The organism is Streptomyces sp. Alt3, assembly GCF_030719215.1.
GTDB classification, from domain to species: domain Bacteria; phylum Actinomycetota; class Actinomycetes; order Streptomycetales; family Streptomycetaceae; genus Streptomyces; species Streptomyces glycanivorans.
In genome coordinates this window covers 6056738-6979483 of record NZ_CP120983.1, presented here as the reverse complement: position 1 = coordinate 6979483, position 922746 = coordinate 6056738, and the positions used below count along the sequence as shown (strand labels likewise).

The window sequence follows — 922746 nt, the reverse complement described above, 5'->3', positions numbered from 1 at the left end:
CGGCGCTCTCCGTGCGTCGCGCGGCCGACGCGCTCGCGGTGACCTCCGTGGTGTGCGCGCTGGTCGGGGCCCTGGGCGTAGGACTGCTGGGGCTGGCCGCCGAGCCGGCGACGCACGCCGTGTCCATGATGCTGGCCCTGCTGTTCGCCGCGGCGGCGGCCACCGCCCGGGTGCCCGTGGTGCGTTCGGTGCTCGCCTGCGCCGCGGTGCTGTGCGCGGTCGCCGTCACCTGCGCGGTGGGGGCGTCGCTGGGGTGGAGCGCCCCGCACACGGCCCCACTGGTACTGCTGGTGACGGCGGCGACGGTGCTCTTCGGGGCGCGGCTGCGGGAGCCCGCGGTAGCGCTCCCGGTGGAACTCGTGGGGGCTTTCGCCGCGGTGTTCGCGGTGGGCCTCTCGGTGACGGACGCGCCGTTCCTGGCGCTGGTGCTGGGATTGTGCGGGGTGCTGGCGTCGGCCACGGCTCTGCGGCCGGAGCGCAGGAGCGTGGCAGGGGGCCTCGCGGCCGGGCTGTTCGTGGCCGCGGCGTGGGTACGGCTCGCGGCCTCGGGGGTGACGGACCCCGAGGCGTACACGCTGCCGGTGTCGGTGGCCGCGTTCGCGGTGGGGCATGTGCGGCAGCGCCGGAATCCCGCCACGTCCTCATGGGTGGCCTACGGCCCGGCCCTGGCCATGACGATGGCGCCGAGCCTCCTCGTGGCCTGGGGTGACCCGCACTGGCTGCGCCCCCTGCTGCTGGGGGTCGCGGCGCTGGCCGTCACCCTGGCCGGTGCCCGGCTGCGGCTCCAGGCACCCCTGGTCCTGGGCGGTTCGGTCCTGGCGCTGGACGGCCTGCACGAGCTGGCCCCCCATGTGGTGCAGGTCTTCGACGCGCTCCCGCGCTGGGCGCCCCCGGCGCTCGCCGGGCTGCTGCTGCTCGCGGTCGGTGCGACCTACGAGCAGCGGCTGCGCGACGCGCGCCGGGTGCGGGAGAGCTTCGGCCGGATGCGTTAGAACCAGGCGCTACGGCATCTTGTCGCCGACGAGCGCGAGGTTCTGGATGGCCGCCAGGCCGTACAGGGCGGTGGTGTTGGTGCTGACCCAGGCCGCCTCACTGCCCGGTACGGGCCCGGTGGGCCCGTCGACCTTCCTGGTGCTCCAGTCGGTGCTCTCCTTGTAGTCCCAGGTGTCGGCGCTGCTGTAGAACTGCTTCCACGCCCGGGTGGCCAGGGTGACGTCACCGGTCCGTACGGCGGCGTAGGCGTCCTGGCGCGAGTGGCCCTGGAACAGCAGGAGGGTGCCGAAGTTGCTGCCGTAGCGGGCGGCCTGCTCGGCCTTGGTGGCGTTGAAGTAGCGGCAGTAGTCGATCCAGGCGGCCTCGAACGCCGGCATGTCGATCATGTCGATGAGTTCGGCGTTCAGCTCGACCAGGCCGAACATGGCCGACAGGTGCGAGACGCCCACCTCCGGTTTCTCGGCGATCGCGAACCTCCCGGTGTCGAGGTCGTAGAGACCGACGCCCTGCACGAAGCCGTTGGGCTGCGCGGCGATGGTCTCCATGGTCGACAGGACGCGGCTCCTGGCCTTCTCCCACTTGGGTCCGCGCCGTTCCCACTCGGTGAGCCAGGCGGAGACGAGGCCGCTCCAGTCCGTACCGAAGCCGATGGACAGCGCGTGGCGGTCCGGGGTGTAGGGCTCGGTACGGATCTTGCGGATCGGGTCGAGGGCCAGGAAGGTCTCGTCGGAGTCGACGTTGGCGTGCATGAGGTCACCGACGCGTTCGTCGGCGGTGAGGAAGTAGAACATGCGCCGGTAGGTGGTGTTGGCGATGCGCTGCTGCTTGGCGCTGTCGGCGTAGTGCTGGACACCGTGACGGGTGCCGAGTCCGGCCCATTTGCCCAGGTGGTAGACGTCGACCTCACCGGTGTGCCGGGTCATGGCCTCGGCGAAGCGGTAGATGTCGGCGCGTCCGGAGCGCATGTAGGCGTACCAGAGCCAGAGGTCGGGCGAGAGTTCGGAGTTGTCCCAGGCGTAGCCGCCGACGTCGTAGCACCACTGGTGACGGGTCGGATCGTAGGTGTGCATGATGTCGCCGTAGTCCCAGAAGCCGTACCAACGGCGCATCTCCACCTGGTCCTTGCAGTACGTGAAGAGGAAGTCCAGGTGGTCCTCGATCTTCGACTTCGCGGCGGTGGAACGGTCGGGCTCGGCGAACAGGCCGCCGAAGACCTTCGCCTTGACGAGCTGCTTCGGCGGGGCGGCGAGCTGGGGAGGAGTGCGTACGGCGTCGACCTGCTGGGCGAGTGTCTCGGGCGCGGGGGTCGATTCGTTGGCCCAGAAGAGCAGTTCGCTGGTCCTCGCGATGCCGTACGGGGTACCGAAGCCCGGTTCGTAGTCCTCGTACGTGATGTTGAGACCTTCGAGCTGTTCGGGGTAGGTCTCCTGTCCCATGCCGTCGTGGTAGAAGCGCAGGTCCATGGGCTGGGCCTCGGGCGACCAGAGCCAGAGGGTGACCTCGGCCTCGTCGGTGTGCGCGTCACGGATGTCGAGCTGGGCGGGGTGCTTCTCCCAGAAGTCGCGGAGCCCGAAGGAGAATCCCCCGCTCGGCCCTCCGACGTACCCGAACCCGGATGCCCTCCTGCCACCGCCCGCGCCGATCCAGCCGTGCCCCTTCTTCGTGCGCTTGCGCAGCCCGAAGCCGTCGGCGGACAGCTGGGAGAGCGTGTAGTCGCCCCATTCGGGGATGTACTGGAGCCGGGTGGTGACCCGCTGGTCCCAGGTGGCGGGGTCGGGGAGCTTCCGGCCGGCGAACTGCGCCTCGCGCACGGCCGCCCCGGGGTCGCGGCGCAGCCCGGTGACGCCCTTCACGGCCTCGCGCAGCAGACCTGTGCCGTCGCCGCCGATGCGGATGTGGCGGTCGTAGGCCTCGTCGCGCATGGGCACGGTGAAGCGGACCCCGAGGCCCCGCACGAAGTCGCCGCTCGCCTTGCCGGGCTCGAGGGTGCCGTCGTAGGTGATGGTGTGCACCATCCGGAAGGAGTCGGCGCCGGCGTAGAAGTAGAGGCGTACGGAGAACGGCATCCAGGACCGTGAGCCTCTGCGGTGCCTGCCGTCGATACGGACGACGGCCCGGACGGGCCCGTCCTGTTCGACAACTGCCTTCTCCACGACGCTCTCGAAGCGTTCGTACTTCTCACTGCCCTGGTCGCCGTCCTCGATCTCGCCCTGGCGCACGAGGACGAGCCGGCCGTCGCGGGCGATCACGGTGGAGCCGCGGGTGACGGTCCTGACGAGGGCGGACCCGTTCGTGCCGAGCTCGGCGGTGATCACCCCGGTCGAGACGGTGATGGTGCCGCCCCTGCGGACCGCTGTGACCCTCTTCGACGGCGCGGCGGGGTCGCCGGCGGTGAGCGAGAACTTCTTGGCGGTGGCTTCCGGGCCCACCGCGTGAGCGGTCCACTTGAGCGAGCCGTCGGGCCAGTAGCCGATCGGCCAGGTCTGGACGGGGACGTCCTTCCCGTCCTCCGTGGTCAGGGCGAACGTCTGGTCCTCGGTGTACCGGCCCCTGGGCCAGGGCACGCCGAGGGTGGAGCCGGGAGCGGCGCCGAGGCCGCCGGACTCCAGCCAGGTCAGGGCGACGGGCTCGTCGGTCCGCTCCGCGCTCCGGGCCGCCGCCGACGCGGGAGCGGCGCCGAGGGTCCAGCCGATCTGCGCGGCCGCGCCGGCCGCTGCCGCGGCCTTCAGGAGCGTTCTGCGGGGCATCCTGGACATGGTTGTGCCTCTCTCCGTGCGGGATTCGGGACAGGAATCGAACAGGGACGGGACGACGTACCGGAGACGGGTGGGACCGAGGGATCGGCGCGGTCAGCGGGAGAGCCCGCGTGCCCGCACCGCCGTGGCCGCGGCGGCGACTGCCCCGACGACGGGAACGGCAAGCGGCAGCACCAGCGAGCCGGAGAGCACGACGACGGCCATCCCGCAGACGAGCAGGAGGGAGCCGGCCGGGTCGCGGACCGTGTTCCGCCCGGCCTCGGCGAGGAGGGGGCGCCAGAGGGCTCCAGGCTCCCAGCACGAGGCCGCGCGGATCACGGCCACGAGGTACCCGATCATGGCCAGGATGCCGACGGCACCCACGAACGGCCCGCCGGGCAGCCCGGCCCGGACGGCCGCCAGATCGAGCGCGAGCAGAGCCGCGGCGGCCCATACGGACGCGCCGACGATCCATCCGCCGCGGGCGGCGGCCCGGGCGTCCCCGGCGAACTCGCGCAGGCCTCCGTGCTCACCGGCGAGGTGGCGGCGCAGGTGCCGGGTCCCCGCGGCGAAGGCCGCGGGGAAGGTGACCAGGGGCAGGGCGGCGAAGGCGATCCAGACGCCGGTGAGCAGGCATTCGGAGAACAGGGCGAAGCGGTCCATGAAGCGCGAACGCCGTTCCGCGGTGCGGGTCTTCGTCGCCACAGCGCGTCAGCCCTTCAGGCCCGAGGTGGCCATGCCGTCGATCAGGTACCGCTGGAAGGCGACGAAGAAGGCCAGCACCGGAAGAAGGGCCACCAACGACATGGCGATCATGCCGCCGTAGTCCGCCACCGCGTCCTGGTCGATGAACATCTTCAGCCCCATGGAGACGGTGTACTTGTCCGGCTCGTTCAGGTACAGCAGGGGGCCCATGAAGTCGTTCCAGGCGTTGATGAACGTGAAGATCGCGCTGGTGACGAGCGCCGGGCGGCAGAGCGGCATGACGATGGACCAGTAGGTCCTCAGGTGCCCGCAGCCGTCCAGCCGGGCGGCCTCGTCGAGCTCCTTGGGCAGTCCGCGCATGAACTGCACCATCAGGAAGACGAAGAAGGCGTCGGTGGCCAGGTACTTGCCGATCAGCAGCGGGGTGAAGGTGTTGATCAGCTCCAGCTTCTGGAACAGCACGTACTGCGGGATGATCAGTACGTGGTACGGCAGCAGGAGGGTGCCGATCATGACGGCGAACATGATGTTGCGGCCGGCGAAGCGCACCTTCGCGAAGGCGTAGGCGGTCAGCGAGCAGGACAGCACGACGCCCACGACGGAACCGACGGCTATGTAGGCCGAGTTCAGGAAGAACGTCGAGATCGGGATGTCGGCGATGCCCTCGGTGAGCCGGGTGTAGTTGTCACCGATCGGGTCGGCCGGGAACAGGTCCAGGGCGCCGATGATGTCCGCGCTGGGCTTGAACGAGGCACCGATCGTCCACACCACCGGGTAGAGGACCACGGCGAGGACGACGAGCGCACCGAGGTGCCAGGCGAGAGCGCCGGGTCCCCGGCGCCTTACGGCTGCGTAGCGGAGACTCATCGGCCGCCCTCCTCGTAGTGCACCCAGCGCTTCTGGGACCAGAACAGCACGGCGGTGACCAGGCCCACGGCGACCAGCAGCAGCCATCCCATGGCCGAGGCGAATCCCATGCGGCTGTTCACGAAGCCTTGTTCGTACAGGTAACAGGTGTAGACGAGCGTCGCGTCGGCCGGTCCGCAGCTGCCGTTGCTGACGATGTAGGCCGAGCCGAAGATCTGGAACGAGTGGATGGTCTCCAGCAGGACGTTGAAGAAGAGGACCGGGGAGATCATCGGGAGGGTGATGTGGAAGAACTTCCGCCAGCGGCCGGCGCCGTCCATCTCGGCCGCCTCGTACAGCTCCTGCGGGACCTGTTTGAGGCCGGCCAGGAAGATGACCATCGGCGCGCCGAACTGCCAGACGGTGAGGGCGATCAGAGCGTAGATGATCATCTCGGGATCGCCGATCCAGCCGCCGACCTCGAAGCCGAGCACCTTCTGGGTGCGGTCGACGATCGCGTCGTCCGAGAACAGCGCGCGCCAGACGATGGCCGCCGAGACGCTCGCACCGATCAGTGACGGGGCGTAGAAGGCCGCCCGGTAGAAGGACTGGCCCCACCGCTTCTGCGCCAGCAGCATGGCGACGGCGAGCGCGGCGGCCAGCTTGACCGGGGTGCCGATCAGCACGTACCAGGAGGTGACCTCCACCGACTGGCGCCAGCGTGGATCGGCGAACATGTCGGAGAAGTTCTGCAGGCCGATCCAGCGTGGCGCCTCGAACAGGTTGTACTCGGTGAACGACAGGTACAGCGAGAACACCATGGGTCCGGCGATCAGGAACAGGAAGCCCGCGATCCAGGGCGACATGAACAGATAGCCGGCCAGGTTCTCGCCGCGGCCGGGCCGCTTCGCTGCGTTAGCAGGGGGGCCGTCCTGCGAACCGCTCCGCCCGGGGACGGAGCGGTCGTCCCCGGGGGCGACGGCGCCCGGGGAGATCTGGATGTGAGTCACCGCAGTCCCTCTCAGTTCGCGGCGAGGGCGGTCTTCGCCTCGGAGAAGAACTGCTTCACGGAGTCCTTGGGCGAGGTCTTGCCCAGCGCCAGGTCGGCGCCGATGCGGAGGAAGGCCGCCTCGATGACGTCCGCGCCCGCCGGGTGCGGGGTGATGGGCTCGAGAACGCCCGCGTCGGCGATCGATGTCTCGTACGCGGCGATGGCCTTGCTGGGGGCGTCGGCGGGCTGGAACGCCTCGAACTGCGCGGTGGTGGCGGGCACGCCGCGGTCGTATCCCATGATCCGCGCGACCTCTGGGTCGTGGGTCATGAAGCTGATGAAGGTGGCCACCTCGGCGGGGTGCTTGGTGCGCGCCGTGCCGCTCAGCATCAGTGACCCGAGGTACTGGCCGGTCTTCTTGCCGTCGGTGCTCGGGATGGGCGCGAGGCCGTAACTGCTCTTGCCCTCCGCGCTGTAGCGGACGGAGAAGTTGTCCCAGGTGAACTCGCCGGCGGAGAGACCCTTGGCGGTCGCCGAGGCGGGCTTGATCTGCTCGACCTTGTTGGGGTCGGCGTAGAGCCCCGCCTCGACCCGCTCGAGGGCCTCGGTCCAGTACGGCAGCAGTTCGGCCTCGCCGAAGCCCATGCCGTCCTCGGTGAAGAAGGCCTTGCCGTTCTGGCGCAGGATCAGGTCGTACAGGTACATCACGCCGTGCGGTCCGGCGTCGCCGGCGATCTTCTGGCCGTTCTTGATCTTCTGGAGCCCGGCGTACCAGTCGTCCCAGGTCCAGCCGATCTCAGGCGTGATCCCGGCCTTCTCGTACACCTTCTCGTCGATGACCAGGGCCATCGAGTTGCTGCCGACCGGAACACCGAGGAGCTTGCCGTCGATCTCGGCGAACTTCTCCAGCCCGGAGCGGAAGCCGCCGAGGTCGAGGTTGCCCTTCTCCACCTGGGGGCTGAGATCGAGGAGGACGTTCTTCGCCTCGTACTTGCGCAGGAAGGTGACGGCGTTCTGGATGACGTCCGGGGGGTTGCCGCCGGCCGCCTGCGTGTTGAACTTCTTCCAGAAGTCCGGGTACTGCTGGAAGTCCGTCTTGACCTTGATCTTCGGGTGCTTCTTCTCGAAGAGGCCGACGCACTGCTGGATCTTCTTGGCGCGGTCGTCCGCTCCCCACCACGAGTGCCTGATGGTGACCGGACCGCCGGAACCGCCGCTGCCGGAGCCGCAACCGGCTGCGGTCAGCCCGAGACCGGCCGCCGAGAGGCCGGCCAGCTTCAGCAGCTGTCGCCTGTCCATGCCGTTGTTACGAGACATAGCTCGCCCCCACCGTTCGCATTGAATCGTTTTAGAAAGCGCTTGCTGGGCAAAAGTAAGGAGCAGCAGGGGGCGCGTCAACGGTTAGGACGAAATTTCGATGGCGTGACGACGGGCCGAACGGACGGCGGAAATCGCGGCACGGGGCGCATCACGGAAACGCCGAGGGCCCGGAAGCTTCTCGGAAGCTTCCGGGCCCTCGGGCCGGGGTGGGCGATACTGGGTTCGAACCAGTGACCTCTTCGGTGTGAACGAAGCGCTCTCCCACTGAGCTAATCGCCCCGGCGCATCGCAAACATTACCCCATGTCAGGGGTGCCGCCGGACCACCTCCGGGTCACTGGTCGATCTTCCACGGCATCACGATGCCGAACTTCCAGACGTAGATCCCGACCAGCACCGCGATGATCACGAGACCCACCGCGGTGAGGATGATGTTGCGGCGCCTGACCTTGGGATCGAGGGCACGCTGTGCCGCCTCGGTGACCTTGCGCCGGGTCCAGCGCAGCACGAGCTGCGCCCAGACGAACTCCGTCGCCCAGATCGCCATGCCGCCGAAGATCACCAGCCATCCCGGGCCGGGCAGCGGCAGCATCACGATGCCCGCCCCGACCACGGCGAGGCCGACGACGAAGATCCCGACCTGCCAGCTCAGGTGGAGAACCCTCGATCCCTTGATGAACCCGGGCGCCCGCGAGCCCAGCTCACGCTCCGCCGTGTTCTCGTCCCCCGCAGCGGACCCAGGGGCCGCCGTCGCGGCGACCTCTTCCCGCTCGTCACTCTCCGCGTTCATGAAGCCCAACCTACCGGAACGGCGATCGTCACCGGAATGGACGCATGACTCAAAGTTACACACCGCTGGACGAGGGACCTGAAGCATCACAAATAGGTCAGAGGGGTTTACAACGCCACCGTAGGTGGCATGTCGATTTCGCCGACGTGCGAATCCCCGAGCGCACACTGAGCGAAAGGCCCTGGCGCTTATGAACACCACGGTCAGCTGCGAGCTGCACCTGCGCCTCGTTGTGTCGAGCGAGTCCTCACTGCCTGTACCCGCGGGCCTGCGGTATGACACGGCCGATCCCTATGCCGTGCACGCCACCTTCCACACCGGAGCGGAGGAGACGGTCGAATGGGTTTTCGCCCGTGACCTCCTTGCCGAGGGGCTGCACCGGCCCACCGGCACCGGAGACGTCCGCGTCTGGCCATCTCGAAGTCACGGCCAAGGCGTCGTCTGCATCGCACTGAGCTCCCCGGAGGGCGAAGCCCTGCTGGAAGCCCCGGCAAGGGCCCTGGAGTCGTTCCTGAAGAGGACCGACGCCGCGGTACCGCCCGGCACCGAGCATCGTCACTTCGACCTCGATACGGAGCTCTCACACATCCTGGCCGAGAGCTGAGCCAGGCCGAGAGCTGCGCGACGCCGTCCGACTCGGGGAGACGGCGTCACGCGGACAACCTCATAGGGCACACACCGGCGCCGTCGCCGCGGAACCCACCGCGGCGGCGGCGCGGGTGTGTGCGCACGGCGGGCGGTGGGGCCTGGACGCGCAGACGGGACGCGGGGCCCGGACAGCGCGGGACGCTGCGGGGTCCGGGCAGCGGCTGACGACGCCGGGCGGCGAGCGCCGTCGCCACATCCGCATCATCCACCTCCCGCACCCCGCGTCTCCCTCCCGAAGGCCCTCCAGAGCCACCAGGAGCCTCCCCAGGCTCCGGCGGTGCGGGCCCGCCGGGAAATGGACTCCCCTCCCCCACGGGGCCCGCACCGGGCCCTGCGCGCCTCCGCCGAGCCAGTAGAGTCAGCCGGCATCGGCGGACGCCCGTCCGCCGGAGGCCAGGGAGCGAAACGTGCTGATCCCTCACGACACCCGCATCGCCCTCGACGTGGTGGTCGATCTGGTGAACACCGCACCCGAGGAGGGTTCGGGCGACGGGCTCGCGGAACTGACCGCGCTGTATGCCTTCGCGGAACGCCACCACATCAGCGGTGTGGGGGCCCTCGGCGACAAGGACCTGCAAGCCGTGCTGGACGTCCGGAGCCGGTTCGCCGAGATATTCGCGGCGTCCGACGCCCGCACCGCCGCCGACCTGGTCAACGCCCTGGTGGCCGAGGCCGGCACCACGCCGCAGCTCACGGACCACGATGGCTATGACTGGCACATCCACTACTTCGCGCCGGACGCCTCCGTCGCGGACCATCTCGCGGCCGACTGCGGGATGGCCCTGGCCTTCATCGTCGTGGCGGGAGAGCAGGACCGGCTGCGGCGATGCGAGGCCCCGGACTGCCGGGACGCCTTCGTCGACCTGTCGCGCAACCGCTCCCGCCGCTACTGCTCCAGCCGCACCTGCGGCAACCGGCTCCACGTCGCCGCCTACCGTGCCAGGCGCCGGGAAGCGGCAGGCTGACCGGCCTCGGACCCCGTGACCGCTGTCCACCGTCGGGAGGGGGCCGGCCCTGCGGGGCGGCGGGCGTCCGGGCCCGGCGGCCGCCCGCGGGAGGCCGGCCGCTCACAGGAGGAAGAGATCGTGCAGGGCGGCCATCAGCAGCAGGCCGCCGACCACCGTCAGGAAGATCATCAGCGGCGGCTGGGAAAGCGCGAAGAGGCAGCCACGCGGCTCTTCGGCAGGGGATGCGGGGGCGTCGCCCCGGGAGGTGTCCACCATCTCGTAGCGATCATGACGCAGAGTTGCCCCTGTTGGCGATCAACGAAGCCCTTGGCAGGGGTAGTTCACCCGCTCCGGGTCGCAAGGATTCGCTCCCCCGTCCGAAGCCCCCGCACGCGTTCGCTCCGCACGCCTCCCGTCGGCCGGAGCGAGCCGGTCGGACCTGCGATGTACAGGCCGGCGATGTCGGACCGGAGAGCTCAGGCGGCCGACGTCGGACCGGAGATTCCAGGCCCGTGACGCCGGGCCCGCGAAGTCATCGCGGGGCGGCGCTGGAGGCGCGTACGACGAGCTCCGGCTGGAGGACCACGCTCCGGTGCCGGTGGCTGCCGTTCTCGTCGTCCGCCTCCTCCAGGAGGAGCTCGGCCGCCATCCTGCCCATCACCACGGCGGGCTGCCGGACCGAGGTGAGGGGTACGGCGGCGGCCGCGGCGAACTCGATGTCGTCGTAGCCGACGATGGCGACGTCCTGCGGCACCCGCACACCCGCCGCGTACAGCGACTGCAGGACGCCGAGGGCCAGCAGGTCGTTGGCGCAGAACACCGCGGTCGGCCGGGGGACGAGGCCGAGCAGCCTGGCCCCGGCATCGCGGCCCGCAGCCACGTCCAGACGGTCGGAGGGGATCTCGACGAGCGCCTCGGGGCCGAGCCCCGCCTCGGCGAGGGCCGCCAGGGCACCCTCGCGGCGGTCCCTGATCTGATGCAGGTCGCCGGGCCCGCTCACGTAGGCGACCGAGCGGTGGCCCGCCTGGACGAGATGCCCGACGGCGAGCGTGCCGCCCCGCACGTCGTCCACGGAGACGGCGCAGCTGTCGGTGGACGCCGCCACCCGGTCGACCAGCACGTACGGGATCCGGTGGCGGGCGAATGCCTCGAGGTTGCCGCCGTCGGCGTCGGCCGGGGTGACCAGCACCCCGCAGACCCGTTGCTCGGCGAAGAGCCCGAGGTACTCGGCCTCCTCCTCCGGGCTCTGGCCGCTGTTGCAGACCATCACGCCGAGACCGGCGTCCCGGGCCGCGCGCTCGGCGCCGCGGGCGATGTCGACGAAGAACGGGTTGCCCATGTCCAGCACGAGCAGTGCCATGATGCGGCTGCGCCCCGCCCTGAGCTGGCGGGCGGATTCGCTGCGTACGTACCCCAGGTCCTCGATCGCCGCCAGTACACGGGCCCGGGTGTCGGGAAGCACCGCCTCGGGGCGGTTGATCACATTGGAGACCGTGCCCACCGAGACTCCGGCCTGCCGGGCCACGTCCTTGATCCCTGCCACACGACCCACTTGCCCTGCCCCACTGATGTCTGTCGCAGTCGCGCGCCTGGCCGCTGGTCCGCCCACGGACGCCCGACGTGGTCCGTACACGTTTCCGCCCGGACCGCGCCCCGTCGGATTGAATTGTTTCAATCCGTTCGCACGCTAACCGGATCTTCGGGATACCGTCAAGATCGGCGCGATGCAACCCGAATATACCGAGCCGTGGGACCTCGACGAAGACCCGAGTGGCTCATACGTGGATGAATCGATTCACCACCCAATGGCCACCCCGGTCCTCCTCACCCGACGACGCGGCAGCGTGACCCCGAGCCCTCCGTCAGATCCCGTGCTTCTTCAGGATGGCCTCGATGTCGCTGAAGTCGTCGCCGGGCGCGGCTCCCTGCTTCTTCTTCGGCTGCCCCTGCGGGGCAGCCGCTCCGGCTCCGGAGGTCAGCGGGGGCGACGCGGAGGCCGGCGCCACCGCGCCCCGGCTCCCGGCGGCCTTCGCGGCCCTGCGCTCCTTGCGGGTCGAACCGCTGCGCCGCTCCACGGCTCGCGTCGTCATGAAGAGCAGCCAGGCCGCGGCCAGCAGGCCGAAGCCGATCCAGACGCTCGGCTTGAACGCGATGTCCGACGCCCACTGGACGACACCCGTCATCACCAGACCGACAGGCACCAGCGAATAGGCGAGGACACGTGTCGCCGTCAGGAACCGCTTCCGGTACGCGGTGATCGCGGCGATGCCGAGACCGGCCGCCGACACCGCGGAACAGATGGTCTCGGCAAGCATCGGAACCTCCGTGGATCGGGATACGTCCCTTCCATCCTGCACCGGTCACCGCCTCGGGAGCCACGGTGCCGGGCCACATCAGGGACTTTTCAGGGCCGCGCTCCTCCCCAGGTCCCGATTGGGAGGCGCAGGTCCGGCCTGGAAGACTGGCCGCATGAGCGATTCCTCCTCCGCAGCGCCGGTCGTCCTCGACGTCTGGTGCGAGCTCGAGTGTCCCGACTGCCACCTGGCCCTCTCCGACGTCCACGCGCTGCGCGCCCGCTACGGCGACCGGCTGGAGGTCCGGCTGCGCCACTTCCCGCTGGAGAAGCACAAGCACGCCTACGCGGCGGCGCAGGCCGCCGAGGAGGCGATCGTCCAGGGCAAGGGATGGCCGTACATCGAGGCCGTACTGGCCCGGACCGCCGATCTGGCCCGCTCGGGCGAGCCCCTGCTGATCGAGGTGGCGGGCGAACTGGGTCTGGACACCGAGGAGTTCGACACCGCGCTCATCGACGGCCGGCACCTGCTGATCGTGGACGCGGACCAGGCCGAGGGCAAGGCGATCGGCGTCACCGGTACCCCCACCTATGTGATCGGGGACGAGCGGCTGGACGGCGGGAAGAGCCAGGAAGGGCTGCGGGGGCGCATCGAGGAGATCGCCGACCGGCTGCTCGCCGGCCAGGGCTGACCCGCGCCCCTGCTCCGCTACAGCGCCTTGGCCAGGTTGTACTGCGTCACCTCGTAGCCGAGCGACTCGTACAGGCGCAGCGCCGGGGTGTTGGAGGCGAAGACGTGCAGGCCGAGCAGTCCGAGGCCCGCGTCGAGCGTGACATCCTCGGCGAGGTGCATCAGGGCCCGCCCGTATCCGCGTCCCCGGTGTCCCTCCCGCACCTCGACGTCGAACACGTAGCCGAGGTCATGGCCTTCCGGCTCCTCACGTCGCGCAACCCAGACGTGGCCGACGACGGCGCCGTCGTGGACGAGGACGTGGAAGTACATACCGGGGGTGGCCGGCCCGTCCGGCAGGTTCGCGGCGTGGTCGGTCTCGGACTTGCGCCGGGCCTGCTCCTCCGGCACACCGCGCTCCATCCAGCTCTGCGCGTACGTCCCGACGCTGACCGCCGCCCACTCGTCGAACTCCCGCTCCGTCATCCGGCGCCCGGTGACCCCGGGGGGCAGCGCGGGGGCGGTGCGCCGCAGGGTCTTCAGCATGTTCCGGCTGCGCTCGGTGTAGCCCAGCACGGCCGCCAGGGCCTGGGCCGCGGAGTTGTCCGCAGGAGCCACCAGACGGACCTGGGTGCACCCCCAGCCGCGGAGCACCTCCTCGGCAGCGAGGGCGGCGATGGTCCCGCGCCCGCGGCGGCGGTGCGCCTCCTCGATGCCGAGCGACCGGAGTATGCCCGCCGACGGGCCGAACGCCGGGTCGGTGGAGATACCGACGGCTCCCACGCGCCGCCCGTTGTCGCACACGTCGTACGTGCGTGCCCGCGCGCCGTCGGCGCCTTGCTGGACCGGCTCGGCCGGCCGGATGGTCGTCGTCATCAGGGTGTTCTATCCGCTGGACGGCGGGCCGTCACCCTCTTTACGGATTCCGGCGCTCCGGACCGGGCCTCGCTCACGGGTCGAGATCGCCCGCCGCGCGCTCCTCGAAGACCCGCATGGCCTTCGCCGTCACGGGCCCGGGAGCGCCGGGCAGCTCCCGGGCGTCGATCCGGTGGACGGCCTGGATGTCGCGGAGCGTGGAGGTCAGGAAGATCTCGTCGGCCCGTTCGAGCACGTCGAGCGGAAGCTCGGTCTCCTGGGCGCCCGTCCATTCCACCGTCAGCGCGCGGGTGATTCCGGCGAGGCACCCGGAGGCGATCGGAGGGGTGTGGATGCGGCCGTCGAGGACGACGAAGACGTTGGAGCCGGTTCCCTCGCAGAGCTGTCCGACCGTGTTGGGGAAGATCGCCTCGGAGGCGTCCTGCTCGTGGGCGCGCGCGAGGGCGACGACGTTCTCCGCGTACGAGGTGGTCTTGAGGCCCGTCACCGCGCCACGCTCGTTGCGGGTCCAGGGGACCGTGACGACGGCGGTGCTGTCGGGCCGGCGGGCCGTCCCGCCCAGGGCGACGACCAGGCTGGGCCCGGCGTCGCCACGGTCGGAGCCGAGGGGTGAGAGACCGCCGGTGTAAGTGATCCGCAGCCGTCCGAGCTCCACGGGGTTCGCCTCGACGACGGCCGCCACCGCACGGCGGACGGCGTCGTGGTCGGGGTCGGCCAGGCCCAACCCCCTCGCCGAGCGTGTCAGCCGCTCCAGGTGACGGGTGAGGGCGAAGGCCCGGCCCTCGGCGACCCGGACCGTCTCGAAGACGCCGTCGCCCACGGTCAGCCCGTGGTCGAGCACCGACAGCCGGGCGTCATCGGCGTCCCGCAGCCCGCCGTTGACCCAGATCCTCATGACGCGGTCCTTCCTGTTTCCTGGTGGTCGCCCGACGCTACAGCGAGCAGCCTCGATGCCTTGAGCTCGGTCTCCGCCCACTCACGCTCCGGATCCGAGCCCCAGGTGATGCCCGCCCCCGTGCCGAAGCGGAGGAGGGGGGCGGACCCCGTGCGGTCGATCCAGAAGGTCCGTATGCCGACGGCCAGCTCCGCGGCGCCCCGGTCGGCGTCCACCCAGCCGACCGCTCCGCAGTAGGGCCCGCGCGGGGCCGTCTCCAGCGCGTCGATGATCCCGAGCGCGCTGGACTTGGGTGCGCCGGTCACGGAGCCGGGCGGGAACGCGGCGGTGAGCAGCTCGGGCCACCCGACGCCGTCGGCGAGCCGCCCGCGCACGGTGGAGACGAGGTGGACGAGTCCGGGGTGCTTCTCCACGGCGCACAGGTCGGGGACACTCACGCTGCCGGGCACGCAGACCTTGCCGATGTCGTTGCGGACCAGATCCACGATCATCACGTTCTCCGCGTGGTCCTTCTCCAGCAGATCGTCCTCGGTGCGCCCGGTCCCCTTGATCGGTCCGGATTCGACGGTCCGGCCGTCGCGCGCGAGGAAGAGCTCGGGGGAAGCGGTCGCGATCTCCACGCCGTGCTCCGGGAGCCGGATCGTGCCCGCGTAGGGGGCCGGGTTGCCGCGGGCCAGCAGGGCGGTGAGGGCGTCCACGTCTGCCCGCGGGCCCGGCAGCGGCGCGGACAGGACGCGGCAGAGGTTGGCCTGGTAGACATCGCCGGCCGCGATGTGTTCACGGATCCGTCGCACGCCCGCCGTGTAGGCGGCCTTGTCGAGCGAGGACGTCCAGTCCTCGGGCTGGGGCCCGCGCCAGGCGCCGGGTACAGGGAGGGGCACCTCCTCGGGGCGCACGGTGTCGAAGCGGGCACAGACGAGACGCCCCTCGAAGTCGGCGGACACCGCCCAGAAGCCGGATGATTCGAGGGCGGCCGGATCGCTGGTGACGTCCCGCAGACCGGTGGCGACGAGGCCGCCGAAGCGGGCGAGAGGGGTGAGGTCGTGCACGTGACCGAGTCTAGGACGGCACCCGGTGACCTGCGGCGGGCGGCGCTGCCGCAGCACGCTGCGCAAACGCGTTTTTGTACTGGCCCGGGAATCCGCTAGAGTTCAACACGTCGCCGGGACGCGCAAGCGGACCGGGAAAGACAAGCGGACGTAGCTCAGTTGGTAGAGCGCAACCTTGCCAAGGTTGAGGTCGCCAGTTCGAACCTGGTCGTCCGCTCGCAGAAGGTGGGGGATCTTCCCGAACCCCCATCCCTGGTGGAGTGGCCGAGAGGCGAGGCAACGGCCTGCAAAGCCGTCTACACGGGTTCAAATCCCGTCTCCACCTCCAAGGACGATTAGCTCAGCGGGAGAGCACTTCCCTGACACGGAAGGGGTCACTGGTTCAATCCCAGTATCGTCCACCGGTCCGCAAGGATCCCCGCGCGATTAGCTCAGCGGGAGAGCGCTTCCCTGACACGGAAGAGGTCACTGGTTCAATCCCAGTATCGCGCACGTAGTACACGCAGGGTCACCCTGCGCGATTAGCTCAGCGGGAGAGCGCTTCCCTGACACGGAAGAGGTCACTGGTTCAATCCCAGTATCGCGCACCGTCAAGAACCCCCGGTCGTTTCGACGACCGGGGGTTCTTTCGTGCTGGGCGGATCTCAGCCGGTGAAGAGCTGGGTGGCCTTACGGGCGAGCTCGTACAGTCCGTAGGCGAACGGGACGGCGACCCAGAGCCAGACGAACACCATGAGTGGCTTACGACTGCTGGTGGACACGGGGGCTCCCTTCCGGTGCCTCGTGGAAGCGTGCGTGGACCGGGCGGATGCATTCGTTGGCGACGAAGCCGACGACCAGCAGCCCGATCATGATCGTGAGGGAGGTCGTGTAGAGGCTGGGGCCACTGTGTCCCGCCCGCTCCCCCGCGTCCGCGACCCGGTTGACGATGAGCGGTCCGAGCACCCCGGCCGTGGACCACGCGGTCAGCAGCCGTCCGTGGATGGCTCCCACCTGGTACGTCCCGAAGAGGTCCCGCAGGTAGGCGGGAGCGGTCGCGAAGCCTCCGCCGTAGAAGGAGAGGATCACGAGCGCGCAGCAGATGAAGAGCGGCTTGGAGTCGTTGCCCAGCTGGGCGATGACCACGTACATGAGCGCGCCGACGCCGAGGTAGACCCGGTACATGTTCTTGCGGCCGATCAGGTCCGAGGTGGAGGACCACAGGAGGCGGCCGCCCATGTTGGCCAGGGAGAGCAGGGCGACGAAGCCCGCCGCCGCGGAGACCGAGACCGGGGTGGAGGTGTCCGTGAAGAAGTCCTGGATCATCGGCACGGCCTTCTCCAGGATGCCGATGCCCGCGGTGACGTTCATGCAGAGCACCACCCACAGGCACCAGAACTGCGGGGTGCGCAGGGCGTTGCGGGCCGAGACCTGGGCGTTCGTGACGAGCCTGCGGGTCTCCTGCTTCGGTTCCCAGCCGTCGGGGAGCCAGCCGTCCGGCGGCACCCTCACGAGGAGGACGCCGAGCGCCATGAAGGCCGCGTAGACGACCCCGTGGACGAGGAAGGCCGTGGCGATCCCGGAGCGGTCGGTGCCGAAGCTCTCCAGCATCCCGGTGGACCAGGGCGAGGCGATGAGGGCGCCGCCGCCGAATCCCATGATGGCGATGCCGGTCGCCATGCCGGGACGGTCGGGGAACCACTTGATGAGCGTGGAGACGGGCGAGATGTAGCCGATGCCGAGTCCTATGCCGCCGATGAAGCCGTAGCCGAGGACGACCAGCCAGTACTGGCCGGTCGCGGCGCCGAGCGAGGCGACGAGGAAACCGGAGGAGAAGCAGACGAGCGAGACGAACATCGCCCAGCGTGGGCCGTTGCGTTCGACGAGGGTTCCGCCGAACGCGGCGGAGAGGCCGAGCATGACGATGCCCAGCTGGAACGGAAGAGCACTGGCGGTACCCGAGAGGTCGAGAGCGGATTCGAGCGGGGGCTTGAACACGCTCCAGGCGTAGGCCTGTCCGATGGAGAGGTGCACGGCGAGCGCGGCGGGCGGCACGAGCCAACGGCTCCACCCCGGGGGCGCGACAGTTCGGGACCTGTCGAGGAAGTTCATGCACCCGCACTCTAGGCACCGGCGTCGGCGATGACTAGATCATGAACGGAAGTCCGTCGACCGTATGCAATGCGGGTCCGGGCGCGGAGCCCGGACCCGCCCTGCGGGCACCACCGTTCAGGACACGGGATCAGGAGCTGAACAGCATCCGGCCGAAGCTCTTCTGGCGGTGGTGACCGCCGTAGTGACCGCCCTGGTGCGGCGCTCCCCAGGCGGGGGCCGGCGCGGCGGGGTAGGCCTGCTGGGCGGGGTAGGGCTGCTGCGGGGCGGGCGGCGCGGGCGGGGCCTGCTGCGCCCACTGCGACTCCAGGCGGGTCAGGGACTCCAGCTCGCCGTAGTCGAGGAATATCCCGCGGCAGCCGCTGCACTGCTCGATCTGGACGCCGTTGCGGTTGTACGTGTTCATCTGGGCATGGCACTTGGGACACTGGATCATCGGACGGTCTCCTCATGTCGTGTCGGCGTCGCCGGATGCATGCCCGGCGGCGGTCGCTTCACCCTACGACGCGTATTCGGACGCCAACTCGGGCGGGAGGGAGGCAATGCGGACACATGCATCGATCATCAACTGTTCCACCTCATCCGGACTGCGCTCCTCCGCCGCGGACTTGGCCAGGGCGAGCGCGGCCGTCTGCACCGTGAGCGCCCGCGCCACGACGTCGAGCTCGGGCCACGGGTCCCCGTCGGCGCGCACGGCCGGGCCGCCGGCCGCCCGGTAGGCGTCGAGGAAGCGCAGCCAGATGCCGGGCGGCAGCAGCCCTGCCGCGTACCAGGCGGCGGGCCGTGCCAGGTCCCAGGCGGGATCGCCGAGGCCCGCGTCGTCCATGTCGATCAGCAGCCAGGGGCCCTCGGGTGCGGGATGCCGGACGAGCTGGCCGAGGTGCAGATCGCCGTGGCAGAGGTGGCCGTCGCGGTCAGCGGGTACCGGGTTCTCGGCGCGGGCCCAGCCCGGCAGCCCCCGCCAGGCGGCCAGCACCGCTGCCGAGGCCGGCCCCCCGGGGGCGGCCCGGCACATCCGCGAAACGGCCCGGGCGGCCTTGACCGGCCCGCGCATCGGCGGGAGCGCACGGGGCGGCGGGGTGCGGTGCAGGCGGGCCAGAAGGACGGCGGCCTCCTCCCAGGGGGCGGCGTCGGGGTCCGAGGGGTCGACGGGCCGTCCGTACGGCCAGAGGCTCACGGTGCGGCCCCCGGTGCCGGCGGGCGGCACGTCCGGGGTGGGGAGCGGCGGCAGCAGGATTCCCGCGAGCGGGGGCGAGGCGGCCAGGGACAGCCGGGCCATGAGGGCGGGGGTGTCGGAGTCGGCGGCGTGCGCCTTGGCGACGACCGGACCGCTGCGGACCACTGTGCCGTCGGGCCGGTCGGCGAGCACCTGGGGCGGGGCGCAGCCGCACGCGGTGGTTCCGGGGTGCGCGGTGCCGTGCGCGAGGTCGCCCAGGGCGCGTACGACAGGAGTGGTGGTCATCGGCTCTGCTCCCGCGGGTGATCGGCCGGCCGCGCGGCAGGCCCGGCGGCGATCGTACGCGGCCGCGGTGAAAAGGGGCCGGACAGCGCGATGTCCGGCCAGCTCCCCAGCTGGCCGGACAAACGCTGCCGTCCGCCGCACCCCCGTCCCCACGGGGCTGTTGGCCGGATGCCCCGGTCCGGACCGCTCTTCCGGACCCGGGGCGCCGCTCAGCGCCCCAGCATCACGCCCACGGACGACGCCTGTGTGACCACTGCGTCCCAGCCGCCGAACACGACGACCAGCAGGGCCGCCAGAGGAAGCACCATGGCTGTCGCCACCAGCGGGTGGCGCGTGCCGGACGGGCGTGCGCCGAACGAGGCGTACGCCTTGCGCCCTTGCGCGCGGATGATGGTCCGCGCGGCAGTGTCCGCCATGGTTCCTCTCCTGACCTGTTCCGGAGCGGCGGGCGTCTGGCCTCGGGGGACGAGTTCCACGCCCGCCGCTTGAGTCCAAGATTATGGAGACGGGGGCCACTCGGCGTCATGCCCGCGTACCGAATCGCTGGCCTCCCGGAGGATGAGCCGACCGCCTCCGGTGTACTCCCCAGGGTGGAGAAGTGGTGGCGGTTACGGCACCCAGCACCTAGGGGTGGACGTAGATCTCCCTGGTAACCGGGGTAATCGGTGACCGGTACGGGAGACGGCGGAGGACCCGCCGCCGGCCTTGGCCGGCGAGGCGCCGAAGCATCGGCAGGGGCTGCGGGCGGTCCACGGACGTGGGAGTGGCCCGAGGCTGGAGACGCGCGTCGGCCGGTAGTCGCGCAGCTGGTCGGTCAGGCGCTCCCGGTGGCCGTGCCGCCGGCGCGGTGGGCTCCGGCCGCGTTCGGTCACGGCCGGAGCGGAGTCGGTGCCTGATCAGGACTGGGGGCAGAGTGTCTTGCGCAGACCGATGTTGATGTGACGTCCGTCGTCATCGGTCAGTGTGACGCCGTCGTAGGAGAACCGCTGCGCGGCACTGTGGTCGGGGTCGCTCCCGCCGCCGTCGAGGGACGAGCACTGGTTTCGGGCCGCGTCGACGGCCTTGTCCTCGTCGTGGGTGAGATTGCCGTTGACGTCACGGATGGCAGCGAGGACGGCGTCACGCTCGGCACCGGTGGGCTCGGGCGGGATGCCCGCGCTTTCGGCGGAGCCGCTGTCGTCCGAGGCGCTGTCGTCCGAGGCGCTGTCGTCCGAGGCGCTGTCGTCCGAGGCGCTCGACGGCTCGGCCACCGTGCTTCTGGTGGCGTCGGCCTCGGTCTCGCCGCCCTCGTCGCTGCTGCATCCGACGAGGGTGACGGCGAGTACGGCGACGATGGCCGCGGTGGTGGTGCGTAGGCGCATGGTTCCCCCCTGGTACGACACGATTGGGAACATGGTGCGGCACGTGGGGTGAGGGGCCTGCGGCGATGATGAAGTTGTGACGTGATGCGGACATGCTCCAAGCGTCCGCCTCACGTGGCCGTCGCCGGCGGGAAGCCGGCTGCGATGGATAAGGCCCGCGCCGTCCACCGCGATCGGGTCCGGAATGTCCGGGCGATCGCCTCGGTCACCTCGACGGCGATCCCGCCGCCGACCCGCCCGCCCGCCCGCCCGCCGAACGGGATCGGCCTCCGCGTCGAGGCCACCCGTCGAAGGACGCTCGGAGGCGTCCTCCCAGGGGCCGGCTGTTCGACCGGGGCGAGCATCCTGGTCACCATGAAGCGGGCGGTACGGACAACTGATCCAATGGGGTACCACCCATGCCTTCGAGGCCATGCGGGAGGGTGACTTCACTCACTTCCACCACACCCCGGCGGACCGCTTTCCCCGCTCGGCGGCCTGCCCTGGAGCCCACCACTCCGTACGTCCTGGTCGTGTCACCCGCGTCCACGACCATTTCCGCACGATCGCCCTACATTGATCCAATCCCCTTTCTGCGACGGTTCTTTGAGATCTCGCACGGGCCGCGAAACGTGGATCACCGGTTTCCTGACCACTCCTCATTCCTCCCCCCGGGCACTGACAATCGATGCGGCGACGAGGGCGCGGCCTCTGAGCGCGCCGCGCCACGGGTACGTAAGCTGTGCCTCGTCAGGCGGACCGGCAGCGGGGATGGGCAGACGATGGCGATGATGCGGCTCCGGCGCGAGGATCCGCGTGTCGTCGGATCGTTCAGGCTGCACCGGCGGCTCGGCGCGGGTGGCATGGGCGTCGTCTACCTGGGTTCCGACCGCAGGGGCCAGCGGGTGGCGCTCAAGGTGATCCGGCCGGATCTGGCGGAGGATCAGGAGTTCCGCTCCCGCTTCGCACGCGAGGTGTCGGCAGCCCGGAGGATCCGCGGCGGCTGTACGGCCCGCCTGGTGGCCGCCGATCTGGAGGCGGACCGCCCGTGGTTCGCGACGCAGTACGTGCCCGGCCCCTCGCTCCACGACAAGGTCGCCGAGGAGGGCCCGCTCCCGGCCGCCGAGGTGGCCTCGATCGGGGCCGCCCTGTCGGAGGGGCTGGTGGCGGTGCACGAGGCCGGTGTCGTCCACCGTGATCTGAAGCCGTCGAACATCCTCCTCTCCCCCAAGGGCCCCCGGATCATCGACTTCGGTATCGCCTGGGCGACCGGGGCCAGCACCCTCACCCATGTCGGGACAGCCGTCGGCTCACCCGGCTTCCTGGCGCCCGAGCAGGTGCGGGGCGCGGCCGTGACACCCGCGACGGACGTCTTCTCGCTGGGTGCCACGCTGGCCTACGCGGCCATGGCCGACTCGCCCTTCGGACACGGCAGTTCCGAGGTGATGCTCTACCGCGTGGTCCACGAGGAACCGCACCTGTTCGATGTGCACGACGCGCTCGCCCCACTCGTACGGGCATGTCTGGCGAAGGATCCGGAGGAGCGGCCGAGCACGCTGCAGCTCTCCATGCGGCTGAAGGAGATCGCCGCGCGTGAGGCGCAGGGGCTGCAGGAGCGCCTGCCGCCCGCGCAGCGGAGCGAGCAGGAGCTGGACCGGCCGACCGGCCGGCTGGAAGGCCCGTACACCGAACAGTCGACGCGGCGTACGGCCGGGGGCTCCTCCCGGCCGTCGAGGGCACCGGGGCGGCGCTCACCGTCGTCCCGCCCGGCTGCTCCTCGCACCGGCGGCTCGCAGTCGCGGGCGCCGCGCGGCGGGTCGCGTTCCGGTCAGCTGCCTCAGGGGCAGAAGGGAACGAACGGCAGGCAGGCCTCCCGGCCCGGCGTCCGGACGACATCGGCGGGGAAGGCCGGTAAGCGGCGGCCGGCCAATCCCCGGCTGTTGCGCCAGCGGCTCGTCGTCTTCGTCGTGGTGACGCTGCTGGTCGCGCTGGGAATCGCGGCCGCGCAGGGCTGCCAGGGGCCCGCCCGTGGGCTGGGCGGCACACCGTCGGACACGTACCACGGGGCTGCCGTCCACCCGGTGGAGGCGTACGCCCCCTAGCCGGGGCCGTTCACGCGCCACCTCGCAGGCACGCCCCCTTCCCCGGCCTCGTCGTGCTGGTGGACCGTCATCCTTGCGATGTAGGCGCCCGATGCAGGACAGGCCCCGCGGGACGCCCCCTGAGGAGGACTCCAGGGGCACGGGCGGCGGCGACAATGAACCGGTGACGAACGTGCGTACGGCGCTGGAGCGGCTCCGGGCTCCCGCTCGCGAGGCGGTCCGCGACGCCGGGTCCCCGACCGGCCCGCCGCTGCGACTCAGCCGCCGCGCCCGGCAGTTCGACGTGCTGGTGGCTCTGGTGATCGGCGTCAGCACCGTCTACTACGGCATCGACAATGTGGACAATGTCGTGCTGCGTGAGATCGCGCCCGGTGTGGAGGTCGCCGTCCCGCGCCCGTCCGGCACCGGCGGTCTGGCCCTGATGGTGACCCTGGCTGCGGTCGCCTCGGGCGCCCTGGCACTGCGGCGCCGCCACCCGCTCGCCGTGCTCTGTGTCGTGACCGCCGCGACGCTGGCGACGCCCGAGAGCGTCCTCCGGCTCACGTTCTACGCGTTCGTCATAGCCGTCTACAGTGCCGCCGTGTACAGCCCGTACCGGGTGGCGACCCTGGCCGCGCTTCCGGTGTCGGTCGTTCTGGTCGGCACCTCGGGGAACTCGGTGACACCGGTCGTCCCGAACGAGTACATCGCCCTGCTGATCCTGGTCCCGATGGCCGTGGCCGCGGTCGGGCTGCGCACCTGGAAGCTCCGGACCGACGAGGGCCGCACCCGGCTCATCGCCCTGGAACGCGAGCAGGCCGAGGCACTGCGAGGGGCCGTCGAGCACGAACGGGCAAGGATCGCCCGCGAGTTGCACGACGTCGTCACGCACCACGTCAGCGTGATGATCATCCAGGCGGGTGCCGCCCGCAAGATCATGGAGAGCTCACCCGGGCAGGCGGGCGAGGCGCTGCTCGCCGTCGAGGCGGGCGGGCGCGCCGCCATGACCGAACTGCGGCACGTCATGGGCCTGCTCACCATGAACGGTGAGGGTGAGCGGGCGGACGGGACCGAGGCCGGGACGGAGGCGGAGTTGTCCCCACAGCCCGGCCTCGACCAGCTGGGCACGCTCGTCGGACGGGTACGGGACGCCGGACAGCCCGTAACCCTGACGGCGACCGGCCGGCCCCGCGCCGTCCCGTCCGGCGTCGGGCTCGCCGCCTACCGCGTGGTCCAGGAAGCCCTGACGAACACCGTGACGCACGCGTCCGGCGCCACCGCCCGCGTGACGGTCGGGTACGCACCGGAGCAGCTCCGGGTGGAGGTCACCGACACGGGTGGAGGCGCGGGCACGGGCGCCGGGAACGGCCGTGGCCTGATCGGCCTGCGTGAGCGTCTCACCGTCTACGGGGGGACCCTGAGCGCCGGCCGGTGTCCGGCCGGCGGCTACCGTGTGGAAGCGCTGATCCCTCTGGAGGCACCGTGACCGAGCAGCCGCTGCGCGTGCTCCTGGCCGATGACCAGACCTTGGTCCGTACCGGGTTCCGGATGATCCTGGGTGCCGACGGCATCGATGTCGTCGGCGAGGCGGGCAACGGGGCCGAAGCGGTCGAGGCGGCACGGCGCGTACGTCCCGACGTGGTCCTGATGGACATCCGGATGCCGGAGATGGACGGTCTGGAGGCCACCCGCCGTATTCTCTCCGGTCCACGGCCTCCGGACTGCGCCGGAGCGGGCGGGACGCAGCTACCCGGCGAGCCCCGGGTCATCATCCTGACCACCTTCGACCTCGACCGGTACGTCTACGCGGCCCTGTCCGCCGGAGCCAGCGGCTTCCTCCTGAAGGACGTCACCCCCGAGCACCTGGCCTCGGCCGTCCGCACGGTCCGTACGGGCGACGCCCTCCTCGCGCCCGCGATCACCCGCCGCCTGGTGCAACGGTTCGCCCGGCACGGCAGCGACACCGCTGCCCTCCACCGCGACCTGGCCTCGCTCACGCCACGCGAGCTGGAGGTGCTCGGCCTGCTGGCCCGTGGACTGAGCAACGCCGAACTCGCCGCCCGTCTCCATCTGGCCGAGACCACCGTCAAGACCCACGTCGCCCGCATCCTCGCCAAACTCGGACTCCGCGACCGTGTCCAGGCCGTCATCGTGGCCTACGAGACGGGGTTGGTCGGCGTCGGCGGACACCAGGACGCCCCGGAGTCCGTCTGACACACATGGACCGCCGGCGTGGCTCACCGGCGGCGTGACCTCGGGCGGCGGGGCCCGTACGTCAGGCGGAGTCGGCCCGGGTCGCGTAGAAGGCGACTGCGGAGGCGGCGGCGACGTTGAGCGAGTCGACTCCGGCGTCCATCGGGATCCGCACGTGGGCGTCGGCCGCGGCCAGTGCCTGCGGGGTGAGGCCGTCGCCCTCGGTACCGAAGACGAGCGCCAGCTTCTCGTGCCGCCGTGCGACGAGTTCGTCCAGCGTGATCGACCGGTCGCTCAGACACAGCGCGGCGGTGGTGAAGCCGGCCTCCCGCAGCAGGGCGAGGTCCTCCGGCCAGGACGTCAGGCGCGTCCACGGGACGTGGAAGACGGAGCCCATGGAGACCTTCACCGCCCGCCGGTAGAGCGGGTCGGCGCAGCGCGGGGTGAGCAGGACGGCGTCGACCCCGAGTGCGGCCGCGTTGCGGAAGGCCGCTCCGAGGTTGGCGTGGTCGACGATGTCCTCGAACACCGCCACCCGCCGTACGTTCCCCGTCTCCGGGGACAGCAGCGCTCCGACGTCGGGGAGCGGCTTGCGCTGCATGGAGGCGAGTGCCCCACGGTGCACGTGATAGCCGGTGACGCGCTCGGCGAGGGCCGGTGTGACCGCGTAGACCGGTGCGGTGGCCTCCTCGATCACATCGCGCATGACGTCGGTCCACTTGGCGGAGAGCAGCATGGACCGCATCTCGTACCCGGCGTTCGCGGCACGCCGGATCACCTTCTCGCCCTCGGCGATGAAGAGGCCTTCGGCGGGCTCCCGGCGCCGCCGGAGCTCGACGTCGGTCAGGCCGGTGTAGTCGCCCAGGCGGGGATCGTCCGGGTCGTCGACGGTGATGAGTTCAGCCACGGGGTGCTACTGCCTTGTCGGGTGGGGACGGCGTACGACGTCGGGGGTGCGGGGTACGGCGGCGGGGTGGCGGGTCAGCCTTCGAGCGGCCCGGCTTCGAGCGGCCCGGCCGGTTCCGGGCCGACGCCCACGCCGACGACGTCGCCGATGACGATGACGGCAGGGGGCCGCACCTCTTCCGCGACGACCCGCTCACCGACGTCGGCGAGCGTCGCGTCGACCCTGCGCTGGGCGGCGGTGGTGCCCTCCTGGACCAGGGCCACCGGCGTCTCGGGAGACTTGCCGTGGGCGATGAGTGCCCGGGAGATGGCGCCGATCTTGTCGACGGCCATCAGCAGGACCAGGGTGCCGCGCAGTTGCGCGAGGGCCTTCCAGTCGACCAGTGAGCGCGGGTCCTCGGGTGCCACGTGGCCGCTGACCACGGTGAACTCGTGCGCGACGCCCCGGTGGGTGACCGGGATCCCGGCCGCTCCCGGGACGGAGATCGAGCTGGAGATCCCGGGGACGACGGTGCAGGCGATGCCCTCGGCGGCCAGGGCCTGCGCCTCCTCCATGCCCCGGCCGAAGACGAACGGGTCTCCGCCCTTGAGACGGACCACGGATCTGCCGGCCTTGGCGTGGTCGATCAGCGCCTGGTTGATCGCCTCCTGCGCCATGTAGCGCCCGTACGGGATCTTCGCCGCGTCGATCACCTCGACGTGCGGCGGGAGTTCGTCGAGCAGGTCGCGGGGGCCGAGCCGGTCGGCGATGACGACGTCGGCCTCGGCCAGGAGACGGCGACCGCGGACCGTGATCAGGTCGGGGTCGCCGGGGCCGCCGCCCACCAGGGCGACGCCGGGGGCACGGGTGCGGTGGTGCGGGGCGGCGAGGGTGCCGTCGCGCAGCCCTTCCACGATCGCGTCGCGGACCGCTGCGGAGTGCCGGGGGTCGCGGCCCTGGGAGGTGGTGGTGAGGACGGCGACCGTGATGCCCTCGCTGCGGCCGGTGGCGGGGGTCCAGGCGGTCGCGGCCTCGGCGTCGTCGCTGCGGACGCACCAGGTGCGGGTGCGCTCAGCCTCGGCGGACGCTGCGTCGTTGGCAGCCGCGTCGGACGACGCGACGAGGGCGTACCAGGTGTCCGTGAGGTCACCGTCCTGGTACCTGCGGCGCTCCCACCGGATCTCACCGGTGTCGGCCATAGCCTCGACGGACGCGGTCGCGGACGGGGACACCAGGGTGATGTCGGCCCCGGCCGCGATGAGGGCGGGCAGTCGGCGCTGCGCGACCTGGCCGCCGCCGACGACGACGACGCGGCGCCCGTTCAGGCGCAGTCCGACGGGGTAAGCAGGGTGATCGTCGTACTCGGCCATGGTCGTGCGGGCTCCTCGTGCAGGGTGCGGTGTGCTGCGGGCCGCTGCGGCGGTGGAGCGGCGGGTGACGCGGGCTGGGTGAGGCGGTGACGCGTGGGACCACGATACGGGGTGGTGGGCACGGTGGCCGGGGGCGGTGCGGCGGGCTCGTGGCCCGCCTCGGCGCCCCCTCGCACGGGTCTCTCCCGGCCTCCGGACGTGGAGCGGGCCGGTGGCCGTCCGTCCGACACCGGTGGGCACGGTGCCCGCCGGGGCCGGCGGAGATTCCCCGGGCCGGACCGTCCTTGTCCGGCCCGGACGCGTGCGAGGGCCGGAACGGTGCCCGGACGGGCCGGTCGGGCACGTCCGGGCACGGTGTCGGCTACTTCTCCGTGACACCCGCGGAGTCGAAGGTGGCCACGTCGTGCATCGCGCGAGCCGCGCTCTGCACGATGGGCAGCGCGAGGAGCGCGCCCGTGCCCTCGCCGAGGCGGAGGTCCAGGTCGACGAGCGGGCGCAGACCCAGCTTGTTCAGGGCGGCGACATGACCGGGCTCCGCGCTGCGGTGGCCCGCGATGCACGCGGCGAGCGCCTCGGGGGCGATCGCCCGGGCGACCAGCGCGGCCGCACCGGCGCTCACGCCGTCCAGGATCACCGGCGTACGGAGTGAGGCGCCGCCCAGCAGGAAGCCCGCCATGGCGGCGTGCTCCAGGCCGCCGACCGCGGCCAGCACCCCGATCGGGTCGGTCGGGTCGGGCTGGTGCAGCTCCAGGGCGCGACGGACGACATCGACCTTGCGGGCGTGCATCTCGTCGTTGATCCCGGTACCGCGGCCGGTGACCTCTGCCGGGTCCATACCGGTGTACACACAGATCAGCGCTGCGGACGCGGTGGTGTTGGCGATGCCCATCTCACCCGTGAGCAGGCCCTTGTTGCCCGCCGCCACCAGGTCGCGTGCGGTCTCGATGCCCACCTCGATCGCCGCGAGCACCTCCTCGCGGGTGAGCGCGGGGCCGGTGGTGAAGTCGGCCGTTCCGGGGCGGACCTTCCTGGGCAGCAGGCCGGGCGTCGCGGGGAGTTCGGCGGCGACACCGACGTCGACGACGCAGACCTCGGCGCCGACCTGGGCGGCGAAGGCGTTGCAGACGGCGCCGCCTCCGAGGAAGTTGGCGACCATCTGGCCGGTGACCTCCTGCGGCCACGCCGTGACGCCCTGGGCGTGGACCCCGTGGTCACCGGCGAAGATCGCCACGGCGGCGGGCTCCGGCACGGGCGGCGGGCAGAGCCGCGAGAGCCCGGACAGCTGGGCGGAGATGATCTCCAGCATGCCCAGCGCCCCGGCGGGCTTCGTCATCCGCTTCTGACGTTCCCACGCCTCGCCGAGCGCCTTCGCGTCCAGGGGGCGGATGCCGGCGATGGTCTCCTGGAGGAGGTTGTGCGGCTCCTCGCCGGGCAGGGCACGCCGGCCGTACGTCTCCTCGTGGACGACCCAGGACAGCGGGCGGCGCTTGGACCAGCCCGCCTGCGCCAGTTCGGGTTCCTCGGGGAATTCGTCGACGTATCCGACGCAGAGGTAGGCGACGACTTCGAGGTGCTCGGGCAGTCCGAGCGCGCGGACCATCTCCCGCTCGTCGAAGAAGCTGACCCAGCCGACGCCGAGGCCCTCCGCGCGGGCGGCGAGCCACAGGTTCTCGACGGCGAGCGCCGAGGAGTACGGGGCCATCTGCGGCTGGGTGTGCCAGGCCGAGGGTGTGCCGGCCGCCGCGGGTGGGGTCGGCGGTGACGACGATGTTCACCGGTGTGTCGAGGATGGCCTCGATCTTCAGTTCCTTGAACTGCTTGGCCCGGGCCTTGGGCAGCGACTTGGCGTACGCCTCGCGCTGGCGCTGCGCCAGTTCGTGCATGGAGCGTCGCGTCTCGGCGGAGCGGATGACGACGAAGTCCCAGGGCTGCGAGTGTCCGACGCTCGGTGCGGTGTGGGCCGCCTCCAGGACGCGGAGGAGCACCTCGTGCGGGATGGGGTCGCTGCGGAAGCCGTTGCGGATGTCGCGCCGTTCCCGCATCACCCGCAGGACGGCTTCACGCTCGGCGTCGTCGTAACCGGGGGCGGGAGGGGACGCGGGAACTGCTTCGGCTTCGAACTCGGGCTCGAACTCGGGCTCCGGCTCCGGCTCCGGCTCGGCTTCGGACGGTGCGCCGGCAGCCTGGGACTCCTCCGTGGCCGCCGCGAGCGGTGCCTCCTCGGGCGCTTCCTCCGCGGGGCCCTGGGCCTCGGCCGGAAGGGGCTCCGGAACCGTCGAGTCCGCGGCCGGGCCCTCGGGGGACGGAGCCTCCGCGGCCTGGGCCTCGGGAGCCGGGATCCCGGTGGGCGGTGCCTCGACCGCGGAGGTCTCGGCCTCCGGGGCGGGGGTTTCCGGAATCACGGCCTCCGGAGCCTCTGCCTCGAAGCTCTCGGCCTCCGGGGTCTCGATGATCTCGGGTCCGCTGTCGGGCTCCGGCTCGCCGAGGGTCTGAGGTCCGGCCGGCGGCACGGCGACGGGCTCGTGCACCGGCGCGGTCTCCGCCACGAGCTCGTGGACCGGCGCGGTCTCCGCGACGGGCTCGGGCGCGGCCTCGGGCTGGATCTCGGGCTGCTGGACGCCGGCCGGTTCCGCGGCCTCGGTGACCTCGGGTGCGGCCGGTACGGGCTCCGCCACGGCGGGCACGGGCTGCTGGGCGAGGTCGGCTGCCTGCTCGGGCTCGACCGCGGGGGCGACCGCCTCAGCCACGGGAGCAGGCTCGACGTGAGCGGCCTCGGCCACGGGGGCCTCTTCGGGCACAGCATGTCCTTCGGCCCCGGGCGCCTCGACCGGGACCTGGGCAGGCACGTCCACCGGCGCCACGACCGGGACCTCGGCGGGCACGTCCACCGGCGCGGCCACGACCGGGACCTCAAGGACAGCCTCCGCCGCGGGCTCGGCAAGGGGCTCCGGAGTCACGACGGCAACCGGCTGTGGAGCGACCGTTTCTGCGGACGCGACGGGCTCGGCCGGTGCGACAGGCTCGGCGGGTGCGACAGGCTCGGCGGGTGCGACAGGTTCGGCGGGTGCGACAGGTTCGGCAGGCTCGGCGGGCGCGGCCTGCTCGGCGGGCGCCACCTGTTCCTCAGGCACGACGGGCGCCTCGGCGGCCTCCGCCACGGAGGGCTCCGCCACGGGCTCGGCGGTCGTCGCAGCCTCCGTCACCACGGGCGTCTCGGCAACCACGGCCGCCTCGGGCACGGCGGCCGGTTCGGGGGCTGCCGCCACAGGGGCCGCCGCCTCGGGCACGGGGGCCGGCTCCGGGGCCGCGACCGGCTCGGGCGGGCCCCAGGCCGGTGCGCCCTGCGGCGGGATCTCGCCCAGCTGCGGACCCGGCAGCGCGGCACCGTCGTCGGCCTGGGCGTCGAAGTACTCGGGACCGGCCGTCGGCGGTCCGGCGTGCCGTACGGGCATCGGGTTCTGCGGGCCGGCCGGTCCGCGGTCCGCGAGCGAGCGGACCACCCCACCGGTCTGCGGCCCCGCGTAGGAGGGCGCCCCGGTGGACGCGGGCCCCCGGTGCAGCGGGCGCCGGGCGGGCGCCGCGGCGACCGGGACCTGTACGGGCTGGTGCGCCGGGATCCGTACGCCGTTGACGTCACTCACGCCGGAACCGTGCGTGCCGTTCACGCCACGGCCCTGCACGGGGATCTGCTCCTGCGGGCCCGCCGGGGCGTCGCTCCACGCGCCCTGGGAGGCGGGCATCAGCAGGAGGTCGTCATCCTCGGCTGTGTGCTCGGAGGGTTCGAGGTAGGTGTAGGCGTCCGGGGCGGGGACGCCCGGCTGCTCCACCATGCCTGCGTTCTCCGGCAGTCCCTCGCCCGGGATCTGGCCGGTGTCAGTCATGCGTACCCCTCGCCCATCGTCAGTGCTCCTTCGCCCTTCGCCCGGGATGCCCGAACCACGGCACGCCGGTGCTCGTCAACAAGAACGAGCGGGCTCCCCGCGCGGCACGAAACGCGCGCGGAGGTGTACATTCTCGCGGCCGTTCACCGCCGCGACAGACAGTTCCGCCTCGGCGCGCTGTGGACTGCGCCACGTTGCGCGTCCCCCGGTTTCGCTGTACCACATCGCGGATCAAAACAGTCCACTTTTCCGGACATTGACGAACGAACCGTCGAACAGCCGGGCGCGGTACAACAATCGGTCAGCTTACCCCGCACTCCCCCGCGAACGCTTCAGGGGGCGAGGTCGGAACGCACTGCGGAGAGCAGGAAGACGACGGAGCGTTCGCGCTCCGCCCAGGCCGAGGTGTCCAGTTCCACGGACTGCAGCAGCGCACACTCGACCGTATATCCGTTCGAGGCGAGGGCCGCGTTCAGCGCTTCGGCCTCGTCACGGTTCGAGGCATGGGTGACGATACGTTCCGGCCGCCGGTCGGCGACCGCCGTGACCACGCGGACCCCGCCCCCGCCGATCCGTACGACATCGGGCTCCGGCAGGCGTTCCAGGACGTGCGGCGCCGTGCCCCTGACGACCTGGACGCCCACCTGGAAGGCACGGGCGGCGGCCGCCGTGCGCGCGCAGGCGTCGGGGTCGCTGTCCACGGCGAGCACGGCCGCACCGAAGCGGGCCGCCTCCACGGCCAGGGCGCCGCCGCCGCATCCGATGTCCCAGACCAGGTCGCCGGTGCGGGGCCCGAGGCGGGCCAGCTGGGCCGCGCGCAGGCCGGGGGACTCGCCTTCGCCGCACTCCGCCGTGCCGCCGTAGGCCGAGGCGGGCAGGGCCCAGCCCCGGACGCCCTCGGGGTTGACGGGGCGGCGGCCGGCGATCCAGGCACCGGTGGCAGCCGTCTCGGGGCCACCGCCGATCACGATGACGACGTTGGGGTCGCGCCAGGTGTGGTCCGCCGTCTTGTCGGACGTAAGGACGGTGACCCGCTCGCGTACGGTGCCGAGCTCCTCGCAGATCACGAAGGTGCGGTGGACGCCGTCGAGCAGCAGGGCGAGTTCGACGGGACCCGCACCGGGTGACGTCAGGACGGCCACCTTGTGGTGGGCGCGGATGACGTTGACCGCGCGGCGCAGGGTGCGCGGGTGCGCGACGACGATCTGCGCGTCGTCCCAGGGCATTCCGGCACGGGCGAAAGCGGTGGCGACGGACGAGACTGCGGGGACCACCTCGACCTCGAGCCCGTGTTCAGGCTTGCGCAGGGTACGTACGACGCCGAAGAATCCGGGGTCGCCGTCGGCCAGGACCACGGCGCTGCCGCGGTGGCCGGCGATCCTGCGGGCGGCCAGGTCGACACTGCCGAGGCGGATGCGTTCCGCGCGTTCCGGGACTTCGGCGAGCGCCAGGTGGTGGCCCGCGCCGGCGACGAGCGTGGCGGCCGAGAGCGCTGCGGTAGCGGCTCTGGTCAGTGGCGAGCCGTCCCAGCCGATCACCGTGACCCGGTCGGCCATCGTCGTCAGTCTCCAGGGGTGTGAGCAGGCGGGGGCTCCACGCGGGACGGGCGGAGCAAGGGTGAGCGTAGCCGGTCCGTACCAACGGCCGGCCAGGGGCTCCCGAAGCTGGGGAGTGAGGTCAGTTCCAGTCGTTGTACTGGCTGTAACCGCCCGCTTCGGCCAGCTGCTCGGCGACGCCCTCCAGGTCCTCGGGAAGCAGCCCCCACACGATGAGGTCGGTCCTGATGTCCGTCCATCCGCCGTCCTCGGTGGCGGTCCGGGCTATCCGTGCGTTGCGCAGGACACCCTCACTGATGCAGCCCAGTTTCTGGGCGACCTGCTGGGAGGCGGTGTTCCCCGCGGGGGTGCGCAGCTCGATCCGCTCGAATCCCTGGTCACGGAAGAGCCACTCGGCGAGGGCCAGCACGGACTCGGTGGCGTAGCCCTCGCCGCGGGCCCAGGGTGCGGTGATGTAGCGGACCTCGGTGGCCAGGGTGCGCCGGTCGGTGTTGAGGAGCCGCACCGAGCCGACGAGGCGCTGGGTGAGGAACTCGGTGACGGCGAAGACGATGCCGTTGCCCTGGCTCCGTTCCGCGGGCGCGATCCTGCGGACCCAGCGTTCGGCGTCGACCTGGGTGTAGGGGTGCGGTGCGTCGGTCCAGGCGGTGACCAGCTCGTCGTTCATCATCTCGATGTACGCGGGGACGTCCGCCATGTCGAAGGGGCGCAGCACCAACCTGTCCGTGCTGATGGAGATGGACGGGAAGGTGGTAGTCATGCGCAGCTCCATGCCGAAGACCGTGTAAAGCCACCAGCATGCAGCATCGGACGGTGGACGCGCATGGCCGGGTCCGCGCGGCGGAGCCCCGCACACCCTGGTGCGGGTGGGCGGGGCTCCTGGGGCAAGTGGCGCCTCGGCGTCAGGACTTGGCGGGCTCACCGAAGGCGGGGATGATCGAGCCCTTGTAGGTGTCCTCGATGAACTTCTTGACCTCGTCGGAGTTCAGGAGCTTCGCGAGCTTCTGGACGCGCGGGTCGTCCTCGTTGCCCTCCTTGACGGCCAGGAAGTTGGCGTAGGGGTTGCCGTCGGCCTTCTCCAGCGCGAGGGAGTCCTGGCCGGGCTTCAGGTCGGCCTCGATGGCGTAGTTGCCGTTGATGACGGCGGCGTCGACGTCGTCCAGGGCGCGGGGCACGGTCGCGGCCTCGATCTCCTTGAACTCCAGGCCCTTCTTGTCCGTGATGTCGCTGAGCTTGGCGTTGGTGCCGACGCCGTCCTTGACGGTGATCAGCCCGTTCTCGGCGAGCAGCTGGAGCGCACGGCCCTCGTTGGTGGTGTCGTTCGGGACGGCGATCGTCTGGCCGGCCTTGATGTCCTTGACGTCCTTGATCTTCTTGGAGTAGAGACCGAGGGGCTCGAGGTGGACGTCGACCACCGGGACGATGTGGGTCTTGTTCTTCTTGTTGAAGTCGTCCAGGTAGGGCTTGTGCTGGAAGAAGTTGGCGTCGACCTGGCCGTTCTCGGTGGCGGTGTTCGGCAGGACGTAGTCCGTGAACTCCTTGACCTCCAGCTTGAGGCCGGCCTTGTCCGCCAGGTTCTTCTTGACGAAGTTCAGGATGTCGGCGTGCGGCGTCGGGGACGCGGCGACGACGAGCGCCTTGGAGGTGTCCGCCTTGGCACCGGTCTCGCCCTTGGAGGCCGGGTCGGAGTCCGTACCGCAGGCGCTGAGCCCGAAGGCGAGGGCGGCGGTGGCGGCGGCAGCAGCGGTGATCTTGATGTTCTTGCGCACGAAGAGTGCCTCTTTCCGGTGGTGAGGGTGGTGCGCCCGGACAAGGAGTTCGGGCTTCATGGGGAGGGGAAGGTCAGGTGGTGCGGCCCCGGCGGGCCAGCAGGCGCACGGCCAGGTCACCGATCAGCTGGACCACGGTCACGATGACCACGAGCAGCACGACGGTGATGAGCATGAACTGGTTGTCGAAGCGCTGGAATCCGTAGGTGACGGCCTTGGAACCGAGCCCTTCGCCGCCGACCGCGCCGGCCATCGCGGAGTAGCCGATGAGCACGATGACAGTGGTGGTGATACCGGAGACGAGCGAGGGCAGGGCCTGCGGCAGCAGGACCTTGCGGACGATCGTGGGGACGGAACCGCCCATCGACTGGACGGCCTCGACGAGTCCGTGGTCGACCTCGCGCACCGCGGTCTCCACGAGCCGCGCGAAGAACGGGATGGCGCCGATGGCGAGCGGCACGATCATCGCGGACGGGCCGATGAAGGTGCCGACGACCCAGGTCGTGAAGGGGATCAGCGCGATCAGCAGGATGATGAAGGGCAGCGAGCGGCCGATGTTCACGACGACGCCGACGACCTTGTTCACCACGGTGTTCTGCAGCAGTCCGCCCTTGTCGGTGAGGACGAGCAGGATGCCGAGCGGGAGACCGCCGATGACGGTGACGAGTGTGGACCACAGCACCATGTAGAGGGTGTCGACGGTCCCCTGCGAGAGCAGTGGCTGCATTTCGGACCAGGTCACTTCGCCACCTCCTTGGTGATCGCGGCGGGGGTCTGGGAGGGGATCTCGGTGGCGGCGGGGGCGCCGTCCACGATCTCGGCCTGAAGGCCCTGCTCGCGCAGGAAGCCGATCGGCACGACGTTCTCCTCGAAGCTGCCGGGCAGCTCGATGCGCATGCGGCCGATCTGCTTGCCTCCCACGGTGTCCATCGCGGCACCGAGGATCGAGATGTCGATGTTGTACGTGCGGGAGAGCTGCGAGATCACCGGCCGGGCGGCGGTCTCGCCGTGGAAGGTGACGTCGACGACGGTGGATCCGGGTCCGGAGGCGGTGCCGCCGACCGGGAACAGCTCGTGCGCCAGCTCGGATCCGGGGGTGGCCAGCAGTGCGCCGACGGTGCCCGACTCGACGACCCGGCCGTTCTTCATCAGCGCGGCGGAGTCGCAGACGGTCTTGACGACGTCCATCTCGTGCGTGATGAGCAGGACGGTGAGGCCGAGCTCCTGGTTGAGGTCGCGCAGCAGATGCAGGATCGAGCGGGTGGTCTCGGGGTCCAGCGCGGAGGTCGCCTCGTCGGAGAGGAGCACCTTCGGATCGCCCGCGAGGGCGCGGGCGATGCCGACGCGCTGCTTCTGGCCTCCGGACAGCTGGCCGGGGTAGGACTTCGCCTTGTCGGCGAGGCCGACGAGGTCGAGGAGTTCGAGCGCCTTGCGGGTGCGTGCCTGTCCGGAGATGCCGAGGATCTCCAGCGGGAGCTCGACGTTGTCGCGGACGGTGCGCGAGTCCAGCAGGTTGAAGTGCTGGAAGACCATGCCGATGCGGCTGCGCGCCCGGCGGAGCTCCTTGCCTGCCCGGCGGCCGCGTCCCGCGAGGGCCGTGAGGTCCTGGCCGTCGACCGTCACGGTTCCCGAGGTGGGGCGTTCGAGGAGGTTGACGCAGCGGATGAGGGAGGACTTGCCGGCGCCGCTCTGTCCGATGACGCCGTAGACCTCGCCCTCGCGGACGTGCAGGTCGACGCCGTCGAGGGCGGTGACCTCTCGGCCGCGTGACTGGTAGACCTTCGTGAGGCCCGAAGTGGTGATCACAGGGTTTCCGTCACTGTCGAGTGCGCGGCGCGGTGTCCGCCGGGCACGGGGCATTCGTCTGGTGAGACTGTTCTCAGTGGTCGACCGGTGGGAGTCTCGGCACGGCCCGGCTCCGGCGGGTACGCAGGGCGCGGGGCATGCACGGGCCGGCTCGATCCGCTGGGTGCGGACGGCACGGGCTCGGTCTCGCTTCGGGGCGCGAGGCTCGGGCGGGGACCCTCAGAAGGCGCGCATTCGACACATACAACGAGCACCGGGCGTCAGGATCGCCTCGGTCGCAGGGCTGCGGTAGCTCGTCGTGGTCATGGCGCAAGTAAAACAGACGTAACGTTCCGGCGACCCGCGTCGTCCGCATAGCGGACAGCGCGGCCTCGCGTTCGCCCCGTGACGCGATCACCTCTCTCACCGCCCTGACCTGCACAGACGTGACCGTGCCCGCCGGTCGCACCGACTGCCGCACGATCATGCTGTGCCCGCCCTGTGGCAAAGACCACGCTTCATGGGACGCCGCCCGCGCCCGTCCCCGCGTCCCGGGCCCGCACGCGGCCGCTCCGCCCGTCCGTAATACCCTCGGTCCATGCTCGACGCCCTGACGGTCGCGGTCGCCGTGACCGCGCTCGCCCTCGCCGCCTGGTGCGGATTCGCCGCCTACCGGGACCAGCCCACGAAGGACTGGCACTTCATCGGCATGGCCGTGGTGTCCGTACTGGCTCTGGCGCAGCTGGTCGTGGGGGTCGTTCAGCTGGCCCGGGGCGAGCGGCCCGAACAGGGCATGACGATCTTCATCGCCTATCTCATCGGCGCCTTCGCGGCCGTGCCCGCGGCGGGATTCCTGTCGCTGACGGAACGGACCCGCTGGGGTTCGGTGACGGTGGCGGCCGGTGCGGTCGTCCTCGCCGTCCTCGAAGTGCGGCTCTACGACATCTGGGGAAACTGACCATGAGCGACACCGACCGCACAGGGACTCCCGCCCCGCGGCACGACACCCCGCAACGGCAGCAGCGGTTCGAGCTCGGGTCCGGCCCCGGCCGGGTACTGGTCTGGTTCTACGGTGTGTTCACCGTCGCCGCCGCGTCCCGCTCGATCGTCGAGATGATCCTGGACTTCGGCAAGGCGCCGCTCGCGTACATCCTCTCCGCCGTCGCCGCCGTCGTGTACGGCTTCATCACGTACTCGCTGGTGCGGGGCGGGGAGAAGGCGCGGAAGGCGGCGCTGATGTGCTGCGCCGCCGAGCTCGCGGGTGTGCTGATCGTCGGCACCTGGACGCGGCTGGAGCCGTCCGCCTTCCCCGACAGCACGGTCTGGTCGGAATTCGGCATGGGCTACCTGTTCATCCCGGTGATCCTGCCGGTCACCGGGATGATCTGGCTGCGTCGCGCGCGCGACGACCGGGATGATCCGGCCGCGCCGCGCGCGTGACGCCTGACTCCGGGCGTCGCCGGCGTGGTTCAGGCGCTGGTCGCGTACGCAGGCGCGTCGGCGTCCTTCTCCAGCAGGACCATGCGGACCCCGTCACCTCCGGTGGCGTTGCCCACCCGGGCGTAGCCGGCCTTCCGGTAGAGCCGCAGATTTCCCTCGCTGCGCTCACCCGTGTGCAGGCGGAAGCGGGTGGCCGAACGCCCGTCCGTCAGACCGGCCTCCGCGGCACGCAGCAGACGGGTGCCCAGGCCGTGGTTGCGGAGCCGGGGGTGGACGCAGAGCTTGCCGATCCGGCCGGTGCCGTCCGCGTCGGTGAAGCCGCGTACGGAGCCGACGACTTCGTCGCCGAGCCGGGCCACGAACACCAGGTCCGTGCCGACTTCCTCCCGCACGGAGTCGAGGGACTGGACGAGCGGGTCGATCCGGTAGTTGCCGTAGAGCTCCGCCTCGCTCTGGAAGCAGAGGTACTGGAGTCTGAATATCTGCTCGACGTCCTGTGCTGTCGCCGCCGAGATGGTCACGCTCATGCCCATGTGTGCATGCCTCCCGCTCACCTGGTCCGCCGGTTGTCTACCGCTCCATTCCCCGCAGTTCAGGAGCTACAACCTCCGCCGCGAGCATTCTGCGCAGACATCCAAGGCATCGGGAACGCATCGGTCCCAAACTGCCCTGTGACATACCCAACTCCCCTGCGATTTCGCGGTACGTGGGATCGTGGGCGGCCAGCATCGCGCCGAGCAGCCGCGGGCATCTTCCGGGGAGCCGTCCCACCGCGGTGCGTAAGGCACGGCGTTCGTCGGCTCCCACCGCGATCCTTTCGGGGCAGCCGGCCCAGTCGCCCGGGGCCTCACCCGCGGTGTAGGCCCGCTCGCGGCGCACCCTTCGGCGGGCCACACGCGCCTCCGCGCGGACGGCGGTGCGGACCCAGCGGACGGGGTCCGCGGGCACCTCGGGGCCGGACCGGCGCTCCAGCAGCCTGAGCCAGACCGCCTGTTCGAGGTCCGCGGCCTCGGCCCCGGCAGCCTGGGCCTCGGCCGCCGCCTCCGCCCGCACCAGGGCGTGCAGGGCGAGGACAGCCTCTCCCGCCCCCACGAACGGGGCGGCAACGGTATCGGGAGCGGGAGGAGCATCGGTATCGGGAGCAGGAGGAGCATGATCAAGAAGAGTCATGCCCCGTCAACGCCTGCCGGGCGTGGCCGGTTGCCGCGCGCGCGGAGCTCCACCCGACCGGGGCATGCGGGCCGGACGGCTGACGCCTCCGGCCCGGCCCCGGGGCGGCCCCGGGGCGGCCCCGGGCCTCCCTCAGTCCTTGGCGAAGTCGGCGGCCGCGAGCAGCGCGGTGTCCGGGTTGTCGGAGAAGATCCCGTCGATACCCGCCTCGAAGTACGCCCGCAGAGCCCCGAACACGTCGCCGTAGGCGTTCGGGTCCGTGCCGCGCCGGAAGTCCGCCGGCAGGAAGGTGTTCTCGTTGCGCATCGTGTACGGGTGCAGGACCAGGCCCCGTGCGTGCGCGTCCGCGACCAGGGCGGTGGGGGTGGTGAGCCGTCCGGCGCCGTCCCGGGGGATGACCAGGTCCAGCGTGGGGCCGATGCCCTGCGCGAAGGTGGCGATCCACTTCAGTCCGGCGGGCCGGACCAGATCGGCGACGGTGCGGGGGTCGCCGGACTCGACGAAGTCCCAGGGGCGTTCCTTGGGGCCCGACAGCAGGACGACACGGGGCGTCGCCACCAGCTTCGCCAGCCGCTGCATGGAGCTCGGCTCGAAGGACTGGAGGATCAGCGCGGAGTTCGCCCGGTGGCGGCCGTAGCGGCGCAGCAGCTTGGCGAGCGGCTCCTCCAGGCCGAGCCCCAGGCCCCTGAAGTAGGAGGGGTGCTTGGTCTCGACGTAGAGCCAGACGGTCCTGCCGCGCCTGCGGCCCTCCTCGTCCGCCCAGCGCAGGACCTCCTCGAACGTCGGGATCTCCCAGCGCCCGTCGTAGACCGTGTTCTCCTGGCGGTTGCCGGGAATCCGCTCCTTGGCGCGGAGCGTCTTCAGCTCGGCGAGGGTGAAGTCCTCGGTGAACCAGCCGGTGATCGACACCCCGTCGACCCGCTTCGTGGCCTTGCGGCTCGCGAACTCGGGGTGCTCGGCGACGTCCGTGGTGCCGGTGATGTCGTTCTCGTGCCGGCAGACGAGGTGGCCGTCCTTGGTCGGCACGAGGTCCTGCTCGACGATGTGCGCGCCCATGTCCAGGGCCAGCTGGTAGGAGCCGAGCGTGTGTTCGGGCCGGTAGCCGCTGGCGCCTCGGTGGCCGATGACGGTGGGCACGGGGAGGTCCCGGTAGGAACCGTGTCCGCCGCTCCGCCCGGCGGGCGCGCCACGCCCGGCCGCGTGCGCCGTGCCGGACACTCCGAGAGCCGTCGTACCGAGGACGGCGGCCCCCAGGAGGGTCCGCCGACCGGGTGCAGTCTGCGCGCGCTCTGTCATGAATGCTCCTCGCATGTGATGTCCGGCACCTTCCGGGGAGGCTTGATCGTAGGCAGCTACGCCATCGGTGGGGCGGCCCGTGGACGAACATGGCGGAAACACACGTCAACACTGCGTATCGGCTCGGTGAACCCGATGTGCGGAGAGGCGGTACCCGCGAGTATCGTCCTCACCTGCACAGACCCTCACGAATTCACGCCCCGGCCGCCCGGCCACGACACCGGAGGAAGCGTTGTCCCGACTCACGGTCATCAAGGCAGTGCTCGGACCGATCCTGCGCCTGCTCTTCCGGCCTCAGGTGGAAGGCGCGGAGAACATCCCGGGGACCGGTCCGGTGATCCTCGCGGGCAACCACCTGACGTTCATCGACTCCATGATCATGCCGATCTGCTGCGACCGGCCGGTGTTCTACATCGGCAAGGACGAGTACGTCACCGGCAAGGGTCTCAAGGGCCGGCTCATGGCGTGGTTCTTCACGGGCTGCGGAATGATCCCGGTCGACCGTGACGGTGGCCGTGGCGGCGTCGCGGCGCTGATGACGGGCCGTCGGGTGCTGGAGGAGGGCCAGGCCTTCGCCATCTACCCCGAGGGCACCCGCTCCCCCGACGGCCGTCTCTACCGGGGCCGTACGGGCATCGCCCGGCTGACCCTGATGACCGGTGCGCCGGTCGTGCCGTTCGCGATGATCGGCACGGACAAGCTTCAGCCCGGCGGCGCCGGCCTCCCCCGCCCGGGGAAGGTCACGGTCCGCTTCGGTGAGCCGCTGGAGTTCTCGCGTTACGAGGGCATGGACCGCGACCGCTACGTCCTGCGGGCCGTCACGGACTCCGTGATGGCCGAGGTGATGCGGCTGTCCGGCCAGGAGTACGTCGACATGTACGCAACGAAGGCCAAGGCCGCCTGAACCGACAGGTGCATACGGGTGAGGGACCCGGCGCGATCGCGCCGGGTCCCTCATTCGTCGGGGATGATCCCCTCCTCCAGCTTCTGGTCGCGCAGCAGGTACCAGGCCGAGACCGCGGTCGCGAGCAGGACGACGGCACCGACCGCCGCCGACACCCGCAGCCCGTTCACGAAGGCCTCCTGGGCCGCGACGACGAGTTCGCTCCCCTGGTGCGCGGGAAGGTGCTCCGCCGTCTCCACGGCTCCGCCAAGGGACTCGTGGGCTGCGGCCGCCGCGGCGTCCGAGATGCCCTCGGGAGTTCCGAAGCCCTTGTAGACGCCCGTCACGATGGACCCGAGCAGCGCGATACCGAGGGCCGCGCCGAGCTCGTACGCCGTCTCGGACACAGCCGACGCGGATCCCGCCTGCTCCTTCGGGACGCTGGAGAGGATGACGTCGGAGGTGACGGTGAAGGCGAATCCCGCACCGACGCCCACCACCAGGAGCAGCACCCCGATCAGGGGGTAGCCGGTCTCCTTGTGGATCACCGTGACCACGGCGAGCGACAGGCCGATCGCTCCGAGCCCGAGTGCGACGACGGAGCGCACGGAGTAGCGGCGTGCCACCCTTCCCGCCAGGAGACCGGCGGTCACCGCGCCGACGGCCGCGGGCAGTTCGGCGAGCCCGGCCTCGAGCGGACCCCGCCCTTGGACCAGTTGCAGGAACTGGGAGAGGAAGAAGACGATCCCGGACAGGCCGAGGATGGTCAGCAGGTCGGCGAGGACCGCGCCGGAGAAGCCCCGGTGGTGGAAGAGCCGCATGTCCAGCAGGGGCGCGGGAAGCTTGAGCTGGCGGCGCACGAACCAGGTGAGGGCCAGTAGCCCACCGACGGCCGCCACACCGTTCTCCCAGCTCACACCGTGTGCAGCGGCCTCCTTGATGGCGTACACGACGCCGATCATGCCGACCAGGGAGAGCCCCACGCTGGGCAGGTCCCAGGGGCCGGGCGCCGGGTTCTTCGACTCGGGGATCATCTTGCTGCCGACGGCGACGAGGACCGCCATGACGGGCAGGTTGATCAGGAAGACCGACCCCCACCAGAAGTGCTCCAGCAGGAGCCCGCCCACGACCGGCCCTACGGCCGCGCCCGCCGAGGCCATGGCGCCCCAGATGCCGACGGCGAGGCTGCGTTCGCGCGGGTCGTGGAAGAGGTTGCGGATCAGGGCGAGGGTCGACGGCATGAGCGTGGCGCCCGCGACGCCGAGCAGGGCCCTGGCCACGATCATCATCTCGGGGCTCGACGCGTAGGCGTTGAGCACGGAGACCGCCCCGAAGGCGGTGGCACCGGTCAGCAGCAGCTTCTTGCGGCCGATGCGGTCTCCGAGGCTGCCCATCGAGACCAGGAGCCCGGCGATGACGAAGGAGTAGACGTCGCCGATCCAGAGCAGCTGGGTTCCGGTCGGTTCGAGATCCTCGCTGAGGAACGGGGTGGCCAGGCCGAGGACGGTGGCGTCGACGGCGACCAGCAGCACCGCGAGGACGAGGACCGTGAGGGCGATCCACCGTCCCGGATGGTGCTCGTCGCCCGTGACGCCCGCCTTTGAGAAGGTGCTGCTCATTTCTCCACGCTCCGGCGTGCTCCGCCGAGGAGCAACTCGACGATCATGTAGGGGAAGTCCCGCGCGGCGACCCGGCCGGCCTGTACGGCCCACGCACAGCTCCCGATCAGGCCGTACAGCGCCTCGGTCAGCCAGGCCGGCGTGAGGTCGATCCGGAATTCGCCACGCTCCTGGCCACGCAGGAAGAAGGCCGAGACCCGGGCGTCGAGGCGGCTCCACCCCTCGTTGACGTCGTCGCCCTCGAAGAGCTGGTTCTCGGTGATGAGGAACGACAGCAGCCCGGCGGCGGGCTGGACCGCCGCGACGAAGCGCCGGAGCCCCTCCTCGGCGCTCCCCTCGTCGAGTCCGGCGGCGTCCAGCGCGGCTTCGAATTCCTTGATGCCGAGGTCCTCCAGCGCTCCGACCAGCGCGTCCCGTCCGGCGAAGTGCCGGTGCAGGGTGGCACGGCCGATGCCCGCGGCCCTGGCCACCTCGTCCATGGTCGCCGTGGATTTACGGGTCAGCAGTGCGGCGGCGCTCCGCAGCACCTGCTCACGGTCAAGAGTCATGAGACAAAGTTAGCCCAGATGAGACATTGACGTCTCACCACCCCTGCCTCGGGCCGGGCACCACGGCTCCCGGCATCCCCGGGGTGCACCATGGCGGCATGAAGCCGCTGCTGCTGATCGACATCGACGGTCCGCTCAATCCGTACGCGGCACTCGCCCGCAGCACGCCTCCCGAGGGATACCGGATCCACCCGATGCGGCCGACGGGGTGGAAGGACGGAGTCGCGCTGCCCGTCCTGCTCAGCCCCGGCCACGGCGAGGAGCTGCTGGCCCTCGCCGACCGGTACGAGCTGGTCTGGGCGACCACCTGGAAGGACGAGGCCAACGAGTGGGTCGGCCCCCGGCTCGGTCTGCCCCCGCTGCCGTTCATCGACTGGCCCGCCATGCACGGGGCGACGGCCGACGGGACGTACTGGAAGACGCGGTACGTCGTCGACTACGCGGACGGCAGGCCGTTCGCCTGGGTGGACGACGAGATCTCCGGGCTCGACACGGACTACGTCGCCGCGCATCATCCGGGCCGGGCCCTGCTCCGTCGGATCGACCCCTGGGTGGGGCTGCTGCGGGAGGACTTCGACGCCCTCGCCGGCTGGGCGGCATGAAGCGGCGCCTGCGCGGACCGGCGCGAAGGCGGGCGTGCTCCGAGCAGGTGCGGGCCGTCAGCTCCAGGGCAGCGAGGCCCGGTGCCGCCAGTACGCCTCCGGCTCCTCCACCAGGGCCGCCAGCCGGTCCAGCCGGTCCGGGTCCAGGTCGAGCAGCGGCGCGTGGAGGTTCGCCGCCAGCTGGGTGACGGTGGCCGCGCCGGACAGGACGACTCCGGCCCACGGCCGGCGGAGGACGTGCGCCAGGGCGACGGCGTCCGCGTCCAGTCCGGCCTCGGCCCCGATCTCGCGGACCACGGCGGGCGCCTCGGTCCCGGCGAGCCGGCCGTTGGCCATGGCCTCCTTGACGATCACGGTGACCCCGGCGTCGTGCGCCTCGGCGAGCGCGGCTCCCGCGGAGGTCTCCAGGGCGTTGTAGGTGGCCTGGACGGTACGGAAGAGGGGTTCGCCGTCCACGGTCACGGCGAGGGCGGCCCGGATGGCGTCGGCCTGGCCGGGGCCGCTCGCGGAGAAGCCGACCGTGGTCCCGGAGGCGGCCAGCTCGGCGAGACGCGCGTGGAGGTCCTTGTCGCCGAGCGCCGGACTGTCCGCGGTCACCGAGTGGACCTGGTAGAGATCGAGCCGGTCGCCGAGCAGTCCGGCCGTCTCGGCGTACTGCCGTTCGAAGGTGGCGAGCGAGTGGTCCTTGACCTCGTGCTCCTCGGCGTCCACCCGCCAGTCACCGGTGTAGGTGTAGCCCCACTTGCTGCCGACGACCACGTCCGTCACCTCGGGGCGGGCGGTCAGCCATCCGGCGAGGAACTCCTCGGCGCGGCCGTAGGAACGGGCGGCGTCGAAGTAGCGCACACCCTGGGCGTAGGCCGCGTCCAGGAGTTCGTGGGTGCGGGCGCGCATCGCGTCCACGCCGCGGTCGGCGGGCAGATCACGGTCCCGGTGCGGGGTGATGTAGCCGGGCCTGCCGACGGCGGCCAGGCCGAGCCCGATGTGGGAGGTCGGGGTAGTCGCTCGGTTCAGGCGGGCGAAGGGCATCGCGGGCTCCTCTGGGTCGGTTCCGAACGCCTTCCCGTCAACGTAGCCCGCGATGCCTGCGAATCACCCGCGCGCTGTCGCCCAGGCGTGCTGCGTCACCAGGTCGGCCTTCACCTCGGCCAGCTGGACCGCGACGGCCGAGGGGGCCGTCCCGCCGCGACCGTTGCGGGAGGCCAGCGCGCCGGGCACGTTCAGGACGGTGCGGACCTCCGGGGTGAGGTGCGCCGAGATCTTCGCGAACTGCTCGTCCGTCAGCTCGTCGAGCTCGATGCCCTCCTGCTCGCACACCTTCACGCACTCACCCGCGACCTCGTGCGCCACCCGGAAGGGGACGCCCTGCTTGACGAGCCACTCGGCGATGTCCGTGGCGAGCGAGAAGCCTGCCGGGGCGAGCTCCTCCATGCGCTCCCGGTTGACCGTGAGCGTGGCCATCATCCCGGTGAAGGCCGGCAGCAGGATCTCCAGCTGGTCACAGGAGTCGAAGACCGGCTCCTTGTCCTCCTGGAGATCGCGGTTGTACGCGAGCGGGAGGGCCTTCAGGGTCGCCATCAGGCCGGTCAGGTTGCCGATGAGGCGGCCGGACTTGCCCCGGGCCAGCTCGGCGATGTCCGGGTTCTTCTTCTGCGGCATGATCGAGGAGCCGGTGGAGAAGGCGTCGTGCAGGGTGACGAAGGAGAACTCCTTCGTGTTCCAGATGATGATCTCCTCGGCGATCCGGGAGAGGTTGACGCCGATCATCGCGGTGATGAAGGCGAACTCGGCGACGAAGTCACGGGACGCGGTGCCGTCGATCGAGTTGGCGACGGAGCCGCGCTCGAAGCCGAGGTCCGCGGCGACCGCCTCCGGGTCGAGCCCGAGGGAGGAGCCGGCCAGTGCTCCGGATCCGTACGGGGACACGGCGGTCCGCTCGTCCCACTGCCGCAGCCGCTCGGCGTCCCGGGAGAGGGACTGCACGTGCGCCAGGACGTGATGGGCGAAGAGGACGGGCTGGGCGTGCTGGAGGTGCGTACGGCCGGGCATGGCGACGTCGGGGTGCGCCTCGGCCAGCCCCACCAGGGCGTCCTGGAGCTCGGCCACCAGCCCGCCGATGATCCGGGCGTGGTCGCGCAGGTACATGCGGAAGAGCGTGGCCACCTGGTCGTTGCGGGACCGGCCGGCCCGCAGCTTTCCGCCGAGGTCCGGGCCCAGGCGTTCCAGGAGCCCGCGCTCCAGGGCGGTGTGGACGTCCTCGTCGGCGACGGTGCCGGTGAAGGAGCCGTCGGCGACGGCGGCTTCGAGCGAGTCCAGACCCTGGGTCATCCGGGTCAGCTCGTCGTCGGTGAGCAGTCCCGCCTTGGTGAGCACACGCGCGTGGGCACGGGATCCGGCGATGTCGTACGGGGCGAGCCGCCAGTCGAAGTGGACGGACGCGGACAGCTTGGCCAGCGCCTCGGCCGGACCGTCGGCGAAACGGCCACCCCAGAGGCGTACGTCGCTGTTTCCGGTGCCGTTGCTCACTGCGTGCTCCTCGGGAGTGCAAGGGATGTACGTCCGCCTCACGGCGTGATGGCATAACTATGCAAGGGTCTGCATGCTTTGTCAAAGCTGCTGGTCGGGGCGTCGGAGAACAGTGACCCCCGGGAGGCGGCCCCACTGCTGGACGCCCGGCCCCTTCGCCCGGGAGCGAGGCATGTCCGGACTGTGAAAACCCGCGCCGCGCCCCGCCGCCCGACCCAGACTGACCCCATGGGAAAAACACATGAACGCATCGAGGGACGGCTCAGGACGTTCATCGAGGAACAGCCGCTCTTCTTCACCGCGACCGCGCCCCTGGACGGCGAGGGCACCGTCAACCTCTCGCCCAAGGGGGTGAGCGGGTCGTTCGCCGTCGTCGACGAACGGACCGTGGCCTACCTCGACTTCGCCGGGAGCACTGCCGAGACCGTGGCCCACCTCCGGGAGAACGGGCGCATCACGCTGATGTGGTGCGCGTTCCAGGGCCCGCCGAACATCGTCCGCGTGCACGGCCGGGGTGAGCCCGTCTTCCGTGACGACCCGCGCTTCCCCGGTCTGCTCGGTCATTTCCCCGGGGTGGACCCGACACCTCACGGGCTGCGCGCGATCATCGTGGTGACGGCCGAACTGATCCGGGACAGCTGCGGTTACGGGGTGCCGTTCATGTCGTACGACGAGGACCGCTCGCTGCACGCCGACCGTTTCCGGCGCGAGGACGACGAGAGTCTGAGCCGGTACTTCGAGAAGAAGTCCGACATCGCGACCAGCATCGACGGGCTGCCCGGGCTCCCGCTGCCGCTGCCCGCGATGCCCTCGCCCCCGGCGGGGTGACCCTCTGGGCCGTACGGAGCAGGTGCGGTGGGGGCCTGCCGCCGTGCCCCGTACGGTCCGGAGCATGCGCAGATTCCTGGTGACCGCCTCGGCCCTGCTGGCACTGGCCGGTTCACTCGCGGCGCGGCCCGCGGAGCCGCAGCCCCTCCCGGAGCGGCTGGCCGACACCGGCGGCGGTACGCAGTTGATCACCGCCGAGGCCCCCGGCACGGACTCCACCACCGGCACGGTCACCTGGTGGGACCGGCGCGGGGGCGGCTGGGTGGCGGCGGGTTCGGCACCCGCCCGCTTCGGGGCGAACGGCCTGGCAGACGGGACGACCCGTGTCCAGGGCACGAACACCACACCCACAGGCCTGTACGACCTGCCGTACGCCTTCGGCATCGAGGCCGCCGCGCGGGGGGTCCGTTATCCCTACCGCCGCGTCGGCGAAGGCTCGTGGTGGTGCCAGGACAACGCGTCCCGCGCCTACAACCGCTGGGTGGACCCGCGGCCCGCCGACTGCCGCCCCGAGGAGGCCGAACACCTCGCCGGCTACTCCACCCAGTACGCCCGTGCCCTCGTCATCGGCTTCAACTACCACCGGCCGGTGCGGGGCAGGGGCGCCGGGATCTTCCTGCACGTCGACGGCAAGGGAGCGACCGCCGGCTGCGTGTCCGTGCCGGCGGCCGCCATGGGCCGGATCCTTGCCTGGGCCGACCCTGCCCGCCGTCCGCACATCGCGGTCGGGACGGCGTCCGGCCCGACCGCGATCACCCGCTACTGAGATCCGCGGTCGTTCTGGGCCAGCCGCAGCAGGTGGTCGGCGAGCGCCTGGCCGCCGTTCGGGTCACGGCTGATCAGCATCAGCGTGTCGTCCCCCGCGATCGTGCCCAGGATCGCCCGGAGTTCGGCCTGGTCGATGGCCGAGGCGAGGAACTGCGCGGCGCCCGGCGGCGTACGCAGCACCACGAGGTTGGCCGAGGCCTCCGCGGAGATGAGCAGCTCGGCGGAGAGCCTGCGCATCCGCTCCTCCTTCGCCGAGCCCCCGAGCGGCGCCTGCGGGGTGCGGAAACCGCCTTCGCTCGGCACCGCGTAGATCAGCTCTCCGCCGGTGTTGCGGATCTTCACCGCGCCGAGCTCGTCCAGGTCGCGGCTGAGCGTCGCCTGGGTGACGCTCAGCCCGTCGTCGGACAGCAGCCTGGCCAGCTGGCTCTGTGAGCGCACCGGCTGACGGTTCAGGATGTCCACGATCCTGCGGTGGCGTGCCGTGCGTGTCTGTGGCACCGACGGCCCGCCGTGCTCGGTTTCCTGCGCCTCGGTCATCGTCGTCGCCTCATTCTCCGGAATGTCACTCCCCGGATCGTCCGTCCCCGTAAGCCGTGTCGAGAGCTCCCGGCAGAAGCCGCAGGAACGCGTCCACCTCGGCGTCACCGATGATCAGCGGCGGCATGAGCCGTACGACGTCGGGGGCGGGTGCGTTCACCAGGAGTCCGGCTCCCTGGGCCGCCTGCTGCACCTTCGGTGCGAGGGGCCCGGTGAGCACGATACCCAGCAGCAGTCCCGAGCCGCGGACGTGGGAGACCAGCGGGTGCCCGAGGCCCTCGACGCCGTCCCGGATCCGCTCGCCCAGCCGCTTCACGGTGTCCAGGGTGCCTTCGGCCGACAGGGTGTCCAGCACGGCCAGGCCGGCGGCGCAGGCGACGGGGTTGCCGCCGAACGTCGTGCCGTGCTGACCGGGCTTCAGCAGGTCGGCCGCGGCGCCGAACGCGACGGTCGCGCCGATCGGCAGTCCGCCGCCGAGCCCCTTGGCCAGGGTGACCACGTCGGGCTCGACGCCCTGGTGGGCCTGGTGCTCGAACCAGTGGCCGCAGCGCCCGATCCCGGTCTGCACCTCGTCCAGGACGAGCAGGGTGCCGGTGGCCCGGGTGATCTCCCTGGCCGCCTCCAGATAGCCCTTGGGCGGTACGACGACGCCGTTCTCGCCCTGCACCGGCTCGATGACCAGCAGCGCGGTGTCGGTCGTCACGGCGGCCCGGAGCGCCTCGACGTCTCCGTACGGCACATGCGTGACGTCGCCGGGCAACGGCAGGAACGGGGTGCGCTTGGCGGGCTGGCCGGTCAGCGCGAGGCTGCCCATGGTCCGGCCGTGGAAGCCGCCGTCGGTGGCGACCACGTGCGTCCGGCCGGTCAGCCGGCCGATCTTGAAGGCCGCCTCGTTGGCCTCGGCGCCGGAGTTGGAGAAGAAGACCCTGCCGGTGCGCCCGAACAGCTGCAGCAGCCGCTCGGCGAGCGCGATGGGCGGCTCGGCGGTGTAGAGGTTGGAGACGTGGCCGAGGGTGGCGATCTGGGTGGAGACGGCCTCGACCACAGCGGGGTGGGCGTGGCCGAGCGCGTTGACCGCGATCCCGCCGACGAAGTCGAGGTACTCGGTGCCCTCGGCGTCCCAGACCCGGGCGCCCTCGCCGCGCACCAGCGGCAGTTGCGGGGTGCCGTAGTTGTCCATCAGCGCACCCTGCCAGCGCTGCGCGAACTCCTGGTTGCTCATGACTCCCCCTCAGCGCCGGACCGGGCGGCGGCTGTTGCGTCGGGCACGACCATCGTGCCGATTCCTTCGTCGGTGAAGATCTCCAGCAGGATCGAGTGCTGGACCCTGCCGTCGATGACACGGGCGGTCTCGACACCGTTGCGTACGGCGTGGAGGCAGCCCTGCATCTTGGGCACCATGCCGCTGGAGAGGTCGGGCAGCAGCTTCTCCAGCTGGGTGGCGGTGAGACGGCTGATGACGTCGTCGCTGTTCGGCCAGTCCTCGTACAGGCCCTCCACGTCGGTGAGGACCATCAGCGTCTCCGCGTTCAGCGCGGCGGCGAGTGCGGCTGCCGCCGTGTCGGCGTTGACGTTGTAGACGTGGTTGTCCTCCGCCGAGCGTGCGATGGAGGAGATGACCGGGATGCGGCCGTCGTCCAGCAGTGCCTGGATCGCTCCGGTGTCGATGTCGGTGATCTCACCGACCCGGCCGATGTCCACGGCCTCGCCGTCGATCACGGGCCGGTGCTGGACGGCGGTGATCGTGTGCGCGTCCTCGCCGGTCATACCGACGGCGAGCGGGCCGTGCTGGTTGAGCAGGCCGACGAGCTCACGCTGGACCTGCCCTGCCAGGACCATACGGACGACGTCCATGGCCTCGGGCGTGGTGACCCGCAGTCCCGCCTTGAACTCGCTGACCAGGCCCTGCTTGTCGAGCTGGGCACTGATCTGGGGGCCGCCGCCGTGCACCACGACGGGCTTCAGCCCGGCGTGCCGCAGGAAGACGACGTCCTGGGCGAAGGCGGCCTTCAACTCCTCGTCGATCATGGCGTTGCCGCCGAACTTGATGACGACGGTCCTGCCGTTGTGCCGGGTGAGCCAGGGCAGCGCCTCGATGAGGATCTGCGCCTTCGGCAGCGCGTTGTGCTTCCTCGCGGCGCTCATGAGCTGTACGCGCTGTTCTCGTGGACGTACTCGGCGGTCAGGTCGTTGGCCCAGATGACGGCGGACTCCGAGCCCGCCGCGAGGTCCGCGGTGATCCTGACCTCCCGGTAGCGCATGTCGACCAGTCCGCGGTCCTCGCCGACGCTGCCGTTCCTGCACACCTGGACGTCGTTGATGGCGACGTTCAGCCGGTCGGGCTCGAAGGCGGCCTTCGTGGTGCCGATGGCGGAGAGGACCCGGCCCCAGTTGGGGTCCTCCCCGTGGATGGCGCACTTGAGGAGGTTGTTGCGGGCGATGCTCCGGCCGACCTCGACGGCGTCGTCCTCGTTCGCGGCGTTGATCACCTCGATCCGGATGTCCTTGGACGCGCCCTCGGCGTCGCCGATCAGCTGGCGGGCGAGGTCGGCGCAGACGCTCTGCACGGCCCGGTCGAACTCGGCCTGCTCAGGGGTGATGCCGCTCGCCCCGGAGGCCAGCAGCAGCACGGTGTCGTTGGTCGACATGCAGCCGTCGGAGTCGACCCGGTCGAAGGTGGTGCGGACCGCGGCACGCAGGGAGGTGTCGAGCGCGGGCGCTTCGACATCGGCGTCGGTGGTGAGGACCACCAGCATGGTGGCGAGGCCGGGGGCGAGCATGCCCGCGCCCTTGGCCATGCCGCCGACGGTCCAGCCTTCGCCGCCCGCGACGGCGGTCTTGTGGACCGTGTCCGTGGTCTTGATCGCGATGGCGGCCTTCTCGCCGCCGTGCTCGCTCAGGGCGGCCGCGGCGGCCGTGATTCCGGGCAGGACCTTGTCCATGGGCAGGAGCAGGCCGATCAGCCCGGTCGACGCGACCGCGATCTCCCCGGCGCTGTGACCGTCGAGGACCTCGGCCGCCTTCTCCGCGGTGGCGTGGGTGTCCTGGAAGCCCTGGGGTCCCGTACAGGCGTTGGCGCCACCGGAGTTGAGGACGACGGCGGTCACCTCGCCGCCCTTGAGGACCTGCTCCGACCAGAGGACGGGAGCGGCCTTGACGCGGTTGGAGGTGAAGACGCCCGCGGCGGCGCGGCGGGGCCCGTCGTTGACCACGAGGGCCAGGTCGGGACCACCGCTCTCCTTGATCCCGGCGGCGATTCCCGCCGCCGTGAATCCCTTGGCTGCCGTGACGCTCACTGCATCTCCTCGTTCGTTTCTCCGCCCGCGTGGTGCGTCGGCGCGGCATTCGTCGTCACCCGCGGCCCGGTGGCCGCGCGTGTGTCGCTCACGGTGCGACCCCGATCGTGGAAAGACCCGTGTCCTCGGCGAGGCCGAGCGCGATGTTCATGCTCTGCAGGGCGCCCCCGGCGGTGCCCTTGGCGAGGTTGTCGATGGCGCTGATCACGATGATCCGGCCGGCCGCCTCGTCGTGGGCCACCTGGATCTGCACGGCGTTGGATCCGTACACCGCCGCGGTGGAGGGCCACTGCCCCTCGGGCAGCAGGTCGACGAACGGCTCGTCGGCGAAGGCCTTCTCGTACGCCGCGCGGAGCGACCCGGCGCTCACCCCGGGCTTCGCCTTGGCACTGCACGTGGCGAGGATGCCGCGGGGCATGGGTGCGAGGGTCGGGGTGAAGGACACGGACACGGGCTCACCTGCCGCGGCGCCGAGGTTCTGGATCATCTCGGGGGTGTGCCGGTGGACGCCGCCGACGCCGTAGGGCGTCATGTTGCCCATGACCTCGGAGCCGAGCAGGTGCGGCTTGGCCGCCTTGCCCGCGCCGGAGGTACCGGACGCCGCGACGACGACGGCCTCGGCCTCGGCGAGGCCGGCCACGTAGGCAGGGAAGAGCGCCAGGGAGACGGCCGTCGGGTAGCAGCCGGGCACGGCGATGCGCTTGGTCCCCTCCAGTGCGGCGCGGGCGCCGGGCAGCTCGGGCAGGCCGTAGGGCCAGGTGCCGGCGTGCGGCGAGCCGTAGAACTTCTCCCAGTCCGCCGGGTCCGCGAGCCGGAAGTCGGCGCCCATGTCGACGACGAGCACCTCGTCACCGAGCTGTTCCGCCACGGCCGCGGACTGCCCGTGCGGCAGGGCCAGGAAGACGACGTCGTGACCGCTGAGCACCTCCGCCGTGGTCGGCTGGAGCACGCGGTCCGCGAGCGGCCGCAGGTGCGGCTGCAGGGCGCCGAGCCGCTCCCCTGCGTTGGAGTGGGCGGTGAGGGCCCCGATCTCGACCTGTGGGTGAGTGAGGAGCAGGCGGAGCAGCTCCCCGCCGGCGTAACCGCTCGCTCCTGCCACTGCCGCACGTACCACCATCGGAATTCCTCCTCATCGATGGCATGACTATACGCAGGTGTGCAGTTTTATGCAAAGATCGGCGGCCGGGATCGGCTGGAACACACACGGGAGTGCGCGGCCGAGCCGTCCTCTCGGCAGGGCAGACTCCCCCCATGCAGCTCCCCGCCGAAGCCGTCGTCGCCACCGCGCTGATAGAGGTCGTCAGGATCTCCGCACTCCCGGCCGGGAGGAACGCCGCGTATCCGGGCACGTCGGTCGCCCACTGGTGCGGGAGCGAGGCGGCCGACGCCCTGGCACTGATCGGAAACCTGCCGGCCGGCGAACAGCACCGCTGCGGGTTCTCGCCGGGCTGGAGCGTCCGGGCGTACGGGGACTGCCTCGACGCGGCGCTGTTCGAGGCCGCGTTCTGCTTCAGCTGTCACGAGGTCCGCATGCACGGACCGGCCGTGCCCCCCGCGTCGGCCACGCAGTTCTTCGACGCGGACGCCACACCGGCCCGGACCCTTCTGCACCTGTTCCGGACGGCGGGACCGTAGACTGCCGGACCGGCCACGCAGCGGCGGCTTCCGCTTCCCCGCGGACCGTCAGGAGACGAGGTCGCCGGTCAGGACGCACCCGTCCGGGCGGGCGGGCGCGGTGCTCACGTCTCCGGTCGCGCGGCCGGATTGCCGCCGTCGCCGCTCCCGCTGTCGCCCTCACAGCCCGCCAGGCCACCACCGTCGCACCCGCGGCCATCGCGGACGCCAAGGCCGGCTCACTCCGCCACCGTCGCACCCGCGACCGTCACCGCCGTCGAGGACCGAAGCCCATGTCCGCCCGGGCGAGGACGACGGAACTTCGGTTATATGGCCTGGGGACCGCCGGGTCCGGCGCGGACGCACAGAAGGCGGACACACGGAGAAGGGCTGGACGGCCATGGACGAGATCGTCGAAGAGATCAGCCGTGTGCACCGGGAGGTCGGCACGCGCCGCGTGGCGTCCGAGCTGGCCGGCACGGTGCTGCTGCGGCGGACCTTCGGTGCCGATGTCGCCGAGGTCTGGAGCGCGGTGACCTCCCCGGAGCGGATCGCGCGGTGGTTCCTACCGGTGACCGGCGAGTTCCGGGCCGGCGGGAGCTACCAGCTCGAGGGGAACGCGGGCGGCGAGATCCTGGAGTGCCTGCCCCGGGAGCGCGTCCGCGTGTCCTGGCTGTTCGGGCCCGACCCCGGCTTCAGCGAGGTCGAGGTGCGCCTCGCGGCGGAGGGCGGCGGCGGGACGGTGTTCGAGCTGGAGCACGTGTCCGTCGTTCCGGAGGAGTTCCGGAGCCAGTACGGTCCGGGCGCGGTCGGGATCGGCTGGGACCTGGCCCTTCTGGGGCTCGGATGGCATCTCACGGGCGGCGGGCTCAGCCATGAGGACGCCGTGGAGTGGCAGGCGTCACCCGAGGCGAAGGCCTTCGTCGCGCGCTCGGGCGAGGAATGGGGCCGCGCGTTCGCCGCCTCCGGGGCGGACCCGGAGACCGTGACCGCGACGACCGTGGCGACGGTCGCGTTCTACACGGGCGAATAGGGGCGCCGACGGTCCCTCCCGGTTCCTCCTGCCGCAGGACCGCGTCCGGCTCCCGGGCCGCCCGCCCCCCGCGCCTTGTCCCGCGCGCGGGCAGCGGTCGGGAACGGACAGCGGTCAGCGGTCAGCGGTCAGCGGTCAGCGGCGGGCGCCCCCGGCGGAGGCGTCAGTCGCGGTCGGCCTGCTCGGCACGGGCGGCGTTGCGCTCCTTGATGCGGACCGCTTCCTTGCGGACGTCGGCCTGGGTGGCACGCTCCTTCTGGAGCCACTCGGGGCTGTCCTGCTTCAGCGCGTCGATCTGCTCGGTCGTGAGCGGCTCCGTGACACCGCCACGTGCGAGTCCCGCGATGGAGACGCCCAGCTTCGAGGCGACCACCGGGCGGGGGTGCGGGCCGTTGCGGCGCAGCTCCTGCAGCCACTCGGGCGGGTCGGCCTGCAGCGCGTTCAGCTCGGCGCGCGAGACGACGCCCTCCTGGAACTCGGCGGGGGTGGCTTCGAGGTACACACCCAGCTTCTTCGCCGCGGTGGCGGGCTTCATTGTCTGGGTGGTCTGGTGCGACGTCATGGTGTCCAGGGTATCGAGCATGTGCGGCGCCTCCGACCACGGCCGGTAACCTGGCGGGGTGACAGGCTCGGAAGTACCCCCTGCGTTCCGGCTCGCCTACGTCCCGGGCGTGACCCCGACCAAGTGGGTGCGGATCTGGAACGAGCGGCTGCCCGGAACCCCGCTGACCCTCGTCGGCGTGCCCGCGGCCGATGCGGCCGCTCTGCTGCGCGACGGCGGCGCGGACGCCGGTTTCGTGCGGCTGCCCGTCGACCGTACGGATCTCAGCGCGATCCCCCTCTACACCGAGACGACGGTCGTCGTGATCCCCAAGGACCACGCCGCCTTCTCCGTCGAGGAGATGTCGGTGGAGGACCTCGCCGACGAGATCGTGCTCCATCCCCTCGACGACACCCTCGACTGGGAGCGCCCGCCGGGGCGGCCCGCGTTCGAGCGTCCCGCGACGACCACGGACGCCGTCGAGCTGGTGGCGGCGGGCGTGGGACTGCTCGTCGTCCCGCAGTCGCTGGCCCGTCTGCACCACCGCAAGGACCTCACCTACCGGCCGCTGACCGGCGTACCCGAGTCGCGGATCGCGCTGTCGTGGCCGGAGGAGAAGACCACCGACCTGGTGGAGGAGTTCATCGGGATCGTCCGGGGGCGGACCGTCAACAGCACCCGGGGCCGTCCCCCGACACCGCCGCAGCCCAAGGCCAAGCGCGCCGAGAGGACGAGCGGTGGCGGTGCCGCGCGCAAACCCGCCGCGGGCAGGACCTCCCGGGGCGGGTCCGGCGGCTCCGGCAAGGCCGCCGGTTCCAAGAACCCCAAGGGCGGCGCCAAGCGCGGGAAGCCCCGCCGTCGGCCGTAGCGGGCGGGGCCCCCTACCCGTAGTACTTCGGGACTACGCGGAGGATGCACTCCTGAGCGGGACGCCGACCACACGGACCGCTCCATAACTTCGGTACCGGATTCAACGAGAACGATCCGGTACGGAAGGACTCCCCATGGCGCCCCGCCCATGGAGCAGCCGCGCACGCCGCGCGCTGCTCGCCGCACTCGTCACCACGTCCGTGGCACTGCCGGTGTCGGGGGCTGCCCGTCCCGCCGCGGTTCCGGCACCCGCCCCGGCCGTCCTCGCCCCGCTGGGCACGGTGACGGCCTCGGAGCTGGACGCCAGGTACGCGGCCGGGCGGCTGGAGATCCGGGCGGCACGGGACATGGCCACCCGCCACGGGGACTCCCGGCGGGCCGCCGCGCTCGGGGACATGGCGGGTCCGGGGCGGCAGTTCCTGACGTTCGACGGGCGGGACGGCGGCCGCAGCGCCGAGGTGCTCGGTGATCTGTCCCGGGCCCGGCGCATCGCCGTACTCGTGCCGGGCGCCGGTGTCGACCTCGATCACTACGGGCGTTTACGGCGTGGTGCGCAGACGCTGCTGGACGAACTGGGCGGCGGGTCGGCCGTAGTCGCCTGGCTCGGCTACCGGACGCCCACCACGCTGGGCCCGTCGTCCCTGACGGCGGCGCGGGCCGACGAGGCCGCGCCCGGTCTGCGCGCGTTCGTGGCGGAGCTGACCACGGCGACACCCGATGCCCGGGTCACCGTCCTGTGCCACTCCTACGGTTCCGTGGTCTGCGCCCGGGCCGCGTCCGGGCTCGATGTGGCGGACATCGTGCTGTACGGGAGTCCCGGCACCGGTGCCGGGAGCGCCGCCGGTCTGCACACCCGGGCCACGGTGCGGGCGGGTCTGGGCGGGCACGACTGGATCGCGGGGGTTCCGCACACGACTCTCGCGCTGCCGTTCGTCACGGTCGGATTCGGGACGGACCCGGTGTCGCCGGAGTTCGGCGCCGAGGTCTTCGACGCGGGCGACGCCGGGCACAGCGACTACCTGGGACCCGGGTCCGCCTCGCTGCGCAGCATCGCCGGCATCGTGGCGGGGACGGCCGGAGGCGGCCGTGGATGACCTCGTGCGGCGTACCGGCGTACCTGGCCCCGCGCCACGTACCGGTCTGCGTGGCCTCGCGCGGCGTCCCGGCGTGCGTGACCTCGTGCGGCGGATCGAAGCGGCGACGCCACGGGACCGCGACCGCGCGGTCGACGCCCTGCGCGCCTTCGCCATCCTGGGTGTGGTGTGCGGCCACTGGCTGGTGACGGCACTGGTCGCCGACAGCGGCACGGTGCACGGCGCGAGTCCTCTCCAGCACATGCCCGGGCTCGCACCGGTCTCCTGGATGTTCCAGACACTGGCCGTCTTCTTCCTGGTCGGCGGCCGGGTGGGCGCGAGGGGGTACGCCTCCGCCCGGGCCAGGGGCGAGTCGTACGGGAGCTGGCTGGGGGCCCGGATGGTGCGCCTGTTCCGGCCGGTCGCCGTCGTGACCGCCGTGTGGGGCGTGGCGGCCTGCGTGATGCTGGCCTCGGGAGTGGACGAGGGGACGGTACGCGCGCTGGGCAAGCTGGTGTGGTCGCCCCTGTGGTTCCTGCTGGTGTTCGCCGCGCTGACGGCCGCGACTCCGCTGGTGGCCGGGCTGCACCCGTTGTGGCCGCTCGCCGTCGTCCTGTACGTCGACCTGTTCCGGCTGGGGTTCGACGGCCCCGCCGCCCTCGGCTGGATCAACGTGGCGGCCGGCTGGCTGGTCCCCTACTGCCTGGGGGCGGCCTGGGCGCGGGGCGGGCTGAGCGACCGCCGGACCGGTTGGGTGCTGCTGCTCGGAGGCGCGACGGCCGCGGCGGGGCTCGTCCTGTTCGCCGGCTACCCCGCGTCCATGGTCGGCGTGCCGGGCGGCACCCTCTCCAACCTCGACCCGCCGACGCTCGCCGCCGTCGCCTTCGGCCTCGCCCAGTGCGGAGCGGCCCTGCTCCTGCTCGGACCGCTGCGGCGGGTCCTCGCGCGGCCGGCGGTGTGGGCCGCGGTGGCCCTGCTGAACCTGTCCGCCATGACCGTGTTCCTCTGGCACCAGACCGCCATGATCGTGGTCACGTCGACCGCCCTCTTCCTGGGCGGCCCGCTGCCCGGTCTGCACACGGTCCCCGACGGCCCCGGCTGGGTGCTCGCCCGGACGGCCTGGCTGCCGGTGTTCGCGCTGGCGCTACTGGTCCTGCGGTCGGTGTTCGGAGCGTACGAGCAGGGGCGCGGCGGGCGTTCGACGGTCGTGCGCTCGGGTTCCCCCGCACCGGTCCCGGAGCCGCGACGTGTCTAAGCTGAGGGCCATGACGGGGGCGGGGGCCTGGGGCCGGGTCGTGGGGGCGCTGCGCGGGCTGCCGCACATGCTGCGCGAGGACCTGTGGACCTCTCCCGTCGATCCGGTGCCGCCTGCGGGCACGCCCGGCTCACCGGTCTGGCGGCCCGCGTTCGGGTTGCTGCTGACGCTCGGGGCGGCGATCGCCTCCGTGTGGCACGTGCCCGACCTGGTCCCCCTCGGTGCGGCCGTGCCGGAGTACGTGGTGCTCCTCGTCGTGTGCCAGGCCCTGGCACTGCTGGCCGGTCTGTGGCAGCCCCTGCGCGCCTGGTGGGTCTCGCTGGTCCTGATGATCGTCAGCGTGCGGATCGCCGAGCCCACGACGGCGCCGGGCGACATGTTCCCCTGGTCGGGCCCCGAGATGGCGTTGCAGAGCGGGGCGCTCCTCCTGCTCACGCTGCGGGTCCAGCCGCGCAGGGCCGTCCTCGCGCTCGCGCTGAGCCTGCTGGCGGGACTGGTGTCCAGCGGCTTCACCACCAGGGCCCACAACTACTCGCTGGACGTCGGCGCGGCGGTCGTCATCACCGCCGTGGTGATCGGGGCGGCGCTGCGCGCCCTCAAGGTGGCCCGCGGTCAGCTCGTCGTCCAGTCGGTGCTGACGGAGGAGGAACGGGCCCGGCGCACCCTGCTGGAGGAGCGCAACCGGATCGCGCGGGAGCTGCACGACGTGGTCGCGCACCACATGTCGGTGATCTCCATCCAGGCCCAGGTCGCCCCTCATCTGGTCGAGAACCCGTCGGACGAGCTCAGGGAGAACCTCGCCGGCATACGGGAGAACGCCGTGGAGGCACTGGCCGAGCTGCGCAGGGTCCTCGGTGTGCTGCGCTCGGAGGACGCGGCGGCGGACGGGGTGCGGCACGCACCGCAGCCCACCCTGGACCGGCTGGACGAGTTGGTCGGTACGGTGCGGGGCGCCGGTGTCGCCGTCGCGCGGGAGACGACGGGCACGCCCCGGCCGCTGGCGCCGGGGGTCGGGCTCTCGGCGTTCCGCATCGTGCAGGAGGCGCTCAGCAACGTGATGCGGCACGCCCCCGGAGCAAGCGCACGGGTGGAGGTCGGTTACCACTCCGCCGCCGTCACGGTCCGGGTCACGAACTCCGCACCGGGGACGGCCCCCGTACCGGCGGGCGGAGGCGGACACGGGCTGCTGGGCATGCGGGAACGCGTCACCATGCTGGGCGGCGACCTCACCCACGGCGGCACCCCCGGCGGTGGTTACGAAGTACTGGCGACGCTCCCCCTGGAGGACCCCGCATGACCATCCGAGTGCTGATCGCCGACGACCAGATGATGGTGCGTCAGGGCTTCACCGTGCTGCTGAACGCCGAACCCGGCATCGAGGTCGTCGGCCAGGCGGTGGACGGTCTGGACGCACTCACCATGGCGGCCGAACTCACCCCCGACGTCGTCCTGATGGACATACGGATGCCCCGGCTCGGCGGCATCGACGCCACCCGGCGTCTCACCGAGGCACCCGGCACCACCGTCCGGGTCCTCGTGCTGACCACCTTCGACCTGGACGAGTACGTGTACGAGGCGCTGCGCGCGGGCGCCTCCGGGTTCCTGCTGAAGGACGCCTCCGCCGCCGAACTCGCGCAGGCCGTGCGGGTGGTGGCGGCGGGGGACGCCCTGCTCGCCCCGAACATCACCAAGCGTCTGATCGCCGAGTTCTCGCGGGTCAGTTCCGGCCCCCGCGCCCCCGTCAGGGAGCGCGTCGGGGATCTCACGGAACGCGAGACCGAGGTGCTGTCGCTGATCGCGCAGGGCCTGTCGAACGCGGAGATCGCGGTACGGCTGGTGGTGGCGGAGCAGACCGTGAAGACCCATGTGAGCCGGATCCTGGTGAAACTGGGTCTGCGCGACCGGACGCAGGCCGCGGTGTATGCCTACGAGTCGGGGCTGGTGCGCCCGGCCGGCTACTGACCGCGGCTCACAGGGAGCCGTACACCGCGTCGACCAGGGCCATCTTGCGGGGGTCGTCGGCGATGTTCGGGCCCATGCGGTTCATGACGTAGCCGAGGGCGATCCCGGCTTCCGGGTCGGCGAGGCCGCAGGAACCGCCTGCCCCGTCGTGGCCCACGGCACGCGGGTTGGGGCCGTACGAGCCGTTCGGCCCGCTCAGCCAGAGGCCGAGTCCCAGCTCGGTCTCGTGGGTGAAGCCCGCGCCCAGCACGAGGTCCCGGCAGCTGCCCTGTCCCTCGCGCACCCGCTCGGCAGCCTCCTCGGAGAGGATCCGCCTGCCGTCGAGGCTGCCGCGCCCGGCGAGGATGCCGTACAGGGACGCGACGGCGCGGGCGGTGCCGTGGCCGTTGGCCGCGGGGATCTCGGCGGCCCGCCACTCCGGGGTGTTGGCGGCGGCCGTGCCGGTGCCCGGGTTGAGCAGGGAGGCGATGGCCACCGGCTCCATCCGGGCGAAGAGGGCGGCCTGTTCGCGGGAGACGTCCTTCGGCTGGACGAGTTCGGCGACCCGGTCCGCGTCCTTCTCCGGCAGGCCCACCGTGAAGTCGATCCCGAGAGGTCCGGTGACCTCCTGGCGCAGGAACTCCCCGGGCAGCAGACCGGTGATCCGGCGGACGACCTCGCCGACCAGGAAGCCGTAAGTGATCGCGTGGTATCCGGAGCGGGTGCCCGGCTCCCACCAGGGCTCGGTGGCCGCGAGGCGGGCCGTGGTGAGCTCCCAGTCGTAGAGCTCGGCCAGGGTGTGCGGGTCACGCAGACCGGCGACGCCCGAGCGGTGCGAGAGCAGGTGGCGGACGCGCACGGACTCCTTGCCCTCGGCGGCGAATTCGGGCCAGTAGGCGGCGACCGGGGCGTCCAGGTCCAGGAGTCCGCGGTCGGCGAGGATGTGGGCGCAGAGCGCGGTCGGGCCCTTCGTCGTTGACCAGACGTTGACCACGGTGTCCCGTTCCCAGGGCCTGGTCCTCGCCCCGTCGGCCCAGCCGCCCCAGAGGTCCACCACCGGATGTCCGTCGAGCAGGACGGTGACCGCCGCGCCCAGCTCGTCGCGCTCGGCGAAGTTCGCCGCGAACGCGTCGCGTACCGCGGCGAACCGGTCGTCGCAGTGGCCTTGGATGTGCGGCACGGGCTCTCTCCTCGTCTCGGTGCCATGCACCATACCGACTGGTCGGACTGGCGGGAAGCCGCCGTACACCCCGTTCCTTCGGCCGGGTGACCGGGTCAGCGCGGTACGGCTTCGAGGCTGAGGCTCCACCGCCCGGGCAGTCCGGTGATCGTCACGGAGGAGAGGGGGCGGACGTCGACGTTCCAGTACGTCGACGGCGGGGCCTGGAGGGCGTAGACCAGGGCCGCGCGCACGACGGCGGGTTCGGCGACGGCGACGACGGCGCCGTCCTGGACCGGCCTGGTGTCGAGCCAGCCGCCGACCCTGGTGATGAAGGCGAGCAGGGATTCGCCGCCGTGCGGGGCGGAGCGCGGATCGGCGAGCCAGGCGCCCACACCCGCCGGCTCGCGCGCGGCGACCTCGGCAAGGGTGAGCCCCCGCCAGCGGCCCATGTCGCAGTCGCGCAGGGCGGGCTGGACGAGCGGGGCGAAGCCGAGGGCGTCACCGGTGGCGCGGCTGCGTGGTGTCGGTGAGCAGTAGCGCAACTCGGCGCCGCCGAGGCGGACCAGGGTGTGGGCGGCGAGCTGGACCTCGCGCCAGCCCTCGTGGTCGAGCGGCCGGTCGTCGTCGAAACGCTCGGCGAGAAGGGCGGAGCTGCGCGCTGCGGCGACCAGGGACACCCGAACACTCATGGGCGCGATCGTGGGGCCGGCCGCCCCGCCGGTCAAGAGGGCGGGACGGAAAGCGCGTTCACCCGGCCTCAGCCCGTCTGGAGGGACATCCACATGCCGGGCTCGGGCAGTGGCGTGAAACCGAGCTTCGCGTACACCCCGTGGGCGTCCTTGGTCGCGAGCAGGAATCTGCGTACGCCCAGCGGGGCCAGTTCGTCCCGGACGGTGGTGACGAGCCGGGTGCCGAGGCCGTGACCGCGCGCCCCGGGGTCGACGTACACATCGCATATCCATGCGAAGGAGGCGTGGTCGGTGACCACCCGGGCATAGGCGGCCTGCTCACCCGAATCCGCCTCGTACGCACCGAAGTTGAGCGATCCCGCGATCATGCGTTCCTGGTGCTCCCGGGTGCGACCCAGGGCCCAGTAGGCGTCCGTGGACAGCCAGCGGTGGATGCGGGCCACGTCCAGCCGTGCGGGGTCGTCGGAGATCTCGTGGCGCCTCTCGGCGGTCTCGTCGTCGTTCACCCGGGGAGGCTATCGCCCGGCCCCGGCAGTTCGTCGACCGCCGTGCGTAGCCTGCGCACCCCCTCGGCGATCTCCGCGGCGCCCGACACGGCCGCGAAGCTCAGTCTGATGTGCGCGGCGGGCGGCTCGGCGCAGTGGTACGGGCGGCCGGGCGCGACGGCGACCCCGGCCCGCAGGGCGGCGGCGACGAGGGCGGGTTCGCCCGCCACCGGACCGGGGAGCCTGAGCCAGATGCTGCCGCCGCCCGACGGCACGTGCGGCAGGGCGAGTTCGGGGAGCCCGGTGCGCACCGCCGCCGTCATCGCGGTGCGGCGACTGCCGAGCTCGGCGGCCACGGTGCGGAGATGGCGCTCCCAGGACGGGGAGCCGACGAGTTCGAGCGCCGCCTCCTGGACCGGGCGCGGGACGAAGAAGCTGTCGACGACCTGGATGGCGCGCAGCCGTTCGAGAACGGGGCCACGGGCAGCGAGGGCACCGACGCGCAGGCTCGGCGACGTGGCCTTGGTGAGGGAGCGCACATGGACGACGACACCGTCCGGGTCGTGGGCCGCCAGGGGCTCGGGCAGCGGGCCGGCGTCCGCGTGGACGAGACGGCGGGCGAAGTCGTCCTCGACGACGAACGCGCCCGCCGCACGGGCGGCCCGCACGATCCGCGCGCGCCGGTCCGGGGCGAGGACCACGCCCGTCGGGTTCTGGAAGAGCGGCTGGCAGACGAAGACCCTGGCTCCGGTGGCCCGGAACGCGGCCTCCAGCAGCTCGGGCCGGACCCCGTCGGCGTCCACCGGCACGGGGACCGGCCGCAGACCTGTGGCGCGGGCGGCGGCCAGCATGCCCGGGTAGGTGGGCGATTCGACGAGGACGGGGGCTCCGGGCGGGGCGAGCGCGCGCAGCGCGGTGGCCAGGGCGCTCTGGCCACCGGCGGTGATCAGGACGTCGGCCCCGGTGAGCGTGGAGCCGATCTCGCGGGCGAACCAGGCGCGCAGCTCGGGCAGCCCGTCGGTGGGCGGCCTCCCCCACGCCCCCGGCCGGCGGCTGGCCCGGGCGAGGGCGGCGGCCAGGGCCCGCTCGGGCTGGAGACCGGGATGGAGGTAACCGCCGTTGAACTCGATCACCCCGGGTGGCGGTGCGGCGAGGGTGACCAGGACGCCCGACGCGTCGACGGTGCGCGGTACGACCTCGGGGCCGCCGTCCCCGCTGAGCGAGACCTCCTGCCAGGAGGTGTCGCCCGGGGCGGGGGCGGCGGCGTCCGTCTCGGCCCGGAAGGCTCCGGAACCGGGCCGGGTGACGACCAGGCCTTCGGAGACGAGCTGCGAGACGGCCCGGGAGACCGTCACCGGGCTCACCCTGAAACGTTCGACTAGCGCACGACTCGACGGCAGCTTCTCACCCGGCGAGTAGCGGTTCACCTCGCTCCGCAGGGATCTCGCCAGTTCGGACACGCTGCTACGCTCGTGCATGACAGCACAGAATAGCGCTATCAACCGGACTGCGGTAGCGGTCGACACAGGTCGGCCCTCGGTGAGGCGTCGCGGTCCCGGAAGCGGGGTCGTGCTCGCCGGACTCGGTGTCCTCGCCTTCTCCCTGACCTTCCCCTCGACGGTGTGGGGCCTGGAGAGCTTCGGCCCCTGGTCCCTGGTCGCGCTGCGCAGCGTGCTCGCCGCGCTGATCGCGGGATGCGCCCTGCTCGCCGGACGGGTGCCGGTGCCGGAGCGCCGCCACTGGGCCGGTCTGGCGGTCGTCGCCGGTGGCGTGGTGGTGGGCTTCCCCCTGCTGACCTCGCTGGCCCTCCGGACCTCCACGAGCTCGCACGCGGCCGTCGTGGTCGGGCTGCTGCCGCTGACGACCGCGCTCCTCGCGGCCCTTCGCACCGGCTCGCGTGCGCCGCGCGCCTTCTGGGCCGCCGCCCTTGCGGGGGCGGCCGTCGTGATCGTCTTCACGGTCCAGCAGAGCGGCGGGGCACTCTCCGGCGGCGATCTGTATCTCTTCGGTGCCCTGCTGGTCTGCGCGGCGGGTTACACCGAGGGCGGCAGGCTCGCCGGGGTGATGCCCGGCTGGCAGGTGATCGGCTGGGCCCTCGTCCTCGCCCTGCCGCTCGCGGTGGCCGGCGCGGTGGTGGCACTGCCCCTCGAACCGGTGCACCTCACGGCACACGGGATCATCGGGCTCGTCTGGGTGGCCGCCGGATCGACCTTCCTGGGGCTGTACGTCTGGTACCGGGGCATGGCGGAGATCGGGGTCCCGCGGGCCAGCCAGCTTCAGCTGGCACAGCCGCTGCTCACCCTGGTCTGGTCCTTCCTCGTCCTCGGCGAGAAGGTGTCCGGGGCGGCGCCCATTGCGGCGGTGGCCGTGCTGGTGTGCATCGCCGTCACCCAGCGCGCGGGGAGCAGCGGCACCCGCCGCGCGAGAGCCGACACGCCCGTCCGGTCATAGACTTGTCGACATGGACCGCCACCCGTGAGGAGGTCACTCCCGATGGAGGCACACGCGGGCGACCGGCTGCTGACGCACGGCAGGACCGTGGGACGGCACGACGAGGTCGCAGAGATCGTCGAGGTGCTCGGTGACGGGGGCGAACCCCCGTACCGCCTGCGCTTCGAGGACGGGCACGAATCGATCAGGTCCCCGGGCCCCGACAGCGTCGTTCAGCACACGGCCCCCGAGGACCTGGACAGGTAGAACGCGCGCGTGCCGGGGGCACGAGTGGCCCCCGGCGCACGCGTCCGGCTCCGGGCGGGCTCGGCCGTGCACCTAACGGACCCGGTACCGGTGCGCAACAGCCTGCGCACCGGAGACCGACGCGGTGCCGACGCGGCCCATGCACCGTGGATCCTCTCGGTGCGGGTGTGGACGGCCCGCTCAGTGGGGAGCGCGGGCGCGGACCTGGTAGTGGTCGGCGACGACCCGTGCCATGGCCCCGACGGGGTCCGCCTTCACCTGCTTCGCCGAGAAGTAGACGTGGCCGCCCACCTCCGGGTGGCCGGCGGCGAGGTCGAGGTGGCGGGAGAGTTCGGCCGGATCCTGCCAGGCCGCGGGCTGTGCCGGATCACCCGCCTTGTACAGCGCCTCCCCGACGTACAGGCCGACGCCGGTCCCCCGTACCGCCGCGGCCCACCAGGACACCAGCTTCGCGTAGTCGGCCGCCGCGAAGCCGATGTGCCAGTAGATCTGCGGGCAGATGTAGTCGATCCACCCCTCCTTCACCCATTTCCGCGTGTCGGCGTGCAGGTCGTCGTACGTCTGCACTCCCGCGGCGGTGTCGGAGCCCAGCGGGTCGGTCGACGCGTTGCGCCACACCGCGAAGGGGCTGATCCCGAAGCGGACGCCGCTCCTGACCTCCTTGATCCGCTCGGCCGTCTCGCGCACCAGCCGGTCGGTGTTGTCGCGGCGCCAAGCAGCCTTGCTCGCGAAGTCCTGGCCGTACTTCTCGTACGCGTCACCGTCGTCGAAGACCTGGCCCGCCACCGGGTAGGGGTAGAAGTAGTCGTCCCAGTGCACCGCGTCGACGGGGTAGCGGCTCACCGCGTCGAGCATCGCGTCCTGGACGAACTTCCTGACCTCCGGCAGGCCCGGGTTGTAGTAGAGCTTCCCGCCGTACGGCAGGACCCAGTCCGGGTGCAGCCGCGCGGGGTGGGAGGCCACCAGACGGGACGGGTCGGTGTGGTTCGCGACCCGGTACGGGTTGAACCACGCGTGCAGCTCCAGACCGCGCGCGTGCGCCTCGGCGACCGCCGTGCCCAGCGGGTCCCAGCCCGGGTCCTTCCCCTGTACGCCGGTGAGGCACTGGGCCCACGGCTCGTACGACGAGGGCCACAGGGCGTCGGCGCTGGGCCGGACCTGGAGCACCACGGCGTTCAGCCGGAGTGCGACCGCACGGTCGAGGTGTGCGATCAGCTCCGCCTTCTGCGCCGCGGCGCTCAGCCCCGGCGCCGACGGCCAGTCCAGGTTGGCGACCGTGGCGATCCACACGCCCCGCATCTCTCCCCCGTCCGCCATGCCGCCCCGGTGCGGCCGCGGGAGGGGCCCGCGTGCCGCGACGGCATCACCCGCCGTCATCATCGCGGCCACCGTGCCCGCCGCGCCCAACACCAATGACCTCCGGCCCATACGACGCATCTGTGTACCTTTCGCTTTCGGGTTCCCGTGTGTCACGTCGGCAGTGCGTGACGCAGATCATGCCCGTCCACCGACCGCACGACCCGCGGCTCCGGTGAACCCGGTCGCGGAGTAACGTCGTGGGGTCGAGGCGGGCACCGGAATCAAACGGGAACTGCCGCACGAAGATCAGCGAAAGGCACGAGGTGACGGACTCTATGGCCGACATTGCACGCGTCGGAGTGGTCGGCTGTGGCCAAATGGGCGCAGGCATCGCGGAGGTGTGCGCCCGCAGCGGCCTCGAGGTCAAGGTGGCCGAGACCACCGGCGAGGCTCTGGAGATAGGGCGTACGCGGCTGCACAACTCCCTCTCCAAGGCCGCCGAACGCGGCAAGATCACCGTGGAGGAGCGCGACGAGACCCTCGCCCGCCTCACCTTCACCACCGACCTCGGTGAGTTCGCCGACCGCGATCTGGTGATCGAGGCCGTCGTGGAGAACGAGCAGGTCAAGACCGAGATCTTCCAGGTGCTCGACCAGGTGGTGACCCGGCCGGACGCGATCCTCGCCTCGAACACCTCCTCCATCCCGCTGGTGAAGCTGGCCGTCGCGACCTCCCGGCCCGACCAGGTCATCGGCATCCACTTCTTCAACCCGGCCCCGGTGCAGCGGCTCGTCGAGCTGATCCCTGCGCTGACGACGTCCGACGAGACCATAAAGCGCGCTGAAGCAGTCGTGCAGAACGTCCTGGACAAGCACGCGATCCGTGCCCAGGACCGTTCGGGCTTCGTCGTGAACGCCCTGCTGATCCCGTACCTGCTCTCGGCCATCCGGATGTTCGAGTCGGGCATCGCCAGCCGCGAGGACATCGACAACGGCATGGAGATGGGCTGCGCCCACCCGATGGGCCCGCTCAAGCTCGCCGACCTGATCGGCCTGGACACGGTGGCCTCGGTCGCCGACTCCATGTACGCGGAGTACAAGGAGCCGCTGTACGCCGCTCCCCCGCTGCTCCAGCGGATGGTCGACGCGGGGCGGCTCGGGCGGAAGACGGGGTCGGGGTTCTACCCGTACGGCTGACCGTCCGCCCGCGGGCCCGGCGCTGACGCCGCCGGGCCTGTCGGGCACGTTCCCCAAGGTCAGGACCGTGTGCGGCCCCGAAAAGCCTCGTCTGCTACTGCTGACCCGATGCCGTGCCGGAACGCTATGGAGCTACGGCGCGGATGGGCGGGCCCGAAGCCCTGGGCCTTTCAGCGCTGTCGCAGACTTCCGTGCTTGTACCGCGAAAACTCCCTCAGATGTCCCTCCGACAGAGCTGAAAGTCCCTGAAAAGTCCCTGGCGACTCGGACCCGGGATCTACGCATTACGAGACCGTGAGCGTTCGTGCTGCGTGGTGCCTGGCCGTGCTGCTGAGTGACGTTCTGCCTGATCAGAGCACTTGCGGCTGCTTGACGTGTGCTACCTCGTATTACGTCGTCCAAAGGCGTCCGGCCACCGGCTGGCCACCGAGACAGGCGCCGCGGGCGGCAAGGAACCGGATCACCCGGGTTGTCGGCCTCCTACAGACCCTCCTGTCGGCGTCGCCGAGACAGCATCGTCCTCGTGCAGGGCTACCGACAGTCGCAAGGAAAACATCACGCTTCAAGCGGGGCGCCGGTGTCATCCTGTGCTGGTGGACGTATCCCTTCCCGACCAACTGGGCGCAACTGAACGAGAGTCCTGCGCTGCTGCGCGTGCAGTGGTCCGAAAGCTGAATCTCTCCGCGCCGCCTGCGCCGATCACGGGACAGCAGGAAGTCGCCTTTGTGCCAGTGACCCGCGCGCAATGGAAATCAGTGTTGAGGGACGCCGGCCTGACCGGGCTTCAGCGGGAGACCGACGAGAAGGTTGCGGAGATCCTGTGCCTGCGGACCGCTTCTGGCCGAACCGTGGGGAAGCAGCTTCCAAAGCTGTTACGGAGTCTCCACTCGTCGGTCGTCGCCTTGGGTACTGTCGCAGAAGAGGTGTCCCGGTTCAGTCCGTCCCGCACCAGCGCGGCAGAGCAACGGTTGACGACTGACCTGGCGCGAGCGAATCGAAGCGAGGCTCAAGCGCTGTTCGCCTGTCTGGAACAGGGATGGGCGGAGTCCGCTTGGTCTGCCGTACGGAGGTATGCTCTCGCGGCCCAGGCGGCCGGGCGAACTCTGGAAACTGCCGCCAGGACTGATCACTCCGGCCTGCCTTACGAGGACCTCTACCATCGAACCCTCGGGGTATCGGCCGAGCAACTGGGTCCCGGGTCGGGTGTGGCGTTCCGGGCCCGCCTACTGGCCGCTTGGGCGGAAGCCCCGCAGATACTCGATCGTCGGGTGCGCCGGAGCATGAGACACCTGATCAACGACTCGCCACCACTAACGGTGATACTTCTCCACCACCTTGCTGTCCTCGCGTTGTCCGATCGCCCCTTGGTGACGCACCGCGCTGCCCTCCTGGGACGTGATCTGGTGACGTCCGATCTGAAGTCCAATCCGGAACTGACATGTTCAGTGATTGCACGACACATCGTCCGAGAACCGGAGATGCTGTCCGCCCATCGCGGACAGATCGCCTACCTTGACGCTTACTACCAGGAGGAATACCTGGAAGAAAAGGCGCGGGCGGTCATGGACCTGTACCGGGCCGTGCTGGAAGCAGACGTCAGGCGAACGGCTGTTGTGGTACTGGATCTGCTGGGAAGGACGGTTCCGCAGGGGGCCCCGCTCGCCACCGTCCGGGATCTACTGGCAGCTGAAGACAGGCAGCCGCTGTGCAAGTTCCTTGCTTCGACGATCCGCTCTGAGTGGCGCAACGCGAACGCACACGAGGACTTCCGCTGGGACCCCGTCAACAGCACACTCCTCTTGGGCGGACGGCCAGCCGATCTTGAAGAGGTACTGGACGCAGCGCTCCGCGCTCGCGCCATTTGCCGCGGGTTCGAGCACGGGGTCGCCGTGGCCTACGCACAGAACGCATCGCTGGTCATCCGGGGTGCGGAGGACTCGAACTACGTCGGCCGAGACCTCTCCATACTCCAGGCAGCTGGAGAAGCCAGATTCCCGGTGCTGGACATCCGGCGCCATGGCAGTCTCGTGCGGTTGGACGTGCCCGACATCTCCGTTGAGAGCCTGAGAGAGGCGTTTCGTGCGATCCTCAGGGCCGCCATCGCGGACCCCAGCGTCGAACGCTGGGAACTACGTCAGACCTCTCCTGACCGGCCTCTGCTGCACGTGGACCGTACGGGCACACATGCTGGGCTCCAAGTCGCGGACACCCTCTGGGACATTGCCGACCCCCTGCCTTTCGCCGCTCTCCCCCTGCTGGCAAATGCCATGGCCAATGCGGGAGAACCCGCCGAGACAACAGCTTCAACGGTTCTCTGCTTGGCAGCTGCCCACGTACTCGGAGAACGAGACCGCTTGTCGCCTGCCCTTGCACACGGTGATCCAGCCGCCAAGAACGAGTTGATCAGCACCACGAAGCTGATCAGCGACGGCGCCAAGGCGGCAGCGCACCTGCTGGAGGGCCCCGCCCACCGCAAGTTGCTGGCCTTCGCTGAAGTTCTTGCCGGAGAATGCCATCGGTTGAAAAGCGCTCCCCCTTTCGCACTCGTTCACGAGTTCGTGCCGGCGTATCGGACCCTGCGGAGGCATGCGCCAGCTCGCCTGCCATGGATCACAGGACTCCACGACTCTGCCGCCTGAGATCAAACCGCCACGGGTTCGGTAGAGATGGAGGACAGCCCTGAGTTGGGGCGGTTCACTCCGCCGCGCTGCCGAATTGCGCGCCGCCGCCGCGCTGGCGGAGGGGGTGCGCCAAGGAGTCCATCCGATGACGTTGCACTCTGTCTCGAGGTCGACCGGTTCCCCTTTGCCATGGCAGCGGCCGGTCCTCCGTCCGTGCGCCATGTCTTCGCGGACCGGCGAAGCCCCGATCTGATCGCTGGTGAGGTCCAACTCGCACCATGCGAGAGCCAGCACCCAGTCGGGTATGCAGCATCAGCTGCATGTCCCGATGACGGTGGTTCGGGGTGGCTGGCGGTAAGCCAGACTCTTGCCCGTGAACGACCGAGAGTATGAGGAAGCCTTCAAGGGATGGCGCACGTCCCTGCGCACGCTTGTGTCCGATGCGCCCGGACTTGCCGAGTGGCAGGAGCGCCGGTTCCGCTTCGCTCACAAGATCGGGGAGCTGCTGACCAAACCGCACGGATCCAGCCCCGAGACGACCGGCCCAGTGCTCTACGGTGTTTCGATCCCCGGCGCAGGACTCTGTTACGTGGGCCAGACACTGGAAGCCGAACGACGGCTGAGGGACCTCCCTGTTGGAGAAAGTCACCACCTGGCCAACACGCTACCGCCCGAACTCTGGGAACGGGTGGTCGTAGTGCGTTGGCCGGTTCTCTTGGCTCAGGCTTCGGACGCGGAACAGGCAGCGGCAGGGGCTCTGGGAGCTGCCGTATGCGGGCTTGCCTTGGAGCATCGCCTCCAACTCGTGACATCGCCGCCTTTGAACGGCCGGCGCCGCCACCGCAATGGACAGTGGCGCCCGAGGGATCACGCACAGAGCCGGTCGCGCGGCGCTGTCCACGCGGCTTCGCTGCCTGGCCTATGGGACATGACATGGGATGCGTGGCGACACCTCGCAGGTGAGTCCGCCTCCGCGGACAATCCGTTCGTCACCACAAGCCAGGCAGGCCGTGCAGTGTTCCCTTCGGCCGTCCTCGACGATGGTGGGGCCGCATAACACGCAGCTCAGGACGGAGCTCCAACCGCGTACAGCGATGCTCGCCGTCGGAGGTTCGGGCCGTCCGAGGGCGAGCAATGACGACGGTTGACGACTCCCTCACTTCTTGATGATGGCAGCAGGCTTCCTGATCGCTGACCGAGCGTGCCTCGTCTCTTGGCCGCCTTGATACCTCGGGAGGCAACAGCGCCCGCCAGCATGTCTGATCGAGCTAACGTGTGATTCAGGTAACAGACAGTTCAGATCAAGACAGTATCGCTCAACTTGGCATACCAGCTTGTGACTTCAGAGGTCTGCACCCGATGCTGCTGAGGTCCGGAGAAGCAGAAGGTGTCCGGCCATGGCGTCGTGCCATGGCGGCTTCTGACTCGCGGACCCTGGAGTTCCCGTGGACACCCTTGTCCTGCGGGCCGACTTGGCGTTTTCGCCTTTGTCGGCACGCCCTTCGGAGCCACCGCGGCTCCCCCCTCGTCCCATGTGCGCGAGCGACCGGAGCACCTGCCGGAGCAGGCCCTCCCGTGATCTTCCTTCTTCGTCGGTAGGACGCACCCAATCCGACGGGAAGTCGCAGTGACCACAACTCCGTTCGAGCCAAGCGTCACCCAGCAGACGGCCCTCGTCGAGCACCTTGTCAACGCGGTGGTGAGCGACGCGACCGGAGAGGCCCAGGGCGACATCTGCCTGGGCGAGCCTCCGAGCGCCCGCTACTTCATGGAGAGTCTCGGCCCACACACCGTCGAACCAGGTGGTGTCGCCCCGAGGTACGGCCGCACCACTCCGGACAGCCTCGGATTCGAGTTCGAAGCCGAGAACTCCAGCTCCATCACCGTCAAGGCCCGAGCGTCGTTCTACTACGCGGCCTTTCCAACCCGCGCTCAACAGCGAGAGTGGGCCGGGGAGCGCGAGGAGCCCTACCGGCTTGCGCCGCTGTTCCGGCGCCTGGGCGTGACGGTCGGACCGGTCGAGATTGTCGTCGGGCACGAGACCGGGCTCCGCCAGACCCTGGAACGCGAGTTCCGGCACGCCTTCGACGAGGCGGTCCAGTTCGCTCTCCGGGACCCGCGGATCGACCGCCGTGCCGGGAACGACCGCAGGGAACGGTTGGTGCCTCCTGCAGCGATGTCGGACGACACGGCATTCGAGCAGTGGCTGGCCCAGGAGGTTGGTGGGAACGCGGTCGTCCCGTCCCCCGCCGCACATGTCGTGGTCACGTCGAGGCTCGTGGCATCCGGAAGGCTCCGGGTGACCGTGACGCTGCAGAACCTTGCAACCGACCCCGTCGTGACTGTCCAGGGTCGCGGCAGTAATGCCGGCCGTACCCGTCGGGACGAGGCGAGGGACAACGCACTCTTCCGCGCGGGACTGGAGGTCGAGGGCGACCGCCTGCTGCCCATCGTGATGGACCTCGGCGCCGATGCCTACCGGTACTCCGGTGAGCTGGGAGCGTACGCCAACAACTGTGGCGTCGAACCCCGGTGGCGCGATGGCCGGCTTGTGGCGGTGCGCAGCGTACCGGTGCCACAGCACGACACACACCGCGCCGTGCCACGGACCGACGAGCGTTGGGGGTACATGACGCTCGCCTCCGACCCCCTCCCGGTTCTGGACGATCTCGCGGACGAGATGGAGGCCTACCTGGAAACCCCCGCCTGGAGCACCACGGATCTCCAGGACAGGCCCGAGCTGGCCCACCGGAAGGACGCCGACCGGAGGGCCGCAGCCTTGGAGGTAGCACGCTTCCGCGACGGCGTCGGCTGGCTGCGACGGGACAGGCGTCTGCTGACAGCGTTCCAACTCGCGAACGAGTCCATGGTTGAACTCAACCGGCGCCAGAAGCGGCCGAGTCGGGGGTGGCGCCTGTTCCAACTCGTGGCCATCGTCAGCCAACTCGGCGCGCTGGCCTGGCGAGAACATCCGGAGCACCTCTTCGCCCCTGGGCTCTGGGGCGACGACGAAGGCGTGGACCCTACCGAGGCGGCAACCGTCGTCTGGTACCCCACCGGGGGCGGCAAGACCGAGGCATACCTCGGCCTGGTCCTGGTGTGCATGTTCTACGACCGGGCCAGGGGCAAGAAGGTCGGCGTCTCCGCCTGGTGTCGCTTCCCACTCAGGCTGCTGACGCTGCAGCAAACCCAGCGGCAGCTCGACGCGGTCGCCGCGGCAGACATCGTCCGGAACCGGAACGCCGAACGGCTGGTGGAGGTCGGCGGCGACCCGGGGTGGCCCTTCTTCATCGGCTTCTACGCCGGTGCCGGCAACACGCCCAACTCTCTGCTCTCCGACGGCATGCTCGACCGACTCCGGTCCAGCGAGGAGGCACGGCACACGTACCGGCTCGTCCACGACTGTCCGTACTGTGGGGAACGGTCCATCCGCATCCCGGAACCCGACCCGTCGCGACTCCGTCTCGAACACGTGTGCAGCAACGAGGAGTGCGGGAAGACCCTTCCGATCGTCGTCGTGGACACCGAGATCTATCGCTACCTGCCCACGGTGGTGGTCGGAACGCTGGACAAGCTCGCCAACATCGGCCTGTCGGACCGATTCGGCGCGCTCTTGGGCGACGTCGACTGCTGGTGTGCCCCGCACGGATTCGGCCGGGGCGGGAAGTGCCACGAACGTCACGCGCCAGGCCACGCGAAAACCACCCCCCGCCGTCTGGACACCCCTCTCTACGACCCCTCTCCGTCGTTGGAAATCATCGACGAGCTGCACATGGTCAACGAGGAACTCGGAGCGTTCTCGGGGCACTACGAGGGCCTGCTGGCCGAGGTCCAGCGCACCCTGTCCTCCCAGCAGCGCTCCGACGGGAGGAGGGTCAGGATGAAGGTGGTCGCGACCACCGCGACCATCCGCGGCGAGGACCGCCAGAGCGAGCACCTCTTCGGTCTGAGGTCTGTGGTGGTTCCGCTTCCCGGGCCGAACCTGGACGAGAGTTTCTACTGGCGGCTCGACCGGAGCCTCCCCCTGCGCCGTTTCGTCGGAGTCATGCCGACGCGAGGAACGGCGGAGATGACGCTGGTCAGGATACTGACGTCTGCTCACCGGGCGCTGTGGAAGCTCGACCGGCGCCAAGATTTGCCCGCGGCTGTCTCCGGCTGGCCCGACGACGAACTGCGTGCGGTCGTGGACCTCTACCGTACGAGCCTCACCTACGCCACCACGCTCGTCGACTTCGGCCGTATCCGACGTTCACTGGACACCCAGGTCAACGAGGTCCTGCGTAGGGAGGGGTTCCCGGATCTCCGTGTGGCCGAGCTCAAGGGCGAGACGCGCTTGGACGAGGTGCGCGGAGTCTTGGACGACCTGGGCAGTACCAACGGCAACACGGGCATGGTCGTGGCGACGAGCATGGTCAGCCACGGCGTTGACGTGGACCGGCTGAACCTCATGTTGTTCAACGGGATGCCCAGGTCCATGGCCGAGTACATCCAGGCCTCGTCCCGCGTGGGCCGCGCCTACCACGGCCTCGTGTTCATGCTCTTCAACCCGGTACGGGAACGGGACCGCTCGCACTACCGCTACCACGGCAAGTTCCACGAGTACCTGGACCGGATGGTCGAGCCGGTGGCCATCAACCGCTGGAGCCGTTTCGCGGTACGCAGAACCCTCCCGGGCATCCTCATGGGCCACCTGCTCCAGATCGCCAACCACGACTGGTGGCAGGAGGGCAACGCACCCGGCCACCTCCACGATCTCTCGAAGATGCAGGCGGCCCTCCGTGACCCCGTCGGCGGGGGATTGGAAACGGTGCAGCTCACCCAGCTGTTGGAGGCGCTGCACACGGTCTTCCAGTCCGAGCGTCCCGAGGGGGAGGAACTCCGACGCGACCTCGTGGACATGGTGGAGCATGCGCTGGCCAGCCTTCGGTCGGCCGGTGCGTCCGCCGGTCTCGCCGGCGGGAACAGCCGTGGGTACCGCGCTACGGGCGACTACCTCGGCCTCGAGCACCGGCCCATGACCAGTCTCCGGGACGTCTCCGAAGGCATCCCGTTCCACATCGTGTCCGATGGCAGGAGGTCGTGATGGCGTTCAACCCCAGGAACGACGACATGGCCCGTGGTCGCGGCCAGGTTCTCTACCGATACCGTCCCGGGCAGACGTTCGACCACCGGGGCGGATACACGGCTCAGGTGGTCCAGTTCGGGCGTGACGAGGAGTTCGACGGCCCCTCACTCGACCGCGAGCACTTGGTCCAGGAGGCCACGAGGTTCGTACGCAGGTGGCGGGCCGCCGGACGCGCGCTCGCCGGCGGAGCAGACCGGGCACCGGAGTTCCCCGGAGACGAGGACCGACTCGCGGCGCGCCACTACGAGGTCGTCGTCCCCGGCAAGGTCTTCTGCCGGGTCTGGCCCCGAGTCGTACGGTGCTCCAGTGGTGAGTGCGGCCACGTCTGGACGGCCACCGACCCCCGGCCCGGAACCGACGACTGGCCTCCGGCATGTCCCCTCTGCGGCAACGGTGTCGGAAACCGGCAGCTCCAGTTCGTCTTCGCCCATCGGTGCGGGGAGACGTCACCCATGCACCCCCCACACAAGTGTCCGCGGGGCCACGCTCGGTTCAAACTCGACGACCGCGCCAGTCGGTTCCGTGACTTCCGATGGGAGTGCATGAGCTGCGGCTTCCACCTCCCCGTGCAGCGGAGCTGCGTCAACTCCTCGTGCAGTTACCCGGACAAGTACATGAGCCCGCTGCTCCACACCGCGGGGACCGCTCACGTGGGCCAGGGCCTGACGCTTGTGAACGTGACCACGACCGAGGAGGCCACGCGCCAGAGCAATCCTCTCTACACCACCGCGGTACTCGGCTGGTGGCTCGGGGAGATCACCGAAGACGAGTTCCGCCGACTTACCGACGGACATACGGTCGACGTCCCCGACGAGGTCGTCGAGAGCATCCGTGTGATGGAGGAGGCAGGACTGCATGACCAGGCACGGGCACTCAGATCACGGTTCATGCCGGTCGAGGTGGACCACCTGCAGGACCGGGTGGGCAAAGCGCTCAATCTCGACACCGAGGGCGATGACGCGCGCGGGCTCGCGGCTGAGCTGCACACCTACCGGCGGGTCCTCAACCTGGAACGCCTGAGCGTTCCCCGTCTCCAGCGGGAAGCCAGGAACTCCATCCGTCGCGCACTCTACGAGCGGTACCCCGGGGTCCTCACCGCTGCCGGCCTGAGCCAGGACACATGCCTGGTGAGCGATCTTCCGATCACTTACCTTGCGATCGGCTACAGCCGAACCGGGTTCAGCCCCGAGGAGGCGGACCTCGTGCCCTACCGGGGGCGTGCCTCTCGGGGCGCACCCGAGAAGACCCTGTTGTACGCCCACCCCACCCAGGCGGAGGCGTTGCTCTTCCCGGTGGACAGGCAGCGGGTGAGTCGGTGGCTCGTCCGCAACGAACTCGTCAGCCGCAGCGCTCTCGAGGACGCCGGCGGTGTCGCCCAGTGGCTGGTGCACCAGCTCGGTCCGAGCAACGGTGAGGCGCTCTCCCACGAGACCCGCCCGGCACCGGGGCATCCCGATCTTCCTGTCCACGAGCTGTTCGGCCTGCTCCACTCCCTGTCCCACCAACTGCTCCGAGCCCTCGCGGTGGACAGCGGCTACAGCGAGACGAGCCTGTCCGAGTACCTCTTCCCGTACGACCTGGCCTTCGCCATCTACCCCAACGGCGGAAGCGAGTTCAGCCTCGGCGCCATGCGGACCGTGCTCGAGCAGAACCTGGACGCGGTTGTGAGCCGGGCCGTCGACAACGACTCCTGCCTGTACGACCCCAACTGCATGATCACAAACGAGGGCGCGGACCACGGTTGCCTCCAGCTTCCCGAGACCGCGTGCCAGTCCTGGAACCGGAACCTCTCCCGCTGGCACCTGTTCGGTTCTCCGGACGGTTCGAGAGTCGGGTACTGGGATCCGACCCTGTGAAACACCGGTGGGGAGGGCCCTGCTCATGGACTCTCCCCACCACCAGCCCTGTCGCGGGTCAACGGTCGATCGTGGACAAGTAGGAATCGCGTGTGAAACCCGAGTTGGACTATCTCCAGTGCTCGTGACCAAGTCCACGCGCACCGAGCCTGGCGTTCCGGACCTGAGCGGATCTACGACCTGCTCCGGACTGCAACCAGGCTGCGGGCGATGGAGATCACCGCAGGGGTGACATCCGACCTGTCCTGGGAAAGCATTCTCGCCCAACTCGTCGTCTGGCACTGCGGGTTCCCCGTCAGCACGGGCCCGTGTCCGGAAGCCGACGCAACCGAGATCACTCTCTCGCCGCTGCCTCCGCCCAACACCTCGATCTGCTCGAGACCGTTGTGCGGCACGGCAGTTGGACCGCCTGAGGGGAGAGCTTCGGGAGGGCGAAGCGACGGCCCGTCTGCCGCATCGGCTGGCCGGCGTTCGGCGGTCGACTGGACCTGGTGCGTCGGCACCCCGCAACAGCTCTCCCTGCGTCCCCTCTTGGTGCCGATGATGCACGCCACTTCCCTCCGGTACATGTAGGCCTTGGGAACGCCACCCGACCTCGTCGCGCCCGTGGGAGTACTGGTGAGGCCCGACCTACCGACCGAGGGGTGCACTTCGACGTGGCGAAGAGGTCCTTCCCCCGTGGGGCGTCGCCGGGTACACCTGGATAAGCTCGGACTGTCCGTGGACCGTTGGCACCCGCGGTTCCGGTAGGACCGCGGTCTGGTTTCCGATAAGTACATCGGATTCGCTAGGATTACTCGGGGGCGGCATGCGAATGCTGTGTGTGATGTGAGCGAGCCACGAGCTGACTGATCGCGATCCCGTCACATCCCAACTCACGGGACCGGCAGCCACGAAGTGACTGCCTGCCGAAGGACCCGGTTCGGAGCGTGCTGGTGAAGTTCGACGTCGCAGCTCCCGACCCCGCAGGCATGGTCGCGTCCCTGAGCTCCCTCGGTTACTCGCTTCCGGCGGCCATCGCAGACCTGATCGACAACAGCATCTCCGCCGACGCGCAGAACATCGACGTCGACTTCACCTGGGCCGGCCGGGACTCGTGGGTCTCGGTGGTCGACGACGGTACCGGCATGACCGAGAAGAACCTGATCATCGCGATGACCGTCGCGGCCCGTGGTCCCGCAACGCCGCGTACCTCGACGGACCTCGGACGCTTCGGTGTGGGTCTGAAGTCTGCGTCGTTCTCTCAGGCCCGTCAGCTGACCGTCGCCACCGCCACCGACGGCACGTGGCACACACGTACCTGGGACCTCGACGTCGTGGAGGAGTTCGGGGAGTGGAGGCTTCTGCGGGGTGCATGCCCGGAGACCACCGCGCTGGTGGAGACGCTCGTTGGCGACAGGACCCATGGAACGGTGGTCCTGTGGAGACAACTCACCGGCTACCGCTCCGACGAAGTCGCCGAGGACGACGAGAAGACGCAGCAGCAGTTCTACGCGGAAGCCGAGCGCACAGGTACCCACCTCGGCATGGTGTTCGCCCGCTTCCTCACCGGCACCACACGTCGGCAACTGCGCCTCTCGAACAGTCCGGTGGAACCCTGGGATCCCTTCCTCGCCTCCCACCCCTCCGTGCAACGGCTTCCGGCAGAGGACCTTCCACTCGCAGACGGTTCGGTACGGGTTGAGCCGTACGTCCTGCCGAACGCACAGCGCCTGTCAGTCTCCGCGTACGAGGCGGCAGCGGGTCCTCAGGGGTGGCTCGGACAACAGGGGTTCTACGTCTACCGGCGGGACCGCCTGATTCTGGCCGGGGACTGGCTGGGGATCCGCGGGCTGCGACGTGAGGAGAAGTTCAGCCTCGCGCGCATCGCGGTGGACATCCCCGCCGAGAGTGACGCGGACTGGGCCGTGGACGTCCGGAAGGCCAGCGTCGTACCACCGGTGGCCCTCCGGGGGCACCTTCGGCGGATCGCCATGCACGCCCGAGGCCAGGCAGCGGACGCACTGCGGCACCGGGGACGCATCGCCGCACGCCGGTACGGGGATCCTCTCCGGTACGTCTGGACCGTCCGCAGGGATGGCGGCAGGATCAGTTGCAGGATCAACAGGAGTCATCCGCTCGTCCAAGAGGCTCTCAAAGGCGGCCAGGGGGACGGTACCCGCCTGCGCGCACTCCTGCGCCTTCTGGAGGAGACCGTTCCAGTGACTGCTCTGCGGGTTCTGCACGAGACGGACTCCCTCGACGACCCCGAGCCCTTCGGCGGGCCGGGGCCTTCGGACGAGCAGACACTGGAAGTGGCACAGCAGGTCTTCGAAGTGATGCTGGTCCAGGGCCGGACGGCGGAGGAGGCGCGAGCCCAGCTCAGACTGATGCCACCCTTCGACCAGAAGCAGGGGTTCTGGAACGAGTGACCGCACTGTCCGTACCCACCTCTAATCTACGCAGCGTCAGATTCGTCGGCCCGGAGGTCCCCGTGAGTCCTACCCCTGATGACGCCCTTGCCAAGGCCACGCAGGCAGCACTTCTTTTCCTGCCCGCCGACCACCAGGCCACTCCGGACGAGGTGGAACTCGCCGTCAACACGGCCCTCAGTGTGATGACCGCCCAAGGCTTGAGTATTGATCGACAGCAGCTGACCAAGGCGCTGGAAGCAATGACCTCCGTCTTTCAGGAGTCCTCCTCTGCCCTGCACAACGACGAGGGCCACCTGGCGTGGCTGGCCGACGCGAAGAACGACCGCCCATGGGACTTCTGGGACCGCTACAAGCGCTACCTGCAGAGCGTCCGGAAACTTCCACCCCGTGTCGTGTCACGGCTCGACCAGAGCACTGACGAGGTCCTGGGGGAACTCGAGGACCCCCGCCGCCCCGGGGAGTGGCACCGTACCGGCCTGGTGATCGGGCAAGTGCAGTCCGGCAAGACCGGCGACTACATCGGACTCGCCTCGAAAGCAGCAGACGCCGGCTACCGCCTCATCGTCGTCTTCGCCGGCATCCACAATGACCTACGGAGCCAGACCCAACTGCGCATCGACGAGGGGCTCCTGGGGTTTGACTCCCAGTACCAGCTCAGGTCCGATCAGGAGGGCGCCAACTACAAGATCGGCGTCGGGGCGATGTCCCATGTGAAGAAGCTCCCTGCGGCGTCCCTGACGAACAGCGCCGAGAAGGGGGATTTCGACCGCAAGACGGCGTCAAAGGCAAACCTCCCGATCGGCAGCTTCCCCATCGTTCTGGTGGTCAAGAAGCACCGGCGGATCATCGACTACCTCCGCACCTGGGTCACCGAGGTCCACGGTGAGGAGGACCCCGCGACCGGCCGGAAGATCGTCCGCGACATTCCTCTTTTCGTGATCGACGACGAGGCGGACAACGCCTCCATCAACACCTCGAAGGATCCTGACACCGACCCTTCGAAGATCAACGCCGCGATCCGGCAGCTGGTCAACAGCTTCGATAAAACGTCGTACGTCGGCTACACCGCGACCCCGTTCGCCAACATCTACATCGACCCCGACGCCGACCACGACGAGCTGGGGAGCGACCTGTTCCCTTCAAGTTTCATCCGCGCCCTCCGCGCCCCGTCCAACTACCTCGGCCCGGAGCGGCTCTTCGGTCTTCGCACCGATGACGAGGACGAGGACGACGTGGAACCCCTGCCACTCGTGGAGCGGATCAGAGACACAGACGCCTGGATGCCCAACAAGCACAAGTCCAGCCACGTGCCGACGGACACCCTGCCCGCTTCTCTCAGGACGGCAGTCCGCTCGTTCGTCCTCACGTGCGCTGCGCGCCGTGCGCGCGGCCAGGTCACAGTGCACAACTCGATGCTCGTACATGTCACCCGCTTCACCGCAGTGCAGGGGCACGTGCGCGAGCAGGTGGACACCTACGTGCGCCTTCTGGTCGACAGCCTCCGAGACCGGTACGGAAGCGCCGCAGCCAACTGTACGGAGGAGTTGCGCCAGCAGTGGGAGCGCGACTTCGTCCCCTCCACCAGGCACTTCCCCGCTGACGAGGCCGAACGTCTCGAGTGGAGCGAGGTTAGCGAACAACTCCTCCCCGCACTCCGCAAGATCTCGGTGAAAGCCGTGAATGGAACCGCCCGCGACGTGCTCGAGTACTACGAGAACCGCAAGAACGGCCTCTCCGTGATCGCCATCGGCGGCGAGAAACTGTCCCGCGGGCTGACGCTCGAAGGCCTGTCCGTCAGCTACTACCTTCGGTTCTCGAAGACGTACGACACCCTTCTGCAGATGGGCCGCTGGTTCGGCTACCGGCCCGGCTACGAGGACCTCTGCCGTCTGTACACGACGCCCCAGCTCGTCGGAGCCTACGCAGAGATCACAGCGGCCACCGACGAACTTCGACGGGACATCGAGGAGATGGCCGCGCTGGGTCTCACTCCTCGGGAATTCGGTCTGAAGGTCAGGACCTCGTCCCTGGGCCTCGGCATCACCGCGGCCAACAAGATGCGGAAGAAGATCCGGGTCCGGCTCAGCTACTCCGGAGAGATCGCCGAGACCACGATCTTCAACCTGCACAAGGACGTCGTCCGGCACAACTTCGACACACTGAACACCTTCGCCAGAAGCCTGACGAACCTCGGCATCCCTACCGTCGACGAAGACAGCGGCAGCGTCATCTGGGAGAACGTGCCACCCGAGGAGGTCGCTGCGGGCTTCTTCGACGCCTACGTGACGGACCGAAAGGCACATCGGGTGCGGCCGGCGTTCATCGCCGCGTACATCCGCCAGAGCGCACGGTACGGAGAACTGGGCAACTGGACCGTCCGTCTCGTCAGCAAGTCCCCCGCCGAGCACCCGGTCGACATCGCAGGCCACAACATCGGTCTGGTGACGCGGAAGAACCCCAATCCCACGGCGGACGTCCGCTACACGATCAAGCGCGTCCTCAGCCCCCTGGACGAGAGCACCGACCTGGACGAGGGACAGAAGACAAGGGCTCTCGCTGCGGTCAGGAAGGCAGCCGAGGGCAAGACGAACCGCAACGGCGAGCCACGCGACCCGAAGGTCCCGACGGGACGCCCCCTGCGGGATCAGCGGCGCACCGACCAGCCCCTGCTGCTGGTCTATCCGATCACCCCGCCGGCCTCCAGCACTCTCGGCGCCTCGACGCCGCTGGTGGGGTTCGCGGTGAGCTTCCCGTTCTCCCAGTACCAGAGCAAGACGGAGTACGTCGTCAACGACATCTGGTGGAAGCAGGACATGGAGATGGACGAGGCGGAGGACGAGGACGAGTGAACATCGACGAGGAACTCTGGCTCGAGTTGGAGGAGCCCCAGGCCGGTCAGGGCAGGTCGACCCGTCGCGTGTACCCCGAGTCGCCGCACGACATCCACGTGTCCGTCACCCACCCGGGACGCCGGCGGATGTTGCTCCTCAAGGCTGACGCCCGGGCTGCCGACGGCATCGTCCGGTCGGTCGGGGAGCTTCCGCGGACGGCGGGTCTCGACCTGTGCATCACGGCCCAGTCACGTCACGAGTACGAGCTGCAGGTGTCCCTCACTGCTGACGAGCTGCGGGAGGTGTTCACCCCGCTCGTCTCGGACATCGCGTCCGCGGTGAAGGACGCGCCCACCACGGAGACCGCCCTCGAGGCAGCCGTGCGGCGGTTCAGCTCCTGGCAGCAACTCCTGCGGGCGGTCGGCAAGAACGGTCTCACCGCCGACACCCGACGAGGACTGTTCGGCGAGTTGTACTTCCTGAACGAGTACGTGCTGCCGTCCGCGGCCCAGACCTCGGGAGTCCAGGCATGGACCGGGCCCGGTGGAAGCAACCAGGACTTCCAGCTCCCCGACGTGGCCGTCGAGGTGAAGACGACCACCGCGAAGAACCCGCGCACCGTTCGGGTGGCGAGTGAGCGGCAGCTCGACAGTACGGGCACGCCGGCCCTGCTCCTCAGCCTGATATCCGTCGACGAGCGGCGCGGAGGCACGGGAGAGAGCCTGAACGCTCTGGTGGACCGTATCCGTCACCGGCTCACCAACCCCGAAGCCAGGTCACACCTCGACAGCCTGCTGATACAGGTCGGCTACCTGCCGGGACACAGGGATCTCTACGACGAACCCCGCTACACCCTCCGCCAGACCCGGACCTGGGAGGTCCGTGAGGGCTTCCCCCGGCTGATCGAGTCGACGCTTCCTGCCGGAGTGGGCGACTGCACCTACAACATCAGCACGTCCGCGCTCGACGACTACCGTGTCACGACTGACCAGGTCACTGCCTTTATCAGAGGAACCGATGGCTGAGCTCGAGCTGAACGACTTCGCCCGCACGCTCATCGCCGACACACAGGCCACCGCGGAGGCGGAGCAGACCTCCATTCCGGGGACGTTCACCCGCCGGGTGCTGGAGGACCTCGAGCAGGCCGGCGTGGTGTCGAACACCTTCACCGCCTACCACAAGGCCCACGGTGTCGAGGTGTACGGATACGGCCTGGGCGAGGCCCACGGAAGTCTCGACCTGTTCATCACCGACTTCAGGCTGACCCAGTGGGAGGACAGGCTCACCAAGGCGGAGTCGGAGAAGCTGTTCAGGCGCCTGCTGACGTTCGCCCGCCGGTGCGGAAGCATACGGCCGAACCTCGACGAGCACTCCGACGTCCGTGACATGTGCGAGGCCGTGGAGAAGGCGCTCGCCGACGTTCCGAGGATCCGGCTCTTCCTGCTGAGCAACCGGGTGAGCACGTCGGCTGCTCCGGCGCCGACGGAACTGGGCGGCATCCCGGTCACCCACGAGATATGGGATCTGAGCCGTCTACACCGTCAGGCGACGTCCGGGATGATCGGAGAGCCCATCGTGGTCAGCTTCGATCCCCCTCTGCCCTGCCTCTCGGCTCCGAGCTCGGAGCCGAACCACTCGGTGGTTCTCGCGGTCGTTCCGGGCCAGAGGCTCGCCGAGCTGTACGACGAACACAGGACCAGACTGCTGGAGCTCAACGTCCGCGCCTTCCTGCAGACGCGCGGCGCGGTCAACCGCGGCATCAAGGACACCCTGCTCAAGGCACCGGCCCGTTTCCTGGCCTACAACAACGGCATCACCGCCACGGCGTCCCACGTCGACTTCGTCGAGAACGAGGACGGGGAGTACGTGGCCATCAGGGAGATGCGCGGCCTGCAGATCGTCAACGGCGGTCAGACCACGGCCTCCCTCCACCACGTGCTCGTCGGTGCGAAGGGCGACCTCTCACAGGTGCGCGTCCAGATGAAGCTCACCATGGTCAGGCCCGAGCACCTCGCGGAGATCGTTCCGAAGATCTCCCGGTTCTCGAACACACAGAACAGGGTCTCCCTAGTCGACTTCAGCTCCAACCACGAGTTCCACGTCGCCTTCGAACGGATCACCCGGACGCTCTGGGCTCCCGCGGCGGACGGAAGCAGCCAGGAGACCCGCTGGTTCTACGAACGCGCACGGGGCCAGTACGCCGACGAGCTGTCGAAGGCCACCAGCCCTGTGGCGCAACGCAGGTTCAAGGTGCTGTGCCCCACCCGGCAGAAGTTCAGCAAGTCCGACCTCGCGAAGTACGTCCACTCCTGGGAACAGTTGCCCTACTACGTCAGCCGGGGCGCACAGAAGAACTTCGCCGAGTTCATGATCCGTGTCGAGGAGTCCACCCCGACCGTCGACCTCAGGTACTGCCAGCGCGTGATCGCCATGGCCCTGTTGTTCAAGGCCGTCGACAGGGCTGCGGCCGAGCACGGGGCGGGTAGCCATAAGAGTCTGGTCACCACCTACACGATGGCCCGTCTCTCCCTCGAGACAGACCGGCGGATCGACCTGGACCGCATCTGGCGGGAGCAGGACGTCACGCCGGCCCTCAGGGCGGCACTGGACGAACTGTGCCCCCGGGTCAAGCGCGTCGTGGTCGCCGCGAACAGGCACGTCGGTGAGTGGGCGAAGCAGTCCGCGTGCTGGGATGCCGTCTCGCGGGTGCACTGGACGGTGCCGGAGACACTGGCTGACGAACTGCTGGAGCAGCCGGTCGAGATGGCAGCCCAGCCCGTCGACGGGGACGAGGCCGTGGACGAGGTCGAAAGCATCGCAGTAGAGGAGTGGGACGCTATCGGACAGTGGGCCAAGGAGACCGGGAACCTCGAACTTCCCGAACGCCAGCTGGCGTTCACGGTCGCCAAGCGACTCGACACCGGCGAGCTGATCCCCGTCTCCCAGGCGGTCCAGGCCCTGCACGTACGGCGTGAGGCTCTGCGCCTAGGGTTTCGTCCGGCGTCAGCGTAGCGGGGCGCCTGACGGCTCCTGCGCGGCGCACTGGGAAACGCTAGAGCCGACCATCTTCGAGGAGGTCGCGGACCGCGTCCTCGGCTCGCCGGAGCACGATACGTCCGTCGCCGTCGCTGAACGCGAGCAACTCGGTGCCGGGGCTGATGCCGGCTTCAGCCAGGAGGCCCAGCGGGATCTCGACCCGTCCGCTGTCGTCGACTCGCAGTTCTGCCGGTTCTCGGATCATGGCCCCCAGTCTGCCATCGTGGAAGCGTAGGACGAGGAACCGCCGGAGAGAAGGTGACGAACACGGGTGACGAATGGGTGAGTACCCACGAGGGCGAGCACCTTCACGGACGCAGGATCCGAGACACGGCTCCGGAACGATCCCTGCGGAGCGCCGTGCACCGGCTCGGGTTGAGGTTCCGCCTGCACCGGAAGGTCGCGACCCGGTGCACGGCGGACTTCGTACTGCCGAAGCACCGGGTCGCGGTCTTCGTCGACGGTTGCTTCTGGCACGGGTGCCCGGAACACGGACCCCGCCGGTTCCAGGGCCCGAACGCACGTCTGTGGTCGGAGAAGATCGCGGCGAACGCCGCGCGGGACCTGCGGAACACCGAGGCCGTACAGGCTGCGGGGTGGGTCGTGGTCAGGGTCTGGGAGTGCGAGATCCGCCGTGACGCCGACGCCGCAGCGCAACGTGTGGCGTCGGCGACGCACCGGGTACCGGAGCCCCCCGTTCCTAGTCCTCCGTGCCCACGAGGGTGAAGAGGTCATCGGACAGGACGTCCTTGCGCGGGCAGTACGCGGCAAGGGGGCACTCGGAGCAGACTGGCTGCTTCTCCCTGCACAGCTCCGCGCCGATGAGCCGCAGGGCCGCCATGCGGAGAGGCGCGTCGTCGCCCGCTCCGACGAGTTTCACCAGGTGAACCCGTCCGTCACTCAGCCGGTTGCGGTCCACCTCCGTGTTGTTCAGCCTCGCGGCCACCCGCAGGGTTCCGTGGCCGACCAGCATGAGGTCATCACCACTCAGCAGCCGGTAGAGCGCTTCCTCACTGGGCTTCAACGCCAGTTTGTCGAGTACGGACTCGGGCTTGTTCCAGATCAGGGGCTGGTCCACGAGGGGCGCCAACCGATCGATCCGGGCTCTGACAGCATCGGTGGGTGCCGCCTCGACCAGCCTCCCGAAGACCGGCGACGTGAGCCGCTTCGCCTTCCGGACGGTTGCCATCAGCCCTGCCAACACCGTGGGCTTCATCTTCGACATCGACACCACTGCCATCACCGCGGCGTGGAGTACGACGGGCTTCGCTCCGGGTAGTTGGTACCAGTCGACTCCGCCACGCCTCCGGTCCGCCCAGTCAGTGAGCGTCTGCCGCACCTCCCGCCAGTGCGGTCGCAGTCCGTCAGAGGGCGACTGCACTCCTTCGAGCGGCTTGAGGACCTCGGCCGCAGCCTCGCCCAGCAGGGGGGGTACCGCGTTGCCGATCTGGCGGAACGCGTCACTGCGCGTGCCTGCGAACCGGAACCGGTCGGGGAACGTCTGGAGGCGGGCCGCCTCACGCACGGTGAGCGTGCGCGACTGGTCAGGGTGGATGTACCAGTAACCGTCCTTGGCGATGTGAGCTGTGATGGTCCGGCTGAGGTCGGCCCAGTCGAGCTTCTTGTACTTGTCCGTGAAGTGGTTGGCCTTGTACCGACGCAGCCCCTCGTCGATCTCCGAGTACAGGGTCTTGGAGTCCATCTCGGTGAAGATCTCGAAGTCGTCCTCCCGGACCCTCCGCGTCATGTGGTCCCAGACCAAGCCCTTCTCGGCGCCCTCCCTCATGGTCTTCGCGAAGGCAGACGGCTGCCTCGGTGAGCGGTAGTCGAGTTTGCGACTTCCGACGCGTTCCAACGGCACGACGTCAAGCTTCGGGAGATCGCCGATGGCGTCCCGCAGACTGGTCCGCTTCGCGTCAGGATCACGCCAGGCAAAACTGTCCACGTCGTTCCGCGCCAGCAGTATCAGGCGCTTGCGGTGCTGCGGCACGCCGTAGTTCCAGGCGTCCACGAGCCGGACCTGGGTCGCGTACCCCAGCTCCTCCAGCTCGTCCTCGATCAAGCGGATGACGAAGAAGTCGTCACCGAGGCCCATGTCAGGCACGTTCTCCATGAGCACTACGCGCGGGCGGAGTCTCTTGACCACGTCCAGGTAGGCAACCCAGAGTTCCTTGCGTCGATCCAGCGGATCACGATTGTGCTTCTTGACGAGATGGCGGATCTTGCTGCGACCCGCCCTGCTGAACGGCTGGCACGGGGGGCCGCCGGCTACCAGGTCGATCTTCGCCGGTCCCACCAGTTCCACGAGCCGGTCACGCTCCGAGGGATCCCCGAGGTCCATGTGGAGACTCATGCCGGGGAAGTTCGCCGCGTGTGTCTCCAGTGCGCGTTCGTCGAAGTCGACGGCGGCTGCAACGGTCCATCCGGCCTTCTCCAGACCGAAGGTCAGACCGCCGGCACCCGAGAAGAGGTCGACCGCCAGCCGCTTCCCTTCGCCGAAGGTCGCCAGCCACTCGGGGAATCCCTCGGGGGTACAACTGTTCTTGTGCGGGTCGAGTTTAAGGTAGTCGCTCCGCTCAAGAGGCACACCGTAGTACCCCCCCGGTTGCGCTGCCACAGTCCGACCTCCGCCACGACGAGATGAATGAGCACCAGGAGATCACGGAAGTGGTGTCCAGATCAAGGTACGAGGCCTGTTCTGAGCTGCTGAGTCGGGCAGCCCAACCAGCTGCGACCGGCGCCCGCAGACCCCGGGGAGGCGTCCAGAGGTTGCGGTGCTCCAGCCAGTGCTCTGATGCATTCGAGACCCCCATCCTAAGGGAGACAACTAAGTGCAAGTTGCCGCGCCCAACCGAAATGCTACACAGAGTGATTATCCGTGCCTGCACGAGTGCATGGCGCCGTGACGTTCAGCACTTTAGCGAGGACCGGAACGGCGCGCTGCCGCATCAGCATTTCACTCGGGCTGGACGGTAAAGGCAACCCGGTGATCTTGGTGCGAGAGGTCGACAGGCAAGGCGGTGATCACGCAGGCTCCGTCGTGACTGCAGGACCATCGGCACAAGTTAGACAACCTGGTGAAGGACGGGGCTGGCGGACAGGCCGCCGACGTCGTCGAAGAAGTCACCCACGGCTGGTACGTGTCACCAAGGACTTCGCCCCACACAATGCGCCTGCCCTGAAGGAGATCGGACGGCGGATCGATCTGGTGAGCTACCCAGGCATCGGCGGTGGATTGCCAGCCCTGCAGCTCGTTGCCTCCGTAGCCGACTCCGTGGCAACGCCTCACGCTCCAGCGACGACCGCGAGCGGAGGCGCGAAGGTCAGGTCGGTCCGGCATATCCACGATGAGACGGCGGAGTCGTTGCAATCTGTACGCCGATCTCGATGCCCCTGCCCTACCTCCCTGGAGAGGTGTGGAAGCAGTTCCAGCTGCGCCGCATCGCCTACCGCCGGATCAGGAACGTGACCGACGCCCAGTTCCAACCTCGCAACCACACTCATGCGCTCACGCTCAAGGTTGATACGGACATGGTCGAGTTGAGCTACGGATTCGTCCGTGGCATCCGGAAGATCGGCTGCCTGGGGACGGGCCCTCTGGAGGTACGGATCCGCTCCCAAGAGGACCTGGCGAGAGCCACCAGCCTCGCCCAGCGAAGCATCGAAGGCCTCTGAACGACGTTCGGGGGTGAGGTGTCAGAATCCTCGCGCTGCAAGGACCGCATGTGACGAACCGATCACCCGTTGCAACAACTCAACATATGATCAGTAACCGTCCGCCGGGAAGAAAGACCGCTCTGGCGGTGAGAGACTTTCACACCCCCACTGCGCTGTTTGACCATCCGTGAACGACTAAGCACAGTCGACTCTTAGCCAGCCCAGGAGACGTTGTTCGGTGGAAGCCTTCGGCCAGTTGAGCGAGCAGGACCGCTCCCAGGCAATCCAGGTCCTGCGTCGGCGACTCGCTCCGCGGGATCTGCGTGCGGTGATCGAGGATCTCGAGAGCGGAGGAAGATCTCGCTCCAGGAAGTCGGTGGAGTGGATCATCGCGGCGGTCGAGAACGAATCCGGAAGGGCGCGGGCAAAGCTTCCCGAGGGGGAGCTTGCCGAGTTCCTGGTCGACAGGTCGGGCTTCGGTCTTCTTGAGTCCAGGGCGCTACGGGAACGGCTTGCGCTTTCCGCATCGGAGGACGAGCTGGAGACGCTGCACGACTACCGAGGTGGCGAACGCAGCCGTGGTGGGAGCAGAGCCAAAGCCAAGAAGATCGCAGAGCGCACATGGAGGCCCGGTAAGAGCTGGCCTCGCCACTTCACACGAGTCCTCGACATCCCGCCTGCCTTTGCCGGCCTGCCGGGGAGTACACGGGAGCCGGACACGCTGGAAGTTGCCCCTTTCGTGCCTCTCCGAGACCTGGAGGACTTCCAACAGGACCTCAAGGAGCAGGTGATCGAGGTGCTCTCCGGGGCACCGGGCGCCAACCGTGGTGTTCTGACCCTCCCCACAGGAGCCGGCAAGACCAGGACCGCGGTGGAGAGCCTCATCGAGTGGCGCATCTCCCAGCCACGCCGTGAGGCCGTTCTCTGGATCGCCCAGAGTGAGGAGCTGTGCGAGCAGGCAGTCCAGGCGTTCCGTGAGGTGTGGACCGACTTGGGGCACCGCAATGATCAGGTACGGCACACCATGGAGATTGCCCGACTGTGGGGGAGCGCCTCGGTCCCGAGCGACCCCGACATCGTGGTGGCCAGCATCCAGAAGCTCGACGCGGCGCTTCGAGGCACCAATGACGACACGCGACAGGAACTCGAGCTGCTGCGCGAGAACCTCGGTGCGGTGGTCGTGGACGAGGCGCACCGAATGCTGGCGCCCAGCTACAGCAGGGTCTTGCGCTTCCTGGCGATCGAACTCGGACAGAAAGCCCCGGTTCCCGTCATCGGGCTGACAGCCACGCCCTTTCGGAGGGTCGACGCCGAGACTCGCCAGCTCGCGGCGAAGTTCCACAGCAGGCTTCTCGGCTCCCGCGCCTTGGGGGACGACATCGTGTCCGAGCTCCGCCGGAGAGACGTCCTGTCTCGGCCTGAGCACAAGGTGCTCTCCTATGCCGGTTCTGGGTTCCAGATGGACGACGTCGAAAGCTACCGTGAGCACTTCGACCAGTTCGAGGACTTCCACCCTGGCTTCCTCCGTGAGATCGGTGAATCAGACGCGAGGAACCGTGCTCTGCTCAAGCAGCTGCTCGAACTACCGCCGGACTGGGCGACGCTGTTCTTCGGCTGCACCGTGGAACACTCCATAGCAATGGCTGTTCTGCTGCGACGCGCCGGCCGAGCCGCGGAGGTCGTCACCTCCAATACGCGCAGTGCGACGCGGCGCGCACTTATCGAACAGTTCCGCGGCGGACGCCTGTCCGTTCTCTGCAACTACGGCGTCCTCACAACTGGTTTCGACGCTCCGGCAGTACGAGCCTTGGTGGTCGGTCGTCCCACCACCAGCCCGGTCCTGTACGAGCAGATGATCGGTCGCGGCATGCGGGGACCACGATTCGGTGGGACAGAGAGCTGCCTGGTTGTGGACATCGAGGACAACATCCATTTCAGCGGACAACTCGCCTACAAGCGGTACTCCAGCTACTGGTCAAGCAACCAGAGCCGCCCGTAGTCCGACAGGACACCGCCTCCGCGTCGGCTGCCGACAGCCCCTCAGCCCACGCAGATCGATCGGTGACACCGACCCCACCCGATCAGCAGGTCACGGTAGGTTCTCAGCGAGAAGAAGGCGGTCCAACCCCTGATTACGGTGCTCACACGAGGTCTCCGAAGCCAGGAGACACGAGTAGCAGGCGACTCCCTCTGCTCCCACCGACGGCGCTTCCTGGCACAAAGGGTCGTTCGAACAGCTCTCGACGTCTCGTAGAGCGTGCGAAAGAACGTGCTCGAACCGGTTAACGAGGGCGACCAGCCCTCCGAGGGTGCCATCTCCTCCGGGTTGGACCGTGTAGAGGAGGAGTCCACTGCCCATGACCCTGCCGTCCTGCACGCTGAGATAGACCCGCTCACGGATCGCTGCGGACGAGTACCCGGAGTCCACTGAGAGCGACCGGAGGAGACGGTGGGAGAGCGTATGCCACCAGACGTGTGCGGGGTGGAGTGACGGGTCACCGTCCGGATTGCTCCCGAACCGATCGTTCCACTGGTTGGCCCGGCTGCCTGCAAGCGTGAGCGAGTCGCCAGCAAGATCGATGAACACGCCCTCGCCGAAAAGCTCGATGCCCGGGTACCAGGTGGTGCCGTTCCAGTCGAAAGCGGTGGACATCTTCTGGGCCTTCTGCGGGTCCAGCCGCTGGTAGCCGGTCTGGACCATAACCATGCGGAGACGGCTGACAGGTGCGACGCGCAGCCTGTGCCGGCGGACGGGTCCCTGTACGAGGCGCACATCATCCTGGCGAACCTCGAACAGCGGAGGAGAGCCGGGATGCGGGTGGGGAACTGCCGGAACGCCACAGGTCGCCGCTTGGCGAAGGCGGTCGAGTTCGTCGTCACGTAGTGACGACGAACCTGCGTTACCAGCCCCCAGTAGTTCGTCGAACGCCTTGCTGATCTCGGACCAGCTCGTCTGTTTCAGGTACTCGATCGCACCCCGGGCAAGCCCGACCTGCTCGGCCTCTTCCATAAGAGCAACCTGGTCCAGGAGACCGCGGCGATGGAGTGCACCGACTGCTCCCATAAGGGACGGGTCGTTCAGGATGTCGTGAAGCCGGGTCGGCATATCCATGATCGTCAGTGCGCTCTGAAGCAGGTTGAGCCGCAGGTTGGCAGCTCCTCGCTGGACGATGCGCGCCTTCTGAACGCACCGCGCCGTTGTCGGCGCCGGACGCCCCCCGTGCTCTACGATCCGGCCGCTACAGCGCCAGGATTTCGCGTACGCCTGGCCGAAGTTCGCGGTCGCGTGGCAACGGGGGCACTCAATGCGGACAAGTCGGAGGGCGCGGCCACCTCCGTGCCACAGGTAGTGCTTCGTGCCACAGCCTCCACCCTCGTGTACGAGTCCGTGCCAATGGACCTCGTCCAAGTGACCGTTCTCGCATGCCTGCACGAAGCGGATCGCATCACGCCCCGCCTTCTCCCGACGCTGCGGAGCCGACACCGATGGGCACTCCGGGCATCCGTTTCCCGTCTCGTACAGAACCTGATGCGGTCGGTGCTGTGTACACAGAGACCAGAACGGAAACGCGTGAGTGGGGTAGATCGTTCTGTCCGAGGGAAGTCCCAGTTCGGCGTTGGTTGGCACACGAGCGATGCGTGCACCGTCCAGCTCGAGTTGAGAGAGCCGTTTGTCGACGATCTCGAAGTCCTGGGGGTTGCGGCCGATCTCGTTGAAGAGCGTGTCCACCGACTTGAGTACGACCGGCCCGGATCCTGTCTCGAGAATGCTTCCAGGGCCGAGGGTGATGACGAACTGGGAGGGGCGGACCTCCTGGTAGGGGCGGCTCACGGTTCATCCCCGTCCCTTGATCGTGGTGGTGGCCTCCACCTCTCGTAGAGAGTTTGGCGCGTTTTCATAAGCCTCATCCATGTTCGCAACAAGATGCGCGAGGTCACCCAGGACGACCGGGCGAGAGGCCGGACGTGTGACCGTCGACTCGTGGTACAGCAAGGCATTACCGACACGGTCAGCGACCTCCCGCCAATGCTCCAACTCCGAGCGAGCATGGTTCTCCGTCTCCGATGGCGGTGGACGACGGAGGGGCGGCTGCTGGGCGGCACGTTCCTCGAGGATGCCGGGGAGCAGGTCCACCTCGGGGTCCGTGTGGGCGTCGCTCATCTCGTGGGCACGGCAGAACCAGCCCCCGTTACTGAGCCGCTGTTGGATCCGCCACCGCTCGTCGACCTCCACGGAACCCGCCGCGGTCGGAATCCTCGCCGCCTGGCGGAGGACACTGACCATCACCGGGCCAAGGGCCCTGTCCCTCGCCCGGGGCGCGAAGGGGTTGACGGTGACGGGCTCGACGTGGCGGTAGAGCGTGGTGTGGTAGCCGGTGAAGTACTCGTAGTGGCTGAGGTCCCGCGGGCGCGAGGCCCGGTAGAAGGTGACGACGAGCCCGCCGACGCCGCGCCCCACACGGCCGGTGGCCTGGATGTAGGAGGACGTGGTCTTCGGCTGCCCGTGTACGACCATGAGTCCGAGTCTGTCCACGTCGACACCGGTACCGAACATGGAGGTGGCGACGACCGCGTTCGCTGGTTCCCGGCCGGGCCCCAGCCGGACTCCCAGCTCCTCGAGCATGCCCGGGAGCCTCAGGGAGCTGGTGCGGCTGGACAGCTCCATCGGTTCCTGCTCGTCCAGAGTGCGGGGTGCCGCGGCGACGCTCCCGAGACGTTGGGGGATGTCCTGACGGGCCAGCGCCACGGCGCCGGCGAGTTCGCGGATAGCGTTGAAGTAGCCCACCAGCGTCCAGAACGGGTCCAACTCCGCTTGTGCGACGCCAGCCTCGAGTCGGTTGCGGGGTGTCTGGAGTAGACGCGACCACATCCGAACGATGGGTGTCTGTGCTCCTCGTCCGGGGGCGACCACCCCGACGTACAGACGACCCGCCTCCTGCGCGTCGAGCGGGTGCGAGGAACCGGTCGAGGAGAAGAACGTCTCCTCGGCACGGAGGCCCTGAGGAGGGAAGACCTGCAGGCTTCGGTCGAACAGCGAACGGACCTGCTCCTCCGCCCTCCGAACGGTCGCGGTGGAGGCGACGTACTTCGGCCTGACAGTGTTCTCGCCGTCATGCACCGTGGAGAGGAGGTCGATGCCAGCCTCGTAGAGCCCGACCATACTGCCCAGAGGGCCTTCGATGAGATGCAGTTCGTCCTGCAACACGAGGTCGGGTGGGCGGAATCCCCGGACGGGAACGTCGTTCCCAGACGTCACCTCCTCACGGGCGTTTCGTGGGAGTGTCGCCGGCCCTGCCGGAGGTGCCCAGCCTCGGTAGTAGCCCAGGTGTTCGTTGAGCCTGTCGACGTTGCCGAACAACGCACCGGCTCTCGGTTCGAACGCTAGGCGGGCGAACTTGTCCACCGTCGCCACGACCATCGACGGGCACCTGGCATAGACCTGGTCGTCCACTGTCCACGCCGGGACAGGGCAGTGCGTCGAAGAGCCGTCACCCCGGTCGAAGGCTGCCAGCACAGGCCAGGCACCGACCTCGGTCGCCTCGGACCAGGCCAGGTCGGAGTTGAGCGGGCACTTCGGGTTCGGGCAGAAGATCTCGAACTCGACGGGCTTCTCGCTTCGTTGCCTGCCCCACTCAGCTGTCCGCACGAAGTACCCCGGTCGGCTCGCGCGGGCGGAGACGAGCCAGGATCTGGAACCGAGCAGACGACGTGCACGCCCGTTGAACCATTTGTCGACGCTCTGGTCGGACACGTCCGCAGTGACACGGAACCGAACGGAGACGGTCGCGAACGACGGGTCCGGATGACGGGTGACCGTGATCGCGGTAACGTAGAACGGCTCTTCCGACAGCTGCGGCGCCACGTCCGGGCCCAGAGCTGGATCCGGGTCGCCCACCACGAAGTGCAGCACACCCGTGTCACCCTCGCGCAGGCCCTCCGGGGGAATCGCCAGTGTCGACCTACAGGCCGGACAGTTCAAAATCTGCGCCGGGTCACCTTCGCCTTCTTCCCCCTCCAGGATCGAGATGGCTCCGTGGGCCGTGATGATCCTGTTGTTCGCGTCACGGTATTCGAGGTCCTGCAGGTTGTTCGGGGTCACATTGCCGCCCACCCACAGTCCGACCGAGAACCTGGTGGAGCCCCACGGCACGTCACCGAGATCCTCCCACCCGGACGGCCGCCAGCCACGCTGACCGGGTGACCCGCTGACCCTGAGGAGCTCGCACGCCGTCACCATCGCGAGCGCCCTCCTGTACTGCTGAATCGTGAGGAGCCGCAGTGTGTACCGGGAAAGGACGGTCACTCCTGCTCCTCCCCCGGGCTCCTGCCCTCGCTCGGCTCGAAGCCGCCGAAGCGCGAGGGTGAACGCAGCGAGTCCGAGGTAAGCCTCGGTCTTGCCTCCACCGGTCGGGAACCAGAGCAGGTCACACACGTCCCGGTCCTCGTGGGCGTCGTCGACGATTCCCCGTAGGTTGACCAGCTGGAACGCGAGTTGGAACGGCCACCAGCGGTTGACCCTCCCCTTGGTCCACTGCGACTGGACGGCAATCGCCCGGTTGGCGAAGCAGAACGCGAGGAGGGCGTCGCGGTCCCCTGCCAACAGCTCGATCCCGTCGCGGATCCGATCCAGCGCGCGTCGGCACCCGGAGAGGTGTCGTTGGGCCGGCGTACCTGGCGCATGGCCTTCTACGCCGCAGGCCTGGCCCTCGATCCAGCGTTCGTAGGCGTCCGCGAGCGGCTCCAGCCTCAGGCGGAGTACGGCACCATCCGTGATCTGGGCCAGCTCCACAGGGTCCAGCTCAGGCGGATCTCCCGCGTCGGCCGACCAGCCCTTGTCCGGAGCGTTGACGGGAACCACAGGAACAAATTCGGACCGGACGTCGGCCGGTTCGAACTCGGCCACTGTCCCGTCGTCGAACAGGTGACGCCCGTCGGACCACCTGAACGGGGGCCTGGTTCCTTCCAACCCTCCCGGATGCGGGCGCTCCGGGTCGACCTGGCGCCAGACGGCAGAGCAGAGGTGACCCCGGGCGAGGACGGGACGGTCCTCGTAGAGCAGCGCCAGGCTCTCGTCCTCCTCGTCCTGCGCCAGGTGCTGGTGTTCCAGTGGAACCAGCTCGACTCCGTCCTGACAACGCAGACGTACCTGCGGCTGGAACACGTGGTCCGACGGGGAGAGGTGGTCTGATTCCACAGCGCTCTGGTTGACCATGAACACCGAGATCTTCCAGATGCCGCCGGAGTCCCTTCGGCTACGGACCCTCACCACGACCCCCGGATCCGCGAGGTCGCTCAGCGGGACGTCGACGGAACAGTCCACGTCGCGCCAGACAGCACCGTGTGGCTCCCGGCTCCATTCCCCGTTGGCCTCCTTGCGGTACCTGGCCCACGTACAGCAGATGTCGAGGCGTGGCCTGTCAGGGGCACTGACCGCCAGGGACACGCCCAGCGACGACGGCCTGGCGCGGGGGTCGAGTACCAGCGACGGAAGGCCCGCGTCGGCGGGCTGATGACCTGACACGGGCTCGCCTGGATCGAGGTCGTCATCACCGCCCGACACCTCGTCGCCGACAAGCTCTTGGTCCGAGTCGGCCTCGACCGAAGGGGATGAGAACGGAGCCAGGACACCGACGATGTACTCGTCAAGCGGGTCCTCGTCGCCCTCCAGCCTCTCGATCGGCCCTCCCCGGGGGCCAAGGATCTCAGCTACGAGATCCTCGACGAGGTGGTCTCGCTCACTCATCGGGGTACTCCTTCTCGCTTCGTTCCTCGTGGGGGAACCCAAGCACGAACGCGGCGCCACCGAGTGCATCCGGCTGCTCGGGCTGGTCCGCAAGATGCAACGTGCATCCGAGGAGAGAAGCCGTCACGGCCTGCCACTGCGCCTGCCGGTTGGTGAACGCCTCGTTCGCGGAGAAGCTCAGGTCGTTCGAGCTGAACAGCATCCGAAGATGGCGCCCTGCCAAGACACCGCCCCTCCCTGACGATCAACTGGGGCCAATGTATGTCCCCTTGGCGGCTGAGGGGCAGGCCCAGATTCGGGCAACACAACGAATGTTCGCAACTCCACTTGGTTCAAGCCCCGTTCCCCCGTCTACGCCGACGAGGCTCCGAAGGCCGACAGGCTCCCTCACAGAGGCGGCCCGACAGCGGGGAATAACCGTGCCCTCCGGTCGATTGTCCGACTGTTGACAACGAGGAGGACGGGGAGGCGAGTGAGCGACCTGAAGCTGTTCCGGCTGGATATCGATGACTGGGACGTCGAGCTGCGCGGTTCGACGGTGGCTGTGGAGGTGGAGCTTCAGCGCCGGATCGAGGCCAGCATGGAGGCCATGCTCGGCATCCGTTTCCTCGCGTCCGAGTACCCGACCAGGGCTTCGGCGTAGTCAGCCCTGGTCCGGTTTGTGACGGTTCGTTGACCGGTGGGCGTCCCGGAGGCAGGACAGGCACGGATTTCCAAGATCATGGAGTTCTCTACGCCCCGTGACCTGCCTGGAAGACCGTGCCTGCCAACGCATCATTGCCGATTCCGCCTGCCCTTGACCAGCTCCGCGAGCAGCCCGGCGTCGGGCCCGGGGAGGTGGCGGGCCTGCTGGAACGGCTGGCCGAGGTGCCGGACCCACGGGACCCTCGCGGTGTGCGGCACGCGTTGGCCGTTGTCCTCGCCCTGGCCGCGTGCGCGGTGCTGGCGGGGGCGACTTCGCTGCTGGCGGTCGGCGAGTGGATCGCGGACGCGCCGCCCCAGGTGCTGGAACGGCTCGGTGTGCGCCCCGATCCGGTGCCGCCTAGGCGGTTGGTGCCGGCCGAGACGACGGTGCGCCGCCTGCTCGCGCGCGTCGACGGCGACGCCCTGGACCGGGCGGTGGGCGGCTGGCTCGCCGACCGCTGCCCCGCCGGCTCCGGGTTGCGCGGACTGTCCATGGACGGCAAGTCCCTGCGCGGCGCGGCCAGGGCGAGGGGGCGGAAGATCCACCTTCTTGCGGCGGTGGAGCACAACACCGGCCTGGTCCTGGCCCAGCTCGACGTCGGCGAGACCACCTGCTTCCAGCCGCCGCTGGACACCGTCGCCGACCTGGCCGGGACACGCGGAGCTGGACGAGGCGCTCACGGCGTGGGGCGAGGTCGAGGTCGCGTCCCTGCGGCACTACATCGCCTACCGCGACTGGTGAACGTGGCCTCGGTGATCTTCCGTCCGAAACACGAGGCGATCCTGGTCTACCTCAGACTCGACCCGGACTCGGTCGAGCTGGAGGAGGGCTTCACCCGGGGCATGCGTGGCATCGGGCACCTCGGGACCGGGGACCTGGAGGTGCGCCTCGTCTCGGCGGCCGACCTGGAGAAGGCGGTGCCGCTCATCCGACGGGCGTTCGAAGCGGCCTGACGCAACGAGAAGGGCGGCTGGTGCATCGGTTCTCGATCCGCCAGCCGCCCTTCGGCGTCTGCGTGCCGCCGGCTCCGGGCTCTCCGCTTTCATGCTCATACCTCCGGTCCGGCCAGCTCGAAGTCGTCCTTCGTCAGCTCGGCGCGCAGCCGCTGTTCGGCAACGTCGGCGTAGTGCGAGGACAGCTCGACGCCCACGAAGCGGCGTCCCTCGCGAAGGGCCGCGACGCCCGTGGAGCCACTGCCGGTGAACGGGTCGAGGACGGTGCCGCCTTCGGGGCAGACCTGAACGAGCTGCTGCATGATCTCGACTGGCTTCTGGGTGATGTGCACCCGGTCCTTGCGGGGCTGAGAAGCGATGTAGTGGCCGGGCAGGTAGAGGTCGCGGGTGCTATCGAGGGCCCCCTTGACGCCCCAGATGATGAACTCGGAGTCCTGCTTCGGTCCGCCCTTTCGGGGCCGGCTGGCGGGCTTGATCCACGGGATGGTGCCGCTCCAGGTCCACCCGGCCATCTGCAGGGCGTCGGTCGTAGTCGGCTCTTGGCGCCAGTCAGTGAAGACCATGGCTACCGCGCGCTCGGTGGAGGCCCGGTACGACTCAGTGAGCAGTTCGGTCAGCCAGGAGCGGTAGGAGCGCTGGTCGCGGTTCTCGCCCGGGAAGTTGGCGAGGTCGTGGGCCGAGTTGCTGGTGACGTACTTGGCCCGCGCGGTGCGGCCGGTGCGGTCCGCGCTGGTCCGTCCGCCGCTGTTGTACGGGGGGTCGGTGATCACGGCGTTGACGCTCTCGTCCGGGAGGGTCTTCAACACGGTGAGGGCGTCGCCTCGGTGCAGCGTGTAGCTCATGGGGAGGGCCTCTCTCAGGGCACATCGGGTCTGGACCCGCTACGGACAGCACTCAACAGAGTCCATCTCGGGCGGGGTTGTGCCGGAGGTTAGCGGCGGTCTCCGGCCGGACCTAACGAGGTGGACCGTCCTGCGGGTCCGAGTGCGGGAGTCGTTTGGTGCGGCCGGAATCCCGGTTTACTGTCTCGCCGTGTCACCGGGCCGGAGTCTCGCTCCGTCCCGCTGACCTGTGCCTATCCGTGTTGTCTCGTGCAAGCGAGCGGTACGGAAGGCAGGTTGCCCACACGTCTCAAAACGCCGTCAGGAGCCTCGGTGTACTGCCTGAGATTACGAGCGCGGCTGGCTGCCGCGCGTGACCTGTGACCGGCGTCCAGAAGCCACCAACTCCTGTGCCCCGGGGCCGCCCGAGTGGCGGATGCACATCGGCGCGGTGCCGACGGCTTTGCACGAGAAGTCGGCACCGCGTCTCCTACGAACACCGAGGAGCCGCTGCGATGCAGCATGCCCTGATACGTCCGCGCCCCGACCCGCCGCCGTCACCCGGCCAGCACCGCCGCCTCGGCGAACGGCGGCGGCAACGATGAAGAAGACCACCGGAGCCGTCCTCGGCCTGTGCGCGTCCGGTCCGTTGCTGCTGGCCGTTCCGGTCCTCGCCTTCGGGGCCGGAACCGCCTCGGCCTCCTGCTCGACCGACGGCGCACAGGCTGTGGATACCGCCGCCGTCGCCACCCAGGTGAAGGCCATCCTGGACGGCGACGACAAGGGTTTGGTCTCTGTGCCGGGCCTCGACGACCCGGCCGATCAGGTGCCCCATGCCAAGACCATCCAGGCCACGGGTGTCGCGATGAACGTCCCGGCCCAAGGGCAGGTTGTGGCTCTGGCGACCGCCCTGCAGGAGGGCGGTCTGCGGAACTTGACCTATGGCGACCGCGACTCGCTGGGGTTGTTCCAGCAGCGGCCCTCGATGGGCTGGGGCACGGCAAACCAGATCCTCGACCCGGTGCACGCCTCGACCAAGTTCTACGAGGGGCTGCAGAAGGTCTCGGGCTGGCAGTCCCTGTCGGTCACCCAGGCCGCGCAGGCAGTGCAGCGGTCGGGCTTCCCGGAGGCGTACGCCAAGTGGGAGCCCCTGGCCACCGCCCTGCAGAAGGCCATCGAGCCCCTGCTGCCGAAGACCGGTGGCACCTCTCCGATTCCTTCGCCGTCCGGCTCAGCCACCACCGGCGGCGCTTCACCCAGTACCGCGGGCGGCTGTTCAACGGATGGGGGCGGGACCGACTTCGGCACCATCCCGCCCGGCGCGGTGCCGGCCGAGTACAAGATCCCGGCCGACGCTCCACGAGAAGTCCAGACGGCGATCCGGTGGGCGCTCGGCCAGCGGGGCACGCCTTACCAGTGGGGCGGGAGCTGCACCGACTCGCACGGGCCCGACCCCATGAGCCGGTGTGACTGCTCCTCACTGATGCAGCAGGCGTACAAGGCCGCCGGGGTCACCCTGACGCGCACCACGTACACGCAGGTCAAGGACGGTAAAGCCGTCTCGGTCGAAGCCCTTCAGCCGGGCGACCTCCTCTTCACGGAGGGGACGGCCGCCGTGCCCGAGCACGTCGGCATGGCCATCGGGCAGGGCCTGATCGTCCACGCCCCGCGCACCGGCGACGTGGTCCGCATCACGACCCTCGCGTCCTGGAAGCCGCAGATTCTCGCGGCTCGCCGAGTCGTCTGACCGGCGCCTCTGTAGGTTCCGGTTCAACTTGTCGCTGTCCGGCCATTCTGTCGTCGGCCTGTCACCTGCCGGGGCAAACCCGCAGGTCGACTGTCCGAGGGATCTGTCAGCAGAGCCCGAACGGGCGCTCTCGGCTGAAGAATCCGACAAGTTCGCTGGACGATTCCACCGACAAGTCTCCTGGACTGTCACTCAAAGACGCAGGTCAGCCAAGCGTCAGACGACAAGTCAAATCGGAACCTACACCTTTCCTCCGCCCTTTCCCTTCTCGCGCCGCCGCTCCGCCCGCTCGGGCTTTGGCGCGCATTTAATCGAACTGGAGTTCTTATATGTATCTCGCTGACAAGGTCGTCCAGCTCGCCTACGACCCCGGGATCAAGCCGAACGAGGGAGGGCTTCCGGGTCTGGCCGTCCTCAAGCAGGTGATGGGCTCCATCAACCTCTTCGGCATCATCGCCGTGGTCGGCGCGCTCGCCGTCAGTGCGGGCGTGTGGGCGTGGGGCCACCACTCCGGGGGCCACCAGGCCGAGGCCAGCGGCAAGAAGGGTGTGCTGGTCAGCGCCGGCGCGGCCCTGCTGCTGGGTGCCGCGAACGGTGTGGTGGCGTTCTTCAGCACGCTGGGGACGCAGGTCCGCTGATGTCTTCCCGCTCCTCGAACCCCGGCGGCGCATCGAGCGTGCGCCGCCGGGCGTTGCTCGGCACCGCTGTCCTGGCGGTGCTCGTCGCCTTGGCCGGCCTGGCCGCCTACCTCACCCGCGACGGCAGGGGACCCACCAAGCCCTCGGCGACGCAGGCGACTTCGGCTTCCCCTTCTGCCTCGGCCGTCTCGCCGTCCGGGTCGCCGTCGCCGAGCGCACGCCCGGCCGCCCTCCCAGTCCCGCCGGACACGCACGATCCGATCGTGTTCGGGAAAGCAGCCGCCACAGCTCTGTGGTCCTACGACACCCGTGCGTACTCCCAGGCGGAGTTGCTGGCCTCTCTGCACGGGTGGCTGACCAACGAGAGCGAGTACGCCGACCCTGACTCGGTCGACGCGGTCGTTCCCTCGCCCGTGCTGTGGAAGAACATGGCCGCCAACGGCCAGTTCGCCACCGCGACCGTGAACGAGGGGCACTTCCCGGACGCGTTCACCCAGGCTCTTCAGGCCGATCCCGGAACGATCACGCAGGCGTACGTCTACGCCGTGACCGTCTCCGGCAAGCAGTCGATCGCCTGGAGGGGCTCGCCCGCCGGCGGCGCGGAGAACCGCGTTACCACTCTCGCGGTCCAGTGCCGGCCCGACCATTCCTGCGCCTTGGCCGGCGTCATGCCGTCCGTCGCGCCCTGATCCCCAGCCCGGAAAGGAGGTACCACCATGGGAGTCTGCGACTTTCCGCTGATGGACAAGGTCTGCGGCGCTGTCGACTTCGCCACCAACCCCGCCGGAGCCGTCACCGACGGCATCGGGGCATGGATCGCGAAGTCCATGGGTGAACTGGCCGCCAGCGCGGCTGATCTCGCCGCCAGGACCGTCAACGCGACCACCGCAATCGACCTCAACGCGTCGTGGTTCAGGGAGAACTACGAACTGCTGCTGCCCATCGGGCTCGCGCTGACCGTCGGCACGTTCTGCATCCAGTTGATGCTCGCGGCCTGGCGACGCGACGAGCGAGCCTTGGCCCAGGCAGCGATCGGCACCATGACCGGTGTCCTGTTCAGCTTCTGTGCCATCGCCTTCACCTCCGTCGCCATCACCGTGGTGGACGCCTTGTCCGACGGCCTGTTCCAAGCGGCCAACAGCTCGGTCGACGACGCGATCCGCCGAGTGGTGAAGGTCACCGAGCTGGGGGCGATGTACGGCCTCGGCTGGGGAGTCCCAGCCATGGTCGCCCTCGGATGCGCGATCGGCGCGTTCCTGTACTGGGGCGTCATGGTCGCGCGCAAGGTCGGCGTCCTCGTCATGGTCTCCCTCGCCGTCTTCGCCGGGGCCGGCGGAGGCTGGGAGGTCGCCAAGCGGTGGCGGCGCGGCTGGATCGAGGCCACCGCCACCCTGGTCGTCTCGAAGCTGTTGATGACCGTGGTCTTCCTCATCGGTGTCTCGGCGATGGGCAAGTCGGATGCCCACGACGGCATGGCTGCCCTGTCCGACGCGATGGCCGGCATCGTCGTGATGGTGCTGGTCCTGCTGTGCCCGTACGCGACGTACAAGTTCGTCCACTGGGCGAGCGACGGCGGCGGCCAAGGCGACCTGCACCGCACCGGCGTCGCCGGCATGGCGGTCGCCGCCGGGGCCGCGAAGACCGCGGGCAGCATGGCGATGCGGGTCGGCGCCGGCGCAGGCGCCCCTTCGCCGCAGGGTCCGAGCCAGGTGCCTGGTGCGGGCACCGACGGTGTCGCCTCCGGCATCAACCCCGCCGGTGGCAACCTCAGTAAGGAGGGCATCGACTCCGGCCCGCCCAAGCCGCGGACCAGCTTCCGCTACGGCGAGGACCCGAACGCCTCCGGCGACAAGGGCCGCGCCCTGATCCAGCGCTCCGGCATCCCGCCGCTCATCACCCGGCCCAGCGAGGGCGAACCGGAGGATGCCGAAGGAGGAGCCGCCCCGGGTGCTCAGTTCTCCGGCGTGTCTGCCCCGGTCAGCAGCGTCTCCCGCGCTGGTGTCGCGCTGCCCGCTCCCCCTGCGCCCGGGGGAACGAGCAGCCCTTCCGCACCGTCACTGCTGCCCTCGGGACCGTCGGCAGCTGGCTCCCCGACGCCGACGAGCTGGGGACAGCAGCCCACCCAGCCGCCTGCGGGTTCCTGACCAACCACCACCGGGGGCGAGCCGCACCCACAGCTCGCCCCCACTCCCCTCGCACCACCGACCAGCGGAAACGGAGCCTCGCCATGCCCTGCAGAAGAACGCCGCACGCCTCGCCCTCCGCCCGCTCCCACCCTCTGGAACCACCATGTCCGTCAAACCTCAGGCCGAAGCCACCACGGCCACCGTGAAGTTCCCGCACCGCAGCAGGCGCGGCATCCTGCTCGGCCTGACCGCCCCGCAGCTGATCATCGCCGGCCTCGCCGGTCTGCTCCTGCTCTCCGTGATCCTCGCCCGCGGTGTGATCGGCGCTCTCGAACTCATACCGGTATGGGCCGCCATCGCCCTTCTCGTCTTCGTCCGCCACCGAGGCCGCGCCCTGGCCGACTGGACTCCGATCGTCACCCGATACATGGTCCGCCGACTGCGCAAGCAGTTGGTCTGGCTCACCCGCCCCTCGCACCGTCCGGTCCGCGAAGGGCTCCTCCACCTGCCCGGCACAGCGGCCAGCCTGCGCGTGGTCACCGCCCCCTACCACCGCTACGGTGCGGTCCACGACCCGCACACGGGCACGCTGACCGCCGTCGTCAAGGTCTCCTCCCGCGCCTACGCACTGCTCGACCCCGGTACGCAGAACGCCAACGTCAACGGCTGGGGGCGCGCCCTGGCCTCGCTGGCCCGTACCGGTCAGGTGGCCAGGATCCAGGTGATCGAGCGCACCGTCCCTGACTCCGGCGATGCTCTGCGCCGCTACTGGGAGGAGCACGGCCGGCCCGACACCCCTATGGCCGGGGCGATCTACAGCGAACTGATCCAGAGCGCGGGCCCTGCCGCCGCGCCGCATGAGGCGTACGTCGCGGTGTCGCTGGACGCCAAGGCCGCACGCCGTCTGATCAATCAGGCCGGAGGCGGTCTCACCGGGTCCTTCAACGTCCTGGGCCAGCTGACCTCGACGTTCGACCAGGCCGCCCGGACCGCCGGGCTCAACCCCACGGGTTGGCTCACCGCTCGCGAGATCGCGGCTGTCGTGCGTACGGCGTACGACCCCAAGGCGCTCTCCGTGCTGGACCGTTGGTCGGTCAGTGGTCGCCCCGAGGCGGAGCCCGCTGCCGCCGGCCCGGTCGTGGTCGTCGAGAAGGCGGACCACATCGCCACCGGCTCGGCCGTCCACGCCACGTACTGGGTGGAGAACTGGCCCCGCACCGAAACCTCGGCCGGCTTCCTGCACCAGCTCCTGTTCACCGCCGGGGTGCGGCGCACGCTGTCGCTGTCGTACGAGCCGAAGGGCCTGGACGCCGCCCTGCGCGATGTCCAGCGTAGGAAGGCCAGCGTGATCGCGGATGCTGCGGAACGGACGCGGCGTGGGCAGGTCGACTCCGAGGCGGACTCGATCGAGTACCAGGACATCAAGTCCCGTGAACGCCAGCTCATCGCGGGGCACGCGGACGTCGCGTTGACCGGGCTGCTGACCGTCTCGGCCGACTCCGAGGAGGAACTGCGTTCCGCCTGCGCGGTCGTGGAAACCGCAGCCGTCGGCGCCCAGCTCGATCTGCGGCCGCTCACCTGGCAGCAGGCCGAGGCGTTCACCGCCGCCGCCATGCCGCTCGCCCGCACCGTCTGAAACCGGCCTTCGTCCCCTTCTCTCCTGTGAAAGAGCGCCCGCATGTCCCGCACCGCCAGTACGACCGCGCAGGACTTCGTGCCCTTCGCCACCGCCGCGCTCGACTTCCACCGCGCGCTCAACATCCCGGGCGGTCCGCTCGTCACCACCCGCCCCGAGCTGGACGCCCTGCACGCCCATCTCGTCTCGCTGTACGAACTGCTCGACGCCCACGCCTCCCGCACGGGACAGCTCGTCCCTGTCGAGGGCGACGCCCTCCGTGCTGCCCGCACCAGGGCCTGGCAGGCCGCCGACCACATCCACACCGCCTACCACGCGGCGCCCCGGCCGGACTCCGGCGAAGTGCCCGAACCCGAGGCGTGCCGGGCCGCCCTGCCCGAAGGGGCGCCCGAGCTGACCGTCTGCCAGCGCCACCAGCGCACCGCGCGCCTCGTGCGCCGCCGCACCACCCCTGCCGACCTGCACGCACCGTTCACCGGCCTCGTACGCCACTGACCCCGCCTCCCACCTGGAGAACGTCCATGCCCCGCACCCGCGCCAGCGCCTCCCACCTGTTCGTCCCCCGCAAGGCGACCCGTGCCGAGCAGCGGGCCGCTCGTACCGGTTTCGCCGAGGCCCGTCGTCAGGCGCGCCTGGCCGGCGCCGCGCCCAAGCACCGTGCCGCGGAATTGCTCGATCCGGAGCTGCGCCCGGTCTACCCGTCCTCCGGGCGCCCCGGCCCCTCCTCGGCTCGGGGCGGCAAACTGCGCCTGCCCGCCCACCGGATGACCACCGCCACCGTGTCCGGGGCCTACCCCTTCCTCGCGGAGGGCGGCCTGGGCGCGGAGGGCATCTTCATCGGCCGCGATGTACACGCCGAAGCGGCTTTCTGTTACGACCCGTTCTCGCTGTACAGCAGCGGCAGGATCGAGGGCTTCACGAACCCGAACGCCGTCCTGGCCGGGATCATCGGCATGGGCAAGAGTGCGCTGGCCAAGTCGATAGCCACCCGGGCGATCGCCCACGGCTACCGGGTCTACGTGCCCTGCGATCCCAAGGGAGAGTGGACGGCTGTCTCACAGGCTCTCGGCGGCTACAGCATTGCGCTGGGGCCGGGGCTCCCCGGCAGGCTGAACCCTCTGGATGCTCCGGCCCGGCCCGCGTCGGTGAGCGAGGGCGACTGGTCGACCGAGGTCCGAAAGCGCCGCCTTCTGCTCCTGGCCGGCCTCGCTCGTACCGTGCTGAAGCGCGATCTCCTGCCGATGGAGCACACGGCCCTGGACCTCGCGCTCGACCTGGTCGTCGCCGAGGCCGACGCCGGCGGCACGGTGCCGCTGCTCGGCGAGATCGCCCACGCCCTCAGCTCCCCCGAGCGCCTCGACCGGGCCCTCGGCGACCAGGCCGGACTCATGGGGCTTGCCGCGCAGGACCTCGCACACGCCCTGCGCCGCCTGGTACACGGCGACCTGAGCGGCATGTTCGACGCCCCGAGCACCGTGACCTTCGACCCTGCCACCCCGATGCTGTCCATCGACCTCTCCCACCTCGGCGGCTCCGGCGACGACACCGCCCTCGTCCTGGCCATGACCTGCGCCTCGGCCTGGATGGAATCCGCACTCGCCGACCCAGACGGCGGCCGACGCTGGGTGATCTACGACGAAGCGTGGCGCGTGATGCGGCACGTCGGCCTGCTGGAACGCATGCAGTCCCAGTGGAAACTCTCCCGCGGACTCGGCATCGCCAACCTCATGGTCATCCACCGCCTCAGCGACCTGCTCAGCGCGGGCGATGCCGGCTCACGCGGCCGGGTGCTGGCCGAGGGCCTCCTCGCCGACTGCTCCACCCGCATCATCTACCGCCAGGAACCCGACCAACTCGCCGCCGCCGCTTCACTGCTCGGCCTGACCGGCGTCGAGACCCAGGCCGTGTCCGCCTTGACCAAGGGACGGGGCCTGTGGAAGGTCGCAGGCCGCTCCTTCATCACGCAGCACATCCTGCACCCGGCCGAGCGCGAACTGTTCGACACCGACGCCCGCATGTCGGCATAGGCCCGTGGGTTCGTCAATTCTGAAGCATCGAGCGGGCGGAACTCATCGGGCGTGTGTGCCGGAGAGCCCACGCCCGGTCACCGGTCGGGGAACCGGGGCTTTCCTGTTGCACGGGCCGGGGAGCTCCGGCCCGTGATCGGAATTGCGGCGTGCACAACTGACCGCCAGGCCGACCCCGATCAGGTCAGAGCCACTGGGCCCAGCCGAAGGTCGCGATGTATGCACGCTCGGTCGCCTTCCAGCCCCGTCCGCCGCGTCGGCGGACAACCCCCAAGGCCAGCGCAAACCAGACCGCGATCGCACCCCCGATGATCAACGGCCACTTGGGACCCGCCAAAGCCCCGACCACACCGAGCGCCACGGCCGTCACCACCAGACCGCCGTGTGCCCCACCACGGCTGGAGCGCAGTGCCTCCCGGACTACCCGCCGATCCTCTGCGAGGACCCGCTCGTACGCGTTCGGTGCTGCCTCTGCGCTGCGCTCCCGCTCCGTGTCCTTCTCCACAAAAGCTCCCCTCAACAAACGCGCCCCTACGGGGTGGCACCCACCCACACGGGCGCATCACCTACACCACGACAAGGGACATGACTGAAACGAATCTGACGAGAACGCACTCACGGCAGTAGGGACGTATCCCCAGCCCCGTCCGCTCGCTTCCGCCTCCCAGCGGGCATCGACACAGCAACGAGGACCAACCATGCCCTCTTCTCCCGCTTCCCGTGAAGGCCAGCCCCTGACGGCCACCGATCAACTGGCATGGAGGCAGCACATCCCGGCGCTCGCCTCCGCCGCCGCCGGCATCATTCGGGCATCCGACGCCTGGGACGCGGTCTCGGACTCCTTCTGTGACAAGGACGGCTGGCCCATCGACGAGAAGGGCTACGCGGACGGCAAAGTGACCCGTGACGCAGAGGCGTGGAAGCACGTCGAGGTCTTCCTCGCCTACGGCCCCGAGGTCCTGGCCGGAGTCCGCGCCGCCGCCCACGGTGCCGACTACGTCGAGGGACCAGTCAGCGCGGACCTCCGGCGGCTGCGCGGGATCGACACCACTCTGGAACGAGCAGGCCGGATCCGGCACGAGTGGGACCAGATCATGGCGCTCATGGACGACTCGCTCCCTGGCTCACGGGAGATCTACGCGAGCCAGGCACAGGAGATCCGCAACTCCGAAGGCTGGCACTACGCCGACGAGTTGTCCTCCCAAGGACTGGCGCTCACCCGGGCAGCCGGCTACTTGGCCGAGCGAGCGGATCACGATCGGGCCTCGCAGGCCGGCCGCGCCCAGGCGGCCCTCGCTCGCTCCGCTCTCGGCATCCGCGAGGCCGCCTCGCCCCCTTCGCCTCCCGCACCACCCGCGTCGAACCCGAAGCCCCCACGTCATTCCCGCTGACGTCGATAGCACCGAGTTCCGGCGGGACCAAACCGGCCGAGCGCCGCATCCTCGTGGAACACCGCGCCCTCACCCCTACCAGCGGCTTGTGCCGTCGGTCGCCGGCCACCCGGCCAAGAAGAAGGAGAAAGCTCGTGCATCCCGATGAACCCCGGGTTCCGCTCCATCAGGAGGACCTACCGATATCCGCCCGCCCGAGCAAACCGCTCCTCCGGCAAGCCGTCGCCGGCCCGCAGGGGCCGGAGCACGGATACGGCCACCTCACCGTACCCCTTCGGCAGCGTGGCCTGGAGTGCACTGTCGAGTACGGCCTCAGCGACTACATCGTCCACGCCAGCCTCCCGGACGGCAGCTCGCTGATCATCTCGCCGCCCCAGGAACCGCCGACCGACCACCCACCCGGGCACCCCGCAAGCTGGCTGGTGACCCGAGGGCATCCCGGCGACTCCACAGTCCACGAAGTGATCTACGACTCGGAGCCAGGCGGCCCCCACGCCCATCACGGCGGCAGCGCCCCCAGCCTGCTCGCCGCCATCGACGGGCGCCTCGATCAGCTGGGCGTCCCTCCGCGACCGGACGCCGCCTCATCGCGAGTAAGGGCCGCTCGCACACGCTCACCGACCGCCCAGTGCACGCCCGCGGCGCCAGCGGCTCCGGCCGTACGTCCCGCGCTTCCGCCCGCCCGTCCCCCGTCCGCACTCGGTCGCTGACCACTTCCCGCCGGAGTACGCGATGCCCCGCACCAGCTGAACCACCTCGGCCCTCGACCACAGCGTTTCCCGAGCCCGCACCGGAGGGATCAGCCATGCGCACCCACTACGACTCGCTTCCCGACGTCGCGATCGGGCACCTCCCCGACTACGGCATCGTCGCCGCGAACCCGAAACAACTCGCCGCCAATACATGGATGTTGAAGGAATTCGACTTCCGCCCCGTCCCGGACCAGCCAACGCTGTACGCCCTGGCCGACCAACAACGTGACGGCCAGGGCCGCGCCACCCGGGCCGTCACACTGCTGCGCGACGCCGGCTACCAGGTCGACGTCGATGCCGCGTTCGACCCCTCCCTGGCTTCAGAAACGACCGCCGACCTTGACCGGCCGCCGCGCAGGCTTCCCGACGTCGCGTTCGCCGAACATCCGCAGCTCGGCATCGTCGCTGCCACCGACGACCACTCCTCCGCGCTCGGCGGCCGCCTCGTCCTGGAGGAGCACGGCTGGCGCCATAACCCGACCCTGGACATCTACACGCTGCCCATCACCACCGACCGCAGCGAAGCCCTGGGGAAAGTCGCCGCCGCCAGTCTGTCGATGCATCGATCCGATCTCCAGGCCGCGGTACAGCCCTCCCTCGCCCAGGACGTAGCTGATCGCCGCCCTCCTGCGCCTGCAGCAATCGCGCGCCCCGACCACGACCGGGGCTTCACCCGTGCCTCCCCCGTCAGCGCCGCCGCTCTCACTGCCAGTCCAGCCCGCGACGGCCTCCCGGCCAGGACGCCGGCTTCCGCCGAAGACACTCCGGCGGCCCGGCCGGTTGACCCGCGCATCCCCTTCGCCCTCAACCGCTGACCCCACCTCCCGTAAGGAACCGTTCCATGACAGTGAAGACCATCTGGCAGATCACCCATTCCTGTGGTCACCATGCCGACCGCGACCTGTCCAACCGGGCCGCCGACCGGCGTGCGGGCTTTGCCGAGTGGCTCGCCAAGCAGGAGTGCACCGACTGCTGGCGAACCTCCATGGAAGGCGCCGAACCGGACAAGGCTGCCTGGCTGAAGGCCAAGCGCGCCGAAGAACGGGCCGAATCCGAAGCCTGGTCGCAGCAGTACCGGATGCCGCCCCTGGACGGGACCGAGCGAGCCGTGCCCTGGGGCGTGCGCTGCCGCCACCAGGTACTGGCCGCCGCCTACACCGCCCTCGTCCTCGAAGGCCAGACCAGCGAAACGGAGTGGGCGGAGATCGAGAAGGCCGCCCGCACCGTCACCCGCGCCGGGTGGTGGATCGACCAGCGCTCCTCCGAACCCGACGACCTCACCGAGCTGCTCCAGGCCGCCACCGAGGCCGACCGGACCACCGAGAACCCTCACTTCTGACCGCCCGATGCCCCGCCAAGGTGGTGCATCAGTTGCCTTCCTGTCAGCGATGTAAATCCCCTCGCCGGAGCGCTCCCCGCGCTGCATTGCCGCCCCGAATCGGAGTGCCCCGATGACCAGCAGAAGAACGCACGTCGCACCCCACCACCCACCACTCGTCTGCGCTCACTCCCAGGACCCACCATGCCCGCACCACGTACCAGCGCGCCCTCGACCACCACCGGATCAGACGCGCTCCTCTATCTCCTCTTCGGCCTACTCGGCGTCGGGCTCGCCTTCGGTTCGCTGGCCTGGCTGACCGGCAACCTCAGCAACTCCCTCTTCGGAACCGGGCCCTGGGCCCCGTACACGGCCACCGACACGCTGCTGCACCCCGAGGTGCTGTGGCCGAGCCTGAGCCCCACCTCCCTGCTCGTCGGCGCACGGATCATTCCCGGCCTTCTGTCCGTCTGCCTCGCTGTTCTCGGCTTGGTGGTGTGGATGCGGCTGCGCGGCGGTGCGAAGAACGGTCTCGCGCGGAAGGGCGACCTCGCCCCGCTGCTGGACAAGGAGATCACCGCCAAGGCCCGGAGCCTGCGGCCGTCCCTGAGCGGCCGGGAGTGTAAAAGAGGTCGCTCCTGCTGACCGCGGCATCCTGCTCGGCACCCTCTCCCCTGGGCGTTCCGATGTCCGTGCGTCGTGGGAGGACGTGATCGTCGCGATCATGGCCCCGCGCTCCGGCAAGACCTCCGGGCTGGCGATCCCCGCGATTCTCGCGGCTCCCGGTCCGGTGTTGCTGACGTCGAACAAAGCGGCGAACGACGCTTTCACCGCGACGGTCGACGCCCGGGCCAAGGTCGGCACGATCTGGACCCTGGACCCGCAGCAGATCGCCCACCACCCTCGCGAGATGTGGTGGGACATCCTGGCCGACGCCCGCGACCTGGCGGGAGCGAAACGCCTTGCCGGGCACTTCGTCGCCGCCAGCGTCGACGAGTCGAACGGCGCCGACTTCTGGTCCACCGCTGCGTCCAACACACTCGGCGCACTGTTCCTCGCCGCCGCCGGCCACCGGCGGCCGATCACCGATGTCCTGGCCTGGCTCGCCTCCCCCGCCGACCGGACCCCGGTCGACCTCCTCACCGACGCCGGCCACCACGCGGTCGCCGCCCAGCTCCAGGGCACCGTCTCCGGCGCCACCGAGACCCGCGACGGCATCTACGAGACTGCACGGCAGTACGCGAGCTGCCTCCTCGACCCGGACGTCGCCGCCTGGGTCACCCCCGCCAAGAACCTCCCCGAATTCAAGCCCTTCGCGTTCGCCACCTCCCGCGACACCCTGTACCTCCTCAGCAAGGACGGCGGCGGCAGCGCGTCCGCGATCATCGCCGCGGCGGCCGACGCCGTGATGCGGGCGGCCGTCATCGTTGCCGAGCGCTCCGGCGGACGGCTCGACCCGCCGGCCCTGTGCGTCCTGGACGAGGCTGCGAACGTCTGCAAAATCTCCGACCTCCCGGACCTCTACAGCCACTTGGGCAGTCGTGGTGTCATCCCGATGACGATCCTGCAGTCCTACCGGCAGGGCCAGCGGTGCTGGGGCGAGGCCGGCATGGACGCACTCTGGTCCGCCGCCACCATCAAGATCATCGGATCGGGCATCGACGACGCCGACTTCGCCGACCGCCTCAGTCGGCAGGTCGGCGACCACGACGTGCAGACCACGTCGGTATCCACCAGCGACGGCAGCAAGTCCACCTCGGTCAGTATGCGCAGCGAGCGGATCCTGCCGCCCGATGCGATCCGCGCCCTCCCCAAGGGCAAGGCGCTGCTCCTGGCCACCGGCATCCGGGTGGCGATGCTCGACCTCCGGCCTTGGTACAAGGAGCCGTCTGCCAAGGTCGTCGGCCCGGCCTCGGCCCATGCGACGAAGGCCATCACCGAGCGGGCCCTCGCGAAAGCCGTTGGCCGCGACGACTTCGGGCTGTCGGCTTGAGTGCGCCCACGCCGCGTCCCGGGCGGCTCGAACGTTCGCCGGTCGTTCTGCGCGACGGGCAGTGGTGGCTGGTCAGCGGGGCCGGCTCGGTTCTCGCCACCGATCCCGTGTTCACCGGAGTGCTGGACGGCTTCGCCGAGGCGATGGCCGCTGCCGACCATGCGGTCGCCGACCTCCGTATCCGGCAGAGCGAACCTCCCGCTCCAGACGCCGGGGGGCGACGATGAACCCGCTGCTGCGCGCGGAGCAGGCGGTACTGGGCTCCGTGCTGCTCGACCCGGGCCAGCTCTCGCATCTTGACTGGCTCGCGCCGGATCACTTCGACAGGCCGGTCCACCAGGCGCTGTTCGCCGCGCTGCGTAAGCTCCGGGCCGATAGCCACCCCGGACTGGCCGCCGATACATCGGTGCCGCTGTCGTGGGTGACCGATGCGGTCGAGGAGGCCGGCCACCACGTACGGGGGCTGAGCACGGTTTACGCCCACACCCTGGTCTCTGCCTGCCCGCGTCCCGAACACGCTCCAGCGTACGGCCGCATGGTGCTGGAGGGGGCGATCCATCGCAGCGTCACTGCGCATGCAATCCGCCTTCACCAGGCGGCTCGCGCCGACGCCCTGCGGGCCGAGGTCGAGGGAACCCTGCACCACGCGGACGTTCTGTCCGGGGTTCTCGACGATCTCGCACGGCGATGGGGTACCGACCCGCGCCCGGTCCCGCCCGCTACGCCGCCGGCCACCGTTCCGGCCGCAGCGCCGCCGGTTCGGGCCGGTCAGGTCGCCGAGGACGAACGGTTCCTGCTGGCCGTCCTTGTTGAGCGGCCGAGGGCCATGGACGAGGTGGTGGGCTGGCTGCGGCCGGGCGACTTCGCCGACCCGGCCCACGGGCAGCTCTACCGCTGCCTCGGCGCGCTGCACCACCGGGGCGAGCCCATCGACCGGATCACCCTGCTCTGGGAGGCGCAGCGGCGCGGTCTGCTGGCCGACGGCACGCTGTCCGGCGGGCAGGTCGCCGCCATCTGTGACGGTGTGGGTCCTGGCAGCGCCGAGTGGCTCGGTGAGCAGGTGATCCGTTCCTCGGTCACCCGCACCGCTGTCACCTCTGCTCGCACCATTGGGGGCTTGGCGGAGAACGAGTCGCTGTCCCCTGGGCAGCTCATCAATCACGCCCTGCACGCGCTGGGTCCACTCGATGACGTACGTACCCGCTGGCGGACGGCGAACGGCCACTCTCCTCCGCCACCAACGGCCCCGGCTTCTTCGTCGAACAGGCCTTCTCCTGCGCGGGTGCACGCCGCCCTCGCCCGCAGCACGCCACACCCAATCTCGCCGTCCTCGGCCCGAGCCCGCTCTGCGCCCGGCCCTGCTGCCGTGCGATCTCCCTCGCGCGGCCACAGCTGAAAGCCCCCGTCCTCTGTTCGTCCTCTCCTTTGGGATTCGCCGTGAACAACACCCCCAGCTCTGACATCTCAGCCCTGCGTGGCATGGCCTCGGCCTTTGACGCCCAGCGCGGCAAGCTCCCGGTCCCTGGGAACTACCGTCGCTTGCCCGGCATCGTCGCCGTGGCCAGGCAGATGTCCGAACTCGGCGAGCTGATCACCGACCTGGGCCATGAGGTCTTCCTCCGTGCCGCGGCCCAGGACCACGAAGTCCACTCGGCCCGGGTCATCGCGGGCTTCGCCGCCGCTGCGCGACCTGCTGGCGAGGCGGCATCCGCCCTCGGGGAGACGGCTCACCAGCTCGCCTTCCTGAACCAGACCGAGCATCTCCGTAACCGGCCCGACGCCCAGGAGGCCCGGGAGGCAGCAGCGCGGGTGATGGAAGACGCTCTCGGTGCGGCGGACTCGGCCCTGCGCGAAGCCGCCGACTCCCTCCACGCCGTGTCGGCGACGGTTTCACCTCCGTCCGTACGGCTCCGAGCCGCCCGTAGCCGGTCCACGACCACAGCTCCTGCTCCCCGACCCACGCCTCCCGCTGCCACGCCGACAGCGGCCGCACCCGGCCGGATCGTGCGGGGGCGGTGACATGGGGACCAACAGCGTGCACCCGCCGTTGATCGGCTCGCTCTGCTCCGGGTACGGCGGGCTGGACCTCGGGGTGCAGTCCGTGCTCGGCGGCAGCCTGGCCTGGCATGCGGAGGTCGATCCGGGCGCCTCGCGGATCCTGGCCCGGCACTGGCCCGGGGTGCCCAACCTGGGCGACATCACGGCCGTCGACTGGTCCACCGTCCCCCCGGTGTGCGTCCTGACCGCAGGCTTCCCCTGTCAAAGACGTCTCGGTCGCCGGCCGACGGGCCGGACTCAACTCCCAGACCCGCTCCGGGCTGTGGCTGCACGTCGCCCGTGCGGTCGAGGCCCTCCGACTCTGCCTGGTTGTGATCGAGAATGTGCGCGGCCTCCTCACCTCCCCCGCCGGTTCCCCTGGCAACGTGGAATTCTGCCCGTGGTGTCTGGGAGACACCGCAGGTCAGCCTCCTCTGCGAGCACTCGGTGCCGTACTCGGATCCCTGGCCGACCTCCGGTACGACGCGAGGTGGCTCGTGCTTCGCGCCTCCGACGTCGGGGCCCCGCACCGCCGCGAGCGGACCTTCCTCGCTTATCTGGACACTTTGAGGTCCGATGGCGGTAGGTTCCTTCGTTCGTGTGTCACTCAATCAGGCGAGGTCAGGGCCCTTGTCGACGTAGGAGCTGAGCTCGTCGATGCGCTTCTTCCGGCCTTCGGGATCGAATCGGCCCTGGGCCCACTGCTGCCAGAGACCGTCGGACTGCAGAAACCGTGCGGCGTGGTTGGTGCCCCGGCGTTCATCGATGTGCAGGAGGGCGCCGAGCGCCCAGGGCTGGTCGTACTGGCAGTCGTCCCGCGGCAGATAGTGGTCCAGATAGGCGATGAGGATCTCGGCGTCCCGTTCGGTGCCCAGTCGAGCGAGCGCGAAGCAGTAGCCCTGACCGGCATAGACAAGCTCGCTCGCCAGCAACATCGTTCTGAGGCGCTCGCGAAACTGGTGGCGACGGCTGATCCCGATCAGCCAGGCCGCGGTGATGCGCGATCGCCACTCGCAGTCGAGCAGGACACCCAGCTCGTGGTCGGTGATCTGGTGCGCGTCATCGACGAGCGCGCGCAGGAAGGTGGCCTTGTCTGGCTCGTCGCGCCGAGCGAATTGACCGCCCAGAAGTCTCAGGTAGCGCCGGACGGCCCCCTTTCCGGGGGTGACGTAGCGGCGGATGGCCTCCATCAACTCGGGGTCGTCTTCCGTGGGGTATCTCATCAGCGCATTCTCGTGGGGCCGCTGCTGGTGGTCCATGTGATTTGCGGTCTCAGTGCTCTTCGCCGGCGTCCTCGTGGGGCTCGCCCAGGTCATCCAGCAGTCCGGCGATGCGGTCGGCGGTCCGTTGGTGGCGCTCGACTTCGCGGTCCCAGCCCCGGGTCTCGGCATCAGCAATCAACTCCCGCTCGGTGCACAGGCGTTCACGCATTCTCGGCGCGTATCGCGGGGTGGTGACGAACTTCGCGCAGGTCAGGTAGAGCTCGCACTCGCATGGGCCTTCTTGGGGAAGGCGCAGGCAGCGGCCGAGTTCGAGTTCGGTCTTGTAGAAGTTGGTCTTGAGCCAGTCCAGGGCATCCTGGTCGAGCTGCCCGGATCGCAGGGCGTTGGCCAGCGGGCCGGCGATGACCGCGCCGGGCTGAAGGACGGCCTGGTAGTCGGCCAGGACGGTGGGGTCCGAGATGTGCGTGTAGGTCATCGACATGGCTGGGCTCTTATGTCCCAGAACCTTCATGATGGTCTGGACCCGGGCGCCCTTCTCGGCGAGTTGGGTGCCCAGGGTGTGCCGGAAGCGGTGCGGGTGGATCGCGGGCTTGCCGACGCCGTTGAGGATGTCCAGTTCCTCGCAGATCTCGCGAAGAGGGCGGGCGAAGAGGTAGTCGGGCCCAGCAATCACGCCGTTGCGCAGGAAGAGGTGGCGCACTGGGCGTCCGAGGTCGGGGTCGGGGATGCCGCGGTCGGATTGTGACTGACGCAGGGCCACGAGAGTGCGGATGGCCTCTGCGGCCTCGTCGTGGATGGGGACGGTGCGTTCTTTGAGGGCTTTACCGGCCGCGAGTCGCAGCCGGGCGGTGCCGTCGGGGTAGGCGTCGAGGCAGTCCAGGTGGAGTCTGCGGATCTCGGTGCGGCGTGCGCCGCTCCACCAGGCGACCAGCAGGGCGCATCGCTGCAACGGGCAGGTAAGTTGCCGGACTTGGTCCATGACCGGGCCGAGCTGGTCTTCAGGGATGAACCGGGGCACCTTCTCGATGACGCGGGGCATGTCGGCGTGCGTGAGCAGAGGGCGGGCGGGGACGTCGTCCCACTCGGCGACGGCCGCGTAGCGGAAGAGCACAGCGACGGTGGAAATGATGCCGGCGCGATAGGCGCGGCTGATGGGCTGATCTGGGTCCTTCAGCTTGTGCAGCCGGTGCACCGATTCCATGAAGTCGACCAGGTCGGCCCGGTTGAGCTGGTCGAGGCTGTCGACGCGGGGGCGTTCGGTGTCCAGCCATAGTCCGAAGCGGCGCAGTCCGCCGCGGGTACTGGACATGCTCTCGGGTCGCAGGACCAGGGCGCGTTCGGCAAGGAAGCGTTCGAAGACGGCGTCGATGCGCGGTTTGCTGCAGAGACGTGGTGGCGCGATGGTCTCTTCCCGGGCGGGCGGATGGCCGGTGATCCCGGCGTGGAACAGCGCGAGTCCGGTGCGGTAGGTGTTGGTGCCCCACGAGAGTTTCAGGGCGGGAATGCGGTCCTCGCCGATGATTTGGAGCAGGCCGGGGATGCGCTCGCAGTGGCGGACGGTGTGCCGCATCGCCTCGATGTCGTCGCTGGTGAGCGCGTGCAGGTCGGGATCGCCGCGGTGCATGACCAGCCGGATCAGGCCCCAGGGGACCTTGAAGGATTCGTTGTCGCGGGTGTGCCCGAGCGCCAGGAGACGCTCCCGCAGGTCCTCGCTCTGATCGCGCAGTGGCAGCCCGAGCAGGTCGGCGATGAGGAACGGTTTGAGGACGCCGATGCCCAGCAGCCAGCCCCAGTCCATGCGCACGCGACCGGTGAGGGCGAGGTAGGTGAGGTAGTGGCGGGCGTTGAAGTTGATCCATGCCGTGGCCGGGTCGAATCCCGGCTCAGGAGCACAACGCCGTTTCTGGCCCTCGCCGTTGCGCCAGCCTAGGCGGACGCGGGGCGGCTGAGCGAACCAGGTATCCAGGTCGGGGTAGGTGCGTACGAAACGCCGGTGGAAGTTGGCGTGCTTACGGCGCGCTGGCTCGGTGAGTGGCAGGTTGGCGGTGAAGGCCACGTACTCCGTCTCCGAGCAGTGCCGGGGCACCTTCTCGTCGGCGGTAAGGAGCGGTGACACCGCTCGCAGGGGTGCGTTGTGGCTCACGTGTCCCGCTCTCCGATCGCCTGACGGTAGTCCTTGACGACCTCGGGATCGCTCACCCTGGTGTAGATCTTCATCGAGTCCGGTGTGGCGTGACCGAGCCTGGTCATCAGCGTCAGCTCCCGCATGCCTCCCTCGAACATCCGGGTGGCGTGGGTGTGCCGCAGGCTGTGCGGGGTCAGCCAGGCGTCGCGTACTCCAGCTCGCTCCGCGGCTCGGGCGAACATGCGCACCAGCGCGTCATAGCCCAGCGGTTCGGTCCGCCGCTGGCCCCGGCCGCCGACGAGGAAGAGCCAGAGACTGTCCGTATCGGTCGGCCGCTCGTGCATCACGTAGGTATTCAGGGCCGTCAGTGCACGTCCCTCGTGGAGGTCAACCACTCGATCCCGGCGGGACTTCTGCTGGACCCCACGCGGATGATCGTCGCGTTTGCGGACCGTCACCCGGCGTCGGCCGTAGGAGACGTCCTCCATCCGCAGACCCAGGACCTCCCCCGGACGCAGACCGCCCTCCCACATCACCTCCAGCAGCGCGAGGTCACGCCGGGTCCGCAGCTCATCAACCAGGGCCCGGTAGACAGCATCCGGCATCGGCCGCGGCACCGACTCCACCGTCTTGACCCGCAACACCCGGCGAACCGGCTGCTGACGGCCAGCGTTCATCAACGGCGGCCGGTGACGGTCCGGCACACGCGCCGCAGCCTGATCCACCTTCTTGACAATCGGATTGTCCCGGCCCGCGTACTGCTCGCTGGCGATCAGGAACTCGTAGAACGAGGACACCGCGGCCAGCACCCGGTTGCACGTCTTCGCCGACAGCAGCCGCCCCTCACCCGCCACCACTCCAAGCTCCAGGCGCTGAGCCCGCCGCCGGGACGAGGCCAGCCGCAGCCACTCCAAGAACTCCACCGCCCTCGCGGGCGTGAACTCGCCTGCCCCGATCACGCGTTCCTCACAGAAAAGGTAGAGCTTTTGCAGATCATGCGCGTAGGCCCGGACCGTGTTCGGCAAGTACGCCCGTACCGCCAACAGCCGCAAGACATCATCGACTTCAACCACCGGCCGGTCTGATGCGTCGACCAGTCGAACCTGAGGTCGGCCCGTTACCGCATCGGGCACCTTCACCACTCGCATGACCAAAACCCTACGCACGCACCACAACACACCCAGTCACCCGAGAGGGCCAACTGTCCAGATAACTTCGTCGCCTGGCCCGCCGAGCCCCCTGCTTAAGACGCCGACCAGCAATATCGGCAGGAACGGCGGCTCGCAACACCCCGCCAAGAGGAAGAGCGGGGGCCACGGCCCGAACCTGGCCGACGAGGTCGAGTGGCTCCTGCCCACCCCGAAGGCGTCGGACGGAACCAAGGGCTCGCCCAACCAGCGGTACGGCAACGGCGACATGACCCTGCCGAGCGCGGCAGCGTCCCTGCTGCCCACACCGCCGGCCCGCGACCCGGGCGCCCCGGAACGCCGACCGGGCAAGGGCCGACCGACTCCCTCGCCAACGGTGGCTCCGGCGCTCTGGAGGCAATCGGAGCAGAGCGGCGATGGGGTGCGTACGCAGCCGCCATCACCCGGTGGGAGACGCTCACCCGCCCCGCCCCGGCGCCCACCGACTCGGCCGGACGGCTGCGTGCCGACTTCGTGGAGTGGATGCAGGGCCTCGACGCCGGCTGGGTCACCGCCACCCTGGGGCTCGGCCGTCCCGCCCAGCTCACCGCGCTCGGCAACGGTGTCGTACCTCAAAAGGCCGCCCGGGCGGTGCGGTTGCTGGCCCCGCCCTTCCCTCGCTGCCCTCGCTGCGCGGCGGCGTAGCGCCCGGCTACCGGGTTTTCCCGGCCGGGCCAAATCGGGGCTTCTCCGGATCCTCTTCCCCATGTCGCCGTCCCACAGAGGGAGCACGCCCCGATGCCCGACACCACCACGACCGCCCCCGGCCCCGACCCGTTCCGCGTCCCCGACGAGAACCTCGACGACCTCGCCAGCAGCCTCGCCAAGACCATGGCCGAGGTCAAACAGCACGGCGTCCTCCTCGACCGCCTCGGCTCCGAGCCCACACCCGCCCCCCAGCCGACGGACGACGCTCCAGCAACAGCAGCGGGCTCCGAGTCGGCAGCGGGCCCCACCTCAGTGTTCATCGTTGCCCTGGGCGGTGAGGCATACGCCGTCGAACTCACCGCCCTCACTGCCTGGGTGAACCACCTCCTCCTCCCGATCTACGGGCGAGAGATCAGCACGACCCGCCCGTGGTGCACGCGGTGGCAAGAACACCCCGAAGCCGTGGCACGGCTGCACGCCCTCTGGCTCGCGTGGCAGCAGTTCACCGACGCCGAGGCCGGCCTGCCCGGTCCCTCGACGTGGCACCGCGACCACCTCGACCAGACACTGGTCCACCTCCGTGCGCCCGACGGACCGTTCGCCGCGTGCACGACGAGCCCGGCCCGGCCCAACCACCGCGTGCTGGCCACCCCCGCGCCCGACCAGCTGGGACTGACCGCATGAGTAGCGACGAACTCGACTTCCACCTCGACGACCTCGAACCCGCCGACGCGGCCTCCCAGCACACGGAGGAGGAGTTCTGGGCTGGTGACTTCACCGTCCTTGCCGAGCACCACACCGCCCGCGACGTCTCCCGCAGTTTCGTCGTCGCCCACGACGCCTCGGTCACCTGGGGTGTACCCGGCGAACCCCAGATCTGCGCGATCAAGGTCGCACGGGACCTGAACCGGAACACCTTCACGTTCGAGTCGTCCTACCACTCCACCGTGTCCTTCGCTCAGAACTGGCTGGTCGAGCACGGTTGCCCACCGGAGCACCTTTCCCAGGTCGGCGACGACTTCATACAGCCCGCCGACGCTCTCACCACACAGGTCGAGCAGGAGCTCCGCACGTCGGGCACCCGGTACACGGTCCTGGACAGCTACACCTCGGACTACGACCCCTGCGAGACATGGACGTTGACCTGCGACTCCAGCGCTGCTCAGGCACCGATTCGCATCTTCCTCGAAGAGGGAGACTTCGAAACACACACGTACACGACGCGTGAGGGGGCCTTCGCCGACGAGGGCGCAGCCCGGCACTGGCTGGACGACCGCAACAGCCCGCTGCCGAACCCATCGGGGGACGGCAGGGACACCGGCGCTGCCCTGCGGACCCGCGCCGCCCTCACCCGCTCAGCCGGTGCCTCGGCGACTCCGAAGGCCGGCCTCGATACCCACAGCCTGCCGCCGCCAGGACCGACCCCGCGGCCGAGCCCTGGGCGGTCGATGTGAGCCGCGCCCGCTTCGCCTTCGCCGCGCACCCGGACGCCATCGCTGACCTGCGCGAACTCCCCGACGAGATAAGTGATCTGGCGCTACTGGAGCTACAGAACCTGGTTCACGGAAGTGACGACTGCCTGCCGTTGAAGGGCCGTCTCGCGGGCTTTCACAAGGTGTACGTCGACCCGTCCGTCTCCTATCGGATGGTCATCCAGTTCCGCCCCGCCCCGCCCACCTCGCACCACAAGCGCGAGGTCTATCTCGTCGCCGCAGGCAGCCGGAAGGAGTACGCGGTCTACCGCACGGCCCACCTGCGCACCGGCCCCCACCAGAACGCGGACGTCGAGACAACCTCCTCGGCCGTCGAAGCACGCGTGCAGGCTGCACGCTCCCGCTCTCCCCACACGGCAAACCAGCCGACGCCGCTCCCAGTGGCGGCGGCCCAGCCCCCTGCCACCGCTTCCCGAAAGGCTCCCCACCGATGATCGTCGACCGCGCCCCGCTGACTCGTACCGAACTGGCGGGCCTGCTCACCGACGCCGCGCAGAGTGTCTCCGGGATCCTCACCGCCGAGTACCCGACGGCTGCCAGCCGCTCCTACCTGCACCCCGTACTGGGTGCGCTGTCGGCCGGACCCAGGGTGATCTGCGAGCTGAACGACCGGCTCGAAGAATTCCTGGCCGCCGAGCCGCGCCCCGCGATGCCCGCGGGTCTGTTCACCCTGGCCTCCTACGCCTCCGCGCTGGGATGGCTCACCGAGTCCCTCGCCGAGCTCACCACCTCGGTCGACCAGATCTGCACCCGCGTCGGCATCCCCACACAGCTACCGGACGACCCGACCTTCACCACGCCCGACGGCACCGAGCAGGACAGCGAGCTCGACTTCGCCTTCAGCGACCTGGAGTTGACGGAAATCCGCACCGCCGCCGAGGCCGCCCACCTCCCGCCGGGTGACTACGTCGCCGTGCTCTCCGAGTCCCTTCTCGCCATCACCCGGATCACCGACGCCTGCATAGAGATCTCCAGCGGCCTCCTCGACGACGCCACGTACGTCCTCGGCGAAGCGACCGACCACGTCTGGATCAACGATGGCCCAGGCCACTTGCCCACCCTGGTCCGTTCACTGCTCGCCCGGATGGAAACCGCCGAATGAGCCCCCACAACCCGTTCCATAGCCGGTGATCCGGCTCATTTCCACGGCGCCCGTGTACGGGCCGAACGGCCCGTTCTACGGCGTACGCAGGCGCGTCCCCTTCCCCTTCTCTTCTTCAGGAACTTCCCATGACCTTCAGCTCGGATGATGAGCAGTGGCGCGAGTACCACGTCAGCCCCCGCTACCTCGCCGGATCAACGTTCACCGGTGACCCCGCTCTCCGTCCGCTCCTCGACAGCGGCTGGGTGCTGAACGACGACGACCTGGGCAATGTGTACGTCAACACCCCGAACCAGCGAGTCCGCCTGGCCTACCTGCCCGAGGGCGACGACGACGCCCTGTGGAAGATCACCGCGTACAGCTCGGACTACGCGACTCCACGCTGGCTGGTCACCTTCCAGAGCGGCACCCCCACCGAGATCGTCGCCGGCTTCACCACGGCGCTCGCCGCCGCCTACGCCGAGGGCCCCGATTCCTACCTCCGCCACGGCAACAGCGCCCTGACCGCGCTGGATGCCGGCACACCTCTGGCAGCGGCGGGCTGGAGCCACAGCTACAGCCCCGAGAACGTCGTGTTCCAGTCGCCCGACCACCTGGCCGAGGTCTACCTGCGCCGCAACCACCGTGACCAAACCGCCGAGATGCGGGGCCATCAAGAACGCTGGCTCACCCTCGCCGGGCCGCCAGGAAATCAGTGGTACGCCACCGCTTCCTCCCTCACCCCGCAGAGGCTGGTGACCGCGATGAACACCGCCCTCACCGACCCGTCGCCAGTCATCCGTTACGGCTATGACCTGCGACGCCTTCCCTCACAGGCCACCGCGACACCGGTCAAACCGCCTATGCCCACACCTCTGGATATTCGCCGCATCCAGGCAGCCAACTCCCGCTCCACGGCGCTGCCAACGACTGCTGCGGCTCGTCCCGTAACCCCGTCGCCGCGTTCGCCGCCGGCTCCGCAGGCCCCGCGCTCCGGGTACGCCCGCTGACGAACACGCCCTCTCCCCGGACCATGTGGAGCCGCTCATGTCCAACATCACCGCATACGACCAGGCCACAGCCATGATCGAGAAAGCCTGGAACCGCCCCATAGACGCTCTGGAGTCCCTCGCAGTCCGCCGCCCCAGCGACGACCCGCTCCTGCGCTCGGCCATGCGCATCCGCTCGGCCTTGGTCATCACCGACAGCGCCGCGACCGTGCACCAGGACCGTCTGCACGCCCTGACCCGCCCCGGCCACGTGCCGGCCTTCTACGACCTGGAACGGATCACCAGCTCAGCGGCAGACCTTCGCGTCGCCAAGGCAGAGAGCAGTACGTCCCTGTAGGCCATCAGCCACGTGATCGAAGCCCGCGAAGCCGCCACAACCACGGGCCGGGCCCCGACGGCCCGGCTGACCCAGGCCGCCGTCGCCCGCTCCGGGCACACGCCACGCCCCCTGGCCCAGGCACCCGACCAGCCCGCCCCTTCGGCCACTGTCGGCCCGCCGGTGGCCAGCCCGGGGCCGCGCCGCTGACTGGACAGGCGAGGTCCTCGTCGCGGTGGGCATCCCCGATGCGGGAGCCGCCCGCGCGGGCCAGCTCCTCCACCGTCAACTCGACACGACGCCCCTCCGCGATCCGCTCCTCCACCACCGCGCCCTCGTCCCACCGCCCGCACCGCGCCCCGACGGCCCACTGGCCATTGGCGACCATCGCGATGTCGCCGACCGTCCACGGCCGCCCTGCCGCCCGGATCTTGCGCTCCAGCCCGGTTCCGTCCCGGTGTCTGCCCGGCTCCGCCATCCCTGCTCCCCTTCGGTTCCGTGTGGCCCGTTGCCAACCCGGATACGACAGCCGGGTCCGCCGGTCCATTCCCGGGCCGCTGGCCATCTGCTGGCGGCGGCCAGTTCGCCCACGGCAGACCCCACTTCCCCGGAAAGGACTACGGACTTCGGCTCACCGCATGCCAACGTAGAGGTGTCGGGCAAAACCGCAGGTCAACGAAGGGGTCGTCCAACCGTGAACGCCTCCGCGTGACCTCCCGCACAACGTGCGTGGCCCATTCCGGCTGCCCAACGTGCAGACGCACCAGCTTTCCCCGCACCCGCCCTTCCCTACCGATCTTGGAGGCCTTCCGTGCCCCGCCACCTGACCGTCGGCCATGTGCTCCGTCAGCTCCAGGAACTTGACCCCAACCTGCCGATCCGCCTCGCCGTCAACCCCGACTTCCCCTTCGCCCACCACGTGGGAGCCGAGGTCATCGTCCGGGACGGCAAAGCGTTCATCGCCGACGACGGCCAAGAGGGCTACCTCCCGGCCGCATTGGCCGAGGCCCTCAACTGGACATGACCAACCCCATCAACACCCTGGAGGTTCCTATCTCGTCGCACGTCCGTCCGCTCCACAGCATCGCCGCGCATCCCATGCCGAGCGGTGTACGCGGCGCACTGGTCCAGCGCGTCTCCGTCCTGCCCAACGGGCCGCTCGACGTCACCTGGCTCGCCGCCGAGTCCCCGAGACTCCCTCTCGGACGCATTCGCCTCCGCTGGGAGCCGGCTTCCTCCACCGGCTGGGACGTCACCGCCCACCTGGGCCTGGCCACCGCCGAGGTACACCTCGCCTCCTGGCCCTCAGCACCGCACGACTGGCCGCTTCTGGTCCGCCCGACCATCCACGAGGTGCTCGGCCTGTGCGCCGCTCTCACGGTCGCGACCGCCGCCCTCGACCTCTCGAATCGCCTGGCCCAGGTCTGACCGGGACCGCAGCGCCTTCCTCCAACTCCGCATCCAACTCGTCGAGGGGCCGAGCCTCGGCCACCGCTATCGGGGCACCTACGAGTTGCGGGGACATCCTGTGGCGTGCGCGGGTCACGGCGCGTCGACGGGCAGCCGCAAAGTCTTGTGCAGGGCGACCCCGCCCAAGGAAGCGCCATGACCGCCCCTCCACCAGCCCAGCGGGGTGCGTTTCTTGTTGAGTGAGGTCGGTGAAAGCGCCGTGTCCGGCGTGGTGACTGTCTCGTTGCGGTAGCTGGGTTGATCAGCTGGCGTGAGGGGTAGGCCGGATGAGCTGCGACGAGGTGCTGCGGCTGCTGCGGGAACGGGAGGCGGCCTGCCGCGGTGAGGCCGAGCGGCTTCGGGCGGAGGCGGAGCGGATCACAGTTCTGCTGGCGACGTGCGAGCTGGCCCGTATCACGCCGACGTGCCAGGGATCGACAACGGAGACTTCGACGCGTACTGGGAATATCACGGTCGACTCGAACGCGAACGGCAGCACACCGCCCGCTACCAGCAGGACTTCATCGTCGCCGCGTAACCACCACGCGGCAGCTCACTCAACGGGAAACCAGGCTGCGGCGCAGCCCCGCCGCCTCCTGTGTGCGGCCTAGGCCGTCCAAGACGTCGGCAGCCACCAGGTATGCGTTGCGGAGCTTCGGTGCGAACGCTTCGGGCTCGGCCACGCAGAGCTGCTCGTAGATAGTGATCGATGCGCTGACCATCTCCAGCGCTTCGGGAAGCTGCCTCTTCACATCCCCTCGTATGATCGCGGACCACCACAGTGATCGGGCGAGTTCCGGTGTGTAGGTCTGAGAACCGTCCTCCGTCAGCCGCAGGTAGAGCGAGACAGCCATATTCGTACCGGACAGGGCTGCCTCGACCCGTCCCACCTTCCACAGCGCGGCGGCGAAGTTGGTCAGGGAACTGGCCAGTCCGGCGCGGGCGGTGGGATCGTCGGGGGTGTTCTCGACCAGGTGTCCGTGAGCCTCCACCGCCTTCTCCATGACCGCTACGGATTCCTCCCAGCGTTCCATGTCGCTCAGTTGCTCACCCAGCGCTTGCAGCGAGCGGGCGAAGCCGAACGCGAACGAGGCGGGGTCGGCCTCGGCCAGCCGCTGGTAGACCGTGGTGCTCGCGGTGATCACCGCCAACGCTTCCTCGGCTCGGTCGGCGTCCACCTGGTACCGACCCAGGTCGGAGAGCAGGTCCGCCAGGTCACCGCCCTCGGTCAGCGCGGCAGCGGTGGGCAGGCGCTCAAGGAGCGCGGCGGCTTCCCGGGCAGGGAGCACGGCATCGTCGGGCCGTCCCATGTTCCACAGGGCGGCGGCGACGTTGAAGAGTGAGGTGAGGAGGCGGGAGGTGAAGACGGCGGGACTGGCTGCGGCGACGCGCTGGTAGATCGACAGGGCTTCCTGGTCCGCGACCAGGGACTCCTGTGGTCGCGACAATTCGGCGAAGTGGTCGGCGAGGTCAGCCAACGACTGGGCGAGGTGGGGTTCGAAGGCGGCAGGGTGGGACCGGGCCAGGGTCCGATGGATGGCGACGGCCTCTTCGGCTGCGGCGAGGGCATCGTCTCTGCGCCCCAAGTCGACCAAGTTATTAGCCTGGTTGGACAATGCCCGGGCGAGAGTGTCGGCATGAGCGGCGGGATTAACTTCGGCCAGCCGGCGGTTCAGCATCACCGCCTCTTCCAGCACTCCCTGTGCCTGCTCCCGTTGCCCCGACCGACGCATCGCGGGCCCGAGATTGGTCAGCGCATGGGCGAGATCGCTTGCGAAGAGCGCTGGGGTGGCCGCTGCCAATCGCCGCCAGATCTCCACCGTCTCCTGCATGACGGCAGTTGCCTCCGGGTATCGTTCGAGCTTTGCGAAGGTGGTACCCATGGAGAGCAGAGCGGTGGCAAGGCCGGGCTCGTACGCGGCTGGGTTCCGTTCAACGAGCCGTCGATGAACGACCACCGTTTCTTCCGCCGCGGCCAGGGATTCATCATGGCGCCCGAATTCGGACAGGTACGCCGCGAGTCCGATCAGACTATTGGCGAGGTCTGCTTCGAATGCGGCCGGGTTGATCGACGTCAAGCGCCGCCGAATGGTGACGGCTTCCCTGCCGGTGGCCAGGGCATCCTCCTCCCGTTGGCCCGAATCACGCAGGCATGCGGCAAGGTTGGACAGGGCGGTGGCGAGTTCGGGCAGGTGGGTTTCCGGAGCAATCGCCGCCAACTGCCTTCGGATGATGACCACTTCCCTGGCCAAGTCCAGCACCCTGTCTCGCAGTCCCAGTTTTCGGGCGCTACCCGCGAACACTGACAGCGAGGAGGCAAGGTCGGCCAGTTGGCCCGGGTCATCTCTTGCCAACCGTCGGTGCTCGGTCACGGCCTTCTCGGCTATCGGCCATGCCTCCTCGTAGCGCCCCAGATCGATCAGGAGAGCCGCCATGTTGGTCAGCGTGTTGGCGAGATAGCCGTCGTACGCGGCGGGGTCGGCCGCGGCCAGACGCTGCCAGAGGGCCGTTGCCTCCTCGGCGTCGGCCAGTGCCTCCTCCGGTCGGCCCATATCCCTCAGGCTGACGGCGCGATCCCCCGCTGCGTCGGCAAGACCGAGCTGGTGGTCAGCGGTGCCGTCCGCGGCCAGCCGCCGATAGACGGCGAGGGCTTGTTCGGTCGCCGTCAGGGCTTCTTCATGGAGGCCGGCGAGGGAAAGGCACCTGGCGAGATCGCGGTGGACCGCAGCGATTCCGTCCAGGTCGTCCGCAAGGGCGGCCAAGAGGTAAGGGGCCAGACGTTTGACCAGGGCGGCTATGCCCACGTCGAGTTCGACATGACGACTGCGCGGGCGGTGGTCGGCGATGCCTGCCAGCAGGTCGGGTTCGATCTCATCGAGATTGGCCACGGCAGCGAGTGCGGCGCTGCCGGCGGCGATGGCCAGGTGGGGGTCCTCGCGCAACAGCGGGAAGAGGTAGCCGGAGCCGATATGCGGCCAGCGCGCGGCTGCGGCAGCCAGAAAGGTGACCGCGCGGGGCGTCCAGCCGCTGACCGGGGGCAGGTCGTCGTTGTCGCTTCCGCTGTTGCCGCGGCGTGACAGCAGGGCCATGATGGTTGACCCGGCCCACTCCGCCGCGGGGTAGTCGGCGTGGTGGCCAGGGAGGGTGAGCGCGAGAAAGTCTTCGGCAAGGCGGTCGGGGTAGAGCGGCTCGAGCACAGAATCCTGCCAGCGGCCGGCCGGTGGGTAGCAGACGGCGTGATCGGTGATGACGCGCTCGGCGGGTGCCCCGACCTGGACGGTTTCGAGCACGCCGATGCCTGCGGGACGGGACAGCGGACCGGTGAGAGCGGCGACGAACACCGTCTGCCTCATCACAGCGGGCAGAGTGGCGTACGCCTGCTCGGAGGGGGTGAGCCCGTGGGTGGCGTCGCCGTACAGCCGTTCCCAGTGGAGGTGCTCGCGGTCCAGCAGGTAGACGGTCAGGCCGGCCGTGTCGGCCGGTGGCCGCCGATCCGCGGCGTGGGCGTCGACCGCGACCAGGGCAGCCATGTGTACCGCGAGCGTCAGCCCGAAGTCCGGGTGTGCCAACGGCCCGGGCGGACCAATATCGGCGGCGGGTACGCCGTAACGCGCGGCAAAGCTGTCACGGGCCGCCGTGAACATCTCCAGGCGGCTTCCATGGCCGTTCTCGCCGTGGCCGTGGCCGTCGGGCAGCGGGGGCAGGGATCGGGTGGAGGTGTCGGCCTGCTCGTTGGCCAGGCTGGCACGCAGGGCCGGCCAGCCGTCGGTGCTTCTGGCCACCAGCAGCACCCGGGTACGGACGGCCGACTGGTGGAAGAGGGCGTTGCTGAACAGCCAGGTCAGATGGGTCAGCGGCCAACGGTCGGCGTAGTCGATGATCAGCAGCAGGCCGGTGGTGCCGTCCAGCCGTAGATCCTGGCTGCCGGGGGGTGGCAGGACGCTGCCGGGGCCGTGAGTGGCGGTGACCACCTTCCAGCCTTCGGCGACTGAATCCTGCGCGAATTGCCCGGCCAGCCGGGTCTTGCCCGCGCCGCCGGGAGCGTGCAACCAACGGACCGCCAGCCGTGGTGCGTCTTCGCGCCACCGGTACAGATCGGCGAGCTCCTCGCCGCGACCGGTGAAGTCCACGACGGCGAAACGGGCGTTCAGCATGCGGCTGGGCAGCTCTTGTAGGAACTCCGGATCTGTGGCGCGCGCTTGGCGCCAGTTCTCCAGCAGGTACAGCGGCATGCCGTCGCCGAAAACATGGATGTCCGCACCGATCACGCCGTAGGCGAAGCCGCCCTCCGCTCGGACCGTCTGCTGTGCGCGGTCGGGGAGTCGCGGCTGGCCGGGCTGTGAGGAAGGGGGAATCACCAGGTCTCACCGGGGGTCGTGCGGGGCGCGGGGCGCAGGTGCGGCTCCCCGTCCTGGTGCCGGTGTTGCGGGTGACGGTGGCGACGCGGAGGGCTGGTGTTCGGCGGCGGAGTGGTAGTGGATGGTGACGCTGCTGTGGTCACCCAACGTGCCGGCGGCCAGGCCCTGGTGGGCGGTGATGTGCTGGATCCAGTTCTGCTGGGCCGGGGCCAGTTCCCTGCGAGCCTCGTCCACCAGAGCGCGCAGTTCGGCCTCGACCTCGGGATGCTCGCGCAGGAGTGCCGTCAACCGGCGCCGCCACGGCCCGACCAGATCCTGGCGGGCACCGTCGGTGTCGTCGTCCTCCGCCACGATGTCGGCGTCACCGTCCAACTGCGCCTGGAGGGCCGGTAGATCGCGACCGCCGCGGTTGAACAGCCGTGCCGTGCCGTCTCGGGTGGTCTGCCAGGCGCTGGTGGCCATGGCGGCGACGATGGTTGTCGCACCGGTCATCGCCAGAGCCGTCATCGGATCCGCGGACATCAGAACTCCTCACCAGGCGTAGACGATCTGCGGGCACGGGGTGCCCGTTTACCGTTGGGTGGCGGCATCGAGGCTCCCCGTCCTCTCGTCCTGTCATCCCTTCTCATCATGCCGCTCGGCCTTGGCGTAGGCAGCCCAACCGCCGGGACCGTTGACGACTCGTGACAGGCCGGCCAGGACAACCGGTGCAGTGGGGGAGCAGGTCCGGCAAACCCGCCGCCCCAGGCCGCCGCAGGTCCACCTGCCGCGAGGCCCGCGACCGTACCGGGACCCTGCCGCTCCCTCCGTCCGCCTACGTCGCTGAACCGCCTGAGTTACCGATGCCTGGCTACAAGCCGGCTGGGTGCACGCGCTGCTACCAGCTATGCCACCACTACGGATTCGACGGCAACCCTGGGCAGCACCTGCCGGGAGACCGTGAGACGGCCCGGTCGAAAAAGTCGAGCTATCCGGCCGAGGACTCGTCGTGCTTCTGCTCCTAGTGCTCGCCGCGATTGGTCAGCACGGCCGAGGGTAACCGCTGCAGTGCGTCAGCGGAGGCGGGGCGGCGAGATTGGCCAGCCACATACCGAACACCAGCGCGCATCCCCACACCGACAGGGCAATACAAACGCGCGTCGACAGCGGAAGTGCGTCCCACCGCTGTCGAGGCCCGCTCTTCTTCCACCGGGGCTCGACTCGGCAAGGGGGCGTCTGATCTCTTTTGCTGTCCCCACGGTCGGCCTGCTCCAGGAGCCGCCACCGCTCCCGTTCCCACGCGCGGTCTGCTGGCTTCTCAGCCCGTTCTCGTTCGCGTTCTCGCTCTTCGGGGGTGCGCCACCTCTGGACGGTGCCGTTGGGCAATTGTCTGCTCACACTCGCCGAAGGATGCCCGGCCGAACGTGCGTGCCTGCGCACAGCCGCGCCTGTCGTTTCACCCTCGTTCTGGGGTGCCGGTAAGCCGCACTTCTCACACGTCCACGCGTCCACCCGTGATCCCCCTCGCCGTGGCCCTGGTACTCATCCTGCACGACGGTCATGCCCGCGCGGCGTCGAACGCACAGGGTAGCGCCCCGCTTCGTGCTGAAGCGGGGCGCATGTTCACTGGTGTCCAGTGTCGGTGTCGAGCTGCCTGGGCGCCCGCCGGTGGCGTCACGACCACCGCTGTCTTCGACACCGGCGGCTGGAACGGGACCGCCGAACGCAATGTCGTCCGCGCCTTCGTCTCCCTACTGCGCCGCCGCCGTTTCTTCGAGTACAAAAAGTCAGAGACCCTGTTCGGCCTGCTGAAGGCCAGCCTGACGGCTGGCGAGGACGTCACCGAGGCGCTCGGGATCCAGGTCCGCCAGGCCGTGGAACTCCTCGTCGACGTCATAGGGCGAGCGGACGTGCGGGCGATGGACGTGGGCGCCCTGGGCCTCCACGCGATGGGCGTCGCGGCCGACGAGGTCTACCGGGGCGCCGTAGCCGTCATGATGCGCGTCGTGTTCCTGGTGTACGCGGAGGAACGCGGCCTGCTCCCAGCAAACACTGCGGTCTACGCCACGGCGTACTCCACCCGTTTCCTGCGCGCCGAACTCAAGGCCCGCGCCGACGCGCGGTCGTTCCTGCCCGTTCGCCCCGGGCGACTTCGCCGTGATCCGCCCGACTATCGGTCGATGCAGGGGGACGAGCCGTTGTGTTCGGATGGCTGGAAGTCTCTGCCCGACGTTGCGTCAGATGTGATCTAGGTTACCTTCGGGAGGACTGAATGGAGAACCGTGATGATTCGGGGCTGGGAAGCCGATCCTTCTTCGCCGCTGGTGCGCCGCCTGGGTAAATCCCCCACCGAGCTCGGGACCACGGGCGGCGAGCAAGGGTGCCCGGACATCTGGGAACTGGAGAACGGGGACATCGCCGTCGTTGGCCGCGACCTCACCGATTCCTACCTGCCGATCCTGCCCCCAGGGCTTGTTGTCGCCCCGGATGAACGAATCGTCGTCATCCCCCGCAGGACAGCCGCTGCGGCGAAGGTAGACCTCCCCGATGCTTAGTTCACAGGCCCACAGCCCGGGTCAGCGCCTCGGGCTTGACGACTACTCCGAGGACTTCGGTCGCCATTTCTGGGGTTCCGGCTCCGAGGGGTTCTGGAAGCTTGAACGTCAGCAGAGCTTCCAGGAGCCCGGGGTGGAGAGCTGGGAGGCCTTCCGCAAGGGGCGCTGGGATGAGGCCCTGGCGCTGATCGAGGAACAGCGGGGGCACTACGAGGAGTACCTCCGGCGAATCGCCGAAAGCGGATTCGCCCTCCACCGTGTCCGCTGTGTGGAGGAGCCCATCGCTCCGTACCTCCAGTGGGAGCTCCACCTGCTGAACCTGAAGGCCCAGTGCGGGGAGGACACGAGAGTCCTCAGCGGGGACGGCATCCTCCGGTACGAAGCGCAGCATCCGCTTCCGGAGGTCGTGGTCCTCGGCTCCTCGGTGATGTACGAGGTGCTTTATGACGACGACGGGAAACTCGCCGGCGGTATCCGCTTCGACGATCCACGCGACATCTCCCGATGGCGGAAGACGATCCAGGAGATGCACCGGGCTGCTGAGCCGTTGGATGACTTCTTCACTCGCCGGATCGCCCGACTGCCTCCGCCGACCGTGACCGAGGAGTAGAGCCGAGCAATCCCGCCCCGAGCTCGGTGGAGAGTCCGGGATGGGCATAAGAGTTTCGGCCGGAAGCCTGCCGCAGCATAAGGGCTATAAATGCGCATTATCCTGATTTCATACTCTGCACAGGGCTTCGCCCTCCTGCACCGCGTGTGCGAGCGGGCCGGACACACGCCCGTCGCTTACCTGCATGCGAGATCACTGCGGCCGGGCGAGCCGACGCGAAGCGGTGCGGGCGATGTCGTGGGCGAGATCGTCGACGCCCTGCCGAACGGGATGGATCTGCTGATTCCGGGCCGGAAGAGCATGCTGCCGCACATCCTCGCGGGATATCAGGCCGATCTCATCGTCTGCTACGGCCTTCCCTGGAAGCTGCCGCCGGCGGCACTCCGGTCGACGAACTTGGGTGCCGTCAACGTGCATACGTCGATGCTGCCGAAGTACCGAGGCCCCATTCCGGTCAACTGGGCGATCAGGAACGGCGACAAGGAAATCGGCGTCAGCATCCACTGGATGGAGAGCGAATTCGACTCCGGCGGGATCCTGGCGCAGGAGGCGGGTATCGCGTTGGGTGACGATGTCGCCCCCCGGTTGTTGTGGGAAGAGGTCGACCGGTACATCGAGCGGCTTCTACCCCGCGCGCTCTCGCTGGCCGAAGCCGGTTCGCCCGGTACACCGCAGGAGGAGAGATCGGCCACCTACGCGGGGTGGATGGAACCCGCGTTCTCGCAGATCGACTGGAACACCACCAGGGAAGAGATCCACAACCAGGTGCGCGCCATCAGATTCGGCAGCTCGGGAAGATCCGGCCCGGTTGCCACGGTGGCTGACCGTCGTCTGCGGGTTCTGCGGACATCGTTGCAGCCGGCGGACGGAGTCAAGGTGACGTGTGGAGATGGATCCGTGTGGATCACGGAGTCCGTACCGGTGGCGGACTCCGAATCCTGAACGGACACCGAACCACCGCGAGTCAGCTCGGGTCCGGTGACGTTGCCTCCGCCAGGGAACGCCGGTACCGCCCGAGCTTGTCCCGGATTCCTCTCGTCCACGGGTGCTCTGGACCGAGTACCCGCTCGCGCCATTTCCTGACGATTTCCGCCTGTTCGATGGCTTCCCGGTCCTCGCCGACCGCGTGCAGGACGTTGCTGAGCAGGCTTCGTGCCGCCAGCGTGATGGGGTAGCGAGCTCCGAACCAGCGTTCGTGCGCCGCCAGCGCACGGCGGGCCGACAGCAGTGCTTCGGCGTGCTTTCCGGTGTTGAGCAGCGCACCTGCGCAGTTGAGGTCGGCCGACAGTGTGATCGGGTGGTCTGGGCCCAGCTCACGGCGACAGTCGGCGACCAAATCCGTTCCTGCCAGCGCCTCCCGGTCCAGGTCCGGACCGGGAGGCAGTTCGAGCAGACATGCCCTCGCCTCCAGCGTCAGCGGGTGCCATGGGCCCAGCAGTGCGGCTCGCCCGGCAACCGCCCGGTGCATCAACTGCACGGCTTCCGTCACTCGATCGAGCCAGACCAACGGGCGGGACAGATGGAGGCAGGTGGTCAGGGTGTCCAGCGCCTCGGGACCGCAGACCCGTTCGAAGTCGTCGAGCAGCCCGCGGTGGAGATCCGCAGCCGCGTCGAGGCGCCCCAGACGATCGGTCGCCTTCCCGATCCGCTGCCGCAGGCGCAGCGCCAGGACGTGATCGTTTCCCAGTCGTCGTTGCACGAGGACTGTCGCCTGTTCGGCCGTGGCCAGCGCAGATGCGTAATCGCCGGAACGATGCTGGGCCGTCGCCAGACGCAGGGCGCAGGTGGCAGCTGACTCGGCGGTGTCGATCGTGATCTCGGGCCAGGTCATGACGCGGCGAAGCAATGCCAGGACATGGGGGGTGAGGGGGGTGAGCAGGCTGTCGCGCAGGCCGCGTTCCGGGGATGCGGGTAGGGAGTGCAGGAGAAGTCCGGCCGCTGCGGCGGCGAGTTGGTCGCGTTCATCGGCCGGGGTGACGCGTGCGACGCTGTCGAGCAGCACTCCGTGCGTACGTAGGCAGCGGATGTCGCCAGGAACGAGTTCGGTGAGCGAGTGGTCAAGCAGCCCCCGAAGCGCCAGTTCCACCCGGTCTGCGGGCAGGGTCAGGTCGAGCCGGATGTTGGCCAGCAGCGACAGGGGCAGCGGGTTGTTCGACCAGCAGGCCAGAAGGCGCAGCAGGGTAACGGCCTCGGGCAGGTTCTGCCCGGCCAGGGAGTTCAGCGAGAGCTGCCACGTTCCGCTGACCAGGTGTCGCGAGTCGTTGCCCGCGTCGAGGGCTCCCTGGTCGATCAGTTCGATGGGATCCGGACGCTCCTGCAGACGGCGCCCGTACTCCTCCATCGTCCAGGGGTCGATCACCTGGTGGGCCAGAAACCCGCCGGCCAGAGTCAGGGCGAGCGGCAGGCGGCCGAGGCTGTCGGCGATGGCGGCCGCGTCCTCGGCGGAACCCGTTCCGGGGGCGAGGTCGCGCAGGACCTGGGCCGCCTCCTCACGCGGCAGGACATCCACGTACAGCAGTTCGGCTGCGGGCCACCAGTGGCTGGCGGCCTGCCGTGTGGTCACGAGGACGGTTCCGCGCGGGCTGGTACGCAGCCATCCGCCGTCCCGTAGCACCGCTGGGTCATCGGCGTTGTCCAGCACCAGCAGCCAGGGTGTGTCGGACCGGTCGAGGTGGTCCCAGACCAAGTCTGCGGCTGCGCGTAAGCCGTTGCGCGCGGCCATCAGCTCGCCGTCGCCGGCGCCGCGGTCGGCGGCCACCGCGAGCATCCCGGCCCGCAGCGATGCCTGATCGGAGGCGTTGACCCACAGGCCCAGGCGTCCGCGTTCCCGGGTGGCGTGTTCGAAGAGTGCGCACGCCACGGCCGTCTTCCCGCATCCTCCCAGGCCGTGCAGGACGAACACGGTGCTTCCGGCGTTCTCGGTCACTGCCTCCCTCAGGCGTCCGACGAGTTCGCCGCGGTCCCTCAGGATCGCCGGTGCCCGGCCGATGGGCGGATGCCGCACCGAGTCCGGGCCGGCCCAGGCGGCGCCGTGATGGTGGTGCTCGGTGATGTGCTGGTCACCGGAAGCCTGGTAGACGCGCCCCTGATCAGTGGCACGGCCGTCGTTGCGGCCGGTCACCGCTGGTCGACGTTCAGGTCGCGGCCGGCCTGGTAGACGCGTGAGCTGCCGGAGGCGGTCGCGTGTTGGGTGACGGTCGGGGTGGCGAGTGCGCCGGGGTCGAGTTCGATCAGCAAGGAACGCAGTTCCGCCACCAGTTCGGGGTGCGCGACGAGGAGACGGCGAATGCGGCCCTGCCACTCCGCCGCGATCTCCCGCTCGGTCTCCTCGTCACCACTGCTCTGCGCGCCCAGGAGGTCCCGGCGCGACGTGTCGAGCTGGGCGCCGACTTGCTCCTCATGGTCCGGCCGGACACGTCGCCACAGACCGACCACGCCGTTCCGAACGCCGTTCCACGTATCGGTCGCCAGCAGCGTCGCAATCGTCGTCCCTGCGGTACCCGCTAAAAGCGCGATCTCCGCGTCCATCCTTGCCCTCCCTCGATCCGGCTCGGGTTACAACTCTATGGAGCCGACGCGGTGTCAGTACACCGAGCTTTCAGCGACATTTCGCGCCGCCGTCGGCTCACTGCCACGACCTACCGCTCCCAGTCGTCACCCGGCTCGCCACCGAATCCCCCAGACTCCCTGTCGGACGCATCCGCCTCCACCGGCAGCCGACTTCCCCCGCCGGCTGGAACGTCACCGCCCACCTGAGCCTGGCCACCACCGAGGTACGCCTCACCTCCTGGCCCGCCGCACCGGACGACTGGCCGCGTCTGGTCCATCCGACCATCCACGAAGTACTCGGCCTGTGCACCGCCCTCACCATCGCGACCACCGCCCTCGACCTCTCAAATCAACTCGCCCATTACTAACCGGAAGGACGCCCGCGCCGAACAGGCAAGGGCGGCCTTGCCGTACTCGGTAAGGCGAAGCGCGCCACGGAGCGCCGAACGTCGTCCATCACCTCGCGTGGTCCGGCCGTCATCGGCCTCGTCCTGGCCGCCTCGGTCGGGCTGCTTCTAGGATTGGCCGGCCCACACTGGATTACCGGCTTCTTGCACGTGCAGGGTCGGTGAATGCTCCCGGTATGCCCACTGTGTCGCCCCGTACGGTGTTACCCAGGCTTTGGCCTGGAATGCCTGAATGGGTGTCAGCGCAGCGGTGCAGGTGTCAAGCGGGCTGATTCGAGTGGCCCTGGCTGGGATGGTGATGGTCGCCGAGGTTCCCCAGGGAGCGGGGCAAGTCTGCTCCACGGAGGCTTGGACGTAGGCGAGTTTCGCTTTCATTGTCATCGGCTTGCCCGAGGTGTTGGTGAACTGAACGAGGAAAGCCATCGTCGCCTCGTCGGTGACGATCAGGCATGGCTTCCACACCACCGTCCCCGCGCTCCGCTTTCTTCCGCATCGGTGATTCCCGTTCAGGCTGCCTGACACGGCGGAGGTAACAGCGTTGGGATCGGCGGCATCCATGGCATGCGCGCTCGGTGACGCTGACCTGTCCGGGCCCCTGCCAGCCGTGGTCGGCGCTTCTTCGCCCGGCCACGCCCACAGGCCGATCGACACAGCCGCCGCGGCGGTGAGTGCTCCTGCCCCGATCCACCTCTTCCTCGCCGGGCACGATGTCCGGTCGGTGATGCCCGCCGCCACGATCACGCCGGTTTCCGCCTCAGCCGCAACTGCTGGGCTGGGTGCCCCGGGTGAGACTGCAATGGTGACGGGTTCGACCGGCAACAACTCGTGGAGTTCCGGCTCGGTAACTGCCGTCGATTCCACGTTCGCCTGGAGTGCGACAGGTTCTGCGGGGCTTGGTTCAACGGCTTCGCTCGATGCGACGGCTACGGAAAGCCCGATGGATTCTCCAGGGCTGATCTGCCCGGGGGAATGCAGGCATCTACTCTCCCCAATCCGGCGGCGCCACCCGCGTCCAGCTGTCTCCTGAAGCCTGTGTGCCAGATCGGCGATCTCCCGGCCAATCATTGGTAACCGCTCCGCATTACCGGGTGCATGCAGCTTGAGCGCTCGTGCGATAGCCGCACTGTCCTCCACGCTGGGAAACCGGTTGTGCTTGGTGCCGGGAAGAAGTTGTCTGCGGCCGCGGAGCCAATACGACAGTATTGGCCCGTCGATCGGCGCACGCGATGTCCACTCTGGTGTAGCCCGCTCCTGCTCCAGCGCCCTGACTAATACTTTCCGTGCCGGCCTGTCCTTGGAGATCGGCTCCCCCACACACGCTGCCCATGCATCCAGTGCCTGCACTAGGCCGCGCGCGAGGTCCGCGAACTCATCCCCTGGTTCCTCGGTCATCGGCTCCCTTCCGACGGACTCTTCGTTGCAGTGCAACGAAGAAACAGCAGGTTACGGAGGTGCAAGTTGCGCTGCAAATCCCTGATTCTCTTGCACTGGTGTTCTCCCGATCCGGCTACGGCACAGTCGGTTCCGGCGGCACGGAGCATCCGACCGCTGTCCCCAACGAGGGTCGAAAGTATTAGGGAGAGTCGACACCATGAACAATCTCAAGAGCGTTATCGCGGCAGCGGCGGCCACGGCCGTACTCGCCACTGGAGTGGTCACCGCGATGGCCGCGCCGGCCACTGGCACCCCGTCGGCTCGGCACTCCGCTGCTGCGGCATCCCGCGTGGCCCTCGTGTTCGTGAAGAACGCAAAGGACCCGTCCAACTCAACTTTGCAGCTCTGGAACGGAAGGGACCGCATCGCCACGTACCGGGCCGGTTCCGGGCTGGGAACGGCCGCCAACTACAATACGAATAAGGGCAAGAGCTACCGGAATGACTGCACGAGCAAAGCCGGGTGGCTTCCCAACGGCACGTACAAGCCGACCTCCTTCGAGACCGGCCGGAACAGCGCGATCAAGGGCTACGCCATCGGCCTGCCGGACACGAAGTGCCGCACCGGCAAGGTCAAGCGCACCGGACTGTTCATCCACAGTGAGATGACGAAGGACAGGAAGCAGGGTCCGCGCAACGGTGCCGACAGCCCGCAGCGCTGGGAAGGCGTGCAGGACTACAAGTCCTACGGCTGCATCAAGCTCCACCCCAGCCACATCGCCCAGCTCTTCAGCTACATGAACAAGCATGGGCGTGCTGTCTTGCTCACCGTGCGCTGACCCGCCGGCAGCCCCGGCCCCCGAACGGCCCGCTCCGGTGTTTGCGTGGTGCTGCGACGCCGGAGCGAGGCGTGGTCACGGATGGGCTGTTCGAGTCGGACAAGGTTCAGGGTGGAGCGCTGACCCCAGCGGGCCGCGCAGACGTGAGCCTAGTCCAGGTAGGTGCCGGCGAAGGTCCCGTCGAAGCCGAGCGCGGCGAGACCGTGCTCGACGCTGGGGTAGGTGGTCCCGTCTGGGATGTCTATCAGGGCGTCGAAGTCGGCGCGGCTGATCTCGGGTTCGAGCCACTGGTTACTGCAGCGGCAGACGATCCAGACATTGCGGCCGTGGTTGATGAGCAGCCAGTCTCGTCGGGCGTTGCAGGCTGTGCACATCGCCGGGATTCCGCGAAGTGCCAGTTCGCGTGGGTGGTTGAGACAACGTGTCACGCCGGGGCCCGTGGGTGTCTGTGTCTCGTGCTCGTGTTGCAGCAGCGGATCGGTTCCGGTGGGAGGGGTGGGCTGCACGGGTGTTGTCAGCTCTGTGGGGCGGTGGGTGGTTCTGAGCACGAGTTTCATCTTCCGGTCGGGGTCCTTCTGTTTCATCCATAGCGCTGGTGGGATCGGTTGTCCACGGGGTTCGTGGTCTCCGGCGGGGCCGGAGACCGGACTCTGATCAGCGGCGCGGTGGGCGGTTGCGGGGGTCGGAGGCTGCGGGGCGGGACGCTGCCGTGGGTGCCGTCCGGTTGATGGTGTGGTTGGCCGCGGTCTTGGGTCGGCTTGTGCTGGCCTGCGGGCGGCGGGTCGCTTCGCCCGGGTGTGCGGGGAGATGGGCGAGGCGGCGTAGGCGCCAGACCAGGACGTCGTTCGTGTTCTCGGCGGTGTCGAGTTCGCGCATGTCGATGGCCTGCTGGAGAAGAGCCTTGGGGTCGTGACCTGCCTGCTCGGCCTGGGCGAGGGTGGCGGCCAGGGCATCGGTCTTCGTCGACGAACTGGTCGCTCGCCGCTCCTCGTTCGGCAGGGCTGCGCGGATGGTGGCTTCGTAGGTTCGGCGTTCGGCTTCGGGCAGGGCGCGGCCTTGGTCGCGCAGTGCCCGTATGGGTGCGGCGGCGGCCTGGTGGTAGGCGGCTCGTAGGTGCTCGGCGGCTTGGCGGGAGGCGTGGGCCTGCTGGGCGTGGCCGCGGGCGGAGTGCCAGTGGGCGGCGGCGAGGGCGATGAGGACGAGGGTGGAGAGGAGCATGGCGGTGGTGCCGCCGTCCTCGCCACGGCCGAGTGCGCTGCCGGCCTGGATGATGCCCCGGGCCGCCGTGCGGAGCGCCCGGCTGTCGGCGCGCTCCGCTCGGACGTGACTGCGGGTGGCCCGCTCGAAGACCTTGGCGGCTGCTCCCAGTTCGGCATGGGTGGCGGCCGGGGAGGTCTGGGCGACCGCGTCCAGGAGTTCGCCGACGCCGACGAGCTGGGCGGCGGCTTCGTCGTCGTCGCTGTCGAGGAGGACGGCGGCACGCTCGGCGATCCCTGTGGCGTGGCGTCGTTCTCGGGCGGGTGGGGACCAGGCGGGTCGGCCGTCGGCGGTCGAAGGTGTTGTCCGCTCGGCGGTTCCGTCGGCCAGCCGGAGGCGGATCTTCGGAAGCGACAGGTCGGGGGCCAGTTTGGAGCCGGGGTACCAGACCGGTTCACCATGGCGGTTGCGGTCGCCGGGCAGGGCCACGTTGTAGCCGAGCGCGTCACCGGACGGGGCATGGCGCATATTCACGCGCAGGCCCGCCTCGTGGAGTCGGGTGAAGAACTCCTTCTCGTCGTCCGCTCCGGCAAGGGCCTGGCGGACGGCTTCGCGGAGGGTCTCGCGGGAGGTCTCGGGTCGGCCGGTACGTTCGGCCTTGAACTTCTCGGCGCTGGTGGGGTTTTTCGCTGCGGTGCCGTCGCCGGCGTTCAGGCGGCGCAGGCCCATCTCCTTCTCGATGCGACGGCAGGTGGCCTGGGCCTTGTTGAAGTCATAGTTGAGGCGGGGGTTGCGCAGGTCGCCTCGGACCAGGGTGGCGACGATGTGGATGTGGTCCTCCGCGTGGCGGACGGCGATCCACCGGCAGCCGTCGGGATCACCGTCGGGGGCGATGCCGGTGGCGTGGACGATGCGTTGGGCGACCGCGTTCCACTCCTCGTCGGAGAGTCGCCGGTCGCCGGGGGCGGTCCGGACCGAGCAGTGCCACACGTGCTTGGCGGGTGCGCGATCGCCGGCCTGCTTGACCCGGAGGTCGAGGGCGGCGGTGAGGCGGGCGAGGGTGGCCTTCGGATCGGGGTCGGGGCTGGTGTCGCGGCCGGGGTCGGGGGCGAAGCCGTCCCAGGAGCCGACGAGGTGCGCGTCGGTGTGCTCCTCGCGCCGGCCGGGGCCGTACAGGTAGACGAGGAGGCCGTGGGTGCGGGAGCCGCGTCCGATGTCGGGAACCATCACAGCCGCCTGTTCACCAGGTCGTTCGCCGCGTCGTCGACGCAGGCGAGAAGCTGGGTCAGCGCGCCCAGGGCGTGTTCGAGTTCGCCGGCGCGCGGGTGGCCGCCGCTGTTGAGGACGAAGGCGATCTGGTTGATGTTGTTGCCGATGCGGGCCAGCGCGGTACGCAGCGCGGCGAGTTCGTCGATGGCCGCGTCGAGCCGGTCGTTCCTGTGTACGGCTGCGGGCCCGCGGGCGGCGGTCAGGCCGGCGGTGGCGAGGAAGCGGGCGACGGTGACGCCGCGCTGGGTGGCGGCGTCGGCGATCTCGGCTTTCTCGTCGTCGGAGAGGCGGGTGGTCGTCTTGCGGGTGCGCTCGCTAGGGTTGCGGGTGCGGCGGCGCGGTTTGCGGTCGGGGAAGGCGGGCGTGCTCGGGCTCGGCTGCTCGCGGTGGTCGTCGCGTGCGGCTTCTCCCCCGGTGACCGGCGCCCCCTGGTGCCGGTCACCCGGCTGGTCCCCGAGCGCCCTCGCTCGGGGACCAGCCGGGCTTCCCCCGCCCTCCTGGGCGGGGGCAAGTGCGTACGACGGGCCGTAGGACCGTCGTACGCGATAGCTTGCTCCGCCAGGAGCCGTCGTGGGGTCACGCTGCTGTCCGGACGTGGGGACTGCCGGGTCGTGGGCGCTCACCGGGTCGTCTCCGGGTTCTGCTGCCGGATTTCGAGGACGAGTTCCTCGATCCAGTCCATCGCGAGAACCGGGTGGTGCAGGGTCCAGGGGCGGGTGTGCGGGGTTCGTTGCACGGTCCAGGTGTTGTCGGGGGTGGACTTGGCGCGGTGGAGGTGTCCGTGCTGGTGCAGGACGGACAGCCAGGAGTCGACCTCGGCGGGGGTGGCCGGTCGGGTGCGCATGAGGTGCTCTCCGCTTCGCTTGGGGAGGGTGTGGGGGTACGTGTCCGGGGGCGGGTGACCGGCCGGGGTGTCCGGCTCGGTCACCCGCTTCGGGCTGTCCGGTCAGTTCCGGGTGGAGGTGACCGGCTGTCCGTGCTGCGCGCGGAGCTGGGCCATCAGGACGGTCAGCGTGTCGCTGGAGAGCGGAATCTGCTGACCGCGGATCGCCTGGGCGACCACCTTGCGGGTCAGCTTGTCCTCGGCCCTGACCGCTGACCGGGCGATCTTCAACAGCTCCTCGGTGTCCGGGTCAGGCCGCCGGTCACTGGTTGTCCGGGAGCCCCGGTCAGTGACCGGCGGCGGAGTGCCCGGCTGGCCGGTGACCGGCTGGGGGCTGCCCCGGTGGCCGGTGCCCGGCTCGGTGCCGGCCGGTCGGTCAGTGACCGCCGGGGCGGTGGTCGGCTGTCCGGGCAGGTCAGCGGCCTCGTCCGGCTGACCGTGCTGACCGGTGACCGGGGCACCGCTGTCCGCCGGGGCACTGTCCCCGGTCAGTGACCGAGGGATCGGGGTCGGCTTGTCCGGGGACGGGTGCGGCCGGTCGGTCAGGGCAGTGACCGACTGTCCGGCGCTGACCTGACCGGCCTTCGACTGCGGCTGACCGACCCGGTCAGTCCAGTCGACCCGGGTGACCTCGACGCCCTCGGGCCGGTCAGCCGGACCGCGGTGACCGGAGAGACCGACCAGACCGGGGTCCTCGCGGTCACCGTCCTTGACCGGCCCCCGGGCGATGAGGATGTAGAGGTGGACAGCTCCGGCCAAGGCGAGCGGGGCGATGGTGGACAGCACCGCGACCACCGTGTCCCCGAGCCGCAGCCCGGTCACCCGACCCGCCTCCTCGTTGAGCCTGACCGCGTGCAGCGCGTTGGCCCAGATACTGGCCGCCGTCGCCGTACCGAAGAGCGTCCAGACATAAAGCCGGGCGCGCAGAGGCGCGTCGCGCAGGACGAGCAGGGCCCGTACGCCGTAGGCGATGAACCCGTCGATCACCAGAGGGAAGACGTAGGTGAGGAATCCGCGGATGTGGATGGCGACGGCCATCTGCTGGAGGGCGTCGTACGACAGGGCGCAACCCGCGCCGCCCAGGGCGATGACGACCGTGCGGTCCCAGCCGGTGATGTGCGCCGTCCTCGGCGCGTGCGTGTTGGTCATGCCGCGGTCCCGAAGTCGACGCGACCTAGGCGCTCGCCGTCGGTCACGGGCGGCGGGATGGTGTTCGTCGCCGGCTCCAGGTCACGGTGTACGAGTGCCCGGCGGGTCTCGCGGTACAGCTTCTGGGCGTGTTCCTCGGTGATCTTCAGGAGCCAGGCCAGGCGCTGTTCGGTGAGGCCGTGGCGGTAGGCGGCCTGGACGACCGCGCGGCGTTCGGCCTTGGTGAGGTGGACGTCGCGTCCGGCGATGGTGGCGTTGACGCGGCTGTAGTCGAGGCGGTGGGCGAGCTTCTCGTGCAGCGGTCGGCGCTCCTCCTCGGTCAGTCCGCCCCGGATGCCGTCGGTGTCGTTGTTCTCGAGGGCGGCGTCCAGGCAGGCGCGCCGCACCGGGCACTGGCCGCACAGCGACTTCGCGGCGGTGATCTTGGCCGTCTCGTCGGGCTCGGGGAAGAAGATTTCGGGGTCCACCGGGTTGTACTCGGTGGACTGGCAGACGGCCTCGTCCTGCCAGGTGTGATCGCCCAAGGACCGGTGGTGGGCAGAGCTGATCGTCGTGGTGGTCATGCGGGTTGCTCCGATCGCTCTCCGCGCGCATGGGGCGTCGGCGGAGAGGTGCGCTGGGTCGTGATGTGCATGGGGCGGCGCGCTGAGGGCGCGTGGGGCGGCCAGTGGTGGGTCAGGCTGCGGTGCGGTGGCGTCTGCGGTCGACCGGTTCGAACTCGACCCGGGTGGTCATCTGGGCGAGGCGGGAGGTGACGCGGTCGCCGAGGTAGGCCTTGAGGTCCTTGATCGCCAGGTTGGTGGTGATCAAGGTCGGGACCATGTGGTTGTAGCGGCGGTTGATCAGCCGGTACGTCACTTCCTCGACCCACTCCGATGCCTTGGCCGCGCCGAGGTCATCGATGATCAGCAGCGGCACCCGGCTGTAGGCCGCCAGTTCCCGCTCACTGTCGACGCCGGGGCGGGGGCGTAGGTCGGCGTAAAGGTCGGCGGCGGTGGTGGCACGCCAGCGCACGCCGATCCCGTTCTGCACCAGGAGGCGGATCGCGCCATACGCCTGGTGGGTCTTGCCGGCTCCGACGACGCCGGCCATCAGCAGGCTGGGTCCGGTGGCGACCTGCCGCCGGGCTCCCGGGCTGGGGACGACGGCCGCTTCGGCGACGTCGCGGGCCCAGGTCAGGACCTGGGGATGGTCGGCGATGGCGGCCTGGTAGCGCGGAGGCATCCCGGCCGACAAGGCGTCCAGCGGCGAGAAGGGTTCGGAGTCGTCGGCGATTGCGGCGACGGTGGCCGGGTCGATGTGGCGGGCGGCCAGAATCCGGGCCATCCGGTCCAGGGTGCCCTCGCCGGCGAGGGTCTGCGGTTCGTGGTTCCGGGTGCGCATCACAGCTCCTCGGCGTAGGCGGCGGCAGCGTCGGCCGGGTTGGTCCACGCCTGGTGAGCGGGCACGTTAGGCCAGCTTCCCGCCCGTACCGAACCGCCGGACCTCGCGTTCATGGCCTCGTTGACCATGCTGGTCAGCACGCTCGGGTGCTTGGGGTTGGCCGCGAAGTTCCGCAGCCCGGCCCGGATGTGCTCCGGGGCGATGCCCTCGGCCAGGAGCTTCTTGGTGATCCGCCCGAGGTGCTTGATCACGTCACTGGGCGGACGCTCCTCGCAGGCAGTGATGTACTCGCCGACCAGCTGATTGGCCGAGACGGTGTCTGCGGGCGCCGTGCGCCCCGTAGGGAAAGAAGATCCAGGATCCAAGATCCTAGATCCAGGCGCCGAGCCCTCGGGGAGGCTTCGGGGAAGGTTCGGGGAAGCCTCGGCGAATGCGTCCTGACCTGCATTTTTCGCGCCCGTGTGGTGATGGGCGCCGACCGTGACGTCGAGGGGGTCCTGCTGGGCGGTGGGAGGCCCGCCTGCGGGGCCGGGAGATGTCGCGGCGGCCTGGGCCGGCAGATCGAGGCCTCGGGGTGTGTTCGGCGAAGCCTCGGCGAACACACCGGGGGAAGTAGGGGACGGCGCCTGCGTCCGCTCGGTGCAGGTGCCCTTGCAGGGTGCGCACCGGTGGGCGGCTTGGTGCTGCGGGCAGGACGGCAGGCGGGACTGGCTCGGCTTGTCGATCTTCTGGTGCTCGGACCAGGTGACGATGTGGAGGTAGCGGCGACCGTCGCAGCCGGTGTACCGGCAGACAAGGCCGGCGTTCGCGAGCTGCTGGAGGTCGTCCTCGACATGGACCGAAGTGTGCTCGGCGCGCAAGGGCCAAAGCAGCCCGGCGATGATCGCGGCGTTGTCGCGGTGACGGCCGTGATCGTCGGCCTGGGTGAGCAGCCCGAAGAAGGTCCGCTCGGCCTCGACGCTCACTTCGGCGAGCGACTCGGAGGTGAACGCCTCCGGCTTGATGGTGCGTATCCGTGCCATGTCAGCGACCCCGGCCGGCCGCGAGGTCGCTAGGGATGAGGGTCGCGTCGGCGAGGTCGAGGATGTGCGGCCGGGTCCAGTCCGCCTCCGGCCAGACCCGCAGGATCCAGCGGGCCGCGACCCTGGCGGTCGTCCGGCTGAGCGCCACCGTCTTGTCGGCCTCGCCCTTGGCGCTGGCATGCGGGTGCGGCCAGGCCTGGCTCGGGTCGGTAAGGCTGACGCGGATGCTGACCGCGCCCGGGATCATATCGGTGAGCTGGGCGGCGAGACGGTGCTGGCGGCCGGTTTCCGGGCAGGCCGGGATTCCGCTCGGCGTGGCGAGCATGCGATACTCCGTTGTTCGTAGGAGCGCGGTGCGGTGGTTCTCCTGAAAAAGCCCGCCGCCCGCGAGATGTGAGTCGGCCCCTCTGGGGCGCCGGCCTGGCGCTCCGGGAGTTGGTAGCTCCCGGGCACTGGGCCCCTCTTCCTCCCCTGCCTCTTCCCTCTCGTTCGTTGCCGCAGCGCCGGGTAGGCGATCTGCTGGGATCAGGACCATAGGGTGAGCCTCGTTACAAGTCCACCTCTTACACCTGCCCTGACCAGGCAATCACCACTCCAGTGGATGAATGCGCGATCAACATACACCGCAATCGCGAACCTTCGTCAACCACAGTGTTGCCATTCGGTACGATCGAACACGTAGCACCACCGAAGTGGATGGGCTCACCCGCGCAGCGAAGGGATCCGGAATGACCACAGAGCGGCAGTTCGCGGAACTGCTCGACCGGCTCTTCAGAGACATGCACCCCAAGGGGCGAGGGCCGTACACCTACGCCGAGGTGTCCGCCGGCATCCGGGAGAGCACGGGGACATCCATCTCGGCCAGCGCCATTCAGCAGCTCCGGACCGGCTCCAACCGCAACCCGAAGCTGGAAACGATCAGAGCGTTGGCCGCCTTCTTCGGCGTACCTCCGGCGTACTTCTTCGACGCCAAGGAGTCGGAGCAGATCGAAGCCGAGCTGGCCCTCCTGACGACCATGCGGGACGCCGACGTCCGCGCCGTAGCCCTACGCGCCGCCGGCCTGTCGACTGAAACGCTCTCGACGATCAGCGGATTCATCGAAAGGGCGCGCGCACTGGAGGGGCTTCACGACGACCCTGCGAAGCCGAACGCGTGACGGTTGTCACCACGCCGATTCCACACTGCGAAGATCGACGCCGAAAAAATGCACTATGCACCATTTTCGAGCTTGATCAACTGACACCCAATCAACAAAAGCCATTCCTTGCATTCCCCCAGCCCATTCGCGCGTGATCACTGTCGTATCGTGATTCGGCCGAAGAACGCTTCGGTATGACATCGAACCGGAGCAGCACGTTGAACCTGCGCAGTCACTTCGGTCGGGTGGGCAGTAGCGCGGCGAAATCCCCGAAGCACAAGGGCTTGCTCGCCACCACAGAGATCCCCGACCCGTTTGACGTACAGACCTTCTGCGAGATGCTGTCTGCACAACGCGGACGCCCCGTATACCTTCACAGCACTCCGGGAATCACGTCCAGCGGAGTTCCCTGCGGGGCCTGGATCGCCACGGAACGGGCCGATCACATTTTCCACGAGGAATCGACTTCCCCGCTTCATCGCACACACATCGTCCTCCACGAAATAAGTCACATGCTGCTGGAACACACTTCGTTGCAGGTTGAACGAATGGCGCATCTCTTCAAGCAGGTTGACTCATCAGCCGTGAAAAGCGTGCTCGGGCGGGCCAGTTACAACACGGAGGATGAGCGAGCCGCCGAGCAGCTCGCCGACCTCCTTGCCAGGAAAGCCAACTTGTTCTCCCCGAACGAGACCCGAAGCAACCCCGTCCTGCAGCGCCTCGACGACGCGCTGAGCGACTCCTGATCCGATGGCTTCCTTCATCCCCGCAGCCCTGCTGTGGATCGTCACGGTGTGGCGCACGCCGGCCGCCTGGCGTGTTCCGGCGAAGCGCGCTCTTTGGGTAGCGTTCTTCGCACTGTCCATAGCCATGACCATCCGTCCAGACGGCGTCTCATCGGCTCTGGATTCCTGGTTGGGGATCCACAACGTGGCGACCCTGTGCAAGCACCTGGCAGGCATCACAGCCGCCTACGCCGTACTGACCTTCGTGTATGACGTGGCACATGAGCAGGCCACCTCGCTCCGCGGATCACGTCCGCGCATCACCATTCCTCTTGCCGCAGGAGTCGGTCTGACCCTGCTGTTCTTCGCCGCTCCGCAGCCTGGGGAAGCCACCGACCTTCTCACCGACTTCGCCGACGACTGGCGTATCGCCGTCTACGGCGTCATCTGGTCCGGCTACCTCGGTACGGCTCTCGTCAGTGCCACTCGACTGTGCTGGCGATGGGGTCGCCTCCCGGAAGCCGGCCTCCTGGGGCGCGGGCTTCGGATCACCGGCATGGGGACGGCTCTGGGGATCGTCTACGCGGGGCACCGCGTACTGGCCTTGGCGCTTCGTTACTTCGGCTTGACGCCGGTATCCCCGCGGACTGATGAAAACATCAGCAGCGCCTTCTTGTTCGGGGCGTTGGTCTTCATCCTCGCCGGAAGCACCTTGCCGGTCGTCCGTCGACTCCACCAATGGGGCCGTGCCCATCTCGCTCTCACGCAGCTCTACCCTCTCTGGCTCGAGCTCACTTCCGCCGTCCCTTCAGTGCGTCTCGATCCACCGCGCAGCAGGCGAGCGGATGCTCTTCTTTTCCGCCACACACGCGGTCGCCTGTATCGACGGGGGATAGAAATCCGAGACGCGATTCTGGATCTCGGGGACCATGCTTCCCCGGCCCTACGTTCCGAGGCCGCACGTTACGTCGCGGAGAAGGGCCTCATAGGCGCCCAGGCCGAGATATACGCCGAGGCGTGCTGGATCGCCAGCGCCAAGGAGGCGCGGGAAAACGGCGACGCCCGCGCGGGTGAGCACACAGCCCCTGCCAGTGGCGGTAAGGACCTTCACAGCGAAGTCGAAGCTTTGAGGCACCTGGCAACAGCCTACGAATCAGCACTTGTTCGAGAATTCTCCTCAGCCCGGAGTTCAGGATGAAGCTCACTTCAACTCGTCTCGCCCGCATAGTCACCGATGCCCTCGCGCCGGCTTACCTCGTCATAGCCATTCTGCTGATCATCGGCTGGCACAGCACGGGAAGCGCCGATGGGCTGGCTTGGGGACTCCTCGCCGCGTTGTTCTGCGGTGGCATTCCCATCGCCATCATCTTGTTCGGTGTGAAACGCGGATCCTGGACGGACAAGCACGTCAAGGTCCGGTCCCAGCGCGCCATCCCACTCACGGCGACCATGATCTCGGTGCTCGCCGGCATCCTGATCCAGGTCGTCTTCGACGCTCCCCGTGAGCTCTTCGCCCTGGTGATCGCCATGCTCGTCGGCCTGGCCGCCACCATGGTGGTCACCGTCTGGTGGAAGGTGTCGGTGCACACCGCCGTCGCCGGCGGCGTGGCCACGATCCTGACGCTCGCCTTCGGGCAGGCTCTGGCCGCCCTCGCCCTTGTCGTCGCCGCCGTCGGATGGTCCCGTGTCCAGCTCCGGGACCACACCGTCGCGCAGACCATCGTCGGCGCCCTGCTGGGCGGAGTTGCCGCCGCCGTGACGTTCGGGCTTCTCAGGTAGCGCGGTTTCGGTGAGCGGGCCAGCTTGCACAACTCGCCGAGTGCAAGGTGCGGCATCCCGCCGCTGACGCGGGGCCGATTCGCCGCCGAGCTGACCCTGGCAGCGCGTCGGCGAACATCCTGATCAGAGGATTCCCGTCCACGTCCACGGCCTCGGACCGGATCGACCGCGCAGGCAGTCGATCCGGTACTGCGCTTGGCTGATCCATTCTTCGTTGCCGGCCGCGTGCTGAGCTGCGTACGTCGTCATCCGCAGCTCCCGAGCGCGCGCGAGGATGGGATAGCCCTCCCACGCCGTGACGTCGTGGCCGTAGGTCGCGCAGAACTGGTCGTACTCGCGCATGGTGACCGCGCCCGTGGTCTTCGCGCGCACTGCGGTGGATACGAGATCCCACTCCGGAGGCCCCACGGAGAAGCGCTCCAGGTCCATCATCAGGACCCCGTCGGCCGTGCGGACGAAGTTGCCGGGCCAGGCGTCGCCGTGCACAGCCCGGTCGGGTAGGCCGGCCGGCCGCTCGGCCCAGGCCGCTGCGAGGTCGCGGTGGAGTCCGTGCAGCCACTCTTTGTCGTCTTCGCGGATCGTCGTGGCTGCTTGGAGTCGTTCGCCGACCCGGACGAAGGGATCGAGGTACCCCAGCTCTATGCCCGGCATGGGCAGGGAGTGGAGCTGCGCGAGGAGTTGAGCGACGTCTTGAACGGAGCCGTGCTCCTGCGGTGGGAGTTCCACCCAGAAGGTCACTGGCCTACCGCCCACCTCGACCGGCTGCTCCACGTCGACCAGGCGAACAGCCGCGATGGTCTCCCGGGCGAGCCAACGCGCGACGCGCACCTCACGGGCCGCCGCAGCGCTCTGGCCCGCCCGTGATATCCGTACGATCACCTGCCTGCCCGGTAGCCGCCATACCTGGTTCTCGGCCAGCCGTAGCGGTTCCGCCCCGGCGGATTCCAGTCCGACCACGGAACATGCCTGCTCCAGGACGTGACGCGCAGGGGCGGCTGCCGCAGAAGTCATGCGGAAACCGTAGCGGCGATCCGATCGCGCAGCCCGAGAGCCTCTTGGACCGTCTGATGCTTCGCGGCGAAGCGACCGAGCTGTCGTAGGTCGTCGGCAGCGCGGCGGGAGGTGAGCCGGCCTACCTCGTCCAGGGCCTCGTGGCCGAGTGCCGCCGCCTGGCGGGGGTCACCCTTGGCCATGATCAGGGAGGCCAGTTTGGTGCGCGAGATCGCACGGGACCGCTTGTAGGCGTCGGTGTGCCCCTTCACTGCGGTGCCGAATCGGCGGGCTGCCCGGCCCGGGTCCTGTCCAGCGAGGATGGCAAGATCGAACAGGGCGTGGGCTGTGTCCCCGTTGTGCTGCGCCTCGTCGTAATAGGCCATCCACGGCGCCTCTTCGGCAGGCCGGGCCCGGGCGAACGCTTCATCCGCGGCGCCGACGGCCGCCATGGTGTCGCGCACGTTACCCATTTTCCCGAAAGCCCTGGCCCGTGCCGTGTGAAGCATCGCCTGCTCTGTCGCGGACAACCGGTCGGCGCGTACGAGTCCCTTCTCGGCGTAGGTCAGGCCGTCGTCGGGGGCTCCGATCCATACGGCCTGCCGGGCGAGGAACGAGTACGTCTTGGCCCGTAGATGCCAGTCGCCGGCCTCCTCGGCGCAGTCCGCTGCGAACCGGAACGTCTGGGTGGCGTCATCGTGGTGGTAGGCGTCGAACGCGGAGGCACCCACCACGATCCCGAGTCGCGACACAGAGGCGAACAGTTCGGTTCGCAGGTGCTCGGGGCACTGGGCCTGTAGGAGGCCGGCCGACCACTGCATCGCTCGGCCGGCTGACGTCACGCACCATGCCCCCGCCACCCAGCTCGTTGTCCATGCCGCTGATGGCGGTGGCTGCGGCCAGGACCTGGTCGACGTGGCCGAGGTTGACGTTCGCCGGGAGAGTCAGCTCGGTGGGGGCGAAGATCTCGGTGAGGTCGAGGGGCGCGATGGCGGCGAGGCCACCGAGCTGGAGGAACGAGCGTCGAATCACGGGCTCATGGCTCCCAGGGCGAAGAGTCGGTTCGTCTCTGCCCAGGATGCGGCCTGCCGGCACCTGAGCGGACCTCTCCCCACTTCCCGTGGATATCTTATCGGCATCAGCGCGCTTTCTGTCGGCATCGCGGTTACCGAAGGCCATCGGCCACGCCCGGTCGAACAGCCCTCCCGTACGGAGGACATCATCGAGCCGTTGAGCCACGTCGCGTCGGCAGCTTGGATATTTCCCCTTCTCGATCGACAAGATCATGTCGTCGCTGACCTGCACCAACCGCCCCAGTGCCTTGGCCGACAGCCCTTGCTCCAGGCGCAGGTTGCGCAGCTCGTTGCCGAACCACTCCTGGGGGGAGGCGCCCGGATCGAGCTGCTTCATTGGCTGCGGCATGTTCTGTCCCCGAAGTCGTTGATGCCGAACTTCTCATCTGTCGGCATCAGGCTCTGCACGCTCTCGGTGCGCTCTGCCTAAATGGTTGCTGACCGGTTCCAGTCCAGTACACACCGCAACCCACCCCTGCTGAAGGGGTTCTGGCAGAACGGAGGAAGCAGCAATGGACCTGCTCATCGGCACCCGCGATCGGGACGCTTCTGTTCGAGCCACGTCCAGAAGCGTGGGCGGTCAACTCGACATGAATTTCGAAGTCCGGGCCGAAGATCTGGGAACCGTCAGGGGCATCGTCGCAGCGCACCTTTGCTGGTGGCGCGTCGACGACAGCACTGCGCACCGCATGCTGACCGTGGTCAACGAACTGATCACCAACGTCTTGCAGCACACGGTGGCGGACACCGATGGATACCGGATGGCCAGCCTGCTCCTCCAGAAGGTGCCGGACGGAGTCACCGCCGTCGTCCGCGACCAGGACCCTTGCCCGCCCGTATACGCGTCTCCGGACCCCCTGGCCGAGGAGGGGCGCGGGCTGTTGTTGCTACGGGCTCTGGCCGACGACACGTCCGTATCCGTGACCCCAAGGGGCAAGGACGTGTGGGTCTTCATCGGAACCCCGGAAACCCCCGAACACTTCTAACCCTCACGGCCGGCACTTGGCCCTCTACAGGAGTTCCGATGTCCCTCACCGCTCTGGTTCCGGAGAACGACGTGGTTCCTCCGCCGGCCGACGAGCCAAGCATCCCGCAGTGGACACCTCCACTCGATACAGAGGGCTTGAGGTCCGTCCTGGAGCGGATCAAGGACTGGAGTCCGCTCGATGTCGAGGAAGTCTTCGACGACCTCGACATGGCAATCGGCAATCAGCTGCCGTCGGTCACGACGACCGATGCCTTGATCGACCGCCTCCGCAGCCACTTGAAGCAGCTCAGCGACATCGCCCTCGCGGACGAGCAGTTTCCGCCCACCCGGGTGATGGTCCAGCTCGTTGAAAGAGGGCTCCCCCTGAGGGGCGAGCGAACGCCGGCCGCACACCAGCAGGCTGTCGGCCTTGCTCGTCGCCTGGCCTTCGTGACCTCCGACCTGGTCGAAGAGCTGATCGAAGCCCGCTACATCACGGAAGCGGAGTGATGCACAACCCAAGCGCCGGCAGACACCCGCCCGTGACCGCCACGGCGGCAGCCCATCCGCGGGACGCGTACGACTTCGACTACTACGAGCAGCGCATCTCCGACACCTGGCTCTTGGAGAGAGCGTCGCTGTGCGCACCCTGCGTACGCCCTTCCTCGCGGTCCCCGCCGGGGGCACGCGGCGAGGCGGGTACTACCCGGTGTCGTGCTTCTGCTTCGGGCTCAAGGTCCGTGACCTTCTCCTTGAGCAGCCCGGCTTCCCCAACCCTCGCTTGCGGTTGTCGTCCTGTCCGGACACTGGTCCCGTTGTCGAGTGGGGCGAGAGGCCACCGATGCTCTGGGGCGACCGCAGCGTCACCGCCCTCGGTCGCTTCTACGGCTACAGCGAGGCAGCCATCGCCGACTTCGTGCAGCGGCACCACACGACTCCCTCTTCGGCAATCTCCGTTCCGTGTTCCCCCACGGCCCTGTAGTTCGCCGAAGAGGGCCCGACTTCCCACCCGAGAGGACGAGCACCATGTGTGCGCACAACCCGCCGTGCCCCGTGGCCGAGGCTCCCGACAGGGAGGCCGCGCAACCTCTCAGGCACCGCCCTGAGCAGGGCTGGAGCCTGCTGTGCAACGGGGTGCTTCTCTTCGAGGACACCGGGGAACTTCTCCCCGACGGCCGTGTCATCGCCCCGCACCGGCCCCTCGGCGCTCCTCTCGACACGGCGGGGGCAGCCTCGTGAAGCGGGCCGGCGCAGCGTCGGGACTCGTCCCCTACATCACCTCACGGGAGGGCGAGTACGGCGCACCGGAATCGGACCTAACGCTCAGCATGAACGCCTTCGGCTCCGTGCGTCTCGCCTATCGCAACGAGACACCGGCAGACCGTGGCCCGCACGGTGAGCTGTGGGCGCGGTGCTCCCAGTCGGTCGATGCTTCCGGGAGCCCGGCGGGCAAACCGCAGTGGCGCTTGGTCAATCCAGCCCGGCAGTTGGCGTGCATGCGGCAGCTTCGTTGCCAGATCGGCTTCTGTACGGCCGAGACCGACCGGGGGTACGTCTTCCTGGCCGGGTCTGCGGAGGGCGCGGCGCATCGGGGCGGTGAGCCGGTGCGGACGGCGCAGCCGCCGGTGTGTCTTAAGCATGTGCGGCCTGCCATCGAATTGTGTCCGCATCTGCGGAAGGGGCACGTCGCCTTCCGTGCGCGGGCGACGTCGCTCTGGGGTGTTGTCGGTTCCCGGTATCGCCTCTCCGCCCTCGGCTTGGAACCGCTTCCTGCCGAGCACGACGATGCGCCCGTGCCGTACGGGCATCCCCAGGTGGGCTGGTTCCTGGCGAGCCAACTCGTACGCGAGCTGCGGGACTACGAGGTCGTCAACCTGGACGATCTTGTGCCCGCCACGTAGACGGTCGCCCGGCGGCCCTGAGTGGTACAGACAGGACCGCCGGGCGGCTCACCACCGGCACCAAATCCCCCGGGCGCCCTCCACAACCTTGGGCGCGCGCTCCGACAAGAAGGAGGCCGTTCACCGGCAGCCCCCGTCCCACCGGCACGCGGTGCCGGCCTGTCTCCCCAAACACGTACGACCGGAGGAAGTTCATGACGAACACGACCGTCGAGCCCGACGAGGCGACCCGCCTGCGAAACAAGGTGGTGGACGAGCTGTGCGCGGACGGCAACATCTCTTCGCCGGAGACCGAAGCGGCCATGCGCAAGGTGCCCCGGCACGAGTTCACCCCCAACACCCCGCTGGACAAGGCGTACGACACGTACGCCGCCGTGATCACCAAGACGGACGAGCACGGTGTGCAGCTCAGCTCCGTCTCCGCCCCGCAGATCCAGGCCATGATGCTGGAGCAGGCCCAGGTGAAGCCTGGCATGCGGGTGTTGGAGATCGGCTCGGGCGGGCTGAACGCGGCCTACCTCGCCGAGCTCGTCGGCGAGGACGGCGAAGTCGTCACCGTGGACATCGACCCCGTCGTCGCCGACCGCGCGCGCCGGCTCCTGGACGAGCACGGTTACGGCCGCGTCCACGTCGTCACCGCTGATGCCGCCGAGCCCGTTCCTGGCCTCGGTGAGGTCGATGTCGTGATGGTGACCGCCGGAGCCTGGGACATCTCCCCGGCGTGGACCGCACAGCTCAAGCAGGGTGGCCGGCTCTTGGTGCCGTTGCGGATGCGGGGCTTGACCCGGTCGGTCGCCTTCATCCAGGTCACGGGCGAGCACGGCCCCTACTTGGAGAGCGAGTCAGCGCGGATCTGCGGCTTCGTCCCGATGCAGGGCTCGACCGCCCACCGGGAAGAGCTTCTCCTGGTCAACGGCACCCCGGAGATCGGGCTCAAGTTCGACGACGGCCTGCCGGCCGACCCGCACCGGCTGGACAACGCCGTCACGACACCGCGCCACGAGCTGTGGACCGGTGTCACCGTTCGTCTCCAGGAACTCATCGACACCCTGCAGATGGCGATGGCGATCAGCCTGCCGGGCTTCTGCACAATGGCCGTCGACGAAGACCTGGACACGGGCCTGGTCGCCCCCGTGAACAAGCGGTTCGTCCTCGCCGCCGTCGAGGACGACACCTTCGCCTACCTCGTCACCCGCCGCACCGAGGGCAACAAGCACATCGAGTACGGCGTGCACGCCCTCGGCCCGAACGCGCAGCAGCTCGCCGACAAGATCGCCGACGTTCTCCGCGACTGGGAGGCCAACCGGCGCGGCGGCCCCAGCCCGGCCATCCGGGTCTATCCGGCAGGTACCCCCGATAACCAGATTCCTGGCGGCCGGGTCATCGACAAGGTGCACAGCCGGATCTCGCTCTCCTGGCCCTCGGCGTAACACCGGGAGCCAGGTAGTCCCGCACCATCCGAACCATCCGCACAAGAGGAAGGCACATCATGACGAGCACCACTCTGGCCCCGCCCACCCCGCTGGCCGGCCTGGACGACGACTTCGCGCCCCTGGACGTGAAGGTCATCATCGCCGAGCACGCGTACGGCAAGCTCATGTGCTCCACGGGCGACGGCTGTGGCAGCACCTGCGCGACCGGCGCCTCCGCCTGCGCCTCCTTCACCGAGGACCCGGCCTGATCCAGGCCGTCCCTCGCCGGTGGGCCGGGCGAAGCGCTTCGCCCGGCCCACCGGCCCCTCTCCCCTCCCCCGCGCCGCCTGACGGAAGGGCCTCATGGCTTCCCGAGCAGTCGCTGGCTACCAGTGGCAGGGCGTGGCGATGCTGCGCGCCACCACCGGCCCCGGACCGGCAGACATCCCCCGTACCCTCGACCTGGACGACGTGGCCGTCACCCGCGGATGGCTGAACGGCATCTGGCAGCGCGAGGACTTCCGCAGCGCGCTGGAACTGGCCACCCCCGCCCTGTCCGACGCCATCGAGGCAGTCGTACGCGGCCGGCAGGCCGAGCCCCGTCACGTGCGCCGCACCGCGCTGTCGACGGCCGCCTACCTCCTACGGTGGCAGCACCGCCCGACCCCGCTCGGTCTGTTCGCCGGCACCGCCCCGGTGTCCGTCGGGCCCCGGGCCGGCGTGCGGTGGCGCGACAAGCACCGCGCGGTGATCCGGCCGGACGCCGAATGGGTCACCGACATGATCCTGCGTCTCCAGCGCACCCCCGCGTTACTGAAGCGGTTACCGCTCGTCGCCAACAACGCCGCTCACACCCGCGGCGACCGGCTCGTGGCGCCGGGCCCGCCGTCCGACGGCCACTCCGTCCTCCTGGCCCCCGTCGAGGTGTCCGTCCGCAACGCCCGACCGGTGGCCGCCGCGATGGATGCGGCCCGCGCCCCCATCCCGTACGCCGAACTCCACAACCACCTGCGCGCCGGCTTCCCGCAGGCCACCGCCGACAAGATCGACGCTCTCCTCCTGGGCCTGGTCGAGCAGCAGTTCCTCATCACCAGCCTGTGGGCGCCCATGACCACCGTGGACGCCTTCCAGCACCTGTGCCGCGAACTGGACCGGCACCAGGCGGACACCATCCCGGAGGTGCGGGGCCTGGTCCACGCGCTGTACGCGCTGCGCGACGACGTGTCCTCCCACCAGCCGACACTCTCCGACACCAACGTGAACGCCCTCGTTACGCGGATGCGCGCCCTCACCCCCGTCACCCCGACGCCGCTGCTCATCGACACCGTCCTCGACTGCAAGACCCAGCTCCCGCAGGCCGTGATCGCGGAAGTGCAAGCAGCCGTGTCGGCCCTGTACCGGACCACCCCGCAGCCCTACGGCTACCAGCACTGGCGCGACTACCACCGCCGGTTCCGGGCCCGGTACGGCGTCGGCGCCTTGGTGCCGGTGATGGACCTGGTCGCCGACAGCGGCCTGGGCCTGCCCGCCGGATACCTCGGCTCCGAACGCGGCGCCGCCCCGAAACTCCGCACCGACCGGGACGAGCTGCTGCTCGCCCTGATGCAGCAGGTCCTCCTGGACGGCCGCGACGAACTCCGACTCACAGACGACATAGTCGACGCCCTGGAGAAGGCCACCGGAAGCGACGAGCGGCTGTTCGTGCCCCGGGTGGAGACCGCCTTCGAAATCCACTCCCCCAGCACCACAGCTCTGTCCCGCGGCTCCTTCGACGTCCTCCTCACCGCGGCGCCTCGCCCCGGCAGCAGCATGGCTGGCCGGTTCGCCCACATCCTGCCGCCCGACCAGCAGGACGCACTCGCCGCCACGTACCACGGGGCGCCGGACGTCCTTACCGCGCAGCTCGTGTTCCCGCCGCGCCGGCACCGCAACGAGAACGTCACCCGTACTCCGCGATTGCTGCCGCACGTCATCGAGCTGTCCGGCCACCGGGAAGCGGACGAGACGACGATCCATCTCACCGACATCGCCGTCACCGCGGACCCTCGCAGCTTCTACCTCGTGCAGCTCTCCACCGGCCGGCGCATCGACGTACGGGTGCTGCACGCCCTGGAAGGCGGCACCCAGACACCGCCTCTGGCCCGGTTCCTCGCCGAGGTGGCCAACGGACGGTTCGCCGCCTACAAGCCGTTCAACTTCGGCGCCGGCTCTCGGCTCCCGTACCTGCCGCGGGTGCGCTACCGCCGCACCATCCTCGCCCAGGCCCGTTGGTTACTCATGGCCGACGACCTGCCCGGCCGCAAAGCCACGACCCAGGAGTGGGAGCACGCCTTCGACACCTGGCGAAACCGCCTACGGGGGCCCATGAAGGCGGCCATGATCGAGTACGACCAGCGCCTGCCCCTCGACCTGTCCCATCCGGTCCACCGCCGGGTCCTGCGCGCGCACCTCGACAGCACCCGACGTCTGGAGCTGCGCGAGGTCCCGGACGGCGACTCCCACGGCTGGATCGGGCGTGCGCACGAAATCTGGCTCTCCCTGGGCCAGACCTCCGACACGACCGATATACCCCGCCCCCAGCTCACCACCTCGTCTCACCCCGAGCGACACCTCCCGGGCGCCAGCAACGTACTCCACGCTCAGCTCCACGCCCACCCACGCCGCTACGACGAGATCCTGAGCCGCCACCTGCCCAGCCTTCTCTCCACGTTCGGCGAGCAGCCGCCGACCTGGTGGTTCACCCGGCACCGGGAGATGGCCCGGCCGGACGCGGACCAACACCTGGACCTCACGCTGCACCTGCCGCCGGACGCGTACGGCACCGCCGCCCAGCACATCCGTACCTGGGCGGACAACCTGCACGGGCTCGGTCTGGCGTCCGGCCTCACCCTGGCTCCCTACCAGCCGCAGACCGGGCGCTTCGGCGGCGAGGCGGCCATGGACGCCGCGCACCAGGTGTTCGCGACGGACTCCGCCGCCGCCCTTGCGCAGATCCAGCTCACCGAGCACAGCGACACGTTCGGCCCGCAGGCCCTCGCCGCGGCCAGTGCTCTGCGCCTCGTCATCCCCCTGGCGCAGAACACCGCCGCAGTTGAGGAGTGGTTGGTGCGCAACCTCCCCCAGAGCAAAGGGCCACTGAACCGAGCCCTGCGGAGCCAGGTGCTCGAGCTCGCCGCACCGTCCGGCACTTCCGCGCTCACCGCACTTCCCGGCGGCTCCCAGGTCGCCGAAGCGTGGCGGGACCGCGCCGCCGCCGTGGACACCTACCGGCGCACCTTGACCGGCCAGCGTGATCCGCTCGACGTCACCCGCTCGCTACTGCACCAGCACCACGTCCGGGCACTGGGCGTCGACCCGCGCACCGAGGAGGTCACGATCCGGCTCGTACGAACCGTGGCCCTTCAGCACCGGATGGCAGCCCGATGACCGCGCCGACCGCCAGCCCCTCGGCATTCCTGGAGCAGTACACCGTCCAACTCGCAGAACCGGCTCCTGCGCCCCCGGACGAGCCCTGGGCGGTGCAGTCCCTCGCCGACGGCGCCGCCGGAGTCAGCCTGCTGCACATCGAGATGGCCGGCCGTCACGGCGGTTCCTGGCGCTCCGCCCACCGGTGGATCACCGCCGCAGCCACGGGACACATCAGCGCGGCCGACACCACCGGCCTGTTCCTCGGCGCCCCCGCCATCGGCTTCGTCCTCACCACCGTTCCGCCGCCCTTTCAACACCTGTACAACCCTGCGCGCAGAACGCTCCACCAGCACATCACTGCTCTCACCCACCGCCGCGTCGATGCCGCGCTCACCCGCATCCGCAACGGCGACCTGCCCACCTTCGCCGAGTACGACCTCTTCTACGGCCTGACCGGCATCGGTGCCTACCTACTGCGCGCAGACCCCGGGGGGATCGCCCTGGAACGCGTCCTGCGATACCTCGTCGCCCTGACCCGCCCGCTCGCCCCTGCCGGTCGTGGGCTGCCCGGCTGGTGGGTCCGCCACGACCCGGCACGCGGCGACTCCCCCCACTTCCCGGGCGGCCACGCCAACTTCGGTGCCGCCCACGGAATCACCGGCCCACTCCTTCTCCTGGCCCAGGCAATGCGTCGCGGCATCACCGTCGACGGCCACCGGGAGGCCATGTGGGCCATCTGCGAGCACCTTGACGTCTGGTGCCAGCTCAGTCCCTCCGGTCCCTGGTGGCCCGAGCACATCTCGCGCCGTGACTTCGACCGCGGACGCCCTCACCATGACGCCCCCGCCCGGCCGAGCTGGTGCTACGGAACCACGGGCATCGCACGGGCCGGGCAACTCGCCGGACTCGCCCTGCGCGCCCCCGACCTCCGGGCGTTCTACGAGGACGCCCTGTACCGCACCCTGACCGACCCCGAACAGCTCGCCCACGTCACCGACTCGGGTCTGTGCCACGGCTGGGCAGGCATCTACCAGACCGCCACCCGCGCCGCCGCCGACGCCCTCGACCACCGACTTCAGACCCTCACGAAGCGCCTCGGCGACACCCTCGTCGCACGAGCCCAACCGGGCAGCCACCCCACGACCGGGCTGATCAACGGCGACGCCGGCACCGCGCTCGCCCTCACCACCTATGCCGCACAGCAGGCCCCGATCACCGGATGGGACTCATGTCTCCTGATCAACTGACCCAGACGGAGCCGAGCCCGATTCAGAACGCGGTCCTCGCCGTCCTCACCGGACTACCGATCGCCGACGCCGCGCACCGGTACGGGATGGACACCGTGGCCCTGTCCAGCGCCGTCAAGGTTTACGACCAGGCCGGCCGGGAGGCCCTTGACCGTCGCTCCGCCACCACCGACTGGTGGCACGCATACCTCCACTTCACCGACTGGGCGAACGCCGGCACCACCTTCACCACACACGTGCTACCTGTCCTACGAGTCGCTGAAGCCGCCGGCGCCATCAACGGCTGGTGGTACACACGCAAGCACCCCTGCTGGCGCCTGCGTCTGCGCGTACGGCCCACAATCGGGGCCAAGTTGACCGTCGGCAACGACTTTGACCGCCTCGTCACCGACGGGCAGCTCCAACGATGGTGGCCCGGCATCTACGAACCGGAGACCGCGGCATTCGGAGGGGCAGCCGGCATGACAGCCGCGCACGCCCTCTTCATCACCGACAGCCGCGAGGCACAGCGGCTTCGGCAGCGCGGCGATCTGGCCGTGGGATCACGCGAGTTGTCCGTCCTCCTCTGCACACTCATGATGCGCGCGGCCAAACTGGAGTGGTACGAGCAAGGGGATGTCTGGCACCGCGTCATCACGGAAGAACACCGCTCGGCCATCAACGACGTCCCGACCACCAGCCTCGACGCCCGCGCCCGGGAGATCCGGCCCCTGCTCTTCGCCGACACCAACGCCCTGCTGCGCCCCGGCGGACTGCTGGAGCCCGTCGACGAGTGGGCCACCGCCTTCCGCGACGCGGGGAAGGCGCTCGGCCACGCCGTCCAGGACGGAACCCTCGACCGCGGGCTACGGCAGGTGCTCAGCTACCACGTGATCTTCCACTGGAACCGCCTCGGACTGTCCATGCGGGGACAGAGCATCCTGGCCTGGGCGGCCAGGGCAGCGATCCTCCACGGAGAGAACGGGGCGTGACCCGCTACGAACAGAGCCTTTTACCTCGCAAAGTCCCTGCGCTCCGACTAGCCTTCCTAAGGCGTAGGGGACGCGGATCAGGCAGCGACAGGTGGGGTTCGTGGGGTTCTGGCACACCGGCTACATGGAGTTCCATGAGCCAACCGGATTCGAGTCGGTCGGACTGCCAGCCCCGCCAAAGCCCCCTGATTTTCCCTGCACTGAGTGTGGACTCGTCTTCTCGTCCGAGCGCGCCCGCCGAGCGCACCACTTCGACGGTCATGCGACTAAGCGGCCTACCCTCCTCTTCAGGGGACGAGAGTGCGGGCGCACGCGCTTGATGGTCACGAGCTCCAGTGGCTTCGCCGATTGGGTGACTTCGGATGTCGAATCCATCACCGTCAACGGCCGCGAGACCTCGACATCTGAGGCCGCCGGCTACCTTGCCTCGGTGAAGGTTGGCGTCCAGACAGTGGCAGTTTTCAATGGCCCGCTGGAGCGAACGTTCGAGTTCGATTTCTGCCTTGCAGAGGAAGAGGACCTCTGCCTCGTCGACCAGGCCTTGGAGAAGCTCATCTCCAGTCGCGAGTTGAGTCGCAACGCAATCGACACCTTCATCATGCGTGCCGGCCGCGGGGTGACGGCCCGCCGTTACCGCGAAGGTCTGGCGGCATACCTGTACGGCGTGCTTGCGCGGGAGGCGGTCGAGGACCCCGGCCGGGTAGATGCGTCGGGTGCGCCGCTGTACGAGCAGCGGTACAACGGTGCTGTCTCTCTGCTGTCGACCTTTGACCGGTCCGCGGCGGAGGCGATCTGCGGTTTGGTCGCGTTGCACTACAACCAGTTCGAACTCGCCGTGCGCAAGACCAACAGCCACCGCGTCTCCGATGTTGCGGCGCGGTTCCGATCCCTCCTCGCAGGCGGCGACTTCGTCACGACAAGTCTGGCCGACCGGTCGCACGGAAGCCTCGATCAGGCGTTGAGTGACTCCGTTACCGAGGACCTCCTGGACGTCGGTGCAACGGCTTTGGACGGGACCCAGTCACCCGTGGTTACCCAACTGTTGCCCTTGCTGGGCGAGCTCCGGCCCCAGGACCAGTTCAAGGTCCGGCTCATCGCCGCTGAGGCGCTGCTCGCTGCGGGAGACACCGAGGGCGCATCACGACAGGGCGAGGCGCTCAGGCACTCTAATGAGACCGGCGCCTGGTACGCAGGATTTCGGACCCGACTGCAAGAGGTAGGACGTTGAGCAACGAGACCATTCCAGAGCCCGGCGCGGAGTCGGGGCCGAGCGCCCCCGCGCCGGCAACCGCTACCGGCGACGGCACGGCCTCGGCCGCACCTACTGACAATGCGCCGACGGCATCCGTTGTGGAAGAGGGCTCGCATCGGGCCACATCCAAGACGAAGACAAAGCCGGTCATTACCTCGATCGGCGACCTGCTGACGTTCGCCTACAAGTCGAACGCTCGACTGCTTGACCTCCCAAAGGAGACCCTCAAGAAGCTGGCGATCACCGACGAGGGCATCGCATCAGAGAGTGCGCTGGTCGCGGATCTCGCGCCGACGGACCCAACGTTGTCGGCCCCGTTCAAGCTGCTTCAGTATGTGGCGCGCCAGGGGATCCCGCTCAAACGCGCCGAGAATGGTGACCTCGCACCGGCGTTGAACCGGCTCTTTGACCTCGCGGTAGTCGCACTGGGCCACAGCCCGGTGTTCCGGGTCTGGGTGAACCAGCTGGTCGATCCCCGTAGGGGTCCGCAGCTCTCGACCGAACACCTTCGCAGCATGGCCCGGCAGGTCTGCGCCGACGATCTTGGGCTGTCCCCGGAGCAGTTCAAGACCGCTGACAGTGAGCGCCTCGTCAAGAATGCGATCGCGTGCTACGGCCTCCTCCGCGTGCTCCAGCGTGAGTGGACCCTGGATCAGTTCCTCGATGCGTCGTACGGCTCTGTCTGGAGGTACGAGGCCCCGGAGGTAACAGGGCTAGAGCGAGCCGCCAGCGAGGTTGTGGCAAGCCGCGATCTCGACGTGCTCGGGATCGTCGGCGAGAACTACCTGGCCCGGCTCGCCCGCTTGGAGTATCAGGTCACACAACTCGAGCATGAGGCTGGCGCTGCTCGGAATCGCGAGACTCGGCTCCGCAGTGAGCTTTCGGCCGTCGAGGAGCGCGAGCAATCTGCGATGGCTCGCGCCGACGCGTTCTCTGCCGACGTGGTGCGACTACAAAAGGAGCTCGCGGCTGAGCGCGATAACAGAGTGGTCGACAAGAGCCACATGACGGACGACTACGAAACGCTGCGAACGCGCATCATCCGGCGTCTCGGGGGTGAGATCGATCTGCTTACCGATGGCCTGCACGCACTCCGGAACGGTGCGCCCAACGTCGCGGAGGAGTTCCTCGACCGTTCCCTGCTTGCCCTCACCCGTGAGGTCGAGCAGCTGAAGAACGCGTCCGGAGGCTTCGCATGATCGTCGGGTTCGACTTCGGAACGACCAACAGTCTGGTTTCGGTAGTAGTTGGTGACCGCGTGATCGACGTGATGGACGTCGAGACTGGCCGACCACATCCCTCGATCGTCCGGTACGAAGGCGAGCAGGTAGTCGTCGGCCGCGAAGCCAAGGACGCGTTGGGTGCGGCGGGCATCGGGGTGCACGGCAACACGGTGAAATCGCCAAAATTTCTCCTCGGCGAGGAAGTAATCGCCGTCGGAGGCGTCGACCGGAGCCCGGTGGACATCGTTGCGGACGTCGTGCGGCACGTCCGATCGGAGTCCCTGCGCAGTCCGCAGCGGAAGGTGCTTGGCAGCCTCGACAGCGCTGTGGTCACGATCCCCGTGACCATGAATGGGCACCGACGCGCGGCCCTGCGAGAGGCGTTCGCCGGGGCCGGGATGCGTGTAGCCCAGTTCGTCCACGAGCCGCTAGCCGCCTTGTATGGGTTCATCCGGGGAGCAAACGACCCAGAGGAGATGGCGCGGCGGCTTGCACGACGAAACGTTCTGGTTGTCGACTGGGGCGGCGGAACGCTGGACCTGACTCTCTGCCGGGTCGACGAAGAACAGGTGAGACAACTTCGCAACGGTGGCTCGGCCCAGGTCGGCGGCGACGAGTTCGACAGGGTGATTCGCGACGAGGTCGTAAAGCGCGTTCGGGCTCGCGGCAGTGCCACTGACCGTGACCTTGCGATCCCTGAGGCTGAACTCCGGCTCCTCCAGGACGCGGAACGGAACAAGATCGAGCTATCGGCGGACCGCGTTGATGTGACATTCTACCGGCCAAGTTATTTCCAATCAGGGGCCACGTTGCAGTACCAGCTCACACGTCAGGAGCTGGAAGAGATCACACGGCCACTCGTGACGGCAGGTATTGATGAGATCGAGTCGCTGCTCGGCAGCTTGTCGATGGCACCCGGCCAGGTCTCGCTAGTCGTCGTGGTCGGCGGGATGGCGGCCATGCCCGCGATTCGAAGCCGGCTGTACGAGTTGTTTGGTCCGGACCGAGTTGAGGTGCCGACGAACAGTGCCACATTGATCTCACAAGGGGCTGCGTGGATTGCACATGACCAGCAGAGGCTCCGACTGGCAAAGCCCGTCGAGCTCGAGCTCGCCCGTGGGTCTTTGATGCCGCTCCTCGCCGCGGGCACAGAAATGCCTCTCGGTGGAGAGGCCAAGCACGAAACTCTCCACCTGTACTGCGCGGATCCGACGGACGGGAAGGCTAAATTCCCGATCGCCACTCCGACCGCCTTGTCATCGCATCCGCAGGCGAGCGAGCGTCGAACGTCGCTGGGAATGATCACAATCGGCGTCGATGAGGCCGCGCCGCCACTTCATGAGCGCCTCGAACTGAAGGTTCTTCTCGACGACGACTTGGTGTTGTCGGTCGAGGCGTCATCGAGCCAGAAGCACGATCGAGTCAAGGCGTCGTACTACGACCTGGAGTTCGGCCTTGGCCTCCCGGCTTCTGCTATGCCCGGAGGTGGTGCCGCAGACCCAAAAGCACCTGAGGAGTCCATAGTCGTGCCACAGGCAGGACTGGTCGTCCGTGCGAATGTGGCGAGGTACACGGACAAGGCGGCTATTCCCGGCGACGTGCTATATCGGCACAACTCAGGGGCATTCGCCCGGCACGTGCGCGACGGAGCGACAGAAGCCCAGGTGCGGGAACACCTGTACTACCAGCCGTGCTCCGTCTGCAAGCGCCAGTGGGGGCACCCGAAGTGCCGATGCGGATCGGCGTGACATGGCGAGCGCCAAGGCACTCGTGCGAGTCCTTGACCACGGAACGGAAGTCGAGTCGGGAGTCCGCCGTCCGATTCGTCTGACCCCCGATGGATATGCGGGCGTCGCGTACGCGGGCGCCGTCTACCCACTCCGGCAGGGCGATCTCATCGACTTGGGCGGATCGAGCTGGGAACTTGCGGACTGCAATCGTTTCCTGTTCGCCGGAGCAGAGGTTCCGTACGCTCCCCTTGTCGATGAACCGCTGGAGAAGGCCGGCGGTTTCGACGTCGAGTGGCACCTCGAGACCAATCAGTACGGGCATTACGTCGTCTTCAACGCGCCAGAGCGCGTCGCCAGCAGTTTGGTGTCAGCACTTGAGGGCGCAGATCTCAGCGTCCAGCGCTGGGACGTAAGCCATCGTCCAGCAGCCGACGGCAATTTCTACGACTGGTTCGCGCGTCTTCGGTTCAAGGGCAGCCAGGCCGAAGCACTTGCGCTCGTCGGGGCTGTCATCGCGCCGCCGTCGTCTCTTGCGCCGACGGTGCCAGTCACGGATCCGACTACCGCTCGACTCGCTGATGCAGAGGCGCGAATCGAGGAACTGCTCAACCAGCTTTACGTCGCGACACGGAAGGGCGAGGCAGCTGAACGTGAGCTCGCGCAGCTCCGTCACGATCTCGCGAACGTTGAAGCGAGCGAGCATCGATATCGAGAATCCGTTGCCCTTGCAGAACGCCATCATGCAGATCTACACGAGCAACTCTCCGTGCTCCGACAAGGCCTGGGAGGCCTGACTGACGCGGCGGAGCTGGTAAGGAGCCTCGCTGACGCCGAGGAGCTTCGAGAACTAGCTCTTGCCGAGAACTCCTTGCTGCTGGAGCGTGTGCGAGCGGCCGAATCGGAAGTCACAGAAAGCGGAGCACGCGCTGGCGGCTTGGCGGCGCAGGTAGACGCACTCCTTGGAAGGGTGTCGGAACTTGAGGCGCTGGAGACTGAGCGACTTCGCGCCGCGACCGCGCAACGGCCTCGGCGAGGCGGTGTCATTGAATTCCTGCCTCAGGCGTTCAGCCGCCTCGAGTTCGTTCTCGATGCAGTCGACGTGATCGCCAACCTCGACTCGCCGGCGTCCACGATGAGAGCACTAGCTGAGATCGACTCTGGGCGCCTTTTTGGAAAGGACCTTGATGGAATGAGTGGCTGGTTCGAGGTGACGAAATTGGCAACGGGCATCGCGGGAAGCGAGCGACTTGGCCGCATCTACTACAAGCCTGACGGCCGTAGAGTGCTTGTCAGTGTGCACATAAAACAGGACGACAAACAGCAGCGACACCACATCGAGAGGCTACGAGCCTTCTAACCCCTGGTCGGCCTCAAACAGTTCATGCTTTCGTCCAATCGGTGAACCGGCGGTGAGCCGTAGCCCCCGACGGACCGAGCGATGCGGAGGGAACCTGCTGCCACGTGCATCCCGATGTCGCCACGAACACGATCGCGGCCAGCACCTCACGGTGGCCGTGACGGCGCCGACCGCCACCCTGAGGCCGCGACGGCGCCTCCGGCACCACTCGCGGAAACAGCTCCCACAACTCCTCCGGCACCAGACGCTCAACAATCCCCACCATGGACAACAGGCTACCGAGTCAATTGAGATGACTTCTAACCACGTGTCAGAATGAAGCGACGTCGGCACCGCGATCGGAATAGGCCTCATCATCGCTCTCTGGGTAGCCGTGGACATCATTCTGGGCATCACCTACGGCGTCTACCGCCTCGCCCGCAGGCAGCGAGCGTGACGCGACTCACCGCCCGGCGGCAGCGGCAATTGTGTCGCTAAAGTCCCTCGCCGGGCGGGGGCGGCTCGGGCATTTCCCAGATGCGGCTGAATACGTCGGCAACCTGGGGCCAGACCAGCTGACGAGCACACTCGACCGAGTCCACCTCATTGGCCAAGGGCCCGAGGACAACGAACTCGTGGGGGATGATTCTGCCGGCCCTGTCCTTGCGTCCCAAGGGATCCGGGAAACGCAGCGCCCCCTTCTCGGCGACGCGCCACCAGACTTCCGGCTCGTCCCCGACATCCGAGAAGGCGTCGTCGTAGACCTGGAGTGGATCCCCGAATCCCCCGTCACGGAGAAACCGGAAACCCCAGGTCCGCCCACGCGTGGCCCAGATGAGGCTCACTTGACGCTCCTCAGAAAGACCTGCTCCTCTTCTCCCCTGTCCAGGTCCATCCGGAAGCGGGTCAACGTGGCGGTAAGATAGTTCTGTTTGGCCATCGCTTCGGAGTTGATGTTTTTGAGTTTATCCCCTGCCACCTTGGCCGCCTCGTTCAAGACTTCCTTCGAGAGCACGAGGCCGACGACGTTCCGCAAAAGACCTACCGCACCAGGCAGCTTGACCTTGCTACCGACCAGCGCAGCGGCCAAAGCTCCCGCCCCGCCCAGTAGACTCTCCGCTACCTTCACAGGGATTTGTTTCAACTGGGCCCATCGGACGTGGCGCTCGAATGGAAGCATGGCGGCCAGCGGGAGGATCAACTCCAGGCCGACGCGCTTGGTCACCTCAATCTTTTCTGCACCGAACTTCGCTGACGAAAGCAGCACGAAGTCCTCACCCACGGACAACGCGTCACTGGCCTCCACCAGCCCAGCGATCACCCCACGCAATTCGACTATGTCATCGCCGGCCTTCTCCACGAGGAGATCCCTGAAATTGAACACGTCCAGGTTCGGCAGCAGATCGGACTTTGACAGTGCCATGATCCAGATACGCGGAAATTCAACGAGAGGCTTGCCGTCCTTCAGTAGATCACTCTTGATCGACAGCAGTCCGTTACGGAAATTGGTCAGCAGCGACTTCAGGTACCGCTCTTCCTGTCCGGCGTTGTCCAGCAACCGCTGACCGTCCACCAGCAGGAGAGCGACATCAGAGCCCAGCAAGGACATGAACGTGTCGACTCTGCGTTGGGCCTCCTCCGGCCCACTCACGTCCTCCTCGAACCACTCACCCGGGTAATCGTGCCAGACAAGGCGCAGGGCGTCGAAAGGCCTGGCCTTATTGGCCTTGGCGTCGGACCCGTCCTTCAGCCTGACCGAGAAAGAATAGGACGTGGCGGAGAAACGGTTGGTTGCGGGCAGTCGCGCCGACTCCCTCATGCCAAGGTAGTTTCGATGCAGCCGAGTGCCCTGTCCCATTTCGTCCGCCACGACATGGAACAGACTCTTCTGCAGGTACTGAGGCTCCTGCGTCGCTCCATAGAAGGAGGAGAGCATGACGGTCTTCCCGCTGCCGCTCTCGCCGAACACTGCAATGTGCTGCTCCAGCGCTGCTTTCTTTACTTGCATATGCGGAGCATACTGAGGTTCCCCTCGCAGCGTGAAGACCGTGACTGCAGGGGAATTCAGAGCGTGCGTGTGCCGCTGACCGTTGCCAAAGGTCGCCAGCACCCCTGCCCACTCTCCTGAAGAAGAGCGTTGAGACGTGCCACTTGCTGCGGCGTGAGATAGGCCGTGTCGGGCTCGAGGTCGAGGGAGTAGTGGGCCTCGAACCACACGAGAACTTCCGGCCAGCTCCAGATCTTGGTGGCAGTCCGCCCCTGACCCACCTGGGCACGGGGAGCCGGGAACGGTTCACCCTGGGTACGCCTCTTCCCTGCTGCCCACAGGCTCACAGCTTCATGGCTCAGGCCGGCCCGCGCGGCGATGTCGGCAAGCGAGACGAACTGCTCGTCGACGCGCTCTACAGAGGCCTGTGGCAGCACGCGTCCGATGCGGACTGCTGCGGCCGCAACCGCAGCCACTGGATCGGACGACGTGGTGAAGAACGTGGCGACTACCTGTTCCCCGGTCGCGTGCCACGCGAAATCGGCCAGGCGAACAGCGAGCTGCTCGGCCATCCCGTCATCGTCGAGGTCAACCCCGCGGACGATCAGCGGAATGTGCCCATACTGCTTCTGACCTTGCCGTTTGCGTCGTAGCGCTTCATACGGAGCCAGATGATCTCCCTCTGGCGACGTAGGAGCGGGTTCGAGTCCAGGGCCCCGCATGAATGGTCGACGCACAGAGATAGAGCTCCGCATCTCAGCTCGAATACGCGACACCTCAACATGCGAGCCCACCAGTCCCGGGGCCGGATTCAGAGCTCAGGACATGTCCCTGCCGATCCAGCGGTCCCGGAACCAGGTCAGGGTCTCGGCCAGCGCGTCGCGGTTGCCGTCCTTCTCCAGCAAGGCCAACCGGAAGTTGGGACGCAAGTCCAGCTTCCCCTCCGGAATGTCGACGCCGTCCAAGCCGTTGACGCGGCCGAGGAGCTCCGCACGCAGCGGGCGGTCGGTGAAGGGCTCGCGGGTGGCGAGGTACTGGAAGACCACCTCCGCCGAACCACCGCGTCCGCCGCCGGGGTAGAGCACCAGCGGCCAGATCCCGGCGCCGGGGAGACCTGCCGCACCCAGCATCAGGAAGGCGCTGGTGGTGACCTGGCCGGCCCCATAGCCGACCCAGCCGCCCAGCTCCTCCCACCGGGCGAGGAGAGTACGCACCGCGCCCACGGTCTCGGGGGTGTCGTCCGCGGCGAGCTGGCGGAAGAACCGCTCGGCCCGGGTTTCTTCCTCTGGCTCCGCTCCGTCGCGCCCCGCCGCCACCGCGCCCTCCGAAGACTGCTCCTGGTCGGGGTCGGCCAGCAGCAGTGCCAGGTCACTGCTGGTCAGTCGTTGGGCGGGGTCCGCAGCCCCGGTCTGGGTGAAGTGGATGCCGTCGGCGTTCAGTCGCGCCCGTACGTCCTCGCCCTCCGGCTGCGGGCCGGCCCAGCGGAAGCCGTCGGCGATCCGCCCCTCCGCATTGAGGACGCGGTAGGCCTGCACGACGCCTGCGGTCTGGGCGAGGTGGTTGCCCACCGCCTGGGCGCCGGAGCCGATGTACGCGGCGAGGTCGCCGTACGAGGTCCAGGTGCCGTGCGGCAGGGCGGCGAGGACCTGGTGGACGAGCTGCCAGTCGCGGCTCCGCTCGGCTCGGCCCACCCCGCGCAGCGGGGACGGCCAGAGCGCGAGCGCCCGTTCGGCCAACTCGTCGGCACGGGCGCCGATCTCGCGGGCACCCCAGCGGTCGGTGGCGGCGATGCGGCGGTTCATCTCCAGGTGGCTGCTGTGCAGCAGGTCCTGCTTGCGGTCGAAGGGGTGGTTGGAGAGCTCGGAGTTCTGAGCGGTGAGGGTCAGGTTGCCCAGGGTGTGCTGGAGTCGGGCGTGCACGTCCTGTGGGGTCTCGCCGTCGATGGCGTCCTCGGCGAGAACTTGGAGCCAGTCGTCGCCCGCCGACTGCGGCAGGACGTGCTCGATGGAGAGTTTCGCGGCGGCGAAGTCCACAGGCTCGGGGTGGTCGTAGCTCTCCTCCAGCCGCTGGAGGACCAGTTTGCGCTGCTCCGGCCGGCCGTACAGGTAGAAGGGCGCGGTCCTGAACTTCTCGCGCAGTTCGTCGTCGTCGGGCCAGTAGCGGTTGCTGGCGGAGAGGAGCTGGCGCAGGCCGTCGGCGACGGGGACGTCCAGCGGGAGCTGGGCGGGCACCGACTGGAAGATCCGGTTGAGGTTGTTCGGTGGTACGCGACACACGGTGCGGCGTACCAGGAAGCTCTCGATGTACGACAGGGCGCGGGCCGTCTCCGCCGAGTCGGTCTCTCCGCGTTCGCGCCGGTCGAGCAGCAGCATGAGCGCCGGGTACGTGGCGGCGGCCTCCCAGGCGTCGAGTCGGCGAAGGTGGGCACGGACGGCCGGATCGCCTTCCTCGTCGGGGCGGACCACCCTGCGGAAGTGCATGGACCGCCGGTGCAGTTCCTTCACGTACGCCTCGATGTCCGCCTCTCTGACCTCGGTCTGCTCGAAGCGGTGTTGCTGAGCCGCGTACAGGTCCTGGCGGCGGACCCGGTCGTCGCCGTCAAGCACAAGCTGCAGCCACATGAGCTGTTCGAGCTCTTTGTTGCTCAGGCTGGCCTGGAGCGGCAGCCAGTACGTCTCGTATACCAGTTCGCCACGGGTCGGCAGCCGCATGAAGAGGTAGTTGCGCAACAGGTCGGCCTGGCTGAGCTTGAGGCCGGTGTTGTTGAGGGACTCGAAGATGCGGTGAACGTTGTCACCGGCCTCGGCGGTCACCGCAACCAGGGTGAGCCGGGAGGTGATCGCCTGCTCGATCCGGAGGACGTCCTGCGGGTCGACGGGGTCCTCCGCCTCGACGAGCTTGCGGCGGAAGAAGCGGTAGGCGACCGACACGTTGTCCCCCGCCGCCTGCCACTCGTGGGTGCCGCGGATGTGCGCGGCGTAGTGCGGCCGGTCGGCCTGGGTGGGCAGGAGGCGGAACCGGTCGTTCTCGTTCTTCCGCTTGTTGATCAGGTATTCCTCGTCGATCCGCTCGGCCTCGTCCGGCCGGCTCTGGGCGAGGTGGTCCCGGATGGCGGCGAGTGCGAGGGAGATCGTGGTCAACCGCTGCTGGCCGTCGACCACCAGCCAGCGAGGGAACGTCGCCTCGTTCTGCGGGGACGGGGCCAGCACCACGGAGCCGAGGAAGTGCGCGCTCGCTTTCTCCCTGGTCTCCAGCAGGTCCACCTGATCGAGGATGTCGCTCCACAGCTGAGCCAGTTGTTTCTCTGTCCAGGAGTACGTCCGCTGGTAGAGCGGCACCTGGAACTGTTGAGCCCGCCCCTGCACGAGGTCGGCGAACAGCGTCTCTTTGGCCTGCACAGTGGTTCCCGCTCCCCTTGGATTCCCTCGACCCCGCACCCATACGCCCCGCACAATGGTGCCTGGAGGACCGACAATAGGGCGTGCCACCAACGCTCTTCCGCAAAACGATCGAGATCGGGCAACGAGACGTGGGAGCGGCGACGAGCAGGGCTCGGGCGTCGTGGTCGCGCGATAGGTCGGTCCCCGGCTCTGCGCTGGAAGGGACGGGGGATGGTCCGTCAGCGCCCTCCCTGCTGGGCGCGGCGCCGGGCCGAAGGCGCGGGCGCCGGTTGCGGGAGCTCGGGGTTGTCCTTCATCAAGTCCAGCAGCCGGAATGCGCGTTCGCTGGTCTCGCGGGATGCGCACAGCGCGGCCAGGAGCAAGACTCCGACAGTGGCCAGTCGGGCGGTGAACAGCACCGCGTCCATGTCGGTGTCCACTGCGTGCTGGTCTGTGGTCTTCATCGGCGTTCTTCCTCTCATTGAGCCGACGCCCGGCACGCCGGGCTTACGGGCTCAGGGTCTACGGTCGTCGAGCGTGAAGGGCCTCGCCGAGGCCGCGATCACTCCGTCCGGCTACGGTTCCGCTGGGGATCCCGGGGCCTATGCAGGGAGCTGTAAGAGGCCGGTCTGTGGTTCTTGCAACGGCGGGCTGTCACCTTCCGCCAGGGCGCGGTCTGCCGTCGGGTAGATCCCCGGGGCACTGCCTACCTACGCGGCGTCGGCAAGACCGCCGTCAGCGGCCGACCCGGCCGCGCTGATGCCCACGACCTCAAGCGAGACGCCGCGCGCGGCCAGCGCCTTCGCGGTCTGAGCGAGGGTGATCTGGGAGAAACCGAAGAGGGAATCAGGGGTGAGTTTCGCTCCGGTCTTCAGGTGGATGGCGAGGACGAGGCGCTTGGGGAGGAAGTCGTCGGGCAGCGTGCGCCGGCCGTCGCTCGCGGTGCGAACGCGCTGGGCGAAGTGCGCGCGGGCGACCGCGGAGTCGTACAGAACCTCGACGGCTACCCGGGCCTGGTTGTAGAGGTGGCTGAGGGCACCGGAGCCACGGGCCTGCTTGACGAGGACGAGCGTGTCGTCCTGCGTGAGGAAGTCGCAGATCTCGATCTGGTCGCTGGACTTCGCCGGGTTGGGAATGGTCTTGCAGTCGAGCACGACCCAGTCTTCCCAACCGACGGTCCGGGCCGTCTTCTTGTTGTAGGGCGTCTCCGACATTCCGCGAGGCCAGGCCGGCAGGACGACAGAAGGAACGGGAGCGAACAGCCGCTGCACCTCGGTGTGGAGGGAGGCGAGGTACGAGGCCCCGAACTCGTACCACTCGCCGTCCAGCAGGCAGAACACGTGGGAGCCGAGGGAGACGGTGGCCTCGATCCAGCGCAGGGTTCCGACGGTGGCGATCACGTCGTCCGGCGCGCTCCGCCTGCGGCGCTCCCGAAGGAGCTTGACGGTGCCGGACTTGAGGGCTTCGAGGCGGCTCCCGGAGGGGAGATACCGGACGCGGCCGAGCACGTAGCCGAGGTCGAACGCGTCCGACTCGAAGCTCCCGTCGCTGTTGATCCGCGTGCGGTAGGTGGCGGCCTCCGCGTCGTTGCGCAGGTGGTCGAAGGGCACGGTCTCGGCGATACGGCCGTCGGCGGGCAGGCCAAGCTGGTCGTCCAGCGCCGCTCGAGCTCGGTGAGGACGGTCACGTCCTTGACCGGGATGATGTGCTCGACGAACTCGAGGTCCTGATGCGGCAGGCGTTCGGTGCAGGTGCAGGCGCGGGCGAGCTGGCGGATGTCGGAGACCAGGTCCGCCGGCTCGACTCCAAGGGGCAGGCGCAGTCCGCAGCCGCCCAGCACAGTGAATCCTCCGGCCCTGCCCTTGAGGGTCCGCGTGAGCGGGGCGTCGTTGAGGTAGCCGCCGAGACTGCGCACGATCCGGGTGTGGTCGCCGAGGCCGAGCGTGGGCACGGGAGCACCGTTGGGAACAAGGGAGATGTCCGTACGAGCCTGACCGAGAATTCCGGAGACGGCACCGCGGACGAGGGTCGGGTCGATCTCCCGGATCGCGAAGGACAGGCCGAACCGCTTGTCCTTGAGCCGCTCGGGGATGAGCCGGTACCCCTGGTCACAGCCGATGGCGTACACCTGGCCGTCGACGGCGAGCAGCAGCAAGGCGGCGGTGCGACGTACAGCCTCGGGCCCGTGTGACCTCTCCGCGTGAGGGATGTCCGGCACCCCCGCAAGCACGTCACGTCCCGCAAGAGCTTCTCCGCGGAGCGTTGTCAGTGGCGGCGTCTACGCTGGCTGACAGCTGCCCGATGCCTCCCGAACACGGACGAAGCCTGCCCCACCAGGCGGCCGAACTCGGTGTGGAACCAGGGCCGGACACGCAAGATCGAGGAGGCACCATGCGGATCGACGAAGCGTTTGACGAGTTCCAGAGAAGTGTCAACGAGGACGTGGGCCAGACCCGGCTCGCCCGGGAGCGGCGCGATCTGTTCAAGAGGGCGCTGATCAGCGAGCCCGATGTCACCGAGGCGTTCGGCTCGGGTTCGCTCCGCCGCAGCACTCAGCTCAAGCCGATCAACGACGTCGACATCATCGCCGTCTACGACACCACCCAGCACCCCGACTGGGGTACTGCCGGTCTCAGCGCCGAGGACGCCCTGGACCACGCCCGTGGCCAGGTCAACCGGCTGCTGGGCAAGACCAACGGCAGCCACGGCAACGAAGTCCGGCTGGCGCTGCCGAGGAACCACGCGGTCAAGTGCTTCCTCGACGACCCCGACGACGAGAACGGCTTCACCGTCGACGTGATGCCGGCTCTCCGCCAGGCCGACGGCACCCTCCTCATCCCCGAGAAGCTCACCCAGAACTGGGTGCCCGCCGACCCGGAACACCTGATCGACCTCGTGGCCGATCGCCAGCGAGACTGGGAGCACTTCCGCCCACTGGTCCGCGTCCTGAAGCAGTGGCGCCACGACGTCGCCGTCACAGGACGGATCAAGTCGCTCGTCATCGAAGTCCTCGCTCTCGACTGCATGCCAACATCCGGTAACCGGCCCAGCGCACTGCGCGCCTTCTTCACCGCCTCGGCAGCACGCGTCAACGAGCGCGTGAAGGACCCGGCCGAGCTGTGCGGTGAGATCCAACCCGACCTCGACTACGACGGTCTGCAGGCCGCCCTTGCCGACGCCGCCGAGCTCGCCGACCGGGCGTGCGCGGCCGCCGCAGCTGGTGAGACCGATCAGGCCCTGCGACTGTGGCAGGAGATCCTGGGCGATTCCTTCCCCGCTCCCGCCGCGCCGACCAAGCCCGCGAACCCAGTGACCGGGGCCCCGGCCCTGATCACTGGCACGCCCGCGCTCATCACTCCTCGGCCGATCAAAGACGCCCCCCAGGGATGACGACCGCCCCCGGCCCTCAGCGGTCCTCTCAGCCGGCCCCCGTCACGTGGTGGGCTTGTGAGCCACACCGTTTCGAGCGGGACCAGCGCGAGATCACCACCGCCTTCCCCGACCTTGCCTACGACGGCGATGGTGCCGGGAGCTGGCACGGCACGCTGCCTCTGTGGCCGTTCAACCGGCCCCAGCCCGCACACCTCACCGATTGGACAGGAAGCACAGGGCTCCATGTAGTGATGGCCTACCGGCAGGCCTATCCCATGGTGCCGCCGTACATCTGGCCTCTCGACCCGGTTCCCGAGCCGGCCGAGTGGACGCAGTCACGCTGGCATGTCAACGGCGACCGCACCCTGTGTCTCCTGCGCGCCGACGCACTGTGGACGGGCCGCGAATCTGTCGTCGACCTGCTCTTGAAGGCCGCAGGGTGGAAAGTGGAGTACGCGCTGATGAAGCACGAGGCCATCACGCAGATGTCCGACTGCGGCATCGTCGAGGACGACCGCTTCGACCACCTCCTCACCCGGCCGCCCGCCGCTGGGCCTGCCCACGCCAGCCTGACGGCCCCGCCCGACACAGCACCGGACCACTCGGACGCCGGGGGTGGACCCTTGTGCTGATCCTCGTCCCTCACCACGCCGCAGCCACCATCCGCCAGGCCGGCCCCTGGGGCGGGATGACGCTGCGCGGCAACCACGAGGACCTGGCCGTCATCCGGGGAGTCTCCACCCGCGACGGCGCGACCTTCCCCGTCAACACCTCGCCAGGCCAGAACCTGATCGCGGCCACCGGCGACGTACGCGCTTCCGGATACTGGTACCGCGTGGCCCCTGTACTGCACGTCTACTGGCGCCAGGTGAGCGGCCGACTGGGTACACGGGTGCCTCTGTCCGTATTCCAGGAGCACCTCACCAGCGGCTACAAGAAGCCCGGCACCACCCCGTACCTGGCTCTGACCTACGCGCCCAACCTCACAGATGCCTTCCCCGACCACAACGCGCCCGACATCGTCGCCTGGCGTGTCGGGCGCGACGGCGCGTACCCCCTCAACTGTCTCGTCGAGCCGTCGACCACCGGCATCAGCCAAATCCAGGACCACTGGCCCGTCAGGGACCTCCAAACAGCACATGTCATGCTCGTCGGCGCCGGCAGCATCGGATCCGCCACCGCGCACGCTCTCGCCGGCTACGGCATCGGACACCTCACCCTCGTCGACCCCGACCGGCTCTCCTGGCACAACCTCGTACGCCACACCACCAGTCGCCGCCACGTCGGCCGCTCCAAAGTCACAGCTCTCGCCGAGGAACTCACCGACCTCCGCCCGGACACCACAGTCACCCCTTTGGTCCTCGACGTCATCGACGACGCCGACCGGATCAGAACGCTGCTTCCTCAAAGCGACCTTGTCCTCTGCACGGCCGACGGCGTTGCCGCCCGCCGCGTCACCGGACACCTCGCCCGCCGCGCAGGAATCCCCGCTGTCATGGCCTGCGTCCTGCAGGACGGCGCCCTGGGCGAAATCCTGCGGCTGAGACCCTGGCCCCAGCACGGATGCCTCACCTGCAGGCGCCAGGCACTCGCCGAGCACGGCGGCATCGACCCCGAACCCGCTCTCGACGCCGGATACGGCACCGGCACACGACACCGGCCGATGACCGCGGTCGGTCCCGACCTCCACCTCGTCGCCCATCTCGCAGCCAAGACCGCCATCGCCACGCTCCTGGAACGCCTCGGGCACCCCGACCAGCGGCTGCCCGGCGAACACGGCCTCATCAGCCTGCGCCGGCAGCCCGACTGCGCACCACCCTTCGACCTCAACCGAACCGGCGAAACCCGATGGCTCCCCGCCACACCACCACGCCCCGGATGCCCCACCTGCGAAACCCCATGACCCCGCGCCCCGTCACCGCTGTACACCTCACCCAGGAGGCCCTGCGCGTCATCACTGACGAACTTCGAACCGCCGACAGAACCAGGGAAACCGGAGGCATCCTGCTGGGACACCACGTCCACGACACGGTGACCGTCCAGCACGCCGGAACCCCCGGACCCGAAGCGATTCAAACCCCCACCTACTTCCTTCGCGACCTGGCCCACGCCCAGACCCTGGCCGACCAGGCACACGCCCAGGACCACAGCGTCTGGATCGGCGAATGGCACACCCACCCCACCAGCCGCCCCGTCCCCAGCCCTCGCGACGCAACTACCTACCACCAACTCCTCAACGACCCCGAACTTGCCTTCCACAGCTTCATCGCCGTCATCCTCGGCCCCCGAGGACCGCACCGGGACATGGCCGCCTGGACCTGCCACAACAACACGATCACCCAGGTCGCCGTGCACGACCTGCCGCGTCAGCCGCGGCATCGGTAACGGCGGAACGACGGCCCGATTCTCACAGCAGCCTCCACACCCCTCGCCCCCGGAGAGTGACCATGGAACCCCTGCCCGCGCCGAGCCCCACCAGCGTCAGAATCACCGGCGACCACTACCAGTGGCTCATCGCCTGGACCGGCTGCCTCACTCTCCTGCGCGAAAACGCCATTCACACCGCCAACCCCGTCGTCTCCGTCGGCGTCGAAGCCGACGACGCAGGCAACCTCGACGACGTCGTCCTGCTACGCCGTACCCCGCCCCACACATACGCCCAGGTCAAATACACCGTCAGCAACACCACACCCGTCAACGAGGACTACCTCACCAAACCGAGCCCCACCGGCGGCCCATCGATCCTGAAGAAGATCGCCACGACATGGCGCACTCTCACCGCCGACGGCACCGATGCCGACCTTGCGATCATCACCAACCGGGCCCCAGACCCCAACGACCCCCTCATCGCCGTGCGGGACGCCCGCACTCAGCTCCTCCTGCCCAAGGCGGCTCATGGAACCGCACGCGCGGAAACTGGCAAGGCACGAACTCGCTGGGCTCAGAACGCCGGCCTGAGCGAGAGCGAACTCCACGATCTCCTCTCCCGCCTGCGCTTCGACCTGTCCCGAGAACTACAGCACGTACAGGAGCAGTTGCAGCTCCTGATGGCCGTCTGCGGTCTCCGCAACGACAGGCACGCCGTCGACGAGGGCGCCAACTGGGTCGCCCAGCAGGTCCGCGACGGCCACCGCACCCTCACCCTCGACATGGTCAAGACAGCCGTCGAAAGTCTCGACCTCAAGACGGGGCCCGCTTATGCGATCCTCTCGATCGCCACCCTCAAACCCGACCCGATCGCCTCCGAAGCCGACCACACCATCAACTGGATCGACCGGTTCGAAACCGACTCCGCATACACCAAACGCCGCCCGCTCGCACCAGCCACCTGGGCACAACTCCAGGACGACATCGAGGCAGCCCCCGCCCGCCTGCCCGGCCGCACCAACATCTCCGTGTCAGGAAGCCTCCGCCTCGCCCCCGCCTTCCTGACCGGCACGGCCTTCCGCATGGTCACCGGAGCAGACCTCGCCGTTCTCCAGCGCGGAGACCTATGGTCCACCCGTGACACCTACGACACCGAATGCGACCCCGCCGTCAAGGAATACGACATCGGTCAAGGCGAAGACCTCGCCGTCGGCGTCAACGTCACGGTCAAGGAACAACACTTCACCCAGGACGTCCTCGAATACCTCGAAGGACAGAACATCCCCGCATCCAGACTTCTCATCCTCACACCACCAGCCGGACCCAAGGACCGCTCGGTCCTCGATAGCCCCGCCGCCAACGCCCTCGCTGTCGGAGTCCGCGATGCCCTGCGCCGTCCCAGCCACGCAACTTCCCGGATCCACCTCTTCCTCGCCTGCCCCATGGGACTCGCCCTCCTCCTCGGCCACCGCTGGAACCGGCTGCGCCCCACCGTGGTGTACGAAGACGTCAGCACGGCACAGGTATATGAGCCAGCCTTCTTCGTTCAAGCCTGACTGCACGACGGGGCAGCAAAGCGGCACCAGCTCCACTGCCGGACGCCTGGGTGTTGATCATCAGTAGTTACAGCAGTTCATGACGTCGTCGGGGCTCGGTGTCCTCGCCGCTTCTGACACGGAGACGTGCACGCTGTCCTGGCAACTGTTCCTGCCTGATAGCTGGGACGGGCCGAAGCCTCCGAGAGGCGGGCCCGGTGCCGAGGCTCCGATCAATAGCATCACCGGTCGAAGTAGCAGCTCACGCTGGACATGCTCGACGAACTCGGGGCGGGCAGCCTGCGGCACACGGTACTGGTCGCGGACACCGGTTACGGGGCGAACGCTGACGGCGCTCGCCGGGGTCCAGACGCAGCGGTGCTGGGCGGGACTTTGCTCGGCGCCTGGGCACGGCATGTGAACGTTGCCGAACCAGAAATACGAGACCCTCGCCTATCACGCCAGCGCGGTTCTCCCAAATCGCGACTCGTCAGGGACTCTTGTAAACGTCGATTCGACAGGCAGGAGCACACCATGGACGAGAGTAAGGCCCGAATGCCCGAAATAGCATTCCTCACGTTGGACAAGGCCGCGGCGTATCTCGGTATCTCTCCCAACACCCTTTACGTGTGGCGCCATCGCCGGCAAGGGCCGCCCAGCTTCCAGATGGGCCGACGCGTGATGTACAGGATCTCCACGCTTGACGAATGGGTGGACCGACAGGAAAGGGCGGACTCGCGATCGAATCCTGCCTTGAATCCACTGAACCGCAAGCCCTCGCGTCGCACATCGTGACGTCCACAGCAGCACAGAGCATCGACACCAACCCGACATCAATTCCACCTGCCACAGCGGGATATGACCTGTCGCGAAGAAGCGTTCCCAACACCGTCAAGCACCCGGAACGCATCATTCGCACAGGCAGGAGGCCCCCATGGCGGGCTACATCGAGGATCGTTGGCTCAAGAAGAGGCCGGACAAGACGACCGGCAAGCGAGAGCGCACTTCCATCTGGGGGAAGGGAAAGCGGTACCGTGTCAAGGGCATTCCTGGTATCCAGGACAGGTCCTTCGACACAAGCGAAGATGCCAAGCGCTGGCTCGCTGAGGCGCAGACAGACTCCAGCAGGGGCGACTTCGTCGACCCACGGAGTGGTGCCATCTTGCTCGCCGATTACATCGCCGACCACTGGTGGCCTAGCCGAACGGATGAGCCGTCAACTGCGGGTCCCATGCGGAGCCGGATCTGGAACCACCTGATTCCCCTGCTCGGCTCGTATCCTCTGCGTGAGATCGACGCCTCGGCCCTTCGCCGGTTCAGGGCCGACTTGCTCTCTCGAGTCGAGGAGTCTTCCGCCGAGATCATATGGATACACCTCACCACCATCCTGAATGCCGCGGTTGATGACAAGCGCCTGCTGAAGAGCCCCGTCGCTGCCCACCGATCGATCAAGCGGCCCAAGCCGGTCGGTAGGAAGGCGAAGGCGTGGTCTCGAACCACGGTCGACGCGGTGCGGGACGGACTACAGGAGCGGTACCGGATCGCCGTGGACCTCGGGCTCGCACTCGGAGTTCGCCAAGGCGAGGCGCTCGGCCTCGCGGAAGAGGACTTCGACTTCAGGGCGGAGGTGGTCCACGTACGGCGCCAACTCCGCTGGGACGGGAAAGGGCGGCCGTACTTCTGCCTCCCCAAGGGCCGAAAGACCCGTGATGTTCCCCTTCCGCCGAACCTCGCCCGCCGCGTCCAGCTCCACTTCCAGCTCTTCCCGCCGGTCGAGTGCACCCTGCCGTGGCGTAATCCTGAGACGCCGGCGACCGAGTTGGAAGAGCGTCAGCGCAAGCCGATCACCCTGCGACTCGTGCTGAGCACCTCCCACGGGCTTCGGATCAATCCCGGGACTTGGAACGAGCGCAGCTGGAAACCCGCTCTCGTAGCCGCAGGGGTTCTGCGCCAGGTCGGCGAGAAGGCGGAGAGTTACGGTAACCGCGTCCGCCTCCACCCCGTCTACGAGCGCTCACGGCCGGACATGTTCCATGTCCTGCGCCACACGTTCGCGAGTGTGCAGTTGGAGGCCGGCGAGTCCATCGTGAGCGTGGCTACCTGGTTGGGGCACTCCTCCCCGAAGGTCACGCTGGACTACTACGCTCACTTCATGCCGGGTGCGGGCAAGCGCGGACTAGCCGCGATGGATACGTGGCTCGTGTGATGCAGGATCGAAAGTCCCCGAGAAGTCCCTGGCGCCGCCAAAGCCGCCACACAACCGACGAAACCGCAGGTCACAGGGCTACGCGCAACGCCGACCAGTTGTACGCCGAGTACAAGGAGCCCCTGTACGCCGCTCCCCCGCTGCTCCAGCGGATGGTGGACGCGGGCCGGCTGGGCCGGAAGACGGGGTCGGGCTTCTACCCGTACGACTGACCGTCCTGCCGTCGGGCGGGCAGGGCGACTCGCCCGGCCCGCCCGACGGAGCTACGAGCCGTCACCCCAGTTGCGTGTGGTGGAGCATGAGCAGAGCGGCGGCCATGTTGGCGGCCGGTACCTCACCGCGCGCGATCATGTCCGGCACGAGTTTCAGCGGGACCCACTCGCGGCGCGAGGACTCGAAGTCGTCCGCGGGATGGCCGGTGTACGTCGCCTCCCTGGACCAGAAGAGGTGGTGCCGGGCGTCCACCAGTCCGTTGGCCGGTTCCACGGTCATCAGGGGCCGCAGTTCGCCGGGGCGCCAGCCCGTCTCCTCCTCCATCTCCCGCGCCGCCGCGGCGGCGATGTCCTCGCCGTCCTCGACCACCCCCGCGGCGAGTTCCCAGCCCCAGCTGTCGGTGATGAACCGGTGCCGCCACAGGAGCAGTACCTCGTTGGCCTCGTTGACCACGGTGGCCGCGGCGACGGGCCGGAGCCGGATGAGGAAGTGGTCCAGATGCCGGCCGTCGGGGAGAACGACGTCCGCCAGGTTGACCCGGAACCAGGGATTCTCGTACACGGTCTGTTCGTTCAGGTTCGTCCACTGCACAGTTCTGCCACCTTCCGACTGGTCGATGGCAACATCGGAGCAGGGTCGGCTTCGCAGCGGAACGCGTGAAGGCCCCCGGGCCGAGGCTCACAGAGGCACGCGCAGCGCCCCTTCGATGAGTACGGCCGCTGCCGCGGCGTCGGCGCTTCCGCTTGCGACCAGATGCTCCCGCACGGTGCGCAGCCGGCCCGGAGCCGCTGGGACTCCACGCCGCGGGCACGTTCGGCCATCTCCGAGGCCGTGCGGGCCGCTCTGTCCGCCTCTCCCTGGAGCAGTTCGAGGCGGGTCAGCGTGGCGAGCCGGTGCACGGTTCCGCGATCGTGCGCGGGGGAGCGTACGGCCGCCGCCGCGTGCTCCCTGGCGGCGGCGAGGTCGCCGAGACACAGCAGCGCCTCGGCGACCTGGATGTTGACCAGGCCGGGCTGGACGTACCCCGTCTCGTCCGGTTCGTCGCCGCTGCCGATACGGCCGGCCTCGGCCTCGGCGCGGCTGATGCACTCCAGGGCGCCGCGGTGATCACCCAGCTCCGCGTAGGCCTTCGCCTGCATCGCGTGGAGATCGGTGGCCAGCGCCGGGGTGATGTGCGGGCCGGCCGCCCTCAGCGCCGCCTCGGCGAAGGCCACGGAGCGGCGGAACTCGGCCAGGTGCAGCGACTGGTTGACCAGCAGGGCGATCACATAGGCGCCGAGGCCCCGGTCCCCGCTGGCCTTGGCCAGGCGCAGGGCCTGGTGGAAGTAGCGCTGGGCGAGCCCGTGGGCGTCGGAGTCGTAGGCGCAGATACCCGCGACGGCAACCAGACCGGCGGCCGCGCGGTGCAGCTGGCGGCCCGTGGCGTCGCTGTACCCGCCGCGCAGGAGCGGGGCGGTCTCGGCGTTGAGGAAGCCGACGATGCGGGACTTGGTCGCGATGCCGCCGGCCTTCCGGTACATCTGCTCGTAGTGCGCGCGGGCCGCGCGGAGCATCGCTATGTCGGCCAGGCTCACGCGGGGCGGCCCGGGACGGGAGACATCGGCGTCCTCGGGAGGGTTCTCCCACTCCCAGACCGGCATCACGGCCGTGGTGCCCGAGACGGCGGGCGCGGTGGCGAGGTGCGGTCGCTGTTGTTCGTCGGAGCGCCACAGGGCGGTCGCGTGCTCGACGAACCCGGGGAGGCCGGCGCCCCGGGCGGCCGTGTGCAGCCCCGCGACCCCCATGCCGATGTCGTCCAGCGTGACGGACCGGTCGAGTCGGCGGGCGAGTACCTCGCAGATCAGGTCGGGGACCTGGCCGCGCGGGCGCTGCCCCTTGAGCCAGCGGGACACCGCCGTGTGTTCGTAGCGCAGGCACAGCCCGCGGGTGCGGCCGGCCTGGTTGACATGACCGGCGAGCCCCGCGCGGGACACACCCGCCTCGTCGATCAGGGATTCGAGCAGGACATTGGGCTCCATCGCCCCCCCATGGTGCGTGTCGCAATGAGCCTAGTGGAGCACGATTCACACGGGGTGTGAACGGAATGCCCGAACCGTCCGGCTGTGCGCTCTGCCGCGCCGGTACGCCGCTCGCTTGAATAAGTGCCTCGCAAGAGGCGGCCGGGTCGTCGGCTCCCCCTCGTACAGTTCGACGACCCGCCCCGCGCCGTTCGTCCTGCCGGCCTGCCCGACACTCCGTGGCAGGGCGTGCGGCGCCGGACCGCACGGCCCGCTGTCCCGATGGCAGCGGTGACCGTCCGCGGTCCCACGGCCGTCCCGCGAGAACAGGAGGGGCGTATCCGGTGGCCGGATACGCCCCTCCTCACCGCTCTCGGTGCTACGCGCCGCGCAACACCGCGCCGGTGCGCTCGGCCGCCAGGGCGACCGCGGTGTCACGGGCCGCGGAGGCCTCCTCCACGGTCAGCGTGCGGTCCGGGGCACGGAACCGCAGCGCGTACGCCAGGGACTTCCTGCCCTCGCCGATCTGCTCGCCGGTGAAGACGTCGAACAGCCGCAGCGATTCCAGCAGGTCACCGGCCCCCTCGCGGAGTGCGCTCTCGACCGCGTCGGAAGGAACACCCGAGTCGACGACGAGTGCGACGTCCTGGGTGGCCACCGGGAAGGTGGAGATGCGGGGCGCCTGGAGCGCGCCGTCGACGGCCTGCTCCATGACGTCGAGCTCGACCTCCATGGCGCAGGTCCGCTCGGGCAGGTGGAGCTCCTTGACGACCCGCGGGTGCAGTTCGCCCGCGTGTCCGAAGAGTGTCTCCACGCCGTCGACGGTGACGTACAGCGCGGCGCAGCGGCCGGGGTGCCACGGTGCGTGCCTGTCGGCGCGGACCGTGACCTCGACGCCCGCCTCACGGGCGATGACGCGTGCGGCCTCGACGGAGTCCGCCCAGTCTGCGGGGCGGCCCTTGCCCCACCAGCCGGCCTGCTCGCGGGCGCCCGCGAGGACGACGGCGGCGCGGCGCGGCTGACGCGGGAGCGCCGCGTCCAGCCCGGCGATCTCCTCGTCGGTGGGGCGGCGGTCGACAGGCAGCCGTACGGCTTCGGTCTCCTCACCGGTGGGCCTGAAGACCAGCCCTGTCTCGAAGAGTGCCAGGTCGTGGCTGCCCCGGCCGTCGTTGCGCCGCAGTGCGCCGAGCAGGCCCGGCAGCAGCGTGGTGCGCAGCGCGGGCTCCTCGTCGGAGATCGGGTTGACGAGGGTGACCGTGCGGCGTCGCGCGTCGTCCTTCTCCAGACCGAGCTGGTCCAGGACGGCGTCGCCGATGAACGGGTAGCTGAGCGCCTCCACGTAACCGGAACCGGCGAGGGCCCTGCCTACGCGGCGGTGCAGCCGCTGGCGGTCGGTGAGTCCGCGTCCGGACGGCGGCGTCGGCAGGGTGGACGGGAGGTTCTCGTACCCCTCCAGCCGGATGACCTCTTCGGCCAGGTCGTTCGGCTCGGCGAGGTCGGGGCGCCAGGACGGCACCGTGACGATCAGCTCGTCCTGCCCGTAGACGTCGCAGCCGACCTGCTGGAGGCGGCGTACGACGGTCTCGCGGCCGTACGCGACACCCGCCACCCGGTCGGGGTGGTTCGCCGGCATCGCGATGGTGCGGGGTGCGGACGGGGCGGTGATCTCCGTGACGCCGGCCTTGGCCGTGCCGCCCGCGAGGAGGACCAGCAGGTCGACCGTGCGCTGCGCGGCAGCGGCGGCGGCCTGCGGGTCGACGCCGCGCTCGAAGCGCTTGGACGCCTCGGAGCTCAGCTTGTGCCGGCGCGCGGTCCGGGCGATGGCGATCGCGTCGAAGTGCGCGGCCTCGATGACGACCTCGGTGGTCCCGGTGTCCTCGGCGTGGTCGGCGATCTCGGTGTCGGCGCCGCCCATGACGCCCGCGAGGCCGATCGGCCCGCGGTCGTCGGTGATGACCAGGTCCTGGGAGTCCAGGACGCGCTTGGCACCGTCGAGCGTGGTGAGCTTCTCGCCCTGCTGGGCGCGGCGCACCCCGATCGTCCCCGTGACACGGGAGCGGTCGTAGGCGTGCAGCGGCTGGCCGAGTTCCAGCATCACGTAGTTGGTGATGTCGACGGCGAGCGAGACGGTGCGCATCCCGGCCTTCTGCAGCCTGCGCTGCATCCAGATCGGGGAGCGCGCCTCGGGCTGCAGGCCGGTGACCGTACGCGCGGTGAAGTTGCCGCACCCGATCGGGTCGGACACCTTCACCGGGTAGCCGTGCGCGTTGGGCGGGGGCACGTCCAGGAGCGCCGGGTCGCGCAGCGGGAGCCCGTACGCGATGGCGGTCTCGCGGGCGACCCCGCGCATCGAGAGGCAGTAGCCCCGGTCCGGGGTGACGGCGATGTCGAGGACCTCGTCGACGAGCTCCAGGAGCTCGATCGCGTCGGTGCCGGGCTCGTACTCCGGCGGCAGCACGATGATGCCGTGCGTGCCGTCGTCGCCCATGCCCAGCTCGTCGGTCGAGCAGATCATGCCGTGCGACGTCCTGCCGTACGTCTTGCGCGCGGCGATCGCGAAGTCACCGGGCAGCACGGCGCCCGGGAGGACCACGACGACCTTGTCGCCGACGGCGAAGTTACGGGCGCCGCAGACGATCTCCTGCGGCTCGCCGGTGCCGTTGGCGGTGCCGACGTCGACGGTGCAGAAGCGGATGGGCTTCTTGAAGCCCTCCAGCTCCTCGATGGTCAGGACCTCTCCGACGACCAGGGGGCCCTTGAGCCCGGCGCCGGTCTGCTCGACGGTCTCGACCTCGAGGCCGACGGAGACGAGCCGGGCCTGTACGTCGCGGCCGGTCTCCGTCGCCGGCAGGTCGACGTATTCCCGCAGCCAGGAAAGCGGGACGCGCATCAGATCTCCATCCCGAACGGCCGGGTGAACCGGACGTCACCCTCGACCATGTCTCGCATGTCCTCTACGTTGTGGCGGAACATCAGCATCCGCTCGATGCCGAACCCGAAGGCGAATCCGCTGTACTTCTCGGGGTCCACACCGCAGGCGACGAGCACCTTCGGGTTGACCATGCCGCAGCCGCCGAGCTCGATCCAGCCCTCGCTGCCGCAGGTGCGGCAGGGGCGGTCCGGGTTGCCGACGGACTCGCCGCGGCAGACGTAGCAGACCATGTCCATCTCGGCGGACGGCTCGGTGAACGGGAAGAAGTTCGGCCGCAGCCGGGTCTTCATGTCCGGGCCGAAGAGCGCCTGGACCATGTGGTCGAGGGTGCCCTTGAGGTCGGCCATGGTGAGGCCCTCGTCGACCGCGAGCAGCTCGATCTGGTGGAAGACCGGGGTGTGCGTGGCGTCGAGCTCGTCGGTGCGGTAGACCCTGCCGGGGCAGACCACGTAGACGGGGGGCTTGCGGCTGAGCAGCGAACGGGCCTGGACGGGCGAGGTGTGCGTACGCAGCACGACACCGGACTCGTCGCCCTCGGTCGGCTTCCCGTCGGGCGTGGTGCCCTGCACGAAGAAGGTGTCCTGCATCTGCCGCGCCGGGTGGTCCGGCACGAAGTTCAGGGCGTCGAAGTTGAACCACTCCGCCTCGACCTCGGGCCCCTCGGCGATCTCGTAGCCCATGGCGACGAAGACGTCGGCGACGCGCTCCATGATGGTCGTCAGGGGGTGCCGCGCTCCGGCCGGGGTGCGGTCGTAGGGCAGGGTGACGTCCACCGCCTCCTCGACCAGCACCCGGGCGTCACGCTCGGCCTCCAGCTCGGCCTGGCGGGCGGCCAGCGCCTTGGAGACGGCGCCGCGGGCCTGGCCCACGCGCTTGCCCGCCTCGGCCTTGGCCTGCGGCGGCAGGGCGCCGATCTCGCGGTTGGCGAGCGACAGGGGCGAGGTACCACCGGTGTGCGCGGTCTTCGCCTGGGCGAGCGCGTCGAGGTCGCCGGCGGCGGCGAAGGCGGCGAACGCCTCGTCCCGCATGCGCTCGATCTCTTCCGGTTTCAGTGCCTCGACCTCGACTGGGTCGTACGACTTGTTCGGTGCCGACATCTCTTCCCGTGCTTCCGATTGGCTGGTGGCGACCCTGGTTGGACGACTGAGGACGCAAAGGTGCCAAAAGTCGAGTCTACGGGCCGCCGGGGGGCGGGGAAGCCCGTGGGCCGCTCACGCCAGGTAGGCGGGCGCGCTCACGGGCAGGATAAATCGGAATTCGGCGCCGCCGCCGGGTGCGCGGTCGACCGTGATGGTCCCGCCGTGGGCCTCGACGATGCCCTTGACGATGTAGAGGCCCAGGCCGGTGCCGCCGCGCTTGCTGCCCCGCCAGAAGCGGGTGAAGACGCGGCCCATCGACTCCTCGGGGATGCCGGGGCCTTCGTCGCTCACGGTGACCGCCGTTCCGCTCTCGTCGCTCTTCGCCGGTGCGGGCGCAGGGGCGATCTCAATGGTGACGGTTCCCTCGCCGTGGCGCACCGCGTTTTCGAGGAGGTTGCCGAGCACCTGGTCGACCTTGTCCGGATCGGCCCAGAGCGCGGGCAGCGGCTGCCGGGTGCGGACGAGGAAGCGGTCGGGGGACTGGCCGTTCGCGGTGTGCGCCTGGACGTGGCGCTCGACGGCGGCGGAGATGTCCACGGGCTGGCGGCGCAGTTCGAGCCGGCCGGAGTCGATCCTGGAGATGTCGAGCAGCTCGGCGATCAGCCGGGTGACCCGGTTGGCGTCCGCGTCGACGGTCTCCAGCATCAGCCGCTTCTGGTCGTCGGTGAAGCGTTCCCACTTGGCCAGGAGCGTGGCGGTGAAGCCCTTGACCGAGGTCAGCGGGGAGCGCAGCTCGTGGGCGACGGTGGCGATCAGCTCGGCGTGGCTGAGCTCGGTGCGACGGCGGGCCTCGGTGCCGCGCAGGGACACGACGAGCCGCCTGACCGGGCCGGTGGGGCTCTCGCGGACGTACCGGGCGGAGACCAGGACCTCACGGCCGCCGGGGAGCAGCAGGTTGCGCTCCGGCTGGCCGACCCGGGTGGCGAGGCCGCCGTAGGGGTCGGTCAGATCCCACCAGCGGCGTCCTTTGAGGTCCTCCAGGGGCAGTGCCTGCCCGATGGAGGCGCCGAGCGCGGACTCCCTGGGCGTGGCGGTGATCCGGGCGGCTGCCGTGTTGAAGCAGATGACCTCGCCGTTCTCGTCGGCGACGACGAGACCGTCGGGCAGATCGTCCGGGTCGATGCCCGTCGCGGGGTCCCCGACGGCTCGGCTCACGCCGGCGTCGTCGGAGAGGGCGCGCACGGCGGCCGTGTGTGTCGCTCGCGGCCTGCTCATGCCGACAGCCATCTTCCCGTACCCCACCTCTCGAACCGGTGCAGTGGGCCCCCGAGTTCGTCACCCTACTAGGCGTCAGCAGCCGGGCGACACCCTCCGGCCGGGCACCGGCGGGGTGTGGCCCGTATCGATCGGTGGGGCGCCGGCGGGGATCAGTCCGCGCGGCGCGGGCGCTGGGCCCGTGCGGAGGCGTAGAGACACACCGCGGCGGCGGTGGCGAGGTTGAGGCTCTCGGCCCTGCCGTGGATCGGGACGCGGACCACGGCGTCGGCCAGGGCGCGTGTCTCCTCCGGGAGGCCCCAGGCCTCGTTGCCGAACACCCAGGCGGTGGGCCCGCCCATGGTGCCCGCGTCGAGCTCGTCGTCGAGGTCGTCCTCGCCCGCGCCGTCGGCGGCCAGGATGCGCACCCCGGCGCCCCGGAGTCCCCGCACGGCCTCCTCCACGGGTACGCCGACGGCCACCGGCAGGTGGAAGAGCGAGCCGACGGAGGCCCGGACCGACTTCGGGTTGTAGAGGTCGACGGAGGCGTCGGTGAGCACGACGGCGTCAGCCCCGGCGGCGTCCGCGCAGCGCAGCACCGTGCCGGCGTTGCCGGGGTCACGTACGTGGGCGAGGACGGCGACCAGGGTGGGCTTCGCCGCGAGGATCTCCTCGAACGGCGAGTCCAGGAAGCGGCAGACGCCGATCAGGCCCTGGGGCGTGACGGTCTGGGAGACGTCGGCGAGCACGTCGCCGTCCGCGAGGTGCACACGGGCGCCGGCGGCACGGGCGGCTTCGACGATGTCGGTGTACCGGTCGGCCGCCTCGACGGTGGCGAAGAGCTCGGTGAGGGTGGGCTCGCCGTCGCCGCCCCGGTGCGCGGCGGCCTCCCGCACGGCCTGCGGCCCCTCGGCGATGAACCTGCGCTCCTTGCCGCGGAAGTTACGCCTGGCCAGCCGGCGTGCGGCGGCGATTCGCGGCGATCGCGCGGAGATCAGTTCGGGGGTGCCCATGGTCGGCGGCGAGCCTCTCTGCGTAAGTCAGCTTTTCTGCGTACGTTTCTCCGCGTACGGCTGACTACGTACGCGACACGTGGTGCAACGCACCGGACCCGCAGACGGCATGCGCCTGCGGGTCCGGCTCAGAGCGCTGGGACGCTCGGAAGTGCGGCCTGGATCAGGCGGCCTTCGGGGCGTTGACGTCGCTCGGGAGGGCCTTCTGGGCGACCTCGACGAGGGCGGCGAACGCGTTGGCGTCGTTGACCGCGAGCTCGGCCAGGATCTTGCGGTCCACCTCGATGTTGGCGGCCTTCAGACCCTGGATGAGGCGGTTGTACGTCATGCCGTTCTGGCGGGCGGCCGCGTTGATGCGCTGGATCCAGAGCTGACGGAAGTCGCCCTTGCGCTTCTTGCGGTCGTTGTAGTTGTAGACCAGGGAGTGGGTGACCTGCTCCTTGGCCTTGCGGTACAGGCGCGAACGCTGACCGCGGTAACCGCTGGCGGCCTCGAGGATCGCCCGGCGCTTCTTGTGGGCGTTTACTGCCCGCTTGACGCGTGCCACTTTTAACTCCTTGCAGCGGGGCCGGGTGGTCGGAAGTCAGACTCACCAGACCCGGAAACGAATAGGTCCCGGTCGGATCGAGGGCGCCTCCGGGTTCACCGGAGGCAGCGCCTCACTTGCCGAGAAGCTTCTTGATCTTCTTGGCGTCGGCCGGAGCCACGACGACCGTGCCGGTCAGCGAGCGGGTCTTCTTGGACGACTTGTGCTCGAGCAGGTGGCGCTTGCCGGCCCTCTCGCGGAGCACCTTGCCGGAGCCGGTGATCTTGAAGCGCTTGCTGGCACCGCTGTGCGTCTTGTTCTTCGGCATCGCGCCGTTATCTCCTCGTCAGTGGCGCCCCTCACGGTGCGGGCACCGGACTGCAGGGGCGTCAGATCTTTGGGTGGTTTCCGAGGGGCCCGGGGGCGCCTGGATGGCTGCCCCCGGAGGTCACGCCTCGGAAGGTGTCTCGGCCGGAGCCTCGGCCGCTGCGGCCGGGGCCTCAGCGGTGTCACCCTCGGGCTCGGCGTCGGGGGTCGGTCCCTGACGCTCCGCCTTGCGGGCGGCCTGGGCCTCACGGGCTTCGGCCATTGCTTCGGTCTTCTTCTTGTGCGGGCCCAGAACCATGATCATGTTCCGGCCGTCCTGCTTCGGGTTCGACTCGATGAAGCCGAGGTCCTCGACATCCGAAGCCAGACGCTGGAGCAGTCGGAAGCCCAGCTCGGGGCGGGACTGCTCACGACCACGGAACATGATCGTGATCTTGACCTTGTCCCCCTGCTTGAGGAACCGGACGACGTGACCCTTCTTGGTGTCGTAGTCGTGCGGGTCGATCTTCGGCCGGAGCTTCATTTCCTTGATGACCGTGTGCGCCTGGTTCTTGCGCGCCTCACGGGCCTTCATGGCCGACTCGTACTTGAACTTCCCGTAGTCCATGAGCTTGCACACGGGGGGACGGGCTGTCGCCGCCACCTCGACCAGGTCGAGGTCGTACTCCTGTGCGAGCTCCAGGGCCTTGGCAAGCGGGACAATCCCGACCTGCTCGCCGCTGGGACCGACAAGTCGCACCTCGGGAACGCGAATCCGGTCGTTGATGCGGGGCTCGGCGCTGATGGATCCTCCTCGGTAGCACCACGCGACCGCCTGGCGGACAGCCGCGTAACGTCTTTTGTGTAAAGACCAACCGAACCGGGAAACCAAAAATGCCCCGGACGGGACACAGGCGGGGCTCCTGGAACTACCGGAGCACCGCCGCGTGCAACCGCGGGGCGCAATCGGGCGGCCCCATCGTCCGTACGGAACGATGGCTGCCACCTGACCGGTGACCCGCCGTCCCGGGGGACGGTCAGGTGGGAGATCGGAGCCTCCACTTGTGGGCCGGTCACATAGGTGTCCGGCCGGTCGTTACACAAGGTTAGCAGCCCGCCCGCGCGTGCGCTAATCCCGTGTCCCGGCGTGCTCCCGCGGGAAGGACGCGCGTGGCCTGGCCTTATCGTGTGGGGCATGAGCGACGCGACCACTCCCAGCACCGAGAACCCCGGCTTCGACGACATGGCCCGCGACATCGCGGAGGTTCCCGCGGTCGAGGTGATCGTGACCGTCGCCGTCAATCTGATGAGCGCGGCCGCCGTGAAGCTCGGCCTGACCGAGGAGGGCGAGCAGCACAAGGACCTGGACGAGGCGCGCAAGCTGGTCCAGGCGCTGGCCGGACTCCTCGACGCGAGCGCGACCGAGATCAGCACGTTCCACGCCTCCCCGCTGCGCGACGGCCTGAAGTCGCTGCAGCTGGCGTTCCGCGAGGCCTCGCTCGTGCCGGACGAGCCCGGCCACGGCCCGGGCGAGAAGTACACCGGCCCGGTCTACGGCTGACACTCCCGCCGGAACACGGCCCCTAGGAGCCCGCCGCCTTCGACAGGTGGCGGGCTCGCGTGCGTCAGCGGGTGAACAGGGCGGCGCCGGGCGCCTCGGCGCCGGCCGGCAGCAGTGCCAGGTCGATCCCGCGCACCAGCCGGGCGCGCAGCACCTCGCTGGCGGAGAGCGCGTCGGCGACCCGGCGGGCGGCCTCCGCGACCACGGCGTCCGGCGCGAGGACCAGCGCGAGGGTGCCGTCGGCCGCGCCGGGGCCGAGGTGGGCACGCAGCACCGCGGGCTCGGCGGCCACGGCCTCCCGTACCGCCTCGACGACGGCGGGGTCGTCGAGCGGGTCCGCACTGGCCCGGTTCTCGGCCAGGGCCAGCAGGGCAGGTCCGGTCAGCTCGAAGGCGACGGGCCCGGCGAGGTCGAGCACCACCGTGTCCGCCTTCTCGTGCGCGGCGGCCTGCAGCGCCTGGTGCAGGGGTACGGCGACGGGGCGGGCCTGCGGGTCCCAGCGGGCCAGCGAGGCGGTGGAGGTGAAGGCGGGCAGGGCGCGCCGGTCACCGGCCTGAAGGGTCGGCACGGCCATGTCGCTGGTCTTCTCGCGGCGCAGCCCGCCACCACCCCTCCCAGGAGTATCGTCCCCCTCCTCGACCTCCCCCAGCACGGCGACGACCGGCACGAGCAGCCGGGCGTCGCGCAGGGCCGCGAGGACGGGTCCGACGGCCGTCCGGTCCTCGGCCCAGGCGGCGAGGGCCGCCGTCAGTTCGGGCGAGGCGGTGCCGTCGTCGTCGGAGAAACCGGGGTCCGGGATGTTCTTGAGCGCCACACCACGAGCGTAGTGGGTCGGTTCTCTCACCTCGGCGACAGGTCGGGCACAGGCTGCTGCCAGCCACGCTGCCTAGCGTCCGGGCCATGTCCCGTCACAGAACGCGCAGGCCGGCGCTGTCCGGCCTCGTGACCGCCGCCGTCGTCCTGCTGGCCGGTTCCGCCGCGGGAGGTGCGTATCTGGTGGGTCGTCCACCGGATGACGCGGCCGCCTCGGTGGCCGCCGTATCGTCCGCGTCGAGCCCGCCGGCCGAGGCGGGCCGGAGCGAGGAGCCCGAGGTGGATCTCGACGCGGAGCTGGCCGACGCGCTGGCACCCCTGGCGGACGGTGCCGACGTGTCGGTGGCCGTGCTGGACACGGAGAGCGGCACGGGTGCCGCTTACGGGGACGAGGCGTACGACACCGCCAGCATCGTCAAGGTCGACATCCTGGCGGCCCTGCTGCTCCTGGCGCAGGACGAGGGCCGGGAGCTGAACGGCGCGGAGCAGGCGTACGCGGAGGCCATGATCCGCCGCAGCGACAACACCTCGGCCACCGAGCTGCTCAAGGTGATCGGTGGGGAGGAGGGGCTCGACGCGGCCAACGAGCGGCTGGGGCTGACCACGACGCGGGCGGCCCACGCGTGGGGGCTCACCCAGACCACGGCCGCCGACCAGGTGCGGCTGCTGGAGGCGGTCTCCGGGACGGATTCCGAGCTGTCGGCGGCCTCACGCGCGTATCTGACGGAGCTGATGGGGCAGGTCGAGGCGGACCAGCGGTGGGGGGTGTCCGCGGCGGGCAGCGACGCCGTGCTGAAGAACGGATGGATGCCCCGGACGACGACGGGGCTGTGGGACGTCAACAGCATCGGGCGGGTGGAGAGCGGCGGGCACACCGTGCTGGTGGCGGTGCTGTCGCGCGGTCATGCGACGAAGGAGGCGGGCATCGCTCTCGTCGAGTCCGTCGCCAAGGCTGCGGTGGGCGTGACCGGTGCGGTGACCCCGGCGGGCTGAGACGGTCCCCGGGCGCCGGACGCGTCCCTCTCAGCGGTAGGGGCCCGCGGGGAACGGGGCGCCGCCGGACCGCCCGCCGTTGTTCCTCCCGCGCCACAGGACGACGGCCAGGGCGAGGAGTACGGCTCCGAGGCCGCCCGCAGAGGGGGCCAGCCATCCGGCGGGCTTCCCGTCCCCCTTCTCCGGGGCGGGGCCGGAGCCGAAGTACTGCTTGCCGTAGCCCGCTTCGGCGGCACGCGCGCCCCGGTCGTCGGGGCGCGGTTTCGCCCCTGCCGCGATGGCGGCGGCGGGGTCGACCAGTCCGTAGCCCCTGGCGTCGTCACGGCCGCCCTCGGGGGCGTTGCCGGCGGTGTCCGTGAGCAGGGTCTTGATCTGCGCGGGCGAGAGACCCGGGTGCGCGGCGCGTACGAGGGCGACGGCCCCGGAGACGTAGGCCGACGCCGCGGAGGTTCCCCACTCCATGTAGTAGTGCCCGTCGGGATTGGCGACGACGATGTCGACCCCGGGCGCGCTGACCGTGGCGTACCAGCGCCGGGTGGAGAAGGCCGCGTGGGTGCCGTACCTGTCGACGGCCGCGGCTGCGATCACACCGGGGTAGGCCGCGGGGTAGGAGGCCCGGTCCCCCTTGTCCCCGCTGTTGCCGGCCGAGGCGACGACGGCGACGCCCTTGCCGAGTGCGTACTGCACGGCGGCGTCCTCGCCCGGCTCCGGGTGGGCGGACTCGCTGTCGTCGCCCAGGGAGAGGTTGATGACGTCGGCGCCGTGGTCGGTCGCCCAGCGGATGCCGTCGGCCAGCGCCGTCCCGCGTGACTCACGGGCCTTGGAGCGCGACGGGTCACCGGATTCGAGGATGACCCGGACGGGCAGGATCTTCGCTTCCGGGGCGACGCCGAGCACGCCGTCGCCCTGTCCGGGGCCGTTGCCGCGGCCGGCGATGATGCCGGCCATCGCGGTGCCGTGCAGGGCCCAGGAACGGTCGCCGCGTTCGGCGCCGAAGCCGATGAGGTCCTTGCCCGGGAGCACCTGGCCGGCGAGGTCGGGGTGTTCGTCGTCCACACCGGTGTCCAGGACCGCGACGGTGATGCCCTTGCCCTTCGTGGTCTGCCAGGCACCGCCGGTGTGGAGGGCCTCCAGTCCCCACTGCTGGTCACGGATGGCGTCCGCGTGTGCGGGAACGGCGGTCAGCAGCGTGAAGGCCGTGGCCGTGGTCACGGCGGCGAGCGCCCTGAACCGGCGGGGACGGGTCATTCCGGCTTCTCCGTGAGGTCGGTGACGGTCCTGCGCAGCGTGCGCTCCACCCGGTCGGCGATGCCCTTCGCCTCGTGGCCGAGGCCCGCCTGGGCGACGGCAGTCGTGGCGCCGGCGGCCATGGCCTCGGCCGCGGGCTGCGGTTCGGCGACCGTACGGCCGTCGGCGAAGCCGGAGACGGCGAACACGACGACGGGCACCTCGGTCAGGACGTTCACCGTCCAACTGGCGCGCTGCTGCTCGCCGAAGCCCGCGGCGACGGTGCCCTCGGCCGGGTAGGTACGCGGCATCAGATCGGTCCGGGCGGCGAGGTTCTGGGTGGTGAACCGGGTGTCGAGCGCGCCCATCGCCTGGGTGTCACCCTCGGTGAAGACCAAGCCGACGGTGGTGACGCTGCTGCGTGTGGCGTCGGTGTAGGTGGCGCGCACCAGGCGCTCGCAGCCGACCGGCCGGAGTGTCCTGAGCAGCAGCGGGTCCAGCCCCGCCGCACAGCCGCCGTCGCCGGCGACGGCGACCCTGGTCCATACGCGGTCGGTGGCTCCCGGGCCCGCGCCGTCGCCCTTGAGGGTGCGCGGGAAGAGGGAGTCGACGGGCACGGTGTGCCAGGCGGAGCGGCCCACGGTGTACGCGCTGCCGGCACCCGGATCGGCCGCGGAGTCCCCGGTGAGCCATCTGCCGGTGACCGCGCCTCCGACGAGGCCGAGGCCGAGCACGCCGCAGACGGCCGCCGCCACGGTCCTGCCGGGGTTCCCGGCCTTGACGGGGCGCAGCCGGGTGGTGGTCTCCACGGGAGTCTCGGCGTACGGGTGGTACGCGTACGGCGGGGGCGGGGCGGCGCCCCGGCGCGGGGTGAGGTCCACGGCGCCGACGGGCCTGCGCCTGGTGGCGGCGGGCGGTGGCGGGGGTCCCGGGTGCCCGGCGGGTGGTGACGGCGGCGCGGGCGGTACGGGCCTGAGCCGGGTGGTCGTCTCCACGGGCGGCGCGGGCTCGGGGCGCGGGGGCGGGGGCGCGGGCTCCGGGGGCGGTCCCGGCGGTACGGATCCGGAGGGCGGGGCCGCAGGAGCGGGGGTGCCGCCGGGTATGAGGGGCGGGCCGGCCGGTCGGGGCGGGACTGGAGCGCGTCGCGCTTCGGTACTCATCCGTCCCCCTGGTCCACGTCCCCGCACCGCCCACGGACCGCCGTCCGCGCGGGCCCGCCGGTCGATCGTGTGACGGTCACTCTACGGGGTGGACAGGGCCCCGTGGGGACGGGACGCGGGGTGCGGCACGATCTGCACCGAACGTCCCCTACCCAGTGGTACGGACGTCTGGCAAGCTGCGGCCATGACTGCCCGCGCCGCTGACCAGAGCCGCTACAACAGGGCCACCGCCCATCTCGACGCCCCGGTGGCCGTCGTCGACCTGGAGGCGTTCGACGCCAACGCCGATGATCTGGTGCGCCGGGCGGGGGGCAAGCCGATCCGGGTGGCGAGCAAATCGGTGCGCTGCCGGGCCCTGCTGGAGCGGGTGCTCGCGCGTCCGGGCTTCGCCGGGATCATGTCGTTCACCCTCGCGGAGTCGCTGTGGCTGGCCCGCGCCGGATTCGACGACGTGCTGCTGGCCTACCCGTCGGCCGACCGGTCCGCGTACGCCGAGCTGGCGGCCGATCCGAAGCTTGCCGCCGCGGTGACCGTGATGGTGGACGACCACGCGCAGCTGGAGCTGATCGACGCGGCACGGGCCGGCGGCACCGAGGAGATCCGGGTCTGTCTGGAGCTGGACACCTCGCTGCGGATGCTCGGCGGCCGGGTCAGGATCGGCGCGCTGCGCTCCCCGCTCCGCTCCCCCGCGCAACTGGCCGAGCTGGCCCGCTCGGTGGAGCGCCGGCCCGGCTTCCGGCTGGTGGGGCTGATGGCGTACGAGGGGCATGTCGCCGGTGTGGGCGACTCGGTGGCCGGGCGGCCCTTCCGGTCCCGCGCGGTGCGGCTGATGCAGGCGGCGGCCCGCAGGGAGCTGGCGGTCCGGCGCGCGGAGGTCGTGCGGGCGGTCCGCGCGGTGGCGCCCGGTCTGGAGTTCGTCAACGGGGGCGGCACCGGCAGCGTGCAGCACACCGCCGCGGAGGCCGCGGTGACCGAGATCGCGGCGGGTTCCGGTCTCTACGTACCGAGGCTGTTCGACAACTACACGTCGTTCACCGGGCGTCCGGCGGCGCTGTTCGCCCAGCCCGTGGTGCGGCGTCCGGGCGTGGGCGTGGTGACCGTGCTCGGCGGGGGGTATCCGGCGTCCGGGGCGGCGGGTCCTGACCGGCTGCCGGTGCCGTATCTGCCCGAGGGGCTGCGCTACGACCCGCAGGAGGGCCCTGGCGAGGTGCAGACACCGCTGCTCGGCGCTCCGGCGGACGATCTGCTGATCGGTGACAAGGTGTGGTTCCGGCATGCCAAGGCCGGTGAGCTGTGCGAACGCTTCGACGAACTGCGGCTGATCGAGGGCGACCGGATCACCGCCACCGTCCCGACGTACCGGGGCGAGGGCCGCACCTTCCTGTAGGCGCGTTCCCCGGGGGCCGGGCGGTGGCGTCGCCGCCCGCGCGGACGCCGGCGCGGCCGGCACCGCCCGGGCGGCGTCGCGTAGCCCGTGCCACCACACCATGAGCCGGGTGCCTCAGTCGAGCGGGGTCACGTAGGCGCCCGAGATCCCGCCGTCGACGAGGAAGTCGGTGGCGTTGACGAACGAGGAGTCGTCGCTCGCCAGGAAGGCGACCGCGGCCGCGATCTCCGTCGCCTCGGCGAACCGGCCGAGAGGGATGTGCACGAGCCTGCGGGCGGCGCGCTCCGGGTCCTTGGCGAACAGCTCCTGGAGCAGGGGGGTGTTGACCGGCCCGGGGCACAGGGCGTTGACCCGGATCCCCTCGCGGGCGAACTGCACCCCGAGTTCGCGGGAGAGGGCGAGGACGCCGCCCTTGGAGGCGGTGTACGAGATCTGGGAGGTCGCGGCGCCCATCCGGGCGACGAAGGAGGCGGTGTTGATGATCGAGCCGCGGCCCTGGCGGCGCATGTAGGGGAGGGCAGCCTTGCAGCAGAGGTAGACGGAGGTGAGGTTGACGTCCTGGACGCGCTTCCATGCCTCCAGCCCGGTCGTGAGGATGGAGTCGTCCTCGGGCGGGGAGATCCCGGCGTTGTTGAAGGCGATGTCGACGGAACCGTAGGTGTCGTGCGCCGCCGCGAAGAGGGCCTCGACCTGGCCGGGGTCGGTGACGTCGACGCGTACGAAGGTGCCGCCCGCCTCCTCGGCGGCGGCCCTGCCGGCGCCCTCGTCGATGTCACCGCAGACGACGTGGGCTCCTTCGGACGCCAGCCGGCGGGCGGTGGCGAGTCCGATGCCGCTGCCCGCCCCGGTGATGACGGCGGTGCGGCCGGTCAGACGGCGGCAGATGTTCCCGGAGTCGGTGGTCATGTGTTCTCAGGCCTCCGTGCTGATGAAGACGTTCTTGGTTTCGGTGAAGGCCGCGAGGGCGTCGGGCCCCAGTTCGCGGCCGAGCCCGGACTGTTTGTAACCGCCGAACGGGGTCCAGTAGCGGACGGCGGAGTGGGAGTTGACCGAGAGGTTCCCGGCGCGGACCGCCCGGGAGACCCGCAGGGCGCGGCCCACGTCGCGGGTCCAGACCGAGCCGGCCAGGCCGTGTTCGGTGGCGTCGGCCAGCCGGACGGCGTCCTCCTCGTCCTCGAAGGGCAGGACGACGGCGACGGGGCCGAAGACCTCCTCCGTGGCGACGGGGGCGTCGGGGGCGACACCGGTCAGGACGGTCGGGGGGAACCAGAAGCCGGGGCCGGTGGGCGCGCTGCCCCGGATGCCGTCGGCGCCGTCCGGGACGAATCCGCGGACGCGCTCCAGCTGGGCCAGCGAGATCAGCGGCCCCATCTGGGTCTTCTCGTCCGACGGGTCCCCCACGACGACCGAGGCGACGGCGGGGACGAGGAGCTCCAGGAAGCGGTCGTACACGGACCGCTGGACCAGGATGCGGGTGCGGGCGCAGCAGTCCTGGCCGGCGTTGTCCAGGAAGGACATCGGCGCGGTGGCCGCGGCGGTCTCGATGTCGGCGTCGGCGAAGACGATGTTGGGGCTCTTGCCGCCGAGTTCGAGGGTCAGCCGCTTCACCCGGTCCGCGCACCCGGCCATGATCTCCTTGCCGACGCGGGTGGAGCCGGTGAAGACGATCTTGGCCACGCCCGGGTGCTCGACCAGGGCCCTGCCCGTCACGTCGCCCGCGCCGGGCAGCACCTGGAAGAGGTGCTCGGGCAGGCCGGCCTCCAGGGCGAGCCGGGCAAGGTACTGGGCGGTGAGCGGGGTGGTCTCGGCCGGTTTCAGGAGGACGGCGTTGCCCGCGGCGAGGGCGGGGGCGACGCCCCAGGCGGCGATCGGCATGGGGAAGTTCCACGGGGCGATCACTCCGACGACGCCCAGCGGTTCGAGGAAGGTGATGTCGATCCCGCCCGGTACCGGGATCTGGCGCCCGGTCAGGCGTTCCACTCCCCCGGCCGCGTAGTCGAGGAGGTCCCGGACGTTGGCCGCCTCCCAGCGGGCGTTGCCCAGGGTGTGTCCCGCTTCGGTGACCTCCAGCCGGGCCAGCCGTTCCCCGTGGTCGTCGACGAGGACGGCGAAACGGCGCAGCAGCCGGGCGCGGTCGGCGGGGGCGAGTGCGGCCCAGGTGCGCTGGGCCTCCGCGGCCCGGGCGACGGCGGTGGACACCTCCGCGGCGGAGGTGGCGGGGACGGTGGCGACGAGTTCCTCGGTCGCCGGGTTCAGTACACGGTGCTCGTGGATCACGGGGTTCCTCACAGGCGTTCGAAGGAGCGGCGGAGCTCCCAGTCGGTCACCGCTGCGTCGAAGGCCTCCAGTTCGACGCGTGCCATGTTGCGGTAGTGCGCGACGACGTCGTCGCCGAAGGCCTCCCGGGCCACCTCGCTGTCCTCCCAGAGGGCGGCGGCCTCACGCAGTGAGGTGGGGACCTGGTCGTACCGGGCGGTGTAGGCGTTGCCCTCGCAGGCGTCGGGGAGCTCCAGTCCGTTCTCGATGCCGTGCAGGCCGGCGGCGACGAGTCCGGCGACCGCGAGGTAGGGGTTGACGTCGCCGCCGGGGAGCCGGTTCTCGAAGCGCATCGAGCGGCCGTGCCCGACGACGCGCAGGGCGCAGGTGCGGTTGTCGTGGCCCCAGGCGACGGCGGTGGGGGCGAAGGAGCCGGGCTGGAAGCGCTTGTAGGAGTTGATGTTGGGCGCGTACAGCAGGGAGAAGTCGCGCAGCGCGGCGAGCTGGCCGGCGAGGAAGTGCTTCATCACCGGGGACATGGCCCCGTCCTCGCCCGCCATGACGCTGCGCCCGTCGGCGTCCTGGAGCGAGAGGTGGATGTGGCAGGAGTTGCCCTCGCGCTCGTTGAACTTGGCCATGAAGGTCAGCGCGACGCCCTCCTGCGCGGCGATCTCCTTGGAGCCGGTCTTGTAGACGGCGTGCTGGTCGCAGGTGACGAGTGCCTCGTCGTAGCGGAAGACGATCTCGTGCTGGCCGGGGTTGCACTCCCCCTTGGCGGACTCGACAGTGAGCCCGGCGGCCGCCATCTCGTTGCGGATGCGGCGCAGCAGCGGTTCGACGCGGCCGGTGCCGAGGACCGAGTAGTCGATGTTGTACCGGTTGGCCGGGGTGAGGCCGCGGTAGTCGCGGTCCCATGCCTCTTCGTAGGTGTCCTTGAAGACGATGAACTCGAGTTCCGTGCCGACGTGGGCGGTCAGCCCGTGTGCGGCGAGCCGCTCCAGCTGCCGCCGGAGGATCTGGCGGGGCGCGGCGACGACCGGGGAGCCGTCGTCCCAGGAGAGGTCGGCCATGACCAGGGCGGTCCCCTCGTGCCAGGGGATCAGGCGCAGGGTCGTGAGGTCGGGGCGCATCGCGAAGTCCCCGTAGCCGTTGGACCAGGAGGACATCGCGAATCCGTCGACGGTGTTCATGTCCGTGTCGACGGCCAGCAGGTAGTTGCAGCCCTCCGTGCCGTGCTCCAGCACCTCGTCGAGGAAGAAGGAGGCCGCGAACCGCTTGCCCTGGAGCCTGCCCTGCATGTCGGGGAAGGCGAGGACCACGGTGTCGATCTCACCGCGCTCCACGAGCACGCGCAGCTCGTCGGTCCCCAGCGGGGGTGTTCGGTCTGCCACGGGATACTCCTCGTTCGGTCAGCCGGTCGGTCTAAGGTATGGGAGAGAACCATTGGAGGGAAGGGAATCAGGACGTGGCGGATGAAACCGGAGAATCCGGGGAACCGGGCCTGCTGCTGCCCGCGCTGCGGCCGGTCCGTGCGGGCAACGGCTTCGAGGAGGCGCTGGAGCAGATCCTCCAGGTGGTCCGGCTCGGCCTGGTGCCCGGCGGCGGGCGGCTGCCGGCGGAGCGGGAGCTGGCCGGGCTCCTCGGCATCAGCCGCGTCACCCTGCGCGAGGTGCTGAAGGTGCTCCAGGACCAGGGCCTGATCGAGGCGAGACGCGGGCGGTACGGCGGGACGTTCGTGCTCCCCCGCACCGGTCCGGCCGACGGCGACGAGCTGCGCCGACGGGTGGCGGACGTCGACATCGAGGACGTCCTGCTGTTCCGCGAGGTCCTGGAGTCGGGGGCGGCCGGGCTCTGCGCGTCGCGCGGCCTCGACGACGAGGGGGCGGAGCGGCTGCGCGGTGCTCTGGCGGCGACACACGAGGCACCTCTGCCCGACTACCGCAGGATCGACACCCTTTTCCATCTGACGCTCGCCGAGCTCTCCGGCTCCCCCTCCCTCTCCGACCGGTACGCGACCGTGCGGGCGAGCGTCAACGACCTCCTGGACTGCATCCCCCTGCTCGTCCGGAACCTCGAACACTCGCAGCATCAGCACACGGTTCTCGTCGAAGCGGTGCTCGACGGCGACGAGGAGGCGGCGCGGGCGGTGATGCGCGAGCACTGCGCGGGGACGGCCGCGCTGCTCCGCGGCTTCCTGGCTTGATCCGGTCTTTCCGGATCACTCCTCTTGCGCAGCGGCCCGGTACGAACAAAGGTATATCGCAACACCATTGCACCGGGCCGGCCCGCAGACCGGCCGCCGGAGGGACCGCACCATGCACGAACCGCTCATCGGCGTCACGACCTATCTGGAGCCGGCGGCTCGCTGGGGCGTCTGGGAACTCCCGGCGGCGGTGCTCCCCTCCGCCTACCCCCGGCTCGTCCAGCGCTCCGGCGGAACGGCCGCGCTCCTGCCGCCGGACGATCCGGCGAAGGCGGCGGCGGTCGTGGCTCGGATGGACGGCCTCGTGATCGCGGGCGGGGCGGACGTCGACCCCGGGCTGTACGGCGCGGAGCGCGACTTCAGGACGGGCCCGCCGGCGTACGAACGCGACACCTGGGAAGTGGCCCTGCTCCGCGCGGCCAGGGCCGACGGCACCCCGGTGCTCGGGATCTGCCGCGGCATGCAGCTGCTGAACGTGGCGATGGGCGGCACCCTGACCCAGCACCTGGACGGGCACGCGGGCCCGTTCGGGAAGACCGGTGTCCTCGGCGAGCACGCGGTGACACCCGTGCCGGGGACGCTGTACGCCTCACTCGTGGCCGAGGAGACGTCCGTACCCACCTACCACCACCAGGCCGTGGACCTGCTCGCGCCGGGGCTGGTGGCCTCCGCGCACGCGGTCGACGGCACCGTGGAGGCGGTCGAACTGCCGGGGACCCAGTGGGTGCTCGGGGTGCAGTGGCACCCCGAGATGGGTGACGACCTCCGCATCATGCGGGCCCTGGTGGCCGCGGCCCGGCGCGGGGCGGCCGTCACATCGGTCTGAGGAGGCCGGCGGCCGGGGCACGCCGTGCGCCTCGGTCGTCAGGTCCCCGTCTCACGGGCGGTCAGGGAGAGCAGGTCGCGGGCGGGCCCGGTGGGCCGGTGGCCGGCGGGCCAGACCGCGCGCAGCTGACGGCGCAGCCGGACGCCCACGACCGGGACCTTGACCAGACGCCGCGCGGAGAGTTCCTCACCCAGGGCGAGTTCACTCAGCACGCAGGGGCCGGCGCCGCTCTCGGCAGCCCCCTTCACCGCGGTGGTGGAGGAGAGTTCGAGCAGCGGACGGGCCAGTCCGCCGTGCACGGCGAGGGCGGCGTCCAGGACCTGACGGGTGCCCGAGCCGTGCTCACGGAGGATCAGCGGGGTCCCGGCGAGTTCCCCGGGGGTCAGCCGGTCCCGGCGCGCCCACGGGTGGGAGGGTGCGACCACGACGACGAGCCGGTCGTGCGCGATGACGGTGCCGTCGAGCCCCTCCGGTATCGAGAGGCCCTCGACGAAGCCCAGGTCCGCCTCACCGGCCAGCAGCCGCAGGGCGACCGCCGCCGAGTTGCCCGCGAGCAGGGAGACCGCGGTCCCCGGGCGGTCGGCCCGCAGCGCGATCAGCCAGCCCGGCAGCAGGTACTCCGCGATGGTCATGCTGGCCGCCACCCGCAGCCGGGAGTCCCGCCGGTCCCGGAGCGCCTGCGCCCCCGCGTCGAACGCCTCGGCGGCCTCGACGACCCGGCGCGCCCAGTCGGTGACGAGGGCGCCCGCGTCCGTCAGCCGTGATCCGCGCGGTGAACGGTCCAGGAGCGCGACGCCGAGCTGCCGCTCCATCGACCGGATGCGGCCGGAGGCGGCGGGCTGGCTGATGCCGACCTCCCGTGCCGCCCTGCCCAGGCTCCCGTGCCGCGCGACGGCGAGCAGCAGCACCATGGCCCCCAGATCGGGAACGCGGTGGGTCAGGGAGGGGGGCGGGGGCAGGGGGCTGGACATAACCCCAGCCTATGACCTCATAGCCCCGCACTCCCTGGTGGGCGGCTCCCCGCCCGCCGAGAATCGTGGCATGGCCACCTTTCTGTGGAGCCGGACCCCCGTGTCCCGCCCCCTCGCCCCGCGGCTCCCGTCCCTGCGGCACCTCGGACCCAACTGGTACGCGACGGTCATGGGCACAGCGATCGTGGCCACGGCCGGTGCGGCGCTGCCCGTCGACGTGCCTGGGCTGCGGGCCGGGTGCGTGGCGGTGTGGGCCCTGTCGGCGGTGCTGCTGGCCGTCGTGACGACGGCGCGTGCCGGGCACTGGGTCCTCCACCGTGACCAGGCCCGCGCCCATCTCCTGGATCCGGCCGTCGCCCCGTTCCACGGCTGCGTGTCCATGGCGCTGCTCGCCGTCGGCGCGGGCACGCTGGTGGTCGGCCGGGACGTCATCGGGCATCAGGCGGCCGTCGCCGTGGACGTGCTGCTGTTCACGGCGGGCACGGTCGCGGGCCTCGCGGCCGCCGTGGCGATCCCCTACCTCATGGTCGTGCGCCACCGCCTCGCGCCGGGCACCGCGTCGCCGGTGTGGCTGCTGCCCCTGGTGGCCCCGATGGTCTCGGCCGCGGTCGGCCCGCTGCTGGTCCCCGAGCTCGCGCCCGGGCAGGGGCGCGAGGCGCTCCTGCTCGCCTGTTACGCGATGTTCGGACTGTCCCTGCTGGCGACCCTGGTGGTCGTCCCGCTGGTCTTCGCGCGGCTGGTCCACGAGGGTCCCCTGCCGCTCGCGCTGACCCCGACGCTGTTCCTGGTGCTCGGGCCGCTGGGCCAGTCCACGACGGCCGTCAACCAGCTGGCCGATGTCGCGCCGGGCGCTGTCCCCGCGCCGTACGCCTCGGCCTTCGGCGCCTTCGCGGTGCTGTACGGCGTGCCTGTCATGGGGTTCGCCCTGCTGTGGCTGGCCCTCTCCACCGCGATGGTGGTCCGCGCGATGCGCAGGGGCATGCGCTTCACGATGACCTGGTGGGGATTCACCTTCCCGGTCGGTACGTGTGTCACCGGCGCCGCGGGGCTGGCCCGGCACACCGGGCTGGAGGCGTTCACCTGGCTGGCCCTGGCGCTCTACGCCCTGCTGGTGACCGCCTGGGCCGTCGCCGGCGTGCGGACGCTGGGCGGCCTGTTCAGCGGAACGCTGCTCGCAGCACCCCGGCCGCCTCGGCCCGCGACGGTCCGCACCACGTGAGGTGACGCCCGTCGACGAGTACGGCGGACAGCCCCGGGAAGGCCTCGGGCCCGTCGGCGGGTGTGAAGCGGTACGGCTCGTCGGGCAGCACGACCAACCCGGCAGAGTGGGTGCACCGGTCGGTGACACCGACGAGCGGACCGGGGGCCGTGAGGGCGACGGCCTCGGCGAGCGACGGGACCAGGGAGACGACACGCACCGGCACTCCCCCGTCAGCGGCGCGAGTCGTACGTCGCGTCGATGTGCTCGGCGACCGAGACGACCAGCAGCCGGGTGCCCGGTACGGTCGCCCGCCACCGGTGCCTGACCCCGCCGGAGAGGAAGAGGGTGTCGCCCTTGCCCAGCCGGTGGGCCTGCCCTTCGGCCTCGATCTCGACCGCGCCCTCCACGACGTACATCACCTCGTCGTTGCGGTGCTGGAACTCGCGCCCCAGGTCCGGCTCGCCGATGAACTCCAGGGCGCTGAGCTGATGCCGTCCGCGCACCAGCCGGCGCACGCCGTCCCCGTCGCCCGCCCGCACGACGTCCACGGCGCGCGCCGAGTCCGCCGCGGCCCGCAGCCGCTCGGTCGTGGTCTCCAGCGCCTGCGCCACCCGGTCCAGGGACCGGGGGCTGGGTCTGGCCCGTTCGTTCTCGATCTGGCTGAGGAACGGTACGGACAGTCCGCTGCGCCCGGCCACCGCGGCCAGGGTGAGTCCGAGGGTCCTGCGGCGTCGGCGGACCGCGGCACCCACTCGAAGGGCTTCCTTGTCGTCCATGTCCGGCTCCCTCCCCGGTTCGCCATCCTGCCGGTTGCCAGCACCCTACGCATGTCGTTCGCGTGATGGAGGGGAAGCCGGCGGACGAGGACGGACGGGAAACCTTCGGGGACTCCCTCCGACAAGCCTGAAGGGGACGGTCCCGGTTCGCTACCGGGGCCGTCCCCTTCGTCATGTCCGGTCCGTGGACCGGGAGGGTCAGCTGACGGGCGCCAGCTTCGCGACCACGTCCGGGTTGGCGTCCATCCAGCGGCGGGCGGACTCCTTCTCCTTGCCGGCGCCGCCCTTCTGGAGCTCCACCTCCAGCGAGGCCAGCTGCGCCTCGCTGAGCTTGAAGTCCTTCAGCCAGCCGGTCAGCTCCGGGAAGTCCTTGGCGAAGTCCTTCTTGGCGACCGTGTGGATCTGCTCGCCCTCGCCCCAGGCACCCTTCGGGTCCTCGAGCTTCTTCAGGTCGTGCTTGCCGTAGGCCCAGTGCGGCGACCACAGGGTCACCACGACGGGCTCCTTCTTCTTGATCGACCGGTTCAGCTCGGCCAGCATCGACGAGGTGCTGGAGGAGACCACCTCGTACTCACCTTCGAGGCCGTACTCCTTGAGCACCTTCTTGTTGAGGGTGCCCATCATCCCGGCGCTCGACTCGATGCCGATGATCTTGCCCTTGAACTTCTTGCCCTGGCCCTTGAGGTCCTCGAGCGAGTCGATGCCCTTCACGTACGAGGGCACGCTCAGTTCCAGCGAGGTCGGCCCGTACCAGGAACCGAGATCGGTGAGGTTGTCCTTGTACCGGTCCCAGTAGTCCTTGTGCGTGGTGGGCAGCCAGGAGTCGAACTGGACGTCGAGCTGGCCCTGCGCGAGACCCGTGTACAGCGGACCCGGGTCGAGCTGCTTGACCGTCGTCCTGTACCCCCGGTCCTCCAGCATGTTCTGCCAGAGGTAGGTGGAGGCGATGGCCTCGTCCCACGGGAAGTAACCCATGTTGACGGTCTTGCCCGCGTCCTTGCCCTGCTGCGAGCCGCCCGCGCCGCCCGGCACCGGGGCCAGCTTGTCGACGAGGCCGGGGTTCTTCTTCAGCCAGGCGCGGACACCGTCCTGCTCCTTGCCCTGGCCGGCGCTCTGGATCTCGTTCTCGAGGCTGGTGAGCTGTCCCTCGGTCAGCTTGAAGTCCTTGAGCCACTTGGCGACGGCGGGCGCCTTCTTCGCGAAGCCCTTGTGCGCGACGGTGTGGACCTCTTCGCCCTTGCCCCAGGCACCCTTCGGGTCCTCGAGCTTCTTCAGGTCGTGCTTGCCGTAGGCCCAGTGCGGCGACCACAGGGTCACCACGACGGGCTCCTTCTTCTTGATGGAGGCGTTCAGCTCGGCCAGCATCGAGGAGGTGCTGGAGGAGACGACCTTGTACTCGCCCTCCAGGCCGTACTCCTTGAGCACCTTCTTATTGAGGGTGCCCATCATCCCGGCGCTGGCCTCGATGCCGATGATCTTGCCGTCGAACTTCTTGCCCTGGCCCTTGAGGTCCTCGAGCGAGTCGATGCCCTTGACGTACGAGGGGACCGTCAGCTCCAGGGACGTCGGGCCGTACCAGGCACCCATGTCGTCCAGCTGGTCGCTGTACTTGTCCCAGTAGTCCTTGTGCGTGGTGGGCAGCCAGGAGTCCGTCTGGAAGTCGATGTCACCGCGGGCGACACCGGAGTAGAGCGGACCGGCGTCGAGCTGGGTGATCCCGGTCTCGTAGCCGCGCTGCTCGAGGATCTCCTTCCACAGGTACGTGGAGGCGATGCCCTCGTCCCAGGGGATGTACCCCATGTTGATCTTCTGGCCCTGGCCGACGTCCGAGGCGTCGGCCTGCGAGGCCTTCGAGTCCGAGGAGCCGGCGATGTTGAGGCCGCCCGCGACGAGCGCGAGGACGACGACACCGGTCATCGCGACGGCGGTTCCCGGCTTGTAGTGCGTGAACTTCAGCCGCCGCGCACCGGCGGCGACCTTGGCGGCCGCACGGCGGCCGAGCGGGGAGACCCGCTCGTTGAGTGCGCCGGTCATCCGGTCCAGGTACATGGCCAGGATGACGACGGCGATCCCGCTCTCGGCGGCGAGGCCGACCTGGAGCTGGGTGATCGCGGCGTACACCTTCTCGCCGAGGCCGCCGGCGCTGGCCATACCGCCGATGACGACCATCGACAGGGCCAGCATGATGACCTGGTTGATACCGGCCATGATCGTCGGCAGGGCGAGCGGGAGCTGCACCCGGGTGAGGGTGTGCTTGGGCGAGGTACCGAAGGCCTCGGCGGCCTCGACCAGCTCGCTGTCGACCTGGCGGATGCCCAGCTCGGTCATGCGGACGCCGGGCGGCATCGCGAAGACGATGGTGGCGATCACGCCGGGGGTGACACCGACGCCGAAGAACATGACGCCGGGGATCAGGTAGACGAAGGCCGGCATCGTCTGCATGACGTCGAGCACCGGCCGCAGCGCGGAGCTGACCCGGCTGTTGCGCGCCGCCCAGATACCCGTGGGCACCGCGATCACGATGGTGATGACCGCTGCCACGACCACCAGCGAGAGGGTGGCCATCGCCTCGTCCCAGAGGGCGAGGGAGTCGATGAGCGCGAAGCCGACGAAGGTGGCCACGGCGGGGATCACACCGCGCAGCCAGAAGGCGATGACGGCGAAGATGCCGGCCATCAGCAGCGGCTCGCCGCCGCCGAGCACGGCGTTGACGCCGTCGTACATGCCGCCGAGGACGGTCTTGATGAGGTCGAAGATCCAGGTGAGGTTCGACTGGAGCCAGTCGACCGCGTCCTCGACCCAGCTGCCGAAGGAGAGCCTAGGCACCGGCGATCACCTTCTTGACCTCGTCCCGGGGGGCCGGCACCTGGGTGTCGGCCTGGGGCTCCACCTGGGGTTCCTCGCCGAGCGCCGCGAGCAGCCTCTCGCGCGGGACGACGCCGATGACGTCGCCCTCCTCACCGGTGACGGCGACGGCCGCCCCGCTGGTGGAGAAGGGGGTGAAGAGCTCGGCTATGGGGGTCTCCGAAGTCACGGTCGCCGGGGCCTCGGCCAGCAGGTCCTCGTCGGAGCGGCCCGCCTCGGGCGCCTCCATGATGGAACCCGCGGTGAGCACCCGGGAGCGGTCGACATCCTGGATGAAGGACGCGACGTAGTCGTTGGACGGCCGGACGAGGATGTCCTCGGCGGTGCCCTGCTGGACGATCTCGCCGTCCCGCATCACGGCGATGCGGTCGCCGAGGCGCATGGCCTCGTTGAGGTCGTGGGTGATGAAGACGATCGTCTTCTTCAGGCGCTTCTGCAGTTCGAGGAGCTGGTCCTGCATGTCGCGGCGGATCAGCGGGTCGAGCGCGCTGAAGGACTCGTCCATCAGCAGCAGGTCGGCGTCGGTGGCGAGCGCGCGGGCCAGGCCCACACGCTGCTGCATGCCGCCGGACAGCTCGTCGGGCCAGGACTTCTCCCAGCCGGCGAGACCGGTCAGCTCCAGCGCCTCGGCCGCACGTGCCTCACGTGCCGCACGCGGGACGCCCTGGACCTCCAGGCCGTACGCGGCGTTCTCGAGCACGCTGCGGTGAGGAAAGAGCGCGAAGTGCTGGAAGACCATGCTGATCTTGTTGGAACGGACGCTGCGCAGGTCACGGGGGCTCAGGGCGGTCAGGTCCTGCCCGTCGAAGAGCACGCGTCCGGCCGTGGGCTCCAGCAGCCCGTTGAGCATCCGCAGCAAGGTGGACTTACCGGATCCGGAGAGTCCCATGACGACGAAGATCTGGCCCGGTTCCACGGTGAACGACGCGTCGATCACCGCAGCGGTCGTTCCGTCGGCGCGCAGCTCGTCGCGGTGCGTACCGCCTTCGAGCTTCTGCACGGCTTGATCGGGTCGTCTGCCGAACACTTTGTACAAGTGTTCGGCTTGCAGCCTGGACACATACACCTCACGCGTTGAACCGAAAACGGTCTGCCACCCCCTTCGGCAGACCGTGGAGCGGTGCGGATTCGGTCCGCAGAGCACGTACCACCAGTCGAAAATGGACGTGGTCCGCTCCGGTGCCGCGCCTGCCCCCACTTACGCGACCCAAACACATGTGTGACCCAGGTCACTTGAAAGGGGACTGAATCCGGGAACCGCGCACTCTCCGGCAGCCGCCGTGTCAGTGGGGTGCGGCATCATCGGGGTGTGACGCGACGCCTGATGCTCCTCGACACCGCCTCCCTGTACTTCCGCGCCTATTTCGGCGTCCCGGACTCGGTGCGCGCACCGGACGGCACGCCGGTCAACGCCGTGCGGGGGCTGCTCGACTTCATCGCCCGCCTGGTGCAGGACCACCGCCCGGACGACCTCGTGGCCTGCATGGACGCCGACTGGCGCCCTCAGTGGCGGGTCGACCTGATCCCGACCTACAAGGCCCACCGGGTGGCCACCGAGACCGCCGAGGGCCTCCCCGACGAGGAGGAGGTCCCCGACACCCTCTCCCCGCAGGTCCCGGTGATCGAGGCCGTACTGGACGCCCTCGGCATCGCCCGGGTGGGCGTCGCCCCGTACGAGGCGGACGACGTCATCGGCACACTGACCGGGCGGGCAGGCGGCCCGGTGGACATCGTGACCGGGGACCGCGACCTCTACCAGCTGGTCGACGACGCCCGGGGCGTGCGGGTGCTCTACCCCCTGAAGGGCGTGGGGACGCTCCAGGTGACGGACGAGGAGTGGCTGCGCGGGAAGTACGGCGTGGACGGTGCCGGGTACGTCGATCTGGCACTGCTGCGCGGAGACCCCAGCGACGGCCTGCCAGGAGTCCCCGGCATCGGGGAGAAGACCGCGGCCAAGCTGCTGGACGCCTTCGGCGACCTGGCAGGGATCATGGCGGCGGTGGACGACCCCGCCGCCCGGCTGACCCCGTCCCAGCGCAGACGCCTGGACGAGGCCCGGGACTACGTCGCGGTGGCGCCGAAGGTCGTCCGGGTCGCCGACGACGTCCCGCTCCCCTGGTTCGACCCGGCACTCCCCCGCGAACCCCGCGACCCGGCGGCCCTGGAGGCCCTCGCGGCACGGTGGGGCCTGGGGAACGCTCTGCAACGCCTGCTTCTGACGCTCCAGGCGTGAAGATGCTAGCTTAGGTAAGCCTAAGTACGCAGGACATCGCATGTGCCCAGAGCAGGGAGAACCTCGTGGCAGAGCAGCCGCAACGCCGGACACCGAAGGCGCAGGGGGCGCAGGTCCTGCGCACCGAGCAGATCACCCCGCACATGGTGCGCGTGGTCCTCGGTGGCGACGGCCTGGCCGGCTTCGCCTTCGAGGGCTACACCGACCACTACGTCAAGCTGTGCTTCGCCCCGGAGGGCGCCGACTACAGCCACCCCTTCGACATGGCGGCGATCCGCGAGAAGTATCCGCGGGAACTGTGGCCCACCACCCGGACGTACACCGTTCGCTCCTGGGACCCCGCCGCGCGTGAGCTGGCCATCGATTTCGTGGTGCACGGCGACGAGGGCCTGGCGGGCCCCTGGGCCGCCCGGGCGAAGCCCGGCGACGAGGTGACCTTCCTGGGGCCCGGCGGCGGTTACGTCCCGGAGTCCTCGGCCGGCTGGCACCTGCTGGTGGGCGACGAGAGCGCCCTGCCCGCGATCGCCGCGTCGCTGGAGCAGATGCCCCAGGGTGCACTGGTGCACGCGTTCCTGGAGGTGCCGGACGCCTCCGAGGAGCAGAAGCTCGTGACGCCGGACGGCGTCTCGGTGACCTGGCTGCACCGCGGTGACCGGCCGGTCGGCGAGGCCCTCGTCGCGGCGGTGACCGGCCTGGAGTTCCCCGAGGGCGAGGTGCAGGCCTTCGTCCACGGCGAGGCGGGCTTCGTGAAGGAGATCCGGCGCCATCTCCGCCTGGAGCGCGGGATCCCGCTCCGGCAGCTGTCGATCTCGGGTTACTGGCGCCTCGGCAAGAACGACGACGCGTGGCGTGCGGTCAAGCGCGAGTGGAACGAGCAGGTGGAGCGCGAGCAGGAGGGCGCCGCCCAGTAGGCCCCTCGCCCCACCCGGAACCCGGTCGCCGTCCTCGACGCCGGCCGGGTTCCGCGTTCTCCCGTCACTCCCCCGCGGCCCCTCGCACCTGCTGTCCGTCCTCGTGGACGCGGGCGGAGGCCTCCACATGGGTGTCACGGTCCGTGGCGGCAGGTACTCGCGCGAGGATGCGGCCCGGCCCACGAATCCGTACCCTGTTCGACCAATCCGGAGAAGCGCCGGCTCCGAATCAACCAGGAAACCGATGCGTGCTCCGGGAGGACCGTCCGCGTGAAAGAAGCCGTACACATCAGTGGGGCCCCCTCACCGGGCCCCGGCCTGCAGGAGTTGCTCGTCCAGGTGGCCCGTGGCGACCAGGACGCCTTCACCCAGGTGTACGACCAGGTCAGCGGGCCTGTCCTCGGCCTCGTACGGAGCGTGCTCCGGGACCCGGCCCAGTCGGAGGAGGTGGCCCAGGAGGTCCTGGTCGAGGTGTGGCGCACCGCCCCCCGCTACCAGCCGTCCCGCGGCAGCGCCATGAACTGGGTGCTGACGCTCGCCCACCACCGCGCGGTCGACCGGGTGCGGTCGGCGGAGGCGACCGCGGCGCGGGAGCACAAGGCGGCGCTGCTGGACCGCACCCCGGACTTCGACGAGGTGTCCGAGCAGGTCGAGACCCGGCTGGAGAGGGAGCAGGTCCGGCGCTGTCTGCGGACCCTGTCCGAGCTCCAGCGGGAGTCGGTGACGCTGGCGTACTACCGCGGGCTGACGTATCGCGAGGTCGGCGAACTGCTGTCCGTACCGCTGGGAACCATCAAGACACGGCTGCGCGACGGGCTGATCCGGCTGCGCGACTGCCTGGGGGTGAGCGCATGAGCACGGCCGAACTGCACACACTGACCGGGGCCTACGCCCTGCACGCGCTGCCGGAGGACGAGCGCGTCGCGTTCGAACGGCATCTGGGTGCCTGCGAGGCCTGCGCCCAGGAGGTGCGCGAGCTGTCCGCCACGGCCGCCCGGCTCGGGCTCGCCGTGTCGGTCACCGCGCCGCCCGGGCTCAGGGACCGGGTCCTGCGGGACATCACGACCGTGCGCCAGGAGCCGCCGCCCCACGGCCGGAGTTCCCGCGCCGGGGCTCCCGCCGGGCGGGCCGGCCGCTGGTCGACGTACGCGCTCGCAGCCTGTGTCGCCGCCGCTGCCGCGTTCGGCGGGGTCGCCGTGTGGCAGAACCAGGTCGCGCAGGACGCACGGCAGGAGACCGACCGCGCCCAGCAGCACAACGAGCAGGTGGCGCGGGTGCTCACCGCGTCGGACGCGACGACCACCGCCGCGGATCTCGGGGACGGCGCACGGGGCACCGTGGTGGTCTCGCAGAGCGTGAACCGGGCGGTGTTCCTGGCCTCGGACATGGCGCAGCCACCGGGCGGCAAGGTCTACCAGCTGTGGTTCGACGACGCCGGCACCATGCGGTCGGCCGGGCTGATGAACCCGTCGGCGACGGACGACGCGGTCCTGCTGGACGGGCCCGTGGACCGTGCGTCCGGCATGGGCATCACCGTCGAGCCGGCGGGCGGATCGGATCAGCCGACCTCGGCGCCGGTGGCGCTGATGGAGTTCGGGGCCGCCTGAGTCCCTCTCCCGCCACGCCGCTCCCGCACTCCCCGGGCACGACCTCGCACCGAGGCCGTGCCCGGGGAGTCGGCGTTCTCCTGAGTAGCGGCGCCCGGGGAGCTGTTGCAGGGTGGCAGGGAACACGTCCTTCTCCGGTCGCCGGTCACGGTGCGGGTCGCGCGGCGGCACCGGCCATCCCGGCGCCCGAGGACAGGTGGGCCATGAGCAGCGTTGAAGAGACGATCGAAGTGGCCGTGCCGGTGAGCACCGCCTACAACCAGTGGACGCAGTTCAAGAGCTTCCCCCGGTTCATGACCGTCGTGAAGCGGGTCGAGCAGATCCGCCCCAATCTCACCCGCTGGGTGGTCGGGTTCGGTCCGTTGCGACACGAGTTCGACGCGGAGATCGTGGACCAGAGGCCCGACTCCCTCGTGACGTGGCGGAGTCTGGGGGCGCGTGCCGGGCATCGGGGAGAGGTGTCGTTCCGCGCGACGGGGCCGGGCCGTACCGAGGTCGCCGTGCGCATCGACTTCCGGTCCTCCGGCACCCCGGGCCTTCGCACCCACGCAGCCGGATTCGCGCGTCGTACGGTCCGGGCCGAACTCGGTCACTTCAAGGAGTTCATCGAGGGCCTCGGGCAGGAGGGCGGGGCCTGGCGTGGAGCCATCCGTGACGGCCACGTCCGGCCCGTGGAGCCGGAGCCCGTCAGGTGCCGGGTCCCCCACTGGCCCGTCGGCTGACCGTTTTGTCCGAGAGCGAGAGACCGAGAGGGCATGCCGATGAAGAAGGCCCCGCGCGAAGAGCCGGACGAACGACTCACCGTGACCCCGCCCAAGGAGTGGGCGGCGGGGGTGCCCGCCGTGGCCCACGCCCTGGAGTACTCCCTCGCGCAGACGTCGGTCCGGCGGACGGGACTGACGCTGCTGACGATGAACCAGGTGGGCGGGATCGACTGCCCCGGGTGTGCCTGGGCGGACCCGTCCCCCGGACACCGGCACCTCAACGAGTACTGCGAGAACGGCGCCAAGCACATCAACGACGAGGCGACATCGCGGCGCGTCACGGCCGGCTTCTTCCGCAGGCACGCGGTCTCCGAACTGGGCCGGCGGTCCGACCTGTGGCTCAACCAGCAGGGCCGGCTCACCGAGCCGATGGTCAAGCGGCCCGGCTCGGACCACTACGAGCCGATCAGCTGGCACGATGCCCTGGGGCTGCTGGCCGACGAGCTGAAGGCGCTGGACTCACCCGACGAGGCGGTCTTCTACACGTCGGGCCGGGTCAGCAACGAGGCGGCCTTCCTCCTGCAGCTCCTCGCCAGGGCCTTCGGCACCAACAACCTTCCCGACTGCAGCAACATGTGCCACGAGTCCAGCGGATTCGCCCTGCACCAGACCCTGGGCACCGGCAAGGGAACGGTGAGCCTGGAGGACATCCACCACGCCGATCTGATCCTCGTCGTGGGACAGAACCCCGGGACCAACCACCCGCGCCAGCTCTCGGCGCTGGAGGAGGCCAAGGGCAACGGCGCCCGCGTCATCGCGGTGAACGCCCTGCCGGAGGCCGGTCTCCTGAGGTTCAAGAACCCCCAGCAGCCGAACGGCGTCGTCGGACGCGGTGTCCGGATCGCCGACCGGTTCCTCCAGATCCGCAGCGGTGGCGACCTCGCGCTGTTCCAGGGCCTGAACCGGCTGCTGCTGGAGGCGGAGGACGTCCGGCCGGGCAGCGTCCTCGACCAGGATTTCATCCACTCCGACACCAGCGGTTTCGAGGAGTTCTCCCGCCACGCCCGGACGGTCGCGTGGGAGGACGTCCTCGCCGCGACCGGGCTGACCCGCGCGGAGATCGAGAGCGTCAGGGACGAGGTCCTGCGCAGCGAGCGCGTCGTCGTCTGCTGGGCCATGGGGGTGACGCAGCACAAGCACGGGGTGCCGACGATCAGGGAGATCGTCAACTTCCTGCTGCTGCGCGGCAACCTCGGCAGGGCGGGAGCGGGAGCGTGCCCGGTGCGCGGGCACAGCAACGTCCAGGGCGACCGGACGATGGGGATCTGGGAGCAGATGCCCGACTCCTTCCTCGACGCCCTGCGCGACGAGTTCGGCTTCGAGCCGCCGCGCGCCCACGGTCTGGACTCGGTGAACACGATCCGGGCGATGCGCGAGGGCCGGGTCAAGGTGTTCGTCGGCGTCGCGGGCAATTTCGTGCGGGCCGCTCCGGACAGCGACGTCACCGAGGACGCCATGCGGCGGTGCGGGATGACCGTGCACGTCTCCACCAAGCTCAACAGGTCCCATACCGTGTGCGGCCGGACCGCGCTGATCCTGCCGACCCTGGGCCGCACCGAACGGGACATCCAGGCGACGGGCGAGCAGTTCGTGACCGTGGAGAACTCGATGAGTGAGGTGCACAGCTCACACGGTCGACTGGAACCGGCGTCCAAGGTCCTGCTCAGCGAGGTCGCCATCCTGTGCCGGCTCGCCGCCCGTACCCTCGACGGCACGGCGGGAATCCCCTGGGCGGAGTTCGAAGCGGACTACGGCACCATCCGGAACCGGATCGCACGCGTCGTGCCCGGGCTGCACGACTTCAACCGGCGGGTGGCCCGTCCGGGTGGCATCAGACTTCCCAACCCCGTCAACGAGGGCGTCTACGGCACCGCGACGGGCAAGGCCATGTTCACCTGCAACGCCTGGGAGATGCTGCACGCCCCCGACGGACACCTGGTGTTGCAGAGTCTGCGTTCCCACGATCAGTGGAACACCGTCCCCTACACGGACAACGACCGCTACCGGGGTATCCACGGGAGCCGCCGCGTGGTCCTCGTGAACCCTCGGGACGTTACCCGGCTCGGGCTGGCACCGGGGCAGAACGTCGACCTGGTGAGTGTCTGGGACGGCAGCGCGGATCGCCGCGCGGAGAACTTCACGGTGGTGCCCTACCCGACGGCCCCCGGCTGCGCCGCCGCGTACTACCCCGAGGCCAACGTCCTGCTGCCGCTGGACAGTGTGGCCGAGTCCAGCAACCAGCCGACCGCCAAGGGCATGGTCGTGCGGTTGGAACCCGCGGGGGAGAGCGGGGGCGTCATCCGTTGACCGGGCTCGCGGCGGGGTTGACGGCGGTGGCGGACACGTAGGACAGCGGGGTGCGGCGCGGCACGATCGGGCTCCGCACCGGGCGGAAGGGTGTGTGCCCCCGGCGGGGGCACACACCCTTCCGCTGTTGTTCAGCCCCGGCGCAGCGTTCCCGGCGGCAGGGGGAGGAAGCCGCTGGTACGGGCGACGTACTCGGCGTATCCCGGGCGTCCCTCCATGTGCCGCTCCAGCAGTGCCTTGCCGCTGCCCTTGGTCAGCAGGAGGCTCATCACCACGGGCGAGACGAGCGTGGTGGCCGCCACCGCGGGGTCACCGCAGACGACGAGGAAGAGCCCCCACCAGACGCAGAAGTCGCCGAAGTAGTTCGGGTGCCGGGTCCAGGACCACAGCCCCCGGTCCATGATCCGGCCCTTGTTCGCCGGATCGCGCTTGAACCGGGCCAGCTGCGCGTCCCCCACCGCCTCGAAGGCGAGCCCCACGGCCCAGAGCGCCGCACCGGCCCAGGCCCACACGTCCAGTGGCCCCGGCAGGTAGTACCCGGCCTGTACCGGCAGGGAGATGAGCCATACCAGCGCGCCCTGGAGCAGATAGACCTTCCGCAGGGCGTACAGGCCGGGATGGCCCGGTGCCTTGGCCAGCATGGCCTCGTAGCGTGGGTCCTCCCCGTGGCCGCGGCCCCGCCGGCCGATGTGCACGGCCAGGCGAACGCCCCAGACCACGGTCAGCACGGTCACCAGGAGCCGGCGTGCGTCGTTCCCGTCGCCGGCCGACATGGCGTACGAGGTGAGGGCGACGGCGGCGAACCCGAGGCCCCACGCGACGTCGACGATCCTGTGCATCCCCTTGCGCAGGGCGATCAGGAACGTCACGAGCATGACGGCCAGGGCGGCGCCCCCGGCCGCCGCCAGGTTCACGGCGAACGCCTGCCAGGCGAAGCCGTTCACCGGCCGGACCCCGTGCGCGGCCCGGCGACGACGGGTTCGCAGGGGGCGTGCCCGCCCGCAGCGGCCGACGCGCCCAGGCCCTCGTACCAGCCGTGGCGGGTGGGGGGCATGCCCGCAGATCCCTCCGCGTCGGGCCGGACCGAGAGGATCTGGTCCACGCCCATGCGCCGCTCCTCGAAGGCGAGGGCACCGCCCACCAGGTACAGGCGCCACACCCGGGCGGTCTCCTCACCGACGAGAGCCGTGAACTCGGGCCAGCGCTCCTCCAGCGTCCGGTGCCATGCCTCGACGGTCAGCACGTAGTGCTCACGCATCGATTCCACGTCACGGACCTCCAGCCCCGCCCCTTCGAGGAGTCCGACCGTCTCACCGAGAGGACGCATGTGCATGTCCGGAGCGATGTACGACTCGATGAAGGCACCGCCACCGGGGGCGGTGGTACCCCGGGACATCTGCTGCACCAGGGCGCGGCCCCGCGGCCGGAGCACCGAGTGCAGCAGCGCGGTGAAGGCCGGGTACTCGGCGTCCCCGACGTGCTCCCCCATCTCGACGGTGGACACCGCGTCGTACCCGCCGCGGAAGTCCGGCAGGCCGGCGACGTCACGGTAGTCGCAGCAGTGCACCTCGACGAGTTCCTCCAGGCCGCGCTCCGCCACCTGTGCGCGCACGTACGCCGCCTGTTCGCCGGCCAGGGTGACCGCCGTGACGCGGACCCCGTGTCTGCCCGCCGCGTGGAGCGTCAGGGACCCCCAGCCGCAGCCGATGTCGAGGAGGCGGGCACCCGGGCCCAGCCCGAGCTTGCGGCAGATCAGCTCAAGCTTGTCGCGCTGGGCGTCGGCCGGGCCGTAGTCCGGTCCTGTGCCGGTCCAGTAGCCGCACGAGTAGGCCATGGTCTCGTCGAGCAGCAGGGAGTAGAAGGCGTTCGACAGGTCGTAGTGGTGGCTGATGGCCGCCCGGTCGCGTGCCTTGCTGTGCAGTGCCCCGCTGAGTCCGGCCCGGGCCGCGGGGACCGGCGGGCGTGGGCCGACCGCGCCGAGGCGCAGCGCGGTCCCGGCAGCCCGGAGGCGGTCGGCGAGGCCGGGACGGGGCAGGTCGAGGCCCTGCTCCCGTGACGCGCGGCGCATGGCGCGCAGCCCCTCCGCGAGGTCGTCGGCGATGTCGATGTCACCGGTGATGTAGGCCTCTGCGAGGCCGAGTTCGCCCGGCTGCCACAGCAGTCGGCGCAGAGCGCGGCGGGAACGCACGTGCACCGTGGGGGCGTCCTCGGGGCCGGTCTCGCTGCCGTCCCACATCCTGATCCTGACCGGCGGCGGGCCGCCGAGGAACTGCTCGACGACCGGCGCGATCCGCTGCGCCGCTCCGGTTCCCGGGGTGTCGGTAAAGGTGTTCACGCGGTGTCCTCACGGGTCAGGAGAAGCTGCTGCACATCGAGGTAACCGGACCGGAATCCGGCCTCGGAGTAGGCGAGGTAGAAGGTCCACATACGGCGGAAGGTCGCGTCGAAGCCGAGCGCGTCGACCTGGGCGGCCCGCTCCTCGAACCGTTCCCGCCACAGCCTCAGGGTCTCGGCGTAGTGCATGCCGAAGGTGCTGCGCTGCCTCGTCCGCAGTCCGGTGTGGGCGGTGGTGACGCGTTCGACCGCCTCGGTGGAGGGGAGGAGTCCGCCCGGGAAGATGTACTTCTGGATCCAGGTGTAGGTGCTGCGGCTGGCGAGCATCCGGTCGTCCGGCATGGTGATGGCCTGGAGTGCGACGCGGCCGCCGGGGGCGAGGCAGCGCTCCAGGGTCCGGAAGTACACCGGCCAGAACTCCGCGCCGACGGCCTCGATCATCTCGACGCTGACGATCGCGTCGTACTCCCCGGTGACGTCCCGGTAGTCGCAGAGCCGCACGTCGACCCGGTCCTCGTGGCCGGCCTCGCGGATCCGGCCCCTGGCAAGCTCCTGCTGTTCGCGGGAGAGCGTGAGGGTGGTGACGCGGGCTCCCCGCGCGGCGGCGCGGAGCGCGAGTTCGCCCCAGCCGGTGCCGATCTCCAGCAGCTCGGTGCCGGGACCCACGCCGGCCAGGTCCAGCAGCAGGTCGATCTTGCGGTGCTGGGCGGCGGGCAGCAGGTCGTGCTCCGCGGGGAAGCCGCGGAAGACGGCCGAGGAGTAGGTCAGCGTGTCGTCGAGGAACAGGGCGAAGAGGTCGTTCGACAGGTCGTAGTGATGGCTGATGTTGTCGCGTGAGCCCTCGGGGGTGTTGGCCTGCGAGGCGGGCTGCCGCAGGGCCCACAGGCTCCGCAGCTTCTGCAGCGGTGCGGGGACGAGGTCCGCCGCGTTCCCGGCGAGGACGCTCAGCACCCCGACGAGGTCGGGCGAGTCCCACTCCCCGGCCATGTACGACTCGCCGAAGCCGACGAGCCCGCCCGCGCCGATCCGCCGGAAGAACGCGTCGGGCCGGCGGATCTCCATGAGCGGGCCGCCCAGCCCGATGCTGTCGCGGCCGGCGAGGCGGGCACGCAGCGGCAGCCGGGACAGCGCGTGCCGTACGAGCCGTTCGGCCACGGCCGTCCTGATCCCGGAGGCCCGTGGCTGGGCGGCGACATCGGGCCATCGGGCCGGGTCCACCCCGGCAAGGGGGGTCGTGGCGGCCCGCGTCTGGGCCGGGATCGTGCCGCTGCGTGCGGGCGCGACGGGCGAGGTGGGAGAAGTGGGCGAGGTGGGAGAGGTGGGCACCTTCACTGCATGCCTTCCTGGGTGTGGTGTGAGGGACGGGGCTGTACGGGCAGCCGGCGCAGGAACAGCCGGATGCCGTGCAGCCGGATGGCGGCGGACACGACCGCGGTGGAGAAGGGGTGACGGAGGAACAGCCTCAGCAGCTGGGCGGGCGTGCCGGGGCGCCGGGTGCCGTTGACGGTCGCCGTGAACGGGCGTGCGCCCTCGCGCTCCAGGTGGACCGTCAGACTCAGCCGCCGGTCCGGTTCGGGCAGCCGCATGCGGTAGTCGCCGTCCACCGGGAAGAACGGCGAGACGTAGAAGTCCTTGCGGGTCCAGGCCCGGTCCGCGGCGTCCGGCCGCAGCAGGTAACAGTGGCGTTCCCCGTAGGTGTTGTGCACCTCGGCGACCACGCACAGCGGGCTGCCGTCGGGACGGTGGCACCAGTAGACGGTCAGGGGGTTGAACACGTGGCCCAGGACCCGGGCCTGGGTGAGCATGGTGACGGTGCCGTCGGCGAGGTCGACCCCCCGGCTGCGCAGGAACCGTTCGAGACCGGCGCGGACGGTGGGCGCCGTGCCGCCGAAGTGGTCACGGGCGTCGAAGCCGGCCAGCGGGCGCAGGAGCGCCGGCAGCTCGGGCGGGCGGTCCGGGTCGATGAGCCAGAGATAGGTGCGGTGCCGCAGGGCGTACCTGCGGGGCGCGGTCCGCACATGGGTGATGGTGCACGGGTAGAGGGCGCTGTTCACCAGGCCACCCCCAGCGCCGCTGCCGCCTCGACCCCCGAACGGCAGCCGTCCTCGTGGAACCCCCAGCCGTGGTAGGCCCCGGCGTAGGCGGTGACCGGCCCCGAGAGCGCGGGCAGCCGGGCCTGGGCGGCGACCGACTCCGGGGTGAAGACGGGGTGTTCGTACACCATCCGGGCGCGTACGCGGTCCGGGTCGACCCGGTCGGCGCCGTTCAGCGTGACGACGAACCGCTCGGGGGCGTCCAGCCTCTGGAGGCGGTTCATGTCGTAGCTGACGGTGACCCGGTCGGCGTCGGCGGCACACGACGGCATCAGGTAGTTCCAGGAGGCCGCGGCCCCCCGGCTGCGGGGCAGCAGCGTGGTGTCGGTGTGCAGGAGCGTCGGGTTGCGGGAGTAGCGGAACGCCCCGAGCGTCCGGCGCTCCTCCTCGGTCGGGTCGGCGAGCAGCCGGAGCGCCTGGTCGGGGTGGGTGGCGAGGACCACGGCGTCGTACTCCTCGGTGGTCCCGTCCTCGGTGACGATCTCCACGCCGTCGCTGTGCCTGCGGACCGTCCTGACCGGGGTGGCCGTCCGCACGGAGTGCACCTGCTTGACGATCCGGTCGACGTACTCGCGCGACCCTCCGGTGACGGTCCGCCAGACCGGCGAGTCACCGATGGTGAGCATCCCGTGGTGCTGCAGGAAGCGGAAGAGGTAGCGGGCGGGGTAGCGCATGGCGGTCACCGGGTCGCAGGACCACACGGCGGAGACCATCGGGGTGAGGAAGTGCGCGCAGAAGTAGGGCGAGAACCGCCCGCGGGCCGCGAACTCCCCCAGAGTCATGCCCGCGGTCCCCTCCGGCATGGCGAGCAGCGCCCGGGCCGCCCGGTGGAACCGCGGCACCTCGGTCAGCATCCGGAGGTACGGGCCGCGGACGACGGACCCCGGCCGGGCGAACAGCCCGGCGGCGCCCCGGGCGCCCGCGTACTCGAGTCCGCACCCTTCGCAGCGCACGGACATGCTCATCTCGGACTCCTGCGTGGCCACTCCGAGTTCGCCGAAGAGCCGGAGGAGGTTCGGGTACGTCCGCCGGTTGTGCACGATGAACCCCGAGTCGACGCGGTGCGTCCGGCCGTCCGACGAGGTCAGGTCGTGGGTGTGCGCGTGACCTCCGGCGCGTCCGTCCGCCTCGACGAGCGTCACGTCGTGCGCCTTGCCCAGGACGTGCGCCGCGGTGAGTCCCGCCACCCCGCTGCCCACCACGGCTGTGCGCCGCCGCTCCCCTGTCATTCGGGTTCCTTCCGGTCGTACGTTCCTGGCCGGGGCCGATCCCCAGTGCCCCTCAGAGGTCATTCGAGACAGCGGGCCCCGCGGATTGGCCGATGATCGGACTTCCTTCGATCGAGTGAATGACCAATCCGCCGGGCGATCCGCGCCGAATTCCCGGCGTGACAGCAGACCAAGACGTTTCGCAGAAGCAAGGGGCCGACCGTTCCGGGCGATCCCGCCGGGTGCGCGCCGCGTTCGCCGCACTCGGCGGTCTGATCGCCGGGTTCACCGCCCTGTGCGTCGCCGAACTGGTCGCGGCCGCCGTGCGTCCCGAAGCGGGTCCGGTCACGGCCGTGGGCGGGGCGGTCATCGACCGCACTCCCCCGGCCGTGAAGGACTTCGCGGTACGGAACTTCGGCACCGACGACAAGCTGGTCCTGCAGCTCGGGATCCTCGTCCTCCTGGCGGTCTTCGCCATGGCGGTGGGGCTCCTCGCGCTGCGGCACCGGTGGACCGGCGCTGCGGCCGTCCTGGTCTTCGGTGTGGTCGGGGCAGTGTCCGCGGCCGGGCGGCCCGAGGGCCGCCCGCTCGACGCACTGCCCTCGGCCGTGGGCGCGCTGGTGGCCGCAGGAGTGCTGTATCTCCTGACCGGACGGCTGGCCCCCGTCACCGTCCCGCCTCCCGCGGCTGGGGAGACGGGCGAGGACGGGGAACGGGGCGCCTTCGACCGCCGCGGGTTCGTCGTCGCGGCGACCGCAGCGGCGGCGGCCTCGGCCGGTGCGGGACTTCTGGGGCGACGGCTCCAGGCGTCCGAGCTGGCCGGGGTCTCCGCCTCGCGGAGTGACATCGTGCTCCCCGCTCCGGCTTCACCCGCCCCCGCGATACCGGGCGGAGCGGCTCCGGACATCCGTGGTCTGAGCTCGTTCACCACCCCGAACAAGGACTTCTACCGGGTGGACACCGCCCTGGTGGTCCCACGTGTCGACGCTGACCGGTGGCGGCTGCGGATCCATGGGAAGGGGGTGGCGCGACCCGTCACCCTCACCTTCCAGGACCTCCTCGGGCGCGAGCTCGTCGAGCGCGACATCACGCTGACCTGCGTGTCCAACCAGGTGGGCGGGCCTTACGTCGGCACCGCACGGTGGATCGGCGTACGTCTGGCCGATCTGCTGCGCGAGGCCGGTGTGAAGCCCCCGTCGAAGGGCGGGCCGGCGGACCAGATCGTGTCGCGTTCCGTGGACGGGATGACGATCGGCACCCCGGTCGAGGACGTCATGGACGGCCGCGACGCCCTGCTCGCGGTCGGTATGAACGGGGAACCCCTGCCGTTCGACCACGGCTTCCCCGTACGGATGGTCGTGCCCGGCCTCTACGGCTACGTCTCGGCGTGCAAGTGGATCCAGGACATCGAGCTCACGACGTTCGACGCGTACGACGCCTACTGGGTCAAGCGCGACTGGTCCCGCAAGGCCCCGATCAAGACCCAGTCACGGATCGACACGCCTCGCCCCTTCGCCGCACCGCGAGCGGGGACCGTACCGGTCGCCGGTGTCGCCTGGGCCCAGCACCGGGGCATCGCCCGGGTCGAGGTCCGGGTCGACGGCGGCGAGTGGCACACCGCGCGGCTGGCGGCCGAGGCCGGCCGTGACACCTGGCGCCAGTGGGTGTGGGAGTGGCCCGCCACGACCGGCCACCACACCCTCGAGGTCCGCGCCACGGACCGCACCGGCACCACACAGACCGACAAGCGGGTCGGCACCGTCCCCGACGGTGCGACCGGGTGGCACTCGGTGGTGGTCGACGTGACCTGACCACCACCGCTCCCACCGGACCTCTCTTTCCTTTCCCTCTGTTGAACACCGATCCACTCAGGAGAACATCATGAACAACCGCCACCTTCGCCGCATCGCCGTCACCGTCTCCGCCGCGGCCCTGCTGCCGCTCGCGCTGACCGCCTGCTCCGGCGACTCCGACACCACGTCCGACGCCGGTGCGGACAAGGCCGCGTCGAGCGCGCCGGCCAAGGAGACCGAGTCGGCCGCGACCATGGACGAGCCCTTCGGCCCGGGCTGTGCGTCGGTCCCGAAGGAGGGCGCGGGCTCGTTCAAGGGCATGGCGCAGGACCCGGTCGCCACCGCCGCGTCGAACAACCCGGCGCTGTCCACCCTGGTGACGGCCGTCAAGCAGGCCGGTCTCGTCGACACCCTGAACAGCGCCGAGAACATCACGGTGTTCGCCCCCACCAACGACGCCTTCGCCAAGATCCCGAAGGCCGACCTGGACAAGCTGCTCGCGGACAAGGCCGAGCTCACCAAGGTGCTCACCGCGCACGTCGTCGGCGAGAAGCTGACGCCGAAGCAGCTGGAGAAGGGCTCCTTCGACACCCTGGCCAAGACCCAGCTGACGACCGCGGGTTCGGGCGAGGAGTACACCGTGAACGACTCCTCCAAGGTCGTCTGCGGCAACGTCCCGACCGCCAACGCCACGGTCTACATCGTCGACACCGTCCTGATGCCGGCGGCCTGACCCCTCGTGCCGTCACTACGCTGACGGGATGAGACCGACGAGCCCCGAGGAACGCGCCCTCCGACCTGACCGGAGCGGCCCGGACCGCGGGGCTCGTGCCGTCGGCGCGGTGGTCGGCTCCGCGGTGGGCGACGCGCTGGGCGCACCCTTCGAGTTCGGGGCTCCCGGGGTGTTCAGCGCCAGGTTCCCGGACGGGACCGGTGCCATGTGCGGGGGCGGCGGCTGGGACCCGGGCGAGGCGACGGACGACACGCAGATGGCCGTCCTGGTCGGTGAGTCGCTGCTGGAGCGGGGCGGCCTGGACCTGCCGGACATCTTCGGGCGGTTCAGGCGGTGGGCGGTCTCCGAGCCGAAGGACATCGGCCTGCAGACCGAGGACGTCCTCACGAGCGGCGATCCGTGGGACATCGCCGCCGCGCTGCACTTCCAGGTCAACACGCGTGCCGCGGGCAACGGTTCGCTGATGCGCGCCACCACGTCGGCGGTGCACTTTGCCCGGGCGGGACGGACGGCGACGATGGACGCGGCGCGCCGGATCGCGGCCCTGACGCACGGCGACCGGGCGGCCTGGGAAGGCACGGCCGTCTTCCACGAACTGGTGCGTGTGGCGCTGGAGGGCGGCGATCCGCTCGCCGCCGTCGACGACGCGCTGGCCGCGGTCCACGCGGATCACCGGGCGCGCTGGGCCGTAGTCCTGGCCCCGGACTGGCATCCGGACGACGCCACCGAGTTCAACGGCGCGGTGTGGCCGTGCCTCGGTACGGCGCTGTGGGCGCTGCGCACCACCGCCGGCTTCGAGGAGGCCCTGGGGGCGGCCGTCGACGTGGGCGGGGACACCGACACGGTCGCGGCGGTCACGGGCGGGCTGGCCGGTGCGGTGTACGGGATCGGCGCCGTGCCGGAGCGCTGGACGCGTCTGCTCCACGTGCCGATGCCCGGGCACGGGGACCGGGTGCTGCGGGCCGGTGACCTGGTGTCCATGGCGCGCCGGCTCGACGGATTCGCAGGATTCGACCATCGGGAAAACTACACATAAGGGGCATGTAAGAGCACACTGGCCGGGAGAGCTGATGACCGCGCCTTCCTCGTAGCGGTCGCTCCAGCAAGTGCGAAGGAGAACATCCTCATGAGTAACATCTCGCACACCGGAAGGGACGTTTCCGGTCACACCGGAAGGGACATCTCCGGACACCCCGACGCCGAAGAGATGCGAGCGCGCCACGACCGCGTGATGAGCGGGCGCCGCACCACGGCGATGGCGGACGCACCCGTCTTCCTGGTCGGTCTGTACTGCGCCGTCTCCCCGTGGGTGCTCCACTTCACCGCGAACCAGCCCGACCTGGTGACGCACAACCTCGTCATCGGCATCGCGATCGCCGTGCTGGCCCTCTGCTTCACGGCAATGCCGGAACGGATGACCGGGATGAGCATGGCCATCGTCGCCCTGGGCGCCTGGCTGATCGTGTCCACCTGGGTCGTCGGCCAGAGCCCCGACATGGGCGTGATCCTCAACAACGTCATCGTCGGCGGACTGGCGGTCGTGCTGGGGGCAGCCTGCGCGGGACTTTCGATGAAGAACAAGAAGACCTGACGGGAGAACACAGCGGAGTGGCCACAGACCGGTACGGCCGGCCCGTGGCCACTCGTCGGTTCACGTCGTCCTGATCACGTTCAGCCCACCGAGCTGTACGCCACCACGCCCCGCAGCACGGCGTCGACCGCCTTGTGCGCGTTCTTCGCCACCGAGCTCCCGTCCCTGGGAGCCGCCGCCGCGATCTGGCCGAGTACGTCGATGACCTGCTTGCACCACCGCACGAAGTCTCCCGCCGGCATCTCCGCCTCGCGGAGCACCTCGTCCAGCGACCGGCCGGAGGCCCACATGTAGACCGCCCAGGCGAAGCCGAGGTCGGGTTCGCGCTGGCCGACCCCTTCCGTCTGGCTGATCTTGAAGTCCTCCTCCAGGGCGTCGAGCCGGCCCCAGATGCGGACCATCTCGCCCATCGCGGCCTTCGCCGGTCCGGAGGGCAGCTTGGGAGCGATCGCGTCGTCCGCCTGGCGCGCCTCGTAGACCAGTGCCGAGACGCAGGCGGCGAGTTCGGCGGGGTTGAGCCCTTCCCAGACGCCGTCCCGGAGACACTCGCTGGCCAGCAGGTCCAGCTCTCCGTAGAGCCGCGCGAGCCGGCGGCCGTTCTCGGTGACCTCGTTGCCCCGCAGGTAGTCGAGCTCCGTCAGCAGCGCGACGATGCGGTCGAAGGTCCGGGCGATGGTGTTCGTCCGTCCCTCGATGCGGTGCTCCAGCTGCCGCGTGTCACGCTGCAGCCTGTGGTACCGCTCCGCCCAGCGGGCATGGTCCTCGCGCTCGTCGCACCCGTGGCAGGGGTGGGCGCGCAGCTCGGTTCGCAGCCTGGCGATCTCCCGGTCGTCGGCCGCGGCAGCCCGGGGCTTGCGGTGCCTGCCCGGGTCGATGTGCCCCGCCTTGCTCCGCAGCGCGGAGGCCAGGTCACGCCGGGACTGCGGCGAGCGCGGGTTGAACGACTTGGGCACCCGCATCCGCTCCAGCGCCTCGACCGGCACCGGGAAGTCGATGTGGGCCAGCCGCTTGACCTGCCGTTCCGCGGTCAGCACCAGCGGACGCGGCCCGTCGTGGAACTCCAGCCCCCGGTGCCCGTTCGTCCGCCCCGCGGGCAGCCCCGGATCGAGGACCAGCGCGAGCCCGGCGAACTTGCCGGTGGGCACGTGGATGACGTCACCGGGCTTCAGCTTCTCCAGGGACGACGCCGCCGCCGCACGACGCTGGGCCGCCCCCTGCTTCGCCAGGTCCGTCTCGCGGTCCTTGAGGTCGCGGCGCAGCCGCGCGTACTCCTCGAAGTCCCCGAGGTGGCAGGTCATGCCCTCCTTGTAGCCCGCGAGGCCCTCCTCGTTGCGCTGGACCTGCCGGGAGATCCCGACGACGGACCGGTCCGCCTGGAACTGCGCGAAGGAGGTCTCCAGCAGTTCGCGCGACCGGTGCCGCCCGAACTGCTGCACGAGGTTGACGGCCATGTTGTACGAGGGCCGGAAGCTGGAACGCAGCGGGTACGTACGCGTGCCCGCGAGTCCGGCGAGCGCGCCGGGGTCCATACCCCGCTGCCACAGGACGACCGCGTGCCCCTCGACGTCGATGCCCCGGCGCCCGGCCCTGCCGGTCAGCTGGGTGTACTCGCCGGGCGTGATGTCCGCGTGCTGCTCGCCGTTCCACTTGACGAGCTTCTCGAGCACCACGGAGCGTGCGGGCATGTTGATGCCGAGCGCCAGGGTCTCGGTGGCGAAGACCGCCTTGACCAGACCGCGGACGAACAGCTCCTCCACGACCTCCTTGAACGTCGGCAGCATCCCGGCGTGGTGCGCGGCGATGCCCCGTTCCAGGCCCTCGAGCCATTCGTAGTACCCGAGGACGTGGAGGTCCTCCGGCGGGATGGACGCCGTACGCTCCTCGACGATCTCCCGCACCAGATGGCGTTTGTCCTCGTCGTTCAGCCGCAGCCCGGCCTGGAGACACTGCTGGACGGCCACCTGGCAGCCGGCCCGGCTGAAGATGAAGGTGATCGCGGGCAGCAGCCCCTCGGCGTCGAGCCGGTCGATGACCTCGGGCCTGGAAGGGGTCCAGATGCGGCTGCGCTGACGGCGCTCGCGTTCGCGGTCGGCCTCGCGCACCATCTTCCCGCGCCGCCGCTCGCGCGGGTTGTAGCCGCGCTGGTTCTCCATCCGGGCGAGCCGGACCAGATCCGGGCTGACCTCACGCCGGCCGGTACCCCTGCCTCCGTGGTCGGTCTCCTCCTCGAAGAGGTCGTACATCCGGCGTCCGGCCATGACGTGCTGCCACAGCGGCACGGGCCGGTGCTCGGAGACGATCACCTGGGTGTCGCCCCGGACGGTGTCCAGCCAGTCGCCGAACTCCTCGGCGTTGGACACGGTCGCGGACAGCGAGACCAGGGTCACGGACTCCGGCAGGTGGATGATCACTTCCTCCCACACGGCTCCCCGGAAGCGGTCGGAGAGGTAGTGCACCTCGTCCATGACCACGTAGCCGAGGCCGGTGAGGGCCTGGGAGCCCGCGTACAGCATGTTGCGCAGGACCTCGGTCGTCATCACGACCACGGGTGCGTCCGCGTTGACGCTGTTGTCACCGGTCAGCAGGCCGACCTTGTCCGCGCCGTAGCGCCGGACGAGATCGCCGAACTTCTGGTTGGACAGGGCCTTGATCGGCGTGGTGTAGAAGCACTTGCGGCCCTGCTGCAGAGCCAGGTGAACGGCGAATTCACCGACGATCGTCTTGCCCGACCCGGTGGGGGCCGCGACCAGCACCCCCTTGCCGGCCTCCAACGCCTGGCAGGCCTCGATCTGGAACGGATCCAGTCCGAATTCGTACATCTCGCGGAAGGGCCCGAGGGCGGTGGCCTGCTCGGCCGCACGGACCCGGGACGCCTGGTATCGCTCAGCTGGTGAGAGGTCCTCTGTCATCTTGATACGAGCCTACCCGCCTCGTATGACAGTCAGCCCGATCTTTATTTCACGGTGCGAGGACCCGCGCCGCGCCGGGTACGCAGGTGGCGGTGAGCGGCAGCGCGCCCAGCGGTTCGCCGTCCGCGTAGGCCGTGACACCGGCCGCGGCCAGCGATATCGACGACACCCGGTGAACGGTGACCGCGGGGTGGCCGAGGTGCGTCCCCCTGTACACCCTGGGGAAGACCTTGAGCAGGGTGGCCCGGCTGCAGTCACCGACCACGGTGACGTCGAAGAGCCCGTCGTCCATGACCGCGTCGGCGCAGATCCGCATGCCGCCGCCGTAGGTGGTCCCGTTGCCCACCGCGATCAGTGTCGCCTCGATCTCGGTCACCGGGCCGCCGTCCAGCTCCAGGCGGTAGGGGATCGGCCGGAAGGCCGCCAGCTCGGCGAGGATCGCCAGGTCGTACTTGAAGCGGCCCCCGATCCAGCGCATCCGGTTCCCCCGGTCGTTGACCCGTGAGTCGAAGCCGGAGGCAAGTACGGAACCGAACCAGCGCTCCCCGACCCGGCCCAGGTCGATCGGGCGGGCCGTCCCGGCCTTGAGCGCCTCGGCGGCCAGCCGTCCGGCGGCGGCCGGATCACGGATCGGCAGTCCGAGGGCGCGGGCGAAGTCGTTCCCGGTGCCCACGGCCACGGCGCCGAGCGGCGTCGACGTGCCCGCGACCGCCTGCAGCGCGAGGGACATCATGCCGTCCCCGCCCACGGCCACGAGTGCTCCGGTCCCGCCCGCCACGGCCTCCCGGGCCCTGCGCAGGGCGTCGTCCGCGTCCTCACCGAGGACGGTCCGTACGGAGAAGCCGGCGTCCCGCAGAGCGGAAGCGGCCGGCTGCGCGGCACGCGCGCCCCGGCCGCTTCCCGCGGTGGGATTGACGAAGAGGGTGATCTCGCTGGTCACCCGCGGGACCCTACAAGGTCAGGTGATGTCGTCGTAACCGTTGAGCCGGTGCGAACGCCCGCCGTCGGCTTCACCGCCTGCCTGCTCGGGCAGGGCCGGCCGGGACACCGGTTCGATCGCGCCGACCCCCTCGGGGGTGAGGTCAAGCTCCGACGCCTCGTCGTCGTCGAGCTCGGCGTCGGGGTTCGCCCGCCGCCTGCGCTTGTCGTTGAGCAGCGAGATGCCGACCGCGATGAAGTAGAGCACCGCGAGCGGGCCCGCGAGGAGCAGCATCGAGATGGGCTCGCCACCCGGGGTGGCGATGGCCGCGAAGGCGGTCAGCCCGACGATCATGCCGCGCCACCAGCGCAGCATCCGGGCGCCGGAGAGTACTCCGGTCATGTTGAGGAGGATGAGCAGCAGCGGCAGTTCGAAGGCCAGCCCGAAGACGATCACCATGCGGGTGATCAGGTCCAGGAAGTCGTCCAGCGGCAGCAGGTTCTTCACGTTGTCGGGCGTGAAGCCGAGCATGATCTCCGCGGTCTGCGGCAGGATCGCGTACGCCAGGTAGGCACCGGCGACGAACAGCGGCACCCCGGCGGCGACGAAGGCGACCGAGTAACGCTTCTCCTGCTTGTGGAGACCGGGGGCGACGAATCCCCACAGCTGGTACAGCCACACCGGAGTGGCCACCAGCACACCCGCCATCAGGGACACCTTCAGCGCGATGGTGAACGGTGACAGCAGACCGTTGGTGGTCATCTCCGCGCAGGGCCGGCCGTTGACCATGGTCACGGCGCCGTTCTTGCAGCCGACCGAGTCCAGGATCGGCTTCATCAGGAACTCGAAGATTTCCTTCTGGAAGAACGCCGCCACGATCACGGCGATGACGATCGCCAGGACCGACTTCAGCAGCCGGTTGCGCAGCTCACGCAGGTGATCGAGGAGGGGCATCCGTCCCTCGTCGTCCTTCTCCTGCTTGCGGGCAGACTTGAGCAACCCACTTCCCTCGTCTCGTGCGACAGCTTCCGGGGTCCGGTATCAGCTGTCAGCTCTGGGTGGTGGGCTTGGCCTCGCTGACCGGGCGGGAGCTGGTGACGTCTCCCGGAGCGGCCTGGATCGTACGCGCGGTGGCCGCGGGCGGGGTGGTGTCCGCGACGGTCTCCGTGGTGGGCGCCGCGGGCTCCGCGTCGTCCTTCTTCATGGCCTTGGCCTCGCTCTTGAGGATGCGGGCCGACTTACCGAGCGAACGCGCCATGTCGGGAAGCTTCTTGGCACCGAAGAGCAGCAGGATGACAGCGATGATCAGAACGATCTCGAGGGGCTTCAGATTGCCGATCATGTGCGACTTCCTTCTCACTGAGGCGTCTGGAGGGTGGGCTCGCTACCCGTTCGACCGGACAGATGTCCGACCTTCGCGCTGGCAGCGATCGTAACCCGCAGGGGTAAACGCCAGGCAATGCCTGTGCGTACTCCCGCTTGCGGCCCACACCTCCCTGCCTGGGCCGCTCCAGCAGCGTACCTCCCGAAACCGTGAATCAGGAGGCCGCGTTCTGCTGTCGCAGGGCTTCTCCGGTGTCGGCGACGGCGGTGGCCGCTCGTTCGAGATCCTCCGCCGCTCGGTTGATCCGCTGTGTGGTCGCGGCGACCTGCCCGGCGAGCCGCTGTGCCTCGACGAAGACCTTGACGGCCAGGACGCCGAGCACGGCCAGGCCGGCGAATCCCAGGGCGATGGCGAGCATGGGCCAGAACATGGACGGTTCCTCGACGTTTCTCGTTACCGCAGGGCGGTGTGCAGGCGCAGTGTCCGCACCCCGCCGCCGCTGAGGAGCTCGACGATGCGCTCCCCGGCCGGCTTGCGGACCGCGGTACCGCATTCGGGGCAGGTGAAGGAGTAGAAGGTGGTGCGCCGGCTGGCCCCTATCGCCAGCCGCAGTGCTCCCGCCGCGAGCTCGAACCGCTCACGGCAGTCCGGGCACGCGGCCCGGAAGCGTACGGTGTCGGGCACCGGGACCGTGACCGGTCCGGTCTGTGTGCTCGATATCGCGGTCATGCGGCCCTTGTCTCCTCGGTGCACCGGTCCGGGCCTCTCAGAGCGCGGAGTCGTAGGCGGCCAGTGCCTCACGTGCCGCCAGCCTGGCGCTCTCGGCCAGGTCGGGGGGCGATGTGATGTGTCCCTCGCCGCCCAGCCGCAGGGCGAGCCTGCGCAGGGAGGCCGGGTCGGGGGTGCGGAGAGTGATCCGCAGACCGCCGTCGGGCAGTTCCTCCGCGCTGTCGTGCGGGTAGTACTCGGCGACCCACCGGCCGCCGGGGCCGACCTCGATCACGACCTCCGGATCCTCGGCGGCGGGCTGCACCAGCCCCTCGGAGAGGTCGCGCAGCTCCAGCTCGGGCGGAGCGGACGGGGCGTCGAGGAGCCTGATCTCGGCGACCCGGTCGAGACGGAACGTACGCCGGGCCTCGGTGAGCCGGCACCAGCCCTCCATGTAGGTGTGGCCGACCGCGAACAGCCTGATCGGGTCCACCTCGCGCTCGGTGAGCTCGTCGCGGGCGGGCGAGTAGTAGCGCAGCCAGAGGCGGCGCCTCTCGGAGATCGCCCGGTCCACGTCGGCGAATACGCCGCCCTCGGACTCGAAGGTGACCGAGAGGCGCGAGCTGGCCGCCCCCACCTCACCGGCCGCCGTCTCCAGCTTCGCGGTCGCTCGCACCAGCGCCTGCCGGTCGCTCTCCCGCAGTCCGGGGAGGGTCGCGACGGCACGGGCGGCGACGAGCAGGGCGGTCGCCTCGTCGGCGGCCAGCCGCAGCGGCTCGGCGACGTCGTCGGGGTTGTGCCACCAGATCCGGTCCCCGTCGGTGTCGATGTCCAGCAGGTCGCCGCCGCGGAAGCTGGTACCGCACATGGGCAGGACGTCAAGGTCGGAGATCAGCTCGTCCTCGGTGATCCCGAAGGCCCGGGCCACGTCCTGGACGTGTGCGCCGGGGCGCTCGCGCAGGTAGGTGACGAGGGAGAGCATCCGGCGGGTCTGGTCGATCGCGTTCGTGGCCACGAGTACGGGTCCCCTCAGTCCTTGGCCACGGCGCGCAGCCGGTCCATCACGTCGGCCCGCAGATCGGCGGGCTCGCTCACGATCACGTCGGGCCCGAACTCCACGAGCCAGGCGTCCAGCCCGTGCCCGTACGGAATCTCCAACTCGTCCCAGCCGTCGCCGAGTTCCCGTACGGATGTCGCGCGGGAGCGCAGCGGGTAGCCGGAGCCGGTGCGCAGGCGGATGCGGGCGGTCCTGGTGGCGGTCTCGCCGGCCCAGCTCTCCACGGTCTCGCGGACGGTGACCGCGTCGGGGACACGGGCGGTGAAGGCCCCGGCGCGGGACCGGACCCGGCCCGCGATGCGGGACAGCCGGAACACCCGCTCGGCGCCCCTGTCCCGGTCCCAGCCGGCCAGGTACCAGTGACCGCGCCAGCATTCGAGGGTCCAGGGCTCGACCTGGCGCTGTTCGGGGCGCGCGGCGTTGCCCTTGCGGTAGTCGAAGGTGACCGGGCGGCGGTCCCGGCAGGCGAGCATCAGCGGCTCGAAAGCGGCTTCGTGGACCGGGATGCGGGGTTCGAGGGCACTGTGGGGCTCGTAGGCGTCCTCGGCCTCCGGCATGCCTGCCGCCCGCAGCTTCTGCAGGGCGCCGCTCGCGGCACCGGCGAGGCGGGCCTGCTGCCAGACCTTGGCTGCCAGGCCGAGGGCCGCGGCCTCCTCGGCGTCCAGGGTGATGGGGGGCAGCCGGTTGCTGTCACGGCGCGCGAGGTACCCCGTGTCGCCGTCCAGGTTCTCGACGGTCTCGATGATCAGACCGAGTTCGCGCAGATCGTCCTTGTCGCGCTCGAACATCCGGTTGAAGGAGTCGTCGTTGCCCGCCTCCAGGTAGGCCTCGATGGACCCGCGGAGTTCACGCTTGCTGAGCGGACGCCGGGTACCCAGCAGACACAGTGCCAGGTTCATCAGCCGTTCGGCCTTGGCAATCGCCATCGACGCCCTTTCTCGACGTGCTCTCCGACCGTCGACCGTACCGCCCCGGGGTGTCCGGGCCAAAGCGAGGGCCGAAGCCGGAGGCCCGTGCCTTGCGGCACGGGCCTCCGACTGCTGTGGACGGACGGATCAGACGCCGACGAGGTCGCAGACGAAGATCAGCGTCTCGCCGGGGGCGATCGAGCCGCCGCCCGCGCCGCGGTCGCCGTAGGCGAGGTGCGCGGGGATGGTCAGCTGGCGACGGCCGCCGACCTTCATGCCCTGGACGCCCTTGTCCCAGCCGGCGATGACCTGGCCGGCACCGAGCTGGAACTTCAGCGGGGTGCCGCGGTTCCAGGAGGCGTCGAACTCCTCGCCGGTGGAGAAGGCGACACCGACGTAGTGCACGGAGACGGTCTGACCCGCCTGGGCCACCGGTCCGTCGCCCTCCCAGATTTCCTTGATCTCCAGGTCGGCCGGCGGCTCGCCACCCGGGAAGTCGATCTCGGGCTTGTCGATGCTCACTGAGCTGCTCCTCTTACTGATGAACTGCGTAACCGGGACAGTCTTACATCTTCGCCAGGAGGTCCACGGCGAACACGAGGGTGGACTTGGCGGGGATGGACTGCTGCGCCTCGTTGCCGAAGGCCTGGTCCGGCGGGATGACGAGCAGCACGCGGCTGCCGATCTTCTTGCCGACCAGTCCGCTCTTGAGACCCTTCAGCGTGACCTGGGCCAGCGGGAAGGTCTGCGTCTTGCCTGTCTGGTAGGTGCTGTCGAAGGCCTTGCTGTCCTTCCAGAGCAGACCCACGTAGTTCACGACGACGCTGTCGGTGTCCTTGATGACCTCGCCCTTGGACTCCAGGATGTAGTTGGAGACCAGCTTCTTCGGCGGATCGCTCTTGGGGATCGTGACCGTCGGGGCCTTGCCGTCGGTCTTCGTGCCGACCTTGGGCAGGTCGATGTTGTCCTGCGCCACCTCGGATCCCTCGGCGGACGCCGGGACCTGGGTCGCCTTCACGATGTCGACGACGAAGACGAGGGTGGCGTTGGGCTTGATGTCGCCCTGCCCCTGCTCGCCGTAGGCGAGGTCCGGCGGGATGACCAGCTCGACACGGCTGCCGACCTTCTGGCCGACGAGCCCCTTGTCCCAGCCCTGGATGACCATGCCCGCGCCGAGCGTCAGGTCGAACGGCTGCTTGCGGTCGAAGCTGTTGTCGAACGGCTTGGTGGAGTCCCACGCCTGCCCGAGGTAGTTGACCTGGATCGCGTCGCCGGTCTTGAGCTTTACGCCGTCACCCTCACTGATGACATCGGTCTTCAGCTCCTTGGGGGGATCGCCCTCACCCTTCTCCAGGGTGGGCTTCTCGCCGAACTTCGCGCCCGCGGTGATCGCGGGGAAGCCCTTCTCGGTCGAGGCGGAGTCGGAGGCCTTGTCATCGCCGCATGCAGCCGTTGACAGCAGCAGAAGGGGGACGACGAGAAGGCCGGCAAGTCGGCGCACTGGTTCCTCAGATCTCAGACGGCACGTGAATGGTCCCCGACACTCTAGGCCGAACGAAGGGCCCCGTACGAGGAACGTACGGGGCCCGGTCGCATTCGGGAGGGACATTCCTGTCCCGGATCACATGCCCGCGATGAGCTTCTCCACCCGGTCGTCGACGGAACGGAAAGGGTCCTTGCACAGGACGGTGCGCTGCGCCTGGTCGTTGAGCTTGAGGTGGACCCAGTCGACGGTGAAGTCCCGCCGCTGCTCCTGGGCACGGCGGATGAAGTCACCGCGCAGCCGCGCCCTCGTGGTCTGCGGGGGCACAGACTTGCCCTCGAAGATCTTCAGGTCGTTGCAGATGCGCGTGGCCTGTCCCTTGCGCTCCAGGAGGTAGTAGAGCCCCCGCCTGCGGTGGATGTCGTGGTAGGCGAGGTCTATCTGAGCGACCCTCGGGTTCGACATCGTCATGTTGTGCTTGGCCCGGTACCGCTCGATGAGCTTGTATTTCATGACCCAGTCGATCTCGGTGCCGATCCGGTCGAGGTCCTCGGCCTCGATGGCGTCCAGCGTGCGGCCCCACAGTTCGAGGACCTGGTCGACGGTGCCCGTGCGGATGCCCCGGCGCTCGACGAAGTCGACGGCCTTCTCGTAGTACTCGCGCTGGACCTCGATGGCCGACGCCTCCCGGCCGCTGGCCAGGCGCACCTTGCGCTGTCCCGTGATGTCGTGGCTGACCTCCCGGATGGCCCGGATCGGGTTCTCCAGGGTCAGGTCGCGCATCACGGTGCCCGCCTCGATCATGCGCAGCACGAGGTCGGTGGCACCGACCTTGAGCAGCATGGTCGTCTCGGACATGTTGGAGTCCCCGACGATGACGTGGAGGCGGCGGTACCGCTCGGCGTCGGCGTGCGGTTCGTCCCGGGTGTTGATGATCGGGCGGGAACGCGTCGTCGCGGAACTGACGCCCTCCCAGATGTGCTCGGCCCGCTGGCTCACGCAGTAGACGGCTCCGCGCGGCGTCTGCAGCACCTTGCCGGCACCGCAGATGAGCTGACGGGTGACGAGGAACGGAATGAGGATGTCCGCGAGCCGGGAGAATTCCCCGTGCCGTGCCACGAGGTAGTTCTCGTGACACCCGTAGGAGTTTCCGGCCGAGTCGGTGTTGTTCTTGAACAGATAGACGTCGCCCGCGATTCCTTCCTCGTGCAGGCGGCGTTCTGCGTCGACGAGCAGGCCTTCGAGAATGCGCTCGCCTGCTTTGTCGTGCGTGACCAGTTCGGTCACGTTGTCGCATTCCGGTGTTGCGTATTCCGGATGCGATCCCACGTCGAGGTAGAGGCGGGCGCCGTTCCGCAGGAAGACATTGCTGCTGCGGCCCCATGACACGACACGGCGGAAGAGGTAGCGCGCCACTTCGTCAGGTGACAGTCGGCGCTGTCCCCTGAACGTGCACGTGACGCCGTACTCGTTCTCCAGCCCGAAAATGCGGCGGTCCATGACTGAACATTACGCCTTATGGCCTGAGCTGAAACCGGGTTCGGCAGCACCGTTTCGATCATTTTCCGAACCGGCCACGACCGCGGGCGGGCGCCCGGGAGCTGCGAGGACCCTTCCGGTGGCCAGCAGCACCAGCAGCGCGGCCACTCCACCGGCCCCCGCGACGGCGAAACTCCAGCCCGTGCCGCCCACCTCGACGGCCGGGCCCGCCACCGCCGTTCCGGCCGCCGCGCCGACACCGAAGGTCGTCACGAGCCAGGAGAACGCCTCGGTCACGGTGCCCTGCGGCGCGTGCCGGTCGACGACGATGAACGAGCAGGCGATCGCCGGGGCCAGGAACACCCCGGCGAGCGCGGCCAGCGCGGTCATGGCGGGCACACCCGGGGTGAGCATCAGCGGCAGATAGCCCAGGGCCAGCAGCGCGACGATGACCCGCAGTCTGCGCTCGGGAGCCCCGGCCCACTGCCGCGCCCCGTACACCGCTCCGCCGATCAGCGCTCCGAGACCAAGAGCGGCCATCAGCCAGCCGTACACGGACTCCCGGCCGTGGTCGTCCGCGTAGGCGACACCGGCCACCGTGATGGAGCCGAGGGCGAGCCCGACGAAGAAGAAGGCGCCCAGCAGCGCGAGCAGTCCGGGTGAGCGCAGGGCGCCCAGCCAGTGCGCCTCGCGGGGCGCCGAGCGCCAGGCCCTGGAGGGCTCGGACAGCACGACGGACAGCGCGCCCAGGACGCCCAGGGCGTTGATGACCAGGAGAGCGGCGGCGGGTGATCGGAGCGACACCAGGACCGTCACGAGGAGGGGGCCGACGGTGAACATGACCTCCTGGGCCACCGCGTCCATGGCGTAGGCCCGGTGCACCCGGTCCTCCCGGCCGAGGACGGTCGGCCACAGGGCCCGCAGCCCGCCCTCCAGCGGGGGTGTGAACACACCGGCCACCACGACAGCGGCGTACGCGGCCGGCAGCGAGCCGAGTCCCATGAGGGCGAGCGCCGCCATGCCGAGCGCGGAGACCACGGCCGCCGGGAGCTGGACGCGCGGCTGGCCGTACAGGTCCACGGCGCGGCCCAGCAGGGGCTGCCCCACCGCAGTGGCGAGACCGTAGGCCGCCGCCAGGGCGCCGGCCAGCGTGTAGCTGCCGCCCTCCGCGCGGGTGAACAGGACGATCGCGATGTGGGCGGTGCCGTTGGGCAGCCGCCCCACCAGCGTCCCCGCCAGCAGCCGGGCGGCATGCCGCGTCCGGAGGATGTCCAGATACCCCGCGGCCATGTCCGCCCCTCTCCCCCGACGGTGTCTCAGCCTCGGGGTTTTACGTATAACGTCGAGGCTCATACGTACCATGTGGGCAGCCCGGGAGTCCATCCCGCCGCATCCGACCGGAGCAGCACGGAGGCACGAGTGAGCAGCGCGCGGCAGCCCGCCCCAGCCCGGCCCACCAGCCGTGACGTGGCTCGGGCCGCGGGCGTCTCGCAGGCCACGGTCTCGCTCGTGCTCGGCGGGAAATGGCGGGGACGGGTGTCCGCGTCGACCGCCGAGCGGGTGCGCGGCAGCGCCCGGGACCTCGGCTACCGGCCGAACTTCGCGGCCCGCAGCCTGCGGATGGGCCGCACCCGTACGGCGCTGCTCGTCGTCCCCGCACTGACCAACGAGTTCTTCGCCCGTGTGTACACGGGAGCCGCGGCCGTCGCCGCCGAGCACGACTTCGGCGTGGTCCTCTACCCGTCCCCCGACGGCACCGGCCCCGCCAGGGACCCCTTCGCCTCGGCACGCGCGGCGCTCGACGGGGTGATCGCCTCGTCCATGGCGGCGGACGCCCTGGGAGCGCTGCGGGGCGCGGAACTGCCGCTGGTGATGCTGGACAGCGACCCCGAGGACCACGGGGCGGCGGCGCGCGTGAACCTCGACATCGCGGACGGCATGCGCCAGGTGACGGAACATCTGCTCGGCCTCGGGCACCGCCGGTTCGTGCACCTCGCGTCCGCCGTGGACACCTGGACCTTCGCGGTGCGCGCCCGGGCGCTGCGGGAGGCCGTGGAAGCCGTCCCGGGCGCGGTCCTGCAGACCGTGACGGCCGCCCTGGACGTACGCGCCGGACGCGAGGCCGCCGAGACGGTCCTGAGCTCCCCCGGCCCACTGCCCACCGCGCTCGTCTGCGACGACGACATCCTGGCCGCCGGCGCCTGCAAGGCGGTTCGCAGAAGGGGGCTGCGGGTCCCCGACGACATCTCCGTGACCGGCTTCGACGACCTGGCGCTCGCCACGGCGGTGGAACCGGAGCTCACCACCGTGCGCCTCCCGGCCGAACAGGTGGGCGAGCGGGGCATGACGGCTCTGCTGGACGTCCTGGAGGGCCGTCCGGCGGAGCATCACGATCTCCCCGTCCACCTGGTGGCACGCGGCTCCACCGCGCCCCCGCCCGGGGCGTGAAGAAGCCCTCCGGACGCCGCGCACGGCGTCCGGAGGGCTTCTCCCGGAGTTCGCCTACTCCTTCGTTCCCTCGTCGGAGGCGTCGGTGCCCTTCGCGGGGGCGTCGGTGCTCTTCGCCGGGGTGTCGGTGCCGGCGGCCGGCGTGCTGCCGCCCTCCGCGTCCTCCGAGTCGGACGGGGCGTCCGTCGGGGTCGCCCCCGCACCGTCCGCGTCCAGCAGCCTGGTCAGCTGCCGGCCGACGATCCGCTTGAACTTGCGCTGCTGCGGCCTCGTCCGGTCCAGGACCGCGACCTCCAGGCGCTCGGCGGGGATCTCCCGCTCGTTGCCGTTGGCCTCGCGGGACAACGCCTGCACAGCCAGCTTGAGCGCCTCGGCGAGGGACATCCCGTCGCGGTGACGCTGGTCGAGGAAGCTGCTGATCTGTTCGGCGTTCCCGCCGACCGCGACCGAGCCGTGCTCGTCCACGATCGAGCCGTCGTGCGGCAGCCGGTAGATCTGGTCGCCCTCCGGCCCGGCCCCGACCTCGGCGACCACCAGCTCCACCTCGTACGGCTTCTCGGCCGCGCTGGAGAAGATGGTGCCGAGCGTCTGCGCGTAGACGTTGGCCAGGCCACGGGCCGTCACGTCGTCGCGGTCGTAGGTGTATCCGCGCAGATCCGCGTAGCGGACCCCGCCGATCCGGAGGTTCTCGTACTCGTTGTACTTGCCGGCGGCGGCGAAGCCGATCCGGTCGTAGATCTCGCTGAACTTGTGCAGCGCGCGGGACGGGTTCTCGCCGACGAACACAATGCCGTCGGCGAACTGCAGCACAACCAGGCTGCGACCACGGGCGATGCCCTTCCGGGCGTATTCCGCCCGGTCGGCCATGGCCTGCTGGGGTGAGACATAGAACGGCGTCGACACCGGCTATCCGTCCCTTTCTGTCAGTGACGAGTGCATCGGAGGAGCATCGGGCCGGTCAGAGCAGCGCGGCACGGGGGCCGTCGGGCTGCTCGAGCCGGCGCTCCAGGATCGCGCGGGCGATCTCCGAGGATTCCGTGTCGTCGAGCCTGCGGAAGCCCTCGTCGGTGATGACGGTGACGATCGGATAGATCCGGCGGGCCACGTCCGGGCCGCCGGTCGCCGAGTCGTCGTCGGCGGCGTCGTACAGCGCCTGGACGACCAGGGTGAGCGTCTGCTCCTCGGTCAGGTCGTTTCGGTACAGCTTCTTCATCGACCCGCGCGCGAAGACGGAGCCGGAGCCGGTGGCCGCGTAGCCGTGTTCCTCGGACCGCCCGCCGGTGACGTCGTACGAGAAGATCCGGCCCTTCTCGCGGTCGACGTCGTACCCCGCGAACAGCGGGACGACCGCCAAGCCCTGCATGGCCATCGCAAGATTGCTGCGGATCATCGTGGAGAGCCGGTTGGCCTTGCCCTCGAGGGAGAGCGTGGCCCCCTCGACCTTCTCGAAGTGCTCCAGCTCCAGCTGGAACAGCTTGACCATCTCCACGGCGAGCCCCGCCGTGCCCGCGATGCCCACCGCCGAGTACTCGTCGGCAGGGAACACCTTCTCGATGTCGCGCTGCGCGATCATGTTCCCCATGGTCGCCCGCCGGTCACCCGCGAGCACCACTCCACCGGGGAACGAGGCCGCGACGATGGTCGTCCCGTGCGGCGCCTCGACGGCACCCTGCAACGGCGGCAGGCTCCGGTTGCCGGGAAGGATCTCGGGTGAGTGGTCGGACAGGAAGTCCATGAACGACGACGAACCCGGCGTCAGGAAGGCAGCTGGTAGACGCCCGGTGCTACGAGTGTTGGCTTCCACGCGTTTCCCTCCAGGTATGCGATGGCCCTGCGCAAGGAGTCAGGATCATCCCCAACTTGCCGATGGCCGAATTGCAGTTGAAGCACTACGCCACGGACCCTACCCGCACTGTGACGGTGATCAACATGATCCCGGCTGCGGAAGCGCCCGCCGGCGGACGCCCGCGTGCGGACGAGGGCATCCCTCGGAGGGCGCCGGCCGACGGCACCGGGCCGTCGGCCGGCGGTCCCTGTCGCCGACTGCTACTCGCCACCCTTTTGGACGAACGAACGCACGAAGTCCTCGGCATTGGACTCGAGTACGTCGTCGATCTCGTCGAGGACGTCGTCGACGTCGTCGCTGAGCTTCTCCTGCCGCTCCGCGAGGTCCTCGGACGCCTGCGCCTCCTGCGCCTGCTCCTCGGTCTCCTCGGTGGAACGTGTCGCCTTCTGCTGTCCGCCGCCGGTGTCCTTGGTCGCCATATAGCTCACCCCGCTCGGTTCGAAGCACTTGATCAGACCCTACCTACGGGGTCCGACATCGGCCCGGTACTTTCCTCAACGTCCGGAGGTCATCTGATTGATTCCCAGCCGGAGCGCCTTTCAGCCCCCCGTGAGCGTCCGGACCAGCTCTTCCGCGGTGCGGCAGCGGTCCAGGAGCCCCTCGACGTGAGCACGTGTACCGCGCAACGGTTCCATCGTGGGCACCCGCTGCAGCGAGTCACGGTCCGGCAGGTCGAAGATGACCGAGTCCCAGGAGGCCGCGGCGACGTCGTCCGCGTACTGCTCCAGGCAGCGGCCCCGGAAATAGGCCCTGGTGTCCTCCGGGGGCTTCGTGCGCGCCCTCTCGACGTCGCTCTCGTCGAGTAGCCGCTTGATCTTCCCCCGGGCGGCCAGACGGTTGTACAGACCCTTGTCGGCCCGTACGTCGGCGTACTGGAGGTCCACCAGGTGCAGGCGCGGGGCGTCCCAGTCCAGGCCGTCACGGCGCCGGTAGCCCTCCATGAGCTCCCGCTTGGCGATCCAGTCCAGCTCGCCCGACAGGCTCATCGGGTCGTTCTCCAGACGGTTCAGGGTGTCCTCCCAGCGGGCCAGGACGTCCCTGGTCTGCTCGTCCGCGTCCGCGCCGTACCGCTCCTCGACGTACTTTCGGGCCAGTTCGAAGTACTCCATCTGGAGCTGGACGGCGGTCAGTGTCCGGCCGCTGCGGAGCGTGACCAGCTGCTTGAGCGTCGGATCGTGCGAGACCTGGTGGAGCGTGCGGACCGGCTGGTCCACCGCCAGGTCGACGTTGATGAATCCGTCCTCGATCATGGCCAGGACCAGCGAGGTCGTGCCGAGCTTCAGGTAGGTCGAGATCTCGGAGAGGTTCGCGTCGCCGATGATCACGTGGAGCCTGCGGTACTTCTCGGCGTCCGAGTGCGGCTCGTCGCGCGTGTTGATGATGGGGCGCTTGAGCGTGGTCTCCAGGCCGACCTCGACCTCGAAGTAGTCCGCGCGCTGGCTGATCTGGAACCCGTGCTCGTGGCCGTCCTGGCCGATGCCGACCCGGCCCGCACCGGTGACGACCTGGCGGGAGACGAAGAACGGCGTCAGGTGGCGCACGATGTCCGAGAAGGGGGTCTCCCGCTTCATCAGGTAGTTCTCGTGCGTGCCGTAGGAGGCGCCCTTGTTGTCGGTGTTGTTCTTGTAGAGATGGATCGGCTGGGCCCCGGGGATCGCGGCGGCCCGCTCGGCCGCTTCCGCCATCACCCGCTCGCCGGCCTTGTCCCAGAGCACCGCGTCCAGCGGATTGGTGATCTCGGGTGAGCTGTATTCGGGGTGCGCGTGGTCGACGTAGAGCCGCGCACCGTTGGTGAGGATGACATTGGCCAGGCCGATGTCCTCGTCGGTGAGCTGACTGGAGTCGGCGGTCTCACGGGCGAGGTCGAAGCCTCGCGCGTCCCGCAGCGGATTCTCCTCCTCGAAGTCCCAGCGGGCGCGGCGCGCCCGGTGCATCGCCGCCGCGTAGGCGTTGACGATCTGGGACGAGGTGAGCATGGCATTGGCGTTGGGTTGACCGGGGACGGAGATCCCGTACTCCGTCTCGATGCCCATCACTCGCCGTACGGTCATGCGGCCCTCCTTGCCCGGCGGCGCCCCCCTCCGGGAGCGGCGCTCAAGTACCGCTGCTGGTCCGCGGTGCCCGTCCCCGCACTGCGCGACTCGGCGGTACGGCAGAGCCTAGAGCGCCTCTGCGCCGGTGGGGAGATCAATTGCGTCATTGTTCGGGTGTGGCCGGCGCTGCCGGGAAAACGGCCGGCTGCGGATACCCTGCCGGGCATCCGCAGCCGGTCTGCGTTTTACAGGTACTGTCCGGTATTTGCCACCGTGTCGATGGAACGACCGGTGTCCGCGCCCTGCTTTCCGGTGACGAGTGTGCGGATGAAGACGATCCGCTCGCCCTTCTTTCCGGAAATCCTGGCCCAGTCGTCCGGGTTGGTGGTGTTCGGCAGGTCCTCGTTCTCCTTGAACTCGTCCACGCACGCCTGGAGGAGATGGGAGACGCGCAGGCCCTTCTGGCCCTGCTCGAGGAATGCCTTGATGGCCATTTTCTTCGCCCGGTCCACGATGTTCTGAATCATCGCTCCGGAGTTGAAGTCCTTGAAGTACAGGACTTCCTTGTCGCCGTTCGCATAGGTGACCTCGAGGAAGCGGTTCTCCTCGGATTCCGTGTACATCCGCTCCACGACGGACTGGATCATCGCGTGGGCGGCGGCTTCCTTCGAGCCGGTGTGCTCGGCCAGGTCGTCCGAGTGCAGCGGCAGCGAGGGGGTGAGGTACTTGGCGAAGATGTCCTTGGCGGCCTCCGCGTCCGGGCGCTCGATCTTGATCTTCACATCGAGGCGGCCGGGGCGCAGGATCGCGGGGTCGATCATGTCCTCGCGGTTGGAGGCGCCGATGACGATGACGTTCTCCAGTCCCTCCACACCGTCGATCTCGGCGAGCAGCTGGGGGACGATGGTGTTCTCCACGTCCGAGCTGACACCGGAGCCACGGGTGCGGAAGAGGGATTCCATCTCGTCGAAGAAGACGATGACGGGGGTCCCCTCGCTCGCCTTCTCCCGGGCACGCTGGAAGACGAGGCGGATGTGCCGCTCGGTCTCACCGACGTACTTGTTGAGGAGTTCGGGGCCCTTGATGTTGAGGAAGTAGCTCTTCCCCGCGGGCTGTCCGGTCACCTCGGCGACCTTCTTGGCCAGCGAGTTGGCGACGGCCTTGGCGATGAGCGTCTTGCCGCAGCCCGGAGGGCCGTAGAGCAGGATGCCCTTCGGCGGGCGGAGCTCGTGCTCCTTGAAGAGGTCCGGGTGGAGGTACGGGAGCTCGACCGCGTCGCGGATCAGTTCGATCTGGTCGCCCAGACCGCCGATCTTGTTGTAGTCGATGTCCGGGACCTCTTCGAGAACGAGCTCCTCGACCTCGCTCTTGGGGACCACTTCGTAGACGTACCCGGACCTGGGCTCGAGCAGGAGGGCGTCGCCGGGGCGGATGGTGATGTCCAGCAGGGGCTCGGCGAGCCTCACCACCCGTTCCTCGTCGGTGTGCCCGACGACCAGGGCGCGCTCGCCGTCCTCGAGGATCTCCTTGAGGGTGACGATGTCCCCGGCCCGCTCGAACTCCATGGCCTCGACCACGTTGAGCGCTTCGTTGAGCATGACTTCCTGGCCTCGCCTGAGGCCTTCGAGCTCGACGCTGGGGCTGACGTTCACCCGGAGCTTGCGGCCCCCGGTGAAGATGTCACAGGTGTCGTCCTCGTTGGCCTGCAGGAAGACACCGAAGCCGGCCGGTGGCTGGGCCAGCCGGTCGACCTCCTCCTTGAGCGCGACGATCTGGTCGCGGGCCTCGCGGAGTGTGTTGGCGAGCCGCTCGTTCTGCGCGGACACGCCTGCCAGGTTGGTCTGCAACTCGACGATCCGCTCTTCGAGAATCCTCGTATGACGCGGAGAGTCGGCGAGCTTACGTCGCAGGACGGCGATTTCCTGCTCGAGATAGGCGACCTGGCCGGCCGGGTCTTCTGACCCGCGCGCGGGCCGGGTGCCGCGGTTGATGTCGTCGTCGTGGGCTGCCACGGTCCTCACCTCCTCCAAGGGGAGCTGGACGCTTCCTGACCCTACCTGGGTGGGTGATGATTGAAACCCCTAGATCACAAAGACCCGGGAGTCTGTCCGATCTTCACCCTTGCGCTCTCCCTCACGCCAAGGGAATACCCACCCTTCGGCACCGGAAAGCAGCCGGTTGTATCGTCGAAGCGTTCAACACCCGTCAGGGCTGGCTTCAATTGGTGCAGATACGCAGGGAACGGCAGGACACATGACCGTGCAGCAGGACGCCCCGGGCGGCGGCGACACCCAGGATCTCGAGGTCTGGATCGACCAGGACCTGTGTACGGGGGACGGCATCTGTGTGCAGTACGCACCCGAGGTGTTCGAGCTGGACATCGACGGTCTGGCGTACGTGAAGAGCGACGAGGACGAACTGCTCCAGGACAAGGGCGCCACCACACCGGTGCCGCTGCCCCTGCTCCAGGACGTCGTCGATTCGGCCAAGGAATGCCCGGGCGACTGCATTCATGTACGTCGCGTTTCGGACAACGTGGAAGTTTACGGGCCGGACGCGGAGTGACGGCTCAGGCGCCGCGGGCGGTGCTTCCCGCGGGGGTGACTGTCTTGACGAACGCGTTGCCCTTCCACTGCCAGGTGACGCTCTCCAGTTCGTCCGGGCAGCAGCGGGGGACGGTCTCGGAGGAGTAGCCGAGCAGGGTCGCCGACACCTTGCCGTCACGGACGGTGAAGTCGGTGACGGAGAGTTTTCGAGCGGGGTCCACCAGGGTCGCCACGACCCGGGGTGCGGCCCCGCTCGGCTGTGTCACGACGTAGATGCCGCTGGGCGGCGTGCCGGATCCCGCGGCGCAGCGGACGACTGCCACGGTCTCGGGGCCGCCGTCCCCGTCGAGGTCTCCGGTGGCGCTCTCTGCCACGGTCTGCCCGACGGCTCCGCAGTCGAGCGGGAAGGTGACACCGGCCGGGTCGGGGGCCTCGGCGGCGGGCGCGCCGCCGTGCTGCGTGGTCACCCGGTGCTCGGACGCCGAGGCCGTGGCGGTGGCCGCCTCGGGCTGGAGCAGGCCCGCGGCCGCGACCACGGCGGCCATCGCCGTCGCCGTGGCGAGCCAGTGCACCGGCTTGGCGGCGGTGTGCGCGAGGTCCGGGAGCGCGGAGGTCTGCACGCGGTATGTCTCCTGTGGTTCCTGGAGGCCTGAAAGAGGCGGTACCGGACGAGGGCCGGCGGGCGGGGTGGCCAGCATCGTGCCACACCTCACACCCGGGGGGAACGGCGGGGTCCTGACGGCCGCAGAAAAGCGCCGCCGCCGGGTTCCCGGGTCGGTCCGGGAACTCGGCGGCGGCGCCGGCTCGTGGTGCGGGTCAGTCGCGGTTCGCGCTGCCGCTCCGGCCGCCGGGGCCGGTGTAGTCCTCGCCGTAGGCGCCCTTGGAGGGGCGCCGGCGCCGCAGCGGCGGCTCCACGCCGTCCGCGAGGCGGCGTGCGGTGACGAGGAAGCCGGTGTGGCCGATCATCCGGTGGTCCGGCCGGACCGCCAGACCCTCGACGTGCCAGTTGCGGATCATCGACTCCCACGGCTGCGGCTCCGCGAAGCAGCCGATCTCGCGGATGGACTCGACGGTCCGCGAGAGCTGCGTCGTGGTCGCGACGTAGGCGCAGAGGATGCCGCCGGGCACCAGCGCCTTGGAGACGGCCTCGAGGCACTCCCAGGGGGCGAGCATGTCCAGGACGACGCGGTCGACGTCGGTGTCCGAGAGGTTGTCCTGGAGGTCGCCGACGGTGAGCTCCCAGGCGGGGTGCGGCGAGCCGAAGTAGCGCTCGACGTTCTGCTGGGCGATCTCGGCGAAGTCCTCGCGGCGCTCGTAGGAGTGCAGCATGCCCTGCTCACCGATGGCGCGCAGCAGGAAGGTGCTGAGCGCTCCGGAGCCCACTCCCGCCTCCACGACGCGGGCGCCGGGGAAGATGTCGGCGAAGGCCAGGATCTGCCCCGCGTCCTTGGGGTAGACCACGGCGGCACCGCGGGGCATGGACAGGACGTAGTCGGGGAGCAGGGGGCGCAGCGCGAGGTAGGCGACGTTTCCCGTGGTACGGACAACACTGCCCTCGGGAGCACCGATCAGCTCGTCGTGCTGGAAAGAACCCTTGTGGGTGTGGAAGTTCTTCCCGGCCTCGAGCGTGAAGGTGTAGTGACGTCCCTTGGGGTCGGTGAGCTGGACCTGGTCCCCGACTTTGAATGGGCCGCGACGGCGGGCGGCACCGGTCGGTTCGGACATGTGAACAGCGTACCGGTATTTCGGGGGCCCCTTTCCGGGGCCTCAGGCCGAGGGGCGGGCCATGGCCTTGATGAAGGCGCGCTCGACGTCGGTGGTGGAGAGGACGCCGTAGATCTCCCCGGTGTCCTCGACCACCAGGTACTCGGTCGCGGGGGTGGCCTTGAGCCGGTCCAGGAGAGCCTCGCCCGCGAGCTCGGCGGAGACCTTCATGCCGTCGGTGAGGTCCTGGGCGAGACCGCTCACCGGCACCCAGGGGCGGCGGTGCTCGGGGACCCCGGCGATGGCCGCCTCCCGTACGACGCCCTTGGGGGCGCCCTGTCCGTCGACGACGACCAGGGCGCGTGCGCCTGCCTCGTTGGCACGGCGGAGTGCCTCCGAGAGCGGGGTGGCGGACTCGACGGGCACGGCGCGCCGGGTCAGGGTGCGGGCCCGGAGCTCGGGGAGGTGTTCGCGGAGCCGCGCCGTCCTCAGACTGTTGCCCGCCCCGGTCCAGATGATCGCCGCGAGGATGGCCGCGAGGAGGGCGTCGGTGACTGTCTCGAAGCCGCTGATGTCGTCGGTGGCGTTGCCGAGGGCGCCGGTGTGGGTGAGGAGCGGGAGGCCGACGAAGACGGCGATGGCCAGTCCCCTGCCGACCCACGCGGCGGCGACGGTGCCGCTCATCGGCTTGCCCGTGATCTTCCAGACGACGGCGCGGAGCATCCGTCCGCCGTCCAGGGGCAGACCGGGCAGCAGGTTGAAGGCGGCGACGATGAGGTTGGAGATCATCAGACCCGCGAGGAGTACGCCCGGGACGGTGCCCGCCTCGACGAACTGGAGCGGGATGTAGAAGACACCGCCGAGGACGAGGGAGAGCAGGGGCCCCACGAAGGCGAGGACGAACTCACGGCCGGGGGTCTCGGTCTCCTTCTCGATCTCGGAGACTCCGCCGAAGAACTGGAGCTGGATACGGCGCACCGGCAGCTTGTAGCGCAGGGCTGCGACGGTGTGGGCCAGCTCATGGACGAGCACCGACGCGTAGAAGGCGATGGCGAAGAAGAGCGCCACCAGGTAGCGGGCCCCGCCGAGTTCCGGCAGGACACGGTCGAGCTGTCCGCCGAAGACCCAGGTGATCAGGGCCGCGACGACGAACCAGCTGGGGGCGACGTACACGGGCACGCCGAAGGGACGGCCCATGAGCAGGCCGCCGCCCGGATCCGCCGGGCGCCGGGGCTTGCCCTTGTCCGGTCCGGTGCCGGGGTCCTTGTCCCCTGCGCCGGGCTGCGGGCGCCCGCTGTCGCCGCTCTCGTCCACGGGATCCCTCCGGTAGGTGGCTCATGCCACGATCGTGCTGTGTGCGAGCTCTGTGGTCGATGGTATGCCGCCGGGTGTCGGTGGCGGGCCGTAGGGTCTTCGACATGACGTCCGTACCGCGCCCGCCCCAGCCACCCTCGTCCCTGTCGCCGTCGCGCGCGAACGATTTCATGCAGTGCCCCCTGCTGTACCGCTTCCGGGTGATCGACAAGCTGCCCGAGAAGCCCAGTGAGGCTGCTACCCGGGGCACGCTGGTGCATGCGGTGCTGGAGCGCCTGTTCGACGCCCCCGCGGCCGACCGTACGGTGCCGGGGGCCAAGGCCCTGATCCCCGGCCAGTGGGACCGGCTGCTGGAGTCGAAGCCCGAGCTGACGGAGCTGTTCGAGGGCGATCCCGGAGGGGAGCGGCTCGCGGGGTGGCTGGGCGAGGCGGAGCGGCTGGTGGAGCGCTGGTTCTCGCTGGAGGACCCGACGCGCCTGGAGCCGGCCGAGCGGGAGCTGTTCGTCGAGACGGAGCTGGACTCGGGCCTCCGGCTGCGCGGGGTGATCGACCGGGTCGACGTGGCTCCGACGGGCGAGGTCCGGATCGTCGACTACAAGACGGGCAAGGCGCCGCGGGCGGAGTACGCGGAGGGCGCCCTGTTCCAGATGAAGTTCTACGCCCTGGTGGTGTGGCGTCTGAAGAACGTGGTGCCGCGCCGACTGCAGCTCGTCTATCTCGGCAGCGGTGACGTGCTGACGTACGACCCCGTGCCGGCCGACCTCGAGCGGGTGGAGCGCAAGCTGCTCGCGCTGTGGGAGGCGATCCGGCTGGCCACCGAGACGGGCGAGTGGCGGCCGCGGCCGACGAAGCTGTGCGGCTGGTGCGACCACCGGGCGGTCTGTCCCGAGTTCGGCGGGACTCCCCCGGTCTATCCGCTGTCCGTCCGCCCGGCCGAATCCGTGGAGGCTGTACAGGGCAGAATGGAGCCGGCCGAGGCCGGTCGGCCGGTGGCCCTCGAAGGCCCTTAAGGAGATTACGTGGCTATCCGCGTCCTGCTCGTCGATGATCAACCACTGCTGCGCACCGGCTTCCGGATGATCCTGGAGGCCGAGGGCGACATCGCGGTGGTCGGTGAGGCAGGCGACGGCCTGCAGGCCATCGACCAGGTACGGGCGCTGCAGCCGGACGTCGTACTCATGGACATCCGGATGCCCCGGATGGACGGGGTCGAGGCGACCCGCCAGATCACCGGCCCCGGGCGGGACGGCCCGGCGAAGGTCCTGGTGCTGACGACGTTCGACCTCGACGAGTACGTGGTGGAGGCGCTGCGCGCCGGTGCCAGCGGCTTCCTGCTGAAGGACGCGCCGGCCGTCGAACTGGTGCAGGCCATCAGGGTGGTGGCGGCGGGCGAGGCGATGCTGGCACCCAGCATCACGCGCCGTCTTCTCGACAAGTACGCCGACCATCTGCCGTCGGGCGAGGCGCCCGTCCCGGATGCCCTGCACACCCTCACCGAGCGTGAGGTGGAGGTGCTGAAGCTGGTGGCGCGCGGTCTGTCCAACGCGGAGATCGCGGCCGACCTGTTCGTGAGCGAGACGACGGTCAAGACGCATGTGGGGCACGTGCTGACGAAGCTGAGCCTGCGCGACCGCGTGCAGGCCGCCGTGTACGCGTACGAGAGCGGGCTGGTGCGTCCGGGCGCCCAGTGAGACGGGGCTGAACGCGGGACCGGCGCGGTCCGGGGCTTGTGGCCCCGGACCGCGCCGGTCCTGTTTCCGGACGCCGGGTCAGGACATGCCGCGTGCGAGCTCCCAGAGCTGGAGGTCCGCCGAGGAGTTGACGGCCCATTCCACACCGGTCAGCTCGTCGAGCGAGGCGACGTACTGCTTGCCCTGCCAGACGGGGAGCACGGGGACGTCGTCGGCGACGATGTTCTGGAGCTTCTCGAAGGCCGGCGTGGCGGCGCTGCGGTCCGCCTCGCGGCGGGACTGCGGGATGAGCGTCTTCTGCGCCTCGGTCGACTTGTACGGCAAGCCGAGGAAGTTGCCCTCGTCGAGGAACGGAGCGATGTAGGTGTCCGGGTCCGGGAAGTCGGGGAACCAGCCCATGCCGAAGACCGCGTACTCGCCCTTCTTCTGGGCGGGGCGGTACTTGTCCCAGGGTGTGCCCTCGACGTCGACCTCGAACAGCTTCGACGCGTTCAGCTGCTTCGCCAGGGTCTCGTACTCGGCCTTGGTGGCGGGGCCGTAGTGGTCGGTCGTGTAGTGCAGGGTGAACTTCACCGGGGTGCTGATGCCGGCCTTCTCCAGGGTCTGCGCGGCCCCGGCGACGCTGGGCTCGCCGTACTTGTTGAAGAAGGAGTTGGTGTGGCTGGTGATGCCGGACGGGATCAGCGAGTAGAGCGGCTCGGCCGTGCTGCCGTACACCTTGTTCGCGATGGCGCCGCGGTCGATGACCTGCGCGACGGCCTGGCGTACGGCCTTGTCCTCCACCACGGGGTCCTCGGTGTTGAACGCGAGGTAGCTGATGGCCAGGCCGGGCATCTCGGTGAGCTTGATGCCCTCCTTGGGTGCCGTCAGCATGTCCTGGGCCTGCTCGGGCGACATGTTGCGCGTCATCATGTCGATCTTCTTGTCGTCGAGCGCCTTCCCCATCGCCTTCGCGTCGGGGAAGAGGTTCAGTTCGACCTTCTCGTTGCGGATCTTCAGGTCACCCTTGTACTTCGGGTTCTTGGTGAAGACCACCTTGACGATCTGGTCGTCCTTGACCTCCGGCTTCATGGTGTACGGGCCCGACCCGTCGATCTGGAAGCCCTCGCGGGGGGTCTTCGCCCCGTACTTGTCCTTCTGGACGATGCCGGCGGGCGGCGTGGCGAGCTTGTACGGGAAGGTCGCGTCCGGGGTGCTCAGGTGGAAGACGATCTCCTTCTCACCCTTGGTCTCGATCGTGTCGATGTTGGCGAACAGGGCGGAGGGGCCGCTCTCGTCCTTGATGTCGAGGATCCGCTGGATGGAGTACTTCACGTCCTCCGGGGTGACGGGTGTGCCGTCGGCGAAGGTGAGACCGTCGCGCAGCGTGCAGCGGTAGCTCTCGTTCTCCATGTCCGTGAAGGTGCAGCTCTCGGCCGCCTCGGGCACCGGCTCGCCGCCGCCGCGCGGTATGTGCGTCAGGGTCTGCACGGTCTGGCGGAGCAGGTTCCACACGCCCGCTTCGTAGCCGATGGCCGGGTCGAGCGGGGCCGGGTTGTCCTTCGAGGCGATGAACTGGTCCGTCGTCCCGACAACGATGGCATCGCCCCCGTCGTCCGACCCGCCGCAGCCGGCGAGAACGGGTGCGAGCAGGCCCACTACGGCCGGCAGCACCAGCGTCTTGCGGTTCATCTGGACGTTCTCCCTCATTCCGTCATGTGAGAAAACCGAGATTAGTAGGCGCCGCAGGGCGACTTGACCGGTGCGGATCCGCTCCGTATCCACTCGGTGATCACCGATGACGGGTTGTCCATGTCGCCGCCGGGAATGTTTCGTACACGTCTCAATGAATACGGACGTATGGGCTCTCGAAGCCGACATACCGAACGGCCTCGAGAACCCTCGAAGGTCACGACGAGTGACGAATGTCACTCCGGGACATCATCGACCGCATTGACATGGACCTGATTTACGCGATGTGCGAAAGCGGGGAACGGACAGAATTGGCACCGGAGTTCTTGTCACCTGCCGACGAAACACCCTCGGTGCCACGGTCGTCACTCGTCCGCGACCAGACCCCGCAGGAAGGCGAGGTCCACCTGCTCCAGGGAGGACACGACGGCACGCCCCGGCGCGGGGGCGATCGCCGCGACGGAGGGCACCGCGACGACACGGCAGCCCGCCGCTTCGGCCGCGGCGACACCTGTCGCGGTGTCCTCGACGACCGCGCAGCGCCAGGGATCCGCCCCGAATCCCGCCGCCGCGGCGAGGTAGGGCTCGGGGTGGGGCTTGGTGCGGGCCACCTCGTCGCCCGCGACCGTGAGCGCGAAGTGGTGACGGCCCACGGAGTCCAGGACCCGGTCGATGATGCGCCGGTGCGAGGCGGAGACCAGAGCTGTGGGCACCTCGTGCGCGGCGAGCTCGGCGAGCAGCCGGGCCGCGCCCGGCATCAGCGGCACACCGCGTCCGATGCGCTTCTCGAAGCGGTCGTTGAGCAGCACGGTGAGCTCCTCGATGGCGATGTCGGCGCCGGTGACCTCGATGAGGTACCCGGCGCTGCGGGTCATCGGCCCGCCGACGACCACGTCACGCCACGCCTCGTCCAGCCGGTGGCCGAGGTCGGCGAAGACCTCGACCTCCACGTCCCACCAGAACCCCTCGGTGTCGACCAGTGTGCCGTCCATGTCGAGGAGGACGGCTTGGAGCGCCGACCCTTCTGCCGAGCGGGTCAGGGACGCGGGGACCGTACTGGTCATCCGGCACACCTCCATGAGGGACGAGAAGGCCGGCCGCCTTCCCGTGGGAACGGCGACCGGCCTGCACTGGACCGACCATTCTACGACTCGTGGCCGCGTCGCGCGCGGAGTGCCGCATGACCGCGCGTCGAACACCTGGCTACCGCGCGTTGAAGTACTTCGCCTCCGGGTGGTGGATGACGATCGCGTCGGTGGACTGCTCGGGGTGCAGCTGGAACTCCTCGGAGAGCTTCACCCCGATCCGCTCGGGCTCCAGGAGGTCGGCGATCTTCGCCCGGTCCTCCAGGTCCGGGCAGGCCCCGTAGCCCAGCGAGAAGCGCGCTCCGCGGTACTTGAGCGCGAACATGTCCTCGACGTCGGACGGGTCCTCACCGGCGAACCCGAGCTCGCTGCGGACCCGGGCGTGCCAGTACTCGGCGAGCGCCTCCGCCAGCTGCACGGAGAGCCCGTGCAGCTCCAGGTAGTCGCGGTAGGAGTTCGCCTCGAAGAGCTCGGCGGTGGCCCCGCCGATCTTCGAACCGACGGTGACGACCTGGAGACCGATCACGTCGGTCTCCCCGGACTCCTCGGGCCGGAAGAAGTCCGCGAGGCAGAGGCGGCGGCCGCGGCGCTGGCGCGGGAAGGTGAAGCGGGTGCGCTCGGAGCCGTCCTCGTGCAGCAGGATCAGGTCGTCGCCCTTGGAGACGCAGGGGAAGTAGCCGTAGACGACGGCCGCCTCCAGCAGGTTCTCGGTGTGGAGCTTGTCGAGCCAGCCGCGCAGGTGCGGACGTCCCTCGCGCTCCACGAGCTCCTCGTACGTCGGTCCGTCGCCGGCCCGGGCCTGCTTGAGGCCCCACTGGCCCTTGAAGAGGGCGCCCTCGTCCAGCCAGGAGGCGTACTCCTTGAGCTGGATGCCCTTGACGACCCGGGTGCCCCAGAACGGCGGCTCCGGGACCGGGTTGGTGACGGAGACGTCGGAGCGCACGCCTTCCTCGGGCTCCACGACCTCCGCGACGGGGGTGTCCCGCTTGGGCACCCTGCGCTGCTTCAGTTCGGGGAGGGTGGCGCCGGGGACACCGCGCTTGACCGCGACGAGGGCGTCCATCAGCCGGAGCCCCTCGAAGGCGTCGCGGGCGTATCGGACCTCGCCCTCGTAGATCTCGTGGAGGTCCTGTTCGACGTAGGCCCGGGTCAGGGCCGCCCCGCCGAGGATCACCGGATAGTCGGCCGCCAGCCGGCGCTGGTTCAGCTCCTCCAGGTTCTCCTTCATGATCACGGTGGACTTCACGAGGAGGCCCGACATGCCGATGACGTCGGCACGGTGCTCCTGGGCGGCGTCCAGGATCGCGGAGACGGGCTGCTTGATGCCCAGGTTGACCACGTTGAAGCCGTTGTTGGACAGGATGATGTCGACGAGGTTCTTGCCGATGTCGTGCACGTCGCCGCGGACCGTGGCCAGCACGATGGTGCCCTTGCCCTCGGCGTCGGTCTTCTCCATGTGCGGTTCCAGGTGCGCCACCGCGGACTTCATGACCTCGGCGGACTGGAGAACGAAGGGCAGCTGCATCTGGCCGGAGCCGAACAGTTCGCCCACGATCTTCATGCCGGCCAGCAGGGTGTCGTTGACGATCTCCAGCGCGGGCCTGGTCAGCAGCGCCTCGTCGAGGTCCGCCTCCAGACCGTTCTTCTCACCGTCGATGATGCGGCGCTGGAGTCGCTCGTCCAGTGGCAGGGCGAGGAGTTCCTCGGCCTTGCCCTGCTTCATCGACTTCATGTTGACGCCCTCGAAGAGCTCCATGAGCCGCTGGAGGGGGTCGTATCCCTCCTCGCGGCGGTCGTGGATGAGGTCGAGGGCGACCTTGACCTGCTCCTCCTCCAGCCGGGCGATCGGGAGGATCTTGGAGGCGTGGACGATCGCGGAGTCCAGGCCGGCCTTCACGCACTCGTCCAGGAAGACGGAGTTCAGGACGACGCGGGCGGCCGGGTTCAGGCCGAAGGAGATGTTGGACAGGCCCAGCGTGGTCTGGACCTCGGGGTGGCGCCGCTTCAGCTCACGGATGGCGCCGATGGTGGCGATCCCGTCCTTGCGGGACTCCTCCTGGCCGGTGCAGATGGTGAAGGTCAGACAGTCGATGAGGATGTCGGACTCGTGGATGCCCCAGTTGGTGGTGAGGTCCTCGATGAGGCGCTCGGCGATGGCAACCTTGTGCTCGACGGTGCGGGCCTGGCCCTCCTCGTCGATCGTCAGCGCGATGAGCGCGGCACCGTGCTCGGCGGCCAGCCCGGAGACCTTCGCGAAGCGGGACTCGGGACCGTCGCCGTCCTCGTAGTTGACGGAGTTCAGTACGGCGCGGCCGCCCAGCTTCTCCAGGCCGGCGCGCAGAACGGGCACCTCGGTGGAGTCGAGGACGATCGGCAGGGTGGAGGCGGTGGCGAAACGGCCGGCCAGCTCCTCCATGTCGGCGACGCCGTCGCGCCCCACGTAGTCGACGCAGAGGTCGAGCATGTGCGCGCCCTCGCGGATCTGGTCACGGGCCATCTCCACGCAGTCGTCCCAGCGGGCGTCGAGCATGGCCTCGCGGAACTTCTTGGATCCGTTGGCGTTCGTGCGCTCGCCGATCGCGAGGTACGAGGTGTCCTGCCGGAAGGGGATGGTCTGGTAGAGCGAGGCGGCACCCGGCTCGGGGCGCGGGTGGCGGGGGGTGAGCTCGGAGCCGCGGACCCGCTCGACGAGCTGCCTCAGGTGTTCGGGCGTAGTACCGCAGCAGCCGCCCACGAGGGAGAGGCCGTACTCCTGGACGAAGGTCTCCTGGGCGTCGGCCAGGCCCTCGGCGTCCAGCGGGAAGTGTGCCCCGTCCTTGGTGAGCACGGGCAGCCCGGCGTTCGGCATGCAGAGCAGCGGGATGCGGGAGTGGCGCGTGAGGTAGCGCAGGTGCTCGCTCATCTCGGCGGGGCCGGTCGAGCAGTTCAGGCCGATCATGTCGACGCCGAGGGGTTCGAGCGCGGTCAGCGCGGCACCGATCTCGGAGCCCAGCAGCATGGTGCCGGTGGTCTCGAAGGCCAGCGAGCAGAGCACCAGCAGGTCGCTGCCCATGGCCTCCAGGGCGCGCCGTGCGCCGAGCACGGCGGCCTTGGTCTGCAGGAGGTCCTGCGTGGTCTCGATGATGAGCGCGTCGGCGCCTCCGGCGATCAGGCCTTCGGCGTTCTGCTGGAAGCCGTCACGCAGGACCGTGTACGGGGCGTGCCCCAGCGTCGGGAGCTTGGTGCCGGGGCCGATGGAGCCGAGCACCCAGCGCTGCTGTCCGGTGGACTCGGTGAACCGGTCGGCGACCTCGCGGGCGATACGGGCGCCGGCTTCGGACAGCTCGTGGATCCGGCCGGGGATGTCGTACTCACCGAGGGCGGAGGCGTTGGCGCCGAACGTGTTGGTCTCGACGCAGTCGACGCCGACCGCGAAGTACTCCTCGTGGACCGACCGGACGATGTCGGGGCGCGTGACGTTCAGGATCTCGTTGCAGCCTTCGAGGTTCTCGAAGTCCTCAAGGGTGGGGTCCTGGGCCTGGAGCATGGTGCCCATGGCACCGTCGGCCACCACCACGCGGGTGGCGAGCGCCTCACGGAGCGCTGCGGCTCGGATCCGGCTGTCAGCTGAGGGGGTCGGCAACGAGGCCATGGATGTTCTCCCTGGGATGCGACGGCTGTCGGCTTTGCGCCCTTCTGCGGAGGAGGGCACGCGGCCAGCGTAGCCGGGACGTGCCCGGGCCGGTCGTCGTGTCCCACGGGGCGGACTGCATGCTGTGCGGTGAAACGGGCCCTCGGCGGGTGGCGCATAATTTTCGCGCCAACGGACAGAGGTCGGCATCGACCGATAGTGTTCAGCATTGTCGAACCGAGGTGGAGGAGTACGGCGCGATGGCGAAGAACATCCAGTCGCTCGAGCGGGCAGCGGCGATGCTGCGTCTGCTGGCCGGCGGCGAGCGCCGGCTCGGGCTGTCCGACATCGCGTCCTCACTGGGGCTGGCCAAAGGCACCGCGCACGGCATTCTGCGCACCCTCCAGCTCGAGGGCTTCGTCGAGCAGGACCCCGCGTCCGGCCGCTACCAGCTGGGCGCCGAGCTGCTGCGCCTGGGCAACAGCTATCTCGACGTGCACGAGCTGCGGGCCCGCGCGCTGGTGTGGACCGACGACCTGGCCCGCTCCAGCGGCGAGAGCGTCCATCTGGGCGTGCTGCACCAGCGCGGCGTCCTGATCGTCCACCACGTCTTCAGGCCCGACGACAGCCGCCAGGTGCTGGAGGTCGGCGCCATGCAGCCGTTGCACTCCACCGCCCTGGGCAAGGTCATCGCGGCCTACGACCCGGTCGCGCACAGCGAGGCCACCGAGGTGGAGCTGCGCCCCTTCACGCCGCGCACGGTCACGGGCGAGGAGGAGTTCGAGTCACTGCTCGACCTGATCCGGGCACAGGGCTGGGCGGCCGACGTGGAGGAGACGTGGGAGGGCGTGGCGGCGGTGGCCGCCCCCATCCACGACCGGCGCAGGATGCCGGTCGGCGCCGTGGCCGTGACGGGCGCCGTGGAACGCGTCTGCGCGGGCGGCGAGCTGCGGCCCGAACTCGTCGCCGCCGTGCGCGACTGCGCCCGCGCCGTCTCACGGGACCTGGGCGCCGGACGCTTCTGAGCACCCCGCGACGTCGGTAACGATCGAGTCGCGCGTCACACACCCCTTGACTCACTCTTCATCGGGGAGAAACATTGCCGTTCACCGGTCGGCATTGCCGAACACTTAACGGCAATACGCGTTAGGGTGTGACAGTGCCGAGGGCCGGTCAAGCCCAGAGGTGAAGTACCCGTACCGCACGAGTACCCACCTCGGGTGCGATCCACCGGAGGGACCCGGTGTTTCGCCTTCCCCTGGACGAAGGACAAAGGAGTCACGGGTGTCCAGCTCCGACATCTTCATCGGCGAGACCATCGGTACCGCCGTACTCGTACTGCTCGGCGGCGGTGTCTGTGCCGCCGTCACGCTCAGGCGCTCCAAGGCGCACAACGCCGGCTGGCTGGCCATCACCTTCGGGTGGGGCTTCGCCGTACTGACCGGCGCCTACATAGCCTCCGGCGTGTCCGGTGCCCACCTCAATCCGGCGGTCACGATCGGCCTGGCGATCCAGGGCGGCACCGCGTGGAGCGACGTGCCCCTGTACCTCGCGTCCGAACTGCTCGGCGCGATCATCGGGGCCGTGCTCGTCTGGGCCGTCTACTACGGACAGTTCCACGCGCACCTCACCGACCCCGAGGTCGTGAAGGACCAGCCGGCCGAGGAGGGCATGGTCGACCAGTCGGCGGCGCCGAAGGCGGGCCCCGTCCTCGGCATCTTCACCACCGGCCCGGAGATCCGGCACGGGGTGCAGAACGTCGTCACGGAGATCATCGCCACGTTCGTGCTCGTCCTGGCGATCCTCACGCAGGGCCTCAACGACGAGGGCAACGGCCTCGGTGCCCTCGGTGCCCTGATCACCGCGCTGGTGGTCGTCGGGATCGGTCTGTCACTCGGCGGCCCGACCGGTTACGCGATCAACCCGGTGCGCGACCTCGGACCGCGCATCGTGCACGCGTTGCTGCCGCTTCCGAACAAGGGCGGGTCGGACTGGGGCTACGCCTGGGTACCGGTGGTAGGACCGCTCATCGGGGCCGCACTCGCCGGCGGGCTCTACAACCTCGCCTTCGCCTGAGCCAGACCCGCACACCACACAGACCTCCGGGAGCCAACCGTGACCGACGCACACACCACCGGCCCGTTCATCGCGGCCATCGACCAGGGCACCACGTCCAGCCGCTGCATCGTCTTCGACAAGGACGGCCGGATCGTCTCGGTCGACCAGAAGGAGCACGAGCAGATCTTCCCCAAGCCCGGCTGGGTCGAGCACGACGCGACCGAGATCTGGGAGAACGTCCAGGAGGTCGTGGCCGGGGCGATCGTCAAGGCCGGCATCACCTCCGCCGACGTCAAGGCGATCGGGATCACCAACCAGCGCGAGACCACGCTGCTCTGGGACAAGAACACCGGTGAGCCCGTCCACAACGCCCTCGTCTGGCAGGACACCCGCACCGACGCGCTCTGCAAGGAGCTCGGCCGCAACGTCGGCCAGGACCGCTTCCGCCGCGAGACGGGCCTGCCGCTCGCGTCGTACTTCGCCGGCCCGAAGGTCCGCTGGCTGCTCGACAACGTCGAGGGGCTGCGCGAGCGCGCCGAGCGGGGCGACATCCTCTTCGGCACCATGGACTCCTGGGTCATCTGGAACCTGACCGGCGGCACCGACGGCGGCGTCCACGTCACCGACGTCACCAACGCCTCGCGCACCCTCCTGATGAACCTGCACACGATGCAGTGGGACGACAAGATCGTCCAGTCGCTGGAGATCCCGTCCTCCGTCCTGCCCGAGATCCGGTCCTCCGCCGAGGTGTACGGCAACGCCAAGGGCGGCGTCCTCGACGGCGTCCCGGTGGCCTCCGCGCTCGGCGACCAGCAGGCCGCGCTGTTCGGCCAGACCTGTTTCGCGCAGGGCGAGGCCAAGTCCACGTACGGCACCGGCACCTTCATGCTGATGAACACCGGCCACACCCCGGTGAACTCCTACAACGGGCTGCTGACGACCGTCGGCTACCAGATCGGCGAGCAGAAGCCGGTCTACGCCCTCGAGGGTTCCATCGCCGTCACCGGTTCGCTGGTCCAGTGGATGCGCGACCAGATGGGGCTGATCAAGTCCGCGGCCGAGATCGAGACGCTCGCCTCCTCCGTCGAGGACAACGGCGGCGCGTACTTCGTGCCCGCGTTCTCCGGCCTGTTCGCCCCGTACTGGCGTCCCGACGCCCGCGGTGTGATCGCCGGACTGACCCGGTACGTCACCAAGGCGCACATCGCCCGTGCCGTGCTCGAGGCCACCGCCTGGCAGACCCGCGAGATCAGCGACGCCATGACCAAGGACTCCGGCGTCGAACTGACCGCGCTCAAGGTCGACGGCGGCATGACCTCCAACAACCTGCTGATGCAGACGCTCTCCGACTTCCTGGACGCGCCCGTGGTGCGCCCCATGGTCGCCGAGACCACCTGCCTCGGCGCCGCCTACGCCGCCGGTCTCGCCGTCGGCTTCTGGCCGGACACCGACGCGCTGCGCGCCAACTGGCGCCGCGCCGCCGAGTGGACACCCCGCATGGCCGCGGACACCCGCGACCGCGAGTACAAGAGCTGGCTCAAGGCCGTCGAACGGACCATGGGCTGGATCGAGGACGAAGAGAGCTGAGGAGCAATCACATGACCACCCTGCAGAGCGTCCCCGCCCTCGGGACGCATCCGGCCTCCGGCTCCCTCCCGAGCCGCGCCGAGACCCGGGAGCAGCTGTCCAAGGCGACGTACGACCTCCTGGTGATCGGCGGCGGCATCCTGGGCATCTCCACCGCCTGGCATGCCGCGCAGTCCGGGCTGCGGGTGGCGCTGGTGGACGCCGGTGACTTCGCCGGCGCCACCTCCTCCGCGTCCTCCAAGCTGCTCCACGGCGGTCTGCGCTACCTCCAGACCGGCGCGGTGAAGCTGGTCGCGGAGAACCACTTCGAGCGGCGCGCGGTGTCCCGTCAGGTCGCCCCGCACCTGGCCAACCCGCTCACCTTCTACCTGCCCGTCTACAAGGGCGGACCGCACGGCGCCGCCAAGCTCGGCGCGGGTGTGTTCGCCTACTCGGCGCTGTCCGCGTTCGGTGACGGCGTCGGCCACGTGATCAGCCCGGCCCGGGCACAGCGCGACGTGCCGGAGCTGCGCACCGACAACCTGAAGGCCGTCGCGGTCTACGGCGACGACCAGATGAACGACGCCCGGATGGCGCTGATGACGGTCCGCGCGGCCGTGGACGCGGGCGCCGTGGTCCTCAACCACGCCGCGGTGACCGGCCTGCGGTTCACCAAGGGCCGGGTCACCGGTGCCGAGCTGGAGGACCGTCAGGACGGCACGGAGTTCGGCGTCGACGCCCGCCTCGTGCTGAACGCCACCGGCCCGTGGGTCGACCACCTGCGGAAGCTGGAGGACCCGAACTCGGCCCCCTCCATACGTCTGTCCAAGGGCGCCCACCTCGTCCTCAAGCGCACCCGGCCGTGGAAGGCCGCGCTGGCGACGCCCATCGACAAGTACCGCATCACGTTCGCCCTGCCGTGGGAGGACATGCTGCTGCTCGGTACGACGGACGAGGAGTACGAGGGTGACCCGGCAGACGTCGCGGTCACCGAGAAGGACACGGCGCAGATCCTCGACGAGGCCGCGTTCTCGGTCCGGGACCAGCAGCTGTCCCGCGACCTGATCACCTACTCCTTCGCGGGGCTCCGGGTGCTGCCGGGCGGTCCCGGGAACACCTCGAAGGCCAAGCGCGAGACGGTCGTGACCGAGGGCCGCGGCGGGATGCTGTCGGTCGCGGGCGGCAAGTGGACGACGTTCCGCCACATCGGCCGCACGGTGATGAACAAGCTGGCCGAACTGCCCGGGCACCCCCTCGCCGAGGACATGGAGCCGATGGCGCGGCTGCCGAAGAAGGTGCCGCTGCCCGGTATCGCCAACCCGAACGCGGTCGCGCACCGGCTGCTGGTCGACGGCGGTACGCCGGGGCCGCGGATGTCCGCCGACACGGCACGGCACCTCGCGACCCACTACGGCTCGCTGTCGTTCGACATCGCGCGGCTGGCGAACGAGAACCCGGCCCTCGGAGAGCGCATCCACCCCGACGCCCCGGAGATCTGGGCTCAGGTGGCGTACGCGCGCGACCGCGAGTGGGCCGAGACGGCGGACGACGTGCTGCGCCGCCGGACGACGCTGACGATCCGGGGCCTCGCGACCGACGACGTCCGGTCCAAGGTCGAGGACATGCTGGCCGACGGCCGCTGACGGCGGCGGCAGGCGGCATCAGGGGCGGTCTCCCGGTCGGGAGGCCGCCCCTGCCGCATACGGACCCGTGATGCGTGCCATGCAGCCGCCACACGGGTGCAACGTGACGCGGGGACAGTGGGGAGATGCCCGAGACACAGGGATTCCATCTGTCAGCGGCTCTGGACGGCGCCGGTTCGCATCCGGCCGCGCCCGCCAGGCCCTTCACGCCCGAGGAGTACGCCCGGCTGGTGCGTCGTGCCGAGGCCGGACTGCTCGACTTCATCACGGTGGAGGACGGGCCCGGGCGGCGACGAGCGACTCCGAGCGTGCCCGGCTGGCACGGATCTTCGGCACTGCCGAGGGCGACCGGCAGTTGGCCGAACTCTTCGCGCAGGCGGACGAGTTCCTGACCGAGGCCACCGGGGCATGGGGCGCCACCGTGTCCTCCCCGCAGGGCAGGCCGCCGGTGGCTCTGCTCGCGCACGCCACGGCCCCTTACCGGCTGGCGGCCACGCACGGCGACGTGGTCCTCGTGACTCCCCCGGACACCGCCGCGCTGGTCGCCGTGCGCGAGGAGGTGGAGGCGCTCCGGGAGGAGGCCGGCCGGTCCGCGGGCTCGCTGAGGGTCTTCGCCGACGTGAACGTCGTGCTCGGAGACAGCCAGGAGGCGGCCGACGCACGCCGGGCCGGCCTGGAGGAGGCCGCCGGTGCTCCGTTCACCTCGGACGCCGCCGTTTTCTCCGGCACGCCCGACGGCCTGGCGGACCTTCTCGAGGAGTGGTTCACCGAAGGTGGCGCCGACGGTTTCCGGCTGCGGCCGGCGGTGCTCCCCGACGACCTGGAGGTGATCGTCACAGGACTGGTGCCCGTCCTGCAGCGGCGTGGGCTCTTCCGCACCGCCTATTCCGCCCGGACCCTGCGCGGCCACCTCGGCCTCGACTGACCGGATCGAGCCGGCAGCGGGGCCGCCGCCTCTGCGGTCGGCGCGGTCCGGTCCGGCCCTTCGGCAGCCCGTGGGCCTCCGTCTCCCTCGCATGGCCGCATAATGAGAGACATACATCGGATGTCTTGTGCGCGAGGAGGCCCCACATGGCCGTCACCGACGAAGCGATCGAAAAAATCAAGGGAATGATCGTCTCAGGTGCGCTGGCCCCGGGAGACCGGCTCCCCAAGGAGAGCGAACTCGCGGCCGAGCTGGGCCTGTCGCGCAACTCGCTGCGCGAGGCGGTGCGCGCGCTGTCGCTGATCCGCATCCTCGACGTCCGTCAGGGCGACGGCACGTACGTCACCAGCCTGGATCCGCAGCTGCTCCTGGAGGCTCTCAGCTTCGTGGTGGACTTCCACCGCGACGACACCGTGCTGGAGTTCTTCGCGGTCCGCCGGATCCTGGAACCGGCGGCCACGGCGATGGCGGCGCTGCGTATCGAGGAGGATCAGCTGGACGCCCTGAGCGCCCAGCTGGACGCGCTGGGGCCCGAGCCCTCGGTGGAAGCGCTGGTCGCCGGCGATCTGGAGTTCCACCGCGGCATCGTCCAGTCCTCCGGCAACTCGGTGCTGTGCTCCCTGCTGGACGGCCTCTCCGGCCCGACCACCCGGGCCAGGGTGTGGCGCGGGCTGACCCAGGAGGACGCGGTCAACCGCACCCTGCGCGAGCACCGGGCGATCCTTGCCGCCCTGCGGGACCGGGACGCCGAGGCGGCCCGGTCCTGGGCGACGGTGCACGTGGCGAGCGTGGAGCAGTGGCTGCGCTCGACCCTGTGAGCCTCGGTCAGCCCTGCGAGGGGTCCGGGCGCAGCCGCAGGCCCTGCATCCCTCCGTCGACGGCGAGCGCCGTCCCGGTGACGGAAGCGGCGGCCGGGCTTGCCAGGTAGACGACCGCGGCGGCGACCTCGTCGGCGGACACCAGCCGTCCCAGCGGCTGGCGGGCGTCGAGCGCGGCACGCTCCGCGGCCGGGTCCTCGGCCTGCCCGAGCAGCCGGCCGATCCAGGGGGTGTCCGCGGTGCCGGGATTGACGCAGTTCACCCTGATTCCCTCCCGTACGTGGTCGGCGGCCATCGCCAGGGTGAGGGAGAGCACGGCGCCCTTGCTCGCGCTGTAGAGCGCGCGCTGCGGCAGACCGGCGGTGGCGGCGATGGAGCAGGTCTGGGTGATCGACACGGCGCCGGGCCGCGCGGTGGCGGCCCGGCGCAGGTGGGGCAGCGCGTGGCGGGCGGTGCGGACCATGCCGAGCACGTTGAGGTCCAGGACGCGGGTCCACTCCTCGTCGGCGTTGTCCTCGACGGTGCCGATCGAGCCGATCCCCGCGTTGGAGACCACCGTGTGCAGGCCGCCCAGTTCGGTGGCCGCCCGCTCGACGGCGTTCCGTACGGCGTCGTCGTCCGTCACGTCGGCACGGAGCGCGAGGGCTCCCGCGGGGGCGCCTCCCGGATCGAGGTCGAGCACCGCGACGCGCGCCCCCCGGGCGAGCAGCTGGGTGGCCACGGCCGCCCCGATGCCGGACGCGCCCCCCGTCACGAGTGCGGACAGTCCGTCGAAATCCTGCGTGGCGGTCATCGGCCGGTCTCCTCGGGTGTGCGGCGGGCCTGCCAGACGTGGCCCTGCGGATAGCGGTGTCCGGCGATCGAGGCGGGAAGCATCCGGGCCGAGAAGCCCGGTGCGCGGGGGGTGACGTAGTGGCCGTCCTCGATCACGGCGGGGTCGGCGAAGTGCTCGTGGAGGTGGTCGACGTACTCGATGACACGGTCCTCCCGGCTGCCGGACACCGCGACGTAGTCGAACATCGAGAGGTGCTGGACCAGCTCGCACAGTCCGACGCCACCGGCGTGGGGGCAGACCGGGACTCCGTACTTGGCCGCGAGCAGCAGGACCGCCAGGTTCTCGTTGACCCCGGCGACGCGCGCGGCGTCGATCTGGACGAAGTCGACCGCACCGGCCTGGAGCAGCTGCTTGAAGACGACCCTGTTGGCGATGTGTTCGCCGGTGGCGACCTTGACCGGCTGCCCGGCACGCACGGCGGCGTGGCCGAGTACGTCGTCGGGGCTGGTCGGCTCCTCGATCCAGTACGGGTCGTACGGGGCGAGTGCCTTCATCCACTCCACCGCGTCGGCCACGTCCCAGCGCTGGTTGGCGTCGACGGCGATCCGGATGCCGGGGCCGACCGCCTGACGGGCGACCGCGAGCCGGCGGATGTCGTCGTCCAGGTCGGCCCCGACCTTCAGCTTGATCTGGGTGAAGCCGTCCGCGACGGCCTCCTTGGCGAGGCGCACGAGCTTGTCGTCGTCGTATCCCAGCCAGCCGGGTGAGGTGGTGTACGCGGGATAGCCCTCGGCGAGGAGCCGCTCGGTGCGCTCGGCCCGGCCGGGCTCCGCGGCACGGAGGATGTCGAGCGCCTCCTGCGGGGTGAGTGCGTCCGTGAGGTAGCGGAAGTCGACGAGGGAGACGAGTTCCTCGGGTGTCATCTCGCCGAGGAACTGCCAGACGGGCTTGCCCGCCAGTTTCGCGGCGAGGTCCCAGGCGGCGTTGACGACGGCTCCTGCCGCCATGTGCATCACGCCCTTCTCGGGGCCGAGCCAGCGCAGCTGGGAGTCGTGGGTGAGCGTGCGGTACAGGGCGGCGAGGTCCGCCGCGTCCCGCGGGACGGGCCGCCCCACCACATAGGAGCGCAGCGTCTCGATGGCCGCGGCCATGACATCGTTGCCGCGGCCGATGGTGAAGCAGAACCCGTGCCCTTCCTCACCTGTGCCGCCCGGGCCGTCGGTGCCGTCCGTGCGCAGGACGACATAGGCGGCGGAGTAGTCGGGGTCGGGGTTCATGGCATCCGAGCCGTCCAGCTGTTCCGAGGTGGGAAACCGGATGTCGTCGACCTCGAAATCCACGACGGTCAGACTCATGTGCGCCCCCAGGGGAATAACATCGGATCTCTCAGCGGTCATCCGATGTATAGCCCCTCCCGAGCCCAGTAGTCCAGGGCTGGGATGCATTTCGACCGCTTCCGACCGGTACAGCTCGGATGAATCAAGGCGTGGCACGGTTCATCTCCGCACGCAAACGGGCTGCGTCGGAGCTGGGTGGAAGCCGTAAGGTTGGTCCGTACACAAGGAAACTTCGGAAGGAGGCCTGGGTGATCGAGCTCGAGGGGGTACCCGAGCTGATCGACCCGGTCATGGTGGCCGCGTTCGAGGGCTGGAACGACGCCGGGGACGCCGCCTCCACCGCGGTCGCGCATCTGGACCGGGAGTGGAAGGGCGAGGTCTTCGCGGCGCTCGACGCCGAGGACTACTACGACTTCCAGGTCAACCGGCCCACGGTGTGGATGGACGGCGGGACACGCAAGATCACCTGGCCCACCACACGGCTCTCCGTGGTCCGGGTCGGCGGCGAGAAACCCCGTGACCTGGTGCTGATCCGTGGCATCGAGCCCTCCATGCGCTGGCGTTCGTACTGCAACGAGATCCTGGGCTTCGCCCATGAGCTGGGCGTCGAGATGGTGGTCGTCCTGGGTGCGCTGCTCGGCGACACCCCGCACACCAGGCCGGTCCCGGTCAGCGGGGTCACGTCGGATCCGGACCTGGCGAGGACCATGGACCTGGAGGAGACCAGGTACGAGGGCCCGACCGGCATCGTGGGCATCCTCCAGGAGGCCTGCACACACGCGGGGGTTCCCGCGGTCAGCCTGTGGGCGGCGGTCCCGCACTACGTGTCGCAGCCGCCGAACCCGAAGGCGACGCTCGCGCTCCTGAACCGTCTGGAGGACCTGCTCGGTCTGCGGATCCCGCTGGGCGAGCTGCCCGAGGACGCCCGCGCCTGGCAGCTCGGGGTCGACCAGCTGGCCGCCGAGGACAGTGAGGTCGCGGAGTACGTGCAGACGCTGGAGGAGGCGCGGGACACCGCCGAGCTGCCCGAGGCGTCCGGCGAGGCCATCGCCCGCGAGTTCGAGCGCTATCTGCGCCGCAGGGACGTCGGAGGTCCCGGTCAGGGGCCGGGCGGTCATGCCACGGAGAGCGGTGACATGCCCTATCTGCGGGACACCTCCGGCGGGCGTACGCGGCCGCCGAAGCCGCAGCGTCCGGAGAAGGGCCGCCCCAAGGACGGCAAGGACGGCGACGGCGGCGACGCACCCGAGGACCCGCCTGCCGCGGGTCCGGACGGGAACGCCTCGGACGACTGACACCGCCTCCGTACACGCCGGACGGCCCCGGACTTCGTCGATCTCTCGCGAAGTCCGGGGCCGTCCGGCGTGTCCGTGGGGTTGCGGGTCAGAGCGCGACGCCCAGCAGGGCGTCGACGGTGCGCGAGACGAGGCCGGGCGCGCCCTCGTCCGTGCCGCCCCCGGAGATCTGGAGCTCGGCCCAGCGGTCCACGGCGGCCAGTGCGGCCGGGGTGTCGAGGTCGTCGGCCAGGGCCTCCCGCACCTCCTCGACCAGGGCGTCCGCGGAGAGTCCGTCGGGGCGGGAGACGGCGGCGCGCCACCGGGCGAGACGCTCGACCGCGTCGGCCAGGACCTGGTCGGTCCACTCCCAGTCGGACCTGTAGTGGTGTGCGAGCAGGGCGAGCCTGATGGCGGCGGGGTCCACGTCGTCCCGGCGCAGCGCCGAGACGAAGACGAGGTTGCCCTTGGACTTGGACATCTTCTCGCCGTCGAGGCCGACCATGCCGGCGTGCACGTAGGCGCGGGCGAACGGGTGCTCCCCGGTCAGCACCTGTGCGTGCGAGGCGCCCATCTCGTGGTGCGGGAAGGCGAGGTCGGAACCGCCGCCCTGGACGTCGAAGGTCATGCCCAGGTGGTCCAGGGCGATGGCGACGCACTCGATGTGCCAGCCGGGCCTGCCGCGGCCGAGGGAGCCGCCGTCCCAGCTCGGCTCGCCCTCACGGGCGGCCATCCAGAGCATCGGGTCGAGCGGGTTCTTCTTGCCGGGGCGCTCCGGGTCACCGCCGCGCTCGGCGGAGAGCAGTCGCATGGCCTCGGCGTCCAGGTTCGAGACCTCGCCGAAGTGCGGGTCGCTCTCCACGGAGAAGTACACGTCGCCGTCGAGTTCGTAGGCGGCGCCCGCGTCCCGGAGGCGTTCCACGAGCGGGACGATGCCGGGTATCGCCTCGACCGCCCCGATGTAGTGCTTCGGGGGAAGCATGCGCAGGGCGGTCATGTCCTCCCGGAAGAGTGCCGTCTCGCGCTCCGCGAGCTCGGTCCAGTCCTCGCCGTCGCGCACGGCCCGCTCAAGCAGCGGATCATCCACGTCGGTCACGTTCTGGACGTAGTGAACCTGCCGCTTGGTGTCGAGCCACACGCGCTGAACGAGGTCGAACGCGTTGTAGGTCGCCGCATGACCCATGTGGGTCGCGTCGTACGGCGTGATGCCGCAGACGTAGATGCGGGCGACGGGACCGGGGTCAAGGGTGATCCGTCCGCCGGTCGCGGTGTCGTGGATCCGAAGGTCGCGGCCCTTGCCAGGCAGGGCGGGGACCTCAGAAGCGGGCCAGGCATGCATGTCATGAGCGTAACCGGACGATGCTTCCGGATACGAACCGGATGGCAGATCATGGCCGAAGAGGCGGTCTTGCGCACGGGGTGGTGATGCCCTACCGGCCGTTCCCGGGACGGGCGCCGCCCGCGCCGCCGGACGGGCCGGACCGTGCTGTCACACGGGTGGCCACGGGATCGGCGGCCAGTCGCCGCTCGGCTGCGGGTGCCGGCCGGACGTGCGAAGGCTCTCCACCCGGCCGCGCAGGGCGTCGAGTTCCGCCGTCGTGATCAGTTCCGCCAACCGGGTGGCGAGCTCCGTGCCCGGTTCCAGGGCCGTGGACAGCCGACCGAGCACCTCGGACGCCTCGGCGGTCAGGGGTTCGCCCGCCCACCCCCAGAGCAGCGTCCGCAGTTTGTCGTCGGCGTTGAACGTGACGCCGTGGTCGATGCCGTACAGCCGTCCACCGGGGGCGGGCAGCAGGTGCCCGCCCTTGCGGTCACCGTTGTTGATCACCGCGTCCAGCACGGCCAGCCGGCGCAGGCGGGGGTCGTCGGCGTGCACCAGCAGGGCCGTCCGCCCCTCCCCGACCTCGGCGAATCCGACGGCCTTCCAGCCCTCCCCCGGCTCGTCGTCCTCGACGAGGGCGAGCAGGGGCGGCAGTCCGTCGGCGGTCTCCGTCTCCTCCTCCGCCTCGATCCACAGCTGGCACATCCCCTCGCCGTAGGGGCCCTCCCGCAGCACCGTGGGCGGCACGAGGCCCCAGCCGGTGGCCTCGGAGATCTCGTACGCGGCGACCTCGCGCCCGGCGAGGGTGCCGTCGGGGAAGTCCCACAGCGGCTGCTCACCGGCGACCGGTTTGTAGACGCAGGTCCGCTCCTCGCCCTCGTGGGCGATCGTGCAGTACAGCACCGCGTTGGACGCGCCCCGGACCTGGCCGAGGACCGTGAGCTCCCCCTCCGTGAGCAGGGCGCGCAGCCCGGCCTCCGTCAGGCCCCGCGACGGTATCCGTTCTGGCGCGGGCACACGTGTCCTTCCGGATCGAGGGGCAGGCTGCACAGCGGGCAGGGCGGGCGGCCGGCGTTGACGACGTCGAGCGCGCGCTTGGCGAAGGCCCTCGCCTGGCCTCCGCTCAGCCGGACGCGCAGCATCGGCGGGCCGTTCTCCTCGTCCTGCAGAAGCCTTTCCTCGGCCTCCGCGAGGTCGTCCTCGGAGTCGGCGTCCAGTTCGACGAGTGCCTGCGCCTCGACGATCATGCGCTGCTCCTCGCCGTCCCAGGCGAGCGCCATCGTGCCGACGCGGAACTCCTCCTCGACGGGGGCGTCGAGCGGCGCGGTGTCGGCGACATCCGTGGGTGCGACGGCGGGCACCGGTGAGTTTCCGCCGGTCCGCCGGACGACCTCGTCGAGGAGTTCGTCGATCCGTTCGGCCAACGCGGCTACCTGCGTCTTCTCCAGAGCCACGCTCGTGACCCGGCCGCGCGAGGATGCCTGCAGGAAAAACGTACGGCGGCCAGGCAGCCCGACCGTGCCGGCCACGAAACGGTCCGGCGGGTCGTAGAGGAACACCTGACGGGACACGTCCTGTCTCCCTTGAGAAGTGATGGCGGATGGGGGCTGCCCCCGGGACCCAGCGAGAGGTCCCGCAAGGGCTCTACGGCGCGTCCACCCTACTGCGCCGAGCGATCACGGTGCCCCAGCGCCGCCCCCGACGGCCGCGTCCGTCCCCGTGTCCCCCGCCGCGTCGGCCCCGATGGCCTGTTCACGCGGTGCCAGGGACGCGAAATCGCCGGTGTCGCCGAGGCGGAGGAGGAACGGGCGCAGCCGCGTGTAGCGGATCGCGGTCACGGAGCACGGGTCGGCCTGGATGCGCTGGAAGAGGTCGAGGTGCATGCCGAGGGCGTCGGCGACCAGGGCCTTGATGATGTCGCCGTGCGAGCACATCACGTAGGCCGCGTCCTCGCCGTACTCCGCCTCGATGCGGGTGTTCCAGTCCCGCACGGCTTCGACGGCCCGGGCCTGCATGGCCCGCATGGACTCGCCGCCCGGGAAGGCGGCGGCGGAGGGGTGCTGCTGGACGACCTTCATCAGCGGCTCGTCGGAGAGTTCCGCGAGTTTGCGCCCCGACCAGTCCCCGTAGTCGCACTCGCTGATGCGGTCCTCGGTGTGCAGCGCGAGCCCGGGGCGGGCGTCCAGCAGCGGCTGGAGCGTCTCGCGGCAGCGCTGCAGCGGGCTGCTGACGGCCTCCGCGAAGGTGAGGGCCGACAGCCGGCCGGGAAGTGCGGCGGCCTGTGCGGCGCCGCGTTCGTCGAGGGAGACGCCGGGGGTCCGGCCCGCGAGCACTCCGGAGGTGTTGGCGGTCGAGCGTCCGTGGCGTACGAGGATGAGCGTGGGCATACCTGCCAGCGTAGAGGTGCGTGAAGGCGTCGCGGCAGGGAACAATGCGCGGGTGATCGTCGACTGCGGAATTTACCGGGACGGGCGCCGGACCGAAGGTCCCGCCGACTTCTCCGATGCCCTCGACGAGGCACGTGCCACCGGGGACGCCTTCGTCTGGATCGGGTTGCACGAGCCGACGGAGAAGGAGTTCGACCTGGTCAGCAGCGAGTTCGCGCTGCATCCACTCGCGGTCGAGGACGCCCTGCGCGCCCACCAGCGGCCCAAGCTGGAGATCTACGACGACTCCCTGTTCGTCGTGATCAAGCCGGTGGTCTACGAGCCGAAGAGCGACACCGTGAGCGCCGGCGAGCTGATGCTGTTCATAGGGGACTCCTTCGTGGTGACGGTGCGGCACGGCGAGGGCGCGCCCCTGGCCGCGGTGCGGAGCCGCCTGGAGGCCGAGCCGGAAGTCCTCCGGCACGGGCCGACGTCGGTGCTGTACGCGGTCAGTGACGCGGTGGTGGACCACTACATCGAGGTCGCGGCAGAGCTCCAGATCGACCTGGAGGGGCTGGAGGCCCAGGTCTTCGCCCCGACCGGTTCGGCGGACTCGAAGAACACGGCGGCGAGCATCTACACCTTCAAGCGGCAGGTACTCGAGTTCCGCCGGGCGACCAATCCGCTGGGAGCGCCCATGGCGCGGCTGTCGAGCGCGGGCGTGCCGTTCGTCGATGACGGGTCCCAGCCCTTCTTCCGGGACGTGAACGACCATCTGACGCGTGCCGTCGAGCACGTGGAGGGGCTGGACCGGCTGCTCTCGGACATTCTGTCGGCCCATCTGGCGCAGGTGGGAGTGCGGCAGAACGACGACATGCGGAAGATCTCGGCATGGGCCGCGATGGCCGCCGTGCCGACCATGGTGGCCGGGATCTACGGGATGAACTTCGAGCACATGCCGGAGCTCGACTGGGTGTGGACGTACCCGGCGGTGATCGTGCTGATGGGCCTCGCGGTCGCCGGGCTGTACCGCCTGTTCAAGCGCCGCGGGTGGATGTAGGGGCGGGCTGCTCAGGCGTACTCGGTCTCGGGCAGGGCGGTGCCGCCCAGGGCGTCACGCAGGACGGGCTGTTCGAGGCTCACCATGCGCCGCCAGCCGACCAGCCGCTCGTAGGCGTACATCGCGTGGATCCCCGCGGCCAGCGCGGCGGCCTTGGCGCGCGGCCAGCGCAGCACGCGGCCCATGTGGCTCATCACGGCGAGGCTGACGTCGCGGTACACCCGGATCTCGGCGTGGGCGCACTCGCGCAGGACGTACTGGATCGTCCGGCCGTGTCCGGCCCGGGCGAAGCGGAGCAGCTCCTCGTGGCAGTAGGCGAGGTGGTTGTCCTCGTCCCGCGAGATCATCCTGACGGCCCGGCCGAGGACCGGGTGCCCGACGAAGTGCTTGAGCAGGAGCCGCATCTGTTCGGACGCCCGCTGTTCGGTGACCCGGCTGTGGGCCAGGTACACGATGACGTCCCGCTCGGTGAGCGGTTCCTCACGGCTCAGCCGCTCGTGGGCGAGGCCGATGCCCCGGCGCTCCAGCAGCAGGGTGTAGTCGGTCTCGTACGGCACCGCCACGGGCTGGAGTCCTCGCTGCTTCAGCAGGGCGTTGAAGATCCTGCCGTGCTTGTCCTCGTCGGCACCGTGCCGGGCGACCTTGGGCGCGAGCTCCCGCAGGCCCGGCGGCACGAGTGAGGCGATACGGCCGTTCTCCCAGCCGCCCTGCGACTCCCCTCCGGCAGCGATCGAGCAGAACAGCCGGAACGACTCGTCGTCGTCGAGGATCTCCTGGAACAAACTCTTGGCCGAGAGCATCACTGCCACCTTTCGCACCGGTGTCCGCAGAGCGACAGTCAAATTCGGTACGCGTCGGTAGGCAACACCAGCGGGGCGGTGGCAGGGCCGAACGGGGCGGCGCCCGGTCGCGGGGCCCGTCGGGGCGTCCCGGACGGACACAGGGCGTAACCCGGGGCGCTCCCGCGCGTTGCACCCTGTGACGGCCGTGGCGGGGAGGACCCCCGAGCCCCCACCACGGCCGTAGTGCTGAGCCCGGTGCCTAGGCGGCCAGGCCGGAGCGCTCCAGGGCGTCGGTACCGGCGCGCAGGGCCGCGAGCCGCTCGTCGAGCGTGAAGCCCGCCGGGGCGAGGGTCAGGGTCGTGACGCCCGCCGCCGCGTACGCCTGCATCCGGTCGGCGATCCGGTCGACCGAGCCGAGCAGTGTGGTCTCGTCGATGAGCTGGTGCGGCACGGCGGCCGCCGCACCCGCCTTGTCGCCGGCCAGGTACTTGTCCTGGATCTCGGCGGCTTCCTTCTCGTACCCCATGCGCCGGGCGAGCTGGTTGTAGAAGTTCTGCTTGCGGCTGCCCATGCCTCCGACGTAGAGCGCTGTGTACGGACGGAACATGTCGGCCAGACCGGGGATGTCGTCGCCGACCGCCAGGGGCAGGGTGGGGCAGACGTCGAATCCGTCCATCGTCTTCCCCGCCTTCTCGCGCCCGGCCCGCAGGTGCTTCACCGCGGTCTCCTCCAGGTGGCCGGCGGAGGGGAAGATCAGCAGGGCGCCGTCGGCGATCTCGCCGGTCTGCTCGAGGTTCTTGGGGCCGATCGCGGCGATGTAGAGCGGGATGTGCTCGCGCTGGGGGTGCACGGTCAGCTTGATGGGCTTGCCGGGGCCGTCGGGCAGCGGCAGCGTCCAGTGCTCGCCCTCGTAGGACAGCCGCTCGCGGGACATCGCCCTGCGTACGATCTCGACGTACTCGCGGGTCCGGGCCAGCGGCTTGTCGAACTTGACGCCGTACCAGCCCTCGGAGACCTGGGGCCCCGAGACGCCGAGGCCGAGGCGGAAGCGGCCTCCGGAGAGCGAGTCGAGGGTGGCCGCGGTCATGGCCGTCATGGCGGGCTGCCGGGCCGGGATCTGCATGATCGCGGAGCCCACGTCGATGGACTCGGTCCGGGCGGCGACCCAGGCGAGCACGGTCGGCACGTCCGAGCCGTACGCCTCGGCCGCCCAGCAGACGTCGTAGCCGAGCCGGTCGGCCTCCTGGGCGACGGCGAGGTTGTCACCGTCCATGCCCGCACCCCAGTAACCGAGATTGATGCCGAGCCGCATACCCACACTCCCTCTACTGATCAGTAACGTTCCTGTGCCGGGGACTCTAGCGCGGGGCGCCGGATTCCGGCAGGCTCGCCCCGGGGCCGCGGTTGTCCACAGGCTTCCACCCCGTGGGGCCCCGGCCAGTAATCTCAGCGCCCATGGAGCAGAGGCATCTCGGCCGTACCGGCCTTCGTGTGTCCCGGATCGGGCTGGGCACGCTCACGTGGGGCCGCGACACCGACGAACACGACGCCGCGGACCAGCTCAAGGCCTTCTGGGACGCGGGCGGCACCCTCGTCGACACCGCCGACGTGTACGGCGGCGGGGAGGCCGAGTACCTGCTGGGGCGGTTCCTGGACGCCCTGGTGCCCCGGCAGGATCTGGTGGTCGCCACCAAGGCGGGCAGTGTGCCCGACCCCTACCGCCGCGTCGACGGGTCGCGCGGGCATCTGCTCGCCGCGCTCGACGCCTCCCTCGAACGGCTCGGCACGGACTACGTCGACCTGTGGCAGATACACGCCTTCGACCCCGGCACTCCGCTGGAGGAGACCTTGCAGGCGCTGGACATCGCCGTGTCCTCGGGGCGAGCCCGGTACGCCGGGGTGGCCGACTTCAGCGGCTGGCAGCTGGCCAAGGCGGCCACGTGGCAGCTCGCCGCGCCCGGGCTGCGCACCCGGCTGGCGTGCACGCAGATGGAGTACTCGCTGCTGCAGCGTGGCATCGAGCGGGAGGTGCTTCCGGCGGCGCTGGACCTCGGGGTGGGGCTGTTGCCGTCGTCCCCGCTGGGCCGCGGTGTGCTGACCGGCAAGTACCGCACCGGGACGCCGTCAGGTTCACGTGGGGCCTCCGAGCAGCTGGCCCCGTTCGTGGAGCCGTATCTGGACGAGGCCGCGAGCAGGATCGTGGACGCGGTCGCCACGGCGGCGGACGGCCTCGCCACGACGCCCCTCCAGGTCGCGCTCGCCTGGGTGCGGGACCGGCCGGGGGTGGTCGCGCCGGTCGTCGGGGCGCGCAACGCGCGGCAGCTGGGCGAGGCGTTGTCAGTGGAGGCGCTTAGTCTTCCTGACGAGATCTGCCAGGCGCTCGACGATGTGTCGGCGCCCGTGCACCGCTATCCGGACCAGGACTGGAGCACGCTGTGACTGCGCATTCCCGGGGAGAAGCCCCGGACCCCCCGGCCGAGGACCACGAGGCCGGCGAGGACGCCGGTGGCCGGGCCGCCGACACGCCCGGCGCGCCCCACGAGGACGGCGCGGGGAGCGCGGAGGGGACGGACGACGCGGAGCACGCGGAGCACGCGGACGACGGCACTGAGGAGGCCGGCGACCAGGAGCAGGGGTCGGATGCGCCCCCAGCGCCCGCCGCCCCCGCCGTGTCGGAGGCCGAGGCGGAACTGGCCGCACAGCGTGAGCTGCGTGAGCGGATCGAGCGGCGCAAGGCCGAGAAGGAAGGGCCCATCGCGGCCGGTGCGAAGCTGAGCGGCCCGGCCGCCGATCTGCTGGCGGCTGTACGCGCGGTGGAGAGCGGCGAGAAGCCGGGCACCGCCTTCTTCGACTCACCCGCGTCGGCTCCCGCACCCCGCAGGGCGGCCCCCGCCGCCACGACCGCGCCCGCGCCCCGGGCCCCCGAGCGGCCTGCCCCGGGGGCCGTCTCCGCCGGGACCGCGGCCTCGGTCGCGGCGGTGCTCGCCGAGGGCGGGGCTCCCGAGACGCTGGCCCGCCCGGCCGCGACGACGCTCGGTGAAGGGGCCGCCGGTCTCCTCCGGGAGGACCCGTGGCAGCTCCTGTCCCTGCCCGGTGTGCGTCCGGAGCAGGCGGACGGCTTCGCGCGGGCTCTGCTGGGCGCGGAGTGCGGCCCCGACGACGAACGGCGCACGGCTGCGCTGGTGGGCTGGCTGCTGGAGCGGGCCGCTCTGCGGGGGCACACCGCGCTGGACGCCGAGGAGGCGCGCAAGGCACTGGCCGGGTTCGCGGTGGCCGATCCCGCGGGGGCCGTCGAACACGCCGTGGCCGAGGGGGTCGTGCTGGTCTTCCAGGACGGCGTCGACGCCACGGAGGGGGAGGAGACGGTGCAGGACACCGAGGAGGGCGAGGCGTCGTCCGAGGACGGGGCCCGGGGCGGCGAGGAGCCGGTGCGGGTCCTGCTCGGTCTCGACCGGTACGCCCTGGCCGAGGAGAGCCTGGCCGACGGCCTGGCGCGGCTGGTCAACTCCTGCGAGAAGGGGGCCGACTGGACCGAGGCGGCCGCCGCCGCCCCGTCCTCGTCGGCGGGCGAGCTGATCCGGGCTGCGGCGGCCGCCGGACTGGTCGCCCACAGCGGCGGGGAGACCGCCCGGGCGGAACCCGCCGCCCTCGTCGCCGCGGCGCGCGGTCTCGGTCTGCGGGCGCTGGGGACCACCCACAGCCCCGACGGACAGCGCAGGCTGGCCGCCGAGGCCGGTGAGCCGGGGGCCGCTGTCACGCTCTCCGCCCTGCTCTCCGGCGAGGGCGGGCCCGGCCGGGACGCGGACGGCGCGTTCGCCCTCGACGTACTGGTCGTGCTGGACGCCCCGCAGCTCGACGTGGAGACGGCCGCGATGCTGGTGGAGTCGTTGGCCGACGGGACGCGGCTGGTCCTGAGCGGCGATCTGGGGGTCCTCGGATCGGCCGGTGCGGGGCGGGTGTTCGCCGACGTGATCGCGTCGCGAGCCTGCCCTCACGTGGTCTCCCGCACGCCCGACCCGGGGCCCATCGGCGAGCTGGTCTCCGGCATCGGGATCGGCGAGCTGGCCCAGGTCGAGGCGCCCGGCAGGGAGGTGGTGATCGTGCCCGTGCGGGACGCGGGTGAGGCCGTCCACCGCACGGTGCAGCTGGTGGCCGATTCGGTGCCGCGCGTCATCGGCGTACCGTCCTCGGACACGCAGGTGATCACGGTCGGGCACGGTGGCTCCGCGGGCACGACGGCGCTCAACGCGGCGCTGAAGCAGCGGCTCAATCCGGGGCCGGGCCGGTTCGGCGGCTTCGACCCCGGCGACCGCGTGGTCCATGTCCCCGCGCCGGGCAGGGTGGTCCCCGGATCGGTCGTCTCGGCCGACGCGGAGGGCCTGCACCTGGACTGCGCGGGCACGTCCGTCGTCGTACCGCAGGACCGGGTGGAGTCCGCCGTGCGCCACGGCTGGGCGCTCAGTGCCCATCAGGCGGCCGGGATGCGCTGGCCCGCCGCTGTCGTCGTCCTGCCGGGCGACGCCGCGCAGGGGCTCAGCAGGCCCTGGGTGTACACGGCGTTCAGCCGTGGGGAGCGGCATCTGTCCGTGGTGCACGGCGTGGATCAGGCTCTGCCGCGCGCGGTGGCCGAGGTGCCCGCCCAGCAGCGGACGACCAGGCTGGGGCCCCTCCTGGAGGCGCTGCCCACCCCGGACGCCTCCTAGGGGCCCCGGCCGAAGACACGCCGACGGCCCCGGTGCGCTGCGCGCCGGGGCCGTCGGGCGGTGGGATCAGGAGCGCCGGCGGACGACGCCGTCGGGGTCCCCGTCCGGCTCGTCCTCCTCGTCGAAGACCGAACTGGCGTCGAAGCGGCAGACCACCAGGGCGGGGTCGGCCTCGTCGAACGGCGCCGCGAGCCACTCCCCCGGTTCGGGAAGCTCGTCCGCGGCGGAGACCCAGAGGGTGGAGTCCCCCTCCTCCAGACCGAACTCCACGTGCCGGGAGGCGATTTCGTCCGCCTCGTACTCGCCGAACACCACACCCAGCGCGGCATGCACACCGGCGCCGGCGGCAGCCGCCTCGCCGTCCTGCCCGTCCGGGTCCAGGTCGGCGAGCCGCTGGGCCTGGGCGAGCAGCCGTGCCGGCTCCGCCACCGCGTAGTCACGCCTGATCAGCACGCTCACGGCGTGCGGCTCCTCGGGACCGGCGTAGGGCGGGAGGGAGTCCTCCGCGGCCGGGATCTCGAAGGGGGTGACCTCGTCGTAGCGGTCGTAGAGCAGTTCGTCGTAGACCTCGGCAGCGGCGGCCAGGGCGTTGAACGCGTCGTAGACGGTGGGGTCGTCGTCCCCGGTACGGCGTTCGACTGCCTGGAGGTGGCGGTCGAGCGCGGTTTTGACTGCATCGGCGGCGGCGCGTACCTCGGCAGCAGTGGGCTGCGCAGCATCAGACATAGGACAGACGCTATCCGTACCGGGGGTCTGCCCGCACAATAGATGCGATGCCGGAATACGAATTCATCGACGTGTACGTGCCGCGCGGGGTGTCCCGCAAGGAGGCGGCCCGCCTGCTGACCGACCATGCCGAGTACGGGCACTGGGAGTTGGACCGGCTGACGCTGCGCCTGGACGGCAGCCGCCGGGTGCGGCTGCGGCGCCGCATCATCCGCCAGCTCCGGGCCACCTGGTAGCACGGAGCGGGCTCCGCGTGCGCGGAGCCCGCCCGTCGGGCGTTGTCGCGGTACCGCTACGCCGCGTTGCGCGAACGCCGGTACAGCACCGTGCCCGCGCCGGCGAGCAGCATGCCCGCGCTCGCCGGGATCAGCACGTCGAGCCCTCCCCCGCCGGTCTGCGCGAGCTGCTCACCGGCCACGAGCTGGGTCTCCGGAGCCGGGGGCGCGTCCGGCGTGACCGGCTTCTGAGGGGTGTGCGGCGTCTGCGGTACGACGGGAGGCGGGACCGGCTCCGTGTCGTTCTCGCAGGAGTTGCCGAAGACCGGGTTGAGCAGTCCGCCGATGGTGATGCTGTTGCCGCACAGGTTCACCGGAATCTCCACCGGCGCCTGCACCTGGTTGCCGGAGAGGATCCCGGGGGAACCGGTCGTCTCCGCCTGGGCCGAGGTGCCGGAGGCGCGGTGCCTGCCCGTCCCCGCCCCGCTGTCGCGCGCGTCCTCGTGCCCGGACGCCCGGCTCCCGGAGCCGTGACCGGACGACGCCCCGTCGTCCGGGGCGTACGCGTGTCCGGAGTCCGAAGATCCGTTTCCGCAGTCGTTCCCGCTCGCGGGGTTGAGCAGACCGCCGACGTCCACGGAGTTTCCGCACACGTTGACGGGTACATCGACCGGGACCTGGATCGAGTTGCCGGAGAGTACCCCCGGTGAACCCGACGCGGCACCGGCCGCACCCGCGTCGGCGTGCGCGTAGCCGCCGCCGAGCGCGAGCACTCCGCCCGCCGCTGCCATGGTGATCAGGCCTTTACGTGTGACCTGTCGCATAGGTTGTCTTCCTGCCTTCTGCACTCACGAAATACCCCGGACGCAACCGTGCGGCGGGGCCGAATGCCCAGCGGCCCCGGAGTGCATGGAACGCACTCCGAGGCCGACCGGACTCAAACCCTTACGGGTTGACGCGCATCGTCACGCGTTGACGCAGGTGTTGCCGAAGGCGGGGTTCAGCAGCCCGATCACGGAGACCGTGTTGCCGCACACGTTCACGGGAACGTGAACCGGAACCTGGACGACGTTGCCCGAGAGCACGCCGGGGCTGCCGATGGCGGCACCCTGGGCACCGGCGTCGGCGGAAGCCATACCCGCACCCGCGAGCACGAGGCCACCGGTAGCAGCCGCGATTGCGACGACCTTCTTGATCATGATTCCTCCTGTGTTGACAAGTGCGGTCCCAGCCGCGGACCGCATCAGGTGAAACGAGGAGAGGAGGAGCGGGCTACGTGCGGGTGATCCCTTTCACCCTTACCAGTGAGATTCGTACAGGCTGGCGAATTCGGCTGCTCGCCGAGGTCAGGAGGGTCGGGCAGGGTCAGGAGTGGTCGATGAACCGGTCGAGCACCCGGGCGCCGAACTTCAGACCGTCCACCGGGACCCGCTCGTCCACGCCGTGGAACATCCCGGCGAAGTCCAGCTCCGGCGGCAGCTTCAGCGGGGCGAAGCCGAAGCAGCGGATACCGAGGTCGTCGAAGGACTTCGCGTCGGTGCCGCCGGAGAGCATGTAGGGCACGGCGCGCGCGATCGGGTCCTCGGCCTTCAGCGCGATCTGCATCGCGTCCACGAGCGAGCCGTCGAAGCTGGTCTCCAGGGCCTTGTCCCCGTGCACGTCCTCACGCTTCACCCGCGGGCCGAGGATCCGGTCGAGGTCGGCCAGGAACTCGTCCTCGAAGCCCGGCAGGAAGCGGCCGTCGACGTGCGCGGTGGCCTGTCCGGGGATCACGTTCACCTTGTAGCCGGCGCCGAGCATGGTGGGGGCGGCGGAGTTGCGCAGGGTCGCGCCGATCATCTTGGCGATGCCGCCGAGCTTGGCGAGCGTGGCCTCCATGTCCTCCGGGTCGAGCGGGGTGCCGAGCGCGTCGGACAGCTCGTCGAGGAAGGACCGCACGGTCTTGGTCACCCTGACCGGCCACTGGTGGCGCCCCAGCCGGCCGACGGCCTCGCAGAGCTCGGTGATCGCGTTGTCGGTGTTGGTCATCGAGCCGTGCCCGGCGGTGCCGTCCACGGTGAGCCGCATCCAGTGCATGCCCTTCTCCGCCGTCTCCACCAGGTAGAGGCGCAGGTTCTCGTTGACGGTGAACGAGAAGCCGCCCACCTCACCGATCGCCTCGGTGACACCGTCGAAGAGGTCCCGGTGGTTGTCGACGAGGTGGCGCGCCCCGTAGGTGCCTCCCGCCTCCTCGTCGGCCAGGAAGGCCAGCACGATGTCGCGCGGGGGCTTGCGGCCGCTGCGCATGCGGTCGCGCACGACCGCGAGGGTCATCGCGTCCATGTCCTTCATGTCGACCGCACCGCGCCCCCACACGCACCCGTCCGCGATCTCCCCGGAGAACGGGTCGTGCGTCCAGTCCGCCGCGTTGGCGGGGACGACGTCGGTGTGCCCGTGGATCAGCAGCGCCGGCTTGGAGGGGTCCTCGCCCTCGATCCGGGCCACGGTGGAGGCGCGGCCCTTGTGGGACTCGATGATCTTCGGCTCCAGCCCGACCTCGGCGAGCTTCTCGGCGATGTACTCGGCGGCGGCCCGCTCCCCGGGGCCCGAGTGGTCGCCGTAGTTGCTGGTGTCGATCCGGATCAGGTCACGACAGAGGTCCACGACCTCGTTCTCGGCCCTCTCGCCGATGCCGGCCCGGGCCGTGTTGGTCTCGCTCACGCTGCTTCCTTCCACTGTCGCGGTGGTGCTCCCTCCCATACTCGCGCGCCGGCCCCCGCGCGCCCAAGACCGCCCGGGCCCCGTCACGCGCCATTCACATGGCCGGGGGTGTGATCGAGCACCCCCGAATGTTTGCTATTGTTTTCCACGTCGGAACGGGCAGGACCCGGACGACAGACACCCGGTCCGGGTGGCGGAATGGCAGACGCGCTAGCTTGAGGTGCTAGTGCCCTTTATCGGGCGTGGGGGTTCAAGTCCCCCCTCGGACACAGCGGAAAACCCCCAGGTCACCCTGGGGGTTTTCGCTTTTCTTCTCCGGCTTACTGCCTGATGCGCAGGAACGTCACGGAGTGCGCCGGGAACGTGTGGGTGAGCACCGGCCCGTCGACGCGCAGCGTCGAGGTACGTGGCGCCACCTGACGGTCCTCGGCGGTGTTCACGGCCTCCGGGGCGGCCTGGAGCGTGGTCAGCCGGGCGGTACGCGCGGACGGCTTCGCCCCCAGGTCGATCCGGGTCCTGGCGTCCGCCGCCTGTGCGTTCACGACCTTGACGACGAGGTCGCCGGTGGCGTCGTCCCGGGTGACCACCTGCCGGAAGGGCTCGGCCGCCTTGTCGTCGGTGAAGGTTCCCCACTGCTCGCCGTCGAGGAAGAGGGTGACCTGCCGGCCGCGCACCTGGACGTGGACGTCGTAGGCGCGCCCCGTCTCGATCGTCGTGGTGTCCTCGGCCATCGTCTGCTTGGCGCCGTCCACCGACTTCTCCACGGCGGAGCGGGTGTTGCCCCAGCCGCCTAGGTTCCACCAGTAGGTGTTCCCGGTGTCCTTGACCCCGAAGGCGACGAGGAAGCCCTCCTTCCCCGACTTCTTGGTGGCCCGGACCTTCAGGTCGTAGTTCTGCCAGCCGGTGTCCCCTGCCATGACCAGGGTGTTCTCCGCGCTCTCGTCGGACTGGACGTACGCCCCGTCCTGGACGGCCCAGTCGCCGCGCCCCGCGGCCTTCGTCCACCGCTCGTCGCCGGCGGAGAAGTCGTCGCTCAGCAGCTCGGTGCCGTCCTCCCCCGTCACGCGGACATCGTCGTAGGCCGCCGCGGTCGCCCAGGTCGACAGTCCGACCGCGCCGGTGATCGGCGCGGTGGTGGCGGGCGTCGAGGAGGCGGTGCTCGGGACGACGCGGTTCCCCACGTTGTTCATGAAGAGCTTCTGGACCTCGTAGTTCGCCGATCCCCACGACTTCTCGTTGTCGAACCAGATCATGTCCGGCCGCCACTGCGCGTCGTTCGTGTCGGCGAACAGCGGCGCGTAGGAGGCGAGCTCGACGACGTCGGCGTTGCGTTCCAGGCCGGTCATGTAGGCCGCTTCGGCGAGGGCGTTGGAGAAGCGGTTGTCGAGGGAGGCGTATTCGCCGAGGAACACCTTCGGGCCGCGGCGGTCGTAGGTGTCGTAGCGCGCGTTGTTCTCCAGGAACCACTGCGGGCTGTTGTAGTAGTGCTCGTCGACCATCGCGACGTCCGCGTCGCGGTTGAGCTGCCAGGCGCGGTCGAAGGTGGTGCCGCTGTCGTCGGGGCCTGAGTTGCTGATCACGGTGATGCCGGGGTACCTGGCCTCTATCGCCTCGCGGAACTCGGTGAAGCGGGCGAAGAACTCGTCGGGGAGGTTCTCCTCGTTGCCGACCTCGAGGTGGGTGAGGCCGAAGGGCGCGGGGTGACCCATCGCGGCGCGCTTGGCACCCCAGGTGGAGCCGGCCGGGCCGTTCGCGAACTCGATCAGGTCGAGGGTGTCCTGGATGTGGCGTCGCAGCAGGGCGGGGTCGTCGGTCGCCCTGTTCTGTCCGCAGCCGGTGACCAGGGCGGGTACGACCGGGAGGGCCATCGCCCCGATGTCCTCGGCGAACTGGAAGTACTCGTAGTACCCCAGGCCGTAGGTCTGGTTGTAGCCCCAGAAGTTGGCGTTGACGGGTCGCTGCTCGACCGGGCCGATGGTGTCCTTCCACTGGTAGGAACGCTTGCGCTCCCAGTTCGGCGCCTCGTACGCCTCATGGCTCCCGGTGTTGACGAGGCAGCCGCCGGGGAAGCGCAGGAAGCCCGGGTGCAGCGCGGCGGTCTTCTCCGCGAGGTCCTTGCGCAGACCGTTCGGCCGGCCCTTGTAGGTGTCGCGGGGGAAGAGCGAGATCATGTCGAGCCGTACGGTTCCGCCGCCCGCCGCCGTGACGGTGAGCCGGCCGTCGGCCGCCGAGCCGCGGGCGGTGAGGGTGCCGGTGTACTTCGCCCAGCGGTCACCGCGTGCGTCGACGCGCAGGGGCGTGGCGAGCGCGGTGCCGTCCGCCGTGGTCGCCGCGACCGTCAGCGCGGTTCCCGCCGGACGGTCGGTGCGGGCCCAGACGGAGAAGTCGTAGCGCTCACCCCTGCGCAGGGCCAGGCCCTGGTTCCAGCCGGAGTTGGTGACTCCGAAGCCGGCCCCGCCCTCCGGTCCCGTCGAGGTCGAGGCGCAGATGGCGCCGGTTGCGTTCACCCAGCCGCTGGTCGTCGTCCACCGTCGTGGCGCGCCCCGTGGCGCCGGCCACGGCGGCTTCGCTCCAGGCGGTCATGGGTGAGTACGCGGCGTTGTCGGCGCGGTCGTACTCGAAGGAGCGGTTCTGGACGAGTTCGGCGTACAGTCCGCCGTCCGCCGCATGGTTGATGTCCTCGTAGAAGACGCCGTACATCGACTTGCCGATCGCGGGGCCCGTGCGGTCGGGGTGCACGGTCAGGGAGTAGTCGGTCGCCTCCGCCACGGGCGGGCCGTCGTCGGCGCGGGTGGGTGCGGCCACCAGCGTGCAGAGCAGGAGGGCGATGGCCGGGACGATCGGTCTCGTCCACAGGTGCGGGTGCGGCATGGACGCTCCAGGGATCATTGTTCGAGATATCGGACGTTGCCCAGAACTTCGAACGCAAGATAGGCAGGGCGCGGCAGCGCGTCAACGCCTCCGCCGGAACTGGCCGGTACGGGACCTCAGGACCGCACGGGGACGCCGAAGTCCGGCGTGCCGTCCGCCCGCCAGCTCAGCGGCTGCACGCGGGTGTCGCGGCCGGGGTCGTCCAGCGGGTCGCCGGCGATCTCCTCGTACGGCCTGGCGTGGTACACCAGCACGTCCGTGCGGCCGTCCTCGGCGACGGTGAAGCAGTTGTGGCCCGGGCCGTACTGCCCGGTCTCCGCGCTGCCGGTGAAGACGGGCTGCGGGGACTTGACCCAGGACGCGGGGTCCATCAGGTCGCTCCCCGCTCCGGCGGTGAGCAGGCCCACGCAGTAGTTGGCGTCCGTGGCACTCGCGGAGTACGTCATGAAGACGCGGCCGTTGCGCCGGAGGACCGCGGGGCCTTCGTTGACCGCGAAACCGACGCGTTCCCAGTCGTGCTCGGGGGCGCTGATCCGGACCTGAGGGCCCGTCAGGGTCCAGGGGTCCGCCATGCGGGAGAGGAAGATCGCCGTGTTGTCCGTCAGCCCGGGTTCGTGCTGAGCCCAGGCCAGGTAACGCTCGCCCCGGTGGGCGAAGGCGTGGGCGTCGAGCGAGAACGTGTCCCACGCCGTGAGGATCCGCCCCTTCTCTGTCCAGGTGCCGTGGCGGGGGTCGGCGCTCACGTTCTCCAGCACCCAGATCCGTATCTTCCACACGTCGTCGGCGGGTGCCGCGGCGAAGTGGATGTACCACGCCCCGTCGATGCGGTGGAGTTCCGGCGCCCAGATGTGGGCGGCCATGTCACCGGTGGCGTGCCGGCTCCAGATCACCGACTCCTCGGCTGTGGCCAGGCCGTTCAGGGTGTGGGAGGAACGCAGGACGATCCGGTCGTACGCGGGGACCGTCGCCGTGAAGTAGTAACGGCCGTCCGTGTGCCGGGTGATGTGGGGATCGGCGCGCTGCCCGGCCAGCGGGTTTCGGTAGGGGCCCACGGCGGGCGGGGCGGGTTTCACCGGACCTCGCGGGAGGCGAGCAGCCGCTGGTCGCGGAGTTCCGCGAGGACGAGCGCCGCGTACTCGGTGGCACCCCGCACCGAGGTGTGGGTGTTGTCGCGCTTCTCGTCGTAGAGGTAGAGGGCCTTCGAGCCCTCGGGGCCGAGTTCCTCGACCCGGGCCTTGGTCAGGGCCGTGAGGTCGACGAGCCCGGTGCCCTGCTCGGAGGCGAGGGCACGGACCTCGGCGGGCAGGTCGACGCCCAGGCCGTTGACGAGCAGCGCGGTGCCGTTGTCGAGCGTGCCGTCGGCGTTGAACCAGCGGCGCACGACCGGGGTGACGAGTACGGGTCTGCCTCCCTCGGCGCGCACGTCCTCGATCATCGCCGTGAGGTTGGCCCGGTAGGTGTCCCGGTCGGTCTGCTTGTCGTTGTGGGCGAGCTGGACGAGGACGAGGTCCCCGTGCCGGATGCGGGAGCGCAGCGCCGGGAAGAGCGCCGGGTTGTCCCGGAAGGACTGCGAGCCCTCCCCCGAGTCGGCGTGGTTGGCGACCGTCACCCGGTCGGTGAGGTACTGCGGAAGCTGCTGCCCCCAGCCCGTGTAGGGCTCGCCGGCCTGGTCGCAGACGGTGGAGTCCCCGGCGAGCAGGATCTGCGGGGTGCGGACGCGTTCCACCCGCAGGCCGGCGAGCCGCGGGGCCGCGCCGCCGAACGTGAGGTCGAGCCCGGGGCTGCCGGTGGCCCCGGTCGGCTCGCCCTCCGGGTCGCGGACGTCCACGGTGAAGCCGCGTCGCAGCGTCTCGCCCGGGGCGTTGCGCGTCTCGGCGAGCACGGCCCTGCGGGTCTCGGCGGTGACGGACGTGGAACCGGCGCCCTGGCCTCCGCCGAGCAGGACGCGGACGCGATAGGTGCCGGGGGTGACGTCGAAGTGGCAGACGACGGGGGCGGTGCCTGCGCAGTGCCGGAGGCCGGCGTCCCGGGGTCCGTCAGCCTGCGCGCGGGCAGGGGTGGCGGTGACGGTGGTCAGAGCGGCGACGGCGGTGCAGGCGGCCAGCAGTGCGGTACCGGCTCGGCGCATGGAAGGGCTCCTCCGTGTCGGACGGACGCTGAATGGATTCAACGGGCAGGAACCATAGCGCCTCCCGTAAGCGCTTTCTACGGGGCGGCCGATTTCGTCCGCACCCTTGACTCGCCCCGCCGACACCCCTGACGTCGGGCCGATTCGACGAAGTCCGACATTTCGAACATTTTATCGGGAGAGCAATACGTCCGCCCCTCTCGCGAAGAACTCCCGCCCCCCGCGGACGCGGATCCGGCACACGCGGCGTCCGCCGCCGGTGACCCCGAGCCGCGCCGCCGGCGGCCGCCGGGCTCACCACGGGGCACGAGCGACTGCTGGAGGTTCTCGCGATGGGATGATGGAGGGACCCGGCCCGTCCGTTCCGGGCCCTCCGGCGACAAGGACCCATGCGATGAGAGGACGGGCGAAGCCCCCGGCCGCCCCGCTCCCCCAGCGCGCGGGCGTCGACCCGGTGCGGGTGCGGCTGCCCGCGGACCCGGCCGGGGCCTGGCCCACCGTCCGGGACCACCTGCTGGACCGGTTCGCGGGCGCGATCGGCACCGTGCGGGTGGACGCCATGCTGGCCGAGGGCCGGTTCGTCGGGGCGGACGGCTGCGCCGTGCGCCCCGACGAGCCGTACACCGCCGGGCGTCACCTCTGGTTCCACCGCGACTTCGCCCCCGAGGAGCCGGTGCCCTTCCCCGTCGGCATCGTCCACCGCGACGAACGCCTGGTGGTCGCGGACAAGCCGCACTTCCTGGCCACCACCCCGCGCGGCCGGCACATCACCGAGACCCTGGTCGCCCGGCTGCGTGACACCCTGGGGCTGCCCGGACTGCAGCCCGCGCACCGACTGGACCGGCTGACGGCGGGCCTGGTGCTCTGCGTCGTACGGGCCGGGGACCGCGGGGCGTACCAGACGCTGTTCCGGGACCGGCTGGTGCGCAAGGAGTACGAGGGGGTCGCCGCGTACGATCCGGAGCTCGTGCTGCCCAGGACTGTTAGGAGCCGGATCGTCAAGGAGCGTGGGGTCATCGCCGCGCGCGAGGAGCCGGGGACGGTGAACAGCGAGAGCCGGATCGAACTACTGGAGCACCGGGGCGCTCTCGGCCACTACCGGCTGCTGCCCGCGACCGGCCGCACCCATCAGCTGCGGGTCCACATGAACGCGCTGGGGCTGCCGTTGGTGGACGATCCGGTCTATCCCGTGGTGGAGCCGGACCCGGAGCGCGAGGACTTCGGGCGCCCACTGCAACTGCTCGCGAAAGTACTGGAGTTCACCGATCCGGTCACGGGTGTGCCGCGCCGCTTCGAGAGCGGCCTGCGGCTCTCCGCGTGGCCGGACCGGTGATCCCCGCCGCGGTCAGTGGCCGCGGTTGATCCAGTCCTGCAGCTGCGGCGCCTCCGCGCCGATGCTGGTGGAGTCGCCGTGTCCGGTGCGGACGGCGGTCTCCGGCGGAAGGGCGAGCAGCCGGTCCCTGATCGAGTCGATGATCGTCGGGAAGTGCGAGAAGGACCGCCCGGTGGCGCCCGGCCCGCCCTGGAAGAGCGTGTCCCCGGTGAAGACGGTGCTCAGCCCGGGGGCGTGGAGGCAGACCGCGCCCGGGGCGTGGCCCGGGGTGTGCAGCACCGTGAGGCGAGTCCCCGCCACCTCCAGCTCCTGGCCGTCGGCGAGTTCGCCGTCGGGGGCGCGGTCCGGGTGGGTCTGCTGCCAGAGCGGCAGGTCGTCCGGGTGCAGCAGGATCGGCGCGCCGGTCGCGTCGGCCAGGGCCGGAGCCGCGTCGATGTGGTCGTTGTGCGCGTGGGTGCAGATGATCGCGCGCAGCGTACGCCCGCCGAGTGCGGCCTCGATCGCGGCGGCGTCGTGGGCGGCGTCGATGACGACGGCCTCGGTGTCGTCGCCGACGATCCAGACGTTGTTGTCGACGTCCCACTCGCCGCCGTCGAGGGCGAAGGTGCCGGACGTGACCAGGTGGTCGATGCGGGCGGCCATCAGAGGATCACCACCGAGCGCAGGACGTCGCCGTCGTGCATCCGGGCGAAGGCCTGCTCGATCTCGTCGAGCTGGATGGTCTCGGTGACGAAGGCGCCCAGGTCGAGGCGTCCCTGCTGGTGCAGGTCGATCAGCATCGGGAAGTCGCGCGAGGGGAGGCAGTCGCCGTACCAGGACGACTTGAGCGAACCGCCGCGTCCGAACACGTCCAGGAGCGGGAGTTCGAGCTGCATCTCCGGGGTGGGCACGCCGACGAGGACGACGGTGCCTGCCAGGTCACGGGCGTAGAAGGCCTGCTTGTACGTCTCGGGGCGTCCGACCGCCTCGATGACGACGTCGGCGCCGTTGCCGTCGGTGAGCGCGCGGATCGCCTCGACGGGGTCGCCGGAGCGGGAGTTGACGGTGTGGGTGGCGCCCATCCTCTTCGCCGTCTCCAGCTTGCGGTCGTCGATGTCGACCGCGATGATCTTCGCCGCTCCCGCGAGCCGCGCACCGGCGATCGCCGCGTCGCCGACGCCGCCGCAGCCGATGACGGCGACCGAGTCGCCGCGGCCGACCTGGCCGGTGTTGATGGCCGCGCCGATTCCCGCCATGACTCCGCAGCCGAGCAGACCCGCGACGGCCGGGGAGACCTCGGGGTCGACCTTGGTGCACTGGCCTGCGGCGACGAGGGTCTTCTCGGCGAACGCGCCGATGCCGAGCGCCGGGGAGAGCTCCGTGCCGTCCAGGAGGGTCATCTTCTGCTTCGCGTTGTGGGTGTCGAAGCAGTACCAGGGGCGGCCGCGCAGACAGGCACGGCACTGACCGCACACCGCGCGCCAGTTGAGGACGACGAAGTCGCCGGGCTCGACGTCGGTGACGCCCTCGCCGACGGACTCCACGACACCCGCGGCCTCGTGACCGAGCAGGAACGGGAAGTCGTCGTTGATGCCGCCCTGCTTGTAGTGCAGGTCGGTGTGGCAGACGCCGCACGCCTGGATCTTGACCACGGCCTCACCGGGGCCCGGGTCCGGCACCAGGATCGTCTCCACCCGCACGGGCTCGTTCTTTCCCGGTGCGATGACCCCTCGTACCTGCTGCGCCATGCCGTGGTCTCCCATTCCGACTGCCCCGTTGTACCGAAGATCGATCCCGTCCACCGTACCCGGGCGGGAGGGCGCTCACGGGGCCAGCACGTCCAGTTCGTGCAGCGCGCCGACGGCGATCTCCTTGGTGAGCCGTTCCGCGCCCTCGGCGTCCCCCTCGCGGACGGCTTCGGCGAGCCGGACGTGGAGCGTGACCGCGGCGGGGTCCGGGTCCTCGAACATCACCTGGTGGTGGGTGCGGCCGGCGAGGACCTCGGCGACGACGTCGCCGAGCCGCGCGAACATCTCGTTGCCCGAGGCGTTGAGGACGACGCGGTGGAAGGCGATGTCGTGCCGGAGGTATCCCTCCAGCTGCTGGCCGCGTGAGGTCGCGACCATTCCGAGGGCGCACTCGGTGAGTGCGGCGCACTGCTCGGCGGTGGCGTTCCGGGCCGCGAGACCCGCGGCGACGGGTTCCACGGCGGACCGCAGCACGGTGAGGGAACGCAGCTGCCGGGGGCGGTCGGCGCCGGCGAGCCGCCACCGGATGACCTGGGGGTCGTAGACGTTCCACTCCTCGGTGGGCCGCACGGTCACCCCGACCCGGCGCCGTGACTCGACGAGGTGCATGGACTCCAGGACGCGGATCACCTCGCGCACGACGGTGCGTGAGACGTCGAAGCGCTGCGCGAGCTCGTCCGTGCGCAGGACCAGGCCCGGTGCGCAGTCCCCCGCGGCGATCTCCAGACCCAGGGTGTCCAGCACATGCGTATGGAGGCCCTGGGCAGGTGTGGTCATGCCCACAAGCCTACGGGGCGGCCTTCGGGATCTAAAAGTACGACGTTTATGTCACAGCCTCTTGAATAAGTCGTACGTAATGGGTTTCAGTAGCGCGACGGACCGATGTCGCGGACCGATGTCGATGAAGACAGCGAGGCAGCAATGAGCACCCCCCACGTCGTCGTGGTGATGGGCGTAGCAGGGACCGGCAAGACCACGATCGGCCCCCTGCTCGCCGACGCCCTGGGCGTCCCCTACGCCGAGGGCGACGACTTCCACCCGCCGGCCAACATCGCCAAGATGTCCGCGGGCACCCCGCTGGACGACGACGACCGCTGGCCGTGGCTGGACGCGATCGGGCGGTGGGCACACGGCCGGGCGGGGCTCGGCGGCGTCGTCAGCAGCTCGGCGCTCAAGCGCGCCTACCGCGACCGGCTGCGGGCCGAGGCCCCCGGTGCCCTCTTCCTGCATCTGACCGGCGACCGGTCCCTCATCGAACGCCGCATGGCGGACCGCAAGGGCCACTTCATGCCGACCGCGCTCCTCGACTCCCAGTTCGCGACCCTGCAGCCCCTGCAGGAGGACGAAGCGGGAGTCTCCGTGGACGTGTCCGGCACCCCTGAGGAAATCACCGACCGAGCCGTCGCCGCGCTGCGCCGGCTCGCCAACTAAGGATCACCACCGTGACCAGTCTCAGCGTCGAGATGCTGGCAGCGGATGCCGTCGAACCCATCACTTCGGCCGGCAACGCACAGCTGGGTATCGCCGTCCTGGCGGGTATCGCCGTCATCGTCCTGCTCATCACCAAGCTCAAGATGCACGCGTTCCTCGCGTTGACCATCGGCTCGCTGGCGCTCGGTTCCTTCGCCGGCGCCAACCCGGCGAAGACGATCACCAGCTTCACCGCGGGCCTGGGCTCGACCGTCGCGGGTGTCGGTGTCCTCATCGCCCTGGGCGCCATCCTGGGCAAGCTGCTCGCCGATTCCGGCGGAGCCGACCAGATCGTCGACACGATCCTCGCGAAGGCGAGCGGGCGTGCGATGCCGTGGGCGATGGTCCTGATCGCCTCGATCATCGGGCTTCCGCTGTTCTTCGAGGTCGGAATCGTGCTGATGATTCCGGTCGTGCTGCTGGTCGCCAAGCGCGGCAACTACTCGCTGATGCGGATCGGCATCCCCGCGCTCGCCGGACTCTCCGTGATGCACGGGCTGATTCCCCCGCACCCCGGCCCGCTGGTGGCGATCGACGCCCTCGGCGCCAACCTGGGCGTCACGCTGGCGCTCGGTGTGCTGGTGGCCATCCCGACCGTGATCATCGCGGGCCCGGTCTTCTCGCGTTACGCCGCCCGCTGGGTGGACATCGAGGCGCCGGAGAAGATGATCCCGCAGCGCCCGTCGGAGGAGCTGGACCGCCGGCCAAGCTTCGGCGCGACCCTGGCGACGATCCTGCTGCCCGTCGTCCTGATGCTGGTCAAGGCACTGGTCGACATCGTGGTGGACGACCCCGAAAACCACGTCCAGCGGGTCACGGACGTCATCGGCTCGCCGCTGATCGCGCTGCTGGCGGCCGTCGTCGTCGGCATGTTCACCCTGGGCCGCGCGGCCGGGTTCACCAAGGGCCGTCTGTCCGCCACCGTCGAGAAGTCGCTCGCCCCGATCGCGGGCATCCTGCTCATCGTGGGCGCCGGCGGCGGGTTCAAGCAGACCCTCATCGACGCCGGTGTGGGCCAGATGATCCTGGAGTTCTCCGAGAACTGGTCGATCCCCGCCCTGCTGCTCGGCTGGCTGATCGCCGTGGCGATACGGCTGGCGACCGGCTCGGCGACCGTGGCCACCATCTCCGCGGCCGGTCTGGTCGCCCCGCTGGCCGCCGACATGTCCACGTCCCACGCGGCACTGCTCGTCCTCGCGGTCGGTGCGGGTTCGCTCTTCTTCAGCCACGTCAACGACGCGGGGTTCTGGCTGGTGAAGGAGTACTTCGGCATGGACGTCCCGCAGACGATCAAGACCTGGTCGGTGATGGAGACCATCATCTCCGTCGTCTCGCTGGCCTTCATCCTGCTGCTGTCGCTGGTGTTGTAGCCGGCGTCACTCCTCCGGTTCCCGCCACAACGGGTGCTCGGAACGGGCCCAGAGGCGCTCGACCGACCCGGTGCGCATGCCACGGCGTGCCTCCGGGTCGGCGAGCGCCTTCGCCATGTGGCCGGCGACGACGATGCCGGTCGCGAGGGCCAGCCAGTCGTGGACGAAGGTCGCGCCCGTGCGCCACACCAGCGGGGCGAGCCCGGTGAACCACATGAGCAGTCCCGTGCCGAGCATCACGAGCACGGCCCCCGCGATCCAGGCGGCGTAGAGCTTCTGGCCCGCGTTGAACTTCGCGGCCGGGCGGGATCCCGGTGAGCGGTCGCGCCGCAGGGCCGCCCGCAGCCACTGCCTGTCGTGCGGCCCGAAGCGGTTGAGCCGGGAGAGGTCGGCGCGCAGGGCGCGGGAGACCAGTCCGGCAAGCAGCGGTACCGGAATGAGCAGCCCGGACCACTCGTGGACGGTGACCACGAGACGTCGGCGGCCCACGAGTTCGGCGAGCTGGGGGACGTACAGGCAGGCTGCCGTGGCGATGCAGATCAGCACCAGCCAGGCCGTGGCGCGGTGCACCATCCGTTCCGCCGCGGTGAAGCGCCGGACCCTCGGGGAGGGGTCAGACGGTGGGGGCGTCGTCGCGGCCGTTGGACCGGCCGACCCAGGCGTCGACGTCATAGCCGAGCTCCTCCCAGTATCCGGGGCGTACGGAATCGGTGACGGTGATCCCGGAGAGCCATTTCGCCGACTTGTAGAAGTACATGGGGGCCACGTAAAGCCGGACCGGCCCGCCGTGGGCGTGGGCCAGCGGCTCGTCCTGCATGCGCGTGGCGACCAGGACGTCCGGACGGCGGGCCTGTTCGAGCGTGAGGCTCTCGCTGTAGGAACCGTCGAAGCAGGTGAAGCGGATCGCCTTCGCACCGGACTGTACGCCTGCCGCGTCCAGCAGGGCGGAGAGCCTGACGCCCTCGAACGGGGTCTCTGGCACCCGCCAGCCGGTGACGCACTGGACGTCGCGCACCATGCGGGTCTGCGGCAGCGCCTTCAGGGAGCCGAGCGTGTACGTCGCCGGGCGGTCGACCAGGCCGTCCACGGTGAGGCGGTAGTCGGCGGCGGTCTTCTCGGGCACCGACGTGGTGACCGAGTAGTAGCGGAAGCCGCCGCCGTTGGGGAGCAGGCCGGTGAGCCCGGTGGGGTCCTTGTCGGCGACCGCGCCCAGTCCGCTCTCCAGCGTGCGCTGGAGGACGGGCGCGGCCACCACCCCGGCGGCGCCGAGGCCGAGCATGGCGAGGACCAGGCGGCGTCCGACGGGTGCGCCGCCGTCGTCCGGGGAGGAGCGGTCACTGTCGGGAGGGGGATTGTTCACCCACCCATTCGAGCACCCGCGGTCCCCCTTCACCAGGGGCCGCGGGCACACGTCGTGTTCCGGTGAGGAGGCCTGGGTCAGCGGGTATTCGCCGGAACCCCCTCCGCCGCCTTCTCCAGCTGGAACGCCTCGTTCCCGAGGCCGATCCGCGCGTGGACCTCGGGCCTGGTGCGGCGCAGCACCGCCCCGTAGGCCAGACCTCCGGCGAGGGCCAGCACGATCACACCGGGCAGCAGCCAGTTCAGCGTCGAGCCGGGGCCCGAGCCGACCAGGACGTCGAAGTCCCGGACGGTGAACACGGCGATGGCGAGCAGGGCGAGGCCCGCGAGTCCGGAGGCGACGAGCCTGGGCGCCTGGGCCCGGCCGGCGCCGCGCCGTACGAAGAACGCGATGACGGCGAAGGAGGCCGTGGCCATCAGGACGATGACGCCGAGCGCGCCGACGTTGCCCATCCAGGTGAAGAGGTGCAGGACGGGCGCGGTGGGGTCGCCGACCGGGTTGTCGTCGGTGACGGCGAAGGCGAGCACGATGACGACGGAGACCGCGGACTGGAGCATGGAGCCGGTCGCGGGGGCTCCGCTCGCCTTGTTGGTGCGGCCGAATCCGGCGGGCAGCAGCCCTTCCCTGCCCATGGCGAACGCGTAGCGGGCCACCACGTTGTGGAAGCTGAGCAGCGCGGCGAACATGCCGGTGACGAACAGGACGTGCAGGACGTCGGTGAAGGTGGCGCCGAGCCGTTCCTCGGTGAGGCCGAAGAGCATCCCGGGGCCCTCCTTGAGCGAGGTGTCCGCGATGGAGGAGGGGCCGGCGGCGACGGTCAGGGCCCAGGAGCTCACTGCGAGGAAGAGCGCGGCGTAGCCGACGGCCAGGAACATCACGCGGGACACGACGACCTGCGGGCGGCTGGTCTCCTCCGCGTACACCGGGGCCTGTTCGAAGCCGACGAACGCGGCGATGCAGAAGCAGAGCGCGGTGCCCAGGCCGGCTCCGGTCAGGGTCTCCGGGTCGAAGGCGTGCAGGGACAGGCCCTCCGGGCCCGGCTTGCCGACGGCGGCGATGTCGAAGATCACGACGAGGGCGCACTCGACGACCAGCAGGACTCCGAGGACCTTGGCGTTGAGGTCGATCTTCAGCCAGCCGAGTACGCCGACGACGGCCACGGAGACCAGGGCGGGGATCCACCACCGGAGGTCGATGTCGAGATAGGTGGCGAAGAGGCCCGAGACCTCGAAGCCGAGGATGCCGTAGATGCCGACCTGCATGGCGCTGTAGGCGACCAGCGCGACGAGAGAGGCGCCCGCACCGGCCGTGGGGCCGAGTCCGCGGGCGATGTAGGCGTAGAAGGCACCGGCGTTGTGGACGTGCCGGCTCATCTCCGCGTAGCCCACGCCGAACAGCATCAGGACGATGCCGAGGATCACGTAGAGCAGGGGCTGTCCGACGATGCCCATGACCCCGAAGACCGTGGGCATCACACCCGCGACGACCATCAGCGGGGCACTGGCGGCGAGGACGGACAGGAGCAGCCCGGGGGTGCCGAGCCGGTCGGCGCGCAGCGCGCGCTCCTCCCCCTTGTAGGTGCTGATCCCGCGGTCCGCGCCGGTGGTGCCGGTCGCGCCGGTGTCTGTTCTGCCCGTCGACATGGCGGGGTGGTCCCTTCCTCGGTGGAGACGTGCGTGCAGACGTGCGTCAGGGGGCACCGAACGCGAGGGTGCGCGCGGCGGTGAATTCTGTGTACGGGTCGCGTCCGGCGTACGACCACGGGACCTCGGTGGCGTGCGGGCCGATGCGGTGGAACAGTGCCGCGGCCTCGGCGGGGCGGCCTTCGCAGATCTTGGCGTGAGCCAGGAAGTTGAGGTCGGTGTGGTGGCGGGGGTGGTCCTCGCGTTCCCATTCGAGCCACCAGTCGAAGGCGGCCTTCATGACCTGCCGGGCCCTGCGCCCCGACCAGTGGCCCGAGGCCGCCGGGTCGTCGGACACGGCTCCGGCGGCGGCGAGGACGCGGTAGCGCTCGGCGTGGGCGACGACGGGGAGCACGGCGAGCGGCGAGTCGGCCGGGGCCTGTTCGGCGGCCCATGCGGCGAAGTCGTACACCTCGTGGAGGGGATCGCTCCCGGGGTTCGTCCCGGCGAGGGAGGCCGTCATCAGGTGGTGGCCGTGGTGGTGTTCGGGGTGGCGGGCGCGGATCTCCTCGAAGTGTCCGGCGGCCGCCTCGTGGGTGCCGTGTGTGCGCTCCAGTGTCATCAGGCCGAGCCAGGGGGTGGGGTCGGCGGGGTCGAGCGCGGCCGCGGTCAGGCACGCCTCGCGCGCCCGGTCACGTTCTTCGGCACCGGCCTCGGTGCGCCGGGAGCGGACGACGGTGGCGCAGGCCAGCAGCGTCGTGGCGTCGGCGCTGTCGGGCTCGGCGAGCAGCCAGTCGGCCGCCCACCCGGCGGCGGACGGGACGGCGGCGAGGGCGAGGAGCCGGTGGCCGCGGCGGTCCCAGTCGGTGCCGGTCGCGACCAGCAGGGAGCGCGCCCGGGTCCAACGGCCCTGTGCGAACTTGCTTCGTACGTCGATGAGTTCGCTGTCACCGAGTGCCGGGTCGAAGGCGTGGTCCGAGCGCCCGCCCCTGCGTCGGGAACGGCCCAGGGGCGGCGGAGGCGGAGACATCCGCAGGATTCCTTTTCGACTTCGACGTGAGATCAGCACATTTCGATGCGCTGTGCGAGCAGACGATCGCGCACAGCAAAGCGGTAGGCAAGGCTCGGCGTCAAGGTCGGTCTTGCCACAACTGCATTTACTGGAAGCGGAGTTGGCGATTCAGGGGGCGTGGAACTCGCCGTTCACGCAGTTCGCGAGCCGTCCACCGGCGTGACGGATGAGGAAGGGGTGACGCGTGCCACACTGCCGCCATGGAGAACCGTGAACCGCTCAAGCCGTTCCTGCTCGCATTCCCCGGGCCCTTGCGCGACCGTCTGGTGGCCGCCGTGCTCTCGGGCGAGAAGGTCTCCACCTCGGGGCTGCTCGTCGAGTACGAGGCCGAGCGCGAGGAGCTCCCGCCCGTGGGCGAGCGGTCCGCGGTCGTCGACTCCGACGGGCGGGAGGTCGCCGTGGTCGAGGTGACGGAGGTGCGCGTGCTGCCACTGGGCTCGGTGGGGTTGCAGCACGCCCTCGACGAGGGCGAGGGGTACACGTCGGTGGCCGAGTGGCGGGCGGGGCACGAGACGTTCTGGCACAGCGAGGAGATGCGGGAGGCGCTCGGGGACCCGGGGTTCACCGTGGACGACGACACGATGATCGTGGCGGAGCGCTTCCGGGTGGTGGAGCGCCTCGCCTGACGGCCGGCGCCCCGTCAGACCGGCGCCGGCCGTCGAGCCTTGCCGTCAGCCGACCGCCTTCGCCGCAGCGCGGCCCGCCGCACGGCCGGAGAAGATGCAGCCACCCAGGAACGTGCCCTCCAGCGACCGGTAGCCGTGGACCCCGCCGCCGCCGAAGCCGGCCGCCTCCCCCGCCGCGTACACCCCGGCCAGCGGGGTGCCGTCCTCGGTCAGGACGCGGGAGGAGAGGTCCGTCTCCAGGCCCCCGAGGGACTTGCGGGTCAGGATGTTGAGCCGTACGGCGATCAGGGGGCCGGCCGCGGGGTCGAGGATGCGATGCGGCTTCGCCGTGCGGATCAGCTTGTCGCCGAGGTAGGAGCGGGCACCGTTGATCGCCGTGATCTGGAGGTCCTTGGTGAAGGGGTTGGCGATCTCACGGTCCCGGGCGGTGATCTCGCGGCGCAGGTCGTCCTCGTCGATCAGAGCGTCGCCGGTGAGCGCGTTCATCCCCCGTACCAGCGCGCCGAGGTCCTTCTCGACGACGAAGTCCACTCCCTTGTCCATGAACGCCTGCACCGGCCCGGGGACGTCCGCGCGGGCCCTGCCGATCACGTCGCGCACCGACTTCCCGGTCAGGTCCGGGTTCTGCTCGGAACCCGAGAGTGCGAACTCCTTGCCGATGATCTTCCGGTCGAGGACGAACCAGGTGTATCCGTGGCCCGACCTCATGATGTGTTCGAGGGTGCCCAGGGTGTCGAAGCCCGGGAACAGCGGGACCGGAAGCCGCTTGCCGCGCGCGTCCAGCCAGAGGGAGGACGGGCCGGGCAGGATGCGGATGCCGTGCTTGTCCCAGATCGGGTTCCAGTTCTCGATGCCCTCGGTGTAGTGCCACATCCGGTCGCGGTTGATGTGGTGGGCGCCCGCCTTCTCGGCGATGCCCAGCATCAGTCCGTCGACGTGCGCGGGGACCCCGGAGAGCATCTTCTCCGGCGGGGTGCCGAGCCGCGCGGGCCACTGGGCGCGCACGAGGTCGTGGTTGCCCCCGATGCCCCCGGAGGTGACGATCACGGCCTGGGCCCTGAGCTCGAACGCGCCGGTGGTCTCGCGGCTGCTCGCGGTGCCCCGCTCGGCGCCGCTCTCCTGGAGGATCTCGCCGGTGACCGTGTCGACCTCTCCGCCCGAGCGGCCGAGACCGGTCACCCGGTGGCGGAAGCGTGCCTGGACGAGTCCCTTCGCCATCCCCTCCCGGACCCTGCGCTCGAAGGGGGCCACGACGCCGGGGCCGGTGCCCCAGGTGATGTGGAAGCGGGGGACGGAGTTGCCGTGGCCCCTCGCGTCGTAACCGCCGCGTTCCGCCCAGCCGACGACGGGGAAGAGCCTCAGCCCCTGGGCGTGCAGCCAGGACCGCTTCTCCCCCGCCGCGAAGTCGACGTACGCCTCGGCCCACCGCCGTGGCCAGTGGTCCTCCTCGCGGTCGAAGCCCGCCGTGCCGTACCAGTCCTGGAGGGCCAGCTCACGGCTGTCCTTGATCCGCATCCGGCGCTGTTCGGGCGAGTCGACGAGGAAGAGGCCGCCGAAGGACCAGTGCGCCTGGCCGCCGAGGGACTGCTCGGGCTCCTGGTCGAGCAGGATCACCGTGCGGCCCGCGTCGACGAGCTCGGCGGTGGCGACCAGCCCCGCGAGCCCTGCCCCGATCACGATCACATCAGCGTCGTACGCCATGGGGTTCCGTCCTTCGGGACATGCGGGGCGGCCCGGCGCGGGTCCCGGCCCGGTGAGAAGTTACTGGTGCGTCAGATCTTGGGTACCGGCCGCCCCTCACGTCAACCGTCCGGGCGACGGCGGCTTCACGCTTCCCGTACCGCTGCGGGGCTATCGTCGGACCGTGTCCTTGCTGGTAATCCTGCTCTCCGTGGGCGCCGCGTGCTGCACGGGCTTCGGTTTCGTCCTGCAGCAGGACGCGGCACGCCGCGCGCCGCAGAGCGATTTCCTGTCCCCCCGGCTGCTGCTGGACCTGATGAGGGTGCCGAGCTGGCTGGCCGGCATCGGTCTGATGATCTGCGGCATGGCCCTGGGGGCGTTCGCGCTGGGTCAGGGCGAGGTGTCGGTCGTCGAACCTCTGCTGGCCACCAATCTGCTGTTCGCGCTGGCGCTGGCGCGCTTCTTCACCGGCCAGCGCCTCGGACGTCAGGGCTGGGGCGGCCTCTGGCTGCTGGCCGGCGGCGTCACGGCGTTCCTGCTGGCCGGCCAGCCGAGCGGCGGCGAGGCGGTGACGGAGCCGTTGCGGCACTGGCTGGTGATCGGTGTGGTGGTGGGGCTCGCACTGGTCCTGACCGCCTTCGCCCGGCATCCCCGTACGCCGTGGGCACCCGCGATGCTCGGGCTGGCGGGTGGACTGCTGTACGGCCTCCAGGACGCGCTGACCCGCGTCTGCGCCCTGCGGTTCGACGAGGGCGGCCTGGGCGCCCTGTTCACCGGCTGGCAGCCCTACGCACTCGTCGTCATGGGTGTGACCAGCCTGATCCTCGTCCAGAGCGCGTTCGAGGCGGGCCCGCTGCGGATGTCGCTCCCGGCCCTGACCGCCGCGCAGCCCCTGGCCGGCATCGTCTGCGGGATCGGCTTCCTCGGCGACCAGGTGCGCACCGACACCGGCGCACTGGCCTGGCAGGCCGCCGGGCTGGCGGCCATCGTGACGGGGATCGTGCTGCTGGGGCTCCACCCGGCGATGCCGGAGGGGAAGGACAGGCACGGTTCCACGGCAGCAGACCGGTTGATGTTGGATGGGCCCCATGAATCCGGCTGACGAGATCCTGGACATCGTCGACGAGAACGACGAGGTCGTCGGGCAGGCGCCCCGCGGCGAGGCGACCGTACGCGGCCTGCGCCACCGCGTCGTCTTCATCGAGGCCAGGGATGCGGAGGGCCGGCTGTTCGTCCACCGCAGGACGGCGACGAAGCTGGTCTTCCCCTCGCACTACGACATGTTCGTCGGCGGGGTCGTGGGGGCGGGCGAGTCCTACGACGAGGCCGCGCTGCGCGAGGCGGAGGAGGAGCTGGGGGTGTCCGGTCTCCCCCGCCCCACGCCGCTCTTCAAGTTCCTCTACGAGGACGAGGGCACCGGGCACAGCTGGTGGTCCTACGTGTACGAGGTGCGCTGCGAGCTGCCCGTGCGGCCCCAGGCGGAGGAGGTCGACCTGCACGCCTTCCTGACCGACGCCGAGCTGGAGGACCGGCTGGGCGACCGGCCGTGGGTGCCGGACGGCCTGGCCGCCCACCACCGGCTCCGGAGGTTCCGGGCCGGCGGCGGCGCGGGGCCCGCCGCATGAGCGACTTCACGCGCGGACTGCGGCTGTGGTTCGCCCCGGAGCGGATCCGCGAGGAGGGTGACACCCCGGACTACCGCTTCTCCCTCGCCAACGAGCGCACGTTCCTCGCCTGGATCAGGACGGCTCTCGCCCTCATCGGCGGCGGGTTCGCGGTCGACCAGTTCCTGCCCGGACTGGCCTGGGGCATCCGTGCCGGGCTGGCCCTCGGGCTGTTGGCCGCAGGGGTGCTCTGCGCGCTGCGGGCCGTGAACCACTGGGTGCGGTGCGAGCGCGCGATGCGGCGCGGCGAGGACCTTCCGGCATCGCGCTTCCCCGCGCTGCTCAGCCTCGTGGTCGCGCTGGTGGCGGTCGCGATGGTGGTGGTGGTCCTGTTCGGCTGGGAGGGCCGGTGACCGGCCCGGCCCGGGACCCCGGGCTCCAGCCCGAACGGACGCGGCTGGCCTGGCGCCGCACCACCCTGGCGTGCACCGTGGTGGCCTTGCTCGGGGTACGCCAGGCACTGGTCGGCGGGGCGACCGGGGCCGCGGCCCTGGCGGTGGCCGCGAGCCTGCTGGCCTGGCTGGGCTTCCTCGCGGTGGCGCACCGCCGGGTGACGGGCATGGGGACGGCGCGTCCCGCCCCGCTGCCGCGGCGCCTCGCGCTGGCGGCGGTCGCGTGCACGGTCGCGCTCGCGGTGTTCGCCGCCGCGACGTTGTTCTGAGGGGATCCGGCGGCCGGGCGCCCCGGACCCGGCCTGTCCCGTCTCAGTCCTCCCAGGGCACGGTCACGATGATCTTGCCGCGGGTCCGTCCCTGCTCGTTGAGCCGGTAGGCCTCGGCGGCCTGCTCCAGGGTGAAGACCTGGTCCACGTGGACGGAGACGATGCCCTGCTCGGCGAGTCCGGCGAGGTGGGCGAGGTCCTCGGCGTCGGGGCGCACGAAGGCGTAGTGCCCGCCGTAGGAGAAGACCTCGGCGTCGGCGATGGACGCGAGCCTGCCCTGGGGCGCCAGGGTCTCGGCGGAGACGCGCAGCGCCTCCCCGCCGACGGTGTCGAACGCCGCGTCGAAGCCGTCGGGTACCAGGTCCCGGAGCCGGGCGGCGAGCCCGTCGCCGTACTCCACGGGTTCGCCGCCCAGCCGGGTCACGTAGTCGTGGTTGTGGGGTCCCGCCGTGCCGATGACCCGGCAGCCCGCGTGCCGTGCGAGCTGGACGGCCAGCGAGCCGACCCCTCCGGCTGCCGCGTGGACGAGCACGGTCTCGCCCTCCCGGACCTTCAGGGTGCGGTGCAGCACCTGGTGTGCCGTGAGGCCGCACAGCGGAAGGCCCGCCGCCTCCTCGAAGCCGATGCTCAGGGGCTTGCGGGCGAGGGTGCGCACGGGGGCGGCGACGTACTCGGCGAAGGTGCCGCGGGAGAGGAAGTCCTCGCGGACGTAGCCGATGACCTCGTCCCCCACCGCGAACTCGTCGACGGCGGCGCCGGGCTGGACCACGACACCGGAGACGTCCCAGCCGGGGACGACGGGGAACACGGCCTCCAGGCCCGCCTGGAGGTAGCCCTCGCGGGCCTTCCAGTCGACGGGGTTCACCGCCGCGGCCCGCACCTTCACCAGGACCGTGTCGGGCCCGACCTTCGGGTCGGGCCGCTCGCCGTACTCGAGGACGTCGGCCGAGCCGTACCTGCTGTAGCTGATCGCCTTCATCCTCCGACGATCAGGGCGGGCCGGGGCCCCCGCAACTCCTGGGGTGACCTCCTCGGGCAGCCCCCGGGTACCGGAGCACGGCGAGCACACGGTGACCGCCCGGCCGGGGCCGGGGAGCCCCAGATCACTTCTCGGATTCCGGGCGGACACTGGACGACATACCGACTGGTCGGCATCATGGTCCCGACCGTCCAACCGCCCCGGAGGTACGCCCCATGAGCCCAGTCCACCCGCCAGGTCTCGATCTCGACCTGCTGCGCGGCCATCTCGACCGTGAGCGGCCGGGGCTGGTGAACGGGCCGCTCGACGCCCGGGTGATCGAGGGCGGCCGCTCGAACCTCACCTACGTCGTCACCGACGGTTCCGGGCAGTGGGTCGTGCGCCGGCCTCCGTTGGGGCACGTGCTCGCCACCGCGCACGACATGAAGCGTGAGCACCGGGTGATCAGCGCGCTCCACCCGACGGCGGTCCCGGTGCCGGAGACCCTCCTGCTCTGCGAGGACGACGCGGTCATCGGCTCGCCCTTCTACGTCATGGAGTACGTCGAGGGCACGCCGTACCGCACCGCCGAACAGCTGGCCCCGCTCGGCGCCGAGCGCACCAGGGCGGTCGTCCTGGGACTCGTGGACACCCTGGTGGACCTGCACGCCGTCGATCCCGCGACCGTCGGCCTCGGCGACTTCGGGCGTCCGGAGGGTTTCCTGGACCGGCAGCTGCGGCGCTGGGGCAAGCAGCTGGACGCCTCACGCAACCGTGAGCTGGCCGGGATCGACGAGCTGCACGCCGCGCTCGGCCGGGAGCTGCCCGTCTCCCCCGCTCCCACCGTCGTGCACGGCGACTACCGCCTGGACAACGTCCTGATCGGCCGGGACGACCGGATCGAGGCGGTCCTGGACTGGGAGATGTCCACCCTGGGCGACCCGCTCACCGACCTCGGTCTGCTCGTGATGTACAGCTCCGACCTGGGGCTGCCCGAGTCGCCGGTCTCCACCACCAGCGGCGCCCCGGGCCACCCGAGCCCGGCCGAACTGATCGAGCGTTACGCCGTCCGTTCCGGCAGGGACACCTCCGCCATCTCCTGGTACACGGCCTTCGCGTGGTTCAAGCTCGCCGTGATCCTCGAGGGCATCCACTACCGCTACACCCTGGGCCGGACCGTCGGCGCCGGCTTCGACCGCATCGGCGACCTGGTCCCCGTCTTCATCGCGCACGGCCTCACCACCCTCCAGGAAGGCTGATCACCCCGTGGACTTCGCATTCGACGCCCGTACCGAAGAGCTGCGCACGAAGCTGCTCACGTTCATGGACGAGCACGTATATCCCGCAGAGCAGGTCGCCGAGGAGCAGCGCGCACAGCTGGCGTCCCCCTGGGACACCCCGCAGATCGTGGAGGACCTGAAGGCGGAGGCGCGCAGGCAGGGGCTGTGGAACGTCTTCCTCCCGGACGCGGAGTACGGGGCCGGGCTGACGAACCTGCAGTACGCCCCGCTGGCCGAGATCACCGGCCGCAGCCCGCACCTGGCCCCGACGGCGCTGAACTGCGCGGCGCCGGACACCGGGAACATGGAGGTGCTCTCCCAGTTCGGCTCCGAGGAGCAGAGGAAGCAGTGGCTGGAGCCGCTGCTGGCCGGGGAGATCCGTTCGGCGTTCGCGATGACGGAGCCGGAGGTGGCCTCGTCGGACGCGACGAACATCGAGACCCGGATCGCCAGGGACGGCGACTCCTACGTCATCAACGGGCGCAAGTGGTACATCTCCGGGGCGATGAACCCGGACTGCGCAGTCTTCATCGTGATGGGCAAGACGGACCCGGACGGCGAGGACATCCGCCGCCAGCAGTCCATGATCCTCGTCCCGCGCGACACCCCGGGACTCGAGGTCCGGCGCGCGATGCAGGTGTACGGCTACGAGGACCACTCGCACGGCGGCCACGCGGAGGTCGTCTTCGACGACGTACGGGTGCCCGCCGCGAACCTGATCGGCGAGGAGGGCGGCGGCTTCGCCATCGCGCAGGCGCGGCTCGGCCCGGGCCGCATCCACCACTGCATGCGGCTGATCGGGATGGCCGAGCGTGCGATCGAGCTGATGTGCCGCCGGGCAGTGGCCCGTACGGCCTTCGGCAAGCCGCTCGCGCAGCAGGGCGTCGTCCAGAACTGGATCGCGGACGCCCGGGTGACGGTGGAGCAGCTCAGGCTTCTGGTGTTGAAGACGGCCTGGCTGATGGACACGGTGGGCAACCGCGGGGCGCACACCGAGATCCAGTCGATCAAGATCGCCACGCCGCGCGCGGTCGTCGGCATCCTGGACCAGGCGGTGCAGCTCTACGGCGCCGGTGGCGTCAGCCAGGACTTCCCGCTGGCCGAACTCTGGGCCTCGGCCCGGACGCTGCGGCTGGCGGACGGACCGGACGAGGTGCACCAGCGGTCGCTGGCGCGGCGCGAGATCAAGAAGTACCTCTGACCCGGTGCGGGGAGGCGCCCGTGCGGCGCCTCCCCGGCGGGTCCCGGCCTCGGGTCCCGACCGCGGGTCAGAAGGTGAGCTGCCAGCTGTCGATGTAGCCGGTGTCCTGCGCGGCGACGTCCCTCACCTGCAGCTTCCAGGTCCCGTTGGCCGTCTCGCTCGACGCGTCGACGGTGTACGTCGCGATCACGTTGTCCGCCGAGTCGCTGCTGCTGGAGTTCTTCAGCCGGTACGCGGTCCCGTCGGGTGCGAGCAGGTCGACGACGAGGTCTCCGCGGTAGGTGTGCTTGATGTCGACCCCCACCTTGAGCGCGGACGGGGCGTTGCCCGTGCGGCCGGTGACCGCGACCGAGGAGGTCACCGCGGCGCCGTTGTCGGGCACGGAGACGTTGGCGGCGTTACTGAAGACGGTCCCGGTGGGCGGGGTGACCGTCCCGGCGGACAGGGTCCATATCGCGTGGGCGACCGCGTCGCTGTTGCGGTTCAGGGCCGTGTCGTCGATGTTCGCCGTCGTGTCGCACGACGAGTGGTAGCAGCGGTCGAAGGACTGGCCGGCGGTTCCGCCCCACTTCTGGGCCTGGGCGCTGGTCTTCGTGTAGTCCGCGCCGGAGAACAGCCCGCCCACCGGCACGCCCGCGTTCTTGAACGGGGCGTGGTCGGAACGGCCGTCGCCCTCGGTCTCGATCTCGGTGGGTATCGACAGACCGGCGTAGTAGTCCTTGAAGGTCTGCTCGATGACCGGGTCGTCGTCGTAGACGAAGTAGCCGGGGTTGGGCGAGCCGATCATGTCGAAGTTGAGGTAGCCGGCGAGCTTGGAACGCTCGGTGGTGGCCAGGTTGTTGACGTAGTACTTCGAACCGACGAGGCCAAGTTCCTCGGCTCCCCACCAGGCGAAACGCAGGTGCTTGTCCGGTGCGAGCTGCGCCCGCGAGACGGCGAGGGCGGTCTCCAGCACGGCCGCCGATCCGGAGCCGTTGTCGTTGATGCCCGCACCGGAGGTCACCGAGTCGAGGTGTGAGCCGGCCATGAGGACCTGGTTCGGGTCGCCGCCGGGCCAGTCGGCGATCAGGTTGTACCCGGTGGCACCGCCGGAGGTGAACTGCTGGAGCGCCGTGGTGTACCCGGCGGCGTCCAGCTTGGCCTTCACGTAGTCGACCGACGCCTTGTAACCGGTCCGGCCGTGGGCCCGGTTGCCGCCGTTGGCGGTGGCTATCGACTGCAACTGGGTGAGGTGCGCCTTGACGTTGGCGAGCGGGATGTCGGGGGCCGCGGCAACGGCCTCGGGAGTGGCCTGGGCGGCGGGGGCCGCGGTCACCAGCAGGGCCGCGACGGCGAGCGCGGCCACGGGAAGGGATCTGAGACGGGCGAGGTTCATCGAGGGCTCCGGATTCCGTTCGGGGACTGACGGAACGTGCGGGGGGTCCCCGGGCGTGCACGACCGGGGCCTGGAGCGGGCGGTGCGCGGTGCGCCCCCGATGCTCAATCAATGTCCGCGTACCGTCAAGGGTGGAATCCGGACAGAGCCGTCCGCATATCGGGCACTCGCGAGCGGGTCCGGTCCCGCACCGCCCAATCCGGCGGCCGGGGCGCGGCCGGTGCGGCTCGCCTACGTCCGGGACGCCCTCAGGGGCGCAGGGCCCTCAGCAGCAGGTCGGCCAGGTGGTCCGCGACCTCCTGCTGGCTGAGCGGGCCGTCCGGGCGGTACCAGGTGGACAGGTGGTGGACCGAGCCGAAGTGGTAGTCGACGACGAGGTCCGCCGGGGTCGCTGTCGAGAACACCCCGGCCTGCTGCCCCTCCTCGATCAGGGCCCGGAAGCGCTCGTGGTAGCGCCGGCGCTCGATCCGTACCTGCTTGTTCTTCTCCGGGCTCAGATGGTGCATGGAGCGGAAGAAGATGGAGGCGTCGTCAAGGTTCTCGATGGTGGTGACGACCACGTCCGCCGCCGCGTCACGCAGCCGCCGCTCGACCGGCGCCTCGGCGTTCGCGAAGGCGTCGAGCCGCTCCTGCTGGAGCCGCAGCACCCGGGCGTAGACCTCCTGGAGGAGGTCCTCCTTGGAGCCGAAGTAGTGGTAGAGCGCCCCCTTGGTCACTCCCGCCGCCTCGACGATCTCCTGCACGGAGGTGCGGTCGTAGCCGCGCTCCGCGAAGAGCCGGGTGGCGGCGGCCAGCAGCCTCTGGGGGACGGGCGCACCGTTCCCGTCCGTCGCCTTGGCCATGTGCCGCCACCTGTCCTCTCGTACCGTGCGTGAACTGTTCTAGCGAGGGGAACGCAGTTCCCGCCTGAGGATCTTCCCACTCGCCGTCTTCGGGAGCTCCGCCAGGATCTCCACTTCGCGCGGGTACTTGTACGCGGCGAGCCGTTCCCTGCAGTACGCGCTCAGCTCGCCCGGTTCGGTCCCGGCGCCCGGCCGCAGGCTGACGTAGGCCCGGACGGTCTCCCCGCGGTAGGCGTCGGGAACGCCGACCACCGCCGCCTCCCGGACCGCCGGATGGGTGTAGAGGACGTCCTCGACCTCCCGGGGCCAGACCTTGAAACCGGAGGCGTTGATCATGTCCTTCTTGCGGTCCACCACGTACAGCCAGCCGGCCGTGTCCATGAACCCGATGTCCCCGGTGCGCAGTTCCCCGTCCGGGAAGGCGGCCGCGGTGGCCTCGGGCAGGTGCCAGTAGCCGGAGACGACCTGGGGCCCGCGTACGGCGATCTCGCCCTGTTCGCCGAAGGGGACGTCGTCGCCCTTCTCGTCGATGATCCTGACCACGGTGTCGGGTCCGGGCAGGCCGACGGAGAGGGTCCCGGACACCGGGTCGACGGGCGCCTCGTGCTCCGGCGGGACCGAGGCGCAGGGCGCGGTGCACTCCGTGAGCCCGTAGCCGTTGCGGATGTACGGACCGAAGCCGTCGCGGAACTTCTCGACCAGCGCCGGCGGCAGCGGCGCGCCGCCGGAGGAGATGACCTTGAAGGAGGCGAAGTGCTCCCGGGTGACCCCCGGGTGCGCGGCGAGCGCCATGAAGGCGGTCGACGGGCCCACCGTGTAGGCCGGGCGGTGCTCCGCGAAGGCCTCCAGGACGACGCTCGCCTCGAAGCGGTAGGCGAGGACCAGGGTGCCCGTGTTGGCGACGCAGGCGGCGAGCTGGCACACCATGCCGGTGATGTGGAAGAGCGGGGCCAGCGCGAAGTAGGCCGAGCCCTCGTCGATGGGGTGGCCGGCCCGCTGCCGCTCGGCGTTGATCATGATGTTGCCCTGGGAGTTCATGGCCCCCTTGGGGGTGCCGCTCGTCCCGGAGGTGTAGCTGATGAGGGCGGTGTCCTCGGAGGTGAGCTCCCGGCCGGCCGGTGCGGCGAGCCCTCCGCGCGCCACGGTCACCAGGTCGCGCGCCAGGTCGCCGGGGCCGGGCGCGGGAAGCCGCTCGAAGCCGAGCACGCGGGGGTCGTCGGCCGACTGGAGGTCGAGCTCGCAGGCCGTGAGCGCGATCCTCACGCTCGGCGCGGCCTCGGCGGTGGCCCGCAGGTAGGACTCCCAGGCGCGGTCGGAGCAGATCAGCGCGGTGACCTCCGCGTCCTTCAGTACGTGAGCGACCTCGCCGGACTTGTACATCGGGTTGAGCGGGACGACGGTCGCACCGGCCTTCCAGGCGCCGAGCAGCGCGAGGACGAAGTGCGGGGTGTTCTGGAGCATGATCGCGACGCGGTCGCCGCGTCGCAGCCCCTCGGCGGCGAGGTGCCCTGCCACGGAGTCGGACAGCTCGTCGGTCTCGCGGTAGCTGAGGCGCCCGTCGAAGTAGGCCAGCGCGGTGTGCTCCGGGGCCCGCCCGACGGCCGCCCGGAAGGCGTGGACCATGGTTTCGGCGGGGTGGACGGGTGCGAGCTGTGCCTCGCTGAGCAGGGCCGTCCAGGGCTTCGCCGCGTAGATCGAGTCGGTCATGCTCCGGCTCCCTCCCACTTCTGCTGGAGGTGGTTCATGTTGCCGAGCCAGTGGTCGGGGTCCTTGGCGCGGGCGCGGTAGTAGCCGGCCACCTCGGGATGCGGCAGGACCAGGAAACGGTCCTGCTCCATGGCGTCGAAGAGGGCGTCGGCGACGGCCTCCGGCTCGATCGCGGTGGGCGCGAGCACGAGGTCGCCGGCGGAACCGGCGGCCGTGAGCATGTCCGTCCGTACGCCCTGGGGGCAGATCGTGTGGACCTTGACGCCGCGGTGCCGGTAGGTGAGCGAGAGCCATTCCGCGAAGGCGACGGCGCCGTGCTTGGTGACGCTGTACGGGGCGGCGCCGATCATCGTCAGCAGCCCGGCCGCCGAGGCGGTGGAGACGAAGCGGCCGCTGCCCCGTTCCAGCCAGTCCGGCAGCAGCGCCCTGGCCGCGCGCACATGGGACATGACGTTGACGTCCCAGGCCGCGGCCCAGACGTCCTCCTCGGCGAAGGCGTCCCCGCCCGACGCGAGTCCGGCGTTGGCGCAGTAGACGTCGACCGTGCCGCCGAGGGCGTCGCGAGCGGCGTCCACGATGCCGGAGGCGTCCCCCGCGACGACGGTTCCGCCGATCTCCTGGGCGAGGGCCTCCACCCGGCCGCCGTCCAGGTCGTTGACGACGACCCGCGCGCCCTCCGCGGCGAACCTCCGGGCGAGAGCGGCTCCGATCCCGCCCCCGGCTCCGGTCACCACTACGCCAGCGCCCTGCACCGTACTCATCCGCTCCGCCTCTCTCAGCCGTCCTCCCGGCAGACTAACCAGTCGGTATGTGATCGGGGAAGGGGTTCCGGGCAGGACTGGGAATCTGCCCAGTCATGGCCGTTCCGTGTGGCCCGCACCCGCGCTAGCGTGCGTGACCATGACAGTCGAAGCGATCATGGAGGTAGCGGAATGACCCTGTCCAGGCGTGGTTTGCTGGCTGCCGGCGGTGCGATGGGGGCCCTCGCGACGACCGCCGCCGGGCCGGGGACGGCCGTCGCCGCCGGCCACGGAGCCGGGCGTAACCGGGTCCGTACCGGCTTCGACCGGCTGGCCGCAGACGGGTACCGGCTGCTCGCCGGTGAGAAGGTGGGCATCGTCACCAACCCGACCGGGATCACCGGCGACGTCCGGCACATCGTCGACGTGATGCACCCCGACGACCGGGTGAACCTGACCGCGGTCTTCGGCCCCGAACACGGCTTCCGGGGCACCGCGCAGGCGGGCGGTTCGGAGGGCCGGTACGACGACCCGGCGACCGGGCTGCCGGTCTACGACACGTATCTGAAGAGCGGCCGGCCGCTCGCCGACATCTTCACGGCGTCCGGTGTGGACACGGTGGTCTTCGACATCCAGGACGCCGGGGCCCGGTTCTACACGTACATCTGGACCCTGTACGACTGCATGGAGGCTGCCGCGCTCGCCGGCAAGCGCTTCGTCGTCCTGGACCGGCCGAATCCGGTCACCGGCAGGGCGGCTCTGGGGCCCGTGCTCGATCCGGCCTTCGCGTCGTTCGTGGGACGCCGGGAGATCTCGCAGGCGCACGGCATGACGGTGGCGGAGCTGGCACTGCTCTTCAACACGGAGTTCCTGGCGGAGAGTCCGGTGGAGCTGGAGGTGGTGAAGATGTCCGGCTGGCGGCGTGCCGACTTCTTCGACGCCACGGGTCTGCCGTGGGTACCGCCCAGCCCCAACATGCCGACGCCGGAGACGGCGGTGGTCTACTCCGGGACCTGTCTGTTCGAGGGGACGAACCTCTCTGAGGGCCGGGGCACGACGCGGCCCTTCGAACTGCTGGGCGCGGAGGGCGTCGACCACCGGTGGGCGGCGGCCGCGAACGCGCTCGACCTGCCCGGAGTCGCCTTCCGCGAGGCGTACTTCGCGCCGACGTTCTCCAAGTTCCAGGGGAAGACGGTCGGAGGGGTGCAGGTGCACGTCCAGGACCGGGAGGCGTTCGACCCCGTACGCACCGGCATCGCCCTGCTGGTCACCGCGAAGCGGACGTGGAGCGGGTTCGCGTGGCGGGCGGACAACGCCATCGACCGGCTCTCCGGCAACACCCGGGTCCGCACGATGATCGACGCGGGAGCGGACACGGACGAGGTGGTGGGGGCCTGGGCAGCCGACCTCGCCGCGTTCCGGCGGACGCGGCGGGAGTACCTGCTCTACCGGTGAGCGTGCGGGGCCCCGGACACGACGGGGGCGGGGTGGTACGGGCCTGGCCCGTACCACCCCGCCCCCGTCTCAGCTCACTTGCGGAAGTAACCGGTGATGTCGGCGATCAGGTCCAGGGTCCCGGAACGGTTGTAGAAACTCACCTTCCCGTTCACCACGGGCACGATCACCAGGTTCGCGGCCGTCTCGCCCTTCACCAGGTTCAGGTTCGACGCGCTCGTGCGCTCGGTCCCGTCCGGATAGACCGACACGTAACTGGTCGCCCCGGTGACGTTCGTCGCCGTCACGTTCAGCACGACAGCCGTGACACCCTCGGCCGGCACACCGTCGACGCCGGCGACCTGAAGGGTGACGACACCGTCCGCGCCGACCGGCGCCTTCGGCACGCCCAGACCCTCACGGGTGTCCATCACACGCTTCGGCCCCAGGTTGACGTGGGACGCGCCCTCGTCGCCGGTGGCGAAGTAGCCGGTGATGTCGGCGATCAGGTCCAGGGTCCCGGAACGGTTGTAGAAGTTCACCTTCCCGTTCACCACGGGCACGATCACCAGGTTCGGCGCCGTCTGCCCCTTGACGAGGTTCAGGTTCGACGCGCTCGTGCGCTCGGTCCCGTCCGGATAGACCGACACGTAACTGGTCGCCCCGGTGACGTTGGTCGCCGTCACGTTCAGCACGACAGCCGTGACACCCTCGGCCGGCACACCGTCGACGCCGGCGACCTGAAGGGTGACCGCACTGTCCGCGCCGACCGGCGCCTTCGGCACACCCAGACCCTCACGGGTGTCCATCACACGCTTCGGCCCCAGGTTGACGTGCGTGGAGCCCTCACCGACGGAGGTGAAGTAGCCGGTGACGTCGGCGAGCAGGTCCAGGGTCCCGGAACGGTTGTAGAAGTTCACCTTCCCGTTCACCACGGGCACGATCACCAGGTTCGGCGCCGTCTGCCCCTTCACCAGGTTCAGGTTCGACGCACTCGTGCGCGTCGTGCCGTCCGGATAGACGGACACATAGCTCGTCTCCCCCGTCACGTTCGTCGCCGTCACATTGAGCACGACGGCGCCGACGCCGGTGGCGGGGATGCCGTTGGCACCGGTCACCTGGAGGGTGACGACGCCGCCCGCGCCGACCGGCGCCTTCGGCACACCGAGGCCCGCACGGGTGTCCATGACCCGCTCGGGGGTGACGGGCACGAACGTCTTCGGGCTGGGGACGTTCACGTTCACCGCCGTGGCGACCGTGGTCCGGCCCGACTGGTGGACAGCCTTCACCTCGACCTTGTGGGCGCCCGGAACGAGCGTCGTGGAGGCGGAGCGGGCGCTGCCCGCGACGGTGGCGACGCTCCGGCCGTCGACGAGGAGCTCGAAGCCGCTGATCAGCGAACTGGGCGTGCTCGTGGACCAGTTCAGCGTGACGGGACCGGGGGTCTCGTAGCCGGATTCGACGGCGAACGCCCCACCGCCGACCGAGGTGACCTTGAGCGCCTGCACGGGTCCGGCCGCCAGCGTCCGGATGTCCCCGAGCTGCGGGTAGAGCTTCATGCCCGGGCACTCGGTGTTGAAGCCGTCCCGGTGGCCCGAGATCTGGCTGAACGGATAGGACTGCCCGGCGACGAACTCCTTGCCGGCGTAGTTCTTCTGCGTGGCGCCCGCCACCAGCGTGGTGCTGCCGGCCGGGTCACCGCCGTACTGTCCGAGCTTGTACGCGGCGACCCGTGCGGTCGCCTCCAGAGCGGCGGCGGGCGCTCCGGCGGTCGTGTAGTTCCCGATGATCGCGACGCTGGTCGACTCGCTGTTGAAGCCGTAGGTGTGCGCGCCCATGACGGGCTGGTCGATGCCGCCCTGACGGCCCTCGAAGATCGTCCCGCACTTGTCGACCAGGAAGTTGTAGCCGAGGTCGCGCCAGCCGTTCGTCTTCACGTGGTAGACGTGCAGGGCCCGCACGACGGCCGCGGAGTCGGCACAGTTGTACGTGCCGTCCGTGGTGTGGTGCACGAAGACGGCCTTGATGACGCCCTTCTCGAGGTAGATCGGACCCTCGTCGTTCAGGGACTCGTCGGCGCCCCACTGCGCCCGGCTGACGACCGGGGGCTGCGGAACCGTGGACGGCGGACCCGGGTCGACCGCGGCGGACGTGAAGGCGGCGGGTGCGGCGTCCGCGGCGCCTCCCTGTGCCTGGTCGCCGCCGGCGACCGGGTCGACCATGTCGAGCCGGAGTCCCGCCGGAAGGGTGCCGGAGGCCGCGCCGTCACCGACCCGCACCTCGGCACCGTCGGAGCGGCCGACCCAGACGGGCTCCGTGGAGCCGCGCTCGGACGGACGCTCGCCGTCCAGGCCGGGCAGGTACGGCTCCAGGGTGATCCAGTCGGACCACTCACCGGTCTCCGCGCTGCGCGTCCTTGCCTCGATCTCGCCCCTGACCTCAGCGTCGGCGTCGGGCCAGGACACGCCCAGCATGCCGAACGGCTCCGTCGTACGCCGTGAGAGGGCGGCCTCGCCGTGCCCCTCGGACTTCAGCGGGAGCTTGTGCACCTCGCTCCTGACCGGACCGTCCTGGTGCGCCGCGGCGCCGTAGGCGGTCGGCAGGCTCACGTTCCGCGCATCCTGCGCGTCGGCGCCGCTCGCCACGTTCTGGAACCCCAGAACGGCTACGACTCCGAGTGCGGCGGCCACAGCCGTACCGCGTACCCGATTCACTCTCAAGTTGTCCCCACCCCTTGACGCAGCTTGATCGAACTGCGGAATGATACGGCCCCCCGTCCGGCCGGAACGGACCGGGGTGCCCTGCACGCATCCACCCACACACGAACGCGACTCCCCACACCGCCGTGAACAGCGGTGCGGGGAGCCAGTTCTGTTGGTACGTCAGCTGACGGGTCGTTCGATGAAGCGCCCTCAGCGGTGCGAGGGGAACTCCACGACCTGCTGGTAGGTCGGGCGGTTCTGCCAGTGGATCGACTTCTGTGAGATGCCGCCGAGCGGCCGGTGCACGATCGCGTCCGTGCACCACTGCTCGCCGGCCTTGCAGCTGTCGTCACCCGGGTAGACCGTGGTGGCGGGTACGGCCGCCGCCTCCTTCAGGGTCCCGAGGAGGGCGGAACGGCAGGCGCTCAGGTCGCCCCCGCCGCAGTACGTCTTCGCCAGCGGGCCCTTGACGGACTGACCGAGCACCTGACGCAGGTCCTTGTCGGCGAAGCCCCACCAGCCGTACTGGAACGCGGATCCGCTGTGCGCCCCGCTCGGTCCGTGGCTCGCCGCGGGCGACTCGTCGGTGGCGAGGCTCGCGGTCAGCGCCGTGTAGAGACCGTCGCCCAGGCCGGGACGGAACTCGGCCTCGACCAGTTTCGGCCACCACGCGTCCATGATCCGTACCGCGTCGGCGTGCGTGTACGTGTGCGACCCGGGGCTCGTCTCCTTGCGCTGGGCGCCGGCGGCCCGCCAGGAGTCGAGCTTCTGGACCACCGCGTCGAGCGCCGGGTCCGTGACCGGCTGGGAGCGCAGCACCTTCAGCAGCTCGGGCAGCAGCTGCTCGCCGCGCAGGTCGGTGAGGGCAGCCTCCTCCATCGCGCGGGTGAGGGAGGCCCGGGTCACCCCGCCGGCCGCCACGAGTGCGGACACCCTGTCGTCGAGCAGGTCACCCCGGTGCACGGCGCCGAACCCGAAGGCCGCTGTCGAGTAGTCCTTGGCCTGACGGTTGTTCCAGGAGATGTAGTAGTCCTGGCCGCTGGAGCGCGGGTGCTCGGCGAAGGGGGTGTAGTCGGTGGTGTTGGCCGCCGGGTCGTAGCCCCGCCACTCGTACGCCTTCTCGGCCCTGACCGGCAGGGCGGCGTCCACCCCGGCCGCGCGCACCGGGTTCATGCCGCTGTTGTAGAAGGCCGTGGTGCGCGAGTCGGCGTAGAACCAGTTGAAGGCGTAGTCGATGTTGCTCGCCGCCTGCTGGAAGGAGGCCGCGTCGGTCACGACCGCCGGGTCGTTGAGCATCTGGAAGCCGATGATCGAGTCGGCCTCGTGCCGGTAGGTGGTGCGCAGCGAGGTGTACGCGACCGGCTTCCCGCCCACCGTGGCACGGTGGCTGACGATCCCGTAGTCGGTGCGCCACACCTGCATCCGGTAGGAGCCCTTGGCGGTGGAGTCGGCGACGGTGGGCTTCCAGGAGTTGGCGCGCTCCAGCTTCTCCATGGGCGTGCAGGCGCCGTCGGCGCGGTAGTGCGCGGAGTTCTTGGTGGGCGCGGAGCCGTCGGGTTCGCACAGCTCGACCGCATAGGTGTCGGTGATGTCCTGCGCCGCGGAGGTCGCGCTCCAGGCGTAGTCCTGGCCGCGGCCCATCTGGATGTACATGCCGACGCCTGCGAAGGAGACGCCACGGGCGCTGATGCCGGGTCCCTGGAGCTCCTGGAGCATCATCAGCTGCGGGGCGAAGTAGCCGGTCTGGGGGCCCATGACCGCGACCGGGTTGCCGCTCGCGGTGTGCTTGCCTGAGACCAGCAGGGCGTTGGACATCCCGCGCTTCTGGGCGCCTTCACCGGATCCGGGCAGCGAGCCCTCCGGGATGACGCCGTCGTCGTACATGCCCTGGAGCGGAGCGAGGGCGTCCGGCGCCTTCACGGGGGCCTTGGCGTTGGTGCCGGCCGAGCCGGTGCGGTCGTGTATCAGGGGTTCCGGGGTGACCGAGCCCGGGTCGGGAAGGGCGGTGCCGCGGGCGTTGTCGGGCTTGCCCGCGTACGGGAACGAGGTGCCGTCGTGGACGGTGAGGACGGCCTCGGGGTCGTTGCGCTGGCGGAAGGACTCCCAGACCCGGGTTCCCTCCTGGACCCCGTACTTCTGCTGGGCGGCGAGCAGCGAGAGCGCGGCCTGGACCTCGCCGCCCCCTCCCCCGCCGAACTGTCCGCCGACCACCGAGGCGATCGAGATCAGGTCGGTGAGCTTGAACGGCTGGATCTCGCCCACGTTCGTGATCGAGTCGATCTTCCCGGTGAGGACGTACTCACCCGGGAAGTAGCGGCCGTTCTTGGACTTCACCCGGTAGGCGTTGATGCCGTCGACGTAGGCCTGCGCGTCGGCCATCGCCTGCTCGCCCCGAGGGCCCTCCGTGGTCCTGATCCATTCGACCTGGGCCTCCAGGTCCGCCTCGGTGTACGGGGCCTGTGGCCAGAACTGCTGCTCCAGGCCCTGGTTGGCCAGCGCTCCCCCGGCGAAGGAGGTGAGCTCGCCGCGTCCGATGTGGCGGAAGAGGTCCATCAGCCACAACCGGTCCTGTCCGGCGGCGAACCCGGCGCCGAACTCGGTGCCGTAGCGGGTGGTGCCCTTGATGTGGGGGACGCCGCTCTTCTTGTCGCGGGTGATCGTGACGTCCTCGCGCGGCTTCGTCGTGGACTCGACCTGGTCGGCGGCGACCCCGAAGGACGCGTCGTTGAAGAAGTCGGTCAGCTTCTGGTCGGTGAGGCCGGTGTGGCCGGCGACCAGTCCGTTGTAGCGGTCGAGCTGGTCGTCACTGTGCGCGGGGTGCGTGCCGAACGCCTTGTTGCCGAGGATCTCCACGAGCGTGGCGTTGCCGTTCTCACCGGGCGGCAGGATGTCGGCACACTGGCTGCCGCAGTGGTCGGTGACGGCGAGGGGTTCCGGCTCCGCCGCTCCGGCGCTGGGCGCCGAGGCGAGCAGGGACGTACCGAGAGCGAGAACGGCCGCGACTGTGGCGGCTCTGAGCGTGCGGGTGCGTGGGGGCATGCGTGCTCCTCCGGGTGGCCGATGCGCCGGAGGTTACTGGCGGTAGGCCCCGCCGGTAAGATGAACATCAGTCACTTTTTCCGAATCGCCACACGCCCTCGCACGGCCTCACATGGACCGTCTCAGTCCGTGGACGCATTTCACCCTTGGATGGAGCCGAACAGGGCAGTCGTACGTCCATCCCTTGACGCCGAAGTACGAGCGACGGAGGTGGCAGTGCCATGGCCGGTTTCCGGAGTCTTGCGAGACAGGTCCGCGATCCACGGGGCGATATGGCTTTGCGGCGGTACTCACTGCGCAAATGCCTGGAGCGGTTCGCCCCCTACGGTCACCGGGCGACCTGGGATCACCTGTGCGCCCGGCACGGGATCGAGCCCGAGGACAGGGCCCCCGACCCGGGGCGCCTGATCCGGGCGCTGGAGGAACTGGAGGAGGCGCGGGCCGTCTGGCTCGCGTACGAAGCGGGCTTCGCCGAACGGCGACGCCGTGAGAAGCACGACGGGCTGCGGAGGCCCGGAACGTTCGACGACTGGCACCGGCGGACCTGGGGCGGCAACGGGATCGCGCACTGCGAGGATCCGGGGGTCCATCCCAGCGCACCCCTGGGTGATGTCCTGGGACGGCTCATCGCCGCCCTGGGGGCGAAGCCGGGCACGGCCTGCCCGGTCTGTACGGGGACCGGCATCGTCTGGCGCCAGGACCTGGACCGCGAACCGTGGGCGGGGCCGGTCTGCACGGGGTGCGGGATCGTGGTCCCCCGGCCCGTCCTGACGGCGGGCGCGTTGTCCGAGGCGAGAAGAGCGCGGACGAGGGAACTGGCGTCGGCGGCCTGAAGGCCGGCGACGGGGCGCGGCAGGAACGGCCGGTGGGCACGCGCGCCACGAGGACACCGGCCGGCCCCGCGGGCACGCGTGGCCGACACCGGCCCGGTGCGCTCCGGCGTACTCAGGTGCGGTCCGCCGCACCCCGCTCGGGCATCAGCCGCGACCCGGTCAGCCGGTCGCCGAAGACGTCGTCGGGGTTGGACAGCACGCAGGTCTCCAGGGACAGGCACCCGCAGCCGATGCAGTCGGTGAGATGGTCACGCAGCCGCCCGAGCTGCTTGATGCGCTCGTCGAGTTCCGAGCGCCACGCCCGGGAGAGCCGGGCCCAGTCCTCGTGGTTCGGCGTGCGCTCCTCCGGCAGCTCCGCCAGCGCCTCCCTGACGGTGGCGAGGGGGATGCCCACCCGCTGCGCCGCCCTGACGAACGCCACACGACGCAGCGCGTCCCTGCTGTAGCGACGCTGGTTGCCACTGGTGCGGGTGCTGCTGATCAGCCCCTTGGACTCGTAGAAGTGAAGGGCCGACACCGCGGCGCCGCTACGGGCGGAGAGCTGGCCGACGGTGAGTTCTTGGTATGACTGCGGGATCTGCGGCACTCCCCGAACCCTAATGGCCGCACCTCGGCCCCTGCCGCCACTTCGGAAAGCAGGCGGTCCCTCGTTGACAGGGAAGCGCGGCCCAACCATGCTGAGCAAGCGCTTAGACATCGCCCCGGACAGGGCGGCCGACAGCCCGGAAGGCAGGGACCACGAACATGGCAGAGCCGAAGATCTTCACGTCCGCACAGGAGCTGCGGGACGGGGTGGGCCAGGAGCTCGGTCACAGCGAATGGCTGGAGATCGAGCAGAAGAGGATCGACCAGTTCGCCGAGGCCACCGGTGACCACCAGTGGATCCATGTGGACCCGGAGCGCGCCGCGGCAGGGCCGTTCGGCACCACGATCGCGCACGGCTATCTGACGCTGTCGCTGCTGCCGGTGCTCGTCCCGCAGATCCTGCGGGTCGAGGGCGCGAAGATGGGCATCAACTACGGGACCAACAAGGTCCGCTTCCCCTCGACCGTCCCCGTCGGCTCCCGGCTTCGCGCCACGGCCGTGCTCAAGGACGTCGAGGAGGCGGGCGGCGGTGTGCAGGTGACCGCCCTCGTCACGGTCGAGCGCGAGGGCGGCGACAAGCCGGCCTGCGTCGCGGAGTCGGTCTCGCGCTACTACTTCTGAGGCGTGCCGCCGGCGCCGGGCGCCGCGGGGGCGCCCGGCCTCACTTCTGGGCGCCCACCATGCGCAGGACGAGGTCCGCGTAGAGGGTGCCGACCTCCTCGGGCGTCCGGCTGCCCTGCGCGTTGAACCAGCGCGCCACGTCGATGCACAGGGACAGCACGGCGAGCGTGGTGCCCGGGACGTCGGGGACGTCGAACTCGCCGGCCCGGACACCCTCGCTGATGATCCGGCGCACCGCGGCGTCGCTCTTCCTGCGCAGGGCGACGATCTCGGCACGGTGCTCGTCGCCGAGGGCCTCCAGTTCGTACTGGACCACGCGGGCCGTGGTGTGACGTTCGGCGTGCCAGCGGACGAAGGAGCGGACGGCGTCGGCGAGCCGGTCGGACGGGGTGCCACCGCTGTCGGCCGCGGTCTCCAGGAGGCGCAGCGCCCGGTCGTGGCCGATCCTGCTGATCCGGTGGAGCAGCTCTTCCTTCGTCTTGTAGTGGATGTACAGCGCGGCAGGGCTCATCCCGGCCCGGCCGGCGATGTCACGGGTGGTGGTCGCGTGGTAGCCACGCTCGGCGAACGCCTCGACGGCGGCGACGAGCAGTCGCCGGGCCGCTTCGGGTGTCACCTCGCTCCACGGCGTGTTCTCGCCGTCGGTCTCCTCCGCCGTGCTCATCGCCACATGCCCCTTTCGCCCGCAGGACGAACACCATACCCCGAACCTGAGCAAGCGCTTAGAGCGCTCGTGGGGCGAGATCGTCAGAGCTTCTGGAAGGGGTCGTGTTCGGAGAGGATCTTCTCCAGCCTGGCCTGGTCGACCCGGCTGACGATCTGCCCCGCCTCCTGCCGGTCCCTGATGACCTTGGCGAGGGTGAAGCACGAGGTGACGAGGTAGAGGACGCCGATGGCGAGGAAGGCCCGCACCCAGCCGTCGGCGTCGAGGAAGAAGATGCCGAGGGCCACCGCGCCCATCGCCACCCCGAAGGAGAGGACGGCCTGCCCGTAGAAGGCGGCGGTGCTCTGCTGCTTGACCGATGTCGTCTCACTCATGTGGCACAGCATCGGGCGCGATGGCGTACCCGCGGTATCCGTCGGCGTACTCAGCCGGTACTCATCGGCACCCGTGCCGCTTCCACGGGCGGGTGGGGCCGGCCAGGCCGCGGGGCACCCGTGCCGGTCCCCGGCGCCGGGGTGGTTCAGAAGGCGGAGACCCCGGTCAGCGCCCGGCCGATGATCAGTTTCTGGATCTGGCTGGTGCCCTCGTACAGGGTCATCACGCGGGCGTCCCTGACCAGCTTGCCGACGGGGTACTCGTCGATGTAGCCGTATCCGCCGAACACCTGCAGGGCGTTGTTGGCCGCCCGGACCGCCGCCTCGGAGGCGAAGAGCTTGGCCGTGGACGCCGCGGTGGCGAAGTCCTGGCCGCGGTCGACGAGGTCGGCGACACGCCAGGTCAGCATGCGGGCGGCGTCGACGTCCACGGAGATGTCGCTGATGAGCTCCTGGACGAGCTGGTAGCTCGCGATGGACCTGCCGAACTGTTCGCGCTCGCCCGCGTAGCGCAGGGCCGCGTCCAGGGCGGCCTGGGCGATGCCGACACAGCCGGCCGCGACCGACATCCGGCCCTTGGCCAGGGCGGACATGGCGACGGAGAAGCCCTTGCCCTCGGGGCCCAGGAGAGTGGAGGCGGGGACCCGGACGTCCTCCAGCACCAGTTCGGCCGTGGCCTGCCCGCGCAGTCCGAGCTTGCCGTGGATCGTGCGCCGGGTCAGGCCGGGCGCGTCGGCCGGCACCAGGAAGGCGGAGACGCCCCGGTGTCCGGGGGTGTCGCCGGTGCGGGCGAAGAGCAGGACGACGTCGGCCCAGGTCCCGTTGGTGATGAACATCTTGGAGCCGTTGATGACGTAGTCGTCGCCGTCACGCACGGCCTTCGTGCTCAGGTTCCCCGCGTCGGATCCGGTGCCCGGCTCGGTGAGGCCGAAGCAGCCGACCGCCTCGCCCGCGGTGAGGTCCGGCAGCCACTGCCGCTTCTGCTCCTCGCTGCCCCAGGAGGCGATCGTCTTGGCGACCAGGCCGAGCGAGACGGACACGATGCCGCGCACCGAGGAGTCTCCGCGGCCGAGCTCCTCGGTCACCAGGCAGTAGGCGAGGTGGTCCCCTCCGGAGCCCCCGTACTCCTCCGGGATCGTCAGCCCGAGGAAGCCCAGGGCGCCCAGCTTCTTGACTATCGACTTGTCGACACTCTCGGCGCGGTCCCATTCGACGACATGCGGGGTGATCTCCCGTGCGACGAAGTCCTCGGCGAGCTGCCGTACGGCGCCCTGCTCCTCGCTCAGCTCCAGGTTCATCCTGCGACACCCCACTTTTAATTAGCACTGCTAGTTTTAGGCTTGCAGGCCCTACTATGTGCCGCATGGCCCGACCGCGCAAGCCCCTCCTCAGCAGAGACCGCATCGTCGAGGCGGCCGGCGCCCTCGTCGACGCCGAAGGGCTGGACGCCGTCTCGACCCGTCGCCTCGCCGCCGAGCTCGGCGTCAGCGGCCCCTCGCTCTACAACCACTTCCGCAACAAGGACGAGATCCTCGACGCGGTCGCCGACTCCGTGTCCGCCCAGGTCGACCTGTCGATGTTCGAGGAGGACGACCCGCGCGACTGGCCCGCCGCCCTGCACGACTGGGCCGTCTCCTACCGCGCGGCCCTCGCCGCGCACCCGCACATCGTCCCGGTGCTCGCCCAGGGGCCCGGCCGGCGTCCCGCGGGTCTGCGGGTGGCCGACGCCGTCTTCGGGGCCATGGTCCGGGCCGGCTGGCCGCCCGCCCAGGCCACCTACATCGGCGCGCTGATGCGCTACTTCATCACCGGGTCCGCGCTGGGCTCCTTCGCCCGCGGGTTCGTCGACGACGAGACGGCGTACGACCCGGCCGACTACCCCCACCTCGGCCAGGCCCACCTGCTGGCCGACCGCCGCCAGCAGGTCGACGAAGGCGCCTTCGAGACCGGGCTGCGGGCCCTGCTGGACGGCCTCGCGTTCCAGTACGAGCGGACGGCCGGACGCACGGTCCGGGCGGAGCCGTAGCGCCCGGTCGGAGCGTCCGGGGCGTCGAGCCCGCGACACTTGACGGGAGCCGGCAATTCGGTGGGTCCCGAAGCGTTCCCGGCCTACCGTCAGGTCCATGACGACGACTCCGACAGCGCGCCCCGCCGCGCCGGGCACCGGCCGGGACTGGCGCGCCCCGGCCGCCGCGTGCACCACGGTCCTCCTGTGGGCCTCCGCGTTCGTGTCCATCCGCAGCGCGGGTGAGGCGTACTCACCTGGCGCACTGGCGCTGGGCCGGCTGCTCGCCGGCACCCTGACCCTCGGCGTGATCCTGCTCGTACGCCGTGAGGGGCTGCCCGCGCGGGCCGCGTGGCCGGGCATCATCGGTTCCGGGCTGCTCTGGTTCGGGCTCTACATGGTGGTGCTCAACTGGGGTGAGCAGCAGGTCGACGCGGGCACGGCCGCCATGATCGTGAACGTCGGTCCGATCCTGATGGCGCTGCTGGGCGCGAAGCTGCTCGGTGAGGGGCTGCCGCGCCGCCTGCTGACGGGCATGGGGATCTCGTTCGCGGGCGCCGTCGTCGTCGGTCTCTCCATGTCCGGACACGGGAGCTCATCGGTGCTCGGTGTGGTCCTGTGCCTGGTGGCCGCACTGTCGTACGCGGGCGGGGTGGTCATCCAGAAGCCGGCGCTGCGGCACGGGTCGCCGCTGCAGATCACCACGTTCGGCTGCCTGATCGGTACGCTCGCGTGCCTGCCGTTCACCGGCGTACTGGTCTCCGAGGCGGCCGACGCCCCGGTGTCCGCCACGCTCAACATGATCTACCTGGGGGTGTTCCCGACCGCGCTGGCCTTCACCACCTGGGCCTACGCGCTGGCCCGCACCACGGCGGGGCGGATGGGCGCGACGACGTACGCGGTGCCCGCCCTGGTGGTGCTGATGTCCTGGCTGCTGCTCGACGAGGTGCCCGCGCTGCTCACCGTCGCGGGCGGGCTGCTCTGCCTGGCCGGGGTCGCGGTCTCGCGGACCCGTGCGCGAAAGGCGCGGGAGGAGGCGGAGACCGCCACGGCCGCCTGAGGGCGTCGTCCCTCCGGAGTCCCTCCGGAGCGGGACACCCGGAGGGACCATCCGGCCCACGGCTCGGCGCGGCCGGGCGGTGGGGCCGCGTGTCGCGGGCCCCACCGGCGGCGTGGCGCCGTCCGGAACCGTCTAGAACACGACCAGCGCGCGTCCGCCCTTGCCCGCGATCATGTTGTCGAAGGCCGCCGGGATGCCGTCCAGGGAGATCCGCTCCGTGACCATCATGGAGAGGTCGAACCGTCCGGCGCGGATGTGCTCGGCGAGCACCGGCAGGTCGCGGGCGGGGTCGCTGTTCCCGTAGACGCAGCCGGTGAGGGAGCGGCCCCAGTGGAAGATCTCCAGGGCGTTGAAGGTCACCTGCTGGTCCTTGCCGCCGATGCCGACGACGGTGGCGCGGCCGCCACGGCGGGTCGACTCCCAGGCCCCGCGGATCGTGGCGGACCGGCCGACGCACTCCACGGCGACGTCCGCGCCCTGGCCGCCGGTGAGCTTGCGTACGGCGCGCGGTGTGGTGTCCGAGGCGACGACGTAGTCGGTGGCCCCGGCCCGGCGGGCCAGCTCCTCCTTCTCCGGGGACACGTCCACGGCGATGATCTTCGACGCCCCTGCGATACGGGCCGCCTGGAGGACGGCCAGGCCGACCCCGCCGATACCGAACACGACGACGCTCTCGCCCTCACGCACCCGCGCGGAGTGGTGGACCGCCCCGTATCCGGTCAGCACCGCGCAGCCGAGCAGTGCCGCGTCGTCGAGCGGGATGCCGGCCGGGGCGGGCAGCACGCAGTTCGCGGCGACGACGGTCTCCTGGGCGAAGGCGGCGACGTTGAGGCCCGGGTGGAGCTCGGTGCCGTCGGCCGTACGGGCGTGGATGTTCGCGGCGCCCTTCAGCGCGTCCGCGCACAGCCAGACCTCGCCGATCCCGCAGTGGAAGCACGCGCCGCAGGACGGCGCCCAGTTGAGGACGACCGGGTCACCGGCGGCGACATGGGTGACGCCCTCGCCGACGGCGAGCACCGTGCCGGCGCCCTCGTGGCCGAGGACCGCCGGGACCGGCAGCCGCATGGTGCCGTTGGACAGGGACAGGTCGGAGTGGCAGACACCGGCGGCGGCGAGAGAGACGCTCACCTGGCCGGGGCCGGGCTCCGGGAGTTCGATGTCGGTGATCTCCAGCGGAGCTCCGACGGCGGGCAGTACAGCGGCGCGGACCACGAACAGACTCCTCGGTGGGTCGTCGGGCGGATCAGAACTGGAGGGACTTGGTCTGGAGGTACTCGGAGAGGCCGTGCGGGCCGAGTTCACGGCCCACCCCTGACTGCTTGTAACCGCCGAAGGGCGCCAGCGGGTTGAAGCGGCCGCCGTTGATGTCGACCTGCCCGGTGTCCATGCGGCGGGCGAAGGCGACGGCCTCCGCGTCGTCCGCGCCCCAGACGGCGCCGGCGAGCCCGTACACGGTGTCGTTGGCGATCCGCAGGGCGTCGTCCACGTCCTCGTACCTCAGGATGGAGAGGACCGGGCCGAAGATCTCCTCCTGGGCGATGGTCATGTCCGGGGTGACGTCGGCGAAGACCGTGGGGCTGACGTAGTAGCCCTGGTCCTTGGGCGCCTCGGGGCCTCCCGCGACGAGGCGGGCTCCCTCCTCGACACCCTTCTCGATGTATCCACGGACCCGGGCCTGCTGCTTGGCGTTGACGACCGGGCCGACCCGCTCCCCCGGCACGTACTTCGCGACCGCGGTGGCGGCGAGCGCCACGGCCTCCTCGTACCGCTCGGCGTCGACCAGCATCCGGGTCCACGCGCTGCAGGTCTGGCCGGAGTTGGACATCACGTTGGCGACGCCGACGTTGACGGCCCTGGCGAGGTCGGCGCCCGGCAGGATCACGTTGGCGGACTTGCCGCCCAGCTCCAGGGCGACGCGCTTGACGGCCGCTCCGGCGGTGGCGCCGATCTGCCTGCCGACGGCCGTGGACCCGGTGAACGAGACCAGGTCGACGCCCTCGTGCTCGGCCAGCGCCTGACCGGCGACCGCCCCGATGCCGGTGACCAGGTTGAAGACGCCGGCGGGCAGGCCGGCCTCCTGGGTGGCCTCGGCGAAGAGCTGCGCGGTGAGCGGGGTGTCCTCCGCGGGCTTCAGGACGACGGTGCAGCCGGCGGCCAGCGCGGGGGCCACCTTCGCGACGATCTGGTGGAGCGGGTAGTTCCAGGGTGTGATCGCGCCGACGACGCCGACGGGCTCCAGCAGGACCGTCGAACTGCCGAGCTTCTCCTCGAAGGAGTAGGAGGCGGCGAGTTCGGCGTAGGAACCGGCGACCAGCACCGGAACGCCGGCGTGCACCGCCTGGGAGAGCGGCAGCGGCGAGCCGAGCTCCGCCGTGACCGTCTCGGCGATCTCGTCCTTGCGGGCGGCGAGTACGTCACGCAGCGCGGCGATCCTCTCGGCGCGCTCGGCGGGCGGGGTGGCCGCCCAGCCGGGGAAGGCGGCACGTGCGGCGCGTACCGCCGCGTCGACGTCCTCGGCCGTACCCGCCGGAACATGGCCGATGACCTGCTCGTCCGCCGGGTTCACGACCGCGATCGTGTCCTGGCCCGAGGCGGGCCGCCACTCCCCGCCGATGTACATCCCGTCATGCGCCTTCATGGCTGTCCCTCCCGGGCTCGCTGTGCCTGCCGCCGAAGCCGTGCTCGTACGGACGGATGCCGTCCCGGGCCCAAACTAGCGCTGTTAGTTTTTTGGCGCCAGGGAAGCGCCGGAGAAGGGCCGGAGACACAGATCACGCCCGGCCGGCGGCAACCCTCGCACGCACGGCCGGGGGCTGCCACGGGCCGTGCGGGACCGGCTCGCCGGGCAGCCGCGGGCGGCGTGTTCTCAGGCGGGGTTCCGCTCGGCCCGGGAGCGTCCGGCACGCGGTGCGGGGGCCGACGACGTGGGGCCCGGGGCAGCCGCGTCCGTCCCGCCGCCCCGCAGTCCGAGTCCCGCCGCGCCCACGAGCAGTGCGCCCAGCATGACGAACGGCGCCGCCGTGCCCGCGACACCGGCGATCAGTCCGGCCGCGGCCGGGGCCGCGACCTGGCCGAGCCGGTTCCCGGTGAGCCGGAGGGCGAGCGCCGTGGAACGGGCCGCCGCGGGTGCGGCCTGGACGACGGTGGTCATCGAGAGGGGCTGGCCGAACCCCAGGCAGAAGCCCAGTACGGCGAGCATCACGGCGAGCCCCCACACCGGCACGGGCAGGGCGACGGCCGCGCAGAGGAGGCCGCCCAGCAGGCAGGTAGCGGAGAGCAGGGCGGTCCTGCCGACCAGGCGCAGCACGGGTGTCATCACGAGCCGGCAGGCGATGGTGGCGGCGGCCCGGAGGCTGAGCAGCAGGCCCACGGTGGCGGGCGCGATACCTCGGTGCTCGCCGACCACCGGCAGATAGGCGGTGAGGATGTCGGTGGCGCTGAGCACGGCGAGGCTGATGAAGATGCCGGCCGGGACCCCGCGGGTGCGCAGGATGCTGCCCACCGGCACCTTCGGGCCCGCCTTCCGGGACGATCCGGCGGTCCTGCGGTGCTCGATGCGCCACAGCGAGGTGAGGGAGACGGCGGCGACGGCGGCCGAGACGAGCAGCGCGAGGGCGCTCGTACGGGCCATCGCGCCGTCCTTCTCGGAGATGAGGAAGCCCGCGGCGATCGGGCCGATCAGCTGGCCGAGGGAGGCGCCGATGGTGAAGTGGCCGAAGTTGCGGTCCTGTTCCGCCGGCGGGGACTGCCTGGCGACGAGCGACTGGGCGCCGATGACGAAGCAGAGGTGGCCGAGGCCCATGACCCCGCTCCAGGCGGCCAGCGTCGTGAGGGAGCCGGAGGTGCCGCTGAGCGCGCAGCCGCCGCCGATCAGGAGGACCCCGACCGGCAGCAGCGGTGCGCAGCGCCCGTGGTCGGTCCGCCGGCCCAGGGGTACGGCGGCGAAGAGCGGCAGGAGCGCGTACACGCCGGCGATGACGCCGATCGCGCGCTCGTCGGCGCCCAGCGAGAGAGCCCGGTAGGAGACGGCGGGCCGCGCCATCGACACCGCCCCCTGCGCGAAGGCGAAGGCGATGACGAGGCGCAGCAGCCAGCCCCTGCCGGGCCGTGGTTCCGGAGGCATCAGATGATTCCGAAGAGGATTCCGGCGCCGAGGACCACCAGAGAGGTGAGCACGGCCCACTTGACGGTGAACCGGGTGTGGTCACCGAACTCGACCTTGGCCATGCCGACCAGGACGTAGACGGCGGGCACGAGTGGGGACGACATGTGCAGCGGCTGACCGGCGATGGACGCGCGGGCGATCTCCAGGTGGGAGACGCCGTGGGCGGCGCCGGCCTCGGCAAGCACGGGCAGCACTCCGAAGTAGAAGCCGTCGTTGGACATGAAGTAGGTGAGGGGGAGGCTCAGCACGCCGGTGACGACGGCCATGTGCGGGCCCATGGCGTCGGGGATCGCCCCGACGAGCCAGTCCGCCATGTGCTCGACCATACCGGTGCCGGTGAGCACGCCGGTGAAGACGGCGGCGGCGAAGACCATGCCGGAGACGTTGAGCACGTTGTCGGCGTGGGCCGCGATCCTGGCCCGCTGGTCGGGCATGCGGGGGAAGTTGACGGTGAGGGCGAGGGCCGCGCCGATCAGGAAGAGCACGGGGATCGGCATGACTTCCATGATCATCGCGGCCAGCAGGGCCACGGTGAGGCCGGCGTTGAACCAGTAGAGCTTGGGGCGCAGCGTGGACCTGTTGGGGTCGAGGCCCTTGAACTCCTGCTCCTCGTCCTCGTCCTCGGCGACGTCCGCACTCCCCGCACCACCGGCGCCGGCAGCGGTGCCGGGGCCGGTCGCGGTGCCGGGGCGGCCCTTCGGCGTCTTCGTGAGCCGGTCCCCGCCGCCCGCGCCGACGAGGACGGTCTCGGGCTCGGTCACCAGCGCCTCGTCGAGGGTGAGCGTGCCGAGCCGCTTGCGCTCGCGGCGGCCCAGGACGAAGGCGAGGAGGACGACGGCGAGGAGGCCCATGGCCAGGGCGGGGATCATGGGCACGAAGATGTCGGCCGCGTCCACCTTGAGGGCGGTGGCCGCCCGGGCGGTGGGGCCGCCCCAGGGCAGGGTGTTCATGACCCCGTTCGCGGTGGCGGCGACGCAGGTCATCACGACCAGGCTCATCTTCAGCCGCTTGTAGAGCGGGTACATGGCCGAGACCGTGATCATGAAGGTGGTGGACCCGTCACCGTCGAGCGAGACGATCGCGGCGAGCAGAGCCGTACCGACGACGATCCGCATCGGGTCGGCCTTGCAGAAGCGCAGGATGGCCCGGACGATCGGGTCGAAGAGGCCGACGTCGATCATCACGCCGAAGTAGACGATGGCGAACATCAGCATCGCCGCGGTCGGCGCGAGGGTGCCGACCCCTTCGATGACGTAGTCACCCAGCTTCGCGCCCTGCCCTACGGCCACGCAGAACAGGGCGGGGATCAGGACCAGTGACGCGATCGGGGACATCTTCTTCGTCATGATCAGGACCAGGAAGGTCGCGATCATGGCGAAGCCGAGGACTGTCAACATATGGGCTACCTAACGTTCACCTTTGAACTCTCACCGGTGCCGGCGGTCCGAGTGACGTTAGGGGCCCTTCTGCGGCGTTAACAAGATGTTGACGTGTGAGCAATACGAGCAAAACCCCAGGTCAACGACTTGGTGTTACGGCGACGGGGACGGCGTTGAGTACAGCGGTGCCCGACAGCGGGTCCAGGAGCGTGCCGTCCAGGAGCTGGTTCACGTTGACACCCGGCTCCGCTCCGGCCACCGACATGCGGGTGCCCGGACGGCTGTGCCCCCAGCCGTGCGGAAGGCTCACGACTCCGGTCCGCACCGAGTCGGTGATCTCCGCCGACGCCTCCACCTCGCCGCCCGCCGCGGTGATCCGGGCGGTGTCACCCTCACGGAGCCCGATCCGGGCCGCGTCGTCGGGGTGGATCTGCAGGGTGCAGACGTTCGTGCCGCCGCGCAGCGACGCGACGTTGTGCATCCAGCTGTTGTTGGACCGCAGATGGCGGCGGCCGACGAGTACGAGCCCGGCGGGCCGCGCGCCGAGGGCGGCACGCAGCCGGGGCAGGTCGGCGGCGATCGGCGCGGGGAACAGCTCGATGCGTCCGCTGCGGGTCCTGAGCACCTGCGGGAGGCGCGGCTTCAGCGGGCCGAGATCGATCCCGTGCGGATGCGCGAGGAGCTGCTCCAGCGTGAGGTCGTACGGGCCGAGGCGCAGCATCAGGTCGAGCCGCCGTTCGGCACCGGTGCGGCCGGTCAGTTCACCGGCGAGCGCCTCGGGGGCTCCCGCCCTGGCCAGCGCGGCGCCGATGGCCAGATCGTCGACGGCCTCGGGCGGCGCGCCGTGCATGCCGCCGACGGCGAGGACGAGCCTGGCGAGGATCTCACCCTCGTCCATCCGGCCGTCCTCCAGCGGGACGGCGGGGCGGCTGTAGCGCACCTGGTTGCGCACCGCCAGGGAGTTGAGCGCGAAGTCGAAGTGGGCGCCCTGCGAGGGAGGCGGCGGGGGCAGGACGACATCGGCGTGCCGGGAGGTCTCGTTGAGGTACGGATCGACGCTGACCATGAAGTCGAGGCCGTCGGCGAGTGCCCGGTCGAGGCGGTCGCCGTCAGGGGCGGACAGCACCGGGTTGCCCGCGATGACGATCAGGGCCCGGATCCGGCCCTCCCCCGGCGTCTCGATCTCCTCGGCGAGGGCGCTGACGGGCAGTTCACCCTTGGCCTCGGGGTGTCCGGAGACCCGGCTGGTCCAGCGGCCGAGGGAGAAGCCCTTGCCGGGCGCGGCAGCGCGAGGGGCTCGGGCGGTGGCGGAGAGGGGGAAGAGGGCGCCGCCGGGGCGGTCGAGGTTGCCCGTGAGGATGTTGAGCACGTCGACGAGCCAGCTGGCCAGGGTGCCGTGCTCGACGGTGCAGCTCCCGATGCGCCCGTAGACGGCGGCGGCGGGCGCCGCGGCCAGTTCGCGGGCGATCTCCCGGATGGTCGGAGCGTCCAGGTCGCAGGCCTCCGCCACGGCTTCGGGGGTGAAGTCCGCGATGGCTTCTGTCAGTTCGTCGTAGCCTTCGAGGTGCTCGGCGAGCGCGCCGGGGTCGGTGAGCTTCTCCTCGACGAGGACCTGGGTGAGCGCGGCGAGCAGGAGGGCGTCGGTGCCGGGGCGGATCGCGGCGTGCCGGTCGGCGAGGCGCGCGGTGCGGGTCCGGCGCGGGTCGATGACGGTGAGGGTTCCGCCGCGCCTGCGCAGCGCCTTGAGTCTGCCCGGGAAGTCGGGGGCGGTGCACAGGCTGCCGTTGGACTCCAGCGGGTTGGCGCCGATCAGCAGCAGGTGGGCGGTGCGGTCCAGGTCGGGTACGGGTATGGCCTGGGCGTCCCCGAAGAGCAGACCGCTGGAGACGTGCTTGGGCATCTGGTCCAGGGTGCTGGCCGTGAAGACGTTGCGGGTGCCGAGCGCGGACAGCAGCAGGGGCGGATAGAGCCCGCCTGCCATCGTGTGCACGTTGGGGTTGCCGAGGTAGACACCGACGGCCTGTTCGCCGTGTTCCGCGGTCAGGGCGGGGATCCTCGCGGCGACGGCGTCGAAGGCCTCGCCCCAGGTCGCCTCGCGCAGGACGCCGTCCGTGCGGACGAGCGGGGTGCGCAGCCGGTCGGGATCGGCGTCCAGGCCCCCGAAGGAGGCGCCCTTGGGGCAGACGAAGCCCTGGCTGAAGACGTCGTCGCGGTCACCGCGGGCGCCGGTGACCGCCGTTCCCTCGATGGTGAGGGTGAGTCCGCAGGTGGCCTCGCAGAGCGGGCAGATCCGCAGAGCGGTGCGGGAATCGTGGGACATGGGCCCTCCCGGGGCGGCGGTGGCGCGCGGGCGTGATCCGGCGTCCCGCGGCGCGTCCGGCGGGCGCGGCACCCGGCGGACCGAGCATACCGACCGGTACGGATGGGGGCGAGGGCCTGGAGCCACCCGTTGTGCCGCCGCCCACCCGCCCGCTATCCGAGAACTCCCGCGAGGTAGGCCCGGAGCAGGATCCTGGTCTCCGCTATCAGGTCCGGGTCGCCCACCGGGTCCGCCCGGAAGGCGAGTTGGAGGAGGGCGTCGGCGGCCTGCACACAGACGAGGACCGTGCGCAGGAGTGCGGCGTCGTCGGCCGCCCCGTCGCGCCCCCGGCCGAGATGGCCGGAGAGCAGTTCCGTCAGCCGCCCCGCCACGCGCCGGTTGACCTCCTCGTCCAGCGGACCCGCGGTGGGTACGGGAGGGCCGAAGTCGACGAGCGCGAAGCCGGGGACGGAGCGCTTCATCGCCAGGTACTCGTCGAGCACGGCGTCGATGGCCGCACGCCACTCACGCTCCGGGATCGCCTCGAGCCGGGCGACGACCCGCCCCGCGTAGACCTCCAGGTTGCGCTCGGCCAGGGCGTCGACGAGCGCCCTCTTGTTGGGGAAGAAGCGGTAGACGGAACCGATGGGGACACCGGCCCGGTCGGCCACCGCCCGGGTCGAGAGCTGCTCGTAGCCGGCCTCGTCGAGCAGCGCGGCTCCGGCGTCGAGGATGCGGGCGAGGCGGTCGGCGCTGCGCTGCTGCACGGGGACGCGCCGGAGGTTCGTATGAGCGTGGGACACGGCTCCATGATGCCCGTATGCCGTTGACGGGCCCCGTTTCGATTCCTACGGTGATCCATAGGATTCCTCGTCAGGGATCCACAGGGTCCCCCTTCCGACGGGAGCGCGTGATGAGCGGCATCGAGCAGGCGAGAAAAGCGGCGGAGAACCTCGGCCACATGTCCGGCTTCGGCAACGAGCACAGTTCCGAGGCCGTCCCGGGCGCCCTGCCCCACGGCCGCAACTCGCCCCAGCGCGCCCCCCTCGGGCTCTACGCGGAACAGCTCAGCGGCTCGGCCTTCACCGAGCCCCGTGCCCGCAACCGCCGGTCCTGGCTCTACCGGATCCGCCCCTCGGCCGCCCATCCCGCCTTCGTCCGGGTCGACAACGGCACCCTGCGCACCGGTCCGTTCACCGAGACGGTGCCCGATCCCAACCGGCTGCGCTGGGACCCGCTCCCCGACCCCGCGCCCGGCACGGACTTCCTGGCCGGCCTGTGGACGCTGGGGGGCAACGGCGACGCCACCCAGCGCACCGGCATGGCCGTGCACCTGTACAGCGCGAACACCTCCATGACGGACCGGGTGTTCGGCGACTCCGACGGGGAGCTCCTGATCGTCCCCGAGCACGGCGGCCTCCTGCTCCGCACCGAACTGGGCCTGCTCCGGGCCGAGCCCGGCCATGTGGCGCTGGTCCCGCGCGGCGTTCGCTTCCGCGTCGAGCTGCTGGACACCACGGCCCGCGGCTACGTCTGCGAGAACTACGGGCAGCCGTTCGTCCTGCCCGACCTGGGGCCCATCGGCGCCAACGGCCTCGCCAACGCACGGGACTTCCTGGCGCCCGTGGCGGCGTTCGAGGACCGTGAGGGCCCGGTAGAGGTGGTCAACAAGTTCTGCGGGAACCTCTGGTCGGCGACGTACGACCACTCACCGCTCGACGTGGTCGCCTGGCACGGCAACCACACGCCGTACGTCTACGACCTGCGCCGCTTCAACGTGATGGGCACCATCAGCTACGACCACCCCGACCCGTCGATCTTCACCGTGCTGACCTCGCCGTCGGACACCCCGGGGCTCGCGGGCGTCGACTTCGTCGTCTTCGCCCCGCGCTGGCTGGTCGGCGAGGACACGTTCCGGCCGCCGTACTTCCACCGCAACGTCATGAGTGAGTACATGGGCCTGATCGAGGGCGCGTACGACGCGAAGGCGGGTGGGTTCGTGCCGGGCGGCGGCTCGCTGCACAACATGATGTCGGCTCACGGCCCGGACCGTGAGACCTTCGACCGGGCGAGCGCGGCGGAGCTGGTGCCGCAGAGGATCGACGACGGTCTGGCGTTCATGTTCGAGACCCGCTGGCCGGTCACCGCGACCGCGCAGGCCGCGGGGGCGGACCATCTGCAGCGCGGCTACGACGACGTGTGGCAGGGTCTGAGCCGCAACTTCCGGCCGTGAGACCGCACCGCCGGCCACTCCTCGGAGAGATCGGGTGAACCGGATGAATCAGGTGAACGAGGCGAGCCGGCCCGGATTCGCCCCCGACTCCCTGGTGCTGAACCGGAAGCTGCCCCTCTGGTACCAGGTCTCGCAGTCCCTGCGGGCGTCCATACTGGGCCGCCCCCAGGACGCCTCGGCCCGTCTGCCCACCGAGGAACAGCTCGCCGCGCACTACGGCGTCAGCGTGCTCACCATGCGCCAGGCCCTCAAGGAGCTGGAGAGCGAGGGGCTGATCAGCAGACACCGGCGGCGCGGCACGTTCATCGAGCCGCGTGCACGGCGGGTGTCACCGGTCCGGCTGCTGGGATCGATCGACACGATCGTCGCCCAGCAGTCGGGCGAGCTCACGACCGTGCTCGGCCACGGCCGGACACCCGTCCCCGGCGATCTCGCGGAGTTCTTCCCCGACTGCCCGGAGGTGGTCAGCTACCGGCGGCTGCGCCGCGACGAGGGGACGGGCGAGCCCACCAACTGGGCGGAGAACGCGCTGCGCCCGGAGACCGCCGCCCGGCTCGACGTGACCGATCTGGAGCGGTGGCCCATGACCAAGGTGCTGCGTGACGTCGTCGGCGTACGCATCTCCCGGATCACGGACACCGTCGAGGCGCGCCTCGCCGACCCCGCCACCGCCGAGCTGCTCCAGGTCCCGCTGCTCAGCCCGATCCTGCACTACACCGGGGTGACGTACGACGAGGACGGCTCGGTGGTGGACGTGGCGCGCATCCGCTACCGCGGGGACCGCTTCTCCTTCTCGGTGACCGTGGACGCGCACTGACGCGGGGACCGGTGCGAAGGGGCGTCACGGAGGGGTCGTCGCAGAGAGGTCGTTACGATGCCGGAGGCGGCGGACGTGGCGACGGGGAGGACCGCACGGTGGCAGCACGGGTGGCGGCCGGAGCCGGCGGGGGCGATGCGCTCCCGCTGCTGGACGACCTCATGCCCTGGTCGGTACGCCCCCTGAGAACGGGGCGTCCCTGGGTGACGGCCCCCGACGCCTCATCGCTCCGGGCCCGCTGGGACCTGCTGGCACGGGCGGAGGGCGCGGAACAGGAACGCCTGTTCCGGCCCAGCCGCTCCCGTACTCCACTGTCCCCGGCCGCGGCGCTTCCGGGCACGGCCACCGGGACCGGCGCGTTCGCCCGTGACCCGGGCCCCTACCCGGAACCCGTACGGATCCTGCACGGCCCCTTCGACAAGCAGTGGCTGATTCCCGACCACCGGCTGCTCGACGCGGCCCGCCCCGAGCTGTGGCGCGTCGCCGACGGACACCAGATCTTCGCCGTCGAGCACGGATACGTGCCCCAGGACGACGGTCCGTGCCTGTCCGCGACCGCGCTGCTGCCGGACGGTCACTCACCTGCGGGGCGGCCGGGCCGGACAAGGCCGCTCCACCGGCGGCCGGGAGGGCAGGAGCCCAATCTCGCACCGGGACTGACCGCCCTCCTGTCCGAGCGGTACGGGGCCCCGGTCACCGCCGAATCCGTCCTGGCCTGGATCCTCGCCGCCGCCAGGCCCTCCCCCGCGGGCCCCCTCGTCCCGCTGCCCATGGGCGGCGGCCTCTGGGCGCAGGGCGTGGAACTCGGGCAGGAGCTGATGCGGCTCCAGTTGCGCGGGGCACGCGGCGGGGAACGTCCACGCCTGCCCGGCGGCCGGCGGCCGTACGTACGGGCCGCGATCGGGCCCCGGCCGGACAGCATCAGCTTCGACGCCGGGGAGGAGGTGCTCGTGATCGGCGAGGGGCGGGTCTCGCCCGTTCCGGCCGCGGCCTGGGACTTCCGCGTCGGCGGTGTGCGCGTGCTGGAGCTATGGTTCGAGCGCCGTACGGCGGCGGCGGAGGGACTGGCCGCCGTGGGGCCGCGGGACTGGCCGCGGGAACGGACGTCGGAACTCCTGGAGCTGATCACCGTCCTGGCGCTGCTGGCCGGACTGCGTCCCCGTCAGGAGGAGTTGCGGGAGGCGGTCGGGAGGGCGGACACGCTCACCCGGGACGGGCTGCGCGCTGCCGGGGTACTTCCCGTGCCTGCCTGGGCCCGTCGGCCCGCCTCCGTGCTGGACCATCGCGAGGAGGGCCCCGAGGGGCAGTTCGCGTTGCTGTGAGACGGGGGGTGCCGGGGGGAAGGTGGCCGCCTCCGTACGCGGGTACCGGCGGTCGCACTGCCGGGCGGGGCGCCGATGGGTGCCGTACCGGCGCTGGGGGAACACACCGACGCAACGCTGCCACGCCCTGGGGATGACGGACGGGCGGACAGCAGCACTGCGCCGGAACGGAGTGATCGTGGACGCGGCCCTCAGCGAGGGCCGGACCTGTCGTGACAGCCGTCGGTCAGCGGCGGCTGCCGAAGAGCGAGCGCCGCAGTCGCCGCAGGGGGGCGAAGAGCGAGACACGCGCGCTCCTGCTCCTGCGGGTGTGCGCGGCGTCGCGCGACGTGAGCTCGAGCATCAGCAGCGTCGCCTCGGCCGACTCACGCTGCGGAACGGCAGGACCGCCCAGCACCGCGAGATGACGGTCGAGGCGCGAACTGGTCGCACCGCTCCCACATGTGATCGCAGGCACACGCGGCCTGCTGCGCACCGTTATCTGTTCCATGTCACTCCCCACCCGTACGAGGGCACCCGGCCCGGGCAGGTTAACCCTATCGTCCCGCAGTGACACTCGTGTATCCCGGCCGCAGGATTGCACGCCTGTACACGGGGGTTGACGGCCCGTTACCGGATCCTGTCGACCCCGGGGCGAGTTGAGTTAGCTTGGAGGTGATTCGTCCGTACTGCGCAACGCTGCTGATGGAGGGTCACCGATGAGCGAAGCCCCGGACACCGGACGTGTGATCGCGGATCGTTACCGCCTCCTGGACCCGCTGGGCGAAGGCGGGGCGGGCACCGTGTGGCGTGCCCGTGACGAGGTGCTGGGGCGCGAGGTGGCCGTCAAGGAGGTGCGGATCCCCGCGGCCCTGCCCGCCGCCGAGGCCGAGCGGCTGCACTCCCGCCTGGAGGGGGAGGTCCGCACGGCGGCGCGCGTCACGCACCGCAATGTCGTCACCGTCCACGACGTGGTCACCCAGGGCGGCCGGCCCTGGATCGTGATGGAGCTGGTCCGTGGACTCACCCTGTCCGACGTCCTGGCCGCCGACGGCCCGCTGTCCCCGCGGCGTGCGGCCAGGATCGGAGCGGAGGTGCTCGCTGCGCTGCGCGGCGGCCACGAGGCCGGTGTGCTGCACCGCGACGTGAAACCGGGGAACGTACTGCTGGCCAACGACGGCCGGGTCATGCTGAAGGACTTCGGCATCACCGCGGACCGCGGGACGCCGGAACTCACCCTGGCGGGTGAGCCGGTCAGCTCACCGGACCATGTGGCGCCCGAGCGCGCGCTGGGGCGCACGCCGGGGCCGGAATCCGACCTCTGGTCGCTCGGAGTGCTTCTGTACGTCGCGGCCGAAGGCCGGTCGCCCTTCGGCCGGAGCACTCCGGCGGGCACCTTGCGCGCGGTGGGTGAGGAGGAGCCGCCGCCTCCCGAACGGGCCGGTGCGCTCGGGCCGGTCATCGAGGGTCTGCTGCGCAAGGATCCTGCCGAACGGCTCACCGCCGGGGAGGCGGAACGTCGGCTGCGGATCCTGGCCGCGGGCGGCACCGGATCGCCGGCCGCCCCACCCTCCCCCCTGCCGGCGGGCGTTACCGATGCGACGGGCGGCGGTGGCGGGGCGGCCGCGGATCTGCCGGAACCCACCGGGACCACGCGCCGCACGGGCGTCCTGGTGGCCGTGGCGGCGGTGGTCACACTGCTCGTCGCCGGAGGTCTCGTATGGGCACTGGCGGGCGACGACGACCCGGACGACAGGAGCGGCGGCACGGCGGCCCTGACGACCTGGTCGGCGAGCTCGCCCGCGCAGGTGCCGGCGGACACCACGACGACGCAAGGGAAGGGGGCTCCGCAGGACGGAACCCCCTCCTCCACGCACGGTTGAGCCCCGGCGCCCGCTACAGGGGTACGGGTCAGGCCTTGGAACTGAGGGCGGGCAGATAGCCACCCGACTGCCCGGCGGCGGTCGGGTGGTAGGACTCACCGATGTTGAGCCAGTTCACGCTGTGCAGCCAGGCGCTGCCCGAGCAGATCTCGTGTCCGGTGAAGGTCGGGGTGACGTCGCCGAAGGTGAAGCCGTGGTCGGCCGCACGCTTGGCCGTGGCGGCGTTGAGGTAGTCGGCGGCGCCGTTGATGGCGGTGCGCTCCTTCTCGCTCAGACCGGCGACGCAGCTGCCGCTGAGCTTGTAGAAGCGGGGGTAGCCGAGCACGACGACGCGGGCCGAGGGCGCTTTGGCGCTGATCGCCGTGTAGACGGAGTCCAGTTTGCCGGGGAGGGTCGAGTCCACGTAGGCGCGGGCGGTGGCGATCCGGCTCAGGCACGTGGCCTCGGACTGCAGGACACAGGTGGTCATGACATCGGCGAAGCCGGCGTCGTTGCCGCCGATGGAGATCGACACGAGGTCGGTGGCGGAGCTGAGCGGGCCCAGCTGACCGGCCGTGACGTCACCGGTCCTGGCGCCCGAGCACGCGGTGAAGGCGAAGGAGGCGGGGTTGTTGGCCGCCTTCCAGAGAACGGGATAGGCGCGGGTGCTGCGCTTGCAGTCACCGCTCGCACTGTCGTAGCTGCCGGCGCCGACGCCCGACGAGTACGAGTCCCCCAGCGCGACGTAGTCGACGGCCGCGGCGGACTCCTGGGCCTGGGCGACGCCCACGCCGGTCAGGGCGAGAACGGTACCGAGGAGAAGAGAGGACGAGAACGCCACGAGTCTGGACATTTTCATGGAACCTCCTTGGGCAGGATCTCTGCCTACTCCGTGGTAGCAGTACCGACGGGAATTCCGGAAGTGTCCATGCCAAGAAGCTTGAACAACATCTTCTCGCGGGGCTCCTGAGGATGCGCCACACCGGACTCCGACATCAGGCATGAAGCAGGGCAAACCTTGCCACGCGCACGGGTCACCTGCCGAGAGGTGGTGCGCGGCCCACCTCCGTGCGCCCCTTTCACCCTCTTTTCTCACTTAGTGACCCAGCCCCCGCACCGCACGCCCGGCCGCCGGGTCCCGGCGCGACCGGACCGAACCGCCACCTCCACCGGGTAGCGGCCGACAGCCGCGTCACCGGCCGCAGCCGTCCGCCGGCACCGAACAGCAGGTCAGCGTGGAATTCCGCCTGATCATTTCCGGGTCGACGCTGATCATTTCCCTTGTGGAACAACTCCGGGAGGCCCGGAACATCGCGGGAAACAGGAGGCATCAATTCCGTGGCCACATGTGACAGTTCCGTCAAAGTCCGAAAAGGGTGAGACGTCATTGCATGTCTTGCCATACAGTTCCAATCGTTAATACCGTCGTAGATCAACCCGCAACGGCCCATCACGCAGGCGGCTCCAGGGGAGGGCTCAGGCAGCCGCGGTGGACACCGGAGCGGGGCGCGGTAGGGGGGTGCCGTGCCCAGCGGCCGTACTCAGTCGAGTCGGCCGCCGTACGGCCAGTTGTGCCAGCTCATCCAGCCAGCTCGGAGCGTCATGCCGTCATGGCCGGGGTGAGAACCCCCCTTTCGAACCGGACCTTTGTGCCGGACTGCCCGGGGGCGGGCCGTCCACCGGACGAGAGGGAAAAGACTCATGAGTTCAGCCCTGCCTTCCTCGATCAGACCTGTCACGGAAGAGACCGGATCCGCTCGAATACAGAGCGAATACCGACCGATCTCCTCGCATCTCGCGATAGCGCCACCGGTAAGTGTCGTGATCCCCGCCATGAATGAGGCGGCGAATCTTCCCCATGTGTTCGGTACGCTGCCCGACTGGATTCATGAAGTCGTGCTCGTCGACGGCAATTCGAGCGACGACACCGTCCGTGTCGCCCGCGAACTCCGCCCGGACGTCGTGGTCGTCGAACAGACCGGCAAGGGCAAGGGGGACGCCCTGATCAGTGGCTTCGCCGCCTGCACCGGCGAGATCATCGTGATGGTCGACGCCGACGGCTCGGCGGACGGCGGGGAGATCGTCAGCTACGTCTCCGCCCTGGTCGGCGGGGCCGACTTCGCCAAGGGCTCCCGCTTTGCCAACGGTGGCGGGACGGACGACATGACGCCCGTCCGCAAGCTCGGCAACCGGGCGCTGTGCGCGGTGGTCAACCGCAAGTTCGGGGCCCGCTACACCGACCTCTGCTACGGCTACAACGCCTTCTGGAAGCACTGCCTGGACAGGATCACCCTGGACTGCACCGGCTTCGAGATCGAGACCCTGATGAACATCAGGGTGGTCAAGGCCGGTCTCAGGGTCCAGGAGGTGCCGAGCCACGAGTACAACCGCATCCACGGCGTCAGCAATCTCAGCGCCGTGCGCGACGGACTGCGCGTACTGCGGGTGATCCTCACGGAGAAGCGGGTGCGCCGCCGGACCGCGACCGCTCCCGCGGTCATCGGCCGGGGACAGCTGCTGTGACGCCACGCGCCTTCTCCGTCGTCGTCTGCGTCTACACCGAGGAGCGCTGGGACGACATCCTCGAAGCGGTCGCCTCGGTCGGGTCCCAGTCGCTGCCGGCGGAGGAGACCCTGGTGGTCGTCGACCACAACCCGGCGTTGCTGAGCCGTCTGGCGGACGAGTACCGGGGCTCCCCGGGGGTGCGGGTCCTCGCGAACGCGGGTCCGCGCGGGCTGTCGGCGGGCCGCAACACGGGTGTCGCGGCCGCCCGCGGCACGATCGTCGCCTTCCTCGACGACGACGCCGTGGCCGGGCGGGACTGGCTGCGTCACCTCGACCGGGGTTACGACGATCCGGAGGTGATGGCCGTCGGCGGCCGGACCCTCCCGTCGTGGGCCTCGGGGCGCAGACCGCTCTGGTTCCCCGAGGAGTTCGACTGGGTCGTCGGTTGCACCTATCGGGGACTGCCGCCCGGCACGGTCCGCGTACGGAACGTCCTCGGCGGCAACGCCTCCTTCCGCCGCGAGGCGTTCGACGCGGCGGGCGGTTTCGCCACCGGTATCGGGCGGGACGGGGACAAGCGGCCACTGGGCGGTGAGGAGACCGAGTTCTGCATCCGTCTCACCCGCGCGCGTCCCCGGGCCGTGGTGCTGATCGACGACCGCGCCGTGATCCGCCACAAGGTCCCGGCGGCGCGCGAGCGTTTCGGGTACTTCCGCACCCGCGCGTACGCCGAGGGGCTCTCGAAGGCGCTCGTCGCCAGGAGCGTCGGTGCCGCCCGGGGGCTGGAGTCCGAGCGCCGCTACACCACCCGGGTGCTCCCGGCCGGGGTGCTGCGGGGCGTACGGGACTTCTTGCTGGGCCGTCCCGGCGGAGCGGGCCGCACCGGCGCCGTCGTGACGGGGGTGCTGGCGGCGGCGGCCGGTTACGCGGTGGGCAGCGCGCGGGTCCGGCGTGACGGTGTGTCGTTCGCCGTGCCCCCGATCGAACCGGCGGACGCACGGGAGGAGGTGCGGTGAGCGGGGACGACCTCGGGAGCGGCGCCGTGCCGATCCTGATGTACCACGCGGTCGGCCACCGCCCGGCCGACCGCGTGTACGGCCTCTCCGTGTCACCCGGCGCGTTCCGGACGCAGATGGAGATCCTGGCCCGGCGCGGCTTCACCCCGCTGACCACGGCCGCGCTGGCCGGGAGCTGGCGCACGGGACGCCCGCTGCCGCCCCGGCCGGTGCTGATCACGTTCGACGACGGCTACGAGGGGGTGCACCGGTACGCGTTGCCGGTGCTCGCCGAGCACGGTTTCGCGGCCACCGTCTTCGTCACCACCGGCTGGCTGCGCGGTGGCCACGACGAGGGCGGCGCCCCGGACACCATGCTCGACTGGGGCCAGGTGCGCGAACTCGCCTCCACGGGCGTGGAGATAGGCGGGCACAGCCACACCCACCCGCAGCTGGACCAGCTCGACGGGGCGGCGCTGAGGGCCGAGACGGCCGGCTGCCGGGAGATCGCCGCCGCCGAACTGGGCGCTCCCCCGGCCTCCTTCGCCTATCCGTACGGCTACTCCACCCGCCGGGTGCGGCGGGCGGTGCGGGCGGCGGGCTTCGCGCAGTCCCTCGCCGTGGGCAATGCCCTGGCGCGGCGCCGCCAGGGTCCGTACGCCCTGGAGCGGGTGACCGTCCGCCGTCGGACGGGCGCCGCCGAGTTCGCACGGCTGGTGGAGGGCCGGGCCCTCGCGCGGTCGTTCGCTGTGGACCGGGTGCTCACCAAGGGGTTCGCCGTGGTGCGCGGTGCACGCCGGGTGCGCCGCCGGCCGGGCTGAGGCAGGTCCCCGGTCCGGCGGGGCGCCGCCGGACCGGGGCCGTGTCCGCCTCCCGCCACCTGCGGGCAGCTCCCGAAACCTGGGTGCGCGGGGCGGCACCGTGCCGGATCATGGGCGCCATGTCTGCCAACCCCGAGTCCGCCCTGCCGATCCGGCTCAACGTGGACGACAGCGATTCGCCGTCCGACGTCGTGGACGCGCTGTTCCTGGGCCGCTTCGCGACGGGCGAGCAGCCTCATTCGCACAGTTCCTCCCTCGACCGGGTCAGGCCGGGGGCGACCCTGCTCCCCGCGGCGGCCGAGGTGCTGAGATCGGCCCGCGACGACGACCGCAGCGCCACGCTGGCCGAGGGCGACGGCTGGACTGTGCTGGTCTCCCGGTGGAACCGGGGCGCCGACGTCACGGTCACCGCCACCTCCCCCGAGCTCGCGCAGAAGATCCTCTCCGAGGCGACCGACGGCGCACAGGACGAGCCGGAGCCGCAGCCCGAGAACGTGACCATGGGCTTCTGGTACGTCTCACCACGCCGGGGCCCGCACCGCACCACCCGGCAGATCGCCGCCGGCACCTGGGACGAGGTCCGGTCCAACTACACGGCTCCGGTGGCCGATGCGATGGACCGGCTGATGAAGGTGACCCCCGACGACATCGCCGGCCGGCTGCTTCTGCTGCACGGCCCGCCGGGCACCGGCAAGACCTCGGCGCTGCGCACCCTGGCCCGGTCCTGGCGCGACTGGTGCCAGGTCGACTGCGTGCTGGACCCGGAGCGGCTGTTCAACGACGTCGGCTATCTGATGGACATCGCCATCGGCGAGGACGACGGTTCGTCGAAGGGGCGCTGGCGGCTGCTCCTGCTGGAGGACTGCGACGAGCTGATCCGCGGCGAGGCCAAGCACACGGCGGGTCAGGCACTGTCCCGGCTGCTCAACCTGACCGACGGTCTGCTGGGCCAGGGGCGCAATGTGCTGGTGGGCGTGACGACCAACGAGGACCTGGAGCGGCTGCACCCGGCCGTCGTCAGGCCGGGCCGCTGCCTGGCCCGCGTCGAGGTGGGCTCGCTGACCCGCGCGGAGTCGGTGTCCTGGCTGGGCACGGAGGAAGGGATCGGCCGCGAGGGCGCGACGCTGGCCGAGCTGTACGCCCTGCGGCGGGGCAGCGGACCCGCGTCCGTTCCGAAGCAGGACGCGGGGGCGGACGCCGGTCTGTATCTCTGAGTGCGGCGGCAGGGCCCTATCGCGCGTAGGCCGCCCGTACGGCGTCCTCGGCCTGTGCGAGCGCGTCCGCCTCCGACAGGCCGAGGCGCCGGGCCTGTTCGGCGTACTCCTGGGCCGCCGTGGCCGCGTTGCGGGCCGCCGCGTCACCCGCCGCGGCGACGAACGTCCCGTTGCGGCCCCGGGTCTCGATCACCCCGTCGGCCTCCAGGGCACGGTAGGCCTTGGCCACCGTGTTGGCGGCGAGGCCGAGTTCCCCGGCGAGGCCGCGCACGGTCGGAAGACGGTAGCCGACGGGCAGGTCCCCGGAGCGGGCCTGTCCGGACAGCTGGGCGCGCAGCTGCTCGTAGGGGGCGGTGGCGGAGTCCGGGTCAACTGCGATCTTCAGGGTCACGCGCCGATTGTCTCCCACCAGGGGACCCGTTCACCGGCCGCGCCGCCGGAAATTCACAGGCGCCCGGGCGTCCACCCGCGTTAGCGTCCGCGCATGACGGTACGCGTGCGTGACTTCCTGCCCGCCGACGCGGAGGCCTGGGTGCGGGTGCGGCGTGCCGCTCTGCCCTTCATGGTGACGACTCCGGAACAGGTCCTGCGCGATCTGGCCGACGCCCATCCGGACAGGCGGTACCGGCTGCTGGTGGCCGAGGAGGACGGCGAGGTGATCGGGACCGCGCAGGCCGGGATCTCGCACGAGAGCCCGAAGCCCGGTCAGGGCTTCTGCAATCCGTACGTCCATCCGGACAGGAGGGGCCGGGGTGCGGGGTCGCTGCTCCTGCGGACCGGTGAGGAGCATCTGGCCGGTGCCGGGGCGAGCGCCGTCTACACCTGGGTGCTGGACGAGCCGGCCGACCGTGCGTTCGCCGCGAAGCGCGGGTACGCGGCGCGACGGCCCGCGCACTTCCTCCGGCTCGGCCTGACGGACGGCTCGCTGCCACCGCTCCAGGACGTGCCCTCCGGGGTCGAGCTGCTCACCGCGGCGGACTTCGAGGACGATCCGCGGCCTCTGTTCGAGGCGGACGCGGAGACGACCGCGGACGAGCCGAGCGATGTCCCGGTGGAGTTCTCCGACTACGAGGACTGGCTGGCGACGACCTGGCGGCGGCCCGGCTTCGACCACGCGCTCACCACGGTCGTGACGGTGGACGGACAGGTAGCGGCGTTCAGTGCCGCGCAGACCGACGGACTGACCCGCTACTGGTCGGCCATGACCGGCACCCGGCGCGCCTTCCGGGGCAGGGGGCTGGCGAAGCTCGCCAAGAACACCTCCCTGCACCGGGCGCGCGCCGCCGGGTACACGGACGCCTACACCGGCAACGACGCCGACAACGGCCCGATGCTGGCGGTCAACCGCTGGTTCGGCTACGAGATCTGTGCCACGGAGGTACGCCATGTCCGCGAGATCGGCTGATTCAGGGACCACCTTGACGGTGGCCCTGGTCAAGGCGGGCCGCACGAAGATCCGTTACCCGGCAGAGCCGGTCGGGGACGACGGGAACCGGATCACCGTCCGCGCGCCGTGGGCCGCCCCGGGGGTCCGGGACTTCGGCTTCGTACGCTTCGAGCCCGGGGACGTCTTCACCGAGCACTACTGGCGCGACCGGTGGTACGCGGTGAAGGAGGTCCGTACCGGGGGCGGGGAGCTGAAGGGCTGGTACTGCGACATCACCCGGCCCGCCGTGCTCCGCGACGGTGAACTCCTGGTCGAGGACCTGGACCTGGACCTGTGGGTCTCGGCCGACGGCTCGTCCGTCCTGCGGCTGGACGAGGACGAGTTCGAGGAGAGCGGCCTCGCCGGCCGTGACGCCCCGGCGGCGGAGGCCGCCGTCCGGGCCCTGGACGAGCTGGAACACCTCGCCCGCACCGAGGGGCTGGCAGGACTGGTCGGGTAAGGCCCGCCCCCTCACTCGCTGATGATCGGCGTCCCCAGGATGCCGCTCATCACCGAGTGGACCGGCTCGCCGCCGAGCAGTCTCCGCAGTTCCTCGACGCCGTGCTGTCGTTGCGCCGGGGTCAGTGAGACGTAGTGCTCGATGCGTTCGTTGAACGTCCGCCGGTATCTCGCGTAGAGCTCGTCATCCTTCCGGACACGGCCGGCCAGTTCGACGAGGGCCGCCGTCCCGGCGAGGTCGTCCTCCGGCAGCGGGTGGCCGGGCACCACGTCCGTGAACCTGCCTCCGATGCGCCCGAAGCGCGTGCCGTCCAGGGCGCGCATGGTGTAGACGTGGGCGTAGTGCTGCTCGTGGATCGCCAGGGGCAGCCGGCCGAGGGCGATCGATTCGTGGAGTGCCGTGAGCCCGGGCGCCAGCAGCTGGTCCGGGGTGCCGGCCGCCACCTGGAGCAGCTCACGCTGGCGCAACAGCCGGCATTCGGCCGTCCGGCCGGCGGCCGAGACCGTCCGCTCCCGGCCGTCGCCGTACGGGCCGCCGCAGACCAGGACACGTCGGAAACGGGGCCAGTCGCGCAGCAGGTCCGGAAGCCACCGGTGCAGCAGACGCATGTAGTCGTCGTTGACGTCGAAGTCGAGGAGGAAGTTCTTGAATCCCCCGACGTTGATGAGCAGATCGTGCTCCGTTCCGGTGGCGCACGCGGCGTTCGACAGTCCTTCGGCGTCGACGATCGAGCCGGTCCGGTGCATCCGGGGGCCGGCGCCCAGAGCGGCGAAGTCCGCTGCGCGCTCGGTGACGCCGGGGAAGTTCTGTACGACGCTGTGTGTGGCGAGGAGGTGGGCCGCGACGATCCGCTCGTGCGGCGTGAGGCCCGTCAGGTGGTGGTCGGCGGCCTCGAAGCCGGAGCGCGGCATGGTCACGCACCGCTCGCGGATCGCGGCCAGAGGTCGTGTCAGCTGCCAGAAGCCGAAGAGGCTGTCCACCATGGTCACCGGCCGCCCGGCCACGACGGCGCGGAGTACCAGCTCGGCGTCCATGACGGAGATCACGTGGTCACTGCCGCGCAGGAGGCCGTCGGTCATCTCCGCCGCGGCCGTCCCGGTCGTACCGGTGGTGTCGTGGACGGCGTCGAAGGCCTCGGGGTTGCGCCGGGCGAACACGGCGGCGACACCGCTGCCGACGAGTACCCGATCGTGCCCGTGCAGCGGCCGGGAGACCGCGACGAGCTCGGAGACCGGGCCGAAGCCGCAGTTCTGCGCCCCCATCACGATCCGCACGTCACAACCCCCCGCCGGTCGTGTCCCGGGGCCGGTCCGTGGCGCCGGGTGCTGTGGCGAGGACCTCCACGAGCCGCTCCGCGAAGTCGGCGGGATACCTCGCATAGCCGATGTGGCCGCCGGGGAACAGTTCGACGGTGCGGCCGGACCGCTCGGCGAGGACGAGCGCGGGGCGGTGCACGAGATCCCCGCGTGAGGCGTGGCCGCCGGCCCACACCACCTTGTCCGAGACCTCGTCGAGTGCGGTGAGGTCCGGCACGAAGCGTGTGAACGGCCGGACGAAGTGGCTCAGGAAGAAGTCGGTGTTGTCGTGCTCCTCGGGGAGAGCCGGAGCGGGCCGGCCTCCGTGGAGGGCCTGGAGCTTCACGAGGGCCGGTGCCATACCCTCACGGCGATGCGTCCGGCAGATGTCGTCGAGGAGCGCCATGTGCTGCGGGGCGTCCGGAAGGACACCGAGAACCGGTGGTTCATGGGCGACGGCCAGCCGGATCCTGTCCGGGTGCCGGATCGTGAGTTCCAGCGCGACGAGCCCGCCCGAGCAGCTGCCGAAGACGTACGCCGGCTCGTCCGGGCCCGCCAGGTGGTGGACCAGGCGGTACGCGTCGTCGGCGTGCTCCTCGACCCTCTGGTCCGCCGCGGTGCCGTCGAGCACACTGCGTGAATTCCCGCGCGGGTCGTAGGTGACGACACGGTGGCCGAGGGCCAGGACGGCGGCCAGACGCTTGAACACGGCCGCGTCGGAGTTCCCTCCCCCGATGAGCAGCAGGAGCGGCCCCTCGCCGCGCACCTCGAAATAGATCTTCGCGCCCGGTACAGCGAGCGTCCCTCCGGTGAATGGGTTCATCACACTCCAGCGCAGAAACCGGTCCGGTTCCAAAGCGTCACACGCGAGTCACCCACGGTGCAGGGCGCGCGGGGCCCGGCACCGTCCACTTCGAACGCCTCCCGGGCCACGTGTGCTTCCCGCTGCATCCGCACGCCGGTCTCCTGCCGCGAGGAACCGGGCATACCGTCCGGATGACGGGCATCGACGAAGTGCGAAGAATCCTGCGTGACCTGGGAATCGGCGAAGAGCTGCTGCACGACGACGCGCGGTTGCGCGCGCATCTGGCGCTCGACTCGGTCGATCTCACGCAGATCCAGGTGGAGTTGGCCGACCGGTTCGCCACTCGCATCGATCTCTGGACCGGTCCTGACTACAGCGTCCGGCAGCTCGCCGGCGTACTCGACGAACGCGAACCCGACGCGGACGCGGACGCTTGCGTGGAGTACCGGGACCGGGGCTGGTGGCGCCCGGAATTCCTGGACGACCTCGCACTGAGCACCCGTGTGCACCCGGGGCACCGGGCGGCGCTGGCCGACGCCGCCCGCACCTTCACCAGAGCGGAGCTCGACGCGGCGGTGTCGGGCTGCACCGCCCGGCTGGCACGCAACGGCATCCGCCCCGGCGAGACCGTACTCGTGCAGCTTCCGAACCAGGTCCAGTTCGTCGTTCTCGTGCTGGCTCTTGTCAGACTCGGTGCGCGCCCGGCTCTCGCCCATCCGGCCCTGCGTGAGCACGAACTGGACCCGGTGGTCACCGCGTTGGCACCCGCGGCGCTCGCGGTACCGGCGCGGCACCGGCGCTTCGACCACCTGCGGTTCGCCGAACGTCTCCGCGAACGGCATCCGTCCGTACGGACCGTCCTCGTCTCGGGCCCCGCCGGCCCGGCAGAAGGGCGCGTGGACGTCGACCGTCTCATCGATGCCTGTGACCGGGCCCCCGCCCGCGCGGACCGGAGCCCCTCGGACACCGCCCTCTTCCTGCTGTCGAGCGGCACCACAGGCTCCCCCAAGCCCATCGCCCGCACCCATGAGGCGCTCGGGCACGTGATCCGCGCGGCGGCGGCGGTCTCGGGGCTGACGGCGGCCTCGGTGTTCCTCGCCGTCCTGCCCGTGGCACACGGTTTCGCCTTCTCCGCCCCGGGGCTGCTCGGTACGCTCGCCTCCGGCGGAAAGGTCGTACTCGCCTCGCCGGACGAGCCGGCCGCGGCCCTGGCGCTGATCGAGCGGGAACGCGTCACCCACTGCGCGCTCACGCCGGCGCTCGCCCTGCGGTGGCTCACCGCCCGTGCCGCCCACAGCGGCGATGACGTGTCGAGCCTGCGGGTCCTTCAGGTCGGCGGGGCACGCCTGGACGCGTCCACGGCCGCCCGGCTGGCCGATGCCTTCGAGTGCCGGATCCAGCAGGTGTACGGCATGAGTGAGGGACAGCTGAATTTCACCCGGCTCGACGATCCGCCCGAGATCACGTTCACCACGCAGGGGCGGCCGTCCTCGCCGGGTGACGAGACCCTGGTGGTGGACGAGGAGGGCCGGTGCGTAGCCGAAGGCGACCTCGGCGAGCTCCTGGTCAAGGGCCCCGGGGTCATCACGGGATACCACGGCGACGCATCGGCCGCGTCGTTCACCGCCGACGGCTTCTACCGCACCGGCGACCTCGTCCGCCGCCACCCGTCCGGGAACCTCGTGGTCGCCGGGCGTCTGAAGGACGTGATCAACCGCGGAGGGGAGAAGATCCCGGCGGACGAGATGGAGGCGCTGGTCCTGACGCACCCGGGTGTGCGGGCCGTCGCAGCCGTCGCCATGCCGCATCCCTCGCTGGGCGAAGCCGTCTGCCTGTACGTCGTGGGGGGAGACGACGGGGCCCCGCGGCTGCCGGACCTCCGCAGGCACCTGGAGGACAGAGGTCTAGCCCGGTTCAAACTGCCGGAACGCCTCGTCGAGGTACCGGCGTTGCCCCTGACCGCGGTCGGCAAGACGGACAGGACACGATTGCGTGAGGACATCGCCGCCCGGCTGGGGGCGGAGGGCTGACGCACCCGGCTCCAGCCGCGCGGGGGCCCCGGAGGCGCCCGCGTGGGAGCGCCTCCGTCCGCACTCAGGGGGCGACCAGCTCCACCTCGTAGCCGGCCGTGTTCTCCAGGTACGCCGCGTAGTGGCCGCTGCCTCCGGCGTACGGGTGGCGGTCGGGGAAGAGGAGCCGCCAGCCGTGTCCGGGCGCGTCGGCCACCAGGGTGTCGAGCGTGTCACGGTCCCGGACGTGGAACGCCAGGTGGTTGAGCCCGGGCCGCAGCCGGTCGTGCCGGCCGCCGGCGCCGTCCGGTGACCGCTCGACGACGACGTAGCTGTCGCCGCGCCGCCAGCTGCGGCCGTGCGACCAGCGCTGGTAAGGGAGGTGGCCGAGCCGGCCGAGCAGCCACCCCCACTCCGCGTCGGCCTCGGCGAGGTCGGGAACCCACAGCTCCAGGTGGTGCAGCCGGCCGGTGGGGGCCGCCGCCACCGGCAGCGGGACGGCGCGCCGGATCCCGCGGGGTTCGTACGCGACGGCGTCGGTGTCCTCGTGCCAGTGGACCAGGAAGCGCTGCCCGGCGCGGTATGCGTCGAGTGCGGCGCGGCAGTACGCCACCATGTCGTCCGGCAGTGCATGCAGCGGGTACCAGCCCAGCTCGGAGCACTTGTCCGGCTCGGCGTTGCGGGGTGGGCGGGCGGGGTCGAGGTCCACCTCGAAGAACCAGCCCGTCCGGGGGTTGCCACCCGGCCCCCTGTGCTGCATCACCAGGGCCACCCGGAGTTCGTCCGGGTCCAGTTCGACGCCGATCTCCTCGGCCGTCTCCCGGATCATCGCCGCCCGCACGTCCTCGCCGTCCTCCGCGTGGCCCGAGGGGGCGTGGAGGAGCCCGTCGGCGTATCCCGTGCCGGCCCGCCGGGCCAGCAGCACGTCGGAGCCCCTGCGCAGGACGAGGTGGACGTCGACGACCTCACGGTGCCTGCGGGGCGGCTCGGCGCGGGCCACCAGCGCGTACCGCTCGTCGTCGACCTCCTTGCCCCAGAGCAGGGAGTCCCCGGAGAGCGGCTCGTGGTGGACGCGCTCCGTGTGTTCGTGGAGGAGGGCGGTGAGGCGGGCCGCGGAGAGACCGGTGCCGTTCCACACGCCCTCGATCAGCAGCAGCCGGCCGCCCGGCCGCAGCAGTGAGAACCAGTGCCGCAAAGCGGCCGCGGGGTCCGGCAGCAGCCACACCGTGTGCCTGGCGAGGATCACGTCGAACCGCTGTCCGCCGACCGGGGGCCGCGCCGCGTCGCCGACGAGCACCTCGGTGCCGGTCCCCGCCAGTTTGGCCCGCGCGTGCTCCGCCATGCGCGGTGACCGGTCGACGGCGGTGACGCGGTGTCCCTGGCCGGCGACGAGGAGGGACAGGCTGCCCGTGCCGCAGCCGAGGTCGAGGACAGCGGAGCGCGCCGTGGGCAGCCAGCTCTCCATCCGCCGCGCCCAGGCACTGCGGACCACGGGGTCGTGGAGCCCGTGGTCGGGTTCCTCGTCGAAGGAGTCGGCGGCGGCGTCCCAGTCGATCGTGGTCATGCCCACGATCCTCTCAGCCACCGCCGACAGCCCGTCACGTCCGGTTCCGCCCCAGCACCTTCCTGACCAGCGGCCAGGCCAGGATCAACGCGACGACGGCGTACACGGTCACCGAGAACGGGGTGTTCACCAGGCCTGTCACACTGCCGTCGCTGATCTGGAGGGCGCGGCGCAGCTGCTGTTCGGCGGACGGTCCGAGGATGACGGCGATGATCGCGGGGAGCACCGGCAGCCCGTAGCGGCGCATCCCGAAGCCGATCAGGCCGATGACCAGCAGGATCACCAGGTCGACCGCCTCCCCGCCGACCGCGTAGGCGCCGACGGCGGCGAAGAACAGGATGCCGGCGTAGAGGTAGGGGCGTGGGATCCGCAGCAGCTTCGCCCAGAGCGGCGCCAGGGGCAGGTTCAGGGCGAGCAGCAGCACCATGCCGACGAAGAGCGAGGCGATCAGGCCCCAGACCAGCTCGGGTTCACGCTCGAAGAGGAGCGGGCCGGGCTGGATGCCGTACTGCTGGAAGGCGGCCAGCATGACGGCGGCGACGGCCGTGGTGGGCAGGCCGAGCGTGAGCATCGAGACGAGGGTTCCCGCGGCGGACGCGGACGCCGCCGACTCCGGTCCGGCGACGCCTTCGATGGCGCCCTTGCCGAACTCGTCGCGGTGCTTGGACAGCCGCTTCTCGGTGACGTACGAGAGGAAGGTGGGGATCTCCGCGCCGCCGGCCGGGATCGCGCCGAAGGGGAAGCCGATGAAGGGCCCCCGCAGCCAGGACTTCCAGGTGCGCCGGACGTCGGCCCTGCCCAGCCAGGGGCGGCCGACGGGGATCGGCTTTCCCGTGGAGCGGCGCAGGTGCGCTGCGACCCAGAGGGCCTCCCCGATGGCGAAGAGTCCGACAGCGACGATCACCACGTCGATTCCGTCGGCCAGCTGGAGCGAGCCGAAGGTCAGCCGCTGCTGGCCCGTCATCTGGTCCAGGCCCACGAGTCCGATGGTCAGGCCGATGAGGAGCGAGGCGAGGCCACGGATCCGCGAGGAGCCGAGGACGGAGGTGACGGCGATGAAGGCCAGCACCATGATGGCGAAGTAGTCGGGTGCGCCGATGTCGACGGCGAGCGAGGCGACGGTGGGTGCGAGGACGACCAGCAGGATCGTGCCGATCATGCCTCCGGCGAAGTGACCGATGGCGGCGGCGGCGAGCGCCTGTGCGCCGCGCCCGGCCTTCGCCATCGGGTTGCCCTCGATCGCGGCGACGACGGCCGCGCTCTCCCCCGGGGTGTTGAGGAGGATCGAGGTGGTGGAGCCGCCGAACATCGCGCCGTAGTAGATCCCGGCGAACATGATGAACGCGCCGGTCGGTTCGAGCCCGTACGTCACCGGCAGCAGCAGCGCCACGGCCATGGCGGGCCCGATGCCGGGGAGCACACCGATGGCCGTGCCGAGCAGGACGCCGAGCGCGGCCCAGAGCAGGTTGACCGGTGTGAGCGCCGTGCCGAAGCCGTCGATGAGGGAGTTGAGGGAATCCATCGGTCAGAGCACCCCCATCAGCGGGCCGCCCGGGAGGGGCACCCCGAGCAGGTTGTCGAAGACGAAGTAGGTCAGCAGGGAGAGCCCGGCCGCGATCAGCGGGTCGCGGTCGTGGTGGCGGCTGCCCAGCGCGTAGGCCGAGCCCCAGAAGAGGAGGGCGCCGGAGACGGGGAAACCGAGCGGGCCTATGAGGACGGCGAAGGCGAGGAAGACACCGGTGAGCAGGGCGACGGTCCGCCGGTCGGCGGGTTCGTCCAGGTCGACGTCCTCGCCGGCCTCCGCCTCGCCACGGCCGCCGCGAAGGACGTCTACGGCCAGCAGCACGGCGACGGCCAGCAGCCCGATGCCGACGGCCACGGGGACGGTCTTCGGGCCGACGGGCCCTCGCTGGGTGATGTCCACGCTCATCGTCAGGGCGTCGGTCAGCACGAGGACGCCCAGCACGAGCAGCAGGACGCAGACGCCGAGTTCGGAGTGCTCGCGCAGCCAGGAGCGCGCGGTGGCGGGCCGGGGAGGAGTGCTGTCGTCGGTCACAGTCCCAGCTCCTCGAGGACGGTGGCGACGCGCCGGTCCTGGCCGTCCAGGAACTCGCCGAAGTCGTCGCCGGTGAGGAAGGCGTCGTCCCAGCCGTTCTTCTCCATGGATTCACGCCACTGCTTCGAGTCGTGCAGTTCGCTCACCAGCCCGACGAGCTTGTCGCGTTCGGCGGCGGAGAGACCCGGCGGGGCGACGATGCCGCGCCAGTTGGTGAAGTCGGTGTCGAGGCCCGCCTCGCGGAGGGTGGGCGCGTCGAGGCCGGGGACCCGCTTCGGCCCGGTGACGGCGAGGAGGCGGAGCTCTCCGGCCTCGATCTGGTCGAGGTACTCACCGACGCCGGAGACGCCGAAGCCGACCTTGTTGCCGAGGATGGAGGCGAGCAGTTCGCCGCCGCCGTCGAAGGGGATGTAGTTGACCTGCTTGGGGGCGATCCCGGCTGCCTTCGCCATGAGCATCGGTGCCAGGTGGTCGGGGCCGCCCGGCGAGGAGCCGCCGCCGACCGGGATCTTGCCGGGGTCCTTCTTCCAGGCGGTGAGCAACTGGTCGATCGTCCGGTACGGGGAGTCCTTGGCTACGACGACGATGTCCTGCTCCTCGGTGAGCCGGGCGATCGGGGTGGTGTCGGCCAGCGTCCTGGGTGACTTGTTGGTGCGCACGGCGCCCACGACGCCGAGGCCCATGGACATGGCGAGTTTGCCGTTGCCGTGCTCGGCGACCAGCCGGGTCACACCGACGGTGCCGCCGGCGCCGGGCAGGTTGAACACCTCGATGCCGTGGGTGAGTCCCGCGTCCTCGGCGTTCTTCGCGGCGGTGCGCGCCGTGATGTCGTAACCGCCGCCGGGTGTGTTGGGAACCATGAAGCGCAGTCCGGGGATCTGCGTGCCGGTGTCGGAGTCACTGCCGGTGGAGAGCAGCGGTGGCCCGACGAACACCAGCAGCGCTGCCCCGAACAGGGCGAGTGGAGTGCGCAGTCGCACCGGGTGCCGCCTTTCGAGCTCGGTGGGGACGGGTGTGAGGTGGCCCACATGTTGCCTGTGCGTTAACGAGCTGTCGCCGTTCCGGAATCAATGGACGTTGTGGTCGTTGTGGTCGCGCCCTAGCGTGTCGGCGTGACGAAAGTGCTGGTGGTGGACGACGACTTCATGGTCGCGAAGCTGCACAGCCGGTATGTGTCCGCCTTGGACGGTTTTACGGTCGTCGGCGTGGCCCACACGGGCGCCGAGGCACTGCGCGCGGCCCGCCGGCTGCGTCCCGACCTGGTCCTGCTCGACATCTTCCTTCCCGACATGGACGGCATCCAGGTGCTGCGTGAGCTGCGGGCGGCGGAGGAACGCGACGGGGACGGCCACAGCGCGGACGCGCTCTTCATCACGGCGGCGCGCGACGCGGGGGTGGTCAGGGCGGCCCTGCGGGCGGGCGCCCTGCACTACTTGATCAAACCGTTCCACCGCACGGCCCTGCAGGAGCAGTTGCAGCACGTGGCCTCGCTGCGCAACCGTCTGGACGCCCTGGACGAGGCCCGTCAGGAGGCCCGCCAGGAGGACGTGGACCGCATCTTCGGCACCCGTCCTCCGGGTTCGCGCGAACTCCCCAAGGGCCTGGCGGCCCGCACCGCGGATCTGGTCGAACGCGTCCTGCGGGAGCACCCGGCGGGACTGTCGGCCTCCGAGTGCGCCGCGGCGGGAGCCCTGTCACGGGTCAGCGCGCGCCGCTACCTCGAGTACTTCGCGGAGACGGGTAGGGCCGAGGTGTCCCTGCGGTACGGCGGGACCGGGCGGCCCGAGCGCCGCTACCGCGCGGTGTCCTGAACCGCCCCCGTACGACGGCTGTCCTGTTCACGCGTCGCTCGGCCCCCGGCCATATGTTGCGCGTGAACATGACATCAATGCCCGGCAGCGTGTTCCCGGTTGGCGCAGATCGACCGAGGAGGACCCGTGTTCGCGAATTCCGTGTCCCGCAGGCAGATGTTCGGATTCGGCGGAGCGGCGGCCGCCGCGCTGATGCTCGGGACGGGGGCGTGGGAGGCGCAGTCCGCGTTCGCCGCGCCCGCCCTGAAGGGCGACCCGTTCACCCTGGGTGTCGCCTCGGGCGACCCGACGTCGGACGGTGTCGTCCTCTGGACGCGGCTGGCTCCCGACCCCTTCGCCCAGGACGGCCTCGGCGGGATGCCGGCGAAGCCGGTCCGCGTCCACTACGAGGTGGCGCTCGACGAGCGGTTCCGCCGGATCGCGCGCCGCGGCAGCGTTGTGGCGACCCCCGAGCTGGCGCACTCCGTCCACCCCGAGGTGCACGGGCTCGCCCCCGACCGCACGTACTGGTTCCGCTTCAGGGCCGGCTCCGCGATCTCCCCCGTGGGGCGTACGCGCACCACGCCGGCCGCGTGGCACTCCCCGCGTGAGCTGAAGTTCGCCTTCGCCTCCTGCCAGGCCTGGCAGGACGGCTACTACACGGCCTACCACCACATGGCGCAGGAGGACCTGGACCTGGTCGTCCACCTCGGCGACTACCTGTACGAGTCCGGCGTCAGGACGAACAAGCGCGGTGTGACGACCGATCCGAAGTTCCACACGGAGACGATCGACCTCGCGCGCTACCGCCTCCAGTACGGCCTGTACAAGTCCGAGGCGCCGCTGCGCGAGGCGCACGCCGCCTTCCCGTGGATCATGACGTTCGACGACCACGAGGTGGAGAACAACTGGGCGGACGAGACCTCCGAGAACGACGAGGACCCGAGGACGTTCCTGCTGCGCCGGGCCGCCGCCTTCCAGGCCCTGTACGAGCACGCGCCCCTGCGCCACACCCAGCTGCCGAACGGCCCGGACGTGCAGATGTACCGCAGGCTCCCCTACGGCAGGCTCGCCGACTTCACGATGCTCGACACCCGCCAGTACCGCGACGACCAGGCCTGCGGTGACGGGGCCTCCGCCGACTGCGCCGACCGCTTCGACGAGGACCGCACCCTGCTCGGGTCCCGCCAGCGGGAATGGGTCCTCAAGGGCTTCAGCCGCTCGCAGGCGCGCTGGCAGATCCTCGGCAACCAGGCGCCGATGGGCCAGACCGACCAGGACCCGGGTCCGGGCACGACGGTCTGGACCGACCCCTGGGACGGCTACGTCGCCGAACGCAACCGGCTGCTCGCGGAGGCGGACACCCGTGGGGTGCGGAACCTGGTCGTCATCACGGGCGACCGCCACCAGAACTACGCCTGGGACCTCAAGCGCGACTACACGGACCCGGAGTCGGCGACCGTCGGGTCGGAGTTCGTGGGCACCTCGATCACGAGCGGCGGCGACGGTGCCGACATGACGGCCCAGGGCAAGACGTTCCTCGCGGCGAACCCGCACATGAAGTTCTACAACAACCAGCGCGGCTACGCCCGCGTGACGGTGAACCGCACCCGGTGGACGACGGACTTCCGCGTCCTGCCCTTCGTGACGAAGCCGGGCGCCACGATCAGCACGCGCGCGAGCGTGGTCGTGGAGGACGGCACTCCGGGGGTCCAGGTCTGACGCCTCGCCCGGTGGCCGGCGGCTCCCCGTCCATGGGAGCCGGTGGCCACTCGGCACGCCCCCCGAGGGCGAGATGACCAGCGCTTCCTGAGCCCTCGCCTAACCCTTCCTTAAGCGCGCCATAACGATCCCCACCTGCGCCTTCTCCCGCCCGGATCCGCTCCCTGAGGCGGCTAGCTTGCTGATCACCAGACCTGGTCGACATCAGCCAACAGCCGTGCCGCCGAAGGAGAACCACCACCATGGCCGTCCTCACCACCACCCGCCGCAGGCTCGCCGGAGGCATCGTCGCGCTCGGCGTCACGCCGCTCGCGCTGACCGGGCTCTCCGCCGCCCCGGCCGCCGCCCACGGTTCGCTGAGCGATCCGGTCAGCCGGGTCTCGGCCTGTTTCGCGGAGGGGCCGGAGAACCCGCAGTCGGCGGCGTGCAAGGCGGCGGTGGCGGCGGGCGGCACCCAGGCGCTGTACGACTGGAACGGTGTGAACATCGCCAACGCGGCGGGCAACCACCAGCAGCTCATCCCGGACGGCAAGCTGTGCAGCGCGGGCAACGACAAGTTCAAGGGGCTGGACCTGCCGCGCGCCGACTGGCCGTCCACGCCGATGCAGGCGGGCAACCACACCTTCAAGTTCCGGGCGACCGCCCCGCACAAGGGCTCGTTCGAGCTGTACCTGACCAAGGCGGGCTATGACCCGACGCAGCCCCTGAAGTGGTCGGACCTTCAGGAGAAGCCGTTCGCCACGGCCACGGACCCGACCCTGACGGACGGGTCGTACGTCTTCGACGGCACCGTGCCGCAGGCGTCCGGGCGGCAGCTGGTCTACACGGTCTGGCAGCGGTCGGACTCCCCCGAGGCCTTCTACGCCTGCTCCGACGTGGTGTTCGGCGGCGAGAACGCGGGAAGCGGTACCACCACCGAGGCCGCACCGGCGCCGGCCGCCTCCGCCCCGTCCGAGGCGGACATCGACGAGGGCGCCGGTAAGTCGTCCGTCGAGCACAACGGCCACGGGGACGACGACGCGGCGACCGGTGCGCAGGTCACGGAGGCGGCCCCCGCCGCGGAGGCCGAGGACGCCGGGGCGAACGCCCCCGAGCCGAACAGCGTGGCCGCGTCCCCCGCGGGCGGGGCGCCCGTCGGCGAGACCCTCGCCGAGACGGGTGGCAGCAGCAGCACCTCGTACCTCGCGATGGGCGGTGCCGCCGCGCTGGCCCTCGGCGCGAGCGCCCTGTTCGTCTCGGTCCGCCGCCGGTCCACGGGCGGCGCGCACCGCGCCTGACCCGGTGACCGCCGGGCCCCCGGGGTCTCCCGGGGGCCCGGCGGGGTGCCTCAGCCGACGACCGAGGCGCAGGTGGTCGGGGTGGCGTTCGCCGGGTCGAGCGCGTTGGCCACCTCGTGGAAGGCGATCCGGTCGACGGTCCCGATGGCGACGTGCTCGGACAGGTCGACCGGGCACAGGTCCTGGAGCAGGACGTTGCGTACGTTCGCCCCGCTCAGGTACTGCGTGCGGTACGGCGTGACGACCTCGTCGTACTTGGTCGCGATGACGGTGTAACGGACTCCCGGCACGGTGTCCCCGCCCGCGTTGAGCTTGGTGATGAACGCGGATCCGGCGATCTGGTCGGCGAGGCCGGGGGTGTTCGTCGTGAGGAGGCCCTCGATGCCGGGGAAGTACGGCAGCAGCCGGGTGAGGCCGAGGAGCGTGGTGCCGTGGTTGTCGGGGGCGATCCCGACGAGGGCGTTCACCTTGTCGGCTCCGCCGAGGAACTTCAGGTAGTAGTTGGGCATCATGCCGCCCTGGGAGTGGCCGACGAGGTCGGCCTTCGGGGCGCCGGTGGCACCGAGCACCTTGTCGACGAACACGTCGAGCTGTCCGGCCGACTTCTCGATCGGGCCGAGTCCGTTGAAGAGCGGTACCCCCGGGAGCTGGCCGTAGTCGAGCGAGAAGACGCAGTAGCCCCGGTTGACGAGGTACGGCGCGAGGACCAGCCAGTTGTCGATCGAGTTCCCGAAGGTCCCGTGGACGAGGACGACCGGGCGGGGATGGGCCGCCGAGGGCTTGCAGGAGTAGTCGTTCCAGCCCCGTGACGGAGCGGCGGCCTGTGTGGGGGCCGCGGTCGCGGTCGCCGTGGGGGCGGCGACGAGCGCGGTGAGCGTGAGGATCAGGGCGGCGAGCGTCCGGCGCGCGCGTGGGGTGCGCGGGGCACGGGTCCAGGGCAGCATCGGGTGGTCTCCTTGCGGCTCAAGGGAGTGGCGATGTCGGTGCGCCCTGCGGTCCGGACCACAGCGAACTACGTTCTCTGCGTGCTCATGCCAAATTACGCATGAGTAAGGTCGCGCGGGAAGTTACGCGTCGGTAAAAAGATTCCGGTGCCCGGGGCCGCACCGCGGGGGCCCAGCCTACGAGCCGCCCCGGGAGCCGGACCGCGAGCCACGCCGGGGTCAGGCCGCGAGCCGCCCCGGCTTCACGGCCTGCGGGCCGAACCTGGCCCGCAGACGGTCGGACACCGCCTCGATCCGCCGCGCCCGTTCGTCCACCGGGTCGAAGGTGAGCTGGTGTGAGGCCCGTTCGGCGTCGTGGAGCCCCTCGGCCCTCAGCCCGATCCCCCGCACCCTCGCCCGCTGCAGGGCGAACGACTCCTGGATCCGGTACGCGAGCGCGGTCAGCGCCGCCGAGTGTGCGGTGGGCTCCGTGAGCGTACGGCTGCGGGTCAGCGTCGCGTAGCCGGTCCGGTCGGCGTAGCGCACGGACACCGTGAGCGATCGGCACACCTGACCGTCGCCGCGCAGCCTGGCCCCCAGTTCCTCGGTGAGCGAGAGGAGAGCGCGGCGGTGCTGCTCGGGGTCCAGCTCGTCGCGGGGGAAGGAGCGTTCGGCGGCGATCGACCGGGCGGCCGCGTTCGGGACGACCCGTGTGCGGTCGATGCCGTTGGCCCGCTCCCACAGTTCGCGCCCGGTCCGTACGCCGGTGATGCGCTGCAGGGTGGCGAGCGGTGCGGCGGCTATCCGGCCGATGGAGTCGAGCCCGTATCCGCACAGGGTGCGCGCGGTCGCCGCCCCGACGCCGTCCAGTGCGGCGGCGGGCTTGGACGCGAGGAAGCCGGCGTGCTCACCGGGGGCCACCACGAAGGTCGTTCCGGCTGTCGCCTGCCGTGCGGCCATCCTGGCCAGCATGGGATTGGAGGCCGCGCCGATCGCACAGTCCACACCGTGCAGGGCCAGGGCGCGCACCCGGATCACGGAGGCCAGACCCGCCGCGTCCTGTCCGAAGTAGCGCAGCGCACCGCCGACATCGGCCAGTGCGGCAGCGGGCGGGGCCGCCTCGACGACCGGGGTGAACGCCCCGAGAAGGGCGAGCAGCCCCTCGTAGGCCGCGCTGTCCGGCAGTCCGCCGCCGATCCGGCGGAACCGCAGGCACAGGACGGCAGGCCGGTCGTTCATCCCGCGCTCCCCTGACTCCGGTGCCACAGCTTCCTCCCCGTCGGCGTCCCCTCACCGGCCGGCTGGAGATCGGACCAGGGGTTCATCTCGTAGCCGGTCGGCAGCTGGATACGGCGGCCGGGCTCCTCCTCCCCCTCTTCCTCCTGCGCTGCGGGCACCTCCGCCAGCCGTGCCGCGACCGCGTCGAGGCCGCCGGTGCTCCGGAGTTCGGCCAGCTCCGCCAGGTTCCAGGCGGCCGCGCCGACCACGCTCATGCTGCGCGGGCCACGCCGCTGGACCACCCCGCGTACCAGCAGGAGCCAGGAGTGGAAGACGGTGTGCGCGCAGGCGGCGTGGCTGTCGTCGAAGAAGGCGAGGTCGACCAGGCCCGTCCCGTCGTCCAGGGTGGTGAAGATGACCCGGCGCCCGGAGCGGACCGGCGGGGTCTGGGTGGCCACCTTGGCGCCGGCGACCAGCACGGTCTCCCCGTGCCTGGCCTCGCGCAGCTGCTTGGCGGAGAGAGCCCCCAGCTCCTCCAGGAAGCCGTGGTGATCGCCCATCAGATGGCGCGACACGTCCATGCTGAGGACGCCGAGTTCGGCGCTGAGACGTTCGGCGTCGTTGAGGTCGGGCAGCCCGACGCTCCCGGTCCGGTGTCCGCCGCCGAGCGGGAGCTGGGCACCCGCCGCGCCGGAGCCGGAACTCCGCTGGGCGCGGTGGAGTTCGGACAGGTGCAGCAGCAGGTCCCGGCGGTTGGCGCCGAAGGAGTCCAGCGCGCCCACCTGGGCCAGCCGTTCCGCGGCCGGCTTCCCCGGCCTGGCCCGCTGCCAGAAGTCCAGCAGCGAGCTGTAGGGCTGCCCGGCCTCGATCCGGGCGACCTCGGCCTCACTGATGCCGTGGACGTCCGAGAGCGCCAGCCTCAATCCCCATTTCTCACCATTGCCACCAGACACCAGTTCGATCCGATGGGCGGCCGCCGACCGGTTCACATCCAGCGGCAGCACCGGCACCCCGCGCCGCCGGGCGTCCGCGAGCAGCAGCCGCTTCGGGTACATCCCGGGGTCGTGCGTGAGCAGCCCCGCGTAGAAGGCCGCCGGGTGGTGCGCCTTGAGCCAGGCCGACTGGTACGTCGGCACGGCGAAGGCGACCGCGTGCGCCTTGCAGAAGCCGTAACTCCCGAACGCCTCGATGATCTCCCAGGCGCGGGCGATCACTTGGGCGTCGTACTTCCGCTCCGCCGCCCGACGGGCGAACCAGACCTTGATCCGGGCCTGCGACTCGGCGTCGGAGAGCCCGCGCCGCACCCGGTCCGCCTCTCCGCGTCCACAGCCGGTCATGATGTTCACCATCTCGATGATCTGCTCGTGGAAGACGACCACCCCATAGGTGTCGCGCAGCGCCCCTTCCAGGTCGGGGTGCGGGTAGCGCACGGGCGCGCGACCGTGCCGGGCCTCGATGAACGGCCGCACCATGTCGGCGGCGACCGGCCCCGGCCGGAACAGCGAGATGTCGACCACCAGGTCGTGGAAGGTGGCGGGCTGGAGGCGGCCGACCAGGTCGCGCTGGCCCGGCGACTCGATCTGGAAGCAGCCGAGCGTCTCGGCGTCCCTGATCAGCCGGTACGTCTCCGGGTCGCCCTGCGGTACGGCGTCCAGGTCGACCTCCTGTCCCGAGGCCCGCTCCAGTTCGGTCACCGCGTGCGCCATCGCCGACTGCATCCGTACGCCGAGCACATCGAGCTTGAGCAGCCCGAGGTGCTCCACGTCGTCCTTGTCGAACTGGGACATCGGGAAACCCTCGCCGCTGGTGGGCACGACCGGGGTCCGCCGCAGCAGCGAGTCGTCCGAGAGGAGCACCCCGCACGGGTGCATGGCGATGCCGCGCGGCAGTGCGTCCAGCGACTCCACCAGGTCCCAGAGCCGGCCGTACTTCTCCTTCCTCCCGGCCACGGCCCGCAGTTCGGGCAGTTCCTCCATGGCGGCGCGGGCGTCCCTGGCCCGGATGTGAGGGAATGCCTTGGCGAGCCGGTCGGTCTCGGCCGGGTCCATGGAGAGCGCGGCGCCGACGTCGCGGATGGCGTGGCGCACCCGGTAGGTCTCGGGCATGGAGACGGTCGCGACCCGCTCGGCGCCGAAGCGCCCGATGATCGCGCGGTAGACGTCCAGACGGCGGGCCGACTCGACGTCGATGTCGATGTCGGGCAGCACGAAGCGCCGCTTGGACAGGAAGCGCTCCATGAGCAGCCCGTGTTCGACCGGGTCGGCGTGGGCGATCCCGAGCAGGTGGTTGACGAGGAGCCGGCCCCGGAGCCTCGCGCGGCGACCCGGACGCCCATCCTCTTCACGTCGTCGACGACCTGGGAGACCGTCAGGAAGTAGGTGGCGAAGCCGTGGTGGGCGATGATGTCCAGCTCGTGGTGCATCCGCTCCCAGTAGTCGCGCCTGCGGTCGTAACCGTGCCGCACCATGCCCGCGGCGGCGCGGGAGGCCAGCACCCGCTGGGCGGTACGCCGCTCCGCGCCGACGAGGCGCGGCTCGGGGAAGTGGACGCTGCCGAGGCCCAGGTCCTGTGCCGGGTCGACGCGACAGGCGTCGGCGGTGTGCCGGGTCCCGGCGAGCAGCCGCTCACCCGCGCCCTGCCCGAGTCCGGCGGCGGAGGTGATCCGCTCGGCGGCCTCCCTCATCGCGTGGGCGTCCTTGAGCCAGCGCTCCCCGCTGTCGAGCGGGGTTCGGCGCGGGTCGACGGGGACGAGCCGTCGGGCCGAGTCGAGCACGTCGGCGACGGGCCCCTGTCCGGGGTCGGCGTACCGGACGGCGTTGGTCAGCACGGCGCGCACCCCCTGCTCGGCGGCGAAGCCGACGGTACGGGCGGCGAGCCGCAGCGATCCGGGGCCGGCGCCCTCGCGGCCGTGGTGGACGGCTTCGAGACGCAGGGCGTCGCCGTAGACCTCACGCCAGGGGGCGAGCAGCGCGGCGGCGCGGTCGGGCAGGCCGGCGGCCAGCGCGGCGCCCACCTCGGAGGCGGGACCGAGCAGCACGGTGAGTCCTTCGGCGGGCAGCGCCTCCCGGCCGACCAGGGGCTGCCCGGTGTCCGGGCCGCCGGCGTCGGGTGCGTGGGCGGCGGTGACCAGCCGGCACAGCTCGGCCCAGCCACGGGCGCCGTCCCGGGCGAGAAAGGTGACCCGGGGTGCCGATTCATCGACAAAGGCGCCTCCGCGCGCAGGTGTGCGCCGCCGGTTCGCGCGTTCCCCTTCCGCCGCCCGGGGCGCCACCGCGAGCTCCGCCCCGAAGAGCGGCCGCACCCCTGCCTTCTCGCAGGCCCTGGCGAAGCGGACCGCGCCCGCGAGGCTGTCGCGGTCGGTCAGCGCGAGGGCGTCCATCCCCCGCTCGGCGGCGCGCTCGGCCAGCCGCTCCGGGTGCGACGCCCCGTACCGCAGGGAGAACCCGGAAACGGTATGCAGATGCGTGAACCCTGGCATCCGCACCTCCTGGACCGATCCGTACTCACCACCCCCTCGCTCTCCACCATAGACCAAGTTTCGAACGTTCGTACGATAACCGGGGGCGCGGCCACTCCTCCGCCATTCGGCCCGTCCCGCCTGCGCGGACACCGCCCTCCCACCACCGTGGGGGCATGACTTTCGCTGACGAGGTGAAGAACGCCGTCACCGCACGGGCCGCCCTGCTGGTCGTCGGCGTACTGGCGCTGCAGCTGCTGTTCATCGCCTCCTACGTCGGTGCGCTGCACCGGCCCGACCCGACGGACGTCCCCTTCGGGGTCGTCGCCCCGCAGCAGGTGTCCGGGCAGCTCGTCACCCAGCTGGACGGTCTGCCGGGCGGCCCGCTCGATCCACGCACGGTGTCCGACGAGGCCGAGGCCCGCCGGCAGATCCAGAACCGGGACATCGACGGGGCCCTGATCGTCAGCCCCCGCGGGTCGACCGACACCGTGCTCGTCGCCTCCGGCGGCGGAACCGTGCTGGCCACCTCACTGGCAAAGATCATCAAGGAGGCGGAGGGGCCTCAGCAGCGCACGGTACGGACCGTGGACGTGGCCCCGGCCTCCCCGGACGACTTCGACGGCCTCTCCTCGTTCTACCTGGTCGTGGGCTGGTGCGTCGGCGGCTACCTCTGCGCCTCGATCCTGGCGATCAGCGCGGGCACCAAGCCCGCCAACCGGCAGCGCGCGGTGATCCGTACCGCGGTGATGGCGCTGTACTCGATCGCGGGCGGCATCGGCGGCGCGGTCATCATCGGCCCTGTGCTCGGCGCGCTCCCGGGCAGCGTGTGGGCGCTGGCAGGCCTGGGCGCCCTGGTCGTCTTCGCGGTCGGCATGATCACGCTCGCCCTGGAGGCGCTCACCGGCATCGTCGGCATCGGCCTGGCCGTCCTCATCATCGTGATCGCGGGCAACCCGAGCGCGGGCGGCGCCTTCCCGCTGCCGATGCTGCCGGACTTCTGGCGAGCGATCGGCCCCGCCCTGCCACCCGGCGCCGGCACCTGGGTGGCCCGCTCGATCGCGTACTTCAAGGGCAACGCGGTCACCGGCCCGCTGCTGGTGCTCTCCGCCTGGGCGGTAGCCGGCACGGTGCTCACCCTGCTGCTGTCGATGCGCCGCCGGGAAACGGACGGGACACGGCAGGAGGCCGTTCCCGGAGGAGCGACGGCCTCCCCCGGGAACGGCTCGAGCCTCGCCTGAGGCCGAGGGTCAGCCCAGCATCTCCTCGACGAGATCAGCGGCCCGGGCGGTGCCGCCCTCGGCCCGGGCATCGGCACGGAGCCGTGCCGAGCGCCGGCCCACCTCCGGGTCGGTGACGAGTTCGGTGAGGGCGGTGCGCAGCGCCACGGCGGTGGCGTCCGCCGTGTCGATGCGCCGGGCCACGCCCAGCTCCACCAGCCGGTCCGCGTTCATGAACTGCTCGGCTCCCTGCGGAACCGCGATCATGGGGACGCCGTTGTACAGCCCTTCACCGCTGCCTCCCATCCCGGCGTGGGTGACGAACGCGTCGGCCTGCTCCAGGATCGCCGACTGGGGCACCCAGGAGTGCACCTCGACGTTGTCCGGGATGCGGCCCAGCTCGTCCGGGTCGACGTACTTCCCTGGAGCACGACGTGCCACCCCGTCAGGTCGCCGTACGCCTCCAGACACCGGCGGTAGAAGTCAGGCTGCCTGGTGTACGCCGAGCCCAGGGAGATCAGCAGCACGTTCTCCGCCCCGGCCGGCCTGGTCCAGGTCTCCCGGTCCGTACGCGAGCCGAAGCAGGGGCCGACGAACGACACCGCGCCGGCGTCGACCCGGTCCGCGTGCGGCTGCATGGCCCGCGGGATCGTCGCCAGGGCCCTCGCGGGCCGCCCGGAGAAGGCGTCGACGTCCGTGGTGGCCGCCCCGGACACGGCGAGCCACCGCGCGAACTTCGCCCGGTACGCGTCGGCGCCGGGCAGCTCCCACAGCGCCGCCGCCATCTCCTCGGCGTATCCGTCCCAGCCCACGAACGTCGGGGAGAGCTGGAGAAGCGGCCTACCCTGCGACTCCGCGAGGGCACGCCCGGCGTAGGCCCCGATGTCGTACAGGTAGAGATCCGCCCTGTCCGTGTCGTAGACGGCACGCAGATGCGGCAGCGCCTGGACGGCGTCGTCGAGGAAGACGTCCATGGCGGCGATCGGGTCGGCGGGCCAGTTGTTGTCGGCGAACGGCAGGCTGGACGCGTACGGGACGAACTCGGCGCCGGTGGCCGTGATCAGGTCCGCCACGGCGGGGTCGTTGGCATACGTCACCCGATGGCCGCGGGCCACCAGCTCACGCAGGATCTCGAGGCCGGGCAGGACGTGGCTGACGATCGGAACGCCGATCATCGCGATGTGGGTACGGCGACTGGACAAGCGGAATCACTCGTTTCAGGTCTACGGCGAGAAGGACACACCGGACCGGCGCGCCGCCACCCGGGACAGCGACAACCTGCCGGGGAGCGCGCACGGGTGCGCGGCACGGGAACGGGGGCGCTGCCCCGTCCGGTGTCAGCCGTAGATCTGACAGAGATTCATGGGCGGCAGCCTACGGGCGGGCCGGTGGACGCGCCAGGGAATTACGGGGCGGCTCGGCGCGACCGCTTCCCGGACCGGAGGGCCACGCGTGTGGGCGGGCCACTCTCCGTACCTGACGGCAACCCTCGGCTGCCCCGCCCTGGACGTCCGAGCGTGTTCCCTCACCGTGCACGAGTTCGTCCCCAGGGAGAACGGATATCCGGTGTGACGCACAGAGGGCGGATGGCTCCGCCACGCACCCGTCGAGGCTTCCTGACCACTGCCTCGTGCGGTACTGCTGCCGTCGGCCTGTGAACACGGAAAGCCCGCCCCTCACGTGGAGGAGCGGGCTCGCCGGCTCGTCAGGAGCCGGAACCGTGGGTCAGCCGATCTCGGCGCCGAACGCCGCCAGTGCCTCGGGCACCGGCTGGAAGAACGTCTCGCCGCCGGCGGAGCAGTCGCCGCTGCCGCCCGAGGTCAGGCCGATCGCGGTGTCGCCCGAGAAGAGCGAGCCGCCGCTGTCGCCCGGCTCGGCGCAGACCGTGGTCTGGATGAGGCCGTTGACGATGTCGCCGTTGCCGTAGTTGACCGTGGCGTCCAGGGCGGTGACCTCACCGTCGTGGACCTGGGTGGTGGATCCGCTGCGGGTCACCGTCTGGCCGACGGTCGCGTCGCCCGCCTTGGTGATCGCCTGGGTGGAGCCGTCGTACAGGTCCACCTCGCTGGGGTGCTCCACGTCCGAGGTGTACTTGACCAGGCCGTAGTCGTTGTCCGGGAAGCTGGATCCCTCGTTGGCACCGATCTCCGAGCCGCTCTGCGAGTCGGACCAGCTGGTGATCGACTCGGTGCAGTGGCCGGCGGTGAGGAAGTACGGCTCGCCGCCCTTGACCACGTTGAAGCCCAGCGAGCAGCGGCCGCCGTTGCCCCAGATCGCGTCGCCGCCCGCGATCAGCGGCTTGAACTCCCCGGCGGTCTTGTTGAGCTCCGCCTTGGAACCGAGTCCTTCGACCACCTTGCTGAGCTTGTCCCAGGCCGCTCCGTCGACCGTGCGGTCGGCCGTGACGACCACCTTGTTGCTGACCGGGTCGACGGCCCAGGAAGTGCCGGGGATGGTCGCCTTGTCGGTGAGCGTCTGCCGGGCGGTCGTCAGCTCGGCGAGCGTGTGCTGAACCAGTCTGGCCTTGCCGCCCGCCTGACGGACCTGCTCGGCCGCCGCCTCGTCGACGACGTTCACGACGAGGTTCTTGGCCTCGGCGTCGTAGTACGCGCCCGCCGTGTCGTCACTCAGGGACTTGTCCAGGGTGGCGGCGAGAGTTCCGGCCGAGTGGGCGGTGAGGGTCTTCGCGGTGAACTGGGGTACGTCGTCACTGGCGTTCGCAGTCTGGAACGTCACTCCTGCTGCGACCAGGGCGAGGACGGCCGATCCGGCCATCGTCACGCGCTTCCTGGATATGCGTCGGTGCTTCAACTTCGACCTCCTGTGGGGCCGTGCACGGACAAGTGGGGTGTCCGGAACACGGAGGATGGGGCGCCCACTATTCCGATGCGGCCGATAGCACACAAGGTCGACTTCCGGACGCGCACACGACGACGACGCTTCACCCGCGAGGCGTTCACAACCCGGGCGTCCCGCCACGTCGGTTCCGATTGCGAACACCCGGTGCAACGGGTGGGCGGCAGCGGGTGAGGACTAGTCCTGTCCTGTAATCGCGCATGGAGTCCGGATGTCGCGGAGAGCGTTCCTGAAGCCGAACGCCACCGAGTGCCTCCGAACGTCCCGAACACCACCGGCGCGTTCCGACAGGGAGTGCCGGTATCGCTTCCGATAGGTCATCATCGAACTGGCAGCACACAAAGGGCAGTTGATGCCCGGTACGGGTGGGATGACCGAGCGGAGGAGCGGCGTGCGAAGTCGGGTGCGCGTGGCGGACGGACGGCATCTGCTGGTCGAGCGTCAGGGGGACCCCCGAGGCAGACCGGTGTTCCTCCTGCACGGCATGCCCGGCAGCCGGCTGGGTCCCGCTCCGCGCGGGATGGTCCTCTACCAGCGGAGGATGCAGCTGATCAGCTACGACCGACCGGGGTACGGCGGATCCGACCGGCTGCCGGGACGCAGGGTGAGGGACGTCATCGAGGACGTACGGGCGATCGCCGACTCGCTCGGCCTGGAGCGCTTCGCGGTGGTCGGCCGCTCGGGCGGCGCCCCGCACGCACTTGCCTGCGCCGCACTGATGCCGGACCGGGTCACCAGGAGCGCGGCTCTGGTCAGTCTGGCCCCCAGGGACGCCGAAGGACTCGACTGGTTCGACGGGATGGCCGCGTCGAACGTACTCGCCTACTCCCGGGCCGTGGCGGATCCGGACGGGCTGGCGGAGTCCTTCATCAGTCGCTCGGCGGAGATCCGGCAGAACCCGGTCCGGCTCCTTGACGACCTTCGCCGGGAGCTGACGGACTCCGACCGGACCGTGGTCAACGACGCCGGTATCCGCACCATGCTGCTCGCCAACTTCCGTGAGGGGCTGCGCACGTCGGCGTACGGATGGATCGACGACGCTCTCGCCTTCTGCAGGCCGTGGGGGTTCGACCCCGCGGACATCACGTGCCCGGTGATGCTGTGGCACGGCGTCAAGGACGTGTTCTCCCCCGTGGGCCACTCCCGCTGGCTGGCCGAACAGATCCCGGGCGCCACCGCCGTGCTGGAACCGGCGGCAGCGCACTTCGACGCGCTGTCCGTGCTTCCCGACATCCTCAACTGGTTGCTGGATGACGGGGAACCGGGGAAAGCCGCCGCCTGCTGACGCCGATGGAGGTGCCCCGGTCCCCGGCTCCGAGAGACCAGGGGGCCGGGGCACCTCCGTCTCACAGCGACATCGGCTCCAGTTCCCGCCGGAACCTCCGCTCGTCCCGCGCTATCCGGGTCAGCGGATGATCGTCGCCGAGCTGACGCGCCAGCTCGTCACCGGTCTCCGCCCGCAGCCTCAGCGCCTCGTCCTGGCGTCCCATCGCGTCGAGCGTGACCGCGAGGTTCGAGGTCATGGCGAGGGTCTCCGGATGGTGCGCTCCGAGCACCTCCCTCAGTTGACCCGCCACCGTGCGCTCCGTCTCCAGTACGATCCCGAACTCCCCCCGGTCGGCTGTGGCGTTGGCCAGGTTCATCACCGAGAACAGCGTGTTCGGGTGCTCCCGTCCGAACACCTCGCGCATGGAGGCGACCACCCGCGTCAGCAGCTTCTCCGCCTCCACGGGCGCCCCGGTCCCCGAGAGGTAGACGCCGAGGTTGTTCTGCGCGGCGAGGGTGTAGGGGTGCTGCTCCCCCGGCACCTTCATGTACTGGTCCACCACCTCCTGCGCGGCGTCCCTGGCCTCGGCGGTCTCCCCCGCGGCGAACAGGTCGGCCGCCATGTTGAGGTCGCAGGCGAGCGAGTCGGGGTTGGCGACGGTGTACTTGGCCCGGTACCTGGCCCGGGTGGCCACCGTCAGTCTGCGCGCGTCCTCCAGCTGCCCCGCCCTGCGCAGGGAGACCGCCAGGCTCTTGGCGGCGCTGAGCGTGGTGGGGTAGGTCCGGCCGAGCGTGGCCTTGTAGGAGTCGTACGTCCGGCTGAGGAGCCCCACCGAGTCCTCGTACCGCCCCACCTCGCGCAGGTCACGGGCGAGCGACATGGCGGAGGAGAGGCTGTAGGGGTGCTCGGGGCCCAGGACCTCGGACCTCAGGTCGTAGACGTCCTGGTCGATCTCCCGGGCGCGCGCGTACTGCCCGACGCTGCGCAGGTTCAGCGCCAGGTTGTTGGCCGCGGCCAGCGTACGGGGGTGCCGGTCGTGGAAGATCTGGCTGAATCCCTCGTGCGCAGCGGTCGCCAGCTCGATCGCCCTGGCGTAGTCACCGAGCAGCCCCAGGTCGATGGCCAGGCTGCTGGTGGTCATGTACGTGTGTGGATGCTCCGGCCCCAGCACCTCCCGCTGCCGGCCGAGAGTCACCTCGTCGAGCTCCTTGGCCTCCACGAACCGGCCGCGGGTCCGCAGGATGTTGGAGAGGTGGAAGCAGAGGTAGAGGTACTGCAGGTCCTGGTTTCCCAGCATGTCCCGCCAGGTGTCGCGGAGCTCGTCCCCGAGCCGGCCCGCTGTCCGGACGTCTCCCCGCTTCCACAGGTAGCGCACCCGGTCTATCAGCAGCCTGCGGGTCTCCGGTTCCCTGCAGTTGCGCGCGTCCGACGGTCCGAGGTGCGGCCAGATCGTGGCGAAACGCGGCCAGGTCTCCGGGTTGTCGATCGGCTCGTCGTCGTCGGGCCTGGCACCCGCCAGGATGCGGTGGACGACGTGGCGGGCCTCGCGCTGCTCCTCCTCGTCGAGCTGGGCCCTGATCACCGCCTGCACCAGGCGGTGCACCTGGATGGAGTTCGAGACCTGGTCGACCTTGGCGAGGGCGAAGCGGCCGATCTCCCGGATGACCCGGCCCAGCACCAGCTTCTCCTGGAGCGAGGCGTCGTACGGCTTCAGTGCCTCGATCATCTCCTTGCTGTAGAGGAGATTGGCGGAGATCGGCTCGGGCGCGAAGAACGCGCAGAGCTGGAGCAGCCGCACGGCGGCCGGCGACCTCTCCTTGAGGCGCTCGATCGAGATGTTCCAGGTGGCCGCGACGGGCTCCGGGTAGCCGGCGGGCTGGTTCAGCGCGAGGACCTGCGGGGCCTGACGGGCCAGTTGCTCGAGGTAGGTGTCGATGGGGGTGGCGGTCTCCGCGATCCAGGCCGCCGCCTGCTCGACAGCGAGCGGCAGGTCGCCGACAGCCGTGGCCACCTGGGCCGCGTCCTCGTCGCTCAGCCCCGGCGCGCGGCGCTGGAGGTGCTCGATCGACTCCTCCCGCAGGAAGACGTCGACGGGCAGTGCGTCACCGTGCTGGGACCAGGTCTGGTTCCTGGAAGTGACCAGGATGTGGCCCGAGCCGCCCTGCGGGAAGTAACGGCTGAGGCGTTCGGGGTCGTCCGCGTTGTCGAACACCAGCAGCCAGCGTTCCGACGGCACCCCCCGCCGCAGCAGGTCCACGGCCTCCTGGGAAGCGGCCGCCATGTCGTCGCCGCCCTGGGCCCCGAGCCGTACGGCGAGCTCGGCGAGGCTGGCCACCACGTCGTCGATCTGCTCGGAGGATATCCACCACACCAGGTCGTAGTCGGCCATGAAGCGGTGTACGTACTCCAGGGCCACCTGTGTCTTGCCGACCCCGCCCAGGCCGTACAGCGTCTGCGGCTGGGGCAGCACGACGGCCATGCCTCCGCCGAGCTGATCGCGCATCCGCTCCAGGACCAGGGAGCGGCCGGTGAAGCCCGGGTTGCGGGGCGGGGCGTTCCAGATCCGGGGCACGGTGCCGGGGAAACGGGGACCGGGTGACATCCCGTCGCCGAGCTGCACAGGCCGGTCCAGGGCGCGCATCAAGGCTGTGGTGGCGTGGACCTCGTCGAGCCGGAACAGGTCGACCGGGTTGCGGTCGATGTACGGCGCGGACAGCCGGACGTCGCTGACCCTGAGCGGCAGCAGCTGGCGCCGGCCGCCACCGGGATCCTCGGAGACCGCCCTCTCCCACAGGTTCACGGCCCGCTGGGACTTGAGGTAGGCGCTGGAGAGCAGGACGACCGTACGGGTCGCGGTCTCGGCCACCTGCGTGGCGTCCACGGGACCGGTATCGGCGGAGACGTCGCGGGGCACCACCCGGAAGCCCGCACGGGCGAGGACCGATTCGACCCAGTCGGCCCACATGCGGTTCTCGGCCACGTAACTGAGGAAGAGATCGGCGGGGAGCGAGGGCCTTCGCCTGGTGAAGGCGTCGCGGATGCGCAGCCTGACCTCCTCGCTCACCTGAGGCATCGAGGTGATCTCCTGCTGGGTGACGACGGCGGTGAGGCGCTCGAAGGCGGACAGGAGGGAGTTGCTGAGACCCGCCTCGTCACCGAAGGTGGCGAGGGTCTCCTCGTACGCGTAGTAGGGGCGGTAGGGAATCTCGACCGCACCCCAGTAGGCGGTCAGTTCGTCACCGGACAGGTCGCGGGGCAGCCGGTCGAACTTCAGCCGGGCCAGCGCGCGGCCGGCGTCCGCCTTCTCCTTCTCGCCCTCGTCGATGCGCATCGGGACGGGGAAGATGGAGATGGGCCGTCCGGTGTAGCGCTCGGCGATCTGCCGGGCGACCGAGGCCGCGCCGTCGATGGACTGGTCGCTGAGGGTGAAGCAGTCGACGAGCACGTCAGGGAGGTGGACGGTGCAGATGTCGGCGATGTCGCTGAGGCCGGTGCGGCTGTCGATGAGGACGTAGTCGTAGTTGGCCTTCATGTCGTCACGCAGGGCGTCGAAGAAGAGCCCTCCGCCGAGCCGGTCGTAGAAGTTGTCCCAGTCGAAGGTGGAGACGGTGGCGGAGTACTCGCGGTTCTGCCGTCCGGCCGAGACGAAGTCGAGGGTTCCGCCCCGCGGGAACTCCCAGCCGAGCGCCTCGGGGGTGAGCGAGACCGCGTGCGGCTGGATGCGGGCGTAGTCGCGGTGCCAGTCGTCCGCCCGCTGGGCGGGGTTGGTCGCCGCCCAGGCGTATTCGGTGATCAGGTCGATCACGCCGGTGGTGGCGCCGAGCGTCGAGGGGTCGAGGAAGGGGTGGAAGAACCGGTGGAGCCCGGGGGCCTCCAGGTCCCAGTCGACGGCCAGCACCCGCTTGCCGTTGGCCGCGAGGATCCAGGCGGTGTTGGCCAGGGCCATGGTGCGCCCGGTGCCGCCCTTGTACGAGTAGAAAGTGACGACGCGCCCGTCACGACCGGCTGTCATACGTCCTCCGCATCCATCGCAGGGTCGTGCATGTCGGGTATGAACTGTGTGCTGCCCATGGGCCCCATCAGTCGCGTCCGTTCGCTGTGCCGGCCGCCGGCCGGCGGATAGACCGTGGCGTGCCTCAGATACTGCTGGGCGGCCACCTCGACCACCTGGGGAAGAATCTGGCCGAACGCCTCCATGCTGGGTACCCCCTTGGCCGCGACACGGCAGAAGGCCCGCCCCTGCCGCATCTTGACCGGCATCGTCTGTTCGAGTTTCTCGGTCAGTTCGGCCTCGGCCGCCCTGCTCTGGTGGTCGTCCCTGCACCAGGGGACGACCATGGTCACCCAGGGCCGGTTCTCCCGGTCGAAGGCGGCGAGCCGCCGTCTCAGGTCCTCGTCCTGCAGTGCCCAGCGGTCGACCAGCAGGATCTCGGGGGTGCTGGGCGGCTGCTTGCCCTCGCGCTGCCCCGGCTCCTCGTCGAAGGACGTGACGACGGCCTGGTAGTTGAGGGAGCGCACCAGCTCCTCGGCGACGTAGGCCAGCGGTCTGGCCGCCGCCGGGTGGTAGGGGTTCCACTCCTGCGGGTTGTCGCCGTAGTACTCGGGGTTGCGGCCTTCCGGCAGATCGTGGCGGGTCGGCGCGGCGATGGTGATCCGCATGGGCCTCGGAGCTCCCGCCCCGCTCCCCGGGGCCCCGAACGCGCTGGGCACGAGACGGAAGTCGAGCGGTCTGCCCGAGCCGATCTGCACGGTGTCGGCGACATGGACGATGCGTTTGGCCAGGTGGTAGACCGCTTGTTCGTAATCCTGCGCGAACAGCGTGAGCTTGATCAGCCCGTAGAGTCCGTCGCTGACGTAGCGGTCTCCGAAGTCTCGGTGATTGAACTGTAACCGCTCGGCCGGCCCGGGGAGTTGGCTCGGCTGTACCGGCACCCAGAGTGCGGGCACGATGGCCTCTGCCGGCTGGTTCGACCGGGCTCTGTGATGGATGGCGCGCTGTTCGAAGGCGTACCACTCCTTGCCGCACATCTCGCTGGCGAAATAGCGTGGCGAGAACAGCGGTACGAAGACCCGGCAGTTGGCCAGGACGTTACCCAGCCGCTCGGACCAGCCCTCACCGGAGCGTATTTCCCGGTCCATGAAACCGGCCGGCGATCCCGCGGGGAGATTGGTCATGGCCATCACATGACCGCAAAGATCTTGGAATAGCCGTTCGACCCACATGTCTGGGTCCGATCCACCGCCGTACCCCGGTGTATGCGCGTAGCTCAGAAAAAAGTACGGCCGATGGTCCGCTCGCTGTTGCATCATGCGTGCACACGACCCCCGTCCTGTGTGAGCACCCGCGTCCCAGGACTGTGGAGAGGGTGCGAGCGAATTCATCATTCCGGAGCGGACTGTGCTCCACCCCCATGGCGTTCGGTCAATCAACGCCGCTTTTCAGTCATCCATACCCAGGATTCATCGAACAGGTTCGTGATCCACGGCATTCATGAGGACGTTCATCCCACTTGTCCCATGTACACCTCTCACCTCGTCGCGCAGGGACTTCAGCAGCCGCATTCCTCCGACGGTCGGCTCGGCCGCCGAGTCCATCATGTCGAGTGCCTCTGACACACCGTCCATGAATCGGGGGACGAGAAAGGAAAGTCCCACACGTTCGTGTGTGCCGGCCAGAAGACCGGAAAAGGGGACCTTTGTATTCCGCTCCCAGGGCAGCCGATACTCCCAGGCCCCGTCCAACGCGTAAAGGTCCGTGACGTCGAGCAGGGCCCGCAGCCTCGTCCGTCGCAGACCCCGCAGCAATGAGACGGCGAGCTCCTCGCCGTCCTCCGTCATCACGAGCCCGACGGTCCCGTAGCCGTGCGGACGCTGCGCGTTGCGACCGGCGAGCAGCGGGGTCAGCGTGGTCAGGCTCCCCGCGGCCTCCGCGGCCTGCTGCGGAGCACCCCGCTCAAGCAGCTCCCAAGCCCTGCCGACGGCCCGGCTCCAGGCTTCCGCGTCCGTCCCGCCCAGGCGCGGGGCGGCCGGCGCCTCGAAGCAGTCCCGGTACGGGTCCAGGTCGTCGAGGGCGAACCCAGGCGCGCTCCCCGCGACGATGTACCGCACCGGGAGCCAGCCGGGACTGTCCGCCCCCCTCGGGACGATCCACTCACCGCCGCCTTCCCGCCGGACCGAGAACTCCCCTCCGACGGCACGCACCCGGGCCCGGCCGGTCTCCCCGGGCCCCGCGAGTCGGAGCTCGCCGATCGTGGGGAGGAAGAGCCTGCCGTCCCGGTAGTCCGCCGGCACCTCCAGATCGAGGCCGGAGCGCACCGCGGCGGCAGCCACGTACGCCGGGAGACGCAAGGCCTGGCCGACCGCCTCGGGCCGCTCCGCGTGCAGCCCCTCCAGAACGTCCAGCAGCCAGGTACGCGTGTACGGGTGTGCCAGGACGTGATCGAGACCGGCGGCGCCCTCTCCCGAGGACTCCAGAACGCCCGCGAGCCCCCACGCCTCGTCCCACCGGGCACCACCACGGCCGTCCAGGGCATCGTGGAGACCGGCGAGGAGAGTACGGGTCAGGTCGTGCTGCTCGGCGGCCAGTTCACGCCGTTCGGTCAACGCCGGGGACACGATGGCCGCACGGGTGCGCGCGTCGATACCCCGGACGAGCGCCTCGAGGTCGGCGCAGTAGACGGACGGATTGTCGAAGTCCCCCGCAGAGCTGTACCGATGCGTGTAGAGCCCTCCGCCGCAGGAGCGCACGACGGGGCACCTGCGGCACGTCTCGCTGACCCCGGCCAGGCCGAGCTGCCTCGCCCGGACCCCGGGATGGGCGGCGACATCGTCGAAGGAGTGCTCGAAGACGTCGAATCCGGTGGCTGCCGCGCCCTCGTAGGCGCTCTTGAGGGAGTCGACCTGCTCCAGCTGGCCGTCCGTCTCGACGACCACCAGATCCGTGGGGGCGAGTCCGAGGGACTCCGTGAGGCTGGGGCCGCCGCTCAGCGTCGAGAGCACCGAGGAGAACAGGCGCACCGGCACGGGGCTGCCTTCCTCCTGCCAGCGGTCGAACACCGCGAGGAGCCACTTCGCGTAGGCCGTGGGCGATCCGTCGGGACGGGGCGGCGGATCGTCCCATGTGGCGTGCGGGAGGAGGAAGTCGATGAGCGGGGGGTCGAGCGCGACCAGGGCGTCCAGCACCGCGTGCGGATCGTTCTCGATGTCGACGGTGCACAGGAGCCCGAGGTTGAGGTGGCGGTAGCGGTCCTCCCGGAGCAGCTCGACAGCCTTGAGCACGAGGGGATGGCTGCTGCGCCCGTCGGCGAAACGCCGGTGGCGGTCGTTGGCCGCGCGGTCGCCGTCGAGGGAGATCCCCACCTTGACGCCGAACTCGTCGAAGAGGTCCAGGTACCGGGGGCTGAGCTGAAGGCCGTTGGTGTGGATCCGGAGGTCGAGGTCGGCCACACCCGACAGTGCGGAGCCGAACTCCTCGCAGACCCGGCGAAGGCGGGCGGGGCCCGCCAGCAGAGGCTCCCCTCCGTGCAGGATCACTGACACGGAGGGCAGTGCGTGTGTCTTTGCGTGCTCAGCGAGGCGCTGGGCAGTCCTGGCGATGACGCGATCAGAAACCGTCTTGGGCCGGGTTCTCCAGCTCTGATCCGCATGTTCGTAGACATAGCAATGATCGCAGGCGAGGTCACACCTGCTGTGAACCTTCAGAACGATTTCGCGGAACGGGACCGCGGGGCCAGTCATTCACCCACTCTAGTCCAGCAGCACCGCGAATACGGCCCCCGGCTGCAGTAGCCGATCGGCCGAACGAGTGGAATATTCAGTTGTTTTACGGGGTGGGTGATCCCACTTCCCCTACAGCGAGGAGTTGAAGGTGGAGATCCCTGTCGGGCGACCGCCCGCCGTCGCGAGCACCCTGCCCATCTTCCTGGCTGCTGCACTGCCGGATGCTTCGATCTTCGCAAGCGGCACACGACGCTTCGCGACAGCGAAGTCAGGGGTGGATTCGTAGGTCTTCACGGCCGTCCTTGATGGGCTCGTTCCGGACACGGAAACAGCACCGGCACCTGCACCATTGCAGTGTCCGGCGGCACGACTTTACTCTCATGGACCCGGTGTGCAACTCGACTCGTACAGCCGTAACCCGAGCGATTTGTACGACTACTCCAAATGGGCGGGAACCCATTCTTTCAAGGACCGGGCCACCACCACATCGAATACAGGGGTGATCATGACGGCGATTCCAGGACCACTGCAGAGCATGGTCTTCAGGAGCGCTGATCTGCCCGAACTCTTCCACCACACCGACGCCGTCGCCGTCGCACGCCAGCGCGAGGCGGTCAACACCACCCGCGGCCAGCTGGTCCTGCTCGTCCTCGGCACCCTGCCCGCGGCCCTCCCCTGGCACGCCGAGGTCGGGTCGGGCATCCAACTCCTGCATGGTATCGCGGTGTTGGCCTATCTAGGTGTCCTGATCGCGACCTGCCTCGCCTCGCGGCGCAAAGCAAAGTCGCATTGGCAACTCAACCGTTCCGCAGCGGAGTTCATCAAGTCCAACTGCTGGCGCTACGCGGTCCACGGCTCCCCCTTCGACTCCTCCGTCCAGCACCCCGAGGCGGTGTTCGCCAGCCGGCTCGAGGAGGGGCTCCAGGAGTTACGGAAGGTCGGGTGGCGCGACCCCCGGGAGGAGATGGCCGACTCCGGCGGCGGTCTCATCACGGCGTCCATGCGGGAGTTGCGCGAGAAGGCGTTCACCGTACGCAAGGAGACCTACGTCCGGGACCGGCTGATAGAGCAGCGGCGGTGGTACCGCAGGCGCATGCTGGTCTCTCGTCGGGGGGCTCTCGTGTGGTCCAGCACCATCGCGGCGCTGACGCTCCCGGCCCTGGTCCTCGCCGTGCTGCAGACCTTCGGAGGTGCCGGGTCGTTCGCGCTCACGGGGACGTTCTCCGCCGCCGCGGCGGCCTGTCTCGCGTGGAACGAGACGCGTCGTCATCATCCTCTGGTGACCGCGCACTCCCTGGTCGAGGAGGACCTGGAGAACATGCAGGCAGCCATGGAGACCACCCTCACCGAGCGTCAGTGGGCGGCCGCCGTCTTCGAGACCGAGCGGATCGTCTCCCCCGAGCACACCGACTGGCTGGTCAGGCACCGGATGTGAGCGCGGGTGGCCTCAGCCGCGTTCCACGCCGTCGCGCCAGATGACGGTGACCGGCCGGCCGAGCCTGCGGGCGTACGTCACGATGTCGCCGGTTCCCCCCAGGCCCCGGGCGGGCAGGCCGTCCCAGACCGCGAGCAGGCGGTCGCAGTGGTCGGCGATGTAGGTCCCCGCCGCGTAGTAGGCCTCGTCCGTGGAGTGCGGGTAGTCCATCCGGATCTCGCGGGCCGCGCGGGCCTTGAGCGCCCGGTAGCGCGTGAGGTCCGCCTCGTCGGCGAAGCCGGCCTCGTAGTCCCCGCTGGGGATGACCACGGTCAGCTCCGCGCCGTGGGCCAGGGCGAGGTCGGCGAAGAGCTGGTCGGCCCCCACCGCCAGGCTGGAGAGCGCCTCCAGGGAGCCCTCGTGTCCGCACAGCGCCGCCCTCAGCTCCTCCAGCACATGCGTGTGCACCTCCTGGGGGATGGAGCGGTGACCGGTCACTCCGATGCGTTTCACGGACCTGGAACCCCCTGGTGTCTGCGGGGGTCCCGGAGGGCAACCCTCCGGACCGGCACAGCGTCCGCCCCCGTGGTACCTCTGCGACCGACCGTACCGACATCCTCTCAAAAGCCGTGGGTCGAACGGGAGCCCCCGCCGAGGATCGGTGGGGGCTCACAGGAGTGCGGCGGTGCCCGGCCGGGTCAGAACACGCTGACGCCGTACGCGTTCAGCGCTTCGGTGACCGGCTGGAAGAAGGTCGTCCCTCCGGAGCTGCAGTTGCCGCTGCCTCCCGAGGTGAGACCGATCGCCCGGGCGCCCGAGTGGAGGGGGCCGCCGGAGTCGCCGGGTTCCGCGCACACGTTGGTGCGGATCATGCCGTAGACGATGTCGCCGCCGCCGTAGTTGACCGTGGCGCCGAGGCCGGTGACGGTGCCGCTGTGGATGCCGGTGGTGGAGCCCCGCCGGGTGACGGACATGCCGAGGGTGGCGTCGGCGGCGCTGGTGATGTCCTGGTTGCCGACCGTGCCGGACTTGGCGACCGAGGCGTTGGTGTAGCGGACGATGCCGTAGTCGTTGACGGGGAAGCTGGATCCCTCGGTGGTGCCGAGGACCGTGGTGTGGGCCGCGTCGGCCCACCAGGTGTCGGCGCCTTCGGTGCAGTGACCGGCCGTCAGGAAGTAGTAGGTGCTGCCGCTGCGGACGTTGAACCCGAGGGAGCAGCGCCAGCCGGAGGCGTAGATGGGGTCGCCGCCCGAGATCAGTCTGCTGAGCGTCCCGGGGGTGCGTTCGATCCGCAGGGCGCCGGCGTTGGTACCGGCGGCCTTCTTGATCTTGTCGATCTCCGTCTGCGAGACGGTGCTGTCGGCTGTGACGAGGAGCCGTCCGGTCGCCGGGTCGACGTTCCAGGCGGTGCCGGCGACGTCGGCCCGGAGCACGGCAGATCCCGCGGCGCTGAGCTGGCTCGCGCTGTAGGTACCGGACTGGTCGGCGTTGGCGGCGGGTACGGCGAGGGCGGCGACGGCCACGAAGCCTGCGGTGACGGCGGTGATCCGGCTGCGTCTCGTGATGCCGCCGGTGCGGGGGGTGCTGCGCTTGATCCTCACTTCTCGTTCCTCCCGAGGGGAATCGGGGGCCCGCCTGTGGGGTGGCCGGACCCGTGAGGCGCGGTCAGGGGCGCGACCGCGTTCCGGAGGACATGCGGATTCCGGAGACGTCGTGCTCCTGACGGGCGCTGATCGGGAGTATCGAGGTGCGCCGATATGCCACGCAAGGGTGTGTTTTCGGCCGTATCGGCGCACGCCGAGGACGGCCCCGGCAGCCCTGGGGCTGCTGGGGCCGGCGGGATCGGCCTCCTCGTCCCGGGTGGGACGGATCAGCCGTCGATGCGGTTCCGCTCCCCCGCGGGCACGGCGATGGTGAGGGTGTTGCCGGGCGGAGGGAAGGGACAGATGAAGTGGTCGGCGAAGGCGCACGGCGGCAGCAGCGAGCGGTTGAAGTCGACCCGCACCCGTCCGTCACCGTCGGGCGCCGGGGGCCGCAGGAAACGGAAGCGGTAACTGCTGTTCCCGCTGGTGGTGTCGGCGAACACGGCCCAGAGCGAACCGTCGGGCTCGACCGCCACCTGAAGGGTGTGCTCGGCTCCGTCCACCGTGAAGGCGATCTCGCCGGACAGTCCCAGCCCCCGCTCGCGCCCGTCGGCGTTCTCGACGCGGACGGTCCGGTCCGAGTCGTACGGACGGAAGGTCCCGTCCAGCGCCCAGTTCGGGTCGTACGGGGTGGCATCGACGGTCCGGAACGCCTGGCGCGTGGGGGACTGAGGGTCGAAGTCCCGCACCGCCCACAGGCCTTCACGGCTCAGTACGACCAGCCGGCGCTCGCCCCGGGCCACCCTGGACGCGTCGATGGGGCCCCGGTCGGCGCCCAGGCGGACCTCTCCGTCCAGCGGCTTCGCGTCGACGGTCAGCCCGTCCTCGGGGGTGGCGACGAGCACCACCTCGTCACCCTCCTCGCGCCACAGCCCGGGTACGGCCGGAATTCGCCCCTCCGGATGGTCCGCGAGCCAGTGGGTGCCGGTGAGGGAGAGCGGGCCGTGCGGCGCGGCGACGGCGACGATCCGTCCCTCGTGCCAGCGCTGCCAGGCGTGGAACTCCTCGCTGTCCTGCTGTGCGTCCGTGCTCATGCGGTCAACCTTTCCATACCGGCTCGGTCAGTCCGAGGTGCGACCTCAGCGTGGAGCCGGTGTATTCCGAGCGGAAGGATCCGCGTTCCTGGAGGAGCGGGACGACCCTGTCGACGAAGTCGTCCAGCCCGCCCGGGGTGAGATGCGGTACGAGGATGAAGCCGTCGGCCGCGTCCTCGGCGACGAACTTCTCCAGTTCCGCGGCGACCGTCTCCGGGGCGCCGATGAAGGACTGCCGTGCCGTCGACTCGATGACCGTCTGGCGGATGGACAGCCCCTTGGCCTCGGAGAGCTCCCGCCACCTCGCGGCCACGGCCAGCGGGTCCGCGACCCGGACCCGGCCCTGGACCAGGCTCGATCCGGGGTCGGGGTCGACGGACGGCAGTGGCCCGTCGGGGTCGTACGAGGAGAGGTCGCGTCCCCAGACCTGTTCGAGGGCGAGGATCGCGTTCTGCGGGGAGACCTGCTGCCGGCGGATCCCGGCGGCGTTCTGCTGTGCCTCCTCGTCCGTCCCGCCCAGGACGACGGTCACCCCGGGCATGATCTTCAGGTCCCCCGGCTGCCTGCCGTACTTCTTGAGGCGCGCCTTGACGTCGGCGTAGAACGTCCGGCCCGCCTCCAGGGTGCCGTGCCGGGTGAAGATGACGTCGGCGGTGGAGGCCGCGAACTCGCGGCCCTCGTCGGAGTCCCCTGCCTGGATGACGACGGGGTGGCCCTGGGGCGAGCGGGGGACGGTGAACTCCCCGGAGATCTCGAAGTGCTGCCCGGAGTGCGCGAACGGACGGGAGGTGCCGTCGGGCGTCCAGGAGTCCCACAGCTCACGTGCGGTGGAGACGAACTCGGCGGCGCGGGTGTACCGGTCGGCACGGTCGAGGTAGCCGCCGCGGCGGAAGTTCTCGCCGGTGAAGGCGTCCGACGAGGTCACCACGTTCCACGCGGCGCGGCCCTCGCTGAGGTGGTCGAGCGTGGCGAGGCGGCGGGCGAGTTCGTACGGCTCGTTGAAGGTCGCGTTGACCGTGGCGGCGAGCCCGAGGCGTTCGGTGACGGCTGCCAGGGCGTTGAGGACGGTGAGGGATTCGGGGCGGCCGACCACGTCGAGGTCGTGGATGCGGCCGTTGTGCTCGCGCAGCCGCAGCCCCTCCGCGAGGAAGAAGAAGTCGAACTTCCCCCGCTCGGCGGTCCTGGCCAGGTGCTCGAAGGAGGTGAAGTCGATCTGGCTCCGCGAGCGGGGGTCGGCCCACACGGTGGTGCTGTTGACGCCCGGGAAGTGGGCGGCGAGGTGCATCTGCTTCATGACGTCGCCCCTGAGGTGCTCGTGAGCGTGTAGCGGTTGGCGGGGCGGCCGAGGCCTAGGTGCTCCCGGAGCGTGCCGCCCGGGTGGAAGGTGCGGAACAGACTCCGGTGCTGGAGCAGCGCCACGGTCCCGTTGACGATCCTCTCCAGGTCGCGCTCCGGTGTGATGGGGGTGAGGTGGAAGCCGTCCACGGCCCCGCCCCGGTGCCACTGTGTGATGACCTCGGCGAGGTCCACAGGGCCGCCCCGGAAGTAGGTCCCCCGCCCGGCGAGTTGAGGGCCGCTCCCGAGTCCGGGTTCGGGGGTGGTCTCGGCGTCCCCGAGGTCGACGGTGAGGGCGGCCAGGACCCGCAGGCTGTCGGGGTCACGGCCGTGGGCCGCGGCGGAGCGGCGCAGCTCGTCGCGGAGCGCGGCGGCCTGTTCGGGTGACGTGGCCCGTACGTAGGCGACGTCGGCGTGCCGTGCGGCCGCCTCGCGGGCCGGGCCGCTCGTGGCGTCGATGACGGTGACGGGCCGGCCCTGCGGCGGCCTCGGCACGATGGCCGGGCCTCGGACGGAGAAGGTGCTGCCCTCGAAGTCGACGTAGTGGAGTTTGTCGCGGTCGATGAAGCGGCCGGTGGCCACGTCCCGGATCTCCGCGCCGTCCTCCCAGCTGTCCCACAGCCGCGCTCCGGCGTCGGCGGCCTCCCCCGCCTCCTGCCACAGCGTGGAGGCGGGAGCGGCGGGGCGCCGGCCGAACAGCCGGGCCTCGGCCTCGGTCGTCGACACGTCGGCCTGCCAGCCGGCCCGGCCCTTGCTGACCCAGTCGAGGGTGGCGACGGCGGAGGAGACGTGGAAGGGCTCGGTGTGGGTGGTGGTGACGGTCGGCACGAGGCCGATCCGGGTGGTGGCGGGCGCGACGTGGGCGAGCACGGCGAGCGCGTCGGGGCCGGGGCGTGCGAAGGAGTCGTTCAGGGTGACGAAGTCGAGCGCTCCTCCCTCGGCGAGCCGGGCCAGCGCGATGTGGGAACGGGCGTCGTAGCGTGGCGGGCCGCCGATCTCGGCGGCGAGGTGAAGGGGCCTGGTGGCGGACATGCGGGACCTCTCGGGGTCAGTTCTCGGTCTTGGGGAGGCCGGGCGGGTTGATCTCCGACTTCTCGACGGCCTCGTTGGACAGGCCCCAGCGCTTGAGGACCTCGGCGTACGAGCCGTCCTGGATGATGTGGTCGATCGCGGCGCCGTAGGCCTTCACCAGGCCGCTGTCCTTCTTCGTGGTGGCGGCGATCTTCCCCTGGACGCCGTCACCGGCTCCGGAGAGCGTGCCGATGATCTCGGACTGTCCGGCGGAGGCCACGTGGTAGTTGGCCGAGGGGCTCGGGCCCAGGTAGGCGTCGATGCGGCCCGACTGGAGGGCCAGGTAGTAGTCGGTGTCCTTCTGGAAGTACTTGATGTCGACCGGCTCACGTCCGGCCTCGACGTTCTCCTCGCTCCAGTCGACGAGGATCTTCTCCTGGTTGGTCCCGGAGGCCACGGAGATCGTCTTCCCCGCCACGTCGGCGGGGCCCTTCACCTTCCAGCCGGATCCCTTCCTGGCCTCGAAGGCGATGTTGTCGAGCCGGTACGTCGCAAAGTCGTACTTCTCCTTGCGCTCCTCGGTCACGGTGACGTTGGACAGGACCCCGTCGAACTTGGAGCTGTCGAGGCCGACGAAGAGGTTCTCCCAGGAGACCTGCTCGAACTTCGGCTTCAGTCCGAGCGTGTCGGCGATCAGGGTGGCGAGGTCGATCTCGCTCCCGATCCGGGTCCTGTCGTCGGTCGCGTAGAAGCCGAGCGGTGGCGAGGCGTCCGCGCTCGCGCCCAGCCGGAGCGTGCCGCGTTCACGTACGGCGGCGGGGAGCTGAGCGGCGATGGCGTCCACCTTCTTGCCCCTGATCCGGTTCTGGTCGGGGCCGATGTTGATGCCCGTGTCCTTCCGGCCCTCGGGACGGATCACGTCCTCCGTGCCGTCGGCGGTGCCGCACGCCGTGAGCAGCCCCGCGGCGGTGAGGGTGGCGAGGACTGCGGTGAGGGTGCGTCGGACGGACATGTGGCTGCTCCTCGAGTGCGTGGGCATGGTTCAGAGGACCTTGGAGAGGAAGGCGCGGGTGCGCTCCTGGACCGGACGGTCGAGTACGTCGGCGGGCGGACCCTGTTCGACGATCCGTCCCTCGTCCATGAAGACGACGGTGTCGGCGACCTCGCGGGCGAAGCCGATCTCGTGCGTGACGACGATCATCGTGGTGCCCCCGCGGGCCAGGTCCTTGATGACGTCGAGGACCTCGCCGACGAGCTCGGGGTCGAGCGCCGACGTCGGCTCGTCGAAGAGCAGCAGCTTCGGTTCCAGGGCGAGGGCGCGGGCGATGGCGACGCGCTGCTGCTGGCCTCCGGAGAGCTGCTTGGGGTAGGCCCCTGCCTTGTCGGCGAGCCCGACGCGGTCCAGGAGCTTCTCCGCCGAGGCGACGGCGTCCTTGCGGGGGCGGCCCAGGGCTGCGACCGGGGCCTCGATGATGTTCTCCAGCACGGTGAGGTGCGGGAAGAGGTTGAAGTTCTGGAAGACGAAACCGATGCGGGTGCGCTGGCGCAGGACCTCGCGTTCGCGCAGCTCGTACAGCTTGTTGCCGGACCTCCGGTAGCCCACCAGGGTGCCGTCGACGCTGATCCAGCCCTGGTCGACCTTCTCCAGGTGGTTGATGGTGCGCAGCAGGGTGGACTTCCCCGACCCCGACGGGCCGAGGACGACGGTCACCTCTCCGGCGCGTACGGACAGATCGATGCCGCGGAGCACCTCGACGGCGCCGAAGCTCTTGTGCACGGACCGGATCTCGACCATGGCCTCGGAGCCGGCTGCTTCTTCGGTGGGTGCGCTCATCGCACGGCCCCCTTCGCGTAGTGACGTTCGACGTAGTACTGGAGGACGGAGAGCACGGTGGTCAGGAGGATGTACCAGACGGTGGCCACCATGAGCAGGGGCACCACCCGGCCGTTGCGTCCGTAGACGACCTGGACCTGGTAGAAGAGTTCGCCGATCGCCATCACGGAGACGATCGAGGTGCCCTTGAAGAGGGAGATGATCTCGTTGGCGGCGTTCGGCAGGATGGAGCGCATGGCCTGCGGGAGCACGATGCGCCGCAGCTGCCTCAGCCGTGGGATGCCGAGCGCGGCGGCAGCTTCCAACTGGCCGCTGTCGACGGCCAGTACGCCACCCCGCACGATCTCGGCCGCGTACGCCGCCTGGTGCAGGGCGAGCCCGAGGACGGCGGCGCTCATCGCGCCGACGAGGTTCATCGTGTCGAAGGAGACGAATCCGGGCCCGAACGGTATGCCGAGCTGGAGCTCCTTGTAGAGGTAGGCCAGGTTGAACCAGAACAGCAGCTGGACGATGAGCGGGATCGAGCGGAACGCCCAGATGTAGGCGTACGAGACCGCCCTGAGGAAAGGGCTGGCGGACAGCCTCATGAATGCCAGGACGATGCCGATCGCGAAGCCCGTCACCGTGCCGTAGAAGGTCAGCTGCAGGGTGACCCAGACGGCGTGGAGGATGGTCTCGGTGGTGAAGAAGCGGGCGAAGACGTCCCATTCCCAGCCGGGGTTGGTGATCAGGCCGTTCAGGAACTGGGCGAGCAGCACGGCCGTGGCAGCGACGGCCACCCAGCGCCAGGGGTGGCGTACGGGGACGACTTCCAGGGTGGCGTAGTCGTCGGCGGCCGGTTCCCCGGCGGTGTCGGGCACGGCCGGTGGGTGGACGGGTGGATCGCTGGTCAGCGACATGAGGAGGTTCTTTCTGCGGCGGGGTGGCGGAGAGGGGGCGCGTTCACGCGGTGCGGCGGTCCCGACAGGAGAGGTCGCGCAGGAAGGTGAGCGCCGTACGGGCGGTGGCGTCGTTCTGCTGGAACGCCGGGCCACCGGTGCGCGGCCTGGTGAAGGCACCGCTGGAGCGGGCGGTGGTGTAGGGGCCGAGTGCGAAGCGCCGCGGGTGGGGGCGGCCCCCGCGGTCCAGGATCCGGCCGTCGGCAGGATCGACCGAGAGCAGGCCCGTGTCGGTGCCGGCCGCGCCTTCCTCGTACAGCGCGCTCAGCAGCGCGCTGCGGGTCGTGCGCAGCGAGGGGTCGGGCAGCCGAGCCTCGACCAGGGCGCGGGCTTCGGTGTACACGCCGGGCACGGTGGTGCTGCGGGCGCGGAAGACGCCCTGTTCCTCGTCGGACTCCACGGTCATGTCCGCACCGAGGAAGCGGACGACGCCGGCCTCGGAGAGGGCGAGGAGCTGGCGCAGTCTGGGGCCTGGCGGTCCGGAGGCGAGGTAGCTGAAGAAGCCGTGCCACTGTTCGCCGGTGTCGCCGAGGCCGACCAACTGCCCGTAGACGGAGAGGAGTCCGAGGAACACGGCGAGGTCGGGGCTGTGCCCGGGGTCGTGCCGGCGCTCCAGGTCGGCGGTGACATGGGCGCGCAGCGCTTCCTGCAGCGCTTCGTACGAGTCGTGGCGCACCCCGTCGAGGGGCCGGTCGAGGGCGTCGAGGTCGAGCCGGTCGGCGGGGTCGGGGACGGCCGAGGCGACGAGGGCGGCGAGCTCGGCGCTGCCGGGCTCCGCGACGGCGTACTTCTCCTCGAAGTCCCCCCGGTCCATGGCCGTGCGCTCGGGGTGGGCGGTGAAGAGCCGGTGGTAGTGGGCGTGGGCCAGCTCCTTGGTGACCAGCGGCCACACATCGCGGGTGAAGTCCACGGGGCCGGGGCGGCCGACGAGCTCGGCCACCTGGTCGGTGCCGAAGTGGCGCGGCAGCGGCGGGCGTTCGCCCTGCCAGGTGTAGCCGATCTTGGAGCGGTAGGGGACGCCCCTCCTCGAACCGACGTACAGGACAGGTTCCCTGCCGGAGGGGATGTACGTCCCGTTCTCGTACCGTCCGCCGCGCCCCTCGGTGAGCAGCACCATCAGGTCGACGAAGGCGAGGCCGAAGCCGCGCACGAGGACGGGCTCCCCCGCGGGCAGGGCGGAGAGGTCTGTGTCGGCGGTGAAGTCGGGCGGGAGGTGGACGAGTCCGTGGCGTGCGGCGAAGGCGGACAGCTCCTGCTGTCCGGCGTCCGGTTCCGCGTCGAGGTGCCCGACGGCGAGGACGACGAGATCGGCGTCGAGCGGCTCGGCGCGTCCCTGGATCCGGACACGCTGCGGGCCGCCGCGGGGCCCGGACACCCGCAGCGCGCGGCCGGTGTGTTCGTGGACGGTGATGCCGGGCGGCAGTGCGGCTACCGCCCGCTCGTAGACCCACCGCAGGTAGACGCTCTGCAGCCGCCGGCTGGGGAAGTCCTGGGCGCCGAGGGCGTGTATCTCCCGCAGGACCGCGGGGTCGGCGTCGATGGCGGTCCGTCCCTCGCGGACGTCGTCGGCCCAGGTGTGCAGGGCGGGGCCCGGGTTGACGGGGCCGTCCATCCGTACGGAGTCGTCGGTGAACATGGTGACGTCCTCGGCCATGGAGTTCATCCACAGCAGCGGGGACTGGTCCTGCCGCCAGATCCGGCCGCCGCCGGGCGGGTACGGGTCGACGAGGTGGATGTCCAGGGGCAGACCGGCGTACAGCTCGGCGGCGTTGGCCGCTATGCGTTCGATGACCCCGGTGCCGCGCGGTCCGCCGCCGATGACGACGATCGCCGGTGCGCCGGTCATCGTGTGCCCGCCGTGCCGCGCGCGTAGTGGCGTTCGACGTAGTACTGGCCGATGGACAGCAGGGAGGTGACGGCGACGTACCAGAGGGTGGCGACCAGCAGCAGGGGGATGACCTCGTAGGTGCGGTGGTAGACGAGCTGCACGGAGTACAGCAGGTCCTGCACGGCGATGATGCTGACGATCGAGGTGCCCTTCAGGGTCCCGATCAGCATGTTCCCGGCGGGCGGGACGATGGAGCGCATGGCCTGCGGCAGCACGATCCGCCGGAGCCGGCGCCAGGGCCCGAGGCCGAGCGACTGGGCTGCCTCCAGCTGGCCTCGTTCGACGGAGAGGATGCCGCCACGGACCACTTCGGCGGCGTACGCGGCCTCGTGGAGGGTGAGCCCTATGACGGCGACGGTGACCGGGCCGAGGAGATTGACGGTGCTGACGCCGAGGATCTGCGGGTAGAGCGCGCCGATGTTGAACCAGAAGAGCAGCTGGACCAGGATCGGGGTGGACCGGAACAGCCAGATGTAGCCCCAGCTCACCGCCTGGAGCACGCGGTTTCCGGAGAGCCTGAGGACCGCCAGCAGGGTGCCGAGGGCGAAGCCGAGCACCATGACGAGGCCGGTGAGCCACAGGGTGAGGCCGAGGCCCCGCAGCACGGAGTCGGTCGTGAGGTACGCGCCGACGACGTCCCACTGGAAGGCGTCGTTGCGTACGACGGAGACCAGGGCGCCCGCGAGGAGGATCAGGACGACAACAGCGGCCGCCCACTGGCCGGTTCGGCGTACGGGGACGATGCGCGGGGCGGCGGCCTCCCCGGCACGCTCGCCCGGCGGGGCGGGGAGTGACGGGGCATGGGTTTCTGTCTGCGCGGACATGCGAAGGCTCCGTGGATGCAGAGATCGAACACGGGGCGTGCCTTCGACGCGTGACACAACGTGGACCGGGCCCCTCAGCGCCGGTCCGCCTCCGAGAAAAGCGTCACCCGGTGCCGTTGTCAAGCTTGTCCACAGTGTGAGCCGTACGTCTCAGCTCGGTTGACGCGCAACCGGATGCCTGTTCCACTTGGGCCATGTATCCGCAGCTGTGGCTGGTCACCCGCTCCCACATCGACTTCGGTCGTGTGTGGTCCTGTTCCTGTTGAGCTGACCCCCCTGCGTCACCGTTCCTCCCGCTCGCGCCCCAGGCGCTCGAGCGGACTCCCCCGCGTTCCTTCGCGCACACAACCTCGCTCCGCCCTCCCCTCGTACAGCTGATCTCCCGCTCCCGACGCTCCGTGCCGCCCAGGCACCGGAGCGCGGTCGACGAACCCGGAGAAACTCCGCCATGCCCCGAACCCGGCAGACCGCTGCCTTCGCGCTGATCACTGTGGCCGCCCTCTCGCTCACCGCCTGCGGGTCGGGTGACCCCGCCGCCGCGCCGGCCGGAGCGGGGGCCGCCGTCAAGGGGAGGACCCCGACGACCGATGTGGTCTCGTCGGTGGAACGGGACGAGGACGCGTCGAGGCTGCTGCCCGAGAAGGTGCGCGCCTCGGGAACCCTGTCCCTCGCGTCCAGCGTCGGCGCCCCGCCCGGGGCGTTCTACGAGGAGGACGGCAGGACGCTCGCGGGCGCCGACATCGACTTCGCCGACGCCGTGGCCAGGAAGCTCGGGCTGAAGCTGAAGCGGGAGGTCGCCTCCTTCGAGGCGATCCTGCCCGCCCTCGGCAGCGGCAAGTACGACGTGGGCACCGGCAACTTCGGGGTGACGGAGGAGCGACGCGGGACGATCGACTTCGTCACGTACATCAACGACGGGCAGGGGTTCGCCGTCCGCGACGACAGCGACCTGAAGAAGGTCACCGACCTCACCCAGCTCTGCGGGCTGACCGTCGGCACCGGTGCCGGAACCACCTTCGAGGCGACCCTGGAGGAGAACAGGCACCGGTGCGCCGACGAGGGCAGGAAGCCGTACGAGGTCAAGACGTACGCCGATCAGGCCGCGGTCTGGATCTCGCTCCAGCAAGGCCGCAGCGACGTGCTGATGTCCACGATCAACGGACTGCGGTACGCCGTGACCCAGCAGGAGGGTCTGCGCTTCCTCAACGAGTTCAAGCGGCTCGACGTCGGCTTCGCGTTCAGGAAGGGCACCCCGCTGGCCCCGGCCTTCCAGGCGGCGGTCAACGCCCTCAAGGCCGACGGCACCTACGACCGCATCCTGAAGAAGTGGGGCACCTCCGAGTCGGCCATCCGGACCTCGCAGATCTCGCCGCCCGAGATCAAGTGAGACCGCCGGGTGCGGCGGACCGACGAGACGTCAGCAGTCGCACCCGCAGTCGCAGCTCTCGCAGCAGCTGCAGCAGTTTCCGCAGCAGCTGCAGCCCTCCCCGCAGCCCTCGCACCAGTCGCAGCAGTCGCCCTTGTGGCAGAGCCCCTCGCGCTCCTGGCCGCTCCACGGGTCGTGGAAGGTACCGGCGCAGCACATCTGGCAGGTGCAGGCGAGCCCGGCCCAGACCAGGCAGCCGGTGATGAGACCACGGCGGTTGCGGGGCGGCTCGGGCGGCAGGGGCGGTCCCGGAGGCCCGGACGGTGCGTACGGATTGCCGGGGGGCGGACCGAAGGCTCCCGAGGGCGCCTCGCCCGGCTGGTGCGAGCACGCGGTGGAGCCGAAGGCCCGGTCCACGGAGCGCCGCAGTTCGTGCACCAGGAGCACGTGCGCCAGGGCGGCGTCGGTGAACTCCGCGTCACGCATCGCGAGACGCACGCCGTGCAGCGCGTCGTCGCACAGCCGGCGGGCCTCGGCGAGGGGCGTTCCGGTGGCGGTGAGCGGGTTCCAGGCACCCGACGCCGCGTCAGCTTCCCTGTCCTCCACGGCGTCCAGCAGATGGGCCAGCCGCCCGAAGAGCCGTCCGGCCTCGGCGAGCGGCGCCGCGTTCTGCGGCTTGCCCGCGAGCACGGCGGTGTGCGCGAAGGCCGCGGCCGTCGCCGTCTCGGTGGGTTCGGTGACCGTCAGCAGCGGGGTGCCAGGCCCGGCGAGCGACTCGATCCCGGTCTGCCGGTCGACGGCGTCGACGAGGACCGCCGTGTCGAAGCCGAGCTCCGCCCCGGTGCGCGCGCCGGCCCTGTCCCAGCCCGCCGCGACCCGGCGGGCGGCGGCGGCCACCGGTCGCCGCTTCAACAGCCCGTCCCGGTCGGCCACATGGTCGCGCACCTTCGCGGACGCCAGCACGAGCGACACGGCGGCGGCCAGTCTGGCCCCCTCCCCGCGGGCGACCGGCGCCGTCCGCATCGAGCGCAGCGGGCAGGGCCCCGCCGTACGCCGCTGCTCCGCGGACCGTTCCGCCTGAGCCTCCGTCAGGACCGAGACGATGAGGCCGTCGTAGTTCGTGACGACGCGTGCGAACTGGCCGTGGTCAGCCCGGAGGGCTAGGCACAGCCCGCAGAGATGAGCCATCCACTCCGTCTTGAGCCCTTCGGAGAGCCGATGGGTGCATGGCCTCACGATTCCGAACACAGTGATCCCCCGTTAGCCGTTCATCGGACGAGCGGTGCTCGCGCACCTGCGCGGCGTGCATCGTATCGAGCGGTCCGTTCACCCGTACGCCCCCCATATCACCCGTACGGACCGGCTGGATCATATTTTCGTTCCGCAAGGCCCCTGATGCGGTAGGTACCCTGACGAATCGCCACATGTTCTGCACCAGTAGCGTCACGAATCGCCTGTGCGGCGACTATCCCCTTGGCGCTCGATCCGCATCATGGACGACCATAGGGATAGGAAAGAGATGCGGAACACCAACGAACCGCGGTGAGAGGAGGCGTCCATGGGATCGGTGCGCAAGGCGAGTGCCTGGCTGGGCCTCGTGGAGGACAACGACGAGCGGTACTACGACGACGAGTACTCCGAGGATGCTGAGACCGGCACGAATCAGCCATGGGTGACCGACCCCCGGGTCCGGGTCGCCTCCGAGAAGGCCGTGGATACGGGCCGCCGGATCGCCACGGTCACCCCGGACAGTTTCCGCGACGCCCGTGCCATCGGTGAGCTCTTCCGGGACGGCGTTCCGGTGATCGTCAACCTCACCGCCATGGATCCGGGTGACGCCAAGCGCGTCGTGGACTTCGCCGCGGGTCTGATCTTCGGACTGCACGGTTCGATCGAACGCGTGGCGACCCGGGTCTTCCTGCTGTCCCCGGCCCACACCGAGGTGGTCAACGGCGAAGCCGGCGGCCGGTCGGCCGACGGCTTCTTCAACCAGAGCTGAGCGAGGTGCTCGCCGGACGCCCTACCGGAAGGCGTCCAGGCCGGTGAGCGCCTTGCCCAGCACCAGCTGGTGCATCTCCACGGTTCCCTCGTAGGTGAGCACCGACTCCAGGTTCGTCGCGTGACGCATCACCGGGTACTCCAGCGAGACTCCGTTGGCGCCGAGGATCGTCCGCGAGGTGCGACAGATCTCGATCGCCTCCCGCACGTTGTTGAGCTTTCCGAAGCTGACCTGCTCCGGGCGGATCCTTCCGGCGTCCATGCGGCGGCCCAGATGGTGGGCGAGCAGGATGCCCTTGTGGAGCTCCAGGGCCATGTCCGCGAGCTTGGCCTGGGTGAGCTGGAATCCGCCGATCGGCCGGCCGAACTGCTCGCGGGACTTCGCGTAGTCCAGCGCGGCCTCGAAGCTGGCGCGCGCCGCGCCCATGGCTCCCCAGACGATGCCGTAGCGGGCGTGGCTGAGACAGCTGAGCGGCCCGCGCAGCCCGGTGGCCCCGGGCAGGACGGCGTCGGCGGGCAGCCGTACGCCGTCCAGGACCAGCTCGCTCGTGACGGAGGCGCGCAGCGACCACTTGTGCCTGATCTCGGGTGCGGAGAAACCGGGGGTGTCCGTGGGCACGACGAATCCGCGGATTCCCGAGCCGCCGCCCTCCTCGCCGGTCTGTGCCCACACGACCGCGACCCCGGCCACCGACCCGTTGGTGATCCACATCTTGCGGCCGGTGAGGACCCAGTCCGTGCCGTCCCGCTCGGCGTGGGTCCGCATCCCCGCGGGGTCGGAGCCGTGATCCGGTTCGGTGAGACCGAAGCAGCCGATGATCTCGCCGGCCGCCATGCCGGGCAGCCAGCGCTCCTTCTGCTCCTCGGAGCCGAAGCGGTGGATCGCGTACATGGCCAGGGAGCCCTGGACGGAGACCAGGGAGCGGATGCCGGAGTCGGCGGCCTCCAGCTCCAGACAGGCCAGGCCGTACTGGACGGCGCTCGCTCCCGCGCAGCCGTATCCCTTCAGGGACATGCCCAGCGCGCCGAGCGACCCCAGCTCGCGGGCCAGCTCGTGGATGCCGGGGAGTTCGCCGTTCTCGTACCACTCGGCGATGTGCGGCAGGACCCGGTCCGCGGCCCAGGTGCGCACGGTGTCCCGGATCGCCAGGTCCTCGGGGTCGAGGAGATCGTCGATGCCGAGGGGGTCGCCCGGATCGAACGGCGGGGCCTTCGAGGGCTCCGACGGCTTCACGGACTCGGTGGTGGGCATGAGTGCCTCCGGCGGCTCGCTCGGTACAGAAACACGCCACGGTACTAAAACTAGCAGTGGTAGTTACGGCGCCGTGCCGACGTTACGGCTCAGTGTGCCGCCCGTCCAGAGCCCGTGGCCTCGGCGGGTTCGCGCCGGGAGGGGAGGGCGACCCGCCGCGTCCCCGGCCCCGGGCCGTCCGCCGCCTGGACCGGAAGCGCCTCGTGACGGGCGGTGGCCTGCTCCGGCACCGCGGCCGTCCGGTCCTCGCAGGCGCCCTTCACCTCGGTGCAGTCCATGACCCGCGGCAGCCGCAGTGCTGCCAGAGCCCCGAGCAGCAGCAGCCCGGCGCTGACCAGCAGCGTGATGTGCAGACCGTCGACGAAGGCGTGCCGGGCGGTGTGCCGCAGCAGGTCGCCCAGCGGACCGCCGAGCCGGCCGGCCACCTGGTACGCCTCCCCCAGCGAGTGCGAGGCGGCCGATCCCGCCGCGGCGGGGACGCCCTCCTCGTGGACACGGGAGAGCCCCGGAGCGTAGGCCGCGTTCATGACACTGCCGAGCAGCGCGATCCCCATGCCCGCACCCAGCTGGTACGAGGTCTCGCCGATCGCGGCCGCCCCTCCCGCCCGCTCCGCGGGGACCTCGCTCAGCATGGATTCGTACGCACCGAAGAGCGTGGACTGGAGCCCGAAGCCCAGCAGCACGAACCCGGCGGTGAGCAGCACGGGCCGGTCGTGCTGGCCCATCAGGGTCAGCAGGAGCACCGAGGCCGCCGTCAGGACGAAGCCCCAGCCGACCATCCGGCGGGGACCGACCCGGCTCAGGGTGTACGAACCCGTGGCGCCGGCCGCCATCGCGGCGAAGGTCAGCGGAAGGAGCCGCAGGCCGGTCTCCAGCGGGCTCAGGTCCAGCACCAGCTGGAGGTACTGGACCGCGATCAGCTCCAGGCCGACCAGGGCCAGCATGGCGAGCACGATGCAGCCCACCGCGGTGGTGAAGGCGGGCCGGGAGAACATGGCGATGTCGATCAACGGGTGCGTCCGCCGCTTCTGCCTGCGCACGAAGAGGACGAGGAGCGCGGCTCCGACGAGCAGGGGGACGAGCGTGGCGGGGTCCGTCAGCCCCTCCCGCCCGCCGATCCGTTTGATCCCGAGCACGACCCCGAGCACACCGGCGGCGGCCGTCAACGCGCCGAGCACGTCCCAGGGGCCGTCACTCTCCCCTCGGGACTCCGGCAGCAGCCAGCGCCCGACCGGGAGTATCACCGCCATGAGCGGGATGTTGACGAGGAAGACCGAGCCCCACCAGTAGTGCTCGACGAGGAAGCCGCCGATGACCGGACCGGTGGCGGCGCCCACCGCTGCGACCGCGGTCCATATGCCGATGGCCATGGCCCGCTCGCGACGGTCGGGGAAGACCTGGCGCAGTATCGACAGCGTGGCCGGCATGATCATCGCGCCGCCCACTCCGAGCAGGGCGCGGGCCGCGATGAGCACACCGGGTGAGTCCGCCGTCGCGGCGAGCGCGGACGCGATCCCGAAGAGGGCGTAGCCGAGGAGGAGGACGCGCCGTCTGCCGATCCGGTCACCCAGTGTGCCGAAGAGGATCAGCAGCGAGGCGCAGACCAGCGGATAGGCGTCCACGATCCACAGCAGACCGACGGCGCTGGGCCGCAGGTCCTCGGTGACGGCGGGGACGGCGACGTGCAGCACGGTCGCGTCGAGCGCGACGAGCAACAGACTGAGGCAGAGGACGACCAGGACGGCCCAGCGGTTGGCACCGTCGGCTGCCGCGCGCAGCCTGCTCGCGGCCGTGGACGTCCCGCTCATGTACGTACCTCCCACAGTGTGTCCCTCGCGCTCGGCAGACCTGCTGGGGATCCGGCTCGTGGCATCCCCCGGCCCGGCATCGACGGGCGAGTGAGCCGTCAGCGTACGCGAGTTCCAGGTGGTCACGCGTGGTGCAGCTCATACGTTCACCGGGCACCGGGTGTGGCGTACACCACTTCACCCCCGCACGCGGGGTGACGCCCGGACCGCCACGCCGGTGTCGCGGGGGAGGCGGCGCGCACCCGGCCGACGGCACCCGCGAATGCCCCCGCGGCCGCGCCGCAGGGCCGCGCCGAACCATTTCATCGACCCTCAAACATTTCTGCGAATAGCGGCCGGAACGAATAGCCGACGACCCGAAGACATTCCTCGGAGTGCGGGGAATGGATACCTGTCTGAGACAAAGTCCACATCACATCGTCATCACAAAGACGCGGGATCGGCAGGATCACACACTCACTCGCTGTAACGTCCATTGCGTGCGTACCGACATCTTTGCCCGTCTGGACCGGGAGCCGGAACCGCCGAAGATAGAGACCCCGCGGATGAGCCGTCACCGCATCGCTCTCTTCGGCGGGACTTTGGCGTTCTATCTCGCCATCGTCCTCGCCGTGCTCGTCTCGTCCTGGCTGGTGGCCCTCGACTGGAAGGTCATGCTGTTCCGGCCGTACCAGCAGTGGCCGGAACTCCACGCCTTCCTCGACTACTACGTCGTGCTCGGCCAGCGTGGCCCGACGGCCGTGATGGTCGCCTCCTGGCTCGGCTGGCGCTCCTGGCGTCAGCACACGCTGCGCCCGCTGCTCACGCTCGGCACGTCCCTGCTGCTGCTCAACCTGTCGGTGGGGGCGGTCAAGCTCGGCCTGGGGCGGCTCGGACCGCACTACGCCACCCAGATCGGTTCGGCGGAGCTCTTCGCCGGTGGCGATATATTTCCTTCGGGACACACCGCCAACGCCGTGGTGACCTGGGGAATCCTCGCCTACCTGGCGACCACCCCGCGTGCCAGGCGCTATCTGTCGGCTCTCTCCGCCTTCGTCTCCCTGGGTGTGGGGCTCACCACCGTCTACATCGGCACCCACTGGCTGAGCGACGTCCTGCTGGGCTGGGCGGCCGGCCTGCTGATCCTGCTGGCCCTGCCGTGGTTCGAGCCGCTGATCACGCGTACCGAGGCCTGGATCCTCGCGGTGCGGGAGCAGTGGCGGGCCCGTCGCAGGCTCCGGGAGTCCGTTCCGCCGGCCCCCGTGACTCCGGAACCGGTCCTGCTGCCCCGGAAACCCGGCAGCGGCGCGAACCCCGGGACGGCGGGTCATGCGGGCACTGCGGCCCGCGCGCGGGCGCACCAGGCGCACCCCGTGCGCGCGGAGAGGACGCCGCCGGCGTCGGCCGGCACGCGCCGTCCGCCGCACGCGGAGCGTCCTCCGCGGAGCAGCGCGGGCCCGGCCCGCCCGGTGGCGGGCGGGCCGGTCGCCCCCTGACCGCCGCGCCCAGGCCTGCCAGGACATCGGGGGCATCTGCTCCCGCGCACAGTGAAGGCCCCGACTCCGGTCGGGGCCTTCACTCGTCGGGGGCCGGGTTCAGCCGACCCAGCAGCGGGTCACGGTCGAGGCGTCCACCTCGAAGTTGATGCGCCCGCCGCGGAACTCCATGGTGATGACGGTGCCCGGCGGGAGAGCGCGAACGGTGCTCCAGCCACGGGCTCTGGCCTGCCGTTCGGCGGCGTCGGCATCAAGGCCGACGTACGAATCGGTGGTGTCTTCCGGTTGGGCGGGAGGGGTCGGTACAGGTGCCATACGTCTCACCGTAGGCCGCCTCGCGCCTCTGCGGAAGCGACGGTGGTCAGGGGCCCCACGCATCCCGATGTACCCGGGCGGTCACGCTTGTGTCACAGGACGTCCACGCTCGTTCACCCCCGACCGCTTCACCCGAACGGGCAGTCGGACCGCCACGTGACCCAATTGACCGGAACCCCCAAAAGCCACGGAGGGTCACCGGGCCGGAATTACGGGAGACCGGGGACGGCACGGTCCTTTATCTTCGGGCACCCGGGAAAGTCGAATTACACGGGCAGGTCATCCGGAATTCACTCCCCCTTATGCGAGCCTTACCGTCGCATGCCCGGCACCCGCCGATCCCCGGGCGGAAGAGCACCCGGCCCGTCGCGTCATCCGGCGTCATCCGGAATGCAACGGTCCGGGCTTCGGCGCCCGGAACCGTGGTTCCGGGCGCCGAAGGGCTCAGGCCCGGCCTCTGCGGATCACCCCGGCCGCCTTGTGACGCAGCGCGTACGCCCCGTCCAGCGCCGCGCTCCGGGAGCGGTGGACCGCGCCGTGCAGCACGCCCTGCGACCGCCGCCCCCCGCCCCGGGCGGCCAGCTCCGTGAAGAGCCTCTCGTGCCGCTCGGCGATCGGTGCCGGGTCGAACCGTGCGGCGGAGGCCCGCGCCGCACGTCCCATCCGGTGCCGCAGCGCGTCGTCGTCGATCAGTCCGAGCAGCGCCTTGGCGAAGGCACCGGTGTCTCCCAGCGGCACCAGACGGCCGTCCGTGCCGTCGTCGATGATCTCGGCAGGGCCGTGGGGACAGTCGGTGGCCACGACCGGCACTCCGCAGCGCATCGCCTCCACGATGGTCATGCCGAACGACTCACGCTCGGAGGTGACGGCCGCGATGGAGTTCCTGGGCCACTCCGCCTCCATCGGGTCCGCCGCCCCCATCAGGAACACGCGGTCCCGGAGTCCGAGCTCGTCGACGAGCCCGCGCAGGGGCTGCTGCTCGTTGCCCGACGCGTCACCGGCCCCGTAGATGCGCAGCCGCCACTCCGGGCGCACCGCAGCGACCTCGGCGAAGGCCCGGATCAGTACGTCGTAGCGCTTGACCCGGTGCAGCCGGCCCGCCGCCACGATCCACCTGGCGTCGCAGTCGGCCGGCGGACCGGCCGGCTCGGGCACACTGTTCGGGATCGCCTCGATCCGCACGCCGGGGAGACGCAGCCGGGTGCGGTAGTCCCGGGCGTCGGCCTCGGTGACGGTCGTGACCGCGTCGAGCAGGCCGTACCGGTGGCTTATCTCCCGGCGGAGCCGGTAGCCGTGGCTCTCCAGGGTGAGGTGCTCCTGGCCGACGCGCACCGGGCCGCGCCGCGCCTGCCGGCTGATGTGGACGTTCAGGCCGGGGCGCGTTCCGATGACGACATCGGCCTCCAACGCGGCCAGACGGGCCGCGATACGGCTGTCGGTGAGCCTGCTGTACTGCCTGTGCCGGGTGTCGCCCCGAGGGAACACCGACGCGGGCCGGGCGTGTTCGGCGGCCTCCCCCTCGTATGCCGGACTCTCCTTGCGCAGATCGACGAGGTGGCTCATCCGCACCCCGGCGGGTGCGCCGAGCTTCGGGTCGTCGCGGTGCCGGAAGACGGAGACGATCTCGACGTCGTGCTGCTCCGCCAGGGTCCTGGCGAGAGTGAAGGTGGTACGGATCGTTCCCCCGATGCCGTACGCGTTGTGGAGCAGAAATGAAATGTGCATTGCGTAGTCGTTTCCCCTGATCAACTGGTCTGCGACGGACCTTACGCGGGGTCAGATGACGACACAGCATTCGTACAGGAATCGCACAGACCCGTGACGTTTCGAACAAACACCGGCACAAAAGGGGCCATTGCACGGAATGGCAAACTCCGGATCGCCGCAGCCGCCTCCCGGTGCGCCGGCCCGCCGGTTCCGGTGTTCAATCTCCCGATTTCGCGCGTGACTCCGGCCCCCGGTCTTCCGTTGTCTTCATGAGCCGGGAACCGCCCGGCTCACGCACCGAGTTCGAGGAGCCACCCGTGCCGCGCATGCTCGACGTCAGCGAGGACGTACGCGCCGAGATCGGCGATGCCGAAGCCGACCGGCTGCTCGTCGGCGACAGTGCCCCAGGCAGTTACGACTGCACCTCGTGCCGCACCCCCGGCGACTCCGACCAGGAACGCACCAGCACGGTGCTGTTCGTGGGCGACGAGACCGCCGTGCTCGCCTTCGCCCACGCGACCTGCATCCCCTCTCAGGTCGTCCAGGTCGCGGAGGACCAGCTCCAGGGTGCGGTGCGGTCCATCACCGGCAGCGAGCCACAGAATCCGGAGGGCCTCATGCCCGAACAGGCCGTCCTCGGCATCACCAGCGGTCTCGTCCTGATCGAGGACGACCTCCGCCCCGCCCTGGTCGTCGAACCGACCGGGCCGATCGCCAGGCCCGGCACGGACGGCAGCGGCGGCGACCAGTTCCTCCAGCTCCTGCTGGAGCAGGGCTTCCTGCCGACGCCTCATCTGAACCGGCTGCCGGGTGTCCTCCCCGGCTGGTCGGTCCTCCTCGCCATGGGTCAGCTGCACGCGGTCCTGCAGCCGGGCGCCGGCGGCGGAAGCCCCGTCGCCTGGTGGCAGGCGCACCAGCCGCTCCAGGTCACCGAGGGCTGGAGGACGGCCGCCAACAAGTCGCAGAGCGTGCTGGTCTTCGCCGCGCCGGCCGGTTCCATCGGCCAGCAGCCGCGCGAGGACCTGCTCCGTGACGCGCTCGACAAGGCCGCGGTCAACGGGCTGCTGGTCGCCGCGACGATGCCGCTCGCCGGGACCTGAGCATGTCCGTGCCGCCCTCCCCTGCCCGCCGGACAGCGATTTCTCGGTCCGGCCCGCATCCGACGGGCGGTGAGGTCGTTGGCACCTACGTGCACTCATACGACCCTTCTCGCCAGCAGCAGACCCCGATTCCGGCCATGCGCCCGTCGCAGGACCCCTCGGGCGGTAAGTCCCCCACCCCGATCTACGACGCTCTGTACTCCGAGTACAGGCGATCGTTCCGGGCGCTTCCCGGGGACCGCACCGGTGAGGAGAACCTCGGCTTCAGAACGTTCGGCATCGGGATGTTCGGCAGCCGTGCACCGCTGAGCGGCCGGACGGCGGCGAACGCCCAGGGGAGCCACAGCTCCGGCGGTGCCAACCCCGGGTCCTGGCAGCGCGTGGGACGGCACGCGGGGCGCGCACGGCCCGCGGCTCTGCCGCCCGGGGCCGCCGACGCCTGAGGTGACACGGCGAAGCCCCGGACCGTCCGCTCCACGCGGACGGTCCGGGGCTTCGCCGTGTCGCCGGCCTACTTCTTGCGGCCGCGCTTCTCGCGCACACGCACCGAGATGTGCAGCGGGGTGCCCTCGAAGCCGAATTCCTCACGCAGCCGGCGCTCGACGAAGCGACGGTAGCCGTGCTCCAGGAAGCCGGACGCGAAGAGGACGAACCGCGGCGGCTTGGTGCCCGCCTGGGTGCCGAACAGGATGCGGGGCTGCTTGCCGCCGCGTACCGGGTGCGGGTGGGAGGCGACGATCTCGCCGAGGAACGCGTTCAGCCGGCCGGTGGGGACACGGGTCTCCCAGCCCTCGATCGCGGTCTCGATCGCCGGGACCAGCTTCTCCATGTGCCGGCCGGTGACGGCCGAGACGTTGACGCGCGGCGCCCAGGAGATCTGGGCGAGCTCCGTGTCGATCTCGCGCTCGAGGTAGTAGCGGCGCTCCTCGTCGAGCGTGTCCCACTTGTTGAATGCGATCACGACGGCACGGCCCGCTTCGACGGCCATGGTGACGATCCGCTGGTCCTGGACGCTGATGGACTCGCTGGAGTCGATCAGGATGACGGCGACCTCGGCCTTCTCGACGGCGGCCGCGGTGCGCAGCGAGGCGTAGTAGTCCGCGCCCTCCTGGAGGTGGACCTTGCGGCGGATGCCGGCCGTGTCGATGAACTTCCAGGTGATGCCGCCGAGGTTGATCAGCTCGTCGACCGGGTCGCGAGTCGTGCCGGCCAGGGCGTTGACGACGACGCGGTCCTCACCGGCGACCTTGTTCAGCAGGGAGGACTTGCCGACGTTCGGGCGGCCGATGAGCGCGATGCGGCGGGGACCGCCCAGCGCGGTGCCGAAGCTCTGGGCCGGAGCCTCGGGCAGGGCCTCCAGGACGGCGTCCAGCATGTCGCCGGTGCCGCGGCCGTGCAGGGAGGAGACCGGGTGCGGCTCGCCGAGGCCGAGCGACCAGAGGGCGGTGGCGTCGGCCTCGCCGCTCTGTCCGTCGACCTTGTTGGCGCACAGGACCACGGGCTTCTTGGCCTTGCGCAGCAGCCTGACGACGGCCTCGTCGGTGTCGGTCGCGCCGACCGTCGCGTCGACGACGAAGACGACCGCGTCGGCCGTCGAGATCGCGTACTCGGCCTGGGCGGCGACGGAGGCGTCGAGGCCCAGCACGTCCTGCTCCCAGCCGCCGGTGTCGACGACCTTGAAGCGGCGGCCGGCCCACTCGGCCTCGTAGCTGACGCGGTCGCGGGTGACGCCGGGCTTGTCCTGGACGACGGCCTCGCGGCGGCCGATGATCCGGTTCACCAGGGTCGACTTGCCGACGTTCGGGCGGCCGACGACGGCGAGCACGGGAAGCGGTCCGTGACCGGCCTCACCGATCGCGCCCTCGACCTCCTCGGCGTCGAACCCCTCCTGCGCGGCGAGCTCCATGAACTCCGCGTACTCGGCATCGCCAAGTGCTCCGTGCTCGTGGTCCGAGCCGCCGGAGTGAATCTGGTCGTTCATGAAGTCCGTTCCTCTTTGCATCATCATCGATGGGCCACGATCGCGCGGCCCACTACTCAAGTGTCACAGGCGTCCGGTGAGACGCCTGGCGTTCCCCAGGTGAGCGGTCAGCTCACCCTGGATGCGCAGCGTCGCCTCGTCCAGCGCTTTCCTGGTCCGCCGCCCGCTGCCGTCACCGGCCTGGAAGGCGTCTCCGAAGACGACGTCGACCCGGCTACGCAGCGGAGGCAGTGCCGATATCAACCGTCCACGGCGCTCGGTGCTTCCCAGGACCGCGACGGGGACGATCGGCGCCCCGCCGCGCACCGCGAAGTACGCCAGCCCCGCGCGCAGGGAGGCGAAGTCGCCCTCGCCCCTGGTGCCCTCGGGGAAGATGCCGAGGACCCCGCCGTCGTCCAGCACGCCGAGTGCCTGCGTGATGGCGTTGCGGTCGACGGTCGTACGGTCCACCTTCAGCTGCCCGATTCCGCGCAGGAACGGGTCGAGGGGGCCGACGAACGCCTCCTTCTTGATCAGGAAGTGGACGGGCCGGGGCGCGGTGCCCATCAGCATCGGTCCGTCGAGGTTGTGCGCGTGGTTCACCGCGAGTATGACGGGTCCCGTGGTGGGGACGCGCCACGCACCGAGCACACGGGGCTTGAACAGCCCGTACATGAGCCCGATGCCGATACCGCGTCCGACGGCCGCTCCGCGCAGCGTCGGCGCGGCGGTGGCTCCCGTCACTTCGCGGCCTGCTTCTCCCCGACGAGGGTGACGACGCACTCGATGACCTGCGCGAGGGTCAGGTCGGTGGTGTCCACCTCGACGGCGTCCCCGGCCTTGGCCAGCGGCGAGGTCTTGCGACCGGAGTCGGCGGCGTCCCGCTTGATCAGCGCCTCCCTGGTCGCGGCGAGGTCGGATCCCTTGACCTCGCCGCTGCGGCGGGCCGCGCGCGCCTCCGGGGAGGCGGTCAGGAAGATCTTGATGTCGGCGTCGGGCAGCACGGTCGTGCCGATGTCCCGGCCCTCGACGACGATGCCCCGCTCCGCCTCCGTGGCAATGGTGCGCTGGAGCTCCGTGATCAGGGCACGCACCTCGGGCACGGCGCTGACGGCGCTGACCTTGGAGGTGACCTCCTGGGTGCGGATCGGACCGGAGGCGTCCTCGCCGTCGACGGTGATCGTCGGGGCGGACGGGTCCGTGCCGGAGACGATGACCGGCTTGGCGGCGGCCGTGGCGATCTCCGCCGCGTTCGCCACGTCGATGCCGTTGTTCAGCATCCACCACGTGATGGCCCGATACTGCGCGCCGGTGTCCAGGTAGCTCAGGCCGAGCTGCGCGGCGACGGCCTTGGAGGTGCTCGACTTGCCGGTGCCGGAGGGGCCGTCGATGGCGACGATCACTGCGGCCGGGGCGGTCCGGGCGGCGGCGCTTACGGTTTCCACGGTGGTGGACACCTTCCTGGTACACGGGGACGGGCGGAGCGGGCCACGGGACGGCCTCCCCCAAGGTTACCGAGTGCGCGAAGCGGCTTTGTACCCCTGCCTCCGGGCCGTCCCCGGGCCCGTCACGGGCGGATCGACCAGCCGCGTTCGGCGAGGGACGCGCTCAGCCCGGCGGCGGCGCTGGGCTCGACCATCAGCTGGACGAGTCCGGCCTGCTGACCGGTGGCGTGCTCGATGCGTACGTCCTCGATGTTGACGCCCGCCCGCCCCGCGTCGGCGAAGATCGCCGCGAGCTCGCCGGGCCGGTCGCTGATGAGCACGGCGACGATCTCGTACGCCGCCGGGGCGGCGCCGTGCTTGCCGGGGACCCGGACCCGGCCCGCGTTGCCGCGCCGCAGGACGTCCTCGATGCCCTCCGTGCCGGTACGGCGCTTGTCCTCGTCGGCGGACTGCAGGCCGCGCAGCGCCCGGACCGTCTCGTCCAGGTCTGCGGCGACGCCGGCGAGCACGTCGGCGACCGGTCCGGGGTTGGCGGAGAGGATCTCCACCCACATCCGGGGGTCGGAGGCCGCGATGCGGGTGACGTCCCTGATCCCCTGGCCGCACAGGCGTACGGCGGTCTCGTCGGCCTCCTCCAGCCGGGCGGCGACCATCGAGGAGATCAGCTGCGGGGTGTGGGAGACCAGGGCGACGGCCCGGTCGTGGGCGTCGGCGTCCATGACGACCGGGACGGCCCGGCAGAGCGCGACCAGTTCCAGGGCGAGGTTGAGGACCTCGGTGTCGGTCTCCCGGGTCGGCGTGAGGACCCAGGGGCGGCCCTCGAAGAGGTCGGCGGTGGCCGCGAGCGGGCCCGAGCGTTCCTTGCCGGCCATGGGGTGCGTGCCGATGTACGGCGTGAGGTCGACGCCGAGCGACTCCAGCTCACGGCGCGGCCCGCCCTTGACGCTCGCGACGTCGAGGTAGGCCCGGGCGACCCCGTCGCGCATGGCCGTGGCGAGCACCGACGCGGTGTGGGCGGGCGGCACGGCGACGACCGCCAGGTCGACGGTCCCCTCGGGTGCCTCCGCCGTGCCGGCGCCCAGCGCGGCGGCGGTGTGCGCGGAGGACGGATCGCGGTCGACGAGGTGCACCTGGACCCCGCGCCCGGCGAGGGCGAGGGCCGCGGAGGTGCCGACCAGGCCGGTTCCGATCACGAGGGCTGTTCTCACTGGGCGATGTCCTTGCGGAGGGCGCCGGTGGCGCCGAGGTAGACGTGGCTGATCTCCGCCTTGGAGAGGTACGTCTCGACGTGGGCCATTATCCGGACCACCCGGGGCATGGCTCCCGTGATGTCGAGCTCCTGGGCACAGATCAGCGGTACGTCGACGATGCCCAGGCCCCGGGCGGCGGCCGCCGGGAAATCACTGTGCAGGTCGGGGGTTGCGGTGAACCAGACACTGATCAGGTCGTCGGCGACGAGCTGGTTGCGCTCCAGGACCGCGGTGAGGAGCTCGCTCACCCGCTCGTCCATGTGTCCTGCTTCGTCCCGTTCGAGCTGGACGGCTCCACGGACTGCTCGTACCGCCACGTCGTTCCCCTTGTCGCCTCGTGCTGCGTGCCCTTTCAGCCTAGAGGTGCGGCGGCGCCGCCGGTCACCGCGCTCTGTCCGTGAGACGCGGAGGCTGTGTGCACGGCGAGGAGCATGCGCCAGACCTGCCCGGCGAGCTGCTCCGGCGAGGCGTCGGTCCGGCCGTGCACCCAGTCGGTGAGCACGCCGGTGAACAGTCCGGCCACGGCGCTCGCGGTCAGGTCGTGGCCGCTTCCGGCGGGCCGCCGGCGGTGGAGCTCGTCGAGGCTCCGGCCGCGCAGTTCCCGGTGGAGCAGCTCGCCGAGCGGCCCGCCACCGGGCCCCAGCAGGCTCCGGTACACGACGGCCCCGGCACGGACCTCACGGAGCAGGGTGACGAGTTCCTCCGGCGGGGCCTCGGGGCCGGGCGGCGTACGGTCCCAGGCGTGCAGGGCCTCGACCGCCTCGCGTACGACCTCCGCGCAGGCGTCCAGGGCGAGGGCGTGCAGATCGTCGTAGTGCAGGTAGAAGGTGGCCCGTCCCACGCCCGCCCGGCGCACCACCTCGGCGACGGCGACCCGGTCCGGCGGCTGCTCCTCGCACGCCTCCAGCAGTGCGGCCCTCAGCCGGGCGCGGGTGCGCGCGGTCCTCGGGTCACGACTGCCGTCGGTCACCGCGGGCGTCATGGGCTCAGCCCGCCGCGAGCACGAGGGCCAGGGCGAGCGCGGCGGGCGCCGCCTGGACGTACAGGATCTTGCGGCTGACGGTGACCGCCCCGTACACACCCGCGACCACCAGACAGCTCAGGAAGAAGATCTGGGCCTGGTGACCGACGGGGTCGCCGGCGATCAGGCCCCAGATCAGCCCGGCCGCCATGAAGCCGTTGTAGAGCCCCTGGTTGGCCGCGAGCGTGGCGCTCCGCGCGGCGAACTCCTCGGTGGTGCCGAACGCCGCGCGGCCACGCGGGGTGTCCCACAGGAACATCTCGAGGACCAGGAAGTAGACGTGGATCAGCGCGACGAGCGCGACCGACGCGTGGGCTGCGGTCTGCATGGCATGGCCTCCTGCTGCGATATTTTCTGGACGACTGTACAGGAAATATGTCGGCCGCCACCCGCCCCGGTTCCTTCGCCCCTGCCCGCGGGGGCGCGACGATGCCCTTCGGCGACCATCGACCACCTGAGGAGAGTCATGCACGCACGGCGGAGGACGGTCCTGGCCGCGGGGACCGCCGCACTGGTGACGGGCTGCGGCTCGTCCGGGGACGGCGGCGGTGGCGGCGACGAGAGCTCCGCTCCTCCGGCCGGGGACGGGGAGCTGGCCAGGACGTCCGACATCCCGGTCGGCGGCGGCGCGATCTTCAAGGACCGCAAGATCGTGGTGACGCAGCCGGAGGCCGGTGAGTTCAAGGCGTTCTCGGCGGTGTGCACCCATGCCGGCTGCATCGTCTCCACGGTGGCGGACGGCACCATCGACTGCGCGTGCCACGGCAGCCGGTTCGCCGTCGAGGACGGCGCGGTGGAGCGGGGCCCGGCGACGAAGCCGCTGCCCGCCGAGCGGATCACCGTCGCGGGCGGCGGCATCCGGCTCGGGTAGGGCGCGTACGCTGCCGCGCATGATCACTCCTGACGGCGCGCGGCTCGTGCGGGAGCACACCGTCTACTCGTGCGTGATGGGCTCCCGCGCCTTCGGTCTGGCCACGGACGGCAGCGACACGGACCGGCGCGGGGTGTTCCTCGCGCCCACCCCTCTGTTCTGGGGGTTCGGCAAACCGCCGTCCCATGTGGAGGGACCGGCCGACGAGCAGTTCTCCTGGGAGCTGGAGCGCTTCTGCGAGCTGGCGCTGCGGGCGAACCCCAATGTGCTGGAGTGCCTGCACTCGCCGCTCGTGGAACGGATCGACGCCACGGGCCGGGAACTGGTCGCCCTGCGCTCGGCCTTCCTGTCCCGCAGGGCCCACGAGACGTTCGTGCGCTACGCCCTGGGGCAGCGGCGGAAACTGGAGGCCGATGTCCGTGTGCACGGCGCTCCGCGCTGGAAGCACGCCATGCACCTGCTGCGGCTGCTCTCGTCCTGCCGGGACCTGCTGAGGACGGGCGAGCTGCGGATCGACGTCGGGGAGGCGCGCGAGGACCTGCTGGCGGTGAAGCGGGGCGAGGTGCCGTGGAACGAGGTGGAACGCCGGATGACGCGCCTGGCCGAGGAGAACGACGAGGCCGCCGCCCGCTCCCCGCTGCCGCCGGAGCCGGACCGGGAGCGCGTGGAGGACTTCCTGGTCCGGGCCCGGCGGGCGTCGGCGGCGGGCGCCCTTCAGGGAGTGGCGGGCACCCCCAGCCGCGCGTGAACCACCAGATCGTGCAGGGCGTCGAAGCCCGAGGGCGCCTCGTCGAGCCGTGACGCGGTCTGCGCCTCGTCCAGCACCGTGTGGAGCGCCCGGACGTCACGGGCGACGGCCTCGCCGTCCGCGAGGTGCGCCGCCCCGTGCTCCGCCTCCGCCTTCGCCTCGATCAGCGCGGGCAGGTAGGCCGGCGCGGCCACCTCGTCCAGCAGGGTCGGCAGATGCGCGACCAGCGCGCCGGTGCGCATCAGACGGATGCCGGTGAGTAGCGCGCGGAACGTGTAGAGGAGGGGCTTCAGCTCGCCGGTCCTCTCGAACAGCCGCCACTGCGTACCCGCGAAGCCCCGGTAGTGGTGGGCATGGTTGCGGGTCACCACCGACGGTGCCAGTGCGGCGAGTTCGGCGTGCAGCGGCGTGGTGTGTACCACCAGCGGGGACAGCAGCTGCTCCAGCACGTAGCCGTTGGGTTTCAGCATGAGGCGGACGAACTTGCGGAGGTCGTGGGTGACGAGGTCCATCTCGGTCCCCTCGTGGTCCCACATCCGTGACCGTGTCTCCTCCGGCGTCCGGAGACCGACGAGATCCTCCGCGGGCAGGACGTGGACCCCCCGCAGGTCCACGTCCGAGTCCCGCGAGGGGAAGCCGTACAGGTGGGCGCCCGAGACCGTGGCGAACAGGAGCGGGCAGGGCTCCTCGGCGAGCACCGGGGTCAGGTCGGTGACCGGCAGCCCGGCCCGTCGCAGGAGCGTGTCGTTGTACATGGCTCAAGCGTCCCAGAGCGCGGCGAGAGAGAGCAGGTCGCTGCGGTACTCGATGCGTTCCGACCACTCCTTGGGCCAGGCGCCGGCTCCAGGTGGGCTCCCGCCAGCGCCCCGGTGAGGCAGGCGAGGGAGTCGGAGTCGCCCCGGGTGCAGGCGGCCCGGCGCAGGGCGGTGACGGGCTCCTCGGGGAAGAGGAGGAAGCAGTGCAGGGCGGTGGCGAGGGCGTCCTCGGCGATCCAGCCGTCGCCGGTCGCCTCGCAGGGGTCGGTCTCGGGCGACGGGGCGCGCAGGGCGTCCTGGACCCGGGCGAGGGCGGTGAGGCACTCGTCCCAGCCGCGCCGGATGTAGGCCTCGGGCGAGGGGTCGCCCGCGTACCGCCAGAGGTCGCCGAGCCAGCGCTCCGGGTAACGGCTGCCGTTCTCGTAGGCGTAGCTCCGCAACTGACCGACCAGTCCCATCGGTTCCGCCCCCTGGGCCAGCAGGAACACGGCGCGGGCCATCAGGTCGGAGGCGGCCAGTGCGGTGGGGTGGCCGTGGGTCAGCGCGGCCTGGAGCTGGGCGGCGCCGGCCCGCTGTTCCTCGCTGAGGCCCGGCACGAGGCCGACGGGTGCGACCCGCATGTTCGCTCCGCAGCCCTTGGAGCCGGTCTGGCTGGCTTCCTGCCAGGGACGGTCGCTGTCGAGCAGACGGCAGGCGGTCATGCAGGTGCGGCCGGGCGCGCGGTTGTTGTCCGGTGAGTGGAACCAGTCGACGAACTCCTCACGGACGGGGCGCACCAGCCGCAGCGGGGTGAGCAGGCCCCGGTCCATGGCGGTGCGTATGCCACGCCCCAGGGCGAGGGTCATCTGGGTGTCGTCGCTGACGAACGCGGGCTTCGGCAGCTGCATGCCGCGCCAGGGCCCGCACTTCGCGAGGATCGCGGGGACGTTGTTGAACTCGGTGGGGAAGCCCAGCGCGTCACCGAGCGCGAGCCCGGTCAGCGCGCCGGTGGCGGCCTGTTTGGTGAGAATCCGTGTCGGGATCATGATGTCCGTCCTTCGGGGCGTCCTTCCGGGCGCAGCAGTGGTGGATGAAGGGCGGTGGCTGCACCCGCCCGGTAGAGCGCGGCGGGTTTTCCCCGTCCGCCGGTGCGGCGCGGCGGTCCGTCCACGGCCTGCACGAAGCCGGGCGTGGTGAGGACCTTGCGCCGGAAGTTGGGCCGGTCCAGCTCCACGCCCCAGACGGTCTCGTAGACCTGCTGGAGCTCGCCGAGGGTGAACTCGGCGGGGCAGAACGCGGTGGCCAGGCAGGAGTATTCGAGCCTGGCGCCGATCCGGTCGTGCGCGTCGGCCAGGATGCGGTCGTGGTCGAAGGCGAGCGGCCCGGTGCCGTCCGCCTCCCACCACCGCGCGTGGGCCGCGTCCCCGCCGCCCCGGGGTTCGGGGAGGTCAGGCACGAGCGCGGCGTACGCGACGGAGACGACCCGCATCCTGGGGTCGCGGTCCGGGTCGGTGTAGGTGCGGAGCTGTTCCAGGTGGAAGCCGCACACGGACTTCTGGGTGAGGCCGGTCTCCTCGGCGAGCTCGCGGCGGGCGGCGTCCTCGGCGGACTCCCGGGGGAGGACGAAGCCGCCGGGCAGGGCCCAGTGCCCCTTGTAGGGCGCCTGCCCCCGCTCCACGAGCAGCACGTGGAGCCGTGCGTCGCGGACCGTGAACACGGCGAGGTCGACGGTGACGGCGAAGGGGAAGAAGGCGTGGGGGTCGTACCCCTCGGGGGCGGTGCTCATCGTTTCTCCGGCAGGGGTGCGGTGAAGTGCCACCCGGTGGCGAGGAGTTCGTCCACGGCGGCGACCGCCGCGTCGAGGCGCTCGCTGTGCGAGCCGGTGATCTCCACGAACCGGCGTCCCGTGCGGGTGAGTTCGGCGCGGAAGCGGTCCGTCATCCAGGGCCGCAGTTCCTCGCCGTCGCGCAGCCCGTCGTCCTCGAAGGCGACGCCCTCGTGGTCGGTGAGCAGCCACAGGTGGTGGGTGAGCCGGTCGGCGGTCTTCTCGACGAGCGGGTTGCGGCCGCCGATGTAGCGCTCGTGCCAGACGGTGGTGGCGAAGGAGTCGGTGTCGCACAGGAGCAGTGGGGAGCCGGTCCGGGCGGCGGCCTCCTCCCTGGCGTTCTGGGTCTCGGCGACGATGGGGAAGTCGTCGGTGGTGAAGGAGACGTCCTCCCACTGCGCACCGGGCCACCGGCTGCGCAGGTCCGCCAGCTTCCGCTCGCTGAACTCCCTTCCGTACTCGTCGACGCACAGGGTCCGCGCCCAGACGCCGCCGCGCCGGCGGTAGTGCTCGGTCAGCGCCCTGGCCAGGGTCGTGGTGCCGGTCGACTCGGCGCCCAGGACGACCACGCGGCGGGCGAGAGCGGCCCGCACGGGGGGCTCCAGGTAGTCCCAGCACCCGGCGGGGTCGGCGCGGACGGCGGTGCCGGAGACGGGGAAGAGGGTGCGGCCGGGGTCGACGAGGACGGACTCCGCGCCGAAGCGGCGGGCCAGCTCCCCGCCGTACGACTCCGAGGTGAAGACGGCGTCGACCCGCTCGGGGACGGCCGTGGTGAACACCTCCATGTGGGCGTCCCAGATCGCGGCGTCGTGGAGGTCCATGGGGATGTCGTCGACCGCACCCACCACCCGGACGTCGGGGTGGGCCTCCCTCATCCAGGCGACCCGGTCGGCGAGCGGGACGGACTCGACGGAGGCGGCGCAGACCAGGACCGTGAGTGCCTCGCAGCGGTCCCGTGCGGTGCGGACGAGGTGGTGGTGGCCGGCGTGCGGCGGATAGAACTTGCCGAGTACCAGGCCGTGTCCGTGGCGCTTCATGCCGGCACCGCCACTTCCTCGCGACGGTGCGACGCGAGGTCCCTGCTCCAGCTGCGCAGTCCGAGGAGGCACAGCGCGAGGAAGCCGAGGTACAGCAGGGACGTCAGGTAGAGCTCCTTGTAGGCGTACAGCGGGATGTGGACCAGGTCTGCGGCGATCCACAGCCACCAGGACTCGACGCGCTTGCGGCACTGCCCGTACGTCGCCATGAGCGACAGCGAGGTGGTCAGGGCGTCCCAGAACGGCACGGTCGAGTCCGTGGCCCGGGACAGCAGCAGGGTCAGGCCGAGGGTCCCCGCCGCCCCCGCCGCGAGCAGCCAGGTCCATTCGGTGCGGGTCGTGCTCCGCACCGGCAGGACCGCGGTACCTGGTCCACCCCCGTGGGTCCAGGTCCACCAGCCGTACGCGGCGAGGGCGATGAAGACGATCTGCAGGCCGGCGTCGGCGTACAGACCGGACTGGGTGAACAGCAGGATGAAGAAGAGGTTGTTGGCGATGCCGATGGGCCAGTTGGCGAGGTGCTGGCGGGCCACGAGCCGGACGCACAGCGCACCGCTGCCGAATCCCAGCACCTCGGTCCAGCTGACCGGGGTGTCCAGGACCGTCACCAGGGGCTGTTGCAGGGGGTCGAGTATGTCCGCGAGCGTCACGCCACTCTCCTTCTTAATGGTCACTCTGACTATAAAGAAGAATCGGCGCGCGCAAAAGGCCCGCGGCCGGTTCCCGTTCGAAAAACAGAACGAGGAACCGGCCGCGGGCCGTTCGGGACCGGAGGAGGCTAGAGGCCGACCTCGCGCATCAGCATGCCCACCTCGGTGTTGGTCAGGCGGCGCAGCCAGCCCGACTTCTGGTCGCCCAGCGGGATCGGCCCGAAGGAGGTCCGCACGAGGCGCTCGACGGGGAAGCCCGCCTCGGCCAGCATCCGGCGGACGATGTGCTTGCGGCCCTCGTGGAGGGTGACCTCGACCAGGTAGTTCTTGCCGGTGTTCTCGACGACCCGGAAGTGGTCGGCGCGGGCGTACCCGTCCTCCAGCTGGATGCCGTCCTTGAGCCGCTTGCCGAGGTCGCGCGGGAGCGGACCCTGGATGGCGGCCAGGTAGGTCTTCTTCACGCCGTACTTGGGGTGCGTCAGACGGTGGGCCAGCTCGCCGTGGTTGGTGAGCAGGATGATGCCCTCGGTCTCCGTGTCGAGACGGCCGACGTGGAACAGCCGCGTCTCGCGGTTGTTCACGTAGTCACCGAGGTTCTGGCGGCCGTCCGGGTCACCCATGGTGGAGACGACACCGGCGGGCTTGTTCAGCGCGAAGAACAGGTGCGACTGCGTCGCGACGGTCAGGCCGTCGACCTTGATCTCGTCCTTGTGCGGGTCGACCCGCATGCCCTGCTCCAGGACGATCTCGCCGTTCACCTCGACTCTGGCCTGCTCGATCAGCTCCTCGCACGCACGGCGCGAGCCCATGCCGGCCCGGGCGAGGATCTTCTGCAGACGCTCGCCCTCCTGCTCGGCGCCCGGGTGCGTCTTCGGCGTCCTGATCTCGGGCTTGTCCGCGTAACGGTCGCGGTTGCGCTGCTCGATCTTGGCGTCGAGCTCGCGGGGCCGGGCGGGCGCGCCCTGGCGACGGCCGCCCTTGCTCACGTTCTGCGCGGGCCTGGGGCCGCCCTTGGCCCCGCCGCGGGCCGCGGCTCCGCGGCCCTTGCGGGGGCCGCCGTCGCCGCCCGGCTTGTCGGAGCCCACGTCGTAGCGGCGCTCCTCGGGGCGGGGCCGGCGGGGGCGCTGCTCCTGCTTGTCGTCACGCTCGGAGCCGGAGACCCGGGGGTTCGGGTTGCTGTTCCTGCCGGTGCCGGTGTTGTTCCTGGCGCCGCTCCAGCCGCCGCCGCTCTTGCCGCCGCTCCGGCCGCCACCGCTGTTGCCGCCACTCCTGCCGCCGCCGCTGTTGCCGCCGCTGCCGCTTCCGCTGTTCCTGCCACTGCTTCGCATCAAAAATCCGTCTTGTCGTCTGCGTGAGTATCCGGGGTGTCCGGTGCGTCCGGATCGAACGACGGCACACCCTCTAGCGTCTCAGCCTCGATCGCGTCCGCCTCCGGGAGGAAGGGCGCGAGCTCCGGGAGCTCGTCCAGGCCTCGCAGGCCCATGCGCTCCAGAAAGTAGTTCGTCGTCCTGTACAGGATCGCACCTGTTTCGGGTTCCGCGCCCGCCTCCTCGACGAGACCCCTCTGGAGCAGGGTCCGCATCACGCCGTCGCAGTTCACTCCGCGCACCGCCGAGACCCTCGACCGGCTCACCGGCTGGCGGTACGCGACCACGGCGAGTGTCTCCAGCGCCGCCTGGGTGAGCCGGGCGTGCTGGCCGTCCAGGACGAAGCCCTCGACCGCCTCCGCGTACTCGGGGCGCGTGTAGAAGCGCCAGCCCCCGGCGACGAGCCTGAGGTCGAAGCCACGGCGCTGGACGGTGTACTCGTCGGCCAGCTCCCGCAGGGCGTCCGCGACGGCCCTGCGGGGCCGCTGGAGGACCTTGGCGAGGTGTTCCTCGGTCGCGGGCTCGTCGACGACCATCAGGACCGCCTCCAGGGCGGGCCTGAGGTCGAGCCCGGCGACCGTGCTCTCGCGCCCGTCGTCGTCCGTTCTCATGCCTTTACGTCCTCCTCCGGCTCGCGCACCTCTTGGTCGAACTCGTCCGTGACCACCGGTTCGGCGCCCTCCGCCCCCGCCCAGCGCACCAGGAGGTCGCCGAGCGCCTCCTCCTGGTCGAGCGCGACGGCCTTCTCACGGTAGAGCTCCAGGAGCGCCAGGAAGCGGGCGACGACCGTGAGGGTGTCCCCCGCGTCCTCGGTGAGCTCCCGGAAGCTGATCTCCCCCTCGGTCCTCAGCCGGGCCACCACGATCTCCGCCTGCTCCCGGACGCTGACCAGCGGCGCGTGGATGTGGTCGACGTACACCTGCGGCTCGGGCTTCGGCTGCATCGCCTTCACCGCGAGCCGCGCGAAACCCTCCGGCCCGATGCTGATCACGACCTCGGGGAGCAGCTCGGCGTGCTGGGGTTCGAGCCCGACGGTACGCGGGTGGCGACGGGACTCGGACTCCAGCCGGTCGCTGAAGATGTCCGCGATCCGCTTGTACGCGCGGTACTGCAGGAGCCGCGCGAAGAGCAGGTCCCGCGCCTCCAGGAGGGCGAGGTCCGCCTCGTCCTCCACCTCGGCGGTGGGCAGGAGCCGGGCGGCCTTCAGGTCCAGCAGGGTCGCGGCCACGACGAGGAACTCGGTGGTCTGGTCGAGGTCCCAGTCCGGTCCCATGGCCCTGATGTGGGCCATGAACTCGTCGGTGACCTTCGACAGCGCGACCTCGGTCACATCGAGCTTGTGCCTGGAGATCAGCTGGAGGAGCAGGTCGAAGGGGCCCTCGAAGTTGACGAGCCGCACGGTGAACCGCCGGTCGTCGGCGGCTCCCGCTTCGACGGCCGTCTCCTCGGCCGCTCCGGGAGGGACATCGGAGGCGGCCTCACGGGGGTCCGCCGCCTCCGTGGACCGAGGGACCGCTCCGGGAGGGCCCTCGACGGGCTCAGCGGCGTCCGGCACGGCCGTGGGGGCCATCGGGGCCCGCTCGGCCGCCGGGAGCCCGGACGGGGCCGCAGGGGCCGCGGGAGCAGCGGCGGGAACCACGGGGGCCGCAGGAGCCGCCGCAGGCCGTGTCCCCGGTCCGTGGCCGAGGGCACGGCGGGTCGGGCGGGGCGTGTCGTCGGGAGTCGGCATGTGCGGGGGTCCAAGGATGCGGCGGGAGGCGGGCGGTGGGCCCCGGGGCGGGGCCGCCCCTACGGCGGCCCTCCCCCGGCAGGCTACCGGCGCGGCACCGGTCAGCGGCCCCGCAGCCTCCGTACGAGGATGCTCGCGTCGCCGCGCGACTCCAGGTCGGCCAGCACCACGGCGACCGCCTCCCGGACGATGCGCCCGCGGTCGACGGCCAGCCCGTGCTCACCGCGCAGCACGAGGCGCGCGTGTTCGAGGTCCATCAGTTCCTCGGCCGACACATAGACGGTGATCTTCTCGTCGTGGCGCTCCCGGCCGCTGGGCCGGCGGTTCGCTCCACGCCCGCCCCCGCCTCCGCGTCCGCGCTGCGGCTGGACGGTGACGGTCGGCTCCTGCGGGGCCGCCGTACCGCGGGTACGGGGCTGGGCGGCTGCGGCCTGGCCCCGGTCGTCCCCGTCGCCGCGGTTGCGCGAGCCTCCGCCGTCGGCGTCCGCCGCCGAGTGCTCCTCCTGGGACGCCCCGGAGGGTGCGTCACCGCCGGCCGCCACTCCGCCCTGGCCTCCGGCGTCAGGCGCCGGATCACTTGCTCCGGCCGGCGCGGGGACCCGCGCCTCGCCGTTCGCCTTGCGTCGCCGCTCGGCTGGGGACGAGGCCTGCAGGCCCATGCCCCCGGTGGTACGGAACAGCTCGTCGGCCCCCGGCAGACTCACTCGGCGTGACACCGGGCGAGCACCTCCCTGGCGAGCTGGCGATAGGCGGCGGCACCGACCGAGTTCGACGCGTACGTGGTGATGGGTTCACCGGCGACCGTGGTCTCCGGGAAACGCACGGTGCGCCCGATGACGGTGTGGTAGACGTGGTCGTCGAAGGCCTCGACGACGCGTGCGAGCACCTCACGGCTGTGCACCGTGCGGGAGTCGTACATGGTGGCGAGGATGCCGTCCAGCTCCAGCTCGGGGTTGAGCCTCTCCTGGACCTTCTCGATCGTCTCGGTGAGCAGCGCCACACCGCGCAGCGCGAAGAACTCGCACTCGAGCGGGACTATCACCTTGTGAGCCGCCGTCAGGGCGTTCACGGTGAGCAGGCCGAGGGAGGGCTGACAGTCGATCACGATGTAGTCGTAGTCGGCGAGCAGCGGCTTGAGGGCACGCTGCAGCGTGGACTCCCGGGCCACCTCGCTCACCAGCTGCACCTCGGCTGCGGAGAGGTCGATGTTGCTGGGGAGCAGGTCCATGTTGGGCACGGCCGTCTTCAGCAGGACCTCGTCGGCGGCCATGCCCCGCTCCATGAGCAGGTTGTAGACGGTGAGGTCGAGCTCCATCGGGTTGACCCCGAGGCCGACGGACAGGGCTCCCTGCGGGTCGAAGTCGACGAGCAGGACGCGCCGGCCGTACTCCGCGAGCGCGGCGCCCAGGTTGATGGTCGACGTCGTCTTGCCGACGCCGCCCTTCTGGTTGCACATCGCGATGATCTTGGCGGGGCCGTGATCGGTCAGCGGACCGGGGATCGGGAAGTACGGCAGCGGCCGGCCCGTCGGGCCGATCCGCTCACGGCGCTGGCGGGCGGCGTCGGGCGCGAGGGTGGCCGCGTACTCCGGATCGGGCTCGTATTCGGCATCGGGGTCGTAGAAGTGCCCCTCGGGCACCTCGGCGAAGTCGGCGAAGTGGGAGGTCTCTCGGCCACTTTCGTTGCCGGCCATGGCGTTCACGTGTAGGCCGTCCATCATCTGGGGGGCTGTCGTCATGTGCTGTTGGGTGGCGAAGGTGCGGACCGCGACGGAGCCGACAGCTTCGAGCCCGATCGGGCTCAGACCCCGTGCAGGCATCCCTGGTTGACCACCCCCGGGAGTAATTGTCGACTCATTCACAAGTCGTCTTACCTCCTTGGATGTGACCAGGAAACTTATCGATAGGTCAGCGTGGCACCATGCCGACGATTGGCGACTCTATGGCGTGTCACCGGTTCGCAGCAACACAATCCACCGGACCCGGCCCGTTGTGTCGGCAATCGAACACCGCTCTGTCAAGAGCACGGAGCACCCTGAGCGCACCTTTCGCAGGGGTGCAAAACGGGTGGAGGGTTACGTCTCCGGCGAGTTGAACCGAAGCCCCTCATGCGTCCGGCCGGACCTTGCTGGGCAAGGTCCGGCCGGACGCATGAGGTTGACGGAGAGGGTTGACCGCTCAGCCGATGAGCGTGCTCAGTTCGACGTGGTCGAGACCGTGCGCCTCGGCCACCTCGCGGTAAACCACCTGGCCGTCATGGGTGTTGAGACCCCTGGCGAGCGCGGCGTCACGGCGCAGGGCGTCGGCCCAGCCCCGGTTCGCGAGCTCCAGGATGTAGGGCAGCGTGGCGTTGGTGAGCGCGTAGGTGGAGGTGTTCGGCACCGCGCCCGGCATGTTCGCGACGCAGTAGAAGACCGAGTTGTGGACGGTGAAGGTCGGCTCGGCGTGCGTCGTCGGATGCGAGTCCTCGAAGCAGCCTCCCTGGTCGATCGCGATGTCGACAAGAACACTTCCGGGCTTCATCTTGGCGACGAGCTCGTTGGTGACCAGCTTCGGCGCCTTCGCGCCCGGGATCAGCACGGCACCCACGACGAGGTCGGCCTCGACGACGGCCTTCTCCAGCTCCAGGGCGTTGGAGACGACCGTGCGCACCTTCGTACCGAAGACCTTGTCGGCCTCGCGCAGCTTGTTGATGTCCTTGTCGAGCAGCGTCACGTGGAAGCCGAGCCCGACGGCGATCTGCGTGGCGTTCCAGCCGGAGACCCCGCCACCGATGACGACGGCCCTGGCCGACCCCGTGCCGGGGACGCCGCCGGGGAGCACACCGCGCCCGCCGACCGAGCGCATCAGGTGGTACGCGCCGACCTGGGGGGCGAGACGGCCGGCGACCTCGGACATCGGGGCGAGCAGCGGCAGCGCGCGGGTCGCGGTCTCGACGGTCTCGTAGGCGATGGCGGTCGTGCCCGACTCGAGAAGGGCGTCCGTGCACTCGCGGGAGGCGGCGAGGTGGAGGTAGGTGAAGAGCGTCTGGCCCTTGCGGAGGCGGTGGTACTCCTCGGCGACGGGCTCCTTGACCTTGAGCAGCAGGTCTGCGGCGGCCCAGACCTCGTCGGCGGTGGGCAGGATCCGCGCGCCGGCGGCGACGTACTCCGCGTCCGGGATCGAGGAACCCTCGCCGGCGTGCCGCTCGACGAGGACCTGGTGGCCGTGACGGACGAGCTCATGCACTCCGGCAGGGGTGATCGCCACCCGGAACTCGTTGTTCTTGACTTCGCGGGGGATGCCGACCTTCACGTCGATCACGGTCCTTGGCTCGGAGAGTCGCTCGGGCATAACGGGATATACCCGCCTTAACCAAGCATAGGGGGAGACACCACAGCGATGTGCGGCAGAGCCATCATTAATGAAGGAGTTCCCGCTGTCCAGCCTTACAAAGCATTAAGTTTCGCTCGAAGCACTACGGATTTCGCAGGCTGACCCCTCCTCGCCCAGCAGCCTTTCGGCCGTCGCCCGGTGCAGCCGGGCCGCCGCCTGGTCCCCCAGCCGGTCCAGGGTGTCCGCCAGCCTGAGCTCCAGCGCGGCCTGAAGCCGCACGTCGCCCGCCCTCTGCGCCAGGTCGACCGCCTCCCGGCAGGTGTGGAGCGATTCCTGCGGCCTGCCCGCGTACTCCTGCACCCGGGCCGCCTCACTGAGCGCCCGCGCCTGGGCGGGCCGGTCCCCGAGCCTGCGGTGGCCGGCCGCCGCCGCGCGCCAGTCGCGCAGCGCCTCGCCGTAGCGACCGGCGTAGGTGTGGACGGCTCCGAGCCGCCCGTACAGCCGTGCCGCGTCGGCCCGCTCGCCCTGCGTGAGCCGCTGCGCGAGCGCCCTGCCGTACCAGTCGGAGGCCCTGTTGTAGTCCCCGAGCTCCGCGTAGGCGCCACCCGCGGATTCCATCGCCCTGCCGGTCGCATAGAGGTCCTTCGCCGCGCGCCCGGCGTCGAGCGCGGCCCGGTAGCGGCCCAGGGCCTCCCTCGTACGGCCGGTCCGGGCGTCCAGATCGCCCAGGTTGAGCAGGGCCGCGGCCTTTTCCCGGGGCAGGTCGCGGCGTTCCGCCACATCGAGGACCAGGCCGTGCAGCCCGTACAGGACGGGGGCGGCCTCCTCGGTGCCCCGGTGCACGGCGAGGGCGCGGACGAGCGCGGCCACCAGCCGGCGGGCGAGGGTGTCGAGGTCCCCGTCGCGCACCGCCGCCCGGGCGGCGGCCAGCAGGGCGGGTTCACGGATCCGCAGCCACTCGGCGGCGGACTCCGGGTGCGGGAAGCGCAGCGAGCGAGGCAGGCCCGCGAGCCGGCGGCGGGCCGGGGAGTCCTCGGGATCGGTGACCGCCCGGCAGGCCTGGAGCCGTCGTACGGTCCGCTCCAGCATCCTGGCCCTGGCCAGCTGGATCTCGGCGGGCCGTTCCCGCTCCTCCAGAGCCGACCGGAGCAGCGGGGCGAGGCAGCCGGGTACCTCGTACTGCGGCAGTTCGGCGCCGTTCGTCCTGAGCAGCCCGAACCGGACGAAGTCGTCGAGAGTCGTCCGGGCGACCGAGACCGAGCACCCGGCCAGCGCGGAGGCGGTATGGGCGTCGGCCAGTCCGGCGGGGGCGAGGGCGAGCAGCCGCAGCATCCCGGCGGCGGCGGACGGGAGCGAGTCGTGGACCAGCCGGAACGCACGGGCCAGCGGCCGGTCCCCGGAGGGCTGTTCGGGGTCGTCCGGCTGGTCGCGCAGCTGCTTGACGGCATCGGCGACCGAGGCGCCGGGTCGGGCGGCGAGCCAGCCCGCGGCCAGGGTCAGTGCGGCGGGCTGCCCCCCGCACTCCTCCGCCAGGGCCTCCGCGGTCCGCGGGTCCACGGTGATCCGGACCTGGCCGATGGTGCCGGCGAGCAGCTGCACGGCGGAGCCCGCGTCCAGCCCGCCGATGGTGCACGGGCGGACGCCGGGAATTCCGGTGAGAGGACCGGTCGAGGTGGCGACGACCAGGCAGTCGGGATTGTCCGGCAGCAGCGGGTCGACCTGTTCGGCGTCCACCGCGTCGTCGAGCAGGATCAGGGCGCGCCGTGCGGAGAACGCCTCGCGGACCATCTCGGACAGCTCGTCCTCGTCGGCTCCGGGCGGGGCGGCGACGGAGAGCAGGCCCAGGAGCGTGCGCGCGGTGCGTTCCGAGGGGATCCGCTCACCGCCGGGCTCGGTGAGCGCGACCCGGTAGACCCCGTCGGGGTGGTCGCCGGGTTCGGCGAGCCTGCGGGCGAGTTCGGAGGCGAGCGCGGTGCGTCCGGATCCGGGCCGTCCGGCGATCAGCAGGACCCTGGCGCGTGCGGCCTTGCGGCCCGCCAGGGTGTCCAGCCCCGCACCCTCGATGTCCTCCTGGAGAGCTTTCAACTCGCGTTCGCGGCCGAAGAAGTGAGGTGGCGTCACATCTGGCGGCTCCTTGGCTCCCGCCGTCCCCGCCACTCCGGCCGGGCCGTTGGTGTCCACCGCCTGATCCGTCACGGGCCACGCTCCACTTCGCTGCACGCGGTTGCCCGCCGGAAGTCCGGTCGGGGCCTTTCGAGCGTAGTTCAGTGGTGCGGACGATCATGGCCGAGCGCGGCGGACGCATCCCCCGATCGGATCAGCTTTTCGTACGATCGGCCCCTTGTGGCCCGGAACGACCTGCGGCCCGGCAGGGGCCGGGCCGCAGGTACGACGGAGAGCCGGGCTCGGCTCAGGCCTCGAACGGCCGGGCCGGCCAGGGCGCCTCGGCCGGGCGCAGCGAGTCGACCCCGTCGCCCGCGAGCGCGGCCGTGAGCGACAGCACACCCACGACCAGACAGTTGTTGTGCAGGTCGCCGGCGAGCACCCCGCGCACGAGCTCGTCGAGCGGCACCCGCGCCTGCTCCATGTCGGCCTCCTCCTCGGAGACCTCGAAGCGCTCGCCCTCGGCCTCGGAGAGGTCCCGGGCGAGGAAGACGCGTACGGCTTCGTCGCAGCCGCCGGGCGTCGTGTAGACGTCGGTCAGCACCCGCCAGTCCTCGGCCTTGACGTGTGCCTCCTCGTAGAGCTCCCGCTGGGCGGCGTGCAGCGGGTTCTCGCCGGGGATGTCGAGCAGCCCCGCCGGGATCTCCCAGAGCTTGTGGCGGACCGGGTGCCGGTACTGCCGCAGGACGAGGACCCGGCCGTCCGCGTCGAGCGCGAGCACGGCCACCGAACCGGGGTGGACCTGGTAGTCGCGGCTGTGGACGCTTCCGTCGGGCATCACGACGTCGTCGGTGCGGACGCTGGTCTTGTTACCGGTGAAGGGGGTCACCGTCGCGGTGACCGGCCACTCCTCGGGTGTGTCCTGGAAACCCATGTACGTCCTCCCACGAACAAACAGAAACCGGGGCACGCATCCCGTGAAGGATCCGTACCCCGGTCAACCGTATCGCCTTACGCGTCGGCACCCGTTCCGTGCGCCGCGACCTTGCGCTCCACGGCCGCCTTCACCAGGCCGGCGAAGAGCGGGTGGGGGCGGGTCGGGCGGGACCGCAGCTCCGGGTGCGCCTGGGTGGCCACCAGGTAGGGGTGGGCCTCACGCGGGTACTCGACGTACTCGACGAGCTTGTTGTCCGGGGAGGTGCCGGAGAAGACGAGTCCGGCCTTCTTCTCCAGCTCCGCGCGGTAGCCGTTGTTGACCTCGTAGCGGTGGCGGTGGCGCTCCTCGACGTACGGTTCGCCGGCGTAGGCCTCGCGGACCAGGGAGCCCTCGGCGAGCTTCGCCGGGTAGAGGCCGAGCCGCATGGTGCCGCCCAGGTCGCCCGCGCCCTCGACGTACGCGAGCTGCTCCTCCATCGTGGAGATGACGGGGTGGCTCGTGGCGGCGTCGAACTCGGTGGAGTTGGCGTCGGGGATTCCGGCGAGGTTGCGCGCGGCCTCGATCACGATGCACTGCAGGCCGAGGCAGAGGCCCAGCAGCGGCACCTTGTTCTCGCGGGCGTACTGGATGGCGCCGACCTTGCCGACCACACCGCGCTCGCCGAAGCCGCCGGGGATGCAGACGGCGTCGACGTCACCGAGCTGCTTCTGGGCGCCTGCCGGGGTCTTGCAGTCGTCGGAGGCGACCCACTTGACCTTGACGCGTGCCTTGTTGGCGAAGCCGCCGGCCCGGATGGCCTCGGTGACCGAGAGGTAGGCGTCGGGCAGGTCGATGTACTTGCCGACCAGTGCGACGGTGACCTCGTGGTCGGGGTTGTGCACCCGGTCCAGCAGGTCGTCCCAGGTGGTCCAGTCCACGTCGCGGAACGGCAGGTCCAGCTTGCGGACGACGTAGGCGTCCAGGCCCTCGGTGTGCAGCACCTTGGGGATGTCGTAGATCGACCGGGCGTCCTTGCAGGCCACCACGGCGGTCTCGTCGACGTCGCACATCAGCGAGATCTTGCGCTTGATGGCGGTCGGGACGTCCCGGTCGGCGCGCAGCACGATGGCGTCCGGCTGGATGCCGATGTTGCGCAGCGCGGCGACGGAGTGCTGGGTGGGCTTGGTCTTCAGCTCGCCGGACGGGCCGATGTAGGGCAGCAGCGAGATGTGCACGACGAAGACGTTGTCGCGGCCGACCTCGTGACGGACCTGGCGGACCGTCTCCAGGAAGGGGAGCGACTCGATGTCGCCGACCGTGCCGCCGACCTCGGTGATGACGACGTCGACGTCGTCGGTCGCCATGCGGCGGATGCGGTGCTTGATCTCGTTGGTGATGTGCGGGATGACCTGGACGGTGTCGCCGAGGTACTCACCGCGCCGCTCCTTGGCGATCACGGTGTTGTAGACCTGGCCGGTCGTGACGTTGGCCGAACCGTCGAGGTCGACGTCGAGGAAGCGCTCGTAGTGGCCGATGTCCAGGTCGGTCTCGGCGCCGTCGTTGGTGACGAACACCTCACCGTGCTGGAAGGGATTCATCGTGCCGGGGTCGACGTTGAGATAGGGGTCGAGCTTCTGCATGGTGACCCGGAGGCCACGTGCCTTGAGCAGGGCACCCAGGCTGGAGGCAGTCAGACCCTTGCCGAGGGAGGAGGCGACACCCCCGGTGACGAAGATGTGCTTGGTCGTCGTGGATGTGGGCTGCATAGCCAAAGGGGGCTCCCGTGGTCGCGATCGTGAGGTGCGTTCCGGCGTGCCTCACGGAGATTTCCGGAGGTGCCGTCGCTGCGGTTCGGGGGCCTCGTCCACTGTCGGGACGACCACCGGTCCACGGGCTACCAGGGTAACAGCGACGAAGGGAGGCCGCTTCCGGCCATGCCTCCCCCTCGGCCGTCACAAGATCATCACGTCCGTTTCAGGTCCTACCCATTCGCCGGTGACAGGAGACGGACAACTTGTGGACAGTCGCGCGGAACCCCCGGCCGCGTCGTATCCTGCTCGGACACTCGCTGCCGAGTTGGCCGGCCCAGCGGCTCCACCCCAGCCCGCTCACCCGCGCAAGAGCTCGTCGGTTCTATTACAACGACCCCTTGACCAGCAGTAAGCGCCCTGCGGGGCGACATGGCCGTTCGACTGGAGACGCACGTGGCCGGGCGCATCGAGGATTACGCACTCATCGGAGACATGCAGACCGCAGCCCTGGTCTGCCGGGACGGCACAGCGGACTGGCTGTGCCTCCCACGTTTCGATTCACACGCAATTTTCGCCGGACTTCTCGGCACCGAGGAGCACGGCTTCTGGCGGTTGGGCCCCGCCCGTCCCGAGGGCGCGGAGCCCCCGGCCGCGGACCGGCGCCGCTACCGCGGCGACTCGCTCGTCCTCGAATCGGAGTGGGACACCCCCCGCGGCACGGTCCGCGTGACCGATTTCATGCCGCCGCGTGACGGAGCTCCCCAGCTCATCCGCATCGTGGAAGGCGTGAGCGGCCGGGTTCCGATGCGTTCGGAACTGCGGATGCGCTTCAGCTACGGACGGGTCACCCCGTGGGTCCACAAGGTCGACAACCGTACGGTCGCCGTCGCCGGGCCCGACTCGGTGTGGCTGGACACGGAGGCGGAGACGTACGGCCAGAACCTGACGACGTACTCCGACTTCACCGTGGCCCCGGGCGACCGGATCGCCTTCACCATCAGCTGGCAGCCCTCGCACCACGAGCCGCCGAGCGTGCCGGAACCCGAGTCGTCGCTGGCGGCGACGGAGGAGTTCTGGCGCGACTGGGTCGAGCAGTGCACCTACCACGGCCCCTACCGTGAGGCCGTGGTCCGTTCGCTGATCACGCTGAAGGCGCTCACCTACGCGCCCACCGGCGGCATCGTGGCGGCCCCGACCACCTCCCTCCCGGAGGACATCGGCGGCTCGCGGAACTGGGACTACCGCTACACCTGGCTGCGGGACGCGGCGATCACGCTCTCCTCCCTGCTGCGCACGGGGTACCGCGAGGAGGCCCGTGCCTGGCGCGAGTGGCTGCTGCGCGCGGTCGCGGGCGACCCGGAGAACCTGCAGATCATGTACGGCATCGCGGGCGAGCGTGAGCTCGGCGAGGCGGAGCTGGACTGGCTGCCGGGTTACGAGAACTCCGCCCCCGTCCGGGTCGGCAACGGTGCGGCGAACCAGCTCCAGCTCGACGTGTACGGCGAGGTCACCGAGGCGCTCCATCTGGCGCACATGACGGGCCTGACCCGCAACGACTACGCGATGGGCCTCCAGCTCAAGCTGATCGAGTACCTGGAGAAGCACTGGGAGGAGCCGGACGAGGGGATCTGGGAGGTCCGCGGGCCGCGCCTGGCACTTCGTGCACTCCAAGGTGATGGCCTGGGTCGCCGTCGACCGCACGATCAAGCTGATCGAGGCGGGCGACGCGGAAGGGCCCCTGGAGCGCTGGCACCAGCTCCGTGACGACATCCACCGTGACGTCTGCGAGCGCGGCTACGACCCGGAGCGCAACACGTTCACCCAGTCCTACGGGTCGAAGGAACTGGACGCGTCACTTCTGCTGATCCCGCAGATGGGCTTCCTCCCGCCCGACGACAAGCGCGTCATCGGCACGATCGAGGCGATCCAGCGTGAGCTGTCCACGGAGGACGGCTTCGTCCTGCGCTACCCCACCGAGGGCGACGACGCCGGTGTGGACGGGCTGGAGGGCGACGAGGGCGCGTTCCTCGCCTGCTCGTTCTGGCTGGCGGACGACCTGGCGATGATCGGCCGGGTCGACGAGGCCCGCCGCTCTTCGAGAAGCTGCTGTCCCTCCGCAACGACCTCGGCCTGCTGGCCGAGGAGTGGGACTCCCGGCTCCAGCGGCAGGTGGGGAACTTCCCCCAGGCGTTCAGCCACGTGCCCCTGATCGACACGGCACTGCGGCTGACGGCCAGCGGGGCGTACGTGGGCTGACCCGCTGCCCCTTCCGTCGGACAGGACCGCCCCGGTCGCACGACCGGGGCGGTCCTGTGTGTCCGGCGGGTGCGCCGTCGTTCCGCCGCCGTGGAACACGACGGGACAACCGGATCACGGCGGGACACAACCATCGGTTGTACGTGCCTAGGGTGAACCTGTGGACACCGAGGGATTGAGATCGTTCGTCCGGGCCGCGGAGCTCGGACAGGTGCGGCGGGCGGCCGACGAGCTGGGCGTGACGCAGCAGGCCGTCTCCAAGCGGATCGCCGCCCTGGAGCGCGAGCTGGACGTCCGTCTCCTCGCACGCACCGCCCGGGGGGTCGAGCCGACGCCCGACGGCCGGGCGTTCCTCCCTCATGCGCGGAGCGCCGTCGCGGCCGTCGATCGCGCCGTCACCGCGGTCAGGCCGGGCTCACGGGCCCCGCGGATCGACGTGCTCGGCCTTCGGAGCGCGCAGGCCGTCGTTCTGCACGAGTACTGGCGGTCACGTCCTGGGACCGGCCTCGACGTGGTGACCCTGCGGGTCGACGACCCGCGCGTGGCGGCCGCCGCCGTCGGAGCGGGTGAGGTGGACGCCTCGTTCCGTACGGTCACGGACCCGGGCACGCTGCCGCCCGGGGTGCGGATGATCCACGCGTTCGACTCCCCGCTGGAACTCCTCGTCGGCCCGGCGCATCCGCTCGCCCGCGCACGGGAGCTGACGCCGGCGCAGCTGCGTAAGCACCGGATCTGGGTTCCCGGGATCGCGCCCCGGAGCGAATGGGCGGACTTCTACGATCAGCTCGCCACCGCCTTCGACCTGCGTATCGACGCGGCGGGCCCGCACTTCGGGGACGAGGTGCTCCTGGAGACCCTCGCGGAGTCGCCGGACGTGGCCACCCTCGTCGGGGCACGCGACCGGTACGTCTGGCCGGCGGCCCACGACCTGCGGCGCATCCCCGTGGTGGATCCGGTCCTCGCGTACCCGCTCTCCCTCCTCCTCCCCGAGGGGGATCCGCATCCGGCGCTCGGCGGAGTCGTCGCCCACCTCGGAGGCCTGCCGAAGCCCTCCGGCAGGGTCTGGCGCCCGTCCTGGGCTCCGGGGCCCGGCGACACCGGCGTCGCACACCCGCGCGGGGCCGGGCACCGGTGACCCGGCCGTGGACCCACCAGCACCCGGCGGCCCCGGCGGCGGCCGGGCACCCGAAAGGATCCCCGAAATGTCCGGAGACCGTCTCATGCGCATCCACAGCCCGGAGTTCCGCGCCATGTCGGAGAGGGTCCTGCGGGTCACCGAGCTCACCTCCCGCCTGAACGTCCTGCCCTTCGAGGACGAGGAGGGCAAGGCGGACCTGTTCGGCCGCATCCTCGGCAGGCCGCTGCCGGCCGGAGTCACCATCTATCCGCCCTTCTACACGGACCACGGCCTGAACCTGGACCTCGCGGAGCGGGTGTTCGTCAACCAGAACTGCACGTTCCTGGACTACGCGGGCATCCGGCTCGGCGAGCGTGTGATGGTCGGCCCGAAGGCCACGTTCATCACCGTCGGCCACCCGGTCGATCCCGGGGAGCGGCGGGGGTGGCTGAGCGGGGCGCCCATCGACGTCGCGGAGAACGTGTGGATCGGCGCCGGTGCCACGATCCTTCCCGGCGTCAGCATCGGCCGGGACGCCGTGATCGCCGCAGGCGCGGTCGTCGCCGACGACGTCCCGGCGGCGAGTCTGGTGACGGGCGGCAAGGCGGCCGTACGTCGGAGCTGGTGACCGCACGGGCCCGCCGGCTCTGCGGAACGGCCGATGTCCACGGCCGGACCTACGATGGAGAGGTCCTGCAAGGCCCTGCGAAGGGGGCACGTCATGACGCCCCGAACCTCCCTGCCGGAAGCCGCTGTGACCGGTCTTCGTTCCGGCTTCACCGGTGAGGTCCATGTTCCCGGCGACCCGGGTTACGACGAGGCACGCACCGTCTTCAACAGCATGATCGACCGCAGACCCGCGGTCGTCGCCCAGTGCGCCTCGGAGGCGGACGTCACGAAGGCGCTCGCCGTCGCACGCGACCAGGAGCTGGAGGTCGCGGTGCGTGGCGGTGGCCACAGCGTCGCGGGCATGGCCCTGAGCGAGGGCGGTCTCGTGGTCGACCTGCGCCGGATGCACACGGTCGACGTCGACCCGGGCGCCGGGACGGCCCGTGTCGGCGGAGGTGCCGTGATGAGCGACCTCGACCGGGCCACCCAGCCCCACTCCCTGGCGACCACGGGCGGGAGGGTGTCCACGACCGGCGTCGGCGGCTTCACGCTGGGCGGCGGCTCGGGATGGCTGGAGCGCGCGTTCGGGCTTGCGTGCGACAACCTGCTGGCGGCCGACGTGGTGACCGCGGACGGCTCCCCCGTGCACACGAGCGCGTACGAGAACCCCGAGCTCTTCTGGGCCCTGCACGGCGGCGGCGGCAACTTCGGTGTGGTCACCTCGCTGACGCTGCGACTGCACCAGTTGCCCGAGATGAACATCGTGATGCTGCTCTTCCGCCCGGAGAACGGTCCCGAGGCGGTCCGTGCCTACCGGGACGTCATGGAGTCCGCACCGGACCCGGCGGGCGGCGGCTGCATCTACATCACCGGGCCGCCCGAGGAGTGGGTGCCCGAACCCCTGGTGGGCCACCTGGTGTGCGCCGTGCTGCTCACCTACGCCGGGCCGCTGGCGGAGGCACGTGACGTGGCGGCACCCCTCCTGGCGCTGGAGCACGAGGCGGAGATCGTCGACACGCTTCCCTACGCGGACCTGCAGTGCATGCTCGACGACCCGCCCGGCATGCGGAACTACTGGTCGGCGGAGTACCTGGACGGTTTCCCCGACGAGGCCGCGGCGGCCTTCTGCGCGAGCTCGGCGACGCTGCCCGTCCCCACGAACTGTCAGCACGTGCTGTTCCCGCTGGGCGGTGCGGTGGCGCGGGGGCCGGCCGACTACCCACTGCCCTGGCGCTCCTCCCCCTGGGCCGTGCACCCCTTCGGCGTCTGGGAGGACGAGGCGGACGACGAGCGGGTCAGGGAGTGGGTGCGCACCGTGCGCGCGGAGATGATGCCGTGGGCGACCGGTGCGGTCTACCTCAACTTCATCGGCCGCGAGGGCCAGGAGCGGGTCATGGCCGGGTTCGGCGAAGCGGCCTACGAACGGCTGGCCCGCGTGAAGGCCCGGTACGACCCGGACAACGTGTTCCACCTCAATCACAACGTCAAGCCCGCGGTGGCCATGGTGTGACGGGGCCCCGCGGAGCCCGGTAGCTTCCTGGCCGGGGCCGTTCGCGCCCCGGGCGGACCAGCGCGTGGGCGCACGAGTGGAAGCACGAGGCCGGAGCCGGTGGAGACAGAGGGCGGGATCACCGTGCGGCGGGCGCTGGAACTGCCGGGGCTGCGCGGTGGACTTCCGGAGGTACTGGCCTGCGCGGACCGGCTGGACCGCACGGTGCGCTGGGTGCACGCCGGCGAGGCGCCCAACATCCCCGCCCTCCTCAAGGGCGGGGAGCTGCTGCTCACGACGGGGCTCGGCCTGGGGGCCCGGCCCGCCGAACAGCGCGCCTTCGTCCGCAGGCTGGCGGACCGCGGCATCGCCGCCCTGGTGGTGGAACTGGGCCCGCGCTTCGGCCGGCTGCCCTCGGCGATCGTGGAGGCGGCGCGTACGGCGGGGCTGCCGCTCGTCCAGTTGCACCGCGAGGTGCCGTTCGTCGCGGTGACCGAGGAGATCCACACCGAGATCGTCAACGGCCACTACGCCCTGCTCCAGCGTGCGGAGGAGGTCCACCGGCGGTGTACTCAGGCGGTCCTGGGCGGCGGCGGTGTACCGCAGGTCCTGGGGATCCTGGCGGACTTCGCCTCGAACCCGGTCTTCCTGGAGACCCCTGACGGCCGGCTGCTGTTCGCGGCCGGCCCGGGGACCGGTCCGGTGGGCGCCGGCCCGCTGCAGGTCTGGGAGGGGCTGCGCGGAGCACCCGGGGCACGCGAGGCACCTCCCGCCGGTGCCGTTCTGGTGGAGGTGCCGGGCGGCGGGCCGGGCACGGGGGCCGTACGGGCCCGGCTGGTCCTGCTCGCGGTGTCCGGGCCGCTGCTGACGGTGCACCGGATGGCCGCCGAGCGGGCCGCGGGCATCCTGGCGGTCGTGCTGATGCAGGCCCGGCAGGAGGAGGAGGTCGCGGCTCGGGGCCGCGGTGACTTCCTCACCGATCTCGCCGAGGGCCGGATCGCTCCCGGGGACGCTCCCGCGCAGGCCGGCGTCCTGGGGTTCAGGCCGGGCGGGGACCCGCTGCTCCCGGTGGTGATGAGGCTGGCCCCCGGGTCGGCGCCCTCGGGCAGTTGGGCGCTGCTGGCCCGGGCGGTGGCGGAGGAGCTCGCGGCGGTGGGGGCGCCGGTGCTGGTGGGGGTGCGCCCGGTGGAGGGGAGGGTGCCGCTGTTGCTGGCGCTGCGCCCGGGGACCACGCGCACGGCGCTCGCGGACCGGGTCGCGGCGGCGCTGCGGGCCGGGGCCGACCGGGCGGGGCTGGAACGGCCCGGGGACCGCACGCCGTTGGCCGTGGTCGTCGGGGAGGCGGGCGGCTGGGCGGCAGCAGGCGCGGGACTGCGGCACACGGCCGAGGCCGCGACCGCCGCGCAGGGGCTCGGGGACCGGCCCTGGTGGGACGCGCGCCGTCTGGACATCGATCTGCTGCTGTGGCGGCTGCGGGACCAGCCGGATCTGGCGTCCTTCGTGGACCGGGCGGTCGGACCGCTGCTCGAACACGACCGGACCTCGCGCCCCGCGCTGCTGCCCACGCTGGAGGCGTTCCTCGCGCACGCGGGCCGTAAGGCAGAGGCCGCACGCGAACTCCATCTGAACCGGCAGACGCTCTACAACCGGCTGGCCCGCATCGGCGAGCTGCTCGACACCGATCTGGACGACCCCCAGTCGGTGCTGGCCCTGAGCCTGGCCCTGCGGGCCCGCAGGCACACGGGCTGAGCCGACAGGGGTGCCCCGCGGCCCCGCCGGCCGCCCTTGTCTGCCCAGCCGGCGCCCGTAGCGGCTCAGCCGGCCGCCGCGGGGGTCGCCAACTCGTCGTACACGGAGAGCACATGGGCGATGGTGTCGTCCTCGGTCGGCCAGCCCGCAGCCTGCGCGCGCCCCGCCTCGGCGAGCCGCTGCCGTCGACCGGGGTCGGCGAGGAGCCGTACGACGGCCTCGGAGAGCGCCTCGGCGTCCCCGTGCGGCACCAGTTCCGCCGCGTCGCCGACGAGTTCGGGCAGTCCGTCGACCCGGGCGGCTACCAGGGGGATGCCGAGCCTCAGTGCCTCATGGGCGAGCAGCGGGCCGCCGTCTCCCCGGCCGGACAGGACGGCGATGTCGGCGGCGGCGAGGAGATCACCGATGTCGTCCGGTCCGCCCGCGAGGACGACGGGCAGGCCCTCCGTCGCGATCCGGCGCCCCAGGGCGCCGGTCCGGTGCGTCTCCCCCACGACGGCCAGCAGGGGCGCGGGGTCCAGCGCGCGCCAGCCGCGCACCGCGTCCAGCAGCGCGTCGTGATCGCGCTGGGCCACCGAAACCAGCAAAGGCCGTCCGAACGCGCCCAGTTCGGCGCGCACCTTGCCGTCGTCGGGGGCGCCGGTGACACGGCTCACGGGAATCGCCGCCGGAGCGAGCCGCGCGTCCCTGGCACCTCGGCGACGCGCCCGGTCGACCAGCTCCCACGAGGTGCCCAGTACGACGGCCGCCGCCCGGGCCGCCTTCCGCTCCAGCATCCGCAGCAGGCGCCCGCGGGCACCTGCCGCGTGGGCTCGGGTGTGCCAGGTCACCACCAGCGGGGTGCCCCGGCCGCTGAGCGCGATACCGGCGCGCACGGCGGCGTGCAGGCCGTGGGCGTGGACGATGTCCGCGCCGGTGCACGCGGTGCGGAGGGCGGCGACGGCAGCGGGATCACTGCGCCGGGGCACCGCGACGAAGCGGGTTCCCGAGGCGGGGAGGCCGTGCGCGTGACCGGAACCGGCCGGGGCGCAGACGGTGACCTGCACGCCTCTGGCGACCAGCCCGGCGGCGAGCGAGCTGACACGAGCGCTGCTTCCGGCACCGCCGCCCAGGACTTGGACCGTACGCAACTGTGACACGGCTGATCGGCTCCCGGGGCGCCCGAGTAGGTGATGAGTACAGTCCCAAGGATGCCAGTCCGTACGCACGTTCCGGGACTGACGAAACGTTGTTCCCGTCCTCGCGTCGACAGCCGCGCGGCCCACCCCACCCGTACGAGTGAAGCGGGCCGCGTGAAGCTGACGTCTACGGGCCGTCAGCCGCTGGTCCGGGCGGTCTCCAGGAGCTCCTCGGCATGGGCCCTCGCGGTCTCGGAGTCCTCCTGGCCGGCAAGCATCCGGGACAGCTCCCGTACCCGGTCCTCGCCTTCCAGGACCGTGACGCCGCTGCTGGTCACCGACCCGTCCACGGTCTTCTCGACCAGCAGCTGCCGGTCGGCGAAGGCCGCCACCTGAGGCAGGTGGGTGACGACGACGACCTGCGCGGACCTCGCGAGCTTCGCCAGCCGCCGGCCGACCTCGACGGCCGCCTTGCCGCCGACACCGGCGTCGACCTCGTCGAAGAGATACGTCGGCACCGGGTCGGAGCCGGCGAAGACCACCTCGACGGCGAGCATCACCCGCGACAGCTCACCGCCCGACGCGCCCTTGGCGATCGGCCGGGGCTGCGCTCCGGGGTGCGGCGCCAGCAGGAGTTCCACCTCGTCCGCGCCGGACGGCCCGTAGAGGACGCTCCGGCCGCCGATGTCGATGCCGGACGCCTCGTCCGGCGCCTCGGACTGCCCGATGGCGAAGGAGACCCGGGCGTGCGGCATGGCGAGCGACGCCAGTTCCTCCGTGACGGCCGCGGCGAAGCGGGCCGCCGCCTCCGTCCTGGCGTCGGTCAGCTGCTGCCCGAGGAGGGAGAGCTCGCCGCGCAGCGCGTCGCGCTCCGCCGTCAGCTCCCCGATGCGGTCGTCGTCGCCCTCCAGCTCGGTCAGCCGGGAGGCGCCTTCCTGGGCCCAGGCGAGCACGGAGGTGATGTCCTCGCCGTACTTGCGGGTGAGCGCGGTGAGCGCGGCGCGCCGTTCCTCCACGGCGGCGAGCCGCAGCGGGTCGGCGTCGAGCTGGTCGGCGTATCCGGCGAGCTCCCCGGCGACGTCGGCCAGCAGGATCGAGATCTCGCCGGTCCGGTCGGCGAGCGCCGCCAGGGCCGGGTCGTGCGCCCGCACGGCGTCCAGGGACCGGCCGGCGGCGGCCACGACCGTGGTGGCGTCCACACCCTCCTGGTCCTCGGGATCGCCCGCGAGCGCCGCGTGGGCGAGGGCCGCCGCGGAGGCGAGGGCCTCGGCGTGGCCGAGCCGTTCGGCCTCCGCCGCGAGCTCGGTGTCCTCCCCCGGCAGCGGTTCCACGGCGGCGACCTCGTCGAGGCCGAAGCGCAGCAGATCCGCCTCCTGGGCGCGTTCCCTGGCCCGGGTGGTCAGTTCGTCGAGCTCGGTGACGACGGCGCGCAGCCGGCGGTAGGCCGCCGCGTACGTGGTGAGCGGGCCCTCGACGCCCTTCCCGGCGTAGCGGTCGAGCGCCTGGCGCTGCCGTGCGGGCTTGAGCAGGCCCTGCTGGTCGGTCTGGCCGTGCACGGCGACGAGTTCGTCGGCGAGTTCGGCGAGCACCCCCACGGGCACGGATCTCCCGCCGAGGTGGGCGCGGGAGCGCCCCTCCGCCGAAACGGTACGGCTGACGAGCAGCGCACCGTCCTCGACCTCGCCCCCGGCCTCCTCGGCGCGTACCGCCGCCGCGTCGCCCGGGGACACGGTGATGCGCCCCTCGACGACCGCGGCCTTGGCGCCGATCCGTACCAGGGCGGGGTCGGCGCGCCCTCCGAGCAGCAGCCCGAGGCTCGTGACGACCATGGTCTTACCCGCGCCGGTCTCACCCGTCACCGCGGTGAAACCGGGTGACAGCTCCACCACCGCGTCGTCGATGACTCCGAGCGACCGTATCCGCATCTCCTCCAACACGGACATGACCTTACGAGGTCCCGGGCCCGGTGTGCGACGGACCCCGGTGGCGGATTCACTCACGCGGGTGTGAGCAGCGGCCCGCGGGGTCAGTGCGGAGCACCCCGCCAGCCCTGTACGGGGAGCGCGAACTTCGCCACCAGACGGTCGGTGAACGACGCCTGGTGGAGCCGTGCCAGCCGTACGGGCACCGCGCCCCGCCGGACCTCGACGCGGGCCCCGGCGGGCAGCTCGACGGTGCGACGGCCGTCGCACCACAGCACCCCGTGCGGGGTGTGCGGCTGGACCTCCACGGCCAGTACGGAGTCGGGTGACGTCACCAGGGGCTTCGCGAAGAGCGCGTGGGCGCTGATCGGCACCATCAGCAGGGCCTCCACCTCCGGCCAGACGACGGGGCCGCCCGCGGAGAAGGCGTACGCCGTCGACCCGGTGGGGGTGGCGCAGACGATCCCGTCGCATCCGAAGCCGGTCACGGGACGGCCGTCGATCTCCAGGACGACCTCCAGCATCCGCTCGGGCGAGACCTTCTGGACGGCGGCCTCGTTGAGCGCCCAGTCGGTGTGCACCACGTCGCCGTTGCTGTGCACGACGACGTCGAGCGTCATCCGCTCCTCGACCTTGTAGGCACGGGTCACCACGCGGTCGACGACCTTGTCCAGGTCGTCGCGCTCGGCCTCCGCGAGGAAGCCGACCCGTCCGAGGTTGACGCCGAGCATGGGGACGCCGGAGGCGCGGGAGATCTCCGCTCCGCGCAGCAGCGTCCCGTCCCCGCCGAGGACGATCAGCAGCTCGCAGCCGTCCACGGCGTCGGGTGTCGCGTCGGTGACCGTCTCCACGGACTGCGGCAGCGGCAGGTCCGCGGCCTCCACGGCGAGCACCCGGACCCCGAGGCCGTTCCTCAGGAGGCCCTGCACCACCAGTTCGGCGCTGCGGATCGCGGCCTGGCCGGTGTGCGCGAGCAGGAAGACGGTGCGTTCCGGGGTCCCGGGCCGCTCCGCTCCCCCGGGCTGTTCCACGTTCCCTGTTTGTGCCGCATGCGTCGTCAACGGGGCCCCTCCGCCACTGCACGGTCGACGTCCGCGGGATCCAGCTCAGGTGCGCCGGCCCGCAGCCACAGAAAGTACTCGACATTTCCCGACGGCCCGGGCAGCGGGCTCGCCGTCACCCCCTGGACTCCCAGGCCCAGCAGACCGGCCCGGCGTGCCACTTCCCTCACCGCTTCGGCCCGCAGCTCGGGGCTGCGGACCACACCACCGCTGCCGAGGCGCTCCTTGCCCACCTCGAACTGCGGCTTGACCATGAGCACCAGATCGGCGTCGGGCGCGGCACAGCGCGCGAGCGCGGGCAGCACCAGGCCGAGCGGGATGAACGACAGGTCGCCGACCACCAGGTCCACCGCCTTCCCGTCGATCTGCTCCAGCGTCAACTCGCGTACGTTGGTACGGTCCTTGACGGTGACGCGTTCATCGGACTGCAGGGACCAGGCGAGCTGGCCGTAGCCGACGTCCACGGCCACGACATGGCCGGCGCCGGCCCGCAGCAGCACGTCGGTGAAGCCCCCGGTGGAGGCCCCGGCGTCCAGCGCCCTGCGCCCCTCGACCTTCAGTCCGAGCGGCACGAAGGCGGCGAGGGCGCCCGCGAGCTTGTGCCCGCCGCGCGAGACGTACTCGGGGTCGCTGTCGTCCTTGACGACGACGACGGCGGCGCTGGTCTCGACCTGGGTGGCGGGCTTGGTCGCGGTGTTCCCGCCGACGGTCACCCGCCCCGCTGCGATCAGCTGGCTCGCGTGCTCTCGCGAGCGGGCGAGCTTGCGGCGTACCAGCTCGGCGTCGAGGCGGCGACGTGCCACTCCTGCCACGTTCGGTTCAGCTCCTGTTGTCGTGCGCGGGTGTCGGTGCGGGCCGGGCGTCCAGCGCGGTCAGCTCGTCGCGCAGCCCACGGTGTACATCCTCGTACACCTCGGTGTGGCCGTCCGCCGGGAGGTGGTCCGCGTCGGCCAGCCGCTCCAGCCGCGCGTCGACACCGGCGTGCCCGGTGGGTGTGCGGGCGACTCCGAGCGGTGCGGGCGGTTCGGGGTCGAAGGAGGGTGCGGGGGCCGCGTCGGGCGCCGTCCCGGCCGCTTCGTCCGCCTCGCCCTGTTCTGCCGTGTCCGGCCCCGGCTTCCAGTCGCTCATGCGGGAACGCTACCCCGAAGGGCCGGTGTACCGTCGGTGACGATGGCGACCATGGCGGAGTGCCGCAGCGCACTCGACACACTTTCCGACAATCTGGCGGGGGCCGACGGCGACGTACGCGGCGCCGCCGACCTCGACCGCTCGCTGAGCTGCCACATCAGGGATCTCGACGCGACGTTCACCGGACGGCTGGCGAACGGCCGGATCAAGGTGCTGGACACGCACGAGGGCCCGCCCCGGGAGAAGGCCGAGATCCGGCTCGCGATGACCGGCGACGACCTGGTGGCCATGGTCGGCGGCGAGCTGAACTTCGCGAAGGCCTGGGCATCGGGCCGGGTGCGGCTGGAGGCGGGCTTCCGTGACCTGCTGAAGCTCAAGTCGCTCCTCTAGGAGTAGCAGTCTCAGACGGACGCCCCGGTGCGCTTCCGCCGGGCGGCGGGGACGACGAGCGGCGTTCCCGTCTCGGGGTCGTCGATGACCTGGCACCGCATCCCGAAGACCTCTTCCACGAGCTGCGCGGTGACGATGTCGCCGGGGGCGCCCTCGGCGATGACCGCGCCCCCGCGCATGGCTATCAGATGGGTGGCGTACCGGGCGGCGTGATTGAGGTCGTGCAGCACGGCGACCAGCGTGCGGCCCTGCGTCTCGTGCAGTTCGGCGCAGAGGTCGAGCACGTCGATCTGGTGCTGGATGTCGAGATAGGTCGTCGGCTCGTCCAGCAGCAGCAGCGGCGTCTGCTGGGCGAGGGCCATGGCGATCCAGACGCGCTGGCGCTGGCCTCCGGACAGTTCGTCGACGTAGCGGTCGGCGAGCCCTCCGACACCGGTCGACTCCATGGACTCCTTCACGATCCGCTCGTCCTCGGGGGACCACTGGCGCAGCAGCCCCTGGTGCGGGTAGCGGCCGCGCGAGACGAGGTCGGCGACGGTGATGCCGTCCGGGGCTATGGAGGACTGCGGCAGCAGGCCCAGGGTCCTGGCGACCTTCTTCGCGGGCATCCGGTGGATGGACTGCCCGTCCAGCAGGACGTCTCCGCCGGTCGGCTTCAGCATCCGGGAGAGGGCGCGCAGCAGGGTCGACTTGCCGCAGGCGTTGGGGCCGACGACGACCGTGAAGGAGTTGTCGGGTATCTCCACCGAGAGGTTCTCGGCGATGACCCGCTGGTCGTAGCCGAGGGTCACCGAGTCCGCGGTGAGGCGCTGCATGGTCGTACTCCCGGAGTCGGTGGGGATGGTCTGCGCGGTGTCCGGCTCGTCCGGCCTCATATGCGTCCCGCCCTGCGTTCGGCCACGAGGAGCCACAGCAGGTAGCAGCCGCCGAGGACACCGGTGACGACGCCCACAGGGAGCTGGCGGTCCCCGAAGGCGTTCATGGCGGTCCAGTCGGCGACGAGCAGCAGGGCCGCGCCCGTGGCGGCGGCAGCAGCCAGGTTGGGGCCCGGCGCCCTGGTCAGGCGGCGGGCGACCTGCGGGGCGCTGAGCGAGACGAAGACGATGGGCCCGGCAGCGGCGGTCGCGACGGCGACGAGCAGCACCGCGCAGCTCAGCAGGACGAGCCGGGTGCGTTCCACCCGTACGCCCAGGGCGTGGGCGGCGTCGTCGCCCATCTCGATCATGCGCAGCGCCCGCCCGTGGCCGAGGACCAGCGGGATCAGGACGCAGCAGACGGCGAGCAGCGGCCAGACCTGGGCCCAGTCGCGGCCGTCCAGCGAGCCCGTCATCCAGACGACCGCGCGGGTGGCGTCGACGAGGTTGGCCTTGGTGATCAGGTAGTGGATCGCGGCGGTCAGCATGGCGGCGGCCCCGATGCCGACGAGGACGAGGCGGTAGCCGTGCACCCCGCGCTTCCAGGCAAGCAGGTAGACGGCCGCGCCGGTCAGCATGCCGCCGGCGACGGCTCCCGCGGCGACCTCGGAGGGTCCGCCCTGGAAGAGCACGATCACGATGAGGGCGCCGACCGCGGAGCCCTGGCCGAAGCCGAGGACGTCGGGGCTCCCGAGGGGGTTGCGGGAGACGCTCTGGAAGACGGCGCCGCCGACTCCGAGCGCGGCGCCGACGAGCAGCCCGACAAGGACCCTGGGCAGGCGTAGCTCCGTGACGATGAACTCCTGCTGGAACGTTCCGTCGCCGAGCAGGGTGGTGACGACCTGTCCGGGTGACATGGCGTAGTCGCCGCTGCCGATCAGCACGACCGCGGCGAAGGCCGCCGCCGCGGCGAGCAGCGCGATCACGACGAGCGCCCGCGCGTCCACCCGGAACGAGAGCCCGCCGGCCGTCCGTACGGCGTGGACCGTCTTCGTGGTGTCCTGCGTGGCCTTCACAGCTGGGCCATCCTCTTGCGGCGTACGAGATGGATGAACACGGGCCCGCCCAGCAGCGCGGTGACGATGCCGACCTGCAGCTCGGAGGGGCGGGCGACGACTCTGCCCACCACGTCGGCGCCGAGCAGCAGCACGGGCGCCAGCACCGCGGCGTAGGGCAGGATCCACCGCATGTCCGGGCCCGTGATCGACCGGACCAGGTGCGGGATCATCAGCCCGATGAAGACGATCGGCCCGCACGCGGCGGTCGCCGCCCCGCAGAGCAGGGTGACGGCGACCATCGCGAGAACGCGGGTGCGGGTCAGGTGCGCGCCGAGCGCCCTGGCCGTGTCGTCGCCCATCTCCAGCGCGTTGAGCGGCCTGGCGATGAGCAGGGACAGCAGCACTCCGAGCGCGATGAACGGCCACACCTTGCCGACGGTCTCCGGGTTCGCCGAGGCGAGCGATCCGACGGTCCAGAAGCGCAGCCGGTCCAGTGCCGCGGAGTCCAGCAGCTGCACGGCGTTGACGTAGCCGAACAGTGCCGCGGTGACCGCCGTACCGGCGAGCGCGAGGCGCACGGGGTTCGCGGACCGGCTGCCGCCGAGCAGGTACACCGCGACGGACACGAGCGCGGCGCCACCGAAGGCGAACCAGACGTATCCGGTCAGGGACGTGACCCCGAAGAAGGTGATGGCGGAGACGACCGCCGCAGCCGCGCCCGCGTTGACACCCAGCAGACCGGGCTCGGCGAGCGGATTGCGGGTCAGCGCCTGCATCACCGCGCCGGCCAGCCCGAGCGCCGCCCCGGCGATCAGCCCGAGCACGGTGCGCGGGACCCGCACATCGCGTACGAGGACGTCACCGTTGGTTCCGGAGTAGTGGAACAGGCCGTGCCACACCTCGGAGAGGGGAAGGGCCTTGGCGCCGATCGCGACACTCGCGAGGCACACCAGCACCAGCACCGCCACGGCGACCAGCAGACCGGCCGATCTCGCCGCGTGACGCCCGGCGCGCGCGTCCGTGCCCGGCGTGGCCGGGGGGCCGGAACTCGATTCAGGGGGACTTTCGACCAACACCTGGTTAGGTTAGCCTATCCTCTAATCTTCTCAACTCCCCCGTACCGCACAAGATCCGGCACGCTACAGGCCGAGCCCGGCCACGGCCTTCCGCGCGTCCAGGCCGCACGCGCCCTCACCCGCGTGTGTCCAGGCCGCGGCGCACAGGGCCCGCAGCCCGTCGATCGCGTCACCCTCGCCGTCCAGTACGAGAGCGTCACCACGCACCCCCGCCGTCCAGCCTCCGCAGCGGAACCCGTCGCCCTCCTCCGCCACCTCGGGCTGCCCGGTGAGCAGTCCCCGCAGGTCCCGGTCCACGTAGGTCGGGCGGTACCTGGGTTCGGCCGCGATCAGCTGCGCCGCGTCGGTCACACCGGTGAGGACGAGCAGCGAGTCGACGCCGCCGTTGAACGCGCCCTCGATGTCGGTGTCCAGCCGGTCCCCGACGACCAGGGGCCGCTTCGCTCCCGTCCGCAGCACGGTCTCCCGGTGCATCGGCGGCAGCGGCTTGCCGGCAACCTGCGGTTCGGCCCCGGTCGCGATGCGTACGACCTCGACGGCCGCACCGTTGCCGGGCGCGATACCCCGGGCGCCCGGGATCGTCAGGTCGGTGTTGGACGCGAACCACACGGCTCCGCGCGAGATCGCGTACGCGGCTTCGGCGAACCGGCCCCACGGGAGGTCGGGCCCGCCGAACCCCTGCGCCACGGCTACCGGGTCGTCGTCCGCCGACTCCACCGGCACCAGGCCGCGCTCGCGCAGCGCGACCCGTAGCCCCTCGCCGCCGACCACCAGGACCCGGGCCCCGGAGGGCAGCTGATCGGCCATCAACCGGGCCACCGCCTGCGCGGACGTGATCACATCGGTCGCGTCCGCAGGGACCCCGAGCTCCGTCAGGTGCTCGGCCACCGCGTCCGGGGTACGCAGTGCGTTGTTGGTCACGTACGCCAGATGCATGCCGCCCTCTCGGGCCGTGCCCAGCGATTCGACGGCGTGGACGATCGCGTGCCCACCGGCGTACACCACTCCGTCGAGGTCGAGCAGAGCCGTGTCGTACGCCTCGCTCAGCGCGACGTCGCTCCCCAGCGGCCGGGACCTGTACTGCTGACTCATATGCCTCTGCTCCTTCTTGCCATGCTTCTCCCCCGATCATCGCGCATCGCGGGAGCGCACATACGATGCTGAAATGAACACATCCGGGCCCGCCGTCGGCCATGGGCTGCGGCTGATTCCCTTCCGCGGACTGCGGTATGTCCCCGAGCAGGTCGGCAGCCTCGCGGCGGTGACCTCACCCCCGTACGACGTCGTCGTGCGGCCCGACGGTCTCCACCACCTGGAGTCCGCCGACCCGCACAACATCGTGCGGCTGATCCTCCCGCAGGCGGGCACGGCCGCCGAACGCCACAGGCAGGCCGCCGACACCCTGAAGCGCTGGCTGGCGGAGGGTGTCCTCGCCCCGGATCCGGTGCCCGCGCTCTACGTGTACGAACAGCGGGCCGGTGACATCCTTCAGCGCGGTGTGATCGGGGCCCTGGCGCTCTCCCCCGCGTCGGAGGGTGTCGTGCTACCGCACGAGGACGTCATGGACGACGTCGTGGAGGACCGCGCCGACCTGATGCGCACCGCGGCCGCCCATCTCGAGCCCCTGCTCCTCAGCTACGCGGGCGACGGCGGGCCGAGCGGCGCGACGGCGGTGATCGAGCGGGTGGTGGAGCGCCTCCCGCTCCTCACGACGACGACCGAGGACGGTGTCGACCACCGGCTCTGGGCCGTCACCGACCCCGCGGAGCGGGCGGAGGTCGAGTCCGATCTGTCCCACCGCCAGGCCCTGATCGCGGACGGCCACCACCGCTGGGCGACCTACCTGCGCCTGCAACAGGAGCAGTCCGCCCCCGGCCCCTGGGACTTCGGTCTCGTCCTGCTCGTCGACACGGCCCGCTACCCGCTGCGGGTGCGCGCGATCCACCGGCTCCTGCACCGACTGCCGGTCGACGAGGCGCTCCGAGCTCTCGACGGCCTGTTCCGCGTCCGGTCCGTCGAGGGGCCGCTGCCGCGGGCGCTCGAAGCGCTAGGGGCAGCCGCCGAGGAGGGCAACGCCTTCCTCCTCACGGGCGACGGCGGCTTCCATCTCGTCGACCGCCCGGACGAGGAACTGCTCGCCCGCACCGTCCGCGCCGACCGGCCGGCGGCCTGGCGCACCCTGGACGCGACCGTGCTGCACTCGGCGCTCCTCGACGACGTCTGGCAGGTACCCGATGCCCCGGAGCACATCGCCTACATCCACGCGGCGGAGGCGGCGGTCGAGCAGGCGGAACGGCACGGCGCCACAGCCGTGCTGATGCACCCCGTGCGTGAGGAAGTGGTACGGGACCTGGCGCGGCAGGGCGTCACGATGCCCCGTAAGTCGACCTCGTTCGGCCCCAAGCCGGCAACGGGGCTGGTGCTGCGGAGTCTGGATCTCGACTGAGGCGACACCGGCACCCGGAGCTCCTCGAACACGGCCCTGAGGAGAACGCGGAAGAGGGCGGCACCCCTTGGTGGGTGCCGCCCTCTTCACATGCCGCGTGTCAGCGGGACTCAGGCCTTCGCGGGCCCGTCCTCGTCACGGTCCGCATCGTTCACGTCCTCGTCGTCCACATCGTCCACGTCGGCCTCATGCGCGTCGGCGTCGTGCGTGTCCTCGTGGGTGTCGTGCGTGTCGGTGTCGTGCGTGTCGGTGACACGGACTTCGGCATCGGCAGCGTCGCCACTGTTCTCGTCGTCGTCGCCGAGCGCGTCGACGAACTCCACACCATCGAGTTCGGCCAGCCGGTCGGACGCGTCGGTCGCACCGTCCTTGTCGGCCTCCATGGCCTTCCCGAACCACTCACGGGCCTCGTCCTCACGGCCCGCCTCGAGCAGAGCGTCGGCGTAGGCGTACCGCAGGCGCGGAGTCCAGGAGTGGACGGCGCTGGACGCCAGCTCCGAGCTCTGCAGCGTCACGATCGCGGCGTCGATCTGTCCCATGTCCCTGCGGGCGCCGGCGGCGACGAGACGCATCTCGACCTGGCCGGCCTTGTCCAGCTTCTGGACCTCGGGCTCACCGGCCATGGCCATGGCCCGCTCGGGGCGGCCGAGGCCACGCTCGCAGTCGGCCATGACGGGCCACAGCTCCACGGAACCGGTCATGCGACGGGACGCCCGGAACTCGGCGAGCGCCTCGGAGTACTTCTGGGTGGCATACGCGGCGAAGCCGGCAGCCTCGCGCACGGCGGCGACCCGGGACGCCAGCCGAAGGGCGATGCGCGAGTAGGCGTAGGCCTGCTCGGGGTCCTCGTCGATCAGTCGGGCAACCATGACGAGGTTCCGTGCGACGTCTTCGGCAAGGGTCTTCGGCAAGCTCATCAGCTCCTGCCGGACATCCTTGTCGATCTCGTCACCGGTGACGTCGTCAGGAATGGGGAGCCGCTTGACGGGCTCGCGGTCGCGGTCGTCGCGTCCCTGGTAGCCGCCCCGGTCGTCGCGGCCACGGTAACCACCACGGTCGCCGCCCCGGTCGTCACGGCGGGGGCCACGGTCGCGGTCGTCACGGCGGAAGCCACCGCCGGTGCCGCCACCGCGGCTGTCGTCACGCCGGAAACCGCCGCCGGTGCCGCCACCACGGCTGTCGTCGCGGCGGGGACCACGGGGACGGTCGTCACGACGGTCGAAACCACCGCCGGCCGGACGGCCACCACGATCATCACGCTGCTGACCACCGCGATACCCACCACGCTCGTCATCACGACGCGGGGCACGGTCATCGCGACGGAAGCCACCGCCGGTACCGCCGCCACGGCTGTCGTCACGCCGGAAGCCGCCGCCGGTGCCGCCACCACGGCTGTCGTCACGCCGGAAGCTGCCGGGGCGGTCGTCGTCACGGCGGGGACCACGGGGACGGTCGTCACGACGGTCGAAACCACCGCCGGCCGGACGGCCACCACGATCATCACGCTGCTGACCACCGCGATACCCACCACGGTCGTCATCACGACGGGGGGCACGGTCATCGCGACGGAAGCTGCCACCACGCTCGTCATCACGACGGGGGGCACGGTCGTCACGACGGAAGCTGCCACCACGCTCGTCATCACGACGGGGGGCACGGTCGTCACGACGGAAGCTGCCACCACGGTCGTCATCGCGACGGGGGGCACGGTCGCGGTCGCGGTCGTCACGGCGGAAGCCGCCGCCGGTGCCGCCACCGCGGCTGTCATCGCGACGGAAGCCGCCGCCGGTGCCGCCACCGCGGCTGTCGTCACGGCGGAAGCCGCCGGGGCGGTCGTCGTCGCGGCGGGGACCACGGGGACGGTCGTCACGACGGTCGAAACCACCGCCGGCCGGACGGCCACCACGATCATCACGCTGCTGACCACCGCGATACCCACCACGGTCATCATCACGACGCGGGGCACGGTCATCGCGACGGAAGCTGCCACCACGCTCGTCATCACGACGGGGGGCACGGTCGCGGTCGCGGTCGTCACGGCGGAAGCCGCCGCCGGTGCCGCCACCGCGGCTGTCATCGCGACGGAAGCCGCCGCCGGTGCCGCCACCACGGCTGTCGTCACGGCGGAAGCCGCCGGGGCGGTCGTCGTCACGGCGGGGACCACGGGGACGGTCGTCACGACGGTCAAAACCACCGCCGGCCGGACGGCCACCACGATCATCACGCTGCTGACCACCGCGATACCCACCACGGTCATCATCACGACGCGGGGCACGGTCATCGCGACGGAAGCTGCCACCGGAGCCGCCACCACGACTGTCATCACGACGGAAGCCACCGCCGGAACCGCTACCACGGCTGTCGTCACGCCGGGGGCCACGGTCGCTGTCGCGTCGAGGCGCTCCGGACCGGTCGTCACGGCCGCCTCGGAAGCCGCCCCTGTCGTCCCCGTCCCGGCGACGCGGCTCGCGCTCCGAACGGTCGTCGGAAGAGTTGGTGGACATGGGGGTGACTCCTGTCATCGGGTACCACAAGACATTCTCGCGCAGCCGACCATCCGACGCGCTTCGGCAAACAAAAAAGGACCCTCGGCCCCAGCATGAACGCTGGGACCAAGGGTCCTGAAAGATTGTTCGGCGGCGTCCTACTCTCCCACAGGGTCCCCCCTGCAGTACCATCGGCGCTGAAAGGCTTAGCTTCCGGGTTCGGAATGTAACCGGGCGTTTCCCTAACGCAATGACCACCGAAACACTATCGGCCACTCCGCAACGAATGCAGAGATCGGCACTTAGCGAACAAGCACACTTTTCAATTAAGTAGTGAAACTGTTCAACCAGCACGACTGTTCGTGGCCTGGGAACAACACAGTGGACGCGAGCAACTGAGGACAAGCCCTCGGCCTATTAGTACCAGTCAGCTCCACCCGTTACCGGGCTTCCACATCTGGCCTATCAACCCAGTGGTCTACTGGGAGCCTTAACCACTCAAGGTGGTGGGAATACTCATCTCGAAGCAGGCTTCCCGCTTAGATGCTTTCAGCGGTTATCCTTTCCGAACGTAGCCAACCAGCCATGCCCTTGGCAGGACAACTGGCACACCAGAGGTTCGTCCGTCCCGGTCCTCTCGTACTAGGGACAGCCCTTCTCAATATTCCTACGCGCACAGCGGATAGGGACCGAACTGTCTCACGACGTTCTAAACCCAGCTCGCGTACCGCTTTAATGGGCGAACAGCCCAACCCTTGGGACCGACTCCAGCCCCAGGATGCGACGAGCCGACATCGAGGTGCCAAACCATCCCGTCGATATGGACTCTTGGGGAAGATCAGCCTGTTATCCCCGGGGTACCTTTTATCCGTTGAGCGACAGCGCTTCCACAAGCCACTGCCGGATCACTAGTCCCGACTTTCGTCCCTGCTCGACCCGTCGGTCTCACAGTCAAGCTCCCTTGTGCACTTACACTCAACACCTGATTGCCAACCAGGCTGAGGGAACCTTTGGGCGCCTCCGTTACTCTTTAGGAGGCAACCGCCCCAGTTAAACTACCCATCAGACACTGTCCCTGATCCGGATCACGGACCCAGGTTAGACATCCAGCACGACCAGAGTGGTATTTCAACGGCGACTCCACAACCACTGGCGTGGCTGCTTCAAAGTCTCCCACCTATCCTACACAAGCCGAACCGAACACCAATATCAAACTATAGTAAAGGTCCCGGGGTCTTTCCGTCCTGCTGCGCGAAACGAGCATCTTTACTCGTAGTGCAATTTCACCGGGCCTATGGTTGAGACAGTCGAGAAGTCGTTACGCCATTCGTGCAGGTCGGAACTTACCCGACAAGGAATTTCGCTACCTTAGGATGGTTATAGTTACCACCGCCGTTTACTGGCGCTTAAGTTCTCAGCTTCGCCGACCCGAAAGTCAGCTAACCGGTCCCCTTAACGTTCCAGCACCGGGCAGGCGTCAGTCCGTATACATCGCCTTACGGCTTCGCACGGACCTGTGTTTTTAGTAAACAGTCGCTTCTCGCTGGTCTCTGCGGCCACCCCCAGCTCACCGAGTAAATCGGATCACCAGTGATGGCCCCCCTTCTCCCGAAGTTACGGGGGCATTTTGCCGAGTTCCTTAACCATAGTTCACCCGAACGCCTCGGTATTCTCTACCTGACTACCTGAGTCGGTTTAGGGTACGGGCCGCCATGAAACTCGCTAGAGGCTTTTCTCGACAGCATAGGATCATCCACTTCACCACAATCGGCTCGGCATCAGGTCTCAGCCTTAATGTGTGACGGATTTGCCTACCACACGGCCTACACCCTTACCCCGGGACAACCACCGCCCGGGCTGGACTACCTTCCTGCGTCACCCCATCGCTTACCTAGTACAAGTCTGGTTCGTCGGCTCCACCACTACCCTCAACTCCGAAGAGATCGGGCCGGCTTCACGGACTTAGCATCGCCTGATTCAGTATTGGGCGTTTCAAAGCGGGTACCGGAATATCAACCGGTTGTCCATCGACTACGCCTGTCGGCCTCGCCTTAGGTCCCGACTTACCCTGGGCAGATCAGCTTGACCCAGGAACCCTTAGTCAATCGGCGCACACGTTTCTCACGTGTGTATCGCTACTCATGCCTGCATTCTCACTCGTGAACCGTCCACAACTCGCTTCCGCGGCTGCTTCACCCGGCACACGACGCTCCCCTACCCATCCACACAGGCGTTGGCCCTATATGTGTGAATGACACGACTTCGGCGGTACGCTTGAGCCCCGCTACATTGTCGGCGCGGAATCACTTGACCAGTGAGCTATTACGCACTCTTTCAAGGGTGGCTGCTTCTAAGCCAACCTCCTGGTTGTCTCTGCGACTCCACATCCTTTCCCACTTAGCGTACGCTTAGGGGCCTTAGTCGATGCTCTGGGCTGTTTCCCTCTCGACCATGGAGCTTATCCCCCACAGTCTCACTGCCGTGCTCTCACTTACCGGCATTCGGAGTTTGGCTAAGGTCAGTAACCCGGTAGGGCCCATCGCCTATCCAGTGCTCTACCTCCGGCAAGAAACACACGACGCTGCACCTAAATGCATTTCGGGGAGAACCAGCTATCACGGAGTTTGATTGGCCTTTCACCCCTAACCACAGGTCATCCCCCAGGTTTTCAACCCTGGTGGGTTCGGTCCTCCACGAAGTCTTACCTCCGCTTCAACCTGCCCATGGCTAGATCACTCCGCTTCGGGTCTAGAGCGTGCAACTCAATCGCCCTATTCGGACTCGCTTTCGCTACGGCTTCCCCACACGGGTTAACCTCGCTACACACCGCTAACTCGCAGGCTCATTCTTCAAAAGGCACGCAGTCACGACTGACAGCACAAGTGCTGCCAGCGACGCTCCCACGGCTTGTAGGCACACGGTTTCAGGTACTATTTCACTCCGCTCCCGCGGTACTTTTCACCATTCCCTCACGGTACTATCCGCTATCGGTCACCAGGGAATATTTAGGCTTAGCGGGTGGTCCCGCCAGATTCACACGGGATTTCTCGGGCCCCGTGCTACTTGGGTGGTTCTCAAGCAAGCCGTTGATGTTTCAGCTACGGGGGTCTTACCCTCTACGCCGGACCTTTCGCATGTCCTTCGCCTACACCAACGGTTTCTGACTTGCCGACCAATCGGCAGATTGATCAAGAGAACTCCCACAACCCCGCATGCGCAACCCCTGCCGGGTATCACACGCATACGGTTTGGCCTCATCCGGTTTCGCTCGCCACTACTCCCGGAATCACGGTTGTTTTCTCTTCCTGAGGGTACTGAGATGTTTCACTTCCCCTCGTTCCCTCCACACTGCCTATGTGTTCAGCAGCGGGTGACAGCCCATGACGGCTGCCGGGTTTCCCCATTCGGAAACCCCCGGATCAAAGCTTGGTTGACAGCTCCCCGGGGACTATCGTGGCCTCCCACGTCCTTCATCGGTTCCTGGTGCCAAGGCATCCACCGTGCGCCCTTAAAAACTTGGCCACAGATGCTCGCGTCCACTGTGCAGTTCTCAAACAACGACCAGCCACCCATCACCCCACCCTTACAGGTGAGTGCACTGGGGCCGGCAACCGAAGATCCAGACTCAACGAGCCCGTACCTTCAGATACCCAACAGCGTGCCCGACCCGATCAACCCGATCCTGTTTTCCACGCCGAAGCAGTACTAACAAAACCGTGCTCATCGTGCCGAATAGTCAACGTTCCACCCTTGAGCAACCACCGTCGAACATTTGCCGACGAAATGGTCTCTGGATTCCCCGAAGGAAACCTAGATGCTCCTTAGAAAGGAGGTGATCCAGCCGCACCTTCCGGTACGGCTACCTTGTTACGACTTCGTCCCAATCGCCAGTCCCACCTTCGACAGCTCCCTCCCACAAGGGGTTGGGCCACCGGCTTCGGGTGTTACCGACTTTCGTGACGTGACGGGCGGTGTGTACAAGGCCCGGGAACGTATTCACCGCAGCAATGCTGATCTGCGATTACTAGCAACTCCGACTTCATGGGGTCGAGTTGCAGACCCCAATCCGAACTGAGACCGGCTTTTTGAGATTCGCTCCGCCTCGCGGCATCGCAGCTCATTGTACCGGCCATTGTAGCACGTGTGCAGCCCAAGACATAAGGGGCATGATGACTTGACGTCGTCCCCACCTTCCTCCGAGTTGACCCCGGCAGTCTCCTGTGAGTCCCCATCACCCCGAAGGGCATGCTGGCAACACAGAACAAGGGTTGCGCTCGTTGCGGGACTTAACCCAACATCTCACGACACGAGCTGACGACAGCCATGCACCACCTGTATACCGACCACAAGGGGGGCACCATCTCTGATGCTTTCCGGTATATGTCAAGCCTTGGTAAGGTTCTTCGCGTTGCGTCGAATTAAGCCACATGCTCCGCTGCTTGTGCGGGCCCCCGTCAATTCCTTTGAGTTTTAGCCTTGCGGCCGTACTCCCCAGGCGGGGAACTTAATGCGTTAGCTGCGGCACCGACGACGTGGAATGTCGCCAACACCTAGTTCCCAACGTTTACGGCGTGGACTACCAGGGTATCTAATCCTGTTCGCTCCCCACGCTTTCGCTCCTCAGCGTCAGTAATGGCCCAGAGATCCGCCTTCGCCACCGGTGTTCCTCCTGATATCTGCGCATTTCACCGCTACACCAGGAATTCCGATCTCCCCTACCACACTCTAGCTAGCCCGTATCGAATGCAGACTCGGGGTTAAGCCCCGAGCTTTCACATCCGACGTGACAAGCCGCCTACGAGCTCTTTACGCCCAATAATTCCGGACAACGCTTGCGCCCTACGTATTACCGCGGCTGCTGGCACGTAGTTAGCCGGCGCTTCTTCTGCAGGTACCGTCACTTTCGCTTCTTCCCTGCTGAAAGAGGTTTACAACCCGAAGGCCGTCATCCCTCACGCGGCGTCGCTGCATCAGGCTTTCGCCCATTGTGCAATATTCCCCACTGCTGCCTCCCGTAGGAGTCTGGGCCGTGTCTCAGTCCCAGTGTGGCCGGTCGCCCTCTCAGGCCGGCTACCCGTCGTCGCCTTGGTAGGCCATTACCCCACCAACAAGCTGATAGGCCGCGGGCTCATCCTTCACCGCCGGAGCTTTTAACCCCGCCCCATGAGGGACAGAGTGTTATCCGGTATTAGACCCCGTTTCCAGGGCTTGTCCCAGAGTGAAGGGCAGATTGCCCACGTGTTACTCACCCGTTCGCCACTAATCCACCCCGAAGGGCTTCATCGTTCGACTTGCATGTGTTAAGCACGCCGCCAGCGTTCGTCCTGAGCCAGGATCAAACTCTCCATGAATGTTTTCCCGTAATCGGGAGAGCACCATGCAAGAGCGGAACAACCAGGTCGGAATATGACCGGTTGTTCACAGCGTCCTCGCTGATGTTGCCTACCCGGTCCGAGGACCGTGCAGGACTTTTCAAAGGAACCACCAACCTGCGTGATGCAGGCCGGGGTATCAACATATCTGGCGTTGACTTTTGGCACGCTGTTGAGTTCTCAAGGAACGGACGCTTCCTTCGGTCCCGTTTCACCGGGGCCCTCCGGGCGCTTCCCTTCGTTCTTGCGTTTCCGACTCTATCAGACTCTTTCGTGTCCGATTCCCGGTCGAAGCGGGTTACTGCGATACTACTTTATCCGCTTTCCAGTTCTTCGCTTTCGCGTTTCCCTTTCGGCGTGGTCACTACTTTAGCTGATTTCCTCAGCGACTCATAATCGAGTCGATCAGACGAATTTCGGCATGCCGAAATTGCACCCGCCAGGGGTGAATCGTAGGTAGTGGTTGGCCCTCTCACGATGCTTCGACCCGGTCCGATGGACCGTGCCAGGAACAACTGCATCCGTTCAAGCGGCTCGGACCACATTAGGGAAACCGCAGGGGCGAGTCAAGTTGCGCGGCGGCGGGGCGCATCGGCCCGGTACGTACCGACCGTCGGGTCGTCGTCGATCCAGAGACGCCGGGGCTGGTGGGCGCCGTCGCCGCCCACACCGGTGCGCGGGCCGCTCCGCACCTGGTGGGACCGCACCGGAGCCCTGGAGGACGGGGAACGGCCGCTGCCGACCCGCCACCACGTCGACCCCGTTCGACGCACGGTCGACATCGAGGGTGGTGGCCAGGCGTGCCGGCGCTTTGGCCAGTTCTCTGCCGTGCCGGGCCGGGAATCGGCGTTTGCGGGCCACCCCAGCCCCGATGCCGATCTCCCCCGCCGCGTGCTCGACCTGCCCGCTCCGTCCGGCCGCCTCGCCGCTCGCGTCGGCACTGTGGTGGCTCGCGACGAGACCGGGATGCGAGTGGGCGTCAGGTACTCGGACACCGGCGGCGCGGGGAGTCGGGGAGACCTTCTGTAGTTCTCCCCCGTCAGTCCGTCGTCACACGAAGGCGCACAGCGGATCAGGCTCAGCCGGAAGGTTTGGCTCTCGGGCTCAGCCGGTACGCCGAGACCGTCGGATCACCGGCGAGGTAGAAGCGGTGCTGCCAGTCGTGGGCCTTGCTCACGCCGACCCGAGGACCGACCCGGATGAGCGCAGGAGGTACCGACTCGCCCTCGGACAGGACGACCGGGATACCTGTCAGGAGGTCTGTGCCGTTGTGCTCCGCCGTGATGCCGAGCGCCTGGCAGAAGTTCCCCGGGCCTCGGGCAAGGCGTGCAGTCTCGACCTTCTCTCCTCGCCGCTCGCGCGCCAGGTCTTCCCCCTCGACGACCCTGCCGGCCCGGATGAGGACAGCCGAGGCGACGCCGTCCGTCCCTGTGACGACGTTGGCACACCAGTGGAGGCCGTGGGACCGGTAGACGTACAGGTGTCCTGCGGGGCCGAACATGACGGCGTTACGGGGTGTCCGGCCCCGGTAAGCATGGGAGGCGGGGTCGGCCGCACCGGAGTACGCCTCGGTCTCCGTGATGGCGATGCTCACGGTTCCCTCGGAGGTCTTGCAGGTAAGGACGCTCCCGAGCAGCCTGGGGGCCACCTCTTCGGCAGGATGGGCGAGAGTCTCGACGTTCATGCTGACTGCCTTGACACTCCGTAGGTGAAGTAGGCGTACGAGTCTCCCGGCGGACCGGACATCACGCTGTTGCGGGCCGTCCGGCCACGGAAGGCGTGGGAGCCGGGGTCTGTCTCCCCCGCGTGGTCGAAGAAGTCCGGCCCGGACGGCGTACGGTTCATGCCCTCATCCATGGCGTCCGAGGGTACTGGGCTCGGCGCGACGGGAACCGGCTACGGTCGTGGCGCGTATGTAGGGGTCAGGACCAAGGAGGAAAACATGGGCTTCAAGCGGCTGCTCGCGAGCATGGGTGCCGGCGGTGCTTCGGTCGAGACCGAACTGACCGAACTCAACGTCGTCCCCGGCGGGGTCGTCCAGGGCGAGGTACGGATCCAGGGCGGATCCGTGGCCCAGCAGATCGAGGGTCTCTCGGTCGGACTGCAGGCGCGGGTCGAGGTCGAGGGCGGGGACCAGGAGACCAAGCAGGACATCGAGTTCACCAAGCTGCGCCTCGGCGGTGCCTTCGAGGTCCAGGCCGGCGCGGTGCACGTCGTGCCGTTCGGCCTGGAGATCCCATGGGAGACGCCGATCACGATGTTCGCCGGGCAGCAGCTGCGCGGCATGAACATCGGGGTGACGACGGAGCTGGAGATCGCCCGCGCCCTGGACTCGGGCGACCTGGACCCGATCAACGTGCACCCGCTGCCCGCCCAGCAGGCCATCCTGGACGCCTTCGGGCAGCTGGGCTTCGGATTCCGCAGCGCCGACATGGAGCGCGGCCACATCCGCGGCACCCGGCAGCGTCTGCCGTTCTACCAGGAGATCGAGTTCTTCCCGCCGCAGCAGTACCGGGGGCTGAACCAGGTGGAGCTGACGTTCGTGGCGGACGACCGCGAGATGGACGTCGTCCTGGAGATGGACAAGAAGCCGGGCCTCTTCAGCGAGGGCAGCGACTCCTACCGCGCCTTCAAGGTGGGTCTGAACGACTTCCAGGGCACCGACTGGGCCGCCTACCTGAACCAGTGGCTCGCCCAGGTCGGCGGTCAGCGCAACTGGCTCTGATCACACCCTAAGGGCTGTCCCGCAATCCGTGGTGGATCAGCGCACGGCGTCGGATGCGGTGCATCGCAAGGCGGAGGGACACCCGCATACTGGATGTATTCGGGCGTTCCGACAACGCGGCGAGGTGCCGTAGCTGTCGTCGTGCGCCCGCCGGGGATTACGGGACAGCCCTTAGGGTCGGTGGGGACATCGCACGCCGATCAGGAGAGGTGCTGACGTGACCGAGCCGAAGAGGGCGCCGCTGCCCCACGACTTCCATCCCGAGGTCCCCCCGTTCACCGTGGTGAGCGAGGACCTCGCGCCGGGGGCCGTGCTGGCGGACGCACAGGTGTTCGCGGCGGGCAACACCTCGCCGCAGCTGCGGTGGGAGGGCTTCCCCGCGGAGACGAAGAGCTTCGCGGTGACGTGCTTCGACCCGGATGCGCCGACGGGCAGCGGTTTCTGGCACTGGGTGCTCTTCGACGTCCCCGCCACCGTGACGGAGCTTCCGGCCGGTGCGGGGAGCGGGGCGTTCGAAGGGCTGCCCGCGGGTGCCGTGCAGGCCCGCAACGACTACGGGGCGAAGGAGTTCGGCGGAGCCGCGCCGCCTCCCGGGGAGAACCACCGTTACGTCTTCACCGTGTACGCCGTGGACACCGAGAAGCTCGGTCCGGACAGTGACGCCTCGCCCGCCGTGGTCGGATTCAACCTGCGTTTCCACACGCTGGGCCGGGCCCAGCTGATCGGGGAGTACACCGCCCCGGAAAGCTGAACGTTCGCCTCCCGTTTGCCCTGCCCTGGTCTTGGAGAGATCAGGGCAGGGCACTTTTTATTGCGTTGTCCATCACGGTCCGCCCGGACAGAGTTGTTCCGGGCCCGCCGACAGACGGGCGGCACACGGGAGGTGGGCGGGATGCGGGACACACTTGTACTCAACGCGAGCTTCGAGCCGCTGTCGACGGTGACGCTGAACCGCGCGGTCGTCCTGATCCTTCAGGACAAGGCCGTCGTCGAGCAGTCGCATCCCGGACTCCGTATGCGTGGTGCCGCCGTGGACATTCCGGTGCCGCAGGTGATCAGGCTCTGCCGGTACGTACGGGTGCCCTTCCGAAGACACGCGCCGTGGTCCAGACGGGGCGTGCTGATACGGGACCAGCACCGGTGTGCGTACTGCGGGCGGCGGGCCAGCACCGTGGACCACGTGGTGCCCCGGGCCCAGGGTGGCCAGGACACCTGGCTGAACACCGTGGCCTCGTGCGCGGAGGACAACCACCGCAAGGCGGCGCGGACACCGGAGCAGGCGGACATGCCTCTGCTGCGTCAGCCCTTCGTGCCTTCGCCGGCGGACGCGATGCTGCTCGCGCTGGGCGTGGGCGACCGGTCGGCGCTGCCGGAGTGGCTGGCGCGCTCGGCGGCTTAGCCGCAGCGGACGAACGTATGCGGAGCCCGTCCCCTCGTCTCCTCGGAGGGGGCGGGCTCGGCGGGCTCCCGACCGTCAGCGCAGCAGCAGTTGGACGATGGCCGCGGTGCCGACGACGACGATCAGGGCACGCAGGAAGCCCGGGCTGAGCCGGCGGCCGACCTTGGCGCCCACCTGGCCGCCGATCGCGGAACCCACCGCGATGAGGACGACCGCCGTCCAGTCGAAGTCCGCGACGAAGAGGAAGAAGAGCGCGGCGACGCTGTTGACGACTGCGGCGAGGACGTTCTTGACGGCGTTCAGACGCTGCATCGTGTCGTCGAGCAGCATGCCCATCAGGGAGAGGTAGATGATGCCCTGGGCCGCCGTGAAGTAGCCGCCGTAGACGCTGGCGAGCATCAGGCCCGTGAACAGGAGCGGCCCGCCGTCGGGGCGGGCGGCCGTGCCGGTGCGCTCACGACGGCGTTGCACGGCCCGGCTGATGCGCGGCTGCAGGATGACCAGGACCAGCGCGAGGGCCACCAGGACGGGGACGATCGTCTCGAACGCCGTGGAGGGCAGGGCCAGCAGGAGGGTGGCACCGGTGAGGCCGCCGATGAGCGCGCCGACGCTCAGCTTCAGGATCCGGCGGCGCTGGCCCGCGAGTTCCGCGCGGTAGCCGATGGCCCCGCTGATCGAACCGGGGATCAGGCCGAGGGCGTTGGACACGGTCGCGGTGACCGGAGGCAGACCGGTCGCGAGCAGTACCGGAAAGGTGATCAACGTGCCGGAGCCGACGATGGTGTTGATCGTGCCGGCGCCGACCCCGGCGGCGAGGACGGCGAGCATTTCCCAGATGGACAAGGCCATCTCCTTCGATGGTCAGTGATGCCTCCCCGCCATCAAGGTCGAGGGGCCTCACTGATCATGCACGAAGGTGTTTCACGGTCATTCGACCGGGGGCTGCTCCCTGCGCTCCGTACCGGTGTTGAAGCCGGGCGCACCGCTGCCGAGGTTGCCGAAGGCACCGCTGAGTCCCTTGAGCGCGTCGCCGATCTCGCTGGGCACGATCCAGAGCTTGTTGGCGTCGCCCTCGGCGATCTTGGGGAGCATCTGGAGGTACTGGTACGAGAGGAGCTTCTGGTCCGGGTCCCCGGCGTGGATGGACTCGAAGACCGTGCGGATGGCCTGGGCCTCACCCTCGGCGCGCAGGGCCGATGCCTTGGCCTCACCTTCGGCGCGCAGGATCGCGGACTGCTTCTCGCCTTCCGCGGTGAGGATCGCGGACTGCCTGATTCCTTCGGCGGTGAGGATCGCGGCGCGCTTGTCACGGTCGGCGCGCATCTGCTTCTCCATCGAGTCCTGGATGGAGGTGGGCGGTTCGATGGCCTTGAGCTCGACGCGGTTGACGCGGATGCCCCACTTGCCGGTGGCCTCGTCGAGGACTCCGCGCAGTGCCGCGTTGATCTCCTCGCGGGAGGTCAGGGTCCTCTCGAGGTCCATGCCGCCGATGATGTTGCGGAGGGTGGTGACGGTCAGCTGCTCGATCGCCTGGATGTAGCTGGCGACTTCGTACGTCGCGGCGCGGGCGTCGGTCACCTGGTAGTAGATGACGGTGTCGATGTTGACGACGAGGTTGTCCTGGGTGATCACCGGCTGGGGCGGGAAGGGGACGACCTGTTCACGGAGGTCGATCCTGTTGCGGATCGAGTCGATGAACGGGACGACGATGTTCAGCCCGGCGTTGAGTGTGCGCGTGTAGCGGCCGAAGCGCTCGACGATCGCGGCACTGGCCTGAGGGATGACCTGGATCGTCTTGATCAGGGCGATGAAGACGAGCACCACCAGAATGATCAGGACGATGATGATCGGTTGCATCGTGTGCCTCGTGCCCTTCGGTTGCCGACGGATCGCGGTGATCGAGGTCGATCGGTCAAGACGGTCGCATTCTCATGATGATCGACTTCGAGTTTGGCAGACTACGGCCTGCCGTGTGACCGGTTCGCTCACATGACGACGGCCGTTGCACCGTCGATGTCCACGACGTCCACCTGCCGGCCGGGTTCGAAGATCTGGTCGGCGTCGAGTGAGCGTGCCGACCAGACCTCACCGGCGAGCTTGATGCGCCCGCCGCTGCCGTCGACCCGTTCCAGGACGACGGCCTGACGGCCTTTCAGCGCGTCGATGCCGGTGGCGTGCGGGGACCGGCTCGCACGGTGCCGGGCGGCGATCGGGCGTACGACCGCGATCAGTGCCACCGATACCAGGACGAACACCAGGACCTGGGCGACGACCCCGCCACCGAGAGCCGCGACGACGGCAGCGGCCACCGCCCCCACGGCGAACATCCCGAATTCGGGCATCGCGGTCAGGACGAGGGGAATGCCCAGTCCCACCGCGCCGATCAGCCACCACACCCACGCGTCGATGTCCACATGGTCATCGTAGGACCGCGGGCCCCTTCCCCGACAGGGCGCAGAAGAGGTTGGCTGTGGTGCGCCTACTGGCCGAGGGGAAGTCCGCGGGCGGTGTAGCGGTCGCCGTGGTGTTCGACGACGAGCGGCAGACCGAAGCAGAGGGAGAGGTTCCGGGAACTGAGCTCGGTCTCCATGGGGCCCGCGGCGAGCACCTTGCCCTGGCGGATCATCAGGACGTGCGTGAAGCCGGGCGGGATCTCCTCGACGTGGTGGGTGACCATGACCATGGAGGGGGCGTACGGGTCTCGGGCGAGCCGGCCGAGGCGGCGGACCAGGTCCTCGCGTCCGCCGAGGTCCAGTCCGGCCGCCGGCTCGTCGAGGAGGAGCAGCTCGGGGTCGGTCATCATGGCGCGGGCGATGAGGGTGCGCTTGCGCTCGCCCTCGGAGAGCGTGCCGAACTTGCGGTCGAGGTAGTCGGTCATGCCGAGGCGGTCGAGGAAGGCACGGGCGCGCTCCTCGTCGACGGCCTCGTAGTCCTCGTGCCAGGTGGCGGTCATGCCGTACGCGGCGGTGAGCACCGTCTGCAGCACGGTCTGGCGCCTGGGGAGCTTTTCGGCCATGGCGACACCGGCGATACCGATGCGGGGGCGGAGCTCGAAGACGTCCGTGCCGACTCCGCCGAGCCGCTCGCCGAGGACCGTGGCCTTGCCGGTGCTCGGGAAGACGTAGCTGGAGGCGATGTTCAGGAGCGTGGTCTTGCCGGCGCCGTTGGGGCCGAGGATGACCCAGCGCTCCCCCTCCTTGACCGACCAGGAGACGTCGTCCACCAGAGCGCGTCCGTCGCGGACCACGGATACGTCCACCAGCTCCAGTACATCGCTCATGGCGCGTTGTCTCCCCATACAGTGTCGAGATCGTCGCGTGCCTGTGGGCACAGCTCCCAGGGAAAACCTACGCCACCCGGGGAGTGCTCAGGCCCTGGGGCCGTTCCCTAGGCTGTCCCCATGCTTTCGGAACCACGCTCAGGGCGGCTCGCCGCATGGGGAAACGCGCTTTTGGCCGGACTTGTGTCACCGGACGACGCCGCGCTCGCGATCGTCGGCGAGGACGCGGTGCACCGGGTCGAGGGGCTGCCGGGTGAGGCGGGGCCCGTGGGGCTCACGCTGGCGCTCGGACGGCTGAGGTCACTCGGGGCGACCGGTTTCCGGGTCGCTCTGCCGGTGCCGGGTCATCCGCTGGGGCTCAGCGGGCCGCCGGACTTCAACGCCCGGGCGCTGGAGGCGGAGGAGGCGGTCCTCACGTCCGGGGCGCCGTACGGGCTCGTACCGGAGGTGAGTGAGGCGGGGCCCGACGGGGATCTGCACGTGGAGGTGGTCTGGCGCTGCCTGCCGGTCCGGGAGGCGCCACCCGCCGACGTGCCGTCGCTGGGTGAGGCGGAGCGGGAGCTCGCCGAGGCGTTGCGGGATGCCACGGCGGTGCTGTCCCGGCTGGACGTCGCCGGGTCCGGCCCGGTCGCGGAGGCCGCGGTGGACGCCTACCGGGCGCGGGCGGAGCGGGGACGGGAGGTGCTGGCTCCGGGCTACCCGCCGCGGGCCGTCAGGGTGCTGGAGCTGGCCCAGCGGGTGGGGCTGCTGGTGTCGGTGGCGCACGAGAACGGGCACGGCGGCGCGGTGAGCGCGTCCGAGATCGCGGCCCGGGGAGAGGCGCTGCGGCCGGTGGAGCGGGTGGCCAGGCGGGCGCAGGTCGCGGCGTACAACGCGTACGTGGAGGAGCGGGGGCGCTGATCACGCGGCGGTGGGGGCGTCGCCGTCCCGCTGCCGGAGGGCGTGGGGAGCCCGCCCGGCAGCGGGTGCGAGGTGTGGGTCAGCCGTTCAGGCCGAGGTTGCCGAAGGCCGGGTTGAGCAGGCCCACGACGTTGACCGTGTTGCCGACCACGTTCACCGGGACGCTCACCGGGACCTGGACGAGGTTGCCCGAGGCGACGCCCGGGGAACCGACGGCCGTGCCGTGGGCGGCGGCGCCACCGTGACCCGCTGCGGAGGCCGCTCCGGCACCGGCGGCGATGATGCCGCCCGCGATCATGGTGACGGCTGCGGCCTTCTTCAGGTTCTTCACTGCTGGGTCCTCCTCGCATCGCTGCGGCCGACCGCCGCAGCACGCAGGGAGAACGCCGCCACACCACAGAGGATGCGCCGTACGGGTGACATACACCCGACAGTATGAATCTCGGACCGGAGCGAAATCGACCATCCGTTCGACGACGGGTTCGGCGACGGATGGCTGCGGTTCCCCCTCAGCCCGCAGCTCCGTGCCGGACCGCCCAGAGCGCGGCCTGGGTCCTGTCCGACAGGTCGAGCTTCATCAGGATGTTGGAGACGTGGGTCTTCACCGTCTTCTCCGACAGGACCAGCGCCCGGGCGATCTCACGGTTGGAGCGGCCGTCGGCGATCAGCCCCAGGACCTCACGCTCGCGCTCGGTCAGGGTGCTCCCCCGTCCCGTGCCGTTGCCCGTGTCCTCCTGGGCCAGCAGCGCACCCGCGACCTCGGGCTGGAGCAGGACGTGCCCCGCGTGGACCGAGCGGATGGCGCCGGCCAGGGCGTCCGGGTCCACGTCCTTGTAGACGTAGCCCGACGCCCCCGCACGCAGCGCGGGCACGACCGTGCGCTGCTCGGTGAAGCTGGTGACGATCAGCACCCTGGCGGGGTTCTCCAGTTCCCTGAGCCTGCGCAGCGCCTCGATGCCGTCCGTACCGGGCATCTTGATGTCCATGAGGACCACGTCGGGCCTCAGCTCCTCGGTCCTGGCGACGCCCTCTTCCCCGTCCGACGCCTCCCCGACCACCTCTATGTCGTCCTGGACCTCCAGGAAGGTGCGCAGTCCCCGGCGGACCACCTGGTGGTCGTCGACCAACAGCACCTTGATGATCTTGTCAGCCACTGGGGACCTCCATCTGGATCGTGGTGCCCCTGCCGGGCTCCGAGTCGACGGTGAGCCGGCCGCCGACGCCGCCGGCCCGGTGCCGCATGGAGACGAGGCCCAGGTGCCGGCCCGCACGGCGGATCACGTGCGGGTCGAAGCCGCAGCCGTCGTCGGTGATCCGCAGTACCGTGGCGGAGGTGTGCCGGGCGAGGCTGACGTCGACCTGCCCGGCACCGGAGTGGCGCAGGGCGTTGTGCAGGGCTTCCTGGGCCACCCGGAGCATCGCCTCCTCCTGGGCCGCCGGCAGGGCACGGACTCCCGCGCTCCCGAAGGTGACCCGCGCGCTGTGGGCCCGGTCCAGGACCTGGACCTGGGTACGGAGCGTGGCGACCAGACCGTCCTCGTCCAGGGCCGCGGGGCGCAGCTCCACGACAGCCGCGCGCAGCTCGTCCACGGCTTCCCCGGCCAGGGCGGCGACCTGCTGGAGCTCGCCCTTGGCGCGCGCCGGGTCACGGTCGACGAGTGCGGCGGCGGCCTGGGCGGTGAGCCGGAGCGAGAAGAGCTTCTGACTGACGGCGTCGTGCAGCTCGTGGGCGAGCCGGGAGCGCTCCTCGGCGATGGTGAGCTCGCGGCTGCGTTCGTAGAGCCGGGCGTTGGTGAGGGCGATGGCCGCGTGCTGGGCGAGGATCTCCAGGAGTTCCTCGTCCTCCTCCGTGAAACCGCAGCCGCCCGTGGGCCTGGGGCAGCGCTTGTTGGCGAGGAAGAGCGCGCCGATGGTCTCGTCGCCGTCCTGGATCGGCAGGCCGAGGAAGTCGGACATGTCGGGGTGGGTGTCCGGCCACCCCTCGAACCGGGGGTCCTCGCGGACGTCGGCGAGGCGCTGGGGCTTCGCCTCGTGGAGCATCGCCGCGAGGATGCCGTGCTGGCGGGGCAGCGGTCCGATGGCCTTCCACTGTTCGTCACTGACGCCGTCGACGACGAACTGGGCGAAGCCGCCGTGGTCGTCCGGCACACCGAGGGCGGCGTACTCGGCGTCGAGCAGTTCCCGGGCCGAGGCGACGATCGTCTTGAGGACGTCCCTCATGTCCAGGTGCCGGTTCATGGCCAGCAGCGCGGCGCTGACCGCGGCCAGACCCGACGGTGGGCGATGACTCATGTGCTCACCGTACCGGCGGGGACGGAGGGGCCGTATCGGGCTGTGGGCCCCCCTCCTGCCGGGCCTCGGACCTAGGCCCAAGTGCCGTGCGCCGCTGCGGCCTACGGACGAGGCGGGACACCCGCCTCCCCACCTCCCGCCCGAAAAAGCCCGTTACGTTCCGCGTCGCTGTAGCAACTATTCGTAAGCGAAGCGGGAGTCCGGTGTGAGCCCAGGCATAGGGCCCACGTCACTTACGAAGAAGGATAGTTTGCCCAAAACGGGCAAGTTGGCAGGGCTGAAACCGGACAAGAGGGAATGAACGAGACCCTCTTCCACTATTCAGCTTCGTACGTCACACCTTTGCCAGGCCATTTTGCTGGCGCTAAGAATTGCATCTGTCCCCGACGGAGATGCCCCCGGCTCTTCCGTCTGCGTCCTCGCCGAGGACCCCTGCTATTCGAAGAGGTACGACTGTATGTCCGTGTCCCGCATCTCCAGCCGTAGCCGTCGTCTCAACAAGACGCAGAAGCTCTCCGTCGCGGGGGTCTCCACCCTGGCCGCCGCCGCTGTCGCCTTCTCGCTCGTCCCGAACGACGCTTCGGCCACCACGGAGCCGCAGGCCGCCGCGGCCGCCGCGCCCGTCGCCTACACCGGCTCGCAGACGCAGAGCCTCAAGGCCACCGGCCTGAGCCAGAACACGACGGCCGAGCGTCTGGCCAAGACCGCCGACGCGGCCAAGGCCAAGGAAGAGGCCGCGAAGAAGAAGTCCGCCGCCAAGGCGGAGGCGAAGGCCAAGGCCGTCGCCGAGGCCAAGAGCAAGGCTGCGGCCAAGGCCAAGGCCGACGCGAAGAAGCGTTCCGCCAAGAAGGCCAGCCGCGCGGCCGACCGTAAGCCGGTCTACGCGAACAACCTGGACGGCTGGATCCGCGAGGCCCTGTCGATCATGCACGAGAAGAAGATCCCCGGTACGTACGAGGGCCTGCACCGCAACATCATCCGTGAGTCCAGCGGTGACCCGCGTGCCATCAACAACTGGGACATCAACGCGATCAACGGCATCCCCTCGAAGGGTCTGCTGCAGGTCATCAAGCCGACCTTCGACTTCTACCACGTCAAGGGCACCAAGCACGACCAGTACGACCCGGTCGCCAACATCACCGCGGCCGCCAACTACGCCGCGGACAAGTACGGCTCGATCGACAACGTCGACAGCGCGTACTGAGCCACGCACCGAGCAAGGCCTGGCAGAGCGGGCCGCCGGTCCGCAGCGTCGCGTGACCGGCCGGCACATGCCGAAGGGCGGCACCCCACGGGGTTGCCGCCCTCGGGCGTTTCCGGGTCCGGTGCGGGCCCGTTACTTGCGCATCACCTCGGGCTCATGGCGCCGCAGCATCCGGGAGACCGCGACGAAGAGGACGGCGCTCATGACGAGCATCACCGTGATGTTGATGCCCCACTGACCGGCCGAGTGCTCCCACAGCGGGTCCAGATCGGTCGGGTTCTTCGGGTCCCACGGCGGCATGAGGTGGGCGAGGTCCAGCGTCGTACCGGCAGCGGCGACCGCCCAGCGCGACGGCATCAGCCAGGCGAACTGCTCCAGGCCCGGCGAACCGTAGACCTGGAAGAGCACGCCGGTGAAGACGACCTGGACGATGGCGAACATGACGAGCAGCGGCATCGTCTTCTCGGCCGTCTTCACCAGCGCGGAGATCATCAGGCCGAACATCATCGAGGTGAAGCCGAGCACGATGATCGACAGGCAGATCTCGACGGCGGGGGGCATGAACAGGCCCTCCTCCGGCAGCTTCCGGGTGGAGAAGCCGATCCCGCAGATGATCACGCCCTGGAAGGCCGTGATCACGCCGAGGACGATCACCTTGGACAGCAGATAGGCGGAGCGGGAGAGACCGGTGGCCCGTTCCCTCTCGTAGATCACCCGTTCCTTGATCAGTTCTCGTACGGAGTTGGCGGCGGCGGCGAAGCACATGCCGACCGCCAGGATCAGCATGATCGTCCCGGCCTTGCCGTTGAACCGCGAGGGCGGATCGGGCTCCGCCAGGCCGAACTCCGCGGGGATGACCACGCTCACCACGCCGAGCACGGCCGGCAGGAGCACCATGAGGAGCAGGAACCCCTTGTCGGACGCGATGACCGAGACGTAGCGGCGCATCAGCGTCCACAGCTGGGCCAGCCAGCCGGAGGGCTTCGGCGGGCGGATCTGCTGGGGCGAAGGCATGTGCACGGGCTGCGCGGCGACCGCGTCGATGTCCGCGGCGTACATCTGGTAGTGCTGCGATCCGCGCCAGCGGCCCGCCCAGTCGTATTCGCGGTAGTTCTCGAACGCGGAGAAGACGTCGGCCCAGCTGGTGTAGCCGAAGAAGTTCAGGGCCTCCTCGGGGGGCCCGAAGTAGGCGACGGACCCGCCGGGCGCCATCACCAGGAGCTTGTCGCAGATGGCCAGCTCGGCCACGGAGTGCGTGACCACCAGGACCGTACGGCCGTCGTCGGCGAGGCCGCGCAGCAGCTGCATGACGTCGCGGTCCATGCCGGGGTCGAGACCCGAGGTCGGCTCGTCCAGGAAGATCAGCGACGGCTTGGTCAGCAGCTCCAGGGCGACCGAGACGCGCTTGCGCTGGCCGCCGGAGAGCGAGGTGATCTTCTTGTCCCGGTGGATGTCGAGCTTGAGCTCGGCGAGGACCTCGTGGATCCGGGCGGTGCGCTCGGCCTCGGTGGTGTCAGCGGGGAAGCGCAGCTTGGCCGCGTAGCGCAGGGCCCGGGTGACCGTGAGCTCCTTGTGCAGGATGTCGTCCTGCGGGACCAGACCGATGCGCTGCCGCAGCTCGGCGAACTGCTTGTACAGGTTCCGGTTGTCGTAGAGGACGTCGCCCTGGTTGGCGGGCCGGTAGCCGGTGAGCGCCTTGAGCAGGGTCGACTTGCCGGAGCCCGAGGGGCCGATGACGGCGATCAGGGACTTCTCCGGGACGCCGAAGGAGACGTCCTTGAGGATGTCCTTCCCGCCGTCGACCGTCACGGTGAGGTGGCGGGCGGAGAAGGAGACCTCGCCGGTGTCGACGAACTCCTCCAGCCGGTCCCCGACCAGCCGGAAGGTCGAGTGACCGACGCCGACGATGTCGTTCGGGCCGATGAGCGCGGAGCCGGACTTGCTGAGCGGCTGGCCGTTGACGTAGGTCCCGTTGTGGGACCCGAGGTCGCGGATCTCGAACCGGCCGTCGGGCGTCGCCCGGAACTCGGCGTGCAGACGTGAGACCTGCAGGTCGGACACGACCAGCTCGTTCTCCAGGGCACGGCCGATGCGCATGACGCGGCCGAGGTCCAGCTGGTGGAACGTGGTCGGGCTGCGGTCCCCGTAGACGGGCGGTGCACCCGCCCCGCCGCCGGGCACACCGGCTCCGGGCGCACCGCCGCGGTTCTGCTGGTGCGGGACCGGAGGCTGCTGCTGCGCCTGCGGTGCCTGCGGCCAGGCCGGCTGCTGCGGGGCCTGGTGCGCGGGGGCCTGGTGCTGCTGCGCGGGGGCGGCGGGCCAGCCCGCGGCGCCCTGCGGCTGCTGCGCGGGCGCTCCGGCCGCCTGCCCACCGGGCGCTCCCGCGACCGCGGCAGCTGTGAGGTTCAGGCGAGGTCCGTCGGTGGCGTTGCCCAGGTGGACCGACGTTCCCGCGGCGATCTCCGTCTGCTGGACGCGCCGGCCCTGTACATAGGTGCCGTTCGTGCTGCCGTGGTCCTCGATGGACCAGCCGCGTCCGTTCCAGCTGATCGTGGCGTGCCGCCACGACACCCTGGCGTCGTCGATCGTCATGTCGCCCTGCGGATCACGTCCGAGGGTGTACGACCTGGACGGATCGAGCGTCCAGGTCCTTCCATTCAATTCCAGTACGAGTTCCGGCACTCCGCGCCCCACTAGTCGTCCCCCGAGTCGCCCCCGTCGCGGGGAGCCTAGGGATGCTGAACATCGTGGTGAACTATTCCAGGAGCGGTCCCGTAACGGAAAGCCGGGCGGCGTGAAGACCGCGCGGAGGCTCCCCGCCGCCGCCGTGGACCCGGGAGGAATCGGTCCGGAGCATGCCATCCGAGGCGCACACCTGCCGGCCCGGGCCCCGCCGGGATCCGGCCACCCGGCTGTCCGGCACTCGGGACGGCTTCGGGGCCCGCCCCGCAGCCCTATACGGTGGGACCACCATGAGCGCATCTCAGCCACCTCGGTCTCCTGAGTCCCCCGAGCCCCCGCGAGGCACGGACGCCCCCACACTTCTCGTCAAGATCTTCGGGAAGGACCGGCCGGGTATCACCGCCGGACTTTTCGACACCCTGGCCGCCTACGCCGTCGACGTCGTGGACATCGAACAGGTCGTCACCCGTGGCCGCATCGTCCTGTGCGCCCTGGTGACCTCGCCGGAGCCCGGCGGCACGACGGAGGGCGACCTCCGGGCGACCGTGCACAGCTGGGCGGAGTCCCTGAAGCTGCAGGCCGAGATCATCTCGGGCACGGGCGACAACCGCCCCCGCGGTGACGGGCGTTCGCACGTGACGGTGCTGGGGCACCCGCTCACCGCCGAGTCCACGGCGGCCATAGCGGCCAGGATCACCTCCACCGGCGGCAACATCGACCGCATCTTCCGCCTGGCGAAGTACCCCGTCACCGCCGTCGAGTTCGCCGTGTCCGGCACCGGGACCGAGGAGCTGCGGACCGCCCTGGCGCCGGAGGCCGCCGGGCTCGGCGTCGACATCGCCGTCGTGTCGGCCGGGCTGAGCCGCCGGGCCCAGCGGCTCGTCGTCATGGACGTCGACTCGACGCTCATCCAGGACGAGGTCATCGAGCTCTTCGCGGCCCATGCCGGGTGCGAGGCCGAGGTCGCCTCGGTGACCGAGCAGGCGATGCGCGGCGAGCTCGACTTCGAGCAGTCCCTGCACGCGCGTGTGGCGCTGCTGGCGGGGCTGGACGTGTCGGTGGTGGAGAAGGTGCGGGCCGAGGTCCGGCTGACTCCCGGTGCGCGCACCCTGATCCGGACGCTCAAGCGGCTCGGGTACCAGGTGGGCGTGGTCTCAGGGGGCTTCACCCAGGTCACGGACGACCTGAAGGAGCGCCTGGGGCTCGACTTCGCCTCGGCCAACACACTGGAGGTCGTCGACGGCAGGCTCACCGGCCGGGTCGTGGGCGACATCGTGGACCGGGCGGGCAAGGCGCGGCTGCTGCGGAGCTTCGCGGAGCAGGCGGGGGTTCCGCTGGCGCAGACGGTGGCGATCGGTGACGGCGCGAACGATCTGGACATGCTGAACACGGCGGGGCTGGGAGTCGCCTTCAACGCCAAGCCGGTCGTCCGGCAGGCCGCCCACACCGCGGTGAACGTCCCGTTCCTCGACACGGTGCTGTATCTGCTCGGGATCACCCGCGAAGAGGTCGAGGCCGCCGACGGGCTGGTGGACTGACCGCACAGGACGGCACGGGGGGGCGCCGGCACGACGTGTGCCGGCGCCCCCTCGTGCGTCGTGCTCAGTCGTTCGGCGTCCAGTACTCGACGAGCTTGCCCACCCCGTGCTCCAGGCTCTTCCAGGGGCCGGAGAACTCGACGGCGGCGTAGGCGGCGGTCGGGAAGCCGTCCCTGGTCATTCGGGCGAGCGCGTCACCCTCGGCCCTGCCGGAGAGCGCGTCCGCGACGCCGTGCATGCCGGGATTGTGGGCGATGACCAGCAGATTGCGTACGTCGTCGGGGGTCTCGCCGAACAGCGCGATCAGTTCGCCGAGGGACGCTTCGTAGAGCCTCTCCTCGTACACGGTCCTGGGGCGCTGCGCGAACTCGTGGACCGCCAGCTTCCAGGTCTCGCGGGTCCTGGTGGCGGTCGAGCACAGAGCGAGGTCGAAGGCGGTTCCTGAATCGGCCAGCTTGCGGCCGGCGACGGGGGCGTCCTTCCTGCCCCGTTCCGCCAGTGGCCGCTCATGGTCGGACTCCTGCGACCATTCCGCCTTGGCGTGCCTGAGAAGGACGATCCTGCGAGGTGTATCGGCGCTCATACACCTCAGCTTCGCACGGATTACGCCTCCGGGCGCAGGGTGTTGACATGCTCGCCCACAAGGGCTTTTCGTGCGGATCAGACGGCGAGCAGCACCAGGACGTGCTCCAGCAGGCGTCCGATCGCGGGGGCGCCGGTCCCGGCGTGGGCCTGTCCGGGTTCCACGATCAGCAGCAGGAGCGCGGCGAAGGCGAGGGCGGGCAGCGTGACGGCCCACCACGGCAGCCGGACCTCGACGGCGTCCGTGGCCGGGCGGTGGGTCCGGGTGTGTGTACGGGCCGGCATGTCCGCCTCCGTGGGTCCTCGGCTGTGTCACCTCGAACCTACGGGCCGCACGGTGGCGGGCCCATCCGGTGACCCACCCACTGGACCCTGACCCTGGCCCCCTAGGGGACAGGGGGGCAGGCCCCACCCCCGGGAGTGGGGCCGTCCCCACCCCGGGCGGATTCAGGGGGTCAGGGGGAGGCGATCGTGGCGATCACGCCGATGACCACGGAGATGAGAAGCATCGTCCCGAAGACGAGGAGGAGCTTCTTCTGGCCGTTCTGGGGATTCGGATCGAGCACTGGCATGCGCACAGTGTCGCATCTCAGCACTCGTCCTCGATCTTCCGGTCCCGGCCGGCGAGGACTCCCGCGATCGTCTGGGGGACGAGGAGGGCGGCCATGAGGGCGAGCGGCAGGCCCCAGCCGCCGCTGTGCTGGTAGAGCACCCCGACCAGCAGCGGGCCGGGGATCGAGATCAGATAGCCGGTGGACTGCGCGAAGGCCGAGAGCCTGACCACTCCGGCGCCGGTGCGTGAACGCATCCCGATCATGGTCAGGGCGAGCGGGAAGGCGCAGTTGGCGATGCCCAGCAGCAGTGCCCAGAGCCAGGCGCCGCCGGCCGGGGCCACGTAGAGGCCGGCGTAGCCGAGGAGGCCGCATCCGCTGAGGACGAGGACGATCGGGCCCTGGGCCGGCAGCCGGGTGGCGACCCGGGGGATGACGAAGGCGAGGGGGACGCCCATGGCCATGATCACGGCGAGCAGGACACCGGAGGTGCCCGCCGAGAGACCGGCGTCCCGGAAGATCTGCGGCATCCAGCCCATGGTGATGTACGCGGCGGTGGCCTGGAGCCCGAAGAAGCAGGCGAGCGCCCAGGACGTGCGGCTACGGGTGATCTTCAGTGCGGGCGGCGCGGTGGCTCCCGCGGTCTGCCCCGTGGCGTCGCCCCGGTCCTTGAGGAACGGCACCCAGGGCACGACCGCGACCACGGCCAGGGCCGCCCAGATCACCAGCCCCGTCCTCCAGCTGCCTCCCAGTGCGTCGGTGAGGGGCACGGTGAGGGCGGCGGCGAGCGCGGTGCCGAGGGCCAGTGCCATCGAGTAGAGGCCGGTCATGGTGCCGACGCGGTCGGGGAACCAGCGCTTCACGATGACGGGCATCAGGACGTTGCTGACCGCGATGCCCATGAGCGCGAGGGCACTGGCGGCGAGGAATCCGGCGGTGCCGCCCACGAAGGGGCGGAGCAGCAGGCCGGCGGCGATGGCCGCCATGCCCGCGCAGACGACGGCACTGGGGCCGAACCTGCGGGCCAGGCGTGGCGCCATGAAGCCGAACAGCGCGAAGCAGAGCGGCGGCACGGAGGTGAGGACACCGGCGATGCTGCCGCTCATGTGCAGCCCGTCCCGGACCTCTTCGAGGAGGGGGCCGAGGCTGGTGATGGCGGGCCGGAGGTTGAGCGCGGCAAGGACCAGCCCGACGGTCGCGATCCGCAGCACCCAGGGGGAAAGTCCGGGCGCGGGCCTCTCGGGCCCGGTGGTGGGGGCGGCGGGAGGACTCAGGGTCGGGATCTCGTCGTGACGCATGAGACCCATCATAGAATCATGGGATGATTGACTGTCCACTTCCGCTCTTCCCCTGAGACAATCGGGGAGACGTCCGACGGGCCCGCACCTCCCGGACCGCCTTTCCGGAACACGAGCAAGGAGCAGCATGGCTCTGACGTCCACACGGCGTTCGGCTCTCGCCGACCAGGTGATCGCGCAGCTGAGGAACCAGATCACCGCGGGCGAGTGGCCCGTGGGCTCACGGATCCCCACAGAGCCCGAGCTGGTCGAGCAACTCGGGGTCGCCCGGAACACGGTGCGCGAGGCGGTGCGCGCCCTGGCGCACAACGGGCTGCTGGACATCCGCCAGGGCTCCGGGACATATGTGGTGGCGACCAGCGAGCTGGCCGGGGTGATGCACCGCCGCTTCGCGGACGCCGACCCCCGGCACGTCGCCGAGCTGCGCTCCACGCTGGAGTCCTCGGCCGCCCGGCTCGCCGCCCTGCGGCGCACGGACCGGGACATGCGGCAGCTGGACACGCTGATGGCACGGCGCGAGGCGGCGTGGGCGTCCGGGGACGCGGACGCGTTCGTGGAGGCCGACGCCACCCTGCACCTCGCGGTCGTCGCCGCCTCGCACAACGACGTGCTGACCGAGCTCTACGCCGACCTGAACGACCTGCTGCGCGACTATCTGCGCGACGACGTGGGCCCGGAGCTGCGGCCGGAGGCGCACATGGACCACGCGCGGCTCGTCGAGGCCATCAGGGCGGGCGACGCGGAGGCGGCGGCCGCCGAGGCCGCCGCCCACGCGTTGAACTGTCTCCAGGAGCGGGTCTGAGCAGGTCCTTCAGGACACCGAATGACTGACCCAGGCCGAGCCGACCTCTTTCCAGCAGCGGTCCTCGAGCTTGACCGTCCGCCCGGGCTGCACCGCGACCGCGCCGCCGTCAGCGTCGACGTCCCACCACCGGGCGCACTCGGTGTGGAGCTGGACGAGATCGGTGGTCGGGTACGGGTTGTGGCAGTAGGCGACAACCCGGGACCCCTCGACCGACGTGCGGCATTCCGCGCCCGAGGGCTCGGGTTCGGGTGCGGCGGGTACCGCCGAGCTGCCCGCCCGGTTGGCCGCGCTCACGGCCACGGGAGTCAGGAGCCCGGCGACGATGGCGGCGGTGGCGAGCAGGGCCCAGGTTCTGCGACGTGTGGAGCGCACAACGGTCTCCTCCCCGCAGCCTGACCAAAAGTCCGGTTCCTCCACATTCTGCGGTGGAACGGCCAGCTTTTCGACTTGAGCGCGGGGCGAGCCCTCCGGACACGCACGACGGCCGCGTACCCGATGAGGGGTACGCGGCCGTCGGTGAGCCGTGGAAGCGGTCAGGCGCCCATCATGTGCACGCCGCCGTCGACGTGGATGATCTCGCCCGTCGTCTTCGGGAAGAAGTCCGAGAGGAGCGCGACGACCCCACGGCCGGCCGGCTCCGGGTCCGTCATGTCCCACTCCAGCGGGGAGCGGTGGTTCCAGACGTCCGCGAGCTCGCCGAAGCCCGGGATGGACTTGGCGGCCATGGAGCCGAGCGGGCCCGCCGAGATCAGGTTGCAGCGGATGCTGTCCTTGCCCAGGTCGCGGGCGAGGTAACGGGAGGTCGCCTCCAGCGCTGCCTTGGCCGGGCCCATCCAGTCGTACTGGGGCCAGGCGAACTGCGCGTCGAAGGTGAGGCCGACGATGGAGCCGCCGTCGTTCATCAGGGGCTTGCAGGCCATGGCGAGCGACTTCAGCGAGAACGCCGAGACGTGCATGGCGGTGGCCACCGACTCGAAGGGCGTGTTCAGGAAGTTGCCGCCGAGGGCGTCCTGCGGCGCGAAGCCGATGGAGTGCACGACGCCGTCCAGCGAACCGAGCTCGTCCTTGACCAGGCCGGCGAGGCGCTCCAGGTGCTCGGCGTTGGTGACGTCGAGCTCGAGGACCTTGACGGGCTTGGGGAGCTTCCTGGCGATCCGCTCGGTCAGCGTCGGCCGGGGGAAGGCCGTCAGGATGACCTCGGCGCCCTGCTCCTGGGCCACCTTGGCGGTGTGGAAGGCGATGGACGACTCCATCAGCACGCCCGTGATGAGGATGCGCTTGCCGTCGAGAATTCCGCTCATGGTGATCAGTGACCCATGCCCAATCCGCCGTCAACGGGGATGACGGCTCCAGTGATGTACGACGCGTCGTCGGACGCGAGGAAGCGCACCGCGGCCGCGATCTCGGCGGGCTGCGCGTAACGGCCGAGCGGCACCTGGGACACGATCCCCTTGCGCTGCTCATCGGTGAGCGCCTGGGTCATGTCGGTGTCGACGAACCCGGGTGCGACGACGTTGAACGTGATGTTCCGCGAGCCCAGCTCACGGGCCAGCGACCGGGCGAAGCCGACCAGGCCCGCCTTGGACGCCGCGTAGTTGGCCTGGCCCGCCGAGCCGAGGAGGCCGACGACGGAGGAGATCAGGACGACACGGCCCTTCTTGGCGCGCAGCATCGCGCGGTTGGCCCGCTTGACGACGCGGAAGGTGCCGGTGAGGTTGGTGTCGAGCACGGACGTGAAGTCGTCCTCGGACATCCGCATCAGCAACTGGTCCTTGGTGATACCGGCGTTGGCGACCAGCACCTCCACGGGACCGTGCTTCTCCTCGATCTCCTTGTAGGCCTGCTCCACCTGCTCGGTGTCGGTGATGTCGCACCGGACCGCGAGGACACCCGCCTCGGTGAGCGCCTGCGGCGGCTCCCCCGAGCGGTAGGTGATGGCGACCTTGTCGCCGCTGTCGGCGAAGGCGCGGGCGATGGCGAGGCCGATGCCCCGGTTTCCTCCGGTGACGAGAACCGAGCGGCTCAACGGATCACCCTTTCCTTGGCGGTCTGGTACATCGAAAACCTATCGGTACGACCCCTCAACCAGGGAATCGGCCTCTGACAGTGGCTCCAGCGCGGCGCTGTCGGGTTCCTACAGAACCGTCGGGCCCGCACCACGGCTACGTAAAACCACGTACGGGCAGGCCGGAACCCCTCATGATTCACTGCGGAGACATTTTCGGACGTGGAGAAGGGGAGCCCTTCGTGGCCCACGAGGTAGATCAGTCGTTCCTGGCCCTGCCGCTGCGTGCACTCGCCGACGCGGCCCTCGCCCGCGCCCGCGCGCTCGGCGCCGTACACGCGGACTTCCGGTTCGAGCGGGTGCGCGACGCCTCGTGGCGGCTGCGGGACGCCCGGCCCTCCGGGACGTCGGACACCACCGACACCGGGTACGCGGTCCGGGTCGTGCACGGCGGGGCCTGGGGGTTCGCGTCCGGGGTGGACCTGACTATGGACGCGGCGGCGAAGGTGGCCTCGCAGGCGGTGGCCATGGCCAAGCTGTCCGCGAAGGTGATCGCGGCGGCCGGGTCCGACGAGAGGGTCGAGCTGGCGGACGAGCCGGTGCACGGCGAACGGACCTGGGTGTCGGCGTACGAGCTCGACCCCTTCGAGGTGCCGGACGCCGAGAAGGCTGGGCTGCTCGCCGAGTGGAGTGCGCGGCTGCTGGCGGCCGACGGGGTCGCCCACGTGGACGCCTCCCTGATGACGGTCCATGAGAACAAGTTCTACGCGGACACCTCCGGCACCGTCACCACCCAGCAGCGGGTGCGGGTGCATCCGCAGCTGACCGCGGTGGCCGTGGACGGCGGGACCGGCGAGTTCGACTCGATGCGGACGATCGCTCCGCCGGTGGGCCGGGGCTGGGAGTACCTCACGGGCACCGGCTGGGACTGGGACGCCGAGCTGGAGCGCATCCCGGGGCTGCTGGCCGAGAAGATGCGGGCGCCGAGCGTCGAGGCGGGAACGTACGACCTGGTGGTCGACCCGTCGAACCTGTGGCTGACCATCCACGAGTCGATCGGCCACGCCACCGAGCTGGACCGGGCGCTGGGCTACGAAGCGGCCTACGCGGGCACCTCGTTCGCGACGTTCGACCAGCTGGGGAAGCTGACGTACGGCTCCCCCGTGATGAACGTGACCGGTGACCGCACCGCCGAGCACGGGCTCGCGACCATCGGTTACGACGACGAGGGCGTCGAGGCCCAGTCCTGGGACCTGGTCAGGGACGGCACGCTGGTGGGCTACCAGACGGACCGCAGGATCGCGAAGCTGACGGGCCTGGGCCGGTCCAACGGATGCGCGTACGCGGACTCGCCGGGCCACGTCCCCGTGCAGCGCATGGCGAACGTCTCGTTGCAGCCGGATCCGGGAGGGCTCTCCACGGAGGACCTGATCGGCGGGGTGGAGCGCGGGATCTACGTGGTCGGCGACCGGTCCTGGTCGATCGACATGCAGAGGCACAACTTCCAGTTCACCGGCCAGCGGTTCTTCCGGATCGAGAACGGCCGGCTGGCGGGCCAGCTGCGGGACGTGGCCTACCAGGCGACGACGACGGACTTCTGGGGCTCGATGGAGAAGGTCGGCGGTCCCCAGACCTATGTGCTGGGCGGCGCGTTCAACTGCGGCAAGGCCCAGCCGGGTCAGGTCGCGGCCGTCTCGCACGGCTGCCCCTCCGCCCTCTTCCGGGGCGTGAACATCCTCAACACGACGCAGGAGGGCGGGCGATGAGCCGCGTCAGCAAGCCGTACGAGATCGTCGAGCGCGCACTGGAGCTGTCCACCACCGACGACTGTGTGGTGATCGCGGACGAGAACTCCTCCGCCAATCTCCGCTGGGCCGGCAACGCGCTGACCACGAACGGGGTGACGCGTGGACGCACCCTGACCGTGATCGCGACCGTCGACGGCGCGCAGGGGACGGCGTCCGGCGTGGTGACGCGTTCGGCCGTCACGGCCGACGACCTGGAACCGCTCGTACGGGCGGCGGAGGCCGCCGCGCGGGGTGCCGGGCCCGCCGAGGACGCGCAGCCGCTGGTGTCCGGGATCCCGGTGTCCGCGGACTTCACGGAACCGCCGGCGGAGACCGGCTCCGACGTCTTCGCCGACTTCGCCCCGGCGCTCGGCGACGCCTTCGCGCGGGCCCGCTCGGGCGGCCGCGAGCTGTACGGCTTCGCGAACCACGAGATGACCTCCACCTACCTGGGGTCGTCGACGGGGGTGCGGCTGCGCCACGACCAGCCGAACGGGACCCTGGAGCTGAACGCCAAGTCCCCCGACCGGACGCGGTCGGCCTGGGCGGGCCGGTCGACCCGGGACTTCAAGGACGTCGACCCGGCGGCGCTCGACACGGAGCTCGCCCGGCGGCTCGGCTGGGCCGAGCGCAGGATCGAGCTGCCGGCCGGCCGGTACGAGACGCTGCTTCCCCCCACCGCGGTGGCGGACCTGCTGATCTACCAGTACTGGTCGGCCTCGGCCCGGGACGCCACCGAGGGCCGGACGGTCTTCTCACGGCCCGGCGGCGGGACGCGTGTCGGGGAGGAGCTCTCGGGCCTGCCGCTCACGCTGCGGAGCGACCCGTACGCGCCGGGGCTGGAGTCGGCCCCGTTCGTGATCGCCCACGCGTCCGGGGACGGGGGCTCCGTCTTCGACAACGGGCTGCCGCTGGCACCGACGGACTGGATCGCGGGCGGCAAGCTGGAGCGGCTGACCACCACCCGCCACTCGGCGGGGCTGACGGGCCTTCCCGTCGCCCCGGCCATGGACAACCTCGTCCTGGACGGCGGCGGCGAGCTGTCCCTGGACGAGATGGTCGCCGCGACGACCGGCCGCGCCCTGCTGCTGACGTGCCTCTGGTACATCCGGGAGGTGGATCCGGCGACCCTGCTGCTGACCGGTCTGACCCGGGACGGGGTCTATCTGGTGGAGGACGGCGAGGTCGTCGGCGAGGTGAACAACTTCCGGTTCAACGAGTCGCCGGTCGGGCTGCTGTCCCGGGCCTCGGAGGCGGGCCGTACGGAGAAGACGCTGCCGCGTGAGTGGGGCGACTACTTCACCCGTGCCGCGATGCCCGCGCTGCGTATCCCGGACTTCCACATGAGCTCGGTCAGCCGGGGCGTATGACCCCCATAGACTGGCCGGACAACCAATCGGACCCTCAGAGGAGAGAAACGACCGTGACGGACATCGTCGACGAGCTGAAGTGGCGTGGGCTGTTCGCCCAGTCCACCGACGAGGACGCACTGCGCAAGGCTCTGGCGGACGGCCCGGTCACCTTCTATTGCGGTTTCGACCCGACAGCGGCGAGCCTGCACGTGGGCCATCTCGTGCAGGTGCTCACCATGCGCCGGCTCCAGCTCGCGGGGCTGAAGCCGCTCGCCCTGGTCGGCGGGGCCACCGGCCAGATCGGTGACCCGCGGCCGACCGCGGAGCGCACGCTGAACGACCCGGAAACCATCGCCGCGTGGGTCCAGCGGCTGCGCGGGCAGATCGAGCCCTTCCTCACCTTCGAGGGCCCGAACGCCGCGACCATGGTGAACAACCTGGACTGGACCGCGGGCCTGTCCGCGATCGAGTTCCTCCGGGACATCGGCAAGCACTTCCGGGTCAACAAGATGCTCACCAAGGACTCGGTGGCCCGCCGCCTGGAGTCGCAGGAGGGCATCAGCTACACCGAGTTCAGCTACCAGCTCCTCCAGGGCATGGACTTCCTGGAGCTGTACCGGCGCCACGGGTGCACCCTCCAGCAGGGCGGCAGCGACCAGTGGGGCAACCTCACCGCGGGCATCGACCTGATCCACCGCCTGGAGCCGGGCGCCGCCGTGCACGCGCTGGCGACGCCGCTGATGGTGAAGGCGGACGGCACCAAGTTCGGCAAGTCCGAGAGCGGCGCCGTCTGGCTCGACCCGGAGATGACGACGCCGTACGCGTTCTACCAGTTCTGGCTGAACGTGGACGACCGGGACATCTCGACGTACATGCGCATCCTCAGCTTCAGGAGCCGCGAGGAGCTGGAGGAGCTGGAGAAGCTCACCGAGGAGCGTCCGCAGGCGCGTTCGGCGCAGCGGTCGCTGGCCGAGGAGCTGACGACGCTGGTGCACGGCGGCGAGCAGTGCGCGGCGGTCATCGCGGCGTCGAAGGCGCTGTTCGGTCAGGGCGAGCTCGGCGAGCTGGACGAGGCGACGCTGAGCGCCGCCCTGTCCGAGGTGCCGCACGCCAGGGTCACGGAGCTGGGCCCGGTGGTGGACCTGCTGGTCGAGGTCGGACTGTCCGCCAGCAAGTCGGCGGCCCGGCGCACGGTCAAGGAGGGCGGGGCCTACGTGAACAACGCGAAGGTCACGGACGGCGAGAGCGCCCCCGCCGCGGAGGAGCTGCTGCACGGGCGCTGGCTGGTCCTGCGCCGGGGCAAGAAGAACCTGGCCGCCGTCGAGGTCACGGCGGGCTGACACCGGCGAGCACGACGCCGCGGCCGGTCACGCATGACGCGTGACCGGCCGCGGCGTTCTCACATCCGGATCAGGTTCTGCGGGTCTTGTTCCTGTTGCCCCTGATGGACTGCCAGACCATGTCGCCGACACCCACGACGGCAATGGCGCCGATCAGCTGCAGCACGTGCCGGATCCAGTCGATCCCCTTGGTGTCGTTGACCCCGATCCAGGTCGCGACGGCGTTGCCGAGGATGCTGCCGAGGATGCCGAACACCACCGTCAGCCAGAGGGGGATGTCCTGCTTCCCCGGCAGGATCGCCCGGGCGATCACACCCAGCACCAGACCTACGATGATTGCCCACAACCAGCCCATATCGCCTCCTCGTGCGGCGCGGTGTGCGCACGTTCACCCAGTCTCGGCGCGCCGGACGTACGCCGCATGCCGGACAGGTCCGTACGTGGAACTGTGGTTCGAACCCGTGGGGGCGGGGCGCGCCCCGGTCCCGGACACGGCCGACGCCGGGCGTACCGTGGTAGCGGCACCGTCCGGGGAAGTCCGGCACAGAGATCTGGTGGTGGAATCACGATGCGGAAGCAGAGCGGCCCGGAGGTTTTCCGGATCACGGGTGCCCGGCAGGGCCTCGCCGACGACGTGCGTGGCAGGCAACGGCGCTACATCATCTCGATGTCCGTGCGAACCGTCGCCGTGGTGCTGGCCGCGACCCTGTGGAACGTCGAGAGGCATGTGGCCGTGGTGGCGCTCGCGCTGGGTGTCCTGCTTCCCTATGTCTCGGTCGTCATCGCCAACGCCGGGCGTGAGAACGCTCCTTCGCTCCCCTCGACGTTCGTGTCGGCGCCGATGCGGCCGGCTCTCGGCACGGCTCCTGCGGCGGCCCCAGCGGAGCCCGCCACGGAACCCGGTCCCACCGGCCGTGCGGCAGGACAGGGCCCGGCCGACTGACCGGGAGTACTCCGCGGACCCCGGTAAGAGCTCAGATCAATCATGACGATCCGGTGCACCGGATCCCGGGGCCCGTGCCATACTTCCTGTGCGCTCCGCATCCCCCGTCGGAGCGACGGACCGACGCCGGGCAGCTCCCCCCGTGGCTGCCCGGCGTCGCCATTCTCCGGCGGGGACGCGTCGCGGAGGCCTCCGGCAGGAGCGCTTAGGGTTGAGGCCGTGAACTTCCCCGACACCTCCGCCGAGAGCGCCACCGGCGCACCGGTCTGTTCAGCCAAGGGCTGCCGCGCCGATGCCGTGTGGGTGCTCGCCTGGAACAACCCGAAGCTGCACACTCCCGAGCGCCGCAAGACCTGGCTGGCCTGCGACGAGCACCGGGAGCACCTCTCGTCGTTCCTCGACGTGCGCGGCTTCCTGAAGGACGTCGTGACGCTGGCGGAGTGGGAGTCCTCAGCCGCCGATCGCTGACATCGGGCGGTCGGGCTGCAGGAAGGCCGGGTCGTCGAGTCCGGAGCCCGCCTTCTTGCCCCACATCGCGAGCTTCCAGATCCTGGCGATCTCCTCGTCCGGGGCGCCGGAGCGCAGGGCGCCGCGCAGGTCCGTCTCCTCGCGGGCGAAGAGGCAGGTGCGGACCTGTCCGTCGGCGGTGAGCCGGGTGCGGTCGCAGGCGCGGCAGAAGGGCCTGGTCACGGAGGCGATGACGCCGACGCGGTGCGGGCCGCCGTCCACGGTCCAGCGCTCCGCGGGGGCGGATCCGCGCTCCTCGTCGCCTTCCGCGGTGAGGGTGAAGCGTGTGCGCAGCGAGGCGAGGATGTCGCCTGCCGTGATCATGCCGTCGCGCTTCCAGCCGTGCTGGGCGTCGAGCGGCATCTGTTCGATGAAGCGGAGCTCGTAGGCGTTCTCCACCGCCCAGGCCAGCAGCTCGGGTGCCTCGTCGTCGTTGAGACCGGGCATGAGGACGGAGTTGACCTTGACAGGGATGAGCCCGGCTTCGCGGGCGGCCTCGAGCCCTTCCAGCACGTCCTTGTGACGGTCGCGGCGGGTGAGCGTCTTGAAGACGTCGGGGCGCAGGGTGTCCAGGGACACGTTGACCCGGTCCAGTCCGGCCGCCTTCAGCGCGGTGGCGGTACGCTTGAGCCCGATGCCGTTGGTCGTGAGCGACATCCTGGGGCGGGGCTCCAGGGCGGCGCACCGCTCGACGATGGAGACGAGGCCGGGACGCAGCAGCGGCTCACCACCGGTGAAGCGGACCTCGGTGACACCGAGGCCGGTGACGGCGACCCGGATCAGCCGGACGATCTCGTCGTCGCTGAGCAGCTCGGTCTTGGAGAGCCACTGCAGGCCTTCCTCCGGCATGCAGTACGTGCAGCGGAGGTTGCACTTGTCGGTCAGCGAGACACGCAGGTCGGTGGCGACCCGGCCGTAGGTGTCGATGAGCACTGTGGGCCTCCCCCGGTGATGTCCGCGGTTGCGGTCTGACACCACCGAGACTACGCGAGACCCCCGACATCGAGGGGGCGCGGTTGACACGAGGTGCGACGGGGCCCCGTCGTAGAGACCTACGACGGGGCCCCGTCGGGGCACGGCGGGCGCGCGGGCGTCAGTGGGCCCCGGTGCCGGTGAGGGACTTGACCTCGAGTTCGGCGTACTTGCCCTTGTCCGGCTCCTCCTTCGAGAGGACCGAGCCGACCCAGCCGAGCAGGAAGCCCAGCGGGATGGAGATGAGGCCGGGGTTCTCCAGGGGGAACCAGGCGAAGTCCACGTCCGGGAACATCGAGCTGGCCTTCCCGGAGACGACCGGGGAGAAGAGCACCAGGACTACGGACGAGGCGAGGCCGCCGTAGATCGACCAGAGCGCGCCCTGGGTGGTGAAGCGCTTCCAGAAGAGGCTGTAGAGGATGGTCGGCAGGTTGGCCGACGCGGCCACGGCGAACGCGAGGGCCACGAGTCCGGCGACGTTCAGGTCGCGAGCCATGGCGCCGAGCGCGATGGAGACGACGCCGATCGCGACGGTGGCCCAGCGGGCCGCGCTCATCTCCTCCTTCTCGGTGGCCTTCCCCTTGCGGATGACATTGGCGTAGATGTCGTGGGCGAAGGAGGACGACGAGGCGAGGGTGAGGCCCGCGACGACGGCGAGGATCGTGGCGAAGGCCACCGCGGAGATCACGGCGAGCATGATGGCGCCCCCCGTGGTGCCGACCCCGCCGAGGTACTCGGCGAGCTGGGGGGCCGCCGCGTTCCCTGCCGGGTTCTTCGCCTTGATCTCCTCGGGTCCGATGAGCGCCGCGGCGCCGAAGCCGAGGGCGATCGTCATCAGGTAGAACGCGCCGATGATGCCGATGGCCCAGTTCACGGACTTACGGGCGGCCTTGGCGGTCGGAACGGTGTAGAAGCGGATCAGGATGTGCGGGAGCCCGGCGGTGCCGAGGACGAGCGCGATACCGAGCGAGATGAAGTCCAGCTTCGAGACGTCCGTGGCGCCGTACTTGAGGCCCGGCTCCAGGAAGGCCGCACCGTGACCGCTCTTCTCCGCAGCGGTGCCGAGCAGGTCGGAGACGTTGAAGTCGAACTTCCACAGCACCATCAGCGTCATCAGCAGGGCGCCCGCGATGAGCAGGACGGCCTTGACCATCTGCACCCAGGTGGTGCCCTTCATGCCGCCGATCGTGACGTAGACGATCATGAGGACGCCGACCAGCGCCACGATGAGGATCTTGCCCGCGTCGCTGGTGATGCCGAGCAGCAGCGAGACGAGGACGCCCGCGCCCGCCATCTGGGCCAGCAGGTAGAAGATCGACACGACGATGGTGGAGACACCGGCGGCGGTGCGCACCGGCCGCTGGCGCATCCGGTAGGCGAGGACGTCGCCCATGGTGTAGCGGCCGGAGTTGCGCAGGGGTTCGGCGACGAGCAGCAGGGCTACGAGCCAGGCGACGAGGAAGCCGATGGAGTAGAGGAAGCCGTCGTAGCCGAAGAGGGCGATGGCGCCGGCGATGCCGAGGAAGGACGCCGCCGACATGTAGTCGCCGGAGACGGCGAGTCCGTTCTGGAAGGCGGTGAACTGCCGGCCGCCCGCGTAGAAGTCCGACGCGCTCTTGGTCTGCCGGCCGGCCCAGACGGTGATGCCCAGGGTCGCGGCGACGAAGACGGCGAAGAGCGTGATGATCAGCGGCCGGTGTTCCGTCGTCGACGACGACGCGGCGAGCTGGATCACGGGGTGCGATGCGTACGCGGCGCTCATGCGTCGGCCTCCAGACGGGACTTGATGGCCGCCGCCTGCGGGTCGAGCTTGTTCGTGGCGTGGCGCGAGTAGAACCAGGCGATGAGGAACGTGGTGGCGAACTGGGCCAGGCCGAACACGAAGGCGACGTTGAAGTTCGCGAAGACGATCTTGCTCATGAAGTCGTCGGCGTAGCTGGACAGCAGCACGTACAGCAGGTACCAGGCGATGAAGCCGACGGTCAGCGGGAAGGCGAAGGAACGGTGCGAGCGGCGCAGCTCGGCGAACTCCGCACTGTTCTGCGCCTCGAGGAACGCCTCGGTCGTGGGCTGGACGGGGCTGCCGTCCTCAGGGCTCTGGGGCGGCGGGGCTTCGGTGGCCACGGATTCTCCTCGCGACGCGGGTGCGGTGGTGGGGACGTTGGCTTTCACGGGGAGTCCTCTGCGTGAGTGACGGGGCTGATCGCGTGACTCCCTGTGCAACGGCACGGAGAGCGTGGCGAAGCGGTTCACCGCAGGTTCGGTCTTCTCGGGGAGGCACCCGTGTACGCGACTCCCGGAGGTCACACCTCGAACTCACTTGCCCGTATTGATTGATGCGCCGGGAAGATCAGCGATAAATTCACTGGTCATGTACCGGACCGGACACACCTGTGTCCGGCCCCACGGCACGGATGATGTGGAGAACCCATGGCTCATCTGGCATCCAGACGGACCCGCGTACTCACGCTGCCCGTCGGACTCGCGCTCACGGCCTCGCTCGGCTTCCTTCCGACGGGGACCGCGGCCGCGGCACCCGCGGACGAGCCTGCGGCGACGGTGCGTGTCGACGGCCCCGAGCTGTCGTACGTCGTGAACACGCGGGCGGGTCACGGCACGGTCAAGCAGGTGCGGAAGGCGATATCCGCGGCCGGCGGAACCGTCGTGACGTCGTACGACAAGATAGGCGTCATAGTCGTCCACTCGCAGAACCCGGACTTCGGCGCGACGATCCGCAAGGCCAAGGGCGTCCGGTCGGCGGGCGCCACGCGCACCAGCCCGATCGCCCCGGCGGCGACGAAGGACATCGGGGTCGAGCAGCCCCTCACCGCCGCGCAGGCGCAGGCGGCTTCGGCGGACGCGGTGGCGGGCCAGGACCCGCTGGAGCCCCTGCAGTGGGACCTCCCGGCCATCAAGGCGGACCAGGCGCACAAGAAGTCGCTGGGCAGCAGCAAGGTCACGGTCGCCGTCATCGACACGGGCGTGGACGACACCCACCCGGACCTGGCGCCGAACTTCGACCGCAAGGCCTCGGTGAACTGCGTGTCCGGCGCCCCGGACACCACGGACGGCGCCTGGCGGCCCGCGGCCGGCGAGAGCGACCACGGCACGCACGTCGCCGGGACCATAGCCGCGGCGAAGAACGGCACGGGGATCACCGGCGTCGCGCCCGGCGTGAAGGTCTCCGGCATCAAGGTGTCCACCCCGGCCGGCTACTTCTACACCGAGGCCGTCGTCTGCGGCTTCGTGTGGGCCGCCGAGCACGGTGTCGACGTGACGAACAGCAGCTACTACACCGACCCGTGGCTGTTCAACTGCAAGAACGACCCGGACCAGGGCGCCTTGGTCGAGGCGGTCACCCGCGCGACCCGCTACGCGGAGGGCAAGGGCGTCGTCAACGTCGCCGCGGCCGGCAACTCCGACCACGACCTGGCCCTCGACGCCATCGAGGACTCGACGAGCCCCAACGACTCGACGACGGTCACCCGCACGGTCGACCCGAGTGCCTGCCCCGACATCCCGACCATGCTGCCGGGCGTCGTGACGGTCTCCGCCACCGGCGCGAAGAACCTCAAGTCCTCCTACTCGAACTACGGGCTCGGGGTCATCGACGTGGCCGCTCCGGGCGGTGACTCGACGCGCTACCAGACGCCCGAGGCCCCCGCGGACAACGGTCTGATCCTCTCGACGCTGCCCGGCAACCGCTTCGGCTACAAGGCCGGTACGTCGATGGCGTCGCCGCACGTCGCGGGTGTCGCGGCCCTGATCAAGTCGACCCACCCCCACGCCTCACCGGCCGTGGTGAAGGCGCTGCTGACGCTCCAGGCGGACGCCACCGCGTGCGGTGCGCCGTACGACATCGACGGTGACGGCACGGTCGACGCGGTCTGCGAGGGCGGCAAGCGGTACAACGGCTTCTACGGAGCCGGAATCGTGGACGCGCTGGACGCGGTCCGCAAGTAGGGCATGAGGGAGGGGCCGGGGACAGCTGCTGTCCCCGGCCCCTCCCACGTTCTCCGGCCCGTCCCGCGTTCCGTCCCGCCGGCGTTCCGGCCCGCCTGCTACGGCTTGATCAGGACCTTGAGCGCCGTACGCTCGTCCATCGCCTTGTAGCCGCCCGGCACCCCGTCCAGGCCGACCGAGAGGTCGAAGACGGGCGAGGGGTCGATCGTGCCGTCGAGCACGTCGGGGAGCAGTTCCGGGATGTAGGCGCGTACCGGGGCGACCCCGCCGCGCAGGGCGATGTTCCGGTCGAACATCACGTCGAGGTCGATCCCGGTGCCGCTGCCGTGCGGGACTCCGACGTATCCGACGGAGCCGCCGTCGCGGACGATGCCGATGGCCGTGCGCATCGACTGCTCGGTGCCGACCGCCTCGATGACCCCGTGGGTGCCCTCGCCCCGCGTCAGTTCCCGTACGGCCGCGAGGGCCGCCTCGCCGCGCTCGGCGACGACATCGGTGGCGCCGAACGCCCGGGCGATGTCGGTACGCGCCTGGTGACGTCCCAGTGCGATGATCCGCTCGGCGCCGAGCCGCTTGGCGGCCATGACGCCGCACAGGCCGACCGCACCGTCACCGACGACCGCCACCGTGCTGCCCGGCTTCACGCCCGCGCCGAGCGCGGCATGGTGACCGGTGCCCAGCACGTCGGAGAGCGCGAGGAGCGCGGTGAGCAGCCGGTCGTCGGACGCGGCCGCCGCCGGGAGCTTGACGAGGGTGCCGTCGGCGAACGGGACACGCACGGCCTCGCCCTGGCCGCCGTCCGAACCGACCGACCCCCAGAAGCCGCCCCGGGGGCAGGAGGTGGTGAGCCCTTCGGCGCAGTAGGTGCAGGTGCCGTCGGACCAGACGAACGGGGCCACCACGAGGTCACCGACGGAGAAGCCGGCGACCTCGGCCCCCGCTTCCTCGACCACTCCGAGGAACTCGTGGCCGATGCGCTGGCCCGGCTGCCGGGCCGAATCACCGCGGTAGGCCCAGAGGTCACTGCCGCAGATGCAGGCCCGCAGGACCCGCAGGACCACGTCGGTGGGCTGCTGGACCGTGGCGTCGGGCACCTCCTCCACACGGATGTCGTGGGGGGCATGGATCACAGTGGCACGCATGCGTGAGGGTCCTCGCTGGTCTCAGATTCTGATACGCCTCTCACGGTACGCCTCGGGGGCGGCTCCGGTGGCATTCGTGTGCAGATCGAGCGCCCCCCGAGTGAGCAGGTACTGCCCCGCGATGTAGGTCAGCATGATCCAGAAGTCGTGGGCCGGCAGCTGGGGCCGGTCCGCGATGCCGGTGGCGATGAGGGCGTCGGAGAAGAGGAAGAGCGCGCCGCCGAGCGCGGCACGGCGGCCGAGGACGCCGGCACGCCAGGCCATCGCCGTGAGCAGCAGGCTGTACCCGGTCAGCGGGATGCGCAGGCCGTCCGGCAGCCCTGGCCACAGCAGCGCGACGAAGGTCACGAGCACGACGGCGTAGACGACACCGGAGACCGGCCGGACGGGGGCGCGGCCGAAGAGCACCAGGTAGCAGACGTGGCCCGCGGCGAAGAAGCCCATCCCGGCGAGGAACGCGGGCTCGGCGTCGGGCATCAGCAGCACGTCCCCCGCCCAGCCGCACAGCAGCGCGGCGATCAGCAGCCGGGGGCCGCCGCGGGCTGCGGCGTAGGCGGCGAGCAGCAGCATCAGCAGCGGTTTGGTGGCCGCGTGCAAGGCTTCCAGCCCGGCGAGGAGCCCCGCCAGATGGACGGCGGACACGGCCAGGAAGGCGATGATCAGCGGTCGTACGAGCCGGGGCACACCGGTGCGGGGCGTCATCCGGTGCGCTCGGTGGCGGCGTGCGGCCGGGCGGGCGCGGGCGCGGAGGGCACGGCGGCCTCTGTGGGGCGCGACGGCTGCCAGCCCGGTCCTCGGAAGACCCGGCCCGCACGCTCGCTCCAGGTGGCGGCCGAGCGTACGTCGCGGGCGATGGCGGCGTACTCGTGGGTGGCGACGCGGAACGGGTTGTGGGTGCTGATGTTCTTGGTGAGCCCGAAGACCGGGCGCTCCGTCTCGGTTGCGAACGAGCCGAAGATCCGGTCCCAGAGAATGAGGATCCCGCCGAAGTTCCGGTCCAGGTAGCCGCCCTGGGAGGCGTGGTGCACCCGGTGGTGGGAGGGGGTGTTGAGGACGAACTCGAAGGGGCGCGGCAGCTTGTCGATCCGTTCCGTGTGTACCCAGAACTGGTAGACGAGGTTCGCCGAGGAGCAGAAGGCGAGCGCGGCCGGGTGGACGCCCAGCGCGATGAGCGGCAGGTAGAAGGGCCAGGAGGTGAGCGAGGTCCAGGGCTGGCGCAGGGCGGTGGTGAGGTTGAACTTCCGGCTGGAGTGGTGGACGACGTGGCAGGCCCAGAGGATCCGGATGACGTGGTGGCCCCGGTGTGACCAGTAGTAGAAGAAGTCCTGGGCGAGCAGCATCAGCAGGACCGTCCACCACAGCACGGGGACGCGCAGCGGGGTCAGTTCGTACAGGGCGGCGTAGATCGCCACGACGGGTATCTTCCACAGCAGGTCGAAGACCAGGCTGCCCAGCCCCATGGTGACGCTGGTGGCGGCGTCCCTGGCGTCGTACCCGGCGGCGTCGTCGTCCGGGTGCAGGCGGTACGACACCATTTCGAGGACGGTGAGCAGGACGAAGGCCGGGATCGACCACAGCACGACATCGGGCAGGTTCGGCTCCATGCGAGCACCGTAGAGGCGCTCCGGGCACCGGGGATAGATGTTGTTACCGGCAAGTATGTAAGACATGGCGTCATGAGTGTTCGGCGGGTTCCGCCAACCGCCCCGTCGTAGGATCTCCGGCACGCGGGTAGTCCAGGGGGAGGAACACACGTGTCGGGTACGGAAGTTGCTCTGATCCGGCTGGCGACCACGGTCATCGGCACGGTCGCCAGGTCACTACTGGCTCCCAGGCCCGGCGCGGGTCTGGTCCCCGACCCGGTCCGGCCTCTCCCCCGCCCCGCGAAGCCGGACCGGCTGGTGAAAGTGCTCGGCGGCCGGCTCACCGAGCGGTACGCGGACCTGCCCGAGCACGAACGCCTCGCCGCTCTCGACTCCGTGCACGACACCTTCGCCTCTGCAGGCGACCTGGGCGCGGAACGGCTCCTCGCGCTGGAACTAGACGCGGGCCTGCTGTGCGCGGACCTGTCCGCCCCCGTGGCCGGCCTCTCGCCACGCGCGGCCGAGCTGTACGAGGAGGTGCTCACGAGGTGCTGCGAGCACCTCGTGGAACAGCTGACCGCCCACCCGTCGTTCGCGGCGCGCGCGGTGGTGGAACAGGTCCGGAGCACCGGACGTACCCGGGAGCTGCTGGAGGACGTACGCTCCCGGGTCGGCCCCCGGCCGGACGCCGCGGCCCTCGCCTTCGAGCAGCGGTACGCCGACTTCATGGCCACCACGAACTGCCGGATGGGACTGTTCGGGCTGACGCTGGGGCGGACGGCGAGCGAGTGGCCGCTGGAGACCGCCTACATCAGCCTGAGCGTGAGCGGCGACGGTGCCGGGCAGGACGGACTGGACCGCACCGCCACGGTCACGGTCTCCGTGGAACAGGCACTGTCCGGAACGGACCGGCTGCTGCTGCGCGGTCCGGCCGGTTCCGGCAAGAGCACACTGGTGCAGTGGCTGGCGCTGAACGCCGCCCGCCGCGCCTTCGGGGGTGACCTCGCGGACTGGAACCGCTGCGTGCCGTTCGTGCTGCGACTGCGCGCCTTCACCTCGCACGGCACGCTGCCCACCCCCGAGGACTTCCTGCGCGCGGCCGGCATCCCGCTGCACGGCTCGGCGCCGGCCGGCTGGGTGGACGCCCTGCTGACGGACGGCCGCGGCCTGGTCCTTGTGGACGGGGTCGACGAGGTGCCGATGCGGCTGCGCCATCGCACGGAGAAGTGGCTGAAGGACCTGATCGCGGCCTACCCGAGGTCTCGTTATGTGGTGACGACCCGGCCGTCCGCCGTCCCGGAGAGCTGGCTCGCCGGGTCCGGTTTCGAGGCGCACTCCCTGCTGGCGATGGACCGGAAGGACATCCACGCGTTCGTCGACCACTGGCACGCGGCCGCCCGGTCCGAGTGCGTGTCCGACGAGCAGCGCGCACAGCTCGACGTGTACGAAACCTCGCTGCGCCGGGCCGTGACGACCCGCCCCGACCTGGGGCGGCTCGCCACCAACCCGCTCATGTGCGCCCTCCTGTGCGCGCTGAACCGGGACCGGCGGATGCAGCTTCCACGCGCCCGCAAGGAGCTCTACGACGCCGCGCTGGACATGCTGCTCGTACGCCGCGACACCGAGCGCGAGATCGTCGGGGTGGAGGGCGTCGACCTGACGCGGGAGGAACAGACGGCGCTGCTGCAGCGGCTGGCGTACTGGCTGATCCGCAACGGCCAGGCGGAGGCGGACCGGGACGAGACCGTGGCGATGGTGGCGGAGTGGATGAACGCCATGTCCCAGATCCGGGGCAGCGCCGAGGAGGTCTTCTCCCACCTGCTGATCAGGAGCGGGCTGCTGCGTGAACCCGCCCCGGGCGCGGTGGGCTTCGTGCACCGGACGTTCCAGGACTATCTCGGCGCGAAGGCCGCCGTGGAGGCCCGCGACTTCGGCGTGCTGGTCCAGCACGCCCACGACGACCAGTGGCACGACGTGATCCAGATGGCGGTGGGCCACGCCCGCGCCGACGAACGTGCCCGGCTGCTACGTCAGTTGCTGAAGCGGGCGGACCGCGCCCGCAAGCACCGGCACCGCCTGGTGCTGCTGGCCGCGGCGAGCCTGGAGCACGCGCCGGAACTGGATCCCGCCGTGAGGGCGGAGGTGCAACGGCAGACGGCGGACCTGCTGCCGCCGCGCACGCGGGCCGAGGCCGAGGAGCTGGCATCGGTGGGCGAGCTGGTCCTGGAGCTGCTGCCGGGGCCGGAGGATGTTCCGGAGGAGTACGCGGCGGGCTGCGTGGTGCTGACGGCTTCCCTTGTGGGCGGTGACGCGGCGTACGAGGTGGTCAAGCGCTACCGGGACGACGAGCGGGATTCAGTGGCTTCCCAGGTGACGACCATGTGGAACTCCTTCGACACCACCGAGACGTACGCCCGGGAGATGCTCGCGCCGCGGACCTGGAACGAGGTCCACGTGTCCGTGACCAACGCGGACCAGATGGCGGCACTGCAATGGGTGCCCGAGGCAAGGGCGATCCGGGTTCAAGGAAGCCACGAGGACCTTTCCCCACTCATCTCGCGCCGCGGGATGGAAAGACTTTTCGTCTACGACAACAAGGCACTGACCGACATCGCCCCGGTGGCCTCGATGCGCTCACTCACGGAGATCGGCCTCAGCCTCTGCCCGGGTGTCCGCGACCTGAGCCCGCTCTCGGAGCTCCCGCTGACCTGGCTCTCGCTGGTGCAACTGCATCCAGACGTCCCGATGGAGCAGCTGGAACCACTCACGGAAGTCACCTCCCTCAACCTGGGGCACCGTTTCCCTGTCGAAAGCATCGGCGAGCTGGCCCTCAGCCCCCGCCTCACGTCGCTCACCCTGTCCAAGGAGACCGGAGACCTCAGCCTGGAAGGGCTTGAGCAATGGTCCGCACTGGAGGAACTCGGCCTGTACGACCACAGGCATCTGCTTCACGTCATGAAGAGCCCGCTCCTGCGCGGTCTCAAGTGCCTCATCCTGGGCTGGCAGGGCCTCCCCGACCTGAGCGCCCTCGCGGGATGCACCGCCCTGGACACCCTGATCCTGAACTGCTGTCGGTACCCGGCCGGTCTGGCGCCGCTGCGGGAGCTGCCCGCACTGACCCGGCTGTACGTGTACGCCTATCCCGAGGACGACCCCGTGGACCTCGCCCCCTTGGCCTGTCAGGATGGCCTCACCATCCACGTCGGGGTCGAGACGAGGGTCACCGGCACCGAGCTCTTCCCGCCCGGGCGGATCGTACGCAAACTCTAGTGGCCCTGCTCTCACACCCCCGCCGCCCCCAGCAACGCCCCCGCGCCGTACGTCACCGCCATGGCCACCGCTCCCCCGGCCATGTTCCGCAGCACCGCCCGCCCCGCCGGCGCCTCGCCCAGCCTGGCGCTCCACCAGCCGGTGAGCGCCAGGGCCGCGAGGACCGAGACCACCGTGACGGGGAGCCGTACCGGGGTGGGCGGCAGCACGATCGCCAGCAGGGGCAACAGCGCACCCACCGTGAAGGCCAGGAAGCTCGCCCCGGCCGCGTGCCAGGGGTTGGTCAGTTCGTCAGGGTCGATGCCCAGCTCGACCTCCGCGTGGGCGCGCAGCGCGTCGCGCCGGGTGAGCTGGACGGCGGCCTCGCGGGCGAGCTCGTGGCTCAGTCCCTTCTCCTCCAGCAGCCCGGTCAGCTCGGCGAGCTCGGCCTCCGGGGTCTCCCGGAGTTCCCGTTTCTCCGTCTCCAGCGCGGCCTTCTCCGAGTCGCGCTGGGTGGACACCGACACGTATTCGCCGGCCGCCATCGACATGGACCCCGCGAGCAGCCCCGCCAGGCCGGCCGTCAGCAGGGTGGACCGCTCGCCCGTGGCCCCGGCCACACCGACGACGATGCCGGCGGTGGAGACCACCCCGTCGTTGGCGCCGAGCACGGCGGCCCGGAGCCAGTTGAGCCGGGTTCCGAGCCCTCCGCCGTGGGGTTCGTCGTGTGCCTGCTCCTGTGTGTCCGTCACCCCGCGAGCGTCTCACCGGGCCCGCTCCGGGCACACCCCCGACCCGCGCTCCGCGCAGCGTTTCCGGGGCCGTGGTCAACTGCGCGGCGTGCTGTCCGGGTTCGCGGCCGAAGGTCCCGGATAGGTGGCTGTCGGTGGCGGCCCGTATTCTCTGTGACCATGCTCGACGACCGTCAGACCGCAGTGCCGTGGCCGGCCGCCTACCCCCAGGGGTACGCGGTCGTCGACGTGGAGACCACCGGACTCGCCCGCGACGACCGGATAATCTCCGCTGCCGTGTACCGCCTGGACGCGAGAGGCGACGTCGAGGACCACTGGTACACGCTGGTGAACCCCGAGCGGGACCCGGGCCCCGTCTGGATCCACGGGCTGACCAGCGACGTCCTCGAGGGGGCGCCGCTCTTCCCGCAGGTCGCCGCGGAGTTGTCGGAGCGGCTGGCCGGACGGGTGCTCGTCGCCCACAACGCCGCGTTCGACTGGTCGATGATCGCCCGGGAGTACGCCCGGGCGGCGGTCACCGCGCCCGTCAAGCAGCGGCTGTGCACCATCGCGCTGGCCAAGGAGCTCCGGCTCCCCCTGCCCAACCACAAGCTGGAGTCGCTCGCCGCGCACTTCGGCGTGGTGCAGCAGCACGCGCACCACGCCCTGGACGACGCGCGGGTGCTGGCCGAGGCCTTCCGGCCGAGCCTGCACGCGGCGGCCAAGGGCGGGGTGCGGCTGCCGCTGCTGGAGTGCCGCCCGCTGACGGAGTGGTACGACTCCCCGGTCACCCCGCGTGCCGGCTACCGGCCGTCGCAGGGGCAGGGCAGCTGGCGTCCCTCGCGCAAGCGTCCCGCGTGCCCGCATCCGAACCCCGGACGCTATGAGTCGGACAAACCTCTCATGCAGGGCATGCGGGTGGCCTTCTCGGGAGACACCTCGATCGACCGGGAACTCCTGGAGGACCGGGCCGTGGAGGCCGGCCTGCACGTGGCGACCAGCGTGTCCCGGCTGACGAGTCTGCTCGTCACCAACGACCCGGACTCGGCGACGTCCAAGACGGTGAAGGCGAAGTCGTTCGGGACCCCGGTCCTGGAGGAGAGCGCGTTCACCCATCTCCTGAGGGATGTGGCACCGGCCAGGACGGTCGCCGTGCCGAAGCCGTCGCCGTCATCGGAGTGAACCGGCGGCGACTCGCCCCGCACCGGCTCGCCCGTCGCAGCCCGGCGTCCCACCCTGTGGCGCATGGCACGTTGCGAGGTTTGCGGAAACGACTACGGGATGTCCTTCGAGGTGCACGCGCAGGGCGCGGTGCACGTCTTCGACTGCTTCTCCTGCGCCATTCACCGCATGGCACCCATCTGTGAGCACTGCCGGGTCCAGGTCATCGGCCAGGGCGTCGAGGTCGAAGGCCACTGGTACTGCGGCGGCCACTGCGCCCGCGCCGAGGGGAGAGCGGGCATCGTGGACAAAGTGTGACGGGCAGGACCGGTCCGCACGGGGGACCCTCCGTGCCGCACCCCATGACCCCGGTTGTACGGTCATGGGGTGTACCGCTTCCTGTTGACCCGGCAGTGGGTGATCCTCACCCTGCTCGTCCTCGCCATGATCCCCACGATGGTGGAGCTGGGTTTCTGGCAGCTGCACCGGCACGAACACCGCGTCGAGCAGAACGCGCTGATCACCCGGAACCTCGAGGCGGACCCGGTCCCCGTCACCCGCCTCACCTCTCCCGGGCACACGGTCCCGCGCTCCGACTACTGGCGTGCCGTGACGGCCACCGGGACGTTCGACACCGAGCACGAGGTGGTCGTACGCCGCCGCACCTCGCAGGACGAGCGCATCGGCGTCCTGGTCCTGACCCCGCTGGACCTCAAGGGCGGGGGCACGGTCCTGGTCAACCGGGGATGGGTCCCGGCCGCCGCCGACCAGCAGTCCTTCCCCGAGGTCCCGGCTCCGCCGCGCGGCGAGGTCACGGTCACCGGCCGGCTCAAGGCTGACGAGACGACGAGCGCCAGTGGCATCAAGGACCTGGAAGGTCTGCCGGACCGCCAGGTGATGCTGATGAACAGCGCGCAGCAGTCGCAGCTGCTGGGCCGTCCCGTGCTGGGCGGCTACCTGGAGATGACCGGCCCGGCGCCCGCCGACGGCAGCCCCGAGACGATCGCCGCGCCCGATGACGGCTCCATCGGTCCTCATATGGCGTACGCCGTGCAGTGGTGGCTCTTCGCCGCCGGGGTCCCCGTCGGCTGGGTGATTCTCGTACGCCGTGAGAAGCGCGACCGTGAAGAGGCCGCCGCGCAGGGCGAGGCGGCGGAGCAGCCGGAACCGGCTACCGCCTGAGGGCCCGCACGCCCGTTCCGTTCGCACCGGTTTCGCTGCTTAGCGGGGCTCAGGTTCGGGAAGACGCCAAGGCGTGACCCCACGTATCGAGGACTACGCCATCATCGGCGATCTCCAGACCGCCGCCCTGGTCGGCAGGAACGGTTCCGTCGACTGGCTGTGTCTGCCCCGCTTCGACTCCGGCGCCTGTTTCGCCGCCCTGCTGGGCGACGAGGACAACGGCCACTGGCGCATCGCGCCCCAGGGCACGGACAGCACGGAAACCTGTACCCGGCGCGCCTACGTGGAGGACTCCCTGGTCCTGGAGACCTTCTGGGAGACCAGGACCGGGACCGTCAAGGTCATCGACTTCATGCCGCAGCGCGACAAGGCGCCCGATGTCATGAGGATCGTCGAGGGCGTCAGCGGCAGCGTCGACATGAGCTCGGTCCTGCGGCTGAGGTTCGACTTCGGCTCCGTGGTTCCGTGGATGCGCCGCTCGCACGGCCACCGGGTGGCGGTCGCGGGCCCCGACTCCGTCTGGCTGCGCAGCGAGCCGGCGGTCAAGACGTGGGGCCAGCAGTTCAGCACGTGCTCCTCCTTCACCGTCGCCGAGGGCGAGTCCGTGGCGTTCGTCCTCACCTGGCACCCCTCGCACTCCCCGCGCCCCAAGCTGATCGACCCTCACAAGTCGTTGAAGCACACCCTCACCGACTGGGCCAAGTGGTCGGCCCGGTGCACCTACCACGGCAGGCACCGGGAGGCGGTTCTCCGCTCGCTGATCACTCTGAAGGCCCTCACCTACGCCCCCACCGGGGGGATCGTCGCGGCCCTCACGACCTCGCTGCCGGAGGAGATCGGCGGCGTACGGAACTGGGACTACCGCTACTGCTGGCTGCGGGACTCCACGCTCACCCTGGGCGCCATGATCTCGGCGGGATACGTGCAGGAGGCGGCCGCGTGGCGTGACTGGCTGCTCCGGGCGGTGGCGGGCGACCCCGCCGACCTCCAGATCATGTACGGCCTCGCCGGGGAACGCAGACTGCCCGAGTCGGAGCTGACATGGCTGACCGGCTACGAGAACTCGCTGCCGGTCCGCACGGGCAACGCGGCGGTCCGCCAGCTGCAGCTCGACGTGTACGGCGAGGTCATCGACTCGCTCAGGGTGGCCCGGGCCGCCGGACTCGACGACAAGCCGCACGCCTGGAATCTCCAGCTCAGCCTGCTCGGCTTCCTCGAGTCCAGCTGGCGTGAGCCGGACGAGGGCCTGTGGGAGGTGCGCGGGGAACGCCGGCACTTCGTCCACTCCAAGGTGATGGCCTGGGTCGCGGCCGACCGGGCGGTACGCACCCTGGAGGAGAACCCCGGCCTGCCGGGGGACGCCGACCGGTGGCGGGCGATGCGGGACGCCGTGCACGCGGAGGTCCTGGAGAAGGGTTACGACCCCGTGCGCAACACCTTCACGCAGTACTACGGCTCCCGGGAGCTGGACGCCTCGACGCTCCTCATCGTGCGCACCGGCTTCCTGCCGCCCGACGACCCCCGGGTGATCGGGACGGTCGACGCGGTGCGCGACGAGCTCGCCCACGACGGCCTGATCCGCCGCTACAGCACCGAGGGCGGCTCGGTGGACGGTCTTCCCGGCGACGAGGGGGCATTTCTCGCCTGCTCGTTCTGGCTCGTGGACGCCCTGCTGCGGACGGGCCGCAGGGAGGAGGCCGAAGCACTCTTCGACCGGCTGCTGGACCTGCGCAACGACGTGGGGCTGCTGGCCGAGGAGTACGACTCGAGGGCCGGGCGTCAGCTCGGCAACTACCCGCAGGCGTTCAGCCACGTCGGTCTGGTGAACAGCGCGGTCGACCTCGCCGGTGAGGACTTGGCAGGATAGGGCCATGGATCTTGGACTGAAGGACCGTGTGTACATCGTCACCGGGGCGACCCGCGGGCTGGGCAACGCCACCGCGCGCGCCCTCGCCGCCGACGGCGCGAAGGTGATCATCTCCGGCCGTGACGAGAAGGACGCCGTCGAGGCCGCCGCCGAGCTGGGCGCCGACGCGGTCGGGGTGGGCGCGGACAACGCGGACCCGCTGGCCGCCCGGCGGCTCGTGGACGTGGCGAAGGAACGCTTCGGCAGGCTCGACGGCATCCTGATCAGCGTCGGCGGGCCCGCACCGGGCTTCCTGGCCGACAACACGGACGACCAGTGGCAGTCGGCGTTCGAGTCGGTCTTCCTCGGTGCCGTGCGTCTGGCCCGTACGGCGGCCGAGGCGCTCGGCGAGGGCGGTGCCATCGGCTTCGTGCTGTCCGGGTCGGTGCACGAGCCGATCGCCGGTCTGACGATCTCCAACGGCCTGCGCCCCGGTCTCGCCGGTTTCGCGAAGTCGCTGGCCGACGAGCTGGGTCCGCGCGGTGTCCGGGTCTTCGGCGTCCTGCCGTCACGGATCGACACGGACCGGGTGCGCGAACTCGACGCCCTGTCCGGGGACGCCGAGGCGTCCCGCACGGCCAACGAGGCGCGCATCCCGCTGCGCCGCTACGGCACCCCGGAGGAGTTCGGGAAGACCTCGGCCTTCCTGCTCTCCCCCGCCGCCTCCTATCTGACCGGCATCATGGTGCCGGTCGACGGCGGTGCCCGCCACGGGTTCTGAAGGCCCCGCCCGGGCAGGTCGGTCAGCTCACCCGTTCCGCGCGGTGCTTGACCGCCTTCAGACGGACCTCGGCAGGCAGCGCGTCCAGCCCGGCCGAGGTCCGCGCGTGGGTCAGCGCACCCTCGGAGAGGCCCCGCAGCGCGAGGCCCGGGGCCGCGTGCGGCTCCATCAGCAGCCGTACCCGGGCCCGTGGGGCGGTACGCCGCCCGGTCAGTGTCACCTTGGCGGCGGACACCCCGTCCAAGGCCTCCGCCTCGTCGCCGAGCGCGCCCTCCAGTGCCCTCCCCCGCAGCAGCGCGCCCTCGCCGTCGCCGCTGTCGACCAGCACCTCGGCGAGGCGCCCGCGGCGCAGCTGGGCGAGGAGCCACCACAGGGCGAGGACCACGAGGACGGCGAGGACCGCGATGACAGTGGGCCACCACCAGCCCTCGTCCCGCCACCTGGTCCGGTCGTCCTTGCCGAGCAGCACGTCGTCCTTGCCGTCCCAGGGCCACCAGGAGGGCATGGACAGGCCGAGCCCCGTCGCGAGGACGGCGCCGCCGACGACGACGAGGACCAGCCCTGCCAGGCCGAGCAGGACCCGGTTGACGGTCTTGATCACGGGGTCACCCCTTCTTCGCCGGCCGGCGCACGCGCACGGAGAGGCCGGGCGGTCGCGCCAGGTCCAGTTCGCTGACGGCCGTGGACAGGACGGTGTCCAGATCGGCCCTGACGTCGTCGAGTTCACGGAAGTGCGAGAGCGCCCGGACGGTCGCCCTGCGGCGGCTCATCTTCACCCGTACGGACTGCACGCCGGCCACTTCCACTGCCCGGTCGCGCAGGACCAGGGCTGCGGCGGTGCGGTCGAGTCCGGCGCGTACACCGGTGTGCCGTCGGCTCATGGGAAGCAGGGCTCGCAGCCCGGGAGTGAGAGCCAGCAGGAGCAGCCAGAGGCCGAGCGCGGCCGCCAGCGCGGACCCCGCGAGGACCCATACGTCGTCGAGGTGACGGCTCGCCAGGTCGTCGGCGACGGAGCGCCGCCACTGCATGGCCGGGTGGTCCGCGCGTACGGCGGCGACGTCGTAGAGGAGGATCCCCGAGCCGCCCAGGACGACCAGGGCGACGAGCGCCGCGGGGATCCTGCGGCCGGACCAGAAGCGGCCCGCCCTGCCGCCCGGCTGTTCCGGCGCGGGCGCGGCCTCGTAGGTCGAGCCCGAGGCGGACTGGTCCATCTCGAGGACGCCGCCCGGTGGTGTCGCCCCGACGGTGGGCATTCGCCGGGTGGGGTTCTCCGGGTCCTGGGGCTCGGTCATCGGATGCTCCCCTCCGGTGCGGTGCCCGCTCCCGACGGATGCAGCCGTTCGACCTGGACCGCCACCTCGGGCACCTCCATCCCCGCAAGTGCTCTTACCCGCTCGGCCACCCGGCGACGCACCGACCCGCACTGGCGGCCGATGTCGCAGGGGTAGGCGAGGTCGAGGCTGACCCGCACCCGGGCGGTGTCGTTGTGCACGGTGACGGTGGCGCGTGGTGGGGCGGCGCCCTGGGGCCGCTCGTCGACAGCCTCCTTCGCCGCCTGCGCGGCGATCTTCGCGACGACCCGGTCGGCGATCCGGGTCTGCCCGCGCTCCGCGGCGTCGACCCGGTCCGTTGCCCCTGTCACTGTCGCCGGTCGCCGCGCTCGCGACTCCGGAAGAAGTCGCCGGGTTCCAGGTCGCCGTCCAGGAAGCGACCGGCGACGAAGCCGACCGCTCCCAGCGCGGCCACCAGCAGAAAGGCCCCGAACCCGCCGAAGTACCCGGCGAAACCGAGTGCCATGCCGGCCATCAGGCCGACCACAGCCATGCTCATCGTGTGCTCTCCTCAACTGCCGCGCGTGGGAGGTCTACTGGACGCGTGACTCGGACTCGTCCTCGTCGTCGTCCTCATCGGGCAGTTTGACGTCGCTCACCGCGATGTTGACCTCGACGACCTCCAGGCCGGTCATCCGCTCGACCGCCGCGATGACGTTCTCACGGACGTCGCGGGCCACCTCGCTGATCGCCACGCCGTAGTCGACGACGATCTCCAGGTCGAGCGCGGTCTGCGACTCGCCGACCTCCGCCTTCACGCCGCGGGTCACCGACTTGCCGCTGCCCGGAACCCGGTCGCGCACCGCGCCGAAGGTCCGCGAGAGGCCGCTGCCCATCGCGTGGACGCCGACGACGTCCCGTGCCGCCATTCCGGCGATCTTCTCGACCACGCCGTCGGCGATGGTGGTGCGCCCACGGGTGGCCGGGGCTCCCCCGCCACGCTTGGTGAGCTGGCTCTGCCTGCCGTCGTCACCGCGGGACGCGGCACCGGGGCTGTCGGGCCTGTTCTGCTGTGGGCTCTCGGTCATCGCCGCTCTTCCCTTCGGGACGGGTTGGACTTCCGTGGCCCACAGTAAGTGCGCTTCCCCGGTCCCGCGCCGTGGATGGGGCAGGGTGGAGCAATGACAACGGCTGACAGCCCGCACCGGGCCGACGGATGGACCGCTGCCGTGCGCCAACGGCTCGGCCTGGGCAGGTTGCTCCCTCTGGGCGGCCCCTCCGACTGTTCATGGATCGCCGAACGGGCGGCCGCGGCCGTGCTCCGGGACGCGGCGGCCGGTTCGGGGGCCGTTCTGGGGACGCTCCGGATCGCCCTGGCCGGCCCGGACAACGCCCCGGAGCCCGCGGTGCCGGGGCCTCCCAGCGCGCTGCCACCCGGCCCGCTGCGGATCGAGGCCGGTTTCTCCGCGACGGCACGGCGGCCACTGCCCGCGACCGCCGACGCGTTGCGAGCGGCTCTGCTGACGGCGGCGGCCCAGCGGCTCGGCCTGGTGGTCGACGAGGTCGACCTGCGGGTGACGGAACTGCTGGAGGAGGAACCCCGGCCTGCCGTGGAGCCGCCGGCGGACGTCCGGGCGGCGGAACCCGACGGGGCGGCCGGGGCGGCGGCGGCCGGTGTCCCGGGCGTCGTCTCGCTGACCCGTGTGCTGGGCAGCGCCGTGCAGCAGTCGGAGGGTCATGTCCGGGTGGAGCTCGCGACGGCGGAGGGCCACCGGGCACTCGACGTCGCACGTGCGGTGCGCGGGGCGGTGGCCGGCGCCGTGGAGGGCCCTCCCACGGTCGCGGTACTGGTCACGGCCGTCGTGGAACGGGACTGACCCCGCCCCTCACCGGACGCCGAGGGGCGGTGCGGTGCAGGGGTCCCGGCCGCTCAGTCGGCGAGACCGGCGAGGTCGCGCAGCCGACGGCCCTGCGCGGCACGCTCGGCGGTGCGCTGCTCCTCGTACGTACGCGAAAGGGCACCGCCAAGCAGCGCCTTGGTCTCGACGACCGCGTCGCGCGGGGCTGCGAGCAGGGCCGCGGCCAGGTCGCTGCCTGCCGCGTCGAGCTGGTCGGCGGGGACGACGAGGTTGGCGAGGCCGGTGCGCTCGGCCTCCTCCGCGTGCACGAAGCGCCCGGTGGCGCAGATCTCGAGCGCGCGGGCGTACCCCACGAGGTTCACCAGGGGGTGCGTGCCCGTGAGGTCGGGGACGAGGCCGAGGCTGGTCTCGCGCATGGCGAACTGCACGTCCTCGGCGACGATCCGCAGATCGCAGGCGAGGGCGAGCTGGAAGCCGGCCCCGATGGCGTGCCCCTGGACGGCCGCGATCGACACGATGTCGTTGCGGCGCCACCAGGTGAACGCCTCCTGGTACTCGGCGATGGTCGCGTCGAGGTCGGCCTCGGAGCCGCGTGCCATGTCGAGGAAGGACGGCTCGCCGTCGAATCCCCCGGGTGCGAATGCCTGCCGGTCGAGTCCCGCGGAGAAGGACTTGCCCTCGCCGCGCAGCACGACGACCCGCACGCTGCCGGGGAGCGCTCGTCCGGCCTCTGCCAACGCCCGCCACAGAGCGGGAGACTGAGCGTTGCGTTTGGCCGGGTTGGTGAGCGTCACCGTGGCAACCGCGTCATCGACGGTGAGCCGTACGCCGTCCTTGTCGAGCACAGAGTCGAGCGAGGTCATGGAACGCCTCCGGAGCCGGGTGCAGTCAGCACTTACTGGACGAGTACTGAACAGTAACCACCCGGACGACCTGACGGCCGACCGGGTGGCCACCCGGTGTTCCGGCGAGCTCCGGGGCCGGTCCGGACCGGCCCGTGACCGTCGCCCGCCGTCAGGCCGAAGCGGCCTTCTTGCCTCGAGTCGCTCCGCCGCGTCCCCGCAGCGTGACTCCGGACTCGCTGAGCATCCGGTGGACGAATCCGTAGGAGCGGCCCGTTTCCTCGGCCAGCGCCCGGATGCTCGCACCGGAGTCGTACTTCTTCTTCAGGTCTGCCGCGAGCTTGTCGCGCGCGGCGCCGGTAACCCGGCTGCCCTTCTTCAGAGTCTCGGCCACCCGTGCCTCCTCAAGGAAGTGCGCTCTGGACTCTCATGATCACCCCTCCCGCGCTTCCTGGCCACCCATTCGGCAAGGTACGTACGACGGGATTCCGCGCCCCGGAGCGGTCCGACACAAGCGGAATTCAGCATTCCCACAGGCCTGGACGCCATTCGGAAGCGGCTGCGGGAAAAACGGGCAGGTCAGGGCCGTACGGGGCGAGGTGGCCGGAAATGAGTGCGCCCGGCAGCTATCTGCCGGGCGCCGCGCCGGGGTACGAGACGTGCTCACTCAGATGATGGATCACCGATGGGCCGAATGATCCAGACGCGTTGGATCACCGGGTTCCGGACCGGATCCGGGAGCCCTCCGGGGTCAGGCCAGGGCGACCAGGTCGCGGTAGTCCGCACCCCAGAGGTCCTCGACACCGTCGGGCAGCAGGATGATCCGCTCCGGCTGGAGCGCCTCGACCGCGCCCTCGTCGTGGGTGACGAGGACGACGGCACCCTTGTAGGTGCGCAGGGCCCCGAGGATCTCCTCGCGGCTGGCGGGGTCGAGGTTGTTCGTGGGCTCGTCGAGCAGCAGTACGTTGGCGGACGAGACGACCAGCGTCGCCAGGGCGAGCCGGGTCTTCTCACCACCGGAGAGCACGCCGGCGGGCTTGTCCACGTCGTCCCCCGAGAACAGGAACGAACCGAGCGTCTTGCGGACCGCGACGAGGTCGAGGTCGGGTGCCGCGGAGCGCATGTTCTCCAGGACGGTGCGCTCGGGGTCGAGGGTCTCGTGCTCCTGCGCGTAGTAGCCGAGCTTGAGGCCGTGCCCCTCGATGATCTCGCCGGTGTCGGGCTTCTCGGCGCCGCCGAGGAGACGGAGCAGGGTGGTCTTGCCCGCACCGTTGAGGCCGAGGATGACGACCCGGGAGCCCTTGTCGATGGCGAGGTCCACGTCCGTGAAGATCTCGAGCGACCCGTAGGACTTGGACAGGCCCTCCGCCATCAGCGGGGTCTTGCCGCAGGGGGAGGGATCGGGGAAGCGCAGCTTGGCGACCTTGTCCGAGACCCGTACGGCCTCCAGGCCGGAGAGCAGGCGGTCGGCGCGCTTGGCCATGTTCTGCGCGGCGACGGTCTTGGTCGCCTTCGCCCGCATCTTGTCGGCCTGGGCGTTGAGCGTCGCCGCCTTCTTCTCCGCGTTCTGGCGCTCGCGCTTGCGGCGCTTCTCGTCGGCCTCGCGCTGCTGCTGGTAGAGCTTCCAGCCCATGTTGTAGATGTCGATCTGCGCGCGGTTGGCGTCGAGGTAGAACACCTTGTTGACCACGGTCTCGACGAGCTCGACATCGTGTGAGATCACGATGAAGCCGCCCCGGTAGGACTTGAGGTAGTCGCGCAGCCAGACGATCGAGTCGGCGTCGAGGTGGTTGGTGGGCTCGTCGAGGAGCAGGGTGTCGGCGTCCGAGAACAGGATCCGGGCGAGCTCGACACGACGGCGCTGACCACCGGAGAGGGTGTGCAGGGGCTGGCCCAGCACCCGGTCGGGCAGGCTGAGCGCGGCGGCGATGGTGGCGGCCTCGGCCTCGGCGGCGTATCCGCCCTTGGTGAGGAACTCCGTCTCCAGGCGCTCGTACTTCTTCATCGCCTTCTCGCGGGTGGCGCCCTTGCCGTTCGACATCCGCTCCTCGTTCTCCCGCATCTTGCGCAGGATCTCGTCGAGCCCGCGGGCCGAGAGGATGCGGTCACGCGCCAGGACCTCGAGGTCTCCGGTGCGCGGGTCCTGGGGGAGGTAGCCGACCTCGCCGCTGCGGGCGATGGTGCCGCCGGCCGGTGTCCCCTCGCCCGCCAGGCACTTGGTGAGGGTGGTCTTGCCCGCGCCGTTCCGGCCGACCAGGCCGATGCGGTCGCCCTTGGCGATGCGGAAGGAGGCGGACTCGATGAGGATGCGGGCGCCGGCACGCAGCTCGATGCCGGAAGCGGTGATCACGGAAAAACTCCAAGGCGGTATGGACGGCGGAGGGACAGCGGGTTCACGACTCGACGCCGTCTAATGCACAAGGAGAATTGCCATGGACTCAGTCTACTGGCGGTGTCCACGTGCTTTTCCGCATGCTCCCGCCTCCTCACCGCACAGCGCCGGCGGTGGTTCACGACGGGCCTCCGCGTCGGGGACCCCGGCCTGTGCGACACCTTCGGCTGACGCCGTCGGCGACCGGTGGAAGACTGAGATGCAGATCACATGTAACTGGGGCGGGCGAGACAGGAGAGGGTGAGTCCGATGGCAGGAACGGGCGGCGTTCCCACGATCTTCCCGACGATTCTGTACGACGACGCGAAGGCCGCGATCAGGGTGCTGACCGAGGCTCTGGGGTTCACCGCGGAAGCGGTGTACGAGGGGGACGACGGCAGCGTGCTCCACGCCGAGCTCTCCTGCGGCAACGGCAGGGTGATGCTCGGCTCCAGGGGGCGCGGGGGTGTCTTCGCCGAGGCGATGGCCGCTGGAGGGCCTGCCGGGGTGTACGTGGTGGTGGACGAGGTGGACGCCCACCACGCGCGGGCCGTGGAGCACGGCGTGGAGATCCTCGTGCCGCCCACCGACCAGGACTACGGCTGCCGCGACTACATGGCGCGGGACGCCGAGGGCAACGTCTGGAGCTTCGGTACGTACGCCCCGGGGTCCTCGGGCTGAACGCCCCGGGGCTGCGCGGTCACACCCCGCCGGTGTGCACCTGGAAGGCCGCGCGGCGTACGGCTTTGGCGAGGGCCGGGTCCGGGTGGGCGGCGGCCAGGGCGACCAGCACCTGGACGGTCCGCGGGTGCCCGACGGCTCTCACCTCGTCCAGGAGCGCGGGAACCGTGCCCTGGACGGCGGAGTCGAGATGGCGGACCAGCAGCCCGGTCTCACCGTGGTCGGCCACGGCCGCTGCGGTGTCGACCCAGAGCCAGGTGGCCTCCTCCCGGCTGAGGACGTCCTGGGCGTCGTCCGGGTCGGTGCCCTCGTACTCGGCGAGCCACAGGAGCGCGTAGGGACGCAGGGGCGCCTCCGTGACGACGGAGCGGACGACGGGCTCCGCCGGGGCGCCGACGACGCGCAGGGCTTCGAAGGCGAGGCCGCGCAGCAGGGCGTCCTCACCGCGGGCGACGGCCAGGAGCTCGGCCACGGCGCTGCCGACGGGCCGGGCGGCGAGCCAGGCGCGGTATTCGGCGCGGGCCGGGCCGGGGGTGAGGCGTGCGCAGCCGAGCAGCATGTCGGCGGCGGACTGCTCGATGTTGCCGGCGGGGCTCTGGGCCGCGACGCAGATCTGCTCCAGCTTGACCCAGACCGCCCAGTTGCCCAGCGGGGTGAGGGTGGCGTGGCCGGCGCCCAGCGTGAGCGCGCCGACGGAGGCGAGGCCCTCCAGGGCCCAGTCGAGCAGCAGCGCGTTCAGGTCGGCCGGTTCCGCTCCGGTGGGCGCGGGCTGCTCCTGCGGCCCGTACGGCACCTCGCACCGCTCCTCGTGGAGTTCGGCGACGCGCTGGCCGAGCAGGTCGAGGAGGGCGGGCACGGTGACGGGGCCCGCCGAGAGCTGGAGGAGTGACAGCACCTGGGGCACCGCCTCGATGGCCTCCGCCACGGCGGTGGTCTCGATGCCGTCGGGTGAGGCGTGGACGAGCGACCACGCGTCGAAGAGCGCCACCCAGCCGCGGAGCACGGCGGAGTCGTCGCGGTCCCAGGCGCGCAGCCGCCAGCCGGGGCGTGCCGTGTCTCCGTGCAGTTCGATGAGTCCGGCCAGCCTGGCCCGGTCCCATCCGGCCCGCACCTGGGCCGGGGAGAGGTCGAGCGCCGCCGAGGCCCGCTCCAGGGTCCGGGCGGCGAGCGGGGCGGAGCCCGTGCTCGTGCCGTCCGCGGCCCAGTGGGCGATCCGCACGGCGTCGGCCAGTACGGCCCTGGCCTGGCGTGCCAGTTCGGCCGGGGGCGGTGTGCCCTCGGGTGGGCGGGGGCCGGCCTGGTGCGCCGGGTCGTCACGGCCTTGCGGGCGGTTGCCTGGGGTCGCGGGCGGACAAGTCGCAGCCTGGAGTCGCGCGGGGTACGGGACGTCACGAGGAGCAGTCTTGCCCCTGACGGGCCGAAAGCCCAAACGGAAGCCGTGTCACCGGGGTTCGAAGGCGCTCAGGACCGGGTCACCAACCGGGTGGTTCCGGCTCATCAGCTCACATCAGGGGCGTGAGGAAGCGCCGGAGCGCCTCCTCGTAGCCGGCGGGGTCGGCGTTCCACATCGCCGCGTGCGGAGCCTGCGGTACGGGGTGCAGGGTCACGAGGTCGGGCCGGCGGGCGGCGAGCTCCCGGGACTCCTGCCAGGGGGCGAGGGTGTCGTCGGGGCCGTGGACGACCAGAGTGGGCACGTGCAGGGCCGTCGGCACCGACGTGTCCAGGAGCCGGGCGCCGTGCAGTCCCGTCTGGCCCTGGGCGGCCCGGACGGCGAGGGGCAGCAGCGCGGAGGGGACGCCACGGGCCGAGGCGAGCGCGCGCAGGGTCGTCCTCCAGTCCAGGACCGGGGAGTCGAGGACGAGGCCGCTGATGCGGTCACGGAGGGCGGAGTTGACGGCGGCGTGCAGGGCCATCGAGGCGCCGGACGACCAGCCGTGCAGGATGACTTTCCCGGCCCCGTAGCGGAGGGCGTAGCGGATGGCCGCGTCGAGGTCGCGCCATTCGGACTCGCCGAGGTGGGCGAGCCCGTCCGGGGAACGCGGGGCGCCCGGGTCACCGCGGTAGGCCAGGTCGAGCACGGGGAACTGCTGGTCGTGGAGGAACCCCGTCAGGTTCAGGGGGTGGTCCCTGGTGGTGCCGAGGCCGTGCACGGTGATCACCCAGGTGTCCCGGGCGCCGGGCACGAACCAGGCCGGCAGGGCGCCGAGTTCGCCGGGGACCTCGACCTCCTTGTACGCGAGCCCGAGGGCGGCGAGCGGGTCGCCGCGGTGGAGCTCGGGGGTGAGGCGGACCCTGGTGCCCGGTTTCAGGCTTCCGAGGGTGACGCGCTCCAGCCGGCGTACGACGGTGTCGGCGGAGACCGCCGGGCCGCCGGGCGGCTGTTCGATCAGCGGGCCGACGACCGCGTGCACGTCGCGGCCGGTCAGGCCGTACGTGCCGGGCCGCAGGGCGGAGAAGGAGCGGGTCAGGGTGATCTGCCCGGCCGCGGTGGCATGGACGGTGAGACGACGGTCGGCCGGGAAGGGCCGTGGCGACGGCGCCCCGAGGGCGGCGTCGCTGGCGTAGCGTCCGGCGGCGACCGCTGCCGCGCCGACGCCGAGGACCGAGGTGGCGGCCACTGCCGCCGCTGTTGCCGGGCGCACGGCTCCAGTCTCCCGGGCGGCGGCGCCGACGGCCAGTGGGCCTCGGCCGTACGGTGCCGGGCCCGGCTCAGCCCGGCTGTCCGTACCCCTCCAGGGCGTCCTGCACGTCCCGCAGCTGGGCGGGCGTGAGGAGCGTCGGGCTGAGCCCGGGCACGGAGCTCGCGGTGAGCCAGAGCCTGCACATCCATTCGAGCTGGGCGGTGCGGTCGTAGGCCTCGTCGAGGGTCTTCCCGTAGGTGACCGTGCCGTGGTTCTGCAGCAGGCACCCGGTGCGGCCGCGCAGGGCGGCCAGCATGTTGTCGGCGAGCTCACGCGTCCCGTACCGCGCGTAGGCGGCGGTGCGGACGGGGCCGCCGAGGAGCGCGGCGGCGTAGTGGACGAGCGGCACCTCGGGGACGAGGGTGGAGACGGCCGTGGCGTGGACGGCGTGGGTGTGCACGACGGCCGCGGCGTCGGTGTGGCGGTGGACGGCCAGGTGGAGCGGGAGCTCGCTGGTGGGGACCATGTCGCCCAGGACCTGCCGCCCTTCGAGGTCGACACCGACGGCGTCCTCCGGGCCGAGTCTGTCGTAGGGCACCCCGCTGGGGGTGACCAGGACGAGGTCGCCCACCCGGGCCGACACGTTCCCCGAGGTACCGACGACCAGGCCGTCCGTCGCGGTCCGCCGGGCCGTCGCGACGACACCGTCCCACGCCTGCCGGATCGCGTCCTTGCCCACGTCACTCATGCGGGGATCCTAAGGCGGCGTGACCGATGTCTCGCCAACGGGGCAAATCGGTCGGGGCGGGGACTGTCCACGCCGGGCCCCGCACCGGCGGCGGGGGTCCGGCCCACCCCTCGCACACACAAGCGGAACGTGCCCACGCGGTTGGGGTCACCGTGCCGCCCTGCCCAGTTCACCTTCCGTTCATCCAGGTTGCTTACGTTCCCCGTGCCAATGACGTCGAACGATTGCCTGGGTAAATGGAACACATCACGCTGCTGCTTGCGATTGTGGTCGTGACAGCTCTCGTGTTCGATTTCACGAACGGTTTCCACGACACCGCCAACGCGATGGCGACCACCATCTCGACCGGCGCTCTCAAGCCCAAGACAGCGGTGGCCATGTCCGCCGTTCTCAACCTCGTCGGCGCGTTCCTGTCGGTGGAGGTCGCCAAGACGATCTCCGGCGGGATCATCAATGAGAACGGCCTCAGAACCGAGGTCATCTTCGCCGCGCTCGTCGGCGCGATCCTGTGGAATCTGCTGACCTGGCTGGTCGGCCTGCCCTCCAGTTCCTCCCACGCACTCTTCGGCGGCCTCATCGGCGCCGCGGTGATGTCGGCCGGCTGGTCCTCGATCAACGGCGGCACCGTCGTCACGAAGGTCCTGCTGCCGGCGATCGCCGCGCCCCTGGTGGCCGGTGTCGCCGCGCTGCTGGCCACGAAGCTGACGTACCGCCTCAACCGGAAGATCACCGACGAGGCCCAGCTCAAGTCGACGGCGAAGGGGTACCGCGCCGGCCAGATCGCCTCGGCCGGACTGGTCTCGCTCGCCCACGGCACCAACGACGCGCAGAAGACCATGGGCATCATCACCCTGGCCCTGGTCACCGGCGGCGTCCTCTCCCCCGGCTCCAACCCGCCGGTCTGGGTCATCGCCTCCGCCGGTATCGCCATCGCGCTCGGCACCTACCTCGGCGGCTGGCGCATCATCCGCACGATGGGCAGCGGCCTCACCGACCTGCGTCCGCCGCAGGGCTTCGCGGCCCAGACGAGCGCGGCCACGGTCATCCTGGCCTCCTCGCACCTCGGTTTCTCCCTCTCGACCACCCAGTCCTGCTCCGGTGCCGTCATGGGCGCGGGCCTCGGACGCAAGGGGGGCGTGGTCCGCTGGTCCACGGCCACCCGGATGTTCGTCGCCTGGGGTCTGACGCTGCCGGCCGCAGGTCTCGTCGGCGCGGGTGCCGAGTTCCTGACCAAGCAGGGCCCCTGGGGCGTCGCTGTGGTCGCCGTCCTGCTCGTCGCGGGCTCCGGTGCCATCTGGCTGCTGTCGCGCCGCAAGCCGGTCGACCACACCAATGTGAACGCGACCGAGGACGAGCCCGCGGGCGTCGTCACGACCGCCATCGCGGCCGTCAGCCCGCCGCCCGTCGGCTTGGGTGTCCCGGAACTCAAGACCACCATCCACGCCCCGGCGTCCGAGACCCCGGCCGACCGGCCGGCCACGGTGTAAGGACAGATCCGCATGAACATCGACTGGGCAGCTCTCGCGTCCGTCTTCGGCGTCAGCCTCGTGATCACCATCGCGTTGGTCGGCCTCTTCACTCTCGGCATCACCGGCCTCGCCAGGCAGACGACCACGGCGCAGGGCGGCGGTGGCGGCGTCCTGGCGCGCACCGGCGCGTACGCCTGCTTCGCGCTGTGCGCGGCGGCGGTCGCCTACGGGATCTTTCTGATCGTCGCCTGACCCACCGGGTAGGCACCCGCTCAGGGCCGGACACACCACGTGTGTGTCCGGCCCTGTGTGCGTCTGAGCACACTGAAGCCTCGCAGGTCAACGGCAGGTTGACGGGCGTTCGCGGAGCGTGGTGGACTGCCGGAGCCATTTAGGCCGACCGGCTCGCCGGCCGGCCTTACGGCGACAGGAGAGGAAGCCGGTGCGAATCCGGCGCGGTCCCGCCACTGTCACCGGGGAGCAGCCTCCACACGGAAGTCACGGTCCGCCACCGCGGACTGGAAGGCCGGAGGAACTGCGGATCCGGGAGCCAGGAGACTCTCGTCGCCGGTCACGTCGAACCAGGGCGCGGACCCTGAGTGAGGACATACGCCATGTCTGGCTGCCCTGCGTCGGTCACCCCACCACCTTCCGAGAAGGCCCTTCGAGGCACGACGGCGGGCTGAGCGGTGCGAGCCGACCGCATCTTCGCGTACGGCGCCGCAGCCGGACTGATCGGCGACATGCTGCTCGGTGACCCCCGGCGGGGCCACCCCGTCGCCGCCTTCGGGCGTGCCGCGGCCGGCGCCGAGAACCTCCTCTGGCGCGATCACCGCGGCTGGGGCGCCCTGCACACGCTCGTGTGCGCGGGGGGTGCCACGGGCGCCGCCGCGCTGGCCGCCCGTGCCGTACGGAACCGTCCCGCCGCCGCGGTCGCTCTGACGGCCGCCGCCACCTGGTCCGTCGTCGGAGGCACGTCGCTGGGCCGCGAGGCGCGTGCCATCGGCGGGGCCCTGGCCGCCGGGGACGTCGAGCTGGCCCGGGAGCGGCTGCCGCACCTCTGCGGCCGGGACCCCCAGGCGCTGGACGGGCCGGGCATCGCCCGCGCGGTGGTGGAGTCCGTCGCCGAGAACACCTCCGACGCCGTGGTGGGGGCCCTCGTGTGGGGCGCGCTCGGCGGGGTGCCGGGGCTGATCGGATTCCGGGCCGTCAACACCCTCGACGCGATGGTCGGGCACAGGTCGCCCCGCCACCGGCGCTACGGCTGGGCCTCGGCGCGGCTCGACGACGTCGTCGGCTGGCCGGGGGCCCGGCTGACCGCGGCGCTCGCCGTCGCCGCCGGGGGACGCCCCCGCGAGGCCGTCCGGGCCTGGCGGGCGGACGCCCACCGGCATCCCAGCCCCAACGCGGGCCCGGTGGAGGCCTCGTTCGCGGGAGCGCTGGGTGTGCGGCTCGGCGGCACCCTGGCGTACGGCGGGCGGGTCGAGCACCGGCCGGTGCTCAACGGCGGGGCCGGCCGGGACGTACAGGTCACGGACATCGAACGGGCGGTGCGGCTGTCGCGCCGGGTGAGTGTGCTGGCCCTCGCCGTGTGCGCGGCGGGGCGGCTGGCCAGGGGACGGAGAGCCACATGAGCGGCGGGTTGCTGGTCGCGGGTACCACTTCGGACGCGGGCAAGAGCGTCGTCACGGCCGGGATCTGCCGGTGGCTGGTGCGCCGGGGGGTGAAGGTCGCGCCGTTCAAGGCGCAGAACATGTCGCTGAACTCGTTCGTCACCCGGGAGGGGGCCGAGATCGGCCGGGCCCAGGCGATGCAGGCACAGGCCGCCCGGGTGGAGCCTTCGGCCCTGATGAACCCGGTGCTGCTCAAGCCCGGCGGTGACCGCTCCAGCCAGGTCGTCCTGATGGGGAAGCCGGTCGGCGAGATGAGTGCGCGCGGCTACCACGGAGGGCGGCAGGAGGCGCTGCTGGGGACGGTCACGGACTGTCTGGAGCAGCTGCGGGGCACCTACGACGCCGTGATCTGCGAGGGGGCGGGCAGTCCGGCGGAGATCAATCTGCGGCGTACGGACATCGTGAACATGGGCGTCGCGCGGGCCGCGCGCTTCCCGGTTCTGGTGGTCGGCGACATCGACCGGGGAGGCGTGTTCGCCTCCTTCTTCGGCACGACGGCGCTGCTGAGCCCGCAGGACCAGTCGCTGATCGCCGGGTACCTCGTCAACAAGTTCCGCGGTGACGTGTCGCTGCTGGAACCCGGCCTGGACATGCTGCTCGGGCTCACGGGACGTCGGACCTACGGGGTGCTGCCGTACGCCCACGGTCTGGGCATCGACGAGGAGGACGGGCTGCGGGTGTCGATGCGCGGCGCCGTGCGGGAGTCGGTCGTCGCGCCGCCGCACGGCGAGGACGTCCTGCGGGTCGCGGTGTGCGCGGTGCCGCTGATGTCGAACTTCACCGACGTGGACGCGCTGGCGGCCGAGCCGGGTGTGGTGGTGCGGTTCGTGGACCGCGCGGAGGAGCTCGTCGACGCGGATCTGGTGATCGTGCCGGGGACCCGGGGCACCGTGAAGGCCCTGGCGTGGCTGCGGGAGCGCGGTCTGGCGGACGCCCTCCTGCGGCGCGCCGCCGAGGGACGGCCGGTGCTGGGGATCTGCGGCGGGTTCCAGGTCCTGGGTGAGCGCATCGAGGACGACGTGGAGTCGCGGGCCGGTCTCGTCGAGGGGCTCGGGCTGCTTCCGGTGCGGGTCCGCTTCGGCCGCGAGAAGGTCCTGGCCCGGCCGGTCGGGACGGCGCTGGGGGAGCCCGTGGAGGGCTACGAGATCCATCACGGTGTCGCCGAGGTGAGCGGCGGCGAGCCGTTCCTCGACGGCTGCCGGGTGGGATCGGTGTGGGGGACGCACTGGCACGGCTCGCTGGAGAGCGACGCCTTCAGGCGGGCGTTCCTGACCGAGGTCGCGCAGGCCGCCGGGCGCCGGTTCACGCCGGCGCCCGACACGAGCTTCGGGGCACTGCGGGAGGAACAGCTCGACCGGCTGGGGGACCTGATCGAGGAACACGCCGACACGGACGCGCTGTGGCGGCTGATCGAGACCGGCGCGCCGGAGGGGCTCCCGTTCCTCCCGCCGGGCGCGCCACCCGCGCCCGGCCTCGTCCCCGGAACGCCCGAGGAGCCCGGGAGACCCGCTCCGGGCGGGCAGGGGCTTGCCGGGGCCGGACGTGAGAGTGAAGACGTGACCGTTACAGAGGAGGCTCCGTGAGTACGCCGTATCCCTTCACCGCCATCGTCGGGCAGGACGATCTGCGGCTCGGGCTGCTGCTCAACGCCGTCAGTCCCGCCGTGGGCGGGGTCCTGGTCAGGGGTGAGAAGGGCACCGCGAAGTCCACCGCGGTGCGGGCGCTGGCCGCCCTCATGCCCGAGGTCGCGGTCGTGGCGGGGTGCCGTTTCTCGTGCGACCCGGGGGCGCCCGACCCGGCGTGTCCCGACGGTCCCCATGAGGCGGGGGCGGGCGTGTCGCGTGCGGCGCGGACCGTGGAACTTCCGGTCGGCGCGTCCGAGGACCGGCTCGTCGGCGCTCTCGACATCGAGCGGGCCCTCTCGGAGGGCGTGAAGGCCTTCGAGCCGGGGCTCCTCGCCGACGCCCATCGCGGGATTTTGTACGTCGACGAGGTCAATCTGCTCCATGACCACTTGGTGGACCTGCTGCTCGACGCGGCGGCCATGGGCGCCTCGTACGTCGAGCGGGAGGGTGTCTCGGTCCGTCACGCGGCCCGTTTCCTCCTTGTCGGGACCATGAACCCCGAGGAAGGCGAGTTGCGCCCGCAGCTGCTGGACCGCTTCGGGCTGACCGTCGAGGTGGCCGCCTCGCGTGACACTGACCTGCGTGTGGAGGTCGTGCGCCGGCGCCTCGCCTACGACGACGACCCGGCCGGCTTCGCGGCGCGGTGGGCGGACGAGGAGGCGGCGCTGCGTGAGCGCATCGTCGCCGCGCGCGCCCTGCTCCCCCGTGTGGTGCTCGGCGACGGCGTGTTGCGGCAGATCGCGGCGACCTGTGCGGCGTTCGAGGTCGACGGGATGCGTGCCGACATCGTCATGGCCCGTACCGCGACGGCGCTGGCCGCGTGGGCAGGGCGCGAGAAGGTCGTCTCCGACGACGTGCGGCAGGCCGCGCTGCTGGCACTCCCCCACCGGCGCCGGCGCAATCCGTTCGACGCGCCCGGGCTGGACGAGGACAAGCTGGACGAGGCTCTGGAGGACGCCGCGGACGAGCAGGGCGGGGGCGACGACGATCCCGACCCCGACGGCCCCGGCGGCGGGGTCCCCCCGCAGGGCGGCGGGCCGGAGAGCGACGGCGGCGGCCCTGACGCGGGCGGCTCCGACGACGGAGGTACGGACGGCGGAGGCGCCGACGCGCCCGGCCGGGAGGACGCCGGGAGCGGGGACGCGCCCGCGCCGGGCGGCGGCGGTGAGCAGCAGCCCGTGCGGGCCGGTGAACCGTTCCGGACGAAGATGCTCAGCGTGCCCGGCCTGGGCGAGGGCGCGGCGGGGCGGCGGTCCAGGGCGCGCACCGAGCACGGCCGGACCACCGGTTCGCGGCGGCCCGAGGGGGCGCTGACGAAGCTGCACCTGGCGGCGACCGTGCAGGCGGCGGCGCCGCACCAGCGGGCACGCGGGCGGTCGGGGCGGGGTCTCGTCGTACGGCGTGACGATCTGCGGCAGGCGACGCGGGAGGGGCGCGAGGGCAATCTCGTGCTGTTCGTCGTGGACGCCTCCGGGTCGATGGCGGCCCGGCAGCGGATGAGCGCGGTGAAGGGTGCGGTGATGTCGCTGCTGCTGGACGCGTACCAGCGCAGGGACAAGGTCGGTCTGGTCACCTTCCGGGGGAAGGACGCCGAGGTGGCCCTGCCCCCGACCTCTTCGGTGGACGCGGCGGCCGCCCGGCTGGAGTCGCTCCCGACCGGCGGGCGCACCCCGCTGGCCGCCGGCCTGCTCAAGGCGCACGACGTGCTGCGTGTGGAGCGGCTGCGCGACCCGTCGCGGCGGCCGCTGCTCGTCGTGGTGACGGACGGCCGGGCGACCGGCGGCGTGGATCCGGTGGCGCTGGCGGGGCGGGCCGGGCGGCTGCACGCCTCCGAGGGCACCGCGTCGGTCGTCGTGGACTGCGAGTCGGGGTTCGTACGCCTCGGTCTCGCCGCACAGCTCGCCCGGGATCTGGGAGGCAGCGCGGTCACGCTCGACGAGCTGCGGGCCGACTCGATCGCCGGGCTGGTCAAGGACATCACTGCTGCCGGGAGGGCCGCGTAATGCCACAGGGACAGCCTGTATCGGTACCGGACGACGGGCTGACGACGCGTCAGCGACGTAACCGTCCACTGCTGTTCGTCCACACGGGGATCGGCAAGGGCAAGTCGACGGCTGCCTTCGGGCTGGCGCTGCGGGCCTGGAACCAGGGATGGCCCATCGGGGTGTTCCAGTTCGTGAAGTCGGCGAAGTGGAAGGTCGGCGAGGAGAACGCGCTGAAGGTGCTCGGGGCGAGCGGCGAGGGCGGCAGCGTCGACTGGCACAAGATGGGCGAGGGCTGGTCGTGGGTCCAGAGAGACAATCAGCTGGACAACGAGGAGAAGGCCCGGGAGGGCTGGGAGCAGGTCAAGCGTGACCTGGCCGCCGAGACGTACAAGCTGTACGTGCTCGACGAGTTCGCCTATCCGATGCACTGGGGCTGGATCGACACCGACGAGGTCGTCGAGGTGATGCGCGACCGTCCGGGAACGCAGCACGTGGTGATCACGGGGCGGAACGCGCCGCAGAAGCTGATCGAGGCCGCCGACCTGGTGACCGACATGTCGAAGGTCAAGCACCCGATGGACGCCGGTCAGAAGGGTCAGAGAGGCATCGAGTGGTGAGTGTTCCTCGTCTGGTCATAGCCGCGCCCGCTTCGGGCAGCGGCAAGACCACGGTCGCGACGGGCCTGATGGCGGCCTTCGCGGAGCGCGGGCTCGCGGTGTCCCCGCACAAGGTGGGGCCCGACTACATCGACCCCGGCTACCACGCGCTGGCCACCGGCCGGCCGGGGCGCAACCTCGACGCGTACATGTGCGGACCCGATCTGGTCGCCCCGCTGTTCGCGCACGGGGCGAGCGGCTGCGACCTGGCCGTCGTGGAGGGGGTGATGGGGCTGTACGACGGGGCGTCGGGGCAGGGTGAACTGGCCTCGACCGCCCAGGTGTCCAAGCTGCTGCGGGCGCCCGTCGTCCTGGTCGTCGACGCGTCCTCGCAGTCGCGTTCCGTCGCGGCCCTCGTGCACGGCTTCGCCTCCTGGGACCCTGAGGTCCGGATCGGCGGGGTGATCCTGAACAAGGTGGCCTCCGACCGCCACGAAGCGCTGCTCCGGGAGGCGCTCGACGAGTCCGGGCTGCCGGTCCTCGGGGTGCTGCGGCGGGCTCCGCAGGTGGCGACCCCGTCGCGTCATCTGGGCCTGGTCCCGGTGGCCGAGCGGCGGACCGACGCCCTCGACGCCGTGCGCGCGATGGGCGACCGTGTCCGCGAGGGCTGTGACCTGGACGCCCTGATGGCGCTGGCCCGCTCCGCACCGGATCTGTCCGGCGGGGCGTGGGAGCCGGAGCCTTACCCGCGGCCCGAAGTCCGGCCCGTGGTGGCCGTGGCGGGTGGCGCGGCGTTCACCTTCGCCTACGCGGAGCACGCCGAGCTCCTGACGGCGGCGGGCGCGGAGGTGGTCGTCTTCGACCCGCTCCACGACGAGAAGCTGCCCACGGGCACGACGGGGCTGGTCATCGGGGGCGGCTTCCCCGAGATGTACGCCCCGGAGCTGTCGGCGAACGAGCCGCTGCGCACGGCGGTGACCGATCTGGCACTGTCCGGGGCCCCGGTGGCGGCGGAGTGCGCCGGGCTGCTCTATCTGGCCCGTGAGCTGGACGGCCGCCCGATGTGCGGGGTGCTGGACGCGTCGGCCCGGATGTCGGAGCGGCTGACGCTCGGCTACCGGCAGGCGGTGGCGGTCGCCGACAGCGTGCTGGCCGTGGCGGGGACCCGGCTGCGCGGCCACGAGTTCCACCGGACGGTGCTGGAGCCCGGGGCCGGACCGACGCCGGCCTGGGGCCTGCACCAGCCCGAGCGGCGCGTGGAGGGCTTCGTGCAGGGCGGCGTGCACGCGAGTTATCTGCATACGCACTGGGCGGCGGCGCCCGAGGTGGCCCGTCGTTTCGTGGAGCGGTGCCGGGGGTGAGGCCACCGCGGTACCCGCGGGTGGTGCCGGGGGCGGGGTCACCGCAGTACCCGCGGGTGGTGCCGGGGGCGGGGTCACTCCGCGACGCCGACCACCAGCCAGATGAAGCCCACTCCCGCGACCGTGCACAGCAGCGTGGAGCGGGCCGGGTGGTCGTGGTGCGCCTCGGGAAGGATCTCGGCTGCCGCGAGGTAGAGGAGCGCCCCGCCGAAGAAGCCGAGATAGCAGCCGAGCAGTTCCTCCGGAAGGGTGAACAGCAGGGTGGTCGCCGCTCCCACGATCGGGGCCAAGGCGTCCGCGTACAGCATGAGGAGCGCCTTGCGGCGGGCGTTCCCGTAGAGGCTGGTGATCGTGTACGTGTTGAACCCGTCGGCGAAGTCGTGGGTGATGACGGCGAGCGCGACGGCGGCTCCCATGCCTCCGCCGACCTGGAACGCGGCGCCGAGTGCAACGCCGTCCATCAGACTGTGGCCCACCATGGCGGCCGCCGCCGTCAGCCCGACCTGCGGCACCCGTTCCTCGCCCGCCCCGTGTGCCGCCTGGCGTACGGCCAGCGAACGTTCGACGAGATGTGCCGTCAGGAAGCCGCCCACGAACAGCAGCAGGGCGGCGGGCACGCCGAAGACCAGACCTCCCGCCGCCTCCACCGCCTCGGGCAGCAGGTCCAGACCGACGACGCCCAGCATCAGCCCGCCGGCGAAGCCGAGCACGAGGTGACGGCGGTCGCTGACGCGCTGGGCGACCCAGCCGCCCGCCAGGGTCATCAGGAACGCGCCGAGCGCGACGAATACCGCCATGGGCCCTTGCTAGCGGATCGACCCCGCTCCCCGCACCTCAGGACGCCCTTACCGGTCCCTCTCCGCGTTCCCCGTACGTCCCTCGTCCGTGAGCCGCTTCCCCGTCCCTGTCCCCGTTCCCGTCCCCGGAAGGACCGCTCCCCATGACCCGAGCCGAGCTCGTCGTCGGTGTCGGCGCCCGTCCCGGCGTCCCGGCCGAGGAGGTGCTCGGCCTCATCCGCAGGACGCTGGAGGAGGCCGGGGCTGCCGCCGGTGACGTGGTCGAGCTGGCGACGCTCGACACCCGGGCCGACGAGCCGGGGATCACCGGTGCCGCGGCGCGCCTGGGCGTGCCCGTCCGGTCGTACACGGCGGAGGCTCTGGCGAAGGTCCCTGTGCCCCATCCTTCGACGGTCTCCCTCACCGCTGTGGCCACCGGGTCGGTGGCGGAGGCGGCGGCGCTCGTGGACGGCTGTGAACTGCTGGTTCCCAAGCGGAAGTCGGCGTCGGCGACCTGTGCGGTGGCGCGTCGGAGACCGGTGGACGTCACCCGGGCATCGACGAATGGCGCCGAGCCGTTCACCATGGCTGCCATGCTGCCCCCCACGAAGCACATCGAGAACGCCGGGCCCGATCTGCGGCACCACGGCGACGCGGAAGTACGCGGCCTGGATCTGACCGACCTCGCAGTCAACGTACGGACCGGCACGCCCCCGGAGTGGCTGCGCCGGCGGATCGTGGCCTCGCTCGGATCACTGGCGGCCTATCCGGACGGACGGTCGGCGCGGACGGCGGTCGCCGGACGGCACGGTCTGCCCGAGGAGAGAGTCCTGCTCACGGCGGGCGCGGCCGAGGCGTTCGTGCTGATCGCGCGGGCCCTGCCGATCAGGCGGCCGGTGGTCGTGCACCCGCAGTTCACCGAGCCGGAGGCCGCTCTGCGTGCAGCGGGCCACGAGGTGGGCCGTGTGGTGCTCAGCCCGGAGGACGGCTTCCGGCTGGATCCGGCAGCGGTGCCCGAGGACGCGGATCTGGTGGTGGTCGGCAATCCGACCAACCCGACCTCCGTGCTCCATCCTGCGGGCGTGCTGGAGCAACTGGCGCGGCCCGGGCGGACGCTGGTGGTCGACGAGGCGTTCATGGACGCCGTACCTGGCGAACGCGAGGCGCTCTGCGCGCGCCAGGACGTCCCCGGGCTCGTCGTCCTGCGCAGCCTGACCAAGACCTGGGGTCTCGCCGGCCTGCGGATCGGCTATGTGCTCGCCGATCCGGCGACGGTCGGCCTGCTCCAGGAGGCACAGCCGCTGTGGCCGGTCTCCTCCCCCGCGCTGGCCGCGGCGGAGGCGTGCATGGAGCCGCGCGCGCTGGTCGAGGCGGCGGACGCCGCGGACCGGATCGCGGTGGACCGTGCGCACCTGCTGGCCGGGCTCGCGGAGTTCAGCGAGGTGCGGGTGGTGGAGCCGGCCGCCGGGCCCTTCGTGCTGCTGCGGCTGGAGCGCGCGGACGAGGTGCGGGAGCTGCTGCGCTCACGCGGTTTCGCGGCGCGGCGCGGGGACACCTTTCCCGGGCTGGGCAGCGAGTGGCTGCGGATCGCCGTACGCGACCGTGTGACGACCAACCGGTTCCTGCAGGCACTGGACCTGGCCCTGCAGGGGCTGCCGCGGAGAGCCGTCGGCTGACGGCTCCCCGGGGCTCGGAGAGCGGTGCTCCGCCGCGCGGGCACCGCTCTCCGAGGAGGATCAGCCCTTGGCGCGCCTGCGGGCGACCACCGTGGCACCGGCTCCGACCGCCAGCAGGGCCGCCGCCGCGCCCGCGATGTACGGGGTCGAGGAGCTGGACCCGGTCTCGGCGAGGTCGCCCGATCCGGAGGCCTGGACGGGGTCGGAGCCCGTCTGGGGCTTCACGCCGACGGGCTCCTCCTTGCCGCCGGTGCCGCCGGTTTCCTGGGAGCCTCCGTCACCGGAACCGCCGCCGGAGCCGTTGGCGCCGCCCGTCGATCCGCCGCCGCCCGAGGTGCCGCCGTTGTCGGAGCCCCCGTTGTCCGAACCGCCGTCACCCGAGCCACCGTTGTCCGAGCCCCCGTTGCCCGAACCTCCGTCGTCCCCACCACCGTTGCCGGAACCGCCGGTGTGCGAACCGCCTCCCCCGGGCGTCTCGCACGTCGCCTCGGCCAGCGCGATCTCGCCCTCCACCTCGGCGACGTTCAGATCCAGCGGGTTCACCGAGACCCGCAGCCGCAGTGCCGTGGCGGCCGCCGTCCGTGTCGTCGTCTCCGTCTTCGAGAGGTCGAGCGTCACGTCACCGACGCCCGGCACGCTCACCTCCGTCGTGCCGCCCGAGGTGAGCCGGATCCGCTTGCCGAGAACCGTCACGTGTCCCAGCACGTTCGACTCCGCGACCGGCTTGCGGCCCACCTCGCACAGCGCCTTCGAGGTCACCTCCCGGACCTCGATCAGCGAGAGCAGCGGCAGCCCCGGCACGTGCACCCGCGCCGCGGCGAGATTCGTGTACCCCTGCGCCCTGCGCTTGTCGACGGTGGCCTCCGCCGTGGCGACATCGGCCTTCAGCACGTGGACGGGGCGGCCCTTCTCGACTCCGTCGAGCTTCACGCTGAGCGCCGTCTTCTCCGCGCCGCCCGGCGCGTGCACCTCGTTGAGCGTGGCCGTGAGCGGCACCTGGACCGACTTGTTCAGGAGCGAGACGTCGAGTCCGGCGCGGAGCACGACCGCGCTCGCCTTTCCGTGGTCACCGGACGGAGTGGCCGGCGTCGTCGCGGTGGCTGCCTGCGCGGGGACGGCGAGGAGCAGGGCGACGGGAGCGGCGGCGATCGCCAGGACGGCCGGACGGAAGGTGTTGCTGTTCAAGATGGTGGAACCCCCACAAGAGACATGGAGCCTCCGGCGCCGTCCAATGGGGGACATCGCGGGCACCGGTGGCCTCGACTCCGTGAATCCTTACGCACAGAGAGTGAACTGGCGGATACCTTCTGCCAGTTCACTCCAAAGAGGGGTTTTCGCGTACGCATTCGAATCTACCGGCACAGGAGTTCCTCGGAGTCACCCGTTTCGCCGCTCGCGGAGTGCGTCCACCTGCCGCCCCGGACGGCGCGCAAAGGTGCTTCAACGAGAGCCGCGCCCCGGAGTCACCGCCGGTCAACACGACGCCTCTTCCGGTGTCAACCGGCGATCAGCCCATCACCCGCCCGTTGAGCACCACCGCCCGCGGCGCGGCGAGCACCCCCACGTCGGCCCTCGGGTCCTCGTCGTACACCACGAGGTCCGCCGGGGCGCCTTCCTCCAGCGCGGGCCTGCCGAGCCACCGGCGCGCGCCCCAGGCCGTGGCGGAGAGCGCGTCCAGGGCGGGAATGCCCGCCTTCACCAGTTCGGCGACCTCGTCGGCGATCAGGCCGTGCGCCAGCGATCCGCCCGCGTCCGTGCCGGTGAAGACCGGGATCCCGGCGTCGTACGCCGCGCGCACGGTGTCGTACCGGCGCTCGTGAAGCCGTCGCATGTGCGCGGACCAGCGGGGGAACTTGGCCTCGCCGCCCGCCGCGAGGGCGGGGAAGGTGGCGATGTTGACGAGGGTGGGGACGATCGCCACCCCACGCTCCGCGAAGAGCGGGATGGTGTCCTCGGTCAGCCCCGTCGCGTGTTCGACGCAGTCGATCCCGGCCTCGACCAGGTCGCGCAGCGAGTCCTCGGCGAAGCAGTGGGCGGTGACCCTTGCCCCGAGCCGGTGCGCCTCGGCGATCGCGGCCTCGACCTCACCGCGCGGCCAGCAGGCGGTGAGGTCCCCGGCGTCTCGGTCGATCCAGTCGCCGACCAGCTTCACCCAGCCGTCGCCGCGCCGCGCCTCCCGCGCGACGTAGGCGACGAGGTCGCCGGGCTCGATCTCATGGGCGAAGTTGCGGATGTAGCGACGGGTCCTGGCGATGTGCCGTCCCGCCCTGATGATCTTCGGCAGATCCTCGCGCTCGTCCACCCACCGGGTGTCGGAGGGCGATCCGGCGTCCCGGATGAGCAGCGTGCCGGCCTCCCGGTCGGTCAGGGCCTGCTTCTCGCTGGTCGCGGCGTCCACGGGGCCCTGGTGGTCGAGGCCCACATGACAGTGGGCGTCGACGAGACCGGGCAGCGCCCAGCCGGTGAGGGTCTCGGCGCCGTCCGCGCCCGGGGGCCTCTCGTAGGTGATCCGGCCGTCCACGGCCCAGAGTCCGTCCCTGACCTCGTCGGGGCCGACGAGCACCCGCCCCTTGATCCGCAGCACCGGCGCCGCCTCCTGATCGCTCATGGACAGCACTGTACGAGGCGGCCCACCCGGGGGTCCGGGAGGTGCTGGGTACCCTCGGACGCAGGCGCTGACCGCGCACCGGCCGACCCGAAGAGAGCACCACCGTGACGCACCCATTCCTCGACCTCGCCCCGCTCACCGCCGCGCGTTTCGCAGCGATCGAGCGGCGGGTGGCCGGCCTCCTCGACACCGAGCAGGACGTCGTCATCATGCAGGGCGAGGCGCTGCTGCCCCTCGAAGGCTGCATCCGGGGCGGCGCCCGGCCCGGTTCGACCGCGCTGAACATCGTGACCGGTCCGTACGGCCAGACCTTCGGCGACTGGCTGCGCGACTGCGGCGCCGAGGTCGTCGACCTCTCGGTCCCCTTCCACTCCGCGGTCACCGCCGAGCAGGTGGAGCGGGCACTGGCGGAGCATCCGGAGATCGACTTCGTGTCGCTGGTGCACGCCGAGGCGGCGACCGGCAACACCAATCCGGTCGCGGAGATCGGCGAGGCGGTCCGGGCGCACGGGGCGCTGTTCATGGTGGACGCCGTCGCGTCGGTCGGCGCGGAGCCGCTGCTGCCGGACGCCTGGGGGGTGGACCTGTGCGTCATCGGCGCGCAGAAGGCCATGGGCGGCCCGGCCGGGGTGTCCATGGTGTCGGTGAGCCCGCGGGCCTGGGAGCGGATGGCGGCGAACCCGCAGGCCCCGCGCCGGTCCTACCTCTCCCTGCTGGACTGGAAGGCCCGCTGGATCGACGGGGGCCGCAGGGCGCTGCCGCACGCTCCCGCGCAGCTGGAGATGCTGGCGCTCGACGCGTGTCTGGAGCGGATCGGGGCGGACGGTCCGGACACGGTCATGGCACGGCACGCCTCGGCCGCCGCGGCGACCCGGGCCGGCGCCACGGCACTCGGCGGCGGGCTGGAGCCGTACGTCCACGAGGCCCGTGACGCGGCGCCCGTCGCGACGACACTGCGCACCCCGGCGGGTGTCGACGCCTCGGAACTGGTGGCGCACGCCTTGGCTGCCGACCCGTCGCTGCCGCTGATCGCGGGAGGCGGGCCGCTCTCGAAGGAGATGATCCGGGTCAACCACTACGGCGTGGACGCGACGCGGGAGGCGGTGCTGTCCTCGCTGGCCGCCCTGGGCGCCGCACTTGCGGACGCGGGCCGGGCGCCCGATTCCGATGCTGCCCGCGCAGCTGTCGAGGAAACCTGGCCGAACAGCTGAATTCAATTCAGCACACACGGTCACGAATTCAATCGAAGCATAAAGGGGAGCCGCTTTACCGTAAGCAGCTCCCCGCATTCTTCTTCCCCCGTTCTCCAGACCTAAACGCCACAGTTCCCGCCGGTCGGATCCACGTAATCCGAACGGGTGTCATGAGAGTTACAACGATGTGACCGAACCCACATCGAGACCGTTATGACCGATTAATTGCGGACAAACACACACGATTCCCCGCCCCGTCGAGGCGAGTCCGCGCCCGCGTGATAACACAGCAGGCCTTCTCACCCAACCCCTTGCGGCGATGCAATTTTGATTTTTGCTGGGTAAATTCAATTCGCATGACCGCCGCACCAGCAGATGTTGCACGTGCCCGAAGCGAATTCCTCAGAATCGACACCCCGCGAGTGGAGGACGGAGCCGCGCTCTGGCGCATCGCCCGCGACTCCGAGGTACTCGACCTCAACTCCTCGTACAGCTACCTGCTGTGGTGCCGTGACTTCGCGGCGACCTCCGTGGTCGCCCGTGACGAGAACGGCGACCCCATCGCCTTCGTGACCGGATACATCCGCCCCGACCGCCCCGGGACGCTCGTCGTCTGGCAGGTGGCCGTCGACCAGGCCCACCGTGGGAAGGGACTGGCGGCCACGCTGCTGGACGCGCTGACCACCCGGGTCGCCTCCGACCAGGGTCTGACGTCGGTCGAGACGACCATCACTCCGGACAACACCGCCTCCGACCGGCTGTTCACGTCCTTCGCACAGCGGCACGACGTGCCGCTGGAGCACGAGGTGCTCTTCGACGGGGCTCTGTTTCCCGAGGGGACGCACCTGCCGGAGGTTCTGTACCGCATCGGTCCCTTCTAGGACCTCCCAGCGCCCCTCCGCGCCCCGCCCGGGCGCGGCTTTCCCGGGCATGCCTGACCCGCCGCCCGTCACAACCCCCCTCGAGCAGGAGATCAGCTGTGACCATCACCCCGCCCGCCCTGAGTGTCTTCGAGAGCCTTGAGTCGGAAGTACGCAGCTACTGCCGCAGCTGGCCCGCGGTCTTCGACCGTGCGCAGGGTGCCCGGCTCACGGACGAGGACGGCCACTCGTACCTGGACTTCTTCGCCGGTGCCGGTTCGCTGAACTACGGCCACAACAACCCGGTGCTGAAACGCGCGTTGATCGACTACATCGAGCGTGACGGCATCACGCACGGTCTGGACATGGCCACGACGGCGAAGCGGGCGTTCCTGGAGACGTTCGAGAACGTGATCCTGCGTCCGCGTGATCTGCCGTACAAGGTGATGTTCCCGGGTCCGACGGGCACGAACGCCGTGGAGTCGGCGCTGAAGCTGGCCCGTAAGGTCAAGGGCCGTGAGTCGGTGGTCTCGTTCACGAACGCCTTCCACGGCATGTCGCTGGGTTCGCTGGCGGTGACGGGCAACGCGTTCAAGCGGGCCGGTGCCGGTATCCCGCTGGTCCATGGCACGCCGATGCCGTTCGACAACTACTTCGACGGTCAGGTCCCGGACTTCCTGTGGTTCGAGCGGCTGCTGGAGGACCAGGGGTCGGGGCTGAACAAGCCGGCCGCGGTGATCGTGGAGACGGTGCAGGGCGAGGGCGGCATCAACGTGGCCCGCGCCGAGTGGCTGCGCGCGCTGCAGGATCTGTGCCACCGCCAGGACATGCTCCTGATCGTGGACGACATCCAGATGGGCTGTGGGCGGACCGGCGGTTTCTTCTCCTTCGAGGAGGCCGGGATCGTCCCGGACATCGTGACGCTGTCGAAGTCGATCAGCGGTTACGGTCTGCCGATGTCGCTGTGCCTGTTCAAGGGCGAGCTGGACGTCTGGGAGCCGGGCGAGCACAACGGGACCTTCCGGGGCAACAACCCGGCCTTCGTCACCGCCGCCGCCACGCTCGACGCGTACTGGGCCGACGGTCAGATGGAGAAGCAGACCCTGGCCCGCGGCGAACAGGTCGAGCAGACACTGCTGGCTATCTGCGGCGAGGAGGAGACCGCGCAGTTCCGCGGCCGCGGCCTGGTCTGGGGCCTGGAGTTCACCGACCCCGAGCGCGCGTCCGCCGTCTGCAAGCGCGCCTTCGAACTGGGCCTGCTGCTGGAGACCTCCGGCCCGCAGTCCGAGGTCGTGAAGCTGCTCCCGCCGCTGACCGTCACCCCCGAAGAGCTGGACGAGGGCCTGCGCACGCTGGCCCGGTCCGTCCGTGAGACCGCCTGAGCGGGGTACTCCCCCGCCCGGGCACCAATGAGCAGGACAGAAGAGAAAGGCACCATCGCACCGTGATCGTCCGATCTTTCAGTGACATCGAGAACACCGACCGGCACGTCAGGTCCGCTTCAGGTACCTGGGAGAGCAAGCGCATCGTGCTCGCCAAGGAGAAGGTGGGCTTCTCGCTCCACGAGACCGTGCTGTACGCGGGCACGGAGACGTCGATGTGGTACGCCAACCACATCGAGGCCGTCCTGTGCACCGAGGGCGAGGCCGAGCTCACCAACGACGAGACCGGCGAGAAGCACTGGATCTCCCCCGGGACGATGTACCTGCTGAACGGGCACGAGCACCACACACTGCGCCCCAAGACCGACTTCCGCTGCGTGTGCGTCTTCAATCCCCCCGTCACCGGACGGGAGGACCACGACGAGAACGGTGTATACCCGCTGCTGACAGAGGAGGGCTGAACCATGACCACCGATGTACGCGCCGACCTGTACCCCTCGCGCGGCGCCGCCGAGATGACCACTCCCCGCCAGGGCCCGGTCATCTGGTCCGCGCCGGGCGCGCCGGGACCGATCGCCGCGAAGGACCTGCAGTCCTTCGAGCACGACGGCTTCCTCGCCATCGACCAGCTCGTCACCCCCGACGAGGTGGCCGGCTACCGCGCCGAGCTGGACCGGCTGGTCGCCGACCCGCTGGTCCGCGCCGACGAACGCTCCATCATCGAACCCAAGACGCAGAGCGTGCGTTCCGTCTTCGAGGTCCACAAACTCAGCGAGGTCTTCGCCCGACTGGTCCGCGACGAACGCGTGGTGGGCCGCGCCCGCCAGATCCTGGGCTCGGACGTCTACGTCCACCAGTCCCGGATCAACGTCAAGCCCGGCTTCGGAGCCTCCGGCTTCTACTGGCACTCCGACTTCGAGACCTGGCACGCCGAGGACGGCCTGCCCAACATGCGGGCCGTGTCCGTCTCGATCGCCCTGACCGAGAACCTCGACACCAACGGCGGGCTCATGATCATGCCCGGCTCCCACAAGTCCTTCGTCGGCTGCGCCGGCGAGACACCCAAGGACAACTACAAGAAGTCCCTCCAGATGCAGGACGCCGGCATCCCCTCCGACGAGGTCCTCACCGCCATGGCCGACCGCCACGGCATCAAACTCTTCACCGGCAAGGCAGGCTCGGCCACCTGGTTCGACTGCAACGCCATGCACGGCTCCGGGGACAACATCACCCCCTACGCCCGCAGCAACGTCTTCATCGTCTTCAACAGCGTCGACAACACCGCCCAGGAACCCTTCGCGGCCCCCGTCCGCAGGCCCGACTTCATCGGCGCCCGCGACTTCACCCCGGTGAAGTAAGGGCGTACGACGGTCAAAAGGGGCGGGACGCACAGGGCGTCCCGCCCCTTCCGCGTACGGTTCACCCGACGACGACCCGTCGGCCGGGCGGCTCACAGGTAACGTCCTTCGCTCCGGGCGTTGCACCGCGCGTTCTCCGCGCGAAGCCGCTCCATCGTCGTCGCGAGACGTACGAACGCCGGATCGACCTCCCATTCGGCCCCGCCCCGGACCGGGCGCAGTGACCAGTAGGGTCCCGCGACTCCTCGGAACTCTCCCACCCGGTCATCACGGACGGTGTCCACGACGAGGGTGCCGGGGGGCGGCGGGTGTGGGGGATTCTGTCCGCCAAAAGGGCTGTATGCCCCAGCCATTGCGACTCCACTCCGTAGCCGTTCCACTACCAAGGCGGCTCAGCGTGGCCTAGAGTCAGGCTCTCTTCAACGTGTCAGTCGTGAGCGGAAAGTTGGTGGAAGCCCTTTTGAACCGCAAGGAGCTGAACCCCGGTAGCAGCCCACAAGCCGCCTACGGCGCGCGGTTACGCAGGTCACGCGAGGCTCGCGGGTGGAAGCAGGAAGACCTCGCGGCACGCATGGAGTATTCGAGTACGCACGTCTCTGCCGTGGAAACCGGCCGCAAGCTTCCGACTCTGCGTTTCTCGCGGAGTACCGACCTCGCCTTCGGAGTCGGAGACACCAAGGACAGCTTCGAACGCGAGTGGGCCGAGATCCGGAACGGCTCGCTGCTCGAAGGGTTCCCTGAGTACGTGGGGTTCGAAGAACGCGCGGTAGAGATCCGCCTGTTCGAGATCGGCCTCGTCCCGGGGCTTCTGCAAACACCCCAGTACGCACGCGCGCTGGCACAGGGCGAGGTCCAGCGCGGCGCAATCACTCCCGAACAGGCCGAGGAACGCGTCTCGTTCCTCGCTGAGCGTCAGTCCGCAACCACGCGAAGCAAGCCGCCGATGATGCTCGTGGTGATGGACGAGAGTTGCCTTCGGCACCAGGTCGGCGGCGCCGAAGTCATGGCCGCACAGCTTCAGCGACTGGTCGACTTCGCGGCCCTGCCCAACACGGTGCTCCAGGTGTCGCCTTTCGACGTGGGTGCGAGGCGAGCGTTCAACCTGCCGGTCAACCTGCTCACCATGGCTGACCGCAGCATGGTCGGCTACGCCGAGTCCCAGGCCCAGGGACACCTGGACCGCGAGACCACGCATGTCCTGTCCATGCTGACCGCCTACCATCACCTACAGGCCGAAGCGTTGTCGCAGGCGGCTTCCGTGGCCATGATCCAGGTGATGAAAGGGACGGTTCCGTGACTGACGAGCCTCGCTGGCACAGGTCCTCCTACAGCTCGAACGGCGGCAACTGCATCGAGGTGGCCCCCGACCTCGCCCGCCCTCACGGCGTGGTTCCCGTCCGCGACTCCAAGAACCCGGGCGGCGCCGTCCTGAACCTGCCCGTCGCCTCCTTCGCCTCCTTCGTGGACGGCGTCAGGGCGGGAGCGTTCGGCAAGGCCTGAAGGGCAGTTCACCCCCGACCCGTCAGGGATACCCGCCGCGGCCGAGCTGTCCAACTCGCTGGACCCGGGCCCGGGTCAGCGGCGACAGTGGCGCCCATGACCTCACTCGTACAGCACATCACCATCGACTGTGCCGACGCCTACAAGCTCGCCGGCTTCTGGTCCGAGGTGCTCGGCTCGCCGATGTCCGACGACGACGAGCCCGGTGATCCCGAAGCCCTCGTCGACTCGCCCCGGGGCGCGCTGCTCTTCGTCACGGTGCCCGAGTCCAAGAGCATCAAGAACCGGATCCATCTCGACCTGCGCCCCGAGGGCCGCACCCGGGACGAGGAGGTCGAGCGGCTGCTCGCCCTGGGGGCGACTCCGGTGGGCGACCACCGCAAGCCGAACGGCCGGGGCTGGGTGACGCTCGCCGACCCGGAGGGCAACGAGTTCTGCGTGGAGTGCAGTGCGGGGGAACGCGCCGCACTGACCGGTACACGGCTGCCCGTGACGGCCGACGACGTGTCGCTGGCGGTCCGGCTCGCGGCCGACACCCTCGCCGGGTCCCCCGCCCAGGACTGGCGGGTGCCTGCCGGTGGTCTGACGTGGGACTGCTGGGAGACCGTCGAGCACCTGAGCGACGACCTCTTCGCCTACGCCGTCCAGCTCGGCCCGCGCAGGCCGCCGCAGGACCGTGAGGTGCCCTACCGCTACGGGTCCGAACGCGAGGGCGGGCCCGGGAACTCGATCTTCGCGAACCCGGATGCGGGCGTTCCCGGGCTGCTCCAGACGCTGGAGGCGAGCGGGGCCCTGCTGACCGCGATGGTGCGGACGACCCCGTCGGACGTGCGCTCCCACCATGTGTTCGGGCTGTCCGACCCCGAGGGCTTCGCCGCGATGGGCATCGTGGAGACCCTCGTGCACACCTATGACGTCGCCGCCGGGCTGTCGCTTTCCTGGGCTCCGCCCCAGGACCTCTGCGACCGGGTACTGGCCCGGCTCTTCCCAGACGCCCCGGACGACGAGGACCGGTGGACCGTGCTGCTCTGGTCCACCGGCCGCGCCGATCTGCCGGGGCGCCACCGTGTCACCTCGTGGAAGTGGCACGGTGCGCCGCTGGACCGGTGAGCCGTGGACGATCCCGTGAGCTGCCACGGGTCGGCGTATACCGGCCACGTCACGGCCGGTTGCGGCGGTCCGGGGAGCCCGGCCGGGGTCCGCCGGTAGCGTCGACGACATGGAACAGCTGACCGGCACCACCCTCACCGATCAGGCGCCCGCTGACCCGGCGGCCACGGACGACGCACTGGCCACCCAGCCCGTCGGGTACTGGAGCGGGCTGGCCCACGCGGCCGTGACCCGCCATCTGCGGGACGCCATGGCCAGGATCGACGTGACCCAGCCGCAGTACTGGGTGCTCAACCGGGTGCACGGCGGGCCCGCAGCGCCCACCCGCGAGGAGGTCGTCGCCCAGCTCACCCCCCTCGCCGACGGACCGCAGGACATCTCCCGGGTCGTCGATCAGCTGCTCCACCGGGGCTGGCTCGGCGAGGAGGGGCAGCGCCTCGTCCTCAGTGCCGAGGGGGAGGCCGCCCGGCTGCGGCTGCGTGAGCTGATGACCGGCCTCCGCGCCGAGGTCCACCGAGGGATCAGCGACGCGGAGTACGTGGCCGCGCTGAAGGTGCTGCGGGCGATGGTGGCCAACATCGAGGGCCGGGCCACCGCCTGAATCCCTCCCCCGCTGCGGACGGGTGCCGCCGGTCCGGTCCGCCGCGGGCGTCCCGGACCGGCGGAGCCGGCTACCGGTGCGAGAACCAGGTGGCAGCAGGCAGCAGCTTGCCGTCGTAGTCGAACACCGCCTGGTTCTCCCACGCGTTGCCCGACGCCGGGTCGGCCGGGTCCCAGCCGCTGCCGGTGACGGCGGTCCAGGCCGGCTCCCAGTACACGGCGCCGAGCCCCCGGCCGTTCGGGACGGCCTCGACGACGTTCATGACGTCCCGGAGGTTCGCCGCCTGACCGGCCGGGGACGCCGGGTATCCGCTGACCAGCTGGCTCGCGGTGGCCACGTTGTTCTCCAGGCCGTCGTCGTCGGCCAGCGTGTGGGCGTAGGCCGTCTCGGCGACCAGCACCGGCTTCCCGTAGCGGGAGGCGGCGTCGTCGAGGTTGGTCTGGAGCTCGGACAGCGAACCGTGCCAGTAGCCGTAGTAGGAGAGTGCGATGACGTCGAAGGGCACCTTCTGTGCCACGGCGTTGTCGAACCACCAGCGGGTGCCCGCGTTGTCACCGCCCTCGGCGAGGTGCAGCGCCACCTTCGTGCCGGAGGAGACCGCCTTGGCCGCGTTCGCCCCCGAGGTGATCAGGCCCGCCAGCTGTGACCAGTTGCCGGTGGAGCCCTCGGGCCAGAGCATCCCGCCGTTGATCTCGTTGCCGATCTGCACCATGTCGGCCGTGGTGCCCTGGGCCTTGAGGGCGTTCAGCACGTCGTAGGTGTGGTTGTAGACGTCCGTGCGGAGCTGGGCGTAGCTGTGGCCCGCCCAGGCGGCGGGCTTGTTCTGCTTGCCGGGGTCGGCCCAGGCGTCGGAGTAGTGGAAGTCGATCAGGGTCTTCATGCCGAGGGCCTTGGCGCGCTTGGCCATGGCCAGGACCCGGGCCTTGTCGTTGTAGCCGTCGGCCGGGTTCACCCACACCTTGAGGCGTACGTAGTTCATCCCGGAGCTCTTGAGGATGCTCATGGCGTCCCCGGCCGTGCCGCCGGCGTTGCGGTACGTGGCGCCGTGGGCCTCGTTCTTCGGCAGCGTGGAGAGGTCACCGCCCCTGACGCTCAGCCCGGTGCTCCCGGGGGTGAAGGTGATGTCGTCGAAGTTCGCCCACTCCCCCGCGTGCGCGTCGGAGTTGAGGCTGATCGTGCAGGCCCCGCCGGTCACCTTGACGGAGGTGACGAGCCGGATCCACTCGCCGTTCGCGGTCGGGGGCAGGTCGGTCCGCTGCTCGGCCGAGCCGCAGTTGCGCAGGGCGATGTAGGCGGAGTTCTGGCCGCCGCCGGAGCGCACCCAGGCGCTGAGGGTGTACGTGCCGTCGGTCAGGCCGCTCAGGTACTGGTAGGTCTCGACCTTGTACGCCGAGGCCGACCAGTGGCTGAGCCGGGTGCTGCCGCCGTGGCCGCCCGCCTCGGTGAAGGAGGCGGCGTTCTGGCCTCCGGCCGAGTAGGTCGACCAGCCGGTGGCCCCGGACTCGAAGCCGGTGTTGACGGGGGCGGTGGCCGCGTGGGCGGCCTGGGCGGGGAGTGCGGCGAACACGAGGCCGGAGAGTGCGGCCACCGCCCCGGCCGCTTTCGCGCGGGTGTGCGTCGTTCCGTACATCGTCGATGTCCCTTCGACAGTTGTGCGGGATTCCCTGTGGGTGTGCGCCTCAGCCGTCGAGCCGTACGACACGGACCGCGCCCGCCGGAACGGCGAGCTTGTCCGCGGCGGGCTCGCCGGTGAGGAGTTCGGTGCCGGGGGTGTCGAGCGGCACCACCACCTCGGCGTCGGTGTGGTTGATCACGAAGAGGTAGCTGCCGTTGTCGCCGGTGCGGCGTACGACCTCGACGTCGTACGGCAGGCTCGTGCGGGGCTCGATGCGGGCGTCGGCGGCGGCCCGGTCCAGGACGGCGTCCAGCTCCGGGCCGGAGAGCCGGGTGGAGATGTACCAGGCGGTGCCCTCGCCGAGCTGGTTGCGGGTGACGGCGGGGCGGCCCGCCGGGATGCCGTCGGCGTACGACCAGAGCGTCTCGGCGCCGCGCGGGATCACCACGTCCGACCAGAGGTCGCCGGTCAGTTCCGGGCCCTCGGGGGCGCCCTCGGGGGTGATCAGACGGACGGTTGCGCCTTCGCCGAGAGGCGCGAACTCCTCGACGGTCAGGCCGAGTACGTCCCTGAGCGGGCCCGGGTAGGCCCCGGGGTGCACGGCGTCGTCGGTGTCCACGATGCCGGAGAAGTACGAGACGACGAGGGTGCCGCCCTGCTCGACGTAACGGCGCAGGTTGCGGCCGGTCTCCTCCGTGGCGAGGTAGAGGGCCGGGACGACGACCAGCGGGTAGCCGCTGAGGTCGGCGTCCGGGTGGGCGAAGTCGACGGTGAGGTGGCGGTCGAAGAGCGAGGCGTAGAAGGTGTCGGCGCGCTCGCGGGCGTCGTGCTCCTCGCTGGGGCGCCATTCCAGGCCCTGGGCCCACCAGGACTGCCAGTCCCAGATCATCGCCACGTCGGCGACGGTCCGGGTGCCCCGGATGCCCTCCAGCAGGCCGAGTCCGGCGCCGAGCGCGCTCACCTCGCGCCAGATCCGCGAGTCGGTGCCGGCGTGCGGGACCATCGCGGAGTGGAACTTCTCGGCGCCGCGCCGGGACTGCCGCCACTGGAAGAACATCGCGCCCTCGGAGCCCCTGGCGACGTGGGCGAGGCTGTTGCGGGCCATCTCGCCGGGGCGCTTGGCGGGGTTGCGGGGCTGCCAGTTGACGCCGCTGGTGGAGTGCTCCAGCAGCAGCCAGGGAGCGCCGCCGGCGACGGAGCGGGTGAGGTCGGCGGCCATGGCGAGGTTGACGTGGGTGCGGCGGCCGTCGGTGATCAGGTAGTGGTCGTTGGAGACGATGTCGACCTCGCGGCCCCAGGCCCAGTAGTCGACGGATTCGCACTGGCTGAGCGCGGTCATGAAGTTGGTGGTGACCGGGATGCCGGGGGCGAGCCGGTGCAGGATGTCGCGTTCGGCGGTGAAGTTCTCCCGCATGGTGGCGTCGGCGAAGCGGGCGTAGTCCAGCTGCTGGGCCGGGTTGCCGACGGTCGGGGTGGTGCGGGGCGGGTCGATGTCGTCGAGGCTCCGGTAGCGCTGGCCCCAGAAGGCGGTGCCCCAGGCCTCGTTGACCGCGTCGGCCGAGCCGTGCCGGGCGGTGAGCCAGCGGCGGAAGTGCGCGCCGCAGCTGTCGCAGTAGCAGGCGCTGACCGGGACGCCGTACTCGTTGTGGACGTGCCACATGGCGAGCGCGGGGTGGCTCCCGTAGCGGCGGGCGAGCTGTTCGGTGATGTTCGCCGCCGCCGCGCGGTAGGGGGCGGAGCTGTGACAGATGGCGCCGCGTGATCCGAAGGCGTACCGGACCCCGTCCCGGCTGACGGGCAGGGCCTCGGGGTGGGCGCGGTAGAACCAGGCCGGCGGGGCGACGGTGGGGGTGCCGAGGTCGGCGCGGATGCCGTTGACGTGCAGCAGGTCCAGGAGACGGTCGAGCCAGCCGAAGTCGTAGGTGCCCGGCTCGGGTTCCAGCAGCGCCCAGGAGAAGATCCCGACGCTGACCATGGTCACGCCCGCTTCCCGCATCAGGCGTACGTCCTCGTGCCAGACCTCTTCGGGCCACTGCTCGGGGTTGTAGTCGCCGCCGAAGGCCAGCTTGTGCAGGCCGACCGGGTAGGGCGCGGATTCTGAGTGCGGCATGGACAGCTCCTGGCTCTTCGGGTCAACTTCTGGGAACGTGCACACACACTCTCGGCGGCGCAGGGCCAACATAACCGCACAGCAACAACCATTGACAAGTGTCGGTTTCGTTTCTCTACTGTGAACGCTCACAGCGCAGTTCCGGCCAGTCCGCCGACGCGTCTGTTCGTCTCGCCAGGGGAGAAACCATGAAATACCGCACCGTCGCGGTGTCCACCGCCGCAGCTCTCGCCGCCACCGCCCTGCTCTCGGGGTGCGGCTCGGACGACGGCGGCGACGAACCGGCCGCTTCCGGGCCCGCATCGCTGACGTACTGGGCGTGGGCCCCCGGCCTGGACAAGGTCGCCGACATCTGGAACAAGGGCCCCGGCAAGGAGGCCGGCATCACCGTCACGGTGAAGAAGCAGGCCTCGGGTGACGACCTGGTCACCAAGATCATCACGGCGGCGAAGGCCCACAAGGCCCCCGACCTGGTCCAGGCCGAGTACCAGGCACTCCCCACCCTGGTCTCCAACGACGTCCTCGCGGACATATCCGAGGAGGCGGGCGACGCCAAGGGCGAGTTCGCCGACGGGATCTGGCAGCAGGCGACGCTCGGCTCCGACGCCCTGTACGCCCTGCCGCAGGACTCCGGCCCGCTGATGTTCTACTACCGCCAGGACCTCTTCGAGCAGTACGGCCTGACGGCGCCGACCACCTGGGACGAGTTCGCCGAGACCGCCCGCGCGCTGAAGAAGAAGGCGCCGGACAAGGACCTCACCACCTTCTCCTCCAACGACTCGGGCCTCTTCGCGGGTCTCGCCCAGCAGGCGGGCGCGAAGTGGTGGACCACGGGCGGCGACAAGTGGAAGGTCGCGATCGACGACCCCGCCACGCAGAAGGTCGCGGACTTCTGGGGCGGCCTGGTGAAGGAGGGGGCCATCGACAACCAGCCGATGTACACCCCGGCCTGGAACAAGGCACTCAACACCGGCAAGCAGGTCGCCTGGGTCAGCGCCGTCTGGGCGCCGGGCACCCTGACCACCGCTGCGCCCGAGACGAAGGGCAAGTGGGCGATGGCCCCGCTCCCCCAGTGGACCGCCGGTGAGAACGTCACCGGCAGCTGGGGCGGTTCCTCCACGGCCGTCACCAACGACTCCAAGAACAAGAAGGCCGCCGCCACCTTCGCGAAGTGGCTGAACACGGACCCGACGGCGCTCGCCGCGCTGGTGAAGGAGGGCGGCATCTACCCCGCCGCCACGGCCGCGCAGACCGGTGGCGCCCTGTCGAAGGCCCCGGACTACTTCTCCAACCAGCCCGACTTCTACACCGAGGCCGCCAAGATCGCCCAGGGCACCGCCCCCGCGGCCTGGGGCCCGAACGTCAACGTCGCGTACAGCGCCTTCAAGGACAACTTCGCCGCGGCCGCCAAGAACAGGTCGGACTTCGGCGCCGCGCTGACCGCCATGCAGGACGCCACCGTCGCGGACCTGAAGAAGCAGGGCTTCGGAGTCTCGGAGTGACTCGCACACCCCGCAGGAAGGCGTACGGGGTCAAGAGCGCCCCGTATGCCTTCCTGGTCCCCGCCACCCTCCTGTTCCTGCTCTTCTTCGCGCTCCCCATCGGCTACGCCGTGTACCTCAGCTTCCGCAGGACCGAGGTCAAGGGGCTGGGCCTCGGCAAGGACGCACGGGAGGAGATCTGGGCCGGCGTCGCCAACTACACGGACGCGCTGTCCGACTCGGAGCTGCTGGACGGAGCGCTGCGCATCCTCGGGTACGGCGCGATCGTCGTCCCGGTGATGCTCGGCCTCGCCCTGCTCTTCGCCCTGCTGCTCGACACCGACGGGCTACGGGCGCGCGGCTTCAGCAGGCTGGCGATCTTCCTGCCGTACGCGATCCCCGGCGTCATCGCGGCGCTCATGTGGGGCTTCCTGTACCTGCCGGACGTGAGCCCCTTCCTCTACCTGCTCGACGCGGCGGGGCTCCCGCAGCCCGACCTGCTGGACGGCGGTCCGCTGTATCTCTCGCTCGCCAACATCGCGGTCTGGGGCGGCACCGGCTTCAACATGATCGTGATCTACACCTCGCTGCGGGCCATCCCCGCCGAGGTCTTCGAGGCCGCGCGGATCGACGGCTGCTCGCAGCTCCAGATCGCCCTGCGCATCAAGATCCCGATGGTGGCGCCGTCCCTGATCCTGACCTTCTTCTTCTCGATCATCGCGACGCTCCAGGTCTTCAGCGAGCCGACCACGCTGAAGCCGCTGACCAACTCGCTCTCCACCACCTGGAGTCCGCTGATGAAGGTCTACCAGGACGCCTTCGTCAACAACGACATCCATGCGGCCGCCGCCCAGGCGGTCATCATCGCCCTGGCCACCCTCGCCCTGTCGTTCGGCTTCCTCAAGGCGGCCAACTCCCGTACGAAGCAGGGAGACTCCCGATGAGCACCCCGTCCCTCGCCGCCCCCGGCCGCCGGCGGCTCCCGCTCGTGCCGACCGCCGCGCTGTTCCTCGGCGCGCTGTACTGCCTGCTGCCCGTCGTCTGGGTCCTGGTCGCCTCGACGAAGTCCGGCAGCGAGCTGTTCTCCACCTTCACCTTCCTGCCCGGCTCCGGCTTCACGGACAACGTCGCCGATCTCACGGAGTACCGCGACGGGGTGTACTGGAGGTGGATGGCCAACTCGGCCTTCTACGCCGGGGTGGGCGCCCTGCTCTCCACGGCGGTGTCCGCGGTCTCGGGTTACGCGCTGGCCGTGTACCGCTTCCGTGGCAAGGAGACCGTCTTCAACATCCTGCTCGCCGGGGTGCTCATGCCTCCGGTGATCCTGGCCGTGCCGCAGTACCTGCTGCTGGCCCAGGCGGACATGACCGACTCCTACCTGTCGGTGCTGCTGCCGCTGATCCTCTCCCCGTACGGCGTCTACCTCGCGCGGATCTACGCGGCGGCCGCCGTGCCGGCCGACGTGATCGAGGCCGGGCGGATGGACGGCGGCGGCGAGTGGCGGATCTTCCGGACCATCGCGCTGCCGATGATGCTGCCGGGGCTGGTGACGGTGTTCCTGTTCCAGTTCGTGGCGGTCTGGAACAACTTCCTGCTGCCCTACATCATGCTCGGCGACGACGAGAAGTTCCCGGTCACCCTGGGGCTCTACACGCTCCTCCAGCAGGGCTCGAACACTCCGGCGCTCTACACGCTGGTCATCACGGGCGCGCTCCTGGCGATCATCCCGCTGATCGCCCTGTTCCTCGTGATCCAGCGGTTCTGGAGCCTCGACCTGCTCTCCGGCGCCGTAAAGTCCTGACAGCTCCTCAACAGGGCACCCCTTCATGAAAGATCGAGCACCATGAGCCGCACAGAACAGAACGGCGCGGGACGCCGCAGGCCGCCGACGATCCACGACGTCGCCCGGGAGGCCGGGGTCTCCCGGGGCACGGTCTCCCGGGTGCTCAACGGCGGTCACAACGTCAGCCCGGCCGCACTCGAAGCGGTTCAGTCCGCCATCCGGCGGACCGGCTACACCGTGAACCGGCATGCCCGGTCGCTGATCACCGGACGCTCCGACTCCGTGGCGTTCCTGCTGACCGAACCCCAGGAGCGCTTCTTCGAGGACCCGAACTTCAACGTGCTGCTGCGCGGCTGCACCGCCGCGCTCGCCGCGCACGACATCCCTCTGCTGCTGATGATCGCGGGCACGGAGGCCGAGCGCCGCCGCAACATGCGTTACATCGCCGGGCACGTGGACGGGGTGCTGCTGGTCTCCAGCCACTCCGGCGACCCGGTGGCCGCGCAGCTGCACGAGGCCGGGGTGCCGCTGGTGGCCTGCGGGAAGCCGCTCGGTCAGGGATCGCGGGTCAGTTACGTGGCCGCGGACGACCGCAACGGCGCCCGGGACATGGTGCGCTTCCTGCACGGGTCCGGGCGCCGCCGGATCGCCACGGTCACGGGGCCGCTGGACACCCCGGGCGGTGTGGACCGGCTCGCGGGGTACCGCGAGACGCTCACCGAGTGCGGGCTGCCGGTCGACGAGACCCTGATCGTGCCGGGCGACTACAGCCGGGCGGGCGGTGAGGCCGCGGCGGCGCTGCTGCTGGAACGGGCACCCGACGTGGACGCGGTGTTCGTCGCGTCCGACCTGATGGCACAGGGTGTGCTGAGCGCGCTGGAGCGGGCGGGCCGCCGGGTGCCGCAGGACATCGCGGTGGGTGGCTTCGACGACTCCCCGGCCGCCCTCTCGGCACGCCCGGAGCTGACGACGGTCCGTCAGCCGTGGGACCGGATCAGCGCGGAGATGGTGCGGGTGCTGCTGGCGCAGATCGGCGGTGAGGACCCGGCCGCGGTCATACTCCCCACGGAACTGGTGCGCAGGGAATCGGCGTAGAGCCGGGGCGCCTTCGTCCGTACGGCAACGGCCTGGCCGGGGCTCAGCCCAGACGCCGGGCCAGCACCTGCCCCGGCCAGGTACCGGACAGGAAGGGGTCCGTACGGGCGAAGCCGTTGCGCTCGTAGTACGCGACCAGTTCACCTCCGCCACCCGCCCAGCAGTCGACCCTCAGCAGGTCCACCCCGGCCCGCCGGGTCTCCTCGGCGGCGTGGGCCAGGAGCGCGGCTCCGATGCCCAGACCTGCGTGCCTGCGGTCGGAGATCAGCAGGCGCACATAGCGCTCCGGTTCCCCGGCAGGGGCGATCGGCATCTGCGGGCTGGGGCCAGTGTCCAGCACCAGCGCTCCCGCGGTCGTGCCGTCCAGCTCGGCGACGTACGGGGTGTTCAGCGTGGTGTACCGCTCGACCCGCTCGGCGCCGCCGGCGGTCTGCGAATACGGGACGGTGCCCCACTGCTGGGTGTTGCCGCGGGCGTTCATCCAGGCCACCGCGGAGTCGAGCATGTCCAGGATGGCCGGCGCGTCGGCCGGACCGCCCGGCCTGATGCGTATGCGCTGAGCCGCTTCGTCGTTGGTCACGGCGGCAGTCTGCCACGGGGACCGCGGCGGGCGCCGTGAGCCCGTACGCCGCCGTCGCGGATCGCGGGACGGCGGCGTACGGGCTCACGAAGTCCCCGCCGGCGGGGGTCAGACGGTGTCGAGCGCCGGGTAGTCGGTGTAGCCCTTCGCGTCGCCTCCGAAGAAGGTCGACGGGTCCGGTGTGTTGAAGGGGCCGCCCGCCTTCAGCCGGGCCGGCAGGTCCGGGTTGGCCAGGAACAGGGCGCCGTAGGCGATGATGTCGGCCACCCCGTCGTCGATGACCGTGTGGTGCTCGGGGCCGGTGGGTCCCTCGGAGAACACGTTGATGACGAGGGTTCCGGTGAACCGCTTGCGCAGCGCGAGCGTCAGCTCCCGGGTGCCGGCCTGCTCCAGTACGTGCAGGTAGGCCAGCCCGAGCGGTTCGAGCTCGGCGACGAGCGCGGTGTAGACGGCGTCCGGCTCGGGCTCCTCGATGCCGTTGTAGGGGTTGCCGGGCGAGATGCGCAGTGCGGTGCGCTCGGCGCCGATCTCGGCGGCGACGGCCTTGACCACCTCGACCGCGAAGCGGATACGGGCCTGCTCGGAGCCGCCCCACGCGTCGGTGCGGAGATTGGTGTTGGGGGCCAGGAACTGCTGGATCAGGTAGCCGTTGGCACCGTGCAGCTCGACGCCGTCGAAACCGGCCTCGATCGCGTTGCGGGAGGCCGTGACGAAGTCGTCGACGGTGGACCGGATCTCCGCGTCGGTGAGCTCGTGCGGCTCCACGAAGTCCTTCGGCCCCACGTGGGTGTAGAGCTGGCCGGGCGCGGCCACCGGGGAGGGTGCCACCGGGACCAGCCCGTCGGGGAGCAGGACGGGGTGGCCGATCCGGCCCGCGTGCATGACCTGGGCGAAGATGCGTCCGCCCGCCGCGTGGACGGAGTCGGTGACCTTGCGCCAGGAGGCGACCTGCTCGGCGCTGTGCAGGCCGGGGGTGGAGGGATATCCCTGGCCCACCACGGACGGCTGGATGCCCTCGGTGATGATCAGCCCGGCCGAGGCGCGCTGGGTGTAGTAGTCGACGGTGAGGTCGGTGGCCGTGCCCCCTTCACCGGCCCGGCTGCGGGTCATGGGTGCGAGGGCGATGCGGTTGGAGAGCTGCGTCCCGGAGAGGTCGACGGGATCGAACGCGGTGGTCATGAGAGCCTCCGAGGCATTTATATGGTCGGCCAAGTAATCAGCTGCGAGCCACTGTAACGCATTAATTGGCCGACCAAGGTAAAGTTCACGGGGACGTCATGAACCCGGCGGTGGACCGGGTGGCAGCCCCGCCCCGAGGAGTACCGATGCAGGCCGACAGCAATGCTCCCGCCGATCCCGCCTGCACCGGCGGACTGCCGGGCGCGGCACTCGGCGGGCCTGTCAGCCACGCCGTCTCGCGGGTCGCCAGGCTGCACAGGATGACGGCGGGCCGCATGCTCAAGGGGCTCGGGCTCTACCCGGGGCAGGAGTTCCTGATGATGCACCTCTGGGACAACGGGGCGGTCCGCCAGGCCGAGCTGATCAAGGCGATGGACCTCGACCCGTCCACCGTGACCAAGATGCTCCAGCGCCTCGAACAGGCCGGGCACGTGCGCCGCCGCCCCGACCCCGACGACCGGAGGGCCGTCCTGGTCGAGGCGACGGAGCAGGGCTGCGCACTGCGTACGGAGGTACGCGACGCCTGGTCGGGACTGGAGGAGCACACCCTCGCGGATCTGGACCCCGCCGAGCGCGCGGAGCTGATCCGGCTGCTCGCCAAGGTGGAGGAGAACCTCTGCCACCAGGCCGGGGACTGCCCCGCGCAGTAGCTCAGCCGGACAGCACGTCCAGCGCGCGGTCGACGTCGGCCTCGGTGTTGTACAGGTGGAAGGCCGCCCTCAGGTTGCCCGCGCGGGCCGACACGACCACCCCGGCCGCCGCCAGGTCGGGCTCGCGGCCTCCCAGCCCGGGTACGGCGACGATCGCGGAGGTCCCGGGCACCGCCTCGTGCCCGAGCGGAGCCAGCCCTTCACGGAAGCGGGCGGCGAGTGCGGTGGCGTGCGCGTGCACGGCTTCGACGCCGACCTCCGCCAGCAGCTCCAGCGAACGCTCGGCCCCGTGGTAGGAGAGGAAGGAGACCGGCTCGTCGAAGCGCCGGGCCTCGGCGGCGAGCCGTTCGACCGGGCCGTAGACGTTGCCCCAGGCGTCCTCCGCCGCCGCCATGCCCGGGAACAGGACGGGCAGGGTCTCCTGCGCCTCCTCGGTCACGGTCAGGAAGGACGTGCCCCGGGGGCACATCAGGAACTTGAAGCCGCCGGTGACCGTGTAGTCGTACGCACCCGCGTCCAGCGGCAGCCAGCCGGCGGACTGGCTGGCGTCGAGCAGCGTGCGGGCGCCGTGCGCGGCGGCGGCCGCGCGGATCGCGTCCAGGTCCGCGACGCGGCCGTCGGAGGACTGGACGGCCGAGAAGGCGACGACCGCCGTCCCCGGCCGCACCGCGTCGGCCAGTTCGTCCAGCGGGACGTAGCGCGTCTTCAGGTCGCCGCGCACGGCGAAGGGGCTGACGACCGAGCTGAACTCCCCCGTCGGCGCGAGGACTTCGGCGCCGGGCGGGAGGGAGGCGGCCACGAGCCCGACGTGCGAGGCGACGGAACCGCCCACGGCGACCCGGCCGGTGCCGACCCCGACGAGCCGGGCGAATCCGTCCCTCGCGGCCACCACCGTCGCGTGGTCACCCGCACCTTGCCGGCGCCCCGTCGCGTTGTCGTCGACGAGCGCCTTGACGGCGTCGGCGGCCCTGCGGGGCAGTAGCCCGCAGGTCGAGGTGTTGAGGTAGGTGGTTTCGGATGCGAATTCGCTGGCCCTGACCCGGTCGATCGCAGAAGTCTCCATGCGGGACAGCCTGACGGCCGCTCAACCTCACGTCAATCACGCTGGTTTGAGCGGCACGCCCAAGACATCCTTATACGCGCCGGTCGGGGGCGCTCGCCGCGGGCACTTCGCAGGCCCCGTCCGCGTCACAGGCCGCCGCGTCGCCACCGACCTGCGTCAGGCCGGGGACCTCGCGGTCCTTCCACGCCTGTTCCAGGGCCTGGGTGAAGACCTCGGCAGGCTGCCCGCCGGAGATGCCGTAGCGCCGGTCGAGCACGAAGAACGGCACCGCGTTGGCACCCAGCTCGGCGGCCTCGCGCTCGTCGGCCCGCACGTCGGCGGCGTACGCCTCGGGGTCGGCCAGCAGCGCACGCGCCTCGTCGGCGTCTAGGCCCGCCTCGACTGCCAGGTCGGCCAGCACGGCGTCGTCGAAGACGGAGCGCTCCTCGGCGAAGTTCGCCCGGTAGACGAGGGTCAGCAGCTCCTCCTGGAGCCCACGGGCCTTGGCGAGGTGGAGCAGCCGGTGGATGTCGAAGGTGTTGCCGTGGTCGCGCCCCTCGGTGCGGTAGCCGAGCCCTTCGGCCTGCGCGTTCGCCGCGACGTTGGCCTCCATCCCCCGGGCCTCCTCGGTGGTGCGGCCGTACTTCTGCGCGAGCATGTCGATGACCTGCTCGGTGTCGCCCTTGGCCCGTCCCGGGTCGAGCTCGAAGGAGCGGTGGACCACCTCGATCTCGTCGCGGTGCGCGAACCCGGCCAGCGCCTTCTCGAAGCGCGCCTTTCCTACGTAGCACCACGGGCAGGCGATGTCGCTCCATATCTCGACGCGCATGACTCTTCTACTCTCCACCTCTGCAGAACCGGTGCGGAGGGGTCCTCCGCCGAGGGGTCAACGCACGGCCCGACCGGCTGATTCCCGGCTGTGGGACGTCACACGACGGGGCCGGTGGCGATCCTGCCGACGACCGTGCGGGATTCGGCGAGCTCCAGGGCCGACGCGACGTGGGCCCCGTCCGGCTCGACCTCCCCGGGCAGGACCTCGGTGGCGGAGAGGGTGACGGTGCTGGTCATGACGCACTCCTTGCGACTCCTGCCATTTACTTACAGCCGTAACGCTACGGACGTGAACTCATTCCGCAAGGGGACGCCCTTTGAAAACTTCACGGTGTAAGTTGACGGGATGGAGCACACCGGAACGGCAGATGCGGCCCCGAAGCGGGCCCGCGTACGCAACCGCCGCGGCGAGGGCGGCCGTCTGCGCGAGGACATCGTCGCCGCGGCGATGGAGCTGCTCGACGAGACGGGCGACGAACGCACCATCACCCTGCGGTCGGTCGCACGCCGGGTCGGGATCGCGGCCCCTTCGATCTACCCGCACTTCCCCGACCAGCCGGCCATCATGCTCGCCGTCGTCCGGCAGGAGTTCGACGGGCTGACGGACAGTCTGCGTACCTCGGTGGAGAAGGCCGGCGACGACCCGCGACGGCGGCTGTACGCCGTCTGCAACGCCTATCTCGACTACGCCCGGCTCCACCCAGGGCGCTACCGCACGATGTTCGGCGGACTGTGGCTGCCGGACCTGGGCGACAGTTCCCTCACCGAGCAGGACCTGGCGACGCTCGGCGCGGAGAGCATGCAGATCCTGGTGGACGCCCTCGGCGGCTGCGTCGGCGCGGGGCAGGCCACCAGTGACGACGTGCCGGCCGACGCGGTCGCGCTCTGGGTCGGCCTGCACGGCTTGGCCCACCAGCGCACCATCAGCCGCGCGTTCCCCTGGCCGGAGGACATCTCCGACCGTGTCATCACCGCGCTCGCCCACCTGAACCCGGCCGACGGATGACGGCGCGTGCCTGCGATCGCTTCGATCGCAGGCACGCGCCGACGGGACGGACCCGTCGGCGGAGCAAGGCCCGACAGGCCGGAAGACGGGCGACTCAGCTGCGCGGGGCGTCACTTCGGCAGGCGGCCTGGCAGCGCTCGGCGTCGGGCCGGCCCGGAGCCGGGCCGGCCGGGAGGAGCAGGCGGAAGGCGCATCCCTCACCGGGGCCGGTGTCGAGTTCCAGGCGCCCTCCGTGGGCCTCGGCGATCGTCGAGGCGATGGCGAGGCCGAGACCTGAGCCGCCCGCGAGGACGCCGTCCCGCGAAGAGCCGGCAGCCGGCTGCGCCCGGTAGAAGCGGTCGAAGACCTGCGCGGCGTCCTGGGGGGACAGGCCCGGGCCGTCGTCGGCGACCTCGATGACATGGGCCGGCTCGCCGGAGGGCAGCGGCGGATTGGCGCTGGTGCGGCCGGGGCGGTCGGCACCACCGGTACGGGGGCCGGCCCGCAGGCTCCCGACGCGCACCTCGATCCGGGTGCCCGGCGGGGTGTGGGTGCAGGCGTTGTCCAGGAGGTTGGACAGCACCTGGGCGAGCTGGTGAGGGTCGCCGGAACCCTCCACGACGTCGAGCTCCCCCGGGTCGCCTGCTCCGCGCACCCCGAGCGGAGCGAGGGTGACGCGTCGCTCCGGGTGGCGTACGGCCGTGGCGGCGATGCCGTCCGCGGCCAGCGAGAGCAGGTCGACGGGCCCGTGTTCGGTGGTGGGGGCGTCGCCGAGCTTGGCGAGCAGGAAGAGGCTGTCGACCAGGCGGCTCATGCGGTCGGCGTTCTGCGCGATGAGTTCATGGGCCTCGCGGCGGCGGCTCGCGGACATGTGGGGGTCGTGCAGCAGGAGTTCCGCGAAGCCCTGGAGGGAGGTCAGCGGCGTGCGGAGTTCGTGCCCCGCGTCCGCCATGAAGCGCCGCAGCCGGCGCTCGGTCCTGTCCTTGCGGTGCAGGGCCGCACGCAGTTGGTCCAGCATGGTGTTGAAGGCGATGCCGAGCCGGCCGACCTCCGTGTCCGGGCTGGTGTCGGTGACGTTCTGTTCGAGCTCGCCGCTGGTGATGCTGCGGGCGGTGTGCTCGACCCGGGTCAGCGGACGCAGGCCGAGGCGCACGGCCGCACCGCCCAGCAGTGTCACTCCCGCCGCCGTGGCGACCCCGATCCCGAGGCTGAACCAGAGCAGTCGGGACGTGGCCTCCTCCACCGAGTCCAGGGGCAGGGCCACGACGGCGCGCATGCCGTCGGGGCCCGAATCGGCGACCACACGCCAGCTGCCTCCGCCGTCCTCGGCGGGCACGGTGGCGGGACGTCCGTCCACGGGATCGCCCGCGGTGACGGTACGTCGCAGGCGCGGCTCGCTGCGACCGTCGCCGAGCGACTCGGGCAGCAGCCGGCCCTCGGCGTCGTAGAAGTAGACGCGGAAGTCCGACGGGAGTATCTCGTGGGCGGGGGGCCGGTGGGCGGGCGCGGTGCCGCCGGAGATGTCACGGTAGACCGGCGAGGGCGGCCGGAAGTCCGTGAGCCGGTCGTCGACCTGCCCGACGAGCCAGGAGCGCATGAGGGTCAGCCCGGTCGCCTGGCACACCAGCACAGCGGCGGTGGCGAGGACCGTGGCGATCAGGACCAGACGGGTGCGCAGCGATCGGGGGCGCAGACGCCCGGGAGTCTTCACGGGGTTTCGTCCCGGGGCAGGCGCAGGCAGTACCCGACGCCCCGCACGGTGTGGATGAGCAGCTGTCCGGTGCGGTCCATCTTCCGGCGCAGGTTCTTGATGTAGGTGTCGACGATGCGGGTGTCGCCCGCGAAGTCGTGGTGCCAGACCCTCTGCAGGATCTGCTGCTTCTCCAGCACCTTCTCGGGCTGCGCCATGAGGCAGGCCAGCAGCCGGAACTCCGTCGGCGACAACGGCACCCGCCGGCCGGCGCGCCACACCTCGTGGGCCTCCTCGTCGAGGGTGAGGTCGGCGTAGCGCATGGGCGGCCGCTCGGCGGGCGGTGCCGTGCGCGGCCCGGCACTGCGGCGGAGGATGGCGCGTATCCGCAGCAGGACCTCCTGGACGTGGAAAGGCTTGGTGACGTAGTCGTCCCCGCCCGAGCTGAGACCGATGATGCGGTCCTCCACCTCGGTGCGCGCGGTGAGGAAGAGGACCGGGGTGTAGATGCCCCGGGCGCGCAGTTCCCGGGTCACGGTGAATCCGTCGGTGTCGGGGAGCATCACGTCCAGCACGATCAGGTCCGGCCCGCAGCGGCCCGTCCCGGACAGGGCGTCCCGCCCGGTCCCCGCCGAGGCGACGGCATAACCGGCGGCGTGCAGGGCGGAGGTCAGCAGGGTGCGGATGCTCGGGTCGTCCTCGACTACCAGGACGGTGTGCCGGGCTGATGCTGCCATCACGGCTGGGGTTCACCTCGGACGGGACGTGCGGTTCGTGGGCCGGCGGGGCCGTGTCCACGGTACGGGGCACCGGGGGCGGCCCGCGGACACACGGGTGGGCCGGCGCCCCGGACCGGACGGGGGGAATCCGTGTCCGGGGCGCCGTCGGTCATCCGGTCACCTCCGCGTTCTTCGCCAGTGCCTCGGTGCGCGCGGTGACGGTCGTGCGCAGCGTGGTGACGGCCTTCTCCAGGTCGTCCGCGTCGACACCGGCCTTCTGTGCCTGGCCGGCGATGTCGTCCAGCGCCTCGGCCGCCGTACCGGAACCGAAGTACGTCTCGTACAGCTCGCCGTACGCCTTCTTGTAGACGCCGTCGAACGCGTCGAGTTCCAGGAAGCGCTCCTTGAGGGCGTGGCCCCCCATGGCTCCGCCGCCCGGCATCCCGCCGCCCTCCGGCATCTCCGCCCCGTCCGGCAGCTCCATGCCTTCCGGCAGCCCGGGCATGCCCTGCGGCGGTCCGCCGTCCTGGCCGCCGGTGTCCTGCTGCCCGCCGGTGTCCTGCCCTGCCCGGTCACCGCCGGCGCGGCCGCCGCCCATGCTCATCTCGTCGTCGGGCCCCGCCTCGGCGTCTCCGCTGAAGGTGAGGTTGAAGTCCCATCCGAGGACGGAGAACTTCTTCGTGTCCAGGTCGTACCAGAGCAGGTAGTTCTTGCCGGGCCCCGCCATGTCGTCGAAGTTCATCAGCAGGTTCTGCGTGGCGACGTACTTGGAGAACGACTCGATGTCGATGTGCTTGCCCAGGTCCGCGGCGAACTCCTCGTCCGACGCCTCGTCGACCCACTTGATGAACTTCATGACGGGTTCGAGGTCCTGGCTCCCGACCTTGTTGAGCTGCCGGAACGAGGCCTCGTAGTCGGAGGGGTCGTCTCCCTCGTAGGCGAAACTCCCGCCCGCCCGCGCCTTGTACAGCACGCCGTTGCCGTCGACGGCCTCGGCGTACTCGGTGTCGGGGTTCTCGACCATGAGCCTGGTGACGGCCGGCCGGTTGTTGACGGCCACCGTCGTGAAGCCGTACCGCTCGGCCTTCTCCCCGCTCTCCTTCGTCAGCGACAGCGCCAGGGCCTCGTTCAGCGGGACCTGTTCGTCGGCTCCCGGGCGCAGCGAGATCTCCCGCTCGCCCTGGTAGGCGCGGCCCTCGACGTATTCGTCGATCTTGATGAGCCAGGGAAGCTCCTCCGGCTTCTCGGCGGAGAGGTCGTACTGGGTCATCCCCCCGCCCATACCGCCCCTGCCGCCGCCCGCGTCGGCGGCGTCATCGCCGCCGGTGCCTCCGCCGGCGCTACCGCCGGCCGCACCTCCGGCACCCGCGGCTCCGGGACCGCCCGTGCCTGCCGTACCGCCCGCGGCGCCAGGACCGCCGCCGGTCGCGGCCTGGCCGCGGTCCTGGCCCCCGCCGCCCTGTTGCTGCTGCGGGGCGCCCTGCCCGGCCCCGGCCGGCATCCGGCCGCCACCGGGTCCGCCCTGGTTGCCGCGCAGGGACATCAGGGTGGAGTTCCCCTTCAGCCGGATACCGACGTCCGCCAGGAAGACCCCGTCGATGGTGAGGTCGGCCGAGATGGAGTCCTTGGTCCCCTCGTCCTCGAACTCCTTCATCATCTTGTCGAAGTCGGTCTGCTCGTACGTCAGCTGGATCGAGTGCGTGACCGCGGTGTCGTACAGACCGACCGTGCCCTTGACGTCGTCGGTGATCGTGTCCGCCTCCACCTGCGAGGCCGACGTGACGTACGGCGAGATACGGGCGTCACCGAAGGCGTACACCATGACGGCCAGCCCCACGCACAGCGCTCCGGCCGGCTTCCAGTGGTGCCGCAGCCGCACCGGGAGACGGTCCTTGAGGCGCCGCCGGCGGGCAGGTGTCGTACCGCCGCTCATCACAGGTCGGTCGTGTCGTAACCGGTCAGCACCGTCACCCGCTGCCCGGAGGTGCGCTCCTGGAGGGCGGTGACGAGGTCCCCGGGTTCGGTGCCCTTCTTCATCCGCACGGTGTAGAAGACCTCGTTGAGGGCTCCCCCGCGGATCGTCTCCGTGCTGACGAGCTCGAACTCGCTGGTGTACTTGATCAGCACGTCACGGATGGCGGGCGTGTAGTCCTCGCCCGCGGGGACCTGGACCTTGACGACCTGGCGCTGGACGTTCAGGGCGAACCAGTTGAACTTGAACATCACGAGGATCACGACGCAGATCACGACGGCGCCGACGGCTGCCAGCGTGTAGAACCGGGCACCGCAGGCCATGCCGATGGCCATCGCCAGGAAGATGAAGCCGACGTCCCTCGTCTCCTTCACCGCGTTCCTGAACCGGACGACGGACAACGCGCCGACCAGCGAGAACGCCCGTGCCAGGTTCGAGCCGACCACGAGCATGATCAGGGCGACGATCATGCCGACGATGACCAGCGTCTGGACGTAGGACTGGCTGTAGGAGACGTTGCGGTGCGTGTACCGGTAGGTGTAGCCGATCACCGTGCTCAGGATGAACGACAGCGCCATGGCGGCGACCACGTCGGCGACGCTGAACGTCCCGCTGAGTTCCTGCAGATCGAAGTTCACTGTGCTCCTGCTTTCACCGGCGCGTGCGGCGCCGTCGGCTGCCCCAGCGGGGGCCGGGTGTGGGGGGTGGGCGGCGGACAGTCCGCCTCGTGGACGTGGAAGACGGACCGGGGTGCCAGGCCGAAGGCCTCGATGGACTGCACGTACTTGCTGATCCGCACCAGGTTCAGATTCCGGCGCGCGGCCAGGTCGGTGATCCAGTACGGCGTGCGCTCGTTCACCTTGATCTCCATCACCGTCATGTGCGGCGGGATGGTGAAACGGTTCTCCGGCGTGGTGGTCCCGAAGTGGAAGTCGCGGTCCCGGCCCCGTATCCGCCGGTCGAAGGTGACCCGCAGTCCCGTGTCGGAGGCACGGCCGACCAGCGCCTCGCGCTGGTATCCGGTGATCGCCGTCGGCCGGAGGTTCAGCCGGACGACGAGGTCCAGCACCTCCTGGACGAAGGCGCTCTCCTTCGGCGTGTGCTCGACCGTCTCCCGCGCGTCGCACAGCCTCCTGGCGGTGGCGTACGGCAGGGTGATGCGCCGCTTCTGTGTCACCCGGTTCACCCGCTGCTTGATCTCCACGCACACCGGGGACTCGTCGGTGACGCCGTCGAGATCGCCGTAGTGCCGGATACGCAGCTTGCGCCGGAACTTCAGGCCTTCGATCTTCTCCCAGTAGAACCGCAGTTCCGGGCTGTCGTAGTACAGGCTCCAGACCCCGTACCCGCCGACCGGGCTGTTGAGGTCCCGGTCCATCCGTTCCCCGAGCTCGTCCCGGATCTCGGCGGCCTGCTCCACGGGCACGAGGTACTTCAGCTCGAACCGGTTGAACGCGTGCAGCCTGCTCGCCACGTGCAGCGGCTGGTCACCCTCCTCGGCCGGGGCGTCGCCGTCCCGGTACCCGGGGGATGCAGCCATGTCGGGTCGCGACACCCTGCGCCTCCTTACGTCTACGTGCCGGACCGGCCGGCACGGGACACCGAATCAAGGGCGCATGAGGAAGCCGTGAGAAACGCGGGTTGATTGCCGGAGGATTCCTGGTGACGCACGGGTGAACACCGTACGAACGCGACAGAGCGGGCCGGGACATGCGCCGAGGGCCCGGATCCTCCTGGATCCGGGCCCTCGGCGGGTGTGCGTGTGTTCCGTCAGCTGCCGTCGCGCAGGTCCCCCGGGGCGGTGGGGCGGAAGGCGATCCGGTCGAACGAGGCCGTGCAGCCCTCGCCGGTCGGTGACTGGACGAGGAAGCCGATGCGGGCGGCCGCCCGCTCCTCCTCCGTGCCGAGGGTGAACACGCGGACGAAGGTCCACCGCTCACCGTCGGCCGACGCGTGGAAGGCGAAGGCACCGCCGGTGCGGCTGAGCCGCAGCCAGCAGCTGTCCCCCTCCACGACGGCCGAGTTCACGTCGTCGGACTGCCCCCGGGTGACCACGGTGCAGACGGTCGGGCGTTCCGGGGAGAGCTCCAGGCAGAGCTTCGCCCACTCCCGCTCGCCGACGTGGAGGTAGAGCACCCCCGCGTCGAAGGCGGCGGCGAAGCCGACCTTCACCCGGGCGATCAGCTGGAAGTCGCCCTCGGGCGCCGCGCCCAGGAGACGCGGGGCGTCGGAGGCGGGCTCCAGCGCGTCGCCTCCCGGCGGGACGAAACGGTCCTGCTTCGGGCCGGCCGTGCCGGTCAGCGCGCCGTCCTCGTACACCCACCCGCCTTCGGGCCCGGAGGGCTCCAGCGGGAAGGGGAGCTCGTCGATCCGCAGCGCCGTCATACCCGGCGCCCGTCGACCCGGCGCGGCAGGTTCTGCGGGTTGTCCTCGCGGAGCTCCGCCGGCAGCAGCGCCTCGGGCGTCGACTGGTAGCTGACGGGGCGCAGCCAGCGCTCGATCGCGGTGGCCCCGACCGAGGTGGAGGTGGAGGTGGTGGCCGGGTACGGGCCGCCGTGGTGCTGGGCGGGAGCGACGGCGACGCCGGTCGGCCAGCCGTTGACCAGGACGCGTCCTGCCACCGGCGTCAGCTCGGCCAGCAGTCCGGCGGCGCTGCCGTCGGCCTCCTCGGTGGCGATCTGGAGGGTGGCGGTGAGGTTCCCGGGCAGGCGGGACAGCACGGCGGTGATCTCGTCCGCGGAGTCGTAGCGGGCCACGACGGTGACCGGGCCGAAGCACTCCTCCAGGAGCGCGTCGTGGGGTCCTTCCTGGGCCAGCCGCCGGGCCGGCACGGTGAGGAAGCCCGCGGAGACCGTGTGCTCGCCGCCCGCACCGGGGGTGACGGGTGCCTCGACATCGGGGAGCGCGGCCCGCTCGGCCACTCCCTGGACGAAGGCCTCGCGCATCCGGTGGTCGAGCATGACCCCGGCGCCCGTACCGCTCACCGTCTCGGTCAGCGACTTCAGCAGCTGGTCGCCGGCCTCGCCGGACGGGGCGAACACGAAACCGGGCTTGGTGCAGAACTGCCCTGCGCCCATGGTCATCGAGCCGCCGAGTCCGGCACCGATCTGCTCGGCGCGCTCGGTGGCGGCCGCCTCGGTGACGACGACGGGGTTGAGCGAACCGAGCTCGCCGTGGAAGGGGATCGGCGTGGGCCGGGCGGCCGCCGCGTCGAACAGGGCGCGGCCGCCGCGGATCGACCCGGTGAAGCCGGCGGCGGAGACGAGCGGGTGCTTCACCAGCTCGACACCCGCCTCGAAACCGTGGACCACGGTCAGGACGTCCTCGGGCAGCCCGTGCCGGGCCGCGGCCCGGCGCAGGAGCGAGGCGCAGATCTCGGAGGTCGCGGGGTGGTCGGGGTGCGCCTTGACGACGACGGGGCAGCCCGCGGCCAGCGCGCTCGCGGTGTCGCCGCCGGGGACGGAGAACGCGAGCGGGAAGTTGCTGGCGGCGTAGACGGCGACGACACCGAGCGGGATCTTGTAGCGGCGCAGGTCCGGCCAGGGCGGGGTCCGGCTGCCGTCCTCGTGGTCGATGTGGATGTCGAGGTAGGCGCCCTCGTCGACGACCTCCGCGAAGGCCCGCAGCTGGGCGGCCGTGCGGGCCAGCTCGCCGGTGAGCCTGGCGGGGCCGAGCGCGGTCTCCGCGTCGGCGGCCTCGATGACGTGTTCCTGGGCCTCGGCGAGCAGGTCGGCCGCGGTGCGGAGGAACGCGGCGCGCACGGTGCGGTCGGCCAGCGCTCCCCGGACGGCGTGCGCCGCCCGGACCGCACGGTCGACCTCCTCCGCTGTAGCCTCCACCGCAACCTGCTCACGCGGGTTCCCCGTTCGGGGGTCGACGCTCCAGACTGGTGCTGCTGCCACCGTGATTCCTTCCGGTCCACTGCCACACAGGAGAAGTTGTTCGGTATTCTGAACAGCGTTCCTGAACGTGAATACACGGGAACTCTATTTCCGGGCGCTCAGTGTTGGCAAGAAGTGACAGGGTCGGACAAGAAGGCTGGAAGGGGCATCAGGGATGTCGGTTGGCGAGTCCGGTGGGGCACAGGTCAAGTCCGCTGTGAGGACGGTGGAGCTCCTCGAATACTTCGCGGGGCGACCCGGCATGCACTCGCTGGCCGCCGTGCAGGAGGCCGTCGGGTATCCCAAGTCCAGCCTCTACATGCTGCTGCGCACCCTGGTGGAGCTCGGCTGGGTGGAGACCGACGCCACGGGAACGCGCTACGGGATCGGCGTGCGGGCCCTGCTCGTCGGCACCTCGTACATCGACGGTGACGAGGTCGTCGCCGCCGCCCGCCCCACCCTGGACCGGCTCTCCGACGACACGACGGAGACCATCCACCTGGCCCGGCTGGACGGGACGAACGTGGTGTACCTCGCCACCCGGCAGTCCCAGCACTACCTGCGCCCCTTCACCCGGGTCGGCCGCCGGCTGCCCGCGCACTCCACCTCGCTCGGCAAGGCGCTGCTGGCCACCCACAGCGACGAGCAGGTCCGCAAGATGCTGCCCGAGACTCTGCCGGCGCTGACCGAGCACACCCTCACCGACCGCGAGAAGCTGATCGAGGAGCTGCACGTCATCCGCGAGCAGGGGTACGCCGTGGACCGCGAGGAGAACACCCTCGGCCTGCGCTGCTTCGGCGTCGCGATCCCGTACCGCACCCCCTCGCGTGACGCGATCAGCTGCTCGGTACCGGTCGCCCGGCTCACGCCGGCGCACGAGCAGATGGTCAAGGACGCCCTGTTCGACGCCCGCGACCGGCTCACGCTCGCCACCCGCAGGCTCTGAGCACACAGCGGGGCGCTCCCGGACGAGCGGACCCGCGCGCCTGAGAAACCGGTGAGAAGGAACACGAACGGGAACGTCCCCGGCGCCCCCGTTCGTCCCTCCAGCGGGATGAACAAGACGATCAGGCGCGCTTCGGTCTTCTGTCTGCTCATGGTCCTCGCCCTGCTGGTGCGGGCGACCTGGGTCCAGGCGTACGAGGCACGGGCGCTCGCAGACGACGAACACAACCGGCGGAACACCATCGCGCAGTACGCGCAGCCGCTCGGAGACATCATCGTGGCCGGTTCCCCGGTCACCGGTTCGAAGGAGACGGACGGCGACGACCTCCGCTACAAACGCACCTACACCCAGGGCGATCTGTACGCGGCGGTCACCGGCTACAGCTCGCAGGCCTACGGAGCCACCCAGCTCGAAGGCATCTACAGCGATGTCCTCGACGGCACCGACGACCGGCTGAAGAACCCCGCCGACATGCTCACCGGCAAGCAGACGGACCCCGGCGACGTACTGACGACCATCGACCCGGACGTGCAGAAGGCGGCGTACGAGGCGCTCGGCGACGACCGGGGAGCGGCGGTCGCGATGGACCCGGAGTCCGGGCGGATCCTGGGGATGGTCTCCTCGCCCTCGTACGATCCCTCCGGCATCAGCGGGACCACGGACGGCGACGCCTGGCAGAAGCTGCTCGACGACAAGAGCAAACCGCTGGTCAACCGGGCGCTGCGGCAGCCGCTGCCGCCCGGCTCGACGTTCAAGCTGGTGGTGGCCTCGGCGGCGCTGGAGAACGGTCTGTACGGCTCGGTCGACGAGCCCACCGACAGCCCCGACCCGTACACCCTGCCGAACACGAGCACGGTCCTGTCGAACGAGAACCCTTCGGCACCCTGCGAGAACGCCACACTGCGTACCGCCCTCCAGTACTCGTGCAACAACGTCTTCGCGAAGGTCGCGGCCGATCTGGGCCAGGACAAGCTGAAGGCGATGGCGGACGACTTCGGCTTCGACACCGAGGAGCTCGACGTACCGGTGCGGGCGTCGCAGAGCGTGTACCCGACCGGGATGGACAAGGCGCAGACCGCGCTGACCGGCATCGGGCAGTTCGAGGTGACCGCGACCCCGATGCAGATGGCCATGGTGTCGTCGGCCCTCGCCAACGGCGGTGAGCTGGCCTCACCGCACATGGTCTCCAAGGTGACGGACTCCGACGGATCCACCCTCCAGGAGTTCCCGGACGGGGACACCGAGCGGGTCGTGAAGGCCTCGACGGCCGAGCAGCTGCGGAGCGCGATGGTCACCGTCGTGGACGAGGGAACCGGCAGCAACGCGAAGATCGACGGCGCCGAGGTGGGCGGCAAGACGGGAACCGCGCAGAACGGCGTGGACAACAGCAACACTCCCTACGCCTGGTTCACCTCGTACGCGAAGGACGACTCCACCGGCAAGCAGGTCGCGGTCGCGGTGGTCGTCGAGGACTCGGGAGCGGCCCGCTCCGAGGTCAGCGGAAACGGTCTCGCGGCCCCGATCGCGCAGAAGATGATGAAGGCGGCCCTGAAGGGCTGAGGCGGACCCGCTGCCACCGGCCTGCCGGTGGCAGCGGGTCGGGTCCTACTTCACGCCGAGCAGCTGCTCGACCGGGTCGACGGCGAAGTACACGGCGAACAGGGCGGCGGAGGCCCACAGCAGCCAGTGGACCTCCTTGGCCTTGCCGAGGACGGTCTTGAGCACCACGTACGAGACGAAGCCCGCGCCGATACCGTTGGTGATCGAGTAGGTGAACGGCATCACGGCGATCGTGAGGAAGGCCGGGACGGCGATCTCGTACTTCTCCCAGTCGATGTGACGTACCTGTGCCATCAGCATGAATCCGACCGCGACCAGGGCCGGCGCCGCCGCCTGCGCCGGGACGATCGTGGCAAGCGGGGTGAGGAACAGCGCCACGGCGAAGAGGCCGCCGGTGACGAGGGAGGCGAAGCCCGTGCGGGCGCCCTCACCGACGCCCGCCGCGGACTCGACGTAGGAGGTGGCGGAGGACGCGGAGGCCGCGCCGCCCGCGACGGCTGCCGCCCCGTCGATGAGCAGGACCCGGCCCAGATGCGGCACCTTGCCGTCCTCGTCGAGTAGTCCGGCCTCGTGGGAGACGCCGACGACGGTACCCATGGTGTCGAAGAAGTCGCTCAGCAGCAGGGTGAAGACCAGCAGCACGATGGTGAGGACACCGACGTGCTGGAACGCCCCGAAGAGACTGAAGGAGCCGATCAGCCCGAAGTCCGGTGCCGCCATCAGGTCTTCGGGGACGGCGGGCACGGTCAGCCCCCACGCGGTGGGGGCGATGTCGGCGACCGCGTCGATGACGACCGCCACGACGGTCGTCACGACGATGCTGATGAGGATGGCGCCCTTGGTCCCGCGTGCGAGAAGCGCGACGGTGAGCAGGACGCCGAGGCAGAAGACCAGGACCGGCCAGCCGGAGAGGTGCCCGGTGGCGCCGAGCTGGACGGGCACGGATCCGGTGTCGCCGGGGATGCGGGTGGCGAACCCGGCGTCGATGAAGCCGATGAAAGCGATGAAGAGCCCGATGCCGACGCTGATGGCCTGTTTCAGGGAGGCGGGGATCGCGTACATGATCGCCTCACGGAGCCCGGTGACCACCAGGACGCAGATCAGCAGGCCCTCGATGACGATGAGACCCATCGCGTCGGGCCAGCTCATCAGTGGCGCGAGCTGGTACGCGGTGACGGCGTTGATGCCGAGACCGGCCGCGAGGGCGAGCGGGAGATTGCCTCCGAGCCCCATGACGACGGTCGTCACGGCGGCCACCAGGGCGGTGGCGGTGACGAGTTGGGGTGCGGAGAGGTGGTTGCCGAACTTGTCCTCGGCCGAGCCGAGGATGATCGGGTTGAGCACCAGGATGTAGGCCATCGTGAAGAAGGTGGCGAAGCCGCCGCGTATCTCACGTCCGAAGTCGGAGCCGCGGGCGCTCACGGAGAAGAAGCGGTCGACCGCACCCGGGCCGCCGCGCTCCGGGGGCACGCCCTCCGCGGACACCGCGGGCTCGGGGGCCACGGCGCCCTCGGTCCCGCGCACGGGCGCGGTGGGATCAGGTCTGTCCGGCATGACGCTCCTCCTGGTATGCGGATCGCGGTGTACGGATCGCGGTGTACGGATCGCGGTGTACGGACACCGCGTACGGATCACGCGGTGGTCAGCCGGATTGTTCACCGGCCACGGGGATTTCAGGTTTTCGCCGTGTTACGTCTCGGACGGCGCACGGGCACGCCGAAGAGAGCCGGGGTGTGTACCGCGGACCCCCGGGCGGTGGCGCGAAAGGAACGTACACACGGACGCGCGCGCCGTCACTCCCCCGGGCCTCCGGTCCTTCGGCCGGCGCAAGGGGGTTCAGGTTTTCGCCGTGTTACGCCTTACTGGGAGGCGCACACCTGTCGAAGCGCTTCCGGGGTGCTCATTGGTACGCTCGCGCCCCGCGAACGGAGTTGGGAACGTACACAGCCCGTTCGAGCGCGTAGGTATCCCCGTGCAGAGAAGAGGTACCCGTGGGCACAGTCGTGGATGATGCTGCTGCCGCCGAGTTCCGTGCGTTCTTCGAGGCGCACTACGCCGAACTCGCCCGGCTCGCCCATCTGCTGACGGGCGAGGCGGATGCGGCGGACGACCTGGCGGCCGACGCGCTGATGGCGCTCTGGCACCGCTGGGACCGGGTCAGGGGCGCCGACCACCCGGCGGCGTACGCCAGAGGGGTCGTCGCCAACCTGGCCCGCACCCGCATCCGCAGCGCCGTGCGTGAGCGCCGGAGGATCGCCCTGTTCTGGGCGCCTCGCGGGGCCGGGGACGGCTGCGCGGCGGACGGGCCCGACGTGTCGGCCGTGGTGGACGTCCAAGGTGCCCTGCGGCGGCTGCCGTTCCGCAAGCGGGCGTGCGTGGTGCTGCGGCACGCCTTCGACCTGTCCGAACGCGACACCGCTCTGGTCCTCGGCGTCTCGGTGGGTACGGTGAAGAGCCAGACCTCGCGCGGTGTGGCGGAACTCCAGCGGCTGCTGGGGCCCGAGACCCCGGCGGCACAGGTACAGGTGGCGGCCGCCGGACAGCGCGCCGGAGGAAGGCAGTGATGGACGAGGACCTGCGGGAGCGCCTGCGCGCGGCCGCCGCTTCGCACCACCCCGACCGGGCGAGGATGCTGGCCCGTGTCGAGCGTGGCATGGCGGAGGAACCGCCGGCCCGCCCCGCGCGCGTCCCGCGTACGGCGATGCCGTGGCTGCGCGTCGCCGGGGCGACCGCCGCGGTGTGCGGGGTGCTGACGGCCGGCGCGTTCGCGGTGGCGTCCGCCGGCGGGGAGGAGCCGGAGGGCGGGCAGCGGGTGGCCGCGGGTCCTGCCTCACCCGGCCCCACGTCGCCGGCCGCGGGCAGGGGAGGCGCGCTGCCGGCGGGGAAGGGCCCGCTGTGGTCGGACGGTTCACTGGACCCGGACAGCAACAGCTACTGGGCGCAGAGCGAGGTGACGGTGAAGACGGCCGGGCCCCTGTCCACGCTCACCGTCGAACTCCGCATCGCGCTGAACGGCGGGGTGAACACCACCGGGTCCTGGCGCTCCCTGCCGGAAGAGGACTTCACGGTCTCGGCACGCGAGGAGGACGGCTTCCTGGTCTACCGCTGGGACCTGAAGCCGGGCAGGAGCGTGCCGGCCGGTACGCACACCTTCGCGGGGCAGTACAACCACGCGCAGGGCGACCGTGACGCCGGACGGGACGACTACACGGCGCGGGCGCGGGTGGCGGGTGAACAGGTCGCGGTGGGCGGGGACTTCACACAGACGCGCTGAACGCGGGGCGGCGGGGCCGGCCGGCACCGTGGAGAAGAACGGGGCCCGGAGGCGGCAACCCTTTCCCAGGGCGGTGGCGACCCAGGAGCGCGACACACCCCCACCCCCTAGGAAACGGGACCACGAACATGAAGGAACGCGCGCACACCCACCGGCGCAGGCCCGGCAGGCGCCGCATGGCAGCCGCCCTCACCGCGGCCCTGGGCCTCACCGGCGCCGCTCTGGCCACCAACGTGATGCTGCAGCCGGCGGGCGCGGCGACGGCCGCGGTACCCGCCTGGCCCAGCGCCACCGGCACCCAGGCCGTCTCGAAGACCATCGAGGTCTCGGGGACGTACGACGGATCACTGAAGCGCTTCTACGGGAGCGGCGACCTCGGGGGCGACGGCCAGGAGGAGGGCCAGGACCCGATCTTCAAGCTGGCCGACGGCGCCACGCTCAAGAACGTCATCCTGGGCTCGCCCGCCGCCGACGGCGTGCACTGCTCCGGCAGCTGCACCATCCAGAACGTCTGGTGGGAGGACGTCGGCGAGGACGCCGCGTCCTTCAAGGGCACGTCGACCGGCTCCGTCTACACGGTGTACGGCGGCGGCGCCAAGAAGGCCTCCGACAAGGTCTTCCAGTTCAACGGCGCGGGCAAACTGGTCGTCACGAAGTTCCAGGTGTCGGACTTCGGCAAGCTGGTCCGGTCCTGCGGCAACTGCTCCAAGCAGTACAAGCGCGAGATCATCGTGAACGACGTCGACATCACGGCGCCGGGCAAGTCCCTGGTCGGCATCAACACCAACTACGGGGACACCGCCGCACTGCGGTCGGTGCGGATCCACGGTGACAGCAGCAAGAAGATCAAGCCGTGCGTCCGCTACACCGGCAACAGCACCGGTGCCGAGCCGAAGGAAACGGGCAGCGGCCCGGACGGCACGTACTGCCGCTACACCGCGTCGGACCTCAGCTACGACTAGGCACCCCGAGGGGTAGGAGCAGGGGCCCGGACCCGCGCGGCGGCGCGGGTCCGGGCCCCTGCTGTCGGCCTGGGCCGGCCGTCAGTCCTGCGCGGCGGGCGGCTCCTCCGCCACCGCGGACTCCCCGCCGGCTCCCGACTTCGCTGCCGCAATCAGGTGGGCCCCGCGCCGCTCACACATGTCGAGCACACCGAGTACCGGGGGTACGGCGATGCTGGGCATGAGGTTCTGCAGCAGTACCGTCACACGGTCCGGCAGGTCGTCGTAGTCACTGAGTAGCTGCGACATCTGCTGGAGGCCCGCGAAGGTGCCCACGAACAGCTCGGCGGTCGCCAGAAGGTCGACGTGGCAACGGAGTTCACCGCGTTCCTGTGCCTTCTCGAGAATGGCCAGGTTGGCGTCCCTCCAGGCGCGGAACACGCCGCCGCGGTCGATGCCGGTGGCCTGCTGGTCCAGGGTGAGCCGGACACTGGCACGGACCAGCGGGTCGGTGCGCAGGCGTTCGGCAAAGACCATCCCGGAGTCGACTAGTTCCTGCAGCTTGACGGGCTGCGGGCGCAGGGCGTTCTCCTCGGTCTGCTGCTGCTCGGCGAGGATTATCCGGGCCAGGTCGTCCTTGTTCCTGAAGTGGAAGTAGATGGCCCCCTTGGTCGTTCCCGCCGCGGTGGCGATGTCACTGAGAGTGGTGGCCTCATAGCCTCGCCGGTCGAAGACGACGGCGGCGGCCTCGATGAGTTTCCGCCGGGTTCGTGCCGCCCGGTCCTGCTTTGTCAAGTTCATCCCTCGCTCTGTGCTCCGGAAGCGAGAAAAACGTTAACGTACGAATCTGCTGTCAAAAAGACGACCCCACGCTCCCCGGAGGCTCTGCCTCCACCCCGACCGGAGCGTTCACGAAACGTAAGTTCCCCTCTAGATCACTTGTGACCTGCACTTATTCAATTCCGCATGATGTGTTTCGCGTCACACTTTCAGCCGTTGAAAAGAATATCCTGGGGTACGTAACGTTGCGCCAACAACGTTTCTTGGGGGGATCGTGTTAGACATCATCAGCGCCGGCACCCGGAAGCCCACTTCCGTGCCCATGCAGTGGGCGCACCGCGAGAGACCGCAGGACGTCGTACCGACGCATTGGAAACGCCTCTCGGAGAACCGTTTCCTCGTCGATGGCAGCTGGCCCGAGGAGCACCCGTTCTTCGCGCCGGTCGGCGGACTCCACGATCCGCTGTTACTGGTGGAATCCATGCGTCAGAGTACGATTCTGCTCGGTCATGCCGCTTACGACGTCCCACTCGACACGCACTATCTGATGCGCTCGCTGGACTTCACCTGCCAGCCCCAGCACCTTCACGTCGGCTACAAGCCGGACGTCGAGATCGAAGTCGTCTTCGACGAACTCACCCACCGAGGCCGTGTGCTGTCCGGCATGCGGGCCGCGGTCACGGTCGGACGCAACGGCCGGGAGGTCGGCACCGGCGTCAGCCACATCAACCTGATCAGCGCCCGCGCCTACCGTCGTGTGCGGGGTGCCGTCGCACAACAGCCCGTACCCCGGCAGTACGCACCCGATGTGCCGCCCCAACTCGTGGGCCGCCTCCGCTCCGAGGACGTCCTGCTCTTCCCCACCGGTATCTGGGGCCACTGGGTCCTCAAGATCGACACCGGTCACCGCACCCTCTACCAGGGGCCCAAGGACCATGTGCCGGGCATGGTCCTCATCGAGGCCGCCCGCCAGGCCGCGCACGCCACCATCGGTCCCTCCGCCTTCGCGCCCTGGACCGGCGACAACACCTTCCACCGGTACGCGGAGTTCTCCCGGCCCCTGCTCATCGAGGTCACGGACGTGTCCCTGTCGGGGGCCGACTGGGCGATGAAGGTCACCGGACACCAGGACGGGGAAGCCGTGTTCACCTCGGTCTTCTCCGCGGGACAGTCCCGGAGACTGTCTTGATCCTGGTCACCGGCGCCACCGGCACGGTGGGGCGGGAGGTGGCGCGGCAGCTGGCGGCGGACCATGCCGTACGGCTGATGAGCCGCGCCCCCGCGCGCCCCGCCGTGCCCGGCCCCCGGGTGGAGAACGCCGTCGCGGACTTCGCACGGCCCGACGAACTGGCCGGAGCGCTGAGCGGGGTGCGGGCCGCGTTCCTGGTCACCGGCCACCCGGTCGAGCCCCATGACGAGCGCTTCCTGGAAGCCGCCGTCGCCCAGGGCGTCAGCCACGTGGTCAAGCTGTCGGCAGCGGTCGTCGCCGACGAGACCGACGACTTCCTCACCTCACGCCAGAGGGCCATGGAGGAGGCGGTGCGCTCGTGCGGGATCGCCTGGACCCTGCTCCGCCCCCGGGCGTTCATGTCGAACACCCTGTCCTGGGCCGACCCCATCGAACGGGACGGCACGGTGGGCGCGTTGTACGGCAGCACGCCCAACGCGCCGGTGGACCCTCGCGACGTCGCCCGGGTCGCCGTGCGGGCGCTCACGGAGAGCGGACACGCGGGCAGGACGTACACCCTCGCCGGTCCCGAGGAGCTCAGCGCCCACGCGCAGGCGCGCATCCTCGGCGACGTACTCGGGCGCCCGCTGCGGTTCCGCGAGTGGACGGTCCGGGAGGCACGCGCGTACCTGGCACGCGGACACCCGCCGCCCGTGGTCGAGGCACTCCTCGAGCGGGCCGCCCTGCAGGCCGGCGGCGGCAAGGATCTGCGCGGAGACGCGCTCGCCCCACTGACAGGCCGCGCCGCGGGCACGTTCCGAGGCTGGGCGAACGACCACGCGCACTGCTTCCCCGGCAGCAGGTGAACAGCCCGCCCCCAGGGTGACCGGCCCTGTCACCCTGGGGGCGGTCGCGCGCTCCCCCGTTTCCGTACTCACCGAAATGTGCCGCCGTACCGGACCGGGTGGCGCCGCGTCCCCCTGTACGACGCCGCCCGGCGCTCCCGCGTCAGCCGAGACGGACCGGCAGTTCCCGGTGGCCGTTGGTGATGAAGCTGGGCAGCAGCGGCAGGTCCTCACCGGGGCGGGCCAGGCTCACGTCCGGGAAGCGGCCGAAGAGGGCCTTCAGGGCGACGACCGCCTCCATGCGCGCCAGTGGTGCGCCGATGCAGTGGTGGACCCCGTAGCCGAAGGTGATGTGCTCGCGGCGGGTGGGCCGGGTGACGTCGAACTCGGCCGCGTCGGCGCCGTGCACCCGCGGATCACGTCCGGCCCCGGCCACGGACACCAGGATCGGTTCGCCCCGGGCGATGAGCACGCCGCCGATCTCCAGGTCCTCGACGGCGTAACGCAGCGGGACGTGGAAGCCCGAGGGCTCGCAACGCAGGGTCTCGTCCACCACGTCCTCCCAGGCCGCACGGCCGGAGCGGACGAGTTCCAGCTGGGCGGGGTCGCTCAGCAGGCGGTGGACCGCGTGGTCGAGGAGGTTGGCCGTGGTCTCGTAGCCGGCCGAGATGATCAGGAGCAGGGTGTCGAGGAGCTCCTGGTGGGTGAGGCCTGTTCCGTCCTGTTCGTCGCGCACGGCGACGAGACGGGTGATCAGGTCGTCGCCGGGCGTCTCACGCCTGGCGTCCACGAGCGAGGCCAGGGCCTCGTACAGCGCGCGGATGTTCTCACCGTTCGCGGTCGGCTCGACCGAGGTGAGAAAGGTCAGGCCGATGATCTCCTGCAACGGTCCGCGCATCTCCTCCGGGATCCCGAGGAGTTCGCAGACGACCTGGACGGGGAGAGGCAGGGCGAACCGGGCGCGCAGGTCGACCTCGGCACCCTCGGGCACCTCGTCGAGGCGGTCGAGGAGCACCCGCGTGATCTCCTCGACGCGAGGCCGGAGCATGCTGATGTTGCGGGCGGTGAAGGCCCGGGCGACGAGCTTGCGCAGCCTGACGTGGTCGTCACCGTAGGCGGTGATCATGCTGCGGACGGAGACCCACAGGGCGAGCGGCCAGTCGGCGGGTATCTCTCCGCGTATCCAGGCCGGCCAGTGCTGTTGGGCGTCCTTGGAGACCCGTGGATCGGTCATCAGCTGCTTGATGAGTTCCGTGCTGGTGACGGACCAGGCCAGGACGCCTCCGGGGAGGGCGACCTGGGCCACAGGGCCCTGCTCGCGGATGCGGGCGATCTCGCCGTGCGGGTCGGCGCCGGAGGCGTCGAGGTGGACCGGGCAGGTCGCGGTCGCCGTGGTCGGAACACTCATGGTCGGAATGCTCATGGTCGGGATCCCTCTCGGTTCGGAGCGCGCGCGGGCCCGTGCAGGGCCCCGGCCGGCGCGGGGTGGGCGGGGCGGAAGGAAGAGCGTGGCGGGGCAGGTCGGTGCACCCGCGGGCCGCCGGGCATGACGCGGCACCAGCGGGCCGGGCTAGGCACTGCTGACGTACGGCTGGTTTCCCGGCCGCCCTCGGAACACGGGTTCGTGTGCGGTGTCGCCGCTTCCGCGTGGGTGCGGCGGGGACGGCGCGCATGGGATCGGGTTCGCGCCGTGCAGACCCGGACCGTCGCGGTGGCTCGGGTCCGGGGTGAGGCGTGTTCAGCACCCGGGCAGGGCTGTTCCCGGGTCTTCGAGGAGCAGTTATCCGGAACGGCCCCGACGGCACGCGGGGCCGTTCCCGCAGGAACGGCTCCTCACAGTGCGGACGAGGTGGCCGCGGCCGGAACGGATACCGTCCCGCCGTGCCGTGGGCGTGCGTTCATCCACGAGGATCCGATCCGGGAACGGACCGGAAGGGTTTCGGCCGTTGCTCCGGCGGCGCCGGAGGCGGGTGGAGAGGACCGAGTGGCCCACCGTGGGTGAGGCGTCTCCTGCGGGACTACGGGAACGGCGACGAAGGGCCCGGGCACGCGGCCCTGGAGAAATCTCCGGGCTCCGGCGGAGCGTGCTTCCCGCTGCCCGGGCTCACCGCGCACGGCCGCGGCCCGATGTCGGGTTCACCGCACCGCGGCGCGCACCTGTGAGCCCGCGCGGCGGGGTACCCGCCCGGACGCGGACATCGTTCCCCGCGCCGGGACCGCGACTTCGGACTGGAGGAACGTCCGGCGCACCCATGCGCCCGGAACACCCACGGAGCATGTCTCCACAGAATCTCCACATCCATAAGATACGCCTGGGTCAGCACCGAGTTCAAGCGTCTCCAGCGGCGTTCGACTCCAGGGCGCGGCCCGGCAGTACGGCTCGCCAGAAGCCGGTGAGCACTTTGGGGGACAGCCATGCCCGGTTGTCGCGGGCCAGCAGGGCGAATCCGGTGGTGGCCCCGACCACGGTGTCGGTGAGCTCACAGAGAGGCAGGGGGCCGAGCGGCGACCCCGCCTCCTCGCCGGCCTGGACGAGGAGCCGCTGGACGCAGCCCTGCCACTCCTGGTGAATGCTCAGCCGAGTGCGGCCCGATGTCTCGTAGTTGAGCCGGAAGCCGGCCCGGGAGACCACGTCCCGGTGCAGAAGTTGGGCCAACGCATAGGAGAGGGAAGTCAGTTCGGTCAGCGCGTCGGTCCGGTCACGCCGGCTCCTGCGGGCGGCACGGTAGAGGTTGCGGATGGCCGCGTACTCCACGGCCTCGGCCAGGTCGGCCTTGTTGCGGAAGTGGAAGTGCAGGGCACCGGTGGTGACCCCGGCCCCCTCGCTCACCTCACTCAGCTTCGTCCGCTCGTACCCATGACGTTCGAACCGCTCGGCCGCCGAGTGGATGAGAGCTCTTCGGGTGCGGACGGAGCGTTCCTGTTTGCGGGCTCCGCAGGCCACGGGAGGCGGGTGCGCGGTCGAGCACCCCTGCGGGGAGGCCTGCGGCTGAGACGACGACATGGAGACATTAAATACCCAGAGGAATCAATTTTCAGCAGTGTGTTAAATCCTCTGACCGATATGCCCCGAGTATCCACTTCTATCAACATGCCACCGTAAGCGGACTGCGACCATGGCAGGTCACTTCGACATCACAAAAAGCCGCACAGCGCCTCTAAGTTGAACATTTCACCCCTTACGAATCCTTTGACAGAAACATCCTTGTAGGTATTGAATTTGATGCGTCGTTGAGTCAAAGCCAAGGATCCGAGGGGGGAAGGGCTATGACCGACCCGGCCGGCCTGCTGGCGCGCGGCGTACACACGCGGGCGCGCACCACGGGGCGAGGAAGTGGCACGAGGCGCCCGGTCGACGAACGCCGGGGCTGGAACGTGCTGGTCGTGCAGAACGACCCGGCCGACACCGAACTTCTCATGCGCGGGCTCCGGCGCCACGGGCATGCCGTGACCAGCGCGGAGACCGGCGTCGCCGCGTTGCGTGCCTACGGGGAGGCGGACCTGGTCCTGCTCGACCTGGAACTGCCCGATCTGGACGGCATCGAGGTGTGCCGGGCCATCCGGCAGTTCGACGACACCCCCGTGATCGCGCTCACCGCGCGGGGCTCGGAGCTCGACCGGGTACTCGGCCTGCAAGCCGGCGCCGACGACTACATGGTCAAGCCGTACGGATTCCCGGAGCTGATGGCCCGCATGGACGCGGTGATGCGCCGGGTGCGGCCGCGCCCGCCCCGCCAGGAGAGCCATGTGGTCGTCCACGGCGAGCTGCTGGTGGACCGCGAGTCGCGCAAGGTTTCGGTGTCCGGGCGCCGGGTGGAGGTGACCGGCAAGGAGTTCGACCTGCTGTACCTGCTGGCGAGCAACCCGGGCGACGTCATCTCCCGCAGCCGCATCATGCAGGAGGTCTGGGGCGGTTCCTGGTCCCGGCGGACCGTGGACACCCATGTGTGCAACCTGCGCAGCAAGCTCGGCTCCAGCGGCTGGATCCTGACCGTCCGCAGCGTCGGGTTCCAGATCGGCCTGGGCTGACCACCGGTCGCCCCGCTTCGCGGGCAGCGGAGAGGCCCCGTTCCCGGATGCCGGGAACGGGGCCTCTCCGGCGCCGTGACCCGCCCGCCTGCGGGGGACGTGAAGGCGGTCGGGGCCGTGGCGCGTCCGGAGCCGGGTGGACGCCCCGGGACGGGGGCCGGGGCGTCCAACCGGGAAGGCGGGCGTCAGCCGGAGCTGGGACGCTTCGCGGGGAAGGCGTGCCGTCGTCCGAGGACCACGACGACAAGCACCGGGAGCATCAGGGCGAGGACACTCCAGGGGAAGGACTTGGGGCCGTGCATGTCGAGCAGGATGCCTCCCACGGCGCCGCCGCCGGCCATGAACGAGTTCCAGGTGGTGACCAGAAGCGCCTGGCCGCGGTCGCCGCCCGCGTCCGTGACGGCGGTCTGGAGCAGCGTGGTGACACCGCCCCAGCCCAGGCCCCACAGGATCATCGCGGCATAGACGACCCACAGGTTGCCGGCGAGGATCACCAGCATGATCGAGGCGATGATGAACAGGCCGGAGCTGGCGACGGTCAGCATCCTCAGCTTGCGGTCCACCAGCGCACCCGTGACCCAGATGCTGACCACGGAGGCGATGCCGAAGACCAGCAGCACGACGTCCCGCGAGTCGCCGTGGTCGTAGGTGTCGAGGAAGGTGGCGATGTACGTGTACAGGATGTTGTGGGCGAGCACGTAGGCCGCGACCACGAACAGGACGGCGGCGACGCCGGGCAGCCGGACGGCCCTCAGGATCGGTTCGCGGGCGCCGGGCTTCTGGCCGGCGGCGTCCGGGACGGTGGCCCAGATCCAGCCGAGCAGGAGCACCGAGACGACCGTGACGAGGCCGAAGGTGAGACGCCAGCCGAACAGGCCGCCCAGGAACGTACCGACAGGAATGCCGAGCGACAGGGCGAGCGGTACGCCCGCCATGGTGATGGCGATGGCTCTGCCCTGAAGGTGCGGAGGCGCCAGCCGGCGTGCGTAGCCGACCAGTTCGGCCCAGACAGCCGCCGCGGCGACACCGGCGATCAACCGGAAGGCCATGGTCAGCGGGTAGCTCGAGGAGATCGCGGTGACCGTGTTGGCGACGGCGAAGGCCGTCACGGACAGCAGCAGGAGCCTCTTGCGGTTCCAGGTGGCTGTGCTGATGGCCAGCGGGATCGCCGACAGACCGGTCGCGATGGCGTAGATCGTCAGCGCCTGGCCCATGGCCGATTCGCTGACGGACATGTCGCGGGCCATCTCGGGAAGCACACCGGCGGGCAGCGCCTCGGTCAGAATGCCCATGAACGCCGCGGTGGCGAGCGCCAGAAGCGGGGACATGGGCAGCTTGCGCTGCTCGGGTGCCGGGGAGGTGTCGTCCAGCAGATCTGATGGGGATGTTGACATGATTGAATCCTCAAACCCTCACATTGATGTGAATGTCAAGTCGGTCGGGTGGACGGGCCGGGAAGGAGGGGCACATGCGTATCGGGGAACTGTCCGAGCGCACCGGGACTCCGCGGAGGCTGCTCCGCTACTACGAGGAACAGGGCCTGCTGGTGTCGGACCGGACGCCCAACGGTTACCGCGACTACGCCGAGCGGACGGTGGACCGGGTCCTGCAGATCCGCGGCCTGCTGGAGGCCGGACTACCGACGCGGGCGATCAAGAAGGTCCTGCCCTGCATCAGCGATCCGCGGATGATCCATGTGCCGGACGCGGCGCCGGAGACCATCGAGCTCCTGGAGCGGGAGCGGGACCGGATGACCGAGCGCATCCGGTGCCTGACGCGTAACCGGGACGCGATCTCCGGTTACCTCGACGCCGTGCGCGACACGGACGGGCGCGACGACGGCGGGAGGTACGAGCCGGAGAAGGCGGTCGCGGTCTGAGTTCCGTACCGCACGGTATTGGCGAGGACCACACCGTGGCTGGTCACGTCGAGGACCATGCGGTCGCCGTCCTCGATGCGGAACCCGTCGTGGTACGTGGCCTTGTCGGCGCCCAGGAAGGTGTACGTGACCAGCCCGGCCTGCCGCAGCAGGGGGTACGAGAACAGGTGCTCCGCCATGTCCTCGAACCGGTGGAAGATGGAGTCGGCGCCGCAGGAGAACGGGCCCTCCCACACCGCGGCACCGTCCCGCTCCACCACGACCCGGCCCGTCACACTCTGCGGCGGCGCGTCCAGGAACAGCCAGGGGAGCACCGAGGTCTCGCAGAGCTTGGCGTACGGGGTGTACGCCCAGGGGTTCTTCAGGTGCAGGCCGATGTCGTTCAGGTCGTTGCCGAAGGTGTAGCCGGCGTAGTGCGGGGTGCCGTCCTCGCCGTTGACGTACACCAGGACCACCTCGGGCTCCTCGATCAGCCAGATCGGGTCGGCGGGGACGGTCAGCGGCTCGTCGGACACGCGCAGCCAGGAGCCGAAGCCCTTCATGTAGTAGTTCGGGGCCACGAACTCCTCGTCGGGTTCGGGGTCGCGGTCGAACTTGGAGCGGTGCGTGCCCATGAATCCGTTGACCAGCGCGTTGCCGGTGGCTGTGGGCAGCAGCGGCGGGAGCAGCCGCAGTCCGGGGTCACCGGGGGTGACCGACACGGTCTCGCCGCCGCTCGTCGCGGCGGCCAGCGCCGCTTCGGCACCGCCCGCGAGGAACGCGGCGCGCAGCTGCCCCTCCTCGACTGCGTGCAGGGTGTGGGGCCGGCCCGATTCGGGGACTCCGGCTCCCGCGTAACGACGTCCTCGGTACTCGGCTTCGAAGAGGATGGACATGGCGGACTGAGCCTCCTGGGAGAGAAGAGATGTGTGGTGACGGGAGGAGCGGCGGGCGGTCTCAGCGGGTGGGCGGGGTGACGCACACGCCGGTGAGGTCGGCCAGGACCTCGGCGACGCGCTCCAGGGACGCGCTGATCCACGGCAGTCGCAGCGGGTCGGCGGAGGACAGGGCACGGGTACGTTGGGCGTCGCTCTCCCCGTACAGGCGGCTGGTGGCCACCCGGACGCGCAGCGGCCGGGGGTGCTCGCCGAACGCCGAGCCGGGCAGCACCCCGACGCCGTAGCGCTCGCCGAGTGTGACGGCCAGGCCGTCACCGTCCCGGATCCCGTGGACCCGGGCGAGATGGTCCCTCGCGGCCTCGAAGTCGGGGTAGAGGTAGCTGGTCGCACGGACCGGCGCCACTTCGGCGCCCGCCTCGGTGAACAGCGTGCCCACGGCGCGGACCACCGTCTCGTGCAGCCTGCGGCCGGCGGCGACATGCGCGACCACCTCGGGTGGCTCGGTGAACGCCCAGGCCGCCGCGGCCTGCACGGGTGCCGCGGTGCTGGACCAGATCTGGCTGGCCACACCGAGCAGGCGCGTCCTCACCAGTTCGCCCAGCGGACCTTCGGGCAGCCGGGCCACGCCCAGGCGCCAGCCGCCGACCGCCAGGCTCTTGGTGAGCCCTGTGGTGACGACCGTGCGCTCGGGTGCGAACACGGCCGGGGAGACAGCCGGCCTGGTGCTGTCGTAGACCAGGTCGCAGTAGATCTCGTCGGAGACGATCACCAGGTCCAGCTCCCTGGCGACCTCGGCGAGCTCCTCGACCGTGGCCGGCGAGGCGATCGTGCCCGTCGGGTTGTCGGGCAGCGTGACCACCACGCAGCGCGGATCGTGCCCGGCCGCCCGGGCGAGGATCACGGCGTCCCGGACCCTCCCGGGGTCCGGGACGCCCCCCTCACCGGCCCGTGTGGCGACCGGGACCGGGCGCAGTCCGCCCAGCCGGGCCTGGGCCGCGTAGCTGACCCAGCTCGGCACCGGCACCACGACGTCCCCGCCGACGGCCAACATCAGGGCGAACAGCAGCGGCTTGCTGCCCGGCCCCGCCACCACCGCGTCCGGGTGGGTGGCCAGGCCACGCCGCTCCCAGTAGCCGGCGGCCGCGATGCGCAGCGCCGGATCCCCGGCGACGGGACCGTACGCGTTGCGGTCCGCGGCGAGCGCGAGCCGCTCCGCCAGCTCGGGCATGACGGGCAGCCCGATCTCCCCGCCGGCCAGGGACAGGACCTGCTCGCCGGCCAGCCGCCGGCGGATCAGCGCCTCGTCGGCGGCGAGTGTCGGCGACATCGTCACCGGCGCTGGATGAGGCATCCGAGGCTCCAACGGTTGGGCGGGAAAGGGGTTTCGGCGGTTGTGCGGGAGGCTCAGGAGTGTGCGTAGAGCTTCCTGAGCTCGATCTTCCGGACCTTGCCCGTGATCGTCTTGGGCAGGGTGTCGGTCAGCTCCAGGCGGTCCGGGAGGAACCGGTCGTCCTGGTCGGCCCGGCGCAGGTGGGCGCGTATCTCCTCCAGCGTCGGACGGACACCGCCGACCGGGATGACGACCGCGAGGATCGGGTCGTCGACCTGGCCGGTGGGTCCGACGACGGAGGCCTCGGCCACCTTGGGGTGGCGCGAGATGATCGCCTCCAGCTCCGCGATCGGGACGACGATCCCGTCGCGCAGGATCGTGTCCTTGGAGCGGCCGAGGATCCGGATGCCACCGCGCCCGTCCTCGCGGGCCACGTCCCCTGTGTCGAACCAGCCGCCGTCGGTGAGATCCGAGTCGAACTGCTCCTGCTGCTTGAAGTAGCCCAGCGCCCGCGACGCCCCGCGCACCCGCAGCCGGCCCACCGAGGCACGTCGGCCCGGATCGTGGCACACGTCGATGCGGATCTCCATGGAGTCGATCGGACGTCCGTGGCTGTGCGCGGCCCAGTCCTGGTTGTAGTCCAGGCGGCTGATGGTGACGGGTCCGAATTCGGACATGCCCCACACCGAGTAGGTGCGGGCGCCGAACGTCTCACGCAGTTCGTCGACGAGCTCCATCAGCACCGGCGCGGCGCCGGTGACCGTGTGACGCAGGCTGGAGACGTCGTGCGGATCGGCGTTCTGGGCACGGGCGACGCCGGAGAGCGTGGGCGGCGGGCCGTAGAGGAGGGTCGCTCCGTACCGCTCCACCAGGTCGAGCAGGCCGGCGTGGTCGGGGCCGTCCTGGAAGGCGATGGTGCCGCCCAGCATCACTCCGGCGAGCACACCCTGGCCGAAGCCGGAGTAGTGCACCAGCGGGGTGGTGACCGCGACCACCAGGTCGTCGCGGAGCAGGAACGTGTCGACGTACCCCCGCACGCCCGAGTGCACGGTGTTCTGGCTGTGCACCACTCCCTTGGAGAACCCGGTCGTACCGGAGGTGAAGAGCACCACGAACGGTTCGTCGGGCCGGAGCTGACGGCCTGCCAGGTCGCCCATGAGCTGCTCCTCCCAGTGCTGGGAGACGAAGTGCTCGTGGAAGTCGACCGTGCCCTCGGGGCCCGGGCCGTCGACGACCACGACGTGTTCCAGGGGCAGTTCCCCGAGCAGTCCGCAGACGGTCTCGGCGAGCGGGTAGCCCTCCCACTCGGGGAGCGTGACGCACACTCTGGCCTCGGTGAGCGCCAGTCGGTGGCGCAGCTCCTCGGCCTGGCAGACCGGAGCGACGGGGCAGATGACCGCGCCGACCGCCATGCAGGCGAACATCAGCGGAACCATCTCCCAGCGGTTGGGCAGCTGCACCGCGACCACGTCGCCGCGCTTGACCCCCAGCTCCAGCAGGCCCCCGGCGAACCGGTCGGTCAGCCGGGACAGCTCGGCGTAGTCGAGCGTGTCGGTGCGGGCCTCGTCCAGGCGGCGGCCCGCGATGGCGAGCTTTCGGGGTCTGCGGCGGGCCTGGCCGCGCAGGTCGTCGAGGAAGGTGTCGTCGCGCCACCAGCCGCGCCGCCGGTACTCCGCCATCCGGTCCGCGGCCGATGCGTCGGCCAGGAGGGCGGCGGTGGTCGACGTCATCGCGACAGCTCCTCGCGGCGCGCCCCGAGGAGCTCCGGCAGCGGGTTGCCCGCCGTGGTGCCGGCGATGTCGATCAGGTCGCGGGTGTTCCGGCGGACCCGGTCACCGACCCAGTCGAAGACCCATGCCTTGCGGGCCTCGGCCTCCAGCTCGAACGGCACCACGCGGGTGACGGCCAGCGCGGCGGACGCGGCACCGCCGATGTTGGCGATGACGCCGGGCACCAGAAGGACCCCGGCGGCGGCCGCCTTGTCGCGGGCTTCGTCGGACGAGCTGATGTTGCCGCCCTCGACGACCAGGCCGGCGCGCAGGCGGTGGACGTTCTCCGCGTTCAGCGCGTGCTTCTGGGCCGCGAGGATGAGCAGGTCGGCCTCGACGTCGAGCCAGGCGTCCGAGTCGGTTCGTACGGTGACGCCGGAGGGCAGCCGGGCACGGTCGATCGCACCGAACTCGTCCGTGACGGCCATCAGTTCGGCCACCGGGAGCCGGTCGGCGCTGATGGTTCCGGCCGCGTCGGCCACGGCCACCACCACGTGACCTCGCTCCTCCAGGAAGCTCGCGACCGCGCGGCCGACCGCGCCGAAGCCCTGGATGACGACCCGGGCCGGTCCGGCTCGCCCGCCGGCCTCCAGGGCCGTGACGGCGGCGACACCGACGCCGTGACCGGTGCAGTCGATCAGGGGCTCGTAGTAGGTGCGCCAGTCGATCGGCATGTCGGGCGCGCCGAGGCGGAACCGCGGGTCGTACCCGGCCTCCTCGAAGAACACCGCCCGGTCCGCGGGGGTGACGCCCATGTCGATGCCGAGGTGGATCCCCCCGTGCAGCAGCGGCTTGACGGTACGCCCGAAGGTGCGGAACGTCGTCCCGCGGTCGGAGCCGTCGGCGACGATGCCTGCCTTGGCGCCGCCGATACGCAGACCGGCGAGGGTGAACTTGACGGTCATGTCACGGGCCAGACCCGCCACTTCCGCCTCGGTGACCCCCGGCGTCATCCGGGTGCCGCCCATGGCGAGGCCGTCGACGAGCGAGTCGACGACGACCCACCCCTTGATGTCACCGCCGGCACCGTTCAGGTGAGCGGTCAGGGCGGGCTCGCGTGCTTCCCAGTCAGTCATGTGTCTTCTCCAGTGGTGAGCAAGAAGGTGTGGTGATACGGCGGTGCGGGGTGTGCTCAGCGGTACAGGTCGGTGAAGCCGCGCAGGATCTCCCGGCCGTCGGCGCGGAACTCCAGGTGCGCCTGGGCGCCCAGGATCCGGCCGTCGTCGGAGCGCAGGAACTCCACCGGGGCGTGCTCGGATCGCCCGATGGTGCGGAAGCCGGGCGGGGCCTGCTGGAGGTACAGGGTGTGCCGGTGGAAGACCGTCACCGTCGGCTTGACGTACGTGAACAGCGGCTCCTCCGTGTCGACCCTCGCGTCGAAGCCGCCGACGCGCTGCGGCCCTTCGGTCAGGACGCCGCCCTGGGAGACGGCGAGGATCTGCATGCCGCCGCAGATGCCGAGGACCGGCACGTCGGAGCCGAGGACGAGGTCCACCAGCGGCTTGTAGTACTCCTGGTCGTAGGCGCGGACCTTGGTGCCGCTGAGCACGATCGCCTGGTAGCGGCCGCCGAGACCGGCGGGTACGCCGGCCACCGTCACCGGGTCGGTGTCGGAGCCCAGTTCCTCCAGTCGGGCGCGCAGTTGCTTGAGCGAGAGCGTCCCGTTGTTGACAACGAGCACGCGGGGTTTCGCCACGTCGGGCTCCTCAGGTTCGCGTGATGACGGTTCCGGCACGGCCGGAGAGCAGTTCGCTGACGGGGGCGCTGCCGATGACGACGCGTCCGGCACCGCGCTCCAGCGCCTCGCCCGCGGCACGCAGCTTCTTGCGCATGCCGCCGGTGGCGCCCTTGTCACGGAAGGCCGCCGCCGCGTCGGCGGAGATCTCGCGGACAGGTTCCCCGTCGATCAGCAGATGGGCGACGTCGGTGACCAGGACCAGGTCACGGGCGCCGACGGCCCCTGCGACGGCGGCGGCCGCCCGGTCGCCGTCGGTGTTGACCTCACGCCCCTCGGTGTCCCTGGCCAGTGGGGTGACCAGGTGGGCGTGACCGGGCTGGAGGTTCTTCAAGGCCGAGGCGTCCACGTCGGTGATGGGGCCGACGAGGTTCTCCAGCTCGACGAGCTGCTTGTCCTTCCACCAGAGGCGCTCGCCGGGCCCGGCGGTGACCAGGCCGTCGCTGCCGAGGACCCGCTCGGCGGTGATGCCGCGCGCCTCCAGGCGGCCCAGGACGTCCTCGCCGAGCTCGGCGCTGACGGTCTTGATGTCGGCGATGACCTCGGGTGTGGTCCAGCGGCTCTGGTTGCCGTAGCGGTCGCGCAGGATCGCGGACGGCTCCCGGTAGCGGGGGCCGAGCTTCCTGAGCGGCTTGGACCAGCCGTGCACCAGCACCAGGGGCCGGGTCCCGCCGTGCTCGGCGAGGTCGTCCCACCAGCTGTCGGCCAGGTCCTCCAGGCAGCTGCCGCCGAGCTTGACGACGGTGGGGGCGGTTCGGGGGCCGGCAGCGGTCATGTCGGCATCACCGGCTGCATGGTCAGGCCCGTCTCCTCGGGCAGGGCGAAGCGCCGGTTGAGGGCCTGGACCGCCTGCCCGGAGGCTCCCTTGAGCAGGTTGTCCAGTGCGGACAGCACGACGATCCGCTCGCCTTCGGGGTCGTGCAGGACCGTCACGTCGCAGTAGTTGGAACCGATGACTGCCTGCGGGTCGGGCACCGGGATGAGGGTCTCGGTGTGGCGTCGCACCCGCACGAACCGGTGGCCCTTGTAGAACCGTGAGTAGGCGCGCTGCAGCTCGCGTTCGGTGACCTCCGCGTCGGTGAAGACGTACGCGCTGGTCATCAGGCCGCGCACGTGACCCACGCCGTACGCGGACATGGACAGCGAGCCGACCTCACCTGCCTTGCCGCGCTCCAGGAAGTCACTCACCTCCGCCGCGTGCCGGTGCCCGGTGGGCGCGTACGGGGCGATGGCGCCGCTGCGCAGAGGGTGCAGGTCCGGCACCCTCATCTGGAGGCCGCCGCCGCTGGAGCCGCTCTTGCCGTCCACGACGACGGTCTTCAGGGGCAGGCCGAGCCCCAGGGTGAGGGGCGCCAGCCCCAGGGTGAGGGCCGTGGCGTAGCAGCCGGGCACGGAGATCAGCGCGGCGTTCTCCAGGCTCTCGCCGATCAGCTCGGGCACTCCGTATACGAAGCGGTCGGCGAGCTCGGTGGTCCGCGGCACCTTCGGGTACCAGCGCTGGTGGAGCTCCGGGGTGCGGATCCGGAACGCCCCGCTCAGGTCGATCACGCAGGCGACACGATCGGCCAGCTCGGCGGCCAGCCGGGCCGAGACCGGGGCGGGCGTGGACAGGAACACCACGTCGCAGGTCTCGGCGATCCGGTTCGCGTCGACCGCTTCGACGGTGAGGCCGAAGTCGAGGCGCAGCCCGGGGTGGAGCTGGGCGGGGCGGCGGCCCACGCTGGAGTTGCCGCCCAGGTAGGTGAGTTCGAGTTCCGGGTGCTGGAGCACGAGCCGGATGAGTTCACCGCCGGCGAGTCCGGAGGCTCCGACGATTCCTGCTCGGATCATTCGAGGGTCTCCTGTACGTGGCGGATGACGGCGGAGGAGATGTCGGTGTCCGTCGTGGAGGCGACCCCACGCCAGGCGGGCGCGTGGTTGACCTCGTTGACGAGGTGGCCCGACTCCGTGCGGAACAGGTCGACGCCGTAGATGCCGGGACCGAGCCGGTCCACGACGGCGTCGACGACCTTGGCCACGTCCGGATCGTGCGCCAGGGAGCGGCTCCGGTTGCCCAGGGCGGCGTTGCTTCGCCAGTCGGCGCCCGCGCTCTCGAACTCGGCGGCGGCGACGATCTCCCGCCCGACCACCAGGCAGCGCACGGAACCGCCGCCGAGGTAGGGCTCGACCAGGCATGCCTGCTCGAAGGCGTGTCCCAGGTCCTCGACGTAGTCGTACACCGAGTGCGCCAGGTCGGCGTCGCGGACCAGGGTGACCCGCTTGCCCATTCCGCCGTAGACGGGCTTGAGCACGGCGGGGGTGCCGAGGTCGGCCAGCGCCTTCGCGTAGTCCTTGCGGGAGAGCACGAGGCGGAAGTCCGGTACGGGGACACCCGCTTCGCGCAGCACAGCCCGCAGGACGAGCTTGTTCTCGCATGCGTGGATCGCGGCGGCGGTGTTCAGGACGGGGGTGCCGTCCGCCTCCACGAGGGTGGCGACGAGTCCGCCGCGGGTGTAGCTGCGGCTGCGCACCAGGACGGCGTCGTAGCCGGCGAGCGGGGAGGAGTCGATGGAGCCGAGACCGAGATCCTCGTCGTTGACCCAGTCGATGTGCAGCCCGGCCTTTTCGGCCGTCAGCATCAGCCGGCGCTCCTCCCAGCCGACCCGGTCCGCGACAACAGCAACCCTCGCGCCCATCTCACTGGCCCCAGTCGCGCAGGGTGACCTCGACCATTTCCAGGGTCAGCTCGCCGTCGGATATGGCCTCCACACGCAGCGTCAGCATGCACTCGGGGCATGACAGGGTCTCGCCGACGAGGATCGGCGGCAGGGTGAGACCGGTCTCGCACTCCGGGCAGGCTCCGGTCAGGGTGGCGGTGGTCATGGGTGGGCTCCTCTACGGGTACGGGTGTGACTGGGCGGGGTGGTGCGGGTCAGACGTTCTGGAAGTCGACCGCGGCCTTGCGGATGGCGTCACGGTCCAGCAGCGGCGCGCCCTCGTCCTCCTGCCGGGCCACGAGCCAGGGGGTGAAGGTGTCGACGTCGACGGTGACCCCGGAGTCGTCGAGCGCCCAGCGCACCAGGGCGCCGGTGAGCCGGGTCCGGACCCTCAGTTCACGGCGGTTTCCGACGAGTTCGGCGGGGAGCGTCTCGTACGCCTCCGGGTGGAGCAGCTGGCCGGGCAGTTCGTACGCGAAGGCGTGCGGGGTGGTCGGGCCTGACTGGAAGGCCTCGCCGAGGCCCGCGCCGCGCAGGGCGATGCGGGAGAGCTCGGTCAGGTGGCTCAGGTCGAAGCGCCGATCGTCGTGGATCACGCGGAGGGCGGTGAGCAGTTCGGCGAGCGGCGCGTTGCCGCCGCGCTCGCCTATGCCGCCGACGGTCGCGGAGATCCAGCGGGCACCGGCGCGGACCGCGGCCAGGGAGTTGGCCACGGCCATGCCCAGCATGTTGTGCGAGTGGATCTCGATCTCCGAGCCGTCGATGGCCGTGATGTCGGAGATGACCTCCTCCATCTGCCACGGCGAGAGGTACGCCACGGTCTCGGCGAGCCGGAACCGGTCCGCTCCGGCCTCGAAGCCGGCCTCGACGTACGGGACCAGCCGTTCCCTGGGGGTGCGCGCGCCGTCCTCGCCGCTGAACGTGACGTGGAATCCGCGGTCCTTGGCCTGGGATATCGCTGAACGGGCCACGACGTGGAGGAGCTTGGCGCTCGGCGAGTCCAGTTTGAGCTTCGCGTGCTGCTCGGAGGTGGGGATGGAGTACATGATGTGGCGCACGCCGAGGCGCTCGGCCTCGTCGAGGGCGGTGGCCACCTGATGGCGGTCCCGGACCACGAGGAGCGTCATGCTGCGCTCGGGACCGATGGCGTCGTGGGTGGCCTCGATCAGGGCGGCGTCCTTGGAGCCCGGGCCCGAGACCATGCCGACCTCGACGAGGTCGATGCCGGTCCTGACCAGGAGACGGGCGATGTCGGCCGCGTCGCGGGGCTCGAATTCGACGCCCGCCATGTGCGCGGAGTCGCGCAGGGTCGCGTCGGACAGATGGGGCGGTACGTGAAGACCAACCTCTTCGGGGGTTGCTGCCATGGCGCGTTCCCTCTCTTTCAGGATTTCTGGAACGGCGTTTCGACGGACGTTCCTGTGCGTGATGCCGAATTGGCGGCCACTGGAATCCTGGGGAGACGATCCTGCTCGAGCGGCACGCCGTGGAGCGCTGGACAAAATGATGCAAGGGCCCGGTGGGCTGGGGCAATGCACATCGTGTCAAGTCCCGCCAAGGAACGTCAGGGCAGGTCGGCACCGACGCGATCCGGATGACACAGCGTCGAGTTGCGTAAAGCTTCGCTCATTCGTCCGATAATTCGGTGCCCGGGGCCGGAGAAAGCCGTCGCCACCCGACTATGGTGACCGCATTCCCGGCCGGACGGCCTTCATGACTCGCGTTCATGAATCCCCTGTCGCCCAGGAATGCCACGTACGCGAATTCAAGGACGTCCTTTTCGAAACCCGTGCAGGCCGGGGCCGGGAAGGCCCCGTGAACGAGGGGAGATCCAATGGTGCTCGCACAGCCCGAACTCCGTACGGACCTGGAGGCCGCCGCCGGCCCCGGTGCCGGCCCGCTCGCACGCTCCCGTGAACTGGCCGGCCTGCTCGCCTGGCCGACGACGGCCGAGCGCGACCGTCACCGGGCCTGGGACCCCGCGCTCTTCGCCGAACTGGCACGCGCGGAGCCCGGACCTTCCCTGACCGGCCCCCTGGTGCCCGCGGCGCTGGGCGGCGGCGGCGGTACCGCGGCCGAGGGGCTGGCTCTGCTCGAAGGGCTTGCCGAGGGCTCCCGCGATCCCGGGCTGGCCCTGGCCGTGGCCGTTCACGCGGTCCTGGCAACGGTCCCTCTGCGCGCCCACGGCACGCCGCGCCAGCGCGAGCGCTACCTGCCGCGAATGGCCTCCGGCGAGTGGTTCGGCGCGCTGTCGCTGCGCCAGACGCACGGCGGCGCCGTGGCCCCCGCCGTCACCGCGCGCCCCGCACCCGGGCAGCACGCCTGGCTCCTGACGGGCCGCCTGGACCTGGTGGCCGGTGCGCCGGTCGCCCACCACTTCCTGGTGGTCGCCGCACACCAGGGCGGTGGCCGCACCGCTTTCCTGGTGGACCGGGCCACGCCGGGCCTGCTGGTCACCGAGGGCGGCCCGGCTGCCATGCACACCTGCCCGTGGGGACACCTCCTGCTCGACGGTGCCCAGGTGGACGACGGGTCGGTCCTGGGCGCCGTGGAGGGCGCCGCCACCGAGGTGGAGCCGCTGCTCGCGGTTCTGGACTGGGTGTACTGCAGTGCGCCCTGGCTCGGCGTGATGCGTGCCTTGGCCCGGGACGCCCTGGAGGCCGCGCGCGGCCGGGAGCTCTTCGGCCGCCCGCTCGCCCACGACCAGGCCACCCGCTTCGCGCTCGCCGACCTCGCCACCCAGGTCGAACTCGCCGAGGGCCTGCTGCGCCAGACCGCCTCGCGGCTCGACGACGGCGGCGCGCTTCCGCTCCAGGAGGCGGCCGCGGCAAGGCTGTTCGTCTCCGATGCGGCGGAACGGGTCACCCGGGCGGCTGCCGGTCTGACCGGGCCTCTCGCCGGGACGGGAGACGGTCTCACCGAACGGGCGCACCGCGACGCCCTGTTCCTGTCCCGTACCGGCGGCGGCGCGCAGGTGCTGCGTCCGGTCGTCGCGGCTTCCATGCTCGGACTCGGCTGAAGGTGAGGACCATGAACGACCGACCCCGCTCCGAAGAGAACACACCGGCCTTCCCCGGCATCGCGTCCAGGGCCGCGGCTACCGACAGCGACGGCCGGATACCGGCGGCGAACTGGGACGAACTGGTCGACAGCGGGTATCTGCGACTGTTCCATCCGCCGGAGGCCGGCGGATCCGGCGCCGACGCCGACGCCCAGTTCGACGCCATGGAAGCACTGGCCCGCGCCTGTTCGGGCACGTACTGGTCCGCGACGGTGTCGGCGCTGCTGTGCGGCAGCCTCATCGCCACGTACGGCAGTCTCCGTGAACACGGCCGGCTGCTGCGCCCGTTGCTGTCCGGCGAGGGGACGGCCTGCTTCGGCATCGTCGAACCGACGGCCGGCAGCGACGCGAGCACGTACCGGACCACGGTCCGCCCCTCGGGCCGGCCCGGCGGCGGGTACGTCATCCGGGGCGAGAAGTCCCGTATCACCAACGCCCCCACCGCGGACCTGTCCGTGACCCTGGCCCGCCGCGAGAAGGGCCCCGGGGACGACGGCCCGGACTGGTGCCTGGCCTTCGTGAACCTGCGTCAGCCGGGCGTGCAGCGCTACGAGACCCCGCACATGGGCCTGCGCGCGATGCCCTGGGGCGGGCTGGTCCTCTCGGACGCGTACGTCCCTGAGGCGGACGTCGTCCCGGTGCCGTTCCAGGCCCTGTCGGACGGCATGACATGGGGCTGGCTGCTGGTGTCGATCGCGGCGATCGCGACCGCCGAGTCGGCACTGACGGCGTCGGTGCGCCATGCCCAGGCGCGGGTCTCCTTCGGGCGACCACTGGCGCACATGGAGGGTGTTCAAGCTCAACTGGCCGACTCACGGACACAGCTGGACGCGGCGCGCGTGCTTGCGCGCCGGGCCCTGCGTGAGCGTGCCACGGGCAGTCCGGCGCGGCAGCTGATCGGCATGCTCAAGGTGTACGCCACCGAGCTCGCCGTGGAGATCACCCAGCGGGCGGTGCAGATCCACGGGGCCTTCGGCGTGACCCAGGGCCACGAGGTGGAGCGCCACTACCGGGACGCACAGATGAACGTCATCGGTGCCTTCGCCTCCAACCGCCTGCGCGAGCAGCTGGCCGAGGGCCTGGGTCTGGGCCCGGCGGTCTACCGCCCGTTCGACTGGCTGGCCTCGGCGGGGCTGCTCCACCACCCGGTGGGCCTGGACGGCGGCACACGCGCGGTGCACACGGTGGTGTGACGGAGAGGTGAGGGAGCGCCGCGCCGGGGGTCCCCTGCCTGATCGGGGCCGGACCCCGATCAGGGAGGGGACGGGGCATCCGCCGGGTGGTCCCCCGGATTCACGCGTGGGGGTGCCAGTCGCCCAGCCAGTCGGCCGGGGTGTGCGCGCGGGCCTGGGACGCGGTCAGCTGCGGGCGGTTTCCGGGGACGGTGACGCGCGCGCCGGGGCCGGTGTTGCGGTACTCGGCGAAGCGCTGGTCCTGCCAGGGGAAGCCCGCGGACATGGTGCCGTACGGCGCGGCCGCGTCGATGCCGGCGCCGAGGTGGCTGTCGCGGACGGTCAGCATCGGGTGTGCGGTCAGGTCGGAGGAGGGCACCCAGGGGCGGGCCAGCTTGTAGTACGCGTCCGGGGCGGTGCTGGTGATCCGGGAGCGCAGGACCAGGTAGCCGCGCGGGTTGGCTCCGGCGGTGCTGGGCGCGAAGACGAAGCCGTACGGGGCCGCGGCGAGGTCGGTGCGGTTCAGGGTGCGGAAGTGGCAGCGGTCGTAGACGGCGGTGGCACGGCCGAAGACGAAGTCGACGTCGCCCTCCACGTAGCAGTCGCGGTAGTACTGGCGGGCGAAGGCGCTGAGTGCGAGGGAGTCGGCGTACAGGGTGTCCTGGTGACCGAGGAAGCGGCAGCCGTGGAACGCCGAGCGGTCGCCCTGGACCTTGATCGCGACGGCCTGGGTGCCGGTGTACTCCGGGTTGTCGGAGCGCAGCCAGTCGTTGGCGAAGGTCACGTCGCGGGCGGTGAAGCCGGCGGCCTGGACGGTGACCGTGGCCGATCCGCTGGTGCCGAGGGTTCCGGAGCCGTCGGGCCTGGGCGTGCCGGCGGCGTTGTCGTGGACGATGACGGTGTCGCGGGGGTCGCCGCTCGCTCCGATGACGGTGAGCTCCGCCCGGGCAGCGGTGACGAGGACCGTGCCTCGGTAGGTGCCGGGGGCGAGGACCAGGGTGTGGCCGGTGCCGGACGCGGCTTCGACGGCGGACCGCACGTCGGTGTGGTCTCCCCTGCCGAGCGGATCGACGTACAGCGTCAGGGCGTCGAGCCGTCGGGAGGGCGAACCGTAGCGGCCGAAGGGACGGGCGTGGGCGGGCCGTGCGTGGGCGGCGGGTGCGCCGAGGGCGAGGGCGGCGCCCGCCCCCGCGAGCAGGGTCAGCGCGCTGCGTCTGCTGGGCATGGCGGAACTCCTTGTGCGGGGGTGGTGGGGCCGGAGCGGCGCTCTCCGGGGTGCTGGAGAGCGTGCGGTGCCGCTCCGGCCGGTATCAGGGGGGCGGGTCAGCGGACCAGCGGCTTTCCGGCGCCCGCTCCGAGGCCCACCAGGAGCGGGACGACGAGCGGGTGGCTGACCTCGGTGCGCAGCGTCGGGGTCCAGCCGGCGCCCGCGGTGAGCTGCTCGGCGGGAACGCCCGCGTTGTGGACGGCGATCAGGTCGGTCTTGCGTCCGTTGACGTAGTTGTTCCCCGCCGTGAGGGAGGACTCGGACCACTTCTTCAGGATCTTCGCCTTGTCGAAGCCGGATCCGAGCGTGAACGCGTTGGACTCGGCGACGAGCTTGGACTCGGCGCCGATGCCGTAGGTGTAGCCGTAGGCGGCGCCCGTCGTGGCGACGAAGTGGTTGTTGTAGGAGTCGACCTGGCCGAAGCGGACGCGGGGCGCGCGTTCCTTCACGTCCTTGAAGAGGTTGTGGTGCAGCGTGACGCGGAGCTTGCCCCGGTCGGTGGCGCCGGCGCCGTCGCTGTTACCGATGAGCATCGTCTTGTCGTGGTCCTTGAGGACGTTCCACGAGACGGTGACGAGGTCGGCGCCACGCACGATGTCGAAGAGGCCGTCGTGCTGCTGGTAGATCTGGCCGAAGTAGGAGGGCTGGTCGGCGTCGGGCCGGTCACCGTCGCTGAAGGTGTTGTGGTCGACCCAGACGTGGCTGGAGCCGTAGACGACGAGGTTGTCGTACTCGGAGTTCCAGGCACCCTGGTCACCGTCGGTGGGGTCCCACTGGGGGAAGCAGTCGTAGGTGTCCTCGAACGAGATGTTGCGGACGATGACGTTGGAGACGTTCTTCACCTGGAGGCTGGCGCCGATGACCGTGGCGTCCCTGCCGACGCCGACGATCGTGGTGTTGGAGGGGACGTTGACGTTGACCGCCGCCGCCTGCAGCTTCGCGGACGCGGCCCGTGCGTCCTCCAGCGGGCCCGCCGGGACCTCGTCGGTCCCCCAGACGGCCGGGTCGTAGGCGGCGAGGTACTTCTCCAGGGTGTAGCCGTCCTGCTGGTAGGCCTCGCAGCCGATCGGGGTGCCGGCGGCGTCGGAGTTGCCGTGGACGGTACCGGCGATCCTGACGATCTTGGGCGCGTCACCGGCGTCCGCGAAGGCGGCGATGAGCTCGGCCCGGTTGGTGACGGTGTACACGTGCTCCGGGGTGGCGTCCGCGCCGCCCGTGGTGGAGCCGTCGGCGGAGGCCCAGCCGTCACCGGCGGGAAGCACGGAGCGCTCGACGCCCCTGCCGTGGTGGGTGGTGGCCTGGGCGGGCACGCTCACGGCGAGGGCGAGCGAGGTGGCGCCCATCACCACGGCGATGGCGCGGACGTGTCTCATGCGTGCGGGCATGGCGGATCCTTGTCTGTCGTACGCGGAGGGTGCTCGGGTGAGCGCGGAAGGCGGCGCCCGGGAGGTGCGGAGGGGATCAGGCCTGCGGCCAGGTGATCCACGAGCCGGGTACCGGCTCGTCGAGGCGGCGCAGGTCGCGCGGGGAGAGCGTGCGGGTGTCCAGGAGGGCGCGGGCCGTGGTCCTGGCCACCTCGACGGCGCCGTCGGGCCTGAAGTGGGTGTTGTCCTGCTTGCCGTCGGGGTGGTTCGGCGACTCGCCGGGCTCGAGCCAGTTGAAGTACGGCAGGGTCCCGTCGGGGCCGAGCTGCTGCCAGCGGGCCAGGGAGAGCGCCTGCACGTCGAGCAGGGTGACGCCCTCCTCGGACGCCAGGGCGCGCATGGCGGCCGGGTACTCGCCGTGGGTGGGCTTCGCGGTGCCGTCCTCGGCGAAGCGGCGGCGCTCGACCGGGGTGATCAGGACGGGCTCGGCGCGCCGGGTGCGGGCGCCCTCGACGTACTGGCGCAGGTACTCCTGGTAGGTGGTGTAGGGGTCGGTGCCCCGGGTGGGGTCCTCGGTCTTCTCGTCGTTGTGACCGAACTGGATGAGGACGAGATCGCCGGGGCGGACGCCGTCCAGCAGTGCGGTGAGCCGGCCCTCGTCGATGAAGCTCTTGGAACTCCGGCCGTTCACCGCGTGGTTGGCGATGTCGAGCGAGCGGCCGAGGAAGAAGGGCAGGGCCATGCCCCAGCCGGTCTCGGGCGCGGCGTCGGCGTACTTCTGAGCCGCCGTGGAGTCGCCCGCGATGTGGAGCGTCCGGGGCCGGGGCCCGCCCCCGCCACCACCGCCGCCGTGGGCGAGTGCGGGGGTGGCGCTGAGGGCGAGGGGCAGCGCGAGGAGCGCGGCTGCCGTCCGTCTGCGGGTGAGTGACACAGGATGACTGCCTCTCTCAAGGACACGCGGGAGGTGGTGCGTGGGAGGGGGACCGGCGGCGGGGTGCGACCCGGACCGCCGCCGGCCCCCCGGTCATCGGGGTGTCGGCCGTGGTGACGACCGGGTCAGCCGTTGCCCAGTTCCTCCCACTCCTTCTGGGCGGCGTTCAGCTCGTCGGCCATCTTGTCGAGGAAGGCCTTGGCCGTGACCTTGCCGAGGAGGAGCTTCTGGAACTCGGGCTCGTTGTCGGCCTTGCTGATGTTGTTCCAGTCGGGCAGGTAGTACGGCAGGTCGACGATCTCGGTGGAGCCGTCGGTGAGGGCCTTCGCGGCGAGCGCGGTCGGCTCGGACTCCGAGATCCACGGATCCTTGGCCGCCTCGGTGTTGGCCGGGATGGCGCCCGCGGACTCGTTCCACTTGCTGTTCGACTCGTGGGAGGCGGCGAACTCGATGAACTTCCAGGCCGCGTTCTTGTTCTTGCTGGACCGGAACAGGCCGAGGCCGTCGACGGGGTTGGAGACCTGGACGCGGGTGCCACCCTCGCCGATGGGCGCGGGTATGCCGGCGAACTTGTCCTCGCCCAGCGCCTTCAGGTGGTCCTGGTAGGAGCCGAGGTTGTGGCTCAGCATCCCGATGGTGCCGGTGTCCCACTGGGCGACCATCTTGGTGAAGTCGTTGTTGACGTCGGCGGCCGGTGTCGTCTTCTTGAAGAGGGCGGCGTACTTCTCCAGTGCCGCGACGTTCTTCGGGTCGTTGAGAGTGGTCTTCCCGCCGTCCCAGAACTCCGTGATGCCGGTCTGGCCGTAGATCGCGTCCAGGGCCTGGGCGATGGAGCCCGCACCGCCGCGGATGGTGTAGCCGAACTTGTTGTTCTTCGCGTCGGTGAGCTTGTCGGCGGCCTCGTAGAACTTGGGCCAGGTGGTCGGCGCCTCCAGGCCGGCCTGCTCGAACAGGTCGGTGCGGTACCAGAGCGCGCCGTTGTTCGCGGAGGTCGGCACGGTGTACATGTCGTCACCGCGGCCGGCCGCGGATCTGACGCTCTCGACCATGCTCTCGACGAGTCTGCCCTTCAGCGGTGACTTGTCCAGCCGCTTGCTGATCGGCTCCAGGGCCTCCTGGGACACCATGTTGGCCAGGTAGGCGGTGCCGACGCCGCCCACGTCGGGCAGCCCGCCGCCGGCGATGGCGGTGTCGTACTTGGACTGGACGTCGGCGATCGGGATCGGGACGTACTTGACCTCGATGTCGGGGTTCTTCTTCTCGAAGTCCTTGATGATCTCGGTCCAGATCGCGGTGCGCGGGCCACCGTTGTTGTCCCAGAAGGTGATCTCGCCCTTCCCGCTGCCCTCCGTGCCCGAACTGCTGCCGTCGTCGCCGCAGGCGGTGGCACCGAGCGCCAGGACCGCGGTGAGGGACACCGCGGTCGCGGCACGCCCCCGGAGCGTCTTCGAGATGTTCATGTCGGCTCTTCTCTCTCGGATTCTGTACGCGTACGTGGGGGGAGGTCAGTGGTGTGCGCGGTGCGGGGCCGCCGCCCGACGATGCGGCGGGCATGACAAAGACGGCGGTGAGTGGGCCGTGAACAGCGTTCTCGATCTGGTGCGCTCGGTACGGAGGTGCGTCATTGCGGCTCCCATACAGCGGTGCGGGGTCAGACGGTGCGAGGTCTTCCGGTGGTGCGGAAAGCGGTGAAGCCGGCTGTTCCGGAGGGTCCGTCGCCGGCCGGGGCGGTGGCGAAGAGGCCGAGCAGCGCGCCGACCCAGCGCCAGGGGGTGGCGGCGAACACCTGGCCGGACGGCCGGAAGCCGGTCCCGTCGCCGGTGTCGGCGGAGAAGCGGCAGCGGGCGCCGCGGGTGACCTCGATCCGGACACGGACGGACGCCCCGGGTGCGGGGCGGGGGTGTTCGGCGTCCCGCTCGTGCTCGGCGACGGACTCGGCGTACCGGTGCACGAGCCTGGCCTCGCCGTCGTCGCCGGCCTCCAGACCGATCCACGAGAAGGCGTCGCCGAGCACGGCGAGGCCGGCCTTGGCCCCCGGTTCGGCGGTGTCCAGCGTGATGCCCACCTCGACGGTGAACTCCTCGGCGGGCAGGCGTTGCACCAGGACGTTGGGCAGGGCGCGCAGGTCGTGGGCGTACGCGGTCCGTACGCAGCTGAGGCGCAGCCCGTCGCCCGCGTGCCCGATCGTCCAGCCGGTCCGCGGGTTGGCCGTCCACTGCCACTGGCGGCCGTGACGGCCGCCGGGGAAGTCGTCGGCGGAGGCCGGTGCCCCGGCGGTCTGCTCGGGAGCCGTGGGGAGCCGGTGCCCGGGGACGGGCTCGCCCTCGTCGCCGATGACCGGCCAGCCCCCCTCCCAGCGCATCGGCTGGAGGTGCACCACGCGGCCGTACGCCCCGCGTGCCTGGAAGTGCAGGAACCAGTCCTCACCCGCGGCGGTGCGGACCCAGCCGCCCTGGTGGGGGCCGTTGACGTCGGTGCTGCCCTGGGCGAGGACGACCCGCTCCTCGTAGGGACCTTCGAACGTCCGTGAGCGGAAGGCACCTTGCCAGCCGGTCTCCACTCCCCCGGCGGGGGCGAAGATCCAGAACCAGCCGTCGTGCCGGTAGAGCTTGGGGCCCTCCAGGGTGAACCAGCCCGGGATCGTGTCGGCGTCGACGAGGGTCGTGCCCTCGTCGAGCAGCTCGCGTCCGTCGGGGCTCATCCGGTGGCCGGTGAGCCTGTTCTTGATGCCGGAGCGCGACTTGGCCCAGGCGTGCACCAGATAGGCCTCGCCGGTCTCCTCGTCCCACAGGGGGCAGGCGTCGATCAGGCCCTTGCCCGCCTTCACGAGGTGCGGCGCGCTCCAGGGGCCGCGGATGTCCTCGGCGTTGATCTGCTGGATGCCGTGGTCGGGGTCGCCCCAGAAGATCCAGAAGCGGCCGGCGTGGTGGCGCAGCGAGGGGGCCCATACCCCGCAGTCGTGACGGGGCACCGCGAAGTCGGCGTCCGGTCCCGGCCGTTCGAGGGCGTGGCCGACGAGGGTCCAGTTGACGAGGTCGCGGGAGTGCAGCAGGGGCAGTCCGGGGGCGCGGCCGAAGCTGGACGCGGTCAGGTAGTGGTCGTCCCCGACGCGGACGACGTCCGGGTCGGACCAGTCGGAGTTCAGGACGGGGTTGCGGTAGGTGCCGTCCCCGAGGTCGGCTCTCCAGGGCGTCGTCATGCGGCGACCGCCTTGCGGACGTGGGCCGCCGCGGCATCCCGGTCGAGGCGCCCGTCGGCGACGACGGTGACGACCCGGCGCACGACCGTGGCCCCGGCGGCGACGGGGAGCCGGCTCTCGGCGGCGAGGGAGGAGCCGACCCCCGGGTACTCGGTGGTCCGTACGAACCAGGGGTCGCGCCGGGTCTCGTCGGTCGCGCCGGCGAAGACGAGTGTCCAGCCGTTCCCGGCGAGGGCGAGCCAGTCGGCGGCCCTGCCGTGCACGGCCTCCTCGCCGTCGAGCGTTCCGCTGAACACGGCGGGCGGCGCCGCCTCCTTGGGTGCGCGCCAGAAGAAGCCGCCGTAGCCGGCGCCGGGGCGGCCGTTGGTGGCGGGGCTGCCGATGGAGAGGTCCGTGCGGCCGCGGTTGGTCAGGGAGAAGGAGAAGTCCAGCGCCCAGGCGGTGCCGGAGAGTGCGGTGGCGGCGACGGTGCGGTGTTCGCGCAGCAGCTCGGTGCCGTCGGCCTCCCAGCTGAGTTCCTCCACGAAGCCGTCCGGGTCGCGCAGCTTCCAGCCGAGGTGGCGCTGCGTGCCGTGGTTGTCGAGCTCGGTGGGGCCCTGGTCGCGGACGTAGGTGCGCCCGCCCCAGAAGTTGTGTCCGGCGACGTCGGGCACCGCGACGGAGGCGCCCAGGTGGTGGAGGTGGTCGGCCGGGCGTTCCTCGGTGACGGGTGTGCCGGCGAGGGTGGTGACGGGGTGCAGATAGGGCCGGCTGTCGGACCCGGGCCGGTAGCCGTAGCGGCCGACGGGGCGTCCGGCGCAGCTGAGGAGTGCGGTGGTCATGGTGTGCTCACCTCGCTGGGGCGCGCCCAGGAGGCGCCTAGTTCGGAGAAGAGGGTGAGGGTGTCCGCGGCGGCGGCGACGGTGCCGTCGATGCCGTGCACGACGCGCCGTACTCCGTCGCCCTTGTCCGCGGGCCTGGTGTGCCAGGCGGTGGGCGGCAGCGCGGTCGGCTCGGGGGCCGTGCGTACGGCTTCCAGGACCCGCATGAACGCGCCGGTGCGCTCCGGCGGCACGAGGAGCGCGGTGCCGTGCTCCAGGTGGGCGACGAGGTTCTCCAGGAGGTCGGTCCGGCCGTGCACGGCCTCCTCCGGTCCGTGTCCGGCGCGCTGGACGAGGACCCGGTCCTGCTTGTACCAGAAGGTGATGCGGCCGCGGTCGCCGTGGACGACGACGTACGGCTCGCCGGCCTCCTCGGCGCAGAGGGTGACGGCGACGGTCACCGGCATCCCGTCGGTGGTGGTGATCCGGACGCAGCTGGTGTCGTCGGACTCGATGTCGTGGGCCCTGAACAGCTCGGTCTCGATGGACTTCACGTCCTCGGCCGTTCCCCGGCCGGCGAGTTCGAGTGCGGTGGCCACGGCGTGCGCGAGGGGGTTGGTGAGCACCCCGTCGACCACGTCGGTCCCGTTCATCCTGCGGCGTCCGGCCCAGGGCGCCCGCCGGAAGTAGGCGTCGTCGCGGACCCAGGCACCGGCCGCGCCGATGCCCCGGAGGGTGCCGATCGCCCCGTCGCGCACGAGCTCCTTGACGGCCGGCACGGCGTGCGAGCCGAACGACTGGAAGCCGATCTGGCAGGCGATGCCCGCCTCGCGCACTCCTTCCGCCATACGGGCGTAGTCGGCCCAGGTGGCTGCGGGCGGCTTCTCCAGGAGCAGGTGGACGCCACGGGACGCCGCCGTCAGGGCCAGTGCGGTGTGCGTCGGGATGGGGGTGCAGACGACGGCGACGCGGGCTCCGGTGGAGTCCAGGAGTGCCCCGAAGTCGGAGGACTGCTCGGGCATCTCCCCGGCGAACATGTCGAGTTCGTCGTCGGTCAGCGGGGTGAGTTCGCAGATCCCGGCCAGCCGCACCAGGCCCTGGTGCTGGAGCCGCCGGATGTTGGCGAGGTGCCAGCGGCCGTGGCCGCGGGCTCCGGCCAGGACGAGGGGTACGGGGGTGGTCGCGCTCATCGGCCGGCCCTCCCCGTCCCGGCCACGCGGGCGACGTCGGCGGCGCGGGGGCGCAGCTTCCGGGTCATGTCCGTCATCCCTTCACGGCGCCGGCGCTGAAGCCGGTGATGAGCCACTTCTGGATGAAGGCGAAGACGATCACCACGGGCACGGCGGCGATCACACCGCCCGCGGCCAGTGCCCCGAGGTCGACGCTGTCGGCGCCGATCAGGGTGTTGAGGCCGACCGGGATCGTCTGCTTGTCCTGCTCGCTGAGGAACATCAGCGCGAAGAGGAAGTGGTTCCAGCTGTGGACGAAGGCGAACGAGCCGACCGCGATGAGTCCGGGGCGCAGCAGCGGCAGGACGACGGCGCAGAAGGCCTTGAAGCGCGAGCAGCCGTCCACCCAGGCGGCCTCCTCCAGGGAGACCGGCACGTTCTTGATGAATCCGCTGATCAGGATGATCGACAGCGGCAGCTGGAAGACGGTCTCCGCGATGACGACGCTCCCCAGGGAGTTGATCATCTGGAGGTTCTTGAAGATCTCGAAGAGCGGCACGAGCATCAGGGCGCCCGGGATGAACTGCGAGCAGAGCAGCGCCAGCATGAAGGCGCCCTTGATCTTGAAGTCGAACCGGGCCAGCGCGTAGCCGCCGGCCAGCGCGACCAGGGTCGTGGCGATCAGCGTCGCGACGCCCACGATCATGCTGTTCTGGAAGAAGAGGGCGAAGCTGCGCTCGTTCCAGACCTTGGAGAAGTGATCCCCCGTCATCGGCCAGGGCACCAGCGAGGTGGAGCCGGCGGGCCGTACGGCGAAGAGGAGCATCCAGTAGAACGGGATGAGCGTGAAGAGCAGGTAGATGCCGAGCGGCACGTAGATCTGCCAGCGCGGTACGTCGTCGAAGGCACGCTCGCGCTTGACGCGGCGGTGCGAGGAGGGCGGCGGGGCGGCGTTGCCCCGGGACGGGCCCGGCGTGCGGGCGTCCTTCTTCTCCACGAGTGCGGCAGTCACTTGTTGTCGCCTCCGAACTTGCTCAGGCGCAGATAGACGATCGAGCAGAAGAGGAGGATCACGAAGGCGACGGTGGTGAGCGCGGACGCGTATCCGAAGTCGTGGCCCTCGATGCCTGTGTTGGCGACGTAGAGCGGGAGTGTGGTCGTCTCGCCCGCGGGTCCGCCGCCGGTGAGGGTGTAGAGCAGGTCGACGTTGTTGAACTCCCAGACCCCGCGCAGCAGGGTGGCCAGGATGATCGCGTCGCGCAGGTGCGGGAGCGTGATGTGGAAGAACTGCCGCAGCGCCAGGCGCCGTCCACCGAGGCCGCCTCGTACAGCTCCTTGGAGACGGACTGGAGGTCGGCGAGGATGAGGATCGCGAAGAAGGGGACTCCGCGCCAGAGTTCGGAGACGGTCGCCGCCCAGAAGACGGTGCCCGTGTCGGAGAGCACCGAGGTGCCGTACTCACCGATCCCGGCGTCCGCGAGGTAGCGGCTGAAGCCGGTCGAGGAGTTGTAGAGCAGGATCCAGATGGTGCTGGTCAGCACGCCGGAGACGGCCCAGGGCGAGAAGACCATGGCGCGGGATATGCCGCGGCCGACGAAGGTCTGGTTGACGATCAGGGCGAGGGCCAGGCCGAGCGCGAGCTGGAGGGTCACCTGGGTGAAGACCCACTGGGCGCTGAAGCCGAGCGTCGGCCAGAACTGCTCGTCCTCGGTGAAGATCCGGGTGAAGTTGTCCAGGCCCGCGAAGCCGTTCCGCCACGGCTTGGTGACGTTGTAGTTCTGCAGGCTGTAGTAGAAGACGCTGACCACCGGATAGGCGATGAAGCCCAGCATCAGCAGGCCCGCGGGCGCGATCAGCAGATACGGCAGGCGGCGGGGGGTGGCCGAGCGGCGCTTGGACGCCTTGCCCTTGGGGGGCGGTGTGGCCACGGCTGCGGATTGGGCCATGACGCGTCTCCGTTCTCTGGAAAAGTGCTGGATGTGCCGTTCTTTCGGTGCATGGTGCAAGCGCTTACCGCATGCCGTTCGGTATTCCGGACGAGGCGGTTCGCTGAATACTTTTCGCCCGGGGGTCAGCCCGCGTACGGGTCGGGCACCTCTCCCTGGCGGGCGAGGAACGTGAAGTCGCAGCCGGTGTCGGCCTGGGTGATCTGGTCCTGGTAGAGCGCGCCGTAGCCGCGCCCGTAGCGGGCGGGCGGCTCGGTCCACTCGGACCTTCGCAGCTCCAGCTCCTCGTCGGACACGTCGAGGTGGAGCAGCCGCGCCTCGACGTCCAGCGTGATCCGGTCACCGGTGCGGACCAGTGCGAGCGGCCCGCCGACGAAGGACTCGGGCGCGACGTGCAGGACGCAGGCCCCGTAACTGGTGCCGCTCATCCGGGCGTCGGAGATCCGCACCATGTCGCGCACACCCTGCTTCAGCAGGTAGTCGGGGATGGGCAGCATGCCGTACTCGGGCATGCCGGGGCCGCCCTTGGGGCCGGCGTTGCGGAGCACCAGCACATGGTCCGGGGTGAGGGCCAGGGCCGGGTCGTTGATGGTGCGCTGCATCTCCTTGTAGTCGTCGAAGACGACGGCGGGGCCGGTGTGGCGCAGCAGGTGCGGTTCGGCGGCGATGTGCTTGATCACGGCGCCGTCCGGGCAGAGGTTGCCGCGCAGGACCGCGACGCCGCCCTCCTCGGCCAGCGGGTTGTCGCGCTCCCGGATGACGTCGGTGTCGTGGACGAGCGCCCCGTCGAGCTGTTCGCGCAGGGTGTCGTGCGTGACGGTGGGGCGGTCCAGGTGGAGTACGTCGGTGAGCCGCGCCAGGAAGCCGGGCAGCCCGCCGGCGAAGTGGAAGTCCTCCATCAGGTACTTCCCGCCGGGGCGGAGGTTGGCGAGGACGGGCACGGTGCGGGCGATGCGGTCGAAGTCGTCCAGGGTGAGCTTCACCCCGGAGCGGCCCGCCATCGCGATCAGGTGGATGACGGCGTTGGTGGAGCCGCCGAGCGCGAGGACGGTGGCGACCGCGTCCTCGTAGGCGTCCGCTGTGAGGATCTGCGACAGCTTCAGCTGCTGCCACACCAGTTCGACGATCCGGATCCCGGACTGCGCGGCCATGCGGTCGTGACCGGAGTCCACGGCCGGGATGGAGGACGCGCCCGGCACCGTGACGCCGAGCGCCTCGGCCGCGGCCGTCAGGGTCGAGGCGGTGCCCATCGTCATGCAGTGGCCCGGTGAGCGGGCGAGCCCGTTCTCCAGTTCGGCCATCTCGCAGTCGCCGATCAGGCCGGCCCGCTTGTCGTCCCAGTACTTCCACATGTCCGTGCCGGAGCCCAGGACCTCGTTGCGCCAGTGGCCCGGCAGCATCGGTCCGGCGGGCACGAAGACCGTCGGCAGGTCGACGGAGGCGGCGCCCATCAGGAGGGCGGGCGTCGACTTGTCGCAGCCGCCGAGCAGCACGGCACCGTCGACGGGGTAGGAGCGCAGCAGCTCCTCCGTCTCCATCGCCAGCATGTTGCGGTAGAGCATCGGGGTGGGCTTCTGGAAGGTCTCCGAGAGCGTGGAGACCGGGAACTCCAGCGGGAAGCCGCCCGCCTGCCAGACACCCCGCTTGACCGCCTGCGCGCGCTCGCGCAGATGGACGTGGCAGGGGTTGATGTCGGACCAGGTGTTGAGGATCGCGACGACCGGCTTGCCCAGGTGCTCCTCGGGGAGGTAGCCGAGCTGCCGGGTGCGGGCGCGGTGGCTGAACGAGCGGAGCCCGTCCGTGCCCCACCACTGGTGGCTGCGCAGCTCCTCGGGGGCGACGCGGCGGCCTTGCGTGCCGGCGGCGCTCATATCGACCACCCGGCGACCAGACCGGCGACCTCGGCACGCTGCTCCTCGGGAAGCTCTCTGCTCGGCGCGCGCACGTCGCGGCGGCAGAGCCCGAGCGAGGCCAGGGCCTCCTTGACGACCGTCACGTTGTTGGCGGACTGCCGGTCGGCGCGCAGGTCCTCGAAGCGGCGGATCTGCTCCCAGACCTTCATCGCCGCGAGGTAGTCGCCCGCCCGCAGGGCCTCCAGCATGGCGAGCGAGACGCCGGGGGCGACGTTGACGAGTCCGGAGGTGAATCCGGTGGCGCCGGTGGCGAAGTAGGAGGGTGCGTAGAGCTCGGCGAGTCCGGCGACCCACACGAACCTCTCCAGGCCGGCGTCCCGCGCGAACGCGCCGAAGCGGGCCGCGTCCGGCACGGCGTACTTCACGCCGATGACGTTGGGGCAGCTGTCGGCGAGCTCGGCGAGGCACTCACCGGCAAGCAGCGGGTTGCGGACGTACGGGACGACTCCGAGCTCGGGAACGGCCCGGGCGATGGCCCGGTGGTAGTCGACCCAGCCTTCCTGCGAGACGTAGGGGTGCACCGGCTGGTGCACCATCACCATCTCGGCGCCGGTCTCCCTGGCGTGCTCGGCGGCGGCCACGGCGGTCGGCACGTCGTGGCCGACCCCCACCAGGACGGTGGCACGGCCGCGGGCCTGCTCGACGGTCAGCTCGGTGACGGTGCGCCGCTCGTCGGGGGTGAGCGCGTAGAACTCCCCGGTGTTGCCGTTCGGGGTGACGATGCGGACGCCGCCGTCGAGCATCCGTCGCAGCAGGGCCTGGTGCGACGGGACGTCGATGCTCCCGTCCTCGGCGAACGGGGTCACCGGGATCGCCACAACGTCTGCGAGGGCCGCCTTCAGCGGGGAGAGGTCCATGCGGACCAGCCTTTCGTCGAGGTGCTGGTGAGTCACGTCCAGCGGGTTCACGCCGCGTCACCCCCGTCTTCGTCGTCGGGGAAGGCGCGGCGCACGAACGATGCGATGTGGTCGTGCAGGGCCGCGGTGGCGGCCGTGGCGTCGTCGGCGAGGGCGAGCCGCAGGATCTCCCGGTGCTCGGCCGCCTCACGCTCCCAGGACGGGATCGCCGACCAGGCCACGGTCGACACGAGTGCGGCCTGGTCGCGGATCTCGTCGAGCATCCGGGCGAGCAGCGGGTTGCCGCAGGGCAGGTACAGCGCCCGGTGGAAGTCCCGGTTGGCCAGCGACCTGTCCGCCTTGTCGATCGCCGAGTCGGCACGCTCCAGGGCTTCCTGGGCCGCCTCCAGCGAGACCTTGCGGGTGATGGAGCGGCGCAGCGCCTCCGGCTCCAGGAGCAGGCGCACGTCGTACACCTCCCGGGCCATGGTCGCGTCGACGAGCCGCACGGTGGCGCCCTTGTACTGGCTCATGACCACGAGCCCGGTGCCCGCGAGCGTCTTCAGCGCCTCACGTACGGGCGTCTTCGACACCCCGAACTGGGCGGCGAGCTCGGTCTCCACGAGTGCCTGGCCTGGCTTCAGCTGTGCGGTGAGGATGGCGTGCTTGATCGCCTCCAGCACGTACTGGGTCCTGGACGGAATCGGGGCAGGCGCAAAGGTCATGGGTGAAGAGCTCTCGCATCTCGCGTATCGCGTCTCATATATGACGTACGAAGTACGACGCGATGAAGCTAGAGCGGTGGGAATGTTTCGTCAACGCTTCTGGCAAAAGAAGTTCGGCGAACGTCGGGCCGGCCGGCCCCGGCGGGCGGGGCGGGGCACCCCGGACGCAGCGGGCGCAGGCCCCCGGCCCATGGCCGGGGACCTGCGCTTCGTGGGTGGGCGAGGCCGGGGATCAGCCGCCGCGGACCGCGGAGAGAGCCTTCGTGACGGCACTCAGGTCGGGCCCGGAGGCCAGGCCCGCGTGATAGAGACGCAGCTGGTTCGCACCGAGCGAGGCCGCGTGCGCGGCGTCCCGCTCCAGCGTGCCGGGGCTGCCGCCCATGCCGCTCACCACGTTGAGGTTCGCGGCCAGCACGCCGGGGAGGCCGGTGAACGGCCCGAGCACCGCCTCGCGGGCCGCGTCCCCGCCGGTGCAGGGCAGCACCACGCCGTCGGCCGTGGACATGATGTGGGCGGGGTCCGTCCCCACGTTGGCACCGGTGCGGTAGGAGGCGGGGTCGGCGTGCAGCAGGACCTCGAAGTCCGGGCCCGGCGCCGCGGCCCGCACGGCGGCGACAGCGGCCTCCTGGAGCCCTCGGGCGACCTGTCGGCGCCACCGCAGGGTGGCCTCGGCGAGCCCGGCGCCGAGCAGCTCCTCCACCCCCGCCCAGCCCTGCTCACCGGAGCCGGAGCCGGACCAGACCGGCTCCAGCGCACGGCGCACGGCGGCGCGCAACTCCTCGGCGGCGAGCCCTGTCGAGTCGTAGCCGGCCCGGCAGTCGGCGCAGAAGCAGAGGGACATCAGATACTGCGCCGCGTCCCCGAGGGCGACCCCGGAGGTCTTGTCGTGGGCGTGCAGATGGGCGAAGCCGTACCAGCCGCACGACTCCAGCTCGGTGCCGTACGTCCCGGGGCGCACGGCGGCCTCCGCCGCCAGGTCCACCAAATACTCCCGGACGGCCGGCCGGGCGATGCACGGCGCCCATGGGTAGCGGTCTCCGTAGGCGTTGACGACGGAGGTCTCCGGATGCTCCGCGCCCATACGGGAGTTGTGCGCGAGGACCACCCAGGAGTGCACCTGGAGGCCCGCGCCCGCCAGGGCCTCGGCCGCCTCGGCGTACGGGTCGTCCCCCGCCACCCAGGACTGCGCGTAGGGGCGCAGCCCTCTGCCCGCCCAGCGCGTGGCCTCGGGCGGGTAGAGCACCGCGGCGTGTTCCGCGGTGACGATCCGGCGGCCGGGATGGCGCGGGGTCAGCGCCCGGGTGGAGTGGTAGGCGGAGGCGAGCGTCACCTGCTCGACCCCGGTGTCCGCGAGCCGGGCCGCGGCGTCCGGGTCCCCCACGACGTCCCAGGGGTACAGGAAGGCGGAGGCTCTCACTTGCCCTCCCCCACGTGGTGCTTGTCCAGCACCGCACGGCCGCTCGCGATGATCGAGACGAGCTCCTCGACGTGCTCCGCCGGGGGCTCGGTGAGCGGGGTGCGCACCGGCCCGACCTCCAGCCCCTCCAGGCGGACTGCCGCCTTCACGAGCGACACGGCGTACCCGTGGCCCTTGGCCCGCAGTTCGACGAGCGGTCGGTAGAAGTGGTCGAGCAGCGCGTTGGCCAGGTCGTCGTCGCCGGACTCCAGCGCCCGGTAGAAGGCCAGGGCGATGTCGGGGGCGAAGGCGAAGACGGCGGAGGAGTAGAGCGTCACGCCGATGCCCCGGTAGGCGAGCCCGGTGAGCTCAGCCGTGGGAAGCCCGTTGAAGTACAGGAAGTCCCCGCCGGGCAGCGCGCCGCGCACGGCGCTGACGATGCGCTGCATCAGGTCGAGGTCGCCGAGGCCGTCCTTGAGTCCGATGATCCCGGGTGTCCGGGCCAGGGCGACGACGGTCTCCGGGGTGAAGACGGCGTTGTCCCGCTGGTAGACGACCGTCTCCAGGGAGGTGGCGGCGGCGAGGGCGGCGTAGTGGGCCAGCAGCCCCTCCTGGCCGGCGACGACGAGGTAGGGCGGCATGGCGAGGAGCCCGTCCGCCCCCGCCTCCTCGGCGAGCTTCGCGTACCGGATCGCGAGCGCCGTGCCGTAGCCGGCACCGGCGACGACGGGCACCCGGCCGGCGGCCTCCTCGACGGCCGCCCGGACGACGAGCCGGTACTCCTCGGGGTCCAGCGCGTGGAACTCGCCGGTGCCGCAGCAGGCGAAGACGGCCGCGGCACCGGCGTCGACACCCTTGCGCACGTGCGCGCGGAAGGCGTCGAGGGCGACGGCGCCGTCCGGCCCGTAGGCGGTGACGGGGAAGAAGAGCGGCCCGGCGACGTCGGTGAGTCGGGCGGCAAGGGGGGCTGAGGTCACGGGCGCTCCCTGAGCAGATCCAGCGTGCACAATTATGATCGGTGTCCATATTTCTGAACGCCGCCACGCTAAGCCAGTCGCGCGGCGCCGGTCAAGACACGTACACCCAACCCCGGACCAAACCGGCTGACATGGAGCGACACTTGACGTGGTCCGCCACCACTTCTTAGCGTGTCCACGCATGTGAATGCCGTCCACGAGTTGGACGCATCTCGGGCGGTCGCGTGACATCCGCGTGCCACGCGCACCTCACTGTCCGTACGTCAGGCCACACGCAGCCCAGCCCCGCACCGTCCGCGCACGCCGCGCCCTGCGCCCTGTGCCCGCATCGAGGAGATCCACGTATGCCAGCTCCCCGTACCGTCCTTCTCACCGGCGCCGCCGGCGGCCTGGGCACCCTGATGCGCGGACTGCTTCCCGCGTACGGTCACGACCTCCGGCTCTTCGACGTCACCCCCATCGAGGGCGAGCCGGACGCGATCACCGCCGACCTCGGCGACAAGGCCGCGCTGCGGGAGGCCGTACGGGGTGTCGACGCGGTGATCCACCTTGCGGGCATCTCCCTCGAAGCCTCCTTCGACAAGATTCTGCGCTCCAACATCGAGGGCACGTACAACCTCTACGAGGCGGCACGCCAGGAGGGCGTCGGGCGGATCGTGTTCGCCTCCTCCAACCACGCCATCGGCTACACCCCCCGCCCGCTCGCCGGTGACCCGCTGATCCCCGTCGACGTCCCCCACCGTCCCGACACCTTCTACGGCCTGTCGAAGTCCTTCGGCGAGGACCTCGCCCAGTTCTACTGGGACAAGCACGGCGTGGAGACCGTCTCCGTGCGCATCGGCTCCTGCTTCATGGAGCCGACCTCCGTGCGGATGCTGTCCGTCTGGATGAGCCCCGGCGACGGAGCGCGCCTCTTCCACGCGGCCCTCACCGCCGAGGACGTGCGGCACACCGTGGTCTACGGCTCGTCCGACAACACCCGCCTGTGGTGGGACCTGACGTCGGCCCGCTCCCTCGGCTACGACCCGCAGGACGACTCCGAGCAGTACGCGGACAAGCTCGTCGCCGAGCACGGCGAGCTGGACCCGGAGAACCCCGACCACGCCCACCTCGGCGGCCACTTCGTCACGGACCCGCCGATCTGGCCCCACTGACGGCCCGTGCCGGGTCCCGCCCGGTAATTCGCGCGACGCGACGCCCCGGGGGCGGGCACCATACGGCCATGCCGAAACCCTCCGGATTCCAGTACGAGCAGCACGGCGACGCGAGCGTCACCGTCACCCACCACGGCCGCCCCGCGGGCACCCTGCGCGGCGGCCGGGCGGAGAAGTTCCTGGCGGAGGTGGTGTCCGGCGACGCCCAGCTCGTCATGGCCCGCTGGACCGGCGCCTACCGGCACGGCAACGAGCGCACCGCCCGCGAACACCCCCGCAACCGGGCGCGCGGCGGGCGCTGAGCCGTACGGAGCAAGCCGTCGAAGGTAAGGGAACGGCAAAGCCGGGTCGTTCGTTACCCCGTGCATGACCGCAATGACCCCCGGCTCGAACATCCCTCTCTCCGCCGCCCGCGTGGCGGTGGACGTCGCCGCCCCGGTGCGGCTCGACGTCTCGGGCCTGCTGCTCACCGCCGACGGCAAGGTGCGCTCCGACGACGACTTCATCTTCTACAACCAGCCCTCGGGCCCCGGCGTGACCTACCGCTCGGGCGGCGGGTCCGCGCCCGACGCGATCGTGGTGGACACCACGGCGGTCCCCCCGGGCATCGAGAAGATCGTGGTCACGGCGAGCCCGGACGCCGCGGGCCAGACCTTCCAGGGCGTCGAGCCCACCGCCACCGTGCGCAACGCGGACGACGGCAGCGCGCTCGCCACCTTCACCCCGCCGCAGCTGGGCGGCGAGACGGCACTGGTGGTCATCGAGATCTACCTGCGCAACGGCGCCTGGAAGGCCCGCGCCGTCGGCCAGGGCTACGCGAACGGCCTGGCCGGGATCGCCACGGACTTCGGCGTCTCGGTGGAAGAGCCCGCCGCGGCTGCGCCCGTCCCGGCCGCGCCCGTCGCCCCGCCCGCCGCTCCCCCGGCGCCGGCGGCCGCTCCCGTGGACCCCAGGATCGCTCCCCCGGCCCCCGCGGCACCGCCGGCACCGCCCGCCGGCTCCGGCAAGATCAACCTCGACAAGGGCCGGATCAGCCTCCAGAAGAACCAGACGGTCTCCCTGGTCAAGGGCGGCAAGCCGCTGCTCTCGCAGGTCAAGATGGGTCTCGGCTGGGAGCCCGCGTTCCGCGGCAAGGACATCGACCTCGACGCGTCGGTGATCGCCTTCGGCCCCGACCGCAGCCACCTGGACAGCTGCTACTTCGGCAAGCTCTCCATCCTGAACGGCGCGATCAAGCACTCCGGCGACAACCTCACCGGCGAGGGCGCGGGGGACGACGAGGTGATCGTCGTCGACCTCGGCCGGATCCCCGCCGAGGCGACCGGACTGGTCTTCACGGTCAACTCGTTCACCGGGCAGAAGTTCACCGAGGTCGCCAAGGCGTACTGCCGCCTCATCGACGCGGCCACCGGGGAGGAACTGGTCCGCTTCGACCTGACCGGGGCGGAGCCGCAGACCGGCGTGATGATGGCCAAGCTGATCAAGCAGTTCTCCGGCGAGTGGGAGATGACGGCCGTGGGTGAGTTCGTGAAGTCCCGGACCGTCCGCGGCATGGTCAAGCCCGCCGCGAAGGCGCTGTAGCGCCCACCGGGCCCCGGAACGGCTTCCGGGGCACCTGAGGGTCTCCCTTCAGGTGCCCCGGATCCGGAGAGTCTCCGGTGGGACGCTTAGCGTGCTCGTGCGCTCCCTCAGAGCTTGGTCAGCTTCGAGTACGGATTCAGGATCCTCCCCTGTCGACCGGAGAAGTCGATGAGTACTGCGTCGTTGTCGCCCTCGACGGCAAGGACCCGTCCGAGTCCGAACTGGTCGTGCGACACCCTGTCGCCCACATCGAAGCACTCGACCGGTGGGGCCGCCTGGGCCGGGCGGTTGAAGGGACTGGAAGGCAGGTGACGCCGGGAACCGGCTGACTGTTTCATTACGGTCGAGTATGCGCCCTGTAAGCGCCGGACGCCATGCCCGACCGCTCCGGAGCGGTCAGTAGTGCCGCATTCGTAATCAGCGGTTCCATGGCCAGTCCGCGCTCCTGCCCGCTTCCAGCAGGGGCACCATGCGGAACGCCGCGTCGGAAAGTCCCCCGAAGGTGTGGCGGTTCTCGCTCCCGGACGGCGCGTGCCCGACCCGGTGGCCGGCGAGGTTCCAGGTGTAGACGGGCACGGTCGGCGGTATCCCCTCGGTGGCGTCGCCGTAGTAGGTGAACGACGCCTGTTCGTCGGTGACGATCAGTACCCGGTCGTGCGCGCGGTAGTGCTTGCGCACCGCCTGTACGGTGTTCGTGCCGCCCAGATTGCCGAACCGGTCCAGGATCCTCAGCACGGACTCGCCCCTGCGGTACGCGACCGCCGAGCTGGTCGTGCCGAACTCCACCAGGTCCGCGTCCGCGGCCCGCAGCGCCAGCGACGTACCGAAGACGGCCGCCGCGTCGGCCCGGTTCAGCAGGGAGCGGTCGGAGAGCGGCGACCACATCGACCCCGAGCGGTCCACCAGGATCAGGGTGCGGCCGGGCAGCGCCGGGACGTTCGCCAGGGAGTGTCCGAGCGCCTGCTCCAGCGGATAGGCCCACCGCAGCGACGGCGCGTGCCGGTACGCCGCGAGGTAGCGGAAGGGGAACTGACGCGAGGAGGCCACGGCCTCCGGGTCGCTGATCCGCGCCGCCACTCGCGCCGCGGTCCCGTCCGGGACCCCCGCCTCGTCGAAGTTGCGCAGGTTGCGCACGAGCGCCATCACCCCCATGGACGGGATCACGGCCTCCCAGGCCGCGGCGTCCATCGGCCCCTGCAGCCAGCCGGCCAGCGCCTCCCAGGTCATGCCCGCCCCGGCCAGCCGCTCCGCACCCCCGGGCCCGGTGATCACCGGGCGCCGCTCGGCGGCCGGCACCGCCATGAGTGCCCGGTGGGCGGTCAGCGTGCGGTTCGACTCGGGCGCCTCCGCGCTCTCGGGGTGGTGCCTGCGGTCCAGCGCGTACCGGAACAGATCGCCCTGACAGGGCTTGGCGGGGTCCGGCGTGGCGTGCACCAGGTTGAGTACGTCACCGAAACGGTAGCCCCTGGACGCGGTGTCGTACTTCAGCAGCGCCTTGCCGTTCCAGAGCCGGCGCACCGCGTCGGCGATCCCGCGCTTGACGGGCTTGGGCACGGCGCGGCCGTACCGCGAGGTCCAGTACCCGAGCAGCTCACCGGGCTCGTCCGCGCGCAGCAGCACGGAGTCCACGACCTGTCTGTTGGACGGGCCGTCCACCGCGCCCGCGTCGAGCCGCGCCTTCACGTACTCGGCGGCGCCGACCAGCGACGCGGTGCGCATCTGCCCCTCGCGGCGCAGCCAGCGCAGCAGCCCGGCCGTCCACTCCGGGTCCTCGACGGCGAGCGAGCGCACCAGCGTCGCGTAGCGCGTGTCGCGCTCCTCCCCGTCCTCGTGGAAGCTTTCCTGCGACACGAAGTTGGCGACCGCGAGCAGGAAGAGCTCGGAGCGGCTGTCGCGGAGATGCCCCGTGGCGCCCTGGTGGTTGCGGGCGGTGTGCCCGGTCGACGTCACGGGCGAGGTGATAAGGGGCTGGGTGAGCCGGGTGTTGAAGCGTGCCATGTGAATTCCCCCGAATTCGTGGGAGAGGGCACAACGGAGGAGGGGTGCCCGAGATCAGGAGTCGGCGGCGGTGCTATTCCGATGCTCTACCCGATTGAGCTACCGGCCGTGGCCGGGCGGGACTCGAACCCGCAACACTCGAATCAAAGAAGTATCCGTCGCCTGCGCACCGGGCACCCCGGCGCATGTGCCTCCCGAGATCAGGACGGCTGCGGCGTATTTCGGGAAAGGAAGTAGCCGCTGCCTTCGCACCGGGAGGTGCATGGCCATGACTCTAGGAGGACGGCCGCGCGGCGCGCGAGGGATTTTCCCGCCCGCGCCGCGCGTACGGAGGTCAGTGCTTGTGCGGCTGGCGCTTCCACGGGCCCGTGATGGCGAGCATGATGCCCGGGGTCTGGATGTTGGCGAACAGCGTCTTCCCGTCGGGCGAGAAGGTGACCCCGGTGAATTCGCTGTAGGAGGGGTCCTCCTCCGTGCCGCCGTTCAGTTCGTTGCGCGCGATCGGGTAGGTGCGGCCGCTGTCGGTCGCGCCGAAGAGGTGCTGGATGCCGTCCCCGTCCTCGGCGATGACCAGACCGCCGTAGGGGGACACGGTGATGTTGTCCGGGCCGTCGAAGGCGCCGTCCTGGGAGGGGTCGGCGTTGACGCCGAGGAGCACCTTCAGGGTCAGCGTGCGGCGCTTGGGGTCGTAGAACCAGACCTGGCCGTCGTGCGCGACCGGGCTCTCGCCGCGCGCGAAGGAGGAGACGATGTAGGCGCCGCCGTCGCCCCACCACATCCCCTCGAGCTTGCGGGCCCGGGTGACCTGTCCTTCGGTGAACTGCTTGCGGACGGAGACCGTCTTCGCGTCGCGGTCGGGTACGTCGACCCAGTCCACGCCGTAGACGGTGCCGATCTCCGTGGCGCGCGACAGGTCGTCGACGAACGCGCCCTTCCTGTCGAAGCACTTGGTGGCCTGGAGGACACCGGCGTCGTCGGCGAGGGTGCGCAGCTTGCCGCGGCCGTGCTTGAAGCCGTGCGGCGGGACCCAGCGGTAGAGCAGGCCGTTGGGGCCGGACGCGTCCTCGGTCAGATAGGCGTGGCCGTGCTTCGGGTCGATGACGACGGCCTCGTGGGCGTACCGGCCGAACGCCTTGATCGGGCGCGGGTCGCGGTTGGCGCGCTTGTCGTACGGGTCGACCTCGAAGACGTAGCCGTGGTCCTTGAGGAGGCCGTTCTTGCCGGCCTTGTCCTCGGTCTCCTCACAGGTGAGCCAGGTGCCCCACTCGGTGCTGCCGCCCGCGCAGTTGGTCGACGTGCCCGCGATGCCGACCCACTCGGCGGTGCGGCCGTCGCGGCGGGTCTCCACGACGGTGCAGCCGCCTGCGGCGACCGGGTCGTAGACGAGGCCGTCGGTGAGCGGGACGGGGTGCTCCCAGCCGGCCCGGGTGCCGCTCAGCTCGTGGTTGTTGACCAGCAGGGTGACTCCGCGGGCCCCTTCGAAGGCGGCGGTGCCGTCATGGTTGGAGGGGGTCGGCTCGCCCGTCTCCAGCTTGGTGACACCGCTGTGGGTGAGGACGCGGTACGAGAATCCGGCGGGCAGCGCGAGGATGCCCTTCGGGTCGGGGAGCAGCGGGCCGTAGCCCAGCTCCTTGCCGTGCCCGTGCCCCTTGTCGTCGTCGTGTCCGTGGCCGTGGCCGTGTCGCGCGTCCTCGGCCGCCAGGGCGCCGGGAGCCGTGGCCAGGGTGCCGACGGCACCGGTCAGGGCTATGCCGGCGCCGGTGAGGGCGGACTGTCTGCTGAATTCCCTGCGCGTGATCGACATCGCGGACTCCTGCTGGTGCGTGGCCGGGTGGGTTGGCGCGATCACGCTCCCTCCCCCGCACCAACAGGAGTTGAACGACGTACGACGTCGAGCGGGCCTGCACATCAAACCGTGCCGCGTTCGGGGACGAATCGGGACACGGGGCGTGGCCGGTGCCGGACGTCCTGGCCGAAATCCTTCTGCCCGGAGCGCGCTCACACCTCCAGGCCCGGATCAGCCGGCCCGTGAACGCCTCGGGTTCAGCTCTTCGCGCGCGAGCGGGCCTTGAACGCGGCCTTGCGGGCGTCCTTCGCGATCTTCCGGTCCCGGTGCAGCCGCCCCACGGCCTCCAGCACCTCCGCCGTCGCGGGGTGCTCGACCCTCCAAGCCTGGTCGAAGAAGCCGCTGTGCCGGCCGGAGAGCCCCTCGACGAGCTCCTGGAGCTCGTCCAGGTCGCCGTCGGAGTCCAGCTGGGCGGCGATCGTGTCGACGGCGAGCCAGAAGATCATCGACTCCGGGGGCGCCGGTACGTCCGCCGCGCCGCGCTCCGCGAGCCAGACCCGCGCCAGTCCGCCGAGTTCGGGGTCGGCGAGCACGGCGCGTACGGCGGGCTCGGCCTCCGGCCCGACCAGCGCGAGGGCCTGCTGGCAGTGGAGCCTGCGGAGCGGGGCGCGCTCGTCGGCTCCGCGCGCCGCGGCCAGGAGTTCCGCGGCGGCGGTCTCCGCCCCTTCCGCCCCGCGCCGGCCGAGCCAGAGGCCGACCTCGGTGCGCGCGGCCTCCTCGGGGTAGTACGCGATGCCGTCGAGGAGGACGTCGGCGCCCTTGTCCGCGAGGTCACCGACGGCGGGGGCGTCCACGCCGGCCTCCAGCATCCGTTCCCGGATGCCGTAGAGACCGAGCGGTGTCAGCTTCACCATGCCGTAGCGGGTGACGTCCTCGTCGTCGGCGGGCGGTGTCGCCTCCTCGCCCTCCTCGGTCAGCAACGCCTCGTCCACCGGCCGGTAATCGACGATCCCGATGGGGGCGAGGACCCGGAACTGGTCGTCCAGCCTCATCATGACCTCGGACACCTGTTCAAGGACGTCGTCCGTGGGCTCGCCCATGTCCTCGGGCACCACCATGGACGCGGCGAGGGCGGGCAGCGGCACCGGGGCGTCCGCGGGGCCGGCCTCCGAGAGCGTCAGCAGATAGAGGTTGCCGAGCACTCCGTCGAGGAACTCGGCCTCCTCCTCCGGGTCCCAGTCCAGGGCGTCGAAGTCGACGCTGCCGTCCTCACCGATGAGGTCGGCGAAGTCGTCGAAGGCCGGGGCGGTGGCGTCCGCGTGCACGGCCTCCAGGCCGTCGAGCCAGATCGCGAGGACGTCCTGCGGCGATCCCGAGGTCAGCAGGCCCAGGTTCTCGCCGACCGTCACGGTGCCCTCGGCGTCGCCCTCCGCCTCCTCGTCCTCCGGGTCCTCGACGTCGAGGAGCCCCGTGTCGACGGCGAGGCGCCATGCCTCGCTGGCGTACGCCGCGCCGTCCTCGTCGTCGCCGAGGCCCAGGTGCTCGGCGGCTGCGGGCAGCTGCGCCTCGACGAGCTCGCCACCGGCGCCCACCCGGGTCGCGGGACCGGCCCAGCGGGCGAGGCGGACGGCCCGGGCGAGCAGCGGAGCGGCCAGCGCGTCCCGTGCCAGCTCGGCCTCGGTGTGCAGCCGCACCGGCGGCAGGGAGGGGCGCTCTGCGGACATCAGGGGGTTCTCCTCGGGGCATGCGCGGGCTGTGTGCGACGGGCCGGCCCTCTGTGTACGGGTCATCGGCCGCGGCTCCAGCGTAGACGCATTTCGTCCCGTGCCGCCCGGTTCTACCCGAGCTCCGCGGCGATGCTGAGGACGGGCGTCCAGCGGCGCACGGTACTGCTCGCCAGACCGGGGTGGTTGCGGACCCTGTCCCACTGGGGTGTCGGTGATCCGACGCTCCCTCCGGGCGCGGCAAGGGCGTCGGCGTGCGCCCGTGCGGTCTCCCACTCCGCGTAGTTGAGCACGCGTGTGCCGTCCGTGCCGAGGTGGAAGTGGGCCGAGATGCCGCCGGGCGCGAGCGCCGGATCGCTGTCGATGGCCTCGAACACCGAGTCCACCCACTCCCGTTGACGTTGCGGGTCCGGCCCGACGAAGCGGATGTCCACGGTCACGACGCAGCCCGGCTCGCGGACGTCACCCTCCGCGAACCCGGAGCGGTACGGCTCGAAGGTGGCGATTCCCAGCCGTTCGACACCTGGAACGGCCGCGTCGATCTCGGCGTTGCGCTCGTCGCGGCCGCCGCGCGCGAAGTCCTGGTAGGCATCCTCCCCGGTCCACTGCGAGTGGTGGAGGAGCGTCCTTCCGTCCTCCCCGGTGTGGACGGTGTACGAGAGGAGGCCGGGGTGCGGCCACTCACGGCTGCCCCAGGCCGCGCGGACGGCTTCGACCGTGCGCGCCTGCCGCTCGGGGGTACCGGTGTCCCACGTACTGACCTTGACGACACCGGTGTCCGGACGGGTCAGGTCGGGACGGGAGGTGAACTGTACGGACGGCATGGCGTGGTCCTCTCCGGGCGCGCCCCTGCGGCGCCCCGCGATCACCACCCTCGTACGTCAAGCGCGCTTGAGGTCAAGGGCGTTCAGCCCGCCGTGTCCGTCCGCCAGGCCGTCGTGTTCAGCTCGTCCATCAGGCGGAGGTCGTGTTGCTCCAGCGGGAAGACCCGCGCCCCGGAATCCGGCGCGGCCGCGATCTCCAGGGCGTCGCCCTCGATGAGGTCGCCGCCCTCCTGGGTGGAGACCCAGGCCAGTACCGATGTGACCTGCCCGCCGGGTCGGAGCACGACCTCCTCGGGCCCCTCGTCGTCGCCGAACATCGATCCTCCCGCGTTGACGGGGACGGGGATGCGCTCACCGTCGTCGCCCAGCGCCCGGACCGACGGGTATCCGCGCACACGGTACGGCCGCTGCCCGCAGTTGGTGAGCGTGAGCGTGACGGCCCGGTGGAACATCGCCGTCTCGACGGGGCCCATGTCCACGACCGCACCGGACGCCGGGCAGCCGACGGCCGACGGGGAGGGGCTCGGCGCGCCCCGGGCCGGGGCGGGACCGGGGTCGGCCGGCCGCTCCACGGCAGCGCGGCTCGGTTCCGGGCCCGGCTCTCCCTCACCCGCCGGGACGAGGAATCCGGCGCAGCCGGACAGTGCCGGCGCGGCCGCCATGAGCACGGCCACCGAGATCGTCTTCCGTACGCGCATTCCGTGTGCCCCACCCCTGGAACGGTCCGTCGCCACTTTGTTCGATCATGCCGGACAGCGCTTTCACCGTTCAGCATCCCTTGCCCCTCACCCCAAGCAGATCTAAGTGGACCCGCACGGACCGGGCACGGAGACTGCGCACATGACTTCCCACACCGCCGGGCCCTTCGGCCGCGCCCTCTGCGCCATGATCACGCCGTTCACCGCCACGGGCGGCCTGGACCTGGACGCCGCCCGCCGCCATGCCGCCTCCCTCGTCGCGGACGGCTGCGACGGCCTCGTGCTCAGCGGCACCACCGGCGAGTCGCCGACCACGACCGACGAGGAGAAGACCGCGCTGCTGAGGGCGGTCCGGGAGGCGGTCGGGGGCTCGGTCCCGCTGATCGCGGGAGTGGGGAGCTCCGACACCCGGCACACGGTCCGGCTCGCGCGGGAGGCCGAGGCGGCGGGCGCGGACGGCCTGCTGGTGGTGACCCCGTACTACAGCCGTCCGCCGCAGGCCGCCGTGGAGGCGCACTTCCTCAAGGTCGCGGAGGCGACGGGCATCGGGCTGATGCTGTACGACATCCCGGGCCGCACCGGCACGCGCATCGAACCCGCGACGCTGCTGCGACTGGCGGAACACCCGCGCGTCCTCGCGGTCAAGGACTGTTCGTACGACCTCCTCGCGGCGACCGGGGTGATGGCGCGGACCTCGCTGGCGTACTACTCGGGCTGCGAGGAACTGAACCTCCCGCTGTACGCGATCGGCGGTGCCGGCTACGTCAGTACGGTCGCCAACGCGGTCCCCCGTCAGATGCGGGCCGTGCTGGACGCGTTCGACGCCGGTGACACCGCGGAGGCGGCCCGTCTCAACGGGCTGGTCGCCCCTCTGGTCGAGGCCATGATGGCCGCCGGCCTGCCGGGCACGGTCACGGCGAAGGCGCTGCTGGACGCGGGGCCCGTCCGCGAACCGCTGCAGCCCGCCGGCCGCGAGGCGGCCGCCGGGCTGCGTGGGCTGTACGAGGAACTCCTCGCCGCTGCCGACTAGTCGTTGCTGTGCAGGACGTCGTTGAGCCCGTCCCACACCGCGTTGTTCGGGCGGGCCTCGACGGCGCCGGTGACCGAGTTGCGGCGGAAGAGGATGTTCGAGGCACCGGAGAGCTCGCGGGCCTTGACGACCTGCCCGTCCGGCATCGTGACCCGGGTACCGGCCGTGACGTACAGACCGGCCTCGACGACGCACTCGTCGCCGAGCGCGATCCCGATGCCCGCCTCCGCGCCGATCAGGCAGCGCTGCCCGATGGAGATGCGCTCCTTGCCGCCGCCGGACAGCGTGCCCATGGTGGAGGCGCCGCCGCCGATGTCGGACCCGTCGCCGATGACGACGCCCGCGGAGATGCGGCCCTCGACCATGGAGGTGCCGAGGGTGCCCGCGTTGAAGTTGACGAAGCCCTCGTGCATCACGGTCGTGCCGGAGGCGAGGTGTGCCCCGAGCCTGACCCGGTCGGCGTCGGCGATCCGGACGCCCTTGGGCGCGACGTAGTCCGTCATCCGGGGGAACTTGTCCACGGAGGTGACCTGGAGGTGCAGGCCCTCGGCGCGGGCGTTCAGCCGGACCTTCTCCAGGTCGTCCACGGCCACCGGACCCAGCGACGTCCAGGCGACGTTGGCGAGGAACCCGAAGATGCCGTCGAGGTTCTGCCCGTGGGGCTGGACGAGGCGGTGCGAGAGCAGGTGCAGCCGCAGGTAGGTGTCGTGCGCGTCGAGCGGCTTGTCGTCCAGCGAGGAGATGACCGTGGACACGGCGACGATCTCCACACCACGGCGCGCGTCCACACCGATGGCCTTGGCCGCGCCCTCACCGAGACGGTTCACCGCCTCGTCGGGGGTCAGGCGCTGCGTGCCCGCGGGCCCGGGCTCGGCGGTGAGCTCGGGGGCGGGGAACCAGGTGTCGAGGACGGTGCCGTCACCGGCGATGGTGGCGAGGCCGGCGGCGACGGCGCCGGTGGTACGGGCGGAGCCCTGGGAAGTCGTGTCGGTCATGCACAGAACCTAACCGTCCGAGCCCCGCGCGGGCGAACCGGTCTCAGGTGCCGGAGCGTGTCCGTCCGTCTCCCGCCGGATCGGTGGTCACCCGGGGGCCCGTCGCCGTCGGCCCACGGGACGTTCACGCGTTCCGGACCGCGCGTGCTCTCAGCCGGCCGCCCCCTCGGCGACCCTCGCCAGCATCTCCCTGGTGTACTCGGGGTCGAACTCGCCCCCGGTGAGGAGCGCCTGGAGGCAGATCCCGTCCAGCAGGGCCGTGAGCGCCCGCGCGGTGGCCAGGTCGGTGCGGTGGGCGATCGGCTCGACCAGCGCGTCGGCCCACTCGCCCGCCACCGGCCGCAGGGCGGGCCGCCGCAGCGCCGCGAGATACAGCTCGTACTCCAGCTCCATCGGCCCGCGCCCTCCCGAGAACCACTCCCCCAGCAGCCGGGTCAGCGCGTCGGCGAGCGGGACCGCGGGGTCGGCGAGACTGCCCCCCTCCCGGACCATCCGGGCGAAGTTCTCGTTGCACCGCCGGAGCGCGGCCACCAACAGCTCGTCGAGGGAGGCGAAGTGGTACGTCGTCGAGCCGAGCGGCACGTCCGCCTCGGCGGCCACCGTGCGGTGGCTGAGGCCCGCGATGCCCTTGGCGCCGACGACGCGGATGGCCGCCTCGATGATGCGCTCGCGCCGCTCGGGGTCGTGGCGCCGGGCCATCAGTGGGCCCCTCCGAGATTGAGGACCACGACCCCGGCGATGATCAGCGCGATGCCGGCCAGCTTGGCGAGGCCGGCGGATTCGCCCATCCAGAGGACCCCGATGGCGGCGACGGCGGCGGTGCCCACGCCCGCCCAGATGGCATAGGCGGTGCCGATCGACAGCGTCTTCAGGGTCTGGGCGAGCAGCGCGAACGCCAGCACGTAGCCCACGACCGTGACGAGCGAGGGCCACAGCCGGGTGAACCCCTCGCTGTACTTCATGGCCGTCGTCGCGGTCACCTCCGCCGCGATGGCCGCGGCCAGCAGTCCGTATCCCATGCGTACAAGCGTACACAACGTTGTGTACGGCCGTACACAACACGCGCAGGCCCATGTCCCGGCCCTGTCACGCCAGGACCGGCCGGGGATCACCGGCACCCCGGGACGCTACGGTGTCCGCACCGGTACGACCTGATGACGACCGGACGATACGAACAAACGGAGCAGTGGTGGCGCAGGACGCAGGGTGGGGCGGGGGCGCCTACGGGGGCGCGTCGTACGGCGGTTACCCCTTCGGGGGGCCACCGGGGTGGGGCGGCTGGGTGCCGCCGCCGAAGCCGGGGGTGATACCGCTCGCCCCGCTGGGGCTCGGGGACGTGCTGGGCGGGGCGTTCTCGACGATGGGCAGGTACTGGAAGCAGCTGTTCGGCATGGCCGCGGCGCTCTACGGCGGCGCCACGCTGCTGATGGCGGCGGCGGTGGCCGTCGCCTACTCCGCCGTCTCCGACCACCTGGACCGGGTGGTGGCCCTCGACTACGACGAGACGGCCTCGTCCACGGACGTCGTTCCGCTCGTGACAGCCGGCATCGTCCTCGGACTGGTGGGCATCGTCACCATCTCCGTCGTCTCAGGGCTGATGTACGCGGCGGTCCCCGCGGTGCTGCAGGAGGCGGTCCTCGGCAGGCCGGTCGCCTTCGCGGCGGTGTGGCGCAAGGCCTGGTCCCGTGTCGCCCCCGTGATCGGCGCCCTGATCCTCACGTCCCTCGTGGCGCTCGTGCCCGTCCTGCTCGTCATGACCGCCTTCTTCGGGCTGATCATCAGTGTCCTCGCCATGGACAGCGGGGGCGGCGCCGCCATCGCCCTGTCACTGGGCCTCATCGGCGCCCTGGCGACCGGACCGCTGGCGGTCTGGCTCTGGATCAAGGTCTGCCTGGCGCCGGCGGCCGTGGTCTTCGAGGGCCAGGGTCCCGTCGCCGCGCTGCGCCGCTCCAGCCAGCTGGTGAAGGGCGACTGGTGGCGGATCTTCGGCATCACCCTGCTGGCCGGGCTGATGGCCGCCGTGGCCGGCTACATCGTCCAGATCCCGTTCTCGTTCCTCGGCCTGTTCCCGGGCATGATCGGGACCGCGTCGCTGGACGAGGACCCGAGCACCGCGGCGGTGGTGGTGGCGATGAGCGGCTATCTGGTCGCGACCCTGCTGGGGATGACGGTGAGCCAGGTCATCTCCACGACGTTCCCGCAGCTGGTGACCGGCCTGCTCTACGTCGACCGGCGGATCCGGACGGAGAACCTCGGCCCGGTGCTGGCCGAGGCCGCGGGCGTACCGCCGCAGGGCTTCCCCCAGCAGGGGCCCGTCCCACCGCCGCCCGGAGGCGGGACACCGCAGTGGTGACCCGCCGCCCGGCGCCGGTGGGGTGAAGCCGGTCAGCCGCCCACGGTGAACCAGGTGGCGCGGGACTTCTTCCACTCGGCGTGGTCCAGGTCCTTCGCCTCGGTGCCGTCACCGTAGAGGTCGGCCGCTCCGGCGTCGGTGATCACCTGGGCACGCGTCCCGGCGGTCGTCAGGTCCGGCACCGAGACGACGGCCTCCCAGCCGCCGGGGTCGCTGGTGGGCAGGTCGGTCCGCTTCACCGGCGCGTGTCCGGCGACGCCGTCCCAGCTGTAGAGGGCGTAGGGGTCGGAGTTGTCGTCGGCCGCCCAGGACCCGGCCACGATCAGGTACTGGTCGGCGGCGTTCTTCCGGATGTCACGGATGGTCAGCCCGCCGAGGTCCAGCTCGACCGGTGTCCCGAAGACGGCCTTCGCCCCGCTGCCGGCGACCTTGTCGAAGTTGGTCACGGGCACGAGCAGCGCCTTGGCGCCCGCCTTCGGCGGAACCAGGGGCGCGCGGAAGCCGACGTACGCGGTCGTGGTCGAGCCGGGTGCGAACTCCAGGCCCTCGACGTTGAACCCGTCGATCTGCTTGGGCGCCTGACCGTCGTCGGTGCCCGCGGCGAAGCCGAACCGGTCGCCGTTCGCCTCGTCCCAGGCGACCAGGTCGTCGCGGAGCTTCTTGTACGAGCCGCCGACCGTCAGCTGGGTGGCGGCGCCGGAGCCGGTGACGGTCGTGGTGAAGACGGTGTTGCGGGCGGACTTGTACTCGCCGTCCTTGTTGTTGCCGAGCGACCCCGTCCAGTAGACGGTGTTCCCCACCCGTGCGGCCCCCTCGATGTCGATCTCCTTGCTCACTCCGAGCTTCGAGGCGACGTCCCAGGTCCGCACGGGGGCACCGGAGACCGAGAGGTCGTAGAGGCGCAGGGTGTTGGACTCGTCGTCCGCCACCACCGCGTACCCGCCGCCGACGTCGACGGCCGCCGAGGCGTCCGACGAACCGGTCAGGTAGCGGGTGCCGGCGGAGTTCTGCACGGCGGCCGACGCGGCGTAGCGCAGCACCTTGGTCGCGGTCTTCCCGCCGAGCCCGGTGACCTTCAGGGTGAGGTCGGTGTACCCGCGGGCGTGCGCGGCGACGGAGACCTGCCGGGTGGCGCCGGTGCCGGTGACGGTCACGTCGGAGACCGCGGCCACGGACGACCTGGAGCTGGCGGAGGCGGTCACGGTGAGCGCCGAGACGTCGGCACCGCTCTGCGCGACGGTCACGGCGACCAGGGGGTCGCCCGTCGCGCCGACGGCACCGGACAGGTAGGAGGCCGACAGGGCGATCGTCGGGGTCCCGTAGCTCGCCGCGTGCGCGGGCACGTTGCCGACCGACGCGGCCAGTACGAGGATCCCGGCGGCGGCGAAGGCCGCCCGTCGGTTCTGGAGCGGAAGCTGGTGCAGCACGGCGTGCCTCTCGTCGGCGTGGTGTCGAGGAGCAGGCTCCGGCCCCGGCGCCAACGGCGGGCACACGGCACGGGTACGGCGGACGAACAGCACGGGACGCCCGTGCGGCCCGGCGCGGACCCGTCGTCCCGAGGGTCTGAGGAACGGCGAACGGCCGTGGCCGCCAGGAGGACTGGCGGCCACGGCCGTTCGCGCGGGTGGAGCGGGAGGTCGATCAGACGTTGAAGCCGAGCGCGCGGAGCTGCTCACGGCCGTCGTCGGTGATCTTGTCCGGGCCCCACGGCGGCATCCAGACCCAGTTGATCCGCAGCTCGTTGACGATGCCGTCCGTCGCGGACTTCGCCTGGTCCTCGATGACGTCGGTCAGCGGGCAGGCCGCGGATGTCAGCGTCATGTCGAGGGTGGCGATGTTGGCGTCGTCGATGTGGATGCCGTAGATCAGGCCCAGGTTGACGACGTCGATCCCCAGCTCGGGGTCGACCACGTCGTACAGCGCCTCGCGGACCTCCTCCTCGGAGGCCGGCTTGGTCGTGAGAGTCTCGTTCTCGCTCATGCGGTCTTCCCTTCGGACAGCGCCTGCGCCGTCGCGTCCTTCCACGCCATCCAGCTCAGCAGCGCGCACTTGACCCGGGCCGGGTACTTGGAGACGCCGGCGAACGCGACCGCGTCCTCCAGCACCTCCTCCATCGCGTCGTCCGGCTCCAGCTGACCCTTGGACTGCATCAGTTCCAGGAATGCCTCCTGGATCTTCTGCGCCTCGCCGAGCTCCTTGCCCACCAGCAGCTCGTTGAGCACGGAGGCGCTGGCCTGGCTGATGGAGCAGCCCTGGCCCTCGTAACTGACGTCGGCGATGGTCTCGCCGTCGTACTTCACGCGGAGCGTGATCTCGTCGCCGCACGTCGGGTTGACGTGGTGCACCTCGGCGTCGCCGTCCCGCAGGCCACGCCCGTGGGGGTGCTTGTAGTGGTCCAGGATCACTTCCTGGTACATGGAATCAAGCTTCACCAGTCAACCCTCTGCCGTCTAACCGAAAAAGTTCCGCACGTGCTCCAGCCCGTCCACCAGGGCGTCGACCTCGGCCGGCGTGGAGTACAGGTAGAACGACGCTCGCGTCGTCGCAGGAATTCCGTACCGCAGGCAGACCGGCCGTGCGCAGTGGTGGCCGACCCGGACGGCGATGCCCTGCTCGTCGAGCACCTGCCCCACGTCGTGGGGGTGGATGTCGCCGAGCGTGAAGGAGATCGTCGCCCCGCGGTCCTCGGCCGTCGCCGGACCGATGATCCTGAGGTCCGGGACCTCCAGGAGCCGGCGCACCGCGTACTCGGTGATGGCCTGCTCGTGGCGGTGGATGTTCTCCATGCCGATGGCCGAGAGGTAGTCCACGGCCGCGCCGAGGCCGACGGCCTGCGCGATCGGGGGCGTTCCCGCCTCGAACTTGTGCGGAGCCGGCGCGTACGTCGACGAGTGCATCGACACGGTCTCGATCATCTCGCCGCCGCCGAGGAAGGGCGGCAGGTCCTCCAGGAGTTCCTGCCGTCCCCAGAGCACGCCGATGCCGGTCGGGCCGACCATCTTGTGACCGGTGAAGGCCACGAAGTCGGCCTGCAGCGCCTGCACGTCGAGCACCATGTGCGGGGCCGCCTGCGAGGCGTCGATGCAGACCAGCGCACCGACCTGCTGGGCGCGCCGGACGATCGCCTCGACCGGGTTGATCGTGCCCATGATGTTGGAGACCAGGGTGAAGGAGACGATCTTCGTCTTCTCCGTGATGATCTCGTCGATGTTGGACAGGTCGAGGCGGCCGTCGTCGGTGATGCCGAACCACTTCAGCTTCGCGCCGGTGCGCTGCGAGAGCAGCTGCCACGGCACGATGTTGGAGTGGTGCTCCATCTCCGTGGTGACGATCTCGGTGTCGCTGTCGACCCGGTAGGGCTCATCCGCCCAGCCGAGCATGTTCGCGACGAGGTTGAGCGACTCCGAGGCGTTCTTGGTGAAGATCACCTCGTTGCGGCTGGGAGCGTTGATGAAGGCGGCGACCTTGTCGCGGGCGCCTTCGTACAGCGCGGTGGCCTCCTCCGCGATGGTGTACACACCGCGGTGGACGTTGGCGTTGTGCCGCTCGTAGTACTCACTGAGGGCGTCGAGCACCTGGCGCGGCTTCTGCGAGGTCGCCGCGCTGTCCAGGTAAACGATCTTCTTGCCGTCGTGGACCGTGCGGTCCAGGATCGGGAAGTCCTTGCGGATCGCCTCGGTGTCGAGGAGGCCGGAGAGCCCCTGTCGGGCGTCAGTCACGCGGAAGCGCCACCCTTCACATATGCCTCGTAGCCCTCGTTCTCCAGCTTGTCGGCCAGCTCCGCGCCGCCGGACTCGGCGATGCGGCCGTTGGCGAAGACGTGCACGAAGTCGGGCTTGATGTAGCGGAGGATCCGCGTGTAGTGCGTGATCAGCAGGGTGCCGACCTCGCCGCCCTCACGGACCCGGTTGACGCCCTCGGACACGACGCGCAGGGCGTCGACGTCGAGGCCGGAGTCGGTCTCGTCGAGGATGGCGACCTTCGGCTTGAGGAGCTCCAGCTGGAGGATCTCGTGGCGCTTCTTCTCACCGCCGGAGAAGCCCTCGTTGACGTTGCGCTCGGCGAAGGAGGGGTCCATCTGGAGCTCGGCCATCGTCTCCTTGACCTCCTTGACCCACGTACGCAGCTTGGGGGCCTCGCCGCGGACGGCGGTGGCGGAGGTGCGCAGGAAGTTGGAGACCGAGACGCCGGGGATCTCGACCGGGTACTGCATGGCGAGGAACAGGCCGGCTCGGGCCCGCTCGTCGACGGACATCTCCAGGACGTCCTCGCCGTCCAGGGTCACCGTGCCGCTCGTGATCGTGTACTTGGGGTGACCCGCGAGCGAGTAGGCGAGGGTGGACTTGCCGGACCCGTTCGGGCCCATGATGGCGTGCGTCTCGCCCTGCTTCACGGTCAGGTCGACGCCCTTGAGGATCTCCTTCGTGGCGTTGTCGGCCTCGACGGAGACGTGCAGGTCGCGGATTTCAAGCGTTGCCATGGGTGACTCAGGACTCCTGGGTGACGGAGACGAGCACATCGTCCCCTTCGATCTTTACGGGGTATACGGGGACGGGGCGCGTCGCGGGAAGACCGGACGGCTTGCCGGTGCGGAGGTCGAAGCTCGATCCGTGCAGCCAGCACTCGATCGCGCAGTCCTCCACCTCGCCCTCCGACAGCGAGACGTTCGCGTGCGAGCAGATGTCGTTGATCGCGAACACCTCGCCCTCGGTGCGGACGACGGAGACCGGCGTGCCGTCGAGCTCCACCCTCTTGGGGGTGTCGTCCTCCAGCTCGCTCAGCCCACAGGCTCTGACGAAGGCCATCTCAGACCGACGCCTTCAGCTCGGCCTCGATCTTGTCGAGGAGCCGGTCCTCGACGTCCGGCAGGCCGATCTGCTGGACCAGCTCGGCGAAGAAGCCGCGCACGACGAGTCGGCGGGCCTCCTCGGCCGGGATACCGCGGGACTGCAGGTAGAACAGCTGCTCGTCGTCGAACCGCCCGGTCGCCGAGGCGTGGCCGGCGCCGACGATCTCGCCGGTCTCGATCTCCAGGTTCGGTACGGAGTCGACCCGGGCACCGTCGGTGAGAACCAGGTTGCGGTTCATCTCGTAGGTGTCGGTTCCCTCGGCGGCGGCCTGGATGAGCACGTCACCGATCCACACGGCGTGGGCGTCGTCGCCCTGGAGGGCGCCCTTGTACACCGCGTTGGACTTGCAGTGCGGGGTGTTGTGGTCGACCAGGAGGCGGTGCTCCTGGTGCTGGCCCTTGTCGGTGAAGTAGAGGCCGAAGAGCTCGGCCTCCCCGCCGGGGGCGGCGTAGGCGACCCGGGGGTGGAGACGGACGAGGTCCCCGCCGAAGGTCACGATGATCGACTTGAACGAGGCGTCGCGGCCGACCAGCGCGTTGTGCTGGCCGACGTGGACGGCCGTGTCGTCCCAGTCCTGGACGGAGACGACGGTCAGCTTGGCGCCGTCGCCCAGGACGTAGTCGACGTTGGCCGCGAGCACGGCGTCACCGGTGTGGTCGATGACGACGACGGCCTCGGCGAAGGCGCCCAGCTCGACGACCTGGTGGCCGTAGGCCACGCCGCCCTCGCCGTGCACGGTGATCCGGACCGGCTCGCTGAGCACGGCCTCCTTGGCGACCGTGACGACCGAGGCGTGCTGGAAGGACGAGTACGCCTGGGCGGCGACCCGGTCCACCGGGGTGCCCGCCCTGCCGAGACGGGCGTCGTCGCGGCCGACGGTCTCGACCGTGACGCCCGAGGGCGCCTCGACGACGACCTTGACACCGTCACCGGTGGCGACGGCGGTGCCGTCGTGCAGGCCGCGCAGTCGCTCCAGCGGCGTGAACCGCCACTCCTCCTCGCGGCCGTGCGGGACCGGGAAGTCCGCGACGTCGAAGGACGGGGGCGCGCTCATGCGCGTGGCGACGGTGGACTCTGCCGCCACCGCGATGGACCCGGCGGTGGTGGAGCCCGCAGGGATGTTCTGAGCCTCAGCCATGGCTGTCGTAGTGCTCGCTTTCTCAGTCAAGAACTCTCGGGGACGATCGGCGGACGGCGGGGCCGTACTAGCCGACCGAACCCTCCATCTGCAGCTCGATCAGCCGGTTGAGCTCGAGGGCGTACTCCATCGGCAGCTCCTTGGCGATCGGCTCGACGAAGCCGCGCACGATCATCGCCATGGCCTCGAACTCCGTCATGCCGCGGCTCATCAGGTAGAAGAGCTGGTCCTCGGAGACCTTGGAGACGGTCGCCTCGTGACCCATCGACACGTCGTCCTCACGGACGTCCACGTAGGGGTAGGTGTCGGAGCGGGAGATGGTGTCCACGAGCAGCGCGTCGCACAGCACGTTGGACTTGGCGCCCGGCGCACCCTCCCCGATCTCGATGAGACCGCGGTAGGAGGTGCGGCCACCGCCTCGCGCCACCGACTTGGAGACGATGTTGGAGGAGGTGTTCGGTGCCATGTGGACCATCTTGGCGCCGGCGTCCTGGTGCTGGCCCTCGCCCGCGAAGGCGATGGACAGGGTCTCGCCCTTGGCGTGCTCGCCCATCAGGTAGACGGCCGGGTACTTCATGGTGACCTTGGAGCCGATGTTGCCGTCGACCCACTCCATGGTCGCGCCCTCGTACGCCACGGCGCGCTTGGTGACCAGGTTGTAGACGTTGTTCGACCAGTTCTGGATGGTCGTGTAGCGGCAGCGGCCGCCCTTCTTCACGATGATCTCGACGACCGCGGAGTGCAGCGAGTCCGAGGAGTAGATCGGCGCGGTGCAGCCCTCGACGTAGTGGACGTAGGCGTCCTCGTCGACGATGATCAGCGTCCGCTCGAACTGGCCCATGTTCTCCGTGTTGATCCGGAAGTAGGCCTGGAGCGGGATCTCGACGTGCACGCCCTTCGGCACGTAGATGAAGGAGCCGCCGGACCACACGGCGGAGTTCAGCGAGGCGAACTTGTTGTCACCGACGGGGATGACGGTGCCGAAGTACTCCTTGAAGAGCTCCGGGTGCTCCTTGAGCGCGGTGTCGGTGTCCATGAAGATGACACCCTGCGCCTCGAGCTCCTCGTTGATCTGGTGGTAGACCACCTCGGACTCGTACTGCGCGGCGACACCGGCGACGAGGCGCTGCTTCTCCGCCTCGGGGATGCCGAGCTTGTCGTACGTGTTCTTGATGTCCTCGGGCAGGTCCTCCCAGGACTCCGCCTGCTTCTCCGTGGACCGGACGAAGTACTTGATGTTGTCGAAGTCGATCCCCGACAGGTCCGAGCCCCAGTTCGGCATGGGCTTCTTGCCGAACAGCTTCAGGCCCTTGAGCCGGAGCTTGAGCATCCACTCCGGCTCGTTCTTCTTCTCCGAGATGTCGCGGACGACAGCTTCGGACAGGCCGCGCTTCGCCGCCGCGCCTGCCGCGTCGGAGTCGGCCCAGCCGAATTCGTACGTGCCCAGGCCATCGAGCTCAGGGTGGGCAGTCTCCGTAGGGAGCGTCATGCGGGGTTCCTCCCGGCCGTACTTGCAGATGCTGAATGAGTGGTCTGTGAAGTCTGTGGTGCCGTGGGGCTGCCGCGCGGAACGAACGTCGTGCACACACCGTCGCCGTGGGCGAGGGTGGCGAGACGCTGCACATGGGTCCCGAGCAGACTGGAGAAGAACTCCGTCTCCGCCTCGCACAGCTGCGGGAACTGCTCGGCTACGTGCGCGACCGGGCAGTGGTGCTGGCACAACTGCTCGCCCTGCTGGGGACCCGGCGCGCTACGCGCCGTAGCAGCGTACCCGTCGGCCGACAAGGCCTTGGCCAGGGCCTGGGTGCGGGCCTCGGGGTCCGCGGCCTCGATCACGGCCCGGTACGTCTCGGACTGGGAGGCCATCCTGGCGCGGGCGAAGGCGACGAGCGCCTCGTCCCCGGCGGTGTCGGCGATCCAGCGGAGCGCGTCGGCGGCGAGCTTGTCGTAGGACTGGTCGAACGCGTCCCGGCCGCAGTCGGTGAGCGCGAAGACCTTGGCCGGACGGCCGCGGGTCCGAGCCCCGTACACCCGCTGCTCGCGGGCCTCGACCACATCGTCCGAGACGAGGGCGTCGAGGTGACGACGCACGGCCGCCTGGGTCAGGCCGACCCGCTTCGCCAGATCGGCGGCGGTGGACGGGCCGTGGTCCAGGATGGAGCGCGCGACCCTGTTGCGCGTCGAGCGCTCACCGGTCGCGAGTTCCTCCTGAGGAGCCTCGCCAACGTATTTCACAACGCCATTGTTGCGTAATTCCTTCGGGCCTGACAACCCGCCTCCGAACCGGGCGCGGTGCGCTTCATCACTTAGGCAGACCTAAGTTGACCTGCGGAAACAGCTGATCTCGACAGTCCTTCGCAGGTGGGCGCCCCCTCGGCCCGCCCCGGGGCGGGCAGGTCCCGGGCCCCGGGAGAACGCTCCGGACACGTCCGGACACAGGAGGGAACCCGGCGCGCCGGACCCCTTCCGGGCCAGCCTAGACTTGCCCGCCATGAGCAGTGAGCCCGTCGTACAGGCCAGGGGCCTCGTCAAGCGGTACGGCACCAGGACAGCGGTCGACGGCCTCGACCTGGAGGTCTCGGCGGGCGCGGTGACCGCGGTCCTCGGCCCCAACGGCGCCGGCAAGACCACCACGATCGAGACCTGCGAGGGCTACCGGCGGCCGGACGGCGGAACCGTACGGGTCCTCGGCCTGGACCCGGTCGCGGACGCCGCCGCGCTCCGCCCCCGGATCGGCGTGATGCTGCAGTCCGGCGGTGTCTACTCCGGCGCCCGCGCCGAGGAGATGCTGCGCCACATGGCGAAACTCCACGCCGACCCGCTGGACGTGGACGCCCTCGTCGAGCGGCTCGGACTCGGCAGCTGCGGCCGGACCACCTACCGCCGGCTCTCCGGCGGGCAGCAGCAGCGCCTCGCCCTGGCCATGGCCGTCGTCGGCCGCCCCGAGCTGGTCTTCCTGGACGAGCCGACGGCGGGCCTCGACCCGCAGGCCCGCCGCGCGACCTGGGACCTGATCCGGGAGCTGCGCACCGACGGGGTGTCCGTCGTCCTCACCACGCACTTCATGGACGAGGCCGAGGAGCTCGCCGACGACGTCGCCGTCATCGACGCGGGCAAGGTCATCGCCCAGGGCAGCCCCGAGCAGCTGTGCCGCGGGGGCGCCGAGAACACCCTGCGCTTCACGGGCCGCCCCGGCCTGGACCTCGGCTCGCTGCTGAAGGCGCTGCCCGACGGGAGCGAGGCGGCGGAGCTGACCAGCGGCACCTACCGCATCACCGGGCGGATCGACCCGGAGCTGCTGGCGACCGTCACCTCCTGGTGCGCCCAGCACGGCGTGATGCCCGACGGCATCGCCGTGGAGCGGCACACCCTCGAGGACGTCTTCCTGGAACTGACCGGCAAGGAGCTGCGCGCATGAGCGCCGGTACGTACACCCCGCGCCCCGGCGCCGCCCCGCTTCCCCGCATGATCGCGGCACAGACCGTGCTGGAGACGCGGATGCTCCTGCGCAACGGTGAGCAGCTGCTGCTCACCGTGGTCATCCCGACGCTGCTGCTCGTCCTGTTCAGCGCGGTCGACATCGTCGACACGGGAGCGGGTGAGACGGTCGACTTCCTGACACCGGGCGTCCTGGCGCTCGCGGTGATGTCCACGGCCTTCACCGGCCAGGCCATCGCGACCGGTTTCGAACGGCGCTACGGCGTCCTCAAGCGGCTGGGCGCCTCGCCCCTGCCCCGCTGGGGCCTGATGGCGGCCAAGACGCTCTCGGTACTGGTCACGGAGGTGCTGCAGGTCGTCCTGCTGACGGTGATCGCCTTCGCGCTCGGCTGGTCCCCGGAGGGGAACCCGTTCTCCGTCCTGCTGCTGCTGGTACTGGGCACCGTGGCGTTCTCCGGGCTCGGACTGCTGATGGCGGGGACACTGAAGGCCGAGGCGACGCTGGCCGCCGCCAACCTGGTCTTCCTGCTGCTGCTGGTCGGCGGCGGGGTCGTCGTGCCGCTGGACAGGTTCCCGGACGCCGCACAGTCGGTCCTGGGCCTGCTGCCGATCTCGGCTCTCTCCGACGGGCTCAGGGACGTGCTTCAGCACGGCGCCGCGATGCCGTGGGGCGACGCGGCGGTCCTGGCCGTCTGGTCCGTGCTGGGACTGGGCGCGGCGGCGCGTTTCTTCCGCTGGGAGTGAGCCTGGCCCGGGGCGGCTCCCTGAGCGGCGCCCCGGGGCATTGTCCGGGCTCACCCGGGAATGCCCACCCCTCGTGAAAACATGCACAAGCCGTTCCCTACGATAGGGCGCGTGGAAACCCCCATCTCCTACATCGCCAAGCGCTGGACACCGTCGGCGAAGACGGCCAAGCGAGCGGCGCTCGCCGCGGTGGTGATGAGCGTCTTCATCATCGTCACGGGCGGTGCGGTCCGCCTGACCGGATCGGGCCTGGGCTGCGACACGTGGCCCAAGTGCACCGACGACAGCCTCTTCGCCACCCCCGAGCAGGGTCTGCACGGCGCCATCGAGTTCGGCAACCGGATGCTGACCTACGTCCTGTCGGCCGCGGTCGGCTGGGCGATCATCGCGGCGCGCTCCCTGAAGCCCCGCAGGCGCGGTCTCACCCGCCTGGCCTGGTCGCAGTTCTGGCTGGTGATGGGCAACGCCGTCATCGGCGGGATCACCGTCTGGGCCGGACTCAACCCCTGGTCGGTGGCCGGGCACTTCCTGCTCGCCAACTGCCTCCTCACGGTGACCGTGGTCACCTGGGTGCGGATCGGTGAGGGCGACGGCACACCGCGCCCCCGCGCCCCGCGCCCGGTGCGGCAGCTGTCCTGGGCCGTCGTCGCCGCCACGGTCCTGCTGATGGTGCTCGGCACCACGGTGACCGGCTCGGGCAAGCACGCCGGCGACAGCAGCGACGTACCGCGCATGCCGTGGGACTGGAGCGCCGCCGCGCACATCCACGCCATCGCCGCCTGGGTCGTCTGCGCCCTGGCCATCGCGATGTTCTTCGCCCTGCGCGTCGTGGACGCCCCCGCCGACACCCGGGCCCGCGCCCGTGACCTGCTGCTGGTGCTGCTGGCACAGGGCGCCATCGGCTATGTGCAGTACTTCAGCGACGTACCCGAGATCCTGGTCGGGATCCACATGCTCGGCTCCTCCCTGATGTGGATCGCGGTCCTGCGGCTGCTCCTGTCGCTGCGCGAGCGCCCGGTGGGCGACGCCGGCATCCCCGCTCCGGCGAGCGGGCAGCAGCCGGAGCACGCGGCAGCAGTCTGACGGCACCGCACGGACACACGAGAGCCGCTGTCACCCCGCCCCTGAGGGGCCCGGGGTGACAGCGGCTCTTCGTCGTACCTGCGCCGGGCGGGAGACGCCCGGGCGCGTCAGCCCTTGTCGTCGGAGGGGCCGCCGACCTGGATGCCCGCCATCCGGGACCACTCGTACGGGCCCGTGCGGACCTTGGCCGCGAACTCGCCGTCGAAGTCCTCGTGGACCGTGATGCCGGCCTTGCTCGTGGCGTTCTCGGCCACCGCGTAGGAGGGTGCGACGAGATCGCCCCAGCCTCCGTCCTCACCGACAAGCACGATGCGGGTGCCCATCCGCCCGAGGTGGGCGAGCTGCCCCTCGGCACCGCCGTGCGCCTTGGCGAAGGCGTTGATCTGCTTGGCGAGCTTCGCAGCCCTGCGCTCGGCGCGGGCCGCGTGCTTGTCGTCCGTCTGCTGGGTCTGAGGCTCTGCCGTCTCTGCCATGGTCAGGATGCTACCGACGGGTAGATCGACTGGCGACGGGCGGGGGGCGTGGCGTCGGCCACGTCCCCCGCCCGTCGGCGGAGCCTCTGCGCGTGCGGGACTACCTCAGGAAGGGGTCCACCGCGACGGCGACGAAGAGGAGCGAGACATAGGTGATGGACCAGTGGAACAGCCGCATCTCCTTGAGCTTGGTGCCGGTGACGCCGGACTTGGCCCGGTTCTGCAGGCCGTGGGCCTCCCAGAGCCAGAAGCCGCCGGTCAGTACGGCCACCAGGGTGTAGAACCATCCGGTGTAGCCCAGCGGGGTCAGCAGGAGCGAGACGCCGACCATCACCCAGCTGTAGATGACGATCTGGCGGGCGACCACCTGGTTGGAGGCCACGACCGGGAGCATCGGGACGCCGACGCGGGCGTAGTCGTCCTTGACCTTCATCGACAGCGGCCAGTAGTGCGGCGGCGTCCAGAAGAAGATCACCGCGAAAAGAATGACCGCGGCCCAGCTCATCGAATTCGTCACCGCGGACCAGCCGATGAGCACCGGCATACAGCCGGCGATTCCACCCCAGACGATGTTCTGGGAGGTACGGCGCTTCAGCAGCATCGTGTAGATGACGACGTAGAACAGAAGTGCGCCGAGTGCGAGTGCAGCGGAGAGCCAGTTGACGAACAGTCCGAACCACGCCGTGGAAATCACCGCGAGGGCGATTCCGAAGGCGAGGCACTCACGGGGGCTCACCATGCCGGTGACCAGCGGGCGCTGAGACGTACGGTCCATCAGCGCGTCGATGTCACGGTCGATATACATGTTGAGCGCATTGGCACCGCCCGCGGAGAGATATCCGCCGATGGTGGTGGTCACTACGAGCCAAAGATCGGGCACGCCCTGAGCGGCGAGGAACATCACCGGAACGGTGGTGATCAGCAGCAGCTCGATGATGCGCGGCTTGGTAAGAGCCACGAATGCCTTGATGCGGGCCCCGAACGGGCGCTGGCCCACTGGGCTCGGAGTCAAGGCGACCCCTGCGGGTCGGGACTCGACGGCCGTCACGCACACCCCTGACAGAGAAATCCCAGCAAGCTCCGGGCGGGAAGGCCCGGTAAAGACTTGCGCGAACCAGACCACTGTAGACGTTGGGTACACGCCGCCCTTCGCGGGGGTGGGGTCGTGTTGGGGTGGCGCAGAAGTGAACGGCGGCGCTCATACGGGAGGCGAACTCCGCAGGTCGCCCGCACTGTGGAAAGGGCAGAAGTGCGGCCTTGCGACGGGGGTAGGCTCGACAATGCCCGGTGCGGTAACCAGTCACCGGTTTACGAACAGTGGAGAGGAGCCCTGACTCAGGGTGAGCACCAAGCCGACCACCACAGACCTCCAGTGGACCGAATTGGACCAGCGGGCCGTGGACACCGTCCGCGTCCTGGCCGCGGACGCCGTACAGAAAGTCGGAAACGGCCACCCGGGTACGGCGATGAGCCTCGCTCCTGCCGCGTACACCCTCTTCCAGAAGGTGATGCGTCACGACCCGGCGGACGCGGACTGGACCGGACGCGACCGTTTCGTACTGTCCGCGGGCCACTCCAGCCTGACGCTGTACATCCAGCTCTACCTGGCCGGGTACGGCCTGGAGCTGGACGACCTCAAGGCGTTCCGCACCTGGGGTTCCAGGACGCCGGGCCACCCGGAGTACGGCCACACCACCGGTGTCGAGACGACGACCGGCCCGCTGGGCCAGGGCGTCGCCAACGCCGTGGGCATGGCGATGGCCTCCCGCTACGAGCGCGGTCTCTTCGACCCGCAGGCCGCCGCGGGCACCTCCCCGTTCGACCACACCATCTGGGTCATCGCCGGTGACGGCTGCCTCCAGGAGGGCATCTCGGCCGAGGCGTCCTCGCTGGCCGGCCACCAGAAGCTCGGCAACCTGGTGCTGCTGTGGGACGACAACCACATCTCGATCGAGGGCGACACGGAGACCGCGGTCTCCGAGGACACCCTGAAGCGTTACGAGTCCTACGGCTGGCACGTCCAGCGCGTCGACCAGCTGCCCAGCGGCGACCTCGACCCCGAGGGCCTCCACCGCGCGCTGCTGGCCGCGAAGGCCGAGACCGAGCGCCCGTCGTTCATCGCGGCCCGCTCGATCATCGCCTGGCCCGCCCCGAACGCCCAGAACACCGAGGCCGCGCACGGCTCGGCGCTCGGCGACGACGAGATCGCCGCCACCAAGCGGGTTCTCGGCTTCGACCCGGAGAAGACCTTCGAGGTCTCCGACGAGGTCATCTCCCACACCCGTGAGGCGCTGGACCGCGGCCGCGAGGCCAAGGCCGAGTGGGAGAAGGGCTTCGCCGCCTGGCGCACCGCCAACCCGGAGCGCGCGGCCGACTTCGACCGCATCGCCGCGGGCGAGCTGCCCGCGGGCTGGGAGGACGAGCTCCCCGTCTTCGAGGCCGGCCACGGTGTCGCCACGCGTGCCGCGTCCGGCAAGGTCCTCCAGGCGCTCGGCGGTGTCATCCCCGAGCTGTGGGGCGGCTCCGCCGACCTCGCGGGCTCGAACAACACCACGATCGACAAGACGTCGTCGTTCCTCCCGGCCGGCAACCCGCTGCCCGAGGCCGACCCGTACGGCCGGACGATCCACTTCGGCATCCGCGAGCACTCCATGGCCGCGGCCATGAACGGCATCGCGCTGCACGGCAACACCCGCATCTACGGCGGCACCTTCCTGGTGTTCTCCGACTACATGCGCAACGCCGTCCGCCTGTCCGCGCTGATGCACCTCCCGGTGACGTACGTGTGGACGCACGACTCCGTGGGCCTCGGCGAGGACGGCCCGACGCACCAGCCGGTCGAGCACCTGGCCTCGCTGCGGGCGATCCCGGGTCTCAACGTCGTCCGCCCGGCGGACGCCAACGAGACGACCATCGCCTGGCGCGAGATCCTCAAGCGCGGCAAGAAGGACTTCGGGAAGAGCGCCCCGCACGGTCTGGCGCTGTCCCGCCAGGGCCTGCCCACCTACGCGGCGAACGAGAACGCCGCCAAGGGCGGCTACGTGCTCTTCGACGCCGACGGCGGCGAGGCCCAGGCCGTTCTGATCGCCACGGGTTCCGAGGTCCAGCTGGCAGTCGAGGCGCGTGACGAGCTCCAGGCGGCCGGTGTGCCGACCCGTGTGGTCTCGATGCCGTGTGTCGAGTGGTTCGAGGAGCAGGACCAGGCGTACAAGGACAGCGTGCTGCCGCCGTCCGTCAAGGCCCGGGTCGCCGTCGAGGCGGGCATCGGTCTCACCTGGTACCGGTACGTGGGCGACGCCGGCCGGATCGTCTCGCTGGAGCACTTCGGTGCGTCGGCGGACGCCAAGGTGCTCTTCCGCGAGTTCGGCTTCACCGCCGCGCACGTGGCGGAGGCCGCCCGGGAATCTATCGCCGCCGCCGCGCGCTGACCCGGTCATACGACTAGTAGGAGATGCAATTCTCATGACAGACGCACTCAAGCGCCTCTCCGACGAGGGCGTGGCGATCTGGCTGGACGACCTGTCGCGTAAGCGGATCACGTCCGGCAACCTGGCCGAGCTGATCGACCAGAGCCACGTCGTGGGTGTCACGACCAACCCCTCGATCTTCCAGAAGGCGATCTCGCAGGGCGACGGCTACGACCAGCAGCTCACGGACCTCGCCGCCCGGAAGGTCACCGTCGAGGAAGCCATCCGCATGATCACGACGGCGGACGTCCGTGACGCCGCCGACATCCTGCGCCCCGTCTTCGACGCCACCGGCGGACAGGACGGCCGGGTCTCCATCGAGGTCGACCCGCGCCTGGCCCACAACACCCTGGCGACGGTGGCCGAGGCCAAGCAGCTGGCGTGGCTGGTGGACCGGCCGAACACGCTCATCAAGATCCCGGCGACCAAGGCCGGCCTGCCGGCGATCACCGAGGTCATCGGCAAGGGAATCAGCGTCAACGTCACGCTGATCTTCTCGCTGGAGCGTTACCGCGAGGTCATGGACGCCTACCTGGCGGGCCTGGAGAAGGCGAAGGCCGCGGGCCTGGACCTCTCCAAGATCCACTCCGTGGCGTCCTTCTTCGTGTCCCGCGTGGACACCGAGATCGACAAGCGCCTCGACGCGGTCGGCGGCGACGAGGCGAAGGCCGCGAAGGGCAAGTCCGCCCTCGCCAACGCCCGTCTGGCCTACGAGGCGTACGAGGAGGTCTTCTCGAGCGACCGCTGGGCCGCCCTGGACAAGGCGCAGGCCAACAAGCAGCGCCCGCTGTGGGCCTCCACCGGCGTGAAGGACCCGTCCCTCAAGGACACCCTGTACGTCGACGACCTGGTCGCGCCGAACACGGTCAACACCATGCCGGAGGCGACGCTGGACGCCGTGGCCGACCATGGGGAGATCACCGGCAACACCGTTGCCGGCCGTTACGACCAGGCGCGTGCCGACCTCGACGCGATCAAGAAGCTCGGGGTCAGCTACGACGACGTCGTCCAGCTGCTGGAGGACGAGGGCGTCGACAAGTTCGAGGCCGCCTGGATCGACCTGCTCAACTCGACCGAGGCCGAGCTCAAGCGCCTCGCTCCTTCGGAGGGCTGACCACCTTGTCTGGTGTTCCCGGAGCCAACCCGCTCCGTGACGCACAGGACCGACGGCTCCCGCGCATCGCGGGGCCGTCGGGCCTGGTGATCTTTGGCGTCACGGGCGATTTGTCCCGTAAAAAGCTGATGCCCGCTGTCTACGACCTGGCCAATCGCGGCCTGCTGCCGCCGGGCTTCTCGCTCATCGGCTTCGCGCGCCGCGACTGGGAGGACGAGGACTTCGCCCAGGTCGTCCACGACGCCGTGAAAGAGCATTCCCGCACCCCGTTCCGCGAAGAGGTCTGGCAGCAGCTCAGCCAGGGGATGCGCTTCGTCCAGGGCACCTTCGACGACGACGACGCGTTCGAGACCCTCAGGTCCACGATCGAGGAACTCGACAAGGCGCAGGGCACGGGCGGCAACTTCGCCTTCTACCTCTCCGTGCCGCCGAAGTTCTTCCCCAAGGTCGTCCAGCAGCTCAAGAAGCACGGGCTGGCCGACCAGAAGGAAGGCAGCTGGCGACGGGCCGTCATCGAGAAGCCGTTCGGGCACGACCTGGGGAGCGCGCAGGAGCTGAACCAGCTCGTGCACGACGTGTTCCCGCCGAACGAGGTCTTCCGCATCGACCACTACCTCGGCAAGGAGACGGTCCAGAACATCCTGGCCCTCCGTTTCGCCAACACCATGTGGGAGCCGATCTGGAACAGGTCGTACGTCGACCACGTCCAGATCACGATGGCCGAGGACATCGGCATCGGCGGCCGGGCCGGTTACTACGACGGCATCGGCGCCGCCCGTGACGTCATCCAGAACCACCTGCTCCAGCTGCTGGCGCTGACGGCGATGGAGGAGCCCGGCTCCTTCCACCCGAAGGCCCTGGTGGCGGAGAAGCTGAAGGTGCTCACGGCCGTGGAGCTGCCCGAGGACCTCGGCAGCCACACGGTGCGCGGGCAGTACACGCACGCGTGGCAGGGCGGTCAGGAGGTGCCCGGCTACCTCGAGGAGGACGGCATCGACCCCAAGTCGAAGACGGACACCTTCGCCGCGATCAAGCTGACGATCAACAACCGCCGCTGGGCCGGGGTGCCGTTCTACCTGCGTACCGGAAAGCGGCTCGGCCGCCGGGTCACGGAGATCGCGGTCGTCTTCAAGCGGGCCCCGTACCTGCCGTTCGAGTCAGGCGCGACGGAGGAGCTGGGCGGGAACGCCCTGGTCATCCGGGTGCAGCCGGACGAGGGGGTCACCGTCAGGTTCGGCTCCAAGGTCCCCGGCACGTCCATGGAGGTGCGGGACGTCACGATGGACTTCGCCTACGGCGAGTCCTTCACGGAGTCCAGCCCCGAGGCGTACGAGCGGCTCATCCTCGATGTACTGCTCGGCGACGCCAACCTCTTCCCGCGCCACCAGGAGGTCGAGCTCTCCTGGAACATCCTCGACCCGATCGAGGAGTACTGGGACAAGCACGGCAAGCCCGCCCGGTACGCGGCCGGCACCTGGGGTCCGGCCGAGGCGGACGACATGCTCGCACGCGACGGACGGAGCTGGCGCCGGCCATGAAGATCGATCTCACGGAAACCACGTCCAGCAAGATCAACCAGGCCCTCATCTCGGCCCGCCGTGACATCGGCTCCCCCGCCGTCGGCATGGTGCTCACCCTCGTCATCGTCACGGACGAGGAGAACGCGTACGACGCCCTCAAGGCGGCGAACGACTCCTCGCGCGAGCACCCCTCGCGGATCATCGTGGTGATCAAGAGGGTCAGCCGTTCGCCGCGTGCGCGCCGCGACGCCCGGCTCGACGCCGAGATCCGGGTCGGCTCCGACGCCGGCTCGGGCGAGACCGTCGTCCTGCGTCTGCACGGCGAGCTGGCCAACCACGCCCAGTCCGTCGTCCTGCCGCTGCTGCTGCCGGACGCCCCGGTGGTGGCGTGGTGGCCCGAGGACGCCCCTGCGGATCCGGCCAAGGACCCGCTGGGAGCACTCGCCCAGCGCCGCATCACCGACACCTACTCCGCCGAGCACCCGCTCGACGAGCTGTCGGTGCGTGCGGCGACGTACCGGCCCGGGGACACCGACCTGGCCTGGACGCGCATCACACCGTGGCGCTCCATGCTGGCGGCGGCGCTCGACCAGCAGCCCGCCCAGGTCATCTCGGCGACGGTCGAGGGCGAGTCCGACAACCCGAGCTGCGAACTGCTCGCGATGTGGCTCGCGGACCGGCTCGGCGTCCCGGTCGAGCGGACCCTCTCAGGGGGTCCGGGTCTGACGGCGGTGCGGCTGGAGACCAAGAACGGCGTGATCGTCCTGGACCGTCCCGACGGTTCCCTGGCGACGCTCTGCATGGCCGGCCAGCCGGACCGTGCGGTCGCGCTGAAGCGGCGGGAGACCGCCGAGCTCCTCGCGGAGGAGCTGCGCCGGCTGGACCCGGACAACATCTACGAGTCCACGGTGAAGTTCGGTGTGGAGCGTCTCGGCGGTCCCACGGAGGCCTCGTCCGTCGGTTCGGGGCAGAAGCGGCAGGAGCCCACAGGCGCCGCCGCCCCGGCCGCGAAGAAGGCGGCGGCCAAGAAGGCGGCGTCGAAGTGAGTGCTCCGCAGCTCGTCGTGCACCGCGACAAGGAGCTGATGGCCCAGGCCGCGGCGGCCAGGCTGATCACGAAGATCGTGGACGCCCAGACCGCCCGCGGTTCCGCCTCGGTGGTCCTCACCGGGGGGCGCAACGGCAACGGTCTGCTGGCCGCGCTGGCCGACTCACCGGCCCGGGACGCGATCGACTGGTCGCGGCTCGACCTGTGGTGGGGCGACGAGCGGTTCCTGCCCGAGGGGGATCCGGAACGCAATGTCACGCAGGCCCGTGAGGCCCTGCTGGACAAGGTGGATCTGGACCCCTCCCGGATCCACGCGATGCCCGCGTCCGACGGACCGTACGGCGGGGACGCCGACTCCGCCGCCGCGGGTTACGCGGCGGAACTCGCCGCCGCGGCGGGTCCGGAGGACCACGGGCCCGTCCCGACGTTCGACGTGCTGATGCTGGGCGTCGGCCCGGACACCCATGTCGCGTCGCTCTTCCCGGAGCTGCCCGCGGTGCGGGAGACCGAGCGCACCGTGGTCGGTGTGCACGGCGCTCCCAAGCCGCCGCCCACCCGTGTCTCGCTCACCCTGCCCGCCATCCGGGCGGCGCGTGAGGTGTGGCTGCTGGCCGCGGGTGAGGACAAGGCCGAGGCGGCGGAGATCGCGCTGTCCGGGGCCGGGGAGATCCAGGCCCCGGCGGCCGGGGCCTACGGCCGCAGCCGCACGCTGTGGCTGCTGGACGCCGCGGCGGCCTCGAAGCTGCCGCGCGCGCTGTATCCGCCCGCGTCGGCGTAGTACGTCGTGGAAGGTCCGGCCCCGCTCGATCGAGCGGGGCCGGACCTTTTCCCTGAGCGCCCCCGTGCGGGAGCACTCCGCCCGGGGTCAGAGCACGATCTGGTCCGTTCCCTGCTCCAGCTTCGTGACGGCGGCCCGGCAGGCGCCGGTGAAACGGTCGAATACCTCGGTCGTGCTGCCGGCCCGGCCCGCACGGGTGTTGACCGTGAACATGGCGGCGCGCAGCTCCGTGGTGAGCTCCAGCTGACCGCCCTTGGCGAGCATGGTGCGGTTGCACGGGTTGTCGGTGTTGACCCCTGCCAGGTCGGGCACCTCGTTGCCGTCCCGCCAGGCGATGCCGGCGGCGTCGAACTCGGCCTTGAGCAGGGTCTTGAAGCGGGTGTTCAGTCCCCCGACGACCACGGCCTGCGGGACGGTGCCCGCCTGCGCCGCCGTACAGCCGTGCAGGCTGAGGACGTTGAGGCTGCTCGCCGACATGGAGAGGGCGACGTGGTCGTCGCAGTTCTTGGCGGTGACGTGCAGGTCGCGGTTGCCCGAGGAGCGCAGTCCCTCGAACATCCAGTAGTCGAACACCCCGTGGCCGTCCGCGAGGGGGTCGAGCGTGGCCGGGTGGTAGCCGGCTATGGCGAGGCAGAGTTCGGAGGTGCCGGTCTCGATGCCGCCGCCGTGCATGGCCATGACGGTGGTCCGGTTGTACGGGTATCTCTGAGGGAGCGAGTGGTCGGCGTACTCGTGTCTGCGGTAGCGGCGGGAGAACTCGACGCCCTCCTGACCGGCGAGCTTCGTGTAGAGGTCCGTGTTGGAGGTGTAGATGTCCAGATCACCGGTGGCGTGGGCGGGGCTCGCGGTGAGCGTGCCGAGCAGCGGGCCGCTGACGGCGGCGGTGGCGAGGGCGGTGAGGACCGTACGACGGCTGGCGGGATTCATGATCAGCATCGTTGCCGACCCCGGCCCCGCTGAGAAGAAGGCCTCCTGTGCCGTGCGTCACCGGCCGGGGTCTCCTGTGCGCTCCAGGAAGGGCTCCAGCAGCCCCGGGACGGCCTCGGAGGCGAAGGCGAGGCCCTCGGAGGCATCGGTGTCGTGCGCCGTGTAGGCACCGCCTCCGGCGGCCGTCGTGGCGGTGATGCTCAGCAGCCCGGCCCGCCGCTGGAAGAGCGACTGCCTCACCGTCCAGCCGATGACACCGGTCCGCTGCAGCGCCGCGGTGGAACGCCGGACGGTGCCGGAGCGGGTCACCAGGTAGTGGCCGCTGAGTGTGTGCCCCAGTGACCGGTACGCGTCGAGGGCCAGGGCCACGGCGAGCGGCACACCGACGGCAGCGCAGCCGAGCGCGGTCCACAGCAGCACGGGCGTCAGCAGGGCACCCAGGAGCACCTGCACCAGGACGGGCACCAGCACCACGGTCAGGGCGCGGCGCAGCCGCCGGCCCGGGCGGCGCGGGGGTGGGCGGTCAGGGGTGCCCCGGTCGGGGAGCCGGGCTCGCGCAGCACCTCGGCGGCGATGGCCTCGGCCAGCGGGCGGGGCGCGACCGGCAGGAGGGTGTCGTGGTCGGCGCCGTGCGCCTCCTCGTCCTTGGCCAGACCCGTCGTGATCGCGTCCAGCCGGGCGGCGCCCGTCAGCCGTACGCCCAGCGGCTCCACCAGGTCCACCCCGCGCAGCCGGCGCTCCTCGACGGACAGGGAGCGCGAGGTCAGCAGTCCGCGAGTGACCCGCAGGGTGCCGCCCGGTTCACGCTCCAGGCGGTAGTTCCACCACATCTCGGTCCAGAGCCCGAGAGCCCCTACGACACCGGCGACCAGGGCCGCGGCGACCAGGATCAGGATCGCCTGGACCAGCGGGGTGTCCCGGAAGCGGTCGGCGATCCAGTCGATCACCTCGGCCTGCACTCCCGCCCACTCGCTGATCTGCATCACGCCGCCGGCCGCGGCTCCGCCCAGCATGGGCGCGACGAAGGAGACGGGCGCGTAGCGGATCCAGCGGATGTCGAGGGTGGCCAGTGCGCCCTCGCGGTGCGAGCCGGCGGCCGGGCCGGTGACACGGTCGAGGAGTTCGCGGCGCAGCCGCTCACCCTCGGCCCTGCCGACGGGGTCGAGTTCCAGGGTGGACTCGCCACCGGTGTGCTCGCCGGTGCCGATGCGGACCGAGACCAGCCCCAGGATCCGCAGCAGCGGGTGGGCGGTGAGGTCGACGCTGCGGATCCGCTCGCGGGCCAGGGAACGGCGCTTCACCAGGAACAGCCCGGTGTGGAGATCGACGCGCTCGGTACCGACCCGGTAGCGGGTGCGCCGCCACCGCACGTGGTCGCCGGCCGCCGCGCAGCCGATCAGCAGCACGGCTCCCGCCACGGCCCAGCCGACGGCCCTCGCGTATCCGAGGCGGCCGGCCAGGGCGACGGTCACCGGCACGGCGGCGCCGAGCGCGACTCCGGTCGTGACCAGCGCGGTGACCAGCACCGTACGCGGATGGACGCGCCGCCAGCCGGGGCCGCTGTCGGCCGCCGTGCTCACGTCGCGTCCCCGGGGGTGTGCCGGGTGATGAGGGTCAGCCGCTCCGCGAGTTCGGCGGCCACCTCGTGGGTCAGCCCCTCGATCCGTACGGCGCCCTTGGCGGACGCCGTGGTGACGGTGACCGTGGCCAGCCCGAAGAGCTGTTCCAGGGGACCCCGCACGGTGTCCACGGTCTGGATGCGTGACATCGGCGCGATCCGCCATTCCCGCAGGAAGACCCCGGTGCTCACGTAGACCGCTTCGTCGGTGACCTCCCAGCGGTGGGTGCGGAACCACCAGAGGGGGAGGAGGACGGCGCACGACAGGCCCGCCGCGGCAAGTACCGCGGCGGGCACCAGCAGCCAGAACCTGGCCGGTGCGATGAGCGCGCCCAGGACGCCCAGGACCGCCACCGGGGCCGCGGTCAGCAGCAGCCACCGGGCCCGCCACCAGCCGACGGCCCGGGGAGCGGGCGTGTTGCGCGGCGGCCTGAGACGTATCTTCCCCTCCCCCGTGGACACGGCTCAGCGACCCCGCAGCGAGCGGTAGGTCGACACGAGCGCGGCGGTCGAACTGTCCAGCTGTTCGCCGCCGGTGCCCTGGGTCAGGACCGGCTCGATCTTCCTGGCGAGGACCTTGCCCAGCTCGACGCCCCACTGGTCGAAGGAGTCGATGTTCCAGACGGCACCCTGGACGAAGACCTTGTGCTCGTACAGCGCGATCAGCTGGCCGAGCACCGACGGGGTGAGCCGCTCGGCGAGGATCGTGGTCGTCGGGTGGTTGCCGCGGAACGTCTTGTGGGGGACGAGCTCCTCGGCGACGCCCTCCGCACGCACCTCGTCGGGCGTCTTGCCGAAGGCCAGCGCCTGCGTCTGGGCGAAGAAGTTGGCCATCAGCAGGTCGTGCTGGGCGATCAGCCCGGGCAGCAGGTCGTGGACCGGTGCGGCGAAGCCGATGAAGTCGGCGGGGATGACCTTCGTGCCCTGGTGGATCAGCTGGTAGTAGGCGTGCTGCCCGTTGGTGCCGGGGGTGCCCCAGACGACCGGTCCGGTCTGCCACTCGACCGGGTTGCCGTCCCTGTCCACGGACTTGCCGTTGGACTCCATGTCCAGCTGCTGCAGATACGCGGTGAACTTGGACAGGTAGTGGCTGTACGGCAGTACCGCGTGGGACTGCGCGTCGAAGAACGCGCCGTACCAGACACCCAGCAGGCCGAGCAGCAGCGGGACGTTCTCCTCGGCGGGCGCGGTGCGGAAGTGCTCGTCGACGAGGTGGAAGCCGTCGAGCATCTCGCGGAACCGGTCCGGACCGATGGCGATCATCAGCGAGAGGCCGATCGCCGAGTCGTAGGAGTAGCGGCCGCCGACCCAGTCCCAGAACTCGAACATGTTGGCCGTGTCGATGCCGAAGTCCGTGACCTTCTCGGCGTTGGTCGAGAGCGCCACGAAGTGCTTGGCGACGGCTTCCTGACCGACCTTCAGCTCGGTGAGGAGCCAGTCGCGGGCGGAGGTGGCGTTGGTGATGGTCTCGATGGTGGTGAAGGTCTTCGACGCGACGACGAACAGCGTCTCGGCCGGGTCCAGGTCGCGAACGGCCTCGTGGAGGTCGGCGCCGTCGACGTTCGACACGAAGCGGACCGTGAGCGAGCGGTCCGTGAAGGAGCGCAGCACCTCGTAGGCCATGGCGGGGCCCAGGTCGGAACCACCGATGCCGATGTTCACGATGTTCTTGACCGGCTTGCCGGTGTGACCGGTCCACTCCCCGGCCCTGACCCGGTCTGCGAAGGACGCCATCTTGTCCAGCACGGCGTGCACGGCCGGCACGACGTTCTCGCCGTCGACCTCGATCACGGCGTCGCGCGGGGCGCGCAGCGCGGTGTGCAGGACGGCGCGGTCCTCCGTGGTGTTGATCTTCTCGCCGCGGAACATCGCGTCCCGCAGTCCGGCCACTCCGGTGGCGTCCGCGAGGCCACGCAGCAGACGGAGCGTCTCGTCGGTGACCAGGTGCTTGGAGTAGTCGATGTGGAGGTCGCCGACCCGGAGGGTGTACGCCGTCCCGCGGTCCGGCGCGTCGGCGAACAGCCGGCGCAGATGCGTGTCGCCGAACTCCTCACGGTGCTTGCCGAGAGCCGCCCACTCGGGCGTCTGGTTCAGCTTGGTTCGGCTTTGTGCGTTCATCCCGGAAATCGCCCACTTCTTCTCGTACCTGCAACCTTCCCCGCTGCCCCTCCAACCTAATTGATCTGGAGGGTACGGCGGGGCAACGGCGGGCTACGAGGGGGCATACGGATTCCGGCCGGTCACCCAGGGGGTGGCCGGCCGGTGGACAACTTCTAGATCTCGCCGCGGAGTTTCGCCAGGGCTTCGGCGAGGATCGCCTCACCGTCCGCGTCGCTGCGCCGCTCGCGTACGTACGCCAGGTGCGTCTTGTACGGCTCGGTGCGCGGCGGGGCCGGCGGGCTGTCCTGGTCCTGGCCGGCCGGGAAGCCGCAGCGCGGGCAGTCCCAGGTCTCCGGTACCTGCGCGTCATGGGCGAAGCTGGGCTGCGTCTCGTGCCCGTTCGAGCACCAGAAGGAGATGCGGAGGCGCGGCGCGGACTCGCCTCGCTCGGCCTCCCCCATCGGCCCCGCTCCGACCCGGCTTCCCCGGATCGCGTTGCCACTTGCCACGGTCGTAACTCCCTGCGTGATGGTGCTCGAAGATGCCCCAGTCTACGTAAGGCCCAACGCGCGTCCAGTGAAAGGAGTTACACCCTCACCGGGAATCGCGGACGACGGGTCAGCTGTCCAGCTTGATGAGCAGAGCAAGGACGACAATGCATGCGAACCAGGCCAGACCGACCACGACGGTGATGCGGTCGAGGTTCCGCTCGGCGACCGACGAGCCGCCCACGGACGACTGCATTCCACCGCCGAACATGTCGGAGAGGCCGCCGCCCTTTCCCTTGTGCATCAGCACCAGCAGCATCAGCAGCAGGCTGAAGACGATCAGGGCGATCTCGAACGCCAAAACCACGGCTGGTCCCTACTTTCCGGAATTCCTAGGACTGCATGTACGAACAGCGGGGGCCCGGGGGTACACCCCCCTCGGCCCCCGCAAGGGTACGACGGATCCGCTCCACCGCATACTCACCGGTCGCGGAGGCGGACGATCCTACTGGTCGCGGAAGCGGACGATCTTGACGAACTCGTCGGCGTCCAGCGCGGCGCCGCCGATCAGGGCACCGTCCACGTCGGGCTGCGCCATGATGGCCGCGACGTTGCCCGACTTCACCGAGCCGCCGTACTGGATGCGGACGGCGTCGGCGAGCTCCTGCGAGTACAGCTCGGCGAGCCTGCGGCGGATCGCGCCGCAGACCTCCTGGGCGTCCTCGGGGGTGGCGACCTCGCCGGTCCCGATGGCCCAGACCGGCTCGTAGGCGATCACGATGGACTCGGCCTGCTCGGCCGGGATGTCCTTCAGCGCGCCGTCGAGCTGCGCCAGGGTGTAGGACACCTGGTCGCCGGCCTTGCGGATGTCCAGGCCCTCGCCGACGCAGAGGATCGGGGTCAGGCCGTGCTTGTAGGCGGCCTTCACCTTGGCGTTGCAGATCTCGTCGTTCTCGCCGTGGTACTGGCGGCGCTCGCTGTGACCGACTGCGACGAAGGTGCACTTCAGCTTGGCGAGCATCGGGCCGGAGATCTCACCGGTGTACGCGCCGGAGTCCTGCGCGGAGAGGTCCTGGGCGCCGTACTTGATCTTCAGCTTGTCGCCGTCGACCAGCGTCTGCACGGAGCGCAGGTCGGTGAAGGGCGGCAGGACGGCGACCTCGACGGCGTCGTAGTCCTTGTCGGCCAGTGCGAAGGCGAGCTTCTGGACGTGCGCGATGGCCTCGAGGTGGTTGAGGTTCATCTTCCAGTTGCCCGCCATGAGCGGGGTGCGGGTGGTCATCGGGGGTCAGTCCTCCAGTGCGGCGAGTCCGGGAAGCGTCTTGCCTTCGAGGTATTCGAGGCTGGCGCCGCCACCGGTCGAGATGTGGCCGAATGCGTTCTCGTCGAAGCCCAGGATGCGGACGGCGGCAGCGGAGTCCCCGCCGCCGACGACGCTGAAGGCCGGGGAGTCGACGAGCGCCTGGGCCACGGCCTTGGTGCCCTCGGCGTAGTCGGGGTGCTCGAAGACACCCATCGGGCCGTTCCAGAAGACGGTGGCCGCGTCGGCGAGCTTCGAGGCGTAGAGCTTGTTGGTCTCCGGACCGTTGTCCAGGCCCATCACGCCGGCCGGGATGGCGTCGGCCGCGACCGTGCTGGGGTGGCTCGGGGCCTTGGTCCTGAGGTCCGGGAACTTCTCCGAGACGACGACGTCGACGGGGAGGACGAACTCCACGCCCTTCTCCTCGGCACGCCTGAGGTATCCGAGCACCGCCGGGATCTGGTCCTCCTGGAGGAGCGAACTGCCGACCTCGTGGCCCTGGGCCTTGAGGAAGGTGTACGCCATGCCGCCGCCGATCAGGATGCGGTCGGCCTTCTCCAGCAGGTGGTCGATGACGCCGAGCTTGTCGGAGACCTTCGAGCCCCCGAGGACCACGGCGTAGGGGCGCGTGACGTCCTCGGTGAGCTTCTTCAGGACGCCGACCTCGGTGGCGATCAGGGCGCCTGCCGCGTGCGGCAGCCGGGCCGGAAGGTCGAAGACCGAGGCGTGCTTGCGGTGGACGGCGCCGAAGCCGTCGCCCACGTACACGTCGGCGAGCTCGGCGAGCTGATCGGCGAAGGCGCCGCGCTCGGCGTCGTCCTTCGACGTCTCGCCGGCGTTGAAGCGGAGGTTCTCGATGACGGCGACCTGGCCGTCGTCGAGAGCAGCGACCGTGGTGCGGGCGGACTCGCCGACGGTGTCGGTCGCGAAGGCGACCTCGGCACCGAGCAGCTCACCCAGGCGGGCCGCGGCGGGGGCCAGCGAGAACGCCGGGTCCGGCGCGCCCTTGGGGCGGCCGAGGTGGGAGGCGACGACGACCCGCGCGCCGCCCTCGGCGAGCGCGGCGACCGTCGGGCTGACGGCGCGGATGCGGCCGTCGTCGGTGATCGTGGTGCCGTCCAGCGGCACGTTGAGGTCGGCACGGACGAATACCCGCTTGCCCGCGACCCCTTCGGCGAGAAGTTCGTCGATCGTCTTCATCTGTTCCCATACTCCTTGGAAGGACTGATGAGCATGCGAGGGGGCTCGAACGGCGCCGCGTCGCGCCGTCCGAGCCCCTTCACATCACACCTGGATGCCTGCCGATCCTAGGATCAGAGCTGGCCGCCGACGAAGACGGTCAGGTCGACGAGGCGGTTGGAGTAACCCCACTCGTTGTCGTACCAGCCGAGGATCTTCACCGAGTTGCCCTCCTGGACCATGGTCAGGGAGGAGTCGAAGGTGCAGGACGCCGGGTCGCTGACGATGTCCGAGGAGACGATCGGGTCCTCGGTGTAGGCCAGGTAACCCTTGAGGTCGCCGTCCTCGGAGGCCTTCTTGAACGCGGCGTTGACCTCGTCCTTGGTGACCTCGCGCTGCAGCGTCACGACCAGGTCGGTGGCGGAGCCGGTCGGGACCGGGACGCGCATCGCGATGCCGTCGAGCTTGCCCTTGAGCTGCGGGAGGACCAGGGCGGTCGCCTTGGCGGCGCCCGTCGTGGTCGGGATGATGTTCTCGGCGGCGGCACGGGCGCGACGCAGGTCCGAGTGCGGGAAGTCCAGGATGCGCTGGTCGTTCGTGTACGCGTGGACCGTCGTCATCAGGCCCTTGACGATGCCGAAGTTCTCGTCGAGAACCTTGGCCATCGGCGCCACACAGTTGGTGGTGCAGGAGGCGTTGGAGATGACGTGGTGGTTGGCCGCGTCGTACTTGTCCTGGTTGACGCCCATCACGATGGTGATGTCCTCGTCCTTGGCCGGAGCCGAGATGAGGACCTTCTTCGCGCCACCGGCGATGTGCTTCTCGGCGTCGGCCTTCTTCGTGAAGATGCCGGTCGACTCGATGACGATGTCGACGCCCAGCTCACCCCACGGGATGTCGGCCGGGTTGCGCTCGGAGAGCACCTTGATGGTGTGACCGTCGACGGTGATGGTGTCGGCGGTGTGGCTGACCTCTGCCTTGAGACGACCCAGAATGGTGTCGTACTTCAGCAGGTGAGCCGTGGTCGCAGTGTCACCCAGGTCGTTGACAGCCACGATCTCGATGTCCGCACCCTGCTCCAGCAGCGCGCGGAAGTAGTTACGACCGATGCGGCCAAAGCCGTTGATGCCTACGCGGATCGTCACGAACCGATCTCCTCGTTAGGAACGCCGGTTTCGATGCCGGCGAGTTTTATAGGGATGTCCCCGACCGCCTCCGACCCTACCTCTCCGAGGCCTCAGGAGTGACATCGAGAGCAGTGGTGCGAAGAGGGATGTCCTTACTCCCGAGTAGGAGCAGCGGATTCCGGCCGTATTCCGGCCCGGGAGGACGACGACGCGGATACCGGCGGAACGTGGTCACGAAGCGTCAACACCCCCCGGATCCGGTCCCCTTGCAGCCGACGGGCGGACGAAGACGGCTGTCGGCGCGTCATCACCGGGAGTCACGGACGCGGGCCCGGCCCGGACGGTTCCGCCGGATCCCCGCGGCGGCGACGGACACCGGTCGAGTTTCCGCACGAACCGGCCGCTCAATTGTGCGGAGTGCTACTCAATCGATAAAAACTCCGGGCGGCCTGCACACTTCCGGAGCACTCGTGTGACGAACCGCGGAGCACGCCGCTCATTCGTGCGGGGCTACACTCATACCGGCCGCGCAAGGCCGACTCATTCACGTCGAGCGGATCGCCGAGCGCGCCGATGTCGAGCGGATCGCGCCTGCCAATTCCGAAAATGCTCTCCGGCCGATTTCGAAATGGTTCCCGCCCAGGCGGCCCGGAATAGGAGCCCGCCACCGCCTCCCGCCCGGCACGGAACTGCCCCGGCCACCGGAAGGCGGCCGGGGCAGCAGTTCCTCGGCTGTCAGCCCACGAGGCCGTCGGCCAGCTCCTCGCCCAGAGTCGCCTCCGTGCCCGGGATACCGAGGTCCTGGGCACGCTTGTCGGCCATGGCCAGCAGGCGCCGGATGCGGCCGGCGACCGCGTCCTTGGTCAGCGGCGGGTCGGCGAGCGCCCCCAGCTCCTCCAGGGAGGCCTGCTTGTGCTCCATCCTCAGCCGTCCGGCGGCCGCGAGGTGCTCCGGAACCTCCTCGCCCAGGATCTCCAGCGCGCGCCCCACCCGGGCGCCCGCGGCGACCGCGGCGCGGGCGGAGCGGCGGAGGTTGGCGTCGTCGAAGTTGGCGAGCCGGTTGGCCGTGGCACGGACCTCGCGCCGCATGCGGCGCTCCTCCCAGGCCAGCACCGCGTCGTGGGCTCCCAGACGGGTCAGCAGAGCGCCGATCGCGTCACCGTCGCGGACGACGACGCGGTCCACACCCCGGACCTCGCGGGCCTTGGCAGCGATGGAGAGCCTGCGGGCCGCGCCCACCAGGGCGAGGGCGGCCTCCGGGCCGGGGCAGGTCACCTCCAGCGAGGAGGAACGGCCCGGCTCGGTGAGCGAGCCGTGGGCCAGGAAGGCTCCGCGCCAGGCGGCCTCGGCGTCGCAGGTGGCCCCCGAGACCACCTGCGGCGGCAGACCGCGGATGGGACGGCCGCGGCCGTCCACCAGACCGGTCTGGCGGGCCAGCTGATCCCCGCCCGCCACCACCCTCACGACGAACCGGGAACCGCGGCGCAGACCGCCGGGAGCCATCACGATCAGCTCCGAGCTGTGTCCGAAGATCTCCAGGATGTCCCGCTTGAGCCGGCGTGCCGCGTTCCCCGTGTCCAGCTCGGCCTCGATCACGATCCGGCCGCTCACCAGGTGCAGCCCGCCCGCGAACCGGAGGATCGCCGAGACCTCTGCCTTTCTGCAGCAGGTCCGTGTCACGGGAAGCCGAGAGATTTCGTCCTTCACCGCTGGCGTCATCGCCATGGGCCGATCCTTCCATGCATCCGAAAAATACGGTCGTACGCGGCGGCCAACAGCTCCGGATCATGAATCGGAACGCCGTCGGGTGAGGCCACGGGAGCCAGCTCGACCGCGGCTCCGAGCCGCTGGGCGGCGTCTGCGAGGGACTCACGGTCAGGCACGGCGGCCTGATCGGCCAGCACCACGTCCATGGCGAGTTTAGGGGCGTGTCGTCCCAAAACCTCCAAATGACGCTGCGGTGAGAAGCCATCTGTTTCACCGGGCTGCGGTGCGAGGTTCAACGAGAGGACCTTGCGGGCCTTCGTGGTCACCAGTGCGTCGAGCAGCTCGGGCACCAGTAGATGCGGAATCACGGAGGAGAACCAGGACCCCGGACCGAGAACCACCCAATCGGCGTCGAGCACAGCGGCCACCGCCTCGGGGACGGCGGGCGGATCGGCCGGGACGACGTGGACGGACTGCACCTCCCCGGGGGTCAGCGCCACCGTCGCCTGCCCGCGCACGGTGACCGTGTCATCGGGGCGCTGCGGGTCGTGGCCCCTCACCAGCGCCTGGAGCTCCAGGGGGACGGCGGACATCGGCAGCACCCTGCCGTGTGCTCCGAGCAGCTTGCCGACCAGGTCGAGGGCCTGCACATGGTCGCCCAGCTGCTCCCAGAGGGCGACGATGAGCAGATTGCCCACGGCGTGCTCGTGCAGGTCGCCCTTGGACTCGAAGCGGTGCTGGATGACCCGGGCCCATGTCTGGCCCCACTCGTCGTCCCCGCAGAGCGCGGCGAGGGCCTTGCGGAGGTCGCCCGGAGGCAGGACACCGAGTTCCTCGCGCAGCCGGCCGCTGGAGCCGCCGTCGTCGGCGACGGTCACCACGGCCGTCAGGTCGCCGGTGATCCGGCGCAGCGCCGTGAGCGAGGCGGACAGCCCCATGCCGCCGCCGAGGGCGACGACCTTGGGCTGCGCGCCGCGCTTGCGGCCGGAGAGCGCGGCCGTGGCCCTGCTCAGCCGGCGCTGACGCAGATTGCGACTGGTCACTCGCGCCCCATGTCCCGGTGGACGAGGACGGTCTCGATCCCTTCGGTGGCCAGCCGGGCGGCCAGCTTCTCCGACATCGCGACGGAACGGTGCTTGCCGCCCGTGCACCCGACGGCGATCGTCACGTAGCGCTTGCCCTCGCGGCGGTAGCCGGCGGCGATGAGCTGCAGCAGTTCCGTGTACTGGTTGAGGAATTCCTTGGCGCCCGGCTGGTCGAAGACGTAGTCGGACACCTCCTCGTTGAGCCCGGTGAAGGGGCGGAGCTCCGGGACCCAGTGCGGGTTGGGCAGGAAGCGGCAGTCGACGACGAGGTCGGCGTCGACCGGCAGTCCGTACTTGAAGCCGAACGACATCACGGTCGCCCGCAGCTCCGGCTCCTCGTCACCGGCGAACTGCGCGTCCATCTTGGCCCGCAGCTCGTGGACGTTGAGGCTGGAGGTGTCGATGACGAGGTCGGCATCGCCGCGCAGCTCACGCAGCAGGTCACGCTCGGCCTCGATGCCGTCGACGATCCGGCCGTCGCCCTGGAGCGGGTGCGGGCGGCGGACCGATTCGAAACGGCGTACGAGGGCGTCGTCGGAGGACTCCAGGAAGACGATCCGCCGGGTGACGTGCTTGGACTCCAGGTCCGCGAGGGACTCCCTGAGGTTGTCGAAGAAGCGACGGCCCCGTACGTCGACGACGACGGCGATGCGGGCGACGTTGCCCTGGGAGCGGGCGCCGAGCTCCACCATCGTGGGGATCAGTGCGGGCGGCAGGTTGTCGACGACGAACCAGCCGAGGTCCTCCAGACACTTGGCCGCGGTGCTGCGCCCGGCGCCCGACATTCCGGAGATGATCACCAGCTCGGGAATGGCCTGCGTCGCGGCCTCGGCCTTCTCCGTGGTGCTTCCCGTACTCACGTCTTCTGCTCCGTCTGCTCGGCCGCGGTCGTCCTGGTGTTCACGCGCGTGTTCGGTCATGTCCGGCTGCCCCCGTCGTCCTCTTCAATGATCTCTCCTGTGGCGGTGTTCACGGCGGGTGCGGCCGGGGCGGCCGCCGCGAAGGCGACGGCCACCGATTCGGCGGTCCTGCGCCCTATCCCCGGCACCTCGCAGATCTCGTCGATTGTCGCCTGCCGCAGCTTCTTGACGGAGCCGAAGTGCTTGATCAGCGCCTGCTTGCGGGTGTCGCCGAGGCCCGGCACGTCGTCCAGGGGACTGCTGCGGATCCGCTTGGCCCGCTTGGCCCGCTGGTAGGTGATGGCGAAGCGGTGGGCCTCGTCCCGGATGCGCTGGAGGAGGTAGAGGCCCTCGCTGGAGCGGGGCAGGACCACCGGGTCGTCGTCGTCGGGCAGCCAGACCTCTTCGAGGCGCTTGGCGAGACCGCAGACGGCGATGTCGTCGATGCCCAGCTCGTCCAGGGCACGCTTGGCCGCCGCGACCTGGGGCTGCCCTCCGTCGACGACGACGAGCTGCGGCGGGTAGGCGAAGCGCTTGGGACGGCCGTCGTCCTCGCGGGGTTCGTCGCGGGGTTCGTCGCTGACGGAGACGGGCTCCGCCGTCCCTGGCGCGGGCGGGGCGGGAACGGGGCCGGTGGGTGCAGGGGTCTCCTCCCACTCCCCCGTCCGCTCCTTCTCCTGGAGGTAGCGCTTGAAGCGGCGGCCGATGACCTCGTGCATGGACCGGACGTCGTCCTGGCCCTCGAACCCCTTGATCTGGAAGCGGCGGTACTCGCTCTTGCGCGCGAGCCCGTCCTCGAAGACCACCATCGACGCGACCACGTCGTCACCCTGGAGGTGTGAGATGTCGAAGCACTCGACGCGCAGCGGAGCGGTGCCGAGACCGAGCGCCTCGGCGATCTCCTCCAGGGCCCGGGAACGGGTCGTGAGGTCGGACGCCCGCCTGGTCTTGTGCAGCCCCAGCGCCTGCTGGGCGTTGCGCTGGACCGTGATCATCAGGTCCTTCTTGTCGCCCCGCTGCGGGATGCGCAGGCTGACCTGCGACCCCCTGCGGTCCGCGAGCCACTGGGACACGGCGTCGGGGTCCTCGGGGAGCGCCGGGACCAGCACCTCCTTGGGGACGGAGTCGCCCGCCTCCTCCCCGTACAGCTGCTGGAGCGCGTGTTCCACCAGGCCCGCCGTGTCGACGGCCTCGACCTTGTCGGTGACCCAGCCGCGCTGGCCGCGCACACGTCCGCCGCGGACGTGGAAGATCTGGACGGCGGCTTCGAGCTCGTCCTCGGCGACGGCGATCAGGTCGGCGTCCGTGGCGTCGGCGAGGACGACCGCGCTCTTCTCCATGGCGCGTTTCAGCGCCTCCGCGTCGTCGCGCAGCCGGGCCGCGCGCTCGTACTCCATCTCCTCGGCCGCCTGCATCATGTCCTTCTCCAGGCGGCGGATGTACGTGCCGGTGCGGCCCGCCATGAAGTCGCAGAAGTCCTCGGCGAGGTCCCGGTGTTCCTCTGGGGTGACGCGTCCGACGCAGGGGGCGGAGCACTTGCCGATGTAACCGAGGAGGCAGGGGCGGCCGGTCCGCTCGGCGTTCTTGAAGACACCGGCGGAGCAGGTGCGCACGGGGAAGACCCTGAGCATCAGGTCGACGGTCTCGCGGATCGCCCAGGCGTGGCCGTACGGACCGAAGTAGCGCACGCCCTTCTTCTTGGCGCCGCGCATGACCTGGACGCGCGGGAACTCCTCGTTGAGCGTGACCGCGAGGTAGGGATAGCTCTTGTCGTCGCGGTACTTGACGTTGAACCGGGGGTCGAACTCCTTGATCCAGGAGTACTCCAGCTGAAGTGCCTCGACCTCGGTGGAGACGACGGTCCATTCCACGGAAGCGGCCGTGGTGACCATCGTGCGGGTACGCGGGTGCAGGCCGGCCAGGTCCTGGAAGTAGTTGGCCAGGCGCTGGCGCAGGTTCTTGGCCTTCCCGACGTAGATCACCCGGCGGTGCTCGTCGCGGAATTTGTAGACCCCCGGGGAGTCGGGGATCTGTCCCGGCTTGGGGCGGTAGCTGGAGGGGTCTGCCATGTCTCACACCCTACTTGCGGGCGGTGACAGAGCGGCATTTCCGGGACGGACCGCGGCAGCCCGCGGGACGGGCCGTGCGGTCGCCGGGACGGACCGCGGCGGCGGGTGTGACGGTCAGGCGTCGGGGCCCGCGACCAGCTTCCCGCCCTCGATCTTCAGCGGGACGGAGGGCAGGGGCACGGTGGCGGGGCCCTGCAGCGCCTTGCCCGTGGTCATGTCGAAGCGGCTGCCATGGCACGGGCAGTTGCCCTCGTTGCCCTCGACCTTGTCGAGGAGGCAGCCGGCGTGCGTGCACTGCGCGCTGAAGGCCTTGTACCGGCCGGCGGCCTGGCAGCTCACCACGACGCGCTGCTCGCGGTAGAGCTTCGCCCCGCCGACCGGAACCTCCTCCGCGGCGCCGAGCTCCACGGGCGCGGTGGGCGTGGGCGTCTGCGCGTGGCCGAGCTTCGAGTCGGTGGAGCAGGCCGCGGCTCCCAGCCCGGCGGCACCGGCGAGAGCGGCGCCCTTCAGTACGGTGCGGCGGGCGGCGGGCAGGCCGGACATGCGGTCTCCACTGGTCGGGGGGACAGAGAGCCGCCGTCACCGTCCGGGCACACGGTGCCGCGGACTCCGGGCACAGGCCCCGGCCGAAGGCACGGGCGACAGACCCGACGATACCGGCGGAGAACGACGGCTCCTCGACCGGGCCCGGGGAGCGCCGACGGGCGGCGACGGTCGCCGCGGCCGTCCGCCCGCCGGAGAAGCCATGACGAGGGCCGGGGCGGCACCCTGATACGGATGCCGCCCCGGAACCGGACCGTCAGGCCTTCCGCGCGCGGGCGGCCTTCTTCGGCGCGGGCTGCTCGGCAGCCGCCTTCCCGGCCGTCCTGGCCGTGGCCGTCCTACGAGCCGTGGCCGCCTTGGCGGCGACGGCCTTCTTCGCGGGTGCCTTGCGGGCCTTCCGGGCGGCGGGCACTGCGGCCTCACCGATCCGGTCCGCGCCCAGGATGTCCTGGAGGAACTTCCCGGTGTGGCTGGCCGGCACCGAGGCGATGTGCTCCGGGGTGCCCTCGGCGACGACCAGACCGCCGCCGTTGCCGCCTTCGGGACCCATGTCGACGACCCAGTCGGCGGTCTTGACGACATCGAGGTTGTGCTCGATGACGATCACCGTGTTGCCCTTGTCGACCAGGCCCGAGAGGACCGAGATGAGCTTGCTGATGTCCTCGAAGTGCAGACCGGTCGTCGGCTCGTCCAGGACGTAGACCGTGCGGCCGGTGGAGCGCTTCTGCAGCTCGCTCGCCAGCTTCACCCGCTGCGCCTCGCCGCCGGAGAGCGTCGGCGCGGACTGGCCGAGCCTGACGTACCCGAGACCCACCTCGTCGAGCGTGCGCAGGTGGCGCGCGATCGTCGGGACGGCCTCGAAGAACTCCAGGCCCTCCTCGATCGGCATGTCCAGCACCTCGGCGATGGACTTGCCCTTGTAGTGCACCTCCAGCGTCTCCCGGTTGTAGCGCGCGCCGTGGCAGACCTCGCACGGGACGTACACGTCGGGCAGGAAGTTCATCTCGATCTTGATGGTGCCGTCGCCGGAGCAGTTCTCGCAGCGGCCGCCCTTGACGTTGAAGGAGAAGCGGCCCGGCAGGTAGCCGCGCACCTTCGCCTCCATCGTCTCGGCGAACAGCCTTCGGACGTGGTCGAAGACCCCGGTGTACGTGGCCGGGTTGGAGCGGGGCGTGCGGCCGATCGGCGACTGGTCGACGTGCACGACCTTGTCGACGAGGTCGTCGCCGTCGACCCGGGTGTGCCGTCCGGGCACCGACTTGGCGCCGTTGAGCTCACGCGCCAGATGCGTGTACAGGATGTCGTTGACCAGGGTCGACTTCCCGGAGCCGGAGACACCGGTGACCGCCGTGAGCACACCTAGCGGGAAGGAGACGTCGATGTCCTGGAGGTTGTTCTCCCGGGCACCGTGGACCGTGAGCCGGCGCTTCGGGTCGACCGGACGCCGGGTGTCCGGCATCGCGATGGCCCTCCTGCCCGAGAGGTACTGGCCGGTGATCGAGTCCTCGTTGGCCAGCAGGTCCTCGAGCGATCCGGAGTGGACGACCTTGCCGCCGTGCTCACCCGCGCCGGGGCCGATGTCGACGACCCAGTCGGCGACCTTGATCGTGTCCTCGTCGTGCTCGACGACGATGAGCGTGTTGCCCATGTCCCGGAGCCGGACCAGGGTCTCGATCAGCCGGTGGTTGTCGCGCTGGTGCAGGCCGATGGACGGCTCGTCCAGGACGTACAGCACGCCGACGAGGCCGGAGCCGATCTGGGTGGCGAGCCGGATGCGCTGCGCCTCGCCGCCGGACAGGGTGCCTGCGGCGCGGTTCAGCGAGAGGTAGTCGAGGCCGACGTCGACGAGGAACTTCAGCCGCTCGTTGACCTCCTTGAGTACCCGCTCGGCGATCTTCTTGTCGCGGGCGTTCAGCTTGAGGCGGCCGAGGAACTCGGCGCACTCGCTGATCGACATCGCGGCGACCTCGGCGATGGACTTCTCCATCACCGTCACCGCGAGGACCAGCGGCTTGAGCCGGGTGCCCTCACAGGTCGGGCAGGCCACCTCGCGCATGTAGCCCTCGAAGCGCTCCCTGCTGGAGTCACTCTCCGCCTCGGAGTGGCGCCGCTTGACGTACTGGACGGCACCCTCGAAACGGGGGGTGGTGTAGGCGCGCTCGCGCCCGTACCTGTTGCGGTAGCGGACCTCGGTCTGGATCTTGTGGCCGTGGAGCAGCGCCTTCTTGGCGCGCTGCGGCAGTCCCGCCCAGGGGATGTCCGTGCGGAATCCCAGCGCCTCGGCCAGGGCGGTGATCTGGCGCCCGAAGTACTCCTTGGTGTGGCCGTGGGACCAGGGGTGGATCGCGCCCTCGTCGAGGGACTTCTCCTCGTCCGGGACGATCAGGTCCGGGTCGACCTCCATGCGCGTACCGATGCCCGTGCAGTCGGGGCAGGCACCGAAGGGGCTGTTGAAGGAGAAGGAGCGGGGCTCCAGCTCCTCGAAGGAGAGGTCGTCGTACGGGCAGTAGAGGTGCTCGGAGTACATCCGCTCGCGCTCGGGGTCGTCCGCCTCGAGGTCGACGAAGTCGAGCACGACCATGCCGCCGGAGAGGCCCAGCGCCGTCTCGACGGAGTCGGTCAGCCGGCGCTTGGCGCTGTCCTTCACCGTGAGGCGGTCGATGACCACCTCGATGGTGTGCTTCTCCTGCTTCTTCAGCTTGGGCGGCTCGGACAGCTGGATGGTCTCGCCGTCGACCCTGGCCCTGCTGTAGCCCTTGGTCTGGAGGTCGCCGAAGAGGTCGACGAACTCTCCCTTGCGCTCCCGCACCAGCGGCGAGAGCACCTGGAAACGGCTGCCCTCGGGCAGCCCGAGCACCTTGTCCACGATGGCCTGCGGTGACTGGCGCGAGATCGGCCGGTGGCACTCGGGGCAGTGCGGCTTGCCGATCCTGGCGAAGAGCAGCCGGAGGTAGTCGTAGACCTCGGTGATGGTGCCGACCGTCGAGCGCGGGTTGCGCGAGGTCGACTTCTGGTCGATGGAGACGGCGGGCGAGAGGCCTTCGATGAAGTCCACGTCCGGCTTGTCCATCTGGCCGAGGAACTGCCGGGCGTACGAGGAGAGCGATTCCACGTAGCGCCGCTGGCCCTCGGCGAAGATCGTGTCGAACGCGAGCGACGACTTGCCCGATCCGGAGAGCCCGGTGAAGACGATGAGGGAGTCACGGGGGAGATCGAGCGAGACGTTCTTCAGGTTGTGCTCGCGCGCGCCACGGACGATGAGACGGTCGGCCACGCCGGTCCGCACCTTTCTGGAGAGAAGTGGGGGAACTGAGCCCCTGTCCCAGGGTATGGGGGGCGCCACAGCGATGTACGAAGCTTTCGACTCCGAGCGTATAGCACGCGCATTCGATTTACGGTCGACCGAAGACTCCATCACCCGAACGAGTGGCGGGGTCTACGCTCGGCCCATGACTGATCATGCGCGCGACCTGGAAGCTGTACGTGAAGCGACCGATCGGCTGCTCGGTGCCACGGGCAAGATGGACGACGGCTTCCTTGCCGAGCCGTCGCGTCTGCCGGGCTGGAGCCGCGGCCATGTTCTTGCCCACCTGTCACGTAACGCCGACGCCCTCGCAAATGTTCTCCAGGGGCGCCCGATGTACGCGAACAGCGAAACCCGGGACGCCGACATCGAGCGTGACGCCCCCCGGCCCCTGGCCGAGCAGGTCGCCGACCTGCGGGCGAGCGCCGCGGCCTTCATCGCCGTGGCCGAGGCGCCGGCGGACCGGGAACGCACGGTCACCCTGCGCAACGGTGTGACGGATTCGGCGTCCCGGATTCCTTTCCGCCGCCTGATCGAGGTGGAGCTGCACCACGTCGACCTGGGGGTGGGGTACGAGCTGGAGGCCCTGCCGGAGGAGTTCGTGATCCGGGAGAACGACTTCCTGGCGCAGCGGTTCGCGGGGCACCCCGACGTCGTCCCCACGACCGCGGTCACCGAGGACGGACAGCTGTGGACCACGGGCGGCGGCTCCGACGGCGCCGCGGTCACCGTCCGGGGAACGGCCACCGACATCCTGGGCTGGCTCTGCGGACGCCGTGACGGCTCGGCACTGACGGTGGACGGCGGCGGTCTCCCGGCGCTGCCCCCGCTATAGGCTGCGTCACATGACGTACAGCGGAACGGTCAAGGTCGGCGGACCTGCCGATGTGCACGAGCTGACGGATCTGATGATCTCCAAGGTCGCCGTCGGCCCGATGAACAACAACGCCTATCTGCTGCGCTGCCGGGCCACCGGCGAGCAGCTCCTGATCGACGCGGCCGCCGAGGCCGGCGTCCTGCTGCGGCTGATCGGCGAGGACGGCATCGCCTCGGTCGTCACGACGCACCGGCACGGTGACCACTGGCAGGCCCTCGGCGAGGTGGTCGCGGCCACCGGGGCGCGGACGTACGCCGGGAGGTACGACGCCGAGGGCATCCCGGTCCCCACCGACGAGCTCGTCGAGGACGACGGCACGATCCGGGTGGGCCGGGTCACGCTGACCGCCAGGCACCTGACCGGCCACACCCCGGGGTCCATCGCCCTGGTGTACGACGCCCCGCACGGAGCCCCGCACGTGTTCACGGGGGACTGCCTCTTCCCCGGCGGCGTAGGCAATACGCACAAGGACCCGGAGGCGTTCGCGAGCCTGCTCCACGACGTGGAGACCAAGCTGTTCGACCGGCTGCCGGACGAGACGTGGGTCTACCCGGGGCACGGTCACGACACCACGCTCGGCGCCGAGCGCCCTCACCTGCCGCAGTGGCGTGAGCGCGGCTGGTGACCCCTTGGGACGGCCGACGGCCGGGTGCCCCTCGGGGCCCCGGCCGTCGGTGTGTCCGCCCGGCGCTACTTCTCCGCGCCGACGTTCTCGCTGCTGTCCGTCTGCTCGCCCGTCTCCGGGCGCTTCCCCGCGTCCTTCTCGGCCGCTTCCTGCTTCCTGGTGGCGATGAGGCTGGTGATCGTGGTGATCACCAGGACGCCGCAGATGACGGTGAGGGAGAACGGGATGGAGATCTCCGGGACGTGCACCCCGGACTCGTGCAGGGCGTGCAGCACCAGCTTGACGCCGATGAACCCGAGGATCACCGAGAGCCCGTAGCTGAGGTGGACCAGCTTCTTCAGCAGACCGCCGATGAGGAAGTACAGCTGACGCAGGCCCATCAGGGCGAAGGCGTTCGCGGTGAAGACGATGTACGGGTCCTGGGTCAGGCCGAAGATCGCCGGGATGGAGTCCAGCGCGAAGAGCACATCGGTGGTGCCGATGGCGAGCATGACCACCATCAGGGGGGTCATGATGCGCTTGCCGTTGTTCCGGATGAAGAGCTTGGTCCCGTGGTACTTGTCGGCGACACCGAAGCGGTGCTCGATCGACTTCAGGAGACGGTTCTCCTCGAAGTCGTCCTCCTCCTCGTCGGCCCGCGCCTCCTGGATCAGCTTCCAGGCGGTGTAGATCAGGAACGCGCCGAAGATGTAGAAGACCCACGAGAAGTTGGCGATGACCGCGGCGCCGGCGGCGATGAAGATCGCCCGCAGCACCAGCGCGATCAGCACACCGACGAGCAGCACCCGCTGCTGGAGGTGGGAGGGCACCGAGAACTTCGCCATGATCAGGACGAAGACGAAGAGGTTGTCGACACTGAGCGACTTCTCGGTGATGAAGCCGGCGAAGAACTCTCCCGAGGCCTGACTCTCGCCGAAGACCAGCAGGCCCAGTCCGAAGAGAGCGGCCAGGGTGATCCAGACGATGGTCCAGATTCCGGCTTCCTTGGTCGACACGTCATGAGGCTTGCGCCCGATGAAGAAGTCGACGGAGATGAGGGCGACGAGACCGAGAATGGTCAGCGTCCAAAGGGTCCATGAAACGTCCACTGCGCCTCCGGCAGTTCGCTACGGCTATAGATCAGCGTCGTCGCTGCCGGAGGTCTCTTCCACCCGGGAGCGCGGGATGCGCGCCGGGCCGACGCCCCGGGACCGGTCACAGTCCGTACTGACGGGAACGCCGCGATCGGGAGTACTCCCCTCCGCACCAAGGACAGTACAGGAAGCACCAAGAAAAGGTAAAGTCCGTGCCAAGTGATGATCAAAAAGCCAGGTCGGAGCAGTTGGACGGGATCCGTGATCCGCTGTCACCCCGTCTCAGCGGCGGCCTCCACGCCGCGCCTCGGCCACCAGGGCGAGCACCTGCTCCAGGACCCGGCTGCCCTGCGGCGTCCTCAGCGGCTCGTACGTCCACGCGTGGCCCACCCAGGGGTCGGCGAGGTGATCGTCGGCCACGGGGGTGATCCGCAGCAGGGACCGCCACAGCGGGTCGAGCACGGGGCCGTAGGCACGGGCGTCCTCGCGGTCCGCCACCATCAGCAGGTGCACCCCGACCGAGGGGCCCTCGTCGGCCAGATAGCGCAGCTGGGTGACGGCCCTGTCGTCGAAGCCGTGCGGGAAGTCGTTGACGATCAGCAGATGCTCCCCCGTGTCGAGGTCCGGGGGCAGCGCGTCCGCGGCGCCGGCCCTGATCGCCATCTGCACCAGGTCGACGCGCCGGGTGAGATGGGCGAGGACCGACGCCACGCCTCCGGCCCCGGCGGCCGGCGGACCGGCGAGAACCCCGGATCCGACAAGGGGCGAGAGCGGTCCCGCGGCGGAACCGGCCGGGTCGATGACGTGCACGGAGAACTCGTCCGCCGGGTAGACCGCGAGCAGCCGCGCGGCCAGGGTGACCGCGGTCTCCATGGCCAGGCCACGCAGCTGGTCCCCGGTCGTCGAGGCAGCCACCTCGGAGGCCGTACGCCCGCTGTCGATCCAGATCCCGCGCTCCAGGGGAAGCCGCACCAGCAGCGGGATGCGCAGATCGGGGGCCTCGCTCAGATTGAGGTCTCCGATGCGCAGGGCCATCGGGATCTCCATCGGGACGCGGTAGCCGTGCCAGACGGGGTTGTCCCAGCCCGCGTAGGCCGCGGGGAGAGCGGGCTCCACGACAGCGGACTCGGCGGCGAGCTGGGCGAGATCGCGCTCCAGCGCCTCCCGTGCCCGCCCGGCGAGTTCGTCGCGCTTGGCCCGGGCCGCCTCCCGGGCACGGTCGCCCGCGCCGCCGATGCGGTTGCGCGGGTCGGAAAGGGTCCGTTCCAGCTCCTGGTCCATCCGGGACTCGGCGAAGTCGACGGCGCTGCGACAGGCGGCGACGGCGCGGGCGAGGTCCTCGAACATGCCCCAGATCTGGTTGTAGAGACGCTCGTCCATGGACCAGCCGGTGGCGTCACCGGCGACGGGCCGCGCGGGCTGCCCGGGCTCCGCAGGTGGCGCCGTCGGAGGCGGCGGGGGCGGCGCCGAGGTCCGGCGCCGGGGGTGCGCGTAGTCGATGGGGCCGCCGGGAGCCTCCGTGCGCGGGCTCGTGGGGTCGCCCAGCGGCTCAGGGGGCTGCTGTGCCTCAGGCGCCTCGGGGGACGGCGATGCCGGGGCCTGTGCTCCTGCGGCGGCCGGGCCCGCGGGGTGGCGCACCCGCTCACCCTCGGTGGCCCGGGGCGGCGGTGTCACGGAACGGGCGAGCCCGGAGGCGACGGCCTCCTGGATGGCGGCGGCGGTCTCCACCGCCTCCGCGACCCCCTGGTCGGCGAACAGACCCGCGAGCCCGGCGGCGTAGCCCTGGCCGACGGCGCGGACCTTCCAGGCGCCCTGACGGCGGTACAGCTCCAGGGCGGACACGGCCGACTCGGTGTCCAGTCCGGTGAGGGTGAACGTGGCTATCTCGGTGCCGTCGAGTCCGGTGACGGCGACGAAGGGCGCGGCGACAGCGCCGAAGCTGACCGGCCGTCCGGCTCCCATGGGCAGTGCCAGGACCACGGTGACCCGGTGCACCTCGGCGGGCAGGGCGTCCAGGTCCACGGCCAGCCGGTGGTCGGCCGCCGCCTGCCGGGACACCTCCAGTCCGGGAACCCGGTGCGAGGCGGGATGGGCGATCCACCCGGCGCCGCGGACCGTGCCCCGCTCGTCCCCGAGCGTGGCCCCGGCCACGACGGGTGAGCCCGCCGACACCCTGATCTCCAGACGGGTCTGGGGCAACGTGTGGTTCTGCCCCCGGACCAGCTCGGCCGTCATCGCCCTGTCCCCTCGACGTTCGTTGTGGTGCCCTGCGTTGCGGTGCCCCGCCATGGCCGCAGCTCCCGGCGGCGGGTGCCTCCGGGAGCTGCTCGTACGCGTTCGTCGGGCCGGTACTTGCCCGTGCGGTGCCTACAGGTGCGGCAGGATCGCCGGCATCAGGTCCTGGAAGGTCCGGCCGTTGGCCGGGTTGCCCAGAGCCGTCATCTGCCAGCCACCGCCCGCGCGGTGCACCTTCGCCATGATCTGCGCCGTGTACTGGCCGCCGCCGTCCAGCGTGTAGCGGGCCAGCTCCTGACCGTTGGTCTCGTCGACGATGCGGCAGAAGGCGTTCTGCACTTCCTGGAACGTCTGGCCGGTGAAGGAGTTCACCGTGAAGACGATCTGGTCGATGTGGACCGGGACCCGCTGGAGGTCGACCAGGATCGCCTCGTCGTCGCCACCGGAGCCGGCGCCGCCGACCAGGTTGTCGCCGGTGTGCTTGACCGAACCGTCGTCGCTGACCAGGTGGCGGAAGAACACGACGTCCACGGGCTGCTTGTCGGCGAAGAGCACCGCCGAGGCGTCCAGGTCGATCTCCCGGGTGCGCGAGCCGAACAGCCCGCGGCGCGGGGCCGCCTGCCAGCCGAGCCCCATCCGTACCGCGGTCAGGGTCCCCCCGTCGCTCTTCGTCAGGCTGATGGCCTGGCCCTTGGTCATGTTGACCGTCACGCGCTGTCCCCTCTCCGCTTGCCCCGCACCCGTCGGTGCGCGGCTTCCCCGCACCCTACGCAGTCCCATGAGGGAGGAAGGAGTGAAGGGCCGTTTTTGTGTCGGTCCTGCAACACTGCGAACCCCACAGGTCAGGCCAGCCCCGCCTCCCTCATCTGACGCAGTTCCTTCTTCAGCTCGCCCACCTCGTCGCGCAGCCGGGCGGCCACCTCGAACTGCAGGTCGGCGGCGGCGGCCCGCATGCGGTCCGTCATCTCCTCGATGATCCCCGCGAGCTCCGTGGCGGGCCGGTCGGTGACCACCGCGCCGTCCTTCTTCGCCTTGGCCCCCGCGCCGGCCTTGCCGCCCAGCGAGGGGACGGGTGCCTTGGTGTCCTTTGCCTGCCGGTAGCCGGTACCGAGCAGCTGCTCGGTGTCGACCTCCTCGCGCGCGATGGACGCGACGATGTCGTTGATCTTCTTGCGGAGCGGCTGCGGATCGACGCCCCGCTCGGTGTTGTAGGCGATCTGCTTCTCGCGCCGGCGGTTGGTCTCGTCGATGGCCTGCGCCATGGCCGGGGTGACCTTGTCCGCGTACATGTGGACCTGACCCGAGACGTTACGGGCGGCACGTCCGATGGTCTGGATCAGCGAGGTGCCGGAGCGCAGGAAGCCCTGCTTGTCCGCGTCGAGGATCGCCACGAGCGACACCTCGGGCAGGTCGAGGCCCTCACGCAGGAGGTTGATGCCCACCAGGACGTCGTACTCACCGGAGCGCAGCTCACGCAGCAGCTCGATACGGCGCAGCGTGTCGACGTCGCTGTGGAGGTAGCGGACCTGGATGCCCAGCTCGAGGAAGTAGTCGGTGAGGTCCTCGGACATCTTCTTCGTGAGGGTGGTGACCAGGACGCGCTCGTCCTTCTCGGTCCGCTTGCGGATCTCGTGGACCAGGTCGTCGATCTGGCCCTCGGTCGGCTTGACGACGACCTCCGGGTCGACGAGACCGGTGGGCCGGATGATCTGCTCGACGAAGCCGTCACCGCGCGACAGCTCGTACTTCCCCGGGGTGGCGGAGAGGTACACCGTCTGGTCGATCCTGCCCAGGAACTCCTCCCACTTCAGCGGCCGGTTGTCCAGCGCCGAGGGCAGTCGGAATCCATGGTCGACGAGGGTCCGCTTGCGGGAGGCGTCGCCCTCGTACATCGCGCCGATCTGCGGGACGGTGACGTGCGACTCGTCCAGGACGAGGAGGAAGTCCTCGGGGAAGTAGTCGAGGAGGGTGTTGGGGGCGGTACCCGGGAGGCGGCCGTCGAAGTGCATCGAGTAGTTCTCGACGCCCGAGCAGGTGCCGATCTGGCGGAGCATCTCGATGTCGTACGTGGTGCGCATGCGCAGCCGCTGGGCCTCCAGCATCTTGCCCTGCTTCTCCAGCTCGGCGAGACGCTCCTCCAGCTCCTTCTCGATGCCGGTGACGGCCTTCTCCATGCGCTCGGGACCCGCCACGTAGTGGCTGGCGGGGAAGACGTGGAGTGAGGCGTCCTCGCTGATGACCTCGCCGGTGAGCGGGTGGAGGGTCGAGAGCGCCTCGATCTCGTCGCCGAACATCTCGATCCGGACGGCGAGCTCCTCGTACACCGGGAAGATCTCGATGGTGTCGCCGCGCACCCGGAAGGTCCCACGGGTGAACGCGAGGTCGTTGCGGGTGTACTGGATCTCGACGAAGCGGCGCAGCAGCTGGTCACGGTCGATCTCGTCGCCGACCTTGAGCTGGACCATGCGGTCCACGTACTCCTGCGGGGTGCCCAGGCCGTAGATGCAGGAGACCGAGGCGACCACGACGACGTCCCGCCGGGTGAGCAGCGAGTTCGTCGCGGAGTGCCGCAGCCGCTCGACCTCCTCGTTGATCGAGGAGTCCTTCTCGATGTAGGTGTCCGACTGGGGGACGTACGCCTCGGGCTGGTAGTAGTCGTAGTACGAGACGAAGTACTCGACGGCGTTGTTCGGGAGGAGCTCGCGGAACTCGTTGGCCAGCTGGGCGGCCAGCGTCTTGTTCGGCGCCATCACCAGGGTGGGGCGCTGCAGCTTCTCGATCATCCAGGCGGTCGTCGCCGACTTGCCCGTGCCCGTCGCGCCGAGCAGGACGACATCCTTCTCACCTGCGCGGACGCGCCGGTCCAGCTCGGCGATGGCCGTGGGCTGGTCGCCGCTGGGCTGGTAGGGACTGACGACCTCGAAAGGCGCCACCGAACGTTCGATCTTCGAGACTGGCCGCATGCAACCACCGTACGACCCCCCACTGACAACGGCCGGGGATCAGCGGCTCCGCGGCGGCCGGGAGCCCTTGCGCGCGGTGGTCGCGTAGTGCGGGGTGCGGCGGCGCTGGACGGGGATCGGGGTGACCGGCCCGCCGCGCGGGAGGGTCCGAGCCGGCCGCCGGCCTGCTTCCTCGGGGGTACCGGACACCACCAGGGGGTCGATCATCACGACCACCGCGGCGAGCAGCAGGAAGCAGCCCGGCCCGATCATCATCGGCAGGAGCAGCGAGGTGGGTGCCTCACCGGGCGGCGCGGGTGCGGCGTCGGGGTGCAGGTGTACCTGGAGCGCGGCCATCCCGGTGTAGTGCATCCCGCTCACCGCCACGCCCATGACGACGCTGGCGCCGAGGCTGGGAAGGAAGCCGTGGACCGAGACCGCCGCCCACAGCGCGGTGGTCGCGGCCACCACGGCGATGACGACGGAGAGCGAGACCGTGAGCGTGTCGTACTCGAACACTCCCCCGAAGTTCATTCCGGCCATGCCGAGGTAGTGCATCGAGGCGACCCCGAGACCGGTGATCGTCCCGCCTGTGACCAGTGCCATCCGGGTCGCGCCCCGGTAGCCGACGAGGAAGATGCCGATCCCGACCATCCCGACGCCCACGGCGAGGCTGGCGTAGGTGAGGGGCCTGTCGTAGCTGACCGGTGCCTCCCTGACGCTGAAGCCCAGCATCGCGATGAAGTGCATCGTCCAGATGCCGGAACCGATGGAGGTCGCGCCGAGGGCCAGCCATCCGGCCCTGGAGGTACCTCGCGCTCGCAGGGACCGCGTGGTGCACCGGAGGCCGAGCGCAGCACCGAGGCACGCCATGAGGAACGCCGTGACGGGGGTCACGGCACCGTAGGTGAATCCGTCAACTGTGCCCTGCATGCTGGTACGCCCTTCGCGGTGTGCCCGGGTTCGGGGTGACCCTAAAGGGCAAGGCCCGGCAAGCAAACATAAGAGCGGCATTTTATCCGCCTCCGGGCCCCCCGGGGATCCGGTACCCAACATTCCGTTCACAACATGGCCATGATCCTCCTCCCCTCCGTTGGGGATCGGATGCGAGTCTCGACCTGTCCGCATCTCGACGCGAGGAGTACACGTGTCCGTACGCACAGCAACCGCCTCCGGTGCAGCAGCAGCCCTGCTCGGCACCTGCTTCCTGCTGCCCGCCGCCCAGGCGCAGGCCACGGGAACCCAGGACAGCCCGGTCGTCTACGCCCACCGCGGCGCGTCCGCCTACGCGCCGGAGAACACCCTGGCGGCCGTGGACGCGGCGGACGACCTGGGCATCGCGTGGGTGGAGAACGACGTGCAGCTCACCAAGGACGGCGTGCTGGTCGTCGTGCACGACACCACCCTGAACAGGACCACCGACGCGGAGGAGGTCTTCCCCGACCGTGCGCCCTGGGCGGTCAAGGACTTCACGGCGGCGGAGATCGCGAAGCTGGACGCGGGCAGCTGGTTCGGCGCGGGATTCGCGGGGGCCCGGGTGCCGACGCTCACGCAGTACCTGCACCGGCTGGAGCGCAACCACCAGAAGCTGCTCCTGGAGATCAAGAGCCCGGAGATCTACCCGGGCATCGAGAAGGAGACCCTGCGCGTCCTGCGCAAGGAGGGCTGGCTCGACCGCAACCACGTCAAGCACAAGCTGATCATCCAGAGCTTCGGTGCAGAGAGTGTGAAAACTGTCCACGCCCAGCGCCCGGACGTCGTCACGGGCTTCCTCGGCACCCCCGCCGTGGCCGATCTGCCGTCGTACGCGGCGTTCACGGACCAGATCAATCCGTCGCACACCACGATCGGCGCCGACTACGTCGCGGCGGTCCAGAAGCTGAAGGGCGCCCATGGCAAGCCGCTGCGGGTGAACACCTGGACGGTGAACGACGCGGCGAAGGCGGCCCAGGTGGCCGGCTTCGGCGTGGACGGCATCATCACCAACAACCCCGACGTCGTGCGGGACGCCACCCGCTGAGCGGTCCGACGGGGCGGCGTTGTCGGTGCCCGGCCGTACCGTGGGTCGCATGGAGAGTGACGAGCAGGTCGTGGAGTGGTCCGTCGTGCCCAGCGGCATCGGACCGCTCCTGCTCGCCGCGACCCGCAGGGGTCTGGTGACCGTGGCCTTCCACGCCCGGCCGGCGGTCCGGGACGCGGCGCTCGGGCAGTTGCGGACACGGCTGGGCGCGGAGCCCGTGGAGACGGACTCCGCGCTGCTGGCCGAGCCGGTGCGACAGCTCGCCGCGTACTTCGCAGGGGAGCTGAGGGAGTTCTCGCTCCGCCTGGACTGGTCGCTGAGCTCAGGTTTCAACCGCGAGGTGCTGCGCGAGCTGGCGTCCGGCGTGCCCTACGGCACCGTCGTGGGGTACGGGGACCTGGCGGCCCTGGCCGGCCTGCCGGGCGCCGCCCAGGCCGTTGGGGCGGCCATGGGCTCCAACCCGCTGCCGGTGGTGGTTCCGTGCCACCGGGTGGTGGAGAGCGGCGGAGGGCTCGGCGGGTTCGGGGGCGGGCCGGAGACGAAGCGGCAGCTGCTGGCGCTCGAGGGGATACTTCCGCAGCCGCTGTTCTGAACACCGGCTGCCCCACACGGAACACCGGCTGCCCCGGGCGGGAGGGCGTGCCCCCTGGCTCACTGCACGGGGCCCCTGCCGTGCGCGCGATTCACCTCGCCGGACCGGTGCCGCGCAGAGGTGCGGGCTGGCACACTGCGGCGGTGACGACAGCTTCCCCCTCATCCCGGATCACGGCGGCCGAGCTGCCCGCGCTGCGGCGCCGGACATCGGCCGTGCTCATGGGCAGCCAGATACTCGGCGGCCTGGGGGTGGCCGTCGGTATCGCCCTCGCCCCGGTCCTGGCGGCCGAGGTGGGCGGTTCCGAGGCACTGTCGGGGCTGGCGCCCACGGCATCCGTGGCGGGCACCGCGCTGCTGTCGTTGCCGCTGGCCGCCCTGATGACCTCGCGGGGCCGGGCGCCCCGGCCTCGTCCTCGCCTATCTGACCGGGGCGCTCGGAGCCTTCCTCGTGGTGACCGCCGCCGTCGTGGACAGCTTCCCCCTGCTGCTGCTCGGCATGGCCGGATTCGGCGCGGGTTCGTCGGCGAATCTCCAGGCGCGGTTCGCGGCGGCCGACCTCGCGGAGCCGGAGCGGCGCGGCCGGGCGATCTCCCACGTCATCTGGGCGGCCACGATCGGTTCGGTGCTCGGCCCCAACATCGCCGCCCCGGCGAGCGGGGTGTTCCGGGGCACCGTCGTGCCCGAGACCGCGGGCCCGTTCGCCTGGGCCTTCGTCATCTTCCTGCTCACCGGGGCCCTGGTGGCCGTGCTGCTGCGCCCCGACCCGCTGCTGACCGCCAGGGCGTTCGCCTCCGATGACACGGCGACCGCGGCGGACCGCTCGCTGCGGGCGGGCATCGCCGCGGTGCGGGCGGCCCCGATGGCGCGGCTGGCACTCGTGACCGTCGCCGTGTCCCACACCGCGATGGTCTCCGTCATGGTGATGACCCCCGTGCATCTGGGGCACCACGGCGCGGACATCCAGCTGATCGGCCTGGTCATCAGCGGACACATCGCGGGCATGTACGCGTTCTCCCCTGTCATGGGCCGCCTCGCCGACCGGGCCGGCCTGCTCCGTCATCGGACTGGCCGCCGGACTGCTGTGCTGCGCGGCCCTGTTGGCCGGTACGTCCGGGGGCGGGCACGCCCGGACGGCCGCCGGGCTGTTCGTCCTGGGGCTCGGCTGGTCGGCTGGTCTGGTCGCCGGATCGGCCCTGCTCACCGACTCCGTGCCGCAGGCGGCGCGGGCCGCGGCGCAGGGGTTCTCCGACCTCACGATGAACGCGTCGGCCGGCATCGGGGGCGCGGTGGCCGGTGTGATCGTCTCCCAGCTCGGCTATGGCTGGCTCAACGCGGTCGTCGCCTGTCTCCTCCTGCCGATGGCGGCGCTCGCGCTGCGCAGGGCGGTGGGACGTACGGCCGGGGAGTCCGCGAAGGTCTGACCGGCCTCCCGGACGGCCCCGCCCCCGCCGGGGGTTTGCGGCCTCCGCCCCCGCGACAGAGATGGGGCATGCCTCAGAATCCACCGGCACCCGTGCCGCAGGAAACCGGCCACAGCTCCCCCGTGCTCTCCGGGGAGGTGAGGGAGGCCGTCGAGGAACAGCGGCCCGTCGTCGCCCTGGAGTCGACGATCATCGCGCACGGACTGCCACGCCCCCGCAATCTCCAGGTCGCCCGGGAGCTGGAGGAACTCGTACGGAAGGGCGGCGCTGTCCCCGCGACGGTCGCCGTGCTGGACGGTCGGGCCCATGTAGGCCTGGAAGATTCCCAGTTGGCCCGGGTCGCCGAGGACCCGGGGGTACGCAAGCTGGGCCACCGCGATCTCGCTCCCGCACTGGCCCTGGGCGCGAGCGGCGCCACCACCGTGTCCGCGACCGCCTTCCTCTCGGAGCGGGCCGGGCTGCGCGTCTTCGCGACCGGGGGCCTCGGCGGCGTGCACCGGGAGTGGACGCGGACCCAGGACGAGTCGGCGGACCTCCGGTTGCTGGCCCGGACGGGGATCACGGTGGTGTGCGCGGGCGTGAAGTCGATCCTGGACGTGCCCGCGACGCTGCAGCGGCTGGAGACGCTCGGCGTGGCTGTGCTGGGCTACGGCACGGAACACTTCCCCGGCTTCTATCTGAGCAGCTCCGGCGAACCCGTCGACTGGACGGTCCGAACCCCCGAGGAGGTGGCCGCCGTGATGCGGGCCAGGGAGGAACTGGGCGGCCCGCCCACGGCGTTGATCGTCGCCAACCCCGTGCCTCAGGAAGAGCAGTTGGACCCCGCGGTGCACGACCGGGTGCTCGCCGGGGCGCTGGACGCCTGTCGGGAGCGGGGCATCACGGGGCAGGCCGTCACCCCGTTCCTGCTGGAGTATCTGATGCGGGAGACGGCCGGTGCGTCCCTGGAGGCCAATCTCGCCGCCGTGCGCGGCAACGTGCGGCTTGCCGCGCGGATCGCCGTGGCGGCGGCCGCACGGTGAGCACGGCCGGCGGCGCGGCGACCGAGGGCGGTCGGCCCGCAGTGGCCGGGGGCGGTCTGCTGGTGGTCGGGGAGGTGGTCACCGATGTGCTCGTACGTCATGCGTCGGCGCCGCGCCACGGCACGGACACACCTGCGCGGATCACCACGCTGCCGGGTGGCGCGGGCGCCAATGTCGCCTGCTGGGCGGTGCGTTCGGGGTGCCGGGACGTCCGGCTGCTCGCCCGGGCCGGGGCGGAGTCCGCGGCCTGGCACCGGGAGGCGCTGCGGCGGGCGGGGGTGGGCGCGCTGCTGCGCGTGGACGAGGACGTCCCGACCGGCACGGTGGTGGCCCTGGTCGACTCGTCGGCCGAGCGCACCTTCCTCACCGACAGCGGGGCGGTCCTGCGCCTCTCCCCCGGCGACTGGGCGCCTTCGCTGCTCGACGGTGCGGCCCGGCTCCATCTGTCCGGCTATCTCCTCTTCGGGCCGACGAGCCGGGCGACGGCGGTACTCGCGCTGCGGGAGGCCGGGCGGCGGGGGGTCCCGGCCAGTGTGGACCCCGCTTCGGCCGGATTCCTCGCCGAGCTGGGAGCCGCGGCGTTCCTCGATCTGGTCGAGGGAATCGATCTGCTGCTGCCGAACGCGGACGAGGCCCGGGAGCTGACCGGCCTGCCGGATCCCGCGGACGCCGCGGCCGAGCTGAGCCGACATGTCGGCCGGGTCGCCGTCACCCTCGGAGACCGGGGTGTCCTCCTGGCGTCCGGCGGCACGGTGACCGGGCGGGTACCCGCCCGGCCGGCGGGCGCCGCCGTCGACTCGACGGGCGCGGGTGACGCGTTCACCGGCGGTTTCCTCGCGGCCCTCGTCGCCGGAGCCGCCGACGTCACGGCAGCGGAGGCGGGCTGCCGGGCGGGGGCGGAAGCGGTCGCGACGGTGGGGGGCCGCCCGGTGTGAGGAGTCCCCGGGGCGGCGGCCGAAGGAACGGCGCTAACCTCCCAGCCCCGTCCAGGCGGGTCGGTGCGGGTCGTCGGCGCGTACGACCGCGTCCGAGGCGCCGGACGGATCGGTCTCGGTCTCGTACCGCGCGAAGGCGGGCAGTGTCCACCGCTCGCTCTCCTCGGTACGCCGCCGCAACGCACCGGGAGTGAGGCTCAGATGGACCGTGAGGTCGAAGGGGAACCACCGGCCGAGGAGCAGCGGCCCGTGCAGGATCAGCACCCCTCCCTCGGGCAGCACCTGGTAGGGGCTGCGGGTCGCCCGGTCCGTGTCGGGGTTCCAGAGATCGGGCAGGACCCGTCCGCTGCCGCCCGCTTCGAGCGGGCGGAACACCTCACGCCACAGCGCCCCGGTGTCGAACCAGCCGTCGGCGTACGAATCGGGGTCCTCCTTGCCGTATTCGTAGCGCAGGCTGGCGGGGCGCAGGAAGCCGCCCGTGGAGATCGTGAGCACCGGGCGCCCGCGGGCGCGCAGCGCCTCGGCGAGGTGTGCGGCGGCCTCGTCCGGGCGGGCCGCGGGAGCACCGTCGACGCCGATCCTCAGCCAGGACCCGCCGTCGGCGGGTTCGAGTCCGTCGGCGTGGGCGGCGAGGGTCCGGGCCAGCCGGGTCCAGGTGATGGGTTCGAATCGCACCCGTCCATCATCACTCTGCCGCATCATGATCCGCATGGATCTCGACTTCGCCCGTCGCTTCGCCGCCCTGTGGCAGGACGACTGGAACTCCCACGACCTGGACCGGATCCTCGCGCATTACGACGAGGACGTGACCTTCAGTTCGCCCATGATCGCCCGCCTGACGGACGACCCGGCCGGCACCGTGCACGGCAAGGCGGCCCTGCGCGCCTACTGGGCCGCGGGGCTGGAACGGATCCCGGACCTGGAGTTCGAGGTCATGGACGTACGGGCGGGCGTCGACGCGCTGGTGATCGACTACCGCAACCAGATCGGCGGCCGGGTGTACGAGGTACTGACCTTCCGGGACGGCCTGGTCGTGGCGGGCTTCGGTGCGTACGGCGGGACGCCCGCCGTCTGACCGGCTTCCCCCTCTAGCGCGCCGCCGGGCAGTCCGCCGCCTCGGCGTCGTCGGACAGCGCGCTGCCCTCGGGGAGCAGGTACGTCACCCACAGCACGACGGGTTCGGTCCCCAGGTTGCGCCCGATGTGCCGGTGGTCGGCCCCGGACGGTTCGATGAAGGACGTCCCCGCGGGTGTGGCCTCGACCGAGCAGTCGTGGAGGGTACGGGTGAGCGTCCCGGACTTGACGACGGCGATCAGCTGTCCGCTGTGGGTGTGCCACCCGGTGGATCCGCCGGGGGCCACGGTGATCTCCCGGAAGGTCACGTCCGTGCGGCCGTTCGGCGTCTTCACCTTGAGCTTGCCCTCCGAGGTGCCCTCGGCGTGGACCGTCCCGCTCACGCCGCTGCCCGGCGTGGCGACGGCCGCCGCCGGCAGAAGGCCGAGCGCCGCCACTCCGACACCCACGATCAGGGCCTTGCGCAGGGTCACCCGCCTCCTGGCCCCGCTGCGGTTCTCCCCGCCGATCGCGCTCTTCGCACCGACAACGCCGTCGAACCCCATGACCGACTCCTCAGCATCCGCCCGATGAACACGCTTACGCTACCGGCGAGTTGGTCATATGGCTTCAGGCGCGCGGGCATTGACGCCGCGGAGCTCGTCGGCGAGCGGGCCGTCGCCGAGCACCTCGACCCTGCCGCCCCCGACCGCCTGGGCGAGGGCGCTCCCGCCGCGGCCGACGGCCAGGACGGCGTCGGCGTCGAGCACGAGGCAGGCGTCGGGGCTGTCGGCGGGACCGTATCCGTAGACCTCGCCCGGCCCGTCCGCGCCGGTACGGATGTGGAACTCGCCTTCGGGGAGTCTGACTTCGACGACTCCGCCGCGGGTGAGGCCGTCCAGCGCCCGCAGCAGCGGCAGGGCGAACCAGTGCGCCCTGACCGCGTCCGTGGGGCGCCGTTCACCGAGCGCGGGAGCGCCCCATTCGGCGAGTGCGGTGAGGACCGGGAGCAGTCCGCGGCCGTGCTCGGTCAGTTCGTAGACCGCGGCGGCCGCGGGGGGCGGCAGGCGGCGGCGCACGGCCAGGCCGCCCTGCTCCATGTCCTTGAGCCGGGAGGCCAGCACATCCGTGCTGACTCCGGGCAGGTCGGCGTGCAGATCCGTGTAGCGGCGCGGACCGGCCAGCAGTTCACGGACGATCAGCAGGGTCCACCGGTCGCCGACGGAGTCGAGGGCGCGGGCGGTGGCGCAGAACTGGTCGTAGCTCCGGCGGCGGGCGGGTCGTGCGGGCTGCTGCTGACGTGGCATGCGACGCAGTCTAGACATGTTGTTGGACTTTCCAAGCCCGAGCTTGGTAAAACCAAGTATCGCAATTCACGTCGGGGAGGCACCGCATGGAGTTCCGGCAGTCCAGCAAGCTCAACGAGGTCTGTTACGAGATCCGGGGCCCGGTCATCGAACAGGCCAACGCCCTGGAGGAGGCGGGCCACAGCGTGCTCCGCCTCAACACGGGCAATCCGGCGCTCTTCGGTTTCGAGGCGCCCGAGGAGATCGTCCAGGACATGATCCGGATGCTCCCCCAGGCGCACGGCTACACCGACTCGCGCGGCATCCTGTCCGCCCGCCGCGCCGTCGCCCAGCGCTACCAGGCGATCGGGATGGCCGATGTCGATGTGGACGACGTCTTCCTGGGCAACGGGGTCTCCGAGCTGATCTCCATGGCCGTGCAGGCACTCCTGGAGGACGGGGACGAGATCCTGATCCCGAGCCCCGACTTCCCTCTGTGGACCGCTGTCACCACGCTCGCGGGCGGGAAGGCCGTGCACTACATGTGCGACGAGGGTGCGGACTGGAACCCCGACCTCGCCGACATGGCCTCGAAGATCACCGACCGCACCCGGGCCATGGTGATCATCAACCCGAACAACCCGACGGGCGCCGTCTACCCCCGCGAGGTCCTCGACGGCATGCTCGACCTGGCGCGCAGGCACGGGCTCATGGTGTTCGCCGACGAGATCTACGACCAGATCCTGTACGACGACGCGGAGCACCACAGCGTGGCGGTGCTGGCTCCCGACCTCCTCTGCCTCACCTTCAGCGGCCTGTCCAAGACGCACCGCGTCGCGGGATTCCGCTCGGGCTGGATGGTGGTGTCGGGCCCCCGGCAGCATGCCCGCAGCTATCTGGAGGGGCTCACCATGCTCGCGTCCATGCGGCTGTGCCCCAACGCCCCGGCGCAGTACGCCATCCAGGCGGCCCTCGGCGGCCGTCAGTCGATCCGTGATCTCGTGGCCCCGGGAGGCAGGCTCCACGAGCAGCGCGACCGGGCCTGGGAGCGGCTGAACGAGATCCCCGGTGTGTCGTGCGTGAAGCCCAAGGGCGCGCTGTACGCCTTCCCGCGCATCGATCCGAAGGTCCACCCCATCGTCGACGACGAACGGTTCGTGCTGGACCTGCTGCTGCGGGAGAAGATCCAGGTCGTGCAGGGGACCGGGTTCAGCTGGCCGCGCCCGGACCACTTCCGCATCCTCACCCTCCCGCACGCCGACGATCTGGACGCCGCCATCAGCCGTATCGGCCGCTTCCTGGCCGGGTACCGCCAGTGACCTGCCGGACCTGCCGCGTTCCCGTACTCACGCAGTTCGCCTCGCCGGATCTGGTGGGCGCGATCGTGGAGGGCGGTCTCGATCCTGCCGGGGACCCCCGCTGGCCGGACTCGGGCGCCGAGTCGCCGGCCGAGTACGCGCGCTGGTCGGGCCATCTGTGCGGTATGGCCTGCCTGCGTATGACGCTCGGCCCCGGGGCACCGTCCCTGTTCGCGCTGCGGGACGGGGCGTTGCGCTACGGCGCCTACACCGACGGCGCCGATTCCGACGGGGTGATCAAGGGGCTGGTCTACGCCCCCTTCGCCCGGTACGCCTCCGAGGTCCACGGCCTCGACGCGGTCGTCCACCGTGAGCTCTCCCCCGCCGGGATCCTGGAACTGCTGGACGAGGGGCGGAGGGTGATGGCCTCCGTGCACTTCGGGATCAGGCATCCGCAACAGCCGGCTCCGGGGCGTGGTGGCCATCTGGTGCTGCTGACCTCCAGGACGGCGGACGGCGGCGGGGTCCACTTCCACAACCCGTCGGGCACGTCGGCCGCGACGCGCGCGGCCGGCCTTCCGCTGCCGGTCTTCGAGCGGTTCTTCGCCGGCCGGGGCGTATCCCTCCCCGGTGGTGCGCGGAACGGCTGACGGGGCGCCACCACCGTTCGCATCCGGAGCGGCGGCTCATGGACACCGGTCGCCCCTCCGGACGACCGCACCCTCCCGGGACGGGGCCGGTGCTCCACTGTTCCGGCCGCCGGTCACCGGCGACGACGAGGACACCGACGAGCGGGGTGAGCCGTCCCATGGGTGCAGCGATACGCCACTTCGCCGCCACCCGGCCGGACGGGCAGGTGTTCACGGTGAACATCGAGCGCGACTTCCGGTACGACCCCTACCGCGACTTCCTCGTCTGCGCGCACTGCGACTGGTCGCCTTCGCTCCTGACGGCCCGGAAGCCGGCCGACATGGCCGGGGAACACCTGGCCGCCGCCCACGGCGCCGGCAGCGGACTGGCGGACCGGCGGACCGGCGGACCGGCGGACCGGGAGAACGGGAGAACGGGAGAACGGGAGAACGACTCCTTCCGCAAGGCGCCTTGGGTGGTCCTCCCGCTGTGCATGGTCCTCGTCGTCATGCTGCTGATGTCGCTGTAGGCGGCTCAGTCACCGTCCGACGAGTGGTGGGGCCGGAGCCCGGCCGCGGGTGTTAGCTTCTTCGCCGTGACGGAACACCAGGACGAGACGCGGGTGGCCTACGACGGGGTCGTCGAGCTGTACGCATCGATGTTCGCGGACCGGCTGGAGACACGGCCGTTCACGCGGGCCATGCTCAGCACCTTCGCCGAGCTCGTGCGCGGGACGGGGAACCGGCGGACGGCCGATGTCGGCTGCGGTCCAGGACACCTGACGGCCATGCTGCACGATCTGGGCCTGGACGCCTTCGGGTTCGATCTCTCCACCGGCATGGTCGACCACGCCCGGCGGGCCCACCCGTCACTGCGGTTCGACCAGGCGCGCATGGAGTCGCTTCCGGTCGAGGACCGCACCCTCGGCGGGGTGCTCTCCCACTACTCGATGATCCACACCCCTCCCGGGGAACTGCCCGCGCTGCTCGCCGAGCAGGCGCGTGTCCTGGCTCCAGGCGGCCTGCTCCTGGTCTCGTTCTTCGCGACCGACGCACCGGAGCCGGTCCGCTTCGACCACAAGGTGGCACCCGCCCATAGCTGGCCGGTGGACCGGTTCGCGGGGTTGCTGGCGGGGGCCGGACTCGATCCGTTCGCCCGGCTCGTCCACGATCCCGCCTCCGAACGGGGCTTCCTCGAAGCGCACCTGCTGGCCCGTCTCCCCGCGGGACCGGCCGCGTGATCGCGGTTCGGCGTCCTGCGTGGGGCGGCGGCCCCGGCGTCAGCCCCGCAGGGCGGTGAGCGCGGCGACCGGGTCGGGGTCGGGAGCGGCCCGGGGCCACCAGTCGTCCTCGCCGGGGTCGGATTCGTAGCCGTACCAGCGGCTGTCGTGGCCGAAGCGGAGCTGGAGGGTTCCCGTGGCGTCGGTCAGACGGTTGCGCCGGGGCTGGAAGCGCGGGAAGTCGGCCGCTGCCAGGGCGGGCCGTGCCCGGTCGAACGGGCCGGCCGGCGGATCCCACGCGGTCTCGAGCACGCCGAGCCCTTCCGCGCCGCCCTGCCGCCACGCGGCGACGGCCCGGGCCAGGTCCGTCGTGCTGCGGCCGGTGGCGAAGGCCAGCTCGCGGTAGAGCGCCCGGGTCGTCGCGGTGAGCCCGGCGGTGGGCCGGGACGCGGCGATCCGTACGGCGTCCTGCCAGGTGCTGAGACCGGCGAGCGGGTCGTCGCCGGTGGTGAGCATCGTATGGGCGCGGGCCGCCGCGTCCGTGGCCAGGTGGTCGAGGCCGAGCGGGTCGCGGGCGCCGGGCAGTTCCGGGTAGGACGGGGGCTCGCCCGGATACCGCGGCACGGGCAGCGGCGCGGGCAGCGGCGGAAGGAAGCGGTCGGCCAGGGCGTCGGAGGCGGCGACCGAGGGCATGTCGGGCGTCTCGGGGCGCTCACGGGCGGAGTGCTCGGCGTTACGGCGGCCCAGTTCGTCGAGGAGTTCACGCTCGCCACGGCCCCGCATCAGCAGCAGGACGAACGGGTCGCTGTCGAGGAGCCGTGCCGTCTGGAAACAGAGCGCCGCCACGTGCTTGCAGGGCCAGCCACGGTCGGGACAGGAGCAGTCCGGGTCCAGATCACCGGCGGCGGGCAGCAGCCGGATTCCGGCTTCGCCGGCCGTGTCGACCAGGGAGTGCGGCATCTCCTTGTCGAGGAGCGCCGACAGATGCCCCGGCCGGGCGGCGACGGCATCCAGCAGGGTGTCCCAGTCGGACGCGGGGAACGAACGCAGGCGCAGCTCGGCGCGGTAGGGGCGGGGGCGGCTGCCGTGGACGTAGGCGATGACCCGGCCCGGGGTCACGGTGATCGCGGCGACGTGGCCTCCGTCGGCGTACTCACGGCCACGTGCGAGACGCCCCTCGTCCATCGACAGCGACTCCAGGGCCTCCACCCAGGCCCTGCCCCACCAGCTCTCGGCGAAGGGCCCGTCGGCGTCCGAGGTACGGGCGGGCACCGCTTCGAAGGTGCGCCGCAGATCGTCGGGGCCCGGGCGGGCGGCGGGCCCGCCGTTCGGGCTCATGACGTCCTCCGGAGGGAGACGAGGTCGGCGAGGTCGCGGTCGTCGAGCTCGGTCAGCGCGGCCTCGCCGGAGCCGAGCACCGCGTCCGCGAGGGCACGCTTGGACTGCAGCAGTTCGGCGATCCGGTCCTCGACCGTGCCTTCGGCGATCAGCCGGTGCACCTGCACGGGCTGGGTCTGGCCGATGCGGTACGCGCGGTCGGTGGCCTGCTCCTCGACCGCCGGGTTCCACCACCGGTCGTAGTGGATGACGTGGGCGGCTCGGGTCAGATTCAGTCCGGTGCCGGCCGCCTTGAGGGAGAGCAGGAAGACGGGGACCTCGCCGGACTGGAAGCGGTCCACCATCCGCTCCCGCTCGGGCACCGGCGTGCCTCCGTGCAGCAGTTGGGAGGGGATGGCACGGGAGGCGAGATGGGCGGAGAGGAGCCGGGCCATCGACACGTACTGGGTGAAGATCAGGACGGAACCGTCCTCGGACAGGATGGTGTCGAGCAGTTCGTCGAGCAGGGCGAGCTTGCCTGAGCGGCCGGTCAGCCGGGTCGGCTCCTCCTTCAGATACTGCGCCGGGTGGTTGCAGATCTGCTTGAGCGAGCCCAGCAGCTTCATGATCAGCCCGCGCCGTGCGATGCCCTCGGACTGTTCGATGAACGCCATCGTCTCGCGGACGGCCGCCTCGTAGAGGGTGGCCTGCTCCCGGGTGAGGAAGACGGGATGGTCGGTCTCGGTCTTGGGCGGGAGCTCGGGCGCGATGCCCGGGTCGGACTTCTTGCGGCGCAGCAGGAAGGGTCGCACCAGCCGGGAGAGCCGTTCGACCGCCTCCTCGTTGCCCAGGCCGGCGGCGGTGCCGGTGTTCTCGACGATCCTGGCGTGCCGGGAGCGGAAGGCCTTGAGCGGGCCGAGCAGGCCGGGAGTGGTCCAGTCGAGCAGGGCCCACAGCTCGGAGAGGTTGTTCTCCACGGGGGTCCCGGTCAGGGCGACGCGCGCCGGGGCGGGAATGGTCCGCAGCGCCCTGGCCGTCGAGGAGTGCGGGTTCTTCACGTGCTGTGCCTCGTCGGCGACGACGAGGCCCCAGCCGTGGGCGGCGAGCTGCTCGGCTCCGGAGCGCATGGTGCCGTAGGTCGTGAGGACGAAGCCGCCGTCGGAGCCGTCGAGGGTGCGGTCGGTGCCGTGGAAGCGGCGCACGGGGACACCGGGTGCGAAGCGGTTGATCTCCCGGTGCCAGTTGCCGAGGAGGGAGGCGGGACAGACGACGAGGGTGGGGGCGGTGCGCGCGCGGTGCAGATGGAGCGCGATGACGGTGATCGTCTTGCCCAGGCCCATGTCGTCGGCGAGACAGCCGCCGAGGCCGAGCGCGGTCATGCGGTCGAGCCAGGCCAGGCCCCGGAGCTGGTAGTCGCGGAGGGTGGCGTCGAGGCCGGGCGGGGCGGGGAGGGTGGCGTCCTCGTCGAGGATCCGCTCACGGAGCGCGGCAAGGGCCCCGGCCGGCACGGCTTCGACCTGTTCGCCGTCGATCTCGGCGCTGCCGGTGAGGGCGACGGCGAGCGCGTCCACCGGGTCGAGGAGACCGAGCTCGCGCTTGCGTGCCTTGCGGACGAGTGCGGGGTCCACGACGACCCACTGGTCGCGCAGCCGCACCACAGGCCGGTGTGCCTCGGCCAGGGTGTCCATCTCCGCCTCGGTGAGCCGGTCGTCGCCGAGGGAGAGCTGCCAGTCGAACGCGAAGAGCTGCTCGGCGTCGAAGAAGGAGGTGCCGTCGGTCGCAGAGCCAGGTGCGGGCCGGACGACCGCGGCGGCGGTGAGCGAGCGGGCGAGCTCCCGGGGCCAGTGGAGGGCCACACCCGCGGCTGCGAGGCGTGCTCCGGCGGGGCCGATCAGCTCGTGGAGCTCGTCCTCGGTGAGCGCGAGCACGTCGGGGACGGGCTGGTCCAGAAGCCGCTCCAGGGGCGGCCAGACGCGGGCCGCCCGGCGCAGCGCGAGCACGGCGTCGATCCGGGCCCGCGGCCCGAACGGCTCACCCGCGCCGCCGTTCCAGAGCGTCGCCGCGTCGGTGACGTACGTCGGATCCGCCAGGCTGTGCACCTGGGTGATCGCGGCGGCGGCGTGGCGCGCGGCGGCCGGGGCCCTCGCCGCCTCGTCGTCCCCGGCAGTCTCCTCCGGGGCGCCTGACGTGTCGAACAGGTCGTACGCCGACAGGTCGAGCCGGAGCGAGACGCGCACTCCCGCGTCGAGGCCGGCGGCCACCTCGACGGCCCACGCACGGGCCTCCGGCAGATGCTGTGCCTCCCGGGCGGCGAACGGCGCTCCCATGGCGTGGGCGGCGGCGGGCGTCCGGGGCAGGGTGTCGGCGACGGCGTCGAGGAAGGCGCCGAGCAGCGCTCGGGGTTCGGGGACGCGCAGGGGTGTGCCGTCGAGCGGGACGGCGTGTCCCTCCGGCGGCATCGAGGCGGCGACGGCCCTGAGATGGGCGATGTCCTCCGCGTCACGCGGTCCGGCCCGCCAGGCGTCGTGGCCGTCGGACGTCAGCCCGGGCAGGAGCCTGCCGCGCGCGACGAGCGTGAGGGCGTGCAGGGCCGCCGCGCCCCACGCGCGGGTGGCGGGGTGGGCGGCCACGCGGTGCCGGGCTCGCGCGAGCAGGGGCACCGCGTCCTCGACGGGAAGCGCCACGGCGGGCACGGTGCGGGTGCCGGCACCGTCCGTGCCGCGCCGCTCGACGACCGTGAGCTCGGTGAGGGTGTGGACCCCTGTGCCCGTGTCGAGGCCGGTGAGGTCCGCGCTCGTCCCCGGACGGGGGTCCCAGAAGGCGATGCGGCCGTCCCGGGGCAGCGCCGCGGGCAGGAAGACCGCGGCGCACCGCAGCAGACGGTCGGCCGTGACGTCCTGCGCCTGCCGTGTCATGTCCACCACCCCTCCCCACCTCGGTCCGTTGTCGCCACTCCTGTCCTGGCGAGTCTAGGCGCGGGGTGTGACAACGCCCGCCCCGGCCGTGTTTCCAGGTCGGAGCGGGCGGAGAGCGGCGTCGGTGGCGCGCGCGGACGGCTGCGTCAGTGGTGGGCGAAGGGGTTGCTCCGGCGATGGCCGGACGGCTCCGGCTCGAACTCCGGGACCGTCTCCGGGTCGAACTCCGGCACCCCGTCCGGATCGGTCCCCGGCAGCTTCCCGTCCGGGCCCGTGTCCGTGTCCGGGAGAGGCGCGTCCGGGAGCGGCTGGTCGGTGAAGGTCTGCGCCGTGACGGCGGGGTCCACGACGTCCGGGTCCATGGGTGACGCCGGGTCGGCGTCGGACGGTTGTGCAGGCTCCTGCGGAACCGCGGGCTCCCGCAGGTCCGCGGGCCGCTCCGGGGCCGACCCTCCGGACCCTTCCTGCGGCTGCCCGGCGGCGACGGACGGCGGCGGCCCCTGCTGGGCGCGCTCGAGGAAGCGGAGCAGCTCCACGGGGAAGGGCAGGACCAGTGTGGAGTTCTTCTCGGCGGCGACCGCGACGACCGTCTGCAGCAGCCGCAGTTGCAGCGCCGCGGGCTGCGTGGACATCTGCTGTGCGGCCTGGGCGAGCTTCTTCGACGCCTGCAGTTCCGCGTCGGCGTTGATGACCCTCGCACGCCGCTCACGGTCGGCCTCGGCCTGCCGGGCCATGGAGCGCTTCATCGTCTCCGGCAGCGAGACGTCCTTGATCTCGACCCTGTCGATCTGCACGCCCCAGCCCACTGCGGGGCTGTCGATCATCAGCTCCAGGCCCTGGTTGAGCTTCTCGCGGTCGGACAGCAGATCGTCCAGATCGCTCTTGCCGATGATCGACCGCAGTGAGGTCTGCGCCATCTGGGAGACCGCGAAACGGTAGTCCTCGACCTGGATCACCGCGCTCGCGGCGTCCACCACCTTGAAGTAGATGACGGCGTCCACCCGGACCGTGACGTTGTCGCGCGTGATTCCGTCCTGGGCGGGCACGGGCATCGTCACGATCTGCATGTTCACCTTACGGAGCCGGTCGACGCCCGGGACGATCATGGTGAACCCCGGGGAGCGCACCTCGTCGTGGAGCCGGCCGAGCCGGAGCACCACGCCCCGTTCGTACTGCTTGACCACTCGGGCCGCGGCCATGGCGTACACCAGACCGCCCGCGAGTACCGCCACCAATGCGATCACCAACGCCTGGACCATCACGGCCCCCTGCCTACGGGGTGCGTTCCCACACCCACTCATCATGCCCTATTAACACCATATGCCCGATCCGTACACCTGCGAACCCCTGTACGGGTGCCGGGGGACCCGGCCGGCCGCGCACGGGATGCCGACGCCCGGCCGGCCGGGCAGGGTGGCCAGCGCCAGCACGTCCCCGGGACGTACCGATGAGCCGGACGAGCAGACGAGGACCCGCCCATGTCCGTCACCGCGCCCCCCACCGTTCTCCGCCGACGCGCCGGCATCGCCGCCGGTGCGACCCTGCTCGTCCTGGCCGTCTCGGGCTGTTCCGGACTGGGGCGCACAGCGGTCGGACCGGTCTCCTACACCACCGGCAAGGACGAGGTGGTCAGCGTGAACAGCCCCTCGGTGAAGGGCTGCCACACGATGGGTCCCGAAGGTGCGACCAAGGTCGACAACCGGACCCTGATCGACATGGTCCTGTACACCAGCCGCGACTGCAGCGGCCAGGGCACCGCCTACGTGGCCACCACGTTCTCCGACACCAACGCGGCGAGCGCCCGGCCCTGGCGCAGCTACACGTTCATTCACTGACCGGCTCGGTGAGGTGCGTACTGCGGGAGGCCGGCCACGGCTGTCAGGAGCGGGTCACCGCCGCCCGAGACCGGTCACGCCGTTCGGGGGCGGGCCAGCACCCAGACTCCGTCCGGGGTCAGCCAGCGGTCGACAGTGAGCCCCGCCTCCCCCAGATACGCCTCGAACCGCTCCACGGACAGCTCACGCGACCGGAAGGTCTGGGTCCAACGGGCGTCCTCGAAGACGTACTCCACGCGCACCTCGTCCACCCCGTCGCCGACCGGGCGCGCCGAGAGGATCCGGATGACGCAGCCCGCGGCCGGGTCCTCCCGCTCCCGGGGCACGGCGGAGTGGTAGTCGGCGGCCTCCCGCTGGATGAGGACGACGCCGTCGTCCTTCACGTATGTGCGGCAGGTCTCGAGGAGCCCCTATCGCCCGAGTGCACCAGGAACGATCCGAGCACGACCGCGTCGAACCGCTCGGCGCCGAGGTCCAGGCTCTCGATGGGGCTCAGGACCGTACGCGCCCCGCGCACCCGTTCCAGCATCCCCGGCGACTCGTCCACCGCGGTCACCTCGAAGCCCTGGGCGACCAGAGGGTGCGTCACCCGGCCTGCGCCGCAGCCCAGTTCGAGAATGCTCGCACCTGGCCGCAGCGCCGCGCCGATCACCTCCGGCTCGGTGCCGACGGACAGGCGCGCGTACAGCTCGACCGCGCATCCGTCCGGTGTGATCGAGCCCGGACCCGTCCCCGTGTATCCCTCACGTACCAGTTGTCCGCTCATGCGTGCAGAACGTACGGATGCCGCAGCGCGTTCCCCTCAGCACTGCGGGTAGCGGCCGTCGGGCCATGACACCGGCTGCTCCAGCTCCATGCACAGGTCGTCGGCGATCTCGGCGATCACGGACCGCCCCTCGGTGACGGCCAGCCAGGCGGCCGGCAGCCGTACGTCACCGTGGTGCGCGCCGAGCAGGTTGCCGCAGACCGCGCCCGTTGAGTCGCTGTCGCCCGAGTGGTTGACGGCGAGCAGCAGCGCCTCGGCGACGTCGTCCGCCGCGGGGAGCACGAGGGCGCAGTACACGGCGACGGCGAGGGCCTCCTCGGCGACCCAGCCCGCACCCAGGGACTCGACACGCTCGGCGGTGGGCCGGCCCAGGGCCGCGAGGTCGACCGCGGCGCGCAGGGCGGCCGTCGTCTCGTCGTGGCCCGGGTGGCGGCCCAGCAGGTCCATGGCGCGCAGCACGGCGCCCTCGGGTGAGTCGCCCTCCAGCAGGTGTGTGACGATCGCGGCGAGCGCGCCCGCCGCGTAGGCGCCTGTCGGGTGGCCGTGGGTGATCAGCGCGCACCGGGCGGCCAGCCCGAAGGCGGTCTCGGCGTCCGCGCCCAGCAGGCCGAAGGGGGCCGACCTCATCACCGTGCCGCAGCCCTTGGACTGCGGGTTGACGGGGCCCGGCAGATCGAGCGGTGCGCCCGTATCCGGGACATGGCCGGCGGCAAGGCCCGTGAGGCAGGCGTTGCCGGGCGCGCGGCGCGCGTACAGCCAGGGCTGCTGCCTGAGCCGGCCGGTCCGTACGGGCTCGTCCCCGCCGCGACCGGGCGGGGCGGGGTAGTTCTGGGTGTCGAGCCAGCGCAGGTAGGCGTTGCGGACGAGTTCGGCCTCCGCTCCCGCGATGCCGGTCGCCGCTGCCCGGGAGTGGGCCCTGATCAGTCCCTCGACCGTGAACAGCGTCATCTGGGTGTCGTCGGTGATCCGGCCGACGACGCCGTCGGCGTCCGGGACGGGGCCGCGTATGCCCCGCTCGCCGTGGCCTCTGCGGATGCCGTCCAGGGAGAGGAACTCGACCGGGTTGCCCAACTGGTCCCCGACCGCACCGCCCAGCAGCGTGCCCCGCACCCTGGACCGGCGGGCGACGGCGTCACCCCAGGCCGCTGCCCCTCGTGCCGTGTGTCCGTGCCCCGTCGTCGCCACAGCCCGCTCCCCGTCGTACGCCCGTCTGTTTCCGTACGCCGCACCGCGGGGGCATGCTGGAGACGAGGCGATGGTGATGCGAACCGGAAGTGAACCGTCCACCGCACGCAGCCCCCTGCGGATGCGACTCTGGCTGAGTCTATGGGGCATGATCTGGGCCGCGCTGGGGCTGGTGGCCTTCGTGGCGACCGGACGCGTCGGCTGGGCGACGGCCTGCGGGGTGCTGCTGGTGGTCACGGTCACGGACCTCTGGGTCGTCGTCCGGCATCTGCGGCAGGGGCCGCAATACCAGCCGGGCCGCGACGTCCCCCCGTACGAACCGGACCGGGGTGGGCGGGGCCGCTACCGCCGCTGAGTCGACGGGCCCGGGCGGGCACCCGCAGTCTCGGACCTGGCCGCCGCGGCCCACGCCGTCGCGGTACCGTCCAGCGCGGTCCCCGCCGTCGCGGCCGTCTCAGTCGCGGCTCTCGCCGTCGCGGTCCTCGAAGCGAGCGGCCTGAAGGTACTCCGGCTTCGGGTCGAGCGCGGCGGCCAGCCGGAAGTGACGGGTGGCCTGCTCGGGGCGGCCGGCCCGCTGGAAGGTACGGGCGAGCGCGAAGTGGGCGAAGGCGTTGTCCGGCTCGCGCTCCAGGACCAGCTCGAACTCCAGCTCGGCCGGACGCAGTTGGGCGGCGGCGAAGAAGGCACGCGCACGCAGCAGCCGCGCGGCCGTGTTCTCCGGGTGGGCACCGATCACCGAGTCGAGCAGCTTGACCGCACCGCGGGGGTCCCGTGCGGCGAGCAGCTGCTCCGCCGCACGGAAGTCGATGACATGCGTTTCCGGGTTCTTCTCGGGCACGGCCCTATCCTTCCCCTCGTTCTCCGCTCTTCAACATCCGGCCACAGGTGCGTATTCCGGCCCGGCAGCGGGCCGGCCGGGGCGTGCGCGGGGGCACGCCCCGGCCGGCCGGGCGTTCCGTCAGGCCACCGGATCAGCCGGCGGCGGCCCGTGCGGTCAGTTCCGACCAGACCGTGCGGACCTGGGGCTCCAGATCCTCCAGCGGACCGTCGTTGTCGATGACGAGATCGGCGATTGCCAGCCGCTGCTCGCGCGTCGCCTGCGCCGTCATCCGGGCGCGGGCGTCGGACTCCGTCATGCCGCGCAGCCGCACGAGCCGGTCCAGCTGGGTCCCGGGCTTCGCGTCGACGACCACGACCAGGTCGTAGAGCGGCGCGAGGTCGTTCTCCGTGAGCAGGGGAACGTCGTGGACGACGACCGCTCCGGCCCCGGCGGCCCGCTCCAGCTCCGCGGAACGCGCCCTGACGAGCGGGTGGACGATTCCGTTGAGCGTGGCCAGGCGCGCGGGGTCCGAGAACACGATCGAACCGAGCGCCGACCGGTTCAGGGAGCCGTCCGCGGTGAGGATCTCAGGGCCGAAGGCCTCGACGACAGCCGTGAGCCCAGGGGTGCCGGGCTCGACGACCTCGCGGGCGATCCGGTCGGAGTCGATCAGTACGGCTCCGTAGCGTGCGAGCAGCCGTGACACTTCGCTCTTGCCGGCGCCGATCCCGCCGGTCAGGCCCACTTTCAGCATGCGCCGAGCCTAGCCTCCGGCCGCGCCGCGGCCGGAGGTCCCCTCAGGAATCGCCTTCGCGTTCCGCGAGGAAGCGTTCGAACTCGCGGCCGATCTCGTCCGCGGACGGCAGATCTGCCGGTTCCGCGACGAGATTGCCGCGGGTCTCGGATCCCGCGAGCGCGTCGTACTGGTGCTCCAGTCCCTCGACGAGGGAGACGAGTTCCTCGTCGCCCTGGCCGACCTGCCGGTCGATCTCGGTCTGGGTCCGGTGCGCCTCCGTGCGCAGGGTGTGCGCCACGCTCGGCAGGACCAGTCCGGTCGCCGCGGTGACCGCCTCCAGGGCGGTGAGCGCGGCGTCCGGGTAGGAGGACCTTGCGACGTAGTGGGGCACGTGGGCGGCGACACCGAGGACGTCGTGCCCGGCTTCCATCAGCCGGTACTCCACGAGCGCCTCGGCGGAACCGGGGACCTGCGCCTCGTCGAAGGGGCTGCGGTGCCCGGGCATCAGGTCCGTGCGGTTGCCGTGGGGGGTGAGGCCGACGGGGCGGGTGTGCGGCACGCCCATGGGGATGCCGTGGAAGCTGACCGCGAGGCGGACGCCGAGGCGCTCCACGATCTGTTCCACCGCGGCGGCGAACCGCTCCCACTCGACGTCGGGCTCCGGTCCGGAGAGGAGCAGGAAGGGGGCCCCGGTGGCGTCCTGGACGACCTTCACCTCGAGGGCGGGCGACTCGAACGACGTGTACCGGTCGCGCTTGAAGGTCAGCAGCGGGCGCCGCGCCCGGTAGTCGACGAGCCGGTCGTGGTCGAAGCGGACCACGGTCTGGTGCGGCAGCGTCTCGAGCAGGCCGTCGACGATCTGCTCGCCGGTCTCGCCCGCGTCGATGTACCCGTCGAAGTGATAGAGCATGACCAGGCCGGCCGACTCCTGGGCGAGCGCCATGTCGACCACGGCCAGGCCCTTCGGCTCCCATTCGTACAAACTCTGCGGATCAGGCACGGTTACCGCTCCTCCTCGTGTTCCTGGGCGACAACGCCCTGCCCGGCCAGGGCATTCCCCGCCGACCCGCATTCCCTCACGATCAGGTCAGGACACGGCTGTGCAAGGCCGTCACCGCCTTCCGTGCCGAGGCGGTCGCCGGCGAAGTACACATGGCCTGCGGGCCTGTTGAGCGGCGCGGAGGCGGGCGCGTCGGGTCCGCCGGACAGCGGGTGCCCCTCACGCGCCGTCAGAACCGCGTACGCGTCGGCGTGGGAACCGGTGTTGCCGCACCCGATGACCGTTCCGCGCTCGCCGAGGTGGCCGAGGAGGCCGCACTACGGGTACCGGATCCGGACGAGGTCCATGTCGGTCTCCGTGATGCCGCCGAAGATCCGGCAGTGGCTCTCCCCCGAGCGACCGCGGCACTCCGGCCCGATCTTGCCGGCCGAGGTTGTACCCGGCCTTGGCCAGGGAGCCGAGCACCCCGCCCTGGCAGCTGTGCGGCAGCCGCCGGGCATGAGTGAGGCCCGCCCCCCGAAGGGGACGGGCCTCACTCACAGCTCTACAGCTACTGCAGCCGATGAGCGGCTGGGGTCAGAGCGTCAGCTCTGGCCGCCGGCCAGCTTCTCGCGCAGGGCAGCCAGGGCCTCGTCCGACGCCAGGGCGCCGGAGTTGTCCGCGGACTCCGAGGAGTACGAGCCGCCACCGCTGCCGCCGGAGGCAGCCGGGGCAGCGCCGGCCGGGGCGGCAGCACCCTCGGCAGCGGCAGCCTCGTCGGCCTCGCGGGACTTGATGACCTGGGCCTGGTGCTGCTCGAAGCGCTGCTGCGCCTCGGCGTACTGGGTCTCCCAGACCTCGCGCTGCGCCTCGAAGCCCTCGAGCCAGTCGTTGGTCTCGGGGTCGAAGCCCTCGGGGTAGATGTAGTTGCCCTGGTCGTCGTAGGACGCGGCCATGCCGTACAGGGTCGGGTCGAACTCGACCGAAGCCGGGTCGCCACCGAAGGCCTCGTTGGCCTGCTTCAGCGAGAGGCTGATGCGACGGCGCTCGAGGTCGATGTCGATGACCTTGACGAAGATCTCGTCGTTGACCTGGACGACCTGCTCCGGGATCTCCACGTGGCGCTCGGCCAGCTCGGAGATGTGGACCAGACCCTCGATGCCCTCGTCGACGCGGACGAACGCGCCGAAGGGAACGAGCTTGGTGACCTTACCGGGAACGACCTGCCCGATCTGGTGCGTACGGGCGAACTGCTGCCACGGGTCTTCCTGCGTCGCCTTGAGCGACAGCGAGACGCGCTCGCGGTCCATGTCGACGTCGAGGACCTCGACGGTGACTTCCTGACCGACCTCGACGACCTCGGAGGGGTGGTCGATGTGCTTCCAGGACAGCTCGGAGACGTGCACGAGACCGTCGACGCCACCCAGGTCCACGAAGGCACCGAAGTTGACGATCGAGGAGACGACGCCGGAACGGACCTGACCCTTCTGCAGGGTCGTGAGGAACGTCTGGCGGACCTCGGACTGGGTCTGCTCGAGCCAGGCGCGGCGGGACAGGACCACGTTGTTGCGGTTCTTGTCCAGCTCGATGATCTTGGCCTCGAGCTCCTTGCCCACGTAGGGCTGGAGGTCGCGGACACGACGCATCTCGACGAGCGACGCCGGGAGGAAGCCACGGAGGCCGATGTCGAGGATGAGACCACCCTTGACGACCTCGATGACGGTACCGGTGACGATGCCGTCTTCTTCCTTGATCTTCTCGATGGTGCCCCAGGCACGCTCGTACTGAGCGCGCTTCTTCGAGAGGATCAGGCGGCCTTCCTTGTCCTCCTTCTGGAGAACCAGGGCCTCGATCTCGTCGCCGACCTTGACGACCTCGTTCGGGTCGACGTCGTGCTTGATCGAGAGCTCGCGGCTCGGGATGACACCTTCGGTCTTGTAACCGATGTCGAGGAGGACCTCGTCGCGGTCAACCTTGACGATGACACCGTCAACGATGTCGCCGTCGTTGAAGTACTTGATCGTCTCGTCGATCGCCGCGAGGAACGCGTCCGCGTCGCCGATGTCGTTGACCGCAACCTGCGGAGTGGTGGCGGTGGTCTCGGTGCTGCTCGTCATGTGGGAAAGGGCTCCGGTACGGACAGTGAGTCGTAGGTACTGCTACGCCGTAAGCCCGTATCGCCTCTGCAGAAGCCGGACAGCCTGGAGAGCACCCCACCTGACCGGAAAGGCGCCTCGACAACCGAGGGGACATGCAACAGACGCGAGCGCAGCCTGCTAGGTCTGAAGCGCGCAGGCTCGCGGCGCAACTTGTAGCATACGGGGGCAGCCGGACAGGGTCAATGCGCGAAGGCGCACACCCGGGGCACAACACCCCAATCCCGGCACAACTCACGTTCACCGAGGCCACATCGGTCTCAGCGGTGTGTCGCGCGCACACGGCCGTACTCACCCGTACGGGCCGAGGAGCACCCGCACGAGGCGGGTGAAGGCAAACTACAACGACAGGCACGATGAGCCAAGAGACCTACGACTCCGAACCCGAAGCGACCCGGCGTGAAGCCGGTGAGGCGGAGAGCAGCCGGGCGAACCGCGGCTGGTGGGACCGGAACGCCGACGAGTACCAGAGCGACCACGGGACGTTCCTCGGGGACGACCGCTTCGTCTGGGGCCCCGAGGGGCTGGACGAGGCCGAGGCGGCCCTGCTGGGCCCCGCGGACGCCCTGAAGGACATGGACGTCCTGGAGATCGGGGCGGGCGCCGCCCAGTGCTCGCGCTGGCTCGCCGCCCGGGGCGCCCGGCCGGTGGCCCTGGACCTCTCCCACCGCCAGCTCCAGCACGCCCTGCGCATCGGCGGCGGCGTCCCCCTGGTGGAGGCGGACGCCGGCCGGCTCCCGTTCCGGGACGGCTCCTTCGACCTGGCCTGCTCCGCCTACGGAGCGGTGCCCTTCGTCGCCGACCCCGTCCAGGTGTTCCGCGAGGTGCGCCGCGTGCTGCGGCCGGGGGGCCGCTGGGTGTTCTCGGTGACGCACCCGATCCGCTGGGCGTTTCCCGACGAACCGGGGCCGGAGGGCCTGTCCGTCTCCGCCTCCTACTTCGACCGTGTGCCGTACGTGGAGCAGGACGAACGCGGCGACGCGGTGTACGTGGAACACCACAGGACGCTGGGCGACCGGGTCCGGGACGTGGTGGCGGGCGGGTTCCGGCTGGTCGACCTCGTGGAACCGGAATGGCCGGCCTGGAACGACCAGGAGTGGGGCGGCTGGTCCCCGCTGCGCGGCAACCTGATCCCCGGCACGGCGATCTTCGTCTGCGAGCGGGACGGCCGGGACGGCGCGTAGGCACCGCCCCGTCCGCGGCGACGGGGCGGCGTACGAGACTGGGTGCGTGATCCGTACCGACGCCCTGGACCAGTTGCCCGTACGCACCGCTGTGCCCGCCCTGGAGCGGGCCCTCGACGAGCGGGGCGCCGCGGTGCTCTGCGCACCGCCCGGGACGGGGAAGACGACGCTCGTCCCCCTGGTGCTCGCCGGGCTGACCGGGGGCGGCCCTGCCCGCCGGGTGCTGGTCGCCGAGCCCCGCCGGATCGCGGCCCGGGCCGCGGCGAGGCGGATGGCGTGGCTGCTCGGCGAGCGGACCGGCGGGCGGGTCGGTTTCACCGTGCGCGGTGAGCGGGTGGTGGGACCGGACACGGTGGTGGAGGTCGTGACCACCGGGGTGCTGCTCCAGCGCCTGCAGCGCGACCAGGAACTGGCCGGGGTCGACGTGGTGATCGTCGACGAGTGCCACGAGCGTCATCTGGACGCGGACACGGCCGCCGCGTTCCTGCTCGACGTGCGGGAAACGATCAGGCCGGACCTGCGTCTGGTCGCGGCCTCGGCGACGACGGACGCCGAAGGCTGGGCGCGCCTGCTCGGCGACGCGCCCGTGGTGGAGGCGCACGGCGTGTCGCATCCGGTCGAGGTGGTGTGGGCGCCGCCCGCCGGGACCGTCAGGCCGCCGCACGGGATGCGGGTGGACCCGGCCCTGCTGACGCACGTGGCCTCGGTGGTGCGCCGGGCGCTCGCCGAGCGGGACGGCGACGTCCTGTGCTTCCTGCCCGGTGTCGGCGAGATCGGCCGGGTCGCCGGACAGCTCGCCGGTGTGGACGCCGAGGTGCTCCAGGTGCACGGGCGCGCCCCGGCCGCCGTGCAGGACGCGGTGCTCTCCGGTGCGTCCGGCGGACGCCGGGTGGTCCTGGCGACCTCCGTCGCGGAGTCCTCCCTCACGGTGCCGGGTGTGCGGGTCGTCGTGGACTCGGGGCTCGCCCGGGAACCGCGTACCGACCACGCCCGGGGGCTGAGCGCGCTGACGACCGTGCGGGCGTCGCGGGCGTCGGGCCGCCAGCGGGCGGGCCGCGCGGGGCGCGAGGCCCCGGGTGCCGTGTACCGCTGCTGGGAGCAGGCCGAGGACGGGCGCCTCGCCGCGTTCCCCTCCCCCGAGATCAAGGTGGCCGACCTCGCGGCATTCGCGCTGCAGGCGGCGTGCTGGGGCGATCCGGACGCCTCCGGGCTCGCGCTCCTGGACCCGCCTCCGGCCGGGGCCCTGGGCGCGGCACACGAGGTGCTGGCCGCGGTCGGCGCGGTGGACGCGACGGGACGGGCGACGGACCGGGGCGTCCGGATGTCCAGGATCGGCCTGCACCCCAGGCTGGCCCGGGCCCTCCTGGACGGCGCGGACGAGGTGGGCGGGCGCCGGGCCGCGGAGGTGGTGGCGCTGTTGAGCGAGGAGCCGCCGCGGGAGTACGGCGACGACCTGGCGCACGCGTTGCGCACGGCGCGGCGAGGCGGCGACGGCTACGCCGCTCGCTGGCGGCAGGAGGTCAGACGGCTCTCGGGGTCCCTCGGCTCCTCGGGGGCCGGGGACGGCGGTCCGGACGACGTGGCCGTGGGCCTGGTGGCGGCGCTGGCGTTCCCCGAGCGCGTGGCGCGGGCCCGGGGCGAGGGGGCGTTCCTGATGGCGTCGGGTACGGGCGCGCAGCTGGGGGACGGCTCACGGCTGCGCAGCGCCGGGTGGCTGGCGGTCGCGGTCGCCGACCGGCCGGCCCATGCCGCGTCCGCCCGGGTTCGGCTGGCCGCCGTCGTCGACGAGGCGACCGCGCGGCTGGCCGCGGGGCACCTGCTGTTCTCCGGCGAGGAGGTCCGCTGGGCGGACGGCGACGTGGTGGCGCGCTCGGTGGAACGCCTCGGGGCGGTGGAACTGTCCGTGCGGGCGCTGCGCGCTCCGGCCCCCGAGCTGGTGCGCGGGGCGCTGCTGGAGGGGCTGCGGCGTGAGGGGCCGGGGCTGTTGCGGTGGACGAGGGACGCCGGGCAGCTGCGGGAGCGGCTCGCGTTCCTGCACCGGGTGCTGGGGCAGCCGTGGCCCGATGTGTCGGACGGCGCGCTGCTGGCGCGGGCCGACGAGTGGCTGGAGCCCGAGCTGTCGCGGGCCGGGCGCCGCGCGGACCTGGCGCGGATCGACGCCGGACAGGCCGTGCGGCGTCTGCTGCCGTGGGCGACGGGCGACGCGGCCCGGCTCGACGAGCTGGCCCCGGAGCGGATCGAGGTGCCGAGCGGGTCCCGGGTACGGGTGGATTACGCCGGCGAGCAGCCCGTGCTCGCGGTGAAGCTCCAGGAGCTCTTCGGGCTGGGCGAGACCCCCCGGGTGGCCGGGGTGCCCGTGCTGGTGCACCTGTTGTCCCCCGCCGGCCGCCCGGCGGCGGTGACGGCGGACCTGGCGTCCTTCTGGCGGGAGGGGTACCGGGACGTACGGGCGGAGCTGCGCGGCCGCTACCCGAAGCACCCGTGGCCCGAGGACCCCACGACGACGGAGGCGACCCGCTTCACCTCGGCACGGCTGCGCCGGGACTGAGGAACGCGGAGCGGCCTACCGGAGTCCACGACGTAAGGCCGGAGCGCTCCCCGGCCTCGCCGGAGCGCACCGCGCGAACCGCCGGAGCGCACCGCGAACCGCCGGCGCGCACCACGCACCGCCGGACGCGCCACCGGTGGCAGGGCCGCGCCCGTTCCGGTCGCCCCGCCGGGCCGGGGTGCTTCCCGGCCCCGGCACGGTTCAGGCCGCCGGGGCGGCCTCGACCTTCAGCTCGACGGTCACCGTGGCGCCGCTCGCGGTGGTGAGCCGCAGGGTGTAGGTGCCCTCGGTGTCGTCGGCGTAGATCTTCGGGAGTTCCAGGGCCCCGTCGGCGCCGGTCGTCAGGTCCAGGGTGCGCACGGGGTTGCCGTCCGCGTCCTTGAAGTACGGACCCTTGTCGTTCTCGGCGGGCGTCTCCGCGTCGGTGATCATCGTGGCGGTGACCGCGGTGTCCGCGACCGCCGTGCCCTTGTACGTGGTCCTGACCTCGACGCGGTCGGCGAACTCGGCGCCGGGGGCGGCCGTCAGGGTCTTGTCGCCGGTGAGGGCGATGGTGTCCGCGACGCGGGCGGTGACCGTCGCGGTCCAGGACAGGGCGCGCGGCTCGGTGGTCCCGGCGACCGCGGTCACCTTGAAGGGGCCCGTCTTCTCACCTGCCGTCAGGACGGGTGCGGTGACGGTGCCGTCGGCTCCGGTGGTCAGGGTCACGGTGCTCTTCCCGCCGGTGAAGCGGGCGTCCGTGCCGCCGACGAGGGCGAAGGTGACCGAGGTCCTGGCGAGCGGCTTGCCGAGCTTGTTCTTCGCCCTGACCGTGACGCGCTCGCCGAACGCCTCGCCCGCCGTGGCGGTGAGGGTTCCGGTGCCCGCGTCGACGAGGCTGCCGAACGTCTCGGACGGGGTGGGCGTCGGCGGCTTCGTCGTGGGCGGTGTCGTCGTGGGCGGAGTCGTGGGGGTGGGGCTCTGGGACGTACCGCCGCCGGGCGTCGACGGGCTCGGGGTGGGGCTCGGGGACGTACCACCGCCGGGGGTGGGGGTCGTGGGAGTGGGGGACGGGGATGTGATGCTGCCGCCGGTGTCCGCCGGGAGGACTCCCGTGCCGTCCGGGACCTCGTGGGTGCCGCGCTTGTAGTAATCGAACCAGGAGCGCACCGTGCGCAGGTACTCCGTCGAGTGGTTGTAGCTCAGCACCGCCCGGTCGAGGTCCGCGGCGACCGAGAGGTCGCGGGTCCCGGCACAGAGGTAGCGGCCCGCCGCGAGTGCGGCGTCGTGGATGTTGTTGGGGTCCTTGCGCCCGTCGCCGTTGCCGTCCTGGCCCCAGGTGGCCCAGGTGGACGGGATGAACTGCATGGGGCCGACCGCGCGGTCGTGGGTCGAGTCGCCGTCGTAGGCACCGCCGTCGGTGTCCTTGATCAGCGCGAAGCCCTGGCCGTTGAGGGCCGGGCCGAGGATCGGGGAGAGGGTGGTGCCGTTCGCGTCGACCTTGCCGCCGCGGGCCTGTCCCGACTCGACCTTGCCGATCGCGGCGAGCAGCTGCCACGGCAGACGGCACGCGGCGTCGGTGCCCGCGAGCTCCTGTTCCGCCTTCTTGTACGCGGCCAGGACCGAGGCGGGTATGCCCGCTTCGGCACTGCCGGTCACCGGCAGGTTCACGGACGTGCCCGGCTTGTTGGGCGTGTTCAGTGGCGGAAGGTCCGTGTGGTAGGGCGAGTTGCCCGTGGCCGCGCTGTCGCCGGACGGCGTCGCACCGGCCGCGGTCTGGTCACCCGCGGCGCTGTCGGACTGGGGTGCCGCAGGAGCCTGGGAGGCGGAGAGAGCCGCCACGGCGGCCGCGGCCACCGCGGTGGTGGTGGCCCCCCTGCGCAGTCTGCGGCCGAATTGCGCTGCCATACGTGTCGGTCCCTCCCCGTCGACGGCTGCCCGCGCTCCCCAGCGCGAGGACTCAGGCGACCCTACGGCAACTCCCGCCGCCCGAACACTGGTCCGTGACCGCTTCTTACCGTTTTCTCAGCTTCCCTGCCGTCAAGTCACCGGTGTGCTCCGAGGGGGTGACACGGGCTCACGCATACTTGCCGCCATGCCGTTCACGCTCAGCCACGCCGCAGCCGTACTCCCGGGAATCCGCAGGTCCGGACGGGGTCGTGGGCCTCTCGTCGCCTCCGCCCTGGTCGCCGGCTCGTTCGCGCCCGACATGACGTACTACGCGGACACGGCCGTCCCCGGGGCGATGGAGTTCGGCGAGGTGACACATTCCGTGTGGGGAGTGTTCACCGTCGACGTCCTCGTCACCGGCGCCGTGGTGGCAGTGTGGCTGATGCTGCGCGAACCGCTCGTCGCGCTGCTGCCCCGGGCGGCGCGGGGGCGCGTGCACACCTTCCTGCGGGGAAGGCCCCGGCAGCCCGGCCGCCCGGTCCTCACCGAGGTCGCGTGGTTCGTCCTGTCCGCGGTCATCGGCTCGGGCACCCACGTCGTGTGGGACGCCTTCACACACCACGACCGGTGGGGCACCGAGCTGATCCCCGCCCTGAACGGGAGCATCGGCGGCCACCCGGTGTTCCAGGTCGTGCAGTACGGCAGTTCGGCCGTGGCACTGACGGTCCTGGCCTGGTTCACGTACACGGGCCTGCGGCGCGTCGGACCCGTCCCCTCACCCGCGTCCGTGCCGGTGCTGACCCGGCGCGAACGAGGGTGGGCCCGCACGCTCCTCGCACTGTGCGTCCTGCTGGGAACCGCCCACCGGTGCGCACGCTGGTACGCCCACTTCGGGCACGTCGACACACCCCTCGACATCATCCCGACGGCCTGCTTCGGCGCGGGTGCGGGCCTGGCCGCCGGCCTCGTGCTGTACGGGGCGTGGATGCGGCTGCGGCGGCCGACCGGGCCCCCGCCGCAGGAGGGTCCGCGCCCGGGCACCGCGGGGGCCCGCCCGGCGGGCCGCGACGCCGGCTGAGGCCGTCGCGGCACCGGGGCCCGGCCCTGCTAGTGCGCGGCCGTCTCCCAGTCCGTACCGACACCGACCGACACGTCCAGCGGCGCACGAAGTTCGACCGCCGTGGACATCTCCCGGCGCAGGATCTCCTCGACCTGCTCCCGCTCGCCCTTCGCGATCTCCAGGACGATTTCGTCGTGCACCTGGAGCAGCATCCGTGACGTCAGCTCCGCCTCCGTCAGCGCCCGGTCCACATGGAGCATCGCGACCTTCACGATGTCGGCCGCGGTCCCCTGGATCGGGGCGTTCAGCGCCATCCGCTCGGCGGCCTCGCGGCGCTGACGGTTGTCACTGTTCAGGTCCGGGAGGTAGCGGCGGCGGCCGAGGATCGTCTCCGTGTACCCGGTGGCCCTGGCCTCCTCCACGACGCGGTGCAGATAGTCGCGCACCCCGCCGAACCGCAGGAAGTAGGTGTCCATCAGCCCACGCGCCTCGCCGGCCTCGATGTTCAGCTGCTGGGACAGACCGAACGCGGAGAGCCCGTAGGCCAGGCCGTACGACATCGCCTTGATCTTGCGGCGCATCTCCGCGTCGACGGCCGACTTCTCGACGCCGAAGACCTGCGAGGCGACCGTCGTGTGCAGATCCTCCCCGGAGGTGAACGCCTCGATCAGACCGGCGTCCTCGGAGAGGTGCGCCATCACCCGCAGCTCGATCTGGCTGTAGTCGGCCGTCATCAGCGTCTCGAAGCCCTCACCGACGACGAACCCGCGGCGGATCGCGCGCCCCTCGTCCGTACGGACGGGGATGTTCTGCAGGTTGGGTTCGGTGGAGGAGAGCCGGCCCGTCGCCGCGACCGTCTGGTTGAACGTGGTGTGGATACGGCCGTCCGCGGCGATCGTCTTGATCAGGCCCTCGACGGTGACCCTCAGCTTCGCCTGCTCCCGGTGGCGCAGCATGATCACCGGCAGCTCGTGCTCGGTCTGCGCGGCCAGCCAGGCCAACGCGTCCGCGTCGGTCGTGTATCCCGTCTTGGTCTTCTTCGTCTTCGGCAGGGCCAGCTCGCCGAAGAGGACCTCCTGGAGCTGCTTGGGCGAGCCGAGGTTGAACTCACGGCCCACCGCGGCGTGCGCCTCCTTCACCGCCTGCTGCACCGCACCGGCGAACTGCTGCTCCATGCCCTCCAGATGGGCCCGGTCGGCGGCGATGCCGTGCCGCTCCAGCCGGGCCAGCATGATCGACGTCGGCAGCTCCATGTCGTACAGCAGCTCGGTGGCACCGACCTCCTTCAGACGCGCCGTGAACGCGTCCCCCAGGTCCAGCACCGCGCGGGCCTGCGCCATGAGGGCGTCGGCCTCCGCACGGTCGTCCGCGCCGAAGGCCAGCTGCCCGCCGGACGCGGGCGCCGGCGCCAGCTCCCGTCCGAGGTATTCCACGGCCAGCGCGTCCAGGGCGAAGGAGCGGCGGCCCGGCTTCACCAGATAGGCGGCGAGCGCCGTGTCCATGGTGATGCCCTCCAGCCGCCAGCCCTGCTCGGGGAAGACCCGCAGGGCGTTCTTGGCGTTGTGCAGGACCTTGGGCTGCCCCGGGTCCGCGAGCCACGCGGCCAGTGCCTGCTCGTCGGCCTCACCGAGCTCCGCCGGGTCCAGCCAGGCGGCGGCCCCGTCGGCGGCGGCGAGCGCGATCTCCGTGACCGTGCCGGAGCCCAGGGACCACGTGTCGACGCTCATCACACCGAGCGGCTGCCCGCCACGGGCCTCCAGCCACGGGGCGACCTCACCCGACCCCAGCACGACCCCGTCCAGCTCGATGCCGGCCGCCGGCTCCGGCGGGCCCGCGTCCTCCGCGCCCGGGTCGACCGCGAGCAGCCGCTCACGCAGGCTCGGATTACGGATCTCCAGGACGTCCAGCACACCCGTGACCGCCGTGCGGTCGTACGGGGCGCGCTCCAGCTCCGCCGGCACCTTCGGCAGCTCCACGTCACGGACCATCTCGGTCAGCACGCGGTTCATCTTCACCGCGTCCAGGTGGTCCCGGAAATTCTGGCCGGCCTTGCCCTTCACCTCGTCGGCGCGCTCGACCAGCTCCGCGAACGAACCGAACTGGTTGATCCACTTCGCCGCCGTCTTCTCACCCACACCGGGGATACCGGGAAGGTTGTCCGACGGGTCGCCGCGCAGCGCCGCGAAGTCCGGATACTGGCCGGGCGTGAGCCCGTACTTCTCCTGGACCTTCTCCGGGGTGAAGCGCGTCAGCTCAGAGACACCCTTCGTCGGGTAGAGCACCGTCACGTTGTCCGTGATCAGCTGGAACGAGTCCCGGTCACCCGTGACGATCAGCACCTCGAAGCCCGCCGCCTCGGCCTGCGTGGCCAGCGTCGCGATCACGTCGTCCGCCTCGAAACCGTCCACGGCGAACCGGTCGGCGTGCATCGCGTCCAGCAGCTCGCCGATGAGCTCGACCTGCCCCTTGAACTCGTCGGGGGTCTTGGAACGGTTCGCCTTGTACTCCGGGAACTCCTGCGCACGCCACGTCTTGCGGGACACGTCGAACGCGACGGCGAAATGCGTGGGCGCCTCGTCGCGCAGCGTGTTCGCCAGCATCGACATGAAGCCGTACACGGCATTCGTCGGCTGCCCCGTCGCCGTCGTGAAGTTCTCCGCGGGCAGGGCGAAGAACGCCCGGTACGCCAGGGAGTGCCCGTCCATCAGGAGCAGGCGCGGTCGGTTGTCTGCCGTGTTCTTCGATGCCGTCTCAGCCACGCCCCCGATCCTGCCACGGACCACTGACATTCCGGACCGGCCACCACCCGGGCCCCTCCACCCGCCACGCACCGGCCACCCCCTTCCCCCGCGGCGACCCGCCACGCGTGCATGACAGGATCGAAAGACAGTGAAGGCGTAGAAGACGTGACAGGGCGCGCGAGGACGTGAGCGCGCCCCCTCAAGCGCTCGAAGGGGAGCACCATGGCAACCAAGCCCCCGACCGGAGACCCGGTCCAGGACGCGCCGCAGATCGACCCGGTCCAGCACGCCGCCGCCGGACTGCCCGCAGTCGCCCACACCCTGCGCATCGCCCAGCAGCAGATGGGCGTCCGCCGCACCGCGCAGACCCTCCTCAAGGTCAACCAGAAGGACGGCTTCGACTGCCCCGGCTGCGCCTGGCCCGAGGGCGACAAACGCCACACGGCCGAGTTCTGCGAGAACGGCGCCAAGGCCGTCGCCGAGGAGGCGACCCTGCGCCGCGTCACCCCCGACTTCTTCGCCGCGCACACCGTCGCCGACCTCGGCACCCGCAGCGGTTACTGGCTCGGCCAGCAGGGACGTATCACCCAGCCCGTGTACCTGCCCGAGGGAGCCGACCGCTACGAGGCCGTGACCTGGGAACGCGCCTTCGAGATCATCGCCGAGGAACTGACCGCGCTCTCCTCCCCCGACGAGGCGCTCTTCTACACCTCGGGCCGCACCAGCAACGAAACGGCGTTCCTCCTCCAGCTCCTCGCCCGTGAGTTCGGCACCAACAACCTGCCCGACTGCTCCAACATGTGCCACGAGTCGTCCGGCTCCGCCCTCACCGAGACCATAGGGATCGGCAAGGGCAGCGTCAGCCTCGAAGACCTCCACCAGGCCGACCTGATCATCGTCGCCGGACAGAACCCCGGCACCAACCACCCCCGGATGCTCTCGGCCCTCGAACAGGCCAAGACCGCCGGGGCGAAGATCATCTCGGTGAACCCGCTGCCCGAAGCCGGCCTCGAACGGTTCAAGAACCCCCAGACGGCCCGCGGCATGCTCAAGGGCGCCGCCCTCACCGACCTCTTCCTCCAGATCCGCATCGGCGGCGACCAGGCGCTCTTCCGCCTCCTCAACAAAATGATCATCGAGGCCGACGGCGCGGTCGACACCGACTTCGTCACCGAACACACCCACGGCTACGAGGAGTTCGCCGAGGCCGCCCGAGCAGCCGACTGGGAGGAGACCCTCACCGCCACCGGCCTCGACCGCGCCACCATCGAGCAGGCGCTCGCCATGATCCTCACCTCGGAACGCACCATCGTCTGCTGGGCCATGGGCCTCACCCAGCACAAGCACTCCGTGCCGACCATCCGCGAAGTCGTCAACCTCCTCCTCCTGCGCGGCAACATCGGCAGGCCCGGCGCCGGCGTCTGCCCCGTACGCGGCCACTCCAACGTCCAGGGCGACCGCACCATGGGCATCTTCGAACGGCCCTCCACGGCCTTCCTCGACGCCCTCGACCAGGAATTCGGCATCACCTCGCCCCGGCACCACGGCTACGACGTCGTACGGTCCATCCAGGCACTCCGCGACGGCGACGCCAAGGTCTTCTTCGCCATGGGCGGCAACTTCGTCGGCGCCACCCCCGACACCGCCGTCACCGAGGCCGCCATGCGCAAGGCACGCCTCACCGTCCACGTCTCGACCAAACTCAACCGCTCGCACGCCGTCACCGGCACCCGCGCCCTGATCCTGCCCACGCTCGGCCGCACCGACAAGGACGTGACCGCCGGCGGGAAGCAGTTCGTCACCGTCGAGGACTCCATGGGCATGGTCCACGCCTCACGCGGCAACCTCACCCCCGCGAGCCCCCACCTGCTCTCCGAACCCGCGATCGTCGCCCGCCTCGCCCGCGCCGTCCTCGGCCCCGCCTCCACCACCCCGTGGGAGGACTTCGAGAAGGACTACGGCACGATCCGCGACCGCATCTCCCGCGTCGTCCCCGGCTTCGAGGACTTCAACGCCCGCGTCGCCCGGCCCGGCGGATTCACCCTCCCCCACGGCCCCCGCGACGAACGCCGCTTCCCCACCGCCACCGGCAAGGCCAACTTCACCGCCGCACCGGTCGAGTACCCCGAACTCCCCGAAGGCCGGCTCCTCCTCCAGACCCTGCGCTCCCACGACCAGTACAACACCACGATCTACGGCCTCGACGACCGCTACCGCGGCATCAAGGGCGGCCGCCGCATCGTCATGGTCAACCCCCAGGACGCCCAGGCCCTCGGACTCGCCGACGGCTCCTACACCGACCTCGTGAGCGAGTGGAAGGACGGCGTCGAACGCCGCGCCCCCGGCTTCCGCGTCGTCCACTACCCCACCGCACGGGGCTGCGCCGCGGCGTACTACCCCGAGACCAACGTGCTCGTCCCCCTGGACGCCACCGCGGACACCAGCAACACCCCGGCCAGCAAATCGGTCGTCGTCCGGTTCGAGACGCCCTGAGCCACACATCCCTAAGCGGACGCTCAGCCGTCTGATAAGAACAGTGCACACAGCAACGGACGACCGCACACGATCGGAGCCGGACCCCATGGGCGAGCACACCGCACCCACGTTCCCCAAGGAGATCATCGACGAGTACGCGGCACTCGGCGTCGACCTCCCCGCACTCTTCTCCGCCGGACACCTCGGCGAGCGCATGGGCGTCACGATCGTCGAAGCCTCCGCCGACCGCGTCGTGGGAACCATGCCCGTCGAAGGCAACACCCAGCCCTACGGACTGCTCCACGGCGGCGCCTCGGCCGTCCTCGCCGAGACCCTCGGCTCCATCGGCAGCATGCTCCACGGCGGCGCCACCAAGATCGCCGTCGGCGTCGACCTCAACTGCACCCACCACCGGGGCGTCCGCAACGGCCTCGTCACGGGCGTCGCCACCCCGGTCCACCGCGGACGCTCCACCGCCACGTACGAGGTCGTCATCACTGACGAGCACGACAAGCGGGTCTGCACCGCCCGCCTCACCTGCCTGCTCCGCGACGCACCCCGCCCCGCCGCCGACTGACCCACCCTCGCAACACCCCACTGCCCGGCCGGAAAGCTCACCGCATTCCGGACCGGGCAGACCCATATCCGAAGCAAATCACGGGACTTGGTGGACACACAGGGTCAACACCCCTGACCGTGAAGCCCGTTCCATGAGCCACTTCAGCAGCCAAACCGCCTCCCCGGGGCCTCTCACATATCCCACACATGTAACACTCCGTAACATGTGTGCAATACACGAAAAACGTCGCGCACACCGCCCCGGCACAGCCGACGGATCCTCGCCACGCCCCTTGCGCCCCGATTCGCGTGACAGCACCAAGATCGCCCCAAGCCCCTTAGCAGAGCTGCGGGTTCTCACCATGCGGTCACTCCGCCGCCCGGGCAAAAGCCGTACACCTCCACACTGCGGCCAACAAGCCTTCCCCACGGCATAACAAGACAGTCACATCATCAGCGGACCCGTCCCGCACCCCCGCACCTGCCCATAGAGTCACGGCCAGTCACCGCGCCGCCGGGCATGTCTGCTGCACGGCCCTGTATCGACCAGTACAGCCCGGCGTAGTCACGGCACCTCATGCAGAGGAGGCCGCGCCAGGGAAAGGACCTTTCGTGCGACACCGTTCTTTGATCATCCTCACCACAGTGCTCACCACCGGTGCACTCACCCTCACCGCCTGTGGATCGCGCGACGACAACAGCAAGGGCAGCAGCGACAGCGGCAGCAAGACCACCGTCGTCATCGGTGTCGACGCCCCGCTGACCGGATCCCTCTCCGCGCTCGGCCAGGGCATCAAGAACTCCGTGGACCTCGCGGCCAAGACCGCGAACAAGAACAACGAGGTCCCCGGCATCGAGTTCAAGATCGAAGCCCTCGACGACCAGGCCGTCCCCGCCTCCGGACAGGCCAACGCCACCAAGCTCGTCGGCAACAAGGAAGTCCTCGGAGCCGTCGGCCCCCTCAACTCCGGCGTCGCCCAGTCCATGCAGGGCGTCTTCGAGAAGGCCGACCTCGCACAGGTCTCCCCCGCCAACACCAACCCCGCCCTCAGCCAGGGCGACAACTGGGGCAAGGGCGACTCCAAGCGCGTCTTCAAGACCTACTTCCGCACCTGCGCCACCGACGTCGTCCAGGGCAAGTTCGCCGCCCAGTACCTCTTCAACGACGCCAAGAAGAAGAAGGTCTACGTCGTCGACGACAAGCAGACCTACGGCGCCGGCCTCGCCGCGATCTTCTCCGCGGAATTCGAGCGCCTCGGCGGCAAGGTCGTCGGCACCGACCACGTCACGGTGAAGGAGACCGACTTCTCCAGCACCGCCGACAAGGTCAAGAGCTCCGGCGCCGACTCCGTCTACTACGGCGGCCAGTACCCCGAGGGCGGCCTGCTCTCCGACCAGATCAAGAAGACCGGCGCCAAGATCCCCACCATGGGCGGCGACGGCATCTACGACCCCGCCTTCATCAGCGCCTCCGGTGAGGCCAACGACGGCGACTTCGCCACCTCCGTCGGCTACCCCGTCGAAGCCCTCCCGACCGCCAAGCAGTTCATCGCGGACTACCAGGCCGGCGGCTACAAGGACCCGTTCGCGGCCTACGGCGGCTACTCCTACGACGCCGGATGGGCCATCATCCAGGCCGTCAAGACCGTCGTCGCCGACAACGACGGCAAGCTCCCCGAGGACGCCCGCGCCAAGGTCACCGAGGCCATGTCCAAGGTCTCCTTCGACGGCGTGACCGGCAAGGTCTCCTTCGACGAGTTCGGCGACACCACCAACAAGCAGCTCACCGTCTACGAGGTCCAGAAGGGCGCCTGGAAGGACGTCAAGAGCGCCACGTTCGAGGACTGATCACCCAGCACACCCACAGCACACGCTCCTGACCGCGCGAGGGCGCAAACAGCGCCCTCGCGCGGTGTCATATCCGACAAGCTCATCGGAGGCACTGCGGTGAACGAACTGCCGCAACAGCTGGCGAACGGCCTCGCACTCGGCGCGCTCTATGGCCTCATAGCCATCGGGTACACCATGGTGTACGGCATCGTCCAGCTCATCAATTTCGCCCACGGCGAGATCTTCATGATCGGGGGCTTCGGCGCCCTCACCACCTACCTCGCGCTCCCCAGCGGAACCTCGCTCATGGTGGTCATACCCCTCATGATCATCGGAGGCGCCATCGCCTCCGTCGCCGTGGCGACAGCCGCGGAACGCTTCGCCTACCGCCCCCTGCGCGGCGCACCACGACTGGCACCCCTCATCACCGCGATCGGCCTGTCGATCGTCCTCCAGCAGCTTGTCTGGGGCTTCTACCCCGACGCCAAGAAGCCGCGTAGCTTCCCGGAGTTCCAGGGCGAGTCGTTCAAGATCTTCGACAACCTCTACCTCCAGCGCGCAGACGCCTTCATCCTCGTCCTCGCCCCCCTCTGCATGCTCGCCCTCGGCATGTTCGTCGCCAAGAGCCGCAGCGGCCGCGCCATGCAGGCCACCGCACAGGACCCCGACACGGCCAAGCTCATGGGCATCAACACCGACCGCATCATCGTGATGGCCTTCGCCATCGGAGCCGCGTTCGCCGCCATCGCAGCCGTCGCCTACGGCCTCGACAAGGGCCAGATCAACTTCGAGATGGGCTTCCTCCTCGGCCTCAAGGCCTTCACCGCCGCCGTACTCGGCGGAATCGGCAACATCTACGGCGCCATGGTCGGCGGAGTCGTCCTCGGCCTCGCCGAAGCCCTCTCCATCGCCTACATCGAAGAGATCCCCGGCATGCAGCAGCTCGGCGGCGGCGCCTGGGCCAACGTCTGGGCATTCGTACTTCTCATCGTCGTCCTCCTCGTCAGGCCACAAGGCCTGCTCGGCGAGCGCGTCGCGGATCGGGCGTGAGAGCCATGACAACCGACACCACGAAAACCGCCGTCACCACCCCGGCCGACACCGGCTCCCGCACCACCACCCTGCGATGGGCCACCGCCCTCGGCGGTATCGCCACCATCGCCAGCACCTTCCTCTCCTGGACCTACACCGACGAATTCCCCGGCGACCTCACCGTCTACGGCTACCCCGGCGGCCTCCAGGTCCTCACCCTCGTCGCAGGCGCCCTCGTACTCCTGTACGCACTCGCCGCCCTCGACATCCGCGGCCTCCGCTGGCTCGCACCCACCGGCACCACCAAAGCACTCCAGTTCCTGGCCCTCGGCGCCTTCGGCACCACCTGGTTCACCGTCATCGCCATCGCCGTCGAACTCGGCGGCATCGTCAACCTGGAGCCCGGCGGCTTCGTCGCAGCAGTGGCCTCGGCCATCCCGCTCGCCGCCTTCCTCCTCCCCGACGACACCCGCAAGGCCTCCCGCCCCAAGGAGCTCCCCTCCTGGGCCGAGATCCTCATCATCGTCCTCGCCTTCGGCACCGGCCTCTTCGTCGTCACCTACGGCATCGACACCGAATACGCCGAACTCTTCACCGGCTACATGATCACCGCGGGCTTCGCCATCGGCGCCCTGTTCAAATCCGGCATCATGGCCCGGCTCTCGGTGCTCACCACCAAGTACCGCTCCATCGCCGTAGCCGCCGCGTTCGTCGCCGCCGCGGCGTTCCCCTTCACCCAGACCACCGACCAGTACACCCTGATCGCGGTCAACATCCTCATCTTCGCGACGGTCGCACTCGGACTGAACATCGTCGTCGGCCTCGCCGGACTCCTCGACCTCGGATACGTCGCCTTCCTCGGCGTCGGCGCCTACACCGCCGCACTCGTCTCCGGCACCACCGCCTCCGCCTTCGACGTCCACTTCCCCTTCTGGGCAGCCGTCCTCACCGGAGCGGCCGTCTCCCTCATCTTCGGCGTCGTCATCGGCGCACCCACCCTCCGACTCCGCGGCGACTACCTCGCCATCGTCACCCTCGGCTTCGGCGAGATCTTCCGCATCACCGTCGGCAACCTCGACGGCGTATCCGGACCCCAGGTCACCAACGGCCCCAACGGCGTACCCAACATCCCCGACCTCGTCTTCTTCGGATACGACTTCGGCGAATCCCACACGATCCTGGGCATCGAACTCGGCGGATACGCCAACTACTACCTGCTCATGCTGCTCGCGATGATCCTCGTGGTCCTCGTCTTCAGCCGCGCCGGCAGCTCCCGCATCGGCCGCGCCTGGGTCGCCATCCGCGAGGACGAGACCGCCGCCACCGCCATGGGCATCAACGGCTTCCGCGTCAAACTCATCGCCTTCGCCCTCGGCGCCACCCTCGCCGGCCTCGCCGGCACCGTCCAGGCCCACGTACAGAGCACCGTCGTCCCGGAGATGTACGTCTTCGCCGGACCCGTGCCGCCCAACTCCGCCTTCCTCCTCGCCGCAGTCATCCTCGGCGGCATGGGAACCATCAGCGGACCCCTGATCGGCGCGACCCTCCTCTACATGATCCCCGCGAAGCTGCAGTTCCTCCAGGACTACCAGCTCCTCGGCTTCGGCCTCGCACTCATCCTGCTGATGCGCTTCCGCCCCGAAGGCCTCATCGCCAACCGGCGCGCCCAGCTCGAATTCCACGAGACCGGCCAACTCGACACGCCCGAAGGCACACTGCCCGAATCCGGCGTCGGCACCGTGAAGGCGGGGGCGTGAACGACATGACGACCACCACCGAGACCACCACGCCCGTCCTGGACGCAAGCGGCGTCACCATGCGCTTCGGCGGCCTCACCGCCGTACGCAACGTCGACCTCACCGTCAACGCCGGAGAGATCGTCGGCCTCATCGGCCCCAACGGCGCAGGCAAGACCACCTTCTTCAACTGCCTCACCGGCCTCTACGTCCCCACCGAGGGCAAGGTCCGCTACAAGGGCACCGTCCTCCCGCCCAAGCCCCACCTCGTCACCCAGGCAGGCATCGCCCGCACCTTCCAGAACATCCGGCTCTTCGCCAACATGACCGTCCTGGAGAACGTCCTCGTCGGACGCCACACCAGGACCAAGGAAGGCCTCTGGTCCGCCCTCCTGCGCGGCCCCGGATTCAAGAAGGCCGAAGCCGCGTCCCACGCACGCGCCATGGAACTCCTCGAGTTCATCGGCCTCCAGGACAAGGCCGACCACCTCGCACGCAACCTCCCCTACGGAGACCAGCGCAAGCTGGAAATCGCCCGCGCCCTCGCCAGCGACCCCGGCCTCCTCCTCCTCGACGAGCCCACCGCCGGCATGAACCCGCAGGAAACCCGCGTCACAGAACAACTCATCTTCGCCATCCGGGACATGGGCATCGCCGTACTCGTCATCGAGCACGACATGCGCTTCATCTTCAACCTCTGCGACCGCGTCGCCTGCCTAGTCCAGGGCGAAAAACTCGTCGAAGGCACACCCGCAGTCGTCCAGGGCGACGAACGCGTCGTCGCCGCCTACCTCGGCACGCCCTTCGAAGGCGACACCCCCGAGAAGGCCGACGCACCCGAGGCCGAATCCGCCACAGCGGACAACGCGGGAAGCACCACCAGCACAGAAGGGGAAGGCCAGTGACCGCACTGCTCGAGGTCGAGGACCTCAGGGTCGCCTACGGCAAGATCGAAGCCGTCAAGGGAATCTCCTTCACCGTCAAGGCCGGCCAGGTCGTCACCCTCATCGGCACCAACGGTGCGGGCAAGACCACCACCCTGCGCACCCTCTCCGGCCTCCTCAAGCCCTCCGGCGGGCGGATCCTCTTCGACGGGAAACCCCTTACCGGGATCCCCGCCCACAAGATCGTGGCACTGGGCCTCGCCCACTCCCCCGAAGGCCGCCACATCTTCCCCCGCCTCAGCATCGCGGAGAACCTCCAGCTCGGCGCCTTCCTCCGCACCGACAAGGCAGGCATCGAGAAGGACATCCAGCGCGCCTACGACCTCTTCCCCATCCTCGGGGAACGCCGGAAGCAGGCCGCCGGAACCCTCTCCGGAGGCGAACAGCAGATGCTCGCCATGGGACGCGCACTCATGTCCCAGCCCAAGTTGCTCATGCTCGACGAACCCTCCATGGGCCTCTCGCCGATCATGATGCAGAAGATCATGGAGACCATCGTCGAGCTCAAGGCGTCGGGCACCACGATCCTGCTCGTCGAGCAGAACGCCCAGGCGGCCCTCTCCCTCGCGGACCAGGGCCACGTCATGGAGGTCGGCAAGGTCGTCCTCTCCGGCACGGGCGCCGACCTCCTCCACGACGAGTCGGTCCGCAAGGCCTACCTCGGCGAGGACTGAGCACCCGGCACACATGGGAAGGGCCCGTCCCCGGAACGTTCCGGGGACGGGCCCTTCTCCGTACGCGACTACTCGGCAGCCTTCTTCTTCTCCTCGGCGTCCTCGATCAACGCCTCGGCCAGCTGCTGCATCGACATCCGGCGGTCCATCGACGTCTTCTGGATCCAGCGGAACGCGGCCGGCTCGGAGAGCCCGTAATCCGTCTGCAGGATGCTCTTCGCCCGGTCCACCAGCTTCCGGGTCTCCAGCCGCTGCGACAGGTCCGCGATCTCGTTCTCCAGCGCCTTCAGCTCCGCGAACCGGGACACGGCCATCTCGATGGCCGGGACCACGTCGCTCTTGCTGAACGGCTTCACCAGGTACGCCATCGCCCCGGCGTCCCGGGCCCGCTCGACCAGGTCGCGCTGAGAGAACGCCGTCAGCATCAGGACAGGCGCGATGGACTCCTCGGTGATCTTCTCGGCGGCGGAGATCCCGTCGAGGACCGGCATCTTCACGTCGAGGATCACCAGGTCCGGCCGGTGCTCCCGCGCCAGCTCGACGGCCTGCTGCCCGTCCCCGGCCTCACCGACGACCGAGTAGCCCTCCTCCTCCAGCATCTCCTTGAGGTCGAGGCGGATGAGTGCCTCGTCCTCGGCGATGACGACGCGGGTCGTCAGCGGCGGGACGTGCGACTTGTCGTCGTCGGCGGCGTCTACGGGCTGGGGCGACTCGGGGGTGGTCACGGGGGCTCCTTGATCCAGGGCAGGTACAGCTCCCACGAGCCTACCTAGCTACGATATGGTGACACTACGCAGGGCAGGAGATGTCCTTCCTTTCCAAGGCCCCAGTACTCCAACTGGTTAGAGAGGCCGCTCTCAAACAGCGGACAGTGTGGGTTCGAATCCCACCTGGGGCACTTTTCCTTCGATTCCAAGGATTAAGCGGAACGGCGAAACTTCACATGAACGTGTGAAGAACCGCGCTCCCCAAGCCACAGCCTGTGCGACCGAACGAAGATCGCCACTGTGTACGACCTTGATACGCGCAAGCGCGCTTTGGCGCTAGTAGCCCAGGGCTTCAGCCAGAACTCTGTCAGCAAGCAGACCGGAATCTCCCGAGCTGCTATCCGTTCCTGGCTGCAACGAATAGAGCCCCTCGGCCATAAGCCGGGTGCCGAATGCCCTCGGTGCAGCGATACCCCGAGACTCCCGGACGACCCCGCCGCATACTCGTACCTGCTCGGCCTCTATCTCGGCGACGGCTGCGTCAGCGCCGCCAAGCGGGGCGTCTACTCCCTGCGCATCGCGTGCGCCGACGCATGGCCGGGGCTCATCGACGCCTGCGTCAAGGCTGTACAACGCGCACGGCTGGTCAACAAGGTCTGCCGAGTGCAGAGTCAGGGCTGCCAGTACGTCACAAGCTTCAGCAAGCATTGGCCCTGCTTTTTCCCTCAGCACGGCCCTGGAAAGAAGCACGAGCGCAAGATCGCCCTCGAAACATGGCAACAGCAGATCGTGGACACCCACCCGTGGGATTTCATCCGCGGTCTCATCCACTCCGACGGCTGCCGGGTCATCAACTGGACCACTCGCCTTGTCGGTGGGGAGCGCAAGCGCTACGAGTACCCCAGGTACTTCTTCACCAACAAGTCCGACGACATCCGCAAGCTCTTCAGCGACACGCTCACCGCCGTAGGCGTTGAGTGGACCACCCTCGCCCGGGGCAGCGACCCGTGGAACATCTCCGTAGCCCGACGGGCGTCCGTGGCTCTCATGGACGCTCACGTCGGGCCGAAGTACTGACGACCGTTACTCCGGGCTGTCGTCCTCGCCGATGTGGTGCACCCGTACCAGGTTCGTCGAGCCGGCGACTCCGGGCGGGGAACCGGCCGTGATGACCACGATGTCGCCCTTCCGGCAGCGGCCGATCCGCAGCAGTTCCTCGTCCACCTGCGCCACCATCGCGTCCGTCGAGTCCACGTGCGGCCCGAGGAACGTCTCGACGCCCCACGTCAGGTTCAGCTGCGCGCGCGTCGCCTGGTCCGGGGTGAAGGCGAGGAGCGGGATCGGGGAGCGGTAGCGGGAGAGGCGCTTGACCGTGTCGCCGCTCTGGGTGAAGGCCACGAGGAACTTCGCGCCGAGGAAGTCGCCCATCTCGGCTGCCGCGCGGGCGACCGCGCCGCCCTGGGTGCGGGGCTTGTTGCGGTCGGTGAGGGGCGGGAGGCCCTTGGCGAGGATGTCCTCCTCGGCCGCCTCGACGATGCGGGCCATGGTGCGGACGGTCTCGACGGGGTACTTGCCGACGCTGGTCTCGCCGGAGAGCATCACGGCGTCCGTGCCGTCGATGACGGCGTTGGCGACGTCGGACGCCTCGGCGCGGGTGGGGCGGGAGTTGTCGATCATCGAGTCGAGCATCTGGGTGGCGACGATGACCGGCTTGGCGTTGCGCCTGGCGAGCTTGATCGCGCGCTTCTGGACGATCGGGACCTGCTCCAGGGGCATTTCGACGCCGAGGTCGCCGCGGGCGACCATGATGCCGTCGAAGGCGGCGACGATGTCGTCGATGTTGTCGACGGCCTGGGGCTTCTCGACCTTGGCGATGACGGGGAGGCGGCGTTCCTCCTCGTCCATGATGCGGTGGACGTCGTCGATGTCGCGTCCGGTGCGTACGAAGGAGAGGGCGATGACGTCGGCGCCGGTGCGCAGGGCCCAGCGGAGGTCCTGGATGTCCTTCTCGGAGAGTGCGGGGACGGAGACGGCGACGCCGGGGAGGTTGAGTCCCTTGTGGTCGGAGACCATGCCGCCTTCGATGACGGTGGTGTGGACGCGGGGTCCGTCGACGTCGGTGACTTCGAGGGTGACGCGGCCGTCGTCGATGAGGATGCGTTCGCCGGTGGTGACGTCGGCGGCGAGCCCGTCGTAGGTGGTGCCGCAGGTGTGGCGGTCGCCTTCCATGGGTTCGACGGTGATGGTGAAGTCGTCGCCGCGTTCAAGGAGTACGGGGCCTTCGGCGAAGCGGCCGAGGCGGATCTTCGGGCCTTGAAGGTCGGCGAGGATTCCTACGCTGCGGCCTGTTTCTTCGGAGGCTTTGCGTACGTGGTGGTAGCGCTCTTCGTGTTCGGCGTAGGTGCCGTGGCTGAGGTTGAGGCGGGCGATGTCCATTCCCGCTTCGACGAGTGCCTTGATCTGCTCGTACGTGTCGGTTGAGGGTCCCAGGGTACAAACGATTTTTGCTCGGCGCATGGTTCGAGCCTAGACCTTACCTGTGGGTAGGTATTTGTCTCTGCATGACTGTGCAACGGCCTTTGGGTTAAGGGTTATTGCTAACTGTTGAATTGTGCGGCGGCGCGCTCCGATGAGCGTGCGCCGGGTGGTGGGCGGGTGTGGTGGCGGGGTGGGCGGTGGCTGCCGGTCACCAGATCGAAACCTGCTTGGGGTGTTGCGGGTGGGGTGGGCTGGGCCAGAATCTACGCGCGTTGTTCGTACGAACGAGGAGTCAAGGATGCCGTTGAACCGTAGGACGTTTCTGGGCCGTTCGGCCGTGGCCGGTGCGGGTGTGGCGCTGGCCGGTGGGGTCGGGGCGGGGCAGGCGGTGGCCTCGGAGTCGAAGGGCCACGGCCACGGGCGTCCACCGAAGCGGTACTCGTTCACGGTGATGGGGACGACGGACCTGCACGGGAACGTCTTCAACTGGGACTACTTCACGGACAAGGAGTTCGACGACAAGGCGAACAACGACGTCGGTCTGGCGAAGATCTCGACGCTGGTGAACCAGATCCGTGAGGACCGTGGGCGGCGGAACACGCTGCTGATCGACGCGGGTGACACGATCCAGGGCACCCAGTTGTCGTACTACTACGCGAAGATCGATCCGATCACGGCGAAGCGTGGTCCGGTGCATCCGATGGCGCAGGCGATGAACAAGATCGGCTATGACGCGGCGGCGCTCGGGAATCATGAGTTCAATTACGGGATTCCGGTGTTGCGGAAATTCGAGGAGCAGTGTGATTTCCCGCTGCTGGGTGCGAATGCGCTGGACGCGAAGACGTTGCGGCCGGCTTTCGCGCCGTATGTGATCAAGCGGTTGCGTACGCCGCACGGTCGTGATGTGCGGGTGGCGGTGCTGGGTCTGACGAATCCGGGTATCGCGATCTGGGACAAGGCGAACGTGGGCGGGAAGATGGTGTTCCCGGGTCTTGAGGAGCAGGCGGCGAAGTGGGTGCCGAAGCTTCGTTCGATGGGTGCGGACGTGGTGATCGTTTCGGCGCATTCGGGGTCGTCCGGTACGTCGTCGTACGGTGACCAGTTGCCGTACGTCGAGAACGCGGCGGGTCTGGTGGCGGAGCAGGTGCCGGGGATCGACGCGATTCTGGTGGGTCACGCGCATTCGGAGATTCCCGAGTACTTCGTGACGAACAAGAAGACGGGGAAGCAGGTCGTTCTCTCGGAGCCGTTGAAGTGGGGGCAGCGGCTGACGCTGTTCGACTTCGATCTGGTGTGGGAGAAGGGTCGCTGGGTGGTCGAGAAGGTCGGCGCTTCGGTGCTGAACTCGAACACGGTGGAGGAGGACCCGCGGATCACGTCGTTGCTGGGTGCTGAGCACCGGGAGGTGGTGGCGTATGTGAACCAGGTGATCGGTACGTCGGTGGCGGCGATGTCGACGGCGGATGCGCCGTGGAAGGACGAGCCGGTCATCGATCTGATCAATCTGGTGCAGGCGGAGACGGTGAAGGAGGCGCTGGCGGGTGGGGAGTACGCGGCGTTGCCGGTGCTGTCGCAGGCGGCGTGTTTCTCGCGTACGGCGGCGATTCCTGCGGGTGAGGTGACGATCAAGGATGCGGCGGGGCTGTATCCGTTCGAGAACACGCTGGAGGCGCGGCTTCTGACGGGAGCTCAGTTGAAGGACTATCTGGAGTTCTCGGCGAGGTACTACGTGCAGACGGCTGCGGGGGCGCCGGTGGACACGTCGAAGCTGACGAACGCGGATGGTATTCCGGATTACAACTACGACGTGGTGTCGGGTGTGACGTACGACGTCGATATCGCGAAGCCGGCCGGTTCGCGGATCGTGGGGTTGTCGTTCGAGGGGGCGCCGGTGGATCCGGCGGCGCAGTTCGTGTTCGCGGTGAACAACTACCGGGCGAGCGGTGGCGGTAACTTCCCGCATGTGCCGGGTGCGAAGCAGTTGTGGGCGAATTCGGATGAGATCCGGAACACGATCATCGGGTGGGTTCAGGCGAAGGGTTCGGTGGATCCGGCGGAGTTCGCTTCGGTGGACTGGCGTCTGACGCGGGACGGTGTGCCGGTGTTCTGACCGGTTTCCGGCTTGTCGGTCGGTGTGGGGCGGCCGTTCTCCTTCGGGAGGGCGGCCGCCTTCGTGTGTTCAGTGGCCTTGTGCGAGGGGGGTCAGTGGCCTTGTGCGAGTGGGGTCAGTGTGGGGCCTTGGCCGGGGATGGCGGGGGTGGTGTGGGGGGTGAGGCCGAAGGTGGTGAATGCGGTGCGTTGTGGGAGGGGGTAGGGCGTGGTGCCGGTGAGGTTGTTGAGGATGGTGGCGCTGCGCCAGGCGGCGAGTCCGAGGTCGGGGGCGCCGACTCCGTGGGTGTGGCGTTCGGCGTTCTGTACGTAGATGTTGCCGGTGAGGGCGGGGTCGAGGTCGAGGCGGAAGTCGGTGTGGATGCGGGGGCGTCCTTGGGTGTCGCGGCGGATGTGGGGGGCGATCCCGGTGAGGAGGGTGTCGAGGGGGCGTTCGCGGTAGCCGGTGGCGAGGACGACGGCGTCGGTGGTGAGGCGGCTGCGGGTGGCCTGCTGGGTGTGTTCGAGGTGGAGTTCGATGCGGTTGCCGCTGCCGGAGAGTCGGCCTGCGGTGCGGACGCCGACTCCTGGGGTGAGGGTGGCGTCGGGCCATCCGCCGTGGAGGGTGCGTCGGTAGAGCTCGTCGTGGATGGCGGAGATGGTGTCGGTGTCGATGCCTTTGTGGAGTTGCCATTGCTGGGGGACGAGGTTGTCGCGTACGTGCTCGGGGAGTGCGTGGAAGTAGTGGGTGTAGTCGGGGGTGAAGTGTTCGAGGCCGAGTTTTGAGTACTCCATGGGTGCGAAGGCCTGGGTGCGGGCGAGCCAGTGGATCTTCTCGATGCCGCGGGGGCGGGCGCGGAGGAGGTCGAGGAAGATTTCGGCGCCCGACTGGCCGGAGCCGATGACGGTGATGTGGTCGGCCTTCAGGAGTTCTTCGCGGTGGTGGAGGTAGTCGGCGGAGTGGATGACGGGGATGCCGGGGGCTTCTGCGAGGGGGCGCAGGGGTTCGGGGATGAAGGGTGCGGTGCCGACTCCGAGGGCGATGTGGCGGGTGTGGGTGTGGCCTTGTGACCGGGCTTCGCCGTCGGGGCCGAGGTGGGTCCAGTCGACTTCGTAGTGGGCGTGGGCGGGGTTCCAGTGGACGGCGTCGACGTGGTGGTCGAAGTGGATGGTGGGGAGTTGTTCGCTGACCCAGCGGCAGTAGGCGTCGTATTCGGCTCGGTGGATGTGGAATTGCTCGGCGAAGTAGAAGGGGTAGAGGCGTTCGCGGGTGCGGAGGTAGTTGAGGAAGGTCCAGGGGCTGGTGGGGTCGGCGAGGGTGGTGAGGTCGGCGAGGAAGGGGACCTGGAGGGTGGCGCCGTCGATGAGGAGGCCGGGGTGCCAGTGGAAGGCGGGGCGTTGTTCGTAGAAGGCCGTGGTGAGGGGGGTGTGGGAGGTGGTGGGGATGCCGTGGGCGAGTGCGGCGAGGGAGAGGTTGAAGGGGCCGAGGCCGATGCCGATGAGGTCGTGGGGCCGGTCGCCTTCGGGGGTGGTCCGGTCGGTCATCGGGGGGTGCTGCCTTCCTTGGTGGCGCCGGTGTGGGCGTGGGTGACGAGGGTGAGGAGGGCTCGGAGGTCGTCGGGGGTGGTGTGGGGGTTGAGGAGGGTGGCTTTGAGCCAGAGGCCGTCGTCGGTGCGGGCGCGGCCGAGGACGGCTTGTCCGCGGTCGAGGAGGGTGCGGCGGATGGTGGCGACGGTGGTGTCGTCGGTGTGGGTGGGGCGGAAGAGGACGGTGCTGATGGTGGGGCGGTCGTGGAGTTCGAGGGTGGGGTGGGCGTCGATGAGGTCGGCGAGGTGGTGGGCGGTGGTGATGGTGCGGTCGACGAGGTCGGCGAGTCCGTCGCGGCCGAGTGCCTGGAGGGTGACGGCGATCTTGAGGGCGTCGGGGCGTCGGGTGGTGCGGAGGGAGCGGCCGAGGAGGTCGGGGAGTCCGGCGTCGGTGTCGTCGTCGGCGTTGAGGTAGGGGGCGTGGTGGTGGAGGACGTCGAGGTGGTGGTGGTGGGGGACGGCGAGGATGCCGGCGGATGCGGGTTGCCAGCCGAGTTTGTGGAGGTCGAGGGTGACGCTGTGGGCGCGGTGGAGGCTGCGTAGGGCGTGGCGGTGGGTGGGGCTGAAGAGGAGGGGTCCGCCGTATGCGGCGTCGATGTGGAGTTCGGCGCCGTGGGTGGTGGTGAGGTCGGCGATGTCGGTGAGGGGGTCGATCTGGCCGGTGTCGGTGGTGCCTGCGGTGGCGGTGACGAGGAGGGGGCCGTCGTTGTGGAGGAGGGCGTCGCGGAGTGCGGTGAGGTCCATGACGCCGGTGGGGGCGGGGATGACGACGGGGCGGGGCAGGCCGAGGAGCCAGGCGGCGCGGGTGATGCTGTGGTGGGCGTTGGCGGCGCAGATGGTCTGGACGGGGCCGTGGCGTTCGCGGGCGAGGAGGAGTGCGAGTTGGTTGGCTTCGGTGCCGCCGGTGGTGATGAGGGCGTCGGGTTGTGGGGTGTGGGGGTAGATCTCGGTGGCGAGTGCGGTGGTGAGGGCGGTTTCGAGGGCGGAGGCGGCGGGGGCCTGGTCCCAGGAGTCCATGGAGGGGTTGAGGGCGGAGGCGGCGAGGTCGGCTGCTGCGGCGAGGGCGAGGGGTGGGGTGTGGAGGTGGGCGGCGCAGTGGGGGTGTGCGGGGTCGGCGGCGCCTTCGGCGAGTGCGGTGACGAGGGTGCGGAGGGCGTGGTGGGCGCCGGTGCCGTGGTCGGGGATGAGGGGGCCGGTGGTGCGGTGGAGGTGTTGGGTGACGGTGTCGGGGCCGCCGGCGGGGAGTGGGCCGTTGCGGCGGGTGGCGCCGTCGTGGAGTGCGGTGAGGACGGTGTCGATGAGGGGGCGCAGGTGGGCGGGGCCTGCTGTGCCTCCGGCGAGGGGCGGGGTGGGCATGGGTGATGTGGTCCTTCGGGTACGCGGGGGCGGTCTTGCCAGCTTTTCCGGTTTGCGGAGGAGGCGGCCGAAGAGCCCAACGATCTGAACCCGAAAGGGGTACTGCGGTGCGGTATGGCGGCGGTGGGGGCCGTGGGGCTGGTATAAGCGTTCGTTGTTCGCATGGCTGTGCCCGGCCCCTTTCGTCAGGGGGCCGGGCACGGTCAGGGCTGGTGCGTGCGGCTGGTGTTGCTCGCTCGGTGGGTGGCGCCCGTCGTGAGCGGGCTTCCGCTCAGTGGGCGTCGCGGACGGCGAGGGCGCGGCGGATGTCGTCGAGCTGGTCGGTGAGTTTGCGGCGCAGGGCGGGGGTGAGCGCGGGGTCGGTGAGGGCCTGTTCGCCGAGGCGGATGCTGTCGGGGTCGATGGCGTGGGTGGGGAAGGCGTGGCGTCCGGCGGCTTCGGCGATGGCGGGGCCTCGGCGTGCGGCGAGTGCGATGGCGTCGGGGTAGTAGCGGGCGACGTAGGGGTTGAGGAGTTCGCTCTGTTCGGGCTGCCAGAAGCCCTGTGCGGTGGCGGTGAAGAGGTAGTTGGACAGGGTGTCGTCGGTGAACATCGCCTGCCAGGCGGCTGTTTTGGCTTCGGCGGTGGGGAGGGCGGCGCGGCAGCGGGCGGCGCCTTCCTGTCCGGTGGCGCTGGGGTCCTTGTCGAGTTCGTGGGCGATGGCGGTCTCGTCGGTGGCGCCGAGGACGGCGAGGCGGGTGAGGATGCGCCAGCGGAGTTCGGCGTCGAGTTCGGGCCCGCCGGGGACGGTGCCTTCGCGGAGCCAGTCCTGGATGGCGTCGGGCTGGGCGGCCGCGTCGATGAAGTGGCGTACGGCGATGAGGCGGAGGCCGGGGTCGGGGCTGCCGGGGGTGGTGGTGTCCGGTCCCTGTTCCCAGTCCTTGGCGGTGAGTCCTTCGGTGCGGCGCAGGAGGTCGCGGCAGAGGGAGGTGAGGGTGGCGAGGGCGGTGGGCCGGTCCTGGGGCTTGAGGTAGCGGTCGGCGATCTGGGTGGCGGCGAAGCCGAGGACGCCTTGTACGAGGGCGAGGTCGCTCTCGTAGGGGAGGTGGGTGCGGGCGGCGGTGAGGTGGATGCTGGGGTGGAGTTCGCCGTCGCGGACCATGTCGCGGGCGGTGTTCCAGATGAGGGCGCGGGTGAGGGGGTCGGGGATGCCGGAGAGGTGGGTGAGGGCGGTGTCCCAGGAGTCGGGGTCGAGGCGGATCTTGGCGTAGGTGAGGTCGTGGTCGTTGAGGACGACGAGGTCGGGGCGGCGGCCGGGCTGGGTGGTGGGGGTGCCGTCCTGGGGGATGTCGATGTCGAAGCGGTTTCGGAGGGTGAGCTGGTCGGCGCCGGTGTGGGTGTCGAGGCTGTGGTCGTAGGTGCCGACGGTGATGCGGTGGGGGCGGTTGCCTGCGCGGTCGACGGTGAGGTTCCAGTTGTGGCCGGAGTTCTCGACGTGTGCGGTGAGGGTGTCGGCGCCGGTGGTGCGGAGCCAGGCGTCGGCCCAGGTGTGGACGTCGCGGTCGGTGGCGGTGGCGAGGTTGTCGATGAAGTCGGCGAGGGTGGCGTTGGCGAATTTGTGGCGGGCGAAGTGGGTGTTGATTCCGGCGAGGAAGTCCTTCTCGCCGAGCCAGGCGACGAGTTGGCGGAGTGCGGAGGCGCCCTTGGCGTAGGAGATGCCGTCGAAGTTGAGGAGGGCCGAGGCGGTGTCGGGGACCGCGTCGGGGTCGGGGGCGACGGGGTGGGTGCTGGGCCGTTGGTCGGCGTCGTAGCCCCAGCCCTTGCGGGAGACACCGAATTCGACCCAGGTGTCGGGGAATGGGGTCTCCCGTGCTCGACCGGAGTTGAGAGCTTGGGGAAGGGTGGCTTCGGTGAGGGTCTGGTAGCCCATGTACTCGGCGAAGGACTCGTTGAGCCAGATGTCGTCCCACCAGGTGAGGGTGACGAGGTCGCCGAACCACATGTGGGCCATTTCGTGGGCGATGACCATGGCGCGGGTCTGGCGTTCGGTGTCGGTGACGGCGGAGCGGTAGACGAATTCGTCGCGGAAGGTGACGAGTCCGGGGTTCTCCATGGCGCCGGCGTTGAATTCGGGGACGAAGGCCTGGTCGTAGGAGTCGAAGGGGTAGGGCTCGTCGAACTTCTCGTGGTAGCGGTCGTAGCAGGCGCGGGTGATGCCGAGGATCTCGTCGGCGTCGGCGTCGAGGTGTGGGGCGAGGGAGCGGCGGCAGTGGATGGCGAAGGGGATTCCGGCGTGCCGGGTGGTGACGGAGTGCCAGGGGCCTGCGGCGACGGCGACGAGGTAGGTGGAGATGGGTGGGGTGGGGGCGATGTTCCAGCGTCCGTCGGTGGCCTGGGTGCTGGTGCCGTTGCCGAGGACGGTCCAGCCGGTGGGCGCGGTGACGGTGAGGTCGAAGACGGACTTGAGGTCGGGCTGGTCGAAGGCGGCGAAGACGCGCTGGACGTCCTCCATGAAGAGCTGGGTGTAGAGGTAGGTCTCGCCGTCGGCGGGGTCGGTGAAGCGGTGCATGCCTTCGCCTGTGCGGGAGTAGCGCATGGTGGCGTCGACGGTGAGTTCGTGGGGGCCGGCGGTGAGGCGGTCCAGGGGGTAGCGGTTTCCGTCGAGGCGTTCGGGGTCCAGCGGCTGTCCGTCGAGGCTGAGGGAGCGCAGGGTTTCCGGCTTGATCTCGACGAAGGTGTCTCCGGCCGTGCGGGCGGTGAACCGGATGGCGGTCCTGGAGTCGAAGGTTTCCTCGCCCGTGGTGAGGTCGAGGTCGACGGTGTACCGGTGTACGTCGAGGAGCTGGGCGCGGGTCTGCGCTTCGTTGCGCGTCAGTACGGACATGGCGCCCATGCTGCCGTACGGGTCCGGGGCTGTGCAGTGGGGTTCTCGCAGGGCTGACGGCGGCGCGGTGGAACGTTCCCGCGGGTGTGCGGGCGGGCCGGCCGGCGTTCCCGCGGGTGCGGGCCCGGGCGGCCGGCAGTCCCGCGGGTGTGCCGGCGCGGGCGGCGGGGCGCGGGCCAAGGCGGCGGGGCGCGGGACCGATGCGCCCGGGCGGCGGGCCGGAGCCTGCCGCCGGCGGGGTCAGGCGTCGGGGCCCGTGGTTTCCTCGGCGATGCGCTCGTGGTGGCGGATGACCTCGGCGACGATGAAGTTCAGCAGTTTCTCGGCGAAGGCGGGGTCCAGCCGGGCGCTCTCGGCGAGCTGTCGCAGCCGCGCGATCTGGCGGGCCTCGCGGGCGGGGTCGGCGGGCGGCAGGTGGTGGGCGGCCTTGAGGTGGCCCACCTGCTGGGTGGCCTTGAAGCGCTCGGCGAGCATGTGGACGACTGCGGCGTCGATGTTGTCGATGCTTTCGCGCAGCCGGTTCAGCTCGGCGGTGGCGTACTCGTCGATGTCGCTCGTGGTCATGGTCAGCGAGCTTAGACGTACGGGTCGCGGGGTGAGCCACGGCGGGGTGCCGCCGGTCGCGGCCCGGGGGCGCCCGTCAGGTCGGGCACCCCCGGGGGTGGGGCGGGGTGGGGCGGGGTTCAGAGGGTCGAGGCCGCCGAGGCTATGGCGGAGGCGAACGTCGACACCTGGGTGTAGACGCCGGGGTAGCCGGGGCGTGCGCAGCCTTCGCCCCAGCTGACGATGCCGACCTGGATCCAGGCTCCGGCGTTGTCCTTGCGGAACATGGGGCCGCCGGAGTCGCCCTGGCATGTGTCGACGCCGCCGGCGCTGACGTATCCGGCGCATATCTCCTGGCTGGGCACGAGGTCGCTGCCGTAGGCCTGCTGGCAGGTGGCGTCGGAGACGAAGGGCACGTTCGCCTTGAGGAGGTAGCGCTGCTGGCCGCCGCCCTCGGTGGCGGCGCCCCAGCCGGCGACGGTGAAGGTTCCGCTGTCGTAGGCGGTGGTGGTGGCGATCTTCAGGGTGGGCTGGTTGATGGGCTGGGCGAGTTTGATGAGTGCCCAGTCCTTGCCGACGCCGTTGTAGCCGGGGGCCTGGAGGACCTTGGTGGAGCGGACCTTGACTGCGGAGGACGACTGGAGGTCGACAGCTCCGGCGGTGGCGGTGATGGAGGTGTTGTTGCCGGATCCGCTGACGCAGTGGGCGGCGGTGAGCACGACGGTCTGGCTGTAGAGGGCACCGCCGCAGCCCATGGAGAGCCGGACCATGAAGGGGAATTCACCCTGGACGGCACGGGTGCCGCCGACGACGGGTGCGGGGGCCGCGGAGGCGTTCGCGGGCTGGAGGCTGAGGGTGGCGAGTGCCACGGCGGCGATGACTGAGCATCTCTTGACTGCGCGCAGAAGCTGCTTCACGAGGGTGGCCTGCTTTCGTGTGGGGGGTCGGGAAGGGGGGTGGTGCTGCAGGCGTGCGGGGGGTGCTCGTCCTGGTCAGGGCGCACGCCGAACCACTTCTCGACATGTCCTCGACAAGGAGGATCCGATTATCGGGAAGCGATCACCGCTGTCACAAGGCGGGGATTCCGGCCAAGATCGGTGTCCCGCGCGTCGGCCGGTTCCGTTCGGACCGGCCTAGAGTGAAGGTCCGTTGAGCGCCATTGATGGGGGTTCGGCCGTGAGCGACGGCAGTGACAGCGACGGCGGCCCGGTCGTCCACGGGTTCCCGCACCTCGACGCGGTCAGGTCCGCGATCACCGCGCTCTACCGGCGCGTCTCCCCCGACGGGGTGCTCGCCTACGCCGCGAGCCTCGCCCCGGCCGACGCCGCCTTCTCCGACGTGGACGACCTGTACCTCGGTTCCCAGAGGGTGGCCGGAGCCCTGGTCAGGCACCTGCGCCTGCCGCAGGCCCGTGTCGTCGTCGGGTTCCGGCGGATGGAACACGCCGCGAGTGTCGAACTCACCGCCGGGCCCGAGTACTTCATCGAGCTCAACGACCGGTTCCGCACGCACCGCAGGGACATCGGAGCAGCGCTGGCCCACGAGATCACCCATGTGCTGCTGCACCGGCTGGGGCTGGAGCTCCCCGGCACCCGCGACAACGAGATCCTCACGGACACGGTGACGGCCTACCTCGGCGCGGGCTGGCTCCTGCTGGACGCCTTCCGCCAGGACGCGGTCTCCAGTCAGAAGCTCGGCTATCTCACGCCCGAGGAGTTCGGGTACGTACTCGCCAAGCGGGCGCTGGTCTTCGGTGAGGACCCGTCCGTGTGGTTCACCAGCCCCCAGGCGTACACGGCGTACACCAGGGGCCGGGCCGAGGCGCTGCGCGACCTGCAGCGGCCGCCGCTGACGGCTGCGGGGTGGGCGGGCAGACGCCGTTACGCGAAGGACCGCCGTCACGCCGCCGATCACCCGTGCCCGGCCCCGGACCCGTCCCTTCCGTACGCCTTCGAGGGCGGGGCGGACGGGCTGCGGGTCTCCTTCTCCTGTCCCACCTGCCACCAGCGCGTCCGGGTTCCGGTCCGGGGCCGGACGCGGGCCCGGTGCGGGCTGTGCCGCACCGTCCTGGACTGCGACACCTGAGAAGCCGGTTCGCACCGGGCCGGCCGTAGGGTCGATGTATGACGAACGGTCCGGTGGGAGGCGCGACGAGCCTCTTCGAGGCGCTGTACGACGACGAGAACGCCGTCGTACGGGCGCTCCGCGCGGGCGCGTCCCCCGAGTCGCGCGACGAGGAGGGGACGACCGCGCTCTATCTGGCCTGTGTGCAGGACCTGCCCGGCGCGGTCCGTCTGCTCCTGGCCGCGGGCGCGGACCCGGACCGGGCCAGCGGCCCGGAGGCGGGCGACCTGCCGCTGTGCGGGGCTGCGTGCGGGGGCCACACGGAGGTCGTCGGGGCGCTCCTGTCCGCCGGGGCGGATCCGGACCTGAGGGAGGAGTTCGGTTTCACCGCGTTGCGCTGGGCGGCGGGCCTCGGTCACGCAGGGGTCGCGGAGGTCCTGCTGGACCACGGCGCCGACCCGGACCGGCCCGGCCCGCGGGGCGAGGTCCCGCTGGTGGTCTCGGCCCGGCGGGGATCGGTCCGCACCGTGCGGGCCCTGCTCCGGCACGGCGCCGGGAGTCTGTCCCCCGCCCTGGAGGAGGCCAGGCGCATGCTCGCCTCGGATGCCGAACGGGAACTCCGGGACGTGCTGCGGCGCATGTACGGGGACGGGGAGCACGCGAGCACGGTGCGCCGTGAGCGGGTGGACGGCGGGGTGACCGTCACGGTCGAACTGCTGCGGGACGGGGAGCCCTTCGCGGGCCAGGACCTGCAGACGGGACACGGGGCGATCGCGACGCTCCTGGAGCACGAGCTGGGTGTGCGGACCCCGTTCGAGGAACTGGCCGTCCGGGCGCTGCGGGGCGGGGGCCCCGGGCTGGACAACTGGCTGGAGGCGGTCGGGGTCCTCTGGCTGCGCGGTGACGAGGAGACGTTCCAGGCGGCGGCCGCGTGGGCCGCGGCGGGGGACGCTCTGCTGCGGGCGTTCGGGGCGGACGTGCTGGCGCGGCTCGGATTCCACACCGGCGGCAGGCCGTTCGCCGGGCGGGCCGTTCCGTTGCTGCGGGAACTGGCCCGGTCCGCGGACCCGGTACCGGCCGGCGCGGCGGAGCGGGCGCTCGCCGGGTACGAGGCCGCGCCCGGGGAGTGAGAACGGGCGCGGGGAGTGAGAACGGGCGCGGGGAGTGAGAACGGGCGCGGGGAGTGAGAACGGGCGCGGGGCCCGCCCGCGAGGCGGTGGCGGGCCCCGCGCCCAGGAGGGGTACGACGGACGTGGTGACCGGCGGACCGGTCACCACGTCCCGCGGGTCACGCCGCCCGGCGTCCGCGGCCGGGAGCGTTGCCGCGCCCCGTGCCGCCCGCCCGGCCGGCTCCGGCGCCGCGGCCGGTGCCGCCCGCGCCGCCGGATCCACCGCGAGGCGCTCCGCCGTTGCCGCGGGCTCCGCCGTTGCCGCGGGCTCCGCCGTTGCCGCCGGAGGCGCCGCGTGAGCCGCCGCCCGCACCGCCGCGGGCCGCGCCTCCGGTGCCCTGAGCGGCGCCGGAGCCCGCTCCCGCACCGGATGTGCCGCTACGGCCCCGGCCACGGCCACGGCTGCCCGAGCGGAACGACCCGCCCGTGGCCGAGCCTGATCCCTGGCTCCCGCCGCGCGTGCGCGGCTTGGGCTGCGTCGGCTCCGGCACCTCGATGACGACCGCGACGCCGGACGGCTCACGGGCTCCCGTGATGCGGCTGAGTTCCTCGTCGCTGGACTTGATCCGGGTGGTGAGCGGCGCGATGCCGGCGTCCTGCATGAGCCGGGTCATGTCGCGCTTCTCGTCGGGCAGTACGAGCGTCACGACACTGCCGGACTCCCCGGCGCGCGCGGTGCGCCCGCCCCGGTGGAGGTAGTCCTTGTGGTCGGTGGGCGGGTCCACGTTCACGACCAGGTCCAGGTCGTCGACGTGGATGCCTCGTGCCGCCACGTTCGTCGCGACGAGCGCGGTGACCTCGCCGGTCTTGAACTGGTCCAGTGTCCGGTTGCGCTGCGGCTGGGAGCGTCCGCCGTGCAGGGCCGCGGCACGCACACCGCTGGCGAGGAGCCGCTTGGCGAAGCGGTCCGCGCCTCGCTTGGTGTCCACGAACATGATCACGCGACCGTCGCGGGCCGCGATGCGGGTGGCGACGGCCTTCTTGTCCGTCTCGTCCGCCACGTGCAGCACGTGGTGCTCCATGGTGGTGACGGCGCCGGCCGACGGGTCGACCGAGTGCACGACCGGGTCGGTGAGGAACATCTTGACCAGCCGGTCGATGTTCTTGTCGAGGGTCGCCGAGAACAGCATCCGCTGCCCGTCCGGCTCGACCTGCTTGAGGAGTGCGACGACCTGCGGCATGAAGCCCATGTCGGCCATCTGGTCGGCCTCGTCGAGGACGGTGATGGACACCGCGTCGAGCCGGCAGTCGCCGCGCTCGATGAGGTCCTTGAGGCGGCCGGGCGTGGCGACGAGGACCTCGGCGCCACGGCGCAGCGCACCGGACTGCCTGCTGATCGACATGCCGCCGACGACGGTGGCGACGCGCAGGTTCACGGCGGTCGCGTACGGGGTCAGCGCGTCGGTGACCTGCTGGGCGAGTTCCCGGGTGGGGACGAGGACGAGTGCCAGCGGTGCGTGCGGCTCCGAGCGGCGTCCGGCGGTGCGGGCGAGCAGCGCGAGGCCGAAGGCCAGGGTCTTGCCGGAGCCGGTGCGACCGCGGCCGAGGATGTCACGGCCGGCCAGCGAGTTCGGGAGGGTGGCGCCCTGGATGGGGAAGGGCTCGGTCACGCCCTGCGCGGCGAGGGTCTTCAGCAGCGCGGCGGGCATGTCGAGGGCGTCGAACGACTCGACGGCGGGAAGCGCGGGGGTGATGGTCTGCGGCAGGGCGAACTCGCCGCCCTGGGGCGGTGCGGGCTTGCGGCGTGCCGGGGCACGGCCCGCGCCCCGGGTGTTCGTCTGCGGCCGGTCCGTGCCGCGCCCCTTTATCGGGCGGTTACGGGTCGGTCGGTCCTGGCGTTCGGAGCGGGTCATACGGAATTGCCCTCCTGGGGGATTCCTGGGATCACTGCCGACTGCTGCGGACTGCTCGGATCTGTGCGCCCCAGGATGCATGCACAGAGCAGGTGTCCCGGTGGCTGAGCCTGAACCGGGGGTGACGACGAGTCGGAAACAGCACAAACCGGGGCCCGCACCTTCACGGTGCGGGCCCCGGCTGCGAGGTACGCGTCCGGCAATTAGGCCGGGACGATGTTCTCCGCCTGCGGGCCCTTCTGGCCCTGCGTGACGTCGAAGGAGACCTTCTGGCCCTCCTGGAGCTCACGGAAGCCCGAGGTGGCGATGTTGGAGTAGTGGGCGAAGACGTCGGCGCCGCCGCCGTCCTGCTCGATGAAGCCGAAGCCCTTTTCCGAGTTGAACCACTTCACGGTTCCAGTAGCCATGTCATTCTCCTAAAAGAGGTGCAGTGCCGGAAATCCGCACTTTACGAATTCCAAGTCGCCGCATTGAGCCCCATCCGGAGAAAGCCGGAAAACAATAAAGCGCCTGAGGAGGGTTCCCGTCAGGCGCACATAAAGTTCATGGGTACCAAAACTGCAACTCGGCAACCGTAGCACGTTCTGTCGCCGAGCGGCAGATCACTCCGCCACGGCGCGTCGGGGAATCCGCCGGCCGGCGCGGTGGCGGGGGCCGTTCACGGCGGGGCCAGAAATCGTGCCGGAGCACCTCCTGCCCCGTTCCCCCAAGGGTGTGCCCCTTCTCCGCCCACCGGCGTGACGTCTGCCACGCCGGCTCGGCGGAGCCGGACCGGCCTCATCGCCCGGGGCGCGGTTTCACCCGGATGCCGCACTCCGGTGCCTGATTGCCGCACCCCGGCGCCTCGCGCCGGAGGTTCCCGGGAGCCGGATCGGTGGCAGGGGGTTACGCCGGACGGGTGGCGCGGCGGACGGGTGTCAGGTGCGGGGTGTGAGGCCGTCCAGCAGGAGAGCGAGATACCCGCGGGCGAGGTACCCGGAGTCGGGGCCGGTGCCGGGTTCCTGCCAGGAGGCCGTGCCCCAGACGGCGTCGCGGACGAAACGGCAGGTGAGCCGGGTGTCCAGGTCCCTGCGGAAGACCCCGTCGGCGACGCCCCGCTCCAGGGTGCGGCTCAGGGCCTCCTCGAACACGGGCCGTGCTCCGGCGAGGTGCGGGAAGCCGGGCCTGGTGGCGAGGTGCTCGCCCTCGGTCCGGTAGATGGCGGCGGCGGCACGGTTCCGTCCGATGTGGCGGAAGGATGCGGTGACGAGCGCTTCGAGGGTGTCCCGGGGGCCCAGCCCGGCGTCGAGGACGGCGCCGCAGGCGGCCCGGAGCCCGGTCAGGAAGGTGGAGAGGATCTCGTCGGCCATCGACTCCTTCGAGTCGAAGTGGTGGTAGAGGCTGCCGGCGAGCATGCCCGCCTCGTCCGCGATCCCGCGCATGGTGGTGGCGTCGTAGCCCTGTGCGGCGAAGACCTGCGCGGCGATGGCCAGCAGTTCGGGGCGGCGCTCCGGCCGGGAGGCCGCCGTGGGCTTGTTCTTGGTAGGCACTCCCCCATTGTCCGCCCGGCCACGCGGCCCCCGGCACCGCGTGGCCGCAGGTCAGAGCGTCACGTCTCGCGTACGGGACTGTCGTCGGCGGCCCTGCGCAGGGTGCGCAGGGGGTGGCCGGGGCGCCAGACCTGGACGACGAGGTCGTCGCCGTCGAGCCCGGTGCGGACCACTTCCGCGGGGTCGGCGCGGAAGAGGAGGAAGGGCTGCGGGGGTGTCACCTCGTCGACGAAGCGGGCCAGCACGGCGGGGTCGGTGATCTCCGCGGCCCGTCCGGAGACACGGACGTCGCCGTCTGTCATGTCCGCGTCGGGCCCCGGGTTGGCCTGTACGGCGAAGCGCGGGTCGCGCCGCAGGTCCAGCGCCTTGCGGGAGTTCGGCATCATGCCGAACCACAGCGCGTCCATGCGGAACTCCACCTCCAGGCCGGTGACCCGGGGCGATCCGTCCGCGCGCAGGGTCGCGAGGACGTGGTGCCTGTACTGCTGGAACCGCTTCCGCACGGTGTCCTCGAAGGCGGGTTCCGCCGCGCGGAGGTCCTGCCATGAACTCGGTGTCGCGCTCGATGTCATGCGTCCCATCGAACCGCTGAACCAGGACATCCTCTGTCGTCTTTCGCGGGAGACCTGGCACATCACCCGACCGGGGGCCGGCGCCGCACGTCCGTGGCGGTTCCGTCCGCCCTGGTGACCGCGGGGCTTCCGGGCGTACGGCACCCCGGCCCCCAGGTGTCCCGCCGCTCACCGGCGTTCGCTATCTTGAGCGCCGCCGCCCCTTGCGGCGCTCCTCCCCGTCGACGAATGAAGGAGCCGGCCATGGAGGCCGCCGCCACCACGTGTTACCGCCATCCGTCGCAGGAGGCGTACGTGCGCTGCACGCGCTGCGACCGGTACATCTGCCCCGACTGCATGCGTGAGGCGTCGGTCGGGCACCACTGCGTGGAGTGCGTGAAGGAGGGGCAGCGTTCGGTCCGTCAGGCCCGTTCGCTGTTCGGTGGCGCGGTGACGGGCGCCGCGGCGCCGGTCGTGACCTATGTGCTGATGGCGCTCAACATCGTCGCGTACGTGGTCGAGGTGGTCAGGTCCGGGACGGTGGACCGGTTCGGGATGCTCGGGGCGGTTCTCGTCGATCCGTCGGGCGTGCAGTACTACTACAAGGGCGAGACCTATCCCGGCCTGGAGCTGACCGGGGTGGCCGACGGTGAGTGGTACCGGCTGCTGACGGGCGCCTTCCTGCACCTGCCGCCCGACGCGTCGTTCGGCGTGATGCACCTGGTCTTCAACATGCTCGCGCTGTGGAACCTCGGCCGGATGGTCGAGGGCCAGCTCGGGCGGGCCCGGTATCTGGCGCTGTACCTGCTGTCGGCGGTGGGCGGTTCGGTCCTGGTCTACCTGGTCTCGCCGGAGACGACGGCCGTCGGTGCCTCGGGTGCGATCTTCGGTCTGGCGGCGTCGTTCTACGTCATCAACCGGCGTCTGGGCCGGGACATGCGGGCGGTCAACCGCTTCATGGCGGGGTTCCTGCTCTGGATGGTCATCTCCGCCGCGTTCACCTCGTGGGAGGGGCACCTCGGCGGGCTGCTGACCGGCGGGCTGGTGACCTACGGGCTCGCGTACGCGCCGGCCAGGCTGCGCACGTCCGCGGCGCAGCTGGCGGGCGGGGTGGTTCTGGTCGTGCTGCTGGTGGCGGTGGTCGCCCTGCGGACGGCCGTTCTGACCGGGGCGGTCTGACGGCCGAACTCGCGGGTCCCTGGACCGAGTCCGCTTTCTGGGACCATCGTCCCATGGTGAGAGATGTGTCAGGGGCGGAGTCCGGGCGCTCCGAGGGCTCCGGGAGCGGTGGACCGGGCGTCGGCGGGCGGGGCGGGTTCGTCCGGCGGCTGCACCCGCTCGACTGGCTCGCCGGGGGTCTGCTGGTCCTCGGGCTGCTCGCCGTGGTGACCGGTCTGCTGCCCTCGGAAGTGGCCGCGGACGAGATGCGCCGGGTGGGCCCCCTGGTGGTGTTCCTGGGCACCGTGATCGTGATGGCCGAACTGACGGGCCGGGCGCAGGTCTTCGCTGTCGTGTCGGCCTGGGTGGCCCGGGCGGGGCGGGGGCGCTATCCGCTGCTCTTCGGGCTGTGCGTGCTGTTCGCCTCTCTCACCACGATCACGCTGAATCTGGACACGACCGCGGTGCTGCTGACCCCGGTCATGCTGGCTCTGGCCACGCGGGTGGGGATCGCGGCGGTGCCGCTCGCGATGACGACGGTGTGGCTCGCCAACACGGCGAGTCTGCTGCTGCCGGTCTCGAACCTGACGAATCTGCTGGCGGCGGAGCGGGTGGCGCTGTCGCCGGCGGGGCTGGCCGCGGTGATGTGGCTGCCGCAGCTGGCGTCGATCGCCGTGACGTCGCTGTGTCTGTGGGTCTTCTACTGGCGTCGTGGCCGGCGCGGGGCGGACCGGTACACCCCGCCGGGCCCTCCGGTGGCCGGGGACCCCGTCCTGCTGCGGATCTGTTCGGTGGCCGTGGCGGGCTTCCTGCTGGCGATCCTGCTGGCGGACGTCCCGCTGTGGTCGGCGTCGCTGACGGCGATGGTGGTCGTCGTGGTGGCGTTCGCGGTGCGTCGCAGGCGGGAGCTGAGCCTGTCGCTGGTGCCGTGGCGGCTGCTGGTGCTGGTCCCGGGGATGTTCCTGGTGGTGGCGACGGTCGGCGCGCACGGCCTGCACGCGCTGCTGGAGTCCGCGCTCGGCTCGGACAACGGCTTCGTGGGGATGCTGCGGTCGGCGGCGGTGGGCGCGGGGCTCTCGAACGTCCTGAACAACCTGCCGGCCTATCTGGCGGGCGAGGCGGCGGTTCCGGTGGGGAACCACGAGCAGCTGCTGGCGCTGCTCGTGGGGGTGAACGTGGGGCCGCTCGTGACCCCGTGGGCGTCCCTGGCGACGCTGCTGTGGTTCGAGCGGTGCCGCTGGCACGGGACCCGGATCGGCATGGGCCGCTTCCTCGGCACCGGCCTGGTGCTGTCGGTGGCGGGCACCCTGGCCGCCGTGTCCGCGCTGGCGCTGGTCACCTGAACGTTGTCCGGCCCCCTGGGTGCGCCCGGACACGCCGCGGCGCCCGCCATGTCCGGTCGGGGACGGGGCGGGCGCCGCGTTCAGTTCCGTACGCCGTTGTACGGGACGTCGGTGTGCCGTGATCAGACCATCAGGGAACGGTCCGTCGGGCGGATCGGGGCGTGCAGTGCGCTCGTCCCGGTCAGGAAGCGGTCCACGCCGCGCGCCGCGGAGCGGCCCTCGGCGATGGCCCACACGATGAGGGACTGGCCGCGGCCCGCGTCACCGGCGACGTGGACGCCTTCGACGTTGGTCGCGTAGTCCTCGTCGCGCGCGATGTTGCCGCGCTCGTCGAGTTCGAGGCCGAACTGCTGGACGAGTCCGTTGGCCTGGTCGGTGCCGGTGAAGCCCATGGCCAGGGTGACGAGCTGGGCGGGGATGACCCGCTCGGTGCCGGCCTTCTGCTCCAGCTTGCCGTCCTTGAACTCGACCTCGATGAGGTGGAGGGACTGGACGTTGCCGTCCTCGTCGCCCTCGAAGTGGGTGGTGGAGACGGAGTAGATCCGCTCGCCGCCCTCCTCGTGCGCGGAGGTGACCTTGTAGAGCATGGGGAACGTCGGCCAGGGCTGGTTGGCGTTACGGTCCTCGCCGGGCTGCGGCATGATCTCCAGCTGGGTGACCGAGGCCGCGCCCTGGCGGTGGGCGGTGCCGACGCAGTCGGCGCCGGTGTCGCCGCCGCCGATGACGACGACGTGCTTGCCCTCGGCGGTGATCGGGGAGACCGTCAGGTCGCCCTCCTGCACCTTGTTGGCGAGCGGGAGGTACTCCATCGCGAAGTGCACGCCGTTCAGCTCACGGCCCGGGACGGGCAGGTCGCGGGAGACGGTGGCACCGGCGGCGATGACGATCGAGTCGTAGCGGCGGCGCAGCTTCGCGGCGTCGATGTCCCGGCCGATCTCGATCTCCGTGCGGAACTTGGTGCCCTCCGCGCGCATCTGCTCGATGCGGCGGTTGATGTGCGACTTCTCCATCTTGAACTCGGGGATGCCGTAGCGCAGCAGTCCGCCGATGCGGTCGGCGCGCTCGTAGACGACGACCGTGTGGCCGGCCCGGGTGAGCTGCTGGGCGGCGGCCAGACCGGCCGGACCGGAGCCGATGACGGCGACGGTCTTGCCGGAGAGGCGCTCGGGCGGCTGCGGGGTGACGTCGCCGCTGTCCCAGGCCTTGTCGATGATGGAGACTTCGACGTTCTTGATGGTGACGGCCGGCTGGTTGATGCCGAGGACGCACGCCGACTCGCACGGAGCGGGGCACAGGCGGCCCGTGAACTCCGGGAAGTTGTTCGTGGCGTGCAGGCGCTCGGACGCCGCCGACCAGTCCTCGCGGTAGGCGTAGTCGTTCCACTCGGGGATGAGGTTTCCGAGCGGACAGCCGTTGTGGCAGAACGGGATGCCGCAGTCCATGCAGCGTCCGGCCTGCTTGCTGATGATCGGGAGCAGCGATCCCGGAACGTAGACCTCGTTCCAGTCCTTGACGCGCTCGCCGACGGGGCGGGTCTTGGCGACCTCGCGTCCGGTGGTCAGGAAGCCCTTGGGGTCAGCCATTGGTCGCCGCCTCCATCATCTTCTCGGTGGTCTCCTGCTCGGAGAGACCGGCGAGCTCAGCGGCGTCCTTGGCGGCGAGCACTGCCTTGTAGGTGGACGGGATGATCTTGCTGAAGCGGGCGGCCGTGGAGTCCCAGTCGGCCAGCAGCTTCGCGGCGACCGTGGAGCCGGTCTCCTCCTGGTGGCGGCGCACGACGTCGTGCAGCCACTGCTTGTCGGCGTCGTCGAGCAGTTCGACGGCGCCGAGGTTGCCGGTGTTGACGTTGTCGAGGTCGAGGTCGATGACGTACGCGACACCGCCGGACATGCCTGCGGCGAAGTTGCGTCCCGTCTCGCCGAGGACGACGGCGTGACCGCCGGTCATGTACTCGCAGCCGTGGTCGCCCACGCCTTCCGAGACGACCGTGGCACCGGAGTTGCGGACGCAGAAGCGTTCGCCGGTGCGTCCGCGGAGGAACAGCTCGCCGCCGGTCGCGCCGTAGCCGATGGTGTTGCCGGCGATGGTGGAGTACTCGGCGAGGTGGTCGGCGCCGCGGTCCGGGCGGACGATGACGCGGCCGCCGGAGAGGCCCTTGCCGACGTAGTCGTTGGCGTCGCCCTCCAGGCGCAGCGTCACACCGCGCGGCACGAACGCGCCGAAGGACTGGCCGGCGGACCCGGTGAGGGTGATGTCGATGGTGTCCTCGGGCAGGCCCGCACCGCCGAACTTCTTGGTCACCTCGTGGCCGAGCATGGTGCCGACCGTCCGGTTGATGTTGCGGATGGCGACCTGCGCGCGGACGGGCTGGGCGGTCTCGGCGCTGTCGGCGCCCAGGGCGTCGGCGGCGAGCTTGATGAGCTCGTTGTCGAGTGCCTTGGCGAGGCCGTGGTCCTGCTCGGCGATCTGGTGGCGCACCGCTCCCTCGGGGAGCTCGGGCACGTAGAAGAGGGGCTCGAGGTCGAGGCCCTGGGCCTTCCAGTGGGTGACGGCCCGCTCGGTGTCGAGGAGTTCGGCGTGGCCGACGGCCTCCTCGATCGTGCGGAAGCCGAGCTCGGCGAGGATCTCGCGGACCTCTTCGGCGATGAACTCGAAGAAGTTGACGATGTACTCGGCCTTGCCGGAGAACCGGTCGCGCAGGACGGGGTTCTGGGTGGCGATGCCGACCGGGCAGGTGTCGAGGTGGCAGACGCGCATCATGACGCAGCCTGAGACGACGAGCGGCGCGGTGGCGAAACCGAACTCCTCGGCGCCCAGCAGTGCGGCGATGACGACGTCGCGGCCGGTCTTGAGCTGGCCGTCGGTCTGGACGACGATGCGGTCGCGCAGGCCGTTGAGCAGCAGGGTCTGCTGGGTCTCGGCGAGGCCGAGCTCCCAGGGGCCGCCCGCGTGCTTGAGCGAGGTGAGCGGCGAGGCGCCCGTGCCGCCGTCGTGTCCGGAGATGAGGACGACGTCCGCGTGGGCCTTGGAGACACCCGCGGCGACCGTTCCGACGCCGACCTCGGAGACCAGCTTCACGTGGACGCGGGCCGCCGGGTTGGCGTTCTTGAGGTCGTGGATCAGCTGAGCCAGGTCCTCGATGGAGTAGATGTCGTGGTGCGGCGGGGGCGAGATCAGGCCGACGCCCGGGGTGGAGTGCCGGGTCTTGGCGACCCACGGGTAGACCTTGTGGCCGGGCAGCTGGCCGCCCTCGCCGGGCTTGGCGCCCTGGGCCATCTTGATCTGGATGTCGTCCGCGTTGACCAGGTACTCGCTGGTGACACCGAAGCGGCCGGAGGCGACCTGCTTGATGGAGGAGCGGCGGGCCGGGTCGTAGAGGCGCTCGGCGTCCTCGCCGCCCTCACCGGTGTTGGACTTGCCGCCCAGCTGGTTCATGGCGACGGCGAGCGTCTCGTGCGCCTCCTGGGAGATGGAGCCGTACGACATGGCGCCGGTGGAGAAGCGCTTGACGATGTCGGCGGCGGACTCGACCTCGTCGATGGAGATCGGCTCGCGGCCGTTCTTGAAGCCGAACAGGCCTCGGAGCGTCATGAGGCGCTCGGACTGCTCGTTGACCCGGCCGGTGTACTTCTTGAAGATGTCGTACCGGCGGTTGCGGGTGGCGTGCTGGAGGCGGAAGACCGTCTCCGGGTCGAAGAGGTGCGGCTCGCCCTCGCGGCGCCACTGGTACTCGCCGCCGATCTCCAGCGCGCGGTGCGAGGCGGAGATGCCCGAGGCGGGGTACGCCTTGGCGTGCCGGGCGGCGACCTCCTTGGCGACGACGTCGAGTCCGGCGCCGCCGATCTTGGTGGCGGTGCCGTTGAAGTACTGGGTGACGAAGGCGTCGTCGAGGCCGACGGCCTCGAAGACCTGGGCGCCGCGGTAGGAGGCGACGGTGGAGATGCCCATCTTGGACATGACCTTGAGGACGCCCTTGCCGAGGGCGTAGATCAGGTTGCGGATGGCCAGCTCGGGCTCGATGCCCTCGATGAACGTGCCGGCGCGGACGAGGTCCTCGACGGACTCCATCGCGAGGTACGGGTTGACGGCGGCGGCGCCGTAGCCGATGAGCAGTGCGACGTGGTGGACCTCGCGGACGTCTCCGGCCTCGACCAGCAGGCCCACCTGGGTGCGCTGCTTGGTGCGGATGAGGTGGTGGTGGACGGCCGAGGTGAGCAGCAGCGAGGGGATCGGCGCGTGCTCGGCGTCGGAGTGCCGGTCGGAGAGGACGATGAGGCGGGCGCCGTCCTCGATGGCGGCGTCGACCTCGTTGGTGATCTCCTCGATCCGGGCGGCGAGTGCGTTTCCGCCGCCGCTGACGCGGTAGAGGCCGGAGAGGGTCGCGGCCTTCATTCCCGGCATGTCGCCGTCGGCGTTGATGTGTATGAGCTTGGCCAGCTCGTCGTTGTCGATCACCGGGAAGGGCAGGGTGACGCTGCGACAGGACGCGGCGGACGGCTCCAGGAGGTTGCCCTGGGTGCCCAGGGAGGAGCGCAGCGAGGTGACGAGCTCCTCGCGGATGGCGTCCAGCGGCGGGTTGGTGACCTGCGCGAAGAGCTGGGTGAAGTAGTCGAAGAGCAGCCGGGGGCGCTCGGAGAGCGCGGCGATCGGCGAGTCGGTGCCCATGGAGCCGAGGGGTTCGCCGGCGGTGCGGGCCATCGGGGCGAGGAGGACGCGGAGCTCTTCCTCGGTGTAGCCGAAGGTCTGCTGGCGGCGGGTGACCGAGGCGTGGGTGTGGACGATGTGCTCGCGCTCGGGGAGGTCCTCGAGCTCGATCTCGCCGGTTTCCAGCCATTCCTCGTACGGGTTCTCGGCGGCCAGGGACGCCTTGATCTCGTCGTCCTCGATGATGCGGTGCTCGGCGGTGTCGACGAGGAACATCTTGCCGGGCTGGAGGCGGCCCTTGCGGACGACCTTGGCGGGGTCGATGTCCAGGACGCCGACCTCGGAGGAGAGGACGACGAGTCCGTCGTCGGTGACCCAGTAACGGCCGGGGCGCAGACCGTTGCGGTCGAGGACCGCGCCGACCTGGACGCCGTCGGTGAAGGTGACGCAGGCCGGTCCGTCCCAGGGCTCCATCATCGTGGAGTGGTACTGGTAGAAGGCGCGGCGGGCCGGGTCCATGGAGGCGTGGTTCTCCCATGCCTCGGGGACCATCATCAGCACCGAGTGCGGCAGCGAGCGGCCGCCGAGGTGGAGCAGCTCCAGGACCTCGTCGAAGGAGGCGGAGTCGGAGGCGTCCGGGGTGCAGACGGGGAAGATGCGGTCGAGCTGCGCCTCGCCGAAGAGGCTGGAGGCGAGCTGGGACTCGCGGGCCTTCATCCAGTTGCGGTTGCCCTTGACCGTGTTGATCTCGCCGTTGTGCGCGACGAAGCGGTACGGGTGGGCGAGCGGCCAGCTGGGGAAGGTGTTGGTGGAGAAGCGGGAGTGGACCAGCGCGACCGTGGTGGCGAAGCGGCGGTCGGAGAGGTCCGGGAAGAACGGCTCCAGCTGCCCGGTGGTGAGCATGCCCTTGTAGACGATCGTGCGTGCGGAGAGCGAGGGGAAGTACACCCCGGCCTCACGCTCGGCGCGCTTGCGCAGGACGAAGGCCTTGCGGTCCAGCGCGATGCCGGTGCTCGTACTGTCGGCGACGATCAGCTGGCGGAACTCCGGCATGACGGCGCGGGCGCCGTTGCCGAGGATGTCCGGCGTGACCGGGACCTGACGCCAGCCGAGGACGTCGAGGCCCTCCTCGGCGGCGATCTTCTCGATCTGCTTGACCGCGTCGGTGGAGTCGTCCGCGGGCAGGAAGGCGATGCCGACGGCGTAGGAGCCGGCCTCGGGGAGTTCGAATCCGGCCTCTTCGCGGAGGAAGGCGTCCGGGACCTGAAGGAGAATGCCGGCGCCGTCACCCGAGTCGGGCTCGGATCCTGTGGCGCCGCGGTGTTCGAGGTTGCGCAGTACGGTCAGCGCCTGCTCGACCAGCTCATGGCTGGCCACACCGGTCAGAGTGGCCACGAACCCGACACCACAGGCGTCGTGCTCGTTACGGGGGTCGTACATCCCCTGCTGGACAGGGCGACCGTCCATGGGCGACCAGGCGTCGGAACGCATTGGCTCTCCCGTCGTCGTCGTGGCATGTGCTGTGCCGAGGGACGACGCTGGCCCTCTGCGAAATTTCGTGCAGGTTACATGATGGAACGCTTCTCAAAAAGCGGAAAGGCTGTTCCAACATGCGGACACCACGGAGCCGCGGTGCGGGTGGGTCACGATCGGGCGGATCCTTTTGGATCACTGTCCGGAGGGAGACCGCAGAGAGCAGGCGTCGTTGCCCGCGAGTGTCTACGGCTCTTGCCCGGCGGTCATGGAATCGAAACCGCCGAGTAACGGCTACTTATGTGCAGCTCTGCATAGCGTCTCATTTTACGGCGGCCCTGCCCCATCCGCCCAGTGACGTGCGCCAAGACGTACATCACACAGTCGCAACAACGCGGGCCGCCCGGGAAGTCCCGTCCGGCGGGCCGGAACGCAGCGGACACACCGCGCCCCGACACGTCGGAAGCCCTGCTGGGGGGTCAGCCGACCGCCACACCGAAGAGTGCGCCCAGACCGAACGTGATCGCCGCGGCCGCGCCGCCGAGCACCAGCTGACGCAGACCGCTGAACCACCAGCTGCGTGCCGTCACCCTGGCCACCACCGCGCCGCAGCCGAAGAGGCCGGCCAGCGCGAGCAGCACCGCGGGCCACATGACGGTCGCGCCGAGGAGGTGGGGCAGCACGGGCAGCAGGGCCCCCAGGGCGAAGGCGCCGAAGGAGGAGAGGGCCGCGACGAGCGGCGAGGGCAGGTCGCCGGGGTCGATGCCGAGTTCCTCGCGGGCGTGTATCTCGAGCGCCTGCTCGGGGTCCCTGGACAGCTGCCGGGCGACCTCCTGGGCGAGGGCGGGCTCGACCCCCCGGGACTCGTAGAGCGCTGCCAGCTCCCGCATCTCGTCCTTGGGGTGTTTGCTCAGCTCACGCCGCTCGACGTCGAGCTCGGCCTCGACGAGTTCGCGCTGCGAGGCGACGGAGGTGTACTCCCCCGCGGCCATGGAGAACGCGCCGGCGGCGAGTCCGGCCAGGCCGGTGATGACGATGGTCTGCTGGGAGACCGACCCTCCGGCGACGCCCGTCATCAGGGCGAGGTTGGAGACGAGACCGTCCATGGCGCCGAACACCGCGGGCCGCAGCCAGCCGCCGTTGACGTCACGGTGGGTGTGGTTGTCGCGGTGGGCCTCGTGCAGTACGGCGTCGGTCTCGATGATGGACACAGCTCTCCCCTTTTCCGGGAGCGGCCCCATGCTCTCTTCTCCGCCCCGCATCGTCGAAAGTACGCACGAAAAACGCCTCCCGCCAGCAAGGAAGGCCGAACTTACCTGTCCTGAGGCAGTCACCCGGGCGGACGATTTGTACGAAATGCGCGCCTCTCTCGGCCGGGAGCGGGAACACCTCGCACAACCGGATGTTCACGGGTGCGAGTGAAGGGTCGACACGATGGAGCTCAAGGCGGACAGTCCGGCGGCGAGCACGGGTGACCGGGCCCGGGGTGCGTTGCTGGGGCTCGCGGTGGGGGATGCGCTCGGGGCACCGGCGGAGAACATGCGCCCGTCCGAGATCCGTCGCCGCTGGGGCCGTATCGAGGGCTTCGTCAGCGACGATCCCGCCGGTACCGACGACACCGAGTACGCGATCTTCTCCGGGCTGCTGCTGGCCAGGCACGGCTCGGCACTCACCGTCTCGCATGTCGAACGGGCCTGGCACCACTGGATCGCCGATCTGGACGAGGGGCCCTTCCGGGGGGCCGGGTTCAGCGAGCGCGGCACGCTGGAGAACCTGCGGCGCGGTCTCGCCGCCCCGATCTCGGCCCAGCACCGGCACGCCTGGAGCGACGGTCTCGCGATGCGGGCGGCGCCGTTCGGGGTGTTCGCCGCCGGCCGTCCCGCCGAGGCCGCCCGCCTGGTGGCGGTCGACGGACGGGTCAGCCACGACGGGGAGGGCATCTACGGCGGGCAGGCGGTCGCGGCGGGGGTGGCCGCCGCCATGGCGGGGGCCGGACTCGCGTCCGTGATCGCCGCCGCGCTCTCGGTCGTACCCATGGACTCCTGGACCGCCCGCTCACTGCGCCGCGCCGTCGCGGCCGCGCAGCGCCCCTACCCCGACCGGCTGACCGGGGAGCGCGCGGTGCGCTCGGCGGTGGTGATCGGCGGCTACCCCTGGACGGATCTGGCCCCGGAGGCGGTCGGCCTGGCCTTCGGCGCCCTCACGGCGGCACGGGGCGACTTCCGCACGGCGGTGCTCACCGCCGTGAACATGGGCCGTGACGCCGACACCACGGCCGCCCTGGCGGGCGCGCTCGCCGGCGCCCTGCACGGGGTGTCGGCGATCCCCCGGGAGTGGGCGGCGGCGATCGGCCCGGTGCGGGGCAGCTGCCTGCCGTCGATGCGGGGCTATCACGTGCTGGACATCGCGGAGCTGCTGACCCCGGACGACGGGGAGGACCGCCAGGGGGCGCCCTCCACCCGGGACGCGGGTGAGGGCAGGCCGGCGGCACCACCCGCCCCCGGCCGGGAGCCCGCCGCAGCCGTCCGCCCGTGGCAGGCGGCCTCCCCCGCCGCACCGCCGTCCGGTGCCGCCCGGCGCACCCCCGTGCACACCGGGGCGGGCGCCCGGTCCGCCGGCGTCCGGCAGGACGCCCGGTGACCGCCGGCCGAACGCCGCAGGGGTCGCCGGCCACACCGGAGGAAGCCGCCCCGCACCTGGCCATCCGGATCACCGCCGAGCCGGTGGCCGCGGCCGCCGGGAGCGGCGGCACCCCGCACGGACGGGCTCCGGGCAGGCGGGCCCGGATCGAGGGGATGCTGCTCGGGCTGGCCGCCGGGGACGCCGCGGGGTGGCCGGCCGCACGGCACCGTGCGGCGCGGATGCCTGAGTGGACGAGACGGCTCACCCGCGAGCTGGACACCTTCGCCGAGCAGAACGCGACGACGACGCTCCCCGTGCCCATCGCCCTCAACCAGCCGCCGGAACCGCTGCGGCTCGGACCGTCCGACGACGCCGAGTGGGCGGCCTTCGCCGCCCGGACCGTGCTGGCGGCCGCCGCCGACCACGCGCCCGGCCTGTCCCCCGGCCACCGGATGCGGGACGCGATCGACCGGTCGTGGAACGCGCTGGCCGCGAAGGTCGCCGCCGCGAGCGCCAGGGCGCCCGAGGTCGAGTCGGCCGTCCTGCCGCTCCGGGCCCGGATCTCCGTGCGGGCCGGACTCGGCAATCTGGCCGCGGGCCTGCGCCCGCCCGCCACCGGCCACGACAATCCGCACTACTTCGACGACGCGGCCTGCGTGCGGGCGGCCGTGCTCGCGGTCGTGCATCCCGGCGACCCGGCGGCGGCGGCCGGGCTCGCCGAGTTCGACGCCCGGTACACCCAGGACGGTGACGGGGTGCACGGGGCGCGGGCCGTCGCCGCCGCGCTCGCGGAGGCGCTTGCCGGGTCGGACGTCGACACGGCGGTGAACGCCGCACTCGAACAGCTTCCCGAGGGCACCGAGATCGCCCGTAACGCCGTCCACGCCGTGCGGCTGGCCCGGGAGTTCGCGGACGGGCCGGCCGGGGCGTTCGCACTCGTGCCGGTGCTGGAGCATCAGATCGTGGACCACGTCTACAGCTACGGGATCGCCGCGGCCGAGACCGTGCCGGTCGCCCTGGCCCTGGCGACCGCGGCCCGGGGCGAGTTCGCCCAGGCCGTTCCCGCGGCGGCCTGCCTGTCCCGGGTCGCCGATTCCGCCCCCGCGCTCGCCGGGGCCCTGACCGGAGCGCTGGGCGGGACGGCGACCGTACCCGCGGGCTGGCGGGAGGCCTGCCGGACGCTGGCCGGATGCGCGCTGCCCCGGCTCGCCGGCACGGATCTCATCGAACTCGCCGGGCTGCTGGCAGCCACGGAACCGGTCACCCCGGGTGGACAATTCCGGCATGGCACACAAAACATCCGCACCGCTCGCGGCAGGCACGACCACCACGACGCTCACCCTGGATGAACGCATCACCGGAGCCCTCGTCGGCGCGGCCGTGGGGGACGCTCTCGGCGGCCCGGTCGAGGGCTGGACACCCGAGCAGATCGCCGAGCGCCACGGCGGCCGGGTGACCGGCGTCGTCGGGCCCTGGTACGGCGACGACTGGCGCACCGCGCGCCCCATCGCCCCATACCACAAGGGTGACGGGCACGTCACCGACGACACCCTGATGACCCATGCGCTGGTCCGGGTGTACGAGACGGTGCGCGGCCATCTCGACGCGTACTCCGTCGCCGATCATCTCGTTCCGGACCTCATGTCACAGCCCCGCTGGATCCCGGAGCTGGAGGCCGAGGCGCTCCCCCTGCAGCGGATCTTCCTCGCCGAGAAGTGGATCGTCACACGCCTGCACTACGGGCATGCCGACCCTCGGGAGGCCGGTTCGGGCAACGTCGTCAACTGCGGTGCGGCGATGTACATGGCACCGGTCGGCCTCGTGAACGCCGCCCACCCGGAGGCCGCGTACGCGGAGGCACTGGACGTCGCGGGGGCCCATCAGTCCTCGTACGGCAGGGAGGCCGCCGGGGTCCTGGCGGCCTCCGTGGCGGCCGCGTGCACCCCGGGCGCGACCCCCGCCTCCGTCGTCGAGGCCGCCCTGGCCGTGGCCAAGGACGGCACCCGGTCGGCGATCGAGTCCGTCTGCGAAGCGGCCGTCCGCTACACGGACTTCGAGTCCGCGCTGGTGCCGCTGCGCGCCGCGGTCGCTCCGTTCGACACGGTCGGTCCGCACTACCGCGAGCCCTCGCTGGGCGCCCGGCGGCCCTCCCGGCTGCACTCCATCGAGGAGCTGCCCATCGCGCTCGGCATGCTGCTCGTCGGCGACGGCGACTACCGTCGCACGGTGCTCGGTTCGGTCAACTACGGACGTGACTGCGACTCGATCGCCACGATGGGCGGCGCCCTCGCGGGTGCGCTCCACGGTGAGCAGGCGATTCCCTCGACCTGGGTGAAGACGGTCGGCGAGGCCAGCCGTCTCGACCTCCACGCCCCGGCGCGGGCGCTGGCGGAGGTGGCCCGTGAGGTCTTCGTACGGGACACGGCCACGCGCCGTGCGCACGAGGCGGCGTTCGCCGAGCTGGCGGGCGACGGACGGTGACCGTACGCCTGACATGGGTCCAGCCGGAGGACCTGGTGGGCCACGAGCTGCGCCAGGCCGCGCAGGACGGCCGGGACGCCGGTGACATCCGACAGCGGTGGCTCTCGGCGGGCGGCAGAACGGCCCCGGAGAGGGCGGGCGCCTCGGAGACTGCCGCGCCACACCGACTGCGCGCGCTCGCCGAGGAACTCCTGGACGAACTCGCCCTGCTGGAAAGCCCGCTGACGGGCGATGAGCCGACCGGCCTGCCCGGGATCCGGGCAGCCTGCCCGCGCTGGCCCGCCCCGCGCGCCTCCGCGGTGTCCGTCGGGCCCGACGCTCTGCACGCGGCCTGGCTGGGCCGGGCCGCCGGCTGTCTGCTGGGCAAGCCGGTCGAGAAGCTGCCGCTGGCCGGCATCCGCGCCCTGGCGCGCGCCACCGGCAACTGGCCGCTCACCAGCTGGTTCACGGCCCGGGGGCTGCCCGGTCCGCTGGCCGCCGCCTACCCGTGGAACCGCCGCTCGGCGCCCACCTCGCTCGCCGAGAACATCGACGGGATGCCCGAGGACGACGACCTCGACCACCCGCTGCTGACCGTGCTGTTGCTCCAGCGGCACGGCCGGGGATTCAGCACGTCCGACCTGGCGCGGCTGTGGCTCGACGAACTCCCCGCGGGCCGGGTCTTCACCGCGGAGCGCGTCGCCTACCGCAATCTGCTCGACGGCATCGAGCCGCCGGACACCGCACGCCACCGCAACCCGTTCCGGGAGTGGATCGGCGCCCGGATCAGGGCCGACGTGCACGGCTGGACCAACCCCGGCGATCCGGGAGCCGCCGCGGAACAGGCCCACCGGGACGCGGTCCTGACCCACACGGCCAACGGGGTGTACGGAGCGATGTTCACCGCCGCCGCCCTGGCCGAGGCGGCGGGCGGCGAGACCGATGTGCACGGCTGCCTGGCGGCCGGGCTCCGGGTGGTGCCGCCCCGCTCCCGGTACGCGCACGCGGTGCGCCTCGGCATCGATGCGGCCCGCGCCGAACCGGACTTCGACACGGTCGTGGACCGGCTCCACGAGATCTACGGGTCCACCCACCACTGGGTGCACGTCCTGCCGAACACGGCCCTGCTCGCCGCCGCCCTCACCCACGCCGACGGGGACTTCGGCCGTTCCATCGGCTGCGCGGTGTCCGGCGGCTGGGACACCGACTCGAACGGCGCGACGGCCGGTTCGCTCGCGGGTCTGCTGGCCGGGCGCGCCGCCGCGCTCCCCGACCGGTGGACCGCCCCGCTCAAGAACCGCCTCGCCACGTCCGTATCCGGCTTCGGCTCGATCGGCTTCGACACCCTCGCGGAACTGACCCATCAGGAGGTACGCCGCCCATGACAGCGATCGCGGTGCTCGGCAGCACCAACATGGACCTGGTCGCCTACGTCGCCCGGGCGCCCGGGCGCGGGGAGACCGTCACCGGACGGGAGTTCCGTACCGTCCCCGGGGGCAAGGGCGCCAACCAGGCCGTCGCCGCGGCCCGCGCGGGAGGCGAGGTGGTGATGATCGGCGCGGTCGGGACCGACGAGTACGGCTCGGCCCTCCGCACGAATCTGGAACACGCCGGAGTGGACACGGATCTGCTGCACACCGTCGCGGGTCCCAGCGGCACCGCGCACATCGTCGTCGACGACGAGGGGGCCAACGCGATCGTGGTGATCCCGGGCGCCAACGGCACCGTGACCGCGCTCGGCCCGGGCGAGAGGGCCGCCGTAGCGGCGGCAGGCCTGCTGCTCCTGCAACTGGAACTGCCGCTGACCGCCGTGACCGAGGCGGCCCGGACGGCGAAGGACCGCGGCGTACGCACGATCCTCACCCCCTCCCCGGTGCAGCCGCTGCCGTCCGCGCTCCTGGACGCCGTCGACCTGCTGATCCCCAACGAGCACGAGGCCGCAGCGCTCACCGGCTGCGAGGAACCGCACGCGGCGGCGCAGATCCTGCTCCGGCAGGTGCCCGAGGTCGTGATCACGCTCGGCCGGAAGGGCTGCCTGTACGCGGCCAGGGACGGCGAACCGGTCCTCTTCCCCGCCCCCGAGGTCACCGCCGTCGACACGACCGGCGCCGGGGACACCTTCGTCGGCACGCTCGCCGTGGCGCTCGGCGAGGGCCGGTCCGTGCCCGAGGCGGTGGCCTGGGCGTCGTCCGCCGCCGCGCTCTGCGTGCAGAAACCGGGTGCCTCGACGTCCATGCCCTACCGCAGCGAGATCGATGCCGCATGAGCACTCCCACGAACCCTGCCGCCTCCGCCACGACGCCGCCGCTCGCAGGCCTGCGGGTCCTGGACCTCGCCACCCTCTTCGCCGGGCCGCTCGCGGCCACCATGCTCGGGGACTTCGGCGCCGAGGTCGTCAAGGTCGAGCACCCCCGCAGGCCCGACCCCTCCCGTGGTCACGGCCCGGCGAAGGACGGCATCGGCCTGTGGTGGAAACTGCTCGGCCGCAACAAGCGCACGCTGACCCTCGACCTGTCCTCCCCCGGCGGCCGTGACGTACTGCTGAAGCTTGCCGCGGACACCGATGTGATCATCGAGAACTTCCGGCCCGGCACCCTGGAGCGCTGGGGACTGGGCTGGGAGGAACTGCGCGCCGCCAACCCACGGCTGGTGCTGGCCAGGGTCACCGGCTTCGGGCAGACCGGCCCGTACGCGCACCGGCCGGGCTTCGGCACGCTGGCCGAGGCGATGAGCGGCTTCGCGGCCGTCACCGGCGAGCCGGACGGGCCGCCGACCCTGCCGCCGTTCGGGCTCGCCGATTCGATCGCCGCGCTCGCCACGGCGTACGCGGTGATGACGGCCCTGGCCGGACGTGACCGCACCGGGGAAGGGCAGGTGGTGGACATGGCGATCATCGAGCCGATCCTGACCGTGCTGGGGCCGCAGCCGCTCTGGTACGACCAGCTCGGATACGTCCAGCCCCGGACCGGCAACCGCTCCCGCAACAACGCTCCGCGCAACACCTACCGCACCGCCGACGGCCACTGGGTCGCCGTCTCGACGTCCGCCCAGTCGGTCGCGGAACGTGTGATGCGTCTGGTGGGGCGCCCGGAACTGATCGAGGAGCCGTGGTTCTCCGCCGGGAGCACGCGCGCCGAGCACGCCGACGAACTAGACGAGGCGGTGGGCCACTGGATCTCCCGGCGCACCCGGGACGAGGCGGTGGACGCCTTCGAGAAGGCCGAGGCGGCGATCGCGCCGATCCATGACGTACGGGACGTGATGGAGGATCCCCAGTACCGGGCGCTCGGCACGATCACCGAGGTCGACGACCCCGAGCTGGGGCCGCTGCGGATGCAGAACGTGCTGTTCCGTCTCTCGGGGACTCCGGGGGCGGTCCGCTGGGCGGGCCGGCCGCACGGGGCGGACACGGAGGAGATCCTCACCGGGCTCGGCCTCTCCGCATCGGCGATCGCGGCGCTGCGGGACGAGGGCGCCCTGTGAGCCCGGTGCCGCTGACCTGGCTGTACGTGCCCGGGGATCGCCCGGAGGTGGTCCGCAAGGCGCTCGGGTCGGGCGCGGACGTGGTGATCGTCGACCTGGAGGACGCGGTCGCCCCGGACCGTAAGGAGTACGCGCGGGCGGCGACGGCGGAGCTCCTGTCCGATCCGGTCACGGCGGACCCGGTGGCGGTGCCGGTCCATGTCCGGGTGCACGGCGAGTGCGACGTGAAGGCGCTGCACGGGTTGCCGGGGCTGTCCGGTATGCGGCTCCCGAAGATCACCCATGCGGCGTCCGTGCACCATGTCGCGGCCCTGGCGCCCGGTGTGCCGCTTTATCCGCTGCTGGAGTCGGCGCTGGCGATCGAGCACGCGTACTCGATCGCCGGGGCGCATCACGCGGTGCGGGGTGTGGCCCTGGGTGAGGCGGACCTCCGGGCGGATCTGGGGGTGCGGGACGACTCCGGTCTCGACTGGTCGCGCGGCCGTGTGGTGATCGCCGCCCGGGCGGCCGGCCTGGACCCTCCGGTGATGTCCGTGTTCCCCGATGTGCGGGACCTGTCCGGGCTGCGGTCGTCCTGTGCGCACGGGAGGGATCTCGGGCTGCTGGGCCGGGCGGCGATCCACCCCAGGCAGCTGCCGGTCATCGAGCGGGCGTTCCGGCCGACGGCACGCGAGGTCGAGGAGGCGGAGGAGGTCCTGGAGGCGTCCCGGACCGAGGCGGGGGCGCAGGCCCTGCCGGACGGGAGGTTCGTCGACGCGGCGGTGGTGGCGACCGCCGAACGCACGCTCTCCCTGGCACGGCGTCGCCGATGACCGTGACCGACACGAAGGGGCCGCCGGACCTGTGCGGTCCGGCGGCCCCTTCGTGTCGGTCACGGCGATGTGGAGTGTGTCAGCTCTTGTCGGCCTTCTGCGGGGTCCCGTCGGCCTCCGGGGTCTGCTCCTCGGCGACGGGGTCCTTTTCCGGGGCGTCGGTGTCCCCGCCGGTCTTCGCCGGGGCGTCGGCCTCGTCGGTCTTCGCCTGCGCGTCGGCCTCGTCCTTCGCCGAGGCGTCCGTGGCGGTGTCCCCGCCGTCCTCGGCCGGGTCCACCGCGGCGGGCTCGACGATCTCCTCGCGGCCGGGGCGCACCTTCGCGGAGATCACGATGTACGTCACGGCGAGCACGAAGACGATGATCGCGGTCCACACGTTGAGCCGGAGGCCCAGGACGTGGTGCGCCTCGTCGACGCGCATGTACTCGATCCACCCGCGGCCCGCGCAGTACGCGGCGACGTACAGGGCGAAGGCGCGGCCGTGTCCGAGCTTGAAGCGGCGGTCCGCCCAGATCACCAGGAGGGCGACTCCGACGCACCACAGGGACTCGTACAGGAAGGTCGGGTGGTAGGTGCCCGCGACCCGGTTCGTGCCCTCGCTGATCTTCAGGGCCCAGGGGAGGTCGGTCGGCTTGCCGTACAGCTCCTGGTTGAACCAGTTGCCCCAGCGGCCGATCGCCTGGGCGAAGGCGATTCCGGGTGCCAGGGCGTCCGCCCAGGCGGGGAGCGGGATGCCTCGCCGGCGGCAGCCGATCCAGGCGCCGACCGCGCCGAGCGCGATCGCGCCCCAGATTCCGAGGCCGCCTTCCCAGATCTTGAAGGCGTCCACCCAGTCCTCACCGTCGCTGAAGTACAGCTGGTAGTCGGTGATGACGTGGTAGAGCCTGCCGCCGACCAGGCCGAAGGGCACGGCCCAGACGGCGATGTCGGCGACGGTGCCGGCTTTGCCGCCCCTGGCGACCCAGCGCTTGTTGCCGAACCAGACGGCGACGAAGACACCGATGATGATGCAGAACGCGTAGCCGCGGAGCGGGATCGGGCCGAGCTCGATCACGCCGGTCGACGGGCTGGGAATGAAGGCAAGGTTCATGACGAGGTCGACGCTACCCTGCCGGACGGGACGTACGGCAAGCCGTCCGGCAACTTCTGGGTAACGAGGCCCTCCGGCGGAGGCCCGCCGGAGGGTTCGCGCGGTTCATGACGACGACGGCGTGGCGCCCACGGTGCCCGGCTTCTTGCCCTTGTTGGCCTCTGCGACCCACTTCTTGAGATTGGCCTCGGAGATCTGCTCGTTCCCCTTCTTCGGGAAGATCGAGTCGCCGTTGAGCAGCGCGGTCGGTGTGCCCTCGAACCCGCCCTCGGTGAACGCCTTGTTGGACTTCTCGACCCAGCTGTCGTGCGTGCCGTCCTCCACGCAGCTGCGGAAGGCGGGGGTGTCCAGGCCGTCCACCTTGCCGGCCAGGTCGATCAGCTTGCCGTTGTCGCCGAAGGCGTCGTCGGTCTCCGCGGGCTGGTTGCGGTACAGGATGTCGTGGTACGGGGCGAACTTCCCGACGTCCTGGGCGCAGGCGGCCGCGTTGGCCGCGCGCAGCGATCCGCTGCCGCCGAGGTTGCCGTCGATGATGGTGGCCAGGTGGTACTCCACCTTGAGCTGCCCGCTGTCGGCGAGCTCCGTGATCGTGTCCCGGAAGGCGTTCTCGAACTGGGCGCAGACCGGGCAGCGGAAGTCCTCCCAGATCGTGAGCGTGGACGGCGCGTCGTCGGCACCGACCTGGAGGGCGAGTCCGTCCTCCCCCATCGCCCCGGACGGGGTGACGGCCGGTCCGGCCTCCTTGTCCTTGTCGCCCTTCCCGGCGTTGGCGGCGATCACGCCGATCACGGCGGCCAGCGCCAGCACCCCCACCACGGCCGTCGAGACGATCAGCGTGCGGCGGCGGCGCTCCCGCGCCCGGTCCTGTTCACGCTGCTGGGTGAGCCGGTCGCGCGCGGCTCTGCTTCGGTCTTGGTTCTTCTCACTCACATCGCGCAAACGAACCGGGGAGGCACGTCAGCGCCTCCCCGGTCCCAGGTCCACCCGTACGGATGACGGGTGCTGTCAGCGCTTTCGAACGCCTTCGGCCAGTTCGCCCGCCAGCGCGCGGACGGCGGCGAGCCCGGCCGCCTCGTCGGGGGCGTCCAGCATCCGCTTGACGAAGGCAGAGCCGACGATCACGCCGTCGGCGAAGCCCGCGACCTGCCGGGCGTGCTCGGCGGTGGAGACTCCGATGCCTACGCAGACGGGCAGGTCGGTGGTGGCGCGGGTGCGCCGCACAAGGTCCTGCGCCTGCTGGCCGACCGATTCGCGGGTGCCGGTGACGCCCATCAGCGAGGCGGCGTAGACGAAGCCGGAGCCGGCGGCCGTGATGGTGGCGAGGCGGGCGTCCTTGCTGCTCGGGGCGACGACGAAGACGGTGGCGAGACCGTGCTTCTCCGCGTGTTCCCTCCACAGGGCCGACTCCTGGACGGGCAGGTCGGGCAGGATGCACCCGGCGCCGCCGGCCTCGGCGAGCTCGGCGGTGAAGCGCTCCACGCCGTACCGGTCGATCGGGTTCCAGTACGTCATGACGAGGATCGGCGCGCCCGTCGCCGCGTGCGCCTCGCGGACGGTGCGCATGATGTCGGCGATCTTGACCCCGCCGCGCAGCGCGATGTCGTCGGCGGTCTGGATGACCGGCCCGTCGAGCACCGGGTCGCTGTGCGGAAGGCCGACCTCGATGACGTCCGCGCCGCCCGCGACGGCCGCCTTGACCGCCGCGATGCCGCCGTCGACGGTCGGGAATCCGCCGGGCAGGTAGGCGATGAGCGCCGCCCGGTCCTCGGACGCCGCCTTGGCGAGCGTCGCTTCGAGAAGCTCTCGGTTGCCGCTCACTTGGTGACCTCTTCCTCTCCGTCGGCCACGTCGGCCTCGACGACCGCGTCGGCGCCGTCGTACAGGCCGAAGTACCGGGCTGCCGTGTCCATGTCCTTGTCACCGCGGCCGGACAGGTTGATCAGGATCAGACCGTCCTCTCCGAGCTCGCGTCCGACCTCCAGGGCTCCGGCCAGCGCGTGCGCGCTCTCGATGGCCGGGATGATGCCCTCGGTGCGGGAGAGGAGGCGAAGTGCCTGCATGGCGGCGTCGTCGGTGACCGCGCGGTACTCGCCCCGGCCGACGTCCTTGAGGTAGGCGTGCTCCGGGCCGATGCCCGGGTAGTCGAGTCCGGCGGAGATGGAGTACGGCTCGGTGATCTGGCCCTCCTCGTCCTGGAGGACGTAGGAGCGTGAGCCGTGCAGGATCCCGGGCTCGCCCGCGGTCAGGGTCGCCGCGTGCTCTCCGGTCTCCACACCGTGTCCGGCGGGTTCGCAGCCGATCAGCCGGACGTCCGCGTCCGGGATGAAGGCGTGGAAGAGGCCGATGGCGTTGGAGCCGCCTCCCACGCAGGCGACCGCGGCGTCCGGCAGCCGGCCCGCGCGCTCCAGGATCTGGCGGCGGGCCTCGACGCCGATCACCCGGTGGAAGTCGCGGACCATCGCGGGGAAGGGGTGCGGTCCGGCGACCGTGCCGAAGAGGTAGTGGGTGCGGTCCACGTTGGCGACCCAGTCGCGGAACGCCTCGTTGATGGCGTCCTTGAGGGTCCGGGAGCCGGACTTCACCGCGACGACCTCGGCGCCGAGCATCCGCATCCGCGCCACGTTCAGCGCCTGCCGCTCGGTGTCGATCTCGCCCATGTAGATGGTGCATTCGAGCCCGAAGAGGGCGCAGGCGGTCGCGGTGGCGACGCCGTGCTGGCCGGCACCGGTCTCGGCGATGATGCGGGTCTTGCCCATCCGCCTGGTGAGCAGGGCCTGGCCGAGCACGTTGTTGATCTTGTGCGAGCCGGTGTGGTTGAGGTCCTCGCGCTTGAGGAAGACGCGGGCGCCCCCGGCGTGCTCGGCGAAGCGGGCGACCTCGGTCAGCGCGCTGGGCCGGCCGGTGTAGTCAACCATGAGCGCGTTGAGCTCGGCGGCGAAGGCCGGGTCCGCCTTGGCCTTGTCGTACTCGACGGCGACCTCGTCCACGGCGGCGACCAGCGCCTCCGGGATGAACTTGCCACCGAACGCGCCGAAATAGCCCTCGGCGCTGGGGATCAGACCCTCGGGGTCCGGGATGAAGAAGTCGGACGACATGCGACGTGCTCCTCGAATCGCAACGGGTGATGTCACGTGTGCGCCATGGGCGAAGCGCCGCACCGGCCGGTGGACGGTCGGTGCGGTGGGGCATGCGGATCCCCCTGTACGGCGGGGGGGCGACGGCCGGGGCTCGCTACGGCGCGGACCCCGTGCGCCATCGCATGCCGTTGACCTGTCCGGGCTCGTCGCCGATCACGTACCGCACGCGCCTGCCGTGCACGCGCCGGGCCGGGGCGCGGCAGCCGCGGTGCCAGACGGGCGGAGCGCAGCGCCTCGGCTGAGGGTGGCGGAGGGAGACGGGTGCGTGGCAGCCGCGTGCCGACGGCGCGTACGGGTCCCGGGCGCTCGCCCCGACAGGGCGCGGCAGGCCCTGCGGGATGCGGGCGGCGGACACGGGTGAGGTCAGCCCCGTCCGTGCCGGAGCGCGGGGTGGGCACCGGCGGCGACCAGGTCGGCGACGGCTGCCCGGGGGTCGCGGCCGGTGACCAGGGACTCGCCGACGAGCACCGCGTCCGCGCCGGCGTTGGCGTAGGCGATGAGGTCGTGCGGGCCGCGGACGCCGGACTCGGCGACCTTGACGATGTGGTCGGGGATCTCCGGGGCGACGCGTTCGAAGGTGGAACGGTCGACCTTGAGGTCCTTGAGGTTGCGTGCGTTGACACCGATGATCTTGGCCCCGGCGTCCACGGCGCGCTCCGCCTCCTCCTCGTCGTGCGCCTCGACGATCGGCGTCAGGCCGATGGACTCGGCGCGCTCGATCAGGGAGACCAGTGCCTCCTGGTCGAGGGCGGCGACGATCAGCAGGGCGAGGTCGGCGCCGTAGGCGCGTGCCTCCCACAGCTGGTACGAGGTGACGATGAAGTCCTTGCGCAGGATCGGGATGTCGACCTTGGCGCGGACGGCTTCCAGGTCGGCGAGCGAACCGCCGAAGCGGCGCTCCTCGGTGAGGACCGAGATGACGGACGCCCCGCCGGCCTCGTAGTCCGCGGCGAGCGCGGCCGGGTCGGCGATGGCGGCCAGGGCTCCCTTGGAGGGGCTGGAGCGCTTGACCTCGCAGATGACGGTCACACCCTCGCCGCGCAGGGCGGCGACTCCGTCCTTGGCCTGGGGAGCGCGCGCGGCGCGTTCCTTGAGCTCGTCGAGGCTGACGCGCGCCTGCCGCTCCGCGAGGTCGGCGCGAACGCCGTCGATGATCTCGTCGAGCACACTCACGCGAGCGGCCCCCTTCCGAAGCGGTGACAAGTACAGGATCAGCCATCTCGATGGTATCCGCAGGAGGGCTCAGGGCCCGCATCCGGCGGCCCCGCGTCCCATTACCTGGTCACTCAGGGCGCCAGCGCCGAGCCGAAGGGCAGGTTCCTGACCACGGAGAACACCAGCAGCACGGCGCCGATGCCCCACCAGTATCCGGGGGCGAGACCGATGCGCAGGGGGCGGCCCCTGCTCGCGCGGACCGCCCAGAGCATCCAGACCGCGGCGAAGACCACGTAGCCGGCCACGGCGAGGGCGTTGGCCCCGAGGGCGGCGGTGAGGTCTCCGTGGGCGAAGGCGTGGGCGCTGCGGAGCCCGCCGCATCCGGGGCAGAACACGCCGGTGAAGCGGAGCATGGGGCAGACGGGGTAGTGCCCGGGCTCGTTGGGGTCGACCGCGGCGACGTAGCCGAAGGCGCCCACGACGGCGGCCAGGACCCCGGCGGGGATGGCGAGCCGGCGGAGCCGGGAGGCCGGGGCGGGGGCCCGCGGAGGGCCGGGGGCGGCTTCGGGGACCGGGCCGGGGGCGGCGGGTCCGGGAGAGGGCGAGGATGAGGCCGATGCGTCCACGCGCCGATTGTCCACGCTCACGCGGAGAGGCGCAGCCCGGTCCGGGCTGCGCCTCGCGTCGTGTCCTGGGGCCGGGTCCCCGCGGGGTGGTCCCTGGCGGTCGGTCCGGGCCGTGATCCGTTCAGGCCCGTGATCCGTTCAGGCCGTGATCTGGGCCTGGGAGGCTCGGGCCCTGGCGGCCGCCATCTCCTCGGACTCCTTCGGCATGCCGAGCCCGGCCATCTTCATGGCGAGACCGACGACCCCGCCGAGGATGGCGACGACGACGCCGGCCCAGAAGCCGAGGGTGTTCGCCGCGACCATGAAGAGGCCCGCGATGCAGAAGCCGATGAAGGAGATGATGACACCGGTCCAGGCGGCCGGGGTGTGTCCGTGGCTGCTGCCCGCCATGAGTTGCTCCTAGGTGATGTTGCGCTGAAGGTATCGCTGCTGGGAAAGCCCGGTCCCATTGTCCCGCACGTGCGGGTGGGCACGAGGCTGGGGGTCATGCCTCGCGCGTCGGGTCCTCGCCGCGGTCGAGGGCCTTCCACAGTTCCTCGGGCCGGTCGGGGTCCGGGGCGGTGCGGGCGGCCTTGCGGGGGCGGGGGGTGCCGTCGCGTTCGTACCGCCCGGACATGGCGGGCCAGCGGCTGCCGTAGCGAAGGGCGAGCAGGCCGGCGAGCAGGATCAGGAGCCCTCCCGCCGCGGTGATGTAGGGCCACGCGGTGTGGCTGAGGGCCTGGACGGTGGCCGAGGTGTTGCCCGTGGTCTGCGCGGCCTGCTCGTCCAGGGCGGCCCGGTCGGAGGCTCCGGCGAAGGCGCTGAGCCCGGCGCCGAGGCCGCTGAGGGCCAGCAGGCCCGCGACGATCAGCCGGCTGCTCCTGCGGACGGCGAAGACGGCGACGAGGGCGGCCAGGCCGACGACGGCAAGGGCCGCCGGGAGGCCGGTGACGTCCTGGCCGTCGGCGCTGAGGGGCAGGACGCCGCCGCCGACGGCTGCCTTGCCCTCGGCCCAGGTCTGGCCCGACGCGAGGAGGACTACGGTGGCGCCGGCCGCGCCGAGGAGCAGGCCGGCGCCCAGGCTTCGGCGGCTTCCCGCGCTGTCGGGCGCGGAAGCGGCACGGGGCTGGGGTACGGAAACAGCACTCACGTACCCCACTATCCCCTACCGGTTCAGCCGGCCCCGAGCCGGTTCGCCGTATGCACGGCCCGCAGGACCGCCGCGGCCTTGTTGCGGCACTCCGTGTCCTCGGCCACGGGGTCGGAGTCGGCGACGATGCCCGCACCGGCCTGCACGTACGCCGTTCCGTCGCGGAGCAGGGCCGTCCGGATGGCGATGGCGGTGTCGGAGTCCCCGGCGAAGTCGAGGTAGCCGACGCAGCCGCCGTACAGGCCCCGGCGGCTGGGTTCCAGCTCCTCGATGATCTGCAGGGCGCGGGGCTTCGGCGCGCCGGAGAGGGTGCCCGCGGGGAAGCACGCGGTGAGCACGTCGAACGCGGTGCGGCCCTCGGCCACGCGTCCGGTGACGGTGGAGACGATGTGCATCACGTGCGAGTACCGCTCCACGGACATGAAGTCGGCGACCTCGACGCTGCCGGGGGCGCAGACCCGCCCCAGGTCGTTGCGGCCGAGGTCGACGAGCATCAGGTGCTCGGCGCGTTCCTTCGGGTCGGCGAGGAGTTCGTCGGCGAGCGCCTGGTCCTCCTGCGGTGTGGCGCCGCGGTGCCTGGTCCCGGCGATCGGGTGGACCATCGCCCGGCCGTCCTCGACCTTGACGAGCGCCTCGGGGCTGGAGCCGACGACGTCGAAGCCGTCGAAGCGGAAGAGGTACATGTAGGGCGACGGGTTGGTGGCGCGCAGCACCCGGTAGACGTCCAGCGCCGAGGCCGTGCAGGGCGTCTCGAAGCGCTGGGAGGGGACGACCTGGAAGGCCTCACCGGCCCTGATGCGCTCCTTGACGTCCTCGACGGCGTCCATGAAGGCCTGGCCGCCCCACAGTGCCGTGTAGGGCGGGAGCTCGGAGGGCGGCAGGGCTGCGGGGGCGTTCTCCACCGGGCGGGACAGGTCGCGTTCCATGGCGTCGAGCCGGGCGAGCGCGTCCGCGTACGCCTCGTCGACACCGGTGTCCAGGTCGTTGTGGTTGATCGCGTTGGCGATCAGCAGGACCGTGCCGGTGCCGTGGTCGAGCACGGCGAGGTCCGAGGTGAGCAGCATCGTCAGCTCGGGGAGCTTCAGATCGTCGCCGCCGTGCTCGGTGATCCGCTCCAGCCGGCGTACGACGTCGTAGCCGAGGTAGCCGACCATCCCGCCGGTGAAGGGCGGCAGGCCCTCGTCGCCGACCAGGTCGCGGGGGGTGTGCAGGGTCTCGACGGTGGCCCGCAGTGCGTGCAGCGGGTCACCGTCGACGGGTACGCCGACGGGCGGGGTGCCGAGCCAGTGGGCCTCGCCGTCGAGGGCCGTCAGGGTGGCGGAGCTGCGCACCCCGACGAAGGAGTAGCGGGACCAGGTGCGGCCGTTCTCCGCGGATTCGAGGAGGAACGTGCCGGGGCGTTCGGCCGCGAGCTTGCGGTAGAGCCCGACCGGGGTGTCGCCGTCCGCGAGGAGCCGGCGGCTGACGGGGATGACACGACGGTCGACGGCGAGCTTGCGAAAGGTGTCGAGGTCCATGGCGGCTGACCCTATCGGGGCGCGGTGAGCGGAAGGACGTCCCTGTCGAAGCAGGTGCGGGCGCCGGTGTGGCAGGCGGCGCCCGTCTGGTCGACCTTCACCAGGACGGTGTCGGCGTCGCAGTCCAGCGCGACCGACCTGACCTGCTGGGTGTGCCCGGAGGTGTCGCCCTTGACCCAGTACTCCTGGCGGCTGCGGGACCAGTAGGTGCAGCGGCCCGTGGTGAGGGTGCGGTGCAGCGCCTCGTCGTCCATCCAGCCGAGCATGAGCACCTCGCCCGTGTCGTACTGCTGGGCGATGGCCGGGAACAGCCCGTCGGGGCCGCGCTTGATGCGAGCGGCGACGGCCGGGTCGAGATTACTGGCGGGCGTGGGGCCGGGCGTGCTGGTCATGCGCCCATTGTGCCGCGCCGGGCCCGGCTCCCCGGTCGTGCGTCCACTGGGCGGACGGCGGGCGGCGGCCGTACGCTGGCGGGCATGTCGACCCATGCGAAGCGTGAACGTCTTCTGCTCGCCGACCTGTTGGAAGCGGCGGGTCCCGAGGCCCGGACTCTGTGCAACGGCTGGAAGACCCGTGATCTGGCCGCCCACGTCGTGGTGCGTGAACGTCGTGCGGACGCCGCGGGAGGGATCCTGCTGGGTGTGCTGAAGAACCGGCTGGAGCGGGTGCAGGCGGAATTCGCCGCCAAACCGTACGAGGAGCTGATCCAGCTCATCCGTACGGGTCCCCCGAGGATGTCGCCCTTCGGTCTGAAGCAGCTGGACGAGGCGGCCAACACGGTCGAGTTCTACATCCACGCGGAGGACGTGCGGCGGGCGCAGCCCGACTGGTCGCAGCGGGACCTGGATCCGGTGTTCGCCGATGTGCTGTGGTCGCGCACGGAGAAGACGGCCCGGATGATGGGCCGCCGGTCGCCGGTGGGTCTGGTGCTGCGGCGCCCGGACGGCCAGACGGCGGTGGCCCACAAGGGGGCTCCGGTGGTGACGGTCACCGGGGAGCCCGGTGAGCTGCTGCTGTTCGCGGCGGGCCGGCAGGACGCGGCCCGGGTGGAGCTGGAGGGCGACAAGGACGCGCTGGCCCGGCTGCACACGGCCGAGCTGGGCCTGTGAGCAGGGCGGCCCCGCCCCCGCGTCCCTGACCTGCCTGCCTGCCGTTCAGGCGCTGCTCCGTGCGCGGACGGGCGTCCAGCGGGCGCGGTGGCGGTGGCGCTCGCCGGGGTCGGCGGGTCCGGGTCTCCGCCGCGACCCCAGCAGCCCCAGGAGGAATCCCGCCGGGATCGTGACGAGGCCCGGGGTCTGGAGCGGGAAGACGTCGAAGTCCCACTCCGGGAAGAGCGCGACGGGGGTGCCGGAGAACGCCGGTGACAGGATCATCAGGACGCCGATCAGCGGGAGCGTCCCGTACACGGTCCACCGCACGCCGCGGGCGTCGAAGCCCGGCCGGAACAGGGCGTACAGCAGGACGGGCGGCAGGACCGAGGCCGCCGCCGCGAACGACAGGGAGAGCAGGACCTGCGGGTTGCGGTCGTGGGTGTACGCCGAGAGCAGCACGGCGAGCGCCCCGATCCCGACGACGGCCAGGCGGGCCCGCCTGATCTCCCTGAAGGAGGCCTTGCCCTCGCCCTGGGCTCCCGACGTCACGGTGAAGTCGCGGGCCAGGGACGAGGCCGCGGCCAGGGTGATACCGGCGACCGCGGCCAGGGTGGTGGCGAACGCGGCGCACGCCACGAGTGCGAACAGGGGGCTGTCCCGCGGCCCCGCCGCACCTGGGTCGAGGGCGCTGGTCACCATCAGCAGGGAGGTGCCGCCCGCCGGGTCGGCGGCGTGCAGCAGGTCCCGGCCCACCAGCGCGGCGGCGCCGAGTCCGACGACGACGATGCCGGCGCACAGCAGGGCGACGGGGCCCACGGCCCAGATACCGGCCCGGCGGGCGGTCCGGGCGTCGCGGATGGGATGGAGCCGCATCATGATGTGCGGCATGCAGGCGGCGCCCAGCAGGAGGGTGGCCTGGAAGCCGATGAGGTCGAGCGTGCCGGCGGGCCCGTGGCCGAACTGCAGCCCGGGGCGCGCGTAGTCGCCTCCCGCCTTGCTGCCGGCCCGGGCGGCGTCGAAGAGCGCGAACGGGGACCAGTCGAAGCGTGCGAGGACGAGTCCGGCGAGCAGGGTGACCGCTCCCAGGACGACGGCCACCTTGAGGATCTGGATGTAGCCGGTGCCGCGCATGCCGCCGAACGCCGAGTAACAGACCATCAGCGCGCCGCTGGCCACGGTGCAGCCGGTGAGCGCGCCGTCGGGAAGTCCGAACATGGAGGTCATGACGCGCCCGGCGGTGGTGAGCTGGACGAGCAGCAGCGGGGCAAGCACGACGAGGGTGGCCACGCCGAGCGCGCGGCGCACGTCCCCGTCGCCGAGCCGGTCGGCGAGGAAGTCGCCCAGGGTGAACACGCCCTTGCGGCGCAGGCGTTCGGCGAACAGGCGCATCACCAGGGCCAGTGAGGCGACCGTCGCCAGGGCGAACAGCAGGCCGTCGAACCCGGCGAGCGCGACGGATCCGGTGGTGGAGAGCAGTGTGGCGGCGGAGACGTAGTCCCCGGCGATGGCCAGTCCGGCTCCGACGGGGCCGAGGGACGCGCCGCCCGCGTAGAAGTGCTCGGGGTCGTCCTGGTCGGCGGCGGCGAGTCCGCACAGCAGCAGGGACACGGCGACGAAGCCGAGGAAGATGACCACGGCCAGGGACCGGGCGTCGATCGCGCCGCTCACCGGGTTCGCTCCGCCGGCACGGCTCCGCAAGGGGCAGCTGAAGACATGCGCGCCATGGCAGCAGCCGGGGCGCGGGTGGCACAGGGGGCGGGCGCGGGGCGCGGCGCCGGTACAGCCCGCCCGGCGCAGGACTGTGCGTCGGCACAACGGGGCGGGCGGCCGGGGGTCGACCCTCCCCGCTCCAGGAGACCTGAGGGGGCCTCAAGGGGATCTGGGAGGGCGTGGGTCGGGCCGGTCCGCGAGCCCCTGCGGGGCCCGGCCCGGCATGGGCGGCCGACCGCGGCCGGCCGACCTCCCGGGGCCCCCGGGAGGCGCGGGGCGCCTCAGCCCGCCAGCAGGCGTCGCGCCGCCAGGGCCAGGGACACCTCGACCGCGTCCGACGGCCGTGTCAGGCAGCGTCCCGTCAGCTGCTCGAACCTTCGCAGCCGGTTCAGCACGGTGTTGCGGTGGCAGTAGAGCTTCGCCCCCGCCCGCTGCGCCGAGCCGTCCGAGTCGAGCCAGGCGGTCAGGGTCTCTATGAGCACGTCACGGTCGGCGGGGTCGAGCCGGTCCAGCGGCCCGAGGACCCGGTCGGCGAGCGCGGTTCCGAGACCGGGCGAGGACACGACGAGCGCGGTGGGCAGGTGCTCGTCGAGCAGGACGGTGCCGCCGGACGCGGGGCAGGCCCGCAGCGCCGTCTCCGCGAGACGCCGGGCGTCACCGACGGAGGCGAGTCCGTCGACGACGGAGCTGACCCCTACGCGGGTTCCCGGGGGCATCGTCAGGCCGGCCGCGAGCGAGGCGAGTTCGCCGTCGGAGTCCACGGTGGCGCCGGGGCCCGGGGGGCCTTCCGGGTCGCCGTCGCGAGGCGGTTCCGCGTCCGCCGAGGCCGGAGCCGTCCCCAGGGGCAGGATCGCCAGGTCCACGTCCCCCGCCGTGTACCAGAGCGCGGGAGTCCCTCCGGCCAGGCTCAGCGGCGGGCGCCCGGTGCCGTGCGGGGCGCGGCGGGCGCCGGCGACCGCGAGTACCGCGTACCGCCCGTGCACCGGGACCTCCAGCATCGCCGCGGCGTCCGGCAGGTCCGCGATCCGGGCGGTTCCGTCCAGCAGGGCCGCCGTCATCAGGCGCTGCTGGTTCTCGCGGCGCCAGGAGAGCCGCCGTTCGGCCTGCCGGTACGCCTCCGCGACCACGGCGCAGTGTTCGTCGACGAAGTTCCAGACGTCGGCGGCCACATGGACCAGCAGCCGGGTGTCCTCGGGGTGGCGCCGGGCCGTGTCGTCGACGAGGTCCTGCCAGACCATGGCCCCGCCCATCCGGAAGGCGTGCATGACCGCGTCGAGCGGCACGCCCTGCTCGGCCCGGTTCTCGCCGATCCACCGGGAGGTGCGGTGGGCCGCCTCGCGGAATTCCCTGGGCTGGATCAGGGAGGCGACGTTGTGCCGCAGCGAGTGGTGGACCTCCTGCCAGATCTCGGTGGGCTCGGCCTCCATCGCGGCGCGGTAGGCGGGCTCCTGCTCGCGCAGCGCCTCGACCAGCCGGTCCGTGAGTTCCGGCAGCGCCTCCAGGAGCACCCTGGCCGCCCGGTGGAGCACGGCGACGGCCTCGCGGTCGGCCAGCGAGCGTGCGCGGTGCGGCAACGGGGTGACGGAGGGCGGTCCGTGCAGCGCCCTGATCCGTGAACGTACGACCTGCGGCATGGCGGCCTCCACCGGGAATCGGCCGGCTGCGGTAGGGCCGGCCCCGGTGTGCGCCCGGCCCGGCATTGGGCAGGCGCACACCGATTGATCCTGACGACCGCAGAATGGCATACCGCCCGGTCGGTACCTAGAGGTCTGCGCGGTTCTTCTCATCACGGTCCTGCAACCTCGCCCCGCCCACGCGGTCCAGCAGCCGTGCGAGCTCGGTCCGGGACCGGACGCCGAGGGCGGCGAAGACGTTGCGGAGGTGGTGGTCGACGGTGCGCGGGCTCACCGAGAGCCGCACCGCCACCTCACGGTTGGTGGCGCCCTCGGCGACGCATCGGGCGATCCGCTGCTGCTGCGGGGTCAGTCCCGCCAGCGGGCCCGGGGCGCTCCTGTCCGGCGCGTCCACCGCCTCACCGGCGGCCCTCAGCTCCCCTCCGGCCCGCGCGGCCCAGGCCCGGGCGGAGCAGCGTTCGAAGGCGACCAGCGCGTCACGCAACGGACCGCGGGCCTCGCGGGTACGGCGCAGCCGGCGCAGCAGCTGCCCCTGGAGCAGCCGGGTGCGGGCGCGTTCGAAGTCGCCGCCCGCACGGTCGTGGTGGGCGAGCGCCTCCTCGTACCGGGCGGCGGCCTCCTCGCCGGGCGCGAGCAGGGCGCGGCAGCGGGCCAGCTGGGCGGGGACCTGGGGGTCGGTCGTCCGTGCGGTCCACAGGGCGAACTCCTCTACTGCGACGGCGAGTTCACCGGCTCCCTCATGGGCGCGCCCGGAGAGCACCATGGCCTCGACGTAGCAGGGCACGGCGAGCATCCGGGTGGCGAAGTGTCCCGTCCCCGGCCCCGGCCTGACCAGCGGGCCGAGCCGGGCCGCGGCCTCACCGGGCCGGCCTGCCGCCAGGTCGGCCCGGGCGACCGCCCAGGTGGCGAGCATGGCCGCCTGCGCCAGGCCGTGCGGCCCCGCCCCGGCCAGCGCCGCGTCCGCGTGCGCCGCGCACGCCTCGGCCGGCCCTTCCACCGAGGCGGCGAGGGCGAGCACCGCGTGCAGATGTGTGGCGGAGTTCCGCTGGCCGGTACGGCGGGCCGCGTGCAGTCCTTCCAGCGCGTGGGCGCGGGCCCTGGCGTGCTGGCCCGAGCGCAGTTCGGCGTACGCGAGCTGCTCCAGGGCGTGCGGCAGGAGGGCCTCCGGCCCCCGGGTGCGTACGACGGCCAGGGCGCGCGCCCCGGCCCGGCAGGCGGCGTCGACCTCCCCGAGGACCAGGGCACAGGCGCCGGCCCGCAGGAGCTCGCCCGCGTCCTCGGCGCGGTCGGCGGAGTCGAGACAGCACCGCAGGAGGGCGTGGCCCCGGTCGGGGTGCCCGGCGAGCACGGCGCACATGCCTGCGCGGTACTGGGCCATGGGCCGGTCGGCCGCGGCGACGGGGATGCGGTTCATGGCGTCCAGGTACGCGATGGCGTCCCCCATGTCCCAGGCCGCCTCCGCGGCGCCGAACAGGGCGTCCAGGGTGCGGCGCGGGTCGTGCGGGGCCAGCAGTTCCGCCGCGGTCAGGAGCGCCTCGCGGGCGTCGGCGGCCGGTCCGTCCCGGAGCGCGAGCATGCCGCGCACGTAGGGGGCGGCGCCTCCGGCGAGGTGGGGGCCGACGCGGGCCAGCATGGCGCGGGCCCGGCCGGTGTCGCCGGCCAGCCTTGCCTGTTCGGCGGCGGCGGTGAACCGGGCGGCGCGCAGGGTGTCGTCGGTGGAGAGCGCGGCGGCCCGGGCCAGCGCGGCCGAGCGCTCGCCGTGCGGGCGCGGGGCGGCGGCCGCCTCCTCCAGCTGCTCGGCGAGGTCGGCGTCCGGCCCGGTGGCGGCGCAGGCCCTCTGGACGAGTGCGGGCAGCGGCGCGGGGCCGGGGCCGCCGAGCAGCCCGGCGAGCAGCTCGTGCACGGCGCGGCGGCGGCCGGGGGGTGCCCGGTGCAGGATCGCCCGGCGCAGCAGCGGGTGGCTGAAGTGGACCCGGCTCCCCGCGCGCTGGAGCGCCCCGGCGCTGCCGGCCGGTGCGAAGAGCACCCGGTCGAGGTGCGATGTGGTGAGTCCGGCGCGGGCTCCCGCCCGCAGCAGCAGGGCCGCGTCGGAGCCCGCCCCGTCCGGTTCGTGCTCCTCCGCGGCGGCGGCCAGCAGGAGCAGGGTGTGGGTGTCGGGGGACAGCCCGTCCAGATGCGCGGCGTGGGCGTCGAGGACGCTCTCGCCTCCGGGCAGCGGGTACGGCAGTGCGGTCCGTCCGGCCAGCTGGCCCGGGGTGAGCCGCCCTGCCAGTCCGGCCAGCAGGCGCGGGTTCCCGGCCGCTTCGCGCAGGAGTTCACCGCGTACGACGGGGTCGACGTCGGCCGTGCCGCCGGTGAGCCGGTCCAGGAGCGCGGTCGCCGCGTCGTCGTCCAGCGGGCCGAGGCGCAGGGCGGGCAGCCCGGCGAAGGCGGTCTCGTCGGCCGCGCCGATCACCACCGCGACGCGGCTGCCCGCGCCGAGTCTGCGGGCGGCGAAGCCGAGTGCGGCCCGGGAGTCGGGGTCCCAGACATGGGCGTCGTCCACGCAGACCAGCAGGGGCTGTTCGGCCCCCAGGGCGCGCAGGAGCCCGAGCAGGGCGCCGGGGGTCATCCCGGAGCGCAGGATCGTGTCGGGTACGAGGGGCAGCGGGCCGGGGGCGGAACAGAGCAGGGCGTGGAGCCCGCTGTAGGGAAGTCGCTGTTCGGTGGAGGCGGCGGAGGCGTACAGCACGGGGCCGCCGTGTCCTCCGAGGTAGTGGGCGGCGGCCTGCCGCAGCAGGGCGGTACGGCCGAGGCCGGGCGGCGCGGTCACCACGAGGGCTCCGCCGTCACCTGCCCGCAGCCGTCCCAACAGGGTTTCCAGGATGGCCAGTTCACCGCTGCGGCCGTACAGCCGGAGCGGACTGTGCACGGTCGTCGTTGGGGTCACACTTTCACGTTACTTCCGCGTAAACAGCGTCGGAAGGCTCGCGTCCGCTCCCCGTTCCCGGTCGGCGCGGAGCGGTGCGGGCTCCCAACGGAACGTCGTACGCGCTGTGCCGGGGCACAGTCCCGGCCCGTTCCGCTGCGGGCGCCCGTAACGTCGGTGCATGACTGATGAATTGCGTACACACGACGGTTTGACCCTGCGCTGCTGGTCCTGGTCCCGGGACCCGGACGGCGCCCTGCCGCCCGTGGTGCTGCTGCACGGTTTCGCCGCGCACGCTCGGCTGAACTGGGAGGGCCCGGGCGTCGTCGAGGCGCTCGTGGCGCGGGGGCGCCGGGTGTACGCCCTGGACGCGCGCGGCCACGGCGCGTCGGACCGGCCCCATGACGACACGCACTACGGCGAGTCGCTGATGGCCCGTGACGTGCGTCTGCTCATCGACCGGATCGGCTCGGACGAGGTGCACGTGGCCGGGTACTCCATGGGCGCCGTGGTGGCCGTGCTGGCCGCGGCGCAGGACAGCCGGATCAGCCGTCTGGTGGCCGGGGGGATCGGTGCGGGCGCGGTCGAGGTGGGGGGCCTGGACACCAGGGTGATGCCTCCCGAGCTGGTCTCGGCGGCGCTCACCGCCGAGGACGCGGCGGACGCACCCGAGCGGACCAGGGCCTTCCGGATCCTGGCCGACACGGCGGGCGGCGACCGGCTGGCGCTGGCCGCGCAGATACGGGCCGTGCACCGGGACGCGCTGCCGCTGGACCGGATCACGGTCCCGACGCTCGTTCTCGCCGGTGCGGGCGACCCCCTGGCGACCCGGCCCGAGGTGCTGGCCTCGGCGATCGCGGGGGCGGAGCTGACCGTGCTGCCGGGCGATCATCTGACGGCGGTGCGCGACCCCGGGTTCGCCGAGGCCATCGTCTCGTTCCTCGCCCGGACCTGACGCCCGCGCCGTGCCGGGGGCCGGACCGCGGCCGGCGCGGCCCGGCCCTCGGCACGGCTCCGTCGGGGAACCGGGGCCGTCCTGTCCGTCGGGGCCCCGGTCGTGGCGGTGCTCAGTCGGGTAGCGGGCAGTCCTCCTTCGCGGGGGTGTTTGCGGCCTCGGTGCCGGGCCCCAGAGGGGCCGGGAGGGTGAACTCCGTGCAGGAAGCGGGTTCGTCGGCCAGGGCCGGGACCGTCGTGACGACGACGCGTACGCCACCGGCCACGGGCCGGTCCACCCGCCAGGGGTCGGCCCGCACGATGCGGCCGATCTCGGAGTCCGTGAGTTCCCCGTCCTGGGCCGCGTCCGCCAGCTGCCGGGCGAGGCCCGCCACCTGGAGGCGCTGGTTCTCCGTGCGTGTGCGGTCGGCCCCCTCGGGCAGCCGGTCCCCGAGCCACCACAGGAGCGTTCCCGCGACCGCGAGGACGAGCGCCGCCAGGGCGACCGTTACGACAACGACGGCGCCTGCCGGCCGGCGCGCCTTCACGCGTCCGGCCGGCCGGCCCGTCGGAGGGTGTTCCGTGTGATCGCTCATGTCACCGACGGTCGTACCGCATCACGAGCCTGTGTATCCGAGTGCGGTCAGTCTCGACTTCATCACGTTCGCGTACCCCGTGGTGCCGTCGGACTTCGGGTGGAAGGACTCGCGGCTGAGGCACCCCTCGGGGAGCCAGTCGGCCGTGCAGGAACCGGTGACCTTGGTGACCGGGTCACCCTGGTGGAAGTCGCCGTCGCCGTTGGGGCCGATGACGATCTTGTTGATCCACTCGGGGTCGTCGCAGCCCGCGTGGCCGACGAAGGCGTCGACCGGGTTCGCGTACGCGATCTTCATGCCACCGGTCTTGAGCTGCCCGACCAGTTTCTCCTGCTCGGTGTCGGCGTGGTTGACCAGCTCGGCCAGCGCGGCGACCTCGGGCATCATGTAGTAGAGCGAACCGGCGCACTTGACCGTACGGCTGAGCAGTTCCGGATAGCCCATGAGCACGATCTGCGCGTTCGGCGCCTTGAGCGCGATGTCGCTCAGGGTGCTCGACAGGTTGGGGATCATCGTCCGGTCGACGATGCCCTTGTACTTGGGCAGGAAGTCCGGGTCCTCGTTGCAGTTGGTCCCGATGCCCGCGCAGTCCATCATGGCGTTGGTGAACCCGCCGCCGTCGTTGCCGCCGAGCGTGAGCATCACCAGGGTGGTCTCCGGGGTGAGCACCCCGGAGTTGACCTGGTTGATCTCCTTGAACTGCCCTTCGCCGAAACTCTGCGAATCCGCGTCGAACGGACTGTTCCAGACGTTCCTGGTCATCGCACCCGAGCAGGCCACGAAACCGAGTTCGGCGGTGGAGCTCCAGTCGTCCGAGAGCTGGCCCAGCGAGGTCGAGGTACCCGGCAGGACGACCTTCCGGGACCATGCGTTGTCGCTGCGCCGGCAGGCGTTCCAGCGGTCGGTGCCGTGGTCCGCGTCGGACTCGGGGCTGTAGTCGCCGGCCCCCTCGCCCGAGGTGTAGGAGTCGCCGAGGACGGCCACGACGTGCTTCGGCTTGGCCGGCAGCGGCTGGAAGGCCACCGCGTCCCAGGCCACGTCCTCGCTGCCGTCCCCGTCCTCGGTCTGGCTGCCGAGGCGGACCCGGGGCGTGCCGCTCATGTTGTACACGCCGAGCGAGACCCAGGTGTTGGCCTTGATCTTCTGGTTGACGTAGCGGGTACGGGTGAACGAGCCGGAGCCGGTGTCGATCTCGTACTTGGCCTGCTGGGTGTGCGCCCCGTGGTCGGGGATGTGCACCATCACCCGGGACCAGCCGTTGAGCGCCTTGCCCAGTTTCCAGGTGCCCGTGGTACTGAGGCGGTTGGCGTCGCCGGTGCCGGTCTCGCGGCTGTGGGTGAACCAGAAGTGGTTGCTGTAGCCGGCTCCGATCTGATGCAGGTCGATCTTGCCCGGGTAGAAACCGCCCGACTCGGCGAAGGTGAACTCGAAGGTGCCCGCGGAGGACACCGCCGACGGGCAGCGGCTGTCCGACCCGGACGGCCGGATGCCGTCGGCCACGTCGTCGATGACCAGCGCGTCGCCGGGAACGCCGCCCGAGCAGCGCGGCGCGTAGGAGTTCTCGTCCGGCTGTTCGGGATAGGTGTCGTCGAAGCGGTGGATCGCGTTGCCGCAGACTCCGACGGCACAGTTCTTCCAGGTGGTCGCCGGGATCGGCTTGTTCCACCAGCAGTAGAGGTCGGTGCGGGTGCAGGCTCCCATGCCGGGGTCGTTGGAGTCGTTCGGGCCGATCTTGCTCGGGTCGCACTCGTTGGCGGTGGTGCAGAACAGCGACTCCGGCGGCTTCAGCGCCGTACGGTCCGCGACGGTCGTCCACCAGGCGGGGCGGTACCCGGCCTGCATGTCACCGGGCTTGAAGAGGGCCGAGATGGGGCGGGCGGCCCAGCCGAGTACCTTCTCCTGGTAGGGCCAGTGCTGCGGGTTCGCGGCGTGCGAGTAGTCGTCGGTACCGCTCGCGTTCTCCAGGAACGGGGTGCGGTTGGCCTTCCACAGCGGGTTGGCCGGGTTGTTGGTGAAGCCGAGGCCCCACTTGCCCTTGTTCTTGCTCGCGTCGGCCTCGGGGTAGTAGCCCGAGTTGTACGCCCACAGCGCGAAGAACCAGCTCTCCAGGTACTTCGGGTCGCCGTTGGCGATGGTCATCCCGCCGGCCTTGGTCTGGTTCCACTTCTCGATCAGGATGTTGACGCCGGCCGCGATGTTCGCGGTGTAGTCGACGGCCACGGCCTTCTGCTGGAGCGAGGACCATCCGGTGTCGCTCGCGCGCATGTTGTCGGTGACCTGGGTGATGCCGTAGCCGCAGTCCGACTCGGACCAGTCGATCGCCCACGGGTCGGGGATCTGGCCGTCGGAGTTGTACTTGGTGCCGTAGTAGTTGCCGATCAGGGAGTTGGCGGTCACCCCGGGGACTGCGTACCTGGTGGCCTGCCACATGTTGGATTCCTGAGCGGTGATCCCGAGCATGACCTGCGCCGGTATCTGGCCGCCGCCGGTCAGCGAGTCCCGCGGGAACAGCTGCTGGGGCGCGTAGGAACCGACGCCGGTGCTCTTCCAGTTGGCCGGGCGGGACACCAGCTTGTTCAGGTTGTTGCTGATCGCCTGGTCCACCGCCCACTCCACCTGGCGGGGTGTCGGCTGGAACGCCTGCTGGCGGGCGTCACCGCGGGCGACGGCGCAGGTGCGCTCCGCCTCGACCGGGTTGTGCGGGTCGGCCGCCGCCGCGAGGGACGCGGTGCGGTCACCGGGTGCCGTGGTCCCGACCCCTTCCAGCGCCGGGGAGAGCTTCTGGCCGGCGTCCTGGTGCGGGGCGCCACCGGGCAGGATCTCCAGGGCGGCCGTCCTGCCGGTGCCCAGGTCCTTGAGGTCGATGAGCGCGGTGCGCTCGGCACCGGTCTCTCCGGCGCGGGCCGGGTGCTTGCCGTCGCCGCTCCAGCCGGCGGCGGTCACCAGGACCTTGCCGTCGGTGGAGGCGTGCGCGTCCTTGGGGGCGTCCGCCGGGCGGCGCACGACGGCGGGCAGGGCGGAGACGGCCTGCCGGGTCTCACCGGTCACCATCACGGTGCCCTCGGCGCTCGACGTGAGGTCCATCTTCGTGAGGGTGCCGGTGGCGAGCTCGCTCGGGGCGCCCTTCCCGGTCCTCACAGCGGCCGCGTCGACCCGCATGACGGCGCCGTCCTCGGCTGCCGCAGCTCCGGCCTTCGCCGGGGCCGTGGGCCGGTCGAGGTAGACGAGGCCCCCGTCGCGGTCGGCCTTCAGCTGGAAGGGGATGCGCCGGGTGAGGGCGACGGTGCTGCGCGCGCCCTTCCGGTCGATCCGGACGAGCCTGTTCCCGTCGGCCGCGACGACGTCGTCGCCGTACGGCACGGCAGAGGTCACCTGGCCCGCCAGCGTCAGGGGTTCGGCGGCCTTCCCTGACGCCGCGTCCACCCTGACGATCCGGGTCTCGTTGCGCGCGGAGCGGTCGTCGGCGAGCTGCGAGAACACGGCCGTCTCGTCGGTGCCGCATCCCGGTGAGAAGTAGGCCAGGGACGCCTGGAAGGGGAGTTTGGTGACCTTCCCCGTGGCCAGCTCCACGACAGCGGTGAACGCGCCGCGCGACATGAGCTGCTGGTCGTTGGTGAAGGTGCGGGGTGCGTACGCGACCACGGCGCGCTTGCCGGAGCCGGTGACGCAGACGTTGCCGATCCAGCTGTCGGCCTCGAAGCCCGGCTCGGCCAGGGTGGCCGCGGTGCGCCAGGCGTAGCCGTCCGCGCGTCGGGCGGTCAGGAGGTGGAACCCGGCGGCGTCCCCGGAGGTGCTCCACGCGAGGTCGTCGGACGCGGTGTACGCCTTGCCGAGCACGGCGGCGCGTTGTCCCTCCGGCAGGGCCACCGGCCGCACGGAGTCCTCGGACTTCGTCTTTTCACCGCTCCAGCCCTGGACGGACCCTGGGGGCGCCTTCGGTTCAGGTGCGGCGTTCGCCCCCACGGGGAGCGCGGCGATCAGTGCTGCGGCGGTGGCGAGTACGACGGTGGTGCGTACGGCTCTGCTGCGGTGCCTGTGACCCGCCTTCGGCCTGGCTCTCATGCTTGCGGCCTCCCGTTGTCTGCGTGGTGTGCGCCGCAGATGATGGCCCATGGCCATCTCGCGTCACTCTCGGCACGCGTGTCACGGAACGGCGGCTCCAACTCCGCTTCTCGCCGGAGGATGTCCGCCCATGGGAGAGGACGGCCGCCCACCGGATGTGGGCGGCCGTCGCGGTGACACGGGGAGGTGCCTCGGACGGCGGGGGCCCGGAACGCGCCCCCGCCGTCCGTGGTCAGGAGGTGTGCGGGCAGTTGCCCTTGTACTCGGCGATCGTGAGGCTCGTCGACGGCAGTGGGCAGAGGAACTGCTCGTAGCGGGTGTCGTTGTCGATGAACCGCTTCAGCCACGAGATGCTGTACTTCGCGATCGTCGTGTTGGACGTGTTCGGCGTGAAGTGCGTCGCCCCCCGCAGCTCCAGATACGCCTTGTCCAGCGAACTCGGCAGCGAGTTGTAGAACGGCTTGGAATGCGTGGCCACCGGGGCGACCGTGTCACCGTCCGCACCGATCACCAGCGTCGGCGTCTTCACCTCCGGCCACGTCTTGTCCGTGTTCCAGCCCGTCAGCGGGATCGCCGCCTGCAACGACGGACGGTCCTTCGCAGCCTCCAGCGTGCCACCGCCACCCATCGAGTGGCCCATCACGCCCAGCCGCGAGGAGTCGACCCTGCTCCGCACCGAACTCGTACCGGTCAGGTAGTCCAGCGCCGCGAGCAGCTGGTCACCACGGCTGGCCGGCTGGTCCAGCGTGGTGTTGGTGTCGATGGTGAACACCACGAAGCCCTGCGAGGCCAGACGCGGCCCCAGCCAGGCGATGCTCGACTCGTAGGCGGTGAAGCCGGGCGAGATGACCACTGCCCCGAACGTCCCGTCCGAGGTGGACGTCGGGTAGTAGATCGTCCCGCCGCCGAAGCCTCTGACGCTCAGAGAGGACACGGAGGTCTGGGACGTGGCGTACGAGCCGCGGAGCGCCTCGATGCTCGAATTGCTCGGCGCGGGTCCGCGCTCGTACGGATTGTCGGCGGCCTGGGCTCCGCCGGGGACGAGCGCGGTGAGCAGACCGGCGGTCGCCGCGGCGGCTGCCAGGGCGCCCTTGAAGGTACGGGAGCGGCTCTTCGACATCCGGTGGCTGCGTGGGGAGATGTCGCCGGAGGGGAGGTGCTGCTGCACGAGGGTTCCTCTCGGTTGGGGCGTCACCTCACCGCGGGGGCCGGCCGCCCCGTCGTCCTGGGGCGTCCGTGGGGTGCACCGCGTGGGTTGGCGCGCCGTCGTTCATCGGCCTGTCGCCACTGTCGCGGTGGGGCACCCACGCGGGCATCGGCGAGATCGCCGGTCTTGGCCGCGGGCGGCCACGCGGTCGGCGGGAGCGGAGCGGAAGCACGAGGAGCCGGACCGCATGACGCGGTCGGCGGGAGCGGAGCGGAAGCACGAGGAGCCGGACCGCATGACGCGGTCCGGCTCCAGGTGCTGTCGGCCAGGAGGTCGCGGAGGTGCTGTCGGTCAGGAGGTGTGCGGGCAGTTGCCCTTGTACTCGGCGATCGTGAGGCTCGTCGACGGCAGCGGGCAGAGGAACTGTTCGTAGCGGGTGTCGTTGTCGATGAACCGCTTCAGCCACGAGATGCTGTACTTCGCGATCGTCGTGTTCGACGAGTTCGGCGTGAAGTGCGTCGCCCCCCGCAGTTCCAGATACGCCTTGTCCAGCGAACTCGGCAGCGAGTTGTAGAACGGCTCCGAGTGCGTCGCCACCGGGGCGACCGTGTCACCGTCCGCACCTATGACCAGCGTCGGCGTCTGCACCTCCGGCCACGTCTTGTCCGTGTTCCAGCCCGTCAGCGGGATCGCCGCCTGCAACGACGGACGGTCCTTCGCCGCCTCCAGCGTGCCACCGCCACCCATCGAGTGGCCCATCACACCGAGGCGGGAGGCGTCGACCCGGCTCCGCACCGAACTCGTACCGGTCAGGTAGTCCAGCGCCGCGAGCAGCTGGTCACCACGGCTGGCCGGCTGGTCCGCGGTCGTGTTGGTGTCGATCGTGAAGACCACGAAGCCCTGCGAGGCCAGACGTGGCCCCAGCCAGGCGATGCTCGACTGGTAGGCGGTGAAGCCGGGCGAGATCACGACTGCCCCGAACGTCCCGTCGGACGTGGACGTCGGGTAGTAGATGGTGCCCCCGCCGAAACCGCTGACGCTCAGCGAGGACACGGTCGTCTGGGACGTGGCGTACGAGCCGCGGCTCGCCTCGATGCTCGAATTGCTCGGCGCGGGTCCGCGCTCGTACGGATTGTCGGCGGCCTGGGCGCCCGGCATCAACGCGGTGACCAGACCGGCGGTGGCGGCCGCGGCCGCGATGCCCAGCTTGACGGTACGGGAGCGGCTCTTCGACATCCGGTGGCTGCGTGGGGAGATGTCGCCGGAGGGGAGGTGCTGCTGCACGAGGGGGGATCCTCTCGGTCGTGGCGCAACCACGACGCGGCAGCCGGGGGCCCGTCGTCCGGGACCTTCGGGGGAGCACCGCGTGGGTGGCGCCGTCAGTTGCTGACGGCGCCACTCTTGCGGCGTGAGCTGCGTGCGGACATCGGCGAGATCGCCGGTCTTCCCGTACGGCTGTCCCTCTGGGCGGGGTCAGCGAACGGGGTGTCCGGTCTCGCGCAGAGCGCCCTTGACCTCGGAGATCCGCAGGTCACCGAAGTGGAAGACGGACGCGGCGAGGACCGCGTCGGCGCCCGCGTCGATGGCCGGCGCGAAGTCCGCGAGGCGGCCGGCGCCACCGGAGGCGATGACGGGGACGGTGACGTGGGCCCGAACCGCCTTGATCATCTCGGTGTCGTAGCCGTCCTTCGTGCCGTCGGCGTCCATCGAGTTGAGCAGGATCTCGCCCGCGCCGAGGTCGGCGGCGCGGTGTGCCCACTCGACGGCGTCGATGCCGGTGCCCCTGCGTCCTCCGTGGGTCGTCACCTCGAAGGTGCCCTCGGGGGTGCGCCTGGCGTCGACGGACAGGACGAGCACCTGGCGCCCGAAGCGTTCGGCGATCTCGCGGATGAGCTCGGGGCGGGCGATGGCGGCGGTGTTGACCCCCACCTTGTCGGCCCCGGCGCGCAGCAGCTTGTCGACGTCGTCGGGGGTGCGGACCCCGCCGCCGACGGTGAGCGGGATGAAGACCTGCTCGGCGGTGCGGCGCACGACGTCGTACGTCGTCTCGCGGTCACCGCTGGAGGCGGTGATGTCGAGGAACGTCAACTCGTCGGCGCCCTCGGCGTCGTAGAGCTTCGCCATCTCGACGGGGTCGCCCGCGTCGCGCAGGTTCTGGAAGTTGACCCCCTTGACGACGCGGCCCTTGTCGACGTCCAGGCACGGGATGACCCGTACGGCGAGAGTCATCGCTCACCTGCCCGGTAGGCCTCGACCTCGACCTCGACGACCAGGGAGGGGTCGACGAAGCCGGACACGATGATCATGGAGGCGGCGGGGCGGACGTCGTCGAACAGCTCCTTGTGGGCGCGGCCCACCTCGTCGACGTCCCGGGCGTGCGTGATGTACATCCGGGTGCGGACGACGTCCTCACGGCCGAGTCCGACCTGCTTCAGGGCGTCGAAGGCGACCTGGAAGGAGGCGGCGGCCTGCTCGTACGGGCTGCCCGCCAGGATCTGGCCGTCGACCACCGATGTGCAGCCGGAGACCAGGACGAGCCCGGTGGGGAGTTCCACCGCGCGGGAGTAGCCGAACTTCTCCTCCCAGGGGGCGCCCGAGGACACGCGGCGTACGGAGTCCGTCATGCGGCGACCGCCTTGAGGGCCTCCTCGAGGGTGAACGCCTCCGCGTACAGCGCCTTGCCGACGATGGCCCCCTCGACGCCTTCCGGGACGAGCAGGGAGATCGCGCGCAGGTCCGCGAGCGAGGAGACGCCGCCGGAGGCGACGACAGGCTTGTCGGTGGCGGCGCAGACGTCCCGCAGGAGGGCCAGGTTGGGGCCCTGCAGCGTGCCGTCCTTGGCGATGTCGGTCACGACGTAGCGGGCGCAGCCCTCGGAGTCGAGGCGGGCAAGCGTCTCGTAGAGGTCGCCGCCGTCGCGGGTCCAGCCGCGGCCGCGCAGTGTCGTGCCGCGGACGTCGAGGCCGACGGCGATCTTGTCGCCGTGCTCGGCGATGACCTTGGCGACCCATTCGGGGGTCTCCAGGGCGGCGGTGCCGAGGTTGACCCGGCGGCAGCCGGTGGCGAGGGCCGCGGCGAGCGACGCGTCGTCGCGGATGCCGCCGGAGAGCTCGACCTTGATGTCCATGGCGCCGGCCACCTCGGCGATCAGCGCACGGTTGTCGCCGGTACCGAAGGCGGCGTCCAGGTCGACGAGGTGCAGCCACTCGGCGCCGGAGCTCTGCCAGGCGAGGGCCGCCTCGAGCGGGGAGCCGTAGGAGGTCTCGGAGCCGGATTCGCCGTGCACGAGGCGGACGGCCTGTCCGTCGCGTACGTCTACGGCGGGGAGCAGTTCAAGCTTCGGCATTACAGCGTCTCGATCCAGTTGGTCAGCAGCTGGGCGCCGGCATCGCCGGACTTCTCGGGGTGGAACTGGGTGGCCCACAGCGCGCCGTTCTCGACGGCGGCCACGAACCGCTCTCCGTGCGTGGCCCAGGTGACCTTCGGCGCGCGGATCTTGGCGTTGGTCACTTCGAGGGACCAGTCGTGCGCCGCGTAGGAGTGCACGAAGTAGTACCGGGCCTCGGGGTCCAGGCCCGCGAAGAGCTGGGACCCCTCGGGGGATTCGACGGTGTTCCAGCCCATGTGGGGCACGACGTCGGCCTTCAGCGGTCCGACGGTGCCGGGCCACTCGTCGAGGCCCTCCGTCTCGACGCCGTGCTCGATGCCGCGCTCGAACAGGATCTGCATCCCGACGCAGATGCCCATGACGGGCCGGCCGCCGGACAGCCTGCGGCCGACGATCCATTCGCCGCGCGCCTTCTTCAGACCCGCCATGCAGGCAGAGTAGGCGCCGACGCCGGGGACGAGCAGCCCGTCGGCGTTCATCGCGGTGTCGAAGTCGCGGGTGATCTGCACGTCCGCGCCGACGTGGGCGAGGGCCCGCTCGGCGGACCGGACGTTGCCGAAGCCGTAGTCGAAGACGACGACCTTCTTCTTGTCGCTCACAGTTTCCTCAGTCCCAGAGTCCCTGGATCCGCATGATGCCCGCCACCAGGCACATCACGGAGCCGATCCCGAGGAGCACGACGACGCCCTTGGGCATGCCCTGCTTCCAGAAGGAGTAGACCCCGCCGGCCAGGAAGAGGCCGACGAGGATCAGAACGGTGTTGAGGCCGGTCACAGGGCGCCCTTCGTGGAGGGGAGGATGCCGGCCGCGCGCGTGTCGTGCTCACTGGCGTACCGCAGGGCGCGGGCCAGTGCCTTGAACTGGCACTCCACGATGTGGTGGGCGTTGCGCCCGTACGGCACGTGCACGTGCAGGGCGATCTGCGCCTGGGCGACGAAGGACTCCAGGATGTGCCGGGTCATCGTCGTGTCGTACTCGCCGATCATCGGCGCCATCTTCTCCGGCTCGGTGTGCACCAGGTAGGGGCGGCCGGAGAGGTCGACGGTGACCTGGGCGAGCGACTCGTCCAGCGGGACGGTGCAGTTGCCGAAGCGGTAGATCCCGACCTTGTCGCCGAGCGCCTGCCGGAAGGCGGCGCCGAGCGCGAGGGCGGTGTCCTCGATGGTGTGGTGCGAGTCGATGTGCAGGTCGCCCTCGGTCTTGACCGTGAGGTCGAAGAGGCCGTGGCGGCCGAGCTGGTCGAGCATGTGGTCGTAGAAGCCGACCCCGGTCGACACGTCGACCTTGCCGGTGCCGTCGAGGTTGATCTCGACGAGCACGGAGGTCTCCTTGGTGGTCCGCTCCACTCTTCCTACGCGGGCCTCGCGAGTCATGCGTCGTGCTCCTTCTTCAGTTCGCGCACCGCATCGAGGAACGCGTCGTTCTCGGCCGGGGTCCCCGCGGAGACCCGCAGCCATCCCGGTACGCCGTTGTCCCGGACCAGGACTCCCCGGTCGAGGATCTGCTGCCAGGCGGTGTGGCTGTCGGCGAAGCGGCCGAACTGGACGAAGTTGGCGTCCGAGTCGGTGACGGCGAAGCCGAGCTCCCGCAGTCCGTCGACCAGCCGGTCGCGCTCGCTCTTGAGCTGCGCGACGTACCCGAGCAGCGTATCGGTGTGCTCCAGGGCGGCGAGCGCGGTGGCCTGGGTGACGGAGGACAGGTGGTACGGCAGGCGCACCAGCTGGACCGCGTCGACGACGGCGGGGGCCGCCGCGAGGTAGCCGAGGCGCAGGCCGGCGGCGCCGAAGGCCTTCGACATGGTGCGGGAGAGCACCAGGTGGGGGCGGCCCTCGATGAGCGGGAGCAGCGAGGGGTGGTGGCTGAACTCGCCGTAGGCCTCGTCGACGACGACCATCGAGGGCCTGGCCGCCTGGGCGGCGTCGTACAGCGCGAGGACGGTCCCGGCGTCCACGGCGGTGCCGGTGGGGTTGTTGGGCGAGGTGATGAAGACGACCTCGGGCCGGTGTTCGGCGATGGCCTTCTTCGCGGCCTCCACGTCGATGGTGAAGTCCTCGTTGCGCGGCCCGGAGATCCAGCCGGTGCCGGTGCCGCGTGCGATGAGGGCGTGCATCGAGTACGAGGGCTCGAAGCCGATCGCGGTGCGCCCGGGGCCGCCGAAGGTCTGGAGCAGCTGCTGGAGTACCTCGTTGGAGCCGTTGGCGGCCCAGACGTTGACGGCGGAGACCTCGTGCCCGGCGGTGCGGGTGAGGTAGCGGGCGAGCTCGGTGCGGAGCTCCACGGCGTCGCGGTCGGGGTAGCGGTTGAGGTCGCGGGCGGCTTCGCGGACCCGCTCGGCGATGCGGTCGACGAGCGCGTCGGGCAGCGGGTACGGGTTCTCGTTGGTGTTCAGCCGGACCGGTACGTCCAGCTGGGGCGCTCCGTACGGGGACTGCCCGCGCAGTTCGTCGCGGATCGGGAGCGCGTCCCAGGGATTGGTGCTGTTCGTCACGCCTGCGGAACCTTCCAGCCGAACCTGGCCTTGAGCGCGGCGCCGTGGGCGGGGAGGTCCTCCGCCTCGGCGAGGGTCACCACGTGGTGGGTGACCTCGGCGAGCGCGTCGCGGGTGTAGTCGACGATGTGGATGCCGCGCAGGAAGGACTGCACGGACAGGCCCGAGGAGTGGCAGGCGCAGCCGCCGGTGGGCAGGACGTGGTTGGAGCCGGCGCAGTAGTCGCCGAGGGAGACGGGAGACCACGGGCCGACGAAGACCGCTCCGGCGTTGCGGACCCGGTCGGCGACGGCGGCGGCGTTCTCCGTCTGGATCTCCAGGTGTTCGGCGGCGTACGCGTCGACGACCTTGAGGCCGTCCTCCAGGTCGTCGACGAGGACGATCGCGGACTGGCGGCCGGCCAGCGCGGGCTCGATCCGGTCGGTGACGTGCTTGGTCGCGGCGACCTGCGGGGCCAGCTCGGCCTCGGTGGCGGCGGCGAGCTCCTCGGAGTCGGTGACGAGGACGGCGGCGGCCATCGGGTCGTGCTCGGCCTGGCTGATCAGGTCGGCGGCGACGTGCACCGGGTCGGCGCCCGCGTCGGCGAGGATCGCGATCTCGGTGGGACCGGCTTCGGCGTCGATGCCGACGCGGCCCTTGAGGAGGCGCTTGGCGGCGGCGACGTAGATGTTGCCGGGCCCGGTGACGAGGTTCACCGGCGGGCAGTCCTCGGTGCCGTACGCGAACATCGCGACGGCCTGGGAGCCGCCGGCGGCGTAGACCTCGTCGACGCCGAGGAGGGCGCAGGCGGCGAGGATCGTGGGGTGCGGAAGGCCGCCGAACTCCTTCTGCGGCGGGGACGCGACGGCGATGCCCTCGACGCCGGCCTCCTGCGCGGGGACGACGTTCATGACGACGGAGGAGGGGTAGACCGAGCGTCCGCCGGGGACGTAGAGCCCGACACGCTCGACGGGCACCCACTTCTCGGTGACCGTGCCGCCGGGGACGACCTGGGTGGTGTGCGTGGTGCGGCGCTGCTCGCGGTGGACGAGACGGGCGCGGCGGATCGACTCCTCCAGGGCGGCGCGCACGGCTGGATCGAGCGTCTCCAGGGCGTCGGTGACCGCACCGGCGGGGACCCGGATCGAGTCCAGCCGCACCCCGTCGAACTTCTCCCCCCAGTCGATCACCGCTGCCGAGCCACGATGGCGTACGTCCTCGCAGATGGGCCGCACCGTCTCCAGGGCGGCTTCCACGTCGAACTCGGCACGGGGCAGCAGGTCGCGCAGGGCTCCACCCTCGGGGAGGGCGGTGCCGCGCAGATCGATTCGAGAGATCACACCGCAATTCTCTCAGACCGGTTCCGGCGTCCGGTCGCCCGTATCACTGGCTGATACATGTCCCGGCTGTCACTGCTGACCGTTAGCTTTCGCACGGTCACACAGAGGGAAGAACGACAGTACGGGCGCGGGGTGATCCGCGCGTGTGGAGGTGATGGAGTGACGGAAGCGCAGGACGGCGAGATCCCCGACGGGCTCAGCGCCGCGGAACTGGGCATGTGGCAGTCATTCCGGAACGGCACCACCTACGATCTGCGCGCGCACGATCCGGTGCGCGACGATCCGTTCGCCCCGCACAGCTGGGGTCCGGAGCGGAGCGTCGGTGCCCGGACGGTGGCGCGGCTCCTGCTCAGCGGGCCGGCGGCGCGGCCGGGGCGGGTGGCCGCGCTGAAGCTCCGGGGCGTCCGCATCACGGGGAAGCTGGACCTGGCGGGCGGGCACGTCTCGCCGTACGTGGAGCTGACGGGCTGCCGCTTCGAGCAGGAGGTGGTGCTGCCCGAGTGCCATTTCACGACGCTGCGGATGGTGGGCTGCGCGGTGCCGCGGCTGGACGCGGCCCGGCTGCACACGGAGGGCGATCTTCATCTGCCGCGCTGCCGGGTCGAGCGCGGGATCCGGCTCACCGACGCCCAGATCGGGACGGACCTGCTGATCAACCAGCTCCGTGTCGGCCCCGACCGCCGGGGCCGCGCCTTCGTGGGCGACGGGATGTCGGTGGCGCAGGACCTGCAGGCCGAGATGATCGAGACGCTGGGCGAGCTGAGCCTGCGCGGGGCGAAGGTCGGCGGCTCGCTGAGCCTGCGGGGCAGCCGGCTGCGGGCCACGGACGGGCGGCGGGCGCTGAACGCCCCGCAGCTGAGCGTGGAGCGCACGCTGTACATGACGGAGGCCTGGGTGAGCATCGACACGGGGAACCAGGGCACCACTCCCCCGTTCGGTGTCGCGCGCGGCGGCGGCCCGGCGCGCGGGACGCGTGCGCAGGCCTTCGAGTGCCGGGGCGCGGTGCGGCTCGACGACGGGCGGTTCGGTGACGCGGTGGACCTGCACAAGGCCCGGTTCGTGCTCGCCGACCGTGAGGAACTGTCGCTGCGCCGGATCGTCACCCCCGAGCTGCGGTTCAACGCCGAGCGGCCGCGGGAGGGCCGGGTCGTGCTGAACGGCGCGCGGGTCGTGACACTGATCGACGTGTCGGCCAGCTGGCCCGGGCCGGGCGGCCTGGCGATGGGCGGCTTCGTCTACGAGAACCTCGTCCCGTACGGGCACTTCCCACTGTCGAGGCGCCTGGAGTGGGTGCTGGCCGCGACCCCGGAGTACGTCCCGGAGCCGTACGAGCGGCTCGCCTCGGTGCTCCGCAGCTGCGGGGAGGACGCGGACGCCCGCGAGGTGCTGCTGGCCAAGCAGCGGCGGCGGCGCGAGACGCTGCCCCCGGCCGGGAGGATCTGGGGCTATCTCCAGGACTGGGCGGTGGCGTACGGCTACCGGCCGGGCCGGGCGCTGGTCTGGATGGCGGTGCTGTGGGCCGCGGGCGCGGTGGCCTTCTCGCAGTACCACCCGGAGTCGATCAAGGGGGACGAGCATCCGCAGTGGAATCCGTCGCTGTACGCGCTGGATCTGCTGGTGCCTGTGATCGATCTCGGGCAGGACGGGTACTGGCTCCTGGAGGGGGGCTGGCAGTGGGCGGCGGCGGCGCTCGTGCTGCTGGGGTGGATATTGGCCACGACGGTGGCGGCGGGCGCGTCCCGGCTCCTGCGGCGCGGCTGACCCGGGGTGGGCGTCCCCGTCCGCGCGCATCCCTGTCGGCACGGCGGTCGAAAGGCTTGCCGAGGCTCGGCAGGGCGGACGGGAACCGGCAGCGGGAAGGTCGGATTCGGGCCAGCTCCGGCCGCTTCCTTTGCCTTTTCTTGACCTTGTCCAGGGCAACCCTTCCACTCGCTACAGAAGCTTCACAGAGCCCCTCTGGCGCTGCCCCCACCTGGGCTTTTCAATGGTCTGCACCATGGCTTTCCTCCGTGCACTGCTGAGTTCCGCGCGCACGTTCCGGTACGGCCCCGGGCTGTCCGCCGGGCTGCCGGCGGACGACGCGGTGCTGCTCGACGCCCCCGACGAGTGGCTCTCCCCCGCGTTGGTGGCGGCGGCCCTGGGTGAGTTCGAACCCGCGGCCAAGCTCCTCGCCACCACCCGGGACGCGGCCGACTGGGAGACGCGCGACCGCGCCCTCGCGCGGCTGGTCGCCTTCGCACGCGGCCGCGACGGCTGGCTCACCGGCTGGCTGGCCGCCGCCCCGCGGGATCCGGACGCGCTGCTGGTCAAGGCCGCGCTGGCGGTGCGCCGCGCATGGGAGTCCCCCGCCCACTCCGAGCTGCTGCGCGAGGTGGGTCCGCTGATCACGGCGGCGACGGAGGCCGACCCCCGTGACCCGGTGCCGTGGCGGCTCGCACTCGACCACGCCCGCGGCACACACGCCCCGCACACGGTCTTCGAGTCGCTGTGGGAACAGGCGGTACGCCGCTGTCCCCACCACTACGGCACCCATGTCTCCGCGCTCCGGTACCTCTCGGCCGAGTGGTACGGCTCCCATCGCGAGTGCTTCGACTTCGCCGAGCGGGCCGCCGAGGACGCCGCCGGGGACTCCCTCGTGCAGGCGCTGCCCGTACGCGCGGCCTTCGCCCTGCTGCGGGACGAGAAGGCCGCCGCGCGGGCGAACTCCGTGCAGGCCGACCGGGTCGACGCCGCCGCCGACCTCGCGATCGGCCTCTCGGCCGGATTCCCCGCCGGTGACCCCTGGCCGGCGGAGGTCCGTAACCTCCTCGCCTACGTCCTGGCCGCACGGGGGCGCGCGGCCGAGGCGTTGGAGCAGTTCCGGCTGATCGGGCCGTGCGCCACCTCGTTCCCCTGGGCGTCGGTGACCGGGGACGCGCTCGGGGGATTCCTCGACGCACGGGCCGATGTCCGGCTCCGGGTGGCCTCTTCCACGCCCCTGTGCGGGAGGCCGGAGCACGGCGGGCCCCGCGGCCATTACGCTTGACCGCTGTGACCACCGCTCGCCTGCCCCTCTTCCCGCTGAACGCGGTGCTGTTCCCCGGCCTCGTGCTGCCGCTCAACGTCTTCGAGGAGCGTTATCGCGCCATGATGCGCGAGCTGCTCGAGATCGACGAGGACGAGCCGCGCCGCTTCGTGGTGGTCGCGATCCGCGACGGCCGCGAGACCGCCCCGACTGCGACCGGGATGCCGGACACCGTCGCCTCGGCGCCTCCCGTCGAACGGGCCCCTGCCGACGGCTTCGGCCCGGATCCCGTCCAGACCTTCCACCGGGTCGGCTGCGTCGCGGACGCGGCGAAGATCCGTGAGCGCGCCGACGGCAGCTACGAGGTCCTGGCGACCGGCACCACCCGGGTCCGCCTGCTCTCCGTCGACGCGAGCGGCCCGTTCCTGACCGCCGAGGTCGAGGAACTGCCCGAGGACCCCGGGGCCGCCGAGGGCGACGACACGGCCGGGGACGAGGCGGGTGCCCTGGCCGAGGGTGTGCTGCGCGCCTTCCGCAGCTACCAGAAGCGGCTCGCGGGTGCGAGCGAGCGTTCGCTGACGACCGGCGCCGACCTGCCGGACGACCCCTCCGTCGTCTCGTACCTGGTGGCCGCCGCCGCCGTGCTCGACATCCCGTCGAAGCAGCGGCTGCTCCAGGCCCCGGACACCGCGACCCGGCTGCGCGAGGAGCTGGCGCTCCTGCGCAAGGAGACCGCCGTCATCCGGCACCTGCCGTCGCTGCCCGCGGTCGACCTGACCCGCGACCCCACGCACCCCAACTGATCCGAGGACCTGCCCGGTGGCGAAGAAGTCCAGGAAGCAGCAGTCCGGCGGCACCCCGGCCACGGTCGCGCTGACCGCGGCCGGGACCGTGTTCACGGTGCACTCGTACGACCACGACCCCTCCTCGCCGTCCTACGGCGAGGAGGCGGCCGAGGCGCTCGGGGTGTCCGCCGACCGGGTGTTCAAGACCCTGGTGGCCGAGGTCGACGGCGAGCTGGTCGTCGCGGTCGTCCCGGTCGCGGGATCGCTGGACCTGAAGGCGCTGGCCTCGGCGGTGGGCGGCAAGCGGGCGGCCATGGCGGACCCGGCGGCGGCCGAGCGCACCACGGGGTACGTGAGGGGCGGCATCTCCCCCCTGGGACAGCGCAGACGCCTGCGTACGGTGCTGGACGAGTCGGCCGGTTCCCACGCCACGATCTGCGTGTCGGCGGGCCGTCGCGGGCTGGAGGTCGAGCTCTCCCCCTCCGACCTGGCGTCCCTGACGGAGGCGTCCCTGGCCCCGGTCGGCCGGGCCTAGCGGAGCCCCACGCGGGGTACGCACGGAATGCGGCAGCGGACACGTCCGTTGCCGCAGAGGTGAACGCGTTCTTCTCCGCTGTAGGCGACGGGCCGGGCGACCGCGCCTCCGCCCGCGAACGGCTGGACGCGGAACGCCGCGACACGGAGGCCCGTATCGCGGCGCTGCACAGTGATTTCGACGCGATCGTCGAGGCGAACGCGCTGGTGGCGGTCGACGACGAGCACGACCCGGAGGGATCGAGCACCGCCTTCGAGCGGGCTCACACCGCCTCGCTGCTGGCTCGTGCGCGGGACCACCTGGCAGAGGTGGACCGGGCGCTGGAGCGGCTGGAGCGGGGCGACTACGGCCGCTGCGAGCGGTGCGGTGAGCCGATCCCACCGGGCCGTCTGGAGGTGCGTCCGGCGGCGACGACCTGTGTGCGGTGCGCCGCGGGCGCGGGCCGCTGATCCTGGCCGCGCCGGGCCCGCGGGCACGTCCCTCAGTGCTTGAAGGTGTCCTTCGACTTCTCCTTGGTGTCCCGTCCCCTGCCCCGGGCCTCCAGCGCCGCGCCCTTGGCCGCGGTGGTCTCGTCACCCACCGCGTGGGCCACCTTGCGGACGGCCTTCCCGACGATCTGCTCGGTCTTGGCCTTGGTCTTCTCTCCGGCACTCATGTCGGTCCTTTCGTCGGTGCTCATCCACGCGCCTTCCCATGGCCACGCTGCGGAAACACACCACGGACAGCCGGCAGGAGGACACCGGCGGCGGAGACCGACGGGTCCGCGGAAGGACGCTACGCCCGGCCCCGGCCGGTCCCGTCCGCCGGCCCGTCCTCGGGCCCCTCGGCACGGCCGGGCGCCTGACTCCCGGCTGAACCGGGAGCAGGGCTCTCGACGGGATCGGGCGCCGGGCTCTCGGCTGCTCCCCCGGACGTCTGCCCGTACGCGCCGCCGGGCCCCGCGTCCTGCGCACCGTAGGGGAAGCCCCATTCCGGCTCGGGATCGCGCGGCCCGAACAGGGCCGTCAGCCCCAGGTGGACGATCATCGCCGCGATGGGCCAGGCCAGCACCGCCGCCCCGACCGCGTGCAGCTCCAGCGGCGCGTCGAAGGTGACACCCTTGCCGACCTCCTTGGCGTGGGCCACCACGTCGGACGTCGGCCCCAGCCAGATACCGAGCCCCCACGCCAGCAGCGAGCCGAGCAGCCCGCCCAGGGCGAGGCCCACCACCAGCGGGATGCCGCCGCGACGACGGAGGAGGAAGACCGCGACAGCCGAGACGAGGCCGAAGGCGAGTGCCAGCAGCACGAAGGTGCCGTCGGCACCGATGGCCTCCTCGCCCTCGCTGTTCTCCAGGAACACGGCGGCGTCGTCGGAGACGAGCGGTACGCGCGGCGCCAGCCACAGCCAGAGGAGCCCGAGGGCGACCCCCGCGACCGTCAGGACCGCGGCGATCAGCGCGCCCTGCCGGAGCTCCGTACGCCGCTCCTGCGCGTCCGGGTGGTCCTTGCCGGGCAGGACGTGCGACCCGGACGGCGGGGCCTGCCACGGGTCGTTCGGCTGGGGCTGGTGCGGCGGCGTCAACGGTGCGGTCACGGTGCCATCGTGCCAGGCCGCCGCGATCACTGCCTCACCGGACCGCCGCACGCCGGTACGCCCAGGTGGCCACGGCCAGCGAGAGCACACCGACCGCCGCGCACACCGCGAGGTCGAGGGCGACGACCGCCCAGTCGGGGTGGGCGTCGAAGGACCGGGACAGCGCCTCGACGCCGTAGGTCGAGGGAAGGAGGTCGCGTGCCCAACCGACGGGCCCGGGGAGCCGCTCGGCGGGCAGCACGCCCAGCAGCAGCGCGGCCGACATGCCCAGCTGCCCGAGCAGCGTCGCCAGCTCCGGCCGTGGCGCCAGCAGCCCCAGGGCGGCCCCCAGTCCGGAGAGCGCGGCTCCGGAGAGCGGGATGACGGCGACGAGCACCCACAGGTGCGTCATCGGAAGTCCGAACAGCGCGCTTCCGGCCACCGCCGTGACGATCGTGCCGGGCACGGTGAACGAGGCGTACGCTCCCGCCGCCCCCAGTACCACCGCGGCCGGCGGCACCGGCAGCGTCGCGTAGTGGTCGAGCCCGCCGCCCGCCCGGAGCTGGCCGAAGTACTGGGCGAGCAGGTTGAGCGCGACGAACGCCACGACCAGCACGCTGGAACCGGCCACCACGGCCCGCGCCTCCGAGCCGCCGTCGACGACCCCGCGCATCAGCACCATGATCCCGACGGACTGGAACGTCGCGACGAACAGCAGCGGGATCCGCGCGACCCGTGCCCGCGACAGCTGCGCCCGGTACACGGCGGCCAGCGACGGCAGCAGCCCGGCCCTCGGCGCGAGCGCCGCGGGGGTGGTGCGGGCGTGCCGTACGGCTGCGTCCGGGCCCGGGGCCCGGCCCTTCGGCGCCGTCTTCGCGGACTCCGTGGGAACGATGCTCGTCACCTGGCCGTGCTCCCGTTCGTCTCCGACACGTGTCCCGACACGTTCACCGTCCTGATCACGCCTTCACCAGTCCCTCGGTGGCCCTGGCCGCGTCGCCGCCGAGCGCCAGGTAGACGTCCTCCAGGCTGGGTGTGGCCAGCGTGAAGTCGTCGAGCGAGGAGAAGGCCGCCCCGCCGGTCACCGCGGCCACGGCGGCCCGCGCCTCGTCGGGTCCGAGGCGCAGGACCCACCTGCGCCCCGATTCCTGCGCGGACCCGCGGAGCGCGGCCACCTCAGGGACGTCCAGCGGTGCCCGCTCGCGCCACACCAGCTCGACCCGCACCTCGCCGGCCACCTGTTCCTTGAGCCCGGCCGGGGTGTCGCAGGCGATCACCCTGCCGCCCTCCATGACGGCCACCCGGTCCAGGACCGTCTCCGCCTCGATGACGTTGTGGGTCACGAGCAGCACGGTCGCCCCGTGTTCGGCCCGCCGCCGGTCGACGGCGGACCAGACGGAGCGCCGGGCGACGGGATCCATTCCGGTCGTCGGCTCGTCCAGCACCAGGACGGGGCGTTCACCGACCAGCGTCGCGGCGAAGCAGGCGAGCCGGCGCTGCCCTCCGGACAGTTTCTTGAGCGGACGCCCGGCGAGCCCGGTGAGCCCGAGCTCGTCCAGCACGTCGTCACGGGCGGCGCGGGCCTCCCGTACCGGCATACCTCTGAGGCGCCCGGTGGTCTCCGCGGCGAGCGACACGGTGAGTTCGTCGAGAGCGGTGGATTCCTGGCCGAGGTAGCCGATGAGCCGCGAGGCCCGCTCGGGGTGGCGCACGAGGTCGTGTCCCAGCACCTCGACGGTTCCGGAGTCGGGACGCATCAGGCCGGTCAGCTGGCGTACCAGGGTGGACTTGCCCGCGCCGTTGGGTCCGAGCAGTCCGAAGATCTCTCCGCGCCGGACGTCGAGGCGGACGCCGTCGGTGGCGCGCACCTCGGGGGTGGCGGGGCGGCCGCGTCGGCCGCGCACGGCGGGGTAGGTCTTGACCAGGTCACGCACCGCGCACACGGTGCCGGTCTCCGCCTGTGCTGCGCCCGTCGCCTGTGCTGTGCCCGTACTCACGAGGTACGAGACTACGGGGTCGGATGCCCCGTATTGCGTCCGGGGCAGCGCAGTGCGGCCCCGCTCACTCCCCCGCGGGGGCGTGCTCGGCGGCGGCCCGTACGTCGATCTCACGCCAGAACCCCGCCCGGATGGCATAGCGGTCGTGCTCGTCGATCTGGTCGTCCTTGTGCGCGAGCAGCCCGAAGCGTGCCGCGTACCTGAGGAGTTCGCCGTCGATGCGGTGCGGGATGCGGGGGTACATCGTGGACAGTTTCTGCAGGTGGACCGTCTCCGGAAGCCGTTCCATCCAACGCCGGGCGAAGACCTGGCCGACCTCGAAGGGGTCACCGCCGACGGTGGTGATGTCCTCCTCCCGGTCGGCCCAGCGCTGTTCGGCGCTGGTGAGCTGGGCGAGGGTCGGTAGGGAAGCGGTCTCGGCCGGCTCGCCGAGGGGGCCCTGGCGCTCCACCCAGCCCTTGTCGGACGACCAGCGCAGGGTCGCGTTGCCGACGGGCTGCGGGACGGGGTGCTGCGCGGTCTGTGTCCCGGGCGCGCGCAGGCTCGCCAGGTCCTTGGGGGTGGGCACGCCCTTGTGGCCGGGCCCCGGCTGCGGGTGGGCGGCGGCCTCGCCGGCCGGCGGGACGGTGGTGCCGTTGCGGGCTGCCGCGGCCTGCGCCTCCGACGCCCGCTCGGCGGAGGCGGCGAGGGCGGCCTCGGGCAGCGGCGCGGAGAGGATCGCGGCGATCTCGGGGCGCGGGACCGGCGGGGGCGGGCACACACCGCCCGTGTCCTTGGCCCGTACGGCCTTGGTGATCCAGGCGCGGTCGAGCACCCGTCGCTCGTCGGCCTCGGCGACCAGGTCCTCGGACTGGTTGTAGTCGCCGTCGGCGGCCTGGACGGCCCACAGGTGGACGGCGACGCCGTGTTCCTTGGCGGACATGAGGCCGGGCAGAAGATCGCCGTCGCCGGTCACGAGCACCACGTCCGAGCAGGCCCGGTTCCTTGCCAGTTCGGTCAGCTCGGCGTGCATGGCGGCGTCGACGCCCTTCTGGGCCCACCGCCCGTCACTGCGGGTGAGGGCGCCCAGCCGGACGGTCACCCGCGGCATGACCCGCAGCCTGCGGTGCTCGGGCTGCGGTACGCGGTCGGGGGCGCCGTCGAACCAGTAGATGCGCAGCAGGGGCTGTTCCGTGTCGGCCTCGGCGCGCTCGCGCAGGCCCTGGATCAGGGCGGCGTGGTCGACGGTGATGCGGGAACGGGCGGGCTCTCCGGCCAGCAGGCTCGCGGCTGCGCCCAGCAAGTAGCCGGCGTCCACCAGGACGACGCAACGGTCCACGCGTTCCACCCTCTTCCAATTCGGCGGCGGACCGGCGGGCCCGGACATGGGGGGTGGGTCCGCCGACCCGGGGTTCGCTCACTCAGGGTTTCCTTCGAGTCTGCCCGACGGCACCGGCCTTAAGGTCCGGAACTCGATCATCGGCGTGGCGGATCAGGAAACCGCGCATGATACCTCGCCTACTACACTCGGTAATGATCCAACATGCGGCCTTTATGGTGATATGTGAGTCTGACAGCGGTTCTGGACCCCCAGATCTCCCACAGGAGGCATCACGATGGCGAAGAACAAGAACCGCAAGCAGGGCAGCCAGCACGACCGCGCATCCGCCGCGGAGCGTGGCGCGGAGGAGGCCAAGTCGACGGCGTACGAGTCGCAGACGCAGTCGCAGTCGCAGGCCCAGGGCAGCCCGGCCGACGTCGCGCGCAAGCACCAGAAGCGCTTCGGCCACAACTGACGGTTCGCACGGCCGACAGGCCGAGAGGGGCGCCCCGCCGATCGGCGGGGCGCCCCTCTCGCGGGTCCGGGTCCGGGGGTCAGCCTGCCAGGCAGGACGGGCCGAGCAGCACCTTGAGGTCACCGAAGAGGGCGGGGTCCGGCTTGACGCGGTGCCGGTCCAGCCGGAGCACGGTGGTCTTGCGGGGGCCCTGGAGCCTGATGCGCACCTCGGTGTCGCCGCGGTGGTGGCTGAGGACCTCGCCGAGCCTGCTGACCATGGGCGGGGTGACCCTGACCGTGGGGATGGTCAGGACGACGGGCGCGTTGGACCCGGCGTTCGAGATGTCGGGGACCTGCATCTCCATGGCGACCAGGCGCGGCACGTCCTCGCGCTTGTCGAGGCGTCCCTTGACGAAGACGACGGTGTCCTCGACGAGCTGGGTGGAGACCAGCTGGTAGGTCGCGGGGAAGAACATGCACTCGATGGAGCCCGCCAGGTCCTCCACGGTGGCGATGGCCCAGGCGTTGCCCTGCTTGGTCATCTTGCGCTGGAGGCCGGAGATGATGCCGCCCACGGTGACGATCGCGCCGTCGGAGTGCTCGCCGCCGGTGAGCTGCGAGATCGCCGCGTCCGACTTGTCGGACAGGACGTGCTCCAGACCGAAGAGCGGGTGGTCGGAGACGTACAGGCCGAGCATCTCGCGTTCCTGCGCGAGCAGGTAGGACTTCTCCCACTCGATGTCGGAGAACTCGACGTCCAGGCCGAAGCCCGGCTCGTCGCTCGACTCGTCGCCCATGCCGCCGAAGAGGTCGAACTGCCCCTCGGCCTCCTTGCGCTTGACCTGCACCACGTTGTCGATCATCGGCTCGTGGTGGGCGACGAGCCCCTTGCGGGTGTGCCCCATCTCGTCGAAGGCGCCGGCCTTGATGAGCGACTCGACGGTGCGCTTGTTGCAGACGACCGCTTCGACCTTGTCGAGGAAGTCGGGGAAGGTGGAGTACTTCCCCTTGGCCTTGCGGCACCTGATGATCGAGTCGACCACGTTCGTCCCGACGTTGCGGACGGCGGTCAGCCCGAACAGGATCACGTCGTCGCCCTGGGCGGCGAAGTTCGGCTCGGACTCGTTGACGTTCGGCGGGAGCACCTTGATGCCCATGCGCCGGCACTCGTTGAGGTAGACCGCGGACTTGTCCTTGTCGTCCTTGACGGACGTCAGCAGGGCCGCCATGTACTCGGCCGGGTAGTTCGCCTTGAGGTAGGCGGTCCAGTAGGTGACCAGGCCGTACGCGGAGGAGTGCGCCTTGTTGAAGGCGTATCCGGCGAACGGGACCAGGACGTCCCAGAGGGCCTTGATCGCCGCGTCGGAGAAGCCGTTCTTCTTGGCGCCGGCCTCGAAGAGGACGAAGTTCTTCGCCAGCTCGTCGGCCTTCTTCTTGCCCATCACGCGGCGCAGGATGTCGGCCTCGCCGAGCGAGTAGCCGGCGACGATCTGGGCGGCCTTCTGCACCTGCTCCTGGTACACGATGAGGCCGTAGGTGAGGCCGAGGACCTCCTTGAGGGGCTCCTCGAGCTCCGGGTGGATCGGGGTGATCTCCTGCCGGGCGTTCTTGCGCTCGGCGTAGTTCGTGTGCGAGTTCATGCCCATCGGACCCGGCCGGTAGAGGGCCGAGACGGCGGAGATGTCCTCGAAGTTGTCGGGCTGCATCTGACGCAGGAGCGAGCGCATGGGGCCGCCGTCGAACTGGAACACCCCGAGCGTGTCACCGCGGCACAGCAGCTCGTACGTCTTGGGGTCGTCCAGGGGCAGGGAGAGCATCTCCAGGTCGACGCCCTTGTTGGCCTTCACCATCTTGATGGCGTCGTCCATGATCGTCAGGTTGCGCAGGCCCAGGAAGTCCATCTTGAGCAGGCCGAGCGACTCGCACTGGGGGTAGTCCCACTGCGTGATGGTCACGCCGTCGGTGTGCCGCACCCAGATCGGCGCGTGGTCGACGATCGGCTCGCTGGACATGATCACGCCGGCCGCGTGCACACCCATCTGCCGGACGAGGCCCTCCACGCCCTTGGCGGTGTCGATGACCTTCTGGACGTCGGGCTCGTTCTCGTACATCCCCCGGATCTCGCCCGCCTCGCTGTAGCGCGGGTGCTTCGGGTCGGTGATGCCGTTGAGGTCGATGCCCTTGCCGAGGACGTCGGCGGGCATGGCCTTGGTGAGCCGGTCGCCCATCGCGTAGGGGTAGCCCAGGACGCGCGCGGAGTCCTTGATCGCGTTCTTGGCCTTGATCTTGCCGTAGGTGCCGATCATGGCGACCTTGTCGGCGCCGTACTTCTCGGTGACGTACCGGATGACCTCGACGCGCCGGCGCTCGTCGAAGTCGATGTCGACGTCGGGCATGGAGACGCGCTCGGGGTTGAGGAAGCGCTCGAAGATCAGCCCGTGCGTGATCGGGTCGAGGTCGGTGATGCCCATGGCGTAGGCGACGATCGAACCGGCGGCGGAACCACGGCCGGGGCCCACCGCGATGCCGTTGTTCTTGGCCCACATGATGAAGTCGGCGACGACGAGGAAGTACCCCGGGAACCCCATCTGGATGATGATGTCCATCTCGTACTCGGCCTGCTTCTGCCGGTCCTCCGGGACGCCTCCGGGGTAGCGGCGGCCCATGCCGACCCGGACCTCCTCCTGGAACCAGGTGATCTCCGTGAAGCCCTCCGGGATGTCGAACTTCGGCATCAGGTCGCGCTTCTCGAACATGCCGGTCGTGTCGATCTGCTGCGCGACGAGGAGGGTGTTGGCGCAGCCCTCCTGCCAGGCGTCGGAGGAGTCGACGCCGTACATCTCGTCCGTGGTCTTGAGGTAGTAGCCCGTTCCGTCGAAGCGGAAGCGGTCGGGATCGGAGAGGTTCTTGCCGGTCTGGATGCAGAGCAGGGCGTCGTGCGCGGTCGCCTCGTTGGCGTACGTGTAGTGCGAGTCGTTCGTCACGAGCGGCGGGATGTCCAGCTTCCGGCCGATCTCCAGGAGCCCGTCGCGGACCCGGCGCTCGATCTCGATGCCGTGGTCCATCAGCTCCAGGAAGTACCGGCCCTCACCGAAGATGTCCTTGTAGTCGGAGGCCGCCTGCACCGCCTCGTCGAACTGCCCGAGCCGCAGCCGGGTCTGCACCTCGCCGGACGGGCACCCGGTGGAGGCGATGAGGCCCTCGGACCACTGGGAGATGGTCTCCTTGTCCATACGGGGCCACTTCTGCAGCCAGCCCTCGGCGTACGCGTCCGAGGAGAGCTTGAAGAGGTTGTGCAGCCCGGTGCTGTTGGCCGCCCAGATCGTCTTGTGCGTGTAACCACCGGAACCCGAGACGTCGTCCCGCTTCTGGTGCGGCTGGCCCCACTGGACCTTGCGCTTGTGCTTGCGCGACTCGGGGGCGACGTATGCCTCGATCCCGATGATCGGCGTCACCCCGGCCTTCTTCGCGGAGTGGAAGAAGTCGTACGCCCCGTGCAGGTTGCCGTGGTCGGTCATCGCGATGTGCGACATGCCCATGTCGTTGCACGCCTCGAACATGTCCTTGAGCCGCGCGGCACCGTCCAGCAGCGAGTACTGGGTGTGGACGTGCAGGTGCGTGAAGGGCGGCTTGCTCACGGCGCTGTGCCTCCGGGGCGGTCTTCAGGGCGGCGCTGAGCGCCTCGATGAGGGAGTGGTGGTCGGGCTGACGGACGGGGATGACGGGTAGGGGGGACAGCGTGGAAGTCTACGTCGCCGAGGGCACGGACGACGGGCACTCCACGGTACGGTCACGCGTTGGAAGACGCGGGGACGCCCGTCCCTTTTGTCATGAACGCCATGTACCAGGAGGCACCCAGCGATGTCGGACACGCAGACCGGCGCAGAGCAGCGCGGGGAGCAGATCCTCGCCGTTTTCGACACCGCGTTCGGGCAGCTCCTGGCCGCCGACCCCGCGGCCTTCCGCGTGAAGTTCCGCAAGATGGCGGGCTCGGCCTTCGCGTTCTACCGGGGCTCGGCCGGTCTGTTCTACTCCGACCTGGACCGTGAGCAGCACACCGGCCCCTACCTGGACGAACGCACGAGTCGGGTGTGGATCCACGGTGACCTGCACGCCGAGAACTTCGGCACGTACATGGACGCCAACGGCCGGCTCGTGTTCAACGTCAACGACTTCGACGAGGCCTATGTCGGCCCCTTCACCTGGGACCTCAAGCGCTTCGCCGCGTCCGTCGCCCTGATCGGCTACGCGAAGGCGCTCGGTGACGACCAGATCACCGAGCTCGTCCGTGTCTACGCCGCCGCCTACCGGGAGCGGATCCACGCCCTGGCGACGGGCGCCAAGAACGACGAGGTGCCGCCCTTCACCCTGGACACCGCCGAGGGCCCGCTGCTCGGCGCGCTGCGCGACGCCCGCGCGCTGACCCGGTTCGGGCTGCTCGACTCGATGACGGAGATCCGGGACTTCGAGCGCCGGTTCACCGCGGACGGCGGTGCGATCGACCTGGACGCGGCGACGCGCTACAAGGTGCTGGCGGCGTTCGACGGCTATCTGGAGACGCTGCCGGAGTCGAGCCTCACCCGGCCCGATTCGTACCGGGTGAAGGACGTGGTCGGCCGCCGGGGCATCGGCATCGGTTCGGCCGGTCTGCCGTCGTACAACATCCTCCTGGAGGGCAACAGCGACGCCCTGGAGAACGACGTGGTGATCTACCTCAAGCAGGCACAGACCCCGGCGGTCTCCCGGCACATCGACGACGCCGCCGTGCGGGACTACTTCCAGCACGAGGGGCACCGCACGGTGATCTCCCAGCGCGCGCTCCAGGCACACGCCGACCCGTGGCTGGGCTGGACCGAGCTGGACGGTTCCGGTCAGCTGGTCGCCGAGGTCTCCCCGTACGCGGTCGATCTGGACTGGTCCGACATCGACGAGCCGGACGAGATCGCCGCGGTGGTCGCCGACCTCGGACGGGCCACGGCCACGATGCACGCGGCGGCGGACGACGAGAGCGGGCACTCGCTGGTGCCGTTCTCCACGGAGCGCGCGATCGACGCGGCCATCGCGGCGGACGAGGAGGGCTTCGCCGAGCTGCTGGTCGACTTCGCGCACGACTACGGCGCCCGTACCCGGGCCGACCACCAGATCTTCGTCGACCTCTTCCGCAACGGCCGCATCCCGGGGCTGTAGGACCTCCCGTCTGGGCCCGGTGGCCCGGGCCCCGACGGGACCTTAGGGCTCGTTTACAGGGACGCATGACACACTCTCCGGCGATGGACGTATCAGGGACGCAGATGAGAGCGGTTCGCGCGGGGTTGTTCACCGCGCTCGTCGTCACGCTCTCCTCCGCGTCCCATGTGCTGCTGTCCCGGGTCCCGCTGCCGCTGACCGCCGTCGCGCTGCTGGCCGGGGCGGTCTTCGCCGTGGCGTTCGCGCTGGCGGGCCGCGAGCGCGGCTTCGGGGCGATCGCCGGTCTGCTGGTTCCGATGGAGCTGGCGGCCGACACGGTGTTCACCACCGGGCAGCACCTCTGCTACGGCGCCGCGGGCGGCCCGATCGCGGGCCCGCTGCGCTCCGTGGGCGTCGACGTGCTCTGCGGCGGCGAGGCCGGGGCCGACGGGCTCTCCGGCGTGGCCTCGGTCGGCACCCCCCTGGCCGGGGTGACGGGGAACGGCGGCCATGCCGCCGCCCTGCTCGCCTCTCCGGGACCCGCCGTCCCCTGGCTGCTGCTGGCCGCGCACGTGGCGGTCGGCCTGCTGGCCGCCGCCTGGCTGCGGCGCGGCGAGTCGGCGCTGGCGGGCCTGCTGTGCGCGGCGGCCGCCGTCGCGTTCCGCCCGCTGCTGACCGCGGTCGCCGTGACCGGCACGGCCCGGCGCCGTGGCCGGCCCGGGGCCGTCCGCACCGGCCGCCCGCACCCGCTCGCCCCCGTCCGCTTCCTGGTGCACTCCGTGGGACGGAGGGGCCCGCCGTACTCGGTCCTCACCCCTGCCTGAGTACGCGGTACGCCCCCTTTCGAGCCACCCCACCTACGGAGCACCCCCATGAGCAAGCGCAACACCCAGGCCAACAAGTCCGCCGCCCGCGAGCGGCTGCGCGCGGAGCGCGAGCGCCAGGCCAAGAAGGACAAGGCACGCAAGCAGGTCGTCGTCGGCGTCTCGGTCGTGGCCGTGCTGGCGGTCGCCGGCGCTGTCAGCTACGGCGTGATGCAGCTGAACAAGCCCTCCGCCTGGGAGGCCGCGGGGGACGCGAAGAACGTCACCGCCCCCAAGAACACGTCGGGTGACGACGGCACGACCGTCGTGATCGGTGAGTCGAGCGCCAAGAAGACCCTGGAACTCTACGAGGACTCGCGCTGCCCGATCTGCGCCACGTTCGAGCAGACGGTCGGCGAGACCGTGTCCAAGGACGTCGACGCCGGCAAGTACAAGATCAAGTACGTCGGTGCGACCTTCATCGACAACTCGGACAGCGGCGAGGGCTCGAAGAACGCGCTGAGCGCGCTGGGCGCGGCGCTCGACGTGAGCCCCGAGGCCTTCCTGGAGTACAAGACCGCGCTGTACTCCGCGAAGTACCACCCCGAGGAGACGAACGACAAGTTCGCCAAGGACAGCTACCTGATCGAGGTGGCGGACTCGGTGGACGCGCTGAAGGGCAACGAGGCCTTCCGGAAGAACGTCGAGGACGGCACGTTCGACGCCTGGGCGATCAAGATGTCCAAGGCGTTCGACAAGAGCGGGGTGCAGGGCACGCCGACCCTCAAGATGGACGGCAAGACGCTCACCGCCGAGGGCAGCGAGAACGCCCCCATGACGGTGGCCGACTTCAACACCGCGGTCACCAAGGCGCTGAAGGGCTGATCCACGGGCACGCCCCGGCGCGCCGACGCGCCCGGACCCGGCGACGGGCCGCGCCTCCGGGGCGCGGCCCGTTCCCGTGACCCTCACGGCGTGACGTCTACAGCGTGGCCAGGAAGCCGAGCGAGACCTTCCAGGTCAGTTCTGCCGCGTCCTGGTCGAAGTCGGGGAGCTCCGCGTCCGTGAACAGGTGCCCGGCCCCCGGGTAGCGGTAGACCTCGACGTCGGCGCCGGTCCGCTGCATCTGGAGGTACCAGCTGGTCTGCCAGTCGTGCGACTCGAACGGGTCGGGGTCGGCCACGTGCAGCTGCACGGGCAGTTCGTCGACCGAGGCGCTCTCCGCGATGTCCGAGGTGCCGTGGAGCAGCAGCAGCCCCCGGGCCTTGGCGTCACCGAGCGCGAGGGTCTGCGCGACCGACGCCCCGAACGAGAACCCCGCGTAGACGAGGCCCTGGTCGGAGTAGGGCGCGGCGGCCAGGACGGCGCGCTTGAGCAGCTCGTCCTTGCCCACCTCGTCCTTGAAGGCCATTCCCTCCTCGACGGTGTCGAAGGTGTGCCCCTCGAAGAGATCGGGCACGCGCACCTCGTGGCCGGCTGCGCGCAGCCGGTCGGCAGCCGCGTGCACAGCGGGCCTCAGACCGTAGGTCGAGTGGAAAAGCATGATGTTCATGCGTCCCATGGTGCCAGCTGTGCCCCGAACGCTTGGAGGACGACGGAATGGAGAACGTACTGCGGCCCCTGCTGGTGGTGGGCGGGTCGCTGATCATCACGCTGCTGGTGGGCTGGCTGGTGGACCTGCTGCTACGCCGCGCCGACAGCCGCCACCACGAGACGCCGCTGTGGGGTCTGCTCCGGCTCTGCCGCCCGCCGCTCCAGGTGGTGCTCTGCACGGCTCTGCTGAGGGCCAGCTTCGGCCAGCTCGAGCTGGAGTTGGTGCGGGAGCACCGGGCGGGTATCGGCCAGGTCCTGACCCTGGTGCTGATCGCGGCGTCGGCCTGGCTGGTGATCCGTATCGCGGCCACCGTCGTGCAGTCCTCGTACGCCCGGTACGCGACGTCCACCCGCGACCCCGCCCGGGTCCGACGGGTCCGCACCCAGGTCACCCTGATCCAGCGGGTGGTCACCGCTGTGGTGGCGACGGTCGCGATCGCCGCGATGCTGCTCACCTTCCCGGCCATGCGCACGGTCGGCACCTCGATGCTGGCCTCCGCCGGTGTGATCGGCATCGTGGCCGGTGTCGCCGCACAGTCGACCCTCGGCAATCTCTTCGCCGGCTTCCAGATCGCCTTCGGCGACATGGTGCGGATCGGTGACACCGTGGTGGTGGACGGGGAGTGGGGAACGGTCGAGGAGATCACCCTGACCTTCCTCGCCGTACGGACCTGGGACGAGCGGCGGATCACGATGCCGGTGTCGTACTTCACGAGCAGGCCGTTCGAGAACTGGTCGCGCGGCGGGGTCCAGATGACCGGCACCGTCTTCCTGCAGCTCGACCACTCGGCGCCGATCGCGGCGATGCGCGACAGGCTGCGGGACATCCTCGGCGAGTGCGCCGCCTGGGACGGCCGCGACTGGTCCCTGGCCGTCACGAACACCACCCCCACGACGATCGAGGTGCGGGCCGTGGTGACGGCGAAGGACGCGGACGACATCTGGACGGTGCGCTGCGCCGTGCGGGAGCAGATGATCGGCTGGCTCCGGGACCACCATCCGTACGCCCTGCCCCGGGTGGTGACGTCACCCGCGGCCCTGCCGCCGGGCGACCACTGGCGGGAGCTGACGGGCGCGGAGTCCCTCCGCACCCCGTCGGGCGGCAACGTGCCGACCCCGGACAAGGCCCCCCGCACGGGGCGCGGCTGAACCGCCGTCACGGGCCCACGCCTCAGCGCAGGCTCCGGACGTCGAGGTACCGCAGCACCCGGTCGACGACCTCCGGGTCCGAACCGGGTTCGCTGCGGGCCGAGAGCACCTCGTGGCGGGCGGCCGACAGCAGCTCGCGCTGCACCCGGCCGAACGCCTTGAAGCGCTCGGAGCGCTGCGCGTACGCCTCGCGCCGCTCGTCGTCGACCATGTCCGGGCTGATCCGCGCCCCGATGTCGTACGCGGCGCGCTGGAGCCTTTCCTGGACCTCCTCGGGGAAGTCCTCGACGCCCTCGATCTCCTTGAGCCGGCGCTTGGCCGCCTTCGCCGCCCGGATCGCGAGTTCGCGTTCCAGGGCCTGGTCCGCGTCCGTGTCGGCCCGTACCCCGAGCTTGCGCACGAGCCACGGCAGGGTCAGGCCCTGGAACACCAGCGTGGCCATGATCACGGCGAACGCGACGAAGATGATCTCGTCCCGGCCGGGGAACGGTTTCCCGTCGTCCGTCTCCAGCGGGATCGCCAGGGCGAGCGCAACCGAGGCCACCCCGCGCATCCCCGCCCACCACATGACGACGGTCTCGCGCCAGCTGGTGGGGATCTCCTCGCTGTAGTCGCGCCGGGTGTGCAGCCGCTTGGCGAGCCAGGTGGCCGGCAGCAGCCACAGGAGCCTTACGCCGACGACGACCGCGACGATAGCCAGGCCCCAGCCGACGAACTGCAGTTCACGGCCGTCGGCGGTGCCGAACACGCTGTGGAGTTCCAGTCCGATGAGGCCGAAGGCGACCCCGGTCACCAGGGTGTCGACGATCTCCCAGAAGGACCGGCCCGTGAGCCGCCCCAGGACGTCGTCGGCGTCCGCGGTGTGCTCGGCGAGGAAGAGCGCGGTGGTGAGGACCGCGAGGACGCCGGAGCCCATCAGCTCCTCGGCGAGGACGTAGCTGACGAAGGGCACCAGCAGGGTCAGCCCGACCTGGAGGGTGGCGTCGCCCAGCAGGCCCATGAGCTTGATGGTCAGCCAGCCGAGCACCAGGCCGACGACCACGGCGACGACGGCGGACAGGACGAGGAGTCCGAACGCCTCGGGGAGCGAGAAGGTGCCGCTGACGGCGGCGGCGATCGCCACGTGGTAGAGGACGATGGCCGTGACGTCGTTGAACAGCCCCTCCCCTTCGAGGATCGAGACGAGCCGGCGCGGAAGGCCCACCGAGCCCGCGACCGCCGTGGCGGCGACGGGGTCGGGCGGGGCGACGAGGGCGCCCAGCGCCACGGCGGCCGCGATGGGCAGACCGGGCACCAAGGCGTTCGCGACGGTGGCCACGGCCGCCGTCGTGACGAAGACGAGGGCGACCGCCAGCAGGAAGATCGGCCGCTTGTTGGCCGCGAACTGCCGCCAGGAGGTGCGCTGCACCGAGGCGTAGAGCAGCGGGGGCAGCAGGGCGGGCAGGATGATCTCCGGCGGGATGTCCACGTCGGGGACGAAGCTCGCGAAGGCCATGGCGATGCCGGCGAGCGTCATCAGCACCGGTGCGGGAAGGCCCAGCCGCTCCCCCAGCGGCACGGTGACCAAAGCTCCCAGGAGAAGCAGGAGCAGGAGTGCCATCTGGTCCACGTCGTACCTTCCGCAGCGCGCCGGGCCCGGGCCCGTTGATCAGCCGGTCAGGGCTCCCAGCGTGCCACGCGGGACCGGCGGACCTGTGACACGTCCGTGCGGGGCCGTGGTCAGAGTGCGCGGCGCATGGCCCGGTGCGGCATCCCGGCGTCCGGGAACCCGGGACCGTACGCCGCGTAGCCGAGCCGCTCGTAGAAACCGAGCGCCTGGGTCTGGGCGTGCAGGTCGACGGCGGCCAGGCCCAGCGCGCGGGCCTCGTCCTCGATGGCGCGCACCAGGGCCGCTCCGACGCCCAGGCCGCGGGCCTCGCGCGTCACGGCGAGCCGGCCGAGCGACCCGACGGTGAGGTCGCCACCGGTCTTCCCCGCCGCCGCCTCACCGTGCAGCAGCCGTCCCGTACCGAGCGCGGAGCCGTCCGCGGCCACGGCGAGGACGTGCACCGCCGTCGCGTCGTGGGCGTCGTACTCGATGTCCTCGGGCACCCGCTGCTCGCCGACGAAGACGTCCTTGCGGACCTGGAAGCAGGCGGCGAGGTCGCTCTCGTCGAGGGCCCTGCGCGTGTTGTACGGGGTGTTGGCGGCGGTCACTGGCTCTCCGCGGCGATGGTGTCGAGGGCCTTGCGCAGGTCGTCCGGGTAGGTGCTCTCGAACTCCACCCAGCCGCCGTCGGCGGGGTGCTCGAAGCCGAGCCGGACCGCGTGCAGCCACTGGCGGGTCAGGCCGAGACGCTTGGCCAACGTGGGGTCGGCGCCGTAGGTCAGGTCGCCGACGCAGGGGTGGCGGTGCGCGGACATGTGCACGCGGATCTGGTGCGTGCGCCCGGTCTCCAGCTTGATGTCGAGCAGGCTGGCCGCACGGTAGGCCTCGATGAGGTCGTAGTGCGTCACGGAGGGCTTGCCCTCGGCGGTGACGGCCCACTTGTAGTCGTGCTGGGGGTGGCGGCCGATGGGGGCGTCGATGGTGCCGCTCATGGGGTCCGGGTGGCCCTGGACCAGCGCGTGGTACTTCTTCTCGACGACCCGGTCGCGGAACTGTGCCTTGAGCAGGGTGTAGGCCCGCTCGGACTTGGCCACGACCATCAGGCCGGAGGTGCCGACGTCCAGCCGGTGCACGATGCCCTGGCGCTCGGCGGCGCCCGACGTCGAGATGCGGTAGCCGGCCGCGGCGAGGCCGCCGATGACGGTGGTGCCCGTCCAGCCGGGGCTGGGGTGTGCGGCGACACCGACCGGCTTCATGATGACGACGATGTCGTCGTCGTCATGGACGATCTCCATGCCCTCGACGGGCTCGGCGACGATCTGGACCGGAGCGGGTGCCTGGGGCATCTCCACTTCCATCCAGGCACCGCCGTGCACCCGCTCGGACTTCCCGGCCACGGCGCCGTCCAGCTGCACCTTCCCGGCGGCGGCCAGCTCGGCGGCCTTGGTGCGGGAGAAACCGAACATCCGGGAGATGGCGGCGTCGACGCGCTCACCCTCCAGGCCGTCGGGTACGGGCAGGGTGCGGACCTCGGGATACGTACTCACCAGTCGAGTATGCCTTGCGCCGACTAGTCCTTGTGCACGGTGCCGTCGGGGTCCAGGCCCTTGAAGGAGAGGATCACGATGAGGATTCCGCCGCACACGATCGCGGAGTCGGCGAGGTTGAAGACGGCGAAGTGCGCCGGGGCGATGAAGTCGACCACCGCGCCCTTGAAGACGCCCGGCGCGCGGAAGATGCGGTCGGTGAGGTTGCCGAGCGCCCCGCCGAGCAGGAGCCCGAGGGCGATGGCCCAGGGCAGGCTGTAGAGCTTGCGGGCGAGCCGCACGATCACGATGATCACGACGGCGGCGATGGCCGTGAAGATCACGGTGAACGCCTCACCGATCCCGAACGCGGCACCCGCGTTGCGGATCGCGTCGAACTTCAGCCAGTCGCCGAAGATCTCGATGGGCTCCTCGTGCTCCAGCTTCGCGACCACGATCATCTTGCTGATCAGGTCGAGCAGGTAGGCGAGGACGGCCACCACGAGGAGGACGAGGACCTTCTTCCTGCCCCGGCCGCCGCCGGTGTCGTCGCTCCCGGCCGGGAGCGAGCCCTCGGAGGGCTGCTGGGGCTCAGCCCCGTCGGCCCCCTCGGCATCGGGGATGTCCGGCGTACCGATGATGCGCTCCGCCTCTGCCACGTGAGTCCCTCAACCCTAGGTACCTGACTGAGGACGAGGGTACGACACACCCGGGGGATCAGGGGCCCCAGGCCCCTGACGACCTGCCCCGACGCGCCGCGGGCGCGCCCGGGCCCGGTACGGCCCCACGGGGTGCGGGCCGGACCGGGCCGGGGGTCTAGCCGCGCCGCTCCTGCCTCTGCTTGTCCTCCACGCAGAGCGTGGCCCGGGGGAAGGCCTGCATCCGCGCCTTGCCGATCGGCTTGCCGCAGACCTCGCAGAGGCCGTAGGTGCCCGCGTCGAGCCTGGCGAGGGCGCGCTCGGTCTGGTCCAGGGTCTCCTGCGCGTGGGCCGCCAGGGACAGCTCGTGTTCCCGGGTGATGTTCTTCGTGCCGGTGTCCGCGTCGTCGTCGCCCGCTCCGTCCCCGGAGTCACGCATCAGACCGGCCAGGGCCTCGCCCGACGCCTCCAGCTCGCTGCGCAGCCGAAGGACCTCGCCGGTCAGCTCGGTCCGCGCCTCCTCGACCTCCTCGGGGGTCCAGGGGTCCTCCCCGGGCCTGACCGCCAGGTCCGCGGGCGCCGTCGCCACACCGCCCCCGGCCGGGGGGACCGCCGTGGCGGTGCCCTCTCCTGCAGCCGTGGTCCGGGCCGCGCTCTTCTTGGCTACCACCGTGTGGGCTCCTGTCTGCTCGGCGGCCTGAGCCGCCCCCGTGGCCTTCTTCGACGCCTTCTTCGCTGCGCTCTTCTTCGCCGTGCTCTTCTTCGCCGATTTCTTCGCGGGCCCGCCGTGCGCCGGGTCCTGGCCGGCCTGCTCCGGCTCCCGCGGATGCGACGCCGCCTTCTTCCTGGCGGCCTTCCTCGCCGGCTTCTCCTCGCCCGGCCCCTCGGCGTCCTTCCCGCCCGTGCCCGCGGTCTCCTTCTCGGCAGCCGCAGCCGTGGATCCCTCGGACGCCGTTCCCGGTACGGCGGTCTTCTTCGTCACCATGGCCGCGGCCCCTTCACATATTGTGATCTTGCACGCGAATCGTGCTGGGACGATAAATCGACCCCAGCCCCGCGGCAACGGGGCACGCCGCCGGTTCGCCCCTCCCCACGACGTGCTGGTGACGCGCCTGCAACGGTTGTGCCCAGCTCCCCGCCCGGTAATCCGCCCCCGCACCGCCTCCGGGACTCCGTCCGCCCCGACTGGCCATTCGGGTCAAGCGCCGTCCCGCGAACAAACCGGTCGGCCTTCGCCCGTGAGGGCCCGTACACTGGCCCGCAGCGAGAGGCATCGACGGGACGAGTAGCGTCGTACGCAGCCAGCAGCGACCCGGGGACGGTGGGAGCCCGGGGGCGAGCGCGCCGTGAAGATCACCCCGGAGCCGCCGGAAGAAAGCTTTGGACACGCTGGGCCCGCCCACGGACACAAGGTCACTAGAACCGGCGTCGCGCCCCAATGAGGGGGCCACGGGCGCACACCCGGGGCCAAGGAGGGTGGTACCGCGGGAGCAGATCCGGCTCTCGTCCCTCCGACGGAAGTGGAAGACGTCCGCCGGAGGAAGCCCGCACATGACATCGCCGCAGTACCGCCAGGTACCCGCCCAGGTCGACCTGCCCGCCCTCGAGCACGCCGTGCTCGACTTCTGGCGCGACAGCAAGGTCTTCGCCAAGAGCCTCGACCGGTCCGAGGGCCGCCCCGAGTGGGTCTTCTACGAGGGCCCGCCGACCGCCAACGGCATGCCCGGGGCCCACCACATCGAGGCCCGCGTCTTCAAGGACGTCTTCCCCCGCTTCCGCACCATGCAGGGCTACCACGTCGGCCGCAAGGCCGGCTGGGACTGCCACGGCCTGCCGGTCGAGCTCGCGGTGGAGAAGGAGCTGGGCTTCACCGGCAAGAAGGACATCGAGGCCTACGGCATCGCCGAGTTCAACGCGAAGTGCCGTGAGTCCGTCACCCGCCACACCGACGCGTTCGCCGAGCTCACGACCCGCATGGGGTACTGGGTCGACCTCGATGACGCCTACCGCACGATGGACCCGGAGTACGTCGACTCCGTGTGGTGGTCGCTGAAGGAGATCTTCGACAAGGACCTGCTGGTCCAGGACCACCGCGTGGCCCCCTGGTGCCCGCGCTGCGGCACGGGCCTGTCGGACCACGAGCTCGCCCAGGGCTACGAGACGGTCGTCGACCCCTCGGTCTTCGTCCGCTTCCCGCTGACGAGCGGACCGCTGGCCGGCGAGGCCGCGCTGCTCGTCTGGACGACGACCCCCTGGACGCTCGTCTCCAACACCGCCGTCGCCGCGCACCCCGACGTCGACTACGTGGTCGCGACGGACGGCGTGGAGAAGCTCGTCGTGGCCCGGCCGCTGGTCGAGAAGGCCCTGGGCGAGGGCTGGGAGCTCACCGGTGAGACCTTCACCGGCCGCGAGATGGAGCGCTGGACGTACGAACGCCCCTTCCAGCTGGTCGAGTTCCCGAGCGAGGCGCACTTCGTCGTCAACGCCGAGTACGTCACGACCGAGGACGGTACGGGTCTGGTCCACCAGTCCCCCGCGTTCGGCGCCGACGACCTCCTGGTCTGCAAGGCGTACGGCCTGCCGGTGGTGAACCCGGTGCGCCCCGACGGCACCTTCGAGGAGGATCTCCCGCTGGTCGGCGGCGTCTTCTTCAAGAAGGCCGACGAGGCGCTCACCGAGGACCTGGACGCGCGCGGCAAGCTCTTCCGCCACGTCCCGTACGAGCACAGCTACCCGCACTGCTGGCGCTGCCACACGGCCCTGCTGTACTACGCGCAGCCGTCCTGGTACATCCGCACCACCGCGGTCAAGGACCGGCTCCTCCAGGAGAACGAGAAGACCAACTGGTTCCCGGAGTCGGTCAAGAACGGCCGCTTCGGCGACTGGCTGAACAACAACGTCGACTGGGCGCTGTCCCGCAACCGCTACTGGGGCACCCCGCTGCCCATCTGGCGCTGCGAGGACGACCACCTGACCTGTGTCGGCTCCCGCGCCGAGCTCTCCGGGCTGACCGGCCGCGACCAGTCGGACCTGGACCCGCACCGCCCGTTCATCGACGAGATCACGTTCACCTGCTCGCACGAGAACTGCCAGCTCGAGGCGTACCGCGTCCCGGAGGTCATCGACGCCTGGTACGACTCGGGTTCGATGCCGTTCGCGCAGTGGGGCTACCCGTACAAGAACAAGGAGGTCTTCGAGTCCCGCTACCCGGCGCAGTTCATCTCGGAGGCCATCGACCAGACCCGTGGCTGGTTCTACACGCTGATGGCGGTCGGCACCCTGGTCTTCGACAAGTCGTCCTACGAGAACGTGGTCTGCCTGGGCCACATCCTCGCCGAGGACGGCCGGAAGATGTCCAAGCACCTGGGCAACATCCTCCAGCCGATCCCGCTGATGGACCAGCACGGCGCCGACGCCGTGCGCTGGTTCATGGCGGCGGGCGGCTCCCCGTGGGCGGCGCGCCGCGTGGGCCACGGCACGATCCAGGAGGTCGTCCGCAAGACGCTCCTCACGTACTGGAACACGGTGGCCTTCCAGGCCCTGTACGCCCGTACGTCGGGCTGGGCACCGTCCGGGGCCGACCCGGCCCCCGCCGACCGCACGGTCCTGGACCGCTGGCTGCTGAGCGAGCTCGGCACCCTGGTCGACGAGGTCACCAAGGCGCTGGAGTCGTACGACACCCAGCGCGCCGGCAAGCTGCTCTCGGCGTTCGTCGACGACCTGTCCAACTGGTACGTCCGCCGCTCGCGCCGCCGCTTCTGGCAGGGCGACAAGGCCGCGCTGCGCACCCTGCACGAGGTCGTGGAGACCGTCACCCGGCTGATGGCCCCGCTGACACCGTTCATCACGGAGCGGGTCTGGCAGGACCTGATCGTCCCGGTCGTCCCGGACGCCCCGGAGTCGGTCCACCTGTCCGAATGGCCGAAGGCCGACCCGGCGTCGGTCGACCCCGCGCTCTCCTCGCAGATGGCGCTGGTGCGCCGCCTGGTGGAGCTGGGACGGGCCACGCGCGCCGAGTCGGGGGTCAAGACCCGGCAGCCGCTGTCGCGGGCCCTGGTCGCGGCCTCGGGCTTCGAGTCGCTCACGCCCGAACTGCGCGCCCAGATCACCGAGGAGCTGAACGTCTCCTCCCTGGCCTCCCTCTCCGAGGTCGGCGGCTCGCTGGTCGACACCACGGCCAAGGCGAACTTCCGGGCGCTGGGCAAGCGGTTCGGCAAGGGCGTCCAGGCGGTCGCCAAGGCCGTCGCGAACGCCGACGCCGCGGCGCTGAGCCTGGCTCTGCGCGAGGGAACGGCCTCGGTGGAGGTCGACGGCGAGCAGGTCACCCTCGCCCCCGACGAGGTCATCATCACGGAGACCCCGCGCGAGGGCTGGTCGGTGGCCTCCGACTCGGGCGCGACGGTCGCGCTGGACCTGCAGATCACTCCGGAACTGCGGGCCGCGGGACTGGCCCGTGACGCGATCCGGCTGATCCAGGAGGCCCGCAAGAACAGCGGCCTGGAGGTGTCCGACCGCATCGCGGTGCGCTGGACGTCCCCGTCCACCGAGACCGCCGAGGCCCTGACCGCGCACGCGGCCCTCATCGCGGACGAGGTGCTGGCCCTGGACTACGCGCGGGGCGAGGCCGACGACACGTACGGCGCCCCGTTCGAGGACGAGGGCCTGTCCCTCACCTTCCGCCTCCGCAGGACCGAGCGGTAGGAGGCACACCGAAAGGGCCCCTCCGGCAGAACCTGCCGGAGGGGCCCTTTCGTCTCCGTACCGCACCCCGGTCCTCAGGCGCCTCGACGAGCCCCGTGCAGCGGGGCCCCTGGGCCGGTGCGTAGGTCCCCGGGGCCAACGGCCCCCTCCCGAAGGCCCCGCCCCCCCTCAGGCCTCTCCGGCGATCGAAAGGGGGGTCCGGGGCCCCGGTTGCCGGAAGGGGCGGGGCCGGCCCCCGCGCAAGGTGCCCGCCTCGCGAACCGGGCACGGCAAAGGGCCGGGCCCCGGGGAAAACCCCGGGGCCCGGCCCTTTGCCTGCCGACGGCTACGCGCTCAGCGAGCGCGAACCGCTCAGTTGTCGTCCTCGTCGATGAGGAACCCGCGCATCGGCGACGGGGCCTGCTGCATCGGCTGAGGCGCCTGCGGCCGCACCGGTGCCATCGGCTGCGTCATCGCGGGCGACATCTGCTGCTGGCCGCCACCGTAGGACGGGCCACCGCCCATCGACTGGTTGCCGCTGCCCATCTGCTGGCTGCCGTGACCACCGTGGTTGCCGCCCATGGTGTGTCCCATCGCACCCGCACCGGCCGGAGCCAGCGAGGGCGACGGCGGCAGCGAGGCGGCGGCGGGAGTCCGCGGCGGGGCCAGCGAGTCGTCGGCCTGGGTCTCCAGCTGACGCAGCTGGCTCTCCAGGTAGGACTTCAGACGGGTCCGGTACTCGCGCTCGAAGCCGCGCAGGTCCTCGACCTTGCGCTCCAGCGTCGCGCGGGCCGACTCCAGCGAGCCCATCGCCACGCGGTGCTTCTCCTGCGCGTCCCGCTCCAGGGCGTCCGCCTTGGCACGGGCGTCGCGCTCCAGGCCCTCGGCGCGGCTGCGTGCCTCACCGACGATCTTGTTGGCCTCGGAACGGGCCTCCGCGATCGCCTGGTCGGCGGTCTGCTGGGCGAGGGAGAGGACACGGGCGGCGCTGTCGCCACCGGGGCCCTGACCGGGCTGCTGCATCTGCTGCTGCTGCTGTTGCTGTTGCATCTGCTGCTGCTGCATCTGCTGCTGCGGGTGACCGCCCATGGGGCCGCCCATCGGGCCGCCCATGGGACCGCCCTGCATCGGGCCGGGGCCGTGCTGGCCCTGGGGACCGGGACCGTGGCCGCCCTGAGGACCATGGCCGCTGGGACCGGCGGGCAGCTGCGGAGCGCCACCGGGCAGCTGGGGGGGACCCATCTGCGGAGGCTGCTGCTGCTGGACCGGCGGACCCGATATGGCCGCGGGCACCGGTGCGCCGGGCCGCTCCTGCTGCTCCGGCGGTTTACGCATGCCCTGCTGCTGCTGGTTCTGCGCGGCCGCACGCGTGGCGGCGGCCAGCTTGGCGCGCAGGTCCTCGTTCTCACGGAGCAGCCGGGTCAGTTCCGATTCGACCTCGTCGAGGAAGGCATCGACCTCGTCCTCGTCATAGCCTTCTCGGAGGCGGACGGTCGTGAACTGCTTGTTCCGCACGTCCTCGGGGGTCAGCGGCATCTCTTCTTCACCTCTACGTAGTCGTCGGCAGTCGGCAAGACCGTATCGTTCACACGCTGCTCGCAAGCTTGCCCACGAGGCTGAGCAGAATGTAGACGATGATCATCAGAACGAAGAAGGACAGGTCAAGTGCCACGCCCCCGAGACGCAACGGCGGTATGAACCGCCGCAGAAGCTTCAGCGGTGGATCCGTGACAGTGTAAGTGCCCTCGAGAACGACCACCATCGCCTTGCCTGGCTGCCATGAACGTGCGAACTGGAAGACATAGTCCATGACCAGCCGGAAGATCAGCACGATGAGGAAACACATCAGCGCGATATAGACCACATCCAGTGCGACGCCCATTGTCCCGCGCTTCCCTCTCCCCTGGCTTTCGTAGCTCCGGCCTCCCGGCCGGGTTGTTCCCGGTGTTCTCAGCTCTGGTTGAAGAACCCGCCCTCTGCGATGCGGGCCTTGTCCTCCGCCGTGACATCGACGTTAGCAGGCGACAACAGGAACACCTTCTGCGTCACACGCTCAATGCTGCCATGGAGACCGAAGACGAGTCCCGCGGCAAAGTCGACAAGTCGCTTCGCATCCGTGTCGTCCATCTCCGTGAGGTTCATGATCACCGGAGTGCCCTCGCGGAAGTGTTCCCCGATGGTACGGGCCTCGTTGTAGGTCCTGGGGTGCAGCGTGGTGATCCGGTAGGGCTCACGCTCGGACACGACCTTGGGCATGATCACCGGTGCGTTCTTCTCCAGGTTCGGACGGTCAGGTGTGATGGATGCCACGGGTGCGATTCGGGCGGGTCGTCCGCTTTCCGCCGGGAGCTGAACCGGTTCCCGGGGTGCGGGCGGTTGTACGGATCGCACCGGTTCGTCCCGTTCCCGCTCCACCGGATGCGCGGGCTGGTGCCGCCGCCGGTCGCGCTCGGGCTCCGGCTCGGGTTCGAATTCGTCGTCGGGGTCGAACCCCGGACCGTCGTACCCATCGTCCTCCACGAGGCCGAGGTAGACCGCCATCTTGCGCATCGCGCCGGCCATGCTCCGAGTCCTCCGCTCTGTGGTGGATCGGCATTCGTGTCACCAAGTGCCCGAGATCCACTCCGGTCAGTCCGCGTGAGCGGGAATGACCATATTTTCTGCTGTGGTCCGACTTGCTTCGCGACGTTACCCGAGCCGGGGTCGGACTCCGAGTACCGCCGTACCGACGCGTACATGTGTCGCCCCGGCCGCGATCGCGTCCTCGAGATCCGCGCTCATCCCAGCAGAGACCATGTTCGCAGCCGGATGGTTCCCGCGCAGGCGTGATGAGAATTCCACCAGGCGGTCGAACGCGGCGCGTTGCCGGCCGGCGTAGGGGCCGGCGAGCGGCGCGACCGTCATGAGGCCGTCGAGCCTCAGGCCCTCCGCCTCCGCCACCGACGCGGCCAACTCCTCGATCGCGTCGGGAGCGACGCCGCCCCGGTCACCGCGCTCGCCGCTCTCCGCGTCGAGGGCGACCTGGATGAGACAGCCGAGCTCACGCCCACCCCTGACCGCTGCCGCCGAGAGTGCGGTGACCAGCTTCACCCGGTCCACCGACTGCACGACTCCGGCATAACCGGCCACGGAACGGACCTTGTTGGTCTGCAACTGTCCGACAAAGTGCCATGTGAGCGACAGATCCGCACAAGCGGCAGCTTTTGGTGCCGCGTCCTGATCACGGTTCTCCGCGACCTGACGCACGCCGAGTTCGTGCAGAATGCGCACGTCGCTCGCGGGGTAGGTCTTGGTGACCACGATGAGGGTCACGTCCTCCCGCGCGCGGCCCGCCGAAGCACAGGCGGAAGCAATGCGTTCCTCCACCTGTGCCAGGTTCGCGGCGAGTTGGGTCCTGCGATCCGTCATGCCCTATCAGTCCAACCAGACATAACCGGCGAGCCGCCCCGTGACGCGGTCCCGGCGGTACGAGAAATGGTCGCCGGATTCCAGGGTGCAGAACGGCGAGCTGTGCCGGTCGACGACGCCGAGCTCGTCGAGCTGGGCATGGACCCCGGCCGTGACGTCCACCGCGGGAGTCCCCCAGCCGGTCTCCGACCACGAGGCCGGGACCGCCGCGGCGACCTCGGCCCGCATCTGCTCCGGAACCTCGTAGCACCGTCCGCAGACGGCCGGTCCGGTGTACGCGGTGATCCGGGACGGTTCGGCGCCGAGCGCGGTCATGGCCTCGACCGTGGCCGGGACCACCCCCGCGACCAGACCGGGCCGTCCCGCGTGGGCGGCCGCGACGACTCCGGCCACCGGATCGGCGAGCAGTACGGGGGTGCAGTCCGCGGTGAGCACCGCGAGCGGGAGCCCCCGTCGTGACGTCACGACGGCGTCCACGGCGGGAACACCCGCCGGGTCGTCGCCCCAGGGGCCGTCGACGACGGCCACGTCCCGTCCGTGCACCTGGTTCATCCAGACCACGCGGGCCGGGTCGAGACCGAGGGAACGGGCGGCGCGCGCACGGTTCGTGAGGACGGCGGCGGGGTCGTCACCGACCGCGCCGCCGAGGTTGAGCTCCTCGTACGGAACGGCGCTCACTCCGCCCCACCGGTCGGTGAAGGCGAAGCGGGCGCCGCCCGCCGAAGACTCCGCGGCTCTCACCGCGTGCTGCGGACCTATCACTTCAAGAAATCCGGGACATCCAGCTCTTCGGCCTGGGTGTCCTGGTAGGGGCGGGCGGTCGGGACGTGCGGCGGGGTCACCGGCAGCGACGTCTCGTTCGCCACCGGCGCCGGCTCGGCCGCCGGCTGGGGCTCCTCGCGCGGGGGCACGGAACCGAGTCCGCCGGTCTGGCGCGCCGACTCGGCGGTACGGGCCGGCGGGGCCGGCTCCTCGCGCTTGCCGGCGGTCGACCCGAGCACGTTCTCACGGCGGGCCGGCGGCTGTCCGCCGTCGAAGCCCGCGGCGATGACGGTGACGCGTACCTCGTCGCCCAGCGCGTCGTCGATGACCGCGCCGAAGATGATGTTCGCCTCCGGGTGGGCCGCCTCGCTCACCAGCTGGGCGGCCTCGTTGATCTCGAAGAGACCGAGGTCGCTGCCGCCGGAGATGGAGAGCAGGACGCCGCGGGCGCCGTCGATGGACGCCTCCAGGAGCGGCGAGGAGATCGCCATCTCCGCGGCGGCCACCGCGCGGTCGTCGCCGCGGGCGGAGCCGATGCCCATGAGCGCCGATCCGGCCTCGGACATGACCGACTTGACGTCGGCGAAGTCGAGGTTGATCAGGCCGGGGGTGGTGATGAGGTCGGTGATGCCCTGGACACCCGAGAGCAGCACCTGGTCGGCCGACTTGAACGCGTCGAGCACGCTGACCTGGCGGTCCGAGATGGACAGCAGCCGGTCGTTGGGGATGACGATGAGGGTGTCGACCTCTTCGCGGAGCTCGGCGATGCCGTCCTCCGCCTGGTTCGCGCGCCGCCGGCCCTCGAAGGTGAACGGGCGGGTGACCACACCGATCGTCAGGGCGCCCAGCGAGCGTGCGATGTTGGCGACGACGGGTGCGCCGCCTGTGCCGGTGCCGCCGCCCTCTCCGGCGGTGACGAAGACCATGTCGGCCCCCTTGAGGACCTCCTCGATCTCCTCACGGTGGTCCTCTGCCGCCTTACGACCGACGGCCGGGTTCGCCCCGGCGCCGAGGCCGCGGGTGAGTTCACGGCCGACGTCGAGCTTGACGTCGGCGTCGCTCATCAACAGTGCTTGCGCATCGGTGTTGATGGCGATGAACTCGACGCCCTTGAGACCGACCTCGATCATTCGGTTGATGGCATTGACACCACCGCCGCCGACACCGATGACCTTGATGACTGCGAGGTAGTTCTGCGGTGCTGCCACGTCGAAGGCCTCTCGCCTCGAGTTACGTGTCGTCGCTTCGCGGTAGTCCCGCCGCGACGACGGATGCCGATTGGGTCGGTCCGGACGCCGACCCAAACCCTAACGCTGAAGTTTAGGGTTACCAGTGTGTCTGCTTCTTGGACTCTTCCGAACAGGACACTAAGTCGACAAGTGGCGCCCGTTCAACGAACACGCCGAACCTCCCGTTTTTCTTTTCACCCTATGTGATCACCCGTAGCGCTGACCAACCAGGGGGCTGGCCAGGCGAAACGTGCGTCAACTCTTCGACACCGCAGGGGCGGTGGGGGCACTCACGTCGAAGTGTCCCGCTTTGGGGGACGCTTCCATGAGAGCGGTGAGGACCCGCGCCTTCGCGGTCCCTTCCTCACTACTGCCCCACATCACGGTGCGTCCACGGGTCAGTTCGAGGACGGTGGAGTCGTACGAGACGACCCGTACGGTCCGGGTCTCCCCGGCCACCTTCCCCGGGAGGTCCCCCGCGACACGGACCGCTTCCCGCAGCAGACGGTCACTGCCGAAGCGACGCAGGCTCGCCGACCTGTCCGGCTTCATCTCCAGCAGCGGCACATGCGGGGGCGCCTCGTCCACGGTTGCGAAGCGCACGCCCTTCGCGTCCACTTCGACGAACTTCTCGCCCTTTCCGACCAGCAGGACCGGTTTACGTTCGGTCACTTTAAGGCTCACACCGTGCGGCCATGACCGTACGACATCCACGGAGTCGATACGTGGCAACTTCTGGCGCAACCGGTCCGCGATCGCACCGGTGTCCACGGAGACCAGCGGAGAGCCCAGAGGGGCCGCCGCAGCGGCCTCGACCTCGCTCCGGGTCAGCACGTCGGTGCCGGTGGTCGTCACCCGCTCCAGCCGCAGCCAGGAGGACCCGTAGAGGACCCAGACGGTGGCCGCGGCGATCAAAACCGCGCCGACCGCGGCCAGGACCAGTCGCATCCTGCCGGTCAGCCGGCGCCCCTCGGGGCCGATGTGGGGCGGGCGGGCCGGGGTGTCGGCCCGCTCGGCCTCGCCGCGCTGGGCGGTCGTCGGTCCGGCCACGCTCGCTCCTTCGCCGGGCCCGGGGCGTGCGCCCCGGGCCCGCCCGGCCTCACGCCTGTCGGCGTGCGGCAATCGCCTCGTACACCATGCCGACGAGCAGGTCGTCGGCGTCCCGGCGGCCGAACTCCGCGGCCGCGCGGGACATCTCGTACAGCCGGTGCGGATCCGAGAGCACCGGGAGGACGTTGCCCTGCACCCATTCCGGGGTCAGCGCCGCGTCGTCCACCAGCAGACCACCGCCGGCGTTGACCACCGGCTGGGCGTTCAGCCGCTGTTCGCCGTTGCCGATCGGCAACGGGACATAGGCGGCGGGCAGTCCGACGGCGGAGAGTTCGGCGACGGTCATCGCACCCGCGCGGCAGAGCATCATGTCGGCCGCGGCGTACGCGAGATCCATCCGGTCCACGTACGGTACCGGGATGTAGGGCGGCATCCCGGGCATGTTGTCGATACGCGGCAATTCGTTCTTCGGCCCGACCACGTGGAGGATCTGGATTCCGGACCGCTGGAGCAGCGGCGCGATCCTGGTGACCACCTCGTTGAGGTGGCGGGCGCCCTGCGAACCGCCGGAGACGAGCAGGGTCGGCAGGTTGGGGTCGAGCCCGAACGCGGCACGCGCCTCCGGACGGACCCGCGCCCGGTCCAGGGTGGCGATGGTCCGGCGCAGCGGGATGCCGATGTAGCGGGCACCGCGCAGCTTGCTGTCCGGGGTGGAGACGGCGACGCCGTGGGCGTAGCGCGAACCGATCTTGTTGGCCAGACCCGGCCGGGCGTTGGCCTCGTGGACGACGATCGGGACGCCGACGCGCTTGGCCGCGAGGTAGCCGGGCAGGGCGACGTAGCCGCCGAAGCCGACCACGCAGTCCGCCTTGGTGCGCTCCAGGATCTGCTCGGCGGCCTTGATGGTGCCGCGCAGCCGCCCCGGGACGGTGATCAGCTCAGGTGTGGGCTTGCGCGGCAGAGGCACGGCAGGGATCAGTGCCAGGTCGTACCCCCGCTCGGGTACGAGCCTGGTCTCGAGTCCGCGCTCCGTACCGAGGGCAGTGATTCCCACGGTCGGGTCCTGCCTGCGCAGGGCGTCTGCGAGGGCAAGCGCGGGCTCGATGTGCCCGGCGGTCCCCCCGCCGGCGAGTACGACATGCACCGAAATTCACCGCTCTCCGGACGGACGCTTCATGACGCGCCGTCTCATCGTCTTCCATCTGACCCCGGGCCTCCGCATGGCCAGGGCCGCTCTCGCCGCGGGATCCTCCCGCGCGAAGGCAATCATGAGCCCCACGGCGAACATGGTCGGCAGCAGGGCCGAGCCCCCGTAGGAGAACAGCGGCAGCGGGACACCGGCGATCGGCAACAGGCCGAGCACCGCACCGATGTTGATCACGGCCTGCGCCGTGATCCAGGTGGTCACGCCTCCCGCTGCGTACCTCACGAAGGGGTCCTCCGTGCGTCCGGCCACGCGGATACCCGCATAGCCTAGAGCCGCGAAGAGGGCCAGCACCGACAGCGTCCCCGCCAGGCCGAGTTCCTCCCCGGTGATGGCGAAGATGAAGTCGGTGTGCGGCTCGGGAAGTTGACCCCATTTTTCCACACTCGCGCCGAGCCCGGAACCGAACCATCCGCCGGACGCGAGCGCGTAGATCCCGTGCACCGCCTGCCAGCACGAGTCACCGGGGCCCGGCTCGGACGCTCCGATGCAGGCGAGCCGCGACATCCGGTTGGGGCTGGTCTTGATGAGCAGGAATCCGATGAGTCCGGCGAAGGCGAGCACCCCGGCGAAGAGCCTGGTGGGGGCTCCGGCCAGCCAGAGCAGACCGAAGAGGATCGCGGTGAGGATGATCGCGGTGCCCATGTCGCCGCCGAGCATGATCAGTCCGAGCAGCATGAAGGCGACCGGGACCAGCGGCACCAGCATGTGTTTCCACTGGGCCAGGAGCCGCTTGTCCTGCTTCCGGGCGAGCAGGTCCGCGCCCCAGAGGATCAGGGCGAGCTTGCCGAATTCGCTGGGCTGGAGCTGGAAGGGGCCGCCGAGATAGATCCAGTTCTGGTTGCCGTTGACCGACATCCCTATCCCAGGCACCTGGACCAGGACCATCAGGAAGACCGTGCCCGCGAGCAGCGGGTAGGCCAGCGCCCGGTGGAGCTTGAGGGGCATCCGGGAAGCCAGCATCATCAGCCCGGCCCCGATCACGGCGGCGATGAACTGCTTGCGGAAGAAGTACGTGCTGGGCCTGGACAGCTCCAGGGCCTTGATCATCGACGCGGAGTAGACCATGACGAGGCCGAGGACGGTGATCAGCAGGCCGGCGCCGAGGATCAGGTAGTACGCCGTCAGAGGGCGGTCCCAGGCCCGTCGTGCCCGCTCGTACGTCCGTCGCACCCCCGCCCCGCGGCTCGGCCGGGGCGGTGTGCCCGCTCCACGGCCGCCGCGCGGTGCGGAAGGCCGCCGGGAGCCGGTGGCGGGCCGGCTCCGCAGGGCGAGCCCGGCGAGGGGCCCGGGTCCCGCGGGCAGCGGTCCGGCGAGCAGGGGCGGGGTGAGCGCCCGGCTGATCGCCGCTCCCGCCCGTGAACGGTCGCTCCCGCTCTCGGCTGAGCTCTCGTCGGCCGGCATTGTCGCTGTCCCCTCCACTGCTCGTGCCCGGGGCTGTCACCGGGGCGGGCCCCGGCGGTGCTGCTCGTGACCGTGTCCCGGACGCTTCCGGTCCTCCGGCACGGTACGACGCGGGGGCCGGACCCGTCAGGCGCTCTCGTCGGCGAGTCGACGGACCGCGTCCGCGAACGCCTCGCCCCGCTTGTTGTAGTTGACGAACATGTCCATCGAGGCGCAGGCCGGGGCCAGCAGGACGGTGTCGCCCGGCCGGGCCAGCCGTGCCGCTTCGAGGACCGCCGCGGACATCGCCCCAGTGTCGGTCCGGTCGAGGTCGACCACCGGTACCTCGGGGGCGTGTCGCGCCAGGGCTTCCCTGATGAGCGCCCGGTCGGCGCCCATCAGCACGACGCCCCGCAGGCGCTTCGCCGCGCCGGTGACCAGTCCGTCGAAGGTGGCACCCTTGGCCAGGCCGCCGGCGATCCAGACGATCGGTTCGTAGGCGGCGAGGGAGGCCTCGGCGGCGTGGGTGTTGGTGGCCTTGGAGTCGTCGATGTAGCTGACACCCGCGACGTCGGCGACGTGTTCGATGCGGTGGGCGTCCGGGCGGAAGGCCCGCAGCCCGTCGCGTACGGCCGCGGGCTGCACGCCGAAGGCGCGGGCCAGTGCCGCCGCGGCCAGGGCGTTGGCGATGTTGTGGGGGGCCGGTGGATCGACGTCGCCGACCTCGGCCAGCTCCTGGGCCTGCTTCTGCCGGTTGGCGACGAAGGCCCGGTCGACGAGGATGCCGTCGACCACCCCGAGCTGTGAGGGGCCCGGTGTGCCGAGGGTGAAGCCGATGGCCCGGCAGCCCTCCTCGACGTCGGCCTCGCGCACGAGGTCCTCGGTCGCCGCGTCCTGCGCGTTGTACACGCAGGCGACGCTGTTGCCCTCGTAGATCCGGCCCTTGTCCGCGGCGTAACCGGCCATGGAGCCGTGCCAGTCGAGGTGGTCGGGGGCCAGGTTGAGGACCGCCCCGGAATGGGCGCGCAGCGACGGCGCCCAGTGGAGCTGGTAGCTGGAGAGCTCGACGGCGAGCACGTCGTACGTCTCGTCGCCGAGCACCGCGTCCAGCAGGGACACCCCGATGTTCCCTACGGCGGCCGTGCGCAGGCCGGCCGCTTCGAGGATCGAGGCGAGCATCCGCACGGTCGTGGTCTTTCCGTTGGTCCCGGTGACCGCGAGCCAGGGGGCGGCGTCCGGCCCCCGCAGCCGCCAGGCGAGTTCGACGTCACCCCAGACGGGGACGTCCGCCTCGGCGGCTGCCAGGAAGAGCGGTTTGCCGGGCTTCCAGCCGGGAGCCGTGACGACGAGCTCGGTGGACTCGGGCAGGGTGTCGCCGTCGCCGAGGCGCACGGTGATCCCGAGCGCCTCCAGTTCGGCGGCCTGTGCGCGGGAGCGCTCGTCGTCGCCGTCGTTGACGACGGTGACGAGGGCCCCCCGCTCGTGCAGGGCGCGGGCGGCGGGGATCCCGCTGACGCCGAGCCCGGCCACCGTGACGTGCTTGCCCTGCCAGTCCACGTTGCTCACTTCTTGGCTGCCCATCCGGCGTAGAAGAGGCCCAGTCCGACGATCACGCACATGCCCTGGATGATCCAGAAGCGGACCACGACAAGGACCTCGGACCACCCCTTGAGTTCGAAGTGGTGCTGGAGCGGGGCCATGCGGAAGACCCGCTTGCCGGTCATCTTGAAGGAGCCGACCTGGATGACCACCGACATGGTGATCATCACGAAGAGGCCGCCGAGGATGGCCATCAGGAACTCGGTGCGGGAGCAGATCGCGAGGCCGGCGAGCGCGCCGCCGAGGGCGAGCGAACCGGTGTCGCCCATGAAGATCTTCGCGGGCGAGGTGTTCCACCACAGGAAGCCGAAGCAGGCGCCCATCAGGGCGGAGGCGACGACAGCGAGGTCGAGCGGATCGCGTACCTCGAAGCAGGCGCTGGGGTTGGTCAGGGTCTCCGCGTTGGCACAGGACTCCTGGAACTGCCACAGCCCGATGAAGGTGTAGGCGCCGAAGACCATCACCGAGGCGCCGGTGGCCAGACCGTCCAGACCGTCCGTCAGGTTCACGCCGTTGGACATGGCGAGGATCATGAACAGCGCCCAGACGCAGAACAGCACGGGGCCGATCGACCAGCCGAAGTCCTCGACGAAGGAGAGCCTGGTGGAGGCAGGGGTGTTCCCCTGGGCGTCCGCGAACTGGAGCGAGAGCAGGGCGAAGGCGATGCCGACGATCAGCTGGCCGGCCATCTTCGCCTTGGCCCGCAGCCCCAGCGAGCGCTGCTTCACGATCTTGATGTAGTCGTCGAGGAAGCCGACGAGGCCCATTCCGGCCATCAGGAACAGGACGAGCACACCGGAGAACCGCATCTCCTCGCCGGTGATCACCTTCGCCAGTACGTAGGCGATGATCGTGGCCAGGATGAAGGCGATACCACCCATGGTGGGCGTACCCTTTTTGCTGCCGTGGGTACGCGGGCCGTCGTCCCGGATGAACTGCCCGTAGCCCTTGCGGGCCAGAAGCTTGATCAGCAGCGGGGTTCCGACCAGGGTCAGGAAGAGCCCTATGGCCCCCGCGAACAGGATCTGTCTCATCGGACGGCGACCTCGCCCTCGGTCGTCTCCAGCAGTGCCAGGGCGACCTTCTCCAGGCCGACCGACCGGGACGCCTTCACCAGCACGACGTCTCCCGGGCGCAGTTCACTGCGCAACAGGTCGACGGCCGCCTGTGCGTCGGACACGTGCACCGACTCCTCACCCCACGAACCCTCGTTATATGCGCCCAGTTGCAGCCAGGAGGCTTCTTTTCCTCCGACAGCGACGAGCTTGCTGACGTTGAGCCGGACGGCGAGCCGTCCGACCGCGTCGTGCTCGGCGAGCGACGCGTCACCGAGCTCGGCCATCTGACCGAGCACCGCCCACGTGCGCCCCCCGGCTGCCTGTCGGGCCTTGCCCATGGCGGCCAGCGCACGGAGTGCGGCCTTCATGGATTCGGGGTTCGCGTTGTAGGCGTCGTTGACGACCGTCACACCGTCCGGACGCTCGGTGACCTCCATGCGCCAGCGGGAGAGGGTGCCCGCCCCGGAGAGCGCATCGGCGATCTCGGTCACGGACATGCCCAACTCATGGGCGACGGCGGCCGCGGCGAGCGCGTTCGACACGTGGTGCTCACCGTACAGGCGCAAGGTCACGTCGCTGCACCCGGTGGGTGTGTGGAGGGCGAAAGCGGGCCGTCCGTCGTCCGTGAGCCGCACGTTCTCTCCCCGTACGTCCGCATCCGGGGCCTCCCCGAAGAGGATCACCCGGGCTTTTGTACGGGACGCCATCGCGCGCACGAGCGGATCGTCCGCGTTCAGGATCGCCGCGCCGTCCTCGGGCAGGACCTCGACGAGCTCGCCCTTGGCCTGCGCGATCGCCTCGCGGCTGCCGAACTCGCCGATGTGGGCGCTTCCCACGTTGAGGACCAGACCGATCCGAGGGGGCGTCAGGCCGGCGAGGTACTCGATGTGGCCGATGCCACGGGCGCCCATCTCGAGCACGAGATGGCGGGTTTCCGCCGTGGCGCGCAGCGCGGTGAGCGGGAGTCCGATCTCGTTGTTGAGGGAGCCGGGCGTCCAGACCGTGGGCGCCTTGCGTTCCAGGATCTGGGCGATGAGGTCCTTGGTGGACGTCTTGCCCGCCGAGCCGGTCAGCGCGACGACGGTGGTGCCGAGACGTTCGACCGCGGAACGGGCGAGGGCTCCGAGGGCGGCCACGACGTCGTCGACGACGATCGCCGGGACGCCTACGGGGCGGGCCGCGAGCACGGCCACGGCACCCGCCTCGACGGCGCGCTCGGCATAGTCGTGGCCGTCGACCCGCTCGCCCGCGAACGCGGCGAACAGGGACCCCTGCCGCACCTCCCGGGAGTCGATGACGACGGGGCCGGTGACGGTGACGGACGGGTCCGGGACGTCGTGCGGCTGCCCGCCGACGATTCCGGCGATCTCGGCGAGGGAAAGGGCGATCACTTGGTCATCCCTGACTGTTGTTCTCGTGGGTGTGTACGCGGTCCTCCGGGGCGTTCGGGGCGCCCGTGCGTCCCGAGCGCTCGATGGCCTCGCGCAGGACCTTGCGGTCGTCGAAGGGGCGTACCACGCCGTGGATGTCCTGCCCCTGCTCGTGTCCCTTTCCGGCCACCAGCACGGTGTCGCCGGGCTCGGCCCGGGCGACCGCCGCGGCGATGGCAGCCGCCCGGTCGGCGTCGACGAGCACGTCGCCGCGCTCGTGGACGGGGACCTCGGCGGCGCCGGAGAGCATCGCCGCGAGGATCGCGAGGGGGTCCTCGGAGCGGGGGTTGTCCGAGGTCAGCACGGCGGTGTCGGAAAGCCGTGCCGCCGCGGCGCCCATCGGGCCGCGCTTCGTGGTGTCCCGGTCGCCACCGCAGCCGAGCACGATGTGCACCCGGCCCTCGGTGACCTTCCGCAGGGAGCGCAGGACGGACTCGACGGCGTCGGTCTTGTGCGCGTAGTCGACGACCGCGAGGTACGGCTGTCCGGCGTCGACCCGTTCCAGCCTGCCGGGGACACCGGGGACGGCCGCGACGCCGTCGGCGGCGGTCTGCGGGTCGATGCCCGCGACGGCCAGGGTGACGATCGCGGCGAGGGTGTTGGCGACGTTGAACGGGCCGGGCAGCGGGGCCCTGGCGGTGATGCGCTCACCCTTGGGGCCGATCACGGTGAAGGTGCTGTCCCGGGGGCCGACTTCTACGTCCTCGGCACGCCACTCGGCGTCCGGGTGGCCCTCCGCGGAGAAGGTGACGACCGGGACGGACGCCTCCTCGACCAGCCTGCGGCCGTACTCGTCGTCGAAGTTGACGACGCCGAGCCTGCTGCGCTCCGGGGTGAACAGCTGCGCCTTGGCCTGGAAGTAGTCCTCCATCCCGGAGTGGAACTCCATGTGCTCCGGGCTGAGGTTGTTGAACACGGCGACGTCGAAGACGCATCCGTCGACCCGTCCGAGCACCAGGGCGTGGCTGGAGACCTCCATGGCCACGGCCTCGACACCGCGTTCGCGCATGACGGCGAACAGGGCCTGGAGGTCGGTGGCTTCGGGAGTGGTGCGTTCCGACTTGATGCGCTCGTCGCCGATCCGCATCTCGACGGTCCCGATCAGTCCGGTGCTGCGTCCGGCGCCGCGCAGCCCGCCCTCGACGAGATACGCGGTGGTGGTCTTGCCGGACGTTCCGGTGATCCCGATCTGGAGGAGACCGACGCCCGGCCGTCCGTAGATCTCGGCCGCCAGGTCGCCCATCCGGCCGCGCGGGTCGTCGGTGACGAGGACCGGGAGGCCGGTGGCGGCGGCGCGTTCGGCGCCTGCCGGGTCGGTGAGGATCGCGGCGGCGCCGAGGCCGGCGGCCTGCGCGGAGAAGTCGGCGCCGTGGAAGCGGGCACCGGGCAGAGCCGCGTACACGTCCCCGGGCCGCACGGCCCGGGAGTCGTGGGTGATGCCGGTGACCTCACCGGCGTCCTGCGGTCCGGCACCGAGCCGGGCTGCCAGCTCTCCGAGGGACGTCGGCCTGAGCCGGTCCGGTCGGGGCGCTCCCGGGTAGTTCACAGGCGCGTCCTTCTGAGTGGTTTGGAACTGATCAGCGTGGGGCACGGCGGTGAGCGTACCGGGCGGACCCGGCCTCTCGCGAAGTGAGGGGCCGGGGTGGCGGTACTTCTCGTTCCGGTTCCCGGGATCAGGGGTGATGGTCGTCACTGAGGGTTCCCCCGAGTCACTCGCCGGGCTTGAAGGACACCGGCATCCGGGCGGGGGCCTTGCCGGACGGTGGCGTCTGGAGGGTCTTGAGTGCGAACTCCATGACCTTCTTGTAGATCGGGCCGCAGATCTGACCGCCGAAATAGCTTCCCTCGGTGGGGTTCTGGATGGCGCAGTACACGGTGACCTGCGGGTCGTCGGCCGGTGCGAAGCCCGCGAAGGACGCCGTGTAGCCCTTGTAGACGCCGCGCACCGGGTCGACCCGGTTGGCCGTGCCGGTCTTGCCCGCGACCCGGTAACCCTGGATGTGGGCCTTGGTACCGGTGCCCTCCCTGTCGTCCACGACGGACTCCAGCATCTTCGCCAGGGTCCCGGCCGTCTTCTCGCTGACCACCCGGGTGCGCTTCGGGGCGTCCGACGCGGTGTAGCGGTCGTCCGCGTCCTTGGTCCCGCGGACGAGGGTCGGTTCGATCCGGACCCCGCCGTTGGCGATGGTCTGGTAGACCGAGGCGGCCTGCATGGCGTTGAGGGAGAGGCCCTGCCCGAACGGGATCGTGTACTGCTGCGAGGTGGACCAGTCCTGGGGCTTGGCCAGGATGCCGGGCGACTCGCCCGGGTAGTCGAGCCCGGTCGTACTGCCGAGGCCGAACTTGCGCAGGTAGGAGTGCAGCACCTTGTTGGCCTCGGGCTGGGTCTTCCCCAGCTGCCCGGTGGCCAGGATGGTGCCGATGTTGCTCGACTTGGCGAGTACGCCGTTGAGCGTGAGGTACCAGGTGGGGTGGTCGATGTCGTCCCTGAAGAGCCGGTCGCCCCGGTGCAGCCGGTTGGGCACCGTGACGTGCGTGCCCGGTGTGGCCGCGCCCTCCTCCAACACGGCGGCCATGGACATGACCTTGCTGGTGGAGCCGGGTTCGTACACGTCCTGGAGGGCCGCGTTGCCCAGGGCCGCGGAATTGCTCTGCGCGAGGTCGTTCGGGTCGTAGCCCGGGGCGTTGGCCATGGCCAGCACCTCGCCGGTCTTCGTGTTCTGGACGATCACGTAGCCGCGGTCCGCCTTGGACTTCTCGACCTGGTCGGCGATGGCGCGCTGGGCGGCCCACTGGATGTCGCGGTCGATCGTCAGCTCGACGTCGGTGCCGGCGACGGCCGGGATCTCCGTGGAGCCCGCCGTCGGGACGGGGCGGCCGCCCGCCTGGGCGTAGCGGATCTTGCCGTCCTCGCCCTGGAGCTTCTTGTTCAGCTGCGCCTCCAGGCCGCCGCCGCCCTTCCCCTCGGCGTTGACGAATCCCAGTATCCCGGCGGCGAGGCCGCCGTTGGGGTAGACGCGTCGGGTGGTCGGCTCCTGGAGGACTCCGGCCAGCACGTTGGCCCCGGGGCCGCCCTTCGCCCTGTCCTCGGCCGCCTTCTCCGCGAAGACGGACTTGAGGTCCTTGATCTGCTTCCAGACCTGCGGGGTCTGCCTCCGCGCCAGGACCGTGTAGCGGCTCTTCGGGGTGGAGAGCTTCTTCGCCAGCTCGGCCTCGTCCTTGCCGAGGATCGGGGCGAGCAGCGCCGCCGCCTGCTGCGGGGCGTCGGGGGCCTTGCTGTCCTCGGGGGTGAACAGCTTGGGGTCGGCGGTGATGTCGTGCGCGTCGACGCTGGTGGCCAGGGCGATTCCGCTGCGGTCGGTGATCTCTCCGCGTTCGGCGGCGATCGTGTACTCCAGGTACCGGTTCTTCTCGGCCTTGGCGGTGTACGCGTTGGCGTCGACCGCCTGGACCTGGAGGAGCCGGACCACGAAGGCCAGCATCACCAGGGTCAGGCAGAGGCTGATCAGGCGCAGCCGGGGGCGCGGGCTGCCCAGGCGGATGGACTGCGGCGAGGCGCCGCGCCGTTTGCCGGGCGCCGCGGGGCGCCGGGGGCGGCGGTCCTGGGCACGGGCCGCGGGCCGGGCACGCCCCGGTCCGCCCGCCGCGTCACGGGAGCGCGCGGGGCCGGGTACGCGACGGCGCGGCGGTTCCTTGGACGGCACTGCGTCACCTGCCGGTGCTGGTCGGGGCGGGGGTGGTCGCCGCCGTGGACGGCGTCAAGGGGGAGTCCGAGGGCGAGGGGGACGCGGAGCCGGCCGGGGAGGACTGTCCGGTGGGCGCCGGCACGCTCGCCTCGGGTGCCGGAACCGCGGTGGGGGTGGAGGGCTGCGCGGTGGCCCGTTCGGGCACCCCGCTGACCGTGCCGTCCGGGTTCAGGAAGGCGGGGCTGCCGCCGGGGACCATGCCGAGCTCCCTGGCCCGGCGTTCGAGCGCGTCGGGCTCGGAGTAGCTGTCGACGTCCCTCTGGAGGGCCTGCTGCTCGTCGGTGAGCTCGGTGGTCTCACGCTTCAGCTTGCTCAGCCTGAACGATCCTTCATTGAGCGCCGAGTTCAGCAGCAGGAGCGAGATCAGGCCACCCGCGAGGAGCAGCACGACCAGCAGGACGAAGGGGGTGCGGGCGGCGGTGCTAGGCCCGGACGGCATCAGCCGGGCGAGCCGGCCGGCCCTCCCCTTCATCTGCTCGGCCGTCCTGGTCACCGGGCCCCCACCGTCCTCCTCCGCGTGCCGCCTGCCCGGCGGGACCCGCTCATCGCTCCTCCTCGCGGATGCGCTGGGCGCCGCGCAGCCTGGCGGGGGCGGCGCGCCGGTTCTCGGCGACCTCCTCCTCGGTGGGCAGTTCGGCTCCGCGGGTCAGCAGCTTCAGCCGGGGCTGGTAGCGCTCGGGTACGACGGGCAGTCCGGGCGGAGCCGTGTTGGCCGCGCCGGCCGCGAAGACCTGCTTGACCAGGCGGTCCTCGAGGGAGTGGTACGAGAGGACGGCGATCCGGCCACCGACCGCGAGGCTCCGGACCGCGGCCGGAACGGCCCGCTCCAGGACGGTGAGTTCACCGTTGACCTCGATGCGCAGAGCCTGGAAGGTGCGCTTGGCCGGATTGCCGCCGGTGCGCTTGGCCGCCTGCGGCAGGGAGTCACGGATCAGCTCGACGAGGCGGGCGCTGTTGCTGAAGGGTTCCTTCTCGCGTTCACGGACGACGGCCGAGACGATGCGCTTGGCCTGCTTCTCCTCGCCGTACGCGCGCAGGATCCGCACGAGTTCGCCCGGCGGGTAGGTGTTGAGCACCTCGGCCGCGCCGATGCCGGTCGTCTGGTCCATGCGCATGTCGAGCGGCGCGTCCTGGGCGTAGGCGAAGCCGCGGTCGGCCTCGTCCAGCTGCATGGAGGAGACACCGAGGTCGAACAGCACGCCCTGGACCTTGGGGATGCCCAGCCGGTCGAGGACCTCGGGGAGTTCGTCGTAGACGGCGTGCACCAGGGTGGCCCGGTCGCCGTACGGTGCGAGGCGCTCGCCGGACAGCCTCAGCGCCTCCTTGTCGCGGTCCAGGGCGACCAGCCGGGCCGCGGGGAAGGCGGCGAGCAGCGCTTCGCTGTGGCCTCCGAGCCCGAGGGTGCAGTCGACGACGACCGGGGGCTGCGGTCCTGTCGCCTCCAGAGCCGGGGCCAGCAGGTCCAGGCATCGCTGGAGCATCACCGGGACGTGTCGGGTCTGGCTCAAAGCGCCCTCTCAGGCTCTGCCCCGTGTGGCCGTACATGCGGTCCGGTCCCCACCCGCCCGGAAGGGGAGGTCGGCCGGCGCCGGGGAAGGGGCGTCGGCCGGCCGTCGGGCGGGAGAGGGCCGGGCCGCATGTACGCCGCACATCACGGGGAACTCGAAACATGTACAAATATGCGGAATGTGCAGGCGTGTCGGTAACTTCGGGTCACTTTAGTCCACCCTGCCATTCGATCCATTCCCGATCAACGAACCGCGCAGCGCGTCGCACCGTCCCGGCGGTGATCGGCGACCACGCACCGTCGGAGGTCCGCAGGTAAGGCTTGTGGGTTACCTCACAACAAGCGACGTTGACGTTCTTTGTCCCCTTCCGCAACACGCCCCGAGCGGTCGCGAAGGTTAACGTCGTAGCCATGTCGACTTCTGCGCAGTCCTCCGCCGAGACCGATTCCCCCACCACCTCCGGTGCCTCTGCCGGAGAGACGGTCACCGATCGTCTGGTCGGCCTGAACACGCATTACGCGGAGGCGTTCACCGATCCGGGCATGGACGCGCGCCCCGTACTGAAGGTCGCCGTCGTCGCGTGCATGGACGCCCGCCTCGACCTCCACCGGGCGCTCGGCCTGGAGCTCGGCGACTGCCACACCATCCGTAACGCGGGCGGCGTGGTCACCGACGACGTGCTCCGCTCCCTGACCATCAGCCAGCGGGCGCTCGGCACCCGCAGCATCATCCTCATCCACCACACGAACTGCGGCATGGAGTCGCTGACCGAGGGATTCCGGCAGGAGCTGGAGCTCGAGGTCGGACAGCGCCCGGCGTGGGCGGTGGAGGCCTACACGGACGCCGACCAGGACGTCAGGCAGTCGATGCAGCGCGTGCGCACCTCGCCCTTCCTCCTGCACACGGACGACGTCCGCGGCTTCGTCTTCGACGTGACGACGGGCAAGCTGCGCGAGATCCTTCCCGCCTCCTGAAGCACCCCGACATACGGACCACACCCGGCATTTCACGCTCACTTGTCGGGAGGCGAGTGACACGAAGCGGTAACGGCAACAAGAATGCGGGTGTGACATCTCTCCGGGTCCTCCGGAGAGTGTCCGTATTTCGGGGCGGGCCGGGCAGCTTCTGCGCGGGCCCGAGCACAAGGGGCCGAGGAGGGCCGGGTGACGACCTATGACGATCGAGCGAGCCTCACAGATCTGACCACCACAGCCGAGCGGGTACGCAGGTCGGTCGAGGGTGTGATCGAGGGCAAGCCTGAGGTCGTACGGCTTTCGCTGACCGTGCTGCTCGCGGAGGGACACCTCCTGATCGAGGATGTGCCCGGCGTCGGCAAGACGATGCTGGCCAAGGCGCTGGCGCGGTCCATCGACTGCTCGGTGCGGCGCATCCAGTTCACGCCGGACCTGCTGCCCTCGGACATCACCGGGGTGTCGATCTTCGATCAGCAGCGACGGGACTTCGAGTTCAAGCCCGGCGCGATCTTCGCGCAGATCGTGATCGGCGACGAGATCAACCGCGCCTCGCCGAAGACCCAGTCGGCGCTGCTGGAGTCGATGGAGGAGCGCCAGGTCACCATCGACGGGCAGACCTACGAACTGCCCGATCCCTTCATGGTGGTGGCCACCCAGAACCCGGTGGAGATGGAGGGCACCTATCCCCTCCCCGAGGCGCAGCGCGACCGCTTCATGGCCCGTGTGTCCATCGGGTACCCGAGCGCCGAGGCGGAGCTCCAGATGCTCGACGTGCACGGCGGGCCGTCACCGCTGGACGACCTCCAACCGGTGGCGCACGCCCACGACATCGTGAAGCTGATCGAAGCGGTGCGCTCGGTCCACGTGGCGGAGGCCGTCCGCCGGTACGCGGTGGAACTGGTGTCCGCCACCCGTCAGCACCCGGACCTCAGACTGGGTGCCTCGCCGCGTGCGACCCTCCATCTGCTGCGGGCCGCCAAGGCGTCGGCCGCGCTGAGCGGGCGGGACTACGCCCTGCCGGACGACGTCCAGGCGCTGGCGGTCGCGGTGCTGGCCCACCGGCTGCTTCCCACGGCGCAGGCGCAGCTCAACCGGCGTACGGCCGAGCAGGTCGTGACGGACATCCTGCAGCGCACACCCGTGCCGACCTCGGGTGGCGGCGCCACCGCCTCCGCGCAGCCCCAGCACCGGCCCGGCGGCCCGGTGTACGGCCGGCAGCCCGGCGCCCGGCGCCTGTGATGACGGCCGGGGCACCGGGCCCCGTGGACGACAGCGACGACAAGGGCGGCCTGCGGGCCGCTCTGGGCGGTCTGACGACACGCGGCCGGTCCTTCCTGGCCGCCGGTGTGGCGGCGGCGGTCTGCGCCTTCGTGCTGGGCCAGGGCGATCTGCTCCGCGTCGGCCTGCTGCTGGCGGTGCTGCCGCTGGTCTGCGTCACCGTCCTCTACCGCACCCGCTACCGGGTGGTCGGCAGCCGGCGGCTGTCGCCGTCGCGCGTCCCGGCGGGCGCGGAGGCGCGGGTCCATCTCCGCATGGACAACGTGTCCCGGCTGCACACGGGCCTGCTCATGCTCCAGGACCGCGTCCCGTACGTCCTCGGCCCCCGGCCCCGGTTCGTCCTGGACCGGGTGGAGCCGGGAGGCGTACGGGAGGTGTCCTACCGGGTCCGCTCCGACCTGCGCGGCCGGTATCCGCTGGGGCCCCTGCAACTGCAGCTGAACGATCCGTTCGGGATGTGCGAGCTGACGCGTTCCTTCAGCGCCTACGACACCCTCGTCGTCGTCCCGCGCACGGAGCCTCTTCCACCGCTGCGGCTGGCCGGGGAGGCTTCCGGATACGGCGACGGCAGGCAGCGGTCCCTGGCGCTGGCGGGCGAGGACGACATCATTCCGCGCGGCTACCGCCACGGCGACGACCTGCGACGGGTGCACTGGCGCTCCACCGCGCGCTACGGCGAGCTGATGGTGCGTCGCGAGGAGCAGCCGCAGCGGGCGGGGTGCACGGTGCTGCTGGACACCCGGCGGATCGCCTACCAGGGCGCCGGGCCGGGATCGGCCTTCGAGTGGGCGGTGTCCGGGGCGGCGTCCGCACTGGTGCACATGCTGGAGCGGGGCTTCGCGGTCCGGCTGCTCACCGACGAGGGGAGTGCCGCACCCGGCGGGGACACCGACGGCTTCCCGGGGTCGATCCACGACTCCGCGGAATCGGCGGGCCTGATGATGGACACCCTCGCGGTCGTCGGTCATTCCGACGGGGGTGGGCTCTCCCGCGCACACGACGTGCTGCGCGGCGGCGACGAGGGGCTGTTGGTGGCGTTCTTCGGCGATCTCGACGAGGAGCAGGCGGCGGTGGCGGCCAGGATGCGGCAGCGCAGTCGCGGGGCCGTCGCGTTCGTGCTGGACAGCGGCGACTGGACACGTGGCGGGGAGAGCGTGGCTCCCGCCCCGGCCTCCGAGCGTCTTCGGCTGCTGCGTGAGGCGGGCTGGACGGCGCTGGCGGTGCCCCCCGGTGCGGAGCTCGCCCGCCTCTGGCAGCAGGCGGGCCAGGAGGACCCCGGCGTGCGGTCCTCCGCGGCCGGAACGACGACAGGGTTCCCCGGGGGTCGGTCATGAGCGGGCGTACCCGACTGGCGCTGTGCGCCTTCGCGGCCACGATGACGGCGGCGGGAGCGCTGCTGCCCCTGGTCGAGACCTCGACATGGGTGCTGCAGGCCGCGTTCCTGCTGGCCGTGCAGACCGGGGTGGGCACACTCGCCCGCCGGATGCGTACGGCACGGTTCCTGACGGTCTCCCTCCAGGTGTTCGTCACACTGCTGACGCTGACCATGGCGTTCGCCAGGGACCACGCCGTGTTCGGCGTACTGCCCGGCCCCCAGGCGGGGCGGCACCTCATGGACCTGCTGACCATGGGCGCCGACGACGTCGGCAGGTACGCCATCCCCGCGCCGGCGACGGAGGGCATCCGGCTGATGCTGATCGGCGGGGTGCTGCTGATCGGGCTCGCCGTGGACGTCCTCGCCGTGACCTTCCGCGCCGCCGCCCCGGCCGGTCTTCCGCTTCTCGCGCTCTACTCGGTCGCCGCGGGGCTCTCCGACGGCGGGGCGGGATGGCTCTGGTTCCTGCTCGCGGCGTGCGGCTACCTGGCCCTCCTGCTGGCCGAGGGCCGGGACCGGCTGTCCCGGTGGGGGCGCGTCTTCGGTGGTGTGTCCCGTACTTCGGGCGGTCTGGCGGCCGGCCTGGAGGGATCCGGGCGCGCGTCCGCGTCGGTGCGTACGGGGCGGCGCATCGGCGCCGTGACACTGGGCATCGCGCTCGCCGTGCCGGCGGCTCTGCCCGCTCTGGACGGCGGGCTGCTGGGCGGCACGGGCGGCGGGTCGGGCAAGGGGAGCGGCGGGGGCACGATCTCCGCGGTGAACCCGCTGGTCTCGCTGCAGAACAACCTGAACCAGCCGGAGAACCGGGAGGTGATGACGTACCGCACCAACTCCGCGAGCCCGCAGGACTTCTATCTGCGCATCCTGGCCCTGGACCAGTTCGACGGCAGCGAGTGGCGTCCGTCGACCCGCAGGCTGCGGGACGTCCCGGACCGGCTGCCGCAGCCGACCGGGCTGGGCGAGGACGTCTCCGTCACCGAGATCAGGACGAACATCTCCGCGTCCCGCTCGTACCAGCAGACGTATCTGCCGCTCCCCTACCCGGCGAGCGAGGTGGACATCCAGGGCCGCTGGCGTTACGAGCCCGAGGGACGCACCCTGGTCGGCGACGACGGCCAGACCACGCGCGGCGCGCGGTACGAGGTCAGCAGCCTGGTGGTGGAGCCGACGGCCGAGCAGCTCGCCGGGGCGATGGCACCGCGTTCGGACCTGGCCCGTGAGTACACACGGGTGCCCCGGTCGCTGCCGGATGTGGTCGAGCGGACCGCGCGGCAGGTGACCGAGGACGCGTCCGACGACTACGAGCGCGCCGTGAAGCTCCAGGACTGGTTCGCGTCGGAGGGCGGTTTCCGCTACGACACGACGGTGACGTCGGGCACCGGTACGGCGGCGATCGAGCGGTTCCTGAAGGAGAAGGAGGGGTTCTGTGTCCACTTCTCCTTCACGATGGCGGCGATGGCCAGGACCCTGGGCATTCCCGCACGGGTCGCGGTGGGCTTCACCCCGGGCACGGTCCAGGCGGACGGTTCGGTGTCGGTCGGGCTGCGCGATGCGCACGCCTGGCCCGAGCTGTACTTCGAGGGCGTGGGCTGGACCCGCTTCGAGCCGACGCCGTCCCGGGGCAGCACCCCGGCGTACACCCGCCCCGACACGCCTTCCCAGGACCCCAGCGATCCCACGCTGCCCACGGACGGCGCCTCCGCGGCGCCCACGGCGGCACCCTCGGCCACGGAGTCCTGCCCCGAGCAGATGCGCAGGCAGGGTGAGTGCGGCGCGTCCGCGGCTCCCGGAGCGGTGGACTCCTCCGATCCGGGGACCCCGGCGGGCACGATCGCCCTGTGGGTGCTCGGTTCCCTGGTCGTCGTCGTGCTTCCGCTGATTCCCGTGCTCTGGCGGATCCGGGCCCGTGGCCGGCGGCTCGGTTCCTCCGGAGGGCGGACCCCCGCGGACGCGGCGGCACGGGTGATGGCCGCCTGGCGGGAGATCACCGACACGGCCTGGGACCACGGCATCCCGCCGGACGAGTCGCAGACCCCGCGCAAGGCCGCGGCACGTGTCGTGCGGCTGGGCGGCCTCCAGGGCACGGCGGCCGCCGCGATCCACCAGGTGGCGGGCGCGGTGGAGCGGGTGCTCTACGCACCCGAGCCGGGGTCGGCGTCCGCACCGGCACAGGACGTGCGGGCCGTGCGGGCCGGGCTGTGGGCCTCGGCCGGCCGCTGGGGCAGGCTGCGGGCGACATTCGCGCCCCGTTCGGCCGTTCGGGTGATCTGGGCGTTCTCGGAACGCCGGGCGGAACTCGGCCGCCGGTGGTCGGCCCGTGTGGGGCGCGACCGCTGGGCGGCCCGGCTGCGTCGTCCTTCGCGTCAGCAGGGCTGAGCTCCTGGATGCCGTCCCACCTGCGGACTTCCTCGGATCCGAGGGCGTGTGCGGGTGGGTACGGGAGCGCAGACGGGGTCCCGGACGGTGAGGGAACGCGTGAGGGAGAACGCGTGAGGGGCGGTCGCTGCGAAGCGACCGCCCCTCATGTGAGGTCCGGCATCGCGTCCCGGTGTGTCCGGTCCGCATCCGCGTCCCGTGGCCGGTGCGGTCACCGGCCGCCGGGACGCGGAAAGCTCACTGGCCCTGTTCGTCGCGGCGGCGCTGCCACCGCTGCTCGATCCGGTTCATCATCGACCGGCGCTGCCTGGGGTGTCGGCGTTCGCCTCCGCCCCCGCTCGCACTCCCCGCCGGCTGCTGCTCACCGGGCTTCGGCGCTTTGCGCCATCCGGTGACCGCCAGCACGGCACAGCCCAGCATGACGAGGAAACCCGCCACACTGACCCAGGTCTGCTGGAAAACCATTCCGGCCATGAGGAGCGCGATACCCACCAGAAAACCGGCCACCGCCTGGTAGACCCGTCGCCGGGTGTACCTGCGCAGCCCGCTTCCCTCAAGCGCTGTAGCGAACTTGGGATCTTCGGCGTACAGCGCTCGCTCCATCTGCTCGAGCATTCGCTGCTCGTGCTCCGAGAGCGGCACGGAGTCCTCCTCGTCGTCGGCCGCGGGGGCGACCGGTATGCGGCCCTTCCAGGATAGGCAGGGATTCGCCCCCGTGAAACCCGCCCTCTAGCCATAGCCAGTCCGGACCGCCAATTCGGCTCGGCTGCTGAGGCGTAGATTCCCCGACCTCCGATCCGTCATGCCGGATGGTGTCACCCGATCATACGGGGCCCGCGGCCCGATCGGGTGTTCCGGGCAGTACTCCGTCTGCAGCTGCGTTGCTGATCAGCCGGGCTACTGCCGCTTTCCGGCCTCTGGTCCGACGGTGTCACCCTCCGGTCAGGCGCGCTTCTCTCCCAGAACGTGCAGCTGGGTCGCCACGGAGTGGAAGGCCGGCAGTTCCGCGACGGCCGCCTCCAGCTTGAGGAGCTCCTCCATCGCGCCCGGTTCGGTGTCCACGAGAACGCCCGGCACCAGGTCGGCGAAGACCCGTACCCCGTGGACCGCGCCGACCTCGACGCCCGCCGCGTCGACCAGTCCGGTGAGCTGGTCGGCGGTGAACCTGCGGGGCACGGGGTCGCCGGTGCCCCAGCGTCCGGCCGGGTCCGTCAGCGCCTGCCGGGCCTCGGCGAAGTGTCCGGCGAGCGCCCTGGCCAGGACGGCTCCGCCGAGGCCGGCGCCGAGCAGGCTGAGCGCTCCGGACGGGCGGAGTGCGTCGACCGCGTTGCGCACACCCTCGGCGGGGTCGTCGACGTACTCCAGGACCCCGTGGCACAGGACCGCGTCGTATCCGGCACGGTCCACCACCTCGAACAGGCCGAGGATGTCGCCCTGGACACCGCGGACCCGGTCGGCGACTCCGGCCTCGTCCGCACGGCGCTCCAGCGCGAACAGGGCGTTCGGGCTGGGGTCGACGACGGTGACCCGGTGGCCGAGCCGGGCGACGGGCACGGCGAAGTTGCCGGTGCCGCCGCCGGTGTCGAGCACGTCCAGAGCTTCCCTGCCGGTCGCCTTGACCCGGCGCTCGAGAGCGTCCTTGAGGACCTCCCAGACCACGGCGGTACGGAGGGAGGCGCGGGGGCGCAGCTGGTCCGACACGGCAGTTGACTCCTCGGCACGGTGCCGCCACGGACGGCGGAGCGTGAACGGTGCAGGTGGTACGGGTGGTCTCCACCCTATTGCCTCGCACCGTCCACGCGGTCACTCCGCGTCGGGCCAGTGTCCGGAGCCGTCCTTCCGGGGCTGCGGCAGGACGGGCTGGAGGACCAGCAGCCGCTCGACCAGGCGCAGGAACATGGCCGCGTCACGGAGCAGGTCGTCGGCGTCGCGACTGCCGGCCGCGCCGGGTATCCCCGCCTCGGCGCGCGCCCTGCGCCCGGCTCCGGAAGCGAACAGGGCGCTCCATTCGGCGAGTTCGGGCGCGATGTCGGGAAGGACCTCCCAGGCGCTGCGGATCCTTTCGCGCCGGCGTCCGCCGGTCTCGGGGCGGCCTCGGGCGGCGAGCACCGCTGCGGCGGTGCGCAGCGCGGCGAGGTGGGCGGTGGCGTACCGCTCGTTGGGCACGTCGAGCCCGGCGGCTTCCTCCAGGCCCGCGTGGGCCTGGGCGAGCAGGTCGAGGGCGGCGGGCGGCGCGGTGGTGCGGCGCAGCACGGGGTGCACGTCGGTCGCCGGTCCGGTCAGTGAGGGTGCAGGGCTGCCTGCGCGGCGCCGCGGGGCGGCGGCTGCGGACGAGCTGGCCATGACGAACCTCCTGTCGTCGTGTGACGGCTCGGTGGCCGTCTGTGTCCATCGTGACGGTCGGCACTGACATTCCCTCAGATTCCGCCGCTGACCAGGCACTTTGCTTCGAGCCCGAGTACGGGCTAGTTTTTTGCACTGACCAGTCAGTTCAAAAATGGGGGTGGGGTCGTGGACAGCCCGCACGGGGCGGCACTGAGCGCCGAGGACTTCGGACTGAAGGGCCCGAGAGGCTGGGCCTTCCGGGGCGTGGGGTTCACCGCCCCTCCGGGATCGCTCGTCGCGGTCGAGGGCGCGTCCGGTTCGGGGCGTACCTGTCTGCTGCTCGCGCTCACCGGCCGGATGCGGTCCACACAGGGCCACGCCGAGGTCGGCGGCGAGCGTCTGCCCGGACGGCTCGGGGCGGTGCGCGGGTTCAGCGCGCTGGGCCCGGTCCCCGGGGTGAGTGAGCTGGACCCGTCCCTCACCGTCGCCGAGCACCTGCGGGAACGGGCCCTGCTGCGGCGCCGCTTCGACGGATCGCTGCGCTCCCTGCTGAGCCCCCGCGCCGAACGCGCTGCCACGGCCCGGGACGCCATCGACACCGCCCTGTCGGACACGGGGCTCGACCTCGCGGCGCTGCCCAAGGGCGAACGCACCTCCGTGCGGGACCTGGAGCGCCTGGAGTCCCTGCGCCTGTCGGTCACCCTCGCCCTGATGGGCCGTCCCCGGCTCCTGGCCGTGGACGACACCGACCTCAAACTCTCGGCGACCGACCGCGCCCTGGCCTGGGAGCTGCTGCGCACGCTCGCGGCCGGCGGAACCACGGTGCTGGCCGTGTGCAGCGAGGCCCCCGAGGACGCGCTCACGGTGCGGACCCGCCCGGCGCCCGGGACGGAAGCGACCTGCGACGACACGACGACCGGGAAGGAAACGGCAGATGCGATCGCCGAGACTGGCAGCGCTTGAGCTGCGGCGGTTCGGCAGGGGCCGGATGCCCCGTGCCGCCCTCGTGGCCCTCCTCCTGCTGCCCCTGCTCTACGGAGCGCTCTACCTCTGGTCGTTCTGGGACCCGTACGGGCGGCTCGACCGCATACCCGTGGCCCTCGTCAACGAGGACGAGGGAGCGAGCACCGGGGGCGAGCACCTCGCGGCCGGTGACGAGATAACCGGCAGACTGCTCGACTCCAAGGTCTTCGACTGGCACGAGGTCGGTTCCGCCGAGGCCGAACAGGGAGTCGAGGACGGGACGTACTACCTCTCGCTGACCATGCCGTCGGACTTCAGCGAGCGGATCGCATCGAGTGCCGGGGACTCCCCCGGTACCGGCGCCCTGCGGGTGCGCACGAACGACGCGAACAACTACATCGTGGGGCAGATCTCCCGGACGGTCTTCGCCGAGGTCCGCAGTGCCGCGTCGGCCAAGGCCTCCCGCGGCTTCCTGGACCGGATCTTCATCGACTTCTCGGGCCTGCACGACGCGACCGCGAAGGCGGCCAAGGGCGCCGACGACCTGGAGAGCGGCCTCACGAAGGCGAAGAAGGGCTCCAAGGACCTCGCGGACGGCCTCAAGGACGCCAGATCGGGCAGCGGCACCCTCTCCACGGGCATCACGAAGCTGAACAAGGGCGCCGGCGACCTGGAGACGGGGTCCCGGCAGGTCGCGGGCGGCACCCAGCTGCTCGCGGACAAGGTCGACGCCGTCGCCGAGGACGTACGCCCCTTCCTGAAGGACAACGGCAAGGCCATCGGCGACACCGCCCGGCTGGTCGCCGACTCCTCCAAGGCCGTACGCGACAACCTCGACCTGCTGGCCGAAGCGGCACCCGTCGCCTCGGCCGCCGCCCACACGGCGTCCGACGACCTGACGGAGGTCTACCGCACCCGGTGCGAGGACCAGCCGCTGCCGGACCCGGGCGTCTGCCCGCAGCTGAAGCGGGCCAAGGTCGCGGCCGAGGACGTCACCGCGGTGTCCGACGACGTCGCCGCGCTGGTGAAGAACCAGAACGGCGACCTGACGAAGCTCCGCACCCGGCTGACCGAACTGGAGAAGCAGGCCGACGCCCTGGCGAAGCGCTCGCCGCGTCTGGACACGGACCTGGAGTCCGCCGTCTCGAAGATCAAGGCGCTCAACACCGGCGCGCACGAGGTCGCCGATGGGGCCGACGCGCTCCACACCGGTCTCGGCACCGCGAAGACGGGGGCCGGCGATCTGGCCACCGGCGTCAAGAAGCTCGACACGGGCGCCAAGGATCTGAAGAGCGGTCTGTACCGGCTGGGGGACGGCTCCGCGACCCTCGCCCAGGGGCTCAACGACGGGGTCGGCAGGATCCCCGACTACGACAAGGACGAGCGGGACGCCCGCACCGGTGTGATGGCGGACCCGGTGCAACTGGCCTCCTCCTCGCTGCACGCGGCGCCCAACTACGGCACCGGCTTCGCCCCGTACTTCATCCCGCTCTCGCTGTGGGTGGGAGCGATGGTGGCGTACATGCTGATCCAGCCCCTCAACCGGCGGGCCCTCGCGGCAGGGGCGCCTGCCTGGCGCATCGCCTTCGCGGGCTGGCTCCCGGTGGCCGCGATCGGCCTGCTGCAGGTCGCCGCCCTGATGTCGGTGCTGCACTGGCAGCTCGGTCTGCAGATGACGCACGCAGCCGGAACGCTCGGTTTCCTGGCCCTGGTGACCTGCTGCTTCGCCGCGATCGTGCAGTGGCTCAACGCCCGCTTCGGCGCCGCGGGCCGCATCCTCGTCCTGGCGGTGCTGATGCTCCAGCTGACCTCCGCCGGGGGCACCTACCCCGTCCAGACCAGCCCGGGGTTCTTCGGGGCGATCCACCCCTACCTGCCGATGACGTACGTCGTGGACGGGCTGCGCCGGCTGATCACGGGCGGTGGGCTCGGGCCGGTCTGGCAGGGCTGCGCCGTGCTGCTCGTCTTCACGGCGGGCGCCCTGACGCTGACCGCGCTCTCCGCCCGCCGCAAGCAGGTGTGGACCCTGGACCGGCTCCACCCGGAGCTGAGTCTGTGACCGCGCCCGCACCTGTGAGAATCGTGGCCATGGACAGCAGTAGCACCACACGCCGCCAGGTCACCCGGCAGAAGCTCTACGAGGCGGCGGTGACCCTCATCGCGGAGAAGGGGTTCTCCGCGACGACGGTGGACGAGATCGCCGAACGCGCCGGGGTCGCCAAGGGCACGGTCTACTACAACTTCAGGAGCAAGACCGAGCTGTTCGAGGAACTGCTGCGGCACGGAGTCGGACTGCTCACGCAGTCGCTCCGTTCCGCCGCCGACTCGACGGACGCACGCGGCGGTACCCGGGTGGAGGCCCTGGACGCGATGATCCGGGCCGGTCTGGTCTTCATCGACCGCTACCCGGCCTTCACCCAGCTGTACGTGGCCGAGCTCTGGCGCACCAACCGTGCCTGGCAGTCGACCCTCCTGGTGCTGCGTCAGGAGGCCGTCGCCGTCGTCGAGGGCGTCCTGCGGGAGGGTGTCGCGGGCGGTGAGCTCAGTGAGGAGATCGACATCCAGCTGACGGCCGCCGCCCTGGTCGGCATGGTCCTGGTGGCCGCGCTCGACTGGCAGGCGTTCCAGCCCGAGCGGACGATCGACGACGTGCACTCCGCCCTGTCCCTGCTGCTGCACGGCCGGGTCAGCGGGCGCTGAGGCCCTGAGACGGCCCACGACGAAAAGACGCCGGTCCGGTGGAATTCGATCCCCCCGAATTCCACCGGACCGGCGTCCCGGTACCGCCGCGGAGCCCTCCCCCGTGACCCCGTGTCCCCCGTGGTCCCGGAGCTCCGCGCCGTGTGCCCCCGATACTTCCGGGGTGCCGCGCCGTTCCGCCGCCCCGTGCCGGCGGTCCGGGCGCCGTGCCCCTTCCGTGGTCTCCACTCTTCCGTCCCCGCAGGTGGGAGCCCATCCGCGTCCCTACTCATCTCCAGGACTAGGTAGGGATACTCAGGACTGTGCACAAGCCCCGTCCGGGCGCCCGCCGGACTGGTTACGATCACGTCCGTGTCCGTACTCCCCCTGGTGTTCACGAGCGGCTGGGCGAGCGGGATCAACGCCTACGCGGTGATCCTGCTCTTCGGCGTCTTCGGCGCGACCGGTCTGACCGACGAGGTCCCCGAGTCCCTGCAGCGCACCGATGTGCTCGTGACCGCCGGGGTGCTGTTCCTGTTCGAGGCGGTGGCCGACAAGATCCCGTACGTGGACTCGGCCTGGGACGCGGCCCACACGGTGATCCGGCCCGTGGCCGGTGCGGTCGTCGCCGCGCTGCTGGCCGGCGAGAGCGGGTCGCTGCCGGAGCTCGCCGCGGCAGCCGTCGGCGGCTCGACCGCGCTGATGAGCCATCTGGTGAAGGCCGGCACCAGGATGGCGGTCAACACCTCGCCCGAGCCGTTCAGCAACGCCGGGGTCAGCGTCGCGGAGGACCTCGGTGTCGCGGGGATCATCACCTTCGCCGTCTTCAACCCGGTGGCGGCGGCCGTGATCGCCGGGGCCCTCCTCCTGCTGGGCCTCGTGACACTGCTCTTCCTGGCTTCCCGGATCCGCAGGTTCCGGCGGCGCAGGGCGCAGCGCCGGGAGGAGAGGCGCCTGGCCGGGGCGGGCGGGCACCGGCCGCACGAATGAGCCGTCGGCGGCACCCCGTAAGGTCACTGACATGGCACGAATTGCGGTGATCGGCGCCGGGACCGGCGCGATGGCGGCGGCTGCACGGCTCTCCGTGGCAGGCCACCGGGTGACGGTGTACGAGCGGTCGGAGACCTACGGCGGCTCGCTCGGACGGTTCGCCCGTGACGGCTTCGTCTTCGACACAGGCCCCGGGCTGCTGCATCTGCCCGCGGTCTACCGCGACCTGTTCGTGAAGACGGGCAAGGAGAGCCTGGAGCAGTGCGTCACACTCACCCAGGTCGACCCGGCGAGCCGCCATCTCTTCGCGGACGGCACCGCGGTCTCGCTGCCCAACGCCTCGCGGGCCGGTGTGACCGGTGCGCTGGACCGGGCGCTCGGTGAGGGGGCCGGAGCCCGGTGGGGCGACTTCCTGGACCGGGCGGGCACCGCCTGGAACCGGTCGCGCAGGCCGCTGCTGGAGGAGCCACTGCCCGAGGACCGGCGGGCACTGGTCCGCGACCCCTACCCGGCGGTGCGGAGCCGCAGGCTGCTGCGCTCGGCCCGGCAGGCGGGGACGGTGGCGGAGGTGGGCACCTGGGAGCTGACGGACCCCCGGCTGGCGTCCCTGCTCGGCGGGTACGCCCTGTCGTACGGCCTGGACCCGCGCCGGGCCCCGGCGGCGGCCGCCCTCCTCCCGTACATGGAGGAGACCTTCGGCAGCTGGTACGTCGCCGGGGGCATGCGCGCCCTGGCCGACGCGGTGTACGCGCGCTGTCTGGCCCGCAGGGTGGAGTTCGTCTTCGGCGCCGAGGTGGTCCGGGTGGCCGAGAAGGACGGCCGGGTGGCGGGGATCGAACTGGCGGACGGCGGGAGCGTGGAGGCCGGTCATGTGGTCCTCGGCGCGCAGCCGGTACCCGGGCTCCTGCCGGTCAGGGACGAAGGGCGTCCCGCGGGCGCGCCCGTGGTACCGGGCCGCTTCCACGTCCTGCTGTCGCTGCGCGGCGCCCGGGAGCCCGGAGCCGTCCACCGCACGGTGGTGCACACCGCGGACCCGGCTGCGGAGCAGGACGCGGTGTTCGGTGGCCGGACGGCTGAGCTGCCCACGGTGACGGTCCTGCGTCCGGACGATCCGACGACCCGCCCGGACGACGCGCACGAAGCGGTGACCCTGACGGTGACGGTGTCACCGCACGGCCCCGTCGACTGGACGGACGCGGCGCTTCGCGAGCGGTTCGCGGACACGGTGATCGGCCGGGCCGCCGAAGCCGTTCCCGGCCTCCGCGAACGGGTGCTCCACGCGCAGGTGCGTACACCGGCCGAGACCGAGGCGGACACGGGCGCCCGGGGCGGTTCGGTACCGGCCCCGGCCCTGGCCGGGGCGGGGGGCTCCTACCTGCACGCGGCGAACCGCACCCCGCTGCCGGGGCTGTACCGGGCGGGCGGCTGGTCGCACCCCGGCGGAGGGCTGGCTCACGCCGGGATGTCGGGTGCCCTGGTCGCGGGGCTCGTCGTGGAGGGCGACGGCTTCCGCGGCTCGCAGTGAGCCTTCGGAAGCGTCGGGGGCGTGCGGTGGACCCGCGGCCGGGGTGCCGGAGCCGGCCGGCGGGTCAGTAGCGGTACTGCTCGTTCTGGCCCGTGTCGTAGCCGTTGCCGTACGGGGCGGGCTGGACGGGGACCTCCGGCGGCAGCGGGGGGTACTGGTCGCTCTCGCGCTGCTGCGGGACCCAGACCCCGCCGGGCGGGGTGTCCGTGTACTGCCCGGCGTACGGGTCCTCGGGCTGCTGCTGCCCGGTGGCGTAGGGCGCGGGGTCGTAGCCGTTGCCGTAGGAGTCGTACGGGGTGTACTGCCCGGTGCCCGTGGTGGTGCCGGCGCCGTTGTACGGGTCGGAGTAGGCGCCGTGGTCCGTCCGGTCGGCGCCGTGGTCGTACTGACCGGCCGCGTGGCCGCCCTGGTCCTGGTAGCCGCCCTGCCCCTGGTAGGCGCCCTGGTCCTGGTAGCTCCCCTGACCGCCGTAGGGGTCCTGCGGGGCCTGCCCGCCGTAGCCGTCGTACGGGTCGTAGGCGGCGTACGGCGGCTGCTGTTCGCCGTGCTGGTCCTGATGGCCGGCCCCGCCCGTCCGGGCGTGGTCGGTGTAGACGCCGTACTGCCCGGTGTCGTCCGGCATCGGCTCCGTCGCGTAGACCGCCGCGGGGGCGGCGGGGTCCGCCTGCCGGGACGCCCCTTCGTACTCCAGGCCGGAGACCTCGAGCACGGGCTCCCGGCTCTCCGCGCCGCCCGCCCTGCGGCGGCGCCGGCTCTCACCGGGGCTGCCGCCGATGGCCCAGCCGGTCGAGAAGCCGCGCCGGAAGGAGAGCGTCACGTACGTCTGGCCGGTCGCGAAGGCGATCGCACCGACGACGATCACCAGCACGGAGGGGATCAGCACGCCGAGGACCACACCGAGGAAGCCGGCGAAGGCGAGCAGCCGCCAGCGCAGCCGAGCCTTGTACTGCAGGAGCACCTCGCCCAGCAGCCACAGCGCCACTATGCCGAATGCGATGTAGAGGACCGTCCAGCCCACGCCCGCCCCCTCCTACGGCCACCGCCCCGGTTGGTGGCGGGTACGGCCGGTCACGACTGCTTGTGCAGTCCGAGATTCTCGTAGATCTCGAGTGTCGCCGTCGAGTTGTTGAGCGTGATGAAGTGCAGCCCCGGAACACCCTCCGAGAGCAGTTTCGCGCAGAACTCCGTGGCGAACTCGATGCCAATGGAGCGTACAGCGGCCGGGTCGTCCTTTGCGGCGAGGATGCGGTCTTTCAGCGCGGAAGGCAACGACGCGTTGCTGAGCTGCGCGAATCTCTCCAGCTGCCGGACGCTGGTGAGCGGCATCACCTCGGGAATGACCGGGGTGTCGCAACCCGCAGCGACGACTCGGTCACGCATCTGCAGATAGCTTTCCGGCTGGAAGAACATCTGCGTGATCGCATAGTCGGCACCGGCGCGGCACTTGTCCACGAAATGACCGATGTCGGAGTCCCAGTCGGCGGACCGGGGATGCCTTTCGGGAAAAGCCGCGACGCCGACGCAGAAATCGCCGGCCTCCTTGATCAGCCGGACGAGATCGGCCGCGTACCGCACGCCCTGCGGGTGCTCGACCCACTCGCCCATCGGGTCACCGGGCGGGTCTCCACGCACCGCGAGGATGTTGCGGATCCCGGCGTCGGCGTACTGCCCGACCATGTTGCGCAGCTCCGCGACCGAGTGGTCGACGGCGGTGAGGTGGGCGACCGGTGTGAGCGTGGAGTCCGCGGCGATCTGCTGGGTGGCCCGCACCGTCCCGGCGCGGGTCGAACCGCCGGCCCCGTACGTCACGGAGACGAAGCTCGGCGCCACGGCCTCGACCCGGCGCAGGGCGTTCCAGAGGTTCCGCTCGCCCTTCTCGGTCTTGGGCGCCCAGAACTCGAAGGAGAACGACGTCTCGCCGGTCGCGAGCAGCTCACGCACGGTGCGCGCGTGATCTGTCCTGGTGGAAGGTGTGCCAAGGGCCATACTGGGAGGTTAACCAGGGCATGGCGGTACCCCAACCAGAGAGCCGCAATTGACCGGAATATGGCGGATTTTGTCCACCCATCGGACACCTCGGCGGGGCGCCCCGGTCAGACGGCGCGCTCCCGGACGCGCCGCGCGAGCGACGCGGCGGCCTCGGCCGGATCCGTCGCTTCGGTGATCGCCCGGACGACGACGACCCGGCGGGCACCGGCGTCGAGCACCTCGTCCAGATTGCCCGCGTCGATCCCGCCGATGGCGAACCAGGGCCGGGTGGTGCCGAGCGAGGCGGCGTGGCGCACGAGGCCGAGGCCCGGGGCGTGCCGGCCGGGCTTGGTCGGGGTGGGCCAGCAGGGGCCCGTGCAGAAGTAGTCGACGCCCGCTTCGGCGACGGCGGCGTCGACCTCGGCCTCGGCGTGGGTGGAGCGGCCGATCACCACGTCGCCGCCCAGGACGGCACGGGCGGCGGGCACCGGGAGGTCTCCCTGCCCGAGGTGCAGCACGTCGGAACCGATGGCGTGGGCGACGTCGGCGCGGTCGTTCACCGCGAGGAGCGCGCCGTGGCGCTTGCAGGCGTCGGCGAGGACGGCGAGGTGTTCGAGCTCCTCGGCGGCCTCCATGCCCTTGTCCCGCAGCTGCACGATGTCCACTCCGTTGGCCAGCACGGCGTCGAGGAACTCGGGGAGGTCCCCCTGCCGCTTGCGGGCGTCCGTGCACAGGTAGAGCCGGGCGCCGGAGAGCTGGTCGCGAAGCGTGGACATGATGAATTCCCCCGTCGGTGCGTAGATGGATCACTGGTGCGGTGACGAATCGTCCGTACGTCGGCGGGCCACCGTACCGACTGGTCCGGTGACGGCGGAGTGCGGGCCGCGTATGCCACGGCCCGCACTCCGCTCACGGTCCGCCGGTCAGACGGCGAGCGCCTGGGCCCGGCGCTTCACCTCCGTACCGCGATTCTCGCTCAGGGCCTGCGCGGGGGTTCCGGGCAGGCTCGGGTCGGGGGTGAAGAGCCAGTCCAGCATCTCTTCGTCGTTGTAGCCGTCGTCCCTCAGGAGCGTCAGGGTGCCTACGAGGCCCTTGACCACCTTGTCGCCGTCGATGAAGGCGGCAGGCACCTGGAGCGCGCGGTTCTCACCACGTCGTACGGCGATCAGCTGGCCTTCCTTGACCAGCTGCCGTACGCGCGTCACCTCGACATCGAGCATTTCCGCGATGTCGGGAAGGTGGAGCCATGCGGGGACGAGAGCATCGATCTTTGCGTCAATCTCGGTCACAGGGACAAGCGTGCCATCCCGGACCGACAGTCGGTACCCGGGCCGGGCGTACGTGGCCGTGCCCGCCGCTAGAGAGCCGTCGATTTCAGCGGTACGGAGGAGTCCGCGGCCCGTGCCGGATCGATCCGTGCACCGGCTTCGACGAGCCTGCGTCCCTGCGCCAGGTCGCGGGGCCTGCTGACGGCCAGCACGGCCACCAGGACCCCCTGCCGCAGCCAGCAGACCGTCCAGGACGGGTCCGCGGGGTCACCCCGCCACAGCAGCGTGTCGGCACCGGCGTGATGGCCGGCGTACTGGACGAAGCGCCCGAACTGCTCGGACCAGAAGTAGGGCACCGGGTCGTACGCCGTCTCCGCACCCCCCGCGAGGGCGGCGGCGACCGTCCGGGGTCCCTGGAGCGCGTTGTCCCAGTGGTGGACGAGGAGCCGCTCCCCGTAGCGGGCCGAGGGGAAGGACGCGCAGTCGCCCACCGCGTGGACATCGGGCAGTGAGGTGCGCAGCGAGCTGTCGGTGGTGACCGAGCCGTCCGGACCGAGTGCGATGCCCGAGCCCGCGAGCCAGGCGGTCGCGGGCCGGGCGCCGATACCGACGACCACCGCCCCGGCGGGGATCACCCGGCCGTCCGCCAGGTGGACGGCGCCCTCCTCGACGCGTGCGACCCCGACGCCGGTGAGGAGTTCGGCGCCGCTCCCGGCGTACCAGTCGGCCATCGGGGCGGCGACCTCGGCCGGCATCGTGCCCGCGAGCGGGCGGTCGGCGGCCTCGACAACGGTGACCGCGCATCCCGCCGCGCGGGCCGCGGTGGCGAACTCCGCGCCGATCCAGCCCGCTCCGACGACGACCACGTCGTGCTGCCGCTCCAGCACGGGCCGCAGCCGTGCGGCGTCGTCGAGGGTGCGCAGCAGGTGGACTCCGGGGACGCCCTCGGAGCCCGGCAGTCCGACGGGTTCCGCTCCGGTGGCGAGGACCAGGGCGTCGTAGGCGACGGGCCCCTCGGCGGTGTCCAGTTCGTGTGCTCCGGCACGCAGGCCGGTCACGTGCAGCCCCAGGCGCAGTGTGATGTCCAGCGCCTCGAAGTCGACGTCGAAGGCGGAGTCCTCGGCCTTGCCGAGCAGGACCGCCTTGGACAGGGGCGGACGGTCGTACGGCTGGTGCGGCTCCGCCCCGATCAGGGTGACCGAGCCCGTGAAGCCCTGTTCGCGCAGGGCGACGGCCGTCTGCACGCCGGCCATGCCGGCGCCCACGATCACGACGTCCCGCGGTCGTTCCCGCGCTGCCGGTTCCTGCGTCTGCTCGTTCACCCGTCCACCCTAATCATGTGACGTGGCGTCATCCGGGGAGCTCCTCCACCACGCTCGTCCCGCTGCCCCGCAGAGACTCCCATTCCCATGTCTCGTCCAGCCGGACACGGCCGTCGGGCAGGTCGGTGACGGCCGAGACGCAGTGCCCGCAGGAGGTCGTCCCGTCCTGCTTCAACTGGACGTAGCGGAAGTCCAGGGTGTCCGCGTCCCGTGTTCCGACGAGGTGCCCGTGGACGATGTCTCCGCCCTCGTACTCGGCCCATATCCGGCCGTTCCGCTCGTGGTACGTGAACCGGGTCCGGGTCCCGACCTGGCCGGGCGCCTGGTCGGCGACGGGTGAGAGGACGAGTCCGTCGAGCGAACGGGCCATGTGTGCTGCTCCCTTACTTGCCGCGAGGGGCGGGGTCTAGGCTGGCCACCGTAAGACAACCGCGGGAGCCCGGACGCACCGGGCTGAGAGGGAGGCTGACCGGCCTCCGACCGTACGAACCTGATCCGGGTCATGCCGGCGAAGGGAGGGGCTGGACGCCCATGCGCATCTCCGCAGACAGTTCCGACGTCCTGGTCGTCGGAGGCGGCATCATCGGCCTGGTCACCGCGTGGCGGTCGGCCCAGAGGGGCCTGCGCACCACGCTGGCCGATCCCGAACCGGGCGGCGGGGCCGCCCAGGTGGCCGCCGGGATGCTCGCCGCCGTCACCGAGCTCCACTACGGCGAACAGACCCTCCTGGGCCTCAACGTCGCCTCGGCGGAACGCTATCCGGCGTTCGTGGCCGAGCTCGAGGAGGCGACGGGGCTGACGACCGGCTTCCGCTCCTGCGGCACCCTGTCCGTGGCCCTGGACTCCGACGACCGGGCGCACCTGCGGGAGCTGCACGCGCTGCAGCAGCGTTCGGGGCTGCGGTCCGAGTGGCTCGGCGGCCGGGAGTGCCGCCGGCTGGAACCGATGCTCGCGCCCGGTGTGCGCGGCGGGCTGCGGGTCGACGGCGACCACCAGGTGGATCCCCGACGGCTGGCCTCGGCGCTGGTCACCGCTTGCGAGCGGGCCGGGGTGCTCTTCCGCCGTGCCTGGGTCCGGCGGCTCTCCGTGACGGGCGGCCGCGCCACGGGAGCCGTCCTGGACGACGGCACGCGGCTGGCCGCCGGCCAGGTGGTGCTCGCCGGAGGCAGCCTCAGCGGCCGCCTCGCGGGGGTGCCCGAGGCCGTCGTGCCGCCGGTGCGCCCGGTCAAGGGGCAGGTGCTGCGGCTGACCGTGCCCTCCGCGTACGCCCCCTTCCTCAGCCGGACCGTGCGGGCGGTGGTGCGCGGCAGCCAGGTCTACCTGGTCCCGCGTGCCGACGGTGAGCTGGTGGTCGGTGCGACCACCGAGGAGCTCGGCTGGGACACCACGGTCACCGCGGGCGGGGTGTACGAGCTGCTGCGTGACGCCCACGAACTGATACCGGGCATCACCGAGCTGCCGCTGACCGAGACCCGTGCCGGTCTGCGGCCCGCGTCGCCGGACAACGCCCCACTGCTGGGCCCCACGGCGCTGCCCGGCCTGCACCTGGCCACCGGGCACCACCGCAACGGGGTGCTGCTGACGCCCGTCACCGGCGACGTGATGGCCCATGTGCTGACCACCGGCGAGCTGCCCGAGGTGGGCCGCCCCTTCGCGCCGAGCCGCTTCGCCCCCGCCTCCCCCGGAACCGGACAGAGCCCCTCCCCCGAAGACACCGCCCCCGCGCCGCAGGAGCAGCCCGTATGACACAGCCCGTGCCCACCGCCGTCCACGTCTCCGTCAACGGGGAGCGCCGCGCCCTCCCCTCCGGCACCGCCCTGGACACCCTGGTCGCGCAGCTGACCAGGGCTCCCTCGGGTGTCGCCGCCGCGGTCAACGAGGCCGTCGTGCCACGTTCCCGGTGGTCCGCGACCGCGCTCGCCGACGGTGACCGCGTCGAGGTCCTCACCGCGGTCCAGGGAGGCTGAGCATGTCCGACGATCTCCTCACCCTCGGCCCCGCCACGTTCTCGTCCCGGCTGATCATGGGGACGGGCGGGGCGCCCAGCCTCGACGTGCTGGAACGCTCCCTGATCGCCTCGGGCACCGAGCTGACCACGGTCGCGATGCGCCGGCTCGACCCGACCGTCCAGGGTTCGGTGCTCTCCGTCCTGGAACGTCTCTCCATCCAGGTCCTGCCGAACACCGCGGGCTGTTTCACCGCCGGCGAGGCCGTGCTGACGGCCCGGCTGGCCAGGGAGGCGCTGGGCACCGACTGGGTCAAGCTGGAGGTCGTGGCCGACGAGCGGACCCTGCTGCCCGATCCGATCGAGCTGCTGGACGCCGCCGAGATCCTGGTCGACGACGGCTTCACGGTCCTGCCGTACACCAATGACGACCCGGTACTGGCCCGCAAGCTCGAGGACGTGGGGTGTGCGGCGATCATGCCGCTGGGCTCCCCCATCGGGTCCGGGCTCGGCATCCGCAACCCGCACAACTTCCAGCTCATCGTCGAGCGGGCCGGGGTCCCGGTGATCCTGGACGCCGGCGCCGGGACCGCGTCGGACGCGGCGCTGGCGATGGAACTGGGCTGTGCCGCTGTGATGCTCGCCTCGGCGGTGACCCGTGCGCAGGAGCCGGAGCTGATGGCGGCGGCCATGCGGCACGCGGTGGACGGCGGGCGGCTGGCGTACCGGGCGGGCCGCATCCCGCGCCGCCATTTCGCCGAGGCGTCCTCCCCGGCGGAGGGCCGTGCGGTGCTGGATCCGGAGCGCCCCGCCTTCTGAGGCCGGGCGCCGGGGCGGCCCGCTGGTCACAGCACGTGCATGCCCCTGTCACGGCTCGGCACCGGAACGGCCCCGGGGAGGCCCTGGACCGTCCGGTGTGTCCGTGGCAGCTCGTAGACTCGCCCCGTGGACACGACCCTCCAGGACCCTCTTGTCGGGCAGCTGCTCGACGGCCGCTACCGCATCGATGCGCGTATCGCCGTCGGCGGCATGGCCACGGTGTACCGGGCCATGGACACCCGGCTCGACAGGGTGCTCGCCCTCAAGGTGATGCACCCGGCGCTGGCCACCGACGCCGCGTTCGTCGAGCGTTTCATCCGCGAGGCCAAATCGGTCGCCCGGCTCGCCCATCCGAACGTGGTGGGCGTCTTCGACCAGGGCGCCCAGGGGGCGTACGTCTACCTGGCGATGGAGTACGTCGCCGGGTGCACCCTGCGCGACGTCCTGCGCGAGCGCGGGGCGCTGCAGCCGCGGGCCGCGCTGGACATCCTCGAACCGGTGCTGGCCGCCCTGGGCGCCGCGCACCGCGCGGGCTTCGTCCACCGTGACATGAAGCCGGAGAACGTCCTGATAGGGGACGACGGGCGGGTCAAGGTCGCCGACTTCGGACTCGTGCGCGCCGTGGGGACGGCCACGGACACCACCGGCTCGCTGCTGGGTACGGTCTCCTACCTCGCCCCCGAGCAGATCGAACAGGGCACGGCCGACACCCGGTCCGACGTGTACGCCTGCGGTGTCGTGCTCTACGAGATGCTGACCGGCGGCAAGCCACACAGCGGGGACACCGCCGCCCAGGTCATCTACCAGCACCTGAACCAGGACGTCCCGGCGCCGTCGGGCGCCGTACCGGGGCTGGCCGCCGGGCTGGACGAGCTGGTGGCCGCCGCCACCGCGCGTGACCCCGAAGTCCGCCCGTCCGACGCGGTGGCCCTGCTCGCGGTGTCCCGTGAGATACGCGCGGGCCTCACCGAGGAGCAGCTCGACGCGATGCCGCCGCAGGCCGTCGCGGAGACGCACGACGCCGCCGAGGACCGTACGAGCGTGATCCCCCGGGTGATCCCTGCCGGTCAGGGCACCACGCACCACACCAGCCGGCTGGAGATGCCCCAGGCCTCGCTCCCCGAGCCGGGGCTCGGGCGGCGCGTGCCGTTCGCCCTCCGCGGCCGGCGCGGGGTGCTGGCCGCGGTCGTGGCCGTCCTGCTGGTGCTCGGGGCCGGGGCCGGCGTCTGGTACATCAACTCGGGTCAGTTCACCCGGGTCCCCTCCCTCCTGGGCAAGACCCAGAGCGCCGCCGAGGAGCGCCTCTCGGAGGAGGGTCTCGATCTGAAGGGCGTCGAACGCGCCTACAGCGACACGGTGCGGCGCGGCACGGTGATCAGCAGCGATCCGGGTTCCGGGGAGCGGATCCGGGGCAACGACGCGGTGAAGCTGGTGGTCTCGCGGGGCCCGGAGACGGTGAAGGTCCCGGACGTCGAGGGGCTCGCCCTCGCCGACGCCCGGCGTGAGCTGAAGAAGTGGGGGCTCGCGCCCGGGATGGTGACCCGGGAGTTCAGCGAGGAGATCGACCGGGGGAAGGTGATCCGCACGGATCCCCGCACCGGCACCGAGCGGCACACGGACTCCGCGGTCGCCCTGGTCGTCAGCAAGGGCAGCCCTGTCGACGTACCCGATGTGAGCGGCCTCTCCGTCGATGACGCCACGGCCGCGCTGGACGAGGTGGGTCTGAAGGCCCAGGTCCTGCCGGAGCGGGTCAACTCCGCCCACGCGCAGGGCGAGATCGCCCGTCAGACGCCCGGCAGCGGTGCGGAGGCCGCCGAGGGCGACACCGTGGAGCTGACGGTCTCCAAGGGCCCGCGCATGCTCCAGGTCCCCGATGTCACGGGGAAGGACGTCGACGAGGCGCGGAGCACACTGGAGGAGGCGGGATTCGAGGTCAAGGTCGACCGCCCGTTCCTCTCCTTCAGCGACACGGTCGGCAGCCAGTCGGTCGAGGGCGGCGAGAAGGCCGCCGAAGGATCCACGATCACCATCAGGACCAAGGCCCTGTAGACCCACCGAGGACTGGCAGCACATGCGCAACCCGATAGGCGGCCACGTTCCCGTGGCCGGCGGACTGGCCAAGGTCGGCCTCGGCTACGCACGGGAGCTGGAGGCGGAGACCGTGCAGGTCTTCGTCGCCAACCCGCGCGGCTGGGCGACACCGCCCGGGAACCCCGCCCAGGACGAGCTGTTCCGCTCCGAGTGCGCGGCGGACTCGGTCCCCGCGTACGTCCACGCCCCGTATCTGATCAACTTCGGCTCGCACACCGAGGCCACCGTCGAGCGGTCGGTCCTCTCCCTGCGCCACTCGCTGCGCCGGGCGAGGGAGATCGGGGCCCTGGGTGTGGTGGTGCACACGGGATCGGCCACCGGCGGGCGCCCGCGCGAGGAGGCCCTCGCCCAGGTGCGGACGCACATGCTCCCGCTGCTGGACGAGCTGACCCATGACGACGATCCGTTCCTGCTGCTGGAGTCGACCGCCGGGCAGGGCTCCTCGCTGTGCTCACGGACCTGGGACTTCGGCCCGTACTTCGAGGCCCTGGACTCCCATCCCAGACTGGGGATCTGCCTGGACACCTGCCACATCTACGCGGCGGGCCACGACCTGACCGGCCCCGTGGGCATGCGGCAGACGCTGGACCTGCTGGTGGACACCGTGGGTGAGGGCCGGCTCAAGCTGATCCACGCCAACGACTCCAAGGACGTGGTGGGCGCGCACAAGGACCGGCACGAGAACATCGGCGCGGGTCATATCGGCGCCGAGCCGTTCCGTGAGCTGTTCCGGCACCCGGCGACCGAAGGCGTGCCGCTGGTCATCGAGACGCCCGGCGGCAAGGAAGGTCACGCCGCGGACGTGGCACGGCTGAAGGAGCTCCGGGGCACGGCGGCCGCGTAGGTGTCCCGGGCCGCTCAGAGCTCGGGGCCGTCCCCGAGCTCCTCCTGGTAGGAGTAGCGCTGCTCGCTCCACGGGTCACCGATGTTGTGGTAGCCCCGCTCCTCCCAGAACCCGCGGCGGTCGGCCGTCATGTACTCGATGCCCCGGACCCATTTGGGCCCCTTCCAGGCATACAGATGCGGCACGACGAGACGCAGCGGGAATCCGTGTTCGGCGGTGAGCAGTTCGCCGTCCTTGTGGGTGGCGAACAGCGTCCGGTCCGACGCGAAGTCGGCGATCCGGAGATTCGAGCTGAATCCGTATTCGGCCCAGACCATCACATGGGTCACCCCGGGTCCGGGCGGTGCGAGTTCCAGTACCTCGCGGGCGAGGATTCCGCCCCATTCGGCTCCGAGCATGCTGAATTTGGTCACGCAGTGGAGGTCGGCGAGGACGGAAGAGAAAGGCAGCGCCGTGAATTCCTGGTGATTCCAGCAGTGCTTGTCACCGTCGGCCGTGGCCCCGAAGACCCGGAACTCCCAGCGGTCCGGTTTGAACTTGGGCACCGGCCCGTAATGGGTGACCGGCCAGCCACGCTGCAGCCGCTGCCCCGGTGGAAGCCCGGACTGTTCTGCTGTGCCGCGTTCCCGGCTCTCCGGCTGACCCATGCCTCCATGGTGACAGACAGGCAGGGGTGGTCATGACCAGGGGAGAGTCGATTCGGGCAACTCATACTAAGCGTGCACTTACTGGACGGCCGGGTGGCTCGATGCGAGGATGCGCCGGAAACATGCCCAGTTCACCGGTTGGAAGGAGCCTCTGCGATGCAGGGCGACCCCGAGGTCCTCGAGTTCCTCAACGAACAGCTGACCGCCGAATTGACTGCCATCAATCAGTACTTCCTGCACGCGAAGATGCAGGAGAACTTCGGCTGGACGAAGCTCGCCAAGTACACCCGGTCGGAATCGTTCGACGAGATGAAGCACGCGGAGATCCTCACCGACCGGATCCTGTTCCTGGACGGCCTGCCCAACTATCAGCGGCTCTTCCACGTCCGGGTCGGGCAGACCGTCACCGAGATGTTCCAGGCCGACCGTCAGGTCGAGGTGGAGGCGATCGACCGCCTCAGGCGGGGCATCGACGTGATGCGCGGCAAGGGCGACGTCACCTCCGCGAACATCTTCGAGTCCATTCTCGAGGACGAGGAACACCACATCGACTATCTGGACACCCAGCTGGAGCTGATCGAGAAGCTCGGTGAACCGCTTTACATCGCGCAGTTGATCGAACAGCCGGAGAGCTGATCCCCCGAGGGTCCCCCGACGGGCCCTCGGCCCCGGCCGGGCCTCTCAGGCGGCGTCGGGGAGCCTGACGTCCGGCGTGGCGCCGAGGACGGCGGGCGCACCGGCCGGGGCGCCCGTCGGTGCCGTGCCTCCCGCCGCGAGATCACGGCGCGCGCAGTCGCCGCGGCCGAGCAGCGCCTGGATCCTGCGGACGCAGCCGCCGCAGTCGGTGCCCGCCTTGCAGGCGGAGGCGATCTGCCGGGGCGTGCACGCTCCGCCGTCCGCATGCTTCTTGACCTGGTCCTCCGTGATGCCGAAGCAGGAACATACGTACATGCGGTTCACCTCCCGACGGGGTCGATCGCTGCGCCGTCCCGAATTCCCGGTGAGGCTAACCTAACCTTACCCGCGCGCCCGCGGCCACAAAAGCCCCGGTACACCTGTGGGGCACGGATCACATCGATCCGTGCCCCACAGGTGTCGTCCGGGGTGATTCCTACTGGTCGCGGTACATCTCGGCGACCAGGAAGGCCAGGTCCAGGGACTGGCTGCGGTTGAGGCGCGGGTCGCAGGCCGTCTCGTAGCGCTGGTGCAGGTCGTCCACGAAGATCTCGTGGCCGCCGCCGACGCACTCGGTGACATCGTCACCGGTGAGCTCGACGTGGATGCCGCCGGGGTGCGTCCCGAGCTGCTTGTGCACCTCGAAGAAGCCCTTGACCTCGTCCAGGACGTCGTCGAAGCGGCGCGTCTTGTGACCGGACGCGGCCTCGAAGGTGTTGCCGTGCATCGGGTCGGTCACCCACACCACCTTGGCTCCGGAGGCGGTGACCTTCTCGACCAGCTCGGGCAGCTTGTCGCGGACCTTGTCGGCGCCCATACGGACGATGAAGGTGAGCCGGCCCGGCTCCCGCTCGGGGTCGAGGCGGTCGATGTAGCCGAGCGCCTCGTCGACGGTCGTCGTCGGGCCGAGCTTGATCCCGATGGGGTTGCGGATCTTCGAGGCGAACTCGATGTGCGCGCCGTCCATCTGGCGGGTGCGCTCACCGACCCAGACCATGTGGCCCGAGGTGTCGTACAGGTGACCGGTCCGCGAGTCGGTGCGGGTCAGCGACGACTCGTAGTCCAGCAGCAGCGCCTCGTGCGAGGCGAAGAACTCGACGGCCTTGAACTCCGCCGGGTCCGTGCCGCACGCCTTCATGAAGTTCAGCGCGTTGTCGATCTCGCGCGCCAGGGCCTCGTAACGCTGTCCGGACGGCGAGGACTTCACGAAGTCCTGGTTCCAGGCGTGCACCTGGCGCAGGTCCGCGTAACCACCGGTGGTGAAGGCGCGCACCAGGTTCAGCGTGGAGGCGGACGCGTGGTACATCTGCTTCAGCCGCTGGGGGTCGGGGATGCGGGAGGCCTCGGTGAACTCGAAGCCGTTGACGGAGTCGCCGCGGTAGGTCGGCAGCGTCACGCCGTCGCGGGTCTCGGTCGGCTTGGAGCGCGGCTTGGAGTACTGCCCGGCGATCCGGCCGATCTTGACGACCGGCACGGAGGCCGCGTACGTCAGGACGGCGCTCATCTGGAGCAGGGTCTTCAGCTTGGCCCGGATGTGCTCGGCGGACACACCGTCGAAGGCCTCGGCGCAGTCACCGCCCTGCAGCAGGAACGCCTCGCCCTTGGCGACGGCTCCCAGCCGGGCGCGCAGCTGGTCGCACTCGCCCGCGAAGACGAGCGGAGGATATGACTCGAGGTCCGCGAGTACGTCGCGCAGAGCCTCGGCATCGGGGTACTCGGGCTGCTGCGCCGCGGGAAGGTCTCGCCAGGTGTGGCCACCGGCGACGGAGGTATTGGCGTTCACGGTCACACCGACAACATTACGGGGTCGGCGAGCGCGTCCCGTCCGGCCGCTCAACACATGAGACGCGCGCTCGTCCGTCCACCACTTCCGCTAGGGTACGTGGCATGTTCGCGCAGACGACCCAGAACTGGTGGTGGACCGCTCATCCGGCGGCCCGCTGACTCATCGCGCTTACAGACTTCGCGAAGGCCGCCCGAGGGGCGGCCTTCTCTGCGTTCCGGAGCCGGGAGCCGTTCCTCCGTCAGGAAGAGGAACGCACATGCCCGAGACCGTGCCCGACCGTGCCGAGGACGCCGCGTCGGTCCTGTCCGACCTGCTCCGTGAGGACGCCCCTCCCTTCGCCCTGCTGCACAGGCGCACGCCCGGCCGGGACCACGACACCGTCGAGGTCCTGACCGGCCCGGTGGTCGAGGCCGACCGGCTCGCCGACATCCCGGTGGGTGAGCTGCCCTCGCTGGCCCTGGTGCCCTTCCGGCAGATCGCCGAGCGCGGTTTCGACGTGCGGGACGACGGGACCCCGCTGGCCGTGCTGGTCGCCGACCAGGTGCGTGAGCTGCCGCTGGCCGAGGTGCTCGCGCACCTGCCCGGCCACGGCGTGCGGGTCGAGGACGGCGCCTTCGACGTCCCGGACGAGGAGTACGAGGACATCGTCCGCCGGGTCGTCGAGGACGAGATCGGGCAGGGTGAGGGCGCCAACTTCGTGATCCGGCGGACCTTCGGCGGTGAGATCCCCGGCTTCGGCCGTGCCGACGCCCTGGCGCTGTTCCGGCGGCTGCTGGCCGGTGAGCGCGGTGCGTACTGGACGTTCGTCGTCCACACGGGGAACGCCTCCGCGTCGGCGCGGCCGGGGTCGGGCGGCCGGACGCTGGTCGGCGCCAGCCCTGAGGTCCATGTGCGGATGTCCGGCGGGACCGTGGTGATGAACCCGATCAGCGGGACCTACCGCTACCCGGCCGGGGGGCCGACCGCCGAGAGCCTGCTGGCCTTCCTCGGCGACCGCAAGGAGACCGAGGAGCTCTCCATGGTGGTCGACGAGGAGCTCAAGATGATGTGCACCGTCGGCGACATGGGCGGGGTCGTGATCGGGCCGCGGCTGAAGGAGATGGCCCATCTCGCGCACACGGAGTACGAGCTGCGCGGGAAGTCCTCGCTGGATGTGCGCGAGGTCCTCCGGGAGACCATGTTCGCGGCGACGGTCACCGGCTCCCCCGTCCAGAACGCATGCCGGGTGATCGAGCGGTACGAGCCGGGGGGCCGTGGCTACTACGCGGGCGCCCTGGCTCTGGTGAGCCGGGAGCCGGGCGGCGCGCAGACGCTGGACTCGCCGATCCTGATCCGTACGGCCGACATCTCGGCCCGGGGCCGGCTGCGGGTGCCGGTGGGGGCGACGCTGGTGCGCCACTCCGATCCGGCGGGTGAGGTCGCCGAGACCCACGCGAAGGCGGCCGGGGTGCTCGCGGCCCTGGGCGTGCGGCCGGGCCGTCCGGAGTCGGAGGCGGACCGTCCGCGGCTGGCCTCCGACCCGCGGGTCCAGGCGGCCCTGGACGACCGGCGCGGCGGGCTGGCCCCCTTCTGGCTGCGCATGCAGGAGCGCACGCGGGACCTCTCCGGCCACGCGCTGGTGGTCGACGGCGAGGACACCTTCACGGCGATGCTGGCGCACCTGCTGCGCTCCTCGGGCCTCACGGTGTCGGTGCGCCGGTACGACGAGCCCGGACTGCGCGAGACCCTGCGGGCCCACGAGGGGCCCGTGGTGCTGGGCCCCGGCCCCGGGAATCCGGGTGACACGGCCGATCCGAAGATGCGGCTGCTGCGGGAGCTGACCGCCGAGCTGGTGCGGGAACACCGGCACGGCCTGCTCGGCGTCTGCCTCGGCCACGAGCTGATCGCGGCGGAGCTGGGCCTGGAGATCGCACGGAAGGCCGTGCCGTACCAGGGGGCGCAGACCCGTATCGAGCTGTTCGGCAGGCCCGAGACCGTGGGCTTCTACAACAGCTTCACCGCGCTCTGCGACGACGCGGCGGCCGCGGAGCTGGGTGCGCACGGCATCGAGGCGAGCAGGGACACCGTGTCCGGCGAGCTCCACGCGCTGCGGGGCCGGGACTTCGCGTCGGTGCAGTTCCACCCGGAATCGGTGCTGACGCTGCGCGGCGCCACGATCGTGGCCGGGCTGCTGGCGGCGCTGCCGGTGCTCGGCTGAGGCAGGGGCGCGCGGGCCGCCGGGACCTTCCGGCGGCCCCCGGGCGGGCGGGCCGTCAGCGCGGCGGGAGCGCCGGGACCAGCACGTTGTCGCTGCGGCGGCCCGCCAGGTAGTCGGTGACGTTCTGCACGGTGGCGTCGATGATCTGCCCCACGGCGTCACGCGTGTAGTACGCCTGGTGGGAGGTCACGATGACGTTGGGGAAGGTGACGAGCCGGGCGAGGGTGTCGTCGTCGATGCCCTCCACGGACTTGTCCACGTAGAAGAGTCCGGCCTCCGCCTCGTAGACGTCGAGCCCGACCCCGGTGAAACGGCCGGCCCGCAGCTCCTCGACGAGCGCGCGGGTGTCGACGAGGCCGCCGCGGCTGGAGTTGACCAGGATGGCGTCGTCCTTCATCGCGGACAGCGCCTCCGCTCCGATGAGGTGCTGCGTGGCCGGGAGCAGCGGCACGTGGAGGCTGATCAGGTCGGCCTCCGCGAAGAGCTGCTCCTTGTCCACGTAGGTCATGCCGAGCGCGGTGCAGGCGGGGTTCTCGGCGACGTCCCAGCCGAGCAGGTTCATGCCGAAACCGTGGGCGATCCGGGCGAACGCCTCGCCGATCTTCCCCGTGCCGAGCACACCGGCCGTGCGGCCGTGCATGTCACGGCCGAGGAGTCCGTCGAGCCGGAAGTCGAAGTCACGGGTGCGGCTCACCGCGCGGACGATGCGGCGGTTGACGGCCATGGCCAGGGTCCAGGCGAATTCGGCGACCGAGTGGGGCGAGTAGTACGAGACCCTGGCGACGCGCAGGGCGAGCCGCTCGGCGACGTCGAGGTCGATGTTGTTGAAGCCGGTGGAGCGCTGGGCGATCATCTGCGTGCCGCCCGCGGCGAGGGTCTGCAGGACCCTGCTTCCGAGGTCGGCGTTGACGCTGGTGGAGATGATCTCGTAGCCCGCGGCGATCGGTGCGGTGTCCTCGGTGAGGAAGACGTCCAGGCAGCGGACGTCGTGCAGACCCGCGAAGGCCTTCTCGATCAGCGGCTTCTCGTCGGACTGCACGCCGAATGCCAGGATTTCCACGACGTCTCCCGGGTCAGGGGGTGGGGCCGGTCCTCGCGAATATACGGCCCGCGCCCCGGGGACGCCGCCCGGCCGGGCGAACCGGACCGAGGAGCCGGGTGAGGAGGACCCCGCCTTCGCCTGCGGGGCGGGGTCCGCCAGGGGTCAGGCGTCGTCGAGCCCCGCTTCGATGGCATAGCGCACGAGCTCCACCCGGTTGTGCAGCTGGAGCTTGCCCAGGGTGTTCTGGACATGGTTCTGCACGGTGCGGTGGGAGATGACCAGACGCTCGGCGATCTGCTTGTACGAGAGCCCCTTGGCGACCAGTCGCAGGACCTCGGTCTCACGGTCGGTGAGCTGCGGGACCTTCGGCTGGTCGGGCGCGGCGGGGGCCGGGTCGGAGGCGAGCCTGCGGTACTCGCCGAGGACGAGGCCGGCGAGGCCAGGTGTGAAGACCGGGTCGCCCGCAGCGGTGGCGCGCACCGCGTCGGTCAGCTCCTGGGTGCTGGCCGACTTGAGCAGATAACCGGTGGCGCCGGACTTCACCGCCTCCAGCACGTCGGCGTGCTCCCCGCTGGCGGAGAGCACCAGGACGCGCAGCCCGGGCTGCGAACCGACGAGTTCCTTGCAGACCTGGACGCCGGGCATACCCGGCAGATTCAGGTCGAGCACCAGGACGTCGGGCACGGCGGCGCGGGCACGGCGAACGGCCCCCGGGCCGTCCCCGGCGGTCGCGACCACGTCGAAACCGGACTCGGCCAGATCGCGGGCGACGGCGTCCCGCCACATCGGATGGTCGTCGACGACCATCACCCTGATGGCCCGCTCCTCGGACTCCTGCGTGTTCGGTGTACTCATCGGGCCGATCCTGCCTTCCCCCGTGAAACCTTCGGAACCTTCAACTCGACCTCGGTGCCCTGGCCGGGTACCGAGATCAGCTCTGCTGTGCCGCCCAGGTCGCGCAGCCGACCGCGGATCGACAGGGCGACGCCGAGCCGGCCCTCCCCCTCCGCCTGCACCAGCCTGCCCTCCGGGATGCCCGGGCCGTCGTCCCGGACGGTGACGACGACCTCGTCCGGCTCGTCCTCCACCAGGATCCACGCGTGGGCGTCCGGGCCCGCGTGGACCCGGACGTTGTCCAGCGCGGCGCTCACCGCGGCGGCGAGCTCACGTGCCGCCTCTCCCGGGAGCAGCACCGGGGCGCCGGGCTCGGCGAAGGTGACCCTGGAGCCGGCGTGCGGGGCGAGCAGGGCGCGCAGGTCGGACTCGGCGCCCTCCGCCTCGTCGGTGTCCACCGCGCGGACCACCGCTCCCTCGGCGCTGTCCTCGGAGACCCGGGTCGTGGGCACCAGGCCGCTGGAGACCAGGGTCCGCAGCGCGACCTCCTGCTCCCCGGCCATCCGGCCGAGCTCGGCTGCTTCGCCGCCCAGGGCCGCGCCGCGTCGCTGGACCATGGCCAGGACCTGGAGGACGCTGTCGTGGATGTCGCGGGCGAGCCGCTCACGCTCCCGGGTCGCGGCCTCGATCTCCAGGGCGCGGGCCAGGGTGCGTTCACTGGCGCGGGCCACCTCGACGACGTAGCCGATGGCGATGGAGGCGACCCAGACCAGCACCACGTTGTGGAAGGTGTCCCTGCTGGGCTCGCCCCGCTCGATGATGTTGGCGACGGCGACGAGGGTGGAGGCGAAGGCCGCCCATCGCCAGCCGCCCTTGAGCGCGAAGGCGAGGACGGAGCCGGCGGTCCAGATCGACGGGAGCGTCGGGCCGTCCATGTGCTGGGCGTCGAAGTCGGCGAGCGGGGTCAGCAGGATCCCGGTCAGTGCGACCGTGAGGTCAAGGCCGAGGAAGCGCTTGGTGCAGTTCGCGGCGTTGGCCACCCTGGGCAGGGTGACGAGCGTCCAGAGGGCGAGGAAGACCAGGAAGGCCAGGGCTACCCAGGGCCGCTCGTACTTCTCGCGGCCGAAGCCCGCGAGCAGCACCGCGTAGGCCAGCGTCAGCACGCGGTAAGCGGTCAGTGCCCGCCACAGCGGCTGCTCGACCGACATCCGTACGACCCGTTCACGCCTGGCCATGTCCTCTGGGTCCCTCCCCCGGTTTCCTCCCCTTGCCGTGCCACCCCGCGCCGCCCCTACGCGCCGGGCCTCTCCTGGCCCTTCGTCTTCGCGTCCTCGGCGATCTGCCGCTTGGCGGCGGTCGCGTAGATGTCCACGTACTCCTGGCCGGAGAGCTTCATGATCTCGTACATGACCTCGTCGGTCACCGAACGCAGGATGAAGCGGTCGCCGTCCATGCCCTGGTAGCGGCTGAAGTCCAGCGGCTTGCCGATCCTGATGCCGGGCCGCATGAGTCTGGGCACGACCTGGCCGGGCGGCTGGATCTTCTCCGTGTCGATCATCGCCACGGGGATGACGGGCGCACCCGTGGCGAGTGCCACCCGGGCCAGGCCCCCGGGCTTGCCCCGGTAGAGCCGTCCGTCGGGCGACCGGGTGCCCTCGGGGTAGATGCCGAAGAGACCGCCGCTCTCGATCACCTGGATGCCCGCCTTGATGGCGGCCTCCCCCGCACCGCGTCCGCCGGAGCGGTCCACCGGGAGCTGGCCGACGCCCTTGAAGAACGCGGCGGTGAGCTTCCCCTTCACCCCGGGGGCGGTGAAGTACTCCGCCTTGGCGATGAAGGTCACCTTGCGGTCGAGGACGGCCGGCAGGAAGAAGGAGTCGGAGAAGGACAGATGGTTGCTCGCGAGGATCGCCGGCCCGTGTGCGGGAATGTTCTCCAGGCCCTCCACCCACGGTCTGAAGGCGAGCTTCAGGGAACCGCCGATGGAGAACTTCATTGCGCCGTAGATCAACTCTGGTGCCTCCTGTGTGCCGTGCGACCGACCTTAACCTGTGGCGCCGCGTCCATCCCCGCCCGCTCGGGGCGGTATCCCTCACGGACGCGGCAGCGGGTGGCGCCTGCCCGGACCGTGACGGCCCTGGTCGGTGTCGGTCCGGTCGCGTACGGTGAAGTCATCCTTTGCACTCCCCCCGCACCCCCGCCCGCTTCATGAACAGGAGACCCCGGTGCCGGTCCTCCCTGGAGCCGAGCCGTTCCGCCACGAGGGCGGAGAGGTCGGCGTCCTCCTCTGTCACGGATTCACGGGATCGCCGCAGTCGCTGCGGCCCTGGGCCGACTATCTGGCGGAGCGCGGACTGACCGTGTCCCTCCCGCTGCTGCCCGGACACGGCACGCGCTGGGAGGACATGGCGGTCACGGGCTGGCAGGACTGGTACGCCGAGGTGGACCGGGAACTGCGGGCCCTGACGGCGCGGTGCGAGCAGGTCTTCGTCTTCGGCCTCTCCATGGGCGGGGCCCTGGCGCTGCGCCTCGCCGCGAAGCACGGTGACGAGATCGCGGGCCTGGTGCTCGTGAATCCGGCGAACAAGGTGCACGGCCTGTCGGCGTACGCGCTGCCGGTCGCCCGGCATGTGGTGCGTACGACGAAGGGCCTGACCAGCGACATCGCGCTGGCGGGTGCCGAGGAGGTCGGGTACGACCGGGTGCCGCTGCACGCCGCGCACTCGGTGCGGGCGTTCTTCCGGCTGGTCGACGCCGATCTTCCCCAGGTCACCCAGCCGGTGGTGCTGCTGCACAGTCCGCAGGACCATGTCGTGCCACCCGCCGACTCGGCGCGGATCCTCAGCCGGATCTCGTCCAGGGAGGTCGAGGAGGTCCTCCTGGAACAGAGCTACCACGTGGCGACGTTGGACCATGACGCGGAGCGGATCTTCGATGAGAGCTACCGGTTCATCGACCGCCTCGCGACCGACGCTGGCAGAAAGGGGAGCACGTCCGGTGGCTGAGCACGACGCGGAGCGCGCGGGCAGTGACGAGGAGCGCGAACCGCGCCCCACGGAGGGGACCGCTGTCCCCGAGGGTACGGAGGGGGCCCGGCCGCTCGACGAGGCCGCGGCCTGGGAGGCGATCGTCGCGGGATACGGCGAGGAGCCGCCGGACCCGCCGGGCGCCAAGCCCTTCAAGTCGATCGAGGATCTGGCGCTGCTGGAGGACGATCAGCTCAACGTCCTGGACCGGGGCCCGGAGTCCGGTGCGGGCGACGACCCGGACAAGGGAGTGGGCGGGAAGACGTCCGGCGCACCGCCGGAGAAGAAGCCGCTCGGCGGTTCGGTCGTCTTCGCCCCCGGGGTCGCCGGGCCGCGTGACTACGGCCTGGCGGAGCCCGGGGACGGCGACACCGACGATCCGGACGACAGCGAGGAGGGCCACTTCGTCCCTCCGGAGCCTCCGCCGCTCCCCGAGGCCGATGTGACGGCGAAGTTCGCCTGGCTCGCGGTGGTCGGCGGCCCGGTGCTGATGCTGGTCGCGGTGCTGATGCAGTGGGAGATGACGTGGTGGCTGACCACGCTCTCCATCGGCGGCTTCCTCGGCGGCTTCGCCACCCTGGTGGCGCGCATGCCCCACGACGACGAGGAGGACGACGACCCGGGACGCGGGGCGGTCGTCTGACCTCCGGCGGGAGCGGCCCCGGGACGCGGGGCGGTCGTCCGACCTCCGGCGGGAGCGGGCCCGGGACGCGGGGCGGTCGTCCGACCTCCGGCGGGAGCGGCCCCGGTCTCCGGCACGGCCCGGGCTCAGCTCCCGGCGGGCACCCTGAGGGCGGCGAGCACGGGCAGATGGTCCGTGGCCGCCCGCAGGTCCGCGCCGGTGACGCCGGGCAGGTCCTCGGGGACACCGCAGCCGAGTACCTCGATGCCGTCGGTCGCGAACACCGCGTCGATCCGCTTGCGCGGTGAGCCTGGCGGGAAGGTGAGCTCGCCGCCCCAGGGGCGTGCGGCTCGGCAGTCCTGGAGCCGCCCGGCCAGCTGCCGGAAGGCACCCCCCTCCGGTACGTCGTTGAGGTCGCCGGCCACGACGGCGTGCGGGACGCCCATCGCGTCGATCCGTTCGAGCAGCATCCCCGCCTGCGACCCGCGTTCCTCCCGCTGCAGGCTGAGGTGGCAGCTCACGACGCCGAGCCGCGCCCCGGCGATCCGCACGACGGCCGTGGCCAGGCCCCTGCGGTGCAGCCCCGGGGTGAGCGGCAGCAGGACGTCCTCGGTGCGTTCCACGGTGGCGCGCAGGGAGCAGAGCAGCAGGGGCCGGCCGCCGTCGCCCCGCCGCCGAGGACCACGAGGTCCGTCATGGCGGCGAGCCGGGCGGCGGCCTTGCGCCAGCGGAAGAAGCGGGGGGCCTCCTGCACGCACACCAGGTCGGGTGCGCAGGCGCGGACGACCCGGGCGAGCGCCTCGGTGTCGTCCTTCATCGAGCGGATGTTGTAGCTGAGCACCCGGATGACGGCTGAACCGTCCGGCTCGGTACGGGAGTCGGGCAGCGGCATCGGCGTCGTGACCATGGGAGGCACGATACGACGGACGCCCGCCGCTCCCCGGAGGGCGCGACGGGCGTCGGACGGAACGGGGTGGGCTCAGCCCTGGCGCGCCAGGTCCGCGGCGCCCACCAGGCCTGCCTTGCCGCCCAGTTGGGCCGCGAGGACCTGGGCGTGCGGGCGCCACTCGCCGCCGATCAGCCAGCGCCGGAACGACTTGCGGATCGGGTCGAGGACCAGTTCGCCCTCGTCCGAGACGCCGCCGCCGACGATGAACGCGGACGGGTCGAAGAGCGAGGCGAGGTCGGCCAGACCGGCTCCGGCCCAGCGGGCCAGCTCGCGGAAGGAGTCGACGGCCACCGGGCAGCCCTGCCGGGCGGCCTGGCTGATGTGCTTGCCCTCGATGCCCTCCACGGAGCCGTCGCCCAGGCCCAGCAGGATCTGGGCGTTCTCCGGGGTGGCGTTGGCGCGCTGCTTGGCGTACCGGACGAGCGCGCGCCCGGAGGCGTACTGCTCCCAGCAGCCCTGGCTGCCGCAGCCGCAGAGCAGCCCGTCCGGGACGACCCGGATGTGACCGAATTCCGCCGCCACACCGAAGCGGCCGCGGCGCAGCTTGTTGCCGATGATGATGCCGCCGCCCAGGCCGGTGCCGAGCGTGATGCAGATGACGTCGTCGTGCCCCTGGCCGGCGCCGAAGCGGTATTCGCCCCAGGCCGCCGCGTTGGCGTCGTTCTCGACGACGACGGGCAGGCCGACGCGCTGCTCGACCTTGTCCTTGAGCGGCTCGTGGCGCCAGTTGATGTTCGGGGCGAACAGCACGGTGGCACGCTTGTCGTCGACGTATCCGGCCGCGCCGATGCCTACCGCCTCGACGTCGTGTCCCTCGCTCGCGCCGGCCACGGCGGCGCTGATCGCGTCCACGATGCCTTCGGCTGTCGGCGGGGTCGATACCTTGAACGTCGAGAGGATCCGGCCCTCTTCGTCGACCACTCCAGCCGCGATCTTCGTGCCGCCGATATCGACGCCGATGGTGAGTCCCATGAATCCCTCAGTTTCGGTCGAGCCCCGCTACGGCCAACCGTACCCGAGCCGGGGACGGGTATTTCCTGTCCAGGGTCAGTCCAGGTCGATGTGTTCGCTGCCGCCGGTGCCCTCGTCACGCGGGTCCGAGGGGTCCTCGGCCGCCTTCTTCCCGGGTCCGGGGGTGTTTCCGGTGCCGCCCGAGGCGCCTCCGGCACCCTCGGTGCCACGGGTCCAGCGGTTCTCCTGGCCCTCGACCGCGGTGCGGTAGGCGGCGAGGAGTTCGTTCCCCGCGGCGGCGAGATGGTCGAAGACTTCCGGATTGCGCTCGATGACGGGCTCGACGGCGGACTTCGCCTGCCGGATCACCTGCTGGACGGTGCCCTGCGCGGCCATGCCGAGCAGCGGCGACTGCAGCGAGGAGACCTTGTCGGCCACCGCGTCGATCAGTTTGCGCAGTTCCTCGGCGGCGGAACCCGGCTGCTGTCCGTACTGGGCACGGCGTCGGGCCTTCTCCGCCTTGAGGTCCTCGGCGCAGGCCTCCGCCCACGCGTCGTCGTCGGCGGGACGATCGGTGGCTTCACTCATGGCGGGCTCCTGCGGCGCGGTTGTCTGCGTGGCCGTACGGGCCACGTACTACCGACGTTACCCGAACGGTGGTACGCCGTTCATTGTGTCCGGGGCCAGAGCGCGGGGTCAGGTGTGAACCGGACACGCAGGACGCCGTCGGTCAGTGCGGCTCCGGACACGGTGCAGCGGCGCAGGGCGGACTCCAGGCGCACGATCCGGTGGAACGGCCCTGCGGTCAGGAGCAGTTCGTCGCCGCGCCGGACGAGCCCGAGGTCCTCCTTGGTGGCTCCGGGCAGCGGCAGGCACCAGGAGATGACACCGTCCTCGGCCGTCTCGGTCCACCAGGGGGCTCCGGCGTGTCCCGGTGTGCGGTCGTCCGGTGCGCAGCTCCCGGCGAGCAGGGACAGGTCCTCGACGGTGCGCGGCTCACGGCCGAGGTGCGCGCTCTCGCGCACGGGGGTCCCGGGTTCCCACTCCTGGTGCCAGTGGTCCAGGCACTTCTCCTGCCGGGCGGCGAGATCGGCGAACCACGGGTCGGCGGAGTGGCGGGGCAGGACCCGGGAGGCGACGACCGAGTCGACGCGCAGTCCGTGCAGGGCCAGTCCGGTACGGGCGGAGCTCAGGGCCGCGCCCGCGGCCTGCCCGGGTTCGGCGACGAGGCGCACGGTCGTCGCGTCGTCCTCGATCAGCGCCTCGACGGCGGAAAGTTCGGCGTCCTTGCGGGCGGCCGCTTCGTACAGCCACTGGGCGGGCATGGGGACGCCGGCGAGCTGGGCGAGTACCGGGCGCAGGGCGCGGGCGGCCTGGCGTTCCCTGGGCAGGAGGCGCCGCAGGTAGCGGCGCAGCTGCCCGGGCAGTGCGAGGAGGGCGAGCGCGTCGGCGAGCGGGGGCAGGTCGACGACGAGGACCTCGTGGCCGTCCTCGGCGGCGCCGCGCAGGGCGTGCAGGACGGCGAGCTGCGCGCTGCCCGGCAGTTCGGTGAGCTCCTCGCCGTCGAGCCGGTTGGCTCCGAGCAGGTCGAGGAGCCCGGAGGCCCGGTCCTGCAGTTCGAGGAGTTCGTCGCGGAAGTGCGCCGCGGAGTCGACGCGGACGGAGGTGAGCCGCTCGGTGGCCCCGGTGCCCGCGGGGAGGGCGGGCACCTCGTCGGCGGAGATCAGGAGGGTGCGGCGGCCGCTGCGGGCCGCGGCGAGCGCGGTCGCCGCGGCGACGGTGGTACGGCCTGCGCCGCCAGGGCCGGTGACGAGGACCGTACGCACGTGATCAGGCCTTCGGTACGGACTCGACGCGCTTCTTCAGCCCGGCGAGGGCCCGGTCGATGATGACCTTCTCCGCCTTGCGCTTGATCATGCCGAGCAGCGGGATCTTGACGTCGACGGCGAGCCGGTAGGTGACCTGGGTGCGGTCGCCGTCGCCGAGGGGCGCCAAGGCGTAACTGCCGTCGAGGGCACGGAGCATCTGGGACTTCACCAGGGTCCAGCCGACCTCGTACTCGCTGTTCCAGGTGTAGGAGAGGACGTGGTCGTCCTTGATCGCGCCGGCGTCCAGGACGAGGCGGACCTGCTCGGCGCGGCCCTGGTCGTCGGTGGCCAGGATCTCGGCCTCCTTCACCTCGCCGGTCCATTCCGGATAGCGGGCGAAGTCGGCGATCACTCCCATGACGTCGGCCGGTGCCGCCTCGATCGTGATGCTCGAGCTGGTGTGTTCAGCCATCGCCGTGGCCCTCCAGTGCGGTGTACCGGTCGCGTTCGGCAGAGGCCTGCCACGTGCAGGCTATCGCGTGCCGGTGGCCCTCCCGTCCGCGCCCCGGCCAGGGACCGGCTGCCGTGTCGCTCACCACTCCAGGGCCCAGGGGCGCCCGCTCGACGCGAAGTGTCCGACGTTCACGCACTCGGTGACGCCGATCCGCATCCGGCGGACCAGCGGCTGGTGGACATGGCCGAAGAGCGCGTAGCGGGGGCGGGTGCGGCGGATGGCCTCCAGGAGCGCGCTGCTTCCGCGCTCGAAGCGCCGGGCCACGGTGTCGTACGTCAGCTCCGGGACGTCCGGCGGGATGTGCGAGCACAGGACGTCCACCGGGCCGAGCGCCTCGACCTTGGCGGCGTACTCCTCGTCGCTGATCTCGTACGGGGTGTTCATCGGGGTCCTGAGGCCGCCCCCGACGAACCCGAAGACCCGGCCGCCGATCTCGGCACGCTCGCCGTCCAGCACGGTCGTACCGGAATGTGCGTACTCGGGCCAGAGCGCGGGCACGTCGACGTTGCCGAAGGTGGCGTAAGTAGGGGAGGGCATCACGGCGAACATCTCGGCGTACTGCTTGCGCACGGCGGACAGGATCGCCTCGTTGCGGTCACGGCCGGCCCACAGTTCGCGGCCGAAGGCGCGGGCCTCCTCGAAGCGGCGCTCCGTGCGCAGCTCGACGATGCGGTCGGCGTTGGCGACCCCGAACAGATCGGGGAAGATGCCGCGCGAATGGTCGGCGTAGTCGAGGAAGAGGACCAGGTCCCCCAGGCAGATCAGCGCGTCCGCGCCGTCCCCGGCGCGGGCCAGCGCCTCCGTGTTCCCGTGCACGTCGCTGACGACGTGCACGCGTGTCCGTCGCGTGGGGGTCGTGTGCTGATTCCGGGGTGTGCCGACTCGCATGGAGGCCACCCTAGGTCCCGGCCCGCCGCTCTGGGTAGAGGCCGCCGGACCTGCGGTTACTTCCGGATAGGGACACGGGTGGACTAATGTGCGCCGAAGGACCGCGGATATGTGTGATGCATAAGACATCTGGCCCGAACCCCCTTTCCGGAACCGAGTACCGGTGGGTAACGTCCCGCCAGTCCAGTCGTGCTCACCCCACCGAGCATCTGCCAGTCTTGGACCGATCCGGTACGTCGCACAGAGCCGTGGAACCGGAGCCCGATGAGGAGCAGCAGTCTTGCGCGAGTTCAGCCTTCCGGCCCTGTACGAGGTCCCTGCGGACGGCAACCTGACGGATCTCATCCGCCGCAACGCCGCTCAGCATCCCGACGTCGCGGTGATGAGCCGCAAGGTGGCCGGAGTCTGGACGGACGTCACGGCGACCCAGTTCTTCGCCGAGGTCCGGGACACCGCCAGGGGGCTGATCGCGTCGGGTGTCCAGCCCGGTGACCGGGTCGCGCTCATGTCCCGCACCCGCTTCGAGTGGGTCCTGCTGGACTTCGCGATCTGGTGCGCGGGCGCCGTCACCGTGCCGGTGTACGAGACGAGCTCCGCCGAGCAGGTCCAGTGGATACTGGGCGACTCGGGCGCGGTCGCGGTCGTCGTGGAGAGCGGCGCCCACGCGGAGTCCGTCGCCTCCGTGCGGGACCGGCTCCCCGGTCTGGAGCACGTCTGGGAGATCGACCGGGGCGCCGTCGGCGACCTCGTGGCGGCGGGCGCCGGGGTCTCCGACGAGACGCTGGACCTGCGCATGGTGAGCGCCAAGGCCGACGATCCGGCGACGATCGTCTACACCTCGGGCACGACCGGCCGCCCCAAGGGCTGTGTGCTGACCCACCGCAGCTTCTTCGCGGAGTGCGGCAACATCGTGGAACGGCTCAAGCCCCTCTTCCGTACGGGCGAGTGTTCCGTCCTGCTCTTCCTCCCCACCGCACACGTCTTCGGCCGGCTGGTCGAGGTCGCCTCGGTGATGGCGCCGATCAAGCTCGGCTGCGTGCCGGACATCAAGAACCTCACCGATGAGCTGGCTTCGTTCCGGCCGACGCTGATCCTCGGTGTGCCGCGCGTGTTCGAGAAGGTCTACAACTCGGCGCGGGCCAAGGCCCAGGCCGACGGCAAGGGCAAGATCTTCGACCGGGCCGCCGACACGGCGATCGCCTACAGCCGTGCGCTGGGCACCCCGGAAGGCCCGTCGATCGGCCTGAGGGTCAAGCACAAGGTCTTCGACAAGCTGGTGTTCGGCAAGCTGCGCGCGGTGCTCGGCGGGCGCGGCGAGTACGCGATCTCCGGCGGCGCTCCGCTGGGCGAGCGGCTCGGCCACTTCTTCCGCGGCATCGGCTTCACCGTGCTGGAGGGCTACGGCCTCACCGAGTCGTGCGCCGCCACGGCCTTCAACCCGTGGGACCGGCAGAAGATCGGCACGGTCGGCCAGCCGCTGCCCGGCTCGGTGGTGCGCATCGCCGACGACGGCGAGGTGCTGCTGCACGGCGAGCACCTGTTCACCGGTTACTGGAAGAACGAGGCGGCGACGGCCGAGGCGCTGGCCGACGCCTGGTTCCACACGGGCGACATCGGCACGCTCGACGAGGACGGCTATCTCGCGATCACCGGCCGCAAGAAGGAGATCATCGTGACGGCGGGCGGCAAGAACGTCGCCCCCGCGGTGATCGAGGACCGGATCCGCGCGCACGCCCTGGTCGCCGAGTGCATGGTGGTCGGCGACGGCCGACCGTTCGTCGGCGCCCTGCTCACCCTCGACGAGGAGTTCCTCTCCCGCTGGGCCGAGGAGAACGGCAAACCCGCCGGATCGACGGCGTTCTCGCTGCGTGAGGACCCGGAGCTGCTGGCCGAGGTGCAGCGCGCGGTGGACGACGGCAACGCGGCGGTGTCGAAGGCGGAGTCGGTCCGCAAGTTCCGGGTGCTGGGCGCGCAGTTCACCGAGGAGGCCGGTCACATCACGCCGTCGCTGAAGCTGAAGCGCAACGTCGTGGCGAAGGACTTCGCGGACGAGGTCGAGTCGATCTACCGCGGCTGATCCGACGGCGCACGCGTACGAGGAGGGCCCCGCACCGGTCACGCGACCGGTGCGGGGCCCTCCTCGTACGGGCTCAGAGCAGCGTCTTCAGCTTCTCGGCGAGCAGGTCCCAGCGCCACTTCTCCTCGACCCACGCCCTGCCCCGCTCCCCCGTGCGGCGGCGCAGCCCGGGGTCCTTGAGCAGCGTGACGATGCGGTCGGCCGACTCCTCCGCGGAGCCTCCCCGCACCACCCACCCGGTCTCGCCGTCGAGCACGGCGTCCGGGGCGCCGCCCGAGTCGCCCGCGACGACGGGCAGTCCGGTCGCCGACGCCTCCAGGTAGACGATGCCGAGGCCCTCGACGTCGAGTCCGCCGCGCCGGGTCCGGCAGGGCATGGCGAAGACGTCGCCCGCGCCGTAGTGCGCGGGCAGTTCCTCCCAGGGCACCGGTCCGGTGAAGCGCACGGAGTCCTGGACACCGGTCTCGGCCGCCAGCTTCTTCAGCTGCCCGGCGTACGGGCCGCCGCCCACGACGAGCAGGACGGCGTCCGGCACCCGCGCCAGAACGGCGGGCATGGCCAGGATGAGGGTGTCCTGCCCCTTGCGCGGCACGAGCCGCGAGACGCACACGACGACGGGCCGGTCCGTGAGCCCCAGCCGGGCCCTGACCCGGTCGCCTCCGGAGGCCGGGTGGAAGGTCTTCTCGTCGACCCCGGGCGGCAGTTGCACCATGCGGCCGGCGGCCTCGGGGGTGAGCGCCGCGGCGATCCTGGACCGGGTGTACTCGCCGAGGTAGGTGATGGTGTCGGTGCCCTCACCGATGCGGCGCAGCAGTTGCCGGGACGCGGGCAGCTGGGCCCAGCCGGCCTCGTGGCCGTGCGTGGTGGCGACGAGGCGGCGGGCACCGGCCCTGCGCAGCGCGGGCGCCATCAGGCCGAGGGGGGCGGCGGCGCCGAACCAGACGGAGGTGCAGTCGTGCTCGCGCAGCAGCCGGGCCGCCTGCCGGGTGACCCGGGGCGTGGGCAGCAGCATCGTCGTGCGGTCGCGTACGACGGTGAAGGGCTGCTCGGCGTCGAAGGCGGCGGTGGCCTCGGCGCCCTCCGCGCCGCGCTTCCAGGTGGAGGCGTAGACGACGATCCGCCCGGGGTCCATGCGCAGCGCCATGTTGTGCAGGAATGCCTGGATACCGCCGGGGCGGGGCGGGAAGTCGTTCGTCACGATCAGCGTCTTGTCCATCGCCGCCGACAGTACCGGGCGGCCCGTCGGCCCTGCCTGACGGCTCCCGCACAGCCGTGGACTGCATCATGGCGGGCATGACGGTCAGGACGGGTACGAGCGGCCGGGGGAGCCGGGGCCTGTCCCTGGCCGTGTGGGGACTCACCCGGGCGGTGCTGCTGCTCTGCGTGTTCAAGGTGTTCACGGTGCCGGGCCCGGACGTCACGAGCGACGTCTCGGTGATCTACCGGGGCTGGTACGAGGTTCTCCGCGCCGGTTCGTTCCCGCTGGACGACGTCACGTGGCAGTATCCGCCGGCGGCCGCGCTCGCCGTGCTCTCCCCGGATCTGCTGCCCTTCCTGGAGTACGCCTCCGCCTTCTTCGTTCTCGTGCTGCTGTGTGACGCACTGGTGTTCGGGCTTCTGCTGTACGCGGGAGGCCGCCCCGGCACGCGGGAGACGGGCACCTGGCTCTGGGTGGTGGGCGTGCCGCTGCTCGGGCCGACCGTGTACGCCCGCTACGACCTGATGGTGACGGCCGTCGCGGTGGCGGCCCTGCTCGCCGGTGTGCGCCACCCGCGGGTCCTGGGTGCGCTGGCCGCCTTCGGGACGCTGCTGAAGGTGTGGCCGGTCCTGCTGCTGGTGGGTACGGCCCGGGGCAGGGAGACGCTCCGGGCCTGGTCCTCGGCGGCGGTGACGGCCGCCGTGCTCGCCCTGGCCGCCGCCGTGGCACTGCCCGGCGCCTTCGCCTTCCTGACGTTCCAGCGGGACCGGGGGCTGGAGATCGAGTCGTTGGGGGCGCTGGTCTTCCACGTGGCGCGGCAGTTCGGCTGGGAGGGCCGGGTCGAGCTGCGCTACGGCTCGATGGAGTTCGCCGGGCCCCACGTGGCGCTGGTGAGCACGCTGGCCCTGGCGCTGAGCGTGCTGGCCTTCGGCTGGCTGCTGGTGTGGCGGCTGCGGGCCCGTACGTTCGCGGTGCACACCCCGGCGGACGCGGCGTTCACCGCGGTGCTCCTGTTCACCGTGACCAGCCGGGTCATCAGCCCCCAGTACCTGGTGTGGCCGCTCGGGCTCGCCGCGGTGTGCCTGGTGTTCCGGGGCAGCCGGATGGCCCGGCCCGCGTGCCTGGTCCTGGTGGCCACCGCCGTCACGCTGCTGGAGTTCCCGCTCGGCTTCGCGCACGTGGTGGCGAGCGACGCGGAGGGCGTGGCCCTGATGGCCGTACGCAACGATCTGCTCGTCGTGGCGACGCTGGACGCCGGACGGCGGCTGTGGCGGGACACCGTGCCGGGGGCGCGGCGGGAACCGGCCGTGGAGGGGGTCAGCCGAGACGGTCGCGCAGATACTCCCGCCAGCGCGCGGTGAAGTCCTCGGGAGTGGTGCCGAGCACCGTGTGCATGGCCTGCTCCACGGCTCCTTCCCGCTGCGCACGGCTCCCCACGGCCTCGTAGAAGGCGGTCAGCTCCTCCTCGCCCCAGTCCTGGGCGATCAGCTCGCAGGCCAGCCAGCCGCCCTCGTAGGCCCGGGAGAGCTTCGCCGCGTCCTCGCCGAAGCCGAAGTCCTCGTCGGCCGGCAGCTGTGCGGGCAGGTCGCCGGAGCGGACCGCCTCGGTCAGTTCCGGCGCGATCTCGGGAGCGGTTCGGCTCTCCCGGCGGTAGGCCGTCCGGTCGGCGAAGCCTTCCGACAGCCAGACGGGAGTGGCGGCGGAGGTGTGCGCCCGGGTCGCCACATGGGTGGTCTCGTGGGTCAGGACGACCCGCTGCCCGAAGTCGCCGAGCATCCCGTACGCCTGCGGATTGACGATCACCCGGTCCGCGGGCGCCCGGCCGCCCCCGCCGACCTCACCGGTGGTGACGGCCGCTATGCCCCGGTAGCTGTCCGTGGGTGAACCGAGGAGCCCCGCCATGTCGTCCACGGACGCGGGGACGAGGACCACGACCCGTTCCGTCCAGGGCCGCGGCCAGGAGCTGGAGACGACCGGGACGGCCCGGTCCGCCGTGTCCGCGATCCGGCGCAGCTCGGCGGTACGGCGGCCGACCCCGAGGACGAGGCTGTGCGTGCCACGTACGACCTCGACGTCACCCTGTTGCCAGAGCTGCCCGGGGGACCCTTCGGCGGCCCGGTCGGCGGCGACGTACCAGGTGCGGTCCTCGCCTCGGCGGACCAGCTCCACCGTGCGGGAGGAGGACATGGGGGCCTTGTCGTAGCCCTTGATCCGGTAGCGCAGTTCGACCTCGGCGGTGACCCGGTCCGCGGTCCCGTCCTTCACGTCCTTCACCTCGTACGCCCAGGACTCCAGCGGCACGTCGGCGAGATTGCGCAGTTCGGTGCGCTGGGCGGCCCGGAAGGACGTGGCGCGGGGGTCGAGCGCGGCCAGGTACGCGGCGGTGTCGTGCGCCAGGACGGCCGCGGCCCGGCGGTCCAGGGTGGCGCCGACCTCCTCGGCGGTCATGCCGGCGGGCGCGTCCCGGGGGCCGGCACAGGCGGGCGCGAGCAGCAGGACGGCGAGCACGGCAGCCGCCGTGCTCCGGCCGCCGGTGCGGCCCCGCCGTGCGTCCCGCGTCCGAACAGCCATGGAGCCGATCGTACGGTCAGACGCGGGTGACCGAGGAGACGGGCATCATGCCGACGGGGTCGTAGCGCACCGGTGCGCCGGGGTACGGGGCATGGATGACCTGGCCGTTTCCCGCGTACATCCCGATGTGGCTCGCGTCCGCGCGGTAGGCGACGAGATCGCCGGGCCGCGCCTGCGACAGCGGCACCACGCGGCCCGCGTACCGCTGGGCCTGCGAGGTCCGGGGCAGGGCGACCCCGGCCTGCGCGTACGCCCACTGCATCAGCCCGGAGCAGTCGAATCCGGCGGGGCCGGTGGCGCCCCAGACGTACGGGCGTCCCAGCGCCTGCCGGGCCGCCATGAGGGCCGCCAGGCCGCGCGCGGAGCCGGGGGCGTCCGCGGTGAGCGTCCCCGGGGAGGCGGAGCGCGAGGCGCGGCCGAGGGCCTCCCGGTCGGTTCCCGGCAGCGTGCGCAGCAACTGCCGGGCCCGGTCCAGCTTCGCCTCCACGGTGTTCTTGTGGCGGGCCAGCGCCGCGCGGTCGCGCTCCAGGGCGGCCAGCGCCCCGGCGGCCTCCGCGCGGCTCTGGGCGATCTTGCGCTGGGCGTGCCGCAGCTTGCCCAGCGTCACCGCCCGGCGCTCGCCCGCACGGTCCAGGGCTGCGGCCCGGTCCAGGAAGGTGTCCGGGTCGGAGGAGAGCAGGAGGGCGACCGAGGGGTCGATGCCTCCCGAGCGGTACTGCGCGCCCGCCATCGAGCCGAGGGACGCCCGCAGCCGGTTGATGTCCTCCTGCGTCCGGGCCGCCGCGTCCTGGGCCCTGGCGATCCGGCCGCGCTGGAGGCCGATGTTCTCCCTGGCGCCGTTGTACCGCTCGGTGGCGCGCTCGGCCTCCGTGTACAACCGGTCGACGGCCTCCTTGGCCGTCTCGCGGGTCTCCTCGGGTGCGGCGCCCGCGGGCGCCGCACCGAGGGCGGCCGCAGCGGTGGCCACGGCGGCGGACAGGACGGTGGCCCGGACACCTCGGTCGAGGCCGGGCCGGGTGGGGCGGCGATGCGACACCACAGGAAGCCGCACTCCCTTCCGCTGTACGCAGACGTGCGCGGCCCCTGCCGCCCGGGGCGGGCGGAACGACGACCGGGAGCTGCGCGGCAGCGCAGACAGTAACCGGACGGCTACCCCGTGACCAACGGCCACGCCGGGCAGGTGAATGCGGACGAAACAGCCCCGCCCTGCCGGTGACCTGTGGTCTCCGGCAGGGCGGGGCTCAGTCGGGGGGTGCCGTGATTCGCCCGATCGGGCGTCAGACGCGCACGCCGAACTGGAAGGTGCCCATGTAGTCCATCGACTCGTAGCGGACCACGGCGCCGGGCTTGGGGGCGTGCAGGATCTGGTTGTTGCCCGCGTACAGGCCGACGTGCGACGTGTTATTGAAGAAGACCAGGTCGCCCGGCTTCAGGGCGCTGCGGCCGATCCGGACACCGTCGTTGATCTGGGTGTACGTGGTGCGGGTGATCTGGACGCCGGCCTGGGCGTAGGCCCACTGGGTCAGACCCGAGCAGTCGTAGGCGTTGGGACCGGTGGCACCGGAGACGTACGCCTTGCCCTGCTGCGTGGAGGCGGCCTGGAGGGCGGCGGCGCCACGGGCGGACGCGGGGACCTCGTTGCCGAGTTCGACCCGGTCACCGGCGGCGCGGCTGGCGCGCTGCTCCTCCTCGGCCATCTTGGCCCGCTCGGCCGCGGTGAGGGTGTTCAGCAGCTTCTGGGCGTCGGCCAGCTTGCCCTGGTACTTCTTCTTGTTCTCGTTCAGCGACTTGCGGACGTCGTCGAGGTCCGCGAGCTTGCCCTGCGCCTCCTCGCGCTGCTGCGCGAGGGTGCGCTGCTTCGCCTGGATCTTCTGAAGCGACTCGGCCTGCTTGGCCGTCAGCTGGTCGAGCGCGGAGGCCTGGTCGAGGAAGCTGTCCGGGTCCGAGGAGAGCAGCAGCTGGACCGACGGGTCGAGACCGCCGGAGCGGTACTGCGCGGTCGCGAGCGAACCGAGCTCGCCGCGCAGGGTGTTGAGCTCGTCCTGGCCGCGGGCGACCTTGTCCTGGAGCGCGTCGGCCTGCTTCTTGAGCTTGTCCTGCTGTTCCTTGGCGCCGTTGGCCTTCTCGGTGGCTTCCTCGGCCTCGTGGTAGAGCTTGTCGACCTTTGCCTTGACCTCACTCTTGGTCGGCTTGGGGTCGGCGTGGGCTGCCTGGGAGGTCAGGGCCACGGCCGCGGCGGCGGTCGCGGTGAGCACGGTCACACGGGCGCGGCTCGGCTGCTTGGGACGACGGTGGGACGCCACGAAGGCGAGCTCCTTCTTCCTCGAGCCGCCTACCGGGTAGTGGGGGATTACTGACAGATCCCCGGCTCCGTGCACGTCACGGACTCGGCGGTTCCTTCGCCGTCGCCCCGGATGGGCAATCAACCGTGCGAAGGTTCGAGGCCTGACCCTAGTGACCATCTTGTGATCAGTTCAAATCCTCACGAGGAAAATCTCGTCACACCAGGCACTTCTTTACTTTCATCACACTGCGTGTAGCGGTGACTTGACGGTACGTTCCGTAAATTCCGGCAAGTCGCACATGCCTCACATGACGCCTCAGACGCGCGAAAGGCGCTTCAGGAGCAAGACGGACGCGACCGGCCGCGCCCCCGCCTTCGCCACCCCGTCGGCGACTTCACGGTCGGTGGAGACCACGACGACGGGCCTGCCCGGCGGTTCGGCGCGCGCCAGCTGCCGGATCAGCTCGTCCGCGGTCACCCCGGCCTTGCTGAAGAGCACGCGGACTCCGCGCGGCGGGGCGAGCAGGACGGGGACGGCCAGTTCGGCACCGTCGAAGACACAGGTCATCTCGGCACCGGTCTGCGCCGCGAGGACCGAGAGACCGCCCAGGAGGCGCAACCGCTGCTTCTCCAGGGGCATCTGCGGATAGCCGGTCTTCGTGACGTTGTAGCCGTCGACGATCAGATGTGCCTGCGGGAGGGCCAGCAACTGGTCGAGCAGCGCCGGGTCGGTCTCCGAAAGGGCCCTGGCCGCGATGTCCTTCGGCGACATCCTGCCGGGCTCCACCGCTTCGACACCGTCCGCCGGACGGAGCGAGGACGGGGGCAGCGCCAGCTCACGGCGGAGGCCCTGCGCGGCGTCGAGCACGGTGTCCAGGAGCAGCCGCAGGCGCATGTCCTCGACCGAACGCCCCTCCCGGGCCGCCCGGCGGCCCGCCTCCACGGACGCCTCCGCCTCGGCCAGCCGGGCCTTGAGCCGGCGCGTCTCGCTCTCGGCCGCGGAGACCTGGGCGGCCGACTCGGCCCGCACGGTGTCGGCCTCCGCGCCGGCCTTGCGCAGAGCGGCCTCTCCCCGCTTCACCTCGCTGAGGGCGCTGCGCAGCTTGCGGTGCAGCGAGTCGGTCTCCTTGCGGGCCGCCTCCAGCTCCGAACGCAGCCGTTCGGTGTCCGCCCGGGTCTGGCCGCGGGCGCGGTCCAGCTCCTCGCGCAGCCGCTCCAGCTCGCGCCTGGTCTCCTCGTCCGCCCGCTCGGCGTGCGCCCGCTGGACCTCCTCGCCGGCCGCGGCGACCAGCTTGACCCAGCCGGCCGGCCGCAGCACGTAGGCGGCGGCGGCCACGTCGACGGGATCCGCGGCGGCGGGCGGCGCACCGGACTCGAGGGCCTCGGCCAGCTCCGGCTGGGTCTGGCCGATCCGCTCACCGATGCGCCGGCGGAACACCGGGTCGCTCTCCAGGGCGGCGGCCATCGCGTTACCCGCGAACTTGGCCCGTCTGCTCGGCGTGAAACGGGCGTACTGCCGCAGCTGGGAGGGGAGTTCGCCGACGGTCAGCCCGCCGAACGCGTCCGAGACCAGCGCCACCACCTTGTGGCGTACGCCTTCGGGCAGCGGACGGTCGAGCGACTCCGCGGTGCCGTCGGCCGCGTCGGCCGGTCCGGCGCCGCCTGTCGGCTGCTCCACCTTCCATCACCCCAATGTGTCTGTCCGCGCGGCTCCGTCAGGAGTCGGCACCAGGCCTGTCGACCAGCTCGATCTGATCCACGGCGTTGCACCAACGGCAGCGCACCGACTCGATGGTCTCACTGACCACCTCGCGCTCCTCGACACTCGACTCCCCGGCCAGGTCGAGGTGCACGTATTCCACGACCTTCGAGGAGCGCGTGACGTCGAAACGCGTGAGGTTGCCGCAGAGCGTGCAGCGCCAGCGGGTCGCGTCCGTCGGCTGGGGAACCGTCGTCATCGTTGCGTCCTCTTTCGTCGTGCGTCGAGTCTCGTGCGTGCCCAGGTCTTCGATCTCGCGGTGCGCCGTCGAACTGCGGATGTCCTGCCGCAACCCTACGGCCTTCCGCATACCTATCGGCACGGCGAGGCGCTCTGTCCCGTTCTCGGCGGGTGCGTCATGCTCTGTACATGATCGATCTGCGGGAAGTCGACTGGCGGGAGCGGGCCAGAGAGTTCGGGGCCGCGGCCGCGGCGGGCGGCGCCCCGGTCACCTACGGGCTGATGGCGTTGTGCTGTGCCGTCTTCCTGATGAGCCCGCTCTCCGGGTTCAACCCCGTCTACGGCGACGCCGACGCACTCCTGGCCGCTCAGGCCGGGTACTTCGAGCGGTGGGGAGTGATCCCCAGCGAGCTCCTGGCCGGCTCGGCCCACGCGGCGCTGACCCCTCTGACCGCGCTCTTCGTCCACGGCAGCTGGCTGCACCTGCTGGGCAACATGCTCTTCCTCTACGTCTTCGGCGCGATGGCCGAGGAACGCATGGGCCGCGTCGAGTTCACCCTCTTCTACCTCGTGTGCGGCTATTTCGCCCTGGTCGCGTACGCGGTCGTGCACGCGGACTCCGACCAGACGCTGGTCGGCGCGTCGGGGGCGATCTCCGCGGTGCTCGGAGCGTTCCTCTACCTCTTCCCCAAGGCCCGGGTCACCAGCCTGTTCCCCTTCCTCTTCTTCCTTCCGCTGCGCTTCCCCGCCTGGATCGTGCTCGTCTTCTGGTTCGTCCTCCAGTGGCTGGCGGCGCGGAGCGCGGGCAGCGGCCCGGGCGTGGCGTACCTCGCCCACGTGGCGGGTTTCGCGGCCGGGTTCCTCTACGCCTGGGTGCGGTTCCGGGGGACTAGAGTGAAGTCTCCAGCCACGGCCACCGAGGGAGAAAGCCAGCCGTGATCACCGCGATCGTGCTCATCAAGACCAGCGTGGACCGGATTCCCGAGATCGCCGAGGCCATCGCCGCGCTGGACAGCGTCAGTGAGGTCTTCTCGGTCACCGGTACGTACGACCTGATCGCCATGGTCCGGGTGGCCCGGCACGACGATCTGGCCGATGTCATCCCGGGCCGGATCAGCAAGATCCAGGGCGTCGAGGCCACGGACACCCACGTGGCCTTCCGCACCTACTCCCAGCACGACCTCGAGGCGGCCTTCGCCATCGGCCTCGACGGCTGAGACGGCTCACCGCGCGAACGGCTCCGGCCGGGGACAGGAGGCGTTTCGCCCCGTCCCCGGCCGGAGCCGTTCGCGCACCGCGTGCGATCAGACCTGCGCGGCGCCCCGGTCGGGCACGCAGCGGCCCTCCTCGGTGCGGTAGGTCCAGCGGGCACCCTTGCTCACCAGTTCACGTACGGCGCCCAGGAACCGGTCGATGTGCTCGTCCGGGGTGCCCGCGCCGAAGCTCACCCGGATGGCGTTGAGCGACCTCTCCCCCGGTGCGGCCTCCGGCGCGCCGCACTCACCCGGGTCCTGCGGCTCACTGCCCAGCAGGGTCCGCACCAGCGGGTGGGCGCAGAACAGCCCGTCGCGCACTCCGATGCCGTACTCGGCGGAGAGCGCGGCGGCGAAGTGCGAGCTGTTCCATCCCTCGACCACGAAGGAGAGGACGCCGACCCTCGGGGCGTCGTCGCCGAACAGCGAGAGCACCTTGACCTCTGGGACCTCCGCGAGGCCCTCACGGACCCGGGTCACCAGCTGCTGCTCCCGGGCGACCAGCCGGTCGAAACCGGCCTCGGTCAGCGCCTTGCAGGCGGCGGCGATGGAGTAGACGCCGATGACGTTGGGCGATCCGGCCTCGTGGCGGGCCGCGGTGGTGTGCCACTCGACGTCCACACCGCCGTCGGTGCGCCGGGCGACCTTGCGGGAGGCTCCGCCGCCCGCGAGGTACGGCTCAGCGTCCACCAGCCAGTCGGCCCGGCCCGCGAGGACACCGGAGCCGAAGGGCGCGTACAGCTTGTGGCCGGAGAAGGCGACCCAGTCGACGTCCAGCTCGGCGATGTCCACCGGGTGGTGGGGCGCCAGCTGCGCCGCGTCGAGCACGATCCGCGCACCGTGCGCGTGGGCGGCGGCGGCCAGTTCGCGCACGGGCCACAGCTCGCCCGTGACGTTGGACGCGCCGGTGACACAGACCAGCGCGGGGCCGTGAGGATCACGGGCGGCGAGGGCCTTCTCCAGTGTGGCGACCGCCTGGTCCGGGGTGCGGGGGGCGTCGAGGTAGGTCACCCGGGCGTCGCGCCAGGGCAGCAGCGACGCGTGGTGCTCGGTCTCGAACACGAACACCTGGCAGTCGGCGGGCAGCGCGGCCGCCAGCAGGTTGAGGGAGTCGGTCGTCGAGCGGGTGAAGACCACCTGGTCCTCCGCGCGGCAGCCGAGGAACTCCGCGACCGTCACCCGGCTGCTCTCGAACAGGTCGGTGGAGAGCTGCGAGAGGTATCCGGCACCGCGGTGGACGCTGCCGTAGTACGGCGCGTAGGCGGCCACGTCGTCCCACACGCGCTGCAGGGCCGGGGAGCTGGCCGCGTAGTCGAGGGCGGCATAGGTGACGTCTCCGCCCGTCACGAGCGGAACGGTGACATCAGCTCCCAGAACCGGCAGCGGTGCACAAATGGCCTGGTCGGCGGCAGCGGTGGGGACAGACATGGCGAACTCCTGTGAGAGGCAGGCGAAATCCTCGCGCCGGCGACCTGAAGGTGCGCGGCAGCGCGGGGAGAAGAAGAGAAGAAGGGTGTGCGGAGGAGGGCTCGAAGCCCTATCGCATTCGCTTGCTCACAAGAGGCTCCCTGGGACCAAGGACCCCAAGGGGTGGCATCCGACGATGCCGAGGGGCCCGCGCTTGCCACAGACCTCGCTGCCTGCGGCCTGGTCTTCACCCGGGGCACCCCGCCACGGACGGAGGGTTGCCGGACAGCGGGCCGGGGCCGTAGTCGCTGTCACTCATGACCTGCCAAGCATCCTGCCACATCACCTGGCACGCGCAAGGCGCAGTCCGCGATCCGGACTGCGCCTCGGGGTGTCGCCCGCCGGAGCCGGGCCCGCCCGATCCCGACGGGAAGACCTCAGCTCGCCTCGTAGGCCGCGTCAGGCGTTGCTGGCCGCCACCCAGCGCTCCAGCGCGCGCTTGGCCGCACCGGAGTCGATCGCGGCGGCTGCCCGCTCGATGCCTACCGCGAGCTGCTCGTTCAGGGTGCCCTCGCCCGGATCCAGCGCGACCAGCGCGGCGGCCGAGTTCAGCAGTACGGCGTCGCGTACGGGGCCGGTCTCCCCGTCGAGCAGCCGGCGGGCCACGTCGGCGTTGTACGAGGCGTCCGCTCCGCGCAGCGCCTCGACGGGAACCAGGCGGAGGCCGACGTCACGCGGGTCGAACGCCTCCTCGCGGACTGTGCCGTCGCGGACGATCCAGACCCGGGAGGTGGCCGTGGTGGTCAGTTCGTCGAGACCGTCGTCGCCCCGGAAGACGAGCGCCGAGTTTCCCCGGTCGGCCAGCACACCGGCCACGATGGGCGCCATCTTCGGGTCGGCGACGCCGATGGCCTGGGAGCGGACCCGGGCCGGGTTGGTGAGCGGGCCCAGGATGTTGAAGGTGGTCTGCGTGCCCAGTTCCTTGCGCGCCCTGGCCGCGTACCGCAGGGCGGGGTGGAACTTCACCGCGAAACAGAAGGTGATGCCCGCTTCCTCGGCCACCGCGACGACACGCTGCGGCGTCAGCTCCAGATTGACGCCGAGCTTCTCCAGCACGTCGGAGGCGCCGCTGGCCGAGGAGGAGGCCCGGCTCCCGTGCTTGACGACCTTCGCGCCCGTCCCGGCGATGACGATCGCCGACATGGTGGAGATGTTGACCGTCTTGGCCATGTCGCCGCCGGTTCCCACGATGTCCACCGTGCGGCCGGGCACCTCGATGGTGTGGGCGTGCTCGTACATGGCGCGGACCAGACCGGTGACCTCGTCGACGGTCTCGCCCTTGGCCCGCAGGGCGATGGCGAAGCCGGCGATCTGCACGTCCGTGGCCTCGCCGCTCATGATGCGGTCCATGGCCCACGCCGTCTGGTCCGTGCCGAGGTCCTCGCCGCGGAGGAGGGGGGTCAGCACGCCGGGCCAGGTGAAGTCCGCCACGCTGCCGCCGCCGTCCGGGGTCACAACGTTCATGGTCCGCTCCTGGGTCCACAGCCGGTAGAAGTACGCCTCCACCCTATCCAGCCCCGGGGGCAGCGAAGAGCCCCGTCCATCGGATGGACGGGGCTCCTGCTGTGGCGGTCAGCTCAGGTGATCAGTGGTGGCCGTGGCCGCTGGTGATCTCCTTGTACTCCTCGGCGGTGGGCTTGGCGATCTGGTTGTCCTCGCCGTAGTAGCTCTTGCTGAGCCTGGCCCGCAGCTTCTGCAGCGCCGACGGCTTGCGCTCGACACCGTTCTCGTCGACCGTCGGGCCGATCTCGTACGGCTTGTACTGCTCGTGCGCCGTGAGCGTGTGGAGCTGCTCCGGGCTGAGCGGCTCGTGGATCTCGACGAACTCACCGTGCGGCAGGCGCTTGATGGTGCCGGACTCGCGTCCGTGCAGCACCTTCTCCTTGTCGCGGCGCTGGAGGCCGAGGCAGATCCGCCGGGTGACGACGAACGCCAGCACCGGGCCGACGAAGAACGCGATCCGCACGAACCAGCTGATCGCGTTGAGCGACATGTGGAAGTGGGTCGCCCAGATGTCGTTGCCGCCGCCGATCAGCATGACGAAGTAGATCGTCACCCAGGCCACACCCAGACCCGTACGGGTGGGAGCGTTGCGCGGACGGTCCAGGATGTGGTGCTCGCGCTTGTCCCCGGTGATCCAGGACTCGATGAACGGATAGAGCGCGAGTGCCGCCAGGACCACGCCGAAGAGGACCAGCGGGATCAGCACGCCGAGGACCAGCGTGTGGCCCCAGAGGTTGATCTCCCAGCCCGGCATCACTCGGACGAAGCCTTCGGCGAAGCCCATGTACCAGTCCGGCTGGGCGCCCGTGGACACCTGGTCGGGACGGTAGGGGCCGAGCGCCCAGATCGGGTTGATCGTGGCGATCGCCGCGATGACCGAGATGAAGCCGAAGACCAGGAAGAAGAAGCCGCCGGCCTTGGCCATGTACACCGGGAGCAGCGGCATGCCGACGACGTTCTTGTTCGTCTTGCCCGGTCCCGCGAACTGCGTGTGCTTGTGGAAGAACACCAGGATGAGGTGGCCGACCACGAGGCCGAGCATGATGCCCGGCAGCAGCAGGATGTGGATCGAGTAGAACCTCGCGATGATGTCCGTGCCGGGGAACTCCCCGCCGAACAGGAACATCGAGATGTACGTACCGACGATCGGCATCGACAGGATGGCGCCCTGCGTGAAGCGCACACCCGTACCGGAGAGCAGGTCGTCCGGGAGCGAGTAGCCGGTGAACCCGGTGAACATGCCGAGGACGAACAGCAGGAAGCCGAACAGCCAGTTGATCTCACGCGGCTTGCGGTACGCACCGGTGAAGAACACCCGGAACATGTGCACGAACATGCCGGCGAGGAAGATCACCGCTGCCCAGTGGTGGATCTGCCGGACCAGCAGACCACCGCGGACGTCGAAGCTGATGTCCAGCGTCGAGGCGTAGGCCTCGGACATCCGGATGCCCTGCATCGGCTCGTACGAGCCGTGGTACACGACCTCGTTCATGCTCGGGTGGAAGAACAGCGTCAGGTACACACCCGTGAGGATGATGATGATGAAGCTGTAGAGGCAGATCTCGCCGAGCATGAAGGACCAGTGGTCCGGGAAGATCTTGCGCATGTTGGCCTTGGCCAGGCCGTAGATGCCCAGCCGGCCGTCCGCCCAGTCGGCCACCCGCTCACCGGCGGGCGCCTTGCGCTGTGTTTCCGTCGCAGTACTCATCCGCGCTCCCAGAAGGCAGGACCGACGGGCTCTTCGAAGTCACCGAGCGCCTCGAGGTTGCCCTCGCTGTTCACACCGATCCGCAGCTGCGGAAGGGCGTGACCGGCCGGACCGAAGATGACGCGGGCGCCGTCGGAGAGGTCGAAGGTGGACTGGTGGCACGGGCAGAGCACGTGATGCGTCTGCTGCTCGTACAGGCTGATCGGGCAGCCGACGTGGGTGCAGATCTTGGAGAAGGCGACGATTCCCTCGTGCGCCCACTCGCGCTCGCGCTTGTCCTTGATGTTGTCCGGCTCGATGCGGATGATCATCAGGGCGGCCTTGGCGATCTGCGACTGGAAGTCGTGCGCGTCCTCCTCCAGGCCCTCGGGCATGGCGAAGGTCAGCGAACCGACGACGACGTCCTCGGGACGCAGCGGCTCCATGGTGTTCATGTTGACCAGCTGCTTGCCCTTGGCCCACAGCGTCTTGCGGAGCTTCTTCTCCGGCAGCGGACCGAGGTCGCGCAGCAGCACCACACCGGAGAGCGGCACCAGGGCCAGCGCACCGAACATGGTGTTGCGGATCAGCTTGCGCCGTCCGAGAGCGGACTCCCGGGCGCCGTCCGCGAAGTCGGCCAGGACCTTGGCCTTGACCTCGGGCGTCGCCTCGATCGCGTGCCGGTCGTCGGCGACCTCCACGTCGGACATCAGGGTGCGCGCCCAGTGGACGGCTCCCGCGCCGATGAGGAAGAGCGCCAGTCCCAGGGTCAGACCCAGGGAGAAGTTCAGCGCGCTCACGTGGCCGAACGGCCAGATGTAGACGATCTGGTCGACCGGGAAGATGACGTACGAGGCGATGAAGCCGACCGTCGCCAGCATGGACAGCGTGAACATGAGCGCGACGGCCCGCTCGGAGCGGTTCGCGGCACGTTCGTCGATGTCCTGGATGCGCGGCTTGTGGGCCGGCAGCCCCGGGTCGGCGAACGGGTCGCCCGCACCCTCTACCGCGCCGTGCGCGGTGCCCTGCTCTACCGGCAGGTTCTCTTCTGGAATCTGTTGGCTACTCATGACTTCTTGGCCTTAGCGGTGTGGGCCGCGACCCATACGGCGATGGCGATCAGGCCGCCCAGGCCGAAGATCCAGCCGAAGAGACCTTCACTGACGGGACCGAGGCCACCGAGCGAGAGCCCGCCGGGGGACTCGGACTCACTACCGTTGACGGTCTTGATGTACGCGATGATGTCTTTCTTCTCCTGCTCCGGCATGGTCGTGTCCGGGAAGGAGGGCATGCTCTGCGGGCCGGTCTGCATGGCCTCGTAGATGTGCTTCGGGCTCACGCCTTCGAGGCTCGGTGCGTACTTGCCCTTGGTCAGGGCGCCGCCCTGACCGGTGAAGTTGTGGCACTGCGCGCAGTTCGTGCGGAACAGGTCACCGCCCTTGGCCACGTCGGCGCCCGAGGGGTCGACCTGGCTCTTGGTGGGCGTGATCGGACCGGCGCCCAGGGACGCGACGTACGCCGCGAGCTGGTCGATCTCGGCCTGGTTGTAGATGACCTTCTTCTTCGGGACCTGGGCACCCGGCTGCTGAGCCGGCATGCGTCCGGTACCGACCTGGAAGTCGACGGCGGCGGAGCCGACGCCCACGAGGGACGGCCCGTCGGTGGTGCCCTGACCGCCGGATCCGTGGCAGCTGGCGCAGCCCACGGAGTAGAGCTTCTTGCCCTCGTCGATGGCGAGGGACTGGGCGGTTTCGTCGGCCTGCGCCTTACCCGCAGGCGCGAACGCGGCGTACAGCCCCCCGGTAGCCGCCAGCGCGAGGAGTAGTACGACGACCGCCGCCAGCGGATGGCGTCGTCGTGCGGAGAGCTTTTTCACGGATTACCCCGGTGTCAGGATCTTCTGCGTCGATGATGGGTGGGTGCGAGCCCGGTTACTTGATCATGTAGATCGTGGCGAACAGGCCGATCCAGACGACGTCGACGAAGTGCCAGTAGTAGGACACGACGATGGCGGCGGTGGCCTGTTCGTGGGTGAATCTCGAGGCCGCGTATGTCCTGCCCAGGACGAGCAGGAAGGCGATGAGACCGCCTGTCACATGCAGACCGTGGAAGCCGGTCGTCAGGTAGAACACCGAGCCGTACGGGTCGGAGGACAGGGAGAGACCCGCGTCCTTGACCAGCTCGGTGTACTCCAGGACCTGGCCTCCGATGAAGATCGCACCCATCACGAACGTGATGATGAACCAGGTGCGGAGCTTCTTCACATCGCCCCGCTCCGCGGCGAAAACGCCGAGCTGGCAGGTGAGAGAGGAAAGCACCAGGATCGTGGTGTTCGTCGCCGAGAACGGGAAGTTCAGATGGTGGGCCATCTCCTTCCAGTGATCGGGTCCCATCACCGATCGCAGGGTGAAGTACATCGCGAAGAGGGCCGCGAAGAACATCAGCTCGGAACTCAACCAGATGATGGTTCCGACGCTGGTGAGGTTCGGCCGATTGACCGACGGGTGCGCGTGCCCGGTTTCTACTGTCGTTGCTGTCGCCACGACCGACATTATGTCGGTCGCTTATCCCGCCCTCACTCCGGGGGGTGCCGTTCGGTGTGTCAGAGCTGTGTGTCCTCACCGAACGGCCCATCGAATCGCTGTCTTTACCGGTGCTGACAGGCAGTCCGCCGGAGTACGATCCGCCCATCGGTTCATGCCCACAGAGCCCCGAAGACACAGACGTCACGGAGGAACAATGCAGCCGACCGCCACGGTCCTGGTCTACAGCGACGATGCCAACACCCGCGAGCAGGTGAGGCTGGCCGCCGGGCGCAGGCCTGCGGCGGACGTGCCACCGGTGGAGTTCCTGGAGTGCGCCACCCTGCCCGCCGTCCTGAGCGCGCTGGACCGGGGCGGTGTCGACGTCTGCGTGCTGGACGGCGAGACGGCACCCGCGGGCGGCATGGGGGTCTGCCGGCAGATCAAGGACGAGATCTTCGACTGCCCGCCCGTGCTGCTGCTGATCGGGCGCCCTCAGGACGCCTGGCTGGCCACCTGGAGCCGCGCGGACGCCGCTGTGACCCATCCGGTCGACCCGGTCGACTTCGCGGACGCCCTGGCCTCCCTGCTGCGCCGCAGGCTGTCCGTGGGAGCCTGAGGCGGAGGGGCCCCGAACCCCTCCGCGGTGGCTTCCCCCGGCGCGGCGCACTCCCGGACCGGATCAGACCTGGGGGCGCAGCCGCGCCGTCTCGACGTCGGTACCCGTGTCGGGGGTGCCGCTGCCGTGCAGTGCGCTCCCCTTCAGCCAGGCGTCCCACTCCAGATTCCAGTCACCGAAGCCGTTGTCGAACGGGGTCATCGTCTCGCCGTCGCTCCCGACGACCTTGACGATGTCGCCCTCGCGCACGGTCTCGAAGAACCATTCGGCGTCGGCGGTGCTCATGCCCGTGCAGCCGTGGCTGACGTTGGCGTTGCCCTGTGAGCCGGTCGACCAGGGCGCGGCGTGGACGTACTCACCGCTCCAGGTCACGCGTGTGGCCCAGTAGACGGGCAGGTCGTAGGACTCCGAGGAGCCGGCGGCGATGCCGATGCTCTCACCGCGCATGCGTACGAACTGCTCCTTGGCCAGCACCACCTTGACGCCGTTGCGCGTGTCGAAGCCGGGCTTGCCCGTGGTGACCGGCAGGGTGTTGATCACTTCGCCGTTGCGGAGGACGGTCATGTGGTGCTCCGAGGCGTCGGTGATCGCTTCTATGCGGTCACCGGTGGTGAGCTTGAGGGGTTTCGCGGCGGCGCCGTAGAGGGCGTTCGTGACCTTGATGCCCTTGAGATTGCTGCGGATGTCGATGGTCGCGTCGGCGGGCCAGTACTCCTTGGGCCGGTAGTGCAGCGTCTTGTCGTCGACCCAGTACCAGGAGCCCCTGACCGCGGGCGTGGACCGGACCTGGAGCCCGCGCTCCACGGTGGCCCTGGCCGCCCTGTCGGGGACCGGAGCGCTGAGTTCCGCCGTGAGGGGCTGTCCGACGCCGTAGGTGCCCGCCTGAGGGCCGAACGCGACCTTCAGGAACTTCTTGGCCGCGGTCGTGCCGAAGGCGTACGTGCGGCTGCCGGGAGCGCCGTCACCGTTCTCGGTGGAGACCTTGACGGTGTATCGGGTGCCCGCGGCGAGCGAGGTGGTGGAGTGCCATCGCTTCCCGTCCGCGTCGAGCTCCCCCGCCAGGTGGCGGCCCTCGGTGTCGACGGCCGTCACGTCGGTGATCTTCGCGTCGTCGTCCTTGACGCTGACTTCGAGGGGCTTGTCGGGGTCGGCCTTCTCGTCCTTCGCCGGGCCGTTGAAGGAGATCAGGTCGGCGGCGTCGTGGGCCTTCAGCGACAGCGGATCGCCGTCGGGCCCTCCACAGGCGGTCGCACCCGCTACCAGGGTCACGACCAGCAGAGTGCAGCTCACTACGGTGCGGATGCGCGGCGTGTGGTTCATGAACCCACGCTAAGAAGATTCATCCGATCCAGCGCGTTCAGTGACTGCAAACGGGGGCCCTGCCCGCTCATCACTGAGCGGGCAGGGCCCCCGTACGGGTGCAACACGTCCTGTGCGGACGCGTCCTACTGGGTGCGGTTCTCGCCCCGGTAGTACTCGAAGACCCAGCCGAAGAGGCCGATCAGGAGCAGCGGCGCGGCGAAGTAGGCGAGCCACCAGCCGAAGACGACGCCCAGGAAGAGGAAGGCACCGCCGATGGCCAGCGAGAGCGGCTGCCAGCTGTGCGGCGAGAAGAAGCCCACCTCACCGGCTTCGTCCGCGACGTCGGCTTCCTTGTTGTCCTGGGCCATCGCGTCGACCCGGTTGGCCGTGAAGGCCAGGTAGAAGCCGATCATGATGGTCAGCCCGAAGGACAGGACCAGCGCGGTGGTACCGACCGGCTCCTTGGACCAGACGCCGTACGTGACGGCCATGGCCAGCATGAAGACGCTCAGCCAGATGAAGAGCTTGCCCTGGATCTTCACTTGCCGTCCTCCTTGCCGCCGACGAGGACCTTCTCACCCTCGGACAGGTGATCCAGCTGCTCGAGCGCCGTGATCTCCGGGTGGTGCAGGTCGAACGCCGGGGATTCGGAACGGATCCGCGGCAGGCTGAGGAAGTTGTGCCGCGGCGGCGGGCAGGACGTCGCCCATTCGAGCGAACGGCCGTAGCCCCAGGGGTCGTCGACCTCGATCTTTTTGCCGTACTTGGCGGTCTTCCAGACGTTGTACATGAACGGAAGCATCGACAGTCCGAGCACGAACGAGGAGATCGTCGAGATCGTGTTCAGGGCGGTGAAGCCGTCGGCGGCGAGGTAGTCCGCGTAACGGCGCGGCATGCCCTCGGCGCCCAGCCAGTGCTGCACGAGGAAGGTGCCGTGGAAGCCGATGAACAGCGTCCAGAAGGTCATCTTCCCGAGCCGCTCGTCCAGCATCTTGCCGGTGAACTTCGGCCACCAGAAGTGGAATCCGGCGAACATCGCGAAGACCACGGTGCCGAAGACGACGTAGTGGAAGTGCGCGACGACGAAGTACGAGTCGGAGATGTGGAAGTCCAGCGGCGGCGAGGCCAGGATCACGCCGGTCAGACCACCGAAGGCGAAGGTGATCAGGAAGCCGACCGACCAGAGCATCGGTGTCTCGAAGGACAACGACCCCTTCCACATCGTTCCGATCCAGTTGAAGAACTTCACCCCGGTCGGTACCGCGATGAGGAACGTCATGAAGGAGAAGAACGGCAACAGCACGCCACCGGTGACGTACATGTGGTGCGCCCACACCGTCACCGAAAGGCCGGCGATGGCGATCGTCGCGCTGATCAGACCGATGTAGCCGAACATCGGCTTGCGGCTGAATACCGGAATGATTTCGGAAATGATCCCGAAGAACGGTAGAGCGATGATGTACACCTCTGGATGGCCGAAGAACCAGAAGAGGTGTTGCCATAGCAATGCGCCGCCGTTGGACGCGTCGAAGATATGTGCGCCGAATTTTCGGTCGACCTCCAGCGCGAAGAGCGCGGCGGCGAGAACCGGGAATGCCAGCAGGACCAGGACACCGGTCAGCAGGACGTTCCAGGTGAAGATCGGCATGCGGAACATCGTCATGCCGGGCGCGCGCATGCAGATGATCGTGGTGATGAAGTTGACCGAACCGAGGATCGTGCCGAAGCCCGAGAAGGCCAGACCCATGATCCACATGTCGGCGCCGACACCCGGCGAGCGGACGGCGTCCGACAGCGGGGAGTAGGCGAACCAGCCGAAGTCGGCCGCACCCTGCGGGGTGAGGAAGCCGCCGACGGCGATCAGCGAGCCGAAGAGGTACAGCCAGTACGCGAACATGTTCAGCCGCGGGAACGCCACGTCGGGCGCGCCGATCTGCAGCGGCATGATCCAGTTCGCGAATCCTGCGAACAGCGGCGTCGCGAACATCAGCAGCATGATCGTGCCGTGCATCGTGAACGCCTGGTTGAACTGCTCGTTCGACATGATCTGCGTGCCCGGACGGGCCAGCTCGGCGCGCATGAAGAGCGCGAGGAGGCCGCCGATGCAGAAGAAGGCGAACGATGTGACCAGGTACATCGTGCCGATCGTCTTGTGGTCAGTGGTGGTCAGCCACTTGACGACGACACTCCCCGGCTGCTTGCGCCGCACCGGCAGCTCGTCCTCGAACGAGTCGTCTGCTGCCGCGGCACCCTGGGATTCGTTGAGGATGCTCACAGTTTGTTCGTCTCCGCATTCCTGGCCGGGTCCGTCTGCTCGATGCCTGCCGGCACGTAGCCCGTCTGACCCTTCTCCGCCAGCTCCTCGAGGTGCTGCTGGTAACGCTCCGGAGAGACGATCTTGACGTTGAAGAGCATCCGGGAGTGGTCCACGCCGCAGAGCTCGGCGCACTTACCCATGTAGGTGCCCTCCTTCTTCGGCGTGACCTCGAAGGAGTTGGTGTGGCCCGGAATGACGTCCTGCTTCATGAGGAACGGCACCACCCAGAAGGAGTGGATGACGTCACGCGAAGTCAGGACGAAGCGGACCTTCTCACCCTTCGGCAGCCACAGGGTCGGGCCCGGGTTGCCGTTCTGCGGGTTGCGAGTACCGGGGATGCCCACGTCGTAGACGCCGCCGGCGTCCTTGGGGAAGTCCTCGCGGAACTTGTCGGGGATGGCGTCGAGCTCCTTGGGGACCTCGTCGCCGGTGGAGGGCGAGCCCTCCACGTTCTCGATGTAGTTGAAGCCCCAGCTCCACTGGTAGCCGACCACGTTGATGGTGTGGGCAGGCTTGGGGCTGAGCTCGAGGAGCTTCGATTCGTCGCGCGCGGTGAAGTAGAAGAACACCGAGACGATGATCAGGGGGACCACTGTGTACAGCGCCTCGATAGGCATGTTGTACCTGGTCTGCTGAGGTACCTCCACCTTGGTCCTGCTTCGCCGGTGGAAGATGACGCTCCACAGGATCAGCCCCCAGACGAGGACACCCGTGGCGAGCGCTGCCGCCCACGAGCCCTGCCAGAGGGAGAGGATCCGAGGGGCCTCTTCCGTTACCGGGGTGGGCATACCGAGGCGGGGGAAATCCTCCCAGTTGTATGAACAACCGGAGGCCGTCGCCAGGACCAGGCCCGCAGTCAGCACCTGCGGCAGCTTCCGCCGCATCGGGCGCCGCGACGAGCGGTCGGAGCCGTTGGGACTCACGTAGCGCCTTCCCGAGAGTCTCGCCCGCACGGTTCGGCGCGGCCGTCTCACTTGGTCGGTCGCCGGCCCTGACGCGGGCAGGGGTTTGGATGTTTATGCGGACCAAACCCTACTGGACGCTATTTGGGGCCGCGCGGGGAGGGTGCCCAACGCGCCGCACGACACCCCGAAGGGATGGAATGCGGGCCTCCGGCCGTCATCTGACGCCCCCTCTCCCCTCCGCTCCCCCTGCCACGACGACGGCCGGTCACCTGGTCGCGCCCACGCGGGCTAGCGTGACGGCGTGCCCTACTTCGACGCGGCCTCCTCCGCCCCCCTGCACCCCGTCGCCCGCCAGGCGCTGCTTGCCTCCCTGGACGAGGGCTGGGCCGATCCGGCCCGCCTCTACCGCGAGGGGCGGCGGGCCGCGCTGCTGCTGGACGCCGCCAGGGAGGCCGCCGCCGAGGCCGTCGGCTGCCGCCCGGACGAGCTCGTCTTCACCTCGTCCGGCACCCGGGCGGTGCACTCCGCGGTTTCCGGGGCACTTTCCGGGCGTCGGCGTGTCGGCCGCCATCTGGTGCTCTCCGCCGTCGAGCACTCGTCGGTACTCCACTCGGCCGCGGCGCTGGAGGCGTCCGGGGGGACGTTCACCGAGGTGCCGGTGGGCCGGACCGGCGCGGTGGACCCCTCGGCCTACGGGCAGTCCCTGCGCGCGGACACCGCACTGGCCTGCCTGCAGTCCGCCAACCACGAGGTGGGGACCGAGCAGCCGGTGGCGGAGACCGCCGAGATCTGTGCCGACGCGGGCGTGCCGCTGCTGGTGGACGCCGCTCAGTCGCTGGGCTGGGGCCCGGTTCCCGGCCGCTGGTCGCTGCTGGCGGCGAGCGCGCACAAGTGGGGCGGTCCGGCCGGGGTGGGGCTGCTGGCCGTGCGCAAGGGCGTCCGTTTCGCACCCCGAGGACCCGCCGACGAGAGGGAGTCCGGCCGTGCCGCCGGCTTCGAGAACATCCCGGCGATCGTCGCGGCGGCGGCCTCACTGCGCGCGGTACGCGCGGAGGCCACGGCGGAGGCCGTACGGCTGCGTGCCCTGGTGGACAGGATCAGGGCCGCGGTGGGGAACCTGGTGCCCGATGTGGAGGTGGTCGGCGATCCGGAGCGGCGGCTGCCGCATCTGGTCACCTTCTCCTGTCTCTATGTCGACGGAGAGACATTGCTCCACGAGCTGGACCGGGCCGGATACTCCGTTTCGTCCGGATCGTCCTGCACGAGCAGCACTCTGACGCCCAGCCATGTCCTCAAGGCCATGGGCGTGCTCACGGAGGGGAACATCCGCGTGTCGCTTCCGTCCGGGACGACGCGGGAGGAGGTCGACGGCTTCCTCGGCGTGCTGCCGGGCGTGGTGGCCGAGGTGCGGCAGAGGCTCGGCGCTCCCGTTTCGGCGGCCGCCTCGCCCACTCCACGGGCCTCCCTCGTGGTCGACGCGCTGGGCAGGCGCTGCCCGATTCCGGTGATCGAACTCGCAAAGGTGATCGGAGAGGTACCCGTGGGCGGCACGGTGACGGTGCTCTCGGACGACGAGGCCGCCCGTCTCGACATTCCGGCCTGGTGCGCGATGCGCGAACAGGAGTACGTGGGTGAGGAGGAGGCGGAGCACGGCTCGGCCTATGTGGTCCGCCGCCTCCTCTGACCCACCGGTACCGCGAGTGTCAGGAGAGGTGCTTACGAACCTCGGAGGCGGCCTCGTCGCCGTAGGCCTTGGTGAAGCGGTCCATGAAGTGGGTGCGGCGCAGGGTGTACTCCTGGGTGCCCACCGTCTCGATGACCAGGGTCGCGAGCATGCAGCCGACCTGGGCGGCCCGCTCCAGGCTCACGCCCCAGGCGAGACCGGAGAGGAAACCGGCCCGGAAGGCGTCGCCGACGCCGGTGGGGTCGGCCTTCTGCTCCTCCTCGGCACAGCCGACCTCGATGGGGTCCTGGCCGGCCCGCTCGATACGGACGCCGCGGGCACCGAGGGTGGTGACGCGGTGGCCGACCTTGGACAGGATCTCCTCGTCGCTCCAGCCGGTCTTGGACTCGATGAGCCCCTTCTCGTACTCGTTGGAGAAGAGGTACGTCGCGCCGTCGAGGAGGATGCGGATCTCCTCGCCGTCCATCCGGGCGATCTGCTGCGAGAAGTCCGCGGCGAACGGGATGCCTCGCGAGCGGCACTCCTCCGTGTGGCGGAGCATCGCCTCCGGGTCGTCGGCGCCGATCGAGACGAGGTCGAGGCCGCCGACGCGGTCGGCGACGCTCTTGAGCTCGATGAGGCGGGCCTCGCTCATGGCGCCCGTGTAGAAGGAGCCGATCTGGTTGTGGTCGGCGTCCGTCGTGCAGACGAAGCGCGCCGTGTGCAGGACCTCGGAGATCCGGATCGATTCGGTGTCGACGCCGTGCCGGTCGAGCCAGGCGCGGTAGTCGTCGAAGTCCGCGCCGGCGGCACCGACCAGGATCGGCTGTGTGCCGAGCACGCCCATGCCGAAGGCGATGTTGGCGCCCACTCCCCCGCGGCGCACGTCGAGGTTGTCGACGAGGAAGGAGAGCGAGACCGTGTGCAGCTGATCGGCGACCAGTTGGTCGGCGAATCGGCCGGGGAAGGTCATGAGATGGTCTGTGGCGATGGAGCCGGTGACTGCGATGCGCACGGGGTGGCTGCTCCTGCGGAAGGCGAAGGGAACGCGTGAGCGCGCCCTCCGGGACGGCGTGACAGTTCACGCTACCCGGTGGAGCCGCCGCGCTCGAAGGGGCAAAACTACCCGATAGTAGGTCTTTCTACCTGGGCACTGCCCTGCGTACGGTGCCGTTATGTCGAACACCATCGTTCCGCGTGAGTCCGAGATGAGCCTGGCCGAGCTGCGCGGCGACTGCGCACGCATGGCCCCGCACTGGGTCGCACCCGCCAAGACCGCGGCGAAGCCGGTGGCTCCGGTCGAACCCTCCCGGATCAACGGCGTCACGGTACCGCCGTCCTCGGCCCGGCTGATCGACGCCATGTCCGACTACGGGGACTGATCCGGGGGGCCCGGCCGGCCCGGCCGGCTCCGGCCCGGAACGCAGCACGGTTCCTCCGCGCACAGCGGGGGGGAACCGGGCGCTCCCCCGGCCCGTCCCACCGGTGTCCCCGCCCAGGGGGCGGACGATGCGCCAGTGACGGCCAGGCAGCCGAAGGAGCGATCCGGTGAGCACCGAGCAACCCGATAGTGACGTGACCGGTCCCCGGCGGCGGCGTTCGCCGTTCGCCGTCGCCTCGGTGGCGGCAGCCGTGCTGCTGGCCGGGGGCGGAGCGGCGTACTGGGCCTCGACTGCGTCGGGGGGCGGTACGGACGCGGGCCGTGCGGCGTCCGGGGACAGCTCCCCTCCCCCGCTCGCGCTGGACCTCGCGGACAGCTCGTCGACGCAGCCGCCGGGAATCGCGCCCGGCGAACCCGATCCGCACGGCGGCGGAGTCGTCTACCGCGCCTCCGGCGAACTGCCGGACGGCCCAGACAGCGCCGCCGTGCACCGCGCCGAGGGCACGGTGACCGCGGCCGAGGTGGCACGGCTGGCGAAGGCACTCGGAGTGCGGGGCGCACCGCACACGGACGGCACCGCGTGGAAGGTGGGCAGCGACGGCGACGGTTCCGGTCCCGTCCTGAAGGTCGTCAAGCAGGCGCCCGGGACATGGACGTTCGCCCGGTACGGCGCCGGCGGCCCGGACGCGTGCGAGCCCGGTCCGGCCTGTGCGAAGCAGGACCGGACACCGCCGTCCGGCCCGCCCGTGGACGAGAAGGCCGCGAAGGCCGCGGCAGCTCCGGTCCTGAAGGCCGCGGGACAGGACGGCGCCGCGCTCGACGCGGACCAGCTGATGGGTTCCGTACGTGTGGTGAACGCCGACCCCGTGGTGGGCGGGCTTCCCACGTACGGCTGGTCGACGGGGATCCAGGTGGGCGCAGGCGGCGAGATCGTGGGCGGCAGCGGGCACCTGAAGGGCCTGTCGAAGGGCGACACCTATCCGGTGACCGGTGCGGACGAGGCACTGGAGCAGCTGAACGCGGAGAGCCGGCAGTCCCCGAAGGGCGGTGTCGGCGGCTGCGCGACCTCCGTACCGCTGGAGGACGACCTCGCGCCGCAGCCCGACTGCTCGGGCGGCACGCCGCCGGTGACCACGGTGACGGTCGGGAAGGCCGAGTTCGGGCTCGCGGCGCGGTACACGGACGGCGAGCAGATCCTCGTACCCTCGTGGCTCTTCTCGGTGGAACCCGCGGGGGGCGGCCCCGGGAACACGATCGTCCAGGTCGCGGTCGATCCGGACCACCTCACGGACGGGAGCACCGGGCCCTCGCCGACACCCACGAAGGACCCGGCCGCCGGGGACGCGGCCATCACCTCGTACAGCGCTGACGGCCGGACGCTCGAGGTGACCTTCTGGGGCGGCGTGTGCAGCACGTACGCCGCCCGCGCCTCGGAGGACGGCACATCGGTGCGCGTGACGGTCACCGAGTCGAAGCCCGACCCGGGGAAGGCCTGCATCATGATCGCGAAGGAGCTGACCCGGACGGTGACGCTGGACACGCCGCTGGACGGCCGGAAGGTCGTCGACGCGGCGTCGGGCGAGACGGTACCGCGCGCCTGAACCCGCACGCGGACCGCGCGGACGAACGAACGGCGGCGGCCCTCCCGGATCCGGGAGGGCCGCCGCCGTCGTACGACTACGGGTTCAGCTGAAGGAGTCACCGCAGGCGCAGGAGCCAGTGGCGTTCGGGTTGTCGATCGTGAAGCCCTGCTTCTCGATGGTGTCCACGAAGTCGACGGAGGCGCCGCCCAGGTACGGGGCGCTCATCCGGTCGGTGACGACCTTGACGCCGCCGAAGTCCTTCACCACGTCCCCGTCGAGCGAACGCTCGTCGAAGAAGAGCTGGTAGCGCAGGCCCGAGCAGCCGCCGGGCTGAACGGCGACGCGCAGCGCCAGGTCGTCCCGGCCCTCCTGCTCCAGCAGGGCCTTGACCTTGGATGCGGCGGCGTCGGACAGGAGAATGCCGTCGCTCACGGTGGTGGTCTCGTCCGATACGGACATCTGCTTCTCTCCCGGGTTGTACGGACTGCTTGCCGACGGTCCAACCATCGGGGCCGCGGATTCATTCCGGGCCAGGCGCGTGTCTGTTCCCTTCATGCTCGCACACCGCGTGCGCCAGGGGATGCGTCACATCGACGCTATGGGCATCGTCAAGCTGACACGAAGCGGTTATGATAGATAACGTCAATTAGACGAAAAGGCGTTCCGCAGAAAAGAAAGGGTGCGTGTCGTGACCACCGCCCAGCCCCTGGATGTCCAGCCGACACCCCTCGCCCTTCTGCTGCTCGGCCGCGAGGCCGACCCGCGGAGCGAGCGCGGGGTCGAATGCCCGGGCGATCTGCCCTCCCCGTCCGACCCGGACCTGGTGGAGCGCGCCCGTGCCGCCAAGGAGAAGCTCGGGGACAAGGTCTTCGTCCTCGGTCACCACTACCAGCGCGACGAGGTCATCCAGTTCGCGGACGTCACCGGCGACTCCTTCAAGCTCGCCCGGGACGCGGCGGCGCGGCCGGAGGCGGAGTACATCGTCTTCTGCGGCGTGCACTTCATGGCCGAGTCCGCGGACATCCTGACGGGTGACGAGCAGAAGGTCGTCCTGCCCGACCTGGCCGCCGGCTGTTCGATGGCCGACATGGCCACCGCCGAGCAGGTCGCCGAGTGCTGGGACGTCCTGACGGAGGCGGGGGTCGCCGACGCGGTCGTGCCGGTCTCCTACATGAACTCCTCCGCCGACATCAAGGCCTTCACCGGCAGGCACGGCGGCACCATCTGCACCTCGTCCAACGCGAAGCGCGCGCTGGAGTGGGCGTTCGAGCAGGGCGACAAGGTGCTCTTCCTGCCGGACCAGCACCTGGGCCGGAACACGGCCGTGCGCGACATGGGCATGTCGCTGGAGGACTGCGTCCTCTACAACCCCCACAAGCCGAACGGCGGTCTGACCGCCCAGGAGCTCCGCGACGCGAAGATGATCCTGTGGCGTGGGCACTGCTCCGTGCACGGCCGCTTCTCGGTGGAGTCGGTCGAAGACGTACGGGCGCGGATCCCGGGTGTCAACGTGCTGGTGCACCCGGAGTGCAAGCACGAGGTCGTGGCAGCCGCGGACCAGGTGGGCTCGACGGAGTACATCATCAAGGCCCTGGAGGCGGCGCCGGCCGGCTCCAAGTGGGCGATCGGCACGGAGCTGAACCTGGTGCGCCGGCTGGCGAACCGTTTCGCCGCGGAGGACAAGGAGATCGTCTTCCTCGACAAGACGGTGTGCTTCTGCTCGACGATGAACCGGATCGACCTGCCGCACCTGGTGTGGACGCTGGAATCCCTGGCAGAGGGCAACCTCGTGAACCGGATCCAGGTCGACGTGGAGACGGAGAAGTACGCGAAGCTGGCGCTGGAGCGGATGCTGGCGCTGCCGTAGGACACGGCCGCCGGCCACGGCACGAGAAGGGCCCCCGGGCCCCGTCCTCGCGGACGGGGCGCGGGGGCCCTCACGTCGTCGGAGGCTGTCAGGCCTTCGCGGGCTCCGGTTCCCCGGAGGTGGCTTCCTCCGTCGTCTCCGGGTCGCTCCCGCCGGACTTCGCCTCGCGCCTGGCCGCCTTCTTCGCGGCGCGGCGCTCCTTGCGGAGTTCGACCATCGCGTAGAGCGTCGGCACCAGGAGCAGGGTCAGCAGCGTGGAGGTGACCAGGCCGCCGATGACCACGAGGGCCAGCGGCTGGGAGATGAAGCCGCCTTCGCCCGTGACGCCGAGGGCCATCGGGACCAGGGCGAAGATGGTCGCCAGTGCCGTCATCAGGATCGGCCGCAGACGGTGACGGCCGCCCTCCATGACCGCCTCGACGACTCCCATCCCCTGCGCCCTGTACTGATTGATCAGGTCGATCAGCACGATCGCGTTGGTCACCACGATGCCGATCAGCATCAGCATGCCGATCATCGCCGGGACGCCCATCGGGGTACCGGTGACGACCAGGAGGCCGATGGCCCCCGTCGCCGCGAAGGGGATGGAGACCAGCAGGATCAGCGGCTGGATGAGCGACCGGAAGGTCGCGACCAGCAGGATGAAGACGATCGCGACGGCCGCCAGCATGGCGAGCATCAGCTTCGTGTTGGCATCGTCCTGCTCCTGGGTGACACCACCGATGGTGGCGGTGGCACCGTCGGGGAGGTCCAGGGCGTCGATCTTCTTCTGGAGCGCGGTACTGACCGCGCCGGTGTCGTCGACGGTCGGCTTGGCGGTGACCGTGGCGGAGCGCTGACCGTCGATCCGGGTCATCGAGACGGGCCCCGGCACCAGTTCCACGTCGGCTATGTCGCCGAGCTTCACGGGGCCGAGCGGCAGGGCCTTGAGCTCGGCCATGGTGGTGGCCGGGCGCGAGGACCTGATGACGATGTCGCGCTCGGTGTCGTCCAGGACCGCCTTGCCGGACGGGGTGCCGCGCACCGCGCCCGCGACGATCCCGCCGAGCGCTGTCTGGTCGAAGCCCGCGGCCGCCGCCTTGTCGTTGGCCTTGACCGAGATCCGCGGGACGCTCTGGGACAGGTCGCTCTGGACGTCGGTGACGTCCTTGAGCTCGGCGACCTCGCCGCGCACCGTCTCGGACGCCTTCTTCAGGACGTCCGCGTCGGCAGCCTTGACGATGACGCTCAGATCCTGGGAACCGAAGTCACCGGCCGAGGCGAACGTGGTCTCGCCGATGCCGTCGAGCTCGCCGAGTGCCGCGCCGATCCTCTTCTCGGCGGACTCGTAGTCCGCCGCGTCCTTGAGGGTGATCTGGTAGGAGGCCTGGTTGGATCCCGTGCCGCCGCCGAAGGCCGCCATGAAACCGGACGAGCCGACGGTGACCTGGTAGTCCTCGATGCCCTTGTCGGCACCGAGCACCTTCTCGACCTTCCGCGCGGCCTCGTCCGCCGCGCCCAGGCTCGTGCCGGGGTCCAGCTCCTGCTTGAGGGTGAGGACCTCCTGTTCGCCCGCCTCGAAGAGCGTCGTCTTCAGCAGGGGCGCCATGCCGAAGGTACCGAACAGCACGGCGAAGGCGATGACGATGCTCGCGACACGGCGCTGGGTGGCGAAGCGCAGGACCGGGACGTACATCCGCTGGAGCCGGCTCGCCGCCTCCTTCTCCTCGGCCTGGCGGCGCGCCTCGTCCGGGTTCTCGGCGGTGCCCTTGGGCACACGGAGGAACCAGAAGGACAGCACCGGCACCACGGTGAGGGAGACCAGCAGGGAGGCCAGCAGGGCCGCCGTGACGGTGAGCGAGAACGAACCGAAGAGCTGGCCGACCATCCCGCCGACCAGGCCGATGGGGAGGAAGACCGCGACGGTGGTGAGCGTGGACGAGGTGATCGCCCCGGCCACCTCCTTGACCGCGGTGATGATCGCCGACTGACGCTCCTCGCCGTAGCCGAGGTGCCGCTTGATGTTCTCCAGGACGACGATCGAGTCGTCGACGACGCGGCCGATCGCGATGGTCAGCGCGCCGAGGGTCAGCATGTTCAGCGACAGGTCACGGGTCCAGAGCACGATCAGCGCGAGCACGATGGACAGCGGGATGGACACCGCGGTCACCAGCGTGGAGCGGATCGACGCCAGGAAGACCAGGATCACGACGACCGCGAAGAGCAGACCGAGCGCACCCTCGGTGGTCAGACCGGAGATCGACTTGGAGACGGCGGGTCCCTGGTCCGAGACCACGGTGACCTCCGCGCCCGAACCGAGGTCCTTGCGCAGGTCCGGGAGCTTGTCCCGGACGGCGTCCGAGATGGCGACGGCGCTGCCGTCCTTGTCCATCGTCGCCATGACGGCGAGGCTCGGCCTGCCGTTCGTCCGGGTGAGGGAGACCGCGGTGGCGGACTCCTGCTTCACGGTGGCGACGTCACCGACGCGGACCGGCTTCCCCGCCTCACCGGACGCGGGGTCCTTCGCGACGACCTGGAGGTCCTCGATCTGCTCCAGCGAGGTGAAGGCACCGCCGACCTGGATGGTGCGGCTCTTGCCCCCTTCGGAGAAGGAGCCGCCCGGCACGGTGGCGCCACCGGCCTGGAGGGCCTGTGCGAGCGCGGCGGTGTTCAGTCCGGCCGCCGCCAGCTCGCGGTCGTCCGGGACGACGGAGATCTGGATCTCCCGGACCCCGTCCACGGTGACCTGGCCGACGCCCTCGATGCCCTCGAGGGCCGGGACGACCGTGCGGTCGAGCTGGTCGGCCAGCGCCTGCTGGTCCTTGTCCGAGGTGACGGCGAGGACGACGGTCGGTATGTCGTCCGTCGAACCGGCGACGACCTGCGGGTCCACGGAGTCGGGCAGCTGGACGCGGGCACGGTTCACGGCCTGCTGGATGTCGGCGACGAGCTGCTTGGTGCCCTCGTCGCCGAAGTCGAAGCTCGCCATGATGACGGCGTTGCCCTCGCTGGCGGTCGAGGTGATGCCCTCGACGCCGTCGACGGCCTTGATGGCGTTCTCGAGGGGTTCGACGACCTGCTTCTCGACCACGTCGGGGGACGCACCCTGGTAGGGCGCCAGCACCGACACCATGGGGAGTTCGATGGTGGGCAGCAGCTGCTGCTTGAGCTGCGGGATCGCGATCGCTCCGAAAACGAGCGCGACGATCGAGATCAGTCCGATCAAAGCCCGTTGCGCGAGGCTGAATCTGGACAGCCAGGACATGGGTGGGTCTCTCTTCTGTGGCGTACGCGGCAGGTGGGCGGCTGCCGGTGCTCACGTCGGTGCACCGTGCGTGCTCACGCCGGTGATCACAGGGGACACAGACCGCCCACCTATACGATCGCCGGGTCCGCGGGCGAAGTCGTCGGCCCCCGGGTTACTTTCCCGGGCCGCGCATACCGCAGCTGGAGTAGCCGGATCTACACCCGTCACTCCACCCTGGGGCGCACCAGGCCCGATTCGTATGCAATGACGACCAATTGCGCCCGGTCCCGCGCGCCCAGCTTCGCCATGGCCCGGTTCACATGGGTCTTCACGGTGAGGGGGCTGACGACGAGGCGGTCCGCGATCTGGTCGTTGGAGTGCCCGCCCGCGACCTGGACGAGCACCTCCCGCTCGCGCCCCGTGAGCGCGGCGAGGCGCTCGGAGTACTCCGCCCCGTCCGGCCCCTCCCCGGCGCTGCCGCCCTGGGCGAGGAAGCTGGCGATGAGGCCCTTGGTCGCGACCGGGGAGAGCAGCGCCTCACCGGCCGCGGCGACACGGATGGCGTTGAGCAGTTCGTCCGGCTCCGCGCCCTTGCCCAGGAAGCCGGACGCGCCGGCACGCAGGGACTGCACCACGTACTCGTCCACCTCGAAGGTGGTGAGCATGACGATCCGTACGCCCGCCAGGTCCGGGTCCGCGCTGATCATCCTGGTCGCGGTGAGCCCGTCGGTGCCCGGCATGCGGATGTCCATCAGCACGACGTCGGCGCGCGTCGAGCGGGCCAGTGCCACGGCCTCCGCCCCGTCGGCGGCCTCCCCGACGACCTGCATGTCCGACTCGGAGTCGACCAGCACCCGGAACGCGCTGCGCAGCAGTGCCTGGTCGTCGGCGAGCAGCACCTTGATGGGCGTCATGCGCATCCCCCCGTCGTGCCCGCCGTGTCCGGCCGCTCCGGCGCGTGTGTGCGGGACGTGAGGGGCAGGATCGCATGGACCCTGAAGCCGCCCCCGTAACGGGGTGCGGCCGTGAGGGTGCCGCCGAGGGCGGTGACACGCTCGCGCATGCCGATCAGGCCGTGCCCGCCCCCGTCGTCAGGGGCCCGGCGGGGGGCCTGCCCGCCGCCATCGTCGATCACGGTTATCTCCGCGGTCCCTCCGACGCGTACGACACTCACCTCGGCCTTGGCGCCGGCGCCCGCGTGCTTGCGCACGTTGGTCAGGGCCTCCTGGATGATCCGGTAGGCGGCGAGGTCGGCCGCCGCGGGCAGCGGACTGTCCGGATCGGTGCAGGCCACCTCGACGGGGAGCCCGGCGTTGCGGAAGGTGTCGACCAGCGCGTCGAGGACGGCGAGACCCGGGGCGGGTTCCGTGGGCGCCTCCGGGTCGCCGGACTGGCGCAGCAGCCCGACCGTGGCCCGGAGCTCGTTGAGCGCGGAGCGGCTGGCCTCCCGCACGTGGGCGAGTGCCTCCTTCGCCTGGTCGGGGCGCTTGTCCATCACATGGGCGGCGACCCCGGCCTGCACGTTGACCAGGGCGATGTGGTGGGCGACGACGTCGTGGAGGTCCCTGGCGATCCGAAGGCGCTCCTCGGCGACCCGGCGGCGGGCCTCCTCCTCGCGGGTGCGCTCCGCGCGTTCGGCCCGTTCCCTGATCGCGTCGATGAACGCGCGCCTGCTGCGCACCGCGTCCCCGGCGGCGCAGGCCAGCCCCGTCCAGGCGAGCACCCCGACGTTCTCCTGGCTGTACCAGGGCGTCGGGCCGACCACCATCGCCGCCATGGTCAGCACCAGCATGGTCAGCAGGCCGGCACGCCAGGTGGTGGGGCGGTCAGTGCGGGACGCGACGGTGAACAGCGCGAGGACCACGCTCAGCACCACGGGGGCGGGCGGATCCGTCAGGAGGAACCCGACGGCGGACAGCAGTCCCGTCACGGCGAGCACGGCGACGGGCCTGCGCCGGCGCAGGACGAGGGCCACGGCGGCGAGGACCATCAGCAGCATGCTGAACGGTCCGGGGGGACGGGCGTGGAAGACGGGCCCGTGGCCCGGGTCCGGCTCGGCGAACGCCGCGCAGATCATGCAGACGAGCACGGCTGCCGCCAGCCCCCGGTCGAAGGCGAGGGGATGGCCGCGCAGCCAGCGGCGGGGCCGCACGAACCCGGTTCCGAGGGTGGTCACGTCGAGCAACGGTACGGCGTGTCGTCGACGGGGCGGTCCGGACGCCGTCACAGCGCGGGAATCGTCCGTGCGCCGACAGGCGACCGTACGGACGCCCGGAACAGCACGGTGCCCCGCGCCGGACCGGGCGGGGCATCGCGGGGAGTGTGGAGCGGGCGGCTCCGGTCAGCCGGGGATCAGCCCGTCGTCGCGGAGCATGGAACGCACCTCTTCGAGCGTGGCGTCAGGTGCCGGAAGGATCAGTTCGGACGGCTCCAGGGAGTCGTCCGGGAGAGGCGCGCCGAGCTCGCGCACCTTGTCCAGAAGCGCGTGGAGCGTGGTCCGGAAGCCGGGTCCGTCTCCGCTCTCCATCTCCGCGAGGAGTATGTCGTCGAGCTTGTTCAGCTCGGCGACATGACTGTCGGCCAGTACGACCTGGCCCTCCCCCATGATCCGTACGATCATGACGCCGCCCTCACTGCTTGTCGAACTTGTGCGGGGACTGCTGCGACTGCGGTGCCGCGTCCTCGGCGCCGCCCTCGATGGCCTGCTGCTGCCCGGCGGAACCGCCGGCCAGCTCGGCCTTCATGCGCTGCAGTTCCAGCTCCACATCCGTACCACCGGAGATGCGGTCCAGCTCGGCGGCAATGTCGTCCTTCGCCGTGCCGGACGGGTCGTCGAGCGCGCCGGAGGCCAGCAGCTCGTCGATGGCTCCCGCACGCGCCTGGAGCTGCTGCGTCTTGTCCTCGGCCCGCTGGATCGCCAGGCCGACGTCGCCCATCTCCTCGGAGATGCCGGAGAAGGCCTCGCCGATCCGGGTCTGGGCCTGGGCCGCGGTGTAGGTGGCCTTGATGGTCTCCTTCTTCGTGCGGAAGGCGTCCACCTTGGCCTGCAGGCGCTGCGCCGCCAGAGTGAGCTTCTCCTCCTCACCCTGCAGCGTCCGGTGCTGCGTCTCCAGGTCCGTGACCTGTTGCTGGAGGGCGGCGCGCCTCGACAGCGCCTCGCGGGCCAGGTCCTCGCGGCCGAGCGCGAGCGCCTTGCGCCCCTGGTCCTCCAGCTTGGACGACTGTCCCTGCAGCTGGTTCAGCTGCAGCTCCAGGCGCTTGCGCGAGGTCGCCACGTCGGCGACTCCGCGGCGTACCTTCTGGAGCAGCTCCAGCTGCTTCTGGTACGAGTAATCGAGGGTCTCGCGCGGATCCTCGGCCCGGTCAAGGGCCTTGTTTGCCTTCGCGCGGAAGATCATCCCCATACGCTTCATGACACCGCTCATGGGCTTCGCGCGCCCCCTTCTGACGAACTGAGCTCCAGCACTCCAACAGAACCCACAGTACGGGCCCTGTCTCCATTACCGCACTGTTCGAGCACGGATGTGCTCCTCCGCAAGGACGACTGCCGCCGATGACCACTCCCGCCCAGGGAGTAGACGAACATCGGGGACGATGCCGACGGCGTCCGTTCTGTCCCTGTCGGGACGCTTTTCAGGACGCAGGCCGTTGCCGGATCGTTCCCGGCCGGTCCCCGGTACTCCCGGGCGACCCCGTACCCTTGGGTTTTGTGTTCCGTAGCCGTTCCAAGGAAGAGAAGGCCCCCACCGGCAAGGTGACGGCGGACCTCTCCAAGCAGCCCCGCGACCCTCAGGCTCCCAAAGGTCGCCCCACCCCCAAGCGCAGCGATGCCCAGACGCAGCGCCGACGTGCCTCCAGCGGCGCGCCGACCGATCGCAAGGAGGCCGCGAAGCGCCAGCGCGAGGCCCGCCGGGCGGACATGGCCCGACAGCGGGAAGCACTCGCGTCGGGCGACGAGCGTTATCTGCCGGTCCGCGACAAGGGGCCCGTGCGCCGCTACGTCCGCGACTTCGTGGACTCGCGCTTCTGCATCGCGGAATATTTCCTTCCGCTCGCGGTGATCATCCTGATCCTCAGCGTGATCCAGGTGCAGAACATCCAGAACATCTCGCTGCTGCTCTGGCTCGGCGTGATCGTGCTGATCGTCGTCGACTCCATCGGCCTCGGGTTCCGTCTGAAGAAGCAGCTGGCCCAGCGCTTCCCGGACACCCCGAAGCGCGGCGCGGTGGCCTACGGCCTGATGCGCACGCTCCAGATGCGCCGGCTGCGTCTGCCCAAGCCGCAGGTCAAGCGCGGAGAGCGGCCCTGACCACGGAGACCTCCGGCTTCACGGGGGTGTCCTCCCAGTGGCTGAGCGGGCTCGGCGGACTGCGCAACACCGTCCGCCAGGAGCTCGTCGCCCGGCAGCTCGACGAGCAGATAGCCGCGCGCTACCCCGTGGGGCAGCGGCTGCGGGTGCTGGACGTCGGCATGGGCCAGGGCACGCAGGCCCTGCGCCTGGCGCGGGCCGGGCACTCCGTGACGGGCCTGGAGTCCGACGCCGAGATGCTACGGACCGCGCGGGAGTCACTGGCGGGCGAGCCCGAGGGCATCCGGGAGCGGGTGCGGCTCATCGAGGGCGACGGCCGTGACACCGGGGTGCACTTCCTGCCCGGCAGCTTCGACGTGGTGCTCTGCCACGGTGTGCTGATGTATGTGCCCGAGCCGGATCCGCTGCTGGCCGGTCTGGCCCGGATGCTGGCTCCCGGCGGTCTGCTCTCGCTGCTCGTGCGGAACGCGGACGCGCTGGCGATGCGGCCGGGGACGGCCGGCGACTTCGGCGCGGCCCTCGCCGCGTTCGAGACGGACACGTACACGAACAGGCTCGGTCTCTCCGTCCGGGCGGACCGCCTCGAAGTGCTGCGGGCCACCCTCGCCGGGATCGCCGCCCCACTGCACACCTGGTACGGCGTGCGGGTCTTCACGGACAACGTGAGCAACGAGGCGGAACTGCCCGGCCCCGAGGAACTGGCGCGCGTGTTCGACGCCGAGGACAGGGCCGGGCGGACCGACCCGTACCGCGGGGTGGCCGCGCTGCTGCACCTGTGCGGCGTGCGCGGCTGACAGCGCTGCCTGCGTACCGCTGATCGGCCCAGCAGCGCAGGCCGCCGCCGCCGGGCCCTGGCCATACTCCGGGCATGGACGCAACCCCTTCCCGCACCCGGGTACGCCGCTCGCTCATGCCCCTGGCCGCCGGTGCCTGCGCGATCGCCCTGACGGGCGGCTGCGCCGGGCCGGGACCGGCCCCGTCGGCCGCCCCGGACCGGCGAGCGGTGGTGTCCCGCGCGACGGGCGACCTGGAGGACCGGTACCAGTCGGTCATCAAGGACGTGCTGCCCTCCGTCGTGCAGATCGGCGCCGGGGACGGGCTCGGCTCGGGCATCGTCTACGACGACAAGGGGCACATCGTCACGAACGCCCATGTCGTGGGCGACGAGAAGTCCTTCGACGTCAGCGTCGCCACCGGTGAGAAGGTGCTGAAGGCCTCCCTCGTCTCGTCCTACCCCGAGCAGGACCTGGCCGTCATCAAGCTCGACGACGCGCCTGACGGGCTACGTGCCGCGGAGTTCGGGGACACCGACGAGGTGGAGGTGGGGCAGATCGTCCTGGCGATGGGCTCACCGCTCGGACTGTCCAGCAGCGTCACCCAGGGCATCGTCTCGGCCGTGGGGCGGACCGTCAGCGAGAGCCGCTCGGGCGGCGGCACCGGGGCGACGCTCGCCGACATGGTGCAGACCTCGGCGGCGATCAACCCGGGCAACAGCGGTGGCGCCCTGGTGAACCTCGACAGCGAGGTGATCGGTATCCCGACCCTCGCGGCGACCGACCCCCAGCTGGGCGACTCCGCGGCGCCGGGGATCGGGTTCGCCATCCCCGTCTCCATGGTCCGGACGGTCGCCGACCAGATCATCGAATCGGGCAAGGTCACCGACTCGGGCCGGGCGGCGCTGGAGATCACGGGACGCACCGTCGTCGACGACGCGTACAAGCCCGCGGGTGTCGCGATCGTCAGCGTCCAGAAGGGCGGGGCCGCGGAGAAGGCCGGGCTGCGAGCCGGCGACATCATCACCCGGATCGGTGACGACCGGGTCACGACGATCACCTCCCTCTCGGAGGCCCTGGCGGGCGACAAGCCGGGCGAGAAGGTCGAGGTGACGTACACCCGGGGCGACGCGGCGAAGAGCGCCGAGGTCACCCTGGGAGAGATCTGAGAGCCGGTCAGGGGCCCATGGTCACCGGCGGCCGGGGAGCCCGCCCGGACGCCGGGGTCCGGGCGGGTCCGCGGGCCTCAGTCGGCCTGGAGGCCCATGGGGCCGTAGATCTTCGTCGCGTCCTCGAAGAGCGTCACCTGGTCCGCGCCGCCTTCGAGGAGCTCCTTCCAGAACTCACCGATCCAGGACTCCGCGTCGCCCTGGGTCGTGAACTCCTCCGGCTGCAGCGCCGGCTCCGTCTCCGTACCGTCGGACTTCTCGAACCGCCACGTCCACGCCATGTCCGCCTCCTGGGTCACGTTGCTCCCCGAAGACTAGTGGGTGTCCCGGGCGCGCAGGTGGCGGATGGACACGGGAGGATCAGAGCGTGGAACTGACACTGCTCGGCACCGGCGCCCCCGACGGGCTGCCGCGGCCCGACTGCCCCTGCGCCGTCTGCGCCTCCTCCCGCGGCGGCGGGGCACGGGCCGCCACCGCGCTGCTCGTCGACGACGCGCTGCTGCTGGACCTCACCCCGGGTGCCGTGTTCGCCGCCGCCCGCGCGGGCCGCTCGCTCGCCGCCGTGCGGCAGGTGCTGCTGACCCACCCCCATGACGGGCCCGCGGTGGAGCTGCCCGCCTCCCTCCCGCCCGCGAGCCGTGTCCCGGACGGCCAGGAGCTCACTCTGATCAGCGGCCACCGGGTACGGGCCCTGGCGATGGACGCGCCGGGTACGGGTTACGAGGTGACGTCGCCGGAGGGCGAGCGCCTGCTGTACCTGCCGCCCGGGGCCTCCCCCGCCGGCCTGGCGGCCCCGGTGGCGGAGCCGTACGACATGGTCGTGTGCGACGTGATCGGGCGGCCGGACGCCGTGGCCAGGCTGCGGGCCGTCGAGGCGGTCGGGCCGGACACCGAGGTCGTCGCCGTCCATCTGGACCACGACGCGCCGCCCGGGGCCGAGCTGGACCGCCGGCTCGCGGCCGGCGGCGCCCGGGCGGTGCCGGACGGCTCGACGCTGCCGGTCGGCGCGTACCACGCGGTTCCCGAGGTGCCCCGGCGCACGCTGGTCACGGGCGGGGCACGTTCGGGGAAGTCGGTGGAGGCCGAACAGCGTCTGGAGACCTTCCCCGAGGTGGTCTACGTGGCGACGGGCGGGCGCCGTGAGGGGGACGCCGAGTGGGCGGCCAGGGTCGGGCTGCACCGCGAGCGCAGGCCCGCCGCCTGGCGCACCGAGGAGACCTGCGAACTGGTGGGTCTGCTGGAGGAGGACGGCCCGCCCCTGCTGATCGACTGTCTGTCGCTGTGGCTGACGGACGCGATGGACCGGGTCGACGCGTGGGACGACGGCCGGTGGGCGGACGGCGGGGAGGAGAAGCTCCGCGGACGCGTCGCCGAGCTCGTCCGCGCGGTGCGCGGGACGCGTCGTACGGTCGTCGCCGTGACGAACGAGACCGGCTCGGGCGTGGTCCCCGCGACGGCCTCGGGGCGGCGCTTCCGGGACGAACTGGGCCGCCTGAACGCCGCGTTCGCCGCCGAGTGCGAGCAGGTGATGCTGGTGGTGGCGGGGCAGGCGCTGGTGCTGCGGGGCTGAGGCGCGGGAGGGTGCGGGGCCGGAGATGGGGGAGGGCGTGCCGGGTACTGTTCCGGACAGGAGCCCCCCGGCGGGTTCCGGCCCACCTAGCGCCGACCCGCGAGGCAGACCCCCGTGAACCTGGACGACTTCTCCGACCTGATCGAACGCCCCGACGGAGGCGTACGGCGTGATGCCGAGGAACACCGGGAGCGGCTCGCCGTTCCCGTCGGCGCCCTCGGCCGGCTCGACGAGTTGGGGGAATGGCTGTCGGCCGCCCAGCAGTCGGTGCCCGTCAAGGCGATCGAGCGGCCGCGCGTCGTGCTGTTCGCCGGTGACCACGGGGTGGCGGAGCTGGACGTCTCGGGCCGGGCCGCCGGGACCGCGCACGAACTCGTCCGCGCGGCGCTGGACGGCGCCAGCCCCGTCGCCGTGCTGGCCCGCCGCTTCTCCGTGCCCGTGCGGATCGTCGACGCCGGTCTGGACTGCGATCCGGATCTGCTGCCCGAGGCCGTCGTGCGCCACCGGGTGCGGCGCGGCAGCGGCCGGATCGACGTCGAGGACGCGCTGACGGCCGAGGAGGCCGAGGAGGCCGTACGGCTCGGGATGCGCATCGCGGACGAGGAGGCCGACTCCGGCACGGATCTGGTGGTGCTGGGCGATCTGAGCGTCGGCGGCACGACGGCCGCCTCGACTCTGATCGCCGCCCTGTGCGGTACGGACGCCTCGGTGGTGACCGGGCGCGGCGGTGCGGGCATCGACGACCTGGCCTGGATGCGCAAGTGCGCGGCGATCCGGGACGCGTTGCGACGGGCCCGCCCGGTCCTCGGGGACCAGCTGGAGCTGCTGGCCACCGTCGGCGGCGCGGACCTGGCGGCCATGACGGGGTTCCTGCTGCAGAGTGCGGTGCGCCGGATGCCCGTCGTGCTGGACGGCGTGGTCTCGGCGGCCTGTGCGCTGGTGGCCCAGCGGGCCGCCTTCCGGGCCCCGGACTGGTGGCTGGCCGGCCAGGTCAGCGGTGAGCCGGCGCAGGCGAAGGCGCTGGACCGGATGGCGCTGACCCCGCTCCTGGACCACGGGGTGACGGTGGGTGAGGGAAGCGGCGCGCTGCTGGCGCTGCCGCTCGTCCAGGCCGCGGCCGCCCTGGCGGCGGAGCTGCCCGAGCGGGCTCAGGAGCCCGCGGAGGAGGAGACGGGGGAGCCGTCGGACGACGCGGAGCCCGCGGGGTCGACCGCCTGAGCGGTCCGTCCGGCCGGCGGGAGGCCAGGGCTCAGGTCCCGCCGCCGCCCGGCCTGGGGCCCGGCAGCGGGGTCTTGTCCGGGGCCCCGCCGATCAGGTCCTGGAAGCGGCGTCGCGGCCCCACCCAGCGGACGTCGTGGTGATACGCCCTCAGCACCGCTCTGGCGCGGGTCCGGTGGCGCCGGCGGTAGAAGCGCCTGGCCCACAAGGAGGCGGGCCGGGCCAGCCGGATCGCCCCGATCAGCGCGACGAAGGGGATGAGCGTGCCGATCACCGCCATCCGGGCCTTGCCCTTGAACAGCGCGGTCAGCACGAAGCCGAAGTTGACGACGTAGGTCAGGACGACGCCCAGTCTGTTCTGCTGCTGTTCGCCGCTCAGCTGGTCCACCCCGAGCGGCGAGAATCCGGCGAGCACCAGCAGGACGAGCGAGGCGGTGAGGACGACGACCTCCACGCTCCGGCGGCCCTCCTCCGTCCAGTAGACGTCGTCGAGGTGCAGGATCAGCGCGAACTCGTCGAGGACCAGACCGGCCCCCACCGCGAAGACGACGGCGAAGACGCCGGCGGCGGCGCCGTGCTGACCGCTCGCCACCGCGCCGAAGCCCCCGACCACCGAGAGCACGACGCCGGGGACGACGTGGTGGACGTGCACACCGCCGGGCGTGAAGTTGCGGAACGGCCCCTTCCCGGCCCTGATCATCCGGGTGATCATCCTGGTGATCGCGAAGGTCAGCACGAAGGCGCTCAGGGCGAGCAGCAGCGGGAGCTTGCCCGGCTCGACGATGTTCTGCTGGAACCAGTGACCCATGCCACCTCCGCCCGAAGGCCCTTCCCTGCCGCACTTCTGATGTTTCGGGTCACTTTGCCCGATCCGGCGTGCTGCCGCACCGGCTAGCGTGCGCGCGGTGACCCCCCTGAACAGCCATGGCCTGCGCTTCGCATTCGGCACCCTGACCGCGCTCCCCGTCCGCGTCTCCCGCTGGGACCGCGGGACCGCCCGGGCGGGCATGCTGTGCGCCCCGGCCGCCGGACTCGTCGTGGGGCTGCTCGCCTCGGTCCCCGGGGTGCTGCTCCTGCTCGGCGGGGCGGGCCCCCTGGCGGCAGCGGTGGCCTCCGCGGCGCTTCCCGCCGCGCTCACCCGCGGGCTGCATCTGGACGGGCTCGCGGACACGGCGGACGGGCTCGGCAGCGCGAGACCGGCCGAGGACGCGCTGCGGATCATGAAGCAGTCGGACATCGGCCCGTTCGGCGTGATCACCCTGGTGTTCGTGTTGCTGGCCCAGGTCGCGGCGCTCTTCGAGCTGTACGGCCGCGGCTGGGCGGACGGCGCGCTGGGCACGGTCGCCGCCGCCGTCACGGCCCGGCTCGCGCTCACGCTGGCCTCACGCCGGGGCGTGCCGCCCGCCCGCCCGGAGGGACTGGGCGCCGCGGTGGCGGGGGCGGTGCCGCCCTGGGGCGCGGCGGCCGTGGCCTGCGCGGTGGTGGCGTGCTGCGCGGCGGCCGGCGCGCTGCTCGGACACGGCGGCGCCCTGCACCACGCCCTCGCGGCCCTGGCCGGTCTCCTGGCCGCCCAGGTGATGCTGCGTCACTGCGTGCGGCGCTTCGGCGGGGTGACCGGCGACGTGTTCGGCGCGCTGGAGGAGACGGCCGCGACGGCTGCCCTGCTCGTGCTGGCGACGGGCTGACGGATCCCGACGGACCCGCCCCCGTGAGCCGGGACCAAGGGCGCGCGTAGGCTCATTCCCGGCACATCGAGGCTGCGTCCACGATGCGCCGGGCACGGTCGGCCACCCCTCGACCGGCAGAGACCGGCAGACAACTCAACGGAAGCGAGATTTCACCACCGTGACAGCTCTCACTCTCAGCACCTCAGGTGCGGCGACGCTGCGCGCCGACGCACTCGTCGTCGGCGTCGCCAAGGCCGCCGGATCCAAGGCTGGGGGCCTGGTCGTGGCACCGGGCGCCGAGGCCGTGGACAAGGCGTTCGACGGCAAGCTCGCCACCGTCCTGGAGACCCTGGGCGCCTCGGGTGCCGAGGGCGAGGTGACCAAGCTCCCCGCTCCGTCCGGCCTCAAGGCCCCGGTCGTCATCGCAGTCGGGCTGGGTCCGGTCCCGGCGAAGGACGACGCGTACGACGCCGAGGCACTGCGCCGGGCGGCGGGCAGCGCCGCGCGTGCGCTGAAGGGTTCGAAGAAGGCCGGCTTCGCGCTGCCGACGGAGTCCGCCGAGGACGCCGGGGCAGTCGCGGAGGGCGCCCTGCTGGGTGCGTACGCCTTCACCGCCTACCAGGGCGGCGAGAACAAGCTCGCCCCGAAGGGCGACAGGTCCGGCAAGGACGCGAAGCTCCCGCTCGGCGAGGTGGCCCTGCTCGGCGGCAAGCCGCGTGACAAGGCCTTCAAGGCGGCCGCCGAGCGCGCCGTCGCGGTGGCCGAGGAGATCAACCGCGCCCGCGACCTGATCAACACCCCGCCGAACGACCTGTACCCCGAGTCCTTCGCCGCCGTGGCCACCGCCGCCGGCAAGGAGCACGGCATCAAGGTGCAGGTCCTGGACGAGAAGGCGCTCGTCAAGGGCGGCTTCGGCGGTCTGCTCGGCGTCGGCCAGGGCTCCACGCACGGCCCGCGCCTGGTCAAGCTGTCCTACACCCACCCCAAGGCGGAGAAGACGCTCGCCCTGGTCGGCAAGGGCATCACCTACGACTCGGGCGGCATCTCGCTGAAGCCGGCCGGGCACAACGAGACGATGAAGTGCGACATGGCGGGTGCCGCCGCCGTGTTCGCCGCCGTCGTCTCGGCCTCCCGCCTCGGCCTCCAGGTCAACGTCACCGGCTGGCTGGCCCTCGCCGAGAACATGCCGTCCGGCAACGCCACCCGCCCCGGTGACGTGCTGCGCATGTACAGCGGCAAGACCGTCGAGGTCCTGAACACCGACGCCGAGGGCCGGCTGGTCCTCGCCGACGCGCTGACCCGCGCCTCCGAGGAGAAGCCGGACGCGATCGTCGACGTCGCGACCCTGACGGGAGCGATGGTCCTGGCACTGGGCAACCGCACCTTCGGCGTGATGGCCAACGACGACGCCTTCCGTACGTCGATCCACGAGATCGCCGAGGAGGTCGGCGAGGCCTCCTGGCCGATGCCGCTCCCCGCCGACCTGCGCAAGGGCATGGACTCCCCGACCGCCGACATCGCCAACATGGGCGAGCGGATGGGCGGCGGCCTGGTGGCCGGTCTGTTCCTCCAGGAGTTCGTGGGCGAGGGCATCGCCTGGGCTCACCTGGACATCGCGGGCCCGGCCTTCCACGAGGGCGCGCCCTACGGCTACACGCCCAAGGGGGGCACCGGCTCCGCCGTCCGCACCCTGGTGCGGCTGGCCGAGCGCACCGCGGCCGGCGACCTCGGCTGAGCTCCGGAGCCGGCGTCCACACGGACCCGCGCGCGAGGTTCACTCGCGGCGCACACGGCCCCGGGCATACGTCCGGGGCCGTGGGTGTTCCCCTCCGTGGCTCCGACCGCCATTTTTCCGGAAATCTGTACGTATCGGTAACCGTCCGGACAGGATCCTGGTCCGGCTCGGAGCAGGGGCCCGCGTCCCGTCCGCCCCCAACAAGTGCGAAGATGGGTTCTCGGCAGGACAGGGCCCCCACCACAGGGCCGAATAACGCAAGCGGCCGAACACCAGCCGACCGGCCGGTCACACCCCAGCGACGGGGCCCGGCGTACGGCGCACATGCATGGAGGACGTGACGTGGCGAACGACGCCAGCACCGTTTTCGACCTAGTGATCCTCGGCGGTGGCAGCGGCGGTTATGCCGCGGCCCTGCGCGGGGCTCAGCTGGGCCTGGACGTCGCACTGATCGAGAAGGGCAAGGTCGGCGGCACCTGCCTGCACAACGGCTGTATCCCGACGAAGGCACTGCTGCACGCCGGCGAGATCGCCGACCAGGCCCGCGAGGCCGAGCAGTTCGGTGTGAAGGCCACCTTCGAGGGCATCGACATGGCGGCCGTCCACAAGTACAAGGACGACGTGATCTCGGGCCTGTACAAGGGTCTGCAGGGTCTGATCGCCTCGCGCAAGGTGCACTACATCGAGGGTGAGGGCCGGCTCTCGTCGCCCACCTCGGTCGACGTGAACGGCCAGCGCGTCCAGGGCCGTCACGTGCTCCTGGCGACCGGCTCCGTGCCGAAGTCACTGCCCGGCCTGGAGATCGACGGCAACCGCATCATCTCCTCGGACCACGCGCTGAAGCTCGACCGCGTGCCCACGTCCGCGATCGTCCTGGGCGGCGGCGTCATCGGCGTCGAGTTCGCCTCGGCGTGGAAGTCCTTCGGCACCGACGTCACGATCGTCGAGGGCCTGAAGCACCTCGTCCCGGTCGAGGACGAGAACAGCTCCAAGCTTCTCGAGCGCGCGTTCCGCAAGCGCGGCATCAAGTTCAACCTCGGCACCTTCTTCGACAAGGCCGAGTACACACAGGACGGCGTCAAGGTCTCCCTCGCCGACGGCAAGACCTTCGAGGCGGAGGTGCTGCTGGTCGCGATCGGCCGCGGCCCGGTCTCGCAGGGTCTGGGCTACGAGGAGGCCGGCGTCGCGATGGACCGCGGCTACGTCCTCGTCGACGAGTACATGCAGACCAACGTCCCGACGATCTCGGCCGTCGGTGACCTGGTCCCGACCCTCCAGCTCGCCCACGTCGGCTTCGCCGAGGGCATCCTGGTGGCGGAGCGCCTCGCCGGTCTCAAGACCGTGCCGGTCGACTACGACGGCGTGCCGAAGGTGACGTACTGCCACCCCGAGGTCGCCTCCGTCGGTATCACCGAGGCCAAGGCCAAGGAGATCTACGGTGCGGACAAGGTCGTGGCCCTCAAGTACAACCTGGCGGGCAACGGCAAGAGCAAGATCCTGAAGACCGCGGGCGAGATCAAGCTCGTCCAGGTCAAGGACGGTGCCGTGGTCGGCGTCCACATGGTCGGTGACCGTATGGGCGAGCAGGTCGGCGAAGCACAGCTGATCTACAACTGGGAGGCGCTGCCGGCCGAGGTCGCGCAGCTCATCCACGCCCACCCGACGCAGAACGAGGCGATGGGCGAGGCCCACCTGGCCCTGGCCGGCAAGCCTCTCCACTCCCACGACTGATCCAGTCCCGGGGACGACCGACCACTTCCGCACTTTCGTAAGGAGCAACTGAAACCATGTCGGTTTCCGTAACCCTTCCGGCGCTCGGCGAGAGCGTCACCGAGGGCACTGTCACCCGTTGGCTGAAGGCCGAGGGCGAGCGCGTCGAGGCCGACGAGCCGCTGCTCGAGGTCTCGACCGACAAGGTCGACACCGAGATCCCCGCGCCGGCCTCCGGCGTGCTCGCGTCCATCAAGGTCGCCGAGGACGAGACCGTCGAGGTCGGCGCCGAACTGGCCGTCATCGACGACGGCTCGGGCGCGCCTGCCGCCGCCGAGGCGCCTGCCGCCGAGGCTCCGGCCCAGGAGGCACCCGCCGCTCCGGCCGAGGAGGCCCCGGCCCCCGCCGCCGAGGCTCCCGCCCAGGAGGCACCCGCCGCCGCTCCGGCCGGTGGCGCCTCCGGCACCGACGTCACCCTCCCCGCGCTCGGCGAGAGCGTCACCGAGGGCACCGTCACCCGCTGGCTGAAGGAGGTCGGCGAGGAGGTCACGGAGGACGAGCCGCTGCTCGAGGTCTCCACGGACAAGGTCGACACCGAGATCCCCGCCCCGGTCTCCGGCGTGCTGCTGGAGATCGTCGTCGCCGAGGACGAGACCGCCGAGGTCGGCGCCAAGCTCGCCGTCATCGGTGCTCCGGGTGCCGCGCCCGCCGCCGCTCCGGCAGAGGCCGCCCCGGCCCCCGCCGCGGCTCCGGCCCCGGCTCCGGCACCGGCTGCTCCCGCGGCCCCGGCCCCGGCTCCGGCTCCGGCTGCTCCCGCCGCTCCGGCTCCGGCACCGGCCCAGGCCGCTCCGGCCGCCCCGGCACCGGCTGCACCCGCCCCGGCCCCGGCCGCGCAGGCTCCGGCCGCCCCGGCCGCTCCGGCCGCACCCTCGGGTGACGACGGCGCGTACGTGACGCCGCTGGTCCGCAAGCTCGCCGCCGAGAACGGCGTCGACCTGGGCGCGGTCAAGGGCACCGGCGTCGGTGGCCGCATCCGCAAGCAGGACGTGGTGGCCGCCGCGGAGGCCGCCAAGGCCGCCGCTGCCGCTCCGGCTCCGGCCGCCGCCGCCGCTCCCGCGGCCAAGGCCGCGCCGAAGCTCGAGGCGTCCCCGCTGCGCGGTCAGACGGTCAAGATGACCCGCATGCGCAAGGTCATCGGCGACAACATGATGAAGGCCCTGCACTCGCAGGCCCAGCTGACCTCGGTCCTCGAGGTCGACATCACCAAGCTGATGAAGCTGCGCAACCAGGCGAAGGAGTCCTTCGCCGCCCGTGAGGGCGTCAAGCTGTCCCCGATGCCGTTCTTCGTGAAGGCGGCGGCCCAGGCGCTGAAGGCCCACCCGGTCGTCAACGCCCGGATCAACGAGGACGAGGGCACCATCACGTACTTCGACTCGGAGAACATCGGCATCGCCGTGGACGCCGAGAAGGGTCTGATGACCCCGGTCATCAAGGGTGCGGGCGACCTGAACATCGCCGGTATCGCGAAGAAGACGGCCGAGCTGGCCGGCAAGGCCCGCGGTGGCGGCCTCACCCCGGACGACATGTCCGGTGCGACCTTCACCGTCAGCAACACCGGTTCGCGCGGTGCGCTGTTCGACACGGTCATCGTGCCGCCGAACCAGGCGGCCATCCTGGGCATCGGTGCCACGGTCAAGCGTCCGGCGGTCATCGAGACCGCCGAGGGCACCGTCATCGGCGTCCGCGACATGACCTACCTCTCGCTCTCCTACGACCACCGTCTGGTGGACGGCGCGGACGCCGCCCGCTACCTGACCACGGTCAAGGCGATCCTCGAGGCGGGCGAGTTCGAGGTCGAGCTCGGCCTCTGAGCCGTACAGCTGTAACCAGCCTCACCAGCGGCGCCCCCGTCCGGAACACTTCCGGACGGGGGCGCCGCCGTATTGTCTAGACACCGCCGGTCATCTCCGGCCGCCGTGTCGGCGCAGGCAGCACCGGTTCGCCCCGAAGGAGCCCCCCATGACCCCGCCCGTCGTCCACTCGCTGCGCGAACAGATCCGCGAGCACATCGTGGAAGGGATAGTCAGCGGGCGCTGGAAGCCGGGCGAGCGGATCGTGGAGCGCCGTATCGCCACCGAGCTGGAGGTCAGCCAGACGCCCGTGCGCGAGGCGCTGCGGGAGCTGGAGACGCTGCGGCTGATCGAGTCGGCGCCCAACAAGGGCGTCCGGGTGCGCAATCTCAGCGCGGCCGATCTCGAGGAGAGCTATCCGGTACGGGCCGGACTGGAGCAGATCGCCGCGGAGCTGGCGGCCCCCGCGCTCGCCGAGGACTGCTCGGCGCTCACCCCGCACGTCGCGGCGCTGTACGAGGCGGACCGGCTGGCCGACGGCGAGGCGCAGGTCCGGCACACAGTGGCCTTCCACCGGGAGATGGTGCGTGCCGCCGGTAACGCCGTGCTGCTGCACACCTGGGAGGGTCTGGGCATCGAGGTGTTCACGGCCCTGTCGATCCGCTGGCTGGGCACGGTGCAGAAGTCGTACGCGGAGGAGCACGAGGCACTCATCGAGGCGTTCCTGCGACGGGACCCGCAGATCGCCGTGCTGGTGAAGGAGCACGTCCTCGGGTGTGCGCCGCGCGCCTGATGACCGGCGGACCGTCGCGCCCATCTGCGGCGCACGGCGCTCCACCGTGCAGGTCAGTGCCCGTTTCACCCCGTTGATCCCGTCACTCCGTGCCCCGTTTCGCGGCACCGCATGCCACTTTTCTTCATATCGAGAAGTTTTGCCCTTCACCCTTTGATCGATCATCGATCGGCGACTTACAGTTCAGTCGCGGGCCCACCGGCCCGATCGCCCTGTCCTGCCAGCCAGGGCCTTCTCCACCCCCTCCCACTCCGGAAGGCGGCGATCATGACCGACCCCGTAGCAAAGCTTCCGAGCGAGCTCGACCAGCTCCCGGACCGCGACCCCGAGGAGACCGCCGAGTGGGCGGCCTCCCTGGACGCCGTCACCAAGGCCGCGGGCCCGCACCGCGCCGCGTACCTGATGCGCCGTTCGCTCCAGCACGCCGAGGGCGCCGGCATCGCGCTGCCCAAGCTGCTGGAGAGCGATTACGTCAACACCATCCCCACCTCCGCCGAGCCCGCGTTCGACGGCGACCTGGAGATGGAATCGAAGATCACCGCGTGGAACCGCTGGAACGCGGCCGCGATGGTCACCCGTGGCGCCCGGTACGGCGTCGGCGGCCACATCGCCACGTTCGCCTCGGCGGCATGGCTGTACGAAACCGGCTTCAACCACTTCTTCCGCGGCAAGGAAGGTGACGGCTCCGGCGACCAGCTCTACATCCAGGGCCACGCCTCGCCCGGCATCTACGCCCGCGCCTTCCTCGACGGCCGCCTCTCCGAGCAGCAGCTCGACAACTTCCGCCAGGAGTCGGGTGGCGACGGCCTGCCCTCCTACCCGCACCCGCGGCGGCTGCCCTGGCTGTGGGAGTTCCCCACGGTGTCGATGGGCCTCGGCCCTCTCTCGGCGATCTACCAGGCGCGCTTCAACCGCTACCTGACCAACCGCAAGATCAAGGACACGTCGAACTCGCACGTCTGGGCCTTCCTGGGCGACGGCGAGATGGACGAGCCCGAGTCGACCGCCGCCCTCGCCCTCGCGGCCCGTGAGCAGCTCGACAACCTGACCTTCGTCATCAACTGCAACCTGCAGCGTCTCGACGGCCCCGTCCGCGCCAACTTCCGCGTGGTCCAGGAGCTGGAGGGAGCGTTCCGCGGAGCCGGCTGGAACGTCGTGAAGACGCTCTGGGGCAACGCCTGGGACGAGCTGTTCCAGCTGGACACCACGGGCGCGCTCATCCGCCGCCTCCGCGAGGTCCCGGACGCGCAGTTCCAGACGTACGCGACGCGCGACGTGGCCTACATCCGCGAGCACTTCTTCGGCGCCGACCCCGCGCTCGTCGAGCTCGCGAAACTCCTGAGCGACGCGAAGATCGCCGAGTGTTTCTACAGCTCCCGCGGTGGTCACGAGGCCCGCAAGGTGTATGCGGCCTACCGCGCCGCCCTGGAGCACAAGGGCGCGCCGACCGTGATCCTGGCCCAGACGGTCAAGGGCTACACGCTGGGCAAGGGCTTCGAGTCCAAGAACGCCAACCACCAGATGAAGAAGCTGTCGATCGACGAGTTCAAGGGCATGCGCGAGCTGCTCGGCCTCCCGATCCCGGACAGCGCCTTCGAGGACGGGCTGGTCCCCTACGGCCACCCCGGCGCCGACTCCCCCGAGGTCCGCTACCTCCAGGAGCGCCGTGCCGCCCTCGGTGGCCCCGCCCCCGCCCGGCGGGTGCACGCGGTGGCTCTTCCGCAGCCCGAGGAGCGCGCGTTCAAGGCCCTGTACAAGGGGTCCGGCAAGCAGGAGATGGCCACCACCATGGCGTTCGTCCGCCTGGTGAAGGACCTGATGCGGGACAAGGAGACCGGCAGGCGCTGGGTTCCGATCGTCCCGGACGAGGCCCGTACCTTCGGTATGGAGTCGCTGTTCCCCTCGGCCGGCATCTACTCGCCGCTCGGCCAGACGTACGAGCCGGTCGACCGCGACCAGCTGATGTACTACAAGGAGGCCAAGGACGGCCAGATCCTCAACGAGGGGATCACCGAGGCCGGCGCCATGGCCGACTTCATCGCCGCCGCTTCGTCGTACGCGACGCACGGCGAGACGATGATCCCGTTCTACATCTTCTACTCGATGTTCGGCTGGCAGCGGACCGGCGACCAGATGTGGCAGCTCGCCGACCAGCTCGGCAAGGGCTTCATCGTCGGTGCCACCGCGGGCCGTACGACCCTGACGGGTGAGGGCCTCCAGCACGCGGACGGCCACTCGCACCTCATCGCGTCCACGAACCCCGCGTCGCTCAACTACGACCCGGCGTTCGCCTACGAGATCGCGGTGATCGTCAAGGACGGTCTGCGCCGGATGTACGGCCCCGAGGCGGAGAACGTCTTCTACTACCTCACGGTCTACAACGAGCCGAAGCAGCAGCCCGCGATGCCGGAAGGCGTCGAGGAGGGCATCGTCAAGGGCCTCTACCGCTTCAAGGAGGGCACGCCCGCCGCCGCGGACGCGCCCCGGATCCAGCTGCTGGGCTCCGGTACGGCGATCCACTGGGTCCTGGCGGCCCAGGAGCTGCTCGCCGCCGACTGGGGCATCACGGCCGACGTGTGGTCCGCAACCTCGTGGGGCGAGCTGCGCCGCGACGCGCTGGAGTCCGACGAGGCGCTGCTCCGCGGTGAGGAGCGGGTGCCGTACGTGACCCAGGCGCTGTCGGGCGCGCCGGGCCCGGTCCTGGCCGTCAGCGACTGGATGCGCGCGGTCCCGGATCAGATCAGCCAGTGGGTGGAGCAGGACTGGTCCTCGCTCGGCACGGACGGCTTCGGCCTCTCCGACACCCGCGAGGGCGCCCGCCGGCACTTCGGTGTCGACCCGCAGTCCGTCGCGGTCGCCGCGCTGGCCCAGCTGGCCCGCCGTGGCGAGATCCCGGCCTCGAAGGTCAAGGAGGCCCGGGAGAAGTACGGGATGTGAGTCCACGCGGGGGCGGGTACCGGGGCGACCCGGTACCCGCCCCCGCCGTGTCCGCCGGGCCGTCCCACAATGGGGGCCATGCGTGCTGCCCGGCTGATCAAGATGGTGCTGCTCCTGCAGTCCCGGCCCTCCATGACCGCCGCCGAGCTGGCGCGGGAGCTGGAGGTGTCGGCGCGCACCGTGACCCGGGACGCCCAGGCGCTCTCCGAGGCGGGTGTGCCGGTGTACGCCGACCGCGGCCGGGCCGGCGGCTACCGGCTCGTGGGCGGCTACCGGACGCGGCTCACCGGGCTGGCCCGTCATGAGGCCGAGGCCCTCTTCCTGTCGGGGCTGCCCTCCGCCCTGCGTGAGATGGGGCTCGACGACGCCGCGTCGGCCGCCCGGCTGAAGGTCTCGGCCGCCCTGCTCCCCTCACTCCGGGACGCCTCGTACACCGCCTCCCAGCGCTTCCACCTGGACGCCCCCGGCTGGTACCACGATCCGGCCACCCCCGAGCTGCTGTCCGCCGTCGCGGAGGCCGTCTGGGACGACCGGCTGGTCAGGGCCCGCTACCGCCGCAGGCCCGCGGGCGAGGTGGAGCGGGAACTCGCCCCGTACGGACTCGTCCTGAAGGCCGGGGTCTGGTACCTCTGCGCGCGGGCAGGGGAGGACTTCCGGGTGTACCGGATCGACCGGTTCACCGCCGTCGCCGTCTCGGAGAAGCGCTTCGTACGGGACGAGGAGTTCGACCTGCCGGGCTTCTGGGACGAGCGCGCCGCTCAGTTCGCCCGGTCGATCCTGCGCACCGAGGTGACCGTGAGGCTGTCGGAGAAGGGCGTACGGTCGCTGCCGCACGTCGTGGACCGGGCCGCCGCCGACGAGGCGCTGGCCGGGGCCGCGGAGCCGGATGCCGGCGGGCTGCGCACGGTGGTCCTTCCCGTCGAGTCCGAGGAGGTGGCGTACAGCCAGCTGCTGTGCCTCGGTTCCGAGGTGGAGGTCCTGGCTCCCGCCGCACTGCGCGAACGTTTTACCGATACCGCCGAACGAATGCGCGACCTCTACCGGTGAAGTGGCCCGTACGTGATGCCGAAGGATTCATTTCGGTGTCTGGGCGTGCGTCGCCCGCCACCGGGGCAGATGCTGGACCCGTGATGGACGAGACGGAGTTCTGGGAGATCGTCGACAGCACCCGCGAGGCCGCCGAGGGCGACCCCGAGGACCACGCCGACCTGCTCGTCGAACGGCTGGTGCGGCTCGACCCCGACTCCGTGCTCGACTTCGCCCGGCACTTCGAGGCCCGGTACAACCGCGCCTACCGCTGGGACCTGTGGGGTGCGGCCGCCGTGCTGCTGGGCGGGGCGAGCGACGACGCGTTCGACTACTTCCGCTGCTGGCTGATCGGACAGGGCCGGGAGGTCTTCGAGGGCGCGGTGCACGACCCCGACGCCCTGGCCGAGCTGCTGGAAGACTTCGACGAGGAGCTCGACGGGGACGGCGAGGACCTCGGTTACGCCGCCGACGAGGCCTACGAGCAGCTCACCGGGCTGGTCGCCCCCGATCTGGGGCTGCCGCCACAGGCCTCGGAGCCCGCGGGCACACCCTTCGGCTTCGACGACGACACCGCGCTCGCGGAGCGCTTCCCCGCGCTCTGGGAACGCTTCGGACCGGTCTGACGTCCTGGGCCGGCGGCCCTTCCGGGGCTCAGAGCGTCAGTGGACGGCCCATCAGGACGTCGTCGACGTACCGTCCTCCCAGGAAGAACTCCCCCGGCAGTACGCCCTCGACGGCGAAGCCCTCCGCCGCGTAGAGCGCCCGCGCCGCGGTGTTGTGGCCGAGCACGCGCAGGGTGAGCCGTCCCGCGCCCAGGCGTCGGGCCTCGGCGAAGGAGGCGCGCAGCAGTGTGCGCGCGACTCCTCGGCGCCGCGCCCAGTCGGCGACGGCGAGGCCCTGTATCTGCAGGACGTGGGCGTTGCAGGCGAGCGGTGTGGGGCGGGCGAGCCGGATGTAGCCGGCCGGACGCACCTCGCCGGTGCCGGTCACCGCGTCGGCGACCAGGAACTCGGCGGGCGGGTGGCGGTCGTCGAAGAACGGCCCGTACGGCGGCTGCGGCCTCGGCTGCACGGCGTGGAGTGTCGACCAGGTCGCCCGGTCGAGCTCTCCGAGCGCGCTCTGGTCCTCGGGCACGGCGGGACGGACGGGGCGCAGGGACCGGAACCGGGGCGCGGACATGGACGCCACTGTGCCATGCGTGTTCCCCGGCCTCCTCCGGCGCTCCCCTTCCGCGTGACGGGACACACATGGGGCAGGATGGACGGCATGCTGCGTTCCCGAATCGCCGTCACCGGATCGACCGGCCTCATCGGAGCGGCGCTCGTGCGCTCGCTGCGCTCCGACGGGCACGAGGTGGTGCGCCTTGTGCGCCGCCCCGCCGCGACGGGCGACGAGGTGGAGTGGGACCCGAAGCGCCAGTACGTCGACGCGGCCGGCCTGGTCGGCTGCGACGCGGTCGTCCACCTGGCCGGAGCCGGAGTGGGTGACCACCGGTGGACGGAGGCCTACAAGCGGGAGATCCGTGACAGCCGGGTGCTGGGCACGGCTGCCGTGGCCGAGGCCGTCGCCTCCCTGGACACACCGCCGAAGGTGCTGCTGTCCGGATCCGCCATCGGCTTCTACGGCGACACCGGTGACCGCGCGGTGGACGAGGGCGCGCCCCCGGGCGAGGGTTTCCTGCCGTCGGTGTGCGTGGAGTGGGAGGAGGCCACGGCTCCCGCCGAGGAGGCGGGCGTGCGCACCGTCCACGCGCGGACCGGTCTGGTCGTCTCCCGGCGCGGCGGGGCCTGGGGACGCCTGTTCCCCCTGTTCAAGGCCGGGCTCGGCGGGCGGATGGGCGACGGCCGCCAGTACTGGAGCTTCATCGCGCTGCACGACCACGTCGCGGCCCTGCGGCACGTCCTGGACACGGAGACGCTGTCCGGGCCGGTGAATCTGACGGGCCCCTCCCCCGTCACGAACGCCGAAGTGACGGCCGCCATGGGGCGGGTGCTGCGGCGTCCGACCCTGTTCACCGCTCCGGCTCCCGCGCTGAAGCTCGCGCTCGGCGACTTCGCCGGAGACGTCCTGTCCAGCCAGCGGGTGCTGCCCGGCCAACTTCTGGACTCCGGCTTCGTGTTCGCCTTTCCCGGGATCGACGACGCCATCCGAGCCGCGCTGCGCTGATCACGGCCTGGCCTGCCCGCGGCCCCCGATCCGGACGCCCGTGCGACCCCGTGCACCGGTGCCCGGGGTACGCGCGACTGCGCCGCTCTCGGCCATACACCTAGCCTCTACCCGAACTCGGGCATTCCGGGGGCCTGTTGGGGGCAATAGCCCCCCACCAGCCGCACCGACTCGGGGAGGGGCACGTGCTCAGGGCACACACATCGGACCACGCGGATGTGGTCATCATCGGGGCCGGGATCGCCGGCCTGTCGGCGGCCCACCAGCTGATCAGCGCAGGAGTGGACGTCAGCGTCCTTGAGGCCGCCGCGCATCCGGGCGGCCGGATGGCCACCGACGACATGGACGGTTTCCGGCTCGACCGTCTGGGGCCGCTGCTCGGCTCCGCCGGTCCGGAGCTGGGCACCACTCCGGGGCTCGACGGGCTGGTCCTCAGGGACTTCGCCCCCGGGGTGCTCGTCCACAGCGAAGGCCGGCAGTACCTCGCCGGGGACGTCCGGAGCGCTCGGGGCGCACTTCGTGCTGTGCGCTCCCGACCGAGCGCCCCTCGCGCGCCCCTCGGCGGGGCGATCGAACAGGCCAGGCTCGGCGCCTGGCTGGCCCGCCTGGCCGCCGCTCCGGAATCCCGGATCACGGCCCGGCCCGATCGGGCCGCGCTCGACGCACTGTCGGCGCGCGGCCTGTCGCCCCGCGTCGTCGGCGGTTTCCTGCGTCCCCTGCTCTCGGCGCTGCTCGGCGACCCCGGACTCACCACGTCGAGCCGCATGGCCGACCTCACTCTCCGGGACTACGCGCGGGGGCGGCTCTGCGTGCCCTCGGGGGGCTCCGCGACGCTGCCGGGACTACTGGCCGCCGCCCTGCCGCCCGGGACCGTACGCACCGGGGTGCACGTGACGGCCGCCGACATCACCTCCGTACGCACCAAGGAGCACGGCGAGCTCGGCTGCCGGTCGCTCCTGCTGGCCACGGGAGCCGGAGCGGCGGCGGAGCTGCTGCCGGGGCTGCGGACGCCCGCCTTCCACCCGGTGACCGTGCTGCACCACACCACCGCCCAGGCGCCGCCGACGGGGGCCCGGCTGCTGCTGGACGGTGACCGCTCGGGGCCGGTGGCCCACACGGCCGTGATGAGCGAGGTGGATCCCTCGCGCGCTCCGCACGGCCGGGCCCTGATCACCTCCACCGTGCTCGGCCCGCCACCGCCGGACCTCGACGACGCGGTCCGTGCCCACCTCGCCGCGCTGTACGGCACGCCGACCGACGACTGGGAGCTGCTGGCCGCCCACCACGACCCCGAGGCGGTCCCCGCCATGCCGCCGCCGCACGATCCGCGACGGCCCGTCCGGCTGCTGGCCGGGCTCTACGTGTGCGGCGACCACCGCGACACGAGCACGGTCCAGGGCGCACTGCGCTCCGGGAGGCGTGCCGCCTCGGCGATCCTGGCCGACCTGGGGGTGCGCAGCCCACAGGCGGACGGGACGGGGCTGCCCACGGCCGCGTAGGACCCGGCCGTCCGGACCGGGCCGACCGGGCCGGGCCCGCGGGTCCGGTCCGGACGGAGGCCGGCGCACGGGTCAGCCCAGTGCGGCGACCCGTTCCCGGTATCCCCGTACGGCGGCGGCGTCCCGGTGGGGCTCCAGGCGGCGCTCGAAGTCCCGTACGTACTCCGTCGCGCGCACCGACCGCATCTCCGCCGCCTGCTGGGCAGCCTCGGCACCCAGCAGGCACGCCTGGTCCAGCTCGCCGAGCCCCAGCCGGGCGGTCGCCAGCACCACCCGGCAGAACAGCCTGCTCCGGGCGTACGCCGGTGCGCGGAGCTGGAGTGAGCGCTCGGCGTGCTGGGCGGCGACACGGTACTGCTGCAGATCGCGGTGACAGTGGCCGAACTCGTCGGCCAGCTGGGCCTCGTCGAAGTAACGGGCCCAGTGCGGCACGTCGTCCCCGGGCCGGGAGATCCCCAGGGCACGCTCCGCCCGTACGAGCGCGGCGACGCAGGCCCTGGTCTCCCCGAGCACGCCGTGTCCGCGGGCCTCGACCGCGTGCAGCAGGGCCAGGACGACGGGCGGCGCGGAGGACCCGATGCCCTGCTGGGCGACGCGGGCGAGCTGGACGGCCTCCCTCCCGTGCCCGAGATAGACCGCCTGGCGGCTCATCGTGACCAGGACGAAGGCACCGTACGCCCGGTCCCCCGCGGCCTGGGCGAGCCGCAGCGCCTGGACGAAGTAGCGCTGGGCCAGGCCGTGCGCGGCGATGTCGTACGACGTCCAGCCGGCCAGCCGGGTCAGATCGGCGGCGGCGGAGAACAGCCTGCGGCCGATCGCCTCTCCGTACCTGCCCCGGAGCATCGGTTCGGCCTCGTGCTCCAGGTAGCGGACGAGGGCCTGCCTGGCATGGCCGCCGCCGTAGGCGTTGTCCAGCGTCCTGAAGAGCTCGCCCACCGATCGCAGGGCGGCGACGTCGCCGCTGCCGACCCGCTGGCCCGTGCCGCGCTCGGTCTGCCGCTGGCGCGGGACGCCAGGGGGTGGCGTCGCGGGTGCGGGCGGACGCGAGGAGCCGGGGCCGCGGAGACCCGCGGGCCGGGGACCGTGGACGGCCGCTCCGGGCGCCTGGAGGGTGCCGGCGGCGCTGCTCTGGTGGAGTCCGTGCGGGGGCCGGGCTCCGAGGGCCTCGGCGGGCGTGCGCGGGGCGGGCAGGCCGGCGGCGCCGTTCGCCCGCTCCGGCGGCTCACCCCGGCCGACCCATTCGTCGGCCCGCCCGATCAGCCAGTCACGGCTGGGAACGACCAGTCCGGCGGGCGTGAAAGCGATCTTGCGCAGCTCCGCGTGGCTGCCCGAGTCCTTGCGCCACAGCCCGCTGACGATGTCGACGGCCTCACCGGGCGTGGCCGCGAACTCCAGGCCGGCGTAGACGGGCGCGCACGCGTCCAGGCCCAGGTCCTGGGCGGAGAGCCGGCGCCCGAGCCGTCTGGTGAAGACCTCGGCGATCAGCGCGGGGGTGGTGCCCCGGGGCTGCTGGCCGCGCAGCCAGCGGGTGACCGAGGTCTTGTCGTATCGCAGGTCCAGCCCGTGTTCGAGGCCGAGCTGGTCCACGCGGCGGGCCAGGCCCGCATGGGAGAACCCGGCCTCCGCGATGAGGGCAGCGAGCCGCCTGTTCGGGGTGCGCTGCGGAGGTCGTTCCGACATCAGCTGTAAGGTCTCCTGCCTTCGGCGCCGGGCGGGCAGCCCTTACGGGCTCCCCCACGATTGGTGGCGGGCGAGCCCGTTATGGAACGGCGCGAATTTAACGGCCCCGGTGGTGGCGCCGACGGGCTTCGCTCCACGTTCATCCGATCGTGTGAGGATTGTCGGATCGCTGACGGAATCCACCCGCACACAACCTGCCGGACCTCCCCCGCCGGAGCGGTCGTACAGTGGCTGGGGGCGCACATCAGTGCATGGTGACGTGGTTCCGGGGACACCCCCCGGCCCCGCGGCACCGCGAGTAGGGAGGCACCCGAGTGAGTGAGCTGCGGTTCGTCCGTCTGGGATTCGGCGAGGAAGCGGTCGACTACCAGGAGGCATGGCAGAAGCAGCGCGAGGTGCACGCCGCCCGGTTCGAGGACACCGTCCCCGACACCTGCCTGCTCCTCGAGCACCCGCCCGTCTACACGGCGGGGCGGCGCACCACGGAGAGCGAACGGCCGCTGGACGGCACCCCGGTCGTCGACGTCGACCGCGGCGGGAAGATCACCTGGCACGGCCCGGGACAGCTGGTCGGCTACCCGATCATGAAGCTGCCGCGCCCGGTGGACGTGGTCGCCCATGTCCGCCGTCTGGAGGACGCTCTGATCCGCACGGCCGCCGAGTTCGGTGTGGAGACCAGCCGGGTCGAGGGCCGCAGCGGCGTCTGGGTCCTCGGTGACCCGGTCGAGGACCGCGCCTCGCTCGGAGGGCTCTCGCTGGACTTCGATCCCCGCCTGCACGACGAAGAGTTCGACCCCCGGCTCGACGGCCCCGAGTACGCGCCGTCCAACGCGGGCCAGCGCCGGGAGGACCGCAAGCTGGCCGCGATCGGCATCCGGGTCGCCAAGGGGGTGACCATGCACGGCTTCGCTCTCAACGTGAACCCGGACAACACCTGGTTCGACAGGATCGTGCCGTGCGGCATCCGCGACGCCGGAGTGACCTCACTGTCGTACGAACTGGGCCGTGGGATCACGATCGCCGAGGTCCTCCCGGTGGCCGAGAAGCACCTGAGGGACGTCCTGGAGAACGCGGATCTCGCTCCCCGCGTCGTCGAGGCGGCGGCCCCGGAGCCGTCCAGGACCGCGGCCCCCGCCTGAGGCACCCCGGGGCCCGCTCGGAATAGGGCCCCTCGGCCACAGGTTGGCCATACGTAAGACCGTTCTAACCACGGGCGTACCCTGGTGTTCGCCGAAGAATCCAATGCAGCGAAAGCAAAGGGGTGCCGGAGTGTCCGGTGTCGCACCCGACGGGCGCAAGATGCTGCGCCTGGAGGTCCGAAACAGCCAGACCCCCATCGAGCGCAAGCCCGAGTGGATCAAAACCCGGGCGAAGATGGGCCCCGAGTACACGAAGATGCAGGCGCTCGTGAAGGGCGAGGGGCTGCACACCGTGTGCCAGGAGGCCGGCTGTCCGAACATCTACGAATGCTGGGAGGACCGCGAGGCGACGTTCCTCATCGGCGGCGACCAGTGCACCCGGCGTTGCGACTTCTGCCAGATCGACACGGGCAAGCCGCAGGCGCTGGACCGTGACGAGCCCCGCCGTGTGGGCGAGTCCGTCGTGACGATGGACCTGAACTACGCCACGATCACCGGAGTCGCGCGCGACGACCTCGACGACGGCGGCGCGTGGCTGTACGCGGAGACCGTGCGCCAGATCCACGCCCAGACCGCCGGGCGGGAGGGCGGCGCCACCAAGGTGGAGCTGCTCATCCCCGACTTCAACGCGGAGCCCGAGCAGCTCGCCGAGGTCTTCTCCTCGCGCCCCCAGGTACTCGCGCACAACGTCGAGACGGTCCCCCGGATCTTCAAGCGGATCCGGCCCGGCTTCCGTTACGAGCGCTCGCTGGAGGTCATCACCCGCGCCCGTGAGGCCGGTCTGGTGACGAAGTCCAACCTGATCCTCGGCATGGGCGAGACCCGCGAGGAGGTCAGCGAGGCGCTCCAGGACCTGTACGACGCGGGTTGCGAGCTCATCACGATTACGCAGTACCTCCGGCCCTCCGCGCGGCACCACCCGGTCGAGCGCTGGGTGAAGCCGCACGAGTTCGTGGAGCTGAAGGACGAGGCCGACGCGATCGGTTACTCGGGCGTCATGTCGGGACCGCTGGTGCGTTCCTCCTACCGTGCGGGCCGCCTGTTCCAGCAGGCGATGGAGCGACGCGGAGTGACCGCCGCGACCGCCCAGCCCGTGTGAATCGGCGCACAAGAGACTACTGAACAGTAATAGCCGCGACGACGCGGTCCGCACGTCCCCCGCAGGTGAGGGGCCCGTACGGACCGCGTCGACGTGCGCGGCGCCGAAATCAGAGTTTCATTGGTGTTTGACCGACCGGTCATGCACTGGTAACACCGAGCAGTGACCCTAGGTACATACGCGGTGGCTCCCGCAGCCGCCGTCGTCATTGCTTCCCGCTACTCAGTGCGCGCCGGACGCGCGCATCCGCTCCGAGGGGGAACACCCACGATGCACGCAGCACCGGTACGAGCCAACACCATCCCGACCGTCGCCACCGCGCTCCGCGCGGTCGAGTCGCTGCTGATGAGCAGCGGCCAGCGCACCGCCCGCCGCAACGCCTGGACGGCCGTCCTGGAGGACCGCCGCAGGGCGCAGGACCGGGTCGAGGCGGAGCATGTGCTGAAGGCTGTGGCCGACCACCGTTCCTAGGTCACTCCCGCGCCACGTAAACTTCGGTACATGGCGAGGAAGGCAAACACTGAAGGCGCGGACAGCGCCGAGAACGCGGGGCGGCTCAAGCAGATCGCCCTGACCTACAAGATGACCAGGCGGTCGGACCCCAAGGTGGGTCTTGTCGTCGCGGGTGTGGGAATCATCACCTTCGGTGTCCTCCTCGCCATCGGTTTCCTGATCGGCCACCCTGTCTACGCGGGAATCCTGGGCTTCGTCCTGGCCTTCCTGGCGATGGCGATCATCTTCGGACGGCGTGCCGAGCGCGCGGCCTTCGGTCAGATGGAGGGCCAGCCGGGCGCGGCCGCGGCGGTGCTGGACCGGGTGGGCCGCGGATGGACCACCACTCCGGCCGTCGCGATGAACCGCAGCCAGGACGTCGTCCACCGGGCGGTCGGCAAGGCGGGCATCGTGCTGGTGGCCGAGGGCAACCCGAACCGTGTGAAGAGCCTGCTGGCGGCCGAGAAGAAGCGGATGGCCCGCATCGTCGTGGACGTACCCGTGCACGACATCATCGTCGGTGACGGCGAGGGCCAGGTGCCGCTGAAGAAGGTGCGCACCACGATGCTGAAGCTTCCGCGGGTCCTCACCGGCCCGCAGGTGACCGCCGCCAACGACCGGCTCCGGGCGATGGGCGACCTGATGAGCAACATGCCGCTGCCCAAGGGTCCGATGCCGAAGGGCATGCGGATGCCGCGCGGCGGAAAGATGCGCTGACCGAGCACGTACGAGAGAGCGGCCCCGGACGAGGTGATCGTCCGGGGCCGCTCTTCTGTTCCCAAGCCCCTTTCACGGAGCCGTCTCACCGTGCGGACGCCGCCCGCGGTGTCAGATACGGACCTGGACGGCGCGGGCGAGCCTGTCGTGAAGCCCTCGGCTGTCCCGGTCCCAGACGATGGCGGGGATGACCAGGAGGAGCAGCACGCTCCGCAGGACGACCCGTACGACACCGAGCCGCCCGCCGTCCTCGGCGATGACCCGCAGGCCGAGGATCCGCTTGCCCGGCGTGGAACCCACGGTTCCGACAGTCAGCAGGCTCATGACGAGGAAGACGCCGAGCGCCCAGTTCCCCGCGGCCTGCTGGTCACCGCGAGCGAACAGCCCGTATGCGATCAGCATGCTCACGGCCCAGTCGATGAAGAGTGCCCCGAAGCGCCGGCCGAGCGGGGCCACGGACCCCGGTCCTTCCCGGGGCAGACCGAGGCGCTCGCCCCGGTGACCGAAGTCGGCGCCCATCTCCTCGGCCGCCGCGCGCGGCCCCGAGAGCCACGATCCGATTGCTTGCCTGTTGTCCACCCGTCCACGGTACTGCGCCCACGTTTGCACCTGGCCGGGCGGGGCACGGAACACGTCGCTGAGGTGCCGCCCGCAACCGGGCTGGTTAACTTGTGCGAAACAAATGGGTCATGCTGGAGAAATGCCGTCTGCCTATGGTCGGTCCAGCGTGTGCCACCGCACTGGCCACACAGACGAGCTGCAACCCCGCCCTTTCCCGGGTCGGGAGTAGGAGGAGTTGGATGTTCCAGAACGCCGACGAAGTCCAGAAGTACATCGCCGACAACGACGTCAAGTTCGTCGACGTCCGGTTCTGCGACCTGCCGGGTGTGATGCAGCACTTCACGATCCCCGCGGCGTCCTTCGACCCGGCCGAGGAACTGGCATTCGACGGCTCGTCGATCCGCGGCTTCCAGGCCATCCACGAGTCGGACATGGCGCTTCGCGCGGACCTGTCGACGGCGCGTGTCGACCCGTTCCGCCGCGACAAGACCGTGAACATCAACTTCTTCATCCACGACCCGATCACCGGCGAGCAGTACAGCCGTGACCCGCGCAACGTGGCCAAGAAGGCCGAGGCCTACCTCGCCTCGACCGGCATCGCCGACACGGCGTTCTTCGGCCCCGAGGCGGAGTTCTACGTCTTCGACAACGTCCGCTTCCAGACGTCCGCGAACGAGAGCTTCTACCACATCGACTCCGAGGCCGGCGCCTGGAACACCGGTGCGGTCGAGAACAACCGTGGTTACAAGGTCCGCTACAAGGGCGGCTACTTCCCGACGCCGCCGGTGGACCACTTCGCCGACCTGCGCGCCGAGATCTCCATGGAGCTGGACAAGAACGGCCTCCAGGTCGAGCGCCAGCACCACGAGGTCGGCACCGCCGGCCAGGCCGAGATCAACTACAAGTTCAACACGCTGCTCGCCGCGGCCGACGACCTGATGCTCTTCAAGTACATCGTGAAGAACGTCGCCTGGCGCAACGGCAAGACCGCGACCTTCATGCCGAAGCCGATCTTCGGTGACAACGGCTCGGGCATGCACGTCCACCAGTCCCTGTGGTCCGGCGGCTCCCCGCTGTTCTACGACGAGCAGGGCTACGCGGGCCTGTCGGACATGGCGCGCTACTACATCGGCGGCATCCTGAAGCACGCCCCGTCGCTGCTGGCGTTCACCAACCCGACGGTGAACTCCTACCACCGCCTGGTCCCGGGCTTCGAGGCGCCGGTCAACATGGTGTACTCGCAGCGCAACCGCTCCGCCGCGATGCGCATCCCGATCACGGGCTCGAACCCGAAGGCCAAGCGCGTCGAGTTCCGCGCCCCGGACCCGTCGTCCAACCCGTACCTGGCGTTCTCGGCGCTGCTGATGGCCGGCCTGGACGGCGTCAAGAACAAGATCGAGCCGCCGGAGCCGATCGACAAGGACCTGTACGAACTGGCCCCCGAGGAGCACGCGGGCGTCCAGCAGGTCCCGACCTCGCTCCCGGCGGTCCTCGACGCGCTCGAGGCCGACCACGACTACCTCCTGGCCGGCGGCGTCTTCACGCCCGACCTGATCGAGACGTGGATCGACTACAAGCGCACCAACGAGATCGCCCCGATCCAGCTGCGCCCGCACCCGCACGAGTTCGAGCTGTACTTCGACCTCTAGGCCGCGGAACCGCGCGAAGGCCGCCACCCCGTTCTCCGGAGTGGCGGCCTTCGCCGTGAGCGCGACGCCCGCACGGACGGCCGGGGTGGTCCCCGGCCACCCGGCGCCCTGCGGGTCAGTCCGTCAGCAGGTCGCGCAGTTCCGCTACCGCCTCTCGGAGGTGTTCCGCGAAGGCGTGCATCTGGTCCGCCACCGCGCGCGGGGTGCTCAGGTAGAGGTTGAAGCGGTCCGGGAGCAGGACGTAGGCGACGCCGATGCACTTGCTGCTCGTGGAGCCGAAGCCGAAGTACTGGATGTTCTCGGACGGCGCCGAGCTGGTGCTCAGGTAGTCGTCCCGCATGGTGAGCCAGCCCGGGGACCGGTACAGGGCGGGCTGTTCGGTCACGCCGAGTTCCTCGCCGCGGCGGCGCTGGATGAGTTCCAGCTCCCAGAGGTGCTGCTCGGGGGCCTCGCCGGCCTGGCATTCCCTCGCCCGCGCCACATGGGCTGCGGCGGCGGCCCGGAACGCGGCGCGGCGGGTGTCGCAACCGGCCCCGGGGTCGTCCATCGCCGCGACGAACGCGGGCATCTCGGGGGTGACCACGCGCATCGCCTCGGTGCGCCCGTAGCGGTACTGGCGGGTCGCGATCGACTCGTACGTCGCTCCCAGGTGGCCCTTGGCCCGCTGGTGGGCCAGCTGGTAGACGGCCTGGACGAAGGCGTCCGGGGACACTCCGAGCGCCTTGGCGGCCGTGCTCCCGAAGTCGCCGAACGACACGGTCCGGGTCGCGGTGTCGTTGCCGTACGCGGCGAAGGACTCGGCTGCCGAGCGCACCCGCGTGCGCAGGGAGGCGTCCAGCTCGAAGGTCAGCGGCTGCGGCACCGGCTCGCCCTGGGGGCGCGCCCCGGACCCGCGGGAGTGCTCGCCCGGCGGGGTGCCGAGCAGGGCGTCGGTGAAGCTGAGGACGGTCGTCCCGTCCAGCTCGCAGTGCTCGACGTTGATGCCGGCCCGGCCGTCCGCGAAGACGACGAAGGAGACGGCCTTGTCGAACCAGCGGTTGCCGCGGTCCCCGTGGAGCAGTTCGTCGCAGGCGGCCTGGGTGTCCTCGGGTGCGAAGTCCTCCAGGCACACGCAGAAGAGGGCGGTCTCGATGTCGTCCAGTGTCCGGGCGTTCCCGGGGTGGTCCTCGACGAGGGACGCGCGGGTGGCCGCCCACTCGGCCCGCGCCATGGTGGTGAGGTGGCCCGCCCGGTCCTCCTCGGCCGTGTGGACGTCGGACTTGGTGACGGCACGCAGCCCGGCCTCGATCTCGTCGAGGCCGTGCGGTACGCCGTCCGGTCCGATCACGTCCAGCCGGAACATGGTGCCCCGGAAGAGGACGACGATGTGCCGCGCCGCCGAGGGGCCGGGTTCCTGCTCGCTGTACGGGGCGCGCACCGTGTCCAGCGGCACCCCGGGGATGCGGGTCGTGGAGAAGAGGTACCGGTTCTGCACCATCGACTGCGGCACGCCGCGCTGCTCGACCGGCGCGATCAGCCCTTCGTCGAGCCGACGCTTGTGATGGAGCGCGCCCGCGACGAGCCCGGCGGCGCGGTCGAGTTGTCCCTCACCGGTGTCCTGGAAGAGGAAGAAGAAGTTGGCGTTGAGCGCGATCCGGTCCCGGCGGCCGAGGTAGCGGTAGGGCCAGAAGGTGTCGAGCCAGCTGTGCACCCCCTCCGTCGCGTCGTACTCCTCCAGTGCCGTGTGCAGGGTCCGGCCTGGGCCGTCGGGCCGCAGGAAGGCGGTGACCTCGGCCTCCGTCGCCGCCCTTTCCTCCGGGGTGAGCAGCGGGGCGCACCAGGCGAGGAACCTTTCGCAGCTCGCCTCGAGCGTGGGCAGGGGCACACGCGGGAGGCTTCCCTCACGGGCGAAGGCCGTGCCGGCTGCTGCTTCCTGACTGACGTTCAATGCGGCTCTCTTCTCGGTGAGTGGGATCAAGAGGGCTGTGCGTGCTGCGGTCTGGAGAGGTAGAGCTGAGCGTAGAGCCAGCCGTCCTCCTCCAGCCCGCTCGTGTCGAGACCGGCGGCGGCCATGCCGTCCAGGACACCGCGCTGTTCCTGCGGGCCCGCGAACCGGCGCTGTTTGAAGACCTCGTCGACGCGGACCGTCCGGTAGCCCAGTTCCGCGAGGGCCTTCTCGACCGGGTCGAACGGGAACATCCGCAGGACGAAGTGCGCCATCCAGGGGAGTCGGCCGTCCTGCGCGCGGACGACACGGGTGAGGGTGCGCTCGGTGACGTAACCGATGCACCCCGTCGAGATCACCAGGTCCGTCCCGGCGAGCAGGTCCCGCTGGGCGGGGGTGGGGTCGTTCGCCTCCAGGTCGGCGTCGACGGTGGCGTCGAGGAATCCCGCCTCACGGGCGTAGGCCAGGGCGCTGGTGGAGGCGTCCAGGCCGGTGAAGCGCAGCGGGTGCGCGGGGCGGCGGGAGCGTGCGAGGTCCCGGTCGCGCTCCAGCAGGCCGGCGCGGGAGGCGGGGCCGCTGCCGTCGTAGCGCGCGTACAGCTCGTCCATCGTGGTGTCGTACTTGAGCAGTGCGGCGTTGATCCCGTACGAGCAGCCGATGTCCAGCACATGGGGGACGGCCACGTGCTCCGTCTCCCGGTACTCCCTGACGATCTTGTCGAACCAGGGCTTGGCGAGTTGGGGGACGCGGTAGCCGAGCGGGCGGAGCACCTGGAAGTAGGTGCGGGGGTCGGGCGCGGTGTAGATGTGGTCCAGCGAGACTTTTCCGGACGCGTCGAGACGCAAGGGGCTTCTCCTCGGTGGGGCGCGTGGCAGTGCCTGGAACCGTTCGCGAGGGCCCTAGTCCAGCAGCCGGTCCCCCCGCACGGCCCGCCCTTCCGCGGCCAGGTGTTCGGGCAGGGCGCGGCCGAAGAGCTGACGGGTGCGTGCCACGCTCCCGATGACGCCCGGGCGCTCGCTGTAGGCGAAGATCGCGCTGTGGCGCGCGAGGCCGCCCCGGACGGGGCTGACCCGGTGCAGCGAGTAGCGGCCCTTGAAGAGCTGCAGGTCACCCGGCCGCAGCGGGAGGCGCTCCGGCTGCGGCGTGCCGCTGCCGTCCAGGACGCTCCGGACGTCGTCGAAGCGCTCGTCCTCGGCGGACCGGATGTTCGGGCAGTACTCGAAGGAGCCGCCCTCCTCCGCCTCCTGGGTCAGCATGCTGACCGTGTACTCGTTGGTGTCGAAGTGCCAGGGGTGTTCCATGCCCGGCCGTACGACGTTCAGCACGAGGCCGGAGAGCGGGTCGGCCAGCTCGTACAGCCTGGGCAGTCCGAAGCAGTCCGCGACGAAGCGCTGGAACGACTCGTGGGTGTGGAGCCTGCTGATGAGGGTGCCGCCGGGGATCCGGTCACGGGCGACGAAGGCGTTGCCGCGCTCGAAGGTGCGCCGGCCGGGGTGGTCCTCGGGCAGCTCCGTGTCCACGTCGATGTTGTAGACGTTGACCGTCTCGACGTCGAAGTAGGCGTGCGGAGCGAGGGCGGCGCACTCCTGGCGCAGGACCTCGTGGAGCTCGGGCCGGATGAAGTCGGGCAGGACGGTGCAGCCGACCTCCGCCAGTTCGCGCCTCGCCCGCGCCACCACGGCGCGGGCTTCGGTGCTTCCGGGGTCCGACAGGGGGTAGCGGTCCGTGTCGACCACCTGGTCGAGCGTGATGGCTTGCAGAGTGCTCATTCGACCCTCTCCACGCGCACGTCGGTAACTCAACTGACGAGTAACAGAGTTGAAGTTCCCACAGCCCCGACGTGTTGTCTGTGACACGTCACACTTCTGGCCGGCAGGGGCCGTGGCCGGAGCGCTCGTGTGCCGCCTCCCGTCAGTCGAGACCGATCACGGGACGCACGCCGAAGTCCTCGAACATGTCCTCGCCCTCGGGGCCGTGGAGGAACTCGGCCGTGGCCGGGTTGCGGTTGGCGGTGGCCAGCGGCAGCCATTCGAGGAGTGTGCCGTAGCCGCCGCAGACCGCCTCTCCCCCGTCGCCGCCGTATACGGAACCGGGGTCCGAGGTCATCTCGGCGGTGTCGTGGACGTCGTAGGCGATGTGCAGCCCGAGGGCGTTGTGCCGTCGGTGCGGGCCGTCGCCGGCGCCGTACGGGGACGTGTCCTGCGGGACGTAGCCGCCCCAGCGGAACAGCGTGCCGGCGCCGGCGCCACAGGCGTGCTCCCACTCGTCGGGGCCGGGCACCCGCAGACCCTGCCCGGCCAGCAGGGCGGGTACCAGCGCCGGGAGTTCGGGGAGTTTGCGGGGCTCCACCGCCATCAGCACGGTGGGCAGGGCGGCCGTGCGGGGCGTGGTCATCACCCGCGCGAGGTGGGCACGCGGATCCTCGTCGAAGCCGAAACCGCCCGCCAGGCTCTCCTCGCGGTAGGAGACGAGCTGTTCGGGAGACGGCTCCCAGGCCTCCACGTCGAATCCGACGGTCACCTCGCCACCGGGGATCAGGGCGTACCGCTCACCGCCGCGCTCGATCACGGCGTGGTGCAGCGTCCCGCCCAGGTGCGGGGCGGCTGCCACCCGCAGGAGACGGCCGTCCACGCGTCGGGCGGCCTCCTCCGCGAACCGGGTGGCGGCGGCCGTGTCCAGGGTGCGCCAGCGGGCGAAGGTCAGGTCGGCGAGAGACATGGCGCGCAGTCTCCCATCCGGTCCCGACACCGCTGCGCCCGCCTGTGCCCCCGGACTTCCCGGGGGCACAGGCGGGCAGGGTCAGCGGCCGTAGCGGATCAGCGCACGGACCATGCGGCAGGTGGTGTCGGACGGCGGGTGCATGGCGAGGCGGTCGGCCGTCGCCCGTATCCGGGCGTTGTCGGCGGTCGACGGCTGGTACACCCCGGAGTCGAGCAGGGCGATCGTCAGGCGCATGGCCTTCAGGCGGCGGTTGTGGGAGACGTACCACTCGCGGGGCCGGCCCGCGGGGAGCCGCTTCTTCCGCAGCGGCTTGTGGAGCGGCTCGGTCGTGACTGTGGCGACGGCCATCGGCAACCTCCTGGCACGGTGGTGGAACCCTCACGAACTGCCTCCATACTATCGCCCACCACTGACAATCGCCCCTGGCCAGAGGCCATTTCGAGGCTCACTCCCGTACCCTTGGCCCCATGGAGATCTGGATCAATCCCGCATGTTCCAAGTGCCGCAGCGCGGTGAGTCTGCTCGACGCCGAGGGCGCCGACTACACCGTCCGCCGCTACCTGGAGGACGTGCCGGCACCCGACGAGATCCGGGCGGTGCTCGACCGTCTCGGGCTGGAGCCGTGGGACATCACGCGGACCCAGGAGGCGGACGCGAAGGAGCTCGGCCTCAAGGACTGGCCGAAGGACGCCGGATCGCGTGAGCGGTGGATCACGGCGCTGGCCGGACACCCGAAGCTGATCCAGCGGCCGATCATCACCGCGCAGGACGGCTCGGCGGTGGTGGCGCGGACGGACGAGGCGGTCAGGGACGCGCTCGGGCGCTGAGGACGGGGCCGGTCCGCAGCCCGCCCCCCTTCCGCGGCGCCGCTGCTCCCGGGGCGGCGGATCAGGACCGGCCGAGCTCCGCCTCGGCCTGCGCGAGGACCTCGGTGAGCCGCAGCCCGAACCGTACGTCGCAGGGGTGCGCCACCCCCGTGCGCGCCGCGTCGGACAGCGCGTCCACCGCGGCCCGGAACGCACCGAGCGCGTCGCCGCCTCCCCCCGGGAGCGCGGACACCCCCGCCTCGCCCCGGAACTCGACCTCGGTGCCCGCCGCGCCCGCCGGCGCGTCCAGGGCCAGCGTCACCGTGCTCGACGCCCCCGACGTGTGCCGGAGCAGCAGATGGACGGCGTCGGCGGGACCACGGGCCGCGACCACGTCCGTCACCTCGCCCAGGACCGGGACCAGGACCGAGAGCGCGTGCGGGCCCACGTCCCACAGGCCCCCCTTCTCGCGGCGCCAGGGCGAGGCGGCGAACTCGCTGGGCGCACCCGGGTCGAAAAGCGCGCCGATCCACGACGCCCGTGCCGTGAACCAGCCGCCCGTGGCAACCTGTTCGTCGATCCATCCCGCCGTGCCCCGGGCGAACCGCAGGGTGCAGAAGACCACGGATGCGACCCCGGCCCGCTCGGCGGCGTCGGCGGCCTCACGCGCCCCCCGCACCGTGGTGGCGACCGGTTTGTCCAGCAGCAAATGGCATCCCGCCTCGGCGGCCCGCACGGCCAGGGGCGCCTGGACGTCCGGCGGTACGGCGAACGCCACCGCGTCGCTGGCGGCCAGGAGCGCGTCGAGGCCCTCCTCTCCGGTGTACGCCTCGGTGCCGTGGGCGGTGGCCAGCGTCTGCGCCGCCTCGGCGCGGCGGCCCCACACGCCGCCGAGCACCGCACCGGGGTGGCCGGCGAGTGCGGGGGCATGGGTCAGGCGCGCCCAGGGACCGGCCCCGACGAGGCCGATCCGCAGCGGTGGGACGGAGGAGACGTGTGTGGTCATGCCGCCAGTCTGCCCGGACATCCGCGCGGACAGGGGGGCGGCACGGTCCCGGCGCTGCCCGCGACGGGGCGGCGCGGAGCCGGAACGTATTCAGTGCGCCGCAGGGTGAGACGGCCCCGGGCGGCGGGCACCAGGAGCCCGACACCCCCGGGAAACGTCGGTAACACCGGGTTCACATTCGGGCAACGGTCGGGAAATCGCACTTTGCGAAGCTGCGATCCATAGACCGCAGCACCCGCAAAGGATGGCGTCCGTGACGTTCAAGGCTGAGTACATCTGGATCGACGGCACCGAGCCGACCGCGAAGCTTCGTTCCAAGACGAAGATCATGGCCGGCAGCCCCACGCAGGACGTGGCGGATCTGCCCATCTGGGGCTTCGACGGTTCGAGCACCAACCAGGCCGAGGGTCACGCCTCCGACCGGGTGCTGAAGCCGGTCTTCACGTGTCCGGACCCGATCCGTGGCGGTGACGACGTCCTCGTCCTGTGCGAGGTCTTCAACATCGACATGACTCCGCACGAGTCCAACACCCGCGCCGAACTGCGCCCCGTCGCCGAGCAGTTCGCGGGTCAGGAGCCGATCTTCGGCATCGAGCAGGAGTACACCTTCTTCGACGGCCACCGTCCGCTGGGCTTCCCCGAGGGCGGCTTCCCCGCCGCGCAGGGCGGCTACTACTGCGGTGTGGGCGCGGACGAGATCTTCGGCCGCGACATCGTGGAGAAGCACCTCGACAACTGCCTGAAGGCCGGTCTGGCCATCTCCGGCATCAATGCCGAGGTCATGCCCGGCCAGTGGGAGTTCCAGGTCGGCCCGGTCTCGCCGCTGGAGGTCTCCGACCACCTGTGGATCGCGCGCTGGCTGCTCTACCGCACCGCCGAGGACTTCGACGTCTCCGCGACGCTGGACCCGAAGCCGGTCAAGGGCGACTGGAACGGCGCGGGCGCGCACACCAACTTCTCGACGAAGGCGATGCGCGAGGGCTACGAGGCGATCATCACCGCGGCCGAGTCGCTCGGTGAGGGCTCGAAGCCGATGGACCACGTCAAGAACTACGGCGCGGGCATCGACGACCGTCTGACCGGCCTGCACGAGACCGCCCCGTGGAACGAGTACAGCTACGGCGTCTCCAACCGCGGCGCCTCGGTCCGCATCCCGTGGCAGGTCGAGCAGGACCAGAAGGGCTACATCGAGGACCGCCGTCCGAACGCCAACGTCGACCCGTACGTCGTCACGCGGCTGATCGTCGACACCTGCTGCACCGCGCTGGAGAAGGCCGACCAGGTCTGATCCGGCACCGTCCGTCACGAAGGGGCGCCCGTCCACCGGGCGCCCCTTCGGCGTACCCGCCGGGACGGCCCGAACGGGTGGGAACGGCAGGTACGTGAGGGGACGGTGAGGAACCTGACACAGCGGTCCGTATCGACGGGTGAGAGGACCCTGCTGCGCGGCGCCGAACTCTGCTTCAATAGGGGCATGGCCAGTCACCAGTACACCGCATCGGGTCGCAGCGACCTCGAGCCGTTCTGGCCCTCCCGTCAGCACCATGACTTCGACCGGGTGTGTTGCCGCGCGTGGAACGCGCAGGCCCTCTAAAGCCGCCTCATCCCGGCCTTCGGCCCGCGCGCACGACGTACGTCCTCGACGACTCCTCGCGCGAAAGAGCTGACCCCTCATGGCGAACACCCGTACCTTCTCCACCGCGTCCGCCGCCACCGCGGCGACCGCGGTGTCCGCTGCGGCCACCACCACCGCTCGCAACACCCTGTCCCCCAACCGCCACCGGCTGCGTGCCGTCGACCGTGACGAGGTCGCCGGCCTCGCGGAGGTGGCCGACTTCCTGCCGCCGGGCGCCACCTGGCTGCCCGCGCCCCAGCACACGCTGCCCGCTCTGCCCGGCCGGCCGCCGATGGTCGGTTACCTGGTCCTCGTGCCCGCCGACCAGCAGCCGGCCCTGGCCGGGGCGGTGGCGTCCGCCCAGCACCGTGCCTTCGTCCCGGAGCCCGCGCCCGACGTGCCGGCGGGCGGTCCCGTGCAGATCGACTCCACCCGGCGCACCGCCGCCGTGGACGGCGTCACCCTCGACCTGACCTACCTCGAGTTCGAGCTGCTGGCGCACCTGGTGGCCCACCCGCACCGGGTGCACACCCGCGATCAGCTGGTGACGACGGTCTGGGGGTACGGGCATGTGGGCGACGGGCGCACCGTCGACGTCCACGTGGCCCGGCTCCGCCGCAAGCTGGGCGCCGAGCACCGCCGCTCGATCCAGACCGTGCGGCGGGTGGGCTACAAGTACGCGCCCTGATCGCACACCGTACGTACAGGAGGCCCCGGGTCCGGACCCGGGGCCTCCTGGCATAACGGGCCACCGGGAAGGCGTGGGGGGTGGTGCCAGGTACACCCCCGTCGGGTGGCGGAACGGCTGACGGTGCCCCGGGGGCGCGGGGGAGACTGGGTGCCGAACGGGATCCGACGTGGGGCCCGGCGAGGGGAGACACCATCATGAGATCGGCCAAGAGCCGGGCACGGACCGCGCTGCGGAGCGGTGGGCGGGCGTTCGTCCTCTCCTTCGAGGCTCTCGCGGGCTCGGCCGTCCTCTTCGTCCTGTCGCTGCTCTCCTTCACCCTCATCATGCTGGGCCTGGGCCTGGTCACCACGCCCAAGCTCACGGAGGCGGTGCGAAAGCACGCCGACCGGCGCCGGCTGCTCGCGGCGAAGTGGTCGGACATCCGCATCCCGACCCCCTACCGGCCGTTCCCCAAGGATGTGCGGGACGGCTTCACCGGACAGGTCGAGCGCACCACGCTGATCCTGAAGGACCCGGCGACCTGGCGGGACCTGCGGTGGCTGCTGCTCGACATGACCGCCGGCTTCGTGCTGCTGGTCTTCTGCTGGGCCCTGCTGGTCTATCCGGTGGAGGGGCTCGTCCTGGCGGCGGGGCTGTGGCGGGTGTTCGAGGACGACGCGTACTGGTACGCCTTCGTGCCGGTCGACAGCCAGGCGACGGGGCTGGCCGCGGCGGCCCTCGGCGTCGTGCTCCTCCTCGGTGGTGTGTGGGCGAGCAAGCCCCTGCTGCGGCTGCACTTCGTGCTGGCACGGTCGGTTCTGGCGCCCACCCAGGAAGAACTCGCGCAGCGCATCGACCGGCTCACCGAGACCCGGCACGAGGCCGTGGACACGGCCGCCTCCGAACTGCGTCGCATCGAGAGGGATCTGCACGACGGGGCGCAGGCCCGGCTGGTCGCGATGGGCATGAACCTCGGCACCATCGAGGCGCTCGTCGAGAAGGACCCCGCGCAGGCGAAGAGGATGCTGGCGATGGCGCGTGCCTCCTCCGCGGAGGCACTGACCGAACTGCGTGATCTCGTACGGGGCATCCACCCGCCGGTTCTCGCGGAACGCGGACTCGGGGACGCGGTGAAGGCACTGGCCCTCCGGCTGCCGGTCGCCTCGGAGGTGACCGTGGAACTCTCCGGCCGCGCCGAGGCCCCGGTCGAGTCGGCGGCGTACTTCGCCGTCAGCGAGGTGCTGACGAACACGGTGAAGCACGCGGGCGCGGACCGCCTCTGGGTGGACGTCCATCACAGCGAGGGGATGCTGCGCATCTCGGTCACGGACAACGGCAGGGGTGGCGCGGCGATCGGCACCGGCTCGGGGCTCGGCGGAATCGAACGCCGGCTGGGTACATTCGACGGCGTACTGGCCGTCAGCAGCCCTGCGGGCGGCCCCACCATGGTGACCATGGAGATCCCTTGCGCGTTGTCCTAGCCGAAGATCTCTTCCTGCTCCGTGACGGCCTCGTGCGGATGCTGGAAGCCTACGATTTCGAGATCGCGGCGGCAGTCGAGAGCGGGCCCGAACTGGCGAAGGCCCTGGCGGAACTGCGGCCGGACGTCGCCGTCGTCGACGTCAGGCTCCCGCCGTCCCACACGGACGAGGGCCTGCAGTGCGCGCTGACCGCCCGCCGCGACCGGCCGGGGCTGCCCGTGCTCGTCCTGTCACAGCACGTGGAGCAGTTGTACGCCCGGGAGCTGCTGGCAGACGGCAACGGCGGCATCGGCTATCTGCTGAAGGACCGGGTGTTCGACGCCGACCAGTTCATCGACGCGGTGCGCCGGGTGGCGGCGGGCGGTACGGCGATGGATCCCCAGGTCATCTCGCAGCTGCTGTCGCGGCGCTCGGTGGACGAGCCGATGGGTGCCCTGACGCCCCGGGAGCGCGAGGTCATGGAGCTGATGGCACAGGGCCGTTCGAACGTGGCGATCGCCGCGCAGATGGTGGTCACGGAGCGGGCGGTGGCCAAGCACACCTCGAACATCTTCGGCAAGCTGGGGCTGCCGGTGTCGGACGACGACAACCGCCGTGTGCTCGCGGTCCTCGCCTACCTCGACCGGGGCTGACCTCAGGCCCCTCCGGGACGAATTCCGCGGCGGTCTGAACGGGCGGGGCCCGCGTTCCGTATGGGACGTCACGCTTCTGACTCGAAGCCCCGAAGCGGAGGAGTTCCATGGGACGCACATCGCGCAAGAAACGTTCGACTCCGGCCAACCGGGCGATCGCCGCCTCGGCCGCGCTGATCCTGGGTGGAGGTGGGCTGGTCGCGGTCAACGTCTACGCGAGCGCGGGGGAAGGCGCGTCCGGTCCGTCTCCCGGGCGGTTCCAGGACGTGGCCCGCCAGATGTCCACCATCGACTGCCCGGACGCGGGGCTGGCCCTGCCCGACGTGCCGGACCGGGCCCGGCCGGAGGTCGACCGCGAGCTGGCCGCGATGGATACGCAGATCACCGATGCGTACCGCCAGTTCGCGGACCGGAAGGAGCGGATCGCCCGGGACCCGGATCTCGCCGACAACGCCGTGCTCGGGCCGTTGAGAGCGAAGCGGGCGGCCAGTCTCGACCGGATCGGGACCGCCGTCGAACGGGTGGCGGGCAACCGGCCGCAGGGCCTGGACGGCCTCGCGGGGTGCGGCCTCCGCGCCGACGACCAGAGCGGTACGGACGACGGGGGCGGTGACGCTGACGGTGACGACCAGGGTGGCGGCGACGGCGGCCAGGGCCCCGGGGACGGCACGGCCCAGGGCCAGGACGGCGGCCAGGACGGGGGCGGCGGCGAGGGCGGCGACCAGGGAGGCCAGGTGGGCAACGGCCCCGAGGCGGCCGACTTCGTCGACATCCGGTCCGTCCAGCCGGACACGGACCGCCCCCGCAACCGCCGGGGCGCCTCGCGGGGCACGTTCACCACGGACTGCGGCCGCAACGAGAACGGCAAGTTCAACCCGGACAACGTCATCGCCGCCCCCGGCGTGAGCAACGGCGCCCACCACATGCACGACTACGTGGGGAACCAGGCGACCGACGCGTTCGCGGGCGACGACGACCTGGCCGGCGGTGGGACGACCTGCCGGAACCAGGGCGACAGGTCCACGTACTACTGGCCCGTGCTCCGGCTGCAGAACGGCCAGGACGAGAACGACGTGGACGCGGACGGCGGCGGCAGGGACCAGAACACCGGGGAGATCCAGACCCCGTCGCAGGTCACGCTGAAGTTCGTCGGATCACCCGCCGGGAAGGTCACGGCCATGCCGCGCTTCCTGCGGATCATCACGGGCGACGCCAAGTCCTTCACCAACGGCGACGCCAACGCCAACGCGTCCTGGAGCTGCACCGGTTTCGAGGACAGGCGGCTCGCGGACAAGTACCCGATCTGTCCCGAAGGCAGTCAGGTCGTGCGGTCCTTCGCCTTCCAGAGCTGCTGGGACGGCCGGAACACCGACAGCGCCAACCACCGCACCCATGTGGCGTTCGCGCAGCAGGACGGGCGGTGCCCGGCCGGCTTCAGGGCCGTTCCCCAGCTGGTCCAGCGCATCGTCTACGACGTCCCGCCGGGCCCCGGCTTCGCCGTCGACTCCTTCCCCGAGCAGCTGCACAAGCCCGGCACCGATCACGGCGACTTCATCAACGTCTTCGACGACAAGCTGATGAAGAAGGTGGTGAGCTGCATCAACGGCGGACGCAGGTGCCGCTGACCCGGCACCCCCGGCGGATCCGACGACGTCGTCCGGCCGCCCCGCGAACCTGCGCGGTC

Annotated in this window: 812 protein-coding genes, 8 tRNA genes, 3 rRNA genes, 29 pseudogenes and 3 riboswitches (2 of these 855 only partly in view); of the genes and pseudogenes, 351 read left to right on the top strand and 501 right to left on the bottom strand. The window is 70.8% G+C overall.

What is annotated here, in order from left to right; all coding sequences use genetic code 11:
• Positions 1-992, top strand: the end of a protein-coding gene (locus P8A20_RS30930) for an SCO7613 C-terminal domain-containing membrane protein (protein ID WP_261988907.1). Its footprint begins 1423 nt before the window's first position; the window shows 992 of its 2415 coding nt (coding positions 1424-2415); its start codon lies off the left edge, out of view; it ends in the stop codon at positions 990-992.
• 9 nt (positions 993-1001) lie between these two features.
• On the opposite strand, the gene P8A20_RS30925 is transcribed toward P8A20_RS30930, so the two are convergent.
• The 7 genes from P8A20_RS30925 to P8A20_RS30895 form a co-directional block, all read right to left on the bottom strand.
• Positions 1002-3749, bottom strand: coding sequence for an exo-rhamnogalacturonan lyase family protein (locus P8A20_RS30925; protein ID WP_306104665.1), 2748 nt, complete (start codon positions 3747-3749; stop codon positions 1002-1004).
• 93 nt (positions 3750-3842) lie between these two features.
• Positions 3843-4391 (bottom strand): hypothetical protein, encoded by a 549-nt coding sequence (locus P8A20_RS30920; RefSeq protein WP_147962766.1) that lies wholly within the window; start codon positions 4389-4391, stop codon positions 3843-3845.
• A 48-nt stretch (positions 4392-4439) separates the two neighbouring features.
• Entirely contained in the window at positions 4440-5300 is an 861-nt protein-coding gene (locus P8A20_RS30915; protein ID WP_147962309.1) for a carbohydrate ABC transporter permease, read from the bottom strand.
• Positions 5297-6289, bottom strand: a complete 993-nt coding sequence (locus P8A20_RS30910) for a carbohydrate ABC transporter permease (RefSeq protein ID WP_147962308.1) — start codon at positions 6287-6289, stop codon at positions 5297-5299. Before P8A20_RS30910 ends, P8A20_RS30915 begins: the two co-directional genes overlap by 4 nt.
• 11 nt (positions 6290-6300) lie before the next feature.
• On the bottom strand, positions 6301-7587 hold the full coding sequence (locus P8A20_RS30905; protein ID WP_147962307.1) for an ABC transporter substrate-binding protein: 1287 nt from the start codon (positions 7585-7587) through the stop codon (positions 6301-6303).
• Between the two features lie 210 nt (positions 7588-7797).
• A tRNA-Val gene (locus P8A20_RS30900) sits at positions 7798-7869 on the bottom strand.
• Positions 7870-7923: 54 nt separating this feature from the next.
• The gene (locus P8A20_RS30895; RefSeq protein WP_147962306.1) at positions 7924-8379 is read right to left on the bottom strand and encodes a TIGR02611 family protein; all 456 of its coding nucleotides are present in this window, start codon (positions 8377-8379) and stop codon (positions 7924-7926) included.
• A 190-nt stretch (positions 8380-8569) separates the two neighbouring features.
• Between P8A20_RS30895 and P8A20_RS30890 the strand changes: the two genes are divergently transcribed.
• Both P8A20_RS30890 and P8A20_RS30885 read left to right on the top strand, forming a co-directional pair.
• Positions 8570-8983 (top strand): SsgA family sporulation/cell division regulator, encoded by a 414-nt coding sequence (locus P8A20_RS30890; RefSeq protein WP_003959770.1) that lies wholly within the window; start codon positions 8570-8572, stop codon positions 8981-8983.
• A 451-nt stretch (positions 8984-9434) separates the two neighbouring features.
• Positions 9435-9992 carry a CGNR zinc finger domain-containing protein gene (locus P8A20_RS30885; RefSeq protein WP_147962305.1) on the top strand — a complete coding sequence of 186 codons (558 nt, stop codon included), beginning with the start codon at positions 9435-9437 and terminating at the stop codon, positions 9990-9992.
• Positions 9993-10094: 102 nt separating this feature from the next.
• On the opposite strand, the gene P8A20_RS30880 is transcribed toward P8A20_RS30885, so the two are convergent.
• The 3 genes from P8A20_RS30880 to P8A20_RS30870 form a co-directional block, all read right to left on the bottom strand.
• A complete protein-coding gene (locus tag P8A20_RS30880; RefSeq protein ID WP_014157302.1) occupies positions 10095-10250 on the bottom strand; it encodes a hypothetical protein in 156 nt (51 codons plus the stop codon).
• Between the two features lie 256 nt (positions 10251-10506).
• Positions 10507-11526, bottom strand: a complete 1020-nt coding sequence (locus P8A20_RS30875; RefSeq protein WP_147962304.1) for a LacI family DNA-binding transcriptional regulator — start codon at positions 11524-11526, stop codon at positions 10507-10509.
• 310 nt (positions 11527-11836) lie between these two features.
• Positions 11837-12289, bottom strand: a complete 453-nt coding sequence (locus P8A20_RS30870; RefSeq protein ID WP_147962303.1) for a hypothetical protein — start codon at positions 12287-12289, stop codon at positions 11837-11839.
• A gap of 154 nt (positions 12290-12443) precedes the next feature.
• Between P8A20_RS30870 and P8A20_RS30865 the strand changes: the two genes are divergently transcribed.
• Positions 12444-12959 (top strand): DsbA family protein, encoded by a 516-nt coding sequence (locus tag P8A20_RS30865; RefSeq protein WP_306104664.1) that lies wholly within the window; start codon positions 12444-12446, stop codon positions 12957-12959.
• A 17-nt stretch (positions 12960-12976) separates the two neighbouring features.
• Here the strand turns inward: P8A20_RS30865 and P8A20_RS30860 are convergent, their stop codons facing one another.
• The 3 genes from P8A20_RS30860 to P8A20_RS30850 all read right to left on the bottom strand — a co-directional run bounded on the left by P8A20_RS30860 (position 12977) and on the right by P8A20_RS30850 (position 15757).
• Positions 12977-13813, bottom strand: coding sequence for a GNAT family N-acetyltransferase (locus P8A20_RS30860; protein ID WP_147962301.1), 837 nt, complete (start codon positions 13811-13813; stop codon positions 12977-12979).
• 73 nt (positions 13814-13886) lie between these two features.
• On the bottom strand, positions 13887-14708 hold the full coding sequence (locus P8A20_RS30855) for an aminotransferase class IV (protein WP_147962300.1): 822 nt from the start codon (positions 14706-14708) through the stop codon (positions 13887-13889).
• A complete protein-coding gene (locus tag P8A20_RS30850; protein ID WP_306104663.1) occupies positions 14705-15757 on the bottom strand; it encodes a chorismate-binding protein in 1053 nt (350 codons plus the stop codon). The genes P8A20_RS30855 and P8A20_RS30850 overlap by 4 nt, the downstream gene beginning before the upstream one ends.
• Positions 15758-15901: 144 nt before the next feature.
• On the opposite strand from P8A20_RS30850, the gene P8A20_RS30845 reads away from it, so the two are divergent.
• The 5 genes from P8A20_RS30845 to P8A20_RS30825 all read left to right on the top strand — a co-directional run bounded on the left by P8A20_RS30845 (position 15902) and on the right by P8A20_RS30825 (position 16344).
• Positions 15902-15974: transfer RNA gene (locus P8A20_RS30845), tRNA-Gly, on the top strand.
• 37 nt (positions 15975-16011) lie between these two features.
• Positions 16012-16085, top strand: a tRNA-Cys gene (locus P8A20_RS30840).
• A gap of 1 nt (position 16086) precedes the next feature.
• A tRNA-Val gene (locus tag P8A20_RS30835) sits at positions 16087-16158 on the top strand.
• A gap of 19 nt (positions 16159-16177) precedes the next feature.
• Positions 16178-16249, top strand: a tRNA-Val gene (locus P8A20_RS30830).
• A 23-nt stretch (positions 16250-16272) separates the two neighbouring features.
• Positions 16273-16344: transfer RNA gene (locus P8A20_RS30825), tRNA-Val, on the top strand.
• Between the two features lie 57 nt (positions 16345-16401).
• Here the strand turns inward: P8A20_RS30825 and P8A20_RS38940 are convergent.
• The 7 genes and pseudogenes from P8A20_RS38940 to P8A20_RS30795 all read right to left on the bottom strand — a co-directional run.
• The gene (locus tag P8A20_RS38940; RefSeq protein WP_413251899.1) at positions 16402-16491 is read right to left on the bottom strand and encodes an MFS transporter small subunit; all 90 of its coding nucleotides are present in this window, start codon (positions 16489-16491) and stop codon (positions 16402-16404) included.
• Between the two features lie 7 nt (positions 16492-16498).
• Complete coding sequence (locus P8A20_RS30820) at positions 16499-17848, bottom strand: L-lactate MFS transporter (RefSeq protein WP_147962298.1); 1350 nt, start codon at positions 17846-17848, stop codon at positions 16499-16501.
• A 130-nt stretch (positions 17849-17978) separates the two neighbouring features.
• Positions 17979-18284, bottom strand: coding sequence for a TFIIB-type zinc ribbon-containing protein (locus P8A20_RS30815; protein ID WP_306104662.1), 306 nt, complete (start codon positions 18282-18284; stop codon positions 17979-17981).
• Between the two features lie 63 nt (positions 18285-18347).
• The gene (locus P8A20_RS30810; RefSeq protein ID WP_306104661.1) at positions 18348-19310 is read right to left on the bottom strand and encodes a phosphotransferase family protein; all 963 of its coding nucleotides are present in this window, start codon (positions 19308-19310) and stop codon (positions 18348-18350) included.
• Positions 19311-19519: 209 nt separating this feature from the next.
• A complete protein-coding gene (locus tag P8A20_RS30805; protein ID WP_306104660.1) occupies positions 19520-19726 on the bottom strand; it encodes a hypothetical protein in 207 nt (68 codons plus the stop codon).
• Positions 19727-20206: 480 nt separating this feature from the next.
• Positions 20207-20671 carry a hypothetical protein gene (locus P8A20_RS30800; RefSeq protein ID WP_306105240.1) on the bottom strand — a complete coding sequence of 155 codons (465 nt, stop codon included), beginning with the start codon at positions 20669-20671 and terminating at the stop codon, positions 20207-20209.
• Positions 20672-20962: 291 nt separating this feature from the next.
• Positions 20963-21206 (bottom strand): annotated as a pseudogene (locus tag P8A20_RS30795) (DUF8836 family protein); the annotation flags it as partial.
• Positions 21207-21432: 226 nt separating this feature from the next.
• Between P8A20_RS30795 and P8A20_RS30790 the strand changes: the two are divergent.
• The 3 genes from P8A20_RS30790 to P8A20_RS30780 all read left to right on the top strand — a co-directional run bounded on the left by P8A20_RS30790 (position 21433) and on the right by P8A20_RS30780 (position 24945).
• Positions 21433-22752: a serine/threonine-protein kinase gene (locus P8A20_RS30790; RefSeq protein ID WP_306104659.1), complete on the top strand. Its 1320-nt coding sequence runs from the start codon at positions 21433-21435 to the stop codon at positions 22750-22752.
• Positions 22753-22843: 91 nt separating this feature from the next.
• Positions 22844-24217 (top strand): sensor histidine kinase, encoded by a 1374-nt coding sequence (locus tag P8A20_RS30785; RefSeq protein ID WP_306104658.1) that lies wholly within the window; start codon positions 22844-22846, stop codon positions 24215-24217.
• Positions 24214-24945 carry a response regulator gene (locus P8A20_RS30780; RefSeq protein WP_147962293.1) on the top strand — a complete coding sequence of 244 codons (732 nt, stop codon included), beginning with the start codon at positions 24214-24216 and terminating at the stop codon, positions 24943-24945. Before P8A20_RS30785 ends, P8A20_RS30780 begins: the two co-directional genes overlap by 4 nt.
• A 61-nt stretch (positions 24946-25006) precedes the next feature.
• Here P8A20_RS30780 and P8A20_RS30775 read toward each other — a convergent pair whose 3' ends face one another.
• From P8A20_RS30775 to P8A20_RS30740, 8 genes and pseudogenes are all read right to left on the bottom strand, one after another.
• Positions 25007-25831, bottom strand: coding sequence for a TrmH family RNA methyltransferase (locus P8A20_RS30775; protein ID WP_306104657.1), 825 nt, complete (start codon positions 25829-25831; stop codon positions 25007-25009).
• Between the two features lie 74 nt (positions 25832-25905).
• Positions 25906-27180, bottom strand: coding sequence for a uroporphyrinogen-III C-methyltransferase (cobA, locus tag P8A20_RS30770; RefSeq protein WP_147962292.1), 1275 nt, complete (start codon positions 27178-27180; stop codon positions 25906-25908).
• A gap of 361 nt (positions 27181-27541) precedes the next feature.
• Positions 27542-31061 (bottom strand): annotated as a pseudogene (gene cobT, locus P8A20_RS30765) (nicotinate-nucleotide--dimethylbenzimidazole phosphoribosyltransferase).
• A gap of 332 nt (positions 31062-31393) precedes the next feature.
• Positions 31394-32617 (bottom strand): precorrin-6y C5,15-methyltransferase (decarboxylating) subunit CbiE, encoded by a 1224-nt coding sequence (cbiE, locus tag P8A20_RS30760; RefSeq protein ID WP_306104656.1) that lies wholly within the window; start codon positions 32615-32617, stop codon positions 31394-31396.
• Positions 32618-32738: 121 nt separating this feature from the next.
• A complete protein-coding gene (locus P8A20_RS30755) occupies positions 32739-33377 on the bottom strand; it encodes a GNAT family N-acetyltransferase (protein WP_147962289.1) in 639 nt (212 codons plus the stop codon).
• Between the two features lie 142 nt (positions 33378-33519).
• Positions 33520-34386: a MetQ/NlpA family ABC transporter substrate-binding protein gene (locus P8A20_RS30750; RefSeq protein WP_147962288.1), complete on the bottom strand. Its 867-nt coding sequence runs from the start codon at positions 34384-34386 to the stop codon at positions 33520-33522.
• Between the two features lie 73 nt (positions 34387-34459).
• Positions 34460-35128, bottom strand: coding sequence for a methionine ABC transporter permease (locus P8A20_RS30745; protein ID WP_306104655.1), 669 nt, complete (start codon positions 35126-35128; stop codon positions 34460-34462).
• Entirely contained in the window at positions 35125-36192 is a 1068-nt protein-coding gene (locus P8A20_RS30740; RefSeq protein WP_147962286.1) for a methionine ABC transporter ATP-binding protein, read from the bottom strand. Before P8A20_RS30740 ends, P8A20_RS30745 begins: the two co-directional genes overlap by 4 nt.
• 577 nt (positions 36193-36769) lie before the next feature.
• Between P8A20_RS30740 and P8A20_RS30735 the strand changes: the two genes are divergently transcribed.
• Together P8A20_RS30735 and P8A20_RS30730 are read left to right on the top strand one after the other, a co-directional pair.
• Positions 36770-37129: a hypothetical protein gene (locus tag P8A20_RS30735; RefSeq protein WP_147962285.1), complete on the top strand. Its 360-nt coding sequence runs from the start codon at positions 36770-36772 to the stop codon at positions 37127-37129.
• A gap of 2 nt (positions 37130-37131) precedes the next feature.
• Positions 37132-37611 (top strand): hypothetical protein, encoded by a 480-nt coding sequence (locus P8A20_RS30730; RefSeq protein ID WP_147962284.1) that lies wholly within the window; start codon positions 37132-37134, stop codon positions 37609-37611.
• 29 nt (positions 37612-37640) lie between these two features.
• Here the strand turns inward: P8A20_RS30730 and P8A20_RS30725 are convergent, their stop codons facing one another.
• The 3 genes from P8A20_RS30725 to P8A20_RS30715 all read right to left on the bottom strand — a co-directional run bounded on the left by P8A20_RS30725 (position 37641) and on the right by P8A20_RS30715 (position 40077).
• Positions 37641-38144: a GNAT family N-acetyltransferase gene (locus P8A20_RS30725; RefSeq protein WP_147962283.1), complete on the bottom strand. Its 504-nt coding sequence runs from the start codon at positions 38142-38144 to the stop codon at positions 37641-37643.
• A gap of 37 nt (positions 38145-38181) precedes the next feature.
• On the bottom strand, positions 38182-38781 hold the full coding sequence (locus tag P8A20_RS30720; RefSeq protein ID WP_261988905.1) for a sigma-70 family RNA polymerase sigma factor: 600 nt from the start codon (positions 38779-38781) through the stop codon (positions 38182-38184).
• A 132-nt stretch (positions 38782-38913) separates the two neighbouring features.
• Positions 38914-40077, bottom strand: coding sequence for a glycerophosphodiester phosphodiesterase (locus P8A20_RS30715; protein WP_306104654.1), 1164 nt, complete (start codon positions 40075-40077; stop codon positions 38914-38916).
• Between the two features lie 232 nt (positions 40078-40309).
• Here P8A20_RS30715 and P8A20_RS30710 point away from each other — a divergent pair, with 232 nt between their 5' ends.
• Complete coding sequence (locus P8A20_RS30710; RefSeq protein ID WP_147962280.1) at positions 40310-40981, top strand: lysophospholipid acyltransferase family protein; 672 nt, start codon at positions 40310-40312, stop codon at positions 40979-40981.
• 50 nt (positions 40982-41031) lie between these two features.
• Here P8A20_RS30710 and P8A20_RS30705 read toward each other — a convergent pair whose 3' ends face one another.
• Both P8A20_RS30705 and P8A20_RS30700 read right to left on the bottom strand, forming a co-directional pair.
• A complete protein-coding gene (locus P8A20_RS30705) occupies positions 41032-42579 on the bottom strand; it encodes an MFS transporter (RefSeq protein WP_306104653.1) in 1548 nt (515 codons plus the stop codon).
• The gene (locus tag P8A20_RS30700) at positions 42576-43127 is read right to left on the bottom strand and encodes a TetR/AcrR family transcriptional regulator (protein WP_147962278.1); all 552 of its coding nucleotides are present in this window, start codon (positions 43125-43127) and stop codon (positions 42576-42578) included. The genes P8A20_RS30705 and P8A20_RS30700 overlap by 4 nt, the downstream gene beginning before the upstream one ends.
• 98 nt (positions 43128-43225) lie before the next feature.
• On the opposite strand from P8A20_RS30700, the gene P8A20_RS30695 reads away from it, so the two are divergent.
• Positions 43226-43729, top strand: coding sequence for an HAD domain-containing protein (locus P8A20_RS30695; protein WP_147962277.1), 504 nt, complete (start codon positions 43226-43228; stop codon positions 43727-43729).
• 57 nt (positions 43730-43786) lie between these two features.
• On the opposite strand, the gene P8A20_RS30690 is transcribed toward P8A20_RS30695, so the two are convergent.
• Together P8A20_RS30690 and argH are read right to left on the bottom strand one after the other, a co-directional pair.
• Entirely contained in the window at positions 43787-44758 is a 972-nt protein-coding gene (locus tag P8A20_RS30690) for an aldo/keto reductase (RefSeq protein WP_147962276.1), read from the bottom strand.
• A 63-nt stretch (positions 44759-44821) separates the two neighbouring features.
• Positions 44822-46255 carry an argininosuccinate lyase gene (argH, locus tag P8A20_RS30685; RefSeq protein ID WP_147962275.1) on the bottom strand — a complete coding sequence of 478 codons (1434 nt, stop codon included), beginning with the start codon at positions 46253-46255 and terminating at the stop codon, positions 44822-44824.
• A gap of 228 nt (positions 46256-46483) precedes the next feature.
• Here argH and P8A20_RS30680 point away from each other — a divergent pair, with 228 nt between their 5' ends.
• Together P8A20_RS30680 and P8A20_RS30675 are read left to right on the top strand one after the other, a co-directional pair.
• Positions 46484-47083: a pyridoxamine 5'-phosphate oxidase family protein gene (locus P8A20_RS30680; RefSeq protein WP_147962274.1), complete on the top strand. Its 600-nt coding sequence runs from the start codon at positions 46484-46486 to the stop codon at positions 47081-47083.
• Positions 47084-47147: 64 nt separating this feature from the next.
• The gene (locus P8A20_RS30675; RefSeq protein ID WP_147962273.1) at positions 47148-47849 is read left to right on the top strand and encodes a L,D-transpeptidase family protein; all 702 of its coding nucleotides are present in this window, start codon (positions 47148-47150) and stop codon (positions 47847-47849) included.
• Here P8A20_RS30675 and P8A20_RS30670 read toward each other — a convergent pair.
• The 5 genes from P8A20_RS30670 to argC (P8A20_RS30650) all read right to left on the bottom strand — a co-directional run bounded on the left by P8A20_RS30670 (position 47843) and on the right by argC (P8A20_RS30650) (position 52801).
• Positions 47843-48388 carry an arginine repressor gene (locus P8A20_RS30670; RefSeq protein WP_147962272.1) on the bottom strand — a complete coding sequence of 182 codons (546 nt, stop codon included), beginning with the start codon at positions 48386-48388 and terminating at the stop codon, positions 47843-47845. The genes P8A20_RS30675 and P8A20_RS30670 overlap by 7 nt on opposite strands.
• A gap of 25 nt (positions 48389-48413) precedes the next feature.
• Positions 48414-49610: an acetylornithine transaminase gene (locus P8A20_RS30665; RefSeq protein WP_306104652.1), complete on the bottom strand. Its 1197-nt coding sequence runs from the start codon at positions 49608-49610 to the stop codon at positions 48414-48416.
• Positions 49607-50533: an acetylglutamate kinase gene (gene argB, locus P8A20_RS30660; protein WP_147962270.1), complete on the bottom strand. Its 927-nt coding sequence runs from the start codon at positions 50531-50533 to the stop codon at positions 49607-49609. Before argB ends, P8A20_RS30665 begins: the two co-directional genes overlap by 4 nt.
• Complete coding sequence (argJ, locus tag P8A20_RS30655; RefSeq protein ID WP_306104651.1) at positions 50530-51684, bottom strand: bifunctional glutamate N-acetyltransferase/amino-acid acetyltransferase ArgJ; 1155 nt, start codon at positions 51682-51684, stop codon at positions 50530-50532. The genes argB and argJ overlap by 4 nt, the downstream gene beginning before the upstream one ends.
• Positions 51685-51772: 88 nt before the next feature.
• Positions 51773-52801, bottom strand: a complete 1029-nt coding sequence (argC, locus tag P8A20_RS30650) for an N-acetyl-gamma-glutamyl-phosphate reductase (protein WP_147962268.1) — start codon at positions 52799-52801, stop codon at positions 51773-51775.
• Positions 52802-52935: 134 nt separating this feature from the next.
• Here argC (P8A20_RS30650) and P8A20_RS30645 point away from each other — a divergent pair, with 134 nt between their 5' ends.
• Together P8A20_RS30645 and P8A20_RS30640 are read left to right on the top strand one after the other, a co-directional pair.
• Positions 52936-53319 (top strand): hypothetical protein, encoded by a 384-nt coding sequence (locus P8A20_RS30645; RefSeq protein ID WP_306104650.1) that lies wholly within the window; start codon positions 52936-52938, stop codon positions 53317-53319.
• Positions 53320-53698: 379 nt separating this feature from the next.
• Positions 53699-54331 carry an SRPBCC family protein gene (locus tag P8A20_RS30640; protein ID WP_147962266.1) on the top strand — a complete coding sequence of 211 codons (633 nt, stop codon included), beginning with the start codon at positions 53699-53701 and terminating at the stop codon, positions 54329-54331.
• A 163-nt stretch (positions 54332-54494) separates the two neighbouring features.
• Here the strand turns inward: P8A20_RS30640 and P8A20_RS30635 are convergent, their stop codons facing one another.
• Positions 54495-54893 (bottom strand): DUF5997 family protein, encoded by a 399-nt coding sequence (locus tag P8A20_RS30635; RefSeq protein WP_147962265.1) that lies wholly within the window; start codon positions 54891-54893, stop codon positions 54495-54497.
• A 58-nt stretch (positions 54894-54951) separates the two neighbouring features.
• On the opposite strand from P8A20_RS30635, the gene P8A20_RS30630 reads away from it, so the two are divergent.
• The 5 genes from P8A20_RS30630 to P8A20_RS30610 all read left to right on the top strand — a co-directional run bounded on the left by P8A20_RS30630 (position 54952) and on the right by P8A20_RS30610 (position 60032).
• On the top strand, positions 54952-55740 hold the full coding sequence (locus P8A20_RS30630) for a LysR family substrate-binding domain-containing protein (RefSeq protein WP_147962264.1): 789 nt from the start codon (positions 54952-54954) through the stop codon (positions 55738-55740).
• A gap of 136 nt (positions 55741-55876) precedes the next feature.
• A complete protein-coding gene (locus P8A20_RS30625) occupies positions 55877-56836 on the top strand; it encodes an alpha/beta hydrolase (RefSeq protein ID WP_306104649.1) in 960 nt (319 codons plus the stop codon).
• Between the two features lie 73 nt (positions 56837-56909).
• A complete protein-coding gene (locus P8A20_RS30620; RefSeq protein WP_306105219.1) occupies positions 56910-58070 on the top strand; it encodes an acyltransferase family protein in 1161 nt (386 codons plus the stop codon).
• A complete protein-coding gene (locus P8A20_RS30615) occupies positions 58063-59367 on the top strand; it encodes a sensor histidine kinase (RefSeq protein ID WP_327329080.1) in 1305 nt (434 codons plus the stop codon). The genes P8A20_RS30620 and P8A20_RS30615 overlap by 8 nt, the downstream gene beginning before the upstream one ends.
• Positions 59364-60032, top strand: coding sequence for a response regulator (locus P8A20_RS30610; RefSeq protein ID WP_147962263.1), 669 nt, complete (start codon positions 59364-59366; stop codon positions 60030-60032). The genes P8A20_RS30615 and P8A20_RS30610 overlap by 4 nt, the downstream gene beginning before the upstream one ends.
• Positions 60033-60039: 7 nt before the next feature.
• On the opposite strand, the gene P8A20_RS30605 is transcribed toward P8A20_RS30610, so the two are convergent.
• From P8A20_RS30605 to P8A20_RS30590, 4 genes are all read right to left on the bottom strand, one after another.
• Entirely contained in the window at positions 60040-61224 is a 1185-nt protein-coding gene (locus P8A20_RS30605) for a serine hydrolase domain-containing protein (protein WP_371606574.1), read from the bottom strand.
• A gap of 62 nt (positions 61225-61286) precedes the next feature.
• The gene (locus P8A20_RS30600) at positions 61287-61862 is read right to left on the bottom strand and encodes a histidine phosphatase family protein (RefSeq protein ID WP_147962261.1); all 576 of its coding nucleotides are present in this window, start codon (positions 61860-61862) and stop codon (positions 61287-61289) included.
• Positions 61863-61930: 68 nt separating this feature from the next.
• Entirely contained in the window at positions 61931-62368 is a 438-nt protein-coding gene (locus P8A20_RS30595; RefSeq protein WP_147962260.1) for a GNAT family N-acetyltransferase, read from the bottom strand.
• Complete coding sequence (locus P8A20_RS30590; protein ID WP_306104647.1) at positions 62365-63825, bottom strand: aminotransferase-like domain-containing protein; 1461 nt, start codon at positions 63823-63825, stop codon at positions 62365-62367. The genes P8A20_RS30595 and P8A20_RS30590 overlap by 4 nt, the downstream gene beginning before the upstream one ends.
• Here P8A20_RS30590 and P8A20_RS30585 point away from each other — a divergent pair.
• A complete protein-coding gene (locus tag P8A20_RS30585; RefSeq protein WP_147962259.1) occupies positions 63824-64798 on the top strand; it encodes a DMT family transporter in 975 nt (324 codons plus the stop codon). The two genes, P8A20_RS30590 and P8A20_RS30585, sit on opposite strands and share 2 nt — an antisense overlap.
• Before the next feature lie 42 nt (positions 64799-64840).
• Positions 64841-65044 (top strand): DUF1918 domain-containing protein, encoded by a 204-nt coding sequence (locus P8A20_RS30580; protein WP_147962258.1) that lies wholly within the window; start codon positions 64841-64843, stop codon positions 65042-65044.
• A 180-nt stretch (positions 65045-65224) separates the two neighbouring features.
• Here the strand turns inward: P8A20_RS30580 and P8A20_RS30575 are convergent, their stop codons facing one another.
• Positions 65225-66481, bottom strand: coding sequence for a glycoside hydrolase family 10-like protein (locus tag P8A20_RS30575; RefSeq protein ID WP_147962257.1), 1257 nt, complete (start codon positions 66479-66481; stop codon positions 65225-65227).
• A gap of 197 nt (positions 66482-66678) precedes the next feature.
• On the opposite strand from P8A20_RS30575, the gene P8A20_RS30570 reads away from it, so the two are divergent.
• From P8A20_RS30570 to P8A20_RS30530, 9 genes and pseudogenes are all read left to right on the top strand, one after another.
• Positions 66679-67539 carry a 3-hydroxybutyryl-CoA dehydrogenase gene (locus tag P8A20_RS30570; protein WP_306104646.1) on the top strand — a complete coding sequence of 287 codons (861 nt, stop codon included), beginning with the start codon at positions 66679-66681 and terminating at the stop codon, positions 67537-67539.
• Between the two features lie 593 nt (positions 67540-68132).
• The gene (locus P8A20_RS30565) at positions 68133-70178 is read left to right on the top strand and encodes a hypothetical protein (protein ID WP_306104645.1); all 2046 of its coding nucleotides are present in this window, start codon (positions 68133-68135) and stop codon (positions 70176-70178) included.
• Between the two features lie 58 nt (positions 70179-70236).
• Positions 70237-70361, top strand: a pseudogene (locus tag P8A20_RS30560) (2-phosphosulfolactate phosphatase); the annotation flags it as partial.
• 1426 nt (positions 70362-71787) lie between these two features.
• Complete coding sequence (locus P8A20_RS30555; RefSeq protein ID WP_306104644.1) at positions 71788-75243, top strand: helicase-related protein; 3456 nt, start codon at positions 71788-71790, stop codon at positions 75241-75243.
• Positions 75243-77141 carry a DUF8724 domain-containing protein gene (locus P8A20_RS30550; RefSeq protein ID WP_306104643.1) on the top strand — a complete coding sequence of 633 codons (1899 nt, stop codon included), beginning with the start codon at positions 75243-75245 and terminating at the stop codon, positions 77139-77141. The genes P8A20_RS30555 and P8A20_RS30550 overlap by 1 nt, the downstream gene beginning before the upstream one ends.
• Before the next feature lie 935 nt (positions 77142-78076).
• Positions 78077-79552 carry an ATP-binding protein gene (locus P8A20_RS30545; RefSeq protein ID WP_306104642.1) on the top strand — a complete coding sequence of 492 codons (1476 nt, stop codon included), beginning with the start codon at positions 78077-78079 and terminating at the stop codon, positions 79550-79552.
• A gap of 62 nt (positions 79553-79614) precedes the next feature.
• Positions 79615-82404 carry a Z1 domain-containing protein gene (locus P8A20_RS30540; protein WP_306104641.1) on the top strand — a complete coding sequence of 930 codons (2790 nt, stop codon included), beginning with the start codon at positions 79615-79617 and terminating at the stop codon, positions 82402-82404.
• Positions 82401-83411: a PD-(D/E)XK motif protein gene (locus P8A20_RS30535; protein ID WP_306104640.1), complete on the top strand. Its 1011-nt coding sequence runs from the start codon at positions 82401-82403 to the stop codon at positions 83409-83411. The genes P8A20_RS30540 and P8A20_RS30535 overlap by 4 nt, the downstream gene beginning before the upstream one ends.
• Positions 83404-85398 (top strand): AIPR family protein, encoded by a 1995-nt coding sequence (locus P8A20_RS30530; protein WP_306104639.1) that lies wholly within the window; start codon positions 83404-83406, stop codon positions 85396-85398. Before P8A20_RS30535 ends, P8A20_RS30530 begins: the two co-directional genes overlap by 8 nt.
• 40 nt (positions 85399-85438) lie before the next feature.
• Here the strand turns inward: P8A20_RS30530 and P8A20_RS30525 are convergent, their stop codons facing one another.
• Positions 85439-85627, bottom strand: a complete 189-nt coding sequence (locus tag P8A20_RS30525; RefSeq protein WP_306104638.1) for an AbrB/MazE/SpoVT family DNA-binding domain-containing protein — start codon at positions 85625-85627, stop codon at positions 85439-85441.
• A 53-nt stretch (positions 85628-85680) separates the two neighbouring features.
• Here P8A20_RS30525 and P8A20_RS30520 point away from each other — a divergent pair, with 53 nt between their 5' ends.
• On the top strand, positions 85681-86148 hold the full coding sequence (locus P8A20_RS30520; RefSeq protein WP_371934421.1) for a very short patch repair endonuclease: 468 nt from the start codon (positions 85681-85683) through the stop codon (positions 86146-86148).
• Here P8A20_RS30520 and P8A20_RS30515 read toward each other — a convergent pair.
• Positions 86123-88009: a DNA cytosine methyltransferase gene (locus P8A20_RS30515; protein WP_306104637.1), complete on the bottom strand. Its 1887-nt coding sequence runs from the start codon at positions 88007-88009 to the stop codon at positions 86123-86125. The two genes, P8A20_RS30520 and P8A20_RS30515, sit on opposite strands and share 26 nt — an antisense overlap.
• 800 nt (positions 88010-88809) lie before the next feature.
• On the opposite strand from P8A20_RS30515, the gene P8A20_RS30510 reads away from it, so the two are divergent.
• Both P8A20_RS30510 and P8A20_RS30505 read left to right on the top strand, forming a co-directional pair.
• Complete coding sequence (locus tag P8A20_RS30510) at positions 88810-89097, top strand: hypothetical protein (RefSeq protein WP_306104636.1); 288 nt, start codon at positions 88810-88812, stop codon at positions 89095-89097.
• 220 nt (positions 89098-89317) lie between these two features.
• Positions 89318-91078 (top strand): DEAD/DEAH box helicase, encoded by a 1761-nt coding sequence (locus tag P8A20_RS30505; protein ID WP_306104635.1) that lies wholly within the window; start codon positions 89318-89320, stop codon positions 91076-91078.
• Positions 91079-91168: 90 nt separating this feature from the next.
• On the opposite strand, the gene drmB is transcribed toward P8A20_RS30505, so the two are convergent.
• From drmB to P8A20_RS30490, 3 genes are read right to left on the bottom strand one after another with little or no spacing between them, the layout of a single operon-like run.
• Positions 91169-92911: an MrfA Zn-binding domain-containing protein gene (gene drmB / locus P8A20_RS30500; RefSeq protein WP_306104634.1), complete on the bottom strand. Its 1743-nt coding sequence runs from the start codon at positions 92909-92911 to the stop codon at positions 91169-91171.
• A gap of 3 nt (positions 92912-92914) precedes the next feature.
• Positions 92915-96865 carry a DISARM system helicase DrmA gene (gene drmA, locus P8A20_RS30495; RefSeq protein WP_306104633.1) on the bottom strand — a complete coding sequence of 1317 codons (3951 nt, stop codon included), beginning with the start codon at positions 96863-96865 and terminating at the stop codon, positions 92915-92917.
• Positions 96816-97025, bottom strand: a complete 210-nt coding sequence (locus P8A20_RS30490) for a hypothetical protein (protein ID WP_306104632.1) — start codon at positions 97023-97025, stop codon at positions 96816-96818. Before P8A20_RS30490 ends, drmA begins: the two co-directional genes overlap by 50 nt.
• A gap of 270 nt (positions 97026-97295) precedes the next feature.
• Between P8A20_RS30490 and P8A20_RS30485 the strand changes: the two genes are divergently transcribed.
• The 3 genes and pseudogenes from P8A20_RS30485 to P8A20_RS38820 form a co-directional block, all read left to right on the top strand.
• Positions 97296-97466 (top strand): hypothetical protein, encoded by a 171-nt coding sequence (locus P8A20_RS30485; RefSeq protein ID WP_306104631.1) that lies wholly within the window; start codon positions 97296-97298, stop codon positions 97464-97466.
• A 116-nt stretch (positions 97467-97582) separates the two neighbouring features.
• Positions 97583-97897 (top strand): annotated as a pseudogene (locus P8A20_RS38825) (transposase family protein); the annotation flags it as partial.
• A 265-nt stretch (positions 97898-98162) separates the two neighbouring features.
• A pseudogene (locus P8A20_RS38820) lies at positions 98163-98461 on the top strand (DUF5655 domain-containing protein); the annotation flags it as partial.
• 95 nt (positions 98462-98556) lie between these two features.
• Here P8A20_RS38820 and P8A20_RS30475 read toward each other — a convergent pair.
• Positions 98557-99303 (bottom strand): DNA-methyltransferase, encoded by a 747-nt coding sequence (locus P8A20_RS30475; protein ID WP_306104629.1) that lies wholly within the window; start codon positions 99301-99303, stop codon positions 98557-98559.
• Positions 99304-99883: 580 nt separating this feature from the next.
• On the opposite strand from P8A20_RS30475, the gene P8A20_RS30470 reads away from it, so the two are divergent.
• The 7 genes from P8A20_RS30470 (at position 99884) to P8A20_RS30440 (ending at position 107456) form a co-directional block, all read left to right on the top strand.
• A complete protein-coding gene (locus P8A20_RS30470) occupies positions 99884-101029 on the top strand; it encodes a C40 family peptidase (protein ID WP_306104628.1) in 1146 nt (381 codons plus the stop codon).
• 329 nt (positions 101030-101358) lie between these two features.
• Positions 101359-101667 (top strand): DUF6112 family protein, encoded by a 309-nt coding sequence (locus P8A20_RS30465; RefSeq protein ID WP_103510059.1) that lies wholly within the window; start codon positions 101359-101361, stop codon positions 101665-101667.
• Complete coding sequence (locus tag P8A20_RS30460; RefSeq protein WP_306104627.1) at positions 101667-102356, top strand: hypothetical protein; 690 nt, start codon at positions 101667-101669, stop codon at positions 102354-102356. Before P8A20_RS30465 ends, P8A20_RS30460 begins: the two co-directional genes overlap by 1 nt.
• 27 nt (positions 102357-102383) lie before the next feature.
• Complete coding sequence (locus P8A20_RS30455) at positions 102384-103811, top strand: SCO6881 family protein (protein WP_306104626.1); 1428 nt, start codon at positions 102384-102386, stop codon at positions 103809-103811.
• A gap of 145 nt (positions 103812-103956) precedes the next feature.
• Positions 103957-105429: an SCO6880 family protein gene (locus P8A20_RS30450; protein ID WP_306104625.1), complete on the top strand. Its 1473-nt coding sequence runs from the start codon at positions 103957-103959 to the stop codon at positions 105427-105429.
• A gap of 42 nt (positions 105430-105471) precedes the next feature.
• Complete coding sequence (locus P8A20_RS30445) at positions 105472-105924, top strand: DUF6238 family protein (RefSeq protein ID WP_306104624.1); 453 nt, start codon at positions 105472-105474, stop codon at positions 105922-105924.
• A gap of 26 nt (positions 105925-105950) precedes the next feature.
• A complete protein-coding gene (locus tag P8A20_RS30440) occupies positions 105951-107456 on the top strand; it encodes a putative type IV secretion/conjugal transfer ATPase (protein ID WP_306104623.1) in 1506 nt (501 codons plus the stop codon).
• A gap of 184 nt (positions 107457-107640) precedes the next feature.
• Here the strand turns inward: P8A20_RS30440 and P8A20_RS30435 are convergent, their stop codons facing one another.
• Positions 107641-107961 carry a hypothetical protein gene (locus tag P8A20_RS30435; protein WP_266412473.1) on the bottom strand — a complete coding sequence of 107 codons (321 nt, stop codon included), beginning with the start codon at positions 107959-107961 and terminating at the stop codon, positions 107641-107643.
• 193 nt (positions 107962-108154) lie between these two features.
• Between P8A20_RS30435 and P8A20_RS30430 the strand changes: the two genes are divergently transcribed.
• The 9 genes and pseudogenes from P8A20_RS30430 to P8A20_RS38810 form a co-directional block, all read left to right on the top strand.
• On the top strand, positions 108155-108847 hold the full coding sequence (locus tag P8A20_RS30430; protein ID WP_306104622.1) for a hypothetical protein: 693 nt from the start codon (positions 108155-108157) through the stop codon (positions 108845-108847).
• A gap of 805 nt (positions 108848-109652) precedes the next feature.
• Entirely contained in the window at positions 109653-110414 is a 762-nt protein-coding gene (locus tag P8A20_RS30425) for a hypothetical protein (RefSeq protein WP_306104621.1), read from the top strand.
• A gap of 26 nt (positions 110415-110440) precedes the next feature.
• Positions 110441-110938: a hypothetical protein gene (locus tag P8A20_RS30420; protein ID WP_306104620.1), complete on the top strand. Its 498-nt coding sequence runs from the start codon at positions 110441-110443 to the stop codon at positions 110936-110938.
• Positions 110939-111121: 183 nt separating this feature from the next.
• Positions 111122-112910: pseudogene (locus P8A20_RS30415) on the top strand (type IV secretory system conjugative DNA transfer family protein).
• Complete coding sequence (locus P8A20_RS30410; protein ID WP_030881298.1) at positions 112907-113137, top strand: hypothetical protein; 231 nt, start codon at positions 112907-112909, stop codon at positions 113135-113137. The pseudogene P8A20_RS30415 and the gene P8A20_RS30410 overlap by 4 nt, the downstream one beginning before the upstream one ends.
• Complete coding sequence (locus tag P8A20_RS30405; RefSeq protein WP_306104619.1) at positions 113134-114306, top strand: DnaB-like helicase N-terminal domain-containing protein; 1173 nt, start codon at positions 113134-113136, stop codon at positions 114304-114306. Before P8A20_RS30410 ends, P8A20_RS30405 begins: the two co-directional genes overlap by 4 nt.
• A gap of 41 nt (positions 114307-114347) precedes the next feature.
• Positions 114348-114929, top strand: coding sequence for a hypothetical protein (locus tag P8A20_RS30400; protein ID WP_306104618.1), 582 nt, complete (start codon positions 114348-114350; stop codon positions 114927-114929).
• 1 nt (position 114930) lies between these two features.
• A pseudogene (locus tag P8A20_RS38815) lies at positions 114931-115113 on the top strand (hypothetical protein); the annotation flags it as partial.
• A gap of 115 nt (positions 115114-115228) precedes the next feature.
• Positions 115229-115438 (top strand): annotated as a pseudogene (locus P8A20_RS38810) (DNA cytosine methyltransferase); the annotation flags it as partial.
• A 120-nt stretch (positions 115439-115558) separates the two neighbouring features.
• Here P8A20_RS38810 and P8A20_RS30390 read toward each other — a convergent pair.
• The 3 genes from P8A20_RS30390 to P8A20_RS30380 are packed head-to-tail and all read right to left on the bottom strand — an operon-like array spanning position 115559 to position 119443.
• The gene (locus tag P8A20_RS30390) at positions 115559-116170 is read right to left on the bottom strand and encodes a DUF6000 family protein (RefSeq protein WP_306104616.1); all 612 of its coding nucleotides are present in this window, start codon (positions 116168-116170) and stop codon (positions 115559-115561) included.
• Positions 116171-116219: 49 nt separating this feature from the next.
• A complete protein-coding gene (locus P8A20_RS30385) occupies positions 116220-118313 on the bottom strand; it encodes a tyrosine-type recombinase/integrase (protein WP_306104615.1) in 2094 nt (697 codons plus the stop codon).
• The gene (locus P8A20_RS30380) at positions 118310-119443 is read right to left on the bottom strand and encodes a tyrosine-type recombinase/integrase (protein WP_306104614.1); all 1134 of its coding nucleotides are present in this window, start codon (positions 119441-119443) and stop codon (positions 118310-118312) included. The genes P8A20_RS30385 and P8A20_RS30380 overlap by 4 nt, the downstream gene beginning before the upstream one ends.
• 195 nt (positions 119444-119638) lie before the next feature.
• Between P8A20_RS30380 and P8A20_RS30375 the strand changes: the two genes are divergently transcribed.
• The 9 genes from P8A20_RS30375 to P8A20_RS30335 all read left to right on the top strand — a co-directional run bounded on the left by P8A20_RS30375 (position 119639) and on the right by P8A20_RS30335 (position 125458).
• On the top strand, positions 119639-120127 hold the full coding sequence (locus P8A20_RS30375; protein ID WP_306104613.1) for a hypothetical protein: 489 nt from the start codon (positions 119639-119641) through the stop codon (positions 120125-120127).
• A 93-nt stretch (positions 120128-120220) separates the two neighbouring features.
• Positions 120221-120814: a DUF4913 domain-containing protein gene (locus P8A20_RS30370; RefSeq protein WP_306104612.1), complete on the top strand. Its 594-nt coding sequence runs from the start codon at positions 120221-120223 to the stop codon at positions 120812-120814.
• Positions 120811-121584 carry a glycosyl hydrolase gene (locus P8A20_RS30365; RefSeq protein WP_306104610.1) on the top strand — a complete coding sequence of 258 codons (774 nt, stop codon included), beginning with the start codon at positions 120811-120813 and terminating at the stop codon, positions 121582-121584. The genes P8A20_RS30370 and P8A20_RS30365 overlap by 4 nt, the downstream gene beginning before the upstream one ends.
• Complete coding sequence (locus P8A20_RS30360) at positions 121581-122057, top strand: hypothetical protein (protein ID WP_306104609.1); 477 nt, start codon at positions 121581-121583, stop codon at positions 122055-122057. The genes P8A20_RS30365 and P8A20_RS30360 overlap by 4 nt, the downstream gene beginning before the upstream one ends.
• Complete coding sequence (locus P8A20_RS30355; RefSeq protein WP_306104608.1) at positions 122054-122725, top strand: hypothetical protein; 672 nt, start codon at positions 122054-122056, stop codon at positions 122723-122725. The genes P8A20_RS30360 and P8A20_RS30355 overlap by 4 nt, the downstream gene beginning before the upstream one ends.
• Before the next feature lie 128 nt (positions 122726-122853).
• Positions 122854-123714: an SPDY domain-containing protein gene (locus tag P8A20_RS30350; protein ID WP_306104606.1), complete on the top strand. Its 861-nt coding sequence runs from the start codon at positions 122854-122856 to the stop codon at positions 123712-123714.
• Between the two features lie 37 nt (positions 123715-123751).
• Positions 123752-124051 (top strand): hypothetical protein, encoded by a 300-nt coding sequence (locus P8A20_RS30345; protein WP_306104605.1) that lies wholly within the window; start codon positions 123752-123754, stop codon positions 124049-124051.
• Positions 124052-124841: 790 nt separating this feature from the next.
• The gene (locus P8A20_RS30340; protein WP_150832452.1) at positions 124842-125054 is read left to right on the top strand and encodes a hypothetical protein; all 213 of its coding nucleotides are present in this window, start codon (positions 124842-124844) and stop codon (positions 125052-125054) included.
• Positions 125051-125458 (top strand): esterase, encoded by a 408-nt coding sequence (locus P8A20_RS30335; RefSeq protein WP_371934420.1) that lies wholly within the window; start codon positions 125051-125053, stop codon positions 125456-125458. Before P8A20_RS30340 ends, P8A20_RS30335 begins: the two co-directional genes overlap by 4 nt.
• Positions 125459-126036: 578 nt before the next feature.
• On the opposite strand, the gene P8A20_RS30330 is transcribed toward P8A20_RS30335, so the two are convergent.
• Entirely contained in the window at positions 126037-129747 is a 3711-nt protein-coding gene (locus P8A20_RS30330) for a tetratricopeptide repeat protein (RefSeq protein WP_306104604.1), read from the bottom strand.
• Between the two features lie 96 nt (positions 129748-129843).
• Positions 129844-130359 carry a hypothetical protein gene (locus P8A20_RS30325; protein WP_306104603.1) on the bottom strand — a complete coding sequence of 172 codons (516 nt, stop codon included), beginning with the start codon at positions 130357-130359 and terminating at the stop codon, positions 129844-129846.
• Between the two features lie 971 nt (positions 130360-131330).
• Here P8A20_RS30325 and P8A20_RS30320 point away from each other — a divergent pair.
• The 4 genes from P8A20_RS30320 to P8A20_RS30305 all read left to right on the top strand — a co-directional run bounded on the left by P8A20_RS30320 (position 131331) and on the right by P8A20_RS30305 (position 133923).
• Positions 131331-132068 (top strand): hypothetical protein, encoded by a 738-nt coding sequence (locus P8A20_RS30320; RefSeq protein ID WP_306104602.1) that lies wholly within the window; start codon positions 131331-131333, stop codon positions 132066-132068.
• Positions 132069-132101: 33 nt separating this feature from the next.
• On the top strand, positions 132102-132371 hold the full coding sequence (locus P8A20_RS30315) for a hypothetical protein (protein ID WP_103510037.1): 270 nt from the start codon (positions 132102-132104) through the stop codon (positions 132369-132371).
• Entirely contained in the window at positions 132364-132981 is a 618-nt protein-coding gene (locus tag P8A20_RS30310; RefSeq protein WP_306104601.1) for a DUF6879 family protein, read from the top strand. Before P8A20_RS30315 ends, P8A20_RS30310 begins: the two co-directional genes overlap by 8 nt.
• A gap of 90 nt (positions 132982-133071) precedes the next feature.
• Positions 133072-133923, top strand: coding sequence for a methionyl-tRNA formyltransferase (locus P8A20_RS30305; protein WP_306104600.1), 852 nt, complete (start codon positions 133072-133074; stop codon positions 133921-133923).
• 22 nt (positions 133924-133945) lie between these two features.
• On the opposite strand, the gene P8A20_RS30300 is transcribed toward P8A20_RS30305, so the two are convergent.
• The 3 genes from P8A20_RS30300 to P8A20_RS30290 all read right to left on the bottom strand — a co-directional run bounded on the left by P8A20_RS30300 (position 133946) and on the right by P8A20_RS30290 (position 138329).
• A complete protein-coding gene (locus P8A20_RS30300; RefSeq protein ID WP_306104599.1) occupies positions 133946-136102 on the bottom strand; it encodes a tetratricopeptide repeat protein in 2157 nt (718 codons plus the stop codon).
• Positions 136099-136509, bottom strand: coding sequence for a hypothetical protein (locus tag P8A20_RS30295; RefSeq protein WP_306104598.1), 411 nt, complete (start codon positions 136507-136509; stop codon positions 136099-136101). The genes P8A20_RS30300 and P8A20_RS30295 overlap by 4 nt, the downstream gene beginning before the upstream one ends.
• Before the next feature lie 536 nt (positions 136510-137045).
• Positions 137046-138329 carry a hypothetical protein gene (locus P8A20_RS30290; RefSeq protein WP_306104597.1) on the bottom strand — a complete coding sequence of 428 codons (1284 nt, stop codon included), beginning with the start codon at positions 138327-138329 and terminating at the stop codon, positions 137046-137048.
• A gap of 199 nt (positions 138330-138528) precedes the next feature.
• Between P8A20_RS30290 and P8A20_RS30285 the strand changes: the two genes are divergently transcribed.
• Positions 138529-139149 (top strand): L,D-transpeptidase, encoded by a 621-nt coding sequence (locus P8A20_RS30285; protein WP_306104596.1) that lies wholly within the window; start codon positions 138529-138531, stop codon positions 139147-139149.
• A gap of 149 nt (positions 139150-139298) precedes the next feature.
• Here the strand turns inward: P8A20_RS30285 and P8A20_RS30280 are convergent, their stop codons facing one another.
• From P8A20_RS30280 to P8A20_RS30240, 9 genes are all read right to left on the bottom strand, one after another.
• Entirely contained in the window at positions 139299-139733 is a 435-nt protein-coding gene (locus tag P8A20_RS30280) for a hypothetical protein (RefSeq protein WP_306104595.1), read from the bottom strand.
• Between the two features lie 70 nt (positions 139734-139803).
• Positions 139804-141573 (bottom strand): relaxase/mobilization nuclease domain-containing protein, encoded by a 1770-nt coding sequence (locus P8A20_RS30275; RefSeq protein ID WP_306104594.1) that lies wholly within the window; start codon positions 141571-141573, stop codon positions 139804-139806.
• A complete protein-coding gene (locus P8A20_RS30270) occupies positions 141573-142238 on the bottom strand; it encodes a MobC family plasmid mobilization relaxosome protein (protein WP_306104593.1) in 666 nt (221 codons plus the stop codon). The genes P8A20_RS30275 and P8A20_RS30270 overlap by 1 nt, the downstream gene beginning before the upstream one ends.
• A complete protein-coding gene (locus P8A20_RS30265) occupies positions 142235-142459 on the bottom strand; it encodes a hypothetical protein (protein WP_306104592.1) in 225 nt (74 codons plus the stop codon). The genes P8A20_RS30270 and P8A20_RS30265 overlap by 4 nt, the downstream gene beginning before the upstream one ends.
• A 102-nt stretch (positions 142460-142561) precedes the next feature.
• The gene (locus P8A20_RS30260; protein WP_306104591.1) at positions 142562-143647 is read right to left on the bottom strand and encodes a DUF2637 domain-containing protein; all 1086 of its coding nucleotides are present in this window, start codon (positions 143645-143647) and stop codon (positions 142562-142564) included.
• A complete protein-coding gene (locus P8A20_RS30255) occupies positions 143644-144210 on the bottom strand; it encodes a WhiB family transcriptional regulator (RefSeq protein ID WP_306104590.1) in 567 nt (188 codons plus the stop codon). The genes P8A20_RS30260 and P8A20_RS30255 overlap by 4 nt, the downstream gene beginning before the upstream one ends.
• Before the next feature lie 112 nt (positions 144211-144322).
• Entirely contained in the window at positions 144323-145030 is a 708-nt protein-coding gene (locus tag P8A20_RS30250; RefSeq protein ID WP_306104589.1) for an ATP-binding protein, read from the bottom strand.
• Positions 145030-146052, bottom strand: coding sequence for a hypothetical protein (locus P8A20_RS30245; RefSeq protein ID WP_306104588.1), 1023 nt, complete (start codon positions 146050-146052; stop codon positions 145030-145032). The genes P8A20_RS30250 and P8A20_RS30245 overlap by 1 nt, the downstream gene beginning before the upstream one ends.
• A gap of 1 nt (position 146053) precedes the next feature.
• Positions 146054-146377: a transcriptional regulator gene (locus P8A20_RS30240; protein WP_306104587.1), complete on the bottom strand. Its 324-nt coding sequence runs from the start codon at positions 146375-146377 to the stop codon at positions 146054-146056.
• A 403-nt stretch (positions 146378-146780) separates the two neighbouring features.
• Here P8A20_RS30240 and P8A20_RS30235 point away from each other — a divergent pair, with 403 nt between their 5' ends.
• The 4 genes from P8A20_RS30235 to P8A20_RS30220 all read left to right on the top strand — a co-directional run bounded on the left by P8A20_RS30235 (position 146781) and on the right by P8A20_RS30220 (position 149695).
• Positions 146781-147209: a helix-turn-helix domain-containing protein gene (locus tag P8A20_RS30235; RefSeq protein WP_266412440.1), complete on the top strand. Its 429-nt coding sequence runs from the start codon at positions 146781-146783 to the stop codon at positions 147207-147209.
• Between the two features lie 200 nt (positions 147210-147409).
• A complete protein-coding gene (locus tag P8A20_RS30230) occupies positions 147410-147937 on the top strand; it encodes a hypothetical protein (protein WP_306104586.1) in 528 nt (175 codons plus the stop codon).
• Positions 147938-147941: 4 nt separating this feature from the next.
• Complete coding sequence (locus P8A20_RS30225) at positions 147942-149114, top strand: MAB_1171c family putative transporter (RefSeq protein WP_306104585.1); 1173 nt, start codon at positions 147942-147944, stop codon at positions 149112-149114.
• Positions 149111-149695, top strand: a complete 585-nt coding sequence (locus P8A20_RS30220; RefSeq protein WP_306104584.1) for a phosphatase PAP2 family protein — start codon at positions 149111-149113, stop codon at positions 149693-149695. The genes P8A20_RS30225 and P8A20_RS30220 overlap by 4 nt, the downstream gene beginning before the upstream one ends.
• 123 nt (positions 149696-149818) lie before the next feature.
• Here P8A20_RS30220 and P8A20_RS30215 read toward each other — a convergent pair whose 3' ends face one another.
• From P8A20_RS30215 to P8A20_RS38965, 3 genes and pseudogenes are all read right to left on the bottom strand, one after another.
• Positions 149819-150706 carry a phosphotransferase family protein gene (locus tag P8A20_RS30215; protein ID WP_306104583.1) on the bottom strand — a complete coding sequence of 296 codons (888 nt, stop codon included), beginning with the start codon at positions 150704-150706 and terminating at the stop codon, positions 149819-149821.
• Positions 150703-151506, bottom strand: coding sequence for an NsdA family TPR-like regulatory protein (locus P8A20_RS30210; RefSeq protein ID WP_511104025.1), 804 nt, complete (start codon positions 151504-151506; stop codon positions 150703-150705). The genes P8A20_RS30215 and P8A20_RS30210 overlap by 4 nt, the downstream gene beginning before the upstream one ends.
• Before the next feature lie 439 nt (positions 151507-151945).
• Positions 151946-152095, bottom strand: a pseudogene (locus P8A20_RS38965) (helix-turn-helix domain-containing protein); the annotation flags it as partial.
• A gap of 175 nt (positions 152096-152270) precedes the next feature.
• On the opposite strand from P8A20_RS38965, the gene P8A20_RS30200 reads away from it, so the two are divergent.
• The 14 genes from P8A20_RS30200 (at position 152271) to P8A20_RS30140 (ending at position 167226) form a co-directional block, all read left to right on the top strand.
• Entirely contained in the window at positions 152271-152744 is a 474-nt protein-coding gene (locus P8A20_RS30200) for an ATP-binding protein (protein WP_306104580.1), read from the top strand.
• Between the two features lie 38 nt (positions 152745-152782).
• Complete coding sequence (locus tag P8A20_RS30195; RefSeq protein WP_306104579.1) at positions 152783-153235, top strand: DUF6415 family natural product biosynthesis protein; 453 nt, start codon at positions 152783-152785, stop codon at positions 153233-153235.
• Positions 153236-153365: 130 nt separating this feature from the next.
• Positions 153366-153707 carry a DUF6302 family protein gene (locus tag P8A20_RS38805; protein WP_371934419.1) on the top strand — a complete coding sequence of 114 codons (342 nt, stop codon included), beginning with the start codon at positions 153366-153368 and terminating at the stop codon, positions 153705-153707.
• Between the two features lie 44 nt (positions 153708-153751).
• Positions 153752-153964, top strand: a complete 213-nt coding sequence (locus tag P8A20_RS30190) for a DUF5999 family protein (protein WP_266796420.1) — start codon at positions 153752-153754, stop codon at positions 153962-153964.
• An 89-nt stretch (positions 153965-154053) separates the two neighbouring features.
• A complete protein-coding gene (locus tag P8A20_RS30185; RefSeq protein ID WP_306104578.1) occupies positions 154054-154626 on the top strand; it encodes a hypothetical protein in 573 nt (190 codons plus the stop codon).
• A 194-nt stretch (positions 154627-154820) separates the two neighbouring features.
• The gene (fxlM, locus tag P8A20_RS30180; protein WP_306104577.1) at positions 154821-156056 is read left to right on the top strand and encodes a methyltransferase, FxLD system; all 1236 of its coding nucleotides are present in this window, start codon (positions 154821-154823) and stop codon (positions 156054-156056) included.
• A gap of 59 nt (positions 156057-156115) precedes the next feature.
• Positions 156116-156307 carry an FxLD family lanthipeptide gene (locus tag P8A20_RS30175; RefSeq protein ID WP_306104576.1) on the top strand — a complete coding sequence of 64 codons (192 nt, stop codon included), beginning with the start codon at positions 156116-156118 and terminating at the stop codon, positions 156305-156307.
• A 94-nt stretch (positions 156308-156401) separates the two neighbouring features.
• A complete protein-coding gene (locus P8A20_RS30170) occupies positions 156402-159464 on the top strand; it encodes a lantibiotic dehydratase (RefSeq protein WP_306104575.1) in 3063 nt (1020 codons plus the stop codon).
• The gene (locus P8A20_RS30165) at positions 159461-160693 is read left to right on the top strand and encodes a lanthionine synthetase C family protein (RefSeq protein WP_306104574.1); all 1233 of its coding nucleotides are present in this window, start codon (positions 159461-159463) and stop codon (positions 160691-160693) included. Before P8A20_RS30170 ends, P8A20_RS30165 begins: the two co-directional genes overlap by 4 nt.
• On the top strand, positions 160675-161664 hold the full coding sequence (locus tag P8A20_RS30160; RefSeq protein ID WP_306104573.1) for a thiopeptide-type bacteriocin biosynthesis protein: 990 nt from the start codon (positions 160675-160677) through the stop codon (positions 161662-161664). The genes P8A20_RS30165 and P8A20_RS30160 overlap by 19 nt, the downstream gene beginning before the upstream one ends.
• Before the next feature lie 319 nt (positions 161665-161983).
• Positions 161984-162892, top strand: coding sequence for a hypothetical protein (locus P8A20_RS30155; RefSeq protein ID WP_306104572.1), 909 nt, complete (start codon positions 161984-161986; stop codon positions 162890-162892).
• The gene (locus tag P8A20_RS30150) at positions 162889-164115 is read left to right on the top strand and encodes a hypothetical protein (RefSeq protein WP_306104571.1); all 1227 of its coding nucleotides are present in this window, start codon (positions 162889-162891) and stop codon (positions 164113-164115) included. Before P8A20_RS30155 ends, P8A20_RS30150 begins: the two co-directional genes overlap by 4 nt.
• Positions 164112-165887, top strand: coding sequence for an Hsp70 family protein (locus P8A20_RS30145; protein WP_306104570.1), 1776 nt, complete (start codon positions 164112-164114; stop codon positions 165885-165887). The genes P8A20_RS30150 and P8A20_RS30145 overlap by 4 nt, the downstream gene beginning before the upstream one ends.
• A gap of 1 nt (position 165888) precedes the next feature.
• The gene (locus tag P8A20_RS30140; RefSeq protein WP_306104569.1) at positions 165889-167226 is read left to right on the top strand and encodes a hypothetical protein; all 1338 of its coding nucleotides are present in this window, start codon (positions 165889-165891) and stop codon (positions 167224-167226) included.
• 25 nt (positions 167227-167251) lie between these two features.
• Here P8A20_RS30140 and P8A20_RS30135 read toward each other — a convergent pair.
• From P8A20_RS30135 to P8A20_RS30105, 7 genes and pseudogenes are all read right to left on the bottom strand, one after another.
• A pseudogene (locus P8A20_RS30135) lies at positions 167252-167491 on the bottom strand (transposase); the annotation flags it as partial.
• Positions 167492-167699: 208 nt separating this feature from the next.
• Positions 167700-168050, bottom strand: coding sequence for a hypothetical protein (locus tag P8A20_RS30130; RefSeq protein WP_266412414.1), 351 nt, complete (start codon positions 168048-168050; stop codon positions 167700-167702).
• Entirely contained in the window at positions 168047-169213 is a 1167-nt protein-coding gene (locus P8A20_RS30125) for a TRAFAC clade GTPase domain-containing protein (protein WP_306104568.1), read from the bottom strand. The genes P8A20_RS30130 and P8A20_RS30125 overlap by 4 nt, the downstream gene beginning before the upstream one ends.
• Positions 169214-169269: 56 nt before the next feature.
• Complete coding sequence (locus P8A20_RS30120; RefSeq protein ID WP_306104567.1) at positions 169270-169764, bottom strand: hypothetical protein; 495 nt, start codon at positions 169762-169764, stop codon at positions 169270-169272.
• Positions 169765-170010: 246 nt separating this feature from the next.
• On the bottom strand, positions 170011-172590 hold the full coding sequence (locus tag P8A20_RS30115) for a GmrSD restriction endonuclease domain-containing protein (RefSeq protein WP_306104566.1): 2580 nt from the start codon (positions 172588-172590) through the stop codon (positions 170011-170013).
• Between the two features lie 221 nt (positions 172591-172811).
• On the bottom strand, positions 172812-173036 hold the full coding sequence (locus P8A20_RS30110) for a hypothetical protein (RefSeq protein ID WP_306104565.1): 225 nt from the start codon (positions 173034-173036) through the stop codon (positions 172812-172814).
• Between the two features lie 246 nt (positions 173037-173282).
• Positions 173283-174700, bottom strand: a pseudogene (locus P8A20_RS30105) (TIGR04141 family sporadically distributed protein).
• A 263-nt stretch (positions 174701-174963) separates the two neighbouring features.
• Here P8A20_RS30105 and P8A20_RS30100 point away from each other — a divergent pair.
• The 8 genes and pseudogenes from P8A20_RS30100 to P8A20_RS38795 form a co-directional block, all read left to right on the top strand.
• Positions 174964-175962 carry a hypothetical protein gene (locus P8A20_RS30100; RefSeq protein ID WP_306104564.1) on the top strand — a complete coding sequence of 333 codons (999 nt, stop codon included), beginning with the start codon at positions 174964-174966 and terminating at the stop codon, positions 175960-175962.
• A 233-nt stretch (positions 175963-176195) separates the two neighbouring features.
• Positions 176196-176576, top strand: coding sequence for a hypothetical protein (locus tag P8A20_RS30095; RefSeq protein WP_306104563.1), 381 nt, complete (start codon positions 176196-176198; stop codon positions 176574-176576).
• Positions 176570-177847, top strand: a complete 1278-nt coding sequence (locus tag P8A20_RS30090; protein WP_306104562.1) for a HesA/MoeB/ThiF family protein — start codon at positions 176570-176572, stop codon at positions 177845-177847. Before P8A20_RS30095 ends, P8A20_RS30090 begins: the two co-directional genes overlap by 7 nt.
• Positions 177823-178329 (top strand): Mov34/MPN/PAD-1 family protein, encoded by a 507-nt coding sequence (locus P8A20_RS30085; RefSeq protein ID WP_306104561.1) that lies wholly within the window; start codon positions 177823-177825, stop codon positions 178327-178329. The genes P8A20_RS30090 and P8A20_RS30085 overlap by 25 nt, the downstream gene beginning before the upstream one ends.
• A gap of 62 nt (positions 178330-178391) precedes the next feature.
• A complete protein-coding gene (locus P8A20_RS30080) occupies positions 178392-179867 on the top strand; it encodes an SAVED domain-containing protein (protein ID WP_306104560.1) in 1476 nt (491 codons plus the stop codon).
• A gap of 252 nt (positions 179868-180119) precedes the next feature.
• Complete coding sequence (locus P8A20_RS38800; protein ID WP_371934418.1) at positions 180120-180641, top strand: helix-turn-helix transcriptional regulator; 522 nt, start codon at positions 180120-180122, stop codon at positions 180639-180641.
• Between the two features lie 139 nt (positions 180642-180780).
• Positions 180781-182052, top strand: coding sequence for a tyrosine-type recombinase/integrase (locus P8A20_RS30070; protein WP_306104559.1), 1272 nt, complete (start codon positions 180781-180783; stop codon positions 182050-182052).
• A gap of 89 nt (positions 182053-182141) precedes the next feature.
• A pseudogene (locus tag P8A20_RS38795) lies at positions 182142-182264 on the top strand (3-hydroxyacyl-CoA dehydrogenase family protein); the annotation flags it as partial.
• Between the two features lie 61 nt (positions 182265-182325).
• On the opposite strand, the gene P8A20_RS30060 reads toward P8A20_RS38795, so the two are convergent.
• From P8A20_RS30060 to infC, 9 genes and pseudogenes are all read right to left on the bottom strand, one after another.
• The gene (locus tag P8A20_RS30060) at positions 182326-182856 is read right to left on the bottom strand and encodes an NUDIX domain-containing protein (protein ID WP_147962255.1); all 531 of its coding nucleotides are present in this window, start codon (positions 182854-182856) and stop codon (positions 182326-182328) included.
• Positions 182857-182943: 87 nt separating this feature from the next.
• Positions 182944-184283 (bottom strand): annotated as a pseudogene (locus P8A20_RS30055) (NsdA family TPR-like regulatory protein).
• 358 nt (positions 184284-184641) lie between these two features.
• Positions 184642-187152, bottom strand: a complete 2511-nt coding sequence (gene pheT, locus P8A20_RS30050) for a phenylalanine--tRNA ligase subunit beta (RefSeq protein WP_306104558.1) — start codon at positions 187150-187152, stop codon at positions 184642-184644.
• Positions 187152-188291 carry a phenylalanine--tRNA ligase subunit alpha gene (pheS, locus tag P8A20_RS30045; RefSeq protein WP_147962252.1) on the bottom strand — a complete coding sequence of 380 codons (1140 nt, stop codon included), beginning with the start codon at positions 188289-188291 and terminating at the stop codon, positions 187152-187154. Before pheS ends, pheT begins: the two co-directional genes overlap by 1 nt.
• A 114-nt stretch (positions 188292-188405) precedes the next feature.
• Entirely contained in the window at positions 188406-189560 is a 1155-nt protein-coding gene (locus P8A20_RS30040; RefSeq protein WP_147962251.1) for a sensor histidine kinase, read from the bottom strand.
• A 140-nt stretch (positions 189561-189700) separates the two neighbouring features.
• Entirely contained in the window at positions 189701-190540 is an 840-nt protein-coding gene (locus tag P8A20_RS30035) for a TrmH family RNA methyltransferase (protein WP_147962250.1), read from the bottom strand.
• A 163-nt stretch (positions 190541-190703) separates the two neighbouring features.
• A complete protein-coding gene (rplT, locus tag P8A20_RS30030) occupies positions 190704-191087 on the bottom strand; it encodes a 50S ribosomal protein L20 (RefSeq protein ID WP_003970214.1) in 384 nt (127 codons plus the stop codon).
• Positions 191088-191199: 112 nt separating this feature from the next.
• Positions 191200-191394 carry a 50S ribosomal protein L35 gene (gene rpmI / locus P8A20_RS30025; protein WP_003970213.1) on the bottom strand — a complete coding sequence of 65 codons (195 nt, stop codon included), beginning with the start codon at positions 191392-191394 and terminating at the stop codon, positions 191200-191202.
• A 120-nt stretch (positions 191395-191514) separates the two neighbouring features.
• Entirely contained in the window at positions 191515-192177 is a 663-nt protein-coding gene (gene infC, locus P8A20_RS30020; RefSeq protein WP_147962761.1) for a translation initiation factor IF-3, read from the bottom strand.
• A 390-nt stretch (positions 192178-192567) separates the two neighbouring features.
• Here infC and P8A20_RS30015 point away from each other — a divergent pair, with 390 nt between their 5' ends.
• Positions 192568-192933 (top strand): DUF1844 domain-containing protein, encoded by a 366-nt coding sequence (locus P8A20_RS30015; protein WP_014157243.1) that lies wholly within the window; start codon positions 192568-192570, stop codon positions 192931-192933.
• Between the two features lie 64 nt (positions 192934-192997).
• Here the strand turns inward: P8A20_RS30015 and P8A20_RS30010 are convergent, their stop codons facing one another.
• Positions 192998-193747 carry an SseB family protein gene (locus tag P8A20_RS30010; RefSeq protein WP_306104556.1) on the bottom strand — a complete coding sequence of 250 codons (750 nt, stop codon included), beginning with the start codon at positions 193745-193747 and terminating at the stop codon, positions 192998-193000.
• 86 nt (positions 193748-193833) lie between these two features.
• On the opposite strand from P8A20_RS30010, the gene P8A20_RS30005 reads away from it, so the two are divergent.
• Positions 193834-194739, top strand: a complete 906-nt coding sequence (locus P8A20_RS30005) for a serine hydrolase (RefSeq protein WP_306104555.1) — start codon at positions 193834-193836, stop codon at positions 194737-194739.
• Between the two features lie 30 nt (positions 194740-194769).
• Here the strand turns inward: P8A20_RS30005 and mycP are convergent, their stop codons facing one another.
• Together mycP and P8A20_RS29995 are read right to left on the bottom strand one after the other, a co-directional pair.
• On the bottom strand, positions 194770-195987 hold the full coding sequence (gene mycP, locus P8A20_RS30000) for a type VII secretion-associated serine protease mycosin (RefSeq protein WP_147960524.1): 1218 nt from the start codon (positions 195985-195987) through the stop codon (positions 194770-194772).
• Positions 195984-196847: a hypothetical protein gene (locus P8A20_RS29995; protein ID WP_306105213.1), complete on the bottom strand. Its 864-nt coding sequence runs from the start codon at positions 196845-196847 to the stop codon at positions 195984-195986. Before P8A20_RS29995 ends, mycP begins: the two co-directional genes overlap by 4 nt.
• A gap of 463 nt (positions 196848-197310) precedes the next feature.
• Between P8A20_RS29995 and P8A20_RS29990 the strand changes: the two genes are divergently transcribed.
• Positions 197311-198513 (top strand): amino acid deaminase/aldolase, encoded by a 1203-nt coding sequence (locus P8A20_RS29990; protein ID WP_306104554.1) that lies wholly within the window; start codon positions 197311-197313, stop codon positions 198511-198513.
• Positions 198514-198627: 114 nt separating this feature from the next.
• On the opposite strand, the gene P8A20_RS29985 is transcribed toward P8A20_RS29990, so the two are convergent.
• Genes P8A20_RS29985 through P8A20_RS29975 form a run of 3 tightly spaced genes read right to left on the bottom strand, consistent with a single transcriptional unit; the run spans position 198628 to position 202160 of the window.
• The gene (locus tag P8A20_RS29985) at positions 198628-199419 is read right to left on the bottom strand and encodes a 3-oxoacyl-ACP reductase (protein WP_147962248.1); all 792 of its coding nucleotides are present in this window, start codon (positions 199417-199419) and stop codon (positions 198628-198630) included.
• A gap of 6 nt (positions 199420-199425) precedes the next feature.
• Positions 199426-200790 carry an aldehyde dehydrogenase family protein gene (locus tag P8A20_RS29980; RefSeq protein ID WP_147962247.1) on the bottom strand — a complete coding sequence of 455 codons (1365 nt, stop codon included), beginning with the start codon at positions 200788-200790 and terminating at the stop codon, positions 199426-199428.
• Between the two features lie 8 nt (positions 200791-200798).
• The gene (locus tag P8A20_RS29975; RefSeq protein WP_147962246.1) at positions 200799-202160 is read right to left on the bottom strand and encodes a glutamine synthetase family protein; all 1362 of its coding nucleotides are present in this window, start codon (positions 202158-202160) and stop codon (positions 200799-200801) included.
• A 74-nt stretch (positions 202161-202234) separates the two neighbouring features.
• On the opposite strand from P8A20_RS29975, the gene P8A20_RS29970 reads away from it, so the two are divergent.
• A complete protein-coding gene (locus tag P8A20_RS29970) occupies positions 202235-202972 on the top strand; it encodes a FadR/GntR family transcriptional regulator (RefSeq protein ID WP_147962245.1) in 738 nt (245 codons plus the stop codon).
• Between the two features lie 112 nt (positions 202973-203084).
• Positions 203085-203798, top strand: a complete 714-nt coding sequence (locus tag P8A20_RS29965; RefSeq protein ID WP_306104553.1) for a gamma-glutamyl-gamma-aminobutyrate hydrolase family protein — start codon at positions 203085-203087, stop codon at positions 203796-203798.
• Between the two features lie 38 nt (positions 203799-203836).
• Here P8A20_RS29965 and P8A20_RS29960 read toward each other — a convergent pair whose 3' ends face one another.
• Positions 203837-204769, bottom strand: coding sequence for a LysR family transcriptional regulator (locus P8A20_RS29960; RefSeq protein ID WP_306104552.1), 933 nt, complete (start codon positions 204767-204769; stop codon positions 203837-203839).
• Between the two features lie 70 nt (positions 204770-204839).
• Between P8A20_RS29960 and P8A20_RS29955 the strand changes: the two genes are divergently transcribed.
• Positions 204840-205988, top strand: coding sequence for a TDT family transporter (locus P8A20_RS29955; protein ID WP_306104551.1), 1149 nt, complete (start codon positions 204840-204842; stop codon positions 205986-205988).
• Here P8A20_RS29955 and P8A20_RS29950 read toward each other — a convergent pair.
• The 5 genes and pseudogenes from P8A20_RS29950 to P8A20_RS29930 form a co-directional block, all read right to left on the bottom strand.
• Positions 205927-206091: pseudogene (locus P8A20_RS29950) on the bottom strand (helical backbone metal receptor); the annotation flags it as partial. The gene P8A20_RS29955 and the pseudogene P8A20_RS29950 overlap by 62 nt on opposite strands.
• Positions 206092-206133: 42 nt before the next feature.
• Positions 206134-206187: pseudogene (locus tag P8A20_RS38790) on the bottom strand (hypothetical protein); the annotation flags it as partial.
• 13 nt (positions 206188-206200) lie between these two features.
• A complete protein-coding gene (locus tag P8A20_RS29940; RefSeq protein ID WP_147962242.1) occupies positions 206201-206746 on the bottom strand; it encodes a helix-turn-helix domain-containing protein in 546 nt (181 codons plus the stop codon).
• Positions 206747-206944: 198 nt separating this feature from the next.
• Positions 206945-209572, bottom strand: a complete 2628-nt coding sequence (locus P8A20_RS29935; RefSeq protein WP_306104550.1) for an ABC transporter permease/substrate binding protein — start codon at positions 209570-209572, stop codon at positions 206945-206947.
• On the bottom strand, positions 209565-210671 hold the full coding sequence (locus tag P8A20_RS29930; protein ID WP_147962240.1) for a quaternary amine ABC transporter ATP-binding protein: 1107 nt from the start codon (positions 210669-210671) through the stop codon (positions 209565-209567). The genes P8A20_RS29935 and P8A20_RS29930 overlap by 8 nt, the downstream gene beginning before the upstream one ends.
• Positions 210672-210935: 264 nt before the next feature.
• On the opposite strand from P8A20_RS29930, the gene P8A20_RS29925 reads away from it, so the two are divergent.
• From P8A20_RS29925 to P8A20_RS29900, 6 genes are all read left to right on the top strand, one after another.
• Positions 210936-211844, top strand: a complete 909-nt coding sequence (locus P8A20_RS29925; RefSeq protein ID WP_306105212.1) for a 5'-3' exonuclease — start codon at positions 210936-210938, stop codon at positions 211842-211844.
• A 65-nt stretch (positions 211845-211909) separates the two neighbouring features.
• Positions 211910-212755, top strand: a complete 846-nt coding sequence (locus P8A20_RS29920; protein WP_147962239.1) for a siderophore-interacting protein — start codon at positions 211910-211912, stop codon at positions 212753-212755.
• Positions 212756-213025: 270 nt separating this feature from the next.
• Positions 213026-213610 (top strand): sigma-70 family RNA polymerase sigma factor, encoded by a 585-nt coding sequence (locus tag P8A20_RS29915; RefSeq protein WP_147962238.1) that lies wholly within the window; start codon positions 213026-213028, stop codon positions 213608-213610.
• On the top strand, positions 213607-214362 hold the full coding sequence (locus tag P8A20_RS29910; RefSeq protein ID WP_147962237.1) for an anti-sigma factor: 756 nt from the start codon (positions 213607-213609) through the stop codon (positions 214360-214362). Before P8A20_RS29915 ends, P8A20_RS29910 begins: the two co-directional genes overlap by 4 nt.
• 203 nt (positions 214363-214565) lie before the next feature.
• Positions 214566-215084: an SRPBCC family protein gene (locus P8A20_RS29905; RefSeq protein ID WP_147962236.1), complete on the top strand. Its 519-nt coding sequence runs from the start codon at positions 214566-214568 to the stop codon at positions 215082-215084.
• Between the two features lie 39 nt (positions 215085-215123).
• Complete coding sequence (locus tag P8A20_RS29900; RefSeq protein WP_147962758.1) at positions 215124-217433, top strand: FdhF/YdeP family oxidoreductase; 2310 nt, start codon at positions 215124-215126, stop codon at positions 217431-217433.
• Between the two features lie 131 nt (positions 217434-217564).
• On the opposite strand, the gene P8A20_RS29895 is transcribed toward P8A20_RS29900, so the two are convergent.
• The 5 genes from P8A20_RS29895 to P8A20_RS29875 all read right to left on the bottom strand — a co-directional run bounded on the left by P8A20_RS29895 (position 217565) and on the right by P8A20_RS29875 (position 223089).
• Positions 217565-218377 (bottom strand): DUF1295 domain-containing protein, encoded by an 813-nt coding sequence (locus tag P8A20_RS29895; RefSeq protein ID WP_147962235.1) that lies wholly within the window; start codon positions 218375-218377, stop codon positions 217565-217567.
• Positions 218374-219768: a class I SAM-dependent methyltransferase gene (locus tag P8A20_RS29890; protein ID WP_147962234.1), complete on the bottom strand. Its 1395-nt coding sequence runs from the start codon at positions 219766-219768 to the stop codon at positions 218374-218376. Before P8A20_RS29890 ends, P8A20_RS29895 begins: the two co-directional genes overlap by 4 nt.
• A complete protein-coding gene (locus tag P8A20_RS29885; protein ID WP_306105211.1) occupies positions 219765-221027 on the bottom strand; it encodes an SAM-dependent methyltransferase in 1263 nt (420 codons plus the stop codon). Before P8A20_RS29885 ends, P8A20_RS29890 begins: the two co-directional genes overlap by 4 nt.
• A gap of 68 nt (positions 221028-221095) precedes the next feature.
• Complete coding sequence (locus P8A20_RS29880; RefSeq protein ID WP_371606570.1) at positions 221096-221821, bottom strand: DUF1365 domain-containing protein; 726 nt, start codon at positions 221819-221821, stop codon at positions 221096-221098.
• Complete coding sequence (locus tag P8A20_RS29875; protein ID WP_147962232.1) at positions 221818-223089, bottom strand: NAD(P)/FAD-dependent oxidoreductase; 1272 nt, start codon at positions 223087-223089, stop codon at positions 221818-221820. The genes P8A20_RS29880 and P8A20_RS29875 overlap by 4 nt, the downstream gene beginning before the upstream one ends.
• Before the next feature lie 221 nt (positions 223090-223310).
• Here P8A20_RS29875 and P8A20_RS29870 point away from each other — a divergent pair, with 221 nt between their 5' ends.
• From P8A20_RS29870 to P8A20_RS29855, 4 genes are all read left to right on the top strand, one after another.
• Positions 223311-224879 carry a molybdopterin-dependent oxidoreductase gene (locus tag P8A20_RS29870; protein WP_147962756.1) on the top strand — a complete coding sequence of 523 codons (1569 nt, stop codon included), beginning with the start codon at positions 223311-223313 and terminating at the stop codon, positions 224877-224879.
• A 70-nt stretch (positions 224880-224949) separates the two neighbouring features.
• The gene (locus P8A20_RS29865) at positions 224950-225594 is read left to right on the top strand and encodes a fasciclin domain-containing protein (RefSeq protein WP_147962231.1); all 645 of its coding nucleotides are present in this window, start codon (positions 224950-224952) and stop codon (positions 225592-225594) included.
• A 28-nt stretch (positions 225595-225622) separates the two neighbouring features.
• The gene (locus tag P8A20_RS29860; protein WP_147962230.1) at positions 225623-226630 is read left to right on the top strand and encodes an ADP-ribosylglycohydrolase family protein; all 1008 of its coding nucleotides are present in this window, start codon (positions 225623-225625) and stop codon (positions 226628-226630) included.
• Between the two features lie 90 nt (positions 226631-226720).
• Positions 226721-227185, top strand: coding sequence for an SPW repeat protein (locus tag P8A20_RS29855; protein ID WP_147962229.1), 465 nt, complete (start codon positions 226721-226723; stop codon positions 227183-227185).
• Between the two features lie 80 nt (positions 227186-227265).
• Here P8A20_RS29855 and P8A20_RS29850 read toward each other — a convergent pair whose 3' ends face one another.
• From P8A20_RS29850 to P8A20_RS29795, 12 genes are all read right to left on the bottom strand, one after another.
• On the bottom strand, positions 227266-230094 hold the full coding sequence (locus tag P8A20_RS29850; RefSeq protein ID WP_306104548.1) for a DEAD/DEAH box helicase: 2829 nt from the start codon (positions 230092-230094) through the stop codon (positions 227266-227268).
• 49 nt (positions 230095-230143) lie between these two features.
• Positions 230144-231034 carry a diacylglycerol kinase gene (locus tag P8A20_RS29845; RefSeq protein ID WP_147962227.1) on the bottom strand — a complete coding sequence of 297 codons (891 nt, stop codon included), beginning with the start codon at positions 231032-231034 and terminating at the stop codon, positions 230144-230146.
• An 18-nt stretch (positions 231035-231052) separates the two neighbouring features.
• Positions 231053-232012, bottom strand: a complete 960-nt coding sequence (gene tatC / locus P8A20_RS29840) for a twin-arginine translocase subunit TatC (RefSeq protein WP_147962226.1) — start codon at positions 232010-232012, stop codon at positions 231053-231055.
• Positions 232013-232061: 49 nt separating this feature from the next.
• A complete protein-coding gene (gene tatA / locus P8A20_RS29835) occupies positions 232062-232355 on the bottom strand; it encodes a Sec-independent protein translocase subunit TatA (RefSeq protein WP_014157210.1) in 294 nt (97 codons plus the stop codon).
• 196 nt (positions 232356-232551) lie between these two features.
• Positions 232552-232767, bottom strand: a complete 216-nt coding sequence (locus P8A20_RS29830; protein ID WP_147962225.1) for a hypothetical protein — start codon at positions 232765-232767, stop codon at positions 232552-232554.
• A 23-nt stretch (positions 232768-232790) separates the two neighbouring features.
• Entirely contained in the window at positions 232791-233066 is a 276-nt protein-coding gene (locus P8A20_RS29825; RefSeq protein WP_147962224.1) for a hypothetical protein, read from the bottom strand.
• A gap of 37 nt (positions 233067-233103) precedes the next feature.
• Positions 233104-234060, bottom strand: coding sequence for a helix-turn-helix transcriptional regulator (locus P8A20_RS29820; protein WP_147962223.1), 957 nt, complete (start codon positions 234058-234060; stop codon positions 233104-233106).
• A gap of 14 nt (positions 234061-234074) precedes the next feature.
• Entirely contained in the window at positions 234075-235028 is a 954-nt protein-coding gene (locus P8A20_RS29815) for a helix-turn-helix transcriptional regulator (protein WP_147962222.1), read from the bottom strand.
• Positions 235029-235157: 129 nt separating this feature from the next.
• The gene (locus P8A20_RS29810) at positions 235158-235532 is read right to left on the bottom strand and encodes an FKBP-type peptidyl-prolyl cis-trans isomerase (protein ID WP_147962221.1); all 375 of its coding nucleotides are present in this window, start codon (positions 235530-235532) and stop codon (positions 235158-235160) included.
• Between the two features lie 43 nt (positions 235533-235575).
• The gene (locus P8A20_RS29805) at positions 235576-236511 is read right to left on the bottom strand and encodes an FKBP-type peptidyl-prolyl cis-trans isomerase (RefSeq protein ID WP_306104547.1); all 936 of its coding nucleotides are present in this window, start codon (positions 236509-236511) and stop codon (positions 235576-235578) included.
• Positions 236512-236631: 120 nt separating this feature from the next.
• On the bottom strand, positions 236632-237993 hold the full coding sequence (pafA, locus tag P8A20_RS29800; RefSeq protein WP_073751411.1) for a Pup--protein ligase: 1362 nt from the start codon (positions 237991-237993) through the stop codon (positions 236632-236634).
• 9 nt (positions 237994-238002) lie between these two features.
• Positions 238003-239262, bottom strand: coding sequence for an MFS transporter (locus tag P8A20_RS29795; protein WP_306104546.1), 1260 nt, complete (start codon positions 239260-239262; stop codon positions 238003-238005).
• Between the two features lie 129 nt (positions 239263-239391).
• Between P8A20_RS29795 and P8A20_RS29790 the strand changes: the two genes are divergently transcribed.
• Positions 239392-240420, top strand: a complete 1029-nt coding sequence (locus tag P8A20_RS29790; RefSeq protein ID WP_306104545.1) for a LacI family DNA-binding transcriptional regulator — start codon at positions 239392-239394, stop codon at positions 240418-240420.
• Positions 240421-240474: 54 nt separating this feature from the next.
• Here the strand turns inward: P8A20_RS29790 and prcA are convergent, their stop codons facing one another.
• The 6 genes and pseudogenes from prcA to arc form a co-directional block, all read right to left on the bottom strand.
• Positions 240475-241323, bottom strand: coding sequence for a proteasome subunit alpha (gene prcA, locus P8A20_RS29785; RefSeq protein ID WP_306104544.1), 849 nt, complete (start codon positions 241321-241323; stop codon positions 240475-240477).
• Between the two features lie 55 nt (positions 241324-241378).
• On the bottom strand, positions 241379-242224 hold the full coding sequence (gene prcB, locus P8A20_RS29780) for a proteasome subunit beta (RefSeq protein ID WP_147962214.1): 846 nt from the start codon (positions 242222-242224) through the stop codon (positions 241379-241381).
• 20 nt (positions 242225-242244) lie between these two features.
• Positions 242245-242352, bottom strand: a pseudogene (locus P8A20_RS38785) (endonuclease VII domain-containing protein); the annotation flags it as partial.
• A gap of 114 nt (positions 242353-242466) precedes the next feature.
• Positions 242467-242685, bottom strand: a complete 219-nt coding sequence (locus P8A20_RS29770) for a ubiquitin-like protein Pup (protein ID WP_073751996.1) — start codon at positions 242683-242685, stop codon at positions 242467-242469.
• A gap of 120 nt (positions 242686-242805) precedes the next feature.
• Positions 242806-244317 (bottom strand): depupylase/deamidase Dop, encoded by a 1512-nt coding sequence (dop, locus tag P8A20_RS29765; RefSeq protein ID WP_306104543.1) that lies wholly within the window; start codon positions 244315-244317, stop codon positions 242806-242808.
• A 227-nt stretch (positions 244318-244544) separates the two neighbouring features.
• A complete protein-coding gene (arc, locus tag P8A20_RS29760) occupies positions 244545-246311 on the bottom strand; it encodes a proteasome ATPase (RefSeq protein WP_147962212.1) in 1767 nt (588 codons plus the stop codon).
• A gap of 241 nt (positions 246312-246552) precedes the next feature.
• Here arc and P8A20_RS29755 point away from each other — a divergent pair, with 241 nt between their 5' ends.
• Positions 246553-246864 (top strand): ferredoxin, encoded by a 312-nt coding sequence (locus P8A20_RS29755; RefSeq protein ID WP_147962211.1) that lies wholly within the window; start codon positions 246553-246555, stop codon positions 246862-246864.
• A gap of 4 nt (positions 246865-246868) precedes the next feature.
• Here the strand turns inward: P8A20_RS29755 and P8A20_RS29750 are convergent, their stop codons facing one another.
• From P8A20_RS29750 to P8A20_RS29740, 3 genes are all read right to left on the bottom strand, one after another.
• Positions 246869-247465, bottom strand: a complete 597-nt coding sequence (locus P8A20_RS29750; protein WP_147962210.1) for a hypothetical protein — start codon at positions 247463-247465, stop codon at positions 246869-246871.
• 196 nt (positions 247466-247661) lie between these two features.
• A complete protein-coding gene (locus P8A20_RS29745; protein WP_147962209.1) occupies positions 247662-248570 on the bottom strand; it encodes a tRNA (adenine-N1)-methyltransferase in 909 nt (302 codons plus the stop codon).
• A gap of 42 nt (positions 248571-248612) precedes the next feature.
• Positions 248613-249863 carry a site-2 protease family protein gene (locus tag P8A20_RS29740; protein ID WP_147962208.1) on the bottom strand — a complete coding sequence of 417 codons (1251 nt, stop codon included), beginning with the start codon at positions 249861-249863 and terminating at the stop codon, positions 248613-248615.
• A gap of 170 nt (positions 249864-250033) precedes the next feature.
• On the opposite strand from P8A20_RS29740, the gene P8A20_RS29735 reads away from it, so the two are divergent.
• Both P8A20_RS29735 and P8A20_RS29730 read left to right on the top strand, forming a co-directional pair.
• On the top strand, positions 250034-250873 hold the full coding sequence (locus tag P8A20_RS29735; protein WP_315986011.1) for a RecB family exonuclease: 840 nt from the start codon (positions 250034-250036) through the stop codon (positions 250871-250873).
• Between the two features lie 9 nt (positions 250874-250882).
• Entirely contained in the window at positions 250883-251554 is a 672-nt protein-coding gene (locus P8A20_RS29730) for a response regulator (protein WP_147962207.1), read from the top strand.
• 78 nt (positions 251555-251632) lie between these two features.
• Here P8A20_RS29730 and P8A20_RS29725 read toward each other — a convergent pair whose 3' ends face one another.
• The 3 genes from P8A20_RS29725 to metH form a co-directional block, all read right to left on the bottom strand.
• Positions 251633-253225 (bottom strand): ABC transporter substrate-binding protein, encoded by a 1593-nt coding sequence (locus tag P8A20_RS29725; protein WP_306104542.1) that lies wholly within the window; start codon positions 253223-253225, stop codon positions 251633-251635.
• A 365-nt stretch (positions 253226-253590) separates the two neighbouring features.
• A complete protein-coding gene (locus P8A20_RS29720; RefSeq protein ID WP_147962206.1) occupies positions 253591-254289 on the bottom strand; it encodes an HAD family hydrolase in 699 nt (232 codons plus the stop codon).
• Between the two features lie 139 nt (positions 254290-254428).
• Positions 254429-257941, bottom strand: a complete 3513-nt coding sequence (gene metH / locus P8A20_RS29715; protein ID WP_147962205.1) for a methionine synthase — start codon at positions 257939-257941, stop codon at positions 254429-254431.
• Between the two features lie 239 nt (positions 257942-258180).
• Here metH and P8A20_RS29710 point away from each other — a divergent pair, with 239 nt between their 5' ends.
• The 7 genes from P8A20_RS29710 (at position 258181) to P8A20_RS29680 (ending at position 264930) form a co-directional block, all read left to right on the top strand.
• Positions 258181-258945: an IclR family transcriptional regulator gene (locus tag P8A20_RS29710; protein ID WP_147962204.1), complete on the top strand. Its 765-nt coding sequence runs from the start codon at positions 258181-258183 to the stop codon at positions 258943-258945.
• A gap of 259 nt (positions 258946-259204) precedes the next feature.
• Positions 259205-259996: an MIP/aquaporin family protein gene (locus P8A20_RS29705; protein ID WP_147962203.1), complete on the top strand. Its 792-nt coding sequence runs from the start codon at positions 259205-259207 to the stop codon at positions 259994-259996.
• A gap of 39 nt (positions 259997-260035) precedes the next feature.
• Complete coding sequence (gene glpK, locus P8A20_RS29700) at positions 260036-261565, top strand: glycerol kinase GlpK (RefSeq protein WP_147962202.1); 1530 nt, start codon at positions 260036-260038, stop codon at positions 261563-261565.
• An 11-nt stretch (positions 261566-261576) separates the two neighbouring features.
• Positions 261577-263187, top strand: a complete 1611-nt coding sequence (locus P8A20_RS29695; RefSeq protein WP_147962201.1) for a glycerol-3-phosphate dehydrogenase/oxidase — start codon at positions 261577-261579, stop codon at positions 263185-263187.
• 125 nt (positions 263188-263312) lie between these two features.
• Positions 263313-263579, top strand: coding sequence for a hypothetical protein (locus P8A20_RS38780; RefSeq protein WP_371606562.1), 267 nt, complete (start codon positions 263313-263315; stop codon positions 263577-263579).
• Positions 263543-264112, top strand: coding sequence for an LLM class flavin-dependent oxidoreductase (locus tag P8A20_RS29685; protein WP_306104541.1), 570 nt, complete (start codon positions 263543-263545; stop codon positions 264110-264112). The genes P8A20_RS38780 and P8A20_RS29685 overlap by 37 nt, the downstream gene beginning before the upstream one ends.
• Positions 264113-264258: 146 nt before the next feature.
• On the top strand, positions 264259-264930 hold the full coding sequence (locus P8A20_RS29680) for a FadR/GntR family transcriptional regulator (protein ID WP_147962199.1): 672 nt from the start codon (positions 264259-264261) through the stop codon (positions 264928-264930).
• 7 nt (positions 264931-264937) lie between these two features.
• Here P8A20_RS29680 and P8A20_RS29675 read toward each other — a convergent pair whose 3' ends face one another.
• Complete coding sequence (locus tag P8A20_RS29675; RefSeq protein WP_147962198.1) at positions 264938-265723, bottom strand: SDR family NAD(P)-dependent oxidoreductase; 786 nt, start codon at positions 265721-265723, stop codon at positions 264938-264940.
• The gene (locus tag P8A20_RS29670; protein WP_147962197.1) at positions 265720-267060 is read right to left on the bottom strand and encodes an enolase C-terminal domain-like protein; all 1341 of its coding nucleotides are present in this window, start codon (positions 267058-267060) and stop codon (positions 265720-265722) included. The genes P8A20_RS29675 and P8A20_RS29670 overlap by 4 nt, the downstream gene beginning before the upstream one ends.
• Before the next feature lie 230 nt (positions 267061-267290).
• Between P8A20_RS29670 and P8A20_RS29665 the strand changes: the two genes are divergently transcribed.
• Entirely contained in the window at positions 267291-268337 is a 1047-nt protein-coding gene (locus P8A20_RS29665; protein ID WP_147962196.1) for a PAC2 family protein, read from the top strand.
• An 88-nt stretch (positions 268338-268425) separates the two neighbouring features.
• Here the strand turns inward: P8A20_RS29665 and mshC are convergent, their stop codons facing one another.
• The 4 genes from mshC to P8A20_RS29645 all read right to left on the bottom strand — a co-directional run bounded on the left by mshC (position 268426) and on the right by P8A20_RS29645 (position 272024).
• Entirely contained in the window at positions 268426-269655 is a 1230-nt protein-coding gene (mshC, locus tag P8A20_RS29660; RefSeq protein ID WP_147962195.1) for a cysteine--1-D-myo-inosityl 2-amino-2-deoxy-alpha-D-glucopyranoside ligase, read from the bottom strand.
• Between the two features lie 150 nt (positions 269656-269805).
• The gene (locus P8A20_RS29655) at positions 269806-270654 is read right to left on the bottom strand and encodes an Rv2133c family protein (RefSeq protein ID WP_147962194.1); all 849 of its coding nucleotides are present in this window, start codon (positions 270652-270654) and stop codon (positions 269806-269808) included.
• Positions 270618-271208 carry an Rv2134c family protein gene (locus P8A20_RS29650; RefSeq protein WP_147962193.1) on the bottom strand — a complete coding sequence of 197 codons (591 nt, stop codon included), beginning with the start codon at positions 271206-271208 and terminating at the stop codon, positions 270618-270620. The genes P8A20_RS29655 and P8A20_RS29650 overlap by 37 nt, the downstream gene beginning before the upstream one ends.
• Before the next feature lie 105 nt (positions 271209-271313).
• Positions 271314-272024: a histidine phosphatase family protein gene (locus P8A20_RS29645; protein ID WP_306104540.1), complete on the bottom strand. Its 711-nt coding sequence runs from the start codon at positions 272022-272024 to the stop codon at positions 271314-271316.
• A gap of 52 nt (positions 272025-272076) precedes the next feature.
• Here P8A20_RS29645 and corA point away from each other — a divergent pair, with 52 nt between their 5' ends.
• Positions 272077-273063 carry a magnesium/cobalt transporter CorA gene (gene corA / locus P8A20_RS29640; protein ID WP_147962191.1) on the top strand — a complete coding sequence of 329 codons (987 nt, stop codon included), beginning with the start codon at positions 272077-272079 and terminating at the stop codon, positions 273061-273063.
• Positions 273064-273074: 11 nt separating this feature from the next.
• Here the strand turns inward: corA and P8A20_RS29635 are convergent, their stop codons facing one another.
• Positions 273075-273863 (bottom strand): ferritin-like domain-containing protein, encoded by a 789-nt coding sequence (locus P8A20_RS29635; protein WP_306104539.1) that lies wholly within the window; start codon positions 273861-273863, stop codon positions 273075-273077.
• A 241-nt stretch (positions 273864-274104) separates the two neighbouring features.
• Entirely contained in the window at positions 274105-275157 is a 1053-nt protein-coding gene (locus P8A20_RS29630) for an LLM class F420-dependent oxidoreductase (protein WP_147962189.1), read from the bottom strand.
• 143 nt (positions 275158-275300) lie between these two features.
• Here P8A20_RS29630 and P8A20_RS29625 point away from each other — a divergent pair, with 143 nt between their 5' ends.
• Both P8A20_RS29625 and P8A20_RS29620 read left to right on the top strand, forming a co-directional pair.
• Positions 275301-276284 carry an aldo/keto reductase gene (locus tag P8A20_RS29625; protein ID WP_147962188.1) on the top strand — a complete coding sequence of 328 codons (984 nt, stop codon included), beginning with the start codon at positions 275301-275303 and terminating at the stop codon, positions 276282-276284.
• Complete coding sequence (locus P8A20_RS29620; protein WP_306104538.1) at positions 276281-278548, top strand: helix-hairpin-helix domain-containing protein; 2268 nt, start codon at positions 276281-276283, stop codon at positions 278546-278548. Before P8A20_RS29625 ends, P8A20_RS29620 begins: the two co-directional genes overlap by 4 nt.
• A gap of 66 nt (positions 278549-278614) precedes the next feature.
• Here P8A20_RS29620 and P8A20_RS29615 read toward each other — a convergent pair whose 3' ends face one another.
• Entirely contained in the window at positions 278615-279274 is a 660-nt protein-coding gene (locus P8A20_RS29615; protein WP_147958044.1) for a hypothetical protein, read from the bottom strand.
• A 47-nt stretch (positions 279275-279321) separates the two neighbouring features.
• Here P8A20_RS29615 and P8A20_RS29610 point away from each other — a divergent pair, with 47 nt between their 5' ends.
• Positions 279322-279510: a DUF5703 family protein gene (locus tag P8A20_RS29610; RefSeq protein WP_014157168.1), complete on the top strand. Its 189-nt coding sequence runs from the start codon at positions 279322-279324 to the stop codon at positions 279508-279510.
• A gap of 56 nt (positions 279511-279566) precedes the next feature.
• Here P8A20_RS29610 and P8A20_RS29605 read toward each other — a convergent pair whose 3' ends face one another.
• From P8A20_RS29605 to P8A20_RS29595, 3 genes are all read right to left on the bottom strand, one after another.
• On the bottom strand, positions 279567-280313 hold the full coding sequence (locus P8A20_RS29605) for a chaplin (RefSeq protein ID WP_306104537.1): 747 nt from the start codon (positions 280311-280313) through the stop codon (positions 279567-279569).
• Between the two features lie 141 nt (positions 280314-280454).
• Positions 280455-280688 carry a chaplin ChpH gene (gene chpH, locus P8A20_RS29600; protein WP_031099530.1) on the bottom strand — a complete coding sequence of 78 codons (234 nt, stop codon included), beginning with the start codon at positions 280686-280688 and terminating at the stop codon, positions 280455-280457.
• A 166-nt stretch (positions 280689-280854) separates the two neighbouring features.
• The gene (locus P8A20_RS29595) at positions 280855-282189 is read right to left on the bottom strand and encodes a M20/M25/M40 family metallo-hydrolase (protein ID WP_147958042.1); all 1335 of its coding nucleotides are present in this window, start codon (positions 282187-282189) and stop codon (positions 280855-280857) included.
• Between the two features lie 184 nt (positions 282190-282373).
• Here P8A20_RS29595 and P8A20_RS29590 point away from each other — a divergent pair.
• Positions 282374-282458: transfer RNA gene (locus P8A20_RS29590), tRNA-Leu, on the top strand.
• A gap of 51 nt (positions 282459-282509) precedes the next feature.
• Here the strand turns inward: P8A20_RS29590 and P8A20_RS29585 are convergent.
• The 3 genes and pseudogenes from P8A20_RS29585 to P8A20_RS29575 form a co-directional block, all read right to left on the bottom strand.
• Positions 282510-285060, bottom strand: a pseudogene (locus P8A20_RS29585) (alpha-L-arabinofuranosidase family protein).
• Positions 285061-285176: 116 nt separating this feature from the next.
• Positions 285177-286133: a glycoside hydrolase family 43 protein gene (locus P8A20_RS29580; RefSeq protein ID WP_147958040.1), complete on the bottom strand. Its 957-nt coding sequence runs from the start codon at positions 286131-286133 to the stop codon at positions 285177-285179.
• On the bottom strand, positions 286130-287188 hold the full coding sequence (locus P8A20_RS29575; RefSeq protein WP_147958039.1) for a rhamnogalacturonan acetylesterase: 1059 nt from the start codon (positions 287186-287188) through the stop codon (positions 286130-286132). Before P8A20_RS29575 ends, P8A20_RS29580 begins: the two co-directional genes overlap by 4 nt.
• A gap of 394 nt (positions 287189-287582) precedes the next feature.
• On the opposite strand from P8A20_RS29575, the gene P8A20_RS29570 reads away from it, so the two are divergent.
• A complete protein-coding gene (locus tag P8A20_RS29570) occupies positions 287583-288521 on the top strand; it encodes a pseudouridine synthase (protein ID WP_306104536.1) in 939 nt (312 codons plus the stop codon).
• A gap of 12 nt (positions 288522-288533) precedes the next feature.
• Here P8A20_RS29570 and P8A20_RS29565 read toward each other — a convergent pair whose 3' ends face one another.
• From P8A20_RS29565 to P8A20_RS29555, 3 genes are all read right to left on the bottom strand, one after another.
• Positions 288534-289163, bottom strand: a complete 630-nt coding sequence (locus tag P8A20_RS29565) for an MBL fold metallo-hydrolase (protein WP_147958037.1) — start codon at positions 289161-289163, stop codon at positions 288534-288536.
• Positions 289163-290248 (bottom strand): S-(hydroxymethyl)mycothiol dehydrogenase, encoded by a 1086-nt coding sequence (locus tag P8A20_RS29560; protein WP_147958036.1) that lies wholly within the window; start codon positions 290246-290248, stop codon positions 289163-289165. The genes P8A20_RS29565 and P8A20_RS29560 overlap by 1 nt, the downstream gene beginning before the upstream one ends.
• A 75-nt stretch (positions 290249-290323) precedes the next feature.
• Positions 290324-291025 (bottom strand): FadR/GntR family transcriptional regulator, encoded by a 702-nt coding sequence (locus P8A20_RS29555; RefSeq protein WP_147958035.1) that lies wholly within the window; start codon positions 291023-291025, stop codon positions 290324-290326.
• Between the two features lie 144 nt (positions 291026-291169).
• Here P8A20_RS29555 and P8A20_RS29550 point away from each other — a divergent pair, with 144 nt between their 5' ends.
• Together P8A20_RS29550 and P8A20_RS29545 are read left to right on the top strand one after the other, a co-directional pair.
• A complete protein-coding gene (locus P8A20_RS29550) occupies positions 291170-291679 on the top strand; it encodes a gluconokinase (protein ID WP_147958034.1) in 510 nt (169 codons plus the stop codon).
• Positions 291680-291690: 11 nt separating this feature from the next.
• Complete coding sequence (locus P8A20_RS29545; RefSeq protein WP_147958033.1) at positions 291691-293088, top strand: GntP family permease; 1398 nt, start codon at positions 291691-291693, stop codon at positions 293086-293088.
• A 6-nt stretch (positions 293089-293094) separates the two neighbouring features.
• Here P8A20_RS29545 and P8A20_RS29540 read toward each other — a convergent pair whose 3' ends face one another.
• The 4 genes from P8A20_RS29540 to P8A20_RS29525 form a co-directional block, all read right to left on the bottom strand.
• Positions 293095-293760, bottom strand: a complete 666-nt coding sequence (locus tag P8A20_RS29540; RefSeq protein ID WP_147958032.1) for a cytochrome b/b6 domain-containing protein — start codon at positions 293758-293760, stop codon at positions 293095-293097.
• Entirely contained in the window at positions 293702-294448 is a 747-nt protein-coding gene (locus P8A20_RS29535) for a molybdopterin-dependent oxidoreductase (protein WP_147958031.1), read from the bottom strand. The genes P8A20_RS29540 and P8A20_RS29535 overlap by 59 nt, the downstream gene beginning before the upstream one ends.
• 77 nt (positions 294449-294525) lie before the next feature.
• The gene (locus tag P8A20_RS29530; RefSeq protein ID WP_147958030.1) at positions 294526-296091 is read right to left on the bottom strand and encodes an APC family permease; all 1566 of its coding nucleotides are present in this window, start codon (positions 296089-296091) and stop codon (positions 294526-294528) included.
• A 46-nt stretch (positions 296092-296137) separates the two neighbouring features.
• Positions 296138-297100, bottom strand: a complete 963-nt coding sequence (locus P8A20_RS29525; protein WP_147958029.1) for a hypothetical protein — start codon at positions 297098-297100, stop codon at positions 296138-296140.
• A gap of 242 nt (positions 297101-297342) precedes the next feature.
• Here P8A20_RS29525 and P8A20_RS29520 point away from each other — a divergent pair, with 242 nt between their 5' ends.
• Positions 297343-297768: an ASCH domain-containing protein gene (locus P8A20_RS29520; protein WP_147958028.1), complete on the top strand. Its 426-nt coding sequence runs from the start codon at positions 297343-297345 to the stop codon at positions 297766-297768.
• 45 nt (positions 297769-297813) lie between these two features.
• On the opposite strand, the gene P8A20_RS29515 is transcribed toward P8A20_RS29520, so the two are convergent.
• Positions 297814-299469 (bottom strand): FAD-binding dehydrogenase, encoded by a 1656-nt coding sequence (locus tag P8A20_RS29515; protein WP_306104535.1) that lies wholly within the window; start codon positions 299467-299469, stop codon positions 297814-297816.
• 163 nt (positions 299470-299632) lie between these two features.
• Between P8A20_RS29515 and P8A20_RS29510 the strand changes: the two genes are divergently transcribed.
• From P8A20_RS29510 to P8A20_RS29495, 4 genes are read left to right on the top strand one after another with little or no spacing between them, the layout of a single operon-like run.
• Positions 299633-300550 (top strand): DMT family transporter, encoded by a 918-nt coding sequence (locus tag P8A20_RS29510; protein ID WP_147962187.1) that lies wholly within the window; start codon positions 299633-299635, stop codon positions 300548-300550.
• Positions 300537-301073: an NUDIX domain-containing protein gene (locus tag P8A20_RS29505; RefSeq protein ID WP_306104534.1), complete on the top strand. Its 537-nt coding sequence runs from the start codon at positions 300537-300539 to the stop codon at positions 301071-301073. Before P8A20_RS29510 ends, P8A20_RS29505 begins: the two co-directional genes overlap by 14 nt.
• The gene (locus P8A20_RS29500) at positions 301070-301465 is read left to right on the top strand and encodes a YidH family protein (protein WP_147962185.1); all 396 of its coding nucleotides are present in this window, start codon (positions 301070-301072) and stop codon (positions 301463-301465) included. The genes P8A20_RS29505 and P8A20_RS29500 overlap by 4 nt, the downstream gene beginning before the upstream one ends.
• Complete coding sequence (locus P8A20_RS29495) at positions 301462-301773, top strand: DUF202 domain-containing protein (RefSeq protein WP_147962184.1); 312 nt, start codon at positions 301462-301464, stop codon at positions 301771-301773. The genes P8A20_RS29500 and P8A20_RS29495 overlap by 4 nt, the downstream gene beginning before the upstream one ends.
• 43 nt (positions 301774-301816) lie before the next feature.
• On the opposite strand, the gene P8A20_RS29490 is transcribed toward P8A20_RS29495, so the two are convergent.
• Positions 301817-302752 (bottom strand): NADP-dependent oxidoreductase, encoded by a 936-nt coding sequence (locus P8A20_RS29490; RefSeq protein WP_306104533.1) that lies wholly within the window; start codon positions 302750-302752, stop codon positions 301817-301819.
• Positions 302753-302967: 215 nt separating this feature from the next.
• On the opposite strand from P8A20_RS29490, the gene P8A20_RS29485 reads away from it, so the two are divergent.
• On the top strand, positions 302968-303990 hold the full coding sequence (locus P8A20_RS29485; RefSeq protein WP_147962182.1) for a phosphotransferase family protein: 1023 nt from the start codon (positions 302968-302970) through the stop codon (positions 303988-303990).
• Positions 303991-303997: 7 nt separating this feature from the next.
• Positions 303998-305212 carry an acyl-CoA dehydrogenase family protein gene (locus P8A20_RS29480; RefSeq protein ID WP_147962181.1) on the top strand — a complete coding sequence of 405 codons (1215 nt, stop codon included), beginning with the start codon at positions 303998-304000 and terminating at the stop codon, positions 305210-305212.
• A 67-nt stretch (positions 305213-305279) separates the two neighbouring features.
• Here P8A20_RS29480 and P8A20_RS29475 read toward each other — a convergent pair whose 3' ends face one another.
• The 4 genes from P8A20_RS29475 to P8A20_RS29460 form a co-directional block, all read right to left on the bottom strand.
• Positions 305280-306587 (bottom strand): M28 family metallopeptidase, encoded by a 1308-nt coding sequence (locus P8A20_RS29475; protein ID WP_147962180.1) that lies wholly within the window; start codon positions 306585-306587, stop codon positions 305280-305282.
• A 248-nt stretch (positions 306588-306835) separates the two neighbouring features.
• Complete coding sequence (locus P8A20_RS29470; protein ID WP_147962179.1) at positions 306836-307429, bottom strand: TetR/AcrR family transcriptional regulator; 594 nt, start codon at positions 307427-307429, stop codon at positions 306836-306838.
• Between the two features lie 39 nt (positions 307430-307468).
• Entirely contained in the window at positions 307469-309136 is a 1668-nt protein-coding gene (locus tag P8A20_RS29465; protein WP_306104532.1) for an AMP-binding protein, read from the bottom strand.
• Entirely contained in the window at positions 309133-309897 is a 765-nt protein-coding gene (locus tag P8A20_RS29460; RefSeq protein ID WP_147962177.1) for an SDR family oxidoreductase, read from the bottom strand. The genes P8A20_RS29465 and P8A20_RS29460 overlap by 4 nt, the downstream gene beginning before the upstream one ends.
• A gap of 171 nt (positions 309898-310068) precedes the next feature.
• Here P8A20_RS29460 and P8A20_RS29455 point away from each other — a divergent pair, with 171 nt between their 5' ends.
• Positions 310069-311331 carry an exo-beta-N-acetylmuramidase NamZ family protein gene (locus tag P8A20_RS29455; protein WP_147962176.1) on the top strand — a complete coding sequence of 421 codons (1263 nt, stop codon included), beginning with the start codon at positions 310069-310071 and terminating at the stop codon, positions 311329-311331.
• A gap of 74 nt (positions 311332-311405) precedes the next feature.
• On the opposite strand, the gene P8A20_RS29450 is transcribed toward P8A20_RS29455, so the two are convergent.
• Together P8A20_RS29450 and P8A20_RS29445 are read right to left on the bottom strand one after the other, a co-directional pair.
• Positions 311406-313919, bottom strand: coding sequence for an N-acetylmuramoyl-L-alanine amidase (locus tag P8A20_RS29450; RefSeq protein ID WP_261988900.1), 2514 nt, complete (start codon positions 313917-313919; stop codon positions 311406-311408).
• A gap of 303 nt (positions 313920-314222) precedes the next feature.
• A complete protein-coding gene (locus P8A20_RS29445) occupies positions 314223-317051 on the bottom strand; it encodes a penicillin acylase family protein (protein WP_306104531.1) in 2829 nt (942 codons plus the stop codon).
• Positions 317052-317272: 221 nt separating this feature from the next.
• On the opposite strand from P8A20_RS29445, the gene P8A20_RS29440 reads away from it, so the two are divergent.
• Positions 317273-317884: a hypothetical protein gene (locus P8A20_RS29440; protein ID WP_147962173.1), complete on the top strand. Its 612-nt coding sequence runs from the start codon at positions 317273-317275 to the stop codon at positions 317882-317884.
• A 112-nt stretch (positions 317885-317996) separates the two neighbouring features.
• Here P8A20_RS29440 and soxR read toward each other — a convergent pair whose 3' ends face one another.
• Positions 317997-318470 carry a redox-sensitive transcriptional activator SoxR gene (soxR, locus tag P8A20_RS29435; protein ID WP_147962172.1) on the bottom strand — a complete coding sequence of 158 codons (474 nt, stop codon included), beginning with the start codon at positions 318468-318470 and terminating at the stop codon, positions 317997-317999.
• A 158-nt stretch (positions 318471-318628) separates the two neighbouring features.
• Between soxR and P8A20_RS29430 the strand changes: the two genes are divergently transcribed.
• Positions 318629-319090, top strand: coding sequence for a MaoC family dehydratase (locus tag P8A20_RS29430; protein WP_147962171.1), 462 nt, complete (start codon positions 318629-318631; stop codon positions 319088-319090).
• 40 nt (positions 319091-319130) lie between these two features.
• Here the strand turns inward: P8A20_RS29430 and P8A20_RS29425 are convergent, their stop codons facing one another.
• The 3 genes from P8A20_RS29425 to P8A20_RS29415 form a co-directional block, all read right to left on the bottom strand.
• Positions 319131-319754 carry a TetR/AcrR family transcriptional regulator gene (locus P8A20_RS29425; RefSeq protein WP_147962170.1) on the bottom strand — a complete coding sequence of 208 codons (624 nt, stop codon included), beginning with the start codon at positions 319752-319754 and terminating at the stop codon, positions 319131-319133.
• Positions 319755-319837: 83 nt separating this feature from the next.
• Positions 319838-320128 (bottom strand): YiaA/YiaB family inner membrane protein, encoded by a 291-nt coding sequence (locus P8A20_RS29420; protein ID WP_147962169.1) that lies wholly within the window; start codon positions 320126-320128, stop codon positions 319838-319840.
• 146 nt (positions 320129-320274) lie between these two features.
• Positions 320275-321426, bottom strand: a complete 1152-nt coding sequence (locus P8A20_RS29415; protein ID WP_147962168.1) for an acyl-CoA dehydrogenase family protein — start codon at positions 321424-321426, stop codon at positions 320275-320277.
• A 65-nt stretch (positions 321427-321491) separates the two neighbouring features.
• Here P8A20_RS29415 and P8A20_RS29410 point away from each other — a divergent pair, with 65 nt between their 5' ends.
• On the top strand, positions 321492-322154 hold the full coding sequence (locus P8A20_RS29410; protein ID WP_306104530.1) for a TetR/AcrR family transcriptional regulator: 663 nt from the start codon (positions 321492-321494) through the stop codon (positions 322152-322154).
• Between the two features lie 97 nt (positions 322155-322251).
• Positions 322252-323193, top strand: a complete 942-nt coding sequence (locus P8A20_RS29405; RefSeq protein WP_147962166.1) for a DMT family transporter — start codon at positions 322252-322254, stop codon at positions 323191-323193.
• A 132-nt stretch (positions 323194-323325) separates the two neighbouring features.
• On the opposite strand, the gene P8A20_RS29400 is transcribed toward P8A20_RS29405, so the two are convergent.
• The 6 genes from P8A20_RS29400 to P8A20_RS29375 all read right to left on the bottom strand — a co-directional run bounded on the left by P8A20_RS29400 (position 323326) and on the right by P8A20_RS29375 (position 331839).
• Positions 323326-324405 carry a Zn-dependent alcohol dehydrogenase gene (locus P8A20_RS29400; protein WP_147962165.1) on the bottom strand — a complete coding sequence of 360 codons (1080 nt, stop codon included), beginning with the start codon at positions 324403-324405 and terminating at the stop codon, positions 323326-323328.
• A gap of 31 nt (positions 324406-324436) precedes the next feature.
• On the bottom strand, positions 324437-325831 hold the full coding sequence (locus P8A20_RS29395) for an aldehyde dehydrogenase family protein (RefSeq protein WP_147962164.1): 1395 nt from the start codon (positions 325829-325831) through the stop codon (positions 324437-324439).
• A gap of 228 nt (positions 325832-326059) precedes the next feature.
• The gene (locus tag P8A20_RS29390; RefSeq protein WP_306104529.1) at positions 326060-327316 is read right to left on the bottom strand and encodes an MFS transporter; all 1257 of its coding nucleotides are present in this window, start codon (positions 327314-327316) and stop codon (positions 326060-326062) included.
• Positions 327316-328755 carry a CitMHS family transporter gene (locus P8A20_RS29385; protein WP_147962163.1) on the bottom strand — a complete coding sequence of 480 codons (1440 nt, stop codon included), beginning with the start codon at positions 328753-328755 and terminating at the stop codon, positions 327316-327318. The genes P8A20_RS29390 and P8A20_RS29385 overlap by 1 nt, the downstream gene beginning before the upstream one ends.
• A gap of 121 nt (positions 328756-328876) precedes the next feature.
• Positions 328877-331057, bottom strand: a complete 2181-nt coding sequence (locus tag P8A20_RS29380) for a molybdopterin oxidoreductase family protein (protein WP_306104528.1) — start codon at positions 331055-331057, stop codon at positions 328877-328879.
• A 152-nt stretch (positions 331058-331209) separates the two neighbouring features.
• Entirely contained in the window at positions 331210-331839 is a 630-nt protein-coding gene (locus P8A20_RS29375; protein WP_306104527.1) for a TetR/AcrR family transcriptional regulator, read from the bottom strand.
• 110 nt (positions 331840-331949) lie between these two features.
• Here P8A20_RS29375 and hmgA point away from each other — a divergent pair, with 110 nt between their 5' ends.
• The 4 genes and pseudogenes from hmgA to P8A20_RS29355 form a co-directional block, all read left to right on the top strand.
• Positions 331950-333269, top strand: a complete 1320-nt coding sequence (gene hmgA, locus P8A20_RS29370; RefSeq protein WP_306104526.1) for a homogentisate 1,2-dioxygenase — start codon at positions 331950-331952, stop codon at positions 333267-333269.
• 43 nt (positions 333270-333312) lie between these two features.
• A complete protein-coding gene (locus P8A20_RS29365) occupies positions 333313-334086 on the top strand; it encodes a GntR family transcriptional regulator (protein WP_261988899.1) in 774 nt (257 codons plus the stop codon).
• 98 nt (positions 334087-334184) lie between these two features.
• Entirely contained in the window at positions 334185-335408 is a 1224-nt protein-coding gene (locus P8A20_RS29360; protein ID WP_306104525.1) for a type ISP restriction/modification enzyme, read from the top strand.
• Positions 335409-335432: 24 nt separating this feature from the next.
• Positions 335433-335589: pseudogene (locus tag P8A20_RS29355) on the top strand (CoA transferase); the annotation flags it as partial.
• Between the two features lie 45 nt (positions 335590-335634).
• On the opposite strand, the gene P8A20_RS29350 reads toward P8A20_RS29355, so the two are convergent.
• The gene (locus P8A20_RS29350; protein ID WP_104790182.1) at positions 335635-335898 is read right to left on the bottom strand and encodes a hypothetical protein; all 264 of its coding nucleotides are present in this window, start codon (positions 335896-335898) and stop codon (positions 335635-335637) included.
• A gap of 208 nt (positions 335899-336106) precedes the next feature.
• On the opposite strand from P8A20_RS29350, the gene P8A20_RS29345 reads away from it, so the two are divergent.
• Entirely contained in the window at positions 336107-337270 is a 1164-nt protein-coding gene (locus P8A20_RS29345; protein ID WP_147962158.1) for a serine/threonine-protein kinase, read from the top strand.
• A 28-nt stretch (positions 337271-337298) separates the two neighbouring features.
• On the opposite strand, the gene P8A20_RS29340 is transcribed toward P8A20_RS29345, so the two are convergent.
• Positions 337299-338108: an SGNH/GDSL hydrolase family protein gene (locus P8A20_RS29340; RefSeq protein ID WP_147962157.1), complete on the bottom strand. Its 810-nt coding sequence runs from the start codon at positions 338106-338108 to the stop codon at positions 337299-337301.
• A gap of 842 nt (positions 338109-338950) precedes the next feature.
• Here P8A20_RS29340 and P8A20_RS29335 point away from each other — a divergent pair.
• The 4 genes from P8A20_RS29335 (at position 338951) to P8A20_RS29320 (ending at position 342784) form a co-directional block, all read left to right on the top strand.
• Positions 338951-339772, top strand: a complete 822-nt coding sequence (locus P8A20_RS29335) for a glycosyltransferase family 2 protein (RefSeq protein WP_261988898.1) — start codon at positions 338951-338953, stop codon at positions 339770-339772.
• Positions 339769-340770, top strand: coding sequence for a glycosyltransferase family 2 protein (locus P8A20_RS29330; protein WP_147962156.1), 1002 nt, complete (start codon positions 339769-339771; stop codon positions 340768-340770). The genes P8A20_RS29335 and P8A20_RS29330 overlap by 4 nt, the downstream gene beginning before the upstream one ends.
• 38 nt (positions 340771-340808) lie before the next feature.
• On the top strand, positions 340809-341570 hold the full coding sequence (locus P8A20_RS29325; protein ID WP_147962750.1) for a polysaccharide deacetylase family protein: 762 nt from the start codon (positions 340809-340811) through the stop codon (positions 341568-341570).
• 119 nt (positions 341571-341689) lie between these two features.
• Positions 341690-342784: a DUF5925 domain-containing protein gene (locus tag P8A20_RS29320; protein WP_147962155.1), complete on the top strand. Its 1095-nt coding sequence runs from the start codon at positions 341690-341692 to the stop codon at positions 342782-342784.
• A gap of 16 nt (positions 342785-342800) precedes the next feature.
• Here P8A20_RS29320 and P8A20_RS29315 read toward each other — a convergent pair whose 3' ends face one another.
• On the bottom strand, positions 342801-343175 hold the full coding sequence (locus P8A20_RS29315; RefSeq protein ID WP_147962154.1) for a GntR family transcriptional regulator: 375 nt from the start codon (positions 343173-343175) through the stop codon (positions 342801-342803).
• Positions 343176-343268: 93 nt separating this feature from the next.
• Between P8A20_RS29315 and P8A20_RS29310 the strand changes: the two genes are divergently transcribed.
• Positions 343269-344189 carry a GNAT family N-acetyltransferase gene (locus tag P8A20_RS29310; RefSeq protein WP_306104524.1) on the top strand — a complete coding sequence of 307 codons (921 nt, stop codon included), beginning with the start codon at positions 343269-343271 and terminating at the stop codon, positions 344187-344189.
• Positions 344170-344670, top strand: a complete 501-nt coding sequence (locus tag P8A20_RS29305) for a ribonuclease FAU-1 family protein (protein ID WP_147962152.1) — start codon at positions 344170-344172, stop codon at positions 344668-344670. The genes P8A20_RS29310 and P8A20_RS29305 overlap by 20 nt, the downstream gene beginning before the upstream one ends.
• Positions 344671-344681: 11 nt before the next feature.
• On the opposite strand, the gene P8A20_RS29300 is transcribed toward P8A20_RS29305, so the two are convergent.
• Positions 344682-345944, bottom strand: coding sequence for a hypothetical protein (locus tag P8A20_RS29300; protein WP_147962151.1), 1263 nt, complete (start codon positions 345942-345944; stop codon positions 344682-344684).
• A gap of 1 nt (position 345945) precedes the next feature.
• Positions 345946-346788 (bottom strand): alpha/beta fold hydrolase, encoded by an 843-nt coding sequence (locus P8A20_RS29295; protein ID WP_147962150.1) that lies wholly within the window; start codon positions 346786-346788, stop codon positions 345946-345948.
• Between the two features lie 173 nt (positions 346789-346961).
• On the opposite strand from P8A20_RS29295, the gene P8A20_RS29290 reads away from it, so the two are divergent.
• Complete coding sequence (locus tag P8A20_RS29290; protein ID WP_306104523.1) at positions 346962-348800, top strand: AMP-binding protein; 1839 nt, start codon at positions 346962-346964, stop codon at positions 348798-348800.
• Between the two features lie 64 nt (positions 348801-348864).
• On the opposite strand, the gene P8A20_RS29285 is transcribed toward P8A20_RS29290, so the two are convergent.
• From P8A20_RS29285 to P8A20_RS29270, 4 genes are read right to left on the bottom strand one after another with little or no spacing between them, the layout of a single operon-like run.
• Positions 348865-350343 carry a trifunctional class I SAM-dependent methyltransferase/NUDIX hydrolase/VOC family protein gene (locus P8A20_RS29285; RefSeq protein WP_306104522.1) on the bottom strand — a complete coding sequence of 493 codons (1479 nt, stop codon included), beginning with the start codon at positions 350341-350343 and terminating at the stop codon, positions 348865-348867.
• 34 nt (positions 350344-350377) lie between these two features.
• Positions 350378-351865 (bottom strand): tripartite tricarboxylate transporter permease, encoded by a 1488-nt coding sequence (locus P8A20_RS29280; RefSeq protein WP_147962147.1) that lies wholly within the window; start codon positions 351863-351865, stop codon positions 350378-350380.
• 3 nt (positions 351866-351868) lie between these two features.
• Entirely contained in the window at positions 351869-352399 is a 531-nt protein-coding gene (locus tag P8A20_RS29275; RefSeq protein WP_147962146.1) for a tripartite tricarboxylate transporter TctB family protein, read from the bottom strand.
• A complete protein-coding gene (locus tag P8A20_RS29270) occupies positions 352396-353379 on the bottom strand; it encodes a Bug family tripartite tricarboxylate transporter substrate binding protein (RefSeq protein WP_147962145.1) in 984 nt (327 codons plus the stop codon). Before P8A20_RS29270 ends, P8A20_RS29275 begins: the two co-directional genes overlap by 4 nt.
• A gap of 132 nt (positions 353380-353511) precedes the next feature.
• Between P8A20_RS29270 and P8A20_RS29265 the strand changes: the two genes are divergently transcribed.
• The 3 genes from P8A20_RS29265 to P8A20_RS29255 all read left to right on the top strand — a co-directional run bounded on the left by P8A20_RS29265 (position 353512) and on the right by P8A20_RS29255 (position 357188).
• Complete coding sequence (locus P8A20_RS29265; protein WP_147962144.1) at positions 353512-354210, top strand: response regulator; 699 nt, start codon at positions 353512-353514, stop codon at positions 354208-354210.
• Between the two features lie 126 nt (positions 354211-354336).
• Complete coding sequence (locus tag P8A20_RS29260; RefSeq protein ID WP_147962143.1) at positions 354337-355911, top strand: alkaline phosphatase D family protein; 1575 nt, start codon at positions 354337-354339, stop codon at positions 355909-355911.
• A 242-nt stretch (positions 355912-356153) separates the two neighbouring features.
• Entirely contained in the window at positions 356154-357188 is a 1035-nt protein-coding gene (locus P8A20_RS29255) for a lytic polysaccharide monooxygenase auxiliary activity family 9 protein (RefSeq protein WP_306104521.1), read from the top strand.
• A gap of 50 nt (positions 357189-357238) precedes the next feature.
• Here the strand turns inward: P8A20_RS29255 and P8A20_RS29250 are convergent, their stop codons facing one another.
• From P8A20_RS29250 to P8A20_RS29240, 3 genes and pseudogenes are all read right to left on the bottom strand, one after another.
• Entirely contained in the window at positions 357239-358132 is an 894-nt protein-coding gene (locus P8A20_RS29250; protein ID WP_306104520.1) for an esterase/lipase family protein, read from the bottom strand.
• Positions 358133-358351: 219 nt separating this feature from the next.
• On the bottom strand, positions 358352-359350 hold the full coding sequence (locus tag P8A20_RS29245; protein ID WP_147962140.1) for a DNA polymerase Y family protein: 999 nt from the start codon (positions 359348-359350) through the stop codon (positions 358352-358354).
• Positions 359347-362807: pseudogene (locus P8A20_RS29240) on the bottom strand (DNA polymerase III subunit alpha). Before P8A20_RS29240 ends, P8A20_RS29245 begins: the two are co-directional and overlap by 4 nt.
• 155 nt (positions 362808-362962) lie before the next feature.
• Here P8A20_RS29240 and P8A20_RS29235 point away from each other — a divergent pair.
• On the top strand, positions 362963-364027 hold the full coding sequence (locus P8A20_RS29235) for an ABC transporter permease (protein WP_306104519.1): 1065 nt from the start codon (positions 362963-362965) through the stop codon (positions 364025-364027).
• A 9-nt stretch (positions 364028-364036) separates the two neighbouring features.
• Here the strand turns inward: P8A20_RS29235 and P8A20_RS29230 are convergent.
• Positions 364037-365181: pseudogene (locus P8A20_RS29230) on the bottom strand (macrolide family glycosyltransferase).
• Between the two features lie 550 nt (positions 365182-365731).
• Positions 365732-366817 carry a S1 family peptidase gene (locus P8A20_RS29225; protein ID WP_147962136.1) on the bottom strand — a complete coding sequence of 362 codons (1086 nt, stop codon included), beginning with the start codon at positions 366815-366817 and terminating at the stop codon, positions 365732-365734.
• A gap of 436 nt (positions 366818-367253) precedes the next feature.
• On the opposite strand from P8A20_RS29225, the gene P8A20_RS29220 reads away from it, so the two are divergent.
• The gene (locus tag P8A20_RS29220; protein ID WP_306104518.1) at positions 367254-368147 is read left to right on the top strand and encodes an alpha/beta fold hydrolase; all 894 of its coding nucleotides are present in this window, start codon (positions 367254-367256) and stop codon (positions 368145-368147) included.
• Positions 368148-368208: 61 nt separating this feature from the next.
• On the opposite strand, the gene fxsT is transcribed toward P8A20_RS29220, so the two are convergent.
• From fxsT to fxsA, 4 genes are all read right to left on the bottom strand, one after another.
• A complete protein-coding gene (fxsT, locus tag P8A20_RS29215) occupies positions 368209-372141 on the bottom strand; it encodes an FxSxx-COOH system tetratricopeptide repeat protein (RefSeq protein WP_147962134.1) in 3933 nt (1310 codons plus the stop codon).
• Complete coding sequence (gene fsxC, locus P8A20_RS29210; RefSeq protein WP_187282353.1) at positions 372138-373436, bottom strand: FxsC protein; 1299 nt, start codon at positions 373434-373436, stop codon at positions 372138-372140. The genes fxsT and fsxC overlap by 4 nt, the downstream gene beginning before the upstream one ends.
• A 153-nt stretch (positions 373437-373589) precedes the next feature.
• Positions 373590-375866 (bottom strand): radical SAM/SPASM protein FxsBH, inactivated beta-hydroxylase extension form, encoded by a 2277-nt coding sequence (fxsBH, locus tag P8A20_RS29205; protein ID WP_306104517.1) that lies wholly within the window; start codon positions 375864-375866, stop codon positions 373590-373592.
• 111 nt (positions 375867-375977) lie between these two features.
• The gene (gene fxsA, locus P8A20_RS29200; RefSeq protein WP_147962131.1) at positions 375978-376142 is read right to left on the bottom strand and encodes an FxSxx-COOH cyclophane-containing RiPP peptide; all 165 of its coding nucleotides are present in this window, start codon (positions 376140-376142) and stop codon (positions 375978-375980) included.
• Positions 376143-376353: 211 nt separating this feature from the next.
• Here fxsA and P8A20_RS29195 point away from each other — a divergent pair, with 211 nt between their 5' ends.
• Positions 376354-377283 (top strand): DUF4231 domain-containing protein, encoded by a 930-nt coding sequence (locus P8A20_RS29195; protein WP_147962747.1) that lies wholly within the window; start codon positions 376354-376356, stop codon positions 377281-377283.
• 12 nt (positions 377284-377295) lie between these two features.
• On the opposite strand, the gene P8A20_RS29190 is transcribed toward P8A20_RS29195, so the two are convergent.
• The 10 genes from P8A20_RS29190 to P8A20_RS29145 form a co-directional block, all read right to left on the bottom strand.
• Complete coding sequence (locus P8A20_RS29190) at positions 377296-377775, bottom strand: hypothetical protein (protein WP_306104516.1); 480 nt, start codon at positions 377773-377775, stop codon at positions 377296-377298.
• Positions 377776-377960: 185 nt separating this feature from the next.
• Positions 377961-378863, bottom strand: a complete 903-nt coding sequence (locus tag P8A20_RS29185; RefSeq protein WP_147962129.1) for a S1 family peptidase — start codon at positions 378861-378863, stop codon at positions 377961-377963.
• 269 nt (positions 378864-379132) lie between these two features.
• Positions 379133-379939, bottom strand: coding sequence for a DUF1684 domain-containing protein (locus P8A20_RS29180; RefSeq protein ID WP_147962128.1), 807 nt, complete (start codon positions 379937-379939; stop codon positions 379133-379135).
• 4 nt (positions 379940-379943) lie between these two features.
• Complete coding sequence (locus tag P8A20_RS29175) at positions 379944-381233, bottom strand: NtaA/DmoA family FMN-dependent monooxygenase (RefSeq protein WP_306104515.1); 1290 nt, start codon at positions 381231-381233, stop codon at positions 379944-379946.
• Complete coding sequence (locus P8A20_RS29170; RefSeq protein ID WP_147962126.1) at positions 381230-382306, bottom strand: LLM class flavin-dependent oxidoreductase; 1077 nt, start codon at positions 382304-382306, stop codon at positions 381230-381232. Before P8A20_RS29170 ends, P8A20_RS29175 begins: the two co-directional genes overlap by 4 nt.
• A 16-nt stretch (positions 382307-382322) precedes the next feature.
• Entirely contained in the window at positions 382323-383297 is a 975-nt protein-coding gene (locus tag P8A20_RS29165) for an ABC transporter substrate-binding protein (protein ID WP_147962125.1), read from the bottom strand.
• A gap of 30 nt (positions 383298-383327) precedes the next feature.
• Entirely contained in the window at positions 383328-384080 is a 753-nt protein-coding gene (locus P8A20_RS29160) for an amino acid ABC transporter ATP-binding protein (protein WP_147962746.1), read from the bottom strand.
• Positions 384081-384115: 35 nt separating this feature from the next.
• The gene (locus tag P8A20_RS29155; RefSeq protein ID WP_147962124.1) at positions 384116-385018 is read right to left on the bottom strand and encodes an amino acid ABC transporter permease; all 903 of its coding nucleotides are present in this window, start codon (positions 385016-385018) and stop codon (positions 384116-384118) included.
• A gap of 43 nt (positions 385019-385061) precedes the next feature.
• Positions 385062-386903 (bottom strand): FAD/NAD(P)-binding protein, encoded by a 1842-nt coding sequence (locus P8A20_RS29150; protein WP_147962123.1) that lies wholly within the window; start codon positions 386901-386903, stop codon positions 385062-385064.
• The gene (locus P8A20_RS29145; RefSeq protein ID WP_147962122.1) at positions 386900-387769 is read right to left on the bottom strand and encodes an amino acid ABC transporter permease; all 870 of its coding nucleotides are present in this window, start codon (positions 387767-387769) and stop codon (positions 386900-386902) included. Before P8A20_RS29145 ends, P8A20_RS29150 begins: the two co-directional genes overlap by 4 nt.
• 448 nt (positions 387770-388217) lie before the next feature.
• Here P8A20_RS29145 and P8A20_RS29140 point away from each other — a divergent pair, with 448 nt between their 5' ends.
• The gene (locus P8A20_RS29140; protein ID WP_147962121.1) at positions 388218-389156 is read left to right on the top strand and encodes an ABC transporter substrate-binding protein; all 939 of its coding nucleotides are present in this window, start codon (positions 388218-388220) and stop codon (positions 389154-389156) included.
• A gap of 30 nt (positions 389157-389186) precedes the next feature.
• Here the strand turns inward: P8A20_RS29140 and P8A20_RS29135 are convergent, their stop codons facing one another.
• The gene (locus P8A20_RS29135) at positions 389187-390383 is read right to left on the bottom strand and encodes a DUF5685 family protein (RefSeq protein ID WP_187282323.1); all 1197 of its coding nucleotides are present in this window, start codon (positions 390381-390383) and stop codon (positions 389187-389189) included.
• 310 nt (positions 390384-390693) lie between these two features.
• Here P8A20_RS29135 and P8A20_RS29130 point away from each other — a divergent pair, with 310 nt between their 5' ends.
• A complete protein-coding gene (locus P8A20_RS29130; RefSeq protein WP_147962119.1) occupies positions 390694-391134 on the top strand; it encodes a cell division protein SepF in 441 nt (146 codons plus the stop codon).
• Between the two features lie 21 nt (positions 391135-391155).
• On the opposite strand, the gene P8A20_RS29125 is transcribed toward P8A20_RS29130, so the two are convergent.
• On the bottom strand, positions 391156-392385 hold the full coding sequence (locus P8A20_RS29125) for an acyl-CoA dehydrogenase family protein (RefSeq protein ID WP_147962118.1): 1230 nt from the start codon (positions 392383-392385) through the stop codon (positions 391156-391158).
• Between the two features lie 89 nt (positions 392386-392474).
• Entirely contained in the window at positions 392475-394193 is a 1719-nt protein-coding gene (locus tag P8A20_RS29120) for an MFS transporter (RefSeq protein WP_147962117.1), read from the bottom strand.
• A 479-nt stretch (positions 394194-394672) separates the two neighbouring features.
• Between P8A20_RS29120 and P8A20_RS29115 the strand changes: the two genes are divergently transcribed.
• Positions 394673-395668: a phosphatase PAP2 family protein gene (locus tag P8A20_RS29115; RefSeq protein ID WP_147962116.1), complete on the top strand. Its 996-nt coding sequence runs from the start codon at positions 394673-394675 to the stop codon at positions 395666-395668.
• Between the two features lie 99 nt (positions 395669-395767).
• Here P8A20_RS29115 and P8A20_RS29110 read toward each other — a convergent pair whose 3' ends face one another.
• Together P8A20_RS29110 and P8A20_RS29105 are read right to left on the bottom strand one after the other, a co-directional pair.
• A complete protein-coding gene (locus P8A20_RS29110) occupies positions 395768-395983 on the bottom strand; it encodes an I78 family peptidase inhibitor (protein ID WP_147962115.1) in 216 nt (71 codons plus the stop codon).
• Between the two features lie 444 nt (positions 395984-396427).
• Positions 396428-397708 (bottom strand): glycosyltransferase family 4 protein, encoded by a 1281-nt coding sequence (locus P8A20_RS29105; RefSeq protein ID WP_147962114.1) that lies wholly within the window; start codon positions 397706-397708, stop codon positions 396428-396430.
• Positions 397709-398007: 299 nt separating this feature from the next.
• Between P8A20_RS29105 and P8A20_RS29100 the strand changes: the two genes are divergently transcribed.
• Entirely contained in the window at positions 398008-398790 is a 783-nt protein-coding gene (locus tag P8A20_RS29100; RefSeq protein WP_147962745.1) for a DUF8842 C-terminal domain-containing protein, read from the top strand.
• 137 nt (positions 398791-398927) lie between these two features.
• On the top strand, positions 398928-399233 hold the full coding sequence (locus P8A20_RS29095) for a hypothetical protein (protein ID WP_147962113.1): 306 nt from the start codon (positions 398928-398930) through the stop codon (positions 399231-399233).
• 68 nt (positions 399234-399301) lie between these two features.
• Here the strand turns inward: P8A20_RS29095 and der are convergent, their stop codons facing one another.
• The 7 genes from der to P8A20_RS29060 all read right to left on the bottom strand — a co-directional run bounded on the left by der (position 399302) and on the right by P8A20_RS29060 (position 404794).
• Positions 399302-400771 carry a ribosome biogenesis GTPase Der gene (gene der, locus P8A20_RS29090; RefSeq protein ID WP_147962112.1) on the bottom strand — a complete coding sequence of 490 codons (1470 nt, stop codon included), beginning with the start codon at positions 400769-400771 and terminating at the stop codon, positions 399302-399304.
• Positions 400772-400834: 63 nt separating this feature from the next.
• Positions 400835-401494, bottom strand: a complete 660-nt coding sequence (locus P8A20_RS29085) for a lysophospholipid acyltransferase family protein (protein WP_147962111.1) — start codon at positions 401492-401494, stop codon at positions 400835-400837.
• Complete coding sequence (cmk, locus tag P8A20_RS29080) at positions 401491-402207, bottom strand: (d)CMP kinase (RefSeq protein ID WP_147962110.1); 717 nt, start codon at positions 402205-402207, stop codon at positions 401491-401493. The genes P8A20_RS29085 and cmk overlap by 4 nt, the downstream gene beginning before the upstream one ends.
• Before the next feature lie 110 nt (positions 402208-402317).
• Positions 402318-403403 (bottom strand): prephenate dehydrogenase, encoded by a 1086-nt coding sequence (locus P8A20_RS29075; protein WP_147962109.1) that lies wholly within the window; start codon positions 403401-403403, stop codon positions 402318-402320.
• Entirely contained in the window at positions 403400-403762 is a 363-nt protein-coding gene (aroH, locus tag P8A20_RS29070) for a chorismate mutase (RefSeq protein WP_147962108.1), read from the bottom strand. Before aroH ends, P8A20_RS29075 begins: the two co-directional genes overlap by 4 nt.
• A gap of 35 nt (positions 403763-403797) precedes the next feature.
• Entirely contained in the window at positions 403798-404427 is a 630-nt protein-coding gene (locus tag P8A20_RS29065) for a TetR/AcrR family transcriptional regulator (RefSeq protein ID WP_147962107.1), read from the bottom strand.
• A 4-nt stretch (positions 404428-404431) separates the two neighbouring features.
• Positions 404432-404794 (bottom strand): DUF1304 domain-containing protein, encoded by a 363-nt coding sequence (locus P8A20_RS29060; RefSeq protein WP_147962106.1) that lies wholly within the window; start codon positions 404792-404794, stop codon positions 404432-404434.
• A 138-nt stretch (positions 404795-404932) separates the two neighbouring features.
• Between P8A20_RS29060 and P8A20_RS29055 the strand changes: the two genes are divergently transcribed.
• Both P8A20_RS29055 and P8A20_RS29050 read left to right on the top strand, forming a co-directional pair.
• Entirely contained in the window at positions 404933-405337 is a 405-nt protein-coding gene (locus tag P8A20_RS29055) for a Rieske (2Fe-2S) protein (protein ID WP_147962105.1), read from the top strand.
• Between the two features lie 19 nt (positions 405338-405356).
• The gene (locus P8A20_RS29050) at positions 405357-406085 is read left to right on the top strand and encodes a nucleotidyltransferase domain-containing protein (protein WP_147962104.1); all 729 of its coding nucleotides are present in this window, start codon (positions 405357-405359) and stop codon (positions 406083-406085) included.
• Here P8A20_RS29050 and P8A20_RS29045 read toward each other — a convergent pair.
• The 14 genes and pseudogenes from P8A20_RS29045 to pyrG all read right to left on the bottom strand — a co-directional run bounded on the left by P8A20_RS29045 (position 406052) and on the right by pyrG (position 421526).
• A complete protein-coding gene (locus P8A20_RS29045; protein WP_306104514.1) occupies positions 406052-406840 on the bottom strand; it encodes a nucleotidyltransferase domain-containing protein in 789 nt (262 codons plus the stop codon). The two genes, P8A20_RS29050 and P8A20_RS29045, sit on opposite strands and share 34 nt — an antisense overlap.
• Positions 406841-406843: 3 nt before the next feature.
• A pseudogene (locus P8A20_RS29040) lies at positions 406844-407865 on the bottom strand (ADP-ribosylglycohydrolase family protein).
• The gene (locus P8A20_RS29035) at positions 407862-408605 is read right to left on the bottom strand and encodes an NUDIX hydrolase (RefSeq protein ID WP_147962101.1); all 744 of its coding nucleotides are present in this window, start codon (positions 408603-408605) and stop codon (positions 407862-407864) included. The pseudogene P8A20_RS29040 and the gene P8A20_RS29035 overlap by 4 nt, the downstream one beginning before the upstream one ends.
• The gene (locus P8A20_RS29030) at positions 408602-409681 is read right to left on the bottom strand and encodes an AAA family ATPase (protein ID WP_147962100.1); all 1080 of its coding nucleotides are present in this window, start codon (positions 409679-409681) and stop codon (positions 408602-408604) included. Before P8A20_RS29030 ends, P8A20_RS29035 begins: the two co-directional genes overlap by 4 nt.
• Positions 409678-410331: a nicotinamide riboside transporter PnuC gene (gene pnuC, locus P8A20_RS29025; protein WP_147962099.1), complete on the bottom strand. Its 654-nt coding sequence runs from the start codon at positions 410329-410331 to the stop codon at positions 409678-409680. The genes P8A20_RS29030 and pnuC overlap by 4 nt, the downstream gene beginning before the upstream one ends.
• A gap of 128 nt (positions 410332-410459) precedes the next feature.
• Positions 410460-411659, bottom strand: a complete 1200-nt coding sequence (locus P8A20_RS29020) for a pseudouridine synthase (RefSeq protein WP_147962098.1) — start codon at positions 411657-411659, stop codon at positions 410460-410462.
• Entirely contained in the window at positions 411659-412309 is a 651-nt protein-coding gene (gene scpB / locus P8A20_RS29015; RefSeq protein WP_147962097.1) for an SMC-Scp complex subunit ScpB, read from the bottom strand. Before scpB ends, P8A20_RS29020 begins: the two co-directional genes overlap by 1 nt.
• Positions 412306-413427 (bottom strand): segregation and condensation protein A, encoded by a 1122-nt coding sequence (locus P8A20_RS29010; RefSeq protein ID WP_306104513.1) that lies wholly within the window; start codon positions 413425-413427, stop codon positions 412306-412308. Before P8A20_RS29010 ends, scpB begins: the two co-directional genes overlap by 4 nt.
• Positions 413428-413528: 101 nt before the next feature.
• Positions 413529-414143, bottom strand: a complete 615-nt coding sequence (locus P8A20_RS29005; RefSeq protein ID WP_306104512.1) for a hypothetical protein — start codon at positions 414141-414143, stop codon at positions 413529-413531.
• Positions 414128-415246 (bottom strand): ParA family protein, encoded by a 1119-nt coding sequence (locus tag P8A20_RS29000; protein ID WP_014157057.1) that lies wholly within the window; start codon positions 415244-415246, stop codon positions 414128-414130. The genes P8A20_RS29005 and P8A20_RS29000 overlap by 16 nt, the downstream gene beginning before the upstream one ends.
• 358 nt (positions 415247-415604) lie before the next feature.
• Positions 415605-416720 (bottom strand): alanine dehydrogenase, encoded by a 1116-nt coding sequence (gene ald, locus P8A20_RS28995; RefSeq protein WP_147962743.1) that lies wholly within the window; start codon positions 416718-416720, stop codon positions 415605-415607.
• Positions 416721-416864: 144 nt separating this feature from the next.
• Positions 416865-418937: a tetratricopeptide repeat protein gene (locus P8A20_RS28990; RefSeq protein WP_306104511.1), complete on the bottom strand. Its 2073-nt coding sequence runs from the start codon at positions 418935-418937 to the stop codon at positions 416865-416867.
• A gap of 214 nt (positions 418938-419151) precedes the next feature.
• Positions 419152-419778: an NUDIX domain-containing protein gene (locus tag P8A20_RS28985; RefSeq protein ID WP_306104510.1), complete on the bottom strand. Its 627-nt coding sequence runs from the start codon at positions 419776-419778 to the stop codon at positions 419152-419154.
• Positions 419779-419855: 77 nt separating this feature from the next.
• Entirely contained in the window at positions 419856-421526 is a 1671-nt protein-coding gene (gene pyrG, locus P8A20_RS28980) for a CTP synthase (RefSeq protein ID WP_306104509.1), read from the bottom strand.
• Positions 421527-421940: 414 nt separating this feature from the next.
• On the opposite strand from pyrG, the pseudogene P8A20_RS28975 reads away from it, so the two are divergent.
• The 5 genes and pseudogenes from P8A20_RS28975 to P8A20_RS28955 all read left to right on the top strand — a co-directional run bounded on the left by P8A20_RS28975 (position 421941) and on the right by P8A20_RS28955 (position 428731).
• Positions 421941-423767, top strand: a pseudogene (locus P8A20_RS28975) (glycoside hydrolase family 15 protein).
• A 160-nt stretch (positions 423768-423927) separates the two neighbouring features.
• Positions 423928-424902: a LysR family transcriptional regulator gene (locus tag P8A20_RS28970; protein ID WP_147962094.1), complete on the top strand. Its 975-nt coding sequence runs from the start codon at positions 423928-423930 to the stop codon at positions 424900-424902.
• A 67-nt stretch (positions 424903-424969) separates the two neighbouring features.
• The gene (locus P8A20_RS28965; protein ID WP_306104508.1) at positions 424970-425512 is read left to right on the top strand and encodes a DapH/DapD/GlmU-related protein; all 543 of its coding nucleotides are present in this window, start codon (positions 424970-424972) and stop codon (positions 425510-425512) included.
• 93 nt (positions 425513-425605) lie between these two features.
• On the top strand, positions 425606-427003 hold the full coding sequence (locus P8A20_RS28960) for an FAD-binding oxidoreductase (RefSeq protein ID WP_147962092.1): 1398 nt from the start codon (positions 425606-425608) through the stop codon (positions 427001-427003).
• A 99-nt stretch (positions 427004-427102) separates the two neighbouring features.
• On the top strand, positions 427103-428731 hold the full coding sequence (locus tag P8A20_RS28955; RefSeq protein ID WP_306104507.1) for a PucR family transcriptional regulator: 1629 nt from the start codon (positions 427103-427105) through the stop codon (positions 428729-428731).
• Positions 428732-428796: 65 nt separating this feature from the next.
• Here P8A20_RS28955 and P8A20_RS28950 read toward each other — a convergent pair whose 3' ends face one another.
• From P8A20_RS28950 to P8A20_RS28930, 5 genes are all read right to left on the bottom strand, one after another.
• Entirely contained in the window at positions 428797-429870 is a 1074-nt protein-coding gene (locus tag P8A20_RS28950) for a glycosyltransferase family 4 protein (protein WP_306104506.1), read from the bottom strand.
• Between the two features lie 176 nt (positions 429871-430046).
• Complete coding sequence (gene recN, locus P8A20_RS28945; protein ID WP_147962089.1) at positions 430047-431792, bottom strand: DNA repair protein RecN; 1746 nt, start codon at positions 431790-431792, stop codon at positions 430047-430049.
• Between the two features lie 83 nt (positions 431793-431875).
• On the bottom strand, positions 431876-432802 hold the full coding sequence (locus tag P8A20_RS28940; protein ID WP_306104505.1) for an NAD kinase: 927 nt from the start codon (positions 432800-432802) through the stop codon (positions 431876-431878).
• 26 nt (positions 432803-432828) lie between these two features.
• Complete coding sequence (locus P8A20_RS28935) at positions 432829-433644, bottom strand: TlyA family RNA methyltransferase (protein ID WP_147962087.1); 816 nt, start codon at positions 433642-433644, stop codon at positions 432829-432831.
• A gap of 7 nt (positions 433645-433651) precedes the next feature.
• Positions 433652-433960: a hypothetical protein gene (locus tag P8A20_RS28930; RefSeq protein WP_306104504.1), complete on the bottom strand. Its 309-nt coding sequence runs from the start codon at positions 433958-433960 to the stop codon at positions 433652-433654.
• Positions 433961-434002: 42 nt separating this feature from the next.
• Between P8A20_RS28930 and P8A20_RS28925 the strand changes: the two genes are divergently transcribed.
• Entirely contained in the window at positions 434003-434350 is a 348-nt protein-coding gene (locus tag P8A20_RS28925; protein WP_277334679.1) for an alkyl sulfatase C-terminal domain-containing protein, read from the top strand.
• A gap of 11 nt (positions 434351-434361) precedes the next feature.
• Here P8A20_RS28925 and P8A20_RS28920 read toward each other — a convergent pair whose 3' ends face one another.
• The 4 genes from P8A20_RS28920 to P8A20_RS28905 form a co-directional block, all read right to left on the bottom strand.
• Entirely contained in the window at positions 434362-435165 is an 804-nt protein-coding gene (locus tag P8A20_RS28920; RefSeq protein ID WP_147962740.1) for an ABC transporter ATP-binding protein, read from the bottom strand.
• Positions 435166-435221: 56 nt separating this feature from the next.
• A complete protein-coding gene (locus P8A20_RS28915; protein ID WP_147962084.1) occupies positions 435222-436280 on the bottom strand; it encodes a FecCD family ABC transporter permease in 1059 nt (352 codons plus the stop codon).
• Positions 436277-437338 carry a FecCD family ABC transporter permease gene (locus P8A20_RS28910; protein WP_371934417.1) on the bottom strand — a complete coding sequence of 354 codons (1062 nt, stop codon included), beginning with the start codon at positions 437336-437338 and terminating at the stop codon, positions 436277-436279. The genes P8A20_RS28915 and P8A20_RS28910 overlap by 4 nt, the downstream gene beginning before the upstream one ends.
• A 63-nt stretch (positions 437339-437401) precedes the next feature.
• On the bottom strand, positions 437402-438430 hold the full coding sequence (locus P8A20_RS28905; protein WP_147962083.1) for an HAD hydrolase-like protein: 1029 nt from the start codon (positions 438428-438430) through the stop codon (positions 437402-437404).
• Positions 438431-438503: 73 nt separating this feature from the next.
• Here P8A20_RS28905 and P8A20_RS28900 point away from each other — a divergent pair, with 73 nt between their 5' ends.
• Positions 438504-439784 carry a DUF1015 family protein gene (locus P8A20_RS28900; protein WP_306104502.1) on the top strand — a complete coding sequence of 427 codons (1281 nt, stop codon included), beginning with the start codon at positions 438504-438506 and terminating at the stop codon, positions 439782-439784.
• Between the two features lie 110 nt (positions 439785-439894).
• Here the strand turns inward: P8A20_RS28900 and P8A20_RS28895 are convergent, their stop codons facing one another.
• The 8 genes and pseudogenes from P8A20_RS28895 to P8A20_RS28860 form a co-directional block, all read right to left on the bottom strand.
• Positions 439895-440701, bottom strand: a complete 807-nt coding sequence (locus P8A20_RS28895; RefSeq protein ID WP_147962081.1) for a tetratricopeptide repeat protein — start codon at positions 440699-440701, stop codon at positions 439895-439897.
• Positions 440701-442203 carry a hypothetical protein gene (locus P8A20_RS38775; protein WP_371934416.1) on the bottom strand — a complete coding sequence of 501 codons (1503 nt, stop codon included), beginning with the start codon at positions 442201-442203 and terminating at the stop codon, positions 440701-440703. The genes P8A20_RS28895 and P8A20_RS38775 overlap by 1 nt, the downstream gene beginning before the upstream one ends.
• Positions 442204-442415: 212 nt before the next feature.
• Positions 442416-442532 (bottom strand): 5S ribosomal RNA (gene rrf, locus P8A20_RS28885).
• Between the two features lie 135 nt (positions 442533-442667).
• Positions 442668-445792 (bottom strand): 23S ribosomal RNA (locus P8A20_RS28880).
• Between the two features lie 303 nt (positions 445793-446095).
• Positions 446096-447621 (bottom strand): 16S ribosomal RNA (locus P8A20_RS28875).
• Together the 16S, 23S and 5S rRNA genes form the textbook arrangement of a ribosomal RNA operon.
• Positions 447622-448208: 587 nt before the next feature.
• Positions 448209-448536: pseudogene (locus tag P8A20_RS28870) on the bottom strand (DNA-3-methyladenine glycosylase); the annotation flags it as partial.
• A 184-nt stretch (positions 448537-448720) separates the two neighbouring features.
• Positions 448721-449326: a DNA-3-methyladenine glycosylase gene (locus tag P8A20_RS28865; protein ID WP_147964239.1), complete on the bottom strand. Its 606-nt coding sequence runs from the start codon at positions 449324-449326 to the stop codon at positions 448721-448723.
• Complete coding sequence (locus tag P8A20_RS28860; protein ID WP_147962079.1) at positions 449323-449487, bottom strand: DNA-3-methyladenine glycosylase; 165 nt, start codon at positions 449485-449487, stop codon at positions 449323-449325. Before P8A20_RS28860 ends, P8A20_RS28865 begins: the two co-directional genes overlap by 4 nt.
• Before the next feature lie 97 nt (positions 449488-449584).
• Here P8A20_RS28860 and P8A20_RS28855 point away from each other — a divergent pair, with 97 nt between their 5' ends.
• The 3 genes from P8A20_RS28855 (at position 449585) to P8A20_RS28845 (ending at position 451766) form a co-directional block, all read left to right on the top strand.
• Complete coding sequence (locus tag P8A20_RS28855) at positions 449585-450367, top strand: sporulation protein (protein WP_147962078.1); 783 nt, start codon at positions 449585-449587, stop codon at positions 450365-450367.
• Between the two features lie 217 nt (positions 450368-450584).
• Complete coding sequence (locus P8A20_RS28850) at positions 450585-451118, top strand: YbhB/YbcL family Raf kinase inhibitor-like protein (RefSeq protein ID WP_306104501.1); 534 nt, start codon at positions 450585-450587, stop codon at positions 451116-451118.
• 141 nt (positions 451119-451259) lie between these two features.
• A complete protein-coding gene (locus tag P8A20_RS28845) occupies positions 451260-451766 on the top strand; it encodes an HNH endonuclease (protein ID WP_147962076.1) in 507 nt (168 codons plus the stop codon).
• A gap of 75 nt (positions 451767-451841) precedes the next feature.
• Here the strand turns inward: P8A20_RS28845 and P8A20_RS28840 are convergent, their stop codons facing one another.
• The 4 genes from P8A20_RS28840 to P8A20_RS28825 all read right to left on the bottom strand — a co-directional run bounded on the left by P8A20_RS28840 (position 451842) and on the right by P8A20_RS28825 (position 455046).
• Complete coding sequence (locus P8A20_RS28840; RefSeq protein ID WP_147962075.1) at positions 451842-452609, bottom strand: sulfite exporter TauE/SafE family protein; 768 nt, start codon at positions 452607-452609, stop codon at positions 451842-451844.
• 84 nt (positions 452610-452693) lie between these two features.
• Positions 452694-453623 carry an SPFH domain-containing protein gene (locus tag P8A20_RS28835; RefSeq protein WP_014157029.1) on the bottom strand — a complete coding sequence of 310 codons (930 nt, stop codon included), beginning with the start codon at positions 453621-453623 and terminating at the stop codon, positions 452694-452696.
• Between the two features lie 128 nt (positions 453624-453751).
• On the bottom strand, positions 453752-454180 hold the full coding sequence (locus P8A20_RS28830; RefSeq protein ID WP_147962074.1) for an NfeD family protein: 429 nt from the start codon (positions 454178-454180) through the stop codon (positions 453752-453754).
• 65 nt (positions 454181-454245) lie between these two features.
• Positions 454246-455046, bottom strand: a complete 801-nt coding sequence (locus tag P8A20_RS28825) for an ABC transporter ATP-binding protein (RefSeq protein WP_147962073.1) — start codon at positions 455044-455046, stop codon at positions 454246-454248.
• A gap of 120 nt (positions 455047-455166) precedes the next feature.
• Here P8A20_RS28825 and P8A20_RS28820 point away from each other — a divergent pair, with 120 nt between their 5' ends.
• Entirely contained in the window at positions 455167-455946 is a 780-nt protein-coding gene (locus P8A20_RS28820) for an Rv1486c family protein (protein ID WP_306104500.1), read from the top strand.
• A gap of 79 nt (positions 455947-456025) precedes the next feature.
• Here P8A20_RS28820 and P8A20_RS28815 read toward each other — a convergent pair whose 3' ends face one another.
• The 3 genes from P8A20_RS28815 to P8A20_RS28805 form a co-directional block, all read right to left on the bottom strand.
• A complete protein-coding gene (locus P8A20_RS28815) occupies positions 456026-456277 on the bottom strand; it encodes a chaplin family protein (protein WP_306104499.1) in 252 nt (83 codons plus the stop codon).
• Between the two features lie 178 nt (positions 456278-456455).
• Positions 456456-457100, bottom strand: coding sequence for a response regulator (locus tag P8A20_RS28810; RefSeq protein ID WP_147962070.1), 645 nt, complete (start codon positions 457098-457100; stop codon positions 456456-456458).
• A complete protein-coding gene (locus P8A20_RS28805) occupies positions 457093-458238 on the bottom strand; it encodes a GAF domain-containing sensor histidine kinase (RefSeq protein ID WP_306104498.1) in 1146 nt (381 codons plus the stop codon). The genes P8A20_RS28810 and P8A20_RS28805 overlap by 8 nt, the downstream gene beginning before the upstream one ends.
• A 457-nt stretch (positions 458239-458695) precedes the next feature.
• Here P8A20_RS28805 and P8A20_RS28800 point away from each other — a divergent pair, with 457 nt between their 5' ends.
• Positions 458696-459442, top strand: a complete 747-nt coding sequence (locus P8A20_RS28800) for a transglycosylase SLT domain-containing protein (RefSeq protein WP_147962068.1) — start codon at positions 458696-458698, stop codon at positions 459440-459442.
• 132 nt (positions 459443-459574) lie between these two features.
• On the opposite strand, the gene P8A20_RS28795 is transcribed toward P8A20_RS28800, so the two are convergent.
• Positions 459575-462136 carry an ABC transporter ATP-binding protein/permease gene (locus tag P8A20_RS28795; RefSeq protein ID WP_306104497.1) on the bottom strand — a complete coding sequence of 854 codons (2562 nt, stop codon included), beginning with the start codon at positions 462134-462136 and terminating at the stop codon, positions 459575-459577.
• A 278-nt stretch (positions 462137-462414) separates the two neighbouring features.
• On the opposite strand from P8A20_RS28795, the gene serB reads away from it, so the two are divergent.
• On the top strand, positions 462415-463662 hold the full coding sequence (gene serB, locus P8A20_RS28790) for a phosphoserine phosphatase SerB (protein WP_147962067.1): 1248 nt from the start codon (positions 462415-462417) through the stop codon (positions 463660-463662).
• Positions 463663-463726: 64 nt separating this feature from the next.
• Here serB and P8A20_RS28785 read toward each other — a convergent pair whose 3' ends face one another.
• The 4 genes from P8A20_RS28785 to P8A20_RS28770 form a co-directional block, all read right to left on the bottom strand.
• Positions 463727-464245 carry a SixA phosphatase family protein gene (locus P8A20_RS28785; protein WP_147962066.1) on the bottom strand — a complete coding sequence of 173 codons (519 nt, stop codon included), beginning with the start codon at positions 464243-464245 and terminating at the stop codon, positions 463727-463729.
• Positions 464246-464322: 77 nt separating this feature from the next.
• Complete coding sequence (locus P8A20_RS28780) at positions 464323-464529, bottom strand: hypothetical protein (RefSeq protein ID WP_147962065.1); 207 nt, start codon at positions 464527-464529, stop codon at positions 464323-464325.
• Positions 464530-464699: 170 nt separating this feature from the next.
• Entirely contained in the window at positions 464700-464816 is a 117-nt protein-coding gene (locus P8A20_RS28775; RefSeq protein WP_086010434.1) for an SGM_5486 family transporter-associated protein, read from the bottom strand.
• Positions 464817-464833: 17 nt separating this feature from the next.
• The gene (locus P8A20_RS28770) at positions 464834-466102 is read right to left on the bottom strand and encodes a CynX/NimT family MFS transporter (protein WP_306104496.1); all 1269 of its coding nucleotides are present in this window, start codon (positions 466100-466102) and stop codon (positions 464834-464836) included.
• A gap of 118 nt (positions 466103-466220) precedes the next feature.
• On the opposite strand from P8A20_RS28770, the gene P8A20_RS28765 reads away from it, so the two are divergent.
• Positions 466221-466895: a FadR/GntR family transcriptional regulator gene (locus P8A20_RS28765; RefSeq protein WP_147962064.1), complete on the top strand. Its 675-nt coding sequence runs from the start codon at positions 466221-466223 to the stop codon at positions 466893-466895.
• Between the two features lie 9 nt (positions 466896-466904).
• On the opposite strand, the gene P8A20_RS28760 is transcribed toward P8A20_RS28765, so the two are convergent.
• The 3 genes from P8A20_RS28760 to fabG form a co-directional block, all read right to left on the bottom strand.
• Entirely contained in the window at positions 466905-467270 is a 366-nt protein-coding gene (locus P8A20_RS28760; RefSeq protein ID WP_147962063.1) for a hypothetical protein, read from the bottom strand.
• A gap of 161 nt (positions 467271-467431) precedes the next feature.
• Positions 467432-468199, bottom strand: a complete 768-nt coding sequence (gene fabI / locus P8A20_RS28755) for an enoyl-ACP reductase FabI (protein WP_147962062.1) — start codon at positions 468197-468199, stop codon at positions 467432-467434.
• A gap of 5 nt (positions 468200-468204) precedes the next feature.
• Entirely contained in the window at positions 468205-468924 is a 720-nt protein-coding gene (gene fabG, locus P8A20_RS28750; protein ID WP_147962061.1) for a 3-oxoacyl-[acyl-carrier-protein] reductase, read from the bottom strand.
• Between the two features lie 221 nt (positions 468925-469145).
• Here fabG and P8A20_RS28745 point away from each other — a divergent pair, with 221 nt between their 5' ends.
• From P8A20_RS28745 to tyrS, 3 genes are read left to right on the top strand one after another with little or no spacing between them, the layout of a single operon-like run.
• Positions 469146-470669: a TldD/PmbA family protein gene (locus tag P8A20_RS28745; RefSeq protein WP_147962060.1), complete on the top strand. Its 1524-nt coding sequence runs from the start codon at positions 469146-469148 to the stop codon at positions 470667-470669.
• The gene (locus tag P8A20_RS28740) at positions 470666-472060 is read left to right on the top strand and encodes a metallopeptidase TldD-related protein (protein ID WP_147962059.1); all 1395 of its coding nucleotides are present in this window, start codon (positions 470666-470668) and stop codon (positions 472058-472060) included. The genes P8A20_RS28745 and P8A20_RS28740 overlap by 4 nt, the downstream gene beginning before the upstream one ends.
• 53 nt (positions 472061-472113) lie before the next feature.
• A complete protein-coding gene (gene tyrS, locus P8A20_RS28735; protein ID WP_147962058.1) occupies positions 472114-473382 on the top strand; it encodes a tyrosine--tRNA ligase in 1269 nt (422 codons plus the stop codon).
• A gap of 70 nt (positions 473383-473452) precedes the next feature.
• Here tyrS and P8A20_RS28730 read toward each other — a convergent pair whose 3' ends face one another.
• Entirely contained in the window at positions 473453-473737 is a 285-nt protein-coding gene (locus tag P8A20_RS28730; protein ID WP_147962057.1) for a GlsB/YeaQ/YmgE family stress response membrane protein, read from the bottom strand.
• 213 nt (positions 473738-473950) lie between these two features.
• On the opposite strand from P8A20_RS28730, the gene P8A20_RS28725 reads away from it, so the two are divergent.
• Positions 473951-474325, top strand: coding sequence for a DUF3099 domain-containing protein (locus P8A20_RS28725; protein ID WP_147962056.1), 375 nt, complete (start codon positions 473951-473953; stop codon positions 474323-474325).
• Between the two features lie 219 nt (positions 474326-474544).
• A complete protein-coding gene (locus tag P8A20_RS28720) occupies positions 474545-474793 on the top strand; it encodes a hypothetical protein (protein WP_147962055.1) in 249 nt (82 codons plus the stop codon).
• On the opposite strand, the gene moaA is transcribed toward P8A20_RS28720, so the two are convergent.
• The 3 genes from moaA to P8A20_RS28705 all read right to left on the bottom strand — a co-directional run bounded on the left by moaA (position 474776) and on the right by P8A20_RS28705 (position 477928).
• Positions 474776-475765, bottom strand: a complete 990-nt coding sequence (moaA, locus tag P8A20_RS28715) for a GTP 3',8-cyclase MoaA (protein ID WP_306104495.1) — start codon at positions 475763-475765, stop codon at positions 474776-474778. The two genes, P8A20_RS28720 and moaA, sit on opposite strands and share 18 nt — an antisense overlap.
• Before the next feature lie 160 nt (positions 475766-475925).
• A complete protein-coding gene (locus tag P8A20_RS28710) occupies positions 475926-477566 on the bottom strand; it encodes a monocarboxylic acid transporter (protein ID WP_147962053.1) in 1641 nt (546 codons plus the stop codon).
• Positions 477563-477928: a DUF485 domain-containing protein gene (locus tag P8A20_RS28705; RefSeq protein ID WP_147962052.1), complete on the bottom strand. Its 366-nt coding sequence runs from the start codon at positions 477926-477928 to the stop codon at positions 477563-477565. Before P8A20_RS28705 ends, P8A20_RS28710 begins: the two co-directional genes overlap by 4 nt.
• A gap of 306 nt (positions 477929-478234) precedes the next feature.
• Here P8A20_RS28705 and P8A20_RS28700 point away from each other — a divergent pair, with 306 nt between their 5' ends.
• Positions 478235-479767 carry a S8 family peptidase gene (locus tag P8A20_RS28700; protein ID WP_147962051.1) on the top strand — a complete coding sequence of 511 codons (1533 nt, stop codon included), beginning with the start codon at positions 478235-478237 and terminating at the stop codon, positions 479765-479767.
• Between the two features lie 98 nt (positions 479768-479865).
• Here P8A20_RS28700 and P8A20_RS28695 read toward each other — a convergent pair whose 3' ends face one another.
• Genes P8A20_RS28695 through P8A20_RS28685 form a run of 3 tightly spaced genes read right to left on the bottom strand, consistent with a single transcriptional unit; the run spans position 479866 to position 482513 of the window.
• The gene (locus P8A20_RS28695) at positions 479866-480909 is read right to left on the bottom strand and encodes a zinc-dependent alcohol dehydrogenase family protein (RefSeq protein ID WP_147962050.1); all 1044 of its coding nucleotides are present in this window, start codon (positions 480907-480909) and stop codon (positions 479866-479868) included.
• A gap of 21 nt (positions 480910-480930) precedes the next feature.
• Complete coding sequence (locus tag P8A20_RS28690; RefSeq protein ID WP_147962049.1) at positions 480931-481611, bottom strand: lysoplasmalogenase; 681 nt, start codon at positions 481609-481611, stop codon at positions 480931-480933.
• Positions 481608-482513 carry a sterol desaturase family protein gene (locus P8A20_RS28685; RefSeq protein WP_147962048.1) on the bottom strand — a complete coding sequence of 302 codons (906 nt, stop codon included), beginning with the start codon at positions 482511-482513 and terminating at the stop codon, positions 481608-481610. Before P8A20_RS28685 ends, P8A20_RS28690 begins: the two co-directional genes overlap by 4 nt.
• A gap of 150 nt (positions 482514-482663) precedes the next feature.
• On the opposite strand from P8A20_RS28685, the gene P8A20_RS28680 reads away from it, so the two are divergent.
• Entirely contained in the window at positions 482664-485762 is a 3099-nt protein-coding gene (locus P8A20_RS28680) for an NACHT domain-containing protein (RefSeq protein WP_306104494.1), read from the top strand.
• A gap of 11 nt (positions 485763-485773) precedes the next feature.
• On the opposite strand, the gene P8A20_RS28675 is transcribed toward P8A20_RS28680, so the two are convergent.
• Positions 485774-486493 carry a VIT1/CCC1 transporter family protein gene (locus P8A20_RS28675; RefSeq protein ID WP_306104493.1) on the bottom strand — a complete coding sequence of 240 codons (720 nt, stop codon included), beginning with the start codon at positions 486491-486493 and terminating at the stop codon, positions 485774-485776.
• A gap of 153 nt (positions 486494-486646) precedes the next feature.
• Between P8A20_RS28675 and P8A20_RS28670 the strand changes: the two genes are divergently transcribed.
• From P8A20_RS28670 to P8A20_RS28650, 5 genes are all read left to right on the top strand, one after another.
• The gene (locus P8A20_RS28670; RefSeq protein WP_306104492.1) at positions 486647-487654 is read left to right on the top strand and encodes a DEDDh family exonuclease; all 1008 of its coding nucleotides are present in this window, start codon (positions 486647-486649) and stop codon (positions 487652-487654) included.
• 63 nt (positions 487655-487717) lie between these two features.
• On the top strand, positions 487718-487951 hold the full coding sequence (locus P8A20_RS28665) for a metallothionein (protein ID WP_014156997.1): 234 nt from the start codon (positions 487718-487720) through the stop codon (positions 487949-487951).
• 69 nt (positions 487952-488020) lie between these two features.
• On the top strand, positions 488021-488815 hold the full coding sequence (locus tag P8A20_RS28660) for an SURF1 family cytochrome oxidase biogenesis protein (RefSeq protein ID WP_147962047.1): 795 nt from the start codon (positions 488021-488023) through the stop codon (positions 488813-488815).
• Positions 488816-488888: 73 nt separating this feature from the next.
• Positions 488889-490682 carry a glycoside hydrolase family 15 protein gene (locus P8A20_RS28655; RefSeq protein ID WP_147962046.1) on the top strand — a complete coding sequence of 598 codons (1794 nt, stop codon included), beginning with the start codon at positions 488889-488891 and terminating at the stop codon, positions 490680-490682.
• 4 nt (positions 490683-490686) lie between these two features.
• Positions 490687-491442: an SDR family oxidoreductase gene (locus P8A20_RS28650; protein ID WP_147962045.1), complete on the top strand. Its 756-nt coding sequence runs from the start codon at positions 490687-490689 to the stop codon at positions 491440-491442.
• Between the two features lie 22 nt (positions 491443-491464).
• Here the strand turns inward: P8A20_RS28650 and amaP are convergent, their stop codons facing one another.
• From amaP to P8A20_RS28625, 5 genes are read right to left on the bottom strand one after another with little or no spacing between them, the layout of a single operon-like run.
• Positions 491465-492043: an alkaline shock response membrane anchor protein AmaP gene (gene amaP / locus P8A20_RS28645; protein WP_147962044.1), complete on the bottom strand. Its 579-nt coding sequence runs from the start codon at positions 492041-492043 to the stop codon at positions 491465-491467.
• Between the two features lie 4 nt (positions 492044-492047).
• The gene (locus P8A20_RS28640) at positions 492048-492734 is read right to left on the bottom strand and encodes a DUF6286 domain-containing protein (RefSeq protein WP_306104491.1); all 687 of its coding nucleotides are present in this window, start codon (positions 492732-492734) and stop codon (positions 492048-492050) included.
• Positions 492731-493084 (bottom strand): Asp23/Gls24 family envelope stress response protein, encoded by a 354-nt coding sequence (locus P8A20_RS28635; protein WP_147962043.1) that lies wholly within the window; start codon positions 493082-493084, stop codon positions 492731-492733. Before P8A20_RS28635 ends, P8A20_RS28640 begins: the two co-directional genes overlap by 4 nt.
• Positions 493081-493272, bottom strand: a complete 192-nt coding sequence (locus tag P8A20_RS28630) for a hypothetical protein (RefSeq protein ID WP_147962042.1) — start codon at positions 493270-493272, stop codon at positions 493081-493083. The genes P8A20_RS28635 and P8A20_RS28630 overlap by 4 nt, the downstream gene beginning before the upstream one ends.
• A 34-nt stretch (positions 493273-493306) precedes the next feature.
• Positions 493307-493801 (bottom strand): Asp23/Gls24 family envelope stress response protein, encoded by a 495-nt coding sequence (locus P8A20_RS28625; protein WP_147962041.1) that lies wholly within the window; start codon positions 493799-493801, stop codon positions 493307-493309.
• Between the two features lie 93 nt (positions 493802-493894).
• Between P8A20_RS28625 and P8A20_RS28620 the strand changes: the two genes are divergently transcribed.
• Positions 493895-494590, top strand: coding sequence for a hypothetical protein (locus tag P8A20_RS28620; RefSeq protein WP_147962040.1), 696 nt, complete (start codon positions 493895-493897; stop codon positions 494588-494590).
• 53 nt (positions 494591-494643) lie between these two features.
• Here P8A20_RS28620 and P8A20_RS28615 read toward each other — a convergent pair whose 3' ends face one another.
• The 3 genes from P8A20_RS28615 to P8A20_RS28605 all read right to left on the bottom strand — a co-directional run bounded on the left by P8A20_RS28615 (position 494644) and on the right by P8A20_RS28605 (position 497764).
• Positions 494644-495435: an enoyl-CoA hydratase/isomerase family protein gene (locus P8A20_RS28615; RefSeq protein ID WP_147962039.1), complete on the bottom strand. Its 792-nt coding sequence runs from the start codon at positions 495433-495435 to the stop codon at positions 494644-494646.
• Positions 495436-495586: 151 nt separating this feature from the next.
• A complete protein-coding gene (locus P8A20_RS28610) occupies positions 495587-495808 on the bottom strand; it encodes a helix-turn-helix domain-containing protein (RefSeq protein WP_006123601.1) in 222 nt (73 codons plus the stop codon).
• Between the two features lie 357 nt (positions 495809-496165).
• A complete protein-coding gene (locus P8A20_RS28605; RefSeq protein ID WP_147962038.1) occupies positions 496166-497764 on the bottom strand; it encodes an ABC-F family ATP-binding cassette domain-containing protein in 1599 nt (532 codons plus the stop codon).
• Between the two features lie 291 nt (positions 497765-498055).
• Here P8A20_RS28605 and P8A20_RS28600 point away from each other — a divergent pair, with 291 nt between their 5' ends.
• Positions 498056-498466, top strand: coding sequence for a VOC family protein (locus P8A20_RS28600; protein ID WP_306104490.1), 411 nt, complete (start codon positions 498056-498058; stop codon positions 498464-498466).
• A gap of 19 nt (positions 498467-498485) precedes the next feature.
• On the opposite strand, the pseudogene P8A20_RS28595 reads toward P8A20_RS28600, so the two are convergent.
• From P8A20_RS28595 to P8A20_RS28585, 3 genes and pseudogenes are all read right to left on the bottom strand, one after another.
• Positions 498486-499783, bottom strand: a pseudogene (locus tag P8A20_RS28595) (hypothetical protein).
• Positions 499784-499968: 185 nt separating this feature from the next.
• Complete coding sequence (locus P8A20_RS28590; protein WP_306104489.1) at positions 499969-501108, bottom strand: alpha/beta hydrolase; 1140 nt, start codon at positions 501106-501108, stop codon at positions 499969-499971.
• Between the two features lie 67 nt (positions 501109-501175).
• On the bottom strand, positions 501176-501835 hold the full coding sequence (locus tag P8A20_RS28585; protein WP_147962034.1) for a class II aldolase/adducin family protein: 660 nt from the start codon (positions 501833-501835) through the stop codon (positions 501176-501178).
• Between the two features lie 236 nt (positions 501836-502071).
• On the opposite strand from P8A20_RS28585, the gene P8A20_RS28580 reads away from it, so the two are divergent.
• The 7 genes from P8A20_RS28580 to P8A20_RS28550 all read left to right on the top strand — a co-directional run bounded on the left by P8A20_RS28580 (position 502072) and on the right by P8A20_RS28550 (position 510544).
• On the top strand, positions 502072-503322 hold the full coding sequence (locus P8A20_RS28580; protein ID WP_147962033.1) for an inorganic phosphate transporter: 1251 nt from the start codon (positions 502072-502074) through the stop codon (positions 503320-503322).
• A gap of 12 nt (positions 503323-503334) precedes the next feature.
• Entirely contained in the window at positions 503335-503556 is a 222-nt protein-coding gene (locus P8A20_RS28575) for a hypothetical protein (protein WP_147962032.1), read from the top strand.
• Positions 503557-503736: 180 nt separating this feature from the next.
• Positions 503737-503865, top strand: a riboswitch (cobalamin riboswitch).
• 128 nt (positions 503866-503993) lie between these two features.
• Positions 503994-504938, top strand: a complete 945-nt coding sequence (locus tag P8A20_RS28570; protein ID WP_306104488.1) for a cobalamin biosynthesis protein — start codon at positions 503994-503996, stop codon at positions 504936-504938.
• Positions 504935-506560, top strand: coding sequence for a cobyric acid synthase (locus P8A20_RS28565; protein ID WP_147962030.1), 1626 nt, complete (start codon positions 504935-504937; stop codon positions 506558-506560). The genes P8A20_RS28570 and P8A20_RS28565 overlap by 4 nt, the downstream gene beginning before the upstream one ends.
• Positions 506557-508605 carry a putative cobaltochelatase gene (locus P8A20_RS28560; protein WP_306104487.1) on the top strand — a complete coding sequence of 683 codons (2049 nt, stop codon included), beginning with the start codon at positions 506557-506559 and terminating at the stop codon, positions 508603-508605. Before P8A20_RS28565 ends, P8A20_RS28560 begins: the two co-directional genes overlap by 4 nt.
• On the top strand, positions 508605-509204 hold the full coding sequence (cobO, locus tag P8A20_RS28555; RefSeq protein ID WP_147962028.1) for a cob(I)yrinic acid a,c-diamide adenosyltransferase: 600 nt from the start codon (positions 508605-508607) through the stop codon (positions 509202-509204). The genes P8A20_RS28560 and cobO overlap by 1 nt, the downstream gene beginning before the upstream one ends.
• Positions 509198-510544, top strand: a complete 1347-nt coding sequence (locus tag P8A20_RS28550; protein WP_306104486.1) for a cobyrinic acid a,c-diamide synthase CobB — start codon at positions 509198-509200, stop codon at positions 510542-510544. Before cobO ends, P8A20_RS28550 begins: the two co-directional genes overlap by 7 nt.
• A gap of 74 nt (positions 510545-510618) precedes the next feature.
• Here P8A20_RS28550 and P8A20_RS28545 read toward each other — a convergent pair whose 3' ends face one another.
• Positions 510619-511341, bottom strand: a complete 723-nt coding sequence (locus P8A20_RS28545) for a ZIP family metal transporter (protein WP_147964332.1) — start codon at positions 511339-511341, stop codon at positions 510619-510621.
• A gap of 143 nt (positions 511342-511484) precedes the next feature.
• On the opposite strand from P8A20_RS28545, the gene cobC reads away from it, so the two are divergent.
• Positions 511485-512996 (top strand): Rv2231c family histidinol phosphate aminotransferase CobC, encoded by a 1512-nt coding sequence (cobC, locus tag P8A20_RS28540; protein WP_306104485.1) that lies wholly within the window; start codon positions 511485-511487, stop codon positions 512994-512996.
• A gap of 60 nt (positions 512997-513056) precedes the next feature.
• Here cobC and P8A20_RS28535 read toward each other — a convergent pair whose 3' ends face one another.
• Complete coding sequence (locus tag P8A20_RS28535; protein ID WP_306104484.1) at positions 513057-514181, bottom strand: SCO1860 family LAETG-anchored protein; 1125 nt, start codon at positions 514179-514181, stop codon at positions 513057-513059.
• Between the two features lie 322 nt (positions 514182-514503).
• Positions 514504-515604 carry an amidohydrolase family protein gene (locus P8A20_RS28530; protein WP_187282320.1) on the bottom strand — a complete coding sequence of 367 codons (1101 nt, stop codon included), beginning with the start codon at positions 515602-515604 and terminating at the stop codon, positions 514504-514506.
• A 104-nt stretch (positions 515605-515708) separates the two neighbouring features.
• On the opposite strand from P8A20_RS28530, the gene P8A20_RS28525 reads away from it, so the two are divergent.
• The 5 genes from P8A20_RS28525 to thpD all read left to right on the top strand — a co-directional run bounded on the left by P8A20_RS28525 (position 515709) and on the right by thpD (position 520397).
• Complete coding sequence (locus P8A20_RS28525) at positions 515709-516815, top strand: pyridoxal-phosphate-dependent aminotransferase family protein (RefSeq protein WP_147962025.1); 1107 nt, start codon at positions 515709-515711, stop codon at positions 516813-516815.
• A 338-nt stretch (positions 516816-517153) separates the two neighbouring features.
• Positions 517154-517678, top strand: a complete 525-nt coding sequence (ectA, locus tag P8A20_RS28520) for a diaminobutyrate acetyltransferase (protein WP_147962024.1) — start codon at positions 517154-517156, stop codon at positions 517676-517678.
• Positions 517679-517776: 98 nt separating this feature from the next.
• On the top strand, positions 517777-519039 hold the full coding sequence (gene ectB / locus P8A20_RS28515; RefSeq protein ID WP_203185443.1) for a diaminobutyrate--2-oxoglutarate transaminase: 1263 nt from the start codon (positions 517777-517779) through the stop codon (positions 519037-519039).
• Between the two features lie 62 nt (positions 519040-519101).
• Positions 519102-519500, top strand: a complete 399-nt coding sequence (locus P8A20_RS28510) for an ectoine synthase (RefSeq protein WP_147964413.1) — start codon at positions 519102-519104, stop codon at positions 519498-519500.
• 3 nt (positions 519501-519503) lie between these two features.
• The gene (gene thpD, locus P8A20_RS28505; protein WP_306104483.1) at positions 519504-520397 is read left to right on the top strand and encodes an ectoine hydroxylase; all 894 of its coding nucleotides are present in this window, start codon (positions 519504-519506) and stop codon (positions 520395-520397) included.
• A gap of 92 nt (positions 520398-520489) precedes the next feature.
• Here the strand turns inward: thpD and P8A20_RS28500 are convergent, their stop codons facing one another.
• Positions 520490-520750: a hypothetical protein gene (locus P8A20_RS28500; RefSeq protein WP_147962012.1), complete on the bottom strand. Its 261-nt coding sequence runs from the start codon at positions 520748-520750 to the stop codon at positions 520490-520492.
• Positions 520751-520857: 107 nt separating this feature from the next.
• On the opposite strand from P8A20_RS28500, the gene P8A20_RS28495 reads away from it, so the two are divergent.
• From P8A20_RS28495 to P8A20_RS28480, 4 genes are all read left to right on the top strand, one after another.
• A complete protein-coding gene (locus tag P8A20_RS28495; RefSeq protein ID WP_306105210.1) occupies positions 520858-521694 on the top strand; it encodes a helix-turn-helix domain-containing protein in 837 nt (278 codons plus the stop codon).
• Entirely contained in the window at positions 521691-521897 is a 207-nt protein-coding gene (locus tag P8A20_RS28490) for a DUF397 domain-containing protein (RefSeq protein WP_306104482.1), read from the top strand. Before P8A20_RS28495 ends, P8A20_RS28490 begins: the two co-directional genes overlap by 4 nt.
• Before the next feature lie 96 nt (positions 521898-521993).
• Positions 521994-523007: a VOC family protein gene (locus P8A20_RS28485; RefSeq protein WP_147962010.1), complete on the top strand. Its 1014-nt coding sequence runs from the start codon at positions 521994-521996 to the stop codon at positions 523005-523007.
• 109 nt (positions 523008-523116) lie between these two features.
• Positions 523117-523608: a MarR family winged helix-turn-helix transcriptional regulator gene (locus P8A20_RS28480; protein ID WP_306104481.1), complete on the top strand. Its 492-nt coding sequence runs from the start codon at positions 523117-523119 to the stop codon at positions 523606-523608.
• Positions 523609-523678: 70 nt separating this feature from the next.
• On the opposite strand, the gene P8A20_RS28475 is transcribed toward P8A20_RS28480, so the two are convergent.
• A complete protein-coding gene (locus tag P8A20_RS28475) occupies positions 523679-525238 on the bottom strand; it encodes a glycoside hydrolase family 53 protein (protein ID WP_147962008.1) in 1560 nt (519 codons plus the stop codon).
• Between the two features lie 49 nt (positions 525239-525287).
• On the bottom strand, positions 525288-527333 hold the full coding sequence (locus tag P8A20_RS28470) for a beta-galactosidase (protein ID WP_147962007.1): 2046 nt from the start codon (positions 527331-527333) through the stop codon (positions 525288-525290).
• Between the two features lie 188 nt (positions 527334-527521).
• Between P8A20_RS28470 and P8A20_RS28465 the strand changes: the two genes are divergently transcribed.
• Genes P8A20_RS28465 through P8A20_RS28450 form a run of 4 tightly spaced genes read left to right on the top strand, consistent with a single transcriptional unit; the run spans position 527522 to position 531692 of the window.
• On the top strand, positions 527522-528835 hold the full coding sequence (locus P8A20_RS28465) for an extracellular solute-binding protein (protein WP_147962006.1): 1314 nt from the start codon (positions 527522-527524) through the stop codon (positions 528833-528835).
• Positions 528832-529758, top strand: coding sequence for a carbohydrate ABC transporter permease (locus tag P8A20_RS28460; protein WP_147962005.1), 927 nt, complete (start codon positions 528832-528834; stop codon positions 529756-529758). Before P8A20_RS28465 ends, P8A20_RS28460 begins: the two co-directional genes overlap by 4 nt.
• Entirely contained in the window at positions 529755-530615 is an 861-nt protein-coding gene (locus P8A20_RS28455; protein WP_147962004.1) for a carbohydrate ABC transporter permease, read from the top strand. The genes P8A20_RS28460 and P8A20_RS28455 overlap by 4 nt, the downstream gene beginning before the upstream one ends.
• Before the next feature lie 42 nt (positions 530616-530657).
• Complete coding sequence (locus P8A20_RS28450) at positions 530658-531692, top strand: LacI family DNA-binding transcriptional regulator (protein ID WP_306104480.1); 1035 nt, start codon at positions 530658-530660, stop codon at positions 531690-531692.
• A 43-nt stretch (positions 531693-531735) separates the two neighbouring features.
• On the opposite strand, the gene P8A20_RS28445 is transcribed toward P8A20_RS28450, so the two are convergent.
• Positions 531736-532272: a GNAT family N-acetyltransferase gene (locus P8A20_RS28445; protein WP_147962002.1), complete on the bottom strand. Its 537-nt coding sequence runs from the start codon at positions 532270-532272 to the stop codon at positions 531736-531738.
• A 108-nt stretch (positions 532273-532380) separates the two neighbouring features.
• Positions 532381-533451 carry an alkene reductase gene (locus P8A20_RS28440; RefSeq protein ID WP_147962001.1) on the bottom strand — a complete coding sequence of 357 codons (1071 nt, stop codon included), beginning with the start codon at positions 533449-533451 and terminating at the stop codon, positions 532381-532383.
• Positions 533452-533597: 146 nt separating this feature from the next.
• On the opposite strand from P8A20_RS28440, the gene P8A20_RS28435 reads away from it, so the two are divergent.
• Entirely contained in the window at positions 533598-534101 is a 504-nt protein-coding gene (locus P8A20_RS28435) for a MarR family winged helix-turn-helix transcriptional regulator (RefSeq protein ID WP_147962000.1), read from the top strand.
• 1 nt (position 534102) lies between these two features.
• Here the strand turns inward: P8A20_RS28435 and P8A20_RS28430 are convergent, their stop codons facing one another.
• The 3 genes from P8A20_RS28430 to P8A20_RS28420 form a co-directional block, all read right to left on the bottom strand.
• Positions 534103-535164, bottom strand: coding sequence for an aminotransferase class V-fold PLP-dependent enzyme (locus P8A20_RS28430; protein WP_306104479.1), 1062 nt, complete (start codon positions 535162-535164; stop codon positions 534103-534105).
• 70 nt (positions 535165-535234) lie between these two features.
• Positions 535235-535972, bottom strand: a complete 738-nt coding sequence (locus tag P8A20_RS28425) for a DsbA family oxidoreductase (RefSeq protein ID WP_147961998.1) — start codon at positions 535970-535972, stop codon at positions 535235-535237.
• Between the two features lie 98 nt (positions 535973-536070).
• Complete coding sequence (locus P8A20_RS28420; protein WP_306104478.1) at positions 536071-536211, bottom strand: hypothetical protein; 141 nt, start codon at positions 536209-536211, stop codon at positions 536071-536073.
• Between the two features lie 109 nt (positions 536212-536320).
• On the opposite strand from P8A20_RS28420, the gene P8A20_RS28415 reads away from it, so the two are divergent.
• Entirely contained in the window at positions 536321-536980 is a 660-nt protein-coding gene (locus P8A20_RS28415; RefSeq protein WP_306104477.1) for a TetR/AcrR family transcriptional regulator, read from the top strand.
• Between the two features lie 94 nt (positions 536981-537074).
• Here the strand turns inward: P8A20_RS28415 and P8A20_RS28410 are convergent, their stop codons facing one another.
• From P8A20_RS28410 to P8A20_RS28380, 7 genes are all read right to left on the bottom strand, one after another.
• A complete protein-coding gene (locus P8A20_RS28410; protein WP_306104476.1) occupies positions 537075-538670 on the bottom strand; it encodes a sensor histidine kinase in 1596 nt (531 codons plus the stop codon).
• Complete coding sequence (locus tag P8A20_RS28405; protein ID WP_147961996.1) at positions 538667-539386, bottom strand: response regulator transcription factor; 720 nt, start codon at positions 539384-539386, stop codon at positions 538667-538669. Before P8A20_RS28405 ends, P8A20_RS28410 begins: the two co-directional genes overlap by 4 nt.
• Before the next feature lie 151 nt (positions 539387-539537).
• Positions 539538-541301 (bottom strand): CotH kinase family protein, encoded by a 1764-nt coding sequence (locus P8A20_RS28400; RefSeq protein ID WP_306104475.1) that lies wholly within the window; start codon positions 541299-541301, stop codon positions 539538-539540.
• Entirely contained in the window at positions 541301-541978 is a 678-nt protein-coding gene (locus P8A20_RS28395; protein ID WP_099176060.1) for a DUF4956 domain-containing protein, read from the bottom strand. Before P8A20_RS28395 ends, P8A20_RS28400 begins: the two co-directional genes overlap by 1 nt.
• Entirely contained in the window at positions 541975-542880 is a 906-nt protein-coding gene (locus P8A20_RS28390) for a polyphosphate polymerase domain-containing protein (RefSeq protein WP_306104474.1), read from the bottom strand. The genes P8A20_RS28395 and P8A20_RS28390 overlap by 4 nt, the downstream gene beginning before the upstream one ends.
• A 230-nt stretch (positions 542881-543110) precedes the next feature.
• On the bottom strand, positions 543111-543725 hold the full coding sequence (locus P8A20_RS28385; RefSeq protein ID WP_147961993.1) for a DUF1349 domain-containing protein: 615 nt from the start codon (positions 543723-543725) through the stop codon (positions 543111-543113).
• Complete coding sequence (locus P8A20_RS28380; RefSeq protein ID WP_306104473.1) at positions 543722-545242, bottom strand: aldehyde dehydrogenase (NADP(+)); 1521 nt, start codon at positions 545240-545242, stop codon at positions 543722-543724. The genes P8A20_RS28385 and P8A20_RS28380 overlap by 4 nt, the downstream gene beginning before the upstream one ends.
• 154 nt (positions 545243-545396) lie before the next feature.
• On the opposite strand from P8A20_RS28380, the gene P8A20_RS28375 reads away from it, so the two are divergent.
• Both P8A20_RS28375 and P8A20_RS28370 read left to right on the top strand, forming a co-directional pair.
• Positions 545397-546167 (top strand): IclR family transcriptional regulator, encoded by a 771-nt coding sequence (locus P8A20_RS28375; protein WP_147961991.1) that lies wholly within the window; start codon positions 545397-545399, stop codon positions 546165-546167.
• A 108-nt stretch (positions 546168-546275) separates the two neighbouring features.
• Positions 546276-547727 carry a peptidoglycan D,D-transpeptidase FtsI family protein gene (locus tag P8A20_RS28370; RefSeq protein WP_306104472.1) on the top strand — a complete coding sequence of 484 codons (1452 nt, stop codon included), beginning with the start codon at positions 546276-546278 and terminating at the stop codon, positions 547725-547727.
• A 45-nt stretch (positions 547728-547772) separates the two neighbouring features.
• Here P8A20_RS28370 and P8A20_RS28365 read toward each other — a convergent pair whose 3' ends face one another.
• Positions 547773-549281, bottom strand: a complete 1509-nt coding sequence (locus P8A20_RS28365; RefSeq protein WP_261988893.1) for an NCS2 family permease — start codon at positions 549279-549281, stop codon at positions 547773-547775.
• A gap of 437 nt (positions 549282-549718) precedes the next feature.
• Between P8A20_RS28365 and P8A20_RS28360 the strand changes: the two genes are divergently transcribed.
• The 3 genes from P8A20_RS28360 (at position 549719) to P8A20_RS28350 (ending at position 551963) form a co-directional block, all read left to right on the top strand.
• Positions 549719-550291, top strand: coding sequence for a SigE family RNA polymerase sigma factor (locus P8A20_RS28360; RefSeq protein ID WP_147961989.1), 573 nt, complete (start codon positions 549719-549721; stop codon positions 550289-550291).
• On the top strand, positions 550291-551001 hold the full coding sequence (locus P8A20_RS28355; protein ID WP_306104471.1) for a hypothetical protein: 711 nt from the start codon (positions 550291-550293) through the stop codon (positions 550999-551001). Before P8A20_RS28360 ends, P8A20_RS28355 begins: the two co-directional genes overlap by 1 nt.
• Positions 551002-551129: 128 nt before the next feature.
• Complete coding sequence (locus tag P8A20_RS28350; RefSeq protein WP_147964379.1) at positions 551130-551963, top strand: pectate lyase; 834 nt, start codon at positions 551130-551132, stop codon at positions 551961-551963.
• Between the two features lie 81 nt (positions 551964-552044).
• On the opposite strand, the gene P8A20_RS28345 is transcribed toward P8A20_RS28350, so the two are convergent.
• Positions 552045-552743: a ScbR family autoregulator-binding transcription factor gene (locus P8A20_RS28345; RefSeq protein ID WP_261989078.1), complete on the bottom strand. Its 699-nt coding sequence runs from the start codon at positions 552741-552743 to the stop codon at positions 552045-552047.
• A 253-nt stretch (positions 552744-552996) separates the two neighbouring features.
• Here P8A20_RS28345 and P8A20_RS28340 point away from each other — a divergent pair, with 253 nt between their 5' ends.
• Positions 552997-553911 carry a ScbA/BarX family gamma-butyrolactone biosynthesis protein gene (locus P8A20_RS28340; protein ID WP_147964380.1) on the top strand — a complete coding sequence of 305 codons (915 nt, stop codon included), beginning with the start codon at positions 552997-552999 and terminating at the stop codon, positions 553909-553911.
• Complete coding sequence (locus P8A20_RS28335; RefSeq protein ID WP_306104470.1) at positions 553908-554756, top strand: NAD(P)H-binding protein; 849 nt, start codon at positions 553908-553910, stop codon at positions 554754-554756. The genes P8A20_RS28340 and P8A20_RS28335 overlap by 4 nt, the downstream gene beginning before the upstream one ends.
• A gap of 142 nt (positions 554757-554898) precedes the next feature.
• Here P8A20_RS28335 and P8A20_RS28330 read toward each other — a convergent pair whose 3' ends face one another.
• The gene (locus P8A20_RS28330; RefSeq protein ID WP_261989079.1) at positions 554899-556158 is read right to left on the bottom strand and encodes a cytochrome P450 family protein; all 1260 of its coding nucleotides are present in this window, start codon (positions 556156-556158) and stop codon (positions 554899-554901) included.
• A gap of 906 nt (positions 556159-557064) precedes the next feature.
• Positions 557065-557739: a ScbR family autoregulator-binding transcription factor gene (locus tag P8A20_RS28325; RefSeq protein ID WP_147964382.1), complete on the bottom strand. Its 675-nt coding sequence runs from the start codon at positions 557737-557739 to the stop codon at positions 557065-557067.
• A 263-nt stretch (positions 557740-558002) separates the two neighbouring features.
• Here P8A20_RS28325 and P8A20_RS28320 point away from each other — a divergent pair, with 263 nt between their 5' ends.
• Complete coding sequence (locus P8A20_RS28320; protein WP_147964383.1) at positions 558003-558764, top strand: response regulator transcription factor; 762 nt, start codon at positions 558003-558005, stop codon at positions 558762-558764.
• Positions 558765-558949: 185 nt separating this feature from the next.
• Here P8A20_RS28320 and P8A20_RS28315 read toward each other — a convergent pair whose 3' ends face one another.
• The gene (locus P8A20_RS28315; RefSeq protein ID WP_147964384.1) at positions 558950-560158 is read right to left on the bottom strand and encodes an MFS transporter; all 1209 of its coding nucleotides are present in this window, start codon (positions 560156-560158) and stop codon (positions 558950-558952) included.
• Between the two features lie 74 nt (positions 560159-560232).
• On the opposite strand from P8A20_RS28315, the gene P8A20_RS28310 reads away from it, so the two are divergent.
• Entirely contained in the window at positions 560233-560643 is a 411-nt protein-coding gene (locus tag P8A20_RS28310; RefSeq protein ID WP_147964385.1) for a MerR family transcriptional regulator, read from the top strand.
• Here the strand turns inward: P8A20_RS28310 and P8A20_RS28305 are convergent.
• The 10 genes from P8A20_RS28305 to P8A20_RS28260 all read right to left on the bottom strand — a co-directional run bounded on the left by P8A20_RS28305 (position 560565) and on the right by P8A20_RS28260 (position 570418).
• Entirely contained in the window at positions 560565-561518 is a 954-nt protein-coding gene (locus P8A20_RS28305) for a fumarylacetoacetate (FAA) hydrolase (protein ID WP_187282482.1), read from the bottom strand. The two genes, P8A20_RS28310 and P8A20_RS28305, sit on opposite strands and share 79 nt — an antisense overlap.
• 61 nt (positions 561519-561579) lie before the next feature.
• Positions 561580-562872 (bottom strand): pyridoxal phosphate-dependent aminotransferase, encoded by a 1293-nt coding sequence (locus P8A20_RS28300; RefSeq protein WP_306104469.1) that lies wholly within the window; start codon positions 562870-562872, stop codon positions 561580-561582.
• Between the two features lie 53 nt (positions 562873-562925).
• Positions 562926-564581 carry an AMP-binding protein gene (locus tag P8A20_RS28295; RefSeq protein WP_306104468.1) on the bottom strand — a complete coding sequence of 552 codons (1656 nt, stop codon included), beginning with the start codon at positions 564579-564581 and terminating at the stop codon, positions 562926-562928.
• On the bottom strand, positions 564578-565696 hold the full coding sequence (locus P8A20_RS28290; RefSeq protein WP_147964370.1) for a Glu/Leu/Phe/Val dehydrogenase dimerization domain-containing protein: 1119 nt from the start codon (positions 565694-565696) through the stop codon (positions 564578-564580). Before P8A20_RS28290 ends, P8A20_RS28295 begins: the two co-directional genes overlap by 4 nt.
• Before the next feature lie 56 nt (positions 565697-565752).
• A complete protein-coding gene (locus tag P8A20_RS28285; protein ID WP_147964369.1) occupies positions 565753-566316 on the bottom strand; it encodes a type 1 glutamine amidotransferase in 564 nt (187 codons plus the stop codon).
• A 10-nt stretch (positions 566317-566326) separates the two neighbouring features.
• Positions 566327-567130, bottom strand: coding sequence for an amino acid kinase family protein (locus P8A20_RS28280; RefSeq protein WP_306104467.1), 804 nt, complete (start codon positions 567128-567130; stop codon positions 566327-566329).
• Positions 567127-568185, bottom strand: a complete 1059-nt coding sequence (gene argC, locus P8A20_RS28275; protein WP_147964367.1) for an N-acetyl-gamma-glutamyl-phosphate reductase — start codon at positions 568183-568185, stop codon at positions 567127-567129. Before argC (P8A20_RS28275) ends, P8A20_RS28280 begins: the two co-directional genes overlap by 4 nt.
• The gene (locus P8A20_RS28270; protein WP_147964366.1) at positions 568182-569030 is read right to left on the bottom strand and encodes an ATP-grasp domain-containing protein; all 849 of its coding nucleotides are present in this window, start codon (positions 569028-569030) and stop codon (positions 568182-568184) included. Before P8A20_RS28270 ends, argC (P8A20_RS28275) begins: the two co-directional genes overlap by 4 nt.
• Position 569031: 1 nt before the next feature.
• On the bottom strand, positions 569032-569217 hold the full coding sequence (locus tag P8A20_RS28265; protein WP_147964365.1) for a lysine biosynthesis protein LysW: 186 nt from the start codon (positions 569215-569217) through the stop codon (positions 569032-569034).
• Positions 569218-569266: 49 nt separating this feature from the next.
• Positions 569267-570418, bottom strand: coding sequence for a LeuA family protein (locus P8A20_RS28260; RefSeq protein WP_147964364.1), 1152 nt, complete (start codon positions 570416-570418; stop codon positions 569267-569269).
• Positions 570419-570885: 467 nt separating this feature from the next.
• Here P8A20_RS28260 and P8A20_RS28255 point away from each other — a divergent pair, with 467 nt between their 5' ends.
• Entirely contained in the window at positions 570886-572070 is a 1185-nt protein-coding gene (locus P8A20_RS28255; RefSeq protein WP_306104466.1) for an acyl-CoA dehydrogenase family protein, read from the top strand.
• An 11-nt stretch (positions 572071-572081) separates the two neighbouring features.
• Positions 572082-573305, top strand: a complete 1224-nt coding sequence (locus tag P8A20_RS28250; RefSeq protein WP_306104465.1) for an acyl-CoA dehydrogenase family protein — start codon at positions 572082-572084, stop codon at positions 573303-573305.
• 100 nt (positions 573306-573405) lie between these two features.
• On the opposite strand, the gene P8A20_RS28245 is transcribed toward P8A20_RS28250, so the two are convergent.
• From P8A20_RS28245 to P8A20_RS28180, 14 genes and pseudogenes are all read right to left on the bottom strand, one after another.
• Entirely contained in the window at positions 573406-574509 is a 1104-nt protein-coding gene (locus tag P8A20_RS28245; RefSeq protein WP_306104464.1) for a pectinesterase family protein, read from the bottom strand.
• 98 nt (positions 574510-574607) lie between these two features.
• On the bottom strand, positions 574608-575936 hold the full coding sequence (locus P8A20_RS28240) for a pectate lyase family protein (RefSeq protein ID WP_306104463.1): 1329 nt from the start codon (positions 575934-575936) through the stop codon (positions 574608-574610).
• A 76-nt stretch (positions 575937-576012) separates the two neighbouring features.
• Positions 576013-576846, bottom strand: a complete 834-nt coding sequence (locus P8A20_RS28235) for a rhamnogalacturonan acetylesterase (RefSeq protein ID WP_147962851.1) — start codon at positions 576844-576846, stop codon at positions 576013-576015.
• 125 nt (positions 576847-576971) lie between these two features.
• Positions 576972-578306: an ABC transporter substrate-binding protein gene (locus P8A20_RS28230; protein ID WP_147962852.1), complete on the bottom strand. Its 1335-nt coding sequence runs from the start codon at positions 578304-578306 to the stop codon at positions 576972-576974.
• A gap of 191 nt (positions 578307-578497) precedes the next feature.
• Positions 578498-580045 carry a glycoside hydrolase family 43 protein gene (locus P8A20_RS28225; protein WP_147962853.1) on the bottom strand — a complete coding sequence of 516 codons (1548 nt, stop codon included), beginning with the start codon at positions 580043-580045 and terminating at the stop codon, positions 578498-578500.
• The gene (locus P8A20_RS28220) at positions 580042-580866 is read right to left on the bottom strand and encodes a DUF6807 domain-containing protein (RefSeq protein WP_147962854.1); all 825 of its coding nucleotides are present in this window, start codon (positions 580864-580866) and stop codon (positions 580042-580044) included. Before P8A20_RS28220 ends, P8A20_RS28225 begins: the two co-directional genes overlap by 4 nt.
• On the bottom strand, positions 580863-582035 hold the full coding sequence (locus P8A20_RS28215) for a Gfo/Idh/MocA family protein (RefSeq protein WP_147962855.1): 1173 nt from the start codon (positions 582033-582035) through the stop codon (positions 580863-580865). Before P8A20_RS28215 ends, P8A20_RS28220 begins: the two co-directional genes overlap by 4 nt.
• A 73-nt stretch (positions 582036-582108) precedes the next feature.
• Entirely contained in the window at positions 582109-583026 is a 918-nt protein-coding gene (locus P8A20_RS28210) for a carbohydrate ABC transporter permease (protein WP_147962856.1), read from the bottom strand.
• Positions 583023-583960: pseudogene (locus tag P8A20_RS28205) on the bottom strand (carbohydrate ABC transporter permease). The gene P8A20_RS28210 and the pseudogene P8A20_RS28205 overlap by 4 nt, the downstream one beginning before the upstream one ends.
• Before the next feature lie 125 nt (positions 583961-584085).
• Complete coding sequence (gene araD, locus P8A20_RS28200) at positions 584086-585831, bottom strand: L-arabinonate dehydratase (protein ID WP_147962857.1); 1746 nt, start codon at positions 585829-585831, stop codon at positions 584086-584088.
• Entirely contained in the window at positions 585828-586730 is a 903-nt protein-coding gene (locus tag P8A20_RS28195) for a dihydrodipicolinate synthase family protein (protein ID WP_147964050.1), read from the bottom strand. The genes araD and P8A20_RS28195 overlap by 4 nt, the downstream gene beginning before the upstream one ends.
• Before the next feature lie 47 nt (positions 586731-586777).
• Positions 586778-587434, bottom strand: a complete 657-nt coding sequence (locus P8A20_RS28190; RefSeq protein ID WP_147962858.1) for a GntR family transcriptional regulator — start codon at positions 587432-587434, stop codon at positions 586778-586780.
• Positions 587435-587666: 232 nt separating this feature from the next.
• Positions 587667-588851 carry a hypothetical protein gene (locus tag P8A20_RS28185; protein WP_147962859.1) on the bottom strand — a complete coding sequence of 395 codons (1185 nt, stop codon included), beginning with the start codon at positions 588849-588851 and terminating at the stop codon, positions 587667-587669.
• Entirely contained in the window at positions 588848-589807 is a 960-nt protein-coding gene (locus P8A20_RS28180) for a 5-dehydro-4-deoxyglucarate dehydratase (protein ID WP_147962860.1), read from the bottom strand. The genes P8A20_RS28185 and P8A20_RS28180 overlap by 4 nt, the downstream gene beginning before the upstream one ends.
• Before the next feature lie 344 nt (positions 589808-590151).
• Here P8A20_RS28180 and P8A20_RS28175 point away from each other — a divergent pair, with 344 nt between their 5' ends.
• The 3 genes from P8A20_RS28175 to P8A20_RS28165 all read left to right on the top strand — a co-directional run bounded on the left by P8A20_RS28175 (position 590152) and on the right by P8A20_RS28165 (position 592542).
• Positions 590152-590961 carry an NAD-dependent epimerase/dehydratase family protein gene (locus P8A20_RS28175; RefSeq protein WP_306104462.1) on the top strand — a complete coding sequence of 270 codons (810 nt, stop codon included), beginning with the start codon at positions 590152-590154 and terminating at the stop codon, positions 590959-590961.
• Between the two features lie 68 nt (positions 590962-591029).
• A complete protein-coding gene (locus P8A20_RS28170; RefSeq protein ID WP_014156928.1) occupies positions 591030-591263 on the top strand; it encodes a hypothetical protein in 234 nt (77 codons plus the stop codon).
• A gap of 64 nt (positions 591264-591327) precedes the next feature.
• Complete coding sequence (locus P8A20_RS28165) at positions 591328-592542, top strand: TerD family protein (RefSeq protein WP_306104461.1); 1215 nt, start codon at positions 591328-591330, stop codon at positions 592540-592542.
• A gap of 107 nt (positions 592543-592649) precedes the next feature.
• Here the strand turns inward: P8A20_RS28165 and P8A20_RS28160 are convergent, their stop codons facing one another.
• The 6 genes from P8A20_RS28160 to P8A20_RS28135 all read right to left on the bottom strand — a co-directional run bounded on the left by P8A20_RS28160 (position 592650) and on the right by P8A20_RS28135 (position 599572).
• The gene (locus P8A20_RS28160) at positions 592650-592880 is read right to left on the bottom strand and encodes a hypothetical protein (protein ID WP_147962862.1); all 231 of its coding nucleotides are present in this window, start codon (positions 592878-592880) and stop codon (positions 592650-592652) included.
• 79 nt (positions 592881-592959) lie between these two features.
• Positions 592960-594540, bottom strand: coding sequence for a TROVE domain-containing protein (locus tag P8A20_RS28155; RefSeq protein ID WP_306104460.1), 1581 nt, complete (start codon positions 594538-594540; stop codon positions 592960-592962).
• Positions 594541-594874: 334 nt separating this feature from the next.
• Positions 594875-596344, bottom strand: coding sequence for an alkaline phosphatase PhoX (locus P8A20_RS28150; protein WP_306105209.1), 1470 nt, complete (start codon positions 596342-596344; stop codon positions 594875-594877).
• A 239-nt stretch (positions 596345-596583) separates the two neighbouring features.
• Entirely contained in the window at positions 596584-598050 is a 1467-nt protein-coding gene (locus tag P8A20_RS28145; protein WP_306104459.1) for a hypothetical protein, read from the bottom strand.
• 113 nt (positions 598051-598163) lie between these two features.
• Positions 598164-598874 (bottom strand): antibiotic biosynthesis monooxygenase, encoded by a 711-nt coding sequence (locus P8A20_RS28140; RefSeq protein ID WP_147962865.1) that lies wholly within the window; start codon positions 598872-598874, stop codon positions 598164-598166.
• 83 nt (positions 598875-598957) lie between these two features.
• The gene (locus P8A20_RS28135; protein ID WP_306104458.1) at positions 598958-599572 is read right to left on the bottom strand and encodes a DUF4232 domain-containing protein; all 615 of its coding nucleotides are present in this window, start codon (positions 599570-599572) and stop codon (positions 598958-598960) included.
• A gap of 142 nt (positions 599573-599714) precedes the next feature.
• Here P8A20_RS28135 and dapA point away from each other — a divergent pair, with 142 nt between their 5' ends.
• A complete protein-coding gene (gene dapA / locus P8A20_RS28130) occupies positions 599715-600602 on the top strand; it encodes a 4-hydroxy-tetrahydrodipicolinate synthase (protein WP_147962867.1) in 888 nt (295 codons plus the stop codon).
• Here dapA and dapD read toward each other — a convergent pair.
• The 3 genes from dapD to P8A20_RS28115 all read right to left on the bottom strand — a co-directional run bounded on the left by dapD (position 600599) and on the right by P8A20_RS28115 (position 602616).
• Positions 600599-601597 carry a 2,3,4,5-tetrahydropyridine-2,6-dicarboxylate N-succinyltransferase gene (gene dapD / locus P8A20_RS28125; RefSeq protein ID WP_147962868.1) on the bottom strand — a complete coding sequence of 333 codons (999 nt, stop codon included), beginning with the start codon at positions 601595-601597 and terminating at the stop codon, positions 600599-600601. The genes dapA and dapD overlap by 4 nt on opposite strands.
• 150 nt (positions 601598-601747) lie before the next feature.
• The gene (locus P8A20_RS28120; protein WP_306104457.1) at positions 601748-602296 is read right to left on the bottom strand and encodes a TetR/AcrR family transcriptional regulator; all 549 of its coding nucleotides are present in this window, start codon (positions 602294-602296) and stop codon (positions 601748-601750) included.
• Positions 602296-602616 (bottom strand): DMT family transporter, encoded by a 321-nt coding sequence (locus tag P8A20_RS28115; RefSeq protein WP_147962870.1) that lies wholly within the window; start codon positions 602614-602616, stop codon positions 602296-602298. Before P8A20_RS28115 ends, P8A20_RS28120 begins: the two co-directional genes overlap by 1 nt.
• 170 nt (positions 602617-602786) lie before the next feature.
• On the opposite strand from P8A20_RS28115, the gene P8A20_RS28110 reads away from it, so the two are divergent.
• Positions 602787-603950, top strand: coding sequence for a DUF7847 domain-containing protein (locus P8A20_RS28110; RefSeq protein WP_306104456.1), 1164 nt, complete (start codon positions 602787-602789; stop codon positions 603948-603950).
• Between the two features lie 32 nt (positions 603951-603982).
• Here the strand turns inward: P8A20_RS28110 and P8A20_RS28105 are convergent, their stop codons facing one another.
• The 9 genes from P8A20_RS28105 to P8A20_RS28065 form a co-directional block, all read right to left on the bottom strand.
• Complete coding sequence (locus tag P8A20_RS28105) at positions 603983-605377, bottom strand: hypothetical protein (RefSeq protein ID WP_306104455.1); 1395 nt, start codon at positions 605375-605377, stop codon at positions 603983-603985.
• 214 nt (positions 605378-605591) lie between these two features.
• Complete coding sequence (locus P8A20_RS28100) at positions 605592-605930, bottom strand: metal-sulfur cluster assembly factor (protein WP_014156915.1); 339 nt, start codon at positions 605928-605930, stop codon at positions 605592-605594.
• Complete coding sequence (gene sufU, locus P8A20_RS28095) at positions 605927-606382, bottom strand: Fe-S cluster assembly sulfur transfer protein SufU (RefSeq protein ID WP_147962872.1); 456 nt, start codon at positions 606380-606382, stop codon at positions 605927-605929. The genes P8A20_RS28100 and sufU overlap by 4 nt, the downstream gene beginning before the upstream one ends.
• 18 nt (positions 606383-606400) lie before the next feature.
• Positions 606401-607669, bottom strand: coding sequence for a cysteine desulfurase (locus P8A20_RS28090; RefSeq protein ID WP_147962873.1), 1269 nt, complete (start codon positions 607667-607669; stop codon positions 606401-606403).
• Positions 607666-608430, bottom strand: a complete 765-nt coding sequence (gene sufC / locus P8A20_RS28085) for a Fe-S cluster assembly ATPase SufC (RefSeq protein ID WP_014156912.1) — start codon at positions 608428-608430, stop codon at positions 607666-607668. The genes P8A20_RS28090 and sufC overlap by 4 nt, the downstream gene beginning before the upstream one ends.
• A 7-nt stretch (positions 608431-608437) precedes the next feature.
• Entirely contained in the window at positions 608438-608755 is a 318-nt protein-coding gene (locus P8A20_RS28080) for a bifunctional 3-phenylpropionate/cinnamic acid dioxygenase ferredoxin subunit (RefSeq protein WP_147962874.1), read from the bottom strand.
• A 1-nt stretch (position 608756) separates the two neighbouring features.
• Entirely contained in the window at positions 608757-609938 is a 1182-nt protein-coding gene (gene sufD / locus P8A20_RS28075) for a Fe-S cluster assembly protein SufD (RefSeq protein WP_147962875.1), read from the bottom strand.
• Between the two features lie 67 nt (positions 609939-610005).
• Positions 610006-611427, bottom strand: a complete 1422-nt coding sequence (gene sufB, locus P8A20_RS28070) for a Fe-S cluster assembly protein SufB (protein ID WP_031094525.1) — start codon at positions 611425-611427, stop codon at positions 610006-610008.
• Positions 611424-612173 (bottom strand): helix-turn-helix transcriptional regulator, encoded by a 750-nt coding sequence (locus P8A20_RS28065; RefSeq protein WP_147962876.1) that lies wholly within the window; start codon positions 612171-612173, stop codon positions 611424-611426. The genes sufB and P8A20_RS28065 overlap by 4 nt, the downstream gene beginning before the upstream one ends.
• A gap of 256 nt (positions 612174-612429) precedes the next feature.
• Between P8A20_RS28065 and P8A20_RS28060 the strand changes: the two genes are divergently transcribed.
• The 3 genes from P8A20_RS28060 to P8A20_RS28050 all read left to right on the top strand — a co-directional run bounded on the left by P8A20_RS28060 (position 612430) and on the right by P8A20_RS28050 (position 615203).
• A complete protein-coding gene (locus tag P8A20_RS28060; protein ID WP_147962877.1) occupies positions 612430-613356 on the top strand; it encodes an ABC transporter ATP-binding protein in 927 nt (308 codons plus the stop codon).
• Entirely contained in the window at positions 613353-614120 is a 768-nt protein-coding gene (locus P8A20_RS28055) for an ABC transporter permease (protein WP_306104454.1), read from the top strand. The genes P8A20_RS28060 and P8A20_RS28055 overlap by 4 nt, the downstream gene beginning before the upstream one ends.
• A gap of 81 nt (positions 614121-614201) precedes the next feature.
• Positions 614202-615203, top strand: a complete 1002-nt coding sequence (locus P8A20_RS28050; RefSeq protein ID WP_371606534.1) for a COX15/CtaA family protein — start codon at positions 614202-614204, stop codon at positions 615201-615203.
• 107 nt (positions 615204-615310) lie between these two features.
• On the opposite strand, the gene P8A20_RS28045 is transcribed toward P8A20_RS28050, so the two are convergent.
• A complete protein-coding gene (locus P8A20_RS28045; protein ID WP_306104453.1) occupies positions 615311-615676 on the bottom strand; it encodes a hypothetical protein in 366 nt (121 codons plus the stop codon).
• 100 nt (positions 615677-615776) lie between these two features.
• Positions 615777-616724 carry a heme o synthase gene (locus P8A20_RS28040; RefSeq protein ID WP_187282372.1) on the bottom strand — a complete coding sequence of 316 codons (948 nt, stop codon included), beginning with the start codon at positions 616722-616724 and terminating at the stop codon, positions 615777-615779.
• 292 nt (positions 616725-617016) lie between these two features.
• Between P8A20_RS28040 and tkt the strand changes: the two genes are divergently transcribed.
• The 5 genes from tkt to pgl are packed head-to-tail and all read left to right on the top strand — an operon-like array spanning position 617017 to position 623602.
• Entirely contained in the window at positions 617017-619104 is a 2088-nt protein-coding gene (gene tkt / locus P8A20_RS28035) for a transketolase (protein ID WP_147962880.1), read from the top strand.
• A 34-nt stretch (positions 619105-619138) separates the two neighbouring features.
• On the top strand, positions 619139-620257 hold the full coding sequence (tal, locus tag P8A20_RS28030; RefSeq protein WP_147962881.1) for a transaldolase: 1119 nt from the start codon (positions 619139-619141) through the stop codon (positions 620255-620257).
• Between the two features lie 5 nt (positions 620258-620262).
• A complete protein-coding gene (gene zwf / locus P8A20_RS28025; protein ID WP_147962882.1) occupies positions 620263-621795 on the top strand; it encodes a glucose-6-phosphate dehydrogenase in 1533 nt (510 codons plus the stop codon).
• Entirely contained in the window at positions 621792-622823 is a 1032-nt protein-coding gene (gene opcA, locus P8A20_RS28020) for a glucose-6-phosphate dehydrogenase assembly protein OpcA (protein ID WP_147962883.1), read from the top strand. Before zwf ends, opcA begins: the two co-directional genes overlap by 4 nt.
• Complete coding sequence (gene pgl / locus P8A20_RS28015; RefSeq protein WP_306104452.1) at positions 622820-623602, top strand: 6-phosphogluconolactonase; 783 nt, start codon at positions 622820-622822, stop codon at positions 623600-623602. The genes opcA and pgl overlap by 4 nt, the downstream gene beginning before the upstream one ends.
• Before the next feature lie 87 nt (positions 623603-623689).
• On the opposite strand, the gene P8A20_RS28010 is transcribed toward pgl, so the two are convergent.
• The 15 genes and pseudogenes from P8A20_RS28010 to uvrA all read right to left on the bottom strand — a co-directional run bounded on the left by P8A20_RS28010 (position 623690) and on the right by uvrA (position 641918).
• On the bottom strand, positions 623690-624529 hold the full coding sequence (locus tag P8A20_RS28010; RefSeq protein ID WP_306104451.1) for a poly-gamma-glutamate hydrolase family protein: 840 nt from the start codon (positions 624527-624529) through the stop codon (positions 623690-623692).
• A gap of 57 nt (positions 624530-624586) precedes the next feature.
• Positions 624587-626109 (bottom strand): annotated as a pseudogene (locus tag P8A20_RS28005) (PH domain-containing protein).
• Positions 626106-626609 (bottom strand): PH domain-containing protein, encoded by a 504-nt coding sequence (locus tag P8A20_RS28000; RefSeq protein ID WP_147962887.1) that lies wholly within the window; start codon positions 626607-626609, stop codon positions 626106-626108. The pseudogene P8A20_RS28005 and the gene P8A20_RS28000 overlap by 4 nt, the downstream one beginning before the upstream one ends.
• Before the next feature lie 3 nt (positions 626610-626612).
• On the bottom strand, positions 626613-628265 hold the full coding sequence (gene pgi, locus P8A20_RS27995) for a glucose-6-phosphate isomerase (protein WP_306104450.1): 1653 nt from the start codon (positions 628263-628265) through the stop codon (positions 626613-626615).
• A 155-nt stretch (positions 628266-628420) separates the two neighbouring features.
• Positions 628421-628756 carry an RNA polymerase-binding protein RbpA gene (locus P8A20_RS27990; protein ID WP_147962889.1) on the bottom strand — a complete coding sequence of 112 codons (336 nt, stop codon included), beginning with the start codon at positions 628754-628756 and terminating at the stop codon, positions 628421-628423.
• Positions 628757-628865: 109 nt separating this feature from the next.
• On the bottom strand, positions 628866-629102 hold the full coding sequence (gene secG, locus P8A20_RS27985) for a preprotein translocase subunit SecG (RefSeq protein ID WP_014156893.1): 237 nt from the start codon (positions 629100-629102) through the stop codon (positions 628866-628868).
• Positions 629103-629240: 138 nt separating this feature from the next.
• Positions 629241-630017: a triose-phosphate isomerase gene (tpiA, locus tag P8A20_RS27980; RefSeq protein ID WP_014156892.1), complete on the bottom strand. Its 777-nt coding sequence runs from the start codon at positions 630015-630017 to the stop codon at positions 629241-629243.
• Between the two features lie 6 nt (positions 630018-630023).
• Entirely contained in the window at positions 630024-631235 is a 1212-nt protein-coding gene (locus tag P8A20_RS27975; protein WP_147962890.1) for a phosphoglycerate kinase, read from the bottom strand.
• A 113-nt stretch (positions 631236-631348) separates the two neighbouring features.
• Positions 631349-632359: a type I glyceraldehyde-3-phosphate dehydrogenase gene (gene gap, locus P8A20_RS27970; RefSeq protein ID WP_147962891.1), complete on the bottom strand. Its 1011-nt coding sequence runs from the start codon at positions 632357-632359 to the stop codon at positions 631349-631351.
• A 717-nt stretch (positions 632360-633076) separates the two neighbouring features.
• On the bottom strand, positions 633077-634066 hold the full coding sequence (whiA, locus tag P8A20_RS27965) for a DNA-binding protein WhiA (RefSeq protein WP_147962892.1): 990 nt from the start codon (positions 634064-634066) through the stop codon (positions 633077-633079).
• A complete protein-coding gene (locus tag P8A20_RS27960; RefSeq protein WP_147962893.1) occupies positions 634057-635091 on the bottom strand; it encodes a gluconeogenesis factor YvcK family protein in 1035 nt (344 codons plus the stop codon). Before P8A20_RS27960 ends, whiA begins: the two co-directional genes overlap by 10 nt.
• Positions 635088-636053, bottom strand: coding sequence for an RNase adapter RapZ (gene rapZ / locus P8A20_RS27955; protein WP_147962894.1), 966 nt, complete (start codon positions 636051-636053; stop codon positions 635088-635090). The genes P8A20_RS27960 and rapZ overlap by 4 nt, the downstream gene beginning before the upstream one ends.
• Positions 636050-638101 (bottom strand): excinuclease ABC subunit UvrC, encoded by a 2052-nt coding sequence (gene uvrC, locus P8A20_RS27950; protein WP_147962895.1) that lies wholly within the window; start codon positions 638099-638101, stop codon positions 636050-636052. The genes rapZ and uvrC overlap by 4 nt, the downstream gene beginning before the upstream one ends.
• Before the next feature lie 114 nt (positions 638102-638215).
• Positions 638216-638644 (bottom strand): Rieske (2Fe-2S) protein, encoded by a 429-nt coding sequence (locus P8A20_RS27945; RefSeq protein ID WP_147962896.1) that lies wholly within the window; start codon positions 638642-638644, stop codon positions 638216-638218.
• 256 nt (positions 638645-638900) lie between these two features.
• Positions 638901-641918 (bottom strand): excinuclease ABC subunit UvrA, encoded by a 3018-nt coding sequence (gene uvrA / locus P8A20_RS27940; RefSeq protein ID WP_147962897.1) that lies wholly within the window; start codon positions 641916-641918, stop codon positions 638901-638903.
• Between the two features lie 175 nt (positions 641919-642093).
• Between uvrA and P8A20_RS27935 the strand changes: the two genes are divergently transcribed.
• Together P8A20_RS27935 and P8A20_RS27930 are read left to right on the top strand one after the other, a co-directional pair.
• Entirely contained in the window at positions 642094-642783 is a 690-nt protein-coding gene (locus tag P8A20_RS27935) for a maleylpyruvate isomerase family mycothiol-dependent enzyme (protein WP_147962898.1), read from the top strand.
• 10 nt (positions 642784-642793) lie between these two features.
• Entirely contained in the window at positions 642794-643450 is a 657-nt protein-coding gene (locus tag P8A20_RS27930; RefSeq protein ID WP_306104449.1) for an MBL fold metallo-hydrolase, read from the top strand.
• 65 nt (positions 643451-643515) lie between these two features.
• Here P8A20_RS27930 and P8A20_RS27925 read toward each other — a convergent pair whose 3' ends face one another.
• From P8A20_RS27925 to P8A20_RS27905, 5 genes are all read right to left on the bottom strand, one after another.
• Complete coding sequence (locus tag P8A20_RS27925) at positions 643516-644538, bottom strand: TerC family protein (RefSeq protein WP_147962900.1); 1023 nt, start codon at positions 644536-644538, stop codon at positions 643516-643518.
• A gap of 267 nt (positions 644539-644805) precedes the next feature.
• Positions 644806-646758, bottom strand: a complete 1953-nt coding sequence (locus P8A20_RS27920; RefSeq protein WP_306104448.1) for a TerD family protein — start codon at positions 646756-646758, stop codon at positions 644806-644808.
• Positions 646759-646890: 132 nt separating this feature from the next.
• On the bottom strand, positions 646891-647469 hold the full coding sequence (locus P8A20_RS27915; protein WP_147962902.1) for a TerD family protein: 579 nt from the start codon (positions 647467-647469) through the stop codon (positions 646891-646893).
• A gap of 131 nt (positions 647470-647600) precedes the next feature.
• On the bottom strand, positions 647601-649721 hold the full coding sequence (gene uvrB, locus P8A20_RS27910) for an excinuclease ABC subunit UvrB (protein WP_306104447.1): 2121 nt from the start codon (positions 649719-649721) through the stop codon (positions 647601-647603).
• 39 nt (positions 649722-649760) lie between these two features.
• A complete protein-coding gene (locus P8A20_RS27905; RefSeq protein ID WP_147962904.1) occupies positions 649761-650633 on the bottom strand; it encodes an MHYT domain-containing protein in 873 nt (290 codons plus the stop codon).
• Between the two features lie 214 nt (positions 650634-650847).
• Between P8A20_RS27905 and P8A20_RS27900 the strand changes: the two genes are divergently transcribed.
• The 5 genes and pseudogenes from P8A20_RS27900 (at position 650848) to P8A20_RS27880 (ending at position 655692) form a co-directional block, all read left to right on the top strand.
• Positions 650848-651720 carry a glycerophosphodiester phosphodiesterase gene (locus tag P8A20_RS27900; RefSeq protein WP_147962905.1) on the top strand — a complete coding sequence of 291 codons (873 nt, stop codon included), beginning with the start codon at positions 650848-650850 and terminating at the stop codon, positions 651718-651720.
• Positions 651721-651769: 49 nt separating this feature from the next.
• On the top strand, positions 651770-652312 hold the full coding sequence (locus P8A20_RS27895) for a methylated-DNA--[protein]-cysteine S-methyltransferase (protein WP_306104446.1): 543 nt from the start codon (positions 651770-651772) through the stop codon (positions 652310-652312).
• A gap of 221 nt (positions 652313-652533) precedes the next feature.
• Positions 652534-653735, top strand: a pseudogene (locus tag P8A20_RS27890) (MFS transporter).
• Between the two features lie 68 nt (positions 653736-653803).
• A complete protein-coding gene (locus tag P8A20_RS27885; RefSeq protein WP_147962908.1) occupies positions 653804-654757 on the top strand; it encodes a pseudouridine-5'-phosphate glycosidase in 954 nt (317 codons plus the stop codon).
• Positions 654754-655692 (top strand): carbohydrate kinase family protein, encoded by a 939-nt coding sequence (locus P8A20_RS27880; protein WP_306104445.1) that lies wholly within the window; start codon positions 654754-654756, stop codon positions 655690-655692. Before P8A20_RS27885 ends, P8A20_RS27880 begins: the two co-directional genes overlap by 4 nt.
• 33 nt (positions 655693-655725) lie before the next feature.
• Here the strand turns inward: P8A20_RS27880 and P8A20_RS27875 are convergent, their stop codons facing one another.
• Positions 655726-656367 carry a nucleoside/nucleotide kinase family protein gene (locus P8A20_RS27875; protein WP_147960729.1) on the bottom strand — a complete coding sequence of 214 codons (642 nt, stop codon included), beginning with the start codon at positions 656365-656367 and terminating at the stop codon, positions 655726-655728.
• A 25-nt stretch (positions 656368-656392) separates the two neighbouring features.
• On the opposite strand from P8A20_RS27875, the gene P8A20_RS27870 reads away from it, so the two are divergent.
• Entirely contained in the window at positions 656393-656767 is a 375-nt protein-coding gene (locus tag P8A20_RS27870; protein WP_442812089.1) for a nuclear transport factor 2 family protein, read from the top strand.
• A gap of 13 nt (positions 656768-656780) precedes the next feature.
• Here P8A20_RS27870 and P8A20_RS27865 read toward each other — a convergent pair whose 3' ends face one another.
• Both P8A20_RS27865 and P8A20_RS27860 read right to left on the bottom strand, forming a co-directional pair.
• Positions 656781-657311, bottom strand: coding sequence for a cupin domain-containing protein (locus tag P8A20_RS27865; protein WP_147960728.1), 531 nt, complete (start codon positions 657309-657311; stop codon positions 656781-656783).
• A gap of 54 nt (positions 657312-657365) precedes the next feature.
• Positions 657366-658052, bottom strand: coding sequence for a winged helix-turn-helix transcriptional regulator (locus tag P8A20_RS27860; protein ID WP_306104444.1), 687 nt, complete (start codon positions 658050-658052; stop codon positions 657366-657368).
• Positions 658053-658138: 86 nt separating this feature from the next.
• On the opposite strand from P8A20_RS27860, the gene P8A20_RS27855 reads away from it, so the two are divergent.
• The 4 genes from P8A20_RS27855 (at position 658139) to P8A20_RS27840 (ending at position 661199) form a co-directional block, all read left to right on the top strand.
• The gene (locus tag P8A20_RS27855; protein ID WP_147960726.1) at positions 658139-659350 is read left to right on the top strand and encodes a pyridoxal phosphate-dependent aminotransferase; all 1212 of its coding nucleotides are present in this window, start codon (positions 658139-658141) and stop codon (positions 659348-659350) included.
• Positions 659347-659979 (top strand): cysteine peptidase family C39 domain-containing protein, encoded by a 633-nt coding sequence (locus P8A20_RS27850; protein WP_147960725.1) that lies wholly within the window; start codon positions 659347-659349, stop codon positions 659977-659979. The genes P8A20_RS27855 and P8A20_RS27850 overlap by 4 nt, the downstream gene beginning before the upstream one ends.
• 158 nt (positions 659980-660137) lie before the next feature.
• On the top strand, positions 660138-660488 hold the full coding sequence (locus tag P8A20_RS27845) for a hypothetical protein (RefSeq protein ID WP_306104443.1): 351 nt from the start codon (positions 660138-660140) through the stop codon (positions 660486-660488).
• A gap of 66 nt (positions 660489-660554) precedes the next feature.
• Positions 660555-661199, top strand: a complete 645-nt coding sequence (locus tag P8A20_RS27840; RefSeq protein WP_147960724.1) for a class I SAM-dependent methyltransferase — start codon at positions 660555-660557, stop codon at positions 661197-661199.
• A gap of 39 nt (positions 661200-661238) precedes the next feature.
• Here the strand turns inward: P8A20_RS27840 and P8A20_RS27835 are convergent, their stop codons facing one another.
• From P8A20_RS27835 to P8A20_RS27825, 3 genes are all read right to left on the bottom strand, one after another.
• On the bottom strand, positions 661239-662516 hold the full coding sequence (locus tag P8A20_RS27835; RefSeq protein WP_306104442.1) for an SWIM zinc finger family protein: 1278 nt from the start codon (positions 662514-662516) through the stop codon (positions 661239-661241).
• A complete protein-coding gene (locus P8A20_RS27830; protein ID WP_306104441.1) occupies positions 662513-665410 on the bottom strand; it encodes an SCO1167/SCO6262 family helicase in 2898 nt (965 codons plus the stop codon). The genes P8A20_RS27835 and P8A20_RS27830 overlap by 4 nt, the downstream gene beginning before the upstream one ends.
• Positions 665411-665556: 146 nt before the next feature.
• Positions 665557-666669 (bottom strand): slipin family protein, encoded by a 1113-nt coding sequence (locus P8A20_RS27825; protein WP_306104440.1) that lies wholly within the window; start codon positions 666667-666669, stop codon positions 665557-665559.
• 219 nt (positions 666670-666888) lie between these two features.
• Between P8A20_RS27825 and P8A20_RS27820 the strand changes: the two genes are divergently transcribed.
• Positions 666889-667245 (top strand): hypothetical protein, encoded by a 357-nt coding sequence (locus P8A20_RS27820; protein WP_147962910.1) that lies wholly within the window; start codon positions 666889-666891, stop codon positions 667243-667245.
• 74 nt (positions 667246-667319) lie between these two features.
• Here P8A20_RS27820 and P8A20_RS27815 read toward each other — a convergent pair.
• Positions 667320-668011: pseudogene (locus P8A20_RS27815) on the bottom strand (class I SAM-dependent methyltransferase).
• 36 nt (positions 668012-668047) lie between these two features.
• Entirely contained in the window at positions 668048-669196 is a 1149-nt protein-coding gene (locus P8A20_RS27810; RefSeq protein WP_306104439.1) for an ADP-ribosylglycohydrolase family protein, read from the bottom strand.
• 76 nt (positions 669197-669272) lie between these two features.
• Between P8A20_RS27810 and P8A20_RS27805 the strand changes: the two genes are divergently transcribed.
• Positions 669273-669551: a DUF6343 family protein gene (locus P8A20_RS27805; RefSeq protein ID WP_306104438.1), complete on the top strand. Its 279-nt coding sequence runs from the start codon at positions 669273-669275 to the stop codon at positions 669549-669551.
• A gap of 99 nt (positions 669552-669650) precedes the next feature.
• On the opposite strand, the gene P8A20_RS27800 is transcribed toward P8A20_RS27805, so the two are convergent.
• The 4 genes from P8A20_RS27800 to rpsA all read right to left on the bottom strand — a co-directional run bounded on the left by P8A20_RS27800 (position 669651) and on the right by rpsA (position 673848).
• Positions 669651-670034: a tetratricopeptide repeat protein gene (locus P8A20_RS27800; RefSeq protein ID WP_147962913.1), complete on the bottom strand. Its 384-nt coding sequence runs from the start codon at positions 670032-670034 to the stop codon at positions 669651-669653.
• A 133-nt stretch (positions 670035-670167) separates the two neighbouring features.
• Positions 670168-670770 carry a dephospho-CoA kinase gene (gene coaE, locus P8A20_RS27795; protein WP_306104437.1) on the bottom strand — a complete coding sequence of 201 codons (603 nt, stop codon included), beginning with the start codon at positions 670768-670770 and terminating at the stop codon, positions 670168-670170.
• A gap of 43 nt (positions 670771-670813) precedes the next feature.
• Positions 670814-671752 (bottom strand): PAC2 family protein, encoded by a 939-nt coding sequence (locus P8A20_RS27790; protein ID WP_147962915.1) that lies wholly within the window; start codon positions 671750-671752, stop codon positions 670814-670816.
• 584 nt (positions 671753-672336) lie between these two features.
• The gene (gene rpsA, locus P8A20_RS27785; RefSeq protein WP_014156844.1) at positions 672337-673848 is read right to left on the bottom strand and encodes a 30S ribosomal protein S1; all 1512 of its coding nucleotides are present in this window, start codon (positions 673846-673848) and stop codon (positions 672337-672339) included.
• A 395-nt stretch (positions 673849-674243) separates the two neighbouring features.
• Here rpsA and P8A20_RS27780 point away from each other — a divergent pair, with 395 nt between their 5' ends.
• On the top strand, positions 674244-675071 hold the full coding sequence (locus P8A20_RS27780) for a class I SAM-dependent methyltransferase (protein WP_147962916.1): 828 nt from the start codon (positions 674244-674246) through the stop codon (positions 675069-675071).
• Positions 675072-675117: 46 nt separating this feature from the next.
• On the top strand, positions 675118-677619 hold the full coding sequence (hrpB, locus tag P8A20_RS27775; protein ID WP_306104436.1) for an ATP-dependent helicase HrpB: 2502 nt from the start codon (positions 675118-675120) through the stop codon (positions 677617-677619).
• Positions 677620-677820: 201 nt separating this feature from the next.
• Here hrpB and P8A20_RS27770 read toward each other — a convergent pair whose 3' ends face one another.
• Positions 677821-679506, bottom strand: a complete 1686-nt coding sequence (locus P8A20_RS27770; protein ID WP_306104435.1) for a lytic transglycosylase domain-containing protein — start codon at positions 679504-679506, stop codon at positions 677821-677823.
• 187 nt (positions 679507-679693) lie between these two features.
• On the opposite strand from P8A20_RS27770, the gene P8A20_RS27765 reads away from it, so the two are divergent.
• Complete coding sequence (locus P8A20_RS27765) at positions 679694-680566, top strand: DUF4184 family protein (RefSeq protein WP_147962917.1); 873 nt, start codon at positions 679694-679696, stop codon at positions 680564-680566.
• 29 nt (positions 680567-680595) lie between these two features.
• Here P8A20_RS27765 and polA read toward each other — a convergent pair whose 3' ends face one another.
• On the bottom strand, positions 680596-683307 hold the full coding sequence (gene polA / locus P8A20_RS27760) for a DNA polymerase I (RefSeq protein WP_306104434.1): 2712 nt from the start codon (positions 683305-683307) through the stop codon (positions 680596-680598).
• A gap of 204 nt (positions 683308-683511) precedes the next feature.
• Between polA and P8A20_RS27755 the strand changes: the two genes are divergently transcribed.
• The 7 genes from P8A20_RS27755 to P8A20_RS27725 all read left to right on the top strand — a co-directional run bounded on the left by P8A20_RS27755 (position 683512) and on the right by P8A20_RS27725 (position 692538).
• Positions 683512-685782 carry an FdhF/YdeP family oxidoreductase gene (locus tag P8A20_RS27755; protein WP_306104433.1) on the top strand — a complete coding sequence of 757 codons (2271 nt, stop codon included), beginning with the start codon at positions 683512-683514 and terminating at the stop codon, positions 685780-685782.
• 88 nt (positions 685783-685870) lie between these two features.
• Positions 685871-686341: a PaaI family thioesterase gene (locus P8A20_RS27750; protein ID WP_306104432.1), complete on the top strand. Its 471-nt coding sequence runs from the start codon at positions 685871-685873 to the stop codon at positions 686339-686341.
• A gap of 593 nt (positions 686342-686934) precedes the next feature.
• Positions 686935-688170, top strand: coding sequence for a branched-chain amino acid ABC transporter substrate-binding protein (locus P8A20_RS27745; protein WP_147962921.1), 1236 nt, complete (start codon positions 686935-686937; stop codon positions 688168-688170).
• 99 nt (positions 688171-688269) lie between these two features.
• Positions 688270-689202 carry a branched-chain amino acid ABC transporter permease gene (locus P8A20_RS27740; RefSeq protein WP_056783852.1) on the top strand — a complete coding sequence of 311 codons (933 nt, stop codon included), beginning with the start codon at positions 688270-688272 and terminating at the stop codon, positions 689200-689202.
• Positions 689203-689207: 5 nt separating this feature from the next.
• Positions 689208-690941, top strand: coding sequence for a branched-chain amino acid ABC transporter permease (locus P8A20_RS27735; RefSeq protein WP_147964059.1), 1734 nt, complete (start codon positions 689208-689210; stop codon positions 690939-690941).
• 5 nt (positions 690942-690946) lie between these two features.
• Complete coding sequence (locus P8A20_RS27730; RefSeq protein WP_306105208.1) at positions 690947-691825, top strand: ABC transporter ATP-binding protein; 879 nt, start codon at positions 690947-690949, stop codon at positions 691823-691825.
• Positions 691822-692538, top strand: coding sequence for an ABC transporter ATP-binding protein (locus P8A20_RS27725; protein WP_306104431.1), 717 nt, complete (start codon positions 691822-691824; stop codon positions 692536-692538). Before P8A20_RS27730 ends, P8A20_RS27725 begins: the two co-directional genes overlap by 4 nt.
• Positions 692539-692606: 68 nt before the next feature.
• Here P8A20_RS27725 and P8A20_RS27720 read toward each other — a convergent pair whose 3' ends face one another.
• Positions 692607-693263 (bottom strand): ANTAR domain-containing response regulator, encoded by a 657-nt coding sequence (locus P8A20_RS27720; protein ID WP_147962923.1) that lies wholly within the window; start codon positions 693261-693263, stop codon positions 692607-692609.
• 98 nt (positions 693264-693361) lie between these two features.
• Here P8A20_RS27720 and P8A20_RS27715 point away from each other — a divergent pair.
• Both P8A20_RS27715 and P8A20_RS27710 read left to right on the top strand, forming a co-directional pair.
• Positions 693362-693436, top strand: a tRNA-Leu gene (locus P8A20_RS27715).
• A 109-nt stretch (positions 693437-693545) separates the two neighbouring features.
• On the top strand, positions 693546-694322 hold the full coding sequence (locus P8A20_RS27710; RefSeq protein WP_306104430.1) for a helix-turn-helix domain-containing protein: 777 nt from the start codon (positions 693546-693548) through the stop codon (positions 694320-694322).
• Positions 694323-694328: 6 nt separating this feature from the next.
• Here P8A20_RS27710 and pyk read toward each other — a convergent pair whose 3' ends face one another.
• Entirely contained in the window at positions 694329-695762 is a 1434-nt protein-coding gene (gene pyk, locus P8A20_RS27705) for a pyruvate kinase (protein WP_306104429.1), read from the bottom strand.
• A 259-nt stretch (positions 695763-696021) separates the two neighbouring features.
• Between pyk and P8A20_RS27700 the strand changes: the two genes are divergently transcribed.
• Positions 696022-697833 (top strand): bifunctional metallophosphatase/5'-nucleotidase, encoded by a 1812-nt coding sequence (locus tag P8A20_RS27700; RefSeq protein WP_306104428.1) that lies wholly within the window; start codon positions 696022-696024, stop codon positions 697831-697833.
• Positions 697834-697925: 92 nt separating this feature from the next.
• On the opposite strand, the gene P8A20_RS27695 is transcribed toward P8A20_RS27700, so the two are convergent.
• From P8A20_RS27695 to P8A20_RS27675, 5 genes are all read right to left on the bottom strand, one after another.
• Positions 697926-699356 carry a lysine N(6)-hydroxylase/L-ornithine N(5)-oxygenase family protein gene (locus P8A20_RS27695; RefSeq protein ID WP_306104427.1) on the bottom strand — a complete coding sequence of 477 codons (1431 nt, stop codon included), beginning with the start codon at positions 699354-699356 and terminating at the stop codon, positions 697926-697928.
• Positions 699353-700753, bottom strand: coding sequence for a pyridoxal phosphate-dependent decarboxylase family protein (locus tag P8A20_RS27690; protein ID WP_306104426.1), 1401 nt, complete (start codon positions 700751-700753; stop codon positions 699353-699355). The genes P8A20_RS27695 and P8A20_RS27690 overlap by 4 nt, the downstream gene beginning before the upstream one ends.
• 271 nt (positions 700754-701024) lie before the next feature.
• Entirely contained in the window at positions 701025-703616 is a 2592-nt protein-coding gene (pepN, locus tag P8A20_RS27685; RefSeq protein WP_306104425.1) for an aminopeptidase N, read from the bottom strand.
• A 240-nt stretch (positions 703617-703856) separates the two neighbouring features.
• Positions 703857-704180, bottom strand: coding sequence for a chorismate mutase (locus P8A20_RS27680; RefSeq protein ID WP_014156824.1), 324 nt, complete (start codon positions 704178-704180; stop codon positions 703857-703859).
• Positions 704181-704299: 119 nt separating this feature from the next.
• Entirely contained in the window at positions 704300-705076 is a 777-nt protein-coding gene (locus P8A20_RS27675; protein WP_306104424.1) for a S1 family peptidase, read from the bottom strand.
• 259 nt (positions 705077-705335) lie between these two features.
• Between P8A20_RS27675 and P8A20_RS27670 the strand changes: the two genes are divergently transcribed.
• Complete coding sequence (locus tag P8A20_RS27670; RefSeq protein WP_306104423.1) at positions 705336-706244, top strand: hypothetical protein; 909 nt, start codon at positions 705336-705338, stop codon at positions 706242-706244.
• A 38-nt stretch (positions 706245-706282) separates the two neighbouring features.
• A complete protein-coding gene (locus P8A20_RS27665) occupies positions 706283-707353 on the top strand; it encodes an ankyrin repeat domain-containing protein (protein WP_306104422.1) in 1071 nt (356 codons plus the stop codon).
• Between the two features lie 158 nt (positions 707354-707511).
• Here P8A20_RS27665 and P8A20_RS27660 read toward each other — a convergent pair whose 3' ends face one another.
• The 4 genes from P8A20_RS27660 to P8A20_RS27645 all read right to left on the bottom strand — a co-directional run bounded on the left by P8A20_RS27660 (position 707512) and on the right by P8A20_RS27645 (position 711346).
• The gene (locus P8A20_RS27660) at positions 707512-709245 is read right to left on the bottom strand and encodes a DEAD/DEAH box helicase (RefSeq protein ID WP_306104421.1); all 1734 of its coding nucleotides are present in this window, start codon (positions 709243-709245) and stop codon (positions 707512-707514) included.
• Positions 709246-709448: 203 nt separating this feature from the next.
• Entirely contained in the window at positions 709449-709652 is a 204-nt protein-coding gene (locus tag P8A20_RS27655; protein ID WP_003969786.1) for a cold-shock protein, read from the bottom strand.
• 510 nt (positions 709653-710162) lie between these two features.
• Entirely contained in the window at positions 710163-710774 is a 612-nt protein-coding gene (locus P8A20_RS27650) for a TetR/AcrR family transcriptional regulator (RefSeq protein ID WP_147962928.1), read from the bottom strand.
• Between the two features lie 59 nt (positions 710775-710833).
• The gene (locus P8A20_RS27645; RefSeq protein WP_306104420.1) at positions 710834-711346 is read right to left on the bottom strand and encodes a pyridoxamine 5'-phosphate oxidase family protein; all 513 of its coding nucleotides are present in this window, start codon (positions 711344-711346) and stop codon (positions 710834-710836) included.
• 243 nt (positions 711347-711589) lie between these two features.
• On the opposite strand from P8A20_RS27645, the gene P8A20_RS27640 reads away from it, so the two are divergent.
• Entirely contained in the window at positions 711590-712504 is a 915-nt protein-coding gene (locus P8A20_RS27640; protein ID WP_306104419.1) for a rhomboid family intramembrane serine protease, read from the top strand.
• A gap of 53 nt (positions 712505-712557) precedes the next feature.
• The gene (locus P8A20_RS27635; RefSeq protein ID WP_147962931.1) at positions 712558-713826 is read left to right on the top strand and encodes an ArsB/NhaD family transporter; all 1269 of its coding nucleotides are present in this window, start codon (positions 712558-712560) and stop codon (positions 713824-713826) included.
• A gap of 122 nt (positions 713827-713948) precedes the next feature.
• On the opposite strand, the gene P8A20_RS27630 is transcribed toward P8A20_RS27635, so the two are convergent.
• The 3 genes from P8A20_RS27630 to P8A20_RS27620 form a co-directional block, all read right to left on the bottom strand.
• A complete protein-coding gene (locus tag P8A20_RS27630) occupies positions 713949-715409 on the bottom strand; it encodes a glutamate synthase subunit beta (RefSeq protein ID WP_147962932.1) in 1461 nt (486 codons plus the stop codon).
• The gene (gltB, locus tag P8A20_RS27625; RefSeq protein ID WP_306104418.1) at positions 715402-719961 is read right to left on the bottom strand and encodes a glutamate synthase large subunit; all 4560 of its coding nucleotides are present in this window, start codon (positions 719959-719961) and stop codon (positions 715402-715404) included. Before gltB ends, P8A20_RS27630 begins: the two co-directional genes overlap by 8 nt.
• 461 nt (positions 719962-720422) lie before the next feature.
• The gene (locus P8A20_RS27620) at positions 720423-721154 is read right to left on the bottom strand and encodes a VIT1/CCC1 transporter family protein (protein ID WP_147962934.1); all 732 of its coding nucleotides are present in this window, start codon (positions 721152-721154) and stop codon (positions 720423-720425) included.
• Positions 721155-721377: 223 nt separating this feature from the next.
• On the opposite strand from P8A20_RS27620, the gene P8A20_RS27615 reads away from it, so the two are divergent.
• The 7 genes from P8A20_RS27615 to P8A20_RS27585 all read left to right on the top strand — a co-directional run bounded on the left by P8A20_RS27615 (position 721378) and on the right by P8A20_RS27585 (position 729320).
• On the top strand, positions 721378-722583 hold the full coding sequence (locus tag P8A20_RS27615) for an ADP-ribosylglycohydrolase family protein (protein WP_147962935.1): 1206 nt from the start codon (positions 721378-721380) through the stop codon (positions 722581-722583).
• An 83-nt stretch (positions 722584-722666) separates the two neighbouring features.
• Positions 722667-723914 carry an ADP-ribosylglycohydrolase family protein gene (locus P8A20_RS27610; protein ID WP_306105207.1) on the top strand — a complete coding sequence of 416 codons (1248 nt, stop codon included), beginning with the start codon at positions 722667-722669 and terminating at the stop codon, positions 723912-723914.
• Positions 723850-725046, top strand: coding sequence for an ADP-ribosylglycohydrolase family protein (locus P8A20_RS27605; RefSeq protein WP_306104417.1), 1197 nt, complete (start codon positions 723850-723852; stop codon positions 725044-725046). The genes P8A20_RS27610 and P8A20_RS27605 overlap by 65 nt, the downstream gene beginning before the upstream one ends.
• Positions 725043-726410, top strand: coding sequence for an ADP-ribosylglycohydrolase family protein (locus tag P8A20_RS27600; RefSeq protein ID WP_306104416.1), 1368 nt, complete (start codon positions 725043-725045; stop codon positions 726408-726410). The genes P8A20_RS27605 and P8A20_RS27600 overlap by 4 nt, the downstream gene beginning before the upstream one ends.
• Positions 726407-727291, top strand: coding sequence for a ribokinase (gene rbsK, locus P8A20_RS27595; protein ID WP_147962937.1), 885 nt, complete (start codon positions 726407-726409; stop codon positions 727289-727291). Before P8A20_RS27600 ends, rbsK begins: the two co-directional genes overlap by 4 nt.
• Positions 727288-728508, top strand: coding sequence for a CaiB/BaiF CoA transferase family protein (locus P8A20_RS27590; RefSeq protein WP_147962938.1), 1221 nt, complete (start codon positions 727288-727290; stop codon positions 728506-728508). Before rbsK ends, P8A20_RS27590 begins: the two co-directional genes overlap by 4 nt.
• Positions 728505-729320 carry an HpcH/HpaI aldolase/citrate lyase family protein gene (locus tag P8A20_RS27585; protein ID WP_306104415.1) on the top strand — a complete coding sequence of 272 codons (816 nt, stop codon included), beginning with the start codon at positions 728505-728507 and terminating at the stop codon, positions 729318-729320. Before P8A20_RS27590 ends, P8A20_RS27585 begins: the two co-directional genes overlap by 4 nt.
• A 79-nt stretch (positions 729321-729399) precedes the next feature.
• Here the strand turns inward: P8A20_RS27585 and lgt are convergent, their stop codons facing one another.
• From lgt to hisI, 11 genes are all read right to left on the bottom strand, one after another.
• The gene (gene lgt / locus P8A20_RS27580; protein WP_147962939.1) at positions 729400-730410 is read right to left on the bottom strand and encodes a prolipoprotein diacylglyceryl transferase; all 1011 of its coding nucleotides are present in this window, start codon (positions 730408-730410) and stop codon (positions 729400-729402) included.
• A gap of 105 nt (positions 730411-730515) precedes the next feature.
• Complete coding sequence (locus P8A20_RS27575; protein ID WP_147962940.1) at positions 730516-731340, bottom strand: DsbA family protein; 825 nt, start codon at positions 731338-731340, stop codon at positions 730516-730518.
• A gap of 75 nt (positions 731341-731415) precedes the next feature.
• A complete protein-coding gene (gene trpA / locus P8A20_RS27570) occupies positions 731416-732228 on the bottom strand; it encodes a tryptophan synthase subunit alpha (RefSeq protein WP_147962941.1) in 813 nt (270 codons plus the stop codon).
• Positions 732225-733505, bottom strand: coding sequence for a tryptophan synthase subunit beta (trpB, locus tag P8A20_RS27565; protein ID WP_147962942.1), 1281 nt, complete (start codon positions 733503-733505; stop codon positions 732225-732227). The genes trpA and trpB overlap by 4 nt, the downstream gene beginning before the upstream one ends.
• Before the next feature lie 136 nt (positions 733506-733641).
• Positions 733642-733728 (bottom strand): tryptophan biosynthesis modulator TrpM, encoded by an 87-nt coding sequence (trpM, locus tag P8A20_RS38770; protein ID WP_368077767.1) that lies wholly within the window; start codon positions 733726-733728, stop codon positions 733642-733644.
• A 182-nt stretch (positions 733729-733910) separates the two neighbouring features.
• Entirely contained in the window at positions 733911-734720 is an 810-nt protein-coding gene (gene trpC, locus P8A20_RS27560; RefSeq protein ID WP_147962944.1) for an indole-3-glycerol phosphate synthase TrpC, read from the bottom strand.
• Between the two features lie 113 nt (positions 734721-734833).
• The gene (locus P8A20_RS27555; RefSeq protein WP_306104414.1) at positions 734834-735328 is read right to left on the bottom strand and encodes a DUF2752 domain-containing protein; all 495 of its coding nucleotides are present in this window, start codon (positions 735326-735328) and stop codon (positions 734834-734836) included.
• 138 nt (positions 735329-735466) lie between these two features.
• Positions 735467-735718 (bottom strand): HGxxPAAW family protein, encoded by a 252-nt coding sequence (locus P8A20_RS27550; RefSeq protein WP_147962946.1) that lies wholly within the window; start codon positions 735716-735718, stop codon positions 735467-735469.
• 94 nt (positions 735719-735812) lie between these two features.
• On the bottom strand, positions 735813-736466 hold the full coding sequence (locus tag P8A20_RS27545; RefSeq protein WP_306104413.1) for a TIGR02234 family membrane protein: 654 nt from the start codon (positions 736464-736466) through the stop codon (positions 735813-735815).
• 14 nt (positions 736467-736480) lie between these two features.
• Complete coding sequence (locus P8A20_RS27540) at positions 736481-737974, bottom strand: anthranilate synthase component I (protein ID WP_147962947.1); 1494 nt, start codon at positions 737972-737974, stop codon at positions 736481-736483.
• Between the two features lie 11 nt (positions 737975-737985).
• Positions 737986-738366 carry a phosphoribosyl-AMP cyclohydrolase gene (hisI, locus tag P8A20_RS27535; protein WP_147962948.1) on the bottom strand — a complete coding sequence of 127 codons (381 nt, stop codon included), beginning with the start codon at positions 738364-738366 and terminating at the stop codon, positions 737986-737988.
• An 84-nt stretch (positions 738367-738450) separates the two neighbouring features.
• On the opposite strand from hisI, the gene P8A20_RS27530 reads away from it, so the two are divergent.
• The gene (locus P8A20_RS27530; protein ID WP_147962949.1) at positions 738451-739083 is read left to right on the top strand and encodes a TIGR03085 family metal-binding protein; all 633 of its coding nucleotides are present in this window, start codon (positions 738451-738453) and stop codon (positions 739081-739083) included.
• Positions 739084-739128: 45 nt separating this feature from the next.
• Here P8A20_RS27530 and P8A20_RS27525 read toward each other — a convergent pair whose 3' ends face one another.
• The 3 genes from P8A20_RS27525 to P8A20_RS27515 all read right to left on the bottom strand — a co-directional run bounded on the left by P8A20_RS27525 (position 739129) and on the right by P8A20_RS27515 (position 745338).
• A complete protein-coding gene (locus P8A20_RS27525; RefSeq protein WP_306104412.1) occupies positions 739129-740733 on the bottom strand; it encodes a sodium/solute symporter in 1605 nt (534 codons plus the stop codon).
• A gap of 323 nt (positions 740734-741056) precedes the next feature.
• Positions 741057-742409 carry a PucR family transcriptional regulator gene (locus P8A20_RS27520; protein WP_306104411.1) on the bottom strand — a complete coding sequence of 451 codons (1353 nt, stop codon included), beginning with the start codon at positions 742407-742409 and terminating at the stop codon, positions 741057-741059.
• A 127-nt stretch (positions 742410-742536) separates the two neighbouring features.
• A complete protein-coding gene (locus P8A20_RS27515; protein WP_371934415.1) occupies positions 742537-745338 on the bottom strand; it encodes a helix-turn-helix transcriptional regulator in 2802 nt (933 codons plus the stop codon).
• 160 nt (positions 745339-745498) lie between these two features.
• Between P8A20_RS27515 and P8A20_RS27510 the strand changes: the two genes are divergently transcribed.
• Positions 745499-746272: an alpha/beta fold hydrolase gene (locus tag P8A20_RS27510; protein WP_306104410.1), complete on the top strand. Its 774-nt coding sequence runs from the start codon at positions 745499-745501 to the stop codon at positions 746270-746272.
• A 112-nt stretch (positions 746273-746384) separates the two neighbouring features.
• Here P8A20_RS27510 and P8A20_RS27505 read toward each other — a convergent pair whose 3' ends face one another.
• The 12 genes from P8A20_RS27505 to hisD form a co-directional block, all read right to left on the bottom strand.
• Positions 746385-746846, bottom strand: a complete 462-nt coding sequence (locus P8A20_RS27505; protein WP_147962953.1) for a hypothetical protein — start codon at positions 746844-746846, stop codon at positions 746385-746387.
• 21 nt (positions 746847-746867) lie between these two features.
• Positions 746868-750908, bottom strand: coding sequence for a golvesin C-terminal-like domain-containing protein (locus P8A20_RS27500; RefSeq protein ID WP_306104409.1), 4041 nt, complete (start codon positions 750906-750908; stop codon positions 746868-746870).
• Positions 750909-751140: 232 nt separating this feature from the next.
• On the bottom strand, positions 751141-752076 hold the full coding sequence (bdeA, locus tag P8A20_RS27495; RefSeq protein WP_147962955.1) for a bis(hydroxyethyl) terephthalate hydrolase: 936 nt from the start codon (positions 752074-752076) through the stop codon (positions 751141-751143).
• Positions 752077-752406: 330 nt separating this feature from the next.
• The gene (bdeA, locus tag P8A20_RS27490; protein WP_306104408.1) at positions 752407-753339 is read right to left on the bottom strand and encodes a bis(hydroxyethyl) terephthalate hydrolase; all 933 of its coding nucleotides are present in this window, start codon (positions 753337-753339) and stop codon (positions 752407-752409) included.
• A 189-nt stretch (positions 753340-753528) separates the two neighbouring features.
• Positions 753529-754284, bottom strand: coding sequence for an imidazole glycerol phosphate synthase subunit HisF (hisF, locus tag P8A20_RS27485; protein ID WP_147962957.1), 756 nt, complete (start codon positions 754282-754284; stop codon positions 753529-753531).
• Complete coding sequence (locus P8A20_RS27480; protein ID WP_147962958.1) at positions 754281-754679, bottom strand: RidA family protein; 399 nt, start codon at positions 754677-754679, stop codon at positions 754281-754283. The genes hisF and P8A20_RS27480 overlap by 4 nt, the downstream gene beginning before the upstream one ends.
• The gene (priA, locus tag P8A20_RS27475) at positions 754676-755401 is read right to left on the bottom strand and encodes a bifunctional 1-(5-phosphoribosyl)-5-((5-phosphoribosylamino)methylideneamino)imidazole-4-carboxamide isomerase/phosphoribosylanthranilate isomerase PriA (protein WP_147962959.1); all 726 of its coding nucleotides are present in this window, start codon (positions 755399-755401) and stop codon (positions 754676-754678) included. The genes P8A20_RS27480 and priA overlap by 4 nt, the downstream gene beginning before the upstream one ends.
• Positions 755401-756042, bottom strand: coding sequence for an imidazole glycerol phosphate synthase subunit HisH (hisH, locus tag P8A20_RS27470; protein WP_147962960.1), 642 nt, complete (start codon positions 756040-756042; stop codon positions 755401-755403). The genes priA and hisH overlap by 1 nt, the downstream gene beginning before the upstream one ends.
• Positions 756043-756049: 7 nt before the next feature.
• Positions 756050-756217 (bottom strand): CG2302 family histidine operon protein, encoded by a 168-nt coding sequence (locus P8A20_RS27465; protein WP_187282376.1) that lies wholly within the window; start codon positions 756215-756217, stop codon positions 756050-756052.
• Positions 756214-756816 carry an imidazoleglycerol-phosphate dehydratase HisB gene (gene hisB, locus P8A20_RS27460; RefSeq protein ID WP_147962961.1) on the bottom strand — a complete coding sequence of 201 codons (603 nt, stop codon included), beginning with the start codon at positions 756814-756816 and terminating at the stop codon, positions 756214-756216. Before hisB ends, P8A20_RS27465 begins: the two co-directional genes overlap by 4 nt.
• Positions 756813-757931 (bottom strand): histidinol-phosphate transaminase, encoded by a 1119-nt coding sequence (locus P8A20_RS27455; protein ID WP_147962962.1) that lies wholly within the window; start codon positions 757929-757931, stop codon positions 756813-756815. Before P8A20_RS27455 ends, hisB begins: the two co-directional genes overlap by 4 nt.
• Entirely contained in the window at positions 757928-759250 is a 1323-nt protein-coding gene (gene hisD / locus P8A20_RS27450) for a histidinol dehydrogenase (RefSeq protein ID WP_147962963.1), read from the bottom strand. The genes P8A20_RS27455 and hisD overlap by 4 nt, the downstream gene beginning before the upstream one ends.
• 159 nt (positions 759251-759409) lie before the next feature.
• On the opposite strand from hisD, the gene P8A20_RS27445 reads away from it, so the two are divergent.
• The 5 genes from P8A20_RS27445 to P8A20_RS27425 all read left to right on the top strand — a co-directional run bounded on the left by P8A20_RS27445 (position 759410) and on the right by P8A20_RS27425 (position 764023).
• Positions 759410-761011: an oxidoreductase gene (locus P8A20_RS27445; RefSeq protein ID WP_147962964.1), complete on the top strand. Its 1602-nt coding sequence runs from the start codon at positions 759410-759412 to the stop codon at positions 761009-761011.
• Between the two features lie 223 nt (positions 761012-761234).
• Positions 761235-762275 (top strand): hypothetical protein, encoded by a 1041-nt coding sequence (locus P8A20_RS27440; RefSeq protein WP_147962965.1) that lies wholly within the window; start codon positions 761235-761237, stop codon positions 762273-762275.
• A 5-nt stretch (positions 762276-762280) separates the two neighbouring features.
• On the top strand, positions 762281-763057 hold the full coding sequence (locus P8A20_RS27435; protein WP_147962966.1) for an LON peptidase substrate-binding domain-containing protein: 777 nt from the start codon (positions 762281-762283) through the stop codon (positions 763055-763057).
• Between the two features lie 16 nt (positions 763058-763073).
• Positions 763074-763574: a Cys-tRNA(Pro) deacylase gene (ybaK, locus tag P8A20_RS27430; RefSeq protein WP_306104407.1), complete on the top strand. Its 501-nt coding sequence runs from the start codon at positions 763074-763076 to the stop codon at positions 763572-763574.
• Positions 763575-763633: 59 nt separating this feature from the next.
• Positions 763634-764023 (top strand): TraR/DksA family transcriptional regulator, encoded by a 390-nt coding sequence (locus tag P8A20_RS27425; RefSeq protein ID WP_147962968.1) that lies wholly within the window; start codon positions 763634-763636, stop codon positions 764021-764023.
• Positions 764024-764055: 32 nt separating this feature from the next.
• Here P8A20_RS27425 and P8A20_RS27420 read toward each other — a convergent pair whose 3' ends face one another.
• The 5 genes from P8A20_RS27420 to P8A20_RS27400 form a co-directional block, all read right to left on the bottom strand.
• The gene (locus P8A20_RS27420; protein ID WP_147962969.1) at positions 764056-764253 is read right to left on the bottom strand and encodes a hypothetical protein; all 198 of its coding nucleotides are present in this window, start codon (positions 764251-764253) and stop codon (positions 764056-764058) included.
• A 95-nt stretch (positions 764254-764348) separates the two neighbouring features.
• Complete coding sequence (locus tag P8A20_RS27415) at positions 764349-765179, bottom strand: ABC transporter permease (protein ID WP_306104406.1); 831 nt, start codon at positions 765177-765179, stop codon at positions 764349-764351.
• A 4-nt stretch (positions 765180-765183) separates the two neighbouring features.
• Entirely contained in the window at positions 765184-766032 is an 849-nt protein-coding gene (locus tag P8A20_RS27410) for an ABC transporter permease (RefSeq protein ID WP_147962970.1), read from the bottom strand.
• Positions 766033-766087: 55 nt separating this feature from the next.
• A complete protein-coding gene (locus P8A20_RS27405) occupies positions 766088-767071 on the bottom strand; it encodes an ABC transporter ATP-binding protein (RefSeq protein WP_306105206.1) in 984 nt (327 codons plus the stop codon).
• 118 nt (positions 767072-767189) lie between these two features.
• Positions 767190-768452, bottom strand: a complete 1263-nt coding sequence (locus tag P8A20_RS27400; RefSeq protein ID WP_147962971.1) for an NYN domain-containing protein — start codon at positions 768450-768452, stop codon at positions 767190-767192.
• Positions 768453-768720: 268 nt separating this feature from the next.
• Between P8A20_RS27400 and P8A20_RS27395 the strand changes: the two genes are divergently transcribed.
• Positions 768721-768900, top strand: a complete 180-nt coding sequence (locus P8A20_RS27395) for a hypothetical protein (RefSeq protein ID WP_147962972.1) — start codon at positions 768721-768723, stop codon at positions 768898-768900.
• 79 nt (positions 768901-768979) lie between these two features.
• On the opposite strand, the gene dnaE is transcribed toward P8A20_RS27395, so the two are convergent.
• Positions 768980-772519: a DNA polymerase III subunit alpha gene (gene dnaE / locus P8A20_RS27390; protein WP_147962973.1), complete on the bottom strand. Its 3540-nt coding sequence runs from the start codon at positions 772517-772519 to the stop codon at positions 768980-768982.
• A gap of 223 nt (positions 772520-772742) precedes the next feature.
• Here dnaE and P8A20_RS27385 point away from each other — a divergent pair, with 223 nt between their 5' ends.
• From P8A20_RS27385 to P8A20_RS27375, 3 genes are all read left to right on the top strand, one after another.
• Positions 772743-774068: a DUF2252 domain-containing protein gene (locus P8A20_RS27385; RefSeq protein WP_147962974.1), complete on the top strand. Its 1326-nt coding sequence runs from the start codon at positions 772743-772745 to the stop codon at positions 774066-774068.
• An 83-nt stretch (positions 774069-774151) separates the two neighbouring features.
• On the top strand, positions 774152-774871 hold the full coding sequence (locus P8A20_RS27380) for a hypothetical protein (RefSeq protein ID WP_147962975.1): 720 nt from the start codon (positions 774152-774154) through the stop codon (positions 774869-774871).
• A gap of 48 nt (positions 774872-774919) precedes the next feature.
• The gene (locus P8A20_RS27375) at positions 774920-775735 is read left to right on the top strand and encodes a DsbA family protein (protein ID WP_147962976.1); all 816 of its coding nucleotides are present in this window, start codon (positions 774920-774922) and stop codon (positions 775733-775735) included.
• Positions 775736-775832: 97 nt separating this feature from the next.
• Here P8A20_RS27375 and P8A20_RS27370 read toward each other — a convergent pair whose 3' ends face one another.
• Positions 775833-776411, bottom strand: coding sequence for a dienelactone hydrolase family protein (locus P8A20_RS27370; RefSeq protein ID WP_306104405.1), 579 nt, complete (start codon positions 776409-776411; stop codon positions 775833-775835).
• A 38-nt stretch (positions 776412-776449) separates the two neighbouring features.
• On the opposite strand from P8A20_RS27370, the gene P8A20_RS27365 reads away from it, so the two are divergent.
• Positions 776450-777592 carry a mechanosensitive ion channel family protein gene (locus tag P8A20_RS27365; RefSeq protein WP_147962978.1) on the top strand — a complete coding sequence of 381 codons (1143 nt, stop codon included), beginning with the start codon at positions 776450-776452 and terminating at the stop codon, positions 777590-777592.
• Positions 777593-777614: 22 nt separating this feature from the next.
• Here the strand turns inward: P8A20_RS27365 and P8A20_RS27360 are convergent, their stop codons facing one another.
• The 5 genes from P8A20_RS27360 to P8A20_RS27340 form a co-directional block, all read right to left on the bottom strand.
• Positions 777615-779201: a Na+/H+ antiporter gene (locus tag P8A20_RS27360; protein ID WP_147962979.1), complete on the bottom strand. Its 1587-nt coding sequence runs from the start codon at positions 779199-779201 to the stop codon at positions 777615-777617.
• A gap of 110 nt (positions 779202-779311) precedes the next feature.
• Positions 779312-779788, bottom strand: coding sequence for a GNAT family N-acetyltransferase (locus P8A20_RS27355; RefSeq protein ID WP_306104404.1), 477 nt, complete (start codon positions 779786-779788; stop codon positions 779312-779314).
• Complete coding sequence (locus P8A20_RS27350) at positions 779785-780726, bottom strand: RluA family pseudouridine synthase (RefSeq protein WP_147962981.1); 942 nt, start codon at positions 780724-780726, stop codon at positions 779785-779787. The genes P8A20_RS27355 and P8A20_RS27350 overlap by 4 nt, the downstream gene beginning before the upstream one ends.
• A 23-nt stretch (positions 780727-780749) precedes the next feature.
• Positions 780750-781364 (bottom strand): signal peptidase II, encoded by a 615-nt coding sequence (lspA, locus tag P8A20_RS27345; protein ID WP_147962982.1) that lies wholly within the window; start codon positions 781362-781364, stop codon positions 780750-780752.
• Positions 781365-781521: 157 nt separating this feature from the next.
• Positions 781522-782328, bottom strand: a complete 807-nt coding sequence (locus P8A20_RS27340) for a TraR/DksA family transcriptional regulator (protein WP_306104403.1) — start codon at positions 782326-782328, stop codon at positions 781522-781524.
• Between the two features lie 566 nt (positions 782329-782894).
• On the opposite strand from P8A20_RS27340, the gene ileS reads away from it, so the two are divergent.
• The gene (ileS, locus tag P8A20_RS27335) at positions 782895-786044 is read left to right on the top strand and encodes an isoleucine--tRNA ligase (RefSeq protein ID WP_306104402.1); all 3150 of its coding nucleotides are present in this window, start codon (positions 782895-782897) and stop codon (positions 786042-786044) included.
• 351 nt (positions 786045-786395) lie between these two features.
• On the opposite strand, the gene P8A20_RS27330 is transcribed toward ileS, so the two are convergent.
• The 16 genes from P8A20_RS27330 to rsmH all read right to left on the bottom strand — a co-directional run bounded on the left by P8A20_RS27330 (position 786396) and on the right by rsmH (position 804400).
• On the bottom strand, positions 786396-787559 hold the full coding sequence (locus P8A20_RS27330; RefSeq protein ID WP_306104401.1) for a DivIVA domain-containing protein: 1164 nt from the start codon (positions 787557-787559) through the stop codon (positions 786396-786398).
• 49 nt (positions 787560-787608) lie between these two features.
• Positions 787609-787905 carry a YggT family protein gene (locus P8A20_RS27325; RefSeq protein ID WP_014156754.1) on the bottom strand — a complete coding sequence of 99 codons (297 nt, stop codon included), beginning with the start codon at positions 787903-787905 and terminating at the stop codon, positions 787609-787611.
• Positions 787906-787973: 68 nt separating this feature from the next.
• Positions 787974-788585: a cell division protein SepF gene (locus tag P8A20_RS27320; RefSeq protein WP_014156753.1), complete on the bottom strand. Its 612-nt coding sequence runs from the start codon at positions 788583-788585 to the stop codon at positions 787974-787976.
• A 126-nt stretch (positions 788586-788711) separates the two neighbouring features.
• Positions 788712-789431: a YggS family pyridoxal phosphate-dependent enzyme gene (locus P8A20_RS27315; protein WP_306104400.1), complete on the bottom strand. Its 720-nt coding sequence runs from the start codon at positions 789429-789431 to the stop codon at positions 788712-788714.
• Positions 789432-789437: 6 nt separating this feature from the next.
• Positions 789438-790172 carry a peptidoglycan editing factor PgeF gene (gene pgeF, locus P8A20_RS27310; RefSeq protein WP_147962987.1) on the bottom strand — a complete coding sequence of 245 codons (735 nt, stop codon included), beginning with the start codon at positions 790170-790172 and terminating at the stop codon, positions 789438-789440.
• Between the two features lie 17 nt (positions 790173-790189).
• Positions 790190-791401 (bottom strand): cell division protein FtsZ, encoded by a 1212-nt coding sequence (gene ftsZ / locus P8A20_RS27305; protein WP_147962988.1) that lies wholly within the window; start codon positions 791399-791401, stop codon positions 790190-790192.
• Between the two features lie 276 nt (positions 791402-791677).
• On the bottom strand, positions 791678-792472 hold the full coding sequence (locus P8A20_RS27300; RefSeq protein WP_306104399.1) for a cell division protein FtsQ/DivIB: 795 nt from the start codon (positions 792470-792472) through the stop codon (positions 791678-791680).
• A 49-nt stretch (positions 792473-792521) separates the two neighbouring features.
• Complete coding sequence (gene murG / locus P8A20_RS27295; protein WP_014156748.1) at positions 792522-793616, bottom strand: undecaprenyldiphospho-muramoylpentapeptide beta-N-acetylglucosaminyltransferase; 1095 nt, start codon at positions 793614-793616, stop codon at positions 792522-792524.
• Positions 793617-793622: 6 nt separating this feature from the next.
• Entirely contained in the window at positions 793623-795080 is a 1458-nt protein-coding gene (ftsW, locus tag P8A20_RS27290; protein ID WP_261988958.1) for a putative lipid II flippase FtsW, read from the bottom strand.
• 126 nt (positions 795081-795206) lie between these two features.
• Positions 795207-796640: a UDP-N-acetylmuramoyl-L-alanine--D-glutamate ligase gene (gene murD / locus P8A20_RS27285; protein ID WP_187282377.1), complete on the bottom strand. Its 1434-nt coding sequence runs from the start codon at positions 796638-796640 to the stop codon at positions 795207-795209.
• Positions 796622-797692 (bottom strand): phospho-N-acetylmuramoyl-pentapeptide-transferase, encoded by a 1071-nt coding sequence (gene mraY / locus P8A20_RS27280; RefSeq protein ID WP_147962990.1) that lies wholly within the window; start codon positions 797690-797692, stop codon positions 796622-796624. Before mraY ends, murD begins: the two co-directional genes overlap by 19 nt.
• Positions 797689-799107, bottom strand: coding sequence for a UDP-N-acetylmuramoyl-tripeptide--D-alanyl-D-alanine ligase (locus P8A20_RS27275; protein ID WP_147962991.1), 1419 nt, complete (start codon positions 799105-799107; stop codon positions 797689-797691). The genes mraY and P8A20_RS27275 overlap by 4 nt, the downstream gene beginning before the upstream one ends.
• 4 nt (positions 799108-799111) lie before the next feature.
• Positions 799112-800839, bottom strand: coding sequence for a UDP-N-acetylmuramoyl-L-alanyl-D-glutamate--2,6-diaminopimelate ligase (locus P8A20_RS27270; protein WP_147962992.1), 1728 nt, complete (start codon positions 800837-800839; stop codon positions 799112-799114).
• Positions 800840-800855: 16 nt separating this feature from the next.
• Positions 800856-802850: a peptidoglycan D,D-transpeptidase FtsI family protein gene (locus P8A20_RS27265; protein ID WP_147962993.1), complete on the bottom strand. Its 1995-nt coding sequence runs from the start codon at positions 802848-802850 to the stop codon at positions 800856-800858.
• A gap of 4 nt (positions 802851-802854) precedes the next feature.
• Complete coding sequence (ftsL, locus tag P8A20_RS27260) at positions 802855-803385, bottom strand: cell division protein FtsL (protein WP_306104398.1); 531 nt, start codon at positions 803383-803385, stop codon at positions 802855-802857.
• 49 nt (positions 803386-803434) lie between these two features.
• Positions 803435-804400 carry a 16S rRNA (cytosine(1402)-N(4))-methyltransferase RsmH gene (gene rsmH, locus P8A20_RS27255; protein WP_014156740.1) on the bottom strand — a complete coding sequence of 322 codons (966 nt, stop codon included), beginning with the start codon at positions 804398-804400 and terminating at the stop codon, positions 803435-803437.
• Between the two features lie 410 nt (positions 804401-804810).
• Here rsmH and P8A20_RS27250 point away from each other — a divergent pair, with 410 nt between their 5' ends.
• From P8A20_RS27250 to P8A20_RS27235, 4 genes are all read left to right on the top strand, one after another.
• Entirely contained in the window at positions 804811-805374 is a 564-nt protein-coding gene (locus P8A20_RS27250) for a beta-class carbonic anhydrase (RefSeq protein ID WP_147962995.1), read from the top strand.
• Between the two features lie 189 nt (positions 805375-805563).
• Positions 805564-806613, top strand: a complete 1050-nt coding sequence (locus P8A20_RS27245; RefSeq protein ID WP_147962996.1) for an AAA family ATPase — start codon at positions 805564-805566, stop codon at positions 806611-806613.
• Positions 806613-807986 carry a DUF58 domain-containing protein gene (locus P8A20_RS27240; RefSeq protein ID WP_306104397.1) on the top strand — a complete coding sequence of 458 codons (1374 nt, stop codon included), beginning with the start codon at positions 806613-806615 and terminating at the stop codon, positions 807984-807986. The genes P8A20_RS27245 and P8A20_RS27240 overlap by 1 nt, the downstream gene beginning before the upstream one ends.
• Positions 807983-810403, top strand: coding sequence for a transglutaminase TgpA family protein (locus P8A20_RS27235; protein WP_306104396.1), 2421 nt, complete (start codon positions 807983-807985; stop codon positions 810401-810403). Before P8A20_RS27240 ends, P8A20_RS27235 begins: the two co-directional genes overlap by 4 nt.
• A gap of 237 nt (positions 810404-810640) precedes the next feature.
• Here the strand turns inward: P8A20_RS27235 and P8A20_RS27230 are convergent, their stop codons facing one another.
• From P8A20_RS27230 to P8A20_RS27220, 3 genes are all read right to left on the bottom strand, one after another.
• The gene (locus tag P8A20_RS27230) at positions 810641-811045 is read right to left on the bottom strand and encodes an SCO2097 family morphological protein (RefSeq protein WP_033303312.1); all 405 of its coding nucleotides are present in this window, start codon (positions 811043-811045) and stop codon (positions 810641-810643) included.
• 300 nt (positions 811046-811345) lie between these two features.
• The gene (locus P8A20_RS27225) at positions 811346-812104 is read right to left on the bottom strand and encodes a class I SAM-dependent methyltransferase (RefSeq protein WP_147962999.1); all 759 of its coding nucleotides are present in this window, start codon (positions 812102-812104) and stop codon (positions 811346-811348) included.
• 102 nt (positions 812105-812206) lie between these two features.
• The gene (locus tag P8A20_RS27220; protein ID WP_306104395.1) at positions 812207-812746 is read right to left on the bottom strand and encodes an SAV_6107 family HEPN domain-containing protein; all 540 of its coding nucleotides are present in this window, start codon (positions 812744-812746) and stop codon (positions 812207-812209) included.
• Positions 812747-812914: 168 nt separating this feature from the next.
• Here P8A20_RS27220 and P8A20_RS27215 point away from each other — a divergent pair, with 168 nt between their 5' ends.
• From P8A20_RS27215 to P8A20_RS27195, 5 genes are all read left to right on the top strand, one after another.
• Positions 812915-813691, top strand: coding sequence for an ATP-binding cassette domain-containing protein (locus tag P8A20_RS27215; RefSeq protein ID WP_306104394.1), 777 nt, complete (start codon positions 812915-812917; stop codon positions 813689-813691).
• Entirely contained in the window at positions 813663-815750 is a 2088-nt protein-coding gene (locus tag P8A20_RS27210; RefSeq protein WP_147963002.1) for a YhgE/Pip domain-containing protein, read from the top strand. Before P8A20_RS27215 ends, P8A20_RS27210 begins: the two co-directional genes overlap by 29 nt.
• A 29-nt stretch (positions 815751-815779) precedes the next feature.
• Positions 815780-816391, top strand: a complete 612-nt coding sequence (locus P8A20_RS27205) for a TetR/AcrR family transcriptional regulator (protein ID WP_147963003.1) — start codon at positions 815780-815782, stop codon at positions 816389-816391.
• A 351-nt stretch (positions 816392-816742) separates the two neighbouring features.
• Positions 816743-817360, top strand: coding sequence for a DUF4126 domain-containing protein (locus tag P8A20_RS27200; RefSeq protein WP_147963004.1), 618 nt, complete (start codon positions 816743-816745; stop codon positions 817358-817360).
• 31 nt (positions 817361-817391) lie between these two features.
• Complete coding sequence (locus P8A20_RS27195; RefSeq protein WP_147963005.1) at positions 817392-818885, top strand: phytoene desaturase family protein; 1494 nt, start codon at positions 817392-817394, stop codon at positions 818883-818885.
• 64 nt (positions 818886-818949) lie between these two features.
• Here P8A20_RS27195 and P8A20_RS27190 read toward each other — a convergent pair whose 3' ends face one another.
• From P8A20_RS27190 to P8A20_RS27165, 6 genes are all read right to left on the bottom strand, one after another.
• Positions 818950-819903, bottom strand: coding sequence for a chromosomal replication initiator protein DnaA (locus P8A20_RS27190; RefSeq protein ID WP_306104393.1), 954 nt, complete (start codon positions 819901-819903; stop codon positions 818950-818952).
• Positions 819904-819953: 50 nt separating this feature from the next.
• Entirely contained in the window at positions 819954-820871 is a 918-nt protein-coding gene (gene metF / locus P8A20_RS27185) for a methylenetetrahydrofolate reductase [NAD(P)H] (protein WP_147963007.1), read from the bottom strand.
• Between the two features lie 107 nt (positions 820872-820978).
• Positions 820979-821629, bottom strand: a complete 651-nt coding sequence (thiE, locus tag P8A20_RS27180; protein WP_147963008.1) for a thiamine phosphate synthase — start codon at positions 821627-821629, stop codon at positions 820979-820981.
• 147 nt (positions 821630-821776) lie between these two features.
• The gene (locus tag P8A20_RS27175; RefSeq protein ID WP_147963009.1) at positions 821777-822142 is read right to left on the bottom strand and encodes an Rv2175c family DNA-binding protein; all 366 of its coding nucleotides are present in this window, start codon (positions 822140-822142) and stop codon (positions 821777-821779) included.
• A 68-nt stretch (positions 822143-822210) separates the two neighbouring features.
• A complete protein-coding gene (locus P8A20_RS27170; protein WP_147963010.1) occupies positions 822211-823443 on the bottom strand; it encodes an NAD(P)/FAD-dependent oxidoreductase in 1233 nt (410 codons plus the stop codon).
• 28 nt (positions 823444-823471) lie between these two features.
• Positions 823472-823813, bottom strand: coding sequence for an avidin-fold protein (locus P8A20_RS27165; RefSeq protein WP_147963011.1), 342 nt, complete (start codon positions 823811-823813; stop codon positions 823472-823474).
• Positions 823814-823864: 51 nt separating this feature from the next.
• A riboswitch (TPP riboswitch) is annotated at positions 823865-823977 on the top strand.
• On the opposite strand from P8A20_RS27165, the gene thiO reads away from it, so the two are divergent.
• The 5 genes from thiO to P8A20_RS27140 all read left to right on the top strand — a co-directional run bounded on the left by thiO (position 823975) and on the right by P8A20_RS27140 (position 829142).
• A complete protein-coding gene (thiO, locus tag P8A20_RS27160; RefSeq protein ID WP_306104392.1) occupies positions 823975-825189 on the top strand; it encodes a glycine oxidase ThiO in 1215 nt (404 codons plus the stop codon). (Overlaps the previous riboswitch by 3 nt.)
• Positions 825186-825410 carry a sulfur carrier protein ThiS gene (thiS, locus tag P8A20_RS27155; protein WP_306104391.1) on the top strand — a complete coding sequence of 75 codons (225 nt, stop codon included), beginning with the start codon at positions 825186-825188 and terminating at the stop codon, positions 825408-825410. The genes thiO and thiS overlap by 4 nt, the downstream gene beginning before the upstream one ends.
• Positions 825411-825412: 2 nt before the next feature.
• Positions 825413-826207, top strand: coding sequence for a thiazole synthase (locus P8A20_RS27150; RefSeq protein ID WP_147963014.1), 795 nt, complete (start codon positions 825413-825415; stop codon positions 826205-826207).
• Positions 826208-826333: 126 nt separating this feature from the next.
• Positions 826334-828256, top strand: coding sequence for a Stk1 family PASTA domain-containing Ser/Thr kinase (gene pknB / locus P8A20_RS27145; RefSeq protein ID WP_147963015.1), 1923 nt, complete (start codon positions 826334-826336; stop codon positions 828254-828256).
• A 22-nt stretch (positions 828257-828278) separates the two neighbouring features.
• The gene (locus P8A20_RS27140) at positions 828279-829142 is read left to right on the top strand and encodes a deoxyribonuclease IV (protein ID WP_147963016.1); all 864 of its coding nucleotides are present in this window, start codon (positions 828279-828281) and stop codon (positions 829140-829142) included.
• Between the two features lie 14 nt (positions 829143-829156).
• Here P8A20_RS27140 and P8A20_RS27135 read toward each other — a convergent pair whose 3' ends face one another.
• Positions 829157-829789 (bottom strand): sulfite oxidase-like oxidoreductase, encoded by a 633-nt coding sequence (locus tag P8A20_RS27135; RefSeq protein ID WP_147963017.1) that lies wholly within the window; start codon positions 829787-829789, stop codon positions 829157-829159.
• Between the two features lie 156 nt (positions 829790-829945).
• Between P8A20_RS27135 and bfr the strand changes: the two genes are divergently transcribed.
• Positions 829946-830425 (top strand): bacterioferritin, encoded by a 480-nt coding sequence (bfr, locus tag P8A20_RS27130; RefSeq protein ID WP_015576843.1) that lies wholly within the window; start codon positions 829946-829948, stop codon positions 830423-830425.
• Positions 830426-830470: 45 nt separating this feature from the next.
• Here the strand turns inward: bfr and P8A20_RS27125 are convergent, their stop codons facing one another.
• Both P8A20_RS27125 and P8A20_RS27120 read right to left on the bottom strand, forming a co-directional pair.
• Positions 830471-830740, bottom strand: a complete 270-nt coding sequence (locus P8A20_RS27125; protein ID WP_147963018.1) for a (2Fe-2S)-binding protein — start codon at positions 830738-830740, stop codon at positions 830471-830473.
• A gap of 160 nt (positions 830741-830900) precedes the next feature.
• Positions 830901-832247: a class II 3-deoxy-7-phosphoheptulonate synthase gene (locus P8A20_RS27120; RefSeq protein WP_187282381.1), complete on the bottom strand. Its 1347-nt coding sequence runs from the start codon at positions 832245-832247 to the stop codon at positions 830901-830903.
• On the opposite strand from P8A20_RS27120, the gene P8A20_RS38765 reads away from it, so the two are divergent.
• Both P8A20_RS38765 and P8A20_RS27115 read left to right on the top strand, forming a co-directional pair.
• Positions 832130-832408 carry a trp operon leader peptide gene (locus P8A20_RS38765; protein WP_147963020.1) on the top strand — a complete coding sequence of 93 codons (279 nt, stop codon included), beginning with the start codon at positions 832130-832132 and terminating at the stop codon, positions 832406-832408. The genes P8A20_RS27120 and P8A20_RS38765 overlap by 118 nt on opposite strands.
• A gap of 98 nt (positions 832409-832506) precedes the next feature.
• Entirely contained in the window at positions 832507-834447 is a 1941-nt protein-coding gene (locus tag P8A20_RS27115) for an anthranilate synthase family protein (protein WP_306104390.1), read from the top strand.
• A gap of 55 nt (positions 834448-834502) precedes the next feature.
• On the opposite strand, the gene P8A20_RS27110 is transcribed toward P8A20_RS27115, so the two are convergent.
• The 4 genes from P8A20_RS27110 to P8A20_RS27095 all read right to left on the bottom strand — a co-directional run bounded on the left by P8A20_RS27110 (position 834503) and on the right by P8A20_RS27095 (position 838334).
• Positions 834503-835507, bottom strand: coding sequence for a 2-hydroxyacid dehydrogenase (locus tag P8A20_RS27110; protein ID WP_147963022.1), 1005 nt, complete (start codon positions 835505-835507; stop codon positions 834503-834505).
• Positions 835508-835651: 144 nt separating this feature from the next.
• A complete protein-coding gene (locus P8A20_RS27105; protein ID WP_147963023.1) occupies positions 835652-836344 on the bottom strand; it encodes a response regulator in 693 nt (230 codons plus the stop codon).
• Positions 836341-837558, bottom strand: a complete 1218-nt coding sequence (macS, locus tag P8A20_RS27100) for a MacS family sensor histidine kinase (protein ID WP_147963024.1) — start codon at positions 837556-837558, stop codon at positions 836341-836343. The genes P8A20_RS27105 and macS overlap by 4 nt, the downstream gene beginning before the upstream one ends.
• 56 nt (positions 837559-837614) lie before the next feature.
• The gene (locus P8A20_RS27095) at positions 837615-838334 is read right to left on the bottom strand and encodes a lysophospholipid acyltransferase family protein (protein ID WP_147963025.1); all 720 of its coding nucleotides are present in this window, start codon (positions 838332-838334) and stop codon (positions 837615-837617) included.
• Between the two features lie 214 nt (positions 838335-838548).
• Between P8A20_RS27095 and P8A20_RS27090 the strand changes: the two genes are divergently transcribed.
• Together P8A20_RS27090 and P8A20_RS27085 are read left to right on the top strand one after the other, a co-directional pair.
• Positions 838549-839328 carry an alpha/beta hydrolase gene (locus P8A20_RS27090; protein ID WP_147963026.1) on the top strand — a complete coding sequence of 260 codons (780 nt, stop codon included), beginning with the start codon at positions 838549-838551 and terminating at the stop codon, positions 839326-839328.
• Positions 839321-839992 (top strand): hypothetical protein, encoded by a 672-nt coding sequence (locus P8A20_RS27085; protein ID WP_147963027.1) that lies wholly within the window; start codon positions 839321-839323, stop codon positions 839990-839992. Before P8A20_RS27090 ends, P8A20_RS27085 begins: the two co-directional genes overlap by 8 nt.
• A 125-nt stretch (positions 839993-840117) precedes the next feature.
• On the opposite strand, the pseudogene P8A20_RS27080 reads toward P8A20_RS27085, so the two are convergent.
• The 6 genes and pseudogenes from P8A20_RS27080 to P8A20_RS27055 form a co-directional block, all read right to left on the bottom strand.
• Positions 840118-840878, bottom strand: a pseudogene (locus tag P8A20_RS27080) (endonuclease/exonuclease/phosphatase family protein).
• A gap of 72 nt (positions 840879-840950) precedes the next feature.
• Positions 840951-841892, bottom strand: a complete 942-nt coding sequence (locus P8A20_RS27075; RefSeq protein ID WP_147963029.1) for an ROK family glucokinase — start codon at positions 841890-841892, stop codon at positions 840951-840953.
• A 75-nt stretch (positions 841893-841967) separates the two neighbouring features.
• Positions 841968-842459 carry a DUF5304 domain-containing protein gene (locus P8A20_RS27070; RefSeq protein WP_147963030.1) on the bottom strand — a complete coding sequence of 164 codons (492 nt, stop codon included), beginning with the start codon at positions 842457-842459 and terminating at the stop codon, positions 841968-841970.
• Between the two features lie 80 nt (positions 842460-842539).
• Complete coding sequence (locus P8A20_RS27065; protein WP_306104389.1) at positions 842540-843697, bottom strand: ArsA family ATPase; 1158 nt, start codon at positions 843695-843697, stop codon at positions 842540-842542.
• A 4-nt stretch (positions 843698-843701) separates the two neighbouring features.
• The gene (locus P8A20_RS27060) at positions 843702-844151 is read right to left on the bottom strand and encodes an SRPBCC family protein (RefSeq protein WP_014156701.1); all 450 of its coding nucleotides are present in this window, start codon (positions 844149-844151) and stop codon (positions 843702-843704) included.
• A gap of 120 nt (positions 844152-844271) precedes the next feature.
• On the bottom strand, positions 844272-845081 hold the full coding sequence (locus P8A20_RS27055) for a metallophosphoesterase family protein (RefSeq protein WP_147963032.1): 810 nt from the start codon (positions 845079-845081) through the stop codon (positions 844272-844274).
• A gap of 280 nt (positions 845082-845361) precedes the next feature.
• Between P8A20_RS27055 and P8A20_RS27050 the strand changes: the two genes are divergently transcribed.
• Positions 845362-847158 (top strand): AMP-dependent synthetase/ligase, encoded by a 1797-nt coding sequence (locus P8A20_RS27050; RefSeq protein WP_147963033.1) that lies wholly within the window; start codon positions 845362-845364, stop codon positions 847156-847158.
• 73 nt (positions 847159-847231) lie between these two features.
• Here the strand turns inward: P8A20_RS27050 and P8A20_RS27045 are convergent, their stop codons facing one another.
• Positions 847232-848374, bottom strand: coding sequence for a glycosyltransferase family 4 protein (locus tag P8A20_RS27045; RefSeq protein ID WP_147963034.1), 1143 nt, complete (start codon positions 848372-848374; stop codon positions 847232-847234).
• 77 nt (positions 848375-848451) lie between these two features.
• On the opposite strand from P8A20_RS27045, the gene P8A20_RS27040 reads away from it, so the two are divergent.
• A complete protein-coding gene (locus P8A20_RS27040; protein ID WP_306104388.1) occupies positions 848452-849717 on the top strand; it encodes a glycosyltransferase 87 family protein in 1266 nt (421 codons plus the stop codon).
• Here the strand turns inward: P8A20_RS27040 and P8A20_RS27035 are convergent.
• From P8A20_RS27035 to P8A20_RS27015, 5 genes are all read right to left on the bottom strand, one after another.
• Complete coding sequence (locus P8A20_RS27035; RefSeq protein ID WP_187282382.1) at positions 849674-850927, bottom strand: hypothetical protein; 1254 nt, start codon at positions 850925-850927, stop codon at positions 849674-849676. The two genes, P8A20_RS27040 and P8A20_RS27035, sit on opposite strands and share 44 nt — an antisense overlap.
• A 16-nt stretch (positions 850928-850943) precedes the next feature.
• Entirely contained in the window at positions 850944-851966 is a 1023-nt protein-coding gene (locus tag P8A20_RS27030) for a C40 family peptidase (RefSeq protein WP_306104387.1), read from the bottom strand.
• Positions 851967-852204: 238 nt separating this feature from the next.
• Complete coding sequence (locus P8A20_RS27025) at positions 852205-853230, bottom strand: C40 family peptidase (RefSeq protein WP_147963037.1); 1026 nt, start codon at positions 853228-853230, stop codon at positions 852205-852207.
• Positions 853231-853527: 297 nt separating this feature from the next.
• Positions 853528-854889, bottom strand: coding sequence for an NYN domain-containing protein (locus P8A20_RS27020; RefSeq protein ID WP_147963038.1), 1362 nt, complete (start codon positions 854887-854889; stop codon positions 853528-853530).
• Between the two features lie 37 nt (positions 854890-854926).
• Positions 854927-855169, bottom strand: a complete 243-nt coding sequence (locus P8A20_RS27015; RefSeq protein WP_018555472.1) for a hypothetical protein — start codon at positions 855167-855169, stop codon at positions 854927-854929.
• A 170-nt stretch (positions 855170-855339) separates the two neighbouring features.
• On the opposite strand from P8A20_RS27015, the gene P8A20_RS27010 reads away from it, so the two are divergent.
• Entirely contained in the window at positions 855340-856089 is a 750-nt protein-coding gene (locus tag P8A20_RS27010; RefSeq protein WP_147963039.1) for a rhomboid family intramembrane serine protease, read from the top strand.
• Entirely contained in the window at positions 856086-856367 is a 282-nt protein-coding gene (locus P8A20_RS27005; protein ID WP_014156690.1) for an Lrp/AsnC family transcriptional regulator, read from the top strand. The genes P8A20_RS27010 and P8A20_RS27005 overlap by 4 nt, the downstream gene beginning before the upstream one ends.
• 87 nt (positions 856368-856454) lie before the next feature.
• Here the strand turns inward: P8A20_RS27005 and P8A20_RS27000 are convergent, their stop codons facing one another.
• The 6 genes from P8A20_RS27000 to ctaE form a co-directional block, all read right to left on the bottom strand.
• The gene (locus P8A20_RS27000; RefSeq protein WP_306104386.1) at positions 856455-857831 is read right to left on the bottom strand and encodes an aminotransferase class V-fold PLP-dependent enzyme; all 1377 of its coding nucleotides are present in this window, start codon (positions 857829-857831) and stop codon (positions 856455-856457) included.
• A 184-nt stretch (positions 857832-858015) separates the two neighbouring features.
• Positions 858016-858133, bottom strand: a riboswitch (SAM riboswitch).
• Positions 858134-858269: 136 nt separating this feature from the next.
• Complete coding sequence (trpD, locus tag P8A20_RS26995; protein WP_147963041.1) at positions 858270-859334, bottom strand: anthranilate phosphoribosyltransferase; 1065 nt, start codon at positions 859332-859334, stop codon at positions 858270-858272.
• A gap of 121 nt (positions 859335-859455) precedes the next feature.
• Positions 859456-861081, bottom strand: coding sequence for a cytochrome bc1 complex cytochrome b subunit (qcrB, locus tag P8A20_RS26990; RefSeq protein WP_147963042.1), 1626 nt, complete (start codon positions 861079-861081; stop codon positions 859456-859458).
• Positions 861078-862130, bottom strand: coding sequence for a cytochrome bc1 complex Rieske iron-sulfur subunit (gene qcrA, locus P8A20_RS26985; RefSeq protein WP_015576865.1), 1053 nt, complete (start codon positions 862128-862130; stop codon positions 861078-861080). Before qcrA ends, qcrB begins: the two co-directional genes overlap by 4 nt.
• A complete protein-coding gene (gene qcrC, locus P8A20_RS26980) occupies positions 862127-862936 on the bottom strand; it encodes a cytochrome bc1 complex diheme cytochrome c subunit (RefSeq protein ID WP_147963043.1) in 810 nt (269 codons plus the stop codon). Before qcrC ends, qcrA begins: the two co-directional genes overlap by 4 nt.
• Positions 862937-862991: 55 nt before the next feature.
• Entirely contained in the window at positions 862992-863612 is a 621-nt protein-coding gene (ctaE, locus tag P8A20_RS26975) for an aa3-type cytochrome oxidase subunit III (RefSeq protein ID WP_014156684.1), read from the bottom strand.
• A gap of 187 nt (positions 863613-863799) precedes the next feature.
• On the opposite strand from ctaE, the gene P8A20_RS26970 reads away from it, so the two are divergent.
• Positions 863800-864201: a response regulator transcription factor gene (locus P8A20_RS26970; RefSeq protein WP_147963044.1), complete on the top strand. Its 402-nt coding sequence runs from the start codon at positions 863800-863802 to the stop codon at positions 864199-864201.
• 63 nt (positions 864202-864264) lie between these two features.
• Here P8A20_RS26970 and P8A20_RS26965 read toward each other — a convergent pair whose 3' ends face one another.
• From P8A20_RS26965 to ctaC, 4 genes are all read right to left on the bottom strand, one after another.
• Complete coding sequence (locus P8A20_RS26965; protein WP_147963045.1) at positions 864265-865521, bottom strand: L,D-transpeptidase; 1257 nt, start codon at positions 865519-865521, stop codon at positions 864265-864267.
• Between the two features lie 125 nt (positions 865522-865646).
• A complete protein-coding gene (locus tag P8A20_RS26960; RefSeq protein WP_147963046.1) occupies positions 865647-866045 on the bottom strand; it encodes a cytochrome c oxidase subunit 4 in 399 nt (132 codons plus the stop codon).
• On the bottom strand, positions 866042-867778 hold the full coding sequence (ctaD, locus tag P8A20_RS26955; protein WP_147963047.1) for an aa3-type cytochrome oxidase subunit I: 1737 nt from the start codon (positions 867776-867778) through the stop codon (positions 866042-866044). Before ctaD ends, P8A20_RS26960 begins: the two co-directional genes overlap by 4 nt.
• The gene (gene ctaC / locus P8A20_RS26950) at positions 867775-868743 is read right to left on the bottom strand and encodes an aa3-type cytochrome oxidase subunit II (RefSeq protein ID WP_147963048.1); all 969 of its coding nucleotides are present in this window, start codon (positions 868741-868743) and stop codon (positions 867775-867777) included. The genes ctaD and ctaC overlap by 4 nt, the downstream gene beginning before the upstream one ends.
• A 283-nt stretch (positions 868744-869026) precedes the next feature.
• Between ctaC and P8A20_RS26945 the strand changes: the two genes are divergently transcribed.
• Complete coding sequence (locus tag P8A20_RS26945; RefSeq protein ID WP_147963049.1) at positions 869027-870409, top strand: cysteine desulfurase/sulfurtransferase TusA family protein; 1383 nt, start codon at positions 869027-869029, stop codon at positions 870407-870409.
• Positions 870410-870428: 19 nt separating this feature from the next.
• Here P8A20_RS26945 and P8A20_RS26940 read toward each other — a convergent pair whose 3' ends face one another.
• Entirely contained in the window at positions 870429-871403 is a 975-nt protein-coding gene (locus P8A20_RS26940) for a carbohydrate kinase family protein (RefSeq protein ID WP_147963050.1), read from the bottom strand.
• Between the two features lie 160 nt (positions 871404-871563).
• Between P8A20_RS26940 and P8A20_RS26935 the strand changes: the two genes are divergently transcribed.
• Together P8A20_RS26935 and P8A20_RS26930 are read left to right on the top strand one after the other, a co-directional pair.
• Complete coding sequence (locus tag P8A20_RS26935; RefSeq protein ID WP_147963051.1) at positions 871564-871770, top strand: hypothetical protein; 207 nt, start codon at positions 871564-871566, stop codon at positions 871768-871770.
• A 166-nt stretch (positions 871771-871936) separates the two neighbouring features.
• Positions 871937-873370 (top strand): hypothetical protein, encoded by a 1434-nt coding sequence (locus P8A20_RS26930; protein WP_306104385.1) that lies wholly within the window; start codon positions 871937-871939, stop codon positions 873368-873370.
• Between the two features lie 84 nt (positions 873371-873454).
• Here the strand turns inward: P8A20_RS26930 and P8A20_RS26925 are convergent, their stop codons facing one another.
• Positions 873455-873811, bottom strand: coding sequence for a HesB/IscA family protein (locus tag P8A20_RS26925; RefSeq protein WP_014156674.1), 357 nt, complete (start codon positions 873809-873811; stop codon positions 873455-873457).
• Positions 873812-874031: 220 nt separating this feature from the next.
• On the opposite strand from P8A20_RS26925, the gene nadA reads away from it, so the two are divergent.
• Positions 874032-875219, top strand: coding sequence for a quinolinate synthase NadA (gene nadA, locus P8A20_RS26920; protein ID WP_187282383.1), 1188 nt, complete (start codon positions 874032-874034; stop codon positions 875217-875219).
• 88 nt (positions 875220-875307) lie between these two features.
• Here the strand turns inward: nadA and P8A20_RS26915 are convergent, their stop codons facing one another.
• The 5 genes from P8A20_RS26915 to P8A20_RS26895 all read right to left on the bottom strand — a co-directional run bounded on the left by P8A20_RS26915 (position 875308) and on the right by P8A20_RS26895 (position 881858).
• Positions 875308-878463 carry an efflux RND transporter permease subunit gene (locus P8A20_RS26915; RefSeq protein ID WP_306104384.1) on the bottom strand — a complete coding sequence of 1052 codons (3156 nt, stop codon included), beginning with the start codon at positions 878461-878463 and terminating at the stop codon, positions 875308-875310.
• A gap of 206 nt (positions 878464-878669) precedes the next feature.
• Positions 878670-879359, bottom strand: a complete 690-nt coding sequence (locus P8A20_RS26910; RefSeq protein WP_147963069.1) for a response regulator — start codon at positions 879357-879359, stop codon at positions 878670-878672.
• The gene (locus tag P8A20_RS26905; protein WP_147963070.1) at positions 879356-880621 is read right to left on the bottom strand and encodes a sensor histidine kinase; all 1266 of its coding nucleotides are present in this window, start codon (positions 880619-880621) and stop codon (positions 879356-879358) included. The genes P8A20_RS26910 and P8A20_RS26905 overlap by 4 nt, the downstream gene beginning before the upstream one ends.
• A 165-nt stretch (positions 880622-880786) precedes the next feature.
• Positions 880787-881065 (bottom strand): PspA-associated protein PspAA, encoded by a 279-nt coding sequence (gene pspAA, locus P8A20_RS26900; protein ID WP_014156669.1) that lies wholly within the window; start codon positions 881063-881065, stop codon positions 880787-880789.
• 10 nt (positions 881066-881075) lie between these two features.
• The gene (locus tag P8A20_RS26895) at positions 881076-881858 is read right to left on the bottom strand and encodes a PspA/IM30 family protein (protein WP_147963071.1); all 783 of its coding nucleotides are present in this window, start codon (positions 881856-881858) and stop codon (positions 881076-881078) included.
• Positions 881859-882154: 296 nt separating this feature from the next.
• Between P8A20_RS26895 and P8A20_RS26890 the strand changes: the two genes are divergently transcribed.
• The 3 genes from P8A20_RS26890 to P8A20_RS26880 all read left to right on the top strand — a co-directional run bounded on the left by P8A20_RS26890 (position 882155) and on the right by P8A20_RS26880 (position 884696).
• Entirely contained in the window at positions 882155-882754 is a 600-nt protein-coding gene (locus P8A20_RS26890) for a DUF3043 domain-containing protein (protein ID WP_147963072.1), read from the top strand.
• A 59-nt stretch (positions 882755-882813) separates the two neighbouring features.
• Positions 882814-883548 carry a class I SAM-dependent methyltransferase gene (locus P8A20_RS26885; RefSeq protein WP_187282441.1) on the top strand — a complete coding sequence of 245 codons (735 nt, stop codon included), beginning with the start codon at positions 882814-882816 and terminating at the stop codon, positions 883546-883548.
• Between the two features lie 74 nt (positions 883549-883622).
• Positions 883623-884696 carry a S1C family serine protease gene (locus P8A20_RS26880; RefSeq protein ID WP_147963073.1) on the top strand — a complete coding sequence of 358 codons (1074 nt, stop codon included), beginning with the start codon at positions 883623-883625 and terminating at the stop codon, positions 884694-884696.
• 77 nt (positions 884697-884773) lie between these two features.
• Here P8A20_RS26880 and P8A20_RS26875 read toward each other — a convergent pair whose 3' ends face one another.
• Positions 884774-884977, bottom strand: a complete 204-nt coding sequence (locus tag P8A20_RS26875) for a hypothetical protein (protein ID WP_147963074.1) — start codon at positions 884975-884977, stop codon at positions 884774-884776.
• A gap of 86 nt (positions 884978-885063) precedes the next feature.
• On the opposite strand from P8A20_RS26875, the gene P8A20_RS26870 reads away from it, so the two are divergent.
• Both P8A20_RS26870 and cobT (P8A20_RS26865) read left to right on the top strand, forming a co-directional pair.
• Entirely contained in the window at positions 885064-886266 is a 1203-nt protein-coding gene (locus tag P8A20_RS26870) for a bifunctional adenosylcobinamide kinase/adenosylcobinamide-phosphate guanylyltransferase (protein WP_306104383.1), read from the top strand.
• 114 nt (positions 886267-886380) lie between these two features.
• Positions 886381-887484: a nicotinate-nucleotide--dimethylbenzimidazole phosphoribosyltransferase gene (gene cobT, locus P8A20_RS26865; protein ID WP_147963076.1), complete on the top strand. Its 1104-nt coding sequence runs from the start codon at positions 886381-886383 to the stop codon at positions 887482-887484.
• A 31-nt stretch (positions 887485-887515) separates the two neighbouring features.
• Here the strand turns inward: cobT (P8A20_RS26865) and P8A20_RS26860 are convergent, their stop codons facing one another.
• Positions 887516-888292 carry a hypothetical protein gene (locus tag P8A20_RS26860; RefSeq protein ID WP_147963077.1) on the bottom strand — a complete coding sequence of 259 codons (777 nt, stop codon included), beginning with the start codon at positions 888290-888292 and terminating at the stop codon, positions 887516-887518.
• 97 nt (positions 888293-888389) lie between these two features.
• Here P8A20_RS26860 and P8A20_RS26855 point away from each other — a divergent pair, with 97 nt between their 5' ends.
• The 8 genes from P8A20_RS26855 (at position 888390) to P8A20_RS26820 (ending at position 899828) form a co-directional block, all read left to right on the top strand.
• On the top strand, positions 888390-889169 hold the full coding sequence (locus tag P8A20_RS26855) for an adenosylcobinamide-GDP ribazoletransferase (RefSeq protein WP_147963078.1): 780 nt from the start codon (positions 888390-888392) through the stop codon (positions 889167-889169).
• A gap of 160 nt (positions 889170-889329) precedes the next feature.
• Positions 889330-890886 (top strand): leucyl aminopeptidase, encoded by a 1557-nt coding sequence (locus tag P8A20_RS26850; RefSeq protein ID WP_306104382.1) that lies wholly within the window; start codon positions 889330-889332, stop codon positions 890884-890886.
• 342 nt (positions 890887-891228) lie between these two features.
• Positions 891229-892617: a dihydrolipoyl dehydrogenase gene (lpdA, locus tag P8A20_RS26845; protein ID WP_014156658.1), complete on the top strand. Its 1389-nt coding sequence runs from the start codon at positions 891229-891231 to the stop codon at positions 892615-892617.
• Positions 892618-892673: 56 nt separating this feature from the next.
• Complete coding sequence (gene sucB, locus P8A20_RS26840; RefSeq protein ID WP_306104381.1) at positions 892674-894467, top strand: 2-oxoglutarate dehydrogenase, E2 component, dihydrolipoamide succinyltransferase; 1794 nt, start codon at positions 892674-892676, stop codon at positions 894465-894467.
• Positions 894468-894615: 148 nt separating this feature from the next.
• On the top strand, positions 894616-895239 hold the full coding sequence (locus tag P8A20_RS26835) for a GntR family transcriptional regulator (protein WP_147963080.1): 624 nt from the start codon (positions 894616-894618) through the stop codon (positions 895237-895239).
• A gap of 267 nt (positions 895240-895506) precedes the next feature.
• A complete protein-coding gene (gene aceE / locus P8A20_RS26830; RefSeq protein ID WP_147963081.1) occupies positions 895507-898176 on the top strand; it encodes a pyruvate dehydrogenase (acetyl-transferring), homodimeric type in 2670 nt (889 codons plus the stop codon).
• A 78-nt stretch (positions 898177-898254) separates the two neighbouring features.
• The gene (locus P8A20_RS26825) at positions 898255-899223 is read left to right on the top strand and encodes a helix-turn-helix transcriptional regulator (RefSeq protein ID WP_306104380.1); all 969 of its coding nucleotides are present in this window, start codon (positions 898255-898257) and stop codon (positions 899221-899223) included.
• 83 nt (positions 899224-899306) lie between these two features.
• On the top strand, positions 899307-899828 hold the full coding sequence (locus P8A20_RS26820; protein ID WP_147964075.1) for a DUF4240 domain-containing protein: 522 nt from the start codon (positions 899307-899309) through the stop codon (positions 899826-899828).
• Positions 899829-899856: 28 nt separating this feature from the next.
• Here the strand turns inward: P8A20_RS26820 and P8A20_RS26815 are convergent, their stop codons facing one another.
• Entirely contained in the window at positions 899857-900384 is a 528-nt protein-coding gene (locus tag P8A20_RS26815; protein ID WP_147963083.1) for a GNAT family N-acetyltransferase, read from the bottom strand.
• 87 nt (positions 900385-900471) lie between these two features.
• Between P8A20_RS26815 and P8A20_RS26810 the strand changes: the two genes are divergently transcribed.
• Both P8A20_RS26810 and P8A20_RS26805 read left to right on the top strand, forming a co-directional pair.
• Positions 900472-901371, top strand: a complete 900-nt coding sequence (locus P8A20_RS26810) for a TIGR01777 family oxidoreductase (RefSeq protein WP_147963084.1) — start codon at positions 900472-900474, stop codon at positions 901369-901371.
• Positions 901372-901556: 185 nt separating this feature from the next.
• Positions 901557-902870, top strand: a complete 1314-nt coding sequence (locus P8A20_RS26805) for an NAD(P)/FAD-dependent oxidoreductase (protein WP_147963085.1) — start codon at positions 901557-901559, stop codon at positions 902868-902870.
• Between the two features lie 72 nt (positions 902871-902942).
• Here the strand turns inward: P8A20_RS26805 and P8A20_RS26800 are convergent, their stop codons facing one another.
• Positions 902943-904550 carry an NsdA family TPR-like regulatory protein gene (locus P8A20_RS26800; protein ID WP_306104379.1) on the bottom strand — a complete coding sequence of 536 codons (1608 nt, stop codon included), beginning with the start codon at positions 904548-904550 and terminating at the stop codon, positions 902943-902945.
• 314 nt (positions 904551-904864) lie between these two features.
• Between P8A20_RS26800 and lipB the strand changes: the two genes are divergently transcribed.
• The 4 genes from lipB (at position 904865) to P8A20_RS26780 (ending at position 907997) form a co-directional block, all read left to right on the top strand.
• A complete protein-coding gene (gene lipB / locus P8A20_RS26795; RefSeq protein WP_147963087.1) occupies positions 904865-905689 on the top strand; it encodes a lipoyl(octanoyl) transferase LipB in 825 nt (274 codons plus the stop codon).
• A gap of 130 nt (positions 905690-905819) precedes the next feature.
• Positions 905820-906788, top strand: a complete 969-nt coding sequence (lipA, locus tag P8A20_RS26790) for a lipoyl synthase (RefSeq protein ID WP_147963088.1) — start codon at positions 905820-905822, stop codon at positions 906786-906788.
• 270 nt (positions 906789-907058) lie between these two features.
• A complete protein-coding gene (locus P8A20_RS26785) occupies positions 907059-907259 on the top strand; it encodes an SCO2195 family GlnR-regulated protein (RefSeq protein ID WP_147963089.1) in 201 nt (66 codons plus the stop codon).
• Positions 907260-907289: 30 nt separating this feature from the next.
• Complete coding sequence (locus tag P8A20_RS26780) at positions 907290-907997, top strand: DUF4191 domain-containing protein (protein WP_147963090.1); 708 nt, start codon at positions 907290-907292, stop codon at positions 907995-907997.
• Positions 907998-908108: 111 nt separating this feature from the next.
• Here P8A20_RS26780 and P8A20_RS26775 read toward each other — a convergent pair whose 3' ends face one another.
• On the bottom strand, positions 908109-908576 hold the full coding sequence (locus tag P8A20_RS26775) for an RDD family protein (protein WP_306104378.1): 468 nt from the start codon (positions 908574-908576) through the stop codon (positions 908109-908111).
• Between the two features lie 221 nt (positions 908577-908797).
• On the opposite strand from P8A20_RS26775, the gene glnA reads away from it, so the two are divergent.
• Entirely contained in the window at positions 908798-910207 is a 1410-nt protein-coding gene (gene glnA, locus P8A20_RS26770; protein ID WP_147963092.1) for a type I glutamate--ammonia ligase, read from the top strand.
• Between the two features lie 115 nt (positions 910208-910322).
• Here glnA and P8A20_RS26765 read toward each other — a convergent pair whose 3' ends face one another.
• The 5 genes from P8A20_RS26765 to P8A20_RS26745 all read right to left on the bottom strand — a co-directional run bounded on the left by P8A20_RS26765 (position 910323) and on the right by P8A20_RS26745 (position 915200).
• Complete coding sequence (locus P8A20_RS26765; RefSeq protein WP_306104377.1) at positions 910323-912071, bottom strand: choline/carnitine O-acyltransferase; 1749 nt, start codon at positions 912069-912071, stop codon at positions 910323-910325.
• Positions 912072-912160: 89 nt separating this feature from the next.
• Positions 912161-912976 carry a class I SAM-dependent methyltransferase gene (locus P8A20_RS26760; protein ID WP_147963094.1) on the bottom strand — a complete coding sequence of 272 codons (816 nt, stop codon included), beginning with the start codon at positions 912974-912976 and terminating at the stop codon, positions 912161-912163.
• Between the two features lie 54 nt (positions 912977-913030).
• Complete coding sequence (locus P8A20_RS26755; protein ID WP_147963095.1) at positions 913031-913900, bottom strand: HalD/BesD family halogenase; 870 nt, start codon at positions 913898-913900, stop codon at positions 913031-913033.
• A gap of 142 nt (positions 913901-914042) precedes the next feature.
• Positions 914043-914849: a hypothetical protein gene (locus P8A20_RS26750; protein WP_147963096.1), complete on the bottom strand. Its 807-nt coding sequence runs from the start codon at positions 914847-914849 to the stop codon at positions 914043-914045.
• Positions 914850-914930: 81 nt separating this feature from the next.
• The gene (locus tag P8A20_RS26745) at positions 914931-915200 is read right to left on the bottom strand and encodes a hypothetical protein (protein WP_014156638.1); all 270 of its coding nucleotides are present in this window, start codon (positions 915198-915200) and stop codon (positions 914931-914933) included.
• A 119-nt stretch (positions 915201-915319) separates the two neighbouring features.
• Here P8A20_RS26745 and P8A20_RS26740 point away from each other — a divergent pair, with 119 nt between their 5' ends.
• Positions 915320-915679: an arsenate reductase family protein gene (locus tag P8A20_RS26740; RefSeq protein ID WP_147963098.1), complete on the top strand. Its 360-nt coding sequence runs from the start codon at positions 915320-915322 to the stop codon at positions 915677-915679.
• A gap of 61 nt (positions 915680-915740) precedes the next feature.
• Here the strand turns inward: P8A20_RS26740 and P8A20_RS26735 are convergent, their stop codons facing one another.
• On the bottom strand, positions 915741-916664 hold the full coding sequence (locus P8A20_RS26735) for a Gfo/Idh/MocA family protein (protein WP_306104376.1): 924 nt from the start codon (positions 916662-916664) through the stop codon (positions 915741-915743).
• A gap of 253 nt (positions 916665-916917) precedes the next feature.
• On the opposite strand from P8A20_RS26735, the gene glnII reads away from it, so the two are divergent.
• The 5 genes from glnII (at position 916918) to P8A20_RS26710 (ending at position 922687) form a co-directional block, all read left to right on the top strand.
• The gene (gene glnII, locus P8A20_RS26730) at positions 916918-917952 is read left to right on the top strand and encodes a glutamine synthetase (RefSeq protein ID WP_147963099.1); all 1035 of its coding nucleotides are present in this window, start codon (positions 916918-916920) and stop codon (positions 917950-917952) included.
• A gap of 385 nt (positions 917953-918337) precedes the next feature.
• The gene (locus P8A20_RS26725; protein WP_147963100.1) at positions 918338-918967 is read left to right on the top strand and encodes a winged helix-turn-helix domain-containing protein; all 630 of its coding nucleotides are present in this window, start codon (positions 918338-918340) and stop codon (positions 918965-918967) included.
• Between the two features lie 197 nt (positions 918968-919164).
• On the top strand, positions 919165-920430 hold the full coding sequence (locus P8A20_RS26720) for a sensor histidine kinase (RefSeq protein WP_147963101.1): 1266 nt from the start codon (positions 919165-919167) through the stop codon (positions 920428-920430).
• Entirely contained in the window at positions 920415-921062 is a 648-nt protein-coding gene (locus P8A20_RS26715; RefSeq protein ID WP_147963102.1) for a LuxR C-terminal-related transcriptional regulator, read from the top strand. Before P8A20_RS26720 ends, P8A20_RS26715 begins: the two co-directional genes overlap by 16 nt.
• 107 nt (positions 921063-921169) lie before the next feature.
• Positions 921170-922687: a DUF1996 domain-containing protein gene (locus P8A20_RS26710; protein WP_147963103.1), complete on the top strand. Its 1518-nt coding sequence runs from the start codon at positions 921170-921172 to the stop codon at positions 922685-922687.
• A gap of 57 nt (positions 922688-922744) precedes the next feature.
• Here P8A20_RS26710 and P8A20_RS26705 read toward each other — a convergent pair whose 3' ends face one another.
• Positions 922745-922746, bottom strand: a 2-nt sliver of a protein-coding gene (locus tag P8A20_RS26705) for a hypothetical protein (protein ID WP_147963104.1). Its footprint extends 493 nt past the window's final position; a 2-nt sliver of its 495-nt coding sequence is all that appears in the window; the start codon falls outside the window, past its right edge; its stop codon straddles the right edge of the window (only 2 of its three bases are visible, at positions 922745-922746).

Coding starts and splice junctions, on each gene's coding strand:
- P8A20_RS30925 (WP_306104665.1), bottom strand. CDS start 3,749: ATGTCCAGGATGCCCCGCAGAACGCTCCTGAAGGCCGCGGCAGCGGCC.
- P8A20_RS30920 (WP_147962766.1), bottom strand. CDS start 4,391: ATGGACCGCTTCGCCCTGTTCTCCGAATGCCTGCTCACCGGCGTCTGG.
- P8A20_RS30915 (WP_147962309.1), bottom strand. CDS start 5,300: ATGAGTCTCCGCTACGCAGCCGTAAGGCGCCGGGGACCCGGCGCTCTC.
- P8A20_RS30905 (WP_147962307.1), bottom strand. CDS start 7,587: ATGTCTCGTAACAACGGCATGGACAGGCGACAGCTGCTGAAGCTGGCC.
- P8A20_RS30895 (WP_147962306.1), bottom strand. CDS start 8,379: ATGAACGCGGAGAGTGACGAGCGGGAAGAGGTCGCCGCGACGGCGGCC.
- P8A20_RS30890 (WP_003959770.1), top strand. CDS start 8,570: ATGAACACCACGGTCAGCTGCGAGCTGCACCTGCGCCTCGTTGTGTCG.
- P8A20_RS30880 (WP_014157302.1), bottom strand. CDS start 10,250: ATGGTGGACACCTCCCGGGGCGACGCCCCCGCATCCCCTGCCGAAGAG.
- P8A20_RS30870 (WP_147962303.1), bottom strand. CDS start 12,289: ATGCTTGCCGAGACCATCTGTTCCGCGGTGTCGGCGGCCGGTCTCGGC.
- P8A20_RS30865 (WP_306104664.1), top strand. CDS start 12,444: ATGAGCGATTCCTCCTCCGCAGCGCCGGTCGTCCTCGACGTCTGGTGC.
- P8A20_RS30860 (WP_147962301.1), bottom strand. CDS start 13,813: ATGACGACGACCATCCGGCCGGCCGAGCCGGTCCAGCAAGGCGCCGAC.
- P8A20_RS30855 (WP_147962300.1), bottom strand. CDS start 14,708: ATGAGGATCTGGGTCAACGGCGGGCTGCGGGACGCCGATGACGCCCGG.
- P8A20_RS38940 (WP_413251899.1), bottom strand. CDS start 16,491: ATGGTGTTCGTCTGGCTCTGGGTCGCCGTCCCGTTCGCCTACGGACTG.
- P8A20_RS30820 (WP_147962298.1), bottom strand. CDS start 17,848: ATGAACTTCCTCGACAGGTCCCGAACTGTCGCGCCCCCGGGGTGGAGC.
- P8A20_RS30815 (WP_306104662.1), bottom strand. CDS start 18,284: ATGATCCAGTGTCCCAAGTGCCATGCCCAGATGAACACGTACAACCGC.
- P8A20_RS30810 (WP_306104661.1), bottom strand. CDS start 19,310: ATGACCACCACTCCTGTCGTACGCGCCCTGGGCGACCTCGCGCACGGC.
- P8A20_RS30805 (WP_306104660.1), bottom strand. CDS start 19,726: ATGGCGGACACTGCCGCGCGGACCATCATCCGCGCGCAAGGGCGCAAG.
- P8A20_RS30800 (WP_306105240.1), bottom strand. CDS start 20,671: ATGCGCCTACGCACCACCACCGCGGCCATCGTCGCCGTACTCGCCGTC.
- P8A20_RS30790 (WP_306104659.1), top strand. CDS start 21,433: ATGGCGATGATGCGGCTCCGGCGCGAGGATCCGCGTGTCGTCGGATCG.
- P8A20_RS30785 (WP_306104658.1), top strand. CDS start 22,844: ATGCAGGACAGGCCCCGCGGGACGCCCCCTGAGGAGGACTCCAGGGGC.
- cobA (WP_147962292.1), bottom strand. CDS start 27,180: ATGGCCGAGTACGACGATCACCCTGCTTACCCCGTCGGACTGCGCCTG.
- cbiE (WP_306104656.1), bottom strand. CDS start 32,617: ATGGCCGACCGGGTCACGGTGATCGGCTGGGACGGCTCGCCACTGACC.
- P8A20_RS30755 (WP_147962289.1), bottom strand. CDS start 33,377: ATGACTACCACCTTCCCGTCCATCTCCATCAGCACGGACAGGTTGGTG.
- P8A20_RS30735 (WP_147962285.1), top strand. CDS start 36,770: ATGCTCGACGCCCTGACGGTCGCGGTCGCCGTGACCGCGCTCGCCCTC.
- P8A20_RS30730 (WP_147962284.1), top strand. CDS start 37,132: ATGAGCGACACCGACCGCACAGGGACTCCCGCCCCGCGGCACGACACC.
- P8A20_RS30725 (WP_147962283.1), bottom strand. CDS start 38,144: ATGGGCATGAGCGTGACCATCTCGGCGGCGACAGCACAGGACGTCGAG.
- P8A20_RS30720 (WP_261988905.1), bottom strand. CDS start 38,781: ATGACTCTTCTTGATCATGCTCCTCCTGCTCCCGATACCGATGCTCCT.
- P8A20_RS30715 (WP_306104654.1), bottom strand. CDS start 40,077: ATGACAGAGCGCGCGCAGACTGCACCCGGTCGGCGGACCCTCCTGGGG.
- P8A20_RS30705 (WP_306104653.1), bottom strand. CDS start 42,579: ATGAGCAGCACCTTCTCAAAGGCGGGCGTCACGGGCGACGAGCACCAT.
- P8A20_RS30700 (WP_147962278.1), bottom strand. CDS start 43,127: ATGACTCTTGACCGTGAGCAGGTGCTGCGGAGCGCCGCCGCACTGCTG.
- P8A20_RS30695 (WP_147962277.1), top strand. CDS start 43,226: ATGAAGCCGCTGCTGCTGATCGACATCGACGGTCCGCTCAATCCGTAC.
- P8A20_RS30690 (WP_147962276.1), bottom strand. CDS start 44,758: ATGCCCTTCGCCCGCCTGAACCGAGCGACTACCCCGACCTCCCACATC.
- P8A20_RS30680 (WP_147962274.1), top strand. CDS start 46,484: ATGGGAAAAACACATGAACGCATCGAGGGACGGCTCAGGACGTTCATC.
- P8A20_RS30675 (WP_147962273.1), top strand. CDS start 47,148: ATGCGCAGATTCCTGGTGACCGCCTCGGCCCTGCTGGCACTGGCCGGT.
- P8A20_RS30670 (WP_147962272.1), bottom strand. CDS start 48,388: ATGACCGAGGCGCAGGAAACCGAGCACGGCGGGCCGTCGGTGCCACAG.
- P8A20_RS30665 (WP_306104652.1), bottom strand. CDS start 49,610: ATGAGCAACCAGGAGTTCGCGCAGCGCTGGCAGGGTGCGCTGATGGAC.
- argB (WP_147962270.1), bottom strand. CDS start 50,533: ATGAGCGCCGCGAGGAAGCACAACGCGCTGCCGAAGGCGCAGATCCTC.
- argC (WP_147962268.1), bottom strand. CDS start 52,801: ATGGTGGTACGTGCGGCAGTGGCAGGAGCGAGCGGTTACGCCGGCGGG.
- P8A20_RS30645 (WP_306104650.1), top strand. CDS start 52,936: ATGCAGCTCCCCGCCGAAGCCGTCGTCGCCACCGCGCTGATAGAGGTC.
- P8A20_RS30640 (WP_147962266.1), top strand. CDS start 53,699: ATGGACGAGATCGTCGAAGAGATCAGCCGTGTGCACCGGGAGGTCGGC.
- P8A20_RS30635 (WP_147962265.1), bottom strand. CDS start 54,893: ATGACGTCGCACCAGACCACCCAGACAATGAAGCCCGCCACCGCGGCG.
- P8A20_RS30625 (WP_306104649.1), top strand. CDS start 55,877: ATGGCGCCCCGCCCATGGAGCAGCCGCGCACGCCGCGCGCTGCTCGCC.
- P8A20_RS30610 (WP_147962263.1), top strand. CDS start 59,364: ATGACCATCCGAGTGCTGATCGCCGACGACCAGATGATGGTGCGTCAG.
- P8A20_RS30605 (WP_371606574.1), bottom strand. CDS start 61,224: ATGGTGCATGGCACCGAGACGAGGAGAGAGCCCGTGCCGCACATCCAA.
- P8A20_RS30600 (WP_147962261.1), bottom strand. CDS start 61,862: ATGAGTGTTCGGGTGTCCCTGGTCGCCGCAGCGCGCAGCTCCGCCCTT.
- P8A20_RS30585 (WP_147962259.1), top strand. CDS start 63,824: ATGACAGCACAGAATAGCGCTATCAACCGGACTGCGGTAGCGGTCGAC.
- P8A20_RS30590 (WP_306104647.1), bottom strand. CDS start 63,825: ATGCACGAGCGTAGCAGCGTGTCCGAACTGGCGAGATCCCTGCGGAGC.
- P8A20_RS30580 (WP_147962258.1), top strand. CDS start 64,841: ATGGAGGCACACGCGGGCGACCGGCTGCTGACGCACGGCAGGACCGTG.
- P8A20_RS30575 (WP_147962257.1), bottom strand. CDS start 66,481: ATGCGTCGTATGGGCCGGAGGTCATTGGTGTTGGGCGCGGCGGGCACG.
- P8A20_RS30570 (WP_306104646.1), top strand. CDS start 66,679: ATGGCCGACATTGCACGCGTCGGAGTGGTCGGCTGTGGCCAAATGGGC.
- P8A20_RS30550 (WP_306104643.1), top strand. CDS start 75,243: ATGGCGTTCAACCCCAGGAACGACGACATGGCCCGTGGTCGCGGCCAG.
- P8A20_RS30530 (WP_306104639.1), top strand. CDS start 83,404: ATGGCTGAGCTCGAGCTGAACGACTTCGCCCGCACGCTCATCGCCGAC.
- P8A20_RS30525 (WP_306104638.1), bottom strand. CDS start 85,627: ATGATCCGAGAACCGGCAGAACTGCGAGTCGACGACAGCGGACGGGTC.
- P8A20_RS30510 (WP_306104636.1), top strand. CDS start 88,810: ATGCCCCTGCCCTACCTCCCTGGAGAGGTGTGGAAGCAGTTCCAGCTG.
- P8A20_RS30490 (WP_306104632.1), bottom strand. CDS start 97,025: ATGCTGTTCAGCTCGAACGACCTGAGCTTCTCCGCGAACGAGGCGTTC.
- P8A20_RS30475 (WP_306104629.1), bottom strand. CDS start 99,303: ATGAGCTACACGCTGCACCGAGGCGACGCCCTCACCGTGTTGAAGACC.
- P8A20_RS30470 (WP_306104628.1), top strand. CDS start 99,884: ATGAAGAAGACCACCGGAGCCGTCCTCGGCCTGTGCGCGTCCGGTCCG.
- P8A20_RS30465 (WP_103510059.1), top strand. CDS start 101,359: ATGTATCTCGCTGACAAGGTCGTCCAGCTCGCCTACGACCCCGGGATC.
- P8A20_RS30460 (WP_306104627.1), top strand. CDS start 101,667: ATGTCTTCCCGCTCCTCGAACCCCGGCGGCGCATCGAGCGTGCGCCGC.
- P8A20_RS30455 (WP_306104626.1), top strand. CDS start 102,384: ATGGGAGTCTGCGACTTTCCGCTGATGGACAAGGTCTGCGGCGCTGTC.
- P8A20_RS30450 (WP_306104625.1), top strand. CDS start 103,957: ATGTCCGTCAAACCTCAGGCCGAAGCCACCACGGCCACCGTGAAGTTC.
- P8A20_RS30445 (WP_306104624.1), top strand. CDS start 105,472: ATGTCCCGCACCGCCAGTACGACCGCGCAGGACTTCGTGCCCTTCGCC.
- P8A20_RS30440 (WP_306104623.1), top strand. CDS start 105,951: ATGCCCCGCACCCGCGCCAGCGCCTCCCACCTGTTCGTCCCCCGCAAG.
- P8A20_RS30430 (WP_306104622.1), top strand. CDS start 108,155: ATGCCCTCTTCTCCCGCTTCCCGTGAAGGCCAGCCCCTGACGGCCACC.
- P8A20_RS30425 (WP_306104621.1), top strand. CDS start 109,653: ATGCGCACCCACTACGACTCGCTTCCCGACGTCGCGATCGGGCACCTC.
- P8A20_RS30420 (WP_306104620.1), top strand. CDS start 110,441: ATGACAGTGAAGACCATCTGGCAGATCACCCATTCCTGTGGTCACCAT.
- P8A20_RS30405 (WP_306104619.1), top strand. CDS start 113,134: ATGAACCCGCTGCTGCGCGCGGAGCAGGCGGTACTGGGCTCCGTGCTG.
- P8A20_RS30390 (WP_306104616.1), bottom strand. CDS start 116,170: ATGAGATACCCCACGGAAGACGACCCCGAGTTGATGGAGGCCATCCGC.
- P8A20_RS30380 (WP_306104614.1), bottom strand. CDS start 119,443: ATGCGAGTGGTGAAGGTGCCCGATGCGGTAACGGGCCGACCTCAGGTT.
- P8A20_RS30370 (WP_306104612.1), top strand. CDS start 120,221: ATGCCCGACACCACCACGACCGCCCCCGGCCCCGACCCGTTCCGCGTC.
- P8A20_RS30365 (WP_306104610.1), top strand. CDS start 120,811: ATGAGTAGCGACGAACTCGACTTCCACCTCGACGACCTCGAACCCGCC.
- P8A20_RS30355 (WP_306104608.1), top strand. CDS start 122,054: ATGATCGTCGACCGCGCCCCGCTGACTCGTACCGAACTGGCGGGCCTG.
- P8A20_RS30350 (WP_306104606.1), top strand. CDS start 122,854: ATGACCTTCAGCTCGGATGATGAGCAGTGGCGCGAGTACCACGTCAGC.
- P8A20_RS30345 (WP_306104605.1), top strand. CDS start 123,752: ATGTCCAACATCACCGCATACGACCAGGCCACAGCCATGATCGAGAAA.
- P8A20_RS30335 (WP_371934420.1), top strand. CDS start 125,051: ATGACCAACCCCATCAACACCCTGGAGGTTCCTATCTCGTCGCACGTC.
- P8A20_RS30325 (WP_306104603.1), bottom strand. CDS start 130,359: ATGTCCGCGGATCCGATGACGGCTCTGGCGATGACCGGTGCGACAACC.
- P8A20_RS30315 (WP_103510037.1), top strand. CDS start 132,102: ATGATTCGGGGCTGGGAAGCCGATCCTTCTTCGCCGCTGGTGCGCCGC.
- P8A20_RS30310 (WP_306104601.1), top strand. CDS start 132,364: ATGCTTAGTTCACAGGCCCACAGCCCGGGTCAGCGCCTCGGGCTTGAC.
- P8A20_RS30305 (WP_306104600.1), top strand. CDS start 133,072: ATGCGCATTATCCTGATTTCATACTCTGCACAGGGCTTCGCCCTCCTG.
- P8A20_RS30295 (WP_306104598.1), bottom strand. CDS start 136,509: ATGGACGCGGAGATCGCGCTTTTAGCGGGTACCGCAGGGACGACGATT.
- P8A20_RS30290 (WP_306104597.1), bottom strand. CDS start 138,329: ATGACCGAGGAACCAGGGGATGAGTTCGCGGACCTCGCGCGCGGCCTA.
- P8A20_RS30285 (WP_306104596.1), top strand. CDS start 138,529: ATGAACAATCTCAAGAGCGTTATCGCGGCAGCGGCGGCCACGGCCGTA.
- P8A20_RS30280 (WP_306104595.1), bottom strand. CDS start 139,733: ATGAAACAGAAGGACCCCGACCGGAAGATGAAACTCGTGCTCAGAACC.
- P8A20_RS30275 (WP_306104594.1), bottom strand. CDS start 141,573: ATGGTTCCCGACATCGGACGCGGCTCCCGCACCCACGGCCTCCTCGTC.
- P8A20_RS30265 (WP_306104592.1), bottom strand. CDS start 142,459: ATGCGCACCCGACCGGCCACCCCCGCCGAGGTCGACTCCTGGCTGTCC.
- P8A20_RS30260 (WP_306104591.1), bottom strand. CDS start 143,647: ATGACCAACACGCACGCGCCGAGGACGGCGCACATCACCGGCTGGGAC.
- P8A20_RS30255 (WP_306104590.1), bottom strand. CDS start 144,210: ATGACCACCACGACGATCAGCTCTGCCCACCACCGGTCCTTGGGCGAT.
- P8A20_RS30250 (WP_306104589.1), bottom strand. CDS start 145,030: ATGCGCACCCGGAACCACGAACCGCAGACCCTCGCCGGCGAGGGCACC.
- P8A20_RS30245 (WP_306104588.1), bottom strand. CDS start 146,052: ATGGCACGGATACGCACCATCAAGCCGGAGGCGTTCACCTCCGAGTCG.
- P8A20_RS30240 (WP_306104587.1), bottom strand. CDS start 146,377: ATGCTCGCCACGCCGAGCGGAATCCCGGCCTGCCCGGAAACCGGCCGC.
- P8A20_RS30235 (WP_266412440.1), top strand. CDS start 146,781: ATGACCACAGAGCGGCAGTTCGCGGAACTGCTCGACCGGCTCTTCAGA.
- P8A20_RS30225 (WP_306104585.1), top strand. CDS start 147,942: ATGGCTTCCTTCATCCCCGCAGCCCTGCTGTGGATCGTCACGGTGTGG.
- P8A20_RS30220 (WP_306104584.1), top strand. CDS start 149,111: ATGAAGCTCACTTCAACTCGTCTCGCCCGCATAGTCACCGATGCCCTC.
- P8A20_RS30215 (WP_306104583.1), bottom strand. CDS start 150,706: ATGACTTCTGCGGCAGCCGCCCCTGCGCGTCACGTCCTGGAGCAGGCA.
- P8A20_RS30210 (WP_511104025.1), bottom strand. CDS start 151,506: ATGCAGTGGTCGGCCGGCCTCCTACAGGCCCAGTGCCCCGAGCACCTG.
- P8A20_RS30200 (WP_306104580.1), top strand. CDS start 152,271: ATGGACCTGCTCATCGGCACCCGCGATCGGGACGCTTCTGTTCGAGCC.
- P8A20_RS30195 (WP_306104579.1), top strand. CDS start 152,783: ATGTCCCTCACCGCTCTGGTTCCGGAGAACGACGTGGTTCCTCCGCCG.
- P8A20_RS30190 (WP_266796420.1), top strand. CDS start 153,752: ATGTGTGCGCACAACCCGCCGTGCCCCGTGGCCGAGGCTCCCGACAGG.
- P8A20_RS30185 (WP_306104578.1), top strand. CDS start 154,054: ATGAACGCCTTCGGCTCCGTGCGTCTCGCCTATCGCAACGAGACACCG.
- fxlM (WP_306104577.1), top strand. CDS start 154,821: ATGACGAACACGACCGTCGAGCCCGACGAGGCGACCCGCCTGCGAAAC.
- P8A20_RS30175 (WP_306104576.1), top strand. CDS start 156,116: ATGACGAGCACCACTCTGGCCCCGCCCACCCCGCTGGCCGGCCTGGAC.
- P8A20_RS30170 (WP_306104575.1), top strand. CDS start 156,402: ATGGCTTCCCGAGCAGTCGCTGGCTACCAGTGGCAGGGCGTGGCGATG.
- P8A20_RS30165 (WP_306104574.1), top strand. CDS start 159,461: ATGACCGCGCCGACCGCCAGCCCCTCGGCATTCCTGGAGCAGTACACC.
- P8A20_RS30160 (WP_306104573.1), top strand. CDS start 160,675: ATGTCTCCTGATCAACTGACCCAGACGGAGCCGAGCCCGATTCAGAAC.
- P8A20_RS30155 (WP_306104572.1), top strand. CDS start 161,984: ATGGTCACGAGCTCCAGTGGCTTCGCCGATTGGGTGACTTCGGATGTC.
- P8A20_RS30145 (WP_306104570.1), top strand. CDS start 164,112: ATGATCGTCGGGTTCGACTTCGGAACGACCAACAGTCTGGTTTCGGTA.
- P8A20_RS30140 (WP_306104569.1), top strand. CDS start 165,889: ATGGCGAGCGCCAAGGCACTCGTGCGAGTCCTTGACCACGGAACGGAA.
- P8A20_RS30125 (WP_306104568.1), bottom strand. CDS start 169,213: ATGCAAGTAAAGAAAGCAGCGCTGGAGCAGCACATTGCAGTGTTCGGC.
- P8A20_RS30120 (WP_306104567.1), bottom strand. CDS start 169,764: ATGGCCGAGCAGCTCGCTGTTCGCCTGGCCGATTTCGCGTGGCACGCG.
- P8A20_RS30110 (WP_306104565.1), bottom strand. CDS start 173,036: ATGAAGACCACAGACCAGCACGCAGTGGACACCGACATGGACGCGGTG.
- P8A20_RS30100 (WP_306104564.1), top strand. CDS start 174,964: ATGCGGATCGACGAAGCGTTTGACGAGTTCCAGAGAAGTGTCAACGAG.
- P8A20_RS30095 (WP_306104563.1), top strand. CDS start 176,196: ATGGCCTACCGGCAGGCCTATCCCATGGTGCCGCCGTACATCTGGCCT.
- P8A20_RS30085 (WP_306104561.1), top strand. CDS start 177,823: ATGCCCCACCTGCGAAACCCCATGACCCCGCGCCCCGTCACCGCTGTA.
- P8A20_RS30080 (WP_306104560.1), top strand. CDS start 178,392: ATGGAACCCCTGCCCGCGCCGAGCCCCACCAGCGTCAGAATCACCGGC.
- P8A20_RS38800 (WP_371934418.1), top strand. CDS start 180,120: ATGCTCGACGAACTCGGGGCGGGCAGCCTGCGGCACACGGTACTGGTC.
- P8A20_RS30070 (WP_306104559.1), top strand. CDS start 180,781: ATGGCGGGCTACATCGAGGATCGTTGGCTCAAGAAGAGGCCGGACAAG.
- pheT (WP_306104558.1), bottom strand. CDS start 187,152: ATGCGCGTCCCGCTTTCCTGGCTGCGGGAATACGTCGACCTGCCGGCG.
- pheS (WP_147962252.1), bottom strand. CDS start 188,291: ATGTCGGCACCGAACAAGTCGTACGACCCAGTCGAGGTCGAGGCACTG.
- P8A20_RS30040 (WP_147962251.1), bottom strand. CDS start 189,560: ATGGCTGTCGGCATGAGCAGGCCGCGAGCGACACACACGGCCGCCGTG.
- P8A20_RS30035 (WP_147962250.1), bottom strand. CDS start 190,540: ATGGGCACCCCCGAACTGATCTCCGCGCGATCGCCGCGAATCGCCGCC.
- rpmI (WP_003970213.1), bottom strand. CDS start 191,394: ATGCCGAAGAACAAGACGCACAGCGGTGCCAGCAAGCGCTTCAAGATC.
- P8A20_RS30015 (WP_014157243.1), top strand. CDS start 192,568: ATGAGCGACGCGACCACTCCCAGCACCGAGAACCCCGGCTTCGACGAC.
- P8A20_RS30005 (WP_306104555.1), top strand. CDS start 193,834: ATGTCCCGTCACAGAACGCGCAGGCCGGCGCTGTCCGGCCTCGTGACC.
- mycP (WP_147960524.1), bottom strand. CDS start 195,987: ATGACCCGTCCCCGCCGGTTCAGGGCGCTCGCCGCCGTGACCACGGCC.
- P8A20_RS29990 (WP_306104554.1), top strand. CDS start 197,311: ATGACTGCCCGCGCCGCTGACCAGAGCCGCTACAACAGGGCCACCGCC.
- P8A20_RS29985 (WP_147962248.1), bottom strand. CDS start 199,419: ATGACCACCGACTCCGGGAACATCTGCCGCCGTCTGACCGGCCGCACC.
- P8A20_RS29965 (WP_306104553.1), top strand. CDS start 203,085: ATGCACGAACCGCTCATCGGCGTCACGACCTATCTGGAGCCGGCGGCT.
- P8A20_RS29960 (WP_306104552.1), bottom strand. CDS start 204,769: ATGTCCAGCCCCCTGCCCCCGCCCCCCTCCCTGACCCACCGCGTTCCC.
- P8A20_RS29955 (WP_306104551.1), top strand. CDS start 204,840: ATGGCCACCTTTCTGTGGAGCCGGACCCCCGTGTCCCGCCCCCTCGCC.
- P8A20_RS29940 (WP_147962242.1), bottom strand. CDS start 206,746: ATGGACGACAAGGAAGCCCTTCGAGTGGGTGCCGCGGTCCGCCGACGC.
- P8A20_RS29925 (WP_306105212.1), top strand. CDS start 210,936: ATGCTCCTCGACACCGCCTCCCTGTACTTCCGCGCCTATTTCGGCGTC.
- P8A20_RS29910 (WP_147962237.1), top strand. CDS start 213,607: ATGAGCACGGCCGAACTGCACACACTGACCGGGGCCTACGCCCTGCAC.
- P8A20_RS29905 (WP_147962236.1), top strand. CDS start 214,566: ATGAGCAGCGTTGAAGAGACGATCGAAGTGGCCGTGCCGGTGAGCACC.
- P8A20_RS29900 (WP_147962758.1), top strand. CDS start 215,124: ATGAAGAAGGCCCCGCGCGAAGAGCCGGACGAACGACTCACCGTGACC.
- P8A20_RS29875 (WP_147962232.1), bottom strand. CDS start 223,089: ATGACAGGGGAGCGGCGGCGCACAGCCGTGGTGGGCAGCGGGGTGGCG.
- P8A20_RS29865 (WP_147962231.1), top strand. CDS start 224,950: ATGAACAACCGCCACCTTCGCCGCATCGCCGTCACCGTCTCCGCCGCG.
- P8A20_RS29860 (WP_147962230.1), top strand. CDS start 225,623: ATGAGACCGACGAGCCCCGAGGAACGCGCCCTCCGACCTGACCGGAGC.
- P8A20_RS29855 (WP_147962229.1), top strand. CDS start 226,721: ATGAGTAACATCTCGCACACCGGAAGGGACGTTTCCGGTCACACCGGA.
- P8A20_RS29850 (WP_306104548.1), bottom strand. CDS start 230,094: ATGACAGAGGACCTCTCACCAGCTGAGCGATACCAGGCGTCCCGGGTC.
- tatA (WP_014157210.1), bottom strand. CDS start 232,355: ATGATCGGCAATCTGAAGCCCCTCGAGATCGTTCTGATCATCGCTGTC.
- P8A20_RS29830 (WP_147962225.1), bottom strand. CDS start 232,767: ATGTTCTGGCCCATGCTCGCCATCGCCCTGGGATTCGCCGGCCTGGCC.
- P8A20_RS29825 (WP_147962224.1), bottom strand. CDS start 233,066: ATGACCGCGATATCGAGCACACAGACCGGACCGGTCACGGTCCCGGTG.
- P8A20_RS29815 (WP_147962222.1), bottom strand. CDS start 235,028: ATGGCGATTGCCAAGGCCGAACGGCTGATGAACCTGGCACTGTGTCTG.
- pafA (WP_073751411.1), bottom strand. CDS start 237,993: ATGGACCGCCGCATTTTCGGGCTGGAGAACGAGTACGGCGTCACGTGC.
- P8A20_RS29795 (WP_306104546.1), bottom strand. CDS start 239,262: ATGGCCGCGGGGTATCTGGACATCCTCCGGACGCGGCATGCCGCCCGG.
- P8A20_RS29770 (WP_073751996.1), bottom strand. CDS start 242,685: ATGGCGACCAAGGACACCGGCGGCGGACAGCAGAAGGCGACACGTTCC.
- dop (WP_306104543.1), bottom strand. CDS start 244,317: ATGACCGTACGGCGAGTGATGGGCATCGAGACGGAGTACGGGATCTCC.
- P8A20_RS29755 (WP_147962211.1), top strand. CDS start 246,553: ATGACCGTGCAGCAGGACGCCCCGGGCGGCGGCGACACCCAGGATCTC.
- P8A20_RS29745 (WP_147962209.1), bottom strand. CDS start 248,570: ATGTCCGAACCGACCGGTGCCGCCCGCCGTCGCGGCCCATTCAAAGTC.
- P8A20_RS29735 (WP_315986011.1), top strand. CDS start 250,034: ATGCAGTGCCCCCTGCTGTACCGCTTCCGGGTGATCGACAAGCTGCCC.
- P8A20_RS29725 (WP_306104542.1), bottom strand. CDS start 253,225: ATGAACCGCAAGACGCTGGTGCTGCCGGCCGTAGTGGGCCTGCTCGCA.
- P8A20_RS29720 (WP_147962206.1), bottom strand. CDS start 254,289: ATGACCAGTACGGTCCCCGCGTCCCTGACCCGCTCGGCAGAAGGGTCG.
- metH (WP_147962205.1), bottom strand. CDS start 257,941: ATGGCCTCGTTGCCGACCCCCTCAGCTGACAGCCGGATCCGAGCCGCA.
- P8A20_RS29710 (WP_147962204.1), top strand. CDS start 258,181: ATGGCGAAGAACATCCAGTCGCTCGAGCGGGCAGCGGCGATGCTGCGT.
- P8A20_RS29695 (WP_147962201.1), top strand. CDS start 261,577: ATGACCACCCTGCAGAGCGTCCCCGCCCTCGGGACGCATCCGGCCTCC.
- P8A20_RS38780 (WP_371606562.1), top strand. CDS start 263,313: ATGCCCGAGACACAGGGATTCCATCTGTCAGCGGCTCTGGACGGCGCC.
- P8A20_RS29680 (WP_147962199.1), top strand. CDS start 264,259: ATGGCCGTCACCGACGAAGCGATCGAAAAAATCAAGGGAATGATCGTC.
- P8A20_RS29675 (WP_147962198.1), bottom strand. CDS start 265,723: ATGACCGCCACGCAGGATTTCGACGGACTGTCCGCACTCGTGACGGGG.
- P8A20_RS29670 (WP_147962197.1), bottom strand. CDS start 267,060: ATGAGTCTGACCGTCGTGGATTTCGAGGTCGACGACATCCGGTTTCCC.
- mshC (WP_147962195.1), bottom strand. CDS start 269,655: ATGCATGCCTGGCCCGCTTCTGAGGTCCCCGCCCTGCCTGGCAAGGGC.
- P8A20_RS29645 (WP_306104540.1), bottom strand. CDS start 272,024: ATGCCCACGCTCATCCTCGTACGCCACGGACGCTCGACCGCCAACACC.
- P8A20_RS29635 (WP_306104539.1), bottom strand. CDS start 273,863: ATGCTCTCGGCCAAGAGTTTGTTCCAGGAGATCCTCGACGACGACGAG.
- P8A20_RS29630 (WP_147962189.1), bottom strand. CDS start 275,157: ATGCGGCTCGGCATCAATCTCGGTTACTGGGGTGCGGGCATGGACGGT.
- P8A20_RS29625 (WP_147962188.1), top strand. CDS start 275,301: ATGGAGCAGAGGCATCTCGGCCGTACCGGCCTTCGTGTGTCCCGGATC.
- P8A20_RS29615 (WP_147958044.1), bottom strand. CDS start 279,274: ATGTCTGATGCTGCGCAGCCCACTGCTGCCGAGGTACGCGCCGCCGCC.
- P8A20_RS29610 (WP_014157168.1), top strand. CDS start 279,322: ATGCCGGAATACGAATTCATCGACGTGTACGTGCCGCGCGGGGTGTCC.
- P8A20_RS29605 (WP_306104537.1), bottom strand. CDS start 280,313: ATGCGACAGGTCACACGTAAAGGCCTGATCACCATGGCAGCGGCGGGC.
- chpH (WP_031099530.1), bottom strand. CDS start 280,688: ATGATCAAGAAGGTCGTCGCAATCGCGGCTGCTACCGGTGGCCTCGTG.
- P8A20_RS29575 (WP_147958039.1), bottom strand. CDS start 287,188: ATGCGCCGAGCCGGTACCGCACTGCTGGCCGCCTGCACCGCCGTCGCC.
- P8A20_RS29570 (WP_306104536.1), top strand. CDS start 287,583: ATGAGAGGACGGGCGAAGCCCCCGGCCGCCCCGCTCCCCCAGCGCGCG.
- P8A20_RS29565 (WP_147958037.1), bottom strand. CDS start 289,163: ATGGCCGCCCGCATCGACCACCTGGTCACGTCCGGCACCTTCGCCCTC.
- P8A20_RS29560 (WP_147958036.1), bottom strand. CDS start 290,248: ATGGCGCAGCAGGTACGAGGGGTCATCGCACCGGGAAAGAACGAGCCC.
- P8A20_RS29555 (WP_147958035.1), bottom strand. CDS start 291,025: ATGACCACACCTGCCCAGGGCCTCCATACGCATGTGCTGGACACCCTG.
- P8A20_RS29550 (WP_147958034.1), top strand. CDS start 291,170: ATGAGCACCCCCCACGTCGTCGTGGTGATGGGCGTAGCAGGGACCGGC.
- P8A20_RS29540 (WP_147958032.1), bottom strand. CDS start 293,760: ATGACGTCGACGCCTGGGTCGGCCGGTCCAACGGCCGCGACGACGCCC.
- P8A20_RS29530 (WP_147958030.1), bottom strand. CDS start 296,091: ATGTCGACGGGCAGAACAGACACCGGCGCGACCGGCACCACCGGCGCG.
- P8A20_RS29525 (WP_147958029.1), bottom strand. CDS start 297,100: ATGTCTCCGCCTCCGCCGCCCCTGGGCCGTTCCCGACGCAGGGGCGGG.
- P8A20_RS29520 (WP_147958028.1), top strand. CDS start 297,343: ATGGAGAACCGTGAACCGCTCAAGCCGTTCCTGCTCGCATTCCCCGGG.
- P8A20_RS29515 (WP_306104535.1), bottom strand. CDS start 299,469: ATGGCGTACGACGCTGATGTGATCGTGATCGGGGCAGGGCTCGCGGGG.
- P8A20_RS29505 (WP_306104534.1), top strand. CDS start 300,537: ATGAATCCGGCTGACGAGATCCTGGACATCGTCGACGAGAACGACGAG.
- P8A20_RS29500 (WP_147962185.1), top strand. CDS start 301,070: ATGAGCGACTTCACGCGCGGACTGCGGCTGTGGTTCGCCCCGGAGCGG.
- P8A20_RS29490 (WP_306104533.1), bottom strand. CDS start 302,752: ATGAAGGCGATCAGCTACAGCAGGTACGGCTCGGCCGACGTCCTCGAG.
- P8A20_RS29485 (WP_147962182.1), top strand. CDS start 302,968: ATGAGCCCAGTCCACCCGCCAGGTCTCGATCTCGACCTGCTGCGCGGC.
- P8A20_RS29475 (WP_147962180.1), bottom strand. CDS start 306,587: ATGAACCTCGCCCGTCTCAGATCCCTTCCCGTGGCCGCGCTCGCCGTC.
- P8A20_RS29470 (WP_147962179.1), bottom strand. CDS start 307,429: ATGGCCAAGGCGACGGACGGGAACGGTGCGCCCGTCCCCCAGAGGCTG.
- P8A20_RS29465 (WP_306104532.1), bottom strand. CDS start 309,136: ATGACCGACTCGATCTACGCGGCGAAGCCCTGGACGGCCCTGCTCAGC.
- P8A20_RS29460 (WP_147962177.1), bottom strand. CDS start 309,897: ATGAGTACGGTGCAGGGCGCTGGCGTAGTGGTGACCGGAGCCGGGGGC.
- P8A20_RS29455 (WP_147962176.1), top strand. CDS start 310,069: ATGACCCTGTCCAGGCGTGGTTTGCTGGCTGCCGGCGGTGCGATGGGG.
- P8A20_RS29445 (WP_306104531.1), bottom strand. CDS start 317,051: ATGCCCCCACGCACCCGCACGCTCAGAGCCGCCACAGTCGCGGCCGTT.
- P8A20_RS29440 (WP_147962173.1), top strand. CDS start 317,273: ATGGCCGGTTTCCGGAGTCTTGCGAGACAGGTCCGCGATCCACGGGGC.
- P8A20_RS29430 (WP_147962171.1), top strand. CDS start 318,629: ATGGCAGAGCCGAAGATCTTCACGTCCGCACAGGAGCTGCGGGACGGG.
- P8A20_RS29425 (WP_147962170.1), bottom strand. CDS start 319,754: ATGAGCACGGCGGAGGAGACCGACGGCGAGAACACGCCGTGGAGCGAG.
- P8A20_RS29420 (WP_147962169.1), bottom strand. CDS start 320,128: ATGAGTGAGACGACATCGGTCAAGCAGCAGAGCACCGCCGCCTTCTAC.
- P8A20_RS29415 (WP_147962168.1), bottom strand. CDS start 321,426: ATGAACCTGGAGCTGAGCGAGGAGCAGGGCGCCGTACGGCAGCTCGCC.
- P8A20_RS29410 (WP_306104530.1), top strand. CDS start 321,492: ATGGCCCGACCGCGCAAGCCCCTCCTCAGCAGAGACCGCATCGTCGAG.
- P8A20_RS29405 (WP_147962166.1), top strand. CDS start 322,252: ATGACGACGACTCCGACAGCGCGCCCCGCCGCGCCGGGCACCGGCCGG.
- P8A20_RS29395 (WP_147962164.1), bottom strand. CDS start 325,831: ATGAAGGCGCATGACGGGATGTACATCGGCGGGGAGTGGCGGCCCGCC.
- P8A20_RS29390 (WP_306104529.1), bottom strand. CDS start 327,316: ATGCCTCCGGAACCACGGCCCGGCAGGGGCTGGCTGCTGCGCCTCGTC.
- P8A20_RS29385 (WP_147962163.1), bottom strand. CDS start 328,755: ATGTTGACAGTCCTCGGCTTCGCCATGATCGCGACCTTCCTGGTCCTG.
- P8A20_RS29380 (WP_306104528.1), bottom strand. CDS start 331,057: ATGTCCCACGATTCCCGCACCGCTCTGCGGATCTGCCCGCTCTGCGAG.
- hmgA (WP_306104526.1), top strand. CDS start 331,950: ATGAGCGGCATCGAGCAGGCGAGAAAAGCGGCGGAGAACCTCGGCCAC.
- P8A20_RS29365 (WP_261988899.1), top strand. CDS start 333,313: ATGAATCAGGTGAACGAGGCGAGCCGGCCCGGATTCGCCCCCGACTCC.
- P8A20_RS29350 (WP_104790182.1), bottom strand. CDS start 335,898: ATGGAACAGATAACGGTGCGCAGCAGGCCGCGTGTGCCTGCGATCACA.
- P8A20_RS29345 (WP_147962158.1), top strand. CDS start 336,107: ATGAGCGAAGCCCCGGACACCGGACGTGTGATCGCGGATCGTTACCGC.
- P8A20_RS29340 (WP_147962157.1), bottom strand. CDS start 338,108: ATGAAAATGTCCAGACTCGTGGCGTTCTCGTCCTCTCTTCTCCTCGGT.
- P8A20_RS29335 (WP_261988898.1), top strand. CDS start 338,951: ATGAGTTCAGCCCTGCCTTCCTCGATCAGACCTGTCACGGAAGAGACC.
- P8A20_RS29325 (WP_147962750.1), top strand. CDS start 340,809: ATGTACCACGCGGTCGGCCACCGCCCGGCCGACCGCGTGTACGGCCTC.
- P8A20_RS29320 (WP_147962155.1), top strand. CDS start 341,690: ATGTCTGCCAACCCCGAGTCCGCCCTGCCGATCCGGCTCAACGTGGAC.
- P8A20_RS29310 (WP_306104524.1), top strand. CDS start 343,269: ATGACGGTACGCGTGCGTGACTTCCTGCCCGCCGACGCGGAGGCCTGG.
- P8A20_RS29305 (WP_147962152.1), top strand. CDS start 344,170: ATGTCCGCGAGATCGGCTGATTCAGGGACCACCTTGACGGTGGCCCTG.
- P8A20_RS29295 (WP_147962150.1), bottom strand. CDS start 346,788: ATGAACCCATTCACCGGAGGGACGCTCGCTGTACCGGGCGCGAAGATC.
- P8A20_RS29290 (WP_306104523.1), top strand. CDS start 346,962: ATGACGGGCATCGACGAAGTGCGAAGAATCCTGCGTGACCTGGGAATC.
- P8A20_RS29285 (WP_306104522.1), bottom strand. CDS start 350,343: ATGACCACGATCGACTGGGACGCCGCCGCCGACTCCTTCGACGAGGAA.
- P8A20_RS29280 (WP_147962147.1), bottom strand. CDS start 351,865: ATGGATTCCCTCAACTCCCTCATCGACGGCTTCGGCACGGCGCTCACA.
- P8A20_RS29255 (WP_306104521.1), top strand. CDS start 356,154: ATGGCCGTCCTCACCACCACCCGCCGCAGGCTCGCCGGAGGCATCGTC.
- P8A20_RS29250 (WP_306104520.1), bottom strand. CDS start 358,132: ATGCTGCCCTGGACCCGTGCCCCGCGCACCCCACGCGCGCGCCGGACG.
- P8A20_RS29245 (WP_147962140.1), bottom strand. CDS start 359,350: ATGAACGACCGGCCTGCCGTCCTGTGCCTGCGGTTCCGCCGGATCGGC.
- P8A20_RS29235 (WP_306104519.1), top strand. CDS start 362,963: ATGACTTTCGCTGACGAGGTGAAGAACGCCGTCACCGCACGGGCCGCC.
- fxsT (WP_147962134.1), bottom strand. CDS start 372,141: ATGACAGCCGGTCGTGACGGGCGCGTCGTCACTTTCTACTCGTACAAG.
- fsxC (WP_187282353.1), bottom strand. CDS start 373,436: ATGCAACAGCGAGCGGACCATCGGCCGTACTTTTTTCTGAGCTACGCG.
- fxsBH (WP_306104517.1), bottom strand. CDS start 375,866: ATGACTGGCCCCGCGGTCCCGTTCCGCGAAATCGTTCTGAAGGTTCAC.
- P8A20_RS29195 (WP_147962747.1), top strand. CDS start 376,354: ATGACGGCGATTCCAGGACCACTGCAGAGCATGGTCTTCAGGAGCGCT.
- P8A20_RS29180 (WP_147962128.1), bottom strand. CDS start 379,939: ATGAGCACGGACGCACAGCAGGACAGCGAGGAGTTCCACGCCTGGCAG.
- P8A20_RS29175 (WP_306104515.1), bottom strand. CDS start 381,233: ATGAAGCAGATGCACCTCGCCGCCCACTTCCCGGGCGTCAACAGCACC.
- P8A20_RS29170 (WP_147962126.1), bottom strand. CDS start 382,306: ATGTCCGCCACCAGGCCCCTTCACCTCGCCGCCGAGATCGGCGGCCCG.
- P8A20_RS29165 (WP_147962125.1), bottom strand. CDS start 383,297: ATGTCCGTCCGACGCACCCTCACCGCAGTCCTCGCCACCCTCACCGCC.
- P8A20_RS29160 (WP_147962746.1), bottom strand. CDS start 384,080: ATGGTCGAGATCCGGTCCGTGCACAAGAGCTTCGGCGCCGTCGAGGTG.
- P8A20_RS29155 (WP_147962124.1), bottom strand. CDS start 385,018: ATGTCGCTGACCAGCGATCCACCCGTCCACCCACCGGCCGTGCCCGAC.
- P8A20_RS29150 (WP_147962123.1), bottom strand. CDS start 386,903: ATGACCGGCGCACCGGCGATCGTCGTCATCGGCGGCGGACCGCGCGGC.
- P8A20_RS29145 (WP_147962122.1), bottom strand. CDS start 387,769: ATGTCCGCGCAGACAGAAACCCATGCCCCGTCACTCCCCGCCCCGCCG.
- P8A20_RS29140 (WP_147962121.1), top strand. CDS start 388,218: ATGCCCCGAACCCGGCAGACCGCTGCCTTCGCGCTGATCACTGTGGCC.
- P8A20_RS29130 (WP_147962119.1), top strand. CDS start 390,694: ATGGGATCGGTGCGCAAGGCGAGTGCCTGGCTGGGCCTCGTGGAGGAC.
- P8A20_RS29125 (WP_147962118.1), bottom strand. CDS start 392,385: ATGCCCACCACCGAGTCCGTGAAGCCGTCGGAGCCCTCGAAGGCCCCG.
- P8A20_RS29120 (WP_147962117.1), bottom strand. CDS start 394,193: ATGAGCGGGACGTCCACGGCCGCGAGCAGGCTGCGCGCGGCAGCCGAC.
- P8A20_RS29110 (WP_147962115.1), bottom strand. CDS start 395,983: ATGGCACCTGTACCGACCCCTCCCGCCCAACCGGAAGACACCACCGAT.
- P8A20_RS29105 (WP_147962114.1), bottom strand. CDS start 397,708: ATGCACATTTCATTTCTGCTCCACAACGCGTACGGCATCGGGGGAACG.
- P8A20_RS29095 (WP_147962113.1), top strand. CDS start 398,928: ATGCGCCCGTCGCAGGACCCCTCGGGCGGTAAGTCCCCCACCCCGATC.
- der (WP_147962112.1), bottom strand. CDS start 400,771: ATGAACGACCAGATTCACTCCGGCGGCTCGGACCACGAGCACGGAGCA.
- P8A20_RS29065 (WP_147962107.1), bottom strand. CDS start 404,427: ATGACGCCCGCGGTGACCGACGGCAGTCGTGACCCGAGGACCGCGCGC.
- P8A20_RS29060 (WP_147962106.1), bottom strand. CDS start 404,794: ATGCAGACCGCAGCCCACGCGTCGGTCGCGCTCGTCGCGCTGATCCAC.
- P8A20_RS29055 (WP_147962105.1), top strand. CDS start 404,933: ATGCACGCACGGCGGAGGACGGTCCTGGCCGCGGGGACCGCCGCACTG.
- P8A20_RS29050 (WP_147962104.1), top strand. CDS start 405,357: ATGATCACTCCTGACGGCGCGCGGCTCGTGCGGGAGCACACCGTCTAC.
- P8A20_RS29045 (WP_306104514.1), bottom strand. CDS start 406,840: ATGTACAACGACACGCTCCTGCGACGGGCCGGGCTGCCGGTCACCGAC.
- P8A20_RS29035 (WP_147962101.1), bottom strand. CDS start 408,605: ATGAGCACCGCCCCCGAGGGGTACGACCCCCACGCCTTCTTCCCCTTC.
- P8A20_RS29030 (WP_147962100.1), bottom strand. CDS start 409,681: ATGAAGCGCCACGGACACGGCCTGGTACTCGGCAAGTTCTATCCGCCG.
- P8A20_RS29020 (WP_147962098.1), bottom strand. CDS start 411,659: ATGCGAAGCAGTGGCAGGAACAGCGGAAGCGGCAGCGGCGGCAACAGC.
- scpB (WP_147962097.1), bottom strand. CDS start 412,309: ATGAGAACGGACGACGACGGGCGCGAGAGCACGGTCGCCGGGCTCGAC.
- P8A20_RS29010 (WP_306104513.1), bottom strand. CDS start 413,427: ATGCCGACTCCCGACGACACGCCCCGCCCGACCCGCCGTGCCCTCGGC.
- P8A20_RS29000 (WP_014157057.1), bottom strand. CDS start 415,246: ATGCCTGCACGGGGTCTGAGCCCGATCGGGCTCGAAGCTGTCGGCTCC.
- P8A20_RS28985 (WP_306104510.1), bottom strand. CDS start 419,778: ATGGGTTTCCAGGACACACCCGAGGAGTGGCCGGTCACCGCGACGGTG.
- pyrG (WP_306104509.1), bottom strand. CDS start 421,526: ATGCAGCCCACATCCACGACGACCAAGCACATCTTCGTCACCGGGGGT.
- P8A20_RS28965 (WP_306104508.1), top strand. CDS start 424,970: ATGTCCGGAGACCGTCTCATGCGCATCCACAGCCCGGAGTTCCGCGCC.
- P8A20_RS28960 (WP_147962092.1), top strand. CDS start 425,606: ATGACGCCCCGAACCTCCCTGCCGGAAGCCGCTGTGACCGGTCTTCGT.
- recN (WP_147962089.1), bottom strand. CDS start 431,792: ATGTCCGTGTTGGAGGAGATGCGGATACGGTCGCTCGGAGTCATCGAC.
- P8A20_RS28930 (WP_306104504.1), bottom strand. CDS start 433,960: ATGAGCGACTGGAAGCCGGGGCCGGACACGGCAGAACAGGGCGAGGCG.
- P8A20_RS28925 (WP_277334679.1), top strand. CDS start 434,003: ATGGCGACCATGGCGGAGTGCCGCAGCGCACTCGACACACTTTCCGAC.
- P8A20_RS28920 (WP_147962740.1), bottom strand. CDS start 435,165: ATGCAGCGCCTCACCGCGGACTCGGTGACCCTCGGCTACGACCAGCGG.
- P8A20_RS28905 (WP_147962083.1), bottom strand. CDS start 438,430: ATGAGTCAGCAGTACAGGTCCCGGCCGCTGGGGAGCGACGTCGCGCTG.
- P8A20_RS28900 (WP_306104502.1), top strand. CDS start 438,504: ATGAACACATCCGGGCCCGCCGTCGGCCATGGGCTGCGGCTGATTCCC.
- P8A20_RS28895 (WP_147962081.1), bottom strand. CDS start 440,701: ATGAGCTTGCCGAAGACCCTTGCCGAAGACGTCGCACGGAACCTCGTC.
- P8A20_RS28865 (WP_147964239.1), bottom strand. CDS start 449,326: ATGAACGTCGAGACTCTCGCCCATCCTGCCGAAGAGGTGGCCCCCAGG.
- P8A20_RS28860 (WP_147962079.1), bottom strand. CDS start 449,487: ATGAACCGTACGCCGTCCGGGCCGGACTTCTTCGACCACGCGGGGGAG.
- P8A20_RS28855 (WP_147962078.1), top strand. CDS start 449,585: ATGGGCTTCAAGCGGCTGCTCGCGAGCATGGGTGCCGGCGGTGCTTCG.
- P8A20_RS28845 (WP_147962076.1), top strand. CDS start 451,260: ATGCGGGACACACTTGTACTCAACGCGAGCTTCGAGCCGCTGTCGACG.
- P8A20_RS28835 (WP_014157029.1), bottom strand. CDS start 453,623: ATGCAACCGATCATCATCGTCCTGATCATTCTGGTGGTGCTCGTCTTC.
- P8A20_RS28825 (WP_147962073.1), bottom strand. CDS start 455,046: ATGAGCGATGTACTGGAGCTGGTGGACGTATCCGTGGTCCGCGACGGA.
- P8A20_RS28820 (WP_306104500.1), top strand. CDS start 455,167: ATGCTTTCGGAACCACGCTCAGGGCGGCTCGCCGCATGGGGAAACGCG.
- P8A20_RS28805 (WP_306104498.1), bottom strand. CDS start 458,238: ATGAGTCATCGCCCACCGTCGGGTCTGGCCGCGGTCAGCGCCGCGCTG.
- P8A20_RS28800 (WP_147962068.1), top strand. CDS start 458,696: ATGTCCGTGTCCCGCATCTCCAGCCGTAGCCGTCGTCTCAACAAGACG.
- serB (WP_147962067.1), top strand. CDS start 462,415: ATGAGCGCATCTCAGCCACCTCGGTCTCCTGAGTCCCCCGAGCCCCCG.
- P8A20_RS28785 (WP_147962066.1), bottom strand. CDS start 464,245: ATGAGCGCCGATACACCTCGCAGGATCGTCCTTCTCAGGCACGCCAAG.
- P8A20_RS28780 (WP_147962065.1), bottom strand. CDS start 464,529: ATGCCGGCCCGTACACACACCCGGACCCACCGCCCGGCCACGGACGCC.
- P8A20_RS28775 (WP_086010434.1), bottom strand. CDS start 464,816: ATGCCAGTGCTCGATCCGAATCCCCAGAACGGCCAGAAGAAGCTCCTC.
- P8A20_RS28770 (WP_306104496.1), bottom strand. CDS start 466,102: ATGGGTCTCATGCGTCACGACGAGATCCCGACCCTGAGTCCTCCCGCC.
- P8A20_RS28765 (WP_147962064.1), top strand. CDS start 466,221: ATGGCTCTGACGTCCACACGGCGTTCGGCTCTCGCCGACCAGGTGATC.
- fabI (WP_147962062.1), bottom strand. CDS start 468,199: ATGAGCGGAATTCTCGACGGCAAGCGCATCCTCATCACGGGCGTGCTG.
- P8A20_RS28740 (WP_147962059.1), top strand. CDS start 470,666: ATGAGCCGCGTCAGCAAGCCGTACGAGATCGTCGAGCGCGCACTGGAG.
- P8A20_RS28730 (WP_147962057.1), bottom strand. CDS start 473,737: ATGGGCTGGTTGTGGGCAATCATCGTAGGTCTGGTGCTGGGTGTGATC.
- P8A20_RS28725 (WP_147962056.1), top strand. CDS start 473,951: ATGCGGAAGCAGAGCGGCCCGGAGGTTTTCCGGATCACGGGTGCCCGG.
- P8A20_RS28710 (WP_147962053.1), bottom strand. CDS start 477,566: ATGAGCGCCGCGTACGCATCGCACCCCGTGATCCAGCTCGCCGCGTCG.
- P8A20_RS28700 (WP_147962051.1), top strand. CDS start 478,235: ATGGCTCATCTGGCATCCAGACGGACCCGCGTACTCACGCTGCCCGTC.
- P8A20_RS28695 (WP_147962050.1), bottom strand. CDS start 480,909: ATGCGTGCCACTGTGATCCATGCCCCCCACGACATCCGTGTGGAGGAG.
- P8A20_RS28690 (WP_147962049.1), bottom strand. CDS start 481,611: ATGACGCCCCGCACCGGTGTGCCCCGGCTCGTACGACCGCTGATCATC.
- P8A20_RS28685 (WP_147962048.1), bottom strand. CDS start 482,513: ATGGAGCCGAACCTGCCCGATGTCGTGCTGTGGTCGATCCCGGCCTTC.
- P8A20_RS28665 (WP_014156997.1), top strand. CDS start 487,718: ATGGCACGTTGCGAGGTTTGCGGAAACGACTACGGGATGTCCTTCGAG.
- P8A20_RS28650 (WP_147962045.1), top strand. CDS start 490,687: ATGGATCTTGGACTGAAGGACCGTGTGTACATCGTCACCGGGGCGACC.
- P8A20_RS28640 (WP_306104491.1), bottom strand. CDS start 492,734: ATGACCGAGCCCCAGGACCCGGAGAACCCCACCCGGCGAATGCCCACC.
- P8A20_RS28630 (WP_147962042.1), bottom strand. CDS start 493,272: ATGAGCATGGCTGTGGTCGGCCTGATGGCCGGCATGGCACTCGGTTTC.
- P8A20_RS28625 (WP_147962041.1), bottom strand. CDS start 493,801: ATGACCGAGAGCCCACAGCAGAACAGGCCCGACAGCCCCGGTGCCGCG.
- P8A20_RS28620 (WP_147962040.1), top strand. CDS start 493,895: ATGACAACGGCTGACAGCCCGCACCGGGCCGACGGATGGACCGCTGCC.
- P8A20_RS28615 (WP_147962039.1), bottom strand. CDS start 495,435: ATGACCTCGCTCGACTCTGTGCTCGACAAGGACGGCGTACGGCTCACC.
- P8A20_RS28600 (WP_306104490.1), top strand. CDS start 498,056: ATGGCAGGAACGGGCGGCGTTCCCACGATCTTCCCGACGATTCTGTAC.
- P8A20_RS28585 (WP_147962034.1), bottom strand. CDS start 501,835: ATGAGTGACGTGGGCAAGGACGCGATCCGGCAGGCGTGGGACGGTGTC.
- P8A20_RS28580 (WP_147962033.1), top strand. CDS start 502,072: ATGGAACACATCACGCTGCTGCTTGCGATTGTGGTCGTGACAGCTCTC.
- P8A20_RS28575 (WP_147962032.1), top strand. CDS start 503,335: ATGAACATCGACTGGGCAGCTCTCGCGTCCGTCTTCGGCGTCAGCCTC.
- P8A20_RS28565 (WP_147962030.1), top strand. CDS start 504,935: ATGAGCGGCGGGTTGCTGGTCGCGGGTACCACTTCGGACGCGGGCAAG.
- cobO (WP_147962028.1), top strand. CDS start 508,605: ATGCCACAGGGACAGCCTGTATCGGTACCGGACGACGGGCTGACGACG.
- P8A20_RS28545 (WP_147964332.1), bottom strand. CDS start 511,341: ATGGCGGTATTCGTCGCGCTCGGCGCGTTCCTGATGACCCTGGCGGGC.
- cobC (WP_306104485.1), top strand. CDS start 511,485: ATGACCCGAGCCGAGCTCGTCGTCGGTGTCGGCGCCCGTCCCGGCGTC.
- P8A20_RS28530 (WP_187282320.1), bottom strand. CDS start 515,604: ATGAGCGATCAGGAGGCGGCGCCGGTGCTGCGGATCAAGGGGCGGGTG.
- ectA (WP_147962024.1), top strand. CDS start 517,154: ATGACCGCCGCACCAGCAGATGTTGCACGTGCCCGAAGCGAATTCCTC.
- thpD (WP_306104483.1), top strand. CDS start 519,504: ATGACCACCGATGTACGCGCCGACCTGTACCCCTCGCGCGGCGCCGCC.
- P8A20_RS28500 (WP_147962012.1), bottom strand. CDS start 520,750: ATGGCTGGGGCATACAGCCCTTTTGGCGGACAGAATCCCCCACACCCG.
- P8A20_RS28485 (WP_147962010.1), top strand. CDS start 521,994: ATGACCTCACTCGTACAGCACATCACCATCGACTGTGCCGACGCCTAC.
- P8A20_RS28480 (WP_306104481.1), top strand. CDS start 523,117: ATGGAACAGCTGACCGGCACCACCCTCACCGATCAGGCGCCCGCTGAC.
- P8A20_RS28475 (WP_147962008.1), bottom strand. CDS start 525,238: ATGTACGGAACGACGCACACCCGCGCGAAAGCGGCCGGGGCGGTGGCC.
- P8A20_RS28470 (WP_147962007.1), bottom strand. CDS start 527,333: ATGCCGCACTCAGAATCCGCGCCCTACCCGGTCGGCCTGCACAAGCTG.
- P8A20_RS28465 (WP_147962006.1), top strand. CDS start 527,522: ATGAAATACCGCACCGTCGCGGTGTCCACCGCCGCAGCTCTCGCCGCC.
- P8A20_RS28455 (WP_147962004.1), top strand. CDS start 529,755: ATGAGCACCCCGTCCCTCGCCGCCCCCGGCCGCCGGCGGCTCCCGCTC.
- P8A20_RS28450 (WP_306104480.1), top strand. CDS start 530,658: ATGAGCCGCACAGAACAGAACGGCGCGGGACGCCGCAGGCCGCCGACG.
- P8A20_RS28440 (WP_147962001.1), bottom strand. CDS start 533,451: ATGACCACCGCGTTCGATCCCGTCGACCTCTCCGGGACGCAGCTCTCC.
- P8A20_RS28435 (WP_147962000.1), top strand. CDS start 533,598: ATGCAGGCCGACAGCAATGCTCCCGCCGATCCCGCCTGCACCGGCGGA.
- P8A20_RS28430 (WP_306104479.1), bottom strand. CDS start 535,164: ATGGAGACTTCTGCGATCGACCGGGTCAGGGCCAGCGAATTCGCATCC.
- P8A20_RS28425 (WP_147961998.1), bottom strand. CDS start 535,972: ATGCGCGTCGAGATATGGAGCGACATCGCCTGCCCGTGGTGCTACGTA.
- P8A20_RS28420 (WP_306104478.1), bottom strand. CDS start 536,211: ATGACCAGCACCGTCACCCTCTCCGCCACCGAGGTCCTGCCCGGGGAG.
- P8A20_RS28415 (WP_306104477.1), top strand. CDS start 536,321: ATGGAGCACACCGGAACGGCAGATGCGGCCCCGAAGCGGGCCCGCGTA.
- P8A20_RS28405 (WP_147961996.1), bottom strand. CDS start 539,386: ATGGCAGCATCAGCCCGGCACACCGTCCTGGTAGTCGAGGACGACCCG.
- P8A20_RS28400 (WP_306104475.1), bottom strand. CDS start 541,301: ATGAGCGGCGGTACGACACCTGCCCGCCGGCGGCGCCTCAAGGACCGT.
- P8A20_RS28390 (WP_306104474.1), bottom strand. CDS start 542,880: ATGGCTGCATCCCCCGGGTACCGGGACGGCGACGCCCCGGCCGAGGAG.
- P8A20_RS28385 (WP_147961993.1), bottom strand. CDS start 543,725: ATGACGGCGCTGCGGATCGACGAGCTCCCCTTCCCGCTGGAGCCCTCC.
- P8A20_RS28375 (WP_147961991.1), top strand. CDS start 545,397: ATGTCGGTTGGCGAGTCCGGTGGGGCACAGGTCAAGTCCGCTGTGAGG.
- P8A20_RS28370 (WP_306104472.1), top strand. CDS start 546,276: ATGAACAAGACGATCAGGCGCGCTTCGGTCTTCTGTCTGCTCATGGTC.
- P8A20_RS28365 (WP_261988893.1), bottom strand. CDS start 549,281: ATGCCGGACAGACCTGATCCCACCGCGCCCGTGCGCGGGACCGAGGGC.
- P8A20_RS28355 (WP_306104471.1), top strand. CDS start 550,291: ATGGACGAGGACCTGCGGGAGCGCCTGCGCGCGGCCGCCGCTTCGCAC.
- P8A20_RS28350 (WP_147964379.1), top strand. CDS start 551,130: ATGAAGGAACGCGCGCACACCCACCGGCGCAGGCCCGGCAGGCGCCGC.
- P8A20_RS28345 (WP_261989078.1), bottom strand. CDS start 552,743: ATGAACTTGACAAAGCAGGACCGGGCGGCACGAACCCGGCGGAAACTC.
- P8A20_RS28330 (WP_261989079.1), bottom strand. CDS start 556,158: ATGAGCATTCCGACCATGAGTGTTCCGACCACGGCGACCGCGACCTGC.
- P8A20_RS28325 (WP_147964382.1), bottom strand. CDS start 557,739: ATGTCGTCGTCTCAGCCGCAGGCCTCCCCGCAGGGGTGCTCGACCGCG.
- P8A20_RS28320 (WP_147964383.1), top strand. CDS start 558,003: ATGACCGACCCGGCCGGCCTGCTGGCGCGCGGCGTACACACGCGGGCG.
- P8A20_RS28315 (WP_147964384.1), bottom strand. CDS start 560,158: ATGTCAACATCCCCATCAGATCTGCTGGACGACACCTCCCCGGCACCC.
- P8A20_RS28310 (WP_147964385.1), top strand. CDS start 560,233: ATGCGTATCGGGGAACTGTCCGAGCGCACCGGGACTCCGCGGAGGCTG.
- P8A20_RS28305 (WP_187282482.1), bottom strand. CDS start 561,518: ATGTCCATCCTCTTCGAAGCCGAGTACCGAGGACGTCGTTACGCGGGA.
- P8A20_RS28300 (WP_306104469.1), bottom strand. CDS start 562,872: ATGCCTCATCCAGCGCCGGTGACGATGTCGCCGACACTCGCCGCCGAC.
- P8A20_RS28295 (WP_306104468.1), bottom strand. CDS start 564,581: ATGACGTCGACCACCGCCGCCCTCCTGGCCGACGCATCGGCCGCGGAC.
- P8A20_RS28290 (WP_147964370.1), bottom strand. CDS start 565,696: ATGACTGACTGGGAAGCACGCGAGCCCGCCCTGACCGCTCACCTGAAC.
- P8A20_RS28280 (WP_306104467.1), bottom strand. CDS start 567,130: ATGACCGCTGCCGGCCCCCGAACCGCCCCCACCGTCGTCAAGCTCGGC.
- argC (WP_147964367.1), bottom strand. CDS start 568,185: ATGATCCGAGCAGGAATCGTCGGAGCCTCCGGACTCGCCGGCGGTGAA.
- P8A20_RS28270 (WP_147964366.1), bottom strand. CDS start 569,030: ATGGGCGCGAGGGTTGCTGTTGTCGCGGACCGGGTCGGCTGGGAGGAG.
- P8A20_RS28265 (WP_147964365.1), bottom strand. CDS start 569,217: ATGACCACCGCCACCCTGACCGGAGCCTGCCCGGAGTGCGAGACCGGT.
- P8A20_RS28260 (WP_147964364.1), bottom strand. CDS start 570,418: ATGGCAGCAACCCCCGAAGAGGTTGGTCTTCACGTACCGCCCCATCTG.
- P8A20_RS28255 (WP_306104466.1), top strand. CDS start 570,886: ATGGTGCTCGCACAGCCCGAACTCCGTACGGACCTGGAGGCCGCCGCC.
- P8A20_RS28250 (WP_306104465.1), top strand. CDS start 572,082: ATGAACGACCGACCCCGCTCCGAAGAGAACACACCGGCCTTCCCCGGC.
- P8A20_RS28245 (WP_306104464.1), bottom strand. CDS start 574,509: ATGCCCAGCAGACGCAGCGCGCTGACCCTGCTCGCGGGGGCGGGCGCC.
- P8A20_RS28240 (WP_306104463.1), bottom strand. CDS start 575,936: ATGCCCGCACGCATGAGACACGTCCGCGCCATCGCCGTGGTGATGGGC.
- P8A20_RS28230 (WP_147962852.1), bottom strand. CDS start 578,306: ATGAACATCTCGAAGACGCTCCGGGGGCGTGCCGCGACCGCGGTGTCC.
- P8A20_RS28225 (WP_147962853.1), bottom strand. CDS start 580,045: ATGACGACGCCCTGGAGAGCCGACCTCGGGGACGGCACCTACCGCAAC.
- P8A20_RS28220 (WP_147962854.1), bottom strand. CDS start 580,866: ATGACCACCGCACTCCTCAGCTGCGCCGGACGCCCCGTCGGCCGCTAC.
- P8A20_RS28215 (WP_147962855.1), bottom strand. CDS start 582,035: ATGAGCGCGACCACCCCCGTACCCCTCGTCCTGGCCGGAGCCCGCGGC.
- araD (WP_147962857.1), bottom strand. CDS start 585,831: ATGAGCGCCGCCGGCACGCAAGGCCGCCGCGTCGCCCCCGAGGAGCTG.
- P8A20_RS28195 (WP_147964050.1), bottom strand. CDS start 586,730: ATGGACCTCTCCCCGCTGAAGGCGGCCCTCGCAGACGTTGTGGCGATC.
- P8A20_RS28190 (WP_147962858.1), bottom strand. CDS start 587,434: ATGACCTTTGCGCCTGCCCCGATTCCGTCCAGGACCCAGTACGTGCTG.
- P8A20_RS28175 (WP_306104462.1), top strand. CDS start 590,152: ATGCCAGCTCCCCGTACCGTCCTTCTCACCGGCGCCGCCGGCGGCCTG.
- P8A20_RS28170 (WP_014156928.1), top strand. CDS start 591,030: ATGCCGAAACCCTCCGGATTCCAGTACGAGCAGCACGGCGACGCGAGC.
- P8A20_RS28165 (WP_306104461.1), top strand. CDS start 591,328: ATGACCGCAATGACCCCCGGCTCGAACATCCCTCTCTCCGCCGCCCGC.
- P8A20_RS28160 (WP_147962862.1), bottom strand. CDS start 592,880: ATGAAACAGTCAGCCGGTTCCCGGCGTCACCTGCCTTCCAGTCCCTTC.
- P8A20_RS28155 (WP_306104460.1), bottom strand. CDS start 594,540: ATGGCACGCTTCAACACCCGGCTCACCCAGCCCCTTATCACCTCGCCC.
- P8A20_RS28150 (WP_306105209.1), bottom strand. CDS start 596,344: ATGTCGATCACGCGCAGGGAATTCAGCAGACAGTCCGCCCTCACCGGC.
- P8A20_RS28145 (WP_306104459.1), bottom strand. CDS start 598,050: ATGTCCGCAGAGCGCCCCTCCCTGCCGCCGGTGCGGCTGCACACCGAG.
- P8A20_RS28140 (WP_147962865.1), bottom strand. CDS start 598,874: ATGCCGTCCGTACAGTTCACCTCCCGTCCCGACCTGACCCGTCCGGAC.
- P8A20_RS28135 (WP_306104458.1), bottom strand. CDS start 599,572: ATGCGCGTACGGAAGACGATCTCGGTGGCCGTGCTCATGGCGGCCGCG.
- dapA (WP_147962867.1), top strand. CDS start 599,715: ATGACTTCCCACACCGCCGGGCCCTTCGGCCGCGCCCTCTGCGCCATG.
- dapD (WP_147962868.1), bottom strand. CDS start 601,597: ATGACCGACACGACTTCCCAGGGCTCCGCCCGTACCACCGGCGCCGTC.
- P8A20_RS28120 (WP_306104457.1), bottom strand. CDS start 602,296: ATGGCCCGGCGCCACGACCCCGAGCGGCGCGAGCGCATCATCGAGGCG.
- P8A20_RS28115 (WP_147962870.1), bottom strand. CDS start 602,616: ATGGGATACGGACTGCTGGCCGCGGCCATCGCGGCGGAGGTGACCGCG.
- P8A20_RS28100 (WP_014156915.1), bottom strand. CDS start 605,930: ATGAGCGAGAACGAGACTCTCACGACCAAGCCGGCCTCCGAGGAGGAG.
- sufC (WP_014156912.1), bottom strand. CDS start 608,430: ATGGCAACGCTTGAAATCCGCGACCTGCACGTCTCCGTCGAGGCCGAC.
- P8A20_RS28080 (WP_147962874.1), bottom strand. CDS start 608,755: ATGGCCTTCGTCAGAGCCTGTGGGCTGAGCGAGCTGGAGGACGACACC.
- sufD (WP_147962875.1), bottom strand. CDS start 609,938: ATGGCTGAGGCTCAGAACATCCCTGCGGGCTCCACCACCGCCGGGTCC.
- sufB (WP_031094525.1), bottom strand. CDS start 611,427: ATGACGCTCCCTACGGAGACTGCCCACCCTGAGCTCGATGGCCTGGGC.
- P8A20_RS28060 (WP_147962877.1), top strand. CDS start 612,430: ATGAGCAGTGAGCCCGTCGTACAGGCCAGGGGCCTCGTCAAGCGGTAC.
- P8A20_RS28055 (WP_306104454.1), top strand. CDS start 613,353: ATGAGCGCCGGTACGTACACCCCGCGCCCCGGCGCCGCCCCGCTTCCC.
- P8A20_RS28050 (WP_371606534.1), top strand. CDS start 614,202: ATGCACAAGCCGTTCCCTACGATAGGGCGCGTGGAAACCCCCATCTCC.
- P8A20_RS28045 (WP_306104453.1), bottom strand. CDS start 615,676: ATGGCAGAGACGGCAGAGCCTCAGACCCAGCAGACGGACGACAAGCAC.
- tal (WP_147962881.1), top strand. CDS start 619,139: ATGACAGACGCACTCAAGCGCCTCTCCGACGAGGGCGTGGCGATCTGG.
- opcA (WP_147962883.1), top strand. CDS start 621,792: ATGAAGATCGATCTCACGGAAACCACGTCCAGCAAGATCAACCAGGCC.
- P8A20_RS28010 (WP_306104451.1), bottom strand. CDS start 624,529: ATGAATCCCGCCAGCCGTCGTACGGTCCTCACCGCCCTCGCCACCGCC.
- pgi (WP_306104450.1), bottom strand. CDS start 628,265: ATGAACGCACAAAGCCGAACCAAGCTGAACCAGACGCCCGAGTGGGCG.
- tpiA (WP_014156892.1), bottom strand. CDS start 630,017: ATGACCACCCGCACCCCGCTCATGGCGGGCAACTGGAAGATGAACCTC.
- P8A20_RS27975 (WP_147962890.1), bottom strand. CDS start 631,235: ATGAAGACGATCGACGAACTTCTCGCCGAAGGGGTCGCGGGCAAGCGG.
- whiA (WP_147962892.1), bottom strand. CDS start 634,066: ATGGCGATGACGCCAGCGGTGAAGGACGAAATCTCTCGGCTTCCCGTG.
- rapZ (WP_147962894.1), bottom strand. CDS start 636,053: ATGACCGAACACGCGCGTGAACACCAGGACGACCGCGGCCGAGCAGAC.
- uvrC (WP_147962895.1), bottom strand. CDS start 638,101: ATGGCAGACCCCTCCAGCTACCGCCCCAAGCCGGGACAGATCCCCGAC.
- P8A20_RS27945 (WP_147962896.1), bottom strand. CDS start 638,644: ATGTCCGGCCTGCCCGCCGCCCGCCGCACCGTACTGAAGGGCGCCGCT.
- P8A20_RS27935 (WP_147962898.1), top strand. CDS start 642,094: ATGACTGATCATGCGCGCGACCTGGAAGCTGTACGTGAAGCGACCGAT.
- P8A20_RS27930 (WP_306104449.1), top strand. CDS start 642,794: ATGACGTACAGCGGAACGGTCAAGGTCGGCGGACCTGCCGATGTGCAC.
- P8A20_RS27920 (WP_306104448.1), bottom strand. CDS start 646,758: ATGACGGCCGAGCTGGTCCGGGGGCAGAACCACACGTTGCCCCAGACC.
- uvrB (WP_306104447.1), bottom strand. CDS start 649,721: ATGCGGCCAGTCTCGAAGATCGAACGTTCGGTGGCGCCTTTCGAGGTC.
- P8A20_RS27905 (WP_147962904.1), bottom strand. CDS start 650,633: ATGCAGGGCACAGTTGACGGATTCACCTACGGTGCCGTGACCCCCGTC.
- P8A20_RS27895 (WP_306104446.1), top strand. CDS start 651,770: ATGGAGAGTGACGAGCAGGTCGTGGAGTGGTCCGTCGTGCCCAGCGGC.
- P8A20_RS27885 (WP_147962908.1), top strand. CDS start 653,804: ATGCCTCAGAATCCACCGGCACCCGTGCCGCAGGAAACCGGCCACAGC.
- P8A20_RS27870 (WP_442812089.1), top strand. CDS start 656,393: ATGATCCGCATGGATCTCGACTTCGCCCGTCGCTTCGCCGCCCTGTGG.
- P8A20_RS27865 (WP_147960728.1), bottom strand. CDS start 657,311: ATGGGGTTCGACGGCGTTGTCGGTGCGAAGAGCGCGATCGGCGGGGAG.
- P8A20_RS27860 (WP_306104444.1), bottom strand. CDS start 658,052: ATGCCACGTCAGCAGCAGCCCGCACGACCCGCCCGCCGCCGGAGCTAC.
- P8A20_RS27855 (WP_147960726.1), top strand. CDS start 658,139: ATGGAGTTCCGGCAGTCCAGCAAGCTCAACGAGGTCTGTTACGAGATC.
- P8A20_RS27845 (WP_306104443.1), top strand. CDS start 660,138: ATGGGTGCAGCGATACGCCACTTCGCCGCCACCCGGCCGGACGGGCAG.
- P8A20_RS27835 (WP_306104442.1), bottom strand. CDS start 662,516: ATGAGCCCGAACGGCGGGCCCGCCGCCCGCCCGGGCCCCGACGATCTG.
- P8A20_RS27830 (WP_306104441.1), bottom strand. CDS start 665,410: ATGACACGGCAGGCGCAGGACGTCACGGCCGACCGTCTGCTGCGGTGC.
- P8A20_RS27825 (WP_306104440.1), bottom strand. CDS start 666,669: ATGGTCCAGGCGTTGGTGATCGCATTGGTGGCGGTACTCGCGGGCGGT.
- P8A20_RS27820 (WP_147962910.1), top strand. CDS start 666,889: ATGTCCGTCACCGCGCCCCCCACCGTTCTCCGCCGACGCGCCGGCATC.
- P8A20_RS27805 (WP_306104438.1), top strand. CDS start 669,273: ATGCGAACCGGAAGTGAACCGTCCACCGCACGCAGCCCCCTGCGGATG.
- coaE (WP_306104437.1), bottom strand. CDS start 670,770: ATGCTGAAAGTGGGCCTGACCGGCGGGATCGGCGCCGGCAAGAGCGAA.
- rpsA (WP_014156844.1), bottom strand. CDS start 673,848: ATGACGAGCAGCACCGAGACCACCGCCACCACTCCGCAGGTTGCGGTC.
- P8A20_RS27780 (WP_147962916.1), top strand. CDS start 674,244: ATGAGCCAAGAGACCTACGACTCCGAACCCGAAGCGACCCGGCGTGAA.
- P8A20_RS27770 (WP_306104435.1), bottom strand. CDS start 679,506: ATGGCAGCGCAATTCGGCCGCAGACTGCGCAGGGGGGCCACCACCACC.
- P8A20_RS27765 (WP_147962917.1), top strand. CDS start 679,694: ATGCCGTTCACGCTCAGCCACGCCGCAGCCGTACTCCCGGGAATCCGC.
- P8A20_RS27755 (WP_306104433.1), top strand. CDS start 683,512: ATGGCAACCAAGCCCCCGACCGGAGACCCGGTCCAGGACGCGCCGCAG.
- P8A20_RS27750 (WP_306104432.1), top strand. CDS start 685,871: ATGGGCGAGCACACCGCACCCACGTTCCCCAAGGAGATCATCGACGAG.
- P8A20_RS27735 (WP_147964059.1), top strand. CDS start 689,208: ATGACAACCGACACCACGAAAACCGCCGTCACCACCCCGGCCGACACC.
- P8A20_RS27730 (WP_306105208.1), top strand. CDS start 690,947: ATGACGACCACCACCGAGACCACCACGCCCGTCCTGGACGCAAGCGGC.
- pyk (WP_306104429.1), bottom strand. CDS start 695,762: ATGCGCCGAGCAAAAATCGTTTGTACCCTGGGACCCTCAACCGACACG.
- P8A20_RS27700 (WP_306104428.1), top strand. CDS start 696,022: ATGCCGTTGAACCGTAGGACGTTTCTGGGCCGTTCGGCCGTGGCCGGT.
- P8A20_RS27695 (WP_306104427.1), bottom strand. CDS start 699,356: ATGACCGACCGGACCACCCCCGAAGGCGACCGGCCCCACGACCTCATC.
- P8A20_RS27690 (WP_306104426.1), bottom strand. CDS start 700,753: ATGCCCACCCCGCCCCTCGCCGGAGGCACAGCAGGCCCCGCCCACCTG.
- pepN (WP_306104425.1), bottom strand. CDS start 703,616: ATGTCCGTACTGACGCGCAACGAAGCGCAGACCCGCGCCCAGCTCCTC.
- P8A20_RS27680 (WP_014156824.1), bottom strand. CDS start 704,180: ATGACCACGAGCGACATCGACGAGTACGCCACCGCCGAGCTGAACCGG.
- P8A20_RS27665 (WP_306104422.1), top strand. CDS start 706,283: ATGACGAACGGTCCGGTGGGAGGCGCGACGAGCCTCTTCGAGGCGCTG.
- P8A20_RS27660 (WP_306104421.1), bottom strand. CDS start 709,245: ATGACCCGCTCCGAACGCCAGGACCGACCGACCCGTAACCGCCCGATA.
- P8A20_RS27655 (WP_003969786.1), bottom strand. CDS start 709,652: ATGGCTACTGGAACCGTGAAGTGGTTCAACTCGGAAAAGGGCTTCGGC.
- P8A20_RS27645 (WP_306104420.1), bottom strand. CDS start 711,346: ATGACATCGAGCGCGACACCGAGTTCATGGCAGGACCTCCGCGCGGCG.
- P8A20_RS27640 (WP_306104419.1), top strand. CDS start 711,590: ATGGAGGCCGCCGCCACCACGTGTTACCGCCATCCGTCGCAGGAGGCG.
- P8A20_RS27635 (WP_147962931.1), top strand. CDS start 712,558: ATGGTGAGAGATGTGTCAGGGGCGGAGTCCGGGCGCTCCGAGGGCTCC.
- P8A20_RS27630 (WP_147962932.1), bottom strand. CDS start 715,409: ATGGCTGACCCCAAGGGCTTCCTGACCACCGGACGCGAGGTCGCCAAG.
- gltB (WP_306104418.1), bottom strand. CDS start 719,961: ATGCGTTCCGACGCCTGGTCGCCCATGGACGGTCGCCCTGTCCAGCAG.
- P8A20_RS27615 (WP_147962935.1), top strand. CDS start 721,378: ATGGAGCTCAAGGCGGACAGTCCGGCGGCGAGCACGGGTGACCGGGCC.
- P8A20_RS27605 (WP_306104417.1), top strand. CDS start 723,850: ATGGCACACAAAACATCCGCACCGCTCGCGGCAGGCACGACCACCACG.
- rbsK (WP_147962937.1), top strand. CDS start 726,407: ATGACAGCGATCGCGGTGCTCGGCAGCACCAACATGGACCTGGTCGCC.
- P8A20_RS27590 (WP_147962938.1), top strand. CDS start 727,288: ATGAGCACTCCCACGAACCCTGCCGCCTCCGCCACGACGCCGCCGCTC.
- lgt (WP_147962939.1), bottom strand. CDS start 730,410: ATGAACCTTGCCTTCATTCCCAGCCCGTCGACCGGCGTGATCGAGCTC.
- trpB (WP_147962942.1), bottom strand. CDS start 733,505: ATGTCGTCCGACTTCTTCATCCCGGACCCCGAGGGTCTGATCCCCAGC.
- P8A20_RS27550 (WP_147962946.1), bottom strand. CDS start 735,718: ATGGCGGGCAGCAGCCACGGACACACCCCGGCCGCCTGGACCGGTGTC.
- P8A20_RS27540 (WP_147962947.1), bottom strand. CDS start 737,974: ATGGACCTCGACACCTTTCGCAAGCTCGCCGTCGACCGTCGTGTCATC.
- hisI (WP_147962948.1), bottom strand. CDS start 738,366: ATGACCAGCACGCCCGGCCCCACGCCCGCCAGTAATCTCGACCCGGCC.
- P8A20_RS27530 (WP_147962949.1), top strand. CDS start 738,451: ATGTCGACCCATGCGAAGCGTGAACGTCTTCTGCTCGCCGACCTGTTG.
- P8A20_RS27520 (WP_306104411.1), bottom strand. CDS start 742,409: ATGCCGCAGGTCGTACGTTCACGGATCAGGGCGCTGCACGGACCGCCC.
- P8A20_RS27510 (WP_306104410.1), top strand. CDS start 745,499: ATGACTGATGAATTGCGTACACACGACGGTTTGACCCTGCGCTGCTGG.
- P8A20_RS27505 (WP_147962953.1), bottom strand. CDS start 746,846: ATGAGCGATCACACGGAACACCCTCCGACGGGCCGGCCGGCCGGACGC.
- P8A20_RS27500 (WP_306104409.1), bottom strand. CDS start 750,908: ATGAGAGCCAGGCCGAAGGCGGGTCACAGGCACCGCAGCAGAGCCGTA.
- hisF (WP_147962957.1), bottom strand. CDS start 754,284: ATGACTCTCGCCGTACGGGTCATCCCGTGCCTGGACGTCGACAAGGGC.
- P8A20_RS27480 (WP_147962958.1), bottom strand. CDS start 754,679: ATGACGGACTCCGTACGCCGCGTGTCCTCGGGCGCCCCCTGGGAGGAG.
- priA (WP_147962959.1), bottom strand. CDS start 755,401: ATGCCGAAGCTTGAACTGCTCCCCGCCGTAGACGTACGCGACGGACAG.
- hisB (WP_147962961.1), bottom strand. CDS start 756,816: ATGACTCGCGAGGCCCGCGTAGGAAGAGTGGAGCGGACCACCAAGGAG.
- P8A20_RS27440 (WP_147962965.1), top strand. CDS start 761,235: ATGGTCTGCACCATGGCTTTCCTCCGTGCACTGCTGAGTTCCGCGCGC.
- P8A20_RS27420 (WP_147962969.1), bottom strand. CDS start 764,253: ATGAGCACCGACGAAAGGACCGACATGAGTGCCGGAGAGAAGACCAAG.
- P8A20_RS27395 (WP_147962972.1), top strand. CDS start 768,721: ATGGCGAAGAACAAGAACCGCAAGCAGGGCAGCCAGCACGACCGCGCA.
- P8A20_RS27385 (WP_147962974.1), top strand. CDS start 772,743: ATGTCGGACACGCAGACCGGCGCAGAGCAGCGCGGGGAGCAGATCCTC.
- P8A20_RS27380 (WP_147962975.1), top strand. CDS start 774,152: ATGGACGTATCAGGGACGCAGATGAGAGCGGTTCGCGCGGGGTTGTTC.
- P8A20_RS27375 (WP_147962976.1), top strand. CDS start 774,920: ATGAGCAAGCGCAACACCCAGGCCAACAAGTCCGCCGCCCGCGAGCGG.
- P8A20_RS27370 (WP_306104405.1), bottom strand. CDS start 776,411: ATGGGACGCATGAACATCATGCTTTTCCACTCGACCTACGGTCTGAGG.
- P8A20_RS27365 (WP_147962978.1), top strand. CDS start 776,450: ATGGAGAACGTACTGCGGCCCCTGCTGGTGGTGGGCGGGTCGCTGATC.
- P8A20_RS27340 (WP_306104403.1), bottom strand. CDS start 782,328: ATGGTGACGAAGAAGACCGCCGTACCGGGAACGGCGTCCGAGGGATCC.
- ileS (WP_306104402.1), top strand. CDS start 782,895: ATGACATCGCCGCAGTACCGCCAGGTACCCGCCCAGGTCGACCTGCCC.
- P8A20_RS27330 (WP_306104401.1), bottom strand. CDS start 787,559: ATGCCGCTGACCCCCGAGGACGTGCGGAACAAGCAGTTCACGACCGTC.
- P8A20_RS27325 (WP_014156754.1), bottom strand. CDS start 787,905: ATGGGCGTCGCACTGGATGTGGTCTATATCGCGCTGATGTGTTTCCTC.
- P8A20_RS27320 (WP_014156753.1), bottom strand. CDS start 788,585: ATGGCCGGCGCGATGCGCAAGATGGCGGTCTACCTCGGCCTCGTGGAG.
- P8A20_RS27315 (WP_306104400.1), bottom strand. CDS start 789,431: ATGACGGATCGCAGGACCCAACTCGCCGCGAACCTGGCACAGGTGGAG.
- ftsW (WP_261988958.1), bottom strand. CDS start 795,080: ATGCCGGCCGACGAGAGCTCAGCCGAGAGCGGGAGCGACCGTTCACGG.
- murD (WP_187282377.1), bottom strand. CDS start 796,640: ATGGGCAGCCAAGAAGTGAGCAACGTGGACTGGCAGGGCAAGCACGTC.
- mraY (WP_147962990.1), bottom strand. CDS start 797,692: ATGAGACAGATCCTGTTCGCGGGGGCCATAGGGCTCTTCCTGACCCTG.
- P8A20_RS27250 (WP_147962995.1), top strand. CDS start 804,811: ATGTCGACTTCTGCGCAGTCCTCCGCCGAGACCGATTCCCCCACCACC.
- P8A20_RS27240 (WP_306104397.1), top strand. CDS start 806,613: ATGACGGCCGGGGCACCGGGCCCCGTGGACGACAGCGACGACAAGGGC.
- P8A20_RS27235 (WP_306104396.1), top strand. CDS start 807,983: ATGAGCGGGCGTACCCGACTGGCGCTGTGCGCCTTCGCGGCCACGATG.
- P8A20_RS27220 (WP_306104395.1), bottom strand. CDS start 812,746: ATGGCCAGCTCGTCCGCAGCCGCCGCCCCGCGGCGCCGCGCAGGCAGC.
- P8A20_RS27210 (WP_147963002.1), top strand. CDS start 813,663: ATGCGATCGCCGAGACTGGCAGCGCTTGAGCTGCGGCGGTTCGGCAGG.
- P8A20_RS27205 (WP_147963003.1), top strand. CDS start 815,780: ATGGACAGCAGTAGCACCACACGCCGCCAGGTCACCCGGCAGAAGCTC.
- P8A20_RS27195 (WP_147963005.1), top strand. CDS start 817,392: ATGGCACGAATTGCGGTGATCGGCGCCGGGACCGGCGCGATGGCGGCG.
- metF (WP_147963007.1), bottom strand. CDS start 820,871: ATGGCCCTTGGCACACCTTCCACCAGGACAGATCACGCGCGCACCGTG.
- thiE (WP_147963008.1), bottom strand. CDS start 821,629: ATGTCCACGCTTCGCGACCAGCTCTCCGGCGCCCGGCTCTACCTGTGC.
- P8A20_RS27165 (WP_147963011.1), bottom strand. CDS start 823,813: ATGGCCCGTTCGCTCGACGGACTCGTCCTCTCACCCGTCGCCGACCAG.
- thiO (WP_306104392.1), top strand. CDS start 823,975: ATGCGCATCTCCGCAGACAGTTCCGACGTCCTGGTCGTCGGAGGCGGC.
- thiS (WP_306104391.1), top strand. CDS start 825,186: ATGACACAGCCCGTGCCCACCGCCGTCCACGTCTCCGTCAACGGGGAG.
- P8A20_RS27150 (WP_147963014.1), top strand. CDS start 825,413: ATGTCCGACGATCTCCTCACCCTCGGCCCCGCCACGTTCTCGTCCCGG.
- P8A20_RS27140 (WP_147963016.1), top strand. CDS start 828,279: ATGCGCAACCCGATAGGCGGCCACGTTCCCGTGGCCGGCGGACTGGCC.
- P8A20_RS27135 (WP_147963017.1), bottom strand. CDS start 829,789: ATGGGTCAGCCGGAGAGCCGGGAACGCGGCACAGCAGAACAGTCCGGG.
- bfr (WP_015576843.1), top strand. CDS start 829,946: ATGCAGGGCGACCCCGAGGTCCTCGAGTTCCTCAACGAACAGCTGACC.
- P8A20_RS27125 (WP_147963018.1), bottom strand. CDS start 830,740: ATGTACGTATGTTCCTGCTTCGGCATCACGGAGGACCAGGTCAAGAAG.
- P8A20_RS38765 (WP_147963020.1), top strand. CDS start 832,130: ATGACTCGAGGTCCGCGAGTACGTCGCGCAGAGCCTCGGCATCGGGGT.
- P8A20_RS27115 (WP_306104390.1), top strand. CDS start 832,507: ATGCCCGAGACCGTGCCCGACCGTGCCGAGGACGCCGCGTCGGTCCTG.
- P8A20_RS27105 (WP_147963023.1), bottom strand. CDS start 836,344: ATGAGTACACCGAACACGCAGGAGTCCGAGGAGCGGGCCATCAGGGTG.
- macS (WP_147963024.1), bottom strand. CDS start 837,558: ATGGCCAGGCGTGAACGGGTCGTACGGATGTCGGTCGAGCAGCCGCTG.
- P8A20_RS27075 (WP_147963029.1), bottom strand. CDS start 841,892: ATGGGACTCACCATCGGCGTCGATATCGGCGGCACGAAGATCGCGGCT.
- P8A20_RS27070 (WP_147963030.1), bottom strand. CDS start 842,459: ATGAGTGAAGCCACCGATCGTCCCGCCGACGACGACGCGTGGGCGGAG.
- P8A20_RS27060 (WP_014156701.1), bottom strand. CDS start 844,151: ATGGCTGAACACACCAGCTCGAGCATCACGATCGAGGCGGCACCGGCC.
- P8A20_RS27055 (WP_147963032.1), bottom strand. CDS start 845,081: ATGCGAGTCGGCACACCCCGGAATCAGCACACGACCCCCACGCGACGG.
- P8A20_RS27045 (WP_147963034.1), bottom strand. CDS start 848,374: ATGGACAAGACGCTGATCGTGACGAACGACTTCCCGCCCCGCCCCGGC.
- P8A20_RS27040 (WP_306104388.1), top strand. CDS start 848,452: ATGACGGTCAGGACGGGTACGAGCGGCCGGGGGAGCCGGGGCCTGTCC.
- P8A20_RS27035 (WP_187282382.1), bottom strand. CDS start 850,927: ATGGCTGTTCGGACGCGGGACGCACGGCGGGGCCGCACCGGCGGCCGG.
- P8A20_RS27015 (WP_018555472.1), bottom strand. CDS start 855,169: ATGACGACGGTTCCCCAGCCGACGGACGCGACCCGCTGGCGCTGCACG.
- P8A20_RS27010 (WP_147963039.1), top strand. CDS start 855,340: ATGATCGATCTGCGGGAAGTCGACTGGCGGGAGCGGGCCAGAGAGTTC.
- P8A20_RS27000 (WP_306104386.1), bottom strand. CDS start 857,831: ATGTCTGTCCCCACCGCTGCCGCCGACCAGGCCATTTGTGCACCGCTG.
- trpD (WP_147963041.1), bottom strand. CDS start 859,334: ATGAACGTTGTGACCCCGGACGGCGGCGGCAGCGTGGCGGACTTCACC.
- qcrB (WP_147963042.1), bottom strand. CDS start 861,081: ATGAGTACTGCGACGGAAACACAGCGCAAGGCGCCCGCCGGTGAGCGG.
- qcrA (WP_015576865.1), bottom strand. CDS start 862,130: ATGAGTAGCCAACAGATTCCAGAAGAGAACCTGCCGGTAGAGCAGGGC.
- ctaE (WP_014156684.1), bottom strand. CDS start 863,612: ATGTCGGTCGTGGCGACAGCAACGACAGTAGAAACCGGGCACGCGCAC.
- P8A20_RS26970 (WP_147963044.1), top strand. CDS start 863,800: ATGCAGCCGACCGCCACGGTCCTGGTCTACAGCGACGATGCCAACACC.
- P8A20_RS26965 (WP_147963045.1), bottom strand. CDS start 865,521: ATGAACCACACGCCGCGCATCCGCACCGTAGTGAGCTGCACTCTGCTG.
- P8A20_RS26935 (WP_147963051.1), top strand. CDS start 871,564: ATGTCGAACACCATCGTTCCGCGTGAGTCCGAGATGAGCCTGGCCGAG.
- P8A20_RS26925 (WP_014156674.1), bottom strand. CDS start 873,811: ATGTCCGTATCGGACGAGACCACCACCGTGAGCGACGGCATTCTCCTG.
- P8A20_RS26915 (WP_306104384.1), bottom strand. CDS start 878,463: ATGTCCTGGCTGTCCAGATTCAGCCTCGCGCAACGGGCTTTGATCGGA.
- P8A20_RS26910 (WP_147963069.1), bottom strand. CDS start 879,359: ATGACGCCCATCAAGGTGCTGCTCGCCGACGACCAGGCACTGCTGCGC.
- pspAA (WP_014156669.1), bottom strand. CDS start 881,065: ATGATCGTACGGATCATGGGGGAGGGCCAGGTCGTACTGGCCGACAGT.
- P8A20_RS26895 (WP_147963071.1), bottom strand. CDS start 881,858: ATGAAGCGTATGGGGATGATCTTCCGCGCGAAGGCAAACAAGGCCCTT.
- P8A20_RS26880 (WP_147963073.1), top strand. CDS start 883,623: ATGGACGCAACCCCTTCCCGCACCCGGGTACGCCGCTCGCTCATGCCC.
- P8A20_RS26875 (WP_147963074.1), bottom strand. CDS start 884,977: ATGGCGTGGACGTGGCGGTTCGAGAAGTCCGACGGTACGGAGACGGAG.
- P8A20_RS26860 (WP_147963077.1), bottom strand. CDS start 888,292: ATGGGTCACTGGTTCCAGCAGAACATCGTCGAGCCGGGCAAGCTCCCG.
- sucB (WP_306104381.1), top strand. CDS start 892,674: ATGTCGGTTTCCGTAACCCTTCCGGCGCTCGGCGAGAGCGTCACCGAG.
- P8A20_RS26835 (WP_147963080.1), top strand. CDS start 894,616: ATGACCCCGCCCGTCGTCCACTCGCTGCGCGAACAGATCCGCGAGCAC.
- aceE (WP_147963081.1), top strand. CDS start 895,507: ATGACCGACCCCGTAGCAAAGCTTCCGAGCGAGCTCGACCAGCTCCCG.
- P8A20_RS26825 (WP_306104380.1), top strand. CDS start 898,255: ATGCGTGCTGCCCGGCTGATCAAGATGGTGCTGCTCCTGCAGTCCCGG.
- P8A20_RS26820 (WP_147964075.1), top strand. CDS start 899,307: ATGGACGAGACGGAGTTCTGGGAGATCGTCGACAGCACCCGCGAGGCC.
- P8A20_RS26815 (WP_147963083.1), bottom strand. CDS start 900,384: ATGTCCGCGCCCCGGTTCCGGTCCCTGCGCCCCGTCCGTCCCGCCGTG.
- P8A20_RS26810 (WP_147963084.1), top strand. CDS start 900,472: ATGCTGCGTTCCCGAATCGCCGTCACCGGATCGACCGGCCTCATCGGA.
- P8A20_RS26800 (WP_306104379.1), bottom strand. CDS start 904,550: ATGTCGGAACGACCTCCGCAGCGCACCCCGAACAGGCGGCTCGCTGCC.
- P8A20_RS26785 (WP_147963089.1), top strand. CDS start 907,059: ATGCACGCAGCACCGGTACGAGCCAACACCATCCCGACCGTCGCCACC.
- P8A20_RS26780 (WP_147963090.1), top strand. CDS start 907,290: ATGGCGAGGAAGGCAAACACTGAAGGCGCGGACAGCGCCGAGAACGCG.
- glnA (WP_147963092.1), top strand. CDS start 908,798: ATGTTCCAGAACGCCGACGAAGTCCAGAAGTACATCGCCGACAACGAC.
- P8A20_RS26755 (WP_147963095.1), bottom strand. CDS start 913,900: ATGAGCACTCTGCAAGCCATCACGCTCGACCAGGTGGTCGACACGGAC.
- P8A20_RS26750 (WP_147963096.1), bottom strand. CDS start 914,849: ATGTCTCTCGCCGACCTGACCTTCGCCCGCTGGCGCACCCTGGACACG.
- P8A20_RS26745 (WP_014156638.1), bottom strand. CDS start 915,200: ATGGCCGTCGCCACAGTCACGACCGAGCCGCTCCACAAGCCGCTGCGG.
- P8A20_RS26740 (WP_147963098.1), top strand. CDS start 915,320: ATGGAGATCTGGATCAATCCCGCATGTTCCAAGTGCCGCAGCGCGGTG.
- P8A20_RS26735 (WP_306104376.1), bottom strand. CDS start 916,664: ATGACCACACACGTCTCCTCCGTCCCACCGCTGCGGATCGGCCTCGTC.
- P8A20_RS26725 (WP_147963100.1), top strand. CDS start 918,338: ATGGCGAACACCCGTACCTTCTCCACCGCGTCCGCCGCCACCGCGGCG.
- P8A20_RS26720 (WP_147963101.1), top strand. CDS start 919,165: ATGAGATCGGCCAAGAGCCGGGCACGGACCGCGCTGCGGAGCGGTGGG.
- P8A20_RS26710 (WP_147963103.1), top strand. CDS start 921,170: ATGGGACGCACATCGCGCAAGAAACGTTCGACTCCGGCCAACCGGGCG.